Source organism: Labrys sp. E2SS-1L, from assembly GCF_057073705.1.
The window spans coordinates 112143-1017127 of the sequence record NZ_CP172712.1 but is presented as its reverse complement, the minus strand read 5'-3'; the positions used below and the strand labels follow the sequence as shown (position 1 = coordinate 1017127).

Sequence of the window (904985 nt, the reverse complement as noted above, 5' to 3'; positions counted from 1 at the left end):
CCGCCCCCCCAAACCAGCTACACCAGCATCACGAATTTGAGGTCGGGACGCGTCGTCGGATTGAGGGTGATCTGCTGGAATTCGAGCGCGCCGAGCACGGGATGATTGAATCGCCGAAGCCCGCCTTCACGACCGATCACGCTGTGGATCGGCCAGGCTTGCGCGAAAAAGGGGCTTCGCGCCGCCAGGCTGCCGACCAGGGCCTGCATCGCCTCCTCCTCGATATGATGGCCATAGTCGATGCGGAACTCGGCGATCACCCGCCGGGCCCGTCCTTCCCAATCCTCGATCAGGTTCCGGGCCGCAGGACTGAGGAAGATGTAGGCGAGGAGATTGCGGTCATGGTCGCCATCGAGCCAACCGGTGAAGAGTTCGGCCGCGCGTGCGTTCCAGCCGAGTGCGTTCCACAGATGATCGAGCAGATAAGCGGGGCCGGCAATCGTCTCGAGGGCGGCGAGCAGCGCCGGCGAGGCCGCCGGCTCAGCCTCGGCACTGGCCTGCGGATCGCGCTTGCCGGCGAGATCGAAGAGATAGGCCCGCTCGGCGGGTGAGAAATTCAGGACATTGGCGAGCCGACCCAAGGCGTGGGCCGAGAGCGAAATATCCCGTCCCTGCTCCAACCAGGTGTACCATGTGGTCGAAAGCCCGGCGAGCTGGGCGACTTCCTCGCGCCGCAGGCCCGGTGTGCGCCGTCGCGCCCCGCCCTGCAGGCCGAAGAGATCGGGGGTGAGCCGGGCGCGTTGGGACCGCAGGAATTCGCCGAGCTGCTGGCGGCGTGCCTGATCCGACTCCGTTGTCATGGCAACTTTCATACCAGGATAAAAAAGGATCTGGTACCAGTGTAAATCAGAACCTAGAGACGTTCCAGTGTGTTCGGGTCCACGATGTTCCAGTCGATAGAGCATTGCCCGGAAATCACTGAAGCACCGCCCTTGTCATGCCCGGGCTTGACCCGGGCATCCAGAGGCCCCGCCCTCGACATCCGGGGCAGGAACTGGATTGCCGGGTCAAGCCCGGCAATGACAAAGGTCGAGCCAATTCGATGCGTTTATCGACGGAAGAACCCCAAGGAGGACAGAGTCATGGCCCGATCGGCCACCCTGGAAAATCTGGTCAGCAGCCAGTTCGGCTCGCAGGCCGCCGCCTATGTCGCCAGTCCCGTCCATGCCAGGGGGGAAGATCTCAGGTTGGTGGCCGACGAGATTGCTGCCACCCGTCCCGAACGCGTGCTGGATCTGGGCTGCGGCGGCGGCCATGTCAGCTTCGCGGCCGCCCCGGTCGCCACCGAGGTCATCGCCTACGACCTCTCCTCGGAAATGCTGGCGGCGGTCGCCGAGGAAGCCGCCAAGCGCGGCTTTGCCAACATCGCCACCCACCAGGGTACGGTCGAGCAGCTGCCCTTCGCCGACGCCAGCTTCGACATGGTGCTGAGCCGCTATTCGGCCCATCACTGGGGTGACGTCCCGGCCGCCTTGCGCGAGGCCTTCCGCGTGTTGAAGCCGGGCGGCAGGCTGGTGATGGCCGATGCCGTCGCGCCGGTACGCACCGTCTGCGATACCTTCCTGCAAGCGTTCGAGATGCTGCGCGATCCTTCCCATGTGCGCGACTACTCGATCCGGGAATGGCAGGCCATGCTCGCCGCCGCCGGCTTCACGGTGCGGGCGACCACGCCCGGGCACCAGCCCCTGGAGTTTTCCTCCTGGATCGCCCGCATGCGTACCCCGCCGGTCTTCGTCGAGGCCATCCGTGCCCTGCAGGCGGCGATGTCGGAGGAAGTGCGCCAGCACTTTGCCATTGAGGCCGACGGTTCCTTCGTCCTCGACAATGCGGTCTTCGTGGCGCAGCGCTAGGCTTTCCGCCCTGTCAGCCAGTGCTCGCCCGCCCCCTGCGGTATCGGTTCCCATCGATGAGGGGCCGATACCGCAGGTCTTCATCGGAACATCGTTCCTAAAAAAACCCACCTCCCCCGTCATCGCAGGAAGCTGTAAACTGCGCGGGGAGGCCGTGCGCATCGTCGGCCCGGAGGGAGGGATGCCATGGCCTTGCTGACCGGCGGCTGCGAATGCGGGGCGATCCGCTATGAGGCGCGGGAGGCGCCCTTCGATGCCGGCTGGTGCCATTGCCGCATCTGCCAGCGTATTTCCGGCGCGCCCGCTCAGCCCTGGGCGCTGTTTGCCGCCGGGGCCTTCGCCTATGTGAAGGGCGATCCGCGCGTCTATCATTCCTCCAGCTTCGGGGAACGGCATTTTTGCGGCGATTGCGGTGCCTCGCTCGGCTTCCGGCTCCGCGAAAATCCGACCGAGATCAGCATCAATGCCGGCACGCTCGACGATCCCTCGCTGGCGGCGCCGCGCAAGCATATCTGGACCCGTAGCCAGGTTTCCTGGTTCGCCACGGCGGACGACCTGCCGACATTCCTGGAATACGAGCCGGAAAAGGACGGCTAGAGGCACGATTGCGCCGTTACTTGCCGGCTGCGCCATTGCCGCGCCCCCCTCTCCTGTGATATTGCGGCGCAAAATCCGACAGACGATCCTCTTTTTGACGCGGCCCGATGCCATCGGCTCAAGCGTTTTGCGATTTGGTGGAACGTCGGGAATCGTGCAGTCGCTTTAGCCAAACCATCGGATTGGCTTGGAAACAACGAGTTGGGGCAGAAGAGCGTTCCGTCTAGACGCACTTGGCCACAGCCCAGGAACCCGGTTTAACCTATGCAACTTCGCAATATCGCCATCATCGCCCACGTCGACCATGGCAAGACCACGCTGGTCGACCAGCTGCTGCGGCAGTCCGGCGCCTTCCGCGACAACCAGCGCGTGGCCGAGCGCGTGATGGATTCGAACGATCTCGAAAAGGAACGCGGCATCACCATCCTGGCCAAGGCCACCTCGGTGGTGTGGAAGGATACCCGCATCAACATCGTCGACACCCCCGGCCACGCCGATTTCGGCGGCGAGGTCGAGCGCATCCTCAATATGGTCGATGGCGCCATCGTGCTGGTCGACGCCGCCGAAGGACCGATGCCCCAGACCAAGTTCGTGGTGGCAAAGGCCCTCAAGATCGGCCTCAAGCCGATCGTCGCCATCAACAAGGTCGACAAGCCCGACGCCCGCACCACCGAGGTGATCAACGAGGTGTTCGACCTGTTCGCCGCGCTCGACGCCACCGACGAACAGCTCGACTTCCCCATCCTCTACGGTTCGGGCAAGCAGGGCTGGATGGGCAATTCGCCGGACGCCGACCAGAGCGCCGGCATGGCTCCGCTGTTCGACCTGGTGCTCAAGCATGTCGCCCAGCCCACCGTCGAGCCCGGCCCCTTCCGCATGCTCGCCACCATCCTGGAAGCCAATCCCTATCTCGGCCGCGTGCTCACCGGCCGCATCTCCTCGGGCACGCTGAAGCCGAACATGGCGATCAAGGCGATGTCGCGTGACGGCAAGGTGATCGAGCAGGGGCGCGTCTCCAAGGTGCTCGCCTTCCGCGGCATCGAGCGCCAGCCGGTCGAGGAAGCCGAGGCGGGCGACATCGTCGCCATTGCCGGCCTGACCCAGGGCACCGTGGCCGATACCTTCTGCGCGCTCGAAGTCACCGAGCCGCTGCAGGCCCAGCCGATCGACCCGCCGACCGTGTCGATGACCTTCACCGTCAACGATTCCCCGCTCGCCGGCACCGAGGGCGACAAGGTCACCAGCCGCGTCATCCGCGACCGCCTGCTCAAGGAAGCCGAGGGCAATGTCGCGCTGAAGATCGAGGAATCTGCCGACAAAGACTCGTTCATCGTCTCCGGCCGCGGCGAACTCCAGCTCGCCATCCTGATCGAGGTGATGCGCCGCGAGGGCTTCGAGCTCGGCGTCTCCCGTCCGCGCGTCGTCTTCCAGAAGGACGAGACCACCGGCGAGACCCTCGAGCCGATCGAGGAAGTGGTGATCGACGTCGACGAGGAGTTCTCCGGCGCCGTGGTGCAGAAGATGTCGGAGCGCAAGGCCGAGATGATCGAGATGCGCCCCTCCGGCGGTAACCGCCAGCGCCTGGTCTTCCACGCCCCGACCCGCGGCTTGATCGGCTATCAGAACGAGCTGCTCACCGACACCAAGGGCACCGCCGTGCTCAACCGCCTGTTCCATGCCTACGCCCCCTTCAAGGGCGAGGTGGCCGGCCGCCGCAATGGCGTCCTGATCTCCACCGATGCCGGCGAGGCCGTGGCCTATGCGCTGTGGAACCTGGAAGATCGCGGCCCGATGATGATCGAGCCCGGCTGGAAGGTCTATCAGGGCATGATCGTGGGCGAGCATACCCGCGAGAACGACCTGGAAGTGAACGTGCTCAAGGGCAAGAAGCTCTCCAACGTCCGCGCCGCCGGCAAGGACGAGGCCGTGCGCCTGACGCCGCCGATCCGCATGACGCTGGAAAAGTCGATCGCCTGGATCCAGGACGACGAGCTCCTGGAAGTCACGCCGAAGTCGATCCGCCTGCGCAAGGCCATCCTCGATCCCAACGAGCGCAAGAAGGCCGATCGTGCCAAGGATGCGGCTGCGTAAGAGCCGACGAACGAATTCTGAAAGGGCCGGTCTCAGCACCGGCCCTTTTCATATTCGACAACGAGGCAGAATGGCAATCGCTTGGGACCGCGCACCCAAAAAAACCGCCGACCTGGCGGCCGGCGGGTGCAATGAGGTCTCTCGCGGATCAAGTTCGTGCCGCGTCAACGGCATGGGATGAAGCTCACAGCTCCTTTTGTCGAGATTGTGGCCAGCTTCGCTGATTATCCCCGCTATTCACAATCTCACGCAACCGGCGTCCAGATCACCTGGTCGATGCGGGAGGCGCCCGTCGCCAGCATGGCGAGCCGGTCGAAGCCCAGCGCGATGCCGCTGGCCTGCGGCATGATGGCGAGAGCCGCCAGGAAATCCTCGTCGATCGGATAGCGTTCGCCATAGACGCGCTCCTTCTCGTCCATCTCCGCCTGGAAGCGGCGGCGCTGCTCGTCGGGGTCGGTCAACTCGCCAAAGGCATTGGCGAGTTCCACGCCACAGGCATAGAGCTCGAAGCGCTCTGATACGCGCGGATCATCGGCGGTACGGCGGGCCAGCGCCGCTTCCACGCTCGGATAATCGTGGAGGATGGTGGCTCGTCCCTGGCCGAGATGGGGTTCGATCTTCTGCACCAGCACGCCGGAATAGATGTCGGACCAGGTATCGTCGGCAGCAACTCGCAAGCCCGCCCGAACGGCGGCGTCGGCCAAGGCGTCGCGATCGCTGCCGCCGTCCCGATCGAGCGTCGCCAGGAGATCGATGCCGGCAAAGCGCTCGAAGGCCTCGGCGACGCCGAGCCTCTCGGGTTCGGCGAAGGGGTCCGTCTCCACGCCGCGATAGCGGAAGCGCTTGAGGCCACCGGTTTCGGCGGCCAGCGCCAGCAGGCGGGCACAATCATCCATCAGTTTTTGATAGGGCTCGCCGCTGCGATACCATTCCAGCATGGTGAATTCGGGCGAATGAGTGCCCGTGCGTTCGCGATTGCGGAAGACCTTGGCGAAGGTGAACAGGCGCTCTTCTCCCGCCGCCAGCAGCTTCTTGCAGGCGAATTCCGGCGAGGTGTGCAGATAGAACCGGCGTACCGAAAGATCGGCATCGATCAGGTCGGTGGCGAAGGCATGCAGATGTGCCTCGTTGCCGGGCGAGATCTGCAGGATTGACGTGTCGACCTCGGTGAAATCTTCAGCCGTGAAGAAGCCGCGCAGCGCCGTCATCAGCCGGTTGCGCCCGATCAGGAAAGGCCGGCGATCCTGATGGGTCGATGGCTGCCACCAGGGTGTGGGGACGGAAGGCATGGCAGATTCTCCGTGAATACGAGCACCACTCCCCTTTGGGGAGAGTGGAACCGCAGATCTTCGCCTGCGAACTGACCCGAGGCTCAATAGAAAAGGCACCACTTGCCTCTCCACGAAGTGGGGAAGGTGTCATTTCGAAGAAATGACGGATGGGGTGTGGAGAGCAATGCACCGACGGTGACAAGATTGCACGACCGTTGTGCAGGCCTTGAAAACATATAGCGTTGCCCGCCACACCCCATCCGACCCGTCTTTGCCGGGCCACCTTCCCCACTTCGTGGAGAAGGCAAGTAGCGCCTTACTTTGCCAAGCCTCGCCCCTACGCCAGCCGCGGCAAAACCGCAATCCGGGTTATGATGTCGGCTCAAACCTGATTCGAGCATGATATCGCTGTTTCGACGCAATCCGACGCCCCAACCCGAGCAGATCACCGTCAGGATCGGGGCGACGACCTATCCGGTCGCCGTCCGGCGGCTGGTTTCGGCGCGCCGTTATACGCTCAGGGTGCGCACGGCCCAGCGCGACATCGTGCTCTCCATGCCGGCGCGCGGCAGCCTGACCACCGCCAAGGCCTTCGCCGACAAGCATGCCGGCTGGATCGCCCTCAAGCTTGCCAAGCTCGCCCAGGATGTCAGCTTCGCCGATGGCGCCATGGTGCCCTTCCGCGATGTGCCGCACCGCATCGAGCATCGCGAGGGGCGCGGCACGGTGAAAATCGAGGCTGGCTCCCCGCCTGTCCTCGTCGTGCATGGCGATGTCCAGCATCTGCCGCGCCGCCTGACCGACTGGCTGAAGAAGCAGGCCCTGCGCGAATTGCAGGCCATCGTCGTGCGCCATACCGCGGCGCTCGGCGTCAAGCACGGCCCGATCAGCGTCAAGGACACCACCAGCCGCTGGGGCTCCTGCTCCTCGACCGGGGCTCTCGCCTTCTCCTGGCGCCTGATCCTGGCGCCGCCCTTCGTGCTCGACTATCTCGCGGCGCACGAGGTCTCGCATCTGAAGGAAATGAACCACTCGCCCCGCTTCTGGCGCCTGTGCCACCAGCTCTGCCCCCGCACCGAAGAAGCCCGGGCCTGGCTGAAGTCGCATGGGGCGGGGCTGCATCGCTACGGGTGAGAAGGTGCACCTGTGCCGAACTGCGAGAACGCAATCCACCATAATCGCTCGAAGCTGCTGCGGATCATCGCGGAGCAGGACTATGTCTGGAACCGCGATTGGGCCGATCGCCTACCCATGGTCTCGATCGAGGACTTCTTTTGCGAGGGGATTACACGCGAAGCGACCCCCAACCTGGCGATCCTGAGTCTCGGCATTGCAGGGTTTCGAGATCTGTTGCTGAAAATCCGCGATCGTGACGATGTGGCCGATGTCGTCATTCAGATCTGGGGCCTGGATGAGGACGAGGCTTGGCCCAGCCTCGCTTATATCTTCGTTGCGACATCCCAGTCGCGCGAGATCGTAAGGGACTGGCTCGGCACAGCACCACCAGATCTGATCCTGCGATGCGGTGGCGTGGAAAGCCCCTTCGTTCGAGCCCGCATCATTCGCGCCGAAGCCATCAAGACAAGGCCCGGCTACCAGATCCATGCCCTGTCCTATGCAGAAAACATGGATCACGAAGCAGGCTAAGCGACTTCACGCCAGATAGAACACCCGCTTCAGCGGCACCTGTACCGGGGAACTGTCCGGATTGGTCGCCATGATGTCGCCCATAAAGGCCCACCAGCGCTTCATCACCGCTTCGTCGGGCAGGCGGCCCAAGCCGTGGTCGTCGCTGCGGGTGAGGATGGCGAAGAGGTGGTGGTCCTCCGGGTCGAGCCAGATCGTGTAGTCGGAAATCCCGACCTCCTTGAGCAGCGTCACCAGCTCTGGAAAGATCTCGTCATGGCGCTTTTCGTATTCGGCGGCCTGGCCGGGGTTCAGGTTCATGCGAAAGGCGATGCGGTCCGGCATGAGAGATGTCCTCGAAGCGTTTGGTGCGAACTCGGAAGCCTGATCAGCGCTTGGCAGCCGCCTCGGCGCCGATGACGTCCTGTGCCTGGCCGGACGTATCGCGTACATGTTCGAGATGCCGGCGATAGGCGGCCGTGGCCGCAGCGCCGTCGCGGGCCATCACGGCCTCGGCGATTTGGACATGCTGGGCGACGCTGATCTCGATGACGCCAGGCAGGGCGCTGGCGACGCGGCGCACGTCGAGCCCGACATCGTAGAGCCCCTCGGCCATCGCAGCGAGCAGGCGGCTGCCGCCGCCGCCATAGAGGGCGCGGTGGAACTCGATGTCGAGCAGGCGGAAAGCGACCGGATCCTCATGAAAGGCGCGGCCGTCGACGGCCAACTCGAGGATGCGCGCCCGCGTCGCCTCGTCCGCCCGTTCGGCGCAGAGCCGCACCAGTTCGAGCTCGACCACCACCCGTGCCTCGAAATGCTCGCGCACGTCATAGTCGGCGAAGGAAAGCATGGTGGAGAATGGCGCCACCAGTCGGCTCGGCGACAGGTCGGTGACGCTGTAGCGCCCGCCCTGGCGGCTTTCGAGCACCCCCATCAGGGTCAGCGCCTTGAGCGCCTCGCGCAAGGGCGGGCGCGAGATGCCAAAGGCGATGCCCATCTGCTGCTCGGTCGGCAGGCGGTCGCCGGAGCGAAGATTGCCCGACTTGATCATGCCCATGATGCGGGTGGCGACCTGCTCGGCAATCGGGCGCCGCTCTAGCGCGCCGCCGCCGAACGGCTCGGATAAGGCCTCGCCGGCATCCAGGGCGGCCAGATCGCTGAAATCGGGGTCTTTGATCAGCTTGCTCACAGCAGTGCCTTACTGCCTCACAGGTCGAGGCGGTAGAAGGAATTGGCGTTATCCCGGTAGAACTTGCGCAGGTGCTCTTCAGAAAAGCCGGCCAGGGCGCGATCGAGCGTCTCGACCCAGCGCGTCATGCTGGTGGCCTGCAGGCAGATCGGCCAGTCCATGGCGAAGATCGTGCGGTCGATGCCGAAGCTCTCGAAGGTGGCGTCGATGTAGGGCCTGAGGTCCACGTCGGTCCAGCTCGCGAGGTCGGCTTCCACCGGCAGGTCGGAGAGCTTGATGAAGAGGTTGGGGCAGCGCGCCAGCTCCTTCACGTCGTCGCGATACTGCGCGATGGCGCCTTCCTTGATGCCGGGCTTGCCGCAATGGTCGAGGATCATCGGTACATGCGGGATGCGCTTCACGAATTCCCGCACGATATCCATCTGGTGATGATGGACGTTGATCTCGAAATGATAGCCGAATTTCTCGAGGAGATTGACGCCCTCGATGAAGCCGTCGGACAGGGTTAGGGCGCGCGGGTCGGCGTCGAACTCGACGATGCGGCGGATGCCGCGCACCGCGGGGTGCTTTTCCTTCATCTCGGCCAGGATCGGCTCGGCCCGGCTTCCCCATTCCAGCGGCGCCATCGGCACGATCGCCCGGATGCCGGGATCGCGCCGGGCCTCCTCCTCGACGAAGCGGATCTCGTCGAGATATTGGCCGCCACCCTCCCAGAAATCGGCATAGCATTCGAGGAAGACCATGGCCTCGACCTCGACGTCGCCAAGGTCGCGCCGGTAGTCCTCGACGTGATAACTCTTGGAAAAGAGCGGGCTGCCTTCGAAGGCCGAATATTTCAGTCTCGAATGGTCCCAGACGTGAAGATGCGTGTCGATGACGGGAAAATCGGGCATGGCATCCTCAGCGCAAAGTGCGTTCAAGCTGAACGCAACTATTCTCGATGTCCGATGTCGCGCCGCCCCTCACCGTACCTCGCCCCGTTCTTACGGGGCGAGGTACGGTGAGGGGCGGCGCCACGGTGCGTCAGCCTGACATCGCAGCCATTCTCCGCCAGCCAGTAAAAACTTGTCAAACTAATTTTTGTCTGACAACTTAGCCGCAAATGCGGCCGGGCTGCCCGGAACCGCCAATCCAGAAGTGCCCGGGAGTGCCGCAATGCCCAAGGAATTCGAGCGCCGCCGCGTCGGCCAGACAGCGATGACCGTGCCGACCTTCGGCTATGGCGCGGCGCATCTGGGCGAACTCTACAGCCTGGTGACGGAGGCCGATGCCACCGCCACCATCGACGCCGCCTGGGATGCGGGCGTGCGCCTGTTCGACACCGCGCCCTGGTATGGTCTCGGCCTCTCCGAACACCGCCTCGGCTACGGCCTCCGGCACCGGCCGCGCAACGAATACCAGCTCGTCACCAAGGTCGGACGCATCCTCGAACGCCCCTTCGACCCCTCGACCTTCAAATCGGAGATGTGGCTCGGCGGCCTGCCCTTCCAGCACCGCTATGACTACACCTATGACGGCGTGATGCGCTCCTATGAGCAGTCGATGATGCGGCTCGGCCTCAACACCATCGACGCCCTGGTCATCCACAACCTCGACGCTGCCTATCAGGGCCCGGATTTCGGCTACCGCAAGAAAGACCTGGTCTATTCCGGCATCAAGGCCCTGGAGGAATTGAAGCGGCGCGGCGAGATCAAGGCCATTGGCATGGGCATCAACACCGCCGACGCCCTGGAGACGGTGGCGCCCCTGGTCGATCTCGACTTCGTGCTGGTGGCGATGCCCTACACCCTGATCGACCAAGGGTGCCTCCATACCGGCATGGCCGAATGCGTGAAGCGAAAGGTCAGCGTCGTCATCGGCTCGCCCTTCGCCTCGGGCATCCTGGTCACCGGCTCGGGCGGCAGTGCCAACTACAATTACAGCAAGGCGCCGGAGGCCGTGCAGGCCAAGGTGCGCGGCATCGAGGCTGTCTGCAAGGCGCATGGCGTGGCCCTGCCGGCGGCGGCGCTGCAATTCGTGCTCGCCCATCCAGCCGTGGTCTCGGAAATCCCGGGCGCGGTGAAGCCGAGCGAGATCGTCGAGAACGTCGCCTCCCATCACGCCCCGATCCCGGCGGGCTTCTGGTCCGACCTGAAGACCGAAGGCCTGATCGACAAGGACGCGCCCACGCCATGAACAGGGCGGGCGAGCCTGCAAGAGCGCTGCCGATCCTGATTTCGGCCCGCGACATCTCCAAGCAGTTTGCCGGCGTCGAAGTCTTGCGTGATGTCGATCTCGACCTCCATGCCGGCGAAATCCATGCCCTGCTCGGCGAGAACGGGGCCGGCAAGTCGACCTTCGCCAAGATCATCGCCGGCGTGCACCGTCCCAGCCGCGGCTCGCTCGCCCTCAACGGCACGCCCGTGGAGGTGGCTACGCCGCTGGTCGCCCAGAAGCTCGGCATCACCCTGATCCACCAGGAACCGATCTCCTTCCCCGATCTCTCGGTGGCTGAAAACCTCGTGCTCGGCCGCCATGAAGGCCCGGCACTCGGGCGGGTGCGCTGGGGCGAGCTCCGGCGCGAGGCCGTAGGCCTGATGGCCCGGCTCGGCATCGCCATCGATGTCGGCAAGCCGATGCGCGGCCTTTCCATCGCCGACCAGCAGATGGTGGAGATCGCCCGGGCGCTGGCCAGCGACAGCCGGCTGATCATCATGGACGAGCCGACGGCTCCGCTGACGCCCAAGGAAGTCGAAACCCTGTTCGGCATCGTCCGCCAGCTTCGCCAGGAAGGCCGCACCATCATCTTCATCAGCCACCGGCTCGAGGAAGTGCGGGCGCTGTGCGACCGCGTCACCATCTTCCGGGACGGCAGCAGGATTGCCACCGAGGAAACCGCCAGCCTCTCCGACGCCGACATCATCCGCCTGATGATCGGGCGGGAGGTGAAAGGCTATATTCCCCAGCACAAGTCGCAGATCGGCGCGGTGGCGCTGGCGGTTCGCAGCCTGAGCCTGCCCGGCAAGTTCGAGGACATCAGCTTCGAGGTGCGCAAGGGCGAGATCGTCGGCCTTGGCGGCCTGGTCGGCGCCGGCCGCACCGATGTCGCGCGCGCTCTGTTCGGCGTGGCTCCCGCCGCCAGCGGCCGTATCGAGATCAACGGCAAGACCGTCGCCATCCGCGAGCCGGCGGATGCGGTGGCGCAAGGCCTCGCCTTCGTGCCGGAGGACCGGGCCGTCGCCGGCATCTTCCGCAGCCTGCCGGTCGAACAGAACATCACCGCCGCCGTGCCCGGCAAGGTGGCCCCGGGCGGCGTCATTCGTCGTGCCCTCGAACGCTCGATCGCCCGCGAACAGGTGCGCAAATTGCGCATCCGCCTCGCCAGCCTGCGCCAACCCATCGGCGAACTCTCCGGCGGCAACCAGCAGAAGGCCATTCTGGCGCGTTGGCTGCTTACCGACCCCGAAATCCTCATCCTGGACGAGCCGACGCGCGGCATCGACATCGGGGTCAAGGCCGAGTTCTACGAGATGATCGGCGAGTTGGCCGCTTCGGGTCGCGCCGTACTGCTGATTTCCTCCGAACTGCCGGAACTGCTGGCGCTCAGCGACCGCGTGCTGGTGATGTCGGAAGGGCGCCTCACTGCCAATCTTCTCCGCGGCGAGGCCAGCGAGGAAAGCGTGATGCACGCCGCCGTGCCGCGCCGCAAGTCGAACCCGGATGGACGGGCCGCCGCATGAGCATTGCCAGCCTCCTGCGCCGGCGCGAGGCCGGCATCGTGGTGATGATCGCGCTCTTCGCCATCATCGTCGGCCTGATCCAGCCGCGCTTTCTTTCCGCCGAGACGCTGCGCATCGTGCTGCTCGCGGTGCCCCTGATCATGGTGGCGGCGATGGGCGAGATGATGGTGCTGGTCGCCCGCCATGTCGACCTTTCCATCGGCTCGATCCTCGGCTTTTCCGCCATCGTGGCCGGCATGCTCTGGCGCGACCATCCGGAGCTGCCCGTCATGGTCGGTGTCGTCGCCGCGATCGCCGTGGGCGGCGCGCTGGGCCTCATCAACGGGCTGGTGGTCACCCTCTTCAGGCTGCCCTCCATCATCGTGACGCTCGGCACGCTCAGCCTCTATCGCGGCCTGATCTTCTTCATCTCCGATGCCCGCCAGGTCGATCCGCAATATATTCCGCGCGGCCTGATCGAGCTCAGCCAGACCTCGCCCGTCTTCGGCATTCCCTGGATCATCCTGATCGCCTTTGCCGTGGCGCTCGCCACTTATCTCTTCCTCGGCCATTCCCGGCTCGGGCGCCAGATCTACGCCATCGGCTCCAACCCGGCAGCGGCGCCGCTGCGCGGCATCCGCGCCGCGCCGATCACCGTGCTGGTCTTCGTGCTCTCCGGGGCTCTCGCCGGGCTTGCGGGCGTGATGTACGCCTCGCGCTTCGGCTATGTGAATCCCGGCATCACCGGCGTCGGCTTCGAATTCACGGTGATCGCGCCCGTGGTCATCGGCGGCGTCTCGATCAATGGCGGCTCTGGCTCGGTCGCCGGCACCGTGCTCGGCGTGCTCCTGCTCGGCGCCGTCAGCGTGGCCCTGCCGATCCTCGGCGTCTCCGGCTTCTGGCAGCAGGCGATCTACGGCGCAATCATCCTCGCCGCTTTGGTGATCGACCGCAGCGTCAGGCAGGGCGGCCTCAAGGGCCTGCTGGCGAGGGATGCGGCATGACCAGCACCGACACACATTTTACCCTCCCCTGGAGGGGGAGGGTAAGGAACCCTCGTCTCGGCCAGCAAAGGGGGCACCCATGAGCCAGACCCCCGCCACCGCCGTCTCGCCGCAGGACGCCGCCAAGCCGCTGCCGCTCTGGCGTACCGTGCTGGTGCGGCCGGAGACCATGACCCTGGTGCTGCTGGCAGCCGCCATCGTCATCGCCTGCCTGCTCTCGCCCTTCTTCGCCTCGCTGACCTTCATCCTGGAAAGCGCTACCTACTATGCCGAATTCTCAATCATCGCCCTGGTGCTGACCCTGGTGATCATCGCCGGCGAGATCGACCTGTCTCCCGCCTCCACCATGGCGCTGACGGCCTGCCTGTTCGGCACCGTATTCCAGGCCGGCCTGCCGATCGGCTGGGCGATCGCGGCAAGCCTTGCCGCCGGCCTCGTGATGGGCGCCTTCAACGGCTTCCTGGTGCTGTGGCTGCGCCTGCCCTCGCTGATGGTCACCATCGGCACGCTGATCATGTATCGCGGCCTCGCCCAGGTGCTGGCCGGCGACAAATCCATCGGCAAGTTCCCGGCCTGGTTCGTCGGCATCGACTACCGCACCCTTTTCGGCGTGCCCGTGCCGGTGCTGATCTTCGCCGTCGCCTCGCTGGTGCTGGCCTTCGTGCTCGGCGCCACCATCCTGGGACGGCAGATCTACCAGATCGGCACCAGCGAGATCGCCGCCCGCCATGCCGGCATCAAGGTCCGGCGCATCAAATTCGCTTTGTTCCTGGCGATGGGCCTCACCAGCGCCCTCTGCGGCCTCACGGCGGCCTCGCGGCTGGCCTCGGTGCGCTACGATCTCGCCACCGGCGGCGAGCTGCAGATGGTGCTGATCGTCATGCTCGGCGGCACCTACATCTTCGGCGGGCGCGGCACCATCGCCGGCACCTTCATCGCCTCCTGGCTCCTGGTGATCATCGCCACCGGCATGACGGTCGCCAACATCCCGGTGACCTACCAGCTCACGGTGATGGGCCTCCTGCTCATCGTCTCCATCATCGCAACCAACACGATCTACGCCCGCAACCAGAGATAGCCGGGAGAAACCGGCTTGCGACCACCATCAGGAGGGATTCATGCTGAGGAAAACATTGCTGCTCGGGCTGTCGCTCGGACTGGCCCTGACTGCCGCCGTCAGTGCGCAGGCGGCCGACAAGGTCTCGATCGTCTATATTCCCAAGAACACCGGCAATCCCTATTTCGATTCGCTGGTGAAGGGCTTCCAGGACGGCTGCGCCAAGGTCGGCTGCGACTTCGACATGCAGGCCCCGGCGACCGCCGAAGCCACCTCGCAGATCCCCTTCATCACCGCGCAGACCCAGCGCGGCGTCGGCGTGATCGCCATCTCCCCCAACAGCCCCGATGCCCTCAACCAGGTGCTCGACCGCGCCCGCTCGCGCGGCATCCTGGTGCTGGCGGTCAATGGCGACCTCGTCGGCAATCTCGACCATCGCGATGCCGGCATCCTGCCCGTCGACTTCACCAAGACCGGGCCGAGCCAGGTCGAACTCCTGGGCTCGCAGATCAATTACGAGGGCGAAATCGCCATCCTCTCCGCCACCACCGACGCGCCGGACCAGAACACCTGGATCGCGGCGATGAAGGACAGCCTCGCCGGCAATGCCAAATATGCCAAGATGAAGCTGGTGGCCGTGGCCTATGGCGACGACGATCCACAGAAATCCACCACCGAGATGGAAGCGCTGATCCAGAAATACCCCAACCTCAAGGGCGTGATCTCGCCGACAACAGTGGGCGTCGCCGCAGCGGCGCAGGTGCTGCAGACCCAGGGCAAGGCCAAGCAAATCACGCTCACCGGCCTCGGCACGCCCAACCAGATGCGCCCCTTCATCAAGGACGGCACGCTCAAGGCCTTCCAGCTCTGGAGCCCCTACAATGAAGGCCTGCTCACCTCCTATTTCGCCGTGGGCGTGAAGAACGGCACCATCAAGAACGAGCCCGGCACCAAGTTCGAGGTTCCCGGCCTGGGTGAGATCACCATCGGGGCCGATCACATCATCAACACCCAGGCCGAGCTGACGACCTTCGACGCCGGCAATATCGACCAGTTCAACTTCTGACACCGATCCGGCGTGGGAAATCCCGCGCCGGCCTTCCCTCATCCCAGTTTCCCCGGACGTTCCCATGAACAGCTACGATTTCGCAGGACAGGCCGCCATCGTCACCGGAGGTGGCCAGGGCATCGGGCTGACGGTCGCCGAACGCATTTTGGCCGGCGGCGGCAACGTCTCGATCTGGGATCGGGACGCTTCCCTGCTGCAGGCCCTGGAGGTCAAATATGGCCGCAACGGCAAGGTCCAGGCCCTCAATGTCGACATCGGCGACCTCGCCTCGGTGGAGGCCGGCGTCAAGCAGACCCTGGCGCGCTTCGGCCAGATCGACGTCCTCATCAACAATGCCGCGATCGTCGGCCCCAATGCCAATACCTGGGAATACCCGCCCGAGGCCTTCGCCGAGGTGGTGCATATCGGCCTGGTCGGCACCTTCCATGTCTGCCACGCCGTGGTGCCGCACATGATCGCCCGCAATTACGGGCGCATCGTCAATTTGAGCTCGGTTGCCGGCAAGGAAGGCAATCCCGGCGCCCCCGCCTATTCCGCCACCAAGGCCGGCGTGCTGGCGCTGACCAAGTCGCTCGGCAAGGAACTCGCCAAATACGACATCTCGGTCAATGCGGTGACGCCGGCCGTGGCCAAGACCACGATGGCGATGAGCCAGGATCCCGACTTCCTGAAGATGATCCTCTCCAAGATCCCGCGCGGGCGCATGCTGGAACTCGCCGAGGCGGCCGCCATGATCTGCTGGCTGGCCACCAGGGAGAATTCCTTCACCACGGGCGCGGTGTTCGATCTTTCCGGCGGCCGGGCGACCTATTGATACCAAAGCTCGGGAATGTCGATGCATCCGAGTCTTCGAAATAGCTTTTGGTATGAAGGACATCCGGCAGAGAGATAATCGCTCACGGTCGCGCTGCCCCTCGCCTTACCTCTCCCCGTAAGAACGGGGCGAGGAGGCACAGGCGTTGCGACTGGCCCTCGGTCCATTCATCTCGCCCAACGGTTGAGCGAGATGGTGCGGTCTCGGCATGAAACGCGACGTCAAAGTCCCCTCGCCCCGTTCTTACGGGGAGAGGTAAGGTGAGGGGCCGCACGACCTAAAAGGAGGAGAGGTGAGCAATGCCCCGTGACAGCCTCGGGCGATCACCACTCGAAGGCGTCGGTGGTCTCGCGCTTGCCCACCACCATGGCGTCGGCGACCAGGTGGAAGGGCGCTGCATCGACCGCGCTCTCGCCGCGATCGAGCAAGCCGGCGAAGCGGGCATAGATGCCTTCATATTCGGCCATCGGCTCGGCCACGGTCAGGTTGCCGTCGACGGCGAGCTTGGAACCGCCGTCGATCAGCGTGAGCCGGGTGCCGTCCTCCATGACGATCTCGATCGTCCAGGTCTGGTCGCCGGTCTGGCGCCAGTCGAATTCGGCCGTCAGTTCAGCGCCGGGCAGGCCGGCATCGGAAGCGAAGGTCAGTCTGGCCGCGATCGGCGTATCGCGATTGGCGGGATAGGTCAGTGTCGCGGCCGTGACGAAGAAGGGCTCCGGCGCGATCTCGGTCAGGATCGACAAAGCGTTGATGCCCGGATCGAACACACCGAAGCCGCCCGGCTGCCAGATCCATTCCTGGCCCGGATGCCAGCGCCGCACGTCTTCCTTCCAGGTGATGGCGAGGGAGGCGATCTTGCGGCCGGCCAGGCGCTTCTTCGCTTCTTCGACCCCGGCATTGTATTGCGAGTGCCAGGTGGCGAACAGCACGCAGCGCCGGGCCGCCGCCTGGCGCACGAGATCGGCCAGCTCGCTGACGGTGGGCGCCGGCGGCTTTTCCAGGAGCACGTTCATGCCGGCGTTCAGCGCCTCCAGCGCCACCTGGTGGCGCACCGAAGGCGGCGTGCAGATCGCCACCGCGTCGAGATCCGGCATGGCGGCATAGAGCTCGGCCGGGGTGCGGAAGGTCGGCACGCCCGCCTGCTCGACGCCGCGCTGGCTGACCAGGGCGGCCAGCCGGAAGGCCGGGTTCTTGGCGATCACAGGCAGATGCTGGTCGACCGCGATCTTGCCGACGCCGATGATGGCGATGGAATGCTGGCTCATGAAGGCCGCCTCTATTTGTCAGTCAATTCGAGGCGTGCGTAGCAGCAAATCGGGGGCGCGGGAAGAGACTCCCGCGCTCGCACGTCACATCCGTTCGGGAACCGCGATGCCGAGCAGCCACAGCCCCTTGGCCAGCACGGCACGAGCAAGGCCACACAAAGCGAGGCGGGAGGCACGCTCGGCCTCGGTATCGGCGGCCAGCACCGGGCAATCGGTGTAGAAGCGGCTGAAGGCCTGTGCCACCGAAAACACATAGTCGGCGACCTCGTTCGGCGCATTGTTGCGTCCGGCGGAAGCGACCACTTCGGGCAGCCTGGCGCATTCGAGCACCAAGGCGCGCTCGGCCGGAGCCGCCACCTGCAGGGCGCCGGCCTGATACCCCTTGGCCTCGGCATTGGCGAGGATGGAGCCGATGCGCACGCAGGCATATTGCACATAGGGCCCGGTCTTGCCTTCGAAGGAGACCATGCGGTCCGCGTCGTAGATGTAGCCCGAGATGCGGTAGGAGGAGAGATCGGCGAACTTGACCGCGGCGAGACCCACCAGCTTGGCGAGTTCGATGCGATCGAGCGTCGGATCGTCGTTGACCAGACGCTCTCCTGCCTTCTCGATCGCCTCGCCGAGCAGGTCCTTGAGCTGCGCCACCCCGCCTTCGCGGGTCTTGTAGGGCTTGCCGTCGGCGCCGTTCACCGTGCCGAAACCGGCATGGATCAGCTCGACGCCCGGTGCCAGGTCCGCCCGCTCGGCCGCCTTGAAGACCTGGCGGAAATGCAGTTCCTGGCGCTGGTCGACGACATAGACGATACGCTTGGGGTCCTGGTCGCGCACCCTGGCCACGATGGTGGCGAGATCGGTGGTGGCATAGAGGGCCGCGCCGTCCTTCTTCTGCAGCAGGAGCGGGGGCATCGGCTTGTTGTCGCCGGGCGTGGCGACGTCGACGATCAGGGCGCCCTCGCTTTCCACCGCCACACCCTTGGCGCGCATGTCGGCGATCATGCCGGGGATCAGCGGCTGCACGTCGCTTTCGCCCAGGAAAAGATCGAAATGGGTGTCGAGAAGATCGATGTCGACGCGCTGCGCCGTCAGCGAGATGTCGCGCAGCTTCTGCCAGATCGCCGTGGCGTCGGGATCGCCCGCCTGCAAGGCGGCGGTGGCGGCGCGGGCGAGTTCCATGCGGGCGGGATCGGCCTTGCAGGCCGCGGCGGCCTCCGGATAGATGCGCTGCAGGTCGTCCATGGTCAGGTCCGGCGCCTCGCCCGGGCCGAGGTCGGGCCAGCGCAGCCGGATCTCGGAGATCAGCTGGCCCATCTGCAGGCCCCAATCACCGAGATGGATGTCGGAGACCGTGTTGAGGCCCTGGGCTGCATTGATGCGCCGCAGGCTCTCGCCGATCACCAAGGCGCGCAGATGGCCGACATGCAGCGGCTTGGCGACGTTGGGGCCGCCATAGTCGAGCACCACCGTATCTGCTGGCAGTTGCACGATGCCGAGATCGGGCGAGGCGGCCTGGGCCGCGGCGCATTCGGACAGGAATTCATCGGACAGGCGCAGATTGAGGAAGCCGGGGCCAGCCACCGAGACTTCCTTGAAGGCCGGGAGGTCCTTCAGCTTTTCGGCGATCTCGGCAGCGAGCTCGCGCGGATTGCGCTTGAGGCTCTTGGCCAGCGGCATGGCGCCGTTGCATTGCAGGTCCGCGAGCTCCGGCAGTGTGGAGCGGGTGGCTCGGGCGGTCTCGGTCGGCAATCCACAGGCTGAAAAGGCATTCGCCAACATCTCATCGACGAGGCGGTTCAAAGAGGCAGACATGCGGACGCTTCCTATCAAATCGGTCAGCGTTCGCAGTAAGCACCTTGGCGCGCGGAGGCAAGCGTCAGGCGGGCATTCGGGGCGGATTTTGCGATTTCAGCCGCTCGAAAGGGCGAATTTCAAGGAATGGGACTGGCAGTCAGCGTCGTCATCGGCACCGGACGGGCTGCCACAATTCAAGGCCGGAACGCGCCTTTGCGCTCCGGCCGCAGGAGAAGAGCCATGCTCTCGGCGATCGGTTTCAGCCGCGTCCCCCGGCGACCTTCTTGAGCGGGATTTCGGGTTCCACCGCATCTTCCCCGAGATGGGTGAGGTCCGGGATCTCGCGCAGATTGTCCGGCGCGGCCAGCGGGTCGATCAGATCCTCGATGCAGGGCGGTGTCGGCACCAATGTGAACTCGGCCGTATTTTCCTGCAGCACCAGTTGGCGTGCGAGGTCCCAATGGAACAATTCGCGCCCCTCCGGCTGTCCGTCCAAGACCCACAATTCATGGGCCTTGTCGCGGATCTTCTGTTCTATCTCATTGCTCATCAATGTCTCTCCCGGTCTGGGTTATGGCAAGTAACGCCCATGGCCTAGAGTCTGTCTGGCCTTGTCAGGCTCAAACCTGAATCTACCGCGACCGGCGGCTTCCGGTCCCCGCGGACGAACTCGAAACACCTATCGTCCAGGTGCCCGGAACAAGCCGGGCGCGGCGAGCATCGCGCGATGGCACATAGCCTCAACCCGCCATGATCCCGGCGGTTCCCCGCCACGATCAATTTCCTTCCCCTCAATGGAGCAACCTTCGGAAGGCGGATGCGTGCCCTCGTTAAGATAGGGCGAGGAAGCTAGATTTCAACCAAAATCGGCATCTCAAAGCGCTTTGATAACCCTCATCTCTGATTGAACGACGAGAGACCGGGCGCATGGGCATGGCACGTCAAGAGCATGATGGCAGCGTCCACGGCACGCCGAACGGCCGAAAACAGGCCGTGGCATCGAGCCCGGAACCTTCCATCCTGCAGGGGCGTTCTTCAGAGCTGACGCGTTCACGACCGGACGCTGGCTCTAGAGGCTGTTATGGACCACGGATTGGCGAGTGTGTCTTTGTGATCCTTGATACGTCCGTCCAATCACAAGACGCCTCAGGCATCCGTGTTAGGATGCAGATGGGAATACAGCCCTGACAGGGCGGTGATCTTGGTGGGTACAATGGAGTTTCGACGCCATCTCGTCCTCAACCTCGACGACCACGTGGTCGAGCGGCGCGCCAAGACCGAGGCCCTTGGCCGGGCAAGCGAAATCGACGTGATCGAAGCAGGCTCGGGCTTCGATGCCCTCGTCCTGGTCCGCGAGCGACGGCCGACCCTGGTGCTGCTCGAGGAGAGGCTGCCCGACATGAGCGGCCACGATCTTTGCCGCATCATCAAGCAGGATTATCCCGATACCCTGGTGCTGCAGACCTCGGCATCCTTCGTTTCGGGCGACAATCGCATGCGGGCGCTGGAAGCCGGTGCCGATTCCTGCCTCGCCCAGCCCTGGGAACCGGTCGAACTCGTCGCCTCCGTCCGCGCCTTGCTGCGCATCCGGGCGGCCGAAACGGCCCTGCGCGAGAGCGAGGCCAACTTCCGCACCCTGGCGGACAACATCCCGATCCTGTGCTGGATGGCCGCCGCGCATGGCGGCATCTACTGGTATAATCAGCGCTGGTATGACTATACGGGTTCATCGCTCGAGCAGATGCAGGGATGGGGCTGGCGCTCGGTGCATGACCGCCGGCAGCTGCCCGATATCATCGCGCATTGGCGGGAATCGCTCGAACAGGGCAGCGCTTTCGAGATGGTCTTCCCGCTCCGCGGCAGGGACGGCATCTTCCGCCCTTTCCTTACCCGCGTCGCCCCGGTCCGAGACGATACCGGCCGGATCCTGCGCTGGTTCGGCACCAATACCGACATTTCCAGGCAGAGAGAGGCCGAGGCCAGGCTCCGCGAACTCAACGAGACGCTGGAGCAGCGGGTCCAGACCGCCATAGCCGCCCGGGCCACGGCCGAGAACAGCCTGCATCAGTTGCAGAAGGTCGAGGCTCTCGGGCAGCTCACCGGCGGCATCGCCCATGACTTCAACAACATGCTCGCCGTGGTCATCGGCGGCCTCACTTTGCTCAAGCGCAAGCTGGAGCGCGGCCAGACCAATGTCGGACGCTATATCGACGGCGCTCTCGACGGCGCCGAGCGCGCCGCCGCACTGACCAAGCGCCTGCTCGCCTTCTCCCGTCAGCAGCCGCTGACGGTGGAAGCCGTGTCGCCCAACGCCATGATCGCCGACATGGCCGACCTGCTGTCGCGCACGCTGGGCGAGCATATCCACATCACCACCATCCTGGCGCCGGACGGCTGGGCGGTGGAGACCGACAGGAGCCAGCTGGAAAACGCCCTGCTCAACATGTCGGTGAACGCGCGTGACGCCATGCCCGACGGTGGCGAACTCACCATCGAAACCAGCAATGCCATACTGGGCCGCAGCCAGGCCGAGGAATTCGGCATCGCCTCCGGTTCCTATCTCAGCGTGGCGGTGATCGACACCGGCATCGGCATGTCGGAAGACGTGGCCGCGCGCGCCTTCGACCCCTTCTTCACCACCAAGGGTGTGGGCAAGGGCACCGGCATGGGCCTCAGCCAGGTCTTCGGCTTCGTGCGCCAGACCGGCGGCCATGTCACCATCGCATCGATGCCGGGACAAGGCACCACGATCAGGCTCTATTTGCCACGCTCGGAGGCTGCCGAGGCCCAGCGCCCCCTGTGGGACGGGCTTCCCACCACCTTCCATGGTCATCCCGGCGAGACCGTGCTGGTGGTGGAGGATGAGGACAGGGTGCGCTCCATGGCGGTGGAGGCCTTGCGCGGGCTCGGCTACACCATTCTCGAGGCCGCATCCCCGAGCGAGGCCCTCGGTTTCGTCGCAGCCGGCCGGCCCATCACCTTGCTGTTCACCGACATCGTCATGCCCGGGATGAATGGCGGCGAACTCGCCAGCCGCGCCCGGGCCCATTCCCCCGGCATCAAGGTGTTGTTCACCACCGGCTACGCGCCGGACGACAATGGGCGGGTCGAGATATCAGGCCTCGACACCAGACCACTCTACAAACCCTACTCGATCGACCAGCTCTCACGCCGCATCCGGGCGGCAATCGACGGATGAGGCCGGCCGTTCAAGCTCCATCAAACGGAATGGGGGAGGAACACGCGTTCCTCCCCCATTCCGTCCTACTTGCTACGAAACCGGCTCAATCCCGGGGCAGGGACCGCCTGTTGCGCCGCGCGACGACCTTGACGCGAGCCGGCTGGCGCATCGACGCTACCGCGAGGGTGCAGAGCCCCGTGGCCAATAAGGTCGAAAGAACCGCAAGCAGAGTGTTCATCATGTTCTATACCCCTGATACTCGGCCAAACGTCCGATCATGCTGAATTGTTAACGCGCCGGGGGGCGCAAAGTTCAGTTACAATTTCCTAACAATCCTGCACCGATCGACCATGAGGCGGCACCTATCCTGAGGAGCACCAGCAGGCGAGCATCGCCTAATCGATGACCGTCTGCCGGTCCCCTCAACAGGAAACATAGGCACTATATGACCGTTGGCAAGGGTTATTCCGCTGCGGAAGCGCCGGTCCCCCGATCTTCCGCCTGCTGCTCGCCGTCGCCGGCAGCGGCAAGCTCCCAGGCACCCAGGTCACCCGCAGCGAGGTCCTTCCTCTCGGCTGCGTCGAGCTGCTGCACGAGGCCCAGCAGGATTCGCGAGGGCTGCGGCGGTTCCACCGGCCTGTCGGCAGCAAATCCGAAGCCGAAGCGCCCGCCGTCGAGATCCTCGATGTCGAGCGTGAGAACGAGTGCCAGGCCGGGATGCAGGATGGCGGAGGCATGGTCGACCACGAGCAGGCCGAGCGGGATAGCGCGATCCACCGGCAGCGCCATGTCGGTCCGCCCGCGTAAAGCCATGCTTTGCCCGGGGCGGCACAGCAGCCTGCCGATCACCTGTGTGACGTCACGCAGGAAGGGCTCGACCGCCACCGGATGCATCTCGCCCTCGGACAGGGCACCCCGATAGGCCGCCGACAACACGTGCACCCTGCATTCAGCCTCGCTCAAGGCCATGCGGGCATCGCCGGCATAGGCGTTCTTGGATAGGCCGATATAGCTCTGCACCACTTGGAGATTGTTCTTCACCCGGTGATGCAGCTCGCGGGTAAGGGCATGGTTGGCCGCAAGCGCCGTCTGCAGGCGGTGCTCGCGTGCTTCCTGCTCCTCCACCATGTCGTTGAAGGCGACCACCACATTGCGGATGTCCGACGGCATCTGGGCACTGAGCGGTACACGTCCCCAGCCCGAATGGCGCCGAGCCCGCGACGCAGCCTCGATGCCCTTGAGCCATTGCACCAGATGCCGTTTCATCACCCGGGCAAAGACGACCAGCAACAACAGCAAGGCGGCGAGGGGCGCCAGCAGCAGGAAAAGGAATTGCGAGCGGGCTGCCCGCAGATGGATGTCACGGAAGCTGGCGACGATATAGAGATCGGGCGCCGCCGGCATGGCATAGTAGATCCGCGTCTGGCCGGCGCCGCTGACGGCGACCCAGCGCTGTCGGGTCACGGGAAAGGTTCCCTTCGCCGGCAGCCAGCCATTGTCGTCCGCCGGGCGCCCCCGAGCAAACACGATGTCCTCATGCACGGTGATCAGGGCAGCGACGAAGTCACGCGCGCCGTCACCGAGGTTGAAGACACGATCGAGGGCCTGCGGAGCGACCACCAGCAGTGCCTGCCAGCCCGGCGCGTCCGGCTTGCCCTCGCGCCGGGCATAGACGACGAGCCGGCGCTCGCCCCCGAGCACCACCGAATCATAGCGGCTGGTTACCGGCGACAACACCGCGCGGGGTTGGAGCACCGGCTTGGCAGCCTGCGCTGCCAATTCGGCGCCAAGCGAGGACCGGTCCAGGCCGGATATGCCGGAAAACAGGCAGGCCGGGCTGCCATCCCCCTGGATCAGCAGGGCCTGGTAGCCCTCGAGCTGTCCCACATTGGCCTTGCCGACCGCCTCGCAGGAGGCGCCGTTCGTGACTTCGGCGGCCGAGATCATCAGCCCCCGTACGACGCCGACATACCAGATGCCCATGCGAACGACGAAATTGCCGACCGTCTGTGCCTGGGCCGTCTCGATCGTCTTGACGTCATCGCGATAGGTCACCACCGCGATGATGCTGGTGATGGCACCGACAGGTATGGCGACCATCAGGAAGAAGGTCAGCAGTTTGGCCTGGACCGTATCGAAGGCCAAGATCCTATTGAAGACCAAGATCCTATTGAAGACTTGGCGAAAGCGGGCCGTCACGAGGGAGGCTCGCGCCCGCCGGCCCGCAGTGCCGCCAGCATCTTGGCATCCGGCCCCGTTTCATCCGCATCGCTGGTCGAGAGCATTTCGGCCAGCCGCGACCTCGCCCGGTTGACGCGGCTTTTGATCGTACCGAGCGCAACGCCGCAGATTTCCGCCGCCTCCTCATAGGAGATACCCGAGGCGCCCACCATGATCAGGGCCTCGCGCTGCTCCTCGGGCAGCTTGGCGAGGGCGGCCGTGAAATCGGCGATCGCCAGGTGCCCTTCCTGGTCGGCATGGACGGCCAGGCGCTCGGCATAGACCCCATCGCTGTCCTGCACCTCGCGCGAACGCTTGCGGTAGAGCGAGTAGTAGATGTTGCGCAGGATGGTGAACAGCCAGGCTCGCATATTGGTGCCCGGCTCGAACTTGTCGGCATTGGCCCAGGCCTTCAGCAGCGTATCCTGCACCAGATCGTCCGCCAGGGTAATCGAGCCCGACAGGGACGCGGCAAAGGCACGCAGACTGGGAATATGTGCGATGAGCCCGTCCTTGAAGCTATCGCCGCTCATCGTCCTTGCCCTCCCCGGCCTTCTTCTCCTGCTCTTCGAGCTCGGCCAGGAGTGTCAAAAACCTGTCGGGCACGGGCGCCCGGACGATCGATTCATAATGGGCCTGCAGGGAGCGAGCGACATAGTCGCGGATCTGCGGATCGAGCTTGCCGCCATCGGGGGGGCTCTGATCGGGCAGATCCTCGTCTGGCTTCTTATTCCTCGACATTGCTACTCCCGTGGAAACGGCCTGGCACCGACATTGCTTCCAAGCCGATTCCTCTCGAGCGGGCCATCGACCCGCTCGAGAGGAATCGGCACCATACCGAACATCTGCAGAGTTTCTTGGGGAGGCCCATCCACGGCCTCACCGGGAAATTCTGCTTGGGCCGGCGTGAAGGCCCGTCGTCGGGGAGGAGGCAATGCAATACCAACCGGCGAAACGCATCCCATGCCGGATACGTTCCATTCTGTCGAAGAAATAAATTCATTGTCAGGAACTATTCGTCTGTGGTGCTCTGCCGGAGCCGCATGAGCGACCGATTGGGAGCATGTCAATGTCGATCGCAGCCGAGATCGCGCCGCAACTGCCTTATCTGAGGCGTTTTTCCCGGGCCCTGAGCGGCAGCCAGGCCAGCGGCGACGCCTATGTGGTCGAGACGCTGGAGGCCCTGGTTGCCGATCCCGCTTCCTTTCCGCGCGCCCTTCCGCCACGCATCGCGCTCTATCAGGTGTTCCTGAGATTGTGGTCTTCGCTGGCGCTCAACATGGAGCCGGCCAAGCAGGTCGAGGGCATCTCGCCGGAGCAGCGCCTGGAACGCCTGGCCCCGCGCTCGCGGCAGGCTTTCCTGCTGACCACGATGGAAGGCTTTTCCTCGGAAGAAGCAGCCACCATCATGCGGGTCGACGAAAAGGAAGTGATCACCCTGGTGGCCGAGGCCACCGAGGAGGTCGCCCGCCAGATCGCCACCGAGATCCTGATCATCGAGGACGAGCCAATCATCGCGCTCGACCTGCAATCGATCGTGGAAGAGCTCGGACACCGTGTCGTCGGCATCGCACGCACCCATGCCCAGGCACTCGCCCAGGTGGCGAAACACTCACCTGGCCTGATCCTCGCCGACATTCAGCTCGCTGACGGCAGCTCCGGCCTGAAAGCCGTGAACGAGATCCTGGCGAGCGTGGAGCTGCCGGTGATCTTCATCACGGCCTATCCCGAAAGGCTGCTGACCGGCCAGCAGCCGGAACCGACCTTCCTGATCACCAAGCCCTTCCGGCCCGAAATCGTGAAGGCCACGATCAGCCAGGCACTGTTCTTCAACAAACGGGCCAGCCTGCGCCCGGCCTGAACCGCGTTCCACGCAAGGAGCGATGCCCGCCAGCGACGAGCGGCGCGATAAGCATGACCTCTTCGGCAAGCACAGGAAACGGGTGGCTGGCACCCGCGCCGTCGGCTTTTGTTCGGCGATCCTTTCCCTGCCGAGATCTGTCATGAAGACGCCCGAAAGAGACCGCCTGCCGCCGGCTTTCCGGCGCATCGGCTGGTCGAATCTCCTTGCCCAACTCTCCGAGCAGATCGCCCTGGCCGCCGCGCCCCTCGCGGCCGTGATCCTGCTCGCCGCCGGCCCGGCCGAAACAGGCTGGCTCCAGACGGCCCAGACCCTGCCCTTTCTCCTGCTCTCCATCCCGGCCGGCCTGATCGCCGATCGCGCTTCGCGGCGAAAGCTGATGGTGGCGTCGGAGGCGTTGCGCACACTTTCCCTTGCGCTCACCATCCTGCTGCTCGGCCTCGGCCAGATGAACCTGTCCCTGCTGGCTTTGCTCGGCTGCGTCGGTGCCATCGGCACGGTATGCTACAGCGTCGCCGCGCCGGCCCTGATCCCCACGCTGGTGCCGCGCACCCGGCTTGCCGATGCCAACCGTTGGCTGGAACTGGCGCGCAGTGCCGCCTATGCCGGCGGTCCGGCTCTCGGCGGCGCCCTCGTCGGCTGGACCGGGGCGCCCGTCGCCTATGTCCTCTCCACCATCCTCTCGATCTGGGCCGTGCTCCTGCTCGCCGGCCTGCCGAAGGAAGAATTGGCGGCTCGCGCCGGCCGCAAGCTCCTGCACGATCTGAAGGACGGCGCCGCCTTCGTCATCCGCCACGATCTGCTCAGGCCGATCCTTCTCACCGCCGTCTTCTTCAATATCGGCTGGTTCTGCATCCAGGCCGTCTATGTCGCCTATGCCGTACAGATACTTGGGCTGACGGCTTTCGAAGTCGGCGTCACCCTCGGCATCTATGGGGCCGGCATGATTGCCGGAGCCGGCATCGCCCCGGCACTGGCTCGGCGCGTCTCCTTCGGCACCATGATCGTGCTCGGGCCGTTCGGCGGCTTCTGCGCCTCGCTCCTCATGCTGGGGACGGTATGGTTCCCTTCGCCGATCCTTGCCGGATTCAGCTATTTCCTGTTCGGCGCCGGGCCGATCCTGTGGACGATCACCACCACCACGCTCCGGCAGGCGATTACACCCAACGCCATGCTGGGACGCGTCTCGGCCTTGGTCATGACCGCAACCTTCGGGGCAAGGCCGGTCGGGGCGGCGGCGGGCGCCTTCATCGCCGCTTACGCCGGCGCAGCAGCCTGCCTGGGCGCAGCCGCCATCGGCTTCCTGGTCCAGCTCCTGGTCATCCTGCTGTCCCGCGTGCCGAGGCTGCGGGCATTACCCGACATGGCCTGACTCTGCCGCCGCTCAGTTCGCGCGCTCGGCCAGGCCGCGCACCTGGTTGACGAATTCGTCGGGATTGAAGGGCTTGCTGACCAGGAGGCAGTCGAAATAGAGCCGACGTCGCTCCGGCAAGCCAAAGCCGGAGACGAACATGATTTCCAGGCTGGGCCAGCGTTCCCTGGCCTTCAAGGCAAGATCATAGCCGCTCATCGGCCCGGGCATGCGGACATCGGTGATCAAGACCCGGGCATCCCCGTTCGAGGCCAGGATGTCGAGCGCGGCTTCGGCGCGGCCGGCCTGCAGCACCCTGAAGCCGGCATCTTCGAGCAAATCGGCCGTGATCAGCCGGACATCCTTGTCGTCATCGACCAGCACCACGGTCACCGGAGGGACGCCGTCGACATCGTCGCCTCCCGATTCGGCGCCGGGACTGCCATGGACCGGCTTGCGCGGGCTAGTACGATGCTCCGGCGCGTTGTGCATGGCTGGCTCGGCGAAGGCTTGCTGTTTCACGGCTCTTGTCCCCTCAGGCTCCGTCAGGACGTCCTGCGATGGATCGGCATCGCAAAGGCGTGTCGAAACAACGAGTTGAGGCAAATGAGCATTCAACAGGGAATGCTCGTTTGCTCTGGGGAACGAACGCCCGAAGCCGGCCTTTGTTCCGATTCAGCCTGCAGGCAGAATCGACCTGACCTTGGCCTCGAATTCGCCGGTCTCGAAGGGTTTGACGATGACGTCCTGCCCCTCATCCATTTCGAGATCCTGCCGTTCGGCGGCTTCATAGCCGGTGAGGAAGAGCACCTTCAGCGCCGGCCTCGCCTCGCGTGCCCGCCGGGCCAGATCCCAGCCGTTCATGCCCGGCAGCCCGATATCCGTGATCAGCAGATCGATGCCTTGCGTGCCCTCCAGCAGGGGAATGGCCGAATCGGCATCCTTGGCCTCGAGCGTGGCAAAGCCGAGATCGTTCAGGATGTCGACGACGAGCAGCTGGATGACTGCCTCGTCTTCGACGACGAGAATGGTCCTCTTGTCGTGATCGGCCATGCTTCTGATCTCGGACTCAAATCGAAATTGCTGCCGGAAACCGCTTCCGGACCTGAGAATCACTGACTGCTGAAATAGGCGCCTGGGGCGCTCGAGCCACTATAGACGATCTGACCGGGAAAACAGGAGCGCGCTCAATCGACGCGCTCGAACAGGACAAGCGAGCGGCCGGCAAGCGCATAGGCTTCGCCGACGGCGATGTCGGCTTCGGGCAGCCCCGGATCGTCGGTGGCGACCAGGCGTTTCCATGCCGAACCGTCATAGCAGGGAGGCATGGTGAAACTCATCGTCTCGTGATGGGCATTGAGCAGGACGAGCAGCGTGGCATCCGATCCGCGCTTGCGGATGCCGCTGGCCTGGGCCCGGCCATCCAGCAACAGGCCGAAGCAGGCAGGTTCCCCCGCATCGTCCCAGTGCGACCGCGTCATTTCCTCGCCGCTGCGATGGATCCAGGTCGCCTCGCGTACGTCGATCGCCTCGTTGATACGCTCGCCGATCAGAAAGCGTGATCGCCGCAGAATGGGATATTTGCGTCTGAGCGCCGTCAGCCTGCGGACGAAATCGGTCAGTGCCTTGCCCTCTTCCGCCGCCTGCCAATCGAGCCAGCTGATCTCGTTGTCCTGGCAGTAGGCATTGTTGTTGCCCCGCTGACTGCGGCCGAACTCGTCGCCGGCCACGATCATCGGCGTCCCCTGGGAGAGCAGCAGCAACGCCAGGAAATTGCGCATCTGACGTTCGCGCAGGTCCGTGACGGCAGCATCCTCGCTCGGCCCCTCGACACCGCAATTCCAGGAGCGGTTGTTGGAGCTGCCGTCCCGATTGTCCTCGCCATTGGCTTCGTTATGGCGGTCGTTATAGGAGACCAGGTCGCGCAGCGTAAAACCGTCATGGGCGGTGACGAAGTTGACCGAGGCCCAGGACTTGCGACCGCGGTGGTCGAACTTGTCCGGCGAGCCACACAGGCGCGGCGCCAGGGCCGCAGGCCGAGCCTCGCCCCGCCAGAAGTCACGCGCCGTATCGCGATAGACGTCGTTCCACTCGGCCCAGCCCGGCGTGAAACCGCCGACCTGGTAGCCGCCGAGCCCGACATCCCAGGGCTCGGCGATCAGCTTGACATTCTCCAGCACGGGATCCTGGCTGACGGCCTTGAGGAAGCCGCTATCGGGATTGAAGCCATCGACCTCGCGGGCCAGCACGGTGCCGAGGTCGAAGCGGAAGCCGTCGACATGCATCTCGTTCACCCAGTAGCGCAGGCTGTCCGTCACCATCTGGATCACGCGCGGATGGCTGACATTCAGGGTGTTTCCAGTGCCGGTATCGTTGATGTAGTAGCGCGGTTGATCGGGCATCAGCCGGTAATAGGAGGCATTGTCGATTCCCTTGAAGGACAGGGTCGGACCGAGTTCGTTGCCCTCCGCCGTGTGGTTGTAGACGACGTCGAGGATGACCTCGAGGCCTGCATCGTGGAAACGTGCCACCATCTGCTTGAATTCGGCCAGCACGCCCGCGGGGTCGGCGGCATAGCGCGGATCGGGCGCGAAGAAGCCGATGGAGTTGTAGCCCCAGTAGTTCCTCAGGCCGCGCTGGAGCAGGTGATCGTCGTCGACGAAGGTATGCACCGGCAGGAGCTCGACCGTGGTGACACCGAGCGAGCGGATATGCTCGAGGGACTGGATCGAGGCGAGGCCCGCATAGGTGCCCTGCAAGGCTGGCGCGATCCCGGGATGGCGCTTGGTGAAGCCCTTCACGTGAGTCTCGTAGATGATGGTCTGGTCCCAGGGCACCAGCGAGCGGTTGCCCGGCCAGTCGAAACGCGCATCCACTACCATGCAGCGGGGCATGAAGGGGGCGCTGTCGCGCGTATCGAAGCTGAGATCGCCCTCGCCGAGCGTATAGCCGAACAAGGCGGGATCCCAGGTCAGCGCGCCGACATGGGCGCGGGCATAGGGATCGAGCAGGAGCTTGTTGGGATTGAAGCGGTGCCCCGCCTCGGGCTCGTAGGGGCCGTGTACGCGATAGCCATAGAGCATGCCGGGGCTGACATCGGGCAGGTAGCCATGCCAGATCTCGTCGGTGAATTCCGGCAGTTCGATGCGCTCGAGCTCCTCGACACCGCTCGGATCGAACAAGCAGACCTCGACCTTGGTGGCATGCGCCGAAAACAGCGCGAAATTGGTGCCGGCCCCGTCCCAGATCGCACCGCGCGGATGAGGATGTCCTTCACGGATCCGGGTGCCGAAGAGCTGGGTCATGCCATCGTCTCCCGTTCGGCCGTCCTGCGGACCACCAGTGCATCGAGCAGCGAGAGGTACCGCGCATCACCGCGGCACACTGCACTGCAACATGGGCCGATGCAAGCATTTGGGTTTCGTCGCAAATCCGGTTTCACATGAAACGCGCAAGGTCAAGGAAACTGCCTCATGCTTCGTCACACCCACTTGGCGACACGCGTCCGGATGCCCGGCGGGTGGCTTGAATGCCGGGCGCATCGGGCGGGCGCCGCAGCGCCGGCTGCCAGGCCGACACCGGCCTGGCAGGCGGGAAACGCACTGCTTGCGCGATGGTTCCGCCGGAACCTGGCCCGATCATCGTCCGTTTCATGCGGGCCGGAACTCTCAGGCCTTCCATTGTGTTGGGCCTGACCATGGCGTGCCGACGAGGCACTCCCGACGAAAAACAACGAATCCGGGCTACCAGCAGGGGCATGCATGCAAGACCAGACCACTTCCCTTTCCGCCGACAAGCCCGCCGTGCAGCCCGGTGCCCCCGTCGAGCTCGACGAGGGGCCTAGCAGCGTCTCGCCCCAGACGGCCATCCAGGCCTGCCTGCTCGTTCTGGCGAGCCTGACGATCGCCTATGTCGCCGCCGACATCATTCTGCCCCTGGTGCTCGCTTTCGTATTGAAATTGCTGTTCCAGCCGGTCATGCGCCAGCTCGAGCGCTTCCGCCTGCCGCGCAGCATCGCGGCCCTCCTGATGATCTTCGTGTTCTTCGGCCTGTTCGTGGGGCTGGGGGCCGCCGTCGCTGGCCCCGCCACCGAATGGGCCACCCGCCTGCCGGATGCCCTGCCGCGGCTGCAGGAGCGCCTGTCCTTCCTCAACCAGCCGATCCAGACCTTCCAGAGCTTCATGCAGCAGATCGGCGCCGGCGGCGGTGCCAATGTCGACATTCTCGGCGCGGCCTTCCGTGGCACGCAGCATTTCGCCAGCGGCTTCTTCGAGACGATCCTGATCCTGTATTTCCTGCTGGTATCCGGCGACACCTTCCTGCGGCGTATGGTCGAAATTCTGCCTCGCTTCAGCGACAAGCGGCAGGTCGTGACGCTGTCGCAGCAGATCGAGGAGAACATCTCGATCTATCTGGCGACGATCACCGTGATGAACGCACTGGTGGGACTGGCCACTGCCCTGACCATGTGGGCCACGGGCCTGGGTGACCCGGTTCTGTGGGGCGTCGTCGCCTTCGCCCTCAATTTCGTGCCGATCATGGGGCCCTTCTTCGGGGTCGCCCTGTTCGCCTTTGCCGGCCTGCTGCAGTTCGACACCATCCTGGCGGCCTCCCTGCCGGCCGGCCTCTATCTGGTGATCCATCTGATCGAGGGCGAGATCGTCACGCCGATGCTGCTGGCCAAGCGCTTCACCCTCAACCCGGTGCTGATCATCCTCGCCTTGATCTTCTGGTTCTGGCTGTGGGGCGCGCCGGGGGCGATCCTGGCCGTCCCGATGCTCGCCATCCTCAAGATCATCTGCGACGGAGTCGGCCCCCTCAACAATATCGGCCGTTTCCTGGAAGCCTGAGGCGGCTGGAGGTCGCCATACCCTCCCCGTGATGGTAGGGCATGGACGTGGTGTCACGTACTGCCGCCGCTCAGCCGGGCAGCATGTCCGTCAGGCGCAGGCGGGCGATCTCGCCGATCTGCTTGACGGCCTCGGCGAATTCCTGGGTCCGGTCATGCTGCAGACGCCGCTCGAAGGCGGCGACGATCTCGGCCTTGCTGCGTCCCTTGATCGCCATGATGAACAGGAAGCCGAACCGGGCCTTGTAGGCATCGTTTAGCTCGGTGAACTGCTTGAGTTCGGCCAGCGTGAGGCGATCGAGGCCGGCAGAGGCCTGCTCGGCGGAGGATTCGGCGGTCAGCATCTTGGCCTGGGCCAGTTTCCCCGCGAGGTCGGGATGCGCCATGATCAAGGCGAGCTTGGCCTCGTCGGAAGCCGAGTTCAGCACCTTCATCATCGCCGCATGCAGGCCCTCCGCCGTATCCTCGGCCGGCGTCAGCCCCTTGTCATAGGCGCCCTCAGCCACCCAGGGCGAATGCTCGAACACGCCGCCGAAACGCTCGACGAACAGAGCGCGGTTGAGGCGCGTCGGCACATAGCCGCCTTCCGGCGGATGCTGGCGGATCCAATGGCGGGCGATGTCGAGGCGGGTGGCGAACCAGACCTCGGCATGGCCGCGGGCGTAATCGAGGAAGCGGGCGAGTGCGGCGGCGCGGCCGGGACGGCCGACCAGACGGCAATGCAGGCCGATCGACATCATCGCCGGCTGCTCGCCGCCTTCGGCATAGAGCGTGTCGAAGCTGTCCTTGAGATAGGCGAAGAACTGCTCGCCGCTGTTGAAGCCCTGGGGCGTGGCGAAGCGCATGTCGTTGGCGTCGAGCGTATAGGGCACGATCAGCTGCGGGCCGCGCGGCCCTTCGACCCAATAGGGCAGTTCATCGGCGTAGGAATCGGCCGAATAGAGGAAGCCGCCCTCCTCCATGGTCAATTGCAGCGTCTGCGCCGAGGTGCGGCCCTGATAGAAGCCGAGCGGCCTGGAACCGGTGACCTCGGTATGAACGCGGATGGCTTCCTCGATATGCTCGCGTTCGCCTTCCTTGGTGTAGTCGCGATAGTCGATCCATTTCAGGCCGTGGCTGGCGATTTCCCAACCAGCCTCGACCATGGCGGCCACGGCCCCGGGATGGCGCTGCATGGCGCTGGCGATGCCGAAGACGGTGACGGGGATCTGGCGCTCGGTGAACATCCGGTGCAGGCGCCAGAAACCGACACGCGAGCCATATTCGTAGATGGATTCCATGTTCATGTGACGCTGGCCCGGCCAGGGCTGGGCGCCGACGATCTCGGACAGGAAGGCTTCCGAGGCCGCATCGCCGTGCAGGATGCAGTTCTCGCCGCCTTCCTCGTAGTTCACCACGAATTGCAGGCAGACGCGCGCCTTGCCGGGCCAGGCCGCGTGGGGGGGCTTGCCGGCATAGCCGATGAGGTCGCGATCATAGGTTCCTTGCGTCGTTGCGGTCATCACTCACGAGCCCCGATAGGTCGAATAGCTGAAGGGGGAACAGACCAGCGGCACGTGGTAATGGCCGTCCTTGTCGGCGAGCGTCACGCGCAAAGGCACGACATCGAGGAATTCGCCGGCCCCGGTGGCGCCGAGGCCGCGGAAATAGGCGCCGACGTGGAAGATGAGCTCATAGACGCCGGGCACGAAGGCATCGCCCACCATCAAAGGCTGGTCGGTGCGGCCATCCTGGTTCGTCGTCGTCGTGGTCACGGTGACCCGCCCGCCCGATGCATCCAGCCGCTGGAGTTCGATGGTCACGCCTCGCGCGGGCTTGCCGCTGGAGACGTCGAGCACATGCGTGGAGAGTCTTCCCATGTCGTCCTCACCCGATCCTGTCTTTGGCTGCGCTCTGGCGATCCGCGCCTTGCGCCTGCTGATGATGTTTGACCGCTATCGCCCTTGCGAGCGACGCGAAGCAGCCGAGCGCCGCGCTTCCGGCTCTGGATTGCTTCGCGTCGCTCGCAAGGACGTATGAGTCGTTCCCAATTCGCGTCGTGTTTTCAAATCGCACGCCAGACGATAGCGAATTTGCGGCCCGGCATTTCCAAATATTTTGTGAAGATGTTTCGATAAAGAATACTCTTCTGCTGCAGGCCGTCCTGAGGCTTGATGGAGCGTGTCAGGCTTCATTCTCCTGCAAGGATGACAGGCCGGACGGCAAGGGCCCCAGCCGGGCGAGTTCGGTCGCGAGATAGCGTCGGCCACGCTCGACCAAGAGGTCGGCGAAAGCCTTCACCTTGAGGGGCACGAGATTTCGCGTCGGATAGAGCACGGCCAGCGTGGCAGGCGGTGGCGGATTGGCGGTCAGAACAGGAACCAGACGACCTTGGGCAAGCGCATCGGCAATTTCGTAGACCGGTTTGAGCACGATGCCGCGCCCGTCAAGCGCCCAGGCGGTGAGCACGTCGCCGTCGTCGGCATCGAGCGAGCCCTTGATCGGAACGCTGATTTCCTCGCCATCCTGGCTGAGGGACCAGCGGAATTCGCGCGAGCCGGGAAAGCGCAGGAGCAGGCATTGGTGTCGCGCCAGATCGGCCGGCGTCATCGGCATGCCGGCGCGTTCGACATAGGCGGGGGAGGCACACAGGACACGCTCGGCGTCGGCGATCTTGCGCATGATCATCGAGCCGTCGGCATAGGTGACGAATTGCAAAGCGAGGTCGCAGGATTCGGCGATGATGTCGAGGCGGCGCTCGGACAGGCGCAATTGCACGTCGATCTGGGGATGGGTGTCGCGATAGGCCGCGGCGGTCGGGCCGACGAGGCGCCGCCCCAGGCCGAGCGGCGCGGCGACCCGGATCGACCCCAGCGGCATGGCACCGAGCTCACCGATATTGGCCTCGGCCATATCGATGGTGTGCAAGGCGTCGATGACGTGGTCGTAGAAGATCCGGCCCTGTTCGGTCAGGCCCATATTGCGGGTCGTGCGATTGAACAGCCGGCAGCCGAGGTGGTTTTCCAGCGCCTGGATGCGCTGGCTGATCACATTGGCGGAAACCCGCATGCGGCGGCCGGCTTCGGAGAAGCTGCCGGCTTCGACGGCTCGGGCGAAGGAACGGAAGTTTTCAAGCATGGCGGGCGGTTCCGTAGGACAGATCGGCGGCGACTGCCGTTCGTTGATCGAAACGGATGCAGCGCCCGGCAAAAGACTGCTTGTGCTTGATCATGCTCCCCCTCGTGCTGCCTGCGGCCGGAGCCGACTCTTCGTTCTCGACCTCATTCGACGAATAGAATGCGGATCGAGGACACTCAAACTGGCGAGACTCTTGCTTGCCAGCTCTTCGGGCCGGCGGTTCTTGCCGTGACTGTAGGAAATAATCATGCCTTGTGTAAGCCGGTCGTAAAGGGCCGCTTTCCGGGCAGGGAAGGAAATGGGAGAAAATAACCTATGCTGATGACCCTGTACGAATGGGGCAGTCTGATGTTGCGCTGGGCCCATGTCATCACCGGCATCGCCTGGATCGGCTCCTCGTTCTACTTCATGCATCTGGACGCAAGCATGCGCCCCACCCCGAAGATCCCCGCGGGTCAAGGCGGCGAGGCCTGGGAAGTCCATGGCGGCGGCTTCTACCAGGTGCAGAAATATCTGGTGGCGCCCGAATTCCTGCCCGAGCACCTGACCTGGCACAAATGGCAGTCCTACTCGACCTGGCTGACCGGCTTCTGCCTGTTGCTGTGGGTCTACTACGCCCAATCCAGCCTGCTCCTGATCGATCCCAGCGTGCGGGTATTGTCGCCGGCCGTGGCCCTGGTGGTCGGTATTGGCGGCCTCGCCGCCGGCTGGCTGGTCTACGACTTCCTGTGCAAATCGCCGATCGGCAAGAACGAGACGCTGCTGGCCGGCATCGGCCTGGTCTTCGTGGTGTTCATGGCCTGGTTCTTCCAGCAGATGTTCTCGGCCCGCGGCGCCTTCATCCACACCGGCGCGCTGATGGCGACGATGATGTCGGCCAATGTGTTCTTCATCATCATCCCCAACCAGCACAAGGTTATCGCCGCGCTCAAGGCCGGGCAGGTGCCCGACCCCGCGCTCGGCAAGGCAGCCAAGCAGCGTTCCTCGCACAACAACTACCTGACGCTGCCCGTGCTGTTCCTGATGTTGTCCAACCACTATCCGCTGACCTATTCCAGCCCCTATGCCTTCCTGGTGGTCGGCCTGATCCTGGTTGCCGGCGCGCTGATCCGCGTGTTCTACAACGAACGCCATGCCGGACGCGGCGACAAGTGGTGGACCTGGGCGCTTGCGGCCATCCTGATCTTCGGCGCCATCTGGATCAGCGCCTTCCGCTCGCCGGCCTTCCGCGATGCCTTCGACCTCGGCGCCATCGAGGCGCCGGCGGCAACCGAAACCGCGCTCGCCGCCACGGTGCCGGGACCGGTGCACGACATCATCACCAGCCGCTGCTCCATGTGCCATGCCGAGACACCGGTCTATCAGGGCATCAACATGCCGCCCAAGGGCGTGCTCCTGGATTCGCCCACCAATATCGCCCGCAACGAGCATGAAGTCTTCGTGCAATCGGTGATGACGCACGCCATGCCGCCGAACAACGTGACCGAAATGACCCTGGACGAACGCCGCGTGCTGCGCGACTGGGTGCTTAAGAGCGAGAAGGCTGCGGCACAGGGTACACCAGTCGACGCCGGCAAGTCCGTCGAAGCCAAAGCAGTTGAAGCCAAATCTGCAGCAACGGGTTCCGCCGTCCAGCTCGCCGTCCGCTGAACCAGCCTCGGCGCCAGTTTCCCTCCTATTTCCCTCGACATATGCAATGGCCCCGCTTGCGGGGCCTTTTTTTGTCTTGGGCCAATGTCCTATCGCCGAGCCACCGAGCATCCGGTCGGCGTGCCCATCCGTTTCGGCGACGGGTTGATCGAAGCAGAGCGGGCAAAGGCGGGAACCGCCTTTCTCGCCAGAGGCTGCCGCATGCCCACGTCCCGTGGTTCGCGAAAGGCGCGCGAGGTTTCGTCCCTGGCTTCGGCTGCCGCACCCACACATCGCAGCATGGGCGGATAGGGCGCAGGACTCCCTCCCCGACGTCAGGGAGGGTGGCCGGGCACAGCGAGGTCGTGTGGAGTTGAGGTCGAGTCGCGCGATCTTGCCATCCTCCGACCTGTTGGCGCCACTCTCCTCCTTCCGTCGCCGCTGCGCGGTGACAGCTTCCACGACGTTGGGGAGGGATTCCTGCGCTCCATATTGAAATTGCCAGACGGGTGGATCAGACAGCCGAAGCCGGCAAGGGATATCCGCGCCATTTCCGGCATACGGCGCGGAAAAGAAACACCGCACTATCAGGAAGCGCGCCGACGCCGGCACTTCGCAGGAAAAGGCAGGTGCGCTACGTCCTGTATCGGCGAGAGAGAATCCCGCCCCGCGGCCGCTATACCGTGGCGCGGCCCCTGCCGAAAACGGCGAAACGGGACGGAGAGCACCACGAATCCAAAGAGCCTCCCGCTGGCGGGGGAGGCTCCTTCGGCATGCTCCGGCGTGAGGTAAAGCCGCGTCAGCGCACCTTTGTCGGCGGAACAGGCCGCCAGCTCGTCGAGCCGGACCATGGCATGGTCTCCACCGGAGATGGCTGGTGCCGCGAGGGCTGGTCTCATTACAGCTTCATTCCCTCGGACAACACGAGAACGGCCCTGAAATCATTGACATTGGTCAAGGTCGGGCCGGTGACGATCTGGTCGCCAAGGACCTGAAACAGGGTATGGGCATCGTTGTTGTCGAGGCTGGCGATCGGATCGAGTCCGGCGGCGCGGGCGCGTGCAAGACTTGTGGGGTCGATCACCGCACCGGCCACTTCCTCGGCGCCGTCGACGCCGTCGGTATCGCCGGCCAGGGCATGGAGGTCGCGCTGTCCGCCGAGCTTGACGGCGAGCGAGAGCAGATATTCGACATTGCGGCCGCCCCGGCCCGTGCCGCGCACGGTGACCGTGGTCTCGCCGCCCGAAATCAGCACGCAGGGTGCGGCGGCGGGCTGGCCGTGCTGGACGACCTGGCGGGCGATGCCGGCCATGACGATGCCGACATCACGGGCTTCGCCCTCCAGGGAATCGCCCAGGATGATCGGCGTGATACCGGCCTTGCGGGCAACCGCCGCCGCGGCAAGCAGCGACTGCTGGGGCGAAGCGATCAGATGGGTCTCGCAGCGCGCCAGGCGCGGATCCCCGGGCTTGGGCGTCTCTTCCAGCGCTGCCTCGAGATGCGCGATCACCGGGGCTGGCCCGTCTATGCCATAGCGCGCCAGGATGGCGCGGGCATCGGCAAAGCTGGTGGGATCGGCCACGGTGGGGCCGGAGGCGATGGCAGCGAGATCGTCGCCGGGCACGTCGGAAATCACCAGGCTGACGACGCGGGCCGGAAAGGCGGAGGCGGCCAGCCGCCCGCCCTTGATGGCGGACAGATGCTTGCGCACGCAGTTCATCTCGTCGATCGGTGCGCCCGATTTGAGCAGTGCCTTGTTGATCGCCTGCTTGTCGGAAAGCAGCAGCCCATCGGCCGGGAGGCTGAGCAGGGCCGAGCCGCCGCCCGAGATCAGGGCGATGACGAGATCGTCTTCCCCGGCTCCTTCCACCAGGGCCAGCATGCGCGCGGCGGCCTTGACGCCGTTGAGATCCGGCACGGGGTGGGCGGCTTCGATCACCGCGATGCGCTGGCAGGGCACGGCATGGCCGTAGCGCGTCACCACCACGCCCTGAAGCGGCCCGTCCCAGGTGTCTTCCAGGGCCTTGGCCATGGCGGCAGCGGCCTTGCCGGCGCCGACGACGATGGTCCGTCCCTTCGGCGGCCGTGGCAGGAAGGCCGGCATGCAGGCAGAAGGCGTCGCCGCAGCCACTGCTGCCTCGAACATCGATGTCAACAATGCCCGCTCCGACATGGCGAACCTTTCAGAGGAAGAAACGCTTATGCGAATTATTATGTGTCGCGCCGCCTCTCGCCCTGTCCCCAGTCCGCTCCGAGCGGGGACAGGGTGCGGGACAACGCGACGGCCGGTCGAGAGCCGGCGCGTGCTGGCGTCAACCCTTGACCGGCGCGCCGATCTCGTAATTGGCCATGATCTCCAGCGCCCGGACCAGGCCGGAGTGGTCCCAAGCCGCGCCGCCATGCGAGACGCAGGCATTGAACAATTCCTGCGCCGTGGCGGTGTTGGGCAGGGAAAGGCCGAGCTGGCGGGCCGTGGTGAGGGCGAGGTTGAGGTCCTTCTGGTGCAGGGCGATGCGGAAACCCGGGTCGAAGGTCCGCTTGACCATGCGGTCGCCATGCACTTCCAGGATGCGCGAGGCGGCAAAGCCACCCATCAGGGCCTCGCGCACCTTGGCCGGGTCAGCACCGGCGCGCGAAGCGAACAGCAGGGCCTCGCCGACGGCCTCGATGTTGAGGGCGACGATGATCTGGTTGGCGACCTTGGTGGTCTGGCCGTCGCCATTGCCGCCGACGAGCGTGATGTTCTTGCCCATTGTTTCGAACAGAGTCTTGGCGCGCTCGAAGGCCGCCTCGGGGCCGCCGACCATGATGGTGAGGGAGGCCGCCTTGGCGCCGACCTCGCCGCCAGAGACCGGCGCGTCGAGATAGTCGCAGCCGAGCTCGTTGATGCGCTTGGCGAATTTCTTGGTCTCGACAGGCGAGATCGAGCTCATGTCGATGACGAGCTTGCCGGCGGAAAGGCCCTCGGCGACGCCGTTCTTGCCGAACAGCACGGTCTCCACATCCGGGGTATCGGGCACCATGGTGATGATGATGTCGGCCTTGCGGGCAACGTCAGCGGCGCTCGGCTCAGCCTTGCCGCCAGCCTTGACGAGTACCTCGGGCACATTGCCGAGCGTGGTGAGGTAGACGGTGTGGCCGGCCGCGATCAGGTGTCCCGCCATCGGGGAACCCATGATGCCCAGTCCGACAAAGCCGATATTCATGGTGAGAGTCCTATATGGTTAAGGTCGAAACGCTGGGGCCTTCCCTTCTCCCCTTGCGGGAGAAGGTGGCGCGAAGCGCCGGATGAGGGGTGGAGGCACTTCGTTCTGGCAAGTTGGAGAGACCCCTCATCCCCCTGCCGGGACCTTCTCCCGCAAGGGGAGAAGGGAGTTCATTCAACTCAGCGAGCGGCACCCGCCGCCTTCAGCCAACCCAAACCCGCTTCCGTCTCGCCCTTGGGCTTGTATTCGCAGCCGATCCAGCCGGCGTAGCCGAGCTGGTCGAGCCACTGGTAGAGGAAGGGATAGGCGATCTCGCCGGTGCCCGGCTCGTTGCGGCCGGGATTGTCGGCCAGCTGCACATGCCAGATCTGCGGCAGATATTTCTCGATGGTGCGGGCGAGGTCCCCTTCCATGATCTGCATGTGGTAGATGTCGTATTGCAGGCCGATATTGTCCGAGCCCGTCTCGGCGATGATCTCGACGGCCTGGCTTGTGTTGGTCAGGAAGAAGCCGGGAATGTCGCGGGTGTTGATCGCCTCGATCACCAGGCGGATGCCGGCCTTCTTGAGCTCCCCGGCGGCATAGCCGATGTTCTCGACCAAGGTGGCCCTTGCCTCGACCGCAGCGACGGAAGCGGGCGCGATGCCGGCCAAGCAGTTGACCAGCTTGCAGTCGAGCGCCTTGGCATAGGTGATGGCCTGGGCGACGCCCTCGCGGAACTCGGCCTTGCGGTCGGGCAGCACGGCGATGCCGCGCTCCCCGCCCGCCCAGTCGCCGGCCGGCAGATTGTGCAGGACCTGGGTGAGCTTGTGCTCCTTCAGCGCCGCGGCGAGGTCGGCCGCCGCGAAGGGATAGGGGAACAGATATTCCACGCCCGCAAAGCCGTGGCGGGCGGCTGCCGCGAAGCGCTCCATGAACGGCACTTCGTTGAACAGCATGGTGAGGTTGGCGGCAAATTTAGGCATATTCTATGGCCCTCTTTTACCCTCCCCTCGATGGGGAGGGTATGACGTCATCAGTCCAGCAGCGCGATCGCGGTCGGCGCGTCGGTGGCATCGAGGGCGAGATCCTCGAACTCCGTGACCTTGTCGAGATCGGTGCCCATGGCGACGTTCGTGACGCGCTCCAGGATCACCTCGACCACCACCGGCACGCGCAGTTCGGCCGCCAGGCGCTTGGCCTCCACGAAGCCCTCATGCAGCTTCTCGGGATCGGTGACGCGGATAGCGCGGCAGCCCAGGCCCTCGACCACCTTGAGATGGTCGACGCCATAGACGCCCAGTTCCGGCGTGTTGATGTTCTCGAAGGAGAGCTGGACCTGGAAGTCCATGTTGAAGCCGCGCTGGGACTGGCGGATCAGGCCGAGATAGGCATTGTTCACCAGCACATGCACATAGGGCAGGTTGAACTGGGCGCCGACCGCCAGTTCCTCGATCAGGAACTGGAAGTCGTAGTCGCCCGAGATCGCCACCACCGAGGCGCTGCGATCGGCGGCACAGACACCGAGCGCCGCCGGCAGCGTCCAGCCAAGCGGGCCGGCCTGGCCGCAGTTGATCCAGCCCCTGGGCTTGTAGACATGCAGGAACTGGGCAGCGGCGATCTGCGACAGGCCGATGGTCGAGACATAGGTGGTGTCGCGGCCGAAAGCCTTGTTCATCTCCTCATAGACGCGCTGGGGCTTGATCGGCGTCTCGGTGAAATGGGTGCGGCGGAGCAGGGTTTTCTTGCGCTCGCGGCATTCCTCCAGCCAGGCGGAACGGTCCTTGAGCTCACCCTTGGCCTTGAGCTCCTTGGCGGCCTCGATGAAGACGTCGAGAGCCAGGCCGGCATCGGAGGCGATACCGTAATCGGGCGCGAAGACGCGGCCGATCTGGGTCGGCTCGATGTCGACATGCACGAATTTGCGGTCCTTGGTGTAGACCTCCACCGTGCCGGTATGGCGGTTGGCCCAGCGATTGCCGATGCCGAGCACGAAGTCGGAGGCGAGCAGCGTGGCATTGCCGTAGCGATGGCTGGTCTGCAGGCCGGCCATGCCGACCATCAGGGGGTGGTCGTCGGGAATGGTGCCCCAACCCATCAGGGTCGGGATCACGGGCACGCCGGTCAGCTCGGCGAAGGTGACGAGCTTGTCGGAAGCATCGGCATTGATGATGCCGCCGCCGGCCACGATCAGCGGGCGCTCGGCTGCCTGGAGGAGGGCGATGGCCTTGTCGATCTGGGCGCGGGTGGCCTTGGGCTTGTAGACGGGCAGCGGCTGGTAGGTCTCCGGATCGAACTCGATCTCGGCCGTCTGCACGTCGAAGGGCAGGTCGATCAGCACCGGGCCGGGACGGCCCGAGCGCATCAGGTGGAAGGCCTGCTGGAAGGTGCCGGGCACCTGGGCGGGCTCCATCACGGTGACGGCCATCTTGGTGAGGGGCTTGGCGATCGCGGCGATGTCGACGGCCTGGAAGTCCTCCTTATGCAGGCGGGCGCGCGGTGCCTGGCCGGTGATGCACAGGATCGGAATGGAATCGGCCGCCGCCGAATAGAGGCCGGTGATCATGTCGGTGCCGGCCGGACCGGAGGTGCCGATGCAGATGCCGATATTGCCGGCCTTGGCGCGGGTATAGCCCTCGGCCATGTGGGAAGCCGCCTCGACATGGCGGGCCAGGACATGCTTGATCTGGTTGCGCGGACGCAGCGCGGCATAGAGCGGATTGATCGCAGCGCCCGGAACACCGAAGGCGCAGGTCGCACCTTCCTTCTCCATGATGTGCACAGCAGCTTCCGCCGCGGTCATGCGGGCCATGAGCGTTTCTCCTCAAGCATTCTTCGATCCGCGGATCGGAATTGCGTCTGTCTTTTGAAAATCGCGCCTCGCATGCGACCGGTGGGATCGAATCCAGGGCGTGGTTGAATTCTTCGACGGAGCGGTCTTTCCCGCCCATTGCTGCCTAAAGATTGCAGGGGAAGGGCTATTAGTCCAATATATGGTTCAGTATAATCAATATCTCAAACATATGGATGGTCGACCGTCATGGAACTGCGCCATCTGCGCTACTTCATCGCCCTGGCGGAGGAGCTCAGCTTCACGGCCGCGGCACAACGCCTGCACATCTCGCAGCCGCCGCTGAGCCAGCAGATCCGCGACCTCGAACACGAGCTCGGCGCGGTGCTGTTCCTGCGCACCAGCCGCAAGGTGGTGCTGACCGAAGCCGGCACGGCCTTCCTTGCTCATGCCCGCAGCATCATCGCCAGTGCCGAGCTGGCAGCGACGCAGGTCAAGGCGATCGGCCAGGGCATGACGGGCGCACTCAACGTGGCGGCGACCGGTTCCATGCTGCTCGGTCCGCTCGCCGCCCTGATGGCGGAATATCGACGCCGTTTTCCGGGCGTGGTGATCGGCCTGCACGAAATGGCCCCCGAGGCCCAGCTCAACGCGCTCGCGACGCGGGCCGTCGACATCAGCTTCCTGCGCATGCCGCCCGAAGATGCCGAACTGGTGCGCGAAACCGCCTGGCGCGAGCCTGTCGGCGTCTTCCTGCCATCAGGCCATCGCCTGGCCGAGCGCGGCGCCGTCGCTCTGGCCGAGCTGCATGAGGACGAACATGTCTTCCTGCGCCTGCGTGATTCCAGCTTCGCGGTCTATCTGCGCCAATGCTGCGTGGAGGCGGGTTTCATCCCGCGCATCAGCCAGCAGGTGATCGAATCCTATTCGCTGACCAGCCTGGTCGCAGCCGGCTTCGGCGTCGCCCTCGCCCCACGCAGCGTCAGCGCCCTGTCACGCCCCGAGGTGATCTATCGCGACCTGGTGCCGCCTGCCCCCAGCGCCGACGTCAGCATGATCTATCAGCGCGAACCCAGCCCGGTGCTGGCGCGCTTCCTGGCCTTCGCGCGCCGCTTCCTGGCGGATTGGCGGGCGCAGCCGGGCCGCCAATGAACTTTCCACCGCTCAGGAAACCGGGATAGCGGCCAGGTCCTGGCGCAGGACCTTCAGGGCCGTCGACATCCAGATCCACACCCTGGCCGACTCGGCCTGTTCCTGGGCCAAGGTGACCTTCGTCCGGCTGAAATGCCTGTAGGCGTCATAGGCTTCCAGGGCGCCATTGGCGCCCGGCGCGGTGTATTTCAGGATTTCACGCGTCGTCCGGTCGCTGGCCAAACGATCTACGGGCGAAGCGGGAGGACGCCGCGCCCCGCCGGCGCCGGGCGGCAGATAATCATTGGATTCGTTGATATAGCCGTCGGGATCGGCGACGCCCCAGGGCGTGCCGCCCATGCCGCCATGGGTGCAGAAGAAATATTGCTGCTTGTAGATGGTGGCGGCACCTGGCGTGCGCCGCGTCGCATAGCTGCCGAACAGCAGCCGCGATCCCGTCTTCGGATCACGGCGGGCATGGAAGCACACCCGGACATTGGGCGGAATGAACAGCGGTGAATTGAAGGGCTGCCTGTCGACGGCATCGAACAGGAAGAGCCCATCCACGGGAATGCCCTCCAGCGCGAGCAGGGAGGCGGCATAGACGACCGCCGCACCACCCCTGCTATAGCCGGCTAAGAAAATGCGTTTGGGTCCCAACGCCTTGTGGCGATAACGCTCCCGCACGGAGCGATAGGCACCAATGCCCAGGGCCGGCGTCGAGACACCGTCGAGGCTCGGTCCACGCCGGTAATATCGTGCCTCGTTGCCCCAGCTCCGATAAAGGCGCTGCACGAAACTGTTGCGGAACTCCGCCTCATAGGCTCGGTCGGAATAGGGGCCGGTACCGTCGATGCCGGCATAGATGTCGAGCGCCGCATTGGCCGCCGCCGCCTGGGCATCGCGCTGGCGCTGCTCCTCGTACCGCGCGACCTCCCTCGTGTAGAGCACCGACATGTCGTGGCTGTCGAAGGGAAAAGCGCCGTTCCAGTTCATTGCCCGCCCCGGATGATCCGCCAAGTATATGAAGCAGTTTATACGGGCAACTCGATATCTCTCAAGAAGTATTATTTGACAATAATTTAAAACTCTACGCGGTAGGCACGTACCTTCTGAAACAAATTCGACACAATCTGCGCTCCAGGAGAGAATTATTATAAGAACGGGCGATTATTCTCCGGTCTTGAAGGAAAAAGACCTGCGGCATTTCGTTCGCATTCTCCTTCAGGTCCCAGGACGGCGGACAGGGCGCCTGGTGCCCGGCAACATCCTGGATGGTACGGACTGAGGAGGGTACCGCGGCAGGGTTGCACAAGTCCGCCCCCTTGACGAACCAATGCAGGCCCGACATTTTCACCCAGGCGTGGCCCACGCCCAACCTCCCAAGGCCTTCCCCAGCATGGCCTTAAACGGGGGCAAAGGGACTTCCGTCTCGGGTCGTCGTCCTGGTCCGATCGTTTCGGGCGTGGTTGCTGGGGAACTTGCGTCCGGGACGTGAAAGGCCTGACAATGACGCAGAATGGCAATCTCAAGCGCCGTGTCCGTGCGCGCGCAGCCAAAACGGGCGAGTCCTACACCGCGGCGCTCAGACATCTTCGTGAGGCACAACCGCGCCACGCCGACACCCAATCGGTGCGGCTGGCGGTGGCGCAATCCTCGCTCTTCAACGATCCTCGCGACAGCTCCGCACTTCGCACCAGCGGCACGGAAATGCGGCGCCTGATGCGCGACGCCCACAGGACCGGTGCGCGCCTCATCCATTTCCCGGAGGGTGCGACCTGCTCCCCCAACAAGCGCATCATGTCAGCGAATGGTCCCCGCGACGTCGGCCCCTCCGACTGGACCCGATTCGATTGGGCGGTTCTAAGCGAGGAACTCGACGCGATCAGCAAGCTCGCGCGCGAACTCAAGCTCTGGACGGTGTTCGGGTCGGTCCACCGCCTGACCCCGCCGCACCGGCCGCACAACAGCCTCTACGTCGTCTCCGATCGCGGGGATCTCGTCACCCGCTATGACGAGCGGATGCTCTCGCACACCAAGATCTCCTTCATGTATTCGCCGGGCAGGCAGCCGGTGACCTTCGAGGTCGACGATCTGCGTTTCGGCTGTGCGCTCGGCATGGAGGCGCACTATCCGGAGATATTCACCGACTATGAAAGGCTCGATGTCGATTGCGTCCTGTTCTCGACGACAGGTGAGAGCCCGTCGGCCGCACCGCCTTTCGCGGCAGAGGCCTTGGGACATGCCGCCAGCAATGCCTATTGGGTCAGCTATGCCGCCCATGCGCCGCAGAGCGTGACGGTCCCCTCCGGAATAGCCGCACCGGACGGCCGATGGAAAGTGCAATGCCCGGCAGATGGCACGCCGGCCATCGCCGTCACCGACATCGCGACGGATCGCGACCATCCCGCGCGGCCGTGGCGGCGAACCGCCCGCTCCGACCTCTACGAGGCGCATAAAATCGACGGCGATCCCAGAAGCGATGCCCGCAATTCGTTCTGACCGGCGAGTGAGGCCCCAAAGGCAATACAGTTCACTCTAGGGTCTTCGAGTTGGCACGAGCTATTTCATTGCCGGGCTTGACCCGGTAATCCAGCCCTTTCGCGCGGATTGCAAATAGCCGGTGCAAGTCCGGCTATGACAAGTCGGAGCGCTTCCTCCTTATGTGAACTGCATTGCCCCGCTCCCTGGTCGCTGTCGCCGCATCGTCGTTGCGCAAAACGGGCGTCCGGCTTCCAACACGATACCTACGGCAAATGCCGGCTGGCATGCTCCTTGCTTTGATTTCCCCAGCGAGCCCGACGCGCGCCGTCGGCGACGCGGGGATGGGTTCGTCGTCACCCCCAGGTGCCAGACGTGCCGGCCGGTTGCGGGACAACTGCCGACCGCTGCGCCTCCGGACAGGAATATTCCGATGACCATGGATGCCATCACGGCCCCGGCCCGCCGGAAACCGCTCATCAATTCCCTCTTCCTCCAGGTTCTCGTCGCCCTTGCGCTCGGTGTCGTGCTCGGCATGGCCGCGCCGGCCTTTTCCGTTCAGCTGAAGGTGCTGAGCGACGGTTTCCTCAAGCTCATCTCGATGATCGTGGCGCCGATCGTCTTCTGCGTGGTGGTAAACGGCATCGCCGGCGTCGGCGACCTGCGCAAGGTCGGGCGGGTTGGCGTCAAGGCGCTGATCTATTTCGAGGTGGTGACCACGGCAGCCCTCGCCCTCGGCCTGCTGCTGGCCCTCGTCGCCGGTCCGGGCCACGGCATGAATATCGACGCGTCCAAGCTCGATGCCGGCGCCATGGGCAGCTATGCCGACAATGCCCACAAGCTGCAGGGTGCGGGCATCGGCAGCTTCATTCTCAACATCGTCCCGACCACCTCGATCGACGCCCTGGCGCGCAACGACGTGTTGCAGGTCCTGTTCTTCGCCATCCTTTTCGGTACGAGCCTCGCGCTCGTGGGCGGCGAAAAGGCGGAAAAGGTCTCCTCCTTCGTGGATGCCGTGGCGACGATCCTGTTCAAGACCATGTCGCTCATCGTGCGCCTCGCACCCCTGGGCGTCCTCGGCGCCGTTGCCTATACGGTCGGCAAATACGGTGTCGGTTCGCTGCAGCAACTCGTCTCGCTGGTCGTCCTGTATTATGCCGCCGTCGCCGTCTTCGTCATCGTGGTGCTGGGCGGCATCATGCGGATGGCCGGCATCAACATCTTCCGCTTCCTGGCCTATCTGCGCGCGGAACTCGCCATCGTCCTGGCGACCGCCTCTTCGGACGCCGTCCTGCCGCAGGTGATGCGCAAGCTGGAGCATCTGGGCGTGCGCAAATCGGTGGTCGGCCTCGTCATTCCCACCGGCTATTCCTTCAACCTCGATGCCTTCTCGATCTATCTCACTTTGGCCGTCGTCTTCATCGCCCAGGCCACCAACACGCCCCTGTCGCTCGGAGACCTGCTTGTGGTGCTGGGGGTCTCGCTGCTGACCTCGAAGGGGGCCCATGGCGTGCCGGGCTCGGCCATCGTGATCCTGGCAGCCACGCTCAACACGATCCCCGCCATTCCCGCCATCGGCCTCGTACTCGTCCTCTCCGTCGACTGGTTCATCGGCATGGCGCGCGCCGTCGGCAATCTCGTCGGAAACTGCGTCGCAACCGTGGTCATCGCCGCCTGGGAAGGCGACCTCGACCGGGCGCGAGCCGCCGAGGTGCTCGGCGAGATGACGGAGTGACGGGGAAAGTCTCCCGCCATCTCGACCTGGCATGGAGACGTCGCCCGGGCCTTCTGCGGAATGAGGGAGCGGAATCGTTGCTCCCTCAGCCGGGTTCCTTCCTCAGGCCTTCGCGCCCGACACCTTCACGCCCGGCGCAGCCAAGCGCAGCGCGTAATAGATGACGCCCGCGATGGCGACGCCGAAGAACCAGCCATAGATGCCCCACCAGGCCGGCAGCCAATTGGTCAGGTTGGGCAGGATGGAGGAGAACAGTGCGCCGATGCCGGCGGCGATCAGGGCGTTGACATGCCAGCCGCCCTGGAAGCGGAACTCGCCATCCTCGCGATAGAGCGCCTCGACGTCGATCTCGCCCTTGCGGATGAGATAATAGTCGACCAGCATCACCCCGAGGATCGGCCCCATGGTGGCGCCGATGATGCCGACGAAGCTGGCGGCGCTGCCTTCCCAAGGCGCGAAGGGATAGAGCACCAGAGCAATGAAGGCCGCGATGTAGCCGCCCTTCTTGAAGTCGATGGCGCGTGGGAAGACATTGGCGAAATCGAAGGCCGGCGAGACGAAATTGGCCACGACGTTGATACCCAGCGTCGCCACTGCGAAGGTCAGCGCGGCAAGGAGGGCCAGGAACCAGCTGTCGAACTTGGCCGAGATCTGGTCGGGATGTAGCAGCACCTCGCCATAGACGTCGTAGGCGGCGATGGTGGTGACGCCGGCCACCATCGAGAACAGCACCAGATTGACCGGCAGGCCCCAGAGATTGCCGGTGCGCACTGCCGATTTGTCGGGCGCATAGCGGCTGAAGTCGCAGAAATTCAGGTAGAGCGCCGAGAAATAGGTCACCCAGATCGCGGCAACCGCGAACAGCGAGGTCCAGGAGCCGGGCGTGCCGGGCACCCCGGCATCCTTGGTCTTGTCGAGAAGGACATCGAGGGGAATATCGCTGGAAAAGGCGAACTTGCCGGATTTGACACACAGATAGACCGCCAGGATCAGCATCATCACCCACACCGCCGGGCCGGCCCAGTCCTGGAAGCGCCGCACCGTCTCCATGCCCTTCTGGATGATCAGCAGCTGCAGGGCCCAGATCACCACGAAACAGATCACTTCGAGCCCGGAATGGCCGAGGAAATGCACATCGCGATGGAACTGGGCGAAGCTGTCGGAGCGGATCAGCAGCGCCACGATGGCGCCCGAAGCGGCCGACGTCTGGGCGCCATACCAGAAACAGGCGACCACGGCCCGCACCAAGGCCGGCAGGTTGGCGCCCCAGATGCCGAAGGAGGCGCGGGCGAGCACCGGATAGGGCACGCCGGTCTTCACGCCGGCATAGCCCACCAGATTCATCAGCGCATAGATGACCAACGAGCCGATGCCGATGGCCACGATGAAATTGACGAAGCCGCCGCAGAACAGGAACAGGCTCGCGGCGAGATAATAGCCCCACAGGCTGTGCACGTCTGAGGTCCAGACGTTGAAGATGCTGAACGGCCCCCAATTGCGAATTTTCGCCGGGGCCAGATCCTCGTTGTAGAGGTCGGGCGATGCCCCTTTGATCTCCATTATCCCCTCTCCCGCGCTCGTCCGCCGGAGGTTACAACATGACGCATGGTAATGTCCGGCGGCATTTCCATGCGTCATTGCCGGGCCGAATCTTGGCTCCGCATCCTGCAAGTCAGAGCGCTCGAAAGATGCAAGTCAATCAGCATCCATGCAATGAGCACCGATATTTTACCTGTACTGACTCCGCCTGGCCATCATTGCCGGCAATACTGTCTGAATAAAAGGCAGTCTGCACAGCCAGGCGGCGAACACGCGCGTCCATGCGCCGGCATGGCAAGAAAAAACCCGCCTCTCGCTTGGCGATGGCGGGCTGCTGCCAGGCCTGGGGCGCAGAACCTTCCGGGGAAAGGGGCGGCGAACCGGAAGTCCGCACATCCCGGAAACAAGCCTCAGCCGCGCTTGCGCGGCTTCTTCGGCTCGCCCATCACATAGGTCTCCTCGACAGCGCGATCGTCGCCCAGCGTGACCAGCACGAAGAGCTCTTCGGCCAGGGTGGTCACCGTCTCCATGCGATGCGCCATGGCAGGGGTCGCCCTGGCGTCGAGTACCACGGCATCGCATTCATGGCCGGGCTCGAAACTGCCGATCAGATGATCGAGGCCGATGGCGATGGCGTTGCCGCGGGTCATGGCGTGGAACAGCGCCAGCGAATCCAGGCGCTGGCCCTGCAATTGCAGCACCTTGTAGGCCTCGTTCATGGTCTGCAGCATGGAATAGGAGGTGCCGCCGCCGATATCGGTGGCAACGCCGATGCGCACCGGCCGCCTGGGGTCGCGCATCGCCTTCCAGTCGAACAGCCCCGAACCGAGAAAGAGGTTGGAGGTTGGGCAGAACACGGCGACCGCGTCGACATCCGCATAACGCTGGCGCTCGCTCTCGGACAGATGGATCGAATGCCCCATCAGCGATTTGCTGCCGAGCAGCCCATATTTCTCGTAGATCGCGGTATAGTCGGCACATTCGGGATAGAGCCGCTTGGCCGTGGCGACTTCTTCCAGATTTTCCGAAATATGGGTCTCGACCAGGCAGTCCGGATTTTCGCGCGACAGGGTCGCGGCGGCTTCGAGCTGCCCGGGCGTGGAGGTGATGGCAAAGCGCGGCGCGATCGCATAGAGCTGCCTGCCGCGGCCGTGCCAGCGCCCGATCAGGGCCTTGCTGTCGTCATAGCCGGATTGGGCGGTGTCGGTGAGCGCGTCGGGTGCATAGCGATCCATCATCACCTTGCCGGCAGCCATGCGGGTGTTGCGCCGCTCGGATTCGGCGAAGAAGGCCTCGGCCGAGGCCGAATGCACCGAGCAGAAGGCGACAGCCGTGGTGGTGCCGTTGGACAGCAATTCGTCGAAGAAGAAGGCGGCGCCGCGGGCCGCGTGGGCCGGATCGCCATATTTCTGTTCCTCGACGAAGGTATAGGTGTTGAGCCAGTCGAGCAGCTGGGCCGCCCAGGACGCCACCACCTGGGTCTGCGGCAGATGGATATGCGGATCGATGAAACCGGGCGTGATCAGCCGGCCCGAATGATCATGGATCACGGCGGCGGCGGGAAGCTGGGAACGCAGAACGGAGGTCTCGCCGACCGCCAGGATCTTGCCGCCGGCCAGGACCAGCAGGCCGTCCTCGATATAGCGCACGGCGCTCTCGCCATGCTCCTCGGGGCTATCAACGAACCAGAGCAGGCGGCCGCGCAAGGCCGTATCCGCCCGCGAGATATCCTTCGTCGTCACAACGTCACTTCCTTCTGGCTGGCGCACAGCGCGCGCGACTGGAGCGCTTTTGTCTGGTGAAGACGCCGTACCTTCAAGGCGGGCACGAGCGTGGGACCCGCGAATACGTCAGGATCCCATGGCATGGTTCACCGATCATGCCAGACATCATAACCATATCCCGACCGGGCGATTGTCACATTTTTTTGGGAAGTCCTTCATATGGGGCCTGTCTACCGCCGTGAGGTTCATCGGTAAATTATAAGTGCTACAAAGAGGCTCAAGCGCCTTGCGATCTGCCGGAATTCGGCACGAAGCGCAAAGACGCTCCTGCCAATCCGCTGGATTGGCTTGGAAACAACGAATTGGGGCAAGCATGCGTTCGGACTGAACGCGCCTTGCTTCGGAAGCGAGCCCGACGAGAAGATTTTGGGAGGGAACCGCCGGCGCAGGGAGACCGGATCGAGACCTCCAATCACATTCCGATCTTGTTCGAGATCGGCCGGGCCTCCAGCCCCGGTTCCAGTTCCTTGGCATGTTCGCCGCCGTGCACCCGTCCTCGGGTCGCCAGTCGCCGGGCATGCGTTGGTATGTTCGGGGCCGGGCATGCTTCTTGCCTGGCTCGCTTCAGTGCCTTCATCGACTATGCTGCGAGGTCGGCAAGCCGGGACAAGCCGGCCGACGGACCTCGCCAAACCACACGGATGATCATGCGCCGGACCGTAAGATTCCTACTCAACGATCGCCAGTTCTCGCTGGAGGGCTTCGACCCCACGCTGACGCTGCTGGACTGGCTGCGCAACGAGCGTCGGCTCATCGGTACCAAGGAAGGCTGCGCCGAGGGTGACTGCGGCGCCTGCACCGTGCTGGTCGGGCGGCTGCGCCAAGACGGCACGGGAAAGACCGAGCTGCGCTATGAAGCCATCAATGCCTGCATTCGTTTCGTGGCAACCCTCGATGCCTGCCATATCGTCACCGTCGAGCATCTGAAGAAGGCGAGCGGCGGCCTGCATCCCGTCCAGCAGGCCATGGTGGAGCTGCATGGCTCCCAATGCGGCTTCTGCACGCCCGGCATCGTGATGTCGTTGACCGCCCTGTGGCTGGGCGCCGCCGAAGCCCCCTCGCGCGAGCGCATCGAGGAAGCCCTCGCCGGCAATCTGTGTCGCTGCACCGGCTATGGTCCGATCATCTCGGCGCTCGACCGGGCCTATGAGATCGAGGCGTCCAGCGCCGATTCCCTGAATGTCGGCCGCGCCGAGATCGCCCGCAAGCTGGCCGGCCTCGCCGACCAGGACATCATCGAGATTTCCGAGGGCGGCCGCAAGCTGTTCGCCCCCGCCACCGCTGACCAACTCGCCGAACTCACGGCCGCTCATCCCGATGCCACCCTGGTGGCCGGTGCCACCGATGTCGGCCTGTGGATCACCAAGATGCTGATGCGCCCGGCCACCGTGATCACTCTCGGCCGCGTCGGCGAACTCGACCGCATCGAGGACAAGGGCGACCATCTCGTCATCGGCGCCCTGGTCTCGCTCAGCGACGCGCGTGCCGCGCTCGGCGCTCTCGACCCGCAGATCGACGAGCTCATCCGCCGCTTCGGCTCCGAGCAGGTGCGCAATGCCGGCACCATCGGCGGCAATGTCGCCAATGGCTCGCCCATCGGCGATTCCCCGCCGGTGCTGATCGCCCTCGGCGCCAGCGTGATCCTGCGGCGCGGCGAGGAGCGGCGCATCGTGTCGCTGGAACAGTTCTTCATCGCCTACAAGAAGCAGGACCGCCAGCCGGGCGATTTCGTCGAGGCCTTAATCGTGCCCAAGCCGAAGCCGGGCACGCTGTTCCACGTCTCCAAGATCTCCAAGCGCTTCGACGAGGACATCTCGGCCGTGTGCGCCGCCTTCCGCCTCGAGCGGGATGGGGCGGGCCTCACTACGAATGCCGTGCTGGCCTTCGGCGGCATGGCTGCCACGCCCAAGCGCGCCGCCGCCGCGGAGGCGGCCCTTGCCGGCCGGGCGTTCAATGCCGAAGCCGCCGAGGCCGCAGCCCTCGCTTTGGCCAGCGATTTCAAGCCGCTCGACGACTGGCGCGCCAGTGCGCGCTACCGCTCGACGGTGGCTGCCAATCTGATCCGCCGTTTCCAGGCCGAGACAGCCACCGGTTCCGTTCACCGGGTTGCCGGCATCCTCCGGAGTGACGCCCATGCATAAGCCCGTCTTCGCAGCCAATCGCGACCAGGTCTCCGGCGGCGTCTATCAATCCACCCGCCACGATTCCGGCCACAAGCACGTGGCCGGCGAGGCCCTCTATATCGACGACATGCCCGAACCGGCCGGTCTCCTGCACGCCGCCCTCGGCCTGTCGCACTGCGCCCATGGCCTGATCAAGGAGATCGACCTCTCGGCGGTGAAGGACAGCCCCGGCGTCGAGCTGGTGCTCACGGCGGCCGACATTCCCGGCGTCAACGATATCAGCCCCTCCAACCATCACGACGACCCGGTCTTCGCCGAGGGCAAGGTGATGTTCTACGGCCAGCCCATCTTCGCCGTGATTGCCCGCACCCGCAACGAGGCGCGCCTGGCTGCGGCCAAGGCCAAGATCACCTATGAGGAGCTGCCGGCGATTCTCGACATCGCCGCCGCCCGCAAGGACGGTAAGGATCTCGTCGCCGAACCGATGAGCCTCAACCGCGGCGATCTCGATGCGGCGATGACCGCCGCGCCCCGGCGCATCAAGGGCTCGATGTCACTCGGCGGCCAGGAGCATTTCTATCTGGAAAGCCACATCGCCCTGGCCGTGCCGGGCGAGGATGGTGACGTCACCCTCTATTCCTCCACCCAGCACCCCAGCGAGATCCAGCACGCGGTGGCGCATGTGCTTGATGTACCGAGCAACGCCATCACCTGCGAGATCCGCCGCATGGGCGGCGGCTTCGGCGGCAAGGAGACCCAGGGCAACATCTTCGCCGCCATCGCGGCCCTGGCGGCACGGCGCACCGGCCAGGCGGTCAAGCTCAGGCCCGACCGCGACGACGACATGGTCGCCACCGGCAAGCGCCACGATTTCGTGATCGACTACGAAGTCGGCTTCGACGACGAAGGCCATATCCTCGCCGTCGACATCCTGTTCGCCGCCCGCTGCGGCTTCTCGGCCGACCTCTCCGGCCCGGTGACCGACCGCGCGCTGTTCCATGCCGACAACGCCTATTTCTATCCGGCCGTGCGCCTCAACGCTCAGCCCTGGCGCACCCATACCGTCTCCAACACCGCCTTCCGCGGTTTCGGCGGCCCGCAGGGCGTGATCGGCGCCGAGCGCTTGATCGAGGAAGTGGCCTATGCCACCGGCAAGGATCCGCTCGATATCCGCAAGCTCAACTTCTATGGCGGACCGGGCCGCGATCTCACCCCCTATCACCAGACGGTGGAGGCGGACCTCTCGGCCGAGATCATCGCCAAGCTCGAGGCATCCAGCGACTACCAGGCCCGGCGCGCCGAAATCCGCGCAGAGAATGCCAGGCAGAATGCCCAAGGTGGCGTCTTCCGGCGCGGCATCGCGCTGACGCCGGTCAAGTTCGGCATCTCCTTCACCAACAGCTGGCAGAACCAGGCCGGCGCCCTGGTGAACGTCTATACCGACGGTTCGGTGAGCGTGAACCATGGCGGCACCGAGATGGGCCAGGGCCTCTACATCAAGGTCGCCCAGGTGGTGGCGCAGGCCTTCCAGATCGATCTCGACATGGTCAAGATCACGCCGACCACCACCGCCAAGGTGCCCAACACCTCGCCGACGGCGGCCTCCTCCGGCACCGATCTCAACGGAATGGCAGCGCTCAATGCCTGCAACAACATCAAGGAGCGCATGGTCGCCTACGCCGTGGAGAAGCACGGCGTCCCCGCCGACCAGGTCGAATTCCTGCCCGGCCGCGTGCGTGTCGGCAATCGCGAAATCGAGTGGCCGGATTTCGTCAAGGAGGTCTATAGCAACCGCATCCAGCTCTCCTCCTCCGGCTTCTATCGCACCCCGGACATCTATTGGGACCGCAAGGCCGGCCGCGGGCGCGCCTTCTACTACTATTCCTATGGCGCCGCCGCCTCGGAAGTCACCATCGACACGCTCACCGGCGAATACCGGGTCGAGCGGGTCGACATCCTGCACGACGTCGGCTCCTCGCTGAATCCGGCCATCGACATCGGCCAGATCGAGGGCGGTTTCGTGCAGGGCATGGGCTGGCTGACCACCGAAGAATTGTGGTGGGACAACAAGGGGCGCCTGCGCACCCATGCGCCCTCCACCTACAAGATCCCGGTGGCCTCGGACCGGCCGCGCGTCTTCAACATCAACCTGTTGAACAAGCCCAACCACATGCCCTCGATCCATCGCTCCAAGGCGGTGGGCGAGCCGCCTCTGGTGTTGCCGATCTCCGTCCTGCACGCCTTGTCGGACGCGGTGGCCTCGATCGGCGACTACAAGATCTTCCCTGATCTCGATGCGCCCGCCACGCCCGAGCGCGTCCTCTTCGCGGTCGAGGCGATGCGCGCGAAGGTGCGGGAGAGGAGCGGGGGCCATGGTTGATCTGGAGATCGGCAGGCTCCTCGCCACGATCGAAGCCGATGGCCGCCAGGCCATCCTGGTCGAGATCGCGGCGGCACTGGGCTCGACGCCGCGCGGCGTCGATGCACTGATGCTGGTGACATCGGAAGCGGTTGCCGGCACCATCGGCGGCGGCCATCTCGAATTCCATGCCATCGACGTGGCACGTTCCATGCTGACCGAAGGCAAGGACGGGCGTGGACCCGCCTTCCAGAGCATGGACCTGCCGCTCGGCCCGATGATGGGCCAGTGCTGCGGCGGCCATGTCACTTTGCGCTTCGAGCCGGTGACCACGAAGGTCGCCGCCTGGCTCGGCGACCATGAGGCCAAGCTCCTGGATGCACGGCCGCCGGTGCTGGTGTTCGGGCTCGGCCATACCGGCCGGGCGCTGGCGAGCATGCTCTCGCTGCTGCCCTTCGCGGTGACGCTGGTGGACGATCGGGCCGAGATGTTCACCGGCCTGCCCGAGAATTGCCGCACGCTTCATCTCGAGGATCCGGCCGACGCCATCGCGGATGCCCCCGCCGGCGCCGCCTATATCATCCTCACCCACAGCCATGCGCTCGACTACCGCCTGACCGAGGCGGCCCTGGAACGCCGCGATGCCGCCTATGTCGGCATGATCGGCTCCATGACCAAGCGCAAACGCTTCGAAAGCCAGTTCCTGCGCAATAGCGGCACCAACGCCATGCTCGGCGAGCTGACCTGCCCGATCGGCGGTGCCGATGTCGACGACAAGCGCCCCGAAATCATCGCCAGCCTGACGGCGGCCGAGCTGGTGCGGTGCTTCGCCCAGCGTGCCGCCCGGCTGCAACGGCCCGGCTGGGCCCCAGCCAAGGCCGGCTGACACCCGGCCGGCCCCCGTCAGAACCACCCCGGAAGACCGGCATCCTCCTCCCGCTCGCGGCGAGGATCGCCGTCGCGTGCCCAAGCCCATGCCCATGCCACGGAACTGAACCTGCCCTCGTCACCCGGCCGAAGACCGGAGCGAGACCCAACGATCAGGAGGGGAAACGTCCCATGACGACGCTTGAACAGACCAACCCGGCGGCGAGCACCGCCTCGGCGCAAACCACGCGGGTGCATCCCGTCGACGAGGTGCTGCCCTTCGCCAAGCTGGCGACCTATGGCTTCCAGCATGTGCTCGCCTTCTACGCAGGTGCGGTGCTGGTGCCGATCATCGTGGCGAGCGCGCTCAAGCTCAGCCCTGAGCAACTGATCCACCTGATCAATGCCGACCTCTTCACCTGCGGCATCGCCTCGATCATCCAGGCGGTCGGCATCGGCAATATCGGCGTGCGGCTGCCGCTTCTGCAGGGCGTGACCTTCACCGCCGTGAGCCCGATGATCGCCATCGGCCTCGCCGTCGGCGGTGGCACCGAGGGCCTGCTTTCCATCTATGGCTCGGTGCTGGTGGCAGGCCTGTTCACCTTCGCCGTGGCCTCCTATTTCGCCAGGCTCACCCGCTTCTTCCCGCCGGTGGTGACGGGATCGGTGATCCTGATCATCGGCGTGGCGCTGCTGCCGGTTGCCGCCAACGACATCGTGGTTGGCAAGGGCCCGAACGCCATGCAGGACCCGGTCCTGCTCAAGAACCTGGCCTATGCCTTCGGCACGTTGGCGCTGATCGTCGGCATCCAGCGCGTGTTCACCGGCTTCATGCAGACGGTGGCGGTGCTCATCGGCCTGGTCGCCGGCACGCTGGCGGCCTGGGCCCTGGGCGATGCGCATTTCAGCGAAGTCGCCAATGCCGGCTGGGTCGGCTACACCTCGCCCTTCTATTTCGGCTGGCCGACCTTCTCGATCACCGCCATCCTGTCGATGATGGTGGTGATGATCATCACCATGGTCGAGACCACTGGGGACGTCTTCGCCACCGGCGAGATCGTCAAGAAGCGCATCGCGCCCGAGGATATCGGCCGCGCCATCCGGGCCGACGGCCTCGCCACCTTCATCGGCGGCGTGCTCAACTCCTTCCCCTATACCTGCTTTGCCGAGAATGTCGGCCTGGTCCGCCTCACCCAGGTCAAGAGCCGCTGGGTGATCGTCGCCGCCGGCGTGATCATGATCATCCTGGGCTCGCTGCCCAAGGCCGCCGCCATCGTCGCCGGTATCCCGCATCCGGTGCTCGGCGGCGCTGCGCTCGCCATGTTCGCGGCGGTGGCCGTGGTCGGCATCCAGACGCTCAGCAAGGTCGATTTCAACAACCACAACAACATCGTGATCGTCTCGACCAGCGTGGGCCTGGGCATGCTGGTGACGGCGCAGCCCTTCGTGGCCAACGCCTTCCCGGCCTGGGCCCAGATCATCTTCGGCTCGGGCATCACGCTCGGCGCCATTTCGGCCATCGCGCTCAACATCATCTTCAACCATGTCGGCAAGGTGCATAGCCCCGCCGTGGCCGGACGCCCCGGCCATACGCTGGTCACCCTCTCCGACGTCAACAGGATGGGCAGCGCCGAATTCGCCAAGACCTTCGGCGGCCTGGTCGAGGACACGCCCTGGGTGCTGGAGCGGGCCTACGCCTTGCGCCCCTTTGCCGACACCATCGCCCTGCGCTCGGCCTTTCACGATGCCCTGCTCACCGGTTCGGCCGAGGAACAGCTGCAATTGCTGAACTCCTTCGCCGATCTCGGCAGCGAAAGCGACGCCGGCAATGCCTATCTGCTCGACCACGCCGATGCCGGCATCGACAATGAGGACCTGGCCGAGGTGAACAGGCTGGCCGTGGCCTACCGCAAGCATTTCGGCTTCCCGCTGATCATCTGCGCGCATGAAGTCGAGCGCTATGAGCGGGTGCTGGCAACCGGCTGGTCGCGCATGGCCAACTCCCCGACCGTCGAGCGCTCCGCGGGCCTGATCGAGATCGCCAAGATCGCCAATCACCGCTTCGACAAGCTCGTCGCCAACGCCAATCCGATCGCCTCCTCCCATCTGGTGCAGTTGCAGGAGCGCTTCGCCTAGAGCGTTTTGTGATTTCTCGGAATCACCGAGAATCGCAAAGACGCGTCGAAACAAAGAGTTAGAGCAAACCAGCGTTCACGTGTGACCGCGCTTTGCTCTGGAGCGTCTTGCGCCAGACCAATCGCGAGGGAAGCCCCCGGCACACTCTGCCGGGGGCTTTCGGCATTTGTAATCTTTGCCTGGCACCTGCCCGATCCGAGCAGGGTTGTTTGTGACACCCCGATGACGCATGGTCTGCCCGATTCACAATCGAAGGACCGACACGTGGGTGACACCAAGAAGAAAATTTATGAATATTTGATCGAAGGAGCGACGTCCGGCCTCACAGACGAAGCTCTCTATACGTATATAGTCGGGCGCGTCTCGAAGGCCAACAGCAAGCGTATCGCAAGGGCAGGCTTTCTCGCTCTCAGCGATCCGACGTTGACTGATCGGAATGTACTGAACACCATTTATGCTTTGGCTATCAAGCATAGGCTTGCCGGCAGTGGCGCAGAGGAAGCCGAAGAAGCCGTGGAAGAAGGTTCCGACAAGGCCAAGGCCTCCGACTCCAAGGCGGCGAGCCTGCCGCTGCCGGAGAAGAAGCCGAGGAAATCCTGAGGCCGGGTAGCGAGAGCCACGGCGCTCGGAGGTGCCGGGAACGATAAGCTTGGCTGCCGGGCCGGCTCGAACTGGACCAGCGCCAAAGCGTTTTGCGATTTGGTGGAACCACCAGGAATCGCAAAGACGCCTTAGCCAATGCTTTGGATTGGCTTGGGAACAAGGAGTTGGAGCAAATGGGCGTTCGGGCTTGGGCGCGCTTTGCTCTATCGTTCGTCGAGTTTCAAAGCCTGCCGCAGCGCCGCCAGGCTCCGGGCGGCTCCCTCATCCTCGTCCCAATAGCGGGTATGGGTGAAGATCCGCCCGAGCAGGGGCACCCGCCCGCTTATTCTGACGGCGACGTCTCTGATGCCGGCGCCGAAATTGCCGCGGACCGGGCCGGAGATGACATCGCCGAGCAGCGCCCCCCGGGCCGGATCGTAGATATTGGTCCAGCGCACCAGCGAGAACGGGGCGGCGTGGTGGAGCCGCATCGCCGCCGAAGTCGGATCGGGCACCGGGTAGGCATAGTCGCCCGACGCCTCGGTGGCGGGCGGCGCGCTCGGCAGCCGGCGCGCCTCGACATCCTGCTGCAAGGCTTCGATATTGCGGGCGATCAGGAACTCGGCATGGGTGAGCGGGCAGCCGAGGGTGACGAGGTCCGAGACAAGCCAGCGCTTCCTCGTGTCCGAATGCGCTTCGCGCAGGCTTGTGAACAGCCCTTTCTGTTCGGTCTGATAAGCATCGAGCAGGCTCGGATCGTCCGGGTTGGCGTTCAAGCTTTCACCGGCCTTGCGTAGCTTCGCCAGGGCATCCGCCACTTTGCCCGCCGGTGCGAATGTCCGCGCCGCATATTCTTCCGCCCATAAGAGCCGCACCAAGTCATAGGCGATGACGCTGCCCAGGCTGTGGCCGACTAGGATGATGCGGTCATATTCGCCGCTCTTCGAGAGGGTCTGCAACAATTCGAGGCCACGTTTGCGGATCTCGCGGCGGGCCTGGATATTGGCCGGCTTAGCCCGGATGTAATGCGCCACGTCGCCGAAATAGGCGACGGCGAAAGCGATGAAGACGGCGCTGAGGGCCGTAAAGCCCCAAAGTGCCACCTTCACCCAGCTGTCCAGCTTCCAATCGAGGATCTGCGCCAGGCCCTGCAGGGAAACGAGGCCGATCGCCGCGATCGTCGCCGCCCAGAGCATCAGCCAGATGCCGATGACGTCGCCGGGAACCTGGCTTGGCCGACGCAGGAGCAGCGACATGAACCAATCGCGCAACTGGGCCGTGGTGGTGCTCGTGGTGAGGTCGGCCCAGTAGAATTCGAAGAAATCGATGCGCGGCGCCTCGGCCCCCTGACGATGACCGCCCGACCGCGTGGTGATGCGATAGAGTTCGTGGGAGCCATTGCGGGTGTCCGGCTTCCACCAGACCGGGTTGCCAAGCTCGGGCGGATCGTCCGGCCGACGCCCGTCGATGTCGGGATTGTGGACCCAGACGGCTTCGACGAAGCCGCGCAGGGTTGCCATCGGCATCTGCTCGCCCATGCCATGGGTGAGGATCACCGCACTCTTGCGACCCGGCATCGCCCCCTCCCCGCAAACGAGGTCTGCGGGGGACAGCAAACACGCAAGGTCGTGACGCCTTCGTGAACGAACCGGGCCTCAGGCCTGGTGGGTGATCCTGCCGTCGCAGATCGTCGCGACGGGGCGCAGCGTCGCCAGTTCGGCTGCGGGCGTGGCCTCGATATCGCCGGAAAGGACGACGATGTCGGCGAGATGGCCGGGCTTGAGCCGGCCCTTGCGGTCCTCCATGAACTCGACATAGGCTCCCTCGCTGGTATAGGCAGCGAGCGTTTCGGCCAGGCTCAGGCGCTGGTCCGGCATGCCCTCCTTCCAGGGCCGGCGGGTCATCGCATCCTGGATGCAGCTCAGCGGCGACAGCGGCGAGACCGGCCAGTCCGTGGCGAAGACGATGCGGGCGCCGGCATCCTTCAGGCTCCGCCAGGCGAAGGCGAGTGGCCAGCGCGCCTCGCCGATGCGGGTGAGATAGGGCTCCAGGGGCAGGCCCGCCGAACCCGGCGGATGGGTCGGCTGCATCGAGGCCACCGCGCCGAGCTCGGCAAAGCGCCCGACATCGTCGGGGTGGACGACCTCGACATGCTCGATGCGATGCCGGCTGTCACGCGGCCCGTTGGCCTTACGGGCAGCCTCGTAGCCATCGAGCACGATGCGCACGGCACCGTCGCCGATGGCATGCACGGCGACCTGCAGGCCGAGCCTGTCGGCCTCGACGGCGACCTTGGCGAAATGCTCGCGCGTGAACAGGGGATCGCCCTTCCAGCCCGGCTCGTCGGCATAGTCGTCCACCATCACGGCCGTGCCGGATTCGGTGACGCCGTCGACGAAGACCTTGACGAAGTCGCAGCGCAGCCTGTCGCTGTCGAAACGCCGGCGCCAGCCTGCCGCCTTGGCCTCGATCATATCAAGATCCATGAAGTTCTTCATGTGGAAGGGCATGCGCACGCGCACGGGCAGGCCATGCTCGCGCTCGATCTCGTCCAGGATCTCGAGCTGGTAGAGATTGCCGTCCATGGCCTGCACACTGGTGAGGCCGAGCTCGGCGCAATAAGCGAGGCCCCGGCGGATCAGCGCGAGATCGGAGGCCCGCTCCTCATGCGTGACATGGTCGGGATCCCCACCCGTGCCGATGCCGAGATGGTCACGCCCGGCGGTGACGCCCATTTCCGCCACCGGATCGATGGCATTGGTTTCCTTGAGTTCACCGGTGGCCAGGCCGTCCTCGCCCATGACGATCTCGTTGCCCACCCCGACGTCGCGCCCTTCGAGGATGCCGGCGGCCTTCAGTGCGGCCGTATTGGCCCAGGCAGTGTGGCGGTCGGGCGCCAGCATCATGAAGGGCCGGTCCGGCAGGATGGCATCGAGATGGTGGCGGGTGACCTTCTCGGTCTCGGACAGGATGGTGTAGTCGGCCGACAGGCCGACGAGCAGGCGCAGATCGGGATTGGCGGCCGCATAGGCGGTGACCGCCTGCTTGAGGGCCTCGAATCCCTTCACCCCGAACAGGGAAAGCTGGGTCAGCGACACCGAGCCGCCGAAGATGTGCATATGGGCTTCGTTGAGGCCGGGCAGCACGGTGCCGCCGCCGGCATCGATGCGCCTCGTGCCTTCTCCCGCCAGGGCCAGGATCTCGCTGTCGCTGCCGACGGCGAGCAGAAGGTTGCCTGCAACCGCCAGGGCCTGGGCCCGCGGCCGCGCCTCATCCATGGTGAGAATGCGGGCATTGTGGATGATGAGATCGGCCTGCGGCATGTGTGCCCCCGGAATGCTGCCTTTAAAGTTTGGCGCGCAACAGAGCCTATTCCGGCAGGCCGGGCAAGCCGGAGAGAGGCCGCCCGCCTGCCGCGTTTTGGCGCATGCCTCCCCTGCACGCATCGGGACGCAGGATGGTTGAGCGCCCTGGCCGATCCCTCTATTGGTAAGAGCATTCGCGCCGCTTTTCCGCATCGGCTGCCCGTTGTTTTTCCTCCATTGCGAAACGAACATCGTTTGACCGACAGATCTTTTGAGAAGCCGTTGCGGCCTTCCGCCGATGCCGAGGTCCTGCATCCGCCGCCGGGAGAGCCGCTGATCGACGTCGAGGAGGGCCCCGAGCTCGATGGGGCAAGCCTGGCGGCCCGTATCCTGCTCGGTGTCAGCCTGGTGCTGATCGCCGCCAATCTCAGGGCGGTCTTCTCGAGCCTGTCGACGGTGCTGCCGGAGATCGTGCGCGACGTCGGCCTCAACGCGTTCTGGTCGAGCGTGCTGACCACGCTGCCGGTGGTCTGCCTCGGGGTCTTCTCCTTCCCGGCTCCCAACCTGGCGCGGCGCTTCTCGGCCGAGCGCGTCATCCTGGCCTGCATGCTGGTGATCGCGCTGGGCACCGGCCTGCGTGGATTTGGAAACGCTCCTTTCCTATTTCTCGGCTCCTTCCTGGCCGGCGCCGGCATCGCCATGATCAACGTGCTGCTGCCCGGGCTGGTCAAGCGCGACTTCCCCAACCAGATCGCCCTGATGACGGGTCTCTACACCATGGCCCTGTGCGGCAGCGCCGCCGCCGCGGCCGCCTTCACCGTGCCGCTCGAAAAGGCGCTGCCGGGCGGCTGGCCTGCCGCCCTGGCGCTGTGGGGCGTGCCGGCGCTGGTGGCCGCCCTGATCTGGGCGCCGCAGGCCCTCAAGGCCGGCCATGACCATGCTGCCGCCAAGCCGGCCGTCAAGGGACTGTTCCGCGACAGGCTCGCCTGGAAGGTCACGCTGTTCATGGGCCTGCAATCGGCCATGGCCTATATCGTCTTCGGCTGGATGGCACCGATGCTGCGCGACCGCGGCATGGAAGGCACCAGCGCGGGCCTCCTGGTGTCGGGCTCCGTGGTGGTGCAGATGCTGGCCTGCCTGGCGACACCGCCCTTGGCCATGCGCGGGCGCGACCAGCGCCTGGTCTGCCTTGTCCTGCTCGCCTGCGGCGCCGTCGGTTTCGCCGGCTGCTACTGGCTGCCTCTGTCGCTCACCTGGATCGGCGCCATTTTCTGCGGCATCGGCCAGGGCGGCCTGATCGCCGTGGCGATGACGCTGATCATCCTGCGCTCGCCCGATGCGCATGTCGCCGCCCGCCTGTCCGGCATGGCGCAGGGCTTCGGCTATATCATCGCCGGCTTCGGCCCGCTGCTGGCTGGGCTGCTGCGCGGCATCACCGGCAGCTTCGCCGCGCCGACATTGCTGTTCATCGCCTGCGCGGCCGTGGCGGCCTGGAGTGCGCTGGAAGCCGGGCAGGACAAGGTGGTGCAGGTGAAGGCCGAGTGAGGACCTGTTCCCTTCTCCCGCAAGGGGAGAAGGTTGTCGCGCTCAAGCCTGCCCGCCCGCGATCAAGCCCGACAGCGGCCGGTTCTGGCGTTCGACCTGGGCCTTCAGCGCCTCCAGCGGCATCGCCTCGTCCTTGGCGAATTCGATGAACATCAGATTGAGATTGTTGAAGAACATCTCGCCGGCCGCCGCCGCATCGACATCGGCACGCACGGCGCCGTTTGCCTGCAGCCTCAGCACCAGGCTGGAGACCTGGCCTGAAAGCCGCCGGTCGAGCTCGGTGTAGCGCCGGCTGAACGGGCTGTCCGGCTGCTGGATCGACAGCGCCATGGCGACCCGCCACATCTCCTTGGACAGATAGACCAGGGAATGGTCGTAATATTGCTCGATCAGCGCCTGCAGGGCCGCCGCAACGGTCGGCGGCGGATTGGCCACGATCCGGCGGCCTGCCTCCAGCACCTCCTCCACCTCCATGGTGACCGCGGCAAGCAGGATGTCGCCCTTGTTCTGGTAGTAGTTGTAGAGCGTGCCGACCGAGACCTCGGCGCGTTCGGCGATGTCTTCGATCCGCGCACTGTCATAGCCCGCGTCCCGGAACAGGCTGGTGGCCGCCTCGAGGATGCGCCGGTTCCTGTCCGCCTTCTGCTTTGCGCGTAACCCCGCCATGTCACCTCTCTCGGTCGCATTCTCTGAACGTACTCTAAAATTGATATTGACTTAAAAAATGAACTCACTCAATTTCTTTATCAGAGCACCATCAAGACGTGCCGCCAGCCAGAGGTAAACCATGACACCGCCCGCAAGCCGCGCGCCCGCGCGCCGTCTCCTCCTCGCCACCATCCTTGCCGGCGTGGCCGGCCTTTCCGCCACCGCAACCGCCCGTGCCGCCGACGAGCTCAACGCTCTGGTCTGGTGCGACCACACCGACCCGGCCCTGATCGAGCCCTTCGAGAAGGCCAACAACGTCAAGGTCAACCTCAAGACCTATGAAGGCACCGGCGCGGGCCTTTCCATCATCGCCCAGTCCCGGCCGGGCGACTGGGACGTGCTGGTGATCGACGCCATCGACGTCAAGCGAGCCGTCGACCAGAACCTCCTGGCCGAGATGCCGGCCGAGGCCCTGCCGCTGGCCGACACCTTCCCGGAAGTGCGCATGGAGGCGCAGAATGCCAAGGACGGCAAGATCTACGCCGCCACCGAGAAGTTCGGCTACAACACCATCTCCTACGACAAGACCAAGGTCGACCCGAAGGACATGCAGGACCTCAGCGTGATGTGGTCCGACAAGTACAAGGGTCGCATCGCCATCTATGACTATTACCTGCCGGTCATGGGCCTGGTTCAGGTCGGCCTCGGCAAGAAGACGGCCGAGCTGTCGGAGGCCGACCTGCCGGCCATCCAGGACAAGCTCGCCGCCATGAAGAAGGTCTCCAAGCAGGTCAGCGAGGTCACCGCCTCGCAGACGGCGCTGGCCACCGGCGAAGTCGACATCCTGGTCGGTGGCGGCGAATGGATCACCGCCGCGCTCGCGGCCGAAAAGCCCAATCTCGACTGGACCGTGCCGGACCAGGGTGCCGTGCGCTGGGCGCAGTCGATCGGGGTGATGAAGGATGCAGCCCACAAGGACCTCGCCCTGAAATTCGTGCAGTACATCCTCAGCCCGGAAGGCCAGGCGCGTCTCGCCACCTCCTCCTGCTACTGGGCGATGCCCGCCAACAAGAAGGCCGGCGAGCATCTGACCGACGCCCAGAAGGCGGCTCTGCGCTGGAACGACCAGGCCGGCTATCTCGCCAAGGCCCAGCTCTATCCCGCGCCCAATGCCGAGCTCGACAAGAAGATGCAGGACGCCTGGACCGACATGATGCAGCAGTGAATTCTTTCCGGGTGCGCGAACGTCTCGTCCGCTCTTCCTACCCGCGAGCATAGCGCTTCCAAGAGCGGACGAGACGTCCGCGCACCCGGGATAAGGGATCGACCATGACCGCATCCAGCCTCGAAGCGGCCGAGCGCCGCAAGGCCTGGGGCTTCGTCCTGCCGGCGCTCGGCTGGACGCTGGCCTTCTTCGTCGTTCCCTTCGGCTTCATGGCGGCGATGAGCCTGTGGTCGCTGCAGGGCGGTCAGATCATCCAGAGCTGGGATCTGAACAACTACCTCGCCTTCTTCCAGAAGGAGTCCCTGCTCAAGGGCCTGGTCAATTCGCTGGAGATCACGGCGATGGTGACCGTGCTCTCCGTGCTGCTGGCCTATCCCCTCGCCTGGATCATCGCCGAGCGCGTGCCCAAGCGCTATCAGCGCCTCGCCCTCATCCTCGCCGTGCTGCCGTTCTGGACCTCCTATGTGGTGCGGTCCTATGCTTGGCTGCTGGTGCTCTCAAAGGCCGGCGTGATCAACCAGGCCCTGCTGGGACTCGGCGTGATCGCCGAGCCGCTCGATCTCGCCTCGACGCGCACCGCCACCGTGATCGGCTTCGTGCATTTCTTCGTGATGCTGCTGACGCTGACCATCTATGCCAATCTGATCCAGCTCTCGCCGAACTACCGGCGGGCCGCGGCCGATCTCGGCGCCAACGGCCTGCAGACCTTCTGGCACGTGGTGCTGCCCCTCACTTTGCCCGGCATCATGACGGGCGCCTTCCTCACCTTCGTGCTCTGCATCGGCGACTATGTCACCCCGCAGATCCTCGGCGGCAACAATGAGCTCGTACTGCCGCAGATCATCATGCTCCAGCTCGGGCGCCGGGCGGACCTGCCCATGGCCGCCACCCTGTCGATCATTCTGATGGTGGTGGTGACGGCGGCCTATGTCGCCTGCGCACGCTGGCTGAAGATCGAGAGGGCCTGAGCATGGCGCGCAAGACCCTCGCCGACATTCTCAGCAGCCTCTATGCGGTCGCGATCTTCGGCTTCATCTTCCTGCCGGTGGCGGTGCTGGTGCTGTTCTCCTTCCAGGACGGCCGCCTGCCGGTACCGCCCTTCAATGGTGCCTCGCTGCAATGGTACCGGGCGGTGTTCGCCGACGGCAAGCTGATGGGCGCCATGCTCAATTCGCTCCTGGTGGGCGTCGGCTCCTCGATCGTTGCCTGCCTGCTCGGCTTCCTCGCCGCCTATGCGCTGGCGCGCTACAGGCTGCCGGGCTCGGCGCTGCAGCGCGGCCTTTTGATCGCACCGATGACGGTGAGCTACCTCATCATCGCGCTCGGCCTGCTGACGGTGCTGAACGCCCTGCATCTGCCGCTCTCGCTGTGGACGGTGAGCATCGGCCATGTGGTGATCAATTTGCCGCTGTGCTTTGCCATCATCTATTCCTCGATGGGCGACCACCACATCAATATCGAGCGGGCGGCCCGCGACCTCGGCGCCAGTGATCTCAAGGTGATGGCACTGGTCACCGCGCCGATGCTCATGCCCTCGATCCTGGCCGCCTTCTTCCTGTCCGTCACCTTCAGCTGGGACGAGTTCATCATCGCCTTCCTGCTCTCGCGCTTCGACGTCACTTTGCCCGTCGAGATCTGGAACCTGCTGCGCTCGGGCCTCAATCCCAAGACCAACGCCATCGGCTCGCTGGTCTTCCTCATCTCGATCCTGGTGCTGGTCGTCGTCGAACTCGCCGTCTTCGGAAGGGCCAAGAAATCATGAAAGACCCGAAATCATGACCGCCTCGGTTTCCGTCCGCAACGCCAGCAAGACCTTCGGCGCCTTCACCGCCCTCGACGATGTCAGCCTCGAGATCGCGGCCGGCGAGTTCATCGTGCTGCTCGGCCCCTCCGGCTGCGGCAAGACCACGCTGCTCTCGATCCTGGGCGGCTTCCTGACGCCAAGTTCGGGGCAGGTGCTGATCGGCGGCAAGGACATGACGGATGTGCCGCCGGCGCGCCGGCCGACCACCACCATGTTCCAGGACTATGCGCTCTTCCCGCATATGCGCCTGATCGACAATGTCGGCTTCGGGCTGCGCATGCGCGGCATGGGCCGGGCGGAGCGCGACGAGAAGGCGCTCGGCTATCTCGCCCTGGTCGGCCTCGACAAGGCTGCCGCCAAGAAGCCGCATGAATTGTCGGGCGGCCAGCGCCAGCGCGTCGCCCTCGCCCGGGCTCTCGCCGTCGACCCCGACGTGCTGCTGCTCGACGAGCCGCTCGGGGCGCTCGACCTCAAGCTGCGGCGCCAGATGCAGGACGAATTGAAGGCGATCCAGAAGCGGGTGGGCACCACCTTCGTGCATGTCACCCACGACCAGGAGGAGGCGATGGCCATCGCCGACCGCATCGTGGTGATGAATTCAGGCCATATCGAGGATGTCGGCCCGCCCGCCACGGTCTATATGCGGCCGCGCTCGCTGTTCTCGGCCGGCTTCATGGGCGAGGCCAATTTCATTCCTGGCGAGGTCGCCGATCTCTCAGGCGATCATATCAGCATCGACACCGCCCTCGGCAGTATCGTGCTGCCCTGCGCCGGCTTCACCGCGGGCGAGCCCCGCAAGAAGGAAGCGGTGACACTGTGCATCCGGCCCGAGCATTTCCGCCCGGTGGCGGGCGAACAGGGCCCGACGGTCTCGCTGGGCGAGGCCAGGGTCACGGGCGGGGCCTTCTTCGGCACACATTACCGCTGCCACCTCCAGCCTGCCGCCGGGCCGGCCCTGGTAGCGCATCTGCCGCAATCGGCAAGCCTCAGGGAGGGCCAGTCCCTGGCGCTTGCGGTCAAGCCCGATGATGTGGTGATCTTGCCGTGACCGGAATTGGTTTTTGCTCCTTATTGTCAGGGTCGCGTAGCCCCTCACCCTAACCCCTAGTCAACTCAAGAGAGTTGACGACACCCCGTAAACGGGGCGAGGGGGACTTCAACCGTGCATTTCGAACCGAAACCGTCTTATCTCGCCCGACGGTTGGGCGAGATGAGCGACCTGAGGATCAATCGCGACACGTGCGCCTCCTCGCCCCGTTCTTACGGGGAGAGGTACGGTGAGGGGCAGCGTAACCCGGCAGGATGGGGTGCGCGGCGAAGCAAGTGACAGGAAAACGCCCGATGCAGCGGATCAGCGCCGACAAATGGTATGAAGTGCGTCGCCTCGCCGACGACGTCACGGCCATCGGCGAGCCCTATATCCAGGAATTCTATCGCTGCAACATCTGGCATGTCCGTGGGCGCGATCGCGACATGCTGGTCGATAGCGGCATGGGCGTGGTCTCCCTGCGCGAGTGGGTGCCTGTGGTCACCGAGCGCGACCTGATCGCGGTGGCCAGCCACACCCATTTCGACCATATCGGCTGCCATCACGAGTTCGAGTGCCGTGCGGTGCACGCCGCCGAGGCGGACCTCCTCGCCAATCCGACGCGGCAGAACACCTTAGCCGATCCCTATGTCACCGACGAGATCTTCGACGCCCTGCCGCCGGAGCCGTATTGCTCGGCCTGCTATGCCGTGAAGCGGGCGCCGGCCACCCGAATTCTGCAAGACGGCGACGTCATCGATCTCGGCGACCGCGTCTTCGAGGTCATCCACACGCCGGGCCATTCGCCGGGCGGCATCGCGCTATGGGAGGCGCGCACGGCCACGCTGTTCTCCGGCGACATCCTCTATGACGGGCCGCTGATCGAGGACACCTACCACGCCAATGCGCAGGACTATGTCGCCTCGATGGAACGGCTGCTGCGCCTGCCCGTCCGCATCGTGCATGGCGGGCATTTTCCAAGCTTCGACGGGGCACGCTACCGCCAGCTCATCCGCGCCTGGCTCGAAGGCAAGGGCAGGACTGTGCCGCCGGCCTGACGCTTCAGGCCACCCGCAGGATTCGGCCCGGGAAATCGGTGAACACACCGGCAACGCCCAAAGCGAACAGCTCCCGCGCCCGCTCGGCGGTGTTGACCGTATAGGACAACAGCGGGCGCCCCGTCGCCTTGTAGACGGCGATGCTCTCGGGCGTCTCTTGCTCATGGTCGAAATTGATGGAGGCGGCGGCCACCCTGTCGGCGATATCGGCCCAATCGGCCGGCCGCTCCCAGATCAGATAGCCGCGCGGCAGAAGCGGGGCGAGATCCCGGGCCGCTTCCAGGCTTTCGACCGAGAAGGACGAGAGAACCAGCGGCGCCCCGATCGGTCCAAAGGCATCGATCGTCTTCAAGGCGACCTCCGCAGTCCGGACATCGGTGCCGGGCGAGGGCTTGATCTCGACATTGAGGCCAAGCTGCAGCTCCTTGCATAGCGCAAGCACGGAAGTCAGGTCGGGAATGCGCTCACCGGTGAAAGGGCGGCCGAAGGGGGCACCGGCGTCGAGGGCCTGGAGTTCCCGCCAGGTAAGATCGATGACCGGGCCACGACCGGTGGTGGTGCGTTCCAGCGTATCGTCATGAATGACGACGGGCACCTCGTCCCTGCTGAGCTGCACGTCGATCTCGACCATGGCAACGCCGAAGGCTGCGGCGCAGCGGATCGATTCGAGCGTGTTCTCAGGCGCATGCGCGGCAGCGCCGCGATGCCCGATGACACGGGGTAGGGTGAGGGGCATCGCCGGTCTCCAGAAGCGGATCGAAAGGATCACAAGCTCCATGGCCCGAAGTGCTGCCAATGGCAAGATCACGAACCCGGCTGCCCCCACTTCTTCACGCGAGGACAGGCCGGTTCATGCGCGCTGTCCCCGCATCCGGATGGAAGCGGGGACGCAGTTTTGTTTTTTGCAGATTTTCCGTGAGACGGTGCTTCAGACCGATCTCGGATCGGCTGGGTTTACCCCCCGGAAAACGCCAGCCTGAAATCTTTGGTCATGAGACGATTGAATGAACTGTAGCGACACCAGTTTTCGGTTCTCGGTCCGGCTCGCTATGTTGAACCGCCACGAAAAGCCTATGCTTCCTTGGGACGTCAGGCTCGTGAGGCGGTTCGGAAGGGAGGCTCAGCCGGTTATTCGCTGGGCAGGCCGAGTGCGGCCGCAACGCGACGCAGATGGGCGGGGCTGGCATTGTTGCCCAGTTCGAGGTCTTCTATCTCATCGACCGTGAGACCGCAGGTGACCGCGAGGTCTTCCCTGCTGTATCCCTTGGCCTCGCGGGCCTGCCTGAAGAGGTCCGTACCGACGGGCACCGAGGACGTGCAGGTCTGGGCAAGGGTATGATCGCTTCCGGTATGGGACATGTAAATCCTCCTTGTTGAGAACCGGGGAAATGGATTTGCTATTTGTCTCCCGTCCTGGATGGTGAAGGCGGCACAACATGCCTTCCAATTAACGATTTGCCAAGTATCGGCCTGCGCGACATGTGCATTGCGAGCACACAACTGCGCGAGGGACTACTTAAGTTACTGTTTCAGCTTTGCAATATCGATCAAACGCCGGAAAAGGCCTCGGGAGAACAGCCCTTTCCTTAGGTATTGCCTTTGATCAGTCTTGGTTGGATCAGGAGCGAATCAGGCTTTTTGACCGGCAGCAGGATTATGCCCCGCCTGCCATGGTTGCCCGGCGCGGATACTGACAGCTCATGCCCGCGAGATCAAGCCATCGTTTGCCCGCGCTGCCGTCGCCTCGGTGTGTTGCGGTTCGATGCCGTCACGTGAAATTACAAAAACCTTTCGAAACAAAGCGTTAGCGAGCGAAGCATCAGGCATGCGCGCGCCTTGCCCGGGTACTGAGATAGCGACGAATGGGAACATCGTAGCAGTAATGCGCCAGCAGGCTGGCGATGATCGCGACGACCGCAACGATGGGAGCCTCGACATAGAAATTCTGCGCCCCGAAGAAGGAACGATACAGGCCGTTGACCCAGCAGAAGATTGGGAAATGCAGACAATAGAGCGGGTAGGATACAGTGCCTGCCGCCGAACAGAATGAGGCAAGCCCACCCGAGCATTGGACCCTGGCGCCCACGGCGACCAGGGCGGGCGAAAGCAGCGCCACCCAGGTGAGCTGCACGACCCGCGGCAGTTCCGTCGGCCAGAAGAACAGGACGGCCATCGCGCCGGCCAGCAGCCAGAATGTCACGGTCCATCCCCGCCACGCCGGCAACCTGTCTCGCATCTGGTAGAGCACGATGCCGATGAAGAACGAGGCGCCGACACGCGGAAAACCGGAGAGGAACGTATTGGGGGTATCCCCGCCCAGACCGGTGACCATCAGGATGCACAGGCAGGCCAAGGCAAGGGCGGCCGCCACCTTCTCCAGATTGGTGTGTCGCAGGCGCCACCACACCAGATTCGCGGTGAGCTCCAGCAGGATGGTGTATTGCGGCGCGTTCAGCGGGAAGAAGCTGGGACCCCCGATCTCGGCGGGAGCGCTGAAATTCGGCAGGCTGAAGGTGGAGAGCATCAGCGCATTCAGCAATTCGGCATAGGGCACCGGTGCGTGCTCGAAAGCGCCGCGAGCGACCAGATAGCTGGCGCTGATGGCAAGGGCGAGCACCGTCAGCGGCAACAGGCGCAGCAGACGGACGCGCAGAAATTCGAAACTGTCCATCGTACGGGCCTGACCCATATAGGCGTAGGACAGCACATAACCGCTGAGGCAGAAGAACAGGTCGACCGCCAGATAGCTGTTTCTCGCGACCCACGGCACGGCCAGCCAGCTGCCGAGATGGATCAGCATCACGCAGAATGCAGCAAAGCCGCGCAAACCATCGAGCAGCAGGAAATGCGGTTTGGCAGCCTGATTGCCGGGGAACATGGAATGACGCTGCATCCTGACCTCGTCCTGTCCAGAACAATACGCGCTTGCGCCTGGACGCCTATTTGTTCCAACTCTTTGTTTCCACGCGTCTTTACGATGCGAGGTGCCTTCCGAGGCTCAAGAAGCATCCGCCCTGCCGGCAACGGCCGCAGAACTATGTAATGGCCCCGGCGCGACACCTGATCGCCGCCGGCTGCACCCGCCTCATCAGCCGGCCTCACTGCAGCCCGGCATTTCGTCCACACCGCAATTTCATCATGACGCAGAGGAACATTTGCACATGAGCTCAGAAATTGCAACATGTCTCGCTATCTGTAAAATAACAAGCTTATATCGAATTGTCATTTTTCCTGTTCATATAAAAAGTAAATTCAAATCATCGAGAACAATATTCAATACACGTCGAAGGTTTCTTGTTTTCTTGGGGAAGGGCGCACGAAAATTTACTCAAGCTCACGGGCGTGCAACGTAGGCGTACCTGCAGGACGTTTGCTCCAGGGAAGGAGATCTTCGTTCCATCCCGTATCCTGCCAACAAGTAGTGCTGCCCCGGTTCCGCAACATAGGCGATAGTAATGCCTTCACCTCGCACGGAAGCACCGGCCCTGACGGGTTGGGAAGATGCCAGCAGGCCCCGCTTCCCGCTTCACCGGATCCGATGACGCAGGCCTTTGAGATCACGTCACATTCGCCAAGAACCGGCGCCGGTCTTCCGGTACGATGATCTAGAAGTAACGGGCGAGATTGCGGCGGATGCGCTCCAGCGGATTCTCTGCCCCGGGTGGGATTTCGAAGGCTTGCCCGGTTATCGTCTCATAGGCCTGAATATAGACCTTCGAGGTTTCGGCGATCAGCTCGGCGGGGATGGCGGGAATCGCTTCCTTATAGGGATCGCAGCGCGCGGCAACCCAGTTGCGCACGAAATCCTTGTCGAAGCTTTCGGGCTTCTCGCCGGCGGCGAAGCGGGCGGGATAGCTGGCGCCAAACCAGTATCGGCTGGAATCGGGCGTATGAATTTCATCCGCCAGGATGATGCGCCCCTCGCCGTCGGTGCCGAACTCATACTTCGTGTCGGCCAGGATCAGACCCTTCTCCTGCGCCAGGGCCTGGCCGCGGGCGAACAGCGCCAGGGCATAACCGGAGACTTCCTCCCATTGCCGCGGGCTGAGCAGGCCCTTGGCGATGATTTCATTGGCGGAAAGCGGCTCGTCATGCCCCCCGTCGAAAGCCTTGCTCGTGGGTGTGATGATCGCCTGCGGCAAGGCCTGGTTGTCGCGCAGTCCGTCGGGAAAACGCGCGCCATACATTTCGCGCTGGCCCTGCTTGTAGAGCGTGAGGATGGAAGTCCCCGTCGTGCCGGCAAGATAGCCGCGCACCACGATCTCAACCGGCAGGATGGTCAATCTCTGCCCGACCACGACATTGGGATCGGGATAGTCGAGCACATGGTTCGGGCAGATGTCGCCGGTATGCTCGAACCAGTAGCGGGCGGTCTGCGTCAGCACCTGCCCCTTGCCGGGGATGCTGGCGATCGCCCGGTCGAAGGCGCTCAGGCGGTCCGTGGCGATGATGATGCGGCGCCCATCGGCAAGATCATAGTTCTCCCTGACCTTGCCACGATAGTAATTCAGCAGTTCCGGGATGAAGGCATCTTGCAGGGCGGCAATATCTGGCATGGCGAAACCGTGTCGAGGCATGGGAAAATCGCTTATGGCACGGCCAGCCCGTCATGTCACACCCGCCGGCGGTCTCGCCCGGGAAGGCACCAGGCGATTCCAGCCCGGCGATTCCTGGCGGTGATTCCAGGGTTCAACTCGCCCCTGAGTTCTGCTATTATAGGTGGCAACGGATCATGGGGAACCGGATCCGTTTCGATGACTGAGCCCATAGACTCAGCCAAGGACAGGTCAAACCAGTCCATGAGGCCTCGGGCCTATCGAACGCCGGATGACTAGGCGCGACTTTGGCGGCTTCAGAGCAAACCGCCCCTTCCCTCCCTCTCCCCTGCCATCCCCGCATTCGCCTGGCTTGCCCGGATCAACGGTCCGTTCCCATGCCGGCGGTTCCTGCTCGTGCCGTCTGGAGCAAAGCGCGTTTACACGTAACCGCTGCTTTTCCCTAACTCATTGTTTTGACGCGTCTTTGCGATTCTTGGTGATTCCAGGAAATCACAAAACGCTATATCGCCCCGCAACCGGTCGCCCTCAATCCTTGGAGCCCGAGACGATGATCTCCGCCGCCTATTGCCGCCTCATGGCCCGCTACAACACCTGGCAGAACGCTTCCCTGGTCGCTGCTGCCGATGAACTCACGCCTGCGGATCGCTGGAAGGATCGGGGGGCTTTCTTCCAGTCAATTGCGGCGACGCTGAACCATCTCTATTGGGCCGATGCCCTGATCCTGCAGCGCTTGAAAGGGAATGAGCGCCCGGAGGACCACATCAGGCACTCTCTCACGAGCCCGTCGGATTGGGATGATTTCAAGAGGCTTCGTTCACGGCGAAACGAAGAGATCGAAGAATGGGCAGCCAGGCTGCTCGACGCGGACCTCGATGGCATGGTCGGCTGGCGTCCCGGCGCAGGTTCAAACCGGATCGAGAAGCCCAAGGCCCTGTGCGTCGTTCAGCTCTTCAATCACCAGACCCATCACCGCGGCCAGATCCACGCGATGCTGACGGCGGCGGGAACGCAGCCAGGGCCGACCGACCTCGAAATGTTGCCATAGCCAGCCGCCCCCTGGCGACCTTCAGGGCTTGCAGGCCCGAGGCGCGGTCCCGCGTCCTCGTGAAGCGGGACCGATTTCTCCGATGAATTATACCGGCTGGGAGCTCAGGCGTCGACCTGGGCCGTCAGCGCGTTGTCCTGGATGAACTCGCGGCGCGGCTCGACGATGTCACCCATCAGCTTGGTGAAGATGTCCTCGGCCTCGACCACTTCCTTGACCTGCACCTTGAGCAAGGAGCGGACATTGCGGTCGAGCGTCGTTTCCCAGAGCTGGTCGGGGTTCATCTCGCCCAGGCCCTTGTAGCGCTGCAGCGACAGGCCCTTGCGGGCAGCGTTGGTCAGCGTCTCGAACAGGGCCACGGGGCCATGGATCTCGATCTCCTCGCCGCGGCGGGTAAGGATGGCCGGCTTGCCATAGACCTCGCGTAGCGCCCGGGAACGATCATCGAGCAGGCGGGCATCGACGGTGGCGAGCAACTGGGCATCGAGCGTATGGGCTTCCTTGACGCCGCGCACCATGCGTTCGAAGACATAGCCACCCTTGTCGACATGGCCGGTCCAGCCACGCTCGAACTCCTCGGCGATAGCGTCGAGACGGCGGGCGGTTTCCTCGGCTGCCTGCTGGGCCAGCGCTGGGTCGGCGACCACGCCGATGTTCAGTGCGCCGGCGATGGCCGCCTGCTCCACCACGGTGCGGTCATAGCGACTGTGGAGCTGACCGAGCAGGGTACGGATGGTACGCGCATCGGTGATGACGCTGCGCAGGTCCTGGCCGGCCCGCTCCTCGCCGCTGCCGAGCCGCAGCACCGAGCCTTCGACGCCGGTGTCGATCAGATAGTCCTCGAGTGCACGCTCGTCCTTGAGATATTGCTCGGACTTGCCACGGGAGACCTTATAGAGCGGCGGCTGTGCGATATAGACATGGCCGCGATCGATGATCTCGCGCATCTGGCGGAAGAAGAATGTCAACAACAGCGTGCGGATATGGCTGCCGTCGACGTCGGCGTCCGTCATGATGATGATCTTGTGGTAGCGCAGCTTGTCGGGATTGAACTCCTCCGAGCCGATACCGGTGCCGAGGGCGGTGATCAGCGTGCCGATCTGCTCCGACGACAGCATCTTGTCGAAGCGGGCCCGCTCGACATTGAGGATCTTGCCGCGCAACGGCAGCACGGCCTGGTATTCGCGGGCGCGGCCCTGCTTGGCCGAGCCGCCAGCCGAGTCACCCTCGACGATGAAGAGTTCGGCCTTGGCCGGATCGCGCTCCTGGCAATCGGCGAGCTTGCCGGGCAGGGAGGCGACGTCGAGCACGCCCTTGCGGCGGGTGAGTTCGCGGGCCCGGCGCGCGGCCTCGCGGGCAGCGGCGGCCTCGGCCACCTTGCCGACGATGGTCTTGGCCTCGGCAGGATGCTCCTCGAACCAGGTCGACAAGGCCTCGTTCATGGCGCTCTCGACCACCGGCCGCACCTCGGAGGACACCAGCTTGTCCTTGGTCTGGGACGAGAATTTGGGATCCGGCACCTTCACCGAGAGCACGCAGGTCAGACCCTCGCGGCAATCGTCGCCCGTCATCTCCACCTTCTCCTTCTTGGAGATGCCGGAGGACTGGGCGTAGGAGGTGACCTGGCGGGTCAGCGCGGCGCGCAGGCCGGCGAGATGGGTGCCGCCATCGCGCTGGGGGATGTTGTTGGTGAAGCAAAGCACCGTCTCGTGATAGCTGTCGTTCCACCACATCGCCGCTTCCACGCCGATGCCGTCGCGCTCGACCTTCACATAGATCGGCGCCGGCACCAGGGCGGTCTTGGAGCGGTCGAGATAGCGCACGAAGGCGTCGAGGCCGCCCTCATACATCAGCTCTTCGCTCTTTTCGCCGCCATGGCGGCGATCGGTCAGCACGATGCGCACGCCGGAATTGAGGAAGGCGAGCTCGCGCAGGCGCCGCTCCAGCGTGGCATAGTCGAATTCGGTCTTGGTGAAAGTCTCGGTCGAGGGCAGGAAGGTCACCTCGGTGCCGCGCTTGTCGCCGGCCGGCCCCACCATCTTGAGCGGCGCATCGGCATCGCCATGGCTGAAGCTCATGACATGCTCGCCGCCGTCGCGCCAGATGCGCAGCGTCAGCTTGGAGGAGAGCGCGTTGACCACGGACACGCCGACGCCATGCAGACCGCCCGAGACCTTGTAGGAGTTCTGGTCGAACTTTCCGCCGGCATGGAGCTGCGTCATGATCACTTCGGCCGCCGACACGCCCTCTTCGGGGTGGATGGCGGTGGGGATGCCGCGGCCATTGTCGGTGACGGTGACCGAGCCGTCGGGGTTCAGCGTCACCGTGACGATGTCGGCATGGCCGGCCAGCGCCTCGTCGATGGCGTTGTCGACGACCTCATAGACCATGTGGTGCAGGCCCGAACCGTCATCCGTGTCGCCGATATACATGCCGGGGCGCTTGCGCACCGCGTCCAGGCCCTTGAGCACCTTGATGCTGTCGGCGCCATATTCGTTTTCGGGCGTTTCGGACAAAGCGGGTTCAGCCATTGAGCAACTCATTCCTTGATTCGGAAAGGAATATAGGGATTCCCGTGCCGAATTTCATGCCAAAACGGCACATTTTTGTGATTTATCAGATATTTATCGGTGGATGACGGCGATCTTTCATCGCGTTGCGATCGTCACGGCCGTGCCGGCGATCACGGTGCCGCAGCTCCTGGCCAGAAGCCGCATGGCGCGGGGGCTTGATAGCAGCGAGCGGGCCCGGCCGGCCAGCACGATGTAGAAGGCGAACACGGCGGCGAGCACCGCTTCGGTGACGATGGCAAGCTCGACGAAGCTGGCCGGCGAAAGGTGGCCGAGATCGATCAGGTTGGGCAGGAGCGCGGTGTAGAACACCATCACCTTGGGGTTGCCGAGGGTGATCGAGAGGCCGCCGAGAAAGCTGCGCCAGCCGTTCTCACGGCTTGTGTCGCGGTCGACGGCCTGGACGAGGTTCGCCGTCGTCCATAATTTCCAGGCCAGATAGAGCAGATAGGCGACGCCTGCATATTTGATCGCCAGGAAGACGCCCGAAAAGCTCTGCGCCAGCACGGCCAGGCCCGCCGCGGCGAAGCCGAGCCAGACCAGGTCGCCCAGGGCGATGCCGACGGCAAAGCCCAGGCTCTCGCGCGCACCCTTGCCGAGCACGCGCGCCACCAGCGCCGCGACGCCCGGCCCCGGCAGGGCCGCGGCCACGAACAGCGCGCCGGCATAGACGGCGAGGGCGGTGGGATCGAGCATGAAGAGGCTCCAGCGGGAGGCCTTTATAGCGGGTCGCGGCCGGAGTGGGAAGCTTTCCGGGACCGCCAGCCTCCCATCGGCGGTGCGATGAAATTAGTCCACCGCCGATTGCGCGATCTTGGCTTCGGCCTCTCCCACCGCTTCGGGCGTGCCGACATGGAGCCAGATGCCGTCGAGGCGCCGGCCGAACAGCCTTCCCTTGGTCTCGGCCGCATCGAACAAGCGGTTCAGGGAGAAGATCTCGCGCGTGCCCTCGAACAGGTCCGGCTTGATCAGCAGCACCCCCGCATAGGCGAAGGGTGCGGTTTCGTTCTCGCGCCGACGGGAGAGCAGGCCGGCGCTGTCGAGATGATAGTCGCCCCGGCCGTCGAAGCCGATGCTGGTCGCCGTCGCCGCCACCAGCATCAGGATGTCCATGCGTTCGGGATCCCAGGCCGCCTCGAGGGCCTCGAGATTGTTCTGCGGCCCCTCGATCCAGAAACTGTCGCAATTGCAGACGATGAAGGGCGCCTTGCCAAGCAAGGGCAGGGCCTTGCGCACGCCGCCGCCGGAATCGAGCAGGCCCGCGCGCTCGTCGGAGATCAGGATCTTCGGATGCCGCCGGCCGGAAAGATGGGCTTCCATCTGCTCGGCGAGATAGTGAACGTTCACGACCGCCTTTTCCACGCCCGATGCCGCGAGGCGGTCAAGCACGTGATCGATCAGCGGCTTGCCGGCGATCTCGATCAACGGCTTGGGCCTGACGTCGGTCAGGGGGCGCATGCGCTTGCCGAGCCCGGCGGCCAGCAGCATGGCGGTCGAAAAAGGGCGGGTCATGATACTCTGGCTTCTATCGCGAAGACGAAGGTCTCGAACCACTCCCTGAGATCGGCCAAGGTGTGATGGGCCAAAGCGCGGTCGAGATAGGCGCGGATGCGCGGAATGTGCCTGAGATAAGCGGGCTTGCCGTCGCGCTTGTCGAGGCGGGCAAACAAGCCGAGAAGCTTGGTGTTGCGCTGGGCCGCCATCACCGCATAGGCGCGCGCGAAGCCGGCCGGATCGAAGGCGGCGTCGGCGCCGCGGCGCGCCTTGACATAACGCGTCAGGAGCTGGAGCTCGAGCTCCTGGTCCACGTCCACCCGCGCATCGAGGCAGAGCGAGGCCACGTCATAGGCGGGCGGGCCGATCATCGCGTCCTGGAAGTCGAGCAGGCCGATACGCTTGATGCCCTCGCGCTGGGGCAGCCACATCAGGTTCGGCGAATGAACGTCACGCAGCAGCCAGCTCTGCTCGCCCTTGACGACGGGGGCGAGCGCCGAGCGCCAGAGCGCCGTGAAATGGTCGCGATTGCGCTGCGACAACTGCGGTGCGCCGATCATCGGCATGTACCATTCGATCAGCAGCTCGACCTCGATATCGAGGGCGCCGTGATCGAAGGGCGGGATCTTGTGGTTGATGGCGGAAGCGACCGGCAGCGTATCCGGCAGCTCCATGCCATGCAGGTGGGCGAGCAGGTCGATGGCGACGCCATAGCGCTCGGCCACCGGCTTGCCGTCCTCGGCGATGAAGTCCGTGCCGAAATCCTCCAGCAGGAGCAGGCCGTGCAGCAGATCCTCCTTGAGGATCTGCGGGGCCGAGAAGCCGCGTTCCGCCAAGCCCCTGGCCATGGCCACGAAGGGCTTCACATCCTGGGAGATATGGGCGATCTGGCTGTAGGTCTTGCCATAGCGCACCGGCGTGCGGTCGGTCCGGGCCGGCGAGTTCATCAGGATCACCGTGTTCTGCCCGCGCCTCAGCCGGGCATAGGAACGGGTCGAGGCGTCGCCCTGGACATGTTCGCGTGCCGCATCCTGCCAGCCGGCATGGCGCAGGAAATCGCCGGTCTGGGAAAAGCGGCGCAGCCGGGCGGACCAGTCTCCCGTGCCCGTCAGCGTCGCGCGCCGCGCGGTCTCGCTGCGGCCGGCATGCACGAAACGGAGGTCGAGCCGGTCGGCGGGAAGCGTCTCGCCGGCCTTCTCGGGCCATTCCACCAGCACCAGCGCGCCGTCGGGCGCCTCGTCCCAGCCCAGTTCGTCCAGCTCGCTGGCATGGCCGATGCGATAGAGATCGGCATGCACGATCGGAAAGGCGGGCGTGTCGTAGAGCTGGATCAGCGTGAAGGTGGGGCTGGAGACTTCCAGCTCCGGATCCTCGGCGATCTCGCGGATCAGGGCGCGGGCAAAGGCAGTCTTGCCGGCACCGAGATCGCCCGAGAGGGTAATGAGATCGCCGGCCCGAAGCGTCGCCGCCAGGTCACGGGCCAGCAGCTCGGTCGCCGCTTCGCTCGGCAGGTCGACTGTCCATTGGTGGGTCAGGAGATCGGTCAATGGGCTGGGCCTTTAATGTCATCCCGTGCGCATTGCGGCACGAAGTGGCGCGATGCAGACACGGGACCGCTCTGTAAGTGAGGCTCGTTTGTCTTGCGATCCCGTGTCAGCGTTGCAGCGCTACGCGCCGCAATGCGCACGGGATGACCTGATATCCTCATTCGGCCGCCTCCCTGTGGACGGAGGCGTCGACCGGGAAGCGGCAAGTGACGATGGTACCGCGGCCTTCCTCGGAGACCAGCTCGACCGTGCCGCCATGCAGCTCCACGAAGGAGCGCACGATGGACAGGCCGAGGCCGACGCCGCGATGGCCGCTCGAGCCGCCATGCGATTCGAAACGGTCGAAGACCCGGTCGATCACCGCCTGGGAAATGCCACGGCCGCGGTCCTCGACCCGGAAGACAATCTCCTGGCCCTTGCGCAGGGCCGAGAGCGTCACGGTGCCGCCGGCCTGCGAGAAGCCGATGGCATTGGAGAGCAGGTTGAACAGCACCTGGCGCACGCGCTGGCCGTCGGCCTCGAAATTGCCGATCGCCTGGCTCGCCTTCATCTCCAGCCGGACGCCGGTCTCGGCCAGGCGCGGCTGCACCGCCTCGGCCACGCCCTGCATGGCTTCGCGGATATCGACCTTGCCGAGGTCGAGCGTCATGGCGCCGGCATCGATGGTCGCGAGGTCCAGGATGTTGTTGATGATGGCGTAGAGCGCATCGGACGAGGTCTTGATGTAGCCGGCATATTGGCGCTGCTTCTCGTTCAGCGGCCCGGCGGCGCCATCGGCCATCAGTTGCACGAAGCCGATGATATTGGTCAGCGGCGAGCGCAGTTCGTAGGAAACGTGGTGGACGAAGTCGTTCTTGAGGCGGGCGGCTTCCTCCAGCGCCTCGTTCTTCTCGACCAGGGCGTTCTCGAAGTTCACCGAATCGGTGACGTCGGTGAAGGTGGCCAGCGTGCCGCCGTCCGGCAGCGGCACGGTGGCGACGTCGATGACCGTGCCATCGACCCGCATCATGCGCTGGTCGGTGGAATGGCGGGCATCGCCGAAGGAGGTGATCACGCCCTTGAGCGCCTGCCACACCGCCTCGTCGCGGAACAGCACCGAGCAGCGCGATACCACGTCGTCGATATGGGGACGCTGCTCCAGCATCTCCTGGGGCAATCGCCAGATCGCGGCGAAGGCCGGGTTGGACAGACGCAGGCGGCCGTCGGAACCGAAGGCGGCGACGCCTTCCTTCAGATTCTCCAGCGTTTCGCCCTGGACGCGCGAGAGGGCCTTATAGCGGGCCTCCAGGTCGATGCGCTCGGTGACGTCCTCGAACAGATAGGTGACGCCGCCGGCCGGGTTGGGCGTGGTGACCACGCGCGAGGTGCGGCCATCGGGCAGATGCCACCAATGCTCGGCCGGTTCGAAGGCGCGATAGGCCTCGTGCAGCTTCGATTTCCAGGCCCTGAAATCGGCCTGTTCGGGCAGGCGCCGCTGGGCACGCAGGCGGTCGAGGATCTCGCTGTCGGTCGGCCTGCCGTCGAGGAAGGCGGCATCGAGCTGCCAGAGCGCGGCAAAGGACGCGTTGTAGAAGGTGAGATGCTGGTCGGCGTCGAAGATCGCCACGGCGGTGGCGAGCTGGTCGAGCGTGCGCACATGCGCTTCGATCTGGCGGCCGATATCGGCCCGCATCGTCTCGACCTCCGACACGTCGATCGCCATGCCGGCCGAACCGCGCGAAGAAGGAATATCGATGACGTCGAGCGTGCGCCTGGCGCCGCCGACCACCGCCGGCACGCGTTTGAGGAAGGGCTTGCCGTCGTGACGCGCAGCGTTGGCCTCCTCGCGGGCCGGCCGGTCGAGCAGTTCGACGTCGCCGCTCAGCACGTCGTTCTCGTCCTGGGCGTCGACCGCCCTGGCATAGGCCTTGTTGACCCAGACCAGCTTGTCATTGGCATTGCGCAGCCAGAGCGGCACCGGCGCCTCGTCGAGCAGGGAGCGGATCGCCTCGATCTCCTCGCTGGCGCGGCGGTGCCGGTCGGCGAGGCGAGCGAGTTCCAGGCGGTCGCCGGTGACATCGCGCAATCGGAGCACGGCGCGCCCGCCAATGGCGCGGCCATCCGCCTCGATATAGCCGCCATGGCGCGAGCGCGCCACCATGTGGAAGCTCTCGCCGCGCCCGCGCAGCGCCGCGATCTGCTCTTCCAGCGTGCGGGTATCGTGATAATCGAGCCACCCCGTGCCGATCAGGCCGCGACGGGAGGACGAGATGGTGACCCCCGGCAGTTCGCCCGAAAGCAGCGGCAGATCCTCGGTGCCCGACCAGACCGCGATCAACTGCGGCTCGGACATCAGCAGGGCCTCGGCGCGTTCGGCACGAGCGGCCAGCGCCTGCGCTTCGGCCTTGGCGGCGCGGTCGCGCTTGAGCCAGGCATTGCGGGCACGCAGATAGAACACGGCCAGGCCCGTCGCCAGGATCAGCAGGCCGGCGAACAGGGCCAGCATGGCAAGGATGCGGCGATCGGCGCTGGAAAGATTGCCGAACAGGCCCGATGCCGCCGGCACGGTATCGGCAGCCAGGGCCGCGGACACCGGCAGCATAATCGTCAGGAAAATGCCGGCGCATAGGAAGGCCGAGAACCGGGACCACCCCGACAATCCCGTTCCTTCGTGCCTGCCTTGCCGTCTGTCCTGTCGCATCTTGCTTCGACGAATCCCTTCGGTACCGGACAGGCGCCGGCGAATGACGTTCCGCTCACCCTGAAACGCAACGCGACGTTGGCAGGACCGCGGCGGCCTCGCCCGTCCTTCGGGCGGAAACCACCAGGCTGCTGCGACCCCGTCTGCCAAGGGCGCAGGCACCGACGTGCCCTGCCCTCGCACATTTGCGGGCACCGCGGACCGAATGGAGACCGGCCCTGCCCGCAAAGGGAACCGGCTGCCATTGCGAATGACGTCCGGCCTTGCGCGGAAGCACGGCCTCCCGGTCTGCATGACCGTGAACCCGTCCCCCGAATCAGTTCACTTTACCCTCCCCTTGACTCCCGCCGGAAGAGGCCATTCGGCGGCTATGCAAGGAAATTTGAAGGTGCAGGTCCCCGATGAGGGAACCAGACATGACGAAGCGACCCGTCATCTTGGCACCGATCATGGTTACCACGGGCTTAACAAACCCCGAGACCCCGGCGAAATCGCCGAGGGAACAGGGATCGGCACCCCAACAAAAAACCGCCCCGGCAAGCGGGGCGGCGCACAATATCGCTTCACTATGATTGAGTGGAAAAGAACGTCTTTCTACGCCTAGGTGATGAAACGTCCGGCGCGAGCGGGCTCAGTAGGCCTCGCTATTGCGCAAGCGACGGGTGCCGTGCCGGACGGCGTGGACCTTGCGGGGCTGGGCGGTGCTATCGTTCACGCTGGTTTGGCGATCATTCTCGCCTGTCTGCTGAACCATCGCGGGTGCACCATAGAGTTCTGGCCCGGTAACGAGACGGCCATGGGCATTGGCAGCCGTAGCGGCAATGACAATACCAAACGCTGCAATCGTAGAAATCGTAAAGATCTTCATGATCTTCTCCTTGAAAAACCCACAGGAGGACGAACAAGCAATGACCTGAATCTACGACACGCTGTCCTTCCTCGCAATTCACGAGCGAGATATGATGCGTGAACTATTCGTGATGGCGAATTTACCGAGAGAAATAGACCGGAAACAATCCAGCAATACTTATGGCAATTCCGCGATCAGCAAAAAAGCGATCGTTCCGGCAGCGGCTGCTTCAAAAATCGGAAGCGATGCCCTTCACTTCCCAGTCGCCATAGCGCACGGGTTCGGGACCGTCGCGGCCATTGATCTCGCGCGGGCGCTCGGCCGGCTTCTCCGCTTTGCGGCGCTCGGCCGCCTCCGCGAGCGCGCGCTTGGCCGCTTCGCTCAAGGTCTTGCCTGGCGCGGCATGGGGAGGCGTGTCGGAGTCGGGAGCGGACATGGGTTCTCCATCGCAAATATGGTATGTTCGATCAAGCACTTCTATGAAAACTGGCCTGGTTATATGGGCGACGCCGACGCGTGCGCCGCCCGTGGGTAACGCGCCACGAGACTTGACCTTTGGGAACCAAAGTTCACGATGGCGGCCTGGCAGGTCCGCATTGCAGGCTTCCCATAGATGGGAGTCCGGATCAAAAAAACGAAGAGCCGACTTGTCATGGCGGCAGGTGAGATTATAGTCAGGAAATAAATATTATCCGCAGTGAAGTCTGCGGGACTTGGATTGCATGTCGACGGGCATCTCCCATCCGGCGTCATGCGAGCAGGTTCCCTCAGGCCAACGGCGGCCAAGTCGTGCTACGGCGGCTTCGGAGGAGGCTGGCGGAGCGCCAATAAGTACAGAAATCCAGACGCTCAAACCAACCGCCATATCGGCAGAGGGGAAGAATATATGACAAGAGTAGCCGTCATCGGCGCCGGTCCCTCGGGCTTGGCGCAGCTCCGCGCCTTCCAATCGGCCGCCCGCAAGGGTGCTGCCATTCCCGAAATCGTCTGCTTCGAAAAGCAGTCGGACTGGGGTGGGCTGTGGAACTACACCTGGCGCACGGGCCTCGACGAACATGGCGAGCCGGTGCATGGCAGCATGTACCGCTATCTTTGGTCGAACGGCCCCAAGGAATGCCTGGAATTCGCCGACTACTCTTTCGAGGAACATTTCGGCAAGCCGATCCCGTCCTACCCGCCGCGCGCGGTGCTGTGGGACTACATCAAGGGCCGCGTCGAGAAGGCGGACGTGCGCAAATGGGTGCGCTTCAACACGCCGGTACGCATGGTGCGTTTCGACGAGGCCACCAAGAAGTTCACGGTGACCGCCCATGAGCGCACCGAAGACCGCATGTATGATGAGGAGTTCGACTATGTCGTGGTGGCTTCCGGCCACTTCTCCACGCCGAACGTGCCCTATTTCGAGGGCGTGAAGAGCTTCAACGGCCGCGTGCTGCATGCGCACGACTTCCGTGACGCCCTGGAATTCAAGGGCAAGGACATCCTGATCGTCGGGCGCAGCTATTCGGCCGAAGACATCGGCTCGCAGTGCTGGAAATACGGCGCCAAGTCGGTGACCACCAGCTATCGTTCCAAGCCGATGGGCTTCAAATGGCCGGCCAATTTCGAAGAGCGCCCGCTGCTGCAGCGCCTGGAGAACCGCACGGCCTATTTCGCCGACGGCTCCAGCAAGGAGGTCGACGCGCTGATCCTGTGCACCGGCTACCAGCACCACTTCCCGTTCCTGCCGGACGATCTGCGCCTGAAGACCGCTAACCGGCTCTGGGCGGACCATCTCTACAAGGGTGTGATCTTCGACGGCAATCCGCAGCTCTTCTATATCGGCATGCAGGACCAGTTCTACACCTTCAACATGTTCGACGTGCAGGCCTGGTGGGCCCGTGACGTGATGATGGGCCGTATCAAGCTGCCGCCCGAAGCCGAACTCAAGGCCAATTTCGACAAATGGCGCGCCCGCGAGGAAACCCTCGAGGATGCCGAGCAGATGATCTGGTACCAGGGCGACTATGTGAAGGAGCTGCTGGCCGAGACCGACTATCCGCAGTTCGACATCGAGGCCACCAACAAGACCTTCATGGAGTGGGAACACCACAAGATGGAGGACATCATGGGCTTCCGCGACCATGGCTATCGCTCGCTGATGACCGGCACCATGGCGCCCAAGCACCACACCAAATGGGTCGAGGCGCTCGACGACAGCCTGGAGACCTATCTGCGCACCGAACCGGCGGCGGCCACCAAGGTCGCCTAGGGTATCCGTGACCGGAATTCAGGACGCCGGCCCCGACGAGCGCGGGGCCGGCGTTTGCGTTTCCTGGGACCGTCGGCTTCCAGCCGGCTCTTCACTACCAGCAAACGGCGCGGTTCCAAGAGCCGGCTGGAAGCCGGCGGTCCCAGGGATTCAGTGCCCCGGCCCTCCGATTCTTTCAGCCAGGAAATCCACGAAGGCGCGGATACGAGCCGCCAGATGGTCGTGGCCGACGAAGACGGCGTGGATCAGCTCAACGTCGAGGGCGTTGTAGTCCTCCAGCACCGGCACCAGCAGCCCGGCATCGATATCCGGCTGGACATGAAAGCGGCCGAGGCGCACCAGGCCGAGGCCATCCATGCAGAGCTTGCGCATGGTCGGCCCATTATTGGCCTTGAGATTACCGGCAACCTGCACGCGCCGCACGGATATCGAACCGGGATCGCGGAAGGGCCAGGTGTCGAGGCCACGCCGGAAGTTGAACAGCAGGCAGTTATGCCCTTCGAGTTCCTCGGGCGTGGCGGGCACGCCATGCCGCGCGACATAGGCCGGCGAAGCAGTGATCACGCGCTTGCTCTCCAGGATCTTGCGCGCCTTCAGCGCCGAATCGCGCAGGGGTCCCGAGCGGATGGCGATATCGGCCTTCTCCTCAACGAGGTCGATGACGTCGTCGGTGAGCGAGAGATCGAGCTCCACCTTGGGATAGCGGGCCAGGAAATCGGGCAGCACCGGCACGACGCAGCGCGCCCCGAATCCCACCGAGGCGCTGACGCGTAGCCGCCCGGCTGGCACGACCTCGCCACCGCTCGAGATCATTCGCTCCGTCTCGGCGATGTCGGCGAGAATGGCCTGGGCGCGGCCAAGATAGGTCTCCCCTTCCGGCGTGAGCTGCAGGGTTCGCGTCGTGCGCACCAGCAGGCGGGCTCCGAGCCGGTCCTCGATGCGAGTGACGAGCTTGCTCACCGCCGAGGGCGAGAGATGCAACTTGCGTCCGGCTGCCGAGAAACTGCGCAACTCGGCCGCGGTGACGAACACCTCCATCTCCCCGGCCCGGTTATCCATGACTATCCCTTATGAATTCAATTCAAAGCTATTCACTCATTATGCCCGATTATCATGGCAATGCGTAGCGATCATATTCGCCCCGACACTCATTCACCCTTGTTGGGACCACTCTCATGCCCCTCGCCCTCCTTGCCCTCACGATCGCGGCCTATGCGATCGGCACCACGGAGTTCGTGATCGTCGGCCTGCTGCCGACGGTCGCTTCCGATCTCGGCATCACCCTGCCGCTCGCCGGACTGATCGTCAGCGTCTACGCTCTTGGCGTGACTTTCGGCGCCCCCATCCTCACCGCCCTCACCGGACGCCTCGGCCGCAAGGGCCTGCTGCTCGGCCTGATGGCACTCTTCGTCGTCGGCAACAGCGCGGCCGCACTCAGCCCAAGTTATGAATTGCTACTGGTCGCCCGCGTGATCTCCGCCTTCGCCCATGGCGTGTTCTTTTCGGTCGGCGCTACCATCGCGGCCGATCTTGTCGCGCCCGATCGTCGCGCCTCGGCCATCGCCATGATGTTCATGGGCCTGACGGTGGCGATCGTCACCGGCGTGCCGCTCGGCACCTTCATCGGCCAGAGCTTCGGCTGGCGCGCCACCTTCTGGGGCGTCGCAGGCCTCGGCCTGATCGCTTTCATTGCCATCGCCGTGCTGCTGCCGGCCACGCTGCGCAGGGCGCCGCCGGCCAGGTTGATCGACCAGATCCGGGTTCTCGGCAGTGGCCGCCTGCTGCTGGTCTTCGCCATGACGGCGCTCGGCTATGGCGGCACCTTCGTCGCCTTCACCTATCTTGCCTCGATCCTGGAGAAGATCACCGGATTTGCCGCCGGCAGCGTCAGCCTGATCCTGGTGCTCTATGGCGCGGCGATCGCCGTGGGCAATCTCGTGGGCGGCCGCATCGCCGACCGCAATCCCGCCAAGGCGCTGATCGGCCTGTTCGCCCTGCAGGCTGCCGTGCTGGCTGCCTTTGCCTTCACCGCCACCTCGCCGGTGCTGACCCTGGTGACGCTGGCCGCCCTCGGTTTCCTGTCCTTCGCCAACGTGCCCGGCCTGCAGCTCTATGTGGTGCAGCTTGCCAAGGTCCATCGCCCGGCCGCCGTCGATGTCGCCTCGGCCCTCAACATCGCCGCCTTCAACCTCGGCATCGCCCTGGGCGCCTGGGTCGGCGGGCTGGTGGTGGCCTCACCGCTCGGCCTCGGCCTGACGCCCCTGGTCGGCGCCGCCCTGGTCGCCATCGCCCTGGTGCTGACGCTGTGGAGCGCCGCGCTCGACCGCCAGCCCGAACCCCAAAAGCGTTTTGCGATTTGAAGGGTTCCCCTCGAACCGCAAAGACGCGTCGAAACAAAGGATTTGAGCAAACAAGCGTTCAGCCAAGAACGCGCCTTGCTCCGGGCCAGTCAGCCTGAATCCGCTCTGCCTTTTGGAAAGGACATCACCATGGACTATCGTCGTCTCGGCGCATCCGGCCTGAAAGTGCCGGTCCTCAGCTTCGGTGCCGGCACGTTCGGCGGCTCGGGACCCCTGTTCGGCGCCTGGGGCACCACGGACGAGAAGGAGGCGCGCCGCCTTCTCGACATCTGCCTGGAAGCCGGCGTGAACCTGTTCGACACCGCGGACGTCTATTCGAACGGCGCATCCGAAGAGGTTCTCGGCGCCGCCATCAAGGGCCGCCGCAGCGAGGTGCTGATCTCGACCAAGACCGCCCTGCCGATGGGCGACGGGCCCAATGACTACGGCACGTCGCGCGAGCGCCTGATCCGTGCCGTCGAGGCGGCGCTCCGCCGTCTCGGCACCGACCATATCGACCTCCTGCAGCTGCATGCCTTCGATGCGGGGACGCCGATCGAGGAGGTGCTCTCGACGCTGGACGGCCTCGTTCGTGCCGGCAAGGTGCGTTATCTCGGCGTCTCCAACTTCTCGGGCTGGCAGATCATGAAGTCGCTCGCCATCGCCGACCGGCATGGCTGGACGCGTTATGTCGCCAACCAGGCCTATTATTCCCTGATCGGACGCGACTATGAGTGGGAGCTGATGCCTCTCGGCCTCGACCAGGGCGTCGGCGCGCTGGTCTGGAGCCCGCTCGGCTGGGGCCGGCTTACCGGCAAGCTGCAGCGCGGCCAGGCACTGCCGGCCGGCAGCCGGCTGCACCAGACCGCCGATTTCGGCCCGCCGGTGGACGACGAACGCCTCTTCCGCGTCATCGACGCCCTGAACGACGTGGCCGAGGAAACCGGCAAGACCGTGCCGCAGATCGCCATCAACTGGCTCACCAGCCGCCCCACCGTCTCCTCGGTGATCATCGGCGCCCGCAACGAGGACCAGCTGAGGCAAAATCTCGGCGCCATCGGCTGGAGCCTGACGCCGGAACAGCGCCAGAAGCTCGACGCGGCCAGCGCGGTGGAAGCGGCCTATCCCTATTTCCCCTATCGCCGCCAGGAAGGCTTTGCGCGCCTGAACCCGCCGGCGGTGTGAGGGGCAGAGGGACGTCGGTGTTCGGCTAGGACCATAGATATTTGCCGAGCACCACCCCAATCTCAGCCTCGGTGGCAAAGTCCCCACGGTTGGCGTCGGCAAGGCCGGCTTCGATCTCCACACGCCACGGCTCACGCGAAGGGTTGGCTGTCTCGGCTGGCATGCGGGATGGGACGGCAGTGGCAGCAGTCGCGCCGCTGACGTCTCCCTCGCCCTGCGAAGCGGAGAGAGGGGGCGGGTGAGAGGCTGCGCTGTGTCTCGCCTTACCCTTAATATTCGACATCTCGGTTACCCCTTCACCCGCTCCATTTTCGGGTCGTAGAGCGGCTCCAGGAACACCTCAGCCTTCACCCGTTCCGTCGCGACTTCCAGCTCATAGCTGCCGGAAAGCACATAGTCGGCGTCGACGCCGGCGGGATCGCGGACATAGCCGTAGCCGATGTTCTTACCCACCGTGTAGCCATAGCCGGCCGAGGCCAGCCAGCCGCAGCGCTTGCCGTTGCGATAGATGGTCTCGCGGCCGAGCAGGATCACCTTGGGGTCATCGACGGTAAAGCCGGCCAGCAGGCGCGGCAGCGGCTTGGCCGCCTGGTCGAGCAGGGCCTCGCGGCCGAGGAAGGGGATGTCCTTCTTCAGCTTCGCCGCCCAGCCGAGGCCGGCCATCAGGGGCGAATGATCCGGCCCGATCTCGCCGCCCCAGGCCCGGTAGCCCTTTTCCAGCCGCAGCGATTCGATGGCGCGATAGCCGGCATTGACGAGACCGAGCGGCGTGCCGGCCGCCATCAGCGCATCATAGACCGTCAGCGCGAACTCCATCGGCACATGCAGCTCCCAGCCGAGTTCGCCGACATAGGTGACGCGCAGGGCCAGGATGCGCGCGCCGGCAATGTGCAGCGGCCGGGCGCTGCCGAAGGGCGCGGCGGCATTGGAAAGATCCTCAGCCGTGAGCGCTCCCAGGATCTCGCGCGCCTTGGGGCCCATCAGCACCAGCACGGAAAATTGCGAGGTGACGTCCTCGACCTCGACATCGAGCCCGTCCGGGATGTTGCGCCGGATCCAGTCGAGGTCATGGGTGGCAAAGCCGGTGCCGGTGACGAGGTAGTAGCTGCCGTCGCCGAGCCTGGCCACGGTGAGATCGGTCTCGATGCCGCCCTTGCGGTTGAGCATCTGGGTATAGGTCAGGCTGCCCGGCTTCTTGACCACGTCGTTGGCGCAGAGCCATGACAGCGCCTCGTTGGCGTCGCTCCCCCTCACGGTGAACTTGGCAAAGGAGGTCTGGTCGAACACCACGGCCGCCTCGCGGCAAGCCTTGTGCTCGCGGCCGACAGCTTCGAACCAGTTCTGGCGGCCATAGCTATAGACGTCCCTGGCCTCCTCGCCCGTTGCGGCGAACCAGTTGGGCCGCTCCCAGCCGAGCTTCTCGCCGAACACGGCGCCCTGCGCCTTGAGCCGGTCATAGAGCGGGGAACGACGCAGCGGACGGCCGGACTGATACTCCTCGAAGGGCCAGGCCATGGTGTAGTGCTTGGCATAGGCCTCCATGGTGCGCTGGCGCACCCAGCCGGTGTCGAGCGTGTTCTTGCCGAAGCGACGGATGTCGACGGCCCACAGATCATAGGGCGGCTCGCCCTTGGCCACCCATTCGGCCAGGGCCATGCCGGCGCCCCCGCCTGAGGCGATGCCGAAGGCGTTGAAGCCGCAGCCGACATAGACGCCCTTGGTTTCCGGTGCCGCGCCGAGAATGAAATTGCCGTCGGGCGTGAAGCTCTCGGGCCCGTTGATGAACTGCTTGACGCCGACATTTTCCATGGCGGGCACGCGGCCGATGGCAAGCTCCATCAGCGGCTCGAAATGGTCGAGATCGTTCTCCAGCAGCTGGAACTCGAACTTTTCGGTGGCGCCTGTATTGGCCCAGGGCTTGGGGTTGGGCTCGTAGCCGCCCATCACCAGGCCGCCGACCTCCTCCTTCCAATAGGTAAGGCGGTCGGGATCGCGCAAGGTCGGCAGGTTGGAGGTGACGCCCTCGATCCGCTCGGTGATCAGATATTGATGCTGCATCGACACCAGGGGGATGTTGACCCCGGCCATGCGGCCGATCTCGCGCGACCATTGGCCGGCGCAGATCACGATCTTCTCGGCCTGGATACGGCCCTGGTCGGTCAAGACAGCCTTGGCGACGCCGCCCTCGACCTCGATGCCGGTGACGATGACGCCTTCGCGGAAAGTCACGCCGCCCATGCGCGCGCCCCTGGCGAGCGACTGGGTGATATCGGAGGGCGAGGCCTGCCCATCCGTCGGGAGGAAGGCGGCGCCAACCACGTCGTCCACCTGCATCAGCGGCCACAGATCCTGGGCTTCCTTGGGGCTGAGCAGCTGCATTTCCAGGCCGAAGGAGGTCGCCGTGGTGGCCTGGCGCTTCACCTCGGTCCAGCGTTCCTGGTTGCAGGCGAGCCTGAGGCCGCCATTGCGCTTCCAGCCGGTGGCCAGGCCCGTTTCCTGCTCCAGCCGGTCATAGAGGGCGACGGAATAGCCGAGCAGCTGGGTGATATTGGCATTGGTCCTGAGCTGGCCGACCAGGCCGGCCGCATGCCAGGTCGAGCCCGAAGTGAGCTTGCCGCGCTCGAGCACCAGCACGTCCGTCAGCCCCATCTTGGCGAGATGATAGGCGGTGGAACAGCCGATGATGCCGCCACCGATGATGACGATCTTGGCGGAAGTGGGCAGGTCGGACATGGAGATCTCCTGGGAGCGCGGACTTCCGGTCCGCTCTTGGAAACGCTGCGCTTAAGGGGAAGAGCGGATATCGCGACATGCAAACATGCCGCTGAGAAGTCCGCGCTCCAGGCTACCCATCCCGCCAGGCGGCATACGTCACCTCGTAGCGCCTGAGATTTTCGGCGGTATAGGCGACATAGTCGAAATCGAGGGCGGAATGGATTTCCGACACCATGCTCCACATGGCCTCACGGAGCAGGGAGGCCGCGGTCATGGCGGCCAGACGCCGGCGCAATCCATCATCGAGGGGCCGCTCGAAATAGGCCTCCGTCAGACTGTCACGCGCGGCGACGTCGAGCTCGGAATTGGAGGCAAGGCCGCCAAGATCGAACAGAGGCGAGTTGAAGCCGGCATAGTCCCAGTCGACCAGCCAGAGGCGCTTGCCGTCGTCGAGGAAATTGGCGGCGAGCAGATCGTTGTGACCGAAGACGATGTCGACCGGGCCGACGCCTTCCTCCAGCCGCTCGCTCTCGGCGAGCAGGCGCGGCAGCAGCGGCAGATGCCGGCTGGAGCCTTCCCTCAGCGTATGGCCATAGTCACGCAGGACCTGAAACACCCAGAAAATCGCGGCCGGGCCCCGGAAGAAACGGGGCATCTCGCGATGGCAGCGTCGCACCAGTTCGATCATGGCCTGGTGGTTGCGGGGATCGCGCACATCCTCGGGCGTAAAGGTGCGCCCCTCGATGAAGCGCAGCACCAGCGCGCCCGGTTCGTGATGCACCACTTCCGGCGAGATGCCGGCGGCGAAGGCCGCCTTGCTGGCGGCCAGTTCGTTGGCGCGGCTGATCTGGTGCAGGGGAATGTCGTCACCGATCCGCACGACATATTTGCCGTCGCCGTTCACCACAGTGAAGTTGGTGTTGGTGATGCCGCCACCGAGCGGCTGCGGATCGACCCTGCCGCGCCAGCAGGCCAGGGTCGCCGCCCTCTCCCGGGGGCTGTGAAGCGGCACCTTGGGCATGGCGGCTCCGGATGGTTTGTTCAAGGTTGGGGCAGCCTAACCCGATCGGTATCAAATCGTCCAGACGGCGCGCCCGATAATGGTCGGGGGCACGAAGCCCCTTGGGCGTCGCCGAAGTCGGCACCTCGTCAATTCTAATACCGTCTAAGCCTTGGCTTTTCGTGCAGCATGCGACAAAAGGGGATCGGAAGCGGCGTATTGCAGCAAATGCAGTCGTCCGCGCACGAACGTTTGGAAAGAGCCGTTCGGGCTCAAGACATCGGAGTTACGGTCGGCCCGAAGGGAGACTTCAGGGAAGATTCGTCGTCTCCATTGGCGGAATGCCGCTACGGTAAGGCCGGAGTTCTTTTGTGATTCGAGTGCAACGGTAACATGGCGACCGGGCGGACAGATCGGGTGATCACCCCGACGACGCGAAGTGCCACCCAGATCATGGAGTGCCACGACTGCGGGCTGCTGCACGACGTGCCGCCGCTTCAGGACGGCATGCGCGCGCGCTGCTCGCGTTGCGGCGCCACCATGGAGCATTACCGCGCCATCTCGCTGAGCCATGCCTATGCCTATAGCCTGGCCGGCGCCGCCTGCTTTGCCATGGCCAATTTCCTGCCTTTCATCAAGCTGGAGATCTCAGGGCGGATACAGGTCGCCGGGCTCGTCACCGGCATCAAGTCGCTCTACGACCAGGGCCTGTGGGAACTGGCGATCGTCGTCGGCATCACCATGCTGGTGGCGCCAGGCCTGCAGATTCTCGCCCGCCTCGCGGTCCTGACCGGGCTGAGGATGCGGCGTCCGCCGCGCTGGCTGCCTCTGGTTCATCGCGGCTCCAGTTTCGTCGGCCGCTGGGCGATGATCGAGGTCTACATATTCGGCCTGATCGTCGCCTATGTGAAGCTGATCGAGCTCGCCAGCATCGAACTCGGTCCCGCTGTATTCGCGGTAGCGGCACTGATGCTGGTGACGGTAGCGACCAGCGCCCTGCTCGACGACGAGACCATCTGGCGCAGCTTCGAGCGCAAGGGCCTGGTGCCGCCGCCGCCGGTGGTGAACCCCAGGCGACCCGTGGCGCTGTGCGAAGCCTGCGGGCTTGCCTCCAACCTGCCCGATTCGGGCCACGGCAACTGTCCGCGCTGCAAGGCGGCGCTACATCTGCGCAAGCCCGACAGCATCAACCGCACCTGGGCCCTGCTGATCACCGCCACCATCCTCTACATCCCCGCCAACATCTACCCGATCATGGCGGTCTATATGCTGGGGCGCGGAGATCCCTCCACCATCATCGGCGGCATCATCCAGCTGGCGGATGCCGGCATGTGGCCGGTGGCGGCGGTGGTCTTCATCGCCTCGATCCTGGTGCCCACGCTCAAGCTGGCGGGCTTGGCGACCTTGCTGATCACCACCCAGCGCGGCTCGACCTGGCGCCTGCGGGACCGCACCGTCGCCTATCGCCTTATCGAATTCATCGGGCGCTGGTCGATGGTCGACATCTTCATGATCTCGATCCTGGTGGCGCTGGTGCAATTGGGCGGGGTGGCCAGCATCCAGCCCGGCGTCGGCGCCATCGCCTTCGCCGCCGTGGTGATCATCACCATGATCGCGTCCGAATGTTTCGATCCCCGCCTGATGTGGGACAATCTCGACCGCCAGAAGGGAAAGCCAAGCCATTGACCGATTCCGATGCCCCCAAAAATGGCGCTTTCGAGCACGGCGACGGCCCGGCCACACCCGAGATCGGCAAGCCGCGCCGGCGCCTGCCCCTGATCTGGCTGGTGCCGCTGGCCGCGATCGGGATCGGGCTCTATCTGGCCTGGGTGACGCTGTCGGAGAAGGGTCCCGAGATCACTATCTCCTTCCGCACCGCCGAAGGGCTGGAACCGGGCAAGACCCAGCTGCGCTACAAGGCCATCGTATTCGGCACGGTGAAGAGCGTGACGCTGGCGCCCGACGGCAGCCACGTCATCGCCACGGCCGAGATGTCCAAGCAGGCTGCTCCCCTGATGCGCCGGGACTCGCTGTTCTGGGTGGTGCGCCCGCGCCTGTCGGCGAGTTCGGGCGTGTCGGGCCTGTCGACCCTGCTGTCCGGCGTCTATATCGAGTTCGATCCGGCCAAGTCCGGCGAGACGACCGACAGCTTCACCGGTCTGGAGGTACCGCCCGTCATCCCCACCGACGCTCCGGGCACCGAATTCGCCCTCAAAGCCACCAAGATCGGCTCGGTCGGCGTCGGCTCGCCGATCTTCTATCGCGGCCTCGAAGTCGGCCAGGTCCTGGGCTACGATTCCTCCAATGCCTCGGCCGGTATCACCATCCGCGCCTTCGTCCGCGACCCCTATGACAGGGAAGTGCTGACCTCCAGTAATTTCTGGAGCGCTTCGGGCGTTTCGCTCACCACGGGTCCGCAAGGCTTCCGGCTGCAGCTCGATTCCCTCCAGGCCCTGCTCGCAGGTGGCATCGCCTTCGATACGCCGACGGGCGTGCCGGCGGGCGAGCGGGCTCCCCCCAAGACGGCTTTCACCCTCTACAGCGACCAGGCCAGCGCCGACGAGGCCAGATACACCATCCGCCTGCGCTATCTGGTCTATTTCGACTCGTCGGTCGGCGGTCTCGTTCCCGGCTCCAATGTGGAGTGGCATGGCCTCAAGATCGGCCAGGTCGTCGACGTCAACCTGCAATATGACGTCACCAAGAATGCGCCGCGCGCACCGGTGCTGATCGAGATCGAACCGCAGCGCGTCCAGGTGGTCGGCGCCACCGGCCCGATCGATCCCGAAACCGTGCTGAAGTCGCTGGTCGCCAAGGGTCTGCGCGCCGAGATCAAGACCAGCAACTATCTCACCGGCCAGAGCGTGGTGTCGTTGGATATCGATCCCAAGGCTGCACCGGCCCAATTGGGAACCGGCGACGCCTATCCGGTGATCCCGACCAATCCGAACCAGTTCGATTCGGCCTTGCGCTCGGTCAACGACATTCTCGACCGCATTTCGAAGCTGCCGCTGGACAAGCTGGTGCTCCAGGCCAACGACACCATGAAGTCGTTCCAGGACCTGGCCGCCGGGCCGGAAATCAAGGAATCGCTGCGCTCGCTCGCCGGCGCCCTCACTTCCGCACGGGAGCTGATCGACAAGGCCAAGACGGACCTTGCGCCGGCCATGCAGAGGCTGCAGCCGGTGCTCGACACCGCCCAGCAGTCGATGAAGCGCATCAATTCCACCCTGGGCTCCTTCGACCAGGGCTATGGCGGCTCGTCCAGCTTCAAGCGCGACCTCACGCGCCTGATGTCGCAGGTCGACGATGCCGTGCGCTCCATCCGCGTGCTCACCGACTATATGCAGCAGCACCCCGAATCCCTGATCCGGGGCAAGACCAGAGGAAGCAACTGATGCCGTTCTCCTCCGCCCGCCGTTCTGGACGCATTGCAGCCCTTGCAGGCCTGGGCCTGGCTCTCGCTTTGCTCGCGGCCTGCGCCTCGCCGGACGCCAAGATCTACACCTTGGCTGCCCAGGGCGGGCAAAGGGTTGCGGGCCGGCCGGTCTCGGTGTCGATCGAAACGGTGGACGTGGCGAAATATCTCGACCGCCCGCAGCTGGTGCGCCGCTCCGGTGACGTCCAGCTCGGGGTCTCCGAGTTCGAGCGCTGGGGCGAGCCGCTGGGCTCCATGGTGCAGCGCGTGCTGGCCGAGGATTTGCGCCGGCGCCTGCCCGCCGGCTCGCTGGTGACCACCAGCCAGACGGTATCCGGCAAGGAATCGGCGACGCTGGAGCTCTCGGTGAGCCGCTTCGACACCAATGCAGAAGGCGTCGTGCTGCTGCAGGCACAATGGCGTCTGCATTACCGCAATGGCGGCCGCAGCGCGGCGGCCCAGGCCAATATCGCCGTGCCCCCGGCCGATGCGGGAGCGCCCGCCCAAGTCGAGGCGATGAGCTCGGCCCTCGACCAGCTCGCCGGGCATATCGCCGCCAAGCTGCGCTGACGAGAGCACGCCACTTCTCGAGTCCGCCATAAGCGCGGACCGCCCATACATGTCATTGTGAGCCGCCAAACACCGGATCAACGTAACGCCGGTTCTTTCCCAACGTAGTGGTTGCGAGGAACGCGCATCAGCGCGCCTTCGAAATCACTATGCCAAAAAGGAAAGAAGTGACCCACATGAATACAGTCTTCCACATCTCGGAAAACGGAAGCGGCTCCTATCGTTTTCTGGCGATTCTCCGCTGGGTCATGGTGATAATCTTCGTGTCGTTCGGCATGCAGAAATTCACATTGCAGTCGGCCCAGGGCATTGCCCAATTCATTACCAACAGCCCCTTCATCTCATGGTTGTCGCTGCTCGGCCTGCGGGGTGAAGCGTATTTCCTCGGTGTTGCCGAGTTCGCCATTGCGGCGCTGCTTGCGGCAGGGGCGTTCAGCCCGATCCTGTCGGCTGCCGGTTCGCTGATGGGCATCGTCACCTTCGCGATCACCTGGTCGTTCTTCTTCACCACACCCGGGGTGGTGCAATGGAGCCTGTCGAGCGATCCGATGGCCTGGAATCTGACCGGGGAGTTCCTGTTCAAGGACATCGTCCTGCTTTGTGTCTGCGTTGTCCTGTTCCTGGCCTCCTTGCCACGGTCTCTTGCAGGCTCGCGAGCAGGCTGAAACCCTTTCCGGGAGGGCCTGTCGGCAGCCGGGCTAAATAAACTTTTTAAAACAAATAGTTATGGCAGGCTGAAATCCACCCGGATCGCAGTTTGCGCTCGCATCGAGGCGCCTATTCCAGAATCTGGCTCAAAAAATTTCGCCTCCATGTCACAGCGGCGGAGGCCGGCTCGTCATGTCCGTGCAAACCGATCAAGAGGACATGATCATGAAAGCCAGACTGAACCCCTTCGCCGCCTCGCCCGCCATCATGAAGCAGTGGCTCGATTTTTCGACCGGCATCGATGGCCTCGAGGTGAGCCTGATGGAACTGGTCAAGATGCGCGCTTCCCAGATCAATGGCTGCGGCTTCTGCCTGCATATGCACGCCCTCGATGCGCGCAAGCTTGGCGAGAGCGAGGAACGGCTCTATCTGCTCGACGCCTGGCGCGAATCGCCGCTCTATAACGAGCGCGAACGCGCAGCCCTGGCCTGGACGGAAGCCCTCACTTTGGTCGCCGACAAGCGCGCGCCCGACGATGTCTATGAGCAGGTGAAGGCGCAGTTCACCGAGGAGGAACAGGTGAAGCTCACTTTGCTGATCGTCGCCATCAATGGCTGGAACCGGGTCAATGTCGGCTTCAATGCCGTGCATTCGGTGCGCGCGAAAGCGGCGGCCTGATGGCGGGCGCTCTCCAGAGCGATGCGGCCGCAAGCTTCGACCCCTTGCGGCCGCGCCTGATCCGTATCGCCTATCGCATGCTGGGATCGGTCGCCGATGCCGAGGACGTGGTGCAGGATGCCTTCCTGCGCTGGCTCGACGCGGATCGCAGCGAGGTGCGCGTGCCCTTGGCCTTCCTCACCCGTACCGTCACCCGGCTCTGCCTCGACGTGCTCAAATCGGCCCGGCGCCAGCGCGAGACCTATATCGGTCCCTGGCTGCCCGAGCCGGTGATCGAGGAGGGTGGTGACGAGGTCGAGGACGTCACCCTGCCCCTGCTGCTGGCGCTCGAGCGGCTCTCCCCGCTGGAACGCGCCGCCTTCCTGCTTCACGACGTCTTTGGCGTTTCTTTCGACGAGATCGCCGAGACGATCGGACGCGATGCCGCCGCCTGCCGCCAGCTCGCCAGCCGGGCACGCACCCATGTTCGTGCCTCCAGGCCGCGTTTCGACATGCCGAAGGAGCGGGGCCTGGAGATCGCCCACGCCTTCTTCGCGGCCTCGCGCAGCGGCGACATGACGGCGCTCCAGGCTTTGCTGGCCGCCGATGTCGCCGTGCATTCCGACGGTGGTGGCAAGAAGCCGGCCGCGATGAAGCCGATCTTCGGCATCGAGGACGTGATGAAGCTGCAGGCGGGCCTGGCGCATTACTTCGCCGAGACCATGTCGAAGCTGGTGCGCTTCACCTATATCAACGGCCTGCCGGGCTTCATCACCATCGAACGCGACGACACGCTGCAGACCACCGCCCTCGACATCCGCGATGGCCGGATCGTCGGCATCTACGTCACCCGCAATCCCGACAAGCTCAAACATATCGAGGAGGCGACCCTGCATTGAAGGGAAGGCGGCAGCAAGCTTGGTTTGAGGGGCGGCGCGACCTTTTCTATTGAAAAATAGTCCTTTTCACCCCCGCGTCGGGATCTTCAGCCCGCCAAACATCACATTGCGTGTCAGCGGACGATTGAGGAAGTCGTGCGGGAAGCCGAGTTCGATGGCGCTGGCCGCCTCCAGCCGGCTGCGCTGCTCGTCCGAGAACGTCACCTCGAGCGCACCAAGATTGTCCTCGAGCTGGGCCAGGGTGCGCGCGCCGACGAGGGGCGAGGCGACCGCCGGATTGGTCAGGGTCCAGGCCAGGGCCACCTGCGAGGGCGTATGCCCGGTCTCGCCGGCAACCGCCTTGACCACGTCGGCGATATCGAGACCGCGTACGGTGAGCGCCCCATTGCCGAGCGCGACGTTGCGGCGGGTGCCGGAAGCTTCGGCCGAGCCGCCGCTGTCGTCGAGATCGGCCCGGCTGTATTTGCCGGCGAGCACGCCGCTGGCCAGCGGCGACCAGGGAATGACGCCGAGGCCCAGATCGCGGGCCATCGGCACCAGCTCACGCTCGATCGTGCGCTCGATCAGATTGTATTCGACCTGCAGGGCGATCAGCGGCGCCCAGCCGCGGAGATCGGCGATGGTCTGCATGCGGGCGATCTGCCAGGCCGGAGCATCCGAAATGCCGGCATAGACGATCTTGCCCGAGCGCACGAGGTCGTCGAGGCCGCGCAATACTTCCTCCACCGGCGTGGTGAAGTCCCAGGCGTGCAGATAGAGCAGGTCGATATAATCGGTGCGGAGCCGCTTCAGACTGTCCTCGACCGAACGCACCATGCTCCTTCGGTGGTTGCCGCCGGAATTGGGATCGCCCGGGCGGGAGGGCAGCGTGTATTTGGTGGCGATCACCAGCCGGTCGCGGCGGTCGGCGGCGAAGGTGCCGACGAAGCGCTCGGACGTACCGTTGGTATATTGGTTGGCGGTGTCGATGAAATTGCCGCCGCGATCGACATAGGTATCGAAGATGCGGCGGGCTTCCGCCTCATCGGCACCCCAGCCCCAATCCGTGCCGAAGGTCATCGTGCCCAGCGACAGCGGGGATATTCTGAGGCCCGAGCGGCCGAGCAGGCGGTAGTCATCCAAAGCGAGCGTCATGGGGGTCATCCTCCGTTGCGACGTTGCCGGCAAGATGCTCCCTGGAGACTGCTTCGTTAATGCTATAGAATACGCATAGCTTATGAAGAAGGGCGTATAGAATGCGAGGCAGCGAACATGTGGAACTGCGGGCTTTCGTCGCCGTGGTCGAGCATGGCAGCTTCGCGCGAGCGGCCGCTCATCTCGGGCTTTCCCCCTCCGCCCTGAGCCAGACCATCCGTTTGCTAGAGGAGAGGCTCGGCGTTCGCCTCCTCAACCGCACCACCCGCAGCGTGGCACCGAGCCAGGCCGGCGAGCGCTTCCTCGCCCGGTTGCGCCCGGCGCTGTCTGATCTCGACGCCGCCGTCGCCGACGTCAGGAGCCTGCGCGACAGCCCTGCCGGCCTCCTGCGCATCAACGCCACCCGCATCGCCGCCATCCATGTCATCGGGCCGCTGATCGGCCCTTTCCTCGACGCCTATCCCGACATCACGCTGGATCTCGTCAGCGAGGACCGGCTAATCGACATCGTGGCCAATCGCTTCGATGCCGGCGTGCGGCTCGGCGAGATGGTGGAAAAGGACATGATCGCCGTGCGGCTCGGGGGCGAACTCCGGCTGATGGCCGTGGCCGCCCCGGCCTATCTCGCCCGCCACGGCACACCCGTGACCCCGCACGACCTCGCCCGGCACCGCTGCATCAATTTCCGCTGGCCGACCGATCTCAGCCTCTATCATTGGGAGTTCGAGCGTGAAGGCCGCCCCCTCGAAGCCGCCGTCGAAGGTCCCCTGATCGTCAACGAACCGGAGGTCGCCTGCCTGGCGGCGCTCGCCGGCGTCGGCATCGCCTATCTGTTCGAGCACCAGATCCGCGCCGGGCTCGACTCCGGCCGGCTCGTCCATGTCCTGGCTGACTGGTCGCCGCCCTTTCCGGGCTTCCACCTCTATTATCCCAGCCGCCGCCAGATGGCCCCGCCGCTGCGGGCCTTCCTCGACTTCGTTGCGGCGAAGCAGGGCAAGGGTCCGAAAAACTGAGGATCATCCGTCAACAAACGAACCGAATTGGCTCGGCCTTTGTCACTGCCGGGCTCGACCCGGCAATCCAGTTCCTGCTCTCAGATGTCGAAGGCAAGGCCCCTGGATGCCCGGGTCAAGCCCGGGCATGACAAAGGTGGTGCTTCCGTTATTTCCGGACGATGCCTAATCCAGGCGCATATGCAGCAGCGGATAGGGGCGTCCGTCGCCATCGAGCGGGGAGCGGCCCGTCTCGATGAAGCCGAGGTGGCGGTAGAAGCCGACGGCCTGCGTGTTCTGCTCGTTGACGTCGACGCTCAACGAGCCCTCGCCTTGCTCCTTGGCATGGCGAACCAGCAAGGTGCCGATACCCTGGCCGCGGCTGTCGGGGTCGATGAACAGCGAATCGATATGGCGATCCGATATGCCCATGAAGGCGAGCAGCCGGTCGTCGCCATCGGCGGCAACATGCAGGGGCGCGGCCGGCAGATAATCATTGGCGACTAGCTTCTCGATCGCCTCGAAATCACCGGGCAGCAGGAAATCATGGGTCGCCCTCACCGACCTGCGCCAGATCTCAAGCAGGAAGGGCACGTCCGCCGGGCGGGAGGTGCGAAGAGTAATCATGACAAGCAAGTCCAATAAAGTGACGTTCACGCCGGCAGGATGGCGAGCAGGCGGCGGAGATCCGTGATGGTGATGGCCTCCCGCCCCGCCGGCCCGACGCCGCGGCGATCGAGATGCAGCGCCTGCAGTCCGGCCCGCGTTGCGCCTTGATAGTCGCTTCGCCAGCTATCGCCAACCATCAGGATTTCCTGCGGCTCACAGTCCAGCTGCCGGCATAGCGCCCGGTAGAAAGGGGCGTCGGGCTTGGCTGCACCGATCTCGAAGGATAGGCAAGCAACGTCCAGCAGGTCGCCATAGCAAGCCCGGATCGGGGTCTCGTAGGGCAAAGCAAGGTTGGAAGCGACAGCGACACGATAGCCGGCGCGATGCAGGGCGGTCAGCACATCCCGACCTTCTTCGAAGGGGCGAATGGACTTCAGCTCCGCTGCAAGATCAGACTGCCATTGCGCATTGAGCACAAGGCCGCAACGATCGGCGAAGGCGATCAGATCAAGCTCCTGGGTGATGGGCGAGACGAGGGGATTAATCGTTCTCGCCCGAGCAACGCGCTCGTACGGGCGACGCTTATCGGTGATCTCCACCAGCGTGCCATAGGCGTCGAAGGCAACAGCTCGGATGACATGAGAGTCGATCATCGGGCCGCCCCGTCCACCGAATTCAGCCCTTGTAGCCGCCCATCGCACAGACGAGCTGCCATTCTTCGTCCGTCACGGGCTGCACGGAGAGGCGCGACAGCTTCACCAGCGCCATGTTGGCGAGCCTCGGCTCGGCCTTGACGTCGGCCAAGGTCACCGGCTTGGGGAAGGGCGCCACCGCCTTGAAGTCGACCAGCACCCAGGGCTGGCCGGGCGTGGCCGGGTCCGGATAGTGCTCGCGTGCCACTTCGGCGACGCCGACGACGGCCTTGCCCTCGTTGGAATGGTAGAAGAAGGCCTTGTCGCCCTTCTTCATCGCCATGAGATTGAGCTTGGCGGCATGGTTGCGCACGCCGTCCCAGGGCGTGCCCTTGGCGCCGGCGGCGACCTGCTGGTCCCAGCTCCATACTTCCGGTTCGGACTTGATCAGCCAATGGGCCATGATGGTCTGCTCCTGCCCGGATCAGAGGCCGGCCGGGGGCTTGATGCCCCAGCGCCAGCGGCGGATGCTGGTGGAGGCGAACAGGCCGGCCTTGGCATAGGGATCGTTCTCGGCAAAGGTCCGGGCCTCGGCCTCGCTGGGGAAATCAACGATGAGGAGCGAGCCTACCATCTTCTCCTCGGCATCCAGGAAGGGGCCGGCGCCGAGAATATGGGCGTCCTGCGTCTTCAGATAATCGAGATGCGCCGGGCGCGTCGCCTGCCTGAGTTCGAGACCATTGGGAATGTCTTCGCATTGGATGACGAATAGCATGGCGGCGCCTTTCCTGATGTTTTCAATCCCCGCGTAGCGATTTCGCGAGAGGATGTCGAGAGACAAGCCGGGCCCGCTTCCCGCACACGTCTATGGCCTGCGATCGGCAGCGCCACGGTTGCGCCCATGCAGCATGCCGCCGAGGGTGCCGTCACGCAGCACGACCGCGTGGAACAAGACCGCCAGCACATGGACGACGACGAGGGCGACGAGCGCCCAGGTCAGCTGGGCATGCAGACTCAGCATCGTGCGCGGTGACACGCCCTCCAGCCCCGTCAGTACGGGCATGGGCAGCAGGTCGAAGGCGAGCGGCGGCGGCATGAACGGCGCCGGGCGATAGCCGAGCCAGCCCGTGAGCGGCACGAGCAGGAGCAAGGCATAGAGACCGGCGTGAGCGAGACCCGCCACGATCGCGGCAAGCGGAGAGCGAACGTGGCGCGGCGCATGGTCGAACAGCCGGGAGACGAGCCGAAGCGGGGTCAGCGCCAGGAGGACCAGGCCGAGCGAGAGATGGGCCGTCAGCCAGGCATTGCCCGCCATGGCCATGCCGCCGAGCAGGAAGAGGCCGATGATCCATTGCGCGGTGATCGCGATCGCCGTGATCCAGTGAAACAGCCGGGCTCTCGGGCTCCACCCCATCGCAGCCAGCCTAGACGATGCGATAGGGCACGATTTCGCGCCGGTCATGATTCACCGCCAGATGCGCCTTCAGGGGCGGCACGGCGCGCTGGTGGCAGTGCTGGCGCTCGCAGATGCGGCAGGAGATGCCGATCGGATCGAAACCCGCCTGGTTGGAAAGATCGAGACCGTCGGCATAGACGAAGTCCCGGGCATAGGCGATCTCGCAGCCGAGCGTGATGGCATAGCGACGCTGGGCCGCGTTGAAGCCGCCGCCGCCCTTGGCGATCTCGGTGGCGACGCTGAGATAGCGCTCGCCGTCCGGCGTCTCGGCGAGCTGGCGGATGATGCGGCCCGGCGCCTCGAAGGCCTGGTGCACGTTCCAGAGCGGGCAGGCGGAACCGAAGCGGGCGAATTGCAGCTTGGCCGCGCTGTGGCGCTTGGTGATGTTGCCGGCCCGGTCGATGCGCGCGAAGAACACCGGCACGCCCTTGAAGCCCGGCCGCTGCAGGGTGGAGAGGCGATGGGCCACCTGCTCGAGGCTGGCGCCGAAACGCGCCGCGAGGAGTTCGAGGTCGTGGCGCAACTCCCGGGCCGCAGCGAGAAAAGCCCGGTAGGGCAGGGTCAGCGCGCCGGCGAAATAATTGGTGAGGCCGATGCGGGCGATCTCCACTGCCTCGGCGCTGCGCCAGTCGGCTCCGGCCAGGATGGACGCAATCTCGGCTTCCGCTTCCAAGGCGGCGATCTGGAAAGCGAGCTGGAAATGACGGGTGGCGGCAGGGGAATAGGGATGCAGGCGCAGCACCCGCGCCTCCTTGTCGAAGCCGCGGATGATGCCTTCCTCGGCCGGCGCCTGCATCACCCTGACCCGGTGGCGGCTTTCGAGATGAGCGGTGAAGGCGGCGCCGGGCTCGCGGCGGGGCAGCCCCAGGCGCTCGGCCAGGGCTTCGGCGGCGGTGTCGAGCTCATGCACGTAATTGTCGAGGAAGTGGAAGAAATCGCGCACTTCCTCATAGGGCGTCGGCTCGGACAGGCCGCCCGCCAACCGTCCGTCCAGGCTCGCCAATTGCTCGGAATTGCGCCTGTAGGCCTGGTGCGCGGTGATCAGGGCATGGGCAAAGCCCGGCGCGTTCTGGGTGACCAGCTTCAATTCCTGCAGGCTCGGCGCCAAAGCGTCGAAGAGCGGATCGGCCAGGGCCTCGTTCAGGGCCGAGAGCAGGCGGTCGCCGTCACTCTGGGCGATGGTGGCGATATCGATGTCGAAACGCTCGGCCAGCGCCAGCAGCACCGCGGCCGAGAGGGGGCGCTGGTTGTTCTCCATCTGGTTGAGATAGGAGGTGGAGATGCCGAGCCGCTGAGCGAACGCCGCCTGGGTGGCGTGGGCGGCCTCGCGGATGGCCCTGAGGCGGGCGCCGATGAAGAGTTTGCCGGCCATATTCGCAATTTCGCAATTTGCAATCCAATTTAGCATAAATCATGCATTCGCACTCTTTCAAGCAAGAACAAAGAGCGCAGAAAAGCTAATGGTTCCTCCCGTGAAGGATCGAATTGCCTAGACGCTTGTCATTGCCGGGCTTGACCCGGCAATCCAACCCCTTTCGAGACAATGAAACGGGAGCCGCTGGATGCCCGGGTCAAGCCCGGGCATGACAAGGACAGCGTTTCATGCCTCCGTGGGCCGTGCTGGGCAGCGAGAGATGTCGATCCAGGCAATGTCGAACCGTGTGGAGCAAGCCCGATGCGCGCCGTCCTCGAACAGTTGGAAAGCCGCCGCGAGGAGGCGAGGCTCGGCGGCGGCCTCAGGCGCATCGAAGCCCAGCATGCCAAGGGCAAACTGACAGCCCGGGAACGCCTGGAAGTCCTGCTCGACGAGGGCTCCTTCGAGGAGTTCGACATGTATGTCACCCATCGTGCCGTGGATTTCGGCATGGCGAACCAGAAGGTCGCCGGCGATGGCGTGGTCACCGGCTGGGGCACGATCAACGGACGCCTCGTCTATGTGTTCAGCCAGGATTTCACCGTGCTCGGCGGCTCGCTGTCCGAGACCCATGCCCAGAAGATCTGCAAGATCATGGACATGGCCCTGCGCAACGGCGCGCCGGTGATCGGCCTCAACGATTCGGGCGGCGCCCGCATCCAGGAAGGCGTCGCTTCGCTGGCCGGCTATGCCGATGTGTTCAAGCGCAATGTCGAGGCCTCCGGCGTGGTGCCGCAGATCTCGGTGATCATGGGCCCCTGTGCCGGCGGCGCGGTCTATTCACCGGCGATGACCGACTTCATCTTCATGGTGCGCGACACTTCCTACATGTTCGTCACCGGCCCCGACGTGGTGAAGACCGTCACCAACGAGGTGGTCAGCGCCGAGGAACTCGGCGGCGCCCGCACCCATACCCAGAAATCCTCGGTGGCGGACGGCGCCTTCGACAATGACGTCGAGGCGCTGGAGGAGATCCGGCGCCTGTTCGACTTCCTGCCGCTCAACAACCGCGACAAGCCGCCGGTGCGGCCCTTCCACGACGACCCGTCGCGGCTGGAGATGCGCCTGGACACTTTGGTGCCCGACAGCTCCACTAGGCCCTACGACATGAAGGAGCTGATCCTGGCCGTCGCCGACGAGGGCGATTTCTTCGAGGTGGGCGAAGCCTTCGCCCGCAACCTCGTCACCGGTTTCATCCGCATCGAGGGCCAGACCGTCGGCGTGGTCGCCAACCAGCCTTTGGTGCTGGCCGGTTGCCTCGACATCGATTCCTCGCGCAAGGGCGCGCGCTTCGTGCGCTTCTGCGACGCCTTCTCCATCCCGATCCTGACTTTGGTCGACGTGCCCGGCTTCCTGCCGGGCACCGGCCAGGAATATGGCGGAGTGATCAAGCACGGCGCCAAGCTGCTCTTCGCCTATTCCCAAGCCACCGTGCCGATGGTGACGCTGATCACGCGCAAGGCCTATGGCGGCGCCTATGACGTCATGGCGTCCAAGCATATCGGCGCCGACGTCAACTATGCCTGGCCCACGGCCGAGATCGCCGTGATGGGCGCCAAGGGCGCGGCCGAGATCCTGCATCGGGCCGAGCTCGGCGATGCCGCCAAGATCGCCGAGCGCGCCCGGGACTACGAGGCCCGCTTCGCCAATCCCTTCATCGCGGCCGAGCGCGGCTTCATCGACGAGGTGATCCTGCCGCACACCTCGCGCAAGCGCATCGCCCGCGCCTTCGCCGCCCTGCGCCGCAAAACGGTGGAGACGCGCTGGCGCAAGCACGACACCATGCCGCTGTGAGGATCGACACCGTGACCACGCCCGTTTTGTTCAAGAAGATCCTCATCGCCAATCGCGGCGAGATCGCCTGCCGCGTCATCCGCAGTGCGCGCAAGCTCGGCATCGCCACCGTCGCCGTCTATTCCGACGCCGACCACGATGCCGTGCATGTGCGCGAGGCCGACGAGGCCGTGCGCATCGGCCCGTCGGCTTCGGCGCAGTCCTATCTCAAGATCGACGCCATACTCGCTGCGATCCGTGAGACGGGTGCCGATGCGGTGCATCCGGGTTATGGCTTCCTGTCGGAGAACGCCGCCTTCGCCAACGCGCTCGCCGAGGAGGGCGTCGCCTTCATCGGCCCGCCGCCCAAGGCGATCGAGGCGATGGGCGACAAGATCACCTCCAAGAAGCTCGCAGCCGAAGCCGGCGTGTCGACGGTTCCAGGCCATATGGGCCTGATCGAGGACGCGTCCGAGGCCGCCCGTATCGCCGCCGAGATCGGCTATCCCGTGATGATCAAGGCCTCCGCCGGCGGCGGCGGCAAGGGCATGCGCATCGCCTGGAACGACGCCGAGGCCCGCGAAGGTTTCCGCGCCTCGCGCTCGGAGGCCAAGTCCTCCTTCGGCGACGACCGCATCTTCGTCGAGAAATTCGTCACCGAGCCGCGCCATATCGAGATCCAGGTGCTGGGCGACCAGCATGGCAATCTGATCTATCTGGGCGAGCGCGAATGCTCGATCCAGCGCCGCAACCAGAAGGTCATCGAGGAAGCGCCCTCCTCCTTCCTCGACGAGACGACAAGGCGCGCCATGGGCGAGCAGGCCGTGGCCCTCTCCCGCGCCGTCGGCTACCACTCCGCCGGCACGGTGGAGTTCATCGTCGACAAGGACCGCAATTTCTACTTCCTGGAGATGAACACCCGCCTGCAGGTCGAGCATCCGGTGACCGAACTGGTCACCGGCCTCGATCTGGTGGAGGCGATGATCCGCGTCGCCGCCGGCGAGCGCCTGCCCCTCAGCCAGGACGAGGTCCGCCTCACCGGCTGGGCCATGGAGGCGCGCGTCTATGCCGAGGACCCCTATCGCAACTTCCTGCCTTCGATCGGACGCCTGAGCCGCTATCGCCCGCCCGCCGAAGGACCGGATGGCGAGGGCGGCCTGGTGCGGGTCGATGCCGGCGTGCAGGAAGGTGGCGAGATCTCGATCCATTACGATCCGATGATCGCCAAGCTGTGCGCCTATGCCCCGACCCGCCTGGAGGCGATCGATGCCCTCGCCCGTGCCCTCGACCAGTTCGAGCTGGAGGGCATCGGCCATAACCTGCCTTTCCTCGCGGCCCTGGCCGATCATGAGCGTTTCCGCGCCGGAAGGCTGACCACCGCCTTCATCGCCGAGGAATATGAGGGGGGCTTTACCGGCGTCGAGCCTGGAGACGCCGACCTGCCGCGCTTGGCAGCCGTGGCCGCGGTGATCAGCCATATCCGCCAGCACCGCGACAGCGCCATCACCGGCGCCATGGACAATCACCGGCGCGCCATCGGCCGCGACTTCGTCGCCACTCTGGCAGGCCGGGCCCTGCCCTTCACCATCGATGCGGTCGACGGCGGCTATCATGTCGTCTTCGAAGGCGGCCTGTTGCTGGCCGTCACCAGCCGCTGGACGCCCGGCCAGGCGCTCGGCCAGTTCAGCGTCGGTGGCGAGGCCATGGCGGTGAAGGTCGGCATCACCGCCGGCGGGCTGCGCCTGCGCTGGCATGGCCGCGACGTCCTGGTGCAGGTGCGCAGTCCCCGCGTCGCCGAGCTTGCCCGCCTGATGCGCGAGAAAATTCCGCCCGATACCTCCAAGCTGCTGCTCTGCCCGATGCCAGGCGTGGTCGCGGCCATCACCGTCAGCGAAGGCGAAGCGGTGGAAGCGGGCCAGGCGCTCGCCACCATCGAGGCGATGAAGATGGAGAACGTGTTGCGCGCCGAGAAGGCCGGCACGATCAGCCGCATCGCCGTGGCCGAAGGCGCCAGTCTCGCCGTCGACGAACTCATCCTCGAATTCGAATGAGGCCAGCCATGTCAGGATCCGCCATGTCTGCACCGACTTCCACAGCCGACACCGCGCTCGAAGATTGGCGCGCACTCGCCAGGAAGGAGGTCAAGGCCGATCCCGACAGCCTGACCTGGCAGACCCCGGAGGGCATCGCGGTCAAGCCGCTCTATACCGAGGCCGATCTCGCCGGCGTCGGCCATCTCGGTTCCCTGCCGGGACAGCAGCCTTACCTGCGCGGCCCGCGCGCAACCATGTATGCCGGCCGGCCCTGGACCATCCGCCAATATGCCGGCTTCTCCACGGCAGAGGCCTCCAACGCCTTCTACCGCAAGGCGCTCGCCGCCGGGCAGAAGGGTCTCTCCGTCGCCTTCGACCTCGCCACCCATCGCGGCTATGATTCCGACCATCCGCGCGTGGAGGGCGATGTCGGCAAGGCCGGCGTCGCCATCGACAGCGTCGAGGACATGAAGATCCTGTTCGACGCCATCCCACTCGAGGAGATGTCGGTCTCCATGACCATGAACGGGGCGGTACTGCCGGTGCTGGCCTTCTTCATCGTGGCCGGCGAGGAACAGGGCGTATCGCGCGCGAAACTATCGGGCACGATTCAAAACGACATCCTCAAGGAATTCATCACCCGCAACACCTATATCTACCCGCCCGCCGCCTCGATGCGCATCGTCGCCGACATCATCACCTATACCGCCAAGGAGATGCCGCGCTTCAACTCGATCTCGATTTCCGGCTACCACATGCAGGAGGCGGGAGCGACTTTGGTGCAGGAGCTCGCCTTCACCCTGGCCGATGGCCGCGACTATGTGCGGGCGGCGCTGGCCAAGGGGCTCGACGTCGACGCCTTCGCCGGGCGGCTCTCCTTCTTCTTCGCCATCGGCATGAATTTCTTCATGGAGGTGGCCAAGCTACGCGCGGCCCGGCTGCTGTGGTCGCGTATCATGACCGAGTTCGGCCCCAAGGATCCGCAATCGCTGATGCTGCGCACCCATTGCCAGACCTCGGGCGTCTCGCTGGCCGAGCGCGATCCCTACAACAACATCGTGCGCACCGCCTATGAGGCGATGGCGGCGGCCCTCGGCGGCACGCAATCGCTGCACACCAATTCCTTCGACGAGGCGATCGCGCTGCCGACGGAATTCTCGGCCCGCATCGCCCGCAACACCCAGCTCATCCTGCAGCACGAGACCGGCGTGACCAAGGTGGTCGATCCCCTGGCCGGTTCCTATTATCTCGAAAGCCTCACCCATGATCTGGCCAGCCAGGCCTGGGCGCTGATCGAGGAGGTCGAGGCGATGGGCGGCATGACGGCGGCGGTGGCGGCCGGCCTGCCCAAGCGCCTGATCGAGGAGGCCGCAACCAAGCGGCAGGCGGCCGTCGACCGCGGCGACGAGGTGGTGGTCGGCGTCAACCGCTACCAGCTCGAGGACGAGCCCGCGATCGACAGCCTCGACATCGACAATCATGCCGTGCGCGCCGCGCAGATTCGGCGCCTGGCGGATGTCCGGCGCCGGCGCGACCCGCAGGCGCTGGCCAAGGCCCTTGCCGTCCTCACCGAGGTGGCCCGTTCAGGCACCGGCAATCTCCTGGAGGCGGCCGTCGAAGCGGCTCGCCACCGCGCCACGGTGGGCGAGATTTCCGACGCGCTCAGGGCCGAATTCGGCGACCACAGCGCCCGTCCCAAGGTGGTGGCGGACATTTATCGCCCTGCTTTCGGCGAAGGGCCGGAAGTGGAAATCCTTGCCGGCCGCATCGCCAATTTCACGGCACAACGCGGGGCCAAGCCGCGCATCCTGGTGGCCAAGCTTGGCCAGGACGGCCATGACCGCGGCGCCCGGGTGGTCGCCTCGGCCTTCACCGACATGGGTTTCGAGGTGGTCGCCGGCCCGCTGTTCCAGACCCCGGACGAGGCTGTCGACCTGGCCCTGGCCGAGAAGGTCGACGTCGTCGGCGTCTCCTCGCTCGCGGCCGGCCACAAGACGCTGCTGCCCCAGCTGATCGAAAAGCTGAAGGCGCGCGGCCGGGCCGATATCGCCGTGGTCTGCGGCGGCGTCATTCCACGCCAGGACTATGATTTCCTGCGCGAGGCCGGGGTCTCGGCCGTGTTCGGCCCGGGCACGCCGGTGCTCGACGCGGCGCGCACCGTGCTCGATCTGCTGGAGGGGCGGCTGAGCAATGAGCTTCGATAAGCCTTCTCCCCTTGCGGGAGAAGGTGCCCCGAAGGGGCGGATGAGGGGAGAAACACGACCACTGCAGGGATGCGCTAACACCCCTCATCCGTCCTCGCTGTGCTCGGCCACCTTCTCCCGCAAGGGGAGAAGGTTTTTGGCGCTTACCCCTTCACTCTGGCTTCCGCCGCCACGATGGTGTTGTGCAGCAGGCAGGCGACGGTCATCTTGCCGACGCCGCCGGGAACCGGGGTGATGTGGGAGGCCTTGCCCATGGCTTCCTTGGTGGCGACGTCGCCGACGATGCGGCCCTTGCCATCCTCGGTGGGCACGCGGTTGATGCCGACATCGATGACCACGGCGCCATCCTTGATCCAGTCGCCCTTGACCATTTCGGGCCGGCCGACGGCGGCGACCAGGATATCGGCCTCGCGGCAGACGGCGGGCAGGTCCTTGGTGCGCGAATGGGCTGTCGTCACCGTGCAATCATAGGCGAGCAGGAGCGCACCCATCGGCTTGCCGACGATGTTGGAGCGGCCGACGACCACGGCCTTCTTGCCGGAAAGCCCTTCCTTGCCCACGGTGTCGAGCAGCATCAGCAGCGAGCCGAGCGGGGTGCAGGGGATCAGCATCGCTTCCGGGTCGATCCTGGACGCGGTGAAGAGCTTGCCGACATTCATCGGATGGAAGCCGTCGACATCCTTGGCCGGATGGATGGCATCGATCATCATCTGGCCGTCGAGATGGTCGGGCAGCGGCAGCTGCACCAGGATGCCGTCGACGCCCTCATCGGCGTTGAGGCCCGCGATCACGCCGAGCAGCTCTTCCTTGGAAACGGTTTCGGGCAATTCGATCAGACGGCCGTCGATCGCCGTCTCATGCGCCATCTTGGCCTTGGTGTTCACATAGGCCCGGCTCGCCGGATTGTTGCCGACGATCACCACGTCGAGGCGCGGCTTGCGGCCATGGGCGGCGGCAAAGGCCTCCGCGCGTACCTTGGTGCGGGCGCGGACATTGGCCGCATGGACGTTGCCGTCGATCAATTCGGTCATGGCGAGCTTTCGATGGTTTACGGACAGTGGAATTTCTTTCTTCAGAATAAATTATAGCGCAGCCACGTCTTGTGCAACAAGCCTATCTCGTCCTGTTCTGTCTTGTTTTTCCCTCAGATGCGCGGCCAGCTCGGGGGCAAGATGCGGACGGGACGTCCAGGCGGGAGGATAGGGGTTGGGCGAGATGACCGGACGCCGAAAAGGCTCAACACTTGCGCCCCCTCGCCCCGTTTACGGGGAGAGGATAGAGGTGAGGGGCTACGCAATGCCTTCAATTTACGAGGTCGAGCTGCCCCTCATCCTTACCTTCTCCCCGTAAGAACGGGGCGAAGGGGTGACCAGCGTCGCGTTCCCGGCCCCGAGCGTGCACCCTGTGTAGTTGGAATGTGTCACTCCGGAATCGTTGACAGGACCCGCTTTTGCCTCCCGAGTAGCGTCCTGACAAGGTCGACCGATGGCGCTGCGATTCGCAGGTGTCTGCATCGGCCGGCCAGCTTGAGGAGACAGGCCATGGCGGATGGCAGCACGCGCCAATTTTCGATCCCGCGCGAAAAGGACCTCCAGCTCAGGACCATTCGAAACAGCGGCGGCCTCAGCGTCTCCTTCGTGGAGAACGGCACGGTCTTCGCCATCGAGCATGACGACGGCAAGGACCGGGTCACGCTCAACCAAGTGCTGGGATCGCCCGTCCATGGTGGCATCGGCCGGCTCTATCTGCGCGCCGGCGGCCCAAATCCCTTCGTCCAGGAACTGGTCGGCCCCGGTGCCAAGGGCCGGTTCGCGGCGTCTGGCTCCAGCGCGGTCTGGCAAAGCGAGGCCGGCGGCATCGCCTATCGGGTAAGGCTCGCACTCCATCCCAGCGAGGCGCTCTGGTTCTGGCAGGTCGAACTGTCGGGCTCGGGGCCGGCCCAGCCCTGCGACCTCGTCCTCATCCAGGATGTCGGCCTCGGCAGCCGCGGCTTCCTGATGAACAGCGAGGCCTATGTCTCGCAATATCTCGACCACCATGTCGAGCATCACGAAACCCTCGGCCCGGTGCTGATGAGCCGGCAGAACCTGTCGCAGGGCGGCAAATTCCCCTGGCTGGTGCAGGGCTGCGTCAGCGGCGCGAAGGCCTTCGCCACCGACGCGATCCAGGTCCTGGGGCCGGATTACCGCGTCACCGGCGCGTTCGCCGCCGCCTTCAGCACCGACCTGCCTTCGCAGCGCCGCCAGCACGAGGTCGGTTGCATCGCCCTGCAGTCCAATCCCGTCAGTGTCGGGCAGGGTGCGAAGGCCGATATCACCTTCTTCGCGTCGTTCACGCCCGATCATCGCGCCGCTTCCGGCCCGACCGACCTGCCCGCGGCTATCGCCGCGGCCGCCCAGGCCGGGGAAGTCGGCACGGATGCCCCCTCGCCAACCGAGCCCGCCCGCAGCCTCGTGCAGGACGCCGCCCCGCTGGCCGTGCTCCCGCTCGAAGCCGGAGACGTCGCGGCCCGCTACCCCGAGCGCCTGGCGGAGGAAGTCCAGAACGGCACATTGCTGTCCTTCTTCGTGCCGGAGGGCGAGCAGAATCGGCATGTCGTGCTCGCTGCCAAGGAAGCCCAGGTGCCGCGCCGCCATGGCGCCCTCCTGCGCAGCGGCACCAGCATGCGGCTCGACGATGCAACCCTGTGCTCCACCGCCTGGATGCATGGCGTGTTCGGGGCGCAGCTCACCATCGGCAACACCTCCTTCCACAAGCTGTTCTCGGTCTCGCGCGATCCCTACAACATCACGCGCGGCAGCGGCCTGCGCATCCTGATGGACACGGGCGAGGGCTGGAAACTGCTGGCCGTGCCGAGCGCCTTCGACATCGGGCTCAACGACGCCAAATGGATCTATCGCCTGCCCGGGCGCACCGTCACCGTGCATGCCATTGCCGCCGGCGACGCACCCGCCATGCAATGGCGTGTCACCGTCGAAGGGGCGCCCTGTCGTTTCCTGGTGTTCGGCCATGTGGTGATGGGCGAGCGCGACTATGAGCAGACCGGCACCATCAGCGTCGATGCCAGGGACAAGCGCATCAACCTGTCGCCCGGCTCGGACTGGCTGTGGGGGCAGACTTACAGGCAAGCGGCCTATCACCTCGTCACCTCGACGCCATCTGCGGTCGAGACCGTGGGCGGTGACGAGCTCCTCTATGTCGACGGCAAGGCGCGCGACGGCGCCTATGTCGCCCTGCGCTCCCACGCCACCAACGAACTCGTCTTCGCCGTCACCGGCTCGATGACATCGACCGCCGAGGGAGAACAGCTGGCTGCGCGCTTTGCCGCCGGCCCGGATGCCGAGAGCCTGCTCGCCCCGGCGCGCCAATTCTGGAGCCTGCTCACCCGCGACCTGCGCCTGAAAGGCAGCGGCCCCGATGTCGAGGCCCAGGATCTGATGCTGCCCTGGCTCGCCCATGACGCCATGATGCATCTCACCGTGCCGCACGGCCTGGAGCAATATACCGGCGCCGCCTGGGGCACCCGCGACGTCTGCCAGGGCCCGATCGAGCTGATGCTCGCCCTCGAGCACGATGCCGAGGTGCGCCACATTCTCCTCACCCTCTTCGGCGAACAGTCGCAGAGCCGGGGGGACTGGCCGCAATGGTTCATGCTCGACCCCTATCCCTATATCCGGGCCGGCGACAGCCATGGCGACGTCATCGTCTGGCCGCTGAAGGCGCTGTGCGACTATGTCGAGGCCACCGGCGACCTCGCCGTGCTGGAGGCGCAGGCGCCCTGGCGCGACGACAAGAATGCAGCGACCGCGACGCGGTCGACGCTCGCTGCCCATGTCGACAAGCTTCTGGAGACGGTTACGGCGAGCTTCATCCCCGGCACGCACCTGGTGCGCTATGGCGAGGGCGACTGGAACGATTCGCTCCAGCCCGCCGATCCGCATCTGCGCGACTGGATGGTGTCGAGCTGGACGGTGGCACTGCTCTACGAGCAGATCGTGCGCTATTCTGCCATCCTCAAGCGCCGCGGCGAGACGGCCCGCAGCACCGAGCTTTCCGACCTCGCCGCCCGGATGCGCGGCGATTTCAACCAGCACCTGATCCGCGACGGCGTGGTGGCCGGCTATGGCCTGTTCGATCCCGAGATCTTCGGTGCGGCGGAGGCGGCTCCCGGCGAGACCGACACAGCCCCGGTCGATGCGAAGCAGGGCGGCGTCGAACTGCTGCTGCATCCCAGCGACACCAGGACGGGCCTGTCCTATTCGCTGATCTCGATGACGCAGCCCATCATCGGCGGCCTGTTCACGCACGACCAGGCCCGCCACCACCTCAAGCTGATCGAGGAACATCTGTTGCTGCCGGACGGCGCCCATCTGATGGATCGGCCCGTCGTCTACAATGGCGGCCCGGAAAAGCTGTTCCGCCGCGCCGAATCCTCGTCCTTCTTCGGGCGCGAGATCGGCCTGATGTATGTGCACGCCCATCTGCGCTATTGCGAGGCCCTGGCCAAGCATGGCGAGGCGAAGAAGGTCTGGGATGGCCTGGCCTTGATCAACCCGATCGCGGTGACGCAGCGCCTGCCCAATGCCTCGCGGCGCCAGCGCAACACCTATTTCTCTTCCTCCGACGCCGCCTTCCCCGACCGCTATGTCGCCAGCGCCGAATGGGGCCGGGTCAGGGCCGGGACCGTCGATGTCGACGGCGGCTGGCGCATCTATTCGAGCGGCCCGGGCCTCTATACCCGCGCCATCGTCGAGCAGGTCCTCGGCAAGCGCCGGCGTTTCGGCGTGAGGGAAGAGAACCCGCTGACCGTAGCGGCGCTGGAGGGCAGCCGGTCGGATCTGGGATGATCCTGGGATCGCCGGCTTCTAGAGCAAAGCGCGTTCAAGTGTGAACGCTTGTTTGCTCTAACTCTTTGGTTCGACGCGTCTTTGCGATTCTTGGTGATTCCACCAAATCGCAAAACGCTCCAGCCGGCTCTTGGAAACAGAGCGTTTGCAGGCGAGGAAGAGCCGGCTGGAAGCCGGCGGTCCCAGGGACCCTACTCTTCCTTCTTGGCCTGGCGTTTCTTGGTGCGACGGCGCTGCTTGCGCAATTCGGAGCTCTCATGCACGCCAAAAGTCGAGACTGGCTTGCGCTTGCGCGAATCGGCCCTCTTCTCCGCCCGTGCCTTGTCCTTCAGCAGCGCCTTCACCTGCTTGAGCTGCTCCTGCGTGAAGAAGACTTCCCGGCCCATGGCGGTGAAGAAGCCGTGCTGGCGCGCGACATTGGCGAGCGGCTTGGCTTCCACGCCCAGAAGGCGGGCCGCTTGAGCAAGCGATATCGGGGCGGAGGATTGCGGATCTTCGGTCACGGTCGGTTCCGGCATGATTGTCTCGATCCTCAATAGTGCGGCGGTGGCGGTTCGGGCAACCCGGCGAGATCGGCCCGTTGCTCGCCGATCTCGACGCGATCCTGGAGCTGGACGAGCAACCGGTTCAGCGCCTCGATCTGCTTCCATTGCGCAATGATGGCCTGGTTGAGATCCTCGATGGTCTCGTCCTGGAAGGCCACACGTGTCTCCAGCGCATCGATGCGGGCGCTGAGCGTTTCGATCTCGGTCATGGCCATTCCCATATCCGTTTTGCCGTTCATTACCGGCCCCATCCAACCTCTTGGCAAGAACTTTGCGCTAGAACCAGCCCATGTTTCGGGGATTCGGCATATTTCGCGCGTCGACATGGGTCAACCTGACCAAATTCGCGATCGTCTTCATCGTCGCGATGAATCTGGCGCGTCTCGACCGCCTGACGGGCATCGCCGCCGGCCTTGCCCTTGCCGCCCTCGTGCTGGTCTGGCTGGCGACCCGGCTCGGCCTGCTGCCCGTCGGCGGCGACAGCCCCGAATGGCGGCGCCTGATCCGCCGCCACGGCCCGGCCCTGACCAAGCGCTATCGCCAACTCGTGCGCATCAATGCCTATGGCGCCGAGGAGTTCGACAAATGGCGGGATGAACTGGTGCGCTTTCGCGAGTCGACCAAGCTCTCGCTCGATGAGAAGGACATCGCCCGTTTCGACGCCCTGGCCACCCGCATGGTGAGCAAATGGGCCTCGGCCCAGCCCGATGCACGCATCCCGGAAGCGATGGAGGAAATCACGCCGCAGGATTACGAGCATCTCTGCGCCGATCTCCTGCGCAAGGCCGGCTGGGAAGCGGAGGTGACGGGGCAGTCGGGCGATCAGGGCATCGACATCCTGGCGCAGCGCCACGACATGACCGTCGCCCTGCAATGCAAACTCTATTTCGGCAATCCGGTCGGCAACAAGGCGGTGCAGGAAGCCCATGCCGCCGCCGGCTATGTCGACGCCGATTACGCCGTGGTGGTCTCCAACCGGGATTTCACCAACTCGGCCGAGCAGCTCGCCCGCAAGCTCGGCGTGCTCCTCGTCCATCATAGCGAACTGCCCGACCTGGAGACGATGCTGCAACCGGCACGATAGGCTTCTTCACCCTCCCCTGGAGGGGGAGGGTGAAAATGCTGGCTTCGAAGCAAGCGATCAATCCGGATAGCTGACCTGGAACTCGATCTGGCCGTAATCCTGGAAGGTCCAGTGCCTTGCGGCCTGGCCGGGCCAGAGCAGGGTGACGGCGCCGGCGGTCGGGCGGTAGCAGGCCGTGTAGACCGTGCCGAAGCCCTGCGCGTAGCTGGTCGCCAGCAAGGGCGGGGTCAGGAAGGCGGCGGCCAGGCCGGCGCCGTCGAGTCCGGGATCGGCCAGGATCCGCTCCAGGGCCTCGGCCCGCTGCACCGTACGCGAGAGGCGGCCATGCCTCGGCCATTCGACGCCGAGCTGGTGATTGGTGGTGAAAGCCTTGCCGGAGACGATCGCCGGCCGGTCGGGCGAGAGATAAACCGTTTCAGAGCGCCCCTGGCGGTCGAGCACCGTGACATTATAGGCCATGTGGCAGGGAACCGAGCGCAGCGCCTCCACGGCCTGATAGGTATCGGAGCAGACCTCCAGGAGATAGCGCACGATCATGGGCGCGCCGAATCCCCGGCCCGCCACTGCACGCCCGCCAAAGGTGAGCGAGACCACGAGGCCGGCATCGTTCATGCCGTCGGCGAGGCCGGACAGGCCGTCCACCATGCCGATGACGTCCCGGCTGCGCCAGCGCGAGCGAAGCAGCGTGCCCTCGTTCAGCTCCGGCGCCAGATCGTAGTTGCGCACCAGGATGGGGCCTTCAGCATCGACCAGCACGGCCTGGCTGCAATGGACGAGATAGCGCGGCGGAGTCCAGAAGCTCAGGAAGCGGGCGACATCCTCGTCCGACGGCACCGCCGCCACCAGTCCGGACCACAGCCCCTCCATTTCCGGCATGAAGCGCCGCACGGCGCGTGTCGCATCGGTGAGGCTGGGCGCCTGCGCGCCGCCCCGTTCCAGAAACCATTGTCGCCACCCCGGCCAGCCGGCCTGGAACACCGCGTTCCAGGCCGGTCCCGGGCCTTGTTCCCGCAAGCTGCGGAACCCTACGTTCATTTTTGTCCACTCATGCCGTCAAAGCCTGCCTCGAAGCTCTGGGCGAGTTAAAAATAGCCCGGATTGTCATGCCCGGGCCTGTCCCGGGCATCCAGCGGCCCCGTCTTCGATGCTCGGTAAGGCTGGATTGCCGGGTCAAGCCCGGCAATGACAAAGGTCGAGTTCTTGCAACCAATCTGGTCAAACCCCTCAAATCCATTTGGCCGAGGCCATGTCCACCGGCGGCACGATGGCCGTCATCGCGGACAGGGGAACCGACTCGAATTGCGCCTTGATGCCAGCGTTCCATTTCTTGGCACGCGCCAGCAGTTCGCGGCTGTCCGATTGCATCCGGCCTCGCGCCAGCAGACAGCCCATGTCGGCGCCATGGTAGCAATATTCTCCCACGCCGTACACGCGCATGTAGAAAGCCTCGTTCTCGTCACCGACGCTGGTCAAATCGAGGGCGGAGCGCTGATAGGCGATCTCGCCGCGATCGTTCATGCGCCAGATGCCCGATTGCGGCACGCGCGTGAGCAGCTCCACCTTGTCCTCGGTCTGCTTGAGGATGAGCTGGGTCCAGTGGTCATATTCCTTCCAGCGGCTCTGCACCGCCTCGACGTCGAGGTCGTAATCGACATCGAGGAATTCCAGCAGGTGGAACAGGAAGAGCGGGCAGCCGCCATAGATGGTGGTGATCAGATTGGTCGGCGGCGAGGCGCCGGAGACGCGCGGATTGAGCTCGCCCAGATAGACCTCATGCGTATCGGTATCGAGCAGGAAGTCGCAGCAGAACACGCCGCGATAACCCTCGGCATAGAGGCGGTCGCCGAGCTTGCGCGCCATTTCGCGCACCCGGTCCGGCGCATCGCCCGGCAGGATGGTGGGCGAGACGTCATTGCCGCACCAGCCGCCCTTATAGGGCGTGATCTCGGCAAAGCCGGTGATGTCGGTCATCACCGGGCCGACCAGCGTGCCGTGGCGGGTGCAGCAGCCCTCGATGGTACCCGGAAGGTGATTGATGCGCTTCATCACCTTCAGTTCCTGGCCGATGATCTTGGCGGCGTATTTGTCCCAGTCGGCCTGGCTCTTGACGAAGAAGGTGGTGCGCCCGCTATCCCCGTAAGGCGTCTGCACCACGAGGTCGCTGCCGAGCCCCGCGGCGGCGGCGAGGGCTTCGAGTTCCTGATAGGTCGAGGCCAGGCCCATGGTGTTGGGCGCGCTGGCCACCCCGGCCTCATTGCCGAGCCGCGTCGTCTCGATCTTGGAATCCAGCCGCGTGCGCAAGGCGGCCTTGGGCAGGGCGACATCGACGCCGGCCTCGGCGCAAAGCTCCTCGGTCTCCTCGTCGAACATCACGAAAATGGCCTTGCCGCGCGGCTTCTTGCGGATGCGGGCCCGGAAGGCGGGATGCGCCACCAGATAGTTGGCGACATCCTCCATCGACTTGAATTCGACCGGCCCGGTGCGCGGCGGCACGAAGACCCGAGGGTGCCTGCCGTCGAAAATGTCGAAGTAATTGATGAATTCCAGGCCGCCCACCCACTCGTCGAGCCCGAGCAGGTTGAAGGGCGTCGGCGTGACGACATAGATCGGCGTCTCGTTCATGCGCAGGAAACGATAGATGTCGCTGAGGCTGCGCAGCTTCTCACGTCCACTCATGGTGGGGATCCCATTCTCTGCAGGGTTTGCCGTTATTGGAGGGCCTGTAGGGCCGAAGAGGCGAAGCGCGGGGCTCGAAGAGCGCACCATCGTCCCATGCGATATCGGCGAAGGAAAACCGGCGAGACGTAAAATGAGCGTTTGTCTCAGGCGCCCTTGCCACACTCCAAACGGCCGCAGCGTGCTTGCGACGGTTCAACCAGGCGACAACAGGCTCATCAGCCGGCATGAGGCTCCCTTCTGTGGGGCGACGTCCTCTGTGCCAAATTTCTGACACACTTCCAGCAGGCCGGCAACCGGGCCGAACGGATGCACGGAAGCGATGCTCCCGGGCCTCGCTGATATATCACGACGAAGCCGGGGAAGGCTGGTCGCGCCTCTCTGCGCGGCTGCCTGCGCTTACGCCCGCGCGAGAGGCCCTTCCGTGCGCAACGCCCCCGGCGGCCTGCCTGTCACGCGCTTGAAGGCGCGGCTGAAGGCAGCCTGCGAGGCATAGCCGAGACGCTGGGCGGCGGTATCGATCGACATATGGTCGCGTCCGATCCATTCGGCCGCCAGGCGCATGCGCAGCTCGGTGACATAGCGCAGAGGCGTCTGGCCGGTCACCGCCAGGAAGCGCTCGGCAAAGACCGAACGCGAGGCTCCCATTTCCTGGGCCAGTTCCGCCACCGTCCAGTCCCGGCCGGGGTCACGATGCATGGCGCCGATGGCGCGGCTCAGACGTGGGTCACGCAGCGCGTCCAGCCAGCCAGCCGTCTCCCCGCAGCCGCACTCCACCCAGCCGCGCACGATGGAAGCCGATACCACATCGGCCAGCCGCGCCAGGATGCCCGCCGAGCCGACCCGCTCCGTCAGCACCTCGCGTTCCATCGCCCGCAACATCGGCTCGATTTCCGGCTGGCGCTCCAGGAGCGTGCCGACCAGCATCACCTCCGGCATCTGGGCGACCAGCGGATGCATGCCGCCGAGATCGAACTCCATGCAGCCGCTGAAGACATGCGCATGCTGGCTCGGGCAGGTCTCCTCGACGCAGGCCGAAACGGCGCTGACGCTCTTACAGAGCGGGACCGCCTCATAGGCGCCGACATCCTGGCTCGGCAGGTCCGGTGCGGAAACGAGACAGTGTTCCCCGCCGCGTGGCAGCAGCACGGCATCGCCGGGCCCGAGAGCGTGTACCGCCCCGCCGGCCATGCGCAGATAGACCGTGCCGCAGGCGACGAAATGGAACTGGGCCCGTCCTTCGACCGTGCCGAAATGCACGCCGAAAGGGGGTGCAGCATGCAGGCGCCGATATTGCACGCCATTCAGCCGCATCCCGAGGAGCAGTTCGCTCATCAGGTCGGCCGGCGGGTTATCACGACGCACGCGCTCAAGTCCGGACGAATGGTAAATCATTTCGGATTTAGTGACATGGATCGTCCGAGATGTCCACCCTATGTTGCTGCAACGCAATAGCGTTTTGCGATTTGGCGGGACACCTAGAATTGCAAAAACGCGCCAACCCAACCCGTTGGAGCAAATCAGCGTTCCGCCTGAACGCGTTTTGCTCCAGGTCACTTCGACAGGAAAAGACAGATGAGCGAAGCGTTGGAGAGCGCCTCGACGCTTGACGCGATCGAACCGGATCGCGGCCCGAATCGGGCTTTCAGGGATAATCCCGCCGCACGCGCGACGTCAGCACCCGGATCGCAGAACGCCCTGTGGGGCGCCGTGGTCTCCATGATGCTCGGCGTCTTCGGCCTGGTCACGGCGGAATTCCTGCCCGCCAGCCTGCTGACACCGATGGCCCGCGATCTCGGCGTCACCGAAGGCGTGGCCGGGCAGGCCGTCACCGCAACCGCCACGGTGGCCCTGATCACCAGCCTGCTCGTGGCGACGGTGACCCGGCGCCTCGACCGCCGCATCGTCCTGCTGGCCTTTTCGATCCTGCTGATCGCCTCCAACCTGCTGGTCGCCTCCGCTTCGAGCCTGCCGGCCCTGATCGCTGGACGGGTGCTGCTCGGGATCGCCCTCGGCGGCTTCTGGACCATGTCAGCCGCCACGGTGATGCGCCTGGTGCCGGAGGCGCTGGTGCCACGCGCCCTGTCGATCCTGTTCAGCGGCGTCTCGGCCGCGACCGTCTTTGCCGCTCCCGTCGGCAGCTATGTCGGCGACATCGCCGGCTGGCGCGCCGTCTTCCTGATGGCGGCCGGCCTCGGCGCCCTCGCTCTGGTGGTGCAGTTCACCACCCTGCCGCGCCTGGAGCCGCGCGGGCATGCCCGGCTGAGGACGCTGTGGGAAGTGCTGATGCGGCCGCAGATCGGCCTCGGCATGATCGCGGTCACCCTGGTGTTCACCGGCCATTTCGCCTTCTTCACCTATATCCGGCCCTTCCTGGAAACGGTGACGGGGGTCGGCATCAGCACGATGTCGGCCATCCTGCTCGGCTTCGGCATCGCCAATTTCCTCGGCACCTTCCTCGGCGGCTTCCTGCTGGAGCGCAGCCTCCGGCTGACCCTGGCCGCGATGCCGCTGGCGATGGGCGTGCTCGGCCTGATGCTCGCCGGGCTCGGCAGCGCACCGGCGGCGGATACGGTGCTGATCGCCCTGTGGGGCCTCGCCTTCGGCGCCGTGCCGGTGGCCTGGACGGCCTGGATCACCCGCGCCGTGCCGGACGAAACCGAAAGCGGCACGGCGTTGATCGTGGCGGTGATCCAGCTCGCCATCGCTCTCGGCGCCGCCGGCGGCGGCACGATCTTCGACGTCAGCGGCGCGAGCGGCGTGTTCGTCGCGGCAGGCCTGGTTCTCCTGCTGGCCGTCCTGCTCATCCTGGCGGGCGTACGCTCACGCCTGGCGACGGCGACAGCCTGAAGTCAAGCAAAGCTTCGAAAGCGGGCTCCGTCGCCGGAGCCCGCTTTCGTGCGTTTCAGGCGGCCTGGTCCGGCCGCGGGCCGACATAGCGGGACTGCGGCCGGATCAGCCGGCCATAGAGCACCTGCTCGCGGGCATGGCCGACCCAGCCCACCACCCGCCCGGTGGCAAAGACGCTGGTGAAGCTCTCGCGCGGGAAGCCGAGGGCTTCGAGCAGCAAGGCCGTGTAGAACTCGACATTGATCTGCAGCGAGCGGTCCGGCTTGCGGCGGGCGAGAATGCTGGTCGCCGCCGCTTCCACATGCTCGGCCAGAGCGAGGCGGCCCGTGTCGTTCCTGCCCGGACCGAACAACGCCGTGACGGCCCGCTTGAGGGCCTCGGCCCTGGGGTCGCGCACGCGGTAGACGCGATGGCCGAAGCCCATCAACCTGTCGCCCCGATCGAGCGCCGCTTCCAGCCAGGCCTCGGCCGTCTGCGCGGCGGCAATGCCGTCGAGCATGTCGAGGACCGGGCCCGGCGCCCCGCCATGCAGCGGCCCCTTCAGCGCGCTCAGCGCCGCCAGCACCGCGGAGGTCAGGCCGGCCTGCGTGGAGGCGACCACCCGGGCGGTGAAGGTCGAGGCATTGAGGCCGTGGTCGCTGACCGTGACCAGATAGGTATCGAGGGCGGCGGCAGCCTCCGGCCGTGGCACGGCCCCATGCAGCATGCGCAACATGTCGGCGGCATGACCGGCCTTCGGATCCGGTGCGACCGCCGTCTCGCCCCGCCGCTGCCGGATGATGGCCGGGGTGAGCACCGCCGGCGCGGCGATCAGCCGAAGCGCCAGGGCAAGATCCTCGCCGTCCGCAAGCCGGGCTATGGCAGCGCGCAGGGCTTCGGTGGCCGGCAGATTTGCATCCGGCAGGCCTTCGGAGACCAGCATCTCGAAGACTTCTCGGCGAGCCATGCCAAGGCGAGGCGCCAATTCCTTCGGGCCGGGCAGATCCTCGAAGAAGCCGTCGAGCAGGATGCCGACCAGTTCCTCATAACCGACATGGCCGGCCAGATCGTCGAGCGAATGGCCGCGAATGACGAGCCGGCCGGCGAGGCCGTCCACATCCGACATCACGGTCTCGGTGGCAATGACATCGTCCAATCCATTGTTCATCGCAATCTCCTCAATGAAACCCGTATTGCGGCAAGCATGCTGACGCTTTAGCATTGACGTCAATCTTGATTAAAATCGTCAACATATCTGTCCGGTTGCACCGATGCCCTGGATCACTTCCGAAGAAGCTCTCGCCCTGCTCAAGGTCCAGCCGCAGACGCTCTACGCCAATGTCAGCCGCGGCAGGATCCGGACCAGGCCGCATCCGCAGGACGTACGACGCAGCCTCTATCATGGCGAGGACGTCAAGAGGCTGGCAGGGCGCCATGCCGGGCGGCGCAGTGTGGCCGATGTCGCCGCGCAAACCATCTCCTTCGGCGAGCCCGTACTGGCCTCCGGCCTTTCCGCCATCGCCGATGGCCGCCTGTGGTATCGCGGCGAAGACACCGTCCGCCTGTCGGAGCAGGCAGGCCTCGAGGAGATCGCGCGGCTGCTCTGGCAGGTCGGCAAGGTCGACCTCGCCTTCCCGCCGACCGTCAAGGGCACGCCGATCCCGACCAATCCCTTCGAAGCCGCCCTGCTCGCTTTGGCGCGGCGGGCCAGCCACGACTTCCCTACGGGCGGGCGCTCCCATGCCGTGCTCTGCCGGGAAGCGGCGGGGCTGGTCGGCACCATGGCAGCCGCCATGCTCGGCGGCGGTTCCGATGGTACCTTGCCGTTACACCAACAGGCGGCACTGGCCTGGCAGGCGCCCGATGCCGCCGATCTCATCCGGCGCGCCCTGGTCTTGCTGGCCGATCACGAGCTGAACGCCTCGACCTTCGCTGCCCGCACGGCAGCATCGACGGGCGCTCCGCTGGCCGCCGGCCTGCTGGCGGGGCTGGGCACCCTCGCCGGCCCGCTGCATGGCACGGCCGCGGTGAGCGTGCAGGCCCTGGCCGAGACCGCCCGTCGCATCGGCGCCCGTCGCGCCGTGCATGACTGGCTCTCCCGCGGCCATCGCCTGCCCGCCTTCGGTCATCCGCTGTATCCCGACGGGGATCCCCGGGCGACCGCCCTGCTGGCCTGCTTCTCATGCAGCGAGATCTATGAGGGCATCCGCGAAGCCGTGGCAGAACATAGCGACGAGCCGCCGAATGTCGATTTCGCCCTCGCGGCCCTGGCCGACCGCCATGGCCTGCCGGCGAGTGCGCCCTTCACGCTCTTCGCTTTGGCTCGCTCTGTCGGCTGGATCGCCCATATGCTCGAGCAGACGGCCCGGGGCAGCCTGATCCGCCCCCGCGCCCACTATGATGGACCGCCGCTGAACATGGCGGCGGCGGTGGAAACCGCCTGACCCTCGCCGGCAGACCGGCTTTTGCGACAGCAGGCGTCCCCTGTTCCGCAAGCATCAGCGCCGTCTAGAGAAAGTGCGATTTCGTTGAATCGCACTTTCTCTCTAACCTTTTGTTCTAACGCGTTTTCTTAATCGAAAAGTCTATCAACTTTTCTTGAAAAACGCTCTAGCCGGGTAGCGGCGCCAGGCGTCAGCTGGGCGCAAAACGCTTTGAAATGCTTTCGGCCCCAATGCGATAGTCGACAAAGCCAATGCTGGCGTAAAAGGCCTGGCCGCCTCCGTTCTCCTTGCGGATGGTGGCGTCGATGAAGCGCACGCCCGCCGCCTTGGCGGCTCCCGCCGTCTCCCGGAACAAGGCACGGCCGATGCCCCTGCCATGCGCCGCCGGCGCCACATAGGTCGCGATGACCGCCCAGTCCGCCGGCAGCCGATCCTCGCCGGGCCAGTCCGGATCGCACCATTCGAGAGCCTGGAAACCCAGGATCTGCCTATTCTCCACCGCCACGAAGCAGCAGATTCCACGCAGGACGGCGATGAATTCGGCGCGGATGCGGTGCTCGTCGAAGGGCCGGCGATGCGCCGTGGTTCCACCGATCGCGATGATCTCGTTGATGAGTCGGGCCATCGAACCGGCATCCTCCGGCAGGGCGATCCGGATATTCATGGACATAAATAGCTCGCTTTCGGTCGAATCGAGGCTCCTCGCCGCACCCTATCCGGCCGATCCTGTTCGGCAAAGGCAGTCGCCCCGATGTGTCCAACTGCGGCCGGTCCCGGCCGAATGGCAGAGGGCCGGGACGGGCCGATCAAGCCTGGTCCTGGAACTCGATCTCCGCCAGGGCACGAAGCTCGGCTTCCTGCCCTGGATAGGCGGCGGACGGCAGGTCCTGCAGCGTCAGCCGCAAGCTCGCCATATGCAACAGCTGCTGCTGCCTCGGCGTGAGCTTCTCCAGGTCGAAAAGCAAGGCGATCCCGTCGCGCAGCCGACGGTCCTGCTCGCTGGCGTCCCAGCCGCTATAGCGGAGCCATTCCTCCTTGGGATCCATTGGCAGATCCTCCTTCTGCAGGCCGCCGGGAAAGATGGCCGGTACCTTGCGGCATCGCGCTGCGGCTTTCGTACAGGGCGAAAACCGCACCATTTGGGCGTTGTAACCGGCAGACTGCTTTTTGATCGTCACATGTTGCCAAAACAACAATCAAGGTCGAATATCTGACATAATATGTGCTCTTTTGCGCTATAGTGTCAGGACAATGACCAAGAAGGACAAAAAGAAACGCCAGCCTGATATGCGGCATCAAGTGGGTGCCCTTCCCGTGCGCGAACGGGACGGGCGCCTGGAAGTGTGCTTGATCACCACGCGCGAGACCAGCCGTTGGTCGATCCCGAAAGGATGGCCGATGAAGGGGCGCAACGATTGGGAAGCCGCACGAATCGAGGCAGAGCAGGAGGCCGGGCTGGTCGGGACCGTAGGCGAAAAACCCTGCGGCAGCTTCATCTATTGGAAACGCCAGGCTGAGCACTTCGATCTTGTCGAGGTCTGCGTCTACCCTCTGCATGTGAATGCGACCTTGCCGACCTGGAAGGAGATCGGCCAGCGCCAGGTGCGCTGGGTCCTGCCGGCCGATGCGGCCCTCGTCGTCGAGGAGCCGGGACTGTCCTCGTTGTTGCAGGGAATGAAACGCTGAAGCGTTTCGCGCGTCGCCATCGGGGGCACCGGTTCAGTGCAAGTGACCGGCAGGCGAGCCAGTGCTATCGACTCACTCGATAAGCCCAGTCTGCGATCTCCTGGTTTTCGAGCAGATATGGGACGGCCAGGGGCGGCATTCCGCGTACCGGCCTCATGGTATCCCGGCACAGGCACTTTGTGCTGGAACGCCCTTGAAGCGATCGGCGAACCAGTCGGGAAGGGCCGCGACAGCGACGGGCACGATGTTTTCGTGGTCGAGGCCCTTGCTCTCGCGGTAGTCGACTGTCACGCCCTGCTGGCAAAGATCCCGGGCAACCTTGCGGTTGAGCTCGACGGGCACGGCAATGTCCTTGTCCCCCTGGAAGAAGACGAACGGCACGTTCCTGACCGGCAGGAAGGCATCGTTCGCTTCCAGCCATTGGCGCCAGGGCTTGCCCGGCTGCAGGCCATCGCGATTGGCGAAGAGCGTGGTCGGCTTCCCCTCCGTCTTCTCCGCGATCGCCCAGCAGCCCGCGCTCAGATGTTCGAGCATTTCCAGTCCGTCGGTCGACAGCACATCCCGCAGCGCGAGTTCGGGATGGCCGACCCGCAGGCCGACCATGCGGGAGATATAATAGCCACCCGTGGCTGTCGTGGTCAGGTCGTATTCGGTCAGATCCCAGTGCCGGGAAGCCGGGGCGATTTCCCCCGCGCCGAGCAATTCGAGCTCGGGGGCGTAGGCCTGCTGGAGATGGGCAAGCCAGAGCGATGTCTGCCCGCCTTGCGACCAGCCATATTCGACGAAGCGCGGCCCGGCATCCGCGCCGGGAAACGTCTGGGCAAGGCGTACCGCGTCCAGGGAGGCCTTGGCCTGGGCAGCGCCGTTGAGATAGGCCGTGGAGCCGGGCGTGCCCAGCCCCTGGTAGTCGCTGGCGACGACCACGAAGCCCTTGTCCAGCATCTGCTCCAGGGCGGGGATGCGAATGCCCCATTTGTCGACGAGGCTGCGCCGGGAGGGCGCGCAGCTATCCTGCATGCCGGCCGTTTCGTGGTTCCAGAGCACGAGGTGCCCAGGCTGCTTCCTGGAGGCGGCTGGCAGGTAGATCTCGCCGGACACATAGGTAAGCTTGCCATCGGCCCCTTCCGTCACATAGACGACGTTCCAGGCCTTGGCGCCCTTTGGAGCGTCGAAACGTTGCTGCACCCAATAGATGTCACCGCGCTTGGCGCCGGCCGGCACCTCGGTGGGCACGTCGTCCCAGAAGGCTGACCCCTGAGGACCGGTCCTGGGTTCCATCGAGGAAGTCGGAGCTGCCGCGAGCGGGCCGGCCGCCAGGGCCGACAACAGCAAGGCTCCGATAACCGCAAGGGCATATGACAATTTCATGCGCGCCTCCCCAATCTGTCTCTTTTGTTTTTCCTCATGGCCTGTTTGGCGGCAGAGGATGCAGAGCTTGGGGGAATGTCGCAGAGGGCGGAAATCGCTACAAATAGTATGTTGGCCGCCAGACATAACCGAAAGGTTATGAGAGACAGACTCACCATTCCTCGAATCGCATGGGCTTGAAGAGCCAAGGCGAGGCTTATCATCCGAGCTTTCGGGCTGGCATCGTCATGGCGACGACACCGACGACCACACAGGCCAGGCCCGCCCAAGCCGTCGAGGATAACGTTTCTCCAAGAAACAGGACGCCGATCGCAACACCGATCGGCACCCGAAGATAAGCCTGTGCGGTCGTGCCGACGGAACCGAGCGTTTGCACGAGCCGGAAATAGATCACGAAAGCCACAGCCGTCGAGAAAACAGAAAGCGCAAGGAGAGCCAGCACGGAAGTGGCACTGGGAGCCAAGGTCCAGGGGCGATCGACGATGAGACTGGCCGGCACCAGGACCATCGCGCCAGAGACCAGCGAGCCGGCGGCCGGTATCATCGGATCGAGCCCCCTGAAGGACTTGCTGAAGATCGCGGCGCCGGCATAGCAGAGCGTGGCGGCGACGATGGCGAGCTGCGCGCCCATTTCATGCCCGAAGCCGCCGAGCGCCTCCACGCCGACGATCAGGCAGGTTCCGATCAGCCCTGCCGCAACGCCGAACAGCTTGCGGCCGGTGACGGCTTCGTGGCGGGTGAGCGCCGCCGTCAGCAGGAAGGCGAAGATCGGCGAGGTGGAATTCAGGATCGTCGCAAGGCCCGCATCGGTCGTCTGTTCGGCCCAGGCGATCAGGGTGAAAGGCACGACGCTGTTGAGGCAGGCCTGAAGAGCGAAGCGCTCCCATATCCGCCGATCCGCCGGCAATCCCAGCCCGCGCAGCCGGAGGACGGCGACGAGAATGGCTCCTGCAATCAGGGTCCTGGCGGCGATCAGCGTGACCGGTGGAATGGTTTCGACGCCGACCTTGATAAAGGCGTAGGACGCTCCCCAAAGGGCAGAAAGCGCCAGAAGCAACACCGGTTGGTTTGCCATGTTCGCCATGCCGGCCATCGCGTTCCCGTTCTCATCGAGGCTGTTCATGCCCTCCTGCCTAGCTGGAACCGCAGCCGAATGTTTCGGTGCTCACCGAACTGTCGAGCACCGATAGTCACGTTTTGTTCTCATTTTGCTTGGCGATGCCGCGCTTCCCCGCTATCGTCGGCGGGGTTGATGGGGAAACGAGAACGAGATGGTATCGCGCGTCGCGACGGTGGCATTCGAGGGCGTGGAAGCGCGCCAGGTCGACGTGCAGGTCCAGATTATGACCGGTTCGGTGGTGTTCACCATCGTCGGCCTGCCCGACAAGGCGGTGTCGGAAGCGCGCGAAAGGGTGCGCGCCGCCCTGACCGCCGCCGGCCTGGCCCTGCCGGCCAAGCGCATCACCGTCAATCTCGCCCCGGCCGATCTGCCCAAGGAAGGCTCGCATTTCGACCTGCCCATCGCGCTCGGGGTGATGGCCGCCATCGGCGCCATTCCGCATGATGCGCTGGAGGGCTACTGCGTGCTGGGCGAGCTCGGCCTCGACGGCACCATCACCAAGGTCGCCGGCGTGCTGCCATCGGCCGTCGCCGCCAATGGCCGCGGGCTCGGCCTGATCTGCCCGGCCGCCTGCGGTCCGGAAGCGGCCTGGGCCGGCCCCGACATGGACATTCTCGCCCCGCGCTCCCTGATCCAGCTGGTCAATCATTTCAAGGGCACGCAGTTGCTCTCTCGCCCGCAGCCGCGCATCGCCGCGGCGCCGGCCACCCTGCCCGATCTCAGGGACATCAAGGGCCAGGAGACCGCCAAGCGCGCCTTGGAGGTGGCGGCAGCCGGCGCGCATAATCTCCTGATGATCGGTCCGGCGGGTTCTGGCAAGTCGATGCTGGCGGCAAGGCTGCCCTCGATCCTGCCGCCCCTGGTGCCGGCGGAGCTCCTGGAAATCTCGATGATCCATTCGGTGGCTGGCCAGCTCGCCGGTGGCGAACTCACCAGCCGGCGCCCCTTCCGCGCGCCCCATCATTCGGCCTCGATGGCGGCGCTGATCGGCGGCGGCATCCATGCCCGGCCGGGCGAAGTCTCGCTCTCCCATCACGGCGTGCTCTTCCTCGACGAGATGCCGGAATTCGCGCCGCAGACCCTCGATGCCCTGCGCCAGCCGCTGGAATCGGGCGAGGCCGTGATCGCCAGGGCCAATGCCCGCGTTGCCTATCCCGCGCGGATCCAGCTCGTCGCGGCGATGAACCCGTGCCGCTGCGGCAAGGCCAACGATCCCGGCTTCGCCTGCCGGCGTGGGCCGGTGGAGCGCTGCGCCGCCGACTACCAGGCCCGCATCTCCGGCCCGCTGCTCGACCGCATCGACATCGTCGTCGAGGTGCCCGCCGTCTCCGCCGCCGATCTCATCCTGCCGCCGCCGGCCGAGGGGTCGGCCGAGGTGGCGACCCGGGTGGCCGAGGCCCGCGACCGCGCCGCCCGGCGCTATCGCACGCTTGGCCTGCCCGATGGCTCCACCAATGCCAGCGTGCCGGTCAATGTGGTCGAGGAGGTCGCCCGCCCCGATGCGGCCGCCACCAAGCTGTTGCGCGACGCCTCGGAGGCCATGCGCCTGTCCGCCCGCGGTTTCCACCGCGTGCTGCGCGTTTCGCGCACCCTGGCCGATCTCGACGGCGAGGCCGATGTCGGCCGGATCCACATCGCCGAGGCGCTGAGCTACCGGGCGCGGACGGACAGGGCGACGGTGCTGGCGTGAGCGAAAGCGCACCATCAGCGGCAGAATGACGGATTATCGATGGCATCCGCCACTCCTTCAAAGGTGATCCTCTTGCGCTCTTCCCTTTTGCTTCTCGCTGCTGCCCTTTCTTTCTCGCCAGCTTTCTCGTCAGGCCTGGCGATGGCGGCGGAGCATCCCTGCATGGGAGATGCCGGACGCAGGGCAAAAGCCTTGATCGCCTTCAACTACGGGACTTCGCTCGATTACGCTCTTTTGAGCGAACTGCCGATCCGCGTGCTGCCACCGATCAAGCGCCCCGAGATCGGTGACCGCCTCGATGTGATCGAGGTGGTCGGCTTCGTCAATCGCGCGCGGTATCGCGTGCGTATTCTTTATGCGCAGGGCCGCTGCACCATGCTGGGCCAGGAGATCGTGGATGTCAGCAGCCGGGTGGATTGATCGGCACGCTGGCGACGCGGCCGCCAAGCCGCTATCTGCAGACACCACCCAGCCGATGTTCACCCGAGACATGTCATGCGCATTTCCGTCCTTCTCGCCTCCCTTGCCTTGCTCGCCGGCACCACCGCTTCCCTGGCCGCTCCCCGCCCCCGCTGCGCCGATGCCGCGGTGAAGCAGGCCACCAAGCTGCTGGCTTTCCATTCCGACAATGACGACCGCGCCCGCGTCGATGCCGATAGCGTCAAGGCGATCGGTACCGTCGGCGCCCTGGTCGGCAAGGGGCGTTTCGATGTGATCGAGGTCGAGGGCTCGATCTACAAGGGCGAGTATCGCATGCGCCTGATCTACGCCCAGATCCCGGGCGACTGCGTGCTGATGGGCCAGGAGATCCTCGAACGCAGCGATCCCTATTGACCGCTGCGGGTTTGCCAGCCTCGGCCGAGGCCGTAAGTTATTGTGGCCGCATCGTTCTCGCGAAACCGGCGTCCACTTTTCGGCTCGATGCTTTAGACTGGGTTGCCAGCCGCAGCAGCGATCGAGGTGATTCATGACGGGCAGCCAGGCAGCCGGACGCCTTTTTGCGGCGCTGATCGCCGTCACGGCCTGGCTCGCCGTCGTTCTGCGTGCCTGGATCGTAACGTCCTTCGTGATGGCACAGGGTCGGACGGCGCTCGACGGCCTCGTCACCGTGTTCAGCTATTTCACGCTGCAGGCCAATGTGATCCTGGCCGTCGTCGCCACCGCCTGCGCCCTGCGCGGAGAGGCTGATGGATTCCTGACCCGGCCCTCGACCCGGGCGGCCGTCACCGTCTACATCGTCATCGTCGGCGTGATCTATGCCGTGCTTCTCGCCGGGTTGCGGCAGTTGACGGGCCTCGCCGTCCCCGTCGACATCGCCCTGCACCGGGTGGTGCCGGTGCTCTTCACGCTCTATTGGCTCATCTTCGTGCCAAAGGGCCGGTTGGCCTGGCGCGATCCGCTGGCCTGGCTCGCCTTTCCGGCGCTCTATGTCGTCTATTCGCTGATCTATGGTGCTCTGACGGGGCGTTATCTCTACCCGTTCTCCAACGTGCCGGTGCTCGGTTATCCCCGCGCCCTCGCCAATGCTGCCCTCATCCTTCTGGCCTTCTACGGCCTCGGCCTCGCGCTGGTAGCACTCGATCGCGCACTCGCCGGCTCCGCCATCCGGGCCCGGCAATGACGTTTGACGGTATCATGATGATGGATCCATTGCTAAGCTGCGGATCGCAGCCACGGCGAGGTACGTCGTGACAGGCAATCCAGGGCTCGGGCGCCTCTTCGCAGCGATGATCGCGCTCATCGCAGGCGCCGCCGTGCTGCTGCAGGTGCTGCTGGGCATCGAGGCCGTGCAGGCGCGGGGCGGCAGCGCGCTCGAGGGCGTCATCCTCGTCTTCAGCTACTTCACCGTGCTCACCAACACGCTGGTGGCGATCGTGTCCGGGGCCAGCGCCCTTCTGGGAGAACGCGACGGCTTGCTGACCCGGCCGGGAACCCGGGCAGCCGTGGCCATCTATATCTTCGTGGTCGGCGTGATCTTCGCCGCCCTTCTCACCGGGCTGCGCCCGATGAGCGGCCTGACGCTTGCCGTCGACAGCGTGCTGCATCGCGTCGTTCCGGTCTTGTATGTGCTCTACTGGCTCCTCTTCGTGCCGAAGGGACGATTGAGCTGGCGCGACCCGCTGGCATGGATGCTCTACCCCCTGCTCTATGTCGCCTATTCGCTGCTCTACGGCGCCCTGACCGGCCGCTATCTCTACCCTTTCGCCGACGTCACGGTCCTCGGCTATGGCGGCGCCCTCGCCAACGGCCTCGTCATCCTGGCGGGCTTCCTTGCCCTCGGCCTGATCGTGGTGGCGATCGACCAAGCCATGGCGCCGAAAGAGCCTGCCTGATCAGGTAACGCGATACTGCGGCTTGTTGTCACAAATCCGTGCGAAAACTGTGATGATGCTGCTCCGATGGGGATTCGGGCAGGGGCTGAAGATGCCGACGACGACGCCGAAAGGCTTGTTTGCAATGATCAATCCGCGCGGCTGGGGCAGCAGGCTGCCGGCCGGCATCGTGCCCTTGGCGCCGCGCCGCCGGCTGAAGCCCGCCTTGCGCCAGCGTCGCATCGAGAATATCGGTCTGCCGATGACTCTCGGACGCATCGGCTCCCTGGAAGTGCGGTTGGCTGAGACCGCAAGGGACGTGAAGAAGGCGCAGAAGCTGCGCTATCAAGTGTTCTACGAGGAGATGGCGGCCATTCCCGACGCGCTGTCCCTGATCTCCAGGCGTGACCGCGACGATTACGATACGCTCTGCGATCATCTGCTGGTGATCGACCATGATGCTCCCACCAAGCTGGGCAAGCCGGGCGGCCGCGTGGTCGGCACCTATCGCCTGCTGCGCCAGGACGTGGCCGAGCGCCATGGCGGCTTCTATTCGGCCGGCGAATATGCCATCGAGCCGCTGATAGCCGCCCATCCCGGCCGCCGCTTCCTCGAGCTCGGCCGCTCCTGCGTGCTGCCGGCCTATCGCAACAAGCGCACGGTGGAACTGCTCTGGCACGGGATCTGGACCTATGTGCTGCATCACAAGATCGACGTGATGCTGGGCTGCGCCAGCCTGGAGGGCACCGACCCAAGCCGCCTTGCCCTGCCGCTCGCCTTCCTGCACCACCATGCTGCCGCCGAGGGCGAATGGCGCGTCAAGGCCGTGCCGGAGCGCTATGTCTCGATGAACCGCATCGCCAAGGAAGGCATCGACGTCAAGCGAGCGCTGCATGCCCTGCCGCCGCTGATCAAGGGCTATCTGCGCCTCGGCGCCACTTTCGGCGACGGCGCAGTGGTCGACCACCAGTTCGGCACTACCGACGTGCTGGTGGTCCTGCCGGTCGAGAAGATCAGCGCCCGCTATGTCGACCATTTCGGCGCCGCCGCGGAGCGGCACGCGGCGTAGCGGTGTGCCGGTCTTCAGACCGGCATGTCCAAGACGACCGTAGGGGGTCAATGCCGGTCCGAAGACCGGCACCCCCTCATGCCGCCAGGCCGCGCTTCTTCAGCAAGGCCTCGGGCTTGGGATCATGGCCGCGGAAGTCGCGATAGGCCTGCGCGGCATCCTGCCGGTTGCCGGCGGCATAGACGAACTGCTTGAGCTTGCGGGCCGTCTCGCCATCGAAGATATCGCCGGTCTCGACAAAGGCATCGAAGCCGTCGGCATCGAGCACCTCCGACCACAGATAGGAATAATAGGCCGAGGAATAACCCTCGCCCGAGAAGACATGCTGGAAATGCGGCGGCCGGTGGCGCATCACCATGGCCCGGGGCATGTCGATCTCGCCCAGCACCTTGGCCTCGAAGGCACCGGCGTCGAAGCCCTCGGCCTTATCAAGCAGATGCATTTCGAGATCGACCAAAGCGGAGGAGACATATTCCACCGTGGCAAAGCCCTGGTTGAAGGTACGGCTGGCAAGCAAGCGATCGAGCAGGGCCTTCGGCATCGGCTCGCCTGTCTTGTAGTGCACGGCATAGCGTTGCAGCACTTCGGGCTGTTCGAGCCAGTGCTCGTAGAGCTGCGAGGGGAATTCGACGAAGTCGCGCGCCACGCCGGTGCCCGAGAGCAGGGGATAGGTGACGTCCGACAACAGGCCGTGCAGGCCATGGCCGAATTCGTGGAACAAAGTGCGGGCGTCGTCGAAGGACAGCAGGGTCGGCTCGCCCTCGGCGCCGCGGGCGAAATTCATCACATTGACGATGATCGGGCTGATCGCGCCGTTCAGCCGCTCCTGGCTGCGGAAGGCGCTCATCCAAGCGCCGCTGCGCTTGGAGGGCCGGGCGAAATAGTCGCCATAGAACAGGCCGATGCTGGCGCCGCCCGCATCCTTTGCCTCGAAGGCCCTGACGTCGGGATGATAGACCGGCACGTCCTTGCGCTCGGTGAAGGTGATGCCGAACAGGCGCCGGGCCGTGTCGAAGGCCGCCTCGATGATCTTGGAGAGCTGCAGATAGGGCTTGAGCTCGGCCTCGTCGAGGTCGAATTCCTGGCGGCGCTTCTTCTCGGCATAGTAGCGCCAGTCCCAGGCCTGCAGCGCGATGTTGTCGCCCTCGCCAGCGGCCAGAGCCTCCAGGCCCGCGCGTTCGCGTTCGGCTTGGGCACGGGCCGGCTGCCACACCGAGCGCAGGAGATCGAGCGCCGCCTCGGGCGTGCGGGCCATGGAATCATCGAGCCGGTAATGGGCGAAGGTCTGATAGCCCAGGAGCCTGGCGCGCTCGGCCCTCAGCGCCACCATCTCGGCGATCAAGGCGCGGTTGTCCGTCTCGCCGCCCCCTTCGCCACGGGCCAGCCAGGCCTTGAAGGCCGTCTCGCGCAGGTCGCGGCGGGCGGAGAATTGCAGGAAGGGCTCGATCAGGGAACGCGACAGCGTGACGACATGACCGCTCTCGCCACGATCACCCGCCGCACCGGCGCTGGCAGAGCGCAGGAAATCGGGCAGGCCGGCGAGATCGGCCTCGCCGTCGAGCTTCATCGACCAGGCCTTCTCGTCCTTCAGTACGTTCTGCCCGAACTGGGTGCCAAGGCTGGCGAGGCGCTCGGAAATCGCAGCGAGACGCTGCTTGACCGCCTCGGGCCTGCCGGCGCCGGCCCGGCGGAACGCGGTGTGATAGCGATCGAGCACACGGGCCTGCTCCGGCGACAGGCCGAGTTCGGCGCGGCGGGCGAAGACGGCGTCGACGCGCCGGAACAGGGCGTCGTTCAGATAGATCGCGGTGTGGTGGCGCGACAGGATCGGCGCCATCTCGCGCTCGATCGCCTGCAATTCGTCATTGGTGTTCGAGCCGGCCAGGTTGAAGAACACCGAGGCGACCTGGTCGAGCGACCGGCCCGACCGTTCCAGCGCCGCCAGCGTGTTATCGAAGCTCGGCTCCGCTTCATTGCCGGCGATCGTGTCGATCTCAGTCCTGTTCTCGGCCAGCGCCGTCTCGAAGGCCTGATGATAATGCTCGGTGCGGATATCGGCGAAGGGCGGCGCTTCGAAGGGGGTGGACCAGCGGGCGAGGAGGGGATTGGCGTCAGCGGACATGAGGACCTCGATTCGGGTACGGCCCTTATAGCAGCCGACCTACCATCCATCGAAATATGCATTATCTTGTCTTTTTGGAGGGCACCATGGCCGATGACGAAGACCCGGCGACGCCGGCCGATTCAAAGCTCACCCGCACCAAGCAGCTCTGGGCCCAGGCCGGCAAGTTCCTCACCGGCCGGGCTTCCCGGCCTCAGAGCGACCGCCTGCCACCCGGCCAGCATCTCGTCAAGGACTGGCCGGTGCTCGATCTCGGCCTGCAGCCCGGCATCGACAAGGCGCGCTGGCAGCTCGATGTGTTCGGTGCGGTCGAAAATCCGGTCGTCTGGGATTTTGCGGCCTTCGCGGCCCAGCCCCAGGTGACGCAGGTCTGCGACATCCACTGCGTCACCACCTGGTCGCGCTACGACAATCATTTCGAGGGCCTGCCCACATCAGCCCTCGCCGAGATCGTGCACCCCAAGCCGGAAGCGAGCCACGTCGTGCTGCATTCGGCCGATGGCTACACCACCAACCTTTCCCTGCAGGATTTCCTCGGCGAGGACGTGCTGATCGCCCATGCCTGGGAAGGCAGGCCGCTGACTTCGGACCATGGCGGCCCGGTGCGCCTCGTCGTGCCCCGGCTGTATTTCTGGAAGAGCGCCAAATGGCTCAGCCGCATCGAATTCGCCAGCCGCGACAAGCCGGGCTTCTGGGAAGTGCGCGGCTATCACAATCGCGGCGATCCCTGGCGGGAGGAGCGCTACAGCGAGTGAGGGGCGTTGGCCGTTCCTGGGATCGCCAGCATCCTGCTGGCTCTTGATAGCCCTCATCGTGGTCGCCGTTCCCATGAAGACCCTCCAAACAGAATGGTATTCACGCGGCTATCTTCCTCACTGGGAAGCTGGCGAGGCTCTGCAGTCCATCTGCTTTCGGCTCGCGGATTCATTGCCGCTGCCTATCGTGAAGCAGGCGTTGGCCGACCTGTCCCAAATACCTGAAGAAAAAGCCGTGATTGAACAGCGGAAGCGCTTGGAGGAGATACTCGATCGAGGGCACGGCGAAGCATTCCTGACCTCGCCCAAGGTTGCGAATATCGTTCGGACTGCTCTGTTTTTTTTCGACGGAACTCGATACCGGCTCCACGCCTGGTGCATCATGCCCAATCACGTTCATGCCCTGATGACGCCCGTCGGCGGGCACGCCCACAGCTCTATAGTCGGTTCCTGGAAGTCCTATACGGCACTCGGTATAAACCGGCTGCTGCAACGGGAAGGGAAGGTCTGGTTCCGGGAATATTTCGACCGGAAGATCCGTGACGAGCGCCATTTCGAGGCTGCCCGCTACTATATCGAACAGAATCCGGTACAGGCTCGTCTGTGCGAAAAGGCCGAGGATTGGCTCTTCTCGAGCGCGACACCTCACTCGAAAACCCTCACTCCCTGAGTGAGGGTTTTAAGATGCCAGCAAGATGCTGGCGGTCCCAGGAAAAGCCGCCGGCTCCGCTTACCCATCCACCTTGAGCGCGGCGATGAAGGCTTCCTGCGGGATGTCGACGCTGCCGAACTGGCGCATCTTCTTCTTGCCTTCCTTCTGCTTCTCCAGAAGCTTCCGCTTGCGGGAAATGTCGCCGCCATAGCACTTGGCGGTGACATCCTTGCGCAAGGCCCGGATGGTCTCTCGGGCAATGATCTTGGCGCCGATCGCCGCCTGGATCGGGATGACGAACATGTGCTGGGGGATGAGGTCCTTCAGCTTCTCGCACATGGCGCGGCCGCGGCTCTCGGCCCGGTCGCGATGCACCAGCATCGACAGCGCGTCCACCGGCTCGGCATTGACCAGGATCTGCATCTTGACCAGATCGCCTTCCTTGTAGTCGGTCAGATGATAGTCGAAGGACGCATAGCCCTTCGATACCGACTTCAGGCGGTCATAGAAGTCGAACACCACCTCGTTGAGCGGCAAATCGTACTGCACCATGGCGCGCTTGCCGACATAGTTGAGGTCGACCTGCACGCCGCGCCGATCCTGGCAGAGCTTGAGGATCGAGCCGAGATAGTCGTCCGGCGTCAGGATGGTGGCGCGGATCCACGGCTCCTCGATCGAGGTGATCTTCACGACATCCGGCATGTCGACCGGATTGTGCAGCTCGATATGGCTGCCATCGGTCATGTTGATCTTGTAGATGACAGAGGGTGCCGTGGCGATCAGGTCGAGATTGAACTCACGCTCCAGGCGCTCCTGGATGATTTCCAGATGCAGGAGGCCGAGGAAGCCGCAGCGGAAGCCGAAGCCGAGCGCCGCGGAGGATTCCATCTCGAAGGAGAACGAGGCGTCGTTGAGGCGAAGCCGCCCCATGGCGGCGCGCAGATCCTCGAACTGCGCCGCATCCATCGGGAACAGGCCGCAGAACACCACGGGCTGGGCCGGCTTGAAGCCCGGCAGCGGCACGATGTTGGTGTTCTTGCGATCGTCGGTGATGGTATCGCCGACGCGGGTATCGGCCACTTCCTTGATCGCCGCCGTGATGAAGCCGATCTCGCCCGGCCCAAGCTCGGCGATGGCCTGCATCTTCGGCCTGAACACACCGAGGCGATCGACCTCGTATTGGGCGTTGGTGCCGATCATCTTGACGCGCTGGCCCTTCTTGAGCGTGCCGTCGAAGATGCGCACCAGCACGACCACGCCGAGATAGGCGTCGTACCAGCTATCCACCAGCAACGCCTTGAGCGGGGCGTTGCGGTCGCCCTTGGGCGCCGGCAGGCGGGTGACGATGGCTTCCAGCACCAGGTCGATGTTGAGGCCGGTCTTGGCCGAGATCGGCACGGCCTCGGAGGCGTCGATGCCGATCACGTCCTCGATCTGCTGCTTGATGCGATCGGGCTCGGCCGCCGGCAGGTCGATCTTGTTGAGCACCGGCACCAGCTCGTGATTGGCATCGATGGCGTGATAGACATTGGCGAGTGTCTGCGCCTCGACGCCTTGGGAGGCATCGACCACCAGGAGCGAGCCCTCACAGGCCGCCAGCGAGCGTGAGACCTCATAGGCGAAGTCGACATGGCCGGGCGTGTCCATCAAATTGAGGACATAGTCCTTGCCGTCCTGGGCACGATAGTTCAGGCGCACGGTCTGCGCCTTGATGGTGATGCCGCGCTCGCGCTCGATATCCATGGAATCGAGCACCTGCTCGACCATTTCGCGGTCGGTCAGCGTGCCCGTGGCCTGGATCAGACGATCGGCAAGGGTGGACTTGCCGTGGTCGATATGGGCCACGATGGAGAAATTCCGGATATTTTCGATCAGTTCTTCGCTCATCCGCGCGCAATAGCAGGAAGGGATTGCAACGCCAAGGACAAATGGGGATTCCAGGCCGCCGCAGGCCCCGGTTTGCGGGGCCTGCCGGCTCTCCGGCTAGAACGGGCCGTGCGAAGCGATGTTGCGGATGACCTCGTCCAGCATGCCGATCCTCTCGCCATAGACCTTGTCGAGGCAAGCGGTGTCGGCGCCGCAGGCCTCGCGCGTCTTGATCCAGGCCTGCTGGGCCTCGCCGATATTGCCGCGCTGGCCCATTGCCACCAGCGACATCGAGACGCCGTAGAGCGTGGCCATGCGGGCTTCGGCCTGACCGAGGGCGTAACTGCCGCAGACGGCCTTTTCGGCCGGCGAGGCCGCCTTGGCGCAGTCGAGCGGCGCATACTCGCCCGCCTGCGCAGCGGAGGAGGACAGCAGGGCTGCGGCGGCGATGATGACGAATCTGCCTTTCAAGGGTCATCCTTTCCGGATTGGATGGCGAGGAGGCTCCGGCCGAAAGCCGATCATCTCGTCCACCTGGACCAAAACTATAGGGAAACGCACATGCTGCTGAAAGGATCCTGTCATTGCCGCGCCGTGACGTTCAGCGTCGATGCAATGAGCCCCGCCCCCTTCATGCATTGCCACTGCTCGATCTGCCGCAAGACGGCGGGATCGGGCGGCTATGCCATCAATCTCGGCGCCCACGCCGACAGCCTGAAGGTGGAGGGGCGCGAGCATCTGCGCGTCTATCACGCCGTGTTGCGCGAAGAGGGACAGCCCGACCAGCGCTCGCCGGCCGGGCGGCATTTCTGCGGGGAGTGCGGCAGCGCGCTCTGGCTGTGGGATCCGCGCTGGCCGGAGCTGGTCCATCCCCATGCCTCGGCGATCGATACGCCGCTGCCGAAGCCGCCGGAAATCGTGGAGATGATGCTCGCGGATGCACCGGATTGGGTCGATGTACCATCCGGTCCCGGCTATCTGCATTTCGATACCTATCCCGAGGAATCGCTGGACGACTGGCACCGGCGTCATGGCCTGCTGAGCGAATGAAGCGGGCGGGATCGGCCAGGGGCTGCCTGCCTGAACAAGAGCACTTGCTGTTTGCAATTGGTCCGGATGTGGTAAACCGACACCAAGGACCCCCGGATTGCTACCGGGACAGGAAGGAACGGCCATGAGCACGCAGGATGACGATCTCAGCCATTTCCACGCCTATGGCGCCCCGCCGCTGCCGCCGGCCGATATCGAGGGCTGGCTCGAGCATGACGGCGCCCGCATCTGGCATGCGTCCTATGGCGACGGGCCGCCGGTGATCCTGCTGCATGGCGGTCTCGGCCACGCCGGCAACTGGGGCTACCAACTGAATGATCTGCGGGCCGCCGGCTATCGCGTCGTGCTGGTCGACAGCCGCGGCCACGGCCGCAGCACACGCGACGACAGGCCCTATTCCTATGAGCTGATGGCCTCCGACGTGCTGGCGGTGATGGATCGGCTCGGCCTCGAGAAGGCCCGCTTCGTCGGCTGGAGCGACGGCGCCTGCATTGCCCTGGTGCTGGCCGCCCAGTATCCCACGCGCGCGGAGGGCGTCTTTTTCTTCGCCTGCAATATGGACCCCAGCGGCACCAAGGAGATGGAGCCCAGCACGGCACTCGACCGCTGCTTTGCGCGCCATCGCCAGGATTACGCCGCGCTGTCAGCCACGCCCGACAGCTTCGAGCCCTTTGTTGCCGCCGTCAGCGAGATGATGCGCACCCAACCCAATTATAGCGCGAACGATCTAAGCGTTATCGATGTACCGGTGCAAATCGTGCTGGGCGAGCATGATGAGTTCATCCGACCCGACCATGCCGCCTATCTGGCCCGCACCATTCCCGGTGCGACGCTGACCATTCTGCCGGGCGTGAGCCATTTCGCGCCGCTGCAGCGGCCGGCGCTTTTCAGCCGGGCGGTGCTCGACTTTCTCGGCACGCTGCCGTCATGACTTCGTGATGCGGGCGGCCCAGGCCGAAACGCGAGCGGCCATGGTACGCAGGTGATCGGCGGCCGAAAAGCCGGAGACGGCCTTGCGCGGCTTGAGGTCATGGTCGCCATCCTCCAGCCACAGGATCTCGATGCGAGGCGACAAGGCGTAGGTCGCAACCTCGTCCCGCGTGCCGAAAAGATCGCGCGTTCCCTGGGCGATCAGGGCCGGCGTGCGCATGCCGGCGAGATGGGCGGTGCGCAACTGCTCGGACTTGCCGATGGGATGGAAGGGATAGCCGAGGCAGAGCAGGCCGGCGATGCGGCCCTCGGCATGGAGATCGTCGGCGATCAGGCTGGCGACGCGGCCGCCCATCGACTTGCCGCCGATGATGAGAGGGCCAGCCGCTCCCAATGCCTGAATGGCGGCGCGATATTCGCCTTCCAGCGTCTCCGCCCGCGGCGGCGGCTTGCGGGCACCCGATTGGCGCCGGGCCGCCATATAGTCGAATTCGAACCGGGCAACGCGCAATCCGGCCGCAGCGAGCGCCTCAGTACTGGCCGACATTGCGGCCGAATCCATCGGAGCCCCGGCCCCGTGCGCGAGCAGGAGGGTGACCCCGGCCCCCTCGGGTCCATCCATCAGAAAGCGCAGCGCCATGTCGATACCTTGTCCCAAGCCCAAGTGGCGGCACGCCGGGGGCACGCCTTGTCGTCATCAAAGGCCGGCACGGTGATTCATGCAATTGCCGCGGTATTGGTTGGCTCTGCCCTCACGAAGGAGAGAATTCTTCGCATGCCGTTGCGTTCAGGAAACGCGTTCCTCACGGAGCAATTGTCCGAGCAAAGAAGCCATGATCGAGGAAGACAAGCAGTATAGGAGGATGCAAACCAACCAGGACATTATTTCCTCCAACTCAGCCTGGCATCAGACTGTCCAGTTACCGATACGTCGCTTGCTTCAGCCGGGGCGATCGACATTTTGATCGATCCGCCTGGGTCGTTGACGTGCAACTACCTTTCGTCACTCATACCTTCATATTATCGAGACTGAGGGTCATGGCAATCAACAATACGCTCGTACGTTCGATTTAGAGTCATAATTATTATTCAAATTGTTTGAATTGTATATTTGCCGCCCGGGAAGGCTGGCCGGAGACGGGGTTCGAAGCGCAGGCCGGACGAGGTCCTTGCGGTTTGGGCGCCGATTTGATACTTAGCCTGATGGCTTATCGTACCGAGCAGCTCGACGAGATCTTCCTGGCCCTGGCGGATCCAACCCGTCGCGCCGTGCTCGGACGCCTGGGGCAGGGGCCGGCCAGCATCAGCGACCTCGCCGAGCCCTTCGACATGGCCCTGCCCTCCTTCATGAAACATATTCGCATGCTCGAGGACACGGGCCTGATCAGCACCCGCAAGCAGGGGCGCGTGCGAACCTGCACCATCGAGAAACAGGCTTTCGCCGCGGTCGAGGGCTGGCTGGCCGCCCAGCACGCCGTGTGGGAAGGTCGAACCGACAGGTTGGAGCGCCTGGTTGCCACCCTGCTCGACAAGGAGCCGCCGACGTGAGCCGTCACTTCGATCCCGAACGCGACCTCCGCATCACCCGCATCATCAAGGCCCCGCGGGCCACCGTGTGGCAGGCCTGGACCCAACCCGCCCTCTTCGAACAATGGTGGGTACCTGCTCCTGCCCGATGCCAGGTCGTCGAGATGGACCTGTCGCCGGGCGGTGCTTTCGTGACCCGGATCAGCGAGAATGGCGGCAGCTTCCAGCCCCATCTCGACGCCTGCTTCCTGACTGTCGACGACCGGCAGCGCATCGTCTTCACCAATGCGCTCACCAGTGGCTGGCGCCCCGCCGAACAGCCTTTCATCACGGCGGTCATCGATTTCGCCGACCATCCGGACGGAACCGGCTACACTGCCCATGTCATGCACAAGAGCAATGGCGACCGCGCCCTGCATGAAAAGATGGGCTTCCATGACGGTTGGGGCACCGTGATAGGGCAGCTGGCAGCGCTGGTCGAAGACCGAGGGTAACCGCGGCGCCGGGCGCGATTCCTGGAGTCTGGTGCATCCGATCGGAAAACGGTCGGCGGCATCTAGGCACAAGCGGCGCGCAGCAGAGTCCCGGCGTCCCATTGCGAAAGCCACTCTCTTCATGCCGAGCTTGCGGTCGCGACTGACTGAGGCCCGCACCATGCGCGCCGGGCGACGACGCGCGCCGTCGACCTCAAGCAGATCGCAGAAACTCGGTTCGCTTATTGCATAAGTAAATGCTTCTTATGTATTTTTAATCTATATTTTTGTATACAATTTAATTGCTCGGTGACACAGAGTCTGACAGTGTGTGGACACGGCCTCACCCAGAAGGCTGATCGAGGAGGTGTCCCATGGCCAGCAAGCAAAGCGGCGGCATATCGCAACCCACGCAGGAGCGTGGCATCAGCAGACGCGGTTTCCTGAATCTGAGCGCGAAGGGTTTGGCGGGCGCGGCATCGGCCGCTCTTGTCGGCCAGGCGGCCTGGTCCGGCCGGGCCCTGGCAAAAACAGCGCCCTCCGACATCGTGATGATGGATGCCATTCCGCTTTCGCAGGCGATCAAGTCGAAATCCATCTCCTGCGTGGAGGTGATGACGGCCTATCTCGATCACATCGACCGTTTCAATCCCACGGTCAACGCCATCGTTTCCCGACAGGATCGCGGCGACCTCCTCAAGCAGGCCGGGGAACGCGACGCCCAGCTCGCCCGCGGTGACTATGCCGGCTGGATGCATGGCTTCCCGCAGGCGATCAAGGACCTCGCCGATACCAAGGGCATCCCCACCACGCAGGGCTCGCCTCTGTTCAAGGATCGCATTCCCAAGGCCGATGCGATCTTCGTCGACCGCATGAAGCGTGCAGGCAGCATCGTCATCGGCAAGACCAACACGCCGGAGTTCGGGCTGGGGTCGCAGACCTACAACCAGGTCTTCGGCACCACGCTGAACGCCTATGACCACAGCAAGACCTCGGGCGGCAGCAGCGGTGGCGCCGCAGTGTCCCTGGCCATGCGCATGCTTCCGGTCGCCGATGGCAGCGACCATGCCGGCTCGCTGCGCAACCCGTCGGCCTTCAACAATGTGCTGGGCTTCCGCACCTCCTTCGGGCGGGTGCCCTCGCCCGGTGCCGATGTGTTCGATGCCGCGCTGGGCGTGAACGGGCCGATGGCGCGCAATGTCTCGGATCTTGCCCTGCTGCTCGCGGTGCAGTCGGGCTACCACGCTGCCGCGCCTCTTTCCCTCCACGAGGATCCCACCCGCTTCACCGAGCCCTTGAAGCGCGATCTCAAGGGCGTGCGCATCGCCTGGCTCGGCGATTGCGGCGGCTACCTGCCCTTCGAACCGGGCGTGCTCGAGCTCTGCAAGACGGCGCTCAAGACCTTCGAAACGCTCGGCTGCACCGTCGAGGAAGCCCGGCCCGATTATCCGATCGAGAATGTCTGGCGCAACTGGCTGCCGCTGCGCGCCTGGCAGACCGGCTCAGGCCTGAAGGTGCTCTATGACGATCCGGCCAAGCGCGCCCTGCTCAAGCCGGAGGCGCAATGGGAGATCGAAAACTATCTGAAGCTCAGCGCCGTCCAGCTCTCCGATGCCGCCGCCGCCCGCACGCAGTGGTATCAGGCGGTCCGCACCTTCATGGAGCGCTATGACTACTTCATCCTGCCGTCGGCGCAGGTGTTCCCCTTCGACGCCACCACGCATTGGCCCAAGGAGGTCAACGGCCGCGCCATGGATACCTATCATCGCTGGATGGAGGTGGTGATCCCGGTCACCATGTCGGGCTGCCCGGCGATGAGCGTGCCTGCCGGCTTCAACGAACGCGGGCTGCCCATGGGCATGCAGCTCGTGGGCCGCAACCATGCCGAGATGTCCGTGCTGCAGCTCGCTTACGCCTATGAGCAGGCCACGGGCTGGCCGCAGAACAGGCTGCCGCCGGCGCTCAAGCCAGCCTGATGCAAACAGGCGAGGCGGCCGAACCGGCATGCCTCGCCTTCCACGGCGCCGTAAAGGCAATCACGGCTTGCCGGCATCGGCAGAAGGCGCGATATGGGCCTATGACCGAGCGCCGAGCCACCCAATTGCGGGATTCGATCGAGGACGAGATTGCCACCGGGCAGCTGAAGCCGGGTGAGCGTCTTGACGAAGTGTCCCTGGCCGAGCGTTTCGGCGTGTCGCGCACGCCGATCCGCGAGGCGCTGCAGCAGCTCGCCGCCGCCGGGCTGGTGGAGCTGCGAACCCGCCGGGGTGCCATCGTCAGCGCGCCTGACGCCAGCCAGCTCATGGAAATGTTCGAGGTCATGGCGGAACTGGAGGCGATGTGCGGGCGCCTCGCCGCCCGCCGTCTCCTGCCCGAGGACGAGCAGGCTCTCGTGGCGGCCCTGGCGGCCTGCCAGGAGGCGGCCGCCAATGGTGATCCCGACAGCTATTACTATGAGAACGAGACGTTTCATCGCGTCATCTACCGCGCCAGCGGCAACAAGTTCCTCGCGAGCCAGGCCGTGGCCCTCAACAAGCGCCTGGCTCCCTTCCGCCGCCTGCAGCTGCGCGTGCGCAATCGCATGGGGACCTCGCAGGCCGAGCATGAGGCGGTGGTCGCCGCCATCCGCGCCGGGGAGGCCCAGCATGCCGCCGAGCAGCTGCGAGCCCATGTCGCCGTGCAGGGCGAGCGCTTCGGCGACCTGATGTCATCGCTCGGCAAGACCCGGAGCGCCAGCGCGTAGGGTCCTTCTTCTCCGAATGAAAGGTGGCTGCTCCGCGACCGGGCAGGGCTTCCATCCAGGCATGAAAACTCCTAAGCTCCCTATCGGCGCTGCGAGACGCCTCCGGACCCGCGGGAAGGGCACAGCCCCCTCACAATCATCGACACCAGGACGACCTGCCCCTGTGCAGCCGATTGCGGGTCTTCGGCCCTGCGCACATGGAGGCACCATGAAGACCCTTCCGGTTTCGCCCGACCTTTCGCATCTCAAGAACCAGGCCAAGCAGCTATTGCGCGCCGCCCGCAACGGCGAGAGCGAGGCGCTTCGCCGCTTCGCCGAGCTTCTGCCGTCGGCGCGGGGCCTCGATCCGGCAGGGCTCGCCGGCCGCGAGCTCGCTCTGCACGACGCCCAGTCCGTCATCGCACGCGACTACGGCTTCCGCTCCTGGAGCGAACTCAAGCACTATGTCGAGTGGACGCGCAGCGTCGCGGCCGAGCGGCTGCGGACCTGGCTCGCCTGGGTGCTGGAGGGCAATGCCGCCCAGCGTCATCTGGCGCGCCGCACCCTCGCCGAACAGCCGGCCCTGTTCGGACAGGATCCCTGGCTCGCCTGCGTCACCGGCGACGAAGTCCGGCTCAGGGCCCTCATCGCCGAGGATCCGGCCTTCGTGAACCGCAGCGGCGGCCCTCTGGCCATGCCGCCCCTGATCGGCGTCAGCCATTCCGGCCTCATCCGCGAGCCGGACTTCAAGGAGCCGCTGCTCGCCTGCGCCCGCCTGCTGCTCGCTCATGGCGCGGACGTCAATGCCAGCTGGACGGACCCACGCTGGCCGGATTCGCCGCTTTCCGTGCTCTATGGCGCCGCGGGGCGCACGCATGACGAGGCGATGATCCGGCTGCTGCTCGAGACGGGTGCCGATCCGAACGACAATGAATCCCTCTATCACTCGGTCGAGAGTTCCGACGACGTCGGCACCCGCCTGCTGCTCGCCGCCGGCGCACGCGTCACCGGCACCAATGCGCTGGGCCGCGTGCTCGATTTCGACAAGCTCGACACGCTCCGCCTGCTGCTCGCCCATGGCGGCGACGCCAGGGAGCAGGCCTGGATCCACCATGCCATCCTGCGCGGACGCTCCAGCGCCCATGTCCGGGCCTTGCTGGACGCCGGCGCCGATCCCCGTGGCAAGGGGCCTGGCGGAATCAGCCTCTATCGTTTTGCCCAGGAGCAGGGCCGCACCGACGTGGTCGCGATGCTCGAGGCGCTGGGTGTCGAGGAAGACCTTACGCAGGAAGAAGCCTTCGTCGCGGCCTGCACGCGGGCCGACCGGGCCGTGGCCGCCGATATCCTGGCAAGGGAGCCGGATGTTCTCGCCCGCCTTTCGGAAAGACAGCTCAGGACCCTGCCTCAGCTCGCCGGCAACGGGGCGATCGAGGCCGTCCGCGTCATGCTCGGCCTGGGCTGGCCCCGTGAGGTGAAGGAGCACGAATGGTCGGCGACCGCCCTGAACAAGGCGATGTTCCAGGGCGATGCCGCCATGCTGCGCCTGCTGCTGCAAGAGGGCGCCGATTGGCGCACCGAGCACGGCTTCGGCAACAACGTCCTCGGCACGCTCTCCTATGCCAGCCAGGCGGAGGATATCGCCAGCGTCGTGCCGCAGGACTATGTCGGCTGTGCGCGGGCCCTGGTCGAGCACGGCGTGCCGCTTTCGGCCTTCGACGGCTATGATTTTTCAGACGCCGTCTCGGCCTTTCTCAAGGACCAGGTCTCGCCAGAAGCCTGATGGCCTCACTCCAGATTGGTGTGACGAGCCCGCATCGTCTCGGCGGTTTCGCCGAGGCGATTGCGCAGCTTCAGCACGATGATCTCGAACACCAGCATCTGCGCCGTCTCGAACAGCGATCCCATCGGCAGCACCGAAACCCCGCCGCCCCGGTCATCCGCCATGGTCTGGGCCGGAATGGTGAAGACGATATCGGCGAGCTTGGGTGTGCGGGCTTCGGGCTGGGCCGTCACCACCGCGACCTTGGCGCCGGCCTTGCGGGCGACACCGATCAAGGCATCGCCGATATTGGAAGCGCCTGGCCCGGAGGAGACGAAGAGGAGATCGCCGGGACCGATCGGCGGCACCGTCATGTCGGCGACGACATGGACGTCGAGCCCGAGATGGAACAGGCGCATGGCTAGGCCACGCATCTGCAGCCCTTCGCGCCCGGCGCCATAGATCGCGATACGGCCTGCCGTGGCGAGCGCTTCGATCAGGCCATCGGCGGCATCGACAGGAAGGGCCTTCACCACTCCCGCAAGGTCGTCGAGAGCGCTGAGGCTGAGGGCGGGAATGGTCTCCGGCATGGCAGGTCCAGTTTGTTGCTTAAGAAAACGAACTAAGTTTTAGGCCCATGCCAGGCGATCTGCAACAGCGGCCTTCATGCTTGACTCCACTATAGTGGATAAATATTCTTACATTATGGAATCAATCGACGCCACCATCGACACGGAGCTGGGCGGGCGCATCAAGGCACTGCGCAGCCAGATGCACCTGACCATCGATCAGCTCGCCGCGGCCAGCGGCGTCAGCCGCGCCATGATTTCGCGCATCGAGCGCGGCGAGTCGAGTGCCACCGCCCAATTGCTGGCTCGTCTCGCCGGCGGCCTCGGCGTCAGCCTGTCGACCCTGTTCGCCGCCGTGGCGCCGGTAGCTTCCCCCCTGGCCCGGCGGGCCGACCAACCGCTCTGGCGCGATCCGGCCACCGGCTATCTGCGCCGCTCGGTTTCGCCCGCCACGGCGAACGGCATCCTCGACCTTGTCGAGGTCGAGCTGCCGGCCGGCGCCCTGATCCCGTTCGAACCGCAGGCAACCTCCTTCGACCAGCTGGTCTGGCTGCAATCGGGCAGCCTCACCATGACGGTCGATGGCGAGGCCTTTCCTTTGGAGCCGGGCGATTGCCTGCATATGCGGCTGGACAGGCTGGTGATGTTCCACAATCCAGGGGACGGGCCGGCGCGCTATTTCGTCATGCTCTGCCCCTCGCGACAGGTTCCCCGATGACCGATCTCACCATTGCCATCGCAACGCCCGAACAGGCCGAAGCGCTCGTTCCCGCCCTGGCGGAAATCCTGATCGACTGCGTCGAGGGCGAAGCCTCCATCGGCTTCATGCTGCCGCTCGCCCAAGAGGAAGCCGAAGCCTTCTGGCGTGGCGTCGCCGCACGGGTGGCAGAGGGCACCGTCCTGCTGCATGTCGCCTATCTCGACGGCAAGCCGGTCGGCACCGTGCTGCTCAGCCCGGAAAGCCGCTCGAACCAGCCCCATCGCGCCGACGTACAGAAACTGATGGTGCACCGGCGCGGCCGCAATCTCGGCATCGCCCGCGGGCTGATGGCTGCCCTGGAGGAGAGCGCCCGGGCGAGCGGGCGCATCGTGCTCTGCCTCGATACCGCCACCGACTCTTCGGCCGAGCGTCTCTATGAAGGACTCGGCTGGCAGAAGGCCGGCGTCATTCCGCGTTACGCACTCTGGCCGCAGGGCGGCTATTGCGACACCACCCTGTTCTGGAAAGATTTGGATCGATGATCATCCGCCCCGCCACCCCTGATGACCTGCCCGATATCCTCGCCATCTACAATGACGCGGTACTGAACTCGACGGCGATCTGGAATTGGAACGCCGTCGACCTCGCCAACCGCCAGGCCTGGTTCGACCTGCGCAGGAGCCAGAGCTATCCCATCCTCGTCGCCGACGTCGAGGGCACGGCAATCGGCTATGCCAGCTATGGCGACTGGCGGCCCTTCGACGGCTATTGCCACACCGTCGAGCACTCGATCTACGTCGCCGGGACAGCGCGCCGCCAGGGGGCGGGCGCTGCTCTGCTGGATGCCCTGATCGGCGCGGCCCGCGATGCCGGCAAGCATGTCATGCTGGGCGGCATCGAGGCTGGAAACGAGCCCTCGCTCGCCCTGCATCGGCGCTACGGTTTCACCGAAACGGCGCGCATGCCCGAAGTCGGCCAGAAATTCGGCCGCTGGCTCGACCTCGTCTTCATGCAGAAGACGCTGAACGGCTGATGCCGAGAGGCATTCGCAACGACGCCTACAGCTTCATCTCGAAGGGCTGCGGCCGGGTGAGGTTTTCCGGCCGCAGCACGGCGTCGAGCTGCTCGCGCGGCATCAGCCCTTTCTCCAGCACGAGTTCGTAGACGCCGCGCCCGGTGGCATGGGCTTCCATCGCCACTTCGGTGGCATGGCGGTAGCCGATATAGGGATTCAGTGCCGTGACGATGCCGATCGATTGCTCGACGCTGGCGCGCAGGCGCTCGCGATTGGCGGTAATGCCGGTGATGCAGTTCTTTTCCAGCGTCAGGCAGGCGGCCGTGAGATGGTCGACGCTGCGGAACAGGCTGTAGGCGATCACCGGCTCGAAGGCATTGAGCTGGAGCTGTCCGGCCTCGGCCGCGAAGGTAATGGTGACGTCATTGCCGATCACCTCGAAGGCAACCTGGTTGACCACTTCGGGGATCACCGGATTGACCTTGCCCGGCATGATCGAGGAGCCGGCCTGGCGGGCCGGCAGGTTGATCTCATTGAGCCCGGCCCTGGGTCCGCTGGAGAGCAGGCGCAGATCGTTGCAGGTCTTGGAGAGTTTCACGGCCACGCGCTTCAGCACGCCCGAAAGCTGCACGAAGGCGCCGCAATCCTGGGTGGCCTCGACCAGATTGGGGGCGGTGATCAGGTCGATGCCGGTGATCTCGGCCAGGCGCTTGCAGACGATGCCGGCATAGAGCGGATGAGCGGTGATGCCGGTACCGATCGCGGTGGCGCCCATGTTGATCTCGCGAATCAGCCCGGCGGCTTCCGCCAGCCGCGCCTCGTCCTCGGCCAGCATCAGGCCATAGGTGCCGAATTCCTGGCCCAGCGTCATCGGCACGGCGTCCTGGAGCTGCGTGCGCCCCATCTTGAGGATGTCGGCGAACTCTTCCGCCTTGGTCTCGAAGGCCCGGCGCAGCACGCCCATCGCCTCGATCAGCCGGCCGATGCCGAACCAGGCCGCGATCTTCAGCGAAGTCGGATAGACGTCGTTGGTGCTCTGCCCCATATTGACGTGCTCGTTGGGATGCAGATGGCCGTACTCGCCGCGCCGATGGCCCATGAGCTCGAGCGCCCGATTGGCGATCACCTCATTGGCGTTCATGTTGGTCGAGGTGCCGGCGCCGCCCTGGATGAGGTCGACCACGAACTGGTCGTGCAGCGCCCCGGCCTTGATCTCCTCGCAGGCCGCCACGATGGCGGCGGTGCGCTTGTCGTCGAGCAGGCCGAGTTCGCGGTTGGCGAGCGCGGCCGCCTGCTTGATCGAGGCCAAGGCCCGGATCAGGTCCGGGCAGGTCGCCACGGTCTGGCCGCTGATCGGGAAGTTCTCGACGGCCCGCAGGGTGTGGACGCCATAATAGGCGTGCGCGGGCACCTCGCGGTCTCCCAAGAGGTCGTGCTCGAGGCGGAATGCGGTGTCAGACAAGGCAGGTTCCTCCGGCCAGGCGCCAGGGTTCCCCCCAGATCATGGCGAGTTGCAGCTTCGCGCGCGCAAGCGCGTGTTGGTGATGGATAGCCTGGCGGAACGAAGCGATTCTTGCTTTGCCGGCTCCGTTCCGCCAGGCTGGGAAGGCTCATACGCCCGGCAGAAGATCCCTGCCAATGCTATCGCGGCAAAGCCTATTCCAAATCTGCATAACCTTCAGCCGGAAGCCGCCCGTGCTGCGCTCCAGACACGGTCGACGAACGGCCGCGAGCGATCTGCACTACGGTAGAGCCGGATATCCATCGGCATTTCCGGCGCGATCACCATCAGGGTTCCCTCGGCGATCTCGTCGGCGACCAGGCTGCGCGGCAGCCAGGCAACGCCATGGCCGTCCAGCGCCATGAATTTCAAGGCCTCGGCCATGGAGCCCTCATTGGTATGGGCAAGATAGGTCGACGGTGCGCCCTCGCGGGCCTGCGCGATGGCGGCCAGCAGCCCCAGGAACGAGCCGCGCGAATAATGCAGCAGCGGCACGCGCTCGTCCCCGGCCTGCCAGCTGCGGCGTTCCGGCCGAGCCGCCACCGCCACCAGGCTGTCTCGGCCCACGGTGAGGAAGGCGAAGCGTTCGGGATCGAGCGGCACCGAGATATTGGGATGATGAAAGGTGAGCAGGAAATCATAGCCGCCTTCCACCAGGGCCTGGATGCAGGTGTGGAAATTCTCCGGCAGCACGCGGCTCGTCACCGGGCCGACCTTGCGCCGGATTTCCGTAAGCCAGCCCGGCAGGAAGGTCAGGCAGAGGGCGTGCAGGGCGGTGACGGCCAGCACCGGTAGCTTGCTGCCCTCCTGGCGGCTGCGGAACTGCGAACGGCTGAGGGTGAGCAGGCGCACCGTTTCCTCGGCCGTCTCGCGGAATTGCCGGCCGTCGACGGTCAGGGTGATCGGAAAGGTGCTGCGGTCCAGCAACTCGGTGCCGAGCCAGACTTCGAGCGCCCGAATGCGCCGGCTGAAGGCCGATTGGGTGATGTTGCGGTCCTCCGCCGAGCGCGAGAAGCTGCGCGTCTCGGCCAAGCTCAGGAAATCCTCCAGCCATTTCAGTTCCAAGGCCATTCCTTCCGGTGTGACGAGACGGGCAAGCGCGCGTGAAAGGCCGGACGTTTGCCATGTTTGGCTTCGCCGCTGCCATGCCGCATTCCCGCTCTGGCATGCAGCGCGGAGTGATGCAATCATGCCGCCCTTTCGACCAGTTGCGTGGCCCCGGTGTCGCTGCTCTCCGAACTGATCCTCGCCACGGCCCTGGCGGCCGTGCTTATCTTCAACTGGCGGATCGCCTGGCAGCCAGCCTGGCTGCGCATCGGTGTCGCCGCTGGCCTTTTCTGCCTGTTCACCCTGCTGATCCTGCGGGTCGCCGGCATGCCGGCCGCGCCCATGCTCGACTCCGACACGCGCATCGCCACCTGGCAGCGCGGCTTGATCGCCTTGTGGTGGCTGCTGGGCGCGCGGCTGACGGTCGGCATCCTGCCGCTGATCCTCTGGCAGAAGCGCGAATCGAGCCAGCCCAAGATCGCTTCGGACCTCCTGGCCGGCCTGACCTATCTCACCGCCGTGCTGGCCATCGTCAATTTCGTGTTCGACCTGCCCGTCCGCGCCCTCCTCGCCACTTCCGGCATCATTGCCGTGGTGCTGGCGCTGGCCCTGCAGAACACGCTGGCCGACGTCTTCGCCGGCATCGCAGTGGGCATCGAACATCCCTATGTGGTCGGCGACCGCATCGGCATCGACGGTTCCTTCGAGGGCGTGATCGTCCAGATCAACTGGCGCTCCATCCATGTGCGCACCGATGGCAACGACATCGTCACCATCCCCAACAGCCTGATCTCCAAGTCACGCGTGATCAATCGCAGCCGGCCGAGCACCCGGCGTGATGATTCGGTCCAGGTCGCCTGCGATTCCACGGCCCGGCCGGACCTGGTCCTGGAATATCTGCGCCATGCCGCGCTGCTGACGCCCAAGCTTCTCTCCAGCCCCGCCCCCGGAACCTCGCTGGCGCGTATCGGCGCCCGCACCAACAGCTACGACATCAGCTTTTCGGTGGCGCATACGGACCATCTCGGCGCGGCCAAGAGCGCGCTGCTCGGCCAGGTGCTGCGGCAGTTCCACTATCACGGCATCCGCCTGGTCAATCCGGGTGCCATGTCCACGCCGATCGGGCCGGTCCAGGTCAGTCTCGGTCCGCTGGAGACCCTGCCTCCCGAGCAGCTCCTTGGCGACATTCCGCTCTTTCGCGAGCTCTCGCCGAAGCAACGGGTCGATCTGTCCACCAAAATGATCAAGCGCCATCTCGAAGCGATGGCGACGCTGGCGTCGCAAGGGGGCACCCTCTCATCCCTGATCGTGGTGGCCTCCGGCGTGCTGGAGGCGAGCCGCACCATCCGCGACCATTCGCATGTGGTGGGACGACTGGGGCCGGGCGACCATTTCGGCGAACTCGGCCTCATCACCGGCGCCCCCAACGCAGGCACGATCCTGGCGCTGACCCGCTGCATCATCTTCGAACTGCGCAAGGAGGATCTCGATCCTGTCCTTGCCGCCGAGCCAGGGCTGGCGGAGGCGTTCGAAGCTTCGGTCCGCCGGGGCCAGGCCTTCCTCGCCCGCGACGAGGCGGCCGCCACCTATGCCCAGCCGGGCCCGCCCGCGCAGTTCCTGGCGCAGATCCGCGCCTTCTTCAAGACGTGACCCCTGGAACCGCCGGCCTCTTGCCGGCGGTTCCAGGAAGGAAGTGGTGAAGCCGAGCACCCCATAGTAAATGGTCCCAATGCCACCCGGACCCGCCAGATGAACCCTGATTCGCGCCGTCTTCGCTTCGTCTATTTCCTGATCGCCGGGTCGGGTCTCGTCAGCGTGGCCCGGGCGATGAGCCTGTCCTTCCTGGCGGTGAAACTGCAGAAATCCTTCGGCCTGGGACCTGCCGCCATCGGCATCCTGCTTGGCACCGGGCCGCTTCTGGGTGCCATCGCGGCTCCGTTCGCCGGCTCGCTGTCGGATAGGGTCGGCCGCGTCCTCATGCTGGTGCTGATGCTGGCACTGACGGCCCTGGCCCTGATCGGCATGGGATTTGCCCAATCCGTCACGGCTTTCTGCGCGGCCCAGATCGTCGCGGCCGTATCGATCGCCGTCTACGAGCCGATATCCCGTGCCCTGATGAGCGACATCTGCCCGCCCGAGCGACGCCTGAAGTATTTTTCATGGCGTTACATGGTTGCGAATGCAGGGTGGGCTGTCGGGCCCCTGATCGGTGTTGCCGCCGGGACAGCGCTGAGTGCGATGTTCATGGTGGCCGGATGCATCTACGCTGTCTTCGCCATCGCCCTGCATCTGCTCGGCACGCCCGAAACCGTCGATGCCGAAAAGAGTGAAAGCCATCGGCAACCTTCCGTCGTCGAGAGTATTCGCTCGGCCGCCCGGGATCCGCGGCTCGCCTTTTTCGTTGGCGGCGGCACTCTTCTGCTGGCCGTCTACGGCCAGTGGTCGGCCACCCTGGCGCCCTATCTCGGCGCCACGATGGAAGGCGGCGTCGACATCTTCGCCTATCTCCTCTCGATCAACGGGCTGGTCGTGCTCGTCGGCAATCTGTTCGCGCGCCGGCTGATCGAAAAGGTCGGCGCCCTCCACGCCATGGTGCTGGGCTGCGTCCTCATCCTCGCCAGCGAACTCGGCTTCCTGGCATCCAGCAGTTTCACCGGCTTCGCCCTCTTCATGGTGCTGTTCACCATCGGCGAGATCCTGGTGGTGCCGTCCGAATATCTCCTGGTGGACGGCATCTGCAACGCCCGCAACCGGGGCAGCTATTTCGGCGCCCACTCCTTCTCGACCATCGGCAATTTCTTCGGTCCGGCACTCGGCGGCCTGATGCTCGGCACTTTCGGGGGCACCGGCATGTTCCTGACCTTCGCCGCCTTTGCCGCGGCCAGCGCCGTGATGTTCACCATCGGCATGCGGATGCCGCCGCCGCGCCCGCGCGTCCAAGGCCTCCCGGCCGCTGCAGCCATTGAGGTTTCAGGCCTCAGCCGGCGCCTGCATTACGCCTGAGGCGCTTGCATCAGGCGTAGCCGAGGCAGCACAGAGCCACCGGCCCGGTCATGATCGCGCGGCCATCCGGCAGCAGTTCGATGGACAGCGCCCCGCCCGGCAGATGCACGGTGACGCTGTTGCCGTCGATCAGCCCACGCAGGCGGGCAGCATAGGCAGCGACACAGGCGCCGGTGCCGCAGGCCTTCGTCAGGATACCCGGGCGCTCCCAGACCTTGAGGCGCAGCGTACCGCGATCGACCACCTCGGCCACGCCGACATTGACGCCCTCCGGGAACAAAGGATCGTTCTGGATGGCTGGTGCCACCGCCCTGACGTCGACGGCGTCGAGTTCCCCAACGAAGAACACTGCGTGCGGATTGCCGATATTCAGGGCGAGGCCATCGCGAAGCGGCCCGCTGACGAGCGGCAGATGGGCGGTGTCGACCTCATGCGCGAGCGGGATCTGGTCCCATCCCATCACGATCGGCCCGAGCGTCACCGCAACAGCCATCGGGCCGGCCCGGCGGCAGGCCAACAGACCCCCACCGGTCTCCAGCACCAGTTCGTCCCGCCCGCTTTCCTCCAGCAGGAGATGAGCGACGCAGCGTGTGGCATTGCCGCAAGCCCCGGCCTCACGCCCGTCTATGTTGAAAATGCGCATACGGGCATAGCTCCCACCGGCGGCCCCAGCGGATGTCGGCGCCTCGATGGTGAGCACCTGTTCGGCGCCGACTCCCGTCTCGACGTCGCACAGGCGCACGATATCGGCCACAGGCAAGGCACGGGGATGCAAGCGCTGGTCGAAGATCACGAAGTGGTTCCTGAGGCCGTGCATCTTGACGAAGGGTTTCAGCCCCTCAAGGCCAGGCGGCACCGCTTGGGCGAGGTAATCGGACAGCAGCATCGCAGTAGGCCTCATGGCGCGGGTGGTAACCACGACCGGATTTGTATTGTCCGGCAATTGACACATGCCTAGAGAAGATCCACCCTGAACGAAACAAATATTACTTCCAGGGAACAGCGTGGGGACATGATGGCAGGCCAGCAGCTTTCTGCACGCGATCGGCTGCGCCCCTGGTATCTGCTCTCCCCGACCCTGATCGTCCTGACCGTGCTGATGGTGGTGCCCATCGTCATCATGACGGTGTACAGCTTCTATGAGTTCGTCACGGCCGGCGTTGAGAAGCAGGTCTTCACTACCGCGAACTGGCACGAGTTCTTCACCGACAGTTTCTACCACCTCTTCCTGTGGAAGACCGTGAAGGTGGCGGCGATCACCGCCATCCTCTGCGCGCTGCTCGGCTATCCGCCGGCCTATTTCATCGCGATGACGCGCACGCGGCACAAATGGCTGCTGCTGCTGCTCCTGATCGTGCCCTTCTGGATCAGCTTCACCATCCGCACCTTCTCCTGGATCCACATCCTGGGCGAACAGGGCATCATCAACGTGGTGCTGATGAAGCTCGGCCTGATCTCCGAGCCGCTGCGCATGCTCTACACCCAGGGCTCGGTGATCATGGGCATGATCCACTTCCTGCTGCCCTATATGATCCTCAATATCTATGTCAGCCTCGAAGGCATCGACCGCAACCTGATCTCGGCGGCGCGCACGCTCGGCTGCACCCAGGGCCAGGCCTTCCGTGAGGTGGTGCTGCCGCTGTCCCTGCCGGGCCTGATGGCGGGCCTCTTGCTCTGCTTCGTGCTGGCGGCGGGCAGCTACGTCACCCCGCAGGTGCTGGGCTCCACCCGCGACGCGTTGTTCGGCAATCTGATCTACGACACCATCATGACGCAGCTGAACTGGCCGCTGGGCTCGACACTCTCCCTCGTGCTGCTGGTGCTGCTCGGCATCGTGGCTACGATCTACAGCCGCTATATGGGCCTGTCGCGCATCTTCAAGGGGTTGAGCCAATGAGCGAGCTGCCCGGCGCGGAAAAGGACTGGTCCTGGCAGGCCGTGAAGGTCTTCACCATCCTTGTCTACATCTTCATGTTCGCACCGATCCTGGTGGTGGTGATCCTCTCCTTCAACGATTCGCAGTTTGGCGGCTTCCCGATGACCGGCTTCAGCCTGCGCTGGTACGGCAAGCTGATGGAGAACGAGGCGGTGATCCGCGCCTTCAAGACTTCGCTCTGGGTCGCCCTGATCACCGCGGTGGTCTGCACGGTGCTCGGTATCATGGGGGCGATGGCGCTGGTGCGCTACGACTTCCCGGGCAAGCAGTTCATCAACACGCTGCTGATCGCCCCGGCCCTGGTGCCGGAGACGGTGCTCGGTGTCGGCCTGCTGCTTTTGATGCGCTGGGCCCAGCAGCCGCGCACGCTGGTGCTGCTGGTGCTTGGCCATATCATGCTGGCGCTGCCCTATGTCATCCTGGTGGTGCAGTCGCGGCTGGTGGGCATCCGGCGGGTCTATGAGGAGGCGGCCCTGTCGCTCGGCGCCAACCGGTTCCACACCTTCCGCGAGATCACCCTGCCGCTCTTGATGCCGGCCGTCATCGCCAGCCTGCTGCTGGTCTTCACCATTTCCTTCGACAACGTCACCGCCAGCCTGTTCTGGCGCCCCTCGGGCGTCGAGACCATGCCGACGCAGATCCTGTCGATGCTGAAAGTTTCCATCAGCCCGGAGATCAACGCCCTCGGCGCGCTGATGATCCTGCTGACCGTGGGCGTGCCGCTCATCGGCGGCGGCCTGGCCCGCTATCTCGCCCGCGGCATTCGCTAGGGCCAGTCATAAAACCACCAGGAGGGGAACCAGACCAATGACAATGTCGCAGACCAGGCGCCTGGAGCGCCTCAAGGAGCGTTATCTCAATGGCGGCATGAGCCGCCGCACCTTCCTCGGCCTCACCGCGGCGGCGGCGGCCGGGGCCGGCATCAATCTGAAATGGGGCGGCTCGGCGCTCGCCGCCGCCAAGGACGTGCGCTTCGACGGCTGGGGCGGCAGCGTTCAGGAGGCGATGGATAAATACGCCTTCAAGCCCTACACGGCCAAGACGGGCAACAACGTGGTGCAGGGCACCTTCGGCGACGAGAACGAGATCATCACCAAGGTCAAGACCGCCTCGCCCGGCGAGTTCCAGGTGATTCATTCCTCCGGCGTCGAATATTACAAGCGCTATGTCGATGCCGGGCTGACCACCAAGCTCAACGACGCCAACATCCCCAATATGGCCAACATCATGCAGGTGATGTTCGAGCCGTTCCGCAAGATCTCACCGGACCTGTCCTGCGTGCCCTATGACTACGGCACCACCGGCATCGCCTACAACACCAAGGTGATTTCCGAAGCCGAGGCCAAGGAGAAGGGCGTCAATCTGCTGTTCGATCCCAAATACAAGGACAAGATCGGCGGCTATGGCAACATGATCACCCGCGTCTGGTATGCGGCGCTCGCTCTGGGCCAGGACCCCAACGCCATCAAGGACATCGATGCCGTCTGGGACAAGGTGCGCGAGCAGCGCGACCTTGCCAAGAAATACTGGTCGTCGGGCGCCGAGCTGATGGACCTGCTCTCTAAGGGCGAGGTGGTGGTCACCGATGCCTGGTCGGGACGTGTCGCCGCCCTGCAGGCCCAGGGCGCGCCGATCGGCTATCTCGATCCGCCCGGCTCCTATGCCTGGATGGAGGACCTGCTGGTGCTCAAGGGCGCCCCGATGGCCGAATGCGAGGAACTGCTCAACTTCATGCTGCAGCCCGAAGTGATGATCGCGGTGGCGGAGGGGCAGAGCTATCCGCCCGCCCTCGATCCCACCAAGGTGAAGCTGACCGACAAGGTCAAGGCGCTGCCGGCCTTCGACCCCACCGGCAAGATGGCTTCGCTGACCTTCGCCGACGCCGCCTATTGGGACAAGCACACGGACGAGTGGACCAAGACCTGGGACCGCATCGCCAAGGGCGCTTGATCTCCCTCTGAACTCCGGGCTGGCGAGCTTTGCCGGCCCGGCTGCATTCGCAGCCGAAGTTAAAAACGAGAGCGTGACTGATGACCAAGCCAACGGCCGTGGAACTCACCAATGTCAATCTGGCCTATGGCGATTTCGTTGCCGTCAAGGACGTCAACCTCACCATTCGCAAGGGCGACTTCGTCACCCTGCTCGGCCCCTCGGGCTGCGGTAAGACCACGATCCTTCGCTCGATCGCCGGCCTGGTGCAGCCGACGGCCGGCGAGATCGTGGTGGCGGGAAAGCGCATCGACACGATGCCGATCCACAAGCGCAATATCGGCCTGGTCTTCCAGAACTACGCCCTGTTTCCGCATAAGAACGTGTACGACAATATCGCCTTCGGCCTGAAATATCGCGGCGTGGACAAATCCACTATCGCCGCCAAGGTCAAGCGCGCCCTCGACATGGTCCGCCTGCCGGGTGTCGAGCGCAAGCTGCCTTCCGAACTCTCCGGCGGCCAGCAGCAACGCATTGCCCTCGCCCGCGCCATCGTGATCGAGCCGGACGTGCTGCTGCTCGATGAGCCGCTCTCGGCGCTCGACGCGCATCTGCGCGAGGAAATGCGCACCGAGCTCAAGATCATCCAGCGCGAGATCGGCATCACCTCGATCTTCGTCACCCACGACCAGGAGGAAGCCCTGGCGATGTCCGACCACATCGTGGTGATGAACAAGGGCGTGGTCGAGCAGCAGGGTACGCCCGAGGAGGTCTACAAGCGCCCGGACACCCGCTTCGTCGCCAGCTTCCTCGGCCAGTCGAACCTGATCGAGGGCAAGATCATGGGCGTGGCCGATGGCCGCCTTGCCCTGCATCTCGACAATGGCGTGCAACTGGTCGCCGTCGCACCGGCGTCGGCCCGCGCCGGCACAAGGGCGACCGGCGTGGTACGGGCCCAGCGCATCCGGCTCGGCCCGCCGTGCGGCGATCCCGGCGAGCTGCGCGCCACCATCATCGCCGCTTCCTACCTCGGCGGCACCGCCGCCTATATCCTCGATCTTGCCGGCCTGAGGCTGCAGGCCAATGCCACCATCGAGGACAGGGTCTGGCATGACGGCGAGGCCGTCGCGGTGACCATTGCCCCTCAGGATGTGTTGCTGCTGGACGAGAATGGGCGCAGGCTCACCTGACGGCGGGTCGCTCCAGCCGAACCGTATTCGATACCAAAGTTCTTTTCAGCACCAATGGGGTTTTCCATGCGTTACGACGTCATGGTTCTCGGCGCCGGCATCGTCGGCACCTCGATCGCCGCGCATCTGCAGGAGCGCGGCCGGTCCGTCGCCCTGGTCGACCGGCGCGGCCCGGGCGAGGAAACCTCCTACGGCAATAGCGGCGTGGTCGAGCGCTCCGCCTTGCTGCCCGTCGCCTTCCCGCGCAGCCTGTCCGCCCTCGCAGACGTCGTGCTCAAGCGCTATCCCGGCGCCAACTACCATTGGACGGCCCTGCCGGCGCTGGCACCCTGGCTGCTCGCCTATTGGCGCAACTCCGCCCCGGACCGGCTTCTCGCCACCGCCCGGATGATGCAGCCTTTGCTCAGCGCCACCGTGGCCGAGCACCGCGCCTTGGCGAGCAAGGCCGGCGCCGACGCCCTGTTCCGCGACACGGGCTGGCTCAAGGTCTATCGCAGCGAGAAGGCGTTCGAAGCCGAGAAGCGGGAATTTCCCCTCGCCGCCGAGTTCGGCTACCGGGTGAAGGCGCTGACGCGCGACGAAGCTCTGGCGCTCGAACCCAATCTCCGGACCGATTTCACCGCGGGCGTGCATTGGCAGGATCCACACAGCGTCTCCGATCCCGGCGGCATCACCAAGGCTTATGCCGGCCATTTCGAAGCGATCGGCGGGCAGGTCCTGATCGGCGACGCCCGCAGCCTGCGTCCGGGTGCTTCCGGGTGGAGCATCACCACGCAGAACGGTCCGATCGAGGCGCGCCAAGCCGTCGTCGCGCTCGGCCCCTGGTCGATGGATGTGCTCGCCCCGCTCGGCTATCGCTTCCCGCTCGCGGTGAAGCGCGGCTATCACATGCATTACCGTGCCGAGGGCAATGCCGGCCTCAGCCGCCCCGTGCTCGACGAGCAGGGCGGCTTCGTCATCACACCGATGGCGGGCGGCATCCGCCTCACCACCGGCGCCGAATTCGCGCGGCGCGATGCCCCGAGGACACCCGTGCAGGTCGAGCGCACGGAACGGCTCGCCCGCAAGCTCTTTCCGCTCGGTGAGCGCGCCGAGGCCGAGCCCTGGATGGGATCGAGGCCGATCTTCCCCGACTCGCGCCCGGTCATCGGCAAGGCGCCGCGCCACGACAGCCTCTGGCTGGCCTTCGGCCACCAGCATCTCGGCTTCACCCTCGGCCCGGCCACCGGCCGGCTCCTGGCCGAGATGATCACCGGCGAAAAACCTTTCGTCGACCCCTCCGCCTACCGGGCGGAACGTTTCGGCGCCTGAGCGCCGTAGCGTTTTGCGATTTGGCGGAATCGCCAAGAATCGCAAAGGCGCGTCGAACCAAAAGGTGAGAGCAAACCAGTGTTTCCATCCAAACGCGCTTTGCTCCAGGGGCCGTCCCTTGTCCGAAAAGGCGACGATCTGCACCGAAAGGACATGGCCATTTCCCTTTGCAGCGCCACGATTTGGTGGTTAGACGGTGCATGACGAGATTGCGGAGCGCCCGATGAACCCCTCTTTTGCTGCCGATCTGATGGAACGCGCCCGCGACAAGGGCCCTGTTACCATCGGCCTGGTCGGAGCCGGCCAGATGGGCACCGACCTCATCGTGCAGATCGCGCTGATGCAGGGCATCCGCATCGGCGCCGTCGCCGTGCGATCGCGACCGCAGAATGCCATCGCGGCCGCCCTGAGCGCCGGGCATCGGCTGGACGAGCTCGTCGAGGTCACCAACGCCTCGGCGATCGACCGGGCCATCGAGACCGGGCGCATCGCCATCACCACCGACCTGGAGGCGCTGGCCGCCGCCGGCCGCATCGAAGTGATCATCGATGCCACCGGCCATCCCGAATCCGGGGCCATCGTGGCGGAGGCCGCCATCCGGCACGGCAAGCATATCGTCATGCTCAATGTCGAGGCCGACATCACCATCGGCCGCCATTTCAAGGCCGAGGCGGAGAAGGCGGGCGTGATCTATACCGGCGCGGCCGGCGACGAACCGGCCGCCGCGCTCGAACTGGTCTGCTTTGCCCGCACCCTCGGCATGACAGTGGTCGCCGCCGGCAAGGGCAAGAACAACGCCCTCAATTTCGACGCCGTGCCCGACGACTATGTCGCCGAGGCGACGGCGCGCGACATGAATCCGCGCGTGCTGGTGGAATTCGTCGACGGCTCCAAGACCATGGTGGAGATGGTGGCCCTCGCCAATGCCACCGGTCTCGAGCCGGACAAGCCCGGCTTGCACGGCCCCCGTGCCAGCAAGGAGGAGCTTGCCGAGGTGCTGATCCCGGTCAGCCATGGCGGCGTGCTCTCCAAGCGCGGCTGTGTCGACTACACCATCGGCAAGGGCGTGGCCCCGGGCGTGTTCTGCGTGGTCGAGCCCAACCATCCGCGCGTGCTCGAGCGCATGACGGACCTGCATGTCGGCAAGGGTCCGTTCTTCACCCTGCACCGGCCCTATCATCTGACCAGCCTGGAAACGCCGCTCACTGCCGCGCGTGCCGTGCTCTACGGTACCGCCGACCTGCAGCCGCTCGACCATCCCGTGGCGGAGACGGCAGCGGTGGCCAAGCGCGACCTCGCTCCCGGCACCGTGCTCGGCCGCATCGGCGAATATGATTATCGCGGCTGGTCGATGCGCTGGGCCGATGCCAGGCGGGAGCGGTTGCTGCCTCTGGGCCTGGCCGAGCGGGCCCGCGTCACCAAGCCGATCCGCAAGGGCGAGCTGCTCAGCCACGACAATTGCGCGGTCGACGACAGCCTTACCATCGTGCGCCTGCGCCGGCAGCTCGACCTCGCCGACCAGCGCTTCCTCAAGGCCGACGCGGCGTAGGCCCGATCGGGGAGCTGGCCTTCCGATCAGCCTGGAAATGCCACGCTCGCTGGATCGAGAAAGGCGGGTCTGAAGACCCGCCCCCCAAATGCCGCCACCCTGACAACGCATCTCATGTTCTATTATCTCGCCAAGACCCTGGGCTTCCTGATCCTGCCCTCCAACGCGGCCCTGGTGCTCGGCCTCGTCGGCCTGCTCCTCAGCTTCATTCACCGCGTGCAACGCTTCGGCCGCTTCCTGATGGGCTTCGCGCTGCTGGCCTTCGCGGTGATGGGCTGGTCGCCGCTCGGCAATTGGCTGATCCAGCCGCTGGAGGAACGCTTTCCCCAGGCTGCGATCGCGCCCCAGACCAGGATAGCCGGCATCATCGTGCTGGGCGGCGCGGTGGACACCCACATCTCCACCACGCGGCATGAGACGGCCCTGACCGATTCGGCCGAACGTATGACGGCTATCGCCGGCCTGTCGCGCCAGTTTCCCGATGCCCGCATCATCTTCACCGGCGGCGTCGGCTCGCTTGCCGGCCAGATCTGGGGCGATATCACCGAGGCGGATGCCTCCAGGCAGCTCTTTCGCAGTTTCGGCATTCCCGATGAGCGCATGCTGTTCGAGAACCGCTCGCGCGATACCTATGAGAATGCCGTCTTCACCTATGACCTTCTCAAGCCCAAGCCCGGCGAGACCTATCTGCTGGTCACCTCCGGCTACCACATGCCGCGCTCGATGGCCTTGTTTCGCAAGGCTGGCTTCGATGTAATGGCCTATCCCGTCAATTATCGCACGGCGGGTCCGCAGGATGGCATGCGGCCCTTCTATGCGATGAGCGACGGGCTGCGCCAGATGAACCTTGCCGTGCGTGAGTGGATCGGCCTGCTGTCCTACCGGTTGAGCGGGCGCATCGACGAGATCTTCCCCGAACCTTGAAAGTTGCACCATGTCCGAGCCTCTGCTTGCCGCTGCCGAACAGGCCGTTCCCATCTGGTTCGCCACCAAGGAGACCGCCGGCGCGGTGCTGGAGCGCCTGTCTCCGTCGCAGCGGGACTGGATCGTCGCCAACGGTTTCGAGGCAAGCGCCGGCCGCCACCTCGTTCTGCCGGGACCTGACGGCAACCTCGCCGGGGTGATCTTCGGCCTCGAGGGCGAATCGGCCCGCCATCGTGACGGCTTCCTGCCCGGCAAGCTCGCCACCCTCCTGCCCGTGGGCACCTATCGCTTCGCCAATGCCAGCCATGACGACCGGCTCGCAGCGCTCGGCTGGGTTTTGAGCCTCTATCGTTTCGGTCGCTACAAGCGCAACGATATCAAGGCCGTACAGCTGGTCGCACCCGATGGTATCGACCGCGATGAAATCCTGTCGATTGCCGAGGCTGTGGCGCTCGGGCGCGATCTCGTCAACACGCCGGCCAATGACCTCGGCCCGGCGGAACTGGCTGAGGCGGCCCGTGCCCTGGCCGAGCGGCATGGTGCCGCGTTCCGGGTCGTGGTCGGCGAGGAACTGCTGGCCGAGAATTTTCCGATGATCCATGCCGTCGGCCGGGCCTCCTCGCGCGCGCCGCGGCTTGTCGACCTCACCTGGGGTGATCCTTCCCATCCCAAGGTGACACTGGTCGGCAAGGGCGTGATCTTCGACACCGGCGGCCTCGACATCAAGCCGTCGGCCAGCATGCTGCTGATGAAGAAGGACATGGGTGGAGCCGCCTCGGTGCTCGCCTGCGCCAGCATGATCATGGCCGCCGGCCTCAAGCTGCGCCTGCGCGTGCTGATCTCGGCCGTCGAGAACGCGATTTCCGGCGATGCCTTCCGGCCCAGCGACATCCTGGCCTCGCGCAAGGGGTTGAGCGTGGAGATCGGCAATACCGACGCCGAGGGCCGCCTCGTGCTCGCCGACGCCCTCGCGCTTGCCGATGAGGAAGCGCCGGAGCTGATCGTCGACATGGCGACGCTGACAGGTGCCGCCCGCGTCGCCCTCGGCCCCGACCTGCCGCCTTTGTTCTGCCGCGACGAGAAGGTGGCGACCGATCTCCTCGCCCATGCCGCCCGGGAGAACGATCCGCTCTGGCGCCTGCCGCTCTGGCCCCCCTATGACGCCATGCTCGATTCCAAGGTCGCCGATCTCAACAACGCCCCGGGCGGCGGCTTTGCCGGCTCGATCACCGCGGCCCTCTTCCTCAACCGCTTCGTCGAGAAGGCTGGGGCCTATGTGCATCTCGACATCTTCGCCTGGACCCCTTCCGCCAAGCCCGGCCGGCCCGAGGGCGCCGAGGTGATGGGCGCCCGCGCCCTCTATGCCTATCTCAAGACGCGGTTCGGCTGAGACACCGCAGACAGACCGACCGGGGCCGGCGGCACAGCCGGCTCCGGCTATAGCAAAGCCAATCCAGCCTTCCGGGAATTCGCGCCATGAGTAGCCATGACGAACTGATCCGCCTGACCGCTTGCGAGGTTGTCGAGCGCCTCAGGCGGCGCGAGGTCAGCCCGCTCGATCTCGTCGAGGCCTCGCTTGCCCGCATCGGGGCTGTCGACGGCAAGGTCAATGCCATGGTCACGCTCTGCCCCGAGCGCGCCCGCGACCAGGCCCGCCGGCTAATGGCAGCCCCGCCCAGCGAAGACCCGCACTGGCTCAGCGGCCTGCCGCTCGCCGTCAAGGACCTCAACGACGTTGCCGGCGTACGCACGACCTATGGCTCGCAGATCTACAAGGATCACGTGCCCACGCGCTCGGACATCATGGTCGAGCGCCTGGAAGCCCACGGCGGCATCACCATCGGCAAGAGCAACACGCCCGAATTCGGCGCCGGCGCCAACACCTTCAATGCCGTGTTCGGCGACACGCTCAACCCCTGGGACACCAGGCTGAACGCCGGCGGGTCCTCGGGCGGGGCGGCCGTGGCGCTCGCCACCGGGCAGGTCTGGCTGGCAACCGGCTCGGATCTCGGCGGCTCGCTGCGCACACCCGCGAGCTTCTGCTCAGTGGTGGGCTTGCGCCCCTCGCCCGGCCGGGTCGCCAGCGGCCCCGACGGCATCAAGTTCGAGACCCTGCCGGTCAACGGCCCGATGGCGCGCACGGTCGAGGATGTGGCGCTGATGCTCGACGCCATGGCCGGCTGGCACATCGAGGATCCCCTGTCGCTGGAGCAGCCAGCCATCGGCTTTCGCGAAAGCGCCCGCCGCCGGCAGGCGCCCAAACGGGTCGCCTTCTCGCCTGACCTCGGCATCACACCGGTCCATCGCGAGACCCGGGCGATCGCCGAGGCTGCGGCCAGGAAACTGGAGGAGGCCGGCTCGATCGTCGAGGAGGCCTGTCCGGATTTCACCGGCGTGCCCGAGGCCTTCCAGACGCTGCGCGCCCTTTCCTACGCCGCCGGCATGCGTGAACTGCTGGAGACGCGCCGCAGCGAACTCAAGCCCGACGTGATCTGGAACATCGAGAAGGGCCGCGCCCTCGACGCCGATACGATCGGTGCCGCCATGCTCCGCCGCAGCAAGCTCTATGACGACATCGCCGCCTTCTTCTCGCGCTATGACGTGCTGATCGCCCCAGCCGCCTGCACGCCGCCGCTCGGCATCGAGCAGCGCTGGGTGCGCGAAGTCGAGGGCAGGGTGTTCGAGAACTATGTCGACTGGCTCAAGATCGCCAGTGTCGTCACCATGACCTCCTGCCCCTCCCTGGCCATGCCCGCCGGCTTCACGGACGATGGCCGCCCCGTCGGCGTGCAACTCATCGGCCGGCCACGTGGCGAGGCGGCGCTGCTAGGTGCGGGCGCCGTGCTGGAGGAGTTGCTGGGGCTGAGTAGACTGGTACCGATCGAGCCGAGGACCACGCTCTAGAAAGTCAGGGTTCCCCCACCCGATGGTGGGCTCCGAGAAAGGGCAGTGATGAAAACAGACTGGATATCCCATCGGTGCTGCCCTCAACTGGAACCTCGGTGCCGCTGCACGGAACTCGGCAAACAAGCTGTCAACAATATGGACTTGATAGAGAGCCATCTAAAAATGTGGCAAGAAAATGGTGTCTAGGTGCCCGCTTAGCACCAAGAAAAAATTTTACCCCGGATGCCGGCTGGCTCACCATCGTAAGCAATCCAGGTCAATACGATGGACTTGTTTGGCGCTGAATCTCTTGTACAAAGATAATCTAGATATCTCCGATACCTTATCCCAAGGCCTTCTACCGAGATTGGAATACTATCATGAACGGTCAACCAAATTTTGATTCGAACAACAAGCTTCAATCTCAGGATCAAAATTTCCTGGGAAGAGCCCTATCAGGCAACCATTATTTAGAGGTTCTCAAAAATTTTCATAGGTATCTACAGCCTAAGACATATTTAGAGATTGGAACAAATACCGGTTCGTCTCTTGATCATGTAGAGTGCCGAACTATCGCAATAGATCCGCGATTTATACTTAAAACTTCTGCGACCGGCCGACGTCCGGCGACACTCTTTTTTCAAATGACAAGCGATCTTTTCTTCAGGAGCTATGACCCTAGACAATTATTGAATGACAATATCGATTTTGCATTTCTAGACGGCCTACACGAAGCGGAAGCCCTGCTGCGGGATTTTTACAATACGGAAAAATATTGCAACCAGAACTCGATCATCGTGTTGCACGACTGTGTTCCAACCCACAAGTCCATGCTTTCCCGCGCTGACAACGGCGGCGGCTGGACGGGGGATGTCTGGAAAGTCGTTTGCATGTTGAAGGAATACAGACCCGATATCGATATGCGCATTTATGATGCGGCGCCCACAGGACTTGTTTTCTGCACGAACTTGAACCCGAATTCCACCACTCTCCGTGACAGCTATCCGGATATTTGGCGAAAGTGGTCAAGAATTGATATGGAATCCTATGGATATGAGAAATACATTACGGAGTGTGACATTCAGTCTACAAATTCGATTGCATCTCCAGAAGAGATCCGTCGCTACTATTGGTTATGATACAGGCTCAAAAGACACTCGTAGATAGGCAAGGAGCTTCGCCGGAAACGGCCTTGTGCCACACTGAAGAAGAGAGGCGGACCGAATGGCTGGATTCATCGGGATAGGATATTGAGGTGGACTTGAGTAGAACCTCCTCCATTACGATATTGGCTGCGCTTGAGAGGCAACGCCGGGTCGTACATGCGGTCATTCTCCGAAATATTAGGACGCGTTTTTTTGGCCATGGGCTCGGCTATATCATAGCGGTTGGCTGGCCCGTGTCGCATATTCTCATTCTTATACTCATCTTCAGCCTTACGGGGCGAGCCGCTCCCTATGGCGATAGTGCCGTTTTGTTTATTGCGACCGGAACTATACCATTTATGGTCTTTTCCTATCTTTCGCGTTTTATGATGGTCAATCTTCTATCGACCAAGCCGCTACTAAACTTGCCCGGCGTAAATACACTCGATGTGCTCATCGCTGGCGCTTTGCTCGAAGTCGTTACGTCGGGCCTTGTGATTCTAATTATGCTCTTTCTCGGCTTTGCTTTCGATATCCCGATCATGCCGCGAGACATAGGCACCGCCTTTGGGGCGTTGGGAGCCGCAATCCTGCTTGGATGCGGCATGGGCGTGATCAACAGCGTCATCGTCATCGCAGTCCCGATGTGGATGACTGGCTATTCTCTACTCATCATTGCCATTTGGGCTTCGTCCGGCGTGGTCTTTGTGCCTGACATGGTTCCGGAGCCTTACCGATCGTTTCTTGCATACAATCCTGCATTGCAGATCGTGGAATGGATGCGCTCTGCCTACTATACAGGCTATGGTCAACTCGTGCTGGACAAGCCTTATACGATAGTATTCGGAATGGTCTGTCTGGTAAGCGGGCTGGTACTTGAACGAACGCTGCGAAATTACATCCTCTCCACACGCTGAATTCGTGCCATCATTGCGTGGAATTTTCCATGGCTAGCCTCATCATTCCTTCGGCAAGCCGTTGCGGATTACGGCACGCCACTGGACGGTTCGAGAAACTGGGCACCTCTAAAAACCCTCGTGTTTTTTGAGTTTGGTGTGATTCCATGCGGGATGGCAGCTGGAGGGATCATGAGCGCAGGCATTCCCGGGTTTTTCGACTTTGAGGAGCGTCTGGCCGAGCTTTCGGCCAAAGACGACGATCTAGCGCCTGAATACGGTCATCGATTTCGAGATGTTCCGGGTTGCTCTAGAGGTAGCCGTATCGCATGCGGACCACTCGAAGGGCGGTCGGCCGCCGTTTGACACGGTATTGATGTTCAAGGTCCTGATCCTTCAGACCATGCATACTCTGTCGGACGAGCGCATGGAGTGTCTAGATACCACCATAAATCCGATTTTTATCGCCGAAACGGGATGAGAGAGATCGGGTACGCGGTCTGGAGGGCTTTGTCTTGTGGTGGGGCATGAGGCTTGGCGCTTGTCGGAGTTCCCAGTACCTTTGTGGTCATGCGGTGGCGGCTCTGGCGTGCAGCCAGACGCTCCGCCGCATGTGTCAATGCCGCCCGTAAGTTCCGCAAAAGCGCCGAAGTAAAATTCCCCAGTTTTGCCGATCAGGGCATCGCGGATATGTGGCCATTTTTGGGCGGTCGGCCGCGGGGCCTCGGTGTTGGTTGCAGACTCGGCGGCGCGATGATGGCTTTGGATCTGACGTGCTCTGGCATGAGCTCGGCGTGCTCGCGCAGCCGATAGCTTGAGCCCTCGATCTGGATAACGACGGCGTGGTGCAGCAGGCGGTCGAGCAGCGCCGTGGCAACGACAGGATCGCCGAAGACCTCGCCCCATTCGGCAAAACCTCTATTGGAGGTCAGGATCATGGCGCCGCGCTCGTAGCGTGCATTGACGAGTTGGAAGAAGAGATTTCCGCCACCTTGCACGACGGGCAGATAACCGATTTCGTCGACGACAAGGAGCGCGGGACGACAATAGAAGCGGATCCGTTCTTGAAGCCGGCCCTCTCTTTCAGCTCGCGCGAGCGTGGCGATCAGGTCTGCCAGGGTACAAAAGTAAACACTCCGTCCAGCCTTGACCGCCTCAACGCCCAGGGCGATCGCCAGATGGCTTTTACCGGTACCAGGCGGCCCGAGCAGGTGAATGACTTCACATCGGGTAATGAAGCCCAGTTGCGCCAAGGTGAGGACACGGTCCCGATCCAGAGAGGGCTGGAAGGAGAAGTCGAAGCCGGCCAGAGTTTTGATGGTTGCCAGGCGCCCCATGCGCAAAGCGGTCTTGATCCGGCTGTTCTCGCGCAAGGTTAGCTCTTCGGACAAGAGGGTGTCGATCGCCTCGAGGGCGCTGATCTCTCCGTGCTCAAGGCGGCGGACAATCTGATCGAGCGCCTCAAGGGCACGGGGCATCTTCAGACCCACGAGGTCGTGGCGGATGCGATCGATCGTGTTGGGTGTCAGATCCAACGATGCACTCATGGCCGGTTCTTCTGTGCAAGGCGTTGGGCAATGGCGTCATAAAAGTCGAGCGAGCGCTGAGCGACGACATCTCCTGCTCGGATCACCGGGGGCGAGCCTGCCTCACTCCATCGCCGCTGCGTCGTCATGGCCTTGCGATGCCCGGGCGCAACGCGGCGTTGATGACGTCCTTCCAGAACAGGATGGCTGGCGATCAGCGAACCGTCCTCGAAGATGCGGATCTCATCAGCCAGGGCATGCACCTCGACGGTCCGCCGGCGCGTCGCGTCAGGCACGCTGTAGAAGTTGCCGCCGACGCTGATCATGCCCTCGCGCGAGATCCGCCTTTCCAATTGCAGCACGGAACGGAACGGTGCCAACGGCAATTGGCGCAGATGGGCGCGCTCCTCGGCGAAGGCCTCGTTCACGACCCGCCTGGTGGTGGCATGAACACGTGGATTGGCCACCGTGTCGAGCCAGCGACGGAGTTGCTCGTTCAGATCGTCGAGATTGCGGAACGAGCGCGCCAGGAAGAAGTCCTCGCGGATATAGCGAAAGGGCCGTTCGACCTTGCCTTTCGTTTTTGCCCGGTACGCCTGGCAGGCTCTTGGATGGAAGCCGTAGTGTCGGGCCAGATCGATCAAGGAGCGATTGTAGATGATGCCGCCAGTATCACCTTCGCCTGTGACCACGGTCTTCATGCGATCGTAAAGCAATTCTCTCGGTGCCCCGCCCAGCGCCTGGAATGCGGCCATGTGACAGCGCAGTACCGTTGCAAGATCCTGATGGACAACGAAGCGAGCCCAGATCAGCCGGCTGAAGCCCAACACCATCGAGAACAGCCAGACGATACGCGGCGTCGTCGGCTCGTCGGTGAAGACGACCTGGAACTGAGCGAAGTCGACCTGGCCCTGTTCGCCGGGGCCGGTCTCGAACCGGACCTCGAAGCCGCGCTCGGCCGGCGGGCGGATGTCGCGTAGGAAGTCGGTGACGGCTGTATAGCCGCCCTTGTAGCCGAGTTCCTTCAACTCTCGATACAGGCGGCTGCCGGTAAGAGCAGGGAAAGTCCTCACCCGCTCGCGCAGATAGCTTGTGAAGGCATCCAGCAGAGCTGGGCGTGGTTTGCGCGGACCGTAGACAGGCGCCTCCAAGCCGCGCTCGATATATTTGCGCACCGTTTTGCGATCGATGCCGCTCTGCCGGGCAATCGCCGACACCGACAAACCCTGCCGGTGCAAATTAAGGATCATCACAATCTCCCCAAGTCCGACCACCGAGCTGCCCCTTTCGACCATCGAAAGAAGCATCGGCGAAACGTCGCCGTCGGTCTTCCCGGGGCAAGCCCCGGGAAGACCGAGGCACCACAACTGGGGAATTTTCAAACGGCGGATTTGGGGAGTTTCACTCCGGTATCAACAGCATGTTGTTGGCAAGGTTGGTCAAGCCGATCTTCACCTTCGCCCGCACCAAACCGATGGTTCTCACGACGAGCGCCATAGGCCCCTTCTCATGAGTGAACACATGCTCGACGGCGGCGCGGACCTTGGACTTCATCGCATTGGCTCGGCGGGTGCGCTCGGGCATGGGCTTGCCTTTCGGCTTCTTGCGGTGAATGCGCGAGACAAGGTGGCGCTCGTTCAGCATCGCCTCGTTCCTAGCCGAGCGGTAGGCTGTGTCAGCCCAAACGCCACTCGCCGTGTTTGTCGCGTCGAGCACGTCGGTCAGGTGCGCTCCGTCGTGAGCGCGGCGTCAGTTACCGTCCATTTGCGGATCAGACCGTGCTCGCGCTCGATGGAGACATGCTTCTTATAGCCAAAGGCCGGGATCGCCAGATCGACCGGCTTCGTGCCCTCCTCTTGTAGCTTGGCCTTAGTGTACTTCGTGCATCGCGGTCCTTTTGCGCGATCTTCGCCGGTTTACCCTTCCAGGCATCAGCGACGCGCCCCTCCTTGATTGCCTGCTTCTCATCCTTCGTGTTGCGCTGCTTGGGCTCGGCCATGATGATGGCGTCGACGATCTGCCCGCGCATTGCCAAGAAGCCGCCGGCCCGCAACGCCGCGTCGAAGCGGGCGAATTTCAGACCGACCAGTTCATGCCCTGGAACTCAAACCCTGAACAGTACCGGCTAAGCGCCTATATCACGGTTCTCGGATCGCTGTTGATCACTCTCAAAACATCGTCGGCCAACGCTTTTGGATTCTCGCTCCTAAATGCATAGCCCAGAGTGTGATGCTCGTCCTCGTATCGACCAATTTGAACGATTTCGGGAGAATGATAATATTCTGGACTGTTATTTCCCGCTAGATCGAACAACTGATAGTTGGGATTATTCTTTTCCCCGTGACCAATAATAATTATACGCCCCTTGCAATGGGAGAAAGCAGCCGTGTGAAAAGCAGAGCCGAGGAAACCGACAATATATTTTCGTTCGCGGAACAGCCTGATTTGATCGGAAAAACTTTCAAGCTCAGGATAAAATATATCGAAACCCAAACTTTGGAGGGCAAGTTCCAAATCTTTCTCATTTGCAAGACCGGTTCCCTTGGTCTTTAATTTTGATTTTGATATGTATACAGGCCTTTCTGACATTTCGTTGCTATAATTACCACAGATTTTATCTCCAATATAATGATACAAGTGAGAAGCTGCATCGATATAGATAAACGATTTTTCCTGCATACAAGGCTCAGGGATCAAGACATCCCTTAGCGCTTCGGGATACTCGGGCTGAAATATATCACTATCTTTAATGCCCAAGGCCCACATGGTACTCGTAACGACGGGGTTCTTATACCAACGATTCACACCGTCAGGAAAGCCCGACTGAAAGACCATTTTGCGACCATCAAGGCCATACTTGCTTACGTACCATAGTCTAGAAATTGTATCTAATATATAATGCCCATAGTGAAGTGAAACATTTCCACCATATATATAATCAGACCGATTATTATATAGCACGTCTTCGGCCGAAACACCAAGTTCCGGAATCTGAAATCTTACGCTATTCTCTTTACCCGTGTAAAAGGTTGCTTCGGTAAGAAGTGAACCATCCGGATAAAAGGCTCCCCAACGACCGTTTATAACGGGCTTTGTGAATGTCGCCCTTTTTACCAAGGCAAGTTTCGGTGAACCTTCCCTAACGTCGTTGTCAATCCAAAACCCGGTGCACGATCTCAAGACGCTCTTATGGTTCAACTCCACTATCTCCAACCTGCTTTGGCATGCACGGCATTTTCATCCCAGAATTTCGCTGCGAGTTTGGTTGTAAATTTCCTCCATCTCGATTCCAGAATAGGCTTTGCTCATCAAACCAAACTCTACAATCCTCCCCTCGAATCCGGGCGGACTAGATACGTGCTGCCAAGCCTTGCCTAAAACAATCCCGCGGTAATTAAGCTTTGGAAGCTTCACGGAAACGATAGGAAAATTCCCCATCTTAAAATTAGCTGTAAGTCCGTCCCAAGATATCAGAATGACATCGAATTCACCTTTTTTAAGCTCTTCCGAGATAGGTAAATTTAACGTAGTACCTTCATAAAAAAGTGTAATTCTTTTTGAGCAATTTATGAAAGAGGGTTTCAACCCAAAATTTGAACCACCCCCTCCGAAATAGAAAATATAATTCAAACCATTGTTATCAACGTTAAACTCTTTAATGCTACAGACGACGTAGCAAGTTAAAATGCTATAGCTGATAGGCAAATCGAAGCCGGTGAAATTTTTAAGGGATTCTTTTGAGTTAAACTCAAAAAAATGTAAGCGGCGCTTCGCTTCTTCATTGGGAGGCAAAGACTTAATGTCAGGAAAGCTCCAGCCCCGCCCCCAATCCGATTCGCAATTCCACACGTGTTCTCTCTCCTGAGCCACACCGGAGGATTTCGGCAAGGACTTCACAACATTAGGATCGAATCCTATATTCTTCGCGGCAGAAAGCGTAAGATATCTCATGGCATTATTTATACCCACTTCGGAAAGGAGAGCGAATTTATTTTTCTTGGACTTATTGTAAAATTACAATTTGAGCTCTTTCGCTTGCTTGAGGCAGTTTATAATCGTAAAACTTAGCTTCATAACTCGAGGTTGTAGTTACCGCATACCAAAGGACACACCTATTTTATGCTGGCAAGCGCAAGTTACGCCTCGGATCTGCCCTTACCTCGGACGCAGGCCTCCGTTACGCTAACAGTCCGGCCGGCTCAAAGCCTATTGCTCGGAGATGAGCGGCGCAAGACTCGCTGGATGCGGTCCGTGGCGTCAGCGGGCCATTTTGGGCCGCAGTCATGTGGTGCCGGTCCTTGATGAGACTGGCTTCCTCAAACAGGGTAAGGCGTCGCGTGAGGTGGCGCGTCAATACACCGGATCGGCGGACAAGGCTGCCAATAACCAGATCGGCGTCTTTGCATCCTATGTCTCGTGCCACGGCCACGCCTTCATCGATCGGGCGCTCCATTTGCCGAAGACCCGGGCGGATGATCGGAACCGGATGGCCACAGCCCAATACCGGCTTTACCATCAAGCCGGCCTTGCCGCTCGCTATGATTGAACGCGCCATCGCGTCGAATGCGCCATTTTCCCGGGTGGCGACCGACGGTGTCTACGGTGGCGGTGATATCGAAATGGCGCTCAAACGGGCCGCAAGAGATTATGTGCTGGGGGAATGCCGACCGTCCCTTCCGCTCATGGGCAAAGCCGCAGGCCGTTGCCGGGACAGCCGAGGACATTGCCGAGAGCTTGCCGCAAACCGCTTGGCGGCGTCTGCCGGCAAGCGACGGCACCAAGGGCGTGCGACCGAATGATTGGGCCCATCTCGAACTAACCGATCTCGATGCTAGCGATTTTGATGCGACATTTCCCGGCATCTGGACTCGTGGACCGCTGATCCGCCGCAATATCACCGATGGCGATTTTGCTTTCTTCCCGACATGGGGTCCGATCGGCATATCCATCGAACCCCTGGTGACGGTGGAAGGGTATCGAACCTTCATGCATCATCGCTGGCGCTCCGGCGGTGAGCACACCAGGCTTGTGCGCGACGAATACAGCTCAAAGCAAAATCGCAACTGTAATATTATATAGCAAAGCTGCGCCCATAAATAGGCGTAGCTCTGTATATAGCCGAAGAATAGAGTAAATTCTCTAAAACAAATCAAACGACCGCATGATATCGCTGGCCTTTCGATCCAATAAGCTACTTACGATCAGATCAGATCGTATAGTGCCCTTGCAACTGCTTGTGGGTTTTCACATCTCAACGTATAACTGATTTCAGGTGTCTTGCCGATTTCGATAATATTATTACTATAATAATATTCTGGATCATTCCCACCTGCAATGTCGAACAATCTGTAGTTTGAATTCACGTGATAGTTATGCGCAAGTATGATTTGGCGTCCAGCAGGTTGCGCAAAAGCCGCTGTATGAAAGGCAGATCCGAGAGCACCTACAATTGTCTTTCGATTCTTGAATATCCTGATTTGATCCACGAGACTTAGTGTTTCCGGATATATTATTTCCACCCCGAGCTTTGCTAAATTCTCTTCCAGATCGATTTCATTGATAATACCCGTGCCCTTCTGTTTATATCGTGTCTTGGACAGATAGACAGGCACCTCATTGATGGAGGCATCATCCCCGGTAAGGAGTTCGGTGCCGATCTTCTTGAAAAGACTCCTTGCCGCGTCCCGATGGATCCAGGAGTTTTGCTGGACACAGGGTAGTGGCACCAGAACATCGCGAACGATCTCGGGTCCGGTGCATTGGACGATGTCGCTTTCGCGGATTCCCAGGGCTTCGAAGCAGGGTTTTACAAAGGGCCGATTATACCAATCCGAGAGGGCGAAGCCGGATTGATAGAGGACCTTGCGGCCGCCGAGGCCAGCGCGCGCGATCGACCAAAGCCTCGGCAGCGTCTCAAGCAAAAAATGCCCAAAATGAAGATTGACCCGGCCACCGAAAATCAATCCCGCTTTACCGTGATCCGGAACGTCCGCAACCTCGCAAGATAACTCCGGCACCTGAAACATATAGGTATTGCTCGGACCAAAATAGTCCGTCGCCTCAGGCATGAGTTTACCAGAGCGATCGAAAAAACCCCATTTATCCGCCAACCGAAAGGAAGTGCATATCGCCTGATCGACAGCGACTATCGCAGGGTCTTGCTCACGAATATCGTGTCGATGCCAAAAGCCCTGGCATAATTTGAGTTCCGGCTCTTCATGCGTTCCCGTCATACTCCGGAAGCCTTTCAATCTCACCCAAATAGAATCATCCCTCTATGTTGCAAGAGAACTATGACCAACTTGAAACCATTTCCATATCTTTCTGCCTCCTTCGCTGGTTCCAAAGAAATCTCTTCTACTAAAATGTCCCAGGTTCTACTGTTTTCTATCGAGTGAACTTTTGGCCCTTGTTTTCGGCATTTCAGGGCATGCAATTAACCCAATCTGCGTGATTACCCCCTATCCTGGTCCTTCGAATGCCGGCGGCAGGGAGGCACAGAGGGGCGATGGCGGTGGAGATGCGGCCGGCGCAGGCGTTGCGGCTCTGGCATGACGTCATGCTGACGCTGGTGCGCGACGCCCAGCCAGATCTGTCGAGCCGGCAGCTCGCCATTCTCCTCACCGTCTATCTGGAAGCCCCGCCTCATACGGTGCGCGGCCTCGCCGCCAAGCTCGATGTCACCAAGCCGGTAATCACCCGTGCGCTCGACAGCCTGGCCAAGCTCAAGCTCACCGCGCGGCGGCGCGATGAGTTCGACCGGCGCAATGTCATCATCCAGCGCACGGTGGACGGTGCGCTCTATGTCGAGAAGCTCGGCGACATCCTGGTCGCCCTTGGCAAGGACCTTCCGCGCTGACGACCCTGGGGGTGCGAAGATCTTGCGGGACGGCACAGGCTGCTCCATTGAAGACAAGACCCGTTTGAAGGACTGTTGCATTGACTGCCCATGATCGACGCATCACCCCGGCTCGCCCCGATCTCGCCGCAGCCTCGCTACGCGGCATCGTCACGGCGCCACGCTATGTCGAGGGCAGCGAGCGCCGCGTCATCGAGACGGCGGTGCCGCTGCGGCCCGATCCGGATTTCTCCGCCTCCATCGATACCGAGCTCCTCTTTGGCGAGAGCTTCACCGTCTATGACGAGATGGAAGGCTGGGCCTGGGGCCAGGCCGACCGGGACGGCTATGTCGGCTGGCTGTCCGCCAATGCGCTGGCGGCCCCGCGCCCCGCCACCCATAGCATCGGCGTGCTGCGCAGCTTCATCTACCCCGTACCGTCGATCAAGGCGCCGGTGATGCTGGCACTGAGCCATGGTTCCGTCCTTTCCGTGGTCGCCAGCGAGGGGCAGTTCCTTCGCCTCGAGGATTGGGGCTTCGTCTTCGCCGCCCATGCCAGGCCTGTCGATTCCGAGGAGGACGACCCGGTCGCGGTCGCCGAGCGTTTCCTCGGCGTGCCCTATCTGTGGGGTGGCAAATCAAGCCTCGGCCTCGATTGTTCGGCCCTGGTGCAGATGGCACGCCATGCCTGCGGCCTGGCCTGCCCGCGCGACAGCGACATGCAGGAAGGCGAACTGCCGGGCGAGCGGCTCGACCCCGCCGGCCCTCTCGCGCAATTGCGGCGCGGCGACCTCCTGTTCTGGAAGGGCCACGTCGCCATGGTCCGCGACGAAACGACGATGATCCACGCCACCGGCCACACCATGACCGTGACGGTCGAGGGCCTTGCCGACGGCATTGCGCGCATCGCTGCAGCGGGCAGCCCGTTGCGCAGCATCGTCAGGCCGGATTGAGCCGGGCTGATATTCGCGACTTCGGCTAGAGGGAACCAATCATCATGACCTCGATGGATGCGCCGGCAAAAGCCATGGGCGGCAGGCTGACCATGCAGGACAAGCTTGCCGCCGGTATCGCCTCCGGCCTCTTGCGTGACCTGCATGTCGTCCTCGCCAGCCAGGACGGACGCACCATTCTCGAACATTACCAGGCTGGCGTGGACGAGAGCTGGGGCAGGCCGCTCGGCGAGGTCGGCTTCGGGCCGCAGACGCTGCACGATCTGCGCTCGGTCACCAAGAGCGTCGTCGGCCTGCTCTATGGCATCGCCCTCGACCGCAAGCTCGTGCCGCCGCCGGACGCGCCCCTGCTGCCGCATTTTCCGGACTATCCCGACCTCATCGCCGCATCCGACCGGCAGGGGCTACGGATCGAGCATGCCCTTACCATGACGCTCGGGCTCGAATGGGACGAAGAGCGGCCCTATACCGATCCGCTGAACAGCGAGATCGCCATGGAAATGGCGCCGGATCGCTACCGCTTCGTCCTCGAGCGACCCGTCGTCGCGGAACCTGGCACACGCTGGATCTATTCGGGCGGCAGCGTCGCCCTGATTGGCGAGCTGATCCGGCGCGGAACCGGCAAGGCCCTGCCCGAATTCGCCCGGGAAACGCTGTTCGAGCCACTCGGCATCGACAGGTTCGAATGGATCGCCGGCGATGACGGCGTCGCCTCGGCGGCTTCGGGCCTGCGCCTGCGCGCCGCCGACCTGCTGCGGATCGGCGAGCTGGTGCTCGCCAAGGGCCTGTGGAACGGCGATCGAATCATATCGCAGGCCTGGATCGAAGCCTCGTTGAAGCCTGCCATACCGACCGGTGACGGTCTGGCCTATGGCCGGCTGTGGTTCATCGGCGCAGACGCGACGACAGCCCTGCCCGGCGGCGAGCATCCCTGGATCGCCGGCTTCGGCAATGGCGGCCAGCGCCTCTGGCTGATGCCGGATGCCGGCATCGCCGCCGTGATCTATTCGGGCAAATACAATGCGCCCGACGCCTGGGTGACTCCGACGCGCCTCTGGCGCGAGATCATCCTCGCCAATGCAGGAAAAGCCTGAGGCAGCCTCTGGGGCCTATTTCGGCGCCGTGCCATTGAAGGCGAGGATCTCGCCGGCGAGATAGAGCGAGCCGGTGAGCACGACGCGAGGTGCCACCGGAAAGGCTTCGCTGGCGATCGCCTCGAGCGCGGCCTGAAGACTGCCATGGGCGCGGGCAGCGAGCCCGGCCTGGCGCGCCGCTTCGGCCACGGCCTCGGGGGCGCGGGCTGCCGCACTGTGCTCGATCGGCACCGTATGCACCTCACGGGCGAGACCGGCGAAATTGTGCAGGAACCCGTCGGAATCCTTGGTGGTCAGCATGCCCGTCACCAGCACCAGCGGCCGGGGATTGCGCTCCTCCAGTTCGGCGAGGGCCTCGGCCAGCACACGGCCGCCATCGACATTGTGGCTGCCGTCGAGCCAGATCTCGGAGCCCGGTGGCAGCAGGGCCGGTATGGCACCCTGGGCGATGCGCTGCAGGCGGGCGGGCCATTCCACTGCCTGCATCGCCTTCTCGAAATGGCCATCCTCGACGGTGAACAGGGTCTGGCTGCGCAGCGCGGCGATGGCAAGACCGGCATTGCGGTGCTGGTGTCGCCCGGCAAGGCGCGGCAAAGGCAGATCGAGCAGGCCGCTCTCGTCCTGATAGACCAGGCGGCCATTCTCCTCATGCACGTCGAAATCCTGCCCGCCGATCACCAGTGGTGCGCCGACCCGCGCGGCCACGCTTTCGATCACGGCCCTGACAGCGTCGATCTGCGGATAGATCACGCCGCGTGCGCCGCGCTTGAGGATGCCGGCCTTCTCGCGGGCGATGCCCTCGATGTCGGTGCCGAGGAAATCGGCATGGTCATGCGAGATCGAGGTGATCACGCTGAGAAGCGGCTTGTCGATGACGTTGGTGGTGTCCATGCGTCCGCCGAGCCCCACCTCCAGCAAGAGGACGTCGGCCGGATTCTCGGCGAAGAGCTTGAAGGCGGCGGCGGTCGTGATTTCGAAGAAGGTGATCGGCGCGCCGTCATTGGCCTGCTCGCAGGCCTCAAAGGCCTCGATCAGCATGTCTTCGCTCACCAGGGCGCCAGCGCTGCCCCTGGACCCGGCCAACCGGATACGCTCGTGGAAATGTACGAGATGGGGCGAGGTATAGACGTGCACGCCATAGCCGGCGGCTTCCAGCGCCGCGCGCAGGAAGGCGATGGTCGAGCCCTTGCCATTGGTGCCGGCGACATGGATCACCGGCGGCACCTGCCGCTCGGGATGGCCGAGCTTGGCCAGCAGCCTCTCGATCCGGTCGAGCGAGAGGTCGATCTTTTTCGGATGCAGCGCCATGAAGCGGGAGAGATAGGCGTCGGACTGCGTCATGGGGGAGGTAAGGCCTCGAATTGACCTGGTTCGGATCGAACCGGAGAGGAAACTAATCAACGTCAGCCTTACCTTTTCCCCCGGCGGGGGGCCAGACCCTTTCTCGCCGGCGATCATGTCACCCAGGAAGTACGCCAGCGACAGATCGAAGCAACCACCGCACCGGTGAAGGCAAACGGAAGGGGCCAATTCATCCCCCCTGTCAGTATCAGCATTGGAATGCCTGCAGATCCTGCGCCGGCCAGCGCCCAGACGACGGGCGATCGCGCGATGTTATTGGACATGCCAAAATAGAACATGATCGATCCGCCGAGAGCGGCAAGGGGAAAGCCAATGATGATACCAAACCCGATGGCCACCGGCAGGAGGGCGAGCAGAGAGGGTAGATCTCTGATTGACCTCGCAATGTCGGTGGGCTGGCGTATGCCAGCGATTATCGCCAACCCGAGCAGGAAGACAGGACCGGCAGCGACACCCGCCAGGCAGATGCTTGCCCAGTTCGGACCCGGATACCGTCGAGACGTTTCAGTGCCTGTCATGAGGCAGATCTTTCCTAGGCGTCATCCCATGCGACCCGCCAGCGGCTGATGGAGGCGACGACCGCACCGGTGAACGCGAAGGCGGTGAGAAACTCCGAATCTTCCATGCCAATGCAGGCCGCTGGCCCTCCGGCTGCGAGCGCGCCCGTCAGCGCCCAGAATGCCGGGTGGCGCAACCCGATATTGTCCCGGCCGAGCCCCGACAGTGCCATCGCTCCCAGCATGGCAAGCGGAAAGGCAATGATGGTGCCGACAATGACGGCGGCTAGCATCAACCCCATCAAAGCCGGGAGCAGATCCGAATCCACGTGGAGCGGGACGGGCCGATCCGGCTGCCAGCCAAGTGCCGCCAGGGCCAGTCCGAGGAGAAAGGCCGGGCCCGCGGCAACGGCGCCGAGCGTGATGCTGGGGAAGTGAGGTCGCCTGGCACCATGGCGTGTCAGCAGGAAGATGGCGGCGCAAACCAGGCAAAGGAGAGCAAGGGCGGCAAGCATGGCGGCCATCCTTCCAGATCGAACGGCAATGCGGATCTCGGGGCCTGCCCGTTACGGAGCAGGCGTCGTTTCGGTCGCGACCGCCATGGCCGGCCCGCGCGCCTCCCCGACCCAGCCATTCACCTTGCGGCCGAGCTGGGCGATCGCCCCCATGTTGAAGAAATGCATGGCGCCGAGCACCAGCACGGCGAGGCCCACCTTGCCGCTTAGGAAACGCATCGCCCCGGTCATGGTGGTCGGCTCGTCGCCCAGACTGAGGGCGAGCGTGATGAAGCCGATATTGACGAGGTAGAAGCCGACGATGAGCAAATGGTTGGTCGAACGCGCCAGGGTCTCGTTCTGGCCGAAGCACTGGGTCAGGAAGACCAGGCCGCTGCGCGACAGGGTGTGCGCCACCCAGATGGTGATGCCGATGGCGATGACGAGGTAGAGGGCGTAGGCAATCTCAGTCATGTCGTTTCCTATCGTTATATCCGTTATTTCTGAATATTAAGAAATAACATGACGCGAGAAGGTTCGGAGCGGCCTCGCGTCTCGCCGGTCTATTCCCTGCTTCTGCCAGGGATGAAGCGCGCGACCTTGCCGCCGAGCTTCATCAAGGTCACGAGGGTGGGCTTGGGCAGCACCCGGACCTGTTCGTACCAGCCACTGAGCGTGGACATGAAGTCGTGCAGGCGCGTCACGCGCTCGCGTATATGGGCCGGCGCGTTGCCGTCGCGCTGCAGCTTTTCGGACAACTCGCCCAGCAGCTGGATGGTGGGATCGATTTCGCGGCGCTTGCGTTCGATGGCGATGCGCATCAGCATCTCCCACAGATCGGTCTCGGCGACGAAATGGTCACGCCGGTCGCCCTCGACATGCACGCGGCGGACGATGTTGTAGCCCTGCAATTCCTTGAGGGCGGTGGAGACGTTGGAGCGGGCCAGGCCCAGTTCCCCGACGATGGTCTCTGCGTCGACGGGCCTCTCGGACAGATAGAGCAGCGCATGCACCTGCGCCACCGAGCGATTGACTCCCCAATAGGTTCCCATCTCGCCCCAATGGAGCACGAAGGTCTTGGCTTCGGGGTAGTCGAGCAGGCGCATGATTTATCCTATTTCTGTAAAAACAGAAATAACAGTCATGGGCGAGGGAGTCAATCCGGCAACCTGCTCCGGTGCACGGGCACCTTGCCCGCTCTTCCGATCCTGCAAACGCCGAGCTTCCAAGAACGGGCAAGATGCCCGTGCACCGGAATCGCGTCCTGAAGAAAGGTCTGGCCTCCCTGGAAGATCAGGCGGCTTCCGCCGGGATCTCCTTGGGCGGGGTCTTGGTCAGCAGTCGGCAGATGCGCGCGACGGTGGCCTTCATCTCGTTGCGGTGAACGACCATGTCGACCATGCCGTGCTCCTGCAGATATTCGGAGCGCTGGAAGCCCTCGGGCAGTTTCTCGCGGATGGTCTGCTCGATGACGCGCGGACCTGCAAAGCCGATCAGGGCTCCCGGCTCGGCCAGCTGCACGTCGCCAAGCATCGCATAGGACGCAGTGATGCCGCCGGTGGTCGGGTTGGTCAGCACCACGATATAGGGCTTCCTGGTTTCCCGGAAACGCTGGATCGCCACCGTGGTACGCGCCATCTGCATCAGGGACAGGATGCCTTCCTGCATGCGCATCCCGCCGCCGCACGCGAACACCACGAAGGGTACGCCGCGATCGGCCGCCGTGAGCAGGCCCTTGACCACCGCCTCGCCGGCCGCCATGCCGAGCGAGCCGCCCATGAAGTCGAAATCCTGCACGGCAATCACCGCCGACACGCCATCGACCGTGCCGGCACCGAGCTTGACCGCATCCGTCATGGCGGTCTTGGTACGGGCATCCTTCAGCCGGTCGACATAGCGCTTCTCGTCCTTGAACTTGAGCGGGTCCGGCACGACCTCGGGAAGCGCGATGTCTTCCCATTTGCCGTCATCGAACATCAGCTTGAGGCGCTGCGTCGCCGTCATGCGCATGTGATAGTTCGAGGCCGGGATGACGTAGTTGTTCTGCTCCAGGTCCTTGTGAAAGACCATCTGCCCCGTCTCCGGATCCTTGATCCAGAGATTCTCGGGCGTGTCGCGGCGCGAAAAGAAGTCCTTGATACGCGGCGGAACGACGTTGGCGATCCAGTTCATGGGATACCTTTAAAAGCACGGCGCCCGCCCAAGGCGGGTCGGGGCTGCAGATCAATCATGTTGCCCCTACTTAGCCGTTCCAAACGCCTTTGTCAGCGCCCCCGGCGCATGACCGCCATCCGCCTCGCGGGTTTCCGGCGACAAGTCGAGCCATCCCACTCGACACACGCTGGACGGCGCACCCGAACCGCGCAATATGTAGGACGAATCCACGTTCAGACCGAGAAGCATCAGGGAGTCCCAGGGATGGCGAACGCCATTTATCCAGATCTGAAAGGCCGCACCGTCGTCATCACCGGCGGCGGGCAGGGCATCGGCGCCGCCACCGTCAGGCTGTTCGCCCATCAGGGCGCCAAGGTCGGCTTCGTCGACATCGCCGAAAAACCGTCGCAGGCCCTGGCGGACGAACTCAACCAGAGCGGTGCCACCGTCCTGTTCAAGAAGGCGGATATCACCGACATCGAGGCCCTGAAGGACGCCATCGCCGACATCAGCGCGACGCTCGGACCGGTCACGGTGCTGGTCAACAATGCCGCCCACGACCAACGCCATAAATTCTTCGAGGTGACGCCCGACTATTTCGACGACCGGATCGCCGTCAACCTCAAGCACGCCTTCTTCGCCGCCCAGGCCGCCATCCCCGACATGATCGCCGCCGGCGGCGGCACCATCGTCAATCTTGGTTCCGGCTCCTGGCTGATGGGCTCGGAGGATCTGAGCGCCTACGCCACCGCCAAATCGGCCGCCTACGGCCTGACCCGCGTGCTGGCCCGCGAATTCGGCAAGGACAATATCCGCGTCAACTGCGTCATTCCCGGCTGGATCATGACGGAACGCCAGCTCGCGCTGTGGGTCGACAAGGCGGGCGAGGAAGCGATCGCGCGCAACCAGGTGCTCAAGCGCAAGCTCGTGCCCGACGATATCGCCAAGGCCGTGCTCTTCCTCGCCTCGGAGCAATCCTCGGGCATGACCAACCAGCAGATCATCGTGGACGGTGGTTGGTATTGAGCCCTTCCTCGGACTCGGCGAGGGCCGGGCGCCTCGATCCCCGGCCCCGATAAAGGCTCGATGCTCGCCATGACGCTTGCGCATCGGCGGAGGGATGCGCATGTAGGCGCGTCGAACCCAACACCAACCGGATTGGACCAGCATGACATCCGAACTCATCGCCGTGGACTGGGGCACCAGCCGTTTCCGGGCCTATCGCCTCGATGGCGCCGGCACGGTGCTCGACCGGGTCTCGGCCGAGGACGGCATGTCGACGGTCCCGGCCGGCGGCTTTGCGGCCGTGCTGGAGCGCCATTGCGGCGCCTGGATGAAGGCCAGCCCCGATGCGCCGGTACTGATGGCCGGCATGGTCGGTGCCCGCAATGGCTGGGCTGAAGCCGCCTATGCGCCCTGCCCCGCTTCGCCCAAGAGCCTTGCAGAGGCGCTGCTGCACATCGACGAGCGGATTTCGATCGTTCCCGGCGTGATCGTACACGATGAAACCAGCCCCGACGTCATGCGTGGCGAGGAAACCCTGATCTTCGGCACCGATGTCCGCAATGGCCTGGTCTGCCTGCCCGGCACCCATTCCAAATGGGCAAGGGTCGAGGACGGCGTCATCACCGGTTTTGCCACCTTCATGACGGGTGAGACCTACGCCCTCTACCGCCAGCATAGCCTGCTCGCCCGCCTGGCCGCCGAGCCCGAGGATCTCACCGGCTTCGACGACGGGCTGGAAGCGGCCACCGACGAACGCGGCCTGCTGAACCGCCTGTTCCAAGCCCGCACCCGCGTGCTCGCCGGTGAGATGAGCGGCGAAAAGGTCGGCCCCTATCTCTCTGGCCTGCTGATCAATGCCGAGATCGAGGGCGCCTTCAAGCGCTACGGCGCCGACCATCTCGTTACGCTGGTCGCGGACGGCGTGCTGGCCAAACGCTATGTTTCGGCGTTGAGGGCCCGCGGCAGCGCCATCGAGATCATCGCGCCGGAACGGGCTTTCCTCGATGGTCTTTCCACCCTCGCCGCGGCTCGCTGACATCCGGCCCCTCGAACCGACAACAAGGACACAACCATGAGCCTCACCCTCGCCTCTGCCCTGGCCGAGATGCCGCTGGTCGCCATCCTGCGTGGGGTCAAACCGGACGAGGTGGAAGCCATCGCCGAGGCGATCGTCGCGGCCGGCATCCGCATCCTGGAAGTGCCGCTCAACTCGCCCGATCCTCTTCGCTCCATCGGCCTGCTCGCCCGCGGCCTCGCCGGACGTGCCTTGGTCGGCGCCGGCACCGTGCTGACCGTCGACGACGTCGCCGGCGTCGCCGAGGCGGGCGGCACGGTAATCGTCTCGCCCAACACCGATGTCGAGGTGATCCGGGCCAGCAAGGCGCGCGGCCTCCTGTCCCTTCCCGGCTTCTTCACGCCGACCGAGGCCTTCGCCGCGCTGGACGCGGGCGCCGACGCCCTGAAGCTGTTCCCGGCCGAGATGGCATCGCCCGTCGCCGTCAAGGCCATGCGCGCCGTGCTGCCGCGCAGCACCAAGGTGCTGGTGGTCGGCGGCGTCTCGCCCCAGACCATTCCGCCCTATCTCGCCGTCGGCGTCGACGGCTTCGGCGTGGGTTCGGACCTCTATGCTGCCGGGCGCAGCGCCGCCGAAGTCGGCGAGCGCGCGGCTGCCCTCGCGGCCGCCATCCGGGCGCTCAACGGCGAGCGCACGGCCTGAACCTGTCCCAATAGTGTTTTTGCGATTTGACGGAGTCACCTCGAATCGCAAAGACGGGTCGAGCCAAAAAGTTTGAGCAAACAAGCGTTCAGTCATGAACGCGCTTTGCTCTGGAGAGGCCGAGTTGCGCGCCTCGCCTTTCCCGTTATGCTTTCCAAAACAATCGAGGAAACCGCCCTATGATCGTCGTGTTCGGTTCGCTTGGCGTGGACCTGGTCACCAATGTCAGCCATATCCCCCACCCTGGCGAGACCGTGCTGTGCGAAGGTTATTTCATGGTGCCGGGCGGCAAGGGCGCCAATCAGGCGGTGTCGGCGGCACGCGCCGGCTCGAAGACCGCCATCATCGGCTCGCGCGGCAATGACGGCTTCGCCGATCTCGCCCTGTCGGTGATGCGGGAAGCCGGCGTCGATGTCGCGCCGGTGCTGCCGGTCGACAAGCCGACCTGCGTCGCCTTGATCACGGTGGACGAGAAAGCCGAGAACGCCATCGTCGTCGCGTCCGGCGCCAACCAGGCCACGCGCGCCGCGCAGCTCGAGACGTTCGACCTCGCTGAGGGCGATATCGTGCTGCTGCAGCGCGAGATCCGCGATTCCGAAAATTTCGCCGCCATCAAGCATGCCAAATCGCGCGGTGCCCGCGTCGTCTTCAACGTGGCGCCCGCCGGCCCGCTCCCCGAAGAGGTCCTGCGCCTCGTCGACGATCTCGTCGTCAACGAGCATGAGGCCCTGGTAGTGGCCAAAGCTGCCGGTATCGAGGCGACCGATCCTGTCGAAGCCGCCCGTGTGATCAGCGAGCGCTTCGGCTGCGCCGGCATCGTGACGCTGGGCGCCGAAGGCGTGGTCGGCTGGAGCAAGGGCACACGCCACACCGCACCGGCCCTCAAGGTGACGCCGGTCGACACCACCGCCGCCGGCGACAGTTTCACCGGCGCCTATGCTGCTGCCCTCGACCAGGGCCTCGGTTTCGACGCTGCCCTGGCTCGCGGCGCCGCCAGCGGCTCGCTGGCCTGCACCCGGCCCGGCGCCCAGTCCTCCATCCCGACCAAGGCCGAGATCGACGACGCCCTGCGCCAGTCATAGCCTGAAAATTGGCAAGGCGCGGCGAGCGCTCGCAGGAGCGGAAGTTCAAGCTCCCCTTGTCGCCACGGCCCTGGCGTGGTACCCGCGCGCTGGCTCAGCGGCCTGTCATGATCGGACTGCCGCTGATTGTGATTCCTAGAGTATGGTGTCTCCAAGCTGGAACGCGCCTTGCCCTAGCCCTTTGTTCTGACGCGTCGTTGCCAGGTTCGGCGGCCTTGCCGGACCACAAGACGCTCCGGAGCGCTTTTTCCTTCGGCCCAAGGGCTGCACACCCACTAAGGAACTCGAAATGGCGAACGAACAGCAGAACGGCCCCGAAGAGGCGCAGGAAGTCCAGCCCTCCCTCAACGTGCTGGCGCAATACATCAAGGATCTCTCCTTCGAGAACCCCAATGCACCGCGTTCGCTCGGCAACCTGCAGAACTCGCCGCAGATCCAGCTCACCGTCAACGTCAATGGCAAACCGCTCGGTGGCCCCGACTACGAAGTCGAGCTTTCGATCGAAGGCGGCGCCGGCGAAGGCGCCAACACCCTGTTCAAGTTCGAGCTGCTCTATGGCGCGGTGATCCGTCTTGCCGGCATCCCCGAAGACAACATCCACGCCATGGTGATGATCGAAGGCCCGCGCCTGCTCTTCCCCTTTGCGCGCCAGATCATCGCCGACTGCACGCGCAATGGCGGCTTTCCGCCCCTGATGATCGACCCGATCGACTTCGTGGCGCTCTATCGCAACCGCCTCGCCCAGAGCCAGCCGACCGTCGGCCAGGCCTGATCGTCGCGAACTGCGCAACTCTCCTGAACAGGACCGGCGGCGCACACCCGATGCGCCGCCCGGTATCTTGTGAAACAAGCGCCATTCCCGAAGCGGCGCTATGATCGGAAATCGATCATCCGGCACCCCTCGACAAGGCCAGGACCGGACACAGGAGGAATGGGCTTGGGAACGCGGCGACTGATCGTCGGATGCCTTGCCGCGGCCATGCTCGTTGGCGGCGGCATTTATGCCATCGGCCAGCAACTGCGCAGCTGCGGCCTCATCGATATCTGGCTCCGCCGCAGCGGCTGCATCGCCGCCCATGAATTTCCGACTCTGTTCGACGGCAAAAGCCTCAACAATCCCGCCATGGCCTTCGAAGGCGATAGCGATCGCCTCGCCCTGGCGATGACCGAAACCCGGCCGGCCACCGCCACCGGCGCTATTCCCCAGCGCTACATATTGCTTGAAGTATCGGCCGAATCGGGCACGGTCCTCAACCGCACACCACTCGGCGGCTTCGAGGAAGGCCGGCTCAACGGTGCCATCCTGCTCGCCTGGAACGGCCGCCATGCCGCGATGGCCGTACCGCAGCCGGGCAAGGCAGCTGCCCCTGCCGCCAAGGAACAGGTCGCGGCGACCCTCAAGCTCATGGCCCTGGCGGGCGGCGAAGCCGGCTGGGAAAAGCCGTTGGACGACATCCCTGCAAGCCGGTCCGGCTTCGGCCAGTTCGACCCGGACAATCAGCGGTTCCGGCTTTTCACCGGTGCATGGACGATCGCAGGGGAAAAGATCGATCGAGGCCAGGTGAATTGGAACAGGGCATTCGGCTCCGGCGACATGCCGGTGAACACGCCCGACGGCACCACCGCGGTCGTCCGCGCCGACAAGGGCGCGATCGAAATCATACAAGCGGACGGCCGCAGATCCAGCCACGATCTCGGCATCGCCGGACAGCAGATCTCGACCAACTGGCTGCTGCTGTCGCCGGATGGGCGCAGATTGTCCCTGATCCTGCGCCCCGTCGGGGCAGACGGCATCCTGCAGGTTTGGGACATCCGGACCGGCCAGCGCCTGATCGATGCGGTCGTACCCAGGCTCGCCACAGAAGCGGCATGGTCCGCCGATGGCCGCCGCCTGGCCGTCCGCCGCAGTGGCCTCGAAGGTTCGGGCTACGCCCTGTTTGCCATTGACGGCTGAGACCTACGGTCGCGATGTTCGATCCAGCATCGGTGCTGTCGGCATGAGACCGCAGGAAGCGGGTGGCATCGATCCGGCCAGTGCCGCAGATCTCGAGAAAGCTCGCTCTGCGGACAAATACGATGTCGATACCGGCCACTCCCAATCGCCCGATGAGCCTCGTCGAATGGGGCCTGCTGCTCGCCCTCTCGCTGCTCTGGGGTGGATCCTTCTTCTTCACCGGCATCGCGATCGGGGCCTTGCCGCCGTTCAGCATCGTCCTGCTGCGCGTCGGTCTCGCCGCGCTCATCCTGCTGGTGGTCCTGTCGTTCCACGGCCAATCCCTGCCGCGCGAGCCGCGTCTTTGGGCTGCCTTTTTCGGCATGGGCCTGCTCAACAACGTCACACCCTTCTGCCTGATCGTCTGGGGCCAGACGGAGATCGCCTCGGGCCTTACCGCCATCCTCAATGCCACGACGCCGCTATGGACGGTGATCGCCGCCCATTTCCTCACAGCGGAGGAGCGCATGACCGGCAATCGCCTTGCCGGGGTACTGATCGGGCTCGCCGGCGTGGCCGTGATGGTCGGCCCGCAAGCCCTCGCCGGCCTCGGCGCACAGCTTGCTGCGCAGCTTGCCGTGCTCGGCGCCGCGATCTCCTATGCGCTTGCCGCCATTTTCGGCCGCCGCTTCCGGATCCTCGGCGTGCCGCCGATGGTCACCGCCACCGGGCAGGTCACGGCTTCCGCCCTGATGCTGGCACCGGCTGCGATCCTCGTCGACCGGCCCTGGACGCTGGCCATGCCAAGCTTGCCGGTCTGGGCGGCAATCTTCGGCCTGGCCGCCATGTCGACGGCGCTCGCCTATGTCCTCTATTTCCGGATCCTGACCACGGCAGGTGCCACCAATCTGGCCCTGGTGACCTTTCTCATCCCGATCAGCGCCATCCTGCTCGGAGGGTTCGTGCTCGGAGAAAGGCTCGATCCGAAGCATTTCGCCGGGATGGTCTTGATCGGCCTGGCTTTGACGGCGATAGACGGCCGTCTTTTCAGGCGCCTGCGCCCGGCATGAGACAGGCCGGCTGTCAGACCGTTATCTCTGCGGCTCCGTCACGGCGCATATTTCTTCCACAGGGCGTTCTCGCCCAGGCCGGCGATGAAGGCTTCGTGGGCGGCCAGTTCTTCGGGCCGAATGCGCGACGGCAACGCCTTGGGGCGGGCCCCGACCGTGCCGCCCCCAGCGCGGGCGACGATGGCGGCAGAGGCTGAAGCCAGGCTGAGCGCCGTCTGGCGTCCGCCGGTCAGCTCGATATAGACCTCGGCCAGGATCTCGGCGTCGAGCAAGGCGCCATGCTTGACGCGCTTGGAATTGTCGATGCCGTAACGCTGGCAGAGTTCGTCGAGCGAGGCACGCGCGCCGGGATGCTTGCGCCGTGCCATGGCCAGGGTATCGACGACCCGGTCCATCGCCAGGGCCGCGAGGTTGACCCGTTTCAGCTCCGCATTGAGGAATCGCATGTCGAAGCCGGCATTGTGGATGACGAGATGGGCGTCACCGACGAAATCGACGAATTCCTGGGCAAGTTCGGCAAAGAGCGGCTTGTCGGACAGGAACTCGGCCGAGAGCCCATGCACGTTGAAAGCTTCCACCGGCATGTCGCGCTCGGGATTGAAATATTTGTGCCAGGTGGCACCGGTGGGATTGCGGTCGATCATCTCGACACAGCCGATCTCGACCAGCCGATGCCCTTCATTGGGATCGAGGCCGGTGGTTTCGGTATCGAGGATGATCTCGCGCATTTAGGGTCCGTCGTCAGCTATGGTTTGGAATTTGATGAGGTCAAAAATAGTCAAATGGGAGGAGAGAGCGTAGCCAAGTCTTTCGTCTTGGCAAGCGAAGCGACGCTGCAGATGACCATTTTTCACCTCACCGCTTCCGACTCAGGCGGTGGAGGACAGGGCCGTGATTATGGCATCCACCTGACTCTGGGCAAAGTCGAGACCCTTGCTCGAATCGATGATGAAATGGGCGCGGCGGCGCTTTTCCACATCTGGAACCTGGCGGGCCAGGATCACGGCGAAGCGTTCCTCGTCCATGCCGGGACGCGCCATCACGCGCTCGCGCTGGATGCGGGCGGGCGCCGAGACCACCGCCACAGCCCGGCAGCGCCGTTCGCCACCGGTCTCGTAGAGCAGGGGGATGTCGAGCACGGCAAGGTTCGCCCCCTTGGCGCGGGCAGCGGCCAGGAAATCCTGTTCGGCAGCATGCACGAGCGGATGCACGATGGTTTCGAGAGTGCGCATCGCCTCGGCATTGCCGAATACCTGCCGGCCGAGCTTGGCGCGATCGATCACCCCATCCACGGACACCCCCGGAAAGGCTGCCTCCACCGCCTCCACGGCCGGCCCGGCATAGAGACGATGAACCGTGGCATCGGCGTCGTGCACCGGTACGCCCCGCGCGCGGAACATCGCCGCCGTCGCCGACTTGCCCATGCCGATCGAACCGGTCAGGCCAAGGATGAAGGTCATCATCGCCTCCAGGGAGCATGCGCCCCCATTCGTATCGTGATCACACCGGCACGCCAGCAGGGATCGTCAAGAAACCTTAGGCTCAGAAATCCGAAGCCCTGAAATCCTACGCTTTCGCCTCGATGTCCGCCAGCACCAGCGCCCGCAATTGCGGCGTCACCTCGGGCCGGGCGCCGAACCAGCGCTCGAAACCGGGAACCGCCTGGTGCAGGAGCATGCCGAGCCCATCCACCGTGGCAAGGCCGAGCTGCCGGGCCGCGGCGAGCAGCGGTGTCTCCAGCGGCACATAGACGATGTCGGTCACCAGCGCCGATTTCGGCAGGCGCGAGAGGTCGAGATCGAGCGGCGGCTGGCCCTTCATGCCGAGCGATGTGGTGTTGACCAGGAGATCGGCCTCTGCAAGGGCGGTCTCGGCCTGGTCCCAGGCCAAAGCCGTGACCTTCGTGCCGAAATGACGGGCGAGAGCTTCGGCGCGTTCCAGCGTGCGGTTGATCAGCAGGATCCGCTCGGCGCCGCGCTGCAGGAGCCCATAGAGAATGGCTCGGGAAGCACCTCCGGCCCCCAATACGACGGCCTGCGTCATCCCGGCGCTCCAGCCCGGGGCTTCCTGGTCGAGATTGGCGAGGAAGCCGGTGACATCGGTATTCATGCCTTTGAGCTGGCTGCCTTCGAACCAAAGCGTGTTGACGGCTTCAAGATCGCGCGCGACAGGATCGTCCACGCTGGCGAGGCGGAAGGCCGCCTCCTTGTGCGGCACGGTGACGTTGCCACCGACGAAACCCTGCTCGGCCAGGGTCCTGACAAAGGTCTCGAACGCGGCAGGCTCGACGGCGATGCGTTCATAGCTGCCCTGAATACCGAGTTCCTTCAGCCAGAAGCCGTGAATCAGGGGCGAGCGCGAATGGGAGATGGGGTAGCCGACGACGAAGGCACGTTTCATGGCAGGTCCTGTAAAGGCTCAGGCGGTCGCAAGGCCATGCTCGCGCAGCGCGGCGAGCAAAGGCAGCAAGGGAAGGCCGAGAATGGTGAAATAATCACCCTCGATCGCCTCGAACAGGGTCACGCCCAGCCCTTCGAGCTGGTAGCAGCCGACACTGCCCAGGATGGCCTCGCCCGCGCGGGCAAGGTAGTCGTCGAGGAAGGCATCGGAGAAATCGCGCATGGTCAGGCGGGCGCTGGCAACGCCGCTCGCGATGACGTCGCCGTCCTGGGCCAGGGCATAGGCGGAGTGGAGTTCGTGGCGCCGTCCACGCAGGACAAGGAGCTTGTCGCGAGCCTGCGCCAAGGTCGCCACCTTGGAAAAGCGCTGCTCGCCCAAGGCCATGGTCTGATCGGCGCCGATCACCACCGCGCCCGGCGCATCGCGGGAAACGGCAAGGGCTTTCTCGCGGGCAAGCGCTTCGGCAACCCGGTCGGGGGCCAGATTGTCCGCCTGCCATCGGCGTTCGAAGCCGCGCTCGTCGATCGCTGCCGGGATCGCCTCGATCGCCAGCCCGGCGGCACGCAGCATCTCGCCGCGAATGGCGGATTTGGAGGCCAGAATGAAGCGCGGCGATGCTTCGCCAGCCCTGCCTTCGGCCCGACCGTCAACTTTTTTCATTCGCCTGAAAATCCCGTTTTTCTGCGTCTGCCTTAGCAGTCCGCCCCGCTTTTGCGTAGGGGAGCGGTCAAAAATGCCGCATGATCGCTGCCTTCAGCCGCAGGGGTTGCCTGAAAATCCTGCACACCGGCCCGTTGCAAACCGTCGGATAATGTGATCACATTATCGAAAGCCAAGAAAAATGAACCGAGACGAGCCTGGCCGTGAGCCAAGGCAGATGAGGGGTTGTGCGTGCCGGACGGAACGGTTGTCAATTCAATCGAAGTTCGCGATGTGCGGAAGGTTTTCGGCGCTGGCGACCATGCCTTCGTCGCTCTGGATACGGTCAGCGTATCCATTCGCCAGAATGAATTCTTCACCTTGCTCGGGCCGTCGGGCTGCGGCAAGACCACGCTGCTGCGCCTGATCGCCGGGTTCGATTTCCCCACCTCCGGGCAGATCCTGCTCTATGGCGAGGACATTGCGGGCCTGCCGCCCTTCAAGCGGCCGGTCAACACGGTGTTCCAGAGCTATGCCCTCTTCCCGCACATGTCGGTAGCCGAGAATATCGGCTTCGGCCTGGAAATGCTGGGCAAGCCCAAGGCCGAGATCGGCACGCGGGTCGCCGAGATGCTCCGCCTGGTGCGCATGGAGCACCTGGCCGATCGCAAGACCAGCCAGATCTCGGGCGGCCAGCAGCAGCGCGTGGCGCTTGCCCGCGCCCTGGCGCCCCAGCCCAAGGTGCTGCTGCTCGACGAGCCGCTCTCAGCCCTCGACTACAAGCTGCGCAAGGAAATGCAGCTCGAATTGAAGCGCCTGCAGCACGAGACCGGCATCACCTTCATCTTCGTCACCCATGACCAGGAGGAAGCCCTGGCCATGTCGGACCGCATCGCGGTGATGTCGGCCGGACGGATCCTGCAGGTGGGCGGCCCGCGCGACATCTACGACACGCCGGCCGAGCGCTTCGTCGCCGAGTTCATCGGCGAGACCAATTTCATCGAGACCGATTTTCTCGGCCGCAACGGCGCCCAGGCCCGCGTCAAGCTGCCCTCGGGCCGCGAAATCACGGCCGGCCTCAGCGACGGGCACCAGCCCGCCGACAAGACCTGGCTGGTGGTGCGCCCCGAACATGCCCAGCTCACCGCCGCCGAAGGCGCCCTCCTGGCCGGGACGGTGGAGAATGTCGTCTATCTGGGCACCGATACGCATTTCCATCTGCGGCTCGATCACGGGCCCCGCTTCACCGTGCGCCGGCAGAATACCGGGGCTGGAGCGGTGACCAGCCCAGGACAGGCCTTCGAGCCTGGCCAGCGCGCCGGCGTCACCTTTGCCGAAGGCACAGCCCGGGTGTTGAGGGACTGATGACGGACGCTGCCGAAATCGCCACCAAGGCCCGCCGCAACGAAACCCGCAACCGCTGGCTGCTGTCCGCACCTGCTCTCCTTGTGATCCTGGTCGCCGCCACCGGCCCGCTCCTGATCGTGCTGGTCTATTCCTTCCTGGTGCCGGGACCCTATGGCGACGTGAAGTGGCAATTCTCCACCGAAGGCTGGACCTCGGTCCTCTTCGAACGCGACATGTTCGACGACACCCTGTCGCTGGCCAGCGCCCATCTCACCATCTTCTGGCGCTCGGTGAAGCTGGCGCTGATGACCACCGTGGTGACCTTGGCGCTCGGTTTTCCCACCGCCTACTTCATCTCGACGCGGCCGGCCCACCGGCGCGACCTCTGGCTGTTCCTGATCACCATCCCGTTCTGGACCAACCTTCTGATCCGCACTTTCGCCATGCTGCAGATCATCCGCAACGAAGGCCTGTTCAACATGGTGCTGATCAAGCTCGGCGTGATCTCGGCACCGCTGCAGATCCTCTATACCGATACCGCCATCCTGGCCGGCATGGCCTATGTCTACCTGCCGCTGATGGTCCTGCCGATCTATGCCAGCATGGAGAAGTTCGACTTCCGCCTGGTCGAGGCCGGCTATGATCTCTATGCCAGCCGCTTCCAGGTGCTCCGCCGCATCATCATCCCGCTGACCAAGCCCGGCATCGTCGCCGGCTCCATCCTGGTGTTCATTCCCGCGCTCGGCGCCTATGTCACGCCGAACCTGCTCGGCGGCGGCAAGAACATGATGCTGTCCAACCTGATCGAGCTGCAGTTCGGCCAGGGCCGCAACTGGCCGCTGGGCGCCTCGCTCTCCATCACGGTGATGGCGATCGTGATGGTGGCGCTGCTGGTCTATGTGCGCAATACGGGTGGCTCGGGGGTGAAACATGGCTGAGCCCTTCTCGATCCGCCGCCAGCCCGGCTTCACCACCATCGCGCTGCTGTGCTTCGTGCTGCTCTATCTGCCGATCGTGGTGATGGTGATCTACGCCTTCAACGAATCCTCCTCGGTCTCCACCTGGGGCGGCTTCTCGCTGAAATGGTTCGTGGCGGCCTGGAACAACGACCAGGTGGTCGATGCCACCCTGCGCTCCTTCCAGATCGCCACCATCGCCGCGGTGCTCTCCACCGTCTGCGCCACCATGGCAGCGCTGGCGACCACACGTACCGAAGCCTATCCGGGCCTCACCTTCACCTATTCGGCCATCAACCAGCCGCTGATGGTGCCCGAGATCGTCACCGGCGTGGCGCTGCTGATCTTCTTTTCCCGCATCAAGATCGTCACCGGCTATGACGGCCTGGCCTATCTGATCGCCGCCCACACAGCCTTCTGCGTGCCCTTCGCCTATCTGCCGATCCGCGCGCGCCTGGAAGGCATGGACCTCACCTTGGAGCGCGCCGCCGCCGACCTCTATGCCACGCCCTGGCGGGCTTTCCGGCGCGTGACGCTGCCGCTGCTCTGGCCCGGCATCCTCGCCGGCCTGATGCTGGCCTTCGTCACCTCGCTCGACGATGTGGTGATCACCGAATTCGTCAAGTCCGGCGGCCAGGACACGCTGCCGACCTATATGCTCGGCCAGCTGCGCCGCGGCGTCACACCCGAAGTCAATGCGCTGTCGACGGTCTTCCTGCTCTTGTCCGTCGTCATCGTCACGATTTTCTTCTTCATCAGCAGGAAGAAAGACTGATGCGCCGGATGGAGCGAAGATCACATCTTCGTCCAACCGCCGCATCGCCACTCAGGTTGGGGGCAATAGAGCTCAAGCCGGTGCCCCGGCTTTGTAACGGGAGACAGAGATGAACTGGAAATCGACGGCCACAGCGGCCGCCCTGGCGCTGCTCGCATCCACGAGCCTCGCCAGCGCGGAGGGCGCGCTCAACATCTTCAACTGGGGCAACTACACCAGCCCGGAGATGATCAAGAAGTTCGAGCAGAAATACAACGTCAAGGTCACCATCACCGACTACGACTCCAATGACACGGCGCTCGCCAAGGTGCGCCAGGGCGGCACGGGCTACGACATCGCCATGCCCTCGCAGAACTTCATCCCGATCTGGATCTCCGAAGGCCTCGTCCAGGAGGTCGACCCCTCCAAGATGGAGAACTTCAAGAACGTCGCCAAGGAATGGGCCGATCCGCCCTTCGATCCCGGCCGCAAATATTCGGTGCCATGGGCCTGGGGCACGGTCGGTGTCGTGGTCAATACCGACGTCTACAAGGGTGACATCAACACCTGGGGCATCATCTTCGACACGCCGCCCGAGCTGAAGGGCAAGACCAATGTCGTGCCCGAGATGAACGACGTCATCCACGCCGCCATCCGCTACAATGGCGGCAAGATGTGCGACGGCGACAAGGCCCTGCTCAAGAAGGTGCGCGACACCCTGGTCAAGGCCAAGCCCAACTGGATCGCGATGGAATACAACACCATCGAGAAGATGGGCGCCGGCGACTTCAAGGCTTCCAGCGACTGGAATGGCTCGGCCCTGCGCCAGCGCCTGGGCCACCCGCAGATCCATTACGGCTATCCGAAGGAAGGCGTGCAGCTGTGGAGCGACAACATCGTCGTGCTGAAGGAAGCCAAGAATGTCGAGAACGCCAAGCTGTTCATGAACTTCATGATGGATCCTGAAAACGCTGCGATGAACTCGGCCTTCCATCGCTATGCCAACGGCATCGCTGGTTCGGAAAAGTTCATGCCGGCCGACATGAAGGATGCGCCTGAGGTCAACGTGCCCGAGGCGATCATGAAGACCGCCGAGTTCTCGCATGCCTGCCCGCCCGAAGTGACCGAGCTCTACAGCAAGATCTGGACCGAGCTGCAGAAGTAGGGGCGTCCATCTCGACCAAGAAGAATGAAGCGCGATTTCCTTCTCCCCTTGCGGGAGAAGGTGCCCTGAAGGGGCGGATGAGGGGTCGCACCACCCTTCTGGTACGGTCGCACAAAACCCCTCATCCGGCGCTTCGCGCCACCTTCTCCCACAAGGGGAGAAGGCTGATTACGTCACATCCTGATCTCCCATCAATTGCTCACGTATATCCATCACCCATGTCTCTTTCAGCCTTCGAAACCGCTTATGGCTTTCGCCGTGATGCCGTGCAGCTCGGCAATTGGCGCCAGGCGCCCTGGAATGTCTGGGCCTTCCGCAACGTGTCCGAACTGGTGCCGACGGCCCGGATCGCCGCCAACGCCGCCCTGCCCGAACCCCCGGATGCCGATCCTTCCGGCCTGCTGCGCGAAAAACTGGAGATCGGGGCGGAGCGGGGTTCTCTCGCCGATATCCTCGAAAAGACCTCCACGGATGCCCTGGTGGTGATGAAGGCGGGCCGCTTCGTCGCCGACTACCATGCCGCGCATTTCACCAGCGCCAGCCGCCACATCGTCTTTTCCATCTCCAAATCGCTGACCGCGATCCTGACCGGTGTCGCCGAGGACGAGGGACGGCTCGACCCCGAGGCGCCGATCGCCGACTATGTGCCCGAAGTCGCAGGTTCGGCCTTTGCCGACGCCAGCGTGCGCCATCTGCTCGACATGCGCGTCAGCCTCTCCTTCGAGGAAGCCTATCTCGATCCCACCGGCGAGTTTGCCCGCTATCGGCGCGCCACCTTGTGGAACCCCTCGGCGCCGGGGCAGGATCCCGGCACGCTGCTGGGCTTTATCGCCTCCATGCCCAAGGGCGCCGGCGAGCATGGCGGCCCCTTCCGCTACCGCTCGCCCAATTCCGACCTGCTTGGCATTGTGGTCGAACGGGCCAGCGGTGAGCGCTATGCCGACTACGCCTCCTCGCGTCTGTGGCAGAAGATCGGTGCCCGCCAGGATGGCATCGTCACCGTCGACGCGGCCGGCACCGCACGGGCTGCCGGCGGCATCAGCATGAGCGCGCGGGATCTTGCCCGTGTCGGCGAAATGATGCGCCAGGGCGGCAGTCTCGACGGCACCCGCATCGTCTCGCAAAACTGGGTCGAGGACACCCGCCGGGGCGGCAGCAGCGAAGCCTGGCAGCAGGGCGATTTCGTGCATCTGCTCGGCCAGGGCCGCTACCGCAACAAATGGTATCAGACTGGCTATGCCAACGGCGCCTTCCTGGCCATCGGCATTCACGGCCAGTGGCTCTATGTGAACCCAGCCGCCGAGGTGGTGATCGTCAAGATGTCGTCGCAACCCGAACCGGTGGACGATCCCACCGACAGGCTGAATCTCCAGCTGTTCGAGGCCCTGGCCGCCAGGGTTTGAGGGCAGAGCCTGCCGGTCTGGACGGGCTCATCGCTTTGCAAGACCGGCCGGCAGCCGCACCGCCACCAGCCAGAACACCAGGCCGCACGCTGCGCCCAGCGCGACGAAAGCCGTGGCATCCATGGCAAGACGGGGATCCTCTGCTAACAACTCCGCAGTGCGGGCCATCTCGAAATAGGTGGCGACGGCAAAAACCGCGGCCGCGGCCATGTAGAGCCAGGGCGATCTCCACCCGATCAACTGCGCGGCTCCTCGCGTCAACAAGGCGGGAATGACTGCAAACATCGCCGTCAGCGCAGCCAGGCTCGTGACCGGGGTCGCCGCCGGAAAGGACTCTTGCAGTTCCAAAGGGAAGAACTTTCCGCCTTGAAGCGCCGCCGCGCTGACATAAACCAGCGCCGCCATGAGCGAGGCTAGGGCGATGCCCAGCAGGCTGAAAGCCAAATGAAAAAGCAAAACGAGCGCCGGACGATCGCCTGGCGGCTGTAGGGCCCGATCCTCGCTCATTCACACCCCGCTCGCAGTGGCCGATCAAGCCTCCCCATTCTATGCCAAGCCGCGAATGGAGGAGCGCTCTCGCCCTACTCAACTCCTGCAAATTCACAGCAAAATCACGACCTGCCGGCATCTCGCCGTTGCCGACGCGCGATGCCGTTGACCTGTCGCGTTCCGACCAGCCGCCACGGCCATTGCATCCTCATTTTTCTTGTTGTACGTTTGTTCAATAAGAGAGAACAGCAGCCGTGGCGGAGGATGCTCGGCATCGGGAAACGTTCATGCCTGTCCCTGCCGATCATCCGATCTTTCGCGGCCATGCCTGTGCAGCCAGAGAGAACGGAAAGACACCATGCCTCTTCACATCGGGACGCGTTGTATTGCCGCCGCCGCCCTGCTCTACGTCGCCATCACCGGGGCCGAGGCCGCGCCGACCCGCGTCAGCCTTGCCGCCGAACCCTATCCGCCCTTCGCGGCCAAGGATGCCGAGGGGCAATGGGTCGGTTTCGAGGTCGATCTCGCCAAGGCCGTCTGCAAGGCCGCCAAGCTCGATTGCGAGATCGTGCAGACCGCCTGGGACGGCATCATCCCGGCGCTCAATTCAAACAAGATCGACGTGATCTGGGCCTCGATGGGCATCACGCCGGAACGCTCCCAGCAGATCGCCTTCACCATCCCCTATTACACCACCCCGGCTCACTTCGTCGGCGCCAAGGGCGACAGCTTCGACTTTTCGCCCGGCGGGCTGAAGGGCAAGACCGTCGGCGTGCAGACGAGTACGGTCTATGCCGATTATATCGCTCGCGCCTATCCCGAAGCCAGCGTGAAGACCTACTCGACCCAGGATGCTGCCAACGCCGATCTCGTCGCCGGCCGCCTCGATCTCGGCCTGGCCGACAGCATCGCGCTGGCCGATTTTCTCAAGGGCAAGGACGGCGAATGCTGCGAGGTCAAGAACGTGCCCAAGGACCCGATTTTCGAGGCGGGTATCGCCGGCGGCCTGCGCAAGGGCGATATCGACTTGAAGGCCAGGCTCGATGCGGGCATCACTGCCGTCTACAAGAGCGGTGAGTTCGACAAGCTCGCCAAGAGATATTTCAGCTTCGATATCGGCACGCCGCCCAAGAACTGAGCGCACGCCGGTGTCGGAAGAAAGCGATTGGGTTTGAGCTCCGTTTCGCCGACACCGCCCCGCCCCGCCAAGCGCGCGCCCCGCTTCAACCGCGAAACCGCAGACGTCCGCCGGCGCCAACTGATCGAGGCCGCCATACGCGCTCTCGCCAAGGGCGGTATCGCCGCCTTCACCATCGACAGCATCTGCAAGGAAGCCCAGGTCTCGCGCGGCCTGATCAACCATCATTTCGGCAGCCTCGACGATCTCCTGGTCGAGGTCTACCAATCCTCGCTCTATGAAAGCGTCAGCGAGCATATCGCGCAGGCTCGCCGGCAGCGGCAAGACCGGACAGGGAACCCGCCTGAGGCCGTCCTGCTCGCCCTGGTGCGCTCCAATTTCCAGCCGCGTTCCTTCACCCGCGACAATCTGCTGGTCTGGCTGGCGCTGTGGGGCGAGATCGCCGTCAATGACAAGCTCCGCCAGGCTCATCGCCGCCTCTACGAGGCCTATCGCGGCGAACTGGCCGTCGAAATCGCCGCCATCGCAGCCCATCGCAGCCGGCAAGTCGATGCCGCCGGACTCGCTCGCAATTTCATCGCTTTGGTCGACGGCCTCTGGCTGGAATGGTGCCTCGACGACAAGGCGGTGACCCCGGCCGAGGCCGAAGAGGCCAGCCTCGGCCTGCTCGAAAGCGCGCTGGGGCCCCTGCGGTAGAAGCGAAGGATGATATCGGAAACGCCAGCTTCAAGCCGGCAGTGGCCGCTCCCGGCGCGGCACGACCTCGGCCGGCGGCCTGTCGAACTCGCGGGCCCAGCGATGGCCGGCATGCACGGCGTCGGCGATCGACGAGGGTGCCAGGCAATCGCCGATGCGGGTGACGGAGCGGAGGCCGGCCGCCGCCCACTGCCCGGCCCTATCGGCCAACTCGCGATAGAGGCCATCCTCCGCCATGCGGCCGGTGACCAGGACGAGGGTGCCGAAATCATGCCGGCGGATCCGCCCGGTATAGGTGCAGGCGAGTTCGGCCACGCCATCCGCCGCTCCGGCCAGGCGCTGGCCGAGCAGCGGTTCCACGCCAAGTTCCAGGAGTCGCCTGTGGATGAAGAACTGCTCGTCCGTCATCACGGTCCAACTCGAAAACATGGCTGCCGGAGTGGCCAGCCGCACCTCATGGCCTTGCCTGCGGAAGGTCTCGGCCAGAGCACCGCCCATGGCGTAATGCTCGTCGTCATAGATCAGCACCGGCCCGCCAACCTCGGCACCGGCGAAGATGTCGTCGGGCGTAAGGATCTGGCCGGTGCCGAGGTCAGCGGCCTCCTCGCCGAGGCTGCCGATGCCGTCGCGCCGCCAGCGGCTGCCGGTCGCGAGCACGACATGCTCGGCCTCGAGCCCCAAAACGTCCTCGGCAGCGAGCGGGCTTTCCGGAAAGAGCTCGATGGCCGGCAGCTTGCCGATCATGGTGAGGCGGTAGTCGCGCACGCGAGCCCCGCTGGCGAGCCCCGGCAGGGTGGATTCGCGATTGATACGGCCGCCGAGCCGGCGCTCGGCCTCGGCGAGCATCACGCGATGCCCGCGGCGCCCGAGGGTCAGGGCGCATTCGAGGCCCGCCGGGCCGCTGCCTACCACCAGCACGCGTGACGGCCCGCCGGCCGTCGTTTCGATGCGCTCGGGATGCCAGCCGCGCCGCCATTCCTCGCCGATGGTGGGATTTTGCGTGCAGCGCAGCGGCACGGCCTCGTTGTTGGCCGAACGGCAGATATTGCAGCCGATGCATTCGCGGATCTCGTCCTCCCGGCCCTCATCGATTTTCCTGGGCAGGAAGGGGTCGGCGATGGAGGGGCGGGCGGCGCCGATGAAATCCTGGATGCCGCGCCGGACCTGGCTCACCATGCTGTCGGGCGAGGTGAAACGCCCGACGCTGACTACCGGCTTGCTGGTGAGAGCCTTGACGAAGGCGACATGCTCTTCCTGGAAGCCTTCGTCGCTGAAGCGGGCGGAGCGGGAATCATTGCCGAGCGACCCGGAGACGTTGACGTCCCACAGATCCGGCAACTCCGCCAGCATGGCCAGGATCTCCCGCCCTTCCCCCTGGGAGGTGATGCCGCGCGGCCCGTGCAATTCGTCGACCGACAGGCGCACGGCAACCGCGCAGCGGTCGCCGACGGCCTCATGCGTGTCCTCGATCAGTTCCCGCAGCAGCCTGACGCGATTGGCGAGGCTGCCGCCATATTCGTCGCCGCGCAGATTGAGGCGGGGCGACAGGAACTGGAACGGCAGATAATCGTGGCCGGCATAGCAATAGACGATGTCGAAGCCGGCCCGCCTGGCCCGCAGGGCAGCATCGCGGTGCCAGGTCCGGAACGCCTTGATGTCGGCCTTGTCCATGGCGCGCGCACTGCCCGGCTGCGGAATCAGGGCCGGACGGGCCGACGGCGCCAGGACGGGCTCGCGCGTCAGGCGGTTATTGGCATGGGAGCCGCCATGCCACAGCTCCACGCCGGCAAGGCTGCCATGATCATGGATGGCTTCCACCGTGGGCATGAGCGAGCGCACATCGTCCTCGTCCCACAGGGTCAGGAAGCCGAAGGGCGAATCGTCCGAACTCGGATGGATCGAGCAATATTCCGTGCAGACTACACCCCAGCCGCCCTCTGCCTTGATGCCGCGCAGCTTGGCGCCGCTTTCCGGCCTGAGATAGCCCATGCCGGTGGCGTGCGGTGTCTGGTAGAAGCGATTGGGTGCGGTGACCGGGCCAACGCGCACCGGTTCGAACAGAATGTCGTAGCGCGGATTGCGGGGCATCTCGACCTGATCTCTTGTTGTACATTTGTTCAACAAGAATAGATGTTTCGCCATAGAACGCAAGCAGCTGCCGGCGGCCAGTCACGCGGGGCTCAGGCCAAGCGTAATGACCCAATCAATCAGGATGCAGCGGCGCTAGCGCCTCAAAAGGCGGTCGGGCAGCCATACCGCCACCAGCCAGAACACCAGGCCGCAGAGCGCCCCCATCAAACCGAAGCCGAGGGCTACGCCGGCAAGTTCGGGGTTCCCGTTGGAAATCCACTCGGTACCGAACATCAGATAGACCGCACCGACGGCCGCGACGATCGCCGCCGCCGCCATATAGGGCCAGGGCGCCCGCCAGCCGAGCAGGTGCATGAGGGCACGGGTCAGCAGTGCCGGCAGGCCGGCGAGCAGCACGGTCATATAAGCCAGGGCACCAATCAGGGTCGGGGCATCCCCGGCATCGCCGAGGCCGGTATCGGACCGAACCATGATCGCGCCGATATAGGTCAGGGCCGCCGTGAGCGAAGCGAGGGCGATGCCGATGAGACAGAAGGCGAGGTGGACGAGAAAGCTCAGAACCGGGCGAGGTTTCGGCGCCACAGGCGTTGCATCGGCAATCATCGTCAATCGTTCCCGAACCTACCAAACCAGCCCAATTCCAGCCGGATTACCCGTCGTCATTGCGAGCGCAGCGAAGCAATGACAAAAAGGCGATCTCGAAGTCGAATCCCGACGATCGCCAAGCTCTGTCGGTGAAGACATAGCCGTTCCCGCGCCTCGGCGTTGTATCCGGCGCTACAGCATGAACGACAGCAGCTGCCCTTACGTCTCCACGATGCGGGCGCGGCGATGGGCGCGCAGCAGGCCCTGGATGGCCGCCGCGGTTTCCTCGATCGAACGGCGGGTGACGTCGATCATCGGCCAGCCGCGCTGAGAGAACAGGCGCCGGGACTGGGCGATCTCCTCGGCCACCGCCATGCGGTCGGTATAGGTATCCACTTCGTGATGCGGGCTGAGGGTCAGCACACGGTTCTCGCGGATCTGCACGATGCGCTCGGGCGAGGCGAACAGGCCAACGATCAGCGGATTCTTCAGATGCTCGACTTCCGGCGGCAGCGGCACGCCGGGAACCAGTGGAATATTGGCGGTCTTGACACCGCGATGAGCCAGATAGATCGAGGTCGGCGTCTTGGAGGTTCTGCTGACGCCGAGGAGCAGCACGTCGGCTTCCTCGTAATCGGTCGGCATCAGGCCGTCATCATGCATCATCGTGTAGTTGAGCGCGTCGATGCGGCGGAAATAATCGGCATTCAGCACATGCTGGGCGCCGGGCTTCACCATCACCTCGGTGCCGAGATAGGATTTGAACAGATCGAAGATCGGCTGCAGCACCGATAATACCGGAGCGCCCATCTCGCGGCAGCTGCGCTCCAGCCGCTCCGCCAGTTCCGGTTCGACCAGAGTATAGAGCACCACGCCCGGATTGGCTTCGATCTCGGCGATGGTGCGGTCGAGATCGCGCTCGCTGCGTACCAGCGGGTAGATATGCTCGAGCGCCGAGACTGCCGGATACTGGGCGGCGACGGCTCGCCCGGCCATGATCAAAGTCTCGCCGGTGGAGTCCGAAACCAGGTGAAGATGGAAGAAGCTTCTTGTGGCCATGACAGGACGTAGCGCGGGATGGCCTTGTGGACAAGTGGGGACAGCTGAAGGGCCTTAACCCCTTCTTAAGAGAGGCTGTGGAAGAACTCGATCTTTCATCAACAGGCTGATCGCTTGGGATGGGATTCCGCGTGCTCGGCTGCAAAAGACTCATAAGGCGCTAAGTGAGACTCGGCGCCCTCCCCCCGAGCTTGCCGCCACCGCCTTGATTCAACGGCTGGAATCCGCGCGGCTTTCTTCCGATTTTTCGCACTGAATTTTCTACGACGCTTGCCTGCCGCCTGTGAATAGATTGTGGACGGCAAGGAAGCACGGTAAACGAGGCGTTAAGAAGAAAGAGAATGAAGATTCATATCTCTCTTTTTCATTTTTTCTGGCGGTAGGTCGGATCGGGCGAACCCTGTCGCCGAGCTGGATTTCCGAACGCCCTCAAGAATGGATGCGATAGTCCAGCGACGTCTCAATCTTCCAGCGGGGCCAACCGGCCGAAGCACCCGGTTCGATCCATCGCCCCTGCTTCGTATTGCCGAGAAAGCCTGACCCATATGACCAAAGCTCTCCTCGATGTCCTCGCCGGCAAGGCTCAGCCGGTGCCGCCAATCTGGCTGATGCGCCAGGCGGGACGCTATCTGCCGGAATATCGGGCGATCAGGACCAAGGCTTCGGGCTTTCTGAACTTCTGCTACACGCCCGATCTCGCCATCGAGGCGACCTTGCAGCCGATCAGGCGCTTCGGCTTCGATGCTGCCATCCTGTTCTCGGACATTCTGGTGGTGCCCGATGCCTTGGGACAGAAAGTCTGGTTCGAGGAGGGCGAGGGCCCGCGGCTGGAGCCGGTCACGGACCTTGCCGGCCTGGCGGGTCTCAAGAGCCAGGTCGATCTCGATCATCTGGCGCCTGTGTTCGAGACCATCCGCCAGGTCAAGGCGACGCTGCCGGTCAATGTGACCTTCCTCGGCTTTTGCGGGGCGCCCTGGACAGTGGCGACCTATATGATCGCCGGACGCGGGGTGAAGGACCAGCTGCCCGCACGCCTCGCCGCTTATCAGGATCCGGTCTTCTTCGCCGCCCTGATCGACCGACTGGTGGCGGCTTCGATCGATTATTTGGCGGCTCAGCTTGAAAATGGCGTCGACGCTGTCCAGATATTCGACAGCTGGGCGGGCATCCTTCCGCCGGACGAATTCGAGCGCTGGGCTATCGAACCTGCCAAGCGCATCGTCGAGGGCGTCAGGGCGCGCCGTCCCGGAGCGCGCATCATCGGCTTTCCGCGTGGCGCGGGTTCCTTCTATCGCGATTATGCGCAGGATGTGGCGGTCGATGCCATCGGGCTCGATTGGGCAGTCGATCCAGCCTGGGCGGCACAGGAAGTCCAGCCGCTGAAGCCGGTACAGGGCAATCTCGACCCCCTGGCGCTGGTGGCGGGCGGCGATCCCCTGAACCGGGCGCTCGACCGCATTCTCGAGAACCTCTCCGGCAAGCCCTTCATCTTCAATCTGGGCCACGGCATCGTGCCGCAGACGCCGATCGCCCATGTCGAGCAGATGCTGAAGCGAATCAGGGGCTAGGGTTGTTAGACTGGTGACAATCGGTGCCGGAAAAGCAGCCTTCTCGCTGACGAGGAGAAGGGGCGGCACCCACCAAATGCAGGAACGACGTGATGGAATATGGCGGCACGGCCTATGATCTCGTAAAGGCGGGGCACATCATCGCCGTGATCGCCTGGATGGCGGGCATGCTCTATCTGCCGCGCCTGTTCGTCTATCACGCCGAAGCCGCCAAGGGCTCGATCCAGAGCGAAACCTTCAAGGTGATGGAACGCCGCCTCCTGAAGGCCATCATCAACCCGGCCATGGGCGCAACCTGGATTTTCGGCCTGCTGCTGGTGTGGTCGTCTGGCTTCTACAGCCAGCCCTGGTTCCATGCGAAATTCTTGGCTGTGCTGCTGCTTTCGGGCGTGCATGGCTGGTTTTCGAAGCTGACGCGGGAATTCGCCGAGGACCGCAATGTCCGCCCGGCGAAATTCTTCCGGATGATCAACGAAATTCCTACCGTTCTGATGATCCTGATCGTCATCCTGGTCGTGGTGAAGCCCTTCTGAGGATTTCACGCTTTTTCGACATTTGGCCGGTCCGCCCGCTTGCCCAGGCGCAGGGCCGGCTGTATAAAGCCTTTCTCCTTCCATTGCAGGCTGGCGTCTTGAGGGTATGGGTGTCGAACCCGGCCACGGCGCTGACGCAAGACTAAGTCTGGCGATAACAAGACCTGTTCCCCCCGAGAATCTTCTTATTCGCGCTTCTTTGATGCGCGTGATCCAACGAATCCATCCCCCAACAAGGACCCCCATGCGGGAAATCAAACTTCAGGATCTCAAATCCAAAACCCCAATCGAAATGCTTGCCTTCGCGGAGGAACTCGAGGTCGAGAACGCCTCCTCGATGCGCAAGCAGGAACTCATGTTCGCCGTGCTCAAGCAGCTCGCCAATCGCGAGGTCGAGATCGTCGGCGAAGGTGTCGTCGAGGTGCTGCAGGACGGCTTCGCCTTCCTGCGCTCGCCCGAGGCCAATTATCTGCCCGGCCCTGACGACATCTATGTGTCACCCTCGCAGATCCGCAAATTCGGCCTGCGCACCGGCGATACGGTCGAGGGCATCATCCGCTCTCCCAAGGATGGCGAGCGCTATTTCGCCCTGCTCAAGGTCAACACGATCAATTTCGAAGATCCGGACAAGACCAAGCACAAGATCAATTTCGACAACCTCACGCCGCTCTATCCCAACCAGCGGCTGAAGCTCGAAATCGGCGACGCCACCAAGAAGGATTATTCCTCGCGCGTCATCGACATCGTCTCGCCGATCGGCAAGGGCCAGCGCGCCCTGATCGTGGCGCCGCCGCGTACCGGTAAGACGGTGCTGCTGCAGAACATCGCCCAGTCGATCACCGCCAACCATCCCGAATGCTACCTGATCGTGCTTCTGATCGACGAGCGTCCGGAAGAAGTCACCGACATGCAGCGTTCGGTGAAGGGTGAGGTGATCTCCTCCACCTTCGACGAACCGGCTGGCCGCCACGTCCAGGTTTCGGAAATGGTGATCGAGAAGGCCAAGCGCTTGGTCGAGCATGGCCGCGACGTGGTCATCCTGCTCGATTCGATCACCCGCCTCGGCCGCGCCTACAACACCGTGGTGCCGTCCTCCGGCAAGGTGCTGACCGGCGGTGTCGACGCCAACGCCCTGCAGCGTCCCAAGCGCTTCTTCGGCGCGGCCCGTAACATCGAAGAGGGCGGCTCGCTGACCATCATTGCGACGGCGCTGATCGAGACCGGCTCGCGCATGGACGAAGTCATCTTCGAAGAGTTCAAGGGCACCGGCAACTCCGAAATCATCCTCGACCGCAAGGTTTCCGACAAGCGTGTCTTCCCGGCGATCGACATCACTCGCTCGGGCACCCGCAAGGAAGAGCTGCTGGTGGCGAACGACATTCTCAAGAAGATGTATGTGCTGCGCCGCATCCTCAACCCGATGGGCACGGTCGACGCCATCGAGTTCCTGCTCGACAAGCTCCGGCAGACCAAGGTCAATGCGGACTTCTTCGACTCGATGAACACCTGAGGCATCCGCCCAGATCGTTCCAGACGGCCCGGCAGTAATGCCGGGCCGTTTTGCGTCCGGCACCGATTCGGAAACGGAATGGACCGGTTGCGAGCAAGAAGGGGCGATTCTGGTTCCCATGCGAAGGTAGACATTGCCTCCAGGGCCAATCGGTATGAACGGCGGCAGGAAGTACCGGATACAATTAACCCTGTTTCACGTGAATCACCCTCCGACCCCAAACCGCTCTCCTGTAGGGGGAACGCCTCGATAGAGGCCGTGCGAACTTCGACGTCGCTTAGGTTGAACCGCATGGCCTTCCCACCTGATTCACGTGAAACAGGCTGCCGGTGATTCACGTGAAACAGGCGGTGCTTGCTTTGCCTAGGCGCCCCGCATGGACCGGATCGTCTCGGCGAGCGCCGCTGGATCCCCGACAGGAAGTGAGCAGCGTTGCCCCGAGCAGACGAAGGCGGCCGGCCCGCCACCGGCATCGGCCTGGCGCACGGCATGCCCCGCTGGCAGTTCCTCAATCCGCGCTGCCCGCAGGATGGTCCGGCTCGGAAAGGGTTGATCGAGCGCAGAGCGGTAAAGCTGATCGGCCGCCGCCCCGCTGCCCAGCACCACGATTTCCAGGCCATGGAGCCTGAGGTCGAGGGCATTGAGCAGGGAGGCGTGGCCGAAGACATTGCCGGCCATTGCCGGCGACAATGCCGTGAACATCTCGTCGCCGCGCTGTAGCCAGCGTTGCTCACCGGTGAGGGCGGCGAGACGGACCAGATTGTCCGCCATGATGCCGTTGGCGTTGGGAACGGCATCGTCGAGGGTGGAGCGCGGCCGGGTGATCAGCGCCGCAGCGTCCTCTGCGGTGAGGAAATATCCCCCGCCCTCGGCATCGGCATAGTCGCGTTCGATCGCCTCTGCCCAGCCAAGGGCCCGATCGAGATAGGCCTGCCCCGCTCCGGCCTCGTGCAGGGCCAGCGCCGCCCTGATCATGGCTGCGAGATCACTGGCTAGGCCCGGCTTGAGCAGCCGGCCCTCGCGCCAGGAATGGCCGAGGCGCGGCCCGTCGGCCATGGATTCGGCGACGAAACGAAAGGCTGCCTGGGCAAGAGCGAGCCAGTCCGGCCTGTCGAATATGACGGAAGCACGGGCAAGCGCTGCAATGGCGAGACCGTTCCAGTCGGCCAGGACCTTGTCGTCGCGGGCTGGCGCGACGCGCTTGGCCCGCTCAGCAATCAGCCTGGGCCGCAGATCCTGCCAGCCTATTTCGAGCGCCGGCTCGAGGTCGTCCTTGCCGAGACGATTGGGAATGGACTGGCCTTCCCAATTGCCTCCGTCGGCGATGTCGAAGGTGTGGGCCACGAATTCGGCATCATCGACACCGAGGATCTCGACGAGTTCATGCGGTTTCCAGACATAGAAGCGGCCTTCATGCCCCTCCGAATCGGCATCGAGAGAAGCGGCAAAAGCCACGCTGTTCGAGATTTGTCCGTCTCCCGCCAGCATCTCGCGCTGCAGCCATTCGACCAGTTCGATGGCCGCCTGGCGATAGAGATCGCGTTTGGTCTCCTGCCAGGCCAGCGCCAGCAATTCGAGTAATTGGGCGTTGTCATAGAGCATCTTCTCGAAATGCGGCACCAGCCAATACTCATCGACGCTGTAGCGCGCAAAGCCGCCGCCGACATGATCGCGGATGCCGCCCTGGCAGATGCGCTCCAGCGTCAGCAGCATCAGCTTGCGGGCTTCGCTGCCCGGTCCGCCGCGCCAGAGCAATTCGAGATAGGATGCGTTCGGAAATTTCGGCGCACCCTTGGTGCCGCCATTGACGGGATCGGTGATGCCGGCCAAGGCAGCGATCGCCTGGGCGAGGCCGTCGGCACCGAAGGCGCGATCGCCACGCTGGGGGATGCGGTTGAGCACGCCAAGCAGTGCCTGGCGATTGCGGCCGACCCGCTCGAAATCGGTGTGGTAGGCCTTGGCTATGGCCCGGAGCACGTCGACGAAGCCAGGACGGCCATAGCGCGATTCAGGCGGGAAATAGGTGCCCCCCCAGAAGGGTTCGCCACCGGGTGTGAGAAACATGGTGAGAGGCCAGCCGCCCTGCTCCCCGAGAGCGTGAAGAGCCGTCATGTAGATCTGGTCGATATCGGGCCTTTCCTCGCGATCCACCTTGATGTTGATGAAAAGCTCGTTCATGACGGCGGCGATGTCGGGATTCTCGAAGCTCTCATGGGCCATGACGTGGCACCAATGGCAGGCGGCGTAGCCGACGGAGAGCAGGATCGGTTTGTTCTGGGCCCGGGCAAGCGCCAGGGCCTCTTCGCCCCAGGGCTGCCAATGCACCGGATTGCCGGCATGCTGGATCAGATAGGGGCTGGTTTCATGAGCGAGGTTGTTTTGCAGCGCGGTGGACATGATGGCAGCCTCTCCTTCGAGAAGAGAGTATGGGGTCGCCGGCCGGGAAGTGAAAGCGCTTCGGTGTCATCAAGGGCGGGATCTGTCCGGGCGGGCGGAGTGTTCGCTCATGGCTGAGACCATCGTCGCGCTCGCCTCGGGTGTCGGCCGTGCCGGTGTTGCCGTGATCCGGCTGTCCGGTCCCTCGGTTCGATTCGGATTGGAAACGATTGCCGGAAGTGTGCCGCAGCCGCGCCGTGCCGCGTTGCGGCGTCTGAAGGATCCCGGCAACGACGAGGTGCTCGACGAAGCGCTGGTGCTGTTCTTTCCGGGCCCGGCCAGCTTCACGGGCGAGGATGTCGCCGAATTGCAGGTGCATGGCGGCCGGGCCATCATTGCCGGGGTGATCGCGGCCCTGACCGCCCTGCCGGGCTTTCGCCTGGCCGAGCGGGGTGAGTTTACCCGGCGGGCCGTCGCCAATGGCCGGATGGATCTGACCTCGGCGGAGGGTATCGCCAGCCTGGTCGAGGCCGAGACATCAAGCCAGCGGCGCCAGGCCTTGCGCCAGGCGGGTGGCGCGCTGGAGCGGGCGGCCATGGCTTGGCGGCAGCGCCTTGCCGGCCTGTTGGCTTTGATGGAAGCCGAGATCGACTTTCCGGACGAAGAGGACGTCCCTGCCCTGTTCCACTCGGTCCGGTCCGGGGCTGAGGCCTTGCTGGCGGAGATCGAGATGGCCTTGCGAGGCGCGCGCAGCGGCGAGCGATTGCGCGAGGGTGCGGTAATGGTGATTGCGGGCCCGCCCAATGCCGGCAAATCCACGCTGCTCAATGCTCTGGCCCGGCGGGATGTCGCCATCGTCTCTCCCATTGCCGGCACCACCCGCGATACGCTGGAGGTCCATCTCGATCTTGGCGGCTATCCGGTGACCCTGATCGACACGGCCGGCCTGCGCGAGACGAACGACGTGGTCGAGGCTATCGGCGTGGAGCGGGCTCGGGCGAGCTTGGACCGTGCCGATCTGGTGATCTGGCTGGAGGCCGGCGATGCTCGTGCCGATCCGCCCGAGCTGCCCGCTCCCCTCCTGCGTGTTCTCACCAAGCAGGACGATAGCCAAGACCCCCCGCCCCACACTCTGCCTGCGGGCTTCGAGCTCGGCCTGTCGGCCCGCAGTGGCGCAGGCATGCCCGCCTTGCTCGGGCGGCTCGAACAGGCGGCCAGAAAGGCGCTGGAGAGTGGCGAGACCGCCCTGGTGACGCGGGAGCGCCATCGCCGGGAACTCGAGACCGTGACGGCGCACCTGGCCACGGTGCGGGCGGCGGATGAGGCAACGCCGGTGGAATTCGTCGCCGAGGATCTGCGCCTGGCCGTGCGGGCCATCGGCCGGCTGACGGGCAGGGTCGACATCGACGAGATCTATGACGTGATCTTCCGGGAATTCTGCATCGGCAAGTAGGTGGGAACGAGGCATCCGGAAATGCCGCTATGTTTGGGTCGGTCTCGGTTCTTCGGGTTCTCGATCTCACGCTGGTTTTGACGCAGAGGCTGCTTCGGCGTAAGAGCTGCAACGAAACACGGATATTTGCGCCGTCACTGTCAGCGCAGCCGGACGATCCTGGGTTCAATGCCTGGATCCGTATGGTTGCGTTTGCAATGACGAATGGGCGTTCGAAGCCGCGGATGGCGGGCGAATGGATTCGATGATGAACCGGCAATTCGATGTGATCGTGGTGGGTGGCGGCCATGCCGGCTGCGAGGCGGCGGCGGCCGCTGCACGGCTTGGCGCCCGGACGGCTCTCATCACCCATCGAGCCGAGACCATCGGCACCATGTCCTGCAACCCCGCGATCGGCGGGCTCGGCAAGGGACATCTCGTACGCGAGATAGACGCGCTCGATGGTTTGATGGGACGGGTCGCCGATCAGGGCGGCATACAGTTCCGCGTGCTCAACCGCCGCAAGGGACCCGCCGTGCGCGGGCCGCGGGCACAGGCGGACCGAGCCCTTTACGCGGCCGCCATGCAGGCGGCGATTGCCGAGCAGGCCGATCTGACCGTGATCGAGGCGGAAGTCGATGATATCGAAATCATGGATGGTCAGGTCCGGGCTGTCACGACCACGAAGGGTGATCGATTCGGATGCGGATCGGTTGTCCTGACCACGGGAACCTTTTTGAGCGGCATCATCCATATCGGCGATACCAGGATTGCGGCGGGCCGTGTCGGCGAGGCTCCGGCACTCGGCCTTTCCCGGACCCTTGCCCGTATCGGTTTCGAGCTGGGACGGCTGAAGACGGGCACGCCGGCCCGTCTCGATGGCCGAACCATCGACTGGGCTTCGCTTGAGATGCAGCCCGGCGACGAGCCGCCGGAACCCTTTTCGACCTTGACCACACAGCTGCCCAATCCGCAGGTTTCCTGTGGCATCACCCGCACCACGCCGCAGACCCACAAGGTCATCCAGGACAACATCCACCGGGCTCCAATCTATTCGGGGCAGATTGAAAGCCGGGGCCCGCGCTATTGCCCGTCGATCGAGGACAAGGTGGTACGCTTTGGCGAGCGGGACGGCCACCAGATCTTCCTGGAGCCGGAAGGCTTGAACGATCATACCGTCTACCCGAACGGTATCTCGACCTCCCTGCCCGAGGATGTGCAGCAGGCCATGCTGGTGACCATTCCCGGCCTGGAGAAGGTTCGGATGATCCGACCCGGCTATGCCATCGAGTATGACCATATCGATCCGCGCGAGCTCGACGCCACGCTGGAGGCGCGGCGGGTACGTGGGCTGTTCCTGGCCGGGCAGATCAATGGCACCACCGGCTATGAGGAAGCGGGTGCGCAGGGCCTGGTTGCTGGCCTGAATGCAGCCCACCGAGCCGCTGGCGGTGAAGGCGTGAGCTTCCGCCGCGACGAATCCTATATCGGCGTGATGATCGACGACCTGGTTACCCGCGGCGTCAGCGAGCCCTATCGCATGTTCACCTCGCGGGCCGAATATCGCCTGACCCTGCGGGCCGACAATGCCGACCGGCGCCTGACCGACCGGGGCCTCGCCCTCGGCCTGGTCGGAGCGGAGCGGCAACGGGCCTGGAAGGCCAAGCAGGCCGCCTTCGACGCGGCCCTGGTCTGGAGCCGATCCGTTTCGGTGACGCCGAACCAGGCGGAGGTTGCCGGCATCCATATCAACCGCGACGGCGTCAGGCGCTCCGCCTTCGATCTCCTCGCCTATCCCAATGTCGGTTTCTCCGATCTGGCCCGGCTGTGGCCTGAGGCGGCCGAGTTTGAGGGGACGGTGCTGGAGCAGGTCGAGATCGAAGCCAAATATGCTGTTTATCTGGAGCGGCAGAAGGCGGATGTGGCGGCCTTTCGCCGTGACGAAGACATTGAAATTCCTAGTGATTTTGACTTTCAGGCTGTCGTTGGCTTTTCCAACGAGACCCGGCAGAAATTCGCCAGCGTGCAACCGCGGACCATTGGCCAGGCGAGCCGGATCGACGGTATCACGCCGGCGGCAACCACCCTTCTGCTGGCAGCGCTACGCAAGCGCAAGCAGGCAAGAGCAATCCTTTGATCGATTCGGACTCGTATCGAATAGCTTCGAGAACGTCGATCGAACCGCTCGAAGTATGAGGGAGCGCAGCCGGGTTGAGGCAGGTGGCTGACGAGCGAGCGTTCTCAAACCCACACGGTTCGGGCTAGCCGTAGCGTTGGATTACTCCAGGTCTTGCTTGCCTCAAGAAGCCGGATCAGCCATGGTCCGGGCATGACTCTGGACACTGACCGCCAAGCAGCCTTGCGATCCCTCCCTGTTTCACGTGAAACAGTTGGAGACTTTGACCTCTATGTCGATGCCCTGCAACGCTGGCAGAGGGTCAAGAATCTGGTGGCGCCGTCCACCCTTTCGCAAGTCTGGACCCGGCATATAGCCGACAGCGCTCAATTGCTTCCTCTGCTGGGCAATGCCAGGACGGTTGTTGATCTCGGCAGTGGTGCCGGCTTTCCCGGCATGGTCCTGGCAATAGCGAACAAGTCCATCCCGGGATTTCGAGTGCATCTCGTCGAGTCGAACGGACGCAAGGCCTCCTTTCTGCGAGAAGTGGCCCGCATAACCAACGCGCCCGCGACAGTGCATGCCCTTCGAATCGAAGATTTCGTATCTGGCTGGTCGGACGGCGCGGATATGATCACGGCGCGCGCTCTGGCATCGCTACCAGAATTGCTCGACTATAGCGAGGAGCTGTTGAAAACGGGCGCGCAGGCGCTGTTTCTCAAGGGACAAGATGTAGGGCAGGAATTGACCCAGGCAACTAAATATTGGAATATCCAGGCGGAATTGATACCGAGCCTTACTGACTCGACCGGGCAGATTGTTTCGATCAAAACCGCGATAAAGCGCCTGGGCGGGTGACATTTAGATGCCGTTTCCACGCTTTGGGCTGCAGGAAAGATGGGTGCCATGACGTTGCCGCGTATTCTCGCTATTGCCAATCAGAAGGGTGGGGTTGGCAAGACCACGACAGCCATCAATCTTGGCACGGCCCTCGCCGCAATCGGCGAAGATGTGCTGATCATCGATCTCGATCCCCAGGGCAATGCTTCTACGGGTCTCGGTATCGGCATGAAGCAGCGCGTGCGGACCACTTATGATGTGATGGTCGGTGATTGCGATCTGCGTGCTGCGATCGTCGAAACCGTGGTGCCACGGCTGCATCTGGCGCCCTCCAATATGGATTTGCTCGGGGTGGAGCTTGAAATCGCCGGTGAGCGCGATCGCGCATTCCGTCTGCGCAAGGCCATTCACGCCTTGGCTTCGTCGAGTGATTTTCCCTGCTCCTATGTCCTGGTGGACTGCCCGCCCTCACTCAATCTTCTCACGGTGAATGCCATGGCAGCTGCAGATGCTGTCCTGGTGCCCCTGCAATGTGAATTCTTTGCTCTGGAAGGGTTGTCGCAGCTGCTGCGTACGGTGGAGCAGGTGCGCAATTCGCTCAATCCCCATCTCAGCATTCACGGTGTGGTGCTGACCATGTATGATGCTCGGAACAATCTCTCTGGGCAGGTCATGGCGGATGTGCGCGATTTCCTGGGTGAGAAAGTCTATCAGACGGTCATTCCGCGCAATGTTCGTGTCTCGGAAGCGCCGTCCTATGGTAAGCCTTCGCTGCTCTATGACCTCAAATGCCCAGGTAGCCAGGCCTATGTTCGTCTCGCCTCCGAAGTGATTCAGCGCGAGAAATTGTTGCGTGCTGCGTAAGGAGCGATCATGACTTCTGATGATAGAATGCGTCCGCGCCTGGGGCGCGGCCTGGCCGCCTTGATCGGCGACGCTGGCGAGGAGGGGGCGGCGATTGAACGGGCCCGCGGCCAACGCCGGGTGCCGACGGGCTTCCTGCGGCCTAACCCCAAGAATCCACGGCAGAATTTCAGCGAGGAAGAACTCGAGGATCTCGCCAATTCTGTTCGCGAGAAAGGCATCATTCAGCCGATCCTGGTTCGCGCTGTTGCCGGCAGCATGGATGCCTATGAGATCATCGCGGGCGAACGGCGCTGGCGTGCTGCGCAGCGGGCCGAACTTCATGATGTACCCGTAACGATTGTCGAAGCTTCGGATAAGGAAGCGCTCGAACTTGCGATCATCGAGAACGTCCAGCGTGCCGACCTCAACGCTATCGAAGAGGCGATTGGCTATGATCGTCTGATCGAGGAATTCTCCTATTCCCAGAATGATCTTGCCAAGGTCATCGGCAAGAGCCGTAGCCATGTGGCAAACACGCTTCGTCTGCTCAAGCTTCCCGATGCGATCAAGGTCAATGTCGTAAGCGGCAAACTGACAGCCGGGCATGCCCGTGCCCTCCTGTCGGTCTCCGATCCCGAAAGCGTGGCCCGACTGATCATCGACGAGAACATGTCGGTGCGCGATGCCGAGAGCATCGTGCAGGACCAGTCGCAAAGTGCCGGCAAGACCTTGCGGGCGCGCAGCCGCGTCGAGAAGGACCCCGATACGATTGCGCTGGAGCGGACGATCTCGGACGTGCTCGGTCTCAAGGTCGTGCTCGATCATCGCGGCGATGGAGGCGAGTTGAAGATTCGCTACAAATCGCTTGAGCAACTCGACGATCTCTGCCGCCGTTTGCGTGGCTAGCCCGTCCCGGCCGGAAGCTCATCCTGCTTTCGGAAAAACGACAAGATAGCAAAGCCTATGGTCCGATCGGTTTTCGGAATCGGATCGAGGGCCGTAGCTGCCAACTTCTTTCTGGTCGCAGCCGGACCGATCCTCAGACCTAGCGAGGAGATGGGTCCGCCATGATCGGCTTCGGTCAACCCGGAGACGCTGCCTACCCGGCGGTTATTCCCCCAAACAGACATGCCACGCCGGGCGTGGCGGCCCACCCTCACCCGAGTGTTTTTTCCATGCAGATCACCCTCACCACCTGGAATATCAATTCGGTTCGTCTGCGCATGGGGCTGGTCGAGCGCTTGGTGAAGGAGAAAAACCCGGACATCCTCTGCCTGCAGGAAACCAAGGTCGAGGATGGCAAGTTTCCCCTCAACGATGTGCGTAAGCTCGGTTTCGAGCATATCGCCTTCAATGGGCAGAAGGGCTATCACGGCGTAGCGATCTTTTCGCGCTTGCCCTTCGAGATGGTCGACAAGCGTGAGTTCTGCCAGAAGGGCGACGCCCGCCATATTTCGATCCGCCTTGGGGCTGAAGCCGGACTGAAGCAGCCGCTCACCGTTCACAACTTCTACGTTCCGGCGGGCGGGGACATTCCCGACCGCGAGCTCAATCCGAAATTCGGCCACAAGCTCGATTTTCTCGCGGAGATGCATGAGTGGTTTGCCGGTGATTTTCCGCAAGCCAATGGTCGTGCCCTGCTGGTGGGAGACCTCAACATCGCGCCTTTCGAGCATGATGTCTGGAGCCACAAGCAGCTGCTCGACGTCGTCTCGCATACGCCAGTGGAAACCGAGGCGATGAAGGCGATGATCGCCGTTGGCGGCTGGATCGACCTGATGCGCGAGTTCACGCCCGAGCCGGCCAAACTCTATACGTGGTGGAGCTATCGCGCGGCCGACTGGATTGCCTCCAATCGCGGCCGGCGGCTCGATCATATCTGGGCGAGCCCGAGCCTGACCGGCACGGCCCGGTCGATCGAGATTCTCAGCGAAGCCCGTGGCTGGGAAAAGCCTTCGGACCACGTGCCGGTCACGGGCGTCTTCGAGATCGACTGACTACAATCGGGCGAACTCCGTTCGAGAGGCGAACGGCTGAGCCTGGATCACGGCTTGGGATCGAGGTGTCCCAACCAAGCTGATTTGGCAGTCGTTGGATGCACCCGCGCACGGACAGCGAGTTCGAGCATCGCGGCTTCAAGAGCGTTTTCTGTCTGCACTCACCGCAGTCATGGCTAACAAGAAACTAAGCCGGCAACTTAAAGCCGATCTCTTCTCGTTAATCAGGGCGAGGAATGCAGCCAAACCCTGAACGAATCACCGACGAATCGGGCGGCTCAGATCGGTCGAACGACTGCCTGGCCGAGGGGCGTTAATGGGTTTGGAAGGGGAAGCACATCGCTATACGCGGCAGTTCTGCCTCGAATGTTTAGAGAAGATGCCGATCCCAGACAGGAAACGGCTCGTCATCGGGCCGACGCGGATCAGTCGATAGTCGGCTAAGGACGATGAAATCCCGATCCTTAGGGATGATTGAAATAGGCCAGTGCCGAAACGGGCCGACATCAGGTTTAACCTCGATGTTTCGTTTTGGCACAGCCCCATCCGGCTCAATCTGCATCGCCGCAAAAACGAGAGGCGGTGAGGGTCAGGCGTCCAATCTGGGTACCGATGATGATCTTGAACGGCGCGAGTACATGCGTCTCGCCGATCGGTGCAAGCCATAGTTCGATGTCGCGGTTCTCGACCATGAATTTGGTCTGGGAGCGCGAAGGCCGGTGGCCGGCGATCGGCACATAGCGCGCCGAACAGACGATGGCGGGGCCAGCGTAGCCCTTGCCGCTGACCTGCTCGGTACGGGCATAGGACAGCTTGATGTCGAAACGCTGCGCTCCGTCGAACACCGGGAGTGAACGTCGGCATGCCGAGGCATCGAGGGCCTGGCCGCCGGTCACGGGTACCAGCACGGCCGAAAGCGGGTCGATCACGCCGTGCTTGTTGGCGTCCGTGAGCGGCACGCGATCCTTGCGCGGCGGCAGGTCGGGCTGCAATTGCAGGGCGGTGACATTGCCGCCGGCGAGAGCCATCTGCACCGATTGCGGCTTCTTGCCCGCCACCGAGGTGAGGGTATAGGCCGTCGGGCGGACCTGGCTGGAGCCGAGCTTTCCCGATGAGGAAGCCGAGCCGCGCCCGTCGCTGATCAGCCGGATCAGGCCACCCACCTTGGCGGAGGCGTCGATCTTGTAGGGGCCGCCGTCGCTCAGATTGATGGCGAGATTCGCCGTGCCGATGGGGAAGCCGGCAAGGGTGACACCGTAATTGATCGCCGTCCTGGCGCTGGCCGCGGCTGCCAGGGAAGGCGTCAGGCCGGCTGTAAGGAAAAGGCTGGCGCCGAGCGCCGATCGAAAGAAATGCGAAATCGTCACGCCGGTCTCCGGGGCCGTTTGCAGCGCCGGACCCGAATTCGGGTTCGGGCCCGATGCCGTGGGTTGTTGTCGCGTTTCCGCCGAAGACCGGCGTCCACGTTTCGGCACGAGGCTCCAGTCGGCGAGTCCATCATGCGCACAGAATCTCTCGAGCGCATTCTAACAAGGTAAACGTTACGTAAATCTTGCCGACGCCAGTGCTGTTGAAGCTATCTTGGCCCGCCCAGGCTGAATGGTCGATGAATCAGACATGGCGCAATTGTGTCGTGCGGAGCGCCGACATCGTGGCTGCCCGCTCTTGACGCCCTGCCGGTTCCCAGGATGCGGATATGGCGACGTGCGGCCATTCGCCGGCAGGTTCGTGCTTCGAAGACAATGCCGAGACGCGGCCTACAACGCCGTTGCCAGCAATTCCCGGCCTTGCTGCCCCTCGACCCGCACGCGCATGAAGCTGCCCGGGGCCGCGGGCCTGTCGGGCCGCACGGCGGCGAATTGAGCAGTGCGGCCGATGCCGCCGCGCTCCATCAAGATCTCGCGGATCTCGCCGGTTTCGCTGTCAAGAAAGCGTGCCATCGCCCGGTCGCCGGCCTCCCGCAGGCGGGTGGCGCGGCGCTTCACCTCGGCACCGTCGACGGGTGGCATACGCGCCGCCGGCGTGCCGGGCCGCGGCGAGAAGGGGAAGGCATGCAGATAGGTGATGCCGCACTCCTCGATGAGATCGAGCGAACGGGTGAACATCGCCTCGTCCTCGGTGGGGAAACCGGCGATCAAATCGGCGCCGAACACGATGTCGGGCCGGAGGCGTCGGGCTTCGGCGCAGAAGCGAATCGCATCCCGCCGCAAATGCCGGCGCTTCATGCGCTTGAGAATGAGATCGTCGCCGGCCTGGAGCGACAGATGCAGATGCGGCATCAGCCTGTCATCCTCGGCCAGGGCCCGCATCAGATCGGCGTCTGCCTCGATTGAATCGATGGACGACAGGCGCAGGCGCGGCAGGTCCGGCACCTTGCGCAGAATACGACGCACCAGCGAGCCCAGGGGCAGGGGATCGGGCAGGTCGGGGCCATAACTGGTGAGGTCGACCCCGGTCAGAACGATTTCCTTATAGCCGGCCTCGACCAGGCGGCGGATCTGCGCGATCACCATCTCCGGCGGCAGGGAGCGCGAATTGCCGCGGCCGAAGGGAATGATGCAGAAGGTGCAGCGGTGGTCGCAGCCATTCTGGATCTGCACGAAGCCGCGGGCACGGCCTTCGAAACGCTCGATCTCAGGCAAGGCGATGTCGTCGGCCGCCATGATGTCCGAGGTGACCAGCTTGCCCGAAGTCTCGGTCAGGGAGGCCCAGGTCCGGGCTTTCAGCTTTTCGGCATTGCCGACCACGAAGTCGACTTCCGGCATGGCGGTGAAACGGTCGGCATCGGTCTGTGCGGCACAGCCGGTGACGGCGATCCGTCGTTGCGGATTCTCACGCTTGAGCCGGCGGATGGCCTGCCTGGCCTGGCGCGCCGCCTCGGCCGTCACCGCGCAGGAATTGATCACGGTCAGGTCGTCGCGCGAACCGATGACCGTCTTCATCGCCTCCGATTCGTGAATGTTGAGGCGGCAGCCGAAGGTGACGATCTCGGTCATGCCGCGTCGGCGAACCAGGAGGCCGTAAAGCGGCCCTCATGTTCGAGTTCCGCTCCCCCGGTCATCAGCACGTGGCCATCGGCCTCGCGCCATTCGATCCGGAGGTCGCCGCCCGGCAGGCTGATGCGAGTCCTGCGCCCGGTGTAACCGAGCCGAGCCGCAGCGACGCCAGTGGCGCAGGCAGCCGATCCGCAGGCGCGGGTGAGGCCGGCGCCGCGCTCCCACACACGCAGCACGATATGGCCGCTGTCGCGGACCTGGGCGATCGAGACGTTCACCTGCTCGGGGAACAGGGGATCGTGCTCGATGGCCGGGCCGATAGTGGCGAGATCGATCTCGGCCGGGTCGCGGTCGATCCAGAACACGGCGTGGGGATTGCCCATGTTCACCACGCTCGGTGATTGCAGGACGGGAGCCCCAGCCGGGCCATAGGCGTAGTCGATCGCCCTGGTATCGCCGGCGTCCCGGGCGAGGGGGATCGCCTGCCAGTCCAGGGCCGGCGGGCCCATATCGACGGTGAAATCCGCTTCCGCACGCCGGGCCTCGACCAGGCTGGTCGGCGTCTGCAGCATGAGGCGGTCCTTGCCGAGCACCGGCATCAGATACCAGGAGACGCAGCGCGTGCCGTTGCCGCAGGCCCCGGACTGGGAACCGTCACCGTTGAAGATGCGCATGAAGGCGTCGCTCCCCGCCTGTTGCGGCGGATAGAGCACCATCAGCTGATCGAACGGCTCATGCGCCGCGATGGCACGGGCTTCCGCCGGCGTCACGGCATGCGACCCGTCGGTGAGATCGAGCACGACGATCTCGTTGCCGATGCCGTTCATCTTCAGATAGGGGCGGTTGGCGAGGCCAGACATGGTGGTTCCGATTGATTGAAGGCCCTTGATATAGGGCAAAAACCCTTGCGAACCAATGGGGGCATTCAGCTAGAGGCCTGCCCGAGGTCGAGGCGCATGATCGGCCGCTCCGGCGTCGGGGAGGGAGCATACCGGAAACCGAGCCGCTCGAAGGTGGTCACAAAACCGGTCGAGGAAGAGGAAGGCGAAAGGCGCTGGTCGATCGGATAGGCCTCGATGGTGGTGGCCCCGCCGGCGCGGCCGAAATCGATTGCGGCCTCGATCAGGCGCGATGCGACGCCCCGCCGACGGATCCCCTTGGCGATGTAGAGACAGGATACCGACCAGACCGGTTTGTGATCGGGCGATCGCAGCCGCCAGACGCGGTCGATATGGGGGATGGATGGACGTGGCCCGATCTGGCACCAGCCGACGGGGCTTGCGTCGGCGAAAGCCAGCAGGCCCGGCGGCGGCCCGGTCTCGACCACGGACCGGAAGGCGGCGCGATTTTGGGTGGGGGCTCGCCGTCGGTAGAGACTGCCGATCTGCCAATACATGCACCAGCAGCCGGATCTCGCGCCATTCTCGCCAAAGAGGGCCTCGAAATCGGGCCAGAGCTCGGCAGTGAGGGGACGAATGGTCAACTCCATGAGCAAGTCTCCTTCCCGTGGCATCCGACAGGAATCGCCCCAGGGGCATCAGGGTCGCGGCACACCGGCCCAGCTGCCGCCCTATTCTGCATTATGGTCACGGCCCCCAATTTGAAGCGATTCGCCATGCCTTCGACCGCCAATGCCCCCAGCCTGTTGCCTGCCCTTCCCTTGGGAAGAGAATGGCTGGCGGTCAGCCACGGTGAGTCGGGCGACAGCGTCTATCGTCGCAGCGATGGCGGGGCCTTCGCCAAACTATCACAGGGCCGTGGCGCCAGCGCGCTGGAGGCGGAGCGCCGGCGGGTCGAGTGGCTGAGCCGCTTCAAGCTCGGCTCTCCGGAAGTGCTCGACTGGCGCGCAGGGGAGGAGGGTGCCTGCCTGGTCACCAGCGCCATAGCCGGCGTACCGGCGAGCGATCTCGACGGTGATCAGCTATTGCAGGCTTGGCCGTCGATCGCGGCCCGCATCGGCGCGCTGCACGCGCTGGCGATCGAGGATTGCCCGTTCGAACGCGGCCTGTCGACCATGTTGGCGCGCGCAGCCGACGTGGTGGCGCGCGGTGCCGTCAATCCGGATTTCCTGCCGCCGGAGCAGCGGGAGGTGGTACCAGCCGATCTCCTGCTTGTGCTCGAGGCGCAGCGCGAACAGCGTCTCGCGGAAGAGATGAGGGATCGCGTCATCTGCCATGGCGATGCCTGCATGCCCAATTTCATGGTCGATCCCGCCACGTTGCGCTGCATCGGCATGATCGATCTCGGCCGCCTCGGCACGGCGGATCGCTATGTCGACCTTGCGCTGATGCTGGCCAATGCCGGCGAGAGCTGGTCCGGCCCGGAGCAGGCCGAAGCGGCCTTCGCCAGCCTGTTCGAGGTGCTCGGGCTGCAGCGACCGGACAGGCAGCGGCTCGACTTCTATCTAGGCCTCGATCCGCTGACCTGGGGCTGAGGCCGGCAGGCATTCGCGATAGACCGCAAAGGTCTCCTCGACCACGCGGTCCAGCGTCATGCGCGCGGCATTTGCGTGTGCACGGCTCTTGCCGTCCTGCAGGGCACCGGGGGTGACGAGCAGGGAGACCAGGGCCTGGGCCAGGCGAGCGGGATCATCGGGCGGCACCAGCAGCCCCGCCTTGCCGCCATCCAGCATTTCCGGCACGCCGCCGACATCGGAAGCGACGATGGCGCAGCCCGCCTCGCTGGCCTCGGAGAGCACCAGTCCGGCCGGCTCGGCCAGGGAGGGCAGCACGAAGACATCCGCTCCCCTGAAGAAAGGCCGTGGGTCGTCCCAGCCACCGTGAAAGGTGATCGCCGCTGCGCATGGCATGGCCGCGGCCATGGCCTCGTATTCGGCGCGGTGCGGGCCGTCGCCGACGAAATGGAGCGAGGCCCCGGGAACTTCCCTGGCGACCCGCTCGAAGGCCCGCAGCAGGACGGGCGCCCCCTTGCGCGGGTGCAGGCCGCCGACATAGAGAATCGAGGGCGTGCCAAGCGCCGCAGGCGGGCCGGCCGGCGCCGAGAGGCGCGGCGAGCCGATATTCCCGTTCAGCACGGTGCGGATGCGGGAGGCCGGGATGCCGCGCTTGGCCATCGAACGGGCGACGGCGTCGCTCACGGCAATCACCCGCCGGCCCACGCCCATGGCGACGGCGCTGCGCGCGAACTCGTTGTGGACAGTGGTGATCAGCGGCACACCCGCAGCCTTGCAGGCCGGCCAGCACAGCACCGCGCTCGTCATCATATGGGCATGCACGATGTCGAAACGGCGCGAACGCAACAGCCGGGTGAGAGCGGCGACCGCCCGCAGCGCAACCAGGGGCTTCTGGCGCTGGTCGATCCGGATGATCTCCACGCCATGGGCAGCCAGCAAGGCGTCGAAATCGCCGTCGCCGCTGGCAATGGCCACCTCATGGCCGAGCTGTGCCTGCATGCAGGCGAGATCGATGGTGAGGTGCACATGCCCGTTGAGGCGGCGTGTATGATTCAAGACATGCAGGATGCGCAAGGCCAGCTCTCGTCGGAAATGGAAAACGCCAAACAGTTTCTTGTCGATGCGGCTTGCGAAGGGCTCGTCGCCATGGAGTGGTTGCGTCGCCGGGGCTGACCGCTGTGGCAAGATCCTTCCGCCAAGCTTCGACATTCGAAACCGGCGGCATCATGGCCAAGACGATTTGAGAATAATCCATAAAAGCGCGCCGCGGGCCACTTGGCTAAAGGGAGGGGGCTCCTTCTGTGTGATATCCGTCGAATGGATATCTGTCGGCTGCCGGCGCCATTGTCTAGAAGAGCCCGCTGGATCAGCCCCATCGGGCCGGTATCGCCGCGGCGGTTGCCATATTTCGGCGGGCGCATGAACTGGAATCATCGGGCGCCACGATGTGATACTGTACCGATGGCACAACCCGTGCCGGCATTTTTGCACCAGCGGGGCCATTCCGGAACGTTTTTCCCGGGCCGGAACACAAGCATGCCACGGTTCGAGTGGCGGCCGAAGCGAGGACTGAGGGCAAGGCGCGTTTCCGCTGGAACGAGCTCTGCCAGGGGCAGACGGAAAGGGCCTCGCGTGAGTTTGGAACCTATTGGTGTCTTCTTCATTCTGCTCGGAATCCTGGCTTTGAGACGAGGGCCGGTTTTCGGCGTTTCCATGCTCATTCCCTGCATGATCTTCGGTTCCTCCGCCGCGCTCATCCTGGCGGGCACCACCATCCAGCCGGCCCATCTGCTGCTGGGATTCACGGCGGCATCCGTCCTGACACGCCCGGGCACCTGGTCGGTCGTCACGGCACGCCTCACCTTTCCGCGCGAGGGATTCTGGTTCGTCGCGACCGCGGCTGTCGGCATTGTCGGCGCCTTCATCCTGCCGCGCTTCTTCGCCGGTGCCTCCTATGTCGCCGCCATCGGTGCCACCTCTGACGGTGGCTCTGCGCCCATTCTGGTGCCGCTTTCTCCCACCACCGGCAATCTGACGCAGAGCGTCTACTTCATCGGCGACATCGTCTGCTTTCTGATCTGCTACATCGTTGCGCGGACCAGGGAAGGCCTGGAGGCCGTCACCAATGCCGTGGTGGCCTATTGCGCCCTCAATATTTTCTTCGCGGTCGTCGATCTCGCCACCTTCTGGACGGGAACCGCCTTCCTGCTCGATTTCATGCGCAACACCACCTACACCATGCATGACGACACGGTGGTCAACGGGCTCAAGCGCATCAACGGCTCCTTCACCGAGGCCGCGGCCTTTGCCTCGTCGTCGATGTGGGCCGGCAGTTTTGCCCTCCGGCTCTGGCTCGGCAATATCCGCCCTCAACTCACATTCTGGCTGGCGCTGATCAACTTGCTCCTGGTGATCTTCTGCACTTCCACCAGCGGCTATGTCGCCTTGCCGGTGGTGCTGGCGATCCTCTATGCGGAGTCCCTGCTGCGCCTGGTGCGCGGCGGGCCCCTGCCGCGCAGCGTCTATGCCTATCTGGCTTTCGCGCCCCTGCTGCTTGCCGTCATCGTCGCAGCCGTACTGCTCACCCCCACCTTGGCAGAAACGATCTACGGCATGATGCAGGACTTCGTGCTCAACAAGGGAACGAGCCAGTCTGCGGCGGAGCGCGGCATGTGGAACCAGACGGCGCTCGAAACATTCTTTGCGACCTATGGGCTGGGAGCCGGCATCGGCACGGTGCGCGCCTCGAGCTTCCCGCTGGCAGTGCTGGCCAATCTCGGCGCCATCGGCGCACTCACCTACGGGATCTTCATCCTGATGGTGCTGTTCAAGCCCGCTATCCGTCCCCTTGATTGGGCCACGATCCAGCTGCGCGCCGCCGTGCGGATCGGCTGCCTCGTAGGCCTGATCATGGCCACGATCTCGGGTACCCTGATCGATCTCGGCCTGCCCTTCTACATGCTGGCCGGCATTGCCTGCGCCACCTGCGACCTCGACTCGGGGGCCAGAAGGCAGACAGCAGAGGCCGTCAGGCCCGCCAGGGCCCAGGTCATGGGTTAGAGGTCATGGTTAGAGGTCATGGGTTGATGGCCACCGCGTCCGGATCCTTGGAATAGATGCGGATATAGTCGATCAGCATGTCGTAATGGCCGCTTTGGGGAACGCTGATCGGCCAGCCGCCGCCCATGGCCAGGTTGAACATCCAGAAGAAACGGTCGACACTGTCGGCCCGCAACAGCGAAACCGTGTGGACGAGCTTGCCGTCGAGAAAAGCGGAAACCTCGTTGTCGCCCACCAGATAGCCATAGGTATGGAAATCGGCGCTCAGGTCGGGGAGCTTTTGCGACATGGCGGGGGAAGATGTCTTGTTTCCCCAATTGTGGACGATGGTGTGGAAGATGGTCATGTCGACGCCATAGGCTTCCAGCCCGTCGATCTCGATGGAGCCGAGCGGATCGCCCTCAGGGGTCTGCGATTTCAGGTTGAGGGCCCAATTGGCAGGCCACACGCCCTTTCCGGCCGGGAACTTCTGGCGGACCTCGACATAGCCTCGCCGAAACGCTGCGCTTGGCGGCTTGCCGTTGGGAAAAGCCGTGCTGATCATGCCGGAATACCATTTGCGCTTCCAGCCGGTGGGATCGGCAAAGTCGGCCTTGTGATTGGCCCGGATCCGCAGCTTGCCGTCCGCGACCTGGTAGACCTGGCCGAACAGCTCGGCGTCCGCCTGGCTGGCGGTGACGAAATAGCTGTCCGAGCCCCATTGCTCGCCCTTGGGGTTGGTGCCGATATGCCATTTGTCGCGGTCGAGCTCGGTTCCCTCGAATTCGTCCCTGAAGATGAGCTTGTAGCCGCTGAGGTCCGGTACGGCTTGTCCCCATGCCGGTGCGGCGGACAGGCCCAGGGCGGGAAGGGCCAGGAACAGGCGCCGGGTGATGGGACTCATGGGTACGAATTCCTTTCAGGCTCGCGGGTGCTCCGTCGACGGAGCGTTGCAACGGGCTGCTGATGTGTGATGATTGGGAGCCGCCAGGTCTTTGCCGAGCTGCCTGAGGATAGCCCAGAGGGTGCGGCGCGGACCACCTCCCAAAAGGGGGAGTGGTTCCCTTTTGGCGATCCTTCGAATGGATAGCTGTCAGGCTGCGAGGCCTTTGCATAAAATAGCTATCGCTGGTAGCAGCCGTCATCATCGGCGGTCATCCGCGGCCGGATAAGCCACGACTTGTTTTGATATTCGGTCTGGGGGACGAACCCCCAGCTCGAGATTTTTGTTCGCTGATGAAAGGCTCCGGTCGTCGCGCCGTGATATCCACGTTCCATACAATTCAACCTCGATGATGATCCTGATCGCACACCCTCAATGGCAGCGCGGAACTTCCGGCGCCGGCTTCGAAACTGCTTGGGCCTTACGAAGGCAGGCAGAGGGGAGCCTGTGCCGCCATGAGGGCTGAAATCGGCGCACTTTCGAAACAGACGGCCAAGGCCGGTGCCTGGACCGCCGGAGCGCGGCTTGCCGGCAAGTCGGTGGATTTCGTTGCCTTGATCGTGCTGGCCCGTTTCCTCGGACCCAGCGATTTCGGCCTGGTCGCGATGGCGATGACATTGATCTTCATCGTCGAGGCCGTGATGGAACTGCCGCTCGGCGCTGCCATGCTGCGCGTTCCCGAGCCGACCGCGGAGGTCTACAACACCGCCTTCACGCTGGGAGCCCTGCGCGGACTGATCATTGCCGGCTTCTTCATTCTCTGCGCCTGGCCGATATCCTTCTTTTATGGCGAGCCCCGGCTGGTGCCCCTGGTGATGAGCCTGGCCCTGGCGCCGGCCATGCGCGGCTGCGTCAGCCCCATGCTGGTGGAATTCAACCGGCGCATGGATTTCCGCCGCCAGGCCGGGCTCGACATCACCAGCAAGACCATTGCCGTCACCACCGCGATCATCGTGGCCATCCTGACGCGAAGCTACTGGTCGATCGCGCTCGGAACTATTCTGGTGGCCTTCGTGGCCCTGGTCGGTTCCTACTGGCTCGCACCGATGCGCCCGCGCCTGACGCTGAAGGCCTGGCCGGTCTTTGCCGACATCCTGACCTGGAACCTGATGTCGCAGATCCTGTCGGCCATCAACTGGCAGGCGGATCGCTTCATCCTGCCCCGTTTCATTCCGCCCGCCGCCTTCGGGCGCTATGTCATGGCCAACGATCTTTCCTCGCTGCCGTTCCAGGTCCTGGCTGCCCCGCTCGGAACGCCGCTGAACGTGGCCTTCGTCAATGCGCATCAGAATGGCGGTCTTCGGAACAGCTATCTCAAGGCGAGCGTCGGCATCTTCCTGCTGATGGCGCCGATCCTTTGCTTCGGCGCCATCATGGCCGAGCACCTGATCCATGTCTTTCTCGGCCCGCAATGGGCCGAGGCCGCCCCCATCCTTACCGGCATCGCCCTGGCCTGCATCGGCTCCATTCCGGCGCTGCCGATGGCGCCCCTGGCCGTCAGCCTCAACAAGTCGCGCCAGATCACGTTCAGGAACCTGGTCGAGTTTGCCGTGCGCGTGCCGCTCACCATCGCCGGTATCCTGTGCTTCGGGGTTATGGGAGCCATTGCCGCCAAGGCGCTTGCCACGCTTGCGGTGCTGGTCTCGACCATGATGGCGGTGAAATCGATGATCGGGTTGAGCTATCGTGCCCAGCTTGCCGCCTTTGTCGGGCCCTGTGCAGCGCTGGTGATCAGTGCGCTTTTCCTGGTCTATGTCTCGACCCTGTTTCAAGACAGCACGGATATCGTCATGAATCTGGTCCGGATCGGTGCTGCCGGCGCGGTCTATCTGGTGACCTATGTCGGCAGTGTCTATCTGATGGCACGCTGGTTCGGTGACGCAGTTGGGCTGACCGGCCTGGTCGACCAGCTCATGTCGCGGGCACGGCTTCGGTTCAGGACCTGATGACATGCGCGGCGATGGCAAGGAAGACCTGCATCATGGAGAGATCGGCGTGAAGGCGCATGAGAACATGCGGATTGCCGTCGCAATCGCGACGGCGGGCCGACGGGATGTGCTGACCGAGACCGTGCGTGTGATGATGGGCCAGGAGCGCCGGCCCGACGATTTCCTGATCTGCCCGGCCAAGCCTGCCGATGCCGACGAGGCCGCCCTCCGGCAGATCGTGCCGGGCCTCAAGATGATTGCGGGTCCCGTCGGCCTGCCGCATCAGCGCAACGCCCTGATGGCCGCCACCGATGCGGACATCGTGATGTTCTTCGACGACGACTTCCTGCCCGCGCCCGATTTCCTGGCCGAGACCGTCAGGTTGTTCGTGGAAAATCCCGACATGGTGATGGTCACCGGCACGGTGCTCGCCGATGGCGCCCCGGGGGCGGGGCTCGGCATGCGCGAGGGCCTCGACAGGCTGGCGGTGGCCGGCCCCAATCGCGCGGCGGACACGCTGGAGCCGGTCTATAATGGCTATGGCTGCAACATGGCGGTGCGGCTCGAGCCGGTGCGCCGGCACGGCCTGGCCTTCGACGAAAAGCTGCCGCTCTATGCCTGGCTCGAGGATGTCGATTTCTCACGGCAGCTCGCGCCCTTCGGCCAGATCGTCAAGAGCGGGCGCCTGCGCGGCGTGCATCTGGGCACCAAGTCGGGGGGGCGCAGCCCCGGCCGGCGGCTCGGCTATTCGCAGATCGCCAACCGCGTCTACATCATGCGCAAGGGCAATATGAGCCTGCGCGGTGCGCTGGAGGGCAGCATCGAAAACCTGGCTTCCAATCTGGTCAAGAGCGCCTTTCCGGAGCCTTGGACCGACCGGCGCGGACGGCTCGCCGGCAATCTTCTAGCTCTGTGGGATCTGGTACGGGGGCAACTCGATCCTGCGCGGATTCTCAAATTGTAGGTCAAGGCGCAGACGATGGCCGTACATTTTTCACTGGTAATGGCGACGCTCGGACGCTCCGAGGAGATCGCGCTGATGCTCGACAGCCTGGAGACCCAGACCTTCAAGGATTTCGAGGTGATCATCGTCGACCAGAATCGCGACGAGCGGGTTACCGAGGTGCTGGCGCGCAAGATGCGTCCCTTTCCGATCCGCCATCTGCGCACGCCCGGCGTGCCGGGTGCGAGCCGGGCACGCAACAATGGCGCCAAGGTCGCCGAGGGCGAGCTTCTCGGCTTTCCGGACGATGATTGCACCTACCCATCCTGGCTGCTGGAAAAGGTGCTGGAGACCTTCGCGGAAACGGGCGCCGACATCGTCAACGGCCGGGCCGCCGACGAGACCGGGCGCTCGATCAATGGCCGCTTTGCCGAGGGGGCACGCTGGACCGGCGCCCGCGATGTCTTCGACACGCTGATCGAATGGGTGTCCTTCTGCCGGCGCGAAGTCTTCGAGGCTGTCGGCGGTTATGACGAGGATGTCGGCGTCGGCGCCACCTCGCCCTGGCAGGCCTGCGAGGCGCCCGACATCGTGCTGCGCATGCTGGAGCGGGGCTATCGCTCCTATTATGACCACGCCATCTATGGCCATCATCCCGAGATCCGTATCGACATGATGGATGTCCGCATGCAGCAGAAGGCGCGCGGCTATGGCCGCGGCATGGGCTATGTCCTGGCCAAGCATCGCATGGGCACGCTCTATTCCTTCAACTACATGCTGCGCTCCTTCGGGGGCTATGTCGTCAGCCGGGCGCGCGGCCAGCGCGGGCGTGCGATCTATTACCTCAACACGCTGAAAGGCCGGCTCGAGGGCTATCGCGACGGCCGCCGGGCGGCCTGATGCCCTGATATCCCAGCGAACCGCGACAGGCCGGCAGCGCGGTTCCTGCCCTTTTTTCTTCCCTAAGCGGAAGCAGCAGGAACAGCAGCCTTTCGCGGGATCGTCCGTGGACGAAGCCCGTAATTGTGCTTAGGGTCGGTTCCCCTGATAATGGAAACGCCCCCGCAATGACGGATAAGAAACCGCCGCGTCCAGTCGGCTCGACCCCGGTCCGCTCCAATCAAGCCCGCCCCAGCTTCACCGACCAGGAGGCTCTGGCCTTTCACTCGCAAGGCAAGCCCGGCAAGCTGGAGGTGGTAGCGACCAAGCCGATGGCGACGCAGCGCGACCTCTCGCTCGCCTATTCCCCGGGCGTGGCGGTGCCGGTGCGGGCGATCGCGGAGAATCCGGCTGTCGCCTATGACTACACGGCCAAGGGCAACATGGTGGCGGTGATCTCCAACGGCACCGCCATTCTCGGCCTCGGTGATCTCGGCGCACTGGCCTCCAAGCCGGTGATGGAAGGCAAGTCCGTGCTGTTCAAGCGCTTTGCCGATGTCGATTCGATCGATCTGGAGGTCGATACCAAGGACCCCGACGCCTTCATCAACGCCGTGCGCTATCTCGGCCCGAGCTTCGGGGGCATCAATCTGGAAGACATCAAGGCGCCCGAATGCTTCATCATCGAGCAGCGTCTCAAGGAATTGATGGACATCCCGGTCTTCCACGACGACCAGCACGGCACGGCGATCATCGCCGCTGCCGGCCTGTTCAACTGCCTGAAGCTGACCGGGCGTGACATCACCTCCACCCGCCTGGTGGTCAACGGCGCCGGGGCGGCCGGCATCGCCTGCGTCGAGCTGGTCAAGGCCATGGGCTTTGCGCCCGACAACGTCCTGCTCTGCGACACCAAGGGCGTGGTCTACAAGGGCCGCACCGATGGCATGAACCAATGGAAATCGGCCCACGCCGCCGAGACGGACCGGCGCACCCTGGCCGAGGCGCTCGACGGCGCCGACGTCTTCTTCGGCCTGTCGGTCAAGGGCGCCCTTACCACCGAGATGCTGCGCTCCATGGCGCCCAATCCGGTGGTCTTCGCCATGGCCAACCCCGATCCGGAGATCACGCCCGACGAGGCCCACGCCGTGCGCGACGACGTCATCATCGCCACCGGCCGCTCCGACTATCCCAACCAGGTCAACAACGTCCTGGGCTTCCCCTACATCTTCCGGGGCGCGCTCGACGTGCATGCCACCGCCATCAACATGGAGATGAAGGTGGCGGCAGCCCAGGCCCTTGCCGAGCTTGCCCAGGAGGAGGTGCCGGACGAGGTGGCGAGCGCCTATCAGGGCGCGCGGCCGCGCTTCGGACGCGACTACATCATCCCGGCGCCCTTCGATCCCCGCCTGATGACGCGGGTGCCCGTCGCCGTGGCCAAGGCGGCGATGGAGACCGGCGTCGCCCGCAAGCCGATCGCCGACCTCGCCGCTTATCGTGCCGCGCTCTCGGCCCGCCGCGATCCCGTCGCCGGCACGCTGGCCGGCATCTTCGATCGGGTTCGCCGCTCCCCCAAGCGGGTGGTGTTCGCCGAAGGCGAGGAGGAGGCGGTGATCCGCGCCGCAGCCTCCTTCGTCAACCAGGGGCTGGGCACCGCCATCCTGGTCGGCCGCGAGGATCGCGTCGAGGCCGCTGCCGCCTTTGCCGGCGTCGAGCTGCGCGAGGGCATGGTGATCCAGAACGCCCGTATCTCGCCGCGCACCAATGCCTATGCGCAATATCTCTATGACAGGCTGCAGCGGCAGGGCTATTTGATGCGCGACTGCGTGCGCCTTGCCTCGATCGACCGCAACCATTTCGCCGCCTGCATGGTGGCGATGGGCGATGCGGACGCCATGGTCACCGGCCTGACCCGCAACTATTCGATTGCCCTTGAGGATGTCCGGCGCGTCGTCAGCGACAAGCCCGGCCATTGCGTCCTCGGCCTTTCCATCGCCATTGCGCGTGGGCGCACGGTGCTGGTGGCCGACACCGCCGTGCATGACATGCCGACCTCAGAGGAGCTTGCCGCCATTGCCATCGAGGCGGCCTCGGTGGCCAAGCGCCTGGGCTATGAGCCGCGCGTGGCCATGCTCGCCTATTCCACCTTCGGCCATCCGGAGGGCGAGCGGGCCGAGCGCGTGCGCGACGCGGTGCGCATTCTCGATCGCCGCCGCGTCGATTTCGAATATGACGGCGAGATGGGGGCCGATGTCGCGCTCAACCGCGAGGCGATGGCGCTCTATCCGTTCTGCCGCCTGTCCGGACCGGCCAATGTGCTGATCATGCCGGCTTTCCACTCCGCCTCGATCGCCACCAAGATGCTGCAGGAGCTCGGCGGAGCCACGGTGATCGGCCCGATCCTGGTCGGCCTCGACAAGTCGGTGCAGATCGTGCCGCTGGCCGCCAAGGACACCGATCTCGTCAACATGGCGGTGCTGGCGGCGGCCAATATCGGCGGGTGAACGAGGCGCGCCGGATCCTCGGTCTGTTCGGCACCATCGACAATCCCAAGAGGCATCGAGGATGCCTCTTGGGGCTGCACCAGCAAGCGGGCGGGAAGTCCAGGCTGGATGCCCATGCGCCACCAGGCAGAATTGGCGCCATTGCTCCCCGTTTTCGCCGAAACCCTGCCCGCGCTTTCAGGCATGGGGCTCCAGGAGCGCCTATTCCGTGCCTTCGCCCGCCAGATAGGTCGGCCGGTTGGCGAGCATGGTGAGGGCGGTGAGGAAGGCAATCGCGCACATCGCCGTGACGTACCAGAAGAACCAGGTCTCATGGCCTGCATCCTTGAAAGCGAGCGCCACCGCCTCGGCCGAGCCGCCGAAGAGGGCATTGGCGATGGCGTAGGAGAGGCCGACCCCGAGCGCCCGGACCTCGGCCGGAAACATCTCGGCTTTCACGAGCCCGCTGATCGAGGTGTAGAAGGACACGATCGCGAGCGCCGCCACCACCAGGATATAGGCCGAGAGCGGACTCTCAACGCTGCCGATCGCCGTCAGGAGCGGCACGGTGCACAGTGTCGCGAGGCCACCGAACAGCATCATCGACCATTTCCGCCCGATCCTATCGGAAAGCGCGCCGAAGAGCGGCTGCATGCACATATAGGTAAACAGCACCGCCGTCATGGTGACGTTGGCCGTCTCCTTGGCCATGTGTGCCGTGTTGACCAGATATTTCTGCATGTAGGTGGTGAAGGTGTAGAAGATCAGCGAGCCACCGGCCGTGTAGCCTATCACGGTCAGGAAAGGTCGCGGATGCCGGCGGAGCAGGCCGACAAGCGAGCCGGCTTCCTTGCGGGCGCGTGTCTCCGCCGACGAGGTCTCGTGCAGGGAGCGCCGCAGGTAGAAGGCGACGACGGCGGCGCAAGCGCCCACAACGAAGGGAATCCGCCAGCCCCAGGCCCGCATTTCCTCGTCGCTGAACAAGAGTTCGAGGATGACGATGACGGCCGAGGCGAGGAGCTGGCCGCCGATCAGCGTCACATATTGGAAAGAACCGAAGAAGCCGCGCCGCCCGGCGAGCGCAACCTCACTCATATAGGTCGCCGATGTCCCGTATTCGCCGCCCACGGAGAGGCCCTGGACCATCCGGCAGAGCAGGAGAAGGATCGGTGCCAGGATGCCCGCCGTGGCGTAAGTCGGCAGCAGCGCGATCGCCAGAGATCCCGCACACATCATCAGGACCGAGATCATCATCGAGTTCTTGCGGCCGTAGCGGTCGGCAATCCAGCCGAAAAGCCAGCCCCCGATCGGCCGCATGAGGAAACCGATGGCGAAGACCGCCGAGGAATAGAGGAGCTGGGTGGTCGGTTCGGCATTCTTGATGAAGCCGAAGAAGGCACTCGAAAAGTAGAGCGCCGTAAACGCATAGGCGTAGAAATCAAACCATTCGACAAGATTTCCGGAAGATGAACCGACAATCGCCATCACCCGCCGGCGGGTATCATGTGGGTCTTCTGCCGCCATGGCTGCGGTGTTACTCATATGTCTCCCCCCTGGTTGACCTTGTCTTTAGGTCTGTCTTTCAAAGCGATTGCGATCATGCTGCGGGTTTGCTGATCCGGGCAAGCCATTTTTCCCGAACGGCAAGGACAGGATGCCCGGACGGGCGCCGATCCTTGAAACCGTTGGTCAGATCGATGATCTCGTCCTCGATGTTTCTGGGTGGCAAAGACCAGATCGCGCTCCATAGCGACGCCACGGCGCCCATCCGTTCTGCCGCCTGTCGGGGCTGGACCATGTGCCGGCGGGCAATATGGCGGGCGAACGGAAGCTGCAGGATCTTGAAGGATCTTGAATGCTTGCAGGGCTTCTCGATATTGGCCACGAAGGAGCGTTGTCGAAAAGCCCATTGAGACTTTGGGCGGGACCTGCGCATGAGCGACGATCGTTGGAACCTCTATCTGTTTGAACGCCATGACCGGCAGCAGATCGCGCAATGGGCGCGCAGGCTCCGCTATTTCCGGTTCTGTCGGGCGGTCGGCGGCCATGCCAATGATGGCGATGAACTGCTGGTGGCCATCGGCCTGCAGGCAGGGGCCGATCTGGCGGATGTCTGTGCCGCCTTGGGCATCGTGCTGGAGGCCGTTGCGCCCGGCTCCCCACAACCGGTGCCAGGCGTCGCCTATACGGCAGAGGCCTATCAGGGCTTTGCGTCCATCGTGCCCGGAACCAAGGGCATCCTTCAGCCTGGCCATATCGAACTGGCTGGGCAACCCGTCTATGCGCATGCGCAGACGAATCGACTGGAAATCAGCCTGAGCGACCCCGACTCTCCCTACGAGGTCACGGAAGCGACCGTTCGCTCAGCAGAGCGGATGGAAGCACTGCTCGCACCACTGGCAGATCGTCTGATCGACCCGCCGCGCGCCAGCCGGCATTGTGTCTGCCCGGCCCATTATCCCGAAATGTGGAATTGAACGTCAGCTTTTTACAAGAACTGCCGGTTACCCTGGTGTTCAGTTATGCTGCCGGAAGTCGAAGCATCGGTGTTTTTGTCTGTAGTAGGCGGGGATGTTGTGCCATCCCTTGGGAGCTGGCGGGGGCGGCGGCAAGGGCGCAAATATGCGATCTATCCATATCCTATTGGTTTCATCTCTCGCAGCAAGCCTCGTCTCGTGCGCTCCGACCAACGAAGAGGCACAAAACGCCTTTGACAAGCACGACTACGTCACAGCTTTGAAAGATTGGCAGGCATTGGCCAAAAGGGGGGACGCGGGAGCGCAATTCGGCTTGGGCGTACTCTATGCAAATGGCTTTGGTGTTGCGCAGGATTATGCTCAGGCGGCCGTTTGGTATCGGCTTGCCGCCGATCAGGGCTTGCCCGATGCAGAGAACAATCTGGCGGTCCTCTATCAACGCGGCCAAGGCGTTACACAAGATTATGCCGTGGCGTTTGCATGGGCTCACAAAGCCGCGGATCAGGGTCACGCTGGGGGACAGGTTAATACCGGAAACGCCTATCGAGATGGAATCGGGGTTCCGCAAAACCAAGCGCTAGCATTTGTATTGTATCAGAAGGCAGCGGACCAAGGTCTCGCTGATGCACAGGCGGCGCTCGGTTTAATGTACGCGCACGGCCTTGGCGTTCCCAAAGACGACAGCAAGGCTGTTGCGCTGCTCCGCAAGGCTTCCGACCAGGGTTCTGCCACAGGGCAATACGACCTCGCTATCCTCTATGCTACTGGTCAGGGTGTTACACGTGACGACAAGCAGGCCTTGGCGTTGCTGCGCAAAGCAGCGGATCAGGATTTCGCACCTGCTGAATGCAACATAGGCGTAGCGTACGCTCATGGTCTAGGTGTGTCCGCTGATGATGCCCAGGCGGCAGCTTGGTTTCGAAAAGCCGCCGAACAAGGCGATGCTCGCGGTCAGGACAACCTTGGGAAGGCCTATCTTTTTGGAAAGGGAGTCACAAAAGACTATGGGCAAGCTTTTGTTTGGCTACGCAAAGCGGCGGACCAGAACGATGCTTCGGCCCAAGGGAGTCTTGGAATGATGTATTGGATTGGTCAAGGTACCCCACAAGATCTTACCCAGGCACTCCCTTTGCTCCGCAAGGCAGCGGGGAGGGGCGACGCTACCGGCCAAAATGGCCTCGGCGTTGCCTATGCGACCGGCCGTGGTGTTCCTCAGAATTTTACCGAAGCAGCAACCTGGTTTCGCAAAGCGGCCGATCAGGGCAGTACTGATGGGCGACGCAATCTTGCGCTTCTCCTCGCCCAACAAACCAACCAAAAATAAGCCGGAACCCAAACAGGGACAAATATTCTGAGATTTCCGAAGCGGATGTTTAGGTACCCTTTGCGCGAGCAATCTGCTTCATCAAGCATTTGATTGGAGATGGCGCTAGGGTCGTAGAGATCGCTTCTTATGAAACCCCTCTGGCCTATCTGCGAAGGGAAAACTGGTGCCGCTTGCGTGACTCGAACACGCGACCCCATCATTACGAATGATGTGCTCTACCGGCTGAGCTAAAGCGGCGCCAACGGTCGTTCAGAAGGCGATCCTTGCGGATGCGCCGCCCTGATACAGGCAAGCACAGCGGAAGGCAAGCCCTCTCGCGCATGCGGCCCAAGTTTAGAGTCAAACTCTTGACGCGGCACAAGCTCCCGACTATAGCAACCCACACAAATTTTGGCGGGAGGTTCCGCCCCCATTCTGGGGTGGCGGTTTTCTTTTTGCCCAAGCGGTTCTGTCGGCGCAAGCCATGCAGGATTGCCGGACCCTCTTAACACCGGCAGGTTCTTCCGGATCTGCCCTGGCCCCGCTGCAGCGGCGCCGTTCCGAATCGAGAAGGATAGACAAGATGTCCCGCCGTTGCTCGTTGACCGAGAAGGGCGTTCAGACCGGCCACAAGGTGAGCCATTCGAACGTCAAGACCAAGCGCAAGTTCCTGCCGAACCTGCACAATGTCACGCTGATCTCCGACGTGCTCGGCCGCTCCGTGCGCCTGCGCGTCTCGGCCGCCGGCCTGCGCACCGTCGAGCACAATGGTGGCCTCGACGCCTGGCTGATCAAGGCCTCCAAGGATGAGCTTTCCGCGCCGGCCCTGCGCCTGAAGCGCGAAATCGAAAAGAAAATGACGACTGCCCACTAAGGCTGGTTGCATAACTGACTTTTCGGGCCGGGGCCTTGCGCTCCGGCCTTTTTCGTTGTCGGGCCGCATGGCGTCTGCAGCCCGTCCTGCTCCAGATGAGCAAAGCTTAATGTGACCTCCCCTTGACGGGACATGCCCGTATCGGCGATTTGAAAGCGCCGGTTACCGGGCCCCTCTGGCGCATGCCCTGCATGACGCGATGTCGGAGCCGGCTTCGATGTTCTCGAAGCAAAAGGGTCCGGCACGATGCTCGATTTCCTGTATTCCGATTTTGCCGGCCAGCCGACCTGGATGTGGCTGGCCTTCCTCGCCTTCGTGGCGTTGCTGCTCGCCTTCGACCTCGGCGTGCTCAACCGCGACGACAAGGTGCTCAGCGTCGCCGACAGTTTCAAATTGTCGGCTGTCTATATCGCCATCGCCATGGCTTTCGGCGGTGCCATCTGGTGGGGCATGGATACCCGCCCCGACGGCACCAGCCCGGCGCTCGACTATTTCACCGGCTATTTCATCGAGAAGTCGCTGTCGATCGACAATGTCTTCGTCATCGCACTGATCTTCCGCTACTTCGCCGTGCCGCCCGCCTATCAGTATCGCGCCCTGGTCTGGGGTATCCTGGCCGCCGTGGTGCTGCGCGGCATCATGATCGCGGCCGGCGCCAGCATCGTGCAGAGCTATGGCTGGGTGCTCTATATCTTCGCGGCCTTCCTGATCCTGACCGGCCTTCGCATGCTGGTGGCCTCGGATGACCATGCCGAGTTCAAGGAAAACTGGCTGGTGCGCTTCCTGCGCCGCCATATGCGCATCAGCGAGGACCTGCATGGCAGCCGCTTCGTGGTGCGCCAGCCGGACCGCACCACCGGCCGGAACCTGCTGCATGCCACGCCGCTGCTGCTGGCCCTGATCGTCATCAACGTCGCCGACATCGTCTTCGCCGTGGACTCGGTGCCGGCCATTCTCGCCATCACCACCGATACCTTCATCGTCTACACCGCCAATATCATGGCCATTCTCGGCCTGAGGGCGCTCTATTTCGCTCTGGCGGCGATGATCGATCGCTTCCACTACCTCAAATATGCGCTGGCCCTCGTCCTCGTCTTCATCGGGGGCAAGATCTATTGGGGCCATCTCGTCGGCAAGGTCGATCCGGCCCTCGCCCTGATCGTGACCGTGGCGATCATCGTCGGCGGCATCGTCTTCTCGCTTTGGAAGACGCGAGGCCAGGACAGCTCGAGCGTTTCCTCCTGACGATGGTGGAGAAGAAAGGGCAACTCCCGCAAAAGTTGAGCTGTTTCAGCGGGAACAGACGGGCTAGAGTGATGGCGTGATGATGGCTTGATCGGGTTCGTCCGCTCTTTGCGGAGCAATGGAGCCGGTCAGCGTCGCCGGGACGGATCCTGCGATCCGTTCCCGTCCGGGGGGAAAAGAAGGCAGAGGCCATGCCAGGCGGCATGGCCGGAATGGTTTCGTGCGGTTTCTCCTCCCGACAGGCAGCGCTTTTGAGCAATCATCATCCGAAAGCCTGCCCGCACGGCTTGCCGGGCCCTGCTTTTCGGAATCGTGTTCGAGCGAGGAGAACTGCGATGACGATTTCCGGCCTGAAGCTTCGCTATCTGCTGCTGGGCGCCGTGCTGGGCGCGGCCGCCCTGGCGCCGCTGCCAGCCTCCGCCCAATATGGTGGCGGGGGGTATGGCGGTGGCGGATACAACAGCGGCGGCTATGACGATGACGACTATGGCGGCGGCTATCGCCGGCAATATCGTCCCCGCTGCTATTATCGCGTCGTGCGGGTGTATGACGACTATTATGGGCGCTACGTCAAGCGGCGCCAGCGCGTCTGCGAACGCAGCGGCTACTAAAACAAAGCACGTTGGGGCCGGAAACGGTTTCGCCCCATAGCATCGAACCCGATCTCGAAACCGGGTTCGATGCATATTTGCGATTCGGGGTGCTTCTGCCGAATTGCAAAATGCTCTAGAGGTTTTCTACAGCGCCGGGTTCGATTTGGATTGGAGCCAGTGCTGGCCACGTGCCACTTGTCACGGCCCAGACGGAATCCTTGGCCTATGGCATTCGGACAAGGATTGTGTTTCGTGGCTTTCCGCCCCAGGACGGATAGGGACAAGGAAGCGTCATCATGTTGATTCACCGCCGTACCGTGCTTGCCGGTCTGGCCCTTGCCGGGCTGCGGCCGGGTGTCGCCTCGGCGATGCAGATCGTCGAGGCTGGCACCGTGCTGGCCGTCACCGGGCAGACCACCGGGCAGCTCAAGGGCGAGAAACGTGCCCTCCAGGTCGGCGAGCCGGTTTTCATCGACGACATGCTGGCAACCGGAGAAGGCGCCCGGCTGGCGGCGCGGCTCGGGGATGCCACGCGCCTGTCCCTGGGCGAACGCACGCGGGTGCGCATCGACAAGTTCCTGGTGGACCGAGGCGGCGACCTGGTGCTGGAGCGCGGTGCCATGCTGTTCGACCGGCCCGACAACCAGCCCTCCGGCCCGCTCAACGTCACCACACCGTTCGGCCTGATCGCCGCCCGCGGCACCAAGTTCTTCGCCGGCCCCAGTGAAGGCGTGTTCGGCGTCTTCGTCGAGCATGGCGTGGTCACCGTCGCCACCAAGGGTGGTCAGGTGACCCTCACCAACGGCCTCGGCACCAACCTCGTCAATGCCAGGCAGGCGCCGTCCGAGCCGACGAGCTGGAATACGCTGCGCATCGCCCAGGCGGAAGCATCCGTGATCGGCGGGGCTTCTATGGAGTCAGCTCCGCCAGCGGCGGCGGTGCCTCGCGGACCACGGCCGGCACCCAAGCCTTGAAGCTCGCCCAGTCGGGGCGGGCCAGGCTGAAGCGATCGATCGGCAGGGCGCCGCCACGGGCCGGCGCATGCTGCAGGCCGGAATTGACATAGCGCAGCCCGCACTTTTCCATCACCCGGCGCGAGGCCTCGTTGATCACCCGGCATTCGCCGGTGATCGAGGTGATCGGCAGGGTCGAAAAGCCGTGGTCGATCAGGGCCCGCGCCGCTTCCGTCGCCAGCCCCTGGCCCCAATGGGGCTTGCCCAGCCAATAGCCGATCTCCGCGCTCTCGCGCTTGGGAAAGCGCAAGCCGATGCAGCCGAGGAAGGCACCGCTGTCGCGGCATTCGATCGCGAAGGCGAGTTCCTTGCCGGCCTTGCGAGCTTCGTCCTGATAGCGCACGAAGGTTTCGGCGTCGGTCTCGCCATAGGGGAAGGGCAGGCGTCCCGTCATCAACGCCACCGCCGAATCATTGGCAAGGCGCGCCATCGAGGGCACGTCGCCGAGATGGGGTTTGCGCAACACCAGGCGCAGGGTCTCGATCTCGATCGAGGCAATGGTGATGGCCGGGAGAGACTTGTAAGGGGGCATGATGGGCTCCTGGCAAGAAGAAGGGGCGGACTGGATTTCTCCACCGCCCCTGCGTCAACCTGGAGTCCCAAATGGGGTCTTTTCAGGTCCGCCGGTCCAGTGGAGCCGGCGGAGCTTCTGACCCGCCGGGATTATTCTGCTGCTACTTTGGTCGTGGCGACGTTGACGTAAATTCGGCCGTTGGCTCGGGTGCGGAAGTCCACTCGGCCGTCGGTAAGTGCAAAAAGGGTATGATCCTTGCCCATGCCGACATTGACGCCCGGATGCCACTTCGTGCCGCGCTGGCGCACGATGATGTTGCCAGCAACGACGGCTTCCGAACCGAACTTCTTCACGCCCAAGCGACGACCGGCCGAATCACGACCGTTGCGCGACGAACCGCCTGCTTTTTTGTGAGCCATGGCGATAACTCCTCGAATCCTATCTACGCCGGTGCTGTGACACGGCGGTGAAATCCATCAATCGGGGGCGACAATGCCCGAAAGCCGGGCTGTTGTCGACCCCATCGCTCCGAAACCGGCTCAGAGATCCTTGCCGGAAGCCTGCTCGGCCTGGTCGACCTTGGCGCGGGGCGGCTTGCCGTCCAGCAGTTCCTTGGCCTGGATGACCCACTCTTCGCGGGCGGCGCGGCCGCGCAGCGAGAGCTCTTCATCCCACTTGGCGATGTCGGCATCGGTCCAGGCGGCGATGTCGTTCCAGCTGTTGATGCCGGCGGCACGCAGCTTCTTCTCGATGGTCGGGCCGATGCCCGAGATCAGCGAGAGGTTGGAGGCATCGAGACCACCGGCCGGAACGGCGGCGGCAGCGACGGGAGCTTCGTCCTTGGCAGCCAGATTCTTGGCAGCTTGGGCGGGCTTGGCCGCAGCCTTGGAAGGCTTGGCGCCGCCCGTGAGGATCTCGGCGATCCGCACCACGGTCTGGTGCTGGCGATGGCCGCGCTTGCGCTTCGAATTCTGCCGGCGGCGCTTCTTGAAAGCAATGACCTTGTCGTCACGGTCCTGCTCGACCACCTCGGCGGCAACCGAAGCACCGGCAACCGTGGGGGTACCGAAAGTCAGGCCGGCGTCACCGCCAACGGCCAGGATTTCGGGGAATACGATGACTTCTCCAACCTTGGCGTCGAGCTTCTCGACCCGGAGAACGTCATTCTGATTGACGCGGTATTGCTTACCGCCCGTCTTGATGACCGCGAACATGTTTTTCCTCGTTCGGACCCGGCTTTCGCCCGCCTTGCTCCCTGAAGGGAAACGAGACGGATCGGGTCCTTGCCTGAGCAAAGTCCCCGCAGCGGCCGGCTTTTCCAGTCGTTGATATCAACCACCCGCTTTTGCGAAATCGGGTAGCCACGAAAAAAGGCACGCGGCCCAAAGGCCGCGCGCTGGCGTGGCTTATACAGCCATGAGCCGCAGAGTCAAGGAAAGTGACGGCCGAATCGCCGATTGGTTCGGCGGGCGCAGGAGAAAGATGCGGTCCGCCCCGCGCTGCTCTCCCGAAAGTAACACTGAGGCGAATAATATCCCATTCCAGGTGTTTTCCCGGCATCCATGCAAGGGAGAGACATCATGTCCTTAGTCCAGCCTTCGACACGCCGCCTGGCGGTCACGGTTCTTTCGACGGCCTTTCTGCTGGCCGCGGGCGCGGCCCTCGCCGCGGGCGGTGGCGGCGGCGGTGGCAGTTCCGGTGGAGGTGGTTCCGGTGGCGGTGCCGGTGGTGGGGGAGGTGGCAACGGCTCCAGCGGTGGAGGCGGTGCCACCCAGGGCAAGCCGATCACCGACATGACCACCTGTCCGCGGGGCCAGGTCTGGAGCACCCGCAAGAAAGCCTGCCTCAAGCTGAAATCCGAAGCGCTGCCCGATGACGACATGGCCAACTATGCCTGGGTGCTCGCCAAGGCCGACCGCTATGACGAATCGCTGCAGGTCCTGGATCTGCTCAAGGATCCGAATACCGCCAAGGCTCTCAACTATCGCGGCTATGCCACGCGCAAGCTTGGCCGGACCGACGAGGGCATCGGCTATTATCTGAAATCGGTGGCGGCCGATCCCCAATACGCACAGGTCCGCGAATATCTGGGCGAGGCCTATGTGATCAAGGGCCGGCTCGATCTGGCCAAACAGCAGCTCGACACCATCAAGACGCTCTGCGGTACCGGCTGCGAGGAATATCAGGACCTGAACGAGGCGATCGAGAAAGGCATCTGATCGCTGCTGTTCCGCCGGAAATAGCCTCCGGCATGATCGACAAGCAAAGTGTGCAGACCCCTTTCCCCTCGAAGGGGTTTGTGCGGGTGTGGCCCTGCCGGTTTTCGTCGCGGTAGCCGGCGGGGCTTCACTCCCTCCTGACTCGCGCTTCCACATCATGTTGCCAAGTCGCGGGGCAAAGTCGTGGCCTCCCGGGCCGGCGGCACCGGGTCAGCTCCTTTCATTTCCGTTTGGAGAGCAGCGGCAAGCCCGGCTATGACTGGTGGCGCTGATATCGAGGGTGGAAGCATGTCGCGCGGCAAGGCTGAGCAGTCCGGCTCTTTGGCGGGCCCGTTCGATTTCATCGTGGTGGGAGGTGGCTCGGCCGGGTGCCTGCTGGCCAATCGGCTCTCCAGCAATCCCAGCCGGCAGGTATTGCTACTGGAAGCGGGGCGGCCGGACAACTACCCCTGGATCCATATCCCGGTCGGCTATCTCTATTGCATCGGCAATCCGCGCACCGACTGGCTCTACCAGACCGAGGCCGAGCCCGGCCTGAACGGGCGCTCGCTGCGCTATCCGCGCGGCAAGACCCTTGGCGGCTGTTCCTCCATCAATGGCATGATCTATATGCGCGGCCAGGCGCGCGACTATGATGGCTGGGCTGCCGCGACGAGCGACGAGGCCTGGAACTGGGCGAACAGCCTGCCCGACTTCAAGGCGCATGAGAATCACTATCGCCTCGATAGCGGGGCCGATCCCGCCACCGGCGACAACAGCCGCTTTTCCGACATGCATGGCCATGGCGGCGAATGGCGCATCGAAAAGCAGCGTCTGCGCTGGGATATCCTGGATGCCTTCGCCGAGGCGGCGGTGCAGGCCGGCGTGCCGCGCACCGAGGATTTCAACAGCGGCGACAATGAGGGCGTCGGCTATTTCGAGGTCAACCAGAAGGCCGGCTGGCGCTGGAACACCGCCAAGGCCTTCCTGCGCCCGGCGCGCGCCCGTCCCAATCTCACGGTGTGGACGCAGGCTGAGGTCGAGCGCCTGACGTTCGCGGCCGGTGACGATGGGCGGCAGCGCTGCACCGGCGTGATCCTGCGGCGTGGCGGTGAACGCGTCGAGGTCCAGGCCAGGCGCGAGGTCATCCTTTCGGCCGGCGCGGTCGGCTCGCCCCAGATCCTGCAGCTTTCCGGCATCGGCCCGGCCGGCCTGCTGCAGTCCCACGGCATCGAGGTCGTGCATGATTTGCCCGGCGTGGGCGAGAACCTGCAGGACCATCTGCAGATCCGGGCCGTGTTCAAGATCGAGGGGGCTCGCACGCTCAACACGCTGGCGAGCAGCCTGACCGGCAAGATGGGCATCGGCCTCGAATATATGCTCCGGCGCAGTGGGCCGATGAGCATGGCGCCTTCCCAGCTCGGCGCCTTCAGCCGCTCCGACCCCGGCAGGGCCCATGCCAATCTGGAATATCATGTGCAGCCGCTCAGCCTGAACGCCTTCGGCGAACCCCTGCACAATTTCCCGGCCTTCACGGCGAGCGTGTGCAATCTCAATCCGACCAGCCGGGGCAGCGTGCGCATCCGCTCCAACCGGGCCGGCGATGCGCCGGCCATCGCCCCCAGCTATCTCTCGACGGAGGAGGACCGCAAGGTCGCCGCCGACAGCCTGCGCCATGTCCGCAACATCGTGAGCCAGCCGGCGCTGGCCCCCTACAAGCCGGTGGAATGGAAGCCGGGTATCGAGTTCCAGACCGACGAGGAACTGGCACGCCTGGCCGGCGACATCGCCAGCACCATCTTCCATCCCGTCGGCACCACCAGGATGGGCCGGGCCGACGATCCCGAGGCGGTGGTCGACAGCCATCTGCGCGTCCGCGGCATCGACGGCCTGCGCGTGGTCGATGCCGGGGTGATGCCGGCGATCACCAGCGGCAATACCAATTCGCCGACCCTGATGATTGCGGAAAAGGCGGCACGCTGGATCGCCCGGGGCGAGTGATCAAGGCAGAGCGGACAGGATGTCCGCGGTCCCAGTCGTGGCGATTCAGCCGCAAACCATGAGGGGCTCGCACAGGAAGCGGTGCGGCTGGGACCGCGGACGTCTCGTCCGCCTATCCCCCAAGGCCAGGCTGCGACTGCCGCGACGCCTGTTCAAGCCGGCTGGCGGCAGCCTTCTAGGATCTTGCGGATTTCCGGCCGGCAGGACCCGCAATTGGTGCCGGCTTTCAAGGCCGCGCCGATCGCCTCGACACTGTCGGCGCCACTGCGTGCCGCCGCCTCGATACGGCCCTCATCGATGCCGAAGCAGGCGCAGACCTGGCGGCTGGGGCGGATGCCGGGATCGGGCGCGCGCCCGGCCAGGATGAAACGGCGCGTGGCCGCGTCGATATGCTCGCGGGCCAGCAGGTCCGTGGCCCAGGCTGCGCCGTCGTCGTCCCGGCGCGGGCCGGTGGAAAGCAGGATCTCGAGGCGATGGTCCACGATCGAGGCGGAGCGGTAGAGATCGGCGGCGGGATTGCGCTGGTGCAGCGGGCTCGTCCACAGATTGAGCCAGTTCGAGAGGAGATCGTGCAGCGGGCCCGGTGCGCGCGGGCTGGCGAAATGGACGATTTCGCCGTCGGCGACCGTCATGCGGGCATGGCTGAGCCAGGCTGGCAGGGGCAGGCGATGGCGCGAGGCGATGAAGCCTTCCGATTGCATCGCCCAAGGGCGGATCGAGGCCGGCACCGTCTTCGAATCGGGCTGGCCGGAGATCGGATCGGTGCGGGCATGCACGAGCGAGCCGACACGGGCGCGGGCGGCGTTGGCATCGGTCCAGTGGATCGGCGCGAAGATCGAGCCGGGCTGCTGGCTGTCCGTGACCACCACCCGCAGTTCGACCTGTCCCTCGCCCGTGCTCACGGCGGCGAAGGCGCCATCCTCCAGGCCGAAGCGTTCGGCATCGGCGGGATGCACTTCCACGAAGGGGGCGTTGCGGTGCTGGGCGAGGCGCGGGCTGAGCCCGGTGCGGGTCATGGTGTGCCAGTGGTCGCGCACCCGGCCGGTGTTGAGCAGGAGCGGATGCTCCGCGGTCGGCGAGGCCGACAATGCCGGCGGCGCCAGCGGGACGAGGCGGGCGCGGCCATCGGCATGCGCGAAGCCGCCTTCGGCGAACAGGCGCTGCGTACCGGCATCCCGGCCTGATGGCAGCGGCCATTGCACGGGCTCGAGGGCATCATAGGCTTCGTCGGTGAGATCGGCGAGGCCTCCGATGTCGAACAGGCGCGCGCCGTCGTTTTCGAAGGCGGACAGGGCGGCATGCTCGCGAAAGATCGCCGCGGGGGCGGTGTACTCGAAGGCTTCGGCATGGCCGAGTCTCTTGGCGACTTCGCAGATCTGCCACCAATCGGGCCGGGCCTCGCCGGGAGGTGCCAGGAAGGGACGCTGGCGCGAGATCCGCCGCTCGGAATTGGTGACGGTGCCGTCTTTCTCGCCCCAGGCGGCCGAGGGCAGCACCACGGTCGCGGCATCCGTGAGGCCGTCGACATGGGCACTGACCTCGGAGACGGCGAGGAAATCGAGCTGGCGCAGGGCTGTTCGCATGGCGTCGGCGCGCGGCAGGCTGGCGGCCGGATTGGTGCAGAGTACCCAGAGCGCGCGGATCTCGCCACGCTCGATCGCCTCGAACATCGAGACTGCCTTGCGGCCCTCCTTCCCGGCCATGTGCGGGGCCTGCCAGAAGCGGCCGACGCGATCGACCTCGTCCGGCGCAAAGCCCATATGGGCGGCGAGCTGGTTGGCGAGCCCCCCCACCTCGCGTCCGCCCATGGCGTTGGGCTGGCCGGTGAGCGAGAAGGGCCCGCAGCCGGGCCTGCCGATGCGGCCGGCGGCGAGATGGGCGTTGAGGATGGCGTTGACCTTGTCGGTCCCCTGGGCCGACTGGTTGATGCCCTGGCTGAAGCAGGTGACGACGCGCGGCGTCTCGATCCACCAGTCGAGAAAGGCGGCGAGGGCCTGTTCTGTGAGGCCACAGCGGGCGGCGGCATCGGCGCGGCTGGGTGCGATCTCCCGGGCATTGGCCAGAGCGACTTCGAACCCGTCGGTGTGGCTGAAGACATAGTCTGCGTCGACGGCGCCTCTTTCGGCGATTTCGACCAGCAGGCGAGCGAAGAGAACGGCGTCCATGCCCGGCGCCACGGCGAGATGCAGGTCGGCGCTGTCGGCCGTCACCGTGCGGCGAGGGTCGATCACCACGATGCGGGTGCCGCGCCTGTTGCGGGCCTGTTCGATGCGCTGCCAGAGCACAGGATGGCACCAGGCCGTGTTGGAGCCGGTCAACACCACGAGGTCTGCTTCGTCGAGATCCTCGTAGCAGCCCGGCACGATGTCGGCGCCGAAGGCGCGGCGATGGCCGGCAACCGTGGAGGCCATGCACAGGCGCGAATTGGTGTCGACATTGGCCGAGCCGACAAAACCCTTCATCAGCTTGTTGGCGACGTAATAATCCTCGGTCAGCAGCTGACCCGAGAGATAGAGCGCCACCGCATTCGGACCGTGACGTTCGATCGTGTCCCTGAACCCCTTGGCGACGGCGTCGAGGGCCCGGTTCCAGGTGGTGCGCACGCCGTGGATGGTGGGATGGAGGAGGCGATGCCCGGTGGCCAGCGTCTCCCCGAGCGCCGCTCCCTTGACGCAGAGCCGGCCCTGGTTGGCGGGATGGGCGGCATCCCCCGCGATGTCGGCACCGCCCTGGCCGTCGGCGGTGGCGACGACACCGCAGCCGACCCCGCAATAGGCACAGGTGGTGCGCACGGGGGCCGGGACGGGTGCGATCGTCGCAGGATCGGGGGCGGGCATGGAGACGTTCATGGGTGGGGTCTCCGGGGCCTGGATTTTAAGACGCGGGTACCCTTCTCCCCTTGCGGGAGAAGGTGGCGCGAAGCGCCGGATGAGGGGTGGCGGCGGACACTTGCCAAGGTTGCGTTTCTCCCCTCATCCGCCCCCAATTTCTTAACCTGAACGCGTGGTCCTGAAAGGACCACGCTACGGCACCTTCTCCCGCAAGGGGAGAAGGGTATTCGCGCCTTTTTGGGTAAGGGTGTCATCGCGCCGCCCCCCTCAATACACGTCGGCCTGGTAGCGGCCGGCCTTCTTCAGGCCGTTGACGAAACTGGCCGCCTCCTCGGTGGAGCGGGCGCCCCATTGCGCCACGATGTCGACGAGGGCGCGTTCGACATCGCGCGCCATGCGCTTGGCGTCGCCGCAGACATAGAAGTGTGCGCCCTCGGCCAGCCAGCGCCAGAGATCGGCGCCGACCTCGCGCATGCGGTCCTGCACATAGAACTTGCCCTCGGCATCGCGTGACCAGGCGAGGGAGAGGCGGGTGAGCAGGCCGCTCTCGCGCATGGCGGCGAATTCCTCCTCGTAGAAGAAATCATGGTCGCGATGCTGATGGCCGAAGAACAGCCAGTTGCGCCCGCTGGCGCTCTCGGTCTTGCGCTCCTGCAGGAAGGCGCGGAACGGGGCAACCCCCGTGCCCGGCCCCACCATGATCACCGGCGTCTCGCCGTTTTCGGGCAGGCGGAAACCGTGGGCCTTCTGCACATAGACCTTGAGCTCCTCGCCCTCGGCGATGCGCTCGCCCAGGAAGGTCGAGGCAACGCCGAGCCGGTCGCGCGCACCGATACGGTAGCGCACCGTATCCACGGTGAGCGAGATCCGGCCCGGATTGGCCTTATGCGAGGAGGAAATCGAATAGAGCCGGGGCTGCAAGGGATCGAGGGCCTCGAGGAAGGCTTCGGCGCCGGGGCGGATACCCTGGAACTTGTAGAGCACGGCGAGCACGTCGAGCGTTGCCGCGTCCCCGTCCGGATCCTCGCCATTGGCCAATGCCCGGGCCTTGCGGCGCAGATCGCCGGTGCTGAGATAGGACAGGAGCTGGAACAGGCTGTCGGGCGGCGTGCCGAGCGAAAAATCCTCGATAAGCCTGTCACGCAGGCTCTTGCCGTCGATCGGGGCTTCGGGGCGGGCGCCGAGCAGGGCGATGATCTGGTCGGCGAGGCCCGCCTGATTCTTCGGGACCACGCCGAAACTATCGCCCGCGATATAATCGAGCCCGCTCTCGGACAGGTCGAATTCGACATGCCAGGTCGTCTTGGCGGATTTCTCGCCATTCAGCCGGCGGCGCGAGAGGAAGCGTGCGGCGACCGGGTTGTCGCGCGAGCGGCCGGGCAGGCCGGCAGCAGCCGGGGGCTGGCTGACCTCGGTCGGAGCCTCCTCGGCCTTCGCGGCAGGGCTTGCAGGAGAAGCGGTGCCGCCCTGCCCGATCTCCTGCGCCAGGGCCTTGAGCATGCGGGCGGTTTCCTTGCCGCCGGGCGCGCACAGAGTGAGGCGCTCTTCCTTGCGCAGAAAGAGCGCATTGGCATAGTCGGCGCAGTTGTAGCCGCATTGGCCGCAATCCTGCTGGGCCATTGCCGCCATCAGGCGCGGGGCCAGCGGCCTGTCCTTGGCCAAAGCGAGGCGTTCGTCGAGCGCCATGCTCGGGTCGTGCCAGGGCGCCTCGTCATTGTCGGCCAAAGTGGGGCCGGCAGGCTGATCGGGCCCGGCCGTAGCGGCACCCGGCATGTCGGCGACGGCGGTGCCGCTCTGGGCGGCGAGGACAGCACCGAAAAAGCCGTCGAGCCAGGCCCTCTGCTCCGGGCTGAAGGGCGCGCTTTCGGGAATGAGCGAACGCTGGGGCGGGATGGCGATCATGTTCATACGCCGGCAAGCTCCCTGTCGTCGACCAGGCCGCGTAAGGTTTCCGGTTCGTGCCTGGTCGTGAAGGCCTGGAAGCTCTCCGTCGAATCCTGACGGCGTTCGAGATAGAGGCGCAGCAGGCCCTCGACCTTGCCGGGGCAGTCCTCGGCCCGGATCTCCTTCCAGAGTTCGCGGCCGATCCTGGCCTGGTCGCCATAGCCACCGCCGACCACGATCGAATAGCCCTCGGCCTGGTCGCCCTCCTCGTTGAGCGTCACTTTGGCGCCGATCAGGCCGATGTCGCCGATATAATGCTGGGCGCAGGAATGATGGCAGCCGGTGAGATGCACGTTCACGGGCACGTCGAGCGCCAGCCGGGCGTCGACATGATCGGCGATCTCCAGGGCGTGTTCCTTGGTGTGGGCGGCGGCGAACTTGCAGCCGGTGGCCCCGGTACAGGCCACCAGGCCGGCGCGCAGCGAGGTTGCCTTCCAGTCGAGGCCGAGCGCTTCGATCGCCGCCTTGGCGTCTTCGAGCTTCGTATCCGCCACGCCGGAGATCAGCAGGTTCTGCCAGACGGTGAGGCGGATGTCGCCGTCGCCGAAATCGCGGGCGATGGCGGCAAGGCCGCGCATCTGGCCGGCATCCATCCGGCCGACGCCCAGGGTGACGCCGATCCAGTTCAGGCCCGGCTGGCTCTGGGGGTGCACGCCGATATGGGCCAGGCGGTCGAAGGCGGGACGGGGCTCGACCCCGTCCTCGGACAGGCGGGTGAGCTTGCGGCCGAGCTTGGCTTCGACGGCTTCGAGATAGGCCGGAAAGCCGATGGCATCGAGGACATATTTCATGCGCGCCTTGGTGCGGTTGGTGCGGTCGCCCTTGTCGATGAACACCCGCACGATGGCGTCGGCGATGGCGCAGCATTCCTCGGCCTTGCAGAATACGCCGGTGGGCCGGGCGAGGTCGCGATGGCCGGTGATGCCGCCGATCACGAGGCGGAACCAGATCTCGCCGCCGATGCGCACGGCCTGGAAGCCGATGTCGTTGGTCTCCTCCAGCGTGGCGATGCGCCCGCCGCCGTCGAAGGCCACGTTGAACTTGCGGGGCAGGCCGTAGAGCGAGCGGTCGTTGAGGATGTGATAGTGCCATTCGCGGGCGAGCGGCCGGGTGTCGGCCAGTTCCTGCGGATCGATGCCGGCGGTGGCCGAGCCGGTGACGTTGCGGATATTGTCGGCCCCCGAGCCGCGCGAGCACAGGCCGAGATCCTGGATGGCCTCGACCACGCGGGGCGCATTATCCGGCATCACCTCGCGGATCTGCAGATTGGCTCGCGTGGTGACATGGGCATAGCCCCCGCCCATCTGCTCGGCGACGTCGGCCATGCCGGCGAATTGCCAATGGTTGAGGATGCCGTTGGGAATGCGCAGCCGTACCATGTAGCTCGACTGCGCGGGCGCCACATAGAACAGGCCGAAATAGCGCCAGCGGAAATTGTCCTCGGGCTTGGGAAAGGCGCCGTCCCTGGCCTGGGCCTTCAGGCGCGGATAGGCATCGAAGGGATGTTCGGCCCGCTTCCATTTCTCCTGGTCGACAAGCTTGCCGCCACCGGCAGTTACGGCATCCTGCGCCTGAAGGTGTGTGGCGTCCGGGCCCATGGGGACAGGTGCTGCCGCCACGGGCGCCGCCTTGGCGCCGCCCACGGCCTGCATGCCGGAGACGAAACCTTCGAGGTAGCGTTTCTGGTCGGAGGTGAAGTCGCCGCCCATCATGCAGCCTCCCTCAGAACCCGCGAAGGTGCGGTTTCGCAGAAGGCCCGGCCGAAGATCAGGCTTTCTCGGATGGCGGAGATGTCGCTGCCCCGGCGGATCAGGTCCTTGTACCAGACGGCGTCCTCGGCCTCGCCGACCATGGCGGCGCCGATGAGGCGGTTGTCCTTCAGGACCAGGCGCTTGCACAGCCCGGCGCCGCGATCCTCCAGCAGGATGTCGTCATTGCCCTCGCCGAGGAAGTCGCCGGCGGAGAACACCGGAATGCCGGAGACCTTGAGGTTGGTCGACAGGGCGGTACCCTCATAGGCGGCCTTGGTGTCGCCGCCCCAGCGGCGTGCCAGCACGCGCGCCTGCTCATAGGCGGGCTCGACCAGGCCGTAGACCTGGCCGCGATGTTCGGCGCATTCGCCGATGGCGTGGATGAAGGGCACCACGGTGGCAAGGCCGTCATCCACCAGGATGCCGCGGCTGACAGGCAGGTCGGCGCTCTTGGCGAGGCCGATATTGGGACGCACGCCCACGGCGACCACCACCATGTCGACGGGCAGGTGCGAACCATCGGCGAAGAGGAGGGCCTGCGCCCTGCCTTCGCCTGCGACCTCCTGGGTCTGGGCATTGAGCATGACACGGATGCCCTTGCGCTCCACCGCCCGCTTGAGGAAGGCGGCGGTTCGCCGATCGAGCTGGCGTTCCATCAGGCGGTCCATGACATGGACGAGGGTGACTTTGGCCCCGCCCTTGGCTAGGCCATAGGCAGCCTCGATGCCCAGCAGTCCGCCGCCGATTACGGCGATGCGCCGGTTGAGACGGGCTGCTTCCTGTAGGGCCGGCAGGTCAGCGAGGTCGCGGAAGGTCATCACCCCTGGCAATGTCATGCCGGAGATGGGCAGGCGAATGGCGGAGGATCCCGTCGCCAGCACGGCCCGGTCGAAGGACAGGACGGTGCCATTGGCGAGATGGGCGGTGCGGGCCGCTGGATCGAGGCCGGTGACGGTCTGCCCGGTGATCAGACGGATGCCCTGGGCGCCATACCAGGCTTCGTCCCGCAGATTGATGCCGTCCCTGCCGATGTCGCCGGCGAGCAGCGCTGACAGCAGAACCCGGTTGTAGCCCGGCCGCGGCTCGGCGCCGACGACGGTGGTTTCGAACCGGCCCGGCGCGTGAGCGGCGAGTTCCTCGCACAGCCTGACGCTGGCCATGCCGTTGCCGATGATCAGGAGCTTTTCCGTCATGTCTCGATCCTCAGATTCTGGCCATTTCAGATTCTGGCGGTGGCGGTGCCGTCCTCGAGGGTCCAGGTCGTGCGCCAGCGGCGCTTGACGCGGGTGAGGGCGGTCAAGGCCAGCACTGCCAGCAAGGCAAAGATCAGGAAGCCGGCCTGGTAAGTGCCGGTGAACTGCTTGGAGAGGCCGAGGCTGGAGGCGAGGTAGAAGCCGCCGACGCCGCCCGTCATGCCGACCAGCCCGGTCATCACGCCCATTTCGGCGCGGAAGCGCTGCGGCACGAGCTGGAACACCGCGCCATTGCCCATGCCCAGAGCGAGCATGGCGACGACGAGGATACCAAGGCCGAGCCAGAGCTGGGCGAAGCCGAAGCTCACCAGGATCAGCGCGACGGCGGCCACGGCATAAAGCACGCTGAGGACGCGAATCCCGCCGAAGCGATCGGCGACGGCGCCACCGATGGGACGGAACAGCGAGCCCGCGAACACGCAGGCTGCCGTGCAATAGCCCGCCGTGACGGCGTCGAGCCCGTACTGGGTGTTGAAGTAGAAGCCGAGCGAGGAGGCGAGGCCCGAGAAGCCGCCGAAAGTGACGGCGTAGTAGAACATGAACCACCAGGCGTCGGGCTGGCGCAGGATCCTGGCATATTCGCCGAACGACTTGGCCGGTGGCTGGTTGGGGCTGTCCTTGGCGCAGGCGAGATAGACCAGGAGGGCGACGACCAGCGGGATGGCGGCAAGACCGATGACGTTGGTCCAACCCACCATGGTGGCGAGCAGCGGCGCGAACAGGGCGGCGAACACCGTGCCGGAATTGCCGGCGCCCGCAATGCCCAGGGCGATACCCTGGTAGTGTGGGGGATACCAGCGCGAGGCGAGGGGGAGCGCTACCGCAAAGGACGCGCCGGCCATGCCCAGGATGAGGCCGAGAAACAGCAGCTGGCTGTAGGAGTCGATGCCGACGGCCCAGAAGCCGAGGAGGCCGGCGATCACCACGAGCTGCGCCAGGATGCCGGTGAGCTTGGGCCGGAGATAGTCGACCAGGAACCCGTTGACCACGCGCAGGAAGGCGCCGGCGAGCACGGGCAGGGCCACCATCAAGCCCTTCTGGGCGGCATCGAGGTGAAGGTCGCCGGCGATTTGCACGGCGAGGGGCCCGAGGATCACCCAGACCATGAAGCTCATGTCGAAATAGAAGAAGGCGGCGAAGAGGGTGGGCCAATGACCGGCCTTGAGAAAGTCCCGCGTCTGCATCGTCGTGTTCCGCGTGCTTGAATGCGCCAAAACAAAAAGCCGCCGAACCATTCCCGCCGATGAGAGGCAGCAGGAATCGTTCGGCGGCGTTGCCGTTTCGCGTCCGTCAGTGGACGCCGGGCTTTTCGGCCCAGAATCTTCGAGGAAAACCGCTTATCGAGCCATCATTGACCCTGCTGCGGAAAGAGACCTGTGTCTCTTAGTCTGTGCAGTTTAGAAGCAGGCTGCTTTTTTAGGCAAGATCAAATATTGTGCGCCGCAGCATGGATTTGCCGATATTTTCGGCGGGCCGTTTCTAGAAAACGCTTCTTCCGCCTTGCGCCGCCCCTCACCCGTACCCTCTCCCCGTCAGAACGGGGCGAGGGGGCGCAGGCGCCGCGCTTGATCCTCAGCTATGTCATCTCGCCCAACCGTGGAGCGAGATGCGGTGCTCTCAGACCGAAATGCTCGGCCGAAGTCCCCCTCGCCCCGTTCTGACGGGGAGAGGGTACGGGTGAGGGGCGGTGCCACCTATCAAACAAGGCACTCATTGGTGCGGATGCCCTTAGCGTGCTTACGATGCCGGCGTCAGGAATGGCGAGGCCCGAAGGAGCGCAGATAGGCTTCGATATCGTCGGGATCGAACAGCCTGCCATCGAAGAAGCCGTCCGGGCCGAGCACCATGGTGCCGTGGCGCGAGGCGACCGGCGTGGCCAGCCGCAGGGCGCCTTCGACCTTGGCGCTCGCCCGGGGCAGGTCGATGCCGGTGCCGGCGAGGGCGGCGCGATAGAGGTCCGGGCGATAGACCTGGCCGGCTCGGCGGACCAAGGCGGGGCTGTAGTCAACCTGGCCCCAGCGCACCATCTGCGAGTAGAACCAGAGGGCGTGGCTCGCCCAAGGAAAGTTGGCGGCATGGTCATGGAAGACCAGGAAGTCGGGGATATCGGCGGCGGCTTCGTGCTGGCGGCGCACCAGGGTGCCGCTGAGCGCCCGGCCGATGATCTCGGGTGGCCGGTCGAGATAGACAGGCGCGGCGAGGATATGGGCGAGCTCGTCGTGATGGCCGGCATCCCCAGCCCAGCGCGCCGCCGCATGCAGCGCGCGCAGCAAAGCGGCAAGCTGGTCCGGCGCGCGCTCGGCGAAGTCGGCGCGGAAACCGAGGACCTTCTCGGGGCCCTGGCGCCAGAGGGTGGATTTGGTCACCGCGATCACGCCGACCCCGGCCTCGACGGCGAGCGAGTTCCAGGGCTCGCCCACGCAGAAACCATCGATCTGGCCCTCGCGGATGGCATCGACCATGAAGGGGGGCGGCAGGACAACCAGCCGGATATCCCTGTCGGGATCGATGCCGGCCGCGGCCAGCCAATAGCGCAGTTCGTAATTATGCCCCGAGAAGGGATGGACGACGGCGAAGGTGAGGGGAGCCTTGCCCGTCGCTTGCCTTTTGGAGACCACCTTGGCCAGTGCGGCGCCGATGGCGGCCGGGCCGGCGGCAAGATCCGCACCCTCCTGCTCCATTCGGGCAAAGAGCGGCGGCGCGAGCGTGATGGCATTGCCGCCGAGGCCGAGCGAGAAGGGGGCGATCATCGCCACCTCGACATGCCCGAGGCCGAGCGTGGAGGCGATCGGCATCGGCCCGAGCATATGGGCGGCATCGAAATGGCCGAGCATGACGCGGTCGCGGATATTGGCCCAGGAGGTTTCCCGTACCAGTCTGAGTTCGAGGCCTTCGGCCGCAGCGAAGCCCTTTTCCCTGGCAACGATCAGGGGGGCGGCGTCGACGAGCGGGATGAAGCCGAGCGTCAGATCGGCGGTACTGTCCCTGTCCTTGCTGCTCATCGCCCGTACTCCTGGAATTTTGCGCCGTCCGCGTCGTGACCGCTCATATCAGGCCTATTTGTCCAGTAGCCTGGCAGCGGTGACGAGGCTGCGCGCCACCTCGGCCACGCGCCGGCTTTCATTCATCGCCGTCTTGCGCAGCAGGGCATAGGCCTCCTCCTCGCTGATGCCCCGTCGCTTCATCAGAATGCCCTTCGCCTTGTCGATGGTCTTGCGGTCCTCGAGGGCCTGGCGCGTGCGGTCGAGCTCCTCGCGCAGGCGATGGAAGGCGTTGAAGCGGCTGATGGCCATGTCGAGGATCGGCCGGACGCGTTCCTTGCGCAGGCCATCGACCACATAGGCCGAGACGCCGGCATCGATGGCGGCCTCGGTGGCGGCCTTGTCGGACTGGTCGACGAACATCACCACCGGGCGGTGCACGCTGCGGGAGACCTGGAACATCTGCTCCAGCACGTCGCGATTGGGGTTCTCCAGATCGATGAAGATGACGTCGGGATCGGCCTCGACGACCTGTCGCAGCAGATGGCGCATCTGGGTGATGATGGTGACGCGCTGGTGCCCCGCCTCGCGCAGGCCTTCCTCGATGACGGACGCCCTCATCGCATTGTCGTCGATCAGCAGGACATGCAGGGGCGTATCGTTCATTCCGGCAATTTCGGGCGCGCGCGCCGGGAAGGCAAGGCGCGATATTAGGCAGCATGCCACGAAGACAGGCGAGGAGGGACGTTGCATTCGCGCATGAAATCGCGTAAAAATGCATATTAACGCAAATAGACGCACAAACAAGCAAACGGAGAAAGTCGTGGCAGACCCGATCAAGGCGGTGGTGTTCGATCTCGGTGGTGTGCTGATCGACTGGAATCCTCTCTATCTCTACCGCCAGCTCCTGCCGGACGAGGAGAGCGCCCGCCGCTTCCTCGCCGAGGTCTGCACACCCGCCTGGAACGGCCAGTTCGATGCCGGCAAGCCGTTTGCCGAAGGCGTGGCCGAGCTTTCCGGGGAATTTCCCCATCATGGCGAGCTGATCTCGGCCTTTCACACGCGCTGGTCCGAGATGCTGGGCGGCGCCATCGAGGGGACGGTCGCCATCCTGGAGGAACTGCGCCGGGAGGAAGTGGCCCTGCATGCGATCTCGAACTGGTCGTCCGAAACCTTTCCGATCGCGGCCGAGCGCTATGCCTTCCTCTCCCATTTCGAGGTCCTGATCGTCTCGGGCGAGAGAAAGCTGGCCAAGCCGGATCCGGCGATTTTCGAGCTTTTCCTGCAGGAAACGAGCCTGTCGCCCCGTGATTGCGTCTTCATCGACGACAATGCCGAGAATATCGCGACAGCTTCACGCCTCGGCTTCAAGGCGATCCGCTTCCGCGATCCGGAAACCCTGCGCCGGGATCTGGGCGAACTGGGTTTGTTGAACAGCATGCAATCTGCCATTTGACGGGCCTTGCCGGATTGGGCTGGAAAGTCGCCACCTTGCTCACCTCTGTTGCCAAGGTCGCGTAGCCCTCACCCTTACCCTCTCCCCGCAAAACGGAGCGAGGGGGACTACCGAGTATTTCGTGTCGAAACGGTCCCATCTCGCCCAACCGCCAGGCGAGATGGAGTGTTGGGGGAATCAATCACGACGCCTGTGCCCCCTCTCCCCGCCCCTTGCGGGGAGAGGGTAAGGGTGAGGGGCGGCGTGACCCAACAAAATCAAGGAAGGCACATTTAGGCAACATCTCCGGACAATGTTCCAATCGCCCTCAGCGCCAGCCCGTTGTCCGGCCGACGGCGCTGCGGAAGCGGGCACGCCATTGCTGGCGAGGGGCGTTCTTCGGCTCGTAGAGCTTGCGCTTGGCGGCAGCCACGGCCGGTATTTCCAGGCCGATGCCGAGGGCCGCGAGCTGGGCCGTGCCCAGGGCCGTGGTCTCGTCGAAATCCGACAAGGCGACGGCCTTGCCGGCGCTGTCGGCCAGGAACTGGCAGAAATAGGGGCTGCGCGACAAGCCGCCATCGATGGCGATCACGTCGCCGGTCTGCACCTCGGCCTCCATTGCCGCCAGGATGTCGCAGGTGAGCAGCGCAATGCCTTCGAGCAGGGCCTGGCGCAGGTCCGCGAAATCGGAAGCCGGCGTCAGGCCGATGATGACGGGGGCGGCGGTGCGGTCCCAATGCGGGCAGGCGAGGCCCGAAAAGGCCGGCACGAAGACGAGCCCGCGTTCGATCGCCGGCGGCTGCCGGAACTGATGGAAATCGTCGACACCGCTGGCGATGCCCGTCTTGACCGCCCATTCGATGCTCGAGCCGACATCGTAGACGCCGCCGTCGAGGGCATAGGTCGGGCGATCGCCGATATGCCAGGCCACCGTCGGCAAGAGTCCGCCGGTCAGCGAGGGCGCCTTGGGAATTGTCGAGGTGACGGCCAGGCAGAAGGCGCCGGTGCCGAAGGTGATCTTGAGGTCGCCGGCCCGACGGCAGCGATGGCCGTAGAGCGCGGCCTGCTGATCGACCAGGGACGCGGTGATCGGCCCGGTCTGCGTCCTGCCGAAGGCTGCCACGGTCTGCCGGATCGGCGGCAGGCTGTCGAGGGGCACGCCGAACAGGGCGCAGAGCTCCTCGTCCCAGGCCCCCGTCGCCAGGTTCATCAACGAGGTGCGGGACGCCGTGGTCGCATCCGTGGCGAACTCGCCCGTCAGGCGCTGCAGGAAGAAGGCATCGGTGGTACCCAGGCGCAGCCGTCCCGCAACGCGGGCCCTGGCGACCTCGGGCAGGTTGTCGAGCATCCAGCGGAATTTGGTGGCTGAGAAATAGGGATCGAGCGGCAGGCCGGCCCGCTCCAGCACGGTCGCGGCCTTGCCGTCCGTCCGCAGCCCTTCGACCAGATCCGCCGTGCGACCATCCTGCCAGACGATTACGGGCGACAAAGGCTTGCCGGTGACGGCGTCCCAGGCCAGGCAGCTTTCCCCCTGGTTGGAAAGGCCGATCGCCGCTGCCGGACCGGCGGCTTCCAGGCAGATCCGGATATTGGCCAGCAATTCTTCCGGATCATGCTCGACCCAGCCCGGATTGGGATGATGCTGGCCATGCCGGATCGCCTTGACGATGGCGATGGCGCCGTCTTCGCCTACCACCAGAGAGCGGGTGGAGGTGGTGCCCTGGTCGATCGCAACGATATTTGCCATCGAGAATTGCTCCTATGGCGCTTTGCTCTGGACCACCTGCAATGTCAGCTCGGTCGCTGCAGGCGGGATGGCGAGATGCGCGGTGGGAATCAGGATACGCCTTTCCGGCGCCGAGGTGATCCTCCGAGACCACAGCACGGAATCGCCGGCCGAAAGCGTGAGGGTTCCTCTCAGCCGTTCAGAGAAGCGCAGCTGGAGTTCCGGCAAGGCGCGCGGCAGATCCACGCGATCGATTTCCTTGGAGTCGATTTCCTGGGGCACGACCAGCTTGATGCCCGCCCCGGTGCGAATGGGAATGCTGGCACGGCGCGGGGACAGTCCGCCTTCGAGGTCGCGGGCGATGCTGCCGGCAATGCGCCGCGCCTCGGCCCAGCACCAGCCGGCGGTCTCCACGGGCCTCAGCAGGTTGCCGGCGGCGAAGATCGCGCCGTCGCGGGTTCGGCCGAAGGCATCGACGACAGGCCCGCCGCTGCCCTGGTCGATCGCCAGGCCGCCGAGGCGCGCCAAGGCCGATTCCGGCGTGAAGGCGCCGGTGAACAGCACGCCGTCGCAATCGATGCCGAGCTCTCCCGCCTGCGAGCGCGCGAGCACCTCCTGCACCCGGTCCTTGCCATTGATGGCGCCGATTTCGGTGCGGTAGTGCACGGGAATGCCGAGCAGGCGCGGCAGCAGCCAGAAGGGAAAGCGAGCCGTGGGGTCGGCGTTGGCTTCGATCACCGCGGCCGGGCGGATGCCACCCGACAGGCAGGTGAGGATGGCCGACATCGCCACCAGTTCGGTGCCGACGATCACCGGCCGGCGGAAGGGCGCGAGCTTTTCCAGATAGACATAGGCCTGCAGGGCGGCCGTGTTGAGAATGCCGAGCGGGCGCTCGCCCGACACCAACCGCGCGGCACGCGAAGCCTCGCGCGTGCCGGTGGCCAACAGGATGCGCCGCGGCCTGAACTCGCTGGGGCCATCAGGCGATACCGCCCTGACAACGCCGTCCCCGACCGAGAGCACGCTATGCCGGGTGAGGATCTCGACGCCGCGGTCCCTCGCACGGGCCTCCAGCCGGGCCGCATAGCGCGTGCCGGAGAGGATGCGGCGGAATTCGCGCATGCCGAAGGGCGAATGGCCGCAATGGCGGGGAATACCGCCCACGACCGTATCGCGTTCGAGCAGCACGACCTTGTCGACGCCGAGTTCCCGGAGCGTCGTTGCCGCCGACAGGCCGGCGGGACCACCGCCGACGACGAGGACATCCGGGGTTATCGCCTTGGCGGCACTCATCGCGCCACTCCGCTGTCGAGGGGCACGGTAAAACGTCCCTGGGTCAGGCTCGCCAGCCTGGCGCTGCAGTTGAAGCCCTGGCAGCGCCCCATGGCGCAACGCGTGCGTCGCTTCAGGCCGCCGAAATCGCCGGCAGCCAGCGGGCGGGACAGGGCAGTCTCGATTTCGCGCTTCGTTACCAGCTCGCAGTGGCAGATGATTTCCCCGTAACCCGGCCGGTCGTAATCGCGCGGCAGGTGCTCGGCGAGATTGGGCATCGGGAAGGTGGGGCCGGCTGCGACGGGCGCGATGCTGCCGCCTGCCTCCTGGTAGAGGCGCAGCACATGGCGGGCTATGCCGAGTGAGGCGGACAAGCCGGTCGAGCGGATGCCGCCGACGCTGATCCAGTTGCGCTCGGCATAGGCATCGATGCGATAGTCCTTCTTCTCCGTGGCCGGCCGCAGCCCGGCATAGCAGGCGGTCACCGGCATGCCGGCCAGGGCCGGCAGGATCTCGATGCCCCGGCGAATCAGGGCTTCGAGCGCGTCGTGGTCGACATCGGCCCGGTCGCGGTCCTGCTGTTCCTCGGCGGTGGGGCCGACGAGCAGGTTGCCGAAGACGGTGCGCGTGACCACCACCCCCTTGGTGCGTTCATTGGGCACCGGCAGGATGATGGCCGCAGCCAGCCTGTAGGCCGCCTTGTCGAACACCACGAACTGGCCCTTGCGCGGACGGATCTCGAAGGCGCACTGGCCGAGAAGCGCCTTGTCGATTTCGTCGCCATGGTTGCCGGCGCAATTGATCACGCTGCGAGCCTCGACGGGCCCGGCCGTGGTTTCCAGGCGCCATATCCGGCCGTCGAACTGGCCGCCGATGACACGGGTGCCGCGCAGGACGGTGGCGCCATGAGCCATGGCCTGCTCGACATAGGCGAGGAAGGGGCTCCAGGGGTCGATCAGGGCCTCGTCCGGCACGAAGAGGGCGGCGCGCGCCGCCTCCGATAGCCCCGGCTCCCTGGCGCGCAATTCGGCGCGGCCAATCAGCGCGACATTGTCGATGCCGTTTTCCAGTGCCTTGGCGCGGATACCCGCCAGGCCGGCTTCCTCGGCCTCGTTCCAGGCGACGACGAGCGCGCTGCTGCGCAGGAGCGGCAGCCCCAAAGCCTGGTGGATCTCGAGATATTCGGCGTAGCCGGCGCGGATGCAGGCAAGTTCCAGGCTGCCGGGCGGAGCGTCGAAGCCCGTATGCAGGATGGCGCTGTTGGCCTTGCTGGCACCGGAGAGGATGTCGCCGCCGGCCTCGATCAGGGTGATGGCGAGCCCTTCCAGCGCAAAGCGTCGGGCGATCGCGCATCCCACGACCCCCGCGCCGATGATGGCGACATCGCTGACCATTGTGCCGTCTTTCCCCCAGGCCGCTCCGGGCGCGAGCCTGTTGCGCCATCTGAGCAAATTCGCGGCTGCTTCGCTACTGGCTGGTGCTGCCACCCCTCATCTCCCTGCCGGGACCTTCTCCCGCAAGGGGAGAAGGGATTTGATTGGGATGGGCGTTGGAGATCGCAACGGGACCAAAGCACTGGACCAACGGAGTAAAACTCCCTTCTCCCCTTGCGGGAGAAGGTGGCGGCAGCCGGATGAGGGCTGAGCCACCTCTCGAAGATTATTCGATCACCATCAAAGATTCATATTTAATATATAGAAATAGTAGTCTATTGTGCCTTCCTCTCCTTGGCGGTGCCGTCGGCGCCGCATCGAAAGCAAGATGGCACGATGAGTTACAGGCTGAGTCTGCTCGACAAGAGCCCCCTTGCTCCCGGCGACAACGCGGCCGATGCCCTCAAGCGTACGATTGCCCTGGCCCAGGCGGCGGAGCGGCTCGGCTATCATCGCTTCTGGGTTGCCGAGCATCACAATGCCCCCGAACTCGCCAGTTCCGCGCCGGAAGTGCTGATCGCCTTCCTGCTCGCCAACACGGCCCGAATCCGTATCGGCTCGGGCGGCGTGATGCTTCAGCATTACAGCGCCTACAAGGTGGCCGAGGTCTTCAATCTGCTGGCCTCGCTGGCGCCGGGGCGGGTCGATCTCGGCATCGGCAAGGCGCCCGGTGGGCTGCCGCTGGCGACGCGCGCGTTGCAGGGAGCCTATGACCCCGCCCGCAAGCCGGGCTTTGCCGGGCAGCTCGACGATCTCGGCCGTTTCCTGGAGGGGCCGGTCGCAGCCGGCGAAGCGCTGGCCGGGTTGAGCGCCACCCCGCGGCCGCCCGTGGCGCCCGAGCGCTTCCTGCTGGGGGCAAGCGTGGAAAGCGCCGAGCTAGCGGCCGCCAGGGGCTGGCAGTTCGTATTCGCCCGCCACCTCAATGGCGACGATGCCCTGCTTGCCGATGCCGTTGCGGCCTATCGCGGCAAGGCCGGACGACCGCCTTTGGTGGCGGTGGCTGCCATCGTTGCCGACAGCGCCGCCGAGGCGGCACGCCAGGCCGCGGGCCTGCAGCTCTTCAAGGTGCATGTCCCTGGTGCGCAGAGCGTCACCGTCGGCAGCGAGGCGCAGGCGGAGGATTATGCCCGCCAGGCGGGCGCCAGCGATTTTCGTATCGAGCGCAAAACACCCAGCGTTCTCGCCGGCACGGCTGGAGATGTAGTGGCGGCACTCGATCGCCTGCATGAGCGCCACGGCATCGAGGAATTCATCGTCGAGCCCGCCGTGAAGGGCGATGCGAGACTCACTCTGGCGGAGCACCTGGCCGAGGCCCGCAACTCCACGATCCCGCAGCACGCCACCCTGCGCCAAGCCGTTCCCGCCTGACCATCACGCATTTGAGGAGAGAGATTTGAGCAGGAAACGCATTCCCTTCGGTGTGATGCTGCAAGGCCCGGGCGGCCATATGAACGCCTGGAAGCATCCGAGCGTGCCGGCCGATGCCAGCGTCAATTTCGAGCACTATGTCCGTGCTGCGCGCCAGGCCGAAAAGGCCGGTATCGCCTTCGTCTTCATCGCCGACGGCCTCTATATCAACGAGATCTCCATTCCGCATTTCCTCAACCGGTTCGAGCCGATCGCCCTGCTGTCGGCCCTGGCCGCCTCGACCGCCAGCATCGGCCTGGTCGGCACGCTCTCGACCTCCTATTCCGATCCCTTCACCGTGGCCCGGCAGTTCGGCTCGATCGACGTGATCAGCGGCGGCCGCGCCGGCTGGAATGCGGTGACCTCGCCGCTGGAAGGATCGGCCCGCAACTACAACCGCGACAAGCATCCCGAACATGCCCTGCGCTACGAGATCGCCGGCGAGCATATCGAGGTGGTCAAGGGGCTGTGGGACAGCTGGGACGACGATGCCTTCCCGCGCGATCGCGAGACCGGCCGCTATGCCGACTTCACCAAGATGCACCGGCTCGATTTCAAGGGCCGCTTCCATGCCGCCGAAGGGCCGCTCAATCTCGGCCGCTCCCCACAGGGCCAGCCGGTGCTGTTCCAGGCGGGTGCCTCCGACGATGGCATCAAGCTCGCCGGCCGCCATGCCGATGCGGTGTTCGCCGGCTCCGAATCCTTCGAGCAGAACCGGGAGCTCTCGCGCAAGCTCAAGCAGAGTGCCCAGGCGCATGGCCGCCAACCCGACCACCTCAAGATATTCCCCGGCGTCGCGCCCGTCGTCGGTTCGACCGAGGAGGAAGCGGAACGCAAATATCAGGAGATCCGCGCCCTGGTGACCGACCATGAGGCGCTGCTCTATCTCGGGCGCTTCTTCGATCATCACGACTTCACCGCCTATCCGCTCGACGATCCCTTCCCGGACCTCGGCGATATCGGCGCCAATAATTTCAGGGCCCATACCGACCGCATCAAGCGTGTGGCGCGCGAGAAGAAGCTGACCCTGCGCGAGGTCGCCCTCAACGAAGCGACCCCGCGCTCGCGCTTCATCGGCACGCCCGAAGCCGTTGCCGACGAACTGGGCCGTTGGGTCGAGGGCGGGGCGGCCGACGGTTTCGTGCTCGGCTTCCACGTGCTCAATGCCGGCCTCGACGATTTCGAGGCGCAGGTCCTGCCGATCCTGGAGGCACGCGGCCAGCATCGCCCTGCCCAGTTCGGCACCACGCTCAGGGACCATCTCGGCCTGCCCTATCGCGACAGCCGCTATGCCGTGCCGAGCGCCGGAACCGGCGAGGAGGCGGCCTGATGACGGCGCAGTTTCCCCTGCCTTCGGCCGCTGGAGTCGAAATCGCACTGCAGGGCGACGAGTTCATCGCCCTGCGCCGCAAGCTGCATACCGAGCCCGAGCTTGCCTACAAGGAAGAAAAGACCAGCGCTCTCGTCGCTGGCTATCTGGAAGGCTGGGGCTATGAGGTGGCGCGCAATATCGGCGGCACCGGGGTGGTCGGCACGCTCAGAAGCGGCGAGGGCGGGCGAACCGTCGGCATCCGTGCCGACATGGATGCCTTGCCGATCACCGAGGCCACGGGCCTGCCTTATGCCAGCACGGTGCCGGGCGTGATGCATGCCTGTGGCCATGACGGGCATACCTCGATCCTGCTGGCGGCGGCCAAGCACCTTGCCGAGACGCGTGGCTTTTCCGGCACGCTGAGGGTGATCTTCCAGCCGGCCGAGGAGAATGGTGGCGGTGCCCGCTCGATGATCAAGGACGGGTTGTTCGAGCGCTTCCCCGTCGATGCCGTGTTCGGGCTGCACAATTGGCCGGGCGTGCCCGCCGGCGAGTTCGGTTTCCTCACCGGACCGGCCATGGCTTCGGTGGACCTCGCCATCATCCGCATCATCGGCAAGGGCGGCCATGGCGCCAAGCCACAGCAGGCGATCGACCCGGTGGTGGCTTCGGCTTCGCTGGTGCTGGCGCTGCAGACGGTGGTCTCGCGCAATGTCGATCCGCTGGAGGCGGTGGTCGTCACCGTCGGCTCGATCCATGGTGGCATCGCACCCAACGTCATCCCCGACAGCGTCGAACTGCAACTGACCATCCGCACCTTCGACGATGCGGTCCGCGAGAATGTGCGCCAACGCATCATCGAACTGGCGCAGAGCCACGCCGCCTCCTTTGGCGCGCGCGCCGAGGTCCATTATCCGCGTGGCTATCCGGTGCTGGTCAACCATGCCGGGGAGACCGCGTTCGCCCGCCAGGTGGCCGCCCGCCATTTCGGGGAAGACCGCATCCGCCGGGGCTTCCGGCCGATCACCGCGAGCGAGGACTTTGCCTTCATGCTCAAGGAGCGGCCGGGCAGCTACCTCTTCATCGGCAATGGCGACAGCGCCGACCTGCACAACCCCCAATATGACTTCAACGATGCCATTCTCGTGGATGCGGCGCGCTACTGGGTCGCGCTGGTCCAGGATTATCTTTCGGATAATAGTGAGCCGGCAAAATGAAAGATGTCTTCTTCTATACGACTCCGCTCGATGAACAGGCGCGTCCCCTGATCGAGGCTCTCACCTTCGAATATCAGTCGCGCTACGGCAATTATTGGGGTGAACCGGGTTCGGCGGAAATGAGCCGCTATCCCGCCGAGCTCTTCGCACCGCCCCATGGCAATTTCGTGCTCCTGTTGCGCGACGGCGTGGCCATCGCAGGAGGCGCCTTCAAGCGCTATGACGAACGCACGGCGGAATTCAAGCGGGTATGGACCCATGTCGACCTGCGCCGCCAGGGCCTGGCCCGCAAGGTGCTGGCCGAGCTCGAGGCGCAGGCCGCCCGTCAGGGCTATAGCCGCATATATCTCACCACCGGCTTCCGCCAGCCGGAAGCCGCAGGTCTCTATCTCTCCACCGGCTATACCGCCCTGTTCGACGTCACCAAGGATCCCGAGACCTACGGCTCGCTGCCCTTCGAGAAGGACATCGCACCTCTCGCCGTCGCGGTCGAACCGCTTGTGACAGGCGAAGGGCCGCCGGCAGGCGACAGACTGGTCGCACTCAGCGCTGTCCGCGCCGCCCGCCAGGCTGCCCCGGACCAAGGCCAGGCTGGGCGCAAGGCGGGCTGACAGGCCGGTTTTCACCGACCTTCTTTCGTCATTAATTCTATTATTTCTATGAACTAACTGAATATGAGCAGGAAGGAAGCGCAGCATGGCCTCCACCACGGATTTCGACGGCTTACTCGCGGGCCCGCAATCAGGCAGTGCCCCCGATTATTCCCGCTATCGCGTGGTGCCGGCCCGGCATCCCTGGCGCGCCGTCGGCACGGTGGCGGCCGTGCTCATCCTTGGCATCACCCTGCATTCGATCCTGACCAACCCGAAATGGGGCTGGGCCGTCTTCGCGCAGTACTTCGTCTCCGAGCCGGTTCTGGTCGGGCTCGCCCGCACCGTATTGCTCACCGTGCTCGCCTCCATCTTCGGCTTCCTGCTCGGCGGCACGCTCGCCTTCGCACGGGTCTCGAAATCGCCCCTGCTCGCCGGGATTTCCTGGGGCTATATCTGGCTGCTGCGCTCGGTGCCCCTGATCGTGCTGCTGCTGATCCTCAACAATCTCGGCTATCTCTACACCACGCTCGATCTCGGCATCCCCTATACCGGGATTTCCTTCGCCCAGTATAATCTGGTGGAAGTGCTCAGCCCCTTCGCAGTGGCGCTGATCGGCCTCAGCTTGAACCAGGCCGCCTTCTCGGCCGAGATCATCCGGGGCGGCATCCTCTCCGTCGACCAGGGCCAGCACGAGGCCGCCGCCGCTCTCGGCCTGTCGCGCCGCCGCCATGCCCTCGGCATCGTGCTGCCCCAGGCGATGCGCGCCATCCTGCCGAGCGGTTTCAACGAGATCATCGGCCTGGCCAAGTCGACCTCCATGGTCTACGTGCTGGCGCTGCCGGAACTGTTCTACACCGTGCAGGTGATCTACCGGCGCAATCTCGAAGTCATCCCCCTCCTGATGGTGGCGACGGTCTGGTACCTCATCATCATGAGCGTGCTCTCGCTCATCCAGCTGAGGATCGAGCGGCATTATGCCAGGGGCGCCCTACGGACCACGCCCGCCTCGCTACTGGAACGCATCACGGGGCGAAATAGTAGCCGGCAAAATAAATCGACGACTGTGGCCCAATCACCAGCGCCGGCGGCGCGCAGGCCCCTGGTTTCGGCATTGCGACCGGCCAGGCGGGAGGGCCTGATCGAGATCCATGGCCTGTCCAAGCGCTATGGCAGCCATACCGTGCTGGACAATGTCAATCTCACCGTCCGGCCCGGCGAGGTCACGGCCATTCTCGGCCCCTCCGGTGCCGGCAAGTCGACGCTGCTGCGTGCGATCAATCATCTCGAACGTGCGAGCGAGGGGTTCATCGCCATCGATGGCGAGCTGATCGGCTATGAGCGCCGCGGCAACGTGCTCTATGAGCTGAAGGAAGGCGCAATCCGCCGCCGCCGTGCTTCGATCGGCATGGTGTTCCAGAACTTCAACCTGTTTCCGCATCTCACCGTGCTCGAGAACATCATCGAGGCGCCGGTCTCGGTGCAGAAGGTGCCGCGCAGCGAGGCCCTCGAACAGGCCCGCGACCTCCTCAGCCGCATCGGTCTTTCCGACAAGGCGGATGCCTATCCCCGCCAGCTGTCGGGCGGCCAGCAGCAGCGCGTCGCCATTGCCAGGGCCCTGGCGCTCAAGCCCAAGGTCATCTTGTTCGACGAGCCGACCTCCGCCCTCGATCCTGAACTTGTCGGCGAGGTGCTCGAAGTGATCAAGGAACTCGCTACCTCCGGCACCACCATGGTGATCGTCACCCACGAAGTCGGCTTCGCCCGCGAAGTGGCCGATACCGTGGTGTTCATGGAGAACGGCCGCGTCCTCGAATCCGGCCCGCCTGCCCAGCTTTTCAATGCACCCGCCCATTCCCGCCTCGGCGAATTCCTCGCCAAGGTCCTGTGACGCCCGACGTTTCTTCGACCTCTATGCCGGCGCGTGGAGAGCCGCCGGCGCGACCCTTCCTCCCACGCCCGATCAGGAGATCCCATGACAATCCGTCCCGCCTCCATCGCCGCCGGTGCCCTCGCGGCCGCGCTGGCCTTCGGCCTCAGCCTTGCCGCCTTCGCCGCCGAGTTCGACCTCAGCCCGGAACAGCCCGGCCGCCTGCGCGCCGACAGGAACGAAGAGGCGATCAAGGCGATTGCCAAGGACGCCAAATTCGCCCGGGACGGCAAGTTCGTGGTGGCGGTCAATCCCGGCCTGCCGCCGATCGCGACCTATGCCACCGATTCCAAGACGCCGGTCGGCTTCGATCCCGATCTCTCCCAGCTGGTGGCCGACAGCCTCGGCAAGGAACTGGTGCTGGAAACGGTGGCCTGGGCGGACTGGCCGCTCGGCCTGTCCTCGGGCAAATACGATGCGGTGATCACCAACGTCACGGTGACCGAGGAGCGCAAGGAGAAATTCGATTTCTCCACCTATCGGCGCGACGTTCTCGGTCTCTATGTCAAGTCGGACAGCCCGATCACTTCGGTGAAGGAGCCCAAGGATATCGCCGGCCTGAAGGTGATCACCGACCCCGGCACCAACCAGGAGAAGATCCTGCTGGCATGGGACAAGCAGAACCAGGCTGCCGGCCTCAAGCCGGTCGAGGTGCAGTATTACGACGACGATGCGGTGAAGACGCTGGCGCTGCAGTCCGGCCGTGCCGACATCACCTTCAGCGTGAACGCCACCCAGGCCTTCCAATCGGCGCAGACGGGCAAGACCAAGCTGGTCGGCACGCTTTCGGGCGGCTGGCCGCTCACGGCCGACATTGCCGTCACCACCCGCAAGGGCGGCGGCCTTGCCGATGCCATCACGATCGCCGTCAACGGCCTGATCAAGGACGGCAAATACGCCAAGACGCTCGCCCGCTGGAACCTGAGCGCCGAGGCGATCGAGAAAGCCGAGACCAATCCCCAGGGCCTGCCGAAGAGCTGAAGCCGGGCGCGACGATACAACATGGATCCGTAAGGCTCTGTCATGGCCGGCTGAGCCCCTTCCCTTCGCCACGCTCAGCCGGGGACGACGGCTCCTTTTTCGAACGAATCCCAGCCAAGAAGATTGCCCATGCCTTCTCCTCTCGTCAGCCATGTCGGCTTCCTCTCGCCGGGCAGCTATCCGGACGATGATCCGGCGGGCGGGCTGGAGCGTACGCTACGCTTGTTCGAGCTCGGCGAGAGCCTGGGCTTCGACAGCGCCTGGGTGCGCCAGCGCCATCTCGAACCGGGCATATCCGCTGCTGCGGTGTTCCTGGCGGCGGCGAGCCAGCGCACCCGCCATATCCAGCTCGGCACCGCGGTGATCCCGATCGGTTATGAAAGTCCCTATCGCCTGGCCGAGGATCTGGCCACCGTCGACGTGCTCTCGCGCGGCCGGCTCAATGTCGGCCTCAGCGCCGGTACGCCGCCGCATGCCGAATTGCTGGCGCCGCTGGTCTTCGACGGCGACTGGCGCTCCAACGATTTCTCCCATGCGAGGGTGCAGCGGCTGGCCGATAATCTCCGCGGGCACTATCTCGGCGCACCCGACAGCCTGATCGACATTCCCGGCGGTCGCATCCGGCCCCGCCTGCAGCCCTATGCCAAGGGGCTGGTCGAGCGGCTGTGGTATGGCGGCGGCTCGCTGCGCTCGGTCGAATGGGCCGGCCGCAACGGCTTCAACCTCCTGATGGGCAATGTCACCACGGGCGAGGGCATCGACGATTTCTTCGAGGCGCAGACGCGCCAGCTCGAGACCTATCGCGCGGCATCGGCCCGGCCTCGCATTGCCCTCGGCCGCGTCATCGTGCCCACAGACAGCGCCGATGGAACGACGCGGCGGCGCTATGCCGGCTATGCCGCCAGCCGGCATGCCCGCACGCTTGCGCCCAACGGCCCCCGGCGCACGCTCTATGCTGCCGATCTCGTCGGCCCCTCCGACCAGATCCTGGAGCGTCTCGCCGCCGATCCGGTGCTCGCCGGCGTGGGGGAGTTCCGGCTGGAGCTGCCCTATGCCTTCGCCCAGCACGATTACGAGCAGATTCTCACCGATTTCATCCAGCGCATCGCGCCCGAACTTGGCTGGGCGCGAACAGCGATCGCGGCATGACGACGAGATCCACCTAGACAGCCCCTCAAGACAGCCGAGGCCTGACATGAATTCCGGTACTCTCCGCGCTGCCGTGGCCAAGCCCGGCCACATCCACGACAATCTCACCGACCTGATCGGCAATACGCCGCTGCTCGAGCTGCACAATTATGCCCGCAACCGCAATCTGTTCGGGCGGATCGTCGCCAAGATCGAGTTCTTCAATCCGGCCGGCAGCATCAAGGACCGCGCCGCCTGGGCCATCATCGCCGAGGCCGAGGCGGCCGGCCGCCTGAAGCGCGGCGACCTCGTCGTTGACGTGACCAGCGGCAATACCGGCATCGGGCTTGCCGCCGTGGCCGCCTCGCGCGGCTACCGGGCCAAGTTCTATGTCAGCGACAATATCAGCCAGGACAAGGTCAAGCTGCTGCGCCTCTACGGTGCCGAGGTCGTCACCGTGAACAACGCCTTCTTCCTCGCCCCCGACGCGATCGACAAGATCACGCAGCGCATACGCGAAGAAAACCCCTCGGCCTTCTTCGCCGACCAGCTCGCCAATCCCGCCAACCCGCGTGCCCATTTCGAAACGACGGGCCCCGAGATCTGGCGTGATACCGCCGGCAGCGTCGACATCCTGGTCGGCGGGGTCGGCACCGGCGGCACCACGGCCGGCGCCGGGCGCTTCCTCAAGTCGAAGAAACCGGGCCTGAAGGTGGTGATCGCCGAGCCGGGCGAAGGATCGATCCCGACGGAGGACAATCCCTATCCCGACGAGATCGACGGGGTGCACAAGGTGAGCGAGGTGCCACCGGAGCAATTGCCGAAGAATGTCGATACCGGGATCGCCGACGAGATCATCGCGCTGAGCACCGCGCAGGCCCGGCGGACGGCGCTCGAGCTGGTGGCGGAAGAAGGCATCTTCGCCGGCACCTCTTCGGGCGCCGTGCTGTGGGCCGCCACCCAATTGGCGGCGCGGGCCGAGAACGCCGGCAAGGTCATCGTCACCATTCTGCCCGATACGGGCGAGCGCTATCTAGGCTCGACCTGGTGGCCGCTCGAGACGGCGCCGGGAGTCCGGGGGGCGGGCGCGGCCCGGTAGTGGCAATGTATGATTGCTCTGCGTGTATCGACATCAGCTCGACCCTCGTCATTGCCGGGCTTTGACCCGGCAATCCAGCCGATCTTTCGATATCGCGGATGGCGAAACTCTGGATGCCCGGGTCAAGCCCCGGGCATGACAAAGGTCTGCGCTGGTGCGAGCGCGTCAGCGATGGCCCGCCTCAATCGACCTGCCCGTTGCTGCGGGCATGGGCCTGGGTGATCTGGCTGCCCGGCGGTACGCTGCGGGTCAGCCAGACATTGCCGCCGATCGCCGAGCCCCGGCCGATGGTGATGCGGCCGAGCACGGTGGCGCCGGCATAGATGACGACGTCATCCTCGACGATCGGATGGCGGGGGCTGCCCTTGACGAGCACCCCGTTCTCATCGGTGGGAAAATGGCGGGCGCCCAGCGTCACGGCCTGGTAGAGGCGCACGCGCTCGCCGATGACGGTGGTCTCGCCGATGACCACGCCGGTGCCGTGGTCGATGAAGAAACTGCCGCCGATCTCGGCGCCGGGATGGATGTCGATGCCGGTCTTCGAATGGGCGATGTCGGAGATCAGCCGGGCGAGGAAGGTCGCGCCCAGGCCGTGCAGGGCATGGGCGAGACGATGATAGATGATCGCCGTCATGCCGGGATAGCCGAGCAGGATTTCGGGAAAGTTGGTGGCCGCGGGATCGCCGCGGAAGGCGGCGGTGAGGTCGCTGACCAAGACGCCGCGAATGGAAGGCAGCCGGCTGGCGAAATCGCCGGTGATGGCCAGAGCCTGTTCATGCAGGCTGGCTTCCGGCGGGACCTCCTCGCGGGTGAAGGCGAGGCTGCGACGCACCTGTTCCGTCAACAGGATCAGGGCATTGTCGAGCGTCGAGCCGACGAAATAGTCGATATTGCCGGCGCCGATCTCCGACTGGCCGTAGTGGCTGGGAAAGAGGGCGGCCGTCAGCCCGCCGAGAATGGTCGTGACCGTCTCGCGCGAGGGCGTGCGGCGGATGCGGCCCTGGTGGCGGATATTGTGGGTGATCTCGCGCGAGAGCCGGAGCTGCGCCACCAGAGCATCGAGGTTCCAGCGGGGTGCCACCGGGCTCGGCGTCCCTCCGGCTTCTTCCTGCAAGGCGATGGCATGCTGCAGGGTCTCGGTCATGGCATGGCCCTTCGTGACGTCGCGGTTGCGCCGGCCTCAGAGGCGAAGGCGATGCGGTCCGAATGTTGTAAATTTTATTTTCTACTATTTCTATAGACAAATTATAAATTTCGATCGAAGCTGCGTTCCAGCCTCGCATCCGCATCACGGAACCGACCATGAGATCTGGCCCTGCCTCGCGACCGACCGCCGCCCGCCGCCGCTCCCTTGCGGGGCGGGCCAGTCCCGTGGCGGCCAAGGCCTGAGCCGCGTGAGGTCGGGCGTGTCGGGTCCGCGCGAAGCAGGGAGTGCCGTCGAGGCGGGGCGCGCGAGCACCGTGACGAGGGCGCGCTTTTGCCCGCGCACCGCCCATCTGCGTCGGTTGATTGCGCAAGGCCGTATCGTCGCCGCCAAGCAGCAGGCGGGAGCCTGGTTGCGGGAAGCCTATGCCTCGCCGCAATTTCTGACCCTGATCGCCGAACTGCTCGACCCGACCAAGCCCGATCGCAACCGGCGCCGGCCGGCGCCGGCGCAATGGCTCGATATCGGCGAGGCCTTCGAGGCTCTGCGCGAGGACGGCTTCACCCAGGACCAGACGATCCTGGTGCTCTCCGACCGCTTTCATCGGTCCGTCGGTCTCATCGAAAAGGCGCTCGCCTTCTATCGGGAGGCTCAACACACGCCCGGTCCTGCGCCGGTACCAAGGCAACCGCCCCTCAAAATCTCGGCGCGGAAATAGCCGCATGCCTACCGGCTCGGCTTATTTCACGCAAGGTATACGGGATTTGAGGAAGCCACGCGGCATGTCGGTTGTTAGGGCATTTGTCCGGGGCTTCGGCGCGCCGGATATACGTCGAATCAGGACTTCTTTCCGCAGCACGAACCAGACAAGGAGCACCGTATGGCCGACGAACCCGCCGTCCGCCGGACATTGAACGAGGCGGCGGCAAGGCAGCTTGCCAACGCCACCAAGACCAGGGCCCAGTGGTCCGGCATCACGCCGCGCTGGCTGGTTTCCTTCCTGCCCTGGACACCGGTGGAAGCCGGCATCTATCGCCTCAACCGGGTCAAGGAAGACCAGGGCGACATCAGCGCCGAGGTCGAGTGCTCCCCCCGCCGCGACCAGGATCCGGACCTGCCGGAGACCTTCGTCGACTATGAGGAGGCGCCGCGCGAATATTCGCTCAATGCCGTCACCACCGTGCTCGACGTGCAAACCCGCGTCTCCGACCTCTACTCCCATCCCTATGACCAGATCCAGGAACAGCTACGGCTCCTCATCGAGAAGGTAAAGGAAAAGCAGGAGAACGAACTGGTCAACAACAAGGAATACGGCCTCCTGCCCAATGCGCAGGCCGGCCAGCGCATCAAGACCCGCACCGGCGCGCCCACGCCTGACGACCTGGACGAACTGATCACCAAGGTCTGGAAGGAACCCTCCTTCTTCCTGGCTCACCCGCGCGCCATCGCCGCCTTCGGCCGCGAATGCACCCGCCGCGGCGTGCCGCCACCGACCGTCACCCTGTTCGGCACGCCCTTCCTGACCTGGCGCGGCCTGCCGCTGGTGCCGAGCGACAAGCTCGAGGTCGACGCCAAGGGCAAGAGCAACATCCTGCTGCTGCGCACCGGCGAGAAGAAGCAGGGCGTCATCGGTCTGTTCCAGCCCGGCGTGCCCGGCGAAGTACAGCCCAGCCTGTCGGTGCGCTTCATGGGCATCAACCGCAAGGCGATCGCCTCCTACCTGATCTCGCTCTACTGCTCCTCGGCCATCCTTACCCATGATGCCCTGGCCGTGCTGGAAGGTGTCGAGGTCGGCAAGTACCACGACTATCCCGACAAATATGTCTGAGTGGGGTTGATCCGACAGGGCGCGCCGCCCCTCACCCTTACCCTCTCCCCGCAAGTGCGGGGCGAGGGGGCGCCGAGTGTGGCGTCAACTAGGCGAGGCGCTGAGCGTGCTGGAGAAGATGCGACGTCACCATCTCCCTCGCCCCGCACTTGCGGGGAGAGGGTAAGGGTGAGGGGCAACTCCGACATTACAGAAGAGTGCTGCTCATCCGATTTCCAACGTATGCCATGATGATCCCCGGTACCGCCCGGCGAACGTCCCCAAGGAGCCCTCTGCTCGATGACGACAGGCATTTCCCCGAACCCGTCCTGGCCGGATCCGACGGTGCTGGCCGATCTCGCCAATGCCCTGTTCCAGGCGCCCCCTGGCCAGGGCACCGTGCCGCTGGCACCGACCGTGCCGGCGGTTCCGCCGAGTCCGACTTTGGCGCCGGCGCCTTCCATCACCACCAGTGTCGCCCCGCAGATGCCGGCCCGCCCGCCTGTCGGCCCGCCCGACCTGCCGCCGGTGACCATTCCCTCGATCGTGCCGACGCCGACCATCCCGATCGCGCCGGCCACCGCGCCGCAGCCGCTGTCGGGCGCCTCGGCCATTCCCTCGGACGTGCCGCAGCCCGGCGGCTCGGCCGGTCCCTTCGTGCCTGCCGTGCCTACCCAGCTCGACTTCTCCGTGTTGCCGGCCGGCATCGCCGAGTTCCTTTCGCTGCTGCGTCCCGACGTGGCCGCAGCTGCGCCCCTGCAGGCGCCGTCCCCGGCCTCCGTTCCCGGCTCGATCGCCCAGCCGTCCCAGGATGGCTATTATTTCCTGCGCGACGGGCAATCCCTGGCGCCCTCGCAGCCGCCCGCGCCGCCCGTTGCCGCGCCGCCTTCCGTTCCTCCCGTGCCGCAGCGCCCGCCGTCCGTTCCCACCCAGGCTGCCGTGCCGGCTGCGCCGCGCCTGCCCGATTTCAGTGCTGTTACCCTGGAACTGCGTCCCGACGCGGTGCCGGATCTCGCCCAGTCAGGCCGGCCGTTCGATGCGAACTCGGTCAAGCGCGACTTCCCGATCCTGCAGACGCAGGTGCATGGCAAGCCGCTGATCTGGCTCGATAATGCGGCAACGACACAGAAGCCGCAGGCGGTAATCGACCGGCTCAGCCATTTCTATGAGCATGAAAACTCCAACATCCACCGCGCTGCCCATGCCCTGGCCGCCCGCGCCACCGACGCCTATGAAGGCGCGCGCGAGAAGGTGCGGCGCTTCCTCAATGCCGGCTCGACGCGCGACATCATCTTCGTGCGTGGTACCACCGAAGGCATCAACCTGATCGCGCAGGCCTATGGCCGCCGCCATGTCGGGGAAGGCGACGAGATCCTGGTCACCTGGCTGGAGCACCATGCCAATATCGTGCCCTGGCAGATGCTCGCCGCGGAGAAGGGCGCCAGGCTGCGTGTTGCCCCGGTCGACGACTCCGGCCAGGTGATCCTCGAGGAATATGAAAAGCTCATCAACCCGCGCACGCGCATCGTCTCGATCACGCAGGTCTCCAATGCGCTCGGCACGGTGACGCCGGCGCGGGAGATGGTCGCCATCGCCAAGCGCCACGGCGCCACGGTGGTTGTCGACGGTGCCCAGTCGGTCTCGCATATGCGCACCGACGTGCAGGCGCTCGATGCCGATTTCTTCGTGTTCTCGGGACACAAGGTGTTCGGGCCGACCGGTATCGGCGTGGTGCATGGCAAGCCCGACGTGCTCGCCCACCTGCCGCCCTGGCAGGGCGGCGGCAACATGATCGCCGACGTCACCTTCGAGAAGACGATCTATCATGGCCCACCTGAGCGCTTCGAGGCCGGCACCGGCAATATCGCCGACGCGGTCGGGCTCGGGGCAGCGCTCGACTATGTCGAGACGATCGGCATGGACGTGATCGGCCGCTACGAGCATGAATTGCTGGTCTACGCCACCGAGCACATGCTCACCGTACCCGGCCTCAAGCTGATCGGCACCGCCAGGGACAAGGCGAGCGTGCTGTCCTTCGTGCTCGACGGTTGCCGGACCCAGGATGTCGGTGTGGCGCTCGATCGCGAGGGCATCGCGGTGCGGGCCGGCCATCACTGCGCCCAGCCGATCCTGCGTCGCTTCGGCCTGGAAAGCACGGTGCGGCCGTCGCTGGCCTTCTACAATACGTATGAGGATGTCGATGCGCTGGTGGCGGCGCTGAGAAGGATCCAGAGCGGGCGGGGTTGGTGATCCCTAGATCAGCGATAGCTGATTCCGGGAGCGCGGACTTCCAGTCCGCTCTTCATCACCGCGGCTGCGGCGTTTGTGGAAAGGAAGAGCGGACTGGAAGTCCGCGCTCCGAAAGCCTACTTGCCCAGCCAGATCGTGCCCGACGGATTGTCGACGGGGACGCCGACGGCATTGCCATATTCGGTCCAGGAGCCGTCATAGTTGCGGGCGTCATAGCCTAGCAGGCGCTTGAGGGCGAACCAGCTATGGCTCGAGCGTTCGCCGATGCGGCAATAGGTGATGATCGGCCTGGTTCCATCGATGCCCTTGGCGGCATAGATGCCGCGAATCTCCTCGATGGGTTTGTAGGTGCCATCCTCGTTGACGATGGTGGCCCAGGGCACGTTTTCGGCGCCCGGTACGTGGCCGGCCCGGATCGCGAGTTCCTTCACGCCCTCGGGCGCGAAGATCTTGCCGGCATATTCGTCCGGCGAGCGGATGTCGACCAGCTGGCCGTCGACCCTGCCTTGGGCAAAGCCGAGCACGTCGGGAAGCCGGGCGCGCAGGGCCTCGTTGCGATCCGGCAAAGTGAGCGCCGAGGCTGCAAAATCAGGCACGTCGGCGGTGAGGGCGAGGCCGCGGGCTTCCCAGAGCTTGCGGCCGCCATCCACCAGCTTGGCGCGCTCGCCGAAGCCATAGACGTCGAGCACCCAGACACCCCAGGCGGCGAACCAATTGTTGTTGTCGCCATAGACGATCACGGTGGTGTCGTCCTCCACACCGGCCCTGCGCAGGGTGTCCTGCAGCTTCTCGCGCGAGGCGATGTCGCGGTTGACGGTATCGACCAGGTCACGGTGCCAGTCGAGATTGACTGCCCCGGGAATATGGCTGCGTTCATAGACGGTGGGGTCGACGCTGACCTCGAAGATCCGCACCTTGGGATTGTCCAGATTTTCGAGAAGCCATTCCGCCGTAACCAGGGATGGGGAAGCCGCTGTCGTCATCGCTTGCCTCGTTGCAGGAGTGTCCGGAAGGCGAGCTTAATTCATAAATACACTTAGTCCATAATTTTTATATAATAATCTTGACCAAGCTCCATTCCCTGTCATTATTCCGCCATACCGATTGAAACACGGCCCATTTCTCTGAATTCGGAGCAGGCGGCATGCGAAGCAGGATCGGACTTCTCGGCTTTACGGCCCTCGCCCTCACGCTGCAGGCGCCCGCAGCCTTCGCGGAAACGCCGCCGGGGATCGCGGTGGTGGCGCAATCCATCGACGACGTCACCAGCTTCGATCCGGCCGAGGCTTTCGAATCGACGACGGGGCAGGTGGCCAACGCGCTTTATCAGCGCCTTGTACAGGCCGATCGCGACGAGAGCGCCGCGATCAAGCCGGCGCTGGCCTCGAGCTGGGAAGCGGGTGCCGACGGCAAGAGCCTGACCTTCACGCTGGCCAAGGACGCCAAATTCGCTTCCGGCAATCCTGTTCGGCCGGAGGACGTGATCTTTTCCCTGACCCGCGCCGTAAAGCTCAACAAGGCGCCGGCCTTCATCCTGAACGAACTTGGCTGGACCGCCGACAATGTCGATGCCGCCATCAGCAAGGTCGATGACGGCAAGGTCAGGCTGAGCTGGCAGGCCGATGTCGGTCCTTCCTTCGTGCTGGCCATTTTGACGGCCAACGTCGCCTCGGTGCTCGATGAGGCCGTGCTCGCGCCGCAAGCCAGCAATGGCGATTTCGGCAATGGCTGGCTGAAGTCACATTCGGCCGGCAGCGGCGCCTTCAAGATCAATAGCTATACTGCGCATGAGGCGCTCGTGCTGGACGCCAACCCGGCTTCGCCCGGCGGTGCGCCCAAGCTGCAGGCGCTCGTCTTCCGCAATGTCCCCGATCCGGCGGCCCGCCGCCTGCTGGTGGCGCAGGGCGATGTCGACATCGCCCGCGGGCTTGGCACCGACCAGGTCGAGACGCTCAGGGACAAGAGCCAGGTCAGCATCTATGCGACGCCGTCGGCGCGGCTCGAATATCTCCTGATCAATACCAAGGCCAATCCGACCCTCGGCAATCCGGCTTTCTGGGAAGCGGCGCGCTATCTCGTCGACTATGAGGGCATCGCCAGGAACCTGCTGCGCGGGCAGTATCGCGTGCACCAGGCCTTCCTGCCCGCGGGATTCCCGGGCGCCGTGGGCGATACCCCCTACAAGCTCGATGTCGCCAAGGCCAGGAAGATCCTGGCTGACGCCGGCATCGGCCCGACCAGGATCAGTTTCCCCGTCTTCAACGAGCCGCTCTTCCTCACCATCGCCCAATCCCTCCAGCAGACCTTCGGCCAGGCTGGCCTCACGCTCGACATCCAGCCGGGTGTGAGCAGCGAGATCTTCGCCAAGGCGCGCTCCGGCCAGTATGAGGTGACCCTGCGCTATTGGGGCCCCGACTATTTCGACCCGCACTCCAATGCCAGCGCGTTCGCCGTCAACAGGGACAACAAGCGTAACACCATCGCCAAGCAGGCGGGCTGGGTGATCCCCGAGCTGAGCGACGAGACGGCCGCAGCCGTCAGGGAACGCGATCCGGCCAGGCGCATCGCGCTCTACGAGGAACTGCAGCGCAAGATCCAGAAGAGCTCACCCTATGTCGTGGTCCTGCAGGACAGCGACGAGGTCGTGCTCGCCAAGGGCGTCACCGGCTATTTCCAGAATCCCCAAGGCGACGTGTTCTACGATCGCGTCGAGAAGCACGCGGCGCCGGTGCGCGCCGATACCAATTGACGGGAGGCAGGACATGGCCCGCAGCCGAGACAAGCTCTTTCTGCTCGAACTGGGATTTGAGGATCCCAACCGTCCGGGCCAGCGCTTCGTCTGCCCGCATAGCAACCAGATCGAGGGCGTTCTGGCGAGCTTTCCGGAACTCGCCGGCCAGCTCGACATCGAGCGCGTACCCTTCGCCCGGCCGCGCCGGGCGGTGATCGCCGAACTGGGCGAGGCCAACCAGTCCCTGCCGGCTTTGATCCTGGCGGAGGGACCGGTTCCCGACGATGCGGAGCGCTTCGGAGAGGTCGCCTTCGTCAAGCCGACCCAGCGCATTCTGGACCTTCTGGCCGAGCGGCACGGCTTTCCGCGCCTGCACGCCTGAAACCAGCCTTCAACCACCGACGGAGTAAAGCCATGCGCTTGAGACGGCGGGCTCTGGATCAGCTCCTGCAGGGGCGCCATGCCCATAAGGGCGGGCGCACGCTGGCGCAGCGCGCCCGCAACCTGACGGCGATCGCAACGGCCTATTCGTGGGATGAACTGCTGGCCGAACGCGGTATCGGGCAGGTCACGGCCCTCGAGGTCGAGCGCTGGCTCGCCCTGAACGGGCTGCAATTGCGGCAGGCGGGCACCGGACCATTCCGGCATGGCTGAAGCCTATCGGGTTTGGGTCGAGGCCCTGGCGGCATCCACCTGCCGGATCTGCCTGAGCGTGCCTGCCCAGCGCTGCAACTGCCCGATCATGACCTCCATGGCCTGGCAAGTCTCCGGGCCGGGCGTGAGGCGGCCCTCGGCGTCGATCGCCCGCCAGGCATTGGCGAGGCTCACGCTGTCGCGCAGGGCGATCGCATGCAGCTCGGCGAAGACCAGCCTCAATTGCTCGATGGCCCGCAACCCGCCCGAAATGCCGCCATAGGAGACGAAGGCGATCGGCTTTTCCGTCCATTCGCGGCCGGCCGCATCGATGATCAGCTTGGCGGCGGCCGTATAGCCGTGATTGTATTCCGGCGTCACCAGGACGAAGCAATCGGCGTCGGCCAGCCGGCGGCGCAGTGCCTGCCTCGCCGGGCAATCCTCCTGATGCAGCAAGGCTGCAAGATCGATCTGCTGGGGATCGACGATATCGATGTCGAACTGCCGGGTATGGGCAATCCGCGAATGGGCCCATTGGCCGATGGTGTCGCAGAAGCGGCCGCGGCGGCTGCTGCCATAGATCAGGCCCAGGCGGAGCGGCTGCCTGCTCATGCCGGCCTCCCGTGGTCTTTCGGCTCAAGGCGCCGAAGGCAGGAACGCTCCGTGATTTCCAATCGCTTGGTGTGTCGGTCGATCGCTCGAATCGTCATCGAACCCAGTCTCCATGCAAGGCAGGAGTCTTTCTACAAGTTCAAGTGAACTTGAGATCAAGCAATAAATATGCTTTGATGCCGGCATGGATCCCACCCTCACCATCAATCAGATTTCGCGCCGATCGGGCGTGGCGGCGTCAGCCCTGCGTTATTACGAGGAGCGCGGTCTGATCCGGGCCGAACGGGCCGGTTCGGGGCATCGGCGCTTTGCGCGTTCGACGCTCAGGCGCATCGCCTTCATCGTCTTCGCCCAGCGTCTGGGCATGACCTTGGAGGAGATCGGGCAGGAACTCGCCCGGTTGCCCAGCGATCACGTGCCAGGTGGCGAGGATTGGGCGCAACTGTCCCAGCCCTGGACCGAGCGGATCGATGCCAGGATCGCCGAGCTTCAGCGGCTGAAGAGCGGTCTGACGCGCTGCATCAGCTGTGGATGCCTGTCGCTGGAATTCTGCCAGCTTGCCAATCCGGACGACCGCGCCGGCCGTCTCGGCCCCGGGCCCCGTTATTGGGTGGCGACGCGCAACAATTGAGGCCGCCGGCCGGCGGCCTTCGTCTTCGATAGCTGGACGCGAGCTCGATTGCCGGGTCAAGCCCGGCAATGGCAAAGGTCGGGCCAAGTCGATCCGCTTATGGACGGACGAAGCCTTATTCCATGCCAAGGGCCTGGAGATACAGCTCCAGGATGGCATCTTCCTCGGCGCGTTCGGCGGCCGGCTTTTTGCGCAGGGACACGATCTTGCGCAGGATGGTGACATCGAAGCCGTTGGCCTTGGCCTCGCCATAGACTTCCTTGATGTCGTCGGCGATCGCCTTCTTGTCCTCTTCGAGGCGCTCGATGCGCTCGATGATCGACTTGAGCTGGTCTGCGGCGACCGAGGTTGCGTCCGTCATTGCTTACTCCTGAGACAAATTTGGGGGCGGATGTGGCTGATAAAGCCGAGTCGGGTCAAGTCCCAGAGCGTTCTGCGATTTGGCGGAACCGCCGAGAATCGCAAAGGCGCCTCGAAAACCGCCTTGAAAATTTCCGATAAAGGTTAGGGATTTCCTCACCTGCCTTGCGGAAGGCCGCGACAGGGATCGCCGGGTACGTCTTGCCACAGCCACCATCATCGATCCGAGGGCTGGAGCTGAGGCCCGGTGCGCGATCCCCAATGTTCGATGCGCCGGATGGTGGGATCGATGATCAGGGGCGACAGGGCGTGTGCGATGCGGTCTGCCCAGTCCTCCGCACCCTCCTGGGTGCCGATGAGGTCCTGGCGCAATTCGATCAGGGCGTGGGGCAGGCCGCGTAGCGTGGCGTGCTGGTAGAGGGTGTCGCCTTCCAGGGCGCCGTCATAGGGCTCGTTGTCGCCCACCACCAGGACAGGGTCGCGCTTGAAGGCCTCGATCAACGGCCTGGCGATGCGCGGATCCTTGTCCCAGAGCAGGGTAACGTGCCAGGGGCGCGGCACCCCGCGCCAGACCGGCGTGAAGGAATGCACCGAAAACAGCACCGGCACGATGCCGCGGGCGAGCTTCTCGTTCACCAACTCGCCGATCGCCCGGTGATAGGGCCGGTGGAAACGCTCGATCCGCCGGGCGATCTCGGCATGGTCGGCGCGGGCATTGCCGGGCACCAGGGCGCCGTCGGACAGGCGCATCACCAAAGTGGGGTCGTCGGCGCCGCGATTGGGATCGATCAGCAGGCGCGAGAAGCGGGTGAGCAAGGCGGGGGCCCGCAGCCGTGCCGACAAAGCGTGCGTAACCGCCCGCGCCCCGATGTCATAGCCGATATGGCGTTCGAGCTGTGCCGGCGGCAGGCCCAGCGTGCCATAGTCGGCGGGCAGGACGTTGGAGGCGTGGTCGCAGAGCAGGATGAGACCTGAGTCGGGCTGGCCATCCAGCCTTTCGATGGGCGAAAAATCGGACTGCAAGGGGGTACTGACCAAAGGCACGGATATTGTGGGATCGGATGAGGCAGCATAAAGACGAGCCTGAGCCGGCGCCACCGCCAATGCACCTTCCTCATCCGCGAATTCGAGCGGATGCGGATAAGCCGGTTCGCATGCGTGACCTGCCAGGAACCTCTTCCGATGAGCTCTGCAGTCCAATCCGCGGCCCCGGCGCGAAGCGCCTTCTGGCCTGCTTTCGCGGCGCTGATCGCCGGGGCCATGGCGATGGGCATTTCGCCGATCCTGGTGCGGCTGACGGATGTCGGGCCTTTCGCCAGCGCCTTCTACCGCGTGCTGCTGGCCCTACCGGTGCTCTATGCCTGGATGCGGATCGAGGAAAGCAAGGCCGATACGCCGGACACCGGCCCGGCCTTCTCCCTGCCTGTGATTGCCACCGGTGTGTTCTTCGCCGCCGACCTCTTCTTCTGGCACCTCGCCATCACCAATACCACGGTGGCCAATGCGACTTTCTTTGCCACCATGGCGCCCTTGTGGGTGGTGATCCTCGGCTGGCTGGTCTATCGGCGCAGGGCGAGCCGCGCCGCGATGATCGGCCTCGGCCTGTGTCTGCTGGGCGGACTGGCCCTCGTCGTCCAGTCTCTTGGTTTTGCCCCGGGCCATCTCATCGGCGACGGTTTTGCCGGGGTGACGGGACTCTTCTTCGGCGCCTATTTCCTGGCCGTGGAGAAGGCGAGGCTGCGCCACCGCGCTGCGCGGCTCACCTTCTATATGTCAGTGGTGACCGTGGTGATCCTGGCCGTGGCGGCGCTATGGGCGACCCAGAGCCTGGGTCAGCGCTTCCTGCCGGCAGGGGCCACCGGCTGGCTCGTGCTGATCGCGCTGGCCTGGGTCAGCCATGCCGGCGGGCAGGGGCTGCTGTCGGTAGCGCTCGGCTCGCTGCCGGTGGTGTTTTCCTCGCTGGTGATCTTCCTGGAGGCCGTGGCGGCGGCAGCGCTCGGCTGGCTGGTCCTGGACGAACCGGTCTCCCTGCTGCAGGCGCTCGGCGGCCTGGTCATCATCGCCGGCATCTGGGTTTCGCGCCCACGGCCGACCTGAGAACGGAGCCGAGGCAGAAATCAATGGTGGCAACCGCGGTCTACGCCTTCTTGCCGCCTTTCTTGCGTCCGAACGAAACGGTATCAAGAGGGCTCCCAAGGCCGAATCGCTCCGGATGATCTCTTCCTCTCTTCGCCTCCCGCTCGCCGCGGCCGTGACCTGCCTGGCATCCTTGTTCGCCGCCGGCCCGGCCATGGCTGATTTCCGCCTGTGCAACAACACCTCCAGCCGGGTGGGGGTTGCCGTCGGCTATCGCGACAAGCAGGGTTGGCTCACCGAGGGCTGGTGGAATGTCGCGGCGCGCAGTTGCGAGTCCATCCTGAAGGGCCCGCTGGCGGCACGGTTCTATTACGTCTATGCGGTCGATTACGACCAGGGCGGGGAATGGAGCGGCAACGCCTTCATGTGCTCGCGCGACAAGGAATTCACCATTCGCGGTTTCGAGAACTGCCTGGCGCGTGGCTATAACCGTACCGGCTTTTTCGAGATCGACACCAGCGAACAGAAGGCCTGGACGGTCCAGCTTTCCGAGCAGGCTCAGAACGGGGCGAAGCCCAAATCGAACGCTCCAGCCGACATGCCTCCCGCGCAAGGGCCTTCGGCTCCGGCCGCACCGGTACCGGCTGTCCCACCCGCCTCCGGCGCGGCGCCCGCCCCGGCCAATCCGCCGGTCGTGACCACGCCGCCGGTGGTCTCCCCCGCGGCGCCGTCGCCGATGACGCCGCAGGATGTGCCGGCTCCTGCCGCACCTGCGCAGCCCGCCGGGGAGTCGCCGAACCCGCCAGCAGTGAGCCCGCCCGCCCCGGCCAATCCGCCTCAGGACGGGGCGCCGCCGCAGCCCGGTGCCGACGGTCCTCCCCCTGCGGAAGGGACACCAACCACGCCCGCGCCCCCTCTGCCGCCCGAGCGACCACCCTCGGCACCCTAGAGCCAAGCCCGTTCAGGGTACTAATGCAGTCCATTGAAGGAGGAGCCGCTCCCAATTGTCATAGCCGGGCTTGACCCGGCTATTCAGAAGCCACACGCGCAAGGCGGAGATCCAGGCTGGATTGCCGGGTCAAGCCCGGCAATGACGAAGATCGAACAAAAACATAGACGCTTAGGTGAACCGCATTCGTTCAGGGGACGCGTCTTTGCGATTCGAGGTGATTCCGCTCGATCGCAAAACGCTAGGGGCGAATTAGCGGGCCAGCGTGGCATTTATGTCACTTAACTGGCGTGAAAATCGGACTAGAGTGCCATCTCATCCTTGCGGATGCGCTGTGTCAGCGCCACGAGATCCGCGCAAAAAACCAAGATAAGAAAGAAACAGTCGTATGCGACGCCAGCGAAAAGTAAAAATTCTCGCCACCTTGGGTCCTGCCTCGTCGTCGCGGGAGATGATCGCCCATTTGTTTCGCGCCGGTGCAGACCTGTTCCGCATCAATATGAGCCACACCTCGCATGACCGCATGCGCGAAATGGTGGGCCTGATTCGTGACGTCGAGAAGGAATGCGGCCGGCCGATCGGCATCCTGCTCGACCTTCAGGGCCCCAAGCTGCGGATCGGCGAATTCGCCGGTGGCGCCGTGCAACTGGCCAATGGGACCAGCTTTACCCTCGATTCGGACCCGACGCCTGGCGATGCCAGCCGTGTCTACCTGCCCCATCCGGAAATCCTGTCCGCCCTGCGGCCCGGCCATACCCTGCTGCTCGATGACGGCAAGGTGCGGCTGAAGACCACCGAGGCGACCGGCGACCGCGCCGTCACCGAGGTCATCGTCGGCGGCAAGATGTCGAACCGCAAGGGCGTTTCGCTGCCCGATACCGAGATCGCCGTCTCGGCGATGACGCCCAAGGATCATGCCGATCTGGAGGCCGGGCTCGGCGCCGGCGTCGACATCGTGGCCCTCTCCTTCGTGCAGCGTCCCGAGGACATCCTGGAGGCGCGCGAGATCATCCAGGGCCGCGCCCTGGTGATGTCGAAGATTGAAAAGCCCCAGGCGATCCTGCGTCTCGACGAAATCTTCGAAGCCTCCGACGCCCTGATGGTGGCGCGCGGCGACCTCGGTGTCGAACTGCCGCTCGAAAAGGTGCCCGGCCTGCAGAAGCGCATCGTGCGCGGTGCGCGCAAGCTCGGCAAGCCGGTCGTGGTGGCGACCCAGATGCTGGAATCGATGATCACCTCGCCCGTGCCGACGCGCGCCGAAGTGTCGGACGTGGCGACGGCCGTCTATGAGGGCGCCGATGCCGTGATGCTTTCGGCCGAGAGCGCTGCCGGCGAATTCCCGCGCGAGGCGGTCGCGACCATGAACCGCATCGCCGAGGAGGTCGAGCGCGACGTCCTGCACCGTACCATCATCAACGCCCAGCGCAGCGAACCCGAGCAGACCGGCGCCGACGCCATTGCAGCCGCCGCGCGCACCATCTCCGAAACGCTCGATCTCGCCGCCCTGATCGCCTGGACGGCCTCGGGTTCGACCGGCATCCGCATCGCTCGCGAACGTGCCGAGAAGCCCCTGCTGGCGCTGACGCCCAATGTCGGCACGGCGCGCCGCCTCGCTTTGGTCTGGGGTGTCCATGCCGTGCTGACCGACGATGCCCGCGACATCGGCGACATGGTCGATCGCGCCTGCCGCCATGCCTCGCAAGACGGTTTCGCGCAGACCGGCCAGCGCGTGCTGATCATGGCGGGTATTCCCTTCGGCACGCCGGGCGCGACCAATATGGTGCGTATCGCCGTGATCGGAGCGGATGGTGGCGAAGGGGCCTGATGGCTGCGTCGCGACAGTTTCATAGACAAGTTAGCCGGCAATAATATTGCCGGCTAATTTTTTGATTCAATGGCTCCAAATCTCAATGTCCTGCCGAAAGTCGCCAAAGACGGGTGATCGTTCGCCCGACCCGGCTGGGGCACGTCGGCATCTTTGTGAAGTCGCACTTCCGAGCTGTTTTTAAATAGTCAGCTAACTATTGTGCGGCTTGCCGCATCGAGTCGCGCTCGTCGGCTGCCTGGGCGACGCTGCCGATCGCCTCCAGCACCATTTGCTTGGCCGTGTAGTGGATCTGATGGCCGCCACCGGGAACCAGGACCAGACGGGACCCCTGCACCTGCCGATGCAGCGCCTCGGCATGGATGCTGGTCGACACCACATGATCGGCCGGATCGGCGACGATGGCGGTGGGGACGGTGATCTCGTGATAGCGGGAAGACTGGGCCGTCAGGCAGGCCTTGAGGACGGCGACATCCTGCCCGTTCCAGCGGAACTCGTTTGGCCGCAGTACCAGCGCGGCGCTGGCCTTGCGGACATAATCGGTCGGCGCTTCGCCCGGCCTGAAGGAGTCGTCGACCGACTTCTTCAGGCCCCAGCTGCCAACCGGGGTCATCACGGTGTGCACGAAAAGCCGCCCGAGCACCGGCAGGGCGGCGAGGCGGTAATACCAGTTGATGCCACCCGGCCAGGGATGGGTGGCTCCGGCCAGCACCACCAGGCCGGCAACCCGATCCTTGTATTCGACGGCCAGCAGCGTGGCGAGGGAGCCGGCCAGGGAATGGCCGACGACGATGAAGCGGTCCACGCTGTGCGCATCCAGGGCTGCCATCACCAGCTTGGCCTGTGCCGCGGTGGCGGCATCGCCGCGGCCGTTCGGCCGGTCGCTCCAGCCATGCCCCGGCCGGTCCACCGCGATCACGCGACGCTGGCGTGCCAGGTCCTCGCCGATGCCGAAGACGATGTCGCGGGCATTGGAGGTGGCGCCATGCAGCAGCAGCACCGGCAGCTTCTCGCTGCCATGGCCGGCACCGAGATCGATCAGGTGCAGCCGTCCGCCGGGCACGGGCGCGAACACGCCTTCGGGCGGATTTTCTGCAGCGATGCGAGCGGCGATGACAGCGGTGGCCTGGATGGCTCCGAGCACATGGGCAAGGAGGAGAATGCCGATGAAGAGCAGAAAGAGGGTCAATCGCGGCCTTTGGCGTGCTGATACCGGTAGGAAATATGCTTCTAGCCGTTTTGCAATCGGGTCGAAAGTCCCCCGGGATGGCAGGCTTGGGGCCACGGCCTTGCGGTGATGGCGCAGGAACAGGGAGGGGCGATCTCCAGCCCGCCGGCCCGGACTTAGATATCGCGCCCTTCGACCTCGGGCTTGAGCTCGTCCATCATCTTGCGGGCGCCGGCAATGTGAGGATTGATCGCCAGGGCATGTTTGAGCGCTTCATAGGCATTCTTCTTGTCGCCCAGGTCGACCAGCATCATGGCCAAGCCGTTCCAGGCGCCATATTCGCGCGGATTGCGCCGCAGCGTCTCGGCGACGTCGGCGATCGAGCGAACATAGTCCTTTTTCAGGAAATAGGCGGTGGCCCGCTTGTTCCAGGCCTCGGCGTAATCGGGCCTGAGATGGATCACGGCATTGAGGATCTTGATGGCCTTGTCGGTATTCGAGGCCTTGATCGCCGTCAGCGCCCGGTCCATCAGGAGGTCGGTGGTGTCGCTGCCCGAGCGCAGCTCCACGCGCTCGATGGCGAGCGCGATGTTGTCGGCTTCCTTTTCCGACTGGGCCTTGGCAAGGCGCTCATAGAGGCGGTCGAGCTCGGGATCGCCGGCCGGCCGGGTCTCGGCCAGGGCGATGGCAGGGGCGGCAAGCATGCCGATCAGGGCCAGAATCGCGATCCTCATGCCGGGATAGTGGCGCGAGATTGTGGCGGATTCAAAGACAAAAACCCGGCCGCATCGCTGCGGCCGGGTTCAAACGCGGCAGACCCGATAAATCGGCGCAAAATCAGCCCTGGCGGGCCTTGTAGCGCTTCTGGGTCTTGTTGATGATGTAGACGCGGCCCTTGCGGCGGACCAGCTGATTGTCGCGATGGCGCGTGCGCAGCGACTTGAGCGAATTGCGGATCTTCATGGTACTCGTGCCTCAGGTTGGAGCACGCGAGAAGACGCAAGAGCTCCCAAATTCGAAAGATGCGGGGTTCTAGCGACGAGGGGGCCGGATGTCAACACGGTCGGCGCCGCCATTATCGTGGCGGCGCGGCACATCTGCGGGCCGGGCCTTTGCCATTGCAGCTCTATTGTCTATGACTGGCCGCGACGAGGAGATCCGCATGGCCGACTACAAGCTCTACGCCTTTGGTGAATCAGGCAATTGCTACAAGGTGGCGCTGATGCTGGCCCTGACCGGCACGCCGTGGCAGCGCCTGCCGGTCGATTTCTTCAATGGCGAGACCCGCACCGACGATTTCCGCGCGGTCAACGAGATGGGCGAAGCGCCGGTGCTGCTGCATGACGGCAAGGTGCTGAGCCAGTCGGGCGTGATTCTCGACTACCTCGCGGAGCAAACCGGCCGCTTCGGCGCAGACAATGCCGACGAACGGCGCGAGATCCTGCGCTGGATGCTGTTCGACAACCACAAATTCACCAGCTACTACGCCACCCTGCGCTTCATCGTCGGCCTACAGAAGAGTGGCGAGAGTCCGGTTACCGAATTCCTGCGCGGGCGAGCCAAGTCTGCCTTTGCCATCGTCGACAAGCATCTGGCTGGCCGGGATTTCCTGGTGGCGGATCGCCTGACCATCGCCGACCTGTCCCTGGCCGGCTATGTCTTCTTCGAGGAGGAGACGGGCCTGGCGCTTTCGGCCTATCCCAACATCCTGGCCTGGCGCGCCCGCATCGCGGCCATGCCGGGCTGGAAGCCGCCCTATGAGATGGTGCCGCATGCCCCGCCGGCGCGGGTTTGATCGAAGCTTCCTGTCCTTGTCATCGCCGGGCTTGACAATGAAACCAGGTCAACTGGATGCCCGGATCGAGCCGGGGCCTGACAAAGGCCGGTGTCTCTTTCGCCATAAGTCAGATAGTTAAGGCCACCGAGCGCCCAAATAGAAACCGACGATACGGGACATTTCCTTGCACGCACCCGCCCCGACTTCCCTGCTCGACCGCTACCTTGCCCTCGTCGCCGCCGGCGGACTTGAACGCGACGCAGCCCAGGAGGTTGTCCTCGCCCGCCTGCAGACCGTCCTGGATGGATTGGGTGAGATGTCAGCGACAGGCAAGCCCGGCGCCTTCGGCTGGCTGTTCGGGCGGGCCAAACCCAAGCCGGTGCCGAAAGGCCTCTATATCTGGGGCGAGGTCGGGCGTGGCAAGACCATGCTGATGGACCTGTTTCACGAAGCGGTCCCGGCCGGGATCAGCCATCGCCGCGTGCATTTCAACGCCTTCATGAACGACGTGCATGAGCGCATCTTCCACTATCGCAGCGAGATCCGCGCCGGGCGGGTCAAGGGCGACGATCCGATCGGCCCGGTGGCTGAGGTGCTAGCCAGGGAAGCCAGGCTTCTGTGCTTCGACGAATTTTCCGTCACCGACATTGCCGATGCCATGATCCTCGGGCGCCTCTTCACGCAGCTGTTCGCGCATGGCGTGGTGGTGGTCGCTACCTCCAATGTGGTGCCCGACCGGCTCTATGAGGACGGCCTGAACCGCGCCCTCTTCCTGCCCTTCATCGGCCTGCTGCAGCAGCATATGGAGGTGGTGAAGCTGGAGGCGCGCACGGATTATCGCCTCGAGAAGCTTTCGGGCGGGGAGACCTATCTGGTCGGCAGCGGGCCGCAGGTCCGCGCCGGGATGGATGCAGCCTTCGAGCGCCTTACGGGTAGGAAAGAGGGCCTGCCGCTGGTGCTGACCGTCAAGGGCCGTGCCCTGAAGGTGCCGCAGGCCGCCATGGGCGTCGCCCGTTTCTCCTTCGCCGAACTCTGCGGCCAGCCCCTGGGCTCGGCCGACTATCTCGCCCTTGCCGAGCATTTCCACACGTTGCTGATCGACGACATCCCGGTGCTCAAGCAGGAGCAGCGCAACGAAGCCAAGCGTTTCATCCTGGTCATCGACTGCCTCTATGATCGCGGTGCCAAGCTGGTCGCCTCCGCGGCGACGGAGCCAACCGGGATCTATCCCTATCAGGAGGGACGCGAGGGCTTCGAATTCCAGCGCACCATTTCGCGCCTGATCGAAATGCGTTCGGAGGCTTATCTCGCCCAGCCGCATCGGGCGCCGCCCAAGACGTCCTTGGTGGATGGCTGAGCCCGCGGGGAGGTAGGAGATGGGCGGCAAGAGCGAACCGACCGGCGCGCGGCTTTTGGACATTGCCACCGATCACGTGCGCAAGCACGGGCTGGAGCGCACGTCCGTGGTGGCGGTCGCCCGCGAGGCCCAGGTCAGCCATGCCGCGGTCTATCGCTATTTCGCCTCCAAGGACGCGCTGATCGATGCCGTCACCGCCGACTGGCACAAGGCGGTGGAGACCCAGCTCGCCGTGGTCGCCGACGCGCCCGACCCGGCCGACGACAAGCTCGAGCGCATGATGCTGCTGCTGGCGCGCCTCTATCGCGAGCGCCTCGACCAGGAGCCCAATCTCTATGCCGCCTGGCTGTCGGCGATCGGCGAGAACCGTGCGGTGGTGCGCAAGCATCGCCGCCGCATCCGCAGCCTGATCGAACGCGTCGTCGACGAAGGGCGATCCATCGAACTCTTCCGGGCGCGCTCGAACGAGAGGCTGATCGCCTTTCTTGGCGATGCCCTGCACCGCTTCATCGACCCGGCGGCCATCGCAGCGGATCGGGATGCCAACCGCCTCGAACTCGACCAGCGCCTTGCCCGCCTGCTGCGCGTGGTGATCCGCGCCATGGTGGCCGGCAGCGTGTAATTCTGGGGCCGTCTTTCCGAGCTATTAATCATTCCACGGCATTGTTCTTGCTTCCCCTTTCACGCCCAATGCAGCGGGCGCAGGACGCGAAGCATGTATGATAGTGCCGTGCCGGCCTCCGGCACCTGTGTCGACCAGCCGATCCTCGATCCCGGCACCCTTCTCGGTGCCCTCGGCCAGGCCAGCTACGAATGGTGCCTGGAGACCGACCGTCTCGCCTGGGGAGCCGGAGCGTCCACCGTGCTCGGCGTGCGGGCCGCAGCCGACATCGCTAACGGCAGGGCCTTTGCCCGCCTGATCGATCTCGACCGGCCCGGCGGCCGGCACGAGGCCATCCTGCAGAGCCCGCATGGGGGAACGACGGAGGGCGCACCCTATTGCCTGCGCTACAGCTACCGCCCGCATGCGGCTGGCCGGAAGCGCTGGATCGAGGATCGCGGACGCTGGTTCGCCGGGCCGGACGGGCGCCCCGTGGTTGCGCGCGGCATGGTGCGTGTCGTGGCCGAATGCCCGGAAGACGAGACGGCGACGTCGGCCCACACGGTGATCGGCATTCATGATCGTGTTTTCGCCGCCGCCCTGGCCGACGCCTGCGCGGCGGGACGGCAGGCCGGGCTGTTCCTGGCCACCATCGACCAGCTCGGCGCCCTTCATGGTGCCTTCGGCGCCGTGGTGGCGGACCGCGTCTGCGCCCAGGTGATGCGCGGATTGCGCGGCGTGCTGCGCATCGGTGACAGCCTCACCAGCATTGCGGACGGCAAGTTCGCCGTGATGCTGCCCGGCTGCCGGGCCGAGGACATCAGGGCAGCGGCGGAACGCTTCCAGCTCGCGATCGACCGCGTCATCGTGGAGGCAGAGGCCGGCATGATCCGGCCCACGATCTCGATCGGCGCCGTTCACATCGCGCCCTCTGCGGAGACTGCGGGGACGGCCCTGCACGCCGCGCAGCAGGCCCTCGACCGCTGCGAGCGCGAAACGCCGGGCGGCATCGCGATCTTCGCGGAAGGCGATCACCAGGCCGCATCGGCAAATGCGGCGCAGCGCCTGGCGCTGGCGCTCAACGAAGACCGCGTCTTCCTCGGTTTCGAGCCGGTGCTGGCGGCTCAGGCGGCGGGCCGCCAGGCTTTCCGGGCCCGCGCCTTCATCCGTATGCCCGGCAATGGCGCAACATCGGCTTCTGCCACGCTGCAGCCGGCGTCCCTGCAACCGGCTTGGCTGACCCCGGCCTGCGACCGCGCCCTCGTCCGCCGGCTCGCCCTGCGGCTGGTGGACCTGGCCGGCGTGGTGCTCGACCGCCATCCCGGTGTCGAGCTGATCCTGCCCCTGCCGGTCGTCGTCGATCCGCGCCGGGGCCCGGGCGACAGTTTCGAGCGCTTGACCATCGAGCTCGACGAGGCGCTGGCCAAGGCCGATCTCGACAATAATGGCCGCTACTGCCGCGCAATCCGCGCCTCCGGCGCCCGGCTCGGCATTGGCGGCTTCGGCGGAGGCCATCTCGACTTCGCCGAACTCCAGGCTCTCGAAGTCCGCCAGGTGACGCTCAACGGCGTGCTGGTCGAAATGGCCGACCAGGTTGCGCAGGGCCGTTTCGCGCTGCGCAGCCTGATCGAGACCGGTGCACGACAAGGTCTCGACATGGCGGCCGAATGGGTGGATGACGAGATCATTGCCCGCCAGCTGGTGACCTGGGGCTGCAGCCGTGTGATGGGGACGGCGGCGGGCTCGCTTCGGCTGGAACTGCCGCGGCTGCGCGATGCCGGCCGCCAGGCCCCGATGGCGCTGACCGGAACTTGAGAGGCAACCTGCCTTCTCCCCTTGCGGGAGAAGGCGAGCGGCGCTCATTTTTTATCGTCGCTGATGCGATCGAGGCGCGACTTCATCTCCGCCAGCTCCTTCTTGAGCGTGTCGAGGTCGTCGCTGCTCTTGGAAGTTGCGGTTGCGGCCGGTTCCTTCACATCCTCGCTGTCGGGCTGGGTGAAAGGCGAGAACAGGCGGAAGGCGCGCTGGAAAGCGGCCATATTGTTGCGGGCCTGCTCCTCGAGCGCACCGAAACCGCCATTGACCCAGGGCGCCTGGCCCCAGCCGCTGGTAAGATGCTGAGTCATCTGCTCGCGCAGCTTCTGCTGATCCCGCGTGAGATTGTCGATGGAGAATTCGAGGAAGCTCGGCACCAGTGCCTGCATGCTGTCGCCGTAGAAGCGGATCAACTGGCGCAGGAAAGTGATCGGCAGCAGGTTCTGGCCCTTGTTCTCCTGCTCGAAGATGATCTGGGTGAGCACCTGGCGGGTGATGTCCTCGTTGGTCTTGGCATCGTGGACCACGAAGTCTTCGCCGGCCTTGACCATGGCGCCGAGATCTTCGAGCGTGACATAGGTCGAGGTACCCGTGTTGTAGAGGCGCCGGTTGGCGTATTTCTTGATCGTGGTCGGCTCTTTAGCTTTCGCCATCCTACTGCCCCTTACGCTCGTCCCTGCCCTGCAGAATTTCCGAACGAGCTCGCCTGCACAAGCCTGGAAATTCCGAACCATCCCGGGTCGCCGCGGCGGCTTCCCGTCCGACGACGGTACCCCGTTCCGGAATCGCTCTTCCGGAAGGATGATCACCCCCACGGTCTGACAAATCTAGGCTCTTTTCGCGGTCGCGAAAACATCTTTGTGCAAGCGCGGTAAACTCACCTGGCGCATTGACGGCGGCGCGCCAAGCGTCCCATATGCCCAGGCAGATGGTGGTTGAGCGGGCGTGTGATCGGCTCGACCGCAATCTGAAGGACTTGGAGGATTCGCAGACTTTCCCTGCTTCATCCCTGCGAGGATGAAGCAGGGAAAGTCTGCTTCTGAAAGAGTTGGTCCGCCGGGCCGTCGCAGAACGGAACACTAGAGGAGTGAAATTGCCATGAGTGATGTCGTCATCGTCAGCGCCGCGCGCACGCCGGTCGGCTCCTTCAACGGCGCCTTCGCAGCAACGCCGGCCCACACGCTCGGTGCGGCAGCCGTCAAGGAAGCGCTGGCTCGCGCCAAGGTAGAGGCCGGCGAGGTCGACGAGGTCATCCTCGGCCAGGTCTTGAGCGCTGGCGGCGGCCAGAATCCGGCCCGCCAGGCAGCGATGGCGGCCGGTGTGCCCCAGGAAAAGACCGCCTTCGGCCTCAACCAGCTCTGCGGCTCGGGCCTGCGCGCCGTCGGCCTCGGCCTGCAACAGATCGCCAATGGCGATGCCTCCGTCATCGTGGCCGGCGGTCAGGAATCGATGTCGCTCGCCCCGCATGTCGCGCATCTGCGCGCTGGCGCCAAGATGGGTGATGTGAAGTTCCTGGATTCCATGCTCAAGGACGGCCTGATCGATGCCTTCCAGGGCTATCACATGGGCACGACCGCGGAGAACATCGCGGCTCGCTGGCAGCTCACCCGCGAGGAGCAGGACGCCTTCGCCGTCGCCTCGCAGAACAAGGCAGAGGCCGCCCAGAAGGCAGGTCGCTTCAAGGACGAGATCGTCGCGATCACCGTGCCCGGCCGCAAGGGCGACGTCATCGTGGATGCCGACGAATATCCTCGCCATGGCGCTACGCTCGACGGCATGGCCAAGCTGCGCCCGGCGTTCAGCAAGGACGGCACGGTGACCGCCGGCAATGCCTCCGGCATCAATGACGGCGCGGCCGCCGTGGTGCTGATGAGCGCCAAGGATGCCGAGAAGCGCGGCCTCACTCCGCTTGCCCGCATCGCCTCCTGGGCCACCGCCGGCGTCGATCCCGCCATCATGGGCACAGGGCCGATCCCGGCTTCGCGCAAGGCGCTGGAAAAGGCGGGCTGGAGCGTCAAGGACCTCGACCTGGTCGAGGCCAACGAGGCCTTTGCGGCGCAGGCCCTCGCCGTCAACAAGGACATGGGCTGGGATCCGTCCATCGTCAACGTCAATGGCGGCGCCATCGCCATCGGCCATCCGATCGGTGCCTCCGGCGCCCGCGTGCTGGTGACGTTGCTGCATGAGCTCGCCCGCCGCGGCGGCAAGAAGGGCATTGCCACGCTGTGCATCGGCGGCGGCATGGGCATCGCCTTGACCGTCGAGCGCTGATCGGCTCACGGCGATGCGCAAGCGTCTCGCGGCCTGGTGAATGCCAGGCACCGCGGGAGGCTTGTGGAAGGGCGGTTCCTCCATCGGAGGAACAGGGGACGTCCTCTGTCTCGGCCCTTTCCGCACAGGGGAGGGAGGGCACGTATCGGACCGGTCCTCAGGGGCGAATACCGGTTCGTGACTTCCTGGAGCACAACGCGTTCACGACTGAACGCTCATTTGCTCCAGCTCTTTGTTTCCTGGCCGATCCAACGGATTGGCCAGGGCGTCTTTGCGCTTCCGGGTCACTCCCTCAAATCGCAAAACGCTGTAGTCCAATGAAGAACACCATCGTTACCAAGGAGGCACCATGACCAGAGTTGCAATCGTCACCGGCGGAACGCGCGGCATCGGCGCAGCCATCTCCAAGGCGCTCAAGGCGGCCGGCCACACGGTTGCCGCCAGCTATGCCGGTAATGACGAGGCAGCGGCCAAGTTCAAGGCCGAAACAGGCATTGCAACCTATAAATGGGACGTCGGCGATTTCGATGCCTGTGCCGCCGGGGTGGCGCAGGTGGAAAAGGATCTCGGCCCCGTCGACATCCTGGTCAACAATGCCGGCATCACCCGTGACGGCTTCTTTCACAAGATGAGCAAGGACCAATGGTCCGCCGTCATCCGCACCAATCTCGACAGCCTGTTCAACATGACCCGCCCGGTCATCGAGGGCATGCGCAACCGCGGTTTCGGCCGCGTGATCGTGATCTCCTCGATCAACGGCCAGAAGGGACAGGCCGGACAGGTCAATTATTCCGCCGCCAAGGCAGGCGATATCGGCTTCGTCAAGGCTCTGGCCCTGGAAGGGGCGGCCAAGGGCATCACGGCCAATGTGATCGCTCCCGGCTATATCGGCACGGAGATGGTGCAGGCGATCGACCCCAAGGTGCTGGAAACCCGTATCCTGCCGCTGATCCCGACCGGCCGCCTGGGCCAGCCCGAGGAAATCGCTCGCGCCGTGGTGTTCCTGAGCTCCGACGATTCGGGCTATATCACCGGCTCGACGCTGAGCATCAATGGCGGGCAGTATCTGGCCTGAGCCGCGCTGCCCAGCCCGTCAGCGGGAGTTGAGACGATCGATGGAACACGGCGGCCCGTTCCGCGTTCCATCATCGCAGCCGGCATAGGCTGCTTCCCGACAATCTTGCGTCATCCTCTCCCGGCCCCGGGAGAGGAAAGTTTTTATGAGCAGTTCATGACCGTCGATTTCCATCACCGCCTCGCTTCCGTCGCCAGTGAGATCGAAGATGTGCTGGTGACGATCTTCGATGTCGCCACCACGCCCCCGGTGCCGGCGCGGCTGCTGGGCGCGATGCGCTATGCGGTGTTGGGCGGCGGCAAGCGGCTGCGCCCCTTCCTGGTGGTCGAGGCGGCGCGGCTCCTCAAGGGCGATCTGACCACGGCCCTGCGCGCCGGTGCGGCGATCGAACTGGTGCACGTCTACAGCCTCGCCCATGACGATCTGCCGGCGATGGATGACGATGAATTGCGGCGCGGCAAGCCGACGCTGCATCTGGCCTATGACGAGGCCACCGCCATCCTGGCGGGCGATGCCCTGCAGACCCTGGCCTTCGAGACCCTGGCGGATGCCGCCACCGGCACCGATGCAGCCATGCGAGCCGAATTGGTCCGCCTGCTGGCCAAGGCCGCCGGCGGCGCGGGCATGGCCGGCGGCCAGATGCTGGACTTGGAAGCGGAAGGGCGTTTCGAGGGAGCATCCGAGCTCTCGGCGCAGGCTATCGCCCAGCTCCAGGCGATGAAAACGGGCGCGATCCTGTCGTGCGCGGTGGAGATGGGTGCCGTAATCGGGCGCGCCGATGCGCCCACCTATCAAACCCTGCTGTCCTATGGACGCGCTCTGGGCGCCGCTTTCCAGATCGCCGACGACATTCTCGACATCGAGGCCTCCAGCGCTGAACTCGGCAAGGCCACCGGCAAGGATGCCGGCCGCGGCAAGGCGACCTTGGTCGGCCTATGGGGCGTGGAGAAGGCGCGGGCCGAGCTCGAGCGTCTTACCGGTGATGCCCTCGCCGCCCTTTCCGGTTTTGGTGCCGAGGCGGACGTTCTGCGCGCTGCCGCCCGCTTCACCGCGGACAGACGCAAATGAGACCTCAAGCAAGGCTTCCGGGGTGAGGCATTTCCTGCGTCCGCTGACCGCCAGGCCGGTCCTGCTCTGGAGCCTCGTCGCCGGCATGGCGCTCGGTCTCGTGATCCCGGGCCTGCCCTGGCTCGAACGCCTGCTGGCCGGGTGGTGCCTGACCATCGTATTCTTCGTCGTCATCGTCAGCTACAGCCTGTCGCGCCTGCCGCCGGGGCGCTTCGCCCATAAGGCCGATTCCCTCGACGAAGGGGCGGTGACCATCCTGGTCCTGTCGATGCTGGCCGCGGCCCTCAGCTTTGCCGGGGTGATCGTCGAGCTTCAGGCGACCAAGGACCAAGCCGGCGGCGACAGCCTGTCCCTGCCGTTGATGGTGGCGACCATCGTCTGTTCCTGGTTCTTCATCCACACCATCTTCGCCATCCACTATGCCCATATCTACTATAATGACGGCGGTCGCCCGGGTAAGCCGAGCCTGGATTTCGGTGGTGATCCCGAGCCGCCGGATTATTGGGATTTCGTCTATTTCTCAGTGGCGATCGGCGCTTCTTCGGCGACATCCGACACCAATCTGCGCTCACGGCTGATGCGCCGCATCGTCGCCGCGCATGCGGTGTTCTCGTTCTTCTTCAACGCCACCATCCTGGCCCTGGCGATCAACATCGCCGCCGGGCTGCTGGGCGGGAATTGACGGGATCGGCAGGCAGCCGCATGCCAGGAACGGTCGGTTGCCGCCAATGCTGTGGGCAGCAGTCGACACAGCAACCGGCATTGCAGCGGTGGCCGCAAGGCCGGAGAGACCGACCATCTGGCTGTGAAGCCGCGGCTCAGGCGATGGCTGTCGCCACGTTGCGCTCGACCCGCATGCCCTTGCGTTCCTCGGACGGCGTGCGGTCGAAATGCTCCGAATAGCATTTGGAGAAATGCGAGGCCGAGACGAAGCCGCAGGCCAGGCCCACCGATAGGATCGGCATCGAGGTCTGGCGCAGCAGCTGGCGGGCGCGGTTGAGGCGCATTTCGAGGTAGTAGCGGGTCGGCGTGGTGTCGAGGTAGCGCTGGAACAGCCGCTCGAGCTGGCGCGGCGACAGGCGCACCGTGCGGGCGAGCTGGGCGCAGGAGACCGGGCGTTCGAGGCGCTTGTCCATCTCGCCGATCACGGCGAGGAGCTTGGGATGGGAGACGCCGAGGCGCGCGCGCAGTTCCATGCGCTGGCGCTCATGGGAATCGCGCATGCGGTGGTGGATGAGTTCGTCGGTGACGAGAGCGGCGATCACCGCGCCCTTCTTGGCCGTGATCAGCGCCAGCATCATGTCGATCGAGGCGGTGCCACCGGCGCAGGTGAAGCGGTTGCGGTCGATCTCGAACAGTTCCTGCGTGGCGTCGATCTCGGGGAATTCCTCGCGGAAGCTGTCGTAGTTTTCCCAGTGGATGGCGCAGCGATGGCCGTCGAGCAGGCCGGCCCGGGCCAGGATATAGGTGCCTGTGCACACCGCACCGATCGAGACGCCGTAGAAGGCGAGCTTGCGCAGTTTGGCGATCAGCGGGCCGTGATCGTATTTCTGCACGTCCATGCCGGAACACACGATGATCTCCGGCATCGGCCCGACATCGCCATAGGAACCGTCGACCGCCAATGCCACGCCGTTCGAGGCCTCGATCGGCTGGCCGTCCGGCGAATAGAGCCGCCAGGCGAAGGCCTTTGCGCCGGTGACGTAGTTCGTCAGGCGCAGAACCTCCACGGCCGCCGCGAAGGCGATCATCGAGAAATTCGGGGTGAGCAGAAAGCCGACGGTATGCGTGGCGCCGATATCCGGCCGGATATTCATACGCGATTCTCCCTAGAACCTCCGCCGGGGGGCCGGCGGTACGAAGCGTGACGGAGGCGGGAAAGCGCACCGGATGGGGCGCTTGCCCTCGTGATGGCATCGGGCATCTGTGCGCCCATTATGGTCAAAAGCGACGGTTGCGGGGCGGTTTGTACCGCATTGTCCGAAACGACGAGGCAGGACGATATTGCGACATTTTTTGAAGAATTCTGATGTGGGCCCGACCATATGTCGCGTTTAATGTCGCAATTTGACAAATGTGAGATATTGGGATGCGACCCAATGGTCAAATACTATCCCAAATGCGTCCTATTGAGGACTTAGCGAACAGGGCCTTTTGTGCAATTTCTTCCAATGCGACAAAAGGCGCGTCGCTTCCGTGCTAGACTGGTCATCGGCGGGATGATGATAGTCGCGCCATTCAAGACTCCATCCAACGGGCGGCAACACGTGCGGTTTTCTGTCTTTTCCCTGGCGCGCAACGCGCTGCGTGGTCATCAGGACTGGCCCGAGCAATGGCGCTCGCCCGAACCGAAGGCCAGCTACGACGCCATCATCATCGGCGCCGGCGGGCATGGCCTCGCCACTGCCTATTACATGGCCGCCGAGCACGGCATGACCAACATCGCCGTGCTCGAAAGGGGCTGGCTGGGTGGCGGCAACACCGGCCGCAACACCACCATCATCCGCTCCAACTATCTGTGGGAGGAGAGCGGCAAGCTCTACGACCACGCGATGAAGCTGTGGCAGAACCTGTCCCAGGTGCTGAACTACAACGTGATGTATTCGGCCCGCGGCGTGATGATGCTGGCGCACAATGTGCACGACATCCAGGTCTTCAAGCGCCATATCCATGCCAACCGCCTGGCGGGCATCGACAATGAATGGCTGACGCCGGAAGAGGCGAAGGAATTCTGCCCGATCCTCAACATCTCCAAGGACATCCGCTACCCGATCATGGGCGCCGCCCTGCAGCGGCGCGGCGGTGTCGCCCGCCACGACGCGGTGGCCTGGGGCTATGCCCGCGCTGCCGACGCTCTGGGCGTCGACATCATCCAGAACTGCGAGGTCACCGGCATCTTGCGCGATCCCTCCGGCGCCATCGCCGGGGTGGAGACCTCCAGGGGTACGATCCGCACCAAGAAGCTCGGCGTGGTCGCCGCCGGCCACACCTCGGTGGTGATGGACATGGCCGGCGTGCGCATGCCGCTGGAAAGCTATCCGCTGCAGGCGCTGGTGTCCGAACCGCTCAAGCCGATCATGCCCTGCGTGGTGATGTCCAACACCGTGCACGCCTATATGTCGCAATCGGACAAGGGCGACCTCGTCATCGGGGCCGGCACCGACCAGTATGTCTCCTATTCGCAGACGGGCGGCCTGCACATCGCGGCCCACACGCTCGATGCGATCTGCGAACTCTTCCCGGTGGTGCGCCGTACCCGCATGATGCGCAACTGGGGCGGCATCGTCGACGTCACGCCCGACCGCTCGCCCATCCTCTCCAAGACCCCGGTATCAGGGCTGTTCGTCAATTGCGGCTGGGGCACGGGCGGCTTCAAGGCGACGCCGGGCTCGGGCCACGTCTTCGCCCACACGGTGGCGACGGGCGAACCCCATCCGATCGCCGCTCCCTTCACCCTCGATCGCTTCCGCACCGGACGCCTGATCGACGAAGCGGCCGCTGCCGCCGTCGCGCACTGAGGACCGTCATGCTGCTCATCCGCTGCCCTTATTGCGAACAGGATCGCCCGGAACTGGAATTCCGCAACATGGGCGAGGCCCATATTGCCCGCCCCGCCTTCGCCGACAATCCGACGGACGAGGTCTGGGAAGGTTTCCTCTACACCCGCTCCAATCCCAAGGGGCTGATCGCCGAGCGCTGGCGCCATGTGCATGGCTGCGCGCGCTTTTTCAACGCCGTGCGCCATACCGTGACCGACAAGTTCGTGAAGACCTATAAGCAGGGCGAACCCAAGCCCGATCTGGCGGCCCTGGCCGCCGAACTTGCCGCCGCTACGCCCTCCAACACGGAGGCGCGCGCGTGACCGCCTCCCTCCGGACAGCGGCCGGCGGCCGCATCGATCGCGCCAAGCCGATCAACTTCACCTTCGACGGCATCGCCTATCAGGGCGTGCGCGGCGATACGCTGGCTTCCGCCCTGCTCGCCAACGGTGTGCACCTGATCGGGCGCTCGTTCAAATATCATCGGCCTCGCGGCATCATGTCCGCGGGCTCGGAAGAGGCGAACGCGATGGTCACGGTGTCCCGGGACGCCGGCCGCACCACGCCCAATCTGCGCGCCACGCAGGTCGAGCTCTATGAGGGCCTCGTCGCCACCAGCCAGAACCGCTGGCCTTCGCTGAAATTCGATGCCGGTGCCGTCAATGACGCGATGTCGCCCTTCCTGGCCTCGGGTTTCTACTACAAGACTTTCATGTGGCCGCAGAGCTTCTGGAAGAACGTCTACGAGCCCCGGATCCGTGCTGCCGCTGGCTTCGGCGAGGCACCCAAGGTGGCCGACCCCGATCGCTACCTCAACCGCTTTGCCCATTGCGACGTGCTGGTGGTGGGTTCCGGGCCGGCAGGCCTGGCAGCCACCATCGCCGCGGCCGAGACCGGCGCCTCGGTGATCCTGGTCGACGAGCAGGCCGAGCTCGGCGGCTCCCTGCTCTCGGAGACCACGGCGACCATCGAAGGGCGGGCGGCACGCGACTGGGCCACCGACATCATCATGTCGCTGGCCCTCAACGATCGCGTCCGGCTGATGCCGCGCACCACCGCTTTCGGCTGGTATTCCGACAATTTCGTCGCCTTGGCCGAAAGGCTGACCGACCATGTCGCCCAGCCCGAGGCCCGCACGCCCCGTGAGCGGCTCTGGCAGGTGCGCGCCAAGCAGGTCGTCATCGCCGCCGGCGCGATCGAGCGTCCGCTGGTGTTCCCGGAGAACGACCGGCCGGGCATCATGCTGGCCGACTCGGCCCGTACCTATGTCAACCGCTACGGCGTCAAGCCGGGCAACCGGGCGGTGGTGTTCACCGCCTGCGACAGCGCCTATCAGGCCGCGCTCGACCTCAAGGCCGCTGGCGTCGACATCGCCGTGATCGCCGACATCAGGCCCGATGGCGGCGCCCTGGTCGGCGTTGCCAGGGAGGCCGGCATTCGCGTCAGCCTCGGCGCGACGATGATGGGCACCAGCGGGCGGCTGCGCGTCAATGCAGTCAGGCTCGGCCGAGTTGGTACCGATGGCACCGTCAGGGACCGGGAGACGGTCTCCTGCGACCTCGTGCTGATGTCAGGCGGCTGGACGCCGACCGTGCATCTGTTCTCGCAGTCGCGCGGCAAGCTGCGCTACGACGAGGCCAAGCAGATCTTCGTGCCGGGCTTTGCCCGCGACGAGGAGCGTTCGGCCGGCGCCTGCCGCGGCGTGTTCGATTTCGGCGCGGTGATCAATGACGGCTTTGCCGCCGGCCACGAGGCCGGGCGTGACGCCGGCTTCGACAAGGGCGCCCTCAAGACCTTCGACGTCGCTGGCGAGACCTCTCAGGATGGGTTCTACACCGGGGCGCTGCCGCATGACCGCAATGCCAGCCGGGTCAAGGCCTTCGTCGATTTCCAGCATGACGTCACCGCCAAGGACATCAAGCTGGCGACGCGCGAGGGCTTCCGCTCGATCGAGCACGTCAAGCGCTACACCACCACCGGCATGGCGACCGACCAGGGCAAGACCTCCAACATCAATGCGCTGGCCATCGCCGCCAAGGCTGTTGACAAGAAGGTGCCGCAGGTCGGCCTGACCACCTTCCGCCCGCCTTATACGCCGACCACCTTCGGCCTGTTCGCCGGCACGGCGCGTGGCGACCTGTTCGATCCCGTGCGCAAGACCGCGATGCACGAGGCCGAGGTCGAGATGGGCGCTGATTTCGAGGATGTCGGCCTGTGGAAGCGCGCCTGGTACTATCCGCGCGCCGGCGAGAGCATGCATGACGCTGTTAACCGCGAATGCAAGACGGTGCGCGACAAGGTCGGCATGTTCGACGCCTCCACCCTCGGCAAGATCGAGGTGGTCGGCCCGGATGCGGCCGAGTTCATGCACCGCATCTATGTCAACCCGTTCATGAAGCTGGAGCCGGGCCGCCTGCGCTATGGCATCATGACCCGCGACGACGGCTTCGTCTATGACGACGGCGTGGTCGGCCGCATGGCGCCAGACCGCTTCCACGTCACCACCACCACCGGCGGGGCGCCCCGCGTGCTCTCGCATATGGAGGACTACCTCCAGACCGAGTGGACCGACCTCAAGGTCTGGTTCACCTCCACCACCGAGCAATGGGCCGTCATCGCCGTGCAGGGCCCCCATGCCCGCGACGTGCTGGCGCCTCTGGTCGAGGGCATCGACATCTCCAAGGACGGCATGCCGCATATGTCGGTCAAGGAAGGCCGCATCTGCGGCGTTCCCACCCGCCTGTTCCGCATGAGCTTCACCGGCGAAGCCGGCTTCGAGGTGAACGTGCCGGCCGCCTATGGCCGGGCCGTCTGGCAAGCCATCCATGCCGAGGTCGTCAAATATGACGGCTGCGCCTATGGCACCGAGGCGATGCATGTGCTGCGCGCCGAGAAGGGCTACATCATCGTCGGCCAGGACACCGACGGTACGCTGACCCCGGATGAGGCGGGCGTCGGCTGGGCCGTGGGCAAGGCCAAGGCCGATTTCGTCGGCAAGCGTGGCCTGATGCGGCCGGACCTGCAGGATCCCAACCGCAAGCAGTTCGTCGGGCTCCTCACCGTCGATCCCGGCGTGGTGCTGGAAGAGGGGGCGCAGATCACCGAAGTGGCGCAGCCCGCCCTTGGCGAGCATGCTCTCGGCCACGTCACCTCGGCCTATTGGAGCGCCAATCTCGGCCGTTCCATCGCTTTGTGCAATCTGGAGCGTGGCCGCTCGCGCTATGGCGAGACGGTCTATGTGCCGATGCCCGGCGGCTCGATCGCCGTGAGGGTGGTCGATCCGATCTTCATCGACAAGGAAGGAACGCGGCTCAATGGCTGATATCGCAACCCGCCGCGATCCGCTTGACGGCATCGCGCCGATCACCGCCCGCAGCCGCCTCACCATCGAGGCGGCGCCGCGGGGCGCCCGCCTGGCGCTGCGCGGGCCGGACAGTGCTGCCGTCGCGGCCGGCCAGGCCTTCGGGCTGGCGCTGCCGACCGCTCTCAATACCGCCGCCACCGACGGCACCCGCACCGCCTTCAAGCTCGGCCCCGACGAGTGGCTACTGCTCGCGCCCGAGAATGCCGAGGCCGAGGCCTACGCCGCCATCGAGGCGGCCGTGCAGGAGCCGCATTCGCTGGTGGATGTCAGCCATCGCAATATCGGCATCCTGGTCTCGGGTTCGCTGGCTGCCGATGTGCTCAATGCCGGCGTCATGCTGGACCTCGACCCCAAGGCCTTTCCCGTCGGCACCGCCACCCGCACGCTCTACGCCAAGGCGGAAATCGTGCTGTGGCGCAAGGGCGCGAACGACTTCCACGTCGAGGTCTGGCGTTCCTTCACCGATTACCTGTATGGGCAGCTCGAGCAGGCCGCGCGGGAATATGTGAAATAGAGCGGCACAGGCACTGCCCCAACGCTCGCGGGCTGCATTGGGGAGAGAAGTTGACCCCCGGCAAGATCCATATCCACGAGGACGATTGGGGGATGCGCTCCCTTCATCCCTTGATGGCGCTTGCCCATTACCGGACCGACCTGGACAAGGCCGCCCAACACGCCGTCGATCATGCTGCGCCCGGCGGCACGGGCTGGACGGACGTGCATGTCATTGCCAATGCTCCCGAGGAGCAGGCGCAATTCGCCACCTTGACGCCGGAGGCTTTCGGCGCAGCTCTGGCTTTTCTTCCCCGGGTGATGCAGTTCAACGCCACCGCATCGGCCGGTTTCGAGAAACATGACGAATGGGGCTATTACAATTCGGAGGCCCTATGTTTCGGTCACGATGCGGATTTCTATCTGATATGTACCCATGATGCCGGCGTCATTCGGGAAATCTTCTTCGAACTGTCTTCGCCGGACGAGGTACGGCTCGGGTTTTTCCGCGAGGCTCTCTCACGGCTGAATGCCATTGAGCCGCTCTGTCTGGTCGACTATTGGACCGACACGGTGCTCGATGCCGCTGACGAGAAGGCGCTGGACGCCTATTGCCGGCTGCTCTCTGAGTAGCTGAGACCGGGTCAGGCGCTCGTTGCCGTCCCAGGGCACGAGATTGCCGTTTCCTGCCACGTCGCGATGCACGCCCACCGAGCGTAGAGAAGGAGCAGTCGCTACCGCCGGCTCAGACGCCCAGCATCAGCTGGATGTTCTGCACCGCGGCACCGGAGGCGCCCTTGCCGAGATTGTCCAGCCTTGCCACCAGCACGGCCTGGCGATGGGCTTCATGCGGGAACACGCGAAGCTCCAGCCGGTCGGTGTCGTTGAGCGCTTCCGCTTCGATCTTGGCGGCACCGTCCAGCGGCTCCACGCTGACCAGCCTGGCACCGGCATAATAGTCGGCGAGGATGGCGTGGAGGTCATCAGCCTTCGGCTTGCCCGGCAGCGTGTCGAGATGCAACGGCACGGAGACCAGCATGCCCTGGCGGAAATTGCCGACGGACGGCACGAAGATCGGCCGGCGGGTCAGGCCGGTATAGGCCTGCAGTTCCGGCACGTGCTTGTGCTCCAGCGTCAGGCCGTAAAGTTCGAAGGAGGGGGCGGTGCCGGCCTCGTAGGCCTCGATCATCGACTTGCCGCCGCCGGAATAGCCGCTGACCGCATTGACGGTGACGGGATGGTCCTGGGGGATCACGCCGGCATCGACCAGGGGACGCAGAAGGGCGATCGCGCCGGTGGGATAGCAGCCGGGATTGGCGACGTGGCTCGCCTTGGCAATGGCCTCGGCCTGGCCCGGCGCCAGTTCGGCAAAGCCGTAGACCCAGCCGGGCGCGACCCGATGGGCGGTCGAGGCGTCCAGAACCTTGGGCTTGCGGCCGTCGAGCTCGCCGATCAGCGCCACCGTTTCCTTGGCGGCGGCGTCGGGCAGGCAGAGCACCACGAGGTCGACCTCGGCCAGCAGCGCCTTCTTCGCCGCGACGTCCTTGCGCAGCTCGGGCGCGATGCTGCGCAGGGCAACGCCCGCCACCGACGCCAATCGCTCGCGGATGCCGAGGCCCGTGGTGCCGGCTTCGCCGTCGATGAAGACGGTACGCACGGCGCCGGCCTGGTGCGGCTTTTCGGCGAGATCGGAGAGGGCGGCCATGTCTGGTCCTCCTTGAGGAGAGGCGGGCTGTCGGGAATGCTGGCTATATCGGAGCAAGAGGTGTCACTGTCAATGCTGGAGCGCATTCCGGGTGCGCGGGGGTCTCGCCCGCTCTTGGAATCGCCGTGCTTCCCGGGAGGGAAGAACGGGCATCCCGAAATCGCGGCGCCGCCATCACTTTCAAATCCGGCGGGTAACAACCTACGCCGTGGTGACGAATATCGTTACAGCGGCTGGAATCACATGTTTTAGCGCAAAAAGTGTGGTTTTCGGCACGCTCACTTGATTTGGCTCCGATGCCGGAGCGGGTCATAGTCAAGGCCATGCGGAGCGGCAACCGGCCGTTTCCGCCATATCCTGCAACAGAAGGAAACTCCCATGTCCGTGTTCACCAAGGCCAGCACTGCTTTCGCTCTTGCCGGCGCCGTCGCCAGCGCCGCCGCTTTGCTGTCGGCTCCCGCCAAGGCCGACGACTCCAAGGAGAAATGCTACGGCGTCGCCCTCAAGGGCCAGAACGACTGTGCGGCCGGTGCCCATTCCTGTGCGGGTACCTCGACGATCGACTATGACGGCCAGTCCTTCAAGCTGGTGCCCAAGGGAAGCTGCGTCACCATGAAGACGCCGACGGGTATGGGCTCGCTGACGCCCGTCAAGAGCTGATAGCTCGCACGAGACATGCGAGGGCCGCCCGCTACGGCGCGGCGGCTCCCGCCTTCCCTCTGCCCCTTCGGAGAACGCCATGACCGATCCCGCCAGCACGACCCTGCCATCGCGCGCCGGCGCCGGGCTCAAGCCGGAGCATGTCGAGACCATTCTCGCCACCCGGCCCGACATCGGCTTCTTCGAGGTCCACGCCGAGAATTACATGGGCGCCGGTGGCCCGCCGCATGCCCAGCTCCGGGCCATCTGCGAAAACTACGCGCTGTCGCTGCATGGCGTCGGCCTGTCGATCGGCGCGGCCCGGCCCCTCGACAAGGAGCATCTCGCCCGGCTGAAGGCGCTCGAACAGCGCTATCGCCCGGCAAGCTTTTCCGAGCATCTGGCCTGGTCGAGCCATGAGGAAGTCTTCCTCAACGATCTTCTGCCGGTGCCCTATACGCCCGAGACCCTGCGGCGCGTCTGCGACCATATCCACGAGGTGCAGGAGACGCTGGGCCGGCGCATGCTGCTGGAGAACCCCTCGACCTATCTCCTGTTCGAGGAGAGCACCATCGAGGAGACCGATTTCCTCGCCGAGATCGCCCGGCTTACCGGCTGCGGCCTGCTGCTCGACATTAACAATGTCTTCGTCTCCGCCACCAATCATGCGACTTCGCCCGAGACCTATCTCGACCGCTTCCCTCTCGGCCTCGTCGGCGAGATCCATCTCGCCGGCCATGCCGAGACAGTGGACGATGCCGGTGCGCCGCTGCTGATCGATGCGCATGACCGGCCGGTCGCCGATCCGGTCTGGGCCCTCTATGAACGCGTCATCGCTCAAGCCGGGCGGCTGCCGACCCTGATCGAATGGGACAATGACGTGCCGGATTGGCCGGTGCTGGCCCGCGAGGCGGCGCTTGCCGAGGCCGCGATGGCGCGGGTCATGCGAGCGAGGGCCGCCTGATGCTCGCGAACACGCAATCCGCGTTCCGGCTGGCGGTGCTCGACCCGGCCGCCGCGCTGCCGCAGGGGCTGGCCGCCCATAATGGCGTGACGCCCAACCGGCGCTTCGCCATCTATCGCGACAATGTCGCGCTCGGCCTCGCTGCGGCGCTGGAGAGCCGCTTTCCGGCTTCGATCGCCATCGTCGGTGCCGACTTCTTCCGGGCCCTGGCCATCCGCTTTGCGCGCGAGCATCCGCCGCGCTCGCCGCTGCTGCTCGATTATGGCGATCAACTGCCGGCCTTCACCGAAGCCTTCGAGCCGGCGCGGGAGGTCGCCTACCTCCCGGATGTGATGCGCCTGGAGATTGCCAGGGCGCAGGCCTATCACGCCGCCGATGCCGAGCCGGCCTCGCCGGCAGCGCTCAAGGGCCTCGATCCTGCTCGTCTGCACGAGGTGCGGGTCGAGATCCATCCGGCGGTGCGCCTCCTGCGCTCGGCCTTTCCGGTGGCGACGATCTGGCAGATGAATGCCGGCGGCGAGGCACGGGAGATCGTGGATTGGTCCGGCGAGGACGTGCTGGTGACCCGCCCCAGGCTCGACGTCGAGGTGCAGCTCCTGCCGCCGGGTGGTTATGCCTTCCTGGCCGCCCTGCGCACCGGGCACCCCTTGGAGGCGGCGGCAGAGGCTGCTTTTGCCGAAGCCCCCGATTTCAACCTGGCCGCCGCCATTGCGGGGCTGGTTGCGGCCGGTATCGCCTGCCGCTTCGAGATCTGAACCTGCCGGAGAGTGTTGCCATGACTCGCACGACATTCGCATCTCCCGACCCGGCAGCGCCGGGATTGGCGGATCGGTTGATCCATCTTTTCACGCTGATCCCGCATTGGCTGATCGCCCTGATCGCCCGCATCGCCTTGTTCCGGGTGTTCTGGTGGTCGGCGCGCACCAAGGTGGCCGACGGCACGCTGTTTTCCCTGTCGGACAGCGCCGTCTATCTCTTCCAGGAGGAATACAAGCTGCCGCTGCTGCCGCCGGAGCTCGCCGCCCATCTGGCCCTGCTGGGCGAAAGCGTGTTCTCCATCCTGGTCATCCTCGGCCTGGCGACGCGGCTCGGCGGCCTCGGCCTGTTCGGCATGGCGCTGGTGATCCAGCTCTTCGTCTATCCCGACCACTACAACGAACACCTGCCCTGGATGGTCTGCGCCCTCTATCTCGCCAAATTCGGTGGCGGCTTCTTCTCCCTCGACGCCCTGATCGCCCGCTGGACCGGCCGCAAGGTTGCGTTCGCCTGAGGCGGGGGTGCGATGGCTGCCGGGGGCCGTGGTCTTGTTGGTGCCGCGCTGCCCCTCACCTCTATCCTCTCCCCGCAAGAGCAGGGCGAGGGGACGCAGGCGTTGCGATCGATGCTCAGACTATGCATCTCGCCCGACGGTTGGGCGAGACAGCACGTTTTCGGTGAGGCGTGACCGGCCGAGGTCTCCTCGCGCGTCCTTACGGGGAGAGAATAGAGGTGAGGGGCTGCGCAACCGTCGTGGGCGGGCATGGGCAATCACCGGTCAGCTGTCAGAGACACTCTGCTCAGCCTGCATCCTGCCTGACCTTGGCATAGTGCCGGCTGGCCTTGGCGCGATTGCCGCAGGTGGCCATGTCGCACCAGCGCCGGGTCCCGCTCTTGCTCTCGTCGAGAAAGAGGAAGCGGCATTCGGGATTGGCACAGCGCCGGATGCGGTATCGCGCGGCGGCGGGAATGAGATCGCCGGCCGACCACAGCACCGGGGCGAGCAGATGTGCCGGCGAAGCTGCGAAAGGCCCGACATGCCAGGCATAGCCGTCCGTCGTGCGCACCAGGCGGCTGCGGGTGGGAGCCTGGGCGATGGCCTGGGCGAGAGCGGCGAAGTCGCGCTCCTCGACGGCTTGTTTCTCGGCGATTGCGGCCAGTGCACGATAAAGGGCTTCGCGCAGCCGGATCGCCTCGTCGAAGAGGCGGTCGGCATCATCAGGATGTTCACCGGCCCAGCGGCCGGCCTGTTCGATGCGTTCGCCCGCCTCTCCACCGGTCCGCTTCGTCCAGGCGAGCAGATCCGCCACGCCGTGCAGCCGCTCGACCGGCGTCTCCCGTCCTCGCCAGGAACGGGTATTCGCGAAGGCGATGCACAGGTCATCGCGCACCGGTGAAATCAACGTCATGGCATCCCTGCGAGCCCAGGCCGGTTCCGGCTGGCCGGAACACGGGAACGGCAAGCCTGAAGGAATTCTAACCGCCTTGGGGGTTGACAGTCAACGCGGCCGGTTCGACAATACTAACCATCATGATGGTTATATAGACACCGAACCCACCGCGAGGAGGGCGCCATGGACCGCGACACCAGCGCCGCACTGACAGGAAACGGCCGCGCTTTGGGGGGGACGTCTCCCCGGCAGGCGGAGACCGCGAGTGCCGGGGCTGGCGTCCCGCTCTGGGCGATGCTGGCGGCTCTCTCGGCGGTGGCGGCCATGAGCCAGGCGTTCCGCACCGTCGCAACTCTGTTCGCCGGCGAACTCAAGCTGGAATTTGGGGCCTCCACCCAGGAGATTGGCCTGTTCGCCGGTGCCTTTCATTTGTCCTTCGCGCTGGCGCAGATCCCCATCGGCGTGGCCCTCGACCTGTTCGGACCGCGCCGTACCGTCTGTGCCGCCTTCCTGCTCGCCTGCCTCGGTGCGCTGGTCTCCGCCCTCGCGCCCAATCTGCCCGTACTGATTGCCAGCCAGGTTCTGATCGGCGTCGGTTGCGCGCCGGCCTTCCTCGGTGCCATCGTCTTCGTCACCAACCGCTATCCGGCCAGGCAATTTGCGCGGCTCTCCGGTCTGGTGCTGAGCTTCAGCGGCATCGGCATGTTGATGACCGGCACGCCGCTCGCCTTGGTGGTGGAAACCTGGTCGTGGCGGGCCGGCTTCCTGGCGCTGGCCGCGCTTTCGATCCTCGTTCTCGTCGCCAATGTCCTGCTCGTCCGCGACGAAGCGCCTGCGCCGGGACGTGGCCGCCCAAACCTGTCCGTCGCCTTCGCTGAGATCGGGCCGCTTCTCGCGCAGAGGCATACGCTTGGCATCCTGCTGCTCGGCGGTGTCTCCTATGCGGCCTTCCTCACCTTGCGCGGCCTGTGGGCCGTGCCGATGCTGATGGACCGGCACGGCTTCGGCCTCGTCGTCAGTGGCCACATCATGCTGGCGACCTCGCTCGCAGCCCTGCTCGGCCCGCCCGTTTTCGGCCTGCTCAAGCCCGGCAATCGCGGTCGGCGCTGTTGGATCGTCGCTAGCGCGGCCCTTTACATGGCCGCCTTTGCGGCCCTGGCGGGACAGTCGTCGAGCCTCGTCGATATCGCCGCGGTGGTCCTGCTCGGCTTCATGACCGGCTATTTCATCCTGCAATATGCCGATGTCCGCGCCGCCTATGCCGATGCGGTCGCCGGCCGGGCCTTCGCCGTGTTCAACACCGCCATTTTCCTCGGCGTCGCCGTGATGCAATGGCTGACGGGGCTGGTGGGATCCTTCGCTGCGGCCCGGGATGCCGATCCCTACCTGCCCGTGTTTGCGGTGATCATCGTGCTGTTGGCCGCCGGCATCGCCAGCTTCGTCCTGCTGCCCTGGCCGCGCGGCAAGGGCTGGGAGCGCTGACGCGTCGCACCGGAGCGCTTGCCTCTTCCCCCTTGCGCATCAGGGTCGGAGCGCTCTACTTCAAGGCATGAATTTTGCCAGCGACAATTGGGCTGGAGCCAGCCCCAGGATCATCGAGGCGCTTGCCCGCGGCGCCGATGGTATCGCCCCTGCCTATGGGCAGGATGATCTCACCCGTGAATTGAAGGCACGCCTGGCCGATCTGTTCGGTCGCGAGGTCGGCGTGCTCTTCGCCGCCACCGGCAGTGCCGCCAATTCCCTGGCCCTGAGCGCCCTCAGCCCGCCTTATGGCGCTGTCTATGCCTATGAGGAGGCGCATATCGTCGGCGACGAGGCCGGCGCGCCGGAGTTCTTCACCCAGGGTGCGCGCTTGGTGCCGATCGCCGGCGCCGGGGGCAAGCTGACGCCGGCCGGGCTGGAGGCTACGCTGGCGCGTGGCTCCGGTTCGGGCTCTGCCATTCCAAGGCCTGCCGTGCTGTCGATCACCCAGGCGACGGAAAGCGGCACCGTCTATCGCCGCGGCGAGATCACGGCCCTGACCGAGATCGCCCGGGCACGCGGCCTCAAGGTGCATATGGATGGCGCGCGCTTCGCCAATGCCTTCGCCTTCCTCGCAAAGGCCGATGGCATCAGCCCGGCCGACATCACCTGGAAGGCCGGCGTCGATGCCCTCGCCTTCGGCCTCACCAAGAACGGTGCCCTGATGGCCGAGGCCGTCCTGCTGTTCGAGCCGGAGAAGGCCGCCGAGCTCGAATGGCTGCGCAAGCGCAGCGGCCACGTCGTTTCCAAGGCCTGGCCGATCGCCGCCCAGTTCCTGGCCATGCTGGAGAACGACCACTGGCTCGATCTTGCCCGCCACGCCAATGCGATGGCGACGGCTTTGTCGCAGGGCCTCGTCGCGGCAGGTCATCGGCTCGGCTATGAGACGCAGGCCAACGAAGTCTTCGCCGTCCTGCCGAAAGCGATGATCGCCCAGTTGAGGCAGGCCGGCGCCCGCCTCTATGAATGGCCCGTCCATGGCCTGCCCGCCGACCGCCGGCCCGCCGACGATGCGGACCTGGTACGCCTGGTCACCTCCTTCGCGACGAAAGGGGAAGAGGTGGAGAGGTTCCTGGCCCTAGCGGGGTAGGGAAGCAGGCGAGGCCGTTGCGCAAAAAGCTGACCTTGCAGGAAGTCAAGCTCTGGCAGCAGCTGCGTGCGTTGCGACCCGAGGGGTCCACATCCGCCGCCAGGTTCTGATCGGTCGCTATGTCGCGGATTTTGCCTGTCTGCGTAGACGCCTGGTCGTCGAAGTCGACGGCAACCAGCATGCAATGCCTGAAGGGCTTGCCCGGGGTGGTATCCGCGATGCCTTCCTGGCAGAACGCGGGTTCAAGGTACTGCGCTTTTCGAACCATGACGTCGATCATGCGCTTGCCTCTGTGATCGATACGATCTTCGAGGCATTGCGCGGCCGGTGGGAGGAAGAGGAAGGGTGATCCCGCCCGACCTGATAAGGAGGGTCACCGACACAGCCCTATCGGAGTAAAGCGCCACTATCCTTCCCCGGCTTCGGGGAAGGTGTCGCCGCGGAGCGGTGACGGAAGGGGGAGAGTGGTGCTTCGAAAGCCATGGAATCCCAAGGCCGCGCCACTCTCCCCCACCCGGCCCGGCTGTGCCGGTCCCAGCGCACACAAACTGTGTGCGCGACCTCCCCGAAGTCGGGGAGGGATAGTCGCGCTTTATTTTGTGTGGTCCGCGATAGGCCGCCGCCCTCATTTGTCCTTCAACACCAGCGCGCTGGTCAGGTCGCCGAGGGGCTTCTGCTTGCGGGCGGCCATCGCGGTGTCGCGCACGGTGATGCCGTGCAGGGTCGGCAGCTCGAAGCGGCGCGTGATGAAGCGCAGGATCGAGGTGGTGTCCATCGGCGCATGGTCGACGAAGCCGCGGCGGGCATAGGGCGAGACGATGATCGCCGGGATACGCGAGCCGGGGCCCCAGCGGTCGCCCTTGGGCGGGGCGACGTGGTCCCACAGGCCGCCATTCTCGTCATAGGTGACGACGACGAGCATATGCGGCCATTGCGGGCTCTTCTCGAGATGAGCGATCACGTCGGCGATATGGGCATCGCCCGCCTGGATGTCGGCATAGCCCGAATGCTCGTTGAGGTTGCCCTGCGGCTTGTAGAAGGAGACTTGGGGCAGTTTGCCGGCGTCGATCGCCTTGATGAATTCGACGCCCGCCAGGCCGCCGTCGCGCAGATGCTCGGCCCGGGCCGGGGTACCCGGTGCGAAGCTGGCATAATAGTTCAGGGGCTGGTGGTGATACTGGAAGTTCGGGATCGGCGTCTTGTTGCCATGGTCGAGCACATCCTGCCAGGCGCCGCCATACCAGGCCCAGCTCACATGCTTGAGGCTGAGCAGGTCCCCGATGGTCGGTTCGGTCTGAGGCGGCAGCGTCGTCGGCTTGGCCGGATCGGCAAATGCCTTGTCGCCATCCTTGGCCGGCTCGTTGCCGCTCGGCTGATAGGGCGGCTGCATGGTATTCACGGCATAGAAATCAGGCGTGAGATTGCCATCGCCGGCAAATTTCGGGATGCCGTCCATTGCCGATTTCGGCGAATTGGCAGCTGCCTTGAGCGTCACCCCGTCGGGTTCGACCACGGCGATCGACGGCTTGGCCGGATTGGTGTCGGCATTGGGGTAATAGGGCGCGCAGGCGCACACCAGCCATTGATGGTTGAAGAAGGAGCCGCCGAAGCCGCCCATGAAGAAATTGTCGGCCAGCACGTATTTCTGGGCGACCTTCCACATGGCAGTTTTCGAGCCGTCCCACAGGCTGACCGAGAGGGCCCCTGAATCGGCATAGGCGACGAATTTGTCGTTGCGCCCGCCATTGATCTGCATCTGGTTCTGGTAATAGCGATGCCAGAGGTCGCGCGTGATGGTGCCGTAGCCGAGGTTGAAGCCCTTGGGGTCGTCCGCGTGGAAGGGACGGTTGGGCAGATGCTCGGTCTCGGCTTGGGTCACCGGCGGCGTCACCCCCTTGGCGGTCAGGCCTTCCCAGATCGGCGGCAATTCTCGGAAGGGCTTGCCGTCGCGATCACGCTGGATGCGGGCGGTCGCCGGTGCCTTCGCCACGCCATTGGCACCCGGAAAGCTGCCATAGAGATTATCGAAGCTGCGGTTCTCGGCATAGATCACCACCACGGTATCGATCAGCTTCAGGTCCTCGGACGCTCCAGGCGCAGGCTTGGCCTTCTGGCCGCCCGTGCCTTCGGCAGCCAGCGCCGATCCGAAGGCACCGATGGAAAGGCTCAACGCATACACGACCGCCGCCGATTTCATGCGCATCTGGGTCTCCTGCCTCGATTTGCTTGTTGCTATCGTCCCCCACAGCCCCTCATCTTAGCCGGGCCGGCTGAAGACGCCACCCCCGATCGCAATGAAGGAATGCAGCCATAAGCTTTCTTTGCAACAGACGTGTGAGGCAATGGGGCGTCGTCGTGGGGCTCGCCCTGCCGGTGCTGGCGATGACCTCGGTCCAGGCCGGCCAGGACGGGTCCCGCGCGATGTCGCGGGCACAGGTGCGCCAGCAGGCGCAGGCGCTCGGTGCTCTCGGCCGCACCCTCTTCTTCGACCCGTCCCTGTCGGGCTCGGGCAAGTTGGCCTGTTCCTCCTGCCACGATCCCGCCCATGCCTTCGGGCCGGTGAACGACCACGCGGTACAACTCGGCGGCGGCGACATGCATCAGCCGGGCATGCGCGCCGTACCTTCGCTGAAATATCTGCAGGTGGTGCCGCCCTTCACCGAGCATTTCTACGATTCCGAGGACGAGGCCGACGAAAGTATCGACAATGGTCCCACGGGCGGCTTGACCTGGGATGGGCGGGTCGATCGCGGGGCGGATCAGGCCAGGATTCCGCTGCTTTCGGATTTCGAGATGGGCAATCGGGATGGGGCGGAAGTGGCTCGCCGCGTGCTCGCCGCCGGTCATGGCAAGGCCATCGCCGCCATTGCCGGGCCGAAGGCGGCCGGCGACCCGGACCTCGTCTACAAGACGGCCCTGAAGGCGCTCGAGGTGTTCCAGCAGGACTACCGGACCTTCTATCCCTATTCGAGCAAATATGACGCGGTGCTCGCCGGCAAGGCCGAGCTCACGCCCCAGGAGGCACGGGGTCTCGATCTGTTCAACGCGGCCGACAAGGGCAATTGCGCCTCCTGCCACATCAGTCAGCGCGGCAATGACGGCACGCCGCCCCAATTCACCGATTACGGCCAGATCGCGCTCGCGGTGCCGCGCAACCCCGACATTCCCGCCAACAAGGATCCGGCCTATCACGATCTCGGCCTGTGCGGGCCGCTGCGCACCGACTTCCTGAAACGCGAGGATTATTGCGGCCTGTTCCGCACGCCGACCCTGCGCAATGTCGCCCTGCGCAAGACCTTCTTCCACAATGGCGCCATGCATTCCCTGCGCGATGCCGTGCGCTTCTATGTCGAGCGCGAGACCCATCCGGAACGCTGGTATCCGCGCAAAGCCGATGGCAGCATCGACAAATATGACGACCTGCCCGAGGCGGCGAAGGCGAACATCAACACCGATCCGCCCTTCGACCGCAAGGCCGGCGACGAACCGGCCCTGACGCCGGCCGAGATCGACGATGTCGTGGTCTTTCTCGGTACGCTGACCGACGGCTACGAGCCGGCAAAATGAAGGCTTGAGCCGAACTGGCAGCCCGGTTCCCGTTTGTTTGCGTCAGCTACCGGCCGACTTTGCCGGCAGCCCGAGCAGGCTCGCGACGGCCTCGGCGCCCTTGCCGGTGGCGGAAACCTCGCCATTGTCCCGGACCTCCAGTCCCGCGCCATTGGAGAAGCTGAGGGACCAGCCGTCATCGCTGCCGTTGCGGCGTCGATCGGTGAGTTCGATACCGGCCGCGGAAACCAGTGCAATGGCCTTGTCGACGTCCATGGTCGTCACCTCGTGCAAGCTGCCCCGGATCTTTCCCCTAGCCAGTTGGATCGCGAAGGCGAGGCAAGTCAAGGAGAAAGGGCCGACTCTGGGAGGTTGGGGCGTGCCATGCTACCGCAGCGGCATATCGAGTGTCGAAAGCGTCGGGATTTTCGGCAGGGGCCTATCGCCAGACGCCGATATTCGTGTCATGGCTGCGGCCGTTGCCCCTATCGGGCATGAGGCCTTTCTGCCGTGAGGAATCGATGCTGAAGACCAGCCTTAGTCTCGCTTTTGCCCTTCTGGTGAGCGCCGCCCAGGCCCAGACTCAGGCCCAGGACCCCGCGCCTGCCAAATCGCCGCTGCCCGGCGGGGCTTCCTCCATCCAGGAGAGCTATGAGGACTGGCGGGTGCTCTGCAATGTCGTCAACAATGCCAAGCAATGTGCGGTCCAGCAGGTGCAGAGCGACACCAAGACCGGCCAGCGCGTGCTGGCGGTCGAGCTGAACCCCACGGCCGATGGCGGCACCAGCGGCAATCTCGTGATGCCGTTCGGCCTGCAATTCGATGCTGGCGTGTCCCTCGCCTTGGATGCCGGGACCAGTGGCAAGCCGCTGAACTACAAGACCTGCATCCCGGCCGGCTGCCTGGTGCCGCTGGCGCTCGATGCCAACACCATCACGGCGCTCAAGGCCGGCAAGCAGCTCAAGCTCACGGCCAAGTCGGTCGACGACAGTGTGAAGCCGCTCGTCTTCACGGTCTCGCTCAAGGGCTTCGGCCCGGCCCTCGACCGGGCGGCCGCCATCCTGAAGTGAGATAATATCGACGGCCGCGATGTTTGACCCCCGCGTCATTGCGAGCTCTGCCAATCCGCAGGATTGGCATGGCGAAGCAATCCAGGAGGCATGACCGCCACGGTTTCCAGCTCTGGCTTGCTTCGCTACGCTCGCAATGACGGTACTTGAGCGGTCAAGCGTCAATACCGTTGGTATGACACCAAGTCGCGAGCCGCCCGTCAGACCCAGCCCTGCAATTCGCGCCCGACCACGTGCTCGAGCACGCGCTGGCCCTCGGGGCTGTCGTTCAGACAGGGCAGATAGGCGAAATGCTCGCCGCCATGGTGCTGGAAGATCTCCTTGTTCTCCTCGCCGAGTTCTTCCAGCGTTTCCAGGCAGTCGGCCACGAAGCCGGGCGCCACGATGGCGAGGCGCTTCACGCCCGATTTGGCCAACCCTTCTACGGTTTCGTCCGTATAGGGCTTGAGCCATTCCTCCTTGCCGAAACGGGACTGGAAGGTGATCTTGAAGCGGTCCTCGCTGAAGCCGAGCGCCTCGCGCAGGAGCCGTCCCGTCTTCATGGCAAAACAGTAATAGGGGTCGCCCTGGATCAGGTAGTTCTTGGGCACGCCGTGGAAGGAGGCGAGCAGCACCTCCGGCTCGAAGTCGAGCTTGGCGAGGGATTGGCGCACGGAGCTGGCAAGGGCTTCGATATAGACGGGGTCGTCATGCCATTGCGGCGCGATGCGCACGGCCGGCTGCCAGCGCAGGGTCATCAGGTGCTCGAAGGCCTTGTCGCAGACCGTGGCGCTGGTCGCCGCCGCATATTGGGGATAGAGCGGCACGATCAGGATACGGTCGCAGCCCTTGGTGCGCAGGGCGTCGATGCGCGAGGCGATGGAGGGATTGCCGTAGCGCATGGCAAAATCCACCGTGAGGCGCGAATCGGCGGCGAAGGTCTCGGCCAGCTTTTCGGTCTGGCGCCGGGTGATGACGAGGAGAGGCGAGGCGTTCTCGGCCTTGTCCCAGATCGAGGCATATTTGGCGCCGCTCTTGCCGGGGCGCGTCGTCAGGATGATGCCGTTGAGCAGCGGCCACCACAACAGGCGCGAGACTTCGATGACCCGCCGGTCGGACAGGAATTCCTTGAGATAGCGCCGCATCGGCCAGTAGGTCGGCGCGTCCGGTGTGCCCAAATTGACCAGGAGAACGCCGATTCTTCCGCTGGCCGCCACGGGATGATCCGCCGGAACGGGAAGGGCGCTTGCGAGGTGAGAAGTCATGCCGGGTCCTTTCCAGGCCTTTCAACAGGCTGGGCGTCCGGCTTGCAACAGATTTGTGCGCCGCGGCGGGCCGGCGCGACGCCATGGCGCTTTTCGATCGGGGAATCGTCAAAATCGCAAAGGCGTGTCTAAACAAGGCCCTGAAGGAAAACAGTAGAGCCGCTGCGATGCGCACTGCTTCGGGAAGCGCATTCCTACGAGCAATTCACTTGCAGGAACCGGCCAGCCCCGCTTATCCTCCCACCATGAGCACCGACGCCATCGAAATCCGTTTGGCTCGCCCGGACGACGCCCACGCCATCGCCGATGTGCATGACGCCGCTTGGCGTTATGCCTATCGTGGCGTGATTCCCGGCCGGGAGCTCGAACGCCTGGTCGAGCGGCGCGGTGCCAAATGGTGGCGCTATGCCATCGACCGCAAGACCCGCATCGTGGTGATGTCCTTTGGCGGCGTGATCGCCGGCTATGCCACCTATGGCCGCAACCGGGCCGTCGGCCTGCCCTATCAAGGCGAGATCTTCGAGCTTTATCTGCGTCCGGAATATCAGGGCATCGGCCTGGGCAAGCGGCTGTTCAACGCGGTGCGCCGCGATCTCAACGGTCACGACGTCAAGGGCATGGTGGTGTGGGCGCTGGCCGACAATGTGCGAGCCTGTGATTTCTACCGGCGCCTCGGCGGCGAATCCGTGGACAGCATGGTGGAGCGCTTCGGCGAGGTGAAGCTGCAGAAGATCGCTTTCGCCTGGGGCGCCTGAACCAGGCCTGGACTTTTCCGCCTCGTTGTCTCGTCCTGCCCGCGGTCCGTCGATTTCCGTCATGAGAGTCCGGCGGCCATCGATGAATGGCGCCTTGGTTGTCCTTCCGCTGGCAAGCAGGCCGGCGCGCCAAAGCCTGGCGCAAGCGGCGCTTCCGGCCCCCAGCCGCCCGTTACGCATTTGTAATCCTGGATCTGGCTACGCTGGCCAATAGAAAATCCGATGTCTAATTCGATGCTTGCCGGGAAGACGAAAGTTCTCCTCTCGTCATTCCGGAGAGGCCAGATGTCATTCTCGAAATAAACAGATTCGATTTATAGTTTTTAATAATTCTAATTCTAATCTAAAGAGTTTGACGGGAACTTCTCGGTGAGCCTAGAGATCGGGTGTTCAATCATCCCTTGGCTGAAGCCAACCGATAGAGGTTCTGATGAAAGTTTTCCTGCCGCATCGCCGTGCAGCGCTGGCCGGGGCCGTTGCCCTTGCCGCCGCCCTGATCGCTGCTCCCCTGGCCGCCCAGGCCGAGGATGCGGGTATCACGGTCTATAATGCGCAGCATGAAAGCCTGACCAAGGCCTGGGCCGAGGCTTTCACCAAGGAGACCGGCATCAAGGTGACGCTGCGCAATGGCGGCGACACCGAGCTCGGCAACCAGCTGGTGCAGGAGGGTGACAAGTCGCCCGCCGACGTCTTCCTCACCGAGAATTCGCCGGCGATGGTGCTGGTCGACAATGCCAAGCTGTTCGCGCCGCTCTCGGCCGAGACGCTGGCCGAGGTGCCCGAGGCCTTCAAGCCCTCGCATGGCCGCTGGATCGGCATCGCCGCCCGCACCACCGTGTTCGCCTACAACAAGACCAAGCTGACCGAGGACAAGCTGCCGAAGTCCCTGCTCGACCTAGCTGATCCGGCCTGGAAGGGGCGCTGGGGCGCAGCACCGGCCGGTGCCGATTTCCAGGCCATCGTCAGCGCCTTGCTGGCCCTGAAGGGCGAGGAAGCCACGGCGACCTGGCTCAAGGGCATGAAGGCCAACGTCAAGCCGTTCAAGAAGAATGGCATCGCCATGAAGGGCGTGAATGACGGCGAGGTCGAAGGTGCGATCATCTACCAGTATTACTGGTTCGGCGACCAGGCCAAGACCGGCGAGAATTCCAAGAACGTCGCGCTGCATTATTTCCGCAACCAGGATCCGGGCGCTTTCGTCAGCATCTCGGGCGGTGGCGTGCTCGCTTCCAGCAAGCATAAGAAGGAAGCCGAGGCCTTCGTGAAGTGGATCGCCGGCAAGGGCGGCCAGGAGATCCTCAAGACCGGTACGTCCTTCGAATATGCTGTCGGCAAGGATGCCGCTTCCAACCCCAAGCTGGTGCCCCTGGCCGACCTCAATGCGCCCAAGCTCGATCCGGCCCAGCTCAACTCCAAGAAGGTCTCCGACCTGATGACGGCGGCCGGCCTGCTTTGATAGACTCCGGGTGCGCGGGCGTCTCGCCCGCCTCCTCCTTTCTCGTGGGGCGCAGTGGTTTCAAGAACGGACGGGACGTCCGTGCACCCGGGGAACCCGCTATGGCGCCACCGTCGCAAACCTGACATCATCGCGCCTCCGGCTCTGCGCCGGAGGCCTTCGCATTTCAGGACACCTCGTGTCATCGTCGCCATCCCAGCCCGAAATCGGCAGTCTGCGCGTATCATCCCCCGGCTTCACCGGGCGTGACGCCGTTGCCTTGGCTGCGGTGCTGGTGTCCCTGGTCGCCCTGCTGCCGCTCGGCTTCGTGGTCTTCATCACCGCCCAGACGGGATGGCAGACCGTCTATGAACTGGTGGTGCGCCCGCGGGTCGGCGAATTGCTGGTCAATACCGTCCTGCTCGAGGCCGTCACCATTCCCATCGCCATCGTGCTGGCGGTGGCGCTGGCCTGGCTCACCGAGCGCAGCGACCTGCCGGGCGCACGCCTCTGGTCGTGGCTGGCGGTGGCGCCGCTCGGCGTACCGGCCTTCGTGCATTCCTATGCCTGGATCAGCCTCGTTCCGGGCATGCGCGGCCTGTGGAGCGGTGTGCTTGTCTCGATCATGGCCTATCTGCCCTTCCTCTATCTGCCGGTGGCAGCCCAGATGCGGCGGCTCGACCCGGCGCTCGAGGACGTGGCGGCAAGCCTGGGCCAGTCGCCCTCGCGCGTGTTCTTCCGGGTGATCCTGCCGCAATTGCGGCTGGCGATCTGCGGCGGCTCGCTGCTGGTCGGCCTGCACCTGCTCGCCGAATACGGCCTCTATGCCATGATCGAGTTCGACACTTTCTCGACGGCGATCGTCGACCAGTTCCAGTCGGCCTATAACGGCCCGGCCGCCAACATGCTGGCCGGCGTGCTGGTGCTCGCCTGCCTCGTGCTGCTGGGGCTCGAGAACCGGGTGCGCGGCCAGGAGCGCTATGCCCGCGTCGGTTCCGGCGCCGCGCGTCCGGCGGCCCGCGCCCGGCTCGGCCGTGGCACCCTGGTCTGGCTGGCACTGCCGCTCGGTCTCGCGCTCCTGTCGCTCGGCGTGCCGCTGCTGACGCTGGCGCGCTGGCTCTATCTCGGTGGCGCGGCCGCCTGGTCCTCCGATGACATCGGCTCCGCGCTCGGCCAGACGCTCGGCCTGGCCTTGCTCGGCGGAGCCGCCACCACATTGGCCGCCCTGCCGATGGCCTGGCTGTCGGTGCGCGCGCCGGGCCGCCTGCAGAAGGTGCTGGAAGCCTGCCATTATTATGTCGGCTCGCTGCCGGGCGTGGTGGTGGCGCTGGCGCTGGTGACGATCACGGTGCGCGTCGCCCTGCCGCTCTACCAGACCATGACGACCTTGCTGCTCGCCTATGGCCTGATGTTCCTGCCGCGGGCAGTGGTCGGGCTGCGGGCCAGCCTGGCGCAGGCTCCCGTCGAGCTCGAACGGGCCGCGATGGCGCTGGGGCGCCCGCCGCTGAAGGCGATCTGGCAGGTGACCATGCGCCTGTCGGCCCCCGGCGTCGCGGCGAGCATGGCGCTGGTCGCCCTCGGCATTACCACGGAGCTGACCGCGACCCTGATGCTGGCGCCCAACGGCACGGTCACCCTGTCGACGCGGTTCTGGTCACTGACCAACGACATCGACTATGTGGCGGCGGCGCCCTTTGCACTCTTGATGGTGCTGCTGTCGCTGCCTCTCACCCTCCTGCTCCACTACCAGTCCAGGCGATCGATCGGCCAATGAGTTTCCTGAGCATAGACAAGGCCGGCAAGCGCTATGGCGCCATGGTGGCGCTCGATGATGTCAGCCTGGAGGTCGCCTCGGGCAGCCGCACCGCCATCGTCGGCCCCTCCGGATCCGGCAAGACCACGCTGCTCCGGCTGATCGCCGGTTTCGAGGGACCGGATGCTGGCCGCATCGCCCTGAACGGCACCGTCCTGGCGGATGGTCCCGCCATCGTGCCCGCCCATCGGCGCGGCATCGGCTTCGTCACACAGGACGGGGCGCTCTTTCCCCACCTCACCATCGCCGACAATATCGGCTTCGGCCTGGAGCGGGGTGCGACGGGCCGGGACGACCGCATTCGCGCACTGATGCGTACCGTCGATCTCGATCCGCGCTTGCTGGAGCGCCGGCCGCACCAACTTTCCGGCGGGCAGCAGCAACGCGTGGCGCTGGCGCGGGCGCTGGCACGCCAGCCCAAGCTCATGCTGCTGGACGAGCCTTTCTCGGCCCTCGATACCGGCCTGCGCGAGGCAACCCGCAAGGCGGTGGCGGCGCTGCTGCAGGAAGCCGGCGTCACCACCATCCTGGTCACCCACGATCAGACCGAAGCGCTGTCCTTTGCCGACCAGGTCGCCGTGCTGCGCGAGGGCCGGCTGGTACAGGCCGGCGCACCGCACGACCTCTACCGCCGGCCGCGGGACCGCGAGACGGCGCTCTTCCTGGGCGAGGCCATCCTGCTCAAGGGGCAGGCCGGGGTCGGCTGGGTCGATTGCGTGCTCGGACGCCTCGCGGCCGGGACGCATGGCCAGCGGGGAGACATCGAGCTGATGCTGCGCCCCGAGCAGGTCAAGTTCACCCCAAGTGCGGACGAGGCCGCGCAGGGCTGCTTTGCCAGCGTGGTGGACGTCGAATTCGGTGGTGCCCTGCGGGCCGTGACGGTGCAGCTGGCCGATGGCAATCGACTCCGCATCAGCGGAACCGGCCTCGATCTGCCGCCGACCGGCACGCGCGTACGTTTGAGCGTGGCCGGACCGGCCCATGTCTTCGAAGCATAGATCGGTGTTGCCGCGCCGGCTTCCGTTGTGACGCTGCCGTGACGGGATGAGCCGTTTACTGTGTTTCTCGTGAAACCAGCATCATATTCTTGTGATCTTCGGGTTGAAACCCATGCGTGTTCCGCCTAAGGCTGCAGTCTGATCGGGGTCTGGAGGCATCCTGCGCCAGAGCCGGCCCAACCAGGATGTGATCTACGATGCGTATCGAAGCGATCTCGACCGGACGCAATCCGCCGCACGAGGTGAATGTCATTGTCGAAGTTCCCGTCGGTGGCGAGCCCATCAAATATGAGATGGACAAGGATTCCGGCGCGCTCGTGGTCGATCGCTTCCTCTACACGCCGATGCGCTACCCCGGCAATTACGGCTTCGTACCCCACACGCTGTCGGATGACGGCGATCCCATCGACGTCTTGATCGCCAATCAGCGCGGCATCATTCCCGGTGCCGTGATCGCCGTGCGCCCGGTCGGTGTCCTGAAGATGCGTGACGAGTCCGGCGGCGACGAGAAGATCATCGCCGTGCCCGTGCCGCGCCTGACCCGCCGCTACGAGAAGGTGCACAACTACACCGATCTGCCCGAGATCACCCTCAAGCAGATCGAGCACTTCTTCGAGCACTACAAGGACCTCGAGAAGAACAAGTGGGTCAAGGTCGAGGGGTGGGGCGACGCCAAGGAAGCCGAGGCGATGATCCTCGAGGCGATCGATCGCTACAAGGCCAACAACAAGGGCTGAGCCCAGCCTTTGCATGAAGCGGACGGCGATCGGGCCGTCTTCTCTCCAGCACCTGTCAGTCTTCGGCAGGTGCCGTCACTTCACCGCGCCCATGGTCAGCCCCTGTACCACGAAGCGCTGGCCGAAGAACATCAGCACCAAAGCGGGGATGGTGGAGAGCACCGAGGCGGCAGCCATCTGGCCATATTGCACCTCGAACTGCTGGGCAAAGCGGGCGACGGCCACCGGCACCGTTGCGGTCGCGCGGTCCGTCAATGTCAGCGCGACCGAGAATTCGTTCCACGAGAACACGAAGGCCAGCACGCCCGCTGCAATCAGGCCGGGCGTGGTCAAGGGCAGCAGGATCCTCCAGAAGGCATCGATCTGGCGGCAGCCATCCACGCGGGCCGCATCCTCGAGCTCCTGCGGCAGCTCGCGGAAATAGGCCATCATCATCCAGATCGTCATCGGCAGGTTGAGGGCGATATGGGTCAGCACCAGGGCCGTCAGCGAGCTTGCCAGGCCGATCTGGCGGAAGATCAGGTACCAGGGGCCGACCAGGGTCAGGGTCGGCAGCATGTTGAAGATCAGCGTCCAGCCCAGGAACAGCCGGGAGACCCAGGGCTTCACCTGCAACCGGGTCAGCGCATAGGCGGCGAGCGTGCCGATCACCAGCACTGAGATCGTGGAGCTCGAGGCGACGATGAGGCTGTTGAGGATATTGACGGGAAAGTCCGAGCGCCTGGAATAGAGCACGTCGGCATAGTTGAAGCCGTTCGGCGCGAACAGCCAGCTTCCGCGCAGGATATCGATCTCGTTCTTCAGCGATTGCAGGGCGATCCACAGGAAGGGGGCGATGGTGATGAAAACGCCGAGGGCGATCAGGCCGTAGCCGATGGCTCGGGAGTGGCCGTGAAGCACCAGCATCAGCGTGGCTCCATGGCTTTGCCGGCACGCCGGCTGATCCATATGAAGCAGAGCAGCGCCAGGATGATCGCCAGCGACAGCATCGAGCCGTAGCCGAGCTGGTTCTCCTGGAAATAGACCTTGTAGAGATGAAGGCTGATGACCTCGGTGGCATTGCCGGGGCCGCCGGAGGTGAGCAGGAACACCTGGTCGAACACCTTGAAGGCCATGATGATGCGAAACAGCGCGGCCACCAGCAGCGGCGGCCAGATCAAGGGCACGATGATACGGGTGACGATGCCCCAATTGCCTGCGCCATCCAGCCTGGCGGCATCGATGATCTCCTTCGAGATGCCCTCGACCGAGGCGAACAGGATGAGGAAGACGAAGGGCGTCCAATGCCAGACGTCGACGATGATCACCGATATCAAGGCGAGGGAGCTCGAACCGAGCCAGTTGATCGGCTGCAGGCCAAGGGCGGTCACGGCCTGATTCAGCACGCCGAAATCGAGATTGTACATCAGCTTCCACATCGAGCCGATGGCCACGGGGGGCATCAGGACGGGCAGGATGAGGGTGGTCCGCACCAGTCCCTTCAGGCCGCTCAATGAAGAGACCAGAATGGCCAATGCCAGCCCGATCAGCATTTCCAGGCAGACGGCCGCCACGGCGAAGACGATGGTGTTGAGCAAGGCTCGCCGGAAGACCTCGTCTCCAGCGAGCTGGCGCAGATTATCCAGGGGCCGGAAGGTCCAGATTTCCCGCGCCTGTTCGAAGCGGATGTCGGCGAACGCCATCGCTATCAGGTTGAGCACGGGATAGATCGTCAAGGCGAGCAGGACCAGCATGGCCGGCCCCAGCATGAACCAGGCGAGGTGGCGGTCGACGAAATCGGACACACTTTCCCCTTTCCAGAATGGCGGCGCCTTTTTCACGGCAAGCCGCCTCCTCCCGTCCCCTGTGCGATTGCCAGGCTCATTCCGGCAAGGGTGGCAGCATGCCGGTCTTGCGGCCGTTCTTCTCGAAGAGGGCCTTCATTTCCCGGGCGATCTGGTTGAGGGCGGCGGCCGAACTCATCTCCCCGACCAGGGCCTGGTTGATGCGCAGGCCGACATTGTTGCTGATGGTGGTGCCTTCCGCATAGAAGAAGACTTGGCGGCCATGTTTCAGCGAGTCCTGATAGGCTGCCATCCAGCGAAACTCGGGCCGGTTTCTGAGGTCGGAGGAGAGCACGTCGCCGCGCACCGGAATGCCGCCGGCCTCGGCATAGGCATATTGCGCGCCATAGGTCAGGAACCATTTGGCGAAGGCCACCGCCCCTTTCTTGCCGGCTTCCGAGGCATTGGCGGGCACCGCCAGGATCAGGTTGCCGATGGCGATGCCGGGTTCCGCCTCGGCGCTCGCCTTGGGCAGGATGGCCGCATCGATCTGACCGACCACGGCGGACTTTCGGGGATCGTCGAAATTCGGGAAGGCCGCGACCACGGCATGCCCCTGCATGCCCTTGCCGGTCTGCATGAGCTGGATGACGTCGCCCTGGCCCAGGCTCGCATAATTGGCGGGGCCGCAATTCCGGCTCACCTCGATGAACTTGTCGAGCGCCGCCTTGGCCTGCGGGCTGTTGATCGTCACGGTGTAGTCGCCATGGGCAGGATCGGCCTCGGCCCTGGCGCCATAGCTGAGCATATAGGCCATCCAGTCATAGAAGATGCCGTTGCCCTTCTCGCCGCGCTGCAGATAGCCATAGGTGGCCGGTGGATTGTGCAACAGCTTGCAGTCGGCGAGCACCTCGTCGAAGGTCGCCGGCGGCTTGAGGCCCTTCTCCTTGAAGATGTCGCTACGATAATAATAGAGCTGGACGTTGCCGTTGGGCGAAAAGCCCATCACCTTGCCCGTGCTGCAATCGGGATATCGCTTCCCTGCGTCCCAGCAATTGCTGTCGCCATAGGTATAGGCTTCCTTCGGCCATTTGAAATCGGGGTCTATATCCGTGAATGGCGTCAGGAAGCCGCCTTCATAGAATTCTACCGCCGACAGGCCGTTCATGTTCACCAGGTCGAGCGGGCTGGTGCCGCCATTGCGCACGGCCGATCGGGCCTTTTCGAGCATGCCGTCAAAGGGCGTCACCTCGAGATTGACCACGTTGCCGGTCTGGTCCTCATAGAGCTCGACGACCTTTTCAAAGCCCTTGTACCAGGGCGAGGCATTGATCAGGACCGTGATCGGCGCCTGCTTGCCGACGTCCACGAAGGGGGCCTCGGCCTTTGCCGCGCTTGTGGCTGACATCGACAGGCACAGCACGGCGAGGATGGCGTGTTTGGCATGCCGATGGCTCATTGGAGTTCTCCCTTGTCAGCGCTCCGCCGGGAGCCTGCCGCAAGGCTCTGCCCGTGATCGGAACCGGCCCCGCTTCGGACTGCACGATAGGTACTGCCGTTGAGCTTGGAAAATGATATTGAGTGCACCTATCCATAACTTTCGGGAATGGCATGGACCGCAATCTCAAGGCTTTCCTGGCGGTGGCGAGGGAGGGCAATCTCACGGCGGCAGCCGAAAAGATCGGCCTGTCGCAGCCCGCGCTCACCAAGACCATTCGCCGACTGGAACTCGAATTCGGCAGCCAGATCTTCCATCGCACCACGCGCGGCATGGAGCTCACGGTTGCCGGCCGGAAATTGCTCGAACGCGCGCGGGCGATCGAAACCCATCATCGGCACGCCCGCGAGGAGATCCGGGCGCTCGGCAAGGGCAGCGTCGAGATGTTCACCATCGCGGCGGGCATGTCCTACCAGATGGCGATCGCCCCGGACCTCGTAAAAAGGCTGAGTCTCGAATTCCCGCAGACGCGCTTCACCCTCGACTACAACTTGGCCGATACGACCTTTCCGCAACTGCTGGAGGGACGGGTGGACCTGCTGCTCGGCATCCTGCGCGGCGAACCGCCGGAGGGTATCGAGACCCGACAATTGTTCAATGTCGAGATGTGCGTCTATTGCTGCAGCGACGATCCGCTGGCGCAATCGGACAGCATCGCCGCCCGCGACCTCAGCGATCGCCGCTGGATCGTCTACAAGCGCGACGGCACCGTGGTCGAACGCCTGAAGACCTATTTCCGCGACAGGCGGCTGCGCTCGCCCGAGATCGTCATGGAAGTGGAGACGCTGGCGGCAAGCTTCCGGATCATCAGCGGGACCTCCTATTTCACCCTGGCGCCGGTGCAGGTCGAGGCTATGGCCAAGGCCGCCGGCCTGAAGAAGCTCCTGTTCGAAGACCCGTTCTGGCGTTTTCCCTCAGGTGCCTGCTTTCGCCGCTCGACCAGCGAGTTTCCGATCCTCGCCCGCTCGCTCGACCTGCTTTCGCAGTTGGTGGACGAGCAGGGAACGCCGGTATGAGTCAGACCAAAGCGCGCTTAAACGGAAACGCTGCTTTGCTCTGGCTCATGAGTTCGGCGCGTCTTTGCGATCCTTGGCGATTCCGCCAAACCGCAGACGCTCCCGGCTTTCGGGCCGTTGCGATATTCCATCAAGTTATGGTGGGGGTAAGTTAATATCATTTTTCGGGCCTGAACCGAGCCGCTAAACCATCCCTACGGCCTTCGCCTCCTGCCAGGACGGCGAGCCAAAAAGTGGGCGGATGGGAGCGAGACCTGATGAGAAAGCCGAATGTCGTGGTCTTCTTCACGGACCAGCAGCGCCACGACACCACGGGTGTGCATGGCAATCCGATGGGTCTGACCCCCCATTTCGACCGGCTCGCCCGGGCAGGGACGCATCTCTACAATTCCTTCACCAGCCAGCCTCTTTGCGGGCCGGCGCGCTCCTCGATGCAGACAGGGCGCTTTGCCACGCAGACCGGCGTATTCCGGAACGGAATTCCCTTGCCCGATGACGCCGTCACCATCGCCAGGGAATTCGCCCGCAACGGCTATGACACCGGCTATATCGGCAAATGGCATCTGGGCGACACCGATCCCGTGCCCAAGCATGAGCGCGGCGGCTATCAGAACTGGCTTGCGGCCAACCTGCTGGAATTCGTGTCCGACGCCTATGATGCGGTGCTGTTCGATACCGAAGACAAGCGCCGCAAACTGCCGGGATACCGGATCGACGCGCTGACCGATGCCGCCATCCGCTATTGCGACGAGCACCAGGACAAGCCCTTCTTCCTGTTCGTTTCCTTCCTGGAGCCGCATCACCAGAACCACGTCGACGACTATCCCCCGCCCGACGGCTACCGGGAGGCCATGGCCGCCAGCCAGTGGACGCCGCCGGATCTCGTCGGCCTGCAAGGGAGCAGTGCCTGGCACCTGAGCGGCTATTACGGCATGGTGAAACGTCTCGACGAGGCCTTCGGCCGGCTCGTCGATGCCCTGAAGAGCCTGGACCTGCTCGACGATACCATCGTGATGTTCACCTCCGACCATGCCTGCCATTTCAAGACGCGCAACAGCGAATATAAGCGCTCCTGCCATGAGAGCGCGATCCGCGTGCCGAGTATGATCACCGGGCCGGGTTTCATGTCGGGCGGCCAGGTACGGGCCCTGTTCAGCACCATCGACGTCGCCCCCACCCTGCTCGATGCCGCCGGCCTCGACATACCCACCACGATGGAGGGGCGCTCGATCATGCCGGTCATCCGCGACGCCCGGCAGCCCTGGCGGCAGGACGTCCTCATCCAGATCAGCGAGACGGAGACCGGGCGGGCGCTGCGCACGCATCGCTGGAAATATGGCGTGACCTCCGAATACGACCAGGAAGCCCCCCGCTCGGATGTCTACCGCGAAAGCTATCTCTACGACCTCGAGAACGACCCCTACGAGATGGTGAACCTCGTCGGCATGACGGCTTTCCGCGCCATATCGGACGATTTGAAAGCCCGCCTGCTTGCCTGGATCGCCGAGGTCGAGGAGGGGCATGCGCCCGAAATCCTCGACGCGCCCGCCCGGTATTCCCGCCAGTACAGGCTGAAGCCGCAGGATCTGATCGGCTTTGCCGATCCCGAGCGGGACGTCGATCCGATCAAGCCTTGAGGGTGCCGGCTGCGCCTTCCTCCTGCGCCATCACGGCCAGATAGGCTGCCTGCAATTCGGCCAGGACCGAGCGGGCGGGCGCAGGCGTGCCCAGATGCAAGGCCCGCAATTCTTCCATGAAAGCCTCCCACAGCGGCGGGCCGCCCTCCTCCAGCAATTGCGCGCGGATAGACAAGGGGCGCGAGACCGGCGTGTATCGGCGGCCCCAGGCACCCATATGCGCCAGCAGCGGCACCAGCTGGATGGATGGCTCCGTCAGGCTGTAGATCGCCTTCTGCTTATGGCTGGGATCGTCGCGCCGGCTGAGCAGGCCGACCTCGACCAGCCGCTTCAGCCGGTCGGCCAGGATGTTGGAAGCGATCTTCTCCTCCGAATGGGTCAGGAGTTCGCGATAGTGCCGGCGGTTGCCGAACATCACGTCACGGATGACGATCAGGCTCCAGCGGTCGCCCAGCATTTCCAGGGTCAGGTTGATCGGACAGCCCGACCGATAGGCCATGTTCATCGTCGCACTCCCAGGCAGATCCCTCTTGATCGGCCTGCGGGGCGCGATCGAGAAAGGCCTGCAAGATATCAAACAGGGGCAGCCCATCTCGATGAGGCCCGCGAATGACCCTCGTCGAGATGGGCAGCCTGGAGCAAGGCTCGTCCGCTCCGGCTCGTGGTTTCCAAGCCAATGCCACGCATGGGCCGGAGTATCCTTGCGCCGCCTCAAAATCACAAACGCTATACCGCTTGCAAAATAGGATCAGTTGAGCTAGAAGGCAACTGCTTGCTTATTGCAACTGGTATGCATGGGAGGAATGACGATGGCCAAGCTGGTCCTGGCGATGTTCACGAGTCTGGATGGTTATATCGAGGGTCCGAACGGCTTCGTCCCGCCGGCGTGGTCGGGCGACCTGGAAACCCACTGGTCCGGCTATGCCCTGGAGCGCGCCGGCCATCTCGTCTATGGCCGCACCAATTTCCTGTTCAACAAGGACTTCTGGAGCCCGGCCGAAACCGATCCCGCCAGTCCTGCCGCCGGCATTCCCCATGCCGCGGTGATGAATCGCCTGCCCAAGACGGTCGTCTCCTCCACTTTGTCGGGTGACCCCGGCTGGAACGCCGCCCTGGCTGGGCCGGATCTCGCCGCCACGATCGGGGCGTTGAAGTCGAGCCTCGAGGGCAAGGACATCTACTGCTTCGGCGGTGCCGGCGTGGCCAACAGCCTCGTTAGCCTCGATCTCGTCGACGAATATCGCCTGATGGTGACGCCGACGATATTCGGGGACGGCAAGCGCCTGTTCGAGCCGGGCCTGCCCCAGCTCGGGCTGGAACTGATCGAGAACCGCCCGCTCGACACCGGCGCCGTGATCCTGCATTACCGCCGCACGCGCTGACGCCCCATGCCATCGAAGGAGACGGCAATGTCCCTGGTCCTGCACGCGCATCCCTTTTCCTCCAACTGCCAGAAGGTGCTGATCGCGCTCTATGAGAACGACCTGTCCTTCGAGTTCCGCATGCTGGCCGATCCCGCCAGCATGGCAGCCCTCGAGAAGCTCTGGCCCCTGAAGAAATTTCCCTTGCTGGAGGATGATGGACATGTGGTGCTGGAGACCAGCATCATCATCGAATATCTGCAGCTCCATCATCCGGGGCCGGTGCGGCTGTTGCCGGATGATCCCGACGCGGCACTCGAAGTCAGGCTGATGGACCGCTTCTTCGACAATTATGTTTCGACCCCCCAGAGCCGGATGGTCTACAACGCGCTGCGTCCGCCGGAACATCGCGATCCCTATGGCGTGGAGGAGGCCAAGCGCCTGCTCGAAACCGCCTATGGCTGGCTCGAGACCCGGCTGCGAGGCCGGCACTGGGCGGCCGGCGAGGCCTTTTCGATGGCCGATTGCGCAGCGGCACCGTTCCTGTTCTATGCCGACTGGACGCATCCCATCGGCCAGGCCTTCCCGACCGTGAAGGCCTATCGCTCGCGTCTGCTTGCACGTGCCTCGGTCAAGCGCGCCGTCGACGAGGCCCGCCCCTATCGCAAGCTCTTTCCGCTCGGCGCGCCCGACAGGGATTGAACCGCTTAACCCGCGATCGTCGTCAGATCCACATTGGCGCCGCAGGCCAGCACGCCGACGCGCTCGCCCGGCTTGGGACGGTAGACGCCGCCGACCAGGGCCGCCAGGGCGGTGGCACCGCCAGGCTCGAGGGCGAGGCGGGCATCGGCCCAGGCGCGCTTCTGCGCCTCCACGATGGCGCTGTCGGGCACGGTGACGGCCTCGCCGACATGGCGGCTGGCGACGGCATAGACCTTGGCGCCGCAATTGCGGGCGCCGAGCGAATCCGCCGCCACGCTCTCCACGCCGACATCGACGGGGCCGCCGGCGTCCAGCGCCGCCTTGAGGCATTGCGAGCCTTCCGGCTCCACCGAGACGACCTTGACCCTGCCGGCGAACCAGGCCGCGATGCCGGCGATCAGGCCGCCGCCGCCGGTGGCGACCAGCACGGTGTCGAGCGCGCCGCCGGCCTGCTCCTCCCATTCCAGCCCGAGCGTGCCCTGGCCGGCGATGGTCTCCCAGGCGTCGAAGGCATGCACGGAGAGCGCACCGGTCTGCGCAATATAGCGCTCGCAGGCGGCCAGGGCATCGGCATAGCGTTCGCCGCCGATGTCGAGGTCGGCCCCGCGGGCGCGGATCGCCGCGATCTTGGCCGGACTGGAGATCACGGGCACGAAGATGCGGGCCTTGTGACCGAGCGCGCGGGCGGCATGGGCAACCGCGATGCCGTGATTGCCGCCCGAGGCAGCGGCGACCCCGGCCGCCGGCACGTCGCGCGACAGCAGGTTGTTGAAGGCGCCGCGCGGCTTGAAGGAGCCGGCATGCTGCAGGAATTCGAGCTTGAGCTGCACGCCATGGTCGAGGCCGAAGGTGCCGGCCTGGGTGTCGAGAAGCGGGGTGCGACGAATATGGGAGGCGACGCGCTGATAGGCGGCACGAATATCGTTCTGGTCAATCATGATGGATTCCGGCGGAAAAGAAGGCCTGGCTGGCAGGCTGCCAATCTCTCCTTCCTAACCGCAAGTCGTGCCGGTTCCAAGATCGGGTTGCGCTGGAGCGTCGACCTCCGGGCCGACATTCTTGAAACGTCGCGTGTGCAGGAGAGGGATGTCGATCAGGAGGTCGACGCTCCCACGGTCCTCACGGCTTGCGCAGGGCGGCGCCGAGAATGGCACCCGGCCGGCCGGCGGCATTGGCCTGTACCAGGACGGCGAAGCTGTCGGCGCCCGGGGCATTGGTGACGTCCGGTTTCAGCGCCAGCGTGGCGGCATTACCGTCATAGTCGGCGATCTTGCGGAAGCAGCGCACCACGTTGGAATAGGTCACCGTCTTGCCGGTATTCTCGCCGCGCTCGATCTTGACTTCCGCGCTCGTCTCGATGGGAACCACCCAGACCTCGCCCTTGTGGGCGCTCTTGCCCAGCGAAATGCTGTAGGCGCCGTTCTTGCCGGAAATGGCAACGGGAACGCTGAGGACGCTGGGATGGGTGGCGGCCATCTCGATGGCCCGTCGGACTTCTTCCCCATTGGAGCCGACGGCATGCTGCACGCCGTCCACCACGATCTGCGGGGTATAGACGGCCCTGTCGCCGCGCACCTCCGAATAGGCGCGCTGGCGGCGCGTGAAGGTGTTGTCGGCCAGCGTGTCCTTCCAGCCGACATAGTCCCAGTAGTCGACCGGCAGGGACAAGGCGATGACGCTGGGATCGCGGGCGAGCTCGCCCATCATCTTGTCCGCCGGCGGGCAGGACGAGCAGCCCTGGCTGGTGAACAGCTCCACCACGGCACGCGGCTGCGCCATCGCCGGGCCGCTCGCGGCCAGCAACAACAGAGCTGCAACCAGGTTTTGCCGCATCGATCTCGTCCGGGCCTAAAGCGCCTTGCGACCCGGCCGAACCACCGGCAATCGCAAGGGCAAGTTGAAACAGGGCAGGCGAGCAAGGCATATTCTGGTTGAAAGCTGCCTTGCTCCAGTGGGAAACACCCGCAAGCCATAGCCCATCGAAGATGAACGGGCGAGTAACACAGTGGTGAGAAAGCGGCACCTCCGCGATTCGTGAAAGGGTGTGATATCGAGAGATTGCCGTGGCCTCGCCCGGCGTTGCATCCACCGTTTCCGCGGGATGCCGGTCCGCCCTTTCTGGCAAATCCCGCGATGCAATGGCATGGTTGCCGCATGCGGGCGTACAAATTCATTTCCGATCTTACCCAACGGGTCACCGAGCATGACGATTACGCGTTGGCGAGCCATATGGCGTTGTCCCTGCTCACGGCGATGTTTCCCTTTCTGATCTTCGTGGCGTCCCTGGCCGGCGTGCTCGGCACCGCCGACCTCCAGAACGAGATCGTGCGCCTGCTGTTCGAAACCTGGCCGCACGAAGTTTCCGAGCCGATCGCCCGCGAGGTCACCCGCGTGCTGGGCACGGCGCGGCCCGGCCTGCTCACCGTCAGCGCCATCGTGGCGGTGGTGCTGGCCAGCAATGGCGTCGAGGCCATCCGCGTCGGCATCAACCGGGCCTATGGCCTGGTCGAGACGCGGTCCTTCTGGTGGTGCCGGCTGCAGAGCCTGTTCTTCGTGCTGCTGGCCTCGCTCGCTCTGGTTACACTCGCTCTTTTGGTGGTGCTGTGGCCGGTGATATGGCAGGCAGCCATCAGCTTCACGCCGGTGCTGGCACCGTTGCAGCCGCTGATCGAGATTGCGCGCTACGGCATCACCACCGCGGTGCTCGGCGGCGCCATCATCCTGGTACACCTGTTCCTGGTGGCGAGCCGCCCCTCGCTCGGCGTGATCTGGCCCGGTGTGCTGATCACCATGGGGCTTTGGCTCGCCGGCGGCTACGCCTTCAGCATCTATATCAGCGACTTTGCCGCCTACTCCAAGCTCTATGCAGGCCTGGGCAGCGTCTTCGCGGCGCTGTTCTTCCTGTGGCTGGTGGCGCTGGCCTTCCTGCTCGGGGCAGAGATCAACGCCATCCTGGCCGAGCGGCGCCACAAACGCATTCAGGCCGCATCGTAGTGCATGATGTAGAGCTTACGGGTGGTCTCGTGGATGGTCCACTCGCCCTTCCAGCCCTTGGGCAGGACCAGGGCCTCGCCGGCCCGTACCTCGCGGGTCTGGCCGCCGGCGTCATGCAGCGACACCCGTCCCGACACGATGTGGCAGGTTTCCGAATTGCGCTCGCGCGAGGCGGTGAAGCGGCCCGGCGTGCATTCCCATACGCCGACTTCCATCAGCCCGTCCTCCGACTTCCACAGGGTTTTGGCCGCCTCGACCTGGCCTTCGCTGAGGGTGGTCGGCTTGGGGCCGAAGGGGCCGAGATCGAGGGTGGTGAGATCGGCGAACGTCTTGCTGTCGATCATGGTCATTCCAATGCAGACACGTTGAAAGAGCTGGAACCGGGGCTTCTCAGCGCCCGGTGATCTTGTTGGCGAAGGTGGCGAGGCGCGAGGTCTGCTGGAGGCCTGCCGCCTCACGCCGGTCGGCCATGTGATAGAGCTGGTACATCGAATGGATGCCGAGCCAGCGGAAGGGCTCCGGCTCCCATTCCCGCACGGAGCGGTTGACCCAGGGCAGGCGGGTCAGCGGGGTGTCGCGCTCCAGGATCAGGTCGGCGAGGGTACGGCCGGATAGATTGGACGTGGAGACGCCCAGGCCGACATAGCCGCCGGCCCAGCCGATGCCGTTCTTGCGATCCAGGCCGACGGTGGTGCACCAGTCGCGCGGTACGCCGAGCACGCCGCACCAGGCATGCTCCATCTTCAGGCCCTTGGTCTGGGGCAGATGGCGCATCAGGATGGCATAGAGCTGCGCGATGGTCTGGTCCTGCGTCTGCCCGCGCACGTCGGTGGCCGAGCCGTAGCGATAGGGCACGCCGCGCCCGCCCATGGCGATGCGGCCCTCGCGGGTGCGCTGGGCATAGCAATAGCCGTGGGTGGCGTCGCCCAACAGCTCATAGCCGTTCCAGCCGATCCGGCTCCACTGCTCCTCGCTGAGCGGCTCGGTCATCAGGATGGCGCTGTTCATCGGGATCCACAGGCGCTCGAAGCCGGGAATGCCAGCGGTGAAGCCCTCCGTCGCCCTGATGATGATCGGCGCGCGCACGGTGCCGCGTTTGGTGGTCACCGCGCCCTTCTCGATCCTGACAACTTCGGTCTGCTCGTAGATGGAAACGCCCAGGCGCTCGACCACGGCGGCGAGGCCCCGCACCAGCTTGGCCGGCTGCACGCGGGCGGTGTCGTGGTGCACCAGGGCGCCCTCGGCATTGTGGATCTCGATGCGCTTGCGCATCTCCTCGCGGCCGATCAGGCTGATGCGCGCATCCGGCACGCTCCAGCCTTTTTCGTAGTCGTAGGATTTGCGGATGCGGCCGAGCTGGGCCTTGTTGACCGCTACCGTCAGCGTGTCGTTGCGGCGGACATCGGCGTCGATGCCCTCGCGCTCGGTGACGGCGATCACCTCGTTCACCGAACCGTGCATCGCCGCTTCCATGTCGACGACCGCACCGCGCGAGGAGGTCTTCAGATATTTCTCGCGCGACCAGCCAAAGCCCCCCGAGAGCCAGCCGCCATTGCGCCCGGAAGCGCCGAAGCCGGCGAATTCCTTCTCGACCACGACGATGTTGAGGCCGGGATTGGCCAGCTTCAGATAATAGGACGTCCACAGCCCGGTGAAGCCGCCGCCGACGATGCAGACATCGGCGCTGCGGTCGCCCGGCAGCGCCGGGCGATAGCCGGGCACGCCGCCAATATCGGCGTACCAGAACGAGATGTTGCCGTTGACTTTGACGTCCATGATGGGTCTCGCATGAGGAATGGTATGGGGGGCTGGTCTTCAGACCAGCCTGGATGCGCGGCGCTAGAGCATTTTTCAGAAAAGTTGATAGACTTTTCGATTAAGAAAATGCGTCAAAACAAAGAGTTAGAGAAAAATAGCGATTCAAAGAAAAGCTATTTTGCTCTAGATAGAAAAGCGGCGGGTCTGAAGACCCGCCCCCCGATTCAGGTCAGGGTCAGGTCGGCACGCTCGTCGTCGGCCAGCAGCTTGGCATCGCCGCTCGCCCAGGTGAGATCGACCGCCTCGCCGATGGCGAAGGGCCGGCTTTCCAGCGGGGCGCGCACGATGGCGACCGAGCCGTCGGCCAGCACCACCTGGTATTTCGAGCTGGAGCCGAGATAGATCGCCTCGCTGACCTGGCCGGACAGGCTGTTGTGGCCGTCGCGCACACCGGTGGCCGCCGGCGCCAGCGAGAGTTTCTCAGGCCGCAGCAGCATGACCGGCTGCCGGCCGTCGGCGAGCCTGTCCCGCGAAACCACCTTCTGCCCGGCGATGGTGAGGCAGGTCTCGCTGCCGGAGGTCTCCACGGCCCCGCGCAAGGTGGTGGATTCGCCGATGAACTTGCCGACGAACAAGGTGGCCGGCTCGTCATAGAGCTCGCGGCCGGTGCCGACCTGCTCGATGCGGCCGTGGTTGAACACGGCGATGCGGTCCGACAGCACCAGGGCCTCTTCCTGGTCGTGGGTGACATAGACGAAGGTGGTGCCGAGCTCGCGATGGATGCGCTTGATCTCGAGCTGCAGCCATTCGCGCAGCTTCTTGTCGAGCGCGCCGAGCGGCTCGTCCATCAGGAGGAGCGGCGGGTCGAACACGATGGCGCGGGCCAGCGCCACGCGCTGCTGCTGGCCGCCGGAAAGTTCGCTCGGATAGCGATGGGCGAAATCGGCCATCTTGACCATGTCGAGGGCGCGGCGGACGCGCGCCTCGCGTTCGCCCTTGGGAACGCCGCGCAAGGCGAGGGGGTAGGCGACGTTCTTGCCGACCGTCATGTGCGGGAACAGGGCATAGTGCTGGAAGACCACGCCGATATTGCGCTTGTGCGCCGGCAGGCCGCCAATGTCCTCCCCCCCGACGGCAAGTGCACCGCTGGAGAGCTCTGTAAACCCGGCCACCACGTTGAGCGTGGTCGTCTTGCCCGAGCCGCTGGGGCCGAGCAGCGTCATGAACTCACCCGGCTCGATATGGAGGCTGACATCGTCGAGCGCAGTGAAAGAGCCGTAATGCTTGCTGGCATTGCGGATGTCGATGGCGGCGCCGGCCGCGCCCGAGGCGGATGCGGCAGGGGTGGAGATGGCGGCTGCGTTGGACATCTCAGCTCCTCTTCGAGCGCGCGCCGAGGAGGAGGCCGGCGGCGATCAGCAATGTCGTGGCAAGGAAGACGATGGTTCCCACCGCGGCGACCGTGGGATCGGCGTCGCGGGTGATGGAGGTGAAGATCTGCACCGGCAGCGTCTTCAGGTAGGGATTGGTGATGAACAGCGCGACGATGATCTCGTCGAACGAGGTCACGAAGGCAAAGAGCAGGCCCGACAGGATGCCGGGGGCGATCAGCGGCAGCGTGATGGTGCGGAAGGTGGTGAAACGGTTGGCACCGAGGCTGGCCGCCGCCTTTTCCAGCCTGACGTCGAACATTTCGAGACTGGCGGAGACGGCGATCAGCACGAAGGGGATCGCCAGCATGGTGTGGGCGATGACGAAGCCGAGATCCGTGCCGACCAGCTTGTAGGTGAGGTAGACCGAATAGATCCCGACCGCCAGCACCACGCCCGGCACCACCATCGGCGTGATCAGCAGGGCGCGCAGGATGCCGCCGCCGGCATGCTTCATGCGGCTGAGGCCGAGGGCGGCGAGCGTGCCGATCAGCGTGGCGATCAGGGCGACGATGGTGGCGATGCGCAGCGAATTGATGAAGCTCGACGACCAGTCCGGATTGGTGAGGAAGTTCTCGTACCACTGCCAGGAAAAGCCCGATGGCGGGAAGGCCAGCGACTTGTTCTGGTTGAACGACATCGGGATGATCACCAGGGTCGGCAGCACCAGCCAGATCGCGACCAGGAGGCAGAACAAAGCGAGGAAGAGACGCAGCGGTTTCATCGTCAGTTCCTCGAGGCCTGCTTGTGGCGCTGGCGCATCAGGGGCGCGGCAATGGCGAGCAGCAGGAAGGTCGCCACCAGCAGGATCACGCCCATGGCACCGCCGCGGCCCCAGGCCAGCAGGCTCAGCACCTGGTTCTGCACCAGGGTGGAGAGCATGGTGCTGCGCGGTCCGCCGAGCAGGGCCGGGGTGATGTAGAAGCCGAGCGACAGGATGAACACGATGATGGCGCCGGCGAAGACGCCGGGCAGCGACAGGGGCAAATAGATCTGCCAGAAGGCCCTGACAGGGTTGGCGCCGAGGCTGCGTGCCGCCTGGATCAGGCGCAAATCGATGCTGCGCATCACCGAATAGAGCGGCAGGATCATGAAGGGCAGCAGCACCTGCGCCATGCCGATGACGACGCCGAGCGGGGTACGGATCAGCTTGATGCCATCGAGGCCGAGCGCCTGGAGGGCCGTGTTGATCACGCCGGAATCCTGCAGCAGCACCACCCAGGCGAGCGTGCGCACCACGCCGCTGACCCAGAAGGGCACCAGCACGCACAGGATCAGCACCAGGCGCCATTTCGGGCCGACCGCCGTCATCAGATAGGCATAGGGATAGGCCGCGATCACGCAGACCAGCGTGACCCAGGCGGCGATGGAGAAGGTGCGCGCCAGCACGGTGAGGTTCGCCGGGGTGGAGAAGAACCAGACATAGTTCTGCAGGCCGAAGCTCGGCTCGGCGAAGCTGCGCACCACCACCGTCAGCAGGGGGTAGCCCATGGCGAGGATCAGCAGCAGCATGGCCGGGACCGTCAGCAGCGACGGATAGGCCGAAAGCGGCCTCAGCCTGCGTTGCCGTGCAATGGCCATGGAGGATTGCATGGTGTCAGTCACGCGCAAAAGCTCCGTTTTGGCGAGGTGGCGGTTGGGACAGACGGGAACCGGAAGTAAGTCTTGCCTCCGAAGCACAGCGACTCACGCTGTACTTCGAGGCCGCGCTGCCCCTCACCCTTACCCTCTCCCCGTAAGAACGGGGCGAGGGAGCACAGGCGTGGCGGTTGATCCTCGGACCTCCCATCTCACCCCGGCGGTCGGGCGAGGTGGCGCGCTATCGGCATAGGATGCTTGTTCGAAGTCCCCCTCGCCCCGTTCTTACGGGGAGAGGGTAAGGGTGAGGGGCGTCGCCGCCCCCGTGGAACCTTCGAACTGCCTACCGGTGCCGGTGGCGCGAGCCGAACTTTCCGCCTCAATTGCCCGCCAGCAGGGAGCCCCATTTCTCGTTCAGGGCCTCGAAGTTCTCGGTCCAGAAGGCCGTGTTGAAGCCATAGCCCTGCTTGACACGCTCGGGGGTGTTGGTGAGGAAGGCCTGCACCTGGGCGTCGACCTGCGGCTTGGACTCGTTGTTGACCGGAGAGTAGGAGGTCTTCTGGGTCAGGGCCTCCTGCGCGCTCTTGCCGAGATAGGCGTTGATCAGCGCATGGGCGGCGGCGGGATCCTTGACGCCGACCGGAATGGTGAGCTGGTCCTTGACCACCAGCCAGTCCTGCCAGACGGGCGTGTATTTGGCACCGTTCTTGACGGCGGTCATGGCGCGGCCGGTCCACATCAGCAGCATGTCGATCTCGCCGGATTCGGCGAGCTGCTGGGATTCGGCGCCGGTCTTCCAGAACACGGTGTCGGGGCCGAGGGCCTTGATCCTGGCGATGGCCGTGTCGATGTCCGCTGGCGTCATCTTGTCCACCGGATGGCCGTCGGCCAGCAGCGCCTGTTCGAGCAGGCCGACCGGCGGGTCACCGCTGCCGTCGATGCCGCGCGTACCCGGGAAGTTCTTGGTGTCGAAGAAGTCCTTCCAGTTCTTGGGCGGATGGTCCTTGAACTTGTCGGTCTTGTACATCAGCACGATGCCGTAATTCATGGCCGGCACGCTGCAGGGGCCGACCTGGCCGGGCGGAATGTGCGAGATGTCGATCTTGGTGAAGTCGAGCTTCTGGAAATATTTGCCGCAATAGGCGAAGGGCGCGAGGTCGCCGGTATCGACGACGTCCCAGGTGACATTGCCCGATTCGATCTGGGCCTGGAGCTTGGCGAGCTCGGTCGGGCCGTCGTTCAGGAGCTTGACGCCGGACTTGTCGGCGAATTCCTTCAGCGCGGCGTTCTGGCCGTCCTGATAGATACCGCCATAGGAGACGAAGGTCAGCGTCTTGTCCTTCAGCGAGCCCTCGGCGATGGTGCCGGCGGCCGGTGCGTTCTGGGCCAGGGCCGACGAGGCCGCCAGCAGGGCGAAGGCAGCGCCGGCCAGGCCGGCACAAAATGCTTTTGCGCAAGATCTTTTGGCAAATGCCGTTGCAGTTGTCATCCCGTTATCCCTCTGAAGACTCGCTTGTTTGTTCTGGCGATCCGGATGCGAGCGATTTCCGGATCACATATTGGTCGAGATCGGCGGCGCCGCTGGTCGGGGGGGAGATGATCCACACCACCTCGGCCGGGGTGTCGCCGATGTTCACCGTCTTGTGCGGCGTCGAGGACGAATATTCGATGCTGTCACCCGCCTCGAGGATGAAGCTCTCCTGGCCGAGCGTCAGCTGCAGGCGTCCGCGCAGCACCAGGAACATTTCGTGGGAATTGCCATGGGTATAGGGCTGGTCGCCCGTGGAGCCGCCGACGTCGAACTCGCCGGAATAGACTTCGAGGTCGCGAAGCGGGCGCCGCGACAGCAAGGTCTTGTGGCAGCCGCCGCTGGCCGGCAAGGCCGGGCGCTCGGAGCGGGAGACGACCTTGTGCGGCAGGGCCTCGCCCTCGTCGAAGAGGTCGGCGACATTGATGCCGAGGGCGTTGGCGATCCCCATCAGCGTGGAGGTGTTGGCGCCGGAAAGCCCGCGTTCGAGCTGGGAGAGGAAGCTGGCCGTGGTGCCGGTGAGATCGCCGAGCTCGCGCAGGGTCAGCCGGCGCGCGGTGCGGAAGGCCTTGACGCGCTGGCCCAAAATGCTGGAACGCCGCGCCTCCAGATTGGGTGCGGCGCCGCTGTCGGCAGTGTGATCGTCGGCACGCTTCATCAGGGCCTCGGCAGGTTCACTTAACAAGTCATAAAGTGAATTGCCGTACTTAACAAGCCATAAAGTGAACTTGGATCAGGGACCCCGGTGGCCCGGTGTGGCCGAAAATCGATGGGACTCGACTTTTGTCATTGCCGGGCTTGTCCCGGCAATCCAGGGTCGCAGCCTCAACGAACAGCGGTAGCTGGATGCCCGGGACAGGCCCGGGCATGACAAAATTGAGCTTTTCCCGGCCTCTTTGCGATTATTGCGTCAGTCTCTCCAGACCGGCCCGGACCCGTTACCCTTGTCGCCGAACCTGGCGGTCTCTGCCCTCAATTCGCCGTGGCCGGCTGGCCGAGCTTGATAACTTCCGCCTTACCGGGCTCGGTGACGATGTGGTCGAGCGCCGGCGGCTTGTCGCTGTGCAGGAGATCGCTGGTGGGCGAGCCGGTCTTGATGAAGGCCTCGATGTCGGCGGCGACGGCGTCCGGCGCACCCCATTGCACGTTATGCCCGATATCGCTGACCTGCGCCCCGGAAGCCGGCAGGGGAATCACGCCATAGCGCTTCCAGAAAGCGGAGATGCCCTTGGTCTTAGCCGCCTCGGAGAGGGACTGCTTCAGCCAGGTCTGGTCGGCCTCCAGGAAGATGCTGTCCTGCGTCGCCCAGAGGACCAGCACGGGTACCGAGAAGCTTTTCAACCGCTCGGTGTTGTCGGTGGCGAGCAGCGCCTTGCTGGCGCCGATCCAGGTGCCGAGCCGCACATTGGCGGTCTCCGGCACATAGGGCTTGAGGAAGGCGGGATCGGCAGCCGGGTCGACCACCCAGTTCTTGGCGATCCAGTCCTCGGCCTTGGGATCGGCCTTCAGCGGGGTGAGCATGTAGAAGCCGGCGGGATATTTCCAGCCCTTGGCCTCCAGCGCCTTCTTCCAGGAGCCTTCCACCGGCTCCTTCAGCACGTAGTCGCGCAGGGCGACATTGTCGACGCCCTTGGTGGAGCTCGCCACCAGCACGGCGCGCTCGACCAGCTCGGGGTGCTCCAGAGCGACTTCCTGGGTGACGAAACTGCCGAGCGAATGGCCGGCCAGCGTCGCCTTGGCGATCTTCTTGGCCTTCATGAAGGCGACGATGTCGCCGGCGAAATCGCTGGTCCGGAAGCATTTTTCCGGCGCGGGCGAACAGGCCGCCCGGGGCGGCATCGAGGTCTGGCCGTGGCCGCGCAGATCCATGGCGAGGATGTGGAGGCCGGGGTCGCGCTTGTGCAGCGCCGCCATCGTCGTCGACCAGGAGCGGATATTGTCGGTGAGGCCATGGATGAGCAGTACCGCCGGCCCGTCCTTCGGCCCGGTCTCGACATAGGCCATGGTGATGCCGCCGGGCAGCTTCACCTTGCAGCGCCCGGCCGCCAGGTCCTCGCAGTCCTTTGCTGCCGCCGGCGTGGCCCCCGCGGCGAGGCCGAGGGCCAGGGGTAACGCGAGCAGGGCTGTCTTGGCGAGACGGATGAAAGGGGTCGGCATGCGCTTCTTCCTCCGGCAGGATTTTGCGCAACTATAGCGCCGGAAGATTGCCGGGCAATTGCCCTGAGGCGACATCCGGCGGCTCCTGGGAGCGCGGACATCCTGTCCGCTCTTCCTTTCCGTACGCTGGGCGTTTCCAAGAGCGGCCGGAGACGTGCTCGCTCCCAGGCAGCAGATCTACGGCCTCACGCCGAAACCGCCGGCACGCCCGTGGCCGGAATCGCCCCGCCCGTCACCACGCCACCTTCTGCCGAAAGCAGGAAGGCGATCAACCGCGCGATCGCTTCCGGCGCTACCCAGGTGCTGGTATCGGCCTTGGGCATGGCGGCGCGGTTCGGCGGCGTGTCGATCACGCCGGGCAGCACGCAATTGGCGGTGATGCCGTCCTTGCGATATTCCTCGGCGATCGCCTCGGTGAGCCGCAGCAGCGCCGCCTTGGAGGCGGCATAGGCGGCCATCCCGGCCGAGGCCTTCTGCCCGGCCAGCGCCGCCACATGCACGATGCGGCCCTGGCGCGCAGCCAGCATCGCCGGCAGCACCGCGGCGCTGATGGCGAGCGCCGTGCGGGCATTGCCGGTAAGCATGGCATCCCATTGCGCAAGGGCCTTGGCGACCGGCGCCATCGCGAAGCCGCCCACCGTGTTGGCCAGCCCGCCGACCGCTCCGAACTTAGCGATTGCCTGCGCCACCGCCGCCTCGCAGGCCTCCTGCGAGGTCATGTCCGTCCCGGCGATCGACAGCACCTCGACCCCCGCCGGCAGCGAGGCGACCAGCGCCTCGAGCTTCTCGGCCGAGCGCTCCATCAGGACCAGCGGAGCGCTGCCTCTGGCAAGCTCGCGCACCACCGCGGCCCCGAGATTGCCGGCGGCGCCGGTGACGATGATGGCGGGGGACGAGGACATGGCGAGAACTCCCTGGTTGGCTGGACCGGGAGAGTGTCACGGGTGGGAGCGGGAGGGAAGGGCGAGGATCGTGGCGCGAGTGACTGATCGCGGCGGCACGTCCATCAGCATGAAGTGAGATTGGTGCCCCTAGCCGGAATCGAACCAGCACTCCTTGCGGAATCCGATTTTGAGTCGGACGCGTCTACCAGTTCCGCCATAGGGGCAACGCGGCCGGCACTATAGCGAGGGATGAGGCGGCGTCAATCCGCGATTGCGGGCGTGTTGGAGAGAAGAGACTTTCTTCGGGTGCACGGGCGTCTCGCCGTTCTTGGGAGCGCCGCGCGTGCTGGCAGGGAAGAACGGGCGAGACGCCCGTGCACCCGGGGCTCACCCGCTCGCCAGGCCATGGATGTTGCCGTCGGGGTCGCGGAACCAGGCGAGTTCGAGGTCGCCGGTGCGGTGGATGTCGCCGTCGAGCGTGGTGCCGGGGATCTCGTAATGCTCGAAGGCGACGCCCTTGGCCTTGAGTGTTTCGACCAGGCTGATCATGTCGTCGCCCACCACCCAGGTCACGGCGGTGGCGTGGTTGGTGCCGGCATTGGTGGAGACGTAGACCAGCACGATCGAGGGGCCGGCCTTGTAGGCGATGGCGCTGCCGGCGTGCTCGAAGGCGATCTCCAGCCCCACCAGGTCCTCGTAGAAGCGTCGGGCCGTGGCGAGGTCGCGCACAGGCAAAGTGGCGACGGCGAGCTTTGCTCCCAGCATGGCGGTGCCTCCGGATCGCGCCTCTTGCAGTCCCGCTGCATCGGCCCGCGCCGAGGGCGCCGCCATGCCATGCGAGATGCGGTCACAAGGATAAGCCCGGCCGAGCGTGTTGGCACGTGCTTTCCTGGCAGATTGTTGCGGGGGCAAGGCATGTTCAGCCACGAGCGTGGCTAGTCTCGCTCCGTGAGCTCGGTGCATCCTTGCGATGGCGGGCGTGGATCAAAGCGGCGAATGCTCTGCAAGGTGAACACGATGTCATCTTGCCGAATCAGCTGCATTTCCGCCGCATTGGCTCCTATCCTCGATGGTTTGCCGCCGCTGCCCGCCAGTGGCGCCTGCAGGCCGTGCCCGCAAGTCCCGGCCGCCCCAGGCCCGCCTCCCTGCCGATGGCAAGGGAAACCAACGGAGATCCCATGCGCCTCGTCCGTTCCCCGCTCGCTTCGGCTGCCTTCGCCGCTTTCGTGACACTGGCGATGTTCGCCTCGCAGCAGGTCCTGGCGGAGGAGGCGGCCAAGCCGGCCGAAGCCTCCGCCGGCGCGGCGGCGGGCGCGGCACCACCCTGGCGGATCGGCATCTCCCTGCTGGGCGAGCCCAAACACAAGGAGGCGTTCGACCATTTCGACTACGTCAATCCGGATGCGCCCAAGGGCGGCCAGGTGCGGCTGGCGATCGGTGGCACCTTCGACAATTTCAACATCGCGCTGATGGCGATCAACGGTGTCTCGGTGAAGGGCAACATCGAGGCCGGTGTCACCAATGTCTATCAGAACCTGATGACCTCGGCGCAGGACGAGGCTTCCACCGAATATGGCGAGATCGCCGATGCCGTGCGCTTTCCCGACGATATCTCCTCGGTGACCTTCCGCATCAATCCCAAGGCGCGCTGGCACGACGGCACCAAGCTGACGCCGGAAGACGTGGTCTGGTCCTTCGAGGTGCAGAAGGCCAACAATCTGCAGACCGCGCAATATTATCACGACGTCACCAAGGCCGAGGTCAGCGCGCCCGATCAGGTGACCTTCACCTTCTCCACCAAGGGCAATCGCGAGCTGCCGCAGATCCTCGGCCAGCTCTATGTCATGCCCAAGCATTGGTGGCTGGCCAATGGGCCCGACGGCAAGCCGCGCAACGTCGCCAACACCACGCTCGAGCCGCCGCTCGGTTCCGGCCCCTATCGCCTCAAGAGCTTCGAGGCCGGGCGCGGGGCCGTCTATGAGCGAGTCAAGGACTGGTGGGGTGCCGACCTGCCCACCGCCAAGGGCCACTATAATTTCGACGAGATCCGCTACGACTACTACACCAACACCCAGCAGCTTCCGGAACTGTTCAAGAGCGATTCCTACGACTTCCGCCTGGAGAATATCATCGCCAACTGGATGACGCTCTACAACATCCCGGCGGTGACGGAAGGGCGTATCGTCAAGCAGGACTTCCCGTCCAACACCGTCGGCCGCATGCAGGCCTTCGCCTTCAATCTCAGGCGGCCGAAATTCCAGGATGTCAGGGTGCGCAAGGCCTTCAACCTGGTCTTCGATTTCGAGACGTTGAACCGCACGATCTTCTTCAACCAATACAAGCGCATCGGCTCCTATTTCGCCGGGCTCGACGAACTCTCCTCCAGCGGGCTGCCTGAGGGCCAGGAGCGCGACATCCTCGAAACGGTCAAGGACAAGCTGCCGCCGGAGGTGTTCACCATGCCCTATGCCAATCCGGTCAATGGCAGCGACGAGGTCCAGCGCGCCAATATCCGCGCAGCCATCGGCCTCCTGAAGGAGGCCGGGTGGGAGTTCAAGGACCGCAAGCTCACCAATGTGAAGACTGGCGAGGTGATGAAGGTGGAGATCCTGCTCTCCAGCGATACCTTCACCAGGGTCGCCTTGCCCTATGTCGAAAATCTCAAGCGTATCGGCATCGAGGCCTCGGTGCGGGTGGTCGACGACACGCAGTTCAACCAGCGCGAGAACAATCGCGATTTCGACATGATCCTGTTCGGCGTGGGCCAGACCCAGTCGCCCGGCAATGAGCAACGGGATTATTGGGGCTCTGTCGCCGCCGACAAGCCGACCTCGCGCAACATCATCGGCATCAAGGATCCCGCCGTGGATGCGCTGGCCGAACGCATCGTCTATGCCAAGGATCGGGCCGAACTGGTCGCCGCCACCAAGGCGCTGGACCGGGTGCTGCTCGCCGGAAACTATGTGGTACCGATGTGGTACAACGATGTCTGGCACACTTTGCGCTGGAACCGCTTCGGCCAGCCGGCCGTGCTGCCCACGCAGAGCCCGACCGGCGGTTTCCCCACCGTCTGGTGGTATGACCCGGCCCTGGCCGCCAAGACCGGGGCGGCCAAATAGCCTAGTCATCCCGCGCGCGATGCAGCATGCAATGCTGCTTCGCTGACGCGGGACCGCGCTCCGGGTAAAGGAGCGCTTTTCGTCTCGCGATCCCGGATCTGCGCCGCACCACTGCGTGCTGCAGCGCGTCCGGGATGACGACACCCATAAGGATCCCGCCCATGGCCGAACTCGACCGCCGCACGCTTCTGAAGACCGGCTTCTTCGGCGCAGCCTGTGCGCTGCTGCCGGCGGGCGCCTGGGGGCAGGAGGTCGAGAGCCATGGCCTGTCGACCTTCGGCGACCTGAAATATGGGCCCGACTTCAAGAAATTCGACTATGTGCGCGCCGACGCGCCCAAGGGCGGCGCCTTCTCGCAGCTGGTCTACCAGACCGGCTACAACCAGTCCTTCAACTCTTTCGACAGCCTGCACATCTACGTCCTCAAGGGCACGGGCGCGGTGGGGATGGACGCCACCTTCGCCACGCTGATGGCGCGGGCCGTGGACGAGCCGGATGCGGTGTATGGCTACGCCGCCCAATCGGTGGCCGTCTCAGCCGACAGGCAGACCTATCGCTTCCGCCTGCGCCCCGGCCTCAGCTTCCATGACGGCTCGGCGCTGACGGCGGAGGACTGCGCCTGGTCGTTCAACACATTGAAGGAGAAGGGGCATCCCTTCATCACCGAGCCGCTGCGCTTCTTCAAGGAGGCGGTGGCGGAGGCCCCCGACCTGGTGCGCGTCACGCTGCTGCCCGGGCGCGGGCGCTCGCTGCCCCTGATCGTCGCCGGCCTGCCGATCTTCTCGAAGGCCTGGTGGTCGAGCCGCGATTTCACCAAATCGACGTTGGAAGCCCCGCTCGGCAGCGGGCCCTACAAGGTGGGCAAGGTCGATGTGGGCGAAGCGATCAGCTATGAGCGCGTGGCGAATTGGTGGGGAGAGAGCTTGCCCGCCCAGGTCGGCACCAACAATTTCGACCGCCTGACCTGGTACTATTACCGCGATCCCTCGGTGTCCTTCATCGCCTTCGGCGCCGGCAATTATCGCTTCCGCGAGGAGACGAGCTCCGAGAACTGGGCCAAGGGCTACGACATCCCGCCCGTGCGCGACGGCCGCATCAAGCGCGAGACGGTGCCCGACCACACGCCCTCGGGCGCCCAGGGTTGGTATTTCAACACGCGCCGCGCCAAGTTTTCCGATCCCCGCGTGCGCCAGGCCCTCGGTTTCGTCTTCGATTTCGAATGGGTGAACCGGAATGTGATGTACTCGTCCTACCAGCGCACGGCCTCGATCTTCGAGAATTCGCCGCTGAAGGCCGAGGGCAGGCCCGGGCCGGACGAACTCGCTCTGCTGGAGCCCTATCGCGGCAAGGTGCCCGATGCCGTCTTCGGCGAAGCCCTGCTGCCGCCGGTCTCGGATGGCAGCGGTTTCGATCGCGCCAATCTGCGCACGGCGCTGGGGCTCCTCAAGGAGGCCGGCTGGAGCCTCGACAACCGCGTCCTCAAGAATGCCAAGGGCGAGGCCTTCACCATCGAGTTCCTGGAGGAGAGCGATTTCCTCTACAAGATCACGGCCCCGTTCATCCAGAGCCTGGGGCGGCTCGGCATCGCGGCGAGTTTCCGCGCCGTCGACTCCTCGCAATATCAGCGCCGCACCGATGCGTTCGACTATGACATCATCTCTCGCCGTGCCACTTACGGCCTGACCCCGGGCGAAGACATGCGCGGGCCTTTTTCCAGCCGGACGGCCGCCGTGCCGGGCTCGAGCAATATCTCCGGCATCGTCGATCCAGTGCTCGATGCCCTGATCGACGCCATCGCCGCCGCCGACAGCCGGGTCGCGCTCGTCGCGGCGTGCCGCGCCTTCGACCGCGTGCTGCGCGCGGGCTATTACTGGGTGCCGATGTACAACCGCCCGAACCACTGGCTGGCCTATTGGGACGAGTTCGAGCATGGCGACCCGGGCGTGATCTACGACCGCGGCATTCCCGATCTGTGGTGGGCCAAGAAGACGTAGTTTCCAGGGACCACCGGCTTCCAGCCGGCTCTTCTTGATTCCCAGAGCCGGCTGGAAGCCGGCGGTCCCGGGGAAACGCAAAACGCCGGCCCGTTGCCGGGCCGGCGTCGAAATCCGTCAGAAGCGTCGGACTTACTTCTTGTAGTCGACGCGCTCGGCGATGCGGGCAGACTTGCCGCGGCGATCGCGCAGGTAATAGAGCTTGGCGCGACGGACCTTGCCGCGGCGGACCAGCTTGATGGAATCGATCATCGGCGAGTAGAGCGGGAACACGCGCTCGACACCTTCGCCGTAGGAAATCTTGCGGACGGTGAAGCTCTCCTGCAGGCCGCCGCCGTCGCGGGCGATGCAGACGCCTTCATAGGCCTGAACGCGGGTGCGCTCGCCTTCCTTCACCTTGACGTTCACGATGACCGTGTCGCCGGGCTGAAATTCGGGAATGTCCTTGCCGGCCGAAAGGCGGGCAATTTCTTCCTGCTCGATAGTCTGAATCAGGTTCATGATCATGTCTCCGCGCGTACCCGAAGGACGCATCTTGCTCTTACTTGAGGTGGAGGCGTGCCAATACGCCATTACGGAAGGCGAGTCCACCGAATTCGCACCTTCCGGGTGCGCGGGCGTCCCGCCCGTTCTTGGGACCGCTGTGCTCGACGATGGAAGAGTGGGCAAGATGCCCGTGCACCCGGGGGATCACCGCTTCTTCTTCGGCGGCGGTTGGCGCGCCTCATAGGCCGCCCACAGGTCCGGCCGGCGCTCACGCGTCAGCGCCTCCGCCTCGCTCCGGCGCCAGGCCGCGATGTTCTTGTGGTGGCCCGAGCGCAGGATGTCGGGAATCGCGCGGTCCTCGAAGGTGAGGGGCCTGGTGTAGTGCGGATATTCGAGCAGGCCGTTCTCGAAGCTCTCCTCGTCGCCGGAGGTGGCGCCGCCCATCACGCCCGGCAGCAGCCTGACGCAGGCGTCGATCAGCACCATGGCGCCGAGTTCGCCGCCCGAGAGCACATAGTCGCCGATCGAGACCTCGGTGAGGCCGCGCGCCTCGATCACCCGCTGGTCGATGCCCTCGAAGCGCCCGCACACGATCACGGCGCCGTCCCCGGCCGCCAGCGCCCGTACATGGGCCTGCTGCAGGGGCAGGCCGCGCGGCGACATCAAAAGGCGCGGGCGGCCGTCATCACCGAGGGCATCGATGGCCTGCGCCAGCACGTCGGCACGGATCACCATGCCCGGGCCGCCGCCGGCCGGCGTGTCGTCGACGGAGCGATGGCGTCCCTGGCCGAAATCGCGGATATTGCGCGTCTCCAGCGCCCAGGTGCCGGTTGCCAGAGCTTCGCCCGACAAGGAGATGCCGAGCGGCCCCGGGAACATCTCGGGATAGAGGGTGAGGATGGAGGCGCGCCACATGGACAATCTCGCTTGAGGTACGGGCGCCAAAGCCTTCTCCACGCAGTGGGGAAGGTGTCATTGCGCAGCAATGACGGATGGGGTGCAGCCCGCTAGTGCATTCTATCCGGAAGGGGCACCGCTAGCGGGCTGCACCCCATCCGACCCGACTTCGTCGGGCGCAGTAACATGTTCGCTCGCGAACATGTTACGGACTTCCCCACGGCGTGGAGAAGGCGAGTTGCGTTTCATACTTTACCCTTCGAGCAACCCCTTCAGCCTCTCGTCCGTGAAGTCCTTGATCGAGAACACGGTGTTCGGGCCGTCAAGGGCCGCATCGTCCAGCATGGTCTTGACGCCTACGGCACGCATGCCGGCATTGCGGGCGGCCTCGATGCCGAGCGGCGCGTCCTCGAACACCACGCATTGGCCGGGCGCCAGGCCCATCGCCTCGGCAGCGGCGAGGAAGAGGTCGGGATGGGGCTTGCCGCGATAGCCCATGGAGGGCGAGACCACGGTGACGAAATGGCGGCGCAGATCGAGCCCGTCGAGCACCAAAGCGGCATTCTCCGGCGTGGCGGCCGTGGCGACCGACATCTTCTGCCCGCGAGCCTCGCAGGCAGCGATCAGTGCCATCAGGCCCGGCATCGGCGCCATCTGGCTGCGATAGATCTCGCGGTAGATCGCTTCCTTCTCCAGGCCCAGCGTGTCGAGCTCATGCTCGCTCGCATCGGGCTTGACCATGCCGACCACTTCGCGATTGGCGCGGCCGGCGGTGTCGCGAAAGAAGCGTTCGCGGTCGAAGGGCAGGCCATGACGCTGATGCCAGGTTTCCCAGGCATCGTTGTGGACATGCATGTTGTCGACCAGCGTGCCGTCCATGTCGAAGATCAGACCGGCGACCGGCGTGCCGGCGAGCTGCCTGAAATCGCCGTCCAGGCTGCCGGTGGAACTGTGGTCAGCGCTCATCGTCGCCTGTCTCCTCGTTTTCATCAGCCGCCCCACCTTCCTCAGGCAGGATGACGACGATATGTCCGGCCTTGATATCCACCGCGGGCACGACGGCCTTGGTGAAGGGCAGCAGCAGGGGCTTGGCGCTGCCAGGCGCTTCCTTGGTGGCTTCGGGCGTGACCTCGATGATGTCGCCGGCACCGAAATCGAACAGGCCGGTGACCATGCCGATCTTGTGGCCGTCCTCATCGCGCGCGACGAGACCGATGAGGTCGGCATGGAAGAATTCGTCCTCGTCATCGGGCGTGCCCAGTGCCTCGCGCTCGACGAAGAGCTGGAGATTGACGAGTTGTTCGGCCCCGGTGCGGTCGCCGACGCCCTCGACCCGGGCGATCAGCACGTCCTTGGCCTGGCGCACGGTGGCCAGCTTGATCCGGCGTCCGGTCTTGGTGAGCAGGGGGCCGTAATTGGCGATGGCCAACGGCTCCTCGGTATAGGATTTCAGCCGGATCTCGCCCTTGAGCCCATGGGCTGCGCCGAAAACGCCGAGAAGAACCAGGTTTTGCGGGGCAGGGGGCATGGGGAGCCTTTAGCGAAGGGGCGCGAGATCCCCTCTCCCCAGTGGGGAGAGGGGTAGGGGTAGGGATCAGGCCTCGATTCGTTGAATCGCGCCATTGCAAGCGCAGCGACGCAATCGGGTTCCCGGCCTTTGACAAGCTGGATTGCTTTGCTGCGCTTGCAGTGACGCGCAAGCGGTTCTCGGGTGCGTAGGCCCTCACCCCCCGACCCCTCTCCCAAGTTGGGAGAGGGGAGCAGGATCAGCTTACTCGGCGGCTGCGCTGGCAGCAGCCTCGGCCTTCTTGGCCTTCTCGGCGGCGCGGTCCTGCGCCTTCTTGCCGGGAACGGCCTTGACTGGGTTGTTGCGGGCTTCGCGAGCCAGCAGGCCGGCATCGGCGAAGTGACGCAGCACGCGGTCGGTCGGCTGGGCGCCCTTGGCGATCCAGGCCTTGGCGGCTTCCAGGTCGACGGTCCAGCGCGACTTGCCCGAATCCTTGGCGATCATCGGGTCATAGGTGCCGAGCTTCTCGATGAAGCGACCATCGCGCGGGGAGCGCGAATCGGCAACGACGACCGCGTAGAACGGGCGCTTCTTGGCGCCGCGGCGGGCGAGACGGATCTTGAGGGACATGGGTAACTCCGTTTGTCAGTTTGTTCGTCGGTGAGGTGAAAAGGTTTCGGGCGGCTATTTCTTCTTGCCGCCGAAGGGGAAGCCCGGCGGCAGGCCGCCCGGCAATTTCGGTCCGCCGAGGCCGGGAAAGCCTGGCAGTTTGGGGCCACCCGGGCCGAAATTCGGCATCTGGGGCGGCAGCTTGGGCATTTCGGAGGGCAGGCCTGCCGGCATCTGGCCCTTGGCGAGGGCGTCCATGGCGCCGGGCGGCAATTGTGGCATGCCGCCGCCGAGGCCGAACATCGAGGCCATCTTGCCGAGCGCACCCTTCTTGGCGCCGCCCATCTTCTTCATCATGTCCGCCATCTGCATATGCATCTTCAGCAGGCGGTTGATCTGTTCGGGCGTGGTGCCGGAGCCGGCGGCGATGCGCCGCTTGCGCGAGGCCTTGAGGATCTCCGGCTTGCGGCGCTCCTCGGGCGTCATCGATTCGATGATGGCGCGCTGGCGCTTGAACAGCTTCTCGTCGAGATTGGCGTTGGCGAGCTGGTCCTTGATCTTGCCCATGCCGGGCAACAGGCCAAGCATGCCGGACATGCCGCCGATCTTCTCCATTTGGACGAGCTGCTCGCGCAGATCGTCGAGATCGAAGGCGCCCTTCTGCATCTTGGCGGCGATCTTGGCCGCCTTTTCCGCGTCAATCGTCTCGGCGGCCTTCTCGACCAGGGAGACGATGTCGCCCATGCCGAGGATGCGGTTGGCGATGCGGGCGGGGTGGAAATCTTCGAGCGCGTCGACCTTCTCGCCGGTGCCGACCAGCTTGATCGGCTTGCCGGTGACGGCGCGCATCGACAGGGCCGCACCGCCGCGGCCATCGCCGTCGAGGCGGGTCAGCACGATGCCGGTGATGCCTAGGCGCCCGTCGAAGGCGCGGGCGGTGTTGACGGCGTCCTGGCCGGTGAGGGCATCGGCGACCAGCAGCACTTCATGCGGCTCGGTGACGGCCTTGACCTCGGCGGCCTCGGCCATCAGCGCCTCGTCGACCGTGGTGCGGCCGGCGGTGTCGAGCATGACGACGTCGTAGCCGCCGAAGCGGGCTGCATCCATGGCGCGCTTGGCGATCTGCACGGCGGACTGGCCTGCGACGATCGGCAGCACGGAGACGTCGACCTGCTTGCCGAGCACGGCAAGCTGCTCCATGGCGGCGGGACGGCGGGTATCGAGCGAGGCCAGCAGCACCTTCTTGCCGAACCTGTCGGTCAGGCGCTTGGCGATCTTGGCGGTGGTGGTGGTCTTGCCGGAGCCCTGCAGGCCGACCATCAGGATCGGCACCGGCGGCACCGCCTGCAGGTCGATGGCCTGGCCCTCGCCGCCGAGGGTCTCGATCAGGACGTCGTTGACGATCTTGACGACCATCTGGCCGGGCGTCACCGATTTCAGCACCTCGGCGCCGATGGCACGGGCGCGGACCTTGTCGGTGAAGGAGCGCACGACATCGAGCGCGACGTCCGCTTCGATCAGCGCACGGCGGATCTCGCGCATGGCTTCGCCGACATCCGCCTCGGTGAGGGCGCCACGCCGGGTGAGCTTGTCGAGCACATCGGACAGACGTGCGGAGAGACCATCGAACATTCGTCTTTTCCTGTTTGGCTTCGAGAAAGATATCGGAGCCATCGTCCCGCAAGGCAAGGCGCACAACGCAAAACACGCCCGTGGGCGCATCGCGCTGACGGGCGTTGGCCTCCATCCTCTCGGGATGGTCGGCGGAAGGGCGTCTTACTGTGTAAGAACGGGGCGGGATGTAGGGGATATGGGGGCGAGAGTCAAGGAAAGAGGGTGTTTCACCCCTCATCCCCCTGCCGGGACCTCTAGTCAACTCAAGGGAGTTGACGACACCCGCAAGGGGATGAGGGGTGAAACGTCACCCTCCCAAAGTCACCTCTTCCCAAACCGCCGCCGATTTGCGCTAAGGGAGAAGACCGACACGAAACCCGAGACCCGCCTTGCCCCAGCTTGATGAGATCGTCACCGAAATCGCGCAGGAGATGGCCTGTTACAGCGACCGCGGCGAGGTGGCGAGCTATATTCCCGAGCTTGCCCGCATCGACCCCAAGCATTTCGGCATCGCCGTCATCGATGCCGAGGGCAACGCCCATGTCGGGGGCGACGGCGACATGGCCTTCTCGATCCAGAGCATCTCCAAGGTCTTCACCCTGACCCTCGCCCTCGGCAAGGCCGGCGACCGGCTGTGGCGCCGGGTGGGACGCGAGCCCTCGGGCAGCGCCTTCAACTCGATCGTGCTCCTGGAGAACGAGAAGGGCATCCCGCGCAATCCCTTCATCAATGCGGGCGCCATCGCCGTCACCGATTTGATCCTCTCAGGGCACCAGCCGCGCGAGGCCCTGGGCGAGATCCTGCATTTCATGCGCTTTCTCGCCGACGATCCCTCGATCGCCATCGACGAGGCAGTGGCCGCCTCCGAGCAGCGCACCGGCTTCCGCAACGCGGCTCTCGCCAACTACATGAAATCCTTCGGCGTGCTCGACAATCCCGTCGACTACACGCTCGGCGTCTATTTCCATCATTGCGCCATTGCGATGTCCTGCCGGCAGCTGGCGATGGCAGGGCGCTTCCTTGCCTGGCAGGGCCTCAATCCCTCCACCGGCCACCGTGTGGTGCAGGCCGAGCGGGCCCGCCGCATCAATTCGATCATGCTGACCTGCGGCCATTATGACGGCTCGGGCGAATTCGCCTATCGCGTCGGCCTGCCCGGCAAGAGCGGGGTGGGCGGCGGCATCCTCGCGGTGGCGCCGGGCAAGGCCTCGATCGCGGTGTGGGCGCCGGGGCTCGACGCCAACGGCAATTCCCATCTCGGCCGCATCGCCCTGGAGGCCCTCACCCGCCGCATGGGCTGGTCGATCTTCGGGGCGTGAGGCGAAGAAGCCGTGGCCATCGGTCGCCGAGCCAAGTAAAACACCTCCACCCAGAACATCCCCAATGCCAAAACAGGCTCGGAGGAACCCATGTCGCTCTCATACTATCAGGCCACCGTGCCGGTTTTCGTGCACACCTTGGACGCCCTCTCGGCCATTCTCGACAAGGCTGCTGCCTTTGCCGAGGCCAAGAAGGTTGACCCGGTGGTGATGTGCGGGCTCAGGCTCACCGCCGACATGCTGCCGCTCTCGCGCCAGGTCAGTACGAGCTGTGATTTTGCCAAGCTGTGTGTGGCGCGGCTTTCCGGCGTGGAGGCGCCGAAATTCAACGATGACGAGAAGGATTTCGCCGAGCTGCGCTCGCGCATCGCCAGGACGTTGGAGTTCATCCGCTCCGTGCCGCAGGCCGATGTCGAGGCTGGCGGCGGACGCGTGATCAGCCTGAAGATCGCCGGTACGCAGCGCGAGTTGAAGCCCGACGACTATCTCAACTTCTACGCCCTGCCGAATTTCTTCTTCCACGCCACAACCGCCTACGCCATCCTGCGCGCCAACGGCGTGGAACTGAGCAAGAAGGACTATCTCGGCCCGCTATTCGACTGACGGGCCAGGGGCCCAGGCGGGCCGCCTCGACAAAGCAGCGCAATCGATCCTAAAAGCGGTGATGCGCTTTCGCTTCGTCCACGCCGCCGATCTGCATCTCGACAGCCCCATGCACGGCCTGACGGCCCGCCAGCCCGAGCTGGCGGCGCTGTTCGCCCGGGCGACGCGCGAGGCCTTCGAGGCGCTGATCGACGAGGTGCTGGCTCGGCAGGCCGCCTTCCTGGTGATCTCGGGCGACGTCTATGACGGCGACTGGCGCGACTATCACACCGGCCTGTTCTTCGCCGCACAGCTGGCACGGCTGTCGCGCGCCGGCATTCCCACCTACCTGATCCAGGGCAATCATGACGCCGAGAGCCAGATCTCGCGCAAGGTGACGCTGCCGCCCCTGGTGCATTCCTTCGGCACCCGCAAGGCCGAGACCATGGAGCTGCCCGAGCTCAAGGTCGCCCTGCACGGACGCAGCTTCGCAGAGCGCTCCCTAAGCGACAATATCGTGCGCGATTTTCCGCCGACACGCCCGGGCTGGTTCAATCTCGGCTTGCTCCATACCTCGCTGGATGGTCGGGCGGGCCATGCTTCCTATGCGCCCTGCACCCTCGCCGATCTCAAGGCTCGCAATTACGACTATTGGGCGCTCGGACATATCCATGCCGCCGAAATCGTCGCCACCGATCCCCCTGTCGTCTTCCCCGGCAATCTCCAGGGCCGCCATGTGCGGGAAAGCGGGCCGAAAGGCGCCATGCTGGTGGAGGTCGAGGATGGCACCGTCGCCGCGCTCACGCCCCTGGTGCTCGACAAGGCGCGCTGGGGGCATCGCCGCGTGGCGATCGGCGAGGCCACGACGCTGGCCGAGGTGCTGGTACGGGTCGAGACTGCCTTGCGGGAGGAAATCGACGCGGCGGGCGAACGCCCGCTCGCTCTGCGCCTGACGCTGACGGGCGAAACCCCGACCCATGACGGGCTTGCTGCAGATGCTCAGCATTTGCGGGCCGAGATCCAGGCGGCGGCCGACCGGGTGAGCGAACGGCTCTATATCGAGCGCATCGAGCTTGCGACCACGTCCCCGCAAATCGCGGTGGACGAGACCGTGGGCTTTGCCGATCCGCAGGGCCTGCTGGCCGGGCTGGAGACGGAGCCGGATTTCAGCGAGGCGCTGGCCGGCATCGTCGAGGACATCCTCGCCAAATTGCCGGATGAGGTCCGCCAGGCCGTGCGTGGCGAGGAGATCGGCGCTGCACTGGTGGAGGAGGCGCGCGCCGTTGCCTTGGCGCGCCTGCGCCGCGGCGGCAGGGCCGGCGCCGGGGAGGCGGCATGAAGCTTACCCGTCTCGATCTCGACCGCTACGGCCCCTTCACCGGGACACATCTCGATTTTCGTCCCGATGCCGACCTGCACATCGTCTATGGCCCGAACGAAGCCGGCAAGAGCTCGGCACTGTCGGCGATCACCGACCTGCTTTATGGCTTCGAGCCGCGCAGCCCCGCCAACTTCAGGCATCGCTATGAGGATCTGAAGGTCGGCGCCGAACTGCAGCAAGCCGATGGCAGCGCCTTGCGGTTCTGGCGGCGCAAGCGGCTGAAGCATTCCCTCACCGACGCCGAGGACACACCGCTCGACGACGGGCTGCTCGAGCCGCTGCTGAGCGGCATCTCGCGCGAGGTCTTCCTGGCCGCCTTCGGGCTCGACCAGGCCGGCCTGCGGGAAGGCGCCCGCCAGATGCTGGCGGCCGAGGGCGAGGTGGGTGAAAGCCTGTTCGCCGCCGCTTCCGGCTTGAAGACCCTGGTCTCGGTCCGTGCCGGGCTGGAGGGCGAGGCGGACGGCTTGTTCGGCGCGCGCAAGTCGAGCAAGCGCGCCTTCTACGAGGCGCAGGAGCGCTACGACCAGGCCCGCCGTGCCTTGCGCGAGCGATCACTGCGGGCCGATGACGTGCGCGCCCTCGAAGCCGAGATCGAAGCCGGCGAGGCGCGGGCGCGCGCCCTGGCCGAGCAGCTGCGCCAGGCCGGCATCCGGCGCGCCCGCATCGATCGCGTCCGCCGCGTCGCGCCCCTGCTCGCCCGGATTGGCAAGGCCGAGTCGGCCCTGGCCGCTCTCGAGGCCCTGCCGGATCTGCCCGACGGTTTTGCCGCCGAGATCGAGGTGGCGCTGGCCCGGGCCGAGGCGGGGCGGGAGACCCTGGCGCGCCTCGAGCGGGAGGTCGAGGATGCCGAGCGGGCCCTGGCCGCGATCATCGTCGATGACGATGTGCTGGCGGCGGGCGAGGCGATCACGGCTCTCAACGAGGAGCGCGCCGCCCTGGCCAAGGCGATGCTGGACCTGCCGCGCCGGGAGGCAGAGGCACGGGAAATAGCCGATGACCTCGACGACCTCGCCCGGCGGCTCGGCCAGAAGAACCGGGCCGCCCTTTCGGCCCTGAGCCCGGACGATCTCGCTCTCGAACGTATCCGCGTGCTGGCCGAGCGCCGGCGCGAGATCGAGCGGGAGGCGGGCGAAAGCGCCCGCGCCGCCGAACGGGCCCGCGAAGCCATCGAGGCCCTGCAACGCAAGGCGGCTGCCTTCCAGGCGAGCGCCGATCCCGGTCCCCTGCGCCAGCGGCTGAAGGCCATGCAGCCGGCCCTGGCGGAAGCCGGCACCATCGAAGAGCAGGAAGGCGAATTGGCGCGCCGCCGCGCGTTGCAGCAGGAAAGGCTGGCGCGGCTGTCGCCGGCGGTGGCGGACGAGCACAGGCTCTGGGCCTGGCGCGAGCCATCCGAGGAAGCGATCGCCCAGGCCGAACGGGCCCTGGCGGCGCTGGAGAGCACGGCCCGGGAACAGGAAGCCGAAGTCCGGCGCCTGCGTGACGCCCTGGCGGAAGCCGACGCGCTCCTGGCCCAGACGGGGGACAGGGATGGACTGATCGACGATGCCATGCTGGCCCGCGAACGGTCGGAGCGCGATGCCTTGTTCGATGCCATCCTCAGCCAACCTTCGGCGGCGGCGGCAAAGGCCTATCGCAAGATCGTCGCTACCGTGGACGAACTTGCCGACCGCAGGCTGGCGCAGGCCGAGCATCTGGCTCGCCGGGAGGTGGTACGGCGGACGCGTGACAGGGACGCCGCGGCTCTTGCCCGGACCGAGGTCGGGATCGCGGCGCGTTTGCGTGAAAGCGAGCAGGTCAGTCAAAACTGGCAGGCCCTGTTCGCACCGCTGGGCTGCCAGGCGGAGACGCCGGTGGCGATGCGCCGCTTTCTGGTGGAACTGGCGCGGCTGCGCGAGGAACGCCAGGCGCTGCGGGATCTGGAGCTCAGGATCGAGCGGGGCCAGCGACGTCTGGCCGGGGAGCGGCCCGGCCTCGAGGCCCTTGCCGCCGAAATCGGCATTGCGGGTACGTCGACACAGAGCCTGCCCAGTCTGGTGCGGCTGATCGAGGATGGCCTCGCTGCGCTCGAACTCGGGGCCCGCGAGGCCCGCTCTCTCGCCGACCAGCTGGAAGCCAGCCGCACCGAGCTTGCCCGGGCGGAAAAATCGCGAGGGATGGCCGAGGCCGCCCGCGACGCCACCCGGGCGGATTGGGCAGCGGCTCTCGCCGTTCTCGGGCTGGCGCCGGAAGCGAGCCCCCAGGAAGCAGCCAAGGCGAGCGAGCTCTGGATCGCCGTGCAGGGCAAGCTGGCCCAGCTCGGCAGCCTGGAGCACCGCATCGCCAGTATTCTCGACGACAGCACCACCTTCGCGCAGCGGGCTGCCGGCCTCGTCGACAGGCTCCCCTCCGAGGCGAGCGGCGAGCCGGCGGAGACGGCTCTCGGCCTGATGGCGGCTCTGACGGCCGCCCGCGATGCGGCGATCCGTCGCCGCACTGCACGGGAAGGCCTGGATCGCTACCGCGAAGCGCTGGCCAAGGCGGGGATGGCTCAAGGCGGTCATGACGAGGCCATTGCCGGCCTGTCGGCCAAGGCCGGCCGCGAGCCAGCGGCGCTTGCCGCGCTGGCGGCCGATCTCGCCCTGCGCGCCGGCCTCGACCGTGAACTCGCGGCGGCCCGGGCCGAACTCGGCGGACAGGGCGACGGTTTGGAAGAGGCGGCTCTAAGGGCCGAAGTGGCCGAGATCGGCGTCGACGAGGCCGCGGGCGAGAGCGAGGCAGTGCAGGCCGAACTCAACGGCCTGATCGAAGCGGACAAGCAGGCGGCCCTGACCCTCGGGGAATTGCGGCGGCGGCGCGAGGCGATCGAGCGGGAAGCCGGCGCTGCCGGGGCGGCCCAGGCGTTGGAGGATGCCCGCAGCGACCTTGCCCGCATCACCCGTGACTATCTGGTGCTGAAGGCGGCTTCCCTGCTGCTCGAGGCGGGGCTTGAGCGCCAGCTCCGCTCCGAGCAGGGGCCATTGCTCGCACGGGCGGGCGGCCTGTTCGCCACCATCACCGCCGGCGGCTTTGCCGGCATCGCCACGCTCTATGACGAGGCCGACAGGCTGCGCCTTGCCGCACGCCGGCCCGATGGCGGCACCACCGACATCGGCGGCCTGAGCGAGGGCACGCGTGACCAGCTCTATCTGTCGCTACGCCTCGCCCATCTCGAAGCCATGGCGGCGCGGCGCGAGGTGCCGCCTTTCGTCGGCGACGATCTGGTGATGACCTTCGACGAGGAGCGCGTCGCCGCTGCGCTGCAGGTGCTGGCGGCCAAGGAATCGGGGCTCCAGAAGATCCTGTTCACCCACCATCGCCATGTGATAGAGATCGCCCGCGAACGCCTGGGACCGGCCGTCGACATCGTCGCGCTGGACCCGCAAAACCCGTCCGAAAGCTGACGGAAGCGTTCATAGTCCATTCAGCTTGTACCCCCTAAAGTGCATCCCATGAGTTCAAGGGCACAAAGCAGCTACCGATGGTGGCGCTTCTGGAGCGCCCCCCGTGAGGAATTGATCATGTTGAAGAAAATTCTCGCATCGGCCCTGGTTGTTGCCACTGTTGCCGGTGCCTCGATGGCGACCACCGGTACCGCCGAAGCTCGCTACGGCCGCGGCGGCGCCTTCGCCGGCGGTGCGGCAGCCGGCCTCGTCGGCGGCCTGCTCCTGGGCGGCGCCCTGTCCAACCGCGACCGCGGTTATGATTATGACGATGGCTATTACGAACCCGCTCCGGTCTATGTGCAGCCCCGCTGCTGGTTCGAGCGCCAGCGCGTGCCGAACCAGTACGACTACGGCTATCACGTCGAGCGCGTGCGCGTCTGCCGCTAATCGAATTTCACGGTAGCGTCCCGGCACCGGCCCCGACAGGCGGCTGGCAGCAGGGCCCCGGAACCCCGCCGCGAGGCGGGGTTTTCATTTTCAAAAACCGGTTTGCTCCGGCGGGAATCTGCTCTAGAGCAGAGCCCGTTCAGACCGAGACGCGCTTTGCCCCAACTCCTCGTTGACATGCCTTTGCGTGCCCCGGCGATTTCGCCGGATCGCAAAAGGCTCTAAAGCGTCTTGCGATTTGGTGGAATCACCAAGAATCGCAAAGACGCGTCGGATCAACGAACTAGAGAAAAAAGCGTTCACGCCTGAACGCGTTTTGCTCTAGGGGGAGACCGGCACAGACGAAGCGCTCTGGCCGCGCGGAGAAAAAGATGGCACCGGTGGATTTCGAAGCCTTCGTGGATGAGCTCGCCAATGTTTCGGGCACCACGATCCTGCCCTTCTTCCGTTCGGCCCTGGCCACGGAAGACAAGTCCGGCGGCGGCAATTTCGATCCTGTCACGGAGGCCGACCGAGGCGCCGAGGCGGTGATCCGCCAGAAGATCCGGGCGATGTTTCCCAGCCATGGCGTGATGGGCGAGGAATATGGCTCCGAACGCCTGGATGCCGAATTCGTCTGGGTGCTCGATCCGATCGACGGCACCAAGTCCTTCATCTCCGGCATGGTCGGTTGGGGCACGCTGATCGGCCTCCTGCGCAATGGCCAGCCCTGCTATGGCATGATGCACCAGCCCTTCACGCGCGAACGTTTTTCGGGCGATGGCGGCTCGGCCAAATATCGCGGCCCCGGTGGCGAGCGCGCCATGCGCACCCGCTCCTGCGCAGGCCTCGCCGACGCCGTGCTCTACACCACCAGCCCCCGCCTGATGGCCGAGGCCGATCGGGCCTTGTTCTCCGTCGTGGAAGAGAAGGTGAAGCTCTCGCGCTATGGCGGCGACTGCTATGCCTATGCCATGCTGGCGATGGGCCTGGTCGACCTGGTGATCGAATCCAACCTGCAGCCCTATGACATCACGGCCCTGATCCCGATCGTGGAAGGCGCCGGTGGCGTCATCACCACCTGGGATGGCGGTCCAGCCCAGGCCGGCGGCCGCATCGTCGCGGCGGGCGATGCGCGCGTGCATGCGGCGGCGCTTTCCCTGCTGCAGGCACAGGGCTGAGGATCTCCTGCGGTCCCGGACTTACGCCTGCGTGCCCGGCACGAAGGCGTCGAAGGCGGCCCAGAAGGCCTCGCGGATGGCGTCGCGTTCCTGGGTGATCTCGTGGCGCGAGCCGGGCAGGGTCAAGGTCCGGGTGGCATAGAGCTTGGCCGCGAAATGCTGGGCGGCCGGCGAGGAGACGACGTGATCGTCGCCCGCCAGCAGGACCAGGGTGGGGATCCGCCAATCCGCTCCGAAGCGCGGGTCGGCCAGCCGGTCCATCACCCGGAAGGCAGCCCGGACCCAGCCGATCGTCGGCCCGCCGATGGCAAGCTCGGGGGCGTCGCGGGCGATGCGGGCGGCGCGGTCATAGCGGGCCTTGTCCGAGGTCACCGGATTGCCGTCGAAAGGCTTGAGCCCGACCGGGCGGGGCGACCAGCCCGGCACGATCAGCCGTCCCAGCCCGAGCCCGCCGAGGAAACGGGCGAGCCAGCGCGCACCGGGGGGCTTGCGGTCGATCTCGATCATGGGCGCGGTGACGACGAGCCGGTCGAACCAGATCGAGCCGGGCGGCAGATTGGCGAACAGGATGGCACCGCCCATCGAATGGGCCAGCCCATAGAAGGGGCCGGGACATTCGGGCAAGGCGATCTTGCGCATGAAGGCATCGAGATCCGGCCCGAAATCGCCGAAATCGTCGATATGGCCGAGGCGGCCGTCGCGCAGCAGACGGTCGGATCCGCCTTGCCCCCGCCAATCGAGGGTTGCCACGGCAAAGCCCCGCGCCCGCAATTCGCGGATGAGTTCGAAATATTTCTCGATGAATTCGGAGCGCCCCTGGAACAGGCAGACCGTTCCCTTGGGATGCGGTGACAGCGAGGGCCAGCGCGCCGTGCGCAAAGTGATGCCGTCCCGGGTGGTGAGCGCCTCGACGATGGCGCCGGCCGGGCAGGGATTGTCTGGGCTGTCGTGGAGCCGGGGGCCAGTAGGCTGGAGCATGACTTGCTCCTTAGCATTTTTTGCCGCGGCAGCGTCAAATAACGAGCCCGCCCGCGCCGAGGGCGCAGGCGGGCTGCCGGACCGCTCCGGAGCACGCCGAGCTATCGAGCCAGGAACTGAACTTCGGCTCGAGCCTACCAGCGTGGACCACTCCAGGGACGCGGTGGGACCCAACTGTCGTTGTCCCATTGCCGGGGCGGGCGAGCCCAGCCCAATTGCCGCAATCCCGTAATTTCGGTGGTATGGCCGTCGATGACGATGAGCACGCGCCCGCCTTCCGAACCCTCCGCCTCGGCGATATAGCTGTCGCCGCGTACCCGCTTGATGACGACATTGTGGTATCCCCGGCCGGCGAGGCTCGAAATGATGGCGCGCGGTGGCAACAGGCGCGGATTGCCTGCCATGTCGGGTCCCTGGTCCGGTCCCTGGCCGATCTCGTCGGGAGCCTGGGGAAGGCCCCGATTGCGCCCCAGCGCCGGTGCCTGCTGTGGCGTCTGGGCGTAATTGTTCAGCGAATTTTGTGCGAAAGCAGCGTTCACGTCGGTCTGAAGGCCCAGGGTCAGCAGGGCCAGACCGGCAATCACCCCCAAAAGGGCTCGGCAGGGCATGAAGCTTCTCCAGACCAGATGCTAGAGCGCTTTGCGACCAGTCGGAATCACCGGAGGTCGCAAAGAGACGTCGAGACGAAACGTTGGCGCAGACGAGCATTCGATCGCGAATGCCCTTGACTTGAGGCGGACCATAACCGGATTAGTGTGAACAATCATGCAAGCACCCGTTCACGTGGCGTTCATCTTGCGTGGAGGATGCGCCCGTCGGGCCTCTCAGTCGAGAGAGGCGCCGAGATCGCGCAGATAGGCTGCCGCAACATGGGGCTGAACCGTGGCGGTGCGTACGATGTCCTCGAAACGGCGCGTCAACATGCGGATATGCTCGCTGGCATTGAGCACCAGGTAGGTCGGCCCGAGATAGACTGCGGCGCGGGAGTTGCCGAAGATGGTGAAGGGGGCCGAATAGGTCTGCCTGAGATCGTAGAGATTGAGCCGCAACGTCGGATAGAGTTCGTCCACCAGGCTGGCCATGGTGTTGAACTGGGCCTTGCGGGCGGCGGCATCGAAACCCTCCCATTGAGCGTGGCCCCTGGCGAAGAGTTCCAGCGCCTGGACGGAGACGCAGGCCTCCATCTCGCCGCCATCGCGGATGGAGGCAATGGTCAGCCGCCGCCGCTCGGCCAGTGCCGGCTTTGAATCGGGGCCGAGCGCCGCCGCATATTCGAACTGCATCACTTCGTCGGTCTTCAGGAAGTCGGGAAAGCTCATCGGCACGGTGCGCAGCTTGCGCCCGGCTGCCTCGGCATGCCAGCGCAGGAAGCGCTCGTTGAAGGGAGCGTGGGCCTGGGTCTCGATGGTCAGCACGGCTTCCACCAATTCCGCACCGATCTGCTCGCGCTGGCTCAGGCCCAGCAGCCAGTCGATCGAGATACGGCACCCCTTGGCGATGGCCGCCAAGGTTTCGGCCCGGGGCAGGCGGTCGTTCTCCGCCGAAAGCAATTGCGACAGGGTGGAGCGGTCGATGCCGACATGGCGGGCAAAGCCCGCCTGGTTGAGGCCCGTCTGGGCGATGACCCGTTCGAGTCGGTCACGAAAGCTCTGTGCCGCGGAGGGATGCGCCATTTTTTGCCCTGGATGTTTATATTAGTCAACAAAGAATGGAATAATCTACAAGAGAGATCATTAGACGACAAATGTCAATGTTATGCGACAACACAATCCTTGTGTGATTTGGGCTTTCACCGCATCATCACTATAATTGTGGAGTGATTTGAATGCGTAAGGCTGAGATTCAGGCGCGGCGGAGACGGAAGGCGGTCGAGTGGCCGACGGTCGTTCTTGCGTCTATAATCTATAGTCTTTGGGGGTTATTGACCTATTTTCATGCGGCAATCCCGCTCTGGATCTGGATCCCGCTCGGGGCCTGGACGGTCGCTTGGCACGCCTCCCTCCAGCACGAGGTCATTCACGGCCATCCGACCGCGAACCGCGCCCTCAACCGCTGGATCGGCTGCTGGCCGCTGCTCTTGTGGCTGCCCTATGAATCCTATCGCATCAGCCATCTGCTGCATCACCGGGACGAGCGGCTGACCGACCCGCTCGATGATCCCGAATCACATTACTGGACGCAGGAGCAGTGGGACCGGCTCGGCCGCTTCCATGCCTGGGCGATCCGCGCCAATTCCACCTTCCTCGGCCGGATGACCATCGGTCCGGCGCGGGCGATGTCGACCTTCCTCACCCGCGAAGCCCGCGCCGTATGGAATGGCGAGCCGATGCATCGCCGAATCTGGACCAGCCATGCCCTGCAACTATTGGTTGTGCTGGCTTGGCTGGTGCTGATATGCGATCTCAATCCGCTGATCTATTTTGCGGCGATCGTCTATCCGGCTACGGCGCTGATGCTGGTGCGTTCCTTCGCCGAGCACCGTGCCGAGAACGAGGTGGAAGAGCGTACGGCCATCGTCGAGAACGCGCCGGTCTTCGGGCTGCTCTTCCTCTACAACAATCTGCATGTCGTGCATCACGACAATCCGATGATGCCCTGGTACGAGATCCCGGCCTGGTATCGCGCCAATCGCGAGCGAGTGATTCGCGAGAATGGCGGCCTGGTCTATGACGGCTATTGGGATGTGGCCCGGCGCTATTTCATCACCGAGCACGACACGCTGATCCATCCCTATGGGCGGGCTCCCGTGCAGGGATGAGTCGGACAGGGCCGGCTCGTCCGCCGGCCTGCCGTTCCTTGTTCGCCGGGATCTATAAAGACAAAGGGCAGGCTGCGGGCCTGCCCCGGGACGCCTGCTTGCTGAAAGCAGCCCTCTCTAGCGGGTCATCCGGATCTTGGCGCCCGACAGCGTGGCCGCGCCTTCATAGGCGCCGTCGCCCGTCGGGAACAGGCGCACAGCCGTACGGCCACCGGGCTCGAGCAGGTCGATCTCCTGGCCGCGCTGCTGCCAGGCATTGACCTTGGCGAGCGAACCGGCCTGGCAGCCCGAGGGGGAGGCGCGGTAGACGTCGAGCAGGGCCTGGCGCGTCAGCGAGATGTTGCAGCTGCCGCGTGCGGCATCGGAGATCTTCCAACTGCCGGAGATGCTGCTGGTAGAAGAGGGGCGCGGTGCTGTCGGCAGGGCGGCGACCTGGTTGCTCGGCGGGGCAAGCGAGGTGGACGGCGCAGCAGCGGTGCCGCCGGGCGTCGCCTCGCCGCCGGCGGGCGGCAAGGGCTGGGAGGTCACGTCCTCCGTCGGTGCCGCCATCAGCGGCTCCGGCGCCGGTACGGGCCGGCCGGCATCCGGCGGGGGACGTTGGGAACTGCCGAAATCGAAAGCGTCGCCAAGACGAGTGGATGACGCACACGACGCCAGCAGCAGGGCACAGGGTAGAATTGCCAGCGCGGAAAATCTCATCGGTCCATCCGGTCCCAGTCAGAGTTAACAGGTACTGCCAATATCAGATCGAGGCAGGTGGCGACAGCAAGAAGCGTAATGCCGCATGCGATAATCGGCCGGACAATCCCGCATACCGTAGGGGAAGTCGGATAGCGAGAATGCACGACCCTGTTGAGCTGGTTCTGTGTCGATTCTTTGATAGGCCGGATGATCTTAAGGCTTGCTTAAATCAATTCCGCCAAGGTGTGGCCTGAACGTCACACGTCCCGGAGAGACCCCATGGCTGCCCCAAGCGCCGTTGCAGTGCTGGTTGCCCTGTCGACGATGACGTCTGCAGCCGCTCCGATCGGCCGCGTCGACAGCAATCTCGAACTGCCCAAGCTCACGCTCCACGCGCCCGCCACGGTGCCGGCCGCCGCCTCGCCGCGGCTCGATCGCAACGAAACCGGCCGGCAGCCGCCGGTGGAAGACGTTGACGTCACCGGCCCGGTGCGGTGAGGGCGAAAGTGGGCCAAGCTGGATAAAGTCCCTTCTCCCCCCTGCGGGAGAAGGTCCCGGCAGGGGGATGAGGGGTGGAGCGCCGCCTCTAGACCTGCCTTGCCACCATCATCTTCTTGATTTCGGCGATTGCCTTGGCCGGGTTCAGGCCCTTGGGGCAGGTCTGGGCGCAGTTCATGATGGTGTGGCAGCGATAGAGCTTGAAGGGGTCCTCCAGCTCGTCCAGGCGATCGCCGGTGCGCTCGTCACGGCTGTCGATAAGCCAGCGATAGGCCTGCAGGAGGGCAGCCGGGCCGAGATAGCGGTCGCCGTTCCACCAATAGCTCGGGCAGGAGGTGGAGCAGCAGGCGCACAGGATGCACTCGTAGAGGCCATCGAGCTTTTCACGGTCGCCATGGGTCTGGCGCCATTCCTTCTCGGGCTGGGGCGTGTCGGTCTTCAGCCAGGGCTCGATCGAGGCATGCTGGGCGTAGAAACGCGTGAGATCGGGCACGAGGTCCTTCACCACCGGCATATGCGGCAGCGGATAGATCTTGATCACGCCCTTGATGTCGTCCATCGCCTTGGTGCAGGCGAGCGTGTTGGCGCCGTCGATGTTCATGGCGCAGGAGCCGCAAATGCCTTCGCGGCAGGAGCGGCGGAAGGTCAGCGTCGGATCGATGGTGTTCTTGATCCAGATGATGGCGTCCAGCACCATCGGGCCGCAATCGTCGAGATCGACGAAATAAGTATCGGTGCGCGGATTCGTCTCACCGTCCGGATCGTAGCGGTAGATCTTGAACTCGCGCAGATTCTTCTGGTTCTCCGGCTTCGGCCAGACCTTGCCGCCGACGATGCGGGAGTTCTTGGGAAGTGTGAGCTGAACCATTTTCGGGTCTCTCGTGGGCTGCGGCAAGGCGCCCGGATAAGTCTGATGATGTCAGGCTGGCGGCTCGCGTCAGCGAGCTGCCTTTCTCAATAAACGCGTGCCTTCGGCTCGATGTACTGGACGTCGTTCGACATGGTGTAGGTGTGCACCGGCCGGTAATCGATGCTGACGGACTTCTTCTCGGTATCGGCCCAGGCCAGCGTGTGCTTCATCCAGTTCTGGTCGTCACGGTTGGGGAAATCCTCGCGCGCATGGGCGCCGCGGCTTTCGGTGCGGTTCTCCGCGCCATCCATGGTGACCACGGCCTGGCTGATCAGATTGTCGAATTCCAGCGTCTCGATCAGGTCCGAGTTCCAGATCAGCGAGCGGTCGGTGACGCGGACGTCGTCGGCGCTCTGCCAGACCTGGTGGATCTTCTCCTTACCCTCGGCAAGGGAGGTGCCGGTGCGATAAACCGCGCAATCGTTCTGCATCACACGCTGCATCGAGAGCCGCAGCTCCGCCGTCGGCGTGCCGCCCTTGGCATAGCGCAGGCGATCGAAGCGGGAGAGGGCCTTCTCGGCCGAATCGGCCGGCAGGTCGGCATGCTTCTCGCCGGGCTTGAGCATCTCGGCGCAACGCAGGCCCGCCGCACGGCCGAAGACCACGAGGTCGATCAGGGAATTGGAGCCGAGGCGGTTGGCGCCGTGCACGGAAACGCAGGCCGCTTCCCCCAGCGCCATCAGGCCGGGCACGATCGCATCGGGATCGTTGCCCTTCTTGGTCAGCACCTCGCCGTGATAATTGGTGGGGATGCCGCCCATATTGTAGTGCACGGTCGGCAGCACCGGGATCGGCTCCTTGGTGAGGTCGACGCCGGCGAAGATGCGGGCCGATTCGGAGATGCCCGGCAGGCGCTCGGCCAGGATCTTGGGATCCAGATGGTCGAGATGCAGGAAGATGTGGTCCTTGCGCTTGCCGACGCCGCGGCCCTCACGGATTTCCATGGTCATGGCGCGCGAGACCATGTCGCGCGGGGCGAGGTCCTTCACCGAGGGGGCGTAGCGCTCCATGAAGCGCTCGCCTTCCGAATTGGTGAGGTAGCCGCCTTCGCCGCGGGCGCCTTCGGTGATCAGGCAGCCGGCGCCGTAGATGCCGGTGGGGTGGAACTGCACGAACTCCATGTCCTGCAGCGGCAGGCCCGCCCTGAGCACCATGGCATTGCCGTCGCCGGTGCAGGTATGGGCCGAGGTCGCAGTGAAATAGGCACGGCCATAGCCGCCGGTCGCCAGGATGGTGCGGTGGGCGCGGAAGCGATGGATGGTACCGTCATCCATCTTCAGCGCCACGATGCCGCGGCAGCGGCCCTCCTCGTCCATGATCAGGTCGAGGGCGAAATATTCGACGAAGAACTCGGCCTGGTGCTTGAGCGCCGCGCCATAGAGCGTGTGCAGCATGGCGTGGCCGGTCCGGTCGGCGGCGGCGCAGGTGCGCTGGGCGATGCCCTTGCCGAAATCGGTGGTCATGCCGCCGAAGGGGCGCTGGTAGATGCGACCGTCCTCGGTGCGCGAGAAGGGCACGCCCCAATGCTCGAGCTCGTAGACGGCGGCCGGCGCGTTGCGCACCAGATATTCGATGGCGTCCTGGTCGCCCAGCCAGTCCGACCCCTTGACGGTGTCGTACATGTGGAAGCGCCAGTCGTCGCGGCCCATATTGCCGAGCGAGGCGGCGATGCCGCCCTGGGCGGCCACGGTGTGGGAGCGCGTCGGGAAGACCTTGGTGATGCAGGCGGTGCGCAGTCCGGCCTCGGAACAGCCGACCACGGCGCGCAGGCCCGCACCGCCGGCACCGACGACCACGACGTCATAGGTGTGGTCGGTGATGGGATAGGCGGTGCCCAGGGCGGAGGGATTGTTAACAGTGCCTTCGGCCATAAATAAATACCCCGAAACTGGGTTACATCCCGAAATTCAATTTCAGCAGAGCGTAGAGGCACGCAGCCCCCACAAGCAGCGAGAAGAAGGTGTTGGCGAGTACCGCCAGGATCTTCAGGCTTTCGGTCTCGACGTAATCCTCGATGATCACCTGCATGCCGGCCCGCATATGGACGATGCCGGCGATGATGAACAGGAACAGCAGAATGGCGACGAGCGGCGACGACAAGGTGGCGATCGCCGTGGCCTGGCTCGCGTCGGCAAGGCAGACCACCGTCAGCACGAAGGCGATGGTGAGCGGCACCATGGCGGCGCCGGTGAGGCGCTGCAGCCAGAAATGATGGGTACCGGACTTGGCCGAACCGAGGCCACGCACGCGGCCGAGAGGGGTCTTGAGGCTCTTGCTCATGTCGGATCCTCAGAAGGCCAGCAGGCCAATGAGCCAGATCAGCACGGTGAGCACCACCGACCCGATCAGATTGGCCCAGGCATAGGTATCGCGTTCGCCCGGTCCGAGGCCGTGGCCGAAGTCCCAGATGAAGTGGCGGATGCCGCCGAGCATGTGGTGCATCAGGGCCCAGGTATAGCCGAACAGGATCAGGAGGCCGATCGGGCTGCCGATCACCCATTGCACCCAGGCGAAGGCCGAGGGGCTGGTCGCCGCGGCCAGAAGCCACCAGGCGAGCAGCAAGGTACCGACATAGAGAGCCCCGCCGGTGACGCGGTGCAGGATCGACATCGTCATGGTGATCGGCCAGCGATAGATCTGCAAATGCGGCGACAAGGGACGCGAATCAGCCAGACCAGATTTGCCGGCGGACGCGTTTGGATCGGCCATCGGAAGGACCTCCAGTTTCGACCCGTTATAATCTTGCTGCGATGCGATATCCTGTCGGCGGGCTCAGTGCAATGGATTAGAACGCGAATCCCGAGATCCTGGCGGATTTTGGGCGCAGAGCAGCCATGCAGATCGAAATATTTTCATGACGCAAGGGTATGTAGCGCTTGAAACCGCTGAAGGCGGGGCCACATGCTTTCGCGTTGAGGAGGGTACCATGGTCACACAGTCGCGTATGTATGACGATGCCGGCCGTCGTTTCGAGCGGCGCAAGGCGCAGCTCAAGGCCGATTTCCTGCCCAAGCTGAAGCTGGCGCTCGCCCATGTCCCCTTTGCTTCCGATCTCTTGGCCGCCTATTACGCGGTGCTCGATCGCGATACGCCCTTCAAGGTAAGGGCGACGCTGGCGGCTGCGCTTGCCTATTTCGTGCTGCCCTTCGACGTCGTTCCCGATTTCATCGTCGGCCTCGGCTTCACGGACGATGCCGCCATTCTCTATGCCGCCATCCGCATGGTTTCCGGCGCCATCCAGCCGCGCCATCACGAAGCGGCCCGGCGCTGGCTGGACGAGGTGAAGAAGGCCCGCTAGCCCTCAACGCGCATCGATCGAGGCGGCCTTGATCATGGCCAGCACGGTGTCGCCCTGGCCCAGGCCCAGTTCATCCACGGCGTTGCGGGTGATGAAAGCGGACAGCATGTCGCCGCCGGTCAGCGCGAGATCGACGCGGGCGACCGGACCATCATCGGCATCGATCGTCTTGACCTCACCCGCCAGCATGGTGCGGATCGACACCGCTCCCGGGCGCTTCATGGCGAGCGAAACGTCGGAGCCGCGCACCACCACGCGGACCTTGGCGCCGGGCGTGCCGGCGCGGCCGGGAATGCTGATCGGGCCGGCGGGGTGATCCAGGGTCGAGAGGCCGTAATGCTCGTCGTAGCTGCGCACCCGCGCTTCCAGCAGTGAGACCGTCTCGAAGCGCTGATTGGAGAGCGGGCCAAGGAGTGAATTTGGAGCCGGCGCCAGCACTTCCTGCGGCGTGCCGATACGGCTGACCTTGCCGGCTTCCAGGACCACGACACGGGCGGCGAGGCGCGCGACCTCCTCCACCGCGTGCGAGACATAGAGAATCGGCACTTTCATCTCGTCGCGCACGCGTTCGATCAACGGCAGGATTTCGAGCTTGCGCGGGGTGTCGAGGGCGGCGAGGGGCTCGTCCATCAGCAGGAGGCGAGGGGAGGCCAGCAGAGCGCGGCCAATGGCGACGCGCTGCTTCTCGCCCCCCGAAAGCGCATTTGGGCGGCGCTCCAGCAGCTTTCCGATGCCGAGCACGCCGACCACTGCGTCGAAATCGAGCTTCGGGCCGGCCGCGACGTTGAAGAATCGGCGGTTGAAGAAGCGGCCATAAAGAAGATTCTGCCGGGCGGTCAGGTGCGGGAAAAGCTGGGCGTCCTGGAAGACGAGGCCGATCCGGCGCCGATGCGGGGCGAGGAAGATGCGCGTGGAGGCTTCGAACAGCGTCTGCCCATCCAGGCGGATATGGCCATTGTCGGGCCGGATCAGCCCGGCCATGGCGTTGAGGAGCGTGGTCTTGCCCGAGCCCGAGCGTCCGAACAAGGCGGTGATGCCGCCATCGGAGGTGAAGGCCGATTCGAGCGTGAAGCCGGTGCGCCGGACGGTGATGTCGGCCTCGATCATGCCGCGCTCGCCAGATCGGGCAAGGTGGCGATGAAGCGCGAACGGATCTCCGGGGTCGGCATCAGGCAGCTTTCGCGCCTGCCGAACAGGCGATAGCGGTTGCGGGCGATGCGGTCATAGAGAAAGTCCCGCACGGGCCGGGGAAGAGCCTTCAGCACGATCGCCCAGCGCCAGCCCGGCAGGCCCCGGCCGATGGCGATGGCCGCGTCCGCCTTGAAATAGGCCATGCCGTCGCTGACCACGGCGACAGCCTCGGGATCGTCAGTCCGGATGCCGAAGCGGCGGGCGAGCGCGGCGCCCGCTTCGCTCTGGACGGCGACGAATCGAAACCGGCCGACGGCATCGCGGGGGATCACGAAGGCCACCATGCCTGAACACAGCACGCAGACCCCGTCGAACAGGATCAGCCCGTCGGGCAGGTCACTTGCAGGCTGCGGCCGCCAGGAACTCACAGACACTCTCCCATGGCGTTTTACGATTTGACGGAGTCGCCTCGAATCGCAAAGACGTTCGAGCCAATCCCTCGGATTGGCTTGGAAACAAAGAGATAGAGCAAATGAGCGTTCACGCTTGAGCGCGCTTTGCTCGAGGACGTTGCGCATATCCCGTCTCCGATCATAGAAAGGCCGACCCCCGGGTGCAATCGCCCCTTCTGCCAGCGAGTTTCTCGTGATCCCTTCCTCCTCGGACATCGTCATCGTCGGCGGCGCCGCCATGGGCTCCGCTACCGCCTATTTCCTCAAGGTCCAGCTCGGTTTTGCCGGCACCGTCACCGTGATCGAGCGGGATCCCACCTACGCCCATTCCTCCACCACCCTCTCGGCGGCCTCGATCCGCCAGCAATTCTCCACGCCCGAGAACATCCGCATGAGCCTGTTCGGGCTGGAGATCATGCGCGGCCTCAAGGAGCGCTTCGGGCCGGGCGCCGATATCGGCTTTCATGAGGGCGGCTACCTCCTGCTGGCGAGCGAGGGGGGCAAGGCGATCCTGGAGCAGAACTGGCAGGTCCAGCAGGCCGAGGGCACGGCGATCGAACTGCTCGGCCCCGAGGCCCTCAGCCATGAATTTCCCTGGCTCAATGTCGAGGGCATCGCCGCCGGTGCCTATGGCCGCCGGGGCGAGGGTTGGTTCGATGCCCATTCCCTGCTCGATCTCTTCCGCAAGGCGGCGCGGGATGCCGGCGCCGTCTATGTCAAGGACGAGGTGGTGGGCATCGATCACCGGGATGGCAAGGCCGAGGCGGTCAGGCTGAAATCGGGCGGGCGCATCGCCTGCGGCACGCTGGTCAACGCGGCGGGGCCGCAGGGCGGCGACGTTGCCGCCCTCGCCGGCCTCGCTTTGCCGGTCGAGCCGCGCAAGCGTTCCGTCTTCGTGGTGCGTTGCAAGACCGAGTTGCCCCGCATGCCGCTGCTGGTCGAGCCGGGCGGCATCTATATCCGGCCGGAAGGCGACGTCTATATCTGCGGCGGTGCCGAGGACGAACGCGGCGAGAAGCGGGCCGATGGCGATTTCGAGGTCGACTACAGCCTGTTCGAGGATGCGGTCTGGCCGGCGCTCGCCACCCAGGTCCCGGCGCTGGAGGAGCTCAAGCTCGTGCGCGCCTGGGCGGGACATTATGAATACAACACGCTCGACCAGAATGCGGTGATCGGCCCGCATCCTTCCATGCCGAACTTTTTCTTCCTCAACGGCTTTTCAGGCCACGGCCTGCAGCAGGCACCCGCCGCCGGACGCGCGGTTGCCGAACTGATCACGACGGGCCGCTTCCAGACGCTCGACCTCTCGGTATTCGACTATTCGCGCGTGATCGAGAACAGGCCGGTCTTCGAGCTCAACGTGATCTGAAATGTGGTCATCCCGTGTCAGCGACGCAGCATTGCATGCTGCATCGCGCACGGGATCGTAAGGCGAAGAAGGTGCTCGAACGGGAAGGCGATCCCGGATCTGCGCCGCATCACTTCGTGTTGCGCCGCGTCCGGGATGACAGCGCTTCCTCAGCCAGACTTGGCCGCGCTCAAAGCCCCCTTCAGCGAGATCAGCACCATCACGGCCATGACGATGGCGTTCCAGCCGGCCAGGGAGAGGCCGAGGATGCGCAGGCTCGGATTGGTGCAGGATACCACGGTGGAGCTGTCGATCGCATCGAGCAGCCCGCCGACATTGGCTGGGTTGGAGCCGATATTGCCCGCGGCGCAATTGGCCGGACCGAGCCAATATTCCCACTCCGCGCCCGCCTGGTAGATGCCGAGGCCGCAGCCATAGGCGAAGAGGATGGCGAGCAGCAGCAGCGCCGCGGCCATGACCTTCCGGGGCAGTCTGTCGCCGATGAAAGCGAGGATGAAGGCGATGGGCACGCCGATGTAATAGGGCCAGCGCTGCTCCAGGCAGAGCGGGCAGGGGGCGTAGCCGAAGCCATGCTGCAGCACCAGGGCGCTGACGATGACGACGAGGCCGATCAATCCGGCCGCCAATGCGGCGCGGGAACTGAGATTTACTGGCATGTGGCACTACCACCGGTGGGCATCAGATGTTCGACGACGAAGAACCCGCCAACCAGCACCACCACGAAGGCGATGGCGACGACCGTCAGGTGCTTCTCGATAAAGGTGCGGATACGCTCGCCCAGCAGGTTGAGGATGCCGGCCAGGATGAAGAAGCGGGCGCCGCGCGTGAGCAGGGACAGCAGGACGAACCAGAACAGGCTGTAGCCGGCAAAGCCGGAGGTGATGGTGACGATCTTGTAGGGGATCGGCGTCAGGCCTTTGATCAGGATGATCCAGCTGCCATACTGGGCATAGAGGCAGCGGAATTGCTCGACGCCGTGCTCATAGCCATAGGCCCGGATCAGCCAGGAACCGACGGTGTCGTAGAGCAGCCAGCCGATCATGTAGCCGAACACGCCGCCCAGCACGGAGGTGACGGTGCAGACGGCGGCATAGAGCCAGGCCCTCTTGGGTTTGGCGACCGCCATCGGCACCAGCATGACGTCGGGCGGAAAGGGAAAGAAGGAGCTTTCGGCAAAGGAAACGATGCCGAGGGCCCAGACGGCCCGGGGACTTTCCGAAATGCGGATCATCCAGTCGTAGAAGCGGCGCAGCATGATCGTCCCTAAAGCGCTTTCCTGAAAAGTTGACAGACTTGTCGATTAAGAAAGCGCGTCAAACAGGCAATTTGAACAAGGCATGATCCAAGGAAATCGCACCTTGTTCGATGCAGCCACCGAAGCGACTGCATGGTTGAATGGCAGGCGGGCATGACGGCAGTGCGATTGCGGCATGTTCGCGGCGGGATGAGGCCCCTTACAGCATTTTTGGTTGAGAAAATGCGTCAAAGCGCCAAATTGGAAAAAAATCGCGATTCGCATGACATCGCGACAGGCCATTTCCCGGTGGTATGGCCGGTCTGCCCCAGAAAAGACGGGATGACACGCCACTATCCCTCGACAACAATGAAGAATCGTTAACGATTGAAACTTCGTTAACCATATTGGTCGCATCAATCTGGAATGAACCACGACAGCGCAAACTCGATCATCGGCTCCGTCCTTGCCGGGGCGTTGCTGGCGCTGTGCGTGGCCTTGCCGTCGGCAAGAGCCGAGACGCCGCCAGCGGCCCAGGATGTTCCGGCTGCGGCCCCGTCCGCCACCGACGGGGCGGCCGCCAAGCGCCAGGACCTCGCACGCATCCAGGGCGAGATCAAACTGTCCGACGAGACCCTGGCCCGCCTGCGCAAGGAGATCCAGGCCATCGGGGCCGACAGCGAGAAGCTGCGCCAGCAACTGGTCGAGACCGGCAACCAGACGCATGAGACCGAGGCCAAGGTGCTGGGGGCGGAGGCAAGGCTGGCTTCGCTCGACAGCAACGAGGACAATATCCGCGTCTCGCTCGATTCCAAGCGCGGCCTGCTGATCGAGGTGCTGGCCTCGCTGCAGCGCATGGGGCGCAATCCGCCGCCGGCCCTGCTGGTCAGTCCGGACGACGCGCTGGAAGCGGTGCGCACGGCGATGCTGCTGGGTGCAGTGCTGCCGGAAATGCGCCAGGAAATGCAGGCCCTCGTGGCTGATCTCAAGGAACTGGCCCGGGTGCGCGGGGAGATCACCGTCGAACGCGACACGCTCAAACAGGCGCTGATCACCCTGGCCGAGCAACGCACCCGCACCCAGCTTCTGGTCGAGGAGCGCCAGAAGGTGCTGGCCCAGGAGCAGAATACCCTCGCCACCGAGCAGGCCCATGCCACCGCTTTGGCGCAGGAAGCGGCCAATCTCAAAGATTTGATCGCCCGCATGGAGCGCGAGGTGGCGCCGGCCAAGCGTGCCGCCGACACGGCCGATGCGGCGACGAACCAGGCTCGGCCGTCCCTTGCCGCCCTGCAGGATCCGAGCCGCCTGACCCCGGCCATGCCCTTCGACCAGGCCAAGGGCCTGCTGCGCCTGCCGGTAACTGGCGCGATGCTGCGCGGCTTCGGTGCCGATGACGGCAATGGCGGCGCGGCCAAGGGCATGACCCTGACAGCGACGCCCGGCGCCAGCGTCACCGCGCCCTGCGACGGCTGGGTCGTCTTCGCCGGCAAGTTCCGCTCCTACGGCCAACTCTTGATCATCAATGCCGGTGGCGGGTATCATATCGTGATGGCCGGCATGGATAAGATCAATGTGGGGCTGGGCCAGTTTGTCTTGACGGGCGAGCCGGTTGCCGCCATGGGTTCAGGTCCGTCTCTGGGATCGGATGCCGATCCGGGATCACAGGCGGGCTTGGGTAAGACAGATACGGGAATGCAGGCGACGGCTGCGGCGTTTGGCGGTGCTTCAAGCGCAAGGCAACCCGCCCTATATATAGAGTTTCGCAAAGACGGTGTTTCCATAGACCCCACCCCGTGGTGGGCCAATCAAGGCGAGAAGGCACGCGGATGATTCGCAAGCTTCCCATTCTGTTCTGCGGCGTGGCCATGGGCGCGATCGCGACGATCGCGGTAACGCAGCCCCACCTGCTGCTGATGGGCGGTGCCAACGCCGCCGTCACCGACACCTACAAGCAGCTCAACCTGTTCGGCGACGTGTTCGAGCGGGTGCGTTCGGACTATGTCGAGCAGCCTGAGGACGGCAAGCTGGTCGAAGCGGCCATCAATGGCATGCTGACCTCGCTCGATCCGCATTCGAGCTATATGGATGCCAAGAGCTTCCAGGACATGCAGGTCCAGACCAAGGGCGAGTTCGGCGGTCTCGGCATCGAGGTGACCCAGGAAGACGGTGCCATCAAGGTGGTCTCGCCGATCGATGATTCGCCGGCTTCCAAGGCGGGCGTGCTTGCGGGCGACCTGATCACCGCCATCGACGGCGAGGCGACGCAGGGCATGACGCTCCAGCAGGCCGTCGACAAGATGCGCGGCGCCGTCAACACGCCGATCACCCTGAAGATCCTGCGCAACAAGGGCGAGCCGATCGACATCAAGGTGGTGCGCGACATCATCAAGGTGCAGTCGGTCAAGGCCAAGAAGACCGGCGACGACATCGGCTATATCCGCATCACCCAGTTCAACGAGCAGACCTTCGACGGCTTGAAGAAGAATATCGACAAGCTGAGCAAGGAGATCGGGCAGGACAAGCTCAAGGGCTACATCATCGACCTCCGGAACAATCCGGGCGGCTTGCTCGACCAGGCGATCCAGGTCTCCGATGCCTTCCTCGAGCGCGGCGAGATCGTGTCCACGCGCGGCCGCCAGGCCGATGACGTGCAGCGCTATTCCGCCCGTGGCGGCGACCTGACCAATGGCAAGCCGGTGATCGTGCTGGTCAATGGCGGCTCGGCCTCGGCTTCGGAAATCGTCGCCGGCGCCCTGCAGGACCACAAGCGTGCCACCATCCTGGGCACGCGTTCCTTCGGCAAGGGCTCGGTGCAGACCATCATCCCGCTGCAGGGCAATGGCGCGCTGCGCCTGACCACGGCACGCTACTACACCCCGTCCGGACGCTCGATCCAGGCCAAGGGCATCGATCCGGAGATCGTGGTGCAGGAGAACGTGCCGGACGATCTCAAGGGCAAGGATCAGACCAAGGGCGAGTCCGGCCTGAAGGGCCATCTGGCCAATCCGGATGCGGACAAGACCGAAGAGGGCGGCTCCTCGGCCTATGTGCCCGCCAACGAGAAGGACGATACCCAGCTCAACAAGGCGATCGACCTGCTGCATGGCGTGCAGAAGAGCGCCTATTTCCCGCCGGATCCGAAGGCGGGCGTGCCGAACTGAGGCTGTCTCTTCCTTCACCGCTTCTGCAACGCCGGGCTTGTCCCGGCGTTGCTGTTTTTGGGAGCGAGGCCGTTCCCGGACATTCCTGCTTGAATCGCGCCCGCAAAGGCCTATGTGGAAGCATGGTTTCTCGATGAAGGACACGCCATGCGCCTGACCGAACTTCTGGCTCAAAAGCCCGTGCTGCTCGCAGATGGGGCCACCGGAACCAATCTGTTCGAGATGGGCCTGATGTCGGGCGATCCGCCGGAGATGTGGAACCTCGACCATCCCGACCGCATCCACGCGCTGCATCAATCCTTCGTCGATGCCGGGGCCGATATCATCCTGACCAATTCCTTCGGCGGCAATCGCCGGCGCCTGGCGCTGCACAAGCTCGACGGGCGCGTGAAGGAACTCAATGCTGCGGCGGCGCGCAATGCACGCCAGGTTGCGGACGGCGCGGGCCGTCCGGTGGTGGTGGCCGGCTCGGTCGGCCCGACCGGCGACCTCTTCCAGCCGCTCGGGCCGCTGACCGAGGACGAGGCCGTCGAGATCTTCGTCGAGCAGATCGAAGGGCTCAAGGAAGGCGGCGCCGACGTGATCTGGATCGAGACGATGTCGGCCGCCGAGGAGATGCGCGCTGCGGCCAAGGCGGCGGTCAAGGCCGGCATGCCCTATACGGTGACGGCGAGCTTCGACACGGCCGGCAAGACCATGATGGGCATTCCGCCCTCGGCCATGCCGGAGGTTGCCGGTGGCGTCAATCCCAATCCCGTCGCGGTCGGCGCCAATTGCGGCGTCGGGGCTTCCGACCTGCTGGTCTCCGTGTTGTCGATGACCGAGGCCAATCCCGAGGCGGTTGTCATTGCCAAGGCCAATGCCGGCATCCCGCAATTCCACGGCGATCATATTCACTATTCCGGCACGCCGGAACTGATGGCCAATTATGCGCGGCTCGCCATCGATGCAGGCGCGCGCATCATCGGCGGCTGCTGTGGCACCTCGCCGGCCCATCTCGCCGCCATGCGCCAGGCCATCGACGGCCATGTCCGCGCCGAGCGCCCGGATGCGGCCAAGGTGATCGCCGAGATTGGCCCGCTGGTCGCCCCACCCAAGGCAAGCGGTGGCGAAGAGGTGCGCCGCCGGCGCCGGCATTGAGCCGGCCGCGCTGGTTCCCTGCAGAACAGCCGGCCCGGGCCAAGCAACCTAAGACAGGACAGCCATCGCGCGGAGCCTCTCCGCCGCGATGGCGTTCATATCGCAAGGAGAGGCCGATGCGCCGCCTGATCCGTTTCTGCGCCCTGATCGCCCCGCTCCTGAGCCTCACCATTGCGACCGGGCCGGCGGCGGCGCGTGACTGGAGCGACTACGCCAATGCGCGTTTCGGCTACCGCATCTGCTATCCGTCCGACCTCATGACGGCGGAACCCGAGGCCGACAATGGCGACGGACGCGTCTTCTCGGCCCCTTCCGGCGCGAGCCTGCGGGTCTGGGGTTCCTACAATGCTGCGGAAGAAGACATCGATGCGATCGTCGCCGGTATCGCCGATGGCGGCAAGATCACCTATCGCAGTGCGGCCAAGAACGGCGTGGTGGTCTCCGGCCGGAAGGGTGGCGAGATCTTCTATGCCAAGCTACTGCTGGAGAAGGACGCCAAGGGCGCGGTCGAGACCATCCGCGCCTTCCGCCTGACCTATCCAGCCAAGGAAGCGGCGACTTATGACGCCGTCGCGGCGAAGCTGGCCAAGTGCTTCGGCATTGCCAGGTGAGCACGGAGCAAGCGCGGATCAAAAGGGCTGATCGAGGGACCATTTCCCGCAGAAATTGTCGGGGTAGCGTAGCCCCTCACCCATACCCTCTCCCCGTAAGAACGGGGCGAGGGGGACTTTGATCGCGTATTTCATATACAACCCCGATCGTCTCGCTCAACCGCCGGGCGAGATGAAGGGTCTGAGGATCGAGCGCGACGCCCGTGCCCCCTCGCCCCGTTCTTACGGGGGGAGGGTACGGGTGAGAGGCGGCACTGCGCTACAAAAGCAATCGTCCTATCGACCGCAGGCCTTGGCCAGCGCAGCGGCTCCCTTGGCGACGCCGGCCAGCTTGATCCTCTCGCTCTGGCCACTGAAGGCGATCTTGAGGGTGCGGCCCTTGCCGAGGACGACGGTCCAGTCCGGGTCGAAGGCTGCCTTGGCTTCCAAGGTGAGCCCGCTCAGTTCGTCCTCGACCGCCTGCATGGGCACATCGACCTGCCCGCCGTCGGAACTGAAACTGACCACGCCGCTCCAGCCCTTGCGGATCTTGTCGGCACCAGGCCGATAGGTGATCGAGAAGGCCTTGCCCTCGGGTTCACAAAAAAGACCCAGCGGCTGGTCGTCGGTGTCGGGCACCTCATAGGCCACGACCACCGATTCCGGCGACTGGCGAAGCTGCCAGCGATAGGCGTCCGCCAAGGCGGGCGTGGCCGCGGCGACGCTGGCGAGAAGGGAAAGTGCAACGAGACTGCGCATGGATCCTCGGAGTTCCAGATGGAATGACGGCCTTACGACAGGATCGGGAAGCGGGCTGTTCCCGGAAACACTCTCTGTTCCCGGGAACGCGTTCCCGTCGCAGGATCACAGCCAGTCCGGCACCTTGTCGAGCCCGAGCAGTTCGTCATAGCTCGGGCGAGGCCGGATCACCGCGAACTTGTCGCCGTCCACCAGCACTTCCGGGATGAGGGGACGGGTGTTGTAGGTACCCGACTGCACGGCGCCATAGGCGCCAGCCGACATCACCGCCACCAGGTCGCCGCGCGCCACCACCGGGATATCGCGGTCGAGGGCGAGATAGTCGCCGGTCTCGCAGACCGGGCCGACCACGTCGGCCGTCACCATGGCGCCGCCGAGCGGGCGTTCCTTGATCGGCCAGATCGCATGATAGGCTTCATAGAGCGTCGGGCGGATCAGATCGTTCATGCCGGCGTCGACGATGACGAAGGTCTTGCCCTCGCCCTGCTTCACGAAGGCGACCTCGCTCACCAGGATGCCGGCATTGCCGGCGATCAGGCGGCCGGGTTCGAACACCAGCGTGGCGCCGAGATCCTTGGCATAGCGCTTGACCACCGCGGCATAGTCGTCGGGATGGGGCGGCGGCTCGTTGTCGTCGCGATAGGGAATACCGAGGCCACCGCCGAAATCGATGTGATCGATGACATGGCCGTCGGCCCTGAGGTCCCTGACCAGGCCGACCAGGCGTTCGATCGAGGCATCATAGGGCTCGAGCGCCGTGATCTGGCTGCCGATATGCATGTCGACGCCGGTGACCAGGATGCCCGGCAGCTTGGCCGCACAGGCATAGATGGCACGGGCCTGGGCGATCGGGATGCCGAACTTGTTCTCCGACTTGCCGGTGGAGATCTTCTTGTGGGTCTTGGCGTCGACGTCCGGGTTGATGCGCAGCGACACCCGGGCTATCCGGCCCTTGGCGCTGGCGCGCTGCGACAAGAGCTCCAGTTCGGGCTCGGACTCGACGTTGAAGCACAGGATGTCCTCGTCGAGCGCATAGTCGATTTCGCGCACGAGCTTGCCGACGCCCGAGAACATGATCTTGCTGGCGGGTACGCCGGCAGCGCGGGCGCGCCGTAACTCACCCTCCGAAACCACGTCCATGCCGGCGCCGAGCTTGGCGAGCAGGCGCAGCACGGCGAGATTCGAATTGGCCTTCACCGCAAAGCAGACCAGCGAGGGCACATCGCTGAAGGCGCCCGCGAACACCTTGTAGTGCCGGCGCAGCGTGGCGGCCGAATAACAGTAGAAGGGCGTGCCGACGGCGGCGGCGATCGCCGGCAGTGCGACATCTTCGGCATGAAGCACGCCGTTGCGATAAGTGAAGTGATGCATGGTCGGTTCGGTTCGAAATCAGTTCAACAGGAAGTCCATCGGCAGCTTGCGGTCCGGTTTCACATAGCCCGGATCCTTCTTCTTGTTGTAGCCATTGCCATCGCCAGTCGTGACATGCTGCTCGGGCGGCGGCTCGAGCTTGCCCTTGCGGCCACAACCAGCCAGGCCGAGGGTCGTGACCAGCGTCAAAGCAAGCGCGATGCGGAACGCATTACCAGCCATGGGGAACTCCAGTGTTTGACGCTGTGTAGCACGAATTTTGATTTGGTGTTCTTTGGAGCGCGGACATCTTGTCCGCTCTTCCTATCCTGTCGGCATGGTGGTTCCAAGAGCGGACATCGCAACATGCAAGCATGTTGCTGTGATGTCCGCGCTCCGGCTATTTCGCCAGCGCTTTCAGCCACTTCCTGGCCTGGGCCTTGACGTTGACAGGCGCCGTGCCGCCATAGGAGATACGGCTGCGGACCGACTTTTCCACGCCGAGTACGGCGAAAAGCCCCTGATGGATACGTGGCTCCACCGATTGCATCTGCGCCAGCGAGAGCTTCTCCAGCGGCAGCTTGGCTTCGGCGGCGATGCCGACCAGGCGGCCGGTGACGTGATGGGCCTCGCGGAAGGGCAGGTTGAGCTCGCGTACCAGCCAGTCGGCAAGGTCGGTGGCGGTGGCATAGCCCGAGCCAGCCGCCGCCTTCATGCGCTTGAGGTCGGGCACCATGTCCCTGACCATGCCGGCCATGGCCGCCGTGCACAGCGACAGGGTCTGCAGCGCGTCGAAGGCCGGTTCCTTGTCCTCCTGCATGTCCTTGCCATAGGCGAGCGGCAGGCCCTTCATCATGGTGATCAGGCCGACCAGCGCGCCGATGACCCGGCCGGCCTTGCCGCGCACCAGTTCGGCTGCGTCGGGATTGCGCTTCTGCGGCATGATGGACGAGCCGGTGGTGAACTTGTCCGACAGTGCCACGAAGGCAAATTGCGGCGTCGTCCAGATCACGATCTCTTCGGCAAAGCGGGAGAGATGCATGGCGGTGATCGAGGCGGCGGCAAGCGCCTCCAGCACGAAGTCGCGATCGGAGACCGAATCGAGCGAATTGGCGGTGGGGCGGTCGAAGCCGAGCGCCTTGGCCGTGGCATGGCGGTCGATCGGGAAGGAGGTACCGGCGAGCGCGGCGGCGCCGAGCGGGCATTCGTTGAGACGACGGCGCGCATCGGCGAAGCGGCCGCGGTCACGGCCGAGCATCTCGACATAGGCGAGCAAATGATGCCCGAAGGTGACCGGCTGGGCCGATTGCAGATGGGTGAAGCCCGGCATCACTGCGCCGGCGAAGGCGAGCGCCCTCTCGGCGAGCGCGGTCATCAGGTCTTTCAGCTGGGCGTCGAGATCGTCGATGGTGTCGCGCACCCACAGCTTGAAATCGGTGGCGACCTGGTCGTTGCGCGAGCGGGCGGTATGCAGGCGGCCGGCCGCCGGCCCGGCAATCGCTGCCAGGCGCGACTCGACATTCATATGGATGTCTTCGAGCGCACGCGAAAAAGTGAACGAGCCGCTCTCGATTTCGCCGCGGACCGCCTCTAGACCATCCGCGATGGCCTTGGCATCGGCGGCGGCGACGATCCCTTGCTTTTCCAGCATGGCGAGATGCGCCAGAGAGCCGCGGATGTCCTGGGCCCATAGGCGCTTGTCAAAGTCGATCGAGGCGTTGATCTCTTCCATGATCGCGTCCGGTCCCGACTGGAACCGGCCGCCCCACATTTTGTTGCTCATCCGGATAGGCTTTCAGTGAACGAGAATAGTCGGCAGGAACATTCTGAGAGTCAGCCACCGCAAGGATCGAACCGGCGCTGGCTGATCGGCGCGGCAATCCTGGCGGGAGCCGTGGTGGGTGTTGCCGCGGTATACGGGACAAAGGGCGGCTCGGGCAATCAGGAAAGCGCGTCCTGCCCTGCTTCGGCGGCGATTGCCGCCCGTGTCGACCCGCTGGCCAAGGGCGAGGTGGCGGCCCTCGCCGTTTCCAAGGCGCCCCAGCCGCTGGTGCCGATCAGCTTCCAGAAGGCGGATGGCAGCAAGACGACCCTGGCCGATTTCAAGGGCAAGACCGTGCTGCTCAACCTGTGGGCGACCTGGTGCGTGCCCTGCCGCAAGGAAATGCCGGCTCTCAATCAGCTGCAGGCCGATCTCGGCGGCAAGGATTTCGAGGTCGTGGCCGTCAATATCGACACGCAGGGACCCGAGCGGGTCGAGGCCTTCCTGAACGAGACCAAGATCGACAAGCTGCATCGCTATGCCGATCCCTCGACCGTCATCCTGCAGAGCCTGCGCAACGAGGGCCTCGGCCAGGGCCTGCCGACCTCGGTGCTGATCGACAAGCAGGGCTGCCGCATCGGCGCCATGGCCGGCCCGGCCGAGTGGGCCAGCGAGGATGCCAAGGCGCTGATCAGGGCGGCGATCGGGTCCTGACACTCCGTGCGACCTACGGCTTGGCAGCCGGCAGCACGTAGCGGTTGAGGATGGCGGCGGCGAATCCGCCCTCGTCCTGGCCGCCATAGCGCCCTGCCTGCACCATCATGGTGAGGTCCAGCGACGGCACGATGAAGAGGCGCTGCCCGCCATAGCCGAAGCCGGCGATCCATTCGATGGTGCGGTGGTCGACCAGGGAGCGCCCGAGCCAGAACTGGAAGCCGTAGAACATCGCGTTGGGAGCATTGACCTGCGGCGCCGTCGCCATCTCGATCCACGTGGCCGGCACGATCTGCTTGCCGTTCCAGGCGCCCTTGTCGAGCACGAGCTGGCCGAATTTCAAGGTGTCAGCCGGCAGGAGACGCAGGCCCGAAGCCGCAACCGGCTCGCCAGTTTGCGGATAACGCGCCCAGTCGACCTTGGTGATGCCCAAGGGCTCGAACAGGGTTTCGCGGGCGAACGCGTCAAGAGGCTTTCCGGTGGCCTGGCGCAGCACACAGGCAAGCAGGCCGGTGGTCCCGCCGCTATAGGTCCATACCGTGCCGGGGTCATGGGCCACGGGCTGCTCCAGCACATAGCGGCAGGGATCCTTGGCCATGTCCATGCCGTTCTCGCTATTGCGAAGATCGCTGTAGGGGAGCTGCTCGCTCCAGGCCAGGCCCGGCGACATGGTGAGAAGATGGCGCAGCGTGATGCCCTGTTTTTGCGGGGTGCTCAGATCGGCATAAGCGGGCAGCAGCCCCAGCACCGGCTGGTCGATCGAGGCGACCCAGCCCTCGCCCACGGCGATGCCGACCAGCAGCGACACCACGCTCTTGGTGATCGAACGCAGATCGTGCGGAACGTCCGGCCCGAAGGTAACGTCCTTTGCCGGCTGGCCCCAATGGGAATCGGAGCCGGTGAAATAGCGTTCGAACACCAATTTGCCGTGCCGGGCGATCAGCACGGCATGGACATTGTCCTCCTTCGCCAAGTCGAGCCTCTGGGCGAGCGTGCACAGGCTTTGCGGATCGAGGCCGACATCGTCGGGCGTGGCGACCGGCCAGCCCGACGTGCCCAATCCCTCGCTGCCCTTCCCGGGCGCGCCACAGGTCGATTGGGCCTCCGCCGGGCCCGACAGCCCGGCCGTGGTCATGCCGGTCAGAAGAATAGCCAAGGCAACGGAAAAGCTATGGGGTCGCATGAGCGCCTCCTTGCAAGGTGTGACGGGGAGATGGGAACAGCGAGACTTCGACCGGAATAAGCCTGGAATTCCACGGGTTTATCCGTGGACGCGGGACGCGAAGGGACAGCCATCCCCGACGCCGCTCGAGGCGACGGGAAGGAATCAGTGCTTTGAGTCGTGGCGGCTAGTGCAAAGCGCGTTCTGGTGACGGCATTTGCTTGTTCCCGCTCCTTGTGTCGAGGTGATTCCGCCTAGTCACACTGTGCTTTAGGGAATTGCCTCGATCCGGCCGCTGCCGTGGATCTGTGTCGTAAGCCTGGGCTTGCCGCGCAGCGTGACATTGCCGCTGCCGGAAAGAGTGACGTCGGCACTCTCGCTGGCGGCGATGCCTGCCTCGCCGCTGCCGCTGATGCGGATCTCGGCCGCCTTGGCGGAGAGTTTGGCCAGATCCGCGTTGCCGGAGCCGGAGATGCGCAGGTTCAACTGGTCCACCGAGCCTTCGCCGGTCGCCTGCGCGCTGCCATGGAGGCGAAGATCGAGTCGATCCTGCGCGATCGCCGCGAGATGGAGTTCGCCGGATCCATTCACCGTCCAGTCCCTGACGGTGCCACCTGTCAGCCGCACCGTGATGGCGCCGTCTGGGAGATCGCAGTCCTCGTCCAGCTCAAGGCGGCCCGCCGAAAGGCGGACATGGCCGATCAGGGCGGGATCACCGCTGATCACGGCGCTGGATTGCGAGCCGGGAGCATAGCTCACGCTGGCCGGAACGGCGATGACGAGCGAGCCGTCATTGTCCCACGGCAAGGTGACCGAACCGGCCTTGGCATCGCTGCTTTGCGGTGTTTCGGGGCAGCTTCCCCATCCCGTCAGCGCCGCTCGGTGCCAGCCTCGCCACGGTGAGCCGTAATTCGGGCCTGCAAGGCTGGTGCCGAGGAACAGGCAGGCCAAGGCGATCAGGAAGGAGAAGGCCGCCAGTTTTCCGAGTTTCGAGGGCATGGTGCCTCCCATGGCGCCTGCGGGGCGCGAACATTGTCACGGCGTGGCGACGAAGCGTGGAGGGGAAGTGAGCAAGCGGGTATAGCGCCGGGCATGGGCGGCCATCGCCTTCAGTCCGGCATTGAGACCGAGCAGGAAGAGGCAGCTCAGGCACACCGCCATGGCGATGAAACCGAAGCCGATGAAGGCCCGTCCGAGATGGGCGAGAAGGGGTGCGCCATCCCACATGAAAGCCGAATGGAGCACCATCGCCGAGCCGCCGAGCGCCAGGGCGAAGGCGACCAGGCCGAGGACGAGAAAGACCACCAGAAGGATCGAAAGAACCGGCAGCAGCACGAAGAGGTCGAGCATGGCCAAGCCGGTGAGCGCGGCGATCGCGCCCAGCACGGTCGACGGGCTCGGTCGCGCCTGCAATTGGCGCAGGCCGCTTTCCGCCTTGAGCGCCCGGGCGAGCTGGACGGGATCGCCGAGCATCTGTACCACATCGTCCTCGCTGCGCCCGGCCTCCTGCGCATCGGTGAAATAGGCGGCATAGTCGCGCAGGACGTCCTCGATCTCCGCCGGCGGCAGCCCATCGAGACCGGCCTTCAACGCGTCGAGGAATTCCTGGCGAGAGAAGTCCTGGCGAGTCATGGCATGCCTTCCATTAGTCGGTCGACGGCGGTGACGAAATCCCGCCATTCGCGCTGGCGGGCCGCATAGGCGGCCTGGCCGGCGGGCGTCAGACGGTAATATTTGCGCGGCGGGCCGCTGGCCGATTCCTCCAGCCTGGTGCTGACCAGTCCCTCGGTCTGCAGCCGGCGCATCAGCGGATAGATGGTGCCTTCGCCCATGCCGACCCGCTCGGTGAGCGTGCTGGCGATCTCATAGGCATAGCTTTCACGCCGGTGCAGCAGAGCGAGGACGCAGAGCTCGAGGGCGCCCTTCTTGAGCTGGATATCGATGGAATCGGTCATGGCCTCCCTATGCTTCGAGATGGAGAATAATGCAAGGTACCTTTTAATGCAAGGTACCTTGCATTATTTATTCGAACTCCACGGATCGCCGACAAAAGGACGATGTGTGGGGGAGGCGTTCGCGACGGCGGTGGTTGAGATCGGCCCAGTCATTGGCCTCGGCGACTTTGTGCCTTCGCGCCAGGCTTTGGAAATGCCGGCACGGTCAGGGGGGTCTTTTGGGAAGACGGTCTCGGGACGAGCGTGCGTCACACCCGGTGGTAGGGGTGGCCGGCGATGATGGTGGCAGCGCGATAGAGCTGCTCGGCCAGGAGGATTCGCACGATCTGGTGAGGCCAGGTCATCTTGCCGAAGGACAGCGACAGGATCGCGCGCGACCGGATCGCGTCACCATGACCATCGGCGCCGCCGATCAGGAAGGCAAGGGATTGGGTTCCACTGTCCCGCCAGCCCGCGATCTTGGCGGCAAACGCCTCGCTGCCGGGCGAATTGCCGGTTTCATCCAGGGCAATGATGGAGGCCTGGCCGGCGGCCGAGAGCAGCTTGTCGGCCTCTTCGGCCTTGCGGTCTTCGGGCCGCCGGGCGCGGCTTTCGTCGATTTCGATGATGTCGAGCGGGCCGAGGGCGAGGCTCCGGCCACTGGCGTTCAGCCGCTCGGCATAACGGGCCACGAGATCGCGTTCCGGGCCGGCTTTGAGCCGGCCGACGGCGCAGATCATCAGGCGCATTCAGGTCAGCTCGGAAGCAGTTCGTTCGGGCGGCCTGACGACCACATCTTCTCGAGATTGTAGAAGGCGCGGACCTCGGGGCGGAACACGTGCACGATGACGTCTCCCGTATCGATCAGCACCCAGTCGCAGACCGGGACGCCTTCGATGCGGGGATTGCCGTGTCCGTTTTCCTTGAGATCCTTGGCGATGCGATCGCTGATCGCGGCGACATGGCGGGCCACCCGGCCTGTCGCGATGATCATGACGTCGGCGATTGCACTCTTGCCGCGCAGATCGATTTCCACAATCTCCTCGGCCTTCATGTCATCGAGGCCATTGAGGATCAGGCGAACCGTAGCTTCAACGTCCGGGCGGATCGCTCGGCTCACGGGATGAAGCGGAATCACGTCCGCTTCGCGTCTCACCAACGTGGTCAGGGGCACACCCTCTTGCTCATTGATTCGCGGACCTCCGCGAATTCCACTCGCTCCACAATATTAGCAAGCCATCGCGTCGATTCAATGACGCCAATAGAATTAAGCCTGCTCCGACATGGTTAATAAGTGGTTAATTTTTACCTTGTGGGCAAGCCCTGGCCGCTGGCTCGCAAAGCGGTTGAGGAATTGGCGTCGAGCGGCGCGTGCAGGAAGATCCAGGCTGGGGCTCGGCGATATTTCAGCGTCGCGGCCTGATATTCGGGGACGCGATAGGCGGCAAGCACACGAGCCGCCTTGGCAAGCGGGCCCTTGGTGGTGGCGCCGGGGCGGGCCACCACGGCGATGGCCACCCGCGAGGCGATGGCCTGCCATTGCTGCCAGCGGTGGAAGCCGGCGAGATTGTCGGCGCCCATGATCCACACAAAGGTCACGCCCGGGCAGCGGCGCTGCAGCCACGCAATGGTGTCATAGGTATAGCGGGTGTGGATATCGGCCTCGATGCCGGTTACCTCGATGCGCGGGTGATCGGCGAGCCGGCGGGCGGCGGCTACCCGTAACTCGAGCGGGGGCAAGGCACGGTTGTCCTTGAGCGGATTGCCCGGCGTCACCAGCCACCAGACCCGGTCCAGCCCGAGCCGCGTCAGCGCCACCAGGCTGGCATGGCGATGGCCTTCATGGGGCGGGTTGAAGCTGCCGCCGAACAGCCCGATGGTCATCCCCGGGGCAAAGGGCGGCAGACGACGGGCATCGGCGGGCGAGAGATGGGGCATGAGGACTTGTTCGTGCACGGTCGCGCCGCCCCTCACCCTTATAGCGTTTTACGATTTGACGGCGTCACCAAGAATCGCAAAGACGCGTCCAAACAAAGAGTTAGAGTGAATAAGCGCTCACACTTGAACGCGTTTTGCTCTAGGTCTCGCCCAGAAATAACTGAAACGCCACCTTTGTCATGCCCGGGCTTGACCCGGGCATCCAGAGGCCTCGTCTGTGATGCCTGCGGGGAAGGGGTTGGATTGCCGGGTCAAGCCCGGCAATGACAAATGTCGGAGCCAATTCAGTCCCCTTTTTGACGGTCGCACCCTTGCTCTCTTCCCGCATATGGGAAAGCGCCGGAGGGCACTGCCCGCTTACGCGTTGGCCGCGATCTTTTCCCATTCGCGGATGTCGACGAAATGGCCGGCGATGGCGGCAGCGGCGGCCATCTGCGGCGAGACCAGGTGGGTCCGGCCCTTGTAGCCCTGGCGTCCCTCGAAATTGCGGTTCGAGGTGGAGGCGCAGCGCTCGCCGGGCTTGAGTTTGTCGGCATTCATGGCCAGGCACATCGAGCAGCCCGGCTCGCGCCAGTCGAAGCCGGCAGCCCGGAAGATCTTGTCGAGGCCTTCGGCTTCGGCCTGCATCTTCACCAGGCCCGAGCCCGGCACGATCATGGCATTGACGTTGGCGTTGACCGTATGGCCCGCAACGATGCCGGCGACGGCGCGCAGATCCTCAATACGGCCATTGGTGCAGGAGCCGATGAAGACGCGGTCGAGCGTCAGGTCCTGGATGCGCTCACCACCCTGCAGGCCCATATAGGCCAGGGCACGCTGGATCGCGGCTTTCTTGTGCTCGTTCGGCGCATCGTCCGGATGCGGCACCTTGCCCATGATCGAGGCGACGTCCTCGGGGCTGGTGCCCCAGGTGACGATCGGCGGCAGGGCGGCGGCGTCGAGCTTCACCTCGCGGTCGAAATGCGCGCCATCCTCGGTGTAGAGCGTGTTCCAATAGGCCAGGGCCCTATCCCAGGCTTCGCCCTTCGGCGCCTTGGGGCGATCCTTCAGATAGGCGTAGGTCTTCTCGTCGGGCGCGATCAGGCCGGCGCGGGCGCCGCCTTCGATCGACATGTTGCAGATGGTCATGCGGCCCTCCATCGAGAGGGCGCGCACGGCCTCGCCGGCATATTCCAGCACATGGCCGGTGCCACCTGCCGTGCCGATCTCGCCGATGATGGCCAGGATGATGTCCTTGGCGGTCACGCCGTCCGGCAGCACGCCGTCGACGGTGACCCGCATGTTCTTGGCCTTCTTCTGGATCAGCGTCTGAGTGGCGAGCACATGCTCGACCTCGGAGGTGCCGATGCCGTGGGCCAGCGCCCCGAAGGCGCCATGGGTGGAGGTGTGACTGTCGCCGCACACGATGGTGGTGCCGGGCAGAGTGAAGCCCTGCTCAGGGCCGACGATGTGGACGATGCCCTGGCGCTTGTCGAGTTCGGAGTAGTACTCGACGCCGAAATCCTTGGCGTTCTGGGCCAGCGTGTTGACCTGCATGGCGCTTTCGGGGTCGTCGATGCCCTTGGAGCGGTCGGAGGTCGGCACGTTGTGGTCGACCACGGCCAGGGTGCGCTGGGGCGAATGCACCTGGCGGCCGGAAACGCGCAGGCCCTCGAAGGCCTGCGGGCTGGTCACCTCATGCACGAGATGGCGGTCGATATAGAGCAGGCTCGTCCCGTTGGCGGAGGTTTCGACGACGTGATCGTCCCAGATCTTGTCATAGAGCGTGCGGGGAGCCATGGCTGTTCCTAGAGTGTGACGCGATTTTGACGGCTGATGTAGTCAAAAATGCCCGTCTGGAAAAGAGTGTAAAAACTAACAGCCTTGCGGCAAGCAGGAGCGCGTCGCGCCGGCGCTACGGCCCTTCCGTCACGCCCACCATCGGCCCCAGCGTGGTCCAGCCGCCGATCGCCGGCATGGGCGGCGCGTAGAGGGTGGAGATCGAGCCGTCGAGGAAGAGGGCGTTCTGGGTGCCCAGCCGGTCGCGGAACAGCTCGGCGAAATCGTGGAAGCTCACCGGCTCGGCCGAGATGGCGAAGATCACGATCTTGCCGTCGCGCACGCCGACGCCATTGCGGATCTTCTCCGACGGCCCGTCCGGCTGGATCTTGGGATGAATCTGGCCGTCGATCACCAGCATCGGGCCCGATTGCGTGGCGAAGCGGGCATTGATGCGGGCTTTCAGGAACCGGCTCGTCTCCATCACGCCGGCCTTGCCGTCGCCGAAATAGAACACGCCATTGGGCTTGAGATGGAAATTGCCGAAGCCGTTGCGGGTATTGGCATTGTGCAGGATGCGGCCATTCTCGACATAGAGGCCGACAGGGCCGAGCGCCTTGTCGTACATGCCGGCATTCATGGCGAAGATCAGCTTCTTGCCCTGGGTGTCCAATTCCTGGGCGAGCCGGCCAGGACTGCCGAGCGGTGTGCCGTCGGCACCGCGCCAATAGAGGGCCAGACTGTCGTTCGACAGATCGAAACGGCACACGATGTAGCTGCGCCCCTTCGAGGTCATGTCCTCGCAGGCAGCCTCGGCTGCAACGGCCGAACCGATCAGAGCGACGATGGTTGCCAGGCCCAGCAGGGCTCGGCGCAGGAACGACGGCAAGCAACAACTCCCCAGAGCCAGGCGCATTTCGAGCAGAAACGCTTTTACTTTAACTCTTTGATTCAAAGCGATTTTGCGACTTGGAGCGATTCGGTCAAATCGCAAAACGCTTTAGGCGAACTCCGTCAGCGGGTCTGCGTGGTCAGGATCTTGAAGGCGAAAAGCCCGAAGACACCGGCGAAGGTGAAGTCGATGCCTCGCAAGACCCGCGGGCGGGCCTTCAGCCACGACACCACCTTCTCAGCCCCGAGAATCAATAGAAACGCAAACGGCAGATTGATGGCAATGAAATAGAGTCCCAAAAAGAAAAGTTTTTGGGAGGCATGGGGGTCGGCTGCATCGACGAATTGCGGCAGGAAGGTCAGGAAGAACAGCACCACCTTGGGGTTGGTGAGGTTGATGCCGAGCCCCACCATGAAGGTCGGCCAGAATCCGGCCTCCTGCTTGCCCTCGTCGCGCACGTTCAGGGCCGAACCGGAGCGGATGGCGCCATAGGCAAGCCAGAGCAAATAGAGTGCGCCGACGATCTTCAGGGCCGTGAAGGCGGTGGCCGAGGCCGCCAGCACGGCCGACAGGCCGACCGCGGCGAAGAAGGTATGGAACAGGCAGCCGACCTGCGTGCCCAGCATGGCGGCGGTGCCGCCGCGCCGGCCGCCGGAGATGGTCTTGGCCAGCCACAGGCTCATATCGGGACCGGGCGTGATGAAGAGGAAGATGCAGGCGGCCGAATAGAGGGCAAGCGTATGGAGATCGGGTAGAAACGTCATCGCGACAATCCGCCAGCACAAATCAAGTAGGTGTCTGCTACACCCGGATGCGCGTTTGGGGAAGGGTTAGGTGGCGCCAGCCCTCCTCACCTCCTATCTTTACGGGCCTATCCGGCTGCGGCCGGAGGCAAGGCCAAGGCTGCATTGGCGGCGACGGCGGCACCGAGGCCGGCACGGCCCTCCCCGTCGAGCGTGCGCACCGCCACGGTGCCGGTGGAGAACTCGATGCCCTGTTCGGGTAGGATGCGGACCAGGCGCTTGAGCGCCTCGCGCTGGATGAATGTCGGCTTGTTCGGTTTGACCGTGAATTTGAAGCGGACGACGATGGCGTTGTCGGTGATGTCGAACACGCCCTGCATCTTCAGGGGGGTGAGGAACTCCTCCTTCATCTCGGGATCCTCGAGCATGTCCTGGCCGATCTTCTTGACCGCCTTGCGCAGCTTTTCCAGATCGGTCTCGCGCGCGAAGCGCAGCGGGAATTTGATGGTCGCCCAGTCGCGGCTGTAATTGGTGACCTGGCCGAGCTGGCCATAGGGGATGGTATGCACCGGGCCGTTCTGGTGTCGCAGGCGCAGCGAGCGCAGGGTGAACCCCTCGACGGTACCCTTGGCCTTGCCGACATCGATATATTCGCCGACCCGGAAGGCATCGTCGATGAGGAAGAAGACGCCCGACACCACGTCCTTCACCAGCGTCTGCGATCCGAAGGAGATGGCAAGGCCGAAAATCGAGGCGCCGGCGATCAGCGGCGTCACGTTGACGCCGAGCTGGGACAGGACGGTCAGCACGGCCAGGATGGAGATCGCGATCGCCAGGCCGATGCGGAAGACCGGCATCATGGTGGCAATGCGCGAGGCGGTGGAAACCGGGGCGTCGTCCTCGGCATCAGCTGCGCCCGGCAGGGCCGGGCCGCTGCGGCCCGCGGAATAACGGTCGGTGATGTAGCGCACCAGCTCCCAGGCGCAATAGGCGGCGAAGGCTGTCAGTCCGGCGGAGAACAGGTTACGCGCCACCCGGTTGAAGTCATCGCCGGCCATGACGCCGCTGACATCGACGGCCCAGGTGCGGCCGAGGGCACCGATCGCCAGGATCAGCACGCCGAAGCGGGCGCAGCGCGCCAGCGCTTCCGCGCCCCTTGGATGGATCAGACGGACGCCATCGGTCTGGTGCTGGAGCATGATGCGGATACGGTGCACCAGCGATTCGACCACCAGCAGGGCCACCAGGATCGCCAGCGTCAGCATCAGGGCACCGGAGATGCGCGTCTGGCCGGCCACGGCCGCGTAGATATCGGCGGTGACGAACAGGGCGAACAGCAGCAGGGCCCCCAGCAACCAGTGCTTGGCGATCGCGGTCTTGACCGGGCTGGCTTGAGCGGGATTGGCGACGCCGATGAACCAGCGGCCGATCGGGCCGTTGAGGCGGATGCAGACGGCCACCATGCCCAGCATCATGACCACGGCGCCATAGAGCTGGGCGGTTCCGACCGCCAGCGGCGGGGATTGCAGGGCACGCAGCACATCGGCGAGCACGGCGTTGAACAAAAGCAGCAGGATCGCGAAGGAAGCGCCACGGTAGATCGCGCGCGCATCGGCGTCCCCGAGATCGGGCAGGCGGGCCTCGGGCAGGCGGGGCTGCAGGGTGAAGCGGAACACGGCCTGGAGCAGGCGCCAGATCAGCATGGTCTTGAGCATGGCGATGGAGAAGCGGGTCTGCGGCAGGTCACCCATGAAGCGAGCCGCTTCGCTGGCATTGCCGACGATCCACAGCGCGATCAGGGGCGGCAGTTCCAGGGCTCCGAGGCCGAGCAGCGCCCTGATGCCATGCAGGCCGTGCATCCGGATCACCAGCCGGCGCCGTAGTGGCGTCAGCAGCAGCCGGACCACCCATTCTGCCGCGAGGGCTGCCGCCAGCGCGCCGATCAGCAGCAGGAAATAGCGGCCGAGGCCCCGGCCATCGTTGTAATCGGCATCGAGCCTGGTGACGAGCTTGCCAAATTCGGCCCAGAGAGCCGGCAGGCCGGTGACGAGGCCTCCGACATGCATGAACATCTCGGTCTGCTGGGCACTTGCCATCTGCATGCCGCTGCCGTCGGGGCTGGGCGGAGTAGGTTGGGCGCCCTGGGCCTGCAGCTTCTTCATCACGGATTGGCTGATGGCCTCGACCATCGTGTCCATCTGCTGCTGGCTCATGGCGGGAGGCGCGGGAGCGGCAGGAGACGGCGTTCCCTGCGCCCAGCACGGCCAGGCGGCCAAGGCGAAAACCACGAAGAGCCAACGCAACCCGCCAGGCAGTCTCAAGACGAACGTCCTCCCAAGGCGTTTTGCGATTTGCGGGCTACGCCGAGAATCGCAAAGACGCTATAGCCAATCCCGCCGGATTGGCTGGAAACACAGAGCTGGCGCAAACGAGCCTTCAGCCGCGAACCCGCCTTGCTCCCGCTGCCGTCAGGCGGTCGCACATAGCGCGTGCTGCCGACCGGATTGCAACCAATTCACGACACAGGCGGAAGAGCCGGTCAATGGCCCCGTATCGGCAAGCCGCTACTTTCGCGTTGCCAGCACGGTGGAATTGGCCTGCCGGGATATCGGCGCGCCCTCGCAATCAAGGCTGCGCAGCGTGTAGGCGGCAAGTGCCGACTGGGCCGTCGCCGTCAGGGTTTCGATCTCAGCGGCCGAACGGCCGGCTTTGGCGAGCAGGCGGGGATGGAAGGCGATCAGGGCTGCCACGGTGCGCGGGCCGAGGAGGGAGGCCAGATGCGGCAGGAGCTGATACTCGGCCCCTTCCACATCCATCTTGAGCACGATGCGCTTGGCATTCTTCGCCATGGCGGCGATGTCGGCGGGCAGGATCGCCTCCGCCTCCCACAGCGCGGCGCCGCTGTCGGCGGCCAGGATGCTGCCCATGCTGTCGCCGGGCTTCTTGGGCGAACCCAGCCTGACGCGCCCCGGCGTCGGCGACACCGCGGCATGGTGGAGGCGGATGTGCGATGCCAGCACCGGATTGGCGGCGACATTGGCGCTGATGAGCTCGAAGGCGCGTGGATCGGGTTCGAAGGCGAGAACATCGGCTCCGAGTGCGGCGGCCGTCAGGGTGATCGGTCCGATCCAGCCGCCGATATCGATGAACAACGTACCGGGACCGGCGAGCGCATGCACACTCGCCAGTGTCTCGGGCTCCCAGGCCCCGCTCTCGGCCTTGTCCCAGAAGCCGTCCTTGTCGTCGGCGACGGCGAAGCTCGCGCCGGCGACGCTGCGCAGCCGGGCGTTCACGCCGCTTTGCTCTGCAGCTCGGCGGCCCTCTGCCGGCGCAATTTGTTGAGCTTGATCTTGAAGCCCATATTGTCGGCGTTGGAATAGGAGCAGCTCTGGCAGATATCGAACTGCTTAGTATAGCCGTGGCGCCTGGCCTTGGCCGCCTCGTCCGACAGATAGGCCTGCTTGAAGCCGACCTTGTCGACATTGGGCAGCTTGATCATGCGGTCATAGTCGATGCAGCACAGGCCGAGGTCACCTTCCCAGAACACCACGGTCTGATAGAGCGGCACGTCGCAGAGCAGGCTGATCTTCTCGTTCTGGTGGCGCTGCAGATCATGGTTCTTCGGCACGAGGTGGCCATATTTCGTCTGCTGGTCGTCGTCGGTGTAGGAACCGAGGCTGAAGGTCTTGAAGCGTACCTGGTCGAAGCCGATATTGTCCGCCCACTCCACCATCGCGTCGATCTGCTTTTCCGAATAGGAGGTCAGCAGCGTCTGCAGCACGGTCACCGTCTTGGTGTTGCCGAGGCGCTGCTTGATGGCGAGGAAGTTCTCGATATTGGCTTTCACCTGCTCGAACTTCGAGCCGACGCGGTAGGATTCCTGCGCCTCGGCGTCGAAGCCGTCGATGCACAGGTTGATGCGGCCGAGCCCGGCCTGGAGCATCTTCTCGATCAGCTCGGAAGAAAGCTTGGTGGCATTGGTCGAGACGAAGGTGTCGTGCCCGCGCTCATTGGCATAGGCGATCATCTCGGGCAGCGCCTTGTTCATGGTCGGCTCGCCGGAGAAGTTGAAATACATCGCCGGTTTGAGCGGCTCGTCGACGAAATCGTCGACGATCTGCCGGAAGATCTCCATCTTCATCAGGCCGCGCGGACGCGTCATGGCGAAGGTGACCGGGCAGACGGGGCAGCGCAGATTGCAGGAATTGGTGACGTCGACGACGATGATCGTCGGCAATTTCTTGAAATAGCTGAGCGGAATATGGCTGGCGGCATAGGTGAACGCCTTGCGGGCCAGGGGCGATTTCTGGATCTGGTCCGTCACCTTGTCACGCACGCGGTGCAGCAGCTTGGGGGCGGCGGATTTGGTTCCAATCGCAGTCAGGTCAAGCACGGTCTTCTCCATCCGGCACACCGGGTCAAGGCCGGTGGCTTGAGCCCGTGTGTAGCGCAGATTTGGCGGGAGTGCGACAGGCCGCGCTCAAATTCGAGTGATGGCGGTTCCGGCAGGATATGGCGTGCCGGATGCCGGAAAAATCCCGTTCGGGACCGTACCGGATCCCAGCCGGGTTTGACGATGGCGACGACTTCAGGGAATCTGAGGCGACAATCCTGTCGGTCCCGGTCCGGAAGGAAGATGAATGCAGCTGAAGAGGCAGATCCCGTTGCTGGCCATGGCTGCGCTCGTCGGCCTCGCCGGCATGTCCGGATTGGCTGTTCCTCCGGTTCATGCTCAGACCGCGCAGGCGATTCCCGTCCGGCCGAATCCGGCGCGCGTGCAGCAGAAGATGCGCGAGATCGAACCCGAATACCGCCGCCGCGTGTTGCGCAACGGCAAGGCTGCCGCCGATGCCTGGCTGGTCCGCACGGCGCGGCAATGGGGCATAGAGGAGGGTCGCAGGGCCCGGCGGGAGTATGATGCCAACCAGCGACGGGCGGCCGAGGCCCGCAGTCGCCCGCGCACCGCGCAGCCTGCCTCACCTCTGCAATCTGCGACGCCGCCCAAGCCCGCTCCAGCCGATACGCCGCTCCCGGCGACGATCCGGGAAGGCTTGCGCTGAAGGGCCGGCGTGACCCTTCACTCGGCCGGTACCGGCGTCTCGTCGAGCGTATAGAGCGTGATCGGCTTGTCGCGGCCGACGATGTGCAGATGCTTGCCGTTCTGGCGGCGCAGCGACATGCCCGAACGCAGCATGGCTTCTTCGGAGATCAGGCAGTCGGTGAGGTAGTCCTTGGTGGCGGCTTCCAGCCGGCCGGCGATGGTGACGGTGTCGCCGAGCGCGACCAGGCGCATGCCGCGCTCGCTGTCGCCGACCCGGGCGATGATGGCGGGGCCGGAATGGATGCCGATGCCCACCCTGAGGGGGATCGAAAGGGCCGCCCCGAATTCGGTGTTGAGGCCTTCCACGCTCTTGAGCATGCCCCGGGCCGCCCGGATGGCATCGGCAGCGCCGCGGGAGGGCTCGTCACCCAGGCCGAAGATCGCGATCAGCCCGTCGGCCGCAAAGGCATCGACGCGCCCGCCATGGGCCTCGGCGGCCTGGGTCATTTCCTGCACGAAGCGGTTCATCAAAAGCACGATATCGTAGGGGATCTGCAGCCTCGTCATCGCATTGAAGGCGCGGATGTCGACGAAGAGGGCGGTGATCTCGCGTTCTGCACCCCAGCGATAGAGATCGTCGCCGCTGCGCCCGCGCATGCCTGACGGCACGATCGGCAGCAGGATCTGCACGGAGATGTCGTGGTCGGGGCGAAGCTGGCAGGCAAGGCGCACATTGGCGGGTGCCGAGATGCGCTCCAGCATGGTGCGCTCGGCCTTGCTCGGGGCCGGCAGGGCGCTCGCATCCGAGGTGACGGCCACCCGGCAGGTCGAGCAGCGCCCGCGCCCGCCGCACTGGGCCGGATGGGGGATGGCGTTGGCACGGCTGGCCTCGAGTACGGTGGTACCGCGCGGGATCTTGAAGGTGCCGTGGCCGACATAGCGGATGGAGACCGTGCCCGACCGCAGTCGCAGCACGACCCGCAGAATCATCACGAAAGCAACGAAGGCGATCACGGCGGCAAGGCCGAGCAGCAGCCATTGCCCCGCGACGAGCAGGGCCATGGTGTGGTCGGTCGCGATCGGCGAGGGCGTGCGTCCGGCCGCCTCGAGCTCGCGGCTGGCGGAGAAGAAGCCGGCCAGCGCCAGGGTGGGCAGCATGCCCATGCCCAGAATCAGCAGGTCGCGCCAGCGCGCATAGAAGGAGCGGCTGCGCAGCACCTGGCCGATGCCGATGCAGCCATGCGTCCAGGCACAGAGCAGCAGCAAGATCTGCTTGGCCGGCCCGCCCTGCCAGATCCGCGCCAGCACCTCGCCATAGCTTTCGCTGTAGCCGTAGAGGGAGGTGATGCGCGTGCCGAGCACATGGGAGATCAGGAAATAGGGAATGGCCAGGCCGAGGGCGATCTGCACCAGTTCCTCGAGTGGCATGCGCGAAATGCGCCGCGTGGTCAGGCGCTTGAGTGCGAGCGTCGCATGGGTCAGCAATGCTCCATAGAGGAGCACGGTGCCGCCATAGGATTGCCAGGCCCAGATTCGCCAGCGCTGCACGGCCTCCATGGTCGTCACGCCGAACACGCCGAGGGCGTGGTTGAGCAGATGGGTGGTCACGAAGGCGAACAGCACGACGCCGGCCCATAGCCGCAACTCGCGCTCCCGTGGCAATCGCCATTCGATTTGCCCGGGTGCGCTCTCGGTGTCGCTCATGCGGTCGAACTCGTGAAGATGAGTGCCGGGATGCGGCAGTCGGTCAAAGGGGAGAGCCCATGCGGGCCTGGCAGCAAAGCCCGTTTTAGCGAAAACGCAGTTTTACTCTAGCTCTTTGTTTCGACGCGACTTTGCGATCCGCGGCACCGCCCCCGGGGTGTTCCGGTCCGAGCCTGCCATCAATGCATCTTCTCCAGCAGCGCCAGCAGGGCGTCGATCTCGTCCTCGCTGTTGTAGTAGTGCGGCGATGCACGCACCAATATCGGCAGATGGCGGGCGAGCGCGTCGAGCAAGGTGCTGCCGGGCCGGGATATGCTGAGATTGATGCCGGCCTCGGTGGCGCGCCTGCGGACCTCGTCCGCCTCCAGGCCGTCGACCGTGAAGGAAACGATGGCTGCCGGATGTGGGCCGAGATCGAAGACGCGTAGGCGCGGGAGCGATCGCAGACCCGCCCGCAGCCGTTGCGCCAGCGCCTGGCAGCGATCGCGAATCGCCTCGATGCCGACGGCAAGGGCATAATCGGCGGCGACGCCGAGCCCGAGCCGGGCGGCGTAATTGTTCTCCCAGCTTTCGAAGCGCCTCGCGTCATCGCGCAGGCGGTAGTGATCCTTGTCGACCCAAATTGCGCCGAAATGGTCGACCATCGGCGGCTCGAGCGTGAGGCAGAGCTTGCGGCGGACATAGAGGAAGCCGGTGCCGCGCGGCCCGCGCAGAAATTTGCGGCCGGTCGCCGACAGCATGTCGCAGCCGAGAGCCTCGACGTCGATGGGCATCTGCCCCACGGCCTGGCAGGCATCGAGCAGATAGGGAATGCCATGGCGCCGGGCCACGGCTCCCACCGCGGCGGCCGGGTTGACCAGGCCGCCATTGGTCGGGATCCAGTTGATGGCGATCAGGCGCACCCTGTCGTCGATCATGGCCTCGAGCGCAGCGGGATCGAGCACGCCGTTGGCATCGTCGGGAATGACCTCGATCACCGCGCCAGTCCGTTTGGCGACCTGCAGGAAGGCGACGTAATTGGCGCCATATTCGGCCGTGGTGGTGAGAATGCGGTCACCCGGCCGGAAGGGGAGGGCGTAGAATGCCATCTGCCAGGCGACGGTGGCATTCTCCGTCAAGGCGATCTCGTCGCGCGCGCCGCCGACGAGGCGGGCCAGGCTGTCATAGACGCTGTCGAGCCGGGCTGCCGATTCCTCGGCGGCCTCGTAACCGCCGATCTCGGCTTCGCGTCGCAGATAGGAGGTCATCGCATCGACCACCGGCGCCGGCATGAGCGCTGCGCCGGCATTGTTGAGATGGATGCGGTTGGCGACACCGGGGGTTTCGGCACGAAGGCGGTCGAGTGCAAGGGTCATCATGGCTCCTCGGGCATCTTTCGATCGGATGGAGGCATCGAATCGCAAAGATGCGTCGAAATGGAATCGGATGGAGGCGGCTTGTAGATGCGCTCGGCAGGAGGGGCGGGCATGGCGCATAGGCACAACCGAGCCTTGCCCGCCCATTTTTTACGATTCAAGCGATTGTGGGTGCACTCGGCAAACAGTCAACGGCTGCCGCATGGCTGCGCCGGCAGGCCGTATCCGCCTGTGCGGAAATTCAGTGCGTCAGGACGTGGGCATCCTGCGTGGCGATCTGCATGACGCGCCGCGCCAATTCCTTGGCGATCGACATGGAGAACTGCGGATTGTCCTGCATCATGCGCAGCAGGCAGTCCTTGTTGATGCGCATGACCGAAATGTCGGTATGGGCCCGCGCCGAAGTGAAACGGCGTGCGTCGCAGAGCACCGCGACTTCGCCGATCATGGCGCCCGGACCTTCGGTACCGATGGCGATGAGGTTCTCGCCATTCTGGGCGAGCAGTTCGACGTCGCCCCTGAGGATGACGTAGGCAGCATCGGGAATCTCGCCGATCTTGAAGAGATAGTCGCCCTTCTCGAAGGTCAACTGCTCGCTCATGCAGGCGAGCAGCCGCATCTTGCACGGATCGATGCCCGTGAAGATCGGCGCGTTCCTGATGGTTTTGACTTCCAGATCGAGATCCAAGGTCCCTCTCCCCGCTCAACCCTAGAGCAAAGCGCGTTCAAGTGTGAACGCCCATTTGCTCTAGCTCCTTGTTCCGACACGCCTTTGCGATTCGAGGTGACTCCCTCACATCGCAAAACGCTTTAGCAACCCCTCGTTGAGCAATCGAGGCAAAATCCAGATGCAATCCAAGCATCATTTAGGCACTCTGCGCAAGAGTAACAATATCGCGAGTGACGATTCTTGGCCCGTCGAATTCGATGATCCGGTCGAATCCCTCGGCCTGGCTGGCGCTCGCAACGGTTGCAATCAGCGTGCGCCCCTGCATGGCGCTGCGTACGCTGTGGAGAAGCTCCTCCGCTTCCGAGCTGGAAAAGGCCAGAAGCGCGTTCTCCATCACCAGAATCTGGGGATTGGCGACCAGGGCCCGGGCGATGGCGATGCGGGCACGCTGGGCCGGCTGCAGCTGCCAGCCATTCTTGCCGACTTCGAAATTCAGCCCCAGGGCGAAGATATCCTTGTCGAGGCCGAGTTCCTCGACCACGCCGCGCGCCAGCGCATAGACGCGTTCCGGCGCATTGGCGATGCCGTAGCTGATGCGCCCGAACAGGATGTTGTCGCCCACCGGCGCGGCGCGCATGTAGCGCGCGGGATCGTAGAACTCGATCTCGTCGCTGTATTGCGATGGCAGGTGGCTGCGGAAGCTGTGGCGCGCCCGCAGCGCCCGTGCCGTGAAGGCCTCGGTGATCAGGCCCAGGCGGTGGCGCGGCTCGATATAGGCCAGGCCCGCGCCAAGCAGCCGCGTGCGCGCCGAGGACGAGAGAGCCCGCGTGGTGCCGCGCGCATGCACGGAATCCACGATTTCCTGGAAGCGCGGCAGGTCTTCGGGACGAATCGCCGAATAGCGTTCGAACACGGGATGTTCCGGTGGCAGGCCGGCAAAGGTCTCCACGGCCATTTCCGCCACGCGCAGGCCGAAATCGATCAAGGGTTCCAGCAGGGCCTCAGCCTCGAGGATAGAGCGCATGAACGGGTTGCGCTGCAGGCTGTCCATATGCAGCTTCTTGCCCTTGGGCACGCCGAAGAGCAGGTTTTCGCCGACCGAAGCGCCGGCATTGTAGAGCTGCGGGTCGAAGGGGTCGACCAGATGGGACATGCCCTTGCTGGCCAGGCGCTCGCGCACGACCTGGCGCGCCCGCACGAAACGCTCGAGGAAGGCGTCGCTATGGCTGTCGTCGAAGCGGCCTCGTACGCCGAAGCGGTTGATATCGGCGAAGGCGCCGGCGGCGTCGAGTGCCCTGCGGATCGCCGCATCGACCTCTTGCGGCCCGGCGATGCCCAGCGCCTGGTAGTCCGTCCAGTCGGCGTCGGCGGAGACCAGTGGATTGCCGGAACGGCGAGCCTCCAGGAAGGTTTTGTACTGGGCATTGTCGGACACCAGCACCGAAATGTCGCCGAGGGTCGGTGGGCGGCGCTGGGCGGCGAACAGGATGTTGTCGCGGATGGAACCGGGCGAGAGCAGGGGATCGGGGCCGACGAAGGACAGGATCTGGCTGAGTTCGAGGTCGGAGAAGGACGAAATCTCGGCGTCGCCGATCTTCACGCTGCCCTGATAGGCCAGGAACTGGCGTCCGAGGATGCGGGCCAGGATGTCGCGGCCGGCACCGGCCGGTCCGACCAGGGCGATATGACCAGGCCGTTCCAGGGTGAGGGAAAGGCGGTCGAGCAGCGAGACACCGCGGGCATCCTGCACGCTCACCGATGTGAGCTGGATGGGCGTGTCGGCGGGAGGGATCGCCGCGGCCTTGCCGTTGGCCGGCGGTAGCAGCCGCTCCGGTGAGAACTGTGCCGAGACCTGCTCATATTTGACCTGCACGTCCTGGCGCTGCTGGTCCCAGGTGATGAGGTCGTTGATGGGCGCAGGAAGATCCTTGTAGGCATTGATCACGGCGACGAGGGAGCCGATGCTCACGGTGCCGATCAAGGCGAAATAGCCGCCCGCTGCATAAAAGATGAAGGGCGTGAGCTGGGCCAGGAGGTTGTTGAGGAACTTGACCGCGAATTTGCGGCGGAACAGGTCGGCACGGATCCTGTAGAGGCCGCCGAGCCTGTCGCCGATTTCGGCCTCGACGTAGCGCGTGGCGCCGAACGTATGCAGGGCGGGTGCCGTCTCGATCGCCTCGCCAATGCGCCCGGCGAGCTGGCGTGACGCCAATTGGCGCTCGCGGCCGAGGCGGATCTGCTCACGCCGCAGGATCGGGATGATGATCGCCTGCGCCAGCACGACGACGAGGGCGGCCAGGCCGAGGCTCGGGCTCTGCATCATGATGAAGAGCAAAGCAGTGCCGGCCTGCGTGATCAGGAAGATCGGCTGGATGAAGGCATCGCCGATGAAGCCGCCGATCGGATCGACTTCGTCCTTGATCATCCCGGCCACCTCGGCCGGCTTCAAAGGAGCGATGTCCTCGGGCCGGAAACGCATCAGGATCGAGAAGAGATCGAAGCGCAGGCGCCGCAGCATGCGCTCGCCCAAGATGCCCTTGCGGATGTTGATGACATATTTGAAGGCGCCATTGATCAGCACCAGCACCAGGAACCACAGGCTGAGGGCGAACAGGAACGGCACCCGCGTGAGCTCGATGCCGTCGAAGATCCGCCAGGTGGTGCCGCCGAGGAAATCAGGCAGGGAAAGCGACATCTCGAACAGGCGCGCGGTCTGCTTGCCACCCTCGAAGGCGCCGCCCTGGATCGCCTGGTTGACGATGTGCTTGGGGACTTCCAGCGAGATCCAATAGAAGGGCAAGGACGCAAGAATCACCAGCAGCAGGAAGATCTGCTCGCCTCGCGAATGCCGCCAGACATATCGAAAAAGGCTAGGGTCCAACGGGTGACACCTGTTTCCAGTGTCGTGGAGTTAAGAGCTTGCAAGCCGTCCGTCAACGCAGCGACTGCTTGGAACTGACAAAAGCTTGTTATGAATCCGTGACTAAATTGTGGGTTGCGTCCGTATCGGCGCGGCGATACGGCAGGGGTGCTCGGGCATCGCCTCCCCTCCGGGCAGGCTGGGAAAGCAGCTATCTGCCCGTTGTCGCTGCGACGCGGTATGTTTATGATGAAACCACAGCGGGTATCGGCGCTGCGCCGCCCCGCTTCATTTGTGTCGAGATCCGGCAAACCGATCAGGCGAGAATCAGGTCTTAATGCGTAAAGCATCCAGCAAAAGCTCGGGGGGCTAGTCGTCATGTTGCATCAGCCCGGGCCGGGACCGTCCCGCCGCGCGCAACGCGGCTCCGGCGGCCCGCGCGTGATGATCTACAGCCACGATACGTTCGGCCTCGGCCATCTCCGGCGCTCGCGCGCCATCGCCAATCGCCTGGTCGAACGCCACCCGGACGCCTCGATCGTCATCATCTCCGGTTCGCCGGTGATCGGCAGCTTCGAGTTCGGCGACGGGGTCGATTATGTGCGCGTGCCCGGCGTGGTCAAACATGCCGACGGCAACTACACCACCCTCAGCCTCAACCTGTCGCTCGACGAGGCGGTGGCGATGCGCGAGGGCATCATCCTGCAGACGGCCCGCGCGTTGAAGCCGGACCTGGTGATCGTCGACAAGGAGCCGACGGGCTTTCGTGGCGAACTGCTGCCGGCGCTCGAGGAACTGCACCGGGCCGGCGCCCGCATCGTGCTCGGCGTGCGCGACGTGATGGACGAACCCTCGGTGCTGGCGCCGGAGTGGGAGCGCAAGGGCGCCGTCGACGCCCTCGTGCGCTATTATGACGACATCTGGGTCTATGGCCTGCGCGAGATCTACGAGCCGCTGGCCGGACTCGACCTGCCCGACCATGTCCGCCGGCGCATCGTCTATACCGGCTTCCTGCGCCGCGAATTGCCGCCCCAACCGCAATTGATCCGCTATCCCAAGCTGACCAAGGGACCCTTCGTGCTGGTCACCACCGGCGGTGGCGGCGACGGGCATGAGCTGGTCGACTGGGTGCTCTCCGCCTATGAGCGAGATCCCGGCATCCCGACTCCCGCACTGCTGGTATTCGGGCCTTTCGTCGCCCGAGATCGCCGTGGCCCCTTCATGGAGCGCATCGCCCGCCTGCCCAATGTCGACGCCATCACCTTCGACGCCAAGATCGAGCATCTGATGGTCAAGGCCCAGGGCATCGTCTCGATGGGCGGCTACAACACCTTCTGCGAGATTCTCTCGCTCGACAAACGGGCGCTGATCGTGCCGCGTACCACGCCCCGCCGCGAGCAGACGATTCGGGCCGAGCATGCGACCCGCCTCGGGCTGGTCTCGATGCTCGATGGCAACAACCTCAATCCGGGCGCTCGCCGCGATCCGCTGGAGATGGCGCAGGCCATCCGCAACCTGCCCAGCCAGTCCTTGCCGTCCAAGGCCTTCCTGCCGCACCTGCTCGAGGGCCTCGACCGTATCGAGCAATTGGCGACGCCCTGGTTCGAGGCCAGGCTGAACGCCGTCCCGCTCGGCCGCGTGGCCGGAACCTGACCCTTTCCGGGTGCACGGGCATCCTGCCCGTTCCTGGATACGCTGCATTGGCAGGATGGGAAGAACGGGCAGGATGCCCGTGCACCCGGAGGTTCCTGTCGACGCGAGCGATGACCAACACGTTTCTCTCCGACCGGATCTTGATGTCTTCCAGCCGCTCTCCCATTGCCATCGTCGTCAAGGGCTATCCCCGCCTGTCCGAGACCTTCATCGCCCAGGAGATCCTGGCGCTGGAGCAGGCAGGCTTTGCCTTCGAGATCTGGTCGCTGCGCCAGCCGACGGACGGGGCGGTGCACATGCTGAACCGGCAGATCAAGGCTCGGCCGGTCTATCTGCCCGAATATCTGCATCAGGCGCCGCTGCGGGTGCTGGCAGGGGCGCTCAGTGCCCTCAAGCGCCCTGGGCTGTTCAAGCTGATGGGATTGTTCCTGCGCGATCTTCGTCGCGATTTCAGCGCCAGCCGCGGCCGCCGCCTCGGCCAGGCCCTGGTGATGGCGCGTGAGCTCGATCCGGCCATCCGTCATCTCCATGTGCATTTCCTGCACACGCCGGCCTCGGTGGCGCGCTATGCCGCCCTGCTGACCGGGCGGACCTTCTCTTTCTCCGCGCACGCCAAGGACATCTGGACCACCACCGATTGGGAGAAGCGCGAAAAGATCGCCGACAGCCAATGGGGGGTCACCTGCACGCGCGGCGGGGTCGAGGCCTTGCAGCGCCTCGCGCCGGCGGATGATCCAGATCGGGTCAGCCTCGTCTATCACGGCCTCGATCTCGGCCGTTTTCCTGTGCCGCCGGCCGAACGGCCGTGGCGCGACGGCAGCAGCGCCGAAGCGCCGGTCGAATTCGTCACCGTGGGACGCGCCGTCGCCAAGAAAGGCTTCGACGACCTGCTCACGGCATTGGCGCAGCTGCCTCCGAGCCTGCATTGGCGCCTCACCCATATCGGCGGCGGCGAATTGCGCAAGGCGCTGCAGGCCCAGGCCGAGCGACTGGGCCTGGCCGATCGCATCATCTGGCGAGGGGCGCTGGCGCAAGGCGAGGTGATCGAGGCCCTGCGCGCCGCCGATCTGTTCGTGCTGCCTTGCAAGGAAGGCGAAAGCGGCGACCGCGACGGGCTGCCCAACGTGATCATGGAAGCGTCGACGCAGGCCCTGCCCATCCTTTCCACGCGTTTTGCCGGCGTGCCGGAATTCGTGCGCGAAGGCGAGGAAGGGCTGCTGGTGCCGCCGAACGATCCGCAGGCCCTCGCCGGGGGGCTGTGGACCCTCGCCACGGATCCGGCCTTGCGCCAGTGCCTGGGCGAGGGGGCCTATCGGCGCGTGCGCGAAGCTTTTTCCTTCGAAGCGGGTATTGCCGTGCTGGCCGGCAAGTTCGATGGCGTGCTGGCCGGATCGCTCCCCATGGCCGCAGGGGCGAGGGTTGGGCGAGATGATCGGGGGCCAGTGCAACTCGACGCAGGAGTCCCCTCGCCCCGCTTGCGGGGAGAGGATAGAGGTGAGGGGCTGTGACACGCTATCATTTTGAACGGTTGTGCTGCCCCTCATCCTTACCTTCTCCCCGCAAGCGGGGCGAAGGGGGCCCGAGCGTCGCGCCGGATTTACGCATCGTCGTAACTGCGGATGAATTTTCGTGAGCCGGCTCGACAGCTTCATCCGCCGGGTCTGCGCCCAGCGCGACGTGCTCGATCATGTCTGCGGCCTCATCGCCGGCCTGCCCGGTCCGGTGCTCGAACTCGGGCTCGGCAATGGGCGGACCTTTGACCATCTGCGGGAAAGACTGCCCGGCCGGCGCATCGTCGCCTTCGACAGGGTCCTGGGCGCCCATAAGAGTTCGGTGCCGCCTGAGGAAGACCTGGTGCTCGGCGAAATCCTCGAAACTGCCGCCCGTTTCACCGGCATCGGCGCCGCACTGGTGCATGCCGACATCGAGACCAACTACGCCGAGGTCGACGCCGAGACGATGCGCTGGTTGCCACCGTTGGCGGCCGATCTGCTGCAGCCCGGCGGCATCGTCGCCAGCGGCCTTCCCTTGCGGCATGCCACGCTCCAGCACCTCGACCTGCCGGCCGGCGTGCCGTCCGGGCGCTATTTTCTCTATCGCTGCACCACCTGAAAATGGCTGGGGGACAGGAGCGTCCCGGTCTTCGATAGGGATCATTGAATCTTACGGATTTCGTAGGATGATGGCGGCAATGAACTCAAGCGGCAGGCGGGTCCCTTGTCGGCGCTTCCCTTTTCCCAGCACATGCGCTCGCTGCAGCGTCGGTTGCGGCTGATCGCCGGGCTGGTCCTGCTCGTCTTCGTGACGATGCACCTCGTCAACGCGGCGCTCGGCCTGATTTCCATCGAGGCCATGGAACAGGCCAAGCCGTTTCTGCAACTGCCCTGGCGCACCATGCCGGGCCTGGCGCTGCTGTCGGCCGCGGCCCTGGTGCATGGCGTCCTCGGCCTCATGGCGATTGCCAGGCGGCGGAGCCTGGCCTTGTCGCGCACGGACTGGGTGCAGATCGGGCTGGGCCTGCTCGCGACGCCCCTCTTGATCAACCACATCCTGTTCGCACAGGTGTTCAGCCTGATCGATGCCGACTTCAAGCCCGATTTCGGCCTGGTGCTGGCGGCCTATTGGCACTTCGCTCCGGCCAATGCCCTCTTGCAGGTGCTTGCCGTGGTGGTGGTCTGGGTGCATGGCGCGGTGGGGCTCTATACCTGGCTGGTGCTTAAGCCGGCCTGGCGGCGCCTCGGCCTGATCCTGACGCCGCTGTTCTTCATCCTGCCGGTCGCCGCCCTGCTCGGTTTCGTGCAGGGCGGCAAGGAGGCCATGGCCAGGCTCGCCGCCGAGCCCGAATGGCAGGCGGCGATCGCCGCGAGCATGGGGCGTTTCAGCGCGGCGCAGGCCGAGATCGGCGCCATCCGCGACGCTACCCTGCTGGCTTATGCCGGTCTGGTGCTGCTGGCTTGCGGCGTGATGCTGAGCCGTGTGCTGGGGAACCGGCAGCGAGTGGTCAGCGTGCATTATGACGGTGATCTCCTCGGCCAGGGACGGCCCGGCCTTTCCCTGCTGGAGGTCAGCCTGGCCAGCGGCGTTCCCCATGCCCATGTCTGCGGCGGCCGGGGCCGGTGCGGGACCTGTGTGGTCGCCGTCGACGAAGGCGCGGCCAACCTGTCGCCGATCGGTGTCGACGAACGGGCGACGCTCGCGCGCATTCACGCCGGTGCCGGCCAGCGCCTCGCCTGCCAGGCCCGATTGTTGGGCGAGAGCGTTTCGATCAGCCGCCTGCGTCCGGCCTATGCCGACGTCACCGCGGCGCGTGACCCTGCAGGCTGGACGGCAGCTTCGGCCGGCGGGGTGATACCACAGCCCATCCCGTCGCAGGCCGCGCCATGAGCACACGCAGCGTCCTTTCCATCCTGGCAGGCGCTTCGGCCGCCGGCTTGGTCCTACAGCGGGCGCAGGCGGAAACGCTTGCCGCCGCCGCACTGATCCAGGACCAAGCGGTCCAGCAGGGGCAGCTTTCGGCCTTCGTGGCCAGCCTGCTGCAGGCCGCCAAGCATCGCCTCGCCGGCATTGCCGACAGTCTCACCCTGGCGCCCGGTGAGTTCGCCCGCCTTGCCTCGGACGTCTCCACCGCAATGCCGACGGGCAACGGCATCGTCACGCTGACCTATGGCCTCATCCTGCTCATCGTCGGGGCGGGGGCAGAATGGCTCTATTGGACCTATGCCACGCCGGCGGTGATCGCGTTGGAGGCTACCGCCGTCACGAGCCGCCGCGCGGCATTCAGCCTCGCCATGCGGCGCCTCGGCCTGCGCGCCTTCGGCCTCGTGTTGTTCGTGGTGGCCATTGTCGGCGCCGCCGCCTATTTCGACTGGCCGTCCGGCTTCGACGGCTTCGTGATCGCCTCGATCCTGCTCATCGTGTTCGTGCGCCTGGCCTGGCTCATGGCTGATATCATCGCCGCACCCGGCCATCCGCAATTGCGGCTCGGCGACATCGATCCCGCCCATGCCCAGCGCTTCGTGGCCGCCCTTGTCGGCATGGTCTTCCTGCTCGCCCTCAGCCACCTCCTGCCCGAACTCCTGGAATATGTCGCCGGCGCCCCGCATGCGGCTTCGGCGGTGCGGGTGATCTCGGCCACGCTCATCACACTGATCGTGCTGGCCGGTGTCCTGATCGGTCTGAGACGGGGCCGCGCCACGGCCAGCGCCAGCGGCCGGCTGCTGCCTCGCTTTCCCTATGGCTTCCTCGCCGCCGCGCTGATCCTTGGCATTTACGGCGTCTGGCTGGCGGCCGGCTCGACGCTCGCGACGCTGCTGGCGATCCTGGCCATCGTCGCGACGGTGCAGACGCGGCTCAGGCGCTGGGTGTTCTTCTTCTGGCCCGAGGAGGTCACGCCCGACGGCAGCACCATCGGCGCCGGCCTCATTCCCAACATCGTATTGTCGCTGTCGCGCTATGGCGTGGTGCTCACCGGCATCGCCGCCGCCCTCATCGCCCTCGACGCGCCGATGCGCAACATGGCGGGAGGCGACAGCCCGCTGATGCGTTTCGTCCTGCACCTGCTCGGTGTCGCCGGCCTGGCGCTCGTCATCAATGTCGGCTGGGTCGCCATCCGCGAACTGATCGACCGGCGCCTGCGCAGCATCGGGCCCTTCGATCCCCATGCTGAGCCCGGGCCCAATGCGCGCCTGCGCACCCTGCTGCCGCTGCTACGCATGACCAGCGCCATCGTGCTGTTGGTACTGCTGGTGCTCTCCGCCCTCTGGACCCTCGGCATCGAGATCACGCCGCTGCTGGCCGGCGCGGGCGTGCTCGGGCTCGCCGTCGGCTTCGGTGCCCAGGCCCTGGTGCGCGACATCATCGCCGGCATCTTCTACTTGGTCGAGGACGTCTTCCGCATCGGCGAATATATCGAGAGCGGTTCGAGCACCAAGGGTACGGTCGAGCGCATCACCCTGCGCACCGTGGCGCTGCGCCACCACAACGGACCCCTGCATTTCGTGCCCTATGGATCGCTCGGCACCGTGCGCAACAATTCGCGCGACTGGGTGATCGAGAAGTTCAACCTGCCGCTGCCGGTGAGCGTGGATTCCGAACAGGTCCGCAAGATCATCAAGAAGGTGGGCGAGGGCATGCAGGCCGATCCCGATATCGGCCCGATGATCCGCGAGCCGTTGAAAGCCAAGCTCTATCGCATCGATCCCGGCATCAAGATCTTCCGCTGCAAGTTCCAGACCGCACCGGGCAAGCAGTTCGACGTCAGGGCCGAAGCCTATAAGCGCATCGAGGCCGCCCTGCAGGCCGCCGGCATCCGCTTCGCCGACGGGATGCAGACCGTGGTGATCCCGGGCTCACAAGTGAGCCCGGGCAGTCAGCCGGCTGTCGCCTGAGGTTTGCCGGTCCTCAGGCTTTCCCGTCGCTTCGGGTGACCCGATAGACGGCGGCCGGCGGCAGGTTCCAGAGCACACCGCCGATGCGCTTGGCTTCAAGGCCGAGATCGGAGAGGACGGCACGCGGAACGGGACAGCGCGGGCCGTAGGTGAACTGGTAGAAGGCGCCGTCCGGGCGCAGATAATGGAAGGCGCCGGCCACGATATCCGCCACCTTGTCGGGCGGCATCGACAGCAGGGGCAGGCCGCTGACCACGGCGCCGACGGGACTGCCCTGATAGAGCGCATGCCGGGCGAGATGGGCGGCGTCCATCGACAGGACTCGGGCGCGCGGGAAGCGGCGCTCCAGCATGCGGGCGAAATCGGCACCGAACTCGATCAAAGTGAGGTCGCTTTCGGCGACCCCGCGTGCCAGCAGAGCGCGGGTGAACACGCCGGTGCCGGGCCCGAGTTCCAGCACGGGGCCGAGCGCCGGGGAAATCTCGCGGGTCATCACCCGGGCAAGCGCGTCGCTGGAGGGCGCCACTGCGGCCACGCGCAGCGGGTTGCTCACCCAGGCTCGGAAGAAGCGGGAAAAATCGGCACAGGACGTGCCGGGATCGGTCAAACGAAGCTCGGCTGATGGTTCGGCCATATCACACCTGTCAGTTTCTCGGAGATGGTCCAGAGTCGGGCTGCGAGGGCTGGATCCCGGGCCTTGTCGCCGACCCTGGCATCCCCGACCGGCCCCTTGAGTTCGAACATGTCTTGCGGGCCGTAATAGCCTGACGGCCTGGCCTCGGGTGCTGTCGCCGCGAACAAGGTCGGTAGTGCCCCCTTGGCGGCGGATTGGGACATCAAAGGCTGCATCAGCCGGGTCAGCCAGGCCATTGGGTGAGGGCGGCTGCGGCCGAGGCGCGGACCGCTGGTCTGCAGATCCGTGACGGCATAGCCGGGATGGGCGGCATTGCTGAGCAGGCCCCAGCCGAAGGCGTTGCTGCGCCGCTGCAGTTCGAAGGCGAAGAGGATCATGGCGAGCTTGGACTGGGCATAGGCCCGCCAGGGCTTGTAGCTGGTGCGCCATTGCAGGTCGTCGAAATGGATATCGGCCAGCAGCCGGTGGGCCCCGCTGCTGAGATTGACGATACGTGGGGCCTTGCCCCGGCGCAGCAGGGGCAGCAATCGGCCGGTGAGGGCAAAATGGCCGAGATAGTTGGTGCCGAACTGCAATTCGAAGCCGTCCCGGGTCTCGTGCCGGACGGGTGGTGTCATCACCCCGGCATTGTTGACGAGGAGATCCAGCCCCTCCTGTTCGTTGCCCAGGCAATCGGCAAAGGCCGTGACGGCGCCGAGATCCGCCAGGTCGAGATCGGCATAGCGGATGGTGGCAGCGGGACAATAAGCGCGGATGCGCGCGAGCGCCTGCTGCCCCTTGGCCGGATTGCGCCCGGTCAGCAGCACATCGGCGCCCGCCTGCGCCAAGGCCAGGGCGGTCTCGTAGCCGAGGCCGCCGGTCGCGCCGGTGATCAGGACGCGCCGCCCCTTCTGGGGCGGCATGTCACGGATAGTCCAGGTCGCGCTGGTTGCGCTCATGGTGTCAGGCCCTCAGCAGTGCCGGAAGTTCGGCGCCGTCGAAATCGGTGGAGGCGCTGACCTCGGCCCAGTCGGCAGCGGCCTTCTGCCGGGCCGCCTCCGCCTGGCGGTAGACGTGGAGCGCGTCACTGCCGAGAAGCAGGTGAGCCGGCAATGTTTCTCGAGTGGAGATATCGACGACGAGCCGAGCGATTTTCTCGGGATCGCCGACCTCGTTGCCGACATAAGCCTTCATGCGCTTGAGGACCGCACCGACGCTGGGCTCGTAGTCGGGCAGGATGTCGCTGGCAGCGTCGCGGGCCGTGTAGCCCCAATCCGTGCGCATGCCGCCGGGTTCCAGGGCGATGACCTTGACGCCGAAGGGTGCGACCTCCTGGGCCAGCACCTCGGTGAAACCGCCCACCGCCCATTTGGCCGCCTGATAGGCGCTGAGACCGGGGGTGGCGACGCGTCCGCCGACGGAGGAGATGTTGATGATGTGGCCGGATCGCTGGCTGCGCATCACCGGCAGGGCCGCCCGTATCAAATTGACCACACCGAAGAAATTGGTCTCGATTTGGGAGCGGAAATCCTCCTCCTCGGTCTGTTCGAAGGGTGTCAGATGGCCGAAGCCGGCATTGTTGACGAGGACGTCGAGGTGGCCATAGGCCGCGACGGCAACGTCGACGGCGCGGCGGGCCATGGCCGGATTGGTGACGTCGAGCGCCGGATTGAGCAGCCTGTCGCCATAAAGCTGTTTGAGGTCGGCAAGGCGCTCCGGATCGCGCGCCGTCGCCACCACCTTGTTGCCGGCGGCCAGCGCCGCTTCGAGGATCGAACGCCCCAGCCCGCGGCCGGCACCCGTGATCAGCCAGATCTTAGACATGGTTCACTTCCCGTTTCGGTGAATAAAGAGTGTGCACTCACTCATTTAACGTGTAAAAGAGTTCGGCGACTAAGGGCGTCCTAGCTGCCCAGGCCGCCCCAGAAGATCTGGAAGCCGGCCTGCTTGTAGGCTTCGCGCCTTTCCGGATCACGCGCCGTGAATTCCAGCGTGGTCTCCGCGAGCGCCTCGAAGGAGGCACTCAGGAACGCCATGGGCTGGTCCTTGAGCGGGCCAAGCGCATGGGCCTGTTCGAAAGCGGCACTGACGTCGCGAAAGGCCGCACTGCCGGCCTGCCTGCTGGCCGGGGTGATGCGCTCGGATACGCCGAGTTGGCGCATGGCCTTGCGCTTCACCGGATATTTCGCGCCCCAGTCGATCCAATGGCTCCAGATGTGCCAGGCACGCTCCCTGATGCTGGCATTCGAAACGAAGCCTTGCATGATGGCTCCGCCGAGCTCGGTCTTGAGGGTCAGGTAGAGCTGGTTGAGCAGCTCGTCCTTGTTGGCGAAATATTTGAACAGCGTGCCCTCGGCGATCTCCGCACCCTGGGCGATCTTCGCCGTCGGCGCGCCGATCCCCATGGCCGCCACCAACCGGGTGGCGGATGCCAGGATCGCCTGGCGCTTCGCTTCGCTGAGGGGGCGTGCCACGGTTCGACTTCATTTGAGTGAGTACATACTCATTTATAGAAGGCGCGAGACGTTTCGTCAAGATCCAAGATTGGGTTTCCAGCAGGGCGGACGTCATCCGTAGGCGTTAACTTGAGGCGAGGGGGCTCATATGTCGAGTTTCATCTCCAACCGCCTCATCTTGCCCAACCCCTCAAGTCAGCGCCTATGAACGCCTTCATCCGCGCTTCCGGAAATGGCGGGCGCCGCCTTGCGGTATCGGCGGGGGCGGATCACAATACCGACGCCGAGGGATGATACTGTCGGAGCGAAGGAGATTCGGCCGCTTCAATCCGGTAACACCGGGATCGCGGACCGTATCGAGCTCACCGCCGCATGAAAGCGGCGCCCGGGCCGGGAGGGGAGAGGCATGTCTGACACGGTCGGCCTGAGGCGCAAGCGCCGTTCCGGGCGGGTCCTTTAGTGGACATTCCGCGCCTGCCTGCCTTGCGGTCCTACCATTCCTGGATCGCCAACGAGACGCTGGAGGACTATTCGCTGCGCTATGCGGCCAGGTCCTTCCGGCGCTGGTCGCCTTTCGTCATCGCCAATACGGCGCTCGGCGGCATCTCCTTCCTGGCACTGGAGGCGATCGGCGGCACCATCACGCTGAGCTATGGTTTCGCCAATGCCTTTCCGGCCATCCTGGTCACCTGCCTGTTCGTGTTCGTGACCTCGACGCCGATCGCCTATTATTCGAGCCGCTACAACATCGACATGGACCTGCTCACCCGCGGGGCAGGGTTCGGCTATATCGGCTCGACCATCACCTCGCTGATCTACGCCACCTTCACCTTCATCTTCTTCGCCCTGGAAGGGGCGATCATGGCGCAGGCCCTGAAGCTGTTCGCCAATGTGCCGCTGGTGCTCGGCTACATCATCTCCTCGCTGGTGATCATCCCGATCACCTTCATGGGCGTCACCATGATCTCGAAGCTGCAGATGATCACCCAGCCGGTCTGGATCGGCCTGCATCTGCTCCCCTTCGTCTATATCGCCATCGGCCATCCCGGCACGCTTGGCGAATGGGTCGCCTTCACCGGCAGCGCGGCGGGCGGAGAGGGGTTCAACCTCCTCGCTTTCGGCTCGGCGATCGGCGTGCTCGGTGCCCTGTCGATCCAGATCGGCGAGCAGGTCGACTTCCTGCGTTTCCTGCCCGACAAGACCGAGGAAAACCGTTGGCGCTGGTGGACGGCGGTGATCGCGGCCGGGCCGGGCTGGATCGTGGTCGGCGGCTTCAAGATCCTGTGCGGCAGCTTCCTGGCCGTGCTGGTAGTCAGCTCAGGCCTGCCGCAGGCGACGGCGCTCGAACCGGTCCACATGTATATCAAGGCCTATGACTATGTGAGCGCCGATACCGCCGTGGTGCTGGCCGCCGCCGTGGTGTTCGTGCTGATCTCGCAGGTCAAGATCAACGTCACCAACGCCTATGCCGGCTCGCTCGCTTGGTCGAATTTCTTCTCGCGCGTCACCCACTACCATCCGGGCCGGGTGGTCTGGCTGATCTTCAACATCCTGATCTCGCTGCTGTTGATGCTGCTCGGCATCTTCCAGACCCTGGCGCTGGTGCTGGCCGTCTACTCCATCATCGCCTCGGCCTGGATCGGCTCGATCTTCGCCGATCTCGCCATTCTCAAGCCGCTCAAGATCAGCCCGCCTTTCACCGAGTTCAAGCGGGCCTATCTTCACAATTTCAATCCGGTCGGCTGCGGCTCGATGGCGCTCGCTTCCGTCGTCGCCGTGCTTTGCTTCATCGGCAGTTTCGGCACGTTGGCCGAGGCCTATGCGGCACCGATCGCGTTCTTCACGGCGCTCGTCAGCGCGGTCGCGATCGGCGTGGCGACCGGGGGACGTTATTATCTGGCACGTCCGCGCGAGGAAGTCGCCGCCCGCCGGCAGGGGATCATCACCTGCGAAATCTGCGGCCTCGACTATGAGCGCCCCGACATGGTGCATTGCACCTTCTATGACCGGCCGATCTGCTCGCTGTGCTGCAGCCTGGATTCGCATTGCCATGATGTCTGCAAGTCGCCCGGCGGCGTGCTGGAGGATCAGCGCTCGCGCTATTTCGGGCGCACGCTGATCGGCAAGATCGCCCCGCATATGGGCCAGCGTCTGCTCAAGGTCGGGGGCGTCGGATTTGCGCTCACCATCGTCACCGCCGCGGTGTTCCTGCTCACCTACCGCCTGATCGAACCCGGGGCCGAGGAGCCGCATCTCGACAGTGGCGCCCTGCTGCTCCGGGTCTTCCTGGCCCTCCTGCCGCTGCTCGGCATCGGCGCCTGGTGGATCGTGCTCTCGCATGAAAGCCGCGAACTCGCCGAGCGCGACCTCGTCGCTTCGCTGGGACGCCTGCACCAGGCCCAGCAGGAATTGGCGAGCAATGAACGCCTGGCAGCGATCGGCCAGATGACCGCCACGGTGAGCCATGAATTGCGCAATCCGCTCGGCACGCTGGTGACCTCGGCGGATGTGCTCAGGCGTTCGCTGCGCGACGCCGGCGAGCCGGTGATGGGGGAGCTGCAGCGCCTGCAGCGCAATGCCTGGCGCTGCGTGCGCATCATCGAGGATCTGCTCGATTTCTCGCGCAAGCGCCCTCTGGTGCTCGCGCCGGTCGCCATTGATGCCTGGGTCCGCCAGCAGGCCGGCGAGCAGGAAGCGGCCATCCGCACCCTGATCACCCTCGACCTCAAGGCGAATTGTGCCGTGCCTGCCGACGCCGAACGGCTCCGCCAGGCTTTTTCCAACGTGCTCGTCAACGCGGTGCAGGCCTGCGAGGGCCGGGTACCGGACGAGGGAGCCATCACCATTTCCACGCGCTTGGAAGGGGAACGGATGGTGCTCGCCATCGCCGACAAGGGCAGCGGCATGTCCCCGGAGGTGGTCGATCGCATCTTCGAGCCCTTGTTCAGCACCAAGGCCTTCGGTGTCGGGCTCGGCATGCCGCTGGTCAAGCGCATCCTCGAACAGCATGGCGGCGAGGTCAGGGTCGAAAGCGAGCCAGGCGAGGGCGCGATGATATCGCTGGTCCTGCCCTGTGTTCCGGCGGCCCGGCCATGAAGGACGAAGACAGCGAACTGCCGGCGGACATCATCGGCGCATCCGAGGTCACCGCGGGCGAAGAGGCCGGTACGCGCTGCGTGCTGATCGTCGACGACGACGTCGATTTCGCCTCCAGCCTCGCCGGCCTGCTGAGCCTGGAAGGCTATCACACCCCGATCGCCCATGACCCGGCGGCCGCCCTCGACATGCTCGGCCGTGAGCGTATCGCCGTGGCGCTGGTCGACGTCCGCCTCGGCCTCAGCGACGGTGTCGATCTCGTCCGCGCCCTGCGCCAGCGCAATCCCGATCTCGTCTGCGTGATGGTCACGGCCTATGCGTCGATCGAGACGGCGGTGGAGGCCCTCAAGGCAGGGGCCTATGACTACCTGTCCAAGCCCTTCTACACCGAGGAATTGCTGGCCCTGCTCGATCGCTGCTTCGAGCGCATCCGCCTGGTGGAGGAGAAGAGCCGGATCGCCGAGCGCCTCCGCCAGACCCAGCGCCTGGAGGCGATGGGCCAGCTCGCCAGCGGCATCGCCCATGACTTCAACAACATCCTGGCCGTACTCTATTCCAACCTGCGCTGGCTACAGGAGCGGCTCGAGGGCCAGCCGGACCTATGTGAACTCGTCGTCGACGCCCTCGATGCCACCAGGTCCGGCTCTGAGCTCGCCTCGCGCCTGCTTAGCTTCGGGGCGAGGCGCATGGACGAGACGGTAATCGTCGATCTCGGCAGGGAACTGCCGCCCCTGATGCGCGTCCTCGTCCGCACGCTCGGCGACAAGGTCGCTGTTGTCCTCGACGTCGCACCGGATCTCCATCCGGTCGAGATCCCGACCGGCCAGCTCGAATCGAGCCTGCTCAATCTCGCCCTCAATGCGCGCGACGCCATGCCCGAAGGCGGGCGCCTGGTCTTTGCCGCCCGCAATCTGATGGTGACGGCCGAAGATGCCCGCGTGGCGTCGGGCCTACTGCCGGGCGCCTATGTGCTGCTCTCGGTGACCGATACCGGCAAGGGCATGCCGCTTGCCGTTCGGCGCCGGGCCCTCGAACCCTTGTTCAGCACCAAGCCTTCCGGGGAGGGCAACGGCCTCGGCCTCGCCATGGTCGACGCCTTCGTGCGCCAGGCCGGCGGGCGCCTCGGCATCGTCAGCACGCCGGGCGAGGGCACCACGATCAACCTCTATCTGCCCCGAGCAAGGCTGACGGCAGCCTGATGAGGGGGCTACTCGCCCCGCGCGTCGGCCGCGAACATGTAGCCGACGCCGCGGATGGTCTTGATGTATTGGGCGTCGCGCACATCGTCGCGCAGCTTGCGGCGGATCTTGCCGATCAGCACGTCGATGCTGCGGTCATAGGGCGTCCAACTGCGGTTGGCGACGATGTCGAGGATCTGGTCGCGCGAGAGGATGCGCCCGCGCCGCTCGACCAGGGCCGACAGGATCTGGAACTCCTGGCTGGTCAGGCGCACGCGCTCGCCCTCGGGCGAGGAGAGTTCGTAGCGCGTGGGATCGAGCTGCCAGCCGGCGAAGCGGATGGCCGGGGAAGCACCTTCCATCGTTTCAGACAGGTTGATGCGCCGGGCGAAGCGGCGCAGCACGGTGCGGACCCTGGCCAGCAATTCGCGCGGCTCGAAGGGCTTGGTGATGTAGTCGTCCGCGCCGAGTTCCAGGCAGACCACCTTGTCGATGGTGCTGTTCTTGCCGGAGAGCATGATCACCGGCAGGTCGTATTGGCTGCGCAGGGTACGCGCCAGGCTGAGGCCATCTTCCCCGGCGGGGAAGGTCAGGTCGAGGATGACCAAGTCGAAGCTCTCGTCCGCCATGGCGCGGCGCATGGCCCGGCCCTCATTGGCGCTGGCAGTGGCAAAGCCTTCGCTCGCCAGGAATTTCTCCAGAAAGCGGCACAGCCGATGATCGTCATCGACCACGAGAATGCGAGGCTTGGTATCGCGAGACTTGGCGTCGGTGGCTGGCATGGCGGCAGGATAGTCGCAATGCCGCCTGTGGTCGAGACGGGCACAAGGCTATGACGACTGGCGCACAAGGCCGCGATCGGGGCTTTCGTGCCGATTCCGCTGGAAAACCGGGTGGTATGGCGAAGGGATCGTCGATCCGCGGCGCATCTTCGCCTTCCTGGTTACAAAAAATTACACAAACCGTGGTCGGACGATTCATGGCGGTTACAGGGCCCGCCTAGGCTCCCCTTGCACGAACGGCCAGGCTGCCCCTTGCGGCGCCGGCACAGAACATCGTGACGGTTCGGCCCGGAGTTCCCCGCAGGCCGGCCCCAGGAGGAGGAACCGATGCCCAAGACCGTATTCTCCGTCGATCTGAAAAAGGCGCCCGAGGACCAGGCGATCAAGACCCATAATCGCTGGCATCCCGACATTCCGATGGTCGAGACCTTCAAGCCCGGCGATGTCTTCCGCGTCGAATGCTATGACTGGACCGGCGGCCAGATCGGCAACAACAACAGTGCCAACGACGTGCGCGACGTCAACCTCACCCGCGTGCACTATCTCTCCGGTCCCTTCGGGGTCGAGGGCGCCGAGCCCGGCGATCTCCTGGTCGTCGACATCCTCGACATCGGCGCCCTGCCGGATTCCGAATGGGGCTTCAACGGCCTGTTCGCCAAGGAGAATGGCGGCGGCTTCCTCACCGAGCACTATCCCAACGCCACCAAATCGATCTGGGATTTCAAGGGCATCTACACCACCTCGCGCCATGTGCCGGGCGTGCGCTATCCCGGCCTGATCCATCCGGGCCTGATCGGCTGCCTGCCCGACCACAAGCTGCTTGCCGAGGCCAATCGGCGCGAGGCCGAACTGGTGGCGACCGATCCCGAGCGCGTGCCGCCGCTCGCCGCGCTTCCCTTCGGCGATACGGCGCTGATGGGCCAGATGACGGGCGATGCCGCCCACAGGGCGGCTGCCGAAGCCTGGCGCACGGTGCCGCCGCGCGAACATGGCGGCAATTGCGACATCAAAAACCTGTCACGCGGCTCCAAGGTCTACTTCCCCGTCTATGTGAAGGGCGGCGGGCTTTCGATGGGCGACATCCACTTCTCCCAGGGCGATGGCGAGATCACATTCTGCGGCGCCATCGAGATGGCCGGCTGGATCGACATCAGCGTCGACGTCATCAAGGGCGGCATGGCCAAATACGGCATCATCAATCCGATCTTCAAGCCGAGCCCGATCGACCCGCATTTCGACGACTACCTCATCTTCGAGGGCATCTCGGTCGACGAGCATACGGGCGAGCAATATTATCTCGACGCCCATGTCGCCTATCGGCGCGCCTGCCTCAACGCCATCGAATATCTCAAGAAGTTCGGCTATTCCGGCGAACAGGCCTATTCGATCCTGGGCACGGCGCCGGTGGAAGGGCGCATCGCCGGGATCGTCGACATTCCCAATGTCTGCGCGACGCTGGCCATTCCCACGGCCATCTTCGACTTCGACATCAATCCGAACGCCTCGGGGCCGACCAAGAAGGTGTCGGGCGCCGACGTCGCCAGGACCAGCTGATCATCGCCTCGCACATATCATGAAACCAGCGTCTCGGCCGGAATGCCATCTCCGGTCGACGCGTTGCGTGGAGAGGAAACGCGATCATGCTGCTCGGATTTGCGCTGCTTTACGTGGGTGCCGTCCTGTTCCTGAACGGTCTGTGGCTCATGGGCAGGATCGACGACAAGGAGATCGTCGTCATCAATGTCGTCTCCGGCTTCGTCACTTTGTGCGTCGCCCTGTCGTCGGCCTTCGGCACCAAGGCCGATGCCGCCTCGATCAAGGCCGCCGCCCTGACGCTGTTGTTCACCACCACCTATCTGTGGGTCGCCTATAACCGGGTGGTGACGGTCGACGGCCGGGGCCTGGGCTGGTTCAGCCTGTTCGTGGCCGTCACCGTCGTGCCCATCGCCGTCCAGGGCCTGACCTCGGCCCAGAGCCTCACCGATACCTGGCTCGGCTTGAACTGGGCGATCTGGGCCGTGCTCTGGTTCATGTATTTCCTGCTGCTGGCGCTCAAGCGCCCGATCCTCAAGGTGACGGGGCTGGCCACCGTGGCCTCCGGCATCATCACCGGCTGGATCCCGGGCTTGCTGCTGCTGGAAGGCAAGCTGTGAACCGGCCGCGGGGTACGCCCCGCGGCATTTTCTGTTCTGATGCCAAAGCGTCTTGTCCTGGGAGACAGCCATGCCGCTCTACAATTATGTCTGCGACGATTGCGGCCCCTTTGACGAATGGGTGTCGATGGCGGACGCAACCAAGGCCTGCGCCTGCCCGGGCTGCAGCGAGCTCAGCCAGCGCGACGTCGCTTCCCCGCAGCTCAGCCTGATGAACGGCACGCTGCGCCGGGCGCTTGCCCGCTCGGAAAAGAGCGGCACCGAGCCGAAGGTGGTGAAGAAGGCCCATCTGGCCGGCTGCGGCTGCGGAATCTGCAAGGTCGGCAAGAAGGGGCCTTCGACCCGGCATAAATGGATGATCGGGCATTGAAATCCTGGAGCGCGGACTTCTCAGCGACATGCCAGCATGTCGCTGAGAAGTCCGCGCTCCAGGATCTACGCCTTGACCACCTTCGCCATGTCGGCGCCGGCCTTGGCGCAGGCGTTGCGGGTGTCGACCACCAGCCGTGCCGCGCTGGCGACCAGGGCATAGTCGATGCCGTCATGGTCGGTGGCGACCAGCACGGCATCGTAGCCGGCGAGCGTCTCGGCCGTCAGCGCCACCGAGCGGCGGCCGGCAAGGGCGGCATGCTCGCGTGTCTTGGGGATTACCTGGGCATGGGGATCGTGGAAATCGGTCTGTGCCCCGCGCTCTTCCAGGATCTCGATCAGCTTGAAGGAGGCGCTCTCCCTGACGTCGTCGACATTCTTCTTGTAGGCGATGCCGATCAGCAGGACGCGGGCGCCGTTGAGGCCGCGCTTGAAGCGCTTGTCGAGGGCTTCCGCGAGGCGGTCGACGACATGGCGCGGCATGGCGGTGTTGATCTGGCCGGCGAGCTCGATGAAGCGCGTGGCGATGTCGAATTCCCGCGCCTTCCAGGTCAGATAGAAGGGGTCGATCGGGATGCAGTGTCCGCCGAGCCCCGGGCCGGGATAGAAGGGCATGTAGCCGAAAGGCTTGGTCTTGGCGGCCTCGATGATCTCCCAGACGTCGAGCCCCATGGCGTCGTAGATCACCTTCAATTCGTTGACGAGGGCGATGTTCACCGAGCGGAAGATGTTCTCGGTGAGCTTGACCGCCTCCGCCGCCGCCGGCGAGGAGACCGGCACGGTGGCGCTCACGAAGGCGTCGTAGAGGGCCTTGGCCAAGGCGAGTGCATCGGCACCGTCGCCGCCGACGACCTTGGGAATGTTCTGGGTGCCGTAAACCGGATTGCCAGGATCCTCGCGCTCGGGCGAGAAGGCGAGGAAGAAATCCTGGCCGCAGACGAGGCCGGCAGCCTCCAGCACCGGCTTCATCAGTTCCTCGGTGGTGCCGGGCCAGGTCGAAGATTCAAGGATGACGAGCTGGCCGCGCCGAAGCCTGGCCGCGATCGAGGCGGTCGAGTTGGCGACATAGGACATGTCGGGCTCGCGCTGGCGCGTCAGCGGCGTCGGCACGCAGATCAGGATGGCGTCGGGCTCGTCGAGCCGGGTGAAGTCTGCGGTAGCCTCGAACAGCCCCTTGGCGATGGCCTCGCGGATCGGTGCGTTGGAGATGTGCTTGATCAGCCCGTCGCCCTCGTTGAGGGCAGCCACGCGCCTGAGATCGATGTCGAAACCCAGCACTTTGAAGCCTGCGCCGGCGATGGCGATGGCGAGCGGCAGGCCGACATAGCCGAGACCAATGATGCCGATTACGGCCTGTCGGGCTTGGATGCGGGCGAGGAGAGCGGAAGCGAGCGGGGACTGCATGTCCTGCATATCCGCCAGGGCGGGGCGGAAGGCAAGCGGGCGTTGCACGCCTGCACGGTTCGAGTGCCACCGCAACGAGCGCGATGGCTTTTGAGGTCGAAGCGGCTTGCCAAGCGGAGGAGCCATAGGTAATGTTATGTTATAACATTACCTATGGAGTCATGATGGAGATCGAAGACAAGAGGCTGCCGGTGACCGTGCTGTCGGGGTTCCTGGGGGCAGGCAAGACCACTCTCCTGAACCATGTCCTCAACAACCGGGAGGGAAGACGGGTTGCGGTGATCGTCAACGACATGAGCGAGGTCAACATCGATGCCGATCTCGTGCGCGACGGCGGCAGCGGCCTGTCGCGGACCGACGAGAAGCTGGTGGAGATGACCAATGGCTGCATCTGCTGCACCTTGCGCGACGATCTCCTCTCCGAGGTCCGCCGCCTGAGCGAGGAAGGCCGCTTCGACTATCTCCTGATCGAGGGCACCGGCATTGCCGAGCCGCTGCCGATCGCCAGCACCTTTTCCTTTCGGGACGAGGCGGGCGAGAGCCTGTCGGACGTCGCGCGCCTCGACACCATGGTCACGGTCGTCGACGCAGCGAACCTGCTGGCCGACTACGGCTCCAACGACTTCCTGCGCGATCGCGGCGAGACGGCGGGTGCGGGGGACGAGCGCACTATCGTCGATCTCCTGGTCGAGCAGATCGAGTTTGCCGATGTCGTGGTGATCAACAAGGCCTCTCAGGTCCCGGCCGAGCGGCTGGCGCTGGTGCGCAAGGTCGTGCAGGCCCTCAATGCCGACGCGCGCATCGTGGAGACTGATTTCGGCAAGGTCGCGCTGGAGGCGGTGCTCGATACCGGCCTGTTCGACGAGGAGAAGGCGCAGCGCCACCCGCTCTGGTACAAGGAGCTCTACGGCTTCGCCGAGCACGTGCCCGAGACCGAGGAATATGGCATCCAGAGCTTCGTCTATCGCGCGCGGCGGCCTTTCGATCCCGACAAGTTCAACGCCTTCGTCGAACGCACCTGGCCAGGGCTGATCCGGGCCAAGGGCCATTTCTGGCTGGCGACGCGGCCCGACTGGGTGGGCGAATTCTCGCTGGCCGGGGCCATCGCCCGCGTGAGCGCGATGGGGCATTGGTGGGCCGCCATCCCGCGGCGGCATTGGCCCGATCACCCCGATTGGTGGCGCATCCTCGAGCGCAACTGGGACGACGTCTGGGGCGACCGGCGCCAGGAGCTGGTCTTCATCGGCACCAGCCTGGACGAGGCCGCGATCCGCAAGGCCCTGGACGATTGCCTTGTGCAGCCTGCCGGCGGGAGCCGCTTCGACCTGAAGGCCTATCGCCATCTCAGCGATCCCTTCCCGGTCTGGGAGGCGGCCTGAGGCTGTGCGGAACCGAAGGCCAGGGATGGCCAGCTCCGGTTCCTCAGGCGATGGCGATCCATCCGGTCACGACGATGAGGATCACGGTGACCATGCAGCCGGCGATATAGAGAACGGTTCGCACACTGCCGCCCTTTGCCGCGTTGCCGCCGCGCAGGTAGATCGCCACATGGGCCACCCGGACCAGGACGTAGAGCCACACCAGGGTCGCGAGCAGGGTCGGCCCCACACCTACCATCATCGCCAGCACGGCTGGTACGACGAAGGGGGCCAGCGCCTCCACCGAATTCAGATGTGCACGGTCGATGCGGTAGAGCGGGTTTTCGTCGGCGGCGGGAAGTATCGGGCCGGAGAGCACGCCGGCCCGGCCCTTGGAGTATCCCGAGTTGATGGCCAAGGCGATCGAGGTCAGGCAGAGTGCGAGCACCCCGATGATGCTGAAAGTGTAGGCTGCCATGTGATCTCCACGGGTTCGAGCCACGGTGAGGTCGGAATGGAGGCCGAGCGGAGCGGATTCTACGACGGCCGCTCAACCGCGAAGGTGGTCTCGCGCCTGCATGAGCGCGAATCCGAGCAGATTCTCGCCGCGCCAGAGAAGCGGATTGCCCGCCCGCTCATCATCGCCGGCGAGGCCGATGCCCCACACCCTGTCGACTGGACTTACCTCGACGAGGACGGCCTCGCCGGTCGACAGCAGAAATTCCTTTAGCGCTGGATTCTGGCCGAATTTGTGGATGCTGCCCTCCGTTACGATGCGATATTTTTGCGCATCCCAGTGCGAGGACTCTAAGCCCTTCACCCCGCGGCCGAGTTGCTTTGCCTGCTTCGGGCTGGCCGCTGTGAGGATCTCTGAAAGGCTCTGTTCATCGCCGAAGAGCCTGGCCTTCCCAGCCATCATCCAGTGCTCGGCGGTGGGATAGCGAACCCCCGCCACGTCGAAGGAGGCAGGCCACCACTGGCTGAAGCAGGAGGTGGTGATCCGGCCGTCCTTGGCGGGCTGATGCCCCCAGAAGAACACGAACTTCAAACGGGCCTTGGCTCGAAACGCCTCTTCGAGGCGAGAGCGGTAATATGTCATCGGCGCATGCCTCAATGATAGGGATCGGCCGCATCCCTGAGGCCGTCGCCGAAGAAGTTGAAGGCGAGCACGACCAGCATCACCGGGATCATCGGGATCAGCAGCCAGGGATAGAGGTTGATGGCGCCGAGATTCTGGGCGGAGTTGAGCAGGACGCCCCAACTCACCACGGGTGGGCGCAGGCCGAGCCCGAGGAAGGACAGCGCCGTTTCGCCCAGGATCATCGCCGGGATCGACAGGGTGGCGCTGGCGATCAGGTGGCTCATGAAATTGGGCAGGAGGTGGCGGCCGATGATGCGGGCCCGCGAGGCTCCCATCATCTCGGCGGCATGCACGAAATCCTCGTTGCGCAGCGATTTCACCTTCGAGCGCACTGCCAGCGCCAGGCCTGGCCAGTCGAGCAGGCCGAGAATGATGGTGATGCCGAGAAAGACGATCACCGGGCTCCAATTGGCCGGCAGGGCGGCCGACAGAGCGAGCCAGAGCGGCAGTTCCGGCAGCGAGCGGAGCACCTCGATCAGGCGCATCACCAGGGCGTCGACGATGCCGCCGATATAGCCGGCAAGCCCGCCCAGGGTCAGGCCGATCGTGAAGGAGACCGCGATGCCGATCAGACCCACGGTGAGGGAGATGCGGGCGCCATAGATGATGCGCGAGAGCATGTCACGGCCGAGCCGGTCCGTCCCGAGCAGGAAGGCGGTGCCGTTTTCGGGCGGGCAGACCATATGGAAATTGCCCTCGAACAAGCCCCACATCTTGTAGCGTTCGCCGCTGCAGAAGAAACGCAGCGCCTGGGGCTTGGTCTTGTCGACCTGGTAGATGCCCGGGAATTGCGGGCTCTCGATGTCGCGGATGGCGAAGTTCACAGGATAGACGAAGGGGCCGACGAACTGCCCGTCGTGAAACAGATGCACGCTCTGCGGCGGCGTATAGAGATAGTCGGCGTTGCGCTGGTTCAGGGAATAGGGGGCGATGACCTCCACGAAAGGCAGTGACAGATAGACCAGCGCCAGGAAGATGCCGGCGAACAAAGCCGGCCGGTTACGCCTGAACTTCCACCAGATCAGCGTGGCGGAGGATGCGCGGTAGAAGCGCTCCTCCTCGGCCGTCATCTTCTTGGCGACATAGGGGTCGAAGGGAGCCGGATTGACGTAATGGGGCGATCGCAACTCGGTCATTACAGTCCTATTTGCCGGTGCCGATACGGATGCGCGGATCGAGCACGGCGAGGGCGAGATCCGCGATGAACATGCCGACCACCGTGAGGAAGGCAACGAAGAGCAGGATGAAACCCGCCAGATACTGGTCCTGGATGCGCAGGGCCTGCACCAGGATCGGGCCGATCGTGGGCAGGCTCAGCACGATCGAAACGATGGCCGAGCCCGAGACGATGCTGGGCAGGAGATTGCCGATATCGGCCACGAAGGGATTGAGGGCGATGCGGAAGGGATATTTCAGGAGAGCCCGGCCCGGTGCAAGTCCCTTGGCTTTGGCCGTGACCGTATATTGCTTGGCGAGTTCGTCGAGCAGGTTGGCACGCAGCCGCCTTATCATGCCCGCGGTGCCGGCCAGGCCGATCACCACCACCGGCACGATCATATGGCTGAGGAAGGAGCCGAGCTTGCCGAACGACCAGGGTGCATCGGTATAGTCGGGCCCGAACATGCCGCCGATCGAGATGCCGAACCAGCGGTTGAGATAGAACAGCAGCGCGAGGGCGAGCAGGAAGCTGGGCGTCGCCAGGCCGATATAGCCCAGGAACGTCACCAGATGGGCGCCGACGGAATTGCGGCGGGTGGCCGAATAGATGGCGATCGGGATGGCGACGAGGTGGATAAAGACGATCACCGCCAGGTTGAGCAGGACGGTCAGCAGCAGGGCGTCGCCCACCACCACCTTCACGGGCTGCTCATATTCGAACGACCAGCCCCAATGGCCCTGCAGCAGACCCTTGAAACCGTCGGGGCCAGGCAGCACGCCGAGCCAGGTGGCGTATTGGTGGAGCAGCGGCTTGTCGAGGCCGTATTGCGCCCGCATTGCCTCCGCCTTGGCGATGCTGGCCGCCTCGCCCTGGGCCCTGAGCTCGTTGATCTTGTTGGTCAGGAAGTCGCCGGGCGGCAGCTTGATCACGATGAAGATCAGAAGCGAGATCAGCAGCAGCGTCACCACCATGGTGGCGAAGCGGCGTAGCACGTAGCGCATCATGGCGTATTCCCCGTCACGACGATGTTGTCGTAGTAGAATTCATCGACGCGATAGACACCGATCAGTGCTGTCGGCTCCCAGGAAAACACAGCCTTCTTGGGGATGTTGCGGATGGCCTTGTTGACGACGATGGGCTTGAGCGCGCCCTGCACGGTGCCGATGCTGAACTGCTGGTCGGCATGAAGGGCGAGCATGTCGCGCCAGACGGCGGCTTGGGCGTTCAGTGTGGTTGCATTCATCCACTGTTCCCACAGGGACATCAACTCGACCGCTTCGGGCATGTCGGGTTTTTCACCCGCCATGCCGCCGGTTTCGGCATATTGGCCCCATTTGGGCCAGGAGTAATTGTCCTGGCGCAACGGAGCCAGGCCGTTGGGCGGCATCAGCGCGGTCGGGATGGCGTTCTCCAGGCCTTCGCTCGCCACCATCAGGGTGACGCCCGAAAAGGAGCGTTTGGCAAGGTCGTTGCTGTCCTCAGCCTTCACCACCACCTTGAGACCGACATCCTGCCAGAACTCGCTGGTGATCTCGAGCGCATCGGCGATGTCGCGCGCGGTGCCGGCGACCTCGACGATCAGTTCCGCTTCCCGCCCGTCCGGCAGCAGGCGGAAGCCGGCGGCGTTGCGCTTGTTGAGGCCGGCCTCGTCCAGCAGCTTCTTGGCGAGCGCGGGGTCATAGGTGGCCCAGCGCTTGCGGTCGTCCTCGCTGTAGAGCGCGCTTTCCGGCATCACCGTGTTGTTGCCTTCGATGCCGAGCCGGAACCATAGGGAATTGTTGAGCGTGTGCCGGTCGATGGCCAGAGACAGGGCGCGGCGGAAGCGCACGTCCCTCATCACGGCGCGCCAGATCGGGTCGTTGCAGGTGAGGTTGGGAAACAAGGCGAAGGCGGAGCCGCGTGCAATCGGCCAGGCCAGCGTGCGATAGGCGTGGCTGGCCTCGCCTTCCTTGAGCGTGGGAATGTCGCTGGTGCTCAGTCCCCAGGCCAGCAGATCGACCTCGCCCGCATTGGCCTTGGCGGCGAACAGTCCGCCGGACGAGATCGAGACCACGATGCGGTCGATATAGGGAAGCTGCCGCCCGCGAGGATCGACCCGGTGGAAATAGGGATTGCGCTCGAACACATATTGCTGGGCCGGCGCCTTGGTCACCACATGCCAGGGATCGAGCGTCGGCATGTCCGGGTTCGAGTTCTCATAGGGATCGTCGAGCTTGTTGTAGAGCGCAGCCCAGGACATCATCTGCCGGTCCGCGGCCATCTGGGCGAGCTTGTCCGCATCCCCATACTTCTTGTGGAACTGCTTGAGATAGTGAGCCGGCGAATAGATCCAGATCGGTCGTGGTCCCGCCAGCGACGGCAGGAAGCCCGGATTGGGCTTGGACCAGCTGTAGCGGATATGGGTGGCGTCGAGCACCTCCACCTTCGGCTTCTCGCCGTCGACCAGCATGAAGGCGGGCGGACCGGTGGGATTGAGCTTCGAATTGAGGGCGACATCCTCCCAGTAGAAGCGGAAATCCTCGGTGGTGAAGGGCGCGCCGTCCGACCAGCGGTGGCCTTCGCGCAAGGTGAAGGTGAAGACCTTGTCGTCCTGGCTGTCGACGGCCTGCAGGATGTCCGGCTCGAGGTTGAGATGCTCGTCATAGCCGACGAGGCGGGTATAGCCGATGACGTTGATGTAGCGCAGGTCCCGGGCTTTGGACGCCAGGGTGCGGATCTCGCCGCCATAATCACCCAGGCTGCGGTTGCGGGCCAGCATGTCGGCCACCAACGGCACCTTCGGCATGCGATCGAGCAGCGGCGGCAGGTCGCCGCTGGCGATCTTGGCGACCAGGGAAGGCGGTTCGGCGGGAGCCGGCGGCGGATCCGCGATGGCAGGACCCGCCAGGAAGAAGGCGAGGCCGAGAGCGGCTGCAAAGTGCTTGAGGACGGTGTTCACGCCGCTTCTCCCCTGCGCTGGTCGGCCGCGTCGGCGCCGAGGCGGACGAAATGGCGGGGCTCCACCTCCACCATGATGGGCGGCGGGGCGTTCGGAAGGATGGCGAAGGGGGCCGGCCATTTCTCGGGCTGGGAGGCATTGCCGGTCTTCAGCTTGGCGAAGTCGAGCGGGTTGGCGAGGTCGACGTCCGGAATGGCCTGCAGCAGGGCCTTGGTATAGGGATGCTGGGGCGAACGGAACAGCACCTCGCGCGGCGCCTGTTCCACGATATGCCCGCGGCACATCACGGCGATGTCGCGGGCCATGTATTCGACCACCGCCAGGTTGTGGGACACGAACAGATAGGAGACGCCGAGCGCGGCCTGCAGGTCCTTGAGCAGATTGAGGATCTGGGCCTGGACCGAGACGTCGAGGGCCGAGGTCGGCTCGTCGCACAGGATCACCTTGGGCTCCAGCGCCAGGGCGCGGGCAAGGCCGATGCGCTGGCGCTGGCCGCCCGAGAAGGAATGCGGGTAGCGACGCATATATTGCGGTTCGAGCCCGACCAGTTCGAGCAGGGACTTGACCCGCTCATGCCGTTCGTCGGCGGTACCGATGCTGTGGATCCGCAGGGGTTCGGACAGGATGTCGAACACCGTCATGCGTGGATTGAGGCTGGAGAACGGGTCCTGGAACACGAATTGGACCGAGCGGCGATAGGCCTTGAGCGCCTCGCCTTCCAGCGTGAACACGTCACGCGGGCCGCTGCCGTCGTCGAAGCGGACCTCGCCGCTGTCCGGTGCGCTGCCGGGTGCGCGCATGATCATGCGCGACAGGGTGGTCTTGCCCGAGCCGGATTCGCCGACGAGGCCCAAGGTGGTGCCGCGTTCGAGCGAGAGCGAGACATTGGTCAGCGCCTGGATCGTCTCCGCACGGCCCGACCACATGCCCGATCGCATCGTGAAGGTCTTGGAGACATTCTCGACCTGGAGGACCGGGCCGCTGCCCGCAGTGGCCGGAGCAGGTACGGCGGCCCCGCGCGGCGGCACGGCGATTTCCCGCAGGGGCTTCAGCCTTTCGCCCGGCTTCATGTTGAAATGAGGCACGGCCCGCATCAGGGCCTTGAGGTAGTCGTGCTCCGGATGCTGGAAGATGGCATCGCGGCCGCCGAGTTCCATCACCTCGCCGCGATACATCACCACGACCTCGTCGGCCATGTTGGCGACCACGCCGAGATCATGGGTGATGAAGATCACCGCCATGCTCTGGTTCACGGCGCTCTTGGCGTCCTGGATTTCCTTGATGAGGGCGAGGATCTGCGCCTGGGTGGTGACGTCGAGCGCGGTGGTCGGCTCATCCGCGACCAGCAGGGCCGGCCGGCAGATCAGGGCCATGGCGATCATGGCGCGCTGGCGCATACCCCCCGACAGCTCGAAGGGATAGGTGGTGAGCATGCGCTTGGGATTGCGGAAATGGATCTTGGCGAAGAGATCGAGCGCCCGCTCATTCGCCTCGCGCCGGGAGCAGCCCGTATGCACGATCAGCGCCTCGGTGACCTGGTCCCCGATGGTGTGCACCGGCGACAGCGAGGTCATCGGCTCCTGGAAGATCATGGCGATACGCCCGCCCCGGATGGCGCGCATTTCGGGCCCGTTCGGATTGAGCTTGACGAGATCCGTCGTCGTGCCAGTGGCAGGATCGCGAAACTGGCAGCTGCCGCCGGTGACCCGCGCCGTCTTGGAAAGCAGGCCCATGATGGCCTGAGCCGTCACCGACTTACCGGATCCGGACTCGCCCACCACCGCCAGCGTCTGCCCTTCGAAGACGTCGAAAGACACGTTCTTCACCGCATGGACCAGGCCGGTGTCGCCCTGGAAGTCTACGCTGAGGTCGCGCACGCTCAGCAACGGCTGGTTGATCATCCCCGCTCCGCAGTCTCTCCGATGCCCGTTTTCCGGTGCTTGTCGGTTGCCAGACTATTCCCACGCGCAATCGCGCGCCACTGCTATCTGGCGTGTGTATCGTTTTTCGATCCAGCGTTTCATGCAAATAACGCATGTGCCGGCAGGAAACGTATATTCGCGTGATTCTTGAGCCTCTCGAACAACCGTTCCAGAAAGCTCCAAATCCAGGCATCGTGTACGAGGTGATGCGTGAGTATGCCCAAGGGTTCGTCATGTTCAAGGGCATTGATGAACTGTGACAATACCTGAGCAGGCTCCACGAGGCCGCCACCTTGTTTCCAGGCGATCGGATCGATGTGAATATTGATGGCGGTAAGATCATGCAGCCGAGCGGCAGGCCGTGGGCCGGCGACGGACAGGCCGCGAAAGCCGAGAGCGGCGAGACCGCCGATCAGGGCCGGATCGATCCGGTTCCAGGGCGGCACCAGGACGGGCAGGCAGCATGCGCCGAAGCGGGAGCGCAACGTCGAGAGGCCCTGGCCGAGCTCCGCCAATATCTCGGCGGCAGGGCGATGGCCGAGTTCCTGCTTCTTGGCGCCGGGCGGGGCGTGATTGGCATGGGCATAGCCATGCACGAGAATGTCGACCTGCCGTTCTTCGGCGATCGCTTCGGCCAGGCTCGGCGAGACGGTGGCGGGGATGGCGGCCAGCGAAAGCGGCAGGTCGTGGCGATGCGCCAGGGCAAGCAGGCGGTCGAGCGCCGGCGTGGCGGCTACCGCATCATCGTCGCGCCACCACAGGCGGACTTCGCGGCGGGCGGCCAGGGCCTCGTCGAGATGGGTCCAGGCCCCAGCCAGGTCTTCGGCCCGCTGCGCTGCCGCTTCCACGGCCCTGACGCTGCCGGCGATGCCGTCCAGCGCAAGGACCGGTGCTTCGCCCGGTGGACGCGCCAGGGCCGTTTCGACGGCTGCCGCCAGGGTGGGGCCGGAGAGATCGGCCTCGCGGACGATGCCGGCGAGGCCGAGGGCGTGGAAGCACTCGGCGCGCAGGCGCTGTTCGGCTTCCTTGCCCTGCTCGAAGGGGACGACCACTGCCGGCACGCCCGCAAGGGCGAGGTCGATCATGGTGTTGTAGCCCGCCTGGCTCACCGAGGCGGCGGCGCCCGCCAGCAAGGCGGGAAAGTCCGGCCTGGCCCGCTCGACGGTGACCTGGGGTCCGGCACTGGCCATGAGTGCCTCGAAATCAGCCGCCGCGACACCGTGCCCGACCAGCAGGCGCCAGTGCGCGGGCGTGTCGGCAAGCGCTGCAGCCTGAATGGCGGCGCGGTAGAGCGGCAGGCTGGCCGCACTGCCGCCGCCCGAAACCAGAATTTCGCCTGAGGACGCGGCTTCGACGGATGCGGCCGTGTCGGCGATGTAGCCGGTATAGGTCAGGATGCGCTCCAGCCCCGGGCTGGTCGGCCAAGAGGCCGAAAGCGGCGTGACCACGGCATCGCCATGCACCAGGACGCCGTCATAGAAGCGCGCGAGGACGGCCTCCGCCTCCTCCGCCCGGCTCGGCTTGGCCGGCGGGTTGAGGATGTCGCGGATGGAAGCGAGGATGGCCACCGGCCTGGCTCGATTGCGCGCGGCCTCGACCAAAGCACGGAATTCGGCGGCGAGCTGGCGCCGGCCGAAGGGGTAGGTTTCGGTCACGACCACGTCGGGATCGGCAGAGGTGAGCGCTGCCAGGATGGCCTCGACGCGAGCTTGCCGGACATCGTCCCCGATCTCCTGGCCATCCGCGCCAAGCAGCGTGCGGAAATCGACGCCGACGCAATGCACGGGCGGCAATTGTACGAAGGATGCCCCCTCGACCCGGATCAGGGGAGCTGGCCGGCCGCCGCTGACCAGGGTGACGCGATGGCCGGCCGCGACCAGACCGCGCGCCAGGGCGGCCGCACGGGCGAGATGGCCGACGCCGAGCAGGTGGGTGACGAGGATGAGGACGGAGCGGCTCATGCGGCGGGCTTTTCCGGTTGGATCAAGGGCAGCAAGGCCTCGCGCAGTCGGCGAGAGGCGGAGGCGAGCGAGCGCTCCTGCCGGGCGAAGGCGAGGGCTTGGCCGGAGAAGCGCTGCCGCAGGGCAGTATCGCGCATCAGGCCGGCGAGGGAGTGGCCGAAATCGGCGGCGTCACCGGGCCTGGCCAGCAGGCCGGTCTGCCCGTCCAGTACTACCGAGCCGACGCCACCGAACTTGCCGGCGACGGAGGGGCAGCCCTGCAGCGCCGCCTCCAGGAAAACCATGCCGAAGGCCTCGTTCACCGCCGGCCAGGCGAGCAGATTGGCCTGCGCATAGAAACCGGCCAGCCTGGTACGATCGTCGATGCGGCCATGCAGGGTGACGTATTGGCCGAAGGGAGCGAACAGGGCCTCCACCCGGGGCCGGGCGGGGCCATCCCCGACGATGTCGAGATGCCAGGGAAGGTCGGCGTCGAGCCTGGCCAGTGCCGCTGCCAGGATTTCATAAGACGCCAGCTTGTCGGGTTCGCGCATCATGGCGACGGTGAGAAGGCGGCAGACAGACGACGGCGCGCCGGGTTCGGGGCGGTCTCGTTCCATGAGCGGCCAGCCGGCGGCATCGATGAAGGGCGGCAGGTCGACAAGGGCCTGGCCGACAGGCCTTGCCGCCTCCAGCATGGCCCGGTCGTTCGGATTGAGGATGAAAATGAGCGAGGCGGCGTCGAGGGCAGCTTCCGCCTGCGCATGACCCTTTGACCAGGCACCTTGGGCGCGCTTGGGCGCCCGTGACCCCTCGGCGATGACATAGGGAATGCCAAGGGCCCGGGTGATCGTCGGGCCGATAAGGTCCGGCGCCTTGTAATAGACGTGATAGGTGAACCACAGGGCCGGGCGTTCCTGTGGCTGCTCGCGATAGAGAGCAAGCAGGCGGGCCACCTCCGCCTGTGCCGGTTCTGAAAAATCCCGCCCGCCGGCGGGGTCCGCCGTCCGCAGCGTCGAGGCGATGCCGGTCTCGAAACCGGCGCCCTGCAGCGCAGCAAGAAAAAGGCGCGCCGTTTCCCGATCCCCCGACGGCACCGGGTGATCGGCTGGTTTGAGCGGGGCGTGGAAGGCGATCCGGGCCATGGGAAGCGGTGAACTGCTTGAGCGCTGTGGGAGGCCGTTCCCGCGGATGGAACAGACCCCTCCGCTTAGCCCGCGAATGTTGGCTGCACAATCCCCTGCCTTCTCCCGAGGGCTGGTGCCGGGACTATCGTTTGTCAGCGCTTTGGCGTGGTCGCAGTCTTCTCGTAGAAGAGTACCCGGTCGGCCGGCAGGAGCTGATCGAAATAATCGAAATCCCGAATATTGCTGGTGAGCACAGTCCAGCCATTCTCCACAGCCTGCAGATAGAGGCCTGCATCGTTGAGGAGAGATTGGTTCGCGCGATTGTCGACGCCAGACAAGCGGGCCACCAGGCCGGCCAGCATGCCTGCTTCACCGATTGCCGTATGGGAAGGGGACGAAAGTCGGTGACCCGGAATGCCCTCGATCGTGTACCGTATTTCGCGCAGGACGTTCCTGGTCGCCGGGTGCTTCGGGTCGAGGCGGCCGAACAGATGCGTCAATTCAGCCAAGCAGATCGTGGAGTGATTGATGATCCGCGCAGAAAGCAGATCGTCGACGCTCACTGGTGTATAGCCTTGCAGTATGTCGATATAAACGCAAACGCAACTGTCGATCAGCAATTCGGTGCCGGCCGAAATCGGTGTCATGACGCTCGGCAGGTCGGCAAGGGGCCGTCGCCGGATCGTACCGGCGACACGTTGGGGTTTGACGCGCCGAAGCGCGCGCGCCAGCTCAAAATTCAAGGTCGATGTCTTTCTCGATCCGACCCTTGCGGCGGACGAGCTTAGCCCCGAAATCATCCTCGAGCGCGACCCTGGCCAGGGCGTATTCCAACAGTTCAGTGTCGGATGCGATTCCCGATTTCTCCTTGGCCGCCGCCACGAGATCACGCTGCACCCGCCCGCCGATCCGGCCATTTTCGCCGCCGAGCAGCCCAAGCCGGCGCGCCGTATCAATCACCGACTGCCGCCTCGGGTTCTGGGGAAGTGTCGGGCTTTGATGGGACGATTTCAGCATTGGCGGCTCCTCGTTAGACAAAATAACAATTCTGTCTAACGAGTTCAATTGCAACCTGGCATCTTAGCGCGTGAAGCTCACCACATTGCCGGCATCGACGTTGAGGAAATTGCCGGTGGACTTGGCCGAGAGGTCCGAGGCGAAGAAGTAGACGGCCTCGGCGATGTCTTCGGGATAGACGGAGCGCTGCAGCAGGGAGCGCTTGCGGTAGAACTCCTCCAGATCGTCCTCGCCGATCTTGTTGGAGGCGGCGCGCTGCTGGCGCCATTCGCCCTGCCAGATCTTGGAGCCGCGCAGCACCGCGTCGGGGTTGACGACGTTGACGCGGATGCCGTGCGGCGCCCCTTCCAGGGCCATGCAGCGGGCGAGATGGATTTCCGCAGCCTTGGCGGTGCAATAGGCCGAGGCACCGGCCGAGGCGGAGACGCCGTTCTTGGAGGCGATGAACACCAGGGAGCCGCCATTGCCCTCGTTCTTCATCAGGCGATAGCCTTCGCGCGCCACCAGGAAATAGCCGGTGGCGAGGATGGAAATGTTGCGGTTCCACAGTTCCAGCGTGGTATCCTCGACCGAAGCGGCCGAGGAGATGCCGGCATTGTTGACCACGATGTCGATGCCGCCATAGCTGCGCGCGGTTTCCTCGAAGGCAGCGATCACGCTGGCCTCGTCAGTGACGTCCATCGCGATGCCACGCACCCTGTCCTTGCCGAACAGCTTGCCGAAATCGGCGACGGCCGCGTCGAGAGAGGCCTGGTCGATATCGGCCAGCACGGCATTGGCGCCTTCCTGCATCAGGCGGGCGGCAATCGCCCGGCCGATGCCGCCGGCGCCGCCGGTGACCAAAGCGGTGCGCCCGGCCAGGCCCTTGGGCTTGGGCATGCGCTGCAGCTTGGCCTCCTCGAGCAGCCAGTATTCGATGTTGAAGGCTTCCTGCTCGGGCAGGCCGACATAGGTGTCGACGCCGCTGGCCCCGCGCATCACATTGATGGCGTTGACGTAGAATTCGGCCGCGATGCGGGCCGTCGCCTTGTCGGCGGCGAAGGAGAGCATGCCTACGCCCGGCACCAGATAGATCACGGCGTTGGGATCGCGCATGGCCGGGGAATCGGCATGCTTGCAACGCTCGTAATAGGCGGCGTAATCGGCGCGATAGGCTTCGATCAGGCCGTCGAGCGAAGCGATGGTGGCCTCGATGTCGCCGGCGAAGGGGATCACCAGCGGGCGGATTTTGGTGCGCAGGAAATGGTCGGGACAGGAGGTGCCGAGCGGCGCGAGCTTGTCGAGCGCGTTCGAATTGACGAATTCCAGTACTTCGGGCGCATCGGTGAAATGGCCAGACTTGGCCTGGGCCTTGCCGATGCGGCCGCGGATTTCAGGCATCAGGCGGGTGGCGATGGCGGCCCGCTCGGCAGCGGGCAGGGACGTGGTCTTGCTGCCCTCGAAGGCCGGCTTGCTTGCCTTGGCTTCAAGCCAGTCGGCTGCCTTCTGGATGATGCGCAAGGTGAGCTGGTAGCAGGCCTTGGCATCGTCATCCCAGGTGAACAGGCCATGTCCGCCGAGCACCACGCCGGTGAGATGGGGATTCTCCGTGGCCAGTTTGGAGAGCTTGAGGCCGAGGTCGAAGCCGGGCCGCTGCCAGGGCAGGAAGCCGATCTCGCCGCCGAAGATCTCCTGGGTCAGCTTCTCGGCGTTCTTCGAGGCGGCGATGGCGATCACGGCGTCGGGATGGACATGGTCGACATGGATCTTCGGCACGAAGGCGTGCAGCGGCGTGTCGATGGAAGCCGCCCGCGGATTGAGGTCGAAGGTGCAGTGCGGCAGGTAGCCGACCATCTCGTCCTCATGCGTCAGGCCGCGATAGAGCCCCTTCAGCGCCTCGAGCTTGTCGAGATAGAGGGTCGAGAAGCCGTCGAGCTTCATCGAGCCGATGTCGCCGCCCGAGCCCTTGACCCAGAGCACGGTGACCTCCTGGCGCGTCAGCGGATCGGTCGCTTTGACCTTGGCCGAGGTGTTGCCGCCGCCGAAATTGGTGATGCGCAGGTCCGAACCCAGCAGATTGGAGCGATAGAGCAGCTTGCCTGGTTCATCGAGGGAATTTGCGACGGCGTCGTCCCAGAGGTCTGCGAGTCGTGCGGAGGCCATGGCATGCGTTTCCTGTGTCATTGTTGCTAGACCTTATGAATGCTGTCGCTCATGGTCAATCATTATCGCTCATGCGATGCGTAAAATTTGTCGTGCAGTGCAACAAATCGCTCATATCATTGACATGAATGAGCGGATGGACGAGGTTGTGAGCGAATGGAGGGGGCATGCACGAACAGGAACGCTGGCAGGCCATCGTCAGGCTTGTGCAGGAACGCTCGGTGATCTCGGCGCGGGAGCTTGCTGCCGTCACCCGGGCCTCGCCCGCAACCATCCGCCGCGACCTCACCCATCTTGCCGCCCAGGGCATGGTCCGGCGCATGCATGGCGGTGTCCGCGCGCTGGCCTCGCCGGAAGGAGCCAAGCTCGAGGCGCGGCGCCTCGGTGTCAGCCAGGCGCTCAATGCCGAGCGAAAGCGAGCGATCGCCGAACAGGCGGCGGCCCTGTGCCGCGACGGCGAATCCATCATCATCAATGGCGGGTCGACCACCTTCCACATGGTCGAATTCCTGCGGGCCTCGCGCCTGCAGATCCTGACCAATTCCTTCCCGATCGCCGCCGCGCTGATGCAGGAGAGCGACAATCGCATCATCCTGCCCGGCGGCGAGATCTATCGCGACCAGAGCCTGATCCTCTCGCCCTTCGACGAGGATTCGATCCAGCACTATACGGCCTCGAAGATGTTCATGAGCGCGGCCTCGATCGGCCCACTCGGCCTGATCGAGAGCGATCCGCTGATCGCACGGGCCGAAGCCAAGCTGCTCAATCGCGCCGCCGATCTCATCGTCCTGGCGGATTCCTCGAAATTCGAGCCGCGCGGCTCGATGGCGGTGGCGCCGCTTTCACGTATCCGCCGGCTGATCACCGATGACGGCATTCCGCCCGCGGCGCACGACATGCTGGCGGAGGCCGGCGTCGAGGTCGAGGTGGTCAGTGTGGCAGGTTGACGACGAGTCTCCCGGTGAAATTCCTATCGGCTCGGTCTGCTGATCGAGGCTGCCAAACGAGCCACTTCGGGTGCCTTCTCGCAACAAAGTTCGCAATGCCGAGTTCGCGCTTGCGAACCCGGACCTTTGTCATTCTTCTCGTTCCTATTCCTTGCTACGCTACTTGCGCCCGCGCCCGCAGAGTTGTGGCGTCGCTCTCAAGCTGGTCGACTGCGATATCGTCGCGATAGGTTTCCGGACCCATCCATACGGCATAGGCCGTGCAAAGGCCGAGGAAGATGGAGTAAAGCGCCACCGGCCAAGACGAACCTGAAGCCCACGACACCATCAAGGTCGCCAATGCGGGGGCAGGGCCGCCGGCAAGAAGGGACCCGAGTTCGCGCGCGAAAGCGAAGCCCGAGAAGCGGCGTGCCGGTCCGAAGAGTTCGGAGAAATAGGCAGCCTGAACGCCGAACATCATACCGACCGCTATCTGCGCCAGCCAGAACGCGGCGATCGAAGCAAGGAACGATTTCGACTCGAGCAGCCAGAAAAATGGAAACGCGATGAGACACCCAAACAACGCGCCAGCGATGTAGACGGGCCGTCGGCCGATGCGATCTGAGAGTGCCGCAAAGCCGATCACGCACGCTACCTGCACGACATAGCTGGTCATCAACACGAACAAGGATTGATCCTTGGGGAACTCGAGCGTGTTCACCGCGTAGCTAAGTCCGAATACGGGGAACAGATAGCCAAACCCGTTCTCGGCAAGACGCGCCCCGAGGACGACGAAGAAGTTGCGCGGCTGCTTCGTCAGCGACTCGATGATAGGATTTTTCGACTTCTTTTCCGGCTCGGCGGCTATCTTCTCGAACACCGGTGTTTCATCGATACGGTAGCGCACGAACAAGCCGAACGCGATGATAACGATGCTGGCCAGGAATGGCAGGCGCCAGCCCCAGTCCATGAATTGCTCTTGCGGCAGTTGCGAGACGAGCCAGAACGCGCTCGATGCCAACATCATCCCGATGCCGACTCCGGCGGGTGCGAACGAGCACCAGAAGCCGCGCTTGCCGATTGGCGCATATTCGGCGAGCAGGATCACGGCGCCCGTATACTCGGCACCCGCGCCGAAACCCTGCATCAGACGCATGGTGACAAGAAGGATGGGCGCCCAGATGCCGATCTGTTCGTAAGTCGGCAGCAGACCGATGAAGACTGTGCCGATGCCGACTATCATCAGAGTGATCAGCAGCACCGGCTTGCGGCCGATGCGGTCGCCGAGATAACCGAAGAACAAGCCGCCGAAGGGGCGGGCGATGAAGCCGACGCCGAAGGTTGCGAGGGCGATCAGCGTGCCCTTGCCACCGAAATCAGCGAAAAATAGCTTGCCGAACACGAGTCCGGCGGCCGTCGCATAGATGAAGAAGTCGTACCATTCGAGTGCAGAGCCGACGCAGGACGCGACGATGACCTTGCGCGGATGCATTTCCGCCGCAGCTTTTGGCATGGAGTATCCTCCCCGGAGGCATTTGTTTTGTATCGAATGACCGGCGCCTCGTTGGACGCCGGCTGCGCTTTCCGCACAAAGACACGGCGCGCTTATGCTGCGCGCTCGGCCTTCTGGTCCGCCTTGGCGAAGGCGCTGACCGCGCCCGCGCTCTTCTGGGTCTTGAAGATCGACGACGCGTCCGGCGCCGGCGGCAACGGCAGGAGGACAGGTACGTCTTTCAGGCGCGGACGCATGGTCTGCTCGCCGAAGATCATCCGGCTTTGTACCGCGTCATAGACCTGGCGCTGATTCATGTTGAGGAAGGCGCCGGCGCCCCCCGCGAGTGGCCAGGCATCGGCCGCGCACATCTCATAGAAGCAGATGAGGCGCGCCCGATCCGACACGTTCGGCGCGGATCCATGCAATGTACGGCAATGATGGACCGTCATCGAACCGGCCTTGCCGGTCAGCGTGATGATCTTGTCCTTCTCGAACAGAGGATCGCTCGGATCGATTGCGCCGGCGAATACGCCGTTGACGAAGTGGCTGAGTACCGGGCCCTTGTGCGTGCCCGGTATGACGAGCAAGGGACCGCTTTCTTCCTTGACGTCCTCGAGCATGAGGCCGATTGCCAGCACGTCGTCATTGGTGTGCGGATAGAACGCCCAGTCCTGGTGCCATTCGACGGCGGCCCCGCCGCCCGGTGCCTTCGTATTGAGCTTCGAGGTCTGCAGGCGCACGGCCGGACCAAGAAGAGCTTCCAGAACCGAGCGGAATTTGCTGGATTTCAAGATGTCCCAGAACGCGGGCATCTGCATGTGCGGCATCTTGATGCGCGTCAACTTCGGATTGTCTTTCGAGTGCCCCTCATCGAGGTCGAACACCTCGTCGCTTGCCGACACGGCCCGCGATTGATCGATCTTCTCATAGGTCAGGCGTCGCAGTTCTTCGAGTTCCTCACCCGTGACGACATCCTCGACAAGAATATAGCCATCGTCGTGATAGGCCTGGATTTGGGCTTCGCTGAGCATTTTTCCTCCTTGCGGCATGGCGTTTCTTCCTCAAAGGGAGTGCCTGTTTGCGCAATCATGTTTGCGCAAACATGTTTGCGGTAACATAATCTTGAGTCAAGCGCGTTGAGTTGTGAGAGGAAAAATAATACGAGGCGGAGTCGGTCTTTGCGTGGTGAAGCGCCGAAGCGGATAAAGTGAACGAAGGCGCATGGCAGCCCCCAAATCACAGCCCAACACAGAACGCAGGCTCCGCATGGACGATGTGGCGCAACGCGCCGGTGTTTCGCAGATGACCGTTTCGCGTGCGCTACGCACGCCTGAACTTGTCGCGGCGACAACGCGTGCCCGCATCGAAGCGGCGATGGCCGAACTGGACTATGTGCCAGACCTCCTGGCCGGCAGTCTTGCCGCACGGCGTAGCGGGTTAATCGCCGCGGTGGTCTCGACGTTCGAGAACGCGATTTTCTCTCAGACCATTGCGGGCCTCACGCGCTGCGCCGAAGCGGCGGGCTTTTCCATTCTGCTCGGCTCGTCGGATTATTCGGCGACCGACGAGGAGCATTTGCTGCGCGCGATCCTCGGTCGTCGTCCCGATGGAGTTGTGCTGACCGGCACGCTGCATACCCCCCGCGCACGCCGCCTGCTGAGCACAGCCGGCGTGCCCGTCGTCGAGACCTGGGAACTGCCGGCCGAGCCGGTCGACATGGCGGTCGGCTTCGACAATCCGGCTGCCGGTCGCGCAATGACGATGGCGCTGCATGGCTATGGCTATCGACGCATCGCTTTCATCGGTCCTGGTGACGAGAAGGATCGGCGCGGCCTGCAGCGACGCGAGGGCTACCGCAGTGCATTGGCGGCCCTGGGTATAGCGCCACGTGAAATTACCGTTGCCGCTGTGGTTGCCGGCATGGAAAGCGGTCCAGCGCTCCTCGATCAGTTGCTGGTCGGTTTTCCCGATACCGATGCCGTGTTTTGCTCCCTCGATGCCATTGCTGCCGGTGTGCTTTTGGCCGCGCAGCGGCGCGGCATCGAGACGCCAGGAGCGCTCGCCGTCGCCGGCTTTGGTGATTTCTCGATCGCTCAACCAAGTGGCCTTGATCTCACCACGATACGCATCGCTGGGCGTGACATTGGAACACGCGCCGGCGAATTGGTGCTGGCGCGCATACGCAAAGAGACGATTCCCGTACGGATCGTCGATATCGGTTTTGAAGTGGTGCGTCGCAGTTCGGCGTAGCGGCGATTACCAAACGCTGGCGGTGCGGCGGGGATGCTCTTCGTTGGTCAAAAGGCAATCGCCCATGGCGGGCCGTTCCGGGGCAGTGCCTTCGCGAGTTCGATCCAAATGTTTGCACGACGGCATGATGTCCCCCCACCAATTCGCTTGTGTTCCGATCGAAAAGCAATGGCGCTCGGTGAAATTCGTATCAGCCCCGCCAGCCAATCGAGGTTGCCAAGCCCGGGCACCCCTTTAAGCTGAAGGCTCAGAGCAGCGGAAGGCTGCAGCATAGATCCGGGAGCGAACCGCGAGATGGGCGATCAGTATTTCATCGGTGTCGATGTAGGCACGGGGTCGGCCAGGGCCGGCGTGTTCGACGCCAGCGGCAAGCTGCTCGGTTCGGCCAAGCAGGCGATCACCATCTGGCACGAGCCCGGCGATATCGTCGAGCAGTCCTCCGAGAATATCTGGCAGGCGGTCTGCGCCTCCGTGAAGGGAGCTTTGGCGGAGGCTGCGGTCGAGCCGGGTGCCATTGCCGGCGTCGGCTTCGACGCGACCTGCTCGCTGGTGGTGGTGGGCAAGCAGGGCGAGCCGCTTTCCGTCGGCCCGTCCGACGATCCCAACCGCAACGTCATCGTCTGGATGGACCATCGTTCGCTCGACCAGACCCGGCGCATCAACGAGACCGGCGAAGAGGTGCTGCGCTATGTCGGCGGCGTGATCTCGCCGGAGATGGAGACGCCCAAGCTGCTCTGGCTGAGGGAGCACAAGCCGGAGATCTTTGCATCGGCCGGCTATTTCTTCGACCTGCCGGATTATCTGAGCTGGCGCGCCACCAGCTCGCTGTCGCGCTCGGTCTGCACCGTCACCTGCAAATGGACCTATCTGGCGCATGAGAAGCGCTGGGACGCCGGCTATTTCCACAAGATCGGGCTGGGTGCGCTGGCCGATGAAGGCTTTGCCCGCATCGGCGACACCATCGTGGATGTCGGTTCGCCGCTCGGTTCCGGCCTGACCGAGGCGGCAGCCGCCGATCTCGGCCTGACGGCGGGCATTCCTGTCGGCGCCTCGCTGATCGATGCCCATGCCGGCGGCATCGGCACCGTCGGCGCGGCCGGCAAGGACGGCCAGAGTGCCGACGTGACGGCGCGCCTCGCCTATGTCTTCGGCACCTCGGCCTGCACCATGGCGAGCACGCGCGAGGCTGCTTTCGTGCCGGGTGTGTGGGGCCCCTATTTCTCGGCGATGGTGCCTGGCCTCTGGCTGAACGAGGGCGGGCAGTCGGCCGCCGGCGCGGCGCTCGACCATCTCCTCACTCTGCATCCCGCCTATGCCCAGGCCGTGGAGCGGGCCGAGACCGCCGGGCGCCCCCTGCTCGCCTGGCTGGAGGCGCAGGCCAATCTCGCCGGCGATGCCACCCTGGCACGCAGCATTCACGTCGTGCCCGAGTTTCTCGGCAATCGGGCACCCCATGCCGATCCCGATGCCCGTGCGGTGATCGCGGGGCTGGATCTGGAAGACGATCTCGACAGCCTGGTCAGGCTTTATGTCGCCGGACTGTGCGGCCTTGCCTATGGCGCGCGGCAGATCGTCGAGGTCATGGCGGCCAAGGGCATCGTGCTCCAGCAGATCATCATCTCGGGCGGCGCGGCCCAGAGCCCGTTGGTCCGCCAGATCATCGCCGACGCAACCGGCATCGAGGTTGCGGTAGCCGATACGCCGGAGCCCGTCCTGCTCGGTGCGGCCATGCTCGGCGCCGTGGCCAGCAAGGCCTATCCCGCCTTGGCCGAGGCGATGAGCGGCATGTCCGCACTCGGAGCTACCTATGCGCCCGGGCAAGGAGAGATCCGCGCCTTCCACGAGAAGAAGTTCAAGGTCTATGAAGCCCTGCAGGCCGCGGGGCGCCAGGCCCGCGAACTGATGGCCTGAGGCAAGGCGATTTCGCGGTAACGCCGTGATTGCAAAGATCACGGCATGTGATGAGATGGGTGCGGTCGTGATTCGGCCGCTCTCGCTGCCGGTCCGGTCGTTCGACCGGGCTTGCGGTGTTCTTTGCCGTTTTTTGCACCATCCCCGGACGGAGTTACCATGACCGACACCTTCAGCCGCCGCCAGATCGTCACGCTGCTGGGGGGGCTGGGGTTAGCCGGCATGTCGTCCAGCGCTCTTTCGGCCCCCAGCCCGAAACCCAAGCCCAAGGCCGATCCGACGCCTGTCTTGCCGGTGACCGAGGGCAGGCTGCGCGTCGGGGTGATCGTGCCGGTCAAGGACGATCCCTTCTACAAGGCCTGCGCCGACGGAGCCCAGGAGGCCGCGACGCAGATCGGCACGCTCGATATGGCCGTGGCTGCGCCGGAAAAGCGCCTGGTGCGCGAGCAGGCCCTCTTCATCAACGGCTTCGTGAAGCAGAAGGTCGATGCCATCCTGATCAGCCCCATCGATGCCGGCCTGCTGGCGCCGCTGTGCAAGCGCGCCATGATCCGCGGCATCAAGGTGGTCTCCTTCGAGCAGGCCCTGCCGGCCAATTCGCGCATGGCCCATGTCGATCCCGTCAGCAGTCGCGGCAAAGCCGAGACCTTCCTTCAGATGCTGGCCGACGATGCCAAGGATGGCGGTGACGTCGCCATCCTGGCCGGTGCGCGCAATGGCGCGGATGGACAGGGGCTGGTTTCGGAGACCATGCAGCAATGGCTCAAGCCAGCTTATGGCAAGCTCAAGCTCGCCGACACCCTCTATGACAATGACAATGAAAAGGCCGGCTATGCCGCCGCGGACTTCGTGCTGAGGCAGCGCCCCAATCTCAAGGGCCTGCTGGTCTTCAGCCCGGCGGCGCTGGTGGGGGCGGCGCAATGCGTTTCGGACAGGGGCCTTGCCGGCAAGGTCTTCGTCACCGGCTTCGGCCGGCCGGCCACGTTGAAGGCCGCCATGTCGGCCAAGGCGGTGGAATATTTCGCGACCGCCAATCCGGTGGATATCGGCTATGCCGCCATGCAGATTGCCGCGGCGCTGGCCAGGAACACCATGACCACAGGCACGGGCAGCCTGGTCACCGCAGGCCGTCTCGGCCAGATCGCACTCGGGGAGAACAGTATCGCCACGCTGCGTCCCTTCGTGGTCGATGCCAAGAATTTCGATAAATATGCCGATCTCTATTGAGGCGTAATCCTGCGAGCCGACCATGTCCGTCACCGCCGTGCTCGATGTCGGCAAGACCAATGTGAAGCTGGTCCTGTTCGACGGCTCCGCCAGCCTCTGGCAGGCTTCGATGCCGAACCGGCCGCTGGCCGGCCCGCCCTATCCGCATGCGGATGTCGAGGCGATCTGGCGCTTCCTGATGGGAGGGCTGCGCCAGGCTGGCGTCGAGCATGCCATCGCCGACATCGCCGTCACCACCCATGGCGCTGCCATGGCCCTGATCGGTGAGGACGATCTGGCGCTGCCGGTGATGGACTACGAGTTCGAGGGCGTCGGCGAGGTCGAGGCCGAGTATGCGCCGTTCCGCCCGCCCTTTGCCGAAACCCTGTCGCCGCCGATGTCGGCGGGGCTCAATTCCGGCAAGCAGATCTTCTACCAGCAGCGGCGCCATCCCGAAGCCTTCGCGCGTGTCCGGCACATCGTGCCCTATCCGCAATATTTCACCTGGCGCCTCACCGGCATCGCCCGCAACGAGGTCACCGGTATCGGCGGCCATTCCGATTTGTGGGCCGTTCGTGAAAGGCGCCTGTCCTCTCTGGTTGTCGGCTGCGGATGGCAGGCGCTGTTCCCGCCGCCGATCGCGGCCTATGCCGTGCTCGGCCCGCTGCGCCCCGAGGTTCGGGCCGAGACCGGCCTGCCCGACACGGTGCGGGTGCGTGCCGGCATCCACGATTCCAACGGCTCGATCCTGCCGCATCTGATCGCCTTCGAACCGCCCTTCACCTTGGTTTCCTCCGGCACCTGGGCGGTGATCATGGCCTTGGGCGCCGATCCCGGCCGGCTCGACGCAGCCCGGGACATGCAGGCCTATGCCGATGTCGAGGCCCGGCCGGTGCCGGCGGCCAAATTCATGGGCGGGCGGGAATATGCGGTGATCCTCGACGGTGCCTCGCCGACCTGCTCGCTTGCCGATGCCGCGGCCGTGATGGCGGCCGGTGTGCTGGCGCTGCCGAGCTTCGTGCCCAATGGCGGCCCCTTTCCGGCGCATCCCGGCGAGATCCGGGGCACGCTGCCGGCCGGCGAGGGTATGCGGGCGGCGCTTGCCAGCCTCTATTGCGTGCTGCTGACCGACTATCTCCTGGAGGCGCTCGGCGCTGTCAGCGGCCCCTTGTTGATCGAGGGCAGCTTTGCCGCCAATCCGGTCTATTGCAGCCTGCTCGCGGCGCTGCGCCCAGGGCAGGCGGTCCTGCCCAGCCTCGACAGTTCAGGCACCGCCTACGGCGCCTCTCTTCTCGCGACCTGGCCCGATATGCCGGCACGCGAGCCGGCACGGCCGGCGATGGCCTATGCCGATACCGAGTCCCTGCTGGGCTACAGGGCGGCATGGCGGGCGGCGCTCCCGTCGACGGCCTGATACGAAGCCAAAGGGCTGGCCTCAGGCGGCCATCTCGACCTCGCGCCCGCGGCCGAGCCGCACCATCCAGTCGGCCATGTCGGGGCGGTGCTGCTTCTGGAAGGCATAGTGCCGGCGAAGGGCCTCCTTGAGACGCCCGCCCCGGCCGAGCAGGTCGTCGGCGAAGCCGATCAAGACGGAGTTGGGCCAGGCCTGCGGGCGGATCGTGCGCAGGCGGGTAAAAATCTCGTCCTCCGCCAGGCTCGCATCGGAGCGGGCCATCAGCGTCGCCATCGCAGCCGTCGAGCGCGAAACCCCCATATGGCAATGCACCAGCAGGCGTTCGGGCACGAGGACGGCGCCGGCTTCGTCGCGGGCGAAGCGCAGAATTTCGGCCATGTGTTCGCGCGCCGGCATGATCTTGCCGGGCATCGGGTCGATGATGTCGTCGAATTGCAGGATGGTGCGCTGGTGCTCGCCATAGGCGCGAAAGGCCGCGAGGTCGGGCCAGTCGGGATCGACGATCGAGAGCACATGGCTGACGCCGGAGCCGCTGAACTGATCGAGTTCGTCGATGCCGCAGACGGTCCAGGCCGCAAAGGTGGGAAGGGAAGTCATCGGTTCCATTGGCAATGTGAGGGGAGGGGTGATTTCGACTGTCGTAGCCCCTGGTCTCGTGGTCATCAAGGCCTTCGCGCGAAGGTCCGGGCAAGGCGATGGCGACGTGGCGAAAATTAATCAGACAAATTGCAGCCGACTCTTGCATTCGCCGGCGAGGCGGGCATGAATGGCGCCTCTGCGCGGGAGAGTCGGCGGCCAAGTCCGGCCGTCAAGCCGCCTGCGGGCAGACAGACCGGCAAGGCCGGCTGGCCAAGAACAGGAAATAATACTGGAGGGAACGACATGTTCGACGATCAATCGCGTCGCAGCGCCTTGAAGATCCTGGGCGGCTCGCTGCTGGCGGGCGCCCTGCCGCTCGGCGCGGTCACGCCAGCCTTCGCCGCCAACAAGCGCATCGCCCTGGTGGTGAAGAATCTCGGCAATTCCTATTTCGATGCCTGCCGCGACGGCGCCCAGCAGGCGGCCAAGGAGCTTGGTGGCATCGAGATCATCTACACCGCCCCCACCAAGGCGACTGCCGAGGACCAGATTGCGGTGATCGACGCCCTGATCGCCCAGAAGGTCGACGGCATCATCGTCTCCGCCAATGACGCCAACGCCCTGGTGCCGGTCGGCAAGAAGGCGGCGCAGCGCGGCATCAAGGTGATCTCCTTCGACAGCGCCATTGCCAAGGGCGGGCGCATCATGCACCTCAACGCCTCCTCTACCGAGATGATCGGTGCCAAGCAGGTGCAGATGATTTCCAAGACCCTCAAGGGCGAGGGCGAGGTCGCCATTCTCTCCGCCGCTTCGACCATGACGAACCAGAATTCCTGGATCGCCGCGATGAAGCGGGAGTGGGAGAAGCCCGAATACGCCAAGCTCAAGCTGGTCGACACCGTCTATGGCGACGATCAGGACGACAAGTCCTATCGCGAGATGCAGGGCCTGGTGAAGACCCATCCCAATCTCAAGGGCGTGATCTCGCCCACCACCATCGGCATCCGCGCCGGCGCCAAGGCGATCATCGACGGCGGCCTCGCCGGCAAGGTCTTCATTACCGGTCTCGGCCTGCCCTCGGAAATGAAGGACGCCGTGCTGAAGGGCGCCTGCGATAGCTTTGCGATCTGGAACCCCGTCGATTACGGCTATTCGGCCACGCAGATCCTGGCCGGCATCATCGGTGGCGAGGACGCCAAGCCCGGCTCCACCGTGAAGATGGGGCGCATGGGCGAGACCAAGATCGGCGAGGACGGCGAGGCGGTGATGGGCGAGCCCTTTACTTTCGACAAGTCGAACGTCGAGAAATACGCCAAGATCTTCTGAGGTTTGAGCAATAGCTGGGGCGAGTTCGAGGCTTTTTGAGCATGCCACGACGCCAAACGTCCCTTCTCCCCGTTCTTACGGGGAGAAGGTAAGGATGAGGGGCAGCGTAGCGGATGCAAGATTACGCTTTGTACAGCCCCTCACCCTTACCCTCTCCCCGCGTGCGGGGCGAGGGCGCGGTAAATGTCGCGCTTGATCCCGGTTGCCGGACTGTTTCATGACCTCCACCCCTCTTCTCTCCCTTTCCGGCATCTCCAAGCGTTTCCCCGGCGTGCGGGCGCTGCATGACGTGCGCCTTGCCCTTCATCCCGGCGAGGTCACGGCGCTGCTCGGGGAGAACGGGGCCGGAAAGTCCACCATCGTGAAGATCCTCACCGGCATCTACACGCCGGACGAGGGCGAGCTTCGGGTCGGCGGGCAGGCCCTGCAGTTTTCGAGCCCGCGTGACGCCTGGGCGGCCGGCATCACCGCCATTCACCAGGAAACCATCATGTTCGACGAGCTCTCGGTCGCCGAGAACGTCTTCATGGGCCATATGCCGAAGGGTGCCGGCGGGCTGGTGGACTGGAGCGCCGTGCATGCGCGGACGCGCGAGCTGCTCAAGCGCCTCGATGCCGACATCGATCCGGGCGAGCCGCTGAAAGCCCTGAGCGTGGCCCAGAAGCATCTGGTCGAGATCGCTCGCGCTCTGTCCCACGAGGCGCGCATCGTCATCATGGACGAGCCGACGGCGGCGCTTTCGGCCCGCGAGATCGACGATCTCTTCCGCATCATCGACCAGCTCAAGGCCGAGGGACGGGCGATCCTGTTCATCAGCCACAAATTCGAGGAAATCTTCCGCGTCGCCGATCGCTGGCTCTGCCTGCGCGACGGCGAATATGTCGGCGATGGCGCGATCAGCGAAGCGACCCCGGCCGAACTCGTCCGCCTGATGGTCGGGCGTTCGATCGAGCAGGTCTTTCCCAAGCGCGAGGTGCCGATCGGCGACGTCGCGCTCCAGGTCAAGGATCTCGGCAATGAGAGCGAGTTCGCCGACATCTCCTTCACGCTGCGCCAGGGCGAGATCCTCGGCCTTTACGGGCTGGTCGGCGCCGGCCGGTCCGAGGCCATGCAGGCCGTGTTCGGGCTCTCCCGGCCTGATACCGGCGAGATCCTCGTGCGCGGCAAGGCTCGTGCCATCAACAGCCCCGCCGACGCCATCGCCGCCGACATCGCCTATGTGCCGGAGGATCGCCAGAGCCAGGGCGCCGTGCTGCCATTCGGCGTGCGCGAGAACACCACATTGGCCAGCCTGATACGCCATGCCCGCTTCGGCTTCCTGAGCCAGCGTTCGGAGATCGCCGATACGCGCCGCTTGGGCACCAGGCTCGCGGTGAAGGCCGCCTCCTGGGACCAGAAACTGCAGGAACTGTCCGGCGGCAACCAACAGAAGGTGGTGATCGCCAAATGGCTCGCCACCAATCCCAAGGTCATCATCCTCGACGAGCCGACCAAGGGCATCGACGTCGGCTCCAAGGCCGCCGTGCACGACTTCATGGTGGACCTAGCCGCGGAAGGCCTCGCCGTGGTGCTGATCTCCTCCGAGCTGCCGGAGGTGATGGGCATGTCAGACCGCATCCTGGTGATGCATGAGGGGCGCATCGTGAAGGAATTCGCGCGGACCGAAATGGACGCCGCCGCCATCGTCACGGCAGCCACGGGAGGCCACGCATGAAAACCCTGTGGCGCCGCTACGGCCGCGAGATCATTCTTGCCCTCATCGTCGCAGGCATGGTGCTGGCCATCGGGCTGCGGGCACCGGTCTTCCTGAGCACGGACAGCCTGATGGGCGTGCTCAAGGACAGCGCCATCCTCGTCATGCTGGCGCTCGCCCAGATGACGGTGATCCTCATTCGCGGCATCGACTTGTCGGTGGCGGCCAATCTGGCGCTCAGCGGTATGGTCGCCGCCCTCTTTTCGATCGCGGCGCCCGACCTGCCGATCGGCCTGGTCATCCTGGTCGCCATCGCCGTCGGTACCTTCTTCGGCTTCGTCAACGGCGTGTTCATCGCCTTTGTCGGCATTCCCTCGATCGTGGTGACGCTCGGTACCCTCGCCATCTATCGCGGCCTCGTCTTCATCGTCTCGGGCGGCAAGTGGATCAGTTCCGACAAGATGACCCCGGCCTTCCTGAACTTTCCGCATGCCACCTTCCTCGGCCTGTCGAGCCTGGTCTGGTTCGCCATTGCGGTGGCGGCGGCGATGGCCCTCTTCCTCGGGCGCACCACCATCGGCCGTGGGCTCTATGCGGTGGGCGGCAACCCGGTGGCGGCGCGCTATTGCGGCATCGATCTCGCCCGCCAGCAATTGCTGGTCTTCACCCTGTCCGGCGCGGTGTCCGGCCTGTGCGGCTATCTGTGGGTGGCCCGCTTCGGCATCGCCTATACCGAGATCGCGCTCGGCTACGAGCTCAGCGTGATCGCGGCCTGCGTGATCGGCGGCGTTTCCATCGGCGGCGGCATCGGCTCGGTCAGCGGTGCGCTGCTCGGCGCCCTGTTCCTCGGCGTGGTCGTCAACGCCCTGCCGGTGATCAATGTCTCGCCCTTCTGGCAGATGGCGATCTCCGGCGCGGTGATCCTGGCGGCCGTGGTGGTCAATGCCCGCGCCGAGCGCAAGGGCGGCAAGCTGATCCTGCCCGAGGCGCGCCGCCGCGCCGCCGCCAGAGAAGGAGCGCGCTGATGACGGACACTGCCCGCTACCAGGTGCTCGACCGCGCGCCCCGCACGCTGGCAGACCGCCTGCTACGCTGGGAGACCATCCTCTGCCTGCTGCTGGCGGCGGTGATCGTGGTCAATGCGCTGGGCTCGCCCTATTTCCTCGATCTCTACAACCTCTCCGACATGACCCAGAACTTCTCGGAGAAGGCGATCATCGCGCTCGGCATGGCGCTGTTGATCCTCACCCGGGAGATCGACCTCTCCGTCGCCGCCATCGTGGCGCTGGCCTCGCTCGCCATCGGCTATGGGGCGCAGGCGGGCTATGGGCCTGTCATGCTGATCGCCATCGGCCTTGGCGTCGGCATCGTCTGCGGCGCCTTCAATGGCTGGCTGGTCACCGGCTTCGGCCTGCCCTCGATCGTAGTCACCATCGGCACCATGTCGCTCTATCGCGGCATCGCCCAGGTCGTGCTGGGTGACCAGGCGATCACCACCTATCCGGAGGACTACACCAACCTCGCCCAGCTCTACATCGTCCAGGAGCCGCCGCTTTACCTGGCCTTCATCCTGTTCCTGGTCCTGGCCGTGGTCTTCACCGTCGTGCTGCATTTCACCGTGTGGGGGCGCATGCTCTATGCCATCGGCAACAACCCGGTGGCGGCGCGTTTCTCCGGCATCCCGGTCAATCGCATCCGTTTCCTCATCTTCGTGCTGACGGGCCTCCTGTCCGGGCTCGCCTCGGCCCTGCTCACCGCCCGCATCGGCTCGACCCGGCCCAACATCGCGTTGGGCTGGGAACTCGAAGTGGTGACCATGGTGGTACTGGGCGGCATCTCGATCGCTGGCGGCTCGGGCACCATGCCGGGCGTGGTGATCGCCGTCTTCGTGCTCGGCCTCACCACTTTCGGGCTGACGCTGATCAACGTGCCCGGCATCGTCATCGCCGTCATCCTCGGCGTGCTGCTGGTGGCGGCGATCGCCCTGCCGATCATCGTGCGGCGGATGCTGGGGATGCGGGGGTAGGGCATGGGCCCAGAGCTGGGCTCTCAAGACCGTTATTGATTGACAGGCAGGGTAGAAAGGTAGAAATTTCGGGGTCTTTCTAGAATGGAGGTTGCGATGAGCCTCAGCATCAAGGATCCCGAGGCCTATCGGCTGGCGCAGGCCATCTCCCGTGCCACGGGCGAGAACATGACACGCGTGGTCATCGAGGCGCTGCGCGACAGCTTCGCCAGGGTCGAACAACGCAAGGCCAAGGCAAGCGTCGCGGAACTACTGGCTATCGCCGATCGGGCCGCCTCGCATGTGCGGCGCCCCTATGCCGATCATGCCGACCTGCTCTACGACGAAAAAGGCCTGCCGAAATGATTCTCGATACGTCGGCCGTCGTCGCCATTCTCTATCGCGAGCCGGAAGCGGCGGCTTATGTCCAGCGCATTCACGACGCAGAGATCTGCCGTATCAGCGTGGCGAGTTACGTCGAACTGTCCATGGTGATCGAGAACCAGCTTGGCTCCGAGGGGATGCGGCAGGCCGAAGCCTTTTTTCGTCGCGCCGGCATCGTCGTCGAACCGGTAACGATCGATCAAGGGGAATTGGCCCGTCAGGCCTTTCTCGATTTCGGCAAGGGGCGTCACAAGGCCGGACTGAATTTCGGAGACTGCTTCTCCTATGCCTTGGCCAAAGCCATGGGCGAGCCGCTGCTGTTCAAGGGCAATGATTTCGGCCAGACGGATGTCGGCGTCGCCTGACGGGAACGCAGGCCCCTGACGTCCTATCCGGCGCGAAACACCTTCGCATCGACCTGACAAGATCTCGCCACAATGGCGATTTTTCAGAACTCTCTGTCTCGCTTCGATGTGATCACATTTCGTTTCTTGCTGCCATGCTGGGGTTGCGCGCAAGAAAAAGTCGCGCTGCCGCTTTTATATGCTTGTCCCCAGCTTGGAATTATGCCATGTCAGCCATCCATATTAGGACAGCTATGCTGTCCCATTATGGATGCTGCCGCCTTTCGGGGCAGCCCGCGGACCAGCCGAAGATGGCCCACAGGCCCGGCTTGGCCGTATGGCAAGAACGCCGCTCTCGCGTTTCAGCGCGGAGCGGTGCACAATTGAGTGACAGCTTTCACAATCCGGCGGCATAGTCGCGGCCCGACCCTTGCATGGGCAGGCGATGAGCGGGCGAGTGTGCGGGCTGACGGCAACAGGTGATTGAGGCGAAGAGGAAACAGGCGATGAGCGCGATCTTCCAACACGGACAGCAGACGGTTTCGGCAGCGGCGATCGACGCTGCAACGAAAACCAATGCCACCGTGACGAAAGATCCCAAATCGACGCGCATGCCTGTCCTGCGCGATCCCGGCCTGCCGCAGGCCCAGGGCCTCTACGATCCGGCCAATGAGAAGGATGCCTGCGGCGTCGGCTTCATCGCCGATATGAAGAACCGCAAGAGCCACAAGATCATCAGCCAGGCGCTGCAGATCCTGCACAATCTCGACCATCGCGGCGCCGTCGGCGCCGATCCGAAGGCGGGTGACGGCTGCGGCATGCTCGTACAGATCCCGCACGACTTCTTCGCCGCCGAATGCGCCAATCTCGGCTTCGAGCTGCCGGCGCCCGGCGATTACGCCGTCGGCTTCTTCTTCCTGCCGCGCAACGAGGAAGGCCGCGTGCATGCCATGCGCGTGGTCGAGAAGATCGTGGCCGAGGAAGGCGAGGTGTTCCTGGGCTGGCGCGCCGTGCCCGTGGACAATTCGGGCCTGGGCGAGAGCGTGCTGCCGACCGAGCCGATCCACATGCAGGCCTTCATCGGCCGCTCGGCCGCCACGCCGGACCAGGACGAGTTCGAGCGCCGGCTGTTCATCATCCGCAAGGTGATCTCCAACGTCATCTACAACGACGTCGAGCGCCGGCCGGTGACGGCGGGCTTCTATCCGGTCTCGGTGTCGAGCCGCACCATCACCTATAAGGGCATGCTGCTCGCCACCCAGCTCGGCGACTATTTCAAGGACCTCACCGACGAGCGCTTCCAGAGCGCCATCGCTTTGGTGCATCAGCGCTTCTCGACCAACACTTTCCCGAGCTGGACGCTGGCCCACCCCTACCGCATGGTCGCGCATAACGGCGAAATCAACACGCTGCGCGGCAATGTGAACTGGATGGCGGCGCGCCAGGCTTCGGTCGACTCCGAGCTGTTCGGCAACGACATCTCCAAGCTCTGGCCGATCTCCTATGAAGGCCAGTCGGACACCGCCTGCTTCGACAATGCGCTCGAATTCCTGGTGCAGGGCGGTTATTCGCTCGCCCACGCCATGATGATGCTGATCCCCGAGGCCTGGGCGGGCAATCCGCTGATGTCCGAGGACCGGCGCGCCTTCTACGAATACCATGCCGCGCTGATGGAGCCCTGGGACGGGCCGGCCGCCGTGGTCTTCACCGATGGCCGCCAGATCGGCGCCACGCTCGACCGCAACGGTCTCAGGCCCGCGCGCTATCTCGTCACCAAGGACGGGCTCGTCGTGCTCGCCTCCGAATTCGGCGTGCTGCCGATCCCCGAGGCCGACATCGTCGAGAAGTGGCGCCTGCAGCCCGGCAAGATGCTGTTGATCGACCTGGAGGAAGGCCGCATCGTCTCCGACGACGAGATGAAGGCCTCGCTCGCCACCGCCAATCCCTATCGCGACTGGCTCAAGCGCACCCAGATCGTGCTGGAGGATCTGCGCCCGGTGGAAGCGCGCGCCTCGCGCACCGACGTGTCGCTGCTCGATCGCCAGCAGGTCTTCGGCTACACCCAGGAAGACATCAAGCTGCTGCTGCCGCCGATGGCGACCACCGGTCAGGAGGCCGTCGGCTCGATGGGCACGGATACGCCGATCTCGGCGCTCTCCGACAAGTCGAAGCTGCTCTACACCTATTTCAAGCAGAACTTCGCCCAGGTCACCAACCCGCCGATCGACCCGATCCGCGAGGAACTGGTGATGAGCCTGGTGTCTTTCATCGGCCCGCGCCCGAACATCCTCGACCTCGAAGGCACGTCCCGCAAGAAGCGCCTGGAAGTGCGCCAGCCCATCCTCACCAATGAGGATCTGGAGAAGATCCGCTGCATCGGCCATGTCGAGGAGCGCTTCGACACCAAGACGCTCGACATGACCTATCCGGCCATCCAGGGCGCCGAGGGCATGCGCGGCTCGCTCGAGCGGCTGTGCGAGCGCGCCGAGGCGGCGGTGCATGGCGGCTACAACATCATCATCCTCTCTGACCGCCAGACCGGCCCGGACCGCATCCCGATCCCGGCCCTGCTGGCGACGGCGGCGGTGCATCATCACCTCATCCGCAAGGGGCTGCGCACTGCGGCGGGCCTGGTGGTGGAGACCGGCGAAGCGCGCGAGATCCATCATTTCTGCTGCCTCGCCGGCTATGGCGCCGAGGCGATCAACCCCTATCTCGCCTTCGAGACGTTGGCGACGCTGCATGCCCAGCTCGAATTCCCCGAGGAAGTCGACGAATACGAGGTGGTCAAGCGCTACATCAAGTCGATCGGCAAGGGTGTGCTGAAGGTGATGTCCAAGATGGGCATCTCGACCTATCAGTCCTATTGCGGCGCCCAGATCTTCGACGCCATCGGCCTGTCTTCGGCCTTCGTCGACGAGTTCTTCTTCGGCACCGCCACCATGATCGAGGGCGTCGGCCTCGACGAGGTCGCTGCCGAGGCCGTATCTCGCCACAAGGATGCCTTCTCGGACGCGCCGATCTACCGCAACGCCCTCGATGTCGGCGGCGAATATGCCTACCGCATCCGCGGCGAGGACCATGTCTGGACGCCGGACAGCGTCGCCACGCTGCAGCATGCCGTGCGCGCCAATGCGCAGGACCGCTATCGCGACTTCGCCGCCTCGGTGAACCTGCAGAACGGTCAGCTCCAGACCATCCGCGGCCTGTTCCGCATCAAGACGGCCGGGGAGCGCGGCATGGCCGCGGTGCCGCTCAACGAGGTCGAACCCGCCAGCGAGCTGGTGAAGCGCTTCGCCACCGGCGCGATGTCCTTCGGCTCGATCTCGCGCGAGGCGCATGAGTCGCTCGCCATTGCCATGAACGCCATCGGTGGCAAGTCCAACACCGGCGAAGGCGGCGAGGAAGCCGAGCGCTTCAAGACCCTGCCGGATGGGCGCTCCAAGCGCTCGGCCATCAAGCAGGTCGCTTCCGGGCGCTTCGGCGTCACCGCCGAATATCTCGTCAATGCCGACATGATGCAGATCAAGGTCGCGCAGGGCGCCAAGCCCGGCGAGGGCGGCCAGCTGCCCGGCCACAAGGTCGATGCCGTCATTGCCAAGGTGCGCCACTCGACCCCCGGCGTCGGCCTGATCTCGCCGCCGCCGCATCACGACATCTATTCGATCGAGGACCTGGCACAGCTGATCTTCGATTTGAAGAACGTCAACCCGGCGGCGGATGTCTCGGTCAAGCTGGTCTCGGAAGTCGGCGTCGGCACCGTCGCCGCCGGCGTCGCCAAGGCGCGCGCCGACCATATCACCATCTCCGGCTTCGAAGGCGGCACCGGCGCTTCGCCGCTGACCTCCATCAAGCATGCCGGCAGTCCCTGGGAGACGGGCCTCGCCGAGACCCAGCAGACGCTGGTGCTCAACCGCCTGCGCTCGCGCGTGCGCCTGCAGGTCGATGGCGGGCTCAAGACCGGCCGTGACGTCGTCATCGGCGCGCTGCTGGGCGCCGACGAATTCGGCTTCTCCACCGCGCCCCTGATCGCGGCCGGCTGCATCATGATGCGCAAATGCCACCTCAACACCTGCCCGGTGGGTGTGGCGACGCAGGATCCGGTGCTGCGCAAGCGCTTCAAGGGCACGCCCGAGCACATCATCAACTACTTCTTCTTCGTCGCCGAGGAAGTGCGTGAGCTGATGGCCGAGCTCGGCTTCCGCAAGCTCGACGAGCTGATCGGCCGCTCCGACCTGCTCGACAAGCAGGACGCCATCGACCACTGGAAGGCCAAGGGGCTCGACTTCACCAAGCTCTTCCACAAGGTGGACGTGCCGGCCAATGTCGGCATTCGCCACGAGGAGAAGCAGAAGCACCCTGTTGACACCGTGCTCGACCGCGGCTTCATCGCCGAGGCGGCACCGGCGCTCGACTATGGCCGCGAGGTCACCATCGAGGGCAGGATCACCAATGTCGACCGCACGGCGGGCGCCATGCTCTCAGGCGAGGTCGCCATGCGCTACGGCTATGAAGGCCTGCCCGACGGCACCATCAAGGTGAACCTCACCGGTACCGCCGGCCAGAGCTTCGGCTCCTTCCTGGCGGCGGGTATCGACCTGACGCTGGTGGGCCAGGCCAACGACTATGTCGGCAAGGGCCTGTCCGGTGGCCGTATCATCATCAAGCCGAGCGATGAGACGCAGGCCGTGCCGGAGAAGTCGATCATCGTCGGCAACACGGTGCTCTACGGTGCCATCGCCGGCGAGTGCTACTTCCGCGGCGTCGCGGGCGAGCGCTTCGCGGTGCGCAATTCGGGCGCCGCGGCGGTGGTCGAGGGCACTGGCGACCATGGCTGCGAATATATGACCGGCGGCGTGGTGGTGGTGCTCGGCCAGACGGGCCGCAACTTCGCGGCCGGCATGTCCGGCGGTGTCGCCTATGTCTATGACGAGGACCAGAGCTTCGCCAAACGCTGCAACCTCTCCATGGTCGATCTCGAACCGGTGGAAGAGGAAGAGGATCTGATGGAGCGCCTGCACCATCATGGCGGCGACCTTGAGTTCAAGGGCCGCATCGACGTCTCCGGCGACATGGGCCGCTATGACGAGGAACGCCTGCGCAAGATGATCGAGAACCATCTGCATTATACGGGCTCGACGCTTGCCAAGACCATGCTGGACGATTGGGCCACCTATCGCACCCGCTTCGTCAAGGTGATGCCGGTCGAATATCGCCGCGCCCTGCGCGAGATGGAAAAAGCCCGCACCATGATGGCGGCGGAGTGAGGGGATGACGCATGTGATTTCAGGAATTGTCGCGCAGCTTTCGTGGCTGCGCGACAAGGCACCGCCCCTGATCGAATATGGCGCCATTGCTCCCCTGAACCAGTCGTTCGGGATGTTGTTCCTGTGGGCAGATAGCATCGGCCACCTGTCCAACGAGATGGAGGACCTCGACGAGGCCACCATCTTGCTTTCGCAGCATGGCAAGGTGGGCAATGTCGCCACGGAGTATATTGGCGGATCCGGTTTTCAGCGCGCCGGCCTTTGGGACACTGGAAAGTGTGTCGTCAAACCGGAATGGGACTATGTGCCATACGGGCCGATAAACAACGTTCTGGCGAACCTCGGGGTTAGCAAGGACGGGCACCGTGATGAATTCGATGCGTTAGGCTTGGGTAAGTTTCGCTACAACGAAGATTGGATGATCTACGCTCTCTATGGCGATTTGAGTCCCAAAGAAGCCGACGCATATTCTTTTCTCGATAAGAGAGCTTGTCTGGAGGCACTGGAAGTGCGCCTCGAACAAGCCAGGCCGATTGGGGTTCAGTGATGGGCAAGGCAACAGGATTTCTCGAGATCGATCGGCAGGACCAGAAGTATCTTCCGGCCGCCGACCGCATCCGCCACTACCGCGAATTCACCCTTCCGCTCGACGACAAGGATGTCGGCAAGCAGGCGGCGCGCTGCATGGATTGCGGCGTGCCCTATTGCCACGGCCCGACGGGCTGTCCGGTCAACAACCAGATCCCGGACTGGAACGACCTTGTCTATCACGACGACTGGGAGGAGGCGGCGCGCAACCTGCACACCACCAACAACTTCCCCGAATTTACCGGCCGTATCTGCCCGGCGCCCTGCGAGGAGGCCTGCACGCTCAACCTCGAGGACATGCCGGTCACCATCAAGACGATCGAGCAGTCGATTGCCGACAAGGCCTGGGCCATGGGCTGGATCCAGCCCGAGATCGCCAAGGTGAAGACCGGCAAGAAGGTCGCCGTCATCGGCTCCGGCCCGGCCGGCCTGGCCGCCGCCCAGCAGCTCGCCCGTGCCGGCCATGACGTGCATGTCTATGAGCGCGAGCCTGCCGCCGGCGGCCTGCTGCGCTACGGCATTCCCGACTTCAAGATGGAAAAGCACCATATCGAGCGCCGCGTGCGCCAGATGGAAGCGGAGGGCGTCACCTTCCACTATGGCGTCAATATCGGTGTCTCCATGAGCTTTGCCGACCTCAAGTCGAGCCATGACGCCGTGCTGCTGGCGGGCGGCGCCGAGACCCCGCGCGATCCGGCCCTGCCGGGCGCCGAGCTCGAGGGCGTGCATTTCGCCATGCCCTATCTGGTGCAGAGCAATCGCCGCGTTGGTGGCGAGGACATCTCCCGGGAGGAACCGCTGCTGACCACCGGCAAGCATGTCGTCGTGATCGGCGGCGGCGACACTGCCTCGGACTGCGTCGGCACCTCCTTCCGGCAGGGCGCCATTTCGGTGACCCAGCTCGACATCCGGCCCCGTCCGCCCGAGAGGGAAGACAAGCTGGCGATCTGGCCCTATTGGCCGACCAAGATGCGCACCTCCTCTTCGCAGGCCGAAGGCGCCGAGCGCGAGTTCCAGGCGGTGACGCTCGGCATCGTCGGCAAGAACGGCCGGGTCACCGGCGTCAAGATCGCCCGCGCCGACGAGAAGCGCCGCCCGATCGAGGGCACGGAGACCGTGCTCAGGGCCGATATGGTGTTCATCGCCCTCGGCTTCACCGGCCCGGTCAAGGCCGGCATGATCGACCAGTCCGGCGTCGAGCTGGACAAGCGCGGCAATGTCTCCGCTACGGACAGGGACTACCGCACCTCGATGGACAAGGTTTACGCTGCGGGCGACATGCGGCGCGGGCAGTCGCTGGTGGTCTGGGCCATCCGCGAGGGCCGCCAGGCCGCTCGCGCCATCGACGAGGCCCTGATGGGGGCGACGACGCTGCCGCGCTGAGCGGCGGTTTTCGGTGTGCCGGTCTTCAGACCGGCATGAAAGCGTTGGAAGATTGCCGGTCTGAAGACCGGCACACCTTTCCATCACCGATTTTGACGCCAGCATTCAAAGTGATGATGGATGCGGGTCGGTGCTTGCCTGGATGGGAGGAGCGGGCGTAGCAAGGGAAAACCCGAGGTTTCCGTCATGCTCTCCCTCACCGCTGTCCTCGCCTTCACTGCCGTCGCCGTCGGCATGGTGCTGACGCCCGGCCCGAACATGGCCTATCTCGTCTCGCGCTCGATCTGCCAGGGCCGCCTGGCGGGGCTGATCTCGCTGATCGGCGTCGTCACCGGCTTCGTGATCTACATGCTGCTGGCGGCTTTCGGCATCACGGCTCTGCTGTTTGCGGTGCCCTATGCCTATGACGCGCTGCGCATTGCCGGCGCGGCCTATCTCGCCTGGATGGCCTGGCAGGCGCTCAAGCCCGGCGGCCGTTCGCCTTTCGAAGTCCGGGCGCTCAAGCCCGATTCAGTAGGGCGGCTCTATGGCATGGGCCTGTTCACCAGCCTGCTCAATCCCAAGATCGCGGCGCTCTATCTCTCGCTGCTGCCGCAATTCGTCGACCATTCCGGTCCCGTGCTCGGGCAGACCCTGCAGCTTGGCCTCATCCAGATTCTGGTCAGCGCCTTCTTCAATGCCTGCTTCGTCGTGATGGCGGGCACGATTTCGGCCTTCCTGGCGGGCCGTCCGCTGTGGACGACGATCCAGCGCTGGCTGATGGGCACGGTGCTGATGGGGCTCGCGGCCCGCATGGCGCTCGACAGCGCCAGGCGCTGAAGCGGTTTCACGCACGCTTCACAGGCGTTCCTCTCTTATAGGCGACGGTGATGAACCGTGCCTTCGGGGGATCGATGTCGCCGATCGGGTTGCTTGGCAAGATCTGGGCGCCGCGGGACCCTGGGTGTGAGGAAGCCGCGAAAGTCGCGGAAGTCATTGCTCATGAATGGACGTCCTTGCGGACGTTGTGGGACATCGCTTCCACCAATCCAGGCCTGACCGCCGACGACAAGGCCGCTGTCGATGCGCGGTTTCCGCCGGCGCCTCCCACGGTGTCGGGGCCGGCCGAATGGGTGAAGCTCAACGAGGCGAGCCAGATCGTCGGGCGTTATCTTCTGCCTGAACAGCTCGACATCGAATATCCGATCCTGCTCTCCCTGGCAGCACGCCGGGGGCTGTCCAATCTGGACGTCCATAAGAAGAGCGCCGAGTTCTTCGAGCCGAACACCAATGGCGATGCGGTTGCCAATGGCGCCGCCCAGGCTGCCAAGAAGTGCCTGGCTTATCTGGCGCTGCTCGATGATCTTCAGCGTGATTTCATCGATACCCGCAACAAGCGCGAATTGCGCAAGGAAGTGGCGAGGCGGCTGCTCGGCTATGGCTGTATCCTGCTGGTCGTCGCGGTGCTGCCCTTCGTCATTCTCGCGGTCATCGCCACTTGGCAGGCTCCGGCCACAGGCCCCGGGACCCTCTACTCGTCCAATCCCGTGTTCGGCTTCGGCCTGGTGATGGCCTTCGGCCTGCTCGGTGCCTTCTTCAGCCGAGTCACCCAATTCCAGACGGACAGTCCCGCGCTGAGTTTCGATCAGGTCATGAACAGTTACCGGCCCGATGTGCTGCGCGTGCGCCTGCTCGTCGGCATGATGGGGGGGATGGTCTTTTATTTCCTGATGCGCAGCGGGATCGTCGGCGGCACCATCTTTCCGAAGCTGTCGGACGTGTCGCTATCGACGGTTTCGGTTCTCCAGGAGGCCAATGGCGATACGACGGTCGCCAGCAGCAAACCCGAGGCGAGCGGCCTCACAATCCTGCTGCCGTCGACGGAGCTTGCCAAATTGCTGGTCTGGTCGTTTCTCGCAGGCTTCTCCGAACGCCTGGTGCGCAACACGCTCGATACCACCGTGGCCAAGGCCGAGCAGGCCAAGCCCTGAGCCGCAGTGCTGGCTCTCAGGGCGTTCCCACCGGCGATGGCCAGCGAAAATCGTCGGCGCGGCCCTCACGCGGGGGAAGGCTCTCGCCCTGTCCGAGTACCTTGGCGACGCTGGGATCGGCGCCGCCCGGTTTAGGGGCGCCGCCACCGAGCAACTGGCCGCCGGGCGCGGTTTCATAGGCGTCGAGCGGCAGGACCGGCCCGTATTCGGGTTTTTCCGCCGGTGAATCGCCGGGGGTCTCGGAGGTGGGCTCGGCGACCGGTGCCGTCGCAACCATCGGGGCCGGCGGGGCCTCGCCGAGCAGGCGCCGCAGATCGCTTTCGAGGAAATGCGCCGCCAGTTTGGCACCTTCATCGGAAAAATGCACGCCGTCGGCCTTGCGCAGGCGGGCCGGCTGGCCGTCGAGCCCGGTGCCGCTGGCAGCATAGGAACCATCCGAATTGACGAACCCGTCCCAGATGTCGACATAGACCCCGCCTGCTGCCGTGATCTGGCTGCGATAGAGGCTGTTGAAACGCACCATGGCGGCGCTCAGGGTGTCGCTGCGCATCGGCGGAAGGCCGACCCAGAAGATCTTGACGCCGCGGGCTTTCAGGGGCGCGATCAGCGCGTCGATGCGCTTGCGATAAGCGGTCTCCCACTCGTCCGACTGCGGTTCGAGGCGGACGCCGTTCTCCCGGATGGTCTGGCGATCGTTGGAGCCGATCAGGATCACGACCGCATCGATCTGGGCGTTGGCGGCGAGCAGGTCGACGATGCCCTTGTTCCAGTCGTAGAAATCGTTGCGCACCAGGCCGCTATCGGCCTTGGTATTGCGGATGATGGCGATATCGGGCCGGTCGTCCAGGACGTCCGCCAGCCCGGCGGCGAGCTGGTCCGCCATGGAATCGCCGATGACATGCACGAAGGAGGAAGGCGGCACGGCCGGTGCCGGCGCGACCTTGGCCGGCTTGGGCATGGCGAAGGGCGAAGCACGGACCTTGGTCCGCCGGACCGGCGCCGGCCGGGCATTCTGCTGGCGCACCTTGTTCTGCATTTCCTGATATTGGCGCAGGGCTTCGCCCGGCGTCTCGCCTCCGCCGTCGCGGGCCAGGACATGGCGCTGCGACAGCACGACGGCCGCCAGCACGAACAGGGCGATCAGGAGGAGGCGCTGCTTCAAGGCCGGTCTCCGGTTTCGCGGGAATGAGGCGCTCTCGAAAAGCAAGCCTATCACGCATCAGGGCGTGGCGCTCAACTTCTGCAACACCGCCGGAGTGGGATAGCCGTCGGCCACCAGCCCTGCCTTGGCCTGCCAGGTGCGCAGGGCCGCCCGCGCCGCAGGGCCGATCTTGCCGTCGATCGTCTCGATCGGATAGCCGAGCGCCTTCAGCTTCTTCTGCATCGCGGTGATCTGGGCCCGGTTGAGCGTGGTCTCCTGCGTCGGCCAGCGCCCTTTCAACGAGGCAATGCCACGGATGCGGTCGGCGAGTAGGCCGACCGACAGCGTGTAGGAATCGGAGATGTTGTAGGTCTTGATTGCCCAATAGTTCTGGAAGGTCAGGAAGGCCGGCCCCTTGGAGCCCGCGGGCAGGAACAGCCAGGCCTTGTCGCCGTCCGGCAGCGGCTTGCCATCGACCCTGGCGACGCCGAGCTTGGCCCAGGCGCCGGCGGGACCACCGTCATGGGCGTTGATAGCGGTGAAATCGAACTTGGCCGGCAGCTTGACTTCATAACCCCAGCGCTTGCCGGCATCCCAGTCATGCAGCTTGAGGTAGTTGGCGATCGAGCCGATCACGTCGGGCTCTTCATTCCAGATGTCACGCTTGCCGTCGCCATCCATGTCGACGGCATATTTGAGGAAGCTGGACGGCATGAACTGCACCTGGCCCAGCGCTCCGGCCCAGGAACCGGTCATGCCGCGCGGCGTGATGTCGTGCTCCTGCAGGATCTTGAGGGCGTCGATCAACTCGTCGCGGAAGAGTTCCGGGCGCTTGGTGGTACAGCAGGCCAAGGTGGTGAGCGAGCGGACGGTGTCGGAATTGCCGGGCGAGGCGCCGTAATTGCTCTCCAGCGACCAGATGGCGAGGATGACATAGCGATCGACGCCATAGCGCTCCTCGGCCTTGTCGAGCCAGGATTTCCAGCGTTGCGCCATTGCCTTGCCCTGGGCGATCCGGTCGGCGCTCAGGCGGCCGTCGACATAGGCGCGGATGGTCTGGTTGAATTCGGGCTGGGTGCCCGCCAGCGAGACGACCTTGGGATCGACGCCGAGCCCGGCAAAGGCGGCATCGAAGGTCTCACGGGAAATACCAGCCTTCTCGGCCCGCGGCCACAGGGCGGTGACGAAGTTCAAATAGCTGTCGGCCCGGGCAGGCGAGGCCAAGCCGAGGACCATCAGGCCGAGGACCATCAGGCCGAGGATCGTGAACCCCTGTATGGATCCGAGCCGCACCGTGCGCACGATGACGTTAGAAGGCGATGGCATGGGCACGTTCCCGAATCCTGATTCTCTTTACCGATTCTGTGATAAACACCGCCGCGAAACAAATCGTGACGAGGCAGGTTTGAAACAAGGTGATGGCCAAAGTGATCGCATGCTGAAGGCGGCGCAGCAATCGGCTCTGCGCACCCTCGCAACCGAACGGGCCGGCCTGGAGGCGCTGGCGGAGGCGATCGAAGGCGATCTCGGTCCGGTGTTCAGCGCCTGCATCGAGCGCTTTTCCGGCCTCAAGGGCCGCGTCATCGTCACCGGCATGGGTAAATCCGGGCATATCGGCAAGAAGATCGCCGCCACCTTCGCCTCTACCGGTACGCCGGCCTTTTTCGTGCATCCGAGCGAGGCCAGCCATGGCGATCTCGGCATGATCACGGCCGACGATGCCGTGATCGCTCTGTCCTGGTCGGGCGAGACACGCGAACTCGGCGACATCATCGACTATGCCACCCGCTTCAACGTGCCCCTGGTCGCGGTGACCTCGGTGGCGAGCTCGACCCTGGCGAAGGCGGCTGACCTGCCTCTGGTCCTGCCCCAGGCCAAGGAAGCCTGCCCCAACGGCCAGGCACCGACGACCTCCTCGCTGATGATCCTGGCGCTCGGCGATGCCCTGGCCATGGCCATGCTGGAATCGCGCGGCTTCACCGCCGCCGATTTCCGGGTCTTCCATCCCGGCGGCAAGCTCGGCGCCTCGCTCAAATTCGTGCGCGATGTCATGCGCACCGGCGACGCGGTGCCGCTGGTCACCGAGGGCACACTGATGTCGGAAGCCATCCTGGTGATGTCGAAGAAGGGGGTCGGCAGCGTCGGCGTCCTCGACGCGTCGGGCATGCTGGTCGGCATCGCCACGGACGGCGACCTCCGGCGTCATATGAGCGACGATTTGATGACGCGGCGGGTCGACGACATCATGACACGCACGCCCAAGGTCATCCGCCCCGAAGCCCTGGTCAGCGAGGCCATGGAGGTGATGGATACGAGACGCATCGCCGTGCTGTTCGCCGTGGAAGGCGGGCGGCCCGTGGGTGTCGTCCATATGCTCGACCTCCTGAACATCGGCGTCGTGTGAGCAATGCCCCGCCCCTCAGCCTGACGATCGAGAACCTCGCCTGCGAGCGGGGCGGACGGCTGGTGTTCGAAGGGGTCGGCTTTTCCGCCGGTGCCGGCGACCTCGTGGCGGTGACGGGGCGCAACGGTGCCGGCAAATCCAGCCTGCTTCGGGTGATCGCCGGCCTGGTGCCGCGCCGGGCAGGGGCGATACGCCTCGTCGGAGGCGATGCCGAGAAGTCGCCTGCCGAGCACATGCATTATTGCGGCCATGCCGATGCCCTGAAACCCTCGCTCAGCGTGCGCGAGAATCTGGGTTTCTGGCGCGCCTATTACGGCGATGCCGACCGCTCGGTCGAGGATGCGCTCGATCTCTTCGCCATCGAGCATCTCATCGACCTGCCGGCGGCCTATCTGTCGGCCGGCCAGAAGCGCCGGCTCAGCCTGTGCCGTCTGCTGGTGTCGCGGCGGCCGGTCTGGCTCCTGGACGAGCCGACCTCGGCGCTCGACGCCGCCACCCAGGCCCGTCTTGCCGGGGTGATGGGCGAGCATCTTGCCGGCGGCGGGCTCATCCTGGCCGCCACCCATGGCGATCTCGGCCTGGCGCCGAGCCTCACCCTCACCATCGGTGCGGCATGAGCGCGCTCGCAGCCCTGTTCATGCGCGAGCTGCGGCTGGCCGTCAGGGCCGGCGGCGGCGCGCCGGTCGGCGTCATCTTCTTCCTGGCGGTGGTGACGGTCATTCCCTTCGGTGTCGGCCCTGATCTCAACCTGCTCACCCGCATCGGCCCGGCCGTGCTCTGGCTCGGTGCCCTGCTGGCGACGCTGCTCGGCCTCGACCGCCTGTTCCAGGCCGATCTCGACGATGGTTCGCTCGACCTCATCCATCTCGGCGGCCAGCCCCTCGAATTGGCGGTGGCGGTGAAGGCGTTGGCGCATTGGGTGACCACCGGCCTGCCCCTGGTCATCGCCACGCCGCTGCTGGGCCTGTTCGTCAACCTGCCCGGCAAGGGGCTTGCGGCCGTGACGCTGACCCTGCTGGCGGGCACGCCGGCTTTGACCTTCCTCGGTGCGATCGGCGCGGCGCTGACCGTGGCGCTCCGGCGCGGCGGCATGCTGATCTCCATCCTGATCCTGCCGCTCACCATCCCCGTGCTGATCTTCGGGGTGGCCGCCGCGACCGCCGCGATCACCGGCCCGATGCCCTTCCTGCCGCCCTTCCTGCTGCTCTCGGCCATGACGCTGTTTTCCATCGTGCTCGGCACGGTGGCGGCGGCCTGGGCCCTGCGCTTCGGGCTGGAATAGCCTTGGATTCTTTGCCTCGCGCGGTCTCGACGACGGATGGGCAGTTCGAAGCTACCGTATCAGGACCTCGCGCTTGAGCAGGGCCTCGAGCCAGTCCGCGAACAGCTGCACCCGGCGGGAAAAATGCCGCCGGTGGGGGAAGAGCAGCGTCATCGGCATGGAGGCGGCGCGATAGTCCGGCATGACTTCGACGAGTTCGCCGGCCGCCAGGTGGCTCTTGACGTCATAGGCCGGGATCTGGATCAGGCCGAAACCGGCCAGGCAGCAGGCGATATAGGCCTCGGCTCCATTGACGACCACACGGCTGCGCACCGAACGCGTCTGGATGGCGCCCTGCTCCAGCCATTCCCAGGGCTCCACCCGGCCGGTGCTGGGGGAGGCGTAGTTGACGGCCAGATGCCCGTCGAGGTCCTCGGGACTGCGGGGCACACCATAGCGCGCGAGATAGGCCGGGCTCGCCACGTTGATCAGGGCCAGTTCGCCGATGGAACGGGCGATCAGCCCTGAATCGCTGAGAGGGCCGACCCGCAGCACGCAGTCGAGGCTGTCCTCGACCAGGTCGACGGTGCGGTCCGTCACGCCGAGATCGACGTCGATCTCGGGATAGAGGTCGAGGAATTCGGCCAGGGCCGGTGCCACGATCAGCCGGCCGATACGCCCGGGCAGGTCGACGCGCAGGCGCCCGGCCGGGCCGACGGCGGCCTGCCGGAACAGGCTTTCGGTTTCCTCGAAATCGCTGAGGAGGCGCAGGCAGCGCTCATAGAGGGCGAGGCCATCCTGCGTGGGCGCGACCTTGCGGGTGGTCCGATGCAGCAGGCGCGCACCCATGCGCGCTTCCAGATCCTTGATGGCGGCCGAGACCGAGGGGCGCGGCAGCCCCAGCGTGTTGGCGGCGCGCGTGAAGCTCGAACTGTCGACGACACGGACGAAGATGCGGAAGAGGTCGATGCGGTCCACGGCCTAATACCAGATTAGTACAGGATCCTAACATGTCATGTTCGAATGGGTAGCTTTATATCGGAATTCAAGACGATAAGCTGGCCTCCGATAAAGCTTCACTCGTGAAAGGAGGTCCAACATGGCCGATCACAGCATCAAGGGAAAAGTCGCGCTGATTGCCGGAGGCGCCAAGAATCTGGGCGGGCTGCTCGCCCGCGATCTGGCGGCGCAGGGCGCCAAGGCGGTCGCCATCCACTACAACAGCGCCGCCACCAAGGCCTCGGCCGAGGAAACCGTCGCCGCCATCAATGCGACCGGTGCCAAGGGCGTCGCCTTCCAGGGCGACCTCACCTCGGCCGGTGCGGTCGAGAAGCTGTTTGCCGATACGATCGCCGCCGTCGGCCGTCCCGACATTGCGGTCAACACCGTCGGCAAGGTGCTCAAGAAGCCTTTCGTCGAGATCACCGAGGCCGAATATGACGAGATGACCGCGGTCAACTCGAAGACGGCCTTCTTCTTCCTCAAGGAGGCCGGCAAGCATCTCAACGACAACGGCAAGATCTGCACGCTCGTCACCTCGCTGCTCGGCGCCTTCACGCCTTTCTATGCCGCCTATGCCGGCACCAAGGCGCCCGTGGAGCATTTCACCAGGGCCGCTTCCAAGGAGTTCGGCGAGCGCGGCATCTCGGTGACCGCCATCGGCCCCGGCCCGATGGATACGTCCTTCTTCTATCCGGCCGAGGGTGCCGATGCCGTCGCCTATCACAAGAGCGCCGGTGCCCTGTCGAAGTTCTCCAAGACCGGCCTCACCGACATCGAGGACATCGTGCCCTATATCCGCTTCCTCGTCTCCGACGGCTGGTGGATGACCGGGCAGACCATCCTGGTCAACGGCGGCTACACCACCAAGTAGGGACGACGAACCTTTGCCATGCCCGGGCTTGACCCGGGTATCCAGCGGCCGGGTACTCGTTGTGTCGCGGGAGCGACTGGATTGCCGGGACGGGCCCGGCAATGACAAAGCTGGCGCTCGGTACATCGTGATGATGCCGGACCTGTAGAAATCGGCAGCGGCCCGTCCCCGGCCGACGCAGGACTTCCTCATGGATCGAGGAAGTCCTTCGCGCGCGGCTCTCGGATATTTGTGTTTCCTGCGTCATTGTTTCGCCGCGCCGGCGCGGGTAAAACAAGCCCATGTGGAAATATGCCAACCCCACCCTGTTCATGGGCCTTGCCGGCCGCCTCCTGCCCTGGCTGGCAGGGGCGACGGTGCTGCTGTTCGCCGCCGGTCTCTATGGCGCGGCCCTCGCGCCGGACGACTACCAGCAGGGCGCCACGGTGAAGATCATGTATATCCACGTGCCCTGCGCCTGGCTCGCCATGGCCGGCTGGGGCGCGATGTCGCTCTCGGCGCTCGGCGTGCTGGTCTGGCGCCATCCCCTCGCCGAAGTGGCGATGAAGGCGGCCATGCCGATCGGCGCCGCCTTCACCTTGCTCTGCCTGATCACCGGTTCGCTCTGGGGCCAGCCGATGTGGGGCACCTGGTGGGTCTGGGATGCGCGCCTGACCTCGGTGCTGGTGCTGTTCCTGATGTATCTGGCGCTGATGGCGCTGTGGCACGCCATCGAGGATCCCAGCAAGGCAGCGCGGATCTCGGCCGTGCTGGTGCTGGTCGGGGCCATCAACATTCCGATCATCAAGTTTTCGGTCGAGTGGTGGAACACCCTGCACCAGGGCGCCTCGGTGTTCCGCATCGGCGGCTCCACCATCTATTCCTGGAACATGCTGTGGCCGCTGCTCGACATGGCGCTGGCCTTTACCCTGCTGTTCGTCACGCTGCATCTGACGGCGATGCGCAACGAGATCCTGCGTCGCCGCATCCGCACCATGCGGCTGATGGCTGCGGCCGGCGTCACCCCGGCCATGACCGCCTCGCTGCCGGTGGAGGCGTAAGATGGTGCTGTTCGGCATGGATCTCGGGCCGCATTGGGCCTTCATTGTCTGGGCCTATGGCCTCGCCGTCGCGGTGATCGTCCTGCTGATCGCCTGGGTGGTGCTGGATCACAAGGCGCAGCACAGAACCTTGGCCGACCTGGAAGCTCAGGGCCTTCGTCGGCGCTCGCGCCGGGACGCCAAGCCGGACGGACAATTGCCATGAGCAACAGCCAGACCCTGCCGCCGGCACCGCGCCGCCGTGCGCTGGTGTTTCTGCCCTTGATCGTGTTCGCGGCGCTCGCCGGCCTGTTCTTCTACCAGCTCCGCTCCGGCGGCGACCCTTCGGCGCTGCCTTCCACCTTGATCGGCAAGCCGGTGCCGCAGATGAGCTTGCCGCCGCTGGCCGAACTGGTCCGGGATGGCAAGGCGCTCCCCGGCCTTGCCACCGCCGATCTCAAATCGGGTGGGGTCAGCGTGGTCAACATCTTCGCCTCCTGGTGCGGCCCCTGCCGGGACGAGCATCCGGTGCTGATGAAGCTGGCCGGCCTCGGCAAGGGGCGCCTGGTGGCGATCAACTACAAGGACGACCCCGACAATGCGCGCCGCTATCTCGGCACCTTCGGCAATCCCTATGCAGCTGTCGGCGTCGACGTGAACGGCCGCTCCGCCATCGACTGGGGCGTCTATGGCGTGCCGGAGACCTTCGTGGTCAATGGCAAGGGGGAGATCGTCGACAAGATCGTCGGCCCGCTGAGCGAGGACAGCCTCAAGACCAGGTTGCTGCCTGCGATCGAGGCCGCCTCCAAGTCCTGAGCTGCTATTCCCAATCTGCGACATTCCGGGCCCGCAATGACCGACCGCTCCAAGCTTCCCTACCGCCCTTGCGCCGGCGCGGCGCTGTTCAACGCGCAAGGCCAGGTCTTCGTTGGCCGCCGCAAACCGCGCACCGGCAGCGCGCCCGATAGCTTCGAATGGCAGATGCCGCAGGGCGGCATCGACGAGGGCGAGGACCCGCGCGAGGCGGCGATCCGCGAGCTCCATGAGGAGACCAATGTGCGTTCGATCGCCTTTCTGGCCGAGGCGCCGGACTGGTATTCCTACGACCTGCCGGCCGAGGCCGTCGGCGGCGGCTGGACGGCGCGCTATCGCGGCCAGACCCAGAAATGGTTCGCCTTCCGCTTCACCGGCCCCGACAGCGAGATCGACGTGCTCAGGCCGGCTGGCGGCAAGCACAAGGCCGAGTTCGAGGATTGGCGCTGGGAAGATCTGACCGCCTTGCCTGGCCTGATCGTGCCGTTCAAGCGCGGCGTCTACGACGAGGTGGTGGCGGCCTTCCGGCATCTGGTGGCGTGATGGACCAGACCAGACCCTATCGGCCGAATGTCGGCATCGCTTTGTTCAATGCCGAGGGGCTGGTGCTGGTCGGCCGCGCCGAGACCTCCGGGCCGGAACTGATCGTGCCGGGCTTCGAATGGCAGTGCCCGCAGGGTGGCATCGACGAGGGCGAGGACATCGTCGCGGCCGCCAAGCGCGAACTCTGGGAGGAGACCAACGTCCGCAGCGCTTCCCTGCTTGCGGTGACGGAGGAATGGTGGCCCTATGATTTCCCGCCTTATGACGGGCCACCGCACAAATTATCGCCCTATCGCGGCCAGAAGCAGCGCTGGGCCGCCTTGCGCTTCGAGGGGCAGGACAGCGAGATCGACGTCGTCAACCTGCCGACCGGCGAGCCGCAGGAATTCTTCGGCTGGCGCTGGGAAAGGCTGGCGCGGCTGCCCGACCTGGTGACGCCGCACAAGCGTCCGGTCTATCTGCGCATGGCGCAGGCCTTTGCCGGGTTCGGGGCCTGACGAGCCGGGAACCTTTCGCCGACCCACCCTGTTCAGCGTAGATCCATTGGACGGATTGGCGCCGTGCCATGCTTGTGCCAAGCTATGCTGCTTCAATGGCACTTGGGCTGTATGGGGGCTGCATTTCAGAGGTGGCGTCCCCATATGCCGATTTTGGCGCGGAGGCGCGGAAGCGATGTTTCGGAACGTCATGCCCTATGATTATACCGTCGGTATCGATCGCTCGGATATCGACTTCATGGGCCATGTCAACAATGCCAGCTACCTGAAATGGGTGCAGGCGGCGATCATCAGCCATTGGGAGCGCCTGGCGCCTGCCGAGGCGCTGAAGAAGCACGCCTGGGTGGCGCTGCGTCATGAGATTACCTATCGCAAGCCGGCCTTCCTCGAAGACGATGTGATCGCCACCGTCATTCTCGAGAAGGTGCATGGTGCGAAGGCCTTTTACGGCATCATCATCAAACGCGGCGAGGAAGTGCTCGCCGAAGTGAAGTCGAGCTGGTGCTGCCTGGATGTGGCCACCAAACGCCCGAAGCGGCTTTCGAGCGCCATCATCGAGCGTTTTCTCGGCAGGCCGGCGGGGTAGTGCGCCTCTGGAGTGCCGATCCTCTCGCCTTGGCTCCGTCAAGTAATGGAGCGAGATCGGCATTCCAACCGAGGTTCATACCTCCACCGCCGGTTTGCGTGGGGGAAAAAGCTGGTCGCGTGAGGCGATGAGCGCCCCGCCGACGATGAGCAGCACGGCGAGTGCCAGAGCCAGGCTCGGCGATGCGATGCCGACGGCGACCAGGATCAGCGTCGAGAGCACCGGCGTGGCATAGGAAGCGACGCCGAGCAGGCGGATGTCGCCATGCTTGACCCCGCGATCCCAGGCATAGAAGGCCAGGCCCACCGGTCCCAGGCCAAGCCCGACGATGGCAAGCCACTCTTTGGCATCGGGCCATATCGTGGTCTCGAACAGGGCGTGGCAGACCAAGGCGAGTACGCAGGTCACCCCGCAAAAGCCGACCACCGCATCCGTCGGCACCGCCTTGAAGCGGCGCGACAGCACCGAATAGCCGGACCAGATGAAGGCGCAGGCGAGCGCCAGCGCGTAGCCGGGCGCATTGGCCATCTCGAAGCCCGCCACGCCTTTTGCAAGGGCGAGCGCCAGGACGCCGGCAAAACCGAGCAGAGCGCCCGCAACATGATACCAGCGCAGCCGCTCGCCAGGCAGCATGGCGGAGAACAGCACGATCAACAACGGCCAGAGATAGGCGATCAGGCTGGCCTCGGCCGGTGGTGCCCGCTTGAGCGCCTCGAAATAGACGGCGTGATAGCCGAACAGGCCACCGACGCCGAGCGCCCAGACTGGCCAGGGCTGGCGCAGGGCCGCGGTGGCGCCGGGGCGGAACAGCCAGGAGGCCGCGCCCATCAGCGTCGCTACAGCGAAGGTCAGCCCGAGCAGTTCGAAGGATGGGATGCGGTGAGTGAGCGCGGTGGTCAGGGCGAGGACGGACCAGAGCAGGATGGCGATCAGGCCGATCAGGGTGGCGAGCAGTTTGGCGGGCATGGATGGTTCTTTCGGTTGCGCCTGCTATGCCGCAAAATCGAGAGAGGCGCCATCCGGGATTTTTGAGCGACGTGCCGCCACGCCTGTTGGAGGTGATTCTGATGCCGTCATTGCAAGGGGAGCGAAGCAAGGATGGTCGGCAACGCTATTTAAGTCGGCAGCCTTCTCGCCTGGTGCCGCGGCGGCCGGATTTCGCCGTGCTGGGTGCCGATCGACATCTCGAAACTGTCGGCGATGCGGCGGGCGCGGTCGATGAAGAGCAGGGCGGCATTGCGGGGCAGCACATCGAGGCTGGTGCGCTCGAACAGATCGAGCCAGCGATCGAAATGCCGGCCTTCCAGCGGCAGCATCAGATGAGGCCGGAGCGGTCGGCCGTCATAGCGACCGCTGCGCAGGATGACCGATGACCAGAAGGCGCAGAGCTTGGCGAGATGGTCGTCCCAATCGGCGACCTTGGCATTGAAGATCGGCCCGATCAGATCGTCCTGCCGCACCCGGCCATAGAAGGTGTGGACCAGGCGTTCGATCATCGCCTCGCTGATCGCGGTGCCCTCAGGCTCGCTCATATGGATGCTGGCTGCCATGGCTGTCTCTATGCCGGAAAATACAGGCCGGCACCAATGCGCTGGTGTCGCAGCAGCTATTTTTCGGCGGTGCTACTGACATTTGGATGCCGCATCACCATGTAATTAGAAATCATTGGAAGAGTGGAGGCCGCCATGCGCATGCGTCCACTTGCGATAGCTGTTCTTCTTCTTGGTTTGATTGCAGTTCCGGTCAGGGCTCAACAACAGCCGGACCCTGAAAACCCGGACAACGATACTCGCGAGCAACTTTACGAGCTTGGTCGTTTCATTGCGATCTATCAGCGGGTGCTCGCCACCTATGTCGACAAGCCCGCACCGGACGTGCTGATCCAGGGTGCGATCGGCGGCATGATGTCGAAGCTCGACCCCCATTCGCGCTATGTCGATCCCAAAGCCATGTCCGACATGCAGCAGGAGCTTGCCGGCAAGCGCGTCGGGCTTGGTCTCGAGGTCGAGGTGCAGGGCGGCCTGGTCAAGGTGGAGCATGTCCTGGATGCCACGCCGGCCGCCACGGCGGGCTTGAAGGCGGGAGACATCATTCTCAAGCTGGACGGTGATACCGTCCGGGGGCTGAGCCCGGCAGCGATGCTGCAGCGCATGGAAGGAGCGGTGGGCAGTTCCGCCACCCTGACCATCCGGCGGCGTGGCAATGCCGTGCCGCTGTCCTATACCCTCATGCGCGAGATCATCCGGGCCGAGAGCGTGCGCTTCGAGGTGATGGGTGAGGATGTCGGCTATATCCGCATCCGGGAATTCAACGAGCAGACGCCCGACAGCCTCAGGCGGGTTGCGGAACGCCTGCCGACGGCCTTCCGGCCTGGCACCTTGAAGGGCATCGTTCTCGATCTGCGCAACAATCCTGGCGGTTTGCTCGATCCGGCGATCATGGTGTCGGCGGCCTTCATCGGCAAAGGGGTGCTGCTATCGATCCGCGGGCGTGAGCCCGACCAGTCGAAGGTCTATATCGCCCATGGCGAGGACATCACCGGCGGCGTGCCGCTGGTGGTGCTGATCAACGGCGGCACCGCCTCGGCGGCGGAGATCGTCGCCGGTGCCCTGCAGGACTTCAAGCGCGCCACCATCCTGGGTACGCGCTCCTTCGGCAAGGGCTCGATCCAGACGGTGACCCGCCTGCCCGACGACAGCGCCCTGGTGCTGACCACGGCGCGCTACTATACCCCGCTCGGCCGCTCGATCCAGGCTCAGGGCATCGAGCCCGACATCGCCGTGCGGCAGCAGGATCCGACCGGTGCCGGCCTCGGCCATGCCACACCCGGCGAAGCAGGCCTGACAGGTCATCTCAGGGGAACGGGCCTCAAGGACGAGAGTGGCTCATCCCTCTATGTGCCGCCCAATCCTACCGACGACATCCAGCTTCGCATTGCCCTCGACATGCTGCGCAGCACGGAACGCGAACGTAGTGAATTGTGGCGACCTCCCGGGAACTGAGTGGCGGCGATTCGAACGCAAAAACGCGCCGCCCGGCTTCGCGCTGGGGAGGTCGTTCTGCAACCATCGGCTGCGTTCCATGGCCGATATGAGCCGGTGGCGTGCAGGGGCGGCGGCGGGAAGCCACCCGCGGGCAGACACAAAATCGTCACAAAGCTGTCTCTTGACGCCGAGCAACATTCCATGGACTCATAGAAATCGTCGAGTCAGGAGAACATAGCTCAGTTCAACCAAAATCATCAGAGGTCCCGTGCCGCTATACAAATCGTCTGCTGTAGATGCAATCAAGCTTCGTAAGGCGAATGAATACAGTTTCTGGGGGTCGAGAAATGCTGCTAATCGAGTGGAACCGATTGCCAGTCCGCATTTTGATTTTGAGTTAGATCTGGAGCCGGGTGACAAGATCTTCACCGTTGGATCGTGCTTCGCACGCAATGTGGAAGGCCGGCTTGCCACCGCGGGCTATCGCCTGCCGATGCGGGATTTGATGGACGATCGCAGCTTCGCGGGCGTGCATCCTCGGGCGCTCAACAATTTCAGCACACCGTCCATCTGGAATGAATTGGGCTGGGCCACCGGGGAATTGCAGTTCGATGCCGAGCAGGCCATCGTCGAATATGGCTCCGGCAAATGGCTCGACTTGCACGTCACCCACAATGTGCAACCCGCGCCCCGGGAGACGGTGCTGCGCCGACGCTCGGCCATCACCAAGGCCTATGGCAGTTTCAAGGACTGCAAGCTGATCATCGTCACGCTCGGCCTGGTCGAAGTCTGGTACGACAATGTGGCAGCTACCTATCTCAACAGTTTGCCGCCACCGCCGCTGGTCCGCCGCTATCCCGAGCGCTTCGAGCTTCACGTGCTCTCTCATGACGAGACGCTGGATTATTGCGACCGGGCCTTGGGCCTCTTGCGCAAATATGGGCGAAGCGACGCGGTCATCCTGATGAGCGTATCGCCGGTGGCGCTCGGAATTACGCACCGTCCCGAGGACGTGATGGTGGCAAATTGCTACAGCAAGTCTGTCCTGCGTACGGTCACCGAGGAAATGGTCGCGCGCTACGACAATGTGCACTACTTCCCCAGCTATGAATCCGTGCTCCAGAGCGACCGGCAGATTGCCTGGATGAATGATTTTACCCATGTGAGCGAGACGCTGATCGCTCATAATGTCGACCGCCTGGTCCGGCATTTCGACGCAGGCGGCGTGGGCGGCGACAGCCTGGAGAGCGCCCAGGCCAGTATCGAGGCGGGCGGGGCATCGGCGGCGCATTTGCATGCCGTCGAGGCGCGCAAGGGTGATCCGAGTTCGGCGGCGCGCTTCTTCTCCGAGTTCGGCGAGTGGTCGGAGAAGTCGCCGACCTTTGCGACCGAGCACATCGAGTGGCTGGTCGAGCAGAAGCAGGCCGCCAAGGCGCTGGAGATCGCATCGCTGACCGATGCCCGCTCCGAGCGGATCAAGATGGCGAAGGCGCGTGCCCTGTTGATGCTCAAGCGCAACCGGGAGGCGCTGGACATCCTCTATGATCCGAAGCTGGAGGAAGCGCGATCGAGCCGCTACTGGTCGCTTCGGGTCGAGGCGGAAGGAAACAATGGCGATGTCGCCGCGCTGGAGACCACGCTGAGTGGCTGGTCGCGCGCTCTCCCCAAGCATGCCTCGCAGGCGCGGATCCATGTGGCGCGCGCCTTGTTGGCGCAATCCTCGGTTGGGCGCGCGCTGGAACTGCTGGAGCTTGCGCTGGTCGACAATCCCAAATCGGCCCTTGGCCATATCCTCTGTGCCGAGGCGCATCTATCGCGTGGTGACCTTGTCGCCGCCAGGCAGAGCTTCGAACAGGCGGAGCCGGCAACGCCAAGCGAAAACCGCCGCTACAACAAACTGAAGGACAGGATCGGCGAACTGGTCGGTGCGTAATTGATTTGAAGCAGGAGCTTGGGGGCGCCTATGCTAAGCGAAGTTCAGAAGAACTCATTCGTCGACAAGGGCTATTGCACCGTCCAGATAGACCTGGACGCCAAATGGACGAACTGGGCGATCAACCTGACATGGAGCCAGATCGACAGCCATTTCGACCGCGACGATCCCAGGACCTGGATCGGTGAGATCGAGGACGATTGCCGGTCCGCCACGCTCGCCAAACGCCGCGGCCGGCTGAAGTTCAAGGACAATGTGTTCCGGCATCCCGAACTGATCCGCATGATGTATGGCAACGGCCCGGTGATGTCGGCCGTGCGCAGCCTGATCGGCGAACGCTGCGTCGGCCGCCATGCGACGCGCGGCCTCTATCCGATCTTTCCGACCCCGCAGTCGAGCGACACGATCAAAGGCGGGATGGATGCCCATCCCTTCCAGGTGAATGCCGTCCTCTATCTCGACGACGTTGCCGAAGATGGCGGCGCCTTCAGCGTCTGGGAAGGGAGCCATTACATCATGGCGAAGGCATTTGCCGGTCGCGCTTCCTACAAATTGCTCGACAATGTCGAAGCCTTGCGCCTGGAGGCGGAGGCCCGTTGCCGTCATGTGATGCTGCCGGGGCCGCGCGGCACCCTGGTGCTGTGGCATCATCGCCTGTTGCACACGCCGACGACGAACCGGACCGACAAGGTTCGCTATGCCTTGCTCGCGGACTACTACCGTGACGACTGGCTCGACCAGGCCGACGAGCCCCACACCGCGGACTTCTGGGAAGGGTGGCCGCTGTCTGCGTCGCCGTCGTCGAGGCCGGCCCACGAACCGGAAACGCCTGGATTGACCGTCTCGCCGCGAAACGCAAAGGCGCGCCGAAACAAGGAACTCGCGCAATCAGGTGCTCCGGCATGAAGACGTGGGGCCTGTCTCGCGTAAGAGGGCCGCTTGCCGCGTCTGTCAGTGCATGAGGGCGATGGGCTGGCGCTAAAGCGTTTTGCGATCTGGCGGAATCACCAAGAATCGCAAAGACGCCCAAGCCAATCCTTTGGATTGGCTTGGGAACAAGGAGTTAGGGCAACTGAGCGTTCACGCTTGAACGCGCTTTGCGCTAGGTGCTCGCGCCATCGAATTTGTGAATCTCGAGCGCATCAAGGTCGATGGCCGGCACGCAGCGCAGATTGATCGCCACCATGGCCGCCCCGTCGGGCCGCTTTGCCTTGGCAAAAGCCTGAGTGCCGCAGGTCTCGCAGAACTGGTGTTCGATGCGGTGCTTGTTGAACTGGTAGGTCTTGAGTCTCGCCGGGTCGGCGGAGATGGTCACCGCTTCGGCCGGCAGGAAGGCCAGGAGCGAGCCCTTGCGGCGGCAATAGGAGCAATTGCAGCTCACGGCGCTGGTCGGCGCGTCGGCTTCGGCCGTGAAGGAAACTGCGCCGCAATGACAACTGCCTTCGAAGCTCATGTCTCGTCCTCCCGGGATGGTTGTGTGCAGGGCGCCAAGCATAGCCCGTGGCGAGGGATTCGGGGATCCTGTTCCGGTGTCGGGAAGGGGACTTCCTTTTGTTTGCGCCGGGCCTTGGCAGACATCAAAACCATACACACTCTATATTCTGAGTGATTTGCTCGCCCGGGCCTTGCGGACCCGGCCTGCCCTTTCATGGGAGATCTTCATGGCCCGCCAATTGCGGCTCGGCGCTTTCATGCGCCCGGCGAGCATTCATACCGGAGCTTGGCGCTATCCGGGCGCCTGGCCCGACGCCAATTTCAACTTCGCCCATCTCAAGCACCTGGCCCAGCGCCTCGAAAGCGCCCGCTTCGACGCTTTCTTCATGGCCGACCATCTCGCCGTGCTCAACATGCCGGTGGAGGCGCTCAAGCGCAGCCATACGGTGACGTCGTTCGAGCCCTTTACCCTGCTGTCGGCCCTGTCGGCCGTCACCGAGCATATCGGCCTGGTCGCCACCGCCTCCACCACCTTCGATGCGCCCTACCATGTCGCCCGCCGCTTTGCCTCGCTCGATCATCTCAGCGGCGGCCGGGCGGGCTGGAATATCGTCACCACGTCCAATCCCGATGCGGCCCTCAATTTCGGCCTCGACGATCATATGGGACACGACGAGCGCTACCGCCGGGCGCGGGAGTTCTATGACGTTGTCGCCGGTCTTTGGGACAGCTGGGCCGACGACGCCTTCATCCGCGACGTCGAAAGCGGCCTTTATTTCGACCCGGACAAGCTGCATGTGCTTGGCCACAAAAGCGAGTACCTCTCCGTGCGCGGCCCGCTGAACATCGCTCGTCCGGTGCAGGGCTGGCCGGTGATCGTGCAGGCGGGCTCTTCCGAGCCCGGACGCCAGCTCGCGGCCGAAACGGCGGAGGCGGTGTTCACCGCGCCGCCCAACCTCGCCGAGGGACGCCGCTTCTATGCCGACGTCAAGGGCAGGATGGCCAGGCTTGGCCGCGACAGGGACCATATGAAGATCCTGCCGGCCGCCTTCGTGGTGGTCGGCGACAGCGTGGAGGAAGCCAAGGCCAAGCGCGCCAGGCTCGACAGCCTCGTGCACTACGACAGTGCCATCGCTTCGCTCTCCATCGCGCTCGGCCATGACGTCTCGGGCTTTGATCCCGACGGCCGGCTGCCGCCCATTCCCGAGACCAATGCCAGCAAGAGCGGTCGCGAACGGGTACTGCAACTGGCCGAAAGCGAGGGCCTCACGGTGCGCCAGCTCGCCCAGCGCCTGGGCGGTTATGCGGGCCTCGCTTTCGTGGGCACGCCCGCAAGCATTGCCGATGAAATGGCGGAATGGCTTGAAAGCGAGGGTTCCGACGGTTTCAACGTGATGTTCCCCTATCTGCCCGGTGGCCTCGACGACTTCGTCGACAAGGTCGTGCCGATCTTGCAGGAGCGCGGCCTGTTCCGGCGCGAATATGAGGGGCGGACGCTGCGCGAGAATCTCGGCCTGCCGCGGCCGGAAAACCGCTTCTTCAGATAGGAGAAAATTTCCTGCAGAGTCGGGGCGGTTGGAGTGTCAGCCTCCTGGCTGACATCTTGGAAACGCAGCCCCTGCTGGCAAACGGGATGTCAGCCAGGAGGCTGACACCCTGCATATCCTGCGCTCTTTCATGCAAGCGCAACTATCGTCCCAAACCCGCCCTCACACCATCGCGAAGGTGTCGGGATCCGGGCCGATCTTGCCCTTGGGATCGTCGAGCTTCTCGATGGCGGCGATGTCCTCCGGCGCCAGCTTGAAATCGAAGACCTGGAAGTTCTCGACGATGCGGGCCGGCGTCACCGATTTGGGGATGACGACATTGCCGATGTCGAGATGCCAGCGCAGGATCACCTGGGCGGTGCTCTTGCCGTACTTCTCGGCGATGGCCGTCAGCGTGGGATCGGAGAGCAGCGTGCCCTGGCCAAGCGGGCTCCAGGCCTCCGTCGCGATGCCTTCCTTGGCGTGATAGGCGCGCAGGGCCTTCTGCTGGAAGCGTGGATGCAGTTCGACCTGGTTGATCGCCGGTACCACGCCGGTCTCCGCCTTCAGGCGCTCGAGATGGGCGATCTGGAAATTGGAGACGCCGATGGAGGCGACGAGCCCCTCCTCGCGCAGCTTGATCAGGGCCTTCCAGCTTTCGACATAAAGATCGCGCGAAGGCACCGGCCAGTGGATGAGATAGAGATCGATCGTCTCCAGGCGCAGTTTCTTCAGGCTGGCCTCGAAGGCCCGCAGGGCCGTGTCATAGCCCTGGTCTCCGTTCCACAGCTTGGTGGTGACGAAGATGTCCTTGACCGGAACGCTGGATGCGGCGAGCGCATCGCCCACGCCTTCTTCGTTGCCATAGATGGCAGCGGTGTCGATCGAGCGGTAGCCCGCCTCGATCGCCGCCGTCACCGCGGCGTTCGCGCCCTCGTTCGGCACCTGCCAGACGCCGAAGCCGAGCTGGGGAATTTCCTTGCCGTCATTGAAGCGGATGGTCGGACTCATGGGATTCTTTCCTGAAGTCGTCGAAGGGAAGGGAGGGATGAAAACGGAGGGGCGGTCCGATTCCAGGGGAGGCGGATCGCCGGATGAAGGATGCAGCCGCTGGGGCACCATCCTTCATCTAAGGTCTGGTCAGCGAAGCGCAACCATCGGTCTCACTGAAAGCCGGCGATCGCATGCGGGACATAAGGGGCTTCGAGCGCAGCGATCTCTTCGCCTGTCAATTTCAGATCGAGTGCCGCGATGGCATCGTTCAGATGATGCGGCTTGGAGGCGCCGACGATCGGAGCGGTCACGCCGCTTTTCTGCGCCACCCAGGCGAGAGCCACCTGTGCCCGCGGCACGCCGCGCGCCTTGGCGATGGCGGCCACGGCCTCGATGACCCTGCGGTCGGCTTCCTGGGTCGCGTCATAGAGCGCCGTGCCGACATTGTCGCTCTGCTGGCGCTCGCTGCTCTCGTTCCAGTCGCGCGTCAGTCGGCCGCGGGCGAGTGGGCTCCAGGGCAGCACGGCGATGCCCTGGTCGCGACAGAGCGGCAGCATCTCGCGCTCCTCTTCCCGGTAGAGCAGGTTGAGATGGTCCTGCATGCTGACGAATTCGGTCCAGCCATGCAGCCGGGAGGTGTAGAGCGCCTTGGTGAACTGCCAGGCATGCATGGAGGAGGCGCCGATATAGCGGGCCTTGCCGGCCTTCACCACGTCATGCAGGGCCTCCAGCGTTTCCTCGATGGGGGTCGACGCATCCCAGCGATGGATCTGGTAAAGGTCGACATAGTCGGTGCCGAGACGCCGGAGGCTGTTGTCGATCTCGGCCAGGATGGCGCGGCGCGACAGGCCCTCGCCATTGGGGCCGGGACGGGTGCGGAAGAAGATCTTGGTCGCCAGCACGATCTCCTCGCGCCGCGAAAACTCCCTGATGGCCCGGCCGACGATTTCCTCGGAGGTCCCGTCCGAATAGGTATTGGCGGTATCGAGAAAATTCACGCCGGCCTCGATGGCCTGGCGGATCAGGGGGCGGCTCTGTTCCTCGGGCAAGGTCCAGGCGTGATTGCCGCGATTGGGATCGCCATAGGTCATGCAGCCAAGGCACAGGCGTGACACTTCGAGGCCCGTCGAGCCGAGCTTGACGTAATCCATGGATGAAACTCCTTGCTGAAAACCTATTTCGGGCGCGTTGCCATCCGAAGGACCACGCGAACCGACTAATCCCGCTACTCGATGGATTGGGTCGATTGTGAATCGGCCGGGTGCCGAAGTCCAGCTTCAAAGCAAGGCAGAATGGCTCGCCGGCATTCACACAGTTGCGAGATACCCGGCTGGGCGTGTCGCCGATGACGCAACCGATGTCTCCGCCAAATCGCGACTCTTGCCCTTACAGCTCGAACTCGATGCCTTCCTTGCCCGCTTCGGGAAACAGGCAATCATAGTGCCAGCGTCTCTTCAATTCCTCGTCGTCCCATTGCTCCGTGCTGGGCTGGCGGAAGTTGAACACCAGTTTCTTCCGGCGCTGGGGATCGTTCTTGAGAATGCGGGCGATGGTCTCGGCATCCGGGTGGCCGTGGCGGCTGCCATCGGTCGAGAAGGCAAAGCAGGTACAGTCGATCAGGCGCAGCAGGGCCGGCGAGGTGTTGGCCTTACTGCCGTGATGGGAAACCTTGAGGCAGTCGAGCGCCAAGGGGTTCTCCGGACTATGGCCGAGGCGCTCGAGCGCGGCCTCGATGACATCGGAATGGGAGTCCGCCGCCATCAGCACGCGCCTTCCGTCGAATTCGGCGATGAACACGATGCTGGTGCCATTGGGCTTGGTGCCATCGCGTTCGAAGGCGCGCGAAGCCAGGGCATCGACATTGAGGCCGCCGAGAATCTCGCGACCATCGGCAAGGGCCTGCTCGACCAGGTCCTCGTCCACCGTGCGCAGATGCGCCTTGGCCAGTTCATTGTCCCAGACCGGCAGCAAGTCCGTGAGCTTGCGGTCCGTCGGAGAGAGCAGGGTGAGCTTCAGCCCTCCGGTGAGCGGCAGGGCTTCGCGCGCCTCCGGACTGTCCGTGGAAACGATGCCGGAGGCGAACTGGCTGTTCCAGGGCCAATGGCTGGCGACGATGCCGGCCGTGACCTTCTCGGCCTGGCCGGCGCCCATGGTTTCACGGTCACCGAGCCGGTCCCTCGCCGCGATGAGCTGGGCATGGGCGTTGAACCAGACATTGCGCGCCGTGAAGGGGAGCGCCGTTTCCCCGAACAGCGGCACGGCGCCTTCGATGTGGTCGGCGTCGATGTGGCTGATGGCGAAGAGCTCGAAGCTGCCGATCGCCTGCAGCAGCGGCTTCAGCACCCGATAATTCTTGGTACGGCCGAGATCGACGAGGGCGCGATGGAGGGAGTCTTCCTCGCCCCAGCTCAGCATCAGCGCATCGCCCTCGGAGGCCGGATGCATGGCGAGCCTGAAAACCGGCATGGCAGTCTCCTTCAAGCGCCGAGGCGGATCACGGTGAAGGCCTGGGTCGAGTCGATGCGGTTGGCGAAGGCGCGGGCTGCGCGGCGCGGCGCTTCGAGTGCCTTTTCATCCGGCAGGCTTTCGAGCCCGCGGGCCAGCCAGTCCGCTGACAGCGAATAGAGCGGTGCGCCGCGCGAAAAACCCTCCAGGAACCGGGCCTTGGCCTGTTCGAACTGCTTGGCGGTGCTGGCCCGCATCAACAGGCGGCGGCCAAGGATGATCGGGCCGTCCGGGATGAGCGGAAACCAGTTGGCGAGATTGAAGAGCCAGGGGTCCCAGCGGCGTTCGAGGTCGGGCGACGAGGCCGAGACGGCGATCAGCGCGGCCGCCAGCGCCGCGATCGGATCGGCGAGCTTGTCCTGCATCGCGTCGATCACGGCCTGCTGGAGCCCGCCGGCCAGGAGCCTGCTGCCGGCCTCGGCGTCGCGCGCCGCCAGGAAGCCGATCAGGCCGCTCCAGATGGAGTTTTCGGCGATGATGGTGACCATGCTTTTTTCGCGCGGCGCCTGCCTGTCGACGAGGACATAGGGGCGCCAGCGCCCCGCGATGCTCGGCACCACGGCGAGATTGCGGCGCGGGCCGGCTTCGATCGCGACGAAGACCGGGCGATCGTCGGTGCTACTTTCGAACGGCGCGAAGCGATGGGCCGCGGCGTCGGCCAGGCCAACCTGCGCGAGCCGCCCGTCGTCATTGTCTATGGCTGCGGCGAGGCGGGGATCGGCAAGCGCATGCAGGCCGAGCGCATAATCGACATGGCCGGCGATGGTGGCAATTACGGGTATCACCGGCGGAGGGGCGGGCCGAGGAAAACCGGGCTGCCAAAGGGGCGGTGCCGAGCTGTCGACGTCAGCCGATGGACGCGGCCGCAAGCTTTCCAGGCCCGGCGCCGGAGCGGGAGGCGACGGATCAGGGGGAGGAGACGGCGGGACGGCACCGGTCGCCGTCGCCAGGCCGAGCCATTCATGTGGCGAAGCCGGCATGGCGAAGCGCACTTCCAGCACCTCGTCCTTGGCCACCGTGACGTTCTGGATCTCCACCCGGCCATCGGGCGTACGCAAGGTGACGACATGTTCGCCAGGCCCGACATCCACGGGCGTGGCGCCGCCGATGGCGACGACAACCTGTTTGGGGCTCTTCTTCGCCTCGTTCGCCCCGGCAACCTCGGCCACGGCACCGGCTGCGATCGCCACGGGGCCGGAAAGGCTGATGAGCAGCCGTGCGACCGGGCCGGCGCTGCGTCCCGGGTCGAGTTTTTCCACTACGGCGGGAGGCGGCGTCGCACTGTGCCTGATTTCCAGGAAGACGGCTGGCGCCCGCGCCTTGCCCTTGGCCCCGCCGATATCCGCGCCGAAACGACGGGCGGAGACGTTGATGGCGGTGGCTTCGGGATATTTCAGGAGCTGGAAGGGCGGCTTTCCGGTTGCGCCCTCGAAGGCCGTCTCGCCGCCGGGGACGGCGGTGACGGTGAAATCGCTCTCGGGCCAGTTCTCGGGTTCGGCCATCGAAATATAGACCGGGATTTCCGCCCGCTCGCCGGCGAAGCTGATCTCGAAAGTACCGGAGATGCGCCCACCGGGCGTCTGCGGTTTCTCGTCCGGCAGGCGGTGCAGCTCGAGCAGGCGGCTGATGCTGTCCACCAGCGGGCCGGGGCGCACCGGCCAGTCCTCTTCGGCCGGATCGCCGGCGACACCGCCGAGTGCGCTCAGCAGCGCATCGGCAAACAAAGTGGTGTTGTTGACGCGGCCTCCCGCGACTTCTCCGAGCGCGGTGGCGGCGATCACCCATTGCTTGCTCGGCTCGTCATGTCCCCTGTTTTCGCGGGTCAGGGCAATCAACTTGCTTCCGAACGGCTCGTTCCAGGGCAAAGCGAGATTCGTCGCCGAGCGGCAGCAGTCGAACAGCAGAAGCTGGGAGACGGCTTTGGCGTTCTCCAGGGCGGACATGAACTGCTCGACTTCGGACATGCCGGCCGTGGCGTCGAGATCGTCCATGGCATAGTCCTCGAGGAGGAAGGCCGTGCGGGAGAGCAGGCTCTCGCCATGGCCCGCGACATAGAGGATGGCGAGATTGTCCTTGTGCGTGTTGATGCGCCTCACCCAGGCCCGTACCGCCTCGCGCGACGCGGCGAAGCTGGCGCGTGGCACCGGTCCATCGGCATAGGTGGCGCGGGGATCCCCGCCCGCTGCCGGCTCGGAGAGCAGGAGGGCGAGGCTGCCGAGCGGACAGGCCTCGTTACGAAAGCCCGGCGTGTCCCCGACGAACCAATCCGCCAGGGCTCGTGCCGAGAAGGTGGTGGAGGTCAGCGGCTTCTTGAAGCGCGACGACTGATAGGCACCGACTCCGATGATCAGCACATGGGTGGCGGGGCCGGCTGCCAGCGCGTCGTCGCGATAGACCAGGCCAAAATTCCTGTCGGGATCGGTGCCGGCGAGTTTCATGGCCCTAGACCGGAAAGCCGGGCAGGGGATAGGCCGTCGGAGCCGGCTCGGTCGGCGCGACATAGCTGCGCAGGGCGACATCCATCATCAGCCAGCCCCAATTGATGAGCCGGCTCTGCTCCTCCTCGTCGAAGGGATCGAGGCGGGTCCGCATTTTTGCCAGCCGCGCGACCGCGGTGGGGTCGGGCTTCAATGTCTGTGGGGCGGGATATTTCGAGGCGACGCTGTCGATGCCGCTGAAGGCAATGATGCGGCCGGCGGCCTTGGCTTCGGCGAAGAGCAGGCGCTTGCGCAGGCCGCGTGCCTGGTCGGTGGCGATGTCGAGGACGCGCAAGGCCTGCTGGGGCCAGAAGGCATGGGCGGATTCCTCGGTGCCGAAGGGGGCACCGGCATCGCTGACGATCACGGTGGCGAAATCGTCCACCGTCTCCAGCCCGAGATTGTCATACGCGCCGCCATCGATGAGGGAAAGCCTGTGGTTGTAGTCGGGATCGCCGAAATGGCTCGTGCCGGTGGCGTTCACCCAGTGCGCAGGGTCGACCTTGATCTCCACGGGCGACAGCACGGGCGGAAAGGCGCTCGAAGCGGCGACGGCCACTGCAAGCCGGATGTCGGGCTTGGGTATGATGCCGACAGCATAGTCGGCCAGCCGGATCTTTTGCAGGCGCACGAGCCGGCCGGTCTGCAGATTGGTTGCATTGAAGACGAATTGCGGGCTGTCCGGCAGATCCTGCAGGCTGATGCCCTCGAAGAGATCATCATAGCTGTCGGCGAGGACGTCGCCGATGGACTTGCCGGGCAGGATGGTCCCGAGCCCCACCGCCTTGGTATCGACGGAACGGGTGCAGAATTCACGCAGCGGTGCGATCACCTTGGCGTCGAGATCGGTGACAACGCCGTTCTGGAAGGTCAGCTGTTTCCAGGCGGCCGCCAGCATGCCGGAGGTGATCGAGCCGCCCGACACACTGGAGACCCGGCTGATCTTGGCGAGCAGGCCGAGCTGGTTGAGCCGGATCAGCGCGCCGCAATGATAGAGCGTGGCGCGAAAGCCGCCGCCCGAGAGGGCCAATGCCGGCGTGTTGCGATCCACCGTGCGGTCTTCGATTCCACCGGCCTGTGCCATCGCCCATCCCCCATGCAGGATCTGCAGGCGGAGTGTTTGACCAAACCCGTGAGTCGGGCGTTATTCCAGCGTCAGGGCCGGTCCGCGATCACCGGGTCCGCTCGCCGAACATCAGGAGGGCCGCGGCGCCGACGAGGCCGGCATTGTCGCCGAGAGCCGCCTTTACCACCGGCACGTCGCGGAAGGCAGGCAGGGCAGTGGTGCGGATGGCCCGATGGATCGTCTCGTCCATCAGGTCGAAGCCATGCGAGACGCCGCCGCCCATCACCACTTTCTCGGGACTGTAGAGATGGATGAGGCTGACAAAGCCCTCGCCGAGCAGGGTGGCTTCCTCGTCGAGGAGCGCGAGTGCCGTCGCATCGCCCTGGCGCGCGGCTGCGACAACGTCCCCGGCTGTCGGCGCCGTCAGGCGGGCGAGGCTGCTCCCGGGATGAGCGAGGGCGGCTTCGCGCGCACGCCGGTCGAGCGCGGTGCCGGCGGCGAAAGCCTCGAAGCAGCCAGCGGCGCCGCAACTGCAGCGCGGCTCGTCTCCGGCCGGGTGGCATTTCCGCGCCAGGCGGAAATGGCCGACATGAGCCGTCATGCCGCGCCTGCCATGCAGGAGCCGGCCGTCGCTGACTACGCCGCCGCCGATGCCGGTGGAGACGGTGACATAGAGGAGATGGTCGAGACCGCGGCCGGCGCCGAAGCGCCATTCGCCGTAGCAGGCGGCGATGGCGTCGCCCTCCAGCACCACCGGCCGGCCGAGCGCGGCGGCAAGTTCGTCGCGCAGGGGAAAGTTCTCCCAGCCGGGCAGGGTCGGGATGTGGATGAAGGTGCCGGTGAGGCTGTCGAGCGGCCCCGGAGCGCAGACGCCGATACCGGAGAGCGAGCCGAGGCTCTTGTCGTCGGTGACTTCCTCGATGAGGTTGCGGAATTGCGCCATCACGGCGGCTGGGCCGCCGGCGACATCCGTGCGGGTCGCGGCGCGCCTGAGCACGGTGCCGGTATCATCAACGAGGGCGGCGCGTACCTGGGTGCCGCCGAGATCGATGCCGATGGCGCGCCGATACATGGGTCAGGGCTCCCGCTCGAGGCCGTGGACCCAGGCGATGCGGGCGGCCAGATCCGGTGCGCCGAAGGCCAGCGACCCCATCACGATGGTCTCGGCGCCGGCTAGGCGCAGATTGGGCACGGTGTGCTCGCGATTGCCGCCATCGGAGGCAAGGATGATGCGGCGACCGGCCAAGTCATCGTTCAGGTAGTCGGCGATCAGCTTGCGGGCTTCGCGCAGCCGCGCCAGGGCCGAATCGTCGAGGCCGACGCCCTTGATGCCGATCAGGGTGCCGAGAAGGGTCAGCATATCCAGGCGGTCGAGGAAGGGTTCGGCCGCCGCGACCGGTGTGTGGAGCTGCAGCACCATGCCGGTGGCAAGGCCGTGCTCGCGGATACGGGCGAGGGCGGCATCGGCATTGGCGTTCTCGGCATGGATGCTGATCAGGTCGGCGCCGGCTTCGGCGAACTGGTCGATCTGGTCGAGGAGGATGTCGTCCGTCGTCATCAGATGGACGTGAATGGGCTTGGCGGTCACCTTGCGCACCGCCGCGGTCAGGTCCGGGAAGTAGAGCAGGGCCGGCGAGAAATGGCCGTCGGCGACGTCGACATGGAAGATGTCGACATGGCGCTCGACCCTGGCGATGTCCTCGGCGAGGCGGCCGAGGTCGGCCGACCACAGCGAGAATTCGGCAAGGAGGCGGTCGGCAGGCAGGGCCTCGAGCCAGCCGGGAGCGGGTTTCATGCGGGGGTCTCCGAAAGGAACTGCGCCAGAGTGGCGCGAAAATCCTGGACGTAGCGTGGCTTGTCCAGCGCCTTGGGGGTGATGCGGGCGAGCCGGGCGCCCGGAATGAGCGCGGCGAGCGTTTCGGCATGGCCGAGCGGGTGGATGGCGTCGACTTCGGTGCCGATGACGAGCGTCGGAATCCTCAGGGCTGCGATATCGGTGCGGGAGACGCCGGGTCCATCGGCCGAAATGCGGGCGAGCAGGGCCGCGGTGACGGCCTGGGGCTCTCGCGTAAAGAAGCCGCGCAGCGAGGCGAGGTTGTCCGGCGCACCAGCGGCAAGATCGCGCGCCGTATCGGAGGTCTCGAACAGCGCCCTTGCTTCGGCGGCCTCGTGGCCCGCAAGCAGCGCGCCGACCTGGGCATTGGGCGCCATATTGGCGGGGGCGGCCTCCGCAATCCAGGCCGGCCGGGCCAGCACCAGGGCCCGCACCAGCTCCGGCCTGGTGACGGCGAGGCGCAGGGCGATCGCCGCACCCATGGAAATGCCGCCGAGGACGGCGGGGCCGAGCGCCAGGCTGTCGAGCCAGCCCGCCAGGTCGTCGGCGAAGGTGGCGATCGAAAGAAGCCCGGGGTCGCCGGCTTCGGAGCCACCATGGCCTCGGCATTCCAGCGTGAGGCAGCGGGCCGGCAGCTCGAAGGGAAAGACCTCGGCCGGCTGGGCGGCATCCCCGCACAGGCCGTGCTGGAAGACCACAGGCATGCCGCTGCCGCGGTCATGCACGGCGAGGCGGAGGCCATGGCGCTGGAAGACGCTCATGTCAGCTGCTCCGCGACTTATCTTCCCTTCTCCACCTGCGGGAGAAGGTGGCACGAAGTGCCGGATGAGGGGTTTCGCTACGCTGGCTGGCCATGGCGAGACCCCTCATCCGCTTGCCAGCACCTTCTCCCGCAAGGGGAGAAGGAGATGTCGCGTGGCGTTCGGCGCTTGTCGTCATGAAATCCCCGCCAGCTTCCGGCCGAGGAACGCGGCCACCTCTGCCGCCTCAGCGGCGGCAAGGCCGTGGGTGACCAGCGGCCCGTCGAAGCCGATGCGGGCCAGGCCGGCGAGATAATGGTCATAGTCGAGCACGCCCTTGCCGGCCGTGGTGAAGCCGCCGGCCGCGTCCCTGTCCTTGGCATGGGCCATGACGATGCGGTCGGCCAGGAGGTCGATGGCCTCGGAGACCAGGCGCTGCTGCTCGGCAAGCGAAGCGACCTCGAAGAGATTGGCCGGGTCGAGGATGATCTTCAGCCGGGGGCTTGCCATCTCGTCGATGATCGCCCGGGCCTTGGCGGCGGAATCGATGACATTGGCCAGTTCCGGCTCGATGCCGAGATCGATATCGTGCCGCTCGGCGATATCGAGGGCCGTTTCCAGGCTGGTGGCGAGATCGCGCCAGGCCTCCGGCGCGGCGTTGTCGGGATGGCCGCGCCATTGGTCGTCCGGGTCGCGCGTGCCGGTGCATAGCGTCAGCAGGCGGGTGCCCATGCCATGGGCCGCGCCAGCGATGACTTCAAGGCTGTCATGGCCGCGCCAGCGCTGGGCCGGATCGGGATGGATCATGTTGTAGGTTGCGGAGACGGCGGCAATCTCGAGATTCTGGTCGAGGGCTGCGGCATGGACCGACTCGGCGATGCCGTTGGGGATGGTCTCCGGCATGGCGGGCAGGCCCGAACAGGCCATGTTGTATTGCACGCTGCCATAGCCCGCCGCGCGGGCAGCCGCCATCACCGTTCCCGGTTCACTGCCGGGGAAGGTCTTGGCAAAGATGCCGAGCCGCATCACAGCTCTCCCTTGACGTCGGCGAGCCGCACGGCGCGGCCCTCGCGGACGGATTGGGCGATGGCGATCATCGCCCGGACAGAGGCGACGCCGTCCTCGATGTCGGCGCCGCGCATCGGCGCGCCCTTGAGGATGACGTCGGCGAAGCCCTCGAGCTGGCGGCGATAGAAATGACCGTCCGCGCCGAGGACGCGGGTGGTGGCGCCGTCCTTTTCATGGAAGATGTCGACGTCGCTGCTCTTGTAGTACCAGGGGTTATAGGTCTTGCCGAGCACGCTGCCATGCTCGCCATAGATCTGGAAGCCTTCGTGCCAATCCATGCGCACTGATACGGTGAGGTCGAGATGGCCGAGCGTGCCGTTGGCGAAGGCAAGGTCGACGAACCAGCAGCGCGCGCCGAAGCGCTCGGAGAAACGGGCCTCGACCTCGACGATCTCGCCGCCGAAATAACGGGCGGTGTCGACGAGATGGCTGCCATGGGCGAGCATGTAATAGCGCTGGAGGTCGGCCTTGGGGTCGGCGGCCGGCCTGCGCGCCTGCTTGCTGGTGACGATCAGGGGCTGGACCGCATCTGTCATCGGGTAACGGTGCGTCGAATCGCAATACCAAGCCTTGAGGGCGAGCATCTCACCCATTTCCGTATCGATGAAGGCCTTGGCGGCTTCGAGGCCGGCATCGAAGCGCTTCATATGGCCGACCTGCAACACCTTGCCGCTGGCAGCCACGGCGCTGCGCAAGGTTTCCACTTCCTCGACGCCGATGCCGACAGGCTTTTCGCTGAGCACGTGCTTGCCCGCTTCCAACGCGGCGATCGAGGCCGGTACGTGGAAGGCGTCCGAGGTCGCCACGATGACCGCATCGAGTTCGGGATCGGCCAGCATGGCGGTGTAATCCGAAAAGGTCTTCTCGGGCTGATGGGTCCAGGCCATGCGCTCCAGGAGGTCGGGCGCGACGTCGCAGATGGCGTAGAGGTCGGCATTGCGCGCCTTGGTGCAGCTTTCGAAATGAGCGGCCTGGGCGATCGGGCCACAGCCCAGCACGCCGACCTTGAGGCGGCGCTCTTCCTTCTTCGGCATCAGGACTTCCTGTGTTTTCTATAATTTATTTATTATCTAAACAAATATGAAGTGCAAGGCTTTTGCTGCTATCGTCCCCGGGCATGGCAGGGGTGCTTTGGTGCTTTGGCGCTTTGGGAAAATGCCTCCAGCCAGGCAAACGTTCGTCCTCAATAGTTTGGCCCATGGTAAAGCGTGTTTGAGCCGGACGCGTCTTCTGTTCTTACTGTCCGTATCAAAGCGTCCTCGTGTTTCCGGAGCGTTTTGCGATTTGGCGGAATCGCCAAGGATGGCAAAGACGCTTCAGCCGATCCGCAGGATTGGCCTGGAACTAAAGAGTGAGAGTAAACCAGTGTTTCCGTCTAAACGCGCTTTGCTCTAAAGCGTTTTGCGATTTGGTGGAATCACCAAGAATCGCAAAGACGCGTCGGAACAAAGAGTTAGAGCAAATGGGCGTTCGCGCTTGAACGCACTTTGCTTTAGGTGATTCGGTCGAATCGCAAAGCCATTCTAGAGATTCGGGCGGAGGCGACACCATGGCTGACCAGACCTTCGCGCGTTATGTGAACGAGCGGCGCATTCTCACCCAGCTGCGCCTGCAGGGAGCGATGCCTCGGGCCGAACTTGCCCGCCGCCTCGGTTTGACGCCTGCCACCATCACCAATCTGGTCGAGAACCTCACGGCGAGCGCGCTTCTGGTCGAGCGGCGAGCTTCCCGTGAGGACAGCCCGCGGCGGGATGTCGGCCGGCCCGGTGTCGACATCGCGCTCAATCCGAGCGGCGGCTATTTCCTCGGGGCCGAGATCGGCGTCGGCGTGGTGCGCTTTGCCCTGATCGACCTGGCGCTCGGGGTGGTCGACAGCCGCACGGCGCGGCTGGCCCATCCGGTCGGTCCGGAGGCAGCTGTTGATGCCATCGCCACCTATGCCCGCGGCTTGGCGCAGCCTTTGCGTTCCATCGGCATCACCGTGCCCGGCCTGGTGCGCTCGGATGGCTATGTCGTGCATCTGCCCATGCTGGGCTGGAAGGATCTCAACCTGAAGGCATTGGCCGAGAAGGCGCTCAGCGCGCCCGTCTTCGTCGAGAACAATGCCCACGCTGCCGCCTTCGGCGAAGTCTATACCCAGCCCGGACTGCAGGCCGACGCCATCGTCTATCTCAAGCTCGGAGCCGGGTGCGGCGGGGCGGCCATCGTCAACGGGCGGCTCGTCCGCGGAGCTGAGGGCACCGGCAACGAGTTCGGCCATATCCGCATCCGCGAAGCGGGGCCGCGCTGCTCCTGCGGGCAGCAGGGCTGCCTGGAGAGCTTCGTCAACATCGCCGCGCTCGATCGTTTCTATCGGCCGGGGCAGGGCTTCGGCGTCGATTCTCTTTCCGCCTTGCCGGCCATGGTGGCGGCTGCCGCCCAGGCCGGCGATCGCGGTGCCGGCGCGGCCATGGACGAACTCGCCAGCCACCTCATCATCGGGCTGACCTCGCTCGCCAACATCTTCAACCCCTCGACGATCGTGCTCGGGGGCGCCATGCGCCCTGTGCTCGCCGCCCGCCTTGATCGACTGTCGCAAGCCGTCGGCGCTGGTATCGTGCCGGGCATGACCAGGCCGCAGATCCGTCTTTCGACCCTGGGCGAAATGGAATGCGCCATCGGCGCCGCCACCATCGCCCATCACCAGGATTTCGACGTCTCCAACATCGAGATCGGCAGTTGATGCCCGAAGATCAGGATGTTTCCTCGTCGATCTGAACCTGCGCTGCCTGCTGCGTGCCATTGATGGTTGCCGCGCCATAGAAGCCGAGTGCCGAGGCGGCGACGCAGAGCACCACGGACACACCGACATTGATCAGGGCGCGCAGCGGCATGTTCATGTGCAGGAGTTCGAAGGTCTGCAGGCTGAAGGACGAGAAGGTGGTGAAGCCGCCGCAGATGCCGACCATGAAGAACAGCCGCCAGAGATCGGGCAGGGGCGCCCGGCCATTGGCGAGGGTCAGGGTGCCGAAGAAGGTGATGGCGAAGGAGCCGGCGATGTTGATGAGAATGGTCGCCCAGGGCAGGTTTTCGCTGTAGGGCGCCATCCACAAACCGATCCAATAGCGGCCGACGGAGCCGATGGCGCCGCCGATGGCGATCATGATGGTGTTGGCGAGCACGGGTGACATGGATGCTCCGAAAATTCGGTGAGAGAGAGATGAAGATTTCGGCGGCAATAGGCTGGTCTGATGAGGATAGCCGGGCTTAGGCCCAATGCGGATCACCAAGCAAGGAACCACTACGATTTGTCATAGCCGGGCTTGACCCGGCTATCCAGAAACCCGCGACTTGACCGGGCTCCGGGCTGGATTGACGGGTCAAGCCCGGCAATGACAAGGGTAGTGCAAACTTGAAGGCGCTCGCGTGAATGGTATTGGGTTTAGGCCACCGCCAATCTGAAATCCCGACACTCCGTGATTCATGGCGGAATCAGCCCCAGCCGCCAGGCGATGGCAAGGCCGATCAGGCCGAGGACAGCCAAAATCAGCCAGATGCGCAGGAGGAGAAGCGGGATCGGCCGTCCTGGCCGCGAAGGGCGCATGGCATACCTCCAGGGAGATCGCTGCGGCACTTCGACGAAAGCGGGAGTTGGAACGAACTCCTACCGGCGCCAAGCACCTGGTAGGAGTCATCAGCCTTGCGGCGGTTTGGGGGGACTCCATCCCCTATCGATGTCCCACAATACGGCCCGGGTCCCGGCGGGGTCAAGTCGCCGGCGGCAGTTCCAGCCTGTGCGAGATGCCGATGGCATCAAGGAAGCTCTCGTCGTGGCTGACCACCAGCAGGGCGCCATCATAGGCACGCAAGCCTGCTTCCACCGCCTCGATCGCATCGATGTCGAGATGATTGGTCGGCTCGTCCAGGATCAGCAATTGCGGCGGCCGCTCTCCGCCCAGGACGCAGGCGAGGCCGGCCCGCAGCATCTGTCCGCCGCTGAGGCTGCCGGCCTTCTGGAGAGCCGCGTCTGCCCGGAACATGAAACGGGCCAGGGCTGAACGGCAGGTATTCTCGTCCGATCGCGGATTGAGCCGCTTGAAATTGTCGCGGATCGTCTCGCACGGGTCGAGCACGCTCACCTCCTGGTCGAGCAGCGCGAAGCCGGGCAGGACCCAGACATGGCCGGCCTGGGGTTGCAGCCGCCCGGTGACCAGGCCGAGCAACGTCGTCTTGCCGCTGCCATTCGCACCGGTCACGGCGACGCGCTGGGGCCCTGCGAGGGTGAAGCGGAGGTCGTCCAGGACAGGCCGAAGCGGCTCGTAGCCAAAACGCAGCGCATCGAGGCGCAGGACCACCTTGTCGGCGGGCAGACCCGTGGACGCGAGTTTCACCGACAAGGGTTGCAGGATCTCGAGGCGTTCGCGCGCCTTGGAGAGAGCTTCGCTCGCCTGTGACTGCTGCCGTTCGGCCAGGCGGGCTCCCGCGCCTCCGCTCTTTTCGCTGCGTTCCTTCTTCGCGTCGAGCAGCAGCAGGGGGGCGTCGCCCCTGGTTCGCGCCTTGCGGCCCGCGCTGTCCTTGCGTGCCTTGCGTTCGGCGGCGATCTGAGCCTTGCGCTCGGCTTCATCAAGCTGCTTCTCGGCCTCGCCCAGATCATGGCGGACTGCCGCCAGCTCCAGGGCCTTGCGTGCCCGGTACTGGCTCCAATTGCCGCCATAGACGCTGGCGCCGAGCGAGGTCAGCTCGACGATGGCATCCATGGCCTCGAGCAGTTCGCGGTCGTGGCTGACCACCACCGCCCCGCCGCGCCAGCCGGCGAGGAGATCGATGACGGCCTTTCGGCCCTCGCGGTCGAGATTGTTGGTCGGCTCGTCCAGCAGCAGGAAGTCCGGCTCGGCGAAGACCAGCGCCGCCAGGCCGATCCGCGTGCGCTGCCCGCCCGACAATGTCGTCAGAGGGGTATCGGGTTCGATCGGTAGGCCGACCCGGGCGAAGGCCGCGGCGAGACGGGCCTCCAGGGTCCAGTCGGCGGTGACGAGATCTTCGGCGGAGGCAAGGCCGGCTTCCGCGCGGGCAAGCAAGGCGAGGGCCTGCGTTACGCCGAAGAGGTCGGCGACAGTCTCATCCGGTCCGACTTGGACGACCTGACGCAGGCGTCCCAGGCTGCCATGGACGATGACACGGCCGGAACGGGGCTGGAGATCCCCTGCTATCAGTTTGAGTAAGGTCGTCTTGCCGACGCCGTTGCGGCCGACGAAGCCGGACCGTTCGGGGCCGACGCTCAGGTCGAGCCCGGAGAACAGTGCATGGCCGTCAGGCGTGGACCAGGAGAGATTGGAGAGCGTAATCGAAGCAGGCATGAGAATGGATGATCCCTGACACAAGGCAAAGCGGTGTTGCGGTCAGGTTCAGATCAATTGCTTCTCACTCACTGGGGTGGCCGACGTCTCCTATCTAGGAGAGTGGGCGAGCTCGCGCAAGGTCGCCGAAGATCGGATTCGCCCGCAGGCGTTCCACGGCGAAATCGACGAAGGAGCGCACCTTGGCGGAGGGAGCCCGGCCGCCGGCATGCACGATATGGATCGGCACCGGCTCTTCCTCGAACTCGGTCAGCACGGTGCGCAGCGCGCCTTCTCGCAGGGCCGTGTCGACCTGATAGGCGAAAACGCGCACCAGCCCCCAGCCGGAGATGGCAGCCGAGATCCCCGATTCGTTGAGGTTGCACATCAGCCGCGGCTGGATGCCGACATGGATCTTTTCGTCGCGGCCGAAGCGCCATTCCAGTCGAGGCCAGGCACCGATCCTGGCGATGACGCTGTGACCGGCTAGGTCGGCGGGACTGCGCGGCTCGCCATGTTCGGCGAGATAGGCGGGAGAGGCGCAGATCACCCGCCGCATGCTGCCGACCCGGATCGCCGTCAGTTCCGAATCCGGCAAATGGCTGATGCGGATGGCAACGTCCATGCCTTCCTCGACCAGATTGGTGATGCGGTCGAGGAACAGGGTCTGCGCGCTGACGACCGGATGCCGGTCGAGATAATCCATCACCACGGGCAGGATATAGAGCTGGCCGAACATCACGGGCGCGGTGACGATCAGCGTGCCCGTCGGCGTGGTGTAGGAGCCGGCGGCAGCCGCTTCGGCGTCGGCAAGGTCGGCCAGGATGCGCTGGCAGTCATGCAGGTAGCGCTCTCCGGTCTCCGTGAGCTTGAGCGAGCGGGTGGTGCGCACCAGAAGCTGCGCGCCAATGGCATCTTCGAGAAAGGCGACGGACCGGGTGACTGCGGGCGGGCTCATGAACAGACGGCGGGCTGCCTCGGCGAAGCCGCCGCTCTCGGCCACCTTCACGAAGACCCGCATGGCCTGCCAGCGATCCATGAACTTCCCTCTGCTATCGCGGTCGAATGATTATTTCAATATTGGGAATGATGCCTTGCATGCAATCCATATTCTCTATCCCAATCGAAATGATCAAAATCCTCCTACGACGCCGGCATTGGCGAGGAGGTTACCTATGAAGCTCTATCACTATCCCCTGTCGGGCCATTCCCATCGGGCCCACTTGTTTCTGTCGCTGGTGGGCGTGCCCCATGAACTGGTGGATGTCGACCTGAAGGCCGGCGAACACAAGAGGCCGGATTTCCTCAAGCTCAACACGCTGGGCCAGGTACCGGTTCTCGACGATGGCGGCGTGATCGTGCCGGATTCGCTCGCCATCATGGTCTATGTCGCCCGCAAGCTCGGCCTGGAGAGCTGGCTGCCGACCGAGCCGGCCACCGCGGCGGCCGTGCAACGCTGGTTCTCGGTCGCGGCCGGCCAGCTCCGGATGGGCCCGGCCGCCGCTCGCCTGATCACGGTCTTTGGCGCCAAATATGATGTCGAGCAGACATTGGCGGCGGCGCACGCCATTCTCAAGCTGATCGACCAGGAATTGATCGGACACGACTGGGTCGCTCTCGATCGCCCGACTGCTGCCGACGTGGCGCTCTACAGCTATATCGCCTCGGCCCCAGAGGGGAATGTCGATCTGACGCCCTATGCGCAGATCGGCGCGTGGTTGCGGCGGGTCGAGGCCCTGCCGGGTTTCGTGCCGTTCCAGAAGACCGCTATCGGGCTGGCCGCCTGAGGCGGCTCCGTCTCATCGCAAACGCTTTCGAAAGGCAAATGTCATGGATGGCAATGTGCCTGTCGCCACGGATTCACCGTGGCATGAGGGCGAGCTCGCCCTGCAGCGCCGGGCGGGAGCCGCCGAGCGCATGGATGTGGTCGGGCGGCGCGTGCTGCGTGACCATCTGATCGAGCAGCATCGCGATTTCTACCCGTTGCTTCCCTTCATCGTCGTCGGTGCCGCCGATCGTGCCGGTGAGATCTGGGCAACGATCCTGGCCGGCCGGCCGGGGTTCCTCCATTCGCCCGAGCCCCACGCGCTGCATGTGGCAGCCATGGCGGATCCTGCCGACCCTGCGGCTTCCGGCCTGGAGGATGGTGCCGCGATCGGCCTGCTCGGCATCGAGCTGCATACGAGGCGGCGCAATCGGCTCAACGGCACGGTGCGGCGCACGGGCCCGGACGCCTTCGACGTCGAGGTCGGCGAGAGCTTCGGCAATTGCCCGCGCTATATCCGCTTGCGCGACTTCAGCTTCGCTCGCGATCCGGCCGCGGCTTCCACGCTGCCGGTCCGGCGCTTCGATCGCATCGAAGGCCCTGCGGCGGCTCTGATCGCCGGCGCCGAGACACTCTTCATCGCGTCTTCGGTGGTGGGCGCGGCCGGCCACCGGCAGGTCGACGTCTCCCATCGCGGCGGCCGGCCGGGCTTCGTGGCGGTACAGGAGGACGGCAGCCTGCTGATGCCGGATTTTGCCGGCAATCTCTTCTTCAACACGCTGGGCAACATCCTGGTCGATCCGCGCTGCGGCTTCACTTTCGTCGATTTCGCGACGGGAGACCTGCTCCAGCTCTCGGGAGACGGCGAGGTGATCCTGGAGGGGCCGGAGATCGCCGCCTTCGAAGGCGCCGAGCAATTGCTGCGCTTTCGGCCCAGGCAGATCGTATCGAGGCCGGGCGCTTTGCCGCTGCGCTGGCATTCGCCCGAAGATGGTGCCTCGCCGCACTCGCTGGCGACGGGGAGCTGGGACGAGGCGAGCGCCCTGCTGAAAACGGTCTTCAGGCAACCTTGAGCAGGACGATGAGCGCGTAGCTGATCACGCCAAGAGCGAGCAGGGACAAAATCACCGTCGAGGTCACCCGCGGGCCGGCCTTGGCGACTGCGCGGATGTCGACGGTGAGGCCGAGCGCGGCCATCGAGATGATGGTGAGCGTATTGGCGGCCGAGGCGATCGGCTGGAGCGAGGCCTGCGGCAGGAGGCCGAAGGAGCGCAGCGCCATCATGGCCAGGAAGCCGATGATGAACCAGGGCACGATCTGGCCGAGGCGGGGACGCGCGCGGCTGGCTGTTCCGGCCTCGGCGGGGGCGGCCTTGCGCTGGCTTTCGCTGATCAAGGCGAGTACCACGATGACCGGGCCGAGCATCAGCACGCGGGCGAGTTTGACCAGGGTGCCGATCTGCACGCTGAGGGCGGCGACCGGCGCGGTGGCGGCGAGGACCTGCGGCACGGCATAGACGGTCAGTCCGGCGAACACGCCATATTGGCCCGGGGTGAGGTCGAGGGCCGGCACCAGCAGCGGCAGGCCGATCACGGCGACCACACCGAGCACGGCGGTGAAGGCGATCGAGGCGGCGACGTCCTTGCCGTTGGCGCCGATCACCGGCGCGGTGGCGGCGATGGCCGAGTTGCCGCAGATCGAATTGCCGCAGGCGACCAGCAGGGCCATGTTGTGCGGCAGGCCGAAGGCGCGGCCGATGCCGAAGCTCAGCATGATCGACACCATCACCACGCCGGCAATGCCCGCCATCAAGCCGAGCCCGGCATCGGCGATGGCGGCAGCGCTGACGGAAGCGCCGAGCAGGACGACGGCGACCTCCAGCAGGGTCTTGGCGCCGAAGGTGATGCCGCGATCGAAGCGGGCATGCGGCTGGGCGAAGGTACGGATCAGGGCGCCGATCAGGATGGCGAGAACGAGAGCCTCCAGCCAGGCCTTGCCGAACAGCTTGGCCTCGATGAGCTCGGCGCCCATGGCGAGGGCGGTGACGACGATGCACAGGCCCGCGCCGGGAAGAATCCCGCGAAGTCCTGTCCTATCGCTGAACCGGCTGCCGAATTTGCTGCTCATGATCCACCTGCAATTCACAGGTTTCTTCTGCCTTATTGGCTCTGTTCAATCCATTTCAAAATAGTGTAGAAATCATTCGATAAAATCAAATGGTTTTGCGATGACCCTGGAGCAGCTCAGAATTTTTGTGGCGGTCGCCGAGCGTGAACACCTGACGCAGGCCGCGGGCGAACTGCATCTGACGCCTTCGGCCGTCAGCTCGGCCATCCGCGTGCTGGAGGATCGTTACGGCGCGGCTTTGTTCCATCGCGTCGGCCGCCGCATCGAGATGACGCCGGGCGGGCGGGAGTTCCTGCCCACGGCGCGGGCGACGCTCGCTTCGGCCAAGGCGGCGGAGCTGGCTTTGTCCGAACTTGGTAGCGGCGCGCGCGGCTCGCTTGTCGTGCATGCCAGCCAGACCATTGCAAGCTATTGGGTGGCGCCCTTCCTGGCGCGCTATCATGACGTGCATCCGCATGTCGATCTCAGGCTGGAGATCGGCAACACCCAGAGCGTTACCCAGGCCGTGCTGGAAGGGGCGGCCGAGATCGGCTTCATCGAGGGCGCCATCGACGAGCCGGCCCTGGCGGTGCAGACGGTGGCGCATGACCGGTTGATCGTGGTGGTGGCGCCGGGCCATCCCTGGGCCGACGGGCGTACGGTGCGGCCCTATGACATCGCCACCGCGCGCTGGATCATGCGCGAGGAAGGGTCCGGCACCCGCTCTGTCTTCGAGGAGGCCTTGCGGGCGCGGGACGTCGACCCAGGCGCCCTCGAGATCGCTCTGGTGCTGCCCTCGAACGAGGCCGTGCGTTCGGCCGTGCGCTCGGGGCCATTTGCCACCGTGATGTCGGAACTCGTCGCGGCGCCCGATTTGCAGGCGGGGCGGCTGGTGCGGATCGCCTTCGACATGCCGCCGCGGGCTTTCCGCATGCTGCGCCACCGCGAGCGCTACCGCACCAAGGCCTCGCAGATGCTGGAGATGGTGATCACCCAGACGGGCGGATGAGATCGTCTCTCAGCCGCCGCTGGTCGCGGGGAGCCGGGTCAGCCAATAGCCGCCGGCGAGGATGGTGAGGCAGCCGAGCGCGGCCTTGAGGTCGGGAACCTCGCCGAAGGCGAGGAGGCCGAGCAGGGCGGCGAACACGATCCAGCTATAGCCGATCGGCCCGGCCACCGCGATGTCGGCGAGCCGATAGCCCCTGATGTTGCAATATTGGGCGAGGATCGCCACCGGCCCGAGCATCAGGCAGGCTAGGATCGGGCCAGGACCGACGATCTTCCAGCTCAGCCAAGCCGGCACCAGCATCAGGAGGAAGCTGAAGAGGTTGACATGGGCCAGCATGGAGAGCGGGGTATCGCCCTTGGTCAGCCGTTTCACATAGATGATCTCGAAGGCCATCAGCACGGCGCCAAGCAGGGCCATCGCGGCGGGAACGGTGACGTCGCCGAACGATGTGGCGGCCGAATGCTGGCCGATCACCACCGCGAGCGCCCCGAGGCCGCAGGTGAGGCCGGCCAGCCAATGGCGCCAGCCCACGGTCTCACCCAGCATGACGACGGCGAGCGCGACCACGAAGATGCCTTCGAGCAGGCCGATGGCGCTGGCGGCGGCAACCGGCATATGGGCGGCGGCATAGATCGCCGCCAGGCCACCGAAACTACCGAAGCAGGCGCGCAGGAAATGCTGGCCCGGCCGCGGGCTGCGCAGGGCAGTGAGGGACTGCCCGCCGGCCTTGGCCACGACGAGTGTGGTGACGAAGCCGCTGGCATAGCGAAGTACGAGGATCTGCGGAATCGCGAGCAGGGGGCCGGCAAAACGGCCGGAGGCGAAGATCAGGGTGAACAAAGCGGTGCCGACCAGGAGCCAGAGGGCGCCCTTGGCATTGGCACTCATGCCGGCTGTCCCAGCCAGCGGCGTTGATTTTGCTGCAATCGTCATGCTTGATGAGGTCACAGATTTCATCCCTGCAAACAAACGCGTTCTTTGATTGCTGCATGAGGAAAATCGATGCAGACGCCTCGCCGTCTTCCGTCCCTCAACGCTGTGCGCGTCTTCGAGGCAGCGGCTCGCCTCGGCAGCCTGAAAGCGGCCGGCGAGGAATTGGGCGTGACGGCCAGCGCCGTCAGCCATCAGGTGCGCCACCTTGAGGAAGGGCTCGGCGTGCGCCTGTTCGCCCGTTCGAACAATGCCATCGAGCTGACGGCGGAGGGCGCGCGTTTTGCGGCGGCGACCGCGCCGGCGCTCGACATGATCGCGGCGGCGGCTTCCGCGCTGCAGCGCGACGCCAACGAGGTCCTCGTGCGCGCCTCGGTGTCGCTGGCCCTGCGCTGGCTGATTCCGCGCCTCGGCCGCTTCCGCCAGGCTCATCCTTCCATCCGCGTCCGCCTGGAGACACCGGTCTCGGCAATGGCCGACCATGACGACATCGATCTCGTCATCGGCTATTCCCGCGCGGAAAATCCGGTCCAGGGGGGAGCGGTGCTGTTCGACGATGTCTGCGTCGTGGTGGCGGCACCCGAGGTTGCCGCCCGCTATCGCGATGCCGGTGCCGCGGAACTGGCCGGCTCGGGAGCCCTGATTTCGGCGACGCAGGACGATTGGGACTGGCGTCGCTGGGCCGAGGTCAATGGCGTCGACTGGCGCGAGGTGCGCATGGCCAATCGCTTCGAGATCGACGATGCGGCCTGGGAGGCGGCGAGTGCGGGCCTTGGCATGACTCTGGCCTCGCCGCGCCTGATCGAGCGGGAACTGCGCAACGGCCTGCTGGCCGTGGTCGGCCCGCAGGACGGGTTGCTGCTCGGCAATTACTGGGTGCGGGCCCGCCCGCCCATTCGACGGGGTGCGGAACTCTTCCTGGCCTGGCTGCTGGAGACCGCGGCCGAAGCCGCCTGAGAAGCGCGGCCGGGCGGCAAAACCCACCCTTGTCGGGGAAGCGATTGGAGCGCAAGCTCGCAGGGAGCCGCAGCTCATCTCTGTCTCGAAACTGGCGACCAGGGGGATCGCGCCATGTCGGAAGTCATCAGCATCAAGGGTCTGGAACTGCGCTTCCTGCATAGCAAGGCGGACACGCAGGGCAGCCTCGACATGTTCGAGATGATCGTCCAGCCGCACGCCCGCATGCCGGTCGCGCATTATCACGAAAGCTGGGACGAAACGGTCTATGGCCTCGAAGGCAAGATGACCTTCCGAATCGGAGATGGTGAAGTTGGATTGAGCGTGGGAGAGACGCTCTTCATCCCGCGCGGCACCGTCCATGCCTTCCGCAATGACGGACAGGTGCCGGCGACCTGCCTCGTCGTGCTGACGCCTGGCGTGCTCGGCATCGACTATTTCCGCGAAGTGGCGGCACTGCTGGCGTCCGACACGCCCGATCTTGCGCAAATGGGTGCCATCATGCGCCGCTACGGGCTGATACCCGCTCCCTTGAATTGAAGCGCGTTCTATTTGCCGATCGGCAGCAGTTCCAGGAAGGCTCGGCCGGCGGGGCTGATGTCCTGCTTGCGGACGGAGGCATGCAGGTCTCGGCGCAGCGGCGGGGTCAGCCGGCGGACTGCGAGGCCGCTGGTGTCGTCCGGCAGCGTGAGGTCGGGCATCACGGTGAGGCCGATGCCCTCGCGCACCATGCCGAAGATGGTGGCATTGTCACGCACCAGGAACAATATGTTCGGCTTGCTGCGGGCTGCCGCCAGTGCGTCGTCGAGTTGGCGGTTGCCGCCGCCGCCCGAGAAGATGGCGCGCTCGCCATCGATGGCGTCCAGGCCGATCGAGGCGTTCTTGGCCAGGGGATGGCCGCCGGGCAGGATCAGCACGAAATCGTCATTGGCGACAATGGTATTGTCGAGGTCGGGGTGAGGCTCGCCGCTGATGCCGATATCGACGGCATCGGCGAGCACCCAGTCATTCACTTCCTCGTCGGTGCCCAGATGCAGGGTGATACCCGCTTGCGGATAGAGCGCCCGGAACGGTTTGAGCCAACCAGGCAGCAATCTCGCCGCCGCGCTCTGCACCGAGCCGATGCGCAGCGTCGTGCCGGAGAGCTTGTCGCTGGCCTTGGTGACGGCGGCCAGGCGCTGTGCGCCCGCCAACAGGGCCTGGGCCTCCGCGAAGGCGGCCTCACCGAGATCGGTGAGCTTCACGCCCACGCGCGTGCGGATCAGCAGCTTGGCGCCGAGAGCATCCTCCAGCCCGGCGATCGCCTGGCTCACGGCCGATTGGGTGAGATGGATGCGCTGGGCGGCGGCAGTGAAACCGCCGGTCTCCGCTGCGGCGACGAAACAGCGTAATTGGGTGAACGTGATATTAGGATGCATGATCGCTGAAGCTTGGCAGAACAGTTGTCCTAATATGATCTGTGCCTGCCGACTTGCCTAGGATTACGGTTGCATCTGAATAAAAGAGTGCGGGCCATGCGGAGTGTCGGCCTCCTTGCCGACATCCTGGTCGCCGACGAGCACGTTTTTTCACGATGTCGGCCAGGAGGCCGACACTCCGCATTTCCTTCGGATGAAAACTGCAGCCGTCGTGCTGGGGCGGGTCGTCACCACCTCTTCGCGACGAGCCGGGTGCGCTGGCTGGCGCTTTGCGCTATGACGAGGCGTGAAACGAGGGATCGGGCAGGGGTGATGGCTGACGCGGCAGCGCCCGAAGACAGGCCGGAACTTGGGGTTGCAATGGCCGTCAGGAGAAGCTCGCGCACGCTATGGCGGCGCCTCGTCATGGTTGCGATCGGGCTCGCGGCCCTGCCCGTGGTGCTCACCATCCTCTATACGGTGGTGCCGCCGATCTCGCTGCCCATGCTGGGACGCTATCTCACCGGCCAAGCCGTCGACCGGCGCTGGACGCCGATCGAAAACATCGCGCCGGTCGCCCGCTTCTCGGTGATGGCCTCCGAGGATGGCCAGTTCTGCCGTCACTGGGGTGTCGATTTCGGCGCCATCGCGGACGTGCTGGAACGCGGCGGCGAAAAGGGCCCTTCGCGCGGCGCCTCCACCATCGCGATGCAGACGGTGAAGAATCTCTATCTGTGGCCGCTGCCGACCTTCGCCCGCAAGCCGCTCGAGGTGCCGCTGGCCGTGTGGACCGACCTGGTCTGGTCGAAGAAGCGCGTGCTGGAAGTCTATCTCAACGTGGCCGAATGGGGAGACGGCATCTACGGCATCGAGGCGGCAGCCCAGCATTATTTCAAGAAGCCGGCCTCCAGGCTCAATGCCCGCGAGGCGGCCCAGCTCGCGGTGGTGCTGCCCAATCCGATCCGCCGCAGCGCCGGCTCGCCGACGCGGCGCCTGCGCAACCTGGCGGGCCTGATCGTCAACCGCGCCCGCAACTCGTCCGGCTATTTCGACTGTGTGAGATAAGGTCTGCAGCTCCGCGGTCCCGGCCGCGCTATTTCCCGGACGAAAGAATCTCTCACCAGCCTCTTTCTTCCTGAGTTCTCTTCCTGTATAGGCTGCGCCTTCAATCGATTTTGTCATCGGCCTGTCGTGACTGTCACGGCATCCGCACGCCACGAAGAAGATACCCCAATGGCTGTTCCGAAGCGAAAAACCTCCCGCATGAAGCGCGGCTTCCGCCGTTCCGCTGATGCCCTCAAGGCCCCGACCTATGTCGAGGACAAGGATTCGGGCGAACTGCGCCGTCCGCATCATGTCGATCTGAAGACCGGCATGTATCGCGGCCGCCAGATCCTGACCCAGAAGTCCGACGCCTGAGATTGCGCGCGGTTCTCCGCGCGGCATCTCGTCCGGGCCGGCTGATTGCCGGCCCTTTTGTTTGTCTTGAGTACGGGCGCCGGGGCGGGGCCCGGAACTTTTCGTGCACTGAAACACGGGACCTGACGCGCGGGCGTGTGGCCGAATCCGACCTCCGATCCGGGATGGCGGAAGGTGTCCTCGCCGCTCTCATTCGAGAACCGTGACAAACGGGGCGGGTTCTGCCGGTGGATTGAGGTTTTTTCGCCGCGTTTTCGGTGTTTCCCTCTTGTTGCGTCGGCCAAGCCTGTGTGTTAGGTGAGCGCTCGTGTTGCAGGGGCGGGACCTTGTCCTTCCTGCAACCGTGAGGAAATTCAACATATCCGCCAAGGGGTTGGGCGGTCGGGTGCGGGGAATCCCGGCTGGACTGCTGTTCTCCCGAAGTGGTTTCAGCAGAGAGACACGCGGTGGCAGGGGAAGAACCGATCGTATCCGGCATGGCAAGCCGCTATGCCAATGCCTTGTTCGAGCTCGCCAGTGAGCAGAACGCCATCGATTCCGTTGCAGCCGATCTTGGCCGTTTCAATGGCCTCGTCGAGGAAAGCGCCGATCTCAAGCGCCTCGTCCGCAGCCCCGTCTTTTCCTCCGAAGAGCAGACCAAAGCCGTAACGGCCGTGCTCGAGCGCGCCGGTATCGGTGGTATTGCCGCCAATTTCATCAAGCTTGCCGCCCATAACCGCCGCCTCTTCGCGGTTGGCGACATGATCTCCGCCTTCACCGCGCTGGTCGCCAAGGCGCGCGGACAGGCGAGCGCCGAAGTCACGGCGGCCCAGCCGCTCTCCGACGACAATCTCAATGTCCTCAAGGACTCGCTCAAGAGCGCGACCGGCAAGGACATCTCCCTCAACGTCAAGGTCGACCCGAGCCTGATCGGCGGTCTGATCGTCAAGATCGGTAGCCGCATGATCGACGCCTCGCTCAAGACCAAACTCCAATCGATCAAGATCGCCATGAAAGAGGTCGGCTGATGGACATCCGCGCCGCAGAAATTTCCGCCATTCTGAAGGACCAGATCAAGAATTTCGGCCAGGAAGCCGAAGTTTCCGAAGTCGGTCAGGTTCTCTCCGTCGGTGACGGTATTGCCCGCGTCTATGGCCTCGACAACGTCCAGGCCGGTGAGATGGTCGAGTTCCCTGGCGGCGTGCGTGGCATGGCGCTGAACCTCGAAACCGACAATGTCGGTATCGTGCTGTTCGGTTCCGACCGCGAGATCAAGGAAGGCGACACCGTCAAGCGCACCCGCGCCATCGTGGACGTGCCGGTCGGCAAGGGCCTGCTCGGCCGCGTGGTTGACGCCCTCGGCAACCCGATCGACGGCAAGGGCCCGATCCAGGCTGATACCCGCGCCCGCGTGGACGTCAAGGCGCCCGGCATCATCCCGCGCAAGTCGGTGAACGAGCCGATGGCTACTGGCCTGAAGGCCATCGACGCCCTGATCCCGATCGGCCGCGGCCAGCGCGAGCTGATCATCGGCGACCGCCAGACCGGCAAGACCGCCGTGGCGCTCGACACCATCCTCAACCAGAAGCCGCTCAACCAGGGCGACGACGAGACCAAGAAGCTCTATTGCGTCTACGTCGCCGTCGGCCAGAAGCGCTCCACCGTTGCCCAGTTCGTCAAGGTGCTGGAAGAGAACGGTGCGCTCGACTACTCGATCGTCGTCGCCGCGACCGCTTCCGACCCGGCCCCGATGCAGTTCCTGGCGCCGTTCGCCGGCTGCGCCATGGGCGAATATTTCCGCGACAACGGCATGCATGCCGTGATCATCTATGACGATCTGTCCAAGCAGGCCGTCGCCTATCGCCAGATGTCGCTGCTGCTGCGCCGCCCGCCGGGCCGCGAAGCCTATCCGGGCGACGTGTTCTACCTGCATTCCCGCCTGCTCGAGCGCGCCGCCAAGATGGGCAAGGATGCCGGTCTCGGCTCGCTGACCGCCCTTCCGGTCATCGAAACCCAGGCCAACGACGTGTCGGCCTACATTCCGACCAACGTGATCTCGATCACCGACGGCCAGATCTTCCTCGAGACCGACCTCTTCTACCAGGGCATCCGTCCTGCCGTGAACGTGGGTCTGTCGGTGTCGCGTGTCGGCTCCTCGGCGCAGACCAAGGCGATGAAGAAGGTTGCCGGCAAGATCAAGGGCGAGCTCGCCCAGTATCGCGAAATGGCCGCCTTCGCCCAGTTCGGCTCCGACCTCGACGCCACCACCCAGCGTCTGCTCGCCCGCGGCGCCCGCCTGACCGAGCTCCTGAAGCAGGGCCAGTTCTCGCCGCTGAAGATGGAAGAGCAGGTCGTGGTGATCTACGCCGGCGTCAACGGCTATCTCGACAAGATCGAGGTCAGCAAGGTGAAGCCCTTCGAAACGGGTCTGCTCGCCAAGCTGCGCGCCGAGGGCTCGATCCTCGAGGCGATCCGTTCTTCCGGTGATCTCAGCGACGACGTTGCCGCCAAGCTCAAGGACCAGGTCGAGGCGTTCGCCAAGACCTTCGCCTGATCCGCAAGCACTGATAGGAAGGCGAAGCGATGGCATCGCTTAAGGACCTTAGAAACCGCATTGCCTCGGTGAAGGCGACGCAGAAGATCACCAAGGCCATGCAGATGGTCGCGGCCGCCAAGTTGCGCCGCGCCCAGACGGCGGCCGAGGCGGCGCGTCCCTATGCCGAACGCATCGACGCCGTGCTGGCCAATCTCGCCGGCTCGATCGCCGATCCGCGCCAGGCCCCGCCGCTGCTGGCGGGCAACGGCAAGGACCAGACCCATCTGCTGGTGGTCTGCACCGGCGAACGTGGCCTGTGCGGTGCGTTCAACACCTCGATCGCCCGCCTTGCCCGCGAGCAGGCGACGGCGCTGCTCGGCCAGGGCAAGACGGTGAAGATCCTGTGCGTTGGGCGCAAGGGCTTTGACGTGCTCAAGCGCCAGTTCGAGAAGCACATCATCGAGCTGGTCGATTTCCGCTCCGTTCGTCAGCTCGGCTTCGAGCATGCCGATCAGGTCGGTGCGAAGATCCGCAAGCTCTACGCCGAAGGCGCCTTCGACGTCTGCACGCTCTATTATTCGACCTTCAAGTCGGTGATCTCGCAGATCCCGACCGCCAAGCGGCTGATCCCGGCCGAAGTGCCGGTCGTCCAGGAAGGCGCGCAGAAGGTTGCCTATGACTATGAGCCGGACGAGGGCGCCATCCTCGCCGATCTCCTGCCGCGCAACATCTCGGTGCAGGTGCTGCGCGCCCTGCTCGAGAACAATGCCTCCTTCTATGGAGCGCAGATGAGCGCCATGGACAACGCCACCCGCAATGCCGGCGAGATGATCAAGAAGCAGACGATCACCTACAACCGCACGCGCCAGGCGATGATCACCAAGGAACTGATCGAAATCATCTCGGGTGCGGAAGCACTCTAAGGCGTTTGCGGCCTTTGCAGGCCGCGATCGCATATGGGAACAAGGAGATTCGTGATGTCTTATACGACTTCTGCCTCGACCAAGGGTGGCCGTGAAGGCCGTGCGATTCTCGACAATGGCGGGCTGGCGCTCGCCATGGCGTTCCCCAAGGAGCTGGGCGGCAATGGCGAAGGCCACAACCCCGAGCAGCTCTTCGCGCTGGGCTATTCGGCCTGCTATGGCCAGGCGATCGTGGCGCTGGGCCGCAAGCATGGCATCGATGGCAACACGGCCAAGATCACCTGCCAGGTCACCCTGAGCAAGGACGATGTCAGCTTCGCTCTCGCGGTAGAGCTGAAGGTCCATGTTCCCGGCGCCGATCCTGCCACCGTCAAGGCGCTGGTCGAAGAAGCCCACCAGATCTGCCCCTATTCCCGGGCGACTCGCAACAACGTGCCGGTCACGTTGACCGTCGTCTGATCCGTTTCAAGTATAGAAGAGACTTTTGGAGAACCCCATGGCCAACAAGACCGGACGCGTTGTGCAGGTCATCGGCGCCGTCGTCGACGTGCAGTTCGACGAGCATCTGCCCGAGATTCTGAACGCGCTTGAGACCACCAACAACGGCCAGCGCCTCGTGCTGGAAGTCGCCCAGCATCTGGGCGAATCCACCGTGCGCTGCATCGCCATGGACGTGTCCGAAGGTCTGGTCCGCGGCCAGGAAGTCACCGACACCGGCACCCCGATCGCCGTGCCGGTCGGTAATGCCACGCTCGGCCGCATTATGAACGTGATCGGCGAGCCGATCGATGAAGCCGGTCCGGTCAACGGTGACGGCGTTCGCCCGATCCACGCTGCGGCGCCCACCTTTGCCGAGCAGTCGACCGAAGCCCAGATCCTGGTCACCGGCATCAAGGTCGTCGACCTCCTGGCTCCCTACGCCAAGGGCGGCAAGATCGGCCTGTTCGGCGGCGCCGGCGTCGGCAAGACCGTGCTCATTCAGGAGCTGATCAACAACATCGCTAAGACCCATGGCGGCTTCTCGGTGTTCGCCGGCGTCGGCGAGCGCACCCGCGAAGGCAACGACCTCTATCACGAGTTCATCGAAGCCGGCGTGAACGACGATCCGCACAACCCCAAGGGCATCCAGTCGAAGTGTGCCCTGGTGTTCGGCCAGATGAACGAGCCGCCGGGTGCCCGCGCCCGCGTCGCTCTGACCGGCCTCACCGTCGCCGAGAACTTCCGCGACCAGGGCCAGGACGTGCTGTTCTTCGTGGACAACATCTTCCGCTTCACCCAGGCCGGCTCTGAAGTGTCGGCGCTTCTCGGCCGTATTCCTTCGGCCGTGGGCTATCAGCCGACGCTCGCCACCGACATGGGCGCGCTGCAGGAGCGCATCACCACCACGACCAAGGGCTCGATCACCTCGGTGCAGGCCATCTACGTGCCGGCCGACGACTTGACCGACCCGGCGCCCGCCACCTCCTTCGCCCATCTGGACGCCACGACCGTGCTGTCGCGCTCGATCGCTGAAAAGGGCATCTATCCGGCGGTCGACCCGCTCGACTCCACCTCGCGCATGCTCTCCCCGGCCGTGGTCGGCGAGGAACACTATGCGGTGGCTCGTTCGGTCCAGCAGATCCTGCAGCGCTACAAGTCTCTGCAGGACATCATCGCCATTCTCGGCATGGACGAACTGTCCGAAGAGGACAAGCTCACCGTGGCCCGCGCCCGCAAGGTCGAGCGCTTCCTGTCGCAGCCCTTCGACGTCGCCAAGGTGTTCACCGGCTCGGACGGCGTGCAGGTTCCGATCGAGGACACCGTCAAGGGCTTCAAGGGCATCGTGGAAGGCCAGTACGACTACCTGCCGGAAGCCGCCTTCTACATGGTCGGCACCATCGAGCAGGCCGTCGAAAAGGGCAAGCGCCTCGCCGCCGAGGCTGCGTAACAAGGCTAATGGGGGCGCCGCCAGGCGCCCCTCTTCTGGAAATCAAGGACCGCATCGATGGCCAGCTTCCAATTCGAACTCGTCACGCCTGAGAAGCTGCTGTTCTCCGGCCCTGTCGAATCCGTCGTCGTGCCGGGCAGCGAAGGCGATTTCGAGGTGCTGTCCCAGCACGCTCCGGTGATGTCGACCATCCGGCCCGGCATCATCGTGGTCAAGGAAACCGCCGGCGGCTCGTCTCGTCATCTGTTCGTGCGCGGCGGCTTCGCGGATGTCAATCCGCAGGGCCTCACCATCCTTGCCGAGCAGGCCGTTCCGATCGAGGAACTGACGCCCGATAAGCTGAGCCAGGAAATCGCCGCCGCCGAGGCTGCAGTCCAGGCCGCTGTCGACGATGCCGCCAAGGCCCTGGCCGATCTCAAGCTCGGCCAGATCAAGGAATTGCAGAAGGCGCTGAGCTGAGTTCGCTCATCCTTTCGTTCTGAAAAGCGCGCTTCGGCGCGCTTTTTGTTTTTGCGAGGGCGGAAAGCCACGATCGCAGCAAAGCGAAGATCGCACCATGCCCGGCATGGTGCGACGACATTCGCGCTTCGCTCAGCCGTTCAGCTGGATCGTGGTCAGCAGGGCCTTGGCGACTTCGGTCGTGACGCGGCGCTTGTAGCGCTCGTGGACCACCTGCCCGTTATGGAAGACCTTGTGCTCGACATAGACCATATGGCCATCCCAGCGCAGGACATTATCCGTTTCCGTCGTCTCGATGACATTAAGCCCTGGTACGAGTTGGCCTTCGGTCGACTTGTCGCGCATCCGGTTGTTCCTCCCGTCTGATTCCTGGAGCAAAGCGCGCTCATGACTGAGCGCTTATGTGCTCCAGCTCCTTGTTTTCAGGCCAATCCACCGGATTGGCTAGAGCGCCTTGGCGATTTTTTGTGATTCCGCAAATCGCGAACGCTTGGGCTCGTCGCACGCCAGCATGCCGCCTTCGCAGGAAAATGGAAAGGGGATCGACGCCGGTCTCCAGTTCCGATCGCCGCCAAGAATCGGCGTCGGCATGGCGATCGGCTCTTGACTGATTGAACGTTCAAAATATTGTATTGGCCATGGCCGCTCAACTCACCTCAACCAACCAACGCCCGATCCGTCTGCGTCGCGTCGACGCCGGAGATGTGCGGCGTCGGCAGTTGATCGAAGCGACCATCGAGGCGATCGGCGAACTCGGCTTCAATGCCACGACGATTGCGGAGATTGCCCGCCGCGCGGACGTCTCCACCGGCCTGGTCTCCTTCTATTTCGGGGACAAGGACGGGCTCCTGGAAGCGACCCTGCGTCATCTCGCCCGGCAGTTGTCGCGGGGGGCCGCAGCCCGCCTGCGCGACGCCACTACGCCGCGGGCTCGTGTCCAGGCGGTGATCGAGACGATGCTCGGGGTCAGCCAGTTCGAACGGCGCATCGGCACGGTCTGGCTGGCTTTCTGGGGACAGGTGCCGCATTCGCCGCGCTTTGCCCGGGTACAGCGGGCCTATCATCGCCGCATCGCGGGCAATCTCGCCCATGCGCTGCTGCCGGTGCTGCGGCCGGAGCCGGCGCGGGCGCTGGCCGAGACCATCGCCGCGATGATCGACGGGCTTTGGCTGCGCGCCACCCTTGCCAATGATCCGGATGGCCGCATGGCCAGGAGTGTGGCGACCGGCTTCGTCGACAGTCAGTTCATGCTGCTCGGCCTCAGCCGCTGAGGTCAGGCGCCGGGAGTTGGCGCCGAGGATTGGCCGGAGGCGAGGGCGCCGGCTTGCATTTGGAAGTTGAGTTCATATCGAAAAGCGGAAAACGGCTCCGAACAAGCGGCGGCCCTTCCAGGCGGGGAGTTTGAAAAATGCGCTACGGCGTTGTGAAGAACCATATCGGCGGCGCCTTCGTCGACGCCACCTCGGGCGAGACCTTCCCCTCGGTCGATCCGGCCACCGGCGAGACCATCGCCGAGGTCGAGCAGGCCGGCGATGCCGACATCGAGCGGGCGATCGAGGCGGCCAAGGCCGGCTTCAAGGTGTGGTCGCGCATGACGGGCGCCGAGCGCGGCCGCATCCTCAAGCGCACCGCCGACATCCTGCGCGAGAAGAATGCGGCGCTGGCCGAGATCGAGACGCGCGATACCGGCAAGCCGATCCAGGAAACCATCGCCGTCGACGTGCTGTCGGGCGCCGACTGCCTCGAATATTTCGCCGGCATCGCCGCCACCCTCACCGGTGAGCATGTCGATCTCGGCCCGTCTGCCTTCGGCTATACCCGCCGCGAGCCGCTCGGTGTCGTCGCCGGTATCGGCGCCTGGAACTACCCGATCCAGATCGCCTGCTGGAAATCCGCCCCGGCGCTCGCCTGTGGGAACGCCATGATCTTCAAGCCCTCCGAGGTGACGCCGCTGACCGCGCCCTATCTCGCCGAGGCCTTCAAGGAAGCCGGCCTGCCGGATGGCGTTTTCAACGTGGTGCAGGGCGATGCCCGCGTCGGCAAGGCACTGGTCGCCCATCCTGCCATCAAGAAGATCTCGCTGACGGGCGAGGCCGGCACCGGCCGCATCATCATGGCCAATGCCGCCAAGACGCTGAAGCATGTCACGCTCGAACTCGGCGGCAAGTCGCCCCTGATCGTGTTCGAGGACGCCAAGCTCGACAATGCCGTCTCCGGCGCCCTGCTCGGCAATTTCTATTCGGCCGGTGAGGTCTGCTCGAACGGCACGCGCGTCTTCGTGCACAAATCGGTGAAGGACGCCTTCCTCGCCAAGCTCAAGGCGCGGGTCGAGAAGATGGTGATCGGCGATCCCCTCGATCCCAACACCCATGTCGGTGCGCTCGTCAGCCAGGAGCACCTGGAAAAGGTGATGTCCTATGTCGAGAAGGGCAAGGCAGAAGGGGCGAAGCTGCTCACCGGAGGCCATCGCGTCACCACCGGTGCGCTCGCCAAGGGGGCCTTCGTCGCCCCCACCATCTTCGACGGCTGCCAGGACGACATGGCCATCGTGCGCGAGGAGATCTTCGGCCCGGTGATGACGGTGCTGAGCTTCGACGACGAGGACGAGGTCGTCGCCCGCGCCAACGACACCGAATATGGCCTGGCGGCCGGCGTGTTCACCAACGACCTTTCCCGCGGTCATCGCGTCATCGCCAATCTCGAGGCCGGCACCTGCTGGATCAACCAGTACAACGTCACGCCGATCGAGCTGCCCTTCGGCGGGGTGAAGCTCTCCGGCCTCGGGCGCGAGAATTCGCGCGCGGCGGTGGAGCACTACACCCAGATCAAGAGCGTCTACGTCGCCCTGGGCGACATCGAGGCGCCGTACTGAGCTCTGGGAACGCAGACGTCACAGCGACATGCCGGCATGTCCCGGCGTCCGCACCTGGAAACGCGACGATTGCAGGATGGGACGAGCGGACGAGACGTCCGCGCACCCTGGGATTGAACCATGACCGAAACATTCGACTATGTGATCGTTGGCGCCGGCTCGGCCGGCTGCGTGATGGCCAACCGCCTCACCGAGGATGGCACGCATCGCGTCAAGCTACTCGAGTTCGGCGGCAGTGACGGCTCGGTGTTCATCCAGATGCCGAGCGCGCTCTCCATCCCGATGAACTCGCCGCGCTATGACTGGCGCTACCATGCCGAGCCTGAGCCGGCGCTGGGAGGACGCAGCCTGCACACCCCGCGTGGCAAGGTGCTGGGCGGTTCCTCCTCGATCAACGGCATGGTCTATATCCGCGGCAATGCCCTGGACTACGATGCCTGGCAGGACGCAGGCGCGCGGGGCTGGAACTACGCCGGCGTGCTGCCCTATTTCCGCCGGGCGGAAGGGCGCGAGGAGGGCGGGGACGAATATCGCGGCGCCGACGGCCCGCTCAAGACTTCCTATGGCAAGCTCGCCAACCCGCTCTACCAGGCCTTCATCGATGCGGCCGTCGAAGCCGGCTATCCGGCCACCGATGATGTGAACGGCTATCAGCAGGAAGGCTTCGGCCGCATGGACATGACGGTCCATAAGGGCCGGCGCTGGTCCACGGCCAATGCCTATCTCAAGCCGGCGATGAAACGGGCCAATCTCTCGGTAGAGACGCATGCGCTGGCAAGCCGTATCCTGTTCGAGGGCAGGAAGGCGGTCGGCGTCGAATATTGGCAGGGCTCCGTGCTCAAGCGCGTGGTGGCGCGGCGGGAGGTGATCCTGGCGGCCGGGCCGATCAACGATCCCCAGCTGCTGAAGGCCTCGGGTGTGGGGCCGCAGGCCGAACTCAAGGGCTTCGGCATCGACATCGTGCACGATCTGCCCGGCGTCGGCGAGAATCTGCAGGACCATCTCGAATTCTATTTCCAGATGGCGAGCACGCAGCCGATCACCCTCTATTCCGTCACCAACCCGATCGCCAAGGGCATGGTCGGTGTGCAGTGGCTGCTGCGCAAGGACGGCCTCGGCGCCACCAACCATTTCGAGAGCTGCGGCTTCATCCGCTCGCGCGCCGGCATTCCCTACCCCGACATCCAGTATCACTTCCTGCCGATGGCGGTGAGCTACAACGGCAATTCGCTCGCTTCCGAGCATGGTTTCCAGGCCCATGTCGGGCCGATGCGCTCCAAGAGCCGCGGCCATATCCGCCTGAAATCGCGCGATGTGCGCGAGGCGCCGCTGATCCGCTTCAACTATATGAGCCACCCCGACGACTGGACGGAGATGCGGGCCTGCGTCAGGCTGACCCGCGAGATCTTCCAGCAGAAGGCCTTCGAGCCCTATCGCGGCCGCGAGATCTCGCCCGGCGCCGACGTCACCTCGGACGAGGCGATCGATGCCTTCATCGCCCAGCATGTCGAAAGCGCCTTCCACCCGTCCGGCACCTGCAAGATGGGCGACCCGGCCGATCCGATGACGGTGGTGGATTTCGAGACGAAGGTGGTGGGTCTGGAGAATCTGCGCATCGCCGATTCCTCGATCATCCCGCTGATCACCAACGGCAACCTCAACGCGCCCTCGATCATGATCGGCGAGAAGGCGTCCGACCACATCCTCGGCAAGCCGCTGCTGGCGCCCTCCAACGCGCCGGTCTATCAGGCCAAGGATTGGCAGACGAAGCAGCGATAGGCCAGCCGGGCATCACGGCGGCTGATGCAAAGCGCGGCAAAGGGCGCCGGGTCTTCAGCTCCGCCAAAGCCCGGGCGGGGACATGGCAGTTGGAACCATGGCTACTCGGGCTGGCCTGAAGACCAGCCCGACAGGGACTCCAAGCGTCAGGCTTCCTGGATCGCCGACAGCTTCCAGTCTTCACCCTTGCGCCGCACGAAGGTCCAGATCTCGGTCGTTTCGCTGGGCTCGTCCTTGCCTTCGACGATTGCGCCCGTGGTACGGTCCCTGAGGACGTCGACCGACTGGTAGCGGAAAGCGGCGCTGACATAGTCCTCATCGCCCTCGCGCCAGGCTTCGGCAATGTCGGCCTGGAGCAGGCGTGTGTCGCGCACATCGTTGCGGACGCCGCGCTTGGCGTTGTCGGCCAGTTCTTCGGAGAAGTAGGACACGATTTCAGGTGTCGTCAGGCGGCGCAGGGCGGCGTGATCCTCCTTGGCGAAGGCATCCTGGACCTCGGTCAGCCGGTGCTCGAAGGTATCGAGATCGGCCTGCGTGGTCTCCAAGGCCTCGCCACGGGCAGGGCTGGCCGCCGCCGGGGACGACAGGCCGAAGAAACCGGTGCGGCCGCTCGTGGTCGGCTGCGCGTCGCGGTTGAAGCCCTGATTGCCCAGGCCCTGATTGCCCAAGCCCTGGTTGTCAAAGCCGAATCCGCGCGACATTTGCGGCCCACCTGCTGTCGCAGCGGCCGGCGTGCGGCGCGAACGCCACCAGGAGATCGCGAAGAAGGCGATCACGGCGATCAGGGCGGCCTGCAGCAGGAAACCGAGCATGCCGGCGAGGCCGCCGAAGCCATAGCCCAGCAGCGCGCCGATCAGGCCGCCGACCAGCAGGCCGCGCATCAGGCCGCCGGCGCCGCCGAACAGGCCGGGCCGCTGCTGCGCGGCGCCTTGCGCTAGCGGCGAAGCGGGCTGCGTCGCGCTCGGGCCGGGATTGGGGGTCATCGAACGCTGGACCGGGGCAGCCTGGTCCGGCGCCGTGCGGGTGGCCGGCACGGAATCATAGGTGCGCGCGCCACGGCTGCCGATGCTGCCGCCGCGGCGGGCCTCGGACAGATCCACCGCCGCCAGCGTAAACGCCAGGGACAGGGCGGTGACCAGGGAAAAGAGACGAGTCTTGCTGAAGCGCATGATCGGCAACCTATCTTGCTGTTGCCCGCTTCGATGTCTGCGAACGGGCCCTTTTTCAGCGGTCCGACATCACGTGCGCATCAAGCGCGACGTCAGAGGGGCCCGGCCCGCGTCCGGAATGTGGGGGCGTGGCGGGGGCGATGCAAGTGTATTTCCTGTAATCATTGCCGCCGGCACGGCGGCAGACCATCAAAACCGGCGCCACCGGGGGCAGTCGCTCTCGACCGCAGGGCAGAGCGGTCTATATGAAATCCCTCGCTTTTTACCCGCAAAGGCACTATGTCAGCGCCATCAGCTAGATAGCATCGACAGTGTGGGCGTGGGCCGTTCGGCTTGCGCAGCGGGAGAATTGGCCGAGAGACCTCGTTTCGGATCTGGCTTGACCATCTTCCATGAGGACTAGAACCGAGCCATGAAGTTTCTCGATCAAGCCAAGATCTACGTCAAAGCCGGCGATGGCGGTGGGGGCGCTGTGTCCTTCCGGCGCGAAAAATTCATCGAATTCGGCGGCCCCGACGGCGGCGACGGTGGCAAGGGCGGTTCGGTCGTGGCCGAATGCGTCGACCATCTCAACACGCTGATCGACTATCGCTACCAGCAGCATTTCAAGGCGCGCGTCGGTATGCATGGCATGGGCCGCAACCGCACTGGCGCCAATTCGCCCGACGTGGTGCTGAAGGTGCCGGTCGGCACCCAGATCTACGAGGAGGACGGCGAGACCATGATCGCCGACTTCACCGAGGTCGGCCAGCGCGCCCTGATCTGCAAGGGCGGCAATGGCGGCTTCGGCAACGCCTATTTCAAGACCTCGACCAACCAGGCGCCGCGCCGCGCCAATCCCGGCCTGCCGGGCGAGGAGAAGACGATCTGGTTGCGCCTCAAGCTGATCGCCGATGCGGGCCTGGTCGGCCTGCCCAATGCCGGCAAGTCGACCTTCCTGGCCACGGTGACGGCCGCCAAGCCCAAGATCGCCGACTATCCCTTCACCACGCTCTATCCTGGCCTCGGCGTCGTCCGGGTTGACGGGCGCGAATTCGTGCTCGCCGACATTCCCGGCCTGATCGAAGGCGCCCATGAGGGGCACGGCCTCGGCGACCGCTTCCTCGGTCATGTCGAGCGCTGCCGCGTGCTGCTGCATCTGGTCGACGGCACCTGCGAGCACGCCGGCAAGGCCTACAAGATCATCCGCAACGAGCTGGCCGCCTATGGCGGGGATCTGGCCACCAAGCCGGAGATCGTAGCGCTGTCGAAGACGGATTCGCTCTCGCCCGAACTGCTGAAGGAACAGGTGGCGCGGCTGAAGCGGGCGGCGAAGAAGACGCCGATCATCCTGTCATCCATCTCCGGTGCCGGCGTGCAGGAGGCCCTGCGCCAGCTTTTCGAGGTGATCGGTGCGGCCAAGGCCGCCGACGCCATCATCGAAAAACCGGTTTTGGAAAAGAACAATACCTGGCAACCCTGACCAGATCGCTGTGAACTTTTCGGCTCTGATCGGTGTTGAGTTGTCGGATGGGGGCAGGAGTTGAAGCAATGGCCTTGAGCAAGACGACAGTGCTGTCGCGCCTGTTGGCCGGAGCCTTCCTGGCGCTTGCGGCCCTGGTCGTGGCCATGCCCGCGCTTGCCGATACGCTGACGCCGAAGGCTGCGATCCGGGTGATGACGCAGGCCGGCTATTCCGGCATCGGCGGCGTGACCCATGACCTCAATTTCTATTACGCAGCTGCCGTCGACGCCAAGCATCGGCGCGTACGCGTGACCGTCGACGACCAGAGCGGCAAGATCGTCGCCGTGGTGCCGCTGCGGGGCAGTGGTGCGGCATTGCCGGCACGACAGGCCCTGAGGCCGATGCCTCCGCTGCAGCAGACGCAAATCAAGCCGGTGCCCCGCATCGTCCCGCTTACCGTGCCGCCCCCGGCGCTGCGAACGCCCGGAAGCTACGCCTACCCGCTCAATTCGAGGGGGCAGCTGACGCCGGGTTGGTGCCGCTACCGCCAGATCGCGCCGGGGTGCTGAGGAAGCACCCAACGCAAAGGGCGCCCCGGTTTCCCGGAGCGCCCTGACTTTCCATTCTATCCTGTTGGCTTAGGCGGCCTTGGCTTCAACCTGCCGGGGAGCCGATCCATTGATCGGGATCAGCCGGGGCTTCTTGGCCTCCGGGATCTCGCGGACAAGATCGACATGGAGCAGGCCGTTCTCGAGGCTGGCACCCGTCACCTGGACGTAATCGGCGAGCTGGAAGCGGCGCTCGAAAGCGCGGGCGGCGATACCCTGATGCAGGATCTCACCCTTGCTGGCTTCCTTGCTCTCGGACTTCTCGCCGCGAATGGTGAGGGAGTTTTCCTTCACTTCGATGGCGATGTCGCTCTCGGCGAAGCCGGCGACGGCAACCGAGATGCGGTAGGTGTTATCCGAGGTGCGCTCGATATTGTAGGGCGGGTAGGTGGTGGCCGAAGCATCGACGCCGGCGACCTGATCGAGCGCCGAGAACAGGCGGTCGAAACCAACGGTGGAACGGTAAAGGGGCGAAAAATCAAACTGACGCATGGCTATCCTCCTTTGAAGCGACAAGCCGTTGAAATGCTCCGCCATCTGGCCGGAGCTGACATGTGCATCCCGTCCGGGCCTGCACAAACCATGATTTGGTGCGGGTTTCGGCGGTTTCAAGGGGTGGGGGGCGATTCTTGATCGGGCTTGTCTTGAGCGTCCGATCGCGCAAGATGGCCTGGTTCCAGGCCGTTCTCCAGGTGAGTCATGCTGAAACTGCGCCCCAATTGCGAATGCTGCGACAGGGACCTGCCTCCCGATGCGCGTGACGCGATGATCTGCACTTTCGAGTGCACCTTCTGCGCCGATTGTGCGGCGAATGCCTTCGATGGCACCTGCCCCAATTGCGGCGGCGACCTCGTGCGCCGGCCGGTCCGTCCTGCCGCCCTGCTGGCCAAATATCCGCCTTCGACGGAGCGCGTATTGCGGGACGGCGACTGTCTTGCCAGGCGCGATGCGGCTTGAGCCGCCGGCGTCATTCGCCAGCCCGGCGACGATTTCGCCCCTGCACATCGGCGCGAAGCAGTCTATATGAGGCAGTGAGACCCCTGCAGGAAACATCCATGCTTCACGCCCATTCTTTCGTGCCGGCCCGCGAGGTCGAAGCCAAGTCCATTGCCGACAGTGTCGTGCTGACCTTCGAGGATCGCTGCCAGCGCCAGGGCGTGGTGCAGACGGTGGGTGGCCTCGATATCCTGGTTGACCTCGCCGAGGTGCCAGCGCTTGCCCATGGCGATGCCTATCGGCTGGAGGACGGCCGGCTGATCGAGATCGTGGCCGAGGCCGAGCCCCTGCTCGAGATCAAGGGCCGCGACCCCCTGCACCTGATGCGTCTGGCCTGGCATCTCGGCGACCGCCACCGCGAAACCGAGATCGGGGCGAAATGGCTGCGCATCCGCCAGGATGCCGCGATCGCCGAAGTCCTCAAGGGGCTCGGCGCCAAGGTCGTGGCGATCGAAGGGCCGTTCCAGCCGGAGGGCGGGGATCACAGCCACGACGCGCATGGACACGATCATGGCCATCATCACGGCCATGATCACAAGCACGACCATCATCATCACCATGATCACGGGCATGAGCATGGTCACGACCATGACCACCATCACCATGACCATGGTGATGCTTGCGGTTGTGGGCACGACCATGAGCACGGGCATCACGGCAAGCACGGCCACGACTGAGCGGCGAGCGGGCTACGGCCGGGAGTATGGCGCCGGAAAGCGAGCGCCATTTTCGGAAAATGGGATGCGACGGCAGGATTTGCAGCACCGGATCCGCTTCCGGACCCGGTGCTTTGAGCGATCAGCCTGTCGCAGCTCGGTCTACCAGCGATGCCAGGCGTGCCTGTAATAGGGGCGATGCCAGCCGTAACCGCCGCCCCAGCCGTAATAGTAGACGGGGCGGCTCCAGCCATAGCTGTAGACCGGATATTGCGGCACGCAGCGCCCCCAGATGTTGGGACGCCAGCCAGGGCCGCAGCCCCAGGCCACCTGCTGCACCAAGGGCGCGGAGGCCGGGTTGGAGGCAGCCAGCGGCATGGCCGAGGCGCCTGTGGTCGTGGCGGCCAGGCCGGGCAGGCCGAGCGTGGCGATGGCGGCGATTTGAATGATACGCTTCATGATGGAACTCCACCGGATACTGCTTGCGGAAGGCCGGCGTGGCCTCCTGCGAGCTTGAACGCAGTCCGCAGGGAAATCCGTCGCTATTGAGCGGATTTCTTCGGCGGTGGCGGCGGCGCGTGGATATAGCGGCTCAGCCCTTCGGCCAGGATGGCGCGATCGGCCGGCGAACTCGTGGCCGCGAATTCGACGATGCGCTGTTCGAGTCCGGCCCGCATGGCGGAATCGGCGATGCGGGCGCGTTCCAGGGCCGCAAGCAGGGCCGGAGCATCCAGTGTCGGTTGCCGCAATAGGGCGGCGGCATCGCGCCGAGCCTGCTGTCCGTCGAGGATTGTCTGCCGCGCCTGATGGCGCGCCTCGCGCAGGGTCTTGTAGAAGGCATCGCGTTCCGGCGCCGGAAGCTGGTTGCCCAGGGCCTGCAGCGAGGCACGCGGGACGGATCTGCGCGCCTCGAACCAGACGATGCCGCCGGCGATCGCCCCGGCCAGGAAAATGTTGAGGGCGATCGAGACGATGAGGGGGACGCGCGCGCCGGCCATGATCACGATCCTTCCTCGCTGATCTCGGTATCAGGCCCGGCGTCTCCGAAAGCCGTGACCGTCGCGCCCAGACCGAGATGCTCTGTCCTTGTCGGCGCATCGAGCAGGGCGATTGCCAGGGTTCCCGCCAGGGCGCCGGCAAGACCGGCGCCTGCGAGGCCGAGGCCGAGCCACCAGCGGCGGGTCCGGCGGCGGGGAGCGAGGCTGGCGGTTCCGGCCGCCACGACCCGTGCATGAAGATCGGCGGTTGGGGACGGGACCGCATAGCGATCCAGCATGGCGTCGAGTTGGGCGGCAGCCTGCAGGATGGCCTGCCCCTCGGCGCTCGACGCAAAGGCCATGGCTGCAGCCCGTTCGGCTTCCGGCCAGTGCTGCAGGCGGCTGCCATGGCTGTCGGCAAGGGCGGCAAAACGCCTGGCATCCATTGGTGTGGGTCGGTCAGGCATGGGAGCCGCTCCCTGACAGCAGGGCTTCAAGCTTGTCCGAACGGGACCGGCGGACGGGTGCTGCGAGGCGCTGCGGGAGGCCGGCGGCTGTCCGGGCTTGGGGAGTGGGAGCGGCTGCATTGCCCTGTCCTGCAGCCTGGAGGCGGATGCAGCCATGTTCCTCGATGCCGCGCAGCGCCAGGTCGAGGCGGCCGGCCCGTGCGAGAATATGCCGGCCCTGCGGTGTCAGCGCGAAGGCGCGCCCGGCGCTACGCTCGGATGCGGGCCAGGTCTCCATCACCGCGCCATAGGCGGCGGCGAGGGCCGCAAAACGCTCTGCACTCATCGCGAAGGGAGCTTCAGTCATGGTCGGCCTTCCTGATCAGGAGCGATTGCAGAGAACGGCGTCCGCGGGCAAGCAGGCTCTCCAGCGCCTCGACGCTGATTTCCATGGCCGCGGCGGCCTCGATATTGGACATCGCCTGATAGTAGGTCAGGACGATGGCTTCCCGCTGCCGCGGAGCAATGGCCTGCAAGGCTCGCTCGACATGGTCGCCGGCCTCCTCGATCCCGCTGGTCGCCGGATGGTCCACAGGGGCGGCCAATTCGGGTAGATCGAGGCCTGTCCACTCCCTGCGGCGGCGCAGGCGGTCATAGCAGAGATTGAGCGCGACACGATGGATCCAGGTGTCGAATCGGGCTGCGCCGGGCCGCCAGCGCGCCGCATTGCGCCAGATCCGCAGGAAGGTCTCCTGCGCGACATCCTCGGCCTCAGCGGCATCGCCCAGCATGCGGCGCGCCAAAGCGAGCAGCCGGGGCAGCTTGCGCGAGACCAGGGCCTGCATGGCGGCATCGTCGCCCGAACCGATCCGGCGCACCAACTCCTCGTCTGGATCGGACACCATGGCCAGGCGCACTCCCGGGACTCATCGAGGGCCATGGTCCAGCATCATTGCGCCGGTTTGGCAGCCGATTTGTGGCCCGGCAGTTCCTCGCGGGCGAGCGCGCCGTCCTTGTTGGCATCGAGCCGGGCAAAACGCTTGGCGAAGAAGGCGTCGAGTTCGGCCTTGTCGAGGAAGCCGTCCTTGTTGGTATCGAGGCGAACGAAGGATTTGGCCGGGTCGGTCTTGGCGTTTCGTTTGGTCTGGAAGGCGCTCCATTCCGCCAGGCTGATCTTACCGTCGCCATCGGTATCCGCCTTCATCAGGGCCTTCTCGCGGCGGGCCTGGAATTCGGCAAGGCTGAGTCCGACCTTGGCCGGTGCGTTGGATTGTGAAGGGGCCTGAGGAGCGGGGGCCTGAGGAGCGGGGGCCTGGGGAGTGGGGGCCTGGGCGGCCGGGGTCTCGGACGGCGCCGGTTGCGTCGTCTGTGCCATAGCGGCTGCGGCCGGCAAGGCCAGCATCAAGGCAAGGATCGAACGGCCGATCATGGGCATCTCCTGGGACAGATCGCGCGGATAGCAGCGCGAGGGACGCCATTTGAACGGCGGGGCCAGGAAAATCCGTCGGTCGGGCGGCAAAGAAGTTTGCGGTCCGAAACACCTTGCGATCTGACGGAGACAAGCCGTCTCGCAAGGGCGTGTTGCGACAGGTGGGCGTTCAGTGCCGGCCGTCGAGATCGCGAATGGCTGCCGCCCGCGCTGCCGGATCCCCGGCCAGGAGATGCACGTGGACTTCGCAGGCGCCGGCCCCGGCTGCTGCCGCGAGCATGGCGAGGAGATCGTCGCCGCCTTGGCCGGCCTCACCGATCCACACACAGGCACCGCCTGCATCGACCGCGATCAGGACGGCATCGACATAGTCGGGGCATTGGGCGATCGGATAGACCGAGACCAGATAGGAACGGCCTGATATGCCGACCCAGCGACGGAAGCGCGATGCCGCCGCCGGCGCATCGCGGCCCAAGGCGGCCAGCGTCGTGCACAGGCGGTGCTCGGGCGACGATGAACGAGAACGAATCGCGATCTGTGTCATGGAACAAATCTAGAACATCGCTTGCCGTGGCGTCAAGCGATTCGGGTTTGTTCCGCTGCCAGGGGGCCGCGGGCCTCTGCAAGCAGCCGGTCCGACGCCGTCTCGATGTCGCTCACGAGGCGCTCGAAGAAGACCGTCTTGTCCTGGCCGGCCGGAATGGCCGGCAGGATTTCCATCACCAGCCTGCCAGGCTGGCGGATGAACTGGCGCCGCGGCCAGAAATGCCCGGAATTGAGGGCAACCGGGACGCAGGGAACGTCGAACTCGCTGTAGAGATAGACCACGCCATATTTGTAAGCCGGCTCGGCGGCGGGCGCCCGGCGGGTCCCCTCGGGGAAGATCACGATCTGCCGGCCCCGGGCGAGTTCGCTCTCACCATCCGCCTTCATCTGCTTCATCGCCTTGGAGCGGGCGCCGCGGTTGACGGCGATCATCTGCGCCTTGGCGGCGAGCCAGCCGAAGACGGGCAGCCACATCAGTTCGCGCTTGAGCACGTAGCAGGGATCCTCGCAGACGAGGAACATGGCGAAGATGTCCCAGGTCGACTGGTGCTTGGCGGCGACCAGAACCGGCCCGGGCGGCAGGTTCTCCCGCCCGCGAATCTCGCAGGTGATGCCGGCGATGTGGCGCATCAGGAAGATATTCACCCGCGCCCAGTTCTTCACGATCCAGAGCAGTGCAGCGCGCGGCATCAGCAATGTCGGCAGCGCCAGGATCATCCACAGGACGATGTTGACATAGAAGGCCAGGTTGAACAGGAGCGAGCGCAATACGAGCATGAACTGGATCATTCGAGGGATGCTGGTGCGGCTATAGCAGAATTGACGGCGGATGCCTCCCTCTTCATTGCCGGTCGACCAGGGACTGTCATCTTCGGGGGAGGGGGAGCAAACTTTGTTGCCCGAGGCAAATGTCTCTTGCTTGGCGGAACTCTCGCGCGCGACTTTTGCGACCAGGGGAATGGCAGTTGTCGCGGTACGGCGGGCTATTTCAGTGTTGCTATGATCGTGTCGACGTCCATGCAATCCTGCGTTGATGGGTTTTGTCCGGCGCGCTCGTCGATCGCCATCGCCGCATCGTGTGCCTTCCGGACCCGGGCGACCATCGCCGGCGACTGATCCTTCATCAGCATGTCGGAGGTGAGATCCGTCACCTGCATGGCGCGCCTGTTGAGTTCAAGCTTGGTGCAGCTTCCGGCCGCCGGAGCATCCTTATCATCCTCGTCCGTGGGCAACATGTTCGCCGCCGCAGCGTCTGCCAATTGGACCGTGGAAACGGCGAGATCGCAGGCCGGAGCGAACTCGGCGGCCTTGTCCTCGCGATAGATGCACTCGAAATTGTACGCCTTGGCGTTCGCGATCGTGAACACATAGCGTTTGATTTGCGGGCGCTCCTTGCCAAAAGGCATTCGAGCGTTCTGGAAGACCATGTCGATGGCGGGCTGTCCGAGCATCTTGGTCATGGATGAGGATTTGAGCTTGATCAAAGGCAGATTCGCGATCGCCTTCGTGAAGGCATCCGTAATTTCCTGACGTGTCTTCTCGCTCACTTCCTTGAAATCTCCCAAAGCACGCGGGCCGAGAAAGGTGATGATGACGTCACCGTTCGCCGGCGAAGATGCGGTCACGCCCGTCACATCGCCGGTTCCGTCGGCGAACTCGCGATCCAGCGCGAAATTCAAGGGATAGTTGAAGGTATAGGAGCCATCGACGGATTGGAAAGTCCGGGCGTCTTGTGCGGCGGCAGCGGTCGGCAAGGCCGCCGCCAGCGCCAGTAAATAGCCGGCTCGTGCAAGAAATGACATAATCTATCTTCTGTGAGTTTCTACGGGACTGTTTTGCTGCGGAAATCCCGATCAAGGATGCACTTCTACCTCTGAGCTTTGCGATGCGAGGACAGGACGGCTCTATCCTGCTCTCGCAATATCCCTCACTCGGCCCGCGCCTGCACCCTCTCCGCCGTGGCCCGTTCCATCCGGAGCTGGAAGGTGGCGCCTGCATATTTCACATATTCCGACAGCAGCAGGCGGATGCTGGCCGGATCGGACCACCAGGAATCGAGCCTGAGATTCTGCGAGATCACGGGATAGGCGATCAGCGTGGTATCCGGCAGCACCCGGCGCAATTCCAGCAGCGAACGCGGCATATGGTAGTTCGAGGTCACCACGATGATCGACTTGAACTGCTTGTCGCGCACCCAACGTGCCGTTTCCAGGGCGTTGCCGAGGGTATTGAGGGCATTGCGGTCGATATCCACGCAGCAGTCGAGCACCTCGACGCCGCCGGCGCTATGTCCGGCCAGCGCCTGCTGGCTGGTGGCCTTGTTGACGCCGGTGATGAGAAGCCGCTTGGCACGGCCCTGGTTGAGCAGGTCGAAGGCCTCGCTGATGCGGTCGGCGCCGCCGGTGAGGGCAATGATGCCGTCGGCCCTCACCGCCGGGCTGGGCGTCTGGTTCTGCAGGCTGGAGACGAAATAGGCGAAATCCGTCACCACGGCCGCGGTGAAGAACAGCAGGCAGGCGCCGGTGATTTCCATGACCCAGCGCAGCCAACGGCGCGGCCGCCTCGGCGGGTGCTCCGCCTGGGAGGGGGAAGCGATGCCATCGATCGTCGAGGCCTGCCGCATCGGACGCGCCCATGTCAGCCGATCGAATCTGGCCAGCCTGCGAAAACTGGCCAATCCGCCATATCCGAAATTCTTACGGATGGTTTGGGCGAAAATGGGGTCGGCGGCGCGGGTGTGTAGCGGAATGGGCGCAGAGCCCTGCCAGACGCTCATGGATGACCCCTATATGTGGCCTCGCAGCACACGGTGAACCGTCATGCGCGATGTGACGCCGGTGATGATGGCAATGAGCACGACTGCCGCGGCAATGGCGGCATAGCCGCGCCAGTCCATGTTGAAGGAGCCGAACAGGGCTTCCATCTGGTCGCCCGCCGCCGTGGCCGTGAAGCGCGAGGCCAGCATATGGGCAAAGAGGAAGGTCAGCGCCGCCGCGCCGCCGCCGATGAGCCCGCCCTTGAGACCGAGCCAGAGGAAATGGCGCTGGAATTCGTTGGCGATGAAGCTGTCATGCGCGCCGACGAAGTGCAGCACCTCCACCACGTCCTTGTTGCCGGCCATGGCGCCGCGGGTGGCGAATACCACCGACAGTGCCGTGGCGACGACCATCAGCACGAGGATGGCCAGGCCCGCCAGCACCATGGCACGCGCCATGGCCGCCAGGCGTGCGATCCAGAAGCGGTGATCGTCGAGGCTGGCGCCGGCCACGGTTTCGGCCAGCGTCTTCTTCAAGGTGGCGAAGTCGGGCAGGCTGCCCGGCGTGATCTTCACCACGATGAGGCGCGGGATCGGCAGGTCGCCCATGTCGAGGCCCTCGCCGAGCCAGGGCACCAGCATGCGCTCGGTTTCCTCGCGCGAATAGACCTGCACGTCGCTGATCCCTTCGGTGGCACGGGCGGCGACGACGGCCTTGGCGATCTCGGCCTCGACGTCGCGCCCCTCCACCGGGCGGACCTGGATGGTGACCTCGCGCGCGATCTGCGAACCCCAATCGGCGGCCGCGCCGGCAATCAGCAGTACGCCGCCGGCCGTAAGGGCGACCAGGAAGGTCATGATGGCCACTACGGCCATCAGCGAGCGCCCTGCGATCGAACCCGACGGCACGATCGGGGCAGCCGGGCGGATCAGCGTCTCGGCGCGCCGGCCGGCAGGCTGGCCTCTGTCGTTCACGACCATGACGCGGGCTCCTGGACCGTGACGTGGCCATCCTCGAGGCGCAGGCGCCGGGCGGGGAAGAGTTCCATCAGGCTTTCGTCATGGGTGGCGATCACCACCGAGGTGCCGGAACGATTGAGTTCGATGAACAGGCGCAGCAGGCGCCGCGCCAGGGCCGGATCGACATTGCCGGTCGGCTCGTCCGCCAGCAGCAATTCGGGGCGTACGATCAGGGCGCGGGCGATGGCGGCGCGCTGCTTCTCACCGCCGGACAATACGGGCGGCAGCACATGCATGCGCTCGCCCAGCCCGACCCAATGCAGCAATTCGACCACTTCGGCCCGGTAGCGCGCCTCGTCCTGGCCCTGTACGCGCAGGGGCAGGGCGATGTTCTCATAGGTGGTGAGGTGGTCGAGCAGGCGGAAATCCTGGAAGACGATGCCGATGCGCCGCCGCGTCTCGGCGAGGGCGTGCTTGGAGAGGGTCGACACCTCCTGGTCGAAGGTGTGGATGAGGCCACGGGTCGGCTTGAGGGTGAGAAAGAGCAGACGCAGCAGCGTGGTCTTGCCTGCGCCGGAAGGACCGGTGAGGAACTGGAAGGAATTGGCGGGCAGGTCGAAACTGACGTCGCGCAGCACTTCCGGGCCCATCCCGTAGCGCAATCCCACATTCTCGAACCGAACCAAGACAGAATCTCCCCAAGACGGCCCCGACCGCCTCGGCTGCACTGTGCCGGGAGGGCGTTAACGAGGTGTTAACGTTAACGAAATGACAACGAATTTAACCTTCGGAAGATCTCCCTTTTCGCAGGCATGAGGGAAGAGCTCTGCCCGACCGGCGATCCGGCGGCTGTGGGTGGGCGGCGGGCGGCACTGCAACGCCATTGTCGCCGATACCCTCCTGCGGCTATGGTGCCGGCAGAAATGAGGAGTTCGATGGCCACGTCGCGTAATATCAAAGTCCTGTTCGATGCCGAGACGATTGCCAAGCGCAACGCGTCGCTGGTGCAGGAGATCAAGGCCCGCAATCTCGAGAATCTGCTCGTGGTCGCGGTGCTGAAAGGTTCCTTCGTGTTTGCGGCCGACCTCCTGCGCGCCATGCACAAGGCCGGCATGGCGCCGGAAGTGGAGTTCGTGCATCTGTCGAGCTATCGGGAGGCGACCGTATCGACCGGCACGGTGAACATTCTCCATGACGTGGAGAGCGACGTGCGCGGGCGCAACATCCTCCTGGTCGACGACATTCTCGAATCGGGACGCACGCTGGCCTTCGCCAAGGACCTGCTCGCGGCGCGCGGCGCCAAGCAGGTGCTGAGCTGCGTGCTCCTCGACAAGCCGGGCAAGAGCGCCGTCAACATCAAGGCCGATTTCATCGGCTTCGAGTGCCCCGACGTCTTCGTGGTCGGCTATGGCATGGACGTCGCCCATTCCTATCGCCAGCTGCCCTTCGTCGGCGTGGTCGAGTAGAAGTGCCTTGATCCTGCCTTGCCACGCAGGCAGGAGCGTTTTGCGTTGGCAGCATCGCCAGGAGTCGCAAAGACGCGTCGAACCAAAGAGGCAACGCAAAGCAGCGTTGCCGTCTAAACGCGCTTTGCTCTAGAAGCCGGCGGCATGCAGGCCTCGGAGGAGATATGGCTGGTATCCTGGGCGCGCACAGCGCCCGTTTCCTGTTTCGTGACGATAAGGGCAGCATCGACCGGCAGACCTGGTGGCGCGCCATGGCGGTGCTGGCCTTGGTCCTGGGGGCGCTGGTGGCGGCGGCCTACGGGCTCAATCATGTCCTGCCGCGCAATCCCGCGGCGGCCGAAGCCCTGGTCGACGAAGTTGCCCGCGAGCATACCCGGCTGATGACGGCGCCCTATTACCTGTCGCTTTTTGCGGTCGACGTCATCTATCTGGTGATGGTGCTGGTCTCGGTCTGCATCTATTTCGTGGGCGCCAAGCGCTACAACGACCTGGGCCGGCCGGCGCAACTGGCGCTCATCCTGCCCGCTGCCATCTATTTCCAGATCTTCTCGCCGATCCTCAGCGACCAACTGTTGCCGGTCTATGGACGCTGGATCGTAACCCTCGCCATGCTCGCCGTGCTCGTCTGGCAAATCTATGAGCTTGGCTTCAGGAAAGGCCGCCTCTAGGCTACCCCGATGGGCCGGTCTTCCGACCGGCCATCCCTTGTCGGCCTGGCACGACTTCGGGATTGGGTGACGTTACGTCAATCTGATTGCCTAGCCTGACCTGTTCACCTTGCATTCAGATCATACTGCTAGACATTGAGTATTGAAATTGAGGGAGGGAGCTATGAAACTATCCCTGAAGCTGTTTGTTGCAGCTGGTCTGACCGCCGGAAGCATGATGTTTGCTCCGCAGATTGCTTCGGCAATGCCGATGGCACCAACCGCGCAATCACAGGCCGACAACGGGCTCGTCCAGCAAATTCGCCGTTTGTGCCCCTATGGGATGCACCGCTCCCCCTATGGTTGCGTTCCCGATCGCGGCTACCGGCGTGGTTGGCGCGATGACGGTGGCTGGCGCTATCGGGAACGTCCCCGCCGGTACTACCGCGATTATCGCGAATATTGAGGTGGGAATGACGCTGTGCCGAACGATCCCGGCACAGTCGGTTGCCCGGACGCGCTTGGTATCGCTCGCGTAGAAACATCGACCCCACGGTTCACCGAACCGTGGGGTTTTTGCATGGCAGATGGGGATGGCGGTGCCGATGCGTCATCCGCATGGCTGTCCGGGCACCGCGCTCAACGCGGCAGGAAATCCCTGATCGCCGCTGCGATCTCCGTCGCATGCGTCTCCAGCGCGAAGTGCCCCGTGTCGAAGAAACGGATGACGGCGTCTGGGATGTCGCGCTTGAAGGCTTCGGCGCCGGGCGGCAGGAAGAAGGGATCGTGCTTGCCCCATACCGCCAGCAAAGGCGGCCGGTGTGCGCGGAAATAGGCCTGGAAGGCCGGATAGAGTGCGACATTGCTCTTATAGTCGCCGAACAGATCGAGCTGGATCGCCTCTGATTCAGGGCGGGCCAGGTAGAAATTGTCCAGCGAGTAGCCGTCAGGCGAGACCGTGTGCGCATCCGGCACGCCATGGGTATATTGCCAGATCGTCGCCTCCGGCCTGAGAAAAGCCTTCAGCGCCTGCCGGTTGGCCTCCGACGCATCCTCCCAATAGGCCCGGATCGGGTTCCAGCCCTCGCTCAGCCCTTCTTCATAGGCGTTGCCGTTTTGCGTGATGATCGCCGTGATGCGTTCGGGATGCCTCAAGGCGAGGCGAAATCCCGTCGGAGCGCCATAGTCGAACACGTAGATGGCATAGCGGTCGAGGCCGACGATCTCGGTGAACCGGTCGATCACGGCGGCGATCGCTTCGAAACTATGGCCGCTCGCGGGCAGGCCCGACTGGCCGAAGCCTGGCAGATCCGGTGCAACGATATGAAAACGATCGGCCAGAAGCGGTATCAGGTCGCGAAACATATGGCTCGAACTCGGAAAGCCATGCAGCAGCAGGAGTTTGGGTGCCTGCGGTGATCCCGCCTCCCGGTAGAAGATCTTGAGCCCGTCCACGTCCGCGGTGCGGTAGGTAATGATCGTCATGGCTCTCTCCTGTCTGTTATAACCTGATGGATCGGTATTTTCGGGTTACGCCACGGTCGTGGCGGCTGGGAATGCGCGGTCCACTCGGCACCTTCGGCTCGCGCATGGCTTTGTTCGTCGGGGGCAGGTCAGGGCTTGGCTTCACGCCAAGGCCGCTTCGCGGATCGCCTCCTGAATGATGGCGAGGACCACATCCGGTGCCGTTACCATCGGCGTGTGATCGACCGGGTGAGCATGGATGCGTGCCTGCATGCGTCTCGCCATGAAGTGCTGATTGTCGGCGATGATCATGCGGTCCTGTTCCGCGACCAGAAACCAAGCCGGTACCTGCTTCCAGGCCGGGCGACCGACCGGAGCCGTAATGCAGGCCAGCGAGATCGGCCGTTGCACGGCGGTGAGCAGCGCCAGTTCGCCGGCCGTTGCTCCCGGTGCAAACGCGGTGGAGACGGCTTCTGGCGGCAGATAGATCAAGCCGTGGCCGTCCGGGGCAAGTGTCGGCGCCTCGGGATGCGGCCGGCCGCGATAGAAGACATCTGCAACCGTCTCGCCCTCGTCCGGTGCCAGGGCGGCCACATAGACCAGCGACGCGACCTTCCTGCTTTGCATGGCGGCGATGACGGCGCCGGCATAGGCATGACCGACCAGAACGACCGGGCCAGGCACGCGCTCCAACGTGCGCTCGAGCGCTGCCACGTCGTCGGCGAAGGAGGTCAGCGGCAGCGGCGCCGCAACCGTGCCGTACCCTTCCTCGGCGAGGGGACGGATGATTTTTGCCCAACTCGTGCCATCGGCCCAGGCGCCATGGACGAGAACAACGCTGACAGGCTCGCGGGGCATCGACGTTCTCCTCTATGGCATATTTAGAGTAACTGTCTTGATGGCTATAAAATGGTTACTTCAGCTTATCGTAACTTGTCAAGCCTTGTTGAACGGGTTATTTGAGGGATGGACAGATGCTTGGCGCCGGCGAGGATGCCGGCCGCAATGGGAGTATGTGATGGATGTGCGTTCCCCCGCCCTTTTCGTCGCTGACGCCGAGGGGCTGGATTTCCTCAATTCCGTGGCGACGCCGGTCGACACGCCGGTCGACTGGATCGACAACGGGGACGGCCTGCTAAATTGGCTGGAGCAGGCGCGGTTGCTGCCGCCGGATATTGCCGAGTCCGTGCGGGCGCAAGCTCTGCCCGAGGAACTCGACAGGGTGGCCGGCCAGGCCAGGGCCTTGCGTGAATGGTTCAGGGGCTTCGTGCGAAAGCATCGGGGCAGGCCGCTTGCAGCCGACGCCGTAAGCGAACTGGAGCCGCTCAATCGCCTGCTTGAGCGCAATGAAGGCTTTCATCGGATCGCGCCCAGGCGAGATGAGGGTCATGAGGGGCTGGAGTTCCAGGCCTTGCGCAAATGGCGCTCCCCCGAGGCCCTGCTTCAGCCTCTCGCCGAAGCCATGGGGCGCTTCGTCTGCATGGAGGACTTTTCAAACGTGAAGGCTTGCGAGGGGGCGTCCTGTACGCTTGTGTTCGCGGATCATACACGCGGGCATCGGCGGCGATGGTGCAGCATGGCGCTCTGCGGCAACCGGGCCAAGCAGGCCGCCCATCGGCACCGGCTCAAGGCGGAGCAGCCTTGATTCGTCGGCTACGGCGATGTGTTCGTCGCCGAGCGATCGGAAGGGCCGCAGCATAGCGGCCCTGCCCAGTAAAGCGCGTTCAGCTGTACGCACCCGTTGGTCCCGGCTCTCGAGCCGGTGTTGCCATGCCGGTCGCACCGGACCGGCATGGCAGACCCAGGATCAGAACAGACCTTCGATCTGGCCCTTGGTGTCGAGACGGATGAACTCCGCCGAGGGCACGCGGGGCAGGCCCGGCATGGTCATGATCTCGCCGCAGACCACCACCAGGAAGCCTGCGCCGGCCGACAGGCGCACTTCACGGATCGGCACGACGTGGTCGACCGGCGCGCCGCGATGGTTCGGATCGGTCGAGAAGGAATATTGCGTCTTGGCCACGCAGATCGGCAGATGGCCAAAGCCGGCAGCCTCGATGTCCCTGAACTGGTCGCGGACCTTCTGGTCGGCGATGATATCGGCGGCGCGATAGATCTCCTTGGCGATCAGCTTCATCTTGTCCCAGAGCGGCATCTCGTCCGGGTAGAGGGTGCGGAAGCCGCGGCCGTCGAGCGGATGCGGTGCCTCGGCCAGCGCGACCACGCGGCGGGCGAGTTCCTCGGTGCCCTTCGAACCCTCGGCCCAATGGCTGCAGACCACGGCGTCGACGCCGAACTGCTCCTTGCAGACCTGGGCGATGAGCTCATGCTCGGCCGGCGTGTCGGCAATGAAGTGGTTGATGCCGACGATGGCGGAGACACCGAACTTGCGCACGTTCTCGACATGGCGGCCGAGATTGGCCAGGCCCTTGCGCAAGGCTTCCAGATTCTCCTTGCCGAGCTGGTCCTTCGGCACGCCGCCATGCATCTTGAGGGCGCGCACGGTGGCGACGATCACCACGGCTGCCGGGGTGAGGCCCGCCTTGCGGCACTTGATGTCGAAGAACTTCTCGGCACCGAGGTCGGCGCCGAAGCCGGCTTCCGTCACCACGTAGTCGGCGAGCTTGAGGCCGGCGCGGGTCGCGGTCACCGAGTTGCAGCCATGGGCGATGTTGGCGAAGGGGCCGCCATGCACGAAGGCGGGGTTGCCTTCCAGCGTCTGCACCAGATTGGGCTTCAGGGCGTCCTTGAGCAGCACCGTCATGGCGCTGGAAGCCTTGATGTCGGCGGCGGTGATCGCCTTCTTGTCGCGGGTGTAGCCGATGATCATCTTGCCGAGGCGTTCCTCGAGATCGGCGAGGTCCTTGGCGAGGCAGAACACGGCCATGACTTCGGAAGCCACGGTGATGTCGAAGCCGTCTTCGCGCGGGAAGCCGTTGGAGACGCCGCCGAGCGAGGAGTTGATGGCGCGCAGCGAGCGGTCGTTCATGTCGAGGACGCGGCGCCAGGTGACGCGGCGGGTGTCGATGCCGAGCGCATTGCCCCAATAGATGTGGTTGTCGATCATTGCCGACAACAGGTTATGCGCCGAGGTGATGGCGTGGAAGTCGCCGGTGAAGTGCAGGTTGATCTGCTCCATCGGCACGATCTGGGCATAGCCGCCGCCGGCCGCGCCGCCCTTGACGCCGAAGCAGGGGCCGAGCGAGGGTTCGCGCAGGCAGATCATGGTCTTCTTGCCGATCGCGGCCAGGCCGTCACCGAGGCCGACGGTGGTGGTGGTCTTGCCTTCGCCGGCCGGGGTCGGGTTGATGGCGGTCACCAGGATCAGCTTGCCGTCGGGGCGATCCTGCAGGCCGGGGATCTTGTCGAGATCGATCTTGGCGATATGTTTGCCATAGGGCTCGAAGGCCTCGTCGGGAATGCCGGCTTTCTCGGCAATCGCCTCGATGCGCTGCATCTTGGCTTGACGCGCGATTTCGATGTCGCTCAGTGGCTTTTTCGGGTCTTGGGCCATGCTGGTTCCCTCTGGGGCGGTTGTTCTGCGCAGTTGAGACATATTTTCACGGAAATGAAAATATCTTTCTTGGCAGTAGGGGCTTGTATTGCGGCGATTACGGAAAAAATAAGAGAAAGACTGTTCCGAATACGACGCGGCGTCGCATGAAAGATAGGTAGCCGATTGCAATCGAATCGGCTTGTCCGAAACCGTCACAGGATGTGTCGCCTTCGCGATGATGCGCTCGGGTTGAATGTGGGCTATGCATGGTTTCGGGACCGATTGGCTGGGGAGTTGTTGGTCAAAAGGGTTGCGGGCCTCTATGCCCGACCGGCAGAAGAGTGTAAGAGGCCCAACCCCGAGGGCAGGAAACCCCGGGTTCGACCGGCGTGCCGTCACCTGCCGTCCGGCCCTGATGCGACCGGCGGCGCCTTGAGCCGCATTTTGGAGAGCGAAGATCGCATCTCGCGATCGACCGATCGAAACAATCCCAACAGGTCAGAACGGAGTTGCCCGCATGGGGCTCGCGAACGCCGTCGAGAACGGCGAAGACACCACCGAACACAAGCATAGCGGCGGGTTTGCCGCGTTGACGCTTGGCTCCATCGGCGTCGTCTATGGCGATATCGGTACCAGCCCGCTCTATGCCTTTCGCGAGGCCGCCCATGCCGCCACCGATGGCGGCAAGAACGTCACGCCCACCGCCGTGCTCGGCGTGATTTCCCTGATCCTGTGGGCGCTGATCATCATCGTCACGCTCAAATATGTGCTGCTGCTGCTGCGGGCCGACAACAAGGGCGAGGGTGGCACCCTGACCCTGATGGCGCTGGCCCAGCGGGCCCTGGGGCGCACCGGGGCACCCATCGTACTGCTCGGCATCGTCGGCGCTTCGATGTTCTATGGCGACGCCATGATCACCCCGGCTGTCTCCGTGCTGTCGGCCGTGGAAGGCCTCAAGCTGGTGGCGCCCGGCTTCGACGTCTTCGTGGTGCCGCTGACGCTGGTGATCATCGTCGCCCTCTTTCTGGTACAGAGCCACGGCACGGCGCGGGTCGGTGCCTTTTTCGGCCCGGTCATGGCGATCTGGTTCACGCTTGTCGGCGTGATCGGCTTCGTCAATTTCCTGCAGCATCCCGGCATCATCGCGGCGATCAATCCCTGGTATGCCGCCGAATTCCTGCTCACCCATGGCCATATCGGCTTCGTCACGCTGGGCGCAGTGTTCCTGGCCGTCACCGGCGGCGAGGCGCTCTATGCCGATCTCGGCCATTTCGGCCGCAAGCCGATTCAAACGGCCTGGCTCGGCCTGGTGCTGCCGGCCCTGACCCTCAATTATCTCGGCCAGGGCGCCCTGGTGCTCAATGATTTCAGTGCCCTGGAGAACCCGTTCTACCGCCTGGTGCCGGCCTCGCCCCTGTTCCTGGTACCGATGGTGATCATGGCCACCAGCGCCACCATCATCGCCAGCCAGGCGGTGATCACAGGCACCTTCTCGCTGACGCGGCAGGCCGTGCAGCTCGGCCTGGTGCCGCGCATGCGCATCTCGCACACATCGGAGCACCAGTCCGGCCAGATCTTCATCGCCCAGGTCAACGGCATGCTGCTTGCCGGCGTGGTGCTGCTGGTCTTGGTGTTCGAGAGTTCCTCGCGCCTGGCTTCGGCCTATGGCATCGCCGTGACCACCACCATGGTGGTGGATGCCATCCTCGCCTTCGTGGTGATCTGGCGGGTCTGGCTGTGGAAGCCCTGGGCCGCAGCGGCGATCATCGTGCCCTTCCTCCTCATCGATTCGATCTTCCTCGGCGCCAACCTGCTCAAGCTGTTCGACGGCGCCTGGCTGCCGATCCTGATCGCCCTCGGCCTGATCACGCTGATGGTCACCTGGCGGCGCGGCACGCGCCTGGTACTGGAGAAGTCCCGGCGCACCGAGGTGCCGCTGATGACCATCGTCAAGAGCCTGGAAAAGGGCTCGGTCGCCCGCGTGCCGGGCACGGCGATCTTCCTGACCAGCGATCCCGATTACGCGCCCACGGCCATGCTGCACAGCCTCAAGCACTACAAGGCGCTGCATGAGAAGGTGGCCATCCTGACCATCGAGACCACCGACGATCCGATCGTGCCGGGAGGCGGACGGGTCTCGATCGAGGAGATCTCGGCGTCCTTCACCAAGATGAAGGTGCAGTTCGGCTATATGGAAAGCCCGAACGTGCCGAAGGCGCTGGCGCTGTGCCGCAAGGCCGGCTGGTCCTTCGACATCATGTCGACCTCCTTCTTCCTGTCGCGCCGCCATCTGAGGGGCGGCAAGCAGCCCACCATGTGGCGCTGGCAGCGCCGGCTCTACATGATCCTCGCCCGCAACGCCGACGATGCCAGCGACTATTTCTCCATCCCCTCCAACCGCGTGGTGGAGATCGGCACGCAGGTCCTGATCTGAGACCAGGCTGATCTGAAACAGTCATGCTCCCGGGAAACGGTTCCGGCGGCCGGCTTTTGCGCATCCGCAAGCCGGCCCGGCCTCGTCGGGAGCCCTTTGCCGTGAAATCGGAAAGGTGTAAGAGAGCGGGCTTGCTGCGCTGCACAAACAGGGGACGGGCTTGCCTGGCGATGGCAGCCGCGCTTTTCATCTTCATTCTGCCCGACTTCAACATATCCAACGGAGGCCCGTATGGGGCTTACGCATAGCGCCGACACCGGCGAGGAAACCAGTGGCCATGGTGGTGGCTTCTGGGCGCTGACGCTCGGCTCCATCGGCGTCGTCTACGGCGATATCGGTACCAGCCCGCTCTACGCCTTCCGCGAGGCGCTGCATGCGGCGACCGAGGGTGGCAGGCTGATGAGCCAGGAAGCGGTGCTCGGCGTGATCTCGCTGATCCTGTGGGCGCTCATCGTCATCGTCACGCTGAAATATGTGCTGTTGCTGCTCCGGGCCGACAACAAGGGCGAGGGCGGTACCCTTACCTTGATGGCGCTGGCCCAGCGGGCCCTGGGGCGCTCGGGCACCGTGCTCCTGCTGCTCGGCACCATCGGGGCTGCCATGTTCTATGGCGACGCCATCATCACGCCGGCCGTGTCGGTGCTCTCGGCAGTGGAAGGCATGAAGCTGGTGACGCCGGCTTTCGATCCCTTCGTGGTGCCGATCACCGTGGCGATCATCGTGGCGCTGTTCGCCGTCCAGAGCCACGGCACGGCGCGGGTCGGCGCCTTCTTCGGGCCGATCATGGCACTGTGGTTCGTGGTGATGGGTCTGGCGGGCCTGTGGCACATCAAGGATGCACCGGTGGTGCTCGCGGCCTTCAATCCCTGGCACGCCGTCGCCTTCATGCTCAGCCATGGTCATATCGGCTTCGTGGCGCTCGGCGCAGTGTTCCTGGCGGTCACCGGGGCTGAGGCGCTCTATGCCGATCTCGGCCATTTCGGCCGCAAGCCGATCCAGATGGCCTGGATGACCCTGGTTCTGCCCTCGCTGGCGCTGAACTATCTCGGCCAGGGCGCGCTGGTCTTGAACAACCCGGCACCCGAAATCCTCGACAATCCTTTCTACATGCTGGTGCCCCAGAACCCGCTCTTCCTGGTGCCGATGGTGGTCCTGGCGACGGTCGCCACCATCATCGCCAGCCAGGCCGTGATTACCGGCGCCTATTCCCTGACGCGCCAGGCCATCCAGCTCGGCCTTCTGCCGCGCATGAAGGTGGCCCATACCTCCGAGCACCAGTCGGGCCAGATCTATATCGCCCAGGTCAACGGCATCCTGCTGGTCGGCGTGCTGATCCTGGTGCTGGCCTTCGAGAGTTCCTCTCGCCTGGCTTCGGCCTATGGCATCGCGGTGACCACCACCATGGTGGTGACGGCGATGATGGCCTTCCTGGTGATCTGGAAGGTCTGGCGCTGGTCGGCGCTGACGGCGGCGCTGATCATCGTGCCGTTCCTGCTGATCGACCTCGTCTTCCTCTCGGCCAACCTGCTCAAGGTGCATGATGGTGGCTGGGTGCCCCTGATGATCGCGGCTGCCCTGATGATCCTGATGATCACCTGGCGGCGTGGCACGCGGCTGGTGCTGGAGAAGACGCGGCGCACCGAGGTGCCGCTGATGACCATCGTCAAGAGCCTGGAAAAGGGCTCGGTTGCCCGCGTGCCGGGTACGGCAATCTTCCTGACCAGCGATCCCGACTATACGCCCACGGCGCTGCTGCATAGCCTCAAGCACTACAAGGCGCTGCATGAGAAGGTCGCGATCCTGACCATCGAGACCACCGACGATCCGATCGTGCCGGGAGGCGGCCGCATCACGCTCGAAGAGGTCTCGGTCTCCTTCACCAAGATGCGGGTGCAGTTCGGCTATATGGAAAGCCCGAACGTGCCGAAGGCGCTGGCGCTCAGCCGCAGGGCCGGCTGGTCCTTCGACATCATGGACACCTCCTTCTTCCTGTCGCGCCGCCACCTGCGCGGCGGGGCGCAGCCCCTGATGTGGCGCTGGCAGCGCCGGCTCTACATGATCCTCGCCCGCAATGCCGACGACGCCAGCGACTATTTCTCCATCCCCTCCAACCGGGTGGTGGAGATCGGCACGCAGGTCCTGATCTGAGGCTTTTCCTGGATCGCAGGCATCCAGCCTGCTCTTGGAAGCGCTGCGCTTGCAGACGAGGAAGGGCAGGCTGGATGCCTGCGATCCCGGGATGGATCCTCAGGCCGGCGTCGACAGTTTCATCATGGTCAGGCCGGAGACGATCAGGGCTGCGGCGATGATGCGCATGGCGTTGGCCTGTTCGCCGAGCACCAGCACGCCGACGATGAAGGCGCCCACGGCGCCGATGCCGGTCCAGATCGTATAGGCGGTGCCGAGCGGCAGGCTGCGCATCGAGATCGAGAGCAGGCCGAAGCTGATGGCCATGGTGACGAAGGTGACGATGGTCGGCACCAGCTTCGAAAAGCCTTCCGACTGTTTCATGTAGAAGGCCCACACCACTTCGAAGATGCCGGCGATAACGAGATAGATCCAGGCCATCAGGCCCTCCTCTAAAAAGGGCCCGGGCCGTCCCGGACATCAAACCCATCATGGGGGAGGGCGTGGCCTCCTCGATCGCGACATGGAGGCCGCGAACGAGTGGCATTGTGCCGGACTCTTTCCCGAAATCAAGGGGCGGATCGGCATGTCAGGGCTGCGTTCCAGCAGCCGTTGCGGCGGTCAATCGGTTCGGCTCACCCCAGCATGGCTTCGATGTCGAGCGTTGCCGTCGTGCCGATCGCGTCGAAATGCCGGGTGAGGAAGGTCTTCGCCGCCCGGCGGCCCTGGTCGCGCAGGAAGGTGAGGAAATCCCATTCGGTATTGAGCTTGGAGGTGGCGTCGAGACCCTCCTTCTGGCCCAGCGCGATGCGATGCAGGCGGATGTCGCCGAAGCGGTCGGCGCCCCGGGCGCGACGCTGCATCATGGCGAGGGCGCGCAATTCGCCGAGGAGGGAGGCGTTGAAGGTGATCTCATTGAGGCGGTTGGCGATACCGCCGGCCGTCTGCGGCACCTCCCGCACCAGCACGGGGTTGATCTGCACCAGGATGGTATCATCGGGCGTGCGCTCGTCGAGCAGCGGAAACAGGGCCGGGTTGCCGAGATAGCCGCCGTCCCAATAGGCCTGCCCGCCGATCTCGACGGCCTGGAAGATCTGGGGCAGGCAGGCAGAGGCCATCACCACATCGGCGCTCAGTTCGGCATTCTCGAAAATGCGGATGTGGCCGCTGCGCACATTGGTGGCGGAGACGAACAGCCTGATCGCCTCGCTCGCCTTGAGCTTGTCGAAGCAGATCAGTTCGGCGATGAGATCGCGTAGCGGGTTGAGATTGAGCGGATTGCTGTCATAGGGGCTGAACAGCCGGCTCCAATTCTCGAACAGGGCCATGCCGGGCGAATCTTCCAGCGACCAACCGGCCATGAAGCGTTCCAGCAACGGGCGGCGCATGGGCGACAGCCGCCCCTTGCGGCTGATCTCACGCCAGAATGTCTCGAGCTGGCGGCGGGCGCCTGGCGCCCCGCCTTCGAGGTAACCTTCGGCGAAGACCACGGCATTCATGGCCCCGGCGCTGGTGCCGGTGATCGCCTTGACCTCGAGGCGGCCGTCCTCCAGCAGGCCATCGAGCACGCCCCAGGTGAAGGCGCCATGGGCGCCGCCGCCCTGCAACGCCAGATTTACGGGTTTGGCGGCGGTGCTCATGCGGCAGTCCAGCCGCCATCCATCGACAGATTGGCGCCGGTGATGCTCGCCGCCGCATCCGAGCACAGATACACCGCGAGCGAGGCGACCTGGTCGATGGTGACGAACTCCTTGGTCGGCTGACCTCCCAGCATCACGTCATTCTTGACCTGCTCCGCCGTCATGTTGCGCGCCTTCATGGTGTCGGGGATCTGCGCCTCGACCAGCGGTGTCCAGACATAACCCGGGGAAATGGCGTTGCAGGTGATCTTCTGCTGCGCCACCTCCAGCGCTACCGTCTTGGTCAGGCCGGCAATGCCGTGCTTGGCGGCGACATAGGCGGACTTGAAGGGCGAGGCGACCAGGGAATGGGCCGAGGCGGTGTTGATGATCCGTCCCCAGCCCTTCCTCTTCATGCCGGGCAGGGCCGCCTTGATGGCATAGAAGGAAGCGAGCAGGTTGAGCCTGATGATCGCTTCCCACTTGTCGTCGGGGAATTCGTCGATCGGCGAGACGAATTGGATGCCGGCATTGTTGACCAGGATGTCGACCGCGCCGAAAGCGGTCTCGGCCTCGCCGATCAGGCCCTTCACCGCGGCCGGCTCCATCAGGTTGGCCGGCGAGAACAGGGCCTTGACGCCGAATTCGGCCTCGATGCCGGCCCGGGTCTTCTCGATCTCGGCGGCATCGCCCAGTCCGTTGAGCATGACATTGGCGCCTTCGCGGGCCAGAGCGCGCGCGATGCCGAGGCCGATGCCCGATGTCGAACCGGTGACGACGGCTGCCTTGGTCTTGAGCATGTTGGGTCCTTTGGAAGAGTTGAAGGCCGGTATGAGCTGCCTTGGTTGCTGCAGGATCTCGGATGCCTGCAGAATTTCCGGGTGCTGCCCATTCTTGCAACATCCGGAAATTCTGCTTGAGGCAAATCACTCGAATTCTCGTCGCATCCCGGATTGGGAAAGTGGCGCGACTATGACACAGAGTGTCGCCTGCACGCATCCAAGATCGGCCGGTTCCAGGTTTAATTGATTATATGTTCAATCAATAGAATGCCCATACGACAACGCCAAGAAATCGATGCAAACCGGTTCTGGCGCGGATGGGCGGCTTTGTGCCGTCGGCGTCATCCAGCGCCGGAAAATCGCGGGACAAGCACTGTCTTTCGTGCTGAATTGCCATAGGGGAAAGGGCTCCGTGGCAAGAGTTCGATCCCATCTGGGGTCGAGAGGGGTTAACAAAGACAAGACGGACTGGGTCTATCCCAGATTCGGCCTTCGGTGTTTTCCGGGAGAAATGAAATGACGGGTATTGGTAGAATGATTGCAGGCGTCGCCCTGGCCATCGGCCTCGGCACGGGCGCCGCGCTGGCGGGCGATGCGGAAGCCTGCAAGACGGTCAAGTTCTCCGATGTGGGCTGGACCGACATAACCGCGACCACGGCGATCGCCTCCCGCGTTCTCGAAGGTCTCGGCTACACCCCCAAGACCACGGTTCTGGCCGTCCCCGTCACCTATGCCTCGATGAAGAGCAAGGATATCGACGTCTTCCTCGGCAATTGGCAGCCGAGCATGGAGAATGATCGCAAGGCCTATATCGCCGACAAATCGGTGATCGAAGTGGGTGCCAATCTGCCCGAAGGTGCAAAATACACGCTGGCCGTGCCACAGGCGACCTATGACAAGGGCCTGAAGGACTTCGGCGACATCGCCAAGTTCAAGGATTCGCTCCAGGGCAAAATCTATGGTATCGAGCCCGGCAATGACGGCAACCGCCTGGTGCAGAGCCTGATCGACGGCAACAAGAACGGCCTGAAGGACTTCCAGCTCGTCGAGTCATCCGAGCAGGGCATGCTCGCCCAGGTCCAGGGTGCCGTGGCGCGCGGCGAGGACATCGTCTTCCTCGGCTGGGCGCCGCACCCGATGAACGTCAATTTCAAGATCCAGTATCTGACGGGTGGCGACGATACGTTCGGCCCGAATTTCGGTGCCGCCAAAGTCTATACCAACGAGCGCGCCGGCTGGAGCGAGGAATGCCCCAATGCGGGCAAGTTCATCGCCAACCTCAAATTCACCGTGGACCTCGAGAACAAGGTGATGCAGGCGATCACCGGCGACGGCAAGGATGGCCCGACGGCCGCCACCGAATATCTCAAGGCCAATCCGGGTGTTCTGGATGCCTGGCTTGCCGGCGTCACCACCTTCGACGGGCAGCCCGGCCTCGATGCCGTGAAGAAGAGCCTCGGCCTCTGAGCGCACGCGCCATTCCACTGAACGTATAGGATCGCCCGGCGGGGCAACTCGCTGGGTGGCTCGACGAAGCCGACACAGATCGGCCCTCAATGATGTCATGTCCTCTCTTGGGCCGGCAGTCATGACGTCGACGGGCAATGCGGATCGTCGTGGCTTCACAGCCAGGGCGCCGGACGGCCCGCGACCCGGAGCAAAGCGCGTTCGGTGTGAACACCCTTTTGCTCGTACTCTTTGGTTCGACGCGTCTTTGCGATCCCTGCCGATTCCGTCAAATCGCAAAACGCCATAGCGCGGGGGATATGATGTTCGATTGGGTGACGGATACGAAGCTGCCATTCGGCAAGTTCATGCAGCTCGTCATCGAGTTCCTGCAGAAATACTGCACCACCTGGCTGTTCGATCCGCTGCGCCTGAGCATCGAGTTCATCGTCAACGGCACCTCCGCGCTGCTGGTCTACCCGCCGCCCATCGTCGTCATCGTGCTCGTCGTTGCCCTGGCGTGGTGGCGGCACCGTTCCTGGCAATTGTGCCTGTTCATCGTGCTGGGCTGCCTGTTCATCTGGAACCAGGGCTATTGGGCCGCGACCATGAAGACGGTCTCACTGGTGTTCTGGTCGGCCGCCGTCGCCATGGCCATCGGCATCCCGCTCGGCGTGATGGCGGCGCACCGTCCCAAGCTCTATACCGTGTTGCACCCCGTCCTCGACATGATGCAGACCCTGCCCACCCTGGTCTATCTCATCCCGATGGTGGCGCTGTTCCGCCTCGGCGCCGCCCCAGGCCTGATCGCCACGCTGATCTTCGCCCTGCCTGCGCCGATCCGGTTGACCTATCTGGGCATCACCTCCACGCCGGTCGCACTCAAGGAGGCCGGCGAGTCCTTCGGTTCCACCAAGCGCCAGCTGTTGTGGAAGGTGGAACTGCCGCATGCCATGCCCACCATCATGGCCGGTGTCACCCAGTGCATCATGCTCAGCCTGTCGATGGTGGTCATCGCCGGCCTGGTCGGTGCCGAAGGCCTCGGCGTCGACGTCGTGCGCGCCATGGGCCAGTTCAACATTCCGCGTGGCTTCGAAGCGGGTGCCTGCATCGTTATCCTGGCGATCGTGCTGGATCGTCTGTGCCGAGTGAAGGGAGCGCATTGATGAGCGTCGCCGTCGATTTCAAGAATGTCGATATCATCTTCGGATCCCGTCAGGCCGAAGCCATCAAGCTGCTCGACGCCGGTGCCACCCGCGCCCAGATCCTGGAAAAGACCGGCGCGGTGCTGGGGTGCGCCGATGGCAACCTCACCGTGCAGGAAGGCGAGATCAGCGTGCTGATGGGCCTGTCGGGTTCCGGCAAATCGACCTTGATGCGCGCCGTCAACGGCCTCAACAAGGTGACACGCGGCCAGGTGCTGGTGAAGTCCGACAACAAGATGGTCGACGTGGTCAGCTGCAGCGAGCAGACCCTGCGCCATGTCCGCCAGCATTCCGTCGCCATGGTGTTCCAGCAGTTCGGCCTCCTGCCCTGGCGGACCGTGGCGGAGAATGTCGGCTTCGGTCTGGAACTGGCCGGCGTGCCCGAGGCCGAGCGCAAGGCCAAGGTCGACAAGCAGCTGGAGCTGGTCCACCTCAAGCAATGGGAAAAGAAGTTCGCCCATGAGCTGTCGGGCGGCATGCAGCAGCGCGTCGGCCTTGCCCGTGCCTTCGCCACCGAGGCGCCGATCCTTTTGATGGACGAGCCCTTCTCGGCGCTCGACCCCCTGATCCGCACGAAGCTGCAGGACGAGTTGCTGCAGCTGCAGAAGGAACTGAAGAAGACCATCATCTTCGTCAGCCACGATCTCGAGGAAGCCCTCAAGATCGGCAACACCATCACCATCCTGGAGAGTGGGCGCATCGTGCAGTCGGGCCGGCCCGAGGATATCGTGCTGCGCCCGGCCAACGACTATGTCCAGGAATTCATCGCCAATGTGAACCCGCTCAGCGTGCTCACCGCCTGGCATGTCATGCAGGACGCACGCGATCTCCATCGCGGCGAGGATGGCTGGATCTGGCTCGATACCCGCCAGACCACGCGCTTCCGGCTCGATGACGGCGGCCATGTCGTGGAAGCCGAGCGCGACGGCGTGCATGGCGCCTGGGTGCATTGCTCCGAATGCGAAAAACCGGTGGCTGACGGGGAACACCCCTGCTACTGGGCCAGCCCCGGTACCTCGCTCAAGACGGTGATGCTGGCCATGCATCGATCCAACACGGCCCCTGTCGCCCTGTTCGACGACCAAGAGCGCTTTGTCGGCGCCATCGGCGTCAAGGATGTGTTGCAAGCCGTTCTCCGGCAGCAGGACGCCTGAAGGGACGAGACCAGCCGGGAGCGCGGACCGCCTCCGTCCGTGCTCCCGGGACTATACCCGCCGAACGAGCCATCTTTCCTGCCGAAACGACGCAGCCGACCTGTCTTCCTGCCCGCATTGATCCGTTAAGGCTTTGCCGCGATACTGCGCGTCTGCCAATGCCTGCATGCCAAATCACCCGGCGGTCATTAAAATGCCCCCCTTGAGGTCGATGTGTCGCCGCCGCTGCAGCCGAAAGAGGAACTGATGGGTATTACGAATCGCGCAATCACAACCACGCTCGTGGCCGGTTTGGCCCTCGGACTCGCCGCAAGCGTTGCGCGTTCCAATCCCATGGCAAACCCCACCATCGTCGTCGATGCGGCCAGCGGCCGGGTGCTCCAGCAGCAGGATGCGACCCGGCCCTGGTATCCGGCCTCCCTCACCAAGCTGATGACGGCCTATACGGTGTTCAAGGCCATCAAGGCCGGGCGTGTCGACCTGGGCACGCCGATCGCCATCTCGCCGCTGGCCGCCAAGCAGGCGCCGTCCAAGATGGGCTATCCCGTCGGCACGATGATCACCATCGACGACGCCCTCAAAATGCTGGTGGTGCATTCGGCCAATGACATCGCGGTGGCCCTGGCCGAAGGGGTATCCGGCTCGGTGGATGCCTTCGCCGCCGAAATGAACGCCAATTCGCGGGCGCTGGGCATGGCTCAGAGCCAATGGGTCAATCCCAACGGCCTGCCCGATCCGCGCCAGATCACCTCGGCGCGCGACATGGCGGTGATGGCCGACGCCATCATCACGCAATTTCCGCAATATGCCTCGCTGTTCCAGATCCAGACCATCCAGTCCGGCAGCCGGGTCATGCGCACCCACAATGCGCTGGTCTATCGCTATCCCGGCACCGACGGCATGAAGACGGGCTTCATCTGCGCCGCCGGTTTCAATGTGGTGGCGACGGCCACCCGCAATGGCCGCAAGCTGATCACGGTGATCATGGGTGCGCCGACGCCCAAGGAGCGCACCAACCAGGCTGTGGCTCTGTTCGAGGCCAACTACACCAATTCGGGCGGCGGCTTCTTCACCAAGGCGCCGCTCGCCACCCAACTCCCGGCCTCGGCCTATCCCGGCCCGACCGACATCCGCGACATCGCCTGCTCGCGCAAGAAGGGCGGTTCGGGAGCGGCGGAGAGTGCCGACACCGCCGAAGTGCAGCCCGGCAGTCCGGCAGCGCCTGCACCCGCGCCGGAACCCAGCCCGCTGCTGGCGAGCTGGGTGACGGCACCGCCCATTGCGGTCGGCCCCTATCTCGGCCCCCGGCGCCCGATCTACAGCCTGCCCAATACGCCCATTCTCGCCGATCTGCCGCCCAAGCCTGCGAAAGCACTGCCGGCCAGCAAACTCGCCGGCAAGAAGGGCGTGGCGGCCGCCGGCTATGCCGACCCCGGCAAGTCCCTGGCGGTGCCCGATCAGCTCACCGACTCCAAGCTCAACAAGGGGCGCAAGAACCTGAAGAAGGCCGCCGACAGCAAGCCGAAGACGCTGCCCAAGACTCCTGCCAAGCCACCCAAGCGCAAGGTGCATCACGAAGGGTAGGGGCCGAGGCCTCGTGCAGCTCAATTCCGCGTCTTCGAGTTCACACGACCTTTGCCATTGCCGGGCTTGAGCCGGTAGTTCAGCCCTATACCAACGGTATTGATGATTGACCGATCAGGTACCGTCATCGCGACCGCTGATATTGGAGCAAAGTGTGTTCAAGCGTGAACGCTCATTTGCTCTAACCCCTTGTTCCGATGTGTCTTTGCGATTCTTGGTGGTTCCGCCAAATCGCAAAACGCTTCAGCCCGGTGCGGCCCCTGGATAGCCGGGTCAAGCCCGGCTATGACAAGCTGGAGCGTTTCTCGCCTGGATGAACCGAGTCGGGACGAGAACGCGCCTGTTCAGAGCTTGACCGAAAACCCGCGCTGGGCGGGTACGCGCCGGACCGCCTCTCAATGTCGAACAACACCATCCTGACCGGATTGAGCCTCGGGCTGCTTGCGGCGCTGTGCTATGGCGCCAATGTACCCTACGCCAAACTCGCCGCGGAGGCCGGTGCCAGCGGGCCGACGGTGGTGTTCTACCGGGCCTTTCTGCTGGTGGCGCTGCTTGGCGGCCTGGGCCTCGCCCAAAGCGGCACGCTGGCCGTGGCCCGGCCCTGGCGCCTGCCGGTCTTGGGTCTGGGCATCGCCACCAGTTTCGTCGGCCTTTGCTATATTTCCTCGGTCGCCTTCATCCCGGTCGGGATCGCCACCATCCTCTATTACACCTATCCCCTGCTCATCCTGGTCGCCAGCCCGCTGGTGGACGGCGAAAGGCTGACGCTGGCGCGTCTCGCCATCTTCGCCCTTGCCTTTGTCGGACTCGTCATCGCGCTCGGCGCCGATTTCGGCGTGCTGGACTGGCGGGGCCTGACGCTGGCCCTGACGGGTGCGGCGGCCGCCGCCTTGCAGTTCTTCTGCGCCGCGCGGGCGACGCGCGGCGTCAGCCCCGCCATTGCCGGGTTCTGGACGCAGCTGATCCTGATTCCGGTCGCTCTCGCCGCCTGCCTGGCCAGCGGCAGCCTCGCCTCGCCGTCCGTGCTGGTCGCGGCGGCGGTGCCGGTCGGCCTGCATATAGGCCTGTTCGTTCTAGCTTTTGTGGCCCATTTGACGGCGGCACGGTTGACGCCACCGGCAGCGCTGGGCTTGGTGTTCTGCGCCGAGCCCGTCGCCTCGATCCTGCTGGCGACACAGGTGCTCGACGAGCATCTGACGCCTCAGCAAGTCAGTGGCGGCACGCTGGTGCTCATCGCCGTGGTGGCGTCGGTGCTGATGGAAAGTCGCAGAAAGGTCGTATCGGCATGACGTCGCCCCGCATTCCCGCCTTTGTGCTCACGGGTTTTCTCGGGGCCGGCAAGACGACGCTGCTCAATCGCCTCCTGAAGGATCCGGCCTTGGCTGACACCGCCGTGGTGATCAACGAATATGGCGAGGCCGGGCTCGACCACCTGCTGGTCGAAAAATCGGGCGATGGCGTGGTGCTGCTGTCCTCCGGCTGCCTATGTTGCAGCCTGCGCGGCGATCTTCTCGACACGCTGGCCGATCTCGCTGCGCGGCGGGCATCGGGCGAGCTGCCGCCTTTCGCGCGTGTGGTGATCGAGACGACGGGGCTTGCCCATCCCACACCCGTGCTGCAGACCTTGATGGCACCGCAACTGGCGGCGGCGGGCTATGTCCTCGCCGCTGTCATCGCGGTCGCCGATGCACTGAGAGGGGAGGCGTTGCTCGACCAGCATGCCGAGGCCGTCGCCCAGCTTGCGGTTGCGGACCGGATCCTGGTCAGCAAGACCGACCTCGCCGGCGACGCCACGGCTTTCATGGCGAGGCTGCAGGCGCTCAATCCGCGTGCCGCCATCGACCTCATGCCGGATGCCGGCGCCGCGGAACTGCTCGATGAGCCCGAATTTCCGAGCGCGGGAGCCGCCGTCGGCACACGTCCCGTCTTTTCGGCCCATGATGCCTCGATCGCTTCCTTCACGCTGGAGACGGACAAGGTCCTGGCGCCGGGGCGTTTCATCGCCTTCATCGACGAGTTGCGCGAGCGTTTCGGCGAAGGCCTGTTGCGCTTCAAGGCGCTGGTGAAGCTTGCCGACGATCCCGGGCGGCCGGTGGTCCTGCATGGGGTCCAGCATTGGTTCGCGCCGCCGGAACGCCTCGATGCCTGGCCGAGCCCCGACCGGCGCACCCGCATCGTGGTGATTGGCCGCGACCTCGATCGGCGGGGTATCGAGGACCTCTTCGCGGCTTTCTGCGACGAACCGCGCCTGGATGCTCCCGATCGTGCGGCCCTGACCGACAATCCCCTGGCTTTCTAGGTCATATCGCACGCAGTACAGCACGGAGCGGTGCGCTGCGGGTGCGGGACCGTGATCGGAACGAACCGCCTTCCGGATGCGATCCCCGAACCGAACCTTCGGTTTGGTCCGACTGTGCGGCAGCGCTTCGCGCCGCAGCGCGCACGGGATGACAGTGGTCAGCTGTCCTGTTGTGACAGATCGGGCGCCCGCACGGTGCCGCGCCAGATCAACGGCACGTCGAGGCAGGTTCGCGTACCCTGGCCGATCGTGCCGCCGGAGCGGCCGCCAGCGCCGTCGCGCACCAGTTCGGCGACCTTGTCGGCGATGCGATCGATGGGTTGGGCGAAGGTGGTGAGGTCATAGGCTCGCCAGCCGGCCTGCTCGATGTCGTCGAAGCCGATGACGCATAGATCCTCGGGCACGCGCAGGCCGAATTCCTTGCGGGCGGCATCGACGAAGCCGCATGCCATCAGGTCGTTGATGCAGAAGGTAGCGTCGGGCGTGACCTGCCGCGTGAACAAGGCGCGTGCCGCTTCGGCGCCGGCTTCGTAGCTGGTACGGCCCTGGCGCCAATGGATCGGCTCGAAGCCGGCCTGGCGGGCAGCGTCGAGGAAAGCCTGCTCGCGTTCGGCGAGGCTGGGGGTGCCTGCCTGCGAGGTGACGCAGGCCAGGCGCCGGCAACCGGCGCGCTGGAAGGCCAGCACGGCCTGCCGGGCGGCGTCCTGGTTGCCGACCGTGATGGTATGGGCCTCATCGAAATCCTGGTCGCGGTTGATCAGGATCAGTTCCTGGCCATGGTCGAGGCAGGTGCGGGCGATGGCCCTGTCCGGCGTGCCCGAAAGCACCACCGTGGCGTCGGCCCGGTAGTTCAGGGTCTGGCGCACTGCGCCGGCCACGGCTTCGGGCGAACCGGAGGAATTGATCACCATGGCGACCTTGCCCGCCTGCTGCAGCCGGCCGATCAGGTTCCGGGCCAGGCGCGACTGGAAGGGCGTGTCGACGTCGGAGACGATCAGGCAGACGATGCCGCTTTGCTGGCGCATCAGCCCGCGGGCGAGATGGTTGACGTGGTAGCCCAAATTCTGGGCCGCCTCCATCACGCGCTTGCGTGTTTCGTCCGAGACGCTGGCGCCCGGCGTGAAAGCACGGGACACGGCCGAACGGGAAACGCCGGCCAGTCTGGCGACTTCCTCGGCACTGACGAAGGAGCGGGCTGGTTTCATGACAGGAGCCGGTCGAATAGGGACGAGGAGGTTGCACGCCCTTGCAGTCACGTGCAAGCGCTGCCGTTGGCTTTTCCCGGTTCATGTGCATATGCCGGCAAATTTCGATGCTGCATTCGGGATTGACAGGGCGATCGCGCTGATGCAGCTTTTGCACACGTGTGCAAAACAAGCAGAACAGCATGCCGTCCGGAGGAAACCCATGAAGAAGACACTCGCTGCCGCCGCGATCCTTGCCGCCATGCTCCCGGCCGCTGCCCAGGCGGAGGGCTCGCTGAACCTGATCTGCGCGGCGGATGTCGCCGTTTGCGAATTGCTCAAGAACAGGTTCGAGAAGGACAGCAGCATCGGCGTCAACATGGTGCGCCTGTCCTCGGGCGAGACCTATGCCAAGATTCGGGCCGAGGCCGCCAATCCCAAGACCGATATCTGGTGGGCCGGTACCGGCGACCCGCATCTGCAGGCTGCCCAGGAAGGCCTCACCCTCGAATACAAGTCCCCGCTGCTCGATCAGCTCCAGGATTGGGCCAAGCGCCAGGCCGAGCAGTCCGGCTACCGCACCGTAGGCGTCTATGCCGGCGCACTCGGCTGGGGTTACAATTCCGACCTCCTTGCCCAGAAGAAGCTGAAGGCGCCGGGGTGCTGGGCCGATCTCGCCGATCCTTCCTTCAAGGGCGAAATCCAGATGGCCAATCCCAACTCCTCGGGCACGGCCTATACGGCGCTGGCCTCGCTGGTGCAGATCATGGGCGAGGACAAGGCCTTCGAGTACCTGACCAAGCTCAATGCCAATGTCTCGCAATACACCAAGTCGGGCTCGGCCCCGGTGAAGGCGGCGGCACGCGGCGAGACCACCGTCGGCATCGTCTTCATGCATGACGCGGTGACCATGACGGCGGAGGGCTTCCCTGTGAAGACCGTGGCGCCCTGCGAGGGCACCGGCTACGAGATCGGCTCGATGAGCATCATCAAGGGCGCGCGTAACCTCGACAATGCCAAGAAATTCTATGACTGGGCCCTCAAGCCGGAGATCCAGTCGCTGATGAAGGATGCCAAGTCCTTCCAGATTCCGTCCAACAAGAAGGCAGAGTTGCCGCCGCAGGCCCCGCGCTTCGAGGACATCAAGCTGATCGACTACGATTTCAAGAAGTTCGGCGAGCCCGCGACCCGCAAGGCGCTCCTGGAACGCTGGGACCGCGAGATCGGCGCCAACGCCAACTAGGCTTTCGTCTAAGGGGCGGCGCGAAATGACTTAAAGCGCTGCCTTTGTCATGCCCGGGCTTGACCCGGGCATCCAATGGTCCCGCTTCCCTAGAGCAAAACGCGTTCATGTGTGAACGCCTATTTACTCTAACTCTTTGTTTGGACGCGTTTTTGCGATTCTTGATGACGCCCTCAAATCGCAAAAACGCCATAGCCGGAGGGGACTGGATTGCCGGGTCAAGCCCGGCAATGACAAAGGTCGCGATGGAGTTATTTGTGCACATCGCCAGCGGTTCCAGGAATTCCCCTTCCCGAAAGGTCTCGCCATGAACAGGCGCAATCGCCGCCTCGACTGGGTGCTCGCCTTGGCCGTTCTCGGCCTGGCGATCCTGCCCTGGTACAGGCTCGAAGCCGGCCTGTTCTCGATCGCAGGCCTGAGTGACTACCCGGCCGGCGCCAAGGCGGCTCCCGGCCTGCTGCAATTGGTGCTGCACGGACGCTGGTGGCTCGCTTTGCCGCTGCTGGCGTTGGCGCCGGCCGTGCTGGCCCGTTTTACCGCCCAGCCGCTAGCGCGGGCCCGGCTGCTCGTCGCCTCTGGCCTTGCCGGTGCCGCCATCATGGTCCTGCAGGGCTTTGCCATCGCCTATTCGGGCTGGCGCTGGCCGGGTTTCGAAACCTGGTTCGGCGCGCTCGGCTCGGGGCAGGAGGCGTTCGGTGCCGGCGCGGCCACGCTGCTGACGGCCTTCCTGCTGCTGTTCAGCTTCGGCCTCGCCGAGCGCGGCGTTCTCAGGGGCGATGCCTTCGTGGTATCGGCGATCACCATCCTGATCGCTCTGGTCGCCACCTTCGTGTTCTATCCGGTCGGCATGGTGCTAGCCGGTGCCTTCCAGGGCATCGATGGCAGTTTCGATCCCGCCGGCTTCCTCAAGACGCTGACCGATCCCTCGATTTGGACCCTGCGCTGCCTGTCCGGCAGCGGGCGCTGCGGCGTCGCCTGGTCCACTTTGACGTTGGCCATCGCCACCGGCGCCGGCTCCACTTTGCTGGGCCTCGCCTTCGCCCTGGTGGCGACGCGGACCCGCTTTCCCTTCAAGCGGGCGCTGCGGCTGCTCACCATCCTGCCGATCATCACGCCGCCCTTCGTGGTGGGCCTCGCTCTGATCCTGCTGTTCGGGCGCTCGGGCGTGGTGACCCAGGGCCTCGCCTACCTCTTCGACATTCCGCCCGGCCGCTGGCTCTACGGCCTCACCGGCATCTGGATCGCGCAGGTGCTCTCCTTCACGCCGATCGCCTTCCTGGTGCTGATCGGCGTGGTTCAGGGCGTCAGCCCCGCCATGGAGGAGGCCGCCCAGACGCTCAAGGCCGACCGCTGGCGCACTTTCGTCACGGTGTCGCTGCCGCTGATGCGGCCGGGCCTCGCCAATGCCTTCCTGGTCGGCTTCATCGAGAGCCTGGCTGATTTCGGCAATCCGATGGTGCTGGGCGGCAGCCATGGCGTGCTCTCCACCGAGATCTTCTTCGCTGTGGTTGGCGCGCAGACCGATCCGGCGCGGGCGGCGGTGCTTGCGCTGATCCTGCTCTCCTTCACCCTCACCGCCTTCGTCGCCCAACGGCTCTGGCTCGGCGGCAGGAATTTCACCACCGTCACCGGCAAGGGCGATTCCGGCCAGCATGCCGGGCTCAGCCGCGGCGTCGCCACGCTTTCCATCGGCGTGGTCTGCGCCTGGGGCGCCTTCACGCTGGTGGTCTATGCCATGATCCTGTTCGGCGGCTTCGTGAAGACCTGGGGGCTCGACCACAGCCTCACGCTGGAGCACTACACCCGCGCCTTTGCGGTGACCTTCGACCAGGGCTCGATACTGTGGAGCGGCGTCGCCTGGGGCTCGTTCTGGACCACGATGGAGATCGCCCTGATCTCGGCGCCGCTGACAGCGGTGGTCGGCCTCATCACCGCCTACCTGATCGTGCGCCAGAACTTCGCCGGGCGCTCCGTGTTCGAATTCGCCCTGATGATGAGCTTCGCCATTCCCGGCACCATCATCGGCGTTTCCTATGTCTTCGCCTTCAATCTGCCGCCGGTGGAGATGACCGGCACGGCGCTGATCCTGATCGTATGCTTCGTCTTCCGCAACATGCCGGTCGGCGTGCGCGGCGGCGTGGCGGCGATGAGCCAGATCGACCGCAGCCTCGACGAGGCCTCGCTGACGCTGGGGGCGAACTCCTTCACCACGGCGCGGCGGGTGATCCTGCCGCTGCTGCGGCCGGCCATCGTCGCGGCCCTGGTCTACAGCTTCGTGCGCTCGATCACCTCGATCAGCGCCGTGATTTTCCTGGTCAGCGCCCAGTACAACATGGCGACCGCCTATATCGTTGGTCTCGTCGAGAATGGCAGCTATGGCGTAGCCATCGCCTATTCCAGCGTGCTGATCGTGGTGATGATCGCCGTGATCGGCGGCTTCCAGGCCCTGGTCGGCGAGCGCAGGCTGCGCCGCGAGGATCGTGTCGCCGGCCTGTCCACCAAATCCGCAGCCAGACCCCGGGAGAAGGCGGCATGACTATCGATATCAGGCCGGGCTCGGTCACCTTTCAGAATGTGCGCAAAAGCTTCGGTGCGGTGACCGCCATCGCCGATCTGTCGCTCACGATCGAACCGGGAACGCTGGTGACCTTGCTCGGCCCTTCGGGCTGCGGCAAGACCACCACCTTGCGTATGATCGCCGGGCTGGAACATCCCAGCGCTGGCCGCATCAGCATTGGCGGCAAGGACGTCACGGCGCTGCCGGCCAATGAGCGCGACGTCTCGATGGTGTTCCAGTCCTATGCGCTGTTCCCGCATATGAGCGTGGCCGATAATGTCGCATACGGCCTGATATCGTCCGGCCTGCGCAAGGCCGAGGCACGCGAGAAGGCGGCCGATGGCCTCGCATTGGTGGGACTGGCCGGCTATGGCGAGCGCCTGCCGAGCGAGTTGTCGGGCGGTCAGCAGCAGCGCGTTGCCGTGGCGCGTGCCCTGGTGGTCGAGCCGCAGGTGCTGCTGCTCGACGAACCGCTCTCCAATCTCGATGCCCGGCTGCGCCGGCGGGTGCGCACCGAGATCCGCGAGTTGCAGCAGCGCCTGGGTTTCACCGCCGTCTACGTTACCCATGACCAGGAAGAGGCCCTGGCCGTCTCCGATACGGTGATCGTCATGCATCAGGGCCGGATCGCCCAGGCCGGAACGCCGCGCGAGCTCTACGAGGCGCCGGCCTCCGCCTTCATCGCCGACTTCATCGGCGAGGCCAATGTGGTACCTTGCGAGGTGACGCGCGTGGCCGAGGGCCGGGCCGAGATCCGGGTCGGCGAGGGAGGGCATGCTCTGGCTGCGCGAGGTCTCACGGTCGGCCCCGCCAAACTCGCCATCCGCCCTAACGCCATGACCCTGCGCGAGGCTGCCGGAGCCATGCTGTCGGGCAAGGTGCTGCATGCGGCCTATCTCGGCGACCACGTCGAATACGAGATCGAGACCAAGGCCGGCCCGATCTTCCTGATCGACTCCGGCACCGACCGCATGCTGGAACCGGGAAGCCCGATCGGCGTCGACCTGCATGATCGGGGCCTCGCCTTGGTGCCGGAATGAGGATGGTCCACGAAGTCTCGTCATTGCGAGCGTAGCGAAACACTCCAGAAAGCCGCAGACACCTGGTCTGGATTGCTTCACCACGCTCGCAACGACGGCTGGCCCAAGCCTTCATCTGTTTCAGGAATTGCCCATGACATTGCCTACCCCCCCATCGCCTGCCCCCCCGTCGCCTGCCGCCGCCGACATCGCCGCCCGCCTCGACCTTGCCAGGGACATCATCCGGGAGGCCGGCCTGCTGGCGCTGTCCTTCTTCAACGACCGCGATACGCTCGCGGTCGAGACCAAGGCCAATGCGCAGGACGTGGTCTCGGCAGCCGACAAGGCCAGCGAAAGGCTATTGCGCGAGCGCATTGCGGCCGTTTTCCCGCATGACAGCCTGCTCGGCGAGGAATATGGCCTCACTGAAGGCATCTCCGGCTATTGCTGGGTGATGGACCCGGTCGACGGCACCAGCCCCTTCGTTTTCGGCCTGCCGTCCTGGTGCGTCTCGGTCGCGGTCACCCACGGTACAGAGACCGTGGTCGGGGTGATCTATGCGCCGGTGCGCGACGAGCTCTATGCCGCCGCTCTCGGCCAGGGCGCCAGCCTCAACGGAACCGCCCTGCGGCTTTCCGACAAGCGCAGCCTAGTCGACGGCGTGCTCGGGGTCGGGGCCAACCATCGCGTGGCGCCGGAGATCATCACCGGCTTCCTCAATGCCCTCCTGCACGAGGGCGGCATGTTCATCCGCAACGGGTCGGGCGCGTTGATGCTGGCCTATGTCGCAGCAGGTCGCCTGGTCGGCTATTACGAGCCGCATATGAATGCCTGGGACTGCCTGGCGGGCCTCTGCCTGATCAGCGAGGCGGGTGGCCGGATCGAGAACTTCCTCGTCAATGGTGATCTCGCCCGTGGCGGCCGGGTGATCGGTGCGGCCCCGGGGGCCTGGGACGGGCTGATGCGGCTGGTGGGCCAAGCCGAAAAGGGTCAAGAGGCGGACGAGACGTCCGCGGTCCCAGCCGCGATGCGTCCCGCGTGATCCCCGCAAGGTTCGCATTGGTAACGCCAGAGCTGGGACCGCGGACGTCACAGCGACATGCTTGCATGTCGCGACGTCCGCCTCCTGGTCGCCTTCACTCCTGACAAAAACTGGCAGGGCGAACCCTTAGTCTTTCCTCACCGCAACCGAGGAACCAGACGATGCCCACTTCCTTCAAGTCCAGCTATGCCCTGCTGATGGTCGACAGCCCGCTGCGCAGCGCCGCCTTCTATCGCGACCTGCTCGGCCTCGAGCCCATCGAGGCACAGACCACCTTCGCCCTGTTCGCCCTCGAAACCGGCCTGATGTTTGGCCTATGGTCAAAGCACACTGCCGAGCCCGCGCCAGGTGCGCCGGCCGGCGGCGTCGAGATCGGCTTCAAGGTCGCGGATGCTGCGGCCGTCGACACCGTCTACGACAAATGGATCGAGACGCGCGATGTGCGCGTTGCCCAAAAGCCGGTCGATCTCGATTTCGGCCGCACCTTCGTCGTGCTCGATCCCGATGGCCACAGGCTGCGCGTCTTCTCGACGCCGGAATAGGCAGCGCGCTTGACCCTCCCCCGCGGGGGGAGGGGATTGCCTCTATTGCGCCGCCACGATCTCCTCATGCGGGATCGGGCTTGGCTCCATGTCGCGGCGCCAGGGCGTGCGGCCGGCCAGAACGCCGGATTCGTGCACGATCTCCGCGACATATTCTTCCTGGCGATAGGCCATCACATGCACGCCGGCGACGCCCTTGATCTCGCGGACCTGCTGGATGATGTCGATGCAGAGCCGCTTGCCTTCCTCCTTCTGATCCTGCGCGCCTTCCAGGCGCTTGATCACGTCGTCGGGCACATGCACGCCGGGCACGTTGGAGCGCATCCACTTGGCGGTACGGGCAGAGGCGAGCGGACCGACGCCGACCAGGATGAAGCATTTCTCGTGCAGGCCCATGTCGCGGATCCGGGCCATGAAGCGCTCGAGCAGGGGAACATCGAAGCAATATTGCGTCTGGATGAACTGCGCCCCGGCCTGGATCTTCTTGGCCAGGTTGATCGGGCGGAAATCATAGGGCGGCACGAAGGGATTGGCCGCAGCGCCCATGAAGACGGCAGGCGGCGTGGTGATCTTGCGGCCCGACAGGAAGCGCTGCTCGTCGCGCATGGTGCGGATGGTGGAGAGCAAGGCGGTCGAATCGAGGTCGAAGACCGGCTTGGCCTCGGGATGGTCACCGCTCTGCACGCCGTCGCCCGACAGGCACAGCACGTTGCATACGCCCAGCGCTGCGGCGCCGAGGACATTGCCCTGGATGGCGATGCGGTTGTAGTCGCGGCAGGAGATCTGGAACACCGGCGAGTAACCGACCCGGGTCAGGAGGGCGCAGATCGCCACCGAGGACATGTGGCAATTGGCGCCGGAGCCGTCGGTGGCGTTGATGGCGTCGACCCAGCCCTCGAACGGCTTCACGCGCTCGAGCACATCGTCGGGATTGGCCGAATCAGGCGGGTTGAGTTCGGCCGTGACGGCGAATTCACCGCGGCGCAGCACGCGCTCGAGACGCCCGCGTGAACTATGGCCCGGGAGTTCGGGCAGGGGGGCGGCCGGATGCGGGCCGAAATCGTCGGGATGGGGCCGCCTGGTATCGATGCTCATGGCTTGCCTCCGCCCGTTGCCGCCGCAGTGGATTTGGCTGCAGCAGCCTTGGCTTTGGCGGCGGCCGCCGCTGCCGCCTTCTCGGCGGCGATCCGGGCATTGTAGCCCGATTTCTCGCGAGCGACGGAAAGCCAGGAAGACTGCCCCTTCAGGCGGTGATCCACCGGTCCCTGCGGCATCTCGATCGCGTTGCCGGCAGCCATGTTGCGCGAGCCCTCATAGGCCTTGACCCAGACGCAGGGCATGTCGGCATAGACTTCGCAGTTACCATTGGCCCTGACCCCACCGCAGGGGCCGTTGCGCAGGCCCTTGGGGCAGTTCATCGGGCAGGACATGCCGGTGGAGGACAGGGCGCACTGGCCGCACATCTTGCAGTCGAACAGGCTGGACTTGACCAGCTTCTCGACCTTAGCCACCGGTTTTTCCAGCCGTTCCCAGCCGATTGCCGTGAACAGGGGCGAGAGCTTGACCAGCGTCCACTCGACGCCGTCATAGATCCGCTCCATCGCGGCGGAATGGCGGATGGCCCAGAAGCGCAGGGCGAATTTCTTCGCATCGCGCGGTGGCTTTCCGGTGGCTTCGAAGGCGGCAGGCGTGCGCATGGCTCGTGAGCTCGCGTTGAACGGATCAGGCAGTTTCCTTGCCGCCATTCTTGGCAAGAGCCGCCAACCGTTCCTTGTCGTATTCCGCCTCGATCTTGGCCGCCGCCGCCGAAACTTCCGCTTCGAGGTCCTCGCCGCACTCGATCGGGGGGCTGCGATGGAATTCGGCGAGATAATCATCCGTACCGGCAGCACCGCCGCGCATCGCCGCCATGTCGACGGCCTCGCCGAAGCGCGAGCTCAGTTCGCGCTTGGCACTGGTGCGGCCCTGCTTGGCCACCACCATGGTGGGAATGTCGCGCCAATAGGTGACGATGAGCTGGGGCATGGGGGATTCCTTTCGATTTCGCTCGTCAATGACGATTCGGACGCCCGAATATTTTCGTCAAAACGGCGTCCGGCTGCGGATCGCGGCAGCCAGGGTGCCCTCGTCGAGATAGTCAAGCTCGCCTCCGACCGGCACGCCATGCGCCAGTTTCGTCACCTTGACGCCTGTTGGGGCCAGAAGGTCGGTGACGTAGTGCGCGGTGGTCTGTCCGTCGACCGTGGCGTTGAGGGCGAGAATCACCTCGGTCACGCCGCCCTCGGCAACGCGCGCGACCAGCCTGTCGATGGTGAGATCCTCGGGGCCGACACCATCCAGCGGCGAAAGCGTGCCGCCGAGCACGTGGTAGCGGGCATTGACCACACCGGCCCGCTCCAGGGCCCAGAGATCGGCGACATCTTCGACCACCACCAACAGCGTGTCTTCCCGTCGGGGGTCACCACACAAGGTGCAAGGATCCGAGGTGTCGATATTGCCGCAGTTCGAGCAGACCACCACGCGCTCGCAGGCGATCTGCAGGGCCGAGGACAGCGGCACCATCAATTGCTCGCGCTTCTTGATCAGCGTCAGCGCCGCTCGGCGGGCCGAACGCGGCCCGAGCCCGGGCAAGCGGGCGAGCAACTGGATCAGGCGTTCGATTTCAGGGCCGGTAACGGATGCCATGCAGCTCAGATAGGTGATTTGCAGCGCCTGCGCGAGGGGAGAGTGCGGGCTCGATCGATTTTGAGCGCGCTCCCAGGGGCACTGCGTCCTTTCGTACCTTGAACGTCGGCTGCTCAACTATTAAGCACCTATCGCTTCGCGATATATCGCGCGGCGGGCGGACTGCGCCCTCTGTGTCTGCCGGGTGGGTCCATGGCGCTTCTTCCCTTCAAACTGTTCTCGCCGATCCTGGCCGGAGCAACCCTGCGCGACCGGCTGTTCGCCAGCCTGGGTGCCATCGTGGGCATCGCCTTGACCGGCCTGGTCTGCACGCTGGTCTTCGGCCGCGACCCGCATCTGCCCTTTATCGTGGCGCCGGTCGGCGCCTCGGCCGTGCTGCTTTTTGCCGTGCCCGCCAGTCCGCTGGCGCAGCCCTGGTCCATCATTGGCGGCAATACGCTCTCGGCGCTGTGCGGCATTGCGGTCACCCAGTTCGTGCACGAGCCGATGCTGGCCATCGGCCTGGCGGTCGGCCTTGCCATTGCGGTGATGTCGCTGGCGCGCTGCCTGCATCCGCCGGGCGGGGCAGCTGCCCTGACGGCCGTGATCGGCGGGCCAGCCGTGGCTGCCGCCGGTTTCGGCTTTGCTTTGGTCCCGGTCTGCCTCAACTCGGCGCTGCTGGTGGCGCTGGGCTGGCTGTTCCACCGCTTCTCCCGCCATCCCTATCCGCATGTGCCGGCGCCCGCTCCGGCCAGCACGCACGGCACCGCCGATCCGGCGCCTTCCCTGCGTGTCGGCTTCCGCGACGAGGATATCGAGGGGGCGCTGACCGATCTCGGGGAGACCTTCGATATCGACCGGCAGGACCTCGACCGTCTGCTGCGGCGGGTCGAGCAGCGGGCGCTGTCGCGGTCGCATGCGGATCTCACCTGCGCCGACATCATGTCGCGCGACATCGTCACCATCGAGCCCGAAGCCAGTGCCGAGACCGCCATCAGGCTCTTGCTGGAGCATAATGTCCGCACCCTGCCGGTGATCGACTTTCATGATCGCGTGGTGGGCACGGTGGGCTTGCGCGACCTCGCCGGTCCGGTGAAGCAGGTCGGCGACGTCATGACCCTACCCACTTTGTCCACCCCGAACGCGCCGGCCCTCGGGCTGGTGCCCGCCCTTACCGATGGCACCGCCCATGCGGTCGTGATCGTCGACGCCGACAAGCACATTGTCGGGCTCGTCACCCAGACCGATCTCCTGGCCGCCCTCTCCAGCCTGTCGGCGCGGGAGGGGTGGGGGCAGTAGGGACACCATGAAAAAGGGGCGGCTTGCGGCCACCCCTGTGCTTCCGGCATTCGGGATTCGTCTGTCATGAACGGATCGGATTGGCCGGATCCTTGTCATTGCCGGGCTTGACCCGGCAATCCGGTTCTATCCGGACATTGCCGACCAGCCATCGGATGCCCGGGTCAAGCCCGGGCATGACAAAGGCGGCGTTTCAGTCATTTCCGGACAATGCCTATCAGGGCGATGCCGCACCGGCTCAGGACAGATGATGCCGTTCCTGGATCTTGTAGACCGGTGTCGGGATCGCCTCCTTGCGGGCCTTCAGCTGCAGGGAGAGATAAAGCGAGTAATGGCGCGACTGGTGCAGGTTGCCGCCATGGAACCAGAGGGCCTCCTGCTGGGTGGGTTTCCACATGTTGCGCTGCTCGCCTTCCCAGGGCCCGGGATCCTTGGTGGTATCAGAGCCGAGCCCCCAGCACTTGCCGACCTTGTCCGCCACTTCCTTCGAAATCAGGTCGGCCGCCCAGCCATTCATCGAACCATAGCCGGTGGCATAGACGACGAGATCGGCCGGCAGCTCGCGGCCGTCTTCCAGCACCACGCCGGTTTCGCTCAGTTCGCGGATGCCGACGCCGCTGACCAGCTTGATCCGGCCGTCGGCCACCAGCTCGCAGGCGCCGACATCGATGTAATAGCCCGATCCCCGGCGCAGATATTTCATGAACAGGCCTGAATCGTCGTCGCCGAAATCGAGCATGAAGCCGGCCTTCTCGAGCCGCTTGTAGAACTCGGCGTCCTTCTCGCGGATCTTGTTGTACACCGGCACCTGGAACTCATGCAGGATGCGATAGGGCAGCGAGGCGAAGATCAGGTCTGCCTTGCGGGTGGTCATGCCGGCGGCCACCGCCCGCTCCGAATAGAGGTCACCCAGCCCGATCTCCATCAGCGAATCCGACTTCACGATATGGGTGGAGGAACGCTGCAGCATGGTGACGTCGGCGCCGCCTTCCCACAGGGCCGCGCAGATGTCGTGGGCCGAATTGTTGGAGCCGATCACCACCACTTGTCTGCCGCGATAGGCGTCCGGGCCGGGATGACGGGAGGAGTGCTGCTGCTCGCCCTTGAAGACATCCTGGCCCTTGATCTTGGGGACATTGGCCTTGCCGGACATGCCGGTGGCCAGCACCAGCTGCTTGGGCTTCAGGGTGATCTCGCGGCCGTCCCGCTCGACGATCACGGTCCATTCCTTGGTCGTTTCGTCGAAGCTCGCGGATTTGCAGGTGGTGGAGCTCCAATAGTTCAGCTCCATCACCTTGGTGTACATCTCCAGCCAGTCGCCGATCTTGTCCTTGGGCGCGAAAACCGGCCAATTGTCGGGGAAGGGGATGTAGGGCAGGTGGTCGTACCAGACCGGATCGTGCAGGCAGAGCGATTTATAGCGCTTGCGCCAGCTGTCGCCTGGACGCTCGTTCTTCTCGACGATGATGGTCGGCACGCCGAGCTGCCGCAGCCGCGCGCCGAGTGCGATGCCGCCCTGGCCGCCGCCGATGATGACGACATAGGGCTGCTCGGTGAAGCCGAGTTCCGAAGCCTCCGATTCGCGCTTCTCCTTCCAGGTCTTGCGGGTGGGATCGCTGCCGTGCTCGGCGCCCATCGGGCGGCGGAAGCCCTTGGGTTCCTCATGGCCCTTCAACTCGCTCATCGTGGTGAGCAGGGTCCAGATCAGACCGTTCTTCAGGCGGATATGGCCATAGCCGCGTGCCGCTTCCGTTTCGAACTCGAACCAGCCCTCGGTCACGCCATTGCCGTCGCTGGCGGCTTCGGTGGCATCCTGGCGGAAATGACCGGGCTTGATGGCGGCTAGCTGCGCCTTCAGCATCTCGCCGATGGCATCGCGCCCTTCCAGGGTGCGGATGTTCCAGGTGAAGGTCACCAGGTCGCGCCAATAGCAATCTTCCTGGAACAGGTTGACCGCGGCGTCGATGTCGCCGCTTGCGAGCGCCTTTTCGAACTTGGCCAGAACCGCGTCCACCCTGGCCTGCGGGCTTTGATCGAGCATGGTATTTCCTCCGTTTTATTGTGTTGGTCGAGACTGTTGCTTCGGACTGAGAACGAACGCTTGTTTGCTTCAACTCCCTGTTTTTCAAACCGGGCCATCGCGATCCGATGTTATCGGGCCAGGTCGATCAGGATCTTGAGCTGCTCGCCGGCCGGGTCGAGCAGGGCGTCGAAGCCGTCGGTGACGGCCTTGTCGAGCGTGATCTTGCGGGTCACGACCTTGTTCGCCGGCAGCAGGCCGGAGCTGATCAGGCGGATGACGCGCGGCCAGTAATGGGTGGGATAGGCCCAGGAGCCGCGAATATCGACATCCTTGAAGGTGACCTGGAACCAGTCGAGCGGGTTCTCGTGCGGATGCAGGCCGGTCTGGACCACCACGCCCTGCTTGCGCACCGCATCGAGGCAGGCCTTGAGAGCATGCTCGTTGCCCACGCATTCGATCGCCACGTCACAGCCGACCTGTCCTTCGCTGAGCGCGCGCACGACTTCGCCGGGATTGTCATGCTTGGGGTTGATGGTGATGAGATCGGGCAGGGCGGCCTTGGCGAAGGCGAGGCGCTTGTCGTTGATGTCGGAGACGAAGAGCTGTGCGGCGCCGGCGGCCCGGGCTGCGAGGAGGGTGAGCAGGCCGATCGGGCCGGCGCCCGTCACCAGCACGCTCGAGCCGGCGGTGACGCCGCCGCGGTCGCAGGCATAGACGGCTACCGCGCTTGGCTCGACCAGGGCAGCTTCTTCGTCGCTCAGCGCGTCGGGGATCTTCTGCACATTGTAGTCGTTGAGCAGGGCATAGTCGGCCATGCCGCCCGAAACCCAGCTCAACCCGGCGAGGGCGAGTTGCGGGCTGAGGTGGAAGAGGCCGCGATCGGCGAAATAGTCGCCCGAACGCGGCATGATCAGCGGCTGCACCGAGACCCGGTCGCCGGGCTTCACCGCCTCGACACCCTCACCGACCGCTTCGACCACCCCGCCGAATTCATGGCCGAGGATCTGCGGGCCGCTGGCGCCGCTGAAAGGATGCGGCTCGACCGGGATGAAGATGGGACCATAGGCGTATTCGTGCAGATCCGTGCCGCAGATTCCGACGAAGCGATTGCGGATCAGAACCTGTCCGGGCGCCGGCTGGCCCGGCTTAGGCAGTTCTTCGAGCCGCAGATCCTTGGCGGCATGAAATCGCAGGGCCTTCATCCTTGTCCTCCTCCCCTGTTGCATGGTGTTGGGCAGGAAGAGCAATCGCCGTGCCAATCGGCGGAAGGCCGTGGCCTGGGGCGGTTTCAGGCCTCTTGGACGCAGGCAACCGTTGCATGACACGCAACAGATGCCACACCTGTGGCAGGGGTGCTGCAACAGGTCAGGGCAAGCATCATTAAAGCCGATCTGTCATTCCCGGCGAGCCACGAAGTGGCGAGGGAAGGGAATCCAGGGGCGGTAGGCTCGACTCTTGGTTCCTGGATTCCCTTCCCACCGCCTGCGGCGGCGCCGGGAATGACAGGTCGAGCGTTGGGCGCGTCGATATCAGTTGCGATGGCTCAGGCCGTGGCGTTTCATCTGGCGATGCACCGTGGAACGGTCGACGCCCAGGCTGCGTGCCGCCTGCGAGACGTTCCAGTTGCAGCTGGCGAGCACGGCTTCAAGGGCCGCCTTTTGGGTGTGCGGCTCCTCGGTTCTCGGCGGCAGCGCCCGCCTCAGCAGGGCTTCGGGCAGGTCGCACACTTCGATGACGCCGTTCTGGCACAGAACGGCGGCGACCGAGACGATATTGTCGAGTTCGCGGATATTGCCGGGCCAATGATGGGCCTTGAGCGCGAGCAGGGCTGCCGGCGCGACCGCCAGCGCCTCGCCATTCACGCGATGTTTGGCAAGGATCTTGTCGAGCAGCCAGACGAAGTCGGATCGCTCGCGCAAGGCGGGCAGCGCGAGCGTCGCGGCATTGAGCCGATAGAGCAGATCCTCGCGAAAGCCACCCTCCCTGGCGAGCGCCTCGAGGGGGCGGTTGGAGGCGGAGACCACCCTTATGTCCAGCGGCTTGGACCGCGAAGCGCCCACCGGAGTCAGCTCCCGCTCCGACAACACCCGCAGGAACCGGCTCTGGAGCGCCAGCGGCATGTCGCCGATCTCGTCGAGGAAGAGCGTGCCGCCATTGGCCTCCTCGATCAGTCCGATCCGTCCCCTCGGCGCCGCGCCGGTGAAGGCCCCCGGCAGATGGCCGAACAATTCGCTTTCGATCAGCGGTTCGGGGATCGCCGCGCAGTTCACGGCTACGAATTTGCCGGTCCGGCCGCTCGCCTCGTGGATGGCGCGGGCCAGATATTCCTTGCCCGTGCCGGTTTCGCCCTGGATGAGGATCGAGACCGGCCGGGGCGCGAGCTTGGCGACCTTGGCCTGCAAGGCGGCGAGCTGGCCGTCGCCGCCGCCGAGATTGCGCAGCGAGGCGGGAATGTCGTGGCGTGCCCCGACCGGCGAACGCACGGCGATATCGGGCTCGATCGCATGGGCGAACAGGGCGTTGCCGTCGCGGGCGAAAACCAGGCGGTCCTGCGGGCGATGCTGGCGCGTTAGGTCGGGCAGGTCGTCGATATCCATGTCGAAGAAGCGCGACAGGGGCTGGCCGATCAGGGCTTGTGGGTCGCGCCAGTCGAGATTGCCCGAGCGCGCCAGCACCTTGGCGCCGCCATTGGTCATGCCGATGATGCGGCCGGAACCGTCGATGGCGATGCCGGCTTCCGGGTCGACATCGAGAAATTCCGGGGAGCGCGAGAAGCGCAGCACCCATTCGCGGCTCGATTGCGCCATCAGATTGGCGAGCTCGATGCGCCGTACCGTGGCCGAGACAAGATGCAGCGCCAGGTTCTGGCTGGCCTTCTTGATCGGCGAGGAGAGCAGGGAGATGTCGAGCACCGCCGAAAGCCCGCCCTGGATGTCGTATATCGGGGCGGCGGTGCAGGAGAGCGGCGTGTGGGTATTGTCGAAATGGTCGGTCTGATGGATGGTCAGGGCCTCGCCGGCCTCGATGCAGGCACCGACGGCGCAGGTGCCGGCCCGCGACTCAGACCATTCCGAGCCCATATAGAGGCCGGCCTTGCGCAGATTGTTGTCGAACAGCGGGTCGCCGTAGAAATCCACGGTCACGCCGGCCCTGTCGGAGAGCAGCAGCACATAGTTCTGTCCCGCCACCTGGCGGAACAGGCTTTCGAGGCCCGAACGGGCGATCGCGATCAGTTCTTCCGATTGCTGGCGATGCTCGCGCAACTGGGTATCCGGCACGATATAGGCCTCGCAGGCCTGGGCCGGATCCAATCGGTGCTTGTTGATGCAGCGCAGCCAGCTTTGCACCACCGTGGCGTCGCGGATGGTTGCCGCGCCCAGGCCGACGCTTTCGATCTCGCGGATATGATCGACATGCGAAACCATGAGAAGGTGCAGCCAGCCTCCCTGGAAAATATATTTCTTGATCCGTCCGGATCAGAAATCATGTCGTCTTGCTTGGATCTTGCGTGGCACGCGCCAGCTCGATCGAATTCTACCTCGCAGCCTCCAAGGCACGGGCACCGCAGTGTGCACTAGTGCCTGCGAATGTAAACCGTCTTGGAGCCTTACGAGGTCAGCCATGGGCTGCGATCAGCGCCAGCAGGCGGTCGCAATCGGTGGCGATGCGCCCGGGGTCGACATTGGTGACGCCCAGCAGCAGGCCGGCTCGCCGCGCTCCCTTGTACCAGGGTGAAAGCGGCACGGGAGCTAGTCCGAAAGGCAGGGCCTGATGGGAGACGGCAACATCGTCGATCGTATCGGGCAGGCCGAGCAGGACGGCAAGACCTCCATTGGCATGGACCTTCATGCCGGGGCCGATACGCGCGGCGAGGCAGGAGGCGAGGGCGTCGCGCCGGGTGGCGTAGAGGCGCTTCATCCGGCGCAGATGCCTGAGATAATGCCCCTCCGCCAGGAAGCTCGCCACGGCTCGCTGGATCGAGGCCGCCGGCGCTGGCGCGAGGGCGGCGGCGACGTCGCCGAAACGGGCCGCCAGTTGCGGCGGCACGATCAGGAAGCCAAGGCGCAGCGCCGGAGTGATGGTCTTGCTGAAGGTGCCGGCATGCAGAACCCGGCCCTGCCGGTCGAGCGAGGCGAGTGCCGGCGCAGCCCGCCCCCTGAGCTGCAATTCGCTGAGATAATCATCCTCGATGATCCAGGCTTGGCGCGCCTGCGCCCAATCGAGCAAGGCAAGGCGGCGTTCGAGCGACAAAGTGAGGCCGAGAGGCGCCTGCTGGCCCGGGGTGACCACCGCAAAGGCGGCGTCCGGTGCGAGACGGATGCCGGCGGCTACGTCGATGCCATCGCGGTCGACCGGAACGGGCGTGATCGCCACGCGAGCCTGCTCCAGGGCGATATGGGTGAGGATGAAAGCGGGATCCTCCAGCCAGGCCTTATGGCCGTCGAGTTCGAGGGCGCGCAGGACGAGGCCGAGGGCACCGGCATAGCCCGACGTCACCAGGATCTGGCTCGGCTCGCACTGGATGCCCCGCGCCAGTGCGAGATAGGCGGCGATCTCGCGCCGGAGCTCGATATGGCCGCGCGGATCGGGATAGCTCACCGGCGCCGCGGCGGCAGCACGGGCACTGCGCGCCATGATGCGCGACCATAGCGAGAAGGGAAAGGCGTCCTGAGCCGGCACGCCCATCTGGAAGGTGGCCGGCGGGCGCTCGAAATCGGGAAAGAGCGCCGGCAGGGGCGTAGCCTCCGGCAGCCGGCCGGCGGCCTGGGGACGGGCTGCCTTGTGGATCACGCGCGTGCCGGCCGCTCCCATGCCGGCGATCAGCTGTTCGTCGGCGAGCTTTTCATAGGCTACGCGCACGGTACCGCGGGCGACGCCGAGCTGGGCCGCGAGATCGCGCCAGGACGGTAGCCGGACGCCATTGGCCAGCCGGCCGTCGAGGATGGCGGTGGCGATGCTGCGATGGATCTGCACGGCCAGCGGAGCCTGGGCGGCGCGATCGATACTGATCTTGAAGGACTCGTTCATGCATCCGAATGGTACAGTATTTTATCCAATTCTTGGTGCTTTTTTGTGAGCCGAAAGAAAGCCATGCTGCAGTCATCGCAAGACAGGAACCAAGATGATGATTTCCAGAGCCTTTCTGTTCGGCGTGGGTATTGCCTTTGCGGCCACCACAGCCCTGGCCCATTCGCCGCAATCGAAGGCTGGCGGGGCCAGCGCAGCACCGGTGTTCGAGCAGGCCCTGCCCAACGTGCCCGGCAAGACCATGACCAGCGTCCTCGTTCGCTACGCCCCCGGCGGCAAGTCGCCCTCGCATACCCATTCCAGGACGGCCTTCGTCTTTGCCTATGTGCTGTCGGGTTCGATCCGCAGCCAGGTCAATGGCGGACCGGTCAAGGTCTATCGCGCCGGCGAGAGCTGGTTCGAGGAGCCGGGCGCCCACCATCAGATCAGCGAGAATGCCAGCAAGACGAAGCCCGCCTCGCTGCTCGCCGTCTTCGTCGCCGATACCGGCGACCGCAACCTCACCGTCTATGATCAGGAGAAGTGAAATGGCCCCGCGCCTCGACTACAACGCCGCCGCGCCTGCCGGCATGAAAGCCCTCGGCGGCGTCTATGGCTATGTCAGCCAGAGCCTGCCCCGCATGCTGGTCAACCTGGTCTATCTGAGGATCTCGCTGCTCAATGGCTGCGCCTATTGCATCGACATGCATTCGCGCGACTTGACCAAGGACGGGCTGCCCCAGGAGAAGCTGGTGCTGGTGCCGGTCTGGCATGAAGCCGGCGACTTGTTCGGCGAACAGGAGAAGGCGGCGCTGCGTTGGGCGGAGACGGTGACCAGGGTCGCCGAGACCGCGGTGCCCGACGCGGAGTTCCAGGCCGTGCGGGCGGTGTTTTCCGAAAAGGAAGTGGCCGACCTCACCATCGCGATCGGCCTGATGAACGCCTATAACCGCCTGGCGATCAGCTTCCGCAACATGCCGGCTGCGGTGAAGGCGATAGCATAAATTGCGCCAAATATGTTATCATGGCGGCAAAGGAGAACCGCCATGAACGTATCACTCGGCTCGCGGTGGGAAGAATTCGTCAATACGATCGTTCGGGAAGGCCGCTATGGCTCGGCGAGCGAGGTGGTCAGGGAGGGCCTCCGTCTCGTCGAGGAGCGTGAAGCCAAGCTGCAAGCGCTCCGCGACATGGTGAATGCCTCCATCGACGAAGGAGGCAGCCTTTCCGATGACGAGGTAGGCAAGGCTCTCGATGCCGCCGCCACGCAACTTGCAGCCGAAGGGTACTGAGTGAGGCGGCTGGTCTATTCACACGCTGCGGTCAGGGACTTGATCGCAATCCAGGACTACATCAGTCGTGAAAGTGGAAGTCTGATGCTGGGACGCCGGTTCGCGGAACAGCTGCGGCAGCAGTGCCGCAAGCTCGCGACCTTGCCCGGCATCTTTGGCCGGGTTCGGCCCGAGTTGCGCCCTGACCTGCGAAGTTTCGCTTTTCGAGGCTATGTGATCTTCCTGCGCTATCACAGCGACCGATTGGAAATCGTCAACATTGTCGAAGGTCACCGTGATATCGAGGCGCTCTTCGACAGGGGAGGCGGCCAGCCGTAACATGGTCGCTCGATAGTCGCCGCGCCCGCTTCAGAACGGCAGCTTCATGCCGGGCGGGATGGGCAGGCCGGCGGTGATCGAGCCCATCTTTTCCTGCGTCAGGCGGTCGGCCTTGCCACGGGCGTCGTTATGGGCGGCGAGGACGAGGTCCTCGACGATTTCCTTTTCGTCGGCCTTGAGCAGCGAGGCGTCGATCTCGACGCCCTTCATCTCGCCCTTGGCGGTGAGGCGCACCTTGACGAGGCCGCCGCCCGCCACGCCTTCGACTTCCGTCTGTTCCAGTTCGGCCTGCAGGGTCTGCATCTTGGCCTGCATGGCCTGCACCTGCTTCATCATGCCCATTACGTCTTTCATGGGAACTCCTGCTGCGTGTTCAGATATCGTCGGCGGAATAAGGCTCGGCCTCGTCGCCGTCGTCGGGATCGCCGCCATCATCGGGAGCCGGCGCCAGGGATTGCGTCTCCACCGGGGCATTGTCCCGGATGTCGACGATCTCCGCACCCGGAAAGCGCTCCATCACGGCCCGCACGAAGGGATCGGCCCGGATGCCCGAGAGTACGGCGGCCTGCCGGGCCTCGGCGAGCTCGCGCAAGGTCGCCTCGCCCTTTTCCGAGGACAGCACCACCAGCCAGCGCTTGTTGGTCCAGTCCGACAATTTGCGCGAGAGATCGTTGACCAGGCCCTGGGGCGAACCGGGCTCGAGAGCGATGTCGAGGCGGCCATCGGCGAAGGCGACCAGGCGCACGAAACGCTCCAGCGCCAGTTTCAGCGGCAGGTCGCGCTTTTCCATGGCGAGGCCGACGATCTCGGCGAAGCTGGCGAGCGCGCGGCCCGGTTGCGCGGCCGAGGCCGGCCCCGGCATCGGGGTGTGCTGGGGCTGCGGCTGGAACTGCGCCTGGGTGGCGGCGGTGATCAATTGCGCCCGCGGGGCGGCTGGCGGGGGCGCCGGCGGCGCTGCCGCGGGCCCGCGCGAGGGCAGGGCGCCGCCATTTTCCGTGAGTTGCCGGATGAGGTCGTCCGGCGAGGGCAGGTCGGCCGCATAGCACAGGCGCGCCAGCACCATGTCAGCGGCGGCGAGCGGCTTGGCGGCGGTCTGGGTCTCGGGAATGCCCTTGAGCAACATCTGCCACTGGCGGGTCAGCACCTTGATCGAGAGCTTGCCGGCGAGTTCGGAACCGCGCACCTTCTCGACCTCGGTGGCCGAAGGATCGTTGGCGGCGGCCGGCGAGATCTTCACGCGCGTGACGAAATGGGTGAATTCGGCGAGTTCCGACAGCACCACCGCCGGATCGGCACCCTGGTCGTATTGGGCGCGCAACTCGTCGAGGGCGGAGGCGGCGTCGCCGCGCATCACCGCCTCGAACAGGTCGATCACGCGCGAGCGGTCGGCGAGGCCCAGCATGGCGCGCACGCTTTCGCCATCGATCGTGCCGCCACCAAGACTTCCCGACCCGGAATGGGCGATGGCCTGGTCGAGCAGGGACAGCGAGTCGCGCACCGAGCCCTCGGCGGCCCGCGCGATCATCGCCAGGGCGGCCGCGTCGATCGAAACGCTTTCCTTTTCGCAGATCGCGCCGAGATGGCGGGCGAGCAGGCCACTGTCGACGCGCCTGAGGTCGAAGCGCTGGCAGCGCGACAGGATGGTGATCGGGACCTTACGGATCTCGGTGGTAGCGAAGATGAACTTCACATGCGGCGGCGGCTCTTCCAGCGTCTTTAAAAGGGCGTTGAAGGCCTGCGTGGTCACCATATGGACTTCGTCCATGATGAGGACCTTGAAGCGCGCCGAGACCGGAGCGTAGCGCACGCCGTCGGTGATCTCGCGAATGTTCTCGATGCCGTTATGGGAGGCGGCATCGAGCTCCATCACGTCGATGTGGCGGCTGTCGATGATGGCCTGGCAGTGTCGGCCGAGGCCCGGCATGTTGATGGTCGGCTTGCCGCCGCCCTCCGGCGGCTCGTAATTGAGCCCGCGCGCCAGGATGCGCGCCGTAGTGGTCTTGCCGACACCGCGCACGCCCGTGAGCATATAGGCCTGGTGGATGCGCCCCGTCTCGAAGGCGTTGGACAGGGTGCGCACCATCGCGTCCTGGCCGATCAGGTCATCGAAGGTCTGGGGACGGTATTTGCGGGCGAGAACGCGATAGGGCTGGGTATCGGAGGGCGTCGTGTTCGCGTCTTCCATCAATTCCCCCGAATCCCTCGAAGGGGCCACCTGTGCGATCCGCCGTTCCATGAGGTAGGAGGTTGGACGAAGACCCGCAGCGGTCTCGTTGGGGCTGCTTCCTTCCGGACCTGACCCGGTTGGCGAGTGTTGCGTCCACCGCCAACCTCCCATCGCGTATATGGGCCATCGGCGCGCGAATGACAAGCGGAGGCGCCAAAAAACCTCACAAGCCGCAAAATCTCGATTGGGCGGCATATTTCCTGTAAAAAGCGCCAAGATTTTTTTGAAAAAAGATTTGGGCCTTTTAAAAAGGGCTTGGACTTTGCCGCGCGAGCGACTATCTAGAGATACACAAATCGTTCGGGGCTGGCGTCGATAGTACGAGCCGGCTCTAGTGCAGATGCACTTTCAGTCGAACATCGAGCGAAGCGCTCGTTCGCCCTAACGATGGAAATGCCTATTCCGGTACCAAGAGCCAAGGTGGCGATCTGCCGGAGTGTGCTGCTGCGCCCGACGCAGGCGGAACCTATGGTTTTCCTGACCCGTGCATTGACTGATGTGATGCAATGGCCATGACGAAGGTTCGCTGTCGCTTCGCGAGATTGCGCATGTTTATAGCGGAGAATGAGATCAATCTATGAGGCAGGGACAGCAAAAGCGTATGCGTGGTCGTTCACGCGGCGGCAAGGGTCCGAACCCGCTGAGCCGGAGCTATGAGTCGAACGGCCCCGACGTGAAGGTTCGCGGAACCGCCGCCCATATCGCTGAAAAATACGTTCAGCTGGCGCGCGATGCCCAATCCTCCGGCGACCCGATCCTGGCCGAGTCCTATCTGCAGCACGCCGAGCACTATTTCCGCATCATCGCGGCGGCGCAGCCGCAGTTCACCAGCGACCAGAACTTCGGCCATGGTGCCGAGGACGAGGAAGATGGTGACGATGCCGATTTCGAGGGCCCGATCCCCTCGATGCCGCAGGGCTTCGGGACGCCGGCGAATCAGTTCGGCGGCTCCCAGGGCTTCGACGAACAGCCGCGCCTGGTGCAGCCGGGACGTGACCGCAATTTCGGCGAGCGTGGCGAGGGCGGGCAGCCCTACCGCGAGCGTGAGCATCGCTTCCGTGACCGCAACGACCGTTTCAACGGCGAGCGTGGTCCGCGCGAGGAACGCCAGCCGCGCGAGGACAGGCAGTCCCGCGAGGACCGGCCCTACCGCGAGGAGCGCCAGCGCGATCGCCAGTTCGACGGGCAGGCCAACGGCCAGGCGGCCGAAGGCGAGGGCGGTGGCGAGCCGCGCTTCAATCAGCGCCATGGCCGCCGTGACCGCCGTTTCGGCGATCGTGGCGATCGTCCCTTCCGTGACCGCGCCAATGCCGGCGACGGGCCGCTCTTCAGCGAGCGCGGGCAAGGCGAACGCGGCGCGTTCCAGCCGGCGCCGGTGGTTCCGGTCGACCAGCCCCAGCCGGATCTGCATGACGATCATGCCCTTTCCACCTTGCCTTCCTTCATCACCGGCACGCCGGCGGTAGCCTCTGCGGCTCCGGCAGCTGCCCCGGCGCCAGTTCAGGCTGTTGCCGCGCCGGTAGAAGCGACCCCCACTGCCGCTCCCGCAGCGGCCGAAGCGGAGGCCGAAGCTGCTGCTCCGCGTCCGCGCAAGCGCCGTGTCTCGAAGAAGGCTGCCGCTGCAAGTGAAACGGCCGAGGCGAGCGCGGAAACCGCGAGCGAATAGACGCTAAATCGATCGGTTTTACCTGATCAGCCGGCGATCCTGCGGGGTCGCCGGCTTTTTTATTGTCGACGGGTTGAACTCATGCCGGACCCCCGCATATTGAACTCAGGTTCTATTTATCGCCTCCTGGGTAATGCCGGGCGGGCGCGGCTGGAACCAGCGCAGGAAACGGTCTTTGCCGTTTGACGGAATCGCCGGAAACCGCAAAGACGCGTCGAGATGAAGAGTTGGGGCAAGGCGCGTTCAGCCGTGAACGCGCAGTCTGCACGGTTGTGGTTCTGAGGCGGGATGTTGCAATGTTGGCTCGCTTGCAAAAGTTGATACGCAGTTTTGCGCCGGGCGGGCCGGCCAGGCCACGCTACGTCTTCGACGAGACCGACCATCGCGTCGCCGCCGCCGGGCTGCTCGTCTATGCCATGAATGTGGATGGGGTCGAGAGTCCGGCCGAGAAAACACGTGTGGCCGCCTTGCTGCAGGAGCGCTTTTCGCTCGATGAGGACGAGACCCGTGCCCTGCTGGCGGCGGCAGGAGAGCGTAATCGCGATGCTCTCGATTTCAACGATTTCACCGGCGTGGTGAAGCGCGCCTACAATGTCGACGGGCGCCAGCGCATCGTCGAAATGATGTGGGAGATCGTGTTCGCCGATGGCGTCCTGCACGAGTTCGAGGACAATCTCGTCTGGCGCGTCGCCGAGGCCCTCGACGTCCCGTCAGCCGCGCGCACCGCGATCCGCAGCAAGGCCGCCGCCCGGAACAACGTGCTTCTGCCGGAAGCCGGCGAGTGAGCCGCCCGGTCGCCTTGGTCACGGGCGCATCGAGCGGCATCGGCGAAGCATTGGCCCACGCCCTGGCCGAACAGGGTGAGGACCTCATGCTGATCGCCCGGACGCAGAGCGAATTGCTGCGCGTCCAGAGTGAGATCGCGACAGCCACGGGGCGCTTCGTGGCGGTTGCCGCGTTGGATCTCGAACGCGCCGATGCGGCCGAGGCCGTCAAGGCCGTGTTGCGTGACCAGGACCTCAGCGTGCGGCATCTGGTCAACAATGCCGGCTTCGGCCTGGCGGGCGATATGGCGGATCTGCCGGTATCTGGCCAGGTCGGCATGGTCGATCTCAATTGCCGCGCCTTGCTGGCGCTGACGCTCGCCTTCCTGCCCGAGATCCGCGAGAACGAGGGCGGCGTGCTCAATGTCGCCTCGGTCGCCGGTTTCACGCCGGGACCGGGCCTTGCCGTCTACTATGCCAGCAAGGCCTTCGTGCTGTCATTGACGCGGGCGCTGGCTTTCGAGGAGCGGGAAAGCGGCATCCGCGTCTGCGCCCTTTGCCCCGGTCCGGTACCGACCCGCTTCGGCGCCCGGGCAGGGTTCGGCAAGTCGGGCGTCATTGCCATCACACGCCCGCTTTCGGCAAAGGATGTTGCCCATATCGGACTCGCCGGTTATTTCGGACGTCGCACCGTCGTGGTGCCGGGCATGATCCCGAGGCTGATGGTTGCCATCCTGTCGGTCCTGCCGACGCGGATGGTGCTGCCTGTCCTCGCTCGCGCCCAGCGGCAGAGGCGGCAGAAATAGTGCCTTTCGCCGGGCCGAGCGCTTCGTCATGAAGCGGTGAACGGTCTGTGCGAAGGGGAGATATGCGAAACCCTTCCTTGACTTCCCTGGCGTGAGACGCCAGTTTCCGGCTCCTTTCGTCGTCATTTGGACACCCATGCGCAGCTATCTCGATTTTGAAAAACCAGTGGCCGAGCTCGAGGCCAAAGTCGAGGAACTGCGCGCGATGGGGGAGTCGGGTGACGCAGTGGCGATCGGGGACGAGATCCAGCGGCTCGAGGCCAAGGCAAACCAGGCGCTGCGCGACCTCTACGCCCAGCTCACGCCCTGGCAGAAGACCCTGGTGGCCCGCCACCCCGAGCGCCCGCATGCCAATGATTATATCGCCGCCCTGATCGAGGATTTCACGCCGCTTGCCGGTGACCGCAAGTTCGGCGATGACGAGGCCATCATCGGCGGTTTCGGACGCTTCCGTGGCGAGTCCGTCTGCATCCTCGGCCATGAAAAGGGCTCCGACACCGAAAGCCGGATCCGGCACAATTTCGGCATGGCGCGGCCCGAGGGCTATCGCAAGGCCGTGCGATTGATGGAAATGGCCGACCGCTTCGAATTGCCGGTGATTTCCTTCGTCGACACGGCCGGTGCCTATCCGGGCATCGATGCCGAGGAGCGCGGCCAGGCCGAGGCGATCGCCCGCTCGACCGACGCCTGCCTGGGGCTGGGTTCGCCCAGCGTCGCCGTGGTGATCGGCGAAGGCGGTTCGGGCGGCGCCATCGCGGTAGCGGCGGCGAGCCGGGTGCTGATGCTGGAGCATTCCATCTATTCGGTGATCTCGCCGGAAGGCGCGGCTTCCATCCTCTGGCGCGAGGCCAGCAAGGCGCAGGATGCCGCCAACAACATGAAGATCACGGCGCAGGACCTCCTGAAGTTCGGTGTGATCGATGCGATCATTCCCGAACCGACAGGGGGAGCCCATCGCTCGCCCGAGAAGGCGATCGAGACAACCGGCGATTTCATCCAGAATTCGCTGCGCGATCTCTTCAACCAGTCCCGTGAAGCCCTGATCCGGGCGCGTCAGGACAAATATCTGATGATTGGCCGCAGCCTGTAGGATTTCGGGCCGAGTTTGCATGGGAAACGCTGCGGCTGGGACCGCGGAGGTCTCGTCCGCTCTTCCTATCCGCAAGGCTCCGGCGTGTCCGCGGTCCCAGCCGGTCTGCCTGGCTCACCCCCTCAGCGCCGCTGCCGGCGATTGCCGATAGGCCAGCAGGGCAGGCGCGAGGCCGAGCAGGGCGGCGAAGCCAGCCAACAGGGCGGCGAGACCGAGATCGGCCCGCGTGAAGGCCACCGGCAGGACCATGCCGCTCCAGCTCGTCACCCAGCCCGATATGGTCAGGGCACCGAGATAGCCGAGCGAGAAGCCTGCTCCGATGCCGAGCGCCAGCAGGATGAAGAGTTCGGACCAGACAATGGCGAGCACTGTCAGGCGCGGCGTGCCGAGAGCCCGGAGTGCGCCGATCTGGCGGCGGCGCTGGCCGACATGGATCACCGTCACGAAGATCAGGGCTGCCGCCACCAGGAACTGCGCGCCGGCCGCGACCGCCACCAGCACGGTGCGGGCGTCGCCGAGCGTGGCATAGAGCCGCGTCAGCACCTCGGCCGGGAAGACGGCGAGCGTGCCCTCGCCACGATAGGCCTGGCGCAGCTTGTAGGCATCGGCGATCGTGCGGGGCTTGACCAGAAGGGCCGGGACTCCTGCTGCGGTCTTGGCGAAGCTCTCGTCGAGCGGCGCCGCCGCATCGATCGCGCCTTCATGCTCATGCTCTTCATGCCCGGCCTCGCCGTGCTCGGCATCGTCGGGCTTGGAGCCTTCATGCTCGGAATGGACATCGTGATCCGCCGCTTCTTCGGCATGGCCGAGCCCATGCAGGTGCCAGACGGCCTGGATCGGCACCAGGACCGCCTTGTCCCAGGCCGTATGGCTCGGCTTCAGACGCCCCACCACGGTATAGGCGAGTTCGGTATGGGCGTGGCCCCCTTCCTCGGCCATGCCGTGTGAGGGCTTGATGCGCGTGCCGAGCGGAATTCCGGCGGCTGCACCGACCACAGCCTCGCCTTCGGCGGCGAAGGCTCGACCTTCGGCAAGACCGTCGGACAGAGCGTTCACCAGGGCTGTCGTAGTGCCGACGATCGGCTTGCCCTGATAGGAATCGCCGAAGCCGATCGGCGCGACCCAGGCAACCCGCGGATCGGAGGCGAGTTTGCGCAGCGTCTCCACCGGCATCAGCGGCAAAGGCGAAGGCTGCAGGAAGACGGAGGACAGCACCAGCTGGGTCTCGCTGCCGGCGGCGCCGATGACGAGGTCGAACCTGTCGGCCGCACGGGCACTGCCGAGGCGCATCGCCCGTTCCTGCAGCACCACGCCGACGCCGAGCGCGGTGGCCAGCGCCACCAGCAGCACCACGGCCAGCGCTCCGGGCCAGACGCGGCGCAGATCGGCGAGGATGAAGCGGATCATGCGGCCTGTGCCCTTCCTACCTCGTCCGACGCGATGCGGCCGGCGGCGAGCGTCAGCCGTCGTGCCAGTCGCCCCGTCAGAGTAGTGTCGTGCGAGACGACGATGAGCGTGGAGCCTTCCGCGCTGGCGAGTTCGATGAGGAGGTCGCCCACGACGGCGCCGGCCTCGGCATCGAGGCTCGCGGTCGGCTCGTCCGCCACCAGCACGGCCGGCCGGCGCAGCAGGGCCCTGGCGAGGGCGACACGCTGCATCTCGCCGCGGGACATGCCATCGATCGCCTGATCCGGCCTGGTCAGGCCGACCCGCTCCAGCAAGGCGCGGCCGCGGTCGATCGAGGTTTTGCCCGCACGCCTCGACAGGCGCAGCGGCAACAGCACGTTCTCCAGGGCCGACAGACCGGGAAAAAGATGAAAATCCTGCATGACCAGGCCGATATTGTGTCCGCGCCAGCGGTCCCTGGCGCCCTCCGGCAGCCTGGCGATATCGGTGTCGCCCCAGCGTATCCGACCCTGGCCGACGCGCTCGAGGCCGGTGACGACGTTGACGAAGGTGCTCTTGCCTGAGCCCGACGGGCCGGTCACGGCAAGCTGGCTGCCTGCCGTGAGGGCGAGCCTGTCGATGCGCAGCACCGGGGCGGCGAGGCCAGGGAAGGAGACGGCGATATCTTCGAGGTCGAGTGCCAGCACCGGATCAGACCACCCAGTAGCGCGCGTCGCGCAGGCGCAGCCGGCTGAGAAAGCCGGTTGCCGGATCGGTCCAGGACCCCATTTCCAGGCGTCCCGACACCTCGATCCTGGTGCCGGGCTGCACGAAGGTCTGCTTCTCGTCGAGATAGATCACCACGATATTGTCGGGCCAGTCCGAGTCGGAGGAGCAGAAGGGGCAGATCGACATCGGGATTTCGGTGAGCACGAAGAAGGTGGCTTCCGCCTTGAGGGGCGGTGCCATGAAGCCGCTCATCACCACGTCCTTGCCGTCGAGTTCCCTGACCTTGGCCGAGAACTCCAGGCCCAGCACGCTGATCTTGCCATAGAGTTCGGGGAAGCCGAGCGTTGCCGGGGCCGCGAGGGCCGGCGGCGCCAGGAGAAGAGGCGAAAGCCCGAGCAAAGTGAGGATCTGGCGGCGGGGCAGGGTTGTCATGGCATATGTCTCACACCGGCGGGGGACAGCTCTGCTCCTGGGATCGCAGGCGTCTCGCCTGCTCTTTCCCGTAAGGTCACCGGTTCCAAGAGCAGGCGAGACGCCTGCGATCCCAGGAAAGATGTCTTCCGGGCGGCGTGCCGCCCGGAGAAGGTCGTTACTTACTGCATCTGCGCTTTCTGGGCGCCGGAAGCGCCGAGCGCGAAGGCATCGGCCAGGACGCGGTAGACGTCGCTTTCTTCCAGATAGCCCTTGAAGCCCTCGGCACCCGGGCCGGTAGCCTGCAGCACGACGTCGTCGACGGCGTGGGCGGTGCTGTCGTTGTTGCGTGGGATGTTGCCCTGGACGAAGACGGCGCCGGGCACGTCCTTGTAGGCGGGATTGGCGACATATTCCTTCTTCTCGTTCTGGATGGCCGGCTCATAGGGGCCGTCCAGCTTCGGGCTGAAGGTTTCGTAGTGGTCGGGATAGTTTCCGTAGACGACCGCCAGGCGCTTGCTGGGATCGATCTTGTCGGGATAGCCGTCGCCGTCCTTGTCCTCGTAATTGGTGAAGCCGGCCTCGGCATAGATGCCGACCTTTTCGCGCATGTCGGTGCCGGGCTTGCTGTCGTCGATGGTGCCGATCACCGACATGGAATGGGTGTGGTCGCCCGTGACGACGATCAGCGTATCGGGATGGGTCTTGGCGAATTCGCGCGCCACGCCGACGGCCTTGTCGAATTCGATGGTCTCATAGAGCGAGCGCTCGCCGTCCTGGGCATGCGACATCTTGTCGACCGAGGCGGCTTCCACCATCAGGAAGAAGCCTTCCGGATTCTTGGAAAGCTGGTCGAGGGCCGACTGGGTCATGTCGACCAGGCCGGGCTGGTTGGGGAACTTGCCCACCGTACCCTTCTTGAGCAGGTTGCGGTCGAGTGCCACATCCATGTTGCCCGTGTGGAACAGGCCGAGGATCTTGCCGGTATTGGTGCCGGAGGCGGCAGCGAGGCTGTCCTTGTCGGTGGCCAGCGTGTAGCCGGCATCCTTGAAGAGCTGGATATAGTCCTTGTCGTCCTTGCGCTTGGAGCCGGTGGTCGACTTCGGCAGGAAATAGGCCGAGCCGCCGCCCAGGATGATTTCGGGCTTCACGTCGTAGAACATGCCGACGATCTCGGCCTTGTCGGCGCGCTTGCGGGTATGGGAAACCACGGCCGCCGGGGTGGCGTCCTCGATCTCGGCGGTGGAGACCACGCCGATGGACTTCTTGCCGGTGCGGCGCAGCGCCTCGGCGATGGTCTCGACGCGCGGATCGTCAAGGCTGGCGGGCGTGCGATCGGCATAGACGCCGAGAGCGTTCACCGCCGTCTTGTGACCGGTCATGTAGGCCGACATCGTGTTGGCGCTGTCGGTGGCAATGGCATCCGTCGACGAAGTGCCGATGAAGGCCATGTGGTCGAGATCGTCCATGGCGAGGCGGCCATTGGCCTTGCCCTCGGTCATGCCCTTGGACATGATGCGAGCGCCGGTGCGGTTGGCGACCGTCAGGCCGTCACCCAGCAGGAAGATGATGTTCTTGGCCTTGGGCGTGGCGGCAGTGCCGAAGACGTCCCAGGTCACGCTGCGGCTCTGGCCGCCGGCCGAAACCTCGACCTTGTAGCTGCCGGGCACGCTGAGGGTGAGGCCGCGCAGCAGCACTGCCGAGCCGAGATCCTTGTCGTCCTTGCCCTTTTCGGAGGCGACGAACTCGACGTCCTTGCCGAACACACCCTTGTAGTCCTGCCCGTTGACGGTGACGCGCACATCCTCCGGCTTCACGGTGCCGGCGAACTCGGCCTTGAAGTCGAAGGGCGAGCCGGCCAGGATAGTGGCGCGGTCGAGCGGATAGATGCCCGCGGCCTGGCTGGGACCGATCAGCATGGTGGTGACCGCAAGAGCGGCGAGGAGCGTGCGCATGGCAATCCTTTCGCGATGCGAGCAGACTTTGTCGCCGAAGCGTCTTGCGGTGTGGCCAAGCAGCCGTACTTGCAAGGACGCGTCCAAACAAAGAGCTTGAGGAGAACGCGTTCCCCCTGAACGCGCTTTGCGCTAGGGATAGCCAGCGCGTGCGACAGGTCCATGACAGCGAGCAGGTTCAGGATCAGGCCGCTCCGCATGCAGTATAGAGGATGGATCGATCGGCACCGGGAGCGACGAAGACTCCATGTCGCATCCCGCTGTCCTGTCCGATCCGGGGTTTTGTCGTGGCCGATGCTTGTCGAGCCACGAGGAAGTCTATAGGGTCCCCGGCCAGTTTCCGGTGGAAGGCCTCTATCGGCAGGGCGTGGAATCAGGCATTGTGCCGTTAAGAGTCCGTTCACGCTGTTGCGTAACCACGATCGGCCCATGACTTGCGGCGAGTGGTCGTTGACTGTAAATGTCCCTTAGTCTGTATTGCTGACTTTGCACGGGTTCACTGGTTCATGACCGCTCACTTCAAGTTGATGCGCAAGATTGCAATGGCCGTGCCGGTCCTTTTGCTGGCAGCGGCCTGTTCCAATCAGAATGGCGCAAGTGTTCGTTCGACTAGCCCGGTGCCGCAGGCCCTGATTGCCGAAATGCAGGCCAAGGGCATGGCGCGTTCCGCGCCCATCCTGGTGCGCATCTACAAGAAGGAGTCCGAGCTCGAGCTCTGGAAGCAGACCTCGAGCGGACGTTATGCCCTGCTCAAGAGCTATCCGGTCTGCCGCTGGTCCGGCCAGCTCGGTCCGAAGAAGAGCGAGGGTGACCGCCAGGTGCCCGAAGGCTTCTATGCGGTGAGCATGAGCAGCCTCAATCCGAATTCGCAATATTACCTGTCCTTCGACATAGGCTACCCCAACAGCTTCGATCGCCAGCTCGGCCGGGCTGGCGGCAACATCATGGTGCACGGCTCCTGCTCTTCGCGCGGCTGCTTCGCCATGACCGACAAGCAGGTGGCCGAGATCTATGCCGTGGCGCGCGAGGCGCTGCAGGGCGGCCAGGCTTCGTTCCAGGTGCAGTCGCTGCCCTTCCGCATGACGCCCGAGAACATGGCTCGGAATCGCCGCAACCCCAATATCGGCTTCTGGCAGAACCTCAAGGAAGGCACCGACAACTTCGAGGTCACCAAGCAGACGGTCAAGGTCGATGTCTGCAAGGGCCGCTATGTCTTCAACGGCAATGGCGGTACAGATTGCGGGATCGCTCCCGCCAGCCAGAATGTGGCAGCCGCCGTCTACGAGAAGCGGCGCGGCGACGATGCCAAGGTGACTGCGCTGGTTGCCTCCGGCACCAAGGCCGTCAACTATATCTATCAGGATGGCGGTTCCAATCCGGTGTTTACCGCGCGTGCCGTCGACCAGTCGGCGGTGCCTGGCAAGGACCGGCCCTTCAGCTATTCGCGCGTCGACGTGACCGAGGTCGCCCTCAACGACGCGGGTGCTCCGGCCACGGAAGCGGATGCGAATGCCGCTCATCGCGTGACCTATGCAGCAGCCGAAAGCCTGCTCTATTCGGAAGCCGCCGTGGCTCGCAAGCCGATCAAGGGCGTGGCCGACCCGAAGGCTGTCGCCAAGCGCCAGGAAGCCGTCTATGCCCGGCTGATGGGTAGCAAGTTCCAGGCTCCGATGCCGCAGAAGCCGCTGGCGATGACGGTGGCCGCGGCGCCTGTGTCGTCCAGTGCTCCGGCAAGCCAGCTGGTGGCCTCGGCGGCACCGGAAGGCCAGCCCTTCTATGCACGCTGGCTGGGCTTCGCGCCGACCGAGCAGCCGGCTTCCCCGGTTACGGCGATCAAGGTCGACCCGATCCAGACCGGCACGGTGCCTGACACCAAGCCCAAGCAGGGCAAGGCAAAGACGCTGACGCCGGGCAAGCCGATGATGGCCGCGACGGCGCTGCCGGCCGCCCAGATGGCCGAGCTGCCGCCCGCGATCACCAATCCGCCGACCGAGCAGCCTTTCTACAAGCGTTGGCTGGGCCTGGGCGGCGAGCAGGGCGCCACGGCGACCAACTGACCTGATCTTTCTTGATCGATTGATCCGTGAGCCCTTTCCCGGCATGGGAGAGGGCTCATTCATTGGGCGTGACGAGATCCGATGGCTGATCGTCGTGCCCATATCCAGGCTTCGGCCTCACCTCGGGTGACAGGCAGTCTCCAACTGTTGCAAAATCAATCTCGCCGCCACCGTCTGGATCCTTGATGCCATGTCGCTCGATGTCGTCGATCTCCGCGACTTCTACTCGACCAATCTGGGCATCGTGGCCGGCCGCCTGATTGCCACCAAGATCCGGGCGCGCTGGAGCGACCTTCGCGGCCAGCGCGTTGCCGGCATCGGCTTTGCCGCACCCTATCTCACCATGTTTCGCGAAGAGGCCGAGCGCGTCGTCTCCTTCAATCCGGCGACGCAGGGCGTGCTGGAATGGCCCGAAAACGGCCCGCTTGCCGCTGCTCTGGTCGAGGAGACCGAATTGCCCCTGGCGGATGGCTGCCTCGACCGGGTACTGGCCATCCATCTGCTCGAGGAGGCCGATTCCGCTCTCGACACGCTGCGCGAGATCTGGCGGGTGCTGGCGCCCGGCGGTACGGTGATGCTGGTGGCACCCAACCGGCGCGGGGTCTGGGCCCGCTCCGATGCCACGCCCTTCGGCAATGGCCGGCCTTTCTCGCGCCCGCAATTGACCCGCTTGCTGCGCGATGCGCTGTTCTCGCCGGTGAACTGGACGGAAGCCCTCTATCTGCCGCCAATGTTCCATGGCTGGGCGCTGCGTTCCGCGCCTGCTTATGAGCGCTTCGCGGCTCGTTTTGCATCGCCCTTTGCCGGCGTGCACATCGTGGAGGCCTCCAAGCAGGTATTCCGGCCGATCACCGTGCGCGCCAAGCGGGCGGTGTCGCCGAAATTCACGCCGGTGCTGCTGCCGAGCCCGGCGGCCGGGCGGGTTGCCGACGGGGCGTGAGCCTGCGCTGCCGCTTACTCGATTCTTCGTCCAGATTGCGCTGCCCCTCACCTTACCTCTCCCCGTAAGAACGGGGCGAGGGGACTTCGGCGGTGCGTTTCATATTGACGGCAAACTATCTCGCCCAACCGACGGGCGAGATGAGAGGTCCGAGGATCGATCGCAACGCTTACGCTTCCTCGCCCCGTTCTTACGGGGAGAGGTAAGATAAGGGGCGGCACGACGATGCCTACGGCGTCAGCGAAGTCAACCTCTCAGCGCCTTCGCAGCAGGAATACCGCCTGCTCGCCGAACAGGTTCCAGAACCACCAGGGCGCCCTGACCTGGACCGGCTGGCCCGACAGCGTCAGCGCCTCGGCCCGTTCGATCACCGCATCGAGGCCGCGCGCCATCTCCACGAAGTCCCGGATCGAGCAGAAATGGATGTTGGGCGTGTCGTACCAGGCATAGGGCAGGTTGTCGGTCACGGGCATGCGGCCGCGGAACATGATCTGGCTGCGGATGCGCCAATGCCCGAAATTCGGGAAGGAGACGATGGCGCGCCGGCCGATGCGCAGCATGTCTTCCACCACCTGGCGCGGATTGCGGGTCGCCTGCAGGGTCTGCGACAGGATCACATAGTCGAAGCTGTCGTCGGGATAGTCGGAGAGGTCGGAATCGGCATCGCCCTGGATCACGGCCAGGCCGCGCCCGACGGCGGCGTTGACACCGAGCTGGCTGATCTCGATGCCGCGGCCATCGACGCCGCGCGTCGCCTCCAGCAGGGACAGCAATTCGCCGTCGCCGCAGCCGACGTCGAGCACGCGGGCACCGGGGATCACCATGTCGCGGATCTGCAGGAAATCGAGGCGGCTGCCCGGTGCGGCCGTGGCGCTGCGCTGAGCCGTCATCGTCCTGGTGTCGCGCGGGCGGAACCTGTTCATGCCACGCCTCGCTCGCGGGCGGCGGCGCCGACGAAGCCGCGAACCATGTCGAACAACTCGGGAATGTCGAGCAGGAAGGCATCGTGGCCCTTGTCGGTCTCGATCTCGACGAAGGAGACGCGCGCGCCGGCGGCGTTGAGCGCATGCATGATCTGGCGCGAGGCGCTGGTGGGGAAGAGCCAGTCGGAGGTGAAGGATGCCACGCAGAAGCGGGTATGCGTGCCCTTGAAGGCGGCGGCGAGGGAGCCGCCATGCTCGGCGGCGAGGTCGAAATAATCCATCGCGCGGGTGACATAGAGATAGGAATTGGCGTCGAAGCGTTCGACGAAGCTCAGGCCCTGGTAGCGCAGATAGCTTTCGATCTGGAAATCGGCATCGAAGGTGAAGGTGCGCGTCGCGCGGTCCTGCAGGTTGCGGCCGAATTTGCGCTGCAGCGCGTCTTCGGAGAGATAGGTGATGTGGGCGGCCATGCGGGCGACCCCCAGGCCCTTGGCCGGACGGGTGTCGGCTTCGAGATAATGGCCGCCGCGCCAGTCGGGGTCGGCCATGATCGCCTGGCGACCAACCTCGTTGAAGGCGATGTTCTGGGCGGTATGGCGGGCGGCACTGGCGATGCACAGTGCCGAAAACACGCGTTCGGGATAGGCGGCGGCCCATTGCAGCGCCAGCATGCCGCCCATCGAGCCGCCAAGCACCGCGAACAGGCTCTCGATGCCGAGATGGTCGAGCAGCATGGCCTGCGCCCGCACCATGTCCGCGATGGTCACGACCGGAAAATCGAGGCCATAGGGCCGGCCGGTTGCCGGATTGGTCGAGGCCGGGCCCGAAGAGCCCATGCAGCTGCCGATCACATTGGGGCAGATCACGAAGAAGCGCTCGGTGTCGATCGGCTTGCCCGGCCCGACCAGGGTGTCCCACCAGCCGGCGCGCCCGGTCACGGGGTGGATGCTGGCGACATGCTGGTCGCCGGTGAGGGCGTGGCAGACCAGCACGGCGTTGGACCGCTCGGCGTTCAGTTTGCCGGCCGTTGTATAGGCGATGCGCAGCGGCGCGAAATCGATGCCGCTGTCGAGGCGGAGCGGGCGTTCCGAGCCGAAATCGACGACCAGGCTGTCATCGGGCTGGTCTGCCTGCTTGCGGGCCAGTTCCGGGAAGCTTGCCCGCAGCTGCTCACCTTCCGACATGCGCCTGCATTTCCCCCGTCGCCCAAGCCCGTTCGACAAATACGTTCGATTTGCCGAACGTTTCGTTCGATACATCCAATATCATGCGGCGTAGCAAGTGCAATGGCGTTGCGGATGGCGGCCATCGTGCGTTTTCGCATCTTCCGGTTGCACAAGCTCGCGAGAGCGCTTTGCAGCACCCGCAGCCACGGCTAGACATGATGAGATCTAGTCTGATCTGGAAACCGCCATGCCCGATATTCCGCTCACCGCAACCACAGCCGTCATCGTCTTGGCCATTGTCCTGCTGTTCTTCCTGATGAAGATGGTGAAGACCGTACCGCAAGGTTACAACTACACGGTCGAGCGTTTTCGCCGCTACGCCTATACCATCCAGCCCGGCCTCAACATCGTACCGCCGATCTTCCATCGCATCGGCGTGCGCATGAACATGATGGAGCAGGTGCTGGATGTCCCGACCCAGGAAATCATCACCCGCGACAATGCTTCGGTGGCGGTCGACGGCGTCGCCTTCTTCCAGGTGATCGATGCCGCCAGGGCTGCCTATGAGGTCGCCAATCTCAACAGCGCGATCCTCAACCTGCTGATGACCAATATCCGCACCGTGATGGGCTCGATGGACCTGGACCAGCTGCTTTCCCATCGCGACGAGATCAACAATCGCCTCCTGACCGTGGTCGATGCGGCGGCGACCAGCTGGGGCATCAAGGTCACCCGCATCGAGATCAAGGATATCGTGCCGCCGGCCGATTTGATCGCCTCGATGGGACGCCAGATGAAGGCCGAGCGCGAGAAGCGGGCGGTCATCCTCGAAGCCGAGGGCCAGCAGCGGGCGGAGATCCTGCGGGCCGATGGCCGCAAGCAGGCCCAGGTGCTGGAAGCCGAAGGGCGCAAGGAAGCCGCCTTCCGCGATGCCGAGGCGCGCGAGCGCGCGGCCCAGGCCGAAGCCGCGGCGACGCAGGTCGTCTCCGAGGCCCTGTCACACGGCAATGTCGCCGCGCTCAACTACTTCATCGCCGACAAATATGTGAAGGCGATGCAGGCGATGGCGACGGCACCGAACCAGAAGGTGATGGTGCTGCCGATGGAAGCGACGGCCTTGATCGGCTCGCTTGCCGGCATCGGCGAGATCGCCAAGGCCACTTTCGGGGACGCAGCCTCGCCGGCTAGGCGCGCCGGCTCCGGCGTGCCGCGTACCGGGCAGGATTGAGACGGAGGCGCCCATGAACGAACTTGCGTCCATCAATGTCTGGGGATGGTTCGTGCTCGCCGCCGTGCTGATCGGCCTGGAGGTGTTCCTGCCCGGTGCGTTCATGATCTGGCTCGGCCTCGCCGCAGCGGCTGTCGGTGCCATCAGCTTCTTCCTGCCCTTGGGCTGGCCGCTGGCCCTGCTGCTGTTCGCGGCTCTCGGCGTGGTCTTCGCCTGGATCGGCCGGCATTTCGCTCGCAGGGCCGATGCATCCGACAAGGAGCAGCCTTTCCTCAATCGCCGTGCCGATGCACTCGTCGGCCAGAGTTTCACCCTGGCCGAACCGATCGTGAACGGCGAGGGGCGCATCCGGGTCGGCGACACGGTGTGGCAGGTCCGGGGAACCGACGCGGGCACCGGCGCGCGCATCAGGGTGGTGCGCGTCGAGGGGGGGTGGCTGGCGGTGGAAGAAGTGGTCAGGCAGGCGTGAGGGGAGGAACGATCCACAGAAGCGCAAAGTTAAAGCGGGAGGCGCGACGTCAGCTACCCCTTCGCCCCGTTCTTACGGGGTGTCGTCAACTCTCTTGAGTTGACCAGAGGTAAGGATGAGGGGCTGCGCAAATCTAGAAAAACCGGGCCTTGAGCCGCCCCTCACCTCTATCCTCTCCCCGTAAACGGGGCGAGGGGGCTCATATGTCGAGCTCTATCTCTAACCGGTTCATCTCGCCCAATCCCTTAAAATCGCGCTTATGACGAAAGACCCCCGCCATTCCGCCACACTTTCACGCCGCCGCCATGTCCCGTATCTGCGCCGGCGTGATGCCGTCGGCCCTGAGAGCCCGCAGGCTGGTGGAACGGGCGGACTTCGACAGCTTCTCGCCGTCGGGGCCGAGAAGCAGGCCATGATGATGGTAGACCGGCTCAGGCAGGCCGAGCAGGGCCTGCAGCAGGCGGTGCAGGCCGGTGGCATGGTAGAGATCCCGCCCGCGCACGACATGCGTGATGCCCTGCAGGGCATCGTCGGCCACCACGGCGAGATGATAACTCGCCGGAAACTCCTTGCGCCCCAGCACCACGTCACCCCAGCGCTCCGGCGCGGCAGGAATCGCCTCGGAGCCCGCGCCTCGGGGCGCTGCCTGCTCCTGCCAGGACAGGGCAGGCGCCAGAGGCCCGGCCTTGGCCAGGGCTGCCGTCATGTCGAGCCTGAGGGCAAAGGGTTCGGCCGGATCGCGTCCGGCAGGATCGTCGGCGCGGGCGAGCGCGGCGCGGGGATAGAGCGGGGTGCCGTCCGGGTCGCGGGGATGACCTGGCCGGTCGGTGGCCGCGGCAATCTCTGCCCGCGACGCATAGGAGCGGTAGAGCAGCCCCATGCCGGCAAGGCTGTCGAGGGCCTGGCGATAGTCATCGAAATGTTCGGATTGGCGCCGCGGCGAGGGTTCGAACGGAAGGCCCAGCCAGGCGAGATCTTCCAGCAGGGCAGCGACGAATTCCGGGCGGCAGCGGGTGGTATCGATATCCTCGATGCGCAATAGCAGGCGCCCGCCGGCGGCCTTCGCCCAGCGTTCGTTCTCGAAGGCCGAAAGCGCATGACCGAGATGGAGATGGCCGGTCGGACTGGGAGCGAAGCGCAGGAGGGGGCGGATCGATTGATTTGTCACGCCTGTGGTGTAACACACGGGCATGACCGTGATCATCCGTTCGCGCACTGAAATCCTCGCCGGAGTCGAGGCCTTGCGCGCGCTCGATCCCAGGCTGGCCGCCATCCATGACCTGTGCGGTGAGCCGCCCTTGCGCCGCAACGAGGGCGGTCTGGAGGGACTGGCCTGGATCATCGTGTCCCAGCAGGTCTCCGTCGCCAGCGCCCGGGCGATCTGGGCGCGCACCAAGGCGGTGTTCGATCCTTTCACGGCGCAAAGACTGGTCAGCGCCCCCGAGGCAGATTTTCGGGCCGGTGGCCTGTCCATGCCCAAGATCCGCACCCTCAGGGCTGTCGGCCAGGCAATGCTGGAGGGGCTCGATCTCGATGCCCTCGCGGTGCTCAGCGCCGATGCGGCCCGCCTCGAACTGACCAGGGTCAAGGGCATCGGTCCCTGGACGGCCGACATCTATCTGATGTTCTGCCTCGGCCACGGCGATGCCTTCGCCTCGGGCGATCTTGCCCTGCAGGAAGCGGCGCGCATGCTGCTCGACCTCGAAAAACGCCCGGATGCCGCAGAGCTTGCCCGCATTGCCGAAGCCTGGCGCCCCTGGCGCAGTGTTGCCGCCCGTCTGCTCTTTGCCTATTACGCCAAGATGAAGAACCGAGCAGGCGTTGCCTTGGAGTAGACGGTGCGACGTATTTTCGTCACGCAAGGGTGCTCAGTGGATCCATGAGTTGCTTGAGGAGAGCAGAATGACGACACTCGACGGGCCCCGCCTGCCTGCCAAATCCGGAAAAGCCCGCCAGCTCGTCGTGTTCCTGCATGGTTATGGCGCCGATGGCAACGATCTGATCGATATCGGCCGTGCCTGGCAGGAACTCCTGCCCGACACCGCCTTCGTATCGCCCCACGCGCCCGAGCCCTGCGCCGGAAGTCCCTTCGGTCGTCAGTGGTTCCCGTTGACCTTCCAGGTCCCCAATGAGCGTTGGCACGGCGTCGAGAAGGCCCGGCCCGTGCTCGATGCCTTCCTGGACGAGGAGCTCAAGCGCGAAGGGCTGGATGAGGCCGCGCTCGCCCTGGTTGGTTTCAGCCAGGGCACCATGATGGCGCTGCATGTCGGACTTCGCCGCCCCAAGGCGATGGGGGCGATCGTCGGCTATTCCGGCGTGCTCGTCTGCCCGGACGGGCAGCTGCCCGCGGTGATGGCGCCTCAGATCACGGCAAGGCCGCCGGTATTGCTGGCCCATGGCGACCAGGACCAGGTCATTCCTCCCTTCGCATTGCAGTTCTCGCAGGAAGGGCTCAAATCCCTGGCCGTGCCGGTCGAGGCTCATATGAGCCGTGGGCTCGGCCACGGCATCGACAACCAGGGCCTGCGGCTTGGCGGCACTTTCCTGGCCCAGGCGCTGACGCGCGCGGCGTAGGCCGACAAATGCAGCGCGGCTGGCCGAGTCGTCTCCTTCACCCCACCCGCCGCGCTTTCCTGCGTGGCACGGCGGCACTCGGCCTGGGCACGCTGGCTTCGCCGGCCATCGTCAGCCAGGCGCTCTCCTCCTCGGGGGAACTGACCTATCTGGGCTGGTCGGGTTATGATTTCAGCGCCCTGTTCCGCAGCTTCACCGAGAAGACCGGCATCACCGTCAATTTCGTCGAGCAGCCCGACCAGGAGGCCATGCTGGCGCAGGCGCGCATCGCTGCCCAGGGCGTGGGCGCCGACATCGTCGAGCCCTCGCTCGACCGCCTGCCGGAATGGCTGCAGGCGGACCTGCTGCAGCCCTGGGACGACGGCAATGTCGGTCTCGATCTCTATGACAAGGCCTTCCTGACCGGTTCGGCCATGCATAAGGGCCGGCGCTATTTCCTGCCGGTGGTCTGGGGGGCGGAGGCGTTGGCCTATGCGCGCCAGGCGGCGGCGCAGACCTATGGCGCCGCCTCCCTTGCCTCGCTCTTCGATGACAAATATCGCGGCAAGGTCGCAATCAGGCCCTCGACAGGCCTGGCGGCGATGGGCCGGGTGCTGGAAGCCGAGGGCAAACTGCCGAAACCCTGGCTCGACGGCTACAAGGACGAGGCGACCATGCGCCAGCTCTGGGACCTGGCATTGGCCGAGGCGACCCGGCGCAAGGCGATGATCGGCCAGTTCTGGAGCAGCGACAACGATGCGCTCACGGCTTTCCGCAGCAAAGGCTGCACGCTGGGATTGACGTGGGACACCACGGCGCAGGTGCTGGCTGGCGACAATGTCGGCTTCGTGGCGCCCAGGGAGGGCGCCTTCGGCTGGCTGCAGGGCTATGGCCTGCTCAAGAATGCCCGAAACGCCGAACAGGCGCATGAATGGGCCCGCTTCATCGTGACACCGGAAGCGTCGGCCGCCTATGCCACGGCTTTCTCCGCCAATCCCGTGGCTCGAGGTGCCGTCGATCGGCTCGATCCCAAGCTGCGGGATTTCCTCCGCGCCGCCTATCCCGACGATGCCCTGTCGAAGATCTGGTGGTGGCCGGCTCAGCCGCCCTGGTTCGTCGCCCTGCGTAGCGAATATGCGCAGAAATGGCAGGCGGCGTGAGAGGGGGCACTAAGGAGCAATCCGCAAATAACGAATTGAATCGGCTCGACCTTTGTCATTGCCGGGCTTGACGCGGCAATCCAGCCATTCCCTCCAGGCACTCAGACAGGGCCGATGGATGCCCGGGTCAAGCCCGGGCATGACAAAGGCGGCGTTTCAGCTATTTCCAGACGGTGTCCAGGGATGTCGAGAGAGGTAGGGATAGGGCAATGCGATCTCTTTAAGTCGTTTTTCACACCCCCACCGTCGCGGCGATCTTGTCCATGCTCCTGGCGAGCTTGAGGTCGAGCTCCGTCAGCCCGTCGACGTCATGGGTGGAGAGGGTGACGTCGACGGTCTTGTAGACATTCGACCATTCGGGATGATGGTTGAGCTTCTCGGCGGTAAGGGCAGCCCGCGCCATGAAGCCGAAAGCTTCGCTGAAATTGCGAAAGACAAAGACGCGGCGGATCGCATCCCGGCCTGGTGTCAATGCCCAGTTCGAAAGTTCGGCCAAGGCGGATCGACGCTCGTCCTCGTTCAGTTTCGCTTGGGGCATGCCGGCCTCCTTCGATGCGTTTGAGCCATGGCGGCGAGGATGCCGCTTCGCGGGCAGCAAGGACGACGTCAGCGCAACGCGGCTTCTTCGCGGCGCTGCAATTCATAGGCCTCTTCGACGATATAGGGGCCGCCGCCCACCGAATCGCGCGAGGAGTAGAGCACGAAGCGCTCGGCGGTGAAGCCGAGGCGGCCGCCGCCGCGCAGGGCAAGCCAGTCGGCGGTGAGGCGTGCCGTGGCTTCGCTGCGCAGCCGCGCGAGCGTGATGTGCGGCGTATATTGCCGATTCTCGATCGGCACGCCGAGGCGGCGGAGCAGGCGCTCCTGCACGGCCTGCAACTCCATCAGGCCCGGGTTGGGCAGCACCCTGGCATAGACCGATTTAGGCCTGCTGCCGCCGAAGGCATCCAGCCCGTCGACGACGATATCGACAATGGGGCGGCGAATGCCGTCGAGGGCTTCGGCGACATCGCGCGCCAGCCCGTCATCGATGTCGCCGATGAAGGACAGGGTGATGTGATAGTTCTCGACGTCGATCCAGCGGGCACCGGGCAGGCCGCCGCGGAGCGTCGACAACTTCATGCCGATGATGGGAGGAACTTCCAGAGCGGTAAACAAACGCGGCATGGCACGAACGCCGTATAGTTATCGTCGGAGATTCAATCCTAGAGAGTTTTACCGCCGAGGGGAAAGCGCAAAGCGTCGCGGCCTCTCGGCGGCCTGTTTTTTCTGCGGAAAACGAGGAGGGCCAGCGCGGGCGGCTGGCCCGCCGCGCCCTCACGGTGCCGGGTTCATGTGCAACTGGTGAATGGCGTCGATACGCGCCTCGAGCTCGGCCGGAATGGCGATGTCGATCGATCCGATGGCGGTTTTGAGCTGCGCCATGGTGGTCGCGCCGATGATGGTGGCGGTGGTGAAGGGCCTGGTGTTGACGAAGGCCAGCGCCATCTGGGCCGGATCGAGGCCATGCTCGCGGGCGAGGTCGAGATAGGCGTTGAAAGCGGTGTCGGAGCCGGGCTTCTCATAGCGCTGCAGCCGGTTGAACAGGGCCTTGCGCGAACCGGCCGGCAAGGCGCCGTCGCGGTATTTGCCGGTGAGATAGCCCTGGGCCAGAGCGGAATAAGCGAGCAGGCCGAGCTGCTCGCGCATGGCGATCTCGGCCAGGGCGGTTTCGAAGGTGCGGTTGACCAGCGAATAGGCGTTCTGGATCGACTGCATGCGTGCCAGGCCGCGCGTCTCGCTTTCGGTGAGAAAGCGCATCGCACCCCAGGCGCTTTCGTTGGAGAGGCCGATCCAGCGGACCTTGCCGGCCTTCACGAAGCCGTCGAGCACGTCGAGCTGCTCGGCAATGCTGCTGGTCTCGTCGGCCGGGCTGACGCGGAAGGCCGTGGGATTGGAGCCCCAGGGCATCGAACGCTCTGGCCAGTGGAGCTGGTAGAGGTCGATATGGTCGGTCTGGAGGCGCTTGAGGCTCTTGTCGAGGGCCTCGGTCATCTGGGCGCGATTGAGCCGCGTCGGCTCCTTGGCGTCTCGCAGCCAGACCGAGGTGCCCGCACCGGCGACCTTGCTGGCGAGGATCACCTTGTCGCGCGTGCCGCGCGCCTTGAACCAGTTGCCGATGATGCGCTCGGTCGAGCCGGCGGTCTCCGCGCGCGGTGGAACCGCGTACATTTCGGCGGTGTCGAAGAAATTGACGCCCTGTTCGAGGGCATAATCCATCTGGGCGAAGCCATCGGCTTCGCTGTTCTGTTCGCCCCAGGTCATGGTGCCCAGGCAAATCACGGAAACGTCCTGGCCGGTGCGGCCGAGCTTATGAAATTTCATGAAAGGAATCCGGAAAAGGGAGGACGCCTGTTTGACGCAAGGAAGGCGGGCTTGGCAAGCCCTGTCGGCAAGTCCTGTCGGCAAGCCGAGGCGGCGGTACGGCAGGCGGCTGTCATCCCCTGCCCATGGCTGCTGCCAGGCGGAGCATGGCGTACTCAGCGATAGAAATCACTCGGCGGCAGGCCGAAATGCCGCCGGAACATCGCCGTGAAGGCACTCTGGCTGGCATAGCCGCTGTCATAGGCGACATCGATGATGCGGGCGCCGCTGGCCAGACGCTCCAGGGCGAAGAGCAGCCGGGCCTGCTGGCGCCATTGCCCGAAGGTCAGCCCCGTCTGCCTGGCGAACAGCCGGTGCACCGTCTTGGGCGTGATGCCGAGCCGCCGCGCCCAGCCCTGCGCCGTCTCCTCGTTTTCGGGATGGGCGATCAGGTGTCGGCAGACGGTGCGCAGGCGGACATCCCTCGGCATCGGCAGATGAAGCGGCAGGACATCGAGAAGCCTGAGCTCGTCGAGCAGCAGCTGCATCAGCCTCTCGTCGCGGCCGCCGGCGGGATAATCGAGCGGGATGGCGACCGCCGCAACGATCAGTTCGCGCAGCAGGGGCGAGACGGCGATCACGCAATTGTCGCCGGGCAGGGCAGCGGAGACGGTGGGATCGATGAAGACGGTGCGGATCTTGACCTCGCCGCACATGCGCACTTCGTGCTCCAGGCCGCCAACCAGCCAGACGGCGCGGTTGGGCGGCACCACCCAGCTGCCGGCCTGCGAGCGGACGATCATCACGCCCTGGATGGCATAGAGCAGCTGCGCGCGCGGATGGGCATGCCAGCCGGTGTCGGAGCCGTCGGGGTAATCGATCTCCATCGCCACGACGGCCCGTTCGGTGTCGTGGAAGGCGAGATGGCGGGTGGTACGGTCGTCGTTCATGTCTCAATCGCAATAGTCAATGTTAGATTAGCGTGAGACGGACTTGGTGAAAAGCGGCAGTGTCCGCCCCGTTCACTTCACGGGTATGCCATGTCCTCCCAGCCCACCTCCGCCAGTCCCCTGTCCTTGCTCTATCCCTTCTTTGCCATCGTCCTGTGGGCCGGCAATGTCATCGTCTCCAGGCTGTCGGCCCACGCCATCGGGCCGCAGGCCATCACCTTCTATCGTCTCGTTCTGGCGATCGGCCTGATGACCCTCTTCGTCGGCCTGCCGGCCTGGCGCAACCGGGCTGTCCTGTGGCGTCATCTTGGCGAATTCGCCGTGCTCGGCTTCCTGGCCATGTGCCTGTTCCAGAGCCTGTCCTATCTCGCCGCCGGCTCGACCACGGCGACCAACATGGCGGTGTTCACGGCGCTGTCGCCCCTGCTGACGGTGGCCTTGAGCGCGCTGATGCTGGGCGAGCGGCCGACCATCGGCATGGTCGGCGGCGGCATCCTCTCGATCGTCGGCATCGTCTATCTGGTCAGCGCAGGCGATCTCGCCAGCCTGGCCCGGGACGGCGTACACCCGGGCGATGCCCTGATGCTGCTGGCCGGCCTCGTCTACGCGCTCTATTCGGTGCTGCTGAAGCGCTGGAACCTGCCAGTCTCGGGCTGGCAGTCGACCTATATGCAGGCCTTGTGCTCCCTGGCCGTGATGTTCCCGGCTTTGCTGGCGACGCCGGCACCGCTCAGGGCCCTCAACACGGAGACGCTGCCGCTGATCGCCTATGCCGGCTGTGCGGCCTCGGTGGTGCTGCCGGTCTTGTGGATCCGCGGCGTCGAGCAGCTCGGCCCCAGCCGCTGTGCCATCTTCCTCAACCTGCTGCCGGTGTTCACGGCACTTGCCGCCATCGTCATGCTGGGCGAGCCTATCCGCTCCTACCACGTCATCGGCGGCGGCCTGGTGCTCGCCGGCGTGATCGCGGCGCAGTTGCTGAAGCGGCCGCTGGGCCGACGGGTGGCGGTCGAACTGCCGGAGTGACGCCGATCCTAAGGGCGATGTCCCGGTGCAAGCGATGCTATACGCTCACCGCCTGCACCCCGCGGCCTTCCTCGCCGAACACCTTCAGGTAGCGATCGATGGCCTCCTTGCCGCCGGTGGCCTTGGCGAGGTTGTCCGAGAGCTTCACCGCCGGCTTGCCGTTGACCGAGGTGATCTTGCAGACCAGCGAGATCGGATCGAGCAGCGGGATGGGGTGCGAACCGCAGCCGCGGAAGTCATTGGTGAGATTGGTGCCCCAGCCATAGGAGGGGCGCATGCGGCCGTTGAAATTCTTATGGGCGGTCTCGATGGAATCGATGTCGAGGCCGTCGGAGAAGATGATCAGCTTCTTGGCCGGGTCGCGGCCGCGCGCCCTATACCAGGCGATGATCTCCTCGCCGGCCTGCTGGATCGGTTTGGAGTCGGGGCGCATACCGGTCCAGTCGGCCACCCAGTCGGGGGCTCGTTCGAGGAAGGCGGCGGTGCCGAAAGTATCGGGCAGCACGATCAAGAGATTGCCGTCATAGAAGTCGCGCCACATTTCCAGCACCTTGTAGGGCGACTCGCGCAGGCAGCCATCCTCCTCGCACAAAGCCGCATAGACCATGGGCAGCTCATGGGCGTTGGTGCCGATCGATTCCAGATCGTTGTTCATGGCGAGCAGCACGTTGGAGGTCCCGACGAAGGCCGAGCCGAGGCCCTCCTTCATCGCCTCCACGCACCAGCTCTGCCACAGGAAGGAATGGCGCCGCCTGGTGCCGAAATCGGAGATCTTCAGGTTTTCCAGATTCTTCAGCCGCTCGATCTTGTCCCACAGCTTGGCCTTGGCGCGGGCATAGAGGATGTCGAGCTCGAAACGGCCCATGGAACGGGTGGCGGCCCTGGATTTCAGCTCGTTGATGATGGCGAGCGCCGGCACCTCCCACATGGTGGCCTGGCTCCAGGGCGCGTCGAATTCGAGCACATAATCGCCATTCTCGATGCGCAGATCATACTCCGGCAGGCTGAAATCGGCGAGCCAGTCGAGGAATTCAGGCCGGAAGATCTGCTGCTTGCCGTAGAAGGTGTTGCCGCGCAGCCAGATCAGTTCGCGCTTGCCGAAGCGCAGCGTGCGGGCGTGGTCAAGCTGGTCGCGCAGTTCCTTCTCGTCGATCACCGTGGCAAGGTTGATCGACTTGGTGCGGTTGATCACGGTGAAGGTGGTGCGCACATTCTCATGCCGGGCATGGATGGGCTGCAGCATCAGGAGCTTGTAGAAGTCCGTGTCCAGGAGGCTGCGGACGATCGGATCGAGCTTCCAGGTCCGATCATACACCCTCTTGGCAATATCGATATTCATGAAAAGTGCCCCAAGCCGCCTTTGCCGGCGAAAGAGCGGACCATGCGTGGATTGCAGGCCAAGATCAAGATGCTGGGCGTACGGACATTTTACCCTCCCCTGGAGGGATCGGCGCTTCCGCTTGGAAGTGCCTGGGGTCGAGGCGAAGCCTCGGGGTGGGGTGACTTCTTCACAAAATGAAAGTCACCATCATCACCGTCTGCGTATTTTCACCCCACCCCGGCCCTGTGGGCCGACCCTCCCCCTCCAGGGGAGGGTAAAGATGCCGCGCTTGACGCCCGGCGATGCGACCTCCCATAAGTCCTACCAAACAGGGCGTCGAACCGATCGGCGCGCGACTCTGGGGCATGGAGACGGGAATGGCGGGCGACGTCGCGGAATCGACCTCGGTGGCGGGGGCAGGCTTGCCGAAGATCGCCTGGGGCAAGGGCCTCGTGCTCACCGATGTCGACGGCAAGCACTATCTCGACGGCTCGGGCGGCCCGGCGGTCTATTGCCTCGGCCATGGCAATGAAGAGGTCAACCAGGCGATCAAGGATCAGCTCGACCGCATCGCCCATGGCTATCGCTACAATTTCACTTCCGATCCCCTGGAAGAGCTGACCGAGCGTGTCGGCCGGCTCTGCGGCGGCACGCTCAAGCAGATGGTGTTCGTCTCCGGCGGTTCGGAGGCGGTCGAATCGGCCTTGAAGCTCGCTCTGCAATATTTCGCCGCCCGGGGCGAGATGAGCCGGCGGCGCTTCATTTCGCGCGAGCGCTCCTGGCACGGCAACACGCTGGGTGCGCTGGCGCTCTCGGGCTTCCGCGAACGCCGCCTTTCCTTCGAGGGCGCGCTCGTCGACGTGCCGCTAATATCGCCCGCCAACGTCTACCGGCCGCCGGCCGGCGTGGCACCGGAGGATGTCGGCGCGGCCTGCGCGCAGGAATTGGAAGACAAGATCCTGGAGCTCGGCCCCGACAAGGTCGCTGCCTTCGTCTTCGAGCCGGTGGTGGGCGCGGCCGGCGGCGTGGTGCCGGCACCGCCGGGCTATGCCAGGAAGGTACGCGAGATCTGCGATCGCCATGGCGTGCTGATGATCGCCGACGAGGTGATGTGCGGGGCCGGACGCTGCGGCACCTGGCGGGCGCTCGAACATGACGGCGTCTTCCCTGACATCATGACGGTGGCCAAGGGCCTGGGCGGGGGGTATCTGCCGCTTGGGGCGGCCGTCTATTCCGACAGGGTCGCCGAGCCGATCAACGCCGTCGACGGCGGGCCGCAGACCGGCCACACCTTCACCGGCCATACCGCCGCCTGTGCGGCCGGCGTCGCCGTGCAGCGCATCGTCGAGCGCGACGGGCTGGTGCAACGCGTCGCCGTGAAGGGTGAGGAATTCAAGCGCATTTTGGCCGATGCCCTCCACGGCATTGCCCAGATCGGCGATATCAGGGGCCGCGGCTTCTTCACCGGCATCGAGATCGTTGCCGACCGCGACAGCAAGGAGCCCTTCCCGGCGGAGAAGGCGCTGTTCCTCAGGATCCGTGCGCGCGCCTTCGCCAACGGGCTGATCTGCTACCCTTCGGGCGGCAATGTCGACGGCATCAAGGGCGATACCGTGATCCTGGCGCCGCCCTACAACGCCACGGACGGCGAGTTGAGCGAAATTGCCGGGCGCTTTGAGGTATCGCTGCGCCAGGCCCTCAAGGATATTGGAGCATAGAGGCTGTCATGGCGAACAAGGTCATCATTTCCTGCGCGATCACCGGCTCGATCCACACCCCTTCGATGTCGCCGCATCTGCCGGTGACGCCGGACGAGATCGCCGCCTCAGCCATCGAAGCGGCAAAGGCCGGGGCCGCCGTGCTGCATCTGCATGCGCGCGATCCCGAGACGGGGGCGCCGACGCCCGATGTGACCGTGTTCGAGCAGTTCGTGCCCCGCATCCGCCAGGCCACGAACGCCATCGTCAACATCACCACCGGCGGTTCGGCCCGCATGAGCATCGAGGAGCGCCTGAAAGGACCGGCGAGCCTGCAGCCGGAAATGTGCTCCCTCAATCTCGGCACCATGAATTTCGGGCTCTATCCGATGCTCGACCGGCCGCGTGAGTGGAAGCACGACTGGGAGGTGCCCTTCCTGGAAGCGACCCGTGGCGGCATGTTCAAGAACACGCTTGAAGATATCGAGCACATCCTCACCACCATGGGCCCGCTCGGCACGCGCTTCGAATTCGAGTGCTACGATGTCGGCCATCTCTACACGCTCGCCCATTTCCTCGACCGCAAGCTGGTGACGCCGCCGCTCTTCGTGCAGACCGTGCTCGGCATCCTCGGCGGCATCGGCGCCAATCCCGACAGCGTGGTCGACATGCGCCGCACGGCCGACAAGCTGTTCGGCAAAGATTATCAGTGGTCGATGCTGGCCGCCGGCCGCAACCAGATGGCGCTCGGCACCATGGCGGCGGTGATGGGCGGCCATGTCCGCGTCGGGCTGGAAGACAATCTATGGATCGGCAAGGGCCAGCTCGCCAGCTCCAATGCCCAGCAAGTCACCAAGATCCGCACCATCCTGGAGGAACTGGGCCTGGCGATCGCCACGCCGGACGAGGCGCGCGCCATCATCGGCATCCGGCCGCGCTGATGCGGATCCGTCCCGCCACGCCGGAGGATTGCGATGCCATCGCGGCGATGGTGGGCGAGCTTGCGGCGCTGTTCGGTGTGGCGGCCGGTACCACAGGTGACATCCTGCGGGCCGAGGCTTTCGGCGCGGTTCCGCGCATCGGCATCGCCGTGGCGGAAGCGTCCCAAGGTGTCCTGGCCGGCTATCTCGTGCACCAGGACAGTTTTTCGACCTGGCGCGGCGCCAATGGCGTCTTCGTGGTCGATCTCTATGTCGCGCCGCAATGGCGTAATGATCGCATCGGCATCCGCCTCCTGGCGGAGGTGGCCCGCCGTGGCCGCCAGCGTGGCGCGCGCTTCATGCGGCTCGATCTCGATGCCGGCAATGAAGCGGGGTTGCGGTTTTATCGGCGGCACGGCTTCCGCACGCTCGACCACGATCGCTTCCTGGTGCTGGACGAGCCGGGCTTCATCGATCTGATCGAAAAGAGTTGAGTGTGAGCACGATCGAGATTTCCGACCTGCGTGACCAGCCGCATTTCCTCGAGACGGTCGCTGACCGCGTCTGGCGGGCCTGGTGGCAGGAACAGGGTGAGAGCCTGGAGACCGTGGCGGGCCTGTTTGCAGAAAACCTGACGACCAGGGAAGTGTTGCCGGCTTGCCTGGTAGCTCACCGGGGCGACGACTTCGTCGGCACGGCCTCGCTGATCGCCAGCGATCTGGAAGAACGACCGGCCCTGGCGCCTTGGGTCGCCGCGGTGTGGATCGAGCCGGAATTCCGTCGCCTGAGGCATGGAGCCGCCATCGTGGCGGCTGCGGCGAAGCTGGCCTTCAGCCGCGGTTTCGCCCAGGCCTATCTCTGCGCCGAGAGTGACAAGCGTGCCTTCTACGCCGGGTTGGGATGGCGCCATACCGAGGAGGATGTCGGCCCATACGCCCTCGATATCTTCGAGTTGAGGGCGCCAGTGGGCTGATTTAGGTACCCAAAACGGCTTCTACGCCATAATGCCGCCCGCAATTTCTTCCATCAGGCGGCAACAGCCTCTGGAGCAAGGCCTGTCCAGCGGAAACGCTCCTTTGCTCTGGTCCCCCGTTTCGTTGCGTGTTTGCGCTTCTTGGTAATTCCACCGAAGCGCAAAACACTCTAGTTTCGCGCCATGTTTCGTTCGCTTTCCCGCCTTTTGCTGCTGTGCAGCCTGCTTTTCACGCTCCTGGCTGCGCCCATGGCGGCGAGGGCGCAGGACGACCAGGCCCTGACCGGTTTCCAGACGGGGCTTGCCCTCGACAAGAAGTCTCTCGACGATATCGCGACCCAACTCGCCACCATCACCGATAGTGGCGACGAGGCACAGAAATCCCTGCAGGACCTGCGCGAGACGGTCAGCAGGAGGCGTGCCGATCTCGTCGCGCTGCTCGGCACCATGATCCCGGCCCGCGACAAGGCCAAGGCGGCGCTCGATGCCTTTCCGCCGCAGCCCAAGCCGATCGACCCGCCCGAGGCCAAGGCCACGACCGACGCCCGCAAGGCGGCTTCCGACCTGCTCGCCAAGCTGAACGATGTCGCCGCCGAGACGCAAAAGCAGATCTCGCGCGCCGACCAGCTCGGCAACACCATCACCGTTCGCCCCTTCAACAACGCCTTGGCCAGGGAACAGAAGTCTCTCGACGACGTGGAAGCGGGTCTTACCAGCCTCCCCCCCGATCAGGAGAAGGCGTCCAAGATCCTGGACGAATTGCGTGGTACGGTCGATACGGCCGTCACCAATCTTTCGGCGCTGCAGGCGAAGGTCTCGCCCTTGCTGGATCAATCCAAGGCAAGACTGGCGCAACTGGGTGAGCCTGATCCGTCGGAAAGCGCCGATATCGCTGAGACGCGCGCGACACAGAACGATTTGCAACAACAGCTCAAGGATGTGATCAAGCGGGCGGGTGACCAGTCCTCAAGAGCGGCGGGCTTCTCCAACACCATCATCGAGTTGCAGCGCGAGCAGCTCACCGGCCGCCTGCTCAAGAGCGGCGACAGTCCTTTTTCGGCTGAATTCTGGGTTCCGGTGCTGGAAAACCTGCCCAGGGCCGGGGAACTGGCGAGGAACGCGTTCTCGGATCACAGCAGCTATCTGGTGTCGAAGGTCAATTCCACCAGCATCGCCATCTTCCTGCTGACCATCGCCATCGGCTATGCCGTCACGCAGTTCCTGCGCATGCGCATCCAACGCTGGCGCCTGCGCCTGCCGCGCAGCAAGCGGGCGTCGCGGCGTTACGTCGCCTCGCTCGATGCGGTACTCGGCATAGCCCATATCATGCTCGGCGTGCCGGTCGGGATCACCGTGGCGGTACTGGCCTTCGGTTTTTCCGGGCTCTTGCCGGAGAAAGTGCTCGCCGATTACGGCTCGAGCCTGATTGCCGCATCCTCGATCGGCTTCGGCCTGTGGGCGCTGGCGCAGGCGGTGCTGGCCGAGGGCCACGCCGAATTGCGCCTGCTGCCGCTGAGCGACTGGGCCGTCCGCCGTATCGGGCGGCGCATGGGCTGGCTCGCAGTGGCGCTTGGCCTGTCCGTTCTCCTGAATGGCGTCATCGAGCATCTCCACGCCGATCCCTCCCTCAGCGTCGCGCGCGAGACGATTTCGGCCATCATCTATCTCGGCATCATCGTCTCCCTGCTGATCCGCCTGCGCAGCGCGCCGCCGACAGTGGTGGACGGGCGTACGCTGACACCAGACGAGGACCTGACGGGGCTCGACATCCTCAGGCCGATCGGGTGGCTCTCCGTGCTGGTGATGGCCGTGTGCCTTGCCATCGGCTACAGCACGCTCGCGGTGGCGGCGGCGGTCTTTCCGCTGCTCGTCCTGTGCGTGGTTGCGGCAAGCTATCTGCTCACCACCCTGGTCGATTCGGCCCTGACCGAAAGGCTGATCTCGGACGTCGACCGCCGCCGCGCCGTGGCGAGCACCATCGGCGTCACCGCCAAGCAGGTGACGTTCGGGGCAACCCTGCTCTCCGGCGTCCTGCGCTTCCTGATCATCGCCTTTGCCGTCGGCAGCCTCGGCCTGCCCTTCGGCCTCTATTCCACCGACATGGCACCGGCGATCCAGCGTGCCTATTTCGGCTTCAAGATCGGCGAGCTGACGATCTCGCCCTCGTCGATCATCAGCGGCGTGGTGCTGTTCATCATCATCTGGGCGGTGATGCGCCTGATCAAGGGCTGGCTCGGCAACACGCTGCTGCCGCGCACCTCCCTCGATTCGGGCGTGCAGAACTCGATCGCCACCATTATCGGCTATCTCGGCTTCATCCTCGCCATTTCCGCCGGCCTGTCGGAGATCGGCGTGAGCTGGCAGAATATCGGCATCGTCGCCGGCGGCCTTTCGGTCGGTCTGGGTCTCGGCCTGCAGGGCATTGCCGGCAATTTCGTCTCCGGCCTGATCCTGCTGGCCGAAAGGCCGATCCGCGTCGGCGACATTATCGCCGCTGCCGGCGAGGAAGGCTATGTCCGCCGCATCAGCGTGCGCTCGACCACGCTGGAGACCTATGACCGTGCCACGCTGATCATCCCCAATTCGACCCTCATCACCGGCTCGGTGAAGAACTGGGTCTATGGCAATACCTGGAGCCGGCTGCGCATCGCCCTGACTGTGCTCTATGACAGCGACATCGATGCGGTGAAGGCGGCCATGCTGGCGGCGCCGGAGGATGATCCGCGCATCCTGCCGACGCCGAGGCCCCAGGTCTACATGACCTCGATGGATGCTGGGCTGGAGTTCGAGCTCATCGTGATGGTCGCCAGCATGGAGACGCAGGTTGCCGTGAAGAGCGACCTGCTGGCCCGTATCTTCAAGAATTTCAAGGCCAAGGGCATCCGCCTGCAAGGCCAGGGCGCTGCGGCGCCGCCGCAGCGGGTCATCCTGTTCGAGCCCGAACTGCAGGCGGCGATGACCGCCAAACTCAAGGGCGACAAGCCCGAGGCGGAGGCTTCTGCCACGGAGCCGGCCGCCGCCAAGCCTTCAACCCCGCCGGCCCCGGCGGGATCCTGACCGTGGAGAACTCGATGTCGCGCATGAGGGTGGCTGCGGCCGCTTTTCTTGTCTTGGGTGTTACCTTGGGATTGGGCGGCTGCGCCCTCACGCAAAAGCCCGAAACCGTTTCCTATCAACGCCGCCCCGTATCCTTCAATCCCGCCGAGGCCCGGGATTGGCTGACCCGATATCGCCAGAGCAAGGGCCTCACCGCGGTGGCGCTCGATTCGCGCCTGACGGCCTTTGCTCAGAACCAGGCCAATGCCATGGCCTCGTCCAACCAGCTCTCCCATTCGATCGGCGGCAGCTTCTTCACCCGCGTCAAATCGGCTGGTCTCGACGATTCCAAGATCGGCGAGAACGTCTCCTACGGCACCTATACCGATCTCGACGCCATGAAGCAGTGGAAGAACTCGCCCGAGCATGACGAGAATCTGCTGATGCCGGGTGCCACCCGCTTCGGCATTGCCATTGCCAGGGCCGGCGAGCGGGTCTATTGGGCCATGGCGGTCGCCGGTGAACCCAGTCGGCCGGAGGAGGCGCAGGCCTTCGGGGCCGGCCCGGTGGTGCGCGTGGTACGCCGGCCTACGCGCGTGAAAAGCTCCGGAGGCCTCTTCGGCGGCCTGTTCGGGGGATGAGTGCGGCATGAACGAGCTGGACAAGCAAGACTACGACATCGCCGCGCGCGATTTTCGCTGGGAGCTGCCGGCTCGCTACAATATCGGCGTCGATGTCTGCGACGTCTGGGCCCGGCGCGAACCGGACCGGCTCGCCATCCTGCGCCGGCTTCCTGGCGGCGGCAGCGAGCGTATCAGCTATGGCGCCCTGCGCGAGGCCTCCGACCGCTTCGCCTTGGCGCTGAAACGCCTGGGTATCCGCAAGGGCGACCGCGTCGCGATCCTGCTGCCGCAATCGCCGGCGGTGGTGATCGCCCATCTCGCCGTGGCCAAGCTCGGTGCCATCTCCCTGCCGCTCGCCGTGTTGTTCGGCCCGGATGCGCTGAGCTTCCGCCTGCGCGATTCTGGGGCCAAGGCGGTGCTGCTCGACGAAAGCGGGCTCGCCAAGCTCGGCGAGATCGAGGCGAGGCTGCCCGACCTGGAGACGGTGATCAGCGTCGATGGCGCCAGCGGCGGGGCGCTCGACTTCCGTCGTCTGATCGCCGGAGCAAAGGGGGAACTGGCGCCGGTCGCCTCGACGCCCGACGATCCGGCCATGATGATCTACACCTCCGGCACCACCGGCCAGCCCAAGGGTGCCGTGCACGGCCATCGCGTGGTGCTCGGCCATATTCCCGGCCTGCGCTTTGCCCATCCGGGCCTGGGCCGGCCCGACGACGTGATGTGGACGCCGGCCGACTGGGCCTGGGCGGGCGGCCTGCTCAACGTGCTGCTGCCCAGCCTGGCCCTGGGCGTGCCGGTGGTGGCCGGCCTTCATGCCAAGTTCTCGGTGGACGAGGTGCTGGGATTGCTCTGGGACTTCAAGGTCCGCAATGCCTTCCTGCCGCCCACGGCGCTGCGCATGCTGCAGGCGGCGCATCAGCCCGGTCAGGTCTATCGCACCCATCTGCGCTCGATCATGTCGGCCGGCGAGACGCTGGGGCCGGGCACCTATGCCTGGGCCGAAGCCGCCTTCGGCTTTCCGGTCAACGAGCTCTACGGCCAGACCGAATGCAATCTCGTGCTCGGCTCCTGCCATGAGCTCGGCGTCTCCAGGCCCGGCGCCATCGGCAAGGCCGTGCCCGGCCATCGCGTGGCGGTGGTCAACGAAGAGGGGCAGGAAAGCCCGACGGACGAGATCGGCGAGATTGCCGTGCGCGCGCCCGATCCGGTGATGTTCCTGGGATATTGGGGCAATGCCACCGCCACCGCGGCGAAATATCGCGATGGCTGGCTGATGACCGGCGACAAGGCACGCCGCGACATCGACGGCTATGTGCATTTCGTCGGCCGCGGCGACGACATCATCACCTCGGCCGGCTACCGCATCGGACCCGGCGAGATCGAGGACTGCCTGATGCGCCATGCCGCCGTCGCCATGGCGGCTGTCGTCGGCATGCCCGACACCCTGCGGACCGAGATCGTCAAGGCCTTCGTGGTGCTCAAGCCGGGCTTCACCGCGTCGGACGCCATGACCGCCGACCTGCAGCTCTTCGTGCGCGAGCGCCTGTCCGCCCACGAATATCCGCGCGTGATCGCCTATGTGGATGCGCTGCCGCTGACCTCGTCGGGCAAGATCATCCGCCGGGCACTGCGCGAGCTCGACTGAGGGCGCTCTTTCTGTCCGAAGCGGGTGGCGCTCTTCCCAAAACAAAACCGGCCGGGAAATCCCGGCCGGTGCAATCCGTGCAACACTCTTCTGCGATCAGCGGCGGTCGCCGAGCAGGCGCAGCAGCATGATGAAGAGGTTGATGAAGTCGAGATAGAGCGTCAGCGCGCCATGAACGGCGAGCTTCTCGCCCTCGTCACGGCTGAAGCTGTGCGCATTCTCCACATAGAGCGACTTCAGCATCTGGGTGTCATAGGCGGTCAGGCCTGCGAAGATACCCACGCCTGCGACGCTGATGATGAAGGTCAGCATGCCCGAGGGGAAGAACAGATTGACCAGGCTGGCGAGCAGCAGGCCGATCAGACCCATCATCAGGAAGGCGCCGAAGGCCGAGAGGTTACGCTTGGTGGTGTAGCCATAGAGGCTCAGGGCACCGAAGCTGGCGGCCGAGATGAAGAAGACGCGAGCGATCGAGCCATGGGTGTAGACGAGGAAGATCGTCGACAGCGACAGGCCCATGAGAGCCGAGAACACGTAGAACAGAACGCGCGTGGTTTGAACCGAGCGACCTTCCGTCCCCATGTTCATCCAGAACACCATGCCAAGGGGGGCGAACGCGACGACCCACTTGAAGGGTGAGTTGAACAGGAACATGCCGAACGAATTCAGCTCGACGATCTTGCCCGCCTCGTTGACCACGATCCCCGAAGCCATATAGGCGCCGAGCGCCACCAGGCCGGTGATGGCCACGCCCAAGGTCATGTGGTTGTAGACCGCGAGCATGAATGCGCGCAGGCCCTGATCGATCGCCGGTGCTCCGGCGCGGACGTCGGAGACGGTGCCGGCCGAGAAACGAGGATCATTGAAAGCCATGTGTCTCTCCAGATGCGGCACATGCCGCAGAAAGCTTGCTCTTATGTAGTGCTTTCCATTGAAACAGTTAAGTGAATTGCTTGCAATGTTGCCGGCATGCCACCTTGGGGTGGTCGATCTTCATCGCCTGAATTTCGGCTGAAACGCTTGTCATTCCAGGCATCGGCCATCCAGCTCTACAGGCTTCGCAGATGCGAGGCGGGTTTCTGGCGCAGGATGCGCCAGGTGCCCGCAAGGCCGAACAGGATGGTCAGCGCCAGGGCGCCGAAAGCGGCTCCGAAAGCCGGTCCCGGCAGGAATGTGAAGCCGAAATTCATCAGATAGGTGACGATCAGCCAGGCGCAAGCGGTGCCGGCGACCACACCGAACAGGGCGGTGGCAAGGCCCAGCAGCCCGTATTCGAGGATGAAGGCGAGCAGGATGCGCCGGCGCGTGGCGCCCAGCACCTTGAGGATGACGGCGTCGTAGAGCCGGCTGCTCTGCCCGGCAGCGAGAGCGCCGGCCAGCACCAGGATCGAGGCGACGAGGGCGATGGCGGCGGCGGCCCGTATCGCCATGGCGAGCTGGCTGGCGAGATCGGCGAAGCTCTGCAGGGCATCCTTGATGCGCACGGCGGTCACCATCGGGAAGGCGTCGGCGACCTGCTTGAGCAGGCCGAGTTCGACGGCATCGTCGGCCCCATGCGGGAAGGTGAGGGTGGCAATATCCGTTACTGGCGCGCCCTTGAAGGTGTTCGGCGAGAAGACCAGCACGAAATTGATGCCGAAATTCTGCCATTCCAGCTTGCGCAGCGCCCCGACCTTGGCGGTGATGTTGCGGCCGAGCACGTTGACGGTGATGTCGTCGCCGACCTTGAGGCCGAGGCCATGCGCGACCTCCTGCTCCAGCGAGACCAGTGGCGGGCCACTATAGTCGGGGGCCCACCATTGGCCCTCGACCACACGCGAGCCGGCCGGCACCGCATCGGTGAAGGTGACGCCGCGATCGCCGCTCAGCACCCAGGCGATGTTCGGAGGAGGCTTGATCTTCTCGGCCGGCACGTCCTTCACGCTGACGATGCGGCCGCGCAGCATGGGCACGCGTTCGCTGGTCGCCTGCGGCGCGGCCTGCTTGAGGAAGGCGTCGAAGCGGGGGGCATCCGCCCGCCGGATGTCGACGAAGAAGAAGCTCGGCGCCTTGTCGGGGATGGCGGCGGAAAGCTGGTGGCGGATATTGCCGTCGACCAGCGTCAGCGCCACCAGCAGGCAGAGGCCGAGGCCGAGCGACAGCACCACGGAGGGGGTGGCGGCGCCTGGCCGGTGGATGTTGGTAACCGCCAGGCGCAGCGGCGTGTTGTGTGGACGGGGTAGCCGGCGGGCCAGCGCCATCAACAGGCTCGCCACCACGCGCAGGAGGATGAAGGCGCCGAGCGCGGAGCCGACATAGACCAGGGCCACCTTGCGATCGGCGGCGAAGAACACCGCCAGGGCGATCAGGGCAGCGACGGCCAGGCCTGCAAAGGCGAGCACGATGGGCGCAGGCCAGCGCCGTGTCGGGGCGATGGCGTCGCGGAAAAGGGCCGATACCCCGATGTCACGGGCCCGGCCGAGCGGCAGCAGCGAGAAGGCCAGGGCGGTGAGCAGGCCGTAGAGGGCGGCGAGCGCCAGCCCTGCCGGATTGAGCACTGGTGTGATCGGCAGCGGCAGGTAGTCGGCGAAGCCATAGGCCAGGATGAAGGGCAGGGCGGCGCCGGCGACAAGGCCGATGGCGATGCCGAGGGCAGCCAGCAGCAGGGTCTGGGTGAGATAGATGCCGGTGACGAGGTTCGCGCCGGCTCCCAGCGTCTTCAGCGTGGCGATGTTGTCGCGCTGGCGCTCGACGAAGGCGCGGACTGCATTGGCGACGCCGACACCGCCCACCAGCAAGGCCGTCAGCCCGACCAGGGTGATGAACATGGTGAAGCGCTCGATGCCGCGGCGGAGTTCCGGCGAGGCGTCGTCGCGGGTGCGCACCTCCCAGCCCGCCTGGGGAAAGGTCTCGTTCGCCTTTTGCCTGATGGCATCCGGCGGGATATTCGGCGGCAACGCCAGGCGATAGCGCCAGCGGATCAGCGATCCCGGCTGGATCAGCCCGCTCTCGCGCAGCGCATCCAGGGTGATCATCAGGCGCGGACCGAAGGAAATGCCGCCGGCGATCTTGTCCGGCTCGCCGATGAGGCGATCGGCCAGGGTAACCGTCAGGTTGCCGATGGTGACGCTGGCGCCGGGTTGCAGGCCGAGGCGGGCGAACAGAGCTGCGTCGGCCGCCGCATCGGCCCGGTTGCCCTGGCCGCCAATGGTCGATGACAGCGGCTTGCCCTGCCCGAACTCCACCGTGCCGAGCAGGGGATAGGCCTGGTCGACCGCCTTGATCTCGACCAGGGCGGTCTGCCCGTCCGGCGTGCGCGCCATCGCCCTCGTGCTCGCGGCGACCGAGAGCCGGCCCTGCTGCCCGATAAAGGCGAGCTCCTCGGGATTGGCTTCGCGCCCCACCAGCGTGAACTCGATGTCGCCGCCATTGATCACCCGGCCCTGGCTGCGCAGCCCGTCCGACAGGGCGCTGGAGATGGCGTCCACCCCGGCGATCGCCATGACGCCGAGGGCGAGGCAGGCCAGGAAAATACCGAAACCGCGGATGCCGGCGCGCAATTCGCGCAGGGCAAAGCGTAAGGGAAGGGGAAGCGAAGACACGGACATCGGTGATGTTGAGCGGATGGACAAGGCCGAATCAAGGCAAAGTGGGGGTGCGCTCCGCTTAGCGCAAGCCGCGCACCGCGATATTGCGCCGGCCCATCGCAGACATGATATAGGCTTCATCATGACGATGACCGCGCCAGTCGCGCTGACGGAGCGCCAATGCACCCTGATCGCCAGGGCGCTGGCCGAGCCGCGGCGCTTTCAGATCCTCAAGGAAATCGCCGCTCAAGGCGGCTCGATGGCCTGCGCCTGCATGCAGCAGAAGCATCAGATCACACCGGCGACCTTGTCCCATCACATGAAGGAGCTCGAGAATGCCGGGCTCATCGAGATCGTCCGCGAGGGCAAGTTCGCTACGCTCGTGCTCAAGCGCGAGACGCTGGATGCCTATCTGCGCGAATTGGCCAGCCTTTAGCTCGACAGTTGCATCGAGCGGGATCGGGAGTGTCAGCCTCACAGCTCCATCAAGTGATGGAGCGGGGCTGACATCTTGAAAGCCAGGCATCTGCCCCCGCTAGGATGTCAGTCTCCGGCTGACACTTCTGCTGCGGTCCACACGGATCCCTGAGCGTTTTGCGATTTGACGGAGTCACCAAGAATCGCAAAGACGCGTCCAAACAAAGAGTTAGAGCAAATAGGCGTTCACATTCGAACGCGTTTTGCTCTAGCGGCAACGAATTGACGGCTGGCGCGCACCAGAATTTTCCATCGCCTGCTCTTGTTTCATTTCGATGATTATCTAAGTATCGAATCATTGTCACTCGAACCAAGAGATATTCAATGAGCAGATTGGCAGGCAAGGTCGCCGTGGTTACCGGTGCCTCGAAGGGCATCGGCGCGGGTATTGCGAAAAGCCTGGCGGCCGAAGGCGCCGCCGTCGTGGTGAATTATGCCTCGAGCCGGGATGGCGCCGAGAAGGTCGTCGCGGAGATCACCGCCAAGGGCGGCAAGGCGATCGCCGTCAAGGGCGACGTCTCCAAGGCGGAAGAGGTGAAGGCCATCTTCGCTGAGGCCGAGAAGGCCTATGGCCGCCTCGACGTCCTGGTGAACAATGCCGGCGTCTATGCCTTCGCGCCGCTCGAAGAGGTGACGGAAGCCGAGTTCCATCGCCAGTTCAACACCAATGTGCTCGGATTGCTGCTGGCCAGCCAGGAGGCCGAGAAGCATTTCGGTCCCGAGGGCGGCAGCATCATCAATATCGGCTCGGTTGCGACCGACGTGAATTTCCCGGCCACGTCGGTCTACACCGCCACCAAGGGAGCGGTGACCTCGATCACGCGGGTGCTGGCCAAGGAACTCGGCCCCAGGAAGATCCGGGTGAATTCGATCAACCCCGGCATGGTGGAGACGGAAGGCGTGCATGCCGCCGGCTTCATCGGCGGCGACCTGGAAAGCCAGACCGTGGCCCAGACGCCGCTCGGACGCATCGGCCAGCCCGGCGACATCGCGCCCGTCGCGGTCTTCCTGGCCTCGGGCGAATCCGGCTGGCTGACCGGTGAGGTGCTGGCCGTCTCCGGTGGTGTCCGATAAGCATCAGGATACGGAAGGGCGGAACGCCGGCTAGAGCGCTCCGCCTTCGATGCATCCGATTCGGTGGTAGGGACCGACGCTCTACGGGGTGGTTCGCAATGCCCTGCTGAATGCGGCCACTGCCCTTTCGATCAGGTCGGCATGAACCGCCTGTCGGGACCGGCCCCCGCCGTCCGAGCAGATCGGATCCCCCACTTTCTCCGCCTTGGCGATCTCCTCGGCGCCCGGCTTGCACAGCGCGAACATGCTGTAATGGCTGGCATCCGCGATCGTCGCATAGGTCGAGACCGGGATGGCTTTGGCGGTCCCCGCCGCCTGCGCCGTCAGCGGGATGCTTTCGGCCCGGCCGAGATTGACGAGGGCAACCGGGATGTCGATGCTCGAAAAACTCTCGAAGTCGAAGACATCGATGGGAGCCGGATCGATCGCCATGGCAAAGCGGATGCGCCTGTCCCGACCGCTCCGGTCGGCCGATTGCAGATCCAGGGCGTGAAGGTCGACGCGGCTTTGCCGGACCCAATCGCAGAGGGACGGATTCAGCCGATCGGTGTCGCAATAAGCGGCCAGAAGCTTGGGATCGATACGGGCCCCGGCCAGAGCCAGCGCCGTGTTGCCGCCCATGGAGAGGCCGAGCACGCCGATGTCGCCGACACTCAAATGATCCTTGAAGAAAGGCTCCCTCTCCATCGCATCCAGGCTGTCGCTGATATCGGCGGGCCTCAGCCAGAGCTTCGTCGTCTCCGCGGCGGACCGGTTTGCCCCGGTGTTGCCGGGATGCGTGGGGGCCGCCACCACGAAACCTTGCTCCGCCAGGGGGGCCGCAATCCAGCTGAGGGCCTGGGCGTTGCCGGCCAGGCCAGCTCCGTGGGAGAGCAGGATGAGCGGAAATTTCCCCGGCCGGATGGGGGCATTGCGCCGTGCGGGCGTTCCCGTGAAGAACACGCCGTCACCGAGCATGACGGGCTCGCCGCCGGGCCGGGCGGGATACCATACCGTCACCTCGAGATCGGTGGCGCGCTCCCTGGAAGGAACGATAATCCGGCGGACACCGGCACCGGCACCGGCACCGTCATCGGCGGCCAGCGCCTGCTGCGCCATCATCGCGGCGCCAAGGGCGACAGCCCAAAACATGATCCATGCCTTCATCGGAATTCTGGCCCCGTGGTCGCATGCCTGCAAATGCATCGAGATACGGGTGGGAGCATGTTTCGCCGCGAAGCGAGACCTCGATCGCGTTCGGCTACGCCCGGAATGCGTTTCAGGAAACGCGGGCGAGCCTGGGTAGGGGAGGGATTGCCTCGGCTCGATGTGTCGTCAATTCTCGCCGGTCAGCCGCTTCAGCCCCGCCTGGGTTTCGGGCTCGTTCGGGATGAGGCGCAGCGCTGCCTTGTAGTCCGCGATCGCCTCCTCGCGCCGGCCCAGGGCTTCGTAGATATGGGCGCGGGTGTCGAGGATGGCGCCTTCGTCAGGCGCCGCCTTGACCGCAGCCTCGGCATCGGCCAGGCCTTCTTCGGCGCGGCCGAGCTTGAACAGGGACCAGGCTCGCAGGTTGAGCGCCACGGCATCGTCACGTCCGCCCTTGATCGCAAGATCCACTTCCCGGAGCGCTCCCTCGTAATCGTCGCGCTGGGCCAGGACGAGGGCACGCAGCATGTGGACTTCCGCAGCCGCCGATTCGTTGCCGCTGTTCGTCGCGGCGCTCTGGTCATTCATGCTGAACTGCCAGACCCGGGAGGTCGTGTTGCCAAGCCCGAAGGCCAGGGCGAGCAGTGCCAGGCTGGCAAGCGTGAAGGCAAGGCGACGGGGGTCCTGGAAAGGACCGATGCGCCGGGTGATGAGCACGGCGGCGGCCAGGCCGCCGAGAAAGCCGCCGAAATGGCCGGCATTGCTGATGCCGGGATTGAGCAGCCCGTAGAGGAAGTTGAGGCCGGCCCAGAAGGCGGCATTGGTCATCAGCGCCCGGCCGAAGGCGTCGCCGCGCCGGGCACCGTACAACACGATGGCACCGAGCAGGCCGAAGATCGCCCCGGAGGCGCCGAGGGAAAACACCTCGCCCCACAGCACCGAGGCGACGGCACCGGCAATGCCGCCGATGGCGTAGATCACGAAGGCTCGCAGCCGGCCATAGGTCCGCTCCACCATCGGCATGACCTGGAGCAGCGAGAACAGGTTCAGCGCCAGATGGGGCAGGCTGCCATGCAGATAGGGCGCGGTGAACACGGTCCATACCCGCCCCTGGATGAAGGGCACCTGGCCGCCGGTGCCGAGCGCGTAGAGAATCCCCTGCGAAGGCTGCCAGAATATCCGCCCCAGATTCTCGGGCGAGCCGGCCAGCCAGGCCGTGAACAGCACGGCCAGCAAATAGAGGCCGGCGCAGACCGCGGCCAGGGGATAGGCCAGGGGCATCGGCCCGAACAGGGCCCGATGCCAGAGAGGCGGCTGCCGGGAGCTCACGCCGCGGCTCGGCGCGAGCCCGACGCCCCGGTTTCCTCGAAGAGTTCGGCGAGCTTGTCGGTCATGACGCCGCCGAGCTCCTCGGCATCGACGATGGTGACGGCCCGCTTGTAATAGCGCGTGACGTCATGGCCGATGCCGATGGCGATCAGTTCCACCGGCGAGCGCGTCTCGATGTCCTCGATCACCCAGCGCAGGTGGCGCTCCAGATAATTGCCGGTGTTGACCGACAGGGTCGAATCGTCGACCGGAGCGCCATCCGAGATCACCATGAGGATGCGCCGGCTTTCGAAGCGCCCGAGCAGGCGCTGATGCGCCCAGGCGAGCGCCTCGCCGTCGATGTTCTCCTTGAGCAGGCCCTCGCGCATCATCAGGCCGAGGCTCTTGCGAGCCCGGCGCCAGGGCGCGTCGGCCGATTTGTAGATGATGTGCCGGAGATCGTTGAGGCGGCCGGGCGACGTCGGCTTGCCCGCCTGCAGCCAGCTCTCGCGCGACTGCCCGCCCTTCCAGGCCCTCGTGGTGAAGCCCAGGATCTCCACGCGCACGCCGCAGCGTTCCAGCGTGCGGGCGAGAATGTCGGCGCAGGTGGCCGCCACCGTGATCGGGCGCCCGCGCATCGAGCCGGAATTGTCGATCAGCAGCGTCACCACCGTATCGCGGAAATCGGTGTCGCGCTCGCGCATGAAGGAGAGCGCGGAGGTCGGATCGATGATCACCCGCGACAACCGGGCCGGATCGAGCATGCCTTCTTCGAGGTCGAAATCCCAGGAGCGGTTCTGCTGGGCCATCAGGCGGCGCTGCAGCCGGTTGGCCAGGCGCGCCACCACGCCCGACAGGCTGGAAAGCTGCTTGTCGAGATAGGCCCGCAGGCGATCGAGTTCCTCGGGGTCGCACAGATCCGCCGCCTCGACGATCTCGTCGAAGCGGGTGGTGAAGGCTTTGTAGTCGCTGGCGCGACGCTCATTGTCGCGATGCTCTGGCGGCCGCCAGGGTTGGGCCGCCTCCTCGGCATCGCCCGTCTCGGTATCGTCCGGCAGGTCGGAGGAGGGCGATTCGGCGTCCTGCGTCTCGCCGTCCTGGGATTCCTCGTCCTCGCTCTCGGTTTCCTCGAGCTTCATGGATTCGGAATCGTCCTGGACCTCGCCCTGGTTTTCCTGGTTCTCGCCTTCCTGCTCGCTCTCGGCGTCGTTGTCGCGGTCGTCGGAATCGTCGCTGTCGGCCTGGGCTTCCTCGGACAGGCCCATATGGGTCAGGAGGTCGTTCATGGCCCGGGCGAAGGCGCGCTGGTTCTCGATCACGCTGTCGAGGCGGGCGAGGTCCTTGCCGGCCTTCTCTTCGATGAGAGGGCGCCACAGATCCACCAGCTTGCGCGCCGGCTCGGGCGGGGCAAGGCCGGTCAGCTTCTCGCGCACCATCAAGGCGAGGGCATCCTCGACGGGCGCTTCCTCGCGGACACGGATGTCCTCATATTTGCCGCCGCGGAAATAGCGGTCCTCGAGCATGGCGGTGAGGTTGTTGGCCACCCCGGCCATGCGGCGTGAACCGATCGACTCGCAGCGGGCCTGCTCGACGGCATCGAACACGCTGCGCGCCTGCTCGTTCTGCGGGGCGTGGCGACGATGCACTGCCGGGTCATGGCAGGCGAGACGGAGCGCCATCGCATCGGCCTGGCCGCGCACGATCGCCGCGACATGGGCGTCGAGCTTGCGCGGCGGCTCGGCCAGGCGCGCCTTGTCGGCCATCAGCAAGGGCTTTTCCGAAGCGAAGGTCACTTCGAGATCCGGTTTGCGGGCGATGGCGCGCAAGGCCCCGGCGACGGAGCGCTTGAAGGCGTCGTTTGGAACGTCCTTGGGCTTTTCGCCGGGCTTGCGGTTCGTCGTGGTCATGATGCCGTCAATCCTGGGAGCGCGGACGTCCTCGTCCGCTCTTCCTCTCTTGCGAGCGTGGTATTTCCAGGGGCGGACGAGGACGTCCGCGCTCCGGGTTACGTCAGCGCGACGTTGACCGAGCTTTCGGCCAGCTCCGCCCCGAAGGCGCGCTGGTAGAACTCGGCCACGAGGCTGCGTTCGAGCTCGTCGCACTTGTTGAGGAAGGTGACGCGGAAGGCAAAGCCGATATCGTGGAAGATATTGGCGTTCTCGGCCCAGGTCAGCACCGTACGCGGCGACATCACGGTGGAGAGATCCCCATTCATGAAGGCGTTGCGGGTGAGATCGGCCACGCGCACCATCTTGTTGACGATGTCGCGGCCGTTCGGGCTCTTCTGATAGTGCTTGGCCTTGGCCAGCACGATGTCGACTTCCTTGTCATGCGGCAGATAGTTCAGCGTGGTCACGATCGACCAGCGGTCCATCTGGCCCTGGTTGATCTGCTGGGTGCCGTGATAGAGGCCGGAAGTGTCGCCCAGGCCCACCGTGTTGGTGGTGGCGAACAGGCGGAAGGCCGGGTGGGGGCGGATCACGCGCTTCTGGTCGAGCAAGGTCAGCTTGCCTGAGATTTCCAGCACGCGCTGGATCACGAACATCACGTCGGGCCGGCCGGCGTCATATTCGTCGAACACCAAAGCGATGTTGTTCTGCAGGGCCCAGGGCAGCATGCCGTCGCGGAACTCGGTGACCTGCTTGCCGTCCTTGAGGACGATGGCGTCCTTGCCGACGAGGTCGATACGCGAGACGTGGCTGTCGAGATTGATGCGCACGCAGGGCCAGTTGAGGCGGGCGGCGACCTGCTCGATATGCGTCGATTTGCCCGTGCCGTGATAGCCCGTGACCATTACGCGGCGATTGTGGGCGAAGCCCGCCAGGATCGCCAGGGTCGTCGGCTTGTCGAAAAGATAATCGGGATCGAGGTCCGGGACGTGGTCGGAGGACTGGGAATAGGCCGGTACTTCGAGATCCGTATCGAAACCAAACAGCTTTTTGGCCGAAACCATGATGTCCGGCAGATTGGCCGGTGTCGTTGCGTCAGTCATTATGCCTTCCTTGGCTGGCGCCAGGGCGGCGCAGCCGACAATCAGTTCCAGCGGGCCGGACGATGCCGGCCCTGGAGTAAAAGCGCACTTTTACTCCAACTCCCTGGTTCGACGCGTCTTTGCGACTTGAAGCTGGTCATTCAAATCACAAAACGCCTTGGCCGAATTTCCCTGTCTCGCCAGGCGGGGCATGGGACGCTCGACGTCGTCTCGACGATCTGGCGGAGATTTCCCGGATTGGACACGCTCCAAGCCCGGAAGCCTCGCCGGTGTTGCGGGCGCTCAGCAGAGCCCGGCGCTACGCAGCGTATTATAGGCCTGGATGATCCCGCGCAATTTATCTTCGCTGGATCGATCCCCGCCATTGGCATCGGGATGGAGACGTTTGACCAGCGTCTTGTAGCGCGCCTTGATTTCCGGGCCGCTGGCCGTTTCCGGCAGATCGAGCGCGTCGAGGGCCTTGCGCTCCAGCAATTTCAGCCGCCGTCTCTCGGGTTCGGGCGTCCCTTGCGGGCGGCGGAAGCCGTGATCCTCGTCGAAGAAACCGAAGCCGTCATGGATCTCGGGGCCGGGTTGCGGCCCTTCGCCGCGCTTCTTGGCCCAGGGATTGACCCCCATCGTCCAGGTCGGGCGATGGCCGGTGGCGGCATCGCGCTGATAGGCGCTCACCGAGTCGTCCGGCAGGCCGGCGAAATAATTGTAGGTCTTGTTGTAGTCGCGCACATGTTCCAGGCAGAAATGCCAGAACTGGCCCTCGCGGTTGCGCCCCTTGGGCGCGCGAAATTCGCCGGCGTTCCGACAACCGGCATGTTCGCATAGCCGTACGCTCGCCGGCTGGACCTCTTCGGCCCTTGGGCGCACCCGGATGCGATCAAACAAGGGCGAGTCCAGATCCATAATGACACACTATGCGAGGGTGAACACAAATGGGCAAGCGCGAGCTTGGACGCAAGAGCGTTTTGTAACTTGAACGAAGCACATCAAATCGCAAAAACGCTTCAGCCAATCCATGGGAATGGCTTGGAACCAGAAAGCGAGAGCAACCAAGCGTTCATAGCTGAGCACGCTTTGCCCTGGGGTTAATCGAGGCGAAATGCCGCTGCAGAATTTGAAATATGGGGTCCGCTGACCCGAAAAAGAAAGAGGCCGCCCAAATGGCGGCCCAAGTCTTAGGGAGGAAACGCCCAAGGAGGGCAGTGGGGGAGCGCAAAGGCGCATCCGCCACGTCCCTAAAGTGATCCTCATCGGTTCATTTCGCAAGTGCGAAATGAAATAAATTTTGAAAACCGGCCTGAAATCGGGCCAGTGTTGTAAAAATGCGACGTTTGACGCGGTTGGCCGGCCCCTTTTCAGCGGCGAGCGGGGGCCTGCAGCAGTTTCTGTGCTGCAATGCCGAAGGCGATCCCCAGCGTTGCCCACAGCACGGCATGGATGCCGAGTGAGGCGATACGGAACTTCCACAACACCGTGGCCGAAAAATCAGCCGGGATGTCGTTGACCGTCGGCAGGATATGCATGGCCACCACCATCACCGCCAGATAGGCTGCCACCCCCACGAGGTTGGCGTTCCAGCGGCCGAGGCTGGCGGCGAGCCGGTTCGCGGTGCCCAGCGCCGCCGCCATCGTCACGAGGGACAGCAGGATCAAGCCGAAATAGAAGGCGGTGCGCAGGCCGATCGTGTCGGGATTGCCGACGGCCGGTGGATTGGCGGGATATTTGATCTGCGGCACCACCATGATGGCGGCGAAGCCGATGACGGCGATCAATCCGGCGGTTGCGCGCGGGCTGAGGCCGCCGATCCGGCCCTGCGCGAAGGCAAAGATCAGGGCGAAGATGCCGCCGAGCGCTGCGCCATAGGCGACCATGCCTGTGACGAGCCCGTAGCTGGCCTGGACCGGCCGGCTGACCGGCTCTTCCTCGTGTTCATGGGCTGCGGTCGTCTGCGCAGCGCCGGGAGCCGGCGCAGCTGTCGGAGCGGGCGCCGGCTCGGATGCGTGGCTTTCCTCGAAAGCGATGGCTGCGTCGACCTGGGGTTCACCGAACACCCAGGCGAAGCCAGACGCAAACAGTCCGGCCAGGATGCCGATCAGCATCCCCCGGATCAAAAGCGATCTAACCATGTCGTGTGTCCAAGCGCCCTAGTGGCAGGGGAAGCCGAGCAGATGGCGAGCGTCATGCACGAATTCGTGGATGTAGACGCCGGGAATCAGCGAGGTCGCGCCCTGTTCGGCGCCGACGAAATAGATGGCGAGCACGGCCAGGAGCACGGTGAAGAGCGCCCAGGGCAGGATCTCGCGGACCGGGATGGCGATCGGCTGCTGGGCGACGGGTGCCAGAGTTGCGGTGGTCATGAAAAGCTCCTTGGGATTACGCGTCCCGTTACGAGTCATGCTGCCTTGGAAGAGGTCTGACTTCCGGATTGACGCCGCAGCGCCGCCGTTCACAGTGGCGCGACCGTGCCGGAATTCCACCGGCTTCCCACCCTTGGCAAAGCTCTTCCATAAGAGCCCAAGTCACGGATATGTCAATATTCCGGAAGCGACTTTATCTTGGGGAAATGCCTTCATGACGCCACGCCTGACCCTGCTGTGCCATGGCGCGACGCCCACACTGCGTGCGGCGGGGTTTCCGCTCGACGAGGCGCTCGACGCAAGGGGGGCACAGGCGGCCCGGGACCTGCAGGGGCGTTTTGCCAAGGCGACCCGCATCCTGAGCAGTCCGGCGCTCAGGGCCCGCCAGACGGCGCAGACCCTCGGCTTCGAACCCGAGATCGACGGGGCACTGCGCGAATGCGACCATGGCCGCTGGGCGGGGCTCGGCCTGGAGGCGGTGGCCGCCGCCGAGCCCGAAGCGCTTGGAGCGTGGCTGACCGATCCGCAGGCCTGCCCGCATGGCGGAGAGAGCATTGCGGCCCTGATCGCGCGGGTCGGCGCCTGGCTCGATGGCGGGCGGTTCGAGGGCTTCACGCTGGCCGTCACCCATGCCTCGGTGTTGCGCGCGGCGATCATTCATGTCCTCGGCAGCGAGCCTCGTTCCTTCTGGCGCATCGAGGCCGCTCCGCTGGCGAGTGCCGATCTCAGGCCTTCTGCCCGCGGCTGGTCGCTGCGGCTGGAGACATAGAGGCGCTCCGGCTGGGCCTTCCAGCAGAGCTGCTTTTCCTTTTTCGTCATTGGCATGTCGCCGGGCCTTTTGTAGACACGCCTCTGGCGGGTTAGTCGCCCAAACAGGATTGATGTCATGCGCGTTGCAATGATCGGTACGGGTTATGTCGGCCTGGTGACGGGGGCGTGCCTCGCCGATTTCGGCCATGTCGTCACGTGCGTCGACAAGGATCCGGCCAAGATCGAGGGCCTGCTGGCCGGCCGCATGCCGATCTACGAGCCGGGCCTGGAGGATCTGGTGGCGCGCAATGTGCGCGAGAAGCGCCTGTCCTTCACCACCGAGCTCGCCCCCGCCGTGCGCGATGCAGCCGTGGTGTTCCTGGCCGTCGGCACGCCCTCGCGCCGTGGCGACGGCCATGCGGACCTGTCCTATGTCTATGGCGCGGTACGCGAGATCGCCGCGGCGGTCGAGGGCTTCACGGTGGTGGTGACCAAGTCGACCGTGCCGGTCGGCACTGGGGACGAGGTCGAGCGGCTGATCCGCGAGGTCCGGCCCGACGCCGATGTCCGCGTGGTGTCGAACCCCGAATTCCTGCGCGAAGGGGCGGCGATCGAGGATTTCAAGCGCCCCGACCGCATCGTGGTCGGCACCGAGGACGAACGGGCCAAGGAGGTGATGGCCGAGGTCTATCGCCCGCTCCATCTCAACCAGGGGCCGCTGCTGTTCACGGCCCGGCGCACCTCCGAACTGATCAAATATGCCGCCAACGCCTTCCTTGCGACCAAGGTCACCTTCATCAACGAAATCGCGGACCTGTGCGAGAAGGCCGGTGCCAACGTGCAGGAGGTGGCGCGCGGCATCGGCCTCGACAACCGCATCGGCTCCAAATTCCTGCATGCCGGGCCGGGCTTCGGCGGCTCGTGCTTTCCCAAGGATACGCTGGCACTGCTGCGCACCGGCCAGGAGCATGGCGTGCCCCTGCGCATCGTGGAGGCGGTGGTCGGGGTCAACGATGCCCGCAAGGCGGCGATGGCACGCCGCGTCATCGCGGCCCTCGACGGCAATATCGCCGGCAAGACGGTGGCCCTGCTCGGCCTTGCCTTCAAGCCGAACACCGACGACATGCGCGACAGCCCCTCGATCCCGATCGTGCTCGCCTTGCAGGACAAGGGAGCCAAGGTCCGTGCCTATGATCCCCAGGCAATGGAGGAGGCCCACAAGGTTCTGAGCGATGTCGACTATCGCTCCAGCGCCTATGACTGCCTCGACGGTGCCGATGTCGCGGTGATCGTCACCGAATGGGACGAGTTCCGGGCGCTCGACCTCGAGCGGGTCAAGAACCTGCTGACGCACCCGGTGATCGTGGACCTGCGCAACATCTACCGGCTCGAAGACATGAAGCGGCACGGCTTCCGCTATGAGAGCATCGGGCGCGAGGGAACGGCGCCCTGAGCGGAAGACGCCCCGCATATTCGTGCGGCCGGGCGCTGGCGCAACTGGTTTGAGAAGACAGCGGGAGGTCCTCGCCTCGTTTGGGGGGAGGGCCAGCATGTCCGGTTCGCACCGACCGGAATGCAGCCACGCGGCTGTCAAGCGCAGGCGCGAGAAATGACAGGCCTGTTGCGGATTTGCATCAAGTCCCAACTCATGGTTGCAGGGCGGCGATCTTGATTGGATCAAAGCGCTAAGAATTATCATACTATAAGGCTCACACGGCGATTCGACCGCGATTCCGGCCGGTGGAGCGCTGAACAGGATCTCCGACCCTGCCCTGGCGGCGCAGGCTGGGAAATCCTGCAAAATTTCCAGACGCCAGCTCCAGTGCCCGCGACAAGGCCATTAGCCATGCGGGCGGCTTGGCTGAGGCGCGTTGCTTGCGAGGATGTTCATGTCGAGGTTGCGTCGCAGAATGGGTCGGCTGGCCGCCGGCGTGCTGGCATTGGCGGCCTTCGAGGGGACGGGTGCCGCGCTCGCCCAGCAAATGCCGGCCATGCCGGTCACGGTAGCCAATCCGGTCAGCCGCAAGATCACCGAATCGGTCGAGTTCACCGGCCGTTTCCAGGCCTGGCCGCAGGTGAACATCACTTCGCGCGTCACCGGCTATCTCGACAAGTCGAGCTTCGTGGAAGGTTCCCTCGTCAAGGAAGGCGACGTGCTGTTTGCGATCGATCCGCGTCCGTTCCAGGCCGCGGTCGACCAGGCGGCTGCCCAAGTGAAGATCACGCAGACCCGAATCGACCTCACCAAGGCCAATCTGGCGCGCGCCGAGGCCCTGAAGAAGACCGGCAACGTCACCGACGCCGCCTATCAGGCCAACCTCCAGGCCTATCAGGAAGCGGCGGCCTCGATCGATTCGGCCAGCGCGGCGCTGGCAACGGCCAAGCTCGACCTCAGCTACGCCACCATCACCGCCCCGATCTCGGGCAGGATCACCCGCCAGCTCGTCTCGCGCGGCAATCTGGTGGTGGCCAACAGTACTTCGCCGCTGGTGTCGATCGTCGCCGTCGATCCGATCTATTTCTACTTCGACCTCGACGAGGCGAGCTACCTTGCCTATCAGCGGGCCTCCAAGCGCAAGATCGATGCCGGCGGTACCGAGCCCGCGTTGAAGGCCGAGATTGGCCTATCGGACGAAAGAAAACTGTCCCATCAGGGTACGCTCGACTATCTCGCGCCGCAGGTCGACGCCCAGACCGGAACCGTGACGGCCCGCGCCAAGGTCGCCAATGCCGACGGCTTCCTGACCCCCGGCCTGTTCGGGCGCATCCGCATCACCATCGGCGAGCCCTATGAGGCGCTGGTCGTGCCGGATGTGGCGGTGGGCCAGTCCTCGCAGGGGCGCTATGTCATCGTGGTCGGCGCCGACAAGATCGCCAATATCCGCCCGGTGGAACTGGGGCCGAAATTCGGCTCGTTCCGCGTGATCAAGTCCGGCCTCAAGCCCGAGGACCAGGTGCTGATCAACGGCCAGATGCGTGCCCGGCCGGGTGGCGAGGTCGTGCCGCAACCCACCAAGCTGGACGTGCCTGAGACGCTCGTTCCCGACCAGACCTGATCGGGAGCGCAGTCCATGAAATTCGGCCATTTCTTCGTCGACCGCCCGATCTTTGCCGCCGTCGTCTCGATCGTCACGGTGGTGATCGGGCTGGTCTCCTATGTCGGCCTGCCGATCGCGCAGTTCCCGCAGATCGCCCCGCCGACGGTGGTGATCAACGCCACCTATCCCGGCGCCAACGCGCAGACCATCGCCGAGACGGTGGCGGCGCCGCTGGAGCAGTCGATCAACGGCGTGGAAGGGATGATCTACCAGACGTCCCAGGCCACCAATGACGGCTCGCTGCAGATCACCGTCACCTTCGCCACCGGCACCGATCTCGACATCGCCCAGGTGCAGGTGCAGAACCGCGTCTCCTCGGCCGAGCCGCGGCTGCCGGCCGAAGTGCGGGCTCTGGGCATCACGGTCAACAAATCGTCTTCCGACTTCCTCCTGATCGTCACGCTCTATTCGCCGGATAATTCGCTGAACGACTATGGCATCTCCGACTATGCCATTCTCAACGTCAACGACATCCTGGCCCGTGTCGACGGTGTCGGCTCGACCTTCGCCTTCGGCCTGCGCGAGCCCTCGCTGCGCGTCTGGCTCGATCCGAACCGCCTGGCCAGTTTCGATCTGACGGCCGGTGAGGTCGTCCAGGCCCTGCGCGAGCAGAACGTGCAGGTCTCCGGCGGCACGCTCGGCGCCCAACCCTCACCCAACAACACCACCAGCGAGATCACGGTCACCACCCAGGGCCGTTTCCAGGACGCCGAGCAGTTCCGGAACGTCATCATCAAGTCGACGCCGGATGGCCGCCTGCTCAAGCTGAGGGACGTCGCCCGCGTCGAGGTCGGCGCCAAGCAATACAGCTCCAACCTCTATCTCGACAGTCAGCCGACGGTGGGCATCGCCGTGCTGCAGCGTCCGGGCAGCAATGCGCTTGCGACCGCCGATCGCGTCAAGGCCAAGATGGACGATCTGGCCAAGGCCTTTCCGCCGGGGCTGAAATATTCCATCGTCTACAATCCCACCGAATTCGTCTCCGCCTCGATCGAGGCCGTCTACGAGACCTTCTTCGAAGCGATCGTGCTGGTGGTGATCGTCGTCTTCGTCTTCCTGCAATCCTGGCGCGCGGCGATCATTCCGATCATTGCCATTCCCGTCTCCATCATCGGCACCTTCGCGGTGATGGCAGGGCTCGGCTTCTCGCTCAACATGCTCACTCTGTTCGGGCTGATCCTGGCGGTGGGCATCGTGGTCGATGACGCCATCGTGGTGGTGGAGAATGTCGAGCGCAACATTCATGACGGCATGACGCCCAACCGGGCGGCCCATGTCACCATGGACGAGGTCGGCCGCGCCGTCATCGCCATCGCCCTGGTGCTGTGCGCGGTGTTCGTGCCGACCGCCTTCATTCCGGGCATATCGGGCCTGTTCTACCAGCAGTTCGCGGTGACCATCGCGGCCGCCACGGTGATCTCGGCCTTCAACTCGCTGACCCTGTCGCCGGCGCTCGCGGCCCTGTTGCTCAAGCCGCATGATCCGGAGCACCGCAGCCGCTTCTTCCTGTTCCGCTGGCTTCGGGCCGCGGGCGACGGTTTCAATCACGGCTTCGACAGGCTGTCGCGCGGCTATGGCGGCACGGTGGGCTTTGCGGCCCGCCACAAGCTAGTGTTCCTCCTGATCTATGCCGGCCTGCTCTTCGCCACCTGGCATATTTATACCAAAGTGCCGGAAGGCTTCGTGCCGGATTCGGACCAGGGTTACGCTATCGTGGTGGTGCAGTTGCCCGACGGCGCCTCGCTGGAACGCACCGACGCCGTGGTGCGCAAGGCCCAGCAGATCGCGGCGGGCAGCCCGGGCGTCGCCCATGTCATCGGCGTTGCCGGCTTCTCCGGCGCGACCTTCACCGCCGCCTCGAATGCAGCCACCATCTTCGTGCCGTTCAAGCCGTTCGACGAGCGCCTGAAGGAAGGATTGTCGGCGCAGGCCATCGTGGGCGAATTGCAAAAGCGCGTCTTCGCCATCGAAGAAGGCTTCGTCTTCGTGATTCCGCCTCCCACCATCCAGGGGCTCGGCACTGGTGCCGGCTTCAAGATGCAGGTGCAGGATCGCGGCGGCGTCGGGTCGGAAGCGTTGATGCAGGCCGCCAATGCCCTGATCGGCAAGGCCAACCAGACACCGGGCCTCACCCAGGTCTACACCACGCTGTCCAACAATGGCCCGCAGCTCTTCGTCAATGTCGATCGCGTCAAGGCGCGCATGCTCAACGTGCCGATCGGCAATATCTTCGAGGCGATGCAGGTCTATGTCGGCTCGGCCTATGTCAACGACTTCACGCGCCTGGGCCGCGCCTTCCAGGTGAATGCCCAGGCCGAAGGGGGCGACCGTCTCAACAAGGAGGACCTCGTCCGCCTCAAGGTCCGCAGCGCCAATGGTGTCCTGGTGCCGCTCGGCTCGCTGATCTCCTTCGAGGAACGCACCGGCCCCGACACGGTGATGCGCCACAATCTCTATCCGTCCGTCTATATCAGCGGCTCGGGCCTGCCCGGCGTGTCCTCCTCCACGGCACTCGATTTGATGGAGAAGGCGGCGGCCGAGGTGCTGCCGCCGGGTGTGGGCTATGAGTGGACCGAGATCGCCTTTCAGCAGCGCTCGGTCGGCAATACGATCTATTTCGTGTTCGGCATCGCCGTGCTGTTCGTCTTCCTGTTCCTGGCCGCCCAGTATGAAAGCTGGTCGCTGCCGCTCGCCATCATCCTGATCGTGCCGCTTTCCATCCTCGGAGCGCTGCTCGGCGGCATGGCGCGCGGCCTGCCGATCTTCGGCGACTGGTGGGTCAAGGTGATGGACAACAACATCATGACGCAGATCTCCTTCGTCATGCTGATCGGCCTCGCCGCCAAGAACGCCATCCTGATCGTGGAGTTCGCGCGCCAGCGCGAGGACCACGGCGACACGCCCTGGCAGGCTGTGGTCGAGGCTTGCCGGCTGCGCCTGCGCCCGATCCTGATGACCTCCTTCGCCTTCATCCTCGGCGCTGTGCCGCTGATGATCGCCACCGGCCCCGGCTCGGAACTGCGCCAGGCCATCGGCACGGCCGTGGTCTTCGGCATGAGCGGCGTGACCTTCCTCGGTCTCTTCCTCACGCCGGTGTTCTACGTCACCATCCGCCTGATCGTGCGCAAGCTCTTCCGCGAGAAGCCCAAACCTTCGACGGTGACGGCGGCGACGATGGGCGAGCCGGAAGGAAGCTGAAGCCTGCTGCTCCAGGGGTTCAGTGATTGGCGGGCCGGCATGCCGGCTCGCCAAGGATGGCACGGCAAACTGTCCTCGCTTTGCGGTAATATGATAGTGCCGGAGGTCAAGCAAGGAGGCTTTGCAGTCCCTTTGATTGACTCATCACACAATGTTGACCATTCTCAGCGGTGCAGCACGGCTCGACGACATCGTCGCGGGTCGTTCTGACGATACTCAGATGTACGTGGGCCCCGGCAGCTTTGTGGCGCTGGGGCAGTTCATCCGGCCTGGGTCTCGATGAGGAGAAGATCGGCACCGACGTCATGCTGGCGTCGGGCCGGGCGCGTTTTGATGCGCGCGATCTTCACCATCGAGACTCTCTAGCGTTGCGCCTCGCAGGAGGTGCCGGGGTCGTGGTGGACAGGATGGATGACAAGCCCTTCATAGCACTTCGCCTGGTCGGTATCCCCCATCTCACGGTGGCGGGAGAGGGGGTGTTTCCTGCCAAGGGCTATGTCCTGGTTGCCATGCTGTTGCTGGCCGGCGGCCGGCGCATGAGCCGCCAGGCCATCGCCGCCCTGCTCTGGGACGATGCGCCCGAGGAGAAGGCCCTTACCAATCTGCGCCAGCTTCTCGTCCGAATCCATCGGACATGGCCCTATGCAGATCCGTTGGTAGAGACCAGCGGGCCCCATCTGGCGGCTGGACCCGGTGCGGACCGCAGCGACCTTGCCGCGCTCCTGTGTCTGGCGAAATCGGGTGTGCTGGCCGAGAGGGTCCAGGCCGTCCTGCTCGCCAAGGGGGATCTCCTCGACAGTATCGATTCGGGTGGCCCCGAATTGTCGCAATGGTTCCGCAGCGAACGTGAACGCTTCCGCCGCATCGTGCTGGCGCTGGCCGCCGAAGTCCTGGTCGAGATGACTCGCTACGGTCGCGCGCCCGAGCGAGAGATCGATCTCATCGGCGAGGTCATGCTCACGCTCGAGCCGGAACGGGAGGAGAGCTACCGCGTCCTGATCGAAGCCCATGGACGCAACGGCAACATTCCGGCGGTGAATCGGGTTCATGCCGGCCTGACCGACATGCTCCGGCGTGAATTCGGAACGGAGCCCCGGCCCCAGACCGTCGCCACCTTGCGTCGTATCCTCGCCAGCGCGCCGCAGCCGCGGGTGCAGGTGAGCGGCGGAACGCGCAACATGCCCGATGAACGCCTGCTTGTGGCGAACCCGGCTGCGCCTCGCCTGCCAGGTTTGCCGCGTGTGGCGTTGTTTCCGCCGCGCCCGATACCCGGCCGCGTGCTGGATCCCCTGCATCGGGCCCTGATCGAGGACGTCGCCAACGACCTGTCGCGCCACCGTACTTTCGCGGTGCTTGCACCGCACAGCAGTTTCCATGTCGCCGATGCGGGCGATGCCCGGCGCTTTGCCAGCCTGTGCAGCGCCTATCTGATCACCGGCTTCATGGTGCCGGGCAGCGAGCGTATGGCTCTCCGGCTGACGCGGCAGCCGGATGAGGAGATCGTCTGGGCTGCCGAATATCTGGTCTCGCCCGAGCGGTTGGCGCTTTCCTTCCGGCTGATCACCCGGCAGATCGCTGCCACCCTTGCCAATGAGATCGAACGCGACCAGCTCGATCGGGCCCGGGCCGATCCCAAGCCGGCCGCCTATTGCCATTATCTCGAAGGGCAGGCGCGGCTGCACAGCTTCGACCTCGCCCGCCTGCGCCGGGCGCGCGCCGAGTTCAAGCTGGCTACCGAGGAGGACGGGGATTTCGCGCCTTCGCGCGCCCGCATTGCCCAGACCTTGCAGCTCGAATGGCTGATGCTGGGGGGCACGGATCCATCCCTGCTCAACCAGGCCCGGGCGGAAGCGGATCTGGCGATGAAGATCGATCCCGGCCACGGCACGGGCCACTGGATGTCGGCCGTGGTGGCGCTCTATCAGCATGATTTCGACTATACCGCCGAAAAGTTCATGGAAGCGGAGGTCCTCAATCCGCATTCGGCCGATCTGCTGGTCCACCATGCCGATGCGCTGTCGCATCTTGGCGAGCCGGAACTGGGCTGGGAGCGCTTCCAGCGGGCTCTCGAGCTCAATCCCTTCCCGCCGGATTATTACTGGTGGTTCGGCGCTACCATCGCCATCCGTCGCCGGCGCTTCGAGGAGGCAATCGAGATGTGCGCCCGGATGGAGAATGACGAATCGGCCATGCGGGTGCTGGCCATGTGCCATGGCTTCGTGGGCGATACCGCGATGGCCCGTCATTATGGGCGGCGCGTCATGGACACTTATCCAGGTATGTCCGCCCTGGACCTCGCGCGCCTGGCACCGGATCGCCGCCAGGAGGACATCGAGTTCTGCGCCCAGGGCCTGCGCCTCGCCGGCCTTTCCTGAAGAAGAGCCGGCTGCCGCCGAGAAATCCAAGAAGAGTCCAATCGGCCGGGCGGGTGCCCGAAGTTTCGAGCGATTACCTTCCTTAAATGTATTGTCGGTGTGCGGTGCTCGATATTTTCCCGCACCCGACTTTGTTCGGCTGCTTTATTTCAAGAATTGAATTATGTTTTATTTTATAATTGCAAGATTAGTCACATGATTTGGAGCGTCGATATGGATGCGATTCCTTGTCATCATTTCATAAATGAACTTCTTGATCGAGGGCGATGTGATATTCATGATTCCGTTTCTGTGTGACTCGGGCGTGAAGTCTGGTGGGGAATCAGATTGGACTTGTTGACTTCAATGTGTTTGACGAACAAGTAGTAGATGCGGCGCATATGTCGGGCGTGGCCCGAAGGTTCTCATTCCGAACCACGAGATTTGTGATGGGAACGGCGGGGATCTGGCAAGTGGCGGCGGCATGCATGGGATGCCGGGCCAGACTCCCCAGGCGAGGATAGTCGAATGGACGCTGAGGACGACATTGTTCTTCATTTGGTAGGCGTACCGCATGTTGCCAAACCAATGGAGGGCGTGTTTCCGGGCAAGGGATATGTTCTCATTGCGATGCTGTTGCTTTGCGGCAGTCGGCGGATGAGCCGGCAGACTATTGCCGCGTTGCTGTGGGACGATGCTCCCGAAGAGAAGGCCCTCACCAATCTCCGGCAATTGCTGGCCCGCATTAACAGGTTCTGGCCGCTGGAGGAGCCGCTGGTCGAGGTGGAAGGCTCCAACCTGATGGCCGGGCCTGGAGCCACCCGCAGCGACCTTGCCCAGATCATGGCGCGCCGCAAATCCCAGGTGCTGGCCGAACGTGTGGCCGTCGTCAGGCTGGTGAAGGGGGATCTGCTCGACACGATCGACAGCGGCGGGCCCGAATTGTCACAATGGTTTCGCAGCGAGCGCGAGCGCTTTCGTCGCCAGGTTCTGGGGCTGGCGGGCGAGGTGCTCATGGAGATGACACAGTTCGCCCGAGCCAAGAAAAGCGACATCGACGAGATCGGTGAGCGCATGCTGGCGCTGGAACCGGAGCGGGAGGAGAGTTTCCGCGCACTGATGGAGGCCTATGGCCGGATCGGCGATATCGAGGAAGCCAACCGTGTCTTCGACGATCTGAAAAAGATCTTGCGCGATGAATTCGGCACCGAGCCGAGGCCGGAAACGGTGGCCACGATGCGGCGTATCCTGGCGAATGCTCCGCGCCCTCGGTTGCAGGTCGTCGCCGAAGCCGAGGTATCGGCGGCGATCGAGCAGACTGTCCAGCCTCCGGCCTTGCGCAATCTGGCGGGCCTGCCGCGCGTCTCCCTGTTCCCGCCGCAGCCGCGGCCGGGAGAGACCCTGCATCCCCTCTATCGCATGCTGATCGAGGATGTCGCCAACAGTCTGTCGCGTCACGCCACCTTTGCGGTGACCGCGCCTCACAGCAGTTTCGACGTGGCCGATACCGGGGATCGGGAAAGACTGGCCGCCCTGCGCTCGGGCTACCTCGTCACCGGCTTTCTGGTGCCCGGGAGCCAGAAGATGGCGCTACGCCTGACCCGCAATCCCGGCGACGAGATCATCTGGGCAGCCGAATATCGCGTGGAACTGGAGGACCTGGTCGTTGCCTTCCGCATGATCTCGCATCGGATCGCGGTGACGCTGGCGAGCGAAATCGAGCGAGATCAGCTTGATCGCCTGCGGGCCGATCCCAAGCCGCTTGCCTATCGGCACTATCTGGAAGGACATCTTCTGTTCAAGAATTGCGACCTGCCGCGTCTGCGGCGCGCAAGAGTGGAGTTTCAGAAAGCGGCGGCGATCGACATGGACTTCGCCGGCGCGAGGGGAGCCGTCTCGAATGCGCTCCAGCTGGAATGGCTCATGCTGGGAGCGAACGACCCATCACTCCTGATGCAGGCCCGCCACGAAGCCGAGGCGGCAATCGGCATCGATGCAGGCAACAGCGTCGGTCATTGGATGTCGGCGGTGATTGCACTGCATCAGCGCGATTATGACAAGGCGGCGGAGCAATTCCTGGAAGCCGAGACGCTCAATCCCAATTCGGCCGACCTGCTGGAATCGCATGGCGATACCCTGGCTCATCTGGGGGATCCCGATGCTGGCTGGCAGAGGTTTCAGCGCGCCATCGAACTCAACCCCTTCCCGCCCGACCGCTATTGGTGGGGCGGGGCCACGATCGCCTATTTTCGCGAGGACTTTGACGGGGCGATCGACATGTGCGGCAAAATGGAGAACGATCAGTCCGTCCTGAGGATCCTGGCAATATGCCATGGCAATCTCGGTAACAAGGAGGTCGCCAGGAACTATGGGGCACGTTTGAAGGATATGTATCCCGGCATCACTGCGGCAGATGTTGTAAATCTCACGCCGGATAAGAAAGGAAACATGAAAGAGGTTATTGTGCGTGGGCTTAAAGTGGCTGGGATAAGTTAATTCGCAGAATGCTTCTTCTTAATTTCATAATAAGAAAACTTAAAACCATAAACTTACTCAAGAGAGGGTAGCATGGCTGGAATAAGACGAGATCGAGATCATATCTACATCATTGGCGACAGGGGCGTCGGAGTCTTCCTGATCAAGATGAGTCCCATCCGCATCGTTCGGATTCCCGACAAGGAGGTCCGTCGTTTTGGCAAAGAACATAATTGCGACGGCTATGCGGCGGTCGCCGCCCTCTGCTGGCGGGTGATTGCCGACCACCGTGCTGCCAATGGCCAAGGCAAGCCGCTCGAGCCCGAGAATATCGTCGGCATCGCTTCGCTCGCCGAGGCTGGTGCGGAGCTGAGCAATCTGGAGTTTTCGTTCGGAACGAACATGTCGGCTGCGGCGATCGAGGCTGTCCGAGGCCGGAACCGTTCCCTGAAAATGGCGCTTTGCTACCTGACACAGAGAACCGGCAACAATCTCCAGGATGCGGTGCTGCTCGATGATGGCAATGCCGACGATTTTGCCTGCTGAGGCATTTTCCAAGGTCGTCGACAGGTTTCTTGATCGAAGCAATGCGTCAAACGAAGAAGCGGAGCAAAGTGCGGTTTTGGGGAATCGTACTTTGCTCTGAACGGTTCGGTTCCGTTTCGTGATGCCGGCCTCGTGGAAGTATGAGGTGAGCCTTGTATAACCCTCGATATTTCCGAGAAGAGCGCGTGGAGGTGCTCCACGCGCTGATGCGCGATCATCCGCTGGCAACGGTCGTCACCCATGAACGGGGACGCCTGCAGGCCAATCACATTCCCTTGTTCCTGGTGGCAGACAAGGGGCGCAAGGGCGTGTTGCGGGGGCATCTCAACCGCAACAATCATATGGCCGTCGATCACGACCCGGCCCTGGAGGTGCTGGCGATCTTCCAGGGGCCGATGCACTACATCACGCCGCGCTGGTATGTCGACAAGGTGGAAGGCGGCAAGGCCGTGCCGACCTGGAACTATGTCACCGTTCATGTCCATGGCCGTTTGAGGTCGACGGAGAATCCGCGCTGGCTGCGCGAGCACGTCACCGCCCTGACCAATCTGGTCGAGGCCGGGCGTCCGCAACCCTGGCAGGCCGAGAGTGCGCCATCATCCTTCATGAAGGGGCAGATCAAGGGCATTATCGGGCTGGAGATCGCGATTACCAGCATCGAGGGCAAATGGAAGCTCAGTCAGAACCGGCCGGAGCCCTATCGCAGCAGCGTTATCGAAGGCCTGACGGCGGAGGGCGAGGCTGTTATGGCCGACCTCATGACCCAAGCCGTCAAATAGCCGGCTCATTGATTGATGACCGCCCCCGCCATGAAGCCGGTACCTGCCTACGATCATCCGCCCCTTGCACCCTTCGGCATCACGCGCGTGGGTGACCTGACCGATCTCGACGTCGTCGGCATTCCCGTCTGGTTTGCGACCCGGCCCAATGCGCGCTCGATCGCCGTCAGCCAGGGCAAGGGGCTGACACCTGAGCAGGCGCGCATATCCGCCATCATGGAGGCGGTGGAAGGGGCCGTCGCCGAACAGACCAAGGCCCTGATTGCCGAGTTTGGCACGCCGGACGAGATGCTGTCTCGCGGCCGGCACTTGGTTCCGCTGGAAGAGCTCGTGCGCTTCCGGGGCGAAGCCTATGATGAAGAGGCTCCGCGTGCGTGGGTGCGTGGCGTTGCCCATGGCAGCGGGCGGCCGGCCTTCGCACCCTATGAACTCATCGGGCTCGACATGCGTGAGGAGTTTCCCTGGGATCGGGATGCCTTCCATATCAGTTCGGCCGGGCTTGCCGCCGGGCCGAGCTTCGAATTCGCCGCCCTGGCTGCCCTGCTCGAACTGGCGGAGCATGATGCCACCACCTTCTCCGATGCGTTCGGTCATCTCGAGGCCACGTCGCGCCAAATGCGCTGGCAAGCCGGCGTGCATGCCGGACTGGACGAGGCTGTCGCCAAGGTACGCGCCGCCGGGCTGGAGCCGCGCTTCTTCGACAAGACCAACCGTCTCGGTCTGCCGGTGGTCAGCGCCGCGATCGTTCGTCCGGTGATCGGCGAGGAGGGCGGTGGCGAGCGCTTTTCCGGAGGCGAGGCCTGCCGGCTCGATGCCGGAGCCGCTGCCCTGGCGGCCTTGCTGGAGGCCGTGCAGTCGCGGCTCACCCATATTGGCGGGGCCCGCGACGATCTGGAGCCGGATTTCTACGAAACGCGGGGTGACGTTCTGCCCACACCGGTTCCGGGGGCGCCCGGCCTGGCCGAATTCGCCGAGCGTCATCGCCAAGCGCCTCTACCGCGGGCGGAAGAGCTGACGCATGCCGCACAACTCGACATCGTCGCAGGCAAGCTTGCGGCGGCCGGGCACGCCGACATCTTTCTTTTCGATCTTCCCGGACCGGTCGAGGGCGTGCATGTGGTGCGCGCCTTGGTGCCGGGCCTCAAGACTTTCGTGGAGGACGGCGTGTCCGATATCGGCCTTGAGGATCTGTTCGGAGCGATGACGTGATGGTGCCGGCCGAAGCACAGTGCCGGAAGCGGCAGCGCGGAAGCAGGGGAAACGCGTCTTTCCCGCAGCCTTGCTCATGGGAGCGAGGGAGGTCCTAAAATTACGAATTCCTGCAATTTGTCGGGGCATCGGCAGTATATTTTTTGGAGAGCTTCTGGTAGAGGTCGGAGATTCCTTGTAGTCTTTCTGTATTAAATTCCATTTTTTGCGTTTTAGTTTTGCGGTATTTACATAATAATGGTAGTTTTATCAATTTTTTAGGGCGGAGTTCAAATATAATTATATATTACGTAAAGATTTTTGAAAATAATTCTCATTATTTTCTTTTGCATTTTGGCGGCTGGTGTGACGCCGGTGTGACTTGAGGCGAGGATTTCTGGCCAATTCATTGACTTGAATGGATTTTGTAACACAGTGTCGCCACGGTTCACGAACTTGGCGGTGCTCGCGCGAGTTTCCCACGGGCGCGAGCCGGCGTTGTTCGGATCGATAGTGCCAGGCCTTATGGGGGAGCGGGCGCGGTTTTCGTCCGTCAACCATGCGAAGGGAGCTGGGATCGACGAATGAATGCTGAGCGGGACATGATCGTTCATCTGGTCGGCGTGCCTCACATGGCCAAGCCGACCGAGGGGGTATTTCCGGCCAAGGGCTACATTCTCATCGCCATGCTGCTGCTTGCCGGCAGCGGCCGGATGAGCCGCCAGGCGGTGGCCGCCTTGCTCTGGGATGATGCGCCCGAGGAGAAGGCACTGACCAATCTGCGTCAGTTGCTGGTGCGCATTCACAGGTGCTGGCCTTATGAGGAGCCCCTGATCGAGACCAGCGGCTCCCATCTGATGGCCGGCTCCAGTGCGCAGCGTTCCGATCTGGCGAGCATCCTTGCCCTGCAGAAATCGGCTGTGCTCGCCGAACGGGTGGAGGCGGTGCTGCTGGCGCGAGGCGATCTGCTCGACACCATCGACACCGGCGGCGGCGAACTGGCTCAGTGGTTCCGCGGCGAGCGCGAACGCTTCCGCCGCCTGGTGCTCGGCTTGGCCGCCGACGTGCTGCTGGAAATGACCCGCTTCGGGCGCGCGCCCGAGCGTGAGATCGATATCATTGGCGAACGCATGCTGGCCTTGGAGCCGGAGCGGGAGGAAAGCTATCGAGCTTTGCTCGAGGCCTATGGGCGAAACGGCAATTTCGATGCGGTGAACCGCACCTATGCCACCCTCGTTGCCGTTCTGAAGCAGGAATTGGACAGCGAGCCGCGTCCCGAGACGATGGCGGCGATGCGGCGCATCCTGGCGAACGCGCCGAGAGCGCGCCTGCATGTGGTATCGGACCGGTCCAGCGAAATGCAGGGCGACGCTGACCGGGAGGTCTCGGCAACGCGTAGCCTGGTCGGCCTGCCAAGGGTTGCCTTGTTTCCTCCCAAGGCGTTGGCGGGAGACCAGCTCCACTACCTGCATCGCGCGCTCATCGAAGATGTGGCCAATGACCTGTCGCGTCATCGAACCTTCGCGGTGATTGCGCCCCATAGCAGTTTCGAGGTCGCGGATTCGCCGGACGCGGAGCGGCTGGCGGCGCTGAGAAGCGGCTATCTCATTTCAGGCTTCATGCTCCCCGATGGCGAGCATATGGCTCTGAGATTGACGCGTCAGCCCGGCGCCGAGATCATCTGGGCGGCGGAATATCCGATCGGCCTGGATAAATTGCCTTCCACCTTCAGGCGTATTACCCGGCAGATCTCGTCGACGCTCGCGAGCGAGATCGAGCGCGATCAGCTCGACCGGATGAGGGCCGATCCGAAGCCGAACGCCTACCGGCATTATCTGGAAGGCCAGACCCGCCTGAAGAATTGCGACCTGCCGAAACTGCGCCGAGCCCGGGCGGAGTTCAAGCAGGCCATCAGCGAAGACCGCTCCTTTGCGCCGGCCCATGCCCGCATCGCCCAGACCCTGCAGCTCGAATGGCTGATGCTCGGGGGGAATGACCCCTATCTCCTGCATCAGGCCCGTCACGAGGCCGAAACGGCGCTCGCCATCGACGGTGGCATCGGCGAGGGCCATTGGATGGCGGCGGTCGTCGCGCTCTATCAGCGCGATTTCGACTATGCGGCCGAGAAATTCCTGGTCGCCGAGGCGCTGAATCCGCATTCGGCGGACCTGTTGTCCCACCATGCCGATGCTTTGTCGCATCTCGGCTTTGCCGATACCGGGTGGGAGCGCTTCCAGCGGGCGTTGGAGCTCAATCCGTTCCCGCCTGACTATTACTGGTGGTTCGGCTGCACCATCGCGATCCGGCGCAGGGATTTCGCCACGGGAATCGAGCTGTGCAAGAACATGAGCAGCGAAGATGCGGTTCTGCGTGTCCTGGCCATGTGCCACGGCCTCATGGGCAATGTGGACGTGGCGCGCCAATATGGCAGGAAGCTCGCCGAAATGTATCCCGGCGCAACGGCGCTCGAAATGGCTCGCCTCGCGCCAGACCGGCGTAGCGAAGATATCAATCTATGTGCGGAAGGATTGAGAATAGCTGGCTTGGATTGATTTTGTCATCTCCAAAAATTCTCGAATTTGACTTTAAATATAGAGATTAAAGCCTGCTACTCGTGTATTGGGGTGACGTTGGATAGCAACGATCGATTTGTACGAAATAAAATTCCATAAGCTGGCGTGCATTCGAGGGTTGCTGTCTTTTTGAAAGGAGCAGGAGGGGATATGTCCACCGAGCGGATGTTCGTCATCGGGAACCGAGGCGCCGGGGTTGTACTCATCAAGATGAGCCCGTTGCGCGTTGTCGAAATCAGCCACGATGAGATCGTTAAATATAGCCAGGCAACCTCGAGCGACGGCTACGCGAAAGTCGTTGCGGCGCTGTGGCGGTTGATGGCGGACTGCCGAGCCCCGACCGCTTCGGGAAGTGGCATAGACCCCAGCAGTGCCCAGGGTATCGAAGCTCTCGTGGCTGCCGGCGTGCGGCTGTCCGAGGTCGATTTTGCGTTCGGAACCGATATTTTCACGGATGCCAACGGTCAGCTGCATGCGGGGATCCAGAGCCAGGCCGGTGTTCAAACCCAAGCTGGCGTGCAGTCCCAGGCAGGGGTGCAGTCCCAGGCCGGCGTACAGTCCCAAGCCGGCGTACAGTCCCAAGCCGGCGTACAGTCCCAAGCCGGCGTACAGTCCCAGGCGGGCGTGCAGTCGCAGGCTGGTGTCCAATCCCAGGCGGGCATCACCAATCAGGCGGGGATTACCAACCAGGCCGGCATCCAACCCCACGCCGGCATCCAGACGACCATCCAATCGAATGCGGGCATTTATTCCCCGGTCGAGGCGGCGCTGCGGCAACTGATCGGTTCGGACGGCGATACGCTGCAGAACGCAGTCCTATCGGATGATGCCGGCAAATAATGCCTGACCAACTGCACCATCTCCTCGAAGGAGGGGAGTTGCTCCCGACGGATCCAGGGAAGACGGCGGATTGCGGTTCGCCGTTTTCCCTGCAGTCGTTGGCGCCGTTCCGCATCACCCGCTGCGGTGACATCACCGGGCTCGATATCATCGGCATTCCCGTCTGGTTTGCGACGCGGCCCAATTCCCGCGCCTTGTCGGTCAGCCAGGGCAAGGGCCTGACGCATGAACAGGCGCGGATCGGCGCCATCATGGAATCGATCGAAGGGGCCGTCGCCGAACAGACGAAAGAACTGGTCTGCGAATTCGCGACGGCGACGGAGATGGTGGCTCGCAGGCGAAGGCTCGTGCCCCTCGAGAGATTGTCGCGCTGCAAATATGCTCTCTTCGATCCCATGCGCCAGCGCGCCTGGGTGCGCGGGGTCCATCAGCGATCCGGTGCGGAGGTCTACGCGCCCTATGAGCTGATCGGGCTCGATACGCGCGTGGGATTCCCTTGGGACTACAGGGCCTTTACCGTGGCGTCCACCGGCCTTGCCGCCGGGCGGACATTCGAGTTCGCTGCTACCCGGGCCTTGTTCGAAGCCATTGAGAGGGATGCCACCCTGCCGGTGGAGCTCTTCGGGCTTTCCAGCACTTTCGCACGGCAGTTGCTGTGGCAGCCAGGCTCGCATGCCGGGCTCGACGAAGCCATCGGCAAGGTTTCCGCCGCAGGCCTGGTGCCCCATTTCTACCATGTCAGGGGCAAGACGGACCTTCCCGTCGTCGGCGCCGTGATAAGCCGGCCCGTCCTGGATGAGCAGGGAGCCGGGGAGCGACTATCCGGTGGCTATGCCTGCCGCCTCGATGCAGGGGAGGCCATGCTGGCGGCGCTGCTGGAAGCCGTGCAGTCGCGCCTGACCAACATAGCCGGCGCACGGGACGACATGGATCCTTCGCAATATTACGTCGCGACCAGCGCCGTGCCCTTGCCAAGGGAAGAGGCGGTGACGCTGTCGGTCCTGGCCGAGCGCTATCCGAGCCGAAGCAGTCTTTCGGACGCTGAGCGCCTGAGTGTGACGCTGCAGGCGTTGGCCCATGCCGGCTGCGAGGATGTCTTCCTGTTCGACCTCGCCTCTCCCTCACCCCTCGCCCATGTGGTGAGGATCCTGACACCGGGGCTGGGCGCCTATATGGAGGGCGACGTCGCCTCCGTCAGCGTCAACGACCTCATTCCCAGACAGGTGACGGTTGGCGGGCCGGCCGGAGCCGCCAGAGAAACCCGCCCATGACCACGATCCTCTTCACGGGTCCCAGCCTTCACGGCGTCGACCCTGCCTTGCTCGAGGGCTTTGCGGTGCGCCCGCCCGCAGGCTGCGGCGATGTGCTGGCGGCGGCGATGACCGGCGCCGATGCCATAGGCCTGATCGACGGCGTCTTCGACCACGCGCCCTCGGTTTGGCACAAGGAGATCCTCTACGCCCTCAGCGAAGGCATCCCGGTCTATGGCGCCGCCTCGATGGGAGCGCTGCGCGGTGCCGAATGCGCCGCCTTCGGCATGATCGGCATCGGCCGAATCTTCGAGGACTATGCCAGCGGGCGCCGGGTGGCGGATGCCGATGTCGGCGTGGCGCATGCGCCGGCCGAGTTCGGCTATGCACCGCTCAGCCTGGCCCTGGTCGACGTCGAGGCGACGCTGGAGGCCATTGCCGAGGCCGGAGCGCTGCCGTCTACGAGCTGCGAGGCCCTGCTGGCCGCGGCACGGCGCATCCATTTCAAGGAGCGCACCTGGCCGGATGTCGTGGCGCAGTCGGGGCTTGCCGATGCCGCCTCGGTGGAAGCGGTGCTGGAGCACCACGCCGTCAGCCAGAAACAGGCCGACGCCCTGGCCTTGCTCGCCCGTATGCGGGCCGATGCCGGCAAGCCTTTCGCCAAGCCGAACTTCACGTTGTCGCAATCGGGCTTCTTCGCCGTGCTGCGCCAGCGGGTGGAGGACAGGCTGGAGGAGGAGGAGGCAGAGGCGGACGAGGCAGAGGCGGACAAAGCCTGAGGGCTGCGACGCCGGTTCCTCGATTTCTGTATCGAAGCCGGTGAAGCCGCTCCTGCCTCAGGCGGCCTTGGACGCGATGCCGCCGATGAACCGTCGTCGCGCCGTCTCATCTTCGAAGGCGCGGTGGGGAATGGCGAGCGAGGAATCGAGTTCGTCCATCCACAACACGACCAGGCCCTTCAAGTCGGAGACATGGCCGATGGTCTTGCGCGCGAATGTCAGGCTGAGATCGGGAATGTCGGCGCGGATCGAGTGCATATCCCAGGTGACATGATAATCACCTTCGAAAAAGCCGCGTCGTGTGCCGTGGCGAACGGCCTTGCGCGCATGCCATCTCGACAGGGCGAAGTCGCAGAGGCGGGTGATGAGATAGCCTGCGAGCCCGAAGGCGAGTGCCAATTGCAGGTGCTCGATTCCGATGGCACCGATCAAAGCAAGAAGGATGACGAAGCCGGCGAGGAGCAGGACGGGCAGGTAGTAGTAGCTGCCCTGGTCCATGGGCTCCCGCCGCAGGGCGTTGCGACGCCCGGCGGCCAGTTCCCTCCACAGCAGCACTTCCTCCGGCGTGAGGCGATAGGTCAGCACCGTCGACAGGCCTGCGGCCGGATGCGACGACGCGTCGCTCAAGCCAGTTGCCCGTGGCAGTGCTTGTACTTCTTGCCCGAGCCGCAGGGGCAGGCCTCGTTGCGGCCGACGCGGCCCCAGGTGGAGGGATCGTCGGGGTTGCGATCTTCCGGCGCCACGATGCGCTGGGCCGGGCTGTCGGCGGCCGGGAAGGGTGAGCTCAGCTGGGCTGGCGGAAAACCGGAGCCGGGCATGGCGAACTCGTCCTCGCCGGTGAGCGGGTCGATATGCTGGCCGAACATCTGCGGCAGAGCGGGCTCTTCCGGCTGCTGCATGACCTGCAGGCGGAACATGGTGCGGGTGACATCCTCGCGCCAGCGGTTCATCAGGTCGGAGAAGAGCTGATAGCCTTCCGACTTGTACTCGATCAGCGGATCGCGCTGGGCCATGGCGCGGAAGCCGATGACCTGGCGCAGATGGTCGAGCGTGACGATGTGGTCGCGCCACAGATTGTCGAGCGTCTGCAGGAGCACGGCCTTCTCGACCTGACGCGTTACCTCCTCGCCGAAGCCGGCGGCCCGCTCGGCGGCGTGCTTGTCGGCCGCTTCGGTGATGCGGTGGGTCAGCTCCTCGTCGGCGATGCCCTCTTCCTTGGCCCAGTCGGTGATCGGCAGGTCGAGGCTGAGCACGTCGTTCACCGACTTGTGCAGGCCTTCGGTGTCCCACTGCTCGGGATAGGCGTTCTCGGGCACATGGGCGCGCACCGTGTCGTCGATGACGAGATGGCGGAAATCGGCGATGGTCTCGCCCACCGACTCCTGCGCCATCAGCTCGCGGCGATGCTCGAAGATCTCCTTGCGCTGATCGTTCAGCACATTGTCGTATTTCAGGATGTTCTTGCGGATGTCGAAATTGCGCGCCTCGACCTTCTGCTGCGCCTTTTCGAGCGCGCGGTTGATCCAGGGATGCACGATGGCCTCGTCCTCCTTGAGGCCGAGCTTCTGGAGCATGCCGTCCATGCGCTCCGAACCGAAGATGCGCATCAGATCGTCCTGCAGCGACAGGAAGAAGCGCGAATGGCCGGGGTCGCCCTGGCGGCCGGAGCGGCCGCGCAGCTGGTTGTCGATGCGCCGGCTCTCATGGCGCTCGGTGCCGATGATGTAGAGGCCGCCGGCGGCGAGCGCCTTCTCCTTCAGCCTGGCGACCTGATCCTTGATCCGAACCTCCGCCGCTTCGCGCTCAGCTCCCTCGGCCAGGTCGGCGAGCTCGACCTTGATGCGCATGTCGGCATTGCCGCCGAGCTGGATGTCGGTGCCGCGGCCGGCCATGTTGGTGGCGATGGTGATGGCGCCGGGCACGCCGGCCTGGCTGACGATGAAGGCTTCCTGTTCGTGGTAGCGGGCGTTCAGCACGGCGAAGACCTTCTCCTCGGCCGTGCCCTGGTCGCCGTCATAGAGCGAGGCGAAGGCGTTCGGGTCGGAGAAGTCGCGCTGCTTGTAGCCCTGGCCAGAGAGATAGGCGGCCAGCGTCTCGGACTTTTCGATCGAGGTGGTGCCGACCAGGAGAGGCTGGCCGCGCTGGCGGCATTCCTCGATCAGGCGCACGATCGCCTTGTATTTCTCGTCGACCGTCCGATAGACCTCGTCGTCGTCGTCGATGCGCTGCACCGGCCGGTTGGTCGGGATCTCGATCACTTCGAGATTGTAGATGTCCATGAACTCGTCCGCCTCGGTGGCGGCGGTGCCGGTCATGCCGGCCAGCTTGGCGTAGAGGCGGAAATAGTTCTGGAAGGTGATCGAGGCCAGGGTCTGGTTCTCGGGCTGGATCTGCACCCGCTCCTTGGCTTCGAGCGCCTGGTGCAGGCCTTCCGAATAGCGTCGTCCCGGCATCATGCGGCCGGTGAATTCGTCGATGATCACCACTTCGTCGTTGCGGACGATGTAGTCCTTGTCGCGGGTGAACAGCTTGTGGGCGCGCAGGGCCTGGTTGACATGGTGGACGATGGTGACGTTGGCCGCATCATACATCGAGCCGTCGCGCAGCATGCCGGAACCCGCAAGCATCTGCTCGACACGTTCATTGCCCTTCTCGGTGAGGCTGACGGTGCGCTGCTTCTCGTCGAGCTCGTAGTCATCCTTGTCGAGCTGCGGCATCAGCGCGTCGATGGTCTGGTAGAGCTCGGGGCGATCCTCCAGCGGGCCGGAGATGATCAGCGGTGTGCGGGCCTCGTCCACCAGGATGGAGTCGACTTCGTCGACGATGGCGAAGGCATGGCCGCGCTGCACCATCTGCGCCATGTCGTATTTCATGTTGTCGCGCAGATAGTCGAAGCCGAATTCGTTGTTGGTGCCGTAGGTGATGTCGCAGGCATAGGCCGCGTGGCGTTCCTCGTCGGTGAGGCCGTGCACGATCACGCCGGTGGTCAGGCCGAGGAAGGTATAGACACGGCCCATCCATTCGGAGTCGCGGCTGGCCAGGTAGTCGTTGACGGTGACGACATGCACGCCCTTGCCGGCGAGGGCATTAAGGTAGACCGGAGCGGTTGCCACCAGGGTCTTGCCTTCGCCCGTCTTCATTTCGGCGATGGCGCCCTCATGCAGCACCATGCCGCCGATGAGCTGGGTGTCGAAATGGCGCTGGCCGAGCACGCGCTTGGCCGCCTCGCGCACGGTGGCGAAAGCCGGCACCAGGATGTCGTCGAGGGTCTTGCCGGCGGCGAGCTGGGCCTTGAACTCGTCGGTGCGGGCTCGCAGAGCCTCGTCGGACAGCGCTGCCACTTCCGGTTCGAGCGCCGCGATGGCGGCGATTTTGGGTTTGTAGGCTTTCAGCCGGCGATCATTGGAGGAGCCGAACAGTTTCTTGGCGAGCGAGCCGAACATAGAAGGCCTTCAAATCTTCGCGCCTCGCGGCGGCGTGATACCTGACCGGAGAGGGGCTCCGGTCATCGTGTCAACCCCGGCCGTGAAGGCCGGGGAACGGAAACCGGACATCGCCCGGGCGCTGTCCGATGTGAGGCAACCCGCTTCCAATCACCGTGCGCTATGGCACCAGCATGGCGGCATGCTCCCGATACGGCAAGATGGGCGCAGTCCGATGCAGCGGGAATCAGGCTGCCTTATGAAATTGTGTGAACCGACGGCCGTAATGCCGGCGCCCCGGTTCGAAGGGCTTGCCGGCCGGACTCACTTAAGTATTGGGGTTTGGGGTGTCAATCGACCTTAGGGTCTACCACGCCGGTTGACCGGGGCATTTGGCTGAAAAATCCGTAATTTTTTGCCGTCACGCCGCTATGGCTCGGTCATTCGTCGCAAAGCGCCGGCCTCGTCACAGTTTTGACGACAGGCCTTCCTAAAAGGCGGGCGAAGCGCTGGCCGTTCGGCGACATTGACCTTGCTTTTCTCCTGTCCTATCAGCGCTGCGTAGGCGTTCGTCCCGGGATCAGGAGCAATGCGGGCCTGTTGCCGAAACAGCGTCCGTCCGGAGCCTGACTGCTTCCGGGTCCGCCCCCGCTCTCGAGGAACCTGCCCATGATGTCACTTCGCCGCGCGCGTCCAGCCGCGACCCTGCTCGCCAGCGTTGCCTTCCTGGCCTTCGCTGCCGCGCCTTCCAACGCTGAAGACGCGGCGAAGCCCGCCGCCCCGGCTCCGGCAGCCCAGCCCGCTCCCGCAGCGCCCGCGTCGCAGGCGACCCCGACCATCAGCGTGGATGGACAGCCCATTACCCAGGACGATCTCAATGCCGTGGAGCAGGAGATCGGGCCGAGCCTGTCACCCCAGCTCTCGCCGGCCAAGCGGCAGGACATCATCATCAACGCCGCCATCAATCTGCGCGTGGCCGCCAATGCGGCCGAGCAGCAGAAGGTGCTTGATGAAGCCGAGGTGCAGAAGAAGCTCGCCTTCTACCGCCAGCGCATCCTGATCGATGCTCTCGTCGCCAAGGCCGTCAAGGAAGCGGTGACCGAGGACGCGATCAAGAAGGCCTATGACGACCAGGTCAAGCTGATCCCGGCCCAGGACGAAGTGCATGCCCGCCACATCCTGGTGGCGAGCGAGGACGACGCCAAGAAGGTCGAGGCCCGGCTGAAGGCGGGCGAAGATTTCGCCAAGGTCGCCAAGGAAGTCTCGAAGGATCCCGGCTCCGCCGAGCAGGGCGGGGACCTCGGCTGGTTCACCAAGGATCGCATGGTCAAGGAATTCGCGGAGGCCGCCTTCGGCATGAAGCCCGGCGAGGTCTCCCAGCCGGTCAAGAGCCAGTTCGGCTATCACATCATCAAGCTCGAAGAGCGCCGTCCGCAGGCTCCGCCGGCCCTCGACCGCGTCAAGCAGCAGATCTCGGACTATCTGACCCAGAAGACGCAGCAGGAAGTCTTCGCCAAGCTGCGCGCCGCTGCCAAGATCGTGCAGCCTCCGGCGGCACCGGCCGATCCTGCGGATGGAAGCATGCAGCTTCCCGGCGGCGATGATCAGGCCCCGGCCACCCCGGCCCCTGTCACGCCGGCTCCGGCCGCTCCCGCCCAGTAAGATCGGGTGTGCCGGTCTTCGGACCGGCACTTTCTTCACCGACCGTGCCGATCCCATTCCATCGATAGGTCAATGGAACTGAGGAGATCGGCACACGCCATCGAGGAATACCATGGCCAAGGCCGCGCCGCTGTCCCCGCTCGCTCCTGCTCGTTTTCCCGACTTGCCGCCGGTGGCGGGTGTCCGGATGGCGACGGCCGAAGCCGGTATCCGCTACAAGGGCCGCACCGACGTGCTGTTCGTCCTGATGGACGAGGGCACGCAGGCGGCTGGCGTGTTCACTCGCTCCAAATGCCCGTCGGCGCCGGTCGACTGGTGCCGTGCGGCGCTTGGGGATGGCAGCGCGCGAGCCCTGGTGGTCAATTCCGGCAATGCCAATGCCTTCACCGGCAAGAAGGGCGCCGAAGCGGTGGCCCTTACGGCGGAACTCGCCGCCGAGGCCGCCGGCTGCCGTCCGAGCGAAGTCTATCTCGCCTCCACCGGCGTGATCGGCGAACCGCTCGATGCCGGCAAGTTCAGGGGCGTGCTGGTCGAGACCGCCGGCCGCGTCTCGCCGGGTGCCTTCGAGGATGCCGGCCGCGCCATCATGACCACCGACACCTTCCCCAAGGGGGCGACCGCCCGCGTCGATTTCGGTGGCGTGCCGGTGACCATCAACGGCATCGCCAAGGGGGCCGGCATGATCGCGCCCGACATGGCGACCATGCTCTCCTTCGTCTTCACCGATGCGCCGATCGCCGGAAACGTGCTGCAGGGCCTGCTTTCCAAGAGTGTCATCGACAGCTTCAACGCGGTCACCGTCGACTCGGACACCTCCACCTCCGACACGCTGCTGCTGTTCGCCACCGGCAAGGCTGGCGGCACGCCGGCGACCGAAGCGGCCGATCCGCGCCTGGCCGATTTTGCCAGGGCGCTCGACGGCGTGCTGCTCGATCTCGCCCAGCAGGTGGCGCGGGATGGCGAGGGCGCGCGCAAATTCGTTACCGTCGAGGTGCGTGGCGCCACCTCCAAGCAGGCGGCCCGGCGTATCGGCCTGTCGATCGCCAATTCGCCCCTGGTCAAGACGGCGGTGGCCGGCGAGGACGCCAATTGGGGCCGCGTTGTGATGGCCGTCGGCAAGGCCGGCGAGGAGGCCGACCGCGACCGGCTCGCCATCTGGTTCGGCGACATCCGCGTCGCCGTCGATGGCGAGCGTGACCCGTCCTATGACGAGGAAGCGGTTTCCGCCTATATGAAGGGGCAGGCGATCACCATTGCCGTCGACATCGGGCTCGGCGAGGCGGGTGACCGGGTCTATACCTGCGACCTCACCAAGGAATATGTCGCCATCAACGGCGACTACCGGTCGTGACCAAACGCCTGCTTCTCGTCGCCGCCTGCGCCCTGGTCGATGCCGACGGGCGCGTGCTGATCTCCCAGCGCCCCGAAGGCAAGGCGCTGGCGGGCCTGTGGGAGTTTCCCGGCGGCAAGCTCGAGCCCGGCGAGCGCCCCGAGGAAACCCTCATCCGCGAGCTGCACGAGGAGCTCGGCATCGAGGTGAAGGAGGAGTGCCTGGCTCCGCTCACCTTCGCCAGCCACAGCTACGAGGATTTCACCCTGCTGATGCCGCTATGGATCTGCCGGCGCTGGGAGGGCACGCCCCATGGGCGGGAGGGTCAGGCGGTGAAATGGGTGCTGCCCAGGAAGCTGCGCGACTATCCGATGCCGCCTGCGGACGAGCCGCTGATCCCGATGCTGATCGACATGATCCCGGCGCGGTAAGTCGGGAACGCAGGCTCAATTCCTGGAAGCGGCCAGGGGCGTGAGGTCGGGCAGGCCGGGAAAGCCGGGATAGTCCCCATTGAAGGTGAAACAGCTCAGCAGGGTTGCCTTGCCGTCTTCGAGGGGAGCGACGCGTACCTGTCGCCATCGTCCCCCCTTGTAGGCGCCGATGCCGCTCGACCAGCCATTGGCCTCGGCACGCAGGCCGAGCCCTTCGCTGGTGGCGCGAATCTTCCTCAGATAGGGATCGATGGCATAGGCGACGGCGCGAGGTTTCGCCTCGATCACCAGCCCCCACTGCCAGGCCCTGGAGGTGGGCTTGGAGCCCAGCGTCGACTGCAATTGCCGATAGGCCCTGATATCGAATCCATGTGCCCGAACCGGCTTGGCGAAAACGAGTTCGTCCCATGTGCCGGCTTTGGTGACGACGGAGCCGCGGGTTGCCGGTCCATTGTGCGCGATATAATCGCGCAGAGCCTCGAAGAATTCAGGCTCGCACCGGGCAAAGTGCTGCGCCATCGAGGGGGCAGCCTGCGCCTGTGCCGCGGCAGCCAGGAAGGCCATGAGGGCCACGATCGATCGCATGGTATGTCCCTTCTTCATGGGCGCTGCCGAACATGGCGGTCGGGTGCCTGGGATTGCGCGACCGCCCCGGGACGAGGCCTCGTCACTCCTGCCTGTATTCCTTCACGCCCAGGGCGTCGGCGAGACGGGTCTTGGCCGACCCCGGCTTCAGCGGTTTCTGCTGGTCGGCGTGGGGCGCCCAGCCGGAGATCCAGACGATTTCGAAGGTGGCGCGGATGCGTCCGTCCGGATCGGAGAAGCGCTCGGCATAGATCTCGGCCATGCGCAGCATGGTGGCGCGGCGGGTGAAGCCCTTGCGGCGCTGGACCAGCATGTTGGAGGCCCCCATCGCCCTGAGGTCGGCCATCAGGGCGAAGGCGTTGTCGTAGCGCACGGTGAGGACGTCGCTGTCGGCGACGGGCAAGGCAAAGCCGGCCCGCTGCAGGAGGCCACCCATGTCGCGCACATCGGCAAAGGGGGCGACGCGGGGCGAGACGCCGCCTTCCATTTCCAATTCGGCCTCGGAAAAGGCAGCTCGCAATTCGGTGAGCGTAGAGCCACCGATCAGGGCGGCCAGCAGCAGCCCATCCGGCCTGAGGGCACGGCGGACCTGGCTCAACAGGCCCGGCAGGTCGTTGACGAACTGCAAGGCGAGGGCAGACAGCGCAAGATCGATGCTTTCGGGCTGAAGAGGGAGCGCCTCGTTGCCGATGGCGACGTCCTGCCACTCGGCGGCAAGGCCTGGGCGCACCGCCTGCGCCAGCACGGGCGAAAGCGGCCCGATCTCCGCCGCCCGTTCGAAGGGACGCAGGATCACGGCGAGGCGGTCGGCCATGTCTTCGGCGACGTGACGCAGCAGGAAGTCCGCGGGAGCGACCGCGGCGCGCCGGCGATGCAGGGCCAGCGCATGGGGATCGAACAGGAGGGGCGTGGTCATGCCCGCTATGTAGGGCATTCCCATGCGCTTTTCACCTGCCGGTTGGTTTTTCAGATCGATGGGCTGATCTGAAGGGTCTCCACCAGCTTCATCAGCCGACGATGCAGACCATCGCCGATCTGGTTTCTGAAGTAGTCGGCTTTTTCCAGCAATATCTGCTTGTCGAGGAGGGCAAAGTAATGCGGATTGTCCCTCAAGGTTTGATAGGCACGCGCTCCTTGCCCCGAGACAAAACACAGCAGGATGAATTCCTGCACATAATCCGGATCCGGACCCCGAATTGAAATCGCCGAGTCGAGCGCTTCGACGAGCGAGAATATCTGCTGTTTGATAGCCTCTTCGGACGCGCCCGCATCCTGATCGTTCGAGATGGCCGCGTAGTGCGAGTCGATTTCCTTCCTGATTGCCTCAACGTCAGCGCTGACGGTCTGGAGCGACAGGCCCGCATGCGCGTCGTAACCGTGGCGAAATCTCTCTTGAAGGGCACCAAGCGGCTTTAGCAGCTTCGCGATCTCCAAAGGCAATGCGGGAGGCCGTTTTGCCGACAGGGTGCCGGGCTCCATCAAGTCATTTGCTGCTAGGCCAAGCATCTCGCGGGCATGAGCATAGTCATCAAGGGCAAGAGACAAGGCGTCTCCCAGCAGGCGGGATTCGAACGAGCGCGTCCAAGTTGCGCTGTTACGCATCAGGCGCTCGCCAAGTTCAGCCGGGAAGTTGAATTTCAACACGCTCTCGATGCCTGCTGAAATGAGCAGGGTGCGTCTGGGCAATTCGTACAACGACCCCGCACTTTCGACGACGAGCGCATCCTTGGCATCGTAGTAGATTTCAGGCGCCCACCCTCCATCGTATCGGTCGCCGCCCGGGTCGACGGCCCAATTGTCATCAAGGCCCAGAAAGGTCTTGAAGGATTGCGGCACATCGACGGGACCGCCCTCGAATGAGAAGCCGGCGACGTTCTCGCTGCCGAAAATGTGCTGCGTCTGCGCGATGAGAGGGCGCATTGGGTAGAGAAAGTGCGTCAGTATGCGGGGATCGTGGAATGGGTAGGCCGATACGCCGATGCGCCAAGCGGTACGCAGGCGATAGAGGTAATGTGAATAAGCCCTTCTGATTGGACATCTGATTCCGATCAGCAATCGAATGTCATCATTCGGCAGGGCATGCTTTATATTACTTACGTAGGTAGAATTTCGTACAAGATAATGAGCCGTTCCATCGATGAACGTCTTGTTTTCGTCTTGCTCGAGAAAATTTTCGAGATATTTTTCCCGCCCTATTTTTCGGTAAAATGCTCCCGTTTCTTTTGTGTGGGGGAGGTTGAATAGCTCGCTATGCTTCGCAAGCTGGCCGTAAAGATAGGTCGTTCCTGCCTTTCCGAAGCCTGGGATGAAGAGGAATTTCATATGGCGGCACTCAGCATGAATAGGACCATGTGCCAATATCCAAGTGTACTGGGAACGATATTGAAATTTTGACAGCCATTGGTGATTTAGAGCTTTTCATTTATAAGGCTTACGTTAGTGAACGTGATCTTTGCCTCAACGTCAAGGGCTCAGTCGCCTGCACCGATGGTGTGCGTCGACGGCGTCTCGTGATGCGGCCTATCCGTCGATTGGGCTATGCAGTTTACGGAGGACGCTCTATGCACGAGGTCCCGCGTTTTGATGAAGTTCATGTCGCCTCCAGAGCAAACGCGCGTTCATGACTGGATGCTTGTTGGTTCCAGCTCCTTGTGTCCAAGCCAATCCAGCGGATTGGCCAAAGTGTCTTTGCGATTCTTGGTAACCCCGTCAGGCCGCTAGACGCTATAGGGTCTCGTTGTTTCGTGCATGTTTCTGCAGCTCCAATTTTCATTGATAACTCTTCCGATCCGCGTATCGAGGCGTATCGCGATATCCGCGAGCGCGATCTCAAGGGACGGGGTGGGCGCTTCGTCATCGAGGGGGAGGTGGTGCTGCGCACCGCTCTCCAACTCGGGCGTTTTGCCATCGAATCCATTCTGATCGCGGAGAACAGGACCGAGCCGCTTGCCGATCTCGTCGCCAAGGTGCCCGCCGGGATCCCGGTCTACAGCGCCTCGCGCAGCGTTCTCGACGATATTGCCGGCTTCCCCATGCATCGCGGCATCCTGGCCATGGGTTTGCGGGGGGAGGGAGGGACGGCCGAAAGGCTGCTTGCCACCGCGCCGGAAAACGCCCTGTTCGTCGGCCTTTCGGCCATTGCCAATCACGACAATATGGGCGGGATCTTCCGCAATGCCGCAGCTTTTGGCCTCGACGGCGTATTGATCGACGGAACCTCCTGCGATCCGCTCTACCGCAAGGCGATCCGCGTTTCCGCTGGCGCAGTCCTCATGACGCCCTTCGCGCAGGGAGGCGACATCGGGGCCCTCTGCGACGCCCTGCTGGCGGCCGGTTTCGAGGTCCTGGCCACCAGCCCGGCCGGCAAGGAGCGTCTCGCCGATATCGAGCCTGTGGGCCGGCAGGCCGTCTTGTTCGGTGCCGAGGGGCCTGGCCTGCCCGAGCATGTCCTGAGGCGGCTGCGGACCATCCGTATCGACATGAGAGGCAGTTTCGATTCCCTCAACGTCGCCACGACGAGCGGCATTGTGCTGCATCACCTGGCAAGGTAGCGCTTCCGGCCGGCTCAAGAATTCTGGATTGCGAGGCTGGCGATCGCAGCCAGGAGCGCGGGGAACATGACGACGGTCCCGATCTTGAGGAACTGCCAGAAACCAACCTTTATACCCTCGCGTCGCAACGCGTTCAGCCAGAGGATCGTGGCCAGCGATCCGGTGATCGACAGGTTGGGGCCGAGATCGATTCCAATCAGGATCGAGCCTGACAGAGCGGGCGATGCGTGGATCGACTGAACGATGTTTCCTGCGACGAGGCCGGCTGGAAGGTTGTTGACGAGATTGGCGACGATGGCGGTCAGGACACCGGCGGCAGGTGCACCGAGCTGAGGATGCATTTCCGTCAGGCGGCTGACGGACTCGGCCAGCATGTCGAGGACGCCGCTTGTCCCGAGCGCTTCCACCACCACGAACAAGCCCGCCACCAGCGGAATGACGCTCCACGAAATATCTTCGAGCGCTTGCGAGGGGAATTGGCGCTTGATGATCGATACGATCGACAGGGTGAGAATCCCGCCGGCGAAAGTGGGCCAACCCAGATCGACGTGGAGCGCGGAGGCGGTTATCAGGCCGATGGCCGTTACTGTCAGCCCCAGTCCCGCCACCTTTCCGGTGAGGGAAAGGCTTGTGCCCGGCACGCGAGCGGCCAGCGTTTCGGCCGCCAATGCCGCGCGCTGGTTCCACAAAAGCGCGGCAAAGGTGATTGCGATGGCAAGCGCCGAGGGGAGTGCGAAGGTCGATAGCCAATCGGCGAGGGCAGGCATGTGACCCCCATTGAAGATCACCAGATTGGCAGGATTGGAGATCGGCAACACGAAACTGGCCGCGTTCGCGGTAAACGCGCAGATCAGGAGATAGGGCAGAGGGTCCTTGACCCTGGCCGCCTGGCAGGCTGCATAAACGGCTGGGGTCAGGACGACGGCGGTTGCATCGTTCGACATGAAGACCGTCACCAGAATGCCGACGAGATAGGTCAGGGTGAACAGCTTGAACGGGGAGCCTTTCGCATGGTTGGTGGCTATCAGAGCCAGCCAATCGAACAGGCCTTCCTGTCGTGCCAACTCGGCGATCAGCATCATGCCGATCAAGAACAGATAAACGTCCAGGCCCTTGGCGATGCCCGCCCACGCGTCGAGCAAGGGTATGGCGCCTGCGCCCGTCAGCAGCGCTGCCGCGAGGACGGCCCACACCGCCTCCGGCCACTTGAAGGGCCGGATCAGCAAAGTCAGCGCTGTCAGGGCTGCAACGGAAAGGCTGAGAATCGGGGCAGAAACTTGAAAGACCATGGGGGACTGTATGGGTGCTCTGGCGAGCCCGTTCGAAAGCGATCACATTCTGTTGTGCTTGTCCGATCCTTTATTTGATACGCAGTAAGCGCGCTAGCGAAAATCCCCTATCCACCCCGCCGGGTTCACCGTATAGCGCATTGTTGAAAAGGCCTGACCTCCGGAGCCGTCGTGACGCCCCGCGCCCCTTCCGTCTTTCATCGCTCCCTCTTTGCCCTTTCTGTCCTGAACTTCTTCCTTGCCGATGCTCGCGATGGCTTGGGACCCTTCCTCGATGGTTTTCTCGCAACGCACGGGTGGGAGCCATTCACGCTCGGTGTCATCGCGACGATTGGGGGCGTGTTAGGAATGGCGTCCACCCCCTTGTTCGGCGCGCTTGTCGATGCATCGGCTTACAAACGAACACTGATTATCCTGCCCGTTATCTTCGTGACGACGATGGCCCTGTGGACGTTGGCGACCCCCAACGGCTTTTCGGTCTTCGGAGGCCAATCAGCGACGGCCATCGTCGGCGCCGTCATTGGGCCCGCACTCATGGGCTTGACGCTTGGCCTTGTCGGAGAAGAGCGGTTCTCCCGCCAGGTGTCTCGAAACGAGTTCTGGAACCACACCGGAAACGTTGTCTCCTTGGCGGCGATTTATGCAGGAACACTTCTGTTCGGCATCCATGGCGTCGTTGGGCTCATGCTGTTTGCTGCTTTCGCCACGATCGCGGCGACGCTCGCCATCGATCCCAAGCAGATCGACCATCAGGTAGCGCGTGGGCTGGCGCACCATGATGGATCGGAAGCCCCCTCCGGGTTTTCGGTCCTGGCAGGCAGCAAGGGACTAATTCTGCTCAGTCTGGTTTTGATGATCTTTCATTTTGGGAATGCCCCCATCAGCCGCCTGATCGCGCAGGCCTTTTCGATTCAGCTCGGCACCCCTTTCCGGACCACCGCGATCACGACGGGCGTTTCACAACTTTCGATGATCGGCATGGCATTGCTGGCGCCCTGGCTGATCAGACGGTTCGGCTTGGCCACAATATTCATTGTTGCCTTGGCGGCCTTGCCGATCCGCGGTGTGATTGCGGGGACCTTTCCCTCCTTTGCTTTCGTCTTTCCCGTGCAGTTTCTCGACGGTGTGGGCGCCGGCCTGATCGGCATAGCCACGCCCATCGCCGCTGAACGCATTCTGTCCGGTACCGGCCGCTTCAATGTCGGCCTTGCTGCCGTCATGACCGTGCAGGGTATTGGGGCCTCACTCAGCAACGTCGTCGCCGGCTGGCTTACCGATTTGGGCGGCTATGGTTTAGCCTATTGGGTTCATGGTGGCGTGGCATTGGTGGCACTGGCGCTGTTCGTGTGGGGACGCCACGACATCGCGCCACGCACGCCTTCCTCGACCGCGACGGCCGACCGCTAGGAGTTGTGGACTCTTGGGATTCCCAAGAGTGGGGGGTATGTGATTCAAAGCTGTCTTTTGGAGGCAGCGATGGGTGTTTTGGACCGTCTGATTCTACGCGACGATCAATGGGAGCGTATTTCGGCGCATATTATCGGTGACGAACGGACGCGCGGTTCGTCTGGTCACGATAACCGGATGTTTGTGGAAGCGGTGTTGTGGATCGTGCGCACCGGTTCGCCCTGGCGTGACCTGCCCGAGGTCTTCGGTGAGTGGAACAGTGTCTTCCGTCGCTTCAGCCGTTGGAGCCATAAGGGTGTATGGTGGCGCATCTTCACGGCGATGTCGGACGATCCGGACTTCGAGTATCTGATCGTTGATTCCACCATCATCCGTGCCCATCAGCATGCTTCGGGCGCCAAAAAAGGGGGTCTGAAGATCAGGCCCTTGGCCGTTCTCGCGGCGGCCTGAGCACCAAGATCCATATGGCTGTCAGAGGTCTTGGCTGCCCGGTGCGCTTCACCCTGACCGCCGGCCACAGAGGCGATTGCCCTCAGGCCTATGCCTTGATCGACGGCTTACCCGCCAAGGTCGTGATGGCCGACGCCGCTTACGACGCCGATCGCCTGCGCCAGGCAATTGCAGACAAAGATGCTGTGGCTGTCATCCCAAGCAACCCGTCGCGGGCTCGAAAATACCCTGTCGACAAGCACCTCTACGCCCAGCGCCACCTCATCGAGTGTTGCTTCTCAAAGCTCAAGCAGTTCCGACGGGTCGCTACTCGTTTCGAGAAAACCGCTAGAAATTATCTCGCCGTCATAACCCTTGCCGCTACAGTTCTATGGATCAGATAAGTGTCCACAACTCCTAGAGCATCGTGCCGAAAAGTGGATGCCGGTTTTTAACAAAAGCGATGCGACAACAATAACTTACAGCATCGGACTCGATTCCGAAATCGAGTCCGATGCTGTAGCGCTCGAAGCGCCGAGAGAGCGCCTGCCTGATCCCGATCACCGCAAGAAGGAACGGAACTGGATTCTGCGAGCAGGCCCGTTGGCAACATCCACGTGCCAGCAGGCCCGCCATCCGCGACCTCGTCACTCTCTGACGAGATCGCCCAGCATGTTGGCCGCCACGGCGAGCTTGGCCAGGGTCAGGCCGCTGGCCGCGATTTCCTCCACCGAGCGGCGGATGCGCGCGGCTTCCGGATGGGCTTCGAGCCAGGCCTCCGTCGCCGCCTGGCCGGACAGGCCGGTCGCCAGCATGTCGGCGACCAGGCGTCGCTCGGCTGCCGCGATCTGTTCGATGGCCCGGTCGATGGCGAGGCGCTCGAAATAATCGCTGGCGGGCACGGCGCGGGCGGCCGTGACGATGCGGTCGAGCTGGAAATTGGCTTCCGCCGCATAGAAGGTGGCTGCGGTGTCGCCGATGGCCCGGCCGGTGCGGCCCGCCACCAGCACGATGTCGGGCGCCGACACCAGCGGATCCAGATTGCCCATCCTGCCGGCGAGGTCTTCGGGCACACCGCCCTCGACCAGTTCGCGGATGCGCTTGAGGCGGGCTGCCTGCATCGCCTCCGGCAAGGTGGTGTCGAGGCCGATGGCGATCTCGTGGACACCGGCGCCGAAACGGGCGATCACCGCTTCCAGCCCGGGCGAGAAGTCGACATTGCGCACGAACCAGACCACGCGCGAGAGCAGGAGATCCTGCAGGAAGCCGTAGAGGCTGAGCTGGAGCTGCCCGTCGATGCGGTTATCCAGGGCATCGATGGCATCGTAGAGATAGCGCAGGCCATAGGATTCATCCACGGCGGCGAAGGCCATAGCGATGGTGGTGACGTCGGCGTCGGTCTCGTCGCTGAGGCGCACCACGCAGGCGGGGCCGCCGCGGTTGATGATGCCGTTGGCGAGATTGGTGGCGATGATCTCGCGCCTGAGGCGATGGTTCTCGACGGCGTCGGGGAACCGGTTCTGCACCTCCGGCGGGAAATACACCGTCAGTTCGCGGGCGAGATAGGGATCGTCCGGCACGTTGGTGAGGAGCAGGTCGTCATAGAGCGTCAGCTTGGCATAGGCGAGCAGCACGGCCAGTTCCGGCCGTGTCAGGGCCTGGCCGCGGCGGGTGCGCTCGGCGATGGCGACGTCGTCCGGCAAAAACTCCACGGCGCGGTCGAGCAGGCCGCGCTGTTCGAGCGACTGCATCAGGCGGGTGAGGAAGCCGGTCTCGGCCACGCCCTTGCGTTCGGAGAGCGAGAGCGCCAGCGTCTGCAGATAGTTGTTGCGCAGCACCAGCGAGCCGACCTCGTCGGTCATTGCCGCCAGCAGGATGTTGCGATCGGCCTGCGTGAGGCGCTGGTCGCGCTCGGGCCGGGCGAGAGCGATCTTGATGTTCACCTCGACGTCGGAGGTGTTGACACCGGCAGAATTGTCGATCGCGTCGGTGTTGAGCTTGATGCCCTTCTGTGCCGCCTCGATGCGGCCGCGCTGGGTGGCACCGAGATTGGCGCCCTCGCCGATCACCCGGGCCCTGACATCGGCGCCGGTGATGCGGATGGGATCGTTGGCGCGGTCGCCGACCTGGTCGTCAGTCTCGCTGGCGGCGCGGATATAGGTGCCGATGCCGCCGAACCACAGGAGATCGGCGCGGGCCTTGAGGATCGCCGTCATCACCTCGGTGGGCGTCGCTTCGGCCTTGTCGAGATCGAGCAAAGCGCGCATTTCGGCGGAAAGCGGGATGGCCTTGAGCGAACGCGAGAACACGCCGCCGCCCTTGGAGATCAGCGCCTTGTCGTAGTCCTGCCAGCTCGAGCGCGGCAGGTTGAACATGCGCAGTCGCTCGGCATGGCTGGTGACCGGATCGGGCGAGGGATCGATGAAGATGTCGCGATGGTCGAAGGCGGCGACCACCTTGGTGGCCGGCGACAGCAGCATGCCGTTGCCGAAGACGTCGCCCGACATGTCGCCGACGCCGACGGCGGTGAAGGGCTCGACCTGGATATCGGTGCCGAGTTCGCGGAAATGCCGCTTGACCGCCTCCCAGGCGCCGCGGGCGGTGATGCCCATCTTCTTGTGGTCATAGCCCTGGCTGCCGCCCGAAGCGAAGGCGTCGCCCAGCCAATGATGCTTCTCGATGGAGATGGCGTTGGCCGTATCGGAGAAGGTGGCGGTGCCCTTGTCGGCCGCAACCACCAGATAGGGGTCGTCGCCGTCATGGCGCACGGTGTTGTCGGGCGGCACGATGTTGTCGCCGTCCAGATTGTCGGTGAGTTCGAGCAGCGAGCGGATGAAGATGCGGTAGGCTTCCGTCCCCTCTGCCAGCCAGGCGTCGCGGTTGGACGGCGGCGGCAGGCGCTTGGGCACGAATCCGCCCTTGGCGCCGACAGGCACGATCACTGCATTCTTGACCTGCTGTGCCTTGACCAGTCCGAGGATCTCGGTGCGGAAATCCTGGGGGCGGTCGGACCAGCGCAGGCCGCCGCGCGCCACCTTGCCGAAGCGCAGATGGATGCCTTCCACCCGCGGCGAATAGACGAAGATCTCGTAGAGGGGCTTGGGGGCCGGCAGGCCCTCGACCTTGCGGCATTCGAACTTGAAGCTGATCACCGGCCGGGGCTGGCCATCCGGGCCGACCTGCCAGAGATTGGTGCGCATGATCGCCTGCACCAGATTGGTGAAGCGGCGCAGGATGCGGTCTTCGTCGAGCGAGGAGACCGATTGCAGCTGCTCTTCGATCTCGCTCACGATCTCGGCTTCATGCGCGGTGCGTTCGGCATCGGTGGCCGTCAGCCTCGGATCGTGCCGGGCCCGGAACAGCGCCACGATGCTGGCGGTGATCTGCGGGTTCTTGCGCGCCGTCTCCCACATATAGTCCTGGCTGAAGGGTGCACGGATCTGGCGCAGATAGCGCGACAGGGCCCGGATGGCGGAAATCTCACGCCAGCCCAGCGAGGTGCGCAGGATCAGGGCGTTGTAGCCGTCGGATTCGGCATAGTCGCCGACCACCGCCATGATCGAGGCCTCGAGGCGGTGCTGGAAGTCGATGCCGGGCGGGATCGGCTCGCCGTCGCTGGTCTCCACCGTCATGTCGTGGAGCCAGACCGGGGCGGGTGCCGGCTTGGCTGATGGCGTGATCTCGTAGGTGCGCTCGTCCACCACGCGCATGCCGTGATTCTCGATCACCGGCACGCGATAGGACAGCGACATCGGCGCACCCTGCGAGAAGACCTTGAGGCCGCAGCGAGAGGGCGTGTCGTCCTCCTCCAGGCGATAGACCAGGATCGCAACGGGGCGGGCAGGCGTCAGTTTCTCGATCACGCCGATATCGGCGATCGCCTGGGCGGTGGAGAAGGTCTCGGGATAGCCGCCGGTGAAGGCATTGGCATAGCGGTTGCCGAGCAGGCGCGCGCGCATGCCGTCGGTGGTGCCGGTCAGGGCGGCCCTGAGCTTGTCGCCCCAATTGGTGGCGATCGCGGTGATGCCGGCTTCCAGCACCGAGCGCTCGATGAGAGGGGTATCGCCCTCATAGCGGCCGATGATGTAGTGCACGCGCGCCAGCGGCCCCTCGGGGAAGGCGGCATAGGAAGCGGAAAGGCGGCCCTTATAGGCGTTGGCCAGATAATTGCCGACGCCGATGCGCACGTCGGTGTCGTATTTCTCGCGCGGAATGAAGACGAGGATAGAAACGAAGCGGTCGAATTTGTCGGCCCTCACCAACGCGCGCAGGCGTGGGCGCTCATAGAGCAGCAGGATCTCCATGGCGAAGTTGTAGAGCGTCTCGGAATCGACCTGGACGAGTTCGTCGCGCGGATATTCCTCGAGGATATGCAGGATCGCCTTGCCTGAATGGCTCTGCGGGTCGAGCCCGGCGCGCTGCAGCACTTGGGCGACCTTGTGGCGGACATAGGGGATCTGGCGCACCGAGCGCGTATAGGCCGCCGAGGTGAACAGGCCGACGACGCGCAATTCGCCCTCGACCCGCCCGTCCGGCGTGTAGAGCTTGACGCCGATATAGTCCATGCGCACCCGGCGGTGGACGCGGCTGTTCACATTCGCCTTGGTGACGATCAGGATCGTCGGCTCGCGCATGAATTCGCGGATTTCCGGCGTCATCACCACCAGTTCGGTGCCGCGGCGCAGGATCTTGACCTCGGGATCCCTGAGGATGCCGAGGCCTTCGCCCTCGCTGACCTCGTCGGAAGCGTCGCTGTCGGTCGAGAAGCGATATTCGCGCAGGCCCAGGAAGGTGAAGTTGTCGGAGCAGATCCATTGCAGGAGCTGGTTTGCCTCGGCGATCTCATCGACCGGCAGAGGTGGCGGGTTGGTGCGGAAGGATTCAATCGCCTGCTCCACCCGATCGCGCATGGCGCGCCAGTCCCTCACGCAGGCCCCGACATCGTTGAACACCAGCGTCAGTCCGTCGATCAGGTTCTGCCGGTCGGCGTCCGAATCGATGCGGGCGATATGGATGTGGATGAGACTCTCGCGCACGCCCTTGCTGCCTTCCGGCAAGGCGTCGCCGAAGAACTGCACGAGCTTGCCCTGGGCATCGCGCTCCAGCGCGATGATGGGATGGGCAACCAGTTGCGCTTCGATTCCACGCTCCGAAAGCTCGGCCATGGTGGAATCGAACAGGAAGGGCATGTTGTCGTTGAGGATCTCGATGACCGAGATCTCGCGGCCATCGGGCATGTCGGGATTGACGACGCGGATATCGGCATGGCCGGGCGTGCGGCGCTGGACATGGTCCCAGGCCTGCTCGGCCAGGAAGGCGAGCGAGGCGGCGTCATGGGTGGCGAGGTCTTCGAGGGTGGTTCGGCCGAAGAGCACCTCGGCGAAAGTGGGAGGGGTCTTGCCTGGCTGAAGGCTCCTTGCCGCCTTGTGGATCAGGGCCGCCCGGGCTTCATCATCGCGCCACGCCATCTCGTTCATCCCTTCTTGCTACGCCGCCTGCTTGCAGCGCTCTGTGGAATTTCCGAACCCGCCCGTCGACGGGCTCGGAAATTCCACATTGGCCGAACACCGTGCCGGCCTTCCCAGGACGAGGATTTCTCACCCTGGGAAGGCCGGCTTTGCCCGGTCGATGCGGCTTGGTGACCATAGCTGAAATTAAGGCCGCTCAAAGTCCAGGCGCGACGGAAATTGCCAAATTGCGATGACAATATCGAGAAAGAGAGCGGGGCATTGTTAATGCGGTTGCCTTAGGGGCAGATCGGGGTCACACAGGTTGCTGAAAATGGCAATTTTCTGCTCGGTACCACGCAATTTTTGCGTTTTGCGATTTGACGGAATCGGCAAGAATCGCAAGAGGCACTAGCCAATCCGTCGGATTGGCTTGGAAACAAGGAGCTGGAGCAAGCAAGCGTTTCCGTCGAAACGCGCTTTTCTCCAGGACGCAGGCAATGAGCGCAGCAGGCACGGGTTCGTCGGTCGATCCCAAGGAAATCGAACGTTTCGAGGCGATGGCGGCCGATTGGTGGAACCCGCGCGGCACCATGCGGGCGCTGCACCGGCTGAATCCGGTGCGCCTGCGCTATGTGCGGGACCAGATCGCCGGGCATTTCGGCCGCTCCTCCGTCGCCCTCGACGGGCTCAAGGGCCTCAGGCTCGCCGATATCGGCTGCGGTGCCGGCCTGCTCAGCGAACCGCTGGCCAAGCTCGGAGGCGAGGTCGTCGGTATCGACATGGCCGCGACCAATGTCGAAATGGCCAAGGCCCATGCCGCCCGCTCGGGCCTCGCCATCGACTATCGCGTCCTGCCGGCCGAGGAGCTCGAAGCGGCCGGCGAGCGCTTCGACGTGGTGCTGGCGATGGAGATCGTCGAGCATGTCACCGACCCCGCCGCCTTCCTTAAGACATGTGCCGATATGGTGAAGCCCGGCGGCCTCCTCTTCGTCGCCACCCTCAACCGCACCATGAAGGCCTATGCGCTGGCGATCGTGGCGGCCGAGAAGGTGCTGGGCTGGGTGCCGCGTGGCACGCATGACTGGAACAAGTTCGTCAAGCCGGCGGAGATCGAGGAGGCGGTGACGCCGCAAGGCTTGGTCGAGCTCGACCGCTGCGGCGTGATCTACAATCCCCTGCTGGACGAATGGCGGCTCAGCCGCGACACCGACGTCAACTACATGATGGTGTTTTCGCGCGCGGCGTGAACAGCCTCAGGGCAGATTGTCCCTGAGATAGATGTCGATGCGGATGCGTTCCTGGCCCTGGTCGATCGGCTGGCCGTCGGTGAGGGCGCGCAGTACGCGCATGGCGCTGCGGGCTTCGTGGCCAGGGTCCTGGTTGAGGATGGCATCGAAGGTGCCGTCGACCAGGGCTTCGCGGCAATGGGTGGTCAATTCATGCGCGATCACGCAGATGCGGGCACCGGCATGGCGCTTGTTCAAGGCGGCGATCACGCCGCGATTGCCGCCACCGAGGCTGTAGAGGCCGATGATGTCAGGATGGTTGTCGAGCAGGGCGCCGAGCACTTCCTCCACGATAGTGCCATTGTCGCGGCCTTCGATCACAGGCAGGGTGACGAGATCGGGATATTCGGTACGCAGCACGCGTTCAAAGCCGAAATGGCGCTCGACATGGTCGCGCAGCAGCATCGAGCCGGCAAGCACGGCAATGCGGCCTGATCGCCCGCGCAGAAAGCGCCCCATCAGCGAGCCGGCAGTGCGCCCGGCGGCGCTGTTGTCGATGCCGACGAAATGGGCGCGGCGCGAGGCCGGCACGTCGGACACCAGCGTCACCACCGGTATGCCGCGCTCGGCCAGCCGGTCGATGGCCTGGCGTATCTGGGCGTTCTCGGTGGCGACCACGGCCACGCCCGAAATATCGGTGCTGTCGAGGCCGTTGAGGATCCCGGCGAGCTTGTCGTCATCGAAGGGCGGGATCTCGACGACGCGGATGCTGATCCGGTCGGCGGCGTTGAGATCGGACAGGCGTGTCGCCTCGTTCGCCAGATTGCGCATGAAGGTGTTCACGCCGACCGGCACGAGAAAGACGAAGCGATATTCCTGCTGCTTGGCCAGCATGGCTGCTGCCATGTCGCGGCGATAATTCAGCCGGGCCATGGCCTGCTCGACCTTCTCGATCGTCGCCGGCCGCACGCCGCCGCGGCGATTGAGCACGCGGTCGATGGTGGCCAGGCTCACGCCTGCCGCACGCGCCAGATCGTGCACCGTTGCCCGCGCCATGGTTCCACCTGTCCCGATCTTTCGGGAACGTACCTCAGAAGATTCGACGAGGCAAACGGCAATGGGCGGTCGGATCTTGCCTCTAAATCGTCGCTATCCCGTTCATATCAGGCCGGTATTGCCGGCGTCCCCGAGCCGGCTTGCAGCGGTGAACGACGCCCTGAAACCGGAAGTGATTCCTGAGGGGCGTTCATCATCCGCAGGCAACATGGATGCCGATCCAGAAAAAAGGCCGGCATTGCTGCCGGCCTGGATGACGTTCGGGTCGACCGCCTCAGAACATCAGGGGCCAGACTTCCTTGGCGCCGCGATAGATCATGTCGCCGGCGACATAGAGGATGGCGAGCAGGCCGACATAGGCGATCCAGCGATAGCGATTGAGCAGGCGGGCGATCAGGCTCGCCGCGATGCCCATCAGCGCGATCGAGACGACCAGGCCGAAGATCAGCACCCACAGATGGTCGCGCGCCGCACCGGCGACGGCGAGGACGTTGTCGAGCGACATCGAGACGTCGGCGACCACGATCTGCCAGGCGGCCTGGGCAAAAGTCTTGCGCGGAGTGCCGTTGCTCGAGCCATTGCCGTTCTCCCCGTCGCCGTCGAGGGCGTGCTGGGCGGCGGCTTCCTCGCTATGGCTGGTGCTCAGCTCGCGCCACATCTTCCAGCACACCCACAGGAGCAGGATGCCGCCGGCGAGCAGAAGCCCGACAATGGCGAGAAGCTGGGTCGTGATGGCGGCAAAGAAGATGCGCAATACGGTGGCGGCGGCGATGCCGATCAGGATGGCGCGGGTGCGCTGTTCCTTGGGAAGGCCGGCTGCGGCAAGGCCGATGACGATGGCATTGTCGCCGGCCAGGACCAGGTCGATCAGGATGACCTGGCCGAGGGCGACCAGGGAGGAGACGGAAATGGCTTCCGACAGGATGGCAAGGATATCGGGCATGGAAGAAGGCTCTCTCGTTCCGGTGCGGGAGAGCGGTGCCGATTCGAACCAGGAGGAAAGCCTGGGGCGCTGGGGGACGCCGACGCGCCGGGACCGCTCTGTTTGCTCCAGTCCGACATCACAGTTCCCGGAACGCTACGCATTGGGAACTGCCAGAGGGGCCCGGCCTGGTGCGGGTGGTGTACTGCAAGTCGAGATGAAAGAAAAGTAACGTTCCGGCATGGCTGCCGGAACGTGGTTTCAATCCTCCGAAGCGGCGAGCTGGGTGAGAACCTTGCCGCGCCCGCGCCAGCGCATATAGGCCGGGACGACGAGAGCCAGGGCGGCGGTGCTGAAGAGGACCACCGCCGGCACCGAGCTGAAGAAGCCCTGATGCAGCTGGAGCGCCTTGCGAAGCTGTTCTTCGGCAAGCGGTCCTAGGATCAGCCCCACCACCACCGGTGCGATCGGATAGTCGTAGAGCCTGAGGCCGTAGCCCATCAGGCCGAAGGCGAGCAGCATGGCGAGCTGGGCGGGCGAGGGATTGGCCGCGAGCGTGCCGAGCGTGGCGAACAGGAGGATGCCGGCATAGAGCCAGGGGCGTGGGATGGTGAGCAGCTTCACCCACAGGCCGACCAGCGGCAGGTTCAGTGCCAGCAGCATGAAATTGGCGACCAGCAGGCTGGCAATCAGACCCCAGACCAGCTCGGGATTGGAGGTGAAGAGCTGGGCGCCGGGCTGCAGGCCGAATTGCTGGAAGCCGGCAAGCATGACGGCGGCGGTCGCCGAGGTCGGCAGGCCGAGCGTGAGCAGCGGCACCAGCGTGCCGGCGGCCGAGGCGTTGTTGGCCGCTTCCGGCCCGGCGACCCCTTCGATGGCACCGTGGCCGAACTCTTCGGGTTTTTCGGCCAGGCGCTTCTCCGCGGCATAGGAGAGGAAGGTGCCGATCTCCGCACCGCCCGCCGGCATCGCCCCGATCGGGAAACCGAACAAAGTGCCGCGCAGCCAGGGCTTCCAGGAACGCCGCCAGTCCTCTCGGCCCATCCAGATCGAACCCTTGATCGCCTCCACCGTGCCTGTGCTGAGCTGGTGGGTGGCCGCGACGGCCAGCGCTTCGCCGATGGCGAACAGGGCGACGGCAAGGATGGTGACCTCGATGCCGCCGCGCAGATCGGCCAGGCCCATGGTCAGGCGCCCGTTCTGGCCGCTGACGATATCCTTGCCGATCAGGCCGATGACGAGGCCGATGAACAGCGAAGTCAGGCCCCGGAGGGCCGAATTGCCGAACGCAGCCGATACGGTGACGAAGGCGAGCACCATCAGGGCGAATTTGTCGATGAACTTGAAGGACAGGGCGAACTTGACCACCCAAGGCGCGATGAAGGCCAAGGCCAGTGTCGCCAAGAGGCCGGCAACGAAGGAGCCGATCGCGGCCGTGGCCAGAGCAGGGCCGCCTCGCCCGGCCTTGGCCATCTTGTTGCCTTCGACGGCGGTGACCATCGAGGAGCTTTCGCCCGGCGTATTGAGCAGGATGGAGGTGGTCGAGCCGCCATACATGCCGCCGTAGTAGATGCCGGCGAACATGATGAGCGCGCCGGTGCCCGAAGGGTCGAGCTGGAAGGTCACCGGCAGGAGCAGGGCGATGGTCAGCGCCGGGCCGATGCCGGGCAACACGCCGATCAGCGTGCCCAACGTAACACCGATGAAGGCGCAGATGAGGTTGAACGGTTGCAGGGCGACCGCCAATCCGTCGACCAGATGACCGAATGTCTGCATCGAAGGGTCCTATGAGCGTTTTTCAGAAAAACCGGTAGGGAGTTGCTTACCCCCCTATCGCAAGGTGCCGCTGCCCCTCACCCTTACCTTCTCCCCGTAAGGACGGGGCGAGGGAGGCTTCTGCCGCGCGCTTCATACGAAATGGCCCTATCTCGCCCAACCGTCGGGCGCGATGAGAGGCTGGAGGATTAGTGCAACGCCTGCGCCTCCCTCGCCCCGTCCTTACGGGGAGAGGGTAAGGGTGAGGGGCGGCTGGACTTCAACAAGAATCAAAGGATGCGCGACTGCAGCCGATGAGCGTTTCAATCACTCAGGAGCGCGGAGACCGCATGTTCGAGCGGTCCCTGCGGCAGCGACAATTGCAGGAGCTGCGAGAACGCCAGCCAGGTCAGGAAGGAGAGTGCCACGCCGACCAGGCTGGCCAGCCAGAGCGGCTTGCCGAAGCCGCGGGCGGCCAGTCCAAACAGCAGGCCGCTGGCGAGCGAGAAGCCGGCATTGACGGCGATGAGCAGGATCTGCGCCAGCAGGCCGGCGATCACCCAGCCGACTGCGGTGAAATCCTGGCTCTCCTCCGGCGTCGGCGTCTTGCCGCGCAGGGCGGAGATGACCGTGGCCACCGCGAGGACGAGCAGTCCGGCCGCGACGGCGTAGGGGAAGGCGGCCGGCCCGAGCGGGTCGCTGGCGACCTTGGTGTTGAGCATGGCCGCATCGATGCCGATGACGACGGCGAGGATCACCAGGCCGGCTGCGATCACCAGCCCGGCGACGGTGGAGCCGGGCGGACGCCCGTGCTCCGTTCTGCCCCCGGCGCTGCTCATTTGACCAGGCCGATGTCTTTGAGCACCGTGCCGGTGGCGGCGATGTCGCTCTTCAAGGCGGCATCGAAGGCGTCACCGGACAGATAGGTGTCGGTCCAGCCGCGGGTCTTGAGCGTGTCCTGCCAGGTCTTCGACTTCACCATCTTTTCGATGTCGGCGGTGATGGCGGCCTTCTGCTCGGGCGTGATGCCGGGAGCGGCGGCGACCATGCGCCAATTTTCCAGGGCAACGTCCACGCCGGCTTCCTTGAAGGTGGGGGCATCGACACCGTCGATGCGCTTGGCGCCGGAGACGGCCAGCAGGCGCAGCGCGCCGCCCTTGATCTGGCTCTCGAATTCGCCATAGCCGGAAATGCCGGCCGTCACCTGCTCGCTGAGCACGGCCGCAACGGCCTCGCCGCCGCCGGCGAAGGCGACATAGTTGATCTTGGAGGGATCGACGCCCACGGCCTTGGCGAAAAGGCCGGCGGTGATGTGGTCGGTGCCGCCGGCCGAGCCGCCGGCCCAGGAGACGGAGCCCGGATCCTTCTTGAGGGCCTCGACCAGGTCACCCAGCGTCTTGATCGGCGAGGAGGCCGGCACGACGATGGCTTCGCTCTCGCCGGTGAGGCGGGCGATCGGCGTGACGTCGGCCAAGCTGACGGCGGAATTGTTGGTGAGGATGGCGCCGACCATGACATAGCCGCCGACGATCAGCGCGGAGGGATTGCCCTTGGCCTGGTTGACGAATTGGGCCAGGCCGATGGTGCCGCCGGCGCCGGCGACGTTGTTGACCTGCACGTTGCGGGCGATCTTTTCGGTGCGCAGCGCGATCTGCATGGTGCGGGCGGTCTGGTCCCAACCGCCGCCCGGTGCGGCCGGAGCCATGATCTCATAGCCCGCCGTCTGGGCAAAAGCCGTGAGGCTGGAAAAAGCCAGGGCGCCCGCGGTGGCGCAGGCAAGCAAGAGTCTCTTCATCATTTCCTCCCTGAGCAAAGCGTTCATGGCCGAACGCTTGCGATCGTGCGGGTAGGGAAAGGAGGAAGGGACATGCACCTCGAGGCCGCTCCATGGCAGCCGTTCCCCCCAGCGCCCTACGTCTTGTTCCGGACCTTGCCAGGTCCGGTTGCAGATACGATAGCAACTATTCCTGTCAGCGACCTGTCAGCGCGAGCCGTCGGTGACGAGTTGGCGCCAGGTCGCCAGGAAGCGGGCCTTGCGCTCCTGGTCGAGGGCCACCAACAGGGCCGGGCCGAGTGTAATCGGCTGCAGCACGCCGCGTGAAGCGGCGCTGATGCGCTCGGCTGTCCAGCCGCCTGGCGTGCCTGGCACGATCGAGCCCAGCGCCGCCTGGCCTGCCACCACCGCCTGTCCCCGGGGGGAGAGGGCATAGTCGATGAAGGTGCGGCCGAGATCGGGCTGGTTGGCCCAGCGCGGCACCAGCATCACGCGGGTGAGGATGAGGGCGTAATCGTCGGGAATGACGATGCCGATGCGCTTGTCGAGGCGCTGGCGGGCATAGGCGTAGGAGCCGAGCACATTGTAGCCCAGCGCCAGGGAGCCGGAGGCGACTCCCTCCAGGATGGCTGGGCTGGAGCCCGAAAGCTTGACGTCGGCCCGGCCGAGAGCGCGGGTCAGGCGCCAGAAGTTCGAGGAGATCTGGGCATCCTGTGCCGCCAGCAGATGGCCGACTCCGCTCTTGCCGATATCGTAGGTCGCCACCTTGCCGCGGAAGCGGTCGGTTTCCTGTTCCAGGAGTTCGGTGAGAGCGAGATGGGAATGCGGGGCTCGTGCGTCGGGCACAAGCGCGCGGTTATAGACGATGACGATCGGTTCGAAGGTGAAGCCGAAAATCTCCGAGCGCCAGCTCGCCCAGGCAGGAAGGGCCGGCAGCAAAGGCGAGGCGTGGGGGAGGGCGTGGCCATCATTGGCGAGCTTGACCTGCAGGTCGGCGGCCGAGGAAACCAGGAGATCGACGTCGGCATCCAGCCGCTTCTCCTGCGTGCGCTGATAGAGCGGCAGCGTATCGGTTTCCTCATAGGTGACATTGACGTCGGGATGCAGTTCCTGGAAGTCGTGGATCAGCAATTCGAATTGCGGTGTGTCGGTGGTGCCGAGGATCGAGAGCGTCGGTCCGCCCGCTACCGGTGCCGGATAGGGTTTGGGGGCGGCTTGGGCGGCATCGATCCAGCCGCCTCCGGCGGCGATCCCGAGGGCCAGGGCGATGGCCGCGGCGCCACGCTTGAGAACCACGCGCACCCTCGCGGGCTCCGGCGCCAGTGGCAGTTCGAGCCGGACCTCCAGCCCACCACCGGGCCGATCCTGCAGGGACAGGCTGCCGCCATGGGCCTGCGCCACGGTGCGGGCGATCGGCAGGCCGAGCCCCGAACCCACGGTGCCGGCGCCCGCATGCCCGCGCTGGAAGCGCTGGAGCACGGTTTCCTTCTCCGCATTGGGAATGCCGGGGCCGCGGTCGCATACCCTGACGAGCACGCGTTCCTTCCCCGCCGGCTCGGCCACGATCTCCACTGCGCTGCCGGGGGCATAGAGCAGGGCATTGCCAGCGAGGTTGCGCAACATCTCCTGCAAGGCGAGGCGATCGCCCTTGAGGCGGGCGCCGGCCAGGGTGGGGGCGATGGTCACGGCGAGGCGTCCGGCCTCATCGGGGTCGAAGCGGCGTGCGACGTCCTCGACGAGGTCGGTGATGGGAATGAGGACGGATTCGCGGCTCTCGAGCCGGTGGGTCAGCGTCGCTTCCATCAGGAGCTGGCTCACCAGCTCGCTGGCGTGCACGGCGTTGCGGTGGATCTTGGCCACGCGCTCATGCAGGGCCTGGTAGTCGCGCTCGTCCAGCGCCACTTCGGCCTGGGCGCGCAGGGAGGCGAGCGGGGTGCGCACCTGATGGGCCGCATCGGCGACTACGCCCGACAGGGCGTTCATCACGCTGGCGAGGCGGCGCATGAAGTCGTTGAGGGCGGCAACGAGCTGGCTGACCTCGACGGGCACCGGCACGGCGAGGGGCGAAAGATCCTGCGGGGCCCGATCGCGTAGCGCCGCTTCCACCGTGGTGAGCGGCGCGAAGGCCCGCTGCACGCCGAACCAGACCAGGGCCAAGGCGAGCACGAGGACGCCGATCAACGGCAGCACGGCGCGTGAGGCGATCTCGGAAGCGAGGGCGGTGCGCGCGCCGCGCGTCTCGGCGACGCGGATGGTCACCCAGCCGGCGGCGTTGCTGGCCGAGATCAGGCGGCCGATGCTGGCGACCCGCACGGGTTCGCCGTGAAAACTCGAATCGGCGAAGACGGTTTCGGCCGAGCGCACGGCCGGCAGATCCTCGGCGAGGTCGCCGTAACCGGTGACCAGGGCGCCGTCGGGCGCCTCGACCTGGTAATAGATGCGGTCACCACCCGAGCCGAGCATGGCGAGGGCGGCGTAAGGCAGTTCGACGGTGACGCGCCCCTCCTCGACCAGCACGGCCCCGGCGATGGTGAGGGCGGAGGCGGTGAGCAATCGATCATAGGCCTCGTCGGCGGCGCGGCGGGCATAGGAATGGATGAAGACGATGAAGGCGAGCGCGGCGAGGGCAAGCACGATGAGGGCGGCCGCCAGCACGCGACGGCGGATCGAGGCGGTAGCGCGGGCAGGAGCGTCAGGTGCCGTCATGCCGCCGCGCCATGTAGCCAGCGCCGCGCATCGTCACGATCTCGATGCCGGCGCCCTGCAGCTTGCGGCGCAGCCGCGAGACCAGCAGTTCCAGGGCGTTTATGGAGACCTCGTCGTCGAGGCTGAACACCTGGTCCATCAGCCGCTCCTTGGGTGCCACCTGGCCGAGCTTGGCGACGAGGATTTCGAGCAGGCGGAATTCGCGCCGGCCGCAATCGATGGGCTTGCCCTGGATCGCGACCGTGCGCGCCGCGAGGTCGATCGTCAGGGCCTCGACCTCGATGGTGCTGGCGCGCATGCCAGCCGGCCGGCGCATCACGGCGCGCAGCCTGGCCTCGAATTCGCGCAGGTCGAAGGGCTTGACCAGATAGTCGTCGGCGCCGAGATCGAGCAGGCTGATCTTGTCGTCGACCTCCGAACGGGCGGTGACCACCAGGACCGGCGTGCCATGGCCGGCCCGGCGCAGATCGGACAGGATGGCGAAGCCGTCGCGGCCCGGCAGCATCACGTCGAGCACCACCGCGTCGAAGGTTTCCTCGCGCAGGCGCTCGGAAGCGAGCGCGCCGTCGCGTAGCCACTCCACGGCATGGCCGGAGCTGCGCAGCCTCGCCACCATGGCATCGCCCAGATCCTCGGCGTCCTCGACCAGCAGGATGCGCAATCGACCTCCCTTTCGTTTCGGGAACTGTAGGGCCGAGCGCGCGGATAGGGAAGGTGGGATTGGGGGCGTGGTCTTCAGACCCGCCGGACCTGTCCGCAGGCTTTGCCTCTCCAGGCTGGCCTGAAGGGCCTGACTCAAAATTCGCAAGGGAACCGAGAAAAGCTCCACCTTATGTCATGCCCGGGTTTGTCCCGGGCATCCAGCTACCGCAATCCGTGGAGATTGAGGCCCTGGATCACCGGGGCAAGCCCGGTGATGACAAAGGTCGAGGTTCCCATGACTTTTCGGTCAGTCTCTGAAGACCAGCCCGCCCAGTGCTAGTTCCGATCGTCCGGCAGCATCGGCAGAGGCAGGATGTCGATGCCGTCCTCGAGCAGGCTGCGGACATCCTCGCCGGTCGCCTCACCATGGATGGTGCGATGTTCGATCTCGCCATCATGCATCTTGCGGGCTTCGGCGGCGAATTTGTCGCCGACATAGTCGGATTTCGCCGTCAGCATGGCATGCAGTTCGCGCACCTTGGTCCGCAAAGCCTGTTCTTCCGGGGAGGTCAGGGCTACCGGCTGCGGCAAGGCCGGCAGGTTTTCGCGAATTTTGGTGTCGGGATCTCCGCTTTCTCGATCCTTGCGAGCCACCTGCGGCGCCATGATGGCCTTGCCGATCTTGGTGGAGGCGCAATGGGCGCAGCTCAGCAGGCCGCGCTCGGCCTGGTCGTCATAGGCGGCACTGTCGCGAAACCAGCTTTCGAACTCGTGCCCCTGGTCGCAGACGAGGGAAAAGCGAATCACTCTGCAGCCCTCAGCGCGGGTTCCGTCTTTACCGTGAACGAACGCGCATTCTTGAGATTGGGGATCTTGCCGCGTGTCGCCGCCACGGCATGCACGTCGACCTCGCCATAGATCAAGCCGAGCGTATCGCCGGCATCGGCGACCACCCTGCCCCAGGGATCGACGATGACGGAATGGCCATAGGTGTCGCGGCCGTCGTCGTGATGGCCGACCTGGGCGGCCGAGATCATCCAGGCGCCGTTCTCGATGGCGCGGGCGCGCTGCAGCACATGCCAATGGGCTTCGCCCGTCTGCTTGGTGAAGCAGGCCGGTGCGCTGATCACATCAGCGCTGGCATCGCCATAGGCGCGGAAGAGCTGGGGAAAGCGCACATCATAGCAGATGGCAAGGCCCAGCCGGGCAAAGGGCAGGTCGACCGCCACGGCCTCTTCGCCCCCGACATAGGCATTGGACTCGCGCCAGGACTCGCCGCCGGCAAGATCGACGTCGAACAGATGGATCTTGTCATAGGAGGCGAGCACCTCGCCCTTGGGATCGATGACGAAGGCGCGGTTGGCGGCCTTGTCGCCCACGCGCACCGCCATGGAGCCGATATGGAGGTGCAGGCCGTTGTCGCGGGCGATGGCCTGGAAGGCGTCGAGCTCAGGATTGGTCTTCTCGTCGCCGATCACGGCCATCATGGCGGCCCGGTCGCGATTGACCACGGTGGTCATCTCGGGGGTCTGCAGATAGTCCGCTCCGGCGGCCTTGGCTTCGCGGGCGGCAGCGGCGACGGTGGCGACATTGGCCGAGGGCACCAGGCCGGAGCGCATTTGCAGGACGGCGGCTTTGAAACGCATGGAAGGTCTCCCTCAGGCAGCGAGAAGCTTGTCGAGGCCGCCGGCAGCCTCGAGATCATGAAGATCGTCGCTGCCGCCGACATGGGTGTCCCCGATGAAGATCTGCGGCACCGTGCGCCGCCCGTTGGCGCGCAGGCTCATGGCTTCCTGCAGCTCGGGCTTGCCGTCGACGTCGATCTCCTCGAAGGGAATGCCCTTGCGGGTCAGCAGGGCCTTGGCCGCCTTGCAATAGGGGCACCAGGATTTCGAATACACGACGACAGGCGGCATTGCCTTCATTCCATCCACAAACGACCTCGCCCACAGATGGGAAGGCGGAGAACCAAAATCAATCGGTATTATAGGCAGTTGCCGCAGGCCGACAAGAAGGGGCGTCCCGGCGCCGCAGGCATCCGCTCACGGTTTCTGGAAGACCATCCAGGCCCGGTCGAAGGCGCGGATGCGCATGTCGTGCTCGCGCATCAGGATATAGAGTGCGCCGGAGGGCAGCAGGCCGAGGGCATCGTCCCGGCCGATCTGCAGCAGCAGGCGCCAGCGATCCGCCGAGCGCAGCAGCCTGCGAGCCTCCGCGCTGGCATAGGCCTCGCCCGTGCCGCAGAAAATACCGTGCGAAGCCAGCTGGGCCTGGGCCTGCATGCCGTTCTGCAGCGGGCGCGGCCAGCCGCCGAGCTGGTGGTTGGCGCCGCCTTTGCCGTCCGGCGTGCCGTAGCGGCCGAGCCAGGTCTCGTAATGGATCTCCTCGCTATCCTCGTCCCAGAAGGTGGAGGCTTCCTCGCCATGCGGGAAGGCATCGAAGGCCTTGTCGCTCGGCGGGATGGCGGTGACGACGGGGCGCGCCGTCACGGCGGCCGGCTTGAAGCGGCTGCTCCAGCGTTCCTGCGCCAGGGCCGCGAGGGCGGCGGGTTCGACCTTGCGCTCCAGGCGCTCCACCGGGGTCTTGTCCCAGATCAGGCGCAGCCCGGTCGCGGCATGGGGATCGTAGGGTTTCGGCTTCACCCAATAGTCGCAGAACAGCAGCAGGCGGCCGTGATGGGGCAGTGCCGCGGGAAAGCCGGGGGTCAACGACAGCGCGGCCAGATCGAGTTGGGCGATGAAGGCGAGGGGAAACACCGCTGTCACCGCCCGGGCGAGATCGCTCTGCTCGCGGCTGGCTTCGCGGGCGTGCTCGGGCGTCAGCCATGAGCCTGGTCGCGTGGCTTCGCTGGCCAGGCGATCCGCCTCGGTGAGATGCGCCTGGGTGCGTTCGGCCGCATCGGCATAGGGCGGGCGTTCCGGCCAGGCCATGGTGTCGGGTAAATCGGGCAGGCCGCCGATCTTGCTGGCGCCGAGCGGAATCCGGCTTTCCTCGCAAGGCGTGGTTTCCAGCACCAGCGCCGGCCGGGCCTGCTCGGCGAGCCGGGCGACGCTTTCGGGGGCGAGGCCGGCTTCGCTCAGGGAACTGTGCAGGGACTCGCGGCTGTCGGGCCAGGCGAGAAGAGGCGATTGGTCTATCGGATCCAAGTTAGGCAGTCCCGTTCGGTTACTCGATCGGCGTCGCCACCCGGGCGAACACCAGCATGTCGACATTGGCTGCTCCGGCCCGCAGCAGGGCACGCGCCGCCGCTTCGCCCGTGGCGCCGGAGGTCAGCACATCGTCGATCAGCACGATGCGCTTGCCCTTGATCGCAGGCCTGGCGCTTGGCGGGACCACGAAGGCGCCTTGCACGTTGCGGGCCCGTTCCCTGCGGCTGAGGCCGACCTGATGGGCCGTGCGCCTGGAGCGGCCGAGCAGCAGCGGTTCATAGGTCACCCCACTCCGATTGCCGATCTCGCGCGCCAGCAGGGCGGCCTGGTTGAAGCGCCGCCGCCACAGCCGCAGGCGATGCAGCGGTATCGGCACCAGCATGTCGGCGTCGGCCAGCACGTCCTGTCCGGCCTGGGTCATCAGTCGGCCCATGAAAGGCGCGATCTCGACGCGGTCGCCATATTTGAGCCGATGCACCAGCTCGATGGCGGCGCCTTCATAGCGGGCCGCGGCCCTGGCCCGGCCATAGGCGGGCGGATCGGCGATCGCCTGGGCCGACACCATGCCCTCGCCATGGTCGTAGACGAAGGGAATGCCCAGTCTCTCGCAATAGGGCCGCTCGATCAGGGACAGCTGCTGCCAGCAGGCCACGCATAGATTGGCGTGGCTGGCCGTGGTTTCCCGGCAGCTCAGACAGCGCGGCGGCAGGATGATGTCGGCCAGCCGGCTTCCCGCCTGCAGGAGCAGGCGCGACAGCGAGGAGGGGGCTATGGCGGGGACGGACATGGCGGCAAAGTGGCAAAGATTACCGAGCCTGTCATCAGGACATTGCAGTGGAAGTGCCACCGGTAATATGAGAAGGCATTAGGGCTTAATTTGCCGAGCGAGCCCGACATCGCCATTATACCCGCCATATTTACGTTTGAGACTGGAATATTTGCGTCAATGTCCGTCCCGCTTCGCACTGCCATTGCCCGCCTCGATCTGTTTGCCGGCGCAAGCCCGGAGGATATCGACGCGGTTGCGAATCTTGCCATCGAACAACGTTTTCGCGACGGCGAATCGATCTTCTCGCGGGGGGCGCCGGGTGAGGGCATGCTGATCGTGCTCCAGGGTACGATCCGCCTTTCCATCGTTTCCGTCGAGGGACGCGAGCTGATTCTGCGTGAAGCCGGGCCGGGGGACGTGATCGGCGAGATCGCGGTGCTGGACAGCGGCAGGCGCACTGCGGATGCCACCGCGGTCGGGCCGGTGGTTGCCGGTTTCATCGCGCAGGCCTCCTTCGTGCGGCTGCTCGCCACCCGCCCCGCGCTGCAGATGCCGATCCTGCAGGTGCTGTGCGCGCGGCTGCGCGACACCACCGACCAGCTCGAATCGATCGCGCTCTATCCGCTCGAGGCCCGGCTGGCCCGCTTCCTGCTCTGGCATGTCAAGCGGTACGGGCGCACCCGCGCCGACGGCGCCCGCAGTGCGCCGCTGACGATCTCGCAAAGCGCGATCGCCAGCTTCGTCGGCGCCAGCCGGCCCAAGGTCAACCGGCTGCTCGCCGCTTTCGAGGAGCGGGGGGCGATCGAACGGCGCGGCGCCATCGTGCATTGCCATGTGGCCGCGCTTACCCAACTGGCGCAGGCGGAAACGGTCCCCGGCGAGGCGCATGCCGGCGCCGGCCAGGACGCGGCGCGTGGCTGATCTTGCCTTCAAGCCCGCAATTGCCACCGGCCTGGCGGCCTTCATCCTCGGTCTTTGCTTTCTCGTCTACAATCCAGGCGGGGCCGCCAACACACTGCGCGAAGAAGCCTTCGACTTTCTCGAGAGCGTGATCCCGCCCAAGCGCCTGCCCGATGGCGTGGTGGTGGTTGACATCGACAGGCCCAGCCTGGCCGCCAAGGGAGGGTGGCCGTGGCGACGGGGCGGCGGGCTGACCGATCTGGTAACCAAGCTGCAGGATGCGAAAGCACAGGTCATCGGCGTCGATATCCTGCTGGATGGCCCGGACCGGCGCTCACCGGCACCGATGCTGAGAGTCTATGCCAAATCGACTGGTCGGACGGAGCTGACGAGCGTTGCCGACAGCCTGCCTGATGAGAACAAGCAGCTCGCCGAAGCGATCGCCCGCTCGGATGTCGTGCTGGGCTTGTTGCCCGACGAGGCCGGCAAGGATGCATTGCCCTTCCCGCCTCCGATCATTCCGGTGCCGCAGCAGGACCTGTCCCAGAAGGCCGCCGGTGTCGTCGCTCCCTCGGCGGCACTCGTGGATGGAGCGGTTGCGATCGGCGCTTTGTCGCTCTCTCCTGTCACCGGCTCGAAGGTGCGCCACGCGCCGGTCTTCGTGCGGGGCGGCAGCGAGATCTATGCGGGCTTTGCGATGGAGGTCTTCCGAAGCGCGCAGCACGCATCCGCCTTTCTGCTCGATCCCGACGGAACCACCGCCTCGGTGGGAGAGACACGCATTCCCTTGCGGGAGGGGGCTTCGGTGCGGCTTCATCTCGCCGCTCCGTCGACCTGGCGCGCCCGCACGGTTTCGGCCGCCGACGTGCTGGACGACAAGATACCGGCCCAACGTTTTGCCGGCCGCATCGTGTTGATCGGTGCCAGTGCGCCGGAAGCAGGCGCACTGCTCCCGACCGCCGCGGGACCTCTTACGCCGACCGTACAGGTCCAGGCCGAGGCGATCGAAGGCCTGCGCTCGGGCGACATCCCGCAGCGCATCCACAGCCCGCGGCTGATCGAGCCACTTGCCGCCTCCGCCCTCGGCCTCGTGGCGCTGGCGGCTGCGCTGTGGCTCGGCCCTCTGGCGGCAAGCTCGGTGCTGGCGGTGCTGATACTGGGCTGGATCGGCTTCAGTGCCGGCCTGTTCGCCAGCACGCGATTGCTGATCGACCCTGCCGGTCCGCTGATCCCGGCCATAGCCGCCGCCAATTCGGCCCTGGTGGTGATGTTCGCCCATACCCGCAAGCTGCGTGGGGCGATCGAGCGTAAGTTCGGACGCTACCTCTCCCCCGAGATCGTGCGCCGCCTCACAGCCGCGCCGGAAGAACTGAAGATCGAGGGTGAATTGCGGGAGGTCACGGCGCTGTTCTCGGATATCGAGGGCTTCACCACCATGTCGGAGAATGCCGAGCCGCGCACGCTGGTGGGTGCGCTCGATGCCTATTTCGATGGGGTCTGCGCCATCGTCATCCATCATGGCGGCATGGTCGACAAGATTGTCGGCGATGCCGTGCACGGCCTGTTCAATGCGCCGCTGACGGTCGAGGGACATGCCAAGGCGGCGCTGGACTGCGCCATCGAGATCGGCCGCTTCACCACGGAATTCCGCCAGCGCGAGGATGCCAGGCGCCTCGGCTTCGGCCGCACCCGCATCGGCCTGGATACCGGGCCCGTGATCGTGGGCGACGTCGGTGGTCTTGGTCATCTCGACTATACCGCCCATGGCGACGCCGTGAACTCGGCGGCGCGGCTGGAGGCGCTGAACAAGCAGTTCGGCACCACGGTTTGCCTTGGCGCCCGCGCGGCCGCCGCCATCGGCGAACCGGAGAGGTTGCGGCCCCTCGGCAATGTCGTGCTGCGGGGGCGTACGGCGCAGACGGCCGTTTTCAGCCCCTGGCCCGACGATGCCACTCCCGAGCGCCGCCAGGCCTATATGGCGGCCTTCGACAGGATGGCCTCGAAGCCGGCCGAGGCGCGGAGCCTGTTCGAGGCTCTTGCCGCGACCTGGCCTGGGGATCCGGCAGTGGCCTATTGGGTCAAGACGCTCGCCTGAGATCCGGCGAAAGGGCACCGCCGGTTCGGCCTGCGCAGAGTAATAAAATACCAACATACCTGCTTTTTGAGATGAGCGGCATCGACTTTTTCCAATGTCTATTATTTGTCCTGTTTGAATTTAGAGACAAGGCATGAAGGATAATCTTGTTTCGATTTATATCGATAGATCTTGTTGTATTATTTTAATACATCGCAGTCTGGTGTATAGATGATTTGAGTTTCGTTTCTTTATAAAGATCATTCAGTTTGGTAAGTATATATCTATACAATATGAAATCTAAATTTATATACTCGTGACTTGATCGTGATATGTAAAGTAAAAATCAAAAAATACGACGGACGCCGTATAGAACGGTAAGGTTTGTTGCGGTAGTTTTTGTCCGCGGGGACCACAAATCCATGCCTGCGCCGATTCGGCCTTACCGGGGGGTAAGACGTGCCGGGTCCGGCGGAGTGTGGAGGCAGTATCCCCGCGGCGGGATCAGTTATCTCAACTTGTTGGAACCATCAGCCGGTATCGACGCCTGTGTCGAAGCCAGGCGGTATCAGCATGCCGTGGAGCCCCCGCCGATGTCTGAGCGGGTGGGGATTCCAGATGACGTGCCATCGTCGTGACCTGAGTTGCGTTGCCGAGCTGCACCTTGCTTCCCGCCAGACGTCGTTATCGCGATTGAAAGCCAATCTCAGAGGCAGCTTGCTCGGTGCCTCCTTGCTGTCGATCGGCATGGCGGGCCCGGCCCTTGCCGATTGCTCGACGAGCGGGTCGATCCAGACCTGTACGGGCAACCTGCCCACCGGCGTGCAGCTCGATGCCGGCCCGACCACGCTGAACGTCAACAGCCTGAGCGGCCCCGTGAACGGGCAGGTCCTGCTGCGGCAGAATGGCGGGGATGGCGGCAACGGCCATGACGGTGCCCTGTTCGTGCCGCCGGCGTCGGGTGGCGGCGGCGGTTCGGGCGGCGGCAGTGCGCCCACCGTCACGGGCCAGAGTTTCAACCAGACCACGGGCGTCGCCGTCATCAACTACAGCGATGGTTCCATCATCACGCTGACGCCGAAGGCGGGATCGAGCACGCTTTATACGAAGCAGACCCAGACCCCCAAAAGTGGCGGCGGCTACGATACGACCAGCGTCGATATTCCCGCCACCGTCACGCCCAACGAGGCCGATGGCTCCATCACCATCTCGCTTGGCACCAATGGCGACGCCGGCACGATGACCATCAAGCCGGGCGCCGCCGGCGGCAGCCTCACGGGCGGCGGCCTCAACCTCAACTATGCCGGCACCGGCCAGACGCTGACGACCACGGGACAGCCCGGGGTCATCGCCATCAGCCGGGGCGGCGATGGCGGCGATGGCGGTGACTATTATCTTGGCGGCGGCGGCGCGCGCGGCGGCAATGGCGGTGCTGGCGGCAGCGCCACCGTGACCAGCAAGGGCGATATCACCGTCACCAATGGCTATGGCGTGGTGGCGCAGTCGATCGGCGGCAGCGGCGGCCATGGCGGCGGTTCCTATACGGTGGTCGGCAGCGGCGGCGAGGGCGGCAAGGGCGGCGCTGCCGGCGCGGCGAGCGTGACGGCGGGTGAAGGCACGATCACCACCTATGGCGACAATTCCGGTGGCCTGGCGGCCATCAGCCAGGGCGGCAAGGGCGGGGCCGGCGGCAGCGCCGGCGGCATCGTCGCCTCCAGCGGCGACGCATCGGGCGCCGGCCGCGGCGGCTCGGCCTCTGTCACGGCGCTGGAAGGCCTGACCATCGCCACCCATGGTGCCAATTCGCATGGCTTGCTGGCGCAATCCATCGGCGGTAGCGGCGGCAGCAGCGGCAGTGCCGGTGGCCTCGGCGCGATTGGCGGCCAGGGTGGCACGGGCGGCGATGCCGGCACCGTCGATGCCCGCAATTTCGGCGATGTCACCACCAACGGCACCCACTCTTTCGGCATCCTGGCCCAGTCGATCGGTGGCGGCGGTGGTTCGGGTTCCGGCGGCGGCGGCCTCGTCGTGCTCGGGGCGGATGGCGCGGCCGGCGGCGCCGGCGGCAACGTCACCGCGGTCAATGGCGGCAGCATCACCACCAAGGGCTTCAATTCGACCGGCGTCTTCGCCCAGTCGATCGGCGGCGGCGGCGGCGACGGTGGCTCCTCCGGCGGGCTCGTGGCGATCGGCGGCAAGGGCTCGACCACCAGCAATGCCGGAACGGTCGACGTCACCAACGCGGCCGGCGGTTCGATCACCACCTATCAGTCCTTTTCGCAGGGCATCTTCGCGCAATCGGTTGGCGGCGGCGGCGGCAATGGCGGCTCCTCGGGCGGTCTCTTCACCGTGGGCGGCCAGGGCGGTTCGGGCGGCAATGGCGGTGCCGTCACGGTTACCAGCGCCGGATCCATCGAAACCGGCATCAATGCCAAGGCCGATTCGAGTGCCGTGACGGACTCGGCGGCCATCTTTGCGCAGTCGGTGGGTGGCGGCGGCGGCAATGGCGGCAACGCGCTAGCCGTCGGTACCGGCATTACGGTGGCCCTGGGCGGCAAGGGCGGCGTGGGCGGCACGGGTGCGAATGTCAGCGTCCTGCGTGACGATGTCGATCCCGCCCAGGCCAGCAGCGCCTCGATCATCACCTGGGGCGACCGCTCGGCTGGCATCTTCGCCCAGTCGGTAGGCGGCGGCGGCGGCAATGGCGGCTTCGGCATCAGCGCCAATGGCGGTCCGATCAGCGCCAGCATCGCGCTGGGCGGCAGTGGCGGCGACGGCGGTGGCGCCGGCAATGTCCAGGTCGACACCAAGGGCAGCATCGAGACGCATGGCAGTGGCTCGACGGGCATCTTCGCCCAGTCGGTCGGCGGTGGCGGCGGCAATGGCGGCCTGGCGGTGGCCGGCTCGGCAGGGCTGGTCCAGGCTTCGATCGCCCTCGGCGGCGGTGGCGGCAAGGGCGGCGATGCCGGCACGGTCAATGTCTCCAATCTCTCGGTGATAACCACGGCGGGCGATAATGCCAGCGGCATCCTGGCCCAGTCGGTGGGCGGCGGCGGCGGCAATGGCGGCGTGTCGGTTGCCGCCGGCCTTGGCCTGGCCAGCGCCAATGTCGGCCTCGGCGGTACTGGCGAGAAGGGCGGCTCGGGCAAGAGCGTCACCGTCGACAGCAATGGTGACATCGCAACCGGCGGCAAGAACTCTTCCGCCATCCTGGCCCAGTCGATCGGCGGCGGTGGCGGCAATGGCGGCCTCGCCGTCGGTGCGGGGATCAGCGGCGTCGGTGCTTCAGTCACGCTTGGCGGCAGCGGCGCGCAGGCGGGGCATGGCGATATCGTATCGGTGACCTCGACCGGCAACCTCCTGACCAAGGAAGACAATTCGGCCGCCATCCTGGCGCAATCCGTCGGCGGCGGCGGCGGCAATGGCGGCTCCACCGTGGCTGGCCAGCTCTCTGTGGCCGGCAACGTCAATGTCGGCCTTGGCGGCACGGCCGGTGGCGGCGGCAATGGCGGCGCCGTAACGGTCAAGGCCTACAAGCCGGCAGGCGCCACGGGCAACGCGGCTACGCTCGAGACCGACGGAAACAATTCAGCCGGCATCCTGGCCCAGTCGATCGGCGGTGGCGGCGGCAATGGCGGCTTTGCCGGCGCGCTCGCGCTTTCGGGCGGCGTTTCTGCGGGGATCTCTCTCGGCGGCGGCGGCGGCAGCGGCGGCAGCGGCGCGGGCGTCCTGGTCGACCAGAGCCACAACATCCTGACCAAGGGCGACAATTCGGCCGGCGTGCTGGCCCAGTCGATCGGTGGCGGCGGCGGCAATGGCGGCTTTGCGGCCACCTTGAGCGGCAGTGCTCCCCTGGTCGGCGTTTCCGGTTCGGCGGCGATATCACTGGGCGGCAAGGGCGGCGCGGGCAACAATGCCGGTACGGTGTCCGTCACCAGCAATGGCGCGATCCAGACCGAGGGCGACCGCTCCGACGCCGTGCTGGCGCAGTCGATCGGCGGCGGCGGCGGCAATGGCGGCTTCGGCCTCTCCGGTTCCTTCAATGTCGGCGGCGTCGGGGCGGCATCCGTCGCCGTCGGCGGCAGTGGCGGCGCGGGGGCCGATGCCGCCCTCGTGACGGTGAAGAGCACCGGCCCGATCCTCACCAAGGGCGAGGCCTCCAACGGCCTCGTCGCCCAGTCGATCGGCGGTGGCGGCGGCAATGGCGGTTTCTCGGGGTCGGCTTCGCTCTCCTCCAGCATTTCGATCGGTGTCGCCATGGGCGGCACCGGCGGTGATGGCGGCAATGGCGGCGGCGTCGACCTGACCAATCAGGGGGCCGTCCAGGTCACCGGTACCAATGCGGCCGGTGTGCTGGCCCAGTCGATCGGCGGCGGCGGCGGCAATGGTGGTTCCAGCATCGCTGCGAGTCTCGGCGGATCGGCCGGCCTGTCGGTCGCGGTCGGCCGCAGCGGCGGCAGCGGCGGTACCGCGTCGGCGGTCAGCGTCACCAGCAATGGCGATATCCTCAACGGTGCGGGCACGGGCAGTGTCGCCGACGGCAACTACAAGGCCACCACCGCCAATGGCGGCGGCATCCTGGCCCAGTCGATCGGCGGTGGCGGCGGCAATGGCGGCTTCAGTGGCTCCCTGGCTCTCGGTGGCGTCGGCGCCCTGTCGCTTTCGCTCGGTGGCAGCGGCGGTGATGGCGGTTCGGCCGGCACGGTGAACGTCCAGAACGGCACGCAGCAGGCCAGCAACATCACCACGCTCGGCGACCTCTCGGCCGGTATCACCGCCCAGTCGATCGGCGGTGGCGGCGGCAATGGCGGCTTCGGCATTGGCGCGTCCGGTTCGGGCGTGGTTTCCCTCTCGGCGGCCGTCGGCGGCAAGGGCGGCTCGGGCAATACCGCCAGCGCCGTTACCGTCGGCAGCAATGGCGACATCGTCACATTCGGTAATTTCTCCGCCGGCATCGCGGCCCAGTCGATCGGCGGCGGTGGCGGCAATGGCGGCTTCGCCGTGTCCGGCAGCATCGCTCTCGCGCCCGAAGGCGGCGGCAGCGCCGCAGTCGCGGTCGGTGGTTCGGCCGGCGATGGTGCCACGGCCGGCAATGTCGGCGTCACCAACAAGGGGGCCGTGGCGACCTTCGGCACTTCGTCCACCGGCATTCTCGCCCAGTCCCTGGGCGGCGGCGGCGGCAATGGCGGCTTTGCCGCCGCGGGCGCCATCACGGTGTCGCCCGAGGGTGGCGCGAGCATCGCGGTCGCGGTCGGCGGCGCAGGCGGCAATGGCGGTACGGCCGGCAAGGTCACGGTCTCGCAGACAGGTGCGGTCGCGACCGAGGGCGACCAGTCGACCGGCGTGCTGGCCCAGTCGATCGGTGGCGGCGGCGGCAATGGCGGCTTTGCCGCCACGCTTTCGGCCAATATCGGCAATGGCGTCGCTCTGGGGGCCAGCGTCGGCGGTTCGGGCGGCGACGGCGCCAAGGCCGATGCGGTCGAGGTCACCGTCAACGGCGATGTCTCGACCGACGGCACCCTGTCCAGTGGCGTCGTCGGCCAGTCGATCGGCGGCAGCGGTGGCAATGGCGGCTTCTCGGTGGCTGGTACTTTGCAGATCGGGCAGGGCGGCAGCCTGAATGCCAGCGTCGGCGGCTTCGGCGGCGATGGCGGCAAGGCCGGCAACGTGGATGTCAGCCATACCGGCAATCTCCAGACCAAGGGTGATCTGTCGCTTGGCCTGCTGGCGCAATCGATCGGCGGCGGCGGCGGCAATGGCGGTTTTGCCGGCAGCCTCAGCGCGACCATCGGCGAGGGCGTCGCTCTTGGCGTTTCGGTGGGCGGCGAAGGTGGCGGCGGTGCCACGGCCGGCAACGTCAAGGCCAGCAATATCGGTAATGTCGCAACCTTCGGCGCCGGCTCGACGGCAATCCTGGCCCAGTCGATCGGCGGCAATGGCGGCAATGGCGGCGCCAGCGTGGCGGGCGCCGTCGGTGTCGGGGAGCAGAATGTCAGCCTGGCGGTTTCCGTCGGTGGCTTCGGTGGCGACGGCGCCAAGGCCGGGTCGGCCGAGGTCGACAGCACCGGTCTGATCTACACCAAGGGGGCTCTCTCCCACGGCCTTGCGGCCCAGTCGATCGGCGGCGGTGGCGGCAATGGCGGCTTTTCGGTCGCCGGCAATCTGAATGTCAGCACCGGCACGGGCGGCAGCGCCTCCGTCAGTGTCGGCGGCGGCGGCGGTTCGGGCAGCACCGGCGGCGACGTCACCATCAAGTCGAACGTCGGCAAGGTCCTGCCGACCGACAACAGCGCCACCATTCAAACCGCGGGGGATGGTTCCAACGGCATCTATGCGCAGTCGATCGGCGGCGGTGGTGGCAGTGGCGGGTTCTCAGGGGCGCTGTCGCTCACCTTCAGCGAGGGAGCAACTGCCGGTTTCGGCATTTCCGTCGGTGGCTTTGGAGGAACCGGCAACGATGCCGGCGCGGTCAAGGTGACCAGCGTCGACAATATCCTGACGGGAAGCAAAACCCAGATTGGAGACGAAACCCAGATCACAGGCAAAGGATCCAACGGCATCCTGGCGCAGTCGATCGGTGGTGGCGGCGGCGATGGCGGCTTCAGCGGCGCCGCGACGATCACCGGTGGGGCGTCCGGATCGACGCAAGCCGGTGTCTCCCTCTCCCTCGGCGGCTTCGGTGGCGCTGCGGGCAATGGTGGTGCCGTGACGGTCGATTCGACGGGGCTCATCACCACATGGGGTGACCATGCCGATGGCGTGCTGGCCCAGTCGATCGGCGGTGGCGGCGGCAATGGCGGCATGAGTTTTGCCGGCGCGGTCGGCGTCAGCCAGAATGCCGTCGACGTCTCGCTGAGCATGGGCGGCTTCGGAGGGGCAGGCGGGACCGGCGGCAATGTCAGCGTCACGCGCAACGGCACCATCCTCACCGCGGGCGACTATTCGGTCGGCTTGGCCGGCCAATCGATCGGTGGTGGCGGTGGCAATGGCGGCCTGTCGATCACCGGTGCCTTTGGCGGCACCAGTTCCAAGAACATCAGCGCTTCGCTCGGCGGCTTCGGCGGTGCCGGCACCGGCGCCGGCCTCGTCACCATCGGCAATACCGGCGACATCGGCACCACGGGCATCGGCTCGCAGGCGATCCTCGCCCAGTCGATCGGCGGTGGCGGCGGCAATGGCGGGCTCGCGGGCTCGGCCGTGTTCGGCGTTGGTGGTGAAAACACCAATCTGAACTTCGGGGCGGCCGTTGGCGGCAAGGGCGGCAGTGGCGGCACTGGCGGCGACGTCAAGGTCACCAGCAACGGCAATCTGCAGACGCAGGGCGATGCGGCGCAGGGCATCCTCGCCCAGTCGATCGGCGGTGGTGGCGGCAATGGCGGCTCGAGCCTGTCGGGCGTGCTCGGCGTCGGCGGTGCCAGCCAGGGTCGCACGATCAATGTCAGCTTCGCGGTGGGCGGCCTTGGCGGCGACGGCAACACGGCCGGCAATGTCACCGTCGACCAGTCGGGTTCGATCCAGACGGATGGCAGCGGCTCGCATGGCATCCAGGCCCAGTCGATCGGCGGGGGCGGTGGCAATGGCGGCCAGGCCAACTCCCTCTCGCTGGTCCTGACCAAGGCCTGCACCCTGCCGGTGGTCTGCACCGCACCGGAAGAGACCAAGAACAATTTCTCCTTCCAGGCGACGGTGGGTGGCTTTGGTGGCACCGGCAACGATGCCGGCACCGTCACCGTCGGCAATGACGGCGTGATCGTCACCAAGGGCGATGCCTCCAGCGGCATCTTCGCCCAATCGATCGGCGGCGGCGGCGGCCAGGGCGGCAGCGGCATCATCGGCCTGCAGGACGTGGTGCCCAGCCCTTATAGCTACGCCACGCTGGCGGCCATGCCGTTCGGCGCCGTCGGTATCGCCAAGAACTATGTGGTCGCCGTCGGTGGCTATGGTGGCTCGGCCGGCAACGGCAACACGGTTACGATCGACAACCAGGGTCAGATACAGACCGAAGGCATCTATTCCTGGGGCATCTTCGCCCAGTCGGTCGGTGGCGGCGGCGGCAATAGCGGCAATGCCGTTGCGGGCCTGACCGGCACCATCGGCCTCGGTGGCGGTGCGCTCGCCGATCTCCTCGGCGTCGACAGCGGCTCGGCCGGCGATGGCGGGACTGTGACCGTGACCAATGGCAAGTCGGGCGATGTCGAGATTGGCGCCATCCAGGCCAACGGCACCATCTCCTCCGGCGCGATCCTCGCCCAGTCGATCGGCGGCGGCGGCGGCCAGGGCGGAGCAGGCTCCGGCCTGATCGATATCGGCGGCGATGGCGGGGCGGCCGGCAATGGCGGCGCCGTCACGGTCACCAATTTTGCCTATCTCGGCACCAAGGGCCTGTTCTCGAACGGCATCACCGCGCAATCGGTCGGCGGCGGTGGCGGCACTGGCGGCGGCGGTTCGCTCAGTGCCCTCGCCATCGGCGGCGCCGGCGGCGCTGCAGGCAATGGCGGTACGGTCGCTGTCGCCAATGCCGGCGATATCTTCACGGAGGGCCGCGAGTCCAATGGTGTCACGGCCCAGTCGATCGGCGGCGGCGGCGGCACCGGTGGCGGCTTTCTCTATGACAAGCAGGGCATTGGCAGCCTCGTCGGCAGCGTCAATCTCGTGCAGGTCGGCGGCAGCGCCGGTGCCTCGGGCGATGGTGGCAGTGTCGGCATCGCCAATAGCGGCTTCGTGCAGACCGAGGGAGATTTCTCCAACGGCCTGTTCGCGCAGTCGGTCGGCGGTGGCGGCGGTATCGGTGGCGGCGGCCTCGGCGCGGTGGCGATCGGCGGCAAGTCCGGTGCGGGCGGCAAGGGCGGCGACGTGACCATCAGCAATGCCGCGGGTGGCCAGGACGTTGATCTGACGCCTGGGGATAGCAACGATGATCCGATCAAGATCAGCATCATCACTACCGGTGACCAGTCCAATGCCATTATGGCCCAGTCGGTCGGCGGTGGCGGCGGTTCGTCCGGCGAAACCTACGGCCTCGTCTCCTTCGAGCGCGGGGCCGCGGCAGGCAGCGACGGCGGCATGGTCAAGGTCACCAATGCCGGCTCGCTGCTGACCTTCGGCCAGAATTCCACGGCTATCTTTGCCCAGTCGGTCGGCGGTGGCGGCGGCTATGCGGCAGCGGCCACCGGGCTCGGCGCCTGGGGCGCCGATGCAGGCGGTGGCGGCAATGGCGGCGCGGTCAGCGTCATCAACACCGCCGAACTGATTGCGACCGATGGCACCAATGCGCATGGCATCTTTGCCCAGTCGATCGGCGGCGGCGGCGGCGTGGTCAATTCGCTGGGCGGTCTCACCGTGCCCAAGCCCTTCATCGATGCCTTGCCGGAAACCGCGCAGGGCGTGGTCACCAACCTGCTTGACGGCAAGAGCGTCGGCATCGGCTTTGCAGGCTCCGCCGGCGGCGACGGCAAGGCGGGCGACGTCACCATCAACCAGACTGGCGATATCCTTACGGCTGGCTCCGGCTCCTTCGCCATCCTGGCCCAGAGCGCCGGCAAGACCAATGGCAATATCGCCATCACCGTCAACGCCGACAGCAGCATCGTCGGCGGCACCGGCATGGGCGCCGGCGTCGGCTTCCTCGATGGTGCGGCCAACACGCTCGCCAATGCAGGCCTGATTACCGATTACGGCAAGACCGTCGGCCTCGCCCTTGACGAAGACAAGAAGCTGATCGGCACCGGTTGGATCGATGGCCTCGCCGTCTATGGCTCGGCCGGCAACGAGGCGGTGACCAACACCAACCTCGTCACCGGTTCGGTCAAGCTCGGAACAGGCCTCAACACCTTCGACAACCAGAACGGCGCCTGGTTCGTCACCGGCGACACTGTCCAGCTCGGCGACACCGCGGCCCATCTGTTCTCCAATGCCGGCTTCATGGCGATTGGTGGCGTCAATCGGGTCTTCACCACCAACGAGACCGGCTATTTCGGCCAGAAGGCCGATGGCAGCTACATGCTGGACTTTGACCTCGACCGGAACGCCGATTGGAGCACGACAACGTCGGTGGCAATGCTGGCGGCGGCCCTGCCGGATCTGAGCAATCCCGGCTTCACCGACCTTCTCAACGTCTCGGGCGCGGCCGATCTCGCCGGCAAGGTCTCGATCAACCTGCTCAACCCCGGCAAGGCGACGCCGGGTACCAGCGACCATGTCATCGTCCACACCGAAAAGGGTGTCACCGACAGCGGCATGACCATCGATGCCATTCCGACGGCGGTGGCGAATTACAGCCTGATCTTCACCGATTACGACGCGATCCTGCGCACCAAGATCGACTTCTCGGCCGACGGCCTGACTGAGAACGGGCATGCCGTCGGCAATGCGATCAACGCGATCCAGACCGACCAGACTTCGCCGAAATTCGTGCCGCTGGCGGCAGCCATCTTCTTCCAGCCGGACGTGGCCGCGCTGCAGAAGACCTATGACTCCATCGACGGCGAAGGCACGGCCGGCGTGCAGCAGACGCTGTTCTCCGACAGCGGTGCCTTCATGCGCTCGGTGATGCAGCAGGCCGACTTCTGGCGGAACGGCAACGCGGTCGATCTCACCGGCAAGACCGTCGGCGGCTGCAGCGCCGATGTCGGCGGCAAAACCGTGAAGGGCGCATCCTTCTGCGACACCCGCCTGTGGCGCGCCTGGATCACCGGGTATGGCGGCGGCTCCTCCTTCGACGGCAACACCGTCGTCGGCTCGGGCAATCTGAAGACCCACAACCAGGGCATCGCGGCAGGCCTCGATTACCAGTTCGATCCGAATTATCTGATCGGCCTGTCGGTGGGCGGCGGCCATTCGAGCTTCGGGGTGGAGCAGCGCGCCACTACGGGCAAGGTGGATGCCGGCCATTTCGCGCTGTACGGGGCCGCCAAATACGGCAATTTCTACGCCAACGGGCTGCTCGGCTTCGACGTCATGCACGCCACCACCCAGCGTTATGCCATGATCCAGGGTACGAACGCACCGATCAATCCGGTCGCGGGTGCCTATGACGCGCTCGGCAACAGCTTCGACGGCCGCGCCATCAGCGCGCGCCTGGAGGGAGGCTACAAGGCCAATTTCTCGGGAGTGAACGTCACGCCCTTCGCGGCGCTGCAGTTCTCCTCCCTGCATCTGGACGGCTCGACCGAGCACGCCCAAGGCACCACTGGCGGCCTTGCCCTCAATTATGCCGGGCGGACCATCAACTCGTTCCCATCCTTCCTGGGGGCGCAGATCGATACCCGCTTCTATTTCGGCGAGACGACCTATCTCGAGCCCTTCCTGCGCGCCTCCTGGGTGCACGAGTTCGCGAACCGGCGCTCGGTCGAAGCCGGCTTCACGGCGGCACCCGGCTATAATTTCGTGGTCTACGGCGCTTCGGCGCCGCGGGATTCGGCTCTGGTGGAAGCGGGCGTGAACCTGGTCTCGGCCTCGGGCCTGTCGGTTTACGGCAAGTTCAGCGGCAATTTCTCCAAATCCTCGCACGACCTCACCGGGTCGGGCGGGCTTCGCTACAGCTGGTAAATTGAAGGACGGATAGGCGACGATGCATCGTATGGTTGAATTGACGGTGGCGGCGGGCCTGGCCTGCCTGCTGGCGGGCAGTGCGCAGGCGCAGGCCAAGAAACCTGCCGCCCCGGAGGCTCCCAAGGCGGCGGCCCCGGCGCCTGCCGCAGCCCCGGCTCCCGCGGCGCCCGGTTGGGTGACGCGCTGCACCGCAGACGCCCGGCAGGGCCCGCTCGACTGCGTCGTCGAGGAAAACGCGGTGATGAACACCACCGGCCAGCTCGTGGTCGGCTTCTCGGTACGCGTTCCCAGCGACACTCGCGCGCCCGTGGTGCTGGTCCGCCTGCCGCTCGGGCTCTATCTGCCGGCCGGTCTCAAGCTGCAGGTCGATGACGGCCAAGCGACGAGCTATCCGCTGCAGACCTGCGACGCTGCCGGCTGCTATGTCGGCACGCCGCTCGATGCCGGACTGCTGGCCCGGATGAAGACAGGCAAGCAGCTCAAGACGACCTTCCAGAACCTGCAGCGCAACGATGTCAGCGTCCAGCTGCCGCTCGCGGGTTTTGCGGCGAGTTACGCCAAGATCCAGTGAGATTTCGTCTTACCCCCACGGCCCCTTCGGGCCGCCTGGGCCGAGATCGTCGAGGTTGACGCCCTCGACGAAGCCGCCCTGGCGGGGCGGCTGCCGGCCCGCGCCCATGCGCCGGGCCTGCTCTTCCAACGCCGCGATGCGGTTCCGGGTGTCGGGATGGGTCGAGAACAGATTGTCCATCGGCCGGCCTGACAGCGGATTGATGATGAACATATGCGCCGTGGCGGGATGGGCCTCGGCCTGCTCGTTGGGAATGGCATGGGCGGCATTCTGGATGCGTGCCAGGCCCGAGGCGAGCGCCAGCGGGTTGCCGCTGATCTCGGCGCCCAGACGGTCCGCCTCATATTCGCGCGAGCGCGAGATTGCCATCTGCACCACCATGGCGGCGAGCGGCGCCAGCACGGCGAGCAGGATGGAGCCGATCGGACCGAGCGAGTTGCGCTCGCGATTGCCGGAGAAGAACATGCCGAAATTGGCTACCATCGAGATGGCGCCGGCCAGGGTGGCCGTGATGGTCATCAAGAGCGTATCGCGATGCTTGATATGGGCAAGCTCATGGGCGATCACGCCCGCAACCTCGTCGCGCGACAGCGATTGCAGCAGGCCGGTATTGATGGCGACGGCGGCATTGGCCGGATCGCGGCCGGTGGCGAAGGCATTGGGCTGCGGATCGTCGATCAGATAGAGCTTGGGCATCGGCAGGCCGGCATTGCGGGCAAGGCCGGCCGTGAGCTTGTAGAGCCCCGGTTCGCTGGCGGGGCTGACCTCGCGGGCACCGTACATCGACAGCACCATGTCGCCCGAACGCCAATAGGCGAACAGATTGGTGCCGATGGCCACCAGCAAGGCGATCATCATGCCGCCCTTGCCGCCCAGCATCAGCCCGATCACCATGAACAGGGCCGTCATGCCGGCAAGGAGCAGGGCAGTGCGCGCGTAATGCATCGGAAGGAACCCGTTCGTCATGGCCTGAAAATCGGGTCTGCGATGGTTCATGCGCAAGAGGGTTGCGCATGAAAATTTCGTCACGTGGAGGCTGCAGCGCCAATCAACAGGGGATCGACTGAGGACGGCACGGTTGCGGGCGCGCCGAGGCCGTCCCCGCAATCGCTATACTCGGCACTATACTGGACGGTCTCCGGGCGTTCGCCGGACGCCGCTATCACATCGCCGCTTCCTGGTCGTCGTAGCTGCCGTCACCGCCGTCACCGCCATTGCCCAGCACCACAACGCGCGTGCCGACGGGCGTGTTGTTGTAGAGGTGGATGATGTCCTGGTTGAGCAGGCGGATGCAGCCCGACGACATCGACTTGCCGATCGAGGAGGGGTCGATGGTGCCGTGCAGGCGGTAGAGCGTGTCGCGGTCACCTTGGAACAGATACATGGCGCGGGCGCCCAGCGGGTTGCCGGGGCCGCCGGGCATGCCGCCCGCCCATTTGGCCGCTTCGCTGTCGCGCTTGACCATGTCGGAGGGCGGGGTCCAGCGCGGCCACACCGCCTTGCGCTTGATCGTGGCCCGGCCGTTCCAGGCAAAGCCCTCGCGGCCGACGCCGACGCCGTAACGCGTGGCGTTGCCGCCTTCATGCACGTGATAGAGATAGTGGTTGGGCGGGTCGACCACGATGGTGCCGGGCGCCTCGCCGGTCGGGTCGGAGACTTCGCGGCGCAGGAAGGCCCCATCGATCCGCCTCAGGTCGATCGCCGGGACCGGATTGCCGTTGTCGTCGAAGCCCGCATAGATTTCGCCGTAGTCGTAGTCGCTGCCGCCCCAGCCGTCGAAGATCGAGTCCGCGGAAAGCCGCTTCGACGAGGCGCAGCCGGCCAAAAGGAGGGGAGCGCCGAGCACGAAGAGGCGGCGGGACAGTTGAGGCATCACAGACCTTCCAAACCGGGAATCAGAATGAGCATGCGAATCGCGCGCATACTACAAGCTGATCATCGTTAATTCTTCATTATCCGGTACAATAAGGACGTTCAGAATTCCGGCTCTAGAGGCGGTTTCCCAACGTCATCAGCGGTAATCGGCAAGAGTTCGTGATGCCACAGGAAGTTGCATGCGCGCCTCGCCATAGAGCAGGGCGCGCATTTGAAGTGTTCTCGCGGGCGGTTGCCCGGCCGTACGCGACAGGCTCAGATCCAGGGCCGTGCCGCGGCCGTCTTCTGCTCGAAGGAAGAGATGGAGGGGGTCTTCTCCATGGTCACGCCGATATCGTCGAGGCCCTTGAGCAGCTTGTTCTTGCGGGCCGGATCGATGTCGAACTTGACGCTACCGCCATCCGGGCCGTGGATTTCCTGGGCTTCGAGATCCACCGTCAGCGTGGCATTGGCGCCGCGCCGGGCATCGTCGAACAATTTTTCGAGATCGGACTCGGAGACGACGATCGGCAGGATGCCGTTGTTGAAGCAGTTGTTGTAGAAGATGTCGGCGAAGGAGGTGGAGATCACGCAGCGGATGCCGAAATCGAGCAGGGCCCAAGGGGCATGCTCACGCGAGGAGCCGCAGCCGAAATTGTCGCCGGCAACCAGAATCTTGGCCTCGCGATAGGCAGGCTTGTTCAGCACGAAATCCGGATTCTCGCTGCCGTCATCGTTGAAGCGCATCTCGGAAAACAGGCCCGCGCCGAGGCCCGTGCGCTTGATGGTCTTGAGATATTGCTTGGGGATGATCATGTCCGTGTCTACGTTCATGATTTCCAGCGGCGCAGCGACGCCGGTGAGCGTGGTGAACTTGTCCATTGTGTTCAAACCGTGTGAGATGGGGCCCTGTTGCCCGGTCTTTTATGGCCAGATGGCCCAAGTGACAAGCGAATTGGACGACAAGCAAATTGGGTGACAGGTAAATTGGACCGGAAAGAACCATGTCTGGCTTGTTGAGGCTGAGCGAGGCGGCGCGACGCGCGGCCGTGAAGGCATTGGCGCCCGCCGAGCCGATTGTCTACGTCACCGCGCCTGACCCGCGCGAGGCTGCGCGCAATGCCTTGCCGACCCTCGGGGCCGGCGTCCTGCTCGCCGTGCTCAGCCTGCCGATCGCCTGGGCCTGTCTCGCTGCCGTCTGGCAGGCCGTCCACAATGGCGGCTCCTTGATCCTGCCGGCCTTGTTCAGCCTGCTCGCCGTGCCGGCCTTCCTGTTCGGCCTTTACCTCGTCTGCGCCCCCTGGGCCGCCTATCGGCGGGCCAAGGACCGCGTGGTGCTGATCACCGACCGGCGCCTGGTGCTGATCTCCATCCGCAACGGCGTCGAGGAGGCCCTTTCCGGCAGGGCCATTCTGGGCGTTGAGCGCAAGGGCATCGAACGCGGCTTCGGCACGCTGGAAGTCCGCCATGAGGCGAAGGGTGATGAGGCCGAGACGACCTTGACCGGGCTCGACAATGTCATGGCGGCCGAACTCGCCATCCGGCGGCTTTCGCTCGATCATTCCGTCACCATCATCTCGCCGGTGCACTGAGCGGGCAGAAACTGTCGCCTGTAGAACAGGGAATGTCTGGTTTCAGTCTTTGAGACATTTTCGTCCGGCTAGCATCGCCCTGTCCAATTCAGGAGTGGCGCGATGGGGGCGGAAGCAGGGACCGAGACGAGGCGAGCCCGTTCGGGACGGCGCGGGGCGCGCAGCGGGCCGGCGGCGCCCGCTTACATCACCCGCCGGATTCCACCCTATGAGATTCTGTCAGAGGAAGCTCTCATCCGCATCGAGGAGCATGCCGACCGCATCCTCGAGGAAGTCGGCTTCGAGATCCGCGGCGACCAGGAAGCCGTCGACCTCTTCCGCAAGGCTGGCGCCGAGACCGATGGCTGGCGCATCCGCCCGCCACGCGGCCTGGTCCGCTCGATCATCCAGGCGAGTTGCCCGGCGAGTTTCGTCCAGCACGCCCGCAATCCCGAGCGCTCGGTGGTGATCGGCGGGCCCAATACGGTGTTCTCGCCGGCCTATGGCTCGCCTTTCGTTTCCGATGCCGAACGCGGCCGGCGCTATGGCACGCTGGAGGATTTCGGCAATTTCGTCCGTCTCGCCTATCTGACGCCCTGGCTGCATCATTCCGGTGGCACGGTGTGCGAGCCGGTCGACGTGCCCGTCAACAAGCGGCATCTCGACATGGTGCTGGCCCATATGACCCTGTCGGACAAGGCGTTCATGGGCTCGGTGACGACGGCGCCGCGGGCCGCCGATTCCATCGAGATGTGCCGCGTGCTGTTCGGGGCTGATTTCGTCGACGCCAACTGCGTCATCCTCGGCAACGTCAACACCAATTCGCCTTTGGTGCTGGACGGGGAGGCCTCGCGCGTCATCCGCACCTATGCCAGGGCCAATCAGGCGGCCGTGTGCGTGCCCTTCATCCTCGGAGGCGCCATGGGGCCTGTGACCACGGCGGGCGCCCTGGCGCAATGCTTCGCCGAAGCCATGATGTGCGTGGCCCTCACCCAGCTCGAGCGGCCGGGCGCGCCGGCCATCCTCGGCAATTTCCTGTCCTCGATGTCGCTGAAATCCGGTGCCCCCACCTTCGGCACGCCGGAACCGGCGCTCGGCTATCTCGGCATCGGCGCGCTGGCGCGCCGGCTCGGCGTGCCTCTGCGCTGCGGCGGCAATCTGTGCGCTTCCAAGATCCCAGACGCCCAGGCCGCCTATGAGAGTGCCAATTCGATGTGGCCGGCCTTCCTGGCCGGGGCCCATTTCATCCTGCATGCGGCTGGGTGGGCCGAAGGCGCCCTGGCGATGTCCTACGAGAAATTCGTGATCGATGCCGACCAGCTCGGCGCCTTCCATACCTTCGCGCGGGGCATGCCCGTCGACGAGAACGCCTTCGCGCTCGACGGCTTTCACGAGGTTGGGCCGGGCAAGCATTTCCTCGGCAGCGCCCATACCATGCGCAACTATGAAACCGCCTTCTACGACTTCCCGCTCTCGGACAACAATTCCTTCGAGCAATGGAGCGAAGAGGGCAGCCACGACATCGTCCAGCGCGCCAACCGCAAGTGGAAGGCGATGCTGGAGGCCTATGAGGCGCCGCCCCTCGACACGGATAAGCGCGAGGCTTTGGAAGCTTTCGTCACCGAACGCAAGGCTGCCATGCCCGATGCCTGGTATTGATACGGACGCCGCCGGCGGCCGGGGCCTGCCACCAAATCGCCGCATTGCATAAAGCGGCTCTTCGGGTTAAAGCCCCTTTATCCAATTCTGGGGATGAAAATGGCCGAAGCACATCACGACACGATGACCGCGCACGACTTTTCCGATCACAAGAACACCTATGAGGGGTTCCTGCGTTTTTCCGCGATCGGAATGGCCTGGACCCTGGGCATCGTGGTTGCGCTGGCCATCGGCGGCACCAGCGGCCGCTGGGGCATCTGCTCGATCATCGCGATCCTGTCGACCATCGCCACCGTATTCGGCATGGCGGTGAAGAGCTGGAGCTGGAAGCCCGGCGCCCTCGTGCTGATCCTGGGACTTCTGATCCTGCTGCTCCTCTCCCACTGAAGCGGCGGCTGCCGCAGGGGACATGGCCGGACCTGCGACCGCTCCATGAGGGCGGGAGCCTGTTGCCGCGTCCCCTGGAGCAAAACGCGATTTCTCCGAATCGCACTTTTTACCTAGCTATTTGTTTTTACGCGTTTTCTTGAACGAGAAGTCTATCGGCTTTTCTGGAAAATGCTCTCGGCGAACGATCCCGGCGTAGACCGGAGCGACCTCTCTGCATATCCCTGCAGCCCTGTGCGAGGAGCGATCATGATCGGCATAGCTGTCCCGGCAGAAGTTGAATCCGGCGAACCTCGCGTTGGCGCGACGCCCGACACGGTCAGGAAGCTGCTTGCGCTTGGCGCGGCGGTTCGGGTCGCGAGCGGTGCGGGGCTGGCCTCCGGGATCACGGACGAGGACTATGCGGCGGCCGGAGCGAGCGTGGTGGCTTCCAATGCCGAAGCGCTGGAAGGGGCCGCCATTGTGCTGAAGGTGCGCCGCCCGCGGGCGGACGAGCTCGGCGCCTATCCCAGGGGCGCCCTGGTCCTCGCCATCATGGATCCCTATGGCCAGCACGAGGCGCTGGCCGCTTTGGCGCAGGCGAACGTGTCGGCCTTCGCCATGGAACTGATGCCGCGCATCACCCGGGCGCAGGTGATGGACGTGTTGTCCTCCCAGGCCAACCTTGCCGGTTACCGCGCGGTGATCGACGCCAGTGCCGAGTTCGGCCGGGCTTTTCCGATGATGATGACGGCCGCCGGCACCGTGCCCGCCGCCAAGGTCTTCGTGATGGGCGCCGGTGTCGCCGGCCTGCAGGCCATCGCCACGGCACGGCGCCTGGGCGCGGTGGTCACCGCCACCGACGTGCGCCCGGCCGCCAAGGAACAGGTCGCCTCGCTCGGCGCCAAATTCGTCGCCGTCGAGGACGAGGAGTTCAAGCAGGCCGAGACCGCGGCCGGCTATGCCAAGCCGATGTCGACGGAGTACCAGGCCAAGCAGGCCGCCCTGGTGGCCGAGCACATCAAGAAGCAGGACATCGTCATCACCACCGCCCTGATCCCCGGCCGGCCCGCCCCGCGCCTGGTCTCGGCCGCGATGGTGGACAGCCTCAAGCCCGGCTCCGTGCTGGTGGACCTGGCCGTCGAGCGCGGCGGCAATGTCGAGGGCGCCCGCCCCGGCGAGGTCGTGGTCACGCCGGGCGGGGTCAAGATCATCGGCCATCTCAACGTACCCGGCCGCCTGGCCGCCTCCGCCTCCTCGCTCTATGCCCGCAACCTCTTCGCCTTCGTCGAGACGCTGGTCGACAAGAAGGAAAAGACGCTGGCGCCCAATTGGGAGGACGAACTGGTCAAGGCCACCCTCCTCACCAAGGACGGGGCGGTGGTGCATCCTTCCTTCCAGCCCCAGCCGGCCTGACGGATCTTTGGCGGGCGGGTCTTCAGCTCCATCGAGAGATGGAGCAGGGCCCCGCCTGGAACGGACTGCATCTCATCAAGAGGCGGATCTGAAGGTCCGCCCCCAATCAGATCCATCCCATCGAGGGAGACCGACATGGCCGACACGCCCCAAGAGCTTCTCGACAAGGCCCAGGCCGCGGCGCAGGCTGCCGGCGAGGCCGCCAGACACGCCCAGGACTATGCCGACCAGCTCGCCGCCACGCTGGGAGGCGTGGCCCATGCCGCCACCGGCGGGGCGATCGATCCCTTCGTCTTCCGCTTCGCCATCTTCGTGCTCGCCATCTTCGTGGGCTATTACGTGGTGTGGTCGGTCACCCCGGCCCTGCACACCCCGCTGATGTCGGTGACCAACGCCATCTCCTCGGTGATCGTGGTGGGCGCCCTGCTCTCGGTCGGCGTCGCCTTGGCCGGGGACGAGAGCGGTCCCTGGTGGGCCCGCGGCTTCGGCTTCCTGGCTTTGGTGCTGGCCTCCATCAACATCTTCGGCGGCTTCCTGGTCACCGAGCGCATGCTGGCCATGTACAAGCCCAAGGACAAGACCGCCGACAAGACCAAGAAGACCGGGGCCTCTTCGGCCGCCGGCGCCGGCCAGTGAGGAAGCGTCCATGTCCGTGAATCTCACCCAGTTCCTCTATCTCGTCGCCGGCGTGCTGTTCATCCTGGCGCTGCGCGGGCTGTCCTCGCCGACCTCCTCGCGCCAGGGCAACCGCTTCGGCATGATCGGCATGGGCCTTGCCGTGCTGACCACGCTGGCAGTGTCCCCGCCCTCGGGCGTGTCGGGCTGGCTGCTGGTGGTCGCAGGCCTGGCCGTCGGCGGCGGGCTCGGCGCCGTGGTGGCCAGGCGCGTGGCGATGACGGCGATGCCGCAATTGGTGGCCGCCTTCCATTCGGGCGTGGGCCTGGCCGCGGTGTTCGTGGCCGCCGGCGCCCTCTATGCCCCCGCCGCCTTCGGCATCGCCCATGGCGGGGAGATCGAAGCGCAGTCGCTGGTGGAGATGTCGCTGGGCGTGGCCATCGGCGCCATCACCTTCACCGGCTCGGTGATCGCCTTCGCCAAGCTCAACGGCAACATGTCGGGTGCACCGATCCTGCTGCCGAGCCGCCATGTCATCAATGCGGCCCTGGCCGCGCTCTTGGTCGCCCTGATCATCGCCTTCGTGCTCTCGGCCAGCCACACCCTGTTCTGGCTGATCGTCATCGCCTCGCTGGTGCTGGGCGGGCTGATCATCATCCCGATCGGCGGGGCCGACATGCCGGTGGTGGTCTCGATGCTCAACTCCTATTCGGGCTGGGCGGCGGCCGGCATCGGCTTCACCCTGGGCAACCTTGCCTTGATCATCACCGGGGCGCTGGTGGGCTCGTCCGGTGCCATCCTGTCCTACATCATGTGCAAGGGCATGAACCGCTCCTTCATCTCGGTGATCCTGGGCGGGTTCGGCGGGGATGCGGCGGCGGCCGGCGGCGGCGGCAAGGGCCCGGAGACGCGTCCGGTCAAGCAGGGCTCGGCCGACGATGCCGCCTTCATCATGAAGAATGCCGGCAAGGTCATCATCGTGCCCGGCTACGGCATGGCGGTGGCGCAGGCCCAGCATGCCCTGCGCGAGATGGCCGACCAGCTCAAGGAAGAGGGCGTCGACGTCTCCTATGCCATCCACCCCGTCGCCGGCCGCATGCCCGGGCACATGAACGTGCTCCTGGCCGAGGCCAACGTGCCCTATGACGAGGTGTTCGAGCTCGAGGACATCAATGCCGAGTTCGCCCAGGCCGACGTCGCCTTCGTCATCGGCGCCAACGACGTCACCAACCCCGCCGCCAAGACCGACCCGGCCTCGCCCATCTTCGGCATGCCCATCCTCGATGTCGAGAAGGCCAAGACCGTCCTCTTCATCAAGCGCGGCATGGGCTCGGGCTATGCCGGCGTCGAAAACGAGCTCTTCTTCAAGGACAACACCATGATGCTCTTCGGCGATGCCAAGAAAATGGTCGAGGAAATCATCAAGGGATTCTGAACGAGGCCTGGCACTCCGTCGCGTCTCATATGTGCCGATCATGGGGCTGCCATTGCGAGCTCCGCCAATCCCGCGAATTGGCGGAACTCGCAATGACGGCGAATCCAGCCTAACAATACAACGGCAAGTATAAGGCTCGGGAGGAGGACGCGATGCGGCAATGGCGGCACTATTGGTGTCCCGGCACCGGTTCCCTGGTGGTCGACGTCGCCTTTGCCTGGGCGGGGATCACGCCCGAGCGCATCCTGATCGATACCGACAAGGGCGAGCAGCAGGCCCCCGATTTCCTTGCTGTCAACCCCGCCGCGCAGGTCCCGGCGGTGATTCTGCCCAGCGGCACGGTGCTGACCGAAACGGCGGCGATCCTGCTCACCATCGACGAAGCCTCCGCCGGTGCCGGCCTGCTGCCGGCCGCGGGCTCGACGGCGCGCGCCATCTCGCTGCGCTGGCTGATGTTCCTGGCGACCAACGCCTATCCGGCGGCCTTGAGGACCTATTATTCCGATCGCTTCACGGCCGATGGCAGCGAGGCGGCGAAGGCCGCGGTCGCCGAAGCGGCCAAGCGGGATTCCGACCGTATCTTCACCCTGCTCGCCAATGAGATGGTCGGGCCTTTCCTGCTCGGCGATATCGTCACCATCGTCGACGTCTATGCCGCCATGATCGCCGGCTGGCATGAACAGGCGCGGGCCTTGCCGGCTTTCCGGACCTTGTACAAGACCCTGCAGGCCCATCCGGTGATCGGGCCGGCCTGGCGCCAGCACGAAGGGCGGCCGGATTGATCCGGGCTCGATCCTTCAAAGGGCTTTGACGCGAGGAAGGCAGGCGCTACATCTTGCTGCCCCGATCAAGTCGTAAAACGCCATAGGCAACAACCAAGAAGACGGATTCTCATGACAGACCTGACCTTGCTGGGCGACATCGGCGGCACCAACAGCCGGTTTGCCCTCGTCGTTCAGGGCCGCACCGATTATCGCAGCGAGCGGCATTACGAGAACAAGCGGTTTCCGACCTTCCGGGAGGCGATCGAAGCCTATATCGCCGATGTCGGCGAACGGCCCAATGCCGGGGTCGTCGCCATAGCCGGGCCGGTGGCGGGCGAGATGGTCGGGCCGACCAACCGGCAGAGTTGGCTGTTCAATCCGCCGACCCTGGCGGCGGAGCTGCGCTTTGCCCGCCTCGACGTGATCAATGATTTCGAGGCCGTCGCCCATGCCTTGCCGCATCTGGCGCAGGCCGACACCACGGTGATCGGCAGCGTCTCCACCGCCGTGGCCGGTGGCAATATGGCGGTGCTCGGACCGGGAACGGGGCTGGGCGTCGGCGCCCTGGTGCGCGGCGGCTCGCGCTGGATCGCGGTGCCGTCCGAGGGCGGGCATGCCGAGATCGGCGCGCCATCCGGGAACTGGGCCAAGGCGCATGAACTCATCCGCGGCAAGATCGGCCGCGTTTCGGGCGAGCATGTATTGTCGGGCCCGGGCCTGCAGCGCATCGATACCGCGCTCGCCACCCTGGCCGGCCATCCCGCCGAGCGCAGCGCCGCCGAGATCGGCACGGCGGCTGTGGCGGGGGCCGATCCGGTGGCGGTGGAGGCCACGCATCTGTTCTTCGACTATCTCGCCCGCTTTTCCGGCGATGTCGGCCTGATGTTCGCGGCCAAGGGCGGCGTCTTCCTCTATGGCGGCGTGGTGCAGAAGCTCTCGCCGCTGATGGACGAGGCCGCCTTCCGCGCCGCCTTCGAGGCCAAGAGTCCGCTGGAGAAATTCCTGCGCGAGATCCCGATCCGCCTGATCACCCATCCCACGCCCGGCCTGATCGGCTGCGCGGCAGTGGCGGCGCATTGGTAGGGATGGCGAAGTCGGGGGTGCGACAGGCCTTCTCGCCTTGCGGGTGTCGTTAACTCTCTTGAGTTGACTAGAGGTGGCGCGAAGCGCCGGATGAGGCGAGCCGATACACCGGCATAGGATCATGAGACCGCTCATCCGCCTGGCGGCACCTTCTCCCGCAAGGGGAGAAGGTGATCTTTGTGAGAGACCGATCAGATCGTTGTCGTGTCAGCCTTGTCCCGTCCCGGGCTCCTCAGCACCCTGAGCAGGATGAACACCGCCATGGCGGCGTGAATACCGGCATTGTGGAGATAGAGGCCGGGATCGCCGAGCCAGTGCATCACATAATAGGCCGTGATCGGGCCGAGCACGGCGCCGATGCAGTAGAGGAACAGCAAGGCGGAGGCGACACCGACGGCATTCTCGCGGCCGGTGATGTCGTTGGTATAGGCCGAGCTTGCGTAATATTGCGTGGAGATGATGCCTCCCAGCACGAAGCCGGTGATCACGAAGGGCCAGCCGACCAGGAGCTTGCCGGACCAGTAGATGCCGATCTCGACCAGGGCGGTCAGGGCGGTGAGGCCGATCAGCACCTTGCGCCGGTCGAAGGCGTCGGAGAGCCGGCCGACCGGGAACTGGAAGGCGGCCGAGCCCAGGGTAATGGCCGAGATCAGCGTGCCGGTCTGTACCCCGTCCATGCCGAGCTTGGTGGCGTAGACAGGAGTGAGTGACCAGAAGGGGCCATTGGCGAAGCCGATCAGCGTGGCGCAGACGAAGCCGACCGGCGTGGTGCGCAGGAGCCAGAGAAGACGCATGCCGGCCCGGCGTGTGCCTTTGGGCGGTGGGCCATCCTCGATCAGCAGCAGCGGCGCGAGGCAGACGATGACCACGGCCGCAGCGATGCCGAAAATGGTGAAGGCAGCCGGATCGCCCAGCCGCATGAACTGGTTGCCGATCGCCCAGCCGCCATATTGGGTGATGGAATAGAGGCCGAGCAGGCGCCCGCGGATGCGGTTCTCCGCCTTACCCTGCAGATAGCTTTCGACGATGGCGTAGATGCCGGCCAGGAAGAAGCCGCGCAGGAAGCCGATGACCACCCAGGCATGCGGCTCGACCAGGGTGCCGGCGACCAGGATCATCACCGCCCCGCAGATCGACGACAGGCCGAAGGCCTTGATATGGCCGAAGCGCTGCACCAGGCGCGGCGTCAGGAAGGCGCCGGCGAGCATGCCGCCGAAATAGGCCGAGCCCATCAGGCTGATGGCCAGCGCCGGGAAATGTTCGAGCTCGGCGCGCACCGGCAAAAGAGTGGTGAGAACGCCATTGCCGGCCAATACGCCGGCGACGGCAACCAGCAGGGCGGCGATGGAAGCGTAGGGGGAACGCAAGGCAGCGAACTCGTGGCAGGAGGGTGTTGGACGCGGTGTATGGGAGGAGGCGGATCAACTGGCTGGCGGCGTGCCGTCTCCGAGGAAGGGCGGGCGCGAGAAACGGCGGATCAGCCAGGAGCGGAACAGGGCGATCTCCGGGCGGTCGAGGTCGTCGGGATGGATGGAGAGGTAATAGCCATAGCCGTCGTCGACATGGATATCGTAGGGCCGCACCAGGCGGCCGGCCCGGATCTCGTCCTCGAACAGCACGGGATCGACCAGCGCCAGGCCTTCGCCCGATAGGGCGTATTGCACGGCGAGTTGGGCGGTATCGAAGATGAGGCCACGGTCGAGCGATCCCGGCGCGACATGGGCGGCCCGGGCGAAATTCTGCCACAGGAAGGCGGGAGGGCGGCTGTCGAGCTTGACGTGCAGGAGGTCATTGGTGGCGAGGAAGCCGGCGATGTCGGTCTTGGCGGCTCGCGCTGCGACGTCGGGATGGCACAGGATGGTGAGCTTCACCATCCAGAGCAGGTCCAGCACCTGCGGCGCCACTCGAGGCGGCGTGTAGATCACGGCGACGTCGGCCTCGCGCTCGGCATTGCCGGGCACCGGACGGGAATCGATGTCGAGCTTGAGGTCGGGGAATTCGGCCCGGAAATGGCGCAGGATCGGCACGGCCAGGCGCTGGGCAAAGGTCGTCGGCAGCAGCACGCGGAGGGAACGCTGCGGCTCGCCCCGTTCGCGCATGATCTCCTCCAGCGTGGTGTCGATGCGCTCGAAGGCCTTCTCCACCACGGGCAGCAGGCGCCTGCCGGCTTCGGTGAGTGCCGGCTGCGGCGGCTTGCGGTCGAACAGGGGCACGCCGAGGAAGTCTTCCAGGCCGATGACGTGGCGGCTGACGGCGCTTTGGGAGACCAGCAGGCTCTGGGCGGCGCCGGTGAAGCTGCCTTGCCGCCCCACTGCCTCGAAGGCCCGCAAAGCGTTCAGCGGCAGCCAGCGCCTGTCCATGATGTCGAACCCCGTTGATCGCGGCGATCGGGAGAAAATCGCATCCTCTTACATCATCCGGTTCGGCTGAACTCAATGTTCTACGCGCGACCTGGACGAGGGGCATGATGACGCATGGAGGTTAGTGCCACAGGAGGAGAGGCGTCTGCGGGTCACGACGTTTCGGTTCGCGAACGGCGACACCCGCTGGTTTTGGCGCGATGCGGTTCACTGAAAGGAAAAACGCTTCGATGTGTCATAGCCGGGCTTGACCGGGCTATCTTCAAGCCCCGACCGCAAGATGCTGGATTGCCGGGTTGGGCCCGGCAATGACAAGGGTCGTGCAAATCCGGAAGATGTTTAAGCGAACCGTATTGGATCTTGCCAGGAAGATTCCACCGAATCGCGACATCTGAGCACAGGGCTCTCGCTCGCCTCGAGCCGGGGACGGTGCTATAGCCCCTCTATCAGCTCTGCGTTGCTGCCTCGCGTACCCCTCCATGCCCCCCCTTACTCCCCCCGATTCACGCCCTCTGACCGGCATCGCGCTGGCCTCGGTCGGCTATTGCCTGTTCGCCATCCAGGATGCCGCCGTCAAATGGCTGGTGGCGAGCTATGAGGTGCCGCAGATCCTGTTCCTGCGCTCGGTCGTCATCCTGGTGGTGGGCATGGCGATCGCCTGGCGCCAGGGCCAACCGCCGATCTGGCAGAGTCGCAACAAATGGGCGCTGACCTCGCGCGGCCTGCTTTTGCTGGTGGCCTGGCTCAGCTTCTACAATGCCTCGCGCTATCTGGGCCTGGCCGATCTCACCACCATGTATTTCGGTGCGCCGGTGATGGCGGTCGTGCTCTCCATCCTGATCCTGAAGGAGAAGGTCAACGTCGCGCGCTGGCTTGCCGTGATCGCCGGCTTCCTTGGCGTGATCGTCGCGGCCGATCCCTCGGGCCGGCCCGATTTCCTGCCGGCCGCCATGGTGCTGTTCGCCGCCTTCTGCTGGGCCTGGGGCACGGTGCTGATCCGGCTGATCAACCGCTCCGAGAGCACGGCCAACCAGATGATCGCCACGTCGGGCCTGTTCGTGCTGGTGTGCGGGGCGGCGCTGCCCTTCATCTGGAAGACGCCGGATGCCATGGGCTGGGGCCTGATGCTTGGCCTCGGCCTCGTCTCCGGCATCGCCCAGTACCTGCTCTATGAGGGCTATCGCTACGCACCGGCCTCGGCGCTGGCGCCGGTGGAATATACCGGCCTGGTCTGGGCCTTCATCTATGGCTATCTCCTCTGGCAGGATGTGCCCAAGCCCCACGTCTTCGCCGGCGCGACCCTGATCGTCGCCGCCAGCCTCGGCCTGGTCTGGTGGGAGGCGCGCGCGGCGCGGCTGCGGACGGCCTGAGCGGCGATGGAGCCGCAGGGAAGCTGCTATCAGCCTTTCTTCTTCTTGGCTGCACCGTGCCGCCACGCCATCGCCAGCGCATCCTGCAATTCCGCTTCGCTGGCGGCTGAGAGAGTAAGCGTGGTCCAGCCCTGCCGACCCCAGGCATTGGCAACAGGGCGGAAGACATCCGGGGCGAGCAGGCATTTGAATTCCTGCTCTTCCGGCGTGAAGAGGAGATTGGCGCCGAGGCCGTCGGGAGCGAGGGTGGCGTAGATGCGCACGGCCCTGAAGGCGGTACGCTCGAAATGCGGCGCCTCGCTGGTACCGCCCAGGGACAGGGCGATCCGTCTGAAATCGTCAGCAACGGCCATGATGGGTTTTCCCCGCTATTGTGGGGCGAGCCTATCCTTTTGCGGGCCGCGCCGACACCGCCTTGCCTAGGTTGAAGGGGCTGGCTAGGCAAGGATGATGAAGTCCATGCTCCGCCTTGTCCTCCTACTCCTGTTTGCCGCCGCGACGGTTCCGGCTGTCGCCGCCGCGCCGCCGGCCAAGCGCCATCTTGCCTGGGTCGGCACCGGCGTGCAGAGCGAGCGTGGCGCGCCGCCCAGCCGCTGGCGCATCCATCTCATCCTCGACGGCCAGGGCAACGCCCGCATCGACTATCCCAGCCTGCATTGCGGCGGGGTGCTGATCCGGCGCAGCCAGCACGGTGCCATTGTGCGCTACCGCGAGCATATCCGCTATGGCCGCGGTACCTGCATCGACGGCGGCACGGTGACGGCCTGGCGGCGCGGCAACCGGCTGTTCTGGCGCTGGAGCGGGGTGAACACCCGCTTTCCCGGCATAAGGGCGCGAGCGACCCTGGTGCTGTCCCGGCATCGGGGGCGGTAGGAGCGGAGGCACGCGGCAACAGGAGCTGTTTGGTCGGTGGCGTAGCCCCTCACCTCTATCCTCTCCCCGCAAGAGCGGGGCGAGGGGACGCAAATGTTGTGGATCTCCTTGCCGCACTGCGTCTCGCTCAACGGTTGGGCGAGGTGAGTCGATTTCCGCATGAAGCCCGACGCCGATGCCCTCCTCGCCCCGCTCTTGCGGGGAGAGGATACAGGTGAGGGGCAGCGCTACCCGGCGGAATCAAGGGCCGTTTTTCGGCGAAAGCCTCAGCCGACCCGCGTCTTCGCCAGCATCGTCTCGTCCAGCGCGTAGCCCATGCCGGGCGCCTCACTCAGCGTGATCATGCCCTCGCCGTCGACCGCCAGGGGCTCGGCCATCATGAAGTCGCGGCGTGGTAGGCTCCATTCCGGCGGGTCGTAGGGGAACTCGATGAAGGGCGCGTCGGCGAGGCCGGCGGTCAGGTGGCAGTTGGCGGCGACCCCCATGCCGTTGGTCCAGGTGTGCGGCGTGAAGGTGAGATTGTTCTCGGCCGCCATCGCGGCGATGCGGCGCAGGCCCGTGATGCCGCCGACCAGGGCGGCATCGGGCTGCAGCACGTCCAGGCAGCCGTCGCGGATGAGGTCGCGGAATTCGTAGAGCTCGCGCGTCATCTCGCCGCCGGCAATGCGGATGTCGACCATTTCGCGCAGGCGCCGCATGCCCTCCCGGTCGGAGCGGTGCAGCGGCTCCTCCATCCAGTAGACGCCGAGCCGTTCGAGTTCGCGGGCGACGGGGATCGCGTCCTTGAGCGTCCAGGGCGCATAGGCGTCCCAGGACATGCGCCAGCCCTGGTTGCAGTCGACCATCAGGTCGAGCCGGCTGCCGACGCGCCCGCGCACCGCCTCCAGCGCCTTGATGTCGGCCCGCCAGTCGCCGCGATGAAAGCGGATCTTCAGCGCCTTGAAGCCCTGGCCGAGATAGATCTCAGCTGCGTCGGCGAGCTCCTCGGGCTTGCGCAGCGTGCCGGAGGAGGCATAGGCGGCGACCTTGTTGGAGAGGCCGCCGAGCAGCTTCCACACCGGTTGCCCGGTGATCTTGCCGGCGAGGTCCCACAGCGCCAGGTCCAGCGGCCAGCAGCGGCCGTAATGGAACTGGATGTTGGAGAGGATGCGGTAATGGCGCTCGATCGCCATCGGATCCTGGCCGATGAAGAAGCGCTCATGGTCCTCGAAACCGGTCATGGTGTCGCCCGAGCCGTAGCCGGTGAGGCCCTCGTCGGTGGAAACACGCACGATGGTGGCGTCGAAGGCGGTGCGGGGCTTGGAATCCCAGCTCGCATGGAAAGGCGGGTCGAGGGGTAGGCGGTGGTGGGTGATCTCGATGCCGGTGATTTTCATGTTCTTCTCCGGGTGCGCGGACGTCCCGTCCGCCTCTTCCTCAATATCGAGTGCTGCGTTTCCAAGATGCGGACGGGACGTCCGCGCACCCGGAGTTAGGAATACGCCGTCCACACCGTCTTGAAGTCCATGTACTTCTCGATGGCGTGCGGAGAACGGTCACGGCCGAAGCCCGATTGCCGGAAACCGCCGAAGGGCGTGGCGAGCGAGGAACGGTCGAAGCAGTTCACCCACACCGTGCCGGCGCGGATGCCCGAGGTGAAGCGATGCGCGGCGTTCATATTGCCGGTCCATACCGCCGCTGCGAGGCCGTAGATGGAATCATTGGCCATGCGCAGCGCCTCGTTTTCGTCTGTGAAGGTGCTGACGACCACGACCGGGCCGAAGATTTCTTCGCGCGCGACGCGGTGCTGCGGCTCGACGCCGTCGAGGATGGTGGCCTCGACATAATAGCCGCCGGTCTCCGCCATCACCCGGCTGCCGCCATGGGCAACCGTAGCGCCTTCCCTCGTGCCGATGTCGATATAGGAGAGCACGCGCTCCATATGGCCCTTCTCGACCAGGGCACCCATCTGGGCGGCGGGATCGAGCGGATGGCCGAGGGGGATCTGCTGCGCCGCGACCTCGCCGATCTTGCGGACCAGTTCGTCCTTGATCGAGGCATGGGCGATCACGCGCGAGCCGGCATGGCAGGTCTCGCCCTGATTGTAATAGATGCCCCAGGCGATGCCGGAAGCGGCGGCGTCGAGATCGGCATCGGCGAGCACCACATGCGGGCTCTTGCCGCCGCATTCGAGCGCCACGCGCTTCATGTTGCTTTCGCCGGCATAGCGCAGCATCAGCTTGCCGACCTCGGTGGAGCCGGTGAAGGAGATCATGTCGACGTCTTGATGCAATGCCAGGGGCTTGCCGGCCTTCTCGCCGAAACCGGGCACGACATTGAGCACGCCGTCGGGCAGGCCGGCCTGCCGGGCGAGTTCGCCGAGGCGCAGCGCCGAGAGCGGCGACTGCTCTGCCGGCTTCAGCACCACGCAATTGCCGGCCACCAGGGCCGGACCGATCTTCCAGGCGGTGATGATCAGCGGATAGTTCCAGGGCACGATGGCGCCGATCACCCCGAGCGGCTCGCGCCTGACGATGCCGAGATCGTTGGGCCCGGTTGGCGCGACCTCGTCGAAGCTCTTGTCGGCGAACTCGGCGTAATACTGGATGCAATCGGCGCAGAAGGGCACGTCGACCGCGAGTGAATTGCCGATGACCTTGCCGACATCGAGGGTTTCGAGCAAGGCGAGATGCTCGAGATCGGCCCGGACAAGCTCGGCGAAGCGCAGGAGGATGCGCTTCTTCTCGGCTGGCGGCTTCAAGCGCCAACGCCCGTCCTCGAAGGCGGTGCGGGCTGCTTTTACCGCTGCCTCGATGTCCTCGGCGCCGCAATCGGCGACCTCGGCGATCACCCGGCCATCGATCGGCGAGGTCTTGGTGAAGGTCTTGCCGGAAAGAGCGGGAACGTAGCGGCCGTCGATGAAGGCACGGCCTTCCGGCTTGAGGGCTGCGGCCTTGGCTTCCCAGTCGGAGCGAGTGAAGGGGGTGGTGAGCATGATACTTCCTGGGACCGCCGGCATCCTGCCGGCTCTTGGAAACGAAAAGCGTGGGGAAAGGGAGAGCCGGCAAGATGCCGGCGGTCCCAGGATCAGGCCTGCGTCAGCACGCGTTCGGCGAAGCGGAGCAGATCGGCCTCCTCGATCGTACGGCGGTTGGAAACGCGCATCGCGGCATTCTCGGGCCGGGCCATCTGCTCGGCGAGGCGCGTGGCGGTGATGCCTGCGAATTCGTCGGCAAGCGAGACCTTGATGCCGATGGCGCGCACCAGTGTCTCGAAGGCGGCGGGCAGGTCGGCTGACGATGTCAATCCCATCGCCCGCGCCGCGGCGGCGAAGCGCCCGTCATCGTCCTCGATGTTCCAGTCGAGCGTGGCGATCATGCCGAGCGCCACCGAGCGGCCATGCTGTACCGGGCGCAGCGAGCCCAGTGCATGGCCGATATTGTGGGCGACGGCGGTACCGCAATTGTCGATGGCGATGCCGGCGAGCGCGGCGGCGCGCTGCAGCCCCTCGCGGGCGGCGAGATCGCTGCCCTTGCCGACGGCGTCAGGCAGATTGCCGACGGCGAGGCGGATGGCCTCATGCGCATAGACATTGTTGGCCGGCGTGGCGTTGCCGTTGGTGGTGGCCTCCAGCGCGTGGACGAGGGCGTCGATGCCGGTCCAGGCCGTCAGCACCGGCGGCAAGGAGAGTGTGGTTTCCGGATCGAGGATCACCTCGTCCGGCTTGAGCTCCTCGCCCCAGAGCCAGACCTTGGCCTTGTCCGAGCGGGTGAGGATGGCGGTGCGGGTGCATTCCGAGCCGGTGCCGGAGGTGGTGGGAATGACCAGCGAAACCAGGCGCTTGCGCGGGAAGGGGCGCTTGCACAATTCATAGGCCTCGGCGGATCGCCGGGCCGTGGCGGCGGTGGTCGCAACCGCCGCCACTACCTTGCCGAGGTCGAGCGCGGAGCCTCCGCCCAGTGACACCACCGCCTTCGCCTTGGTCCGCCGCGCCTGGGCGGCTGCGGCATCGGCCGAGGCGATGGTGGGATCGCCGCCGAACTCGGAGAAGACGGAGACGCCGAGCCCAGCCTTGCGCAGCGAAGCCTCGACGTCGTCGATCAGGCCGGTCGCCTTCAGGCCGGGATCGGCGACCAGCAGCACCTGTGCGCCCTTGCCGAGCCTGGCGGCAGTAAGCTCTCCGGCGAGTTCCCGGGCCCCTGGCCCTCCGGTGATGCGTGGCAGGTGGGAGAGCTGGTAGCGGGACATGCGGGATCTCGAGAAGTTGGGGTGCCGGTCTTCAGACCGGCATGGAACACTGAGCCGACCAGGTAAGGCCGGGTCCGAAGACCCGCCCCCCGGACATGGCGGCCCACCAACTCTATCTCTGCTTCCCGCGCGCCGTGTGCGCCTTTATTCGATGGCCCGATCCAAAAAAATGATAGCGCCGTTTCGCCGTGGCGATGCGTCGGAGCGCGCGCTAGGCTGATCGGACAAAAGGATCAGCCTGCCATGCAAAGCCCGATGGAACTTTCGCTCGAAACCTCGGAGCGGCCGCGCCGCCGCGGCCGGGAGGAGCGCCAGCGTGCCGGCAGCGCTGCCCCGACTTCGCGGCCCCAGCCCCGGCGGCCGTTTCCGGCGGTCAACGCCGTCTCGGCGGACCAGCTCGAGGCCATCCATCTCGCCTCGCTGCAGATCCTGGAGGAGATCGGCCTCGACGTGCTGCATGCCGAGGCCAAGGCCATTCTCAAGGCCGAAGGCGCCGAGGTCGATCCCAATTCCGACAGGGTGCGTTTTTCGCGCGGGCTGGTCGAATCGAAAATCGGCCTGGCGCCGCAGAGCTTCACGCTGCATGCGCGCAATCCGGCCCGCAACGTCGTGCTCGGCGGCGACCATCTTGCCTTCTGCTCGGTGGCGAGCGCGCCCAACGTGGCCGACCGCGAGGGCGGCCGCCGGCCCGGCAACCGCAAGGATTATCAGAACCTCATCCGGCTCGGGCACACGCTCGACAGCATCCATCTGTGGGGCGGCTATCCGGTCGAGCCGGCCGATATCCATGCCTCCGTGCGCCATCTCGATGCGCTCTGGGATATGCTGACCTTGTCGGACAAGCCCATCCATGCCTATTCGCTGGGCCGCGAGCGCAATCTCGACGCCATCGAGATGGCGCGCATCGCTCGCGGTATCGACCAGGAGACATTGGAGCGCGAGCCCTCGCTCTTCACCATCATCAACTCCTCCTCGCCGCTGCGCCTGGATACGCCGATGATGGAGGGCGTGATCCAGATGGCGCGCCGCAACCAGGTCACCGTGCTCACGCCCTTCACCCTGGCGGGTGCCATGGCCCCGGTGACGATCGCCGGTGCCGTGGCCCAGCAGAATGCCGAGGCGCTGGCCGGGCTGGTATTGGCCCAGTCGGTGCGGCCGGGCTCACCCTTCGCCTATGGCGGCTTCACCTCCAATGTCGACATGAAGACCGGCGCGCCCGCCTTCGGCACGCCCGAGCAGATGAAGGCGGCACTGGTCGGCGGGCAGCTCGCCCGCCGCTACGGACTGCCCTATCGTTCCTCCAACACCTGCGCCGCCAACACCATCGACGTGCAGGCCGCCTATGAGAGCGTGTTCTCGCTGTGGGGCGCGGTGATGGGCGGGGTCAACCTGCTGATGCATGGCGCCGGCTGGATGGAGGGGGGCCTGCATGCGAGCTTCGAGAAGATGGTGATCGACGCCGATCTCCTCGACATGATCACGCATTTCCTGATGCCGTTCCAGGTCGATGACGACGAGCTGGCGCTGGAGGCGGTGCGCGAAGTCGGGCCAGGCGGGCATTTCTTCGGTTGCGCCCATACCCAGGCACGCTACCGCAACGCCTTCTTCGCCCCGATGATCTCGGACTGGCGCAATTACGAGACCTGGCAGGAGGCGGGATCGCCTACCGGGTACGACCGCGCCAACCGGCTCTACAAGGAGCGCCTCGCTGCCTATGAGGAACCGCCGATGGATCCGGCCATCCGCGAGGAACTGGCCGCCTTCGTGGCGAAGCGCAAGGAAGAGGGCGGCGCGCCCACGGATTTCTAATCCGGGTGCGCGGACGTCCCGTCCGCTTCTTGGAAACGATACGCTTGATGGAAGGGAAGATGCGGACGGGACGTCCGCGCACCCGGGAAATCACCGCCTGTACCGCTCACTCTCGATCTTAGGATATCTCCCCCATGAAATCCCACACCCGTGTCCTCGTCATCGGCGGTGGCGTCGTCGGTTGCTCGGTGCTCTACCATCTCGCCAAGGCCGGCTGGACGGATATCACCCTGATCGAGCGCGCGGAGCTGACGGCGGGCTCGACCTGGCACGCGGCGGGCGGCTTCCACACGCTCAACGGCGATCCCAACGTTGCCAAGCTGCAGCAATATACCGTGGAGCTCTATCGGGAGATCGAGGAACTTTCGGGCCAGTCCTGCGGCCTGCATCTCACAGGTGGCGTCATGCTGGCCGGCACCAAGGAACGCATGGACTGGCTGAAGATGGCCCATGCCAAGGGCCGGTATCTGGGCATGCATACCGAGATCATCTCGGCCGCCGAAGCCAAGAAGCTGATGCCGCTGATCGACGAAAAGCAGTTCGCCGGCGCGATGTACGATCCGCTGGAGGGGCATCTCGACCCCTATGGCACCACCCATGCCTATGCCAAGTCGGCCAAGATCCTCGGCGCCGAGATCGTGCTGCGCAACCGCGTCGTCGACATGGCCCAGCGCGAGGACGGCAGCTGGGACGTCGTCACCGAGCAGGGCTCCATCCATGCCGAGCATGTGGTGAACTGCGGCGGCCTGTGGGCACGCGAATGCGGCCGCATGGTCGGGCTGGAGCTGCCCGTGCTCGCCATGGAGCACATGTATTTCCTCACCGAGGACATGCCCGAGGTCGCCGAGATCAACGCCTCCACCGGCAAGGAGGTGATCACCGCGCTGGATTTCGAGGGCGAGATCTATATGCGCCAGGAGCGCGGCGGCATGCTGCTGGGTACCTATGAGCAGGCCTGCGTGCCCTGGTCAGAGAAGGTGACGCCCTGGGATTTCGGCCAGAATCTGCTCGACCCCGATCTCGACCGCATCGCCCCGTCGCTGGAAGTCGGCTTCCGCCATTTCCCGGCCTTCGAGAATGCCGGCATCCGCCGCATCATCAACGGCCCTTTCACCTTCGCGCCCGACGGCAATCCGCTGGTCGGCCCGATCAGGGGCCTGCGCAATTACTGGGTGGCCTGCGGCGTGATGGCCGGCTTCTCCCAGGGCGGCGGCGTCGGCCTCGCTTTGTCCAATTGGATGGTGCATGGCGATCCCGGCTTCGACGTCTGGGGCATGGACGTCGCCCGCTATGGCGACTGGACCACGCTCTCCCACACCAACGCCAAGGTGCGCGAGAACTATGCCCGGCGCTTCCGCATCCGCTTTCCCAACGAGGAACTGCCGGCGGCTCGTCCCTTCCGCACCACGCCTGTCTATGACCGGCTGGAGAGCCGCAATGCCGTGTTCGGCGACATGAACGGATTGGAGCACGCGCTCTGGTTCGCGCCGTCCAAGGCAGAGGCCAGGGACGAGTTCTCGTTCCGCCGCGCCAACGATTTCCCGCATGTCGCCGCCGAATGTGCCGCGGTGCGCGAGGGCGTCGGCCTCCTGGAGATCTCGAACTTCGCCAAATACGAGATCAGCGGCAAGGGAGCGGAAGCCTGGCTCGACACCATCCTGCCGAACCGCCTGCCGGCCAGGGGGCGCATGGTGCTCACGCCCATGCTGAACGAGAACGGCATGCTGATCGGCGACTTCACCTTGGCCCGCGAGGCGGATGACCGCTTCATGATCTTCGGCTCGGGGCTTGCCGAGCAGTATCACATGCGCTGGTTCCAGGCCCATCTGCCCGAGGCCGGCGTTACCCTGCGCGCCCATGGCCTCGACCTCGTCGGCCTACAGGTCGCCGGTCCGAAATCGCGCGAACTCCTTGCCCGTCTCGTCGATGCCGACCTGTCGAAGGAGACCTTCCCCTTCATGGCGGTCGGCCGCTTCAATGTCGGCACCGTTCCCGCCCTGATCGGGCGCGTCACCTATACGGGCGATCTCGGCTATGAGATCTGGGTCAAGCCCGAGCACCAGCGCGCGCTGTTCGACCTGCTGATGAAGGAAGGGGCGGGCCTCGGCATCAGGCTCTTCGGCGGCCGCGCCCTCAACGCGCTGCGGCTCGAAAAGAGCTTCGGTTCCTGGTCGCGTGAATACCGGCCGATCTATACGCCCTGGGAGGCCGGGCTGGAGCGCTTCGTCTCGACCCAGAAGAGCGATTTCATCGGACGCGATGCCTTGCTGCGCGCCCGCGACGAAGGCCCCAAACGCCGCCTCGCCACCTTCGTGGTCGATGCCCTCGATGCCGACGTCATCGGCGACGAACCGATCTGGCGGGATGGCAAGGTGGTGGGCTGGGTCACCTCGGGCGGCTATGCCCATCACGCCAAGGCCTCGGTGGCGCTCGGCTATGTCGAGGCCGCCGCCTTCGACGCCACCGCGGCCTATGAGATCGAGATCATCGGCGAGCGGCGCCCGGCCAGGGTCGCGCCCGAACCGCTGTTCGATCCCAAGGGGTTGAGGATGCGGGGGTAGGAAAATTTGGAGCGCGGACATCCTGTCCGCTCTTCGAAGCCACACGCGTCATCGGAGACGCGTGTGCGCTGCACTTGAAAAGGCCCAGTCTTGCGCTCGCGCGCATAAGCCGGCCGCCACCGCATTCTGTTCGATGTAGTAACGAACGGTCTCAAAATGTTTCTCGTCCCTGATCCGCCGATCGAAATATTCGGGGAACCAAAGCGTTCCCTGTCGTCCCAGGGCTCGATTGATTTGGAGTGCCGTGAAAGACTTCCAGGAGTGTACGATTGCGGACAGCGCATGTCCGTCGATCGGTGTGCTCAGGACATGCACGTGGTTTGGCATGACACTCCAGGCATGGAGGCGATATCGCACTCCGTCGAAATGGAGCAGGGCGCTCTGTACGGTAGCACCTGCATCGGGATGGACTAGAAGAGCTTCGCCATGGCCCTTGTCCAGCGCCTCTTCGTAGCGCCGTCGTCGATCGGTGGAGTTCGGAGAGCGTTCCGAGCTTTCTGACTCCTGCGTCCAACGTTGAAGCAATTCGACCGGCAGAGAATCTGCAAGACGGAAGGTGATGCTTTGCGGATTCTCGCCGGCTTCCCAATGCGGAAGATAGCCTCGGGAATGCCACTCTGCTTCGGGCTGTAAGGGGCGTTTCTTATCAGCCATGTCTGCTCGCCCCTCAGATAGACTTATTCTTCTTTCCGCGCGCGGAGCGGGTGGGAAGAAGAGCGGACAGGATGTCCGCGCTCCAAACTATTGCCGCGAATAAAGCCCCGTGAAGCGCACGTTCTGCCCGCCGCAGGCGTCGTTGTCGATCACTGCGATATAGGGGCCGAGCTGGACCATGCGCGCCGCGCAGCGCCGGGGGCCGGCATTGGCCTCCTCGTAGCCCATCTGCTGGCCGCCATAATAGCCGAAGGCGAAGTCGCGCTCGTTGGCGTCACCCTCGACCTCGAACTCGCCGGTGTTGACATAGGAGCCGGTATCGTAGGTGGCGTTGCCGCGCACGAACATGCGCCCGCCCTGGCCGGTCTTGATGGTGATGACCGAGCGCCCGTCATAGGTGCTCCAGCGCCCGTCCCAGCGCGGCTGGACCTGGACCCGCGACAGGGACGACAGGGGCAGCCAGCTCGCAATGTCGGTGCCCTTGCGGTCGACATAGTTGGCGCAGGCGAAATCGCCCTCGATCTCGTTCACCACCACCTTGTCGCCCTCGACCAGGAAGGAACGCTGCCGGCAGGACGGCGAGAGGGACGGGCAGCTTTCGCGCTGGCTGGTCGGGCCCTTGATGAAGAAGGTACGCCCGCTCTCGGCGACTTCGTAGAGGCTGATGGCGGAAAGATCGTTCTGGAAGTTGAAGCCGCGGCAGACGCCGTTGGCGGCGAAGGCGGAACCGGTGGTGGCGGCGAGCAGCAATACGGCGCCCAGACTGGAACGGAACATGTCTTTTTCTCTGATCATTGCCTGAAATAAAGGCCTGTAAAGGTGACGTTCAACCCGCCGCAGGCATTGTTGTCGACCACCGCGATATAGGGGCCGAGCTGCGCCATGCGCATGGTGCAGGTGCCGTCACCGCTGCGAGCGTCCTCGATGCGACCCTGCTTCTCGCCGTCATAGGCGAAACTGAGCGTCGATTCCCGCGCCTCGCCGAAGACGTTGAATTCGCCGGTATTGACGCTCTGGCCATTGTTGTAGGAAGCCGAGCCGTTCACCGAGATATCGCCGCCCTTGATCTCCTTGATCTCGAGGATGGCGTTGCCCTCGGCGTTGCGCCAATTGCCTTCCCAATCGGGCTGGGCATTGCTCTTGCGCAGGGCCGAGAGCGGCAGCCAGAGCGCCACGTCCGATCCCTTGCGGTTGAGATAGCTCGCGCAGGCAAAGCCGCCGGCGGTGCGGTTCACCACCACGCGGTCGCCGGCGATCAGGAAGCTGCGGGCCTGGCATTCGGGCGAGGTCGAGGGGCAATCCTCGCCGTCCGAAGAGGCGCCCTTGACGAAATAGGTCCGGCCCGGCGCGGTGACTTCGTAGAGATCGACGCCGAGCGGATCATCCTCAAGATTGAAGCCGCGACAGATGCCGGCGTCTCGGGCAAGGGCGGGCGAGGCGGCAAGTAAAACGGTAAGCAATGCAAAGGACAGCGAACGGCGAATCATCATGCAACCCTGAAACCAATATCCTGCTAGGAAGCCGATTTTCGCTGTTTCGTCCACGCCAAGCAGACACCAGTACGCAAGCATCCCAGTCTATTTGCGCTTTCGGCTGGACGACGCAGAGTTACGGTATTTCCATCGCCCATTAAGCATCCGGCCTGAAGATCGGCGACGCCGACAGGATTGTTCCGTCCTCTTCTTGTCGACGGGGAGGCTTTCTTCTAACAAGGATCGACCAAGCTCCTCCCATCCGGACCTGCCTTTGGGCCGCCTTCGCCTCGACAAGCATTATGGCGATGCCATCCTCGACGATGGGACGGTGGTGATTTTCTATTCCGCAACCCTGCGCCTGGGCCTGTTGGCGTTGCATTATGCCAGCCTTGCCACGATCCGCCCCTGCGGCACGAGAGAGCTTCGCCAGTGGTTGCGTGCGGCGCCGATGACCCATGGGAGAGCGATCACGGCCCGATGCGGCGATATCGCCCTCGCCTGGCATTCCTGCGGGGCGGCCACGCCGGATGTGGTGCTTCATGACGAACCGGCCGGCGCCTTGCACTGGCAGGCGCGCATGCCGTTGGCTGAGGTGCGCATCACAAGGGCCGGTGAAGGCGAAGCGACCGGCCTTGGCTATTTCGAAACGCTCGCCATCGACCTGTGGCCGACGCGCTGGCCGATCCGTACCCTGCATTGGGGTCGCTTCACCGGCCGCCACACCAGCCTGGTCTGGATCGTCTGGGAGCATGAACAGCCGCGGCAATGGCTGTTCCTGGACGGCGTTCCCGCTTGTCTCGATCATTTCGACCTGCCGCGCTCCTTCGCCTTTACCGGGGCGGCCAGCGGCACCCTGATCTGCGGACCGGCCCGTACGCTGATCGCCCAGCCGGTATCGCAGCGCCTGCGCCTGCTCGGCCCGCTGCGCTACGGCCTGCCGGCGATGATCCGTAATTTGAAGGAAGAAAAGCACATGGCGCCGGCCAGGATCGCCTTCTCGGACGGCTCGGAGGACGAGGGATACGTGATTTTCGAAAAGGTCGCCCTGGCATGAAGCGCATCGGCCCTGTCGCCTATGGCGCCCTGTTCTGCGTCGGCCTGCCCGTCCTCCTGCTGGTGACGGCCTGGCATCTCGACGCCCGCCTCGGCATCGCCATCGAAGCCTGGCCGCTGGCCGGCGGCACCATGGCCGGGCTGGGCCTGATTCTGGTGGTCGCGGCCATCCTCGTATTGATGCTGCGCGGTAAAGGCCTGCCGATGAATGCCTATCCCACGCGCCGGCGCGTCGAGGACGGGCTCTATGCCTGGCTGGCCCATCCCGCCTATGTCGGTTTCACGCTCATCGTGCTCGGCCTCTCTCTCTGGGGCGGCTCGTTTGCCGGCCTGTTCATCCTGACGCCCTGGACCGGTTCGGCCGCCCTTGCACTGGTGATGGGCTATGAGGCGCGGGCGACCGATCGGCGCCTGGGCGCGCGCCGGCAGGACCCCGCGATCGGCCTGCCGGAGAATTGGCCACTGCCGGCCGATCTCCGTCGCAGGCTCGGCGCCACGCTTGCCGTCTTCCCCGCCTGGACCGTGGTCTATTGCGTCTTTGCCGCGCTGCCGCCGGCCGCCGATGCCTTCGATACCTATCTGCCGTTCGAACGGGACCTGCCCTTCTGGCCCGGCCTGGTGGCTGCCTATAGCTTCACTTATGTCTTCGCGCTGGCCGTGCCCTTCCTCGTGCCGGATCTCGCCTCGCTGCGCCGTTTCGTGCTGGCCGGCTGGAGCGGGACGGTGATCGGCGGGCTCGTCTTCGCGCTGTTGCCGGCCGTCGCACCCCTGCGCGGCGTGCCGCCGGACAATCTCATCGGCTGGTGGTTGCAGCTGGAGCGCGGCAGCGACGGCATCACCGCGGCATTGCCGTCCTTCCATGCCTTCTGGATCGTGGTGGCCGCCTTCTTCTGGCGTGAGCGCTTCGGTGCGGCCCTCATCTATCCGCTTGCGCTGCTGCAGCTCGCCGCCTGCCATGTGACCGGCATGCATTCTCTTGCCGATCTTCTTTGCGGCATTGTCCTGGCCTTGCTCTGCCTCAACATCGAGGCGGCCTGGCATGGCCTGTTGCGCCTGGCCGAGAGGGTGGCCAATGATTGGCGGCCGCTGCGCCTCGGCTCGATGCGCTTCTTTCCGCATGGTCTTTATATCCTGGCTGCGGGAGCCCTCGCTTTCCTCGCCACGGCGAGCCTGGCGCCGCCGCACCAGCTCGGGCCGATGGTCGCCATGCTGCTGGCGGGGCTCGCCGGCGCGGTGGTCTTTGGCCAGGCCGTCGAGGCGAGCAGCAAGCTTTCGCGCCCGCTCGGCTTTTTCGGCGGCCTGATCGGAGCCAGCCTCGCGGCCAGCCTGCTGACGGTGTCAGGCGTCATCGACGGTGCGATGCTGGCCGCCTGCGCGATCGGGCTCTGCATCGCCCAGATGCTGGGGCGGCTGCGCTGCCTGGCGCAAGGTTGCTGCCATGGCGCGGCGCTGGCCGTTTCGGCACCGCTCGGCGCCGGACTGACCTATCGCCATCCCCTGTCGCGGGTCGGGCTGATCGCGGGCATGCTCGGGCGGCCGATCGAGCCGGCGCCGGTGTTCTCCATGCTCGCCAATCTTCTCGCGGCGCTGCTGCTCTGGCGCGTGCTGGTGGTGAGTGGCGATGCCTGGCTGGTCGCCGGCCTCTATTGCTGGCAGCTCGGCATCGCCCGCTTCGCCGAAGAAGGGCTGCGCGGCGAACCGCAGACGCCGGTGCGCGGTGGCCTCAACCTCTATCAATGGCTGGCGCTGGCGGTGACAGCGGTGGGATTCGTCATCGTGCTGGCGGCGCCCTTCGTCCAGGCCGCCACACCGCATTGGCCGGAGCAATCGGCTCTGTTCCTGGCCTTGCCGCTCGCTTGCCTGTGGGCCCTGGCGATGAGCGTCGACTGGCCCGACAGCACGAGACCCCTTAGCCGGCTGACGCCGGGGCAGTAAGCGGGCGCCTATGCCCCCGATAAGACCAGACCATCAGCAGGATGCCTGCCGTCGACATGGTCCAGTAGTCCACCGGCGCCAGCCAGAACCAGTGGATGTGCCAGGGCACGAATTCGGGGCTGAAACGGGCGAGGCCGAAGGCCGGGTTCAGGACGAACCACAGGAAGTCCTCGCTCAGCCAGAAGATCATGATGCAGGCGATCACGCGCGCTTCCAGACGCCACGACCAGGTCCAGGCGAACACCAGCGGAAAATGGAAGAAGATCGCCATGAAGGGAAACACCCAGGCATGGTAGCCGGTCATCGGCCGCCCGCCCCAGACAATGTCGAGCAGCCAGTGATGCTCGATGCGCCAGGTCGGCAGGCTGGTGGCCCAGCCATGGCCGCCCTCGATCTGGATCTCGACATTGGCGAAGAAGAAGGCGAGCACGAGCACCATGGCGACGAGTGCCACGGGCTGGGCGAGGCCGCCGCGTCGCGGCGCGGCGGGGGCGTGGTTGGGAACGCTCACGCCAGGGCCTCCAGCACGATACGCATGGCATCCTGCCCGGCCTGCGGGCGACCCAAGGCGCGGGCCTGGCGGCGCATGGCTTCCAGGCGCTGCGGTTCGGCCTTCAGCAGGGCGACGTGATATTCGAGGCCGATCTCGTCGATGGCCTTCATGGCGGCGCCATTCTCCATGAGATAATCGGCGTTGCGCTCCTCCTGGCCCGGAATGGGGCTGCTGAGCAGCATCGGCACGCCCATGGCCAGGCATTCGGAGGTGGAGAGGCCCCCGGGCTTGGTGATGACCAGATCCGCCGCTGCCATCAGGCGCGGCACCTCATTGGTGAAGCCGAGCGGAAAGAGCCGGCCGGGTCGGCTCTGGGCCAGGGCCTGGAGTTCCGCCAGCGCTTTCTGGTTCTTGCCGGCCAGCACCACGAGCTGGAGCTCGGGATCGGCGGCAGTGAGGCGCTTGGCCACCGGTCCGACGCCGAGCCCCGCGCCACCCCCCATCAGGAGATAGGTGCGCCTCATGGGATCGAGCCCGAAGGCGGCGGCGCAGGCTGCGCGGTCGTGCTCCTGCGCGAAGGCCGGCATGATCGGAATGCCGGTGACATGGATCTGCCGGGCCTCGATGCCATGGGCGGTGAGGCGGAAGGCGACCTCCTGGTTGCCGGCGAAGAAACCGGCCATGCGCGGGATCACCCACATGCGATGGAGGTCGAAATCGGTGATCTGCACGAAGACTGGCACACTGATGCGCCCCTTGCCGATCTCGCGCATCAGGAGTTCGGCCGGCAGGAAATGCGTGCAGACGATGGCGTCGGGCGCGAACTCGTCGATGGCGCTGCGCAGCGGCCGGGTCGAGAGGCGCTCGACCGCCCGCCGCAATTTCTGGGAGACCGCGTCGGGCGGGGCCTCCGAGCTCGCCTGGTAGAGCATGCCCCACAGGGCCGGATGCTTGGTGACGAGCTTGATGTAGTAATCCGTATAGATCTTGCGGAAGGTCGAGGGCACATAGTCCATCACGTCCAGATGCTGCGCCTCGGCATCGGGCGCCAGCAGGAGCGTGGCTTCCTTCAGGGCCTCGGCGGCCCGCATATGGCCGGCCCCGGCGGAGACGCTGAGGAAGAGGATGCGATATGATCTGGCCAAGGCAGTCGGCTCCCTTCGCAAGGCGAAGACTTGGCGAAGGCGGGGCCGATTTGTCAACTGGACCGGGACCTTACAACCCGCTTTGCCAGGTCTTGATGCCGGCGATGGGATAGACCAGCATGATGACGTTGAGGGTGAGGTTGTCGCGGATGGCGTAGAGGGCCAGAAGCTCGAAGAAGATGGCAAGCGCCACAGTGACCCAGACGGGCAGGCGCGAGGCGATGAGGAAGCCCACCAGCATGAACAGGATATCGCTCACCGAGTTCAGGATGCTGTCGCCCTCATAGCCCAGCGCGATGGTACCCTCGCGATAGCGGTTGATGATCAGCGGGCTGTTTTCCAGGATCTCCCAGCCCGCCTCGACCACCAGGGCCAGGAGGGCCCGGAAGCCGAGCGGGCGGCCCCGGGCTACCAGCCAGAACAGGCCAAAGAGCAGGAAGCCGTGGATGATGTGCGAAAGCGTGTACCAGTCGGCGATGTGCTGGGAATTGTCGGCCGTGTTGGGATCGCCGACCCATAGTTTTACCGTGCCGCAGGTGCAGATCGGATTGCGACCCATGGCGTAGAGAATCAGCGCCGCGAGGACGATCAGGCCGGCGCCGGCCAGCCAGTAGCGCAGCGCCGGGGTGGCAGTGGCGCTTCTTGCGACCGTTTCGGAGGATGGGTTCATGACGCGGCCGGTTCCATTGTGACAGGCCGTGTGTCCCATCATCGGCCGGCATTGGCAAGCCGCTGGCGGTGCTGGAGAGCTTCGGGCGCCGGAGAAAGGGGCTCGGGCCGTTGATCGCGCCTTCGGAACGAAGGCTTGCTTCAATATATAACGTGTTATATAACTTGTTATATATCTAGGAGGCAGGCATGGTGGATGTCGTTCGGGAGTTTGGTTATCTCACCCTCGGCACGCGGTTGAAGCGACTCGGCGAGCGGCTGCAGGCAGATACGCAGCGCTTCCTCGAAGTGTTCGACGACAGAGTGCCGGCCAGCCAATATCCCTTCCTGGCAGCGCTCGCCCGGGAGGGGCCACTCGGCGTTGGTGAATTGGCGCAGGCAGTCGGCATCACGCAGCCGGGCGCGACGCGCAGTCTCGCCCAGCTCGAGGCGCTCGGGCTGGTCGAGGCCGGCCCGGCGCCGGACGATCAGAGGCGGCGTCTGGTCACGCTGACAGGAGAAGGCCATCGCCTCGTCGACACGACCAGGCAGCAGGCCTGGCCTTTGATCGAGGCTGCCGTCGCCGATCTGTGCGGCGACCTGACGGGGCCCTTGCTCGAACAGCTCTCCGCAATCGAGGACCGTCTTGCCGTCGCACGGCTGGATCAACGGGCCGTCCTGCCGGAAAGGAACAAGCCATGAGCCATTGTCTCGATCGTCCGGTCTGGACGGCCCTTTCCAGTGTGCATGCGACCTTGGCGGAGGGAAACCGGCACGCCCGCCGCTATCCGGCCGCGATCGTGCCGTTTGCCGCTACCGCATCGGACGACGCCGGAAGCCTGCAGGCGTTGGCCGATCTGGTGCCGGATGGCGACAGCGTCGTGCTCGCTCAGGCCGATGCTGTCGCAATCCCTCCTGGTTTGAGCGAGCTTTCCCGCGCCGCCGCCGTCCAGATGGTCGCTGAGACGACCTTTCCGCGCGTGGAGGATATCCGTGTGCGACAGCTCACCCTGGCCGATGCCCCCGAGATGCTTGCCCTGGCGACTGCGACCAACCCAGGTCCGTTCACACTGAAGGCGTTGAGCCTCGGTGACTTCTGGGGTGTGCGTATCGACGGCAGGCTGGCGGCCATGGCCGGCCAGCGCATGCGCCAGCCCGGCTATATCGAACTCAGCGGGGTGTGCTCGCATGCCGATTTTCGCGGCCGGGGCCTGGCGCGCCTGCTCTCGCTCTTCGTCGCCGGCGAAATCTGTGCAGGAGGCGATACGCCCTATCTCCATGCCTATGCCGGCAATGCGGTCGCCATTCGCCTTTACGAGAGCATCGGCTTTGCGCTGCGCTGCCGGATGCATGTCGTCAAGCTGGGCCGGGCTGGATAGCCTCAGGGGCTTGCCATTCCGGAATGAAGCCTATGCCGGCGACCTGGCTGAAGCGGGGGATCAGCGGACGTCAAACTGGGCCACGCCGTCGGCGATGTCGTAATAGTCGGATTTCGAGGCGACGAAGATGTGCCGCCGCGTGGCGAGCCCGGTCGGCCGGTCGAGCGTGCCGGCGGTGATCGAGATGCGGTCATCGCCCAGGGCGCGCCAGAACAAATTGCCGCCGCAGGTGGCGCAGAAGCCGCGCTCGGCCCGTTCGGATGAGCGATACCAGCGCAGCGTATCCTCGGCCGTCAGTGTGAGATCGGCGGCCGCGCAGTCGGTGGTGGCGACGAAATTTCCGCTGGTCTTGGCACATTGCGAACAATGGCAGGCACTGACGGGTGTCAGCGTGCCATGGATCTCGTAGCGCACGCCACCGCACAGGCATGAGCCGGTGGCGCGCAGAGACGTCGCGGACATGGATGATTCCTTCTCGATCCTGGCGTCATTGCAGCCGCCGATGCTCACTGCTTGTTGAGCAGGCGCTCCAGATAGTCCGTCTCCGCCTTCGGCCGGTTGGGATCGGCGAGGCGGCGGCGTAGCTCATTCAGCACTTCGCCGGCCCGCCTGGAAGGAGACGCCTCGGTCGAGCCGTCGGCATTGAAATCGGGGCCATCGGGCAGTTGCCGGCCGAGAGGATCCTTGCCGCCCCGGTTGTTGCCCTGTTGCGGTCCCTTGCCGTTCTTGCGGGCTTGCGCCATCTGCTCGGCAAGCCCCTTGGCCGCCTTGCGCAGGGCTTCGATGGCCCGTCCCTGCGAATTGACGGCATTTTCGCCATCCTGCTCGCCAAGCTGGTTTTCGGCGTCGCGCATGGCCTGCCCGGCCTCGCCCAGGGCACCCGGGGTCTCCGCGCCGCTATCGCGCAGATTCTTCTGCATCTTCTCCAATTGCTGGCGCAGTGCCTGCTGGCGCTCCTTCAACTGGTCGAGCGAGGGCGAAGCTTCGCCCTGACCCTGACCACCTTGACCTGGGCTGCCTTGGCCGGAGCCACCCTGTCCTTGTCCGTTCTGACCTTGCTGCCCCTGGCCGGAAGGTCCCTGTCCCTGGCCACCTTGACCTTGGTCGCCCAAGCCCTGGTCCCCCAGCCCCTGATCGCCCGGGCCTTGGCCGTCTTGTCCCTGGCCTTCCTGCCCCTGGCCCTCTTGCCCTTGACCCTCCTGTCCCTGCCCGAAAGGCTGGTTCTGGCGATAGGTCTGATCGCGCAGGCGTTGCTGGCGCAGGATCATCTTGCCCATGTCGTTGAGCGATTGCTGCATCTGCTGCATCGTGGGATCGCCCTGGCCGACGCTGTCCTCGGGATTGGCCAGGCTGTTGAGGATGTCGTCGAGCTGCGAGAGCAGCTTCTGGGCATCGTCCTTCTTGCCGTTCTTGGCCGAATTCTCAAGCTGGTCGAGCAGCTTGTTCAGCTCCTCGGGCGTGATGTTGCGGACGGGCTTGTCGCCAGGCCTCTGATTGTTCTTGAGGGCCTGCTGCTGGCGCTTGGCATAGTCCTGCAGGAAGTCGTTGAGGGCCTGGCGCAATTCCTGGGTGAGCTTCTCGATCTCCTCCGGCGAGGCGCCGCGTTCCAGCGCTTCCTTCAGCTTTTCGCGCGCAGCCCGGAGCCGGCGCTCGGCGATGCTGCCGTCACCCTCCTCGATGGCGAGCGCGATCTGCCACAGATAGTCGGCGGCATCGCGATAGGCGTCATCGGAATTGGCGCGATCGATCCGGTCACGCACGGTGCGCAGGCCGAGATAGAGGCCGGCATCCTTGGTGAAGTCCTCCGGGGCGATCATCAGCGCTTCCAGCGCGTATTTGACCTCGCGGGCTCGGTTGGCATCGACGGCCAGGTTGAGGCGCTGCTCCACCAGGGCGCGGGCCAGCGGGTTTTGGAAGTCGCGCTGGGGCAGGGTGACATCCTGCGGATCGCTGCGGCCTTCATTGCCGGCATCGTCCCGAACCACCAGCGTCATCTTGACGGCCGCTCCCGCCAGCGGATCGGCCGAAAGATTGCGCGTCGCCGTCACCGTGCCGGAACGGGCATGGCCGGCGGGCGCGGAGAGGGCGATCTTCGGCGGCTGGTAGAGGGCATGGCCGTCGGTGAGCAGCGTGCCCTGGCTTTCCACCGTGGTGGCGCCGTAGTCGTCGTCGATCTTGTAGCTGAAGATCATGCCGCCCTTGCCGTCCGGCTTCACCGGCCCTTCGAAGGCGATGGTGGGCGGCCGGTCGGGGATGACGGTGAAGGCAAAGTGCGTCTGGCTGCCATCGCCGTGGCGAATGTCGATGCCGGTGTCGGCCACCAGTTTGAGGCGCTTTTCGACGACCGTGGCGTCCTGATCCGCCGCCGTGGCGGGCACGTCCTCGGTGCCGGCCTGCGCCTCGATCTCGGCACCCTTGTCGCCGGCAAGGCGCACGACGAGGACGGAGCCCTGCGGCACCGGGATCGGCGCGCCCTGATTGGCCTGCGAGAGCACCTGGGGCGCGCGGCGCGTATAGGGCGGCGGCGTCACCCAGGCATCCATGCGCATGCCTGACAGCTCGCCATCCCGGCCCGAGAACAGTGCGGCGATGTCGTGCCGGGGGGAGGCGAGGGCATCGAGGAGGCGCGGCAGGCGTTCGGCCCCGGCATAGAAGAATCCGACGAACAGGGCCAGGATGGCGCCGACGCGCAGGCCATAGCGATCGAGTTGCGGCAGGCCCGGCGAAGGCAGGCCGAGGCGCACCCGGCGGCTTGCCTCCAAAGCGAGGCGCAGGTGCCGGCGCCACAGCGCTTCGGCGAGCGGGTCGCCGCCGCCCTGCACCAGCCGGTCCTGCCGGGCGGTGGCCGGGCGATGCGGCAGGCCGATGGCCTGGTCAATGCGCTGTAGCGCGGCATCCCGGCTGGGGAAGCGCAGCCGGGCGAGCGGCCAGAGCGAGGCGAGGAGCCCGCCAAGAAGGATCAGGAAAAGAACGAGACGCGGCAGGCCGGACAGGACAGCGAACAGATCGAACCAGCTCAGGGCCACGAAGAGGCCGATAATGCCCAGCGGCACGGCCAGGCGCGGCCAGGCCCGTTCCCAGAACTGGGCCAGCCTCGCACGCAGCACGAGCGTCTCGAAGGTACGCGCGTCGCGTGCCGCTTCCTCGCTCATGCCTGCCTCGGGATCAGCCATGCCATCATCCAAACATCTCGATCGGCGGCAGGATAGGCCGCCCAGCCGGGTGATTCCAGTACCCACCCATCATAAGCCTGTGCGTGGCAAATCCATGTCCATATGCGTGTTTGGCCTGAAAGCCTGTTCAGCCGGGCACAGATGTCGCTTCGAGCGCAGCGAATCGGCAGGCTTTGCGGCGCCCGATAGGGGTGATAGGCAGGCAATTCTTCGAACGAGCGAGCAGGACCGACAAGCCCGTGAACCACGACAATGCCCGCCCCGACCGGCTCTATGAAGATCCGGACATCGCCAGCTTCTATGATGTCGAGAACGAGTGGAGCGCCGATCGCGCCTGCTGCCGGTCTTTGGCGGCGGGCTGTGCCTCCGTGCTCGATCTCGGCTGCGGCACGGGCGATCTTGCGGCGGAAGTGGCGCTCGAGCCGGATTGCACCGTCTTCGGCGTCGATCCAGCCGCTGCCATGCTCGATATCGCCCGCCGCCGCCAGGGCGGCGACAGGGTGACCTTCGTGCAGGGCGACGGCCGCACCGTGCGGTTGGGCCGCCGTTTCGAGCTCATCGTGATGACCGGCCATGCCTTCCAGGTCTTCCTCACGCCGGAGGATCGCATCGCCGCTCTGCGCACGATCGCTGCGCATCTGGAGCCCGGGGGGCGTTTCATCTTCGACAGCCGCAACCCGGCCGTGGCCGAGTGGCGGGAATGGACGCCGGAGCAATCGAGCCGGCGGATCGAGCATCCGCGTTTCGGAGCGGTCGAGGCCTGGAACGATGTTTCGCATGACCCCGCCACTGACATCGTGACCTATGGCACCCATTATCGCGTCCTTGGCGATGGGCGGGTGCTCTCGTCCCATTCGCGCATCGCCTTTGCCCCGCGGTCCGAGCTGGAACAGGCGCTGAAGGAAGTGGGCCTCGAGGTGGAAGCCTGGTATGGCGATTGGGAATGCAGGCCCTGCACGCCGACGTCGCCGGACTTCATTCCCCTGGGACGGCTGCGCAGGAGCTCGTGACATCGATGACCGCCAAAATCCTCATGATCCAGGGCACGGGCTCGGATGTCGGCAAGTCGCTGCTGGTGGCGGGGCTGTGCCGCCATTTCGCCCACCAGGGCTTGAGAGTACGCCCCTTCAAGCCGCAGAACATGTCGAACAATGCTGCGGTTACCGAGGATGGCGGCGAGATCGGCCGGGCACAGGCGCTGCAGGCCCGGGCGGCGCGGGTTGCGCTCAGCGTGCACATGAACCCGGTGCTCTTGAAGCCGCAATCGGAGATCGGGGCCCAGATCATCGTGCAGGGCCGCATGCGCGGCTCGGCTAGGGCACGAGACTACCAGGCGCTCAAGCCCGCACTGATGGCCGACGTGCTCGACAGTTTCGAGCGTCTCAGAGCCGAAGCCGATCTCGTGCTCGTCGAGGGGGCCGGCTCGGCCTCGGAGGTCAATCTGCGCGCCGGCGATATCGCCAATATGGGCTTTGCCCGTGCGGTGGACGCCCCCGTGCTGCTGGCCGGCGACATCGACCGCGGCGGCGTGATCGCGCAGATCCTCGGCACCAAGGCAGCCATCGACCCTGAGGACGCCGCCTTGATCAAGGGCTTCATCGTCAACAAGATGCGCGGCGATGCCAGCCTGTTCGCCGACGGCATGGCCTTCATCGCCGAGCGCTCGGGCTGGCCGGCTCTCGGCCTGGTGCCGCATTTTCCGCAGGCCGGGCGGCTGCCGGCGGAGGATGCGCTGGCGCTCGGCTCCTATGGTTCGCGCCGTGCCGGTGCCAAGCTCACCATCGCGGTGCCGATGATGCCGCGCATCTCCAATTTCGACGATCTCGATCCGCTGGCCCAGGAGGCCGAGGTCGATCTCGTGATGGTGAAGCCCGGCCGTCCCCTGCCGGTGGCCGATCTCGTCATCCTGCCCGGCTCGAAGGCGACCATCGCCGACCTCGCCTTCCTGCGCACCGAGGGCTGGGACATCGACATAGCGGCCCATGTCCGGCGCGGCGGCCATGTCCTCGGCCTGTGCGGCGGCTATCAGATGCTCGGCACTGTTATCGCCGATCCCGACGGCATCGAGGGGCCGCCGGGCGAGGTCGAGGGCCTCGGCCTGCTCGATGTCGTCACCCGCCTCGGCGGCGACAAGCGGCTGGTGGCGGCGAGCGGGCAGAGCTGCGCGGACGAGGAGCCCTTCTCCGGCTATGAGATGCATGTCGGCGTCACCGAGGGGCCCGCGCTCGCTCGCCCGTTGCTGCGTTTCGATGACGGCAGTCTCGATGGAGCGAGTTCGGCCGACGGCCGCATAGCCGGCTGCTATGTGCATGGCCTGTTCGGCGACGACCGCCAGCGTGCGGCCTGGCTCGCTCGTCTCGGCGGACAGGGCAGCAACCTGGCCTATGACGCCGTGGTGGAGGAGACGCTGGACACCTTTGCAGCCCATCTCGCCCGCCATCTCGACATGGCGGCGATCGGGCGGATCATCGGGCTGTAGGGCGGAGGAGCTTCCGGATGCCCGTGCACCCCGAATTCCCTCACTGATATTGCTTGTAGATCAGGTAGAAGGTCAGCAGCCCGATCACGGCCGACAGGATCACGCAGGCCATATGGTAGAGGTCTAGGGCGCGGCGGATATCGGCCGCGCCGGCATCAGCCCGGCCATTGCCCATATAGGCGTCCTCGACCAGGGTCTCGCCATAGATGCGTGGACCGGCGAGGCGCAGGTCGAGCGCGCCGGCCATGGCCGCCTCGGGCCAGCCGGCATTGGGGGAACGGTGCTTGCCGGCATCGCGCCTGACGGCGGCGAGGGCGGCCCGCCCGCGGCGATGGCTGATGAAGGCGGCGGCGCTGATGACCAGGGCCGTCAGACGGGCGGGGATGAGGTTCAGCCAGTCGTCGAGGCGCGCCGCGGCCCAGCCGAAGGCCTCGTGGCGCGGGGTGCGGTGGCCGATCATCGAATCGGCCGTGTTGATGATCTTGTAGACGGCAATGCCGGGCAGGCCGAACAGGGCATACCAGAACACCGGCGCCACCACGCCGTCGGAGAAGTTCTCGGCCAGGCTCTCGATCGCGGCGCGGCAGACACCGGGCTCGTCCAGGGTTTCGGGATTGCGCCCGACGATCATCGAGACCGCCTTGCGGCCGCCGGCGAGGCCGCCGACTTCCAGCCCATGCGCGACGTCCTCGACATGATCGCCCAGGCTCTTCGAAGCGATCAGCGAAGAAGCGATCAGACCGAGCGGAATGAAGCCATAGGTGAGGGAAAGGCAGAGCCGCTCGACGACATAGCCGCCGACCCCGGCAACCAGCACGAGGACGCCGGTGGTGACGATGCCGGCGCCCCGGCGGGTGGAGGGGGCATCCTCCGCGAAATTCAGGCGCCGGTCGAGCCAGCCGATGAGGGCGCCCATCCAGGTAACGGGATGGCCGATCCGCGCATAGAGCCAGCGCGGATAGCCGAAGACCATTTCGAAGGCCCAGGCAATCGCCAGACTGAGAATCCTAGAGAACACATCCATCGATACGGCAAAACCAAACTTGATCGGCACCCAGCCCGTTCCGGGCCACCATGCCTCGCCAAGACTCAGAATTCGGTTAAGGATTTCCAAATTCCGCTCGGTTTCCACCCTTCCTGGAACCGCGGACGGGGACACCCACGGTCCCGGGAAGGGCACTGCGCCATTGAGGCTCGGCCATCTTCAGCCAGCGGACCTGGATATATGCCAAGTCCGCTTGACAGGAGGGAGGCACGAACACTAAATGGCGACGCTTCCGGGCAGCCGGGGCTGTAGCTCAGTTGGGAGAGCGCTGCAATCGCACTGCAGAGGTCGTGAGTTCGAATCTCATCAGCTCCACCATCCCGCTTCGCGCTTCAGGCGAGGCCGGAATGCCTGAAATACCCGGTAAAGCCTGCCTCTTTCCCCCAGTCGCGGTTGTTTTTCATTCGCCGTGCCGCCTCACATTAAGTTTACGCAATGGCATATGCCGCTGGGCGTGATCGGGCCCTGGCGGGTGGCACGGCGTGAACGATCGCGACGGGTTGAACTCTTCGCCCACAGGCATGAAGCAGAGCCGGGGCCGGACAGGCGTTTCGCGCTGAAAAAGGCGCTGGGCGCTGGAGACGCCGGTCGTCTTGCCGGCAGCCATTTCCTTTATACGTCCCTTATGCTCCCCAGCCGAAATAGGACGATCTCCTGATTTGAAGGCCTGCATCGGGCGACGGTATAGTGGCGCGCTGGGCTGGGCTTCGAACCGATCGAGGATGAGAATGAAGGCGTCGATTGCCGAACTCGGTGAGGCGCTGGCTTTCAATCGCTCTGGCGGCACCATCGGCGATCTTCCGCTTCACCTGATTTCATCGGAACAGATGGCGGAAGACGTCCAGGATGCTGCATTCGCTGCCCTGGACGACAATAGCGTCGGCTACTACGCGACGGCGACGATCCCGGCCACCCGGCGCATCCTGCAATGCGACGGTCCTGTATTCGGGCCGCTGCCCGGTGCAAGCATGATGTCCAGCCATAGTCCTTTCCGCCTGCCGCCGGGCGTGCTGGGGGCGGAATGGAGTCTCGGCCTGCTGCTGGGAGATTCCTATCCCGATCCGCACCGCCCGGTCACGCCCTCGCTGATCGAGGAAGCCATCATTGGTTGCGTGCCGATGATCACGATCCTCGGCCGCCGGGTGAGGGGGGCCGTGCCGCTCAACTCCTGGACGGCCACGGCCGATTTCGGCCTGCACGTGGCCTCCGCCAAGGGCAGGCCCGTGTTCGACCGCCAACTGGCCGATCTCGGAGGCCTGGAGGTCGTCGCCAGTATGAATGGGGCGGTGGTCGGCCGCAGCCGGGGCGAGCAGGTGATGCGCGAGGTCAGGCAGGCGATTGCCAGCCTTTCACTCTACCTTGCGCGTCGTGGCCGGCAGGTGCCGCCGGGCAACCTCATCGCCATCGGGGGCGGGCCGCTGATCCTGCAGGCGGTCGTCGGCCAGGCTTTCGCCGCCGATTTCGGCGACCTCGGCTCGGTCGAGATGGTGTTTGCCTGACGCCACGCTTGGGGAAGCCGGGCCTGTCAGGGATTGTGGGGCAGATATCCGGTATATTTTGTCTCGTCGCCAGGCCCGTGCGTCGCCATCCCCTGCCGCTGGAGTTCGTCGATGAGCAGGCGGCTGTGCATCGACAGGCCGGCGAGGGATTTGGCGCAAACGACCAGGTGCCGGTCGGCCCAGCCGTCGCTCAGGCGCAGCGCGACCAAATGCGGGCTGCCATAGCGCTCGACGGCAGCCTGCGGCAATACGCCGACGCCGATGCCGGCCTCGACCAGGCGGGCGACGGCATCGAAGCTGCGCAGCCTGACGCGATAGGCGATGCGCCGTCCGAGGCGCGCGGCCTGGCGGGCGAGATGGTCGGTGAGGGCGCCGCCGGCCAGGCCGACGAAGGGTTCGCCGATCAGTTCCGAAAAACCGATCTCCGGCCGGGCCGCGAGGGCGCTGCTCCTCGCCGTTACGGCCACCAGGCGATCGACGCCGAGCGTGCGGGTTTCCAGTTCCGCCAGATCGGCGGTGGCGGCGATCACGCCGAATTCGGCCGTGCCGGCGCTGACAGCCTCGACGATTTCGGCGCTGGTCCTTTCCTCGATGTCGATGTCGACGCCGGGGTGGCTGGCCAGGAAGACGCGCAAGGCCGCCGGCACCAGCTCGACCAGCCCCGCGGTGTTGGAGAGCATGCGGATCTCGCCCTTGAGGCCGGAGGAGAAGGACAGCAATTCGCCCCGCATCTGCTCGACCTGCGCGGTGATGGCGCGGGCGTGGTGCAGCAGTGCCAGCCCGGCCGCCGTCGGCTCGACGCCGCGGCGGCTGCGGTTGAACAGAGCAGTACCGAGCGCGGCCTCCATGCCGCTCACCCGGGCGCTGGCGGAGGCAAGCGCCATATGCATGCGCTCGGCCCCGCCGGAAATGCTGCCCGCCCGCACCACGGCGTCGAATAGGCGCAAATCGGTGAGATCGAAACGCATGGGCTCTTCCTTCGTTTTATCCGAAGGAAAGGATCGGATCTTCCCGATTGTCAACCGGGTTGCCGAATGTCAGGAAGCCCGTATGTCCGATCTTTTCCTGCTTGCCGGTGCCGGTCTGCTTGCTGGTGCGATGAACGCCATGGCGGGCGGCGGCTCCTTCGTGACGCTGCCGGCCCTGATTGCCGCCGGTGTGCCTTCGGTTGCGGCGAATGCTTCGAGCACGGTGGCGCTTTATCCCGGCGGCGCGGCCAGTGCCTATGTCTATCGCAGCGGCTTCGATCCGATCTGCGGCGCGCCGGCCGGTTGGATGCTCGCCGTCACGCTGGCGGGCGGCCTTGCGGGCGCACTCCTCCTGCTGTGGACGCCGACGACCATGTTCGACCAGCTGCTGCCCTGGCTGCTGCTGGTTGCCACCCTCATGCTGGCAGCCGGGCCGCGGCTCGGCGCCGCACTGCGGGCGCGCCTGGCGGCCGGGCCTGCCGTGGTGCTGGCGATCCAGGTCCTGCTCGGCCTTTATGGCGGCTATTTCGGCGGCGCCGTGGGGCTGATGATGATCGCGGCCTGGAGCCTGCTCGATGGTGCCGATTTCAAGGCGCTGAACCCGTCACGCACGCTGATGGTGACGGCGGCCAACACCGCCGCTGTGCTCTGCTTTGCGCTGGCCGGTGCCGTGCATTGGCCGCAGACACTGATCGTGGGAGGCGGGGCGCTCGCCGGTGGCTATCTCGGCGCCCAGGCCGGCCGGCGGCTGCCATCCGGCGCCGTACGCTTTGCCACGCTGGCGATTGCGGTCGGCATGACGGTGGCCTTTTTCGTCAGGGCCTATGGGCGAGGGTGAATTTGGAAATGATCGTTTCCCTTTAAGTTCGCCCTCAAGCTTTCTCTTTCCAGCTCCGTCTTCTTTTTCTATGGTCCGACCAATGGCGCGGCGGATAATACCAGCCGCCTTCGTCTTCGGAACCGACCTTCATGACATCCAAGCCGGCGAGTAGTTCCATCCTGGCCTTCCTCGTCGCCGGCGCCTATTTCATGGAGATGCTGGACGGCACGGTGGTGGTCAGCGCCCTGCCGCAGATGGCCGATTCCTTCGGCGTGCAGCCGATCGACCTCAATATCGGCATCTCCGCCTATCTGCTCACTTTGGCCGTGCTGATCCCGGCCAGCGGCTGGGTCGCCGACAAATACGGCCCGCGCGCGGTGTTCGGCTGGGCGATCGTGATCTTCACGCTCGCTTCCATCCTGTGCGGCCTCAGCACCAGCCTGCCGGTCTTCACGGCGGCGCGCATCCTGCAGGGCGTCGGCGGCGCCTTGATGGTGCCGGTCGGCCGGCTGATCGTGCTGCGCAACACGGCCAAGCAGGATTTGATGCGGGCGATCGCCACCATCACCTGGCCCGGCCTGGCGGCCCCGGTGCTCGGCCCGCCGATCGGCGGCTTCCTCGCCACCTATGCGACCTGGCACTGGATCTTCTTCCTCAACGTGCCGCTCGGTATCGTCGGCTTCATCCTCACCATGAAGCTGATTCCCGCCGGCAAGCCGGATGGCGCCAAGCCGTTCGACTGGACTGGCTTCGTCCTGATCGGCGCCGCCTGCTTCGGCCTGATGTATGGCCTGGACCTGATCTCGCGGCAGGATGGCTCCATGGCGCTGGCGGCGATCTGGCTGGCGGCGAGCGCCATGGTCACGTTGGCGGCGGTTCTCCATGCGCGGCGCGCCGCGCATCCCTTGGTCGATCCCTGGGCCCTGCGCATCCGCAGCTTCTCCATCACCATCTGGGGCGGCTCGATATTCCGCGTCGCCATCGGCGCCGTGCCCTTCCTGGCGCCGCTGATGTTCCAGCTCGCCTTCGGGCTCGACGCCTATCAGGCCGGCCTGCTGGTGTTGTGGGTGTTCGCCGGCAATATCGTGATGAAGCCCTTCACCACGCCGGTGCTGCGGCGCTTTACCTTCCGCCAGGTGCTGCTCGGCAATGGCCTCCTCAACGCCGTGCTGATCTCTTCCTATGCGCTGCTGACGCCGGCGACGCCCTTCCCGCTGATCTGCGCCTTGCTGTTCGCCAGCGGCCTGACGCGCTCGATGCAATTCACCGCGCTCAACACCATCGCCTTCGCCGAGGTGCCGGAAGCGCGGATGAGCGGGGCGAACACTCTGTTCAACGTCGCCCAGCAGATGTCGATGGGCCTCGGTGTCGGCGTGGCCGCAGCGGCGCTAAGGCTGGCGGAGCTGTGGTTTCCGGGTACGAATGGCTCGCTGCCGCTGGTCGATTTCCAGATCGCCTTTGCGGTGATCGGACTGATCGCCTTTATCGCCATCCTCGACATGATCGGCCTCGATGCCAGGGCCGGCAACGAGCTCAGGGTCCGGCGGGCGGGTGCGAAATAGCACCCCGGTACCGGTAACGCCTTGGTGTGAAGTTCGCCGATTGACAGAGCCGCTCTCTTTGGAAAGAGTCAAAGAAAGCAAAGCGTTTCGCGACGTGCCGCAACCGGCAGGAAGCGCAGGGACGCGCCGATCGGGGGAAAGCCATGTGCCATCTGTTCGCCTCCCAGCCGCCGGAGACCTATGAGACGCATACGCGTTCGGTGCGTATCGGCGGTCATGCCACCTCGATTCGCCTCGAAGCCGTCTATTGGGACATTCTGGAGCAGCTTGCCGTCGACCAGGGCATGTCGCTCGGCCGTTTCGTCACCCGCCTGCATGACGAGGTGCTGGACCTGCACGGCGACGTCCGCAACTTCACCTCGCTCCTGCGCTGCTGCTGCCTGAAATACGTCGCCGAACTGCGGCCGGCCACCTCGCGCCGGCCTGCCGCCTTCGACCTCGTCGCCGCGGAATAGGCATTCGAGAACAAGCGCTTATTCTCGAACGAATCCAAGGCCGGCAGCCATTGCTCTCGGTTCCGCCAGCTTCCTAGCTGCCTCGGCTGAAACCCGGCCTATTTTCCGAATTCTCGACGTGTAATGCAATATTACTACCCGGTGCCTGAAGCCGGCACCTAACCTCCTGGCCATAGTCGCAAACGAAGCAGGCGGTCATGATGGGTGGGACGCAGGGAGGGATGGGCAAGGCGCTTGCCGTCGTGGCGGGAGCGTTGCTGTTCAGCATCTCCACCGCCCAGGCGGACGATGATCTCGTAGCCGCCCAGAAGCAGTTCGTCACCAGCTGTGGCACCTGCCATGTCGTCGATCCCGCGGCAGGCCCGCGCCAGGGGCCGAACCTGGCCGGTCTCGTCGGCCGCAAGGCAGGAACCTATCCGGGCTACAAATATTCGGCTGCCCTCGCCAATGCCGGCTTCACCTGGGATGCCGACAATCTCGAGAAGTGGATCACCAATGCCCAGGCCTTCCGGCCGGGTTCGACCATGCCCTATCGCCAGGCCGATCCCGCCAAACGGGCGCGGATCATCGCCTATCTCAAGTCACTCAGCGTTCAAAAATAGAGGCCAGTTGCCATGGGCATGATTCACAGCATGATCCGCGTTCTCGACGAGGAGCGTTCGGTCGATTTCTACCGGAAGGCCTTTGGGCTTGATATCGCCGGCCGCTTCGCCTTCGAGAGCTTCACCCTGATCTATCTCAGCGACGAGACCGGCTTCGAGCTGGAACTGACGGTCAACAAGGGCCGTACCGAGCCCTATCAGCTCGGGGATGGCTATGGCCACCTGGCGATCTCCGTGCCGGACCTCGAGGCTGTTCATGCAAAGGTCTCGGCCCTCGGCCTCGCGCCCGGCGATCTGAAGAGCCTCTCCTTCCCGGATGGTTCGGGGGCCGCGCGCTTCTTCTTCATCCAGGATCCGGATGGCTACAAGATCGAGGTCCTGCAGCGGGGCGGGCGCTACAAATAGCCCGCCGGCCGCCTGCGCGCGGCCGCCCGGCATGACAAGAACGGCAGACCGGGGCGCCGATGGCAGCCCCGGCGCAACAAGCAGGGAGGACAACATGAAGAAAGCCAGGCAGGCAGGTGAACTGTCCCGTCGCGGTTTTATCGTCTCGGCTGCGACCGGCGTTGCGCTGGTGGTCGCCGGCGGGGCGCTTTACTGCCCGCGGGAGGCCTGGGCGCTGGACGCTACCGCGCTGAAGCCGGAGACGCTGGAAACGCTGATCCGGATGTCACGCGACATCTATCCCCACGATCGGCTGCCCGATCGCTATTACGCCATCGCCGTCAAGGATTTCGATGCCAAGGCCGGCAAGGATGCGGCCAGCAAGGCCCTGTTCGAGGATGGCGTGACCACGCTGGACGGGCTGGCCGCGGCGGCGGGCGGCAAGCGCTATGCCGACCTCGGCTGGGAAGAGGAGAGGCTGGCGATCCTGCGCAAGGTCGAGGCCTCGCCCTTCTTCGGCGCGGTGCGCTCGGGCCTGGTGGTCAGTCTCTACAACCAGAAGGAGGTCTGGCCCCTCTTTGGCTATGAGGGCTCCTCCGCCGACAAGGGCGGCTATATCAACCGCGGCTTTTCCGACATCGAGTGGCTCTGATCCCGGCCGGTAGAGACCGATTTCCAGCCCTCATTTCCTCCGGACGGGTTTTCCGCCGGCGGCACCCATTCCCTGAGCAAAGCGCGTTTCAACCAGAACGCATTTTTTCTCTCATTCTTTGGTTCGACGCGTCCTTGCGACCTGAGACGAGACCGTCTTTGCGCAGGACGCCTTGGAGGAGACGGAACCATGGCAGCTCCTTTTGATCTGAACGACGATTCCGTCGTGGTGATCGTCGGCTCCGGCGCTGGCGGCGGCACGCTGGGCACCGAACTGGCCCTCAAGGGCGTGAAGGTCGTGATCCTCGAAGCGGGCGGCCGCTACGAGATCGAGGATTTCGTCAACGACGAGTGGGAGAGCTTCGGCCAGCTTGCCTGGAAGGACATGCGCACCACCTCCGGAAGCTGGCGCGTGCACAAGGACTTCCCCAATCTGCCGGCCTGGATCGTCAAGGCGGTCGGCGGCTCCAGCGTGCATTGGGCCGGTGCCTCGCTGCGCTTCCAGGAGCACGAGTTCAAGATCCGCTCCACCTATGGCAGCCTGCCGGGCGCCAATCTCCTGGACTGGCCGATCACCCTGGCCGAACTCGAGCCTTATTACGCCAAGGCCGAGGACAAGATGGGGGTGACGCGCACCAACAACATTCCCGGCCTGCCCGGCAACAACAACTACAAGGTGCTGGAGGCCGGCGCCAAGAAGCTCGGCTACAAGGAAGTGCATACCGGCCGCATGGCGATCAACAGCCAGCCGCGCGACGGGCGCGGCTCCTGCCAGCAGATCGGCTTCTGCTTCCAGGGCTGCAAATCCGGCGCGAAATGGTCGACCCTCTACGCCGAGATCCCCAAGGGCGAGGAGACCGGCAATCTCGAGGTCCGGCCGAACAGCCAGGCCGTCAAGATCGAGCATGATGCGAAGGGCAAGGTCACCAGCGTGGTCTATCTCGACAAGGACGGCAAGACCCAGCGCCAGAAGGCGCGTGTCGTCGCGGTTGCCGGCAATTCCATCGAGAGCCCGCGCTTGCTGCTCAACTCGGCTTCGAACCTGTTCCCGGACGGCCTCGCCAACAGCTCGGGCCAGGTCGGCCGCAACTACATGCGCCACACCACCGGCTCGGTCTACGGCATTTTCGAAAAGCCGGTGCACATGTATCGCGGTACCACCATGGCCGGCATCGTCAGGGACGAGGCGCGCCACGATCCCAAGCGTGGCTTTGCCGGCGGCTATGAGTTGGAGACGCTCTCGCTCGGGCTGCCCTTCATGGCGGCGTTTCTCGATCCCGGCGCCTGGGGGCGTTCCTTCACCTCGGCGCTCGACAGCTACGACCACATGGCCGGCATGTGGATCGTCGGCGAGGACATGCCGAGCGAGGCCAACCGCATCACCCTGCATTCCTCCGTCAAGGACAAGGCGGGCATGCCGGTCGCCAATGTGCATTTCGACGACCACGAGAACGATACTGCCATGCGCAACCATGCCTATCGGCAGGGACAGGCAATCTATGAGGCGGTCGGTGCCGTCAGGACCTTCCCGACGCCGCCCTATCCTTCAACCCACAATCTCGGCACCAACCGCATGAGTGCCAAGGCCTCCGACGGCGTGGTCAACAAGCATGGCCAGACGCACGACATCAAGAACCTGTTCGTCTCGGATGGCAGCCAATTCACCAGCGGCGGCGCCGAGAATCCCACACTGACCATCGTGGCGCTCGCCATCCGGCAGGCCGATTTCATTGCCGCCAGCCTGAAGAAGGGCGAGTTGTAGGGACGCTGCGCGGGAGGCGCAGAGTGCACCTCCCGTGCCGCGAGATCCTGCTCGTGCCAATCTACTTGGCACTGCCTTTTTCTGAGACCGCAGGCATCCCTGCCCATAGGCGCTAACTTAAGTTGAGAACGCGCCGATTTCTTACCCTCCCCTGGAGGGGGAGGGGCGGCCTGTAAGGCCGGGGTGGGGTGAAATTAAGCAGGTTTTGTCAAAATGAGCGTAATCTCCGCGAGGGAGCCACCCCACCCCGACACTGCGTGTCGACCCTCCCCCTCCAGGGGACGGTAAAGGGCCCGCACCTCATCGGCAAAGTTAGCGCCTATGAGCAGGGACGCCTGCGATTCCCGAGAAGCTACACCCAGCAACCATGATTGGCAGTTGCCGAGTTGCCGGATATCGGCTGGCAGCGCTCAGCTTGCGATCCCCATCGGATTGGGCAAGTAACCGACGAAGCCGGCGATCTTCCAGCGTCCGTCGACCCGGTTGCACAGATAGAGGGTCTGCCAGTTGATGGTATCGCTGCTGCCGTCGGCCTTGGCGATGGTGCCGTCGAACTTCTTGTGCGCCACCGCCCGCTCGCCATTGATGTCGATGTCCCGAAGCGTGGTGATGCGATAGAGCACCTCGCGGCGAGGCTCGGCATAGGCGGTGGCCGCCGAGAGCCGGGCCTGGCTCAGCCAGCGGTCGCGGTAATCGTCGAGGCGCGGGAAGATCATGCGCCATTCGTCCGGATTGGCGGATTTGAGGCCGCTGAGGCCGAAGAAGGTCTCGGCGAGGAAATCGTCTTCCACCGCCGGCCAGTCCGCCTCGAGATAGGCGTCGATGTCGCGGCGGACCAGCATCTCCCACAGGGCGTGGCGTTCGGGATCGTCGGGGAAGGGATTGGTGTCGAAGGGCATGGATTCCAGCTACAGCCTCGCACCGCTCTGCGGGTCGAAGACGTGGACATTGGCCCTGTTGACATCAAGGTAGAGCGTCTCGCCGGGCTGAGGCGACAGGCGTTCGCGGAACACCGCGCGCATCTCGGTACCGTCGATGGTGCCGAACAGATGGGTCTCCGCGCCGGTGGGCTCGACCACGCCGACCACGAAGGGAAAGCCGGTCTGCGCATCGCCGACGATGAAATGCTCGGGGCGGATGCCGATCTCGACCGCCTGCCCGGAAGCGGCGGTGCTGTCGCCCATCGGCAGCAAGAGGCCGTTCCTGGTGCGCAGACGCGGCGCGCCATCGCCCTTCTCGACCGTGCCGGGAATGAAGCCCATCGAGGGCGAGCCGAGGAAGCTCGCCACGAAGCGGTTGGCCGGCCGGTCATAGAGCTCGAGCGGCGTGCCGACCTGCTCGATATGGCCGGCATTCATCACCACGATGCGATCGGCCATGGTCATGGCCTCGATCTGGTCATGCGTGACGTAGACGATGGTGGTCTTCAGGTCCTGATGCAGCGCCTTGATCTCGGTACGCATCTGCACGCGCAGCTTGGCGTCGAGATTGGAGAGCGGTTCGTCGAACAGGAAGAGCTCGGGCTGGCGCACGATGGTACGGCCCATGGCGACGCGCTGGCGCTGGCCGCCGGAGAGCTGGCGGGGATAGCGGTCGAGATAGTCGTGCAGGTTGAGCACGCTCGCTGCCTTTTTCACGCGCGGCTCGATCGACTGGGTGCTCTCGCCGCGCATGCGCGGGCCGAAGCCGATATTGGCGCGCGTGGTCATGTGCGGGAACAAAGCGTAGCTCTGGAACACCATGGAGATGTTGCGCTGCTGCGGCGACAGCTTGTTGGCGAGTTTGGAGCCGATCCACAATTCGCCGTCCGAGATCTCGTCGAGGCCGGCGATCATGCGCAGCAGCGTGGACTTGCCGCAGCCGGAGGGGCCGACCAGCACCACGAATTCGCCGTCGTGGACATCGAGGTCGATGCCCTTGAGGATCACGGCCGAGCCATATCGCTTTTGCAGCGCCTTGACCTGCAGGCCCGCCATGTCACGACCTCCTTTCGATGATGTCGCGCACGAAGCGCAGATTGCCGGCGGTCAGGCCGCCATCGACCGGCAGGACCGCCCCCGTCACGCCGGCGGCGAGCGGGGAGGCCAGGAAGACGGCGGCATTGGCGACGTCCTCGGGGCGCACCATCCGGCCGAGCGGGTAGTGGGAGACGACATCTTCGAGGATCGTCGGATCCTTGGCAAGGCGATGGTCCCAGGCCGGCGTACGCACCGAGCCGGGGCAGACGACATTGGCGCGGATGCCGTCGCGGCCAGCCTCCACCGCGATCGACTTGGCATAGGCGATCAGCCCAGCCTTGGCGGCCGAATAGGCCGGGTTGCCGTAATGGCCGAGCCCGTTGACCGAGGCGACGAAGACGACCGAACCGCCGCCGCGCGCCGCCATCGCTGCCATCACGGGCCGGGTGACATGGAAGGCGCCGGTGAGGTTGATGGCAAGCTCGCTGTCCCAGACCGCGTCGTCCACGTCAGCCAGCGTCTCGGCGCGGGTGAAGCCGGCATTGTTGACCAGGATGTCGGGGGTGGTGCCCTGGGCCACCAGTTGGGCAACGGCATCGGCGCAGGCCTTGGCGTCGGTGAGATCGAAGACGAGCCGGTGCTGCAGGGGCAGGCTTTCCAGCAGGGCCGCATCCCGGTCGGCGCCCGAGACCCTGGCGCCGGCCCGCAGGAAGGCGTCGATCATCGCCCGCCCGATGCCGCCGCCGGCGCCGGTGACCAGGACGTGGCGTCCCGAAAGGCCGAAGGGATCGGGGAGGTTGGCAGGATCGGACATCGGAAGACTCGTGGGAACGGATGGTTCTTTGCGAAGGAAAGCGGGCGCCATCTATGCATGGCGCTGGCGCGAAGGCAAAGCCGCATGGCGCCTCCCGCCGGCGAAGATTGGGGGTAATGCGATAGGACTGACAAAACCGCGCCGGCCATAGGCCGGTTGGTCAAATCTGCTTGCGCGGTTTTCGATTACGGGGAACATTAGCGCCCTCTAGCGGCGAGGCGCGCGGGGGCGCGGCAACGACCGCAGCAATGACAAGGACGGGGACGTTTCATGACAATGATCGGACGGATGGCGATGCTGCTCGCAGGCGCCAGTCTCCTGGCTTGCGCTTCGGTGGCGCAGGCTGGCACGGTGCGCGTGACCATCGCCGAATATTCGAAGGACACCGGCCCTTATTTCAAGGAAGCCGCGGAGGCGTTCCAGAAAGCCAATCCCGACACCAAGATCGAGATCGAAGTGGTGCCGTGGGACAATCTCCAGCAGAAGCTGACCACCGACATCTCGGCCGGCACCAATGCCGACCTCTCGATCATCGGCACGCGCTGGCTGCTCGATTATGTCTCGCAGGGCGTGGTCGCTCCGCTCGACAGCTACATTACGCCCGAATTCAAGGGCAGCTTCATCGAGACCTTCCTGTCGCCCTCGGTGATGGACGGCAAGACCTACGGCCTGCCGATCGCCGCCTCCGCCCGCGCCATGTACTACAACAAGGACGTCTTCACCAAAGCCGGCGTGACCGAGTTCCCCAAGACCTGGGCTGATTTCCAGGCCGCCGCCGCCAAGATCAAGGCGTCCTCGCCGGACGTGGCCCCCTTCGGCCTGCAGGGCAAGGAAATCGAGACGGACGTCTATTTCTACTACGGGCTGTGGGCCAATGGCGGGGCGATCGTCAAGGACGGCAAGTCCGGCCTCGACAGCCAGGCGGCGATCGATGCGGCCAAGCTCTACAAGGGCTTCATCGATGGTGGCTTCACCGAGCCGGGCGTGACCTCCTATGCCCGCGAGGACGTGCAGAACCTGTTCAAGCAGGGCAAGGTCGCGACCGTGATCACCGCGCCCTTCCTCTCCGGCCAGATCAAGAAGGAAGCGCCCGACCTGAAATATGGCGTGGCGCCGATTCCGCTCGGGCCTGACGGCAAACCCTTCACCTATGGCGTGACCGATTCGATCGTGCTGTTCGAGAATTCCAAGGTGAAGGACGAGGCCTTCAAATTCCTCGCCTTCCTGTTCACCACCGAGCAGCGCACCGCATTCGACAAGAACGAAGGCTTCCTGCCGGTGAACGCCAAGGAGGCCCAGGATCCCTATTTCGCCGACGATCCGGACAAGAAGGTGTTCGCTTCCCTCCTGCCCGGCGCCATCTTCGCGCCGGTGATCCCGGGCTGGGAAGACATCGCCCAGACCACCTCCAATGCGATCCAGACCATCTATCTGGGCAAGGGCGAGATCGAGCCGACGCTCAAGGAAGCGGCTGCCAAGGTCAACGGCATTCTAGAGAAGAAGTAACGGGATGACGGGGGGCGGTGGCGAATGATCGCTGCTCCATAGGTAAGCGATACGCTGCCCCTCACCCTTACCCTCTCCCCGTAAGAACGGGGCGAGGGGCGCCGAGCGTTGCGCTTTTATGCAAAATGCCACGTTTGCTGGCCAGAGCGCGACACCAAACTCCCCCTCTCCCTGTTCTTACGGGGAGAGGGTAAGGGTGAGGGGCAGTACAGTCCGTGCTGTAAAAGAGCAATCAGCCATTCCCTTCGCGCCGAGGAGACACCCACCGCATGGGGCGTGCGACACCCTATCTTCTGATCCTGCCCAGCTTCCTGATGGCGGCCTTCATCATCTTCTGGCCGCTCTATCAGATCGGCCAGATCTCGCTGCATGACGTCAACCGTTTCGGCCAGCTTCGGGAGTTTGCCGGCCTCGCCAACTTCCAGGCCCTGTTCGCCGATCCCGATTTCATCGCCGCGCTGTGGCGCACCCTGGTCTGGACGGTGGGCGTGGTGGCCGGCACGCTGATCGTCTCGGTGCCGATCGCCCTCATCCTCAACGACGATTTCTACGGGCGGAGCCTTGCCCGCGTCATCATCATGCTGCCCTGGGCGGTGTCGCTCGCCATGACGGCGGTGGTCTGGCGCTGGGCGCTCAACGGCGAGAGCGGCATGCTCAATTCCGGGCTGCGGGGCCTGGGCCTGATCAGCAGCAATATCGAATGGCTGGCGGACGCCACCACCGCCTTTCCGATGCAGATCCTGATCGGCATCCTGGTCTCGATTCCCTTCACGGTGACGATCTTCCTGGGCGGCCTCTCCTCGGTGCCCGACGATCTCTACGATGCCGGTGCGGTGGAGGGCGCGAGCCGCTGGCAGCAATTCACCCACATCACGCTGCCCCTGCTGAAGCCCTTCATCAACATCGCCTTGGTGATGAACACCATCAACGTGTTCAATTCCTTCCCGATCATCTGGGTGACCACGCAGGGCGGCCCGGCCAATTCCACCGACATCCTGGTGACCTATCTCTACAAGCTCGCCTTCCGCCTGGGTAAGTTTGGCGAGGCGGCGGCGGTGTCGATCATCATGTTCGCGCTGCTGCTGGTCTTCGCCGTCATCTATGTGCGGCTGGCCATGCGCGAGGAGGAACAGGCATGAGCAAGCTCAAGCGCTCCGTGCTCTACTGGATCCTGCTGGCGCCGCTGATCGTCCTCACGCTGTTTCCCTTCGCGGTGATGCTGGTGACGGCGCTCAAGCCGACGGAGGAGATGCTGTCTTCCTCCTGGTGGCCGAGCCGGCCGGTCTGGGGCAATTTCGTCACCATGTATACCGAGACGGCTTTCGGGCCGGCACTCGCCAATTCGCTGATCGTGTCGCTGGTCACCACCGTGCTGACGGTGCTCGTCGCCATTCCCGCCGCCTATGCGCTCAGCCGCTATCGCTTTGCCGCGCGCGGGGCATTCCGGCAGTTCCTCTTGATCTCGCAGATGCTGTCGCCGATCGTGCTGGTCTTCGGCCTGTTCCGGCTTCTGGTGGAACTCGGCAACCGCCTCGGCTTCCAGCTAATCGACAGCCTGAGCGGCGTCACCTTCATCTACATCGCCTTCAACCTCGCCTTCGCGGTGTGGATGCTGCAGAGCTATTTCTCCACCATTCCCAAGGATCTGGAGGAGGCGGCCTGGATCGAGGGCGCCAGCCCCTTCGCCACGTTGGTCAAGGTGTTCCTGCCGCTGGCGCTGCCCGCCATGGCGGTGACGGCGATCTTCACCTTCATCAATGCCTGGAACGAATATGTCATCGCCCTCACCATGCTGCGCAAGCAGGAGGCCTATACGCTGCCTTTGCAGGTGGTGAATCTGGTGGCCGGGCGCTACACGGTGGAATGGAACTATGTGATGGCCGCCGCCCTGGCGGCGACCATCCCGATCGCGATCCTGTTCACCTGGTTGCAGCGCTATTTGATGCGCGGCCTCGCCCTGGGGGCGGTGAAGTAGGACTCGTGTCATTGCGCGCAAAGCGAAGCAATGATGCAAACCATTGGCACAACCTATCGGGATATCCATGACCAAGCAGCATTTCGGCACCTCCCATGTCCCCCTGTCCCCGGCCGTGCGGGCGGGTGACAGCATCCATGTTTCCGGCCAGGTGCCGACCCTGGCGGACGGCTCGGTGGTGCCGGGCGGCATCGAGGCGCAGACCCGCCAGGTGATGGACAACCTGGCCAAGGCCCTGGCGCTGGCCGGGGCGGGGCTGGAGGATGTGGTCAAGACCACGGTGATCCTGGCCGACGCCCGCGATTTCGGCGCCTTCAACAAGGTCTATGGCAGCTATTTCCCCGCCAACCCGCCTGCGCGCACCACACTGGAGGCGCGGCTGATGATCGACATCAAGATCGAGATCGAGGCGATCGCCTACAAGCCGCTGTGAAAGGCCAGGGGTGAGGGAGCAAGGCTGTTCACTGAAGCGGAAACGCTCCGATTTGTCATAGCCGGGCTTCGGCCCGGCTATGACAAAGGTCGTGCAAATTCGAAGACGTTTCAGTGAACCGTATCAAGGGATGGGGAAGCGCCTCTCGACTCACCCCAAAATCCCGTTTCTCGGACTCGACAAAACCAGCTCTTTGTTTTATCGCTTATGCGAACAAACAGGGAACATTGTTATGAAGCTCGGTTACGTCGTTCATTACGTTCGCGATGTCGTGGAGACGTCGGCCTTCTACAAGCAGGCCTTCGGGCTGGAGACGCGCTTCATCGCCGAGGGGCAGTTCGCCGAGCTTGTCACCGGCGAGACGGCGTTGTGCTTTGCCGATGAGAGCTTCGTCACCGACATGGTCGGCAGCTTCCAGCCCAATCGGCCGGATGCGCCGCCGGCGGGCACCGAGATCGCGCTGGTGGTCGACGATGTCGAGATCGCCTACAAGAAGGCCCTGTTCGCGGGGGCGCAGGCGGTATCGCCGCCGGCGCAGAAGCCCTGGGGCCAGATCGTCGCCTATGTGCGTGACAACAATGGCTGCCTGATCGAGATCTGCACCAAGGTAGCGGTCTGAGCGGATGCAGCAGCTCAGCCGCTGACGATGATCAGCGTCATGATCACCGCGGCCACGCTGATGCAGAAGACTGCGCCGAGCACGAGCTGCACCAGGGCGTTGGCCGAGACATAGGTGCCGGCGACGCCGCCCAGTACGCGGATGGCCGTCTGCTTGCCCTCGCCGGCGGCGGCGATCGGATGCCCGCAGGACGGGCAAGCCAGGGCCTGCTCGGAGACACGCTGGGTACAGGCCGGGCAGGGGATCAACGCCATGGTGTCGCCTCTTGCTGGATGATCATGATGGGAAGGGCCTCGATCATTCCGGCGGCCTGCCGATCTCGAACTCGACCCGGCGGTTGCGCTGGCGGCCTTCGGGATCGTCGGCGCCGTCGGCCTTCTGGTTGGGGGCGACGGGGCGGGTTTCGCCATAGCCCTCGATGGTCAGGCGGCCGGGGCTGATCTTGCTGCGGGCGAGATAGGCCTTCACCGAGGCGGCGCGGCGCTCGGACAGAGCGAGATTGTAGTCGTCCTCGCCCTTGGCGTCGGTATGGCCACCGATCGCCACCGGCGCCTTGGGGAAGGCTTTGAGCACTTCGGTGAGCCGCGCCAGCACCGGCCTGGCATCGGCACGGATGTCGGCCCTGTCGAAATCGAACAGCACGTCACCCGGCAGGCTGATCAGGATCCTGCCTTCGCTCTCGCGGGCGCCGAACTGCTCGAGCAGCGCCTGCGTGCGGCTGCGCAGCTTGGCCGGCACCTCCTTGAGGCGCAGGCTGGTCGTCCCGCCGGCCGGGCCCAGCCGGCTTGCCGGGGTCTGCGGCGCAAAGCGGGTGGGCGGCAGGGCATAAGGCTGCCAGCGGCTCGTCCCGATGTCGCTGGGGCGAAACCCGGTCGGCTGCCCGCCGATCGGCTCGCGGCGATGCTCGATGATGAAGGCCGAGGCCGGCAACGCCGGAAGAACCAGGGCCAGCAGCGCCATGGCGGCGCCGAGGCGCCTCATTGCGCCTTGACCGGGATCTTGAGTGTCAGGCCGGGGGCGTTGAGATCATCGCCCGCATTGCCGTCGTTGAAGACCAGTCGCACCTCGCCGGCATCGGCCGGAATACGGCCGGGAAAAACCAGTTCCCCATCCATGCTCTGGCCGTTCTGGATGATCAGATAGGGATTGTCCTCGGGCTGCCGCAGGCTGAGCTTCTGATTGTTGCCGATCTCGAGGAAGGCGTTGACGTCGTTAAGATTGACGCGGTTGGTCTGGCGGCTGTCGAAGGAGGCGACGAGGCTGACCACCGTGGCGTCCTCGCCCACGGTGATCTTCTTGACGATCACCGTGACCCCGGCGGGAACGCTGGCCTGCACGCTGCCCTGATGCACCACGCGGGCGGCTTCCTCGGCCACAGAGGGGGCGACCGTCGCCAGCGCCAGGCCGGCGGCAGCCACCGCGTGCACAAAAAACAGCTTCATTCCAACGATTCCCCGCACTCCAAGTCTCCCCCGTACCCCAATGAAAACCAAAAGCCGGCTACAAGCTTATGGATTTCAGAGCGAAACTATCACCGGGCCTGTCGACAGTTCAACTGTGCGATCATCTACAGCTATAGGCTGTGGACAGAAAGGTTGAAGCTTCGGTCAGGCCAGGGCACTACGACAGCCTGGATGCGTCATTGCGGGGCCGGGCAGCTATACCTGGGGGAACAGGCGCGGAGACGCGCCGGCACGAAAGCCGGTCGGCGCGTCGCATCTCGCTGCGACGCGTGGCGGGTAAACGGCCTTCCCCATGTCGCAGGGAAGGCTGATCGGGCTTGCGCAGCCGGGCCGGCCTCAATGCCGGAAGTGGCGCGTGCCGGTGAACACCATGGCAAGGCCGGCCGCGTCGGCGGCGGCGATCACCTCGGCATCGCGCTGCGAGCCGCCGGGCTGGATCACGGCGGTGGCGCCGGCCGCGACCGCGGCTTCCAACCCGTCGGCGAAGGGGAAGAAGGCGTCGGACGCCACCACCGAGCCCTTGGTCAACGTATCCGGCAGGCCGGCCAGCTTGGCGGCATCGGCAGCCTTGGCGGCGGCGATGCGGGCCGAATCGACGCGGCTCATCTGGCCGGCGCCGATGCCGACGCTGGCGCCGTCCTTCACATAGACGATGGCATTGGACTTCACATGCTTGGCGATGCGGAAGGCGACGGCGAGGTCGGCCATTTCCCCGGGCGTGGGCGCACGCTTGGTCACCACCTTCAGCGTCATGTCGTCGACCACGGCATTGTCGCGCGACTGCACGAGTAGGCCGCCGGCCAGCGTCTTGGCGGTAAGGCCTTCGGCACGCGGATCGGGCAGGGCGCCGGTGACGAGCAGGCGCAGGTTCTTCTTGGCCGAGATGATGGCGATGGCTTCCTCGCTGGCCTCGGGGGCGACGATCACCTCGGTGAAGATCTCGACGATTTTCCGCGCGGTATCGGCATCGAGCGTGCGGTTCACCGCGATGATGCCGCCGAAGGCCGAGACGGGGTCGCAGGCAAAGGCCTTCTCATAGGCTTCCAGCAGCGTCGGCGCCTCGGCGACGCCACAGGGATTGGCGTGCTTGACGATCACCACGGCCGCCGACTTGGCTGGATCGAACTCGGCCACGCATTCGAAGGCGGCATCGGTGTCGTTGAGATTGTTGTAGGAGAGCGCCTTGCCCTGGAGCTGGCGGGCGGTCGCCACGCCCGGGCGCTTTTCGGGGGTGAGGTAGAAGGCCGCGCTCTGATGCGGGTTCTCGCCATAGCGCAACGCCTCGGCCAGCGTGCCGCCGAAGGCGCGGAAGGTCGGGGTATCCTCCTCCAGCGTGGCGGCAAACCAGTTGGAGATGGCGGCATCATAGGCGCCGGTGCGGGCATAGGCCTTGGCGGCCATGCGGCGGCGGAAGGCGAGGCTGGTCGCCCCCTCGTTCTCGGCGATCTCGGCCAGCACGTCGTCATAGTCGGCGACGTCGACGATCACGGTGACGTCGTCATGGTTCTTGGCGGCGGCGCGGATCATGGCGGGGCCGCCGATGTCGATGTTCTCGATCAGGTCCTCGAAGCTGCCGCCGCGGGCGAGCGTCGCCTCGAAGGGGTAGAGATTGACGACGAGAAGGTCGATCGGGCCGATGCCGTGGGCGGCCATGGCGGCGCGATGCTCTTCATTGCCGCGGATGGCGAGCAGGCCGCCATGCACCTTGGGATGCAGCGTCTTGACGCGGCCATCCATCATCTCGGGAAAGCCGGTGAGGTCGGAGACGTCCTTCACGGCCAGGCCCGCCTCCTCCAGCGCCTTGCGCGTGCCGCCGGTCGAGACCAGCTCGACGCCATGGGCAGCGAGGCCTTTGGCGAAGTCGATCAGGCCTGATTTGTCCGAAACGGACAGCAAAGCGCGGGCGATGGGGGCAGCAGCGGTCAAGGGGGCAATCTCCGAGGCAGGGTTTGGCCGCTTGATAGCGCAAGATGACGGGAAGGGGGAGATTTTTGGAGCGAGATCTTTCCGGGTGCGCGGACGTCTCGTCCGCATCTTGGAACCGTCATGCGTGCGGAGAGGAAGAGCGGACGGGACGTCCGCGCACCCGGGAAGCCCCACATTTACAGCCCTTCCCAATAGGGATACCGTATATCCATAATTATCGGCGCGTGCTGCCGCACTGGAACGACCCGCATGATCCTGAAAAGCCAAGTCGAATGGGCGCTGCATTGCTGTGCGATCCTCGCCGGCCTGCCGGCGGGGCGCTACCTCTCGACCAAGGCGCTGGCCGAGTTCCATGGCGTGCCGAAGGAATATCTCTCCAAGGCCCTGCAGCATTTGTCGCAGGCCGGGCTGGTCGACACCACGCTCGGCCCCTCCGGCGGCTACCGGCTGGCCCGGCCCCCGGCCGAGCTGACCTTCCTCGAGATCGTCGAGGCGGTGGAAGGGCCGGCGCGCACCTTCGTGTGCACCAATATCCGCGCCAACAATCCCTGCCGCCCCAAGGGCTATTGCGAGAGCGCGCCCTGCGCCGTGGCGCGCATCATGTGGGAGGCGGACGAGGCCTGGCGCGAGAAACTGCGCAGCGTCAAGCTCTCGGACCTGGTCGGAATCCTGTCGCAGGAGATCCCGGAGCAGCTGTGGAAGGATAGCTTCGAATGGGTGTTGGCGCGGGCTGGATGAAAGCCACGGCCGGCGCGAAAGCAAGGCCATCGGCGCCATAGTTGCGGTAGAGCTGGTCGAGCACTTCGTTGCGCGCCGGGGTGCGCCGTGCCGGACTGGCCACGCAGAATTGCAGCTCGGCCTCGATCGCCAGCGCGTCGACCGATTTGAGCGCCACGATCGGCGCGGGGTCCCGGAGGATCTCCTCGCAGCTCCGCAGCACGGCCCGCAGCGTCTCGATGCTGTCTTGCGGGCCCTGGCCGGCTGCGATCCGCACGCTCTGGCTGATCCAGTGGGTCTCGTCGGGGCGGCTGAGATTGGTCAGGCTGAGCTTGGCCAGCAGGCTGTTGGGCAGCACCACGAGATTATGGGCGCCGGTGACCAGATTGGTGGCGCGCCAATTGGTCTCGACCACGCGCCCTTCGGTGCCGTCGCTGAGCACGATCCAGTCGCCGATGGCATGGGAGCGCCCCAAGGTCAGCGCGATGCCGGAGAAGACGTCGCCGAGCGTGTTCTGCAAGGCGAGGCCGAGAATGACGGCGACCACGCCGGAGGTCGCCACCAGCGTGCCGACGGGAGCGCCGAACACGAAGCCCAGGATCGAGAGGCCGACGCCGAGATAGGCGAGGGCCACGAACAGGTCCTGCAGGAGATGGGCCTCGCGCGGGCGGCGGTTGAGGGCGAAATAGATATGCATCAGGCCGATCACGGCCCAGGCGAGGTGGGTCCACCACAGCACCCGCGCCGATTTGGCGACGAAGGCGGCAAGGCTGGTGGTTTCGTTGGCGCCGAGCTGATGCGGCCAGATGCCGTTGCACGCGGCGAGGGCCGTCATCGCCGAAAAGAACAGGAGCTGCACGATCAGGCGCGCCCTCGGCCGCCGGCGTCCCTGGAGATGCCAGACGATGATGCCGGCAAGCCCCAAGAGGTCGATCAGCAGGAGGGGCAGGAAAGCGGGATCATCGACCATGGCTGGGGCTCCGGGGCGGCTTGGCCGCTTATTTCTGCAGCGGGAAGGTCAGTTCCTTCTGCGTGCTGTCGACCACGAACACCGCCAGCAGCTTGGCGGGGCGGGTCTTGCTGGCATTGGCGCTGACGCCGTGGCGGTCGCCCGGCATTTCTGAGAAGTTCTGGCCGGCGTGGTAGACCGTCACCGGCCCGTCATTGACCTGGCTCTTGATCGCCCCTTCCAGCACGGTGGCATAGATGAAGGCGGAGGCGGGGTGGGTGTGGCCCTCCGAAAAGCCGCCCGGGCCGTATTCGACCAGCACGCCCTTCAGGCTCTTGCCGGGCACGTTGGGCAGCTCGTGCTCATAGACGAGCGAGACCTTGGCGGCCTTGCCGTCGGCGGCGGCCGGGGCGGTGAGCAAGGCGGAGATTGCGAGGGCGGTAAGGAGGGGGCGGATCATGGCTAGGGTTCCTGGTGGGGGGACGGGGTTAGGGCGAGATGCTGCGATTGACGGTTGCGCGCGGCGTCTGGGTCCCCCTCGCCCCGCTTGCGGGGAGAGGGGACGGGTGAGGGGCTGCGACATGCGGTGAGGGGCAGCGCAATACAATCCCCGTGGGCGGTGCTGCCCCTCATCCTCACCTTCTCCCCGTAAGGACGGGGAGAAGGGGCGGCCGGTGTCGCGTTCTTCGCGGCGAGGGGCCGCCGCCTCACTTTCTCGGATTGCTGGCGAACCATTCCTCGAAGCCGATGCGGCCGAGGCGGGGATTGGCGTCGCTGACCAGCGAGCCGTCCTCGAGGCGGGCGCCGAAATAGCGGGCCTCGCGATCGGCCACCACGGTGCGGCTGTCGCCCTTGGCCTTGAGGTAACGGGCGACGAGGTCGCTGAGGCGCGAGCGCTCCGGGCCGGCGATCTCCACCGTGCCGTTCACCGGCGCGGCCAGCGCCACCTCGGCCATGGCGTCGGCGACGTCGTCGGAGGCGATCGGCTGCACGAAGGCGGGCGAGAGATGCACGCTGCCATCCACGGCGCCGGACTGGGCGATGCTGCCGAGGAACTCCATGAACTGGGTGGAGTGCACGATGGTGAAGGGGATGCCGGCGGCCTTGATCAGCTTTTCCTGGGCGAGCTTGGCGCGGAAATAACCGCTGTCCTGCAGCCGCTCGGTGCCGACCACCGAAAGCGCGATGTGATGCCCGACGCCGGCCGCCTTCTCGGCCGCGATCAGGTTGCGGCCGGAGGTCTCGAAGAAGTCCAGCACGGCCTTGTCCTCGAAGGAGGGCGAATTGGCAAGGTCGATCACCACCTGCGCGCCTTCGAGTGCTTCGGCGAGGCCCTCGCCGGTGAGGGTGTTGACGCCGGTGTTGGGCGAGGCGGCGATCACCTCATGGCCCTTGGCGGCGAGGCGGGTGACGGTCTTGGAGCCGATCAGCCCGGTGCCGCCGATGATGACGATTTTCATGGGAGTCTCCGTTGTGATGTTTCCGGGTGCGCGGACGTCTCGTCCGCTCTTGGAAACGCTGTACGTGCAAGAAAGGAAGAGCGGGCAAGATGCCCGCGCACCCGGAAATTGCTCAGTAGTCCCAGAACACCGGCACCCAGCGGAAGGCCTCGCCGTCGATGGCGACGTGCCCGACGGAGGGGAAGGGCAAATGGGTGGCCACCAGCAGGCTGTTGGTCTCGGCCAGCTCCCGCAGCAGGCCGATGCGGACACGGGCAGCCTCCTCGGGATCGTGCTCGAAGCCGTTGAACCAGTCGGGGTGCTCGAAGCCGACCGCGAACATGGCATCGCCCCCGAACATCAGCCTGTCGCCGCCGGAGGCGAGGCGCACCACGCTGTGCCCCGGCGTATGGCCGCCGGTGCGGGAGACCACCACGCCGGGCGCCACCTCGTGCTCCTCCTCGAACAGCCGCAACTGGCTGGCATAGTCGGCCGCGAAGCGCTTGGCGGCGGCCCGCAGGGCGTCCGGGAAGCCCGGCGGCATGGCGACATGCGAGAAATCGGGCGCCTCCCAGAACCTGGCCTCGGCTTCGGCCACATGGATCCTGAGGTCCGGCCGCAGCCGCTCCTTCACGCCCTCGACCAGCAGGCCGCCGACATGGTCCATATGCATATGGGTGAGCACCACGTCGGTCACGGCGCCGAGGTCGATGCCGGCGGCCTCCAGCCGCTTGATCAGCTGGCCGGCCCGCGGCAGGTTGAGGTCCGGGTCGAGCCCCAGCCCGGCATCGATGAGGATGGTCTGCGCGCCGCTGCGCACCACCACCACGTTCAGCGCCCAGTCGAAGGCATCCTGCGGCAGGAACATGTCCTTCAGCCAGGCGGCCCGCACGGAAGGATCGGCGTTGTGACCCAGCATCTGGGTGGGCAGCGGCAGCACGCCGTCGCTGACCACAAGCACGTCGATCTCGCCGATCTGCACGGCATAGCGCGAGGGTACGAGCTCGTCGGGTTTGGCCCGGGCGGGCGTCAAGGTGTCGTTCAGGCTCATGCTGGCCTCCTGTTGTGTATGGCTCCGGCGCCGGTGGGCGCGTGCCGCTGGTGGTGATTGTTTCCCGGGTGCGCGGACGTCTCGTCCGCCTCTTCCCCTCCTGCGAGCGCGGCGCTTCCAAGAGCGGACGAGACGTCCGCGCACCCGGGAAGACGCCTCAGCTCAGCTCAGCCCGGCCTTGTCCAGCCCGTAGAGCTTGTCGGCCGAGCCCGGCACCGCCTTGAAGGCGATGGAGGCGCGGTTCCAGGTGTTGATGATGGCGATCGCGAAGGTGAGGTCGGAAACCTCCTTCTCCGAAAGCTGGCCGCGCACGCGCTCATAGAGTTCGTCGGGGATGCCGCCTTCCGGCAGCCGGGTCACCGCCTCGGTCCAGGCCAGGGCAGCGCGCTCGCGCGGCACGAACAGGTTGGATTCGCGCCAGATCGCCACGTGGTAGAGCCTCAGTTCGCTCTCGCCGTGGATCTTGGCCTCCTTCACATGCATGTCGAGGCAGAAGGCGCAGCCATTGAGCTGGGAGGCGCGGATGTTGACGAGATCGCGGAGCTTCTCCTCGATCACGCTGCCCTTCAGGGCCATGCTGAGATCGGAAAGCTTCTTGAAGAGGTCGGGGGATTGCTGGGCGTAATTCAGGCGCTGGCTCATGTCCGTTTCCCTTATTAAGGATATCTAATATCCTTATGGATACAAAATATCCGTAATATCTGGACAGTAAAGCCTTACCAGCCTAAGCTCCGGGCATAAGGCCTATGCGCAAAAGTATGGGGGCGGGGAATGGACATCGTTGGCGCCTTGCGGACCTTCCTGCGCGTGGCGCAGACCGGCTCCTTCACCGCGGCGGCTGTTGATCTCGATCTCACCCAGCCGGCGGTGTCGCGCCAGGTCTCGGCGCTGGAGGCGCGGCTCGGGGTGCGCCTGCTCCACCGCACCACCGTGGCCCTGGCGCTGACGGCCGAGGGCGAGCGGCTGATCCCGATGGCCCTGCGCGTGATCGAGGCGGTGGAGGCGCTGGGCGAGAGCGCCTGTCCCGGCGAGGCTGCCGTCACCGGCAAGGTGCGGCTCTCCCTGCCCGCACCGCTCGGCCTTGCCCTCGCCGAGCGCCTGCCGGAGCTGCTCGGCCGCCATCCCGGCCTCAGCGTCGATCTCCTCCTGCGCGAGGCGCCCTCCGATCTCGTCGGCGAGGGCATCGATCTCGAAGTGCGGCTCGGCCCCGTCGAGGATTCCAGCCTGACTGGCCGGCGCATCGGCTGGACCACGGCCTTCCTGGTGGCCGCACCCTGCTATCTCGCCCGGCGTCCCGCCCCGGCGCGGCCGGAGGAGGTGCCCCGCCATGACTGCATCTGCTACGCCCGCGCCGGCGACGGGCGGCTATGGACCTTCTCCGACGGCGCCGACGAGACGCGCCTTCGCATCGCCCCGCGGCTGACGGCCGACAGCGCCGTCGCCATCCACCGCGCCACCCTGGCCGGCGGGGGCCTCGCCATCCTCTCCCACATCCTCGCCGGCCCCGACATCGCGGCCGGCCGCCTCGTCAGCCTGATGCCGGACTTCCCGCCAGCCCGGCTGCCGATCACGCTGGTCTACCCCTCCCGCCGGAATTTGCCGCAGCGGGTGAAGGTGGTGATGGAGTTTTTGATGGAGGCAGTGAGGGGGGATGCGATGATGGGGTGAAGACCTCATTAACTTAGTAATAGCAAATTGGCAGAAAAAATTAGATTATCATCTTCTTGTTGCCAAGGTGGAGGACCCTCTCGTGAATTCCACGAAAAAGGGTGATGGGCTGGAAGATACGTTTTATGAGTATCTCCTCGGACAGAAGCGTCGAGGTGAACTGGTCTATGGTTTGCATCCATCACAAAATTGCGAGATCTTTAAAAAGAAAGAATACCATTGTAGGGAGAGAGAAGCTAACGTTCAATTCGACATTGTTATAGAGGTGCGCCAAAAAGGTAGAAAGGATCCATTTTCTTACATTGTTTTCGAGTGCAAGAACTACGAAGGTAGCATTCCGGAGACATGCGTAACTGATTTTTCCGATAAACTGGGACGAATCTTCAGGCATGCGGCCAAGGGTGTTTTAGTCGTATCTTCACGTTTGCAGTCCGGTGCGGATAAGCTCGCTAGGAGTCGATCCATGGGAGTCGTGAAATACGACCAGACTGGATTGGAAGTTGTGGCCGATCGTAGCGCTCGTTATTGCTTAGAGAATCGTTTCGTAAAATCACAGATCTTTCGAAATGAGCGTCCCATTAAGGCACTGAAATTCTCAGCTTTTTATGATGGGAAATTCTTTGGCACTATAGATCACTTTCTCCGAAGCCTTGAGCCGAGATTATCCCTCAATGATGAAATTGAGGATGGTGGCGCACGACTATCTGTGCCGTATCTCTCCGCGGGGGATATAGAAAAGTCAGCGCAGGAGGTTCTGGAGCAGGTGGGTTATAAGGCTGGCCCTGTCGATCTCAAGAAAATTTGCTCTATGTTGTCTATAGATCTACAATTCAGCAGGAGTTTGATTAAAGATGAGGGTGGTACGCTTATATTGGGCTCCGCAAATTTCGAGCGTAAATCAATCAGTATAAATTTTCATGACAATGGAAACAGAGAGAGATTTACATTAGGGCATGAAATTGGACATTTTTGTTTGAAAAACGGTCGGTATATTCGTTCTGAAACGACTGTTGAGCGAGATTTGTTTTTTGACGGCGAAGCCGAAGATTTCTTCAATTACGAGCGCCTTGAGTTTCAGGCCAATTCCTTCTCGTCCAATATTATCCTACCCAACCATGCTTTTCGTGCCGCAATTGGTATCGCCCGGGCCGAGCTTGATATTCGAGATCGTGGGCACGGCTACATATATGTTGATGACCAGCCATGCAATTTGCTGACCTATGTCCAATTGCTGTCAAACCTGTCTTTGTATTTCGCTGTCTCGAAGCAAGCGATCGAGATAAAATTGAGAAAGATGAATTTACTTACCGATCGAAGGAAAAGAAGAGAGAGTTTTCCGATTGCAGATCTGTTGCTAAATGATATTTCTGCCTTTCGGTCATGATCGTCGAAATTGATTTGTAATATAAAAAAGGACGCGTTATCAATAATGTTGGTCGTGGAAACGCGCACTAGCATTATATATTCTGGATACGACTTCTTGTTTTGAAGAAATACCAGCTCCCTTGTTCTGGCTGAAACGAGAGCAGGCGCCGTACAATCTGGGTGCCCTGCAATAAATGATGGTATTCTATGATGATGCATTTAAATTCACATATATTACTTTGTATTTTATATTTTATCGCAAAATTTAATTTAAATATTTATAAGTCTACTGTTTTTATATTTAGATTACCAATTTTCTGCCGAGCGAAATATTACCGTAAAAACAACCTGGATTAGATACAACGGCCTGATTGTCTCTTCCGTTGGTCAAAAACGGACCTTGGTATTCCGCTGTTTCGGCACCATGGATAATCACGAGGCGCTATCGCGGCAGCCGTAATTTCTGATAATGGTCATGAAGAACAAATTCAGGGGAAATCATGGAAGCTTCACCCGCTCAGGTCATTCAGTATTTCAACGGTGAGAAGCAAAATCTCATTCCACTATTCCAGCGGCCGTATTCGTGGCGTTTGCCGAACTGGAAGACTCTGTGGGACGACGTGTTGGTCCAATATGACTCTGACGATAAATCGGCCCATTTCATGGGAACCATCGTATCGGTTCCTGCGCGTAGTGTACCTGTTGGCGTCAGTAAATATCTTATCATTGACGGGCAGCAGCGACTCACGACTGTTTCTATTCTCCTTGCCGCGCTCCGCGACACGCTTGACAAAAACTCCTCCAATCGGATCCAGGAGGTCTATCTTACGAACCGATTCCGCGATCCCGAAGACACATTGAAGTTCGTCCCGACGCAAATCGACCGTGATCGTTATCGCGCGATGATCCTAGATCGCGTTATCTCTGATGATCAGAGCCTCATGTCCGAGGCATACGCCTACTTTAGGAACCAACTCCTGCGAGGTATCGATCCGAACGGTGACCCGATCGATTGTGCCAAGGTACTTACGACTGTCGAGCGCGCATTGCAGGTTGTCATGATTAATCTGGGCGACGATGATGATCCATACCTCATCTTCGAAAGCCTCAATTTCAAGGGTGAGCCGCTCACCCAAGCCGACCTAGTCAGGAACTACATTCTGATGCGATTCCGCCATTCGATGTCAGTCGGTGGGGAACAGGAACGAATCTACACGAAATATTGGGCGCCGATGGAGCAACGTCTCGGCGAAAACATCACCGAATTCCTCCGTCACTATGCAATGAAGGGCGGGGATAACGTCTATCAACGCGGTATTTATGCGGCGACGAAGGCTCTACTCAAAGGCATGTCTGAACCGGCCGAGGTCGAGGGTGAATTGGTCCAGATGACGAATTTTTCTGTCATCTACGCCAGTATACTGGACCCGTCTTTGGAGCAGAATCCATCTATTCGAAAACGGCTCACAAGCCTGAAAATTCTAGATGTGGGGACGTCTTATCCTTTACTCCTTCGGCTTTTTGAGGCGCGACATTTCGGTAAGATCGGTATCGATAGTCTCGAAAAATGCTTGGAACTCATAGAATCGTTCGTGGTGCGGAGGGCCGTTTGTGTCGTACCTACCAACGCACTAAATAAGCTCTTCTTGCAGTGGGCGCGGCAATTTCCGCAAGAGAACCACGTTGATTGGCTGCATTCTTCCATGTCCGCTGGTGCTGGCGGGCGGCGCTTTCCGAACGACGCTGAATTTGGGGAGAACTTCAAGAAATTCGCACAATATGGGCGCGGATATACGCGTTACATACTGCTGCGCCTTGAGGAAGCCTTTGGGCATAAGGAGCGGGTCGACCTAACCAACGCGACGATTGAGCATCTTATGCCGCAGACAATGACTCCAGAGTGGGAAGACGAAGTTGGCTTACAAGCAGACGCAGTGCACGCTCGACTCAAGGATACTTTTGGAAATCTGTCGCTGACTGGTTATAATACTGAATTGGGTAATCTGCCGTTTCGGGAAAAGAAGGCAAAGCTTGCAAACACTCATATTGAGCTCAACCGTTTCGTTCTCGAACAGGAGCGATGGGACGAGGGAGCGATAACACGGCGAGCGGAAGATATGTTCGCAACCGCGATTTCGCTTTGGCTTGGCCCAGTCGCTGAGACTGCGGTTGGGGTGCCAGCGGCCGAACAATCGGATCAGGAAACCACGAGCGTGTAGTGATGCACAATTCCAGTCACTGCCTATCGCGAGCGTCTTTACAGCTGGATTTATAGGTTTAGTGGACACAGTGTGACAGTGATAATTGAGCTGAATCAAGGCTGCTTTTTGAGGCACCTTAGGCCACCGCCATGATGGTGTAAGCAACCACTTCGCTTACCCCCGATGTCGACTGCCGACAAACAAGATGTGGCAAATCGGCAGCAAACTGCCGATTGCGCACGAGAGACCAGTGCTCTCAGACCTTCACCACCGTCGGCTGGCTCGGTGGCGGTGGCAGCAATTTGCCCCGCGCCAGGAGGTAGAGGCTGCCCACCGCCAGCAGGCCGATCACGATATTGGCGATGGCGAACAGGAAGGGCGCGAGCAATTGCGCCGGCGGGCTGGTGCCTTCCGCGGCCAGGCGGATCACGGCGGTCGGCAGGGCGGCGATGCCGAAGCTGAAGCCCCAATAGCCGGGCGAGAAGGGCTGGGCCATGATCCAGGGTAGCAGGCGCAGCAGGATCAGGCCCTGCAGGATGGCATAGCCGATCAGCGCCATGGCGAAGACATCGCCATGGCCGCCGCTGACGTTGAGATAGGCCACCGCGCCCACCGCCGGCGGCGCGAGCTGGATGCCGAGCGTGGGGCGCAGCCTTTCCGGCAGGGCCGGCCCGTGCAGCAGGCGGTTGATCAACACCGATTCCAGCGCCAGCCAGGAGAACACGCCGCCGCCGAAGGCAAGCTGGCCCCATTCCGGCCAGCCGAGGGCCGACAGCGTCGAGGCCGATACGAAGCTGGCCGCGACGGTCGGCAGATAGAGCACGGCCGTCGCCGTGCCGATGTCCCGCTCGCCGCGCCACAGGCCACCGGAGCGGTAGACGGCGAAGGCGATGGCGCCAAGGGTGCCGATGAGAGCCAGCACGAGGCCGCCCGTGCGGGAATAGGGCAGCAGGGCCTGGGCGGTCAGCATCGTCGTCACCGGCGCGAGGCCGATGAAGCAGCACTGGATCGCATCGGCGAATTCGGCGCGCGCATCGCCCGATGCAAACAGCCATTTGCCGGCGAACAGCACGATCAGCAGCGCCCAGACCAGGGCGCCGATGGCGAGGATCGCCTCGGAGATGCCGGCCGGCAGGGGCCAGAGGCGCTCAGCCCCGCGCCAGAGCAGCCCGAGCGCCAGCAGGCCGAGCGGAATGCCGAAGAAGGCGGCGGGCGGAAAGCGAAAACCGGAAGACGTCATGGCCTGTATCCACGGGGTATTGTGCAATGATGGCGCCGGGCCTGATCGTCCCGTCGCGTCCCTTTCAGAGCCTGGGAGAACTAGGCAGTCTGGAGACGCCTGGCGCTTCCCGATCCAGGATAGGCGCAAGATCGGGCGTGTTCAAAGCGGCGTTGGCGATTCCCACTTTCGTAAAAAAAGCCCCGGCTCATTTCCGCACCGGCGTACAGTCCATCACCTTCGTGCCATTGCCGGAATTCGTGACCTTCAGGCGCTGCTTGCCGCTCGTTTCGTCTTTTTCGAGATGATATTGCAGCGTGACGGGTGCCTCGCGTTTGCCGCCGACCGTCCGGGCCGGAAAGAACTTCTCATAGGCCTTGCCGTCCTTTCGGAGCCTGGCGACATTGTCCAGCGAGACGAGCGCCAGGTAGTTCTCGAGATCCGAGGCGACGACGAGCTTGTCGCCCTTGTCGCCATAGAGCGCGACCAGTTGCTGGGTGACCTTTTTCGCGGGGAGATGGGTGCAGGAGAAGGTCATGTAGTCCTCCGGCCGCTCCTGGGCCGTAGCCGGCACGGCCGCCAGGACCGCGAGCGCAACGGGTAGGATACGCCTCATCCCCGTCACACCGGATCGGCCGGCAGGAAGGCCCAGCTCATCGTGTGCTCGCCCTCCGGCAGGGTCATCACGATCTGCACGGAGCGGCGCGGTCCCTCGGGGTTGGCGAGATGCGCGGTCTCGGCCAGGGTGAACGGCACGTCGGCCAGGAACAGCCATTCCTTGCCGCTCGGCAGGGTGATGACGATCTGGGTGTCGCCATTGGCGGGCCGGGCGGCGACGGCGGGGTGGAGGTGGAAGCGCAGCAGCACCGGCTCCTTGCCCTTCCAGGGCTCGGCCTTGTGGTCGAGGAAGCTGTCGCGGCCCTCCAGCGCGCCGGTGATCTGGCTCAGCGTCAGCTCGCGCTGGTGGATCAGGCCGTAATCGTGGCGATAGCCGTCATGGGAGGCGGTGATGGTGCTGGCCGCCGGCGAGTTCTCGCGCTGCACCGGCACATGCTTGGGGCCGGAGAGGATGGCTCGGCCGCCCAGGCTCGGCGCGGTTGCGCCGGGCTTCCTCGTGCCGCCGGCGAAATGGCTGGAGGAGGCGTCGGCCACGATGGCGGTGGAATGGGCGCCGGTGGAACGGGCGAGGTGCCGCCAGTTCTCGCGGCCCGGCGCGGGCGCGCCGCAATTGACCACGATGCGGAAATTGTCGGCCGAGAACTCGAAGGCGAGCGTGCCGGCATGGGCTTCCTGCGAGACGTTCACCGGCGGCGGCTTGCCGGTATCGACCAGCAGCACGGCGCCATTGGCCTCCAGGCGCTGATAGCCGCCATGGGGGGCGTTCTGCACCGGCTTGCCGCGGGCGTCGTCATAGGCGAGCAGCGTGGCGATCAGATGGCTCTGGGTGTAGCCCATGCCGTTGAAGGCGGCGAAGGCGCCGTCGGCATGGCGGAAGAAGCGCAGCATCGGCATCATGCGGTCGATGGCGCCGATCAGTTCGGGCGGGGCGACGGCATTGCGCGCGGCGAAGGACTGGCGCAGGGGCAGGAGGTCGAGCAGCAGCTCGATATTGGCCTGCGGGTTGCGGGAGATGTGGATGCCGTCGGCCAGGATCTGGCGGTTGAGCTCGCTCACCAGCCAGCGCAAGGCCGGGCGGCGCAGGCCCGCCTTGTTGGAGAGGCAGAGGCTCACCTGCATCACCGCGATGGCGCAGAGCAGGCGCGGCATGCCGTCGGTGGTGGCGCGGCCGGCATGCAGGAGATAGCTCGTCTGCCAGGCGACCGAGCGCAGGAAAGCGCGGTAGAAGCCGCGATCGGCGCCGTCGAGGATCATCGGCGCCATCGAGACCCAGGCGAGCATGCGCCGCGCCGTCAGCAGCGGGTCGAGCGCCTCGGGCTGGAAGCGCAGGTTCGAGCGCACGAAATCGCCGACGAGGCGGCGCGCCACCTGCTTGCCGGCGGTGCCGTCGGCGGCCCTGAGATGCCTCAACCAGGTGAAGCCGAGCAGGGTCTCGCGCCAGGCTGGCGAGGGCGGGGCGATGGCGAAGGGGGAGACCTCGTTGAGCACGATCGTCTTGGCGACGAAGGTGAAGCGGCCGAGCACGAGTTCGGCGGCACGGGTGGGGTCGGCGGCCCTCAAATCCTGCGGGGCCAGCACCAGTTTTTCGGGATCGCCGCGGCCGAAGCGCCAGCGCATGAAGGGCAGGAGGTAAAGGCGCGTCAGCACGGCGCGGCCGGATTGCGCGGCAGCAGTGAGGGAGAGACGGAGCTTGGGGCCCAGAGTGCCTCGGCTCATTCCTGACGCGGACCTCCAGAGAAGGGAACGAAGGGACGGGCGCCCGAAGCGGGCATGCCGACGTCGGCGATAGGCTCCTTGTGGCCATTGCGTGAGCTTCGCGCAAGCCTCGGGCCGGCGATTTCAGCGACATGGCCCCAGTTTTAAACGGGGGAGGGGTGGTGGATACGCTGGCCGTCGCCCAGAAAGACGCGACAAGCCCTCTCCACAGGCTGGGGAAGGCTTCCCGCGCCTTACGCGGGCTACCCCTTCCGCCGCATGCGCGCGGCGAAGAAACCGTCCATGCCCGCCATCACCGGATCGGGATCGGGCAGCAGGCTCGGCAGCGTGCGCAGGAAGCCCTCGGGCGTGATGGCGCCCTCGATGCCGCCGATGTCGTCTGACAGCACCGGCTCCAGGGCGAAATCCTTATTGCCGTCGAGGAAGCGGGCGATCTGCTCTTCGCCCTCCTCCCGCTCGAGCGAGCAGGTGCAGTAGACTAGGAGTCCGCCGGGCTTTACCAGGCTGGCCATGCGGCCGAGCATGCGGCGCTGCAGGTCGGCCACCGCGCCGATGTCGCGGGCGGACTTGCTCCAGGCGACGTCGGGATGGCGGCGGATGGTGCCGGTGGCGCTGCAGGGGGCGTCGAGGATGACGGCATCGAAGGGCTCGGCCTTCCAGCCCAGGATGTCGGCCGTCACCACATCGGCCTCGAGGTCGAGGCGCTTGAGATTTTCGGTGAGGCGCTGCAGCCGCGCCGCCGAACGGTCGACCGCGGTGACCCTGGCGCCGGCGGCGGCGACCTGGGCGGTCTTGCCGCCGGGGGCGGCGCAGAGGTCGGCGACCCTCAGTCCCGCGACATCGCCGAGCAGGCGGGCGGGCAGGGCGGCGGCGGCATCCTGCACCCACCATTCCCCGGCCTCGTAGCCCTCCAGCGCCTTGACGGGGCCGTTATGGGCCGTGCGTACCGAGCCGGTGGGCAGCAGGCGGCCACCGAGCCGCTCGGCCCAGCCGGCGGCATCCGCCTTGACGGTGAGGTCGAGCGAGGGCTCGACGCGCTGGGCCGCCGCCATGGCGGCGGCGGTCGCGGTGCCATACTGGTCCGACCAGCGCTTGTAGAGCCAGGAGGGCGTATCCGCCTCGGGCGGGATGGCGGCGAGAAGCTCTTCCTTGCCGGCCGAGATCTTGCGCAGCACGGCATTGGCGAGGCCTGAAAAGGCCTGGGCGCGATCGTCCGCGCGGGCGAGGCGCACGGCAAGGTCCACGGCGGCGCGGTCGGGCACGTCGAGGAAGAGGATCTGGGCCGCCGCCGTGATCAGGATGGCTTCCAGTGGGCCGGATTTGCGCGGCATGCCCTTGGCGAGCAGCTTTTCGAGCAGGGTGCCGATGGTGCCGTAACGCCGCATCGAGACGCCGGCGATCATGCGGGCAAGCGCGAGATCGCGGGCTTCGAGCGAGGCGTCGTCGAAGGCGTCTTCGAGCGCCTGGTCCTGGCCGAGGACGCCCGCCACGGCCTTCACCGCGAGGGCACGGGCGGCAAGGCCGGGAACGCCGGGCCCGGAAGACGGGCGGCGAGCGGGAGAGGGAGGCTTGTTCAAGGGGCTTTGATCCGATTTGCCGCCTCAATAGAGGATTTGGCCGCGGCGCGGAACCCCCGCCGGGCGATGACAGCCCCGCAAACCCTCCTATTCGGCCGCTCCGGCCGCCCGCCTTGCCTCACCCGGCAATCCGTATCATCAAAGGCGTGCCGGGTGGGTAGGTCGGCAGGCGAGCAGGGAGGCGCTTTTGCGCAACATCGATTTCACCTCCTGGCAGAGCCTGCTGGCGACCGTGATCGGCCTTGCGCTCTTCACGCTGATCGGCGTCGGCATCCGCCTGCTGGCGATGTTCACCATCCAGCAGCGGCGCGAACGCCTGAACCGCCAGATCAACGAGCGGGTGCGCACGCTGATCGCGGCCTATCGCACGCTCGGCGGCTCCTTCACCGGTGACCTCACCGTCGATCCGATGCATCTGCGCGAGCTGCGGCAGGCCGCCCCTCCGGCCGAGGGCGAGGCAGAAGGAGAGGTGCCGCCCCTGGACCTCAGCGCCGGCAAGGTGGCGCGTTCCGACCGGGCACGCCGCATCCGCGACGCGGTCGAAGCGGCCTTGTCCGACATCATCCTGCTCGGCACCGAGGAGCATGTCCGCCTCGCCAGCCGGGCGGCGCGCGAGCTGGTCGCCGGCCATCCTGTCCACACGCAGGAGCTTGTGATCTCCCTGCGCGCCTTCATCCGCGAAGCCCTCGATCTCGCCCCGATCCCCGCCGATATCGAGCTGCCGGCCCAGGGGCCGGCCCGCCCCTCCGCCTCGGGCGGCGGCAAGGGCGAGCGCGGCAAGGAGGAGGGACGCCAGGGCGGGGGCGGCGGCAGCGGAATGGGAGGGGGAATGGGTGCCGGCATGGGCGGTGGAATGGGGTTGGGGCTGGGATCTCCCGGGCACGAGGACGACCCGTCGTCGGGCCATGGCACCTGAAGGGCGCCGGGCGAAAAAGGGGCTTTCACTAAAACGCGCTTTGCCCTCAGGCCAAAAAGGCTCTATCGCCTGCCCATGCCCATCGAGATCTTCGTCGACGCCGATGCCTGCCCCGTCAAGGAGGAGGTGTTCCGCGTGGCCGGGCGGCATGGACTCAAGACCCATGTCGTCGCCAACAGCTTCATGCGCCTGCCGCGCGATCCCCTGATCGACTTCGTGCTGGTACAGGCCGGTCCCGACGCCGCGGATGACTGGATTGCGGCGCGCGCGACGCCCGAGGCCGTGGTCGTCACCAACGACATCCCGCTCGCCAGCCGCTGCATCGCGGTGGGCGCCCAGGTGATCGGCGCCACCGGCAAGCCCTTCACCGAAGCCTCCATCGGCATGGCGCTCGCCACCCGCAACCTGATGGAGCATCTGCGCTCCACCGGCGAGATGACCGGCGGCCCGAGACCCTTCTCCGCCAAGGATCGCTCGGCCTTCCTGCAGGCCCTGGACACGGCGATCATGCGGCTGAAACGGAAGGGCGGATAAACCTTCCCCGGCCGGGAGAGCGAGGCCTGCGCCACCCTGTCGCTTGGCGATGGGCCGGCTTGCTCCTATCTAGGATGGGGCAGCCAGGAGACTTTCATGTCCGAGCATGACGAAGAGGCGAACCGGCTTTCGGCCAGGGCGAGGCGCTATGCCCGGGTTGGCGTCAATGTCGGCGGCGTGGCGGCCCGCATGGCCGGATCGCGGCTGATGGGGGGCGGCGGTTCCTCGAGCTCCAATGCGGTGGCGCTGGCCAAGGCGCTCGGCGGGCTGAAGGGGCCGCTGATGAAAGTCGGCCAGCTGCTCTCCACCATTCCCGACGCGCTGCCACCCGATTATGCCGCCGAGCTTTCCAAGCTGCAGAGCCAGGCGCCGCCCATGGGCTGGGCCTTCGTCAAGCGGCGGATGATGGCCGAGCTCGGGCCGGACTGGGCCTCGCGTTTCGGCAGTTTCGAGCATGAACCGGCGGCGGCCGCCTCGCTCGGCCAGGTGCATCGTGCCACCGCCAAGGACGGCACCGCGCTCGCCTGCAAGCTGCAATATGCCGACATGCAGTCGGCCGTGGAGGCCGATCTCGCCCAGCTCCAGGTGCTGTTTGCCCTACACCGGCGCTTCGATCCGGCCATCGACACCCGCGAGATCTACCAGGAGATCGGCGAGCGGGTACGCGAGGAACTCGATTATCGCCGCGAGGCCAAGCACACCGCGCTCTACCGCAACGCCTTCGCCTCGCTCGGCATTTCCGACGTGCGGGCGCCGCAGGTGTGGGCCGAGCTCTCCACTGGCCGCCTGCTCACCATGGACTGGCTCACCGGCGAGCGCATCCTCGCCTTCAAGGAAGCCGAGCTGCCGGTGCGCAACCGGCTGGCGGCGGCAATGTTCGCGGCCTGGTGGCAGCCTTATGCCCATATCGGCATTATCCACGGCGACCCGCATCTGGGCAATTACACCGTGTTCAGCGAGGGGGGCGAGCCCTCGGGCATCAACCTGCTCGATTACGGCTGCATCCGCATCTTCCCGCCGGCTTTCGTCGGCGGCGTGGTCGAGCTCTATCGCGGCCTCCTCCAGGACGAGACAGAGCGCGTGGTCCACGCCTACGAGACCTGGGGCTTCCGCAAGCTGAGCAAGGACCTGATCGAGACGCTGAATTTATGGGCGCGCTTCATTTTCGGCCCGCTGCTCGATGACCGGGTGCGCACCATCGCCGATGGTGTGGCGCCGTCCGAATATGGCCGCAGGGAAGCCTATGCCGTGCACCAGGCGCTCAAGCAGAAGGGCCCGGTGACGGTGCCGCGCGAATTCGTGTTCATGGATCGTGCCGCCATCGGCCTTGGCGGCGTGTTTCTGCATCTGCGCGCCGAACTGAACTTCCACCGCCTGTTCGAGGCGGCCATCGAGGATTTTTCGGTTGAGACGGTGGCGGCCCGCCAACAGGCCGCGCTTGCCGAGGTCGGCTTGTAGGCGGCGGCAAAAGGCCGGAAACGCGTCTCTCATCATTGCCGGATATCACGGCGATCCGGAACCTTGGCTGGATCGCAAGGAGATGCCCGGGACAAGCCCGGGCATGACAAGGTCAGAGCCTGATGTGGTGAAGGCTGCCGAAAATGCCTGGGATTCCCGGCTCAGGAGGCGGGGGCTTCGGTGCGGTGATGCAGCGGATGCCGCACAGCGGCGTGATGCACCCGGCGCGGCGTCATCGGGGCGGCGGGGGCTTCGGTACCCGGTGCCGTCTCCACGGCCGGATCGACGCCCTGGCCGGCATTGGCGTTCCACAAAGGCATGGCCGCTGGTGCGACCGGTGTCTTGGCTTCGTCATAACCGAAGCCGCGTTGGATCGAATAGAAGTCGGTGATGCCATCGGCCTGGGCGCAGGAGGCCGCCGCTGCCAGCCCACATGCGGCCAAAACGGAAGTGATCAAAACTCTCATCGTGTTTACCCTTTGGAATATTGCGGTGCTCTCATGTCATCGCCGTGTCAGAAGTAGAGCATAGCGTTGCCATAAGTATGGCATAAACACAGTGTTCGCGAAGTTGTGACGTTTGTTTCTGGCGTGTTGCTGAAATATTTATCAATGATTGTCAGGATTTGCTGATGCAACTTTTCATTGAGAATGAAAACTATTTGTGGTTGCGGCGGGATAAAAATTCAACGTAGTGGTGATGATGACATCTATGCGGCCGAGAACTGCCGTGGGTGCGGTGGTTGCCATCACCGACCCATCCGCCTATGACAGTCCTCCCACCTTTGATGCCCGAATGCCGCCATGACCCCGATGCAACCGGCCACCGACCTCGCCGATCTCCGCAAAGAAATCGATCGCATCGATGCTGCCATGCATGGGCTCTTGATGGAGCGCGGCGAGATCATCGACCAACTCATCGCCATCAAGCGCTCGCAGGCCTCCGGTTCAGCCTTCCGGCCCGGGCGGGAAGCCTCGATGATGCGCGACATCGTCGGGCGCCATCATGGCATCCTGCCGGTCGATATCGTCGAATCGATCTGGCGGGTGATCATCGCCACCTTTACCCATGTGCAGGCGCCCTACACGGTGCATGGCGACATCTCGCTCGGCAATGCGGCGATGCGCGATGTTGCCCGCTTCCATTTCGGCTTCGTGGTGCCCTATGAGACGCATGACGATGCCGGCGACGTCATTCACGCGCTGAGCCATTCGCGCGGCGACCTCGGCCTGGTGCCGGTGGCCGCTCCCGGCGCCTGGTGGCGGGCTCTGGAAGGGGAGACGGCGCCCAAGATCATCGCGAGACTTCCCTTCGTCGAGCGGGCCGATCATCCGGCCGCACTGCCGACCTATGTGCTGTCCAAGCCGATCGATGAGCCGCTTTCTTCCAGCGATGTCAGGCTGGTCTCGGCCGTGCTGCCGATGGCCCTGCCCAAGCTGCCGCAGGGCTGGAGCATTCCCGCCCATGCCGGCGCGGCCCTGCTGGTCGCCCTGCATCCGGGGCAGACCATCGTTGCGCTCGCCGAGGCCCTGCCGTCTGGCACCAGCTTCGAGACTGTCGGCTTCCATGCGCCGGCTTTCGTCCTGCCTCTCAAGTAACCTTCGGAATCCCCAGACATGAACGGTCCCGTTCCCCGCAAGGGCATCCTCGACATCGATGCCTATGTGCCCGGCAAGTCGGCGGCGCCCGCTGGCGTCAAGCTTTGGAAATTGTCGTCCAACGAGACGCCGCTCGGTCCGAGCGCCCAGGCCAAGGCTGCCTATGCCGCCGCCGGCGAGAAGCTCGAACTCTATCCCGACGGCGCCTCTTCCGCTTTGCGGGCGGCGATCGCGGCGCGCTACGGCCTCGATCCCGCCCGGCTGATCTGCGGCGCCGGCTCGGACGAACTTCTCTCGCTTCTGGCCTATACCTATCTCGGACCCGGGGACGAGGCCGTTTACAGCGAGCACGGCTTCCTGGTCTACAAGATCGCCACGCTCGCGGCCGGCGCGACGCCCGTGGTGGCGCCCGAGAAGAACTACACGGCCGATGTCGACGCCCTGCTGGCGCGGGTGACGGCGAAGACCAAGATCGTCTTCCTCGCCAATCCCAACAATCCGACCGGCACCTATCTGCCCTTCGACGAGGTCAAGCGCCTGCATGCCGGCCTGCGCTCCGATATCCTCCTGGTGCTCGATGCCGCCTATGCCGAATATGTGCGGGCGAACGACTATGAATCCGGCCTCGAACTGGTCGCGACCAGTCCCAACGTGGTGATGGCCCGTACCTTCTCGAAGATCTATGGCCTTGCCAATCTGCGCCTGGGCTGGATGGTAGGACCGCCGGCGGTGATCGATGCGGTCAACCGCATTCGTGGTCCCTTCAATGTCTCCGGCCCCGCCATGGCGGCCGGTATCGCCGCCATCCAGGATGACGCGCATGTGGCCGATGCCATCGCCCATAACGACAAATGGCTCGCCTTCCTCACCAAGGAACTCACCGGCCTCGGCCTGGGCGTGACGCCGTCCGTCGGCAATTTCCTGCTGGTGCATTTCTCCAAGGAAGCCGGCAAAGGCGCCAGGGATGCCGACGCTTTCCTGACTGAACGCGGCCTGATCCTACGGCGCGTCGATGCCTATGGCTTGCCCGATGCCCTGCGCCTGACCATCGGCTCGGAAGAAGCCAACCGCCTGGTGGTCGAAACGTTGCGCGAGTTCCTGGGAAAATAACGCGGATTTCTCCTTGTCCACACGCCCTTTCCCACCCTGGGAGAGGGGAGCCAATCCGGAGGCTTTATGTCTGATCTTTCCGCCTTTCCGATCACCAAGCGCTGGCCGGCCCAGCATCCGGATCGGGTCCAACTTTACTCGCTGCCTACGCCCAATGGCGTGAAAGTATCGATCATGCTGGAGGAGACCGGGCTCGCCTATGAGCCGCATCTCATCGACATCGGCAAGAACGAGACCTGGGGGCCCGAATTCCTGTCGCTCAATCCCAATGGCAAGATCCCGGCGATCATCGATCCCCATGGCCCGGGCGGCAAGCCGCTCGGCCTGTTCGAATCCGGCGCCATCCTGCTCTATCTCGCCGAGAAGACCGGCAAGTTCCTGCCCGCCGATGCCGCTGCCCGCTACGAGACCATCCAATGGGTGTTCTTCCAGATGGCGGCGATCGGGCCAATGTTCGGCCAGGTCGGCTTCTTCCATAAATTTGCGGGCCGCGAGATCGAGGACAAGCGCCCATTGCAACGCTATGTCGGCGAATCCAAGCGTCTGCTCGGTGTGCTCGAAACCCGCCTGGAAGGGCGCGACTGGTTGATGGGCGCCGACTACACCATCGCCGACATTGCCACGCTTGGCTGGGTGCGCAACCTCGTCGGCTTCTATGGCGCTGGCGAGCTCGTCGACTATGCGAGCTTGAAGCGCGTGCCGGCCTGGCTCGAACGCGGCCTTGCCCGCCCCGCCGTGCAGCGCGGGCTGGAGATCCCGAACAGAGGCTGACCTTCCCGGGACAGCGGGCTTTCTGCCGGCTTTTCAATCACTGATGACACGAAAAAAAGCGACGCGGCCGTTTCCGGCCGCGTCGCTTTTCATTTCGAAAGTCCAGGTTCGAGGGCCAGTAAGGGCCGCCGTATCAGGCAGGATTTGCCTTCCTAGGCCTCATCGTGCACAGAAGGTGAAAATTTCCAAGGTTCCCATGTCTGACGCTTCCTTTCTCTTCGACCGGCTCTGCGTGATCGGAATCGGCCTGATCGGCTCCTCTATCCTGCGGGCGGCACGCGGCTACGGACTTGCCCGGACGCTGGTGGCGGCGGACCTTTCGCAAAAGGTGATCGGGCGTGTCGAAGAACTCGGCATCGCCGATGTCGCTACCACGGATTTCGGCGCCGCAGTCACGGACGCCGACTGCGTCATCCTCTGCGTGCCCTCGGGCGCCTTCGGCGTGGTGACCGAGATCATTGCCCCGCATCTCAAGCAAGGCGCCATCATCTCCGACACCGGCTCGGTCAAGGGCGCCGTGGTGGCACAGATGTCACCCTTCCTGCCGGTGGGCGTACATTTCATCCCCGCCCATCCCGTGGCCGGCACCGAGCATTCGGGACCTGATGCCGGCTTTGCCGAATTGTTCGAGAACCGCTGGTGCATCTTCACGCCGGCCGAGGACATCGATGCCGAGGCTCTGGCGCGCTATCGCGCCTTCTGGGAGAGGCTGGGTTCCAGGGTCGAGTGCATGACGCCCGAGCACCACGATTTGGTGCTCGCTGTCACCAGCCATGTTCCGCATCTCATCGCCTACAATATCGTCGGCACCGCCGACGATCTGGAGGCGGTTACGCAGTCGGAGGTGATCAAGTTCTCCGCCGGCGGCTTCCGCGACTTCACGCGCATCGCTGCCTCCGACCCCACCATGTGGCGCGATGTCTTCCTCAACAACAAGAAGGCTGTGCTGGAAGTGCTTGGCCGATTCTCGGAGGATCTGGCTTATCTGCAGCGGGCGATCCGCTGGGGGGAAGGCGACAAATTGTTCGACCTGTTCACACGCACCCGGGCGGTGCGCCGTTCGATCATCGACCAGGGGCAGGAGACCGCTGCTCCCGATTTCGGTCGTCCGCATGGCAAGCAATGAAGCCTGTCGCCGGTGAGGCCTGTCGTATGGCCGCCATCAGCCTCGTCAGGGCCGCCAAATCCTGTCGTTTGCAGGCTAGCGGCTGGCTCGGTTGCGACCTTAATTAGCAGGTGACTTCTCTCCAAGGCGGAACGGAAAGACCATGACCGAAACGGTTATTACTTCGGAAAAGCAAAAGGTCGTGCTGGGCTTCGACAAGCGCTTCGTCATGATCGGCGAACGCATCAACCCGACGGGCCGCAAGCTGCTCGCCGCGGAGATGGCGGCCGGCGACTATTCGCGTGTCGTCTCCGACGCGATCGCCCAGGTCGAGGCCGGTGCCCAGATGCTGGACGTGAATGCCGGCATCCCGCTGGCCGACGAGCCGAAGATCCTGGCTGAATGCGTCAAGCTGGTGCAGGATACCGTGCCGGTGCCGCTCTCGATCGATAGCTCCATCGTCGAGGCGCTGGAAGCCGGCCTTTCCGTCTACAAGGGCAAGCCGCTGGTCAATTCCGTCACCGGCGAGGAAGAGCGCCTCGAGCGCGTGCTGCCGCTGGTTAAGAAATACAATGCAGCCGTCGTCGCCATTTCGAACGACGAGACCGGCATCTCCGAGGATCCTGACGTGCGCTACGAGGTCGCCAAGAAGATCGTCGAGCGTGCCGCCGATTACGGCATCTCGCGCGAGGATATCGTGGTCGACCCGCTGGTGATGCCGGTGGGCGCTATCAACGATGCCGGCCGCAAGCTGATGCACCTCCTGCGCCGCCTACAGACCGAGCTGAAGGTCAACACCACCTGCGGGGCCTCCAACTTCTCCTTCGGCCTGCCGAACCGCCGTGGCCTCAATGCGTCCTTCCTGCCGATGATGATCGGCGCCGGCATGACCTCGGCGATCATGAACCCGCTGCATCTGGAGGACATCCAGGCCATTCTCGGCGCTGACGTCGTGATGGGCCACGATCCCAACTGCATGAGCTGGATCAAGAAGTTCCGCGAGCCGCAGCCGGAGGCCGCAGAAGGCGCCGGCGCCGGCCGGCGTGAGCGCCGCCGCGCGCGCGGGTAAGGCGCAAATCCCCTCCCCGGGCCGGGTGCAAGGGATCCCCAGCCCAAGCTTCGTCCATCCGGCTTGCAGCACGGACCATGACGAATACTTAAAGGGTTGAGGCTAGACCCTCACCCCAGCCCCTCTCCCGACTCGGGAGAGGGGGGTCTCATGGCAAGGCCCCCGTCAATGACCAATCCGCTCGTCTTCTTCGCACCCTCCGGCAAGCGCGGCCGTTTTCCCGAAGGTACCTCCGTCCTCGAGGCGGCCCGCAAGCTCGGCGTCGACCTCGATTCGGTCTGTGGCGGGCGCGGCATTTGCGGGCGCTGCCAGGTCGAGGTCGGTGACGGCAAATTCCCCAAGCTCGGCATCGTCTCGGCGCCCGACCACGTCACCGAATGGAACGCAGTGGAGGAGCGCTACGTCTCCAAGCGCGGCCCGCTCGCCGAGGGCCGGCGCCTCGGCTGCCAGGCCAAATTGTGCAGCGACGTCGTCATCGACGTACCGCCCGATAGCCAGGTGCATCGCCAGGTCGTACGCAAGAGCGCCGCGATCCGAGACATCGCCATCGAGCCGGTGGTAGCGCTGCATTATGTCGAAGTGCGCGAGCCCGACATGCACGAGCCCTCTTCCGATTTCCGCCGCCTGCAGGAGGCGCTGGAGCAGCAATGGGGCCTCAAGGACGTCACCGCGCCGTTGGAATCGCTGCGCCTGCTGCAATGGTCGCTGCGCCAGGGCCAGTGGTCGGTGACGGTCGCCATCAGGCACAAGCGCGAGATCGTCGGCATCTGGCCCGGCCTGCATGAGCAGGGCGTGGGGCTGGCCGTCGACATCGGCTCCACCACCATCGCCGCGCATCTGTGCGATCTTGCCAGCGGCGAGGTGTTGGCATCCTCGGGCGTCATGAACCCGCAGATTCGCTTCGGCGAGGACGTGATGAGCCGCGTCTCCTATGTGATGATGAATCCGGGCGGCGATGTCGAGCTGACCACGGCGGTGCGCGAAGCAATCGCCGAGCTCGCCGTGTCCGTCACCAAGGAGGTCGGCCTCAACTCCAACGATATTCTCGAGATGACCGTGGTCGCCAACCCGATCATGCATCATCTCTTCCTCGGCCTCGATCCGACCGAGCTCGGCGGTGCGCCCTTTGCGCTTACCATCGATGGCGCCTACCAGACACGGGCGGCCCATCTCAACCTGCCACTCTCGAGCGGCGCCTATGTCTATGTGCTGCCCTGCATCGCTGGTCATGTCGGCGCCGATACCGCCGGCGTCGTGCTTTCGGAAGGGCCCTATCTCAGGCCGGAAGTGTCGCTGGTGGTCGATGTCGGCACCAATGCCGAGATCGTGCTGGGCAATCGCGAACGCCTGCTCGCCTGCTCCTCGCCCACGGGCCCGGCCTTCGAGGGCGGCCAGATCTCTTCAGGCCAGCGTGCCGCCCCCGGCGCCATCGAGCGCGTGCGCATCGACCCTGTTACGCTGGAACCACGCTACAAGGTGATCGGCTCGGATCTGTGGTCGGACGAGCCGGGCTTCGACAAGGCGGTGATTCGCACCGGCGTTACCGGCATCTGCGGTTCGGGCATTATCGAGGCGATCGCCGAGATGCTGCTGGCGGGCCTGATCACGCCCGATGGCGTGGTCGACGGTGCCATGGCGGCCCGCTCGCCGCGTATCGAAGAGGATGGGCGCACCTTCAAATATCTCATCCGCGAGGGCGAGCCGCGCATCGCCATCACCCAGAACGACGTGCGTGCCATCCAGCTCGGCAAGGCCGCGCTCTATGCCGGCGTGCGCCTCCTGATGGATCGCTACGGCGTTGCCGCGGTCGATCGCATCACCCTGGCCGGCGCCTTTGGCAGCCACATCGACGTCAAGCATGCCATGATCCTTGGTCTGGTGCCTGATTGCGAACTCGACAAGGTCGGCTCGGCCGGCAATGCTGCCGGCACGGGTGCCCGCATCGCTCTGCTCAATGCCTCGGCTCGCACGGAGATCGAGGATGTGGTGCGGCGCATCGAGAAGGTGGAGACCGCCATCGAGCCCTCCTTCCAGGCCCATTTCGTCGGTGCCATGGCGATCCCGCACAAATCCGACCCGTTCCCCCATCTGGAGGCCGCGCTCGGCGTCACCTTCAAGCGTGGCAGCGGCGATGGAGAGGGGGGCGGGGGCCGTGAGCGTCGGCGCCGGAGGGGGTGATCACGGCGACATGCCTCATGTCGTGATATCAGCCCCTCTCTTGGAAACATCAGGCCTTCCGCGATAGGAAGGGGTGATGTTCGCACTCCAAGGATTGCCCATGCCCGCTTCCTTCACCGGCTTCGGCGAGAAGGCGCTGCCTTTCTTCAAGGCGCTCGAATTTCACATGAATCGCGACTGGTTCCAGGAGAATCGCGGCCTCTATGACAGCGACGTGCTGGCGCCCTTTTCGGCCCTGATCGAGGCTGTCAACGCAGCCTGCATCACCAAGGGGCTGCCGATGCGCGGTACGCCGAAGAGCGCGCTCTTCCGCATCCATCGGGACGTGCGCTTCGCCAAGGATAAGCGCCCCTACAAGACCCATGCCGGCGCGGTGATGACCCGCTCGGGGGCCAAGAATGACCCGGGTCTCACCTATTTCCACATCTCGCCCGAAGGCTGCTTTGCCGCCGTCGGCTTCTACGACCTCGAGCCGAAGCAGCTTGCCGCCTTCCGCCAGGCGATCACCGCCACCCCCGAGCGCTTCCGCGCCATGACAGCCAGGCTTGCAACCGCGGGGCTCGCCTTCGATCCGCAATGGAGCCTCAAGCGTCCGCCGCGCGAAGCCGCCGGCATCGAGGATGCCGATCTCGTCGCCGCCCTGAAGTTGAAGTCGATCGTGGTGAGGAGGCCTCTGCCGGACGCGCTGATCCGCACCCCCGAGCTCGTCGATGCCTGCACGGGCTTGATCGAAGACGCTTTGCCGCTGCTCGATTTTGGCTGGTCGGCTTTGGCGGTGTTGGAGCCGGAACGCGGTTGAAAGACCGGCGAGAAATGAGGTCCGGGGAGGAGCGCATTCGCTCTGGGCGCCCTGATCGGGCTCTCTTCGAGCACAAACAAGGCCGAATGACACGGAAAGGGCTTGACCTTTTCCATACGAACGGGTTTTCGTGGCGCCCAGGCTGTCCCGGTAGCTCAGCAGGATAGAGCAACGGTTTCCTAAACCGTAGGTCAGGGGTTCGAATCCCTTCCGGGACGCCAAATTTCTCCAGCAGAATCAACGCCGTCACCTTTGTGGCCGATACGCGCGAAGCGAGAGCGCCGCATATGGCAACGGTTAGCTACGGCACAAAAGATGGCACAGCCGATTCCAGGCTTGTCCTCAGGGGATGAACTGGGAGGTCGCCAAAAACGGCTGAGGGTTACCTTGGCCCGTATGCACGGCTGGGCTGCTTGTCATCAATGAGACGATCGAGTTTGGCCTCGATGCGTCGGGTGGTCTCGACGAAGGCCTGCATCGTGGTCTCTGCCTTGGCGAAACGCTCGCGAGCATCGGAGCTACTGTCCTTCAGCTTGCCGATTTCGAGCTCGAGCTTGAGGCTGCGCTCCTCCATGACGGTGACGCGGCTGTTGAGCTGGCTCGACCACCAGACGACGCCCGCCGTCTGGACCAGGAGTGTGATCACCAGAGCAACGGGAATTTTCTTGTCCACTGCCCAATGTTCCGTCTCGCTTGGCATGGTCATGACCAGCACCCCGCCGCTCTGCCGCCTTCGTAATGGACCGCGAGGCGGCGGTTGCCATCGCGCGAAGTGGCCTGCACGTACCGCAGGCTATCGGTGATGACGCCGCATGGTCTATCGACCGGAACGCTTGCACACCCGCTCAAAGCGATCCCAATCGCCACCAGCGGCATAACAGCGATTGACCTGGTCGCTCGCATCGTTGAAGCGGTCTTTGGCTGCATCGTTCGCCCTTTCGATCTTGGCGGTGGCGTCAATGGCGCCCTGGTTGATGAAGTGCTGGCGGAAGTGGAGGGCACCGGCCAACGCAGCGACGATTGCTGCGATGGTCAACCAGCCGCGGACGGGGATGAGACGGAGCAAGGTGAGGGCGGTAGCGATCATGTCGCCGCCTCGCGATATTTTGCCTGCCGATAGGCGATGATGGCGAGGCCCACGATCGCTGCGGCGCTGCCGCCAGCAACCAGCAGGGCGAAGACGATATCGACCACGCCACCATTGCCGGTGATCGGCTGCAATGCATCCTTGGCCGCGCCGATCGTGGCACTGGCCGTGCCGATCGTGGCTGCAATGGTACCCTTGCCGACGATGGTCGAGGAGATCCTGGCGTCAGCGGGCGTGGCGGTCTCCAGGCCGACTGGCGGTGGAGGAATAGCGGTGGCGACTCCATTGGCCATAAGGAGAGCGGCTTCCCGCACACGAGTCGTGCGGGCGTTCCAGCCCTTGCCGAAGGCCGGCCAGGTCTTGAGGCCGCGCAGGAACCGCAGGCGGGCGTCCTGCAGTTCGTCGATGAGGTCGGTCACCTCATGTCTGCGGATGGCCTCGAGCGTCTTGACGCCCAGAATGCCGTCTACCTCGACCGCGAGAAGGCGCTGGAGCGTCTTCACGGCCTGGGCCGGGCCGGAATTCACGGCATAGTCGAACAAAGCATAGTCCAGACCAGCCGGCAGTTCCCGATAGCGCAAGGGCTGCGCATACTGCCTGTCCAGGATCCGGGCCGCTTCCGCCAGCGTCAGACGCTTGACCTCCTCCGGCGTGGCCTTGCGGCCAAGCCGGCGCGCAGCACCCAGAGTGGCAGCTGTAATCCCATATTTCGTGGCGCCGCCTGGATCACGCGGATGATTCACATACCCCCCCTCCGAGCCGAAGACGAGCGTGATGGTTTGCGCGAGGGAGTCGCTCATGGTGACTGCTCCATGGATAGAGAAATAAGGGCTCGCTGGAGGGAGCCTGTGATCAGTTCATCGATTGCGATGCTGTGTTGTTGGAGCCGCCATCCGACCTATAGGTGGTTTCTTATAAGGACCAGCAGGACGCGAGACGAAGGGCCCAAAAGTGCGGAACTGAGCCGGATAGCTCGCGGTCAAACAAGGCGCCGCTCCCTTTGAAACGTGTATTCTGGAGTAAAGGTGACTCGATTAATCTTATTTTTACTCTTAAATTCTACGTATTATTTGTATATATCAAGATATAATGATAAAATTTCTTAGAGATAGTACGAAGTTTATCGCGAGATAAGACCTAGAAAGCCCACGGCGTTTCTAGAAATTTCATTCAAGATGCTCTGAAATGTCTGACGGTGGCGGCCGAATTTTAGCTAGGAAAGGCCTTTTTGGACGAAATAGGTGGCTTTCCCATTGCTTTGCGAATAAACGAGGTTACCTCGTCCCAAACATCTGGAATCATATCGACAGGCCCGCGGGGGTAATGCCATTTCAGCCATGCGACAAACTTGCGCCATGGCGATCCCGGGACTGAGCGTGCATCGGTTCCCCAGCATCGCTTGACCAAACGGTCACGTTTTCGCTTACTGCCGCAAGTATATTGGATAGTACGATTATCGGCGATCAGGAGCCCTTCTTGTTCGGCAAGCCGGAAGGTCTGGCTCTTCGGCCAATCCTCGGGCAGCCACCGTCCACCGAAGCGGTCGACAACGACGGGTCGCAGCCCCTTGGCGACAATCTGTTTCGTCATGCCGTTGGGGCCGGCCTCGAAGTTGCTGCCATCGAATATCGTGACCTGAGGGCCGGCATCGAGTGAGTTGAAGATCTCGGTCCTGATCATGAAGGCATTGGACCGAATTCCCACATTGGGGAATGGTGTGTCATCGTTGAGGCATTCGTACCCGCCGCTTGCGCCGACGATCCCACAATCCGTGATAGCGTCAAACGCCGAGAGATAACGAGACAGCCAATTTGGAGCGAGAATTCTGCTCCACGATGTCAATGGGAGAACAAACTCTGTCCCGCAGGAGGCCGCGGCTTCCCGGATGACCGCCGTTGGAGGTATTTCGTCGGGGAAGCGCATAGTTCTAAAGCTAGAACAGGGCAGCGAGGACAGCACATTTGCATAAGCAATTGGCTCGTCGGATCCGTATCCTTTTGCGGCAACTACCAAGTCATACTCTTCGCCGGCCGGATAGGCTTTCAGGCTTCTAAAGAATGCGCAAACATATCTTGGATCGTTCAGTTTTCGCCACAAGAATATTACAGTAATGCGTGGCATTGATGTCTGAAAATCCTGAGCGCCCCAGTGGGGTATATAACGGGTGTACCTGTTCCACCATACCTACCTTAGGATGAAATCAGACGAGCTTGTCTTCAATGTGACGGCAGGCTAGCGTCGCCCGCGCATGAGGGGAGAAGTCAATGCGCGCGACGAAACCGGCCGGCAGCCGAGAGAACATTATTCAGGCCGTCGAAGAAGCAGGCTCCACCGACGAGACTTTCTTCGGCTATCCACCGCGCGAAAATGGCCTCTTTCTCCAACAGGATCCTGAAGAGTTCGGTTCGTTCGTCCACTACATGGCGACCAAGGTGAAGCCGGCCGAATACAGCATGGATATCGGCATCGCTTCGGGTGGCCAGACCAAGTTCCTGCGGGATTATTACTCGGCCGACAAGACCATCGTGGTCGACGTCGGCACACATCCTGTGTTCCCGCATTGGGCGCGCATCAAGAAGGATCTGAACAGCGACCTCATCGAGGAGATCATTTCAGATTCACATGCTCCGGAGGTTCGCAAGCGTCTGCTGAAATACGAAAACAAGATAGATTTCGCCTTTGTCGACGGCGATCATACCTATCACGGTTTGCGCAAGGACATCTACCTGACCAAGGAATTGCTGAAGGTCGGCGGGTACATGGTTCTCCATGACACGCTCGGCGTCTGGGACTGCAAGCGTGTCTTTGACGACCTGATCCAAGCCAAAGACTTCATCCTTATCCGCAATTTTGCAATTCGGTTCGGTATCTCGATCTGGCAGCTGCAACGCAAAAAGAGGATTCCTACGGCCTTCAATCGTGCGACGGGGAGAGGGAAGCTCTGACGTGCGGACCTGTTGATTTAGTGCCCGAGGGAACAATTTGCCCGAATCTGCTTGGATGCTGTTCTTCCGCGCGGTAGTGGAGCGATTGGATTTCGCAGAGCAGGAGAGCACGTGGCTGAGGTTACGATTGGCGTTCCGGTCTACAACGGTGAGGACCAGCTCGAGGAGTGTCTGGCATGCCTGCTTGGGCAGACGTTTCGAGACATCGAAATCCTGCTTTTCGATAACGCGTCGACGGATGGAACACAGGTAATCGCCGAGCGTTTCGCCGCGCTCGACAGCCGTATCAAATATACCCGCAGGCCCGAGAATGTCGGTGCTGTAAAGAACTTCATAACCCCGCTCGAACAGGCAACGACTCCCTATTTTATGTGGCGGGCGCATGATGATATCTCAGCGCCCGATTATATTGAGAAGCTCGTCGACGCACTGAAGCAGACACCAACCGCAGCCCTGGCAACAGGGACAATCCAATTCGAGCGCCCTAACGGCCGACCAACGAGAGATTACGCACCTTCGATCCCGACCAGACATGGCCTTTCAGCCATCCTGAACCTGATGTTCGGGTCGCACGCCGGCTGGTACTACGGTATCTGGAAAACGGATACGCTAAGGCCTCTGATTGCGAAGATCTGGACGGACTTCCCTTATGCCTGGGCCTCCGATCATCTGACCCTGTATCCCTTGCTCCTCGACCAGCAGGTCACATCGGCGCCAGAGACCAAATTCATTCAGAGAGTGACGCCCAAAGCGCATGGCCCCCGAACAGGCCAACGCCAGCCAATTCCAGAGCTTTTGAAGTTGCGCCGCGAGTTCCTGCGATGCTGTGATGCTATGGTTGAAGAGCGTGGTTTCAGTCCGATCACGAAACTGATGATCAAGGCCGCTAACCGCCTCTATGTCGGCAAGCGGGTCTATCCGATGAAGAAGATCATCAAGCGCACGTTGTTACGCTATTGACCCTGTTGTGGCCGCGCAGGTACACCAAGGACTGTAATGCCGGGAGGAACATCTTTGGTCACGACAGCACCGGCGCCAATGGTGGCATCACTGCCGATCTTGATCCTTGGCAGCACCGTTGCACCGGCCCCGACAAAAACGCCGTCTCCGACCTCGATCTGACCACAGAGCGTAGCCCCTGGGCCGATATGGACCCCATCGCCGATGATGCAATCGTGATCAACGCTGGCGCGGCTGTTGATGATCGAGCACGTACCTACCCGAACACAGGTCGCCACCACCGCTCCGATCAGAACTTGGGAACCCTTTGAGAGAACGGCATCAGAGGCGACCATAGCAGTCGGATGTACCAGCGAGGTATGTTTGAGCCCAAGGGCATCGAGATCCCTCGCGATGGCAAGACGGTCCCGACCGTAGCCACCGCCGATGGCTAGGGCATAACAGGGCACTGTTGAACTTTTCGCCCGGTTGTGCAGCCATGACCTTAGGCCCTCGATCCCGCGAAGCGTTTCGGCGCCAGCAAATGGCGATTCAATTTCTCGATTATCGATAACTGCGGCTACTGTTATGCCGAGATGGCCCAGAAGTTCGCGTAGAACACGGGAGTGGCCGGTACCGCCCCATAAAACAGCTTCGGTCATGTGCGTATTGTGTTCTCTATTTCACAGAGCACGATACCAGCCGATAACCCTCTACACCAGTTGGAAACGCTGGGTTGTTGGCACGAGCAGGTCAGCACCTTAGCAGGCCCCAGCGGTCATCTGGAAACCGTCTGTAAGGGGGGATACATTGCGGAATCATGATTGGGCGGCCGTTCTTCTGGGTAGCCAAGCAGCGGGTTGTTATTAGAGCCAGAAGTGGCATCTCGGGCTGGGTGCAGGGCGGTGTTATTGCCTTCCTCTCGTGTCGATCCAGCCATCGGTTTGAAGGGCGACGACGCCGGTCGTCGATGACGATGTGACTGAGATTCGCACCTGCGCCGATGTGTTAGTCATCACGTCAAAGGTAGCAGAGCCCCACGTTCCATTCGTACCTGGCATGCTAGTTACTGGCAGAACAAGGCTCGCCGAGCCAGCGCCGCCGGACATCGGCGTCTGATCGGCAATTTCCGGCGAATAGACGGACATCGTGACATAGTTGCTCGTTGTCGTTTGTACTGCGCCGCGGAGTCTGGCTTTCACCCGAATGCCAGACGGCACGGAGAGTGTAACGGTTGTTATGCCAGACGCGGAGTTTCCGTTCCGGTCCATGACCGGCGCGGTCCAAATGAAGTCATCGCCTACCTGAATAAAGGCAGTGATCTGCGACGAGCCGTTGGTGCGGATCGATCCGATACGCCGACGTGCGATATAGCCCGCAGGCATTGTCGGTGCCGTAGCGCTGAGTGATAGAAGCGCATCGATCGTTCCGTCATTGTCCTTACGGATCAGGTGGACATGATACCAGGTACTCGCTGCGATCGACCCCGTATCGAGACCACCATTTCCGGTGCCTGCAGCCCAAGCTCCAAGCCCCTTTATGATAGCCGAGCCAAGTGCCATGTTGTAAGCGCCGCCATCTTCATTGGCGCAACCACCTGCCGCGATACCAACGGTCGTGGTTGATGCCTGTGAGAGCGTCAGGCCGTAAATCGTGCCAGAAGGCCATGTCGAACTGCTCGATGTCCAGGCAGGGACACCGCCTGAGATGGCGAGTACCTGTCCCGTCGAACCAATGGCGAGCTTACTGAGCGTGTTGGCTGCGCTGGCGTAAAGCATGTCACCAGTTGCAAAAGTGGTGATATTCGTGCCGCCGTTCGCGATCGGCAATGTCCCGCTCACATGCGTTGACAGGCCAACCTTACCCCATGAGGGGGCCACTCCCACACCGCCGGAGCGAAGCACATTTCCACCCGCCACACCGGCCAATTTGGCAAGTGTGGTTGTTGTGTCCGCATAGAGTATGTCACCGACGGCAAAGCCGGCGTTGAGCCCTGCAAGTGCCTTTGGCGGAATGGCTATCGCGTTAGAGGCAAGCCAGCTGCCGCTACAGACATCCCATTCCGTTCCGCCGCGATTGATCAACTCGACATCCTCGCCGGGGTGGAGCGTCAAGGAAGTGTTGGCCCCTCCAAGCCCAGCCGGCGGGCAATAGATGAAATCGCTGCCCTGCCGGACAATGGTCACATCTGCTGTGCCGTGATTGAACACACGAATGGCAGCACCTGCAACGCCGGCGCCCCATGCGCCGCCTGCGGGCAGAGTTATGTTGAATGGACTAGCGGCGCTGGCCTGAATAGCCTTTCCGTGGTCGGCGGCTGTAAGTGTGATGTTGGCGTTTGCAAAGACGAAACCAGCGCAGTTGCCAAGTGCCCCTTTTACAAACGCAGTCGTTGCAATGCTGGTATCGCTGTCGCCGGCAGACGGCGTCGGCGCGACTGGATTGCCCGTGAATGTCGGAGAAGCGAGTGGGGCAACCGTTACATTATAGACGGAGTTGAAGAAGTCGAAGACATATTTAGTGTTGGCAGCGTTACCGTCAGCGGTACCGATAGACTGGTTGGGAACAATCACTGGACCCGTGAAGTTAGCTCCCGACAGGCCCGCGGCGCCGATATTTGCTCGGGCTGTTGAGGCTGCCGCTGTAAGTTCCGAGAGATTATTGGAGGCTAGAAGATCACCGCCGCCTGGAATGGAAACCCACGATGGATTTGTGCCGGTACCATTTGTGCGCAGAAACCAGCCGCTTGTTCCTGCGGCGAGGCGAGCCCAGGCTGTACCATTGTAGTAGAGGATATCCCCCTGAGATGGAGTGATCGCCGAAATGGCTGCCAGATCCGCGTCATAGGCTTGCACATCTGTGCCGATAACCAAGCCGAGCGTGGACCTTGCCGCTGCAGCATTGGCGGCGGTGACTAGCGAGGTGCCGGTTACCGACGCGCCGATCGCCGCGAGAGCCGTTGAAGTATTGGCGGCCTGAAAGACGGAGATGCCAGTTGCGCCGCCGCCAAGGTTTGAGCGCGCAACGGCTGCATTGGTCAGATCAGAGAGATTGCCTGCCCGTGTCAGCCTGGCATCAAAGGCAGCTTGCTGCGCCGTCGAAAGAGGTTTGTTCACGTCTGAGGTGTTGTCGGCATTGCCAAGGCCGATGTCCCCCTTCACCAGAACGACCGTGCCGGTATAGCCGTTGACGGAAGACACTGTGTTGGCCTGCGCGCCAGGCTGGATGCCGTCGAGTTTGGTTTTGTCGGCTGCAGACATCAGACCAGCCATTGTCTGGCTGGCCAGGGCGCTCAAGGTAACGACCTGCTCCTTCAGGCGCTGGCCCCACATGGTGATGCGGTCGAGCGCGCGATTGATTGTATTTGCCGGTAAAGGGCCGCCATCTTGCAGGTCGACCGATTGCGTGAGCGGCACGTCCCGGTAGATGATCAGCGTGGTGCCTGTTGCCGGCGCGGCCGCCATGGTTACGCTGCCGCCTGCAGGAGAGCCGGCGCCGGCGACCACATAGTCCACACCAAGCGCCTTGGTGGCAGTCGTCCCGTCTGCTGCCCGAATCTGCACCACCAGATCAGTGTTGGCGGTAAAGGGCGGCGGAAAGGCGAAGGTGGTTGTGCTGCCGTCGCCCGCATAGGAACGACGATTGTCATAGCTTGGAATGGTCATGTGGGGGGCTCCGGCGAACAGAATGCTGCCTTCGAGGCGAGGTTTTGGGGCCGAGATGGAGTTGGGGAGCGAAAGAAGAGGGCCCGGAACGGGAATGCCTCTCGGAGCGAAGCGAAACCGGCAGGCCGATCTCCGGCACCGTCCCGTGTGGCCGACATGTACGAAGCCCGGGCAGACCTAGGCGTGATCAGGCGAAGTTCGCTGGTGGCTGGAGAGATGGCCGTGATGCCATTGTCACGCTTCAAGTGACGAAACTCGGCCTTCCGATCGTTCGGGCAAAGGCATTCGATCCATGGGGATGGCGGGGTCGTCTTCGTTGCCGCCAAATTTGATTCTTCGTTGGCGCGGTTAAGCTGTTTTTCCCAGACGCCCCAGCCCGCCGAACAGGCTCCCGGTCGCATTGAGATAGCCACCGGTCTGGGCATTCCGGCCGGCGATGTTGGCGAGCCTAGCCTGGTAGTTCAGATTGTTGGCCTGGTTCCTGGCGTTCCAGCGAATGGCGGCGACGTCGAGCGCGCCCTCGCTGGCGGTGGAGCCGATGACGTCGGAAGGCGAGCCGTCGAGGTTGACGCCGGAGCCGCCCGTGAGTGCGGTTTGCGTGCCGATGGTGCTGTCCACCTGGTCCTGTTTGCGGCCGGCTTGGTACTCGCCGGTCATCGTTTCGATCTGGGCCTGGCGGCGATAGGCCTCGGCCTGGGCATCCGACTGGGCCTTGGCGGCGTTGCCTTGCTGGATGGCGCCGATGGCCGACAGGCCGGTACCGGCGATGGTTGCCGCAGTGCCGAGGCCGATGCCGGATATGGCGGAGCCGGCGGCGGAGGCCGCGGAAGCCAATCCGGCTCCGATGGCTGCGAAAAGCGGTGGGCACATGATCAGGGCTCCGGATCGATGTTGAGGGTGATGGAACGGATCGTCGACGGCAGCGGACCGTCGACGGTCAGCACGAGTTCGCCCTTGTCGCCCCAGCTCGTTTGTGGCCGGGTGTCGTAGAAGCCGGTGGCAAGTGGGGCGGTGGTGCCGAGATCATCGCTGGTATGGCGCGGTACGATCTCCTCGGCTGTGGCCTCGTCCTGGCCGACGCGTAGGGAGCCAGTGGCTAGGAAGTCGATCCGGGCGGAGATGATCTTCTTGCGCCGTCCCAGGCCTGACCCGTCGCCGGCCGAAGCGGGCGAGGGCATTAAGCGTACACGTGAGGTGTAAGGCAGGCCAACGGTGATCGTCTCGGCCGGTCGCCCCGAGGCGAGCGAGACGGTGCCGTCCGTAACGATCTGATCGGCCTCGCGCGCGCCATCCGCCAGGATTCCGACGCGCTGGCCCTCGAGATGGCTGAGGCCGGTGATGCTGGTGGCAGGGCCCCCGCCATATTGCAGGGCGCAGTCGAGATACCAGGCCTTGTCGGGCGCCGTGGTCGCCGCCTCGAAGGGCGCAGCCATACGCTCGATAGAGCGCCTGATTACGCCGCCGATCGTCCGCCGGACGATCAGCCATACTTCGTTTCTGCCCTGCCCCGGCATGGTGGCGCAACTCTCGACGAAGCCGTCGCCGCCCATGAGATGGCGATGCATGCCTGCTATGGACTGGTCCTTTTCATAGGTCAGTCCGATCAGCTCGCCCTTGCCGTTGGGCAGCCAAATCACGCTGTCGGGTTCTTGCGCATAGGCGAGTTCAGCGACGCCGGAGGCGAAGAGGTGATCCGAGAGTACCGAGATATCAGGTGTCGCATAACCCATCCCGCTGTCACCCTGGACAAACTCCCGTAGCGCCTTGCCGAAGCTGGAAACGAAGACCGTCGAGTTCCCAACCTTGGCTGGCCTGATCGCTTGGGAGGCATAGGCCGAGGTAAGTGATTGCCGGAAATTATTGGCCGAGAAGGGTAGGTTGGGGCTGTCGCGGCCCATGGTGCGGGCGGAGCCGGCGGTACCGATCAGGAGGTCCGAGCCCTCGGCGATCCATTGGATTTCATTGACATCGGTAAGGGTGAAGGAAATCGCGTCGTCGTCCTTCACCGGAACGGAGACGGAGAAATCCAGCTCGCGTCCGTAACCGCCGGTTTTGGTTGCCCAGAGGCCGGAAGGCTGGGCGTCGGTGCGGGCATAGACCTTGCGTTGCTCGAAAGTGGCGACATGGGCCGGCCAGCCGGGAGTCTCGCCCCAGGCACCGAAGCGCCATTGCAGAGTTCCGCGTGCAGACGGCAGCGGACCACCCGTGGGCTTTACCGTGATAACCGTGCTCGACGTGACACCGACGATCTGGAAAGGATGATAGACCGAATCTGAGCCGAGTAACGTTATGAAACGGCCGACGTCACTAACCTTGAACCCGGCGTCATTGTTGATTCCGGTGGCCTCGGATGCGGTGATAGCGATCGCGGGGGAATTAGCCGGCAACTCCAACATGCGCAGCGAGGCAATGTCCAACTCACTGCCTGCATTATTGCTGGCGATGTTGATCCGATAATAGAGATAGCTGGTGGTATTTGAAAACAGATAGGAGCGTGTTTCGTTGTTGCTCCAGCCAGTTTGTGCGAACTGGCTATCAAGCACGATCCATGTCGAACCATCGTTTGCTCCCTCGAAAGTCCACGACTTTGGGGCATTCATTGGCCCATTGTTGCTGGGGTCACCAGGGTTCAAATAGTTGCTGGCCTGGACGCTATAGCCGATGATGACCTTGGAGGCCGCGAATTGGTAGGACAACCAACCTACCTTGTTCGTATTTGCCCAGAAACTACTGGAGTCACCATCAAAAGCGCGGAACGCACCAAAGCCTGCCACGGAACTCGACGCTGAGCAAATGCCGAACGGCGCCGTATCGCTGGTCATGATCGGTACGGCATTGCCGGTGTTTGAGGGTGTCAGTGTGGTCGCGGTGTCATTGATCGGCAGGTAGGGGCCGTCCTTTGCTGGCACAACATCAATCGTCCAGCTTGTGTCGCTCTGACGCTTCACTCGCCTTGGCTGGTATCCCTTGTGCGTGATGTCGAGCACGTCGTTGGTCTGGTCGAAATCGAGCTGGAACAGGTCCGCGTCGGCGTAGGGATGCGCCACCTCCACGCTGCCGACCCGCCCGCCCAGCGTGTAGACCCTGATAACGCCGGCGTTGAACACCAGCATATAGGCCTGGCTCGCCGAGAAGATGAAGGGAATGAAGCGGGCGGGGCGCGAGGAATCCTTCACCTCCTGCACGAATTGCGTGCCGGGGCGGCGGGTGAGGCCGCCCTGGCGCATCACCATGAAGTTCTGGCATTCCTTCAGCCCGGTCTTGAAATGCTCGAGATCGGCGCGGCTGTGCAGTTTGGGGGAAAGCTCGCCGCGCGAGAACACCGGCTTGAGTTCATAAGCGCCCATCAGGAACGAGCCTCGATCCAGAAATCGTCTTCGGGGTCATCCGGCGTGCCTTCCAGGGCGTCGATCGCCTGCGCCTCGGACAGGGCTGCCTGCGTCTTCTGCCCGAGAGACTCGGCATAGGAGGCCTTGCCGGTGATGAAATGCGCCGCCTTCTGGGCCAGGGCCAAGGCGAGCACGTCGGTGAATTGCTGGTCGAACAAGCCGGTATTCTCGATGCGCCTGACATAGCGCACGGGGCGCGGGGCCGGTTCGTCGGCGAGGACCTGGCTGCCCTCGACCTTGTGGGGAATGGTCTTGGCGTTCTCGCTGCCATCAGCCGTCAGCGGCATCACCCGCAGGCAGTCGACCGGCAGGTCATAGGCATGGGCCCAGCCGAAGGCGGGCGGCGTTGCCGCGGCCGGTAGCGCGGTGCGTGCCATGGCGAAATTCCAGGGGTGGCGGCGCATCAGGCTCCAGGCCATCGGCCAGAAATTGCGCCGGAACCAGCGTGCCACGGCCGAATTGTCGTCGATGGAGGCCAGCGGCGCCTCGTCGAGATAATCGAGCGCGAGATTGCAGATCTCGGTGATCGAGAGATTGACAGACATGAGGGCCTCCAGGCCACGAAAATTGCTGCCGCGAAAATCGGTCTTGTCGGGGCGGCACGTCGATGAAGCATTGCGCGCCGCCCGGTTTGGTTTGAAGGACTGGGCTTACCTGAAGGCGTTGGCCTGCTTGTATTCGGCGAGCCGGCGGCTCACGACCTCGATCGGCGTCACCTCGTCGATCGCGGCGCCGGCATCGTCGACGAGCTTGGCCTTGATCGCCTCCGCCCGGATTTCGGCATCGACTTCCTCGGCCTCCTTCTGGGCCTCGCGCTCATTGGCCTTGTCCGGGATGAGCTCGAGATGCTCGTCCTCCTCACGCACCTTGCCGACGAGTTCGACTTCCTCATCCGCCTCGACGATGCGGCCGTCGACATAGGCCTTGGCCTTGACGAGATAGCGCGCCATTTCAGAAGCCCCCCACATTCAGGCCGGAGGGGTAGTTGACGATCGCCTCGCGGTCGGCGACGAGGCCCGCCGTCACCGTACCGGCGGCGAAGGTGCCGGCCACGGTGTACTGCACGCCGAGATAGCGCTGGCGCTGGGCGTCGAGCGAGAGCGCCGGCACCTGCACGCGCAGCCATTCCGAGCCGGCGGTGAGGCTGGCGGCCGGGATCGCCGGCGTCTGCACGATGACGTTGGGCGACGACAGGTCCGCATTGGCCGAGGTGACATAGGCGAACTGCACGGAGGTGCCGCCGGTGAGCGCGGCGTTGACGCGGATCACCAGTTCCAGGCTGTCGCCAGGGCCGGGATCACGGGCCTGGGTGAGGTCGATGGTATTGGTCGAGACGGCGCTGGCGGTGATCGCCTGCTTGTCCGACATGAGAAGTTGCTGGTCCAGGATCATGGACATGGCTCCGATGATGGGAATGAGGAAACCCCTCTCCCAAGTCGGGAGAGGGGTAGGGGTGAGGGCAGGAAGGGTAGGGGTGAGGGAAATGGGGCGCCCCGTACGCGATATCCCTCACCCCCCAGCCCCTCTCCCGACCCGGGAGAGGGGAGAAGGCGGCCTCAGACCACGCGGGCCTCGGTGTTGAGGAGCTGGTCGGTCAGCCGCACCGGGATGCCGCGGAACGAGAGGAAGGGCTGGCCCTGGGCGTCCGTCACCGTCTGGAAGGCGAGGGTCGATTTTTCCATGGCCTGGATGTCGCCCCAGGTCTTCACCGCCCGGTTCACATAGAAGGCGGGCTTGCCCATCTTGAGCGAGGGGATCTTGTTGATCGCTCGCACCATCAGCCGGTAGAGGTTGGGCGGCGTCGCCGACTGCAGGCCGCCGGCCGCGGTGGTGGTGTCGATATTGGCGATGCGCACGGCATAGCGCCAGTCGCGCACGGTCAGCCCGCACTTCCACTGATACTTGGTCTGGTAGGCCTGGTAGCGCCCGCCATTGGGGTCGAGGATCGGCGCCGAGGTGGTGACGTCCTGGTGGGTGAGCCCGGCCGTGGTGCCCTTGGGATAGATGCCGTGCAGGGTGTTCGGCCCCCACACCACCAGCCAGATCGAGGTGTTGGAGGCGCCGGTGCCGCCGGCATCGATGACGTTGACGCCATTGCCGGCGGTGAGGCTGGAATAGCGCGGCGACAGGCCGGTGATGCGGTCGGGGTTGACGCCCACCGATTCATAGAACAGCGCCTGGGCGAATTGCTGGTTCATCGCCTCGATGAAGGCGGTGTCCTCGGTCAGGCGGAAGGCGGCGGTGTTGCCGTTTAGATCGGCGAGGTCCTTGTCGATCACCGAATAGGTTTCCAGCATGCCGCAGACATCGGTGATCTGGGCCGTGGTGCTCTTGGCCGGTGGCACGCCGTAGTTGAGGCGCCGCCAGGTCGCCTGCGGCAGGCCGGTGCGGATCGTGGTCTTGTGCCCGGTGGGCAGATTGCCCTCGATCCAGGGAATGTCCTGCAGGGGTTCGTTGAGCTGGGAGAGGAGCTCGGCCACTACGGCGGGCTTGCCGTTGGGGTCGAGCCGCTTGGTGACATCAACCAGCGTGGGGTAGGAATTGCCGATCACGGCCATGGTTTGCTTCCTTTAAGAAAAGGTCTCACCGCCGGAACGGATCGACCGGATAGAGGGTCTCGGCTGCCGAGCGCGACCCGCCCGCCACACCGCCGGTTGCGAACTGGTCTTCCGCGTAGAGCGCCTTGCCGGCCCTCGCCATGGCCTGGGCCAGAGCAGGGGAGAGCACGTAGCCATCGGGGGAGATCAGGCCGCTCGACTTCAATTCGCCCATCAGCGTCTCGCCGCCGTTCTGGCGGATGAAGCGGTCGGCGAACTCGACGTTCTGGCGGAAGGCCTCGCTGTCCGTGTCGCCCCAGGCCCTGACCAGCGCCGATTGCGCGGCCTCGCCCCGCTGCACGACGGCCTGCACATAGGCCGATTGCTGTCCGGCCTGGTGCTGCACGAAGCGATCGTGGAGGGATTGGGCCTGCCTCGGCGTGAGGCCGGCCTCATGCGCCCAGCCCCGATAGGCGCTGGCGCTCTGGCCGTCATAGGCGAAGCCTTCGGGCAGCCCCTGGGGCAGGCGGAATTCGTAGCCTTCCGCCGTCTCGGGCCGGCCGAGCCTGGCATAGAAGGCCTGCCAGTCCTCGGGTTTGGCGTCGGCTGCCGGCGGTGTGAGGGCCTTGGCCTTGAACTCGTTGTACTCGGCCTGGATGCGGTCGGCGTGGCGCGCCGACTCGACCAGCGGATCAAGCGCCCTGTAGCCTTTGCTTTCGACCCATTGCCGGCTTTCCGCATTCTGCAGGCCCGCAAGGAAGTCCGTCGCGCCGCCGGCCGGCGACCCGTTGTTGGCCGGAGGAACGGTGGCGCCGTCCGGGGTTCCCGCCATGGCGGCCCCAGGGTTTGCCTGGTCAGTCATCAGATGATGCCTTGGTTGGAACTGGCGATGGCTTCCGCGCGCGCTGCCTGCGACAGCGCGGCCTTCTCCTCGTCAGTCAGGTTGAGAAAACGAAAAAGCCGCCCGAAGGCGGCTCGCTTGCCATCCGAAAACGCGCGGTCGTCGGGTGGGATACCTTCCCCGTTCACCTGGTAGAAACCGGTGTAGTCGGCGAGGTCGGCGAGGACGATCTGCACGTCCTCGTTCCGGGTATCGAAGACGTTGTGATAGGCGAGGGCGAGCTTGAGCGTGGCCTCGTCGCCACGGGCGCGCCGGAACAGCCTGGCGAGCGCCAGCCAGTTGATCGCAAGGGCGGCGCGCGCTGAGCCGCCGGAGGGATTGGGCATGCGGGGCTTCCGATGTGGGCAAAAAAACCGCCGAGGCGGGGTGGGGACGATCTCGAAGACGGCCGCGGGATCGCGCCCGGTTGAGGTCGTCCAGGCGGGATGGGCGGAGGACGAGAACGGCACGCCGTCGACGGCCATGCCGCGCTCTACACGATGATGGTATCGATCTCGCGCCGGGCCTGTTGGTTTAGGCGATCGGCCGCCTTGCCAGGGATTTTCGCGCTTTGGGCGCTGGAGGAAGACCGCAACCAGGCCAGGGGTATGAGCCCCCGGCGCTATCCGGCGGCCTCAAACGCAAAGCGCCCGACCTTGAGAGCCGGGCGCGATTTCTTATGCTCTCAATATGCCATAAAGGCCGAATTTCGTCAATCCGGTAGTCGGCAAAATTTCTGAAATTTTGTCGTCGCTGCTGGGGCAGCTCACTCAATTTCAGCAACGGCCTGCGTTTGGGAGGGCTTGAACGTTCGGTTGGCAGCCCGCCTAGACGATTCGTGGCGAGGAGACGCTCTGGGTTTCGAAAAACTCTTTGAAGACCTGGTAGGCAAAATCGAAGTCGCGGAAGAGGCGACGTTCGTCCCAATCCTCGTCGGGTAGTTCCCTCATGCGGGCGGGAAGAGTCCTATCGAAAGTCTGACGTTCAACGGATTTCCCATTGATGACATCAATGAAAATAATACGGAAATATCCCTCTTGCCCTTCTACGGTAATAATCTTATCCATTCTTTCGTGGTTTTTTGGGTTAGCCTCAAGCGTTACATCACCTGTTTGCTGATCTCGAAGCATATTCAATTTTTCTTCTATGTTTTCCCATGTTGGATTCCAGGTTGATCGGCGCCCGTAATGCTCGTCATCTAAAGTCCACGTCAATATAATGCGATAATCTTCGGAAATTCTCACTGTTGCTCTCCCGAGATTTTTTTAAAAGAACGGTCACCCTTTCTCCAGTATAGGGTGTGGCCTGTTGCCTCTTCAAATATAGTCCATTCATTCAATCCAGCAGCCTCGGCCGCCTTCGGAAGGTCCTTGCGGCACATTGGACATACCTTTTTGCCAGTGACGACCATGTTGAGGCTGCGTCCCTCAGTGCGTCCTTGGCGATGCAATTCTTGTAATACAAAAAGCTCCGCATGAGCATCTTGCATGGCTTCGTTGGCAGTTCGCCCATTTGGGTCCGGCTCTCTTCCGCTTTCGCGAATGGAATTAGCTGCCAGTGTATCAGCATCGGCATCGCCATGTTCTGATCTAGACCCCGGGTTTGTCGAGGAAACTGGTGGGCCATCCGTAACACCAATCGAAAAAACTTTTGGCTGGCGTAAGCTCTTGCCGGGATTATTCAATTGGTATTCACGTGCTTTGGCTTGCCATTTTGTCCTGGCAAGTGCCAAGCCTTCGTAGAGTTTCTGGACCCAATCTGTGTTGCGTGATGCAGGCTCGGGTTTTGCTGGAGATAGATTAGTTCCCTGTTTGTTCTTGTCAAGATTGTCGTTTGCCGTATCCGGGTTTGGCTCTGCCGGATCAATGTCCGAATCCTGGGTTGGCGTCTCTTGTTCGGCAGGAGCGCCTTCTGCGGGTGGTGTTTCGCCGGAACCCGGCGGTTTGTCCTGGCCGCTTGCGGTGAGGGGAGCAACCCGCTCTTGCCCGGGTTGCTGTGCGGGGCGCATGTCTGGCGCTTGGGGTGCATCCGGCGTACCCGGTGTCCCAAGTGGCGATATGCCGGGCTGAGTGGTACCGGGTAGCCCGGGCGTACCGAGCGGGATCGATTCCTGCCCCGGTTTTAGGGGCGAGTTCGGCTGGGTTTCTGCTGGCGGTGTGCCAAACCATCGGCCCGGTTGCTCGCCTTCGTCACCAAACCAGCCAGAGTACCAAGAGGGCTCGCGTCCCGCTTCTCGTACAGCGAGGATCGTCCCCGCTTCTCCTTCCCTGGTTCCCGGCGTAACGATGAAGTCGTATCCGCTGGAAGAGATCAGCTCGCGACCTTGAGGATGCCCGGCGGTTTGACGTAGCGCGTCGCTGGCCGCAATGTTGAAGCGTTGCAGGCGCTCGGCCTGATCTTGCTTTCGCTCATCTTCAGGCTTGTCGCCCCATTTCTCTGAACCGACAAGCAGGATGCCGGTTGCCTCAGGCGAGACTCTGACGCCCCCAAATGCGGGCAGCACATAAGTGCGGGGTATGATGGTGCCGGGATAAGGATCAGAAACCTCCGTGGCTCCGTTCAACGCTGCCAGAAGCAGTCCAAGCAGGGCGGCACTTGTTCCGGCGGCTCCTTTGGCGAAGTTGGCACCTCGCATTCGAAGCGGAGAGGTAAGGGGCTCCTGCGTCGGAGGCGGCACGCCGGGCTTAGGCGGGGATGGGGGCTCCAAAACGCCCGGTGTATTTCTAGCCGGCCTTACTTCCTGCGGTTGCGGGTTCCCGATGATCGACTTGCCGCTACTGTCGACTGTGGCGCCCGGCAAAGTCGGCATTCTCATGCCGCCGTTCTGGTTGGCCGCCTCGCCGGGCCGCTCGGGTACCTCGAAGGGCGGCTTGCTGGGCGTGTTGACGATGTGGCCTGGTAGGCGAGCGCCGCCATTGTCCTGTTCGGTGCCGATAGCGGGTACGTCGGTGACGATGGCAGGGTTGCGAAGGCCGGCATAGAGCGCGGGGCCGGGGCGGTGCAGGTCCTGGGTCGCAAGGGCGTGGGCGTCGGCGGGATCTCCACCGTTGAGGCGGAGATTGTTCTCGATCAGTCTGTCATACAGCATGGCGGTGAGGGGATCGAAGCCGTTCGTACCAGCCGCTCGCAGCCGGGCAAGTTCGCCCGCCATGGCAGGAGCGAGATCGATGGCGGTGTCTGTACGCGGCGGCCGCCAGGTTGGACTGGCTCCATCGGCATTCGGCCCGCCGCCACGCAAGGCGAGTGGGCTCGTCGGGGCTGTAGCCTGCACCGCCGGTTCGTTGAGGGCGGCGGCGAGCAGGCGGGTGGCTCTGGCATTGTCGCCTCGGCCGAAGGCCGCAAGCGCCGGCGCGGTGAGACGCGGCAAGCCTGTCAGCATGGCCTGGGCAAACACGGTCGCCTGTTGAGCGGCATCGCCGGATGCGGTGACGAGGGCGCGGAAAGGAGCGATGCGCTCGGCTAGCGGCTTGCTCTTGTCGCCGAAGGCGGCGAGCGCCTGGTCCACCATCGCCTTGGGCAGCAGCGCCCGCCCCTCGGTGGGCATGCCGAGCCTGTCCATGGCGGCATTGGTGGCTGCAAGCGCGGCCTTCAGCCGCTCGGGCGAGGTGCCCGCCTCGCTCCAGAGCCGGTCGATTTCGGGATGCAGGCTGCGGATATAGCCGTTGGGATCCTTGCGGCGGAACGCCTGGTTGAGGGCGATGGCCTGCCTGCCCCGCTCATGGAGTTGGCGCTCCGTCTCGAAGGCGGGACCCTGGCCTTTCGGGGCGCGGACGGCGAGCCAGGCGGTCTGCTCGGCCGGCGTCATCGCCCGGATGGCGGTGATGTCGGCGCCCAGGCCCAGCGTGCGCTCGAAGCTGCGATAGCGGCGCGCGCCGTCCTCCGGGCCATAGCTGGCGCTGAACTCGGCGGCGGTTGGTAGCCGGCCGTCATAGCGGCCGATGGTGGTCAAGGCTCGCGTGGCATCCTGGATGCGCGGTTCGAGATCGCCTTGGGCCACGGCCTGGCCCTGGCTGCGCTGGGCCCGGGCAAAGCTCACGAGTCCGCTGCGATCGTCTGCTGACAGGGACGCGACGACCGGATCGGGTGCCCTCTCCTCGACCTCGCCGGGCTGGTAGTCGCCCGCCGCCAGCCGCCGCGCCTGGTTGCGCCTGTTGTCCCAGCCATGCGAGGCGGCGGCGCCGCCCTGCGATCCGGCCGGACGCTCATAATCGGTGACGAACACGCCGGCTGCCTCGTCGGGCTTCCGAGTTGCCAGGAGCTTGGCCTTCACGCCCGCATGATCGGTGTTCAATTCGTGGTCGACGAAAGCGAGCTGCACGGAAAAATCGCGCCAGTCCTTGCCCCGGGCAGCCGCGAAGGCCTGCAGATTCCTGGCGCGGTCGCCGTTCCACTGGGCGATGCCGACGCTGTCGGAGCCGTCCGAACCATCACCCGGGTTCCGGCTCGAGGGCGCCAGGCCCGCGCTCTCATGCACGAGATTGCCGACGATGCCGGCCGCCTGCTCCCGGCTGTAGCCGCGCCCGATGAAATAGGACATCGCGGCGGATTCACGGTCGGCCTGGGCCGGGCCGATCACGCCCTTGGGCAGCGTGGTCTTGGCGCCCCAGACGAGCGCGCTCATCCTGTCGGGATCGCTGCCGGCCGTTCCCTTCGCCCATTCGATCGAGGAGCCGGCGGCAATGTCCCGCTTCAGCCGCGCCCTGTCGGCCGCGGGGATCGAGGTGGCGCCGTCGATCCTGGCGTTGAGTGCGGCAAGCGCCGGCTCGCGCTGGGACGGGTCACGCCGGATGGCGGCGAGAGAGGTCTGGTAGGCGGCGGTGATCGCATTGGTTTCGAAGGTGCCGCGCTGCCCATATTCGAACTGGCTGGCCTGGTTCAACAGGCTGTCATTGAAGCTGAGGAGATCGGTGGCGACACGCTGGCGATTGCCGGCCGAGATCGAGCCGAGAAAGGTAGTGTCGGCCTTGGCGATGGTTCTGGCGAAGCCGGCGGTAAAGCCCGTCGCTTCCGCCGGCATGGTCTTGGCGGCCTCGGCCAGCGCGGCCTGCCGCTGCTGCTTGTAAAGGCCGAGCTTGTTGTCGTCGTCGAAGGCGGCTTCCTGCCGGAGCCTCTTTTGGTAGTGCTCGAGGCCGGCGGCCGCCTCGCTCAGGCCGCCGCCGAGGGCCTGCAGGCCCTGGCCGATCGCCTCGGCGCCGGTGCGGATCTGGGGCGTGGCGCCGGGAGTTAAGCCGATTTCGGCGCGATAGTCGGGAAAACGGGGCATGGTCGATCCACCGGGCAAAAGAAAATCCCCGCCGGGAGCGGGGGTGAGGATGGGAAATGTCCAAGGATGGGGGAGGCTTGGGGGGGGCCGGCTTGCAGCCGCGGCATTCGCCGGAAGCAGGAATGGGCCTCGCGATAGGCAAGTCTCTCGGCACGGTATGCGTGTGCGCGGATGGAGAGGTGATGTCGCACCGTCAAACCTGGTGCAAGGCCGCCGGGAAGTCAGTGAGTCACAGCGTTTGAGAGCGGAGGGAAAGGGGATTTAGGACTGAGGGCTGTCCTTTTGCGCCTGGATCCCCTTCCCGAGCCTTCGGCCCGCCGGGGATGACAGGTCAGGCCTCGATGCCGTTGGCATCAGCAGAACGCTGCGGTAGGAGCGGGCATGAAAAAAGCGCCTGGACCTTTCGGTGGGGCGCTTTTTCTCAGGATCTTAATTTGCCATATCGGGTAATTGCCGTCAACCCCATAGTCGGCAAAGAATATTCAATCCGCAGCGCAAATCACCGAGCTCGGCATGCTGATCCTGCAGGATGCAGGCCTTGAGTGCCTTGAGATAGCGCTTGCCATCGGGCGCGTCGTTGAGGGCGGTGAACATGTCCTCGTAGCGCCGGCGCGCCTTGGCGATAGCCTCGGCATCGCCGGCTTCCTCGCCATGGCCGCCACCGCCCAGCATCAGCATGTCGAGCGAGCGCGGGTTGGGCGAGGCAAAGCCCATGACCTTGGCATAGCGGATCACGGCAATGGCAAAGCGGCAGCCTGCCTCATATTGCCGGGCATTGATCTCCTGCTGCAGGCAGAGGCGCCCGAACACCGAGCCGGCAAGCTGGCTGCGCGCGTCCCCGGGCCGGACGCCCATGCGGATGCGATTCCTTGTGGCCGTGGCGGTGATTTCGGCGACGCTCTCGCGCTGGAGCCGGCCCGAAGGTTCGCGTTGGCGGATCTTCAAGAAGGGAGAGGGGCGCATCTCAGGCGGCCTCCTGGCTAGGGGAGAAAGGAGAAGGGTGCAAATAGCGGTGCAAGCCAGGCGCTCTGGGGTGGAATTACCGAGCCGGCTTGTGATTGGGCGGGGCACTTTGAACCCGTTTCCAGTTTTTAGTGTTCGAGCTGACCGGCACACATCTCGGCGGGCGAACCGGTGGGAGAGAAGTCGAGGAAGCGCCAACTATCGAGAGGCAGCGCCGTCTCCGGCCGCAGGACGTAGCTTTCCCAACGCTTGTCGAAGCCATGCTCGCGCCGGATATCGTTGAGATGCTGCAGGGTGGCTCGTCGATGCGCTTGCGCCTGGCGATCCTGCTCGGCCGTTTCCTCGCTCTCGCCGCCTTCGACCTGATTCTGGGATGGGCCGAGCTGGGCGAGGAGGGCTGTTACGGCCCGATGGTTGCGGCCGAGGGCCCGGGCGATCTGGCGCAGATTGGCACCCTTGGCACGCAGGGCGCGTGCGGTTTCGAGCTGATCCGCCGCACGATAGTGCCGGGGCTTGCTGTTCGGCATCGCCATGTCGATCTCCGATGAGAGGGGCTGGGAGGAAAACGAGCCGGAAGGACGGGCGCTCATCGCAGCCAGGCGGTGACGAGGCTGACGATTGCAGCCAGGAGCCCGCCGGAGAGGGCGCACAAAGCGAGGGCAAGGAGGCGGGTGCCGGCATCGTGGCCAGCCTCCGGCCATGCGTCCCCTGCGATGTCGTGACGGGCGAAGCCCGGATCGTCCGGCTGCTGCATGAGGCTGCCTCCTTTTTGTGTCGTCAGGCCATGAGCCGTCACGGCGCCGCGGCCTGCCTCCGGACTTCCGGAGGCGTCGTGGGGCGCGCAAAGCGCTTGCCTGATTTGTTTTTTCGTATGGCCTACCGGGAGACGCTGGCCCCCGATGCGAATGGCGCTGGGGGAACGTGTACTGGCTATGAACTGAATGTACCCATTATGGGTTCATTAAGCAAGAGGAATGTTCCCAAAAATAATTCTGGTCAAGACGGGATTTCTGGGGCAATGTACCCGTATGGGGAACAATCTCAAAGCGTTGCGCACCGCCAAGGGCCTGTCGCAGCAAGCGCTGGCCGAGGCAATGGGGACAAAGAGGTCCCAGCTCGTGAAGCTGGAGCGGGGCGAGCGGCGCCTGTCGGACATATGGATCGTGCGGGCCGCCGCGGCGCTGAAGGTCGATCCCGGCGATCTGATGTCGAATCGTCTGCAGCTTGCCTCCTTCGATCCCGACGAGCACCAACCCGACGGCTTCTTCGAACCGGAGGCGCCCGAGGCGCTCGATCCCGATGCGCCGCCGCGCATTCCCGGCAATGGCATCGTCGAGATCGATGCCCGTGCCGGCATGGGCGGTGGCGGGCAGGTGGCGCACGCCTATTACCGCGACGGCGATAAGATCGAGACTCGGGATGCGGTGAAACCCGATGCCTGGGTGTTTCCGCCCTGGTTCCTGCGCGGCATCGGCGCCAAGCCGGGGGAACTGCTGATCATCGAGGCCAAGGGCGATTCCATGCGCCCGACGATTGCGCCGGGAACGCCGCTGATCATCGATACCCGCCATCGCATTCCCTCGCCCGACGGCATCTATGCCATTCGCGATCGCTGGGGCGACATCCAGGCCAAGCGTATCGAGACCTCCAAGATCCTCGGCGATAACACCATCCGGGTGATCAGCGACAATGGCGGCCATGTCCAGATCGCCCGTAGCGAGGACGAGCTGCAGATCGTCGGCAAGGTCGTCGCCGGCTGGCATTTTTTCTGATTTGGTTCCGGCTTCTGATTTGGTCCCAGTCTGGCTTGACAAAATGTACCCATATTGGGAGCATTGTTCCCATAAGCCACGGGATTTGCCCGTGATGGGAGCTGTCAGCCATGCCCGACTATACCCTGGCCTTCGAGGAGCTTCATCTCGTTCAGATCGGCGGCCTGCTGGCCGGACCCCTCGATGGCGCCGCTCACGTCTGCTTTGGTCTTTCCCGCACCGCAATGCGCTTCGACAGCGTGAAGCTCAATGTCTGGAACCGGCAGGAGCGCAAGGCGTCTTTCACGACGCTGAGGGAGGGCGATCCCTGGTTTGACGAAATCTGCAACGCCCTCGTCGTCGATGCCGTCTATGGCGCCCTGATCGCCGATGCCGTGGAAGGGCACTGGCGCCAGAAGCCCAGTGCCTATGACCGCGCCCGTGATCGCCGGGAGGCGGCGTGAAGACGGCGCAGGCGAAGCCAATACCGAGGGAAGAGGCGATTTCCAATCGAACGGTCTATCGACTTTTTCGGAAAATGCGCCAGGGTTGGACTTTCGTGTGAGGGGCGCAGCGCCAAAGCCCTACGTCTGATCCTGAAGGGGCCGCGCGCGGATGTATTGCTATCTGACCATTCGTCCGCCTTCTCCGGCTTGCGCACCGTCGGACACGCGGCGGCTGGTCGCATTCCTGCAAACCTTGCCGGATTTGCGACAAAAACATCCTGTGTCGTTCGGCCATGCGCCCGGAAAGCCCTGGGTTGACCTGACGATCGTCAAGACGACTGATTCCGGTGAGTGGGCCAGCAACGGCGAGTTCATTCCGTTCTTCGATCGCGTGGTGCTGGTCGGCACCGAGAGCCCGCCCTGCTTTGGCTGGTATTCGGACCTTGCCACACGGATCGCCGAATTTCTCGGCTGGGAAGCGATGGAAGATGGCGAGAACCAGCTGATTCATCCGAAGAGGGACTATCCGGAGTGAATCTGCGTCTGTTGGCCCTGCCAATACAATCGTGATGGCATCACCGCCGGCAACCACGTCCCGAAACTAGGCTCCTACGGCGTCGAGCCGTGCCTTGAGGTCTGCAACCTGCTCTTCCAGCGTGCGCACGCGCTCCTCAAGCTCGGCAATGGCCGATGGGGATGCCGCCGCGGCGCGCGGTGCCGGGGCGGCGATCATGGAGACCTCGACATCGCCCGAAAGCAGATGCGCGAAGCGGTCCTCGCGCTGCCCCGGCGCGCGGCCGATCTCCTTGACCAGCGGCGGGCGGGCGCTGGCGAGCAGATCGAGCTCCTGCCTGATCTCGTCGGCCGAGCCGAAGCTCGCCATGCGGTCGGTCCGGGTCTGCAATTCGTTCAGCGTCTGCGGGCCGCGCAGCAACATCACCGCCAGCAGGGCCGATTGCTGCTTGGTCAGGTTGAAGCGCTGGCCGGCGAGATGCTCGTAGCGCTCGACGCGCGAGCCGAAGGCGCGGCGCACCAGTCCCTGCTGTTCCAGTGTCGCAAGCGTATGCCCGATCTCCCCCGCCTCCAGGGCCATCACCGGCTCGCGCGACGTCTTCTGGTTGGCTGCAGCCTGCAGCGCGTTGAGCGTCAGCGGATAGGCGTCCGGCGTCAGCAGCTGCTTTTCGATCAGGCAGCCGAAGATGCGGGCTTCCATGGCATTGAGAAAGGGCGGTTCCTGGGACATGGGAAAAGCGGCCTGTTTGCGCAAGGAGGATCAGATTCGAGTGCTACCCGCTCACCGGCCATAACTCAACTGGCCGGCAGGCATTCCTTCATCGGCTTGCGGGGGGCTACGCTCTGATCCATACCGGACGCATGAGATGGCTGCCTCTGCGACGGGTGCAAGGCCGACAAGGGGAGGGCAGCATGAACGGCAAGACGGCGCTTATCACCGGCATGACGGGACAGGACGGTTATTACCTCACCAGGCTGCTGCTGGAGAAAGGCTACCAGGTCCACGGCATCAAGCGGCCATCTTCCTCCTTCAATACGGCGCGGCTCGACGCGATCTACCAGGATCCTCATGTGGAAGGACGGCGCCTGCATATCCACTATGCCGACATGCAGGATGGGCAGAGCCTGGTGCGGGTCATCGATGCGGTGCAGCCCGACGAGATCTACAATCTGGCGGCGCAGAGCCATGTACGCGTCAGCTTCGATATGCCCGAATATACCGCCGACATCGACGCCATCGGCGCGCTGCGCCTGCTGCAGGCCATCCGCACCCTCAAGCTGGAAGGGCGCTGCCGTTTCTACCAGGCTTCCACTTCCGAGCTCTATGGCGGCCAGAGTGACCGGCCGCAGGACGAGAGCTCACCCTTCAATCCGCGCAGTCCCTATGCCATCGCCAAGCTCTATGCCCATTGGACCACGGTGAACCACAGAGAGGCCTATGGCCTGCACGCCTCCAACGGCATCCTGTTCAACCATGAAAGCCCGGTGCGCGGCGAGACCTTCGTCAGCCGCAAGATCACCCGGGCGGTGGCGGCCATCGAGGCCGGCCGGCAGGACAGGCTCTATCTCGGCAACCTCGGAGCCCGGCGCGACTGGGGCCATGCCCGCGACTATGTGGAGGGAATGTGGCGCATGCTGCAGCAGGACCAGCCCGGTGACTATGTGTTGGCGACGGGCCGGGTCCATTCGGTGCGCGATTTCGTCGAACGGGCCTTCGCCCATGTCGGGCGTTCACTCGACTGGGTTGGCGAGGGTATTGCGGAGAGGGGGCTCGACCGGGCCAGCGGACGCGAACTCGTCACCATTGACCCGCGTTATTTCCGGCCAACCGAGGTCGATTGTCTCATCGGCAATGCCGCCAAGGCACATGCCGTGCTGGGGTGGCGCCATCACACTACCTTCGAGGCGCTGGTGACGGAGATGATGACTGCCGATATCGAGACCGAGCGCGGCAACAAGCTGGATGAAGGCGGAGGTCGAGAAAGTTAGGATCCGGCAGATTTGATCCTGTCTTCATGGGCAAGATACCAGGCATAGGTCCGGGCCAGGCCATCCTCGAGTCCGATTCGCGGGCGCCAGCCGAGTGCAGTGATGCGCGAGGAATCCATCAGCTTGCGCGGCGTGCCGTCCGGCTTGCTGCGATCATGCGTGGTGGTGCCGGCATAGCCGACGACGCGCTTCACGGCCTCCAGCAGTTCCAGGATGGTGATGTCCTCGCCAGCCCCGATATTGATCGGCCTTTCATCCGAGTAGTCCCCGGCGAGGCGCACCAAAGCGTCGGCACAGTCGTCGACATGCAGGAATTCGCGCCGAGGCGTGCCGCTGCCCCAGATCTCGATCGCGGGCGCTTGGCGCAATTTGGCTTCGTGCACTCGCCGGATGAGGGCGGCGAGGACATGACTCGACGCCAGGTCGAAATTGTCGTGCGGGCCATAGAGATTGCAGGGCATGGCGGCGATGAAGTCGCAGCCTTGCTGGCGCCGATAGGCCTGCACCAGCTTGAGGCCGGCGATCTTGGCGATCGCATACCACTCATTGGTCGGCTCGAGCGGGCCTGACAGCAACTGATCCTCGCCGATCGGCTGGGCGGCATCGCGTGGATAGATACAGCTCGAGCCGAGCATGACAAGCTTGCTCACGCCGGCGCGGGCGGCCGCATGCACCACATTGGCCTCGATGGCGAGATTGTCGTAGAGGAAATCGGCCGGAAAGCTGGCATTGGCCAGGATGCCCCCCACCTTGGCGGCGGCGAGGAAGATCACTTCGGGGCGCATCCGCTCGATCCAGGCTTCGGTATCGGCCTGCCGCCGGAGGTCGAGCTCGGCCCTGCCCGCCGTCAGCAGCGTGCAGTCTTCGCCCTGGAGCCGCCGCATCAGGGCGGCGCCGACCATGCCGCGATGGCCGGCAATCCAGACCCTTTTGCCCTGCAGCGACATCGTGGGCCTCCATCCTGGTTCTGTCTTCGTCCTCCTATAGCAGGCCTGCGCTACCTAGACCCGTCGCAAGACCGGATTTCATGCCTCCTTTTCGCCGAGCGTCGGGCGCACGCGCAGCCAGTGCAGCAGCAGGGCCACCCCGAGGAAGGCGGTTCCGCCGAGATCGGCCCAGGCGTCGGCGGCCAGCAGCAGGGCGCCGCCAATGGTTGCCAGGATCCGTTCGAGCGCATTGGCATGGCGCAGCGCATAGCCGGTGGCGCCCATGGCGAGCCCGACCAGGGCGAGGCAGGAGGTGGCCGTGGTCAGCAGCACCTGCAGCCATTCGCCGAGATCGGCGGGCCAGCCGCCGCCCGGGGCCAGCATCAGCAGGCGCAGGCCGTCCGGTGTCAAACAGAACATGAAGGGCACCAGGAAGGCCGGCAGCGTGTATTTCCAGGCCTGGATCATGGTGCGGAACGGCGTGCCGCCGGTGATTGCCGCCGCAGCAAAGGGGGCGAGCGCCGTGGGCGGGGAGACGTCTGCCAGCACGGCGTAATAGAACATGAACATGTGGGCGGCCGGTTCCGGCACGCCGACGCCAGTCAGCGCCGGCACCAGCATCACCGCGGCGATGATGTAGCTCGCCGTCACCGGCACGGCGGTGCCGAGGATCCACATGGCGATGGCGGCGAGGATGATCACCACCACCCGCTCGCCGCCACCGAGCGTGACGATGATCGAGGAGATGGTCAGGCCGAGGCCGGTGAGGTTGACGACGGAGACGATGATGCCGGCGCAGGCGCAGATCGAGGCGATGCCGAGCACCGAGCGCGAGCCATCGATCAAGGCCTCGATCATGCGTGTCGCTGCGGGATCGGGCGTACGCCCGGCGCGCAGGGCCAGCCAGGCTTCGAGGCCGGAGGCGAGCGTGGCCGCCGCCATGCCCCAGAACACGCAGACCGAGATGCGCCCGTCGAAGAGATTGACCAGGCCGATCTGCGCCGACAGGCCGGATTTGCCGAAGCCATAGGCAGCGAGGCCCGCGACCACGCCGATGGCGAAGGCGCGCGGGGTCACCAGGCGGGAATGGCCGCGGATCATCGACAGGCCGAAGGCGATGGCGATCGACCAGAACACCGCCAGGAAGGAGGTGAAGCCGAGGATGAGGAAGACGGCGATCGCGCCGAGCGAGAGGAAGTGGTAGCCCTCGCTCACCGTCAGCTGCCAGAGCGAGGCGTCGGAGGTCTTTACCGGCGTGACCTTGAGGCGGCGGGCATCGGCCTCCGTCATCAGCCAGCAGGAAAGGTAATAGAGCAGGGTCGGGATGGTGGCGTAGATCAGGATGTCGAGATAGTCGACATTGAGATACTCGGCGATGATGAACGCGGCTGCCCCCAATGTCGGCGGCGATAGCGTGGCGCCGATGCCGGCTGCCGAGAGCATGCCGCCGGCAACGTTGGGTGTGTAGCCCGAGCGCCGCAGCATCGGCCAGGCGAGCGAGGCGATGGTCACGGTGGTGGCGACGCCCGAGCCCGACACCGTGCCGAGCAGGAAGCCCGAGGTCACCACGGCGCGGCCGGGTGCGGAGGGCGAGGGCGTCTTGCCGAACAGGGCGAAGGCCCAGTCGATGAAGAACTTGCCGGCCCCGCCGCGCTCCAGCACCGCGCCATAGATGGTGAACAGGATGATGAAGGTGGCGGCGACGTCGAGCGGCGTCGAGAACAGGCCTTCCAGCGTCAGGGCGTTCTGGCCGATGATGCGCTGCAGGGAGAAGCCGCGATGGTCGAAAGGCTCGGGGATATAGGGCCCGAAATAGCAATAGAACAGGAAGATGATGGCGATCGCTGGCAGGATCCAGCCGACGGTGCGGCGGGTCGCCTCCAGCACCAGGAGGATCAGGGCGCCGCCGAGCACCAGTTCCTCCGGTGTCGGGCGGGTGGGCCGGGCCTTGTAATCCTCGATGGTCAGGCAGAGCACCAGGGCTGTGCCGATGCAGAGTGCGACCAGGATCCAATCGAGCACGCGGGTGGTGATCAGGAGCCGGCTGCGCGTCGCCAACGGCATCAAGGCGAAGGTGAGGCCCACCACCACGAGCTGCAATGCCGCTGGCAGGCTGCGGGCGAAGATGCCGCTCTGCAGCGCCAAGGCGAGGCAGGCGAGGGCGCCGATCAGCCCGGCCAGCCATTCCTCGATCGAGGCGGCGCGCGGCGTGCGGTCGCGTATCAGCGGGAACAGAGCGAAGACCAGGGCCAGCACGATGGCCAGGAAGCTGACGCGATAGATCGTGGTGTTGACGGCGAACTGCGTCCAATAGAGCACATAGGCCGAGAGGCCAAACAGGCACAGGCCGGTCACCCGCCCGAGCCAGCCGGACAGATGTGCCGCCGGCCCGCCCTCATTGTCGGAAGCGAGCTGCTCGAATTCCTCTTCGGTCAGCTCGACCCTGGTTTCGGTTTCACGCATGGGGCCAATCTGATTTGCTAACCTGCATAGGAGATCTTCCTGGAACGGCAGGCTTCCAACCGGTTCTCGCAGCCGCTGGGTCCCCAGGACGGAAAGAGCCGGCAAGGATGCCGGCGATCCCAGGGGTCACTTCAGCACGCCCTTGGCCTTGTAATAGGCCTCCGCCGCCGGATGGAAGGGCACGGCCGTCTTGGTCGCGGCCGTGGCGAGCGAGAGCTTGCGGGCTTCGGGATGGACCTTGTGGATCTCATCGAGATTGTTGAACAAGCCATCCAGCATGGTTGTGATCAGGCTGTCCTCGGCCTTGGCCGAGACGATCAGCACATTGGCGATGCCGAGGCCGGCGACGTCGCCGGTCAGGCCGGCATAGGCGTCTTTCTTGAGGAGGAAGGGGCGGTAGAGGCCCGGATATTTCTGCTCGACCACGGCGAGTTCGGCATCGGCCGGGATGAAGGAGATCGGCGGCTGGCTGGTGGTGGCGAGGTCGCGCACTGCCGAGGTCGGTACACCGCCGATCCAGAAGAAGGCGGTGACCTTGCCATCCTTGAGCGCGCCGACCGATTCGGCTACGCCGAGATTGTCGCGCGTCACGTCGGTCTTGGGGTCGAGCCCGGCGGCGGCCAGGATACGGTCGGCAATCGATTCGGTGGAGGAGCCGGCCGAGCCGATGGAAACGCGCTTGCCCTTGAGATCGGCGATACGGCTGATGCCGGCATCCTTGCTCGCCACCACATGCAGGAAGGAGTCGTAGAGTACGGCGAGCACCGCGACATCCTGCTTGCCGTCCTGCTCATAGGCGCCCAGGCCGTTGACCGCGTCATAGGTGGAATCGAGCGTGGAAAAGCCGAGCTCCGCCTCGCCGGCATGCAGCAGCTTGGCATTGTCGACCGAACCGCCGGTGACCTGGGCCGTTGCCTGCAGATTGGGGACCTTTTCAGAGAAGATCTTGGCCAGGCCTCCGCCATAGGGATAAAAAACCCCACCTGTGCCGCCGGTGGCAACCACCATGCGGATACGCTTTTGCGCCAATGCGGGCGCAGAGAAGGCTGTCAAGGCAAGCCCGGCGCCGGCGGAAAGCAGGCCGCGACGGTTGAGGAGCATGGTGGACATGTGGATCTCCCTGGATGCTATTCGTTATGGTTGCAGGAGATCATAGGGAGCAATCGCCGATCTGCAAGCATGCTCCGCCGGCTTGCCGAAACGCTACGGCAATCGGAGAGCTTTTCATGAGAAGAGCGTAGAGCCTCGGTAGATCTGCCTCACGAAGGCCGGCCGCCCTCCCGGGCGATCGATTCGTGATTGCGCAGTACGAGCTGGCTCAAGCCATGCTTGGCGGACAGGCGGGTCAGGTTGGCTTGGCGCGCGGCGAGATTGGCGGCGGCCGAGACGCTGTCGTTCCGGGCGGAAATGCGCACCCGATCGCCCAGCGGGCCGGAGAACGGCACGCCGGCGGCGAACAGGCGCAGATACCAGTCCCAATCCCAGTAGTAGGGCAGCTTGTCGTCGAAAGGGCCGAGATTCTGGTGCAGGCTGCGCGGATAGACGACGCCAGACACCAGCAGGCGATTGTCGCGGCGGATGGCTTCGGCGTCGGCATGAGCCTCGAAGGTGAGTTCGCTGCCGGCGTCGGCGCGATCGCCCTCGGCAACGATGCGGCCGGAGGCATAGAGAAGGCCGCGGCTGTCGGCCTTGGCGAGCACACGCTCGAGATGATCCGGCTCGGCCCACCAGTCGTCGTCGTCCAGGAAGGCGATGCGCCGGCCGCGCGCCGCGGCGACACCGAGATTGCGGGCCGGAACCTGGCCGCTGCCACCGGTCAGCAAGGTGTGGAGGCGATCGACGCCGAGTTCTTCAGCAAGGCGCGCCCCGCTGCCATCGCCGTCATCCACCACGACGAGCTCGAAATCCCGGAAGGATTGAGCCTGCGTCGAGGCCAGCGCCCGCCGCAGGAGGTCGGGGCGGTCCTTGGTGGGGATGATGATGCTGAGTTCAGGCTGGGACATGTCGGATATGGTCAGGTGCTGCTGGAGATCGAAAAGCCTTCCCGCGATGGCATCTTGCGATTTGACGGAGTCACCCGGAATCGAAAAGACGAGTCGAACCAATGAGTTAGAGCAAACAAGCGTTCAGTCATGAACGCGCTTTGCTCTAGGCGGGAAGAGCCTGCTCTCTCCTCAGCGGCTGGGCTTGCCCTTGATCAAATGCGGCAGCATGCCTCTGCGCTTGGCCTCGTAATAGTAGCCGCTGGAATAGAGCCGCACCGCCCGGTCCGGGCTGCCGCCGGAGACGCGCCAGGCATTGGCGAGATAGGCGGCGCCATAGGTGAGGTTGGTATCGGCGTCGAACAGACCGGCGGCGCCGCCTTGGTAACCCATGCCACGGGCGGTATCGAGGCGCATCTGCATCAGGCCCAGATAGGGGCCGTTGCGTGCGCCGGGATTGAAGCCGCTTTCACGCTTGACCACGCGGCGCAACAGGCTCTCAGGCACGTTGTAGCGGGCGGCGTGCTTGGTGATGAGGGAATCGACATTGCCAATGGGCTTGAGATCCAAAGGCTCGGCTGCTGCTTTCTGCACGGCCACCGGTGCCGCCGTGGGGATGCTGGCGGTCTGGATTTCGGCCTCGTGCGCGGCAGGCGCCGCCGGGCTCGCCTCGGCGATGTCGCGTGGGCGGGCCGGCGGCAGGGGGATGGTGGCGAGCGCGGCTTCGCCGCCTTTCATCGCCTCGAGGGGTGCCGCGGCAACGGAAGTGGCCGCAGCACCGGAACGCTTGGCGCGCTTTTCGAGCTTGGCCTTGGCCTTGAGGACCGGGCCGGGTGCTTCGACCGCCATGGCCTGGGAGGGAGCCTGTTTTGCCTGTGTCTGCGCCTGTGCCAGACCGGGGAGGGTGAGGAAACCGGCTGTCACACAGCCGGCCAGCGCAAATCCAAGGTTTCTCAAGCGTCTCGTCTCCGCCATCCTCAAGGGCTCGTCCCTCCGTCGTCGACATCGAATTTCACGCCCTGCGCCAGCGGCAGGGTCCGGCCGTAATTGATGGCGCTGGTCTGGCGCCGCATATAGGCCTTCCAGGCGTCCGAGCCGCTCTCGCGACCGCCGCCGGTTTCCTTCTCGCCGCCGAAAGCGCCGCCGATCTCGGCGCCCGAAGGGCCCATATTGACATTGGCGATGCCGCAATCGGACCCTTGGGCGGAGACGAAGCGCTCGACCTCGCGCATGTCGGTGGCGAAGATCGAGGAGGACAGGCCCTGCGGCACGCCATTCTGCAATGCGAGAGCCTCGTCGAACTCGCTATATTTCAGCACATAGAGAATCGGGGCGAAGGTTTCGTTAACGACGGGGCCGACCTGCTTCGGCATCTCGACCAGGGCCGGACGGGCGTAATAGGCCTCCTGCGGGCCGGCTTCCGCGACGCGGGCGCCGCCATGCACGGTGCCGCCGGCCTTGCGGGCCTCCTCGAGCGCCTTCTGCATGCCGTCGAAGGCAGCCTTGTCGATCAGGGGGCCGACCAGCGATTCGGTGGTGAGCGGATTGCCGACGCTGATGCCAGCATAGACCTTCTTCAGCTTGCCGACGAGGTCGTCATAGACGCTGTCATGCACGATCAGGCGGCGCAGCGAGGTGCAGCGCTGGCCCGCCGTGCCCATGGCGGCGAAGGCGATGGCGCGCAGGGCGAGATCGAGATCGGCCGAGGGCGTGACGATCGAGGCGTTGTTGCCGCCGAGCTCGAGGATGGATCGGCCGAAACGGCGGGCGACACGCTCGCCGACGATACGGCCCATGGCGGTGGAGCCGGTGGCCGAGACCACGGGAACGCGCGGATCGTCGACCAGAACCTCGCCGACCTCGCGGGCGCCGAGGATGAGGGTGAGCAGGCCGTCCGGCACGCCGCCGAAGCGTGCGGCAGCACGGTTGAAGATGGCTTCCACGGCCAGTGCCGTGAGCGGGGTCTTCTCGGAAGGCTTCCACACCACGCTGTCGCCGCAGACGAAGGCGAGAGCCGCGTTCCAGCTCCACACTGCAACCGGGAAGTTGAAGGCCGAGATCACGCCGACGACGCCAGCCGGGTGCCACTGCTCCATCATGCGATGGTCGCCACGCTCGGTGGCAATGGTGAGGCCATAGAGCTGGCGCGACAGGCCGGTGGCGAAGTCGCAGATGTCGATCATCTCCTGCACTTCGCCCAGGCCCTCGGAGGCGATCTTGCCAACTTCGAGGCTGACCAAGCGGCCGAGCTCGGTCTTGGCGGCACGCAGTTCCTCGCCGAGCAGGCGTACCAGTTCGCCGCGCTGCGGGCCGGGCACCTTGCGCCAGGCTTCGAAAGCGGCCTGCGCCTTGCCGATGGCGGCCTTGGCTTCGGCCGGGCTGTCGTCCTTGACGGCGCCGATGGTCTCGCCGGTGAGGGGGCTGCGAACGGTGCGGGAGCCGCCGGTAAAGCGGCTGGCCGGAACCCCGAGAGCCTCGAGAAGCTGGCGGGTTTCGGCGGCAGGACTGGTCATGATGACTCGCTCAATTCAACGCGATGTGGCGACGCTCATACCTTTTTTGGCGGTCATGGGGAACCCCTGCGACGCCTGGCGGATTCTCAGCTGCTTTCCGCGGCGGCATAGACCCTGGAAAAATCCAGTTTTTCGAGGTCGTTTTCGTGCTGGAGAAATTGCAAATAGCCGGCATCCCAGATGCCGAGGCCGAGGGCCATGCATGAATCGATGGTGAGCAGATGACGCCAGCTGCGCGCCGGCGTGAGGTCGAGCCTGGTGCGTTCGCGGGTGTTGTAGAGCCACTTCGGATTGACCTCCCGTACCACATAGGCATCCTCGCGCGGGTCCGAGCCGATGCCGGCGGCGTGGCCGAACAGCTTGCCGAGCATGGGGCTCGCCGTGTTCGGCTCGAGCGACCACATGAAATCCTCGTTGTAGGTGTCGTGCTCGTCCTCGCTCATGTCGCGGGTCACCGCCGCGAAATCCTGCGTGGCCCAGCGCGGGAAGTCGGGGACGGCGACAAATTCGAGGCGGCGCGGCTCGACATCGGCGAACATGTCGTTGGCGAAGGGAATATCGGTCGGCAGCGCGGCCGGATGCAGGGGATCGGCGCCGGTGTGAAGCAGGATGCGGTGTTCGATATTGGTCGCTGGTTCGTCGAGGCCGATGAAGACATAGAGCATGCCGGCCCGCGGCAGTGCGCTGGCAGCGGGCGGAAGCTCGGCAAGGTCGATCTGGAGCGTGAACTCCATGGCTTCCCCCTTGGCCGTGCGAGGCCAGGCGAGCGAGGCCGGCAGGTCCGGCAGGCCCCCGATCCGGCTCTGGCCGATATCTCCGGCTCCGGTCCCCAGCAGGATCGCAATGGCGGGCAACTCATGGGGCAGGATGCGTTCGGCATGGGCGCCGAGGCCGACATTTTCGAGCAATTGGCGGGGAGAGGGGACGGGATCGGTCATGGGAGCTCGCGAAGTTCGCTGCGGTTGGCGACCCTCATACTGTCTGAGGTCGTCACGAGAAACCTCCACGTGTCTCCCCTCTCCCCGGTGGGGAGAGAGGGGGGACGCTGGTGAACGCTTGCTCATTTCCCTCACCCCTGCCGCTCTCCCGACCCGGGAGAGGGGCTTGCCAGCCCGTCGAGAAAGGCCTTGATCCTGTCGCGGTCATCAGGCGTCGGGTTGTAGACCAGCATGCTGAGATCGGGCCGGCCATCGACGGCGAAGGACGAATATTCCAGCGTGATCGGGCCGAGCACCGGATGGCGCAGGCGCTTGACGCCGTCGCCATGGGCTCGGACGTCGTTGTCGCGCCACATCGTCTCGAATTCGGGGCTGAGCCGGCAGAGTTCCTCGATGAGTGGTGCCACTTCCGCCGCTGCCCCGGCCCGTGCCGTATCGGCCCTGAACGTCGCCACCACGAAGCGGGCCACGCTCTCCCAGTCATATTGGGCGGCGCGTACGCTAGGGTCGAGGAACATGAAGCGCAGGACGTTGCGCTGGTGGGGTGGCAGAGCGCCATAGTCGGTTAGAATCGCGGCGGCGGCCTTGTTCCAGGCCACGATGTCCCAGGTCGCGGTCTTGACCAGGGCCAGGCTCGGATGAAGCGCGTCGAGCACGCGCTGCAGCCGTGGCGTGACGTCCTCGCCCTTGCGGTAGCGTACTTCGGGCGGGCGCCCGAGGCCGATGAGGAAGAGGTGCTCGCGCTCGACTTCGGTCAGCAGCAGGGCGCGGGCGATACGGTCGAGCACGTCGGCCGATGGCGCGCCGCCGCGCCCCTGTTCGAGCCAGGTGTACCAGGTCGGACTGATATTGGCGCGCTGCGCCACTTCTTCCCGGCGCAGGCCGGGTGTGCGCCGGCGCGCCGGCCCGAAGCCGAAGGCGGCCGGGTCGAGCTTGGCGCGGCGATCCCTCAGATAGCTGCCGAGCTTGATTTCCTGCGTGATCTGCCCGTTCATCCTGTTAGCCATTATAATACGATAAGGTCACTACTTTACCAGGATAAACCAAGGGCCAATGCTTGTCTCCATCTTGCTAGGAGACTTGCTCATGCGCGTATTCGTGACCGGCGCGACCGGATTTGTCGGCTCGGCCGTCGTGAAGGAATTGATCGGGGCGGGCCATCAGGTTCTCGGCCTGGCCCGGTCGGAAGACAAGGCGACGGTTCTGGCTGCGGCGGGCGCCGAAGTTCATCGCGGCTCGCTGGAGGACCTCGACAGCCTGAGGGCCGGCGCTGTCAGCTCGGATGGTGTCATCCACCTCGCCTTCAACCATGATTTCTCGACCTTCGCCGCCAATTGCGAGGATGACCGCCACGTGATCGCGGCGCTCGGCTCGGCACTTGCCGGTTCTGACAGACCCCTGATCGTGACCTCGGGCACCGCCATGGCCAGCACCGTGCCCGGCGAGCTGGCCAAGGAGGACGGCGCCGTGATCAGTTCGAAAGTAATCCCGCGCGCTGCCTCGGAGGAGGCGGCCGCGGCCGTGGCCTCGGAGGGTGGCAACGTCTCGGTCGTACGCCTTCCCCAGGTGCACGATACGGTCAGGCAGGGTCTCGTCACCTATGCCATCGCGGTGGCCCGCGAAAAGGGGGTGTCGGCCTATATCGAGGAGGGCCGGAACCGCTGGTCGGCGGCCCATATCCTCGATGTCGCCCGCCTCTACCGGCTCGCGCTGGAGAAGGCCGAACCGGGTGCGAAATACCATGCGGTGGGGGAGGAAGGCGTGTCGCAGCGGGAAATCGCGGAAGTGATCGGCCGAGGCCTGAAGGTGCCGGTCAGATCCATCCCCCTCGGCGAGGCCGGGACCCATTTCGGCTGGCTCGGCCTGTTTGCCGGGCACGACATGCCGGCTTCCAGCGAGCAGACCCGCAGGAAGCTCGGATGGCAGCCCACCGGCCCCGGTCTGATCGCCGATCTTGAGGCGATGGATTACGCCGTGTGAGGGGCAATTCCCCTCTCCCGACTCGGGAGAGGGGAGCCTTATGCGAAATTCATCGGGTCGATGTCGATGTCCACCGCCAGCTGTCCGCTTACCTTCGGCCCGGCGGCGAGCCAGGCGCGGATATAATCCTGTAGGGCGAAGTCCCGAGGGGCTTGCAGGATCAGGCGCATGCGGTGGCGGCCGCGGATCACCGCGATCGGCGCCTCGGCCGGGCCGAGTACGCGCAGGGCAACGTCGAAGGGGGCCGATTTGACGAGCTGGCGGGCGAAGCCCTCCGCCTTGCCGCGATCCTCGTCGGAAATGGTGAGGGCGGCCATGCGGCCATAGGGCGGCAGGCCGGCCTTGGCGCGCACGGCGATCTCGCGCGCATAGAAACTCTCCTTGTCGCCGGAAACCAGCGCCTGCATCACCGGATGCGAGGGATCATAGCTCTGTAGCAAAGCGCGGCCGGGGCGCTCGCCGCGCCCGGCCCGACCGGTGACTTGGCCGAGGAGTTGGAAAGTGCGTTCGGCCGCACGCGGATCGCCGGTGCCCAGGCCGAGATCGGCATCGACAACGCCGACCAGCGTCAGAAAAGGGAAATTATGGCCCTTGGCGACGAGCTGCGTGCCGATGACGAGGTTGGCCTCGCCCTTGGCGACGGTGTCGAGCTCCTGGCGCAGGCGCTCGGCGCTACCATGGATGTCGGAGGAGAGGATCACGGTGTGGGCCTCCGGGAAGAGACCTGAGACCTCCTCGGCGATGCGCTCCACGCCGGGGCCGCAAGGGGTGAGCGTGTCTTCGCCTTCGCAGCTCGGGCAATGGCGCGGCACCGGCGCAGTATGCCCGCAATGGTGGCAGACCAGGCTCTTGCGGAAGCGATGCTCCACCAGCCAGGCCGTGCAGTTCGGGCATTGGAAGCGATGCCCGCATTTACGGCAAAGCGTGAGCGGGGCATAACCGCGCCGGTTGAGGAAGAGTAGGGCCTGCTCTCCCGCTGCCAGCGTTTCCTTCACCGCCGAGACCAGACTGGGCGCAATGAATTTGCCGCGCTCGGGCCCACCTTCGCGCATGTCGACGGTAGTGATCGACGGCAGCGCCCGCCCACCGAAACGCTGGGGCAGGGTGATATGGGCGTAGCGGCCGCGATCGGCATTCACCCTCGATTCGATCGAGGGGGTGGCCGAGGCCAGCACCACCGGCGCATCGATCAGCCGGGCACGCACCACCGCCATGTCGCGGGCATTGTAGCGCGGCCCGTCCTCCTGCTTGTAGGAACCGTCGTGCTCCTCGTCGACGATGATGACCCGCAGGTCGACGAAGGGCAGGAACAGGGCCGAGCGGGCGCCGGCCACCACTGCAACCTCGCCCTTGGCGATGCCATGCCAGAGCCGAGCCCGCTTGTTGGCCGATACGCCCGAATGCCATTCGGCCGGGCGCACGCCGAAGCGCTCGGCGAAGCGGTCGAGGAACTGATTGGTCAGCGCGATCTCGGGCAGCATGATCAGCGCCTGGCCGCCCTGCCTGACGGCTTCGGCCACCGCCTCGAAATAGACCTCCGTCTTGCCCGAACCGGTGACCCCTTCCAGCAGTATCGCCGAGAAGCGCCGCGCCGCCACGGCCTGGCTCAGACTGGCGGCGGCCAGCGCCTGGGCTTCGTTCAGGCTGGCGCTGCCGAAGGCGAGATCCGGTGTGCCTGCCACCGGTTCCGGTGGAAGGGCCAGGGGCTCGACCGCGCCGGCATCGACCAGACCGTCCACCACGCTCGGCGACACCCCTGTCGCCTCGATCAGAGCGCGCTTTTCGTGCACGAAACCATCGGCGAGATGATCGAGCACCCGCCGGCGTGCTGCTGTCAGCCGCTCGGGCTCGTGCTTGCCCAGGCGGTAGCCGAGCCTCTGTTTCTCCGGCGGCAATTCCGGCGCCCGCAGGGCCATGCGCATGATCATACCGCGTGGTGTCAGCGTCCAGTTCGCCACCCACTCGATGAAGCGACGCATCTCGGCGCCCAGCGGAGGGATTTCGAGGCGTTCCTCGACATATTTCAGCCGGTTGGAAGAGGCGGGCAGCACGCCGTCGCCATCCCAGACCACGCCGACCACCTCGCGCGGGCCGAGCGTGACGCGCACGACATCGCCCGGCATCAGCGTGTTGCCGAAAGGCACTCGGTAGCTATAGGTGCGCTCCAGCGCCACCGGCAGCAGCACCTCGACGACTTCGCCAGGATTAGCCATGGAGCCCCATGCTCCGGGAGGCTTGCCTCGATGGATTAGGCGCAATGATCATCCCCGACAGGTCGGGGAGGGGGCTGAGTCTGTCAAGGACCTGCCCGTCAGAACGTGCCGACGCTAGCAGGATGACGTAGCGGCATGAAAGGCTTGGCTGGCCTGATCTTCCATCGCTATGGTTCCTTCGATGGCGGGGAGGCTCATCGAGAAGCAAGACGGGCCGGTTATTGGGATCAATGCGGCTAAAAGAAACCCATGGGAGTACGGAAATGGCTCAGATCGACAAGGATGAGGCTCCAGGCTGGCATGCCATCGATGCAGCTTGCGAGCGTCTCTATCCCGGGCAGAAGGAAGTCCATGTCGCCGCGGTGCCGCCGCCAGGCTTGGGAGGCTCCAGCGTCCTCAACGGTGTTTCCGTCTATCAAGGCGCCGGCGACACACCGCATTGGCACTATGTCACCTATGGCTTGACCGAGCTTTTTGGCAAGGAATCAAGCGATCCGGACGAGAGTGGTTTTGGTTTCGAACTCACCTTTCGTCTCAAGCGTGGCGAGGAGATGGAACCACCCAAATGGCCGTTCGAGATGTTGCAGGGGCTGGGACGCTATGTCTTCAACACCGGCAATGTGTTCGAACCCGGACAGTATCGCCAACGTCTCGCTCCGATCGTTCAGGAAATCGAGACGCAGATTTTCAACCTGATCTTCATTGCCGATCCTGACCTGCCCGATCTCGACACCCCAAACGGCAAGCTACGTTTCGTCCAGGCGGTCGGCATCACCGGTGACGAGATGGATGCCGTCTGGAATGTTGGAGTCGATTTGGTCGCGTCGCTGTTGGCCAGCCGCTCGGCCAAAAGAGTGACGGATATTGCCAGGGCCAGTATCCTCGCCGATCCCGTTGTGCTGAGCGTCGTCGAGGACCGGGCCCGGCAGGATGGCTCACCCACCGAAATCATCTATGGCGATCGTGTCGAGGCCGAAAGGGACAGTTCGACCACCACGCTGATCTTCAGCGCGACGACCTTGCGTTCTCTGCTGGCGGTGCTGCCCTATCGCTGGCGGTTCGGCCGGGAGCTGTCACTCTATCATCCGGAGTGTGTGGTGGTGTGGGGAAGAGGTGACGCGAATACTGTTCGCAGCGACGGCATCCATACGCATGTCACCCTCGATGACCAGGGCTATCGCGAGCTTCTGGCGACGGTGCGTCCCGTCGCCGGCAACTATACGCTGACCTCCCTTCCCGGGCTCAGCCTCCAGGTCGAAGCCACGGAGATTCGGGATGGAGAAGGTAAAGTCGTCTACCGCATCGGCGCAGCAAACTGAGGCTGGGCTGGGCGGGTACCCGGATCTGTCCGGAAAATCCGCCTGCTGGGCTCTCTACTTCGTCTTGAGCAGCATGATCGACTGCACGCCTTCTTCCTCGCTGGCGTCGAAACGGGCGGTGACGCCATTGGGCAGAGGATAGAAATAGGCGCGGTTCTTATCGAGGGGGAAAAGTTCCTTCGTCGGCTTGCCCATCAGACGTTTCAGGGTGATCAAGGGATCACCGATTCTGACGCTGCCCACGCTGCCGTTGAACGGTTTGGTGAGTTTGATGCTTTCGACCTGCTCGCCGGTCGAGAGGTAGAGCGCAAAGCCGTCGGCGGGATAGAGTGCGAGGCGTTCGCCCATCGCGCTGGTATAGGGCTCTGGCTGGCGGGTGGAGCCAAAAATGCGTTGAGCCTCTGCAACGCTGGCTCCCAATCCGACAGGGACACCTTCGATAGCGGGCGCGGTCGCGGAGGTTGTGGGCGGGGGGGCCAAGCCGAAACGGCTGTCATAGCCGGTGAGTTGGATCGCGAGGATGTCCCTGTCGCGGGCATAATAGTCGGAGAGCTCTGTGATGTTGGCCTTGGCATTCTTTTCCGTGCAGGGCGCCGGCCGCTCGGCCGCTAGCTTGCGCTCGCTTTCGGCGATCGCATCGCGTCCTGCCTCGCTGAGGAAGGCAGGCAGAGCCACCGCCTCCAATTGCCATTTGCCGCGATGGCAGGCGTCCGCATAGGCGTTGTGTCTGATACGCGCTTCAGTCAGGCGCAGCAGGGAGTTGACGATCGTGTCGTTGAGGCGACCCTGATCCAGTGTCCGGGAGCGCTCGACGAAGAACTTTTTCAGGTCGGGATTCAATCCGCCGTAGGTGGAAGGAGGCGGCGCGGGACCTCCGAAGACGGCGATATTGATGTCCTTGAAACTGTAGAAGCCGATGGAGTAGCCGAGCTGGAACAGGGCCAGCGGAATGGCCGCGATCGCTACCAGGGTACGCGGCCAGCGGCGCGGTGGCTGGCCGGGAGAGCCATCGCGGCGCAGCATGGTGAAGGCGAGCCCCAGGGCGACGATCGCCATCACGATGCCCAGCAGATTCAACTCGGATTCGAACACCACCTCGCCGTTGACGGTCCGCTTGTCGGAAGCGCCCAGGAAGAGCCAGAATGGCAGCACGCCAAGAAGAATGGCAGCCAGCGGGCGGTTCATATTGTGCCAAAGACCTTGCGTGGGCTCGCTCACGAACAGGCTCCCTATCATTGCTGCGTCGGGCCGATGGGCCCGATTCGCGCGCAAATCTGGGGGCAGGCGCTTGGGAAGGTCGAGTCCCCCAGGGAACAGAGGCTGGCGAGGGGAGCTCGGTCCGTTTGAGAAGCGCAGCTATCGAGATCGCCCGCCAGGTCGCTTTAGGCGGCGCTCAGCCCTCATATTCCGCCCAACATTGAGGGGTCTCATAGACCCTCACGGAAGCGACCAGCGGCAGCAGCGGCTTGATCCTGTCCCAGATCCAGATCGCGATATTTTCCGCGGTCGGATTTTCAAGCCCTTCGATCTCGTTGAGGCAATAGTGGTCCAGGCGCTGCAGCAGCGGACCGAAGGCCGCCTCCACGTCGAAGAAATCAACGACGAAGCCGGTATGTGGATCGACCGGGCCTTCCAGCTGCAGTTCGACACGATAGGAGTGCCCGTGCATTCGATGGCAACGGTGGCTTTGCGGGACGTTGGGAAGGCGGTGCGCGGCCTCGAAGGTGAATGCCTGCGTGATCTTCATGGAATACCGAGCATTTTATGGGTTTGCAGTGTCAATCGCCACCGTGGATTCGCCAGGCAATAGGCGACCGCAGCTGCCGTGTTCGCCTCGCGCTCCGGTCCGTCCATGGGTTGGAGCAGCAGATGCTGGAAGGACAGATCTTCGAACTGGCAGGGGTCGAGCCCGGCTTGAGGGTAGACGAATTTGAGTTCGTCACCCGCGCCGACCACGATCGGCGCGCCGGCCTTTGGGCTGACGCAGAGCCAATCGATGCCCGAGGGGGGAGCGACGGTGCCGTTCGTTTCGACCGCGATCTCGAAGCCCGCTTCATGCAGGGCCGTGACGAGATCGGTGTCGACCTGAAGAAGAGGCTCGCCTCCCGTCAGGACGACGAAGCGCTGCCCCTCGTCACCGGCGGTCCAGGTCTGGCTCACGGCGCGGGCGAGTTCATGCGCGCCGGCGAAACGTCCACCGCCCGTTCCGTTCATTCCGACAAAGTCGGTATCGCAGAATTGGCAGATGGCCGTCGCGCGGTCAGCCTCCCGCCCGGACCACAGATTGCAGCCGGCGAAACGGCAGAACACGGCGGCCCGGCCGGCGTTACGACCTTCGCCCTGAAGCGTGTAGAAGATTTCCTTAACGGCATAAGTCATGGTCGGAGGCCCGTCGAAACGAAGGGGCGAATAGAGCATAAACGCCTCTCTCCGCAACCTTGGAGGATGGTCGCCGACAATTCTCATGTCATTCCGGCGGCATTATGCGCATGCAGCGACGGTGACAGCGACGGTGATGTGGCGATCCCCGGACCGGTACGTCTTCAGCGCCGACAGGCGGGTCTTGGAACCCGCCCATCTTGCCTCCTTGCTTGCACCTTCCCCCTTGCTCGTCTAATCAGCCGGCATTCCAATCAAAGGTGACAGGTCATGGCGACGCAAAAGCTCCTCCTTCTTCCTGGCGACGGCATCGGTGTCGAGGTGATGGCGGAGGTCAAACGCCTGATCGCCTTCCTCAACCAGACCGGTCTCACCTCCTTCGAGACGGAAGAGGATCTGGTCGGCGGCGCCGCCTATGACGCCCATGGCAAGGCGATCTCCGAAGATGCCATGAAGCTTGCAGACCAGGCCGATGCGGTGATGTTCGGTGCGGTCGGCGGTCCGAAATGGGCCGACGTTCCCTATGAGGCGCGTCCGGAAGCCGGCCTCCTGCGCCTGCGCAAGGATCTCGGCCTCTTCGCCAACCTGCGTCCCGCCGTGTGCTATCCGGCGCTGGCCGAAGCCTCCTCGCTCAAGCGCGAGCTGGTCGAGGGCCTCGACATCATGATCGTGCGCGAACTCACCGGCGGTGTCTATTTCGGCGAGCCCAAGGAGATCGTCACGCTGGAGAACGGCGAGAAGCGTGCCGTCGATACCCAGGTCTACACTACCCATGAGATCGAGCGCATCGCCCGCGTCGCCTTCGACCTCGCCAAGGTGCGCCGCGGCCTGGTGCATTCGTCCGAAAAGCACAATGTCATGAAATCGGGCGTGTTGTGGAAGCAGGTCGTCACGGAGGTCCACAAGGCCGAGTATGCCGACGTCAAGCTCGAGCACATCCTGGCCGACAATTGCGGCATGCAGCTGGTGCGCACGCCCAAGCAGTTCGACGTGATCGTCTGCGACAATCTGTTCGGCGACATGCTCTCCGACGTCGCCGCCATGCTGACGGGTTCGCTCGGCATGCTGCCCTCGGCCGCGCTCGGCGCCGAGGATGCCAAGACCGGCAAGCGCAAGGCGATGTATGAGCCGGTGCACGGCTCGGCGCCCGACATTGCCGGCAAGGGCCTGGCCAATCCGATCGCCACCCTCGCTTCCTTCGGCATGGCGCTGCGCTATTCCTTCGGGCTTTCCGAGGCCGCCGACCGCCTCGACGCCGCCATCTCCAAGGTGCTGAGCGAGGGGCTGCGCACCAAGGATATCGCCAGCGCCGGCCAGAACGCCGTCTCGACCAGCGAGATGGGCGCGGCCGTGATCAAGGCGATGGGGTAAGGTTGAAGAGAGGACTTCTCAGCGACATGCAGGCATGTCGCTGAGACCGCTCTTGCTCCTCAATGAGTGGCCTCGCCCCAGGAGCGGACTGGAAGTCCGCGCTCCGAACCTAGCGCCGCCACAGGCCTTCGCGTTCGAGGTCGTCCATCGTGCGTGAGATGCCCTCTCGCAGGATGGCGGCCATGTCGTCGATCTGGGCGCGGGTGATGGTCAGCGGCGGCGACATCACGCACATGTTGACGATCGGCCGCACCAGCAGGCCGAGTTCCTGGCAATGGCCGTCGATGCGCTTGCCGATGGTCTCGTCGAGCGCCCCACCCTCCTCGCCGGCAGGCCCGGCGACGCATTCGATGCCAGCCATCATGCCGAGGCCGCGCACCTCGCCGACCAAAGGCAGGTCCGCAAGGTCCCGGAGCCGGGCCTGAAAATAGGGCGTGACCTCGCGCACATGGTCGAGGACGCCGTCTTCCAGGATATCGAGATTCTTCAGGGCGACCGCGCAGCCGATGGGATGGCTGGTGTTGGTCAGGCCATGGGCGAACATCGCCTCGGGATGGTTGGAACGCCTGAGATCCGCGAGCAACCGATCCGAGATCACCACGCCGCCCAGCGGGAAATAGCCCGAGGTGACGCCCTTGGCGAAAGTGATCATGTCGGGATCGAGCCCGAATACTGCTCCCGAAGCGAAGACATGGCCGAGGCGGCCGAAGGCCGTCACCACCTCGTCGCAGATATAGAGGATGTCGTTGGCCCGGCAGATCTCGCGGATGCGCGGCAGGTAGCCCTCCGGTGGCACGATGACGCCGCCCGAGGCCTGGATCGGCTCGGCGACGAAGGCTCCGATCCGCTCGGCACCGACCCGAGCGACGGTGTCGCGGAACTCGTCGACCAGGACATCGGCGAATTCGACCACTGTCTTGCCGCCGGGACGGCGGAAGGGGTTGGGTGACGAGAGCTTGACGACGAGATCGCCGGCGCTGTCCATCCAGTCATTGTCGCGCGGACGGGCATTGAGCGAGGCGGAAAGATAGGTCGAGCCGTGATAGGCGCTGCCGCGGCTGAGGATCAGCTTCTTGTCCGGGCGGCCGCGCACATTGTTGTAGAACTGCATGAAGCGCAGCGCCGTCTCCACGGCCGAGGATCCGCCGGTGGTGAAGAAGACATGGTTGAGGTCGCCCGGCGCATGGGCGGCGATCCGCTCGGCCAGGGCGACGGAGGGCGAGCTCGTGGTGTACCAGGGCGAGCTGTAGGACAGCGCCATCGCCTGTTCGTGCATGACGTCGGCGAGTTCGCGGCGGCGATGGCCGATATTGGTGCACCACATGCCGGCCGGGCCGTCGATCAGGCGCTTGCCGGCGGCATCGGTGATGTAGATGCCGTCGCCCTCGCCGATCAGCGGGCGCGCCTCGTCGCCCATGGTTTCCGCGACAGGCCAGGGCTGGATCAGATGGCGTTTGGCGCGTTCGGTGAGATCTTCCTCCGCTGCCGCCATCGCCGTCGAGCCAATCGTCGTCATCGTCGTCACCTCGTCTTCACCAGCTGGGACATGTCCTTTGGTCGTGCCGGGGGAAGGATGGACCTTCCCTCGCCGGGCCCCCCAAAAAACGCAGGCCTGTCAGCACTCCCGCTACGAATGTTCGATTATATAATTGCTATACGTTCGTTCAGTTATAATCATGATACTGAACGAACGTATAGCAAAAAATCGCATTGACAATCCCACCGTTCTCACCAAGCATGCTGGAAAGACGCCGGCTCGGATCGGGCGGCGGGACAGGGTGGCTTCACCAGGATGAACACTTCCACGAGCACGGGCCGCACGCGGATCAACCGGGCCGAGCGCCGGAGCGAGTTGATCGATGCGACGATCGATTGCCTGGCCCGTTACGGTTATGAGGGCACCACGATCGGCGTCGTTGCCGAGGCGGTCGGCATGTCCCGCGGCATCGTGAACTTTCATTTCGAGACCAAGGAACAATTGCTGCTGGAGACGTTGCGTTTCCTGTCGGACGAATATCGCGATCATTGGCGCGCTGCCCTTGCCCAGGCCGGGCCATCGGCTGCGGAGCGGCTCTGGGCGATGGTCCTGGCCGATTTCGACCGCAGGATCTGCACGCCGCGCAAGCTGGCAGCCTGGTGCGCTTTCCGGGGCGAGGCGAAGGCCCGTCCGACCTATCGCAGCATGTGCAACGACACAGACCAGGAGAATCTCGGTGTCGTCGCCGATCTCTGTGCCGAACTCGTGCCGGCGGGCATCGATGCGCATAAGCTGGCGCGCGCGATCGTGTGCATGCTCGAAGGCCTGTGGCTGCATCTGATGATCGCCCCCAAGAACCTGTCGCGGGAGGAGGCGCGCGACGTCGCGGCCTCGCATCTGGCCATCGTGCTGCCTGAGCATTTTATGCCGTCGGGACCTATCCCGGCGGTGCGTTCGTCCCTGGGCCGTCCCTTGCCGGAAGCCCAGCCGTCCTGAGCGAGCAAGAAGGAGGAAGAGCCGACTGTCGGCGCGGATACGAAACGCTTTCGGGCAGGCTCGTCCGTAGAGCGACGACCTCGATGGAATGTTCTACCCGGACAGCCGGGGCGGATGCGCCGAAGAGCGCCGGTTTCCGCTCGTCCGGATCCTGAATGACGCCGAGCGGGCTTTCTCGGTGCGAACAGCCGCGTGCTTCCGTCTGAAGCGAGGCGTCGTGGCATCGTCAAGAGCAAAGCGCGTTCGAGTATGGACGCTTATTTGCTCTAACTCCTTGTTCTGACGCGTCTTTGCGATTCTTGGTGATTCCACCAAATCGCAAAACGCTTCAGGCCCCATCACAGCAATTGCACCCCTTTGTACAGGGCTGCAATCCCCATCCGTCGGCGTCTGGCGTCGGCGGCAATGATGACGCACGTCCAGAGGAGACCCTCATGCCGTCTTGCCCGACGCCGATTTGGAGATCGCGTTCTCGCCGAAGTCGCCTCCGACCGCCCCAGCTCTTGGCTCTCGCCGCTGCGGCCATGGCCGCCCTGATGGCTACCGGGCCCGCAATGGCGGGCGACAGGGTCGTCAACGTCTATAGCTGGGCCGATTACATCGATCCCTCCACCCTGGAAGGCTTCAGCAAGGAGACCGGCATCAAGGTCGTCTACGACACCATGGATTCCAACGAGGTGCTGGAGACCAAGCTCTATGCCGGTCATTCCGGCTATGACGTCGTCGATCCCACTGGCCCCAATCTGAAGCGCGAGATCGCAGCCGGCGTGTTTCAACCGCTGGACAAGGCCAGGATCCCCAATCTCCAGCACGGCTGGGACAAGGTGTTCCAGCGCCTGGCCTTCTATGATCCGGGCAACCGATACGCCGTGAACTATATGTGGGGCACCACCGGCATCGGCTACAATGTCGAGATGGCCAGGAAGCGCCTGGGCGATGTGCCGATCGACAGCTGGAGCATCGTGTTCAAGCCGGAGAACCTGGCCAAATTCGCCGATTGCGGCGTGAGTATTCTCGATACCCCCGACGAGCTGATCCCGCCTGCCCTGAAATATCTCGGGTTCGATCCCGATTCCAAGGACCCCAAGGATATCGCCAAGGCGGGAGAGCTGCTCAAGGCCATCAGGCCCTATATCCGGACCTTCAGTTCCTCGGGTTATCTGAGCGCGCTCTCTGCCGGCGATCTCTGCCTGGTGGTCGGTTGGGCCGGGGACGTCATCCAGGCGCGCAACCGCGCCATCGAAGCCCATGCCAAGTCGCCTGACAGCCCCCTGGTCGACATCCGTTATGTCGTGCCGAAGGAAGGCGCGCTGATCTGGGTCGACGGCTGGGCGATCCCCAAGGATGCCGAGCATGTCGAGGAGGCCCATGCCTTCATCGACTACATGATGCGCCCGGAGATAGCTGCCAGGAATACGGAGTTCATCTCCTACGCCACTGGCAATCTCGCCGCGCAAAAGTTCATCAAGCCCGAGATCCTCAAGGATCCCGCCATCTTCCCTGATGAGGCCACCATGGCGCGCCTGTTCACCACCACGGCGCCGGACGCCAAGATTCAGAAACTCTGGACGCGGACCTGGACCAACATCAAGACCAACGAATAGGGTTTCGGGCCAGCAGGCGCGGCAGGAGCTTGCCGCGCCTGGGCCGGGCGCCACTTATTTCGTCTTGCCGGCCGAGACGTCCATGATCAGCCGTGCCAGCAGATAAAGGCGCGGCACCACCGAATCGAGCTCGACATATTCGGCGTCGTTGGAATGGGCGCCGAAGCCACGCAGACCGAGGCCTTCCAGCACCGGTCCCTTGGCCTTCAGTCCCGCAAAGGCGGCGTCCGTGCCGCCGCCGCCGGCCTTGTCGATCACGCTCAGCTTCTGGCCGATCTCGCCATAGATGGCGCCGGCCCGTGCCGCCAAGGCGCGCCCGGCGTCGATGGGCTGCAGGGGCGGGCGGCGGCGCTCGAACAGCGCCTCGATCTTGCTGTCGGGCAGGAGCTTGTTGGCGATGCGCTCCTTCACCGTCTTCTCGATGCGGTCGAAATCGGCCATGCGCAGCATGCGCACATCGGCCTGGGCCGTTGCTTCGGCCGGGATGACATTGCGGTTGGTGCCGGCCTTGGCCACCGTCCAGTTCAGCTTGAGGCCGAGCTTGGGATCGGAAAGATCGCGCATCTGCAGAATCTGGTGCGCCAGTTCATAGAGCGCGTTGACGCCGCGCTCGGGTGCAGCCCCGGCATGGGAGGCCTTGCCCTCGACCTTGAGGGCGACGGCGCCGATGCCGGCGGTGGCGAGGATGATCTGGTCGGTGCCGATGCCCCCGCCTTCCAGGGAAAACACGGCGTCCTGCTCGGCGCCGAGCTCGGTGAGAAGCGCGCGCGAAGCGGGCGAGGAGATCTCTTCGTCGCCGTTGATCATCACCGTCAGCGTGCCGTAGTCCTTGAAATTCAGCTCCTTCAGCAGCGCAACAGTGCTGAGGGCGAGGGCAACACCGTGCTTGTCGTCGGCGATGCCGAGGCCATAGGCCTTGTCGCCCTCGATGCGGAACGGCTGCTGCGCCAGCATGCCCTTGAGATAGACCGTGTCCATATGGGCGATCAGAGCGATCTTCCTGGTGCCGGTGCCGGTGAAGCGGGCAAGCACGACCTTGCCCGGTTTCTCGGGCGTGTCCTGCATGCGATAGACGCCCTTCGGCTCGATCTGCTGCACCTCGCCGCCCAGGGCCTTGAGCCGGTCCGCGATCAGGGTGGCGATCTCGGCCAGGCCATCGGGGTCCTTGCTGCCCGATTCGATCGAAACCAGCGCCTTCATGGTGTCGATCAAGGCTTGGCGCTGTGCTTCGGCCTGCTTGAGCACGGCTTCTTGCGGGGCGGCGAAGGCGGGGCTGGTCTGCGTGGTGACGGCCAGAACCGGCAGCGCGGTCATGATGATGGCAAGGGCAGCGGCACGAGATCGCGAGCAACGAAGCATCTGGTTCCTCTCGGACTGCGATCACCCTCCAATGACCCGGGCAGATGATGCATAAATGCCGCGCATTCTCAAAATAGTATGCGGGATGACGGTAAATACCCCGCACCAACGGCTCTGTTCGCTGTGCGACCTTTATTCCCGCTGCTTCTCGCCCTACATTGTTCTTGCCGTCACGCGACTTGCATCGGCAGGCGATACGGGACGCGAGATGATCATACCGCTCTATGACGACAACCCGCACCGGCGCATCACGCGAGCCTATGTGAATTGGGCGCTGATTGCCGCCAATGTCTCGGTTTTCGTGTTCTTCCAGTCCGGCTACGTGCCCGGCACCTTCGTGGCGGATACGGCGGGCTTTACCTATTCCTATGGCATGATTCCGGTGGTTCTGTTCCAGAAGATGCAGCTGCCGGCCGAATATATCAGGGTGCCGGAATGGCTGACGCCGATCACCTCATCCTTCGTGCACGGCTCATGGATGCACCTGACCGGCAACATGCTGTTCCTGTGGGTGTTCGGCGACAATGTCGAGGATGATCTCGGGCGCTGGCGCTACCTGTTCTTCTATCTGGCCTGTGCCGTACTGGCTTCCTTCGCCTATGCCCTGACCGCACAGGACTCCACCAGCCCGCTGATCGGGGCATCCGGGGCGATATCGGGCGTGGTGGCTGCCTATGTGCTGCTGCATCCCAAGGTGAAGATCTGGGTGCTCCTGTTCTTCCGCATTCCGCTGAAACTGCCGGCCTATTGGGCGATCGGGGCCTGGATTCTCTACCAGGCCTATTTTGCGCTTTATGCCTATTTCGTCACCTCGACAGACGATGTCGCCTGGTTTGCCCATCTTGGCGGACTGGTCGCCGGCGCCATCCTGGTGCTGCCGCTCAAACGCGCCGATGCGCCTTTGTTCGACAATGCGCCGCCCCAGGCGCAGAACGACTGGCGCGACACGTTCGATTGAGCGAGGTGGCAGGGCAGGCTTTTTAAACGCGGCTGGAGGCACCGTGCTCGCCGGCCGGCGCGAACCGGCCGGCGTAACGATTCATTCAGATCACCGGCGCGTCATGTCGAGGAGCAGCCCGGCGGCCAGCGCGGCGCCATCGGTGCGGATCGATTTCGCCAGGGCGGCGGCCCGGGCGCGGGTTTCCGGCGCCAGAGCGATAGCGAGCGCGGCGGAGAGCGAGTCGAGGCTCGGGGCCGGGCCGTCATGAGCCACACCGATGCCGAGTGCCGCCACTCGTCCGGCCCAGAACGGCTGGTCCACCAGCTGTGGTACGATCACCTGCGGCACGCCCGCCCGAGCCGCCGCCGTGGTGGTGCCGGCACCACCATGATGCACCACCGCCGCAACGCGCGGGAACAGGGCCTGCTGGTTGACGTCGCCGGCGAGGAAGCAATCCTCTGCGGCCTCCGCAAGAGCGAGTCCGGCCCAGCCGCGCGCGAGCAGGACGCGGTGGCCCTGGGCGCGGATCGCCGCGATCGCCACGGGGCCGGCCGCCTGGGCCGTCGGCATCGACATGCTGCCAAAGCCCGCATAGACCGGCGGCGGGCCGGCTGCCAGGAAGGCTTCGAGATCGGCCGGGAGCGGGCGCTCGTCCGGCAAGATCCAGGCACCGGTCTGTACCACTGTGCTTGCGGCCGGCGGCCACGGGCTCAGGATCGGGTCCGAAGCCAGCCAGGGACTGTCGGTGAAGACATGATCGCGCACATTGGTGAGCGCCGGCAGGCCGATCCGGACGCGCAGGCCATTCACGGCGGCACCGAACAGGGCGTTCATGACCTCGCTATTGTGATCCCACAAAGCCCGGTTGTCGGTGATCCCCGGCGGGCGAGGGTGACCGGGATAGGCATAGGGCGGATGATGCGGGGAAGGGATGAAGAGCGGGCAATAGCTGACATGGACATAGGCAAGACCCCGCTCTTCGGCCACCGCCTGTGCCGCGGCGGTGGAGGGAAACAGGCCGCAACCCACCACGGCATCGCAACCCTCGGCCGCCGCGGCCATTGCCCGATATTGCCCCTCCAGGACCTCGCCCGCCACCTGGGGCAGGTCGACAGGTCCCTTGCGCACTTCCGCCAACCAGGGCCGCAAGGCCCGGAAGGCGGGCACCAGCCTTACGCCCGCGCGGGCCAGCACCGCCTCGAACTCCTCATCCGGCGGCACGCAGGCCAGCACCTCGAGGCCGAGATCGCGGAGCCGCGCTCCCAGCGCCGCCACCGGTTCGATATCGCCGCGCGATCCAAAGCTCGTCAACAACACACGCATCCGGCACCCTTTCCCTTGATTGCGGTCGAGGGTTGGTTTGATAGCGCCGGAACCGGGTCTTGCCGCAAGGCCCTTGTGCGTTACATATAAGAAACGGAGGGAGGCAGAGTGCCTCCTCCGGATCTATATTCGATGTCGCGGCGCCCTGGGGCGCCGTTTTGTTTAAGTGCCGGGCTGCGCGGCCGCCGGTACAACGGGTTTTGCTTTGCGGACAGGAGGCTTGGTGGGCTTGGCCTTGGCCGGGCTGGCTGGGGCCGGCGTGGCGGTGGCAGCGGGCGTCGCCGCCGGCGGGTTTTCCGCATAGGTCTTCAAGAGCTTGGAACCATAGAAATTTTCCAGCGCCTTGCGGCTCGACTGCACGACCAGAACGCCTTCGATCAGGCCCGGATCCTGGTTGGCGGCTACGATGGCGCCGACCACGCCATTGACCTGCCCTTGATTGCCGACCACGAACGGGGCCGTCTTGGCAGGCCCGCCTGCCAGATCCGTGACCGTCAGTGTGCCCTTGACGTAATTGGCGTCACCGACCAGCAGGGACAGGGCGGGATTCTTCAAATGATAATCGGTCAGGATGATCGACAGGTGCTTGGCTGCGCCGGTTTGCGGCAGGTGCTGCACGTCCTGGCGCACAGCTTCAGTCAGCCGCGGGGCGAAGCTTCCCGGAACTGGATTGCGCGCGGAGGCAATGGCCGTCACCGTCACGTCCTTGACGTAGGCCTCGCCGGGCTTGGGAAACATGCCGGCGGTTGAGCAACTGGCGAGACTGGTTGCAACGAAAAGGACGCCGGTGACTTTCAAAACTGTATCAAACATGGGGGGACCTGCTTTCCTTGGGAGCGTGGCTGGAGATCGTCTTCTTGTTCGTGCTCCAAGCCTTTGCTGCCAAAGTCACGGCGAAGGGAGGCCGCGCCAGTCATTGCGTAGGGTTAGGGAGTACCGAGCAAACCTGAGTCCGAGCACAGCGAGCAGGTATGCTTCGCGCAAGTCGTGTTTGGTAAGATTTTTGCTTATCAACAGTTTGTTGTTGTTTCCAATTAAGTATGAGGAAGGCAAGAGCAAAGTGTTCGATAATAAAAACAATAAATGGTAACCTGTTACTATGTTGAGTAGCAGAATCGGTCGGGCCGAGTGGTAGTGCAGTTGGAGCGATTGATCGCCGGAGGTGGCAAACAGTATCGACGTCCTCCCCGAGGCCGAGTGGGACATTCGTGCTGACTTGTCCGGCGTGTCGCGGTTCGTGATGCGCTCCACCGACCGCCGAGAATGCCCGTGACTGGAACTCGCCCGGTCGCTTCACACAAATGTCGCGTTGACACAAAAAGCCGCGCCCTTTAGCTGACTTGCGTCATCAAGTTCAGCGGCGGCGGTCTTGTCGCGACGTGACGTGTCGGTTCGCCGACAGCGCGGGAGGGACAAGGCCATTATGCGGTCGTTTCATATCGCTCATTGTTCCGGTTCCCCGTCTGGAGAAGCCCCATGAAAGTGCTCGTGCCCGTGAAGCGGGTGGTCGATTACAATGTGAAGATCCGCGTCAAGGCCGATGGTTCGGGTGTCGATCTCAACAATGTCAAGATGTCGATGAACCCCTTCGACGAGATCGGCGTGGAGGAAGCGCTGCGTCTGAAGGAAGCCGGCAAGGCGAGCGAAGTGGTGGTGGTTTCGATCGGTCCGGCCCAGGCGGCCGAGACGCTGCGCTCGGGCCTGGCCATGGGCGCCGACCGCGGCATCCTGGTCAAGACCGACGCCACCGTCGAGCCTCTGGCGGTGGCCAAGCTCCTGAAGGCGGTGATCGGTAACGAGAACCCGGGCCTGGTCATCCTCGGCAAGCAGGCCATCGACGACGACATGAACGCCACCGGCCAGATGCTGGCGGCGCTGCTGGGCTGGCCGCAGGGCACCTTTGCCTCCAAGCTCGAGGTCGGCGGCGACAAGATCGACGTTGTCAGAGAGGTCGATGGCGGCCTGCAGACGGTTGCGCTCAACCTGCCGGCAATCATCACCACGGATCTGCGCCTCAACGAGCCGCGCTATGCTTCGCTGCCCAACATCATGAAGGCCAAGAAGAAGCCGATCGACGAGACCAGCCCCGAGGCGCTGGGCGTCGACATCGCGCCGCGCCTGACCGTGGTGAAGACGGTGGAGCCGCCGGCCCGCCAGGCCGGCAAGAAGGTCGCCTCGGTGGCCGAGCTGGTCGACAAGCTCAAGAACGAAGCCGGCGTCATCTGAGCGCAGGAGGATTGATATCATGACCACTCTTCTCATCGCCGAGATCGACGCCACCGGCCTCAAGGACGTCACCAACCGTGCCCTCACCGCGGCCCTCGAGCTCGGCGGCCCGGTGCATGTGCTGGTGGCCGGCGCCAACACTCAGGCTGCCGCCGAGTCCGCCGCCAAGCTCCAGGGCGTCGAAAAGGTGCTCGTCGCCGATGCCGCCTATGAGCATCGCCTGGCCGAGCCGACGGCGGCCCTGATCGTCAGCCTGGCCGGTTCCTACGACGCCATCGTGGCGCCCTCGACGGCGGCCTGGAAGAACGTGCTGCCGCGCGTCGCCGCCCTGCTCGACGTCATGCAGATCTCCGACATCGTCAAGGTCGTCTCGTCCGATACGTTCGAGCGGCCGATCTATGCCGGCAACGCCATCCAGACCGTGACCTCGGCCGACGCCAAGAAGGTGATCACCGTGCGCACCGCCTCCTTCGCCGCCACCGGCGAAGGCGGTTCGGCGGCGATCGAGCCGGCGGCGTCCGCCGCCGATCCGGGCCTGTCGACCTTCAAGGGCGAGGAACTGGCCAAGTCCGACCGTCCGGAACTGGCCTCGGCCAAGATCATCATCTCGGGCGGGCGGGCCATGGCCAACCGCGAGAACTTCGCCACCTATATCGAACCGGTGGCCGACAAGCTCGGCGCCGCCATGGGGGCCTCGCGCGCCGCGGTCGATGCGGGCTATGCCCCCAACGACTGGCAGGTCGGCCAGACCGGCAAGGTGGTCGCGCCCGATCTCTACATCGCCGTCGGCATCTCCGGCGCCATCCAGCATCTGGCCGGCATGAAGGACAGCAAGGTCATCGTCGCCATCAACAAGGACGAAGAGGCCCCGATCTTCCAGGTCGCCGACTACGGCCTGGTCGCCGATCTCTACACCGCCCTGCCGGAGCTCAAGGACGAACTCGCCAAGCTCGGTAAGTAGGGACAACGGGCGGCATCCGCCCGTCTTTATCGGATGATTTGAGTGTGCCGGCCCTCACGGGCCGGCACATTTTCTTTGGAAACATGGCCGAGGCCGAAATGCATCTACCATGATGGAGATCGTCATTGCTTCGCTACGCTCGCAATGACGTTTGTATGCGGTGGCCATCGATACCCCCAACGCTGTTCCCTTCGCCCTTGCGTTCCCTGCCGGCCCATGGCGAATTGCGCTTCCTGTGCCGTCCTGGAAAGCCTGCTTGGTGTCGAAGTTCCTGATTGTTATTGCCGCCCTGGTTGCGGCGCTCTATCTGGCGGCCTTCGCCGCTTTGGCCTTTGCCCAGCGCTCCTTCGTCTTCCAGCCGGGCGGCGAGGTGCTGCCACCCGCCATAGCCGGCGCCGAGGTCGTCAAGCTGCGCACCGAAGATGGCGAGACACTGATCGCCTGGCATGTCGCGCCCGTGCCGGGCAGGCCCCTTCTGCTCTATTTCCACGGCAATGGCGGCAATCTCACCCTGCAGACCGAGCTGTTGCGCGCGTTGGTGGCCGGCGGCAACGGCCTGATGGCGGTGGAATATCGTGGCTATCCCGGCTCCACCGGCTCGCCCTCCGAGCAGGGCTTGCTGCTCGACGCCGAGGCTGCCTATGCCAAGGTGCTGGCTCTCGGAACGGCACCCGAGCGCATCGTGGTCGTCGGCCAGTCCCTGGGCTCGGGCGTGGCGGTCGCCCTGGCGGCCCGACACAGCGTGGGCGCGTTGGTGCTCGATTCGCCTTTCACCTCGGCTCTCGCCGTGGCTTCCCGCCTCTATGGCATGTTCCCGGTGCGTTGGGTGATGCTGGATCCCTTCCCCTCCGACGAGCGCATCGCCAAGGTGAAGGTCCCGCTGCTCGTCGTGCACGGCACTGCCGATGGTGTCATTCCTTTCGCGTTCGGCAAGAGCCTCTACGACCTCGCCAACCAGCCCAAGACCTTCATGCCCGTGGAGGGGGCCGGCCATCTCAGCCTCGGCTATGTCCTGCCCGAGGTGCGGGCGTGGATCGACGGCGCGATGGCGCGTTGATCGATTGCCTCGCCGGGCCGTGCGAGGCGCAGATGGGCGGGATTGGGGGAGGCGGTGTTGTGAAATATCAGCGAGACTCGAAGATGACGCGCTAGCCTGGGCTCATCGAAGTGCCAGACAGGGGAGAGATTATGGAACTGCGTCATCTGCGCTATTTCATCGCTGTCGCCGAGGAACTCAGCTTCCGGGCCGCCGCCGCTCGGCTTGGCGTTTCCCAGCCCCCTCTGAGCACGCAGATCCAGGACCTGGAATACGAACTCAAGACCCAGCTCTTCCTGCGAAACAAACGGCGTGTCGAATTGACCGCCGCCGGCCTCGCCTTTCGCGATCATGCGACTGCGATCCTTGCCCAGGTGGACGAAGCCGCCGAACAGACGCACGCCATTGGCCGGGGGCAGATCGGGACGCTCGACCTTGCCACCACCGGATCGGTGCTGATGGGGCCGCTGGCGGGTCTGATCGCCCGGTTTCGCCTGCGCGTGCCGGAAGTCCAGGTGCGTATCCGCGAGATGCCGCCGCTCGAGCAGGAGGCCGCCCTTCACGCACGCAAGATCGACATCAGTTTCCTGCGGGGGCCGGTCGGCGATCCCGATCTGGTCACCGAACTGGCGTGGGAGGAAAAAGTCGGTGTGGCCCTGCAGCAGTCGCATCCGCTGGCGGTCAATGAGAGGATCGAACTCTCCGAATTGAGGAACGAGCAGTTCGTTTTTCTGAGGGTGAAGAATTCCCGATTTGCCCGCTATCTCAAGGAATGCTGCATCGAGGCGGGATTTGACCCCAATATCACCCAGCAGGTCGTCGAATCCTATTCGCTGCTCAGCCTGGTTGCTGCAGGTCTCGGTGTCGCTCTCGTGCCGGAGGCCGCGAAGGAAATGCTGCGACCCGGTGTCGTCTACCGGGCGCTGGTTGAGCCGGCGCCGATTGCCGATGTCATCATGCTGTATCGCTCTGATCACTGCGCCGTGGTGAACCGGTTCCTGGATGAGACGCGTGCCTATTTTCTTGTTTCGCCTTAGGCAAGACCGGAATGCCTTTGGGTAATCTTCCGTCGGTGGCGCTACGATACCCGTTTCCATGATATGGAATCGCGCCTCCTGGCGCTGGGATTTTGTGCTCTAAGCGTTGCTGCATACGGCGCCATTGCGATCGGGAGTGTGGCGGACGACGTTTGGGAGAACGCACCGTTACCGGACCCCTTTGGGGAACTGACCGCTCCTTCGGCAAAATCAGAAACAATGACGGCGCCGACCGTGGAGGAAATATATGCTCAGATTCTTCAGATCCCTGTTCGGGCAGGTGGTCATAGCGCTTGTTCTGGGAATAGTGGTCGGCATTCTCTGGCCGGGCTTTGCCAGCCAGTTGAAGCCGCTCGGCGATGCCTTCATCAAGCTGATCAAGATGGTGATTGCGCCCCTGGTTTTCGGCGTCGTCGTCCATGGTGTCGTCGGGGCGGGGGATCTGAAAAAGGTCGGCCGGGTCGGCGTCAAGGCCATCGTCTATTTCGAGGTGGTGACGACGATCGCCCTGTGCCTGGGCCTGCTGATGGCCCATTTCTTCCAGCCGGGCGTCGGCATGAACATCGATCCCAAGACACTCGATGGCAGCGCGCTCGCCAATTACACCGATCATGTGCGCGAAGTCACCGGCGGGGTCGACTTTCTGCTGCGCGTCATTCCGACGACTGTCACGGATGCTTTCGCCAAGGGGGACATTCTCCAGGTCCTGCTGATTGCCATCCTGTTCGGCGCTGGGCTGTCTTTGCTCGGCGAACGTGGCCGGCCCGTGGCCGACTTCATCCACATCGCCACCGACGTTCTCTTCAAGATCATCGGCTTCATCGTCCGGCTCGCTCCGCTGGGCGTGTTCGGCGCCATCGCCTTCACGGTCGGCAAATACGGGGTCGGCTCCCTGCAGCAGCTCGGCTATCTCGTCCTCCTGTTCTATGTCAGCGTGATCTTCTTCGTGCTGGTGGTGCTCGGCATCATCATGCGGATGGCCGGTTTCAGCCTGATCAAGTTCCTGATCTATCTGCGCGAAGAACTGACGATCGTCCTGGGCACCGCCTCGTCCGACAGCGTGCTTCCGCAGATCATGCGCAAGCTTGAGAGGATGGGGATCAAGGATTCCACCGTCGGCCTGGTCATCCCGACGGGTTATTCCTTCAATCTCGATGCCTTCTCCATCTATCTCACCCTGGCTGCGGTGTTCATCGCGCAGGCTACCAATACACCGCTCTCGGAAACCGATCTCCTGGTCGTGCTGGGGGTCGCCCTCCTGACCTCGAAGGGGGCGCATGGCGTACCGGGATCGGCCATCGTCGTTCTCGCCGCTACCCTGTCGGCGCTGCCCGTCATTCCGGTGATCGGCCTGGTCCTGGTGCTGTCGGTCGACTGGTTCATGGGAATGGCGCGGGCGCTCGGCAATCTCATCGGAAACTGCGTCGCCACCGTCGTCATTGCCGTGTGGGAAGGCGATATCGACAGAGCACAGGCCAACCGCGTCCTGAACGGCGAGCGTGCCGGCCCTTACGAGAAGACAGCCCAGGGGACCGCTCTGCCAGGCGAAGAGGCTTCCTCGTCTCGCTAGGGCATGGAAACTGCATCTTAGCTGAATGCGCTCTGTTTCCTCAGCCTCCCTCCGCGTCCTGCAGGGGGAGGTTTTTCTTTGGCGGCGCAGCCGGCAGTGGCAATCCGACCGGTCCAAATGGCCCTCTGCTATCGATCGATTTCGGTGATAATAAATATCTCAATAATATCACCCGATCCGAATGATATATTGGACGTATAAGAGGAACGGCAACATAACGAGGGAGCGTCCGCAAAACAACGGGAGGGAGAACCGGTGTCTGCTTTGGAAGCACTCGATCAACATCTGGGAGGCATCGCCGGCGACACGCAGGGACTGCCATTCGGCAATCCCCGCCAATTTCGCGAGGATCGCGATGGTGCCGTCGGTCATGGTTGCGTGCAGGCTGTGTTGCGAGCCCTGTCGATCCTCAAATGCATTGCCCAGGATCCGCGCGGCATGACGCTTTCGGAAGTCGTTCGCGGCACGAGCCTGGCGCCATCGACGGCGCATCGCCTGCTCACCACGCTGCAGAGCGAAGGCTTCGTGCAATTCGAGACCGGGGCCTTGCGCTGGTTCGTCGGCCCCGGCGCCCATCTGGTGGGGGTCGCCTGCCAGCCACAAAGGCGGCAGGCGCTTTCATAAGGGGGAGACGCGCCGGGGGACCGCCATGCCGCCTGACGGGTCTGGGCACCGGCGCGGGACAGGACGATCAGATCGTCGCTACGCGCTTCGGCAGGACGAGATCGCCGACGGTGTAAGTGTGAAACTCACTCCTGGAAACCTCGTCGAGCTTGCGGAATTTTGTCGCGAATACGGGGTCGGAAAAGAACTCGCCGACATTGCCGGCGCCCTGGATTGCCTCGATGTTGACGACTGTCAGTCCGTCCGTGCTCCTGGCCAGGGTGCTCCACAGGAAGCCTTCCTTGTGCTCGGCGACAAAGTGCACCACGTCCTGGATGACCGCGAAGGCCTCCTCCTGCTTGCCGGGATGGGCGTGAATGACGTTGACGACGAAGGTGGTCGGCACAGGGGCAGCCGAAAAAGCAGCCGGGGATTTGGTGTCCATGAGTGTCTCCGATGAAAACGCGGCGGGCTCGCCGCGGCCCCATCTGGATATCGAGGGCAAAATAGCGGATAAATGGTCCGGTAATCGTATCACATCGGAAATTTATTCCGTAATTGTCACCTATGGACCGGCTCGGAACGCTCAGCATCTTCATCCAGGCCGCCGAAGCCGGAAGCTTCGTGGCCGCGGGGCAGCGCCTCGGCCTGTCGGGGTCGGCCGTCGGCAAGGCGATCGCCCGGCTCGAGGAGGAGATGGGTGTGCGCCTGTTCCATCGTTCGACCCGGAGCATGGCGCTGACCGAGGAGGGAGGCTTCTTCCTCGATACTTGCCGGCGCATCCACTCCGAGTTCGAGGCCGTGAAGGCGCAATTGTCGCGGTCGCAGGCAATTCCGCGCGGGCAGTTGCGCGTGAGCCTGCCGCTCGCCGGTATGCTGCTGATGCCGACGATCGCGGCCTTCATGGCGGCCTATCCTGAGATCGATCTCGATCTCGATTTTACGGACCGGCTGGTGGATGTGATCGAGGAAGGTTTCGATGCGGTAATCCGCACCGGCGAGGTCAGGGACACGCGCCTGATGAGCCGCAAACTCGGGACCTTCAAGCACAGGATCGTTGCCGCGCCTGCCTATCTCGCCGCCAATGGTACGCCGAACGTGCCGGAGGACTTGCTCGGCCATCGCTGCCTGCACCATTGCTATGCCAATTCGGGCAGGCTCGAACCCTGGCCGCTGGTGCGGGACGGGCGCGAGCTCAAGCTCGATTTGCCCCAGACCACGATCGCGAGCACGCTGGAGCCCCTGATCTATCTGGCCGAGCAGGCCTTCGGCATCACCTGCCTGCCGCCCTTTGCGGTCGCTTCGGAACTGGCACGGGGCAGCCTGACGTCTCTGCTGGAAGACCATCTGGCCGAGGCCGGGACCTTCCGCGTGCTGTGGCCGAGCAATCGATATCTCTCCCCGAAAGTACGGGTTTTCGTCGACTATATGGCCACCAGCCTGTTCGCAGCTTGATCCGTGCAGCAGCTGGTGAAGATCAGAGTGAGCCTTCGGCAGATTTTCAGTTATTGCGAGCCCGGTGAAGCAATCCTCAGGCCGCGTATATCCGCCTTGCCGAGACCGGATTGCTTCGACGTCCCTACTATCGGACGAGATTCCGCCTGCCCCTCACTCGATTTTGCTCTGCCAGTTGCGCACGATGTCGCCGAGCACGGCAAGCTGTTTTGCCAGGTCGGGTTTGATTTCGGAAAGCTGCTTGATGTAGTCGGCCAGGGCGCTATCGAAGCCATCGGGATTCTGTCTGCGCAGATTGGCCAGGCGGTTGAGCGTGGAGGCTACCGTAAGCTGAACGTCGTCCTGGAACACATCGCTCTTGGCATAGGTGGTGCCGAGGGACGCCAGGGTGATCGGGTAGGGCACCACGGTCTTGCGGCCCTTGGTGTTCGGCAGGTTCTCCTCGAGGGCAGGCTGATAGTCGTCGGCGCAGGCGACGACCGTGTAGAGGCGGGTTTGAGAGCCGAGCCTGATGTCGAAATTTCCCTGGTCGGACGTGCGTGCGACATCGAGGCGCTTGGCGTCCGCGTTCGCTTCCTTCTGGCAAGCGCCGTCGGGCACGACCTGGACCCCGGTCGCCCAGGCCCGCACTTCGGCACGCAGGGGCTGCATGGTGTCCTGGTCGACGACACGTCCCCGATGAGGGACCTGGCTTTCGTCGCCGATGGCTGACGACACGAGCGCCAGCAATGCCGCTATCGGAAAGATAGCCAAGACAGGAAGACGCCGATAAGCCATATGATCCCTCCCACGATCCAGATCGTTCCGTTTAACGTGCCAACTCCCGCCGTTCGGAGAACCTGGGCATCTGCTGGCGTCACCTGCACCCTTTGGTCGCTGAGCGTGTTTGCTCCACAGTCGACGATGATCGCCTGCGGACGAACCAGGCCCTGGATCTGATAGCTGGGGGCGGGTCCTCCGGCATTGACCTTCAGGCTGGCGGCCCGATCCCAGCCGGCAATGTCATAGGTGCGACAGGTCGCTTTCGGCGGCACTGGGACGGAGGCCTGCACGATGGCATTGGAGCCAAAGATCTCCAGGTGATTGCCGCCGGCGGTAGGGCTTTCGATGATTCGTACGGCGGTCTGGGCGATCACGGCGTGGGCGAAGTAGAAACTTGCTACGCCGGCCAGAACCGCAAGGAGGGCTGCAGCGCCTGTCGAGAGAATGATATTCGGTCTTGGACTGGCCGCTGCCGCAGGTTTTGCCCAGCGACGCAGCAGTTGAACGACCGCTACGATCAGACAGACATCGACGAGCGCGACCAAGACTAGCCGCCACTCCAGGCCCAGGCCGGAAAGCTGGATTACGCTTCCAACGGCTCCAGCTGCCACCAGGGCCAACAGAAGCTTCCAAAAGGACTTCAAAACGTTGGCCATGGTCATGAACGCCCGGCAGCCTGGCGAAAAGATGGTGACGATATTAAAACCTTGGACCCAGCGGTCCGAAAGCGCTTCGAGATCTTGCGAATACGCTGCCTGCCGTGACGCGCGCGTGTATTGCGCAGGTCAATCCAGGTTTTCGGGAAGGCGGGCGATGACCTTGATCTCGAAGTCGAAACCCGCCAGCCAGTTCACGCCGATTGCCGTCCAGTTCGGGTAGGGGAGGCGGTCGAAGATCCGGTTTTTCACCGCCATGATGGTCTCGAACTGGGCTTCGGGATCAGTATGGAAGCTGGTCACGTCGACGATGTCGTCGAAGCCGCAACCCGCCGCCTTCAGCGTTGCCCTCAGATTGTCGAAGGCCAGTTGCACCTGGCGCTCGAAGTCGGGTTCCGGCGTGCCGTCGGGGCGGCTGCCGACCTGGCCCGACACGAACAGGAGGTCGCCCGATCGGATTGCAGCCGAATAGCCGTGCGCCTCGTAGAGCGCATGCCGATCCGCCGGGAAAACTGCCTCACGCTGTGCCATGTCCTCAGTCCTTTTCCATGATTGGGTTACGTGCGGATCTCGCTCGATGCTGCTAGGGCTTCACACAGCCCCACCGCATTTGATATACGTTACGTATCTCGAATTATGGGCATACGTGTCGTATGTCAACCTAGATACGATGCGTATATGAAAGGAACTGCGATGGCTGCCAGACGCCGGGCCGAGACGATGGAGGAGAACCGCGCCAAGTTGATCGCGGCCGCGCGCAGGGCGTTTGCGAGAACCGGATATGCTGCGGCCTCGATGGATGAATTGACGGCGGAGGCCGGCCTGACGCGCGGGGCGCTCTACCATAATTTCGGCGACAAGCGCGGGCTTCTGGCCGCCGTGGTCAACCAGATCGACGCCGAGATGGCGGCGCGCGCGCATCAGGCGGCCATCCACGCCCAGGACGAATGGGAAGGTCTGCTGATCGAGGGCGTGGCCTATATCGAGATGGCGCTCGATCCGGAAGTGCAACGCATCGTTCTGCTGGACGGGCCGGCGGTCCTCGGCGATCCCTCGCTATGGCCGAGCCAGAACAATTGCCTGCAGGTGACGAAGCGCACGGTCGAACGCCTGATCGGGCAAGGCATCATGAAACCGCTGGATGCCGAAGCCGCGGCCCGGCTCTTGAGTGCGGCTGCACTCAATGCAGCCTTGTGGATCGCCGCGAGCGAGGATCCCGAGAAGGTTTTGCCGAAGGCCGTGGAGACTTTTCGCGCCCTGGCGACAGGTCTGCGCCAGCCCTAGAGCAGAACGGATTGGCTCGATCGTCTTTGCGATTTGAAGTGACGCAGGCAAATTGCAAAACGCTTTGAAATGCTTCTCTCATGCAGTTGGAATGTCGCCGGATTTGTTACTCCCACCTCCTCGGCCGCCAGTGACAGAGTTGCGGTCGCCGGCTGAAAACGAGGCTCGGCCGAATGGGAGGCGTGCGATGACGATTCCGGCTGGAAATATCGGCAGGGAAGAGGAGGTCGGCGAGGCCGCTCCTCGGCCGCCATGCCATGTTTGCGCGGAACGAAATTTCTGATAGCATTTTGCAACCAGAATAATTTTGCAATCGCATGTCGGATCGTCAGTTGCTCGTGCGTCCTTGAGGTATCGCCGCGACAGGCCTGGAGCAAAGGCGCTCGGACGTGAACGCTCGTTGCTCACATATCCTGTTTCGTCGCGTCCTTGCGCTTCCCGTCCTTCCCGACGAAGCGCGAGATGCGATGCAGCCCGCGGCACAGGAACGGGTGGACCATGATGGACAGGAATTCCTATCGTTGGGTGATCGTCGCCGCAGGCGGCTTGCTCGGATGTGTTGCCATCGGCGCGATGTTCTCGTTGCCGGTGTTCCTCAAACCCATGTCGGCAGCGACCGGTTGGTCGGTGACCGGCATTTCGACCGCCATGACCTTCGGCTTCCTGGCGATGGCGCTAGCCAGCATGGTCTGGGGTAATCTGTCCGACCGCTTCGGCCCGCGTCCGGTGGTGCTGGCCGGCGCCGTCCTGCTTGCCGCCAGCCTGGCCCTGGCCAGCCAGGCCGGATCGCTGGTCGAGTTCCAGCTCGTCTTCGGCGTGCTGGTGGGTGTGGCGGTCGCCGCCATGTTCGCGCCGATGATGGCCTGCGTCACCGGCTGGTTCGATACCCAGCGCAGCCTGGCTGTGTCGCTGGTCTCGGCCGGCATGGGCATGGCGCCGATGACCATGGCGCCGCTCGCCGCCTGGCTGGTCACCATCCATGACTGGCGGACGTCGATGCTGATCATCGCAGCCATCGCTGCTGCCGTCATGATTCCGACCTCTCTGCTGCTGCGCCGGCCGCCTGCCCTGGAGCAGGGCAACGAAGCAGCTCTGGCCAACGAGCCGCAATCGGATATGACGCTGCGCCAGGCGGTGCGTTCGCCGCAGTTCATCGTGCTGATGCTGGCCAATTTCTTCTGCTGCGCCACGCATTCGGGGCCGATCTTCCACACGGTGAGCTATGCCGTGACTTGCGGCATCCCGATGATCGCCGCCGTCACCATCTACAGCGTCGAGGGCCTGGCAGGCATGTTCGGACGCATCGGTTTCGGCGTGATGGGCGACCGCTTCGGCGCCCAGCGCATGCTGGTGATCGGGCTGTTCGCCCAGGCCTTCGGCGTGCTGTTCTATGCCTTCGCCAGCCAGCTCGGCCAGTTCTATGCCGTAGCCGTGGTGGTGGGCTTCATCTATGCTGGCGTGATGCCGCTCTATGCCGTGATCGTGCGCGAGAATTTCCCGCTCAAGATGATGGGCACCATCATCGGCGGCACGGCGATGGCCGGCAGCCTGGGCATGTCACTCGGCCCGTTGCTGGGCGGCATGATCTACGACTACTTCAATACCTATATGTGGCTTTATGTCGGCTCCTGGGGCATGGGCATCGCGGCGACGCTGATCGCTCTGACCTTCCGGCCTTTCGCCAAGCCGCGGGAGCAACTGGCTCCGGCCGGGTGAGAGCCTTCGATACTGCACCGGCGTCGAGGGGAGCTCAGGCCTTTCAACGCCGGTGGCGCGAAAAGGATGTCCTTGATCCGGAGCGAAACAGCGTTACGAATCTGGCTGATTGAGAAAACCAGAACCGGAGGCCATCTTCATGCCGTCACTCAAGCGGTGGAGGACGCCCCTTCTCGCGACGGCAGCCGCGATCGCCTTCCTCGCCTCGTGGATCGCTCTCTCGCCCTACAGATCCTCCTGCACCACTGAGGTCGTGGCGGCGGAACAGGCCATGCGAGCTTCGGATCAAGAGCTGAGGGCCGTCAGTGCGACTGACCAGGCCGCCATCTGCCAAGTCTATCGGCGGCGTGTCGACGTGCTGAAAACGGCGGCTCCAATCATGCGGCGATGCGGGACGGCGCAACTGAATCCCGATGCCGACTGGTCGGCGAGAGTGACCGAGCTCGGCTTCTATCAGGGGCTGCTCGCGCAGCAATGCGGCTGATCGCGACTGTATTCTCGATCAATATCGTGGGCTTTCGCTAACCCCTCTGCAGGGCGAGATGGACGCCCATGCCGACCAGGATCGCCCCGCCCACGCGGCGCATCAGTCGCTGCACGCCGGAGGAACGCTTGAGCCGGCCGATGATCACGGCGGCCAGCATCACGATCACCACATCGACGAAACCGAACAGGACATTGGCGACCGTGCCCAGGATGGCAAATTGCAGCCAGAGCGGAAAAGCGGCGGCACCGTCGACGAATTGCGGCAGGAAGGCCAGAAAAAACAGTGCGGTCTTCGGGTTGAGCACCTCGACGGTGACGCTTTGCGCGAAGGCCTGGCGGGCCGAGCGAGTGGCGCCGGTCGTCCCGGCATCCGTGCTTTGCCGCGCCCGGAACAGGGTGATGCCAAGCCAGATCAGGTAGAGGGCACCGGCGAGCTTGACGCCGGCATAGACGATGGGCACCGCATGGAACAGCACCGACAGGCCGGCGGCCGCTGCGGCGACATGGACATAGGCGCCCAGATGCAGGCCGAGCGCTGCCATCAGCCCGGCCTGGCGCCCACCCGCCATGGTTCTGGCCGCGGCATAGAGCATGGAGGGGCCCGGCAGTACGGAAAACAGGGCCGTCGTGACGATGAAGGCGAGCAACACGTCAAAGGAGGGCATATCGTCGGCTTCCATCGGCTTCGGGGTTGGGCGGCGACCATAGCACCCGAGATCGACGCTGTCGCAAGTGGCGGCCGGACCGCGACACATTCTCGCCTCTTGGCGGGACCGTTCGTCAGAGCTCCAGTTGCGCCTCGATCGCGGCCTTGTCGATTACAGACCATACCGTGACGATCTTCCCGGCCTTAAAAGTGTAGAACACGTTCTCCGTGAACGAGACCCTGCGCCCGTCAAGCTTCAGGCCGAGGAAGCCGGACTTTGGCGTGCAATCGAAGGCGAGCCGGGCCGCCACAAGGGGCGGTTCGCAGACCAGGAGCTCGATGTGGAAGGCCAGGTCGGGAATGTCCTCGAAATCCTTGATGAGCATGCCGCGATAGCCTGACAGCCCCAGCCGCCGGCCATTATGCTCGACAGCCTCATCGACATGATGCCCGAGTTCGCTCCAGTCCTGCCGGTTGAGGCAGGCGATGTAGGCCCGGTAGAGGCCTGCGAGAGTGGTGACGTCCATTGGGCTTGCTTCTCGCTTCCTCCGGGGGGCCTCACGCCGCCAGCGTGAGGACGAGGGGACCGGTGCGGGTTGCCACCACCGTATGCTCATATTGCACGGTCGGGGCGCGGGGTTCGCTGAACAATGTCCACGGATCGTCGCCATCCGCAGCCCATTCGGCGCCCAGGGAAAGGAACGGTTCCACCGTGAACACCAGGCCTTCCTGCATCTTCCGGCGTTCGGAGCGATCAGGCCAGGTCGCGAGCTCCTTGGGCTCCTCATGCAGGGATCGGCCGACGCCGTGGCTGGCGAGATTGCGCACCAGCGTATAGCGGTTCTTGCGGGCGAATTCGCCGATGGCGTTGCCGATATTGGCGAGCGGCAGGCCGGCGCCAACCTGGCGGATACCCGTCCACATCGCCCGCTTGCCGTCCCTGAGCAGGCGCTGGGTGGCCTTGGAGACCGGCTCCACCGCGAAGGAGGCGCCGGTATCGGAAAAAAAGCCATCCTTCTCGGCGGAGACGTCGATATTGACGAGGTCGCCGGGCTCGATCCGGCGCTGGCCCGGAATGCCGTGGGCGATCTCCTCGTTGATGCTGATGCAGGTCGCGCCGGGGAAATCGTAGCAAAGTTCGGGTGCGGAGCGGGCTCCCTCCCGTTCGAGCAGCCTGCGGCCGATCGCGTCGAGCTCGGCCGTGGTGATGCCCGGTTCGAGCGCAGCGCCCATCGCCGCCAGCGTGTTGGCGACGATGCGGCCGATCTCCTTGAGCTTGAGCAATTCGTCTTCGTTCGAAATCGTCATGATCGGTCGTGCGTTCTCAAATCAATTGAACAAGGTGGAAGGAGCGTGCCGTCCCAGCTCCCATGTGCCGGAAGGCGGGGCGCGCGGCCGAGGACCCGGCCTTGCTTGCGGGTTTCGCCGCCCGATCCGCCCGCATCGCCAATGCGAGACTTTGCCGCCTTAAATAGGGCACGCCAGGCTTCGGCTGCAAGGCCTTAGGCCGTGGTCAAGCCGATGGCGGCGCCATCTCCGCAAAGAGCCAGTCGCGAAAAGCTTTCACTTTGCGCTGTCGGATGGCGTCGGGGGGATAGACGACATAGAAGCTGGAGAGGGATTTGAGAGCGTGTCCGAAAGGGCGTACCAGCCGACCGGCAGCGAGATCGGCGGCGACCAGCATGGTCCGGCCGAGTACGACGCCTTCGCCCTGCGCCGCGGATTCGACGGCGAAGGAATAGGAATCGAAGGTGAGCCCGCTATGCGGATCCACGCCCTCGACCCCGGCACTGGCGAGCCAGCTTGCCCAATTGATCGGAAAACCGTCATGGATCAGGGTGTGGTGCCTGAGATCCTCGGGCCGGCGCAGCGCATGAGCGCCCTCCAGCAGCTTCGGGCTGCAGACGGGAAAGACCTCTTCGCCCATGAGGAATTCCGAGGTCAGGCCCGGATAGGTGCCGCCGCCATAGCGTACGGCAATGTCAATGCCGTCGCCCAGGAAGTTGGTCAGCCTGCCGGTGGTCGAGACCCGCACGTCGATATCGCCGTTTGCGCGATGGAAACGATAGAGGCGTGGCACCAGCCAGCGTCCCGCAAAGCCGTCGGAGGTGCTGACGTTCAGGGTCGAGCTCGACTGGTGGGCCGTCGCCGCAGCGGTGGCGCCCCCCAATTGGTCGAGCACGTCGCGAACCGCCCGCGCATAGGGGGCGCCGACGGTAGTCAGGCGCACCGTACGGCTCGTGCGTTCGAACAGGAGGACGCCGAGGCGGTCTTCGAGAGTCTTGATCGCCCGGCTGATGGCGCCATGGGTGACGTTGAGCTCCTGCGCCGCCCGGGAAAAACTCAGATGCCGGGCTGCGGCCTCGAAACTCGGCAGGGCATGAAGGGGTGGAAGTTTACGAGCCATGATATCTGTGAGTTTGAATCACAGGAATATGCCGAATTTTGGTTTGTCTGTCGAGAATCTGCTGCCCACAATGCGCAGGATTTGTGATCAATCCTCACGAGGACAGTATGGCAACGATCCATCCCTTTCTCTGGTTCAACCTGAATGCCCGGGAGGCCCGGGACTTCTATCTATCGGTCTTCAAGAACGCCAAGGCGCTCGGGGATACCGAGTTCACCGATTGGATCTCCGGGACGAACAGGACGGTTCCGCATGCCACCTTCGACTTCGAACTCGAGGGGCTGCGCCTGACGGCGCTGAACGCCGGGTCGATGCCGCCCTTCAATGAAAGGCTCTCGCTCTATGTCGAGACGTCAGATCAGGCCGAGACCGACTATTACTACCAGGCGCTCACGGCCGATGGCGGCTCCGAAAAGCCGTGCGGCTGGCTGACGGACAAATATGGCGTCTATTGGCAGGTCATCCCGGAGGTCACACTGCGGCTGATGGCCGATCCCGACCGCGAGAAGGCGGATCGGGTCAGACAGGCCCTATACAAGATGACCAAGATCATCGTCGCCGATCTCGAGGCGGCCTATGCGGGCCGGGCCTGACCCATCCCTGTGACAGCAGACAATCGGAGGTTTCCCATGGCCGCGTTCACGGGACAGAAGATCATCGTCGTCGGGGGGAGCTCCGGCATCGGCCTTGGCGTCGCCAGGGCGGCCCTGGAGAACGGTGCGGACGTGGTGATCGTCGGCCGCTCACCCGACAAGCTGCGGGCTGCGGAGCAGAGCCTCGATGCGGGCCTGCAGGTGCGATCCGTCGTTGCCGACATGACGGAGGAGGCCGATCTTGCCCGGCTCTTCCAAAATGCCGGCGCCTTCGATCATCTGGTGTCGACGGCCGGAACGCCACCGCCAGGCGATCCTATCGAACGCACCGACATGGCAATGGTGCGGCGCTTCGTCGACAACAAGCTGATCGGCGCCGTCATGCTGGCCAAGCACGCCGCCGCCACCTTGAGGCGGGACGGTTCGATGATCTTCACCTCCGGAATCAACAAGGACCGGCCGCCGGTTCCCGGAGGCGCGGTCGTTTCGGCGATCGCCGGTTCCTTCGGCTTCTTCGCCCGCGCCCTGGCGCTGGAACTGGCGCCGCGGCGCGTGAACATCGTCTCGCCTGGCTGGGTGGATACGCCGATGTGGGACGAGATCGTCGGAGAGGCCAAATCCGGCTTCTTCGCGGGCATGGCGGGCCGCCTGCCGGCGGGCAGGATCGCGACCCCCGCAGATGTCGCCCCCGCCTATCTCTATTTGATGCAGAGTGCCTTCACCACGGGCGAGACCATCCATATCGATGGCGGGCATTGCCTGATCTAGGGAAATCACGGTTTCATCGAGCTGCATTTTTCCAGGCAGCCCGTTTCGTGATATTCTTCCGGCAGGTCGGGCCGCATGGGACGCACTTCTCCTCGCGAGAGGCCGGCGTCAGAATGCGACCATTTCGACCGACAGGCCTGCAGGAAAGCTGCGACTGCGGTCTTCCCACGCGCCGATTGCCTCGATAAGATCGAGCAAATGGCAGGGAACTGGAAATGACGGTGGATATCAGGACGGTCGGGATTGTGGGCGCCGGGCAAATGGGCAGCGGCATCGCGCATGTCGCCGCTCTGGCCGGGTTGAACGTGGTGCTCAACGACGTGTCGGAAGATCGGGTCAACAATGGCCTGGCCACCGTCAACGGCAATCTCAAGCGCCAGGTCTCCAAGGGTTTCATCACGCAGGCCCAGAACGACGAAGCACTCTCCCGCATCAAGGCCGAGCCCAATGTGGAAGGTCTGGGTGCTTGCGATCTGGTGATCGAGGCCGCCACCGAGAACGAGGCCGTCAAGGTCAAGATCTACGGCAATGTCTGCCCGCATCTGAAGCCGGAGGCGATCCTCGCCACCAATACCTCTTCGATCTCGATCACGCGCTTGGCCGCGGCTACCGATAGGCCCGAGCGCTTCATCGGCATTCACTTCATGAATCCGGTGCCGGTGATGCAACTGGTCGAGATCATCCGCGGCATCGCCACGGATGACGGCACGTTTGAATCCGCCAAGGCCTTCATCACCAAGCTCGATCGCCAGGTTGCGGTGGCCGAGGACTTCCCGGCCTTCATCGTCAACCGCATCCTGCTGCCGATGATCAACGAGGCGATCTACACGCTCTATGAGGGCGTCGGTACGGTCGAATCCATCGATATGGCGATGCGGCTCGGTGCCAATCATCCCATGGGCCCGTTGCAGCTGGCTGATTTCATCGGCCTCGACACCTGCCTGTCGATCATGCAGGTGCTGCATGAGGGCTTGGCCGATTCCAAATACCGGCCTTGCCCGCTGCTGGTGAAATATGTCGAGGCCGGTTGGCTCGGCCGCAAGGTCAAGCGCGGCTTCTACGATTATCGCGGCGAAAAGCCGGTTGCGACGCGCTGACAGGGCGCCGATTTTCCAGCTCCGAAAAGCACGGCCGCCTTTCCTCGCCAGGGGAGAGGCGGCCGCTTTTTTGTCGGACGCCAGGCGGGGGGTGGGAGGGACGCTCCCGCTCGGCATATCTTCTTGTTAACTCCCCTGGGCTATGAAGAAGCTCTGCCCTTTTGAGGCCAAAACTTCGGATTAGGTTCGGAGCACATAGTGCTGATGTGGTTAATCGGACACGCCGTCCGACAATCGTGCGGCAAGACTGTGGCGGCCATACCGCGCGGCCCGGTCGCGTGATAGAGGGCTGCCTATGATCCCTTTTTGTGCCGGACCTTACGTTTCGGCAACCAGCGTGGAAGTTCCTGCTATGAAGCAGTCTACCCCTCTTGTTCTGGCCGCCGTTTCCGTTTTGGCCCTGGTTCTGGCCTCGCCGGCCTTGGCACAGGACAGCACCCCGCCAACGGCGGACATTCCGGTTGCCGCGCCTGCGGCTCCTGAGGCACCTGTTGCCCCGGCCGCTCCCGCTGCTGCCGCTGAGGCGCCCCAGCCCGCCAGCCCCGCTCCGGCGCCGGCCGCGCAGGCTGCTCCTGAACCGGCTGCTCCTGCACCGGCGGCGACGGTCTCGGCTCCCGATGCCTCGGCACCTGCCGCTCCCGTGGCTCCGACGGCTCCCGCGGCAGCCGACAATGCTGCCCCCGCGGCGCCTGCCGCCACGCCGGCCAAGCCCAAGGTGGCCAAGAAGCCGGTTCCAGCCGGTCCGTCCTACGCCGCCTCGACGCCGATCAAGATCCCGGCCACGCCCTGGTCCTCGATGCCGACATTCGATGCCGGCTCGCTCGACCGTCTCAACGGCTTGTCGCAATATTATGCCCAGATCGCCCGCAATGGCGGCTTCCCCGCTGCTCCGCCCGCCGGCTTGTCCCAGGGGGCCACGGGCAGTGCCGTGCTGGCGTTGCGCCAGCGCCTGGTGATGGAGAAGGACCTACCGGAATCCGAGCGCGACAATCCCAAATGGGATGCCAGGCTGACCACTGCCGTCAGCCGCTTCCAGCAGCGCTACGGCCTGCAGGCCACCGGCAAGATCGATGAACGCACCCGCGCCCAGATGGCCGTCTCGGTGCAGCACCGCCTGGTCCAGATCGGCCACAACATGGAGCGGGTCGGTGCCCGCTTCATCGATTTCAACCGCCGCTATGTGGTGGTGAACATCCCGAGCGCCCAGGTCGAGGCCATCGAGAATGGCGAGGTGGCGCGCCGCTACATCGCCGTGGTCGGCCGTCCGCAGAATCCCTCGCCCGAGGTGGACGCCACCATCAGCGCCATCAACTTCAATCCGACTTGGACGGTGCCGCAATCCATCATCAAGAAGGAAATCGGCCCGCATATGGTGCGCGATCCCTCCTATCTCTCGCGCCAGAGGATGTCGGTGATCGACGGTTCGGGCCGCACCATCGATCCCAAGACGATCGACTGGTCGAGCGGCAAGGCTGCCAACTACACCATTCGCCAGGCCTATGGCGCCGGCAATTCGCTCGGCCAGCTGCGCATCCAGATGCCGAACTCGGATTCGGTCTACATGCATGACACGCCGTCCAAGCGCCTGTTCGGCTCGGTCGACCGCTTCTTCTCGCATGGCTGCGTGCGCGTGCAGGGCGTGAACGATCTCGCCGCCTGGCTGCTCGGCTCCGGTTGGGACGCCAAGCGCGTCGGCCAGGAGATTGCGACCGGTGCCCGCAAGGACCAGGCCATCCCGGACCGCGTTCCGGTGCACTGGGTCTACATGACCGCCTATGTCACGCCGGACGGCACCGCCCATTTCCGTCCTGACATCTACAATCTCGACTTCGGCTCAGCTTCGCGCATCGCCGATGCGCAGGTGGTCAACCCCTACTGATCGGGTCGATCTTCGGATCCATGAAAAGGCCCAGCCCGTCGTCCCCCTCGTGGGCGAAGACGGACTGGGCCTTTTTTCTTGCCTATTTATACTGGCGGCAGCGATATCTGCCTCTGTGTCATTGCAAGCGTAGCGAAGCAATCCAGGGGTGGAAAACGTGGCGGCCACAATTCCTGGATTGCTTCCCTACGCTCGCAATGACGGTGCTTGACCGGACAAGCACCAAGACCGCTGGTATCAGTTCTTGTCTTCGACGGCCGCGCTTTCCGCATCCGTTTCGGAGCGGTCGAGCAGGGCGAGCATGGCCTTGCGGGCACCGTCGGCATCGCCGGCGAGGATCGGCTCGGCTACCGCGCGGTGCATCGGCACGGTGTAGGGCAGCAACACATTGCCGGCACGCGAGACCTTGAAGGACACGGCGAGCGAAGCCTCGATCGCCGGCTGGAAGGCGGCCAGCAGCACATTGTTGGTGGCCCGCACGATCGCGCGGTGGAAGGCGAGATCCGCGTCGATGGAAAGCTGGATGTCCTCGGCATTGGCCATCGCCTCGAAGGTTTCGGCGATGGAGGCCCGCTGCTCGGGCGTGGCGCGCAGCGCGGCGAGGGCCGCGGCCTCCGGCTCGATCATGCGGCGCAGCTCGAACAGGTCCTTGACGAAGCTCTTGGTCGCGCCGCCCGAGGTCTGCCAGACCAGGACATCGACATCGAGCCGGTTCCAATTGGCATGGGGCTGCACGATGGTGCCGCGGCGCGGGGTGGAGGAGAGCAGGCCCTTGCCGGCCAGGAGCTTGATGGCCTCGCGCAGCGAGGCGCGGGAGACGTCGAGTTCGCGCGAGAGGTCGGCTTCCGTCGGCAGTGCCATGCCGACCGCCCATTCTCCGGCAACGATGCGCTGGCCGATCAGCGCCGCCGCCTGGCTGTGGCGGGTTTGTGCTGCACCGGAGCGAGAGCGGCTTGCGCTGCGTGCCATTGACGACCCCTTGTTTTATCCGAAACAGGCTTTTGCGCGATCCGTTGGTTTGATTGTCCGCTAAAGCCGACGTTTCATGTTCCCTGATCTATTTGTTGCATTCCTCCTACCATACCGCCAAGCGCTAAGATCGTCCCGATGAGCTTAGCCACAAGATAGAGTCGCAAAGAATAGAAGGGTTCAGATCTGGGCTGTGATCACGATTGCCATGCGCGAACACTCCCCTGAGCCATGTCGTGACGTTGTGTCCGGGGAGGTGACACCTATATGCTCGCCGCGCTTGTTTCATGTTGTTGTGAGGAGTCGTTCGTGCCCCGTTTCATCCCGGCCATTGCCGTTCTTGCCGCCCTGCTGGCATCGCCCGCGCGGGCCGACGACACCCTGGCCTCTCTCGATGCCGGCGGACTCGTGCTCACCAAGACCGACAAGATCGCGCTCGTCTCCGAGGATCTCTATCTGTCGATCAAGGCGGTGAAGATCAGCTATCGTTTCCGCAACCTCACCAATGCCGACTATGAGGCCTTGGTAGCCTTTCCGATGCCCGACATCACCGGCGACGGGCCCGGCGGCATCACCGACATTCCCGATCCCACCAGCGACAATTTCCTGAAGTTCACCACCAAGGTCGACGGCAAGCCGGTGGAATCGCAGGTCGAGCAGCGCGCCTTCATGAAGGGCACGGACGGCAAGCCCGATGTCGAGATCACCGACAGGCTGAAAACTCTCAAGATTCCGATGCTGCCGACCATCGAGGCGACCGAGAAGGCCATCAATGCCCTCAGCGAAGCCGATCGCAAGGCCCTGGCCGATGCCGACATCGTCTATCAGGACAGCTACAACGCCGACGACAAGGGCGAACGCCAAGTCTATTACCCGCTCTGGACCCTGCGCTCGAAATTCTGGCGCAAGCAGGTGTTCCCGGCCGGCAAGGACGTGATCGTCCAGCAGGACTACGTGCCCAGCCATGGCGGCGTCTCGTCTCTCGTCTTCGGCTCGCCGGATCTCGATGCCAAGCAGCGCAAGTCCTACGAGAAGGATTTCTGCACCGATGCGGCCTTCACCAAGGCGGCGGCAGCCTTGCGCAAGCGCGCTTCGGCCGATGAAGGCAAGACCTTCGTCAGCTACGAACAATATCTGGCCTATGTCATCACCTCCGGCGGCAACTGGGCCGGCCCGATCGGCGATTTCCGCCTGGTGGTCGACAAGGGCGATCCCAAGACGCTGGTGTCCTTCTGCGGCGAAGGCGTGAAGAAGATCGGCCCGACCACGTTCGAGATGGTGGTGAAGAACTACGTGCCCAAGACGGACATCAAGGTGTTGCTTCTGGTGAGCGAGGAAAGGAAGTGAAGTGACCTGGCGGGACGGGCGCCAACTGGGGGCGCCCTGCCGGCCCCGATCTGCCACCGCTGCTTCGTGTTTGCGCTTGTCGAACGGCGCTGGCCGCATTAGGCCGTGTTGACCGGTACGGTTGCCTTGCCACCGCGCCTCCCACCACGCTTCAGCTCCGTCCCGCCATGCCCGAACTCAGTTCCTTCCGTCGTATCGTCGTCAAGATCGGCTCCTCCCTGCTGGTCGACCAGGCCAAGGGCAAGCTGCGCCGCGAATGGCTGGCTTCCCTGGTGGCCGATCTCGCCCGTCACACCCAGCGCGGCGCCGAGGTGATCGTGGTCTCCTCCGGCGCCATCGCCTTGGGGCGCACGCTCCTGCAACTGCCCAAGGGCCCGCTGGCGCTGGAATCGAGCCAGGCGGCGGCGGCCGTCGGCCAGGTTGGGCTGGCGCAGGCCTGGGCCGAGACCCTCAGCGCGCAGGGGCTGACGGCGGCCCAGATCCTTGTGACGCTCGGCGATACCGAGGAGCGCAAGCGCTATCTCAATGCCCGCCGCACCATCGACAAGCTTCTCGAGCTCAATTGCGTTCCGGTGGTGAACGAGAACGATACCGTCGCCACCACCGAGATCCGCTATGGCGACAATGACCGGCTCGCCGCACGCGTCGCCACCATGGCCGGGGCGGACTGCCTGGTGCTGCTCTCCGACATTGACGGCCTTTATACCGCGCCGCCGCATCTCGACCCCGCCGCCACCCTGATACCGGTGGTGCAGCGCATCACCGCCGCGATCGAGGGCGTGGCCGGCGATGCCGGCTCCGAGCTCTCGCGCGGGGGCATGCGCACCAAGGTCGAGGCGGCCAAGATCGCGGTGGGCGGCGGCACCACCATGGTGATCGCCTCGGGCAAGGTGGAGCAGCCCCTGCTGCGTATCGAGGAAGGCGGACCCTGTACCTGGTTCCTCACCCCCTCCAATCCCGTCACTGCCCGCAAGAAATGGATCGTCGGCCATCTCGAACCGCGCGGCACGCTGCATGTGGACGCCGGCGCTGCCAAGGCCCTGCGCGGCGGTGCCAGCCTGCTGCCGGCCGGGGTGAAGCGGGTGGAGGGCACCTTCTCGCAGGGTGACGCGGTGATCATCCGCGATCCCTCCGGTGCCGAGATCGGCCGCGGCCTGGTGGCCTACGACATCGGCGAGGCCGCCCAGATCGCCGGCAAGAAGAGCCGCAGCATCGAGGACGTGCTCGGCTGGGCCGGCCCCAGCGAGATGATCCACCGCGACGATCTGGCTCTGTTCAGCCGCTTCGAGGACCTCAGCACCGTAACGGTGGAGTAGGTCTTTGATCTCGCACACCTTCCTCGGCGTCGGCGAATTCGACAGGGCCTTTCATTTCCATAGCGTTTTGCGATTTGACGAAGTCGTCTGGAATCGCAAGGACGCGTCGAACCAAGAAGTTAGAGAAAAAAAGCGTTGAGCCATCAACGCGCTTTGCTCTAGGAGGCCGTGCTGACGGAGCTGGGACTGGTGCTGCGCTTTCGCGAAGATGAGCGGCCCAATCAGCGTCCCTGGGCGGGTTGGGTCAGGCCGGACGTCTCGCGCCCGATCTTCCTGATCGGCCGGCCCTTCTTCGACGGACAGATACCAGCACCCGGCAACGGTCCGATGGTCGCCTTTCTGGCGCCGGACCGGCCCGCCGTGGCTCGGGCCTGGCAAGCGGCCCTTAACCATGGCGGCACGGATGAGGGTGCGCCCGGACTGCGGCCCGAGTATCATGCCGACTATTACGGCGCCTATTTCCGCGACCCCGATGGCAACAAGCTCTGCGTGTGCTGCCACGATGCGGTCGCGGGACAATAGGCCTCCCACTCGCTCAAGGACCCCCGATGTTCCGTCTGTGCACACTTTTCGCCCCGCTCGCCATGCTGGGCGCCTGTTCCACCACGCCGCCGAAGGTGGAGATGGTGACGCGCGGGTTGGAGCGGCCCATCGTGGCTTGCCGCACCCAGCAGCATGTCGGCACGCTGCATGCTTCAGGGGAGCAATTCCAGCGCGAGTTCGACAACCACATGGCCGATGGGCGCTGCCGCCGCTTCACGGCCGGGCAGAAGGTGCGCGACCGCACCAAGACCAGCTTCGTCGACCCCGGCAACGGCGTGCGCTACTATATCTACCAGGGCGGCTGATGAATGCCATCCGGGGCGAAACGGCCTGGCGGTAGGGACCCCGCAGACCTGGTCGTCAGCCTTTACGAAGCCCATGCCGATGCCTGGGACGAAATACGGCGTCGGCATTTCCTCGAGGAGGCCTGGTTCGACCGGTTCCTGGCGCTTCTGCCGGCAGTGCAGGCTTCTATCCTCGATATCGGCTGCGGTGCTGGCGAGCCGGTCGCCCGCCATTGCATAGAACGGGGGCATCGGGTGACCGGCCTGGATGCTGCTCCCGCCCTGGTCGGGCTCTGCCAGGCGCGCTTCCCGGGCCACGACTGGCTGGCCGGCGACATGCGAACCTTGGCGCTTGGCCGGACTTTCGACGGCATCATCGCCTGGAACAGCCTCTTCCATCTCCCGCCGGCGGACCAGAGGGGGATGTTCCCGATCTTTCGCCGGCATGCGAATCCGAAGGCGGTGCTGATCTTCACCAGCGGTACCGGGCATGGCGAGGCAGTCGGCACATTTCAGGGCGAGCCGCTCTATCACGGCAGCCTGGATGTGCGGGAATACCGCCACCTGCTGGAGAGCAACGGCTTTGATGTCATCTCCCACGTGATGGAAGATCCCGATTGCGGCGGGGCGACGATTTGGGTCGTCCGGCTTGCCTGAAGGGGTGCCTGCCTTTGGAGGCAGCGTGCCCGGGGCGGTCGTGCTGTCTTGATGCGAGGCGAAGAGGGTGAGCAAAAGCGATATCTCCAGGGGCGATCTGGCCTTGGGCCGGACGATCCGTTCGTGGTCCGGTATCGGCAGTGCGGCGGAGGTGGTGCAGCACGCCTCGCTGCTGTGCCGCAGGCTCGCTTCCGATGGCCCCGGCCTGGTGCTGGTCGAGAGGGGCCGCAAGATCATCCGCAGCGATGGCGTCGAGCTGACGGCCTCCGCCGGCCAGATCGTGCTGGTGCCGGACGGCTGCGATTTCGACGTGATCAACCAGCCGGCATCCGACGGCCCCTATCGCGCCGTCGCCCTGAATTTCGCGCCTGCTCTCTTTCGGGACCTGCGGGTCGCCAATGTTCCGCCCCTGCGCAGGATCGAGGTCCTTGTCGATCCATCCGCAGCGTTCCGGCATGCTTGCGATGTCGCGGCGCGGGCCATCGCGGAACGGGAGACCTTGCCTGAGGCAGTGGCCGCGGCGCGTGTGCGCGAGATCCTGCTTTGGCTGGATGGGTTCGGCTATGGTTTCGAACTGCGCGGCGGCAACGATCTCGTGGCGCGCCTGCGCCGGATGCTGGTGGCCGAGCCGGCTCGTTCCTGGCGTACCGCCCCGGTCGCAGCCTCGATCGGCATGAGCGAGCCGAGCCTGCGCCGCCATCTTGCCGAACGCGGCACCAGCTTCACCAGCCTGCTCATCGATGTCCGCATGACGGCTGCGCTCTATCTGCTGCAATCGACCGACCAGCCGGTTACACGGATTGCCCTCGATGTCGGCTATGACTCCGCCTCCCGTTTTTCTGTGCGGTTCCGCAGTCGCTTTGGTTTTGCACCCAGCGAAATCAGAGGTCATCATCGTGAGTTTGATCGGAACAGCACGGAATTCGAGCTGGATGGCGCTGCCGCGATGCCAACGGGATGACAGGATCGCTTCCCTGAACGAAGGAAGCTCAATCATGAAATACATCCTGGCCAGCGCCGTGGCGCTGGGATTTGCCGCCACCCAGCCCGCCCCGGCCTTTGAACTGGCGAGTGCCGATATTGGCGAGGGAGCTGTACTCGCCAAGGCACAGGTGTCCAACGTCTTCGGCTGTTCGGGCGGAAACGTCTCGCCCGCTTTGAACTGGAAGAACCCGCCCGAAGGCACCAGGAGCTATGCGGTGACGCTCTACGATCCCGATGCGCCGACGGGTTCGGGCTGGTGGCACTGGATCGTGTACGACATTCCGGCCTCGGCGACATCCCTGCCGTCCGGGGCGGGGGACGGCAAGGCGCTGCCAGCGGGAACGGTCCAGGGGCGCAACGATGCCGGCATGCCCGCTTTCATGGGCGCCTGCCCGCCACCCGGCCCAGCCCATCGCTATGTCCTGACGATCACCGCGCTGAAGGTGCCCAAGCTGGATCTGCCTGCCACGGCCAGCGGCGCGATGATCGGTTTCATGATCCGCGCCAATGCCCTGGCCTCGGCCACGATTACCGCGACCTACGGCCAGTAAGGTAGGGGAGTGCGCGGACTCTATGCCCGCGCCGCAGCCTCGGCTAATTCCGCCATTGCCTGTGTTGCCGACCGAAGGCGTTCATCGCCCATATGGCGAGACAGTTTGGTCTTGGCCGATTTCCATACGGGAAATGCCTGTGTGAGGAGGCCGCGCCCGGACTCGGTCAATTCCAGCCGCTTTCCTGCGCGGCCACGGCCACCTTCGGCGCGGACCAGACCTCGTGCCTCCAGGTTCTGAACGTTTCGGCTGAGTGTCGTCGCATCGACTCCGGCGCTGATTGCAAGGTCAACGAGTGTCGCTGCTTCGGACGCTCCAATTCCAACCAGGAGGCTGAATTGCTCGGCCGTCAGCCCGAGCGGCTTGAAGCAGGCGTTGTAATAACGCGTGACCGCCCGGGCGGTCGCGCGAGCCCGAAAGCCCGGACATTCCGCGGCAATGTCCTTGAGAGATTCTGGATCAAGCCTGCTCACGTTGGCACTCTCGACAACCGGGTGGGACCGCAATACTGTATATACATTATTTGGAGATTTTGCCATGGCCGCATATGTGCATGTCAATCTGCGGGTGACAGACCCAGCCAAGCAGGCAGCACTCGCCCCTCGCTTTCAGGCGGCTCTGCAGGAGGCTGGCGGACGGATTCTGCATTTCGGCCGTGTCGCACAGGTGCTTGAGGGCGATGAGACGCCTCTTCCCATGGCCGGCGTGTTCGAGTTTCCGACCCTGGCCCAGGCGCTGGCCTTCTACAATTCCGAAAAGTATGCGCCGATCAAGGCCGAACGCCGAAAAGCCCAGCAAGCGAGGATGTTCGTCGTCGAAGCCGGTTGAAGTGTCCGCGCCCCGGCAGAGGCGGGCAGTTTCGCCGGCTTCCGATTTGATGTGCCGCGAGGAAGCTATCCCTTGTTGGCGACCGCCACGCCGAGTGCCGCGATGGCGAGGCCGGCGATCTGGATGGGGGTGAGGGCTTCGCCGAACATGCCCCAGGCCATCAGGGCGGAGACACCGGGTACCAAATAGAGCAGCGCCGCAACCTGGGCCACCGCGCCGCGCTTGATCAGCACCATCAGGAGCAGGATGGCGCCGATCGACATGCCGAAGACGGACCATGCGAGGCCCGTCCAGGCGGCGACGGAGGCCCAGTCGAAATGGCCGCTCTCGGTCGCGAGGCCGCCGATGACGATCGGCACCATGGCGCCGGCATATTGCACGGCGGTGTTGGTGGCGAGATCGGCGCCGCGCCCGCGCCGCTTCTGCCAGATGGTGCCGAGCGTGATCGCCACCATGCCACCCAGGCAAACGAGCAGTGGAACAAGCGGAATGCCGCCATCCCCGCTCGCGCCGAGCTTGGGAATAAGGGTCAACCCGGCGCCGGCCGCGCCGATGACGATGCCGAGCGCACGCCGGCGCGAGACCTCTTCGCCGAGCAGCGGCCTGGAGAGGAGACCGGTGAGCAGCGGTTGCAGGCCGGCGATGAGCGCCGATATGCCCGAAGGCAGGCCGTGTGAAACGGCCCAGAACACGCCGCCGAGATAGAGGCCATGGATCAGCAGGCCGGCCACGAGCGCATCCAGCCAGGCCCGGCCGTTCTGGGGCCAGGAGGCGCCGCTCCACAACGCATAGACGCCGAGCAGCAACCCCGCCGCCACGAAGCGCAGGCCGAGAAAGGTCAGCGGCTCGGCATGGGGGGCCACCAACCGCGCCGTGACGAAGCCCGTCGACCACAAGGGCACGAACAGGGCCGCCAGCACGGAGGACGGCAGGGCGGGACGGTGAACGGCGGAATCGGCGCTGGACATGGGAGCTCAAAAGCGTTTTCCAGAAAAGCCGATAGACTTTTCGATCAAGAAAACGCGTTGAAATAAAGAGTTAGAGAAGAAGTGCGATTCGGAGAAATTGCACCTTGCTCGAAAAACAAAAGCCGCCGTCCGGTTGCCCGAACGGCGGCTTTCAAACGTCAAAACCTCAGGCCGCCTTCTTCTTGGCCGGAAGCAGCTTGCGGTTGATCAGCACCTCGGCGATCTGGATCGCGTTGAGCGCGGCGCCCTTGCGCAGATTGTCGGAGACAACCCACATGTCCAGGCCGTTCTCCACCGTGATGTCCTCGCGGATGCGGGAGATGTAGGTGGCATCCTCGCCCGAGGCCTCGTAGGGCGTGATGTAGCCGCCGGGCTCGCGCTTGTCGATCACCAGGCAGCCCGGCGCCGAACGCAGGATCTCGCGGGCTTCGTCCGCCGTCACCGGCTTCTCGAATTCGATGTTCACGGCTTCCGAATGGGAGATGAACACCGGCACGCGCACGCAGGTCGCGGTCAGCTTGATCTTGGGGTCGAGGATCTTCTTGGTCTCGGCCACCATCTTCCATTCTTCCTTCGTGTACCCGTCTTCCATGAAGACATCGATATGCGGGATCACGTTGAAAGCGATGCGCTTGGGAAACTTCTTCGGCTCGACCGCGTCGTTGACATAGATGGCCTTGGTCTGGGCGAAGAGTTCGTCGAGACCTTCCTTGCCCGCGCCGGAGACCGACTGGTAGGTGGCGACGACGACGCGCTTGATGCCGAAGCGATCATGCAGCGGCTTCAGCGCCACCACGAGCTGGGCGGTGGAGCAGTTGGGGTTGGCGATGATGTTCTTCTTCGAGAAGCCTGCGACCGCATCGGCGTTCACTTCCGGAACGATCAGCGGTACGTCGGCGTCGTAGCGCCAGGCCGAGGAATTGTCGATGACGACGCAGCCCTGCGCGCCGATCTTCGGCGACCATTCCTTGGATACGTCACCGCCGGCCGACATCAGCGCGATGTCGGTGTCGGAGAAGTCATAAGTGGCCAAGTCCCGCGTTTTCAGCGTTTTGTCGCCATACGAAACTTCCGTGCCCAGGCTGCGGCGCGAAGCCAGAGCAACCACTTCATCGGCGGGGAACGCCCGCTCGGCCAGAATGTTCAGCATCTCGCGGCCCACATTGCCTGTGGCGCCCACGACGGCGACCTTGTAACCCACTGTCTTAAGTCCTTCTCCGTGAATTGTCGGATGTACAACCGTCTCCCATATGGGAGCGGCGCGCTGGAATATCATTGTGCGCCGCCGCATGCAATTGAACGTTTAGTGTTGCGGCTTGGTGGTTCGCAGCAAGATTGCGCCGAATATGGCCGAAAGGATGGAGCCCAGCAGCACGCCGATCTTGGTCTCGTCGAGCAGGTTCGGGGCATTGGCATAGGCAAGGCCGCCGATGAACAGGCTCATGGTGAAGCCGATGCCGCAGAGCAGCGCCACGCCGTAGAGATGGCGCCAGCTGGCATTGGCTGGCAGTTCGGCCCAGTTGGCCCGGATGGCGAGGGCCGCGAAGGCAAAGACGCCGATCTGCTTGCCGACGAACAGGCCGAGCGTCACCCCGAGCGTGACGGGATCGACGAAATTGCCGAGCGACAGGCCGCCGAGGGCGACGCCGGCATTGGCGAAGCCGAAGACCGGCACGATCAGATAGGTTACCCAGGGGTGCAGCCCGTGCTCGAGCTTGTGCAGCGGTGTGTGATCATGCTCGTGCCCGCCCTTGCGGCGCAGCGGGATGGTGAAGGCAAGCGCCACGCCGGCCAGCGTGGCATGTACGCCCGACAGATAGGTCAGGACCCATAACACCGCGCCGAGCGCCAGATAGGCCGGTAGGAAGGTGACGCCGCGCCGGTTCATCACGGAAAGCACCACCAGAACGAGGAAGGCGCCGTTGAGCATCCAGATATTCAGCGAGGCGGTATAGAACAGGGCGATGATCACCACCGCGCCGAGATCGTCGATGATGGCGAGCGCCGTGAGGAAGACTTTCAGCGAGGCCGGCACGCGCGGGCCGAGCAAAGCGAGCACGCCGAGGGCGAAGGCGATGTCGGTGGCCGAGGGAATGGCCCAGCCCTGCAGGGTGCCCTCGGCCCGCCAGTTGACCGCCACGAAGATCAGGGCCGGCACCACCATGCCGCCGATTGCGGCGATGCCCGGCAGGGCCCGGCGCGGCCAGCTCGACAATTGCCCGTCCAGCACCTCGCGCTTGATCTCCAGGCCTACCAGCAGGAAGAACAGCGCCATCAGCCCGTCATTGATCCAGTGCAGCAGGCTGAGGCCGCCGACATAGAGGTGGAGCGTGTGGAAATAGGCTTCGCCGAGCGGGGAATTGGCCACGATCAGGGCGAGCGCTGCCACCGCCATCAGGATGATGCCGCCGGCCGCCTCGGTGGCGAGGAAGCTCCTGAGAAAGGATGGGCGGCCGGTCTGAGACATGAATCGGGGTCCTTGCGGTTGGGGAAACCCGTCTCAGGCTGCGCATTTCCCAGGGATCGTCGGGGTGTCCTGGAAGGGTAGAAAAAACCCGCTGCAATTGACAGCATTTTCGGGAGGTGGCTAAGCGGGCTCGGGCGTGGTGTGCCGGTCTTCAGACCGGCAATTTCCGCTCTGCCTATCCGTGCCGAAGCGCTTGCCGGCGGGGACAATGCCGGCATGAAGACCGGCACACCGCGTGTCCTGCGCCGTCCTGCAAGGTCGGGCGTCCTGGATGGCGCTGGGCCGATCCCTAAAGCGTTTTGTGATTTGATGGAATCACCAAGAATCGCAAAGACGCGTCGAACCAAAGAGTGAGAGCAAAAAAGCGTTCACGCCTGAACGCGCTTTGCTCTAGGGAACAGCACCCCCGCCGCGTCATTTTTGCAACAAAATCCAGCCATTTTGGCAGGGCCCAATTCCCCTAACGTAAAATTGCGGCCGTGAATGCCTTCGCTGGTGTTCCGGCCTTGACATGGGAATGCTTTGACATGGATCTGACCAGACGTGCCGCCCTGCAACTGGCCGGAACGGCCTGTGCGAGCCTGGCGACCGGATGGGGCGGTGCCCTTGCCGCCACGGATGCCTTCGGTCCGGAGATGGTGATCGCGAAGGCGAGGGAGCTGGCGGCCAAGCCCTATGTCGGCCCCGGGGATGCCCTGCCCGAAAGCCTGAGCCAGCTCAGCTATGACGATTTCCGTCGTATCAACTTCCGCACCGACCGTACCTTGCTGCGTGACGGCGGCTCGAATTTCGGCCTGCAGCTCTTCCATCGCGGCAGCATCTTCAAGCATCAGGCCAAGGTGAATCTGGTGGCCGATGGCACCGTCAAGCCGCTGTTCTATTCGCCCGATCTGTTCGATTTCGGCGACAGGGGGCCGCCGCAAGGCCTGCCGACCTCGCTGGGTTTTGCCGGCATACGCCTGCTCTATCCGCTCAATCACAGCGGCAAGATGGACGAGCTCGCCGCCTTCCTGGGCGCCAGCTATTTCCGCTTCCTCGGCAAGGGGCAGCACTACGGCCTCTCCGCGCGCGGGCTTTCGCTCGGCTCGGGCGGGCCGGGCGAGGAGTTTCCCGATTTCGTCGAATTCTGGGTCGAGACGCCGCAGGCCGGCCAGGGCAGCATCGCCGTGCATGCCCTGCTCGACGGCCCTTCCGTCACCGGCGCTTATCGTTTTACTTTCGAGCCCGGCACCGGTGACGATGTCGCAGTGCAGGCCACCCTCTTCGCGCGCAAGGACCTCAAGGAGATGGGCCTGGCACCGCTGACCTCGATGTTCCTCTATGGCGAGAATACCCTCAACCGCCCGCGGGACTTCCGCCCCGAAGTGCATGATTCCGACGGGCTGGCCATCCAGTCCGAGAGCGGGGAATGGCTATGGCGTCCGCTGCGCAACCCCACGCGCAATTCCGTCGCCAATTTCTTTTCCAAGGACATCAAGGGTTTTGGTCTCCTCCAGCGCGACCGTGCCTTCGGCAGTTACCAGGATCTGGAGGCTCTCTACGACAAGCGCCCCGGCTATTGGGTCGAGATGAAGAGCCGGCTCGGGCAGGGGCGCGTGGTGCTGGTGGAACTGCATTCGAATGCCGAGACCGACGACAATGTCGTTGCCACCTGGGTGCCTGACATCCAGCCCAAGGCCGGCAGCGAGACCCAGATTTCCTATGTCATCCATGCCGTTGCCGGTCCGCTGCATCAGGGCGGCCAAGCCTATGCCACGTTCGAAACCCACAATGCCGCCGCCACCACCGCCGGCAAGCCCAGCGTCACCCGCTTCCTGATCGATTTCGTCGGCGACCGTCTGAAGGACGTCGCCCTCGACGTCAGCAAGATCGAGCTGGTGATCTGGGGCTCGAACGGCACGGTCTCGGGCCCTTCCGTGGTGGCCAATCCCGCCATCAACGGGGTGAGGGCGAGCTTCGACGCCGAGCCGCCGCCCGGCGAGGACGTCGATTTGCGAGCCTTCCTGCGCCTGGGCTCGGAGACGCTGACGGAGACCTGGACCTACCGGCTCGACTCGGCCCAGCCGGTGTGAGGGATATCGGAGCGCGGACATCACAGCGACATGCTTGCATGTCGCGATGTCCGCTCTTCCCATCCTGCAACCGCTGCGATTCCAAGAGCGGACTGGAAGTCCGCGCTCCGGATCGCGCCAAATTTACGCCGCATAAACCATCCCGGTAACTTCCGATGAAGCCGAGGCCCATTCCCGGGTGCGCGGACATCTTGTCCGCCTCCAGGAAACGCCCCGCAGGGCCGGAAAACCGCTGAAAATACGGTCAAGCACCCGGAAATTGGCTGTCCCCTGCCATATACCGGCCCTTAACCCGCCTTGCCTAGCGTGAGCCTGAGCTATTGGTGTTGCGTTCCCGTCAGATTTCCGAAAGGACGTCTCGATCCGATCCGGATTGCCGCACCTTGCAACTTTGAGGTTTACGGCAATGCGGACCATGCGACGCGGCTTTGCACAAAGCTACGCTCTTCCCGACGAACTGAAGAGCATGCTGACGCGCAGGCTGAACGAATTGCTCGGCATGGCGCTGATCGGCTTCACGGGCCTGGCCGCCATCGCGCTGGCGACCTGGTCGGTGCAGGATGCCAGCTACAACCATGTCGGCGGCGCCCTGCCGATCCGCAACTGGCTCGGCTTTTCCGGTGCCGTCACCGCCGATTTCCTCACCCAGATGTTCGGCATCGCCTCGATTTCGCTGCTGGCGCCGCTCGCCTTCCTGGGCTGGCGCCTGCTCGCCCACAAGGCCTTCGATTCGCAGCGCATGCGCCTGATCTGCCTCGTCGTGGGCGTTCTCCTGGCGGCTGGCTGCCTGTCGGGCTTGCCGGTCACCGCGCATTGGCCGCTGCCCACGGGCCTGGGTGGCGCGGTCGGCGACTGGGTCTTCTATCTGTTCACGCCGCTGTTCTTCGCCGGCAAGTCGGTGATCGGCCAGGCCGTGCTGACGCTGGCACTTGGTTTCGGTGCCTTTTTCACCCTGGCCATCGCCTCCGGCTTCTTCTTCCAATATCGCGAGGAGGAGCGCCCGGCACCGGAAATGCCGATGCGCATCCGCGGCCAGCCGCGCCGGATGAGCGAGGAGGAGGATGAGGAGGACGAGCGTTCCGCCGTGCTCGGCGCCCTGATGCATTGGGGGCTGATGGCCAAGAGCGCGCTGTTCCGCAAGCGCGTCAAGGTCACGCCGAGCCGGATCGAACGCCAGCGCTATGAGCGCGACGGTCGCGAGCCGCCGATGTACCGGCCCGGCGGCATTTCCGATCTCTTCGCCCGCGTCAAGGCGGCCGCCCACCTCATCGCTCGCCCCGTCTCGGCGCAGGCCGAGCCCGGGCCGGCCCGCCGCGAGCCGGCCTTCACGCCGCGCACCGCTCCGCGCGCAGATGCCCGGCGTCCGCATGAGGCCGTGTCACTCGACGGCCAGGAACTGGACGATCGACTGCCCGAGGCGATCGATCAATATTCCGGCAGCCAGCCGGGCTATCAGCCTTATGACGACGAGGACGAGCTGCCGCCGATGCCGCCGCCGCGCCGGCCGCTGATCAGCGCCGAGGAGGCTGCGCGCCGGGTCGAGCCCGCCATCACGACGACACGGGTGGCCCAGCCGAGCGCGGCGCCGAAGCCGGGCAAGCGTCTCCAGCGCGAGAGCGAGCCGGACTTCCCCTTCGAGCATCGCTACGAGCTGCCGCCGCTTTCGCTGCTGGCGGAACCCCGCAAGCAGAGCGGTGTCGGCGTCTCCCAGGAGGCGCTGGAACAGAATGCCCGCCTGCTCGAAGGGGTGCTGGAGGATTTCGGCGTGCGCGGCGAGATCATCAATGTCCGCCCCGGCCCGGTGGTGACGCTCTATGAACTGGAGCCTGCTGCCGGCATCAAGGCTGCGCGCGTCATCGGCCTTGCCGACGACATCGCCCGCTCGATGTCGGCGCTGTCGGCCCGCGTCGCCGTGGTGCCCGGCCGTAACGTCATCGGCATCGAGCTGCCCAATTCCAAGCGCGAAATGGTGTATTTCCGCGAGCTTCTGGCCTCGGAGGATTTCGAGAAGTCGAAGTTCAAGCTGGCGCTCGCCCTGGGCAAGACCATCGGCGGCGAGCCGGTGATGGCCCAGCTCGAGAAGATGCCGCATCTGCTCGTCGCCGGCACCACCGGCTCGGGCAAGTCGGTCGCCATCAACACCATGATCCTGTCGCTGCTCTACCGGCTGAAGCCGGAGGAGTGCCGCATGATCATGGTCGACCCCAAAATGCTCGAGCTCTCCATCTATGACGGCATCCCGCATCTGCTGGCGCCCGTCGTCACCGACATGAAGAAGGTGGTGCTCGCGCTCAAATGGGCCGTGCGCGAGATGGAAGAGCGCTACAAGAAGATGGCCAAGCTCGGCGTGCGCAATATCGACGGCTACAACCAGCGTGCCGCCGAGGCGATGGCCAAGGGCGAGACGGTGTTGCGCACCGTGCAGACCGGCTTCGACAAGGAAACCGGCCAGGCCCTCTACGAGCAGGAGGAGATGGACCTCTCGCCGGTGCCCTACATCGTCATCATCGTCGACGAAATGGCCGACCTGATGATCCAGGAAGGCAAGAACGTCGAAGGGCCGATCCAGCGCCTGGCCCAGATGGCGCGCGCCGCCGGCATCCATCTGATCATGGCGACGCAACGTCCCTCGGTCGACGTCATCACCGGCACGATCAAGGCCAACTTCCCCACCCGCATCTCCTTCCAGCTCACCACCAAGATCGACAGCCGCACCATCCTGGGCGAGCAGGGCGCCGAGCAGCTCCTCGGCCAGGGCGACATGCTGCACATGGCCGGCGGCGGGCGCATCTCGCGCGTGCATGGGCCCTTCGTCTCCGACGAGGAGGTGGAGAAGGTGGTCACCCATCTCAAGGCCCAGGGCCGGCCCGACTATCTCGACGCCATCACCGCCGACGAGGACGAGGGCGGCGACGACGAGGCCGCCGACGGTGCGGTGTTCGACAAGACCGCGATGGGCTCCGAAGACGGCGGCGACCTCTACGACCAGGCGCTCAAGGTGGTGATGCGCGACAAGAAGTGCTCGACTTCCTACATCCAGCGCCGCCTGCAGATCGGCTACAACCGCGCCGCCTCGCTTGTGGAGCGCATGGAAAAGGAAGGCATCGTCGGCCCGGCCAACCACGCCGGCAAGCGCGAGATCCTGGTCTACAGCCGCGACGTGCGGAACGGCGAGGAGGAGAGCCAGGAGGACGAGGAGTAGGGGAGGGGCGCACGGGCATCCTGCCCCTTCTTGGAAGCGGCGCATTGGGGATAATGGAAGAACGGGCAGGATGCCCGTGCGCCCGGCGCCGCCGCCAGCTCGGCTCTTGATGGCGATAAGCCTGCCCCGGATAATCCATGCGCGCCTGTATCCCCGGAAACCTCCACACAGTACTGCCGCCTGATCCAGCTTGACCTCGGCCCATAGTCCTGCTGCCGTAGCGGTATGAGGCGGGCCACGGCGGCCTGTGCAGGGGGAGGCGGCATTGGGCATTCTTTCGCGGATTTTCGGGCGGGGCGCGGCAAAGCCTGCCGTCGAAGCGCAAAGGGGCGAGGTGGAGGGGGACGATGAATCCTGGCTCGTCAACGCCTATGCCACCTTGCGGGAAGTGCTGCCGCTCGACTTCCCGCACCGGCTGATCAACCGGCGCGATCTGTCGGATCCCGAGATGGCGGGGCATCTCGAAGGCTTTGCCGGCTATGTCATGGGCCGGGGTGATGGCCGGATGACCGCGCAGCGTTATCATCTGTGGCGCCACATCCAGCGCGTGCGCAACCAGGCGAGCTTTACCGTCGCCGACGAGGATTTGCCGGCGATGGGGGCCTGGGCACGCCGGGCCAATGCCGTGCTGTTCTTTCCGGACGGTTCGGTGCGCGATGCCGACATGAATGCCTTGATCACCGCGGACGGCAGCACGGATACCGCCGCCGCCTTGCCCTATCCGCCGGACGCCTTGGAGCGGCGGACGCGCACGCTTGCAGCGCTGGAAGGTTTCACTCCGAAGCCGCTGGCCAGCATGCCCCCGTCGCTCGGCATCGGGGAAGTCGAGCTGCGGCCGGCGGGCGAGGTGCTGGCTCGGGCGCTCGGCCTGATCTGCGTGGCGACTCAGGGCGAGTCGATGGGCAAGGGAGACGGCAGCCTCCTGACGAAATTGCGCGAGCGCAATCCGGCCGGCATTGCCGCGCTGACCCCCAGAGAGCAGGCTTTCATGCTGGCCGAAGCGCCGGACAGCCAGACCACCGTTGCCATGGGCTGGCGTTACGAGGCAGTCAATATTCTGGCTTGGGCGCTTTCGATCGACGGCATCGAACCCGGGCCGGCGGACAGGATCGTTGACGCCGGAACCCTTACTTTGGCCATGCTGAAGAGCGCCCAGGACAAGGACCTGCCCGCACGTGTCAGCCTGCGGCCGGCTGCCGAGATTCTCGATGCCCTCGATCTTGCCTGGCGCCAGCACTGGATTGTCAGGCAGGCTCGGCAGAATGGCACCGAGCCGGTGGGCCTCGACGGCGGCGTGGTGATGGAGCGCCATTTCGCCCTCAACTGGCTGACCGGCTTCCACAACCCGCCCGGCACGCTTTGGGACGATACGGATACGCCGAGCTGAAAGTGATGATGCCCGTGCCTTCTCGAAAACGCCGTCACCCCATCCTGTCGATATCCCGCCGCAGCACGATGGCGGTGGTGAGGTCGTCGACATCCTCGAGCAGGGCGACGCTGTCGCGGATGGTATTGAGGCGGCCGATCGAGGGGGCCTCGACCTCGACCACGAGGTCGAGCTGGCCGCCGATCGAGGAGACCCGCCGCACTTCGGGATAGGCGGCAAGCTGGTCCAGCACGCGGGGCGCGGGCGTGCGCACCAGATTGATCATCAGGAAGGCGCCGACCGCGCCGTCTTCCAGCGTGCCGATATCGGCGCGGTAGCCGCGGATGATGCCGGCTTTTTCCAGCATCAGCACGCGCTCGCTGGTGGCGCTGCGCGACAATCCGATGCGGCCCGCCAGAGTTTTCAGCGGAATCTTGGCATCGCGCGTCAGGATGCTGAGAATGGCGCGGTCTTTGTCGTCGAGGTCCTTCATCGCCGCCCTTCTTAGCCGCCGACGAATTGCCGGTCAAAGCCGGCAAACGTCCGGCCGGACCGGCCGATAAACGGATGCCCCGGCGCACGGTCCGGGTGAAGCTTGGCGCTATCGTAGCCTCGCCGAAAAGCTTGTTCCATGACCGATCTGACCCATCCCGCACCCTCCCTGTCTCCAGCCGAGGCGCAAGCGATTGCGCGGGATTTCTTTGGCGTCGAAGGCGGCATCAGCCCCCTCGCCAGCGAGCGCGACCAGAATTTCCGCATCATCGCGCACGGCGAATCGGGCTTCGTGCTCAAGATCGTCAATGCCAGCGAGCCGCAGGAGCAGAGCGACTTCCAGACCGCCCTGCTCGACCATCTCGCCCAGCATGCGCCCGGTCTTTCAGTACCGCGGCTCAGGCGCGCCAGGGACGGCCAGGCGCTCGCCGTGGTCGAGGCGCAAGGTGGGCCTTTCCGGGCGCGCATGGTCGAATGGCAGCTCGGCGAGCCGCTGGCCAAGGCCGAGCGCACGCTCGAAACCCTCGGCGATCTCGGTCGCGTGCTCGGCGACCTCGACCGCGCCATGCAGGGTTTCATCCATCCTGGCGCGCTCCGCAGCTTCGAATGGGATATCCGCACGGCCGGAGAGGCGCGCCAGCGCCTCGGCTTCGTCACCGATCCGGAAAAGCGAGCCCTGCTGACCCGCTTCCTCGACCGTTTCGATGCGAAGGTGGCGCCGCGCCTGCCCGGGCTGCGCGCTGCCGTCATCCACAACGACGCCAATGACTGGAACGTGCTCGTCGATGCCGACGGCTCGGGCCGCGTCGCCGGGCTGATCGATTTCGGCGATGCTCTGCATTCGTTGCTGATCGCGGAAGTCGCCGTCGCCTGTGCCTATTCGATCCTCGATCTCGACGATCCGATCGGGGCCGCCGCCGCCATCGTCGCCGGTTTCCATGGCGCCTATCCGCTGCAGGAACAGGAGATCGACGTTCTCTTCGACCTGATCGCCATGCGCCTGGTGATCAGCGTGACGATGTCAGCTCAGCGCCACGACAAGATCGCAGACAATCCCTATCTCTCCGTCAGCGAAGCGCCGGCCTGGGCGTTGCTGCAGCGGCTCGATGCCATCAATCCCGTCTTCGCCATCGCGATCCTGCGCCAGGCCTGCGGTTTCGACGCCGCGCCCGGTTCCCGGGCTGCGATCGGCTGGATCCGGGCCGAGGCCAAGGGCTTGCACTCCGTGCTGTCGCAGCATCCGGCTCGCATGCGCAAGGGGCTGGTGCCCTATGGCGATCCGGCCAATCCGATGACCGTGGCCTCCGCGGCCGAGGAGCCGGAAAAGGCGACGGCCTGGTGGGATGAACATTGCGCGCGGGAGGGCATCGATCTCGGCATCGGTCCCTGGGGCGAGGAGCGCACCGTCTATACCAGCCCGATGTTCGAATCCCGCCTGGTGGCGGGCACGCGGCGCACGCGTCATCTCGGCCTCGACCTGTTCCTGCCGGCCGGTACCAAATTGTTCACGCCTTTGGCGGCGAGCGTGAAGGAAGTGGTGATCGAGACCGAGGCGCTCGGCTATGGCTGCCTGATCAAGCTCGAACACGCCCCGGAGGGCTGCCCGCCCTTCGTCAGCCTCTGGGGGCATCTGGCGCATGAGGCCGTCGGGCGCCTCAAGCCGGGCGACCGCCTGGAGGCCGGCGATCTCGTCGGCGAAATGGGTGCGCCGGCCGAGAATGGCGGCTGGGCGCCGCATCTGCACCTGCAGCTGTCAACCGCGACCGGCCTTACGGCCACGGAGATACTCGGTGTCGGCGAAGCCCCCTATCTGCCCGTCTGGGCTGAGCTCTTCCCCGATCCGGCCGATTTCGCCGGCGTGCCGCCCGAGACCTTCCACCAGACCGGCCGCAGCCGTGAGGCGATCGTGGCCGAGCGCAAGCGCGGGCTGCTGCCCAACCTCTCGATCTCCTACCAGGAGCCGATCAAGTTCGTGCGCGGCGAGGGCGTCTGGCTGATCGACGATCGCGGCCGGGCCTATCTCGATTGCTTCAACAATGTCTGCCATCTCGGCCACGCCCATCCTGATGTCGTGGAGGCGCTGGCGCGCCAGGCGGGCATCCTCAATACCAATACGCGCTATCTGCACGACAATATCGTCGAGTATGCCGAAAGGCTCACCGCCACGCTGCCCGACGATCTGACGGTGGCAAGTTTTGCCTGCACCGGCAGCGAGGCCAACAGCCTGATGCTGCGCATGGCCCGCACCCATACCGGCCGGGACGAGGCGATCGTGCTGGACTGGGCCTATCACGGCACGACACAGGCCCTGATCGACCTCAGTCCGTACAAGTACAAGCGCAAGGGCGGCGAGGGCCGCAAGGCGCATGTCTTCGAGGCCGCCATCCCCGACAGCTATCGCGCCCCGGTGGATTGGCCGGTGGCGGAGATCGCCAGCCGCTATGCTGAGAGGGTGGCCGACGAGATCGCCGAAATGAAACGGCAGGGCCGGGCGCCCGGCCTGTTCATGGCCGAATCCATCCCCAGCGTCGCCGGCCAGGTCTTCCTGCCGGAAGGCTATCTGAAGGAAGTCTACGCCATGGTGCGCGCGGCCGGGGGTCTGTGCGTCGCCGACGAGGTGCAGGTCGGCTTCGGGCGCGTCGGCAGCCATTGGTGGGCCTTCGAGCTGCAGAACGTGGTGCCCGACATCGTCACCATGGGCAAGCCGATCGGCAACGGCCATCCGATGGCCGCGGTGGTGACCACCAGGGAGGTTGCCGCTTCCTTCAACAACGGCATGGAATATTTCAACACCTTCGGCGGCAATCCGGTCTCCTGCGCCGTCGGCCTTGCCGTGCTCGACGTGATCGAGCGTGACGGCCTGCGCGCCAACGCCCTCGCCATGGGCGACTATCTCCTGGCGCGCTTCCGCAAGCTGCAGGAGCGGCACGAGATCATCGGCGACGTGCGCGGGCAGGGGCTCTTCCTCGGCATCGAGCTCGTCACCGACCGCAAGACCAAGGCGCCGGCCACCGAATTCGCCCGGGCCGTCAACAACGGCGCGCGCCGGCGTGGTGTGCTGATGGGCACCGAGGGGCCGCATGACAACGTCCTCAAGCTGCGCCCGCCGATGATCTTCGCCAAGGCCGACGCCGATCTCCTCATGGAAGTCCTGGAAGAGACCTTCGATGAGGTGGCGGCGCGGCAATAGGCTGTGAGGAGGCCGGGAAGAACGAGACTGCCTTCTCTCCTTGAGGGAGAAGGTGCCCCGAAGGGGCGGATGAGGGGAGAAACGCAATCTTTTCCGAGCAGCGCCGACACCCCTCATCCGTCATTGCTTCGCAATGCCACCTTCTCCCTCAAGGGGAGAAGGCTTTTGGGCGTGCCATCCGACATCAAACCACCCGGATGCCTCGAATGCATTCGGCAAAAACCAGAGAGGAACCTGCCATGAAGACCAAGAAACTGACGATGCTGCTCGCCGGCGCGGCCATGATCGCCGCCACAGCTGCGGCCCAGGCCGATCAGGTGAAGGTCGGCATCGCCGCCGAACCCTATCCGCCGATCGCCTACAAGAATGCCTCGGGCGAGTGGGAAGGCTTTGCGCTCGACTACGCCAAGGCCGTGTGCAAGACCGCCAAGCTTGACTGCGTGATCACGCCGATGGCCTGGGATGGCATGATGCCGGCGCTGAAATCGGGCAAGATCGACGTGATCTGGGGCTCGATGTCGATCACGCCGGAGCGTCAGAAGCAGATCGCTTTCACCCTTCCGATCTACAACACGCCGTCCGTATTCATCGGCAACAAGGACGACAAGTTCGACTTCGGCTCCGGTGGCCTCGCCGGCAAGAGCATCGGCGCGCAGGTGAGCACCATCCATGCCGCCTATATCGAGAAGGCTCATCCGGAGGCGACGCTGAAGGTTTACAGCCAGCAGGATACCGCCAATTCGGACCTGGCGGCCGGGCGCATCGACCTGATCATCGGCGATGCCGTGGGCATGCAGGGTTTTCTGACCAGCTCGGACGGGGCCTGCTGCGAGGTCAAGGATTTCCCCAAGGATCCGAGCTTCGACACCGGCATCGGCGGCGGCATGCGCAAGGACGACACCAAGCTGAAGGCCGCTTTCGACGACGCCATCCGCGCCATCTACAAGAATGGCGAATTCGAGCCGATGGCCAAGAAATACTTCAAGTTCGAGGTCGGCACGCCGCCGAAGTGAGATAGGCAGAGTGGCCTTCCCGTGTGCACGCACGAGACATCCGCGCACACGGGAATCTGCTTGCCCTCATCCCCGCGCCGCCTTGAAGATGGCGGCCTGATGCTGCAGACAGGGCGAGCCGGGCGTGTGGCGCGAGGGCAGCATCCAGGAGCCGCCGACAGCGACGATGTTGCGCACTGCGCCATAGGCCGGCAGCAGCGTCGTCTCGATGCCGCCCGTGGTGACGAAGCCGACGCCTTCGAAGATGTTGGCGTAATCCGCCAGCACTGCGGGGCCGTTGGAGGCCTCCGAAGGGTAGTATTTCATCAGCGCATAGCCATATTCGCAGGCCTGCATCGTCTCCGAGGCCGTCTGCACGCCGGGGATATGGGGCAGACCGCTGGCGGCGACCAGCGCCTGCAGCGCGGGCGTGAGGCCGGGGCTGACCGTGAAGTCCGCGCCGGCGTCGAGGGCCTGGCGCACATGGCTCGCCAGCAGCATGGTGCCGGCGCCGAACAGGCAGCGGGGATGGCGCGCCTTGGCAGCCTTCAGCACCGCCGGCGCCTCGGGCGTGCGGAAGAGGATCTCGATCACGGGGGCTCCCGCTGCCACCAGGCCGTCGATATCGCTTAGACCCTCGTCTGGATCCTTGATCGCCATCACCGGCAGGATCGGCGTTTCGGCGAGGCGAGCCCGCAATTCGGCAACATTTGTCATTTTTCCTCCAGACCTGTTCTTTCCAAACTATAGTGTTTTGCGATTTGACGGAGTCCCCTCGAATCGCAAAGACGCGTCGGAACAAAGAGTTAGAGCAAATGGGCGTTCACGCCTGAACGCGTTCTGCTCTAGACAGCATCGCCTCTACCTCGGCCCGGTCGGGTGTGCCCAGCCGACCGCCGAAGCTGCGGCATTTGAGGGCGGCGGCGACATTGGCGAAGGCGATGGCCTGCGGGATGGATGCCCCTTCGGCGATGGCGAGGGTAAAGGCACCATGGAAGACGTCGCCCGCCGCCAGCGTGTCGACAGCCTCGACCGCGGGCGGGCGCAGTTGCTCGATCCGGCCTGTTTCACGGTCGAGCCAGAAGCAGCCCTCCGGCCCGGCCGTGACGGCGAGGAAACCAGCGAAACGACCGGCCAACACACGCAGCGCCTCGCCTGGGCTGGAGGTGCCGCTCAGCGCCAGCGCCGCCGGTTCGGAGAAGACGACATGGCTCGCCAGCGCGGCAAGTTCCATTGTCACGCCGGCCGGGCCGGTATCGGCATCGAGCACGGCGGGGCGGCCGGCCGCGCGCGCCGCCTTCAGCACGGCGGCTGCACCCTCGGGCCAGCGTATGTCGACGAGCGCGGCGTCGGCACGGGCGACCAGTTCGAGCGGCAGCCAGGACGGATCCTGGCCGAGCGCCGGATCGTAATAGGGCACCACCAGCCTCTCGCCATGGCGGTCGACCAGCACGGTCGAGATCGGCGAGCGTGCGCCCCGGGCCCGACGGATGAAGCGGCAGTCGATGCCGGCTGCCGTCAGGTCGGCGACGATGCGCTCACCGATGGCATCGTCGCCGACGCGCGAGAGCAGGGCGCTGCGCCCGCCCAGCTTGGCGATCGCGGCGGCGGCGCTGGCGGCCATGCCATGGGCCACCTCGGTTACCCGGCTGGGCAGGACCTTGCCGGGACCGCTCGGCAGGCTATCGAGCTGGAAGATCGAATCGAAGGAAGAGGCGCCGCAGCACACCACATGCACGATCTTGCCGGCTGACTCGGGCACCGCTCTCTCCCTCTGCGATGAAAACAACGTCATCGAACGAAGGGGGCCGCGGCGCGGTATTCGAGCGGATGATCGCATTTGTCATAGCATTGCCCGCGCCGGCGGTGGAAGGGCGCCGCCCCACCGGTGGTCGCGACTTTTTCGACCGGATGCCATATCGGCCTCGACGCCGGCTAAGCGAAGGCATAGAACCGCGGGATGGCCAAGTTCTTCTATATTCTCGTGCCCTTCGCCATTCTGGCGGTCGCCATCGTGCTCGGCATGGGCCTGCACAACATGCTCAAGGGTGGCGATGGCTGGCGCTCCCAGCGGCTGATGCAGATGCGCGTCCTGCTGCAAGCCGTGGCGATCATCATCATCATGGCGGCGATCTATTTCGCTCACAAATAAGTGAAGAACGTTTTTCAAGACCCACGATATCTTGAATATAGGCTTCATCTTGCATTCACATTTCGCAACGTAACCTTGGTTCTCTTATTAACCGAGGAACGATTCATGTCGAATTTTTTCAAGATTGCCTTAGCTTCATTGGTGATTGCTGCTCCATTGGCGAGCGCTCAAGCGCAAAATTTCTTTCCGCGCCAACAACACCAGCGAGACTGGAGAGAACATCGCCCCGGCACCTGGGGTGGACAGCACCGCGGACCCGACCGCTATCCCAGGGGATGGGGACCAAATCGCCGGCCGGATGGTGCCGGCTATTACCACGGCTATCGCGGCTATCGCGATTACCGGCCGGGCTATCGTCGCCACCGTGACGGCATGTGGTACCCCGTGGCAGCGTTTGCGCTTGGTGCCCTTCTCGGCGGTGCCCTGAGCCAGTGATCCCATGAGGGGCTCGCGGCGGCTTGGTGAGCCGCCGCATGGCCTATCCCGGTCAATGGCATCGCGCCATGGGTGCCATAAACCTTCCTGCGTTTACCTTTGAGTTACATCCGGCCCCTAGGGTCCGCCCGTCCGGTGCCTGTTGGGGATAACGTGGTGCCGGCACAAGGCCCGGCCGGATGCTCTCCTGGCCGGGCCACTAGAGGCATTTCAGCCTCTCCGCTTCCCGGCCCCTGGATTGCGTCGCTGCTCCGGCAATGACAATGATCCCTGAAAGCCAAACAAACTCGGGCAAGCGCAATGGTTCGTCTCAACAAGATCTACACCCGTACCGGCGACGACGGTTCCACCGGGCTCGGCACCGGCGAGCGCCGTTCCAAGGCCGATCTGAGGGTCGAGGCCTATGGCACGGTCGACGAGGCGAATGCCGTGATCGGCCTTGCCCGCCAGCACAGCGCCCGCGAGGACGCCGATGTCGACGCCATGCTCGCCCGCATCCAGAACGATCTGTTCGATCTCGGCGCCGATCTGTGCACGCCCGAGGGCGGCGAGAAGGAAATCACCTGGACGCCGTTGCGCATCGTACAGGCCCAGGTCGACCGGCTGGAGCAGGAAATAGACGCCATGAATGCCGACCTCGCGCCGCTGAAGAGTTTCGTGCTGCCGGGCGGCACGCCCTGCGCCAGCCATTTGCACATGGCGCGTACCGTCAGCAGGCGAGCAGAACGCGTGATGGTGGCGCTGTCGCAATCGGTGGGCGAACTGGTCTCCGCCGAGGCGCTGGCCTATGTCAACCGCCTCTCCGACCATCTGTTCGTGGCCAGCCGCTACCTCAACCACAAGGCCAGCGGCGACGTGCTCTGGGTGCCTGGTGCGAACAGGTGAGCTCCCCGCCCCCGAGAGGGGCGAAGGCATTTGCGTGATCTCCCGTCACGTCCACGCAATCATTGCGCGTAATTAATCCGAACCCACCCCATTTCGGCCGGTTTGGCCATCTTTCATTTACCTTGATGAATCATGATCATGGCCATGAAAAAGACAGTCGTGTCCGCCCTTGCGCTGCTCGCCCTCTCCGCTTTGCCGGCGTCGGCCGCCTCCTTCCAACAGTGCCTTTCCGCCATCGGCGCGCGCGCCGGCGCGGCGGGAGTGTCGTCATCGGTTATCAACCGGCAGTTCAGCGGCCTGCAGCCGGACATGACCGTGATCGACGCGATGAACAAGCAGCCCGAGTTCAAGACACCGATCTGGGACTACATGGCCTCGCTGGTCGACGCGCAACGCGTGGCCGACGGCAAGCAGATGCTGTCCAGATATGGCTCGGTGCTCTCGGGCGTGCAGCGGCGCTACGGCGTCGACCCGGCGGTAGTGGTCGCGGTCTGGGGCGTCGAGTCCAATTATGGCGAGAGCAAGGGCACGCGCCCGCTGGTGCAGTCGCTGGCCACGCTTTCCTGCTATGCGGGCCGCCGGCAGGGCTATTTCCAGGGTGAGCTCATCGCCACGCTGAAGATCATCCAGCGCGGCGACGTCAATCCCGATCATCTCGTCGGTTCCTGGGCCGGCGCCTTCGGCAACACCCAGTTCATGCCCTCGACCTTCCTGCGCCTGGCCGTGGATGGTGACGGCGATGGTCGCCGCGACGTGGTCGATTCCGTGCCTGATGCGCTCGCCTCCACCGCCAACTACCTGGCCCGTTCCGGCTGGACCTCCGGCACGCGCTGGGGCTATGAGGTGCGCCTGCCGCCCGGCTTCAAGGCGGGGCTAGCCGGCCGCACCAAGAAGCGCCCGCTCGGTTCCTGGGCCGCGATGGGCGTGACACGCATCGATGGTGCGCCGCTGCAGGGCGGCAATGCCCGGGCTGCGATCCTGTTGCCGGCCGGGCCGCAAGGGCCGGCCTTCGTGGTCTTCCGCAATTTCGATGCGATCTATTCCTACAATGCTGCCGAGTCTTATGCCCTGGCGATCGCCCATCTGTCGGACCGCATCCGGGGCGGCAGCCCCTTCGCGACGCCCTGGCCGACCGACGACCCTGGCCTGTCGCGGGCGCAGCGCAAGGAATTGCAGGCCCTGCTGGCCCGCAAGGGCTATGATATCGGCACGCCCGACGGCTCGATCGGCAACAAGACCATCCAGGCCATCCGCGACGTGCAGCGCCGGCTCGGCCTGCCGGTCACCGGCCACCCTGGGTTGAAGGTGCTGACCGCCCTGAAGCGCGGATGATCGCCAAAAAGCGCCATTTTTCCAGGGGCTAGTTGGCATCAGCCATTATGATGATTGCGTCTGCGGCATCACTTGCCCTAGAATGTCGCCGAGAAAAGTTGTAGAACCGCATCATGTCAGCGACCACAGTCATTCACTTCGATCGTTCCGCCAAGGCGGCCACGCCGGATGCATCGCCCTCGCGCGAGCTTCCCTCCCGCGACCACCAGCGCACGGGCTGCCCGTTCCATGACGTGCGTTCGATGCTGCGCGACGTCGGCTTGAGGCCCACCCGCCAGCGCCTGGCGCTGGGCTGGCTGCTGTTCCAGAAGGGCGATCGGCACATCACCGCCGAGATGCTGCATGACGAGGCCTCCAAGGCCCGTGTGCCGGTCTCGCTCGCCACCGTCTACAACACGCTGCACCAGTTCACCGAAGTCGGTCTGCTGCGCGAATTCGCCGTGGACGGGTCGAAGACCTATTTCGACACCAATGTGCACGAGCACCATCATTATTTCGTCGAAGGCGACAATGAGGTGCTCGACATCCCCGGCGAGGTCAACATGGCCGAGATGCCGCAGGTGCCGGCAGGCTATGAAGTTGCGCGCGTCGACGTGATCGTGCGTCTGCGCCGCAAGGACTGAGGCACCCTCCATCGAGTTTGATGAAACGGCGCGGCTCGACCGCGCCGTTTTCTTTTGCACATCTTCGTTCCAAGCAATCGAGCCCACTGTGGTCTATTGTCGGGCGATCGAACCGAGGGGTGCCGGCGGTGGGCGCATGAATCGCTATCCGATGTTCAATCCGCAGCTGCTGAACAGCTTCGTGTCGGTATGCGACACCATGAGCTTTACCCGTGCCGCGGAGCGCGTATCCCTGTCGCAGTCCACCGTCAGCCAGCAGATCCGTCGGCTGGAGGAGATGCTCGGCAAACCGCTGTTCGAACGTTCCTCGCATCAGGTGCAGCTCACCGAGGAGGGGGTGAAGCTGCTGGGCTATGCCCGGCGCATCATCGCCCTCAACGAGGAGGCGCATGATGCCCTGACGGGCCTGTGGCGCGACGGCGTACTGCGGCTGGGCATGCCCGAGGATTATACTGTGCCCACCGCCGACCTGCTCGCTGTCTTCAGCCGGGAGCACCCGCATCTGCGGCTCGATGTCACCAGCGGCCTGAGCGCGGATCTGCATGCCGCCTATGGCCGCGAGGAACTCGACCTCATCCTGGTCAAGCAGCGCCGCAGCCAGCCGCCACGTGCTGCCCGGCCCGAACCCCTGCTATGGCTGGACAGCCTGGCCCATCCGGCCATCGAGCAGGCGCCGGTGCCGCTGGCGGTGTTCCCGCCCAATGGGCTCTATCGCGAGGAACTGTGCCAGGCCCTCGATGATCTCGGCCGACGCTGGCGGGTCGGCTACAGCAGTGCCAGCCTCGGAGCGCTCATGGCGGCGTCGGCCGCCGGCCTCGGCATCACCCTGCTGCCTGCCGGCTGCCGGCTGCCCAGCCATCGCATATTGGGGGAGGCCGAGGGATTGCAGCCGGTGACCGATTTCGAGCTGGCGCTGTATTTCCGCGACGGTGCTGTCGATGCCGTCGTCACCCTGGCAGAGCGGCTGATCACCTTCTGCGGGCTGGAGGCCTAGGGTGCGGAAATCGCCGCTCCCTTCTGCATGAAGATTGGCTATTCATTTGCGCTTCGTGGAGAGCCTCCATCATTGCTAAATCGAATGGTCAGCATTGGCAAATCTCGCTGCCATCGAGATTGGCTCTCCCGTAAATTGGGAGCCCAGACAACCGATCGAAGGCAGGAAACCACCGTGGAAAACCACCAGCAGCCAAGCCTCAGGGCGGTTCTCAGCCACAGCGGAAACCGCAGCGCCGCCTCGGCAGTCAGGGGCATGGCCGGTGCCAGCGCCGTGGCTGCGATGGCCGGCACCGGCCGCCCAGGCGGCGAAGCCGGTGCCACCACGCTGCGAGATCGCCATTATTATCTCCGCGACGTGCGGCTCGAAGAAGGCTTCGAGTATGACGGCGAGACGGTGATCGGCACCCGCACCGCGCTCTACACGCTGGAGATCAAGGACGGCAAGATCGCAGCCCTGCTTGCGGCCAACGCCGGGCTGGCCGACGGCCTGCCCCGTTACGGGGCGCATGGCCAGCTCCTGCTGCCGGCGATGCGCGACATGCACATCCATCTCGACAAGACTTTCTATGGCGGCCCCTGGCAGGCGCCGCGCCCGCGCCAAGGCAAGACCATCATGGACATGATCGCGCGGGAGCAGAAATTACTGCCCACGCTGTTGCCCGTCGCGCAGCAGCGTGCCGAGGGGCTGATCGCCCTGTTGCAGTCCAAGGGCAGCACGGTGGCGCGTGGCCATTGCAACATCGACCCGATCAGCGGCTTGAAGGCCCTGGAGCATGTGCAGCGGGCGCTGGAGAACCACCGAGGAGATTTCTCCTGCGAGATCGTCGCCTTCCCCCAGCACGGCCTGTTGCACTCCGGGGTCGAGGGGCTGTTGCGCGAGGCGATGACCATGGGTGCCGCCTATGTCGGTGGGCTCGACCCGACCAATGTCGATGGCACCATGGAAAAATCCCTCGACGCCATGTTCCAGATCGCTCTCGATGCCGGCAAGGGTGTCGACATTCACCTGCATGAGACCAGCCCGGCCGGCGTGGCGGCGATCAACTACATGGTCGATACGGTGGAGAAGAACGCAGCGCTCAAGGGCAAGGTTACCATCAGCCACGCCTTCGCGCTTAGCACGCTCTCGCCACAGGCATTGTCCGAACTCGCCACCCGCTTTGCCGCGCAGGGTATCGCCATCGCCTCGACGGTGCCGATCGGCAGCTTTGTGATGCCGCTGCCGCAACTCAGCGAGAAGGGCGTTTTCGTGATGACCGGCACGGACAGCGTGATCGATCATTGGTCGCCCTTCGGCAGCGGCGACATGCTGGAAAAGGCCAATCTCTACGCCCAGCTCTATGACGGCTCGGACGAGTTCCACCTCTCGCGCGCCTTGTCGATCGCTACCGGCGGCGTGCTGCCGCTGGACGACAGCGGCAAGCGCGCCTGGCCGAAGGCCGGCGACGAGGCGGGTTTCACCCTGGTTCCCGCCAGTTGCTCGGCCGAGGCGGTGGCCCGCATGCCTGCGCGTACGGCCACCTTCCAGCAGGGCCGCATGGTCTATGGCAGCGTCGGCCAGGCCTGAGGGCCTGAGCCGAAAGCAGCGTTCCTGCCCGACGGGGCCCCGATTTCGTCCCTCATCTTCCGGCAGGAAACACACGCCTGCCGCCGACCCAGGTCTCCGCGACTTTGGTCTTCCAGATCAACTGGGGATCGACGGCAAAGATGTCCTGGTCGACCAGGATGAAATCGGCCCATTTGCCCGGTTCGAGGCTGCCGAGGCTCTTCTCCTGGTGTGCGGCGTAGGCGGCATCCAGGGTGAAGGCGCGGAACGCTTCAACCCGCGTCATCGCCTGCTCGGCATGCCAGCCGGCGACGGGCTTGCCTTCGTGATCGGTGCGGTTGATAGCCGCGTGCAGGCCGAAGAACGGATTGGCCGATTCCACCGGAAAGTCCGAACCGCCGGCAATCACCGTGCCCTGGTTGAGCACAGTTCGCCAGGCATAGGCGCCGCGGATGCGCTCATGGCCGACCCTGTCTTCCGCCATGTTCATGTCGGAAGTGGCGTGGGTGGGTTGCATCGAGGCGACGAGGCCGAGGCTCTCGAGGCGGGGCAGGTCGGTGAGCGCCAGCACCTGGGCGTGCTCGATGCGGTTGCGCAGATCGCGCCCGCCCACTTCGGCGAAAGCGCCCTCGAAGGCGTCGAGCACTTCGCGATTGCCGGCATCGCCGATGGCGTGAACATTGACCTGGAAGCCGGCCTTCAGTGCCGTCTCGATATCGGCCTGCATCGCCTCGGGTTTCTTGAAAAGCAGGCCGCGATTGCCGGGATCGTCGCTATAGGGCTCGATCAGCGCAGCGCCGCGGCTGCCCAGCGCGCCGTCGGCATAGAGCTTGACACTGCGTACCGTCAACCGGTCCTGGCCATAGCCGAGCAGCGGGCCTCCAGCCGAGACTTTCTTGAAATCCTCGCCGACGCCGCCAACCATGGCGTAGATCCGAGCGGTGAGGCGGCCCTCGTCGGCGAACTTTCTGTAGACATCGATGTCGGCGGCCTCGACGCCGGCGTCATGCGCCCCTGTCAGGCCAAGCCTGGCCATATGAGCGAGGGCGGCGGTGAGATTGGCGGAGCGATCGGCCTCGGTCTTGGCCGGCAGCATCTTGACGACGAGGTCCATGGCCTTGTCGACCAGTACCCCGGTGGGATTGCCCTGCGCATCGCGTTCGAGGCGCCCGCCATCGGGATCCTTGGTGTCCCTGGTGATGCCGGCCAAGGCGAGCGTCTTCGAGTTGGCCCAGCCGGCATGGCCGTCGACCCGCTCGAGCCAGACCGGCCTGTCCTTCACCACGGCGTCGAGCTCGGCGGCGTTCGGAAAGCGCCCGAGCTTCCAGATCACCTGGTTCCAGCCGCTGCCACGAATCCAGGCCGCCTTGGGATTGGCCGCAGCATAGGCACTCACTTGCTTGAGGGCGGCCTTGAGACTGGCGGTCGAAGACAGATCGATCGTCGTCAGCGTTTCGCCGAGGCCGCCGACATGGCCATGCGCATCGATCAGGCCTGGCAGCATCACCTTGCCACGGCCGTCGCGTTTGACGGCACCTGCATGGGCCTTGACCAGTTCCTTGTGCGTGCCGGTGGCGATGACTTTGCCGTCTTCGCCGAAGACCAGAGCGTCGAAGCGGACGAGCTCGCCGTTGCGGACGGTATAGCCCTTGACGTTCTCGATCAGGACCGGCTCAGCCAGCACGGGCGTGGCCACCATGGTGGCGGCCGCAACGAGGGTCGCGAATCCGACCTTCCTCATACCCAGTTCCCCCCTGTACGATTCCCCTCGCGGGCATCATCGGCATGCAGCGGTGGGAGGTAAAGCTCCGGATGGGAAAGGATATGGCCGTGCCCGGCCGGTTCCCGATGCCACGGCGCTCAGCCTTGCCTGCCTTCGTTGCCAGGACGGCCAATGCCGTTGGCGACGAGATCGATCGCCAAAGCGAGGATCATCGCGGCCGCGCCGATCACGAAGAGCAGGCGGTAATTGCCGCCGCTCTGGGCGAAGAGGAAGGACAGGGCATAGGCGGCACCGGCCTGGAACAGGGCGAACCAAACCGTCGCCAGGCTCCAGGCCCGTTTTTGCTGGGCAGAGTGGTGCGGCAGGAGTTCGTGGATGCGGCCGATGACCAGCGGCACCGTGCCGGTGACGAAGGCACCCACGATCAGGCTCGAGCCGATCAGCCATGCCTGCCCGGCCATACCGGCAGGCAGCGCTACCGCGACGGCCTCGAGCAGGAAGGCCATGCGCAAGGCCGCGCCGAAGCCGATGCGATCGGCAAGGTGACCGGCCAGCAGAGGGCCGATGGTGGCGCCGATGCCGAAGATGATCCAATAGAGAGCGCCGACCTCGACGCCTTCACCCAATCCCCGCGCGACGAAATCGACCAGGAAGATCATGTGCGGCACCCAGCCGGCGGCATTGAGGGCGTATTCGGCATAAAGGGCACGCAGGCTTGCCGTTCGCGGGGCATGGCCGGACGCGGCGGGCCGGGCCATGGCATTCTCGCCGCGCGGCCAACCGCTCCAGGCGGTGGCCATCAGCAGTAGCGAGAGTGCACCGAGGCCAAGCCAGGCTTGCCGCAGTCCCTGCTGCAGGAGCAATGGCACCAGCGTGCCGGATGCGGCAATGCCCGCCCCGATCCCCATGAAGATGGCGCCGCCGGCAAGCCCCCGTCTTGCCGGTGCGATATGGGTGAGGACGGTTGGAGCTGCCAGGACCATCAGCACGCCACCCGCCAGCCCGGCGGCAAAGCGCCAGGCGAAGAACCAGGCAAAGCCGAACGGATAAGAGCAGGCGAAAAAGGTGAGGGTGGCCAGGGCCATCATGGCCCTGAGAGTGGCCACTGTCGAGAAACGCCCGGCCATCGGCCGGCCCATGAGGGCGCCGGCAAGATAGCCAGCCAGGTTGGCGGCGCCGAGATAGGCGGCCGTCGAGGCCTCGAACCAGCGCGCATCGACGATCGCGGGCAGCAGCGGCGTGTAGGCGAAGCGGGCAAGGCCGATGCCGATCAGGCTGGCACAGAAGGCGGACAGAATGGCCCTCCACAGATTGAGGCTGCCCTCCCGGGAATTCCCGCCACGGTCCAAGATGGTGGTGCCGGCCATTCGTCGACCCTCGATTGTCACGCTTGACGACCATACGAGCCTGTATCAATCTATAAAAACGAATATAAAAGATATGAGTTATCTCTTTTTAAGATTAGCCAATTGGTGGCGGATGCGACCGGCATGGACATATCCGATCTGAAGGTTTTCGAGGCCGTATCCCGGCTCGGCAGCATGAACCGGGCCGCCCAGGAGCTGAACACCGTCCAATCCAATGTGACGGCTCGCATCCGTACACTCGAACAGGACCTTGGCGTCAGCCTGTTCCAGCGCCATGCGCGCGGTGTCTCCACCACGCCGGCGGGGCAGCGGGTGCTGCCCTTTGTCAGCCGCATCGCCAGGCTGCTCGCGGATGCGCGAATGGCCGCGCAGGACGAGGGCGTGCCGAGTGGCGCCCTGTCGCTCGGCAGCCTGGAAACGACGGCGGCCCTGCGGCTGTCCGGCCTGCTCAGCCGGTTTGCCAAGGCCTACCCCGCCGTCCGGCTCGTCCTCGCCACCGGCACCACGCGCAAGCTCGTGGACGAGGTGCTGGCATGCCGCCTCGAAGGCGCCTTCGTTGCCGGCCCTGTCAGCCATCCGGAACTGAGCTGGCAGGTGGTCTTCCGGGAAGAACTCGTCCTCGTCACCGCGCGCAACCATCGCAGCATCGACGAACTGGCTGCGGTCGCGGATCTGAAGACGATCGTGTTCCAGATCGGTTGCTCCTATCGCCAGCGGCTCGAAGCCTTGCTGGCCGAGAGAGGAATCGTGACCGCAAGGCCGCTGGAATTCGGTTCGCTGGAAGCGATCATCAGCTGTGTCTCGGCCGGCGTCGGCGTCACCTTGTTGCCGAGAAGCGTCGTGGCTGGCACCTGGCAGGAGGGCAGGATCGCCATCCATGACCTCCCGCCCGGGCGATCCGAGGTCGATACGCTGTTCGTGCGCCGGGCGGATGGCTATGTTTCGAGCGCCCTGTCGGCCTTTCTCGACATGGCGCAAGCGAGCTTTGGCGCGAGCGGCACCTGAAGGCGCCGAGCCATGGACAATGTCGTAACGACCGTGAATACGGCAACGCTTCGACCGTCGTCCTCCGTTCCTAGAGCTTCAGCCAGTCGAGCGTGCCCAGGGAGACCAGGGTCGCAACCAGGATGGTGCCGGCATAGATCAGGCTGTGGCGCCAGCTCTGCAGCGGCGAGCGCTGGCGCAGCAAGGCGGGGCGCGCGAGAATGAAGGCGGCGATCAGCAACGCCACCACCAGGCCGCCATGCTGGATGCCGGTGGCCAGGTCATGCAGGATCACCATCGAGCAGATCAGCAGGGTCGGGAACCAGGCATGCCGGAACTCGGTGCGAAGCTTGGCGAGCAAGGGGGCAAAGGGCTGCATGATATCCTCAAGAGCAAACGTTCGGCCGCGTTCTGAAAGCTGAAGCTGGCGGAGTAGATGCCGATTGCGGCGCGAGCGTGCCGTGTCGATGGTCACACCGCGGAAATAGAGAGGAAACGCGGTGTTCTGCCCCGGAATCGGCCGGCAGCCTTAACAAAGCGTAAAAATCCGATCGATTTTTCTGCCGCTCCCGCCTCCTACCCGTCCGGTGGCAGACCCCGCGATCCGGGCATGGCAGACGTCGCCAAATAGGCAGTAGCGGCCTGACTGGAATCCTTCTATAAACGCACCATCCCGCGCCGCACAAATCGCCTCGCGAGCGCGAATTCCGCTGACCTATCATAGGCTTGGGGACGCTCCCCGGCCTTTTTCAGGGAACCTGCCATGGCCTCTCTCGACAGCTTCAAAGCCCGCAAGACACTTCAGGTGGGCTCGAAGACCTATACCTATTATTCCTTGAAGGCAGCGGAAGCGAACGGTCTTCCCGGCATTTCCGCCTTGCCGGTCTCCATGAAGGTCCTGCTCGAGAACCTCCTGCGCTTCGAGGATGGCCGCAGCGTTTCCAAGGGCGACATCGAAGCCATCGCCGCCTTCCTCACCAATCGCGGCAAGGCCGAGCGCGAGATCGCCTTCCGCCCCGCCCGCGTGCTGATGCAGGACTTCACCGGCGTGCCGGCCGTGGTGGACCTTGCCGCCATGCGTGACGCCATGAAGGCGCTGGGCGGCGATCCCACCCGCATCAACCCGCTGGTGCCGGTGGACCTGGTCATCGACCACTCCGTCGTCGTCGACTATTTCGGCAACAACGACGCCTTCAAGAACAATGTCGCCCGCGAATATGAACAGAACCAGGAGCGCTACCGCTTCCTGAAATGGGGCCAGTCGGCCTTCGACAATTTCCGCGTGGTGCCGCCGGGCACCGGCATCTGCCACCAGGTCAACCTGGAATATCTGGCTCAGACGGTGTGGACCAAGGAAGAGGACGGTGTCACCGTCGCCTATCCCGACACGCTGGTGGGCACCGACAGCCACACCACCATGGTCAACGGCCTGGGCGTGCTCGGCTGGGGCGTCGGCGGCATCGAGGCAGAGGCCTCCATGCTCGGCCAGCCCAATTCGATGCTGATCCCCGAAGTCATCGGCTTCCGCCTCACCGGCAAGCTGCCGGCCGGCGTCACCGCCACCGACCTCGTGCTCACCGTCACCCAGATGCTGCGCAAGAAGGGCGTGGTCGGCAAGTTCGTGGAGTTCTTCGGCCAGGGCCTCGACGCCATGACGCTGGAGGACAAGGCCACCATCGCCAACATGGCGCCGGAATATGGCGCGACCTGCGGCTTCTTCCCAGTCGATGCCGAGACGCTGCGCTATCTCGACAAGTCCGGCCGTGATGCCGACCGCATCGCGCTGGTCGAGGCCTATTCCAAGGAACAGGGCATGTTCCGCACCGCGGCGAGCTTCGATCCGGTGTTCACCGACATCCTCGAGCTCGATCTCGCCACCGTGCTGCCTTCGCTGGCCGGTCCCAAGCGCCCGCAGGACCGCGTCCTGCTCTCCGATGCCAAGGCCGGCTTCCTCGCCGCGCTGGAAGGCGAGTTCAAGAAGCCAGACGAGGCCGGCAAGACCCAGGCCGTCGCCGGCACCGACTATGGCATCGGCCACGGCGCGGTGACGATCGCTGCCATCACCTCCTGCACCAACACCTCCAATCCCTCCGTGCTGGTCGCGGCCGGCCTGCTCGCCCGCAAGGCGGCGGCCAAGGGCCTGAAGTCCAAGCCCTGGGTCAAGACCTCGCTCGCCCCGGGATCGCAGGTGGTGGAAGCCTATCTCAGCCAGTCCGGCCTGCAGAAGGACCTCGATGCCCTCGGCTTCAACCTGGTGGGCTTCGGCTGCACCACCTGCATCGGCAATTCGGGCCCGCTGCCCGAGCCGATCTCGGAGGCCGTCAACAAGGGTGACATCGTCGCCGCCGCGGTGCTCTCGGGCAACCGCAACTTCGAGGGCCGCGTCAATCCGGACGTCAAGGCCAACTATTTGGCCTCGCCCCCGCTGGTGGTCGCCTATGCGCTGGCCGGCTCCCTGCAGGTCGATCTCACGCTGGAGCCGCTCGGCACCGGCAGCGACGGCAAGCCCGTCTTCCTCGCCGACATCTGGCCCGATGGTGCCGAGATTCAGGCGGTGATCGACGAATTCGTCACCCAGGCGATGTTCAAGTCCAAATATGCGGACGTCTTCAAGGGCGACGAGAACTGGCAGAAGATCTCGGCCCCGGCCGGGCAGACCTATGCCTGGGACGAGCGTTCGACCTATGTGCAGAACCCACCCTATTTCGACGGTATGACCAAGACGCCGGTGCCGCCCACCGACGTGCACAAGGCCCGCGTCCTTGGCCTCTTCCTCGACTCGATCACCACCGACCACATCTCCCCGGCCGGTTCGATCAAGGCGGCGAGCCCGGCGGGCGAATATCTGCGCGACCATCAGGTCCGCCCGGTGGACTTCAACCAGTACGGCACCCGCCGCGGCAACCATCAGGTGATGATGCGCGGTACCTTCGCCAATATCCGCATCAAGAACCAGATGCTGCCGGGCATCGAAGGCGGCCTGTCCATCCATTATCCCGATGGCGTGGAAGCCCCGATCTATGACGTGGCCATGCGTTACAAGGCCGAGGGCGTGCCCCTGGTCGTGTTCGCCGGCAAGGAATACGGCACCGGTTCCTCGCGTGACTGGGCGGCCAAGGGCACCAAGCTGCTCGGCGTGCGCGCCGTGATCGCCCAGAGCTTCGAGCGTATCCACCGCTCCAACCTGGTCGGCATGGGCGTGGTGCCCTTCACCTTCGCCGAAGGCACCTCCTGGCAGACGCTGGGCCTGAAGGGCGACGAGACGGTGACGATCGAGGGTATCGAGACGATCAAGCCGCGCGCCACCATCGAGGCCGAGATCACCTTCGCCGACGGCAAGGTCGTCAAGGTGCCGCTGCTCTGCCGCATCGACACACTGGATGAGCTCGACTACTTCAAGAACGGCGGCATCCTGCAGTTCGTGCTGCGCAACCTGGCGGCATAATCCCGGGAGGGCGGGCCTCTCGACGGCATGTTTGCATGTCGCGGTATCCGCCCTCTTCCGGTATCCATGCATGGCGGTGTCTCCTGAGATCACCGCCTCGCTCTCTTCTCGACCGTTGTCGTTTCAAGAGCGGACAGGATGTCCGCGCTCCGAGGAGATCCCATGTTCCCCGACAGTCTCATCGCCGGCTACAAGTCTTTCCTTGGTGATCGCTTCTCCCGGGAAAGCCAGCGCTACGAGACCTTGGGAACCACGGGGCAGAGCCCTGAAGTGCTCGTGATCGGCTGTTGTGATTCGCGGGTCTCGCCCGAAGTGATTTTCGACGCCGGGCCCGGCGAGCTGTTCGTGGTGCGCAACGTCGCCAATATCGTGCCGCCCTATGAAGCGGGCGGCCAGTTCCACGGCACCAGCGCCGCGCTGGAATTTGCGGTCGAGGCGCTCAAGGTCAAGCATATCGTGATCATGGGCCATGCCAGCTGCGGCGGCATCCGCTCCTTCGCCGAGAAGCGGGCGCCGCTGTCCTCCGGGGATTTCATCGGCAAATGGATGTCGATCATCGCCCCGGCGGTGGATACGCTCGAGGATCCCGGCGAGACGCCGTCCGAAGACTACATCACCCGCCTCGCTCTGGCCGCCGTGGAACAGAGCCTTGCCAATCTGATGACCTTCGGCAGCGTGCGCCGCCGCGTCGATGCCGGCGAATTGCAGCTCCACGGCGCCTATTTCGGCATCGCTTCCGGCCATCTCCTGGTCCGCGATCCCGAAACCCGCCGCTTCGAGGCAGTGGTCGCCGACATCGGTACGCCGCCCTCCCTGCTGCGCTGCGACTGAGGTGAGGACGTTGCAGGCGCGACGCCTGCGACCCCGGGATATTGCACCGCCTGTCTAAAGCAGGGCCGGTGTCCTTATATCCTGCTTACGCGTTATGCTCCAAATAATACACAATATTTATTTGTGTAATGGGCATGCCATTTCATAAAATGCCTTCGATGTCAGCCCGCCGAACAATTGCGGCAGGGCAGGATAACGTCCTTATCTTTCCCTCGTCCGACCGAATGCTTTCGCGGGCCGGCGTAAGAACAAGGCATTTTCAGAACCGCTTCCGCCATGTCGCATTCAGTCCCGAAAAAACTGGACATCGTGTCCAGGGTAACCATTCACGTCTTTGCTGCCGAAGTCCTCTTCGCCGCCTTGCTGGCGGCCTGTGGATCGAAGGCTTTTGCGGCGACCTTCGCCGCGCTGCTCGCCCTGTTTGCCGTGCTGCAGGCGATGGCGGCGTTCGGGGCTCGTCGCCGGGCGCCATCCTCCTCGCTGACGGAATGGGACGGCATCGCCTGGCTGCTGCTGGTGGCGACGGGGGCCCTGCTGTTCCTGCGCTGATCTCGTCTCGGCGAAGCGCGCCCTCACAGCGGCGGCAGGCGGCGCTTTACCGGCTGCGACTTGACGATGGCGGTGTTGGTCTCGGCCTTGTCGATGAGGCGGTCGAGGATCTCGTCGAGCTGTTCGATCGAGCGCAGGTGCAGCCGGGCGACGAAGCAGTCGTCGCCGGTGACCTTGTCGCATTCGGAGAATTCCGGGATTTCCTCGATCAGCCTCTGCACCCGGGGCAATTGGCCGGGCAGGGGGCGGATGCGCACGATCGCCTGCAGCGTATAGCCGAGGGCCTGCGGATCGACGTCCACGGTGAAGGCGCGGATCACGCCGCGCTCCTCCAAGCGTCTGAGACGTTCCGAGGTCGAGGGGGAGGACAGGTTCACCCGGCCCGCCAGTTCCTTCAGCGAGATGCGGGCATTCTCGACCAGAATGTCGACGATGCGTTTGTCCACTTCATCAAGCATGATGCCAATCCACGATTTTTCCTTCGTGATTTAGGAGGATGTCATATCTTGCCTAATCCTATCCATATAAAACTGCACGGTGCCCGAATAGAATTCAGCCTCCTTTGTGAGGTGCATGCCATGGACAAGCTCCGCGGAACGGCCGAGATGACGGCGGCCATGATCATATCCGGCACGATCGGCTGGTTCGTCATCCTGTCCGGCCAGCCGGTCATCGACGTGGTGTTCTGGCGCTGCCTGTTCGGGGCGGGCACGCTCGCCTTGATCTGCCTGGGGCTCGGCCTTTTCAGGCGCGACGTCATCACGGTGCGGCAGATCGGCCTCGCCGTGGTCGGCGGCGTCGCCATCGTGGCGAACTGGCTCATGCTGTTTGCCGCCTATCCGCGCGCCTCGATCTCGATCGCCACCGCCGTCTACAACACCCAGCCCTTCATGCTGGTGGGTTTCGGCGTGCTGTTCTTTTCGGAGAAGTTGACGGCGTCAAAGCTGTTCTGGCTCGGCCTCGCCTTTGCCGGCATGCTCGGCATCGTGCAGGCCAAAAGCGGGGCTGCGGGGACCGATTATCTGGTCGGCATCGGCCTGGCGCTCGGCGCCGCCTTCTTCTATGCCATCGCCGCTCTGGTCGCCAAGAAGCTCAAGGGCGTGCCGCCGCACCTGATCGCGTTGATCCAGGTGATCGTGGGCACCCTGATGCTGGCCCCGCTCGCCAGCCTATCCCATCCACCCGTCGGCGAACAGACCTGGGCCATCCTGGGCACGCTCGGCATCGTCCATACCGGACTGATGTATATCCTGCTCTACGGCGCCATCCAGAAGCTGCCGACCAGCCTCACCGGCGCGCTCTCCTTCATCTATCCGGTGGTGGCGATCCTGGTCGACCTCGTCGCCTTCGGCCACCGCCTGGACTGGCTGCAGATGGTTGGTGCCGGCGCCATCCTGGTCGCGGCGGCCGGCATGACGCTCGGCTGGTCGCCCTTGCGCCGGAACGAGGCAGCGGTGCCGGGGACGCCGGCTAGCCCCCGATCCTGAGCAGGAGGACGCCGAGAAGGGCGGTGGCGATGCCGAACCATTGCAGCGCCGACAGCCTTTCGCCGCGCAGCACCACGCCGAGGGCGGCGGTGACAGCGCCGGACAGCGTGCTCAGCACGGTGACCACCGCGACGGCCCCGGTGAGCGCGCCCAGGGCCAGCGTGCCGAAGCCGCACAGGCTGAGCAGGCCGATCGCGGTGATGAGGAGCCAGAGCGATGAAGGCGGTGGCTGGAACTCTGCCGGCCGCACCGCGAGCATGCCGGCAAGACAGATCAGATTGGTGGCATAGAGCAGCCACAGCGTCGCCGTGGTGCCGAGCCCGGGCAGCGCCAGGTGTCCCTGCAGCCAGAAGCCGATACCGAAGAACAGAGCCGCCGCCAGTGCTAGGCGCAGAGAAGTCCTCGAACCCGCCGAGGCGCTGTCGTCATCCGGCGCGTAGACCGTGCAGGGTACCCCGATGAAACAGAGCGCCAGGCCCGCCAGGGCCCACCAGCCCAGTATCTCGCCGGTTGCCAGTGACAGCAAGGTGGTGATCACACCATAGGTAGCGGTGAGGGGGGCGACCAGGGCGGCCTTGCCGCGAGCCAGGGCGGACAGCAGGGCCAGCATGCCCAGGAAATTGCAGAGGGCGGCGGCAAGGCCCCACAGCCAGGCCTCCGACGGGGCCGACGCCGTCTGGCCGCGGATGCCAGGCAGGACCAGGACCAGCAGCGACAGGCCGGCAAAGCCGATGGCCTGGCTGAAGAACAGGGACTGGCGCACCCCGAGCGCCCGCGCCGCCGCGCCGCCGAGGAAATCCGTGCCGCCCCAGCACAGGGCTGCCGCCAGGCCGAGAAGAATTGCCATGTTTGCGTCCGCTGTTCGGCCGTGGAAGGAACGTACTTCTTTGAGGCTTCGTCCCTCTTAGCTGCAGCCCTTGCCTCCTCGGAACGCAGAGCCATGCCAAAGCGCGGCAATATCCAGCCAAAACGCGCAAGGGCGCCGTCAGCTCCCGGAACGCAGCCGCCGATGGGCTTCGGCGTGCAGGTCGTCGAGCCCCATGGTGATGCGATGGCTGACCGCGTCGATCTCTGCTGCGTCGGCATCGCTGGCTACGGTGAGGGCCTCCGACCACAATACACAGCCGCGCCCGAAGGGCAGGACCAGGCTGGCCTTGTCCCAGTTGTCGAGGTCTATGCGGGCGCTGGTCACCGCCGCGAACAGGAAGATCGGCCGTCCGGTCGCCCGCGCCAGCTGCACCGCGCCCTTGCCGGCGACACGCGCGACCTTGGGCACGTCGGCCGTCATCAGCACATTGGTGCCGGTTTCCAGCGCCTGGCGCATCGCCAGGAAGGCGGGGATGCCGCATTTGCCCCGGATCTTGGCCCGGGTCTGGGTGCCCGAGCCGCGGATGGTGCCGTAGCCGGCCCGCGCCAGTGCCGTGGCGATCACCGAGCCGTCGAAATGCAGCGAGACCAGCACGCTGGTGCGCGGTGCCCCGCGCAGGGCTGCGACGCTCAGCATTTGCTGGCCATGCCAGGTCAGTGCGATGAAGGAACCGTCCGTCCTCTCCCAGGGCCGCTGCTCGCCCGGCAGAGGGGCGAAGCGCGTGGTGCGCATCACGCCACTGATATAGGCATGCAGCCCATAGCCGGCTGCCCTGGCAGCCCATTGCTTCCTGCGGATCATCGTCCAGCTCCCGAATGCGGGCGCAACCTAGGGTGAGCGGATTGCACGGGCATTGCGGGCAGGCGGACGCCGCCCAGGAGAGCCGGATATTGAACTTAATCCCGCGGCAGCGGGATTTCCGGCCAATCCTCGGTGGCCAGGGGCTGGATTGCCCGTTCCAGATAGGTGGAGAGCACCACATAGCTCTTGGTGCCCCTGACGCCCGGCAGGACATAGAGCTGGGAGAGGAAATGCTCCATGGCCCGCGCGTGTCGGGTGCGGACCTTCATGACCACGCCGGTATCGCCGGCTACCGAATGCATCTCTTCCACCTCGGGAAAGCGGCGCAGTGTCATCATGCGTTCGCTCTTGCCCCAGCCCTCGGTGTCGACATGCACGAAGGCGAGGAAGGGCTTGCCGATGGCCTGGGCGTCGAGAACGGCCGTCGTACCCTTGAGCACGCCGGATTCGCGCAGCCGCTTGACGCGTTCATGCACGGCCGGAGCGGAAAGTCCCACATTCTGGCCGATCTCGGCATAGGTCTGGCGCGCATCCGCGCTCAGCGCACTTAAGATCTTTCGGTCGAAATCGTCGAGGATACGGTCTGGCCTTTCATTCGGCTGAAGATCCTTCGTTTTTGATTTCATTCGGCAAAAATCACTTTTTATCGAAGATTTTTCTGCTCAGAATAGCCCAACCAAGGAGCTCTGATCATGCAGATGATAGTGCGAAATCCTGCTGAAGGCATCTATGAAGCGACACCGGACTACGTCCACGCCATGGAAGTGGTGAGGCCGCAGCGCCTGCTTTTCTTCAGCGGTACCATGGGCCTCGATCTGGCGGGGAGGGCGCCCGCCGGTCTGGCGGAGCAACTCGACTGCGTATGGTCCAATATCCGGCGCATCCTTGCCGAGGCCGGCATGGGCGTGGACAATCTGGTGCGCGTCACCAGCTATTTGCGCGATGCCGCCTATGTCGAAGCCAATCAGGCGGCGCGGCTCGAGGCTCTTGGCAGCCGCCGCATCCCGACCACGGCCATCGTGGTTGAAACGCTCGAACCGGGCTGGCTGGTGGAGCTGGAGGCGATTGCCGCGGGATGAGGATGGCCGCAGTCCGCAACACCCTCTCCCGGCCCGGGAGAGGGAGACTTCGGTGTTGCGATCAAGTCGGGGCTGGCATCGTCTCGCTCGGCACCAGTCATTGCCTCCCCCCGGCGGGGAGAGGAGAAGGGTGAGGCAGTAAAGCCGCTGCCTGCAGCGCTGTCAGCCTCACTCCATTCCTTCGAGCTCTATGATCATGCTCTCGATCAGGTTGAGGCCGATCTGCCAGAAGGCAGGATCGCGCGCGTCGAGGCCGAAGGGGGCGAGCAGTTCGGAATGATGCTTGGTGCCGCCGGCCGCCAGCATGGCGAGATAGCGTTCGGCAAAGCCGTCATGCGCCTTTTCGTAGACGGCATAGAGCGAATTCACCAGGCAGTCGCCGAAGGCGTAGGCATAGACGTAGAAGGGCGAGTGGATGAAGTGCGGGATGTAAGTCCAGAAGGTCTCGTAGCCCGGCCCGATCTTGATGGCCGGCCCGAGGCTTTCCTCTTGAACGGACAGCCAGATCTCGCCGAGGCGGTCGGCGGTCAACTCGCCCTGGCGGCGCTCGACATGTACCTTGCGCTCGAAGGAATAGAAGGCGATCTGGCGCACCACCGTGTTGATCATGTCCTCCACCTTGGCGGCGAGCATGGCCTTCTTCTGCGCCGGGCTGGCCGCCCCTGCCAGCAAGGCGCGGAAGGTCAGCATCTCGCCGAACACCGAGGCGGTCTCGGCCAGGGTCAGCGGCGTCGGCGCCATCAGCGCGCCGTTGTGGCCTGCCAGTACCTGGTGGACGCCGTGGCCGAGCTCATGGGCCAGCGTCATCACGTCGCGCGTCTTGCCCTGGTAGTTGAGCAGCACATAGGGATGGGCCGAAGGCACGGTCGGGTGGGCGAAGGCGCCGGGCGCCTTGCCGGGGCGGACGGGCGCATCGATCCAGTTCTCGTCGAAGAAGCGCTGGGCGATGCCGGCCATGCGCGGCGAGAAACCGGCATAGGCCTCCAGCACGGTGCCGCGCGCATCTTCCCACTTAATCGGCGTGCTCTCGACCTTGGGCAGCGGCGCATTGCGGTCCCAGTGGTTGAGCTGGTCGAGCCCGAACCACTTGGCCTTGAGGCGATAGTAGCGATGCGACAGGCGCGGATAGGCTTCCTGCACCGCCGAGACCAGCGCATCGACCACCTCGCGCTCGACCCGGTTCGACAGATGGCGCGAATCGGCGACATCCTCGAAGCCGCGCCAGCGGTCGGAGATCTCCTTGTCCTTGGCCAGCGTGTTGGTGATCAGGGTGAACAGCCTGAGATTATCCTTGAAGGTGCGGGCGAGGGCATGGGCCGCCTTCTCGCGCTTGGCCGGGGAGGGATCCTGCAGCAGGTTCAGGGTCGGCTCCAGCGTCAGTTCCTGACTGTCCTCCACCCGGAAACGCAGGCCCGAGATCGTTTCGTCGAACAGGCGGTTCCAGGCTCCGCGACCGGTGACCGACTTGTCGTGGAACAGTTGCTCGACGCGATCCTCGAGCTGATAGGGCTTCTCGATGCGGATGTCGTCGAGCCAGGGCTTCCAATGGGCGAGCGCCAAGTCTTCTTCGGTCTGCTGCTCGACCGCCTCGGCCAAGGCCGCATCGTCGATGCGGTTGAGCTCCAGCGTGAAGAACAGGAGGTGGGAGGAGGCGGTGGTCAGCTTGTCCTGCACGTCGCCATAGAATTTGGCGCGGACGGGATCGGTGGTGTCGCCGGCATAGACGAGGCCAGCGAAGGAGGCGATGCGCCCGAGCCTGTCCTCGAGGCCCTCATAGGTCTTGATGATGGTGGCGAGACGGCGGGCGCCCTCCTTGCCGGCCAGAATCTCGGCGAGCTTGCCCTTATGGGCCTCCTCGAAGGCAAGACAGTCGGCCAGGCCCCTGTCGAGATCGGCGGCAATCTCGGGCGAATCGATGCCCGGGTAGAGATCGGCGAGATTCCATTCAGGCAATCGGCCGAGTTCGCTGCCCTTCCGGTCGGCCCTGGTCTCCGGCGAATCAGCCTTGGATGCCTCGGATGAAGAGGAACCGGAGGATGCGGAAAAAGATTGGCCGGCCATGAAAACTCCTTGAGACCGCTTGGCACTACGATTGCGGTTATCGTTCGAACGGCATTCCTGAATGCCAGCCGGAGGCTGACACTCCGTGTTTGCAACAAAGCCGGGCCGGCGATACGGCCCCGTGATGATCCCACATATCGCCGTTCGCGGCCGCGGTTTCAACCATCTCAGCGGAATGTGACTTTGATGAAACGTCGTTAAGCAGTCCTTCACGCTTCTCCTCCTAGATGATCCGAAACGGCACACGGGGCGCTTCGCCCGGGTGAAATCGTGGCGCCTCTCCGGAGGGTGGCCTCGTGCTGGCGCGCGGCGATGCCGGGTTTCCGCAGGGATCGGCATCCGATCGCTGCGCCGGATGAAATGGGACGGGGGATTGATGGGCTCGACTGTTCTGATCGCCGACGACGATCCGGTGCAATGCCGGCTTCTCGAGGCCATGGTGAGGCGTTTTGGCTATCATGCCTGCCTTGTCGACAGTGGCGAAGCGGCGCTGCGTGAACTCGAAGGCGGCAAGATCGATCTTCTCGTCCTGGACCTGGTGATGCCTGATCTCGACGGCATGGGCGTGCTCGGCCGCATGCGGGCCCGCGGCCTGCAGGTTCCGGTGATCGTGCAGACGGCCCACGGCTCGATCGATGCCGTAATCTCGGCGATGAAGGCGGGTGCGGCCGATTTCGTGGTCAAGCCCGTGGGGGCGGAGCGTCTGCAGGCCTCGATCCGCAATGCTCTCAAGCACCGCGCGCTGGAACGCGAAGTGGCCGTGCTCGCCAAGCGCGTCACGGGTCAGCTCGGCCTCAAGGATCTGGTTGCCCGCGGTCCGGAGATGGAGCGGGTGGTGCGCCTGGCCGAGAAAGCGGCGGGGTCGACCATTCCCGTGCTGATCGAGGGCGAAGCGGGCACCGGCAAGCAGATGGTGGCGCAGGCGATCCATGGCGGCGGCGAACGCCGCGGCCGGCCGTTCGTGGCCGTCAATTGCGGCACCCTGCCGGAGGCCGAGGCCGAACGCATCCTGTTCGGCCAGGACAAGAACGCGGCCGGTGCCGTCGACAAGCAGGCCGGCAAGCTGGCGGAGGCCCATGGCGGCACGCTCTTTCTCGACAATGTCGGCGAATTGTCGCCCGTCCTGCAGGTCAAGCTGCTCGACGCGCTGCGCAGCGGCGAGATCGAACCGCTCGGCGCCCGGCGGGCTGTGCGTACGGATTTCCGCCTGATCTCCTCGACCAGCCGCAACCTGATCGATCTGGTCAAGGCGGGGCTGTTCCGCGAAGACCTCTATTATCGCCTCCATGTCTTCCCGATCATGCTGCCGGCGCTGCGGGTGCGGCGTGAGGATATCGCCGACCTTGCCTGGCATTTTCTCGCACGCTTCGGGGCCGAGGAAGGCAAGGCCGTACGCAGCATCAGCGCCGAGGCCCAGGCGCTGCTCACGGCCTATGACTGGCCCGGCAATGTGCGCCAACTCGAAAATGCGATGTATCGCGCGGTGATTCTCGCTGAAGGCGACGAGATCGGCGTGCCGGACCTGCCGCAGATCGCCGCCCGCGTGGATGGGTTCGACGTGCGCATCCCTTCTGCGCCGCTGCTGCCGCCCAAGCCGGTGCACATCGGTCCGGCCATGATCACCGGGACACCGCTGCGCGAGATCATCACGGTGCGCGAACCCCACACCATGACCATGCTCGATGCGCGAGGGGACGTCCGCACGCTGGAATCGCTGGAAACGGACATGCTGAAATTTGCCATCCGCCATCATCGCGGGCAGATGACCGAAGTCGCGCGCAAGCTCGGCATCGGACGATCCACGCTTTATCGCAAGCTCAAGGAACTTGGGCTTGACGAAGCGTCGATCGGCGTGAGAGCCGGAGAAACGGGCGAGTCTCACCAGGCGGCGTGAACGGTTATGTGATCGTTTGCACACCAGAATTTGTCTTGAATCTGGCATGGTACTTGTCACTATCGACACAATTGCAGGCGGCGTTGGGACATTGGGCGCCGGAGATTGAGGAATCTTATGAGTTACCGCGCTAATTTGTTGAGTTCGGTCGCTCTGGCTTTGAGCTTGAGCGCCATATTGCTCCCGGCCTATGCCCAAGACAGCGGTACGCCCACCAGCCATAAGCCCGATGCTGCCGCGCCGTCGGTTCCCGGCCTGAGTGCCGGCGAAAAGCAGAGCGCCTTCGCCCCGGCCGTGCCGCAGACCGCGCCGGCCGCCGCTTCGCCGCAGGAGCGGGTGAGCGTGCAGCATGTCAAGCCGGACGCCGCACCGGCTTCGACCGCGACCCTTGCGCCCGCGCCGGTCGGCCCCGTTCCGGTGCCGGCTCCCGTCGAAATGGCACCGAAGCCGGCCGAGACGGCCGTTGCCCCGGACACGCCGTCCTCGATCTCCGCAACGGCCCCCAAGGACGGGGCCACGCCGACGGGTTCCCAGTCCGTGGCTACCGCTTCGCCGGCCGGGCAGCCCGCCCCCAGCATGGCACCGACCCCGGAAATCCCCGCTGCCGTTCCGGCCGAGACGCAGGCACCCAAGGTCGAGCCCAAGGCTGAGCCCGTGCCGCCCGCTGAGGCCAGCACGCCTGCTCCCGCGCCATCGGTTGCTCCTGCCGCCGTCACCATGAATCTCGCCGCCAGGCTTGCCGATTACGTCGCCAAGCGTGGCGCCGACGCGCAGGCCATCAGCGATTTCTACGCGCTGCGCGGCGCGACGCCGCTCTGGATCGACAATGGTGCGCTCACGCCCGCGGCCAAGGCCTTGGTCGATCGCATGAACCGCGCAGGCGAGGATGGCCTTGACGCCTCGGCTTTCCGCGTTGCCGGGCTCAACGCCCTGAGCGGCGCGAGCGCCGATGCCCAGGCGGATGCCGAGATCGCGCTGAGCGCGGCTGTCCTTACCTATGTCCGCCAGGCTTCCTCGGGCCGGGTCGACACCCGGCAGATCAGCCGCGACATCGCCAAGGCTCCCAACATGCCCGACCCGGTGGCGGCGCTCGCTTCGGTGGCGATCGCCTCCGATCCTGTCACGGTGCTTGACGGCTACAATCCGGCCTCGCCGCAATACCTGGCGCTGAAGCAGAAGCTGGCCGACGTCAGGGCCGCCAATGCCGCCGCCGCCGAAGCCACTCTGCCGGAAGTTCCTGCCGGTCCCACGCTGAAGGTGGGCATGACGGACACCCGGGTTGCGGTGCTGCGCACGCGCCTCGGCCTGACGGCCAGCGATGCCGACAGCGATGTCTATGACGAGGCATTGCAGGCGGCGGTGCGCGACTTCCAGGCCACCCGCAATCTCAAGGCCAGCGGCACGCTTGGTCCAGCCACGGTGGTCGCCCTCAATGCGGCCCTGCGCCAGCCGCGCGTCAATACCGAGAGCGAGATCATCGCCAATATGGAGCGCTGGCGTTGGTTGCCCCATGACATGGGCCTGACCAATGTCTTCGTGAACGTGCCCGAGTACAAGGTCTGGTTCACCAAGGACGGCGTGCTGAGCTATGAGGCGCGGGTGGTGGTCGGCAAGGCCAATACGCCGACGCCGATCTTCTCCGATCAGATGAGCTTCGTGGTGGTCAATCCGTCCTGGAACGTACCGCAGTCGATCATCAAGAAGGAATATATGCCCAAGCTCGCCCAGGATCCCGGCTATCTCGAGCGCCGGGGCTATGAAGTGAGCTATGTCGGCGGCCAGATGCAGGTGCGCCAGCCGCCGGGTGAGCGCAATGCGCTCGGCTTCATCAAGTTCATGTTCCCGAACAATTTCTCGGTCTATCTGCACGACACGCCGCAGCGCAACCTGTTCTCGCGTGACGAACGGGCCTTCAGCCATGGCTGCGTGCGTGTGGATAACCCCTATAAATTTGCCGAGCTCGTGATGGGCAATGGCTGGACTGAGGACAGCGTCCGCGGCCTGCAGGGCGGGGAAGAGCAGCGCATTGATTTGGAGAGGAAAATTCCGGTCCACATCGCTTATTTCACCGCCTATGTGGACGGTGACGGCGAATTGCAGCGCCTCAACGACATCTACGGATATGACCGGAAGGTGATTTCGGCGCTTGGCCTTCCCGGCTGAAATCTGTTATGCAACGATTTACCATGTTTGGTAAGGGTTGGCGTTCGCCAACCCGCGTTCGTCTTTTTGCCACGTTTCCCAAGCAAAAGGCCACTCCCAAGGCCGGTTTCAACGGCTAGATATTAGGGGTCGAACGGTGCATCAACGGTGCTTTAACCAATCTCGGCAAGACTCCGGCAATCCGGACCTGGCGCCGAGCGTCCCATTTGTGGAAATACGCTCGGCTCTGGTTCCCTCGCCTATTTGCCGAGAGTGCTAATCGTGCAGAACCCACTCAGCCTTTTGCCCCGGATCAAAGTTTCGCGTACCGGTCGCATTCTGGCCATTTCCCTCGCATCCACCGTGATGACGACGGTTCTGGTCGGGCCGACGCAGGACGCGATTGCCAATGGCGATACTCGCTCGCTCTATATGCGCCACCTGCATACGGGCGAGACCATCAACATCACCTACAAGCGTAACGGCTCCTATGATTCCGCCGCGCTGAAGAAGATCGACTGGTTCATGCGCGACTGGCGCCAGAACCAGGCCGTGCGCATGGATCCGCGCACGCTCGATACGCTGTGGCTGGTCTATCGCCAGGTTGGCGCCTCCCAGCCGATCAACATCGTCTGCGGCTATCGCTCGCCCGGCACCAACGGCATGCTGCGCCGGCGTTCGCGCGGCGTCGCCAAATTCAGCCAGCACACGCTCGGCAAGGCGATCGACTATTTCATTCCCGGCGTGTCGCTGTCGAAGCTGCGGGTCGCCGGTCTTCGCCTGCAGCGTGGCGGCGTGGGTTACTACCCTTCGTCCGGCTCGCCCTTCGTCCATATGGATTCCGGCGGCGTACGCATGTGGCCGCGCATGTCGCGTAGCGAACTCGCTTCCGTCTTCCCCGACGGCAAGACGGTGCTGGTGCCTTCGGACGGGCGTCCGATGCCCGGCTACCAACTGGCGATGAACGAAATTCGCCGCAATGGCGGCTCGGCTGGCGGTGGTGCCGGCGAGGATGACGTCGCCGAGACCAGCGGCGGCGGCTTCTTCGCAGCCCTGTTCGGTTCGCGCAGCAATACGACCACCAGTGCCCCGCCGGTCGAAGTGGCCCAGGCCTATGCGCCGACCACGCGCAGCAGTGCCCGCATACCGGCCGTGGCGCCGCAGCCGGCGGCTCAAGTGGCTCCTCCGGCGATGCAGCAGATGGCGATGGCCGATGAATTGGCGACCTCGCCGCGTCGCATGGCGCCTGTGCCGCTGCCCGAGCGCCGTCCCAATGATATCGACGCCGCACAGGCTGCCGATGCTGCGACGGCACAGCTCGCCTCCGCCGATACCGGTCCGCGCATGATCTGGCAGACCGGGGCGAATGGCGCGGGTGGCGAGGTGGCTGCCAATGTGCCGTTGCCGCCGCTGCGTCCGGGTACGGCGGCCGAGGAGAGCCAGGCGGCCCCCGTGCAGCTCGCTTCCCTGGATGCTCCGCCGGCGGTGCCGGCAACGCGGCCGGTGCTCGATCCCAAGCCTCCGGTCTTCGCAGACCTTTCCCAGGGCAGCGAAGGCTTCATGAAGCGTAGCGCCAACCGTCAGTCGCAGCGCGCCCTCGGCTTCGCCGATCCGGCGCCCGTGACCAACACGGCCCGGCCGCCACGGCCGGCTTTGATCGCGACGCGCTTCGAGAAGCAGAACTTCGCTTCGCTGTCGGCGCCGGTTTCCGCTGCCCGCAACAAGCAGCAGGCGACCCTGGTCAAGCCGGACCTGCGCACCACGGCTTCGCTGATCGCGGCGCCGTCCAAGACGGTGGTGGTGCGCTTCGGCGTGGCGGCCTATCAGGACCTGCGGGCCGACAAGTTCACCGGCGCCGCGGTCAAGCCCCTGCGCGTCGCCAGCTTCGCGCCGATGCCGGATATCTTCACCGGCTCGATCGCCTCCAACTAAGCCAGAGTTTTTACCAGCGCACCGGTTCGCCCGGTGCGCTGGCTTCGATCGCCAGGGCATGAACGCCGCGCGCAAAGGCAGGCTTCAGGGCTTCGTT

At 64.8% G+C, this 904985-nt stretch carries 812 protein-coding genes, 4 tRNA genes, 1 other RNA gene, 4 pseudogenes and 2 riboswitches (1 of these 823 only partly in view); of the genes and pseudogenes, 422 read left to right on the top strand and 399 right to left on the bottom strand.

Going from position 1 to position 904985, the window contains the following annotated elements; translation table 11 throughout:
• Positions 1 to 17 precede the first annotated feature (17 nt).
• On the bottom strand, positions 18 to 800 hold the full coding sequence (locus ACIGJE_RS04625) for a helix-turn-helix transcriptional regulator (protein WP_311939886.1): 783 nt from the start codon (positions 798 to 800) through the stop codon (positions 18 to 20).
• Positions 801 to 884: 84 nt separating this feature from the next.
• Here ACIGJE_RS04625 and ACIGJE_RS04620 point away from each other — a divergent pair, with 84 nt between their 5' ends.
• The 3 genes from ACIGJE_RS04620 (at position 885) to typA (ending at position 4538) form a co-directional block, all read left to right on the top strand.
• A complete protein-coding gene (locus tag ACIGJE_RS04620) occupies positions 885 to 1850 on the top strand; it encodes a class I SAM-dependent methyltransferase (protein ID WP_415084948.1) in 966 nt (321 codons plus the stop codon).
• Between the two features lie 186 nt (positions 1851 to 2036).
• On the top strand, positions 2037 to 2447 hold the full coding sequence (locus ACIGJE_RS04615) for a GFA family protein (RefSeq protein ID WP_311939889.1): 411 nt from the start codon (positions 2037 to 2039) through the stop codon (positions 2445 to 2447).
• A gap of 264 nt (positions 2448 to 2711) precedes the next feature.
• Positions 2712 to 4538, top strand: coding sequence for a translational GTPase TypA (gene typA / locus ACIGJE_RS04610; RefSeq protein WP_367623656.1), 1827 nt, complete (start codon positions 2712 to 2714; stop codon positions 4536 to 4538).
• A gap of 245 nt (positions 4539 to 4783) precedes the next feature.
• On the opposite strand, the gene epmA is transcribed toward typA, so the two are convergent.
• Entirely contained in the window at positions 4784 to 5827 is a 1044-nt protein-coding gene (epmA, locus tag ACIGJE_RS04605) for an EF-P lysine aminoacylase EpmA (RefSeq protein WP_311939893.1), read from the bottom strand.
• A gap of 381 nt (positions 5828 to 6208) precedes the next feature.
• On the opposite strand from epmA, the gene ACIGJE_RS04600 reads away from it, so the two are divergent.
• Together ACIGJE_RS04600 and ACIGJE_RS04595 are read left to right on the top strand one after the other, a co-directional pair.
• A complete protein-coding gene (locus tag ACIGJE_RS04600; protein ID WP_311939895.1) occupies positions 6209 to 6943 on the top strand; it encodes a M48 family metallopeptidase in 735 nt (244 codons plus the stop codon).
• Between the two features lie 117 nt (positions 6944 to 7060).
• A complete protein-coding gene (locus ACIGJE_RS04595; protein WP_311939897.1) occupies positions 7061 to 7456 on the top strand; it encodes a hypothetical protein in 396 nt (131 codons plus the stop codon).
• Positions 7457 to 7462: 6 nt separating this feature from the next.
• On the opposite strand, the gene rhaM is transcribed toward ACIGJE_RS04595, so the two are convergent.
• The 3 genes from rhaM to ACIGJE_RS04580 are packed head-to-tail and all read right to left on the bottom strand — an operon-like array spanning position 7463 to position 9517.
• Positions 7463 to 7780 carry an L-rhamnose mutarotase gene (gene rhaM / locus ACIGJE_RS04590; protein WP_415084944.1) on the bottom strand — a complete coding sequence of 106 codons (318 nt, stop codon included), beginning with the start codon at positions 7778 to 7780 and terminating at the stop codon, positions 7463 to 7465.
• Between the two features lie 43 nt (positions 7781 to 7823).
• Positions 7824 to 8624, bottom strand: a complete 801-nt coding sequence (locus tag ACIGJE_RS04585; protein ID WP_367623652.1) for a FadR/GntR family transcriptional regulator — start codon at positions 8622 to 8624, stop codon at positions 7824 to 7826.
• Positions 8625 to 8641: 17 nt separating this feature from the next.
• Positions 8642 to 9517 (bottom strand): amidohydrolase family protein, encoded by an 876-nt coding sequence (locus ACIGJE_RS04580; RefSeq protein WP_415084941.1) that lies wholly within the window; start codon positions 9515 to 9517, stop codon positions 8642 to 8644.
• Between the two features lie 262 nt (positions 9518 to 9779).
• On the opposite strand from ACIGJE_RS04580, the gene ACIGJE_RS04575 reads away from it, so the two are divergent.
• The 6 genes from ACIGJE_RS04575 to ACIGJE_RS04550 all read left to right on the top strand — a co-directional run bounded on the left by ACIGJE_RS04575 (position 9780) and on the right by ACIGJE_RS04550 (position 16266).
• On the top strand, positions 9780 to 10799 hold the full coding sequence (locus ACIGJE_RS04575) for an aldo/keto reductase (protein WP_483679400.1): 1020 nt from the start codon (positions 9780 to 9782) through the stop codon (positions 10797 to 10799).
• Positions 10796 to 12343 carry a sugar ABC transporter ATP-binding protein gene (locus ACIGJE_RS04570; RefSeq protein ID WP_311934227.1) on the top strand — a complete coding sequence of 516 codons (1548 nt, stop codon included), beginning with the start codon at positions 10796 to 10798 and terminating at the stop codon, positions 12341 to 12343. Before ACIGJE_RS04575 ends, ACIGJE_RS04570 begins: the two co-directional genes overlap by 4 nt.
• Complete coding sequence (locus ACIGJE_RS04565) at positions 12340 to 13326, top strand: ABC transporter permease (protein ID WP_415084937.1); 987 nt, start codon at positions 12340 to 12342, stop codon at positions 13324 to 13326. Before ACIGJE_RS04570 ends, ACIGJE_RS04565 begins: the two co-directional genes overlap by 4 nt.
• Before the next feature lie 79 nt (positions 13327 to 13405).
• Positions 13406 to 14404 carry an ABC transporter permease gene (locus ACIGJE_RS04560; RefSeq protein WP_415084935.1) on the top strand — a complete coding sequence of 333 codons (999 nt, stop codon included), beginning with the start codon at positions 13406 to 13408 and terminating at the stop codon, positions 14402 to 14404.
• Between the two features lie 40 nt (positions 14405 to 14444).
• Complete coding sequence (locus tag ACIGJE_RS04555) at positions 14445 to 15449, top strand: substrate-binding domain-containing protein (protein ID WP_311934224.1); 1005 nt, start codon at positions 14445 to 14447, stop codon at positions 15447 to 15449.
• Between the two features lie 64 nt (positions 15450 to 15513).
• On the top strand, positions 15514 to 16266 hold the full coding sequence (locus ACIGJE_RS04550; protein WP_311934223.1) for an SDR family NAD(P)-dependent oxidoreductase: 753 nt from the start codon (positions 15514 to 15516) through the stop codon (positions 16264 to 16266).
• A 323-nt stretch (positions 16267 to 16589) separates the two neighbouring features.
• On the opposite strand, the gene ACIGJE_RS04545 is transcribed toward ACIGJE_RS04550, so the two are convergent.
• From ACIGJE_RS04545 to ACIGJE_RS04535, 3 genes are all read right to left on the bottom strand, one after another.
• Entirely contained in the window at positions 16590 to 17531 is a 942-nt protein-coding gene (locus ACIGJE_RS04545) for a Gfo/Idh/MocA family protein (protein WP_311934222.1), read from the bottom strand.
• A gap of 84 nt (positions 17532 to 17615) precedes the next feature.
• Complete coding sequence (gene argS / locus ACIGJE_RS04540) at positions 17616 to 19337, bottom strand: arginine--tRNA ligase (protein ID WP_311934221.1); 1722 nt, start codon at positions 19335 to 19337, stop codon at positions 17616 to 17618.
• Positions 19338 to 19578: 241 nt separating this feature from the next.
• Positions 19579 to 19869 carry a DUF2934 domain-containing protein gene (locus ACIGJE_RS04535; RefSeq protein WP_311934220.1) on the bottom strand — a complete coding sequence of 97 codons (291 nt, stop codon included), beginning with the start codon at positions 19867 to 19869 and terminating at the stop codon, positions 19579 to 19581.
• A 663-nt stretch (positions 19870 to 20532) separates the two neighbouring features.
• On the opposite strand from ACIGJE_RS04535, the gene ACIGJE_RS04530 reads away from it, so the two are divergent.
• Entirely contained in the window at positions 20533 to 22518 is a 1986-nt protein-coding gene (locus tag ACIGJE_RS04530; RefSeq protein WP_367623644.1) for a response regulator, read from the top strand.
• 444 nt (positions 22519 to 22962) lie between these two features.
• On the opposite strand, the gene ACIGJE_RS04525 is transcribed toward ACIGJE_RS04530, so the two are convergent.
• From ACIGJE_RS04525 to ACIGJE_RS04515, 3 genes are read right to left on the bottom strand one after another with little or no spacing between them, the layout of a single operon-like run.
• On the bottom strand, positions 22963 to 24645 hold the full coding sequence (locus ACIGJE_RS04525; RefSeq protein WP_415084931.1) for a sensor histidine kinase: 1683 nt from the start codon (positions 24643 to 24645) through the stop codon (positions 22963 to 22965).
• A 50-nt stretch (positions 24646 to 24695) separates the two neighbouring features.
• A complete protein-coding gene (locus ACIGJE_RS04520) occupies positions 24696 to 25253 on the bottom strand; it encodes a sigma-70 family RNA polymerase sigma factor (RefSeq protein WP_311934217.1) in 558 nt (185 codons plus the stop codon).
• A complete protein-coding gene (locus tag ACIGJE_RS04515; protein WP_068292011.1) occupies positions 25240 to 25461 on the bottom strand; it encodes a NepR family anti-sigma factor in 222 nt (73 codons plus the stop codon). The genes ACIGJE_RS04520 and ACIGJE_RS04515 overlap by 14 nt, the downstream gene beginning before the upstream one ends.
• A gap of 328 nt (positions 25462 to 25789) precedes the next feature.
• On the opposite strand from ACIGJE_RS04515, the gene ACIGJE_RS04510 reads away from it, so the two are divergent.
• Positions 25790 to 26581, top strand: a complete 792-nt coding sequence (locus tag ACIGJE_RS04510) for a response regulator (protein ID WP_415084929.1) — start codon at positions 25790 to 25792, stop codon at positions 26579 to 26581.
• A 142-nt stretch (positions 26582 to 26723) separates the two neighbouring features.
• Complete coding sequence (locus tag ACIGJE_RS04505; RefSeq protein ID WP_415084927.1) at positions 26724 to 27953, top strand: MFS transporter; 1230 nt, start codon at positions 26724 to 26726, stop codon at positions 27951 to 27953.
• 12 nt (positions 27954 to 27965) lie between these two features.
• Here the strand turns inward: ACIGJE_RS04505 and ACIGJE_RS04500 are convergent, their stop codons facing one another.
• From ACIGJE_RS04500 to glgX, 3 genes are all read right to left on the bottom strand, one after another.
• Positions 27966 to 28454 (bottom strand): response regulator, encoded by a 489-nt coding sequence (locus tag ACIGJE_RS04500; RefSeq protein WP_415084925.1) that lies wholly within the window; start codon positions 28452 to 28454, stop codon positions 27966 to 27968.
• Between the two features lie 153 nt (positions 28455 to 28607).
• Positions 28608 to 28985: a response regulator gene (locus tag ACIGJE_RS04495; protein ID WP_311934213.1), complete on the bottom strand. Its 378-nt coding sequence runs from the start codon at positions 28983 to 28985 to the stop codon at positions 28608 to 28610.
• A 134-nt stretch (positions 28986 to 29119) separates the two neighbouring features.
• Complete coding sequence (gene glgX / locus ACIGJE_RS04490; RefSeq protein ID WP_415084923.1) at positions 29120 to 31237, bottom strand: glycogen debranching protein GlgX; 2118 nt, start codon at positions 31235 to 31237, stop codon at positions 29120 to 29122.
• A gap of 456 nt (positions 31238 to 31693) precedes the next feature.
• On the opposite strand from glgX, the gene ACIGJE_RS04485 reads away from it, so the two are divergent.
• Positions 31694 to 32782 carry an AI-2E family transporter gene (locus ACIGJE_RS04485; protein WP_311934211.1) on the top strand — a complete coding sequence of 363 codons (1089 nt, stop codon included), beginning with the start codon at positions 31694 to 31696 and terminating at the stop codon, positions 32780 to 32782.
• 70 nt (positions 32783 to 32852) lie between these two features.
• On the opposite strand, the gene puuE is transcribed toward ACIGJE_RS04485, so the two are convergent.
• Positions 32853 to 34283, bottom strand: a complete 1431-nt coding sequence (puuE, locus tag ACIGJE_RS04480; RefSeq protein WP_483679397.1) for an allantoinase PuuE — start codon at positions 34281 to 34283, stop codon at positions 32853 to 32855.
• Positions 34284 to 34286: 3 nt separating this feature from the next.
• Entirely contained in the window at positions 34287 to 34640 is a 354-nt protein-coding gene (gene uraH, locus ACIGJE_RS04475) for a hydroxyisourate hydrolase (protein WP_311934209.1), read from the bottom strand.
• On the opposite strand from uraH, the gene ACIGJE_RS04470 reads away from it, so the two are divergent.
• Complete coding sequence (locus ACIGJE_RS04470; RefSeq protein ID WP_415084917.1) at positions 34639 to 34800, top strand: hypothetical protein; 162 nt, start codon at positions 34639 to 34641, stop codon at positions 34798 to 34800. The two genes, uraH and ACIGJE_RS04470, sit on opposite strands and share 2 nt — an antisense overlap.
• A gap of 144 nt (positions 34801 to 34944) precedes the next feature.
• On the opposite strand, the gene ACIGJE_RS04465 is transcribed toward ACIGJE_RS04470, so the two are convergent.
• Entirely contained in the window at positions 34945 to 35898 is a 954-nt protein-coding gene (locus tag ACIGJE_RS04465; protein WP_311934207.1) for a LysR family transcriptional regulator, read from the bottom strand.
• 315 nt (positions 35899 to 36213) lie between these two features.
• On the opposite strand from ACIGJE_RS04465, the gene ACIGJE_RS04460 reads away from it, so the two are divergent.
• Complete coding sequence (locus ACIGJE_RS04460; protein WP_483679396.1) at positions 36214 to 37548, top strand: urate hydroxylase PuuD; 1335 nt, start codon at positions 36214 to 36216, stop codon at positions 37546 to 37548.
• A gap of 877 nt (positions 37549 to 38425) precedes the next feature.
• On the opposite strand, the gene ACIGJE_RS04455 is transcribed toward ACIGJE_RS04460, so the two are convergent.
• The 4 genes from ACIGJE_RS04455 to gcl all read right to left on the bottom strand — a co-directional run bounded on the left by ACIGJE_RS04455 (position 38426) and on the right by gcl (position 43524).
• Positions 38426 to 39673: a glycerate kinase type-2 family protein gene (locus ACIGJE_RS04455; protein WP_483680203.1), complete on the bottom strand. Its 1248-nt coding sequence runs from the start codon at positions 39671 to 39673 to the stop codon at positions 38426 to 38428.
• A 166-nt stretch (positions 39674 to 39839) separates the two neighbouring features.
• Positions 39840 to 40733, bottom strand: coding sequence for a 2-hydroxy-3-oxopropionate reductase (gene glxR, locus ACIGJE_RS04450; RefSeq protein ID WP_311934204.1), 894 nt, complete (start codon positions 40731 to 40733; stop codon positions 39840 to 39842).
• A 179-nt stretch (positions 40734 to 40912) separates the two neighbouring features.
• Positions 40913 to 41698, bottom strand: coding sequence for a hydroxypyruvate isomerase (gene hyi / locus ACIGJE_RS04445; protein ID WP_483679395.1), 786 nt, complete (start codon positions 41696 to 41698; stop codon positions 40913 to 40915).
• 50 nt (positions 41699 to 41748) lie between these two features.
• Positions 41749 to 43524, bottom strand: coding sequence for a glyoxylate carboligase (gcl, locus tag ACIGJE_RS04440; protein ID WP_394313507.1), 1776 nt, complete (start codon positions 43522 to 43524; stop codon positions 41749 to 41751).
• A gap of 228 nt (positions 43525 to 43752) precedes the next feature.
• Between gcl and ACIGJE_RS04435 the strand changes: the two genes are divergently transcribed.
• The gene (locus ACIGJE_RS04435) at positions 43753 to 44655 is read left to right on the top strand and encodes a LysR family transcriptional regulator (protein ID WP_483679394.1); all 903 of its coding nucleotides are present in this window, start codon (positions 43753 to 43755) and stop codon (positions 44653 to 44655) included.
• Between the two features lie 12 nt (positions 44656 to 44667).
• On the opposite strand, the gene ACIGJE_RS04430 is transcribed toward ACIGJE_RS04435, so the two are convergent.
• Entirely contained in the window at positions 44668 to 45630 is a 963-nt protein-coding gene (locus ACIGJE_RS04430) for an alpha/beta hydrolase (protein WP_483679393.1), read from the bottom strand.
• A 513-nt stretch (positions 45631 to 46143) separates the two neighbouring features.
• On the opposite strand from ACIGJE_RS04430, the gene ACIGJE_RS04425 reads away from it, so the two are divergent.
• On the top strand, positions 46144 to 47136 hold the full coding sequence (locus tag ACIGJE_RS04425) for a carbon-nitrogen hydrolase family protein (RefSeq protein ID WP_483679392.1): 993 nt from the start codon (positions 46144 to 46146) through the stop codon (positions 47134 to 47136).
• Between the two features lie 418 nt (positions 47137 to 47554).
• Positions 47555 to 48850, top strand: a complete 1296-nt coding sequence (gene dctA, locus ACIGJE_RS04420) for a C4-dicarboxylate transporter DctA (RefSeq protein WP_311934242.1) — start codon at positions 47555 to 47557, stop codon at positions 48848 to 48850.
• Between the two features lie 102 nt (positions 48851 to 48952).
• Here dctA and ACIGJE_RS04415 read toward each other — a convergent pair whose 3' ends face one another.
• Together ACIGJE_RS04415 and guaD are read right to left on the bottom strand one after the other, a co-directional pair.
• Positions 48953 to 50410, bottom strand: a complete 1458-nt coding sequence (locus ACIGJE_RS04415) for an NCS1 family nucleobase:cation symporter-1 (protein ID WP_394314069.1) — start codon at positions 50408 to 50410, stop codon at positions 48953 to 48955.
• Between the two features lie 389 nt (positions 50411 to 50799).
• The gene (gene guaD / locus ACIGJE_RS04410; RefSeq protein WP_367623632.1) at positions 50800 to 52131 is read right to left on the bottom strand and encodes a guanine deaminase; all 1332 of its coding nucleotides are present in this window, start codon (positions 52129 to 52131) and stop codon (positions 50800 to 50802) included.
• A 683-nt stretch (positions 52132 to 52814) separates the two neighbouring features.
• On the opposite strand from guaD, the gene xdhA reads away from it, so the two are divergent.
• The 5 genes from xdhA to ACIGJE_RS04385 all read left to right on the top strand — a co-directional run bounded on the left by xdhA (position 52815) and on the right by ACIGJE_RS04385 (position 60258).
• Positions 52815 to 54314, top strand: coding sequence for a xanthine dehydrogenase small subunit (xdhA, locus tag ACIGJE_RS04405; RefSeq protein ID WP_483679391.1), 1500 nt, complete (start codon positions 52815 to 52817; stop codon positions 54312 to 54314).
• Entirely contained in the window at positions 54307 to 56676 is a 2370-nt protein-coding gene (xdhB, locus tag ACIGJE_RS04400) for a xanthine dehydrogenase molybdopterin binding subunit (protein ID WP_483679390.1), read from the top strand. Before xdhA ends, xdhB begins: the two co-directional genes overlap by 8 nt.
• Positions 56669 to 57541 carry a xanthine dehydrogenase accessory protein XdhC gene (xdhC, locus tag ACIGJE_RS04395; protein WP_483679389.1) on the top strand — a complete coding sequence of 291 codons (873 nt, stop codon included), beginning with the start codon at positions 56669 to 56671 and terminating at the stop codon, positions 57539 to 57541. Before xdhB ends, xdhC begins: the two co-directional genes overlap by 8 nt.
• Before the next feature lie 173 nt (positions 57542 to 57714).
• Complete coding sequence (locus ACIGJE_RS04390) at positions 57715 to 59658, top strand: solute carrier family 23 protein (RefSeq protein ID WP_483679388.1); 1944 nt, start codon at positions 57715 to 57717, stop codon at positions 59656 to 59658.
• 264 nt (positions 59659 to 59922) lie between these two features.
• Positions 59923 to 60258 (top strand): hypothetical protein, encoded by a 336-nt coding sequence (locus ACIGJE_RS04385; RefSeq protein ID WP_311934192.1) that lies wholly within the window; start codon positions 59923 to 59925, stop codon positions 60256 to 60258.
• 206 nt (positions 60259 to 60464) lie between these two features.
• Here the strand turns inward: ACIGJE_RS04385 and ACIGJE_RS04380 are convergent, their stop codons facing one another.
• Positions 60465 to 61817 carry an alpha/beta hydrolase family protein gene (locus ACIGJE_RS04380; RefSeq protein WP_415085773.1) on the bottom strand — a complete coding sequence of 451 codons (1353 nt, stop codon included), beginning with the start codon at positions 61815 to 61817 and terminating at the stop codon, positions 60465 to 60467.
• Between the two features lie 78 nt (positions 61818 to 61895).
• Complete coding sequence (locus ACIGJE_RS04375) at positions 61896 to 63563, bottom strand: amidohydrolase (protein ID WP_415085775.1); 1668 nt, start codon at positions 63561 to 63563, stop codon at positions 61896 to 61898.
• Between the two features lie 264 nt (positions 63564 to 63827).
• On the opposite strand from ACIGJE_RS04375, the gene ACIGJE_RS04370 reads away from it, so the two are divergent.
• Positions 63828 to 65090 carry a CynX/NimT family MFS transporter gene (locus ACIGJE_RS04370; RefSeq protein ID WP_415085777.1) on the top strand — a complete coding sequence of 421 codons (1263 nt, stop codon included), beginning with the start codon at positions 63828 to 63830 and terminating at the stop codon, positions 65088 to 65090.
• Between the two features lie 42 nt (positions 65091 to 65132).
• Here the strand turns inward: ACIGJE_RS04370 and ACIGJE_RS04365 are convergent, their stop codons facing one another.
• Positions 65133 to 65756: a TetR/AcrR family transcriptional regulator gene (locus ACIGJE_RS04365; RefSeq protein WP_311934188.1), complete on the bottom strand. Its 624-nt coding sequence runs from the start codon at positions 65754 to 65756 to the stop codon at positions 65133 to 65135.
• A 121-nt stretch (positions 65757 to 65877) separates the two neighbouring features.
• Between ACIGJE_RS04365 and ACIGJE_RS04360 the strand changes: the two genes are divergently transcribed.
• From ACIGJE_RS04360 to ACIGJE_RS04340, 5 genes are all read left to right on the top strand, one after another.
• Positions 65878 to 66963, top strand: a complete 1086-nt coding sequence (locus ACIGJE_RS04360; protein ID WP_415085779.1) for a polyamine ABC transporter substrate-binding protein — start codon at positions 65878 to 65880, stop codon at positions 66961 to 66963.
• Between the two features lie 104 nt (positions 66964 to 67067).
• A complete protein-coding gene (locus ACIGJE_RS04355) occupies positions 67068 to 67931 on the top strand; it encodes an ABC transporter permease (protein ID WP_415085781.1) in 864 nt (287 codons plus the stop codon).
• A gap of 2 nt (positions 67932 to 67933) precedes the next feature.
• On the top strand, positions 67934 to 68725 hold the full coding sequence (locus tag ACIGJE_RS04350) for an ABC transporter permease (protein WP_415085783.1): 792 nt from the start codon (positions 67934 to 67936) through the stop codon (positions 68723 to 68725).
• A 13-nt stretch (positions 68726 to 68738) separates the two neighbouring features.
• Positions 68739 to 69815, top strand: a complete 1077-nt coding sequence (locus ACIGJE_RS04345) for an ABC transporter ATP-binding protein (protein WP_415085786.1) — start codon at positions 68739 to 68741, stop codon at positions 69813 to 69815.
• Positions 69816 to 70108: 293 nt separating this feature from the next.
• On the top strand, positions 70109 to 70852 hold the full coding sequence (locus ACIGJE_RS04340) for an MBL fold metallo-hydrolase (protein WP_311934184.1): 744 nt from the start codon (positions 70109 to 70111) through the stop codon (positions 70850 to 70852).
• 4 nt (positions 70853 to 70856) lie between these two features.
• On the opposite strand, the gene ACIGJE_RS04335 is transcribed toward ACIGJE_RS04340, so the two are convergent.
• The 4 genes from ACIGJE_RS04335 to ACIGJE_RS04320 all read right to left on the bottom strand — a co-directional run bounded on the left by ACIGJE_RS04335 (position 70857) and on the right by ACIGJE_RS04320 (position 75408).
• Positions 70857 to 71588 (bottom strand): glycerophosphoryl diester phosphodiesterase, encoded by a 732-nt coding sequence (locus ACIGJE_RS04335; RefSeq protein WP_483679387.1) that lies wholly within the window; start codon positions 71586 to 71588, stop codon positions 70857 to 70859.
• Between the two features lie 392 nt (positions 71589 to 71980).
• Entirely contained in the window at positions 71981 to 72211 is a 231-nt protein-coding gene (locus ACIGJE_RS04330; protein ID WP_156771368.1) for a helix-turn-helix domain-containing protein, read from the bottom strand.
• 460 nt (positions 72212 to 72671) lie between these two features.
• Positions 72672 to 73745 carry an acyltransferase family protein gene (locus ACIGJE_RS04325; RefSeq protein WP_483679386.1) on the bottom strand — a complete coding sequence of 358 codons (1074 nt, stop codon included), beginning with the start codon at positions 73743 to 73745 and terminating at the stop codon, positions 72672 to 72674.
• A gap of 712 nt (positions 73746 to 74457) precedes the next feature.
• Positions 74458 to 75408, bottom strand: coding sequence for a phosphoribosylaminoimidazolesuccinocarboxamide synthase (locus ACIGJE_RS04320; protein ID WP_483679385.1), 951 nt, complete (start codon positions 75406 to 75408; stop codon positions 74458 to 74460).
• A 550-nt stretch (positions 75409 to 75958) separates the two neighbouring features.
• On the opposite strand from ACIGJE_RS04320, the gene ACIGJE_RS04315 reads away from it, so the two are divergent.
• A complete protein-coding gene (locus tag ACIGJE_RS04315; protein ID WP_311934180.1) occupies positions 75959 to 76456 on the top strand; it encodes a DinB family protein in 498 nt (165 codons plus the stop codon).
• Between the two features lie 104 nt (positions 76457 to 76560).
• Here the strand turns inward: ACIGJE_RS04315 and gyrB are convergent, their stop codons facing one another.
• From gyrB to ACIGJE_RS04280, 7 genes are all read right to left on the bottom strand, one after another.
• A complete protein-coding gene (gene gyrB, locus ACIGJE_RS04310; protein ID WP_311934179.1) occupies positions 76561 to 78987 on the bottom strand; it encodes a DNA topoisomerase (ATP-hydrolyzing) subunit B in 2427 nt (808 codons plus the stop codon).
• 117 nt (positions 78988 to 79104) lie between these two features.
• The gene (locus ACIGJE_RS04305) at positions 79105 to 79722 is read right to left on the bottom strand and encodes a LysE family translocator (RefSeq protein WP_311934178.1); all 618 of its coding nucleotides are present in this window, start codon (positions 79720 to 79722) and stop codon (positions 79105 to 79107) included.
• Between the two features lie 93 nt (positions 79723 to 79815).
• Entirely contained in the window at positions 79816 to 80538 is a 723-nt protein-coding gene (locus tag ACIGJE_RS04300) for a nucleotidyltransferase family protein (protein ID WP_415085799.1), read from the bottom strand.
• Entirely contained in the window at positions 80535 to 82067 is a 1533-nt protein-coding gene (tsaE, locus tag ACIGJE_RS04295) for a tRNA (adenosine(37)-N6)-threonylcarbamoyltransferase complex ATPase subunit type 1 TsaE (RefSeq protein ID WP_483679384.1), read from the bottom strand. The genes ACIGJE_RS04300 and tsaE overlap by 4 nt, the downstream gene beginning before the upstream one ends.
• A 157-nt stretch (positions 82068 to 82224) precedes the next feature.
• Positions 82225 to 84705: a PAS domain-containing sensor histidine kinase gene (locus tag ACIGJE_RS04290; RefSeq protein WP_483679383.1), complete on the bottom strand. Its 2481-nt coding sequence runs from the start codon at positions 84703 to 84705 to the stop codon at positions 82225 to 82227.
• A gap of 673 nt (positions 84706 to 85378) precedes the next feature.
• A complete protein-coding gene (locus tag ACIGJE_RS04285; RefSeq protein WP_311934174.1) occupies positions 85379 to 85615 on the bottom strand; it encodes a hypothetical protein in 237 nt (78 codons plus the stop codon).
• A gap of 211 nt (positions 85616 to 85826) precedes the next feature.
• Positions 85827 to 86033 carry a DUF1674 domain-containing protein gene (locus ACIGJE_RS04280; RefSeq protein WP_311934173.1) on the bottom strand — a complete coding sequence of 69 codons (207 nt, stop codon included), beginning with the start codon at positions 86031 to 86033 and terminating at the stop codon, positions 85827 to 85829.
• A gap of 450 nt (positions 86034 to 86483) precedes the next feature.
• Between ACIGJE_RS04280 and ACIGJE_RS04275 the strand changes: the two genes are divergently transcribed.
• The gene (locus ACIGJE_RS04275) at positions 86484 to 87848 is read left to right on the top strand and encodes an NAD(P)-binding domain-containing protein (protein WP_311934172.1); all 1365 of its coding nucleotides are present in this window, start codon (positions 86484 to 86486) and stop codon (positions 87846 to 87848) included.
• A gap of 150 nt (positions 87849 to 87998) precedes the next feature.
• Here the strand turns inward: ACIGJE_RS04275 and ACIGJE_RS04270 are convergent, their stop codons facing one another.
• Entirely contained in the window at positions 87999 to 88907 is a 909-nt protein-coding gene (locus ACIGJE_RS04270) for a LysR family transcriptional regulator (protein ID WP_367623614.1), read from the bottom strand.
• 116 nt (positions 88908 to 89023) lie between these two features.
• Here ACIGJE_RS04270 and ACIGJE_RS04265 point away from each other — a divergent pair, with 116 nt between their 5' ends.
• Complete coding sequence (locus ACIGJE_RS04265; RefSeq protein ID WP_415085807.1) at positions 89024 to 90208, top strand: MFS transporter; 1185 nt, start codon at positions 89024 to 89026, stop codon at positions 90206 to 90208.
• Positions 90209 to 90337: 129 nt separating this feature from the next.
• Entirely contained in the window at positions 90338 to 91372 is a 1035-nt protein-coding gene (locus tag ACIGJE_RS04260) for an aldo/keto reductase (RefSeq protein ID WP_415085809.1), read from the top strand.
• 288 nt (positions 91373 to 91660) lie between these two features.
• Here ACIGJE_RS04260 and ACIGJE_RS04255 read toward each other — a convergent pair whose 3' ends face one another.
• Both ACIGJE_RS04255 and ACIGJE_RS04250 read right to left on the bottom strand, forming a co-directional pair.
• Positions 91661 to 94105 (bottom strand): GcvT family protein, encoded by a 2445-nt coding sequence (locus ACIGJE_RS04255; protein ID WP_415085811.1) that lies wholly within the window; start codon positions 94103 to 94105, stop codon positions 91661 to 91663.
• 112 nt (positions 94106 to 94217) lie between these two features.
• Positions 94218 to 95108 (bottom strand): phosphotransferase, encoded by an 891-nt coding sequence (locus tag ACIGJE_RS04250; protein ID WP_483680201.1) that lies wholly within the window; start codon positions 95106 to 95108, stop codon positions 94218 to 94220.
• Between the two features lie 396 nt (positions 95109 to 95504).
• Here ACIGJE_RS04250 and ACIGJE_RS04245 point away from each other — a divergent pair, with 396 nt between their 5' ends.
• The 6 genes from ACIGJE_RS04245 (at position 95505) to ACIGJE_RS04220 (ending at position 101279) form a co-directional block, all read left to right on the top strand.
• Complete coding sequence (locus ACIGJE_RS04245) at positions 95505 to 96773, top strand: paraquat-inducible protein A (RefSeq protein ID WP_483679382.1); 1269 nt, start codon at positions 95505 to 95507, stop codon at positions 96771 to 96773.
• The gene (locus ACIGJE_RS04240) at positions 96770 to 98485 is read left to right on the top strand and encodes a PqiB family protein (RefSeq protein ID WP_367623609.1); all 1716 of its coding nucleotides are present in this window, start codon (positions 96770 to 96772) and stop codon (positions 98483 to 98485) included. Before ACIGJE_RS04245 ends, ACIGJE_RS04240 begins: the two co-directional genes overlap by 4 nt.
• Positions 98485 to 99075, top strand: coding sequence for a PqiC family protein (locus tag ACIGJE_RS04235; protein WP_311934165.1), 591 nt, complete (start codon positions 98485 to 98487; stop codon positions 99073 to 99075). The genes ACIGJE_RS04240 and ACIGJE_RS04235 overlap by 1 nt, the downstream gene beginning before the upstream one ends.
• 176 nt (positions 99076 to 99251) lie before the next feature.
• Complete coding sequence (locus ACIGJE_RS04230; RefSeq protein WP_415085834.1) at positions 99252 to 99740, top strand: DUF417 family protein; 489 nt, start codon at positions 99252 to 99254, stop codon at positions 99738 to 99740.
• 208 nt (positions 99741 to 99948) lie between these two features.
• Positions 99949 to 100401: a carboxymuconolactone decarboxylase family protein gene (locus ACIGJE_RS04225; protein WP_415085814.1), complete on the top strand. Its 453-nt coding sequence runs from the start codon at positions 99949 to 99951 to the stop codon at positions 100399 to 100401.
• Positions 100401 to 101279, top strand: a complete 879-nt coding sequence (locus tag ACIGJE_RS04220) for a sigma-70 family RNA polymerase sigma factor (protein ID WP_415085816.1) — start codon at positions 100401 to 100403, stop codon at positions 101277 to 101279. Before ACIGJE_RS04225 ends, ACIGJE_RS04220 begins: the two co-directional genes overlap by 1 nt.
• Before the next feature lie 66 nt (positions 101280 to 101345).
• Here ACIGJE_RS04220 and ACIGJE_RS04215 read toward each other — a convergent pair whose 3' ends face one another.
• On the bottom strand, positions 101346 to 102413 hold the full coding sequence (locus ACIGJE_RS04215) for an aldo/keto reductase (RefSeq protein WP_415085818.1): 1068 nt from the start codon (positions 102411 to 102413) through the stop codon (positions 101346 to 101348).
• A gap of 101 nt (positions 102414 to 102514) precedes the next feature.
• Here ACIGJE_RS04215 and ACIGJE_RS04210 point away from each other — a divergent pair, with 101 nt between their 5' ends.
• On the top strand, positions 102515 to 103426 hold the full coding sequence (locus ACIGJE_RS04210) for a LysR family transcriptional regulator (protein WP_415085820.1): 912 nt from the start codon (positions 102515 to 102517) through the stop codon (positions 103424 to 103426).
• 165 nt (positions 103427 to 103591) lie between these two features.
• On the opposite strand, the gene ACIGJE_RS04205 is transcribed toward ACIGJE_RS04210, so the two are convergent.
• The 6 genes from ACIGJE_RS04205 to ACIGJE_RS04180 form a co-directional block, all read right to left on the bottom strand.
• Positions 103592 to 104032, bottom strand: coding sequence for an acetyltransferase (locus ACIGJE_RS04205; RefSeq protein WP_415085822.1), 441 nt, complete (start codon positions 104030 to 104032; stop codon positions 103592 to 103594).
• A gap of 26 nt (positions 104033 to 104058) precedes the next feature.
• Positions 104059 to 104667 (bottom strand): HAD family hydrolase, encoded by a 609-nt coding sequence (locus ACIGJE_RS04200; RefSeq protein WP_311934156.1) that lies wholly within the window; start codon positions 104665 to 104667, stop codon positions 104059 to 104061.
• Positions 104668 to 104689: 22 nt separating this feature from the next.
• Positions 104690 to 105109 carry an EVE domain-containing protein gene (locus ACIGJE_RS04195; RefSeq protein ID WP_311934155.1) on the bottom strand — a complete coding sequence of 140 codons (420 nt, stop codon included), beginning with the start codon at positions 105107 to 105109 and terminating at the stop codon, positions 104690 to 104692.
• A gap of 21 nt (positions 105110 to 105130) precedes the next feature.
• Positions 105131 to 105421, bottom strand: coding sequence for a YciI family protein (locus tag ACIGJE_RS04190; RefSeq protein ID WP_105860858.1), 291 nt, complete (start codon positions 105419 to 105421; stop codon positions 105131 to 105133).
• A gap of 90 nt (positions 105422 to 105511) precedes the next feature.
• The gene (locus tag ACIGJE_RS04185; RefSeq protein WP_367623603.1) at positions 105512 to 106060 is read right to left on the bottom strand and encodes a cytochrome b/b6 domain-containing protein; all 549 of its coding nucleotides are present in this window, start codon (positions 106058 to 106060) and stop codon (positions 105512 to 105514) included.
• Between the two features lie 10 nt (positions 106061 to 106070).
• Positions 106071 to 107474, bottom strand: a complete 1404-nt coding sequence (locus tag ACIGJE_RS04180; protein ID WP_367623602.1) for a helix-turn-helix domain-containing protein — start codon at positions 107472 to 107474, stop codon at positions 106071 to 106073.
• A 303-nt stretch (positions 107475 to 107777) separates the two neighbouring features.
• Between ACIGJE_RS04180 and ACIGJE_RS04175 the strand changes: the two genes are divergently transcribed.
• Genes ACIGJE_RS04175 through scpA form a run of 3 tightly spaced genes read left to right on the top strand, consistent with a single transcriptional unit; the run spans position 107778 to position 113526 of the window.
• Positions 107778 to 109310: an acyl-CoA carboxylase subunit beta gene (locus tag ACIGJE_RS04175; protein ID WP_415085825.1), complete on the top strand. Its 1533-nt coding sequence runs from the start codon at positions 107778 to 107780 to the stop codon at positions 109308 to 109310.
• A 26-nt stretch (positions 109311 to 109336) separates the two neighbouring features.
• Positions 109337 to 111340 carry an acetyl-CoA carboxylase biotin carboxylase subunit gene (locus ACIGJE_RS04170; RefSeq protein WP_367623895.1) on the top strand — a complete coding sequence of 668 codons (2004 nt, stop codon included), beginning with the start codon at positions 109337 to 109339 and terminating at the stop codon, positions 111338 to 111340.
• Between the two features lie 23 nt (positions 111341 to 111363).
• Positions 111364 to 113526, top strand: a complete 2163-nt coding sequence (gene scpA, locus ACIGJE_RS04165; protein ID WP_415085827.1) for a methylmalonyl-CoA mutase — start codon at positions 111364 to 111366, stop codon at positions 113524 to 113526.
• Positions 113527 to 113669: 143 nt separating this feature from the next.
• Here the strand turns inward: scpA and ACIGJE_RS04160 are convergent, their stop codons facing one another.
• Positions 113670 to 114557, bottom strand: coding sequence for a bifunctional 5,10-methylenetetrahydrofolate dehydrogenase/5,10-methenyltetrahydrofolate cyclohydrolase (locus tag ACIGJE_RS04160; protein ID WP_311934149.1), 888 nt, complete (start codon positions 114555 to 114557; stop codon positions 113670 to 113672).
• Between the two features lie 510 nt (positions 114558 to 115067).
• Between ACIGJE_RS04160 and ACIGJE_RS04155 the strand changes: the two genes are divergently transcribed.
• Positions 115068 to 118373, top strand: coding sequence for a GH36-type glycosyl hydrolase domain-containing protein (locus ACIGJE_RS04155; RefSeq protein ID WP_415085829.1), 3306 nt, complete (start codon positions 115068 to 115070; stop codon positions 118371 to 118373).
• A 191-nt stretch (positions 118374 to 118564) separates the two neighbouring features.
• Here the strand turns inward: ACIGJE_RS04155 and ACIGJE_RS04150 are convergent, their stop codons facing one another.
• Together ACIGJE_RS04150 and ACIGJE_RS04145 are read right to left on the bottom strand one after the other, a co-directional pair.
• Positions 118565 to 118891 carry a hypothetical protein gene (locus tag ACIGJE_RS04150; RefSeq protein WP_394314000.1) on the bottom strand — a complete coding sequence of 109 codons (327 nt, stop codon included), beginning with the start codon at positions 118889 to 118891 and terminating at the stop codon, positions 118565 to 118567.
• A gap of 14 nt (positions 118892 to 118905) precedes the next feature.
• Positions 118906 to 119127: a SlyX family protein gene (locus ACIGJE_RS04145; RefSeq protein WP_068283664.1), complete on the bottom strand. Its 222-nt coding sequence runs from the start codon at positions 119125 to 119127 to the stop codon at positions 118906 to 118908.
• Positions 119128 to 119207: 80 nt separating this feature from the next.
• Between ACIGJE_RS04145 and ACIGJE_RS04140 the strand changes: the two genes are divergently transcribed.
• Positions 119208 to 120002 (top strand): restriction endonuclease, encoded by a 795-nt coding sequence (locus tag ACIGJE_RS04140; RefSeq protein WP_415081785.1) that lies wholly within the window; start codon positions 119208 to 119210, stop codon positions 120000 to 120002.
• Between the two features lie 57 nt (positions 120003 to 120059).
• Here the strand turns inward: ACIGJE_RS04140 and ACIGJE_RS04135 are convergent, their stop codons facing one another.
• The 3 genes from ACIGJE_RS04135 to ACIGJE_RS04125 form a co-directional block, all read right to left on the bottom strand.
• The gene (locus tag ACIGJE_RS04135; protein ID WP_415081787.1) at positions 120060 to 121037 is read right to left on the bottom strand and encodes a C45 family autoproteolytic acyltransferase/hydrolase; all 978 of its coding nucleotides are present in this window, start codon (positions 121035 to 121037) and stop codon (positions 120060 to 120062) included.
• 189 nt (positions 121038 to 121226) lie between these two features.
• On the bottom strand, positions 121227 to 122678 hold the full coding sequence (locus tag ACIGJE_RS04130; RefSeq protein WP_311934144.1) for a biotin carboxylase: 1452 nt from the start codon (positions 122676 to 122678) through the stop codon (positions 121227 to 121229).
• A 399-nt stretch (positions 122679 to 123077) separates the two neighbouring features.
• Positions 123078 to 124013 (bottom strand): AraC family transcriptional regulator, encoded by a 936-nt coding sequence (locus ACIGJE_RS04125; protein WP_415081789.1) that lies wholly within the window; start codon positions 124011 to 124013, stop codon positions 123078 to 123080.
• Positions 124014 to 124253: 240 nt separating this feature from the next.
• Between ACIGJE_RS04125 and ACIGJE_RS04120 the strand changes: the two genes are divergently transcribed.
• Positions 124254 to 125528: an MFS transporter gene (locus ACIGJE_RS04120; RefSeq protein ID WP_311934142.1), complete on the top strand. Its 1275-nt coding sequence runs from the start codon at positions 124254 to 124256 to the stop codon at positions 125526 to 125528.
• A gap of 55 nt (positions 125529 to 125583) precedes the next feature.
• Here the strand turns inward: ACIGJE_RS04120 and ACIGJE_RS04115 are convergent, their stop codons facing one another.
• Complete coding sequence (locus tag ACIGJE_RS04115) at positions 125584 to 126675, bottom strand: citrate synthase/methylcitrate synthase (protein WP_415081792.1); 1092 nt, start codon at positions 126673 to 126675, stop codon at positions 125584 to 125586.
• Between the two features lie 103 nt (positions 126676 to 126778).
• Here ACIGJE_RS04115 and ACIGJE_RS04110 point away from each other — a divergent pair, with 103 nt between their 5' ends.
• Entirely contained in the window at positions 126779 to 127951 is a 1173-nt protein-coding gene (locus ACIGJE_RS04110; RefSeq protein ID WP_483679379.1) for a citrate synthase, read from the top strand.
• Positions 127952 to 128141: 190 nt separating this feature from the next.
• Here the strand turns inward: ACIGJE_RS04110 and ACIGJE_RS04105 are convergent, their stop codons facing one another.
• A complete protein-coding gene (locus tag ACIGJE_RS04105) occupies positions 128142 to 128621 on the bottom strand; it encodes a GNAT family N-acetyltransferase (RefSeq protein ID WP_415081796.1) in 480 nt (159 codons plus the stop codon).
• Between the two features lie 136 nt (positions 128622 to 128757).
• Complete coding sequence (locus tag ACIGJE_RS04100) at positions 128758 to 128997, bottom strand: hypothetical protein (protein ID WP_415081798.1); 240 nt, start codon at positions 128995 to 128997, stop codon at positions 128758 to 128760.
• Positions 128998 to 129250: 253 nt separating this feature from the next.
• Between ACIGJE_RS04100 and ACIGJE_RS04095 the strand changes: the two genes are divergently transcribed.
• Positions 129251 to 129637 (top strand): NUDIX hydrolase, encoded by a 387-nt coding sequence (locus ACIGJE_RS04095; protein ID WP_367623591.1) that lies wholly within the window; start codon positions 129251 to 129253, stop codon positions 129635 to 129637.
• Positions 129638 to 129790: 153 nt separating this feature from the next.
• Here ACIGJE_RS04095 and ACIGJE_RS04090 read toward each other — a convergent pair whose 3' ends face one another.
• Entirely contained in the window at positions 129791 to 131005 is a 1215-nt protein-coding gene (locus tag ACIGJE_RS04090; RefSeq protein WP_415081800.1) for a lipase family protein, read from the bottom strand.
• A gap of 199 nt (positions 131006 to 131204) precedes the next feature.
• On the bottom strand, positions 131205 to 132128 hold the full coding sequence (locus ACIGJE_RS04085) for a DMT family transporter (RefSeq protein WP_367623589.1): 924 nt from the start codon (positions 132126 to 132128) through the stop codon (positions 131205 to 131207).
• Positions 132129 to 132276: 148 nt separating this feature from the next.
• Here ACIGJE_RS04085 and ACIGJE_RS04080 point away from each other — a divergent pair, with 148 nt between their 5' ends.
• Positions 132277 to 133815 carry a YifB family Mg chelatase-like AAA ATPase gene (locus ACIGJE_RS04080; RefSeq protein WP_311934134.1) on the top strand — a complete coding sequence of 513 codons (1539 nt, stop codon included), beginning with the start codon at positions 132277 to 132279 and terminating at the stop codon, positions 133813 to 133815.
• Positions 133816 to 133829: 14 nt separating this feature from the next.
• Here ACIGJE_RS04080 and ACIGJE_RS04075 read toward each other — a convergent pair whose 3' ends face one another.
• Positions 133830 to 134021, bottom strand: coding sequence for a hypothetical protein (locus ACIGJE_RS04075; RefSeq protein ID WP_394313981.1), 192 nt, complete (start codon positions 134019 to 134021; stop codon positions 133830 to 133832).
• On the opposite strand from ACIGJE_RS04075, the gene ACIGJE_RS04070 reads away from it, so the two are divergent.
• From ACIGJE_RS04070 to olsB, 5 genes are all read left to right on the top strand, one after another.
• Positions 134008 to 134235, top strand: coding sequence for a hypothetical protein (locus ACIGJE_RS04070; protein ID WP_311934132.1), 228 nt, complete (start codon positions 134008 to 134010; stop codon positions 134233 to 134235). The genes ACIGJE_RS04075 and ACIGJE_RS04070 overlap by 14 nt on opposite strands.
• Before the next feature lie 75 nt (positions 134236 to 134310).
• A complete protein-coding gene (locus ACIGJE_RS04065; protein WP_311934131.1) occupies positions 134311 to 134649 on the top strand; it encodes a hypothetical protein in 339 nt (112 codons plus the stop codon).
• Between the two features lie 133 nt (positions 134650 to 134782).
• Positions 134783 to 135436, top strand: a complete 654-nt coding sequence (locus tag ACIGJE_RS04060) for a Pr6Pr family membrane protein (protein ID WP_311934130.1) — start codon at positions 134783 to 134785, stop codon at positions 135434 to 135436.
• A gap of 67 nt (positions 135437 to 135503) precedes the next feature.
• Positions 135504 to 136148, top strand: a complete 645-nt coding sequence (locus ACIGJE_RS04055) for a Pr6Pr family membrane protein (RefSeq protein ID WP_415081804.1) — start codon at positions 135504 to 135506, stop codon at positions 136146 to 136148.
• A gap of 124 nt (positions 136149 to 136272) precedes the next feature.
• Positions 136273 to 137196, top strand: a complete 924-nt coding sequence (gene olsB, locus ACIGJE_RS04050; protein ID WP_415082047.1) for a l-ornithine N(alpha)-acyltransferase — start codon at positions 136273 to 136275, stop codon at positions 137194 to 137196.
• 76 nt (positions 137197 to 137272) lie between these two features.
• On the opposite strand, the gene ACIGJE_RS04045 is transcribed toward olsB, so the two are convergent.
• Positions 137273 to 139318 carry a M3 family metallopeptidase gene (locus ACIGJE_RS04045; protein WP_415081806.1) on the bottom strand — a complete coding sequence of 682 codons (2046 nt, stop codon included), beginning with the start codon at positions 139316 to 139318 and terminating at the stop codon, positions 137273 to 137275.
• An 86-nt stretch (positions 139319 to 139404) separates the two neighbouring features.
• Here ACIGJE_RS04045 and ACIGJE_RS04040 point away from each other — a divergent pair, with 86 nt between their 5' ends.
• Both ACIGJE_RS04040 and ACIGJE_RS04035 read left to right on the top strand, forming a co-directional pair.
• A complete protein-coding gene (locus ACIGJE_RS04040) occupies positions 139405 to 140073 on the top strand; it encodes a sulfite oxidase-like oxidoreductase (RefSeq protein WP_415081808.1) in 669 nt (222 codons plus the stop codon).
• 73 nt (positions 140074 to 140146) lie between these two features.
• Complete coding sequence (locus tag ACIGJE_RS04035) at positions 140147 to 140743, top strand: REP-associated tyrosine transposase (protein ID WP_415081810.1); 597 nt, start codon at positions 140147 to 140149, stop codon at positions 140741 to 140743.
• Positions 140744 to 140803: 60 nt separating this feature from the next.
• Here the strand turns inward: ACIGJE_RS04035 and lepA are convergent, their stop codons facing one another.
• A complete protein-coding gene (gene lepA / locus ACIGJE_RS04030; protein ID WP_311934124.1) occupies positions 140804 to 142612 on the bottom strand; it encodes a translation elongation factor 4 in 1809 nt (602 codons plus the stop codon).
• 96 nt (positions 142613 to 142708) lie between these two features.
• Entirely contained in the window at positions 142709 to 143062 is a 354-nt protein-coding gene (locus tag ACIGJE_RS04025; protein ID WP_415081812.1) for a lysozyme inhibitor LprI family protein, read from the bottom strand.
• Between the two features lie 90 nt (positions 143063 to 143152).
• On the opposite strand from ACIGJE_RS04025, the gene ACIGJE_RS04020 reads away from it, so the two are divergent.
• On the top strand, positions 143153 to 143641 hold the full coding sequence (locus ACIGJE_RS04020; protein WP_415081814.1) for a GFA family protein: 489 nt from the start codon (positions 143153 to 143155) through the stop codon (positions 143639 to 143641).
• Between the two features lie 124 nt (positions 143642 to 143765).
• Positions 143766 to 144572, top strand: coding sequence for an alpha/beta fold hydrolase (locus tag ACIGJE_RS04015; protein ID WP_483679375.1), 807 nt, complete (start codon positions 143766 to 143768; stop codon positions 144570 to 144572).
• Here the strand turns inward: ACIGJE_RS04015 and ACIGJE_RS04010 are convergent.
• Positions 144567 to 145211 (bottom strand): alpha/beta family hydrolase, encoded by a 645-nt coding sequence (locus ACIGJE_RS04010; RefSeq protein WP_311934120.1) that lies wholly within the window; start codon positions 145209 to 145211, stop codon positions 144567 to 144569. The two genes, ACIGJE_RS04015 and ACIGJE_RS04010, sit on opposite strands and share 6 nt — an antisense overlap.
• A gap of 563 nt (positions 145212 to 145774) precedes the next feature.
• On the opposite strand from ACIGJE_RS04010, the gene ACIGJE_RS04005 reads away from it, so the two are divergent.
• The 5 genes from ACIGJE_RS04005 to ACIGJE_RS03985 all read left to right on the top strand — a co-directional run bounded on the left by ACIGJE_RS04005 (position 145775) and on the right by ACIGJE_RS03985 (position 151073).
• Positions 145775 to 146119, top strand: coding sequence for an ArsR/SmtB family transcription factor (locus ACIGJE_RS04005; RefSeq protein WP_311934118.1), 345 nt, complete (start codon positions 145775 to 145777; stop codon positions 146117 to 146119).
• The gene (locus ACIGJE_RS04000; RefSeq protein WP_415081819.1) at positions 146116 to 146592 is read left to right on the top strand and encodes an SRPBCC family protein; all 477 of its coding nucleotides are present in this window, start codon (positions 146116 to 146118) and stop codon (positions 146590 to 146592) included. The genes ACIGJE_RS04005 and ACIGJE_RS04000 overlap by 4 nt, the downstream gene beginning before the upstream one ends.
• Positions 146593 to 146945: 353 nt before the next feature.
• Positions 146946 to 148547, top strand: a complete 1602-nt coding sequence (locus ACIGJE_RS03995; protein ID WP_415081821.1) for an amidase — start codon at positions 146946 to 146948, stop codon at positions 148545 to 148547.
• 101 nt (positions 148548 to 148648) lie between these two features.
• A complete protein-coding gene (locus ACIGJE_RS03990; RefSeq protein WP_483679372.1) occupies positions 148649 to 149314 on the top strand; it encodes a GntR family transcriptional regulator in 666 nt (221 codons plus the stop codon).
• Between the two features lie 208 nt (positions 149315 to 149522).
• The gene (locus tag ACIGJE_RS03985) at positions 149523 to 151073 is read left to right on the top strand and encodes an ankyrin repeat domain-containing protein (RefSeq protein WP_483679370.1); all 1551 of its coding nucleotides are present in this window, start codon (positions 149523 to 149525) and stop codon (positions 151071 to 151073) included.
• A gap of 5 nt (positions 151074 to 151078) precedes the next feature.
• On the opposite strand, the gene ACIGJE_RS03980 is transcribed toward ACIGJE_RS03985, so the two are convergent.
• Positions 151079 to 151642, bottom strand: a complete 564-nt coding sequence (locus ACIGJE_RS03980; RefSeq protein ID WP_367623575.1) for an SIS domain-containing protein — start codon at positions 151640 to 151642, stop codon at positions 151079 to 151081.
• Between the two features lie 115 nt (positions 151643 to 151757).
• Here ACIGJE_RS03980 and ACIGJE_RS03975 point away from each other — a divergent pair, with 115 nt between their 5' ends.
• Genes ACIGJE_RS03975 through ACIGJE_RS03965 form a run of 3 tightly spaced genes read left to right on the top strand, consistent with a single transcriptional unit; the run spans position 151758 to position 153354 of the window.
• The gene (locus tag ACIGJE_RS03975) at positions 151758 to 152339 is read left to right on the top strand and encodes a helix-turn-helix domain-containing protein (RefSeq protein WP_367623574.1); all 582 of its coding nucleotides are present in this window, start codon (positions 151758 to 151760) and stop codon (positions 152337 to 152339) included.
• The gene (locus tag ACIGJE_RS03970) at positions 152336 to 152863 is read left to right on the top strand and encodes an N-acetyltransferase family protein (protein WP_483679367.1); all 528 of its coding nucleotides are present in this window, start codon (positions 152336 to 152338) and stop codon (positions 152861 to 152863) included. The genes ACIGJE_RS03975 and ACIGJE_RS03970 overlap by 4 nt, the downstream gene beginning before the upstream one ends.
• Positions 152860 to 153354, top strand: a complete 495-nt coding sequence (locus ACIGJE_RS03965; RefSeq protein WP_483679366.1) for an N-acetyltransferase family protein — start codon at positions 152860 to 152862, stop codon at positions 153352 to 153354. The genes ACIGJE_RS03970 and ACIGJE_RS03965 overlap by 4 nt, the downstream gene beginning before the upstream one ends.
• A 25-nt stretch (positions 153355 to 153379) precedes the next feature.
• Here ACIGJE_RS03965 and aspA read toward each other — a convergent pair whose 3' ends face one another.
• Entirely contained in the window at positions 153380 to 154798 is a 1419-nt protein-coding gene (aspA, locus tag ACIGJE_RS03960; RefSeq protein WP_483679364.1) for an aspartate ammonia-lyase, read from the bottom strand.
• Positions 154799 to 155014: 216 nt separating this feature from the next.
• Complete coding sequence (locus ACIGJE_RS03955; RefSeq protein WP_376717631.1) at positions 155015 to 155902, bottom strand: LysR substrate-binding domain-containing protein; 888 nt, start codon at positions 155900 to 155902, stop codon at positions 155015 to 155017.
• A gap of 147 nt (positions 155903 to 156049) precedes the next feature.
• Between ACIGJE_RS03955 and ACIGJE_RS03950 the strand changes: the two genes are divergently transcribed.
• Positions 156050 to 157534 (top strand): mechanosensitive ion channel family protein, encoded by a 1485-nt coding sequence (locus ACIGJE_RS03950; RefSeq protein ID WP_367623569.1) that lies wholly within the window; start codon positions 156050 to 156052, stop codon positions 157532 to 157534.
• Between the two features lie 99 nt (positions 157535 to 157633).
• Positions 157634 to 158887 carry an MFS transporter gene (locus ACIGJE_RS03945; RefSeq protein WP_311934103.1) on the top strand — a complete coding sequence of 418 codons (1254 nt, stop codon included), beginning with the start codon at positions 157634 to 157636 and terminating at the stop codon, positions 158885 to 158887.
• Positions 158888 to 158897: 10 nt separating this feature from the next.
• On the opposite strand, the gene dapF (ACIGJE_RS03940) is transcribed toward ACIGJE_RS03945, so the two are convergent.
• Positions 158898 to 159773, bottom strand: a complete 876-nt coding sequence (gene dapF / locus ACIGJE_RS03940; RefSeq protein WP_483679361.1) for a diaminopimelate epimerase — start codon at positions 159771 to 159773, stop codon at positions 158898 to 158900.
• 129 nt (positions 159774 to 159902) lie between these two features.
• On the opposite strand from dapF (ACIGJE_RS03940), the gene ACIGJE_RS03935 reads away from it, so the two are divergent.
• From ACIGJE_RS03935 to ACIGJE_RS03880, 12 genes and pseudogenes are all read left to right on the top strand, one after another.
• Positions 159903 to 160784, top strand: coding sequence for an ABC transporter permease (locus tag ACIGJE_RS03935; protein WP_149255419.1), 882 nt, complete (start codon positions 159903 to 159905; stop codon positions 160782 to 160784).
• Positions 160781 to 161593: an ABC transporter permease gene (locus ACIGJE_RS03930; RefSeq protein WP_311934101.1), complete on the top strand. Its 813-nt coding sequence runs from the start codon at positions 160781 to 160783 to the stop codon at positions 161591 to 161593. Before ACIGJE_RS03935 ends, ACIGJE_RS03930 begins: the two co-directional genes overlap by 4 nt.
• A gap of 37 nt (positions 161594 to 161630) precedes the next feature.
• Positions 161631 to 162773 carry an extracellular solute-binding protein gene (locus tag ACIGJE_RS03925; RefSeq protein ID WP_311934100.1) on the top strand — a complete coding sequence of 381 codons (1143 nt, stop codon included), beginning with the start codon at positions 161631 to 161633 and terminating at the stop codon, positions 162771 to 162773.
• 80 nt (positions 162774 to 162853) lie between these two features.
• The gene (locus ACIGJE_RS03920; RefSeq protein ID WP_367623565.1) at positions 162854 to 163942 is read left to right on the top strand and encodes an ABC transporter ATP-binding protein; all 1089 of its coding nucleotides are present in this window, start codon (positions 162854 to 162856) and stop codon (positions 163940 to 163942) included.
• A 66-nt stretch (positions 163943 to 164008) separates the two neighbouring features.
• On the top strand, positions 164009 to 165253 hold the full coding sequence (locus ACIGJE_RS03915; protein WP_394313946.1) for an NAD(P)/FAD-dependent oxidoreductase: 1245 nt from the start codon (positions 164009 to 164011) through the stop codon (positions 165251 to 165253).
• A 223-nt stretch (positions 165254 to 165476) separates the two neighbouring features.
• On the top strand, positions 165477 to 166802 hold the full coding sequence (locus tag ACIGJE_RS03910; RefSeq protein ID WP_311934097.1) for an NAD(P)H-dependent oxidoreductase: 1326 nt from the start codon (positions 165477 to 165479) through the stop codon (positions 166800 to 166802).
• Positions 166803 to 166916: 114 nt separating this feature from the next.
• The gene (locus tag ACIGJE_RS03905) at positions 166917 to 167726 is read left to right on the top strand and encodes a YdcF family protein (RefSeq protein ID WP_483679358.1); all 810 of its coding nucleotides are present in this window, start codon (positions 166917 to 166919) and stop codon (positions 167724 to 167726) included.
• Between the two features lie 10 nt (positions 167727 to 167736).
• Positions 167737 to 169116: a leucyl aminopeptidase family protein gene (locus tag ACIGJE_RS03900; RefSeq protein WP_415081847.1), complete on the top strand. Its 1380-nt coding sequence runs from the start codon at positions 167737 to 167739 to the stop codon at positions 169114 to 169116.
• Positions 169117 to 169202: 86 nt separating this feature from the next.
• Positions 169203 to 170630 (top strand): amidase, encoded by a 1428-nt coding sequence (locus ACIGJE_RS03895; RefSeq protein WP_415081849.1) that lies wholly within the window; start codon positions 169203 to 169205, stop codon positions 170628 to 170630.
• A gap of 362 nt (positions 170631 to 170992) precedes the next feature.
• The gene (locus ACIGJE_RS03890; protein WP_415081851.1) at positions 170993 to 171751 is read left to right on the top strand and encodes a class I SAM-dependent methyltransferase; all 759 of its coding nucleotides are present in this window, start codon (positions 170993 to 170995) and stop codon (positions 171749 to 171751) included.
• A 122-nt stretch (positions 171752 to 171873) separates the two neighbouring features.
• Positions 171874 to 172674 (top strand): ABC transporter permease, encoded by an 801-nt coding sequence (locus ACIGJE_RS03885; protein WP_415081853.1) that lies wholly within the window; start codon positions 171874 to 171876, stop codon positions 172672 to 172674.
• Between the two features lie 171 nt (positions 172675 to 172845).
• A pseudogene (locus ACIGJE_RS03880) lies at positions 172846 to 173092 on the top strand (transposase); the annotation flags it as partial.
• Between the two features lie 235 nt (positions 173093 to 173327).
• Here the strand turns inward: ACIGJE_RS03880 and istB are convergent.
• From istB to ACIGJE_RS03855, 5 genes and pseudogenes are all read right to left on the bottom strand, one after another.
• On the bottom strand, positions 173328 to 174200 hold the full coding sequence (gene istB / locus ACIGJE_RS03875) for an IS21-like element helper ATPase IstB (RefSeq protein ID WP_483679355.1): 873 nt from the start codon (positions 174198 to 174200) through the stop codon (positions 173328 to 173330).
• Positions 174197 to 175453 carry an IS21 family transposase gene (istA, locus tag ACIGJE_RS03870; protein ID WP_483680198.1) on the bottom strand — a complete coding sequence of 419 codons (1257 nt, stop codon included), beginning with the start codon at positions 175451 to 175453 and terminating at the stop codon, positions 174197 to 174199. The genes istB and istA overlap by 4 nt, the downstream gene beginning before the upstream one ends.
• A gap of 127 nt (positions 175454 to 175580) precedes the next feature.
• Positions 175581 to 176244: pseudogene (locus tag ACIGJE_RS03865) on the bottom strand (transposase); the annotation flags it as partial.
• A gap of 68 nt (positions 176245 to 176312) precedes the next feature.
• Entirely contained in the window at positions 176313 to 177377 is a 1065-nt protein-coding gene (locus ACIGJE_RS03860) for a glycosyltransferase family 61 protein (RefSeq protein ID WP_415081855.1), read from the bottom strand.
• 39 nt (positions 177378 to 177416) lie between these two features.
• Entirely contained in the window at positions 177417 to 178130 is a 714-nt protein-coding gene (locus tag ACIGJE_RS03855) for a hypothetical protein (RefSeq protein WP_415081857.1), read from the bottom strand.
• Between the two features lie 258 nt (positions 178131 to 178388).
• On the opposite strand from ACIGJE_RS03855, the pseudogene ACIGJE_RS03850 reads away from it, so the two are divergent.
• Positions 178389 to 179159: pseudogene (locus ACIGJE_RS03850) on the top strand (transposase); the annotation flags it as partial.
• 221 nt (positions 179160 to 179380) lie between these two features.
• Here ACIGJE_RS03850 and ACIGJE_RS03845 read toward each other — a convergent pair.
• Positions 179381 to 180412 carry a glycosyltransferase family 61 protein gene (locus tag ACIGJE_RS03845; RefSeq protein WP_415081859.1) on the bottom strand — a complete coding sequence of 344 codons (1032 nt, stop codon included), beginning with the start codon at positions 180410 to 180412 and terminating at the stop codon, positions 179381 to 179383.
• A gap of 275 nt (positions 180413 to 180687) precedes the next feature.
• On the opposite strand from ACIGJE_RS03845, the gene ACIGJE_RS03840 reads away from it, so the two are divergent.
• The 3 genes from ACIGJE_RS03840 (at position 180688) to ACIGJE_RS03830 (ending at position 183064) form a co-directional block, all read left to right on the top strand.
• Complete coding sequence (locus tag ACIGJE_RS03840; protein ID WP_311934089.1) at positions 180688 to 181038, top strand: MarR family transcriptional regulator; 351 nt, start codon at positions 180688 to 180690, stop codon at positions 181036 to 181038.
• Positions 181039 to 181118: 80 nt separating this feature from the next.
• The gene (locus tag ACIGJE_RS03835) at positions 181119 to 181970 is read left to right on the top strand and encodes a C40 family peptidase (protein WP_415081861.1); all 852 of its coding nucleotides are present in this window, start codon (positions 181119 to 181121) and stop codon (positions 181968 to 181970) included.
• A gap of 44 nt (positions 181971 to 182014) precedes the next feature.
• Complete coding sequence (locus ACIGJE_RS03830) at positions 182015 to 183064, top strand: serine hydrolase domain-containing protein (RefSeq protein ID WP_415081864.1); 1050 nt, start codon at positions 182015 to 182017, stop codon at positions 183062 to 183064.
• A gap of 15 nt (positions 183065 to 183079) precedes the next feature.
• Here the strand turns inward: ACIGJE_RS03830 and ACIGJE_RS03825 are convergent, their stop codons facing one another.
• The 6 genes from ACIGJE_RS03825 to accD all read right to left on the bottom strand — a co-directional run bounded on the left by ACIGJE_RS03825 (position 183080) and on the right by accD (position 187589).
• Positions 183080 to 184405: a bifunctional folylpolyglutamate synthase/dihydrofolate synthase gene (locus ACIGJE_RS03825; RefSeq protein WP_415081866.1), complete on the bottom strand. Its 1326-nt coding sequence runs from the start codon at positions 184403 to 184405 to the stop codon at positions 183080 to 183082.
• A gap of 113 nt (positions 184406 to 184518) precedes the next feature.
• Complete coding sequence (locus tag ACIGJE_RS03820) at positions 184519 to 184944, bottom strand: hypothetical protein (protein ID WP_311934085.1); 426 nt, start codon at positions 184942 to 184944, stop codon at positions 184519 to 184521.
• Between the two features lie 14 nt (positions 184945 to 184958).
• Complete coding sequence (locus ACIGJE_RS03815; protein ID WP_415081868.1) at positions 184959 to 185438, bottom strand: hypothetical protein; 480 nt, start codon at positions 185436 to 185438, stop codon at positions 184959 to 184961.
• Positions 185439 to 185489: 51 nt separating this feature from the next.
• Positions 185490 to 185891: a hypothetical protein gene (locus tag ACIGJE_RS03810; RefSeq protein WP_311934083.1), complete on the bottom strand. Its 402-nt coding sequence runs from the start codon at positions 185889 to 185891 to the stop codon at positions 185490 to 185492.
• Between the two features lie 89 nt (positions 185892 to 185980).
• Complete coding sequence (locus tag ACIGJE_RS03805; RefSeq protein ID WP_311934082.1) at positions 185981 to 186523, bottom strand: GbsR/MarR family transcriptional regulator; 543 nt, start codon at positions 186521 to 186523, stop codon at positions 185981 to 185983.
• 187 nt (positions 186524 to 186710) lie between these two features.
• Positions 186711 to 187589 (bottom strand): acetyl-CoA carboxylase, carboxyltransferase subunit beta, encoded by an 879-nt coding sequence (gene accD, locus ACIGJE_RS03800; protein ID WP_068283517.1) that lies wholly within the window; start codon positions 187587 to 187589, stop codon positions 186711 to 186713.
• A gap of 246 nt (positions 187590 to 187835) precedes the next feature.
• Here accD and ACIGJE_RS03795 point away from each other — a divergent pair, with 246 nt between their 5' ends.
• The 7 genes from ACIGJE_RS03795 (at position 187836) to ACIGJE_RS03765 (ending at position 194378) form a co-directional block, all read left to right on the top strand.
• Complete coding sequence (locus ACIGJE_RS03795; RefSeq protein ID WP_311934081.1) at positions 187836 to 188597, top strand: SDR family NAD(P)-dependent oxidoreductase; 762 nt, start codon at positions 187836 to 187838, stop codon at positions 188595 to 188597.
• Between the two features lie 142 nt (positions 188598 to 188739).
• Positions 188740 to 189612 (top strand): 2-dehydro-3-deoxygalactonokinase, encoded by an 873-nt coding sequence (locus tag ACIGJE_RS03790; RefSeq protein WP_415081872.1) that lies wholly within the window; start codon positions 188740 to 188742, stop codon positions 189610 to 189612.
• Between the two features lie 36 nt (positions 189613 to 189648).
• Positions 189649 to 190293, top strand: coding sequence for a 2-dehydro-3-deoxy-6-phosphogalactonate aldolase (locus tag ACIGJE_RS03785; protein ID WP_415081874.1), 645 nt, complete (start codon positions 189649 to 189651; stop codon positions 190291 to 190293).
• A gap of 179 nt (positions 190294 to 190472) precedes the next feature.
• Positions 190473 to 191375 (top strand): ribokinase, encoded by a 903-nt coding sequence (locus ACIGJE_RS03780; RefSeq protein ID WP_311934078.1) that lies wholly within the window; start codon positions 190473 to 190475, stop codon positions 191373 to 191375.
• Between the two features lie 289 nt (positions 191376 to 191664).
• Positions 191665 to 192147 carry a protein-export chaperone SecB gene (gene secB, locus ACIGJE_RS03775; protein WP_068283502.1) on the top strand — a complete coding sequence of 161 codons (483 nt, stop codon included), beginning with the start codon at positions 191665 to 191667 and terminating at the stop codon, positions 192145 to 192147.
• 165 nt (positions 192148 to 192312) lie between these two features.
• Positions 192313 to 193329: a WD40 repeat domain-containing protein gene (locus tag ACIGJE_RS03770; RefSeq protein WP_415081877.1), complete on the top strand. Its 1017-nt coding sequence runs from the start codon at positions 192313 to 192315 to the stop codon at positions 193327 to 193329.
• 122 nt (positions 193330 to 193451) lie between these two features.
• On the top strand, positions 193452 to 194378 hold the full coding sequence (locus ACIGJE_RS03765) for a DMT family transporter (protein ID WP_415081879.1): 927 nt from the start codon (positions 193452 to 193454) through the stop codon (positions 194376 to 194378).
• Positions 194379 to 194416: 38 nt separating this feature from the next.
• On the opposite strand, the gene dnaQ is transcribed toward ACIGJE_RS03765, so the two are convergent.
• The 4 genes from dnaQ to ACIGJE_RS03745 form a co-directional block, all read right to left on the bottom strand.
• Positions 194417 to 195106 (bottom strand): DNA polymerase III subunit epsilon, encoded by a 690-nt coding sequence (dnaQ, locus tag ACIGJE_RS03760; RefSeq protein ID WP_415081881.1) that lies wholly within the window; start codon positions 195104 to 195106, stop codon positions 194417 to 194419.
• Between the two features lie 141 nt (positions 195107 to 195247).
• Positions 195248 to 195838, bottom strand: coding sequence for a dephospho-CoA kinase (coaE, locus tag ACIGJE_RS03755; protein WP_415081883.1), 591 nt, complete (start codon positions 195836 to 195838; stop codon positions 195248 to 195250).
• 106 nt (positions 195839 to 195944) lie between these two features.
• Positions 195945 to 196778 carry a shikimate dehydrogenase gene (locus ACIGJE_RS03750; RefSeq protein WP_415081885.1) on the bottom strand — a complete coding sequence of 278 codons (834 nt, stop codon included), beginning with the start codon at positions 196776 to 196778 and terminating at the stop codon, positions 195945 to 195947.
• Positions 196779 to 196796: 18 nt separating this feature from the next.
• Complete coding sequence (locus ACIGJE_RS03745) at positions 196797 to 197438, bottom strand: Maf family protein (protein WP_415081887.1); 642 nt, start codon at positions 197436 to 197438, stop codon at positions 196797 to 196799.
• Positions 197439 to 197669: 231 nt separating this feature from the next.
• On the opposite strand from ACIGJE_RS03745, the gene ACIGJE_RS03740 reads away from it, so the two are divergent.
• The 5 genes from ACIGJE_RS03740 to ACIGJE_RS03720 all read left to right on the top strand — a co-directional run bounded on the left by ACIGJE_RS03740 (position 197670) and on the right by ACIGJE_RS03720 (position 203042).
• Positions 197670 to 198782, top strand: a complete 1113-nt coding sequence (locus tag ACIGJE_RS03740; RefSeq protein WP_415081889.1) for an ABC transporter ATP-binding protein — start codon at positions 197670 to 197672, stop codon at positions 198780 to 198782.
• Positions 198782 to 199702 (top strand): ABC transporter permease, encoded by a 921-nt coding sequence (locus tag ACIGJE_RS03735; protein WP_311934070.1) that lies wholly within the window; start codon positions 198782 to 198784, stop codon positions 199700 to 199702. The genes ACIGJE_RS03740 and ACIGJE_RS03735 overlap by 1 nt, the downstream gene beginning before the upstream one ends.
• A complete protein-coding gene (locus ACIGJE_RS03730; RefSeq protein ID WP_068283473.1) occupies positions 199695 to 200495 on the top strand; it encodes an ABC transporter permease in 801 nt (266 codons plus the stop codon). The genes ACIGJE_RS03735 and ACIGJE_RS03730 overlap by 8 nt, the downstream gene beginning before the upstream one ends.
• A 109-nt stretch (positions 200496 to 200604) precedes the next feature.
• Positions 200605 to 201639 (top strand): ABC transporter substrate-binding protein, encoded by a 1035-nt coding sequence (locus tag ACIGJE_RS03725; RefSeq protein WP_311934068.1) that lies wholly within the window; start codon positions 200605 to 200607, stop codon positions 201637 to 201639.
• Positions 201640 to 201857: 218 nt separating this feature from the next.
• On the top strand, positions 201858 to 203042 hold the full coding sequence (locus ACIGJE_RS03720; RefSeq protein WP_415081893.1) for a serine hydrolase domain-containing protein: 1185 nt from the start codon (positions 201858 to 201860) through the stop codon (positions 203040 to 203042).
• Between the two features lie 27 nt (positions 203043 to 203069).
• Here ACIGJE_RS03720 and ACIGJE_RS03715 read toward each other — a convergent pair whose 3' ends face one another.
• Entirely contained in the window at positions 203070 to 203549 is a 480-nt protein-coding gene (locus ACIGJE_RS03715; RefSeq protein ID WP_415081895.1) for a hypothetical protein, read from the bottom strand.
• 340 nt (positions 203550 to 203889) lie between these two features.
• Here ACIGJE_RS03715 and ACIGJE_RS03710 point away from each other — a divergent pair, with 340 nt between their 5' ends.
• Both ACIGJE_RS03710 and ACIGJE_RS03705 read left to right on the top strand, forming a co-directional pair.
• Positions 203890 to 204669, top strand: coding sequence for a transporter substrate-binding domain-containing protein (locus ACIGJE_RS03710; protein ID WP_415081897.1), 780 nt, complete (start codon positions 203890 to 203892; stop codon positions 204667 to 204669).
• Between the two features lie 27 nt (positions 204670 to 204696).
• On the top strand, positions 204697 to 205365 hold the full coding sequence (locus tag ACIGJE_RS03705) for a TetR/AcrR family transcriptional regulator (protein WP_415081899.1): 669 nt from the start codon (positions 204697 to 204699) through the stop codon (positions 205363 to 205365).
• Positions 205366 to 205395: 30 nt separating this feature from the next.
• Here ACIGJE_RS03705 and ACIGJE_RS03700 read toward each other — a convergent pair whose 3' ends face one another.
• From ACIGJE_RS03700 to ACIGJE_RS03690, 3 genes are all read right to left on the bottom strand, one after another.
• Positions 205396 to 207453: an oxidoreductase gene (locus ACIGJE_RS03700; RefSeq protein WP_415081901.1), complete on the bottom strand. Its 2058-nt coding sequence runs from the start codon at positions 207451 to 207453 to the stop codon at positions 205396 to 205398.
• A 135-nt stretch (positions 207454 to 207588) separates the two neighbouring features.
• Positions 207589 to 208059 (bottom strand): hypothetical protein, encoded by a 471-nt coding sequence (locus ACIGJE_RS03695; RefSeq protein ID WP_415081903.1) that lies wholly within the window; start codon positions 208057 to 208059, stop codon positions 207589 to 207591.
• A 201-nt stretch (positions 208060 to 208260) separates the two neighbouring features.
• Entirely contained in the window at positions 208261 to 209100 is an 840-nt protein-coding gene (locus ACIGJE_RS03690) for a pyruvate, water dikinase regulatory protein (protein ID WP_311934060.1), read from the bottom strand.
• Between the two features lie 545 nt (positions 209101 to 209645).
• Here ACIGJE_RS03690 and hemE point away from each other — a divergent pair.
• From hemE to rho, 3 genes are all read left to right on the top strand, one after another.
• A complete protein-coding gene (gene hemE / locus ACIGJE_RS03685; protein WP_415081905.1) occupies positions 209646 to 210668 on the top strand; it encodes a uroporphyrinogen decarboxylase in 1023 nt (340 codons plus the stop codon).
• 92 nt (positions 210669 to 210760) lie between these two features.
• Entirely contained in the window at positions 210761 to 211201 is a 441-nt protein-coding gene (gene hemJ, locus ACIGJE_RS03680) for a protoporphyrinogen oxidase HemJ (protein ID WP_311934058.1), read from the top strand.
• A 244-nt stretch (positions 211202 to 211445) separates the two neighbouring features.
• A complete protein-coding gene (rho, locus tag ACIGJE_RS03675; RefSeq protein WP_311934057.1) occupies positions 211446 to 212711 on the top strand; it encodes a transcription termination factor Rho in 1266 nt (421 codons plus the stop codon).
• A gap of 363 nt (positions 212712 to 213074) precedes the next feature.
• On the opposite strand, the gene ACIGJE_RS03670 is transcribed toward rho, so the two are convergent.
• Complete coding sequence (locus ACIGJE_RS03670; protein ID WP_415081908.1) at positions 213075 to 215108, bottom strand: thioredoxin domain-containing protein; 2034 nt, start codon at positions 215106 to 215108, stop codon at positions 213075 to 213077.
• 109 nt (positions 215109 to 215217) lie between these two features.
• On the opposite strand from ACIGJE_RS03670, the gene mnmE reads away from it, so the two are divergent.
• The 6 genes from mnmE to xth all read left to right on the top strand — a co-directional run bounded on the left by mnmE (position 215218) and on the right by xth (position 222318).
• Positions 215218 to 216540: a tRNA uridine-5-carboxymethylaminomethyl(34) synthesis GTPase MnmE gene (gene mnmE, locus ACIGJE_RS03665; protein WP_415081910.1), complete on the top strand. Its 1323-nt coding sequence runs from the start codon at positions 215218 to 215220 to the stop codon at positions 216538 to 216540.
• Between the two features lie 247 nt (positions 216541 to 216787).
• On the top strand, positions 216788 to 218656 hold the full coding sequence (gene mnmG, locus ACIGJE_RS03660; protein WP_415082051.1) for a tRNA uridine-5-carboxymethylaminomethyl(34) synthesis enzyme MnmG: 1869 nt from the start codon (positions 216788 to 216790) through the stop codon (positions 218654 to 218656).
• 192 nt (positions 218657 to 218848) lie between these two features.
• The gene (gene rsmG / locus ACIGJE_RS03655) at positions 218849 to 219493 is read left to right on the top strand and encodes a 16S rRNA (guanine(527)-N(7))-methyltransferase RsmG (protein WP_367623534.1); all 645 of its coding nucleotides are present in this window, start codon (positions 218849 to 218851) and stop codon (positions 219491 to 219493) included.
• A 39-nt stretch (positions 219494 to 219532) separates the two neighbouring features.
• On the top strand, positions 219533 to 220339 hold the full coding sequence (locus tag ACIGJE_RS03650) for a ParA family protein (RefSeq protein WP_311934052.1): 807 nt from the start codon (positions 219533 to 219535) through the stop codon (positions 220337 to 220339).
• Positions 220340 to 220348: 9 nt separating this feature from the next.
• The gene (locus ACIGJE_RS03645; protein WP_311934051.1) at positions 220349 to 221227 is read left to right on the top strand and encodes a ParB/RepB/Spo0J family partition protein; all 879 of its coding nucleotides are present in this window, start codon (positions 220349 to 220351) and stop codon (positions 221225 to 221227) included.
• A 269-nt stretch (positions 221228 to 221496) separates the two neighbouring features.
• Positions 221497 to 222318 (top strand): exodeoxyribonuclease III, encoded by an 822-nt coding sequence (xth, locus tag ACIGJE_RS03640; RefSeq protein WP_483679346.1) that lies wholly within the window; start codon positions 221497 to 221499, stop codon positions 222316 to 222318.
• 551 nt (positions 222319 to 222869) lie between these two features.
• Here xth and ACIGJE_RS03635 read toward each other — a convergent pair.
• The 4 genes from ACIGJE_RS03635 to ACIGJE_RS03620 form a co-directional block, all read right to left on the bottom strand.
• On the bottom strand, positions 222870 to 223685 hold the full coding sequence (locus ACIGJE_RS03635) for a DUF3108 domain-containing protein (RefSeq protein WP_483679345.1): 816 nt from the start codon (positions 223683 to 223685) through the stop codon (positions 222870 to 222872).
• Between the two features lie 390 nt (positions 223686 to 224075).
• Complete coding sequence (mtaB, locus tag ACIGJE_RS03630; RefSeq protein WP_483679344.1) at positions 224076 to 225314, bottom strand: tRNA (N(6)-L-threonylcarbamoyladenosine(37)-C(2))-methylthiotransferase MtaB; 1239 nt, start codon at positions 225312 to 225314, stop codon at positions 224076 to 224078.
• Entirely contained in the window at positions 225311 to 226174 is an 864-nt protein-coding gene (dapF, locus tag ACIGJE_RS03625) for a diaminopimelate epimerase (protein WP_483679342.1), read from the bottom strand. Before dapF (ACIGJE_RS03625) ends, mtaB begins: the two co-directional genes overlap by 4 nt.
• A 65-nt stretch (positions 226175 to 226239) precedes the next feature.
• Positions 226240 to 226803 carry a GNAT family N-acetyltransferase gene (locus tag ACIGJE_RS03620; protein WP_415081918.1) on the bottom strand — a complete coding sequence of 188 codons (564 nt, stop codon included), beginning with the start codon at positions 226801 to 226803 and terminating at the stop codon, positions 226240 to 226242.
• Positions 226804 to 226929: 126 nt separating this feature from the next.
• On the opposite strand from ACIGJE_RS03620, the gene ACIGJE_RS03615 reads away from it, so the two are divergent.
• Entirely contained in the window at positions 226930 to 227748 is an 819-nt protein-coding gene (locus tag ACIGJE_RS03615; RefSeq protein ID WP_415081920.1) for an APH(3'') family aminoglycoside O-phosphotransferase, read from the top strand.
• On the opposite strand, the gene ACIGJE_RS03610 is transcribed toward ACIGJE_RS03615, so the two are convergent.
• Complete coding sequence (locus tag ACIGJE_RS03610) at positions 227719 to 228912, bottom strand: glycosyltransferase family 4 protein (RefSeq protein WP_483679339.1); 1194 nt, start codon at positions 228910 to 228912, stop codon at positions 227719 to 227721. The two genes, ACIGJE_RS03615 and ACIGJE_RS03610, sit on opposite strands and share 30 nt — an antisense overlap.
• A gap of 447 nt (positions 228913 to 229359) precedes the next feature.
• Between ACIGJE_RS03610 and ACIGJE_RS03605 the strand changes: the two genes are divergently transcribed.
• The gene (locus ACIGJE_RS03605; RefSeq protein ID WP_311934043.1) at positions 229360 to 230787 is read left to right on the top strand and encodes a hypothetical protein; all 1428 of its coding nucleotides are present in this window, start codon (positions 229360 to 229362) and stop codon (positions 230785 to 230787) included.
• Positions 230788 to 230803: 16 nt separating this feature from the next.
• Here ACIGJE_RS03605 and ACIGJE_RS03600 read toward each other — a convergent pair whose 3' ends face one another.
• Positions 230804 to 231670, bottom strand: coding sequence for a glycoside hydrolase family 16 protein (locus ACIGJE_RS03600; protein WP_415081924.1), 867 nt, complete (start codon positions 231668 to 231670; stop codon positions 230804 to 230806).
• A 494-nt stretch (positions 231671 to 232164) separates the two neighbouring features.
• Between ACIGJE_RS03600 and ACIGJE_RS03595 the strand changes: the two genes are divergently transcribed.
• The 4 genes from ACIGJE_RS03595 to ACIGJE_RS03580 all read left to right on the top strand — a co-directional run bounded on the left by ACIGJE_RS03595 (position 232165) and on the right by ACIGJE_RS03580 (position 237960).
• On the top strand, positions 232165 to 233655 hold the full coding sequence (locus ACIGJE_RS03595; RefSeq protein WP_311934041.1) for a lipopolysaccharide biosynthesis protein: 1491 nt from the start codon (positions 232165 to 232167) through the stop codon (positions 233653 to 233655).
• Positions 233656 to 233659: 4 nt separating this feature from the next.
• Positions 233660 to 234601: a glycosyltransferase family 2 protein gene (locus ACIGJE_RS03590; protein ID WP_311934040.1), complete on the top strand. Its 942-nt coding sequence runs from the start codon at positions 233660 to 233662 to the stop codon at positions 234599 to 234601.
• A gap of 15 nt (positions 234602 to 234616) precedes the next feature.
• The gene (locus ACIGJE_RS03585; protein WP_311934039.1) at positions 234617 to 235480 is read left to right on the top strand and encodes a glycosyltransferase family 2 protein; all 864 of its coding nucleotides are present in this window, start codon (positions 234617 to 234619) and stop codon (positions 235478 to 235480) included.
• A 167-nt stretch (positions 235481 to 235647) separates the two neighbouring features.
• Positions 235648 to 237960, top strand: coding sequence for an NADP-dependent malic enzyme (locus ACIGJE_RS03580; RefSeq protein WP_415081928.1), 2313 nt, complete (start codon positions 235648 to 235650; stop codon positions 237958 to 237960).
• Positions 237961 to 238161: 201 nt separating this feature from the next.
• Here the strand turns inward: ACIGJE_RS03580 and ACIGJE_RS03575 are convergent, their stop codons facing one another.
• Together ACIGJE_RS03575 and ACIGJE_RS03570 are read right to left on the bottom strand one after the other, a co-directional pair.
• A complete protein-coding gene (locus ACIGJE_RS03575) occupies positions 238162 to 239481 on the bottom strand; it encodes an MFS family transporter (protein WP_311934037.1) in 1320 nt (439 codons plus the stop codon).
• A 55-nt stretch (positions 239482 to 239536) separates the two neighbouring features.
• A complete protein-coding gene (locus ACIGJE_RS03570; RefSeq protein WP_415081930.1) occupies positions 239537 to 239824 on the bottom strand; it encodes a hypothetical protein in 288 nt (95 codons plus the stop codon).
• Between the two features lie 49 nt (positions 239825 to 239873).
• Here ACIGJE_RS03570 and ACIGJE_RS03565 point away from each other — a divergent pair, with 49 nt between their 5' ends.
• Entirely contained in the window at positions 239874 to 240416 is a 543-nt protein-coding gene (locus ACIGJE_RS03565) for a hypothetical protein (RefSeq protein ID WP_415081932.1), read from the top strand.
• 145 nt (positions 240417 to 240561) lie between these two features.
• The gene (locus ACIGJE_RS03560) at positions 240562 to 241740 is read left to right on the top strand and encodes an SEL1-like repeat protein (RefSeq protein WP_415081934.1); all 1179 of its coding nucleotides are present in this window, start codon (positions 240562 to 240564) and stop codon (positions 241738 to 241740) included.
• Positions 241741 to 241904: 164 nt separating this feature from the next.
• Here the strand turns inward: ACIGJE_RS03560 and ACIGJE_RS03555 are convergent.
• A tRNA-Thr gene (locus tag ACIGJE_RS03555) sits at positions 241905 to 241980 on the bottom strand.
• Between the two features lie 325 nt (positions 241981 to 242305).
• Here ACIGJE_RS03555 and rpmB point away from each other — a divergent pair.
• From rpmB to ACIGJE_RS03535, 4 genes are all read left to right on the top strand, one after another.
• The gene (gene rpmB / locus ACIGJE_RS03550) at positions 242306 to 242596 is read left to right on the top strand and encodes a 50S ribosomal protein L28 (protein ID WP_311934034.1); all 291 of its coding nucleotides are present in this window, start codon (positions 242306 to 242308) and stop codon (positions 242594 to 242596) included.
• Between the two features lie 246 nt (positions 242597 to 242842).
• A complete protein-coding gene (locus ACIGJE_RS03545; protein ID WP_311934033.1) occupies positions 242843 to 243841 on the top strand; it encodes a TerC family protein in 999 nt (332 codons plus the stop codon).
• 335 nt (positions 243842 to 244176) lie between these two features.
• Complete coding sequence (locus ACIGJE_RS03540; protein WP_068283375.1) at positions 244177 to 244452, top strand: hypothetical protein; 276 nt, start codon at positions 244177 to 244179, stop codon at positions 244450 to 244452.
• Positions 244453 to 244730: 278 nt separating this feature from the next.
• The gene (locus ACIGJE_RS03535) at positions 244731 to 245408 is read left to right on the top strand and encodes a FecR family protein (protein WP_367623499.1); all 678 of its coding nucleotides are present in this window, start codon (positions 244731 to 244733) and stop codon (positions 245406 to 245408) included.
• Here ACIGJE_RS03535 and ACIGJE_RS03530 read toward each other — a convergent pair.
• The 3 genes from ACIGJE_RS03530 to ACIGJE_RS03520 all read right to left on the bottom strand — a co-directional run bounded on the left by ACIGJE_RS03530 (position 245344) and on the right by ACIGJE_RS03520 (position 247175).
• Positions 245344 to 245979, bottom strand: a complete 636-nt coding sequence (locus ACIGJE_RS03530; RefSeq protein ID WP_311934031.1) for a GNAT family N-acetyltransferase — start codon at positions 245977 to 245979, stop codon at positions 245344 to 245346. The two genes, ACIGJE_RS03535 and ACIGJE_RS03530, sit on opposite strands and share 65 nt — an antisense overlap.
• 131 nt (positions 245980 to 246110) lie before the next feature.
• A complete protein-coding gene (gene rpmA / locus ACIGJE_RS03525; RefSeq protein ID WP_068283371.1) occupies positions 246111 to 246380 on the bottom strand; it encodes a 50S ribosomal protein L27 in 270 nt (89 codons plus the stop codon).
• Between the two features lie 120 nt (positions 246381 to 246500).
• Entirely contained in the window at positions 246501 to 247175 is a 675-nt protein-coding gene (locus ACIGJE_RS03520; RefSeq protein ID WP_415081938.1) for a 50S ribosomal protein L21, read from the bottom strand.
• Between the two features lie 366 nt (positions 247176 to 247541).
• Here ACIGJE_RS03520 and ACIGJE_RS03515 point away from each other — a divergent pair, with 366 nt between their 5' ends.
• The gene (locus tag ACIGJE_RS03515) at positions 247542 to 248180 is read left to right on the top strand and encodes a tetratricopeptide repeat protein (RefSeq protein ID WP_367623497.1); all 639 of its coding nucleotides are present in this window, start codon (positions 247542 to 247544) and stop codon (positions 248178 to 248180) included.
• 288 nt (positions 248181 to 248468) lie between these two features.
• The gene (locus ACIGJE_RS03510; protein ID WP_415081941.1) at positions 248469 to 250160 is read left to right on the top strand and encodes a GMC family oxidoreductase; all 1692 of its coding nucleotides are present in this window, start codon (positions 248469 to 248471) and stop codon (positions 250158 to 250160) included.
• Positions 250161 to 250312: 152 nt separating this feature from the next.
• On the opposite strand, the gene ACIGJE_RS03505 is transcribed toward ACIGJE_RS03510, so the two are convergent.
• From ACIGJE_RS03505 to ACIGJE_RS03475, 7 genes are all read right to left on the bottom strand, one after another.
• Positions 250313 to 253009, bottom strand: coding sequence for a nitrate reductase (locus ACIGJE_RS03505; RefSeq protein ID WP_415081943.1), 2697 nt, complete (start codon positions 253007 to 253009; stop codon positions 250313 to 250315).
• 249 nt (positions 253010 to 253258) lie between these two features.
• Positions 253259 to 254899 carry a sulfite reductase subunit alpha gene (locus tag ACIGJE_RS03500; RefSeq protein WP_415081945.1) on the bottom strand — a complete coding sequence of 547 codons (1641 nt, stop codon included), beginning with the start codon at positions 254897 to 254899 and terminating at the stop codon, positions 253259 to 253261.
• The gene (locus ACIGJE_RS03495; protein WP_415082053.1) at positions 254896 to 256644 is read right to left on the bottom strand and encodes a NirA family protein; all 1749 of its coding nucleotides are present in this window, start codon (positions 256642 to 256644) and stop codon (positions 254896 to 254898) included. Before ACIGJE_RS03495 ends, ACIGJE_RS03500 begins: the two co-directional genes overlap by 4 nt.
• Positions 256644 to 257879 (bottom strand): NAD(P)/FAD-dependent oxidoreductase, encoded by a 1236-nt coding sequence (locus tag ACIGJE_RS03490; RefSeq protein WP_415081947.1) that lies wholly within the window; start codon positions 257877 to 257879, stop codon positions 256644 to 256646. The genes ACIGJE_RS03495 and ACIGJE_RS03490 overlap by 1 nt, the downstream gene beginning before the upstream one ends.
• A 26-nt stretch (positions 257880 to 257905) precedes the next feature.
• Positions 257906 to 259123, bottom strand: coding sequence for a nitrate/nitrite transporter (locus ACIGJE_RS03485; RefSeq protein WP_311934024.1), 1218 nt, complete (start codon positions 259121 to 259123; stop codon positions 257906 to 257908).
• A gap of 567 nt (positions 259124 to 259690) precedes the next feature.
• The gene (locus tag ACIGJE_RS03480; RefSeq protein ID WP_415081950.1) at positions 259691 to 260941 is read right to left on the bottom strand and encodes a CmpA/NrtA family ABC transporter substrate-binding protein; all 1251 of its coding nucleotides are present in this window, start codon (positions 260939 to 260941) and stop codon (positions 259691 to 259693) included.
• A gap of 54 nt (positions 260942 to 260995) precedes the next feature.
• On the bottom strand, positions 260996 to 261586 hold the full coding sequence (locus ACIGJE_RS03475) for an ANTAR domain-containing response regulator (protein WP_367623491.1): 591 nt from the start codon (positions 261584 to 261586) through the stop codon (positions 260996 to 260998).
• A gap of 157 nt (positions 261587 to 261743) precedes the next feature.
• Here ACIGJE_RS03475 and ACIGJE_RS03470 point away from each other — a divergent pair, with 157 nt between their 5' ends.
• A complete protein-coding gene (locus tag ACIGJE_RS03470) occupies positions 261744 to 262376 on the top strand; it encodes an HAD family hydrolase (RefSeq protein ID WP_415081953.1) in 633 nt (210 codons plus the stop codon).
• A 307-nt stretch (positions 262377 to 262683) separates the two neighbouring features.
• Here ACIGJE_RS03470 and ACIGJE_RS03465 read toward each other — a convergent pair whose 3' ends face one another.
• The 3 genes from ACIGJE_RS03465 to ACIGJE_RS03455 are packed head-to-tail and all read right to left on the bottom strand — an operon-like array spanning position 262684 to position 266747.
• On the bottom strand, positions 262684 to 264102 hold the full coding sequence (locus tag ACIGJE_RS03465) for an FGGY family carbohydrate kinase (RefSeq protein ID WP_483679332.1): 1419 nt from the start codon (positions 264100 to 264102) through the stop codon (positions 262684 to 262686).
• Between the two features lie 12 nt (positions 264103 to 264114).
• Positions 264115 to 265374 carry an NAD(P)/FAD-dependent oxidoreductase gene (locus ACIGJE_RS03460; protein WP_415081957.1) on the bottom strand — a complete coding sequence of 420 codons (1260 nt, stop codon included), beginning with the start codon at positions 265372 to 265374 and terminating at the stop codon, positions 264115 to 264117.
• The gene (locus ACIGJE_RS03455; RefSeq protein ID WP_415081959.1) at positions 265371 to 266747 is read right to left on the bottom strand and encodes an NAD(P)/FAD-dependent oxidoreductase; all 1377 of its coding nucleotides are present in this window, start codon (positions 266745 to 266747) and stop codon (positions 265371 to 265373) included. The genes ACIGJE_RS03460 and ACIGJE_RS03455 overlap by 4 nt, the downstream gene beginning before the upstream one ends.
• 375 nt (positions 266748 to 267122) lie before the next feature.
• Between ACIGJE_RS03455 and ACIGJE_RS03450 the strand changes: the two genes are divergently transcribed.
• From ACIGJE_RS03450 to ACIGJE_RS03415, 8 genes are all read left to right on the top strand, one after another.
• Positions 267123 to 268154: an MsnO8 family LLM class oxidoreductase gene (locus tag ACIGJE_RS03450; protein ID WP_415081961.1), complete on the top strand. Its 1032-nt coding sequence runs from the start codon at positions 267123 to 267125 to the stop codon at positions 268152 to 268154.
• A 55-nt stretch (positions 268155 to 268209) separates the two neighbouring features.
• The gene (locus ACIGJE_RS03445; RefSeq protein WP_415082055.1) at positions 268210 to 269523 is read left to right on the top strand and encodes an LLM class flavin-dependent oxidoreductase; all 1314 of its coding nucleotides are present in this window, start codon (positions 268210 to 268212) and stop codon (positions 269521 to 269523) included.
• Entirely contained in the window at positions 269523 to 270722 is a 1200-nt protein-coding gene (locus tag ACIGJE_RS03440; RefSeq protein WP_415081963.1) for a M20 aminoacylase family protein, read from the top strand. Before ACIGJE_RS03445 ends, ACIGJE_RS03440 begins: the two co-directional genes overlap by 1 nt.
• On the top strand, positions 270719 to 271333 hold the full coding sequence (locus tag ACIGJE_RS03435) for a GNAT family N-acetyltransferase (protein ID WP_415081965.1): 615 nt from the start codon (positions 270719 to 270721) through the stop codon (positions 271331 to 271333). The genes ACIGJE_RS03440 and ACIGJE_RS03435 overlap by 4 nt, the downstream gene beginning before the upstream one ends.
• An 85-nt stretch (positions 271334 to 271418) precedes the next feature.
• Positions 271419 to 273203: an amino acid ABC transporter permease/ATP-binding protein gene (locus tag ACIGJE_RS03430; protein WP_415081967.1), complete on the top strand. Its 1785-nt coding sequence runs from the start codon at positions 271419 to 271421 to the stop codon at positions 273201 to 273203.
• 84 nt (positions 273204 to 273287) lie between these two features.
• The gene (locus tag ACIGJE_RS03425; RefSeq protein WP_311934011.1) at positions 273288 to 274223 is read left to right on the top strand and encodes an ABC transporter substrate-binding protein; all 936 of its coding nucleotides are present in this window, start codon (positions 273288 to 273290) and stop codon (positions 274221 to 274223) included.
• Between the two features lie 129 nt (positions 274224 to 274352).
• The gene (locus ACIGJE_RS03420) at positions 274353 to 275372 is read left to right on the top strand and encodes an LLM class flavin-dependent oxidoreductase (protein ID WP_415081970.1); all 1020 of its coding nucleotides are present in this window, start codon (positions 274353 to 274355) and stop codon (positions 275370 to 275372) included.
• A gap of 46 nt (positions 275373 to 275418) precedes the next feature.
• On the top strand, positions 275419 to 276450 hold the full coding sequence (locus tag ACIGJE_RS03415; RefSeq protein ID WP_415081972.1) for a PLP-dependent cysteine synthase family protein: 1032 nt from the start codon (positions 275419 to 275421) through the stop codon (positions 276448 to 276450).
• Between the two features lie 181 nt (positions 276451 to 276631).
• On the opposite strand, the gene epsC is transcribed toward ACIGJE_RS03415, so the two are convergent.
• Positions 276632 to 277594 (bottom strand): serine O-acetyltransferase EpsC, encoded by a 963-nt coding sequence (epsC, locus tag ACIGJE_RS03410; RefSeq protein WP_415081974.1) that lies wholly within the window; start codon positions 277592 to 277594, stop codon positions 276632 to 276634.
• Between the two features lie 262 nt (positions 277595 to 277856).
• On the opposite strand from epsC, the gene ACIGJE_RS03405 reads away from it, so the two are divergent.
• The 3 genes from ACIGJE_RS03405 to ACIGJE_RS03395 all read left to right on the top strand — a co-directional run bounded on the left by ACIGJE_RS03405 (position 277857) and on the right by ACIGJE_RS03395 (position 281651).
• Positions 277857 to 278312: a hypothetical protein gene (locus tag ACIGJE_RS03405; RefSeq protein ID WP_394310817.1), complete on the top strand. Its 456-nt coding sequence runs from the start codon at positions 277857 to 277859 to the stop codon at positions 278310 to 278312.
• Positions 278313 to 278474: 162 nt separating this feature from the next.
• Complete coding sequence (locus ACIGJE_RS03400; RefSeq protein WP_068283297.1) at positions 278475 to 279422, top strand: family 2A encapsulin nanocompartment shell protein; 948 nt, start codon at positions 278475 to 278477, stop codon at positions 279420 to 279422.
• Positions 279423 to 279701: 279 nt separating this feature from the next.
• Positions 279702 to 281651, top strand: a complete 1950-nt coding sequence (locus ACIGJE_RS03395) for a family 2A encapsulin nanocompartment cargo protein cysteine desulfurase (protein WP_415081977.1) — start codon at positions 279702 to 279704, stop codon at positions 281649 to 281651.
• A 116-nt stretch (positions 281652 to 281767) separates the two neighbouring features.
• Here ACIGJE_RS03395 and ACIGJE_RS03390 read toward each other — a convergent pair whose 3' ends face one another.
• Positions 281768 to 282634, bottom strand: a complete 867-nt coding sequence (locus ACIGJE_RS03390; RefSeq protein ID WP_415081979.1) for a sulfurtransferase — start codon at positions 282632 to 282634, stop codon at positions 281768 to 281770.
• A gap of 161 nt (positions 282635 to 282795) precedes the next feature.
• Between ACIGJE_RS03390 and ACIGJE_RS03385 the strand changes: the two genes are divergently transcribed.
• Genes ACIGJE_RS03385 through ACIGJE_RS03375 form a run of 3 tightly spaced genes read left to right on the top strand, consistent with a single transcriptional unit; the run spans position 282796 to position 285036 of the window.
• Complete coding sequence (locus tag ACIGJE_RS03385) at positions 282796 to 284400, top strand: ABC transporter substrate-binding protein (protein WP_483679327.1); 1605 nt, start codon at positions 282796 to 282798, stop codon at positions 284398 to 284400.
• A gap of 13 nt (positions 284401 to 284413) precedes the next feature.
• On the top strand, positions 284414 to 284764 hold the full coding sequence (locus ACIGJE_RS03380) for a DUF3088 domain-containing protein (protein WP_415081983.1): 351 nt from the start codon (positions 284414 to 284416) through the stop codon (positions 284762 to 284764).
• 32 nt (positions 284765 to 284796) lie between these two features.
• On the top strand, positions 284797 to 285036 hold the full coding sequence (locus ACIGJE_RS03375; RefSeq protein WP_311934002.1) for a hypothetical protein: 240 nt from the start codon (positions 284797 to 284799) through the stop codon (positions 285034 to 285036).
• 3 nt (positions 285037 to 285039) lie between these two features.
• On the opposite strand, the gene ACIGJE_RS03370 is transcribed toward ACIGJE_RS03375, so the two are convergent.
• Complete coding sequence (locus ACIGJE_RS03370; RefSeq protein WP_415081985.1) at positions 285040 to 285627, bottom strand: NADPH-dependent FMN reductase; 588 nt, start codon at positions 285625 to 285627, stop codon at positions 285040 to 285042.
• A gap of 184 nt (positions 285628 to 285811) precedes the next feature.
• On the opposite strand from ACIGJE_RS03370, the gene soxR reads away from it, so the two are divergent.
• A complete protein-coding gene (soxR, locus tag ACIGJE_RS03365; protein ID WP_415081987.1) occupies positions 285812 to 286258 on the top strand; it encodes a redox-sensitive transcriptional activator SoxR in 447 nt (148 codons plus the stop codon).
• Between the two features lie 115 nt (positions 286259 to 286373).
• On the opposite strand, the gene ACIGJE_RS03360 is transcribed toward soxR, so the two are convergent.
• Both ACIGJE_RS03360 and ACIGJE_RS03355 read right to left on the bottom strand, forming a co-directional pair.
• Positions 286374 to 286619, bottom strand: a complete 246-nt coding sequence (locus ACIGJE_RS03360; RefSeq protein WP_068283279.1) for a DUF2312 domain-containing protein — start codon at positions 286617 to 286619, stop codon at positions 286374 to 286376.
• A gap of 215 nt (positions 286620 to 286834) precedes the next feature.
• On the bottom strand, positions 286835 to 287662 hold the full coding sequence (locus ACIGJE_RS03355; protein WP_415081990.1) for an N-formylglutamate amidohydrolase: 828 nt from the start codon (positions 287660 to 287662) through the stop codon (positions 286835 to 286837).
• Positions 287663 to 287800: 138 nt separating this feature from the next.
• On the opposite strand from ACIGJE_RS03355, the gene ACIGJE_RS03350 reads away from it, so the two are divergent.
• The 3 genes from ACIGJE_RS03350 (at position 287801) to pyk (ending at position 291468) form a co-directional block, all read left to right on the top strand.
• Positions 287801 to 288715 (top strand): DMT family transporter, encoded by a 915-nt coding sequence (locus ACIGJE_RS03350; RefSeq protein ID WP_367623472.1) that lies wholly within the window; start codon positions 287801 to 287803, stop codon positions 288713 to 288715.
• Between the two features lie 115 nt (positions 288716 to 288830).
• Complete coding sequence (locus tag ACIGJE_RS03345; protein ID WP_415081992.1) at positions 288831 to 289643, top strand: DUF1036 domain-containing protein; 813 nt, start codon at positions 288831 to 288833, stop codon at positions 289641 to 289643.
• Between the two features lie 388 nt (positions 289644 to 290031).
• Positions 290032 to 291468, top strand: a complete 1437-nt coding sequence (gene pyk / locus ACIGJE_RS03340; RefSeq protein WP_311933998.1) for a pyruvate kinase — start codon at positions 290032 to 290034, stop codon at positions 291466 to 291468.
• Between the two features lie 196 nt (positions 291469 to 291664).
• On the opposite strand, the gene ACIGJE_RS03335 is transcribed toward pyk, so the two are convergent.
• From ACIGJE_RS03335 to ykgO, 3 genes are all read right to left on the bottom strand, one after another.
• Positions 291665 to 292657, bottom strand: coding sequence for an alpha/beta fold hydrolase (locus ACIGJE_RS03335; RefSeq protein ID WP_415081995.1), 993 nt, complete (start codon positions 292655 to 292657; stop codon positions 291665 to 291667).
• A gap of 155 nt (positions 292658 to 292812) precedes the next feature.
• Entirely contained in the window at positions 292813 to 293370 is a 558-nt protein-coding gene (locus ACIGJE_RS03330; protein WP_367623470.1) for a tetratricopeptide repeat protein, read from the bottom strand.
• Between the two features lie 103 nt (positions 293371 to 293473).
• Complete coding sequence (gene ykgO / locus ACIGJE_RS03325; protein ID WP_068283257.1) at positions 293474 to 293599, bottom strand: type B 50S ribosomal protein L36; 126 nt, start codon at positions 293597 to 293599, stop codon at positions 293474 to 293476.
• Between the two features lie 199 nt (positions 293600 to 293798).
• Here ykgO and ACIGJE_RS03320 point away from each other — a divergent pair, with 199 nt between their 5' ends.
• The 4 genes from ACIGJE_RS03320 (at position 293799) to ACIGJE_RS03305 (ending at position 298186) form a co-directional block, all read left to right on the top strand.
• Positions 293799 to 294431 carry a glutathione S-transferase family protein gene (locus tag ACIGJE_RS03320; RefSeq protein WP_311933994.1) on the top strand — a complete coding sequence of 211 codons (633 nt, stop codon included), beginning with the start codon at positions 293799 to 293801 and terminating at the stop codon, positions 294429 to 294431.
• 160 nt (positions 294432 to 294591) lie between these two features.
• Positions 294592 to 295770, top strand: coding sequence for a cell division protein ZapE (gene zapE, locus ACIGJE_RS03315; RefSeq protein ID WP_311934234.1), 1179 nt, complete (start codon positions 294592 to 294594; stop codon positions 295768 to 295770).
• A 19-nt stretch (positions 295771 to 295789) separates the two neighbouring features.
• Positions 295790 to 296392, top strand: a complete 603-nt coding sequence (locus ACIGJE_RS03310) for a TetR/AcrR family transcriptional regulator (RefSeq protein WP_311933993.1) — start codon at positions 295790 to 295792, stop codon at positions 296390 to 296392.
• Between the two features lie 93 nt (positions 296393 to 296485).
• Positions 296486 to 298186, top strand: coding sequence for a bifunctional diguanylate cyclase/phosphodiesterase (locus tag ACIGJE_RS03305; protein WP_483679323.1), 1701 nt, complete (start codon positions 296486 to 296488; stop codon positions 298184 to 298186).
• A gap of 44 nt (positions 298187 to 298230) precedes the next feature.
• Here ACIGJE_RS03305 and phaR read toward each other — a convergent pair whose 3' ends face one another.
• Entirely contained in the window at positions 298231 to 298839 is a 609-nt protein-coding gene (gene phaR / locus ACIGJE_RS03300; protein WP_394310840.1) for a polyhydroxyalkanoate synthesis repressor PhaR, read from the bottom strand.
• Positions 298840 to 299284: 445 nt separating this feature from the next.
• Between phaR and ACIGJE_RS03295 the strand changes: the two genes are divergently transcribed.
• From ACIGJE_RS03295 to ACIGJE_RS03280, 4 genes are all read left to right on the top strand, one after another.
• Positions 299285 to 300457 carry an acetyl-CoA C-acetyltransferase gene (locus ACIGJE_RS03295; RefSeq protein ID WP_068283243.1) on the top strand — a complete coding sequence of 391 codons (1173 nt, stop codon included), beginning with the start codon at positions 299285 to 299287 and terminating at the stop codon, positions 300455 to 300457.
• Between the two features lie 349 nt (positions 300458 to 300806).
• Positions 300807 to 301532, top strand: a complete 726-nt coding sequence (phbB, locus tag ACIGJE_RS03290) for an acetoacetyl-CoA reductase (RefSeq protein ID WP_311933990.1) — start codon at positions 300807 to 300809, stop codon at positions 301530 to 301532.
• A 156-nt stretch (positions 301533 to 301688) separates the two neighbouring features.
• Entirely contained in the window at positions 301689 to 302600 is a 912-nt protein-coding gene (locus ACIGJE_RS03285) for a polyprenyl synthetase family protein (RefSeq protein WP_311933989.1), read from the top strand.
• 22 nt (positions 302601 to 302622) lie between these two features.
• The gene (locus ACIGJE_RS03280) at positions 302623 to 303282 is read left to right on the top strand and encodes a DUF1345 domain-containing protein (RefSeq protein ID WP_311933988.1); all 660 of its coding nucleotides are present in this window, start codon (positions 302623 to 302625) and stop codon (positions 303280 to 303282) included.
• Positions 303283 to 303418: 136 nt separating this feature from the next.
• Here the strand turns inward: ACIGJE_RS03280 and ACIGJE_RS03275 are convergent, their stop codons facing one another.
• A complete protein-coding gene (locus ACIGJE_RS03275) occupies positions 303419 to 304417 on the bottom strand; it encodes a GlxA family transcriptional regulator (protein WP_082979449.1) in 999 nt (332 codons plus the stop codon).
• Positions 304418 to 304867: 450 nt separating this feature from the next.
• Here ACIGJE_RS03275 and ACIGJE_RS03270 point away from each other — a divergent pair, with 450 nt between their 5' ends.
• The 5 genes from ACIGJE_RS03270 to ACIGJE_RS03250 are packed head-to-tail and all read left to right on the top strand — an operon-like array spanning position 304868 to position 310628.
• A complete protein-coding gene (locus ACIGJE_RS03270; RefSeq protein WP_483679320.1) occupies positions 304868 to 306118 on the top strand; it encodes a sarcosine oxidase subunit beta family protein in 1251 nt (416 codons plus the stop codon).
• A gap of 8 nt (positions 306119 to 306126) precedes the next feature.
• The gene (locus tag ACIGJE_RS03265) at positions 306127 to 306462 is read left to right on the top strand and encodes a sarcosine oxidase subunit delta (protein ID WP_311933986.1); all 336 of its coding nucleotides are present in this window, start codon (positions 306127 to 306129) and stop codon (positions 306460 to 306462) included.
• Positions 306459 to 309461, top strand: a complete 3003-nt coding sequence (locus ACIGJE_RS03260; protein ID WP_415082001.1) for a sarcosine oxidase subunit alpha family protein — start codon at positions 306459 to 306461, stop codon at positions 309459 to 309461. Before ACIGJE_RS03265 ends, ACIGJE_RS03260 begins: the two co-directional genes overlap by 4 nt.
• A complete protein-coding gene (locus tag ACIGJE_RS03255; RefSeq protein WP_415082003.1) occupies positions 309454 to 310017 on the top strand; it encodes a sarcosine oxidase subunit gamma in 564 nt (187 codons plus the stop codon). The genes ACIGJE_RS03260 and ACIGJE_RS03255 overlap by 8 nt, the downstream gene beginning before the upstream one ends.
• Before the next feature lie 50 nt (positions 310018 to 310067).
• Positions 310068 to 310628 (top strand): hypothetical protein, encoded by a 561-nt coding sequence (locus ACIGJE_RS03250; protein ID WP_415082005.1) that lies wholly within the window; start codon positions 310068 to 310070, stop codon positions 310626 to 310628.
• A gap of 112 nt (positions 310629 to 310740) precedes the next feature.
• Here the strand turns inward: ACIGJE_RS03250 and argC are convergent, their stop codons facing one another.
• Complete coding sequence (argC, locus tag ACIGJE_RS03245; RefSeq protein ID WP_415082007.1) at positions 310741 to 311700, bottom strand: N-acetyl-gamma-glutamyl-phosphate reductase; 960 nt, start codon at positions 311698 to 311700, stop codon at positions 310741 to 310743.
• A 378-nt stretch (positions 311701 to 312078) separates the two neighbouring features.
• On the opposite strand from argC, the gene ACIGJE_RS03240 reads away from it, so the two are divergent.
• From ACIGJE_RS03240 to ACIGJE_RS03225, 4 genes are all read left to right on the top strand, one after another.
• Positions 312079 to 312360, top strand: a complete 282-nt coding sequence (locus ACIGJE_RS03240; protein ID WP_068283219.1) for a BufA1 family periplasmic bufferin-type metallophore — start codon at positions 312079 to 312081, stop codon at positions 312358 to 312360.
• 79 nt (positions 312361 to 312439) lie between these two features.
• The gene (gene bufB, locus ACIGJE_RS03235) at positions 312440 to 313303 is read left to right on the top strand and encodes an MNIO family bufferin maturase (RefSeq protein WP_415082009.1); all 864 of its coding nucleotides are present in this window, start codon (positions 312440 to 312442) and stop codon (positions 313301 to 313303) included.
• Complete coding sequence (locus ACIGJE_RS03230; RefSeq protein WP_415082011.1) at positions 313303 to 314058, top strand: HvfC/BufC family peptide modification chaperone; 756 nt, start codon at positions 313303 to 313305, stop codon at positions 314056 to 314058. Before bufB ends, ACIGJE_RS03230 begins: the two co-directional genes overlap by 1 nt.
• Before the next feature lie 20 nt (positions 314059 to 314078).
• Positions 314079 to 314573 carry a DoxX family protein gene (locus ACIGJE_RS03225; RefSeq protein ID WP_149252836.1) on the top strand — a complete coding sequence of 165 codons (495 nt, stop codon included), beginning with the start codon at positions 314079 to 314081 and terminating at the stop codon, positions 314571 to 314573.
• A gap of 286 nt (positions 314574 to 314859) precedes the next feature.
• Here ACIGJE_RS03225 and ACIGJE_RS03220 read toward each other — a convergent pair whose 3' ends face one another.
• Entirely contained in the window at positions 314860 to 315468 is a 609-nt protein-coding gene (locus tag ACIGJE_RS03220; RefSeq protein WP_367623460.1) for a CGNR zinc finger domain-containing protein, read from the bottom strand.
• A 165-nt stretch (positions 315469 to 315633) separates the two neighbouring features.
• Between ACIGJE_RS03220 and ACIGJE_RS03215 the strand changes: the two genes are divergently transcribed.
• The 3 genes from ACIGJE_RS03215 to ACIGJE_RS03205 all read left to right on the top strand — a co-directional run bounded on the left by ACIGJE_RS03215 (position 315634) and on the right by ACIGJE_RS03205 (position 318410).
• Complete coding sequence (locus ACIGJE_RS03215; RefSeq protein WP_415082014.1) at positions 315634 to 316932, top strand: MFS transporter; 1299 nt, start codon at positions 315634 to 315636, stop codon at positions 316930 to 316932.
• A gap of 67 nt (positions 316933 to 316999) precedes the next feature.
• Positions 317000 to 318061, top strand: a complete 1062-nt coding sequence (locus tag ACIGJE_RS03210; RefSeq protein WP_415082016.1) for a threonine aldolase family protein — start codon at positions 317000 to 317002, stop codon at positions 318059 to 318061.
• A gap of 52 nt (positions 318062 to 318113) precedes the next feature.
• Complete coding sequence (locus ACIGJE_RS03205; protein WP_483680195.1) at positions 318114 to 318410, top strand: endonuclease domain-containing protein; 297 nt, start codon at positions 318114 to 318116, stop codon at positions 318408 to 318410.
• Between the two features lie 276 nt (positions 318411 to 318686).
• Here ACIGJE_RS03205 and ACIGJE_RS03200 read toward each other — a convergent pair whose 3' ends face one another.
• Positions 318687 to 320264 carry an acid phosphatase gene (locus tag ACIGJE_RS03200; protein ID WP_415082018.1) on the bottom strand — a complete coding sequence of 526 codons (1578 nt, stop codon included), beginning with the start codon at positions 320262 to 320264 and terminating at the stop codon, positions 318687 to 318689.
• A 179-nt stretch (positions 320265 to 320443) separates the two neighbouring features.
• On the opposite strand from ACIGJE_RS03200, the gene ACIGJE_RS03195 reads away from it, so the two are divergent.
• Positions 320444 to 321628 carry a cytochrome-c peroxidase gene (locus tag ACIGJE_RS03195; RefSeq protein WP_415082061.1) on the top strand — a complete coding sequence of 395 codons (1185 nt, stop codon included), beginning with the start codon at positions 320444 to 320446 and terminating at the stop codon, positions 321626 to 321628.
• Between the two features lie 42 nt (positions 321629 to 321670).
• On the opposite strand, the gene ACIGJE_RS03190 is transcribed toward ACIGJE_RS03195, so the two are convergent.
• A complete protein-coding gene (locus tag ACIGJE_RS03190) occupies positions 321671 to 321883 on the bottom strand; it encodes a hypothetical protein (RefSeq protein ID WP_311933973.1) in 213 nt (70 codons plus the stop codon).
• Between the two features lie 245 nt (positions 321884 to 322128).
• Here ACIGJE_RS03190 and ACIGJE_RS03185 point away from each other — a divergent pair, with 245 nt between their 5' ends.
• On the top strand, positions 322129 to 322677 hold the full coding sequence (locus ACIGJE_RS03185) for an invasion associated locus B family protein (RefSeq protein ID WP_311933972.1): 549 nt from the start codon (positions 322129 to 322131) through the stop codon (positions 322675 to 322677).
• A gap of 200 nt (positions 322678 to 322877) precedes the next feature.
• Here the strand turns inward: ACIGJE_RS03185 and hemH are convergent, their stop codons facing one another.
• The gene (gene hemH, locus ACIGJE_RS03180; RefSeq protein ID WP_415082021.1) at positions 322878 to 323921 is read right to left on the bottom strand and encodes a ferrochelatase; all 1044 of its coding nucleotides are present in this window, start codon (positions 323919 to 323921) and stop codon (positions 322878 to 322880) included.
• A gap of 245 nt (positions 323922 to 324166) precedes the next feature.
• Here hemH and ACIGJE_RS03175 point away from each other — a divergent pair, with 245 nt between their 5' ends.
• From ACIGJE_RS03175 to ppa, 5 genes are all read left to right on the top strand, one after another.
• Positions 324167 to 324676 (top strand): GNAT family N-acetyltransferase, encoded by a 510-nt coding sequence (locus ACIGJE_RS03175; RefSeq protein WP_311934232.1) that lies wholly within the window; start codon positions 324167 to 324169, stop codon positions 324674 to 324676.
• A 430-nt stretch (positions 324677 to 325106) separates the two neighbouring features.
• Complete coding sequence (locus ACIGJE_RS03170) at positions 325107 to 326132, top strand: iron ABC transporter substrate-binding protein (RefSeq protein WP_483679315.1); 1026 nt, start codon at positions 325107 to 325109, stop codon at positions 326130 to 326132.
• Between the two features lie 205 nt (positions 326133 to 326337).
• On the top strand, positions 326338 to 327885 hold the full coding sequence (locus tag ACIGJE_RS03165; protein ID WP_415082063.1) for an ABC transporter permease: 1548 nt from the start codon (positions 326338 to 326340) through the stop codon (positions 327883 to 327885).
• The gene (locus tag ACIGJE_RS03160; protein WP_311933969.1) at positions 327882 to 328922 is read left to right on the top strand and encodes an ABC transporter ATP-binding protein; all 1041 of its coding nucleotides are present in this window, start codon (positions 327882 to 327884) and stop codon (positions 328920 to 328922) included. Before ACIGJE_RS03165 ends, ACIGJE_RS03160 begins: the two co-directional genes overlap by 4 nt.
• A 197-nt stretch (positions 328923 to 329119) precedes the next feature.
• The gene (gene ppa, locus ACIGJE_RS03155) at positions 329120 to 329659 is read left to right on the top strand and encodes an inorganic diphosphatase (RefSeq protein ID WP_483679313.1); all 540 of its coding nucleotides are present in this window, start codon (positions 329120 to 329122) and stop codon (positions 329657 to 329659) included.
• A gap of 75 nt (positions 329660 to 329734) precedes the next feature.
• On the opposite strand, the gene ACIGJE_RS03150 is transcribed toward ppa, so the two are convergent.
• The 3 genes from ACIGJE_RS03150 to ACIGJE_RS03140 form a co-directional block, all read right to left on the bottom strand.
• Positions 329735 to 330565 carry a carbohydrate ABC transporter permease gene (locus tag ACIGJE_RS03150; RefSeq protein WP_415082024.1) on the bottom strand — a complete coding sequence of 277 codons (831 nt, stop codon included), beginning with the start codon at positions 330563 to 330565 and terminating at the stop codon, positions 329735 to 329737.
• Positions 330565 to 331443, bottom strand: a complete 879-nt coding sequence (locus tag ACIGJE_RS03145; RefSeq protein WP_415082026.1) for a carbohydrate ABC transporter permease — start codon at positions 331441 to 331443, stop codon at positions 330565 to 330567. Before ACIGJE_RS03145 ends, ACIGJE_RS03150 begins: the two co-directional genes overlap by 1 nt.
• Before the next feature lie 76 nt (positions 331444 to 331519).
• Positions 331520 to 332881, bottom strand: coding sequence for an ABC transporter substrate-binding protein (locus ACIGJE_RS03140; RefSeq protein WP_415082028.1), 1362 nt, complete (start codon positions 332879 to 332881; stop codon positions 331520 to 331522).
• A 152-nt stretch (positions 332882 to 333033) separates the two neighbouring features.
• Between ACIGJE_RS03140 and ACIGJE_RS03135 the strand changes: the two genes are divergently transcribed.
• Positions 333034 to 333936, top strand: a complete 903-nt coding sequence (locus tag ACIGJE_RS03135) for a LysR family transcriptional regulator (RefSeq protein WP_311933964.1) — start codon at positions 333034 to 333036, stop codon at positions 333934 to 333936.
• Between the two features lie 257 nt (positions 333937 to 334193).
• Positions 334194 to 335573, top strand: a complete 1380-nt coding sequence (locus tag ACIGJE_RS03130; protein WP_415082031.1) for a sulfatase family protein — start codon at positions 334194 to 334196, stop codon at positions 335571 to 335573.
• Here the strand turns inward: ACIGJE_RS03130 and ACIGJE_RS03125 are convergent.
• The gene (locus ACIGJE_RS03125; RefSeq protein WP_311933962.1) at positions 335563 to 336078 is read right to left on the bottom strand and encodes a winged helix-turn-helix transcriptional regulator; all 516 of its coding nucleotides are present in this window, start codon (positions 336076 to 336078) and stop codon (positions 335563 to 335565) included. The two genes, ACIGJE_RS03130 and ACIGJE_RS03125, sit on opposite strands and share 11 nt — an antisense overlap.
• Before the next feature lie 304 nt (positions 336079 to 336382).
• Between ACIGJE_RS03125 and ACIGJE_RS03120 the strand changes: the two genes are divergently transcribed.
• Positions 336383 to 336955 carry a dihydrofolate reductase family protein gene (locus ACIGJE_RS03120; protein WP_367623449.1) on the top strand — a complete coding sequence of 191 codons (573 nt, stop codon included), beginning with the start codon at positions 336383 to 336385 and terminating at the stop codon, positions 336953 to 336955.
• A gap of 27 nt (positions 336956 to 336982) precedes the next feature.
• The gene (locus ACIGJE_RS03115) at positions 336983 to 337636 is read left to right on the top strand and encodes a glutathione S-transferase family protein (RefSeq protein ID WP_483679310.1); all 654 of its coding nucleotides are present in this window, start codon (positions 336983 to 336985) and stop codon (positions 337634 to 337636) included.
• A 5-nt stretch (positions 337637 to 337641) separates the two neighbouring features.
• On the opposite strand, the gene ACIGJE_RS03110 is transcribed toward ACIGJE_RS03115, so the two are convergent.
• Entirely contained in the window at positions 337642 to 338574 is a 933-nt protein-coding gene (locus ACIGJE_RS03110) for a threonine/serine dehydratase (RefSeq protein WP_311933959.1), read from the bottom strand.
• 181 nt (positions 338575 to 338755) lie between these two features.
• Positions 338756 to 339469 (bottom strand): DUF1223 domain-containing protein, encoded by a 714-nt coding sequence (locus tag ACIGJE_RS03105; protein WP_311933958.1) that lies wholly within the window; start codon positions 339467 to 339469, stop codon positions 338756 to 338758.
• Between the two features lie 321 nt (positions 339470 to 339790).
• Here ACIGJE_RS03105 and ACIGJE_RS03100 point away from each other — a divergent pair, with 321 nt between their 5' ends.
• A complete protein-coding gene (locus ACIGJE_RS03100; protein WP_311933957.1) occupies positions 339791 to 340630 on the top strand; it encodes a YihY/virulence factor BrkB family protein in 840 nt (279 codons plus the stop codon).
• Here ACIGJE_RS03100 and ACIGJE_RS03095 read toward each other — a convergent pair.
• The 11 genes from ACIGJE_RS03095 to ACIGJE_RS03045 all read right to left on the bottom strand — a co-directional run bounded on the left by ACIGJE_RS03095 (position 340615) and on the right by ACIGJE_RS03045 (position 350730).
• On the bottom strand, positions 340615 to 340974 hold the full coding sequence (locus ACIGJE_RS03095; RefSeq protein ID WP_394310878.1) for a cupin domain-containing protein: 360 nt from the start codon (positions 340972 to 340974) through the stop codon (positions 340615 to 340617). The genes ACIGJE_RS03100 and ACIGJE_RS03095 overlap by 16 nt on opposite strands.
• A gap of 46 nt (positions 340975 to 341020) precedes the next feature.
• Positions 341021 to 342406 carry an NAD(P)/FAD-dependent oxidoreductase gene (locus ACIGJE_RS03090; RefSeq protein WP_415082037.1) on the bottom strand — a complete coding sequence of 462 codons (1386 nt, stop codon included), beginning with the start codon at positions 342404 to 342406 and terminating at the stop codon, positions 341021 to 341023.
• Between the two features lie 206 nt (positions 342407 to 342612).
• On the bottom strand, positions 342613 to 343758 hold the full coding sequence (locus tag ACIGJE_RS03085) for an ABC transporter ATP-binding protein (protein WP_483679309.1): 1146 nt from the start codon (positions 343756 to 343758) through the stop codon (positions 342613 to 342615).
• A 1-nt stretch (position 343759) separates the two neighbouring features.
• The gene (locus ACIGJE_RS03080; protein WP_311934230.1) at positions 343760 to 344548 is read right to left on the bottom strand and encodes an ABC transporter permease; all 789 of its coding nucleotides are present in this window, start codon (positions 344546 to 344548) and stop codon (positions 343760 to 343762) included.
• Positions 344545 to 345399, bottom strand: a complete 855-nt coding sequence (locus tag ACIGJE_RS03075; RefSeq protein ID WP_376717628.1) for an ABC transporter permease — start codon at positions 345397 to 345399, stop codon at positions 344545 to 344547. Before ACIGJE_RS03075 ends, ACIGJE_RS03080 begins: the two co-directional genes overlap by 4 nt.
• Before the next feature lie 376 nt (positions 345400 to 345775).
• Entirely contained in the window at positions 345776 to 346885 is a 1110-nt protein-coding gene (locus ACIGJE_RS03070) for an extracellular solute-binding protein (protein WP_415082041.1), read from the bottom strand.
• A gap of 4 nt (positions 346886 to 346889) precedes the next feature.
• Positions 346890 to 347582 (bottom strand): helix-turn-helix domain-containing protein, encoded by a 693-nt coding sequence (locus tag ACIGJE_RS03065; protein WP_311933947.1) that lies wholly within the window; start codon positions 347580 to 347582, stop codon positions 346890 to 346892.
• A gap of 314 nt (positions 347583 to 347896) precedes the next feature.
• Positions 347897 to 349081, bottom strand: coding sequence for an alpha/beta fold hydrolase (locus ACIGJE_RS03060; RefSeq protein ID WP_415082043.1), 1185 nt, complete (start codon positions 349079 to 349081; stop codon positions 347897 to 347899).
• Between the two features lie 185 nt (positions 349082 to 349266).
• Complete coding sequence (locus ACIGJE_RS03055) at positions 349267 to 349983, bottom strand: SDR family NAD(P)-dependent oxidoreductase (protein ID WP_415082045.1); 717 nt, start codon at positions 349981 to 349983, stop codon at positions 349267 to 349269.
• A gap of 121 nt (positions 349984 to 350104) precedes the next feature.
• Positions 350105 to 350189: transfer RNA gene (locus tag ACIGJE_RS03050), tRNA-Leu, on the bottom strand.
• A 163-nt stretch (positions 350190 to 350352) separates the two neighbouring features.
• Positions 350353 to 350730 carry a VOC family protein gene (locus ACIGJE_RS03045; RefSeq protein ID WP_415084349.1) on the bottom strand — a complete coding sequence of 126 codons (378 nt, stop codon included), beginning with the start codon at positions 350728 to 350730 and terminating at the stop codon, positions 350353 to 350355.
• Positions 350731 to 351203: 473 nt separating this feature from the next.
• On the opposite strand from ACIGJE_RS03045, the gene ACIGJE_RS03040 reads away from it, so the two are divergent.
• Both ACIGJE_RS03040 and ACIGJE_RS03035 read left to right on the top strand, forming a co-directional pair.
• Positions 351204 to 353084, top strand: coding sequence for an extracellular solute-binding protein (locus ACIGJE_RS03040; protein WP_415084452.1), 1881 nt, complete (start codon positions 351204 to 351206; stop codon positions 353082 to 353084).
• Positions 353085 to 353245: 161 nt separating this feature from the next.
• A complete protein-coding gene (locus tag ACIGJE_RS03035) occupies positions 353246 to 355078 on the top strand; it encodes an extracellular solute-binding protein (protein ID WP_415084351.1) in 1833 nt (610 codons plus the stop codon).
• 132 nt (positions 355079 to 355210) lie between these two features.
• Here the strand turns inward: ACIGJE_RS03035 and rplS are convergent, their stop codons facing one another.
• The 6 genes from rplS to ffh all read right to left on the bottom strand — a co-directional run bounded on the left by rplS (position 355211) and on the right by ffh (position 360209).
• Positions 355211 to 355579, bottom strand: a complete 369-nt coding sequence (rplS, locus tag ACIGJE_RS03030; RefSeq protein WP_068291206.1) for a 50S ribosomal protein L19 — start codon at positions 355577 to 355579, stop codon at positions 355211 to 355213.
• A 189-nt stretch (positions 355580 to 355768) separates the two neighbouring features.
• Entirely contained in the window at positions 355769 to 356479 is a 711-nt protein-coding gene (gene trmD, locus ACIGJE_RS03025) for a tRNA (guanosine(37)-N1)-methyltransferase TrmD (protein WP_415084353.1), read from the bottom strand.
• 234 nt (positions 356480 to 356713) lie between these two features.
• Positions 356714 to 357427, bottom strand: coding sequence for an HAD family hydrolase (locus ACIGJE_RS03020; RefSeq protein WP_367626241.1), 714 nt, complete (start codon positions 357425 to 357427; stop codon positions 356714 to 356716).
• Entirely contained in the window at positions 357417 to 357989 is a 573-nt protein-coding gene (gene rimM, locus ACIGJE_RS03015; protein WP_415084356.1) for a ribosome maturation factor RimM, read from the bottom strand. Before rimM ends, ACIGJE_RS03020 begins: the two co-directional genes overlap by 11 nt.
• A 243-nt stretch (positions 357990 to 358232) precedes the next feature.
• Positions 358233 to 358598 carry a 30S ribosomal protein S16 gene (gene rpsP, locus ACIGJE_RS03010; protein WP_311934490.1) on the bottom strand — a complete coding sequence of 122 codons (366 nt, stop codon included), beginning with the start codon at positions 358596 to 358598 and terminating at the stop codon, positions 358233 to 358235.
• 54 nt (positions 358599 to 358652) lie between these two features.
• Positions 358653 to 360209, bottom strand: coding sequence for a signal recognition particle protein (ffh, locus tag ACIGJE_RS03005; protein ID WP_311934491.1), 1557 nt, complete (start codon positions 360207 to 360209; stop codon positions 358653 to 358655).
• Between the two features lie 371 nt (positions 360210 to 360580).
• Here ffh and ACIGJE_RS03000 point away from each other — a divergent pair, with 371 nt between their 5' ends.
• The 6 genes from ACIGJE_RS03000 to hisN all read left to right on the top strand — a co-directional run bounded on the left by ACIGJE_RS03000 (position 360581) and on the right by hisN (position 368481).
• Positions 360581 to 361510: a glutaminase gene (locus tag ACIGJE_RS03000; protein WP_415084359.1), complete on the top strand. Its 930-nt coding sequence runs from the start codon at positions 360581 to 360583 to the stop codon at positions 361508 to 361510.
• A gap of 90 nt (positions 361511 to 361600) precedes the next feature.
• Positions 361601 to 362113, top strand: coding sequence for a DUF1993 domain-containing protein (locus ACIGJE_RS02995; protein ID WP_311934494.1), 513 nt, complete (start codon positions 361601 to 361603; stop codon positions 362111 to 362113).
• A 61-nt stretch (positions 362114 to 362174) separates the two neighbouring features.
• Complete coding sequence (locus tag ACIGJE_RS02990) at positions 362175 to 363431, top strand: metallophosphoesterase family protein (protein WP_367626235.1); 1257 nt, start codon at positions 362175 to 362177, stop codon at positions 363429 to 363431.
• The gene (locus ACIGJE_RS02985) at positions 363428 to 366892 is read left to right on the top strand and encodes an ATP-binding protein (RefSeq protein ID WP_415084362.1); all 3465 of its coding nucleotides are present in this window, start codon (positions 363428 to 363430) and stop codon (positions 366890 to 366892) included. The genes ACIGJE_RS02990 and ACIGJE_RS02985 overlap by 4 nt, the downstream gene beginning before the upstream one ends.
• Positions 366893 to 367009: 117 nt before the next feature.
• Positions 367010 to 367321, top strand: coding sequence for a hypothetical protein (locus ACIGJE_RS02980; protein WP_156771603.1), 312 nt, complete (start codon positions 367010 to 367012; stop codon positions 367319 to 367321).
• Positions 367322 to 367692: 371 nt separating this feature from the next.
• A complete protein-coding gene (gene hisN / locus ACIGJE_RS02975) occupies positions 367693 to 368481 on the top strand; it encodes a histidinol-phosphatase (RefSeq protein ID WP_311934497.1) in 789 nt (262 codons plus the stop codon).
• Positions 368482 to 368502: 21 nt separating this feature from the next.
• Here hisN and ACIGJE_RS02970 read toward each other — a convergent pair whose 3' ends face one another.
• The 3 genes from ACIGJE_RS02970 to ACIGJE_RS02960 all read right to left on the bottom strand — a co-directional run bounded on the left by ACIGJE_RS02970 (position 368503) and on the right by ACIGJE_RS02960 (position 371132).
• Positions 368503 to 369459 carry an alpha/beta hydrolase gene (locus tag ACIGJE_RS02970; RefSeq protein ID WP_311934498.1) on the bottom strand — a complete coding sequence of 319 codons (957 nt, stop codon included), beginning with the start codon at positions 369457 to 369459 and terminating at the stop codon, positions 368503 to 368505.
• Positions 369460 to 369593: 134 nt separating this feature from the next.
• Entirely contained in the window at positions 369594 to 370067 is a 474-nt protein-coding gene (locus tag ACIGJE_RS02965) for a hypothetical protein (RefSeq protein ID WP_311934499.1), read from the bottom strand.
• A gap of 216 nt (positions 370068 to 370283) precedes the next feature.
• On the bottom strand, positions 370284 to 371132 hold the full coding sequence (locus ACIGJE_RS02960) for a helix-turn-helix domain-containing protein (RefSeq protein ID WP_311934500.1): 849 nt from the start codon (positions 371130 to 371132) through the stop codon (positions 370284 to 370286).
• 248 nt (positions 371133 to 371380) lie between these two features.
• Here ACIGJE_RS02960 and ACIGJE_RS02955 point away from each other — a divergent pair, with 248 nt between their 5' ends.
• Positions 371381 to 372217 (top strand): fatty acid desaturase, encoded by an 837-nt coding sequence (locus ACIGJE_RS02955; RefSeq protein ID WP_394310909.1) that lies wholly within the window; start codon positions 371381 to 371383, stop codon positions 372215 to 372217.
• Between the two features lie 117 nt (positions 372218 to 372334).
• Here ACIGJE_RS02955 and ACIGJE_RS02950 read toward each other — a convergent pair whose 3' ends face one another.
• Positions 372335 to 372916 carry an AprI/Inh family metalloprotease inhibitor gene (locus ACIGJE_RS02950; RefSeq protein WP_082979895.1) on the bottom strand — a complete coding sequence of 194 codons (582 nt, stop codon included), beginning with the start codon at positions 372914 to 372916 and terminating at the stop codon, positions 372335 to 372337.
• A 261-nt stretch (positions 372917 to 373177) separates the two neighbouring features.
• On the opposite strand from ACIGJE_RS02950, the gene ACIGJE_RS02945 reads away from it, so the two are divergent.
• Positions 373178 to 373396, top strand: coding sequence for a hypothetical protein (locus ACIGJE_RS02945; RefSeq protein WP_483679301.1), 219 nt, complete (start codon positions 373178 to 373180; stop codon positions 373394 to 373396).
• Positions 373397 to 373484: 88 nt separating this feature from the next.
• Here ACIGJE_RS02945 and ACIGJE_RS02940 read toward each other — a convergent pair whose 3' ends face one another.
• The 4 genes from ACIGJE_RS02940 to sdhC form a co-directional block, all read right to left on the bottom strand.
• Positions 373485 to 374264, bottom strand: coding sequence for a succinate dehydrogenase iron-sulfur subunit (locus ACIGJE_RS02940; RefSeq protein WP_311934503.1), 780 nt, complete (start codon positions 374262 to 374264; stop codon positions 373485 to 373487).
• 86 nt (positions 374265 to 374350) lie between these two features.
• Positions 374351 to 376177, bottom strand: a complete 1827-nt coding sequence (sdhA, locus tag ACIGJE_RS02935) for a succinate dehydrogenase flavoprotein subunit (RefSeq protein ID WP_311934504.1) — start codon at positions 376175 to 376177, stop codon at positions 374351 to 374353.
• Between the two features lie 22 nt (positions 376178 to 376199).
• Positions 376200 to 376586, bottom strand: a complete 387-nt coding sequence (gene sdhD / locus ACIGJE_RS02930) for a succinate dehydrogenase, hydrophobic membrane anchor protein (RefSeq protein WP_149252777.1) — start codon at positions 376584 to 376586, stop codon at positions 376200 to 376202.
• Positions 376587 to 376595: 9 nt separating this feature from the next.
• Positions 376596 to 377015 (bottom strand): succinate dehydrogenase, cytochrome b556 subunit, encoded by a 420-nt coding sequence (sdhC, locus tag ACIGJE_RS02925; protein WP_311934505.1) that lies wholly within the window; start codon positions 377013 to 377015, stop codon positions 376596 to 376598.
• Positions 377016 to 377232: 217 nt separating this feature from the next.
• On the opposite strand from sdhC, the gene ACIGJE_RS02920 reads away from it, so the two are divergent.
• Positions 377233 to 377604 carry a YkvA family protein gene (locus tag ACIGJE_RS02920; protein ID WP_311934506.1) on the top strand — a complete coding sequence of 124 codons (372 nt, stop codon included), beginning with the start codon at positions 377233 to 377235 and terminating at the stop codon, positions 377602 to 377604.
• 3 nt (positions 377605 to 377607) lie between these two features.
• On the opposite strand, the gene modC is transcribed toward ACIGJE_RS02920, so the two are convergent.
• Positions 377608 to 378711 carry a molybdenum ABC transporter ATP-binding protein gene (gene modC, locus ACIGJE_RS02915; RefSeq protein ID WP_483679299.1) on the bottom strand — a complete coding sequence of 368 codons (1104 nt, stop codon included), beginning with the start codon at positions 378709 to 378711 and terminating at the stop codon, positions 377608 to 377610.
• Positions 378708 to 379163 (bottom strand): thiol-disulfide oxidoreductase DCC family protein, encoded by a 456-nt coding sequence (locus tag ACIGJE_RS02910; RefSeq protein WP_483679297.1) that lies wholly within the window; start codon positions 379161 to 379163, stop codon positions 378708 to 378710. The genes modC and ACIGJE_RS02910 overlap by 4 nt, the downstream gene beginning before the upstream one ends.
• A 220-nt stretch (positions 379164 to 379383) precedes the next feature.
• Between ACIGJE_RS02910 and ACIGJE_RS02905 the strand changes: the two genes are divergently transcribed.
• Entirely contained in the window at positions 379384 to 380556 is a 1173-nt protein-coding gene (locus ACIGJE_RS02905; protein ID WP_483680192.1) for an NAD(P)/FAD-dependent oxidoreductase, read from the top strand.
• 149 nt (positions 380557 to 380705) lie between these two features.
• Here ACIGJE_RS02905 and ACIGJE_RS02900 read toward each other — a convergent pair whose 3' ends face one another.
• The gene (locus ACIGJE_RS02900; RefSeq protein WP_367626229.1) at positions 380706 to 381212 is read right to left on the bottom strand and encodes a disulfide bond formation protein B; all 507 of its coding nucleotides are present in this window, start codon (positions 381210 to 381212) and stop codon (positions 380706 to 380708) included.
• Positions 381203 to 381811, bottom strand: coding sequence for a YqaA family protein (locus tag ACIGJE_RS02895; protein ID WP_311934510.1), 609 nt, complete (start codon positions 381809 to 381811; stop codon positions 381203 to 381205). Before ACIGJE_RS02895 ends, ACIGJE_RS02900 begins: the two co-directional genes overlap by 10 nt.
• A 405-nt stretch (positions 381812 to 382216) precedes the next feature.
• Between ACIGJE_RS02895 and ACIGJE_RS02890 the strand changes: the two genes are divergently transcribed.
• The 4 genes from ACIGJE_RS02890 to ACIGJE_RS02875 all read left to right on the top strand — a co-directional run bounded on the left by ACIGJE_RS02890 (position 382217) and on the right by ACIGJE_RS02875 (position 386702).
• On the top strand, positions 382217 to 383620 hold the full coding sequence (locus tag ACIGJE_RS02890) for a murein hydrolase activator EnvC family protein (protein ID WP_415084376.1): 1404 nt from the start codon (positions 382217 to 382219) through the stop codon (positions 383618 to 383620).
• Complete coding sequence (locus ACIGJE_RS02885; protein ID WP_311934512.1) at positions 383617 to 384951, top strand: S41 family peptidase; 1335 nt, start codon at positions 383617 to 383619, stop codon at positions 384949 to 384951. The genes ACIGJE_RS02890 and ACIGJE_RS02885 overlap by 4 nt, the downstream gene beginning before the upstream one ends.
• 147 nt (positions 384952 to 385098) lie before the next feature.
• Complete coding sequence (bmt, locus tag ACIGJE_RS02880) at positions 385099 to 386091, top strand: betaine--homocysteine S-methyltransferase (RefSeq protein ID WP_483679294.1); 993 nt, start codon at positions 385099 to 385101, stop codon at positions 386089 to 386091.
• Positions 386092 to 386207: 116 nt separating this feature from the next.
• Positions 386208 to 386702 carry a hypothetical protein gene (locus tag ACIGJE_RS02875; protein ID WP_483679293.1) on the top strand — a complete coding sequence of 165 codons (495 nt, stop codon included), beginning with the start codon at positions 386208 to 386210 and terminating at the stop codon, positions 386700 to 386702.
• A gap of 276 nt (positions 386703 to 386978) precedes the next feature.
• Here the strand turns inward: ACIGJE_RS02875 and ACIGJE_RS02870 are convergent, their stop codons facing one another.
• From ACIGJE_RS02870 to argH, 4 genes are all read right to left on the bottom strand, one after another.
• On the bottom strand, positions 386979 to 387440 hold the full coding sequence (locus ACIGJE_RS02870) for a hypothetical protein (RefSeq protein WP_367626225.1): 462 nt from the start codon (positions 387438 to 387440) through the stop codon (positions 386979 to 386981).
• A 105-nt stretch (positions 387441 to 387545) separates the two neighbouring features.
• Positions 387546 to 388811: a diaminopimelate decarboxylase gene (lysA, locus tag ACIGJE_RS02865; RefSeq protein WP_483679292.1), complete on the bottom strand. Its 1266-nt coding sequence runs from the start codon at positions 388809 to 388811 to the stop codon at positions 387546 to 387548.
• A gap of 18 nt (positions 388812 to 388829) precedes the next feature.
• The gene (gene lptM / locus ACIGJE_RS02860) at positions 388830 to 389033 is read right to left on the bottom strand and encodes an LPS translocon maturation chaperone LptM (protein WP_068291140.1); all 204 of its coding nucleotides are present in this window, start codon (positions 389031 to 389033) and stop codon (positions 388830 to 388832) included.
• 157 nt (positions 389034 to 389190) lie between these two features.
• On the bottom strand, positions 389191 to 390573 hold the full coding sequence (gene argH, locus ACIGJE_RS02855) for an argininosuccinate lyase (RefSeq protein ID WP_311934518.1): 1383 nt from the start codon (positions 390571 to 390573) through the stop codon (positions 389191 to 389193).
• 15 nt (positions 390574 to 390588) lie between these two features.
• On the opposite strand from argH, the gene tlpA reads away from it, so the two are divergent.
• Positions 390589 to 391266, top strand: a complete 678-nt coding sequence (gene tlpA / locus ACIGJE_RS02850; RefSeq protein ID WP_483679289.1) for a thiol:disulfide interchange protein TlpA — start codon at positions 390589 to 390591, stop codon at positions 391264 to 391266.
• A 13-nt stretch (positions 391267 to 391279) separates the two neighbouring features.
• Here the strand turns inward: tlpA and ACIGJE_RS02845 are convergent, their stop codons facing one another.
• The 13 genes from ACIGJE_RS02845 to ACIGJE_RS02785 all read right to left on the bottom strand — a co-directional run bounded on the left by ACIGJE_RS02845 (position 391280) and on the right by ACIGJE_RS02785 (position 404086).
• On the bottom strand, positions 391280 to 392449 hold the full coding sequence (locus ACIGJE_RS02845) for a serine hydrolase domain-containing protein (protein ID WP_483679287.1): 1170 nt from the start codon (positions 392447 to 392449) through the stop codon (positions 391280 to 391282).
• A 249-nt stretch (positions 392450 to 392698) separates the two neighbouring features.
• Positions 392699 to 393427: a GIN domain-containing protein gene (locus tag ACIGJE_RS02840; protein WP_440725221.1), complete on the bottom strand. Its 729-nt coding sequence runs from the start codon at positions 393425 to 393427 to the stop codon at positions 392699 to 392701.
• A gap of 36 nt (positions 393428 to 393463) precedes the next feature.
• Positions 393464 to 394060, bottom strand: a complete 597-nt coding sequence (locus ACIGJE_RS02835; RefSeq protein ID WP_483679285.1) for a DUF1700 domain-containing protein — start codon at positions 394058 to 394060, stop codon at positions 393464 to 393466.
• Positions 394057 to 394383 (bottom strand): PadR family transcriptional regulator, encoded by a 327-nt coding sequence (locus tag ACIGJE_RS02830; protein WP_311934523.1) that lies wholly within the window; start codon positions 394381 to 394383, stop codon positions 394057 to 394059. Before ACIGJE_RS02830 ends, ACIGJE_RS02835 begins: the two co-directional genes overlap by 4 nt.
• A 248-nt stretch (positions 394384 to 394631) precedes the next feature.
• Positions 394632 to 395111: a 23S rRNA (pseudouridine(1915)-N(3))-methyltransferase RlmH gene (gene rlmH, locus ACIGJE_RS02825; RefSeq protein ID WP_367626220.1), complete on the bottom strand. Its 480-nt coding sequence runs from the start codon at positions 395109 to 395111 to the stop codon at positions 394632 to 394634.
• Between the two features lie 5 nt (positions 395112 to 395116).
• Positions 395117 to 395500: a ribosome silencing factor gene (gene rsfS / locus ACIGJE_RS02820; protein ID WP_376717645.1), complete on the bottom strand. Its 384-nt coding sequence runs from the start codon at positions 395498 to 395500 to the stop codon at positions 395117 to 395119.
• 167 nt (positions 395501 to 395667) lie between these two features.
• Positions 395668 to 396300, bottom strand: a complete 633-nt coding sequence (locus tag ACIGJE_RS02815) for a nicotinate-nucleotide adenylyltransferase (RefSeq protein WP_483679283.1) — start codon at positions 396298 to 396300, stop codon at positions 395668 to 395670.
• A gap of 357 nt (positions 396301 to 396657) precedes the next feature.
• Positions 396658 to 398079 (bottom strand): 3-isopropylmalate dehydratase large subunit, encoded by a 1422-nt coding sequence (gene leuC, locus ACIGJE_RS02810; RefSeq protein ID WP_483679282.1) that lies wholly within the window; start codon positions 398077 to 398079, stop codon positions 396658 to 396660.
• A gap of 115 nt (positions 398080 to 398194) precedes the next feature.
• The gene (locus ACIGJE_RS02805; protein ID WP_376717646.1) at positions 398195 to 398947 is read right to left on the bottom strand and encodes a phosphodiester glycosidase family protein; all 753 of its coding nucleotides are present in this window, start codon (positions 398945 to 398947) and stop codon (positions 398195 to 398197) included.
• Positions 398948 to 399072: 125 nt separating this feature from the next.
• The gene (locus ACIGJE_RS02800; protein ID WP_311934528.1) at positions 399073 to 399714 is read right to left on the bottom strand and encodes a LysE family translocator; all 642 of its coding nucleotides are present in this window, start codon (positions 399712 to 399714) and stop codon (positions 399073 to 399075) included.
• Between the two features lie 107 nt (positions 399715 to 399821).
• Complete coding sequence (locus ACIGJE_RS02795) at positions 399822 to 402014, bottom strand: mechanosensitive ion channel family protein (protein ID WP_415084392.1); 2193 nt, start codon at positions 402012 to 402014, stop codon at positions 399822 to 399824.
• A 243-nt stretch (positions 402015 to 402257) separates the two neighbouring features.
• Complete coding sequence (locus tag ACIGJE_RS02790) at positions 402258 to 402986, bottom strand: FkbM family methyltransferase (RefSeq protein ID WP_415084394.1); 729 nt, start codon at positions 402984 to 402986, stop codon at positions 402258 to 402260.
• A complete protein-coding gene (locus tag ACIGJE_RS02785; RefSeq protein ID WP_415084396.1) occupies positions 402983 to 404086 on the bottom strand; it encodes a radical SAM/SPASM domain-containing protein in 1104 nt (367 codons plus the stop codon). The genes ACIGJE_RS02790 and ACIGJE_RS02785 overlap by 4 nt, the downstream gene beginning before the upstream one ends.
• Before the next feature lie 247 nt (positions 404087 to 404333).
• Between ACIGJE_RS02785 and ACIGJE_RS02780 the strand changes: the two genes are divergently transcribed.
• Positions 404334 to 404753 carry a hypothetical protein gene (locus ACIGJE_RS02780; protein ID WP_415084398.1) on the top strand — a complete coding sequence of 140 codons (420 nt, stop codon included), beginning with the start codon at positions 404334 to 404336 and terminating at the stop codon, positions 404751 to 404753.
• Between the two features lie 17 nt (positions 404754 to 404770).
• On the opposite strand, the gene ACIGJE_RS02775 is transcribed toward ACIGJE_RS02780, so the two are convergent.
• The 4 genes from ACIGJE_RS02775 to ACIGJE_RS02760 all read right to left on the bottom strand — a co-directional run bounded on the left by ACIGJE_RS02775 (position 404771) and on the right by ACIGJE_RS02760 (position 411344).
• A complete protein-coding gene (locus ACIGJE_RS02775; RefSeq protein WP_415084400.1) occupies positions 404771 to 406438 on the bottom strand; it encodes an adenylate/guanylate cyclase domain-containing protein in 1668 nt (555 codons plus the stop codon).
• A 179-nt stretch (positions 406439 to 406617) separates the two neighbouring features.
• On the bottom strand, positions 406618 to 407796 hold the full coding sequence (locus ACIGJE_RS02770) for an aminotransferase class V-fold PLP-dependent enzyme (protein WP_415084402.1): 1179 nt from the start codon (positions 407794 to 407796) through the stop codon (positions 406618 to 406620).
• A gap of 238 nt (positions 407797 to 408034) precedes the next feature.
• Positions 408035 to 408481, bottom strand: coding sequence for a cyclic nucleotide-binding domain-containing protein (locus ACIGJE_RS02765; protein ID WP_311934536.1), 447 nt, complete (start codon positions 408479 to 408481; stop codon positions 408035 to 408037).
• Positions 408482 to 408659: 178 nt separating this feature from the next.
• Complete coding sequence (locus tag ACIGJE_RS02760; protein WP_367626213.1) at positions 408660 to 411344, bottom strand: ABC transporter transmembrane domain-containing protein; 2685 nt, start codon at positions 411342 to 411344, stop codon at positions 408660 to 408662.
• 357 nt (positions 411345 to 411701) lie between these two features.
• On the opposite strand from ACIGJE_RS02760, the gene ACIGJE_RS02755 reads away from it, so the two are divergent.
• The 5 genes and pseudogenes from ACIGJE_RS02755 to ACIGJE_RS02735 all read left to right on the top strand — a co-directional run bounded on the left by ACIGJE_RS02755 (position 411702) and on the right by ACIGJE_RS02735 (position 418363).
• Positions 411702 to 412976 (top strand): glycosyltransferase family protein, encoded by a 1275-nt coding sequence (locus ACIGJE_RS02755; protein ID WP_311934539.1) that lies wholly within the window; start codon positions 411702 to 411704, stop codon positions 412974 to 412976.
• A gap of 143 nt (positions 412977 to 413119) precedes the next feature.
• Positions 413120 to 414352: pseudogene (locus tag ACIGJE_RS02750) on the top strand (glycosyltransferase family 4 protein); the annotation flags it as partial.
• A gap of 253 nt (positions 414353 to 414605) precedes the next feature.
• Positions 414606 to 415088, top strand: coding sequence for a class I SAM-dependent methyltransferase (locus ACIGJE_RS02745; protein WP_415084405.1), 483 nt, complete (start codon positions 414606 to 414608; stop codon positions 415086 to 415088).
• A 105-nt stretch (positions 415089 to 415193) separates the two neighbouring features.
• A complete protein-coding gene (locus tag ACIGJE_RS02740; protein ID WP_415084407.1) occupies positions 415194 to 416360 on the top strand; it encodes a 2Fe-2S iron-sulfur cluster-binding protein in 1167 nt (388 codons plus the stop codon).
• Positions 416357 to 418363 (top strand): mechanosensitive ion channel domain-containing protein, encoded by a 2007-nt coding sequence (locus ACIGJE_RS02735; RefSeq protein WP_415084409.1) that lies wholly within the window; start codon positions 416357 to 416359, stop codon positions 418361 to 418363. The genes ACIGJE_RS02740 and ACIGJE_RS02735 overlap by 4 nt, the downstream gene beginning before the upstream one ends.
• A 13-nt stretch (positions 418364 to 418376) precedes the next feature.
• Here the strand turns inward: ACIGJE_RS02735 and ACIGJE_RS02730 are convergent, their stop codons facing one another.
• The 4 genes from ACIGJE_RS02730 to ACIGJE_RS02715 all read right to left on the bottom strand — a co-directional run bounded on the left by ACIGJE_RS02730 (position 418377) and on the right by ACIGJE_RS02715 (position 421450).
• Positions 418377 to 418970, bottom strand: a complete 594-nt coding sequence (locus ACIGJE_RS02730) for a class I SAM-dependent methyltransferase (RefSeq protein WP_415084411.1) — start codon at positions 418968 to 418970, stop codon at positions 418377 to 418379.
• Positions 418967 to 419935 (bottom strand): SDR family oxidoreductase, encoded by a 969-nt coding sequence (locus tag ACIGJE_RS02725; RefSeq protein ID WP_415084413.1) that lies wholly within the window; start codon positions 419933 to 419935, stop codon positions 418967 to 418969. Before ACIGJE_RS02725 ends, ACIGJE_RS02730 begins: the two co-directional genes overlap by 4 nt.
• Before the next feature lie 4 nt (positions 419936 to 419939).
• On the bottom strand, positions 419940 to 420800 hold the full coding sequence (locus ACIGJE_RS02720; RefSeq protein ID WP_415084415.1) for an oxidoreductase: 861 nt from the start codon (positions 420798 to 420800) through the stop codon (positions 419940 to 419942).
• Between the two features lie 80 nt (positions 420801 to 420880).
• The gene (locus tag ACIGJE_RS02715; protein ID WP_311934546.1) at positions 420881 to 421450 is read right to left on the bottom strand and encodes a TetR/AcrR family transcriptional regulator; all 570 of its coding nucleotides are present in this window, start codon (positions 421448 to 421450) and stop codon (positions 420881 to 420883) included.
• A 441-nt stretch (positions 421451 to 421891) separates the two neighbouring features.
• On the opposite strand from ACIGJE_RS02715, the gene ACIGJE_RS02710 reads away from it, so the two are divergent.
• Positions 421892 to 424528, top strand: a complete 2637-nt coding sequence (locus ACIGJE_RS02710) for an ATP-binding protein (protein WP_483679275.1) — start codon at positions 421892 to 421894, stop codon at positions 424526 to 424528.
• A complete protein-coding gene (locus tag ACIGJE_RS02705) occupies positions 424525 to 425727 on the top strand; it encodes a sensor histidine kinase (protein ID WP_311934548.1) in 1203 nt (400 codons plus the stop codon). Before ACIGJE_RS02710 ends, ACIGJE_RS02705 begins: the two co-directional genes overlap by 4 nt.
• An 8-nt stretch (positions 425728 to 425735) precedes the next feature.
• Here the strand turns inward: ACIGJE_RS02705 and ACIGJE_RS02700 are convergent, their stop codons facing one another.
• A complete protein-coding gene (locus tag ACIGJE_RS02700) occupies positions 425736 to 426488 on the bottom strand; it encodes a response regulator transcription factor (RefSeq protein ID WP_311934549.1) in 753 nt (250 codons plus the stop codon).
• Positions 426489 to 426815: 327 nt separating this feature from the next.
• Here ACIGJE_RS02700 and fmdA point away from each other — a divergent pair, with 327 nt between their 5' ends.
• The 3 genes from fmdA (at position 426816) to ACIGJE_RS02685 (ending at position 429011) form a co-directional block, all read left to right on the top strand.
• Positions 426816 to 428042, top strand: a complete 1227-nt coding sequence (gene fmdA / locus ACIGJE_RS02695; protein WP_440725238.1) for a formamidase — start codon at positions 426816 to 426818, stop codon at positions 428040 to 428042.
• Positions 428043 to 428128: 86 nt separating this feature from the next.
• Positions 428129 to 428641 carry an AmiS/UreI family transporter gene (locus ACIGJE_RS02690; protein ID WP_415084420.1) on the top strand — a complete coding sequence of 171 codons (513 nt, stop codon included), beginning with the start codon at positions 428129 to 428131 and terminating at the stop codon, positions 428639 to 428641.
• Between the two features lie 70 nt (positions 428642 to 428711).
• Positions 428712 to 429011: an FmdB family zinc ribbon protein gene (locus tag ACIGJE_RS02685; RefSeq protein WP_149252734.1), complete on the top strand. Its 300-nt coding sequence runs from the start codon at positions 428712 to 428714 to the stop codon at positions 429009 to 429011.
• 65 nt (positions 429012 to 429076) lie between these two features.
• On the opposite strand, the gene ACIGJE_RS02680 is transcribed toward ACIGJE_RS02685, so the two are convergent.
• The gene (locus ACIGJE_RS02680) at positions 429077 to 430414 is read right to left on the bottom strand and encodes a nucleotide sugar dehydrogenase (protein ID WP_483679273.1); all 1338 of its coding nucleotides are present in this window, start codon (positions 430412 to 430414) and stop codon (positions 429077 to 429079) included.
• A gap of 164 nt (positions 430415 to 430578) precedes the next feature.
• Here ACIGJE_RS02680 and zigA point away from each other — a divergent pair, with 164 nt between their 5' ends.
• Positions 430579 to 431793, top strand: a complete 1215-nt coding sequence (zigA, locus tag ACIGJE_RS02675) for a zinc metallochaperone GTPase ZigA (RefSeq protein ID WP_483680190.1) — start codon at positions 430579 to 430581, stop codon at positions 431791 to 431793.
• 43 nt (positions 431794 to 431836) lie between these two features.
• Here the strand turns inward: zigA and ACIGJE_RS02670 are convergent, their stop codons facing one another.
• The 11 genes from ACIGJE_RS02670 to ACIGJE_RS02620 all read right to left on the bottom strand — a co-directional run bounded on the left by ACIGJE_RS02670 (position 431837) and on the right by ACIGJE_RS02620 (position 445158).
• Positions 431837 to 432250: an MAPEG family protein gene (locus ACIGJE_RS02670; protein ID WP_367626200.1), complete on the bottom strand. Its 414-nt coding sequence runs from the start codon at positions 432248 to 432250 to the stop codon at positions 431837 to 431839.
• Between the two features lie 72 nt (positions 432251 to 432322).
• Entirely contained in the window at positions 432323 to 432871 is a 549-nt protein-coding gene (locus tag ACIGJE_RS02665) for an NADAR family protein (RefSeq protein ID WP_483679271.1), read from the bottom strand.
• Between the two features lie 11 nt (positions 432872 to 432882).
• Complete coding sequence (locus ACIGJE_RS02660) at positions 432883 to 434049, bottom strand: ABC transporter permease (protein ID WP_483679269.1); 1167 nt, start codon at positions 434047 to 434049, stop codon at positions 432883 to 432885.
• A gap of 7 nt (positions 434050 to 434056) precedes the next feature.
• The gene (locus ACIGJE_RS02655) at positions 434057 to 435076 is read right to left on the bottom strand and encodes an ABC transporter permease (protein ID WP_311934556.1); all 1020 of its coding nucleotides are present in this window, start codon (positions 435074 to 435076) and stop codon (positions 434057 to 434059) included.
• Positions 435073 to 437010 (bottom strand): ABC transporter substrate-binding protein, encoded by a 1938-nt coding sequence (locus ACIGJE_RS02650; protein WP_483679267.1) that lies wholly within the window; start codon positions 437008 to 437010, stop codon positions 435073 to 435075. The genes ACIGJE_RS02655 and ACIGJE_RS02650 overlap by 4 nt, the downstream gene beginning before the upstream one ends.
• Positions 437007 to 438911, bottom strand: coding sequence for an ABC transporter ATP-binding protein (locus tag ACIGJE_RS02645; RefSeq protein WP_483679265.1), 1905 nt, complete (start codon positions 438909 to 438911; stop codon positions 437007 to 437009). The genes ACIGJE_RS02650 and ACIGJE_RS02645 overlap by 4 nt, the downstream gene beginning before the upstream one ends.
• A gap of 119 nt (positions 438912 to 439030) precedes the next feature.
• Positions 439031 to 440893 carry a glycosyltransferase gene (locus tag ACIGJE_RS02640; protein ID WP_483679263.1) on the bottom strand — a complete coding sequence of 621 codons (1863 nt, stop codon included), beginning with the start codon at positions 440891 to 440893 and terminating at the stop codon, positions 439031 to 439033.
• Positions 440890 to 442017: a glycosyltransferase family 4 protein gene (locus ACIGJE_RS02635; protein ID WP_483679261.1), complete on the bottom strand. Its 1128-nt coding sequence runs from the start codon at positions 442015 to 442017 to the stop codon at positions 440890 to 440892. The genes ACIGJE_RS02640 and ACIGJE_RS02635 overlap by 4 nt, the downstream gene beginning before the upstream one ends.
• A 134-nt stretch (positions 442018 to 442151) precedes the next feature.
• Positions 442152 to 442742 carry a type II toxin-antitoxin system VapC family toxin gene (locus ACIGJE_RS02630; protein ID WP_483679259.1) on the bottom strand — a complete coding sequence of 197 codons (591 nt, stop codon included), beginning with the start codon at positions 442740 to 442742 and terminating at the stop codon, positions 442152 to 442154.
• Positions 442732 to 443016, bottom strand: coding sequence for a hypothetical protein (locus tag ACIGJE_RS02625; protein ID WP_311934562.1), 285 nt, complete (start codon positions 443014 to 443016; stop codon positions 442732 to 442734). Before ACIGJE_RS02625 ends, ACIGJE_RS02630 begins: the two co-directional genes overlap by 11 nt.
• 63 nt (positions 443017 to 443079) lie before the next feature.
• Entirely contained in the window at positions 443080 to 445158 is a 2079-nt protein-coding gene (locus ACIGJE_RS02620) for a bifunctional rhamnulose-1-phosphate aldolase/short-chain dehydrogenase (RefSeq protein ID WP_483679257.1), read from the bottom strand.
• A 167-nt stretch (positions 445159 to 445325) separates the two neighbouring features.
• Here ACIGJE_RS02620 and ACIGJE_RS02615 point away from each other — a divergent pair, with 167 nt between their 5' ends.
• Positions 445326 to 446105 carry a DeoR/GlpR family DNA-binding transcription regulator gene (locus tag ACIGJE_RS02615; protein WP_311934564.1) on the top strand — a complete coding sequence of 260 codons (780 nt, stop codon included), beginning with the start codon at positions 445326 to 445328 and terminating at the stop codon, positions 446103 to 446105.
• A gap of 154 nt (positions 446106 to 446259) precedes the next feature.
• Here ACIGJE_RS02615 and ACIGJE_RS02610 read toward each other — a convergent pair whose 3' ends face one another.
• Positions 446260 to 447597 (bottom strand): MFS transporter, encoded by a 1338-nt coding sequence (locus ACIGJE_RS02610; protein ID WP_311934565.1) that lies wholly within the window; start codon positions 447595 to 447597, stop codon positions 446260 to 446262.
• A 92-nt stretch (positions 447598 to 447689) separates the two neighbouring features.
• The gene (locus ACIGJE_RS02605) at positions 447690 to 448610 is read right to left on the bottom strand and encodes a phytanoyl-CoA dioxygenase family protein (RefSeq protein ID WP_367626191.1); all 921 of its coding nucleotides are present in this window, start codon (positions 448608 to 448610) and stop codon (positions 447690 to 447692) included.
• Positions 448611 to 448845: 235 nt separating this feature from the next.
• On the opposite strand from ACIGJE_RS02605, the gene ACIGJE_RS02600 reads away from it, so the two are divergent.
• The 4 genes from ACIGJE_RS02600 to ACIGJE_RS02585 all read left to right on the top strand — a co-directional run bounded on the left by ACIGJE_RS02600 (position 448846) and on the right by ACIGJE_RS02585 (position 454360).
• On the top strand, positions 448846 to 449829 hold the full coding sequence (locus ACIGJE_RS02600) for a LacI family DNA-binding transcriptional regulator (protein WP_483679254.1): 984 nt from the start codon (positions 448846 to 448848) through the stop codon (positions 449827 to 449829).
• Between the two features lie 294 nt (positions 449830 to 450123).
• The gene (locus tag ACIGJE_RS02595; protein ID WP_483679252.1) at positions 450124 to 451740 is read left to right on the top strand and encodes an FGGY-family carbohydrate kinase; all 1617 of its coding nucleotides are present in this window, start codon (positions 450124 to 450126) and stop codon (positions 451738 to 451740) included.
• Between the two features lie 159 nt (positions 451741 to 451899).
• A complete protein-coding gene (locus ACIGJE_RS02590; RefSeq protein WP_311934569.1) occupies positions 451900 to 452967 on the top strand; it encodes a substrate-binding domain-containing protein in 1068 nt (355 codons plus the stop codon).
• A 22-nt stretch (positions 452968 to 452989) separates the two neighbouring features.
• Positions 452990 to 454360, top strand: coding sequence for an FGGY-family carbohydrate kinase (locus ACIGJE_RS02585; RefSeq protein ID WP_483679249.1), 1371 nt, complete (start codon positions 452990 to 452992; stop codon positions 454358 to 454360).
• Positions 454361 to 454381: 21 nt separating this feature from the next.
• Here the strand turns inward: ACIGJE_RS02585 and ACIGJE_RS02580 are convergent, their stop codons facing one another.
• The gene (locus tag ACIGJE_RS02580) at positions 454382 to 454957 is read right to left on the bottom strand and encodes a tyrosine phosphatase family protein (RefSeq protein ID WP_440725250.1); all 576 of its coding nucleotides are present in this window, start codon (positions 454955 to 454957) and stop codon (positions 454382 to 454384) included.
• A 315-nt stretch (positions 454958 to 455272) separates the two neighbouring features.
• Between ACIGJE_RS02580 and rhaS the strand changes: the two genes are divergently transcribed.
• The 11 genes from rhaS (at position 455273) to ACIGJE_RS02525 (ending at position 469899) form a co-directional block, all read left to right on the top strand.
• On the top strand, positions 455273 to 456265 hold the full coding sequence (gene rhaS / locus ACIGJE_RS02575) for a rhamnose ABC transporter substrate-binding protein (protein WP_068291262.1): 993 nt from the start codon (positions 455273 to 455275) through the stop codon (positions 456263 to 456265).
• A 217-nt stretch (positions 456266 to 456482) separates the two neighbouring features.
• Positions 456483 to 457979, top strand: a complete 1497-nt coding sequence (locus ACIGJE_RS02570; protein WP_483679247.1) for a sugar ABC transporter ATP-binding protein — start codon at positions 456483 to 456485, stop codon at positions 457977 to 457979.
• Complete coding sequence (locus tag ACIGJE_RS02565; protein WP_311934573.1) at positions 457976 to 458983, top strand: ABC transporter permease; 1008 nt, start codon at positions 457976 to 457978, stop codon at positions 458981 to 458983. The genes ACIGJE_RS02570 and ACIGJE_RS02565 overlap by 4 nt, the downstream gene beginning before the upstream one ends.
• A complete protein-coding gene (locus tag ACIGJE_RS02560) occupies positions 458983 to 459984 on the top strand; it encodes an ABC transporter permease (RefSeq protein WP_394310996.1) in 1002 nt (333 codons plus the stop codon). The genes ACIGJE_RS02565 and ACIGJE_RS02560 overlap by 1 nt, the downstream gene beginning before the upstream one ends.
• Positions 459985 to 460080: 96 nt before the next feature.
• Positions 460081 to 460329, top strand: a complete 249-nt coding sequence (locus tag ACIGJE_RS02555) for a type II toxin-antitoxin system VapB family antitoxin (protein ID WP_311934575.1) — start codon at positions 460081 to 460083, stop codon at positions 460327 to 460329.
• Positions 460326 to 460712 carry a type II toxin-antitoxin system VapC family toxin gene (locus ACIGJE_RS02550; protein ID WP_367626186.1) on the top strand — a complete coding sequence of 129 codons (387 nt, stop codon included), beginning with the start codon at positions 460326 to 460328 and terminating at the stop codon, positions 460710 to 460712. Before ACIGJE_RS02555 ends, ACIGJE_RS02550 begins: the two co-directional genes overlap by 4 nt.
• A gap of 485 nt (positions 460713 to 461197) precedes the next feature.
• Positions 461198 to 465958 (top strand): glutamate synthase large subunit, encoded by a 4761-nt coding sequence (gltB, locus tag ACIGJE_RS02545; protein WP_376717651.1) that lies wholly within the window; start codon positions 461198 to 461200, stop codon positions 465956 to 465958.
• Between the two features lie 4 nt (positions 465959 to 465962).
• A complete protein-coding gene (locus tag ACIGJE_RS02540; RefSeq protein WP_483679244.1) occupies positions 465963 to 466505 on the top strand; it encodes a hypothetical protein in 543 nt (180 codons plus the stop codon).
• The gene (locus ACIGJE_RS02535) at positions 466505 to 467929 is read left to right on the top strand and encodes a glutamate synthase subunit beta (protein WP_367626185.1); all 1425 of its coding nucleotides are present in this window, start codon (positions 466505 to 466507) and stop codon (positions 467927 to 467929) included. The genes ACIGJE_RS02540 and ACIGJE_RS02535 overlap by 1 nt, the downstream gene beginning before the upstream one ends.
• A 186-nt stretch (positions 467930 to 468115) precedes the next feature.
• Positions 468116 to 468748 carry a LysE family translocator gene (locus ACIGJE_RS02530; RefSeq protein ID WP_483679242.1) on the top strand — a complete coding sequence of 211 codons (633 nt, stop codon included), beginning with the start codon at positions 468116 to 468118 and terminating at the stop codon, positions 468746 to 468748.
• A gap of 50 nt (positions 468749 to 468798) precedes the next feature.
• Positions 468799 to 469899 (top strand): hypothetical protein, encoded by a 1101-nt coding sequence (locus tag ACIGJE_RS02525; protein WP_483679240.1) that lies wholly within the window; start codon positions 468799 to 468801, stop codon positions 469897 to 469899.
• 16 nt (positions 469900 to 469915) lie between these two features.
• Here ACIGJE_RS02525 and ACIGJE_RS02520 read toward each other — a convergent pair whose 3' ends face one another.
• Positions 469916 to 471061: an SGNH/GDSL hydrolase family protein gene (locus ACIGJE_RS02520; RefSeq protein WP_415087061.1), complete on the bottom strand. Its 1146-nt coding sequence runs from the start codon at positions 471059 to 471061 to the stop codon at positions 469916 to 469918.
• Between the two features lie 57 nt (positions 471062 to 471118).
• Complete coding sequence (locus tag ACIGJE_RS02515) at positions 471119 to 472366, bottom strand: lytic murein transglycosylase (RefSeq protein WP_367626183.1); 1248 nt, start codon at positions 472364 to 472366, stop codon at positions 471119 to 471121.
• A gap of 109 nt (positions 472367 to 472475) precedes the next feature.
• On the opposite strand from ACIGJE_RS02515, the gene ACIGJE_RS02510 reads away from it, so the two are divergent.
• Genes ACIGJE_RS02510 through ccmB form a run of 3 tightly spaced genes read left to right on the top strand, consistent with a single transcriptional unit; the run spans position 472476 to position 474726 of the window.
• A complete protein-coding gene (locus ACIGJE_RS02510) occupies positions 472476 to 473444 on the top strand; it encodes a KpsF/GutQ family sugar-phosphate isomerase (RefSeq protein ID WP_311934678.1) in 969 nt (322 codons plus the stop codon).
• Entirely contained in the window at positions 473441 to 474061 is a 621-nt protein-coding gene (gene ccmA / locus ACIGJE_RS02505) for a heme ABC exporter ATP-binding protein CcmA (protein WP_483679238.1), read from the top strand. The genes ACIGJE_RS02510 and ccmA overlap by 4 nt, the downstream gene beginning before the upstream one ends.
• Positions 474058 to 474726: a heme exporter protein CcmB gene (gene ccmB / locus ACIGJE_RS02500; RefSeq protein WP_311934582.1), complete on the top strand. Its 669-nt coding sequence runs from the start codon at positions 474058 to 474060 to the stop codon at positions 474724 to 474726. The genes ccmA and ccmB overlap by 4 nt, the downstream gene beginning before the upstream one ends.
• A gap of 51 nt (positions 474727 to 474777) precedes the next feature.
• On the opposite strand, the gene ACIGJE_RS02495 is transcribed toward ccmB, so the two are convergent.
• Positions 474778 to 475683, bottom strand: a complete 906-nt coding sequence (locus ACIGJE_RS02495) for a LysR family transcriptional regulator (RefSeq protein ID WP_311934583.1) — start codon at positions 475681 to 475683, stop codon at positions 474778 to 474780.
• A gap of 121 nt (positions 475684 to 475804) precedes the next feature.
• Here ACIGJE_RS02495 and ACIGJE_RS02490 point away from each other — a divergent pair, with 121 nt between their 5' ends.
• From ACIGJE_RS02490 to ACIGJE_RS02460, 7 genes are all read left to right on the top strand, one after another.
• Entirely contained in the window at positions 475805 to 476578 is a 774-nt protein-coding gene (locus ACIGJE_RS02490) for an SDR family oxidoreductase (protein WP_311934584.1), read from the top strand.
• Between the two features lie 281 nt (positions 476579 to 476859).
• Positions 476860 to 477618, top strand: a complete 759-nt coding sequence (locus ACIGJE_RS02485) for a heme ABC transporter permease (RefSeq protein ID WP_367626686.1) — start codon at positions 476860 to 476862, stop codon at positions 477616 to 477618.
• Position 477619: 1 nt separating this feature from the next.
• Positions 477620 to 477823 carry a heme exporter protein CcmD gene (gene ccmD / locus ACIGJE_RS02480; RefSeq protein WP_367626685.1) on the top strand — a complete coding sequence of 68 codons (204 nt, stop codon included), beginning with the start codon at positions 477620 to 477622 and terminating at the stop codon, positions 477821 to 477823.
• The gene (locus ACIGJE_RS02475; protein WP_367626684.1) at positions 477820 to 478413 is read left to right on the top strand and encodes a DsbE family thiol:disulfide interchange protein; all 594 of its coding nucleotides are present in this window, start codon (positions 477820 to 477822) and stop codon (positions 478411 to 478413) included. Before ccmD ends, ACIGJE_RS02475 begins: the two co-directional genes overlap by 4 nt.
• A 36-nt stretch (positions 478414 to 478449) precedes the next feature.
• Positions 478450 to 478953 (top strand): RNA pyrophosphohydrolase, encoded by a 504-nt coding sequence (locus ACIGJE_RS02470; RefSeq protein WP_367626683.1) that lies wholly within the window; start codon positions 478450 to 478452, stop codon positions 478951 to 478953.
• Complete coding sequence (locus tag ACIGJE_RS02465) at positions 478953 to 479450, top strand: RNA pyrophosphohydrolase (RefSeq protein ID WP_415087052.1); 498 nt, start codon at positions 478953 to 478955, stop codon at positions 479448 to 479450. Before ACIGJE_RS02470 ends, ACIGJE_RS02465 begins: the two co-directional genes overlap by 1 nt.
• Before the next feature lie 175 nt (positions 479451 to 479625).
• A complete protein-coding gene (locus ACIGJE_RS02460; protein ID WP_311934589.1) occupies positions 479626 to 480036 on the top strand; it encodes an acyl-CoA thioesterase in 411 nt (136 codons plus the stop codon).
• A 75-nt stretch (positions 480037 to 480111) separates the two neighbouring features.
• Here the strand turns inward: ACIGJE_RS02460 and yddG are convergent, their stop codons facing one another.
• Both yddG and ACIGJE_RS02450 read right to left on the bottom strand, forming a co-directional pair.
• Positions 480112 to 481002 carry an aromatic amino acid exporter YddG gene (gene yddG, locus ACIGJE_RS02455; protein ID WP_483679234.1) on the bottom strand — a complete coding sequence of 297 codons (891 nt, stop codon included), beginning with the start codon at positions 481000 to 481002 and terminating at the stop codon, positions 480112 to 480114.
• Positions 481003 to 481151: 149 nt separating this feature from the next.
• On the bottom strand, positions 481152 to 481586 hold the full coding sequence (locus ACIGJE_RS02450) for a group III truncated hemoglobin (protein ID WP_311934591.1): 435 nt from the start codon (positions 481584 to 481586) through the stop codon (positions 481152 to 481154).
• 135 nt (positions 481587 to 481721) lie between these two features.
• Here ACIGJE_RS02450 and ACIGJE_RS02445 point away from each other — a divergent pair, with 135 nt between their 5' ends.
• From ACIGJE_RS02445 to ACIGJE_RS02435, 3 genes are all read left to right on the top strand, one after another.
• Complete coding sequence (locus ACIGJE_RS02445) at positions 481722 to 483038, top strand: S41 family peptidase (protein WP_367626679.1); 1317 nt, start codon at positions 481722 to 481724, stop codon at positions 483036 to 483038.
• A gap of 250 nt (positions 483039 to 483288) precedes the next feature.
• Positions 483289 to 484953 carry a GSCFA domain-containing protein gene (locus ACIGJE_RS02440; protein ID WP_483679232.1) on the top strand — a complete coding sequence of 555 codons (1665 nt, stop codon included), beginning with the start codon at positions 483289 to 483291 and terminating at the stop codon, positions 484951 to 484953.
• A gap of 30 nt (positions 484954 to 484983) precedes the next feature.
• A complete protein-coding gene (locus tag ACIGJE_RS02435) occupies positions 484984 to 485859 on the top strand; it encodes a phytanoyl-CoA dioxygenase family protein (protein WP_483679230.1) in 876 nt (291 codons plus the stop codon).
• A gap of 196 nt (positions 485860 to 486055) precedes the next feature.
• Here ACIGJE_RS02435 and ACIGJE_RS02430 read toward each other — a convergent pair whose 3' ends face one another.
• Positions 486056 to 486406 carry a GFA family protein gene (locus ACIGJE_RS02430; RefSeq protein WP_068294685.1) on the bottom strand — a complete coding sequence of 117 codons (351 nt, stop codon included), beginning with the start codon at positions 486404 to 486406 and terminating at the stop codon, positions 486056 to 486058.
• Between the two features lie 208 nt (positions 486407 to 486614).
• Here ACIGJE_RS02430 and ACIGJE_RS02425 point away from each other — a divergent pair, with 208 nt between their 5' ends.
• Complete coding sequence (locus ACIGJE_RS02425; RefSeq protein ID WP_483679228.1) at positions 486615 to 487934, top strand: LLM class flavin-dependent oxidoreductase; 1320 nt, start codon at positions 486615 to 486617, stop codon at positions 487932 to 487934.
• 162 nt (positions 487935 to 488096) lie between these two features.
• Here the strand turns inward: ACIGJE_RS02425 and ACIGJE_RS02420 are convergent, their stop codons facing one another.
• From ACIGJE_RS02420 to ACIGJE_RS02375, 10 genes are all read right to left on the bottom strand, one after another.
• Positions 488097 to 488924, bottom strand: a complete 828-nt coding sequence (locus tag ACIGJE_RS02420; RefSeq protein WP_311934596.1) for an aldo/keto reductase — start codon at positions 488922 to 488924, stop codon at positions 488097 to 488099.
• Positions 488925 to 489076: 152 nt separating this feature from the next.
• On the bottom strand, positions 489077 to 490057 hold the full coding sequence (locus ACIGJE_RS02415; protein WP_311934597.1) for an aldo/keto reductase: 981 nt from the start codon (positions 490055 to 490057) through the stop codon (positions 489077 to 489079).
• A gap of 235 nt (positions 490058 to 490292) precedes the next feature.
• The gene (locus ACIGJE_RS02410) at positions 490293 to 491372 is read right to left on the bottom strand and encodes a ComEC/Rec2 family competence protein (RefSeq protein WP_311934598.1); all 1080 of its coding nucleotides are present in this window, start codon (positions 491370 to 491372) and stop codon (positions 490293 to 490295) included.
• Positions 491373 to 491383: 11 nt separating this feature from the next.
• Positions 491384 to 493849: a caspase family protein gene (locus tag ACIGJE_RS02405; RefSeq protein WP_415087040.1), complete on the bottom strand. Its 2466-nt coding sequence runs from the start codon at positions 493847 to 493849 to the stop codon at positions 491384 to 491386.
• Between the two features lie 4 nt (positions 493850 to 493853).
• Entirely contained in the window at positions 493854 to 494972 is a 1119-nt protein-coding gene (locus tag ACIGJE_RS02400; protein ID WP_415087038.1) for a patatin-like phospholipase family protein, read from the bottom strand.
• A gap of 88 nt (positions 494973 to 495060) precedes the next feature.
• Positions 495061 to 496026: an ROK family protein gene (locus ACIGJE_RS02395; RefSeq protein ID WP_311934601.1), complete on the bottom strand. Its 966-nt coding sequence runs from the start codon at positions 496024 to 496026 to the stop codon at positions 495061 to 495063.
• Between the two features lie 3 nt (positions 496027 to 496029).
• The gene (locus ACIGJE_RS02390) at positions 496030 to 496749 is read right to left on the bottom strand and encodes a ribulose-phosphate 3-epimerase (RefSeq protein ID WP_415087274.1); all 720 of its coding nucleotides are present in this window, start codon (positions 496747 to 496749) and stop codon (positions 496030 to 496032) included.
• Positions 496746 to 497549, bottom strand: coding sequence for an alpha/beta fold hydrolase (locus ACIGJE_RS02385; RefSeq protein ID WP_415087273.1), 804 nt, complete (start codon positions 497547 to 497549; stop codon positions 496746 to 496748). The genes ACIGJE_RS02390 and ACIGJE_RS02385 overlap by 4 nt, the downstream gene beginning before the upstream one ends.
• Before the next feature lie 174 nt (positions 497550 to 497723).
• The gene (locus ACIGJE_RS02380) at positions 497724 to 498554 is read right to left on the bottom strand and encodes a sugar phosphate isomerase/epimerase family protein (RefSeq protein WP_415087272.1); all 831 of its coding nucleotides are present in this window, start codon (positions 498552 to 498554) and stop codon (positions 497724 to 497726) included.
• Complete coding sequence (locus ACIGJE_RS02375; protein WP_483679225.1) at positions 498554 to 499630, bottom strand: Gfo/Idh/MocA family protein; 1077 nt, start codon at positions 499628 to 499630, stop codon at positions 498554 to 498556. Before ACIGJE_RS02375 ends, ACIGJE_RS02380 begins: the two co-directional genes overlap by 1 nt.
• Before the next feature lie 515 nt (positions 499631 to 500145).
• On the opposite strand from ACIGJE_RS02375, the gene ACIGJE_RS02370 reads away from it, so the two are divergent.
• Positions 500146 to 501318 (top strand): ROK family protein, encoded by a 1173-nt coding sequence (locus ACIGJE_RS02370; protein ID WP_483679223.1) that lies wholly within the window; start codon positions 500146 to 500148, stop codon positions 501316 to 501318.
• Positions 501319 to 501328: 10 nt separating this feature from the next.
• Here the strand turns inward: ACIGJE_RS02370 and crcB are convergent, their stop codons facing one another.
• From crcB to ACIGJE_RS02350, 4 genes are all read right to left on the bottom strand, one after another.
• On the bottom strand, positions 501329 to 501766 hold the full coding sequence (gene crcB, locus ACIGJE_RS02365) for a fluoride efflux transporter CrcB (RefSeq protein WP_415087269.1): 438 nt from the start codon (positions 501764 to 501766) through the stop codon (positions 501329 to 501331).
• A gap of 290 nt (positions 501767 to 502056) precedes the next feature.
• Positions 502057 to 502179, bottom strand: a complete 123-nt coding sequence (locus tag ACIGJE_RS02360) for a hypothetical protein (RefSeq protein WP_311934608.1) — start codon at positions 502177 to 502179, stop codon at positions 502057 to 502059.
• A 74-nt stretch (positions 502180 to 502253) separates the two neighbouring features.
• A riboswitch (Fluoride riboswitch) is annotated at positions 502254 to 502313 on the bottom strand.
• A gap of 29 nt (positions 502314 to 502342) precedes the next feature.
• On the bottom strand, positions 502343 to 503932 hold the full coding sequence (locus ACIGJE_RS02355) for an ABC-F family ATP-binding cassette domain-containing protein (RefSeq protein ID WP_483679221.1): 1590 nt from the start codon (positions 503930 to 503932) through the stop codon (positions 502343 to 502345).
• 94 nt (positions 503933 to 504026) lie between these two features.
• Positions 504027 to 504950 carry a LysR family transcriptional regulator gene (locus ACIGJE_RS02350; RefSeq protein ID WP_483679219.1) on the bottom strand — a complete coding sequence of 308 codons (924 nt, stop codon included), beginning with the start codon at positions 504948 to 504950 and terminating at the stop codon, positions 504027 to 504029.
• Positions 504951 to 505086: 136 nt separating this feature from the next.
• Here ACIGJE_RS02350 and ACIGJE_RS02345 point away from each other — a divergent pair, with 136 nt between their 5' ends.
• Together ACIGJE_RS02345 and ACIGJE_RS02340 are read left to right on the top strand one after the other, a co-directional pair.
• Complete coding sequence (locus ACIGJE_RS02345) at positions 505087 to 505698, top strand: glutathione S-transferase family protein (RefSeq protein WP_483679217.1); 612 nt, start codon at positions 505087 to 505089, stop codon at positions 505696 to 505698.
• 55 nt (positions 505699 to 505753) lie between these two features.
• A complete protein-coding gene (locus ACIGJE_RS02340) occupies positions 505754 to 506749 on the top strand; it encodes a flavin-nucleotide-binding protein (protein WP_483679215.1) in 996 nt (331 codons plus the stop codon).
• Here the strand turns inward: ACIGJE_RS02340 and ACIGJE_RS02335 are convergent.
• Entirely contained in the window at positions 506736 to 507803 is a 1068-nt protein-coding gene (locus ACIGJE_RS02335) for a YeiH family protein (protein ID WP_311934613.1), read from the bottom strand. The two genes, ACIGJE_RS02340 and ACIGJE_RS02335, sit on opposite strands and share 14 nt — an antisense overlap.
• 100 nt (positions 507804 to 507903) lie before the next feature.
• Between ACIGJE_RS02335 and ACIGJE_RS02330 the strand changes: the two genes are divergently transcribed.
• Positions 507904 to 508791, top strand: a complete 888-nt coding sequence (locus ACIGJE_RS02330) for a LysR family transcriptional regulator (protein WP_311934614.1) — start codon at positions 507904 to 507906, stop codon at positions 508789 to 508791.
• A 9-nt stretch (positions 508792 to 508800) separates the two neighbouring features.
• Here the strand turns inward: ACIGJE_RS02330 and ACIGJE_RS02325 are convergent, their stop codons facing one another.
• Positions 508801 to 509679 (bottom strand): DMT family transporter, encoded by an 879-nt coding sequence (locus ACIGJE_RS02325; protein WP_367626661.1) that lies wholly within the window; start codon positions 509677 to 509679, stop codon positions 508801 to 508803.
• Between the two features lie 114 nt (positions 509680 to 509793).
• Here ACIGJE_RS02325 and ACIGJE_RS02320 point away from each other — a divergent pair, with 114 nt between their 5' ends.
• Entirely contained in the window at positions 509794 to 510678 is an 885-nt protein-coding gene (locus tag ACIGJE_RS02320) for a LysR substrate-binding domain-containing protein (protein ID WP_367626660.1), read from the top strand.
• A 114-nt stretch (positions 510679 to 510792) separates the two neighbouring features.
• Positions 510793 to 511218 (top strand): cupin domain-containing protein, encoded by a 426-nt coding sequence (locus ACIGJE_RS02315; protein ID WP_367626659.1) that lies wholly within the window; start codon positions 510793 to 510795, stop codon positions 511216 to 511218.
• 8 nt (positions 511219 to 511226) lie between these two features.
• On the opposite strand, the gene ACIGJE_RS02310 is transcribed toward ACIGJE_RS02315, so the two are convergent.
• Positions 511227 to 512096, bottom strand: a complete 870-nt coding sequence (locus ACIGJE_RS02310) for a LysR family transcriptional regulator (RefSeq protein WP_311934618.1) — start codon at positions 512094 to 512096, stop codon at positions 511227 to 511229.
• Between the two features lie 312 nt (positions 512097 to 512408).
• Here ACIGJE_RS02310 and ACIGJE_RS02305 point away from each other — a divergent pair, with 312 nt between their 5' ends.
• The 8 genes from ACIGJE_RS02305 (at position 512409) to ACIGJE_RS02270 (ending at position 519318) form a co-directional block, all read left to right on the top strand.
• Positions 512409 to 513140: a transglycosylase domain-containing protein gene (locus tag ACIGJE_RS02305; protein WP_311934619.1), complete on the top strand. Its 732-nt coding sequence runs from the start codon at positions 512409 to 512411 to the stop codon at positions 513138 to 513140.
• 168 nt (positions 513141 to 513308) lie between these two features.
• Positions 513309 to 513494, top strand: a complete 186-nt coding sequence (gene rpmF, locus ACIGJE_RS02300; protein WP_068294749.1) for a 50S ribosomal protein L32 — start codon at positions 513309 to 513311, stop codon at positions 513492 to 513494.
• 446 nt (positions 513495 to 513940) lie between these two features.
• Positions 513941 to 514501: a F0F1 ATP synthase subunit delta gene (locus tag ACIGJE_RS02295; RefSeq protein WP_311934620.1), complete on the top strand. Its 561-nt coding sequence runs from the start codon at positions 513941 to 513943 to the stop codon at positions 514499 to 514501.
• Positions 514501 to 516027 (top strand): F0F1 ATP synthase subunit alpha, encoded by a 1527-nt coding sequence (atpA, locus tag ACIGJE_RS02290; RefSeq protein ID WP_068294755.1) that lies wholly within the window; start codon positions 514501 to 514503, stop codon positions 516025 to 516027. Before ACIGJE_RS02295 ends, atpA begins: the two co-directional genes overlap by 1 nt.
• 29 nt (positions 516028 to 516056) lie before the next feature.
• Positions 516057 to 516932 (top strand): F0F1 ATP synthase subunit gamma, encoded by an 876-nt coding sequence (locus ACIGJE_RS02285; protein ID WP_483679211.1) that lies wholly within the window; start codon positions 516057 to 516059, stop codon positions 516930 to 516932.
• A gap of 54 nt (positions 516933 to 516986) precedes the next feature.
• Entirely contained in the window at positions 516987 to 517391 is a 405-nt protein-coding gene (locus ACIGJE_RS02280) for an organic hydroperoxide resistance protein (RefSeq protein WP_483679209.1), read from the top strand.
• A gap of 37 nt (positions 517392 to 517428) precedes the next feature.
• A complete protein-coding gene (gene atpD, locus ACIGJE_RS02275; RefSeq protein ID WP_068294763.1) occupies positions 517429 to 518859 on the top strand; it encodes a F0F1 ATP synthase subunit beta in 1431 nt (476 codons plus the stop codon).
• A gap of 57 nt (positions 518860 to 518916) precedes the next feature.
• Positions 518917 to 519318: a F0F1 ATP synthase subunit epsilon gene (locus ACIGJE_RS02270; protein ID WP_394311059.1), complete on the top strand. Its 402-nt coding sequence runs from the start codon at positions 518917 to 518919 to the stop codon at positions 519316 to 519318.
• A gap of 132 nt (positions 519319 to 519450) precedes the next feature.
• Here the strand turns inward: ACIGJE_RS02270 and ACIGJE_RS02265 are convergent, their stop codons facing one another.
• Both ACIGJE_RS02265 and ACIGJE_RS02260 read right to left on the bottom strand, forming a co-directional pair.
• Positions 519451 to 519663 (bottom strand): hypothetical protein, encoded by a 213-nt coding sequence (locus ACIGJE_RS02265; protein ID WP_322433605.1) that lies wholly within the window; start codon positions 519661 to 519663, stop codon positions 519451 to 519453.
• 99 nt (positions 519664 to 519762) lie between these two features.
• The gene (locus ACIGJE_RS02260) at positions 519763 to 519909 is read right to left on the bottom strand and encodes a hypothetical protein (protein WP_415084783.1); all 147 of its coding nucleotides are present in this window, start codon (positions 519907 to 519909) and stop codon (positions 519763 to 519765) included.
• 47 nt (positions 519910 to 519956) lie between these two features.
• Here ACIGJE_RS02260 and betI point away from each other — a divergent pair, with 47 nt between their 5' ends.
• The 3 genes from betI (at position 519957) to betA (ending at position 523969) form a co-directional block, all read left to right on the top strand.
• Positions 519957 to 520589, top strand: a complete 633-nt coding sequence (betI, locus tag ACIGJE_RS02255) for a transcriptional regulator BetI (RefSeq protein WP_311934625.1) — start codon at positions 519957 to 519959, stop codon at positions 520587 to 520589.
• 137 nt (positions 520590 to 520726) lie between these two features.
• Positions 520727 to 522190, top strand: a complete 1464-nt coding sequence (betB, locus tag ACIGJE_RS02250; RefSeq protein ID WP_367626658.1) for a betaine-aldehyde dehydrogenase — start codon at positions 520727 to 520729, stop codon at positions 522188 to 522190.
• 120 nt (positions 522191 to 522310) lie between these two features.
• Entirely contained in the window at positions 522311 to 523969 is a 1659-nt protein-coding gene (gene betA / locus ACIGJE_RS02245; protein ID WP_367626657.1) for a choline dehydrogenase, read from the top strand.
• 146 nt (positions 523970 to 524115) lie between these two features.
• Here betA and ACIGJE_RS02240 read toward each other — a convergent pair whose 3' ends face one another.
• Positions 524116 to 525138 carry a TIM44-like domain-containing protein gene (locus ACIGJE_RS02240; RefSeq protein ID WP_415084780.1) on the bottom strand — a complete coding sequence of 341 codons (1023 nt, stop codon included), beginning with the start codon at positions 525136 to 525138 and terminating at the stop codon, positions 524116 to 524118.
• 412 nt (positions 525139 to 525550) lie between these two features.
• On the opposite strand from ACIGJE_RS02240, the gene obgE reads away from it, so the two are divergent.
• Both obgE and ACIGJE_RS02230 read left to right on the top strand, forming a co-directional pair.
• Positions 525551 to 526600, top strand: coding sequence for a GTPase ObgE (gene obgE, locus ACIGJE_RS02235; RefSeq protein ID WP_311934629.1), 1050 nt, complete (start codon positions 525551 to 525553; stop codon positions 526598 to 526600).
• A 68-nt stretch (positions 526601 to 526668) separates the two neighbouring features.
• Entirely contained in the window at positions 526669 to 527151 is a 483-nt protein-coding gene (locus ACIGJE_RS02230; RefSeq protein ID WP_311934630.1) for a hypothetical protein, read from the top strand.
• Between the two features lie 69 nt (positions 527152 to 527220).
• Here ACIGJE_RS02230 and ACIGJE_RS02225 read toward each other — a convergent pair whose 3' ends face one another.
• Positions 527221 to 527682: an Hsp20 family protein gene (locus tag ACIGJE_RS02225; protein WP_311934631.1), complete on the bottom strand. Its 462-nt coding sequence runs from the start codon at positions 527680 to 527682 to the stop codon at positions 527221 to 527223.
• A gap of 207 nt (positions 527683 to 527889) precedes the next feature.
• Here ACIGJE_RS02225 and ACIGJE_RS02220 point away from each other — a divergent pair, with 207 nt between their 5' ends.
• Together ACIGJE_RS02220 and ACIGJE_RS02215 are read left to right on the top strand one after the other, a co-directional pair.
• Positions 527890 to 528147: a DUF1272 domain-containing protein gene (locus ACIGJE_RS02220; protein WP_311934632.1), complete on the top strand. Its 258-nt coding sequence runs from the start codon at positions 527890 to 527892 to the stop codon at positions 528145 to 528147.
• 98 nt (positions 528148 to 528245) lie between these two features.
• The gene (locus ACIGJE_RS02215) at positions 528246 to 528863 is read left to right on the top strand and encodes an urease accessory protein UreE (protein WP_415084777.1); all 618 of its coding nucleotides are present in this window, start codon (positions 528246 to 528248) and stop codon (positions 528861 to 528863) included.
• 141 nt (positions 528864 to 529004) lie between these two features.
• Here ACIGJE_RS02215 and ACIGJE_RS02210 read toward each other — a convergent pair whose 3' ends face one another.
• The 12 genes from ACIGJE_RS02210 to ftsE form a co-directional block, all read right to left on the bottom strand.
• Positions 529005 to 529301, bottom strand: coding sequence for a GCG_CRPN prefix-to-repeats domain-containing protein (locus ACIGJE_RS02210; protein ID WP_311934634.1), 297 nt, complete (start codon positions 529299 to 529301; stop codon positions 529005 to 529007).
• Positions 529302 to 529384: 83 nt separating this feature from the next.
• Positions 529385 to 529840 carry a periplasmic heavy metal sensor gene (locus tag ACIGJE_RS02205; protein WP_311934635.1) on the bottom strand — a complete coding sequence of 152 codons (456 nt, stop codon included), beginning with the start codon at positions 529838 to 529840 and terminating at the stop codon, positions 529385 to 529387.
• 2 nt (positions 529841 to 529842) lie between these two features.
• On the bottom strand, positions 529843 to 530286 hold the full coding sequence (locus tag ACIGJE_RS02200; RefSeq protein WP_311934636.1) for a hypothetical protein: 444 nt from the start codon (positions 530284 to 530286) through the stop codon (positions 529843 to 529845).
• Complete coding sequence (locus ACIGJE_RS02195; protein ID WP_311934637.1) at positions 530279 to 530632, bottom strand: hypothetical protein; 354 nt, start codon at positions 530630 to 530632, stop codon at positions 530279 to 530281. The genes ACIGJE_RS02200 and ACIGJE_RS02195 overlap by 8 nt, the downstream gene beginning before the upstream one ends.
• Positions 530625 to 531170: an RNA polymerase sigma factor gene (locus ACIGJE_RS02190; RefSeq protein ID WP_483679205.1), complete on the bottom strand. Its 546-nt coding sequence runs from the start codon at positions 531168 to 531170 to the stop codon at positions 530625 to 530627. The genes ACIGJE_RS02195 and ACIGJE_RS02190 overlap by 8 nt, the downstream gene beginning before the upstream one ends.
• Positions 531171 to 531214: 44 nt before the next feature.
• Positions 531215 to 531694 (bottom strand): EF-hand domain-containing protein, encoded by a 480-nt coding sequence (locus tag ACIGJE_RS02185; RefSeq protein ID WP_483679203.1) that lies wholly within the window; start codon positions 531692 to 531694, stop codon positions 531215 to 531217.
• A gap of 169 nt (positions 531695 to 531863) precedes the next feature.
• Positions 531864 to 532238, bottom strand: a complete 375-nt coding sequence (locus ACIGJE_RS02180; RefSeq protein WP_367626648.1) for a hypothetical protein — start codon at positions 532236 to 532238, stop codon at positions 531864 to 531866.
• Between the two features lie 32 nt (positions 532239 to 532270).
• Positions 532271 to 533017: a lysophospholipid acyltransferase family protein gene (locus ACIGJE_RS02175; RefSeq protein ID WP_483679201.1), complete on the bottom strand. Its 747-nt coding sequence runs from the start codon at positions 533015 to 533017 to the stop codon at positions 532271 to 532273.
• A gap of 206 nt (positions 533018 to 533223) precedes the next feature.
• Positions 533224 to 534042, bottom strand: a complete 819-nt coding sequence (locus ACIGJE_RS02170; RefSeq protein ID WP_483679199.1) for a hypothetical protein — start codon at positions 534040 to 534042, stop codon at positions 533224 to 533226.
• Between the two features lie 125 nt (positions 534043 to 534167).
• Positions 534168 to 535016: a YdcF family protein gene (locus ACIGJE_RS02165; protein WP_483679197.1), complete on the bottom strand. Its 849-nt coding sequence runs from the start codon at positions 535014 to 535016 to the stop codon at positions 534168 to 534170.
• 9 nt (positions 535017 to 535025) lie between these two features.
• Complete coding sequence (locus tag ACIGJE_RS02160; protein WP_367626645.1) at positions 535026 to 535976, bottom strand: cell division protein FtsX; 951 nt, start codon at positions 535974 to 535976, stop codon at positions 535026 to 535028.
• Positions 535967 to 536641, bottom strand: coding sequence for a cell division ATP-binding protein FtsE (ftsE, locus tag ACIGJE_RS02155; RefSeq protein WP_068299045.1), 675 nt, complete (start codon positions 536639 to 536641; stop codon positions 535967 to 535969). The genes ACIGJE_RS02160 and ftsE overlap by 10 nt, the downstream gene beginning before the upstream one ends.
• Before the next feature lie 249 nt (positions 536642 to 536890).
• On the opposite strand from ftsE, the gene hpt reads away from it, so the two are divergent.
• The 3 genes from hpt to ACIGJE_RS02140 all read left to right on the top strand — a co-directional run bounded on the left by hpt (position 536891) and on the right by ACIGJE_RS02140 (position 538534).
• Positions 536891 to 537421, top strand: coding sequence for a hypoxanthine phosphoribosyltransferase (gene hpt, locus ACIGJE_RS02150; RefSeq protein ID WP_149252644.1), 531 nt, complete (start codon positions 536891 to 536893; stop codon positions 537419 to 537421).
• A 164-nt stretch (positions 537422 to 537585) separates the two neighbouring features.
• Positions 537586 to 538089, top strand: a complete 504-nt coding sequence (locus tag ACIGJE_RS02145; protein ID WP_367626643.1) for a hypothetical protein — start codon at positions 537586 to 537588, stop codon at positions 538087 to 538089.
• A 163-nt stretch (positions 538090 to 538252) separates the two neighbouring features.
• The gene (locus ACIGJE_RS02140; RefSeq protein ID WP_483679195.1) at positions 538253 to 538534 is read left to right on the top strand and encodes a hypothetical protein; all 282 of its coding nucleotides are present in this window, start codon (positions 538253 to 538255) and stop codon (positions 538532 to 538534) included.
• 173 nt (positions 538535 to 538707) lie between these two features.
• On the opposite strand, the gene ACIGJE_RS02135 is transcribed toward ACIGJE_RS02140, so the two are convergent.
• Together ACIGJE_RS02135 and ACIGJE_RS02130 are read right to left on the bottom strand one after the other, a co-directional pair.
• Complete coding sequence (locus ACIGJE_RS02135; protein WP_311934647.1) at positions 538708 to 539553, bottom strand: alpha/beta fold hydrolase; 846 nt, start codon at positions 539551 to 539553, stop codon at positions 538708 to 538710.
• Positions 539554 to 539694: 141 nt separating this feature from the next.
• Positions 539695 to 540390: an alpha/beta fold hydrolase gene (locus tag ACIGJE_RS02130; protein WP_483679192.1), complete on the bottom strand. Its 696-nt coding sequence runs from the start codon at positions 540388 to 540390 to the stop codon at positions 539695 to 539697.
• A 160-nt stretch (positions 540391 to 540550) separates the two neighbouring features.
• Here ACIGJE_RS02130 and ACIGJE_RS02125 point away from each other — a divergent pair, with 160 nt between their 5' ends.
• Positions 540551 to 541177, top strand: coding sequence for a CGNR zinc finger domain-containing protein (locus tag ACIGJE_RS02125; protein WP_483679191.1), 627 nt, complete (start codon positions 540551 to 540553; stop codon positions 541175 to 541177).
• 162 nt (positions 541178 to 541339) lie between these two features.
• Here ACIGJE_RS02125 and ACIGJE_RS02120 read toward each other — a convergent pair whose 3' ends face one another.
• Positions 541340 to 543046: a formate--tetrahydrofolate ligase gene (locus ACIGJE_RS02120; RefSeq protein WP_149252641.1), complete on the bottom strand. Its 1707-nt coding sequence runs from the start codon at positions 543044 to 543046 to the stop codon at positions 541340 to 541342.
• Positions 543047 to 543545: 499 nt separating this feature from the next.
• Between ACIGJE_RS02120 and ACIGJE_RS02115 the strand changes: the two genes are divergently transcribed.
• Both ACIGJE_RS02115 and ACIGJE_RS02110 read left to right on the top strand, forming a co-directional pair.
• Positions 543546 to 545462, top strand: coding sequence for a potassium transporter Kup (locus ACIGJE_RS02115; protein WP_367626639.1), 1917 nt, complete (start codon positions 543546 to 543548; stop codon positions 545460 to 545462).
• 231 nt (positions 545463 to 545693) lie between these two features.
• Complete coding sequence (locus tag ACIGJE_RS02110) at positions 545694 to 547610, top strand: potassium transporter Kup (RefSeq protein ID WP_415084752.1); 1917 nt, start codon at positions 545694 to 545696, stop codon at positions 547608 to 547610.
• 99 nt (positions 547611 to 547709) lie between these two features.
• Here the strand turns inward: ACIGJE_RS02110 and sugE are convergent, their stop codons facing one another.
• The 3 genes from sugE to ACIGJE_RS02095 all read right to left on the bottom strand — a co-directional run bounded on the left by sugE (position 547710) and on the right by ACIGJE_RS02095 (position 550008).
• Positions 547710 to 548030 carry a quaternary ammonium compound efflux SMR transporter SugE gene (gene sugE / locus ACIGJE_RS02105; protein ID WP_311934651.1) on the bottom strand — a complete coding sequence of 107 codons (321 nt, stop codon included), beginning with the start codon at positions 548028 to 548030 and terminating at the stop codon, positions 547710 to 547712.
• A 194-nt stretch (positions 548031 to 548224) separates the two neighbouring features.
• On the bottom strand, positions 548225 to 549229 hold the full coding sequence (locus ACIGJE_RS02100; protein ID WP_311934652.1) for a patatin-like phospholipase family protein: 1005 nt from the start codon (positions 549227 to 549229) through the stop codon (positions 548225 to 548227).
• Positions 549226 to 550008: a 3-hydroxybutyrate dehydrogenase gene (locus ACIGJE_RS02095; protein ID WP_311934653.1), complete on the bottom strand. Its 783-nt coding sequence runs from the start codon at positions 550006 to 550008 to the stop codon at positions 549226 to 549228. The genes ACIGJE_RS02100 and ACIGJE_RS02095 overlap by 4 nt, the downstream gene beginning before the upstream one ends.
• A gap of 498 nt (positions 550009 to 550506) precedes the next feature.
• On the opposite strand from ACIGJE_RS02095, the gene ACIGJE_RS02090 reads away from it, so the two are divergent.
• From ACIGJE_RS02090 to ACIGJE_RS02065, 6 genes are all read left to right on the top strand, one after another.
• Complete coding sequence (locus ACIGJE_RS02090) at positions 550507 to 551457, top strand: choline ABC transporter substrate-binding protein (RefSeq protein WP_311934654.1); 951 nt, start codon at positions 550507 to 550509, stop codon at positions 551455 to 551457.
• A 314-nt stretch (positions 551458 to 551771) separates the two neighbouring features.
• A complete protein-coding gene (gene choW / locus ACIGJE_RS02085; RefSeq protein ID WP_311934655.1) occupies positions 551772 to 552602 on the top strand; it encodes a choline ABC transporter permease subunit in 831 nt (276 codons plus the stop codon).
• Entirely contained in the window at positions 552602 to 553795 is a 1194-nt protein-coding gene (gene choV, locus ACIGJE_RS02080) for a choline ABC transporter ATP-binding protein (protein WP_311934656.1), read from the top strand. The genes choW and choV overlap by 1 nt, the downstream gene beginning before the upstream one ends.
• Before the next feature lie 246 nt (positions 553796 to 554041).
• The gene (locus ACIGJE_RS02075; protein WP_415084748.1) at positions 554042 to 555379 is read left to right on the top strand and encodes a D-alanyl-D-alanine carboxypeptidase family protein; all 1338 of its coding nucleotides are present in this window, start codon (positions 554042 to 554044) and stop codon (positions 555377 to 555379) included.
• Between the two features lie 398 nt (positions 555380 to 555777).
• On the top strand, positions 555778 to 556668 hold the full coding sequence (locus ACIGJE_RS02070; protein WP_415084746.1) for a DMT family transporter: 891 nt from the start codon (positions 555778 to 555780) through the stop codon (positions 556666 to 556668).
• Positions 556665 to 557678 carry a CobW family GTP-binding protein gene (locus tag ACIGJE_RS02065; protein ID WP_415084744.1) on the top strand — a complete coding sequence of 338 codons (1014 nt, stop codon included), beginning with the start codon at positions 556665 to 556667 and terminating at the stop codon, positions 557676 to 557678. Before ACIGJE_RS02070 ends, ACIGJE_RS02065 begins: the two co-directional genes overlap by 4 nt.
• 158 nt (positions 557679 to 557836) lie before the next feature.
• Here ACIGJE_RS02065 and ACIGJE_RS02060 read toward each other — a convergent pair whose 3' ends face one another.
• Positions 557837 to 558883: a LacI family DNA-binding transcriptional regulator gene (locus ACIGJE_RS02060; RefSeq protein WP_311934660.1), complete on the bottom strand. Its 1047-nt coding sequence runs from the start codon at positions 558881 to 558883 to the stop codon at positions 557837 to 557839.
• Positions 558884 to 559085: 202 nt separating this feature from the next.
• On the opposite strand from ACIGJE_RS02060, the gene ACIGJE_RS02055 reads away from it, so the two are divergent.
• From ACIGJE_RS02055 to ACIGJE_RS02035, 5 genes are all read left to right on the top strand, one after another.
• Positions 559086 to 560105 (top strand): ABC transporter substrate-binding protein, encoded by a 1020-nt coding sequence (locus ACIGJE_RS02055; RefSeq protein WP_415084742.1) that lies wholly within the window; start codon positions 559086 to 559088, stop codon positions 560103 to 560105.
• Between the two features lie 307 nt (positions 560106 to 560412).
• Complete coding sequence (locus ACIGJE_RS02050; protein ID WP_311934662.1) at positions 560413 to 562641, top strand: ABC transporter permease; 2229 nt, start codon at positions 560413 to 560415, stop codon at positions 562639 to 562641.
• On the top strand, positions 562638 to 563702 hold the full coding sequence (locus ACIGJE_RS02045) for an ABC transporter ATP-binding protein (RefSeq protein WP_311934663.1): 1065 nt from the start codon (positions 562638 to 562640) through the stop codon (positions 563700 to 563702). The genes ACIGJE_RS02050 and ACIGJE_RS02045 overlap by 4 nt, the downstream gene beginning before the upstream one ends.
• 133 nt (positions 563703 to 563835) lie before the next feature.
• A complete protein-coding gene (locus tag ACIGJE_RS02040; RefSeq protein WP_415084739.1) occupies positions 563836 to 564723 on the top strand; it encodes an inositol monophosphatase family protein in 888 nt (295 codons plus the stop codon).
• A 161-nt stretch (positions 564724 to 564884) separates the two neighbouring features.
• Positions 564885 to 565265 (top strand): VOC family protein, encoded by a 381-nt coding sequence (locus tag ACIGJE_RS02035; RefSeq protein ID WP_415084737.1) that lies wholly within the window; start codon positions 564885 to 564887, stop codon positions 565263 to 565265.
• A 42-nt stretch (positions 565266 to 565307) separates the two neighbouring features.
• On the opposite strand, the gene ACIGJE_RS02030 is transcribed toward ACIGJE_RS02035, so the two are convergent.
• The 4 genes from ACIGJE_RS02030 to recR are packed head-to-tail and all read right to left on the bottom strand — an operon-like array spanning position 565308 to position 567950.
• Positions 565308 to 566360 carry a methylenetetrahydrofolate reductase gene (locus ACIGJE_RS02030; RefSeq protein ID WP_367626107.1) on the bottom strand — a complete coding sequence of 351 codons (1053 nt, stop codon included), beginning with the start codon at positions 566358 to 566360 and terminating at the stop codon, positions 565308 to 565310.
• On the bottom strand, positions 566357 to 566995 hold the full coding sequence (locus tag ACIGJE_RS02025; protein WP_376717653.1) for a methylenetetrahydrofolate reductase C-terminal domain-containing protein: 639 nt from the start codon (positions 566993 to 566995) through the stop codon (positions 566357 to 566359). The genes ACIGJE_RS02030 and ACIGJE_RS02025 overlap by 4 nt, the downstream gene beginning before the upstream one ends.
• Positions 566988 to 567290, bottom strand: coding sequence for a virulence factor (locus ACIGJE_RS02020; RefSeq protein WP_311934668.1), 303 nt, complete (start codon positions 567288 to 567290; stop codon positions 566988 to 566990). The genes ACIGJE_RS02025 and ACIGJE_RS02020 overlap by 8 nt, the downstream gene beginning before the upstream one ends.
• 57 nt (positions 567291 to 567347) lie before the next feature.
• Positions 567348 to 567950 (bottom strand): recombination mediator RecR, encoded by a 603-nt coding sequence (gene recR, locus ACIGJE_RS02015; protein WP_311934669.1) that lies wholly within the window; start codon positions 567948 to 567950, stop codon positions 567348 to 567350.
• 192 nt (positions 567951 to 568142) lie between these two features.
• Here recR and ACIGJE_RS02010 point away from each other — a divergent pair, with 192 nt between their 5' ends.
• Positions 568143 to 569228, top strand: coding sequence for an HPP family protein (locus ACIGJE_RS02010; RefSeq protein ID WP_394311104.1), 1086 nt, complete (start codon positions 568143 to 568145; stop codon positions 569226 to 569228).
• Positions 569229 to 569466: 238 nt separating this feature from the next.
• Here ACIGJE_RS02010 and ACIGJE_RS02005 read toward each other — a convergent pair whose 3' ends face one another.
• From ACIGJE_RS02005 to pdxR, 4 genes are all read right to left on the bottom strand, one after another.
• Positions 569467 to 571269, bottom strand: coding sequence for an NAD(P)-binding domain-containing protein (locus ACIGJE_RS02005; RefSeq protein WP_311937755.1), 1803 nt, complete (start codon positions 571267 to 571269; stop codon positions 569467 to 569469).
• A gap of 110 nt (positions 571270 to 571379) precedes the next feature.
• Entirely contained in the window at positions 571380 to 572453 is a 1074-nt protein-coding gene (locus ACIGJE_RS02000) for a 2,3-butanediol dehydrogenase (RefSeq protein ID WP_311937753.1), read from the bottom strand.
• 327 nt (positions 572454 to 572780) lie between these two features.
• Positions 572781 to 574676 (bottom strand): sigma-54-dependent Fis family transcriptional regulator, encoded by a 1896-nt coding sequence (locus ACIGJE_RS01995; protein WP_311937751.1) that lies wholly within the window; start codon positions 574674 to 574676, stop codon positions 572781 to 572783.
• Positions 574677 to 574866: 190 nt separating this feature from the next.
• Positions 574867 to 576279, bottom strand: coding sequence for a MocR-like pyridoxine biosynthesis transcription factor PdxR (pdxR, locus tag ACIGJE_RS01990; protein ID WP_311937749.1), 1413 nt, complete (start codon positions 576277 to 576279; stop codon positions 574867 to 574869).
• 97 nt (positions 576280 to 576376) lie between these two features.
• Between pdxR and ACIGJE_RS01985 the strand changes: the two genes are divergently transcribed.
• Genes ACIGJE_RS01985 through ACIGJE_RS01970 form a run of 4 tightly spaced genes read left to right on the top strand, consistent with a single transcriptional unit; the run spans position 576377 to position 577868 of the window.
• Positions 576377 to 576805, top strand: a complete 429-nt coding sequence (locus ACIGJE_RS01985; RefSeq protein WP_376717688.1) for a cupin domain-containing protein — start codon at positions 576377 to 576379, stop codon at positions 576803 to 576805.
• Between the two features lies 1 nt (position 576806).
• Positions 576807 to 577262, top strand: coding sequence for a carboxymuconolactone decarboxylase family protein (locus ACIGJE_RS01980; RefSeq protein WP_311937745.1), 456 nt, complete (start codon positions 576807 to 576809; stop codon positions 577260 to 577262).
• A gap of 42 nt (positions 577263 to 577304) precedes the next feature.
• Positions 577305 to 577550, top strand: coding sequence for a type II toxin-antitoxin system ParD family antitoxin (locus tag ACIGJE_RS01975; RefSeq protein WP_394311114.1), 246 nt, complete (start codon positions 577305 to 577307; stop codon positions 577548 to 577550).
• Positions 577551 to 577868 carry a type II toxin-antitoxin system RelE/ParE family toxin gene (locus tag ACIGJE_RS01970; RefSeq protein ID WP_394311116.1) on the top strand — a complete coding sequence of 106 codons (318 nt, stop codon included), beginning with the start codon at positions 577551 to 577553 and terminating at the stop codon, positions 577866 to 577868.
• Between the two features lie 30 nt (positions 577869 to 577898).
• Here the strand turns inward: ACIGJE_RS01970 and ACIGJE_RS01965 are convergent, their stop codons facing one another.
• The 3 genes from ACIGJE_RS01965 to ffs form a co-directional block, all read right to left on the bottom strand.
• The gene (locus ACIGJE_RS01965) at positions 577899 to 578222 is read right to left on the bottom strand and encodes a YbaB/EbfC family nucleoid-associated protein (protein WP_311937739.1); all 324 of its coding nucleotides are present in this window, start codon (positions 578220 to 578222) and stop codon (positions 577899 to 577901) included.
• 19 nt (positions 578223 to 578241) lie between these two features.
• Positions 578242 to 580053, bottom strand: a complete 1812-nt coding sequence (locus ACIGJE_RS01960) for a DNA polymerase III subunit gamma/tau (RefSeq protein WP_483679185.1) — start codon at positions 580051 to 580053, stop codon at positions 578242 to 578244.
• A 53-nt stretch (positions 580054 to 580106) separates the two neighbouring features.
• Positions 580107 to 580204, bottom strand: an RNA gene (gene ffs / locus ACIGJE_RS01955) — signal recognition particle sRNA small type.
• 492 nt (positions 580205 to 580696) lie between these two features.
• Between ffs and ACIGJE_RS01950 the strand changes: the two genes are divergently transcribed.
• The 4 genes from ACIGJE_RS01950 to ACIGJE_RS01935 all read left to right on the top strand — a co-directional run bounded on the left by ACIGJE_RS01950 (position 580697) and on the right by ACIGJE_RS01935 (position 584421).
• Positions 580697 to 581761 (top strand): DUF4167 domain-containing protein, encoded by a 1065-nt coding sequence (locus ACIGJE_RS01950; RefSeq protein WP_394311121.1) that lies wholly within the window; start codon positions 580697 to 580699, stop codon positions 581759 to 581761.
• Between the two features lie 296 nt (positions 581762 to 582057).
• Positions 582058 to 582546: a tellurite resistance TerB family protein gene (locus ACIGJE_RS01945; RefSeq protein WP_483679183.1), complete on the top strand. Its 489-nt coding sequence runs from the start codon at positions 582058 to 582060 to the stop codon at positions 582544 to 582546.
• On the top strand, positions 582543 to 583331 hold the full coding sequence (locus ACIGJE_RS01940) for an SDR family NAD(P)-dependent oxidoreductase (RefSeq protein ID WP_311937731.1): 789 nt from the start codon (positions 582543 to 582545) through the stop codon (positions 583329 to 583331). The genes ACIGJE_RS01945 and ACIGJE_RS01940 overlap by 4 nt, the downstream gene beginning before the upstream one ends.
• Positions 583332 to 583467: 136 nt before the next feature.
• Positions 583468 to 584421 carry an acetyl-CoA carboxylase carboxyltransferase subunit alpha gene (locus ACIGJE_RS01935; RefSeq protein WP_367626116.1) on the top strand — a complete coding sequence of 318 codons (954 nt, stop codon included), beginning with the start codon at positions 583468 to 583470 and terminating at the stop codon, positions 584419 to 584421.
• A 114-nt stretch (positions 584422 to 584535) separates the two neighbouring features.
• Here ACIGJE_RS01935 and ACIGJE_RS01930 read toward each other — a convergent pair whose 3' ends face one another.
• From ACIGJE_RS01930 to ACIGJE_RS01915, 4 genes are all read right to left on the bottom strand, one after another.
• On the bottom strand, positions 584536 to 585828 hold the full coding sequence (locus ACIGJE_RS01930; protein ID WP_367626117.1) for an FtsX-like permease family protein: 1293 nt from the start codon (positions 585826 to 585828) through the stop codon (positions 584536 to 584538).
• Positions 585825 to 586514, bottom strand: a complete 690-nt coding sequence (locus tag ACIGJE_RS01925; protein WP_415084721.1) for an ABC transporter ATP-binding protein — start codon at positions 586512 to 586514, stop codon at positions 585825 to 585827. Before ACIGJE_RS01925 ends, ACIGJE_RS01930 begins: the two co-directional genes overlap by 4 nt.
• A 4-nt stretch (positions 586515 to 586518) precedes the next feature.
• Positions 586519 to 586968: a hypothetical protein gene (locus tag ACIGJE_RS01920; RefSeq protein ID WP_367626119.1), complete on the bottom strand. Its 450-nt coding sequence runs from the start codon at positions 586966 to 586968 to the stop codon at positions 586519 to 586521.
• A 161-nt stretch (positions 586969 to 587129) separates the two neighbouring features.
• Entirely contained in the window at positions 587130 to 588902 is a 1773-nt protein-coding gene (locus ACIGJE_RS01915; RefSeq protein WP_483679181.1) for an alkaline phosphatase, read from the bottom strand.
• Positions 588903 to 589408: 506 nt separating this feature from the next.
• Between ACIGJE_RS01915 and ACIGJE_RS01910 the strand changes: the two genes are divergently transcribed.
• Positions 589409 to 590959, top strand: coding sequence for a L,D-transpeptidase family protein (locus ACIGJE_RS01910; protein ID WP_415084715.1), 1551 nt, complete (start codon positions 589409 to 589411; stop codon positions 590957 to 590959).
• A 190-nt stretch (positions 590960 to 591149) separates the two neighbouring features.
• Positions 591150 to 591899 (top strand): methyltransferase domain-containing protein, encoded by a 750-nt coding sequence (locus ACIGJE_RS01905; RefSeq protein ID WP_311937718.1) that lies wholly within the window; start codon positions 591150 to 591152, stop codon positions 591897 to 591899.
• A 254-nt stretch (positions 591900 to 592153) separates the two neighbouring features.
• Here the strand turns inward: ACIGJE_RS01905 and metW are convergent, their stop codons facing one another.
• Both metW and metX read right to left on the bottom strand, forming a co-directional pair.
• The gene (gene metW / locus ACIGJE_RS01900) at positions 592154 to 592822 is read right to left on the bottom strand and encodes a methionine biosynthesis protein MetW (RefSeq protein ID WP_376717685.1); all 669 of its coding nucleotides are present in this window, start codon (positions 592820 to 592822) and stop codon (positions 592154 to 592156) included.
• On the bottom strand, positions 592819 to 594006 hold the full coding sequence (metX, locus tag ACIGJE_RS01895) for a homoserine O-acetyltransferase MetX (RefSeq protein WP_483679179.1): 1188 nt from the start codon (positions 594004 to 594006) through the stop codon (positions 592819 to 592821). Before metX ends, metW begins: the two co-directional genes overlap by 4 nt.
• Positions 594007 to 594235: 229 nt before the next feature.
• Between metX and ACIGJE_RS01890 the strand changes: the two genes are divergently transcribed.
• Positions 594236 to 595216, top strand: a complete 981-nt coding sequence (locus ACIGJE_RS01890; protein WP_311937714.1) for an SPFH domain-containing protein — start codon at positions 594236 to 594238, stop codon at positions 595214 to 595216.
• 13 nt (positions 595217 to 595229) lie between these two features.
• Positions 595230 to 595685, top strand: a complete 456-nt coding sequence (locus ACIGJE_RS01885) for an NfeD family protein (RefSeq protein ID WP_483679178.1) — start codon at positions 595230 to 595232, stop codon at positions 595683 to 595685.
• 292 nt (positions 595686 to 595977) lie between these two features.
• Here ACIGJE_RS01885 and gluQRS read toward each other — a convergent pair whose 3' ends face one another.
• Positions 595978 to 596877, bottom strand: a complete 900-nt coding sequence (gene gluQRS / locus ACIGJE_RS01880) for a tRNA glutamyl-Q(34) synthetase GluQRS (RefSeq protein WP_483679176.1) — start codon at positions 596875 to 596877, stop codon at positions 595978 to 595980.
• Between gluQRS and ACIGJE_RS01875 the strand changes: the two genes are divergently transcribed.
• From ACIGJE_RS01875 to ACIGJE_RS01865, 3 genes are all read left to right on the top strand, one after another.
• Positions 596876 to 597520, top strand: coding sequence for a DNA-3-methyladenine glycosylase family protein (locus ACIGJE_RS01875; protein ID WP_367626124.1), 645 nt, complete (start codon positions 596876 to 596878; stop codon positions 597518 to 597520). The two genes, gluQRS and ACIGJE_RS01875, sit on opposite strands and share 2 nt — an antisense overlap.
• Positions 597521 to 597587: 67 nt before the next feature.
• Positions 597588 to 598259 carry an alpha/beta hydrolase gene (locus ACIGJE_RS01870; protein ID WP_367626125.1) on the top strand — a complete coding sequence of 224 codons (672 nt, stop codon included), beginning with the start codon at positions 597588 to 597590 and terminating at the stop codon, positions 598257 to 598259.
• An 8-nt stretch (positions 598260 to 598267) separates the two neighbouring features.
• A complete protein-coding gene (locus ACIGJE_RS01865) occupies positions 598268 to 599398 on the top strand; it encodes an extracellular solute-binding protein (RefSeq protein WP_483679175.1) in 1131 nt (376 codons plus the stop codon).
• A 232-nt stretch (positions 599399 to 599630) separates the two neighbouring features.
• Here the strand turns inward: ACIGJE_RS01865 and ACIGJE_RS01860 are convergent, their stop codons facing one another.
• The 4 genes from ACIGJE_RS01860 to ACIGJE_RS01845 form a co-directional block, all read right to left on the bottom strand.
• Entirely contained in the window at positions 599631 to 599936 is a 306-nt protein-coding gene (locus tag ACIGJE_RS01860; protein WP_483679173.1) for a 4a-hydroxytetrahydrobiopterin dehydratase, read from the bottom strand.
• A gap of 68 nt (positions 599937 to 600004) precedes the next feature.
• Positions 600005 to 600562, bottom strand: coding sequence for an RNA 2',3'-cyclic phosphodiesterase (gene thpR / locus ACIGJE_RS01855; RefSeq protein ID WP_367626128.1), 558 nt, complete (start codon positions 600560 to 600562; stop codon positions 600005 to 600007).
• A 150-nt stretch (positions 600563 to 600712) separates the two neighbouring features.
• Positions 600713 to 601759: an aldo/keto reductase gene (locus ACIGJE_RS01850; RefSeq protein WP_483679171.1), complete on the bottom strand. Its 1047-nt coding sequence runs from the start codon at positions 601757 to 601759 to the stop codon at positions 600713 to 600715.
• Between the two features lie 155 nt (positions 601760 to 601914).
• Positions 601915 to 602688: an AraC family transcriptional regulator gene (locus ACIGJE_RS01845; RefSeq protein WP_483679170.1), complete on the bottom strand. Its 774-nt coding sequence runs from the start codon at positions 602686 to 602688 to the stop codon at positions 601915 to 601917.
• 90 nt (positions 602689 to 602778) lie between these two features.
• Between ACIGJE_RS01845 and ACIGJE_RS01840 the strand changes: the two genes are divergently transcribed.
• The gene (locus ACIGJE_RS01840) at positions 602779 to 603711 is read left to right on the top strand and encodes a DMT family transporter (protein WP_311937695.1); all 933 of its coding nucleotides are present in this window, start codon (positions 602779 to 602781) and stop codon (positions 603709 to 603711) included.
• A gap of 37 nt (positions 603712 to 603748) precedes the next feature.
• Here ACIGJE_RS01840 and ACIGJE_RS01835 read toward each other — a convergent pair whose 3' ends face one another.
• The gene (locus ACIGJE_RS01835) at positions 603749 to 605050 is read right to left on the bottom strand and encodes a nicotinate phosphoribosyltransferase (protein WP_415084702.1); all 1302 of its coding nucleotides are present in this window, start codon (positions 605048 to 605050) and stop codon (positions 603749 to 603751) included.
• A 359-nt stretch (positions 605051 to 605409) separates the two neighbouring features.
• Here ACIGJE_RS01835 and ACIGJE_RS01830 point away from each other — a divergent pair, with 359 nt between their 5' ends.
• The 7 genes from ACIGJE_RS01830 (at position 605410) to ACIGJE_RS01800 (ending at position 613926) form a co-directional block, all read left to right on the top strand.
• Positions 605410 to 606750 carry an aspartate aminotransferase family protein gene (locus ACIGJE_RS01830; protein WP_311937692.1) on the top strand — a complete coding sequence of 447 codons (1341 nt, stop codon included), beginning with the start codon at positions 605410 to 605412 and terminating at the stop codon, positions 606748 to 606750.
• 8 nt (positions 606751 to 606758) lie between these two features.
• Positions 606759 to 607670 (top strand): 3,5-dioxohexanoate:acetyl-CoA acetone transferase, encoded by a 912-nt coding sequence (gene kce, locus ACIGJE_RS01825; protein WP_311937690.1) that lies wholly within the window; start codon positions 606759 to 606761, stop codon positions 607668 to 607670.
• Positions 607670 to 608143, top strand: coding sequence for a GNAT family N-acetyltransferase (locus ACIGJE_RS01820; protein WP_311937688.1), 474 nt, complete (start codon positions 607670 to 607672; stop codon positions 608141 to 608143). Before kce ends, ACIGJE_RS01820 begins: the two co-directional genes overlap by 1 nt.
• Positions 608144 to 608145: 2 nt before the next feature.
• Positions 608146 to 608622 carry a GNAT family N-acetyltransferase gene (locus ACIGJE_RS01815; RefSeq protein WP_483679168.1) on the top strand — a complete coding sequence of 159 codons (477 nt, stop codon included), beginning with the start codon at positions 608146 to 608148 and terminating at the stop codon, positions 608620 to 608622.
• A gap of 183 nt (positions 608623 to 608805) precedes the next feature.
• Complete coding sequence (locus ACIGJE_RS01810; protein ID WP_483679166.1) at positions 608806 to 611679, top strand: DUF3772 domain-containing protein; 2874 nt, start codon at positions 608806 to 608808, stop codon at positions 611677 to 611679.
• Between the two features lie 14 nt (positions 611680 to 611693).
• Positions 611694 to 612299, top strand: a complete 606-nt coding sequence (locus tag ACIGJE_RS01805) for a CAP domain-containing protein (RefSeq protein ID WP_483679164.1) — start codon at positions 611694 to 611696, stop codon at positions 612297 to 612299.
• Between the two features lie 7 nt (positions 612300 to 612306).
• Positions 612307 to 613926 (top strand): AMP-binding protein, encoded by a 1620-nt coding sequence (locus tag ACIGJE_RS01800; RefSeq protein WP_483679162.1) that lies wholly within the window; start codon positions 612307 to 612309, stop codon positions 613924 to 613926.
• A gap of 96 nt (positions 613927 to 614022) precedes the next feature.
• On the opposite strand, the gene ACIGJE_RS01795 is transcribed toward ACIGJE_RS01800, so the two are convergent.
• A complete protein-coding gene (locus tag ACIGJE_RS01795) occupies positions 614023 to 614799 on the bottom strand; it encodes a Bax inhibitor-1/YccA family protein (protein WP_311937678.1) in 777 nt (258 codons plus the stop codon).
• Positions 614800 to 614975: 176 nt separating this feature from the next.
• Positions 614976 to 617513 carry an ABC transporter permease gene (locus ACIGJE_RS01790; protein ID WP_415084687.1) on the bottom strand — a complete coding sequence of 846 codons (2538 nt, stop codon included), beginning with the start codon at positions 617511 to 617513 and terminating at the stop codon, positions 614976 to 614978.
• 121 nt (positions 617514 to 617634) lie between these two features.
• Here ACIGJE_RS01790 and ACIGJE_RS01785 point away from each other — a divergent pair, with 121 nt between their 5' ends.
• The gene (locus ACIGJE_RS01785; protein WP_311937674.1) at positions 617635 to 617928 is read left to right on the top strand and encodes an ArsR/SmtB family transcription factor; all 294 of its coding nucleotides are present in this window, start codon (positions 617635 to 617637) and stop codon (positions 617926 to 617928) included.
• A 365-nt stretch (positions 617929 to 618293) separates the two neighbouring features.
• Positions 618294 to 619043: an SDR family NAD(P)-dependent oxidoreductase gene (locus ACIGJE_RS01780; protein WP_311937672.1), complete on the top strand. Its 750-nt coding sequence runs from the start codon at positions 618294 to 618296 to the stop codon at positions 619041 to 619043.
• An 81-nt stretch (positions 619044 to 619124) separates the two neighbouring features.
• Here ACIGJE_RS01780 and ACIGJE_RS01775 read toward each other — a convergent pair whose 3' ends face one another.
• The 7 genes from ACIGJE_RS01775 to ACIGJE_RS01745 form a co-directional block, all read right to left on the bottom strand.
• A complete protein-coding gene (locus ACIGJE_RS01775; RefSeq protein ID WP_415084684.1) occupies positions 619125 to 620174 on the bottom strand; it encodes an alpha/beta hydrolase family protein in 1050 nt (349 codons plus the stop codon).
• A 183-nt stretch (positions 620175 to 620357) separates the two neighbouring features.
• Positions 620358 to 621497 carry a rhomboid family intramembrane serine protease gene (locus tag ACIGJE_RS01770; protein ID WP_415084682.1) on the bottom strand — a complete coding sequence of 380 codons (1140 nt, stop codon included), beginning with the start codon at positions 621495 to 621497 and terminating at the stop codon, positions 620358 to 620360.
• Positions 621494 to 623383 (bottom strand): cobaltochelatase subunit CobT, encoded by a 1890-nt coding sequence (cobT, locus tag ACIGJE_RS01765; protein ID WP_311937668.1) that lies wholly within the window; start codon positions 623381 to 623383, stop codon positions 621494 to 621496. The genes ACIGJE_RS01770 and cobT overlap by 4 nt, the downstream gene beginning before the upstream one ends.
• A gap of 98 nt (positions 623384 to 623481) precedes the next feature.
• Positions 623482 to 624468, bottom strand: a complete 987-nt coding sequence (gene cobS / locus ACIGJE_RS01760) for a cobaltochelatase subunit CobS (RefSeq protein WP_068284099.1) — start codon at positions 624466 to 624468, stop codon at positions 623482 to 623484.
• A gap of 282 nt (positions 624469 to 624750) precedes the next feature.
• Positions 624751 to 625347 carry a J domain-containing protein gene (locus tag ACIGJE_RS01755; RefSeq protein WP_311937665.1) on the bottom strand — a complete coding sequence of 199 codons (597 nt, stop codon included), beginning with the start codon at positions 625345 to 625347 and terminating at the stop codon, positions 624751 to 624753.
• 470 nt (positions 625348 to 625817) lie between these two features.
• Entirely contained in the window at positions 625818 to 626588 is a 771-nt protein-coding gene (locus ACIGJE_RS01750; protein ID WP_483679159.1) for a CbtA family protein, read from the bottom strand.
• An 18-nt stretch (positions 626589 to 626606) separates the two neighbouring features.
• Positions 626607 to 626819 carry a CbtB domain-containing protein gene (locus ACIGJE_RS01745; protein WP_068284091.1) on the bottom strand — a complete coding sequence of 71 codons (213 nt, stop codon included), beginning with the start codon at positions 626817 to 626819 and terminating at the stop codon, positions 626607 to 626609.
• A 30-nt stretch (positions 626820 to 626849) separates the two neighbouring features.
• Positions 626850 to 626996: riboswitch (cobalamin riboswitch) on the bottom strand.
• A 37-nt stretch (positions 626997 to 627033) separates the two neighbouring features.
• Between ACIGJE_RS01745 and ACIGJE_RS01740 the strand changes: the two genes are divergently transcribed.
• The 6 genes from ACIGJE_RS01740 (at position 627034) to ACIGJE_RS01715 (ending at position 638715) form a co-directional block, all read left to right on the top strand.
• Positions 627034 to 627588: a histidine phosphatase family protein gene (locus ACIGJE_RS01740; protein ID WP_483679157.1), complete on the top strand. Its 555-nt coding sequence runs from the start codon at positions 627034 to 627036 to the stop codon at positions 627586 to 627588.
• Positions 627589 to 627705: 117 nt separating this feature from the next.
• A complete protein-coding gene (locus ACIGJE_RS01735) occupies positions 627706 to 629022 on the top strand; it encodes a UDP-glucose dehydrogenase family protein (RefSeq protein WP_415087027.1) in 1317 nt (438 codons plus the stop codon).
• Between the two features lie 436 nt (positions 629023 to 629458).
• Positions 629459 to 630625, top strand: a complete 1167-nt coding sequence (locus tag ACIGJE_RS01730; protein ID WP_483679154.1) for an efflux RND transporter periplasmic adaptor subunit — start codon at positions 629459 to 629461, stop codon at positions 630623 to 630625.
• Between the two features lie 15 nt (positions 630626 to 630640).
• On the top strand, positions 630641 to 633865 hold the full coding sequence (locus tag ACIGJE_RS01725; protein ID WP_483679153.1) for an efflux RND transporter permease subunit: 3225 nt from the start codon (positions 630641 to 630643) through the stop codon (positions 633863 to 633865).
• Positions 633866 to 634272: 407 nt separating this feature from the next.
• On the top strand, positions 634273 to 636240 hold the full coding sequence (locus ACIGJE_RS01720; RefSeq protein ID WP_311937650.1) for an AfsR/SARP family transcriptional regulator: 1968 nt from the start codon (positions 634273 to 634275) through the stop codon (positions 636238 to 636240).
• 636 nt (positions 636241 to 636876) lie between these two features.
• Positions 636877 to 638715, top strand: a complete 1839-nt coding sequence (locus ACIGJE_RS01715; protein ID WP_311937648.1) for an AfsR/SARP family transcriptional regulator — start codon at positions 636877 to 636879, stop codon at positions 638713 to 638715.
• A gap of 57 nt (positions 638716 to 638772) precedes the next feature.
• On the opposite strand, the gene ACIGJE_RS01710 is transcribed toward ACIGJE_RS01715, so the two are convergent.
• Positions 638773 to 639252, bottom strand: coding sequence for a hypothetical protein (locus ACIGJE_RS01710; RefSeq protein ID WP_415087022.1), 480 nt, complete (start codon positions 639250 to 639252; stop codon positions 638773 to 638775).
• 140 nt (positions 639253 to 639392) lie between these two features.
• Here ACIGJE_RS01710 and ACIGJE_RS01705 point away from each other — a divergent pair, with 140 nt between their 5' ends.
• Positions 639393 to 640019 carry an FMN-binding negative transcriptional regulator gene (locus tag ACIGJE_RS01705; RefSeq protein WP_311937644.1) on the top strand — a complete coding sequence of 209 codons (627 nt, stop codon included), beginning with the start codon at positions 639393 to 639395 and terminating at the stop codon, positions 640017 to 640019.
• Between the two features lie 15 nt (positions 640020 to 640034).
• Positions 640035 to 641228, top strand: coding sequence for a YcaO-like family protein (locus ACIGJE_RS01700; protein ID WP_415087020.1), 1194 nt, complete (start codon positions 640035 to 640037; stop codon positions 641226 to 641228).
• 269 nt (positions 641229 to 641497) lie between these two features.
• On the opposite strand, the gene ACIGJE_RS01695 is transcribed toward ACIGJE_RS01700, so the two are convergent.
• Positions 641498 to 641821 carry a hypothetical protein gene (locus tag ACIGJE_RS01695; protein ID WP_367626149.1) on the bottom strand — a complete coding sequence of 108 codons (324 nt, stop codon included), beginning with the start codon at positions 641819 to 641821 and terminating at the stop codon, positions 641498 to 641500.
• Here ACIGJE_RS01695 and ACIGJE_RS01690 point away from each other — a divergent pair.
• The 4 genes from ACIGJE_RS01690 (at position 641810) to ACIGJE_RS01675 (ending at position 646649) form a co-directional block, all read left to right on the top strand.
• Positions 641810 to 643759 (top strand): BTAD domain-containing putative transcriptional regulator, encoded by a 1950-nt coding sequence (locus ACIGJE_RS01690; RefSeq protein WP_415087017.1) that lies wholly within the window; start codon positions 641810 to 641812, stop codon positions 643757 to 643759. The genes ACIGJE_RS01695 and ACIGJE_RS01690 overlap by 12 nt on opposite strands.
• Positions 643760 to 643930: 171 nt before the next feature.
• On the top strand, positions 643931 to 644620 hold the full coding sequence (locus ACIGJE_RS01685; RefSeq protein ID WP_311937638.1) for a hypothetical protein: 690 nt from the start codon (positions 643931 to 643933) through the stop codon (positions 644618 to 644620).
• A 38-nt stretch (positions 644621 to 644658) separates the two neighbouring features.
• Positions 644659 to 645891 carry a YcaO-like family protein gene (locus ACIGJE_RS01680; RefSeq protein ID WP_311937636.1) on the top strand — a complete coding sequence of 411 codons (1233 nt, stop codon included), beginning with the start codon at positions 644659 to 644661 and terminating at the stop codon, positions 645889 to 645891.
• Entirely contained in the window at positions 645888 to 646649 is a 762-nt protein-coding gene (locus ACIGJE_RS01675; RefSeq protein ID WP_311937635.1) for a TfuA-like protein, read from the top strand. The genes ACIGJE_RS01680 and ACIGJE_RS01675 overlap by 4 nt, the downstream gene beginning before the upstream one ends.
• 57 nt (positions 646650 to 646706) lie before the next feature.
• Here the strand turns inward: ACIGJE_RS01675 and ACIGJE_RS01670 are convergent, their stop codons facing one another.
• Together ACIGJE_RS01670 and secA are read right to left on the bottom strand one after the other, a co-directional pair.
• Positions 646707 to 647276, bottom strand: a complete 570-nt coding sequence (locus tag ACIGJE_RS01670; RefSeq protein ID WP_415087013.1) for a hypothetical protein — start codon at positions 647274 to 647276, stop codon at positions 646707 to 646709.
• Positions 647273 to 650092, bottom strand: a complete 2820-nt coding sequence (gene secA / locus ACIGJE_RS01665) for a preprotein translocase subunit SecA (protein WP_311937631.1) — start codon at positions 650090 to 650092, stop codon at positions 647273 to 647275. Before secA ends, ACIGJE_RS01670 begins: the two co-directional genes overlap by 4 nt.
• A gap of 648 nt (positions 650093 to 650740) precedes the next feature.
• Here secA and ACIGJE_RS01660 point away from each other — a divergent pair.
• From ACIGJE_RS01660 to mutT, 3 genes are all read left to right on the top strand, one after another.
• Positions 650741 to 651733, top strand: coding sequence for a peptidylprolyl isomerase (locus ACIGJE_RS01660; RefSeq protein WP_311937629.1), 993 nt, complete (start codon positions 650741 to 650743; stop codon positions 651731 to 651733).
• A 112-nt stretch (positions 651734 to 651845) separates the two neighbouring features.
• Positions 651846 to 653084: a bifunctional glutamate N-acetyltransferase/amino-acid acetyltransferase ArgJ gene (gene argJ / locus ACIGJE_RS01655; protein WP_311937627.1), complete on the top strand. Its 1239-nt coding sequence runs from the start codon at positions 651846 to 651848 to the stop codon at positions 653082 to 653084.
• Positions 653081 to 653494, top strand: a complete 414-nt coding sequence (mutT, locus tag ACIGJE_RS01650; RefSeq protein ID WP_311937625.1) for an 8-oxo-dGTP diphosphatase MutT — start codon at positions 653081 to 653083, stop codon at positions 653492 to 653494. Before argJ ends, mutT begins: the two co-directional genes overlap by 4 nt.
• A 15-nt stretch (positions 653495 to 653509) precedes the next feature.
• On the opposite strand, the gene ACIGJE_RS01645 is transcribed toward mutT, so the two are convergent.
• The 3 genes from ACIGJE_RS01645 to ACIGJE_RS01635 form a co-directional block, all read right to left on the bottom strand.
• The gene (locus tag ACIGJE_RS01645; protein ID WP_415087010.1) at positions 653510 to 654079 is read right to left on the bottom strand and encodes a hypothetical protein; all 570 of its coding nucleotides are present in this window, start codon (positions 654077 to 654079) and stop codon (positions 653510 to 653512) included.
• Between the two features lie 82 nt (positions 654080 to 654161).
• Complete coding sequence (locus tag ACIGJE_RS01640; protein ID WP_415087008.1) at positions 654162 to 655019, bottom strand: methyltransferase domain-containing protein; 858 nt, start codon at positions 655017 to 655019, stop codon at positions 654162 to 654164.
• A 26-nt stretch (positions 655020 to 655045) separates the two neighbouring features.
• Positions 655046 to 656401, bottom strand: coding sequence for a hypothetical protein (locus ACIGJE_RS01635; RefSeq protein ID WP_367626160.1), 1356 nt, complete (start codon positions 656399 to 656401; stop codon positions 655046 to 655048).
• 422 nt (positions 656402 to 656823) lie between these two features.
• On the opposite strand from ACIGJE_RS01635, the gene ACIGJE_RS01630 reads away from it, so the two are divergent.
• Positions 656824 to 657630: a TrmH family RNA methyltransferase gene (locus ACIGJE_RS01630; protein ID WP_415087006.1), complete on the top strand. Its 807-nt coding sequence runs from the start codon at positions 656824 to 656826 to the stop codon at positions 657628 to 657630.
• Between the two features lie 14 nt (positions 657631 to 657644).
• Here ACIGJE_RS01630 and ACIGJE_RS01625 read toward each other — a convergent pair whose 3' ends face one another.
• The gene (locus ACIGJE_RS01625) at positions 657645 to 658919 is read right to left on the bottom strand and encodes an arsenic transporter (protein ID WP_311937615.1); all 1275 of its coding nucleotides are present in this window, start codon (positions 658917 to 658919) and stop codon (positions 657645 to 657647) included.
• 153 nt (positions 658920 to 659072) lie between these two features.
• Between ACIGJE_RS01625 and ACIGJE_RS01620 the strand changes: the two genes are divergently transcribed.
• Together ACIGJE_RS01620 and ACIGJE_RS01615 are read left to right on the top strand one after the other, a co-directional pair.
• On the top strand, positions 659073 to 660326 hold the full coding sequence (locus ACIGJE_RS01620; protein ID WP_415087034.1) for an MFS transporter: 1254 nt from the start codon (positions 659073 to 659075) through the stop codon (positions 660324 to 660326).
• 69 nt (positions 660327 to 660395) lie between these two features.
• Positions 660396 to 661159 (top strand): IS5 family transposase gene (locus tag ACIGJE_RS01615; protein WP_440727486.1). Its coding sequence is split into 2 segments (ribosomal slippage): positions 660396 to 660731 and positions 660734 to 661159, totalling 762 coding nucleotides; the frame shifts between segments, so codons are not numbered across the junction.
• Positions 661160 to 661172: 13 nt separating this feature from the next.
• On the opposite strand, the gene ACIGJE_RS01610 is transcribed toward ACIGJE_RS01615, so the two are convergent.
• Positions 661173 to 661391, bottom strand: coding sequence for a hypothetical protein (locus ACIGJE_RS01610; protein WP_483679147.1), 219 nt, complete (start codon positions 661389 to 661391; stop codon positions 661173 to 661175).
• A gap of 11 nt (positions 661392 to 661402) precedes the next feature.
• Positions 661403 to 666223 carry an NAD-glutamate dehydrogenase gene (locus tag ACIGJE_RS01605; RefSeq protein ID WP_483679145.1) on the bottom strand — a complete coding sequence of 1607 codons (4821 nt, stop codon included), beginning with the start codon at positions 666221 to 666223 and terminating at the stop codon, positions 661403 to 661405.
• A 479-nt stretch (positions 666224 to 666702) separates the two neighbouring features.
• Between ACIGJE_RS01605 and ubiG the strand changes: the two genes are divergently transcribed.
• A complete protein-coding gene (gene ubiG / locus ACIGJE_RS01600; protein WP_483679143.1) occupies positions 666703 to 667452 on the top strand; it encodes a bifunctional 2-polyprenyl-6-hydroxyphenol methylase/3-demethylubiquinol 3-O-methyltransferase UbiG in 750 nt (249 codons plus the stop codon).
• A gap of 6 nt (positions 667453 to 667458) precedes the next feature.
• Here ubiG and ACIGJE_RS01595 read toward each other — a convergent pair whose 3' ends face one another.
• The 12 genes from ACIGJE_RS01595 to ACIGJE_RS01540 all read right to left on the bottom strand — a co-directional run bounded on the left by ACIGJE_RS01595 (position 667459) and on the right by ACIGJE_RS01540 (position 680222).
• Positions 667459 to 668487, bottom strand: coding sequence for a LacI family DNA-binding transcriptional regulator (locus tag ACIGJE_RS01595; RefSeq protein WP_311937607.1), 1029 nt, complete (start codon positions 668485 to 668487; stop codon positions 667459 to 667461).
• Positions 668488 to 668761: 274 nt separating this feature from the next.
• Positions 668762 to 669430: a TerC family protein gene (locus ACIGJE_RS01590; protein ID WP_376717683.1), complete on the bottom strand. Its 669-nt coding sequence runs from the start codon at positions 669428 to 669430 to the stop codon at positions 668762 to 668764.
• A 240-nt stretch (positions 669431 to 669670) separates the two neighbouring features.
• A complete protein-coding gene (locus tag ACIGJE_RS01585) occupies positions 669671 to 671185 on the bottom strand; it encodes a tripartite tricarboxylate transporter permease (protein WP_483679142.1) in 1515 nt (504 codons plus the stop codon).
• 302 nt (positions 671186 to 671487) lie between these two features.
• Positions 671488 to 672003 carry a tripartite tricarboxylate transporter TctB family protein gene (locus ACIGJE_RS01580; protein ID WP_367626165.1) on the bottom strand — a complete coding sequence of 172 codons (516 nt, stop codon included), beginning with the start codon at positions 672001 to 672003 and terminating at the stop codon, positions 671488 to 671490.
• The gene (locus tag ACIGJE_RS01575) at positions 672000 to 672959 is read right to left on the bottom strand and encodes a Bug family tripartite tricarboxylate transporter substrate binding protein (RefSeq protein ID WP_394311258.1); all 960 of its coding nucleotides are present in this window, start codon (positions 672957 to 672959) and stop codon (positions 672000 to 672002) included. The genes ACIGJE_RS01580 and ACIGJE_RS01575 overlap by 4 nt, the downstream gene beginning before the upstream one ends.
• Before the next feature lie 186 nt (positions 672960 to 673145).
• Positions 673146 to 675644: a sensor histidine kinase gene (locus ACIGJE_RS01570; protein WP_483679140.1), complete on the bottom strand. Its 2499-nt coding sequence runs from the start codon at positions 675642 to 675644 to the stop codon at positions 673146 to 673148.
• Positions 675631 to 676305, bottom strand: a complete 675-nt coding sequence (locus ACIGJE_RS01565; RefSeq protein WP_311937592.1) for a response regulator transcription factor — start codon at positions 676303 to 676305, stop codon at positions 675631 to 675633. The genes ACIGJE_RS01570 and ACIGJE_RS01565 overlap by 14 nt, the downstream gene beginning before the upstream one ends.
• Positions 676306 to 676622: 317 nt before the next feature.
• The gene (locus ACIGJE_RS01560; protein WP_415086913.1) at positions 676623 to 677093 is read right to left on the bottom strand and encodes a DUF1178 family protein; all 471 of its coding nucleotides are present in this window, start codon (positions 677091 to 677093) and stop codon (positions 676623 to 676625) included.
• Complete coding sequence (locus tag ACIGJE_RS01555; RefSeq protein ID WP_311937587.1) at positions 677090 to 677932, bottom strand: carbon-nitrogen hydrolase family protein; 843 nt, start codon at positions 677930 to 677932, stop codon at positions 677090 to 677092. Before ACIGJE_RS01555 ends, ACIGJE_RS01560 begins: the two co-directional genes overlap by 4 nt.
• Positions 677933 to 677944: 12 nt before the next feature.
• The gene (gene grxC / locus ACIGJE_RS01550) at positions 677945 to 678202 is read right to left on the bottom strand and encodes a glutaredoxin 3 (protein ID WP_311937584.1); all 258 of its coding nucleotides are present in this window, start codon (positions 678200 to 678202) and stop codon (positions 677945 to 677947) included.
• Between the two features lie 126 nt (positions 678203 to 678328).
• Positions 678329 to 679432, bottom strand: coding sequence for a DUF1963 domain-containing protein (locus ACIGJE_RS01545; RefSeq protein WP_415086916.1), 1104 nt, complete (start codon positions 679430 to 679432; stop codon positions 678329 to 678331).
• 19 nt (positions 679433 to 679451) lie between these two features.
• On the bottom strand, positions 679452 to 680222 hold the full coding sequence (locus ACIGJE_RS01540; RefSeq protein ID WP_311937576.1) for a ComF family protein: 771 nt from the start codon (positions 680220 to 680222) through the stop codon (positions 679452 to 679454).
• Positions 680223 to 680381: 159 nt separating this feature from the next.
• Between ACIGJE_RS01540 and ACIGJE_RS01535 the strand changes: the two genes are divergently transcribed.
• The 4 genes from ACIGJE_RS01535 (at position 680382) to ACIGJE_RS01520 (ending at position 695299) form a co-directional block, all read left to right on the top strand.
• Positions 680382 to 681125, top strand: coding sequence for a Crp/Fnr family transcriptional regulator (locus ACIGJE_RS01535; protein ID WP_082980208.1), 744 nt, complete (start codon positions 680382 to 680384; stop codon positions 681123 to 681125).
• Positions 681118 to 683199 (top strand): CHASE2 domain-containing protein, encoded by a 2082-nt coding sequence (locus ACIGJE_RS01530; RefSeq protein WP_311937563.1) that lies wholly within the window; start codon positions 681118 to 681120, stop codon positions 683197 to 683199. Before ACIGJE_RS01535 ends, ACIGJE_RS01530 begins: the two co-directional genes overlap by 8 nt.
• 696 nt (positions 683200 to 683895) lie before the next feature.
• The gene (locus ACIGJE_RS01525; RefSeq protein ID WP_483679139.1) at positions 683896 to 694725 is read left to right on the top strand and encodes a hypothetical protein; all 10830 of its coding nucleotides are present in this window, start codon (positions 683896 to 683898) and stop codon (positions 694723 to 694725) included.
• 22 nt (positions 694726 to 694747) lie between these two features.
• Positions 694748 to 695299: an invasion associated locus B family protein gene (locus ACIGJE_RS01520; protein WP_483679138.1), complete on the top strand. Its 552-nt coding sequence runs from the start codon at positions 694748 to 694750 to the stop codon at positions 695297 to 695299.
• Positions 695300 to 695308: 9 nt separating this feature from the next.
• Here ACIGJE_RS01520 and htpX read toward each other — a convergent pair whose 3' ends face one another.
• The 3 genes from htpX to leuD all read right to left on the bottom strand — a co-directional run bounded on the left by htpX (position 695309) and on the right by leuD (position 698035).
• On the bottom strand, positions 695309 to 696244 hold the full coding sequence (htpX, locus tag ACIGJE_RS01515) for a zinc metalloprotease HtpX (protein ID WP_483680312.1): 936 nt from the start codon (positions 696242 to 696244) through the stop codon (positions 695309 to 695311).
• Between the two features lie 217 nt (positions 696245 to 696461).
• A complete protein-coding gene (locus tag ACIGJE_RS01510; RefSeq protein WP_322433486.1) occupies positions 696462 to 697172 on the bottom strand; it encodes a L,D-transpeptidase in 711 nt (236 codons plus the stop codon).
• Positions 697173 to 697429: 257 nt separating this feature from the next.
• Positions 697430 to 698035 carry a 3-isopropylmalate dehydratase small subunit gene (gene leuD, locus ACIGJE_RS01505; RefSeq protein WP_483679137.1) on the bottom strand — a complete coding sequence of 202 codons (606 nt, stop codon included), beginning with the start codon at positions 698033 to 698035 and terminating at the stop codon, positions 697430 to 697432.
• A gap of 122 nt (positions 698036 to 698157) precedes the next feature.
• Between leuD and ACIGJE_RS01500 the strand changes: the two genes are divergently transcribed.
• The 8 genes from ACIGJE_RS01500 (at position 698158) to ACIGJE_RS01465 (ending at position 706062) form a co-directional block, all read left to right on the top strand.
• Positions 698158 to 698745: a hypothetical protein gene (locus ACIGJE_RS01500; protein ID WP_311937548.1), complete on the top strand. Its 588-nt coding sequence runs from the start codon at positions 698158 to 698160 to the stop codon at positions 698743 to 698745.
• A gap of 102 nt (positions 698746 to 698847) precedes the next feature.
• Positions 698848 to 700383 (top strand): trimethylamine methyltransferase family protein, encoded by a 1536-nt coding sequence (locus ACIGJE_RS01495; protein WP_415086924.1) that lies wholly within the window; start codon positions 698848 to 698850, stop codon positions 700381 to 700383.
• A 99-nt stretch (positions 700384 to 700482) separates the two neighbouring features.
• Positions 700483 to 700770, top strand: a complete 288-nt coding sequence (locus tag ACIGJE_RS01490) for an aa3-type cytochrome c oxidase subunit IV (RefSeq protein WP_082980274.1) — start codon at positions 700483 to 700485, stop codon at positions 700768 to 700770.
• Positions 700771 to 701022: 252 nt separating this feature from the next.
• Positions 701023 to 702165 carry a Re/Si-specific NAD(P)(+) transhydrogenase subunit alpha gene (locus tag ACIGJE_RS01485; protein ID WP_483680310.1) on the top strand — a complete coding sequence of 381 codons (1143 nt, stop codon included), beginning with the start codon at positions 701023 to 701025 and terminating at the stop codon, positions 702163 to 702165.
• 135 nt (positions 702166 to 702300) lie between these two features.
• Positions 702301 to 702801: a proton-translocating transhydrogenase family protein gene (locus tag ACIGJE_RS01480; RefSeq protein ID WP_068299804.1), complete on the top strand. Its 501-nt coding sequence runs from the start codon at positions 702301 to 702303 to the stop codon at positions 702799 to 702801.
• A 10-nt stretch (positions 702802 to 702811) separates the two neighbouring features.
• Positions 702812 to 704215: an NAD(P)(+) transhydrogenase (Re/Si-specific) subunit beta gene (locus tag ACIGJE_RS01475; RefSeq protein ID WP_483678843.1), complete on the top strand. Its 1404-nt coding sequence runs from the start codon at positions 702812 to 702814 to the stop codon at positions 704213 to 704215.
• Between the two features lie 152 nt (positions 704216 to 704367).
• Positions 704368 to 704997 carry a glutathione S-transferase family protein gene (locus ACIGJE_RS01470; protein ID WP_311932708.1) on the top strand — a complete coding sequence of 210 codons (630 nt, stop codon included), beginning with the start codon at positions 704368 to 704370 and terminating at the stop codon, positions 704995 to 704997.
• 111 nt (positions 704998 to 705108) lie between these two features.
• Complete coding sequence (locus tag ACIGJE_RS01465; RefSeq protein WP_367626408.1) at positions 705109 to 706062, top strand: glucokinase; 954 nt, start codon at positions 705109 to 705111, stop codon at positions 706060 to 706062.
• Positions 706063 to 706253: 191 nt separating this feature from the next.
• On the opposite strand, the gene ACIGJE_RS01460 is transcribed toward ACIGJE_RS01465, so the two are convergent.
• Together ACIGJE_RS01460 and ACIGJE_RS01455 are read right to left on the bottom strand one after the other, a co-directional pair.
• Positions 706254 to 707429: an MFS transporter gene (locus ACIGJE_RS01460; RefSeq protein ID WP_311932710.1), complete on the bottom strand. Its 1176-nt coding sequence runs from the start codon at positions 707427 to 707429 to the stop codon at positions 706254 to 706256.
• 54 nt (positions 707430 to 707483) lie between these two features.
• A complete protein-coding gene (locus tag ACIGJE_RS01455) occupies positions 707484 to 708422 on the bottom strand; it encodes a LysR substrate-binding domain-containing protein (RefSeq protein WP_311932711.1) in 939 nt (312 codons plus the stop codon).
• Between the two features lie 479 nt (positions 708423 to 708901).
• On the opposite strand from ACIGJE_RS01455, the gene ACIGJE_RS01450 reads away from it, so the two are divergent.
• Positions 708902 to 709792: a DMT family transporter gene (locus tag ACIGJE_RS01450; RefSeq protein ID WP_311932712.1), complete on the top strand. Its 891-nt coding sequence runs from the start codon at positions 708902 to 708904 to the stop codon at positions 709790 to 709792.
• Positions 709793 to 709821: 29 nt separating this feature from the next.
• On the opposite strand, the gene ACIGJE_RS01445 is transcribed toward ACIGJE_RS01450, so the two are convergent.
• A complete protein-coding gene (locus tag ACIGJE_RS01445; protein WP_311932713.1) occupies positions 709822 to 710145 on the bottom strand; it encodes an MmcQ/YjbR family DNA-binding protein in 324 nt (107 codons plus the stop codon).
• A gap of 106 nt (positions 710146 to 710251) precedes the next feature.
• On the opposite strand from ACIGJE_RS01445, the gene ACIGJE_RS01440 reads away from it, so the two are divergent.
• Entirely contained in the window at positions 710252 to 710665 is a 414-nt protein-coding gene (locus ACIGJE_RS01440) for a hypothetical protein (protein ID WP_415086226.1), read from the top strand.
• Positions 710666 to 710931: 266 nt separating this feature from the next.
• On the opposite strand, the gene ACIGJE_RS01435 is transcribed toward ACIGJE_RS01440, so the two are convergent.
• The 3 genes from ACIGJE_RS01435 to ACIGJE_RS01425 form a co-directional block, all read right to left on the bottom strand.
• A complete protein-coding gene (locus ACIGJE_RS01435; protein ID WP_415086228.1) occupies positions 710932 to 712041 on the bottom strand; it encodes a mandelate racemase/muconate lactonizing enzyme family protein in 1110 nt (369 codons plus the stop codon).
• A 95-nt stretch (positions 712042 to 712136) separates the two neighbouring features.
• A complete protein-coding gene (locus ACIGJE_RS01430) occupies positions 712137 to 713639 on the bottom strand; it encodes an aldehyde dehydrogenase (RefSeq protein ID WP_483679136.1) in 1503 nt (500 codons plus the stop codon).
• Positions 713640 to 713731: 92 nt separating this feature from the next.
• Positions 713732 to 714892, bottom strand: a complete 1161-nt coding sequence (locus ACIGJE_RS01425; RefSeq protein WP_415086232.1) for an iron-containing alcohol dehydrogenase — start codon at positions 714890 to 714892, stop codon at positions 713732 to 713734.
• Positions 714893 to 715147: 255 nt separating this feature from the next.
• On the opposite strand from ACIGJE_RS01425, the gene ACIGJE_RS01420 reads away from it, so the two are divergent.
• Entirely contained in the window at positions 715148 to 716701 is a 1554-nt protein-coding gene (locus ACIGJE_RS01420; RefSeq protein WP_483679135.1) for a trimethylamine methyltransferase family protein, read from the top strand.
• Between the two features lie 134 nt (positions 716702 to 716835).
• Positions 716836 to 719262, top strand: a complete 2427-nt coding sequence (locus tag ACIGJE_RS01415; protein ID WP_483679134.1) for a GcvT family protein — start codon at positions 716836 to 716838, stop codon at positions 719260 to 719262.
• 48 nt (positions 719263 to 719310) lie between these two features.
• Here the strand turns inward: ACIGJE_RS01415 and ACIGJE_RS01410 are convergent, their stop codons facing one another.
• The 3 genes from ACIGJE_RS01410 to ACIGJE_RS01400 form a co-directional block, all read right to left on the bottom strand.
• Positions 719311 to 719916: a transposase gene (locus ACIGJE_RS01410; RefSeq protein ID WP_311932723.1), complete on the bottom strand. Its 606-nt coding sequence runs from the start codon at positions 719914 to 719916 to the stop codon at positions 719311 to 719313.
• A gap of 87 nt (positions 719917 to 720003) precedes the next feature.
• Entirely contained in the window at positions 720004 to 720693 is a 690-nt protein-coding gene (locus tag ACIGJE_RS01405; RefSeq protein ID WP_483679133.1) for a hypothetical protein, read from the bottom strand.
• 14 nt (positions 720694 to 720707) lie between these two features.
• Complete coding sequence (locus ACIGJE_RS01400; protein WP_483679132.1) at positions 720708 to 721406, bottom strand: hypothetical protein; 699 nt, start codon at positions 721404 to 721406, stop codon at positions 720708 to 720710.
• A gap of 256 nt (positions 721407 to 721662) precedes the next feature.
• Here ACIGJE_RS01400 and ACIGJE_RS01395 point away from each other — a divergent pair, with 256 nt between their 5' ends.
• Together ACIGJE_RS01395 and ACIGJE_RS01390 are read left to right on the top strand one after the other, a co-directional pair.
• Positions 721663 to 722445, top strand: a complete 783-nt coding sequence (locus ACIGJE_RS01395; RefSeq protein WP_483679131.1) for a hypothetical protein — start codon at positions 721663 to 721665, stop codon at positions 722443 to 722445.
• Complete coding sequence (locus ACIGJE_RS01390; RefSeq protein ID WP_483679130.1) at positions 722442 to 724379, top strand: prolipoprotein diacylglyceryl transferase family protein; 1938 nt, start codon at positions 722442 to 722444, stop codon at positions 724377 to 724379. The genes ACIGJE_RS01395 and ACIGJE_RS01390 overlap by 4 nt, the downstream gene beginning before the upstream one ends.
• Here ACIGJE_RS01390 and ACIGJE_RS01385 read toward each other — a convergent pair.
• From ACIGJE_RS01385 to ACIGJE_RS01375, 3 genes are all read right to left on the bottom strand, one after another.
• The gene (locus ACIGJE_RS01385; RefSeq protein ID WP_311932730.1) at positions 724354 to 724890 is read right to left on the bottom strand and encodes a hypothetical protein; all 537 of its coding nucleotides are present in this window, start codon (positions 724888 to 724890) and stop codon (positions 724354 to 724356) included. The genes ACIGJE_RS01390 and ACIGJE_RS01385 overlap by 26 nt on opposite strands.
• Positions 724887 to 726017 (bottom strand): MGDG synthase family glycosyltransferase, encoded by a 1131-nt coding sequence (locus ACIGJE_RS01380; RefSeq protein ID WP_483679129.1) that lies wholly within the window; start codon positions 726015 to 726017, stop codon positions 724887 to 724889. The genes ACIGJE_RS01385 and ACIGJE_RS01380 overlap by 4 nt, the downstream gene beginning before the upstream one ends.
• Before the next feature lie 70 nt (positions 726018 to 726087).
• The gene (locus tag ACIGJE_RS01375; RefSeq protein WP_483679128.1) at positions 726088 to 726687 is read right to left on the bottom strand and encodes a DUF2585 domain-containing protein; all 600 of its coding nucleotides are present in this window, start codon (positions 726685 to 726687) and stop codon (positions 726088 to 726090) included.
• 188 nt (positions 726688 to 726875) lie between these two features.
• Here ACIGJE_RS01375 and ACIGJE_RS01370 point away from each other — a divergent pair, with 188 nt between their 5' ends.
• Both ACIGJE_RS01370 and ACIGJE_RS01365 read left to right on the top strand, forming a co-directional pair.
• Complete coding sequence (locus ACIGJE_RS01370) at positions 726876 to 727367, top strand: MarR family winged helix-turn-helix transcriptional regulator (RefSeq protein WP_311932733.1); 492 nt, start codon at positions 726876 to 726878, stop codon at positions 727365 to 727367.
• A complete protein-coding gene (locus ACIGJE_RS01365) occupies positions 727364 to 728044 on the top strand; it encodes a GNAT family N-acetyltransferase (RefSeq protein WP_483679127.1) in 681 nt (226 codons plus the stop codon). The genes ACIGJE_RS01370 and ACIGJE_RS01365 overlap by 4 nt, the downstream gene beginning before the upstream one ends.
• Positions 728045 to 728104: 60 nt before the next feature.
• On the opposite strand, the gene ACIGJE_RS01360 is transcribed toward ACIGJE_RS01365, so the two are convergent.
• Both ACIGJE_RS01360 and ACIGJE_RS01355 read right to left on the bottom strand, forming a co-directional pair.
• Positions 728105 to 728506 carry a GFA family protein gene (locus ACIGJE_RS01360; RefSeq protein WP_311932736.1) on the bottom strand — a complete coding sequence of 134 codons (402 nt, stop codon included), beginning with the start codon at positions 728504 to 728506 and terminating at the stop codon, positions 728105 to 728107.
• A 44-nt stretch (positions 728507 to 728550) separates the two neighbouring features.
• Positions 728551 to 731217, bottom strand: coding sequence for a TIGR02302 family protein (locus ACIGJE_RS01355; RefSeq protein WP_415086250.1), 2667 nt, complete (start codon positions 731215 to 731217; stop codon positions 728551 to 728553).
• 239 nt (positions 731218 to 731456) lie between these two features.
• Between ACIGJE_RS01355 and ACIGJE_RS01350 the strand changes: the two genes are divergently transcribed.
• Both ACIGJE_RS01350 and ACIGJE_RS01345 read left to right on the top strand, forming a co-directional pair.
• Complete coding sequence (locus ACIGJE_RS01350; RefSeq protein ID WP_415086252.1) at positions 731457 to 732227, top strand: class I SAM-dependent methyltransferase; 771 nt, start codon at positions 731457 to 731459, stop codon at positions 732225 to 732227.
• A 5-nt stretch (positions 732228 to 732232) separates the two neighbouring features.
• Positions 732233 to 733696, top strand: a complete 1464-nt coding sequence (locus ACIGJE_RS01345; protein ID WP_415086254.1) for a cobyric acid synthase — start codon at positions 732233 to 732235, stop codon at positions 733694 to 733696.
• A 40-nt stretch (positions 733697 to 733736) separates the two neighbouring features.
• Here the strand turns inward: ACIGJE_RS01345 and cbiB are convergent, their stop codons facing one another.
• Positions 733737 to 734720 carry an adenosylcobinamide-phosphate synthase CbiB gene (gene cbiB / locus ACIGJE_RS01340; RefSeq protein ID WP_311932789.1) on the bottom strand — a complete coding sequence of 328 codons (984 nt, stop codon included), beginning with the start codon at positions 734718 to 734720 and terminating at the stop codon, positions 733737 to 733739.
• A gap of 263 nt (positions 734721 to 734983) precedes the next feature.
• Between cbiB and ACIGJE_RS01335 the strand changes: the two genes are divergently transcribed.
• Positions 734984 to 735059, top strand: a tRNA-Ala gene (locus ACIGJE_RS01335).
• A gap of 410 nt (positions 735060 to 735469) precedes the next feature.
• Entirely contained in the window at positions 735470 to 736240 is a 771-nt protein-coding gene (locus ACIGJE_RS01330; RefSeq protein WP_415086256.1) for a hypothetical protein, read from the top strand.
• Between the two features lie 26 nt (positions 736241 to 736266).
• Here ACIGJE_RS01330 and ACIGJE_RS01325 read toward each other — a convergent pair whose 3' ends face one another.
• Positions 736267 to 737208, bottom strand: coding sequence for a LysR family transcriptional regulator (locus tag ACIGJE_RS01325; protein WP_311932743.1), 942 nt, complete (start codon positions 737206 to 737208; stop codon positions 736267 to 736269).
• 82 nt (positions 737209 to 737290) lie between these two features.
• Between ACIGJE_RS01325 and ACIGJE_RS01320 the strand changes: the two genes are divergently transcribed.
• The 7 genes from ACIGJE_RS01320 to ACIGJE_RS01290 all read left to right on the top strand — a co-directional run bounded on the left by ACIGJE_RS01320 (position 737291) and on the right by ACIGJE_RS01290 (position 743444).
• Positions 737291 to 738046: a sulfite exporter TauE/SafE family protein gene (locus tag ACIGJE_RS01320; protein ID WP_311932744.1), complete on the top strand. Its 756-nt coding sequence runs from the start codon at positions 737291 to 737293 to the stop codon at positions 738044 to 738046.
• 131 nt (positions 738047 to 738177) lie between these two features.
• Positions 738178 to 739590, top strand: a complete 1413-nt coding sequence (locus ACIGJE_RS01315; protein ID WP_311932745.1) for an MFS transporter — start codon at positions 738178 to 738180, stop codon at positions 739588 to 739590.
• A 143-nt stretch (positions 739591 to 739733) separates the two neighbouring features.
• The gene (locus tag ACIGJE_RS01310; protein ID WP_311932746.1) at positions 739734 to 740045 is read left to right on the top strand and encodes a ribbon-helix-helix domain-containing protein; all 312 of its coding nucleotides are present in this window, start codon (positions 739734 to 739736) and stop codon (positions 740043 to 740045) included.
• A 197-nt stretch (positions 740046 to 740242) separates the two neighbouring features.
• A complete protein-coding gene (locus ACIGJE_RS01305; protein WP_367626430.1) occupies positions 740243 to 740647 on the top strand; it encodes a c-type cytochrome in 405 nt (134 codons plus the stop codon).
• A 30-nt stretch (positions 740648 to 740677) separates the two neighbouring features.
• Positions 740678 to 741052, top strand: a complete 375-nt coding sequence (locus ACIGJE_RS01300; protein ID WP_367626431.1) for a VOC family protein — start codon at positions 740678 to 740680, stop codon at positions 741050 to 741052.
• Positions 741053 to 741146: 94 nt separating this feature from the next.
• On the top strand, positions 741147 to 741683 hold the full coding sequence (locus ACIGJE_RS01295) for a twin-arginine translocation signal domain-containing protein (RefSeq protein ID WP_149252503.1): 537 nt from the start codon (positions 741147 to 741149) through the stop codon (positions 741681 to 741683).
• A gap of 189 nt (positions 741684 to 741872) precedes the next feature.
• Positions 741873 to 743444 carry a GMC family oxidoreductase gene (locus ACIGJE_RS01290; protein WP_367626432.1) on the top strand — a complete coding sequence of 524 codons (1572 nt, stop codon included), beginning with the start codon at positions 741873 to 741875 and terminating at the stop codon, positions 743442 to 743444.
• 410 nt (positions 743445 to 743854) lie between these two features.
• On the opposite strand, the gene ACIGJE_RS01285 is transcribed toward ACIGJE_RS01290, so the two are convergent.
• The 3 genes from ACIGJE_RS01285 to ACIGJE_RS01275 are packed head-to-tail and all read right to left on the bottom strand — an operon-like array spanning position 743855 to position 746216.
• Positions 743855 to 744343, bottom strand: a complete 489-nt coding sequence (locus ACIGJE_RS01285) for a hypothetical protein (RefSeq protein ID WP_415086260.1) — start codon at positions 744341 to 744343, stop codon at positions 743855 to 743857.
• A 9-nt stretch (positions 744344 to 744352) separates the two neighbouring features.
• Positions 744353 to 745420 (bottom strand): ABC transporter ATP-binding protein, encoded by a 1068-nt coding sequence (locus ACIGJE_RS01280; RefSeq protein WP_415086262.1) that lies wholly within the window; start codon positions 745418 to 745420, stop codon positions 744353 to 744355.
• A gap of 1 nt (position 745421) precedes the next feature.
• Positions 745422 to 746216, bottom strand: coding sequence for an SDR family oxidoreductase (locus ACIGJE_RS01275; RefSeq protein ID WP_483679126.1), 795 nt, complete (start codon positions 746214 to 746216; stop codon positions 745422 to 745424).
• 270 nt (positions 746217 to 746486) lie between these two features.
• Between ACIGJE_RS01275 and ACIGJE_RS01270 the strand changes: the two genes are divergently transcribed.
• The 5 genes from ACIGJE_RS01270 to ACIGJE_RS01250 all read left to right on the top strand — a co-directional run bounded on the left by ACIGJE_RS01270 (position 746487) and on the right by ACIGJE_RS01250 (position 750749).
• On the top strand, positions 746487 to 747722 hold the full coding sequence (locus tag ACIGJE_RS01270) for an ABC transporter substrate-binding protein (RefSeq protein WP_483679125.1): 1236 nt from the start codon (positions 746487 to 746489) through the stop codon (positions 747720 to 747722).
• Positions 747723 to 747991: 269 nt separating this feature from the next.
• Positions 747992 to 748861, top strand: a complete 870-nt coding sequence (locus ACIGJE_RS01265) for a carbohydrate ABC transporter permease (RefSeq protein ID WP_367626436.1) — start codon at positions 747992 to 747994, stop codon at positions 748859 to 748861.
• Entirely contained in the window at positions 748858 to 749697 is an 840-nt protein-coding gene (locus tag ACIGJE_RS01260; RefSeq protein ID WP_311932756.1) for a carbohydrate ABC transporter permease, read from the top strand. Before ACIGJE_RS01265 ends, ACIGJE_RS01260 begins: the two co-directional genes overlap by 4 nt.
• A 67-nt stretch (positions 749698 to 749764) precedes the next feature.
• Positions 749765 to 750130 carry a RidA family protein gene (locus ACIGJE_RS01255; RefSeq protein ID WP_149252494.1) on the top strand — a complete coding sequence of 122 codons (366 nt, stop codon included), beginning with the start codon at positions 749765 to 749767 and terminating at the stop codon, positions 750128 to 750130.
• A 232-nt stretch (positions 750131 to 750362) separates the two neighbouring features.
• Entirely contained in the window at positions 750363 to 750749 is a 387-nt protein-coding gene (locus ACIGJE_RS01250; RefSeq protein WP_483679124.1) for a VOC family protein, read from the top strand.
• A 14-nt stretch (positions 750750 to 750763) separates the two neighbouring features.
• Here the strand turns inward: ACIGJE_RS01250 and ACIGJE_RS01245 are convergent, their stop codons facing one another.
• The 4 genes from ACIGJE_RS01245 to purH form a co-directional block, all read right to left on the bottom strand.
• Positions 750764 to 751003 (bottom strand): hypothetical protein, encoded by a 240-nt coding sequence (locus ACIGJE_RS01245; protein ID WP_068289628.1) that lies wholly within the window; start codon positions 751001 to 751003, stop codon positions 750764 to 750766.
• Between the two features lie 43 nt (positions 751004 to 751046).
• Complete coding sequence (locus ACIGJE_RS01240; RefSeq protein WP_483679123.1) at positions 751047 to 751730, bottom strand: OmpA family protein; 684 nt, start codon at positions 751728 to 751730, stop codon at positions 751047 to 751049.
• Entirely contained in the window at positions 751727 to 752191 is a 465-nt protein-coding gene (locus ACIGJE_RS01235; RefSeq protein WP_483679122.1) for a hypothetical protein, read from the bottom strand. The genes ACIGJE_RS01240 and ACIGJE_RS01235 overlap by 4 nt, the downstream gene beginning before the upstream one ends.
• Before the next feature lie 357 nt (positions 752192 to 752548).
• Complete coding sequence (purH, locus tag ACIGJE_RS01230; protein WP_483679121.1) at positions 752549 to 754138, bottom strand: bifunctional phosphoribosylaminoimidazolecarboxamide formyltransferase/IMP cyclohydrolase; 1590 nt, start codon at positions 754136 to 754138, stop codon at positions 752549 to 752551.
• A 249-nt stretch (positions 754139 to 754387) separates the two neighbouring features.
• On the opposite strand from purH, the gene ACIGJE_RS01225 reads away from it, so the two are divergent.
• Complete coding sequence (locus ACIGJE_RS01225) at positions 754388 to 754876, top strand: RrF2 family transcriptional regulator (protein WP_311932764.1); 489 nt, start codon at positions 754388 to 754390, stop codon at positions 754874 to 754876.
• Here ACIGJE_RS01225 and ACIGJE_RS01220 read toward each other — a convergent pair.
• The 5 genes from ACIGJE_RS01220 to ACIGJE_RS01200 form a co-directional block, all read right to left on the bottom strand.
• Positions 754782 to 755825, bottom strand: coding sequence for a mechanosensitive ion channel family protein (locus ACIGJE_RS01220; protein WP_483679120.1), 1044 nt, complete (start codon positions 755823 to 755825; stop codon positions 754782 to 754784). The genes ACIGJE_RS01225 and ACIGJE_RS01220 overlap by 95 nt on opposite strands.
• Positions 755826 to 755853: 28 nt before the next feature.
• Positions 755854 to 756264: a cupin domain-containing protein gene (locus ACIGJE_RS01215; protein ID WP_483679119.1), complete on the bottom strand. Its 411-nt coding sequence runs from the start codon at positions 756262 to 756264 to the stop codon at positions 755854 to 755856.
• A gap of 247 nt (positions 756265 to 756511) precedes the next feature.
• Positions 756512 to 757264 (bottom strand): SDR family oxidoreductase, encoded by a 753-nt coding sequence (locus ACIGJE_RS01210; protein WP_483679118.1) that lies wholly within the window; start codon positions 757262 to 757264, stop codon positions 756512 to 756514.
• Between the two features lie 112 nt (positions 757265 to 757376).
• On the bottom strand, positions 757377 to 758294 hold the full coding sequence (locus tag ACIGJE_RS01205; protein ID WP_483679117.1) for an MBL fold metallo-hydrolase: 918 nt from the start codon (positions 758292 to 758294) through the stop codon (positions 757377 to 757379).
• 162 nt (positions 758295 to 758456) lie between these two features.
• Positions 758457 to 758936: a carboxymuconolactone decarboxylase family protein gene (locus ACIGJE_RS01200; RefSeq protein WP_068289661.1), complete on the bottom strand. Its 480-nt coding sequence runs from the start codon at positions 758934 to 758936 to the stop codon at positions 758457 to 758459.
• A gap of 129 nt (positions 758937 to 759065) precedes the next feature.
• Between ACIGJE_RS01200 and ACIGJE_RS01195 the strand changes: the two genes are divergently transcribed.
• From ACIGJE_RS01195 to ACIGJE_RS01185, 3 genes are all read left to right on the top strand, one after another.
• Positions 759066 to 759962, top strand: coding sequence for a LysR family transcriptional regulator (locus tag ACIGJE_RS01195; RefSeq protein WP_483679116.1), 897 nt, complete (start codon positions 759066 to 759068; stop codon positions 759960 to 759962).
• 82 nt (positions 759963 to 760044) lie between these two features.
• On the top strand, positions 760045 to 761346 hold the full coding sequence (locus tag ACIGJE_RS01190; protein ID WP_483679115.1) for an ImmA/IrrE family metallo-endopeptidase: 1302 nt from the start codon (positions 760045 to 760047) through the stop codon (positions 761344 to 761346).
• Positions 761347 to 761827: 481 nt separating this feature from the next.
• Entirely contained in the window at positions 761828 to 763546 is a 1719-nt protein-coding gene (locus ACIGJE_RS01185) for a DUF262 domain-containing protein (RefSeq protein ID WP_483679114.1), read from the top strand.
• A 238-nt stretch (positions 763547 to 763784) separates the two neighbouring features.
• Here the strand turns inward: ACIGJE_RS01185 and tehA are convergent, their stop codons facing one another.
• From tehA to ACIGJE_RS01165, 4 genes are all read right to left on the bottom strand, one after another.
• Entirely contained in the window at positions 763785 to 764768 is a 984-nt protein-coding gene (gene tehA / locus ACIGJE_RS01180) for a dicarboxylate transporter/tellurite-resistance protein TehA (RefSeq protein ID WP_483679113.1), read from the bottom strand.
• Positions 764769 to 764955: 187 nt separating this feature from the next.
• A complete protein-coding gene (locus ACIGJE_RS01175) occupies positions 764956 to 765363 on the bottom strand; it encodes a hypothetical protein (protein WP_367626450.1) in 408 nt (135 codons plus the stop codon).
• A gap of 5 nt (positions 765364 to 765368) precedes the next feature.
• Entirely contained in the window at positions 765369 to 767081 is a 1713-nt protein-coding gene (locus ACIGJE_RS01170) for a heparinase II/III family protein (RefSeq protein ID WP_440727664.1), read from the bottom strand.
• A 242-nt stretch (positions 767082 to 767323) separates the two neighbouring features.
• Entirely contained in the window at positions 767324 to 768658 is a 1335-nt protein-coding gene (locus ACIGJE_RS01165; RefSeq protein WP_483679112.1) for an RsmB/NOP family class I SAM-dependent RNA methyltransferase, read from the bottom strand.
• A gap of 187 nt (positions 768659 to 768845) precedes the next feature.
• Between ACIGJE_RS01165 and ACIGJE_RS01160 the strand changes: the two genes are divergently transcribed.
• The 3 genes from ACIGJE_RS01160 (at position 768846) to ACIGJE_RS01150 (ending at position 771566) form a co-directional block, all read left to right on the top strand.
• Entirely contained in the window at positions 768846 to 769574 is a 729-nt protein-coding gene (locus ACIGJE_RS01160; RefSeq protein ID WP_483679111.1) for a hypothetical protein, read from the top strand.
• Positions 769575 to 769649: 75 nt separating this feature from the next.
• Positions 769650 to 770108 (top strand): YaiI/YqxD family protein, encoded by a 459-nt coding sequence (locus ACIGJE_RS01155; RefSeq protein WP_367626454.1) that lies wholly within the window; start codon positions 769650 to 769652, stop codon positions 770106 to 770108.
• Between the two features lie 96 nt (positions 770109 to 770204).
• Positions 770205 to 771566, top strand: a complete 1362-nt coding sequence (locus tag ACIGJE_RS01150) for an ABC1 kinase family protein (RefSeq protein ID WP_483679110.1) — start codon at positions 770205 to 770207, stop codon at positions 771564 to 771566.
• 161 nt (positions 771567 to 771727) lie between these two features.
• Here the strand turns inward: ACIGJE_RS01150 and ACIGJE_RS01145 are convergent, their stop codons facing one another.
• Positions 771728 to 772033, bottom strand: coding sequence for a hypothetical protein (locus ACIGJE_RS01145; protein WP_311932785.1), 306 nt, complete (start codon positions 772031 to 772033; stop codon positions 771728 to 771730).
• Between the two features lie 336 nt (positions 772034 to 772369).
• On the opposite strand from ACIGJE_RS01145, the gene ACIGJE_RS01140 reads away from it, so the two are divergent.
• From ACIGJE_RS01140 to ACIGJE_RS01105, 8 genes are all read left to right on the top strand, one after another.
• On the top strand, positions 772370 to 773164 hold the full coding sequence (locus tag ACIGJE_RS01140; RefSeq protein ID WP_415086306.1) for a chorismate mutase: 795 nt from the start codon (positions 772370 to 772372) through the stop codon (positions 773162 to 773164).
• Between the two features lie 18 nt (positions 773165 to 773182).
• The gene (gene hisC, locus ACIGJE_RS01135; protein WP_415086308.1) at positions 773183 to 774274 is read left to right on the top strand and encodes a histidinol-phosphate transaminase; all 1092 of its coding nucleotides are present in this window, start codon (positions 773183 to 773185) and stop codon (positions 774272 to 774274) included.
• Positions 774275 to 774340: 66 nt separating this feature from the next.
• Entirely contained in the window at positions 774341 to 775045 is a 705-nt protein-coding gene (locus ACIGJE_RS01130) for a glutathione S-transferase N-terminal domain-containing protein (protein ID WP_311932788.1), read from the top strand.
• Positions 775046 to 775241: 196 nt separating this feature from the next.
• Positions 775242 to 776171 carry a prephenate/arogenate dehydrogenase family protein gene (locus ACIGJE_RS01125; RefSeq protein WP_415086310.1) on the top strand — a complete coding sequence of 310 codons (930 nt, stop codon included), beginning with the start codon at positions 775242 to 775244 and terminating at the stop codon, positions 776169 to 776171.
• A gap of 142 nt (positions 776172 to 776313) precedes the next feature.
• The gene (locus tag ACIGJE_RS01120) at positions 776314 to 777219 is read left to right on the top strand and encodes a methyltetrahydrofolate cobalamin methyltransferase (RefSeq protein WP_415086312.1); all 906 of its coding nucleotides are present in this window, start codon (positions 776314 to 776316) and stop codon (positions 777217 to 777219) included.
• 168 nt (positions 777220 to 777387) lie between these two features.
• Positions 777388 to 779397: an ASKHA domain-containing protein gene (locus tag ACIGJE_RS01115; RefSeq protein ID WP_483679109.1), complete on the top strand. Its 2010-nt coding sequence runs from the start codon at positions 777388 to 777390 to the stop codon at positions 779395 to 779397.
• A 76-nt stretch (positions 779398 to 779473) separates the two neighbouring features.
• Positions 779474 to 780196, top strand: coding sequence for a TIGR02453 family protein (locus ACIGJE_RS01110; protein WP_367626457.1), 723 nt, complete (start codon positions 779474 to 779476; stop codon positions 780194 to 780196).
• 144 nt (positions 780197 to 780340) lie between these two features.
• Positions 780341 to 780417, top strand: a tRNA-Arg gene (locus ACIGJE_RS01105).
• Positions 780418 to 780578: 161 nt separating this feature from the next.
• Here ACIGJE_RS01105 and ACIGJE_RS01100 read toward each other — a convergent pair.
• The 4 genes from ACIGJE_RS01100 to ACIGJE_RS01085 form a co-directional block, all read right to left on the bottom strand.
• Positions 780579 to 780902, bottom strand: a complete 324-nt coding sequence (locus ACIGJE_RS01100) for a hypothetical protein (RefSeq protein ID WP_367626458.1) — start codon at positions 780900 to 780902, stop codon at positions 780579 to 780581.
• A gap of 111 nt (positions 780903 to 781013) precedes the next feature.
• A complete protein-coding gene (locus tag ACIGJE_RS01095) occupies positions 781014 to 781283 on the bottom strand; it encodes a hypothetical protein (RefSeq protein ID WP_311944048.1) in 270 nt (89 codons plus the stop codon).
• Positions 781280 to 782083 (bottom strand): glycoside hydrolase family 108 protein, encoded by an 804-nt coding sequence (locus ACIGJE_RS01090; protein ID WP_415086317.1) that lies wholly within the window; start codon positions 782081 to 782083, stop codon positions 781280 to 781282. The genes ACIGJE_RS01095 and ACIGJE_RS01090 overlap by 4 nt, the downstream gene beginning before the upstream one ends.
• Before the next feature lie 409 nt (positions 782084 to 782492).
• Complete coding sequence (locus tag ACIGJE_RS01085; RefSeq protein ID WP_415086319.1) at positions 782493 to 783404, bottom strand: hypothetical protein; 912 nt, start codon at positions 783402 to 783404, stop codon at positions 782493 to 782495.
• A 143-nt stretch (positions 783405 to 783547) separates the two neighbouring features.
• On the opposite strand from ACIGJE_RS01085, the gene ACIGJE_RS01080 reads away from it, so the two are divergent.
• Positions 783548 to 784228: a class I SAM-dependent methyltransferase gene (locus ACIGJE_RS01080; protein ID WP_394315217.1), complete on the top strand. Its 681-nt coding sequence runs from the start codon at positions 783548 to 783550 to the stop codon at positions 784226 to 784228.
• A 111-nt stretch (positions 784229 to 784339) separates the two neighbouring features.
• Positions 784340 to 785188, top strand: a complete 849-nt coding sequence (locus tag ACIGJE_RS01075) for a glycosyltransferase family 2 protein (protein WP_394315216.1) — start codon at positions 784340 to 784342, stop codon at positions 785186 to 785188.
• Here ACIGJE_RS01075 and ACIGJE_RS01070 read toward each other — a convergent pair.
• The 15 genes from ACIGJE_RS01070 to ACIGJE_RS01000 form a co-directional block, all read right to left on the bottom strand.
• Positions 785182 to 785829 carry an acetyltransferase gene (locus ACIGJE_RS01070; protein ID WP_394315215.1) on the bottom strand — a complete coding sequence of 216 codons (648 nt, stop codon included), beginning with the start codon at positions 785827 to 785829 and terminating at the stop codon, positions 785182 to 785184. The two genes, ACIGJE_RS01075 and ACIGJE_RS01070, sit on opposite strands and share 7 nt — an antisense overlap.
• 246 nt (positions 785830 to 786075) lie before the next feature.
• Positions 786076 to 788832: a hypothetical protein gene (locus ACIGJE_RS01065; protein ID WP_483679108.1), complete on the bottom strand. Its 2757-nt coding sequence runs from the start codon at positions 788830 to 788832 to the stop codon at positions 786076 to 786078.
• A 348-nt stretch (positions 788833 to 789180) separates the two neighbouring features.
• Positions 789181 to 789702: a hypothetical protein gene (locus ACIGJE_RS01060; RefSeq protein ID WP_483679107.1), complete on the bottom strand. Its 522-nt coding sequence runs from the start codon at positions 789700 to 789702 to the stop codon at positions 789181 to 789183.
• A gap of 2 nt (positions 789703 to 789704) precedes the next feature.
• Positions 789705 to 792179, bottom strand: coding sequence for a phage tail protein (locus tag ACIGJE_RS01055; protein WP_483679106.1), 2475 nt, complete (start codon positions 792177 to 792179; stop codon positions 789705 to 789707).
• Positions 792179 to 792766, bottom strand: coding sequence for a phage connector family protein (locus tag ACIGJE_RS01050; RefSeq protein ID WP_367626466.1), 588 nt, complete (start codon positions 792764 to 792766; stop codon positions 792179 to 792181). Before ACIGJE_RS01050 ends, ACIGJE_RS01055 begins: the two co-directional genes overlap by 1 nt.
• Positions 792767 to 792871: 105 nt before the next feature.
• The gene (locus ACIGJE_RS01045; protein WP_311944060.1) at positions 792872 to 793171 is read right to left on the bottom strand and encodes a hypothetical protein; all 300 of its coding nucleotides are present in this window, start codon (positions 793169 to 793171) and stop codon (positions 792872 to 792874) included.
• A 1-nt stretch (position 793172) separates the two neighbouring features.
• Positions 793173 to 793619: a Bbp16 family capsid cement protein gene (locus ACIGJE_RS01040; protein ID WP_415086325.1), complete on the bottom strand. Its 447-nt coding sequence runs from the start codon at positions 793617 to 793619 to the stop codon at positions 793173 to 793175.
• A gap of 158 nt (positions 793620 to 793777) precedes the next feature.
• Positions 793778 to 794779, bottom strand: coding sequence for a major capsid protein (locus tag ACIGJE_RS01035; protein ID WP_149252452.1), 1002 nt, complete (start codon positions 794777 to 794779; stop codon positions 793778 to 793780).
• A 25-nt stretch (positions 794780 to 794804) separates the two neighbouring features.
• Entirely contained in the window at positions 794805 to 795620 is an 816-nt protein-coding gene (locus ACIGJE_RS01030; RefSeq protein ID WP_483679105.1) for a hypothetical protein, read from the bottom strand.
• Positions 795620 to 796123: a Bbp19 family protein gene (locus ACIGJE_RS01025; protein WP_483679104.1), complete on the bottom strand. Its 504-nt coding sequence runs from the start codon at positions 796121 to 796123 to the stop codon at positions 795620 to 795622. The genes ACIGJE_RS01030 and ACIGJE_RS01025 overlap by 1 nt, the downstream gene beginning before the upstream one ends.
• Positions 796124 to 796465: 342 nt before the next feature.
• Entirely contained in the window at positions 796466 to 796882 is a 417-nt protein-coding gene (locus ACIGJE_RS01020) for a DUF6911 family protein (RefSeq protein ID WP_483679103.1), read from the bottom strand.
• On the bottom strand, positions 796879 to 800901 hold the full coding sequence (locus ACIGJE_RS01015; protein ID WP_483679102.1) for a phage tail tip lysozyme: 4023 nt from the start codon (positions 800899 to 800901) through the stop codon (positions 796879 to 796881). Before ACIGJE_RS01015 ends, ACIGJE_RS01020 begins: the two co-directional genes overlap by 4 nt.
• Positions 800902 to 801357: 456 nt before the next feature.
• Positions 801358 to 801864, bottom strand: a complete 507-nt coding sequence (locus tag ACIGJE_RS01010; protein WP_415086331.1) for a hypothetical protein — start codon at positions 801862 to 801864, stop codon at positions 801358 to 801360.
• Between the two features lie 128 nt (positions 801865 to 801992).
• Positions 801993 to 802397, bottom strand: coding sequence for a hypothetical protein (locus ACIGJE_RS01005; RefSeq protein WP_415086333.1), 405 nt, complete (start codon positions 802395 to 802397; stop codon positions 801993 to 801995).
• Positions 802398 to 802450: 53 nt separating this feature from the next.
• Entirely contained in the window at positions 802451 to 802618 is a 168-nt protein-coding gene (locus ACIGJE_RS01000; RefSeq protein ID WP_311944085.1) for a hypothetical protein, read from the bottom strand.
• Positions 802619 to 802892: 274 nt separating this feature from the next.
• Between ACIGJE_RS01000 and ACIGJE_RS00995 the strand changes: the two genes are divergently transcribed.
• The 3 genes from ACIGJE_RS00995 to ACIGJE_RS00985 all read left to right on the top strand — a co-directional run bounded on the left by ACIGJE_RS00995 (position 802893) and on the right by ACIGJE_RS00985 (position 804596).
• Positions 802893 to 803636, top strand: coding sequence for an XRE family transcriptional regulator (locus tag ACIGJE_RS00995; protein WP_440728048.1), 744 nt, complete (start codon positions 802893 to 802895; stop codon positions 803634 to 803636).
• Between the two features lie 110 nt (positions 803637 to 803746).
• Complete coding sequence (locus ACIGJE_RS00990; protein WP_311944086.1) at positions 803747 to 804079, top strand: hypothetical protein; 333 nt, start codon at positions 803747 to 803749, stop codon at positions 804077 to 804079.
• 151 nt (positions 804080 to 804230) lie between these two features.
• Entirely contained in the window at positions 804231 to 804596 is a 366-nt protein-coding gene (locus ACIGJE_RS00985) for a hypothetical protein (RefSeq protein WP_367626874.1), read from the top strand.
• Positions 804597 to 804662: 66 nt separating this feature from the next.
• Here ACIGJE_RS00985 and ACIGJE_RS00980 read toward each other — a convergent pair whose 3' ends face one another.
• A complete protein-coding gene (locus ACIGJE_RS00980) occupies positions 804663 to 805304 on the bottom strand; it encodes a YceH family protein (RefSeq protein ID WP_394312482.1) in 642 nt (213 codons plus the stop codon).
• A gap of 182 nt (positions 805305 to 805486) precedes the next feature.
• On the opposite strand from ACIGJE_RS00980, the gene gmd reads away from it, so the two are divergent.
• Positions 805487 to 806563 (top strand): GDP-mannose 4,6-dehydratase, encoded by a 1077-nt coding sequence (gene gmd / locus ACIGJE_RS00975; protein WP_311944092.1) that lies wholly within the window; start codon positions 805487 to 805489, stop codon positions 806561 to 806563.
• Here gmd and ACIGJE_RS00970 read toward each other — a convergent pair.
• The 8 genes from ACIGJE_RS00970 to ACIGJE_RS00935 all read right to left on the bottom strand — a co-directional run bounded on the left by ACIGJE_RS00970 (position 806560) and on the right by ACIGJE_RS00935 (position 816380).
• Positions 806560 to 807510: a GDP-L-fucose synthase family protein gene (locus tag ACIGJE_RS00970; RefSeq protein ID WP_415086339.1), complete on the bottom strand. Its 951-nt coding sequence runs from the start codon at positions 807508 to 807510 to the stop codon at positions 806560 to 806562. The two genes, gmd and ACIGJE_RS00970, sit on opposite strands and share 4 nt — an antisense overlap.
• Positions 807511 to 807588: 78 nt before the next feature.
• Complete coding sequence (locus tag ACIGJE_RS00965) at positions 807589 to 809952, bottom strand: TRAP transporter permease (protein ID WP_415086341.1); 2364 nt, start codon at positions 809950 to 809952, stop codon at positions 807589 to 807591.
• A gap of 126 nt (positions 809953 to 810078) precedes the next feature.
• A complete protein-coding gene (locus ACIGJE_RS00960) occupies positions 810079 to 811062 on the bottom strand; it encodes a TAXI family TRAP transporter solute-binding subunit (RefSeq protein ID WP_415086343.1) in 984 nt (327 codons plus the stop codon).
• 149 nt (positions 811063 to 811211) lie between these two features.
• Positions 811212 to 811955: a glycosyltransferase family 2 protein gene (locus ACIGJE_RS00955; RefSeq protein WP_415086345.1), complete on the bottom strand. Its 744-nt coding sequence runs from the start codon at positions 811953 to 811955 to the stop codon at positions 811212 to 811214.
• A gap of 171 nt (positions 811956 to 812126) precedes the next feature.
• Positions 812127 to 812891 (bottom strand): transglycosylase SLT domain-containing protein, encoded by a 765-nt coding sequence (locus tag ACIGJE_RS00950; RefSeq protein WP_483679101.1) that lies wholly within the window; start codon positions 812889 to 812891, stop codon positions 812127 to 812129.
• Positions 812892 to 812911: 20 nt separating this feature from the next.
• Positions 812912 to 814447: an L-piperidine-6-carboxylate dehydrogenase gene (gene amaB / locus ACIGJE_RS00945; RefSeq protein ID WP_367626866.1), complete on the bottom strand. Its 1536-nt coding sequence runs from the start codon at positions 814445 to 814447 to the stop codon at positions 812912 to 812914.
• An 86-nt stretch (positions 814448 to 814533) separates the two neighbouring features.
• Positions 814534 to 815385, bottom strand: coding sequence for a DUF1963 domain-containing protein (locus ACIGJE_RS00940; RefSeq protein WP_367626865.1), 852 nt, complete (start codon positions 815383 to 815385; stop codon positions 814534 to 814536).
• A 131-nt stretch (positions 815386 to 815516) separates the two neighbouring features.
• Complete coding sequence (locus ACIGJE_RS00935; RefSeq protein ID WP_367626864.1) at positions 815517 to 816380, bottom strand: helix-turn-helix transcriptional regulator; 864 nt, start codon at positions 816378 to 816380, stop codon at positions 815517 to 815519.
• A gap of 91 nt (positions 816381 to 816471) precedes the next feature.
• Here ACIGJE_RS00935 and ACIGJE_RS00930 point away from each other — a divergent pair, with 91 nt between their 5' ends.
• Positions 816472 to 817365 (top strand): SDR family oxidoreductase, encoded by an 894-nt coding sequence (locus ACIGJE_RS00930; RefSeq protein WP_367626863.1) that lies wholly within the window; start codon positions 816472 to 816474, stop codon positions 817363 to 817365.
• Between the two features lie 38 nt (positions 817366 to 817403).
• On the opposite strand, the gene ACIGJE_RS00925 is transcribed toward ACIGJE_RS00930, so the two are convergent.
• Positions 817404 to 819578, bottom strand: a complete 2175-nt coding sequence (locus ACIGJE_RS00925; protein WP_483679100.1) for a primosomal protein N' — start codon at positions 819576 to 819578, stop codon at positions 817404 to 817406.
• A 263-nt stretch (positions 819579 to 819841) separates the two neighbouring features.
• Here ACIGJE_RS00925 and ACIGJE_RS00920 point away from each other — a divergent pair, with 263 nt between their 5' ends.
• Positions 819842 to 820897 (top strand): suppressor of fused domain protein, encoded by a 1056-nt coding sequence (locus ACIGJE_RS00920; RefSeq protein ID WP_311945021.1) that lies wholly within the window; start codon positions 819842 to 819844, stop codon positions 820895 to 820897.
• A gap of 54 nt (positions 820898 to 820951) precedes the next feature.
• Here the strand turns inward: ACIGJE_RS00920 and ACIGJE_RS00915 are convergent, their stop codons facing one another.
• From ACIGJE_RS00915 to queE, 3 genes are all read right to left on the bottom strand, one after another.
• A complete protein-coding gene (locus tag ACIGJE_RS00915) occupies positions 820952 to 822115 on the bottom strand; it encodes a hypothetical protein (RefSeq protein WP_311945023.1) in 1164 nt (387 codons plus the stop codon).
• A 175-nt stretch (positions 822116 to 822290) separates the two neighbouring features.
• Positions 822291 to 822644, bottom strand: a complete 354-nt coding sequence (gene queD / locus ACIGJE_RS00910; protein ID WP_483679099.1) for a 6-carboxytetrahydropterin synthase QueD — start codon at positions 822642 to 822644, stop codon at positions 822291 to 822293.
• The gene (queE, locus tag ACIGJE_RS00905; protein WP_311945027.1) at positions 822641 to 823276 is read right to left on the bottom strand and encodes a 7-carboxy-7-deazaguanine synthase; all 636 of its coding nucleotides are present in this window, start codon (positions 823274 to 823276) and stop codon (positions 822641 to 822643) included. The genes queD and queE overlap by 4 nt, the downstream gene beginning before the upstream one ends.
• A gap of 270 nt (positions 823277 to 823546) precedes the next feature.
• Between queE and leuB the strand changes: the two genes are divergently transcribed.
• Entirely contained in the window at positions 823547 to 824647 is a 1101-nt protein-coding gene (gene leuB, locus ACIGJE_RS00900; RefSeq protein WP_483679098.1) for a 3-isopropylmalate dehydrogenase, read from the top strand.
• Positions 824648 to 824756: 109 nt separating this feature from the next.
• Here leuB and ACIGJE_RS00895 read toward each other — a convergent pair whose 3' ends face one another.
• The gene (locus tag ACIGJE_RS00895) at positions 824757 to 826163 is read right to left on the bottom strand and encodes an aminotransferase (RefSeq protein WP_483679097.1); all 1407 of its coding nucleotides are present in this window, start codon (positions 826161 to 826163) and stop codon (positions 824757 to 824759) included.
• A 276-nt stretch (positions 826164 to 826439) separates the two neighbouring features.
• Between ACIGJE_RS00895 and ACIGJE_RS00890 the strand changes: the two genes are divergently transcribed.
• Both ACIGJE_RS00890 and ACIGJE_RS00885 read left to right on the top strand, forming a co-directional pair.
• Positions 826440 to 827120, top strand: coding sequence for a TetR/AcrR family transcriptional regulator (locus ACIGJE_RS00890; RefSeq protein ID WP_311945032.1), 681 nt, complete (start codon positions 826440 to 826442; stop codon positions 827118 to 827120).
• 536 nt (positions 827121 to 827656) lie between these two features.
• Entirely contained in the window at positions 827657 to 828724 is a 1068-nt protein-coding gene (locus tag ACIGJE_RS00885; RefSeq protein WP_483679096.1) for a polyamine ABC transporter substrate-binding protein, read from the top strand.
• Positions 828725 to 828778: 54 nt separating this feature from the next.
• On the opposite strand, the gene ACIGJE_RS00880 is transcribed toward ACIGJE_RS00885, so the two are convergent.
• Positions 828779 to 830083, bottom strand: coding sequence for a M20/M25/M40 family metallo-hydrolase (locus ACIGJE_RS00880; protein WP_483679095.1), 1305 nt, complete (start codon positions 830081 to 830083; stop codon positions 828779 to 828781).
• Between the two features lie 208 nt (positions 830084 to 830291).
• Between ACIGJE_RS00880 and ACIGJE_RS00875 the strand changes: the two genes are divergently transcribed.
• Positions 830292 to 831041, top strand: coding sequence for a rhomboid family intramembrane serine protease (locus ACIGJE_RS00875; RefSeq protein WP_068298207.1), 750 nt, complete (start codon positions 830292 to 830294; stop codon positions 831039 to 831041).
• A gap of 90 nt (positions 831042 to 831131) precedes the next feature.
• Here the strand turns inward: ACIGJE_RS00875 and ACIGJE_RS00870 are convergent, their stop codons facing one another.
• Together ACIGJE_RS00870 and ACIGJE_RS00865 are read right to left on the bottom strand one after the other, a co-directional pair.
• Positions 831132 to 832346, bottom strand: a complete 1215-nt coding sequence (locus tag ACIGJE_RS00870) for a glycosyltransferase (protein WP_311945037.1) — start codon at positions 832344 to 832346, stop codon at positions 831132 to 831134.
• A gap of 162 nt (positions 832347 to 832508) precedes the next feature.
• Entirely contained in the window at positions 832509 to 833159 is a 651-nt protein-coding gene (locus tag ACIGJE_RS00865; protein WP_483679094.1) for a hypothetical protein, read from the bottom strand.
• Positions 833160 to 833822: 663 nt separating this feature from the next.
• Here ACIGJE_RS00865 and ACIGJE_RS00860 point away from each other — a divergent pair.
• From ACIGJE_RS00860 to ACIGJE_RS00835, 6 genes are all read left to right on the top strand, one after another.
• Entirely contained in the window at positions 833823 to 834572 is a 750-nt protein-coding gene (locus tag ACIGJE_RS00860; protein ID WP_394312453.1) for an electron transfer flavoprotein subunit beta/FixA family protein, read from the top strand.
• Positions 834573 to 834591: 19 nt separating this feature from the next.
• Positions 834592 to 835533, top strand: a complete 942-nt coding sequence (locus tag ACIGJE_RS00855; RefSeq protein WP_483679093.1) for an electron transfer flavoprotein subunit alpha/FixB family protein — start codon at positions 834592 to 834594, stop codon at positions 835531 to 835533.
• A gap of 259 nt (positions 835534 to 835792) precedes the next feature.
• A complete protein-coding gene (locus tag ACIGJE_RS00850; RefSeq protein WP_415087297.1) occupies positions 835793 to 836590 on the top strand; it encodes an alpha/beta hydrolase in 798 nt (265 codons plus the stop codon).
• A 131-nt stretch (positions 836591 to 836721) separates the two neighbouring features.
• On the top strand, positions 836722 to 837606 hold the full coding sequence (locus ACIGJE_RS00845) for a LysR family transcriptional regulator (RefSeq protein ID WP_415087290.1): 885 nt from the start codon (positions 836722 to 836724) through the stop codon (positions 837604 to 837606).
• Between the two features lie 247 nt (positions 837607 to 837853).
• Positions 837854 to 839176 carry a dicarboxylate/amino acid:cation symporter gene (locus ACIGJE_RS00840; protein WP_415087291.1) on the top strand — a complete coding sequence of 441 codons (1323 nt, stop codon included), beginning with the start codon at positions 837854 to 837856 and terminating at the stop codon, positions 839174 to 839176.
• A gap of 255 nt (positions 839177 to 839431) precedes the next feature.
• The gene (locus tag ACIGJE_RS00835) at positions 839432 to 839800 is read left to right on the top strand and encodes a helix-turn-helix domain-containing protein (protein ID WP_082980035.1); all 369 of its coding nucleotides are present in this window, start codon (positions 839432 to 839434) and stop codon (positions 839798 to 839800) included.
• A 67-nt stretch (positions 839801 to 839867) separates the two neighbouring features.
• Here the strand turns inward: ACIGJE_RS00835 and ACIGJE_RS00830 are convergent, their stop codons facing one another.
• The gene (locus ACIGJE_RS00830; protein ID WP_068294413.1) at positions 839868 to 840224 is read right to left on the bottom strand and encodes an antibiotic biosynthesis monooxygenase; all 357 of its coding nucleotides are present in this window, start codon (positions 840222 to 840224) and stop codon (positions 839868 to 839870) included.
• A 122-nt stretch (positions 840225 to 840346) separates the two neighbouring features.
• On the opposite strand from ACIGJE_RS00830, the gene ACIGJE_RS00825 reads away from it, so the two are divergent.
• The gene (locus ACIGJE_RS00825; RefSeq protein ID WP_311935636.1) at positions 840347 to 841234 is read left to right on the top strand and encodes a LysR family transcriptional regulator; all 888 of its coding nucleotides are present in this window, start codon (positions 840347 to 840349) and stop codon (positions 841232 to 841234) included.
• Positions 841235 to 841387: 153 nt separating this feature from the next.
• Here ACIGJE_RS00825 and ACIGJE_RS00820 read toward each other — a convergent pair whose 3' ends face one another.
• The 3 genes from ACIGJE_RS00820 to ACIGJE_RS00810 form a co-directional block, all read right to left on the bottom strand.
• Positions 841388 to 841951 (bottom strand): hypothetical protein, encoded by a 564-nt coding sequence (locus tag ACIGJE_RS00820; protein WP_156771699.1) that lies wholly within the window; start codon positions 841949 to 841951, stop codon positions 841388 to 841390.
• 17 nt (positions 841952 to 841968) lie between these two features.
• Positions 841969 to 842658, bottom strand: coding sequence for a hypothetical protein (locus ACIGJE_RS00815; protein ID WP_311935643.1), 690 nt, complete (start codon positions 842656 to 842658; stop codon positions 841969 to 841971).
• 123 nt (positions 842659 to 842781) lie between these two features.
• A complete protein-coding gene (locus tag ACIGJE_RS00810; RefSeq protein WP_311935646.1) occupies positions 842782 to 843183 on the bottom strand; it encodes a RidA family protein in 402 nt (133 codons plus the stop codon).
• Positions 843184 to 843345: 162 nt separating this feature from the next.
• On the opposite strand from ACIGJE_RS00810, the gene ACIGJE_RS00805 reads away from it, so the two are divergent.
• From ACIGJE_RS00805 to ACIGJE_RS00795, 3 genes are all read left to right on the top strand, one after another.
• Complete coding sequence (locus tag ACIGJE_RS00805; protein WP_483679092.1) at positions 843346 to 843936, top strand: TetR/AcrR family transcriptional regulator; 591 nt, start codon at positions 843346 to 843348, stop codon at positions 843934 to 843936.
• A 498-nt stretch (positions 843937 to 844434) separates the two neighbouring features.
• Entirely contained in the window at positions 844435 to 845652 is a 1218-nt protein-coding gene (locus ACIGJE_RS00800) for an MFS transporter (protein ID WP_311935651.1), read from the top strand.
• A gap of 139 nt (positions 845653 to 845791) precedes the next feature.
• Positions 845792 to 846136, top strand: a complete 345-nt coding sequence (locus ACIGJE_RS00795) for a hypothetical protein (RefSeq protein WP_311935654.1) — start codon at positions 845792 to 845794, stop codon at positions 846134 to 846136.
• 37 nt (positions 846137 to 846173) lie between these two features.
• Here the strand turns inward: ACIGJE_RS00795 and ACIGJE_RS00790 are convergent, their stop codons facing one another.
• From ACIGJE_RS00790 to gcvA, 4 genes are all read right to left on the bottom strand, one after another.
• The gene (locus ACIGJE_RS00790; RefSeq protein WP_311935657.1) at positions 846174 to 846803 is read right to left on the bottom strand and encodes a LysE family translocator; all 630 of its coding nucleotides are present in this window, start codon (positions 846801 to 846803) and stop codon (positions 846174 to 846176) included.
• A gap of 115 nt (positions 846804 to 846918) precedes the next feature.
• Positions 846919 to 847311, bottom strand: coding sequence for an ester cyclase (locus ACIGJE_RS00785; protein WP_483679091.1), 393 nt, complete (start codon positions 847309 to 847311; stop codon positions 846919 to 846921).
• A 31-nt stretch (positions 847312 to 847342) separates the two neighbouring features.
• The gene (map, locus tag ACIGJE_RS00780; RefSeq protein ID WP_483679090.1) at positions 847343 to 848092 is read right to left on the bottom strand and encodes a type I methionyl aminopeptidase; all 750 of its coding nucleotides are present in this window, start codon (positions 848090 to 848092) and stop codon (positions 847343 to 847345) included.
• A 205-nt stretch (positions 848093 to 848297) separates the two neighbouring features.
• On the bottom strand, positions 848298 to 849191 hold the full coding sequence (gene gcvA, locus ACIGJE_RS00775) for a transcriptional regulator GcvA (protein ID WP_483679089.1): 894 nt from the start codon (positions 849189 to 849191) through the stop codon (positions 848298 to 848300).
• A 107-nt stretch (positions 849192 to 849298) separates the two neighbouring features.
• Here gcvA and ACIGJE_RS00770 point away from each other — a divergent pair, with 107 nt between their 5' ends.
• The 4 genes from ACIGJE_RS00770 (at position 849299) to ACIGJE_RS00755 (ending at position 853528) form a co-directional block, all read left to right on the top strand.
• Entirely contained in the window at positions 849299 to 849784 is a 486-nt protein-coding gene (locus tag ACIGJE_RS00770; RefSeq protein WP_394312438.1) for a VOC family protein, read from the top strand.
• Positions 849785 to 849820: 36 nt separating this feature from the next.
• The gene (locus tag ACIGJE_RS00765; RefSeq protein ID WP_311935673.1) at positions 849821 to 850552 is read left to right on the top strand and encodes an SDR family oxidoreductase; all 732 of its coding nucleotides are present in this window, start codon (positions 849821 to 849823) and stop codon (positions 850550 to 850552) included.
• A gap of 215 nt (positions 850553 to 850767) precedes the next feature.
• A complete protein-coding gene (locus ACIGJE_RS00760; protein WP_311935676.1) occupies positions 850768 to 851649 on the top strand; it encodes a 3-hydroxybutyryl-CoA dehydrogenase in 882 nt (293 codons plus the stop codon).
• Between the two features lie 352 nt (positions 851650 to 852001).
• Positions 852002 to 853528, top strand: a complete 1527-nt coding sequence (locus tag ACIGJE_RS00755; RefSeq protein WP_483679088.1) for a L,D-transpeptidase family protein — start codon at positions 852002 to 852004, stop codon at positions 853526 to 853528.
• Positions 853529 to 853765: 237 nt separating this feature from the next.
• On the opposite strand, the gene ACIGJE_RS00750 is transcribed toward ACIGJE_RS00755, so the two are convergent.
• Positions 853766 to 854497 (bottom strand): FadR/GntR family transcriptional regulator, encoded by a 732-nt coding sequence (locus ACIGJE_RS00750; RefSeq protein ID WP_082980066.1) that lies wholly within the window; start codon positions 854495 to 854497, stop codon positions 853766 to 853768.
• 309 nt (positions 854498 to 854806) lie between these two features.
• Here ACIGJE_RS00750 and ACIGJE_RS00745 point away from each other — a divergent pair, with 309 nt between their 5' ends.
• The 7 genes from ACIGJE_RS00745 (at position 854807) to ACIGJE_RS00715 (ending at position 860179) form a co-directional block, all read left to right on the top strand.
• A complete protein-coding gene (locus tag ACIGJE_RS00745) occupies positions 854807 to 855844 on the top strand; it encodes a DUF4424 family protein (protein WP_311935685.1) in 1038 nt (345 codons plus the stop codon).
• Between the two features lie 167 nt (positions 855845 to 856011).
• Entirely contained in the window at positions 856012 to 857160 is a 1149-nt protein-coding gene (proB, locus tag ACIGJE_RS00740) for a glutamate 5-kinase (RefSeq protein ID WP_367625972.1), read from the top strand.
• A gap of 168 nt (positions 857161 to 857328) precedes the next feature.
• Positions 857329 to 857682, top strand: a complete 354-nt coding sequence (locus ACIGJE_RS00735) for a VOC family protein (RefSeq protein WP_483679087.1) — start codon at positions 857329 to 857331, stop codon at positions 857680 to 857682.
• A gap of 26 nt (positions 857683 to 857708) precedes the next feature.
• Positions 857709 to 858008: a hypothetical protein gene (locus tag ACIGJE_RS00730; RefSeq protein ID WP_483679086.1), complete on the top strand. Its 300-nt coding sequence runs from the start codon at positions 857709 to 857711 to the stop codon at positions 858006 to 858008.
• 3 nt (positions 858009 to 858011) lie between these two features.
• Positions 858012 to 858644, top strand: coding sequence for a class I SAM-dependent DNA methyltransferase (locus tag ACIGJE_RS00725; protein ID WP_483679085.1), 633 nt, complete (start codon positions 858012 to 858014; stop codon positions 858642 to 858644).
• 67 nt (positions 858645 to 858711) lie between these two features.
• Positions 858712 to 859605, top strand: a complete 894-nt coding sequence (locus ACIGJE_RS00720; protein ID WP_483679084.1) for a helix-turn-helix transcriptional regulator — start codon at positions 858712 to 858714, stop codon at positions 859603 to 859605.
• 34 nt (positions 859606 to 859639) lie between these two features.
• Complete coding sequence (locus tag ACIGJE_RS00715; protein ID WP_311935706.1) at positions 859640 to 860179, top strand: YbhB/YbcL family Raf kinase inhibitor-like protein; 540 nt, start codon at positions 859640 to 859642, stop codon at positions 860177 to 860179.
• A gap of 20 nt (positions 860180 to 860199) precedes the next feature.
• Here ACIGJE_RS00715 and ACIGJE_RS00710 read toward each other — a convergent pair whose 3' ends face one another.
• Complete coding sequence (locus tag ACIGJE_RS00710) at positions 860200 to 860652, bottom strand: MarR family winged helix-turn-helix transcriptional regulator (protein ID WP_415086127.1); 453 nt, start codon at positions 860650 to 860652, stop codon at positions 860200 to 860202.
• A 64-nt stretch (positions 860653 to 860716) separates the two neighbouring features.
• On the opposite strand from ACIGJE_RS00710, the gene ACIGJE_RS00705 reads away from it, so the two are divergent.
• Complete coding sequence (locus ACIGJE_RS00705; protein WP_311935712.1) at positions 860717 to 861007, top strand: DUF1330 domain-containing protein; 291 nt, start codon at positions 860717 to 860719, stop codon at positions 861005 to 861007.
• A gap of 65 nt (positions 861008 to 861072) precedes the next feature.
• Here the strand turns inward: ACIGJE_RS00705 and ACIGJE_RS00700 are convergent, their stop codons facing one another.
• From ACIGJE_RS00700 to nhaA, 3 genes are all read right to left on the bottom strand, one after another.
• Positions 861073 to 861975, bottom strand: a complete 903-nt coding sequence (locus ACIGJE_RS00700; protein ID WP_415086125.1) for a DMT family transporter — start codon at positions 861973 to 861975, stop codon at positions 861073 to 861075.
• Positions 861976 to 862141: 166 nt separating this feature from the next.
• Positions 862142 to 863176 carry an aspartate-semialdehyde dehydrogenase gene (locus ACIGJE_RS00695; protein ID WP_311935718.1) on the bottom strand — a complete coding sequence of 345 codons (1035 nt, stop codon included), beginning with the start codon at positions 863174 to 863176 and terminating at the stop codon, positions 862142 to 862144.
• 102 nt (positions 863177 to 863278) lie between these two features.
• Complete coding sequence (gene nhaA / locus ACIGJE_RS00690; protein ID WP_415086123.1) at positions 863279 to 864442, bottom strand: Na+/H+ antiporter NhaA; 1164 nt, start codon at positions 864440 to 864442, stop codon at positions 863279 to 863281.
• A gap of 527 nt (positions 864443 to 864969) precedes the next feature.
• Between nhaA and ACIGJE_RS00685 the strand changes: the two genes are divergently transcribed.
• The 3 genes from ACIGJE_RS00685 to ACIGJE_RS00675 all read left to right on the top strand — a co-directional run bounded on the left by ACIGJE_RS00685 (position 864970) and on the right by ACIGJE_RS00675 (position 871103).
• A complete protein-coding gene (locus tag ACIGJE_RS00685) occupies positions 864970 to 866514 on the top strand; it encodes an OpgD/OpgG family glucan biosynthesis protein (protein WP_415086121.1) in 1545 nt (514 codons plus the stop codon).
• A 406-nt stretch (positions 866515 to 866920) separates the two neighbouring features.
• Entirely contained in the window at positions 866921 to 869716 is a 2796-nt protein-coding gene (locus ACIGJE_RS00680; protein WP_415086119.1) for a DNA translocase FtsK, read from the top strand.
• A 265-nt stretch (positions 869717 to 869981) separates the two neighbouring features.
• Entirely contained in the window at positions 869982 to 871103 is a 1122-nt protein-coding gene (locus tag ACIGJE_RS00675; protein WP_415086117.1) for a DUF4272 domain-containing protein, read from the top strand.
• Between the two features lie 34 nt (positions 871104 to 871137).
• On the opposite strand, the gene ACIGJE_RS00670 is transcribed toward ACIGJE_RS00675, so the two are convergent.
• Positions 871138 to 871575 carry an Lrp/AsnC family transcriptional regulator gene (locus tag ACIGJE_RS00670; RefSeq protein ID WP_415086115.1) on the bottom strand — a complete coding sequence of 146 codons (438 nt, stop codon included), beginning with the start codon at positions 871573 to 871575 and terminating at the stop codon, positions 871138 to 871140.
• A 138-nt stretch (positions 871576 to 871713) separates the two neighbouring features.
• On the opposite strand from ACIGJE_RS00670, the gene ACIGJE_RS00665 reads away from it, so the two are divergent.
• Both ACIGJE_RS00665 and ACIGJE_RS00660 read left to right on the top strand, forming a co-directional pair.
• Positions 871714 to 874764, top strand: a complete 3051-nt coding sequence (locus tag ACIGJE_RS00665) for an aminotransferase class III-fold pyridoxal phosphate-dependent enzyme (RefSeq protein ID WP_415086113.1) — start codon at positions 871714 to 871716, stop codon at positions 874762 to 874764.
• 239 nt (positions 874765 to 875003) lie between these two features.
• Complete coding sequence (locus ACIGJE_RS00660; RefSeq protein ID WP_415086111.1) at positions 875004 to 875777, top strand: transporter substrate-binding domain-containing protein; 774 nt, start codon at positions 875004 to 875006, stop codon at positions 875775 to 875777.
• A 66-nt stretch (positions 875778 to 875843) separates the two neighbouring features.
• Here the strand turns inward: ACIGJE_RS00660 and eda are convergent, their stop codons facing one another.
• Positions 875844 to 876473, bottom strand: coding sequence for a bifunctional 4-hydroxy-2-oxoglutarate aldolase/2-dehydro-3-deoxy-phosphogluconate aldolase (eda, locus tag ACIGJE_RS00655; protein ID WP_415086109.1), 630 nt, complete (start codon positions 876471 to 876473; stop codon positions 875844 to 875846).
• A 106-nt stretch (positions 876474 to 876579) separates the two neighbouring features.
• The gene (locus tag ACIGJE_RS00650; protein ID WP_415086107.1) at positions 876580 to 877518 is read right to left on the bottom strand and encodes a PfkB family carbohydrate kinase; all 939 of its coding nucleotides are present in this window, start codon (positions 877516 to 877518) and stop codon (positions 876580 to 876582) included.
• Positions 877519 to 877716: 198 nt separating this feature from the next.
• On the opposite strand from ACIGJE_RS00650, the gene ACIGJE_RS00645 reads away from it, so the two are divergent.
• From ACIGJE_RS00645 to ACIGJE_RS00615, 7 genes are all read left to right on the top strand, one after another.
• Positions 877717 to 877908, top strand: coding sequence for a twin transmembrane helix small protein (locus tag ACIGJE_RS00645; RefSeq protein ID WP_068298234.1), 192 nt, complete (start codon positions 877717 to 877719; stop codon positions 877906 to 877908).
• A 105-nt stretch (positions 877909 to 878013) separates the two neighbouring features.
• Positions 878014 to 878343 (top strand): hypothetical protein, encoded by a 330-nt coding sequence (locus ACIGJE_RS00640; protein ID WP_376717660.1) that lies wholly within the window; start codon positions 878014 to 878016, stop codon positions 878341 to 878343.
• 300 nt (positions 878344 to 878643) lie between these two features.
• Positions 878644 to 879228, top strand: coding sequence for a cob(I)yrinic acid a,c-diamide adenosyltransferase (locus tag ACIGJE_RS00635; RefSeq protein ID WP_311935749.1), 585 nt, complete (start codon positions 878644 to 878646; stop codon positions 879226 to 879228).
• 138 nt (positions 879229 to 879366) lie between these two features.
• Complete coding sequence (locus tag ACIGJE_RS00630; protein ID WP_415086105.1) at positions 879367 to 880560, top strand: lytic murein transglycosylase; 1194 nt, start codon at positions 879367 to 879369, stop codon at positions 880558 to 880560.
• 113 nt (positions 880561 to 880673) lie between these two features.
• A complete protein-coding gene (gene irrA, locus ACIGJE_RS00625; protein ID WP_311935754.1) occupies positions 880674 to 881183 on the top strand; it encodes an iron response transcriptional regulator IrrA in 510 nt (169 codons plus the stop codon).
• Positions 881184 to 881319: 136 nt separating this feature from the next.
• Positions 881320 to 882177, top strand: a complete 858-nt coding sequence (locus tag ACIGJE_RS00620) for a LysR family transcriptional regulator (protein WP_367625962.1) — start codon at positions 881320 to 881322, stop codon at positions 882175 to 882177.
• Between the two features lie 174 nt (positions 882178 to 882351).
• Positions 882352 to 883746 carry an amidohydrolase family protein gene (locus ACIGJE_RS00615; protein WP_415086102.1) on the top strand — a complete coding sequence of 465 codons (1395 nt, stop codon included), beginning with the start codon at positions 882352 to 882354 and terminating at the stop codon, positions 883744 to 883746.
• 52 nt (positions 883747 to 883798) lie between these two features.
• Here the strand turns inward: ACIGJE_RS00615 and ACIGJE_RS00610 are convergent, their stop codons facing one another.
• Positions 883799 to 885466, bottom strand: coding sequence for an amidohydrolase (locus ACIGJE_RS00610; protein ID WP_415086100.1), 1668 nt, complete (start codon positions 885464 to 885466; stop codon positions 883799 to 883801).
• Positions 885467 to 885585: 119 nt separating this feature from the next.
• Positions 885586 to 886815, bottom strand: a complete 1230-nt coding sequence (locus tag ACIGJE_RS00605; RefSeq protein WP_415086098.1) for a YbfB/YjiJ family MFS transporter — start codon at positions 886813 to 886815, stop codon at positions 885586 to 885588.
• Between the two features lie 123 nt (positions 886816 to 886938).
• Here ACIGJE_RS00605 and ACIGJE_RS00600 point away from each other — a divergent pair, with 123 nt between their 5' ends.
• The gene (locus tag ACIGJE_RS00600; protein WP_415086096.1) at positions 886939 to 887820 is read left to right on the top strand and encodes a LysR family transcriptional regulator; all 882 of its coding nucleotides are present in this window, start codon (positions 886939 to 886941) and stop codon (positions 887818 to 887820) included.
• A gap of 70 nt (positions 887821 to 887890) precedes the next feature.
• Here the strand turns inward: ACIGJE_RS00600 and ACIGJE_RS00595 are convergent, their stop codons facing one another.
• On the bottom strand, positions 887891 to 888178 hold the full coding sequence (locus tag ACIGJE_RS00595) for a hypothetical protein (protein ID WP_311935771.1): 288 nt from the start codon (positions 888176 to 888178) through the stop codon (positions 887891 to 887893).
• Between the two features lie 384 nt (positions 888179 to 888562).
• Here ACIGJE_RS00595 and acnA point away from each other — a divergent pair, with 384 nt between their 5' ends.
• From acnA to ACIGJE_RS00580, 3 genes are all read left to right on the top strand, one after another.
• Positions 888563 to 891244: an aconitate hydratase AcnA gene (gene acnA / locus ACIGJE_RS00590; RefSeq protein WP_311935775.1), complete on the top strand. Its 2682-nt coding sequence runs from the start codon at positions 888563 to 888565 to the stop codon at positions 891242 to 891244.
• A 162-nt stretch (positions 891245 to 891406) separates the two neighbouring features.
• Complete coding sequence (locus ACIGJE_RS00585) at positions 891407 to 892075, top strand: carbonic anhydrase (RefSeq protein WP_311935778.1); 669 nt, start codon at positions 891407 to 891409, stop codon at positions 892073 to 892075.
• A 276-nt stretch (positions 892076 to 892351) separates the two neighbouring features.
• On the top strand, positions 892352 to 892624 hold the full coding sequence (locus ACIGJE_RS00580) for a hypothetical protein (RefSeq protein WP_311935782.1): 273 nt from the start codon (positions 892352 to 892354) through the stop codon (positions 892622 to 892624).
• Between the two features lie 23 nt (positions 892625 to 892647).
• Here ACIGJE_RS00580 and ACIGJE_RS00575 read toward each other — a convergent pair whose 3' ends face one another.
• Positions 892648 to 893082 carry an Lrp/AsnC family transcriptional regulator gene (locus ACIGJE_RS00575; protein ID WP_068298273.1) on the bottom strand — a complete coding sequence of 145 codons (435 nt, stop codon included), beginning with the start codon at positions 893080 to 893082 and terminating at the stop codon, positions 892648 to 892650.
• A gap of 120 nt (positions 893083 to 893202) precedes the next feature.
• Here ACIGJE_RS00575 and ACIGJE_RS00570 point away from each other — a divergent pair, with 120 nt between their 5' ends.
• Positions 893203 to 894111: a DMT family transporter gene (locus ACIGJE_RS00570; protein ID WP_367625955.1), complete on the top strand. Its 909-nt coding sequence runs from the start codon at positions 893203 to 893205 to the stop codon at positions 894109 to 894111.
• On the opposite strand, the gene ACIGJE_RS00565 is transcribed toward ACIGJE_RS00570, so the two are convergent.
• From ACIGJE_RS00565 to ACIGJE_RS00555, 3 genes are all read right to left on the bottom strand, one after another.
• Positions 894095 to 894958 (bottom strand): EamA family transporter, encoded by an 864-nt coding sequence (locus ACIGJE_RS00565; RefSeq protein WP_415086092.1) that lies wholly within the window; start codon positions 894956 to 894958, stop codon positions 894095 to 894097. The two genes, ACIGJE_RS00570 and ACIGJE_RS00565, sit on opposite strands and share 17 nt — an antisense overlap.
• A 138-nt stretch (positions 894959 to 895096) precedes the next feature.
• Positions 895097 to 895780, bottom strand: a complete 684-nt coding sequence (locus tag ACIGJE_RS00560; RefSeq protein WP_311935795.1) for a lysophospholipid acyltransferase family protein — start codon at positions 895778 to 895780, stop codon at positions 895097 to 895099.
• A gap of 95 nt (positions 895781 to 895875) precedes the next feature.
• Positions 895876 to 896406 carry an Lrp/AsnC family transcriptional regulator gene (locus ACIGJE_RS00555; protein WP_311935801.1) on the bottom strand — a complete coding sequence of 177 codons (531 nt, stop codon included), beginning with the start codon at positions 896404 to 896406 and terminating at the stop codon, positions 895876 to 895878.
• 66 nt (positions 896407 to 896472) lie between these two features.
• Between ACIGJE_RS00555 and ACIGJE_RS00550 the strand changes: the two genes are divergently transcribed.
• Complete coding sequence (locus tag ACIGJE_RS00550; RefSeq protein WP_367625953.1) at positions 896473 to 896859, top strand: RidA family protein; 387 nt, start codon at positions 896473 to 896475, stop codon at positions 896857 to 896859.
• A 168-nt stretch (positions 896860 to 897027) separates the two neighbouring features.
• Here the strand turns inward: ACIGJE_RS00550 and ACIGJE_RS00545 are convergent, their stop codons facing one another.
• Complete coding sequence (locus ACIGJE_RS00545; protein WP_415086089.1) at positions 897028 to 898920, bottom strand: M3 family oligoendopeptidase; 1893 nt, start codon at positions 898918 to 898920, stop codon at positions 897028 to 897030.
• 376 nt (positions 898921 to 899296) lie between these two features.
• Here ACIGJE_RS00545 and ACIGJE_RS00540 point away from each other — a divergent pair, with 376 nt between their 5' ends.
• The 3 genes from ACIGJE_RS00540 (at position 899297) to ACIGJE_RS00530 (ending at position 904888) form a co-directional block, all read left to right on the top strand.
• Positions 899297 to 900814 (top strand): sigma-54-dependent transcriptional regulator, encoded by a 1518-nt coding sequence (locus tag ACIGJE_RS00540; protein ID WP_415086087.1) that lies wholly within the window; start codon positions 899297 to 899299, stop codon positions 900812 to 900814.
• A gap of 165 nt (positions 900815 to 900979) precedes the next feature.
• Positions 900980 to 902977: a L,D-transpeptidase scaffold domain-containing protein gene (locus tag ACIGJE_RS00535; RefSeq protein WP_415086085.1), complete on the top strand. Its 1998-nt coding sequence runs from the start codon at positions 900980 to 900982 to the stop codon at positions 902975 to 902977.
• Between the two features lie 345 nt (positions 902978 to 903322).
• Entirely contained in the window at positions 903323 to 904888 is a 1566-nt protein-coding gene (locus ACIGJE_RS00530) for a peptidoglycan L,D-endopeptidase MepK (protein WP_311935818.1), read from the top strand.
• Between the two features lie 10 nt (positions 904889 to 904898).
• On the opposite strand, the gene ACIGJE_RS00525 is transcribed toward ACIGJE_RS00530, so the two are convergent.
• A protein-coding gene (locus ACIGJE_RS00525) for a BolA family protein (protein ID WP_415086083.1) crosses the window boundary here: on the bottom strand, positions 904899 to 904985 show its 3' end. The gene runs 186 nt beyond the window's last position; 87 of the gene's 273 nt are visible here — the last part of the coding sequence; its start codon lies off the right edge, out of view; the stop codon is at positions 904899 to 904901.

Excerpts from the sequence above, each read along its gene's own strand:
- ACIGJE_RS04625 (WP_311939886.1), bottom strand. The coding sequence starts at position 800 with ATGACAACGGAGTCGGATCAGGCACGCCGCCAGCAGCTCGGCGAATTC.
- ACIGJE_RS04620 (WP_415084948.1), top strand. The coding sequence starts at position 885 with ATGTTCCAGTCGATAGAGCATTGCCCGGAAATCACTGAAGCACCGCCC.
- ACIGJE_RS04615 (WP_311939889.1), top strand. The coding sequence starts at position 2,037 with ATGGCCTTGCTGACCGGCGGCTGCGAATGCGGGGCGATCCGCTATGAG.
- typA (WP_367623656.1), top strand. The coding sequence starts at position 2,712 with ATGCAACTTCGCAATATCGCCATCATCGCCCACGTCGACCATGGCAAG.
- epmA (WP_311939893.1), bottom strand. The coding sequence starts at position 5,827 with ATGCCTTCCGTCCCCACACCCTGGTGGCAGCCATCGACCCATCAGGAT.
- ACIGJE_RS04600 (WP_311939895.1), top strand. The coding sequence starts at position 6,209 with ATGATATCGCTGTTTCGACGCAATCCGACGCCCCAACCCGAGCAGATC.
- ACIGJE_RS04595 (WP_311939897.1), top strand. The coding sequence starts at position 7,061 with ATGGTCTCGATCGAGGACTTCTTTTGCGAGGGGATTACACGCGAAGCG.
- rhaM (WP_415084944.1), bottom strand. The coding sequence starts at position 7,780 with ATGCCGGACCGCATCGCCTTTCGCATGAACCTGAACCCCGGCCAGGCC.
- ACIGJE_RS04580 (WP_415084941.1), bottom strand. The coding sequence starts at position 9,517 with ATGCCCGATTTTCCCGTCATCGACACGCATCTTCACGTCTGGGACCAT.
- ACIGJE_RS04575 (WP_483679400.1), top strand. The coding sequence starts at position 9,780 with ATGCCCAAGGAATTCGAGCGCCGCCGCGTCGGCCAGACAGCGATGACC.
- ACIGJE_RS04570 (WP_311934227.1), top strand. The coding sequence starts at position 10,796 with ATGAACAGGGCGGGCGAGCCTGCAAGAGCGCTGCCGATCCTGATTTCG.
- ACIGJE_RS04565 (WP_415084937.1), top strand. The coding sequence starts at position 12,340 with ATGAGCATTGCCAGCCTCCTGCGCCGGCGCGAGGCCGGCATCGTGGTG.
- ACIGJE_RS04560 (WP_415084935.1), top strand. The coding sequence starts at position 13,406 with ATGAGCCAGACCCCCGCCACCGCCGTCTCGCCGCAGGACGCCGCCAAG.
- ACIGJE_RS04555 (WP_311934224.1), top strand. The coding sequence starts at position 14,445 with ATGCTGAGGAAAACATTGCTGCTCGGGCTGTCGCTCGGACTGGCCCTG.
- ACIGJE_RS04550 (WP_311934223.1), top strand. The coding sequence starts at position 15,514 with ATGAACAGCTACGATTTCGCAGGACAGGCCGCCATCGTCACCGGAGGT.
- ACIGJE_RS04545 (WP_311934222.1), bottom strand. The coding sequence starts at position 17,531 with ATGAGCCAGCATTCCATCGCCATCATCGGCGTCGGCAAGATCGCGGTC.
- argS (WP_311934221.1), bottom strand. The coding sequence starts at position 19,337 with ATGTCTGCCTCTTTGAACCGCCTCGTCGATGAGATGTTGGCGAATGCC.
- ACIGJE_RS04535 (WP_311934220.1), bottom strand. The coding sequence starts at position 19,869 with ATGAGCAATGAGATAGAACAGAAGATCCGCGACAAGGCCCATGAATTG.
- ACIGJE_RS04530 (WP_367623644.1), top strand. The coding sequence starts at position 20,533 with ATGGAGTTTCGACGCCATCTCGTCCTCAACCTCGACGACCACGTGGTC.
- ACIGJE_RS04520 (WP_311934217.1), bottom strand. The coding sequence starts at position 25,253 with ATGAGCGGCGATAGCTTCAAGGACGGGCTCATCGCACATATTCCCAGT.
- ACIGJE_RS04515 (WP_068292011.1), bottom strand. The coding sequence starts at position 25,461 with ATGTCGAGGAATAAGAAGCCAGACGAGGATCTGCCCGATCAGAGCCCC.
- ACIGJE_RS04510 (WP_415084929.1), top strand. The coding sequence starts at position 25,790 with ATGTCGATCGCAGCCGAGATCGCGCCGCAACTGCCTTATCTGAGGCGT.
- ACIGJE_RS04505 (WP_415084927.1), top strand. The coding sequence starts at position 26,724 with ATGAAGACGCCCGAAAGAGACCGCCTGCCGCCGGCTTTCCGGCGCATC.
- ACIGJE_RS04495 (WP_311934213.1), bottom strand. The coding sequence starts at position 28,985 with ATGGCCGATCACGACAAGAGGACCATTCTCGTCGTCGAAGACGAGGCA.
- glgX (WP_415084923.1), bottom strand. The coding sequence starts at position 31,237 with ATGACCCAGCTCTTCGGCACCCGGATCCGTGAAGGACATCCTCATCCG.
- ACIGJE_RS04485 (WP_311934211.1), top strand. The coding sequence starts at position 31,694 with ATGCAAGACCAGACCACTTCCCTTTCCGCCGACAAGCCCGCCGTGCAG.
- puuE (WP_483679397.1), bottom strand. The coding sequence starts at position 34,283 with ATGACCGCAACGACGCAAGGAACCTATGATCGCGACCTCATCGGCTAT.
- ACIGJE_RS04470 (WP_415084917.1), top strand. The coding sequence starts at position 34,639 with ATGTCGTCCTCACCCGATCCTGTCTTTGGCTGCGCTCTGGCGATCCGC.
- uraH (WP_311934209.1), bottom strand. The coding sequence starts at position 34,640 with ATGGGAAGACTCTCCACGCATGTGCTCGACGTCTCCAGCGGCAAGCCC.
- ACIGJE_RS04465 (WP_311934207.1), bottom strand. The coding sequence starts at position 35,898 with ATGCTTGAAAACTTCCGTTCCTTCGCCCGAGCCGTCGAAGCCGGCAGC.
- ACIGJE_RS04460 (WP_483679396.1), top strand. The coding sequence starts at position 36,214 with ATGCTGATGACCCTGTACGAATGGGGCAGTCTGATGTTGCGCTGGGCC.
- ACIGJE_RS04455 (WP_483680203.1), bottom strand. The coding sequence starts at position 39,673 with ATGTTCGAGGCAGCAGTGGCTGCGGCGACGCCTTCTGCCTGCATGCCG.
- glxR (WP_311934204.1), bottom strand. The coding sequence starts at position 40,733 with ATGAATATCGGCTTTGTCGGACTGGGCATCATGGGTTCCCCGATGGCG.
- hyi (WP_483679395.1), bottom strand. The coding sequence starts at position 41,698 with ATGCCTAAATTTGCCGCCAACCTCACCATGCTGTTCAACGAAGTGCCG.
- gcl (WP_394313507.1), bottom strand. The coding sequence starts at position 43,524 with ATGGCCCGCATGACCGCGGCGGAAGCTGCTGTGCACATCATGGAGAAG.
- ACIGJE_RS04435 (WP_483679394.1), top strand. The coding sequence starts at position 43,753 with ATGGAACTGCGCCATCTGCGCTACTTCATCGCCCTGGCGGAGGAGCTC.
- ACIGJE_RS04430 (WP_483679393.1), bottom strand. The coding sequence starts at position 45,630 with ATGAACTGGAACGGCGCTTTTCCCTTCGACAGCCACGACATGTCGGTG.
- ACIGJE_RS04425 (WP_483679392.1), top strand. The coding sequence starts at position 46,144 with ATGACGCAGAATGGCAATCTCAAGCGCCGTGTCCGTGCGCGCGCAGCC.
- dctA (WP_311934242.1), top strand. The coding sequence starts at position 47,555 with ATGGATGCCATCACGGCCCCGGCCCGCCGGAAACCGCTCATCAATTCC.
- ACIGJE_RS04415 (WP_394314069.1), bottom strand. The coding sequence starts at position 50,410 with ATGGAGATCAAAGGGGCATCGCCCGACCTCTACAACGAGGATCTGGCC.
- xdhA (WP_483679391.1), top strand. The coding sequence starts at position 52,815 with ATGATCATGCGCCGGACCGTAAGATTCCTACTCAACGATCGCCAGTTC.
- xdhB (WP_483679390.1), top strand. The coding sequence starts at position 54,307 with ATGCATAAGCCCGTCTTCGCAGCCAATCGCGACCAGGTCTCCGGCGGC.
- xdhC (WP_483679389.1), top strand. The coding sequence starts at position 56,669 with ATGGTTGATCTGGAGATCGGCAGGCTCCTCGCCACGATCGAAGCCGAT.
- ACIGJE_RS04390 (WP_483679388.1), top strand. The coding sequence starts at position 57,715 with ATGACGACGCTTGAACAGACCAACCCGGCGGCGAGCACCGCCTCGGCG.
- ACIGJE_RS04380 (WP_415085773.1), bottom strand. The coding sequence starts at position 61,817 with ATGCCGGGTCGCAAGAGTGCGGTGATCCTCACCCATGGCATGGGCGAG.
- ACIGJE_RS04375 (WP_415085775.1), bottom strand. The coding sequence starts at position 63,563 with ATGCCGCAGGCCGATCTCATCATCCACAATGCCCGCATTCTCACCATG.
- ACIGJE_RS04365 (WP_311934188.1), bottom strand. The coding sequence starts at position 65,756 with ATGGCGGGGTTACGCGCAAAGCAGAAGGCGGACAGGAACCGGCGCATC.
- ACIGJE_RS04360 (WP_415085779.1), top strand. The coding sequence starts at position 65,878 with ATGACACCGCCCGCAAGCCGCGCGCCCGCGCGCCGTCTCCTCCTCGCC.
- ACIGJE_RS04355 (WP_415085781.1), top strand. The coding sequence starts at position 67,068 with ATGACCGCATCCAGCCTCGAAGCGGCCGAGCGCCGCAAGGCCTGGGGC.
- ACIGJE_RS04350 (WP_415085783.1), top strand. The coding sequence starts at position 67,934 with ATGGCGCGCAAGACCCTCGCCGACATTCTCAGCAGCCTCTATGCGGTC.
- ACIGJE_RS04345 (WP_415085786.1), top strand. The coding sequence starts at position 68,739 with ATGACCGCCTCGGTTTCCGTCCGCAACGCCAGCAAGACCTTCGGCGCC.
- ACIGJE_RS04340 (WP_311934184.1), top strand. The coding sequence starts at position 70,109 with ATGCAGCGGATCAGCGCCGACAAATGGTATGAAGTGCGTCGCCTCGCC.
- ACIGJE_RS04335 (WP_483679387.1), bottom strand. The coding sequence starts at position 71,588 with ATGCCCCTCACCCTACCCCGTGTCATCGGGCATCGCGGCGCTGCCGCG.
- ACIGJE_RS04330 (WP_156771368.1), bottom strand. The coding sequence starts at position 72,211 with ATGTCCCATACCGGAAGCGATCATACCCTTGCCCAGACCTGCACGTCC.
- ACIGJE_RS04325 (WP_483679386.1), bottom strand. The coding sequence starts at position 73,745 with ATGCAGCGTCATTCCATGTTCCCCGGCAATCAGGCTGCCAAACCGCAT.
- ACIGJE_RS04320 (WP_483679385.1), bottom strand. The coding sequence starts at position 75,408 with ATGCCAGATATTGCCGCCCTGCAAGATGCCTTCATCCCGGAACTGCTG.
- ACIGJE_RS04315 (WP_311934180.1), top strand. The coding sequence starts at position 75,959 with ATGATCTCCGCCGCCTATTGCCGCCTCATGGCCCGCTACAACACCTGG.
- gyrB (WP_311934179.1), bottom strand. The coding sequence starts at position 78,987 with ATGGCTGAACCCGCTTTGTCCGAAACGCCCGAAAACGAATATGGCGCC.
- ACIGJE_RS04305 (WP_311934178.1), bottom strand. The coding sequence starts at position 79,722 with ATGCTCGATCCCACCGCCCTCGCCGTCTATGCCGGCGCGCTGTTCGTG.
- ACIGJE_RS04300 (WP_415085799.1), bottom strand. The coding sequence starts at position 80,538 with ATGACCCGCCCTTTTTCGACCGCCATGCTGCTGGCCGCCGGGCTCGGC.
- ACIGJE_RS04285 (WP_311934174.1), bottom strand. The coding sequence starts at position 85,615 with ATGAAGATCTTTACGATTTCTACGATTGCAGCGTTTGGTATTGTCATT.
- ACIGJE_RS04280 (WP_311934173.1), bottom strand. The coding sequence starts at position 86,033 with ATGTCCGCTCCCGACTCCGACACGCCTCCCCATGCCGCGCCAGGCAAG.
- ACIGJE_RS04275 (WP_311934172.1), top strand. The coding sequence starts at position 86,484 with ATGACAAGAGTAGCCGTCATCGGCGCCGGTCCCTCGGGCTTGGCGCAG.
- ACIGJE_RS04270 (WP_367623614.1), bottom strand. The coding sequence starts at position 88,907 with ATGGATAACCGGGCCGGGGAGATGGAGGTGTTCGTCACCGCGGCCGAG.
- ACIGJE_RS04265 (WP_415085807.1), top strand. The coding sequence starts at position 89,024 with ATGCCCCTCGCCCTCCTTGCCCTCACGATCGCGGCCTATGCGATCGGC.
- ACIGJE_RS04260 (WP_415085809.1), top strand. The coding sequence starts at position 90,338 with ATGGACTATCGTCGTCTCGGCGCATCCGGCCTGAAAGTGCCGGTCCTC.
- ACIGJE_RS04255 (WP_415085811.1), bottom strand. The coding sequence starts at position 94,105 with ATGTCCGACCTGCCCACTTCCGCCAAGATCGTCATCATCGGTGGCGGC.
- ACIGJE_RS04250 (WP_483680201.1), bottom strand. The coding sequence starts at position 95,108 with ATGCCCAAGGTGCCGCTTCACAGCCCCCGGGAGAGGGCGGCGACCCTG.
- ACIGJE_RS04235 (WP_311934165.1), top strand. The coding sequence starts at position 98,485 with ATGCCGTTCTCCTCCGCCCGCCGTTCTGGACGCATTGCAGCCCTTGCA.
- ACIGJE_RS04230 (WP_415085834.1), top strand. The coding sequence starts at position 99,252 with ATGAATACAGTCTTCCACATCTCGGAAAACGGAAGCGGCTCCTATCGT.
- ACIGJE_RS04225 (WP_415085814.1), top strand. The coding sequence starts at position 99,949 with ATGAAAGCCAGACTGAACCCCTTCGCCGCCTCGCCCGCCATCATGAAG.
- ACIGJE_RS04220 (WP_415085816.1), top strand. The coding sequence starts at position 100,401 with ATGGCGGGCGCTCTCCAGAGCGATGCGGCCGCAAGCTTCGACCCCTTG.
- ACIGJE_RS04215 (WP_415085818.1), bottom strand. The coding sequence starts at position 102,413 with ATGACGCTCGCTTTGGATGACTACCGCCTGCTCGGCCGCTCGGGCCTC.
- ACIGJE_RS04210 (WP_415085820.1), top strand. The coding sequence starts at position 102,515 with ATGCGAGGCAGCGAACATGTGGAACTGCGGGCTTTCGTCGCCGTGGTC.
- ACIGJE_RS04205 (WP_415085822.1), bottom strand. The coding sequence starts at position 104,032 with ATGATTACTCTTCGCACCTCCCGCCCGGCGGACGTGCCCTTCCTGCTT.
- ACIGJE_RS04200 (WP_311934156.1), bottom strand. The coding sequence starts at position 104,667 with ATGATCGACTCTCATGTCATCCGAGCTGTTGCCTTCGACGCCTATGGC.
- ACIGJE_RS04195 (WP_311934155.1), bottom strand. The coding sequence starts at position 105,109 with ATGGCCCATTGGCTGATCAAGTCCGAACCGGAAGTATGGAGCTGGGAC.
- ACIGJE_RS04190 (WP_105860858.1), bottom strand. The coding sequence starts at position 105,421 with ATGCTATTCGTCATCCAATGCGAAGACATTCCCAATGGTCTCGAACTC.
- ACIGJE_RS04185 (WP_367623603.1), bottom strand. The coding sequence starts at position 106,060 with ATGGGGTGGAGCCCGAGAGCCCGGCTGTTTCACTGGATCACGGCGATC.
- ACIGJE_RS04180 (WP_367623602.1), bottom strand. The coding sequence starts at position 107,474 with ATGGCCGGCAAACTCTTCATCGGCGCCCGCCTCAGGGCCATCCGCGAG.
- ACIGJE_RS04175 (WP_415085825.1), top strand. The coding sequence starts at position 107,778 with ATGCGCGCCGTCCTCGAACAGTTGGAAAGCCGCCGCGAGGAGGCGAGG.
- scpA (WP_415085827.1), top strand. The coding sequence starts at position 111,364 with ATGTCTGCACCGACTTCCACAGCCGACACCGCGCTCGAAGATTGGCGC.
- ACIGJE_RS04160 (WP_311934149.1), bottom strand. The coding sequence starts at position 114,557 with ATGACCGAATTGATCGACGGCAACGTCCATGCGGCCAATGTCCGCGCC.
- ACIGJE_RS04155 (WP_415085829.1), top strand. The coding sequence starts at position 115,068 with ATGGCGGATGGCAGCACGCGCCAATTTTCGATCCCGCGCGAAAAGGAC.
- ACIGJE_RS04150 (WP_394314000.1), bottom strand. The coding sequence starts at position 118,891 with ATGCCGGAACCGACCGTGACCGAAGATCCGCAATCCTCCGCCCCGATA.
- ACIGJE_RS04145 (WP_068283664.1), bottom strand. The coding sequence starts at position 119,127 with ATGACCGAGATCGAAACGCTCAGCGCCCGCATCGATGCGCTGGAGACA.
- ACIGJE_RS04140 (WP_415081785.1), top strand. The coding sequence starts at position 119,208 with ATGTTTCGGGGATTCGGCATATTTCGCGCGTCGACATGGGTCAACCTG.
- ACIGJE_RS04135 (WP_415081787.1), bottom strand. The coding sequence starts at position 121,037 with ATGAACGTAGGGTTCCGCAGCTTGCGGGAACAAGGCCCGGGACCGGCC.
- ACIGJE_RS04130 (WP_311934144.1), bottom strand. The coding sequence starts at position 122,678 with ATGAGTGGACGTGAGAAGCTGCGCAGCCTCAGCGACATCTATCGTTTC.
- ACIGJE_RS04125 (WP_415081789.1), bottom strand. The coding sequence starts at position 124,013 with ATGAGCGAACTGCTCCTCGGGATGCGGCTGAATGGCGTGCAATATCGG.
- ACIGJE_RS04120 (WP_311934142.1), top strand. The coding sequence starts at position 124,254 with ATGAGCGAAGCGTTGGAGAGCGCCTCGACGCTTGACGCGATCGAACCG.
- ACIGJE_RS04115 (WP_415081792.1), bottom strand. The coding sequence starts at position 126,675 with ATGAACAATGGATTGGACGATGTCATTGCCACCGAGACCGTGATGTCG.
- ACIGJE_RS04110 (WP_483679379.1), top strand. The coding sequence starts at position 126,779 with ATGCCCTGGATCACTTCCGAAGAAGCTCTCGCCCTGCTCAAGGTCCAG.
- ACIGJE_RS04105 (WP_415081796.1), bottom strand. The coding sequence starts at position 128,621 with ATGTCCATGAATATCCGGATCGCCCTGCCGGAGGATGCCGGTTCGATG.
- ACIGJE_RS04100 (WP_415081798.1), bottom strand. The coding sequence starts at position 128,997 with ATGGATCCCAAGGAGGAATGGCTCCGCTATAGCGGCTGGGACGCCAGC.
- ACIGJE_RS04090 (WP_415081800.1), bottom strand. The coding sequence starts at position 131,005 with ATGAAATTGTCATATGCCCTTGCGGTTATCGGAGCCTTGCTGTTGTCG.
- ACIGJE_RS04085 (WP_367623589.1), bottom strand. The coding sequence starts at position 132,128 with ATGAACAGCCTCGATGAGAACGGGAACGCGATGGCCGGCATGGCGAAC.
- ACIGJE_RS04080 (WP_311934134.1), top strand. The coding sequence starts at position 132,277 with ATGGTATCGCGCGTCGCGACGGTGGCATTCGAGGGCGTGGAAGCGCGC.
- ACIGJE_RS04065 (WP_311934131.1), top strand. The coding sequence starts at position 134,311 with ATGCGCATTTCCGTCCTTCTCGCCTCCCTTGCCTTGCTCGCCGGCACC.
- ACIGJE_RS04060 (WP_311934130.1), top strand. The coding sequence starts at position 134,783 with ATGACGGGCAGCCAGGCAGCCGGACGCCTTTTTGCGGCGCTGATCGCC.
- olsB (WP_415082047.1), top strand. The coding sequence starts at position 136,273 with ATGATCAATCCGCGCGGCTGGGGCAGCAGGCTGCCGGCCGGCATCGTG.
- ACIGJE_RS04045 (WP_415081806.1), bottom strand. The coding sequence starts at position 139,318 with ATGTCCGCTGACGCCAATCCCCTCCTCGCCCGCTGGTCCACCCCCTTC.
- ACIGJE_RS04040 (WP_415081808.1), top strand. The coding sequence starts at position 139,405 with ATGGCCGATGACGAAGACCCGGCGACGCCGGCCGATTCAAAGCTCACC.
- ACIGJE_RS04035 (WP_415081810.1), top strand. The coding sequence starts at position 140,147 with ATGAAGACCCTCCAAACAGAATGGTATTCACGCGGCTATCTTCCTCAC.
- lepA (WP_311934124.1), bottom strand. The coding sequence starts at position 142,612 with ATGAGCGAAGAACTGATCGAAAATATCCGGAATTTCTCCATCGTGGCC.
- ACIGJE_RS04020 (WP_415081814.1), top strand. The coding sequence starts at position 143,153 with ATGCTGCTGAAAGGATCCTGTCATTGCCGCGCCGTGACGTTCAGCGTC.
- ACIGJE_RS04015 (WP_483679375.1), top strand. The coding sequence starts at position 143,766 with ATGAGCACGCAGGATGACGATCTCAGCCATTTCCACGCCTATGGCGCC.
- ACIGJE_RS04010 (WP_311934120.1), bottom strand. The coding sequence starts at position 145,211 with ATGGCGCTGCGCTTTCTGATGGATGGACCCGAGGGGGCCGGGGTCACC.
- ACIGJE_RS04005 (WP_311934118.1), top strand. The coding sequence starts at position 145,775 with ATGGCTTATCGTACCGAGCAGCTCGACGAGATCTTCCTGGCCCTGGCG.
- ACIGJE_RS03995 (WP_415081821.1), top strand. The coding sequence starts at position 146,946 with ATGGCCAGCAAGCAAAGCGGCGGCATATCGCAACCCACGCAGGAGCGT.
- ACIGJE_RS03990 (WP_483679372.1), top strand. The coding sequence starts at position 148,649 with ATGACCGAGCGCCGAGCCACCCAATTGCGGGATTCGATCGAGGACGAG.
- ACIGJE_RS03985 (WP_483679370.1), top strand. The coding sequence starts at position 149,523 with ATGAAGACCCTTCCGGTTTCGCCCGACCTTTCGCATCTCAAGAACCAG.
- ACIGJE_RS03980 (WP_367623575.1), bottom strand. The coding sequence starts at position 151,642 with ATGCCGGAGACCATTCCCGCCCTCAGCCTCAGCGCTCTCGACGACCTT.
- ACIGJE_RS03975 (WP_367623574.1), top strand. The coding sequence starts at position 151,758 with ATGGAATCAATCGACGCCACCATCGACACGGAGCTGGGCGGGCGCATC.
- ACIGJE_RS03970 (WP_483679367.1), top strand. The coding sequence starts at position 152,336 with ATGACCGATCTCACCATTGCCATCGCAACGCCCGAACAGGCCGAAGCG.
- ACIGJE_RS03965 (WP_483679366.1), top strand. The coding sequence starts at position 152,860 with ATGATCATCCGCCCCGCCACCCCTGATGACCTGCCCGATATCCTCGCC.
- ACIGJE_RS03945 (WP_311934103.1), top strand. The coding sequence starts at position 157,634 with ATGAACCCTGATTCGCGCCGTCTTCGCTTCGTCTATTTCCTGATCGCC.
- dapF (WP_483679361.1), bottom strand. The coding sequence starts at position 159,773 with ATGCTGCTGTCCGATTACCTCGCCCAAGCGGTGCCGCCTGGCCTTGAG.
- ACIGJE_RS03935 (WP_149255419.1), top strand. The coding sequence starts at position 159,903 with ATGGCAGGCCAGCAGCTTTCTGCACGCGATCGGCTGCGCCCCTGGTAT.
- ACIGJE_RS03930 (WP_311934101.1), top strand. The coding sequence starts at position 160,781 with ATGAGCGAGCTGCCCGGCGCGGAAAAGGACTGGTCCTGGCAGGCCGTG.
- ACIGJE_RS03925 (WP_311934100.1), top strand. The coding sequence starts at position 161,631 with ATGACAATGTCGCAGACCAGGCGCCTGGAGCGCCTCAAGGAGCGTTAT.
- ACIGJE_RS03920 (WP_367623565.1), top strand. The coding sequence starts at position 162,854 with ATGACCAAGCCAACGGCCGTGGAACTCACCAATGTCAATCTGGCCTAT.
- ACIGJE_RS03915 (WP_394313946.1), top strand. The coding sequence starts at position 164,009 with ATGCGTTACGACGTCATGGTTCTCGGCGCCGGCATCGTCGGCACCTCG.
- ACIGJE_RS03910 (WP_311934097.1), top strand. The coding sequence starts at position 165,477 with ATGAACCCCTCTTTTGCTGCCGATCTGATGGAACGCGCCCGCGACAAG.
- ACIGJE_RS03905 (WP_483679358.1), top strand. The coding sequence starts at position 166,917 with ATGTTCTATTATCTCGCCAAGACCCTGGGCTTCCTGATCCTGCCCTCC.
- ACIGJE_RS03900 (WP_415081847.1), top strand. The coding sequence starts at position 167,737 with ATGTCCGAGCCTCTGCTTGCCGCTGCCGAACAGGCCGTTCCCATCTGG.
- ACIGJE_RS03895 (WP_415081849.1), top strand. The coding sequence starts at position 169,203 with ATGAGTAGCCATGACGAACTGATCCGCCTGACCGCTTGCGAGGTTGTC.
- ACIGJE_RS03890 (WP_415081851.1), top strand. The coding sequence starts at position 170,993 with ATGAACGGTCAACCAAATTTTGATTCGAACAACAAGCTTCAATCTCAG.
- istB (WP_483679355.1), bottom strand. The coding sequence starts at position 174,200 with ATGAGTGCATCGTTGGATCTGACACCCAACACGATCGATCGCATCCGC.
- ACIGJE_RS03855 (WP_415081857.1), bottom strand. The coding sequence starts at position 178,130 with ATGAGATATCTTACGCTTTCTGCCGCGAAGAATATAGGATTCGATCCT.
- ACIGJE_RS03845 (WP_415081859.1), bottom strand. The coding sequence starts at position 180,412 with ATGACGGGAACGCATGAAGAGCCGGAACTCAAATTATGCCAGGGCTTT.
- ACIGJE_RS03840 (WP_311934089.1), top strand. The coding sequence starts at position 180,688 with ATGGCGGTGGAGATGCGGCCGGCGCAGGCGTTGCGGCTCTGGCATGAC.
- ACIGJE_RS03830 (WP_415081864.1), top strand. The coding sequence starts at position 182,015 with ATGACCTCGATGGATGCGCCGGCAAAAGCCATGGGCGGCAGGCTGACC.
- ACIGJE_RS03825 (WP_415081866.1), bottom strand. The coding sequence starts at position 184,405 with ATGACGCAGTCCGACGCCTATCTCTCCCGCTTCATGGCGCTGCATCCG.
- ACIGJE_RS03820 (WP_311934085.1), bottom strand. The coding sequence starts at position 184,944 with ATGACAGGCACTGAAACGTCTCGACGGTATCCGGGTCCGAACTGGGCA.
- ACIGJE_RS03815 (WP_415081868.1), bottom strand. The coding sequence starts at position 185,438 with ATGCTTGCCGCCCTTGCTCTCCTTTGCCTGGTTTGCGCCGCCATCTTC.
- ACIGJE_RS03810 (WP_311934083.1), bottom strand. The coding sequence starts at position 185,891 with ATGACTGAGATTGCCTACGCCCTCTACCTCGTCATCGCCATCGGCATC.
- ACIGJE_RS03805 (WP_311934082.1), bottom strand. The coding sequence starts at position 186,523 with ATGCGCCTGCTCGACTACCCCGAAGCCAAGACCTTCGTGCTCCATTGG.
- accD (WP_068283517.1), bottom strand. The coding sequence starts at position 187,589 with ATGAACTGGATCGCCAACGTCGTTCCGCCGCGTATCAAGGACTTCTTT.
- ACIGJE_RS03795 (WP_311934081.1), top strand. The coding sequence starts at position 187,836 with ATGGCGAACGCCATTTATCCAGATCTGAAAGGCCGCACCGTCGTCATC.
- ACIGJE_RS03790 (WP_415081872.1), top strand. The coding sequence starts at position 188,740 with ATGACATCCGAACTCATCGCCGTGGACTGGGGCACCAGCCGTTTCCGG.
- ACIGJE_RS03785 (WP_415081874.1), top strand. The coding sequence starts at position 189,649 with ATGAGCCTCACCCTCGCCTCTGCCCTGGCCGAGATGCCGCTGGTCGCC.
- ACIGJE_RS03780 (WP_311934078.1), top strand. The coding sequence starts at position 190,473 with ATGATCGTCGTGTTCGGTTCGCTTGGCGTGGACCTGGTCACCAATGTC.
- secB (WP_068283502.1), top strand. The coding sequence starts at position 191,665 with ATGGCGAACGAACAGCAGAACGGCCCCGAAGAGGCGCAGGAAGTCCAG.
- ACIGJE_RS03765 (WP_415081879.1), top strand. The coding sequence starts at position 193,452 with ATGTCGATACCGGCCACTCCCAATCGCCCGATGAGCCTCGTCGAATGG.
- dnaQ (WP_415081881.1), bottom strand. The coding sequence starts at position 195,106 with ATGCGCGAGATCATCCTCGATACCGAAACCACCGGCCTCGATCCCAAT.
- coaE (WP_415081883.1), bottom strand. The coding sequence starts at position 195,838 with ATGACCTTCATCCTTGGCCTGACCGGTTCGATCGGCATGGGCAAGTCG.
- ACIGJE_RS03750 (WP_415081885.1), bottom strand. The coding sequence starts at position 196,778 with ATGAAACGTGCCTTCGTCGTCGGCTACCCCATCTCCCATTCGCGCTCG.
- ACIGJE_RS03745 (WP_415081887.1), bottom strand. The coding sequence starts at position 197,438 with ATGAAAAAAGTTGACGGTCGGGCCGAAGGCAGGGCTGGCGAAGCATCG.
- ACIGJE_RS03735 (WP_311934070.1), top strand. The coding sequence starts at position 198,782 with ATGACGGACGCTGCCGAAATCGCCACCAAGGCCCGCCGCAACGAAACC.
- ACIGJE_RS03730 (WP_068283473.1), top strand. The coding sequence starts at position 199,695 with ATGGCTGAGCCCTTCTCGATCCGCCGCCAGCCCGGCTTCACCACCATC.
- ACIGJE_RS03725 (WP_311934068.1), top strand. The coding sequence starts at position 200,605 with ATGAACTGGAAATCGACGGCCACAGCGGCCGCCCTGGCGCTGCTCGCA.
- ACIGJE_RS03720 (WP_415081893.1), top strand. The coding sequence starts at position 201,858 with ATGTCTCTTTCAGCCTTCGAAACCGCTTATGGCTTTCGCCGTGATGCC.
- ACIGJE_RS03715 (WP_415081895.1), bottom strand. The coding sequence starts at position 203,549 with ATGAGCGAGGATCGGGCCCTACAGCCGCCAGGCGATCGTCCGGCGCTC.
- ACIGJE_RS03710 (WP_415081897.1), top strand. The coding sequence starts at position 203,890 with ATGCCTCTTCACATCGGGACGCGTTGTATTGCCGCCGCCGCCCTGCTC.
- ACIGJE_RS03700 (WP_415081901.1), bottom strand. The coding sequence starts at position 207,453 with ATGCCCCGCAATCCGCGCTACGACATTCTGTTCGAACCGGTGCGCGTT.
- ACIGJE_RS03695 (WP_415081903.1), bottom strand. The coding sequence starts at position 208,059 with ATGATTGCCGATGCAACGCCTGTGGCGCCGAAACCTCGCCCGGTTCTG.
- ACIGJE_RS03690 (WP_311934060.1), bottom strand. The coding sequence starts at position 209,100 with ATGGCCACAAGAAGCTTCTTCCATCTTCACCTGGTTTCGGACTCCACC.
- hemE (WP_415081905.1), top strand. The coding sequence starts at position 209,646 with ATGACCAAAGCTCTCCTCGATGTCCTCGCCGGCAAGGCTCAGCCGGTG.
- hemJ (WP_311934058.1), top strand. The coding sequence starts at position 210,761 with ATGGAATATGGCGGCACGGCCTATGATCTCGTAAAGGCGGGGCACATC.
- rho (WP_311934057.1), top strand. The coding sequence starts at position 211,446 with ATGCGGGAAATCAAACTTCAGGATCTCAAATCCAAAACCCCAATCGAA.
- ACIGJE_RS03670 (WP_415081908.1), bottom strand. The coding sequence starts at position 215,108 with ATGTCCACCGCGCTGCAAAACAACCTCGCTCATGAAACCAGCCCCTAT.
- mnmE (WP_415081910.1), top strand. The coding sequence starts at position 215,218 with ATGGCTGAGACCATCGTCGCGCTCGCCTCGGGTGTCGGCCGTGCCGGT.
- mnmG (WP_415082051.1), top strand. The coding sequence starts at position 216,788 with ATGAACCGGCAATTCGATGTGATCGTGGTGGGTGGCGGCCATGCCGGC.
- rsmG (WP_367623534.1), top strand. The coding sequence starts at position 218,849 with ATGACTCTGGACACTGACCGCCAAGCAGCCTTGCGATCCCTCCCTGTT.
- ACIGJE_RS03650 (WP_311934052.1), top strand. The coding sequence starts at position 219,533 with ATGGGTGCCATGACGTTGCCGCGTATTCTCGCTATTGCCAATCAGAAG.
- ACIGJE_RS03645 (WP_311934051.1), top strand. The coding sequence starts at position 220,349 with ATGACTTCTGATGATAGAATGCGTCCGCGCCTGGGGCGCGGCCTGGCC.
- xth (WP_483679346.1), top strand. The coding sequence starts at position 221,497 with ATGCAGATCACCCTCACCACCTGGAATATCAATTCGGTTCGTCTGCGC.
- mtaB (WP_483679344.1), bottom strand. The coding sequence starts at position 225,314 with ATGACCGAGATCGTCACCTTCGGCTGCCGCCTCAACATTCACGAATCG.
- dapF (WP_483679342.1), bottom strand. The coding sequence starts at position 226,174 with ATGTCTGGCCTCGCCAACCGCCCCTATCTGAAGATGAACGGCATCGGC.
- ACIGJE_RS03620 (WP_415081918.1), bottom strand. The coding sequence starts at position 226,803 with ATGGAGTTGACCATTCGTCCCCTCACTGCCGAGCTCTGGCCCGATTTC.
- ACIGJE_RS03615 (WP_415081920.1), top strand. The coding sequence starts at position 226,930 with ATGCCTTCGACCGCCAATGCCCCCAGCCTGTTGCCTGCCCTTCCCTTG.
- ACIGJE_RS03600 (WP_415081924.1), bottom strand. The coding sequence starts at position 231,670 with ATGAGTCCCATCACCCGGCGCCTGTTCCTGGCCCTTCCCGCCCTGGGC.
- ACIGJE_RS03595 (WP_311934041.1), top strand. The coding sequence starts at position 232,165 with ATGAGGGCTGAAATCGGCGCACTTTCGAAACAGACGGCCAAGGCCGGT.
- ACIGJE_RS03590 (WP_311934040.1), top strand. The coding sequence starts at position 233,660 with ATGCGCGGCGATGGCAAGGAAGACCTGCATCATGGAGAGATCGGCGTG.
- ACIGJE_RS03585 (WP_311934039.1), top strand. The coding sequence starts at position 234,617 with ATGGCCGTACATTTTTCACTGGTAATGGCGACGCTCGGACGCTCCGAG.
- ACIGJE_RS03580 (WP_415081928.1), top strand. The coding sequence starts at position 235,648 with ATGACGGATAAGAAACCGCCGCGTCCAGTCGGCTCGACCCCGGTCCGC.
- ACIGJE_RS03575 (WP_311934037.1), bottom strand. The coding sequence starts at position 239,481 with ATGAGTAACACCGCAGCCATGGCGGCAGAAGACCCACATGATACCCGC.
- ACIGJE_RS03565 (WP_415081932.1), top strand. The coding sequence starts at position 239,874 with ATGAGCGACGATCGTTGGAACCTCTATCTGTTTGAACGCCATGACCGG.
- ACIGJE_RS03560 (WP_415081934.1), top strand. The coding sequence starts at position 240,562 with ATGCGATCTATCCATATCCTATTGGTTTCATCTCTCGCAGCAAGCCTC.
- rpmB (WP_311934034.1), top strand. The coding sequence starts at position 242,306 with ATGTCCCGCCGTTGCTCGTTGACCGAGAAGGGCGTTCAGACCGGCCAC.
- ACIGJE_RS03545 (WP_311934033.1), top strand. The coding sequence starts at position 242,843 with ATGCTCGATTTCCTGTATTCCGATTTTGCCGGCCAGCCGACCTGGATG.
- ACIGJE_RS03540 (WP_068283375.1), top strand. The coding sequence starts at position 244,177 with ATGACGATTTCCGGCCTGAAGCTTCGCTATCTGCTGCTGGGCGCCGTG.
- ACIGJE_RS03535 (WP_367623499.1), top strand. The coding sequence starts at position 244,731 with ATGTTGATTCACCGCCGTACCGTGCTTGCCGGTCTGGCCCTTGCCGGG.
- ACIGJE_RS03530 (WP_311934031.1), bottom strand. The coding sequence starts at position 245,979 with ATGCCCCCTTACAAGTCTCTCCCGGCCATCACCATTGCCTCGATCGAG.
- rpmA (WP_068283371.1), bottom strand. The coding sequence starts at position 246,380 with ATGGCTCACAAAAAAGCAGGCGGTTCGTCGCGCAACGGTCGTGATTCG.
- ACIGJE_RS03520 (WP_415081938.1), bottom strand. The coding sequence starts at position 247,175 with ATGTTCGCGGTCATCAAGACGGGCGGTAAGCAATACCGCGTCAATCAG.
- ACIGJE_RS03515 (WP_367623497.1), top strand. The coding sequence starts at position 247,542 with ATGTCCTTAGTCCAGCCTTCGACACGCCGCCTGGCGGTCACGGTTCTT.
- ACIGJE_RS03510 (WP_415081941.1), top strand. The coding sequence starts at position 248,469 with ATGTCGCGCGGCAAGGCTGAGCAGTCCGGCTCTTTGGCGGGCCCGTTC.
- ACIGJE_RS03505 (WP_415081943.1), bottom strand. The coding sequence starts at position 253,009 with ATGAACGTCTCCATGCCCGCCCCCGATCCTGCGACGATCGCACCCGTC.
- ACIGJE_RS03500 (WP_415081945.1), bottom strand. The coding sequence starts at position 254,899 with ATGAACATGATCGCCATCCCGCCCCAGCGTTCGCTCATTCCCGAAAGC.
- ACIGJE_RS03495 (WP_415082053.1), bottom strand. The coding sequence starts at position 256,644 with ATGGGCGGCGACTTCACCTCCGACCAGAAACGCTACCTCGAAGGTTTC.
- ACIGJE_RS03490 (WP_415081947.1), bottom strand. The coding sequence starts at position 257,879 with ATGACGGAAAAGCTCCTGATCATCGGCAACGGCATGGCCAGCGTCAGG.
- ACIGJE_RS03485 (WP_311934024.1), bottom strand. The coding sequence starts at position 259,123 with ATGCAGACGCGGGACTTTCTCAAGGCCGGTCATTGGCCCACCCTCTTC.
- ACIGJE_RS03480 (WP_415081950.1), bottom strand. The coding sequence starts at position 260,941 with ATGAGCAGCAAGGACAGGGACAGTACCGCCGATCTGACGCTCGGCTTC.
- ACIGJE_RS03475 (WP_367623491.1), bottom strand. The coding sequence starts at position 261,586 with ATGAACGATACGCCCCTGCATGTCCTGCTGATCGACGACAATGCGATG.
- ACIGJE_RS03465 (WP_483679332.1), bottom strand. The coding sequence starts at position 264,102 with ATGGCAAATATCGTTGCGATCGACCAGGGCACCACCTCCACCCGCTCT.
- ACIGJE_RS03460 (WP_415081957.1), bottom strand. The coding sequence starts at position 265,374 with ATGAGTGCCGCCAAGGCGATAACCCCGGATGTCCTCGTCGTCGGCGGT.
- ACIGJE_RS03455 (WP_415081959.1), bottom strand. The coding sequence starts at position 266,747 with ATGGTCAGCGATGTCGCCATCATCGGCGCGGGGGTCGTGGGATGCGCG.
- ACIGJE_RS03450 (WP_415081961.1), top strand. The coding sequence starts at position 267,123 with ATGAGTTACAGGCTGAGTCTGCTCGACAAGAGCCCCCTTGCTCCCGGC.
- ACIGJE_RS03445 (WP_415082055.1), top strand. The coding sequence starts at position 268,210 with ATGCTGCAAGGCCCGGGCGGCCATATGAACGCCTGGAAGCATCCGAGC.
- ACIGJE_RS03440 (WP_415081963.1), top strand. The coding sequence starts at position 269,523 with ATGACGGCGCAGTTTCCCCTGCCTTCGGCCGCTGGAGTCGAAATCGCA.
- ACIGJE_RS03435 (WP_415081965.1), top strand. The coding sequence starts at position 270,719 with ATGAAAGATGTCTTCTTCTATACGACTCCGCTCGATGAACAGGCGCGT.
- ACIGJE_RS03430 (WP_415081967.1), top strand. The coding sequence starts at position 271,419 with ATGGCCTCCACCACGGATTTCGACGGCTTACTCGCGGGCCCGCAATCA.
- ACIGJE_RS03425 (WP_311934011.1), top strand. The coding sequence starts at position 273,288 with ATGACAATCCGTCCCGCCTCCATCGCCGCCGGTGCCCTCGCGGCCGCG.
- ACIGJE_RS03420 (WP_415081970.1), top strand. The coding sequence starts at position 274,353 with ATGCCTTCTCCTCTCGTCAGCCATGTCGGCTTCCTCTCGCCGGGCAGC.
- ACIGJE_RS03415 (WP_415081972.1), top strand. The coding sequence starts at position 275,419 with ATGAATTCCGGTACTCTCCGCGCTGCCGTGGCCAAGCCCGGCCACATC.
- epsC (WP_415081974.1), bottom strand. The coding sequence starts at position 277,594 with ATGACCGAGACCCTGCAGCATGCCATCGCCTTGCAGGAAGAAGCCGGA.
- ACIGJE_RS03400 (WP_068283297.1), top strand. The coding sequence starts at position 278,475 with ATGGCCGACGAACCCGCCGTCCGCCGGACATTGAACGAGGCGGCGGCA.
- ACIGJE_RS03395 (WP_415081977.1), top strand. The coding sequence starts at position 279,702 with ATGACGACAGGCATTTCCCCGAACCCGTCCTGGCCGGATCCGACGGTG.
- ACIGJE_RS03390 (WP_415081979.1), bottom strand. The coding sequence starts at position 282,634 with ATGACGACAGCGGCTTCCCCATCCCTGGTTACGGCGGAATGGCTTCTC.
- ACIGJE_RS03385 (WP_483679327.1), top strand. The coding sequence starts at position 282,796 with ATGCGAAGCAGGATCGGACTTCTCGGCTTTACGGCCCTCGCCCTCACG.
- ACIGJE_RS03380 (WP_415081983.1), top strand. The coding sequence starts at position 284,414 with ATGGCCCGCAGCCGAGACAAGCTCTTTCTGCTCGAACTGGGATTTGAG.
- ACIGJE_RS03375 (WP_311934002.1), top strand. The coding sequence starts at position 284,797 with ATGCGCTTGAGACGGCGGGCTCTGGATCAGCTCCTGCAGGGGCGCCAT.
- ACIGJE_RS03370 (WP_415081985.1), bottom strand. The coding sequence starts at position 285,627 with ATGAGCAGGCAGCCGCTCCGCCTGGGCCTGATCTATGGCAGCAGCCGC.
- soxR (WP_415081987.1), top strand. The coding sequence starts at position 285,812 with ATGGATCCCACCCTCACCATCAATCAGATTTCGCGCCGATCGGGCGTG.
- ACIGJE_RS03360 (WP_068283279.1), bottom strand. The coding sequence starts at position 286,619 with ATGACGGACGCAACCTCGGTCGCCGCAGACCAGCTCAAGTCGATCATC.
- ACIGJE_RS03350 (WP_367623472.1), top strand. The coding sequence starts at position 287,801 with ATGAGCTCTGCAGTCCAATCCGCGGCCCCGGCGCGAAGCGCCTTCTGG.
- ACIGJE_RS03345 (WP_415081992.1), top strand. The coding sequence starts at position 288,831 with ATGATCTCTTCCTCTCTTCGCCTCCCGCTCGCCGCGGCCGTGACCTGC.
- pyk (WP_311933998.1), top strand. The coding sequence starts at position 290,032 with ATGCGACGCCAGCGAAAAGTAAAAATTCTCGCCACCTTGGGTCCTGCC.
- ACIGJE_RS03330 (WP_367623470.1), bottom strand. The coding sequence starts at position 293,370 with ATGAGGATCGCGATTCTGGCCCTGATCGGCATGCTTGCCGCCCCTGCC.
- ykgO (WP_068283257.1), bottom strand. The coding sequence starts at position 293,599 with ATGAAGATCCGCAATTCGCTCAAGTCGCTGCGCACGCGCCATCGCGAC.
- ACIGJE_RS03320 (WP_311933994.1), top strand. The coding sequence starts at position 293,799 with ATGGCCGACTACAAGCTCTACGCCTTTGGTGAATCAGGCAATTGCTAC.
- ACIGJE_RS03310 (WP_311933993.1), top strand. The coding sequence starts at position 295,790 with ATGGGCGGCAAGAGCGAACCGACCGGCGCGCGGCTTTTGGACATTGCC.
- ACIGJE_RS03305 (WP_483679323.1), top strand. The coding sequence starts at position 296,486 with ATGTATGATAGTGCCGTGCCGGCCTCCGGCACCTGTGTCGACCAGCCG.
- phaR (WP_394310840.1), bottom strand. The coding sequence starts at position 298,839 with ATGGCGAAAGCTAAAGAGCCGACCACGATCAAGAAATACGCCAACCGG.
- ACIGJE_RS03295 (WP_068283243.1), top strand. The coding sequence starts at position 299,285 with ATGAGTGATGTCGTCATCGTCAGCGCCGCGCGCACGCCGGTCGGCTCC.
- phbB (WP_311933990.1), top strand. The coding sequence starts at position 300,807 with ATGACCAGAGTTGCAATCGTCACCGGCGGAACGCGCGGCATCGGCGCA.
- ACIGJE_RS03285 (WP_311933989.1), top strand. The coding sequence starts at position 301,689 with ATGACCGTCGATTTCCATCACCGCCTCGCTTCCGTCGCCAGTGAGATC.
- ACIGJE_RS03275 (WP_082979449.1), bottom strand. The coding sequence starts at position 304,417 with ATGAATATCCGGCCGGATATCGGCGCCACGCATACCGTCGGCTTTCTG.
- ACIGJE_RS03265 (WP_311933986.1), top strand. The coding sequence starts at position 306,127 with ATGCTGCTCATCCGCTGCCCTTATTGCGAACAGGATCGCCCGGAACTG.
- ACIGJE_RS03255 (WP_415082003.1), top strand. The coding sequence starts at position 309,454 with ATGGCTGATATCGCAACCCGCCGCGATCCGCTTGACGGCATCGCGCCG.
- argC (WP_415082007.1), bottom strand. The coding sequence starts at position 311,700 with ATGGCCGCCCTCTCCGATCTCGCCGAAAAGCCGCACCAGGCCGGCGCC.
- ACIGJE_RS03240 (WP_068283219.1), top strand. The coding sequence starts at position 312,079 with ATGTCCGTGTTCACCAAGGCCAGCACTGCTTTCGCTCTTGCCGGCGCC.
- bufB (WP_415082009.1), top strand. The coding sequence starts at position 312,440 with ATGACCGATCCCGCCAGCACGACCCTGCCATCGCGCGCCGGCGCCGGG.
- ACIGJE_RS03230 (WP_415082011.1), top strand. The coding sequence starts at position 313,303 with ATGCTCGCGAACACGCAATCCGCGTTCCGGCTGGCGGTGCTCGACCCG.
- ACIGJE_RS03225 (WP_149252836.1), top strand. The coding sequence starts at position 314,079 with ATGACTCGCACGACATTCGCATCTCCCGACCCGGCAGCGCCGGGATTG.
- ACIGJE_RS03220 (WP_367623460.1), bottom strand. The coding sequence starts at position 315,468 with ATGACGTTGATTTCACCGGTGCGCGATGACCTGTGCATCGCCTTCGCG.
- ACIGJE_RS03215 (WP_415082014.1), top strand. The coding sequence starts at position 315,634 with ATGGACCGCGACACCAGCGCCGCACTGACAGGAAACGGCCGCGCTTTG.
- ACIGJE_RS03210 (WP_415082016.1), top strand. The coding sequence starts at position 317,000 with ATGAATTTTGCCAGCGACAATTGGGCTGGAGCCAGCCCCAGGATCATC.
- ACIGJE_RS03200 (WP_415082018.1), bottom strand. The coding sequence starts at position 320,264 with ATGCGCATGAAATCGGCGGCGGTCGTGTATGCGTTGAGCCTTTCCATC.
- ACIGJE_RS03195 (WP_415082061.1), top strand. The coding sequence starts at position 320,444 with ATGACCTCGGTCCAGGCCGGCCAGGACGGGTCCCGCGCGATGTCGCGG.
- ACIGJE_RS03190 (WP_311933973.1), bottom strand. The coding sequence starts at position 321,883 with ATGGACGTCGACAAGGCCATTGCACTGGTTTCCGCGGCCGGTATCGAA.
- ACIGJE_RS03185 (WP_311933972.1), top strand. The coding sequence starts at position 322,129 with ATGCTGAAGACCAGCCTTAGTCTCGCTTTTGCCCTTCTGGTGAGCGCC.
- hemH (WP_415082021.1), bottom strand. The coding sequence starts at position 323,921 with ATGACTTCTCACCTCGCAAGCGCCCTTCCCGTTCCGGCGGATCATCCC.
- ACIGJE_RS03175 (WP_311934232.1), top strand. The coding sequence starts at position 324,167 with ATGAGCACCGACGCCATCGAAATCCGTTTGGCTCGCCCGGACGACGCC.
- ACIGJE_RS03170 (WP_483679315.1), top strand. The coding sequence starts at position 325,107 with ATGAAAGTTTTCCTGCCGCATCGCCGTGCAGCGCTGGCCGGGGCCGTT.
- ACIGJE_RS03160 (WP_311933969.1), top strand. The coding sequence starts at position 327,882 with ATGAGTTTCCTGAGCATAGACAAGGCCGGCAAGCGCTATGGCGCCATG.
- ppa (WP_483679313.1), top strand. The coding sequence starts at position 329,120 with ATGCGTATCGAAGCGATCTCGACCGGACGCAATCCGCCGCACGAGGTG.
- ACIGJE_RS03150 (WP_415082024.1), bottom strand. The coding sequence starts at position 330,565 with ATGCTGGTGCTTCACGGCCACTCCCGAGCCATCGGCTACGGCCTGATC.
- ACIGJE_RS03140 (WP_415082028.1), bottom strand. The coding sequence starts at position 332,881 with ATGAGCCATCGGCATGCCAAACACGCCATCCTCGCCGTGCTGTGCCTG.
- ACIGJE_RS03135 (WP_311933964.1), top strand. The coding sequence starts at position 333,034 with ATGGACCGCAATCTCAAGGCTTTCCTGGCGGTGGCGAGGGAGGGCAAT.
- ACIGJE_RS03130 (WP_415082031.1), top strand. The coding sequence starts at position 334,194 with ATGAGAAAGCCGAATGTCGTGGTCTTCTTCACGGACCAGCAGCGCCAC.
- ACIGJE_RS03125 (WP_311933962.1), bottom strand. The coding sequence starts at position 336,078 with ATGAACATGGCCTATCGGTCGGGCTGTCCGATCAACCTGACCCTGGAA.
- ACIGJE_RS03120 (WP_367623449.1), top strand. The coding sequence starts at position 336,383 with ATGGCCAAGCTGGTCCTGGCGATGTTCACGAGTCTGGATGGTTATATC.
- ACIGJE_RS03115 (WP_483679310.1), top strand. The coding sequence starts at position 336,983 with ATGTCCCTGGTCCTGCACGCGCATCCCTTTTCCTCCAACTGCCAGAAG.
- ACIGJE_RS03110 (WP_311933959.1), bottom strand. The coding sequence starts at position 338,574 with ATGATTGACCAGAACGATATTCGTGCCGCCTATCAGCGCGTCGCCTCC.
- ACIGJE_RS03105 (WP_311933958.1), bottom strand. The coding sequence starts at position 339,469 with ATGCGGCAAAACCTGGTTGCAGCTCTGTTGTTGCTGGCCGCGAGCGGC.
- ACIGJE_RS03100 (WP_311933957.1), top strand. The coding sequence starts at position 339,791 with ATGCGGGCGTACAAATTCATTTCCGATCTTACCCAACGGGTCACCGAG.
- ACIGJE_RS03095 (WP_394310878.1), bottom strand. The coding sequence starts at position 340,974 with ATGATCGACAGCAAGACGTTCGCCGATCTCACCACCCTCGATCTCGGC.
- ACIGJE_RS03090 (WP_415082037.1), bottom strand. The coding sequence starts at position 342,406 with ATGGACGTCAAAGTCAACGGCAACATCTCGTTCTGGTACGCCGATATT.
- ACIGJE_RS03085 (WP_483679309.1), bottom strand. The coding sequence starts at position 343,758 with ATGTCCAACGCAGCCGCCATCTCCACCCCTGCCGCATCCGCCTCGGGC.
- ACIGJE_RS03075 (WP_376717628.1), bottom strand. The coding sequence starts at position 345,399 with ATGGCCATTGCACGGCAACGCAGGCTGAGGCCGCTTTCGGCCTATCCG.
- ACIGJE_RS03070 (WP_415082041.1), bottom strand. The coding sequence starts at position 346,885 with ATGACAACTGCAACGGCATTTGCCAAAAGATCTTGCGCAAAAGCATTT.
- ACIGJE_RS03065 (WP_311933947.1), bottom strand. The coding sequence starts at position 347,582 with ATGAAGCGTGCCGACGATCACACTGCCGACAGCGGCGCCGCACCCAAT.
- ACIGJE_RS03060 (WP_415082043.1), bottom strand. The coding sequence starts at position 349,081 with ATGCCGACCCCTTTCATCCGTCTCGCCAAGACAGCCCTGCTCGCGTTA.
- ACIGJE_RS03055 (WP_415082045.1), bottom strand. The coding sequence starts at position 349,983 with ATGTCCTCGTCCCCCGCCATCATCGTCACCGGCGCCGCCGGCAATCTC.
- ACIGJE_RS03045 (WP_415084349.1), bottom strand. The coding sequence starts at position 350,730 with ATGCTGGGAGCAAAGCTCGCCGTCGCCACTTTGCCTGTGCGCGACCTC.
- ACIGJE_RS03040 (WP_415084452.1), top strand. The coding sequence starts at position 351,204 with ATGTTCGCCTCGCAGCAGGTCCTGGCGGAGGAGGCGGCCAAGCCGGCC.
- ACIGJE_RS03035 (WP_415084351.1), top strand. The coding sequence starts at position 353,246 with ATGGCCGAACTCGACCGCCGCACGCTTCTGAAGACCGGCTTCTTCGGC.
- rplS (WP_068291206.1), bottom strand. The coding sequence starts at position 355,579 with ATGAACCTGATTCAGACTATCGAGCAGGAAGAAATTGCCCGCCTTTCG.
- trmD (WP_415084353.1), bottom strand. The coding sequence starts at position 356,479 with ATGTGGCGCGCCTCCATCCTCACCCTCTATCCCGAGATGTTCCCGGGG.
- ACIGJE_RS03020 (WP_367626241.1), bottom strand. The coding sequence starts at position 357,427 with ATGAGCGCTGACCACAGTTCCACCGGCAGCCTGGACGGCGATTTCAGG.
- rimM (WP_415084356.1), bottom strand. The coding sequence starts at position 357,989 with ATGCCCCCTGCCCCGCAAAACCTGGTTCTTCTCGGCGTTTTCGGCGCA.
- rpsP (WP_311934490.1), bottom strand. The coding sequence starts at position 358,598 with ATGTCCCTCAAGATCCGTCTCGCCCGCCGCGGCGCCAAGAAGCGCCCG.
- ffh (WP_311934491.1), bottom strand. The coding sequence starts at position 360,209 with ATGTTCGATGGTCTCTCCGCACGTCTGTCCGATGTGCTCGACAAGCTC.
- ACIGJE_RS02995 (WP_311934494.1), top strand. The coding sequence starts at position 361,601 with ATGTCGCTCTCATACTATCAGGCCACCGTGCCGGTTTTCGTGCACACC.
- ACIGJE_RS02990 (WP_367626235.1), top strand. The coding sequence starts at position 362,175 with ATGCGCTTTCGCTTCGTCCACGCCGCCGATCTGCATCTCGACAGCCCC.
- ACIGJE_RS02985 (WP_415084362.1), top strand. The coding sequence starts at position 363,428 with ATGAAGCTTACCCGTCTCGATCTCGACCGCTACGGCCCCTTCACCGGG.
- ACIGJE_RS02980 (WP_156771603.1), top strand. The coding sequence starts at position 367,010 with ATGTTGAAGAAAATTCTCGCATCGGCCCTGGTTGTTGCCACTGTTGCC.
- hisN (WP_311934497.1), top strand. The coding sequence starts at position 367,693 with ATGGCACCGGTGGATTTCGAAGCCTTCGTGGATGAGCTCGCCAATGTT.
- ACIGJE_RS02970 (WP_311934498.1), bottom strand. The coding sequence starts at position 369,459 with ATGCTCCAGCCTACTGGCCCCCGGCTCCACGACAGCCCAGACAATCCC.
- ACIGJE_RS02965 (WP_311934499.1), bottom strand. The coding sequence starts at position 370,067 with ATGCCCTGCCGAGCCCTTTTGGGGGTGATTGCCGGTCTGGCCCTGCTG.
- ACIGJE_RS02960 (WP_311934500.1), bottom strand. The coding sequence starts at position 371,132 with ATGGCGCATCCCTCCGCGGCACAGAGCTTTCGTGACCGACTCGAACGG.
- ACIGJE_RS02950 (WP_082979895.1), bottom strand. The coding sequence starts at position 372,916 with ATGAGATTTTCCGCGCTGGCAATTCTACCCTGTGCCCTGCTGCTGGCG.
- ACIGJE_RS02945 (WP_483679301.1), top strand. The coding sequence starts at position 373,178 with ATGGCTGCCCCAAGCGCCGTTGCAGTGCTGGTTGCCCTGTCGACGATG.
- ACIGJE_RS02940 (WP_311934503.1), bottom strand. The coding sequence starts at position 374,264 with ATGGTTCAGCTCACACTTCCCAAGAACTCCCGCATCGTCGGCGGCAAG.
- sdhA (WP_311934504.1), bottom strand. The coding sequence starts at position 376,177 with ATGGCCGAAGGCACTGTTAACAATCCCTCCGCCCTGGGCACCGCCTAT.
- sdhD (WP_149252777.1), bottom strand. The coding sequence starts at position 376,586 with ATGAGCAAGAGCCTCAAGACCCCTCTCGGCCGCGTGCGTGGCCTCGGT.
- sdhC (WP_311934505.1), bottom strand. The coding sequence starts at position 377,015 with ATGGCCGATCCAAACGCGTCCGCCGGCAAATCTGGTCTGGCTGATTCG.
- ACIGJE_RS02920 (WP_311934506.1), top strand. The coding sequence starts at position 377,233 with ATGGTCACACAGTCGCGTATGTATGACGATGCCGGCCGTCGTTTCGAG.
- modC (WP_483679299.1), bottom strand. The coding sequence starts at position 378,711 with ATGATCGAGGCCGACATCACCGTCCGGCGCACCGGCTTCACGCTCGAA.
- ACIGJE_RS02900 (WP_367626229.1), bottom strand. The coding sequence starts at position 381,212 with ATGCCAGTAAATCTCAGTTCCCGCGCCGCATTGGCGGCCGGATTGATC.
- ACIGJE_RS02895 (WP_311934510.1), bottom strand. The coding sequence starts at position 381,811 with ATGCTGCGCCGCTTCTACGACTGGATGATCCGCATTTCGGAAAGTCCC.
- ACIGJE_RS02890 (WP_415084376.1), top strand. The coding sequence starts at position 382,217 with ATGAACCACGACAGCGCAAACTCGATCATCGGCTCCGTCCTTGCCGGG.
- ACIGJE_RS02885 (WP_311934512.1), top strand. The coding sequence starts at position 383,617 with ATGATTCGCAAGCTTCCCATTCTGTTCTGCGGCGTGGCCATGGGCGCG.
- bmt (WP_483679294.1), top strand. The coding sequence starts at position 385,099 with ATGCGCCTGACCGAACTTCTGGCTCAAAAGCCCGTGCTGCTCGCAGAT.
- ACIGJE_RS02875 (WP_483679293.1), top strand. The coding sequence starts at position 386,208 with ATGCGCCGCCTGATCCGTTTCTGCGCCCTGATCGCCCCGCTCCTGAGC.
- ACIGJE_RS02870 (WP_367626225.1), bottom strand. The coding sequence starts at position 387,440 with ATGCGCAGTCTCGTTGCACTTTCCCTTCTCGCCAGCGTCGCCGCGGCC.
- lysA (WP_483679292.1), bottom strand. The coding sequence starts at position 388,811 with ATGCATCACTTCACTTATCGCAACGGCGTGCTTCATGCCGAAGATGTC.
- lptM (WP_068291140.1), bottom strand. The coding sequence starts at position 389,033 with ATGGCTGGTAATGCGTTCCGCATCGCGCTTGCTTTGACGCTGGTCACG.
- argH (WP_311934518.1), bottom strand. The coding sequence starts at position 390,573 with ATGAGCAACAAAATGTGGGGCGGCCGGTTCCAGTCGGGACCGGACGCG.
- ACIGJE_RS02845 (WP_483679287.1), bottom strand. The coding sequence starts at position 392,449 with ATGCGACCCCATAGCTTTTCCGTTGCCTTGGCTATTCTTCTGACCGGC.
- ACIGJE_RS02840 (WP_440725221.1), bottom strand. The coding sequence starts at position 393,427 with ATGCCCTCGAAACTCGGAAAACTGGCGGCCTTCTCCTTCCTGATCGCC.
- ACIGJE_RS02835 (WP_483679285.1), bottom strand. The coding sequence starts at position 394,060 with ATGACTCGCCAGGACTTCTCTCGCCAGGAATTCCTCGACGCGTTGAAG.
- ACIGJE_RS02830 (WP_311934523.1), bottom strand. The coding sequence starts at position 394,383 with ATGACCGATTCCATCGATATCCAGCTCAAGAAGGGCGCCCTCGAGCTC.
- rlmH (WP_367626220.1), bottom strand. The coding sequence starts at position 395,111 with ATGCGCCTGATGATCTGCGCCGTCGGCCGGCTCAAAGCCGGCCCGGAA.
- ACIGJE_RS02815 (WP_483679283.1), bottom strand. The coding sequence starts at position 396,300 with ATGCCCCATCTCTCGCCCGCCGATGCCCGTCGTCTGCCGCCCTTTGCC.
- leuC (WP_483679282.1), bottom strand. The coding sequence starts at position 398,079 with ATGGCTCCCCGCACGCTCTATGACAAGATCTGGGACGATCACGTCGTC.
- ACIGJE_RS02800 (WP_311934528.1), bottom strand. The coding sequence starts at position 399,714 with ATGACGTTTCTACCCGATCTCCATACGCTTGCCCTCTATTCGGCCGCC.
- ACIGJE_RS02780 (WP_415084398.1), top strand. The coding sequence starts at position 404,334 with ATGCAGCTGAAGAGGCAGATCCCGTTGCTGGCCATGGCTGCGCTCGTC.
- ACIGJE_RS02775 (WP_415084400.1), bottom strand. The coding sequence starts at position 406,438 with ATGAGCGACACCGAGAGCGCACCCGGGCAAATCGAATGGCGATTGCCA.
- ACIGJE_RS02770 (WP_415084402.1), bottom strand. The coding sequence starts at position 407,796 with ATGATGACCCTTGCACTCGACCGCCTTCGTGCCGAAACCCCCGGTGTC.
- ACIGJE_RS02755 (WP_311934539.1), top strand. The coding sequence starts at position 411,702 with ATGTTGCATCAGCCCGGGCCGGGACCGTCCCGCCGCGCGCAACGCGGC.
- ACIGJE_RS02735 (WP_415084409.1), top strand. The coding sequence starts at position 416,357 with ATGAGCACACGCAGCGTCCTTTCCATCCTGGCAGGCGCTTCGGCCGCC.
- ACIGJE_RS02725 (WP_415084413.1), bottom strand. The coding sequence starts at position 419,935 with ATGAGCGCAACCAGCGCGACCTGGACTATCCGTGACATGCCGCCCCAG.
- ACIGJE_RS02720 (WP_415084415.1), bottom strand. The coding sequence starts at position 420,800 with ATGTCTAAGATCTGGCTGATCACGGGTGCCGGCCGCGGGCTGGGGCGT.
- ACIGJE_RS02705 (WP_311934548.1), top strand. The coding sequence starts at position 424,525 with ATGAAGGACGAAGACAGCGAACTGCCGGCGGACATCATCGGCGCATCC.
- ACIGJE_RS02700 (WP_311934549.1), bottom strand. The coding sequence starts at position 426,488 with ATGCCAGCCACCGACGCCAAGTCTCGCGATACCAAGCCTCGCATTCTC.
- fmdA (WP_440725238.1), top strand. The coding sequence starts at position 426,816 with ATGCCCAAGACCGTATTCTCCGTCGATCTGAAAAAGGCGCCCGAGGAC.
- ACIGJE_RS02690 (WP_415084420.1), top strand. The coding sequence starts at position 428,129 with ATGCTGCTCGGATTTGCGCTGCTTTACGTGGGTGCCGTCCTGTTCCTG.
- ACIGJE_RS02685 (WP_149252734.1), top strand. The coding sequence starts at position 428,712 with ATGCCGCTCTACAATTATGTCTGCGACGATTGCGGCCCCTTTGACGAA.
- ACIGJE_RS02680 (WP_483679273.1), bottom strand. The coding sequence starts at position 430,414 with ATGCAGTCCCCGCTCGCTTCCGCTCTCCTCGCCCGCATCCAAGCCCGA.
- zigA (WP_483680190.1), top strand. The coding sequence starts at position 430,579 with ATGGAGATCGAAGACAAGAGGCTGCCGGTGACCGTGCTGTCGGGGTTC.
- ACIGJE_RS02670 (WP_367626200.1), bottom strand. The coding sequence starts at position 432,250 with ATGGCAGCCTACACTTTCAGCATCATCGGGGTGCTCGCACTCTGCCTG.
- ACIGJE_RS02665 (WP_483679271.1), bottom strand. The coding sequence starts at position 432,871 with ATGACATATTACCGCTCTCGCCTCGAAGAGGCGTTTCGAGCCAAGGCC.
- ACIGJE_RS02660 (WP_483679269.1), bottom strand. The coding sequence starts at position 434,049 with ATGACCGAGTTGCGATCGCCCCATTACGTCAATCCGGCTCCCTTCGAC.
- ACIGJE_RS02655 (WP_311934556.1), bottom strand. The coding sequence starts at position 435,076 with ATGATGCGCTACGTGCTACGCCGCTTCGCCACCATGGTGGTGACGCTG.
- ACIGJE_RS02645 (WP_483679265.1), bottom strand. The coding sequence starts at position 438,911 with ATGATCAACCAGCCGTTGCTGAGCGTGCGCGACCTCAGCGTAGACTTC.
- ACIGJE_RS02640 (WP_483679263.1), bottom strand. The coding sequence starts at position 440,893 with ATGAGCCGCTCCGTCCTCATCCTCGTCACCCACCTGCTCGGCGTCGGC.
- ACIGJE_RS02635 (WP_483679261.1), bottom strand. The coding sequence starts at position 442,017 with ATGGCCCGGATCGCCTTCCACGCCCCGCTCAAACCAGCCGATCACCCG.
- ACIGJE_RS02625 (WP_311934562.1), bottom strand. The coding sequence starts at position 443,016 with ATGCTGAAATCGTCCCATCAAAGCCCGACACTTCCCCAGAACCCGAGG.
- ACIGJE_RS02620 (WP_483679257.1), bottom strand. The coding sequence starts at position 445,158 with ATGGCCTCCGCACGACTCGCAGACCTCTGGGACGACGCCGTCGCAAAT.
- ACIGJE_RS02615 (WP_311934564.1), top strand. The coding sequence starts at position 445,326 with ATGCACGAACAGGAACGCTGGCAGGCCATCGTCAGGCTTGTGCAGGAA.
- ACIGJE_RS02610 (WP_311934565.1), bottom strand. The coding sequence starts at position 447,597 with ATGCCAAAAGCTGCGGCGGAAATGCATCCGCGCAAGGTCATCGTCGCG.
- ACIGJE_RS02605 (WP_367626191.1), bottom strand. The coding sequence starts at position 448,610 with ATGCTCAGCGAAGCCCAAATCCAGGCCTATCACGACGATGGCTATATT.
- ACIGJE_RS02600 (WP_483679254.1), top strand. The coding sequence starts at position 448,846 with ATGGACGATGTGGCGCAACGCGCCGGTGTTTCGCAGATGACCGTTTCG.
- ACIGJE_RS02595 (WP_483679252.1), top strand. The coding sequence starts at position 450,124 with ATGGGCGATCAGTATTTCATCGGTGTCGATGTAGGCACGGGGTCGGCC.
- ACIGJE_RS02590 (WP_311934569.1), top strand. The coding sequence starts at position 451,900 with ATGACCGACACCTTCAGCCGCCGCCAGATCGTCACGCTGCTGGGGGGG.
- ACIGJE_RS02585 (WP_483679249.1), top strand. The coding sequence starts at position 452,990 with ATGTCCGTCACCGCCGTGCTCGATGTCGGCAAGACCAATGTGAAGCTG.
- ACIGJE_RS02580 (WP_440725250.1), bottom strand. The coding sequence starts at position 454,957 with ATGACTTCCCTTCCCACCTTTGCGGCCTGGACCGTCTGCGGCATCGAC.
- ACIGJE_RS02570 (WP_483679247.1), top strand. The coding sequence starts at position 456,483 with ATGACCTCCACCCCTCTTCTCTCCCTTTCCGGCATCTCCAAGCGTTTC.
- ACIGJE_RS02565 (WP_311934573.1), top strand. The coding sequence starts at position 457,976 with ATGAAAACCCTGTGGCGCCGCTACGGCCGCGAGATCATTCTTGCCCTC.
- ACIGJE_RS02560 (WP_394310996.1), top strand. The coding sequence starts at position 458,983 with ATGACGGACACTGCCCGCTACCAGGTGCTCGACCGCGCGCCCCGCACG.
- ACIGJE_RS02555 (WP_311934575.1), top strand. The coding sequence starts at position 460,081 with ATGAGCCTCAGCATCAAGGATCCCGAGGCCTATCGGCTGGCGCAGGCC.
- ACIGJE_RS02550 (WP_367626186.1), top strand. The coding sequence starts at position 460,326 with ATGATTCTCGATACGTCGGCCGTCGTCGCCATTCTCTATCGCGAGCCG.
- gltB (WP_376717651.1), top strand. The coding sequence starts at position 461,198 with ATGAGCGCGATCTTCCAACACGGACAGCAGACGGTTTCGGCAGCGGCG.
- ACIGJE_RS02540 (WP_483679244.1), top strand. The coding sequence starts at position 465,963 with ATGACGCATGTGATTTCAGGAATTGTCGCGCAGCTTTCGTGGCTGCGC.
- ACIGJE_RS02535 (WP_367626185.1), top strand. The coding sequence starts at position 466,505 with ATGGGCAAGGCAACAGGATTTCTCGAGATCGATCGGCAGGACCAGAAG.
- ACIGJE_RS02530 (WP_483679242.1), top strand. The coding sequence starts at position 468,116 with ATGCTCTCCCTCACCGCTGTCCTCGCCTTCACTGCCGTCGCCGTCGGC.
- ACIGJE_RS02525 (WP_483679240.1), top strand. The coding sequence starts at position 468,799 with ATGAACCGTGCCTTCGGGGGATCGATGTCGCCGATCGGGTTGCTTGGC.
- ACIGJE_RS02515 (WP_367626183.1), bottom strand. The coding sequence starts at position 472,366 with ATGCCATCGCCTTCTAACGTCATCGTGCGCACGGTGCGGCTCGGATCC.
- ACIGJE_RS02510 (WP_311934678.1), top strand. The coding sequence starts at position 472,476 with ATGCTGAAGGCGGCGCAGCAATCGGCTCTGCGCACCCTCGCAACCGAA.
- ccmB (WP_311934582.1), top strand. The coding sequence starts at position 474,058 with ATGAGCGCGCTCGCAGCCCTGTTCATGCGCGAGCTGCGGCTGGCCGTC.
- ACIGJE_RS02490 (WP_311934584.1), top strand. The coding sequence starts at position 475,805 with ATGGCCGATCACAGCATCAAGGGAAAAGTCGCGCTGATTGCCGGAGGC.
- ACIGJE_RS02485 (WP_367626686.1), top strand. The coding sequence starts at position 476,860 with ATGTGGAAATATGCCAACCCCACCCTGTTCATGGGCCTTGCCGGCCGC.
- ccmD (WP_367626685.1), top strand. The coding sequence starts at position 477,620 with ATGGTGCTGTTCGGCATGGATCTCGGGCCGCATTGGGCCTTCATTGTC.
- ACIGJE_RS02475 (WP_367626684.1), top strand. The coding sequence starts at position 477,820 with ATGAGCAACAGCCAGACCCTGCCGCCGGCACCGCGCCGCCGTGCGCTG.
- ACIGJE_RS02470 (WP_367626683.1), top strand. The coding sequence starts at position 478,450 with ATGACCGACCGCTCCAAGCTTCCCTACCGCCCTTGCGCCGGCGCGGCG.
- ACIGJE_RS02465 (WP_415087052.1), top strand. The coding sequence starts at position 478,953 with ATGGACCAGACCAGACCCTATCGGCCGAATGTCGGCATCGCTTTGTTC.
- ACIGJE_RS02460 (WP_311934589.1), top strand. The coding sequence starts at position 479,626 with ATGTTTCGGAACGTCATGCCCTATGATTATACCGTCGGTATCGATCGC.
- yddG (WP_483679234.1), bottom strand. The coding sequence starts at position 481,002 with ATGCCCGCCAAACTGCTCGCCACCCTGATCGGCCTGATCGCCATCCTG.
- ACIGJE_RS02450 (WP_311934591.1), bottom strand. The coding sequence starts at position 481,586 with ATGGCAGCCAGCATCCATATGAGCGAGCCTGAGGGCACCGCGATCAGC.
- ACIGJE_RS02445 (WP_367626679.1), top strand. The coding sequence starts at position 481,722 with ATGCGCATGCGTCCACTTGCGATAGCTGTTCTTCTTCTTGGTTTGATT.
- ACIGJE_RS02435 (WP_483679230.1), top strand. The coding sequence starts at position 484,984 with ATGCTAAGCGAAGTTCAGAAGAACTCATTCGTCGACAAGGGCTATTGC.
- ACIGJE_RS02430 (WP_068294685.1), bottom strand. The coding sequence starts at position 486,406 with ATGAGCTTCGAAGGCAGTTGTCATTGCGGCGCAGTTTCCTTCACGGCC.
- ACIGJE_RS02425 (WP_483679228.1), top strand. The coding sequence starts at position 486,615 with ATGGCCCGCCAATTGCGGCTCGGCGCTTTCATGCGCCCGGCGAGCATT.
- ACIGJE_RS02420 (WP_311934596.1), bottom strand. The coding sequence starts at position 488,924 with ATGAGTCCGACCATCCGCTTCAATGACGGCAAGGAAATTCCCCAGCTC.
- ACIGJE_RS02415 (WP_311934597.1), bottom strand. The coding sequence starts at position 490,057 with ATGGATTACGTCAAGCTCGGCTCGACGGGCCTCGAAGTGTCACGCCTG.
- ACIGJE_RS02410 (WP_311934598.1), bottom strand. The coding sequence starts at position 491,372 with ATGCCGGTTTTCAGGCTCGCCATGCATCCGGCCTCCGAGGGCGATGCG.
- ACIGJE_RS02405 (WP_415087040.1), bottom strand. The coding sequence starts at position 493,849 with ATGAAACTCGCCGGCACCGATCCCGACAGGAATTTTGGCCTGGTCTAT.
- ACIGJE_RS02400 (WP_415087038.1), bottom strand. The coding sequence starts at position 494,972 with ATGGCACAGGCCGGTGGAATCGAAGACCGCACGGTGGATCGCAACACG.
- ACIGJE_RS02395 (WP_311934601.1), bottom strand. The coding sequence starts at position 496,026 with ATGTATCGGCGCGCCATCGGCATCGATCTCGGCGGCACCCAGGTACGC.
- ACIGJE_RS02390 (WP_415087274.1), bottom strand. The coding sequence starts at position 496,749 with ATGAAACCCGCTCCCGGCTGGCTCGAGGCCCTGCCTGCCGACCGCCTC.
- ACIGJE_RS02385 (WP_415087273.1), bottom strand. The coding sequence starts at position 497,549 with ATGAGCGTCTTCCAGCGCCATGGCCTCCGCCTCGCCGTGCATGACCGC.
- ACIGJE_RS02380 (WP_415087272.1), bottom strand. The coding sequence starts at position 498,554 with ATGCGGCTCGGCATCTTTGCCAAGACCTTCCCCGGCAGTGAACCGGGA.
- ACIGJE_RS02375 (WP_483679225.1), bottom strand. The coding sequence starts at position 499,630 with ATGCCGAAGAAGGAAGAGCGCCGCCTCAAGGTCGGCGTGCTGGGCTGT.
- ACIGJE_RS02370 (WP_483679223.1), top strand. The coding sequence starts at position 500,146 with ATGGCTGACCAGACCTTCGCGCGTTATGTGAACGAGCGGCGCATTCTC.
- crcB (WP_415087269.1), bottom strand. The coding sequence starts at position 501,766 with ATGTCACCCGTGCTCGCCAACACCATCATGATCGCCATCGGCGGCGCC.
- ACIGJE_RS02360 (WP_311934608.1), bottom strand. The coding sequence starts at position 502,179 with ATGCGCCCTTCGCGGCCAGGACGGCCGATCCCGCTTCTCCTCCTGCGC.
- ACIGJE_RS02355 (WP_483679221.1), bottom strand. The coding sequence starts at position 503,932 with ATGCCTGCTTCGATTACGCTCTCCAATCTCTCCTGGTCCACGCCTGAC.
- ACIGJE_RS02350 (WP_483679219.1), bottom strand. The coding sequence starts at position 504,950 with ATGGATCGCTGGCAGGCCATGCGGGTCTTCGTGAAGGTGGCCGAGAGC.
- ACIGJE_RS02345 (WP_483679217.1), top strand. The coding sequence starts at position 505,087 with ATGAAGCTCTATCACTATCCCCTGTCGGGCCATTCCCATCGGGCCCAC.
- ACIGJE_RS02335 (WP_311934613.1), bottom strand. The coding sequence starts at position 507,803 with ATGAGCAGCAAATTCGGCAGCCGGTTCAGCGATAGGACAGGACTTCGC.
- ACIGJE_RS02330 (WP_311934614.1), top strand. The coding sequence starts at position 507,904 with ATGACCCTGGAGCAGCTCAGAATTTTTGTGGCGGTCGCCGAGCGTGAA.
- ACIGJE_RS02325 (WP_367626661.1), bottom strand. The coding sequence starts at position 509,679 with ATGAGTGCCAATGCCAAGGGCGCCCTCTGGCTCCTGGTCGGCACCGCT.
- ACIGJE_RS02320 (WP_367626660.1), top strand. The coding sequence starts at position 509,794 with ATGCAGACGCCTCGCCGTCTTCCGTCCCTCAACGCTGTGCGCGTCTTC.
- ACIGJE_RS02315 (WP_367626659.1), top strand. The coding sequence starts at position 510,793 with ATGTCGGAAGTCATCAGCATCAAGGGTCTGGAACTGCGCTTCCTGCAT.
- ACIGJE_RS02310 (WP_311934618.1), bottom strand. The coding sequence starts at position 512,096 with ATGCATCCTAATATCACGTTCACCCAATTACGCTGTTTCGTCGCCGCA.
- ACIGJE_RS02305 (WP_311934619.1), top strand. The coding sequence starts at position 512,409 with ATGGCTGACGCGGCAGCGCCCGAAGACAGGCCGGAACTTGGGGTTGCA.
- rpmF (WP_068294749.1), top strand. The coding sequence starts at position 513,309 with ATGGCTGTTCCGAAGCGAAAAACCTCCCGCATGAAGCGCGGCTTCCGC.
- atpA (WP_068294755.1), top strand. The coding sequence starts at position 514,501 with ATGGACATCCGCGCCGCAGAAATTTCCGCCATTCTGAAGGACCAGATC.
- ACIGJE_RS02285 (WP_483679211.1), top strand. The coding sequence starts at position 516,057 with ATGGCATCGCTTAAGGACCTTAGAAACCGCATTGCCTCGGTGAAGGCG.
- ACIGJE_RS02280 (WP_483679209.1), top strand. The coding sequence starts at position 516,987 with ATGTCTTATACGACTTCTGCCTCGACCAAGGGTGGCCGTGAAGGCCGT.
- atpD (WP_068294763.1), top strand. The coding sequence starts at position 517,429 with ATGGCCAACAAGACCGGACGCGTTGTGCAGGTCATCGGCGCCGTCGTC.
- ACIGJE_RS02270 (WP_394311059.1), top strand. The coding sequence starts at position 518,917 with ATGGCCAGCTTCCAATTCGAACTCGTCACGCCTGAGAAGCTGCTGTTC.
- ACIGJE_RS02265 (WP_322433605.1), bottom strand. The coding sequence starts at position 519,663 with ATGCGCGACAAGTCGACCGAAGGCCAACTCGTACCAGGGCTTAATGTC.
- ACIGJE_RS02260 (WP_415084783.1), bottom strand. The coding sequence starts at position 519,909 with ATGCCGACGCCGATTCTTGGCGGCGATCGGAACTGGAGACCGGCGTCG.
- betI (WP_311934625.1), top strand. The coding sequence starts at position 519,957 with ATGGCCGCTCAACTCACCTCAACCAACCAACGCCCGATCCGTCTGCGT.
- betB (WP_367626658.1), top strand. The coding sequence starts at position 520,727 with ATGCGCTACGGCGTTGTGAAGAACCATATCGGCGGCGCCTTCGTCGAC.
- betA (WP_367626657.1), top strand. The coding sequence starts at position 522,311 with ATGACCGAAACATTCGACTATGTGATCGTTGGCGCCGGCTCGGCCGGC.
- ACIGJE_RS02240 (WP_415084780.1), bottom strand. The coding sequence starts at position 525,138 with ATGCGCTTCAGCAAGACTCGTCTCTTTTCCCTGGTCACCGCCCTGTCC.
- obgE (WP_311934629.1), top strand. The coding sequence starts at position 525,551 with ATGAAGTTTCTCGATCAAGCCAAGATCTACGTCAAAGCCGGCGATGGC.
- ACIGJE_RS02230 (WP_311934630.1), top strand. The coding sequence starts at position 526,669 with ATGGCCTTGAGCAAGACGACAGTGCTGTCGCGCCTGTTGGCCGGAGCC.
- ACIGJE_RS02225 (WP_311934631.1), bottom strand. The coding sequence starts at position 527,682 with ATGCGTCAGTTTGATTTTTCGCCCCTTTACCGTTCCACCGTTGGTTTC.
- ACIGJE_RS02220 (WP_311934632.1), top strand. The coding sequence starts at position 527,890 with ATGCTGAAACTGCGCCCCAATTGCGAATGCTGCGACAGGGACCTGCCT.
- ACIGJE_RS02215 (WP_415084777.1), top strand. The coding sequence starts at position 528,246 with ATGCTTCACGCCCATTCTTTCGTGCCGGCCCGCGAGGTCGAAGCCAAG.
- ACIGJE_RS02210 (WP_311934634.1), bottom strand. The coding sequence starts at position 529,301 with ATGAAGCGTATCATTCAAATCGCCGCCATCGCCACGCTCGGCCTGCCC.
- ACIGJE_RS02205 (WP_311934635.1), bottom strand. The coding sequence starts at position 529,840 with ATGGCCGGCGCGCGCGTCCCCCTCATCGTCTCGATCGCCCTCAACATT.
- ACIGJE_RS02200 (WP_311934636.1), bottom strand. The coding sequence starts at position 530,286 with ATGCCTGACCGACCCACACCAATGGATGCCAGGCGTTTTGCCGCCCTT.
- ACIGJE_RS02195 (WP_311934637.1), bottom strand. The coding sequence starts at position 530,632 with ATGACTGAAGCTCCCTTCGCGATGAGTGCAGAGCGTTTTGCGGCCCTC.
- ACIGJE_RS02190 (WP_483679205.1), bottom strand. The coding sequence starts at position 531,170 with ATGGTGTCCGATCCAGACGAGGAGTTGGTGCGCCGGATCGGTTCGGGC.
- ACIGJE_RS02185 (WP_483679203.1), bottom strand. The coding sequence starts at position 531,694 with ATGATCGGCCGTTCGATCCTTGCCTTGATGCTGGCCTTGCCGGCCGCA.
- ACIGJE_RS02180 (WP_367626648.1), bottom strand. The coding sequence starts at position 532,238 with ATGACACAGATCGCGATTCGTTCTCGTTCATCGTCGCCCGAGCACCGC.
- ACIGJE_RS02175 (WP_483679201.1), bottom strand. The coding sequence starts at position 533,017 with ATGCTCGTATTGCGCTCGCTCCTGTTCAACCTGGCCTTCTATGTCAAC.
- ACIGJE_RS02170 (WP_483679199.1), bottom strand. The coding sequence starts at position 534,042 with ATGTCATTTCTTGCACGAGCCGGCTATTTACTGGCGCTGGCGGCGGCC.
- ACIGJE_RS02165 (WP_483679197.1), bottom strand. The coding sequence starts at position 535,016 with ATGAGCGTCTGGCAGGGCTCTGCGCCCATTCCGCTACACACCCGCGCC.
- ACIGJE_RS02160 (WP_367626645.1), bottom strand. The coding sequence starts at position 535,976 with ATGGTCGTGAACGACAGAGGCCAGCCTGCCGGCCGGCGCGCCGAGACG.
- hpt (WP_149252644.1), top strand. The coding sequence starts at position 536,891 with ATGGCCACGTCGCGTAATATCAAAGTCCTGTTCGATGCCGAGACGATT.
- ACIGJE_RS02145 (WP_367626643.1), top strand. The coding sequence starts at position 537,586 with ATGGCTGGTATCCTGGGCGCGCACAGCGCCCGTTTCCTGTTTCGTGAC.
- ACIGJE_RS02140 (WP_483679195.1), top strand. The coding sequence starts at position 538,253 with ATGAAACTATCCCTGAAGCTGTTTGTTGCAGCTGGTCTGACCGCCGGA.
- ACIGJE_RS02135 (WP_311934647.1), bottom strand. The coding sequence starts at position 539,553 with ATGACGATCATTACCTACCGCACCGCGGACGTGGACGGGCTCAAGATC.
- ACIGJE_RS02130 (WP_483679192.1), bottom strand. The coding sequence starts at position 540,390 with ATGCCCCGCGAGCCTGTCAGCGTTGTTCTCGTCCATGGCGCCTGGGCC.
- ACIGJE_RS02125 (WP_483679191.1), top strand. The coding sequence starts at position 540,551 with ATGGATGTGCGTTCCCCCGCCCTTTTCGTCGCTGACGCCGAGGGGCTG.
- ACIGJE_RS02120 (WP_149252641.1), bottom strand. The coding sequence starts at position 543,046 with ATGGCCCAAGACCCGAAAAAGCCACTGAGCGACATCGAAATCGCGCGT.
- ACIGJE_RS02115 (WP_367626639.1), top strand. The coding sequence starts at position 543,546 with ATGGGGCTCGCGAACGCCGTCGAGAACGGCGAAGACACCACCGAACAC.
- ACIGJE_RS02110 (WP_415084752.1), top strand. The coding sequence starts at position 545,694 with ATGGGGCTTACGCATAGCGCCGACACCGGCGAGGAAACCAGTGGCCAT.
- sugE (WP_311934651.1), bottom strand. The coding sequence starts at position 548,030 with ATGGCCTGGATCTATCTCGTTATCGCCGGCATCTTCGAAGTGGTGTGG.
- ACIGJE_RS02100 (WP_311934652.1), bottom strand. The coding sequence starts at position 549,229 with ATGAGCACCGCCGCCAAACCCGTAAATCTGGCGTTGCAGGGCGGCGGC.
- ACIGJE_RS02095 (WP_311934653.1), bottom strand. The coding sequence starts at position 550,008 with ATGCTCAAGACCAAGGCAGCCGTCGTCACCGGTTCGACATCGGGCATC.
- ACIGJE_RS02090 (WP_311934654.1), top strand. The coding sequence starts at position 550,507 with ATGACGGGTATTGGTAGAATGATTGCAGGCGTCGCCCTGGCCATCGGC.
- choV (WP_311934656.1), top strand. The coding sequence starts at position 552,602 with ATGAGCGTCGCCGTCGATTTCAAGAATGTCGATATCATCTTCGGATCC.
- ACIGJE_RS02075 (WP_415084748.1), top strand. The coding sequence starts at position 554,042 with ATGGGTATTACGAATCGCGCAATCACAACCACGCTCGTGGCCGGTTTG.
- ACIGJE_RS02070 (WP_415084746.1), top strand. The coding sequence starts at position 555,778 with ATGTCGAACAACACCATCCTGACCGGATTGAGCCTCGGGCTGCTTGCG.
- ACIGJE_RS02065 (WP_415084744.1), top strand. The coding sequence starts at position 556,665 with ATGACGTCGCCCCGCATTCCCGCCTTTGTGCTCACGGGTTTTCTCGGG.
- ACIGJE_RS02060 (WP_311934660.1), bottom strand. The coding sequence starts at position 558,883 with ATGAAACCAGCCCGCTCCTTCGTCAGTGCCGAGGAAGTCGCCAGACTG.
- ACIGJE_RS02055 (WP_415084742.1), top strand. The coding sequence starts at position 559,086 with ATGAAGAAGACACTCGCTGCCGCCGCGATCCTTGCCGCCATGCTCCCG.
- ACIGJE_RS02050 (WP_311934662.1), top strand. The coding sequence starts at position 560,413 with ATGAACAGGCGCAATCGCCGCCTCGACTGGGTGCTCGCCTTGGCCGTT.
- ACIGJE_RS02045 (WP_311934663.1), top strand. The coding sequence starts at position 562,638 with ATGACTATCGATATCAGGCCGGGCTCGGTCACCTTTCAGAATGTGCGC.
- ACIGJE_RS02040 (WP_415084739.1), top strand. The coding sequence starts at position 563,836 with ATGACATTGCCTACCCCCCCATCGCCTGCCCCCCCGTCGCCTGCCGCC.
- ACIGJE_RS02035 (WP_415084737.1), top strand. The coding sequence starts at position 564,885 with ATGCCCACTTCCTTCAAGTCCAGCTATGCCCTGCTGATGGTCGACAGC.
- ACIGJE_RS02030 (WP_367626107.1), bottom strand. The coding sequence starts at position 566,360 with ATGAGCATCGATACCAGGCGGCCCCATCCCGACGATTTCGGCCCGCAT.
- ACIGJE_RS02020 (WP_311934668.1), bottom strand. The coding sequence starts at position 567,290 with ATGCCCCAGCTCATCGTCACCTATTGGCGCGACATTCCCACCATGGTG.
- recR (WP_311934669.1), bottom strand. The coding sequence starts at position 567,950 with ATGGCATCCGTTACCGGCCCTGAAATCGAACGCCTGATCCAGTTGCTC.
- ACIGJE_RS02010 (WP_394311104.1), top strand. The coding sequence starts at position 568,143 with ATGGCGCTTCTTCCCTTCAAACTGTTCTCGCCGATCCTGGCCGGAGCA.
- ACIGJE_RS02005 (WP_311937755.1), bottom strand. The coding sequence starts at position 571,269 with ATGCTCGATCAAAGCCCGCAGGCCAGGGTGGACGCGGTTCTGGCCAAG.
- ACIGJE_RS02000 (WP_311937753.1), bottom strand. The coding sequence starts at position 572,453 with ATGAAGGCCCTGCGATTTCATGCCGCCAAGGATCTGCGGCTCGAAGAA.
- ACIGJE_RS01995 (WP_311937751.1), bottom strand. The coding sequence starts at position 574,676 with ATGGTTTCGCATGTCGATCATATCCGCGAGATCGAAAGCGTCGGCCTG.
- pdxR (WP_311937749.1), bottom strand. The coding sequence starts at position 576,279 with ATGAACGAGTCCTTCAAGATCAGTATCGATCGCGCCGCCCAGGCTCCG.
- ACIGJE_RS01985 (WP_376717688.1), top strand. The coding sequence starts at position 576,377 with ATGATTTCCAGAGCCTTTCTGTTCGGCGTGGGTATTGCCTTTGCGGCC.
- ACIGJE_RS01980 (WP_311937745.1), top strand. The coding sequence starts at position 576,807 with ATGGCCCCGCGCCTCGACTACAACGCCGCCGCGCCTGCCGGCATGAAA.
- ACIGJE_RS01975 (WP_394311114.1), top strand. The coding sequence starts at position 577,305 with ATGAACGTATCACTCGGCTCGCGGTGGGAAGAATTCGTCAATACGATC.
- ACIGJE_RS01965 (WP_311937739.1), bottom strand. The coding sequence starts at position 578,222 with ATGAAAGACGTAATGGGCATGATGAAGCAGGTGCAGGCCATGCAGGCC.
- ACIGJE_RS01960 (WP_483679185.1), bottom strand. The coding sequence starts at position 580,053 with ATGGAAGACGCGAACACGACGCCCTCCGATACCCAGCCCTATCGCGTT.
- ACIGJE_RS01950 (WP_394311121.1), top strand. The coding sequence starts at position 580,697 with ATGCGTGGTCGTTCACGCGGCGGCAAGGGTCCGAACCCGCTGAGCCGG.
- ACIGJE_RS01945 (WP_483679183.1), top strand. The coding sequence starts at position 582,058 with ATGTTGGCTCGCTTGCAAAAGTTGATACGCAGTTTTGCGCCGGGCGGG.
- ACIGJE_RS01935 (WP_367626116.1), top strand. The coding sequence starts at position 583,468 with ATGCGCAGCTATCTCGATTTTGAAAAACCAGTGGCCGAGCTCGAGGCC.
- ACIGJE_RS01930 (WP_367626117.1), bottom strand. The coding sequence starts at position 585,828 with ATGATCCGCTTCATCCTCGCCGATCTGCGCCGCGTCTGGCCCGGAGCG.
- ACIGJE_RS01920 (WP_367626119.1), bottom strand. The coding sequence starts at position 586,968 with ATGACAACCCTGCCCCGCCGCCAGATCCTCACTTTGCTCGGGCTTTCG.
- ACIGJE_RS01915 (WP_483679181.1), bottom strand. The coding sequence starts at position 588,902 with ATGCGCACGCTCCTCGCCGCTCTTGCGGTCACCACCATGCTGATCGGT.
- ACIGJE_RS01910 (WP_415084715.1), top strand. The coding sequence starts at position 589,409 with ATGACCGCTCACTTCAAGTTGATGCGCAAGATTGCAATGGCCGTGCCG.
- ACIGJE_RS01905 (WP_311937718.1), top strand. The coding sequence starts at position 591,150 with ATGTCGCTCGATGTCGTCGATCTCCGCGACTTCTACTCGACCAATCTG.
- metW (WP_376717685.1), bottom strand. The coding sequence starts at position 592,822 with ATGAACAGGTTCCGCCCGCGCGACACCAGGACGATGACGGCTCAGCGC.
- metX (WP_483679179.1), bottom strand. The coding sequence starts at position 594,006 with ATGTCGGAAGGTGAGCAGCTGCGGGCAAGCTTCCCGGAACTGGCCCGC.
- ACIGJE_RS01890 (WP_311937714.1), top strand. The coding sequence starts at position 594,236 with ATGCCCGATATTCCGCTCACCGCAACCACAGCCGTCATCGTCTTGGCC.
- ACIGJE_RS01885 (WP_483679178.1), top strand. The coding sequence starts at position 595,230 with ATGAACGAACTTGCGTCCATCAATGTCTGGGGATGGTTCGTGCTCGCC.
- ACIGJE_RS01875 (WP_367626124.1), top strand. The coding sequence starts at position 596,876 with ATGACCGTGATCATCCGTTCGCGCACTGAAATCCTCGCCGGAGTCGAG.
- gluQRS (WP_483679176.1), bottom strand. The coding sequence starts at position 596,877 with ATGCCCGTGTGTTACACCACAGGCGTGACAAATCAATCGATCCGCCCC.
- ACIGJE_RS01870 (WP_367626125.1), top strand. The coding sequence starts at position 597,588 with ATGACGACACTCGACGGGCCCCGCCTGCCTGCCAAATCCGGAAAAGCC.
- ACIGJE_RS01865 (WP_483679175.1), top strand. The coding sequence starts at position 598,268 with ATGCAGCGCGGCTGGCCGAGTCGTCTCCTTCACCCCACCCGCCGCGCT.
- ACIGJE_RS01860 (WP_483679173.1), bottom strand. The coding sequence starts at position 599,936 with ATGCCCCAAGCGAAACTGAACGAGGACGAGCGTCGATCCGCCTTGGCC.
- thpR (WP_367626128.1), bottom strand. The coding sequence starts at position 600,562 with ATGCCGCGTTTGTTTACCGCTCTGGAAGTTCCTCCCATCATCGGCATG.
- ACIGJE_RS01850 (WP_483679171.1), bottom strand. The coding sequence starts at position 601,759 with ATGAAATTTCATAAGCTCGGCCGCACCGGCCAGGACGTTTCCGTGATT.
- ACIGJE_RS01845 (WP_483679170.1), bottom strand. The coding sequence starts at position 602,688 with ATGAACGACGACCGTACCACCCGCCATCTCGCCTTCCACGACACCGAA.
- ACIGJE_RS01840 (WP_311937695.1), top strand. The coding sequence starts at position 602,779 with ATGTCCTCCCAGCCCACCTCCGCCAGTCCCCTGTCCTTGCTCTATCCC.
- ACIGJE_RS01835 (WP_415084702.1), bottom strand. The coding sequence starts at position 605,050 with ATGAATATCGATATTGCCAAGAGGGTGTATGATCGGACCTGGAAGCTC.
- ACIGJE_RS01830 (WP_311937692.1), top strand. The coding sequence starts at position 605,410 with ATGGCGGGCGACGTCGCGGAATCGACCTCGGTGGCGGGGGCAGGCTTG.
- kce (WP_311937690.1), top strand. The coding sequence starts at position 606,759 with ATGGCGAACAAGGTCATCATTTCCTGCGCGATCACCGGCTCGATCCAC.
- ACIGJE_RS01820 (WP_311937688.1), top strand. The coding sequence starts at position 607,670 with ATGCGGATCCGTCCCGCCACGCCGGAGGATTGCGATGCCATCGCGGCG.
- ACIGJE_RS01810 (WP_483679166.1), top strand. The coding sequence starts at position 608,806 with ATGTTTCGTTCGCTTTCCCGCCTTTTGCTGCTGTGCAGCCTGCTTTTC.
- ACIGJE_RS01805 (WP_483679164.1), top strand. The coding sequence starts at position 611,694 with ATGTCGCGCATGAGGGTGGCTGCGGCCGCTTTTCTTGTCTTGGGTGTT.
- ACIGJE_RS01800 (WP_483679162.1), top strand. The coding sequence starts at position 612,307 with ATGAACGAGCTGGACAAGCAAGACTACGACATCGCCGCGCGCGATTTT.
- ACIGJE_RS01795 (WP_311937678.1), bottom strand. The coding sequence starts at position 614,799 with ATGGCTTTCAATGATCCTCGTTTCTCGGCCGGCACCGTCTCCGACGTC.
- ACIGJE_RS01790 (WP_415084687.1), bottom strand. The coding sequence starts at position 617,513 with ATGTCCGTGTCTTCGCTTCCCCTTCCCTTACGCTTTGCCCTGCGCGAA.
- ACIGJE_RS01785 (WP_311937674.1), top strand. The coding sequence starts at position 617,635 with ATGACGATGACCGCGCCAGTCGCGCTGACGGAGCGCCAATGCACCCTG.
- ACIGJE_RS01780 (WP_311937672.1), top strand. The coding sequence starts at position 618,294 with ATGAGCAGATTGGCAGGCAAGGTCGCCGTGGTTACCGGTGCCTCGAAG.
- ACIGJE_RS01775 (WP_415084684.1), bottom strand. The coding sequence starts at position 620,174 with ATGTTTTGGGCTGTCGCCCTTGGCGCCGCGATGATGGCGCAGCAGGCG.
- cobT (WP_311937668.1), bottom strand. The coding sequence starts at position 623,383 with ATGACCACGACGAACCGCAAGCCCGGCGAAAAGCCCAAGGACGTTCCA.
- cobS (WP_068284099.1), bottom strand. The coding sequence starts at position 624,468 with ATGACTGACGCAACGACACCGGCCAATCTGCCGGACATCATGGTTTCG.
- ACIGJE_RS01750 (WP_483679159.1), bottom strand. The coding sequence starts at position 626,588 with ATGGTTAGATCGCTTTTGATCCGGGGGATGCTGATCGGCATCCTGGCC.
- ACIGJE_RS01745 (WP_068284091.1), bottom strand. The coding sequence starts at position 626,819 with ATGACCACCGCAACTCTGGCACCCGTCGCCCAGCAGCCGATCGCCATC.
- ACIGJE_RS01740 (WP_483679157.1), top strand. The coding sequence starts at position 627,034 with ATGACGCCACGCCTGACCCTGCTGTGCCATGGCGCGACGCCCACACTG.
- ACIGJE_RS01735 (WP_415087027.1), top strand. The coding sequence starts at position 627,706 with ATGCGCGTTGCAATGATCGGTACGGGTTATGTCGGCCTGGTGACGGGG.
- ACIGJE_RS01730 (WP_483679154.1), top strand. The coding sequence starts at position 629,459 with ATGTCGAGGTTGCGTCGCAGAATGGGTCGGCTGGCCGCCGGCGTGCTG.
- ACIGJE_RS01725 (WP_483679153.1), top strand. The coding sequence starts at position 630,641 with ATGAAATTCGGCCATTTCTTCGTCGACCGCCCGATCTTTGCCGCCGTC.
- ACIGJE_RS01720 (WP_311937650.1), top strand. The coding sequence starts at position 634,273 with ATGGATGACAAGCCCTTCATAGCACTTCGCCTGGTCGGTATCCCCCAT.
- ACIGJE_RS01715 (WP_311937648.1), top strand. The coding sequence starts at position 636,877 with ATGAGCCGGCAGACTATTGCCGCGTTGCTGTGGGACGATGCTCCCGAA.
- ACIGJE_RS01700 (WP_415087020.1), top strand. The coding sequence starts at position 640,035 with ATGACCGCCCCCGCCATGAAGCCGGTACCTGCCTACGATCATCCGCCC.
- ACIGJE_RS01690 (WP_415087017.1), top strand. The coding sequence starts at position 641,810 with ATGATCGTTCATCTGGTCGGCGTGCCTCACATGGCCAAGCCGACCGAG.
- ACIGJE_RS01695 (WP_367626149.1), bottom strand. The coding sequence starts at position 641,821 with ATGAACGATCATGTCCCGCTCAGCATTCATTCGTCGATCCCAGCTCCC.
- ACIGJE_RS01685 (WP_311937638.1), top strand. The coding sequence starts at position 643,931 with ATGTCCACCGAGCGGATGTTCGTCATCGGGAACCGAGGCGCCGGGGTT.
- ACIGJE_RS01675 (WP_311937635.1), top strand. The coding sequence starts at position 645,888 with ATGACCACGATCCTCTTCACGGGTCCCAGCCTTCACGGCGTCGACCCT.
- secA (WP_311937631.1), bottom strand. The coding sequence starts at position 650,092 with ATGTTCGGCTCGCTCGCCAAGAAACTGTTCGGCTCCTCCAATGATCGC.
- ACIGJE_RS01660 (WP_311937629.1), top strand. The coding sequence starts at position 650,741 with ATGATGTCACTTCGCCGCGCGCGTCCAGCCGCGACCCTGCTCGCCAGC.
- argJ (WP_311937627.1), top strand. The coding sequence starts at position 651,846 with ATGGCCAAGGCCGCGCCGCTGTCCCCGCTCGCTCCTGCTCGTTTTCCC.
- ACIGJE_RS01645 (WP_415087010.1), bottom strand. The coding sequence starts at position 654,079 with ATGCGATCGATCGTGGCCCTCATGGCCTTCCTGGCTGCCGCGGCACAG.
- ACIGJE_RS01640 (WP_415087008.1), bottom strand. The coding sequence starts at position 655,019 with ATGGGAATGCCCTACATAGCGGGCATGACCACGCCCCTCCTGTTCGAT.
- ACIGJE_RS01635 (WP_367626160.1), bottom strand. The coding sequence starts at position 656,401 with ATGAAATTCCTCTTCATCCCAGGCTTCGGAAAGGCAGGAACGACCTAT.
- ACIGJE_RS01625 (WP_311937615.1), bottom strand. The coding sequence starts at position 658,919 with ATGGTCTTTCAAGTTTCTGCCCCGATTCTCAGCCTTTCCGTTGCAGCC.
- ACIGJE_RS01610 (WP_483679147.1), bottom strand. The coding sequence starts at position 661,391 with ATGGCGGGCCTGCTGGCACGTGGATGTTGCCAACGGGCCTGCTCGCAG.
- ACIGJE_RS01605 (WP_483679145.1), bottom strand. The coding sequence starts at position 666,223 with ATGGCGTGGCGCGATGATGAAGCCCGGGCGGCCCTGATCCACAAGGCG.
- ubiG (WP_483679143.1), top strand. The coding sequence starts at position 666,703 with ATGAGCGCAGCAGGCACGGGTTCGTCGGTCGATCCCAAGGAAATCGAA.
- ACIGJE_RS01595 (WP_311937607.1), bottom strand. The coding sequence starts at position 668,487 with ATGGCGCGGGCAACGGTGCACGATCTGGCGCGTGCGGCAGGCGTGAGC.
- ACIGJE_RS01590 (WP_376717683.1), bottom strand. The coding sequence starts at position 669,430 with ATGCCCGATATCCTTGCCATCCTGTCGGAAGCCATTTCCGTCTCCTCC.
- ACIGJE_RS01585 (WP_483679142.1), bottom strand. The coding sequence starts at position 671,185 with ATGCAGACATTCGGTCATCTGGTCGACGGATTGGCGGTCGCCCTGCAA.
- ACIGJE_RS01580 (WP_367626165.1), bottom strand. The coding sequence starts at position 672,003 with ATGAGCAGCGCCGGGGGCAGAACGGAGCACGGGCGTCCGCCCGGCTCC.
- ACIGJE_RS01575 (WP_394311258.1), bottom strand. The coding sequence starts at position 672,959 with ATGAAGAGACTCTTGCTTGCCTGCGCCACCGCGGGCGCCCTGGCTTTT.
- ACIGJE_RS01570 (WP_483679140.1), bottom strand. The coding sequence starts at position 675,644 with ATGACGGCACCTGACGCTCCTGCCCGCGCTACCGCCTCGATCCGCCGT.
- ACIGJE_RS01555 (WP_311937587.1), bottom strand. The coding sequence starts at position 677,932 with ATGCGTTTCAAAGCCGCCGTCCTGCAAATGCGCTCCGGCCTGGTGCCC.
- grxC (WP_311937584.1), bottom strand. The coding sequence starts at position 678,202 with ATGCCGCCTGTCGTCGTGTATTCGAAATCCTGGTGCCCCTATTGCAAG.
- ACIGJE_RS01540 (WP_311937576.1), bottom strand. The coding sequence starts at position 680,222 with ATGTCCGTCCCCGCCATAGCCCCCTCCTCGCTGTCGCGCCTGCTCCTG.
- ACIGJE_RS01535 (WP_082980208.1), top strand. The coding sequence starts at position 680,382 with ATGTCCGTCCCGCTTCGCACTGCCATTGCCCGCCTCGATCTGTTTGCC.
- ACIGJE_RS01520 (WP_483679138.1), top strand. The coding sequence starts at position 694,748 with ATGCATCGTATGGTTGAATTGACGGTGGCGGCGGGCCTGGCCTGCCTG.
- htpX (WP_483680312.1), bottom strand. The coding sequence starts at position 696,244 with ATGCATTACGCGCGCACTGCCCTGCTCCTTGCCGGCATGACGGCCCTG.
- ACIGJE_RS01510 (WP_322433486.1), bottom strand. The coding sequence starts at position 697,172 with ATGCCTCAACTGTCCCGCCGCCTCTTCGTGCTCGGCGCTCCCCTCCTT.
- leuD (WP_483679137.1), bottom strand. The coding sequence starts at position 698,035 with ATGGACAAGTTCACCACGCTCACCGGCGTCGCTGCGCCGCTGGAAATC.
- ACIGJE_RS01500 (WP_311937548.1), top strand. The coding sequence starts at position 698,158 with ATGTCTGGCTTGTTGAGGCTGAGCGAGGCGGCGCGACGCGCGGCCGTG.
- ACIGJE_RS01495 (WP_415086924.1), top strand. The coding sequence starts at position 698,848 with ATGGGGGCGGAAGCAGGGACCGAGACGAGGCGAGCCCGTTCGGGACGG.
- ACIGJE_RS01490 (WP_082980274.1), top strand. The coding sequence starts at position 700,483 with ATGGCCGAAGCACATCACGACACGATGACCGCGCACGACTTTTCCGAT.
- ACIGJE_RS01480 (WP_068299804.1), top strand. The coding sequence starts at position 702,301 with ATGGCCGACACGCCCCAAGAGCTTCTCGACAAGGCCCAGGCCGCGGCG.
- ACIGJE_RS01475 (WP_483678843.1), top strand. The coding sequence starts at position 702,812 with ATGTCCGTGAATCTCACCCAGTTCCTCTATCTCGTCGCCGGCGTGCTG.
- ACIGJE_RS01470 (WP_311932708.1), top strand. The coding sequence starts at position 704,368 with ATGCGGCAATGGCGGCACTATTGGTGTCCCGGCACCGGTTCCCTGGTG.
- ACIGJE_RS01465 (WP_367626408.1), top strand. The coding sequence starts at position 705,109 with ATGACAGACCTGACCTTGCTGGGCGACATCGGCGGCACCAACAGCCGG.
- ACIGJE_RS01455 (WP_311932711.1), bottom strand. The coding sequence starts at position 708,422 with ATGGACAGGCGCTGGCTGCCGCTGAACGCTTTGCGGGCCTTCGAGGCA.
- ACIGJE_RS01450 (WP_311932712.1), top strand. The coding sequence starts at position 708,902 with ATGCCCCCCCTTACTCCCCCCGATTCACGCCCTCTGACCGGCATCGCG.
- ACIGJE_RS01445 (WP_311932713.1), bottom strand. The coding sequence starts at position 710,145 with ATGGCCGTTGCTGACGATTTCAGACGGATCGCCCTGTCCCTGGGCGGT.
- ACIGJE_RS01440 (WP_415086226.1), top strand. The coding sequence starts at position 710,252 with ATGCTCCGCCTTGTCCTCCTACTCCTGTTTGCCGCCGCGACGGTTCCG.
- ACIGJE_RS01435 (WP_415086228.1), bottom strand. The coding sequence starts at position 712,041 with ATGAAAATCACCGGCATCGAGATCACCCACCACCGCCTACCCCTCGAC.
- ACIGJE_RS01430 (WP_483679136.1), bottom strand. The coding sequence starts at position 713,639 with ATGCTCACCACCCCCTTCACTCGCTCCGACTGGGAAGCCAAGGCCGCA.
- ACIGJE_RS01425 (WP_415086232.1), bottom strand. The coding sequence starts at position 714,892 with ATGTCCCGCTACCAGCTCTCCCACCTGCCACGCATCACCGGAGGGCCA.
- ACIGJE_RS01420 (WP_483679135.1), top strand. The coding sequence starts at position 715,148 with ATGGAACTTTCGCTCGAAACCTCGGAGCGGCCGCGCCGCCGCGGCCGG.
- ACIGJE_RS01415 (WP_483679134.1), top strand. The coding sequence starts at position 716,836 with ATGAAATCCCACACCCGTGTCCTCGTCATCGGCGGTGGCGTCGTCGGT.
- ACIGJE_RS01410 (WP_311932723.1), bottom strand. The coding sequence starts at position 719,916 with ATGGCTGATAAGAAACGCCCCTTACAGCCCGAAGCAGAGTGGCATTCC.
- ACIGJE_RS01405 (WP_483679133.1), bottom strand. The coding sequence starts at position 720,693 with ATGTTCCGTTCCAGTCTGGGCGCCGTATTGCTGCTCGCCGCCACCACC.
- ACIGJE_RS01400 (WP_483679132.1), bottom strand. The coding sequence starts at position 721,406 with ATGATGATTCGCCGTTCGCTGTCCTTTGCATTGCTTACCGTTTTACTT.
- ACIGJE_RS01390 (WP_483679130.1), top strand. The coding sequence starts at position 722,442 with ATGAAGCGCATCGGCCCTGTCGCCTATGGCGCCCTGTTCTGCGTCGGC.
- ACIGJE_RS01375 (WP_483679128.1), bottom strand. The coding sequence starts at position 726,687 with ATGAACCCATCCTCCGAAACGGTCGCAAGAAGCGCCACTGCCACCCCG.
- ACIGJE_RS01370 (WP_311932733.1), top strand. The coding sequence starts at position 726,876 with ATGGTGGATGTCGTTCGGGAGTTTGGTTATCTCACCCTCGGCACGCGG.
- ACIGJE_RS01365 (WP_483679127.1), top strand. The coding sequence starts at position 727,364 with ATGAGCCATTGTCTCGATCGTCCGGTCTGGACGGCCCTTTCCAGTGTG.
- ACIGJE_RS01360 (WP_311932736.1), bottom strand. The coding sequence starts at position 728,506 with ATGTCCGCGACGTCTCTGCGCGCCACCGGCTCATGCCTGTGCGGTGGC.
- ACIGJE_RS01355 (WP_415086250.1), bottom strand. The coding sequence starts at position 731,217 with ATGGCTGATCCCGAGGCAGGCATGAGCGAGGAAGCGGCACGCGACGCG.
- ACIGJE_RS01345 (WP_415086254.1), top strand. The coding sequence starts at position 732,233 with ATGACCGCCAAAATCCTCATGATCCAGGGCACGGGCTCGGATGTCGGC.
- cbiB (WP_311932789.1), bottom strand. The coding sequence starts at position 734,720 with ATGGATGTGTTCTCTAGGATTCTCAGTCTGGCGATTGCCTGGGCCTTC.
- ACIGJE_RS01330 (WP_415086256.1), top strand. The coding sequence starts at position 735,470 with ATGAAGGCGTCGATTGCCGAACTCGGTGAGGCGCTGGCTTTCAATCGC.
- ACIGJE_RS01325 (WP_311932743.1), bottom strand. The coding sequence starts at position 737,208 with ATGCGTTTCGATCTCACCGATTTGCGCCTATTCGACGCCGTGGTGCGG.
- ACIGJE_RS01320 (WP_311932744.1), top strand. The coding sequence starts at position 737,291 with ATGTCCGATCTTTTCCTGCTTGCCGGTGCCGGTCTGCTTGCTGGTGCG.
- ACIGJE_RS01315 (WP_311932745.1), top strand. The coding sequence starts at position 738,178 with ATGACATCCAAGCCGGCGAGTAGTTCCATCCTGGCCTTCCTCGTCGCC.
- ACIGJE_RS01310 (WP_311932746.1), top strand. The coding sequence starts at position 739,734 with ATGTGCCATCTGTTCGCCTCCCAGCCGCCGGAGACCTATGAGACGCAT.
- ACIGJE_RS01305 (WP_367626430.1), top strand. The coding sequence starts at position 740,243 with ATGATGGGTGGGACGCAGGGAGGGATGGGCAAGGCGCTTGCCGTCGTG.
- ACIGJE_RS01300 (WP_367626431.1), top strand. The coding sequence starts at position 740,678 with ATGATCCGCGTTCTCGACGAGGAGCGTTCGGTCGATTTCTACCGGAAG.
- ACIGJE_RS01295 (WP_149252503.1), top strand. The coding sequence starts at position 741,147 with ATGAAGAAAGCCAGGCAGGCAGGTGAACTGTCCCGTCGCGGTTTTATC.
- ACIGJE_RS01290 (WP_367626432.1), top strand. The coding sequence starts at position 741,873 with ATGGCAGCTCCTTTTGATCTGAACGACGATTCCGTCGTGGTGATCGTC.
- ACIGJE_RS01285 (WP_415086260.1), bottom strand. The coding sequence starts at position 744,343 with ATGCCCTTCGACACCAATCCCTTCCCCGACGATCCCGAACGCCACGCC.
- ACIGJE_RS01280 (WP_415086262.1), bottom strand. The coding sequence starts at position 745,420 with ATGGCGGGCCTGCAGGTCAAGGCGCTGCAAAAGCGATATGGCTCGGCC.
- ACIGJE_RS01275 (WP_483679126.1), bottom strand. The coding sequence starts at position 746,216 with ATGTCCGATCCTGCCAACCTCCCCGATCCCTTCGGCCTTTCGGGACGC.
- ACIGJE_RS01270 (WP_483679125.1), top strand. The coding sequence starts at position 746,487 with ATGACAATGATCGGACGGATGGCGATGCTGCTCGCAGGCGCCAGTCTC.
- ACIGJE_RS01265 (WP_367626436.1), top strand. The coding sequence starts at position 747,992 with ATGGGGCGTGCGACACCCTATCTTCTGATCCTGCCCAGCTTCCTGATG.
- ACIGJE_RS01260 (WP_311932756.1), top strand. The coding sequence starts at position 748,858 with ATGAGCAAGCTCAAGCGCTCCGTGCTCTACTGGATCCTGCTGGCGCCG.
- ACIGJE_RS01255 (WP_149252494.1), top strand. The coding sequence starts at position 749,765 with ATGACCAAGCAGCATTTCGGCACCTCCCATGTCCCCCTGTCCCCGGCC.
- ACIGJE_RS01250 (WP_483679124.1), top strand. The coding sequence starts at position 750,363 with ATGAAGCTCGGTTACGTCGTTCATTACGTTCGCGATGTCGTGGAGACG.
- ACIGJE_RS01245 (WP_068289628.1), bottom strand. The coding sequence starts at position 751,003 with ATGGCGTTGATCCCCTGCCCGGCCTGTACCCAGCGTGTCTCCGAGCAG.
- ACIGJE_RS01240 (WP_483679123.1), bottom strand. The coding sequence starts at position 751,730 with ATGAGGCGCCTCGGCGCCGCCATGGCGCTGCTGGCCCTGGTTCTTCCG.
- ACIGJE_RS01235 (WP_483679122.1), bottom strand. The coding sequence starts at position 752,191 with ATGAAGCTGTTTTTTGTGCACGCGGTGGCTGCCGCCGGCCTGGCGCTG.
- ACIGJE_RS01225 (WP_311932764.1), top strand. The coding sequence starts at position 754,388 with ATGATCCTGAAAAGCCAAGTCGAATGGGCGCTGCATTGCTGTGCGATC.
- ACIGJE_RS01220 (WP_483679120.1), bottom strand. The coding sequence starts at position 755,825 with ATGGTCGATGATCCCGCTTTCCTGCCCCTCCTGCTGATCGACCTCTTG.
- ACIGJE_RS01215 (WP_483679119.1), bottom strand. The coding sequence starts at position 756,264 with ATGATCCGCCCCCTCCTTACCGCCCTCGCAATCTCCGCCTTGCTCACC.
- ACIGJE_RS01210 (WP_483679118.1), bottom strand. The coding sequence starts at position 757,264 with ATGAAAATCGTCATCATCGGCGGCACCGGGCTGATCGGCTCCAAGACC.
- ACIGJE_RS01205 (WP_483679117.1), bottom strand. The coding sequence starts at position 758,294 with ATGAGCCTGAACGACACCTTGACGCCCGCCCGGGCCAAACCCGACGAG.
- ACIGJE_RS01200 (WP_068289661.1), bottom strand. The coding sequence starts at position 758,936 with ATGAGCCAGCGCCTGAATTACGCCCAGCAATCCCCCGACCTCTTCAAG.
- ACIGJE_RS01195 (WP_483679116.1), top strand. The coding sequence starts at position 759,066 with ATGGACATCGTTGGCGCCTTGCGGACCTTCCTGCGCGTGGCGCAGACC.
- ACIGJE_RS01185 (WP_483679114.1), top strand. The coding sequence starts at position 761,828 with ATGGAAGCTTCACCCGCTCAGGTCATTCAGTATTTCAACGGTGAGAAG.
- tehA (WP_483679113.1), bottom strand. The coding sequence starts at position 764,768 with ATGACGTCTTCCGGTTTTCGCTTTCCGCCCGCCGCCTTCTTCGGCATT.
- ACIGJE_RS01175 (WP_367626450.1), bottom strand. The coding sequence starts at position 765,363 with ATGAGGCGTATCCTACCCGTTGCGCTCGCGGTCCTGGCGGCCGTGCCG.
- ACIGJE_RS01170 (WP_440727664.1), bottom strand. The coding sequence starts at position 767,081 with ATGAGCCGAGGCACTCTGGGCCCCAAGCTCCGTCTCTCCCTCACTGCT.
- ACIGJE_RS01155 (WP_367626454.1), top strand. The coding sequence starts at position 769,650 with ATGCCCATCGAGATCTTCGTCGACGCCGATGCCTGCCCCGTCAAGGAG.
- ACIGJE_RS01150 (WP_483679110.1), top strand. The coding sequence starts at position 770,205 with ATGTCCGAGCATGACGAAGAGGCGAACCGGCTTTCGGCCAGGGCGAGG.
- ACIGJE_RS01145 (WP_311932785.1), bottom strand. The coding sequence starts at position 772,033 with ATGAGAGTTTTGATCACTTCCGTTTTGGCCGCATGTGGGCTGGCAGCG.
- ACIGJE_RS01140 (WP_415086306.1), top strand. The coding sequence starts at position 772,370 with ATGACCCCGATGCAACCGGCCACCGACCTCGCCGATCTCCGCAAAGAA.
- hisC (WP_415086308.1), top strand. The coding sequence starts at position 773,183 with ATGAACGGTCCCGTTCCCCGCAAGGGCATCCTCGACATCGATGCCTAT.
- ACIGJE_RS01130 (WP_311932788.1), top strand. The coding sequence starts at position 774,341 with ATGTCTGATCTTTCCGCCTTTCCGATCACCAAGCGCTGGCCGGCCCAG.
- ACIGJE_RS01125 (WP_415086310.1), top strand. The coding sequence starts at position 775,242 with ATGTCTGACGCTTCCTTTCTCTTCGACCGGCTCTGCGTGATCGGAATC.
- ACIGJE_RS01120 (WP_415086312.1), top strand. The coding sequence starts at position 776,314 with ATGACCGAAACGGTTATTACTTCGGAAAAGCAAAAGGTCGTGCTGGGC.
- ACIGJE_RS01115 (WP_483679109.1), top strand. The coding sequence starts at position 777,388 with ATGACCAATCCGCTCGTCTTCTTCGCACCCTCCGGCAAGCGCGGCCGT.
- ACIGJE_RS01110 (WP_367626457.1), top strand. The coding sequence starts at position 779,474 with ATGTTCGCACTCCAAGGATTGCCCATGCCCGCTTCCTTCACCGGCTTC.
- ACIGJE_RS01100 (WP_367626458.1), bottom strand. The coding sequence starts at position 780,902 with ATGACCATGCCAAGCGAGACGGAACATTGGGCAGTGGACAAGAAAATT.
- ACIGJE_RS01095 (WP_311944048.1), bottom strand. The coding sequence starts at position 781,283 with ATGATCGCTACCGCCCTCACCTTGCTCCGTCTCATCCCCGTCCGCGGC.
- ACIGJE_RS01090 (WP_415086317.1), bottom strand. The coding sequence starts at position 782,083 with ATGAGCGACTCCCTCGCGCAAACCATCACGCTCGTCTTCGGCTCGGAG.
- ACIGJE_RS01085 (WP_415086319.1), bottom strand. The coding sequence starts at position 783,404 with ATGCCACGCATTACTGTAATATTCTTGTGGCGAAAACTGAACGATCCA.
- ACIGJE_RS01080 (WP_394315217.1), top strand. The coding sequence starts at position 783,548 with ATGCGCGCGACGAAACCGGCCGGCAGCCGAGAGAACATTATTCAGGCC.
- ACIGJE_RS01070 (WP_394315215.1), bottom strand. The coding sequence starts at position 785,829 with ATGACCGAAGCTGTTTTATGGGGCGGTACCGGCCACTCCCGTGTTCTA.
- ACIGJE_RS01065 (WP_483679108.1), bottom strand. The coding sequence starts at position 788,832 with ATGACCATTCCAAGCTATGACAATCGTCGTTCCTATGCGGGCGACGGC.
- ACIGJE_RS01060 (WP_483679107.1), bottom strand. The coding sequence starts at position 789,702 with ATGTGCCCACCGCTTTTCGCAGCCATCGGAGCCGGATTGGCTTCCGCG.
- ACIGJE_RS01055 (WP_483679106.1), bottom strand. The coding sequence starts at position 792,179 with ATGGGCGCTTATGAACTCAAGCCGGTGTTCTCGCGCGGCGAGCTTTCC.
- ACIGJE_RS01050 (WP_367626466.1), bottom strand. The coding sequence starts at position 792,766 with ATGTCTGTCAATCTCTCGATCACCGAGATCTGCAATCTCGCGCTCGAT.
- ACIGJE_RS01045 (WP_311944060.1), bottom strand. The coding sequence starts at position 793,171 with ATGGCGCGCTATCTCGTCAAGGCCAAGGCCTATGTCGACGGCCGCATC.
- ACIGJE_RS01040 (WP_415086325.1), bottom strand. The coding sequence starts at position 793,619 with ATGTCCATGATCCTGGACCAGCAACTTCTCATGTCGGACAAGCAGGCG.
- ACIGJE_RS01035 (WP_149252452.1), bottom strand. The coding sequence starts at position 794,779 with ATGGCCGTGATCGGCAATTCCTACCCCACGCTGGTTGATGTCACCAAG.
- ACIGJE_RS01030 (WP_483679105.1), bottom strand. The coding sequence starts at position 795,620 with ATGACTGACCAGGCAAACCCTGGGGCCGCCATGGCGGGAACCCCGGAC.
- ACIGJE_RS01025 (WP_483679104.1), bottom strand. The coding sequence starts at position 796,123 with ATGGCCGTCGACGGCGTGCCGTTCTCGTCCTCCGCCCATCCCGCCTGG.
- ACIGJE_RS01015 (WP_483679102.1), bottom strand. The coding sequence starts at position 800,901 with ATGCCCCGTTTTCCCGACTATCGCGCCGAAATCGGCTTAACTCCCGGC.
- ACIGJE_RS01010 (WP_415086331.1), bottom strand. The coding sequence starts at position 801,864 with ATGCGCCCCTCTCCCTTCTTGAAGATCCGCCAACGCGAACCTTCGGGC.
- ACIGJE_RS01005 (WP_415086333.1), bottom strand. The coding sequence starts at position 802,397 with ATGGCGATGCCGAACAGCAAGCCCCGGCACTATCGTGCGGCGGATCAG.
- ACIGJE_RS01000 (WP_311944085.1), bottom strand. The coding sequence starts at position 802,618 with ATGCAGCAGCCGGACGATCCGGGCTTCGCCCGTCACGACATCGCAGGG.
- ACIGJE_RS00995 (WP_440728048.1), top strand. The coding sequence starts at position 802,893 with ATGGGGAACAATCTCAAAGCGTTGCGCACCGCCAAGGGCCTGTCGCAG.
- ACIGJE_RS00990 (WP_311944086.1), top strand. The coding sequence starts at position 803,747 with ATGCCCGACTATACCCTGGCCTTCGAGGAGCTTCATCTCGTTCAGATC.
- ACIGJE_RS00985 (WP_367626874.1), top strand. The coding sequence starts at position 804,231 with ATGTATTGCTATCTGACCATTCGTCCGCCTTCTCCGGCTTGCGCACCG.
- ACIGJE_RS00980 (WP_394312482.1), bottom strand. The coding sequence starts at position 805,304 with ATGTCCCAGGAACCGCCCTTTCTCAATGCCATGGAAGCCCGCATCTTC.
- gmd (WP_311944092.1), top strand. The coding sequence starts at position 805,487 with ATGAACGGCAAGACGGCGCTTATCACCGGCATGACGGGACAGGACGGT.
- ACIGJE_RS00970 (WP_415086339.1), bottom strand. The coding sequence starts at position 807,510 with ATGTCGCTGCAGGGCAAAAGGGTCTGGATTGCCGGCCATCGCGGCATG.
- ACIGJE_RS00965 (WP_415086341.1), bottom strand. The coding sequence starts at position 809,952 with ATGCGTGAAACCGAAACCAGGGTCGAGCTGACCGAAGAGGAATTCGAG.
- ACIGJE_RS00960 (WP_415086343.1), bottom strand. The coding sequence starts at position 811,062 with ATGTCCACCATGCTCCTCAACCGTCGCGGCCTGCTTTCCGCCGGCGCC.
- ACIGJE_RS00955 (WP_415086345.1), bottom strand. The coding sequence starts at position 811,955 with ATGTCCCAGCCTGAACTCAGCATCATCATCCCCACCAAGGACCGCCCC.
- amaB (WP_367626866.1), bottom strand. The coding sequence starts at position 814,447 with ATGACCAGTCCTGCCGCCGAAACCCGCCAGCTTCTCGAGGCTCTCGGG.
- ACIGJE_RS00940 (WP_367626865.1), bottom strand. The coding sequence starts at position 815,385 with ATGACCGATCCCGTCCCCTCTCCCCGCCAATTGCTCGAAAATGTCGGC.
- ACIGJE_RS00935 (WP_367626864.1), bottom strand. The coding sequence starts at position 816,380 with ATGAACGGGCAGATCACGCAGGAAATCAAGCTCGGCAGCTATCTGAGG.
- ACIGJE_RS00930 (WP_367626863.1), top strand. The coding sequence starts at position 816,472 with ATGCGCGTATTCGTGACCGGCGCGACCGGATTTGTCGGCTCGGCCGTC.
- ACIGJE_RS00925 (WP_483679100.1), bottom strand. The coding sequence starts at position 819,578 with ATGGCTAATCCTGGCGAAGTCGTCGAGGTGCTGCTGCCGGTGGCGCTG.
- ACIGJE_RS00920 (WP_311945021.1), top strand. The coding sequence starts at position 819,842 with ATGGCTCAGATCGACAAGGATGAGGCTCCAGGCTGGCATGCCATCGAT.
- queD (WP_483679099.1), bottom strand. The coding sequence starts at position 822,644 with ATGAAGATCACGCAGGCATTCACCTTCGAGGCCGCGCACCGCCTTCCC.
- queE (WP_311945027.1), bottom strand. The coding sequence starts at position 823,276 with ATGACTTATGCCGTTAAGGAAATCTTCTACACGCTTCAGGGCGAAGGT.
- leuB (WP_483679098.1), top strand. The coding sequence starts at position 823,547 with ATGGCGACGCAAAAGCTCCTCCTTCTTCCTGGCGACGGCATCGGTGTC.
- ACIGJE_RS00895 (WP_483679097.1), bottom strand. The coding sequence starts at position 826,163 with ATGACGACGATTGGCTCGACGGCGATGGCGGCAGCGGAGGAAGATCTC.
- ACIGJE_RS00890 (WP_311945032.1), top strand. The coding sequence starts at position 826,440 with ATGAACACTTCCACGAGCACGGGCCGCACGCGGATCAACCGGGCCGAG.
- ACIGJE_RS00885 (WP_483679096.1), top strand. The coding sequence starts at position 827,657 with ATGGCTACCGGGCCCGCAATGGCGGGCGACAGGGTCGTCAACGTCTAT.
- ACIGJE_RS00880 (WP_483679095.1), bottom strand. The coding sequence starts at position 830,083 with ATGCTTCGTTGCTCGCGATCTCGTGCCGCTGCCCTTGCCATCATCATG.
- ACIGJE_RS00875 (WP_068298207.1), top strand. The coding sequence starts at position 830,292 with ATGATCATACCGCTCTATGACGACAACCCGCACCGGCGCATCACGCGA.
- ACIGJE_RS00870 (WP_311945037.1), bottom strand. The coding sequence starts at position 832,346 with ATGCGTGTGTTGTTGACGAGCTTTGGATCGCGCGGCGATATCGAACCG.
- ACIGJE_RS00865 (WP_483679094.1), bottom strand. The coding sequence starts at position 833,159 with ATGTTTGATACAGTTTTGAAAGTCACCGGCGTCCTTTTCGTTGCAACC.
- ACIGJE_RS00860 (WP_394312453.1), top strand. The coding sequence starts at position 833,823 with ATGAAAGTGCTCGTGCCCGTGAAGCGGGTGGTCGATTACAATGTGAAG.
- ACIGJE_RS00855 (WP_483679093.1), top strand. The coding sequence starts at position 834,592 with ATGACCACTCTTCTCATCGCCGAGATCGACGCCACCGGCCTCAAGGAC.
- ACIGJE_RS00845 (WP_415087290.1), top strand. The coding sequence starts at position 836,722 with ATGGAACTGCGTCATCTGCGCTATTTCATCGCTGTCGCCGAGGAACTC.
- ACIGJE_RS00840 (WP_415087291.1), top strand. The coding sequence starts at position 837,854 with ATGCTCAGATTCTTCAGATCCCTGTTCGGGCAGGTGGTCATAGCGCTT.
- ACIGJE_RS00830 (WP_068294413.1), bottom strand. The coding sequence starts at position 840,224 with ATGGACACCAAATCCCCGGCTGCTTTTTCGGCTGCCCCTGTGCCGACC.
- ACIGJE_RS00825 (WP_311935636.1), top strand. The coding sequence starts at position 840,347 with ATGGACCGGCTCGGAACGCTCAGCATCTTCATCCAGGCCGCCGAAGCC.
- ACIGJE_RS00815 (WP_311935643.1), bottom strand. The coding sequence starts at position 842,658 with ATGACCATGGCCAACGTTTTGAAGTCCTTTTGGAAGCTTCTGTTGGCC.
- ACIGJE_RS00810 (WP_311935646.1), bottom strand. The coding sequence starts at position 843,183 with ATGGCACAGCGTGAGGCAGTTTTCCCGGCGGATCGGCATGCGCTCTAC.
- ACIGJE_RS00805 (WP_483679092.1), top strand. The coding sequence starts at position 843,346 with ATGGCTGCCAGACGCCGGGCCGAGACGATGGAGGAGAACCGCGCCAAG.
- ACIGJE_RS00800 (WP_311935651.1), top strand. The coding sequence starts at position 844,435 with ATGATGGACAGGAATTCCTATCGTTGGGTGATCGTCGCCGCAGGCGGC.
- ACIGJE_RS00795 (WP_311935654.1), top strand. The coding sequence starts at position 845,792 with ATGCCGTCACTCAAGCGGTGGAGGACGCCCCTTCTCGCGACGGCAGCC.
- ACIGJE_RS00790 (WP_311935657.1), bottom strand. The coding sequence starts at position 846,803 with ATGCCCTCCTTTGACGTGTTGCTCGCCTTCATCGTCACGACGGCCCTG.
- ACIGJE_RS00785 (WP_483679091.1), bottom strand. The coding sequence starts at position 847,311 with ATGGACGTCACCACTCTCGCAGGCCTCTACCGGGCCTACATCGCCTGC.
- map (WP_483679090.1), bottom strand. The coding sequence starts at position 848,092 with ATGACGATTTCGAACGAAGACGAATTGCTCAAGCTCAAGGAGATCGGC.
- gcvA (WP_483679089.1), bottom strand. The coding sequence starts at position 849,191 with ATGGCTCGTAAACTTCCACCCCTTCATGCCCTGCCGAGTTTCGAGGCC.
- ACIGJE_RS00770 (WP_394312438.1), top strand. The coding sequence starts at position 849,299 with ATGGCAACGATCCATCCCTTTCTCTGGTTCAACCTGAATGCCCGGGAG.
- ACIGJE_RS00765 (WP_311935673.1), top strand. The coding sequence starts at position 849,821 with ATGGCCGCGTTCACGGGACAGAAGATCATCGTCGTCGGGGGGAGCTCC.
- ACIGJE_RS00760 (WP_311935676.1), top strand. The coding sequence starts at position 850,768 with ATGACGGTGGATATCAGGACGGTCGGGATTGTGGGCGCCGGGCAAATG.
- ACIGJE_RS00755 (WP_483679088.1), top strand. The coding sequence starts at position 852,002 with ATGAAGCAGTCTACCCCTCTTGTTCTGGCCGCCGTTTCCGTTTTGGCC.
- ACIGJE_RS00750 (WP_082980066.1), bottom strand. The coding sequence starts at position 854,497 with ATGGCACGCAGCGCAAGCCGCTCTCGCTCCGGTGCAGCACAAACCCGC.
- proB (WP_367625972.1), top strand. The coding sequence starts at position 856,012 with ATGCCCGAACTCAGTTCCTTCCGTCGTATCGTCGTCAAGATCGGCTCC.
- ACIGJE_RS00730 (WP_483679086.1), top strand. The coding sequence starts at position 857,709 with ATGTTCCGTCTGTGCACACTTTTCGCCCCGCTCGCCATGCTGGGCGCC.
- ACIGJE_RS00725 (WP_483679085.1), top strand. The coding sequence starts at position 858,012 with ATGCCATCCGGGGCGAAACGGCCTGGCGGTAGGGACCCCGCAGACCTG.
- ACIGJE_RS00715 (WP_311935706.1), top strand. The coding sequence starts at position 859,640 with ATGAAATACATCCTGGCCAGCGCCGTGGCGCTGGGATTTGCCGCCACC.
- ACIGJE_RS00705 (WP_311935712.1), top strand. The coding sequence starts at position 860,717 with ATGGCCGCATATGTGCATGTCAATCTGCGGGTGACAGACCCAGCCAAG.
- ACIGJE_RS00700 (WP_415086125.1), bottom strand. The coding sequence starts at position 861,975 with ATGTCCAGCGCCGATTCCGCCGTTCACCGTCCCGCCCTGCCGTCCTCC.
- nhaA (WP_415086123.1), bottom strand. The coding sequence starts at position 864,442 with ATGTCTCAGACCGGCCGCCCATCCTTTCTCAGGAGCTTCCTCGCCACC.
- ACIGJE_RS00685 (WP_415086121.1), top strand. The coding sequence starts at position 864,970 with ATGGATCTGACCAGACGTGCCGCCCTGCAACTGGCCGGAACGGCCTGT.
- ACIGJE_RS00680 (WP_415086119.1), top strand. The coding sequence starts at position 866,921 with ATGCGGACCATGCGACGCGGCTTTGCACAAAGCTACGCTCTTCCCGAC.
- ACIGJE_RS00670 (WP_415086115.1), bottom strand. The coding sequence starts at position 871,575 with ATGAAGGACCTCGACGACAAAGACCGCGCCATTCTCAGCATCCTGACG.
- ACIGJE_RS00665 (WP_415086113.1), top strand. The coding sequence starts at position 871,714 with ATGACCGATCTGACCCATCCCGCACCCTCCCTGTCTCCAGCCGAGGCG.
- ACIGJE_RS00660 (WP_415086111.1), top strand. The coding sequence starts at position 875,004 with ATGAAGACCAAGAAACTGACGATGCTGCTCGCCGGCGCGGCCATGATC.
- eda (WP_415086109.1), bottom strand. The coding sequence starts at position 876,473 with ATGACAAATGTTGCCGAATTGCGGGCTCGCCTCGCCGAAACGCCGATC.
- ACIGJE_RS00645 (WP_068298234.1), top strand. The coding sequence starts at position 877,717 with ATGGCCAAGTTCTTCTATATTCTCGTGCCCTTCGCCATTCTGGCGGTC.
- ACIGJE_RS00640 (WP_376717660.1), top strand. The coding sequence starts at position 878,014 with ATGTCGAATTTTTTCAAGATTGCCTTAGCTTCATTGGTGATTGCTGCT.
- ACIGJE_RS00635 (WP_311935749.1), top strand. The coding sequence starts at position 878,644 with ATGGTTCGTCTCAACAAGATCTACACCCGTACCGGCGACGACGGTTCC.
- ACIGJE_RS00630 (WP_415086105.1), top strand. The coding sequence starts at position 879,367 with ATGGCCATGAAAAAGACAGTCGTGTCCGCCCTTGCGCTGCTCGCCCTC.
- irrA (WP_311935754.1), top strand. The coding sequence starts at position 880,674 with ATGTCAGCGACCACAGTCATTCACTTCGATCGTTCCGCCAAGGCGGCC.
- ACIGJE_RS00620 (WP_367625962.1), top strand. The coding sequence starts at position 881,320 with ATGAATCGCTATCCGATGTTCAATCCGCAGCTGCTGAACAGCTTCGTG.
- ACIGJE_RS00610 (WP_415086100.1), bottom strand. The coding sequence starts at position 885,466 with ATGAGGAAGGTCGGATTCGCGACCCTCGTTGCGGCCGCCACCATGGTG.
- ACIGJE_RS00605 (WP_415086098.1), bottom strand. The coding sequence starts at position 886,815 with ATGGCCGGCACCACCATCTTGGACCGTGGCGGGAATTCCCGGGAGGGC.
- ACIGJE_RS00600 (WP_415086096.1), top strand. The coding sequence starts at position 886,939 with ATGGACATATCCGATCTGAAGGTTTTCGAGGCCGTATCCCGGCTCGGC.
- ACIGJE_RS00595 (WP_311935771.1), bottom strand. The coding sequence starts at position 888,178 with ATGCAGCCCTTTGCCCCCTTGCTCGCCAAGCTTCGCACCGAGTTCCGG.
- acnA (WP_311935775.1), top strand. The coding sequence starts at position 888,563 with ATGGCCTCTCTCGACAGCTTCAAAGCCCGCAAGACACTTCAGGTGGGC.
- ACIGJE_RS00585 (WP_311935778.1), top strand. The coding sequence starts at position 891,407 with ATGTTCCCCGACAGTCTCATCGCCGGCTACAAGTCTTTCCTTGGTGAT.
- ACIGJE_RS00580 (WP_311935782.1), top strand. The coding sequence starts at position 892,352 with ATGTCGCATTCAGTCCCGAAAAAACTGGACATCGTGTCCAGGGTAACC.
- ACIGJE_RS00575 (WP_068298273.1), bottom strand. The coding sequence starts at position 893,082 with ATGCTTGATGAAGTGGACAAACGCATCGTCGACATTCTGGTCGAGAAT.
- ACIGJE_RS00570 (WP_367625955.1), top strand. The coding sequence starts at position 893,203 with ATGGACAAGCTCCGCGGAACGGCCGAGATGACGGCGGCCATGATCATA.
- ACIGJE_RS00565 (WP_415086092.1), bottom strand. The coding sequence starts at position 894,958 with ATGGCAATTCTTCTCGGCCTGGCGGCAGCCCTGTGCTGGGGCGGCACG.
- ACIGJE_RS00560 (WP_311935795.1), bottom strand. The coding sequence starts at position 895,780 with ATGATCCGCAGGAAGCAATGGGCTGCCAGGGCAGCCGGCTATGGGCTG.
- ACIGJE_RS00555 (WP_311935801.1), bottom strand. The coding sequence starts at position 896,406 with ATGAAATCAAAAACGAAGGATCTTCAGCCGAATGAAAGGCCAGACCGT.
- ACIGJE_RS00550 (WP_367625953.1), top strand. The coding sequence starts at position 896,473 with ATGCAGATGATAGTGCGAAATCCTGCTGAAGGCATCTATGAAGCGACA.
- ACIGJE_RS00545 (WP_415086089.1), bottom strand. The coding sequence starts at position 898,920 with ATGGCCGGCCAATCTTTTTCCGCATCCTCCGGTTCCTCTTCATCCGAG.
- ACIGJE_RS00540 (WP_415086087.1), top strand. The coding sequence starts at position 899,297 with ATGGGCTCGACTGTTCTGATCGCCGACGACGATCCGGTGCAATGCCGG.
- ACIGJE_RS00530 (WP_311935818.1), top strand. The coding sequence starts at position 903,323 with ATGACGACGGTTCTGGTCGGGCCGACGCAGGACGCGATTGCCAATGGC.